General features: G+C 68.5%; 795 protein-coding genes, 131 pseudogenes and 3 riboswitches (1 of these 929 cut by a window edge). Of the genes and pseudogenes, 452 read left to right on the forward strand and 474 right to left on the reverse strand.

The genetic code is table 11. The features are described from left to right. The first annotated feature begins 551 nt into the window (after positions 1–551). A pseudogene (locus tag OG936_RS32790) lies at positions 552–911 on the forward strand (GNAT family N-acetyltransferase). 75 nt (positions 912–986) lie between these two features. Beyond that, a complete protein-coding gene (locus tag OG936_RS32795; RefSeq protein WP_406499557.1) occupies positions 987–1,616 on the forward strand; it encodes an arylsulfatase in 630 nt (209 codons plus the stop codon). A gap of 469 nt (positions 1,617–2,085) precedes the next feature. Here OG936_RS32795 and OG936_RS32800 read toward each other — a convergent pair whose 3' ends face one another. The 3 genes from OG936_RS32800 to gndA form a co-directional block, all read right to left on the reverse strand. Next, positions 2,086–2,883 (reverse strand): family 1 encapsulin nanocompartment shell protein, encoded by a 798-nt coding sequence (locus OG936_RS32800; protein WP_406499558.1) that lies wholly within the window; start codon positions 2,881–2,883, stop codon positions 2,086–2,088. Next, complete coding sequence (locus tag OG936_RS32805) at positions 2,883–3,956, reverse strand: Dyp-type peroxidase (protein ID WP_406499559.1); 1,074 nt, start codon at positions 3,954–3,956, stop codon at positions 2,883–2,885. The genes OG936_RS32800 and OG936_RS32805 overlap by 1 nt, the downstream gene beginning before the upstream one ends. A gap of 396 nt (positions 3,957–4,352) precedes the next feature. Further along, positions 4,353–5,795, reverse strand: coding sequence for an NADP-dependent phosphogluconate dehydrogenase (gndA, locus tag OG936_RS32810; RefSeq protein WP_406499560.1), 1,443 nt, complete (start codon positions 5,793–5,795; stop codon positions 4,353–4,355). A 394-nt stretch (positions 5,796–6,189) separates the two neighbouring features. Between gndA and OG936_RS32815 the strand changes: the two genes are divergently transcribed. Further along, complete coding sequence (locus tag OG936_RS32815; RefSeq protein ID WP_406499561.1) at positions 6,190–7,551, forward strand: peptidoglycan DD-metalloendopeptidase family protein; 1,362 nt, start codon at positions 6,190–6,192, stop codon at positions 7,549–7,551. Here OG936_RS32815 and OG936_RS32820 read toward each other — a convergent pair. Continuing rightward, the gene (locus OG936_RS32820; protein WP_406500698.1) at positions 7,521–8,801 is read right to left on the reverse strand and encodes a DMT family transporter; all 1,281 of its coding nucleotides are present in this window, start codon (positions 8,799–8,801) and stop codon (positions 7,521–7,523) included. The genes OG936_RS32815 and OG936_RS32820 overlap by 31 nt on opposite strands. 248 nt (positions 8,802–9,049) lie before the next feature. On the opposite strand from OG936_RS32820, the gene OG936_RS32825 reads away from it, so the two are divergent. Further along, positions 9,050–9,730 (forward strand): (2Fe-2S)-binding protein, encoded by a 681-nt coding sequence (locus OG936_RS32825; RefSeq protein WP_406499562.1) that lies wholly within the window; start codon positions 9,050–9,052, stop codon positions 9,728–9,730. A gap of 35 nt (positions 9,731–9,765) precedes the next feature. Here OG936_RS32825 and OG936_RS32830 read toward each other — a convergent pair whose 3' ends face one another. The 4 genes from OG936_RS32830 to OG936_RS32845 all read right to left on the reverse strand — a co-directional run bounded on the left by OG936_RS32830 (position 9,766) and on the right by OG936_RS32845 (position 14,980). Next, positions 9,766–11,403 carry an APC family permease gene (locus tag OG936_RS32830; RefSeq protein WP_406499563.1) on the reverse strand — a complete coding sequence of 546 codons (1,638 nt, stop codon included), beginning with the start codon at positions 11,401–11,403 and terminating at the stop codon, positions 9,766–9,768. A gap of 227 nt (positions 11,404–11,630) precedes the next feature. After that, a complete protein-coding gene (locus OG936_RS32835; RefSeq protein WP_266750732.1) occupies positions 11,631–12,086 on the reverse strand; it encodes an ATP-binding protein in 456 nt (151 codons plus the stop codon). 99 nt (positions 12,087–12,185) lie between these two features. Beyond that, positions 12,186–13,811, reverse strand: coding sequence for an ATP-binding protein (locus OG936_RS32840; RefSeq protein WP_406499564.1), 1,626 nt, complete (start codon positions 13,809–13,811; stop codon positions 12,186–12,188). Continuing rightward, positions 13,808–14,980 (reverse strand): PP2C family protein-serine/threonine phosphatase, encoded by a 1,173-nt coding sequence (locus OG936_RS32845; RefSeq protein ID WP_406500700.1) that lies wholly within the window; start codon positions 14,978–14,980, stop codon positions 13,808–13,810. The genes OG936_RS32840 and OG936_RS32845 overlap by 4 nt, the downstream gene beginning before the upstream one ends. 362 nt (positions 14,981–15,342) lie before the next feature. Here OG936_RS32845 and OG936_RS32850 point away from each other — a divergent pair, with 362 nt between their 5' ends. Then, entirely contained in the window at positions 15,343–16,827 is a 1,485-nt protein-coding gene (locus tag OG936_RS32850) for an SDR family NAD(P)-dependent oxidoreductase (RefSeq protein ID WP_406499565.1), read from the forward strand. Between the two features lie 372 nt (positions 16,828–17,199). Then, positions 17,200–17,376: a hypothetical protein gene (locus OG936_RS32855; protein ID WP_266750736.1), complete on the forward strand. Its 177-nt coding sequence runs from the start codon at positions 17,200–17,202 to the stop codon at positions 17,374–17,376. 82 nt (positions 17,377–17,458) lie between these two features. Here the strand turns inward: OG936_RS32855 and OG936_RS32860 are convergent, their stop codons facing one another. Both OG936_RS32860 and OG936_RS32865 read right to left on the reverse strand, forming a co-directional pair. Then, complete coding sequence (locus OG936_RS32860; protein WP_406499566.1) at positions 17,459–17,833, reverse strand: fluoride efflux transporter FluC; 375 nt, start codon at positions 17,831–17,833, stop codon at positions 17,459–17,461. Further along, positions 17,833–18,247: pseudogene (locus OG936_RS32865) on the reverse strand (fluoride efflux transporter FluC). Before OG936_RS32865 ends, OG936_RS32860 begins: the two are co-directional and overlap by 1 nt. Between OG936_RS32865 and OG936_RS32870 the strand changes: the two are divergent. The 11 genes from OG936_RS32870 to OG936_RS32920 all read left to right on the forward strand — a co-directional run bounded on the left by OG936_RS32870 (position 18,185) and on the right by OG936_RS32920 (position 27,154). Next, positions 18,185–18,364: a hypothetical protein gene (locus OG936_RS32870; protein ID WP_406500794.1), complete on the forward strand. Its 180-nt coding sequence runs from the start codon at positions 18,185–18,187 to the stop codon at positions 18,362–18,364. The pseudogene OG936_RS32865 and the gene OG936_RS32870 sit on opposite strands and share 63 nt — an antisense overlap. Before the next feature lie 132 nt (positions 18,365–18,496). Beyond that, positions 18,497–19,459, forward strand: a complete 963-nt coding sequence (locus OG936_RS32875) for an urea transporter (protein ID WP_406500702.1) — start codon at positions 18,497–18,499, stop codon at positions 19,457–19,459. A gap of 59 nt (positions 19,460–19,518) precedes the next feature. Beyond that, on the forward strand, positions 19,519–19,824 hold the full coding sequence (locus tag OG936_RS32880; protein WP_266750742.1) for an urease subunit gamma: 306 nt from the start codon (positions 19,519–19,521) through the stop codon (positions 19,822–19,824). A 5-nt stretch (positions 19,825–19,829) separates the two neighbouring features. Next, complete coding sequence (locus tag OG936_RS32885) at positions 19,830–20,651, forward strand: sirohydrochlorin chelatase (protein WP_406499567.1); 822 nt, start codon at positions 19,830–19,832, stop codon at positions 20,649–20,651. Beyond that, on the forward strand, positions 20,648–21,136 hold the full coding sequence (locus OG936_RS32890) for an urease subunit beta (RefSeq protein WP_406499568.1): 489 nt from the start codon (positions 20,648–20,650) through the stop codon (positions 21,134–21,136). Before OG936_RS32885 ends, OG936_RS32890 begins: the two co-directional genes overlap by 4 nt. Next, positions 21,136–22,860, forward strand: coding sequence for an urease subunit alpha (gene ureC, locus OG936_RS32895; protein WP_406499569.1), 1,725 nt, complete (start codon positions 21,136–21,138; stop codon positions 22,858–22,860). The genes OG936_RS32890 and ureC overlap by 1 nt, the downstream gene beginning before the upstream one ends. A 5-nt stretch (positions 22,861–22,865) precedes the next feature. Further along, on the forward strand, positions 22,866–23,639 hold the full coding sequence (locus OG936_RS32900; RefSeq protein WP_406499570.1) for an urease accessory protein UreF: 774 nt from the start codon (positions 22,866–22,868) through the stop codon (positions 23,637–23,639). Positions 23,640–23,669: 30 nt separating this feature from the next. Further along, positions 23,670–24,290, forward strand: coding sequence for an urease accessory protein UreG (ureG, locus tag OG936_RS32905; RefSeq protein WP_406499571.1), 621 nt, complete (start codon positions 23,670–23,672; stop codon positions 24,288–24,290). A 1-nt stretch (position 24,291) separates the two neighbouring features. Next, positions 24,292–25,257 (forward strand): urease accessory protein UreD, encoded by a 966-nt coding sequence (locus OG936_RS32910; protein WP_406499572.1) that lies wholly within the window; start codon positions 24,292–24,294, stop codon positions 25,255–25,257. A gap of 39 nt (positions 25,258–25,296) precedes the next feature. Continuing rightward, positions 25,297–26,646: an ammonium transporter gene (locus OG936_RS32915; protein WP_406499573.1), complete on the forward strand. Its 1,350-nt coding sequence runs from the start codon at positions 25,297–25,299 to the stop codon at positions 26,644–26,646. A 67-nt stretch (positions 26,647–26,713) separates the two neighbouring features. After that, complete coding sequence (locus OG936_RS32920) at positions 26,714–27,154, forward strand: hypothetical protein (protein ID WP_406499574.1); 441 nt, start codon at positions 26,714–26,716, stop codon at positions 27,152–27,154. Here the strand turns inward: OG936_RS32920 and OG936_RS32925 are convergent. The 6 genes from OG936_RS32925 to OG936_RS32950 form a co-directional block, all read right to left on the reverse strand. Next, positions 27,099–28,535: a lipase maturation factor family protein gene (locus tag OG936_RS32925; RefSeq protein ID WP_406499575.1), complete on the reverse strand. Its 1,437-nt coding sequence runs from the start codon at positions 28,533–28,535 to the stop codon at positions 27,099–27,101. The genes OG936_RS32920 and OG936_RS32925 overlap by 56 nt on opposite strands. 58 nt (positions 28,536–28,593) lie before the next feature. Beyond that, on the reverse strand, positions 28,594–29,118 hold the full coding sequence (locus OG936_RS32930) for a DUF1990 family protein (protein ID WP_406499576.1): 525 nt from the start codon (positions 29,116–29,118) through the stop codon (positions 28,594–28,596). Then, positions 29,115–29,969, reverse strand: coding sequence for a YndJ family protein (locus OG936_RS32935; protein WP_406499577.1), 855 nt, complete (start codon positions 29,967–29,969; stop codon positions 29,115–29,117). The genes OG936_RS32930 and OG936_RS32935 overlap by 4 nt, the downstream gene beginning before the upstream one ends. Positions 29,970–30,111: 142 nt before the next feature. Beyond that, entirely contained in the window at positions 30,112–31,176 is a 1,065-nt protein-coding gene (locus OG936_RS32940; protein WP_406499578.1) for a FecCD family ABC transporter permease, read from the reverse strand. Then, the gene (locus tag OG936_RS32945) at positions 31,173–32,210 is read right to left on the reverse strand and encodes a FecCD family ABC transporter permease (RefSeq protein ID WP_406499579.1); all 1,038 of its coding nucleotides are present in this window, start codon (positions 32,208–32,210) and stop codon (positions 31,173–31,175) included. Before OG936_RS32945 ends, OG936_RS32940 begins: the two co-directional genes overlap by 4 nt. A gap of 17 nt (positions 32,211–32,227) precedes the next feature. Next, positions 32,228–33,277, reverse strand: coding sequence for an iron-siderophore ABC transporter substrate-binding protein (locus OG936_RS32950; RefSeq protein WP_406499580.1), 1,050 nt, complete (start codon positions 33,275–33,277; stop codon positions 32,228–32,230). 341 nt (positions 33,278–33,618) lie between these two features. On the opposite strand from OG936_RS32950, the pseudogene OG936_RS32955 reads away from it, so the two are divergent. Further along, positions 33,619–33,969: pseudogene (locus OG936_RS32955) on the forward strand (chitinase); the annotation flags it as partial. Positions 33,970–34,063: 94 nt separating this feature from the next. Here the strand turns inward: OG936_RS32955 and OG936_RS32960 are convergent. Further along, positions 34,064–35,431, reverse strand: a complete 1,368-nt coding sequence (locus tag OG936_RS32960) for an FAD-dependent oxidoreductase (RefSeq protein WP_406499581.1) — start codon at positions 35,429–35,431, stop codon at positions 34,064–34,066. 252 nt (positions 35,432–35,683) lie between these two features. Between OG936_RS32960 and OG936_RS32965 the strand changes: the two genes are divergently transcribed. The 10 genes and pseudogenes from OG936_RS32965 to OG936_RS33010 all read left to right on the forward strand — a co-directional run bounded on the left by OG936_RS32965 (position 35,684) and on the right by OG936_RS33010 (position 46,034). After that, positions 35,684–37,750 carry a SpoIIE family protein phosphatase gene (locus tag OG936_RS32965; RefSeq protein WP_406499582.1) on the forward strand — a complete coding sequence of 689 codons (2,067 nt, stop codon included), beginning with the start codon at positions 35,684–35,686 and terminating at the stop codon, positions 37,748–37,750. Between the two features lie 230 nt (positions 37,751–37,980). Then, the gene (locus OG936_RS32970) at positions 37,981–39,372 is read left to right on the forward strand and encodes a wax ester/triacylglycerol synthase family O-acyltransferase (protein ID WP_406499583.1); all 1,392 of its coding nucleotides are present in this window, start codon (positions 37,981–37,983) and stop codon (positions 39,370–39,372) included. Between the two features lie 145 nt (positions 39,373–39,517). After that, a complete protein-coding gene (locus tag OG936_RS32975) occupies positions 39,518–40,507 on the forward strand; it encodes an aldo/keto reductase (RefSeq protein WP_406500704.1) in 990 nt (329 codons plus the stop codon). A gap of 1 nt (position 40,508) precedes the next feature. After that, entirely contained in the window at positions 40,509–40,820 is a 312-nt protein-coding gene (locus OG936_RS32980; RefSeq protein ID WP_266750769.1) for an L-rhamnose mutarotase, read from the forward strand. A 1-nt stretch (position 40,821) separates the two neighbouring features. Then, complete coding sequence (locus OG936_RS32985) at positions 40,822–41,676, forward strand: amidohydrolase family protein (RefSeq protein WP_406499584.1); 855 nt, start codon at positions 40,822–40,824, stop codon at positions 41,674–41,676. A 36-nt stretch (positions 41,677–41,712) separates the two neighbouring features. Further along, a pseudogene (locus tag OG936_RS32990) lies at positions 41,713–41,939 on the forward strand (DNA-formamidopyrimidine glycosylase family protein); the annotation flags it as partial. A gap of 50 nt (positions 41,940–41,989) precedes the next feature. Beyond that, positions 41,990–42,742 (forward strand): LytR/AlgR family response regulator transcription factor, encoded by a 753-nt coding sequence (locus OG936_RS32995; RefSeq protein ID WP_406500706.1) that lies wholly within the window; start codon positions 41,990–41,992, stop codon positions 42,740–42,742. 64 nt (positions 42,743–42,806) lie between these two features. Further along, positions 42,807–43,169 (forward strand): hypothetical protein, encoded by a 363-nt coding sequence (locus OG936_RS33000; RefSeq protein WP_383754779.1) that lies wholly within the window; start codon positions 42,807–42,809, stop codon positions 43,167–43,169. Continuing rightward, complete coding sequence (locus OG936_RS33005; protein WP_383754782.1) at positions 43,166–44,629, forward strand: cation acetate symporter; 1,464 nt, start codon at positions 43,166–43,168, stop codon at positions 44,627–44,629. Before OG936_RS33000 ends, OG936_RS33005 begins: the two co-directional genes overlap by 4 nt. Before the next feature lie 214 nt (positions 44,630–44,843). Further along, on the forward strand, positions 44,844–46,034 hold the full coding sequence (locus OG936_RS33010; protein WP_406499585.1) for a sensor histidine kinase: 1,191 nt from the start codon (positions 44,844–44,846) through the stop codon (positions 46,032–46,034). Positions 46,035–46,053: 19 nt separating this feature from the next. Here the strand turns inward: OG936_RS33010 and OG936_RS33015 are convergent, their stop codons facing one another. Further along, the gene (locus tag OG936_RS33015; RefSeq protein ID WP_406499586.1) at positions 46,054–46,572 is read right to left on the reverse strand and encodes a hypothetical protein; all 519 of its coding nucleotides are present in this window, start codon (positions 46,570–46,572) and stop codon (positions 46,054–46,056) included. 125 nt (positions 46,573–46,697) lie between these two features. Here OG936_RS33015 and OG936_RS33020 point away from each other — a divergent pair, with 125 nt between their 5' ends. Further along, complete coding sequence (locus OG936_RS33020) at positions 46,698–46,895, forward strand: zf-HC2 domain-containing protein (RefSeq protein WP_383754788.1); 198 nt, start codon at positions 46,698–46,700, stop codon at positions 46,893–46,895. Here the strand turns inward: OG936_RS33020 and OG936_RS33025 are convergent. The 7 genes from OG936_RS33025 to OG936_RS33055 all read right to left on the reverse strand — a co-directional run bounded on the left by OG936_RS33025 (position 46,829) and on the right by OG936_RS33055 (position 51,648). Further along, the gene (locus OG936_RS33025; RefSeq protein WP_406499587.1) at positions 46,829–47,398 is read right to left on the reverse strand and encodes a sigma-70 family RNA polymerase sigma factor; all 570 of its coding nucleotides are present in this window, start codon (positions 47,396–47,398) and stop codon (positions 46,829–46,831) included. The two genes, OG936_RS33020 and OG936_RS33025, sit on opposite strands and share 67 nt — an antisense overlap. Positions 47,399–47,644: 246 nt before the next feature. After that, positions 47,645–49,093, reverse strand: coding sequence for an amino acid permease (locus tag OG936_RS33030; protein WP_383754793.1), 1,449 nt, complete (start codon positions 49,091–49,093; stop codon positions 47,645–47,647). Between the two features lie 109 nt (positions 49,094–49,202). Further along, positions 49,203–49,664: a universal stress protein gene (locus tag OG936_RS33035; RefSeq protein WP_406499588.1), complete on the reverse strand. Its 462-nt coding sequence runs from the start codon at positions 49,662–49,664 to the stop codon at positions 49,203–49,205. A gap of 63 nt (positions 49,665–49,727) precedes the next feature. After that, on the reverse strand, positions 49,728–49,991 hold the full coding sequence (locus OG936_RS33040) for a hypothetical protein (RefSeq protein WP_406499589.1): 264 nt from the start codon (positions 49,989–49,991) through the stop codon (positions 49,728–49,730). Positions 49,992–50,227: 236 nt separating this feature from the next. Beyond that, positions 50,228–50,566 carry a hypothetical protein gene (locus OG936_RS33045; protein ID WP_406499590.1) on the reverse strand — a complete coding sequence of 113 codons (339 nt, stop codon included), beginning with the start codon at positions 50,564–50,566 and terminating at the stop codon, positions 50,228–50,230. A 167-nt stretch (positions 50,567–50,733) separates the two neighbouring features. Continuing rightward, entirely contained in the window at positions 50,734–51,501 is a 768-nt protein-coding gene (locus tag OG936_RS33050) for a hypothetical protein (RefSeq protein WP_406499591.1), read from the reverse strand. Positions 51,502–51,516: 15 nt separating this feature from the next. Continuing rightward, positions 51,517–51,648 (reverse strand): hypothetical protein, encoded by a 132-nt coding sequence (locus OG936_RS33055; RefSeq protein WP_266750787.1) that lies wholly within the window; start codon positions 51,646–51,648, stop codon positions 51,517–51,519. 903 nt (positions 51,649–52,551) lie between these two features. Between OG936_RS33055 and OG936_RS33060 the strand changes: the two genes are divergently transcribed. Beyond that, positions 52,552–53,370, forward strand: a complete 819-nt coding sequence (locus OG936_RS33060) for an SAM-dependent methyltransferase (RefSeq protein ID WP_406499592.1) — start codon at positions 52,552–52,554, stop codon at positions 53,368–53,370. Beyond that, a complete protein-coding gene (locus OG936_RS33065) occupies positions 53,367–55,541 on the forward strand; it encodes a putative bifunctional diguanylate cyclase/phosphodiesterase (RefSeq protein ID WP_406499593.1) in 2,175 nt (724 codons plus the stop codon). The genes OG936_RS33060 and OG936_RS33065 overlap by 4 nt, the downstream gene beginning before the upstream one ends. Positions 55,542–55,677: 136 nt before the next feature. Here the strand turns inward: OG936_RS33065 and OG936_RS33070 are convergent, their stop codons facing one another. Next, the gene (locus OG936_RS33070) at positions 55,678–56,574 is read right to left on the reverse strand and encodes a LysR family transcriptional regulator (protein ID WP_383754806.1); all 897 of its coding nucleotides are present in this window, start codon (positions 56,572–56,574) and stop codon (positions 55,678–55,680) included. A gap of 95 nt (positions 56,575–56,669) precedes the next feature. Here OG936_RS33070 and OG936_RS33075 point away from each other — a divergent pair, with 95 nt between their 5' ends. From OG936_RS33075 to OG936_RS33085, 3 genes are read left to right on the forward strand one after another with little or no spacing between them, the layout of a single operon-like run. Beyond that, positions 56,670–57,377: a succinate dehydrogenase gene (locus OG936_RS33075; RefSeq protein WP_406499594.1), complete on the forward strand. Its 708-nt coding sequence runs from the start codon at positions 56,670–56,672 to the stop codon at positions 57,375–57,377. Between the two features lies 1 nt (position 57,378). Continuing rightward, positions 57,379–59,328 carry a fumarate reductase/succinate dehydrogenase flavoprotein subunit gene (locus OG936_RS33080; RefSeq protein WP_406499595.1) on the forward strand — a complete coding sequence of 650 codons (1,950 nt, stop codon included), beginning with the start codon at positions 57,379–57,381 and terminating at the stop codon, positions 59,326–59,328. Further along, entirely contained in the window at positions 59,325–60,071 is a 747-nt protein-coding gene (locus tag OG936_RS33085) for a succinate dehydrogenase/fumarate reductase iron-sulfur subunit (protein WP_406499596.1), read from the forward strand. Before OG936_RS33080 ends, OG936_RS33085 begins: the two co-directional genes overlap by 4 nt. 272 nt (positions 60,072–60,343) lie before the next feature. Here the strand turns inward: OG936_RS33085 and OG936_RS33090 are convergent. The 3 genes and pseudogenes from OG936_RS33090 to OG936_RS33100 all read right to left on the reverse strand — a co-directional run. After that, a pseudogene (locus OG936_RS33090) lies at positions 60,344–60,691 on the reverse strand (carbohydrate binding domain-containing protein); the annotation flags it as partial. Positions 60,692–60,940: 249 nt separating this feature from the next. Beyond that, positions 60,941–63,364, reverse strand: a complete 2,424-nt coding sequence (locus OG936_RS33095) for an ABC transporter (RefSeq protein ID WP_406499597.1) — start codon at positions 63,362–63,364, stop codon at positions 60,941–60,943. A 293-nt stretch (positions 63,365–63,657) separates the two neighbouring features. Continuing rightward, positions 63,658–64,806, reverse strand: coding sequence for a phospholipase D-like domain-containing protein (locus tag OG936_RS33100; RefSeq protein ID WP_406499598.1), 1,149 nt, complete (start codon positions 64,804–64,806; stop codon positions 63,658–63,660). A gap of 517 nt (positions 64,807–65,323) precedes the next feature. Between OG936_RS33100 and OG936_RS33105 the strand changes: the two genes are divergently transcribed. Further along, positions 65,324–66,139, forward strand: a complete 816-nt coding sequence (locus tag OG936_RS33105; protein ID WP_406499599.1) for a S1 family peptidase — start codon at positions 65,324–65,326, stop codon at positions 66,137–66,139. Between the two features lie 483 nt (positions 66,140–66,622). Further along, complete coding sequence (locus OG936_RS33110; RefSeq protein ID WP_406500708.1) at positions 66,623–67,090, forward strand: hypothetical protein; 468 nt, start codon at positions 66,623–66,625, stop codon at positions 67,088–67,090. 48 nt (positions 67,091–67,138) lie between these two features. On the opposite strand, the gene OG936_RS33115 is transcribed toward OG936_RS33110, so the two are convergent. Then, positions 67,139–67,354 (reverse strand): dodecin, encoded by a 216-nt coding sequence (locus OG936_RS33115; RefSeq protein ID WP_266750802.1) that lies wholly within the window; start codon positions 67,352–67,354, stop codon positions 67,139–67,141. A gap of 201 nt (positions 67,355–67,555) precedes the next feature. On the opposite strand from OG936_RS33115, the gene OG936_RS33120 reads away from it, so the two are divergent. Both OG936_RS33120 and OG936_RS33125 read left to right on the forward strand, forming a co-directional pair. Then, positions 67,556–68,812: an extracellular solute-binding protein gene (locus tag OG936_RS33120; RefSeq protein ID WP_406499600.1), complete on the forward strand. Its 1,257-nt coding sequence runs from the start codon at positions 67,556–67,558 to the stop codon at positions 68,810–68,812. Between the two features lie 530 nt (positions 68,813–69,342). After that, a pseudogene (locus tag OG936_RS33125) lies at positions 69,343–69,626 on the forward strand (GNAT family N-acetyltransferase); the annotation flags it as partial. Positions 69,627–69,725: 99 nt separating this feature from the next. On the opposite strand, the gene egtD reads toward OG936_RS33125, so the two are convergent. From egtD to egtA, 4 genes are read right to left on the reverse strand one after another with little or no spacing between them, the layout of a single operon-like run. Then, positions 69,726–70,688, reverse strand: a complete 963-nt coding sequence (gene egtD / locus OG936_RS33130) for an L-histidine N(alpha)-methyltransferase (RefSeq protein WP_406499601.1) — start codon at positions 70,686–70,688, stop codon at positions 69,726–69,728. Beyond that, positions 70,685–71,440, reverse strand: coding sequence for an ergothioneine biosynthesis protein EgtC (gene egtC, locus OG936_RS33135; RefSeq protein WP_406499602.1), 756 nt, complete (start codon positions 71,438–71,440; stop codon positions 70,685–70,687). Before egtC ends, egtD begins: the two co-directional genes overlap by 4 nt. Further along, positions 71,440–72,801, reverse strand: coding sequence for an ergothioneine biosynthesis protein EgtB (egtB, locus tag OG936_RS33140; protein ID WP_406499603.1), 1,362 nt, complete (start codon positions 72,799–72,801; stop codon positions 71,440–71,442). The genes egtC and egtB overlap by 1 nt, the downstream gene beginning before the upstream one ends. After that, positions 72,798–74,117 carry an ergothioneine biosynthesis glutamate--cysteine ligase EgtA gene (gene egtA / locus OG936_RS33145; protein ID WP_406499604.1) on the reverse strand — a complete coding sequence of 440 codons (1,320 nt, stop codon included), beginning with the start codon at positions 74,115–74,117 and terminating at the stop codon, positions 72,798–72,800. The genes egtB and egtA overlap by 4 nt, the downstream gene beginning before the upstream one ends. A 150-nt stretch (positions 74,118–74,267) precedes the next feature. Here egtA and OG936_RS33150 point away from each other — a divergent pair, with 150 nt between their 5' ends. Beyond that, positions 74,268–75,104, forward strand: coding sequence for a TIGR02452 family protein (locus OG936_RS33150; protein ID WP_406499605.1), 837 nt, complete (start codon positions 74,268–74,270; stop codon positions 75,102–75,104). Here OG936_RS33150 and OG936_RS33155 read toward each other — a convergent pair. Both OG936_RS33155 and OG936_RS33160 read right to left on the reverse strand, forming a co-directional pair. Further along, entirely contained in the window at positions 75,089–75,556 is a 468-nt protein-coding gene (locus tag OG936_RS33155; RefSeq protein ID WP_266750814.1) for a type II toxin-antitoxin system PemK/MazF family toxin, read from the reverse strand. The genes OG936_RS33150 and OG936_RS33155 overlap by 16 nt on opposite strands. A gap of 671 nt (positions 75,557–76,227) precedes the next feature. Next, positions 76,228–76,446, reverse strand: coding sequence for a hypothetical protein (locus OG936_RS33160; protein WP_406499606.1), 219 nt, complete (start codon positions 76,444–76,446; stop codon positions 76,228–76,230). A gap of 49 nt (positions 76,447–76,495) precedes the next feature. Here OG936_RS33160 and OG936_RS33165 point away from each other — a divergent pair, with 49 nt between their 5' ends. Together OG936_RS33165 and OG936_RS33170 are read left to right on the forward strand one after the other, a co-directional pair. Next, positions 76,496–77,518, forward strand: coding sequence for a LacI family DNA-binding transcriptional regulator (locus OG936_RS33165; RefSeq protein WP_406499607.1), 1,023 nt, complete (start codon positions 76,496–76,498; stop codon positions 77,516–77,518). Between the two features lie 71 nt (positions 77,519–77,589). Beyond that, entirely contained in the window at positions 77,590–77,919 is a 330-nt protein-coding gene (locus OG936_RS33170) for a hypothetical protein (protein WP_406499608.1), read from the forward strand. 95 nt (positions 77,920–78,014) lie between these two features. On the opposite strand, the gene trxA is transcribed toward OG936_RS33170, so the two are convergent. Further along, positions 78,015–78,383, reverse strand: a complete 369-nt coding sequence (gene trxA / locus OG936_RS33175) for a thioredoxin (RefSeq protein WP_383754838.1) — start codon at positions 78,381–78,383, stop codon at positions 78,015–78,017. A gap of 115 nt (positions 78,384–78,498) precedes the next feature. On the opposite strand from trxA, the gene OG936_RS33180 reads away from it, so the two are divergent. Beyond that, positions 78,499–79,941 carry a dihydrolipoyl dehydrogenase family protein gene (locus tag OG936_RS33180; RefSeq protein ID WP_406499609.1) on the forward strand — a complete coding sequence of 481 codons (1,443 nt, stop codon included), beginning with the start codon at positions 78,499–78,501 and terminating at the stop codon, positions 79,939–79,941. Between the two features lie 15 nt (positions 79,942–79,956). Continuing rightward, a riboswitch (cobalamin riboswitch) is annotated at positions 79,957–80,095 on the reverse strand. A 79-nt stretch (positions 80,096–80,174) separates the two neighbouring features. Here the strand turns inward: OG936_RS33180 and OG936_RS33185 are convergent. Beyond that, the gene (locus tag OG936_RS33185; protein WP_406500709.1) at positions 80,175–80,804 is read right to left on the reverse strand and encodes a histidine phosphatase family protein; all 630 of its coding nucleotides are present in this window, start codon (positions 80,802–80,804) and stop codon (positions 80,175–80,177) included. A gap of 110 nt (positions 80,805–80,914) precedes the next feature. Then, positions 80,915–81,063, forward strand: a riboswitch (adenosylcobalamin (AdoCbl) riboswitch). Between the two features lie 3 nt (positions 81,064–81,066). Between OG936_RS33185 and OG936_RS33190 the strand changes: the two genes are divergently transcribed. Together OG936_RS33190 and OG936_RS33195 are read left to right on the forward strand one after the other, a co-directional pair. Continuing rightward, on the forward strand, positions 81,067–81,282 hold the full coding sequence (locus OG936_RS33190; RefSeq protein WP_189540289.1) for a CbtB-domain containing protein: 216 nt from the start codon (positions 81,067–81,069) through the stop codon (positions 81,280–81,282). A gap of 27 nt (positions 81,283–81,309) precedes the next feature. Then, the gene (locus OG936_RS33195) at positions 81,310–82,083 is read left to right on the forward strand and encodes a CbtA family protein (RefSeq protein ID WP_406499610.1); all 774 of its coding nucleotides are present in this window, start codon (positions 81,310–81,312) and stop codon (positions 82,081–82,083) included. Between the two features lie 146 nt (positions 82,084–82,229). Here OG936_RS33195 and OG936_RS33200 read toward each other — a convergent pair whose 3' ends face one another. After that, positions 82,230–82,739: a GNAT family N-acetyltransferase gene (locus OG936_RS33200; protein ID WP_406499611.1), complete on the reverse strand. Its 510-nt coding sequence runs from the start codon at positions 82,737–82,739 to the stop codon at positions 82,230–82,232. Between the two features lie 233 nt (positions 82,740–82,972). Here OG936_RS33200 and OG936_RS33205 point away from each other — a divergent pair. After that, positions 82,973–83,259: pseudogene (locus OG936_RS33205) on the forward strand (SDR family NAD(P)-dependent oxidoreductase); the annotation flags it as partial. A gap of 149 nt (positions 83,260–83,408) precedes the next feature. On the opposite strand, the gene OG936_RS33210 reads toward OG936_RS33205, so the two are convergent. Further along, positions 83,409–83,777, reverse strand: coding sequence for a tetratricopeptide repeat protein (locus OG936_RS33210; RefSeq protein ID WP_406499612.1), 369 nt, complete (start codon positions 83,775–83,777; stop codon positions 83,409–83,411). Positions 83,778–83,979: 202 nt separating this feature from the next. Between OG936_RS33210 and OG936_RS33215 the strand changes: the two genes are divergently transcribed. After that, positions 83,980–84,945: a pirin family protein gene (locus tag OG936_RS33215; RefSeq protein WP_406499613.1), complete on the forward strand. Its 966-nt coding sequence runs from the start codon at positions 83,980–83,982 to the stop codon at positions 84,943–84,945. Positions 84,946–85,721: 776 nt separating this feature from the next. On the opposite strand, the gene OG936_RS33220 is transcribed toward OG936_RS33215, so the two are convergent. The 4 genes from OG936_RS33220 to OG936_RS33235 form a co-directional block, all read right to left on the reverse strand. Beyond that, entirely contained in the window at positions 85,722–86,573 is an 852-nt protein-coding gene (locus tag OG936_RS33220) for a hypothetical protein (protein WP_406499614.1), read from the reverse strand. A gap of 745 nt (positions 86,574–87,318) precedes the next feature. Continuing rightward, positions 87,319–87,495, reverse strand: a complete 177-nt coding sequence (locus OG936_RS33225) for a hypothetical protein (protein WP_383971436.1) — start codon at positions 87,493–87,495, stop codon at positions 87,319–87,321. Positions 87,496–87,708: 213 nt separating this feature from the next. After that, a complete protein-coding gene (locus OG936_RS33230; RefSeq protein WP_331746122.1) occupies positions 87,709–89,100 on the reverse strand; it encodes an IS1380 family transposase in 1,392 nt (463 codons plus the stop codon). Positions 89,101–89,765: 665 nt separating this feature from the next. Continuing rightward, positions 89,766–89,972 carry a hypothetical protein gene (locus OG936_RS33235; RefSeq protein ID WP_406499615.1) on the reverse strand — a complete coding sequence of 69 codons (207 nt, stop codon included), beginning with the start codon at positions 89,970–89,972 and terminating at the stop codon, positions 89,766–89,768. 7 nt (positions 89,973–89,979) lie between these two features. Here OG936_RS33235 and OG936_RS33240 point away from each other — a divergent pair, with 7 nt between their 5' ends. From OG936_RS33240 to OG936_RS33255, 4 genes and pseudogenes are all read left to right on the forward strand, one after another. After that, a complete protein-coding gene (locus tag OG936_RS33240; protein ID WP_406499616.1) occupies positions 89,980–90,141 on the forward strand; it encodes a hypothetical protein in 162 nt (53 codons plus the stop codon). 512 nt (positions 90,142–90,653) lie between these two features. Next, positions 90,654–91,193: pseudogene (locus tag OG936_RS33245) on the forward strand (SAV_6107 family HEPN domain-containing protein); the annotation flags it as partial. Between the two features lie 45 nt (positions 91,194–91,238). After that, positions 91,239–92,324 (forward strand): hypothetical protein, encoded by a 1,086-nt coding sequence (locus tag OG936_RS33250; protein WP_406499617.1) that lies wholly within the window; start codon positions 91,239–91,241, stop codon positions 92,322–92,324. Between the two features lie 178 nt (positions 92,325–92,502). After that, a complete protein-coding gene (locus OG936_RS33255; protein ID WP_406499618.1) occupies positions 92,503–93,948 on the forward strand; it encodes an IS701 family transposase in 1,446 nt (481 codons plus the stop codon). 46 nt (positions 93,949–93,994) lie between these two features. Here the strand turns inward: OG936_RS33255 and OG936_RS33260 are convergent, their stop codons facing one another. Continuing rightward, positions 93,995–94,621, reverse strand: a complete 627-nt coding sequence (locus OG936_RS33260; protein WP_327271958.1) for a hypothetical protein — start codon at positions 94,619–94,621, stop codon at positions 93,995–93,997. Positions 94,622–94,805: 184 nt separating this feature from the next. Between OG936_RS33260 and OG936_RS33265 the strand changes: the two genes are divergently transcribed. Beyond that, entirely contained in the window at positions 94,806–96,425 is a 1,620-nt protein-coding gene (locus OG936_RS33265; protein ID WP_331755241.1) for an IS1634 family transposase, read from the forward strand. 97 nt (positions 96,426–96,522) lie between these two features. On the opposite strand, the gene OG936_RS33270 is transcribed toward OG936_RS33265, so the two are convergent. Beyond that, positions 96,523–97,254, reverse strand: a complete 732-nt coding sequence (locus OG936_RS33270) for an alpha/beta hydrolase (protein ID WP_331755240.1) — start codon at positions 97,252–97,254, stop codon at positions 96,523–96,525. Positions 97,255–97,819: 565 nt separating this feature from the next. Continuing rightward, entirely contained in the window at positions 97,820–99,268 is a 1,449-nt protein-coding gene (locus OG936_RS33275; RefSeq protein ID WP_406499619.1) for an MFS transporter, read from the reverse strand. A gap of 656 nt (positions 99,269–99,924) precedes the next feature. Here OG936_RS33275 and OG936_RS33280 point away from each other — a divergent pair. Beyond that, positions 99,925–100,347, forward strand: coding sequence for an NUDIX domain-containing protein (locus OG936_RS33280; RefSeq protein WP_406499620.1), 423 nt, complete (start codon positions 99,925–99,927; stop codon positions 100,345–100,347). A gap of 585 nt (positions 100,348–100,932) precedes the next feature. Here OG936_RS33280 and OG936_RS33285 read toward each other — a convergent pair. Next, complete coding sequence (locus OG936_RS33285; RefSeq protein ID WP_406499621.1) at positions 100,933–101,868, reverse strand: IS4 family transposase; 936 nt, start codon at positions 101,866–101,868, stop codon at positions 100,933–100,935. Here OG936_RS33285 and OG936_RS33290 point away from each other — a divergent pair. Then, positions 101,856–102,050: an IS3 family transposase gene (locus tag OG936_RS33290; RefSeq protein ID WP_406500711.1), complete on the forward strand. Its 195-nt coding sequence runs from the start codon at positions 101,856–101,858 to the stop codon at positions 102,048–102,050. The two genes, OG936_RS33285 and OG936_RS33290, sit on opposite strands and share 13 nt — an antisense overlap. A gap of 169 nt (positions 102,051–102,219) precedes the next feature. Here the strand turns inward: OG936_RS33290 and OG936_RS33295 are convergent, their stop codons facing one another. Together OG936_RS33295 and OG936_RS33300 are read right to left on the reverse strand one after the other, a co-directional pair. Continuing rightward, positions 102,220–103,452: a PP2C family protein-serine/threonine phosphatase gene (locus OG936_RS33295; protein WP_406500712.1), complete on the reverse strand. Its 1,233-nt coding sequence runs from the start codon at positions 103,450–103,452 to the stop codon at positions 102,220–102,222. 38 nt (positions 103,453–103,490) lie between these two features. Beyond that, positions 103,491–104,324 (reverse strand): hypothetical protein, encoded by an 834-nt coding sequence (locus OG936_RS33300; protein WP_406499622.1) that lies wholly within the window; start codon positions 104,322–104,324, stop codon positions 103,491–103,493. Between the two features lie 85 nt (positions 104,325–104,409). On the opposite strand from OG936_RS33300, the pseudogene OG936_RS33305 reads away from it, so the two are divergent. After that, positions 104,410–104,606: pseudogene (locus OG936_RS33305) on the forward strand (MerR family transcriptional regulator); the annotation flags it as partial. Here OG936_RS33305 and OG936_RS33310 read toward each other — a convergent pair. Further along, positions 104,607–104,876, reverse strand: a pseudogene (locus OG936_RS33310) (pyridine nucleotide-disulfide oxidoreductase); the annotation flags it as partial. A 923-nt stretch (positions 104,877–105,799) separates the two neighbouring features. Between OG936_RS33310 and OG936_RS33315 the strand changes: the two are divergent. From OG936_RS33315 to OG936_RS33330, 4 genes are all read left to right on the forward strand, one after another. Next, complete coding sequence (locus OG936_RS33315) at positions 105,800–106,471, forward strand: hypothetical protein (protein ID WP_406499623.1); 672 nt, start codon at positions 105,800–105,802, stop codon at positions 106,469–106,471. Between the two features lie 754 nt (positions 106,472–107,225). Continuing rightward, a complete protein-coding gene (locus tag OG936_RS33320; protein ID WP_406499624.1) occupies positions 107,226–107,480 on the forward strand; it encodes a hypothetical protein in 255 nt (84 codons plus the stop codon). 448 nt (positions 107,481–107,928) lie between these two features. Then, entirely contained in the window at positions 107,929–109,719 is a 1,791-nt protein-coding gene (locus OG936_RS33325) for a reverse transcriptase domain-containing protein (protein WP_406499625.1), read from the forward strand. Between the two features lie 174 nt (positions 109,720–109,893). After that, on the forward strand, positions 109,894–110,286 hold the full coding sequence (locus tag OG936_RS33330) for a reverse transcriptase domain-containing protein (RefSeq protein ID WP_406500714.1): 393 nt from the start codon (positions 109,894–109,896) through the stop codon (positions 110,284–110,286). Positions 110,287–110,787: 501 nt separating this feature from the next. Here the strand turns inward: OG936_RS33330 and OG936_RS33335 are convergent. Both OG936_RS33335 and OG936_RS33340 read right to left on the reverse strand, forming a co-directional pair. Next, positions 110,788–111,912, reverse strand: a pseudogene (locus OG936_RS33335) (recombinase family protein); the annotation flags it as partial. 132 nt (positions 111,913–112,044) lie between these two features. Continuing rightward, positions 112,045–112,392: a hypothetical protein gene (locus OG936_RS33340; RefSeq protein ID WP_406499626.1), complete on the reverse strand. Its 348-nt coding sequence runs from the start codon at positions 112,390–112,392 to the stop codon at positions 112,045–112,047. Positions 112,393–112,506: 114 nt separating this feature from the next. Here OG936_RS33340 and OG936_RS33345 point away from each other — a divergent pair, with 114 nt between their 5' ends. The 8 genes and pseudogenes from OG936_RS33345 to OG936_RS33380 all read left to right on the forward strand — a co-directional run. Continuing rightward, positions 112,507–113,385 (forward strand): transposase, encoded by an 879-nt coding sequence (locus OG936_RS33345; RefSeq protein WP_406499627.1) that lies wholly within the window; start codon positions 112,507–112,509, stop codon positions 113,383–113,385. Between the two features lie 651 nt (positions 113,386–114,036). Further along, positions 114,037–115,467, forward strand: coding sequence for a group II intron reverse transcriptase/maturase (ltrA, locus tag OG936_RS33350; RefSeq protein WP_406499628.1), 1,431 nt, complete (start codon positions 114,037–114,039; stop codon positions 115,465–115,467). Between the two features lie 46 nt (positions 115,468–115,513). Then, entirely contained in the window at positions 115,514–116,257 is a 744-nt protein-coding gene (locus tag OG936_RS33355; protein ID WP_406499629.1) for an ISAzo13-like element transposase-related protein, read from the forward strand. A 439-nt stretch (positions 116,258–116,696) separates the two neighbouring features. Further along, positions 116,697–117,794 carry a saccharopine dehydrogenase gene (locus tag OG936_RS33360; RefSeq protein ID WP_406499630.1) on the forward strand — a complete coding sequence of 366 codons (1,098 nt, stop codon included), beginning with the start codon at positions 116,697–116,699 and terminating at the stop codon, positions 117,792–117,794. Next, positions 117,791–118,405 carry a TetR/AcrR family transcriptional regulator gene (locus tag OG936_RS33365; protein ID WP_406499631.1) on the forward strand — a complete coding sequence of 205 codons (615 nt, stop codon included), beginning with the start codon at positions 117,791–117,793 and terminating at the stop codon, positions 118,403–118,405. Before OG936_RS33360 ends, OG936_RS33365 begins: the two co-directional genes overlap by 4 nt. 586 nt (positions 118,406–118,991) lie before the next feature. Then, positions 118,992–119,837: an IS5 family transposase gene (locus OG936_RS33370; protein ID WP_406499632.1), complete on the forward strand. Its 846-nt coding sequence runs from the start codon at positions 118,992–118,994 to the stop codon at positions 119,835–119,837. A gap of 153 nt (positions 119,838–119,990) precedes the next feature. After that, on the forward strand, positions 119,991–122,525 hold the full coding sequence (ltrA, locus tag OG936_RS33375) for a group II intron reverse transcriptase/maturase (RefSeq protein WP_406499633.1): 2,535 nt from the start codon (positions 119,991–119,993) through the stop codon (positions 122,523–122,525). 630 nt (positions 122,526–123,155) lie between these two features. After that, positions 123,156–123,598: pseudogene (locus OG936_RS33380) on the forward strand (transposase); the annotation flags it as partial. A 365-nt stretch (positions 123,599–123,963) separates the two neighbouring features. On the opposite strand, the gene OG936_RS33385 reads toward OG936_RS33380, so the two are convergent. The 4 genes and pseudogenes from OG936_RS33385 to OG936_RS33400 all read right to left on the reverse strand — a co-directional run. Further along, on the reverse strand, positions 123,964–125,103 hold the full coding sequence (locus OG936_RS33385; RefSeq protein WP_406500716.1) for a GDSL-type esterase/lipase family protein: 1,140 nt from the start codon (positions 125,101–125,103) through the stop codon (positions 123,964–123,966). A gap of 70 nt (positions 125,104–125,173) precedes the next feature. Then, positions 125,174–125,722, reverse strand: coding sequence for a YciI family protein (locus tag OG936_RS33390; RefSeq protein WP_406499634.1), 549 nt, complete (start codon positions 125,720–125,722; stop codon positions 125,174–125,176). A 257-nt stretch (positions 125,723–125,979) separates the two neighbouring features. Continuing rightward, positions 125,980–127,425, reverse strand: coding sequence for an NF041680 family putative transposase (locus tag OG936_RS33395; protein WP_406500717.1), 1,446 nt, complete (start codon positions 127,423–127,425; stop codon positions 125,980–125,982). 135 nt (positions 127,426–127,560) lie between these two features. Continuing rightward, positions 127,561–127,749, reverse strand: a pseudogene (locus tag OG936_RS33400) (RidA family protein); the annotation flags it as partial. A 116-nt stretch (positions 127,750–127,865) separates the two neighbouring features. Between OG936_RS33400 and OG936_RS33405 the strand changes: the two are divergent. Then, positions 127,866–129,272: an IS4 family transposase gene (locus OG936_RS33405; protein WP_406497063.1), complete on the forward strand. Its 1,407-nt coding sequence runs from the start codon at positions 127,866–127,868 to the stop codon at positions 129,270–129,272. Between the two features lie 10 nt (positions 129,273–129,282). Here OG936_RS33405 and OG936_RS33410 read toward each other — a convergent pair. Further along, a pseudogene (locus tag OG936_RS33410) lies at positions 129,283–129,516 on the reverse strand (Rid family hydrolase); the annotation flags it as partial. A gap of 262 nt (positions 129,517–129,778) precedes the next feature. Between OG936_RS33410 and OG936_RS33415 the strand changes: the two are divergent. From OG936_RS33415 to OG936_RS33430, 4 genes are all read left to right on the forward strand, one after another. Beyond that, the gene (locus tag OG936_RS33415; protein ID WP_406499635.1) at positions 129,779–132,466 is read left to right on the forward strand and encodes a type ISP restriction/modification enzyme; all 2,688 of its coding nucleotides are present in this window, start codon (positions 129,779–129,781) and stop codon (positions 132,464–132,466) included. Then, entirely contained in the window at positions 132,408–133,091 is a 684-nt protein-coding gene (locus OG936_RS33420; RefSeq protein WP_406499636.1) for a type ISP restriction/modification enzyme, read from the forward strand. The genes OG936_RS33415 and OG936_RS33420 overlap by 59 nt, the downstream gene beginning before the upstream one ends. Before the next feature lie 103 nt (positions 133,092–133,194). Continuing rightward, on the forward strand, positions 133,195–133,386 hold the full coding sequence (locus tag OG936_RS33425) for a hypothetical protein (RefSeq protein WP_406499637.1): 192 nt from the start codon (positions 133,195–133,197) through the stop codon (positions 133,384–133,386). A 354-nt stretch (positions 133,387–133,740) separates the two neighbouring features. Further along, on the forward strand, positions 133,741–134,559 hold the full coding sequence (locus OG936_RS33430) for a hypothetical protein (RefSeq protein ID WP_406500795.1): 819 nt from the start codon (positions 133,741–133,743) through the stop codon (positions 134,557–134,559). A gap of 558 nt (positions 134,560–135,117) precedes the next feature. On the opposite strand, the pseudogene OG936_RS33435 reads toward OG936_RS33430, so the two are convergent. Next, positions 135,118–135,192: pseudogene (locus tag OG936_RS33435) on the reverse strand (hypothetical protein); the annotation flags it as partial. On the opposite strand from OG936_RS33435, the gene OG936_RS33440 reads away from it, so the two are divergent. Continuing rightward, positions 135,157–135,285, forward strand: coding sequence for a hypothetical protein (locus tag OG936_RS33440; protein WP_266361589.1), 129 nt, complete (start codon positions 135,157–135,159; stop codon positions 135,283–135,285). The pseudogene OG936_RS33435 and the gene OG936_RS33440 overlap by 36 nt on opposite strands. Positions 135,286–135,371: 86 nt before the next feature. Here the strand turns inward: OG936_RS33440 and OG936_RS33445 are convergent, their stop codons facing one another. Next, positions 135,372–135,791 (reverse strand): hypothetical protein, encoded by a 420-nt coding sequence (locus tag OG936_RS33445; protein ID WP_406499638.1) that lies wholly within the window; start codon positions 135,789–135,791, stop codon positions 135,372–135,374. Between the two features lie 501 nt (positions 135,792–136,292). On the opposite strand from OG936_RS33445, the gene OG936_RS33450 reads away from it, so the two are divergent. The 3 genes from OG936_RS33450 to OG936_RS33460 all read left to right on the forward strand — a co-directional run bounded on the left by OG936_RS33450 (position 136,293) and on the right by OG936_RS33460 (position 138,180). Continuing rightward, positions 136,293–136,595 carry an SUKH-4 family immunity protein gene (locus OG936_RS33450; protein ID WP_406500719.1) on the forward strand — a complete coding sequence of 101 codons (303 nt, stop codon included), beginning with the start codon at positions 136,293–136,295 and terminating at the stop codon, positions 136,593–136,595. Positions 136,596–136,738: 143 nt separating this feature from the next. Next, positions 136,739–137,398, forward strand: coding sequence for a hypothetical protein (locus OG936_RS33455; protein ID WP_406499639.1), 660 nt, complete (start codon positions 136,739–136,741; stop codon positions 137,396–137,398). 347 nt (positions 137,399–137,745) lie between these two features. Further along, complete coding sequence (locus OG936_RS33460; protein WP_406384680.1) at positions 137,746–138,180, forward strand: hypothetical protein; 435 nt, start codon at positions 137,746–137,748, stop codon at positions 138,178–138,180. 80 nt (positions 138,181–138,260) lie between these two features. Here the strand turns inward: OG936_RS33460 and OG936_RS33465 are convergent, their stop codons facing one another. Next, positions 138,261–139,469, reverse strand: a complete 1,209-nt coding sequence (locus OG936_RS33465; protein ID WP_406500720.1) for an IS701 family transposase — start codon at positions 139,467–139,469, stop codon at positions 138,261–138,263. Positions 139,470–139,491: 22 nt separating this feature from the next. Between OG936_RS33465 and OG936_RS33470 the strand changes: the two genes are divergently transcribed. The 6 genes and pseudogenes from OG936_RS33470 to OG936_RS33495 all read left to right on the forward strand — a co-directional run bounded on the left by OG936_RS33470 (position 139,492) and on the right by OG936_RS33495 (position 146,740). Then, positions 139,492–140,250, forward strand: coding sequence for a tyrosine-type recombinase/integrase (locus OG936_RS33470; protein WP_406499640.1), 759 nt, complete (start codon positions 139,492–139,494; stop codon positions 140,248–140,250). A 122-nt stretch (positions 140,251–140,372) separates the two neighbouring features. Further along, positions 140,373–140,537: pseudogene (locus OG936_RS33475) on the forward strand (pirin family protein); the annotation flags it as partial. Positions 140,538–143,886: 3,349 nt separating this feature from the next. Then, positions 143,887–144,090: a cold-shock protein gene (locus OG936_RS33480; protein ID WP_045556499.1), complete on the forward strand. Its 204-nt coding sequence runs from the start codon at positions 143,887–143,889 to the stop codon at positions 144,088–144,090. Positions 144,091–144,436: 346 nt separating this feature from the next. Continuing rightward, complete coding sequence (locus tag OG936_RS33485; protein WP_406499641.1) at positions 144,437–145,930, forward strand: DEAD/DEAH box helicase; 1,494 nt, start codon at positions 144,437–144,439, stop codon at positions 145,928–145,930. Positions 145,931–145,976: 46 nt separating this feature from the next. Continuing rightward, complete coding sequence (locus tag OG936_RS33490; RefSeq protein WP_406499642.1) at positions 145,977–146,381, forward strand: CBS domain-containing protein; 405 nt, start codon at positions 145,977–145,979, stop codon at positions 146,379–146,381. 50 nt (positions 146,382–146,431) lie between these two features. After that, on the forward strand, positions 146,432–146,740 hold the full coding sequence (locus OG936_RS33495) for an SCO5918 family protein (RefSeq protein ID WP_406499643.1): 309 nt from the start codon (positions 146,432–146,434) through the stop codon (positions 146,738–146,740). Positions 146,741–146,841: 101 nt separating this feature from the next. On the opposite strand, the gene OG936_RS33500 is transcribed toward OG936_RS33495, so the two are convergent. After that, positions 146,842–147,201, reverse strand: coding sequence for a hypothetical protein (locus OG936_RS33500; RefSeq protein WP_406499644.1), 360 nt, complete (start codon positions 147,199–147,201; stop codon positions 146,842–146,844). 299 nt (positions 147,202–147,500) lie between these two features. Continuing rightward, the gene (locus tag OG936_RS33505; protein ID WP_327272447.1) at positions 147,501–147,848 is read right to left on the reverse strand and encodes a MerR family transcriptional regulator; all 348 of its coding nucleotides are present in this window, start codon (positions 147,846–147,848) and stop codon (positions 147,501–147,503) included. 1,398 nt (positions 147,849–149,246) lie between these two features. On the opposite strand from OG936_RS33505, the gene OG936_RS33510 reads away from it, so the two are divergent. Continuing rightward, positions 149,247–149,885, forward strand: a complete 639-nt coding sequence (locus OG936_RS33510; protein ID WP_406499645.1) for a LysE family translocator — start codon at positions 149,247–149,249, stop codon at positions 149,883–149,885. Between the two features lie 138 nt (positions 149,886–150,023). Here the strand turns inward: OG936_RS33510 and OG936_RS33515 are convergent, their stop codons facing one another. Together OG936_RS33515 and OG936_RS33520 are read right to left on the reverse strand one after the other, a co-directional pair. Continuing rightward, entirely contained in the window at positions 150,024–150,521 is a 498-nt protein-coding gene (locus OG936_RS33515) for a cupin domain-containing protein (protein ID WP_406499646.1), read from the reverse strand. 155 nt (positions 150,522–150,676) lie between these two features. Next, on the reverse strand, positions 150,677–151,114 hold the full coding sequence (locus tag OG936_RS33520) for a RidA family protein (RefSeq protein WP_406499647.1): 438 nt from the start codon (positions 151,112–151,114) through the stop codon (positions 150,677–150,679). A gap of 92 nt (positions 151,115–151,206) precedes the next feature. Here OG936_RS33520 and OG936_RS33525 point away from each other — a divergent pair, with 92 nt between their 5' ends. The 3 genes from OG936_RS33525 to OG936_RS33535 all read left to right on the forward strand — a co-directional run bounded on the left by OG936_RS33525 (position 151,207) and on the right by OG936_RS33535 (position 152,454). After that, the gene (locus OG936_RS33525; protein WP_406499648.1) at positions 151,207–151,872 is read left to right on the forward strand and encodes a FadR/GntR family transcriptional regulator; all 666 of its coding nucleotides are present in this window, start codon (positions 151,207–151,209) and stop codon (positions 151,870–151,872) included. Positions 151,873–152,077: 205 nt separating this feature from the next. Then, on the forward strand, positions 152,078–152,290 hold the full coding sequence (locus tag OG936_RS33530) for a hypothetical protein (protein WP_406499649.1): 213 nt from the start codon (positions 152,078–152,080) through the stop codon (positions 152,288–152,290). A 20-nt stretch (positions 152,291–152,310) separates the two neighbouring features. Continuing rightward, complete coding sequence (locus OG936_RS33535; RefSeq protein WP_406499650.1) at positions 152,311–152,454, forward strand: hypothetical protein; 144 nt, start codon at positions 152,311–152,313, stop codon at positions 152,452–152,454. 17 nt (positions 152,455–152,471) lie between these two features. Here OG936_RS33535 and OG936_RS33540 read toward each other — a convergent pair whose 3' ends face one another. The 4 genes from OG936_RS33540 to OG936_RS33555 all read right to left on the reverse strand — a co-directional run bounded on the left by OG936_RS33540 (position 152,472) and on the right by OG936_RS33555 (position 155,766). Further along, the gene (locus OG936_RS33540; RefSeq protein ID WP_406499651.1) at positions 152,472–152,933 is read right to left on the reverse strand and encodes a transposase; all 462 of its coding nucleotides are present in this window, start codon (positions 152,931–152,933) and stop codon (positions 152,472–152,474) included. A 95-nt stretch (positions 152,934–153,028) separates the two neighbouring features. Continuing rightward, positions 153,029–153,802, reverse strand: coding sequence for an ISL3 family transposase (locus OG936_RS33545; RefSeq protein ID WP_406499652.1), 774 nt, complete (start codon positions 153,800–153,802; stop codon positions 153,029–153,031). Between the two features lie 757 nt (positions 153,803–154,559). Then, a complete protein-coding gene (locus OG936_RS33550) occupies positions 154,560–154,733 on the reverse strand; it encodes a hypothetical protein (protein WP_405683374.1) in 174 nt (57 codons plus the stop codon). A gap of 871 nt (positions 154,734–155,604) precedes the next feature. After that, positions 155,605–155,766, reverse strand: coding sequence for a hypothetical protein (locus OG936_RS33555; RefSeq protein WP_406499653.1), 162 nt, complete (start codon positions 155,764–155,766; stop codon positions 155,605–155,607). 514 nt (positions 155,767–156,280) lie between these two features. On the opposite strand from OG936_RS33555, the gene OG936_RS33560 reads away from it, so the two are divergent. Continuing rightward, positions 156,281–157,519 carry a PP2C family protein-serine/threonine phosphatase gene (locus OG936_RS33560; RefSeq protein WP_406499654.1) on the forward strand — a complete coding sequence of 413 codons (1,239 nt, stop codon included), beginning with the start codon at positions 156,281–156,283 and terminating at the stop codon, positions 157,517–157,519. A gap of 79 nt (positions 157,520–157,598) precedes the next feature. Here OG936_RS33560 and OG936_RS33565 read toward each other — a convergent pair whose 3' ends face one another. The 5 genes and pseudogenes from OG936_RS33565 to OG936_RS33585 all read right to left on the reverse strand — a co-directional run bounded on the left by OG936_RS33565 (position 157,599) and on the right by OG936_RS33585 (position 160,472). After that, positions 157,599–157,763 (reverse strand): hypothetical protein, encoded by a 165-nt coding sequence (locus OG936_RS33565; protein WP_406499655.1) that lies wholly within the window; start codon positions 157,761–157,763, stop codon positions 157,599–157,601. Between the two features lie 25 nt (positions 157,764–157,788). Further along, entirely contained in the window at positions 157,789–158,145 is a 357-nt protein-coding gene (locus OG936_RS33570; protein WP_406499656.1) for a PRC-barrel domain-containing protein, read from the reverse strand. Between the two features lie 265 nt (positions 158,146–158,410). Then, positions 158,411–159,187, reverse strand: coding sequence for an IS21-like element helper ATPase IstB (istB, locus tag OG936_RS33575; protein ID WP_406499657.1), 777 nt, complete (start codon positions 159,185–159,187; stop codon positions 158,411–158,413). Then, a pseudogene (locus OG936_RS33580) lies at positions 159,187–159,609 on the reverse strand (IS21 family transposase); the annotation flags it as partial. The pseudogene OG936_RS33580 and the gene istB, both read right to left, overlap by 1 nt. 32 nt (positions 159,610–159,641) lie before the next feature. Further along, entirely contained in the window at positions 159,642–160,472 is an 831-nt protein-coding gene (locus OG936_RS33585; protein WP_406499658.1) for a hemolysin III family protein, read from the reverse strand. 811 nt (positions 160,473–161,283) lie between these two features. Between OG936_RS33585 and OG936_RS33590 the strand changes: the two genes are divergently transcribed. Continuing rightward, positions 161,284–161,418, forward strand: coding sequence for a hypothetical protein (locus OG936_RS33590; RefSeq protein ID WP_406499659.1), 135 nt, complete (start codon positions 161,284–161,286; stop codon positions 161,416–161,418). Between the two features lie 229 nt (positions 161,419–161,647). On the opposite strand, the gene OG936_RS33595 is transcribed toward OG936_RS33590, so the two are convergent. Together OG936_RS33595 and OG936_RS33600 are read right to left on the reverse strand one after the other, a co-directional pair. Continuing rightward, positions 161,648–161,851: a cold-shock protein gene (locus OG936_RS33595; RefSeq protein ID WP_065965692.1), complete on the reverse strand. Its 204-nt coding sequence runs from the start codon at positions 161,849–161,851 to the stop codon at positions 161,648–161,650. Between the two features lie 241 nt (positions 161,852–162,092). Beyond that, positions 162,093–162,431: a MerR family transcriptional regulator gene (locus OG936_RS33600; RefSeq protein WP_405683367.1), complete on the reverse strand. Its 339-nt coding sequence runs from the start codon at positions 162,429–162,431 to the stop codon at positions 162,093–162,095. An 814-nt stretch (positions 162,432–163,245) separates the two neighbouring features. Here OG936_RS33600 and OG936_RS33605 point away from each other — a divergent pair. Continuing rightward, positions 163,246–163,438 (forward strand): annotated as a pseudogene (locus OG936_RS33605) (ATP-binding protein); the annotation flags it as partial. A 154-nt stretch (positions 163,439–163,592) separates the two neighbouring features. Here the strand turns inward: OG936_RS33605 and OG936_RS33610 are convergent. Then, positions 163,593–163,748, reverse strand: a complete 156-nt coding sequence (locus OG936_RS33610; protein WP_406499660.1) for a hypothetical protein — start codon at positions 163,746–163,748, stop codon at positions 163,593–163,595. Between the two features lie 288 nt (positions 163,749–164,036). On the opposite strand from OG936_RS33610, the pseudogene OG936_RS33615 reads away from it, so the two are divergent. The 6 genes and pseudogenes from OG936_RS33615 to OG936_RS33640 all read left to right on the forward strand — a co-directional run. Continuing rightward, a pseudogene (locus OG936_RS33615) lies at positions 164,037–165,062 on the forward strand (ISAzo13 family transposase); the annotation flags it as partial. A gap of 556 nt (positions 165,063–165,618) precedes the next feature. Continuing rightward, the gene (gene ltrA, locus OG936_RS33620) at positions 165,619–167,049 is read left to right on the forward strand and encodes a group II intron reverse transcriptase/maturase (protein ID WP_406499628.1); all 1,431 of its coding nucleotides are present in this window, start codon (positions 165,619–165,621) and stop codon (positions 167,047–167,049) included. 124 nt (positions 167,050–167,173) lie between these two features. Further along, positions 167,174–167,893 (forward strand): annotated as a pseudogene (locus OG936_RS33625) (ISAzo13-like element transposase-related protein); the annotation flags it as partial. Between the two features lie 979 nt (positions 167,894–168,872). Beyond that, entirely contained in the window at positions 168,873–169,313 is a 441-nt protein-coding gene (locus OG936_RS33630; protein WP_406499661.1) for a hypothetical protein, read from the forward strand. 267 nt (positions 169,314–169,580) lie between these two features. Then, positions 169,581–170,567, forward strand: coding sequence for a CehA/McbA family metallohydrolase (locus tag OG936_RS33635; protein WP_406499662.1), 987 nt, complete (start codon positions 169,581–169,583; stop codon positions 170,565–170,567). A gap of 131 nt (positions 170,568–170,698) precedes the next feature. Next, positions 170,699–171,693: pseudogene (locus tag OG936_RS33640) on the forward strand (IS5 family transposase). Here the strand turns inward: OG936_RS33640 and OG936_RS33645 are convergent. Further along, a protein-coding gene (locus OG936_RS33645) for an IS5 family transposase (protein ID WP_406499663.1) occupies positions 171,630–172,477 on the reverse strand; the annotation gives its coding sequence in 2 pieces (ribosomal slippage) (positions 171,630–172,138 and positions 172,138–172,477; 849 coding nt in all). The pseudogene OG936_RS33640 and the gene OG936_RS33645 sit on opposite strands and share 64 nt — an antisense overlap. A gap of 104 nt (positions 172,478–172,581) precedes the next feature. On the opposite strand from OG936_RS33645, the gene OG936_RS33650 reads away from it, so the two are divergent. Beyond that, complete coding sequence (locus tag OG936_RS33650) at positions 172,582–173,004, forward strand: YjbQ family protein (protein ID WP_406499664.1); 423 nt, start codon at positions 172,582–172,584, stop codon at positions 173,002–173,004. 330 nt (positions 173,005–173,334) lie between these two features. Here the strand turns inward: OG936_RS33650 and OG936_RS33655 are convergent, their stop codons facing one another. The 5 genes and pseudogenes from OG936_RS33655 to OG936_RS33675 all read right to left on the reverse strand — a co-directional run. Continuing rightward, positions 173,335–173,652, reverse strand: coding sequence for a hypothetical protein (locus OG936_RS33655; protein WP_406499665.1), 318 nt, complete (start codon positions 173,650–173,652; stop codon positions 173,335–173,337). Between the two features lie 23 nt (positions 173,653–173,675). Further along, on the reverse strand, positions 173,676–173,804 hold the full coding sequence (locus tag OG936_RS33660; protein ID WP_406499666.1) for a hypothetical protein: 129 nt from the start codon (positions 173,802–173,804) through the stop codon (positions 173,676–173,678). Positions 173,805–174,040: 236 nt separating this feature from the next. Continuing rightward, complete coding sequence (locus OG936_RS33665) at positions 174,041–174,712, reverse strand: hypothetical protein (RefSeq protein WP_406499667.1); 672 nt, start codon at positions 174,710–174,712, stop codon at positions 174,041–174,043. A 184-nt stretch (positions 174,713–174,896) separates the two neighbouring features. After that, positions 174,897–175,112: a hypothetical protein gene (locus OG936_RS33670; RefSeq protein ID WP_373302700.1), complete on the reverse strand. Its 216-nt coding sequence runs from the start codon at positions 175,110–175,112 to the stop codon at positions 174,897–174,899. Positions 175,113–175,535: 423 nt separating this feature from the next. After that, positions 175,536–176,199 (reverse strand): annotated as a pseudogene (locus OG936_RS33675) (HAD-IC family P-type ATPase); the annotation flags it as partial. Positions 176,200–177,518: 1,319 nt separating this feature from the next. Between OG936_RS33675 and OG936_RS33680 the strand changes: the two are divergent. The 7 genes from OG936_RS33680 (at position 177,519) to OG936_RS33710 (ending at position 181,580) form a co-directional block, all read left to right on the forward strand. Continuing rightward, complete coding sequence (locus OG936_RS33680; protein WP_266749759.1) at positions 177,519–177,692, forward strand: CsbD family protein; 174 nt, start codon at positions 177,519–177,521, stop codon at positions 177,690–177,692. A gap of 311 nt (positions 177,693–178,003) precedes the next feature. Then, complete coding sequence (locus tag OG936_RS33685) at positions 178,004–178,279, forward strand: DUF5133 domain-containing protein (protein WP_266749760.1); 276 nt, start codon at positions 178,004–178,006, stop codon at positions 178,277–178,279. 79 nt (positions 178,280–178,358) lie between these two features. Further along, complete coding sequence (locus OG936_RS33690; protein WP_406499668.1) at positions 178,359–179,324, forward strand: LLM class F420-dependent oxidoreductase; 966 nt, start codon at positions 178,359–178,361, stop codon at positions 179,322–179,324. Positions 179,325–179,333: 9 nt separating this feature from the next. Then, positions 179,334–180,002 carry a HemK2/MTQ2 family protein methyltransferase gene (locus tag OG936_RS33695; RefSeq protein ID WP_406499669.1) on the forward strand — a complete coding sequence of 223 codons (669 nt, stop codon included), beginning with the start codon at positions 179,334–179,336 and terminating at the stop codon, positions 180,000–180,002. 58 nt (positions 180,003–180,060) lie between these two features. Further along, positions 180,061–180,243 carry a CDGSH iron-sulfur domain-containing protein gene (locus OG936_RS33700; RefSeq protein ID WP_406499670.1) on the forward strand — a complete coding sequence of 61 codons (183 nt, stop codon included), beginning with the start codon at positions 180,061–180,063 and terminating at the stop codon, positions 180,241–180,243. 87 nt (positions 180,244–180,330) lie between these two features. Then, entirely contained in the window at positions 180,331–181,161 is an 831-nt protein-coding gene (locus OG936_RS33705) for an IS5 family transposase (protein WP_406499671.1), read from the forward strand. Continuing rightward, on the forward strand, positions 181,158–181,580 hold the full coding sequence (locus tag OG936_RS33710; protein WP_406499672.1) for a hypothetical protein: 423 nt from the start codon (positions 181,158–181,160) through the stop codon (positions 181,578–181,580). Before OG936_RS33705 ends, OG936_RS33710 begins: the two co-directional genes overlap by 4 nt. Before the next feature lie 77 nt (positions 181,581–181,657). Here the strand turns inward: OG936_RS33710 and OG936_RS33715 are convergent, their stop codons facing one another. From OG936_RS33715 to OG936_RS33765, 11 genes are all read right to left on the reverse strand, one after another. After that, positions 181,658–182,635: an iron-containing redox enzyme family protein gene (locus OG936_RS33715; RefSeq protein ID WP_406499673.1), complete on the reverse strand. Its 978-nt coding sequence runs from the start codon at positions 182,633–182,635 to the stop codon at positions 181,658–181,660. A gap of 460 nt (positions 182,636–183,095) precedes the next feature. Then, entirely contained in the window at positions 183,096–183,269 is a 174-nt protein-coding gene (locus tag OG936_RS33720) for a CsbD family protein (RefSeq protein WP_266749769.1), read from the reverse strand. 16 nt (positions 183,270–183,285) lie between these two features. Continuing rightward, positions 183,286–183,693, reverse strand: coding sequence for a gas vesicle protein K (locus OG936_RS33725; protein WP_266749771.1), 408 nt, complete (start codon positions 183,691–183,693; stop codon positions 183,286–183,288). Further along, positions 183,683–183,931, reverse strand: a complete 249-nt coding sequence (locus OG936_RS33730; RefSeq protein ID WP_266749772.1) for a gas vesicle protein — start codon at positions 183,929–183,931, stop codon at positions 183,683–183,685. Before OG936_RS33730 ends, OG936_RS33725 begins: the two co-directional genes overlap by 11 nt. Further along, positions 183,928–184,743 (reverse strand): GvpL/GvpF family gas vesicle protein, encoded by an 816-nt coding sequence (locus OG936_RS33735; RefSeq protein ID WP_406499674.1) that lies wholly within the window; start codon positions 184,741–184,743, stop codon positions 183,928–183,930. Before OG936_RS33735 ends, OG936_RS33730 begins: the two co-directional genes overlap by 4 nt. Continuing rightward, positions 184,740–185,186 carry a gas vesicle protein gene (locus OG936_RS33740; RefSeq protein ID WP_406499675.1) on the reverse strand — a complete coding sequence of 149 codons (447 nt, stop codon included), beginning with the start codon at positions 185,184–185,186 and terminating at the stop codon, positions 184,740–184,742. Before OG936_RS33740 ends, OG936_RS33735 begins: the two co-directional genes overlap by 4 nt. An 82-nt stretch (positions 185,187–185,268) precedes the next feature. Beyond that, a complete protein-coding gene (locus tag OG936_RS33745) occupies positions 185,269–185,520 on the reverse strand; it encodes a gas vesicle protein GvpG (RefSeq protein WP_259930026.1) in 252 nt (83 codons plus the stop codon). A 9-nt stretch (positions 185,521–185,529) separates the two neighbouring features. Next, on the reverse strand, positions 185,530–186,243 hold the full coding sequence (locus tag OG936_RS33750; RefSeq protein ID WP_406499676.1) for a GvpL/GvpF family gas vesicle protein: 714 nt from the start codon (positions 186,241–186,243) through the stop codon (positions 185,530–185,532). Positions 186,244–186,246: 3 nt separating this feature from the next. After that, positions 186,247–186,711 (reverse strand): gas vesicle structural protein GvpA, encoded by a 465-nt coding sequence (locus OG936_RS33755; RefSeq protein WP_406499677.1) that lies wholly within the window; start codon positions 186,709–186,711, stop codon positions 186,247–186,249. An 87-nt stretch (positions 186,712–186,798) separates the two neighbouring features. After that, entirely contained in the window at positions 186,799–187,194 is a 396-nt protein-coding gene (locus OG936_RS33760; RefSeq protein WP_406499678.1) for a gas vesicle protein, read from the reverse strand. A 372-nt stretch (positions 187,195–187,566) separates the two neighbouring features. After that, a complete protein-coding gene (locus OG936_RS33765) occupies positions 187,567–187,956 on the reverse strand; it encodes a VOC family protein (RefSeq protein ID WP_266749781.1) in 390 nt (129 codons plus the stop codon). Between the two features lie 158 nt (positions 187,957–188,114). Here OG936_RS33765 and OG936_RS33770 point away from each other — a divergent pair. Then, a pseudogene (locus tag OG936_RS33770) lies at positions 188,115–188,323 on the forward strand (LysR family transcriptional regulator); the annotation flags it as partial. Between the two features lie 338 nt (positions 188,324–188,661). Continuing rightward, positions 188,662–188,904: a hypothetical protein gene (locus tag OG936_RS33775; RefSeq protein WP_266749782.1), complete on the forward strand. Its 243-nt coding sequence runs from the start codon at positions 188,662–188,664 to the stop codon at positions 188,902–188,904. 76 nt (positions 188,905–188,980) lie between these two features. Here OG936_RS33775 and OG936_RS33780 read toward each other — a convergent pair whose 3' ends face one another. The 5 genes and pseudogenes from OG936_RS33780 to OG936_RS33800 all read right to left on the reverse strand — a co-directional run bounded on the left by OG936_RS33780 (position 188,981) and on the right by OG936_RS33800 (position 192,600). Beyond that, on the reverse strand, positions 188,981–190,033 hold the full coding sequence (locus tag OG936_RS33780) for an SRPBCC family protein (protein WP_406499679.1): 1,053 nt from the start codon (positions 190,031–190,033) through the stop codon (positions 188,981–188,983). 6 nt (positions 190,034–190,039) lie between these two features. After that, a complete protein-coding gene (locus OG936_RS33785) occupies positions 190,040–190,744 on the reverse strand; it encodes a histone protein (protein ID WP_406499680.1) in 705 nt (234 codons plus the stop codon). Positions 190,745–190,751: 7 nt separating this feature from the next. Beyond that, positions 190,752–191,007, reverse strand: a pseudogene (locus OG936_RS33790) (gas vesicle protein GvpG). Between the two features lie 833 nt (positions 191,008–191,840). Beyond that, the gene (locus OG936_RS33795; protein ID WP_266749786.1) at positions 191,841–192,287 is read right to left on the reverse strand and encodes an SRPBCC family protein; all 447 of its coding nucleotides are present in this window, start codon (positions 192,285–192,287) and stop codon (positions 191,841–191,843) included. A 157-nt stretch (positions 192,288–192,444) separates the two neighbouring features. Then, a complete protein-coding gene (locus OG936_RS33800) occupies positions 192,445–192,600 on the reverse strand; it encodes a DUF6131 family protein (protein WP_266749788.1) in 156 nt (51 codons plus the stop codon). Between the two features lie 203 nt (positions 192,601–192,803). Here OG936_RS33800 and OG936_RS33805 point away from each other — a divergent pair. Next, positions 192,804–192,899: pseudogene (locus OG936_RS33805) on the forward strand (transposase); the annotation flags it as partial. 19 nt (positions 192,900–192,918) lie between these two features. Continuing rightward, a pseudogene (locus OG936_RS33810) lies at positions 192,919–193,144 on the forward strand (hypothetical protein); the annotation flags it as partial. Positions 193,145–193,260: 116 nt separating this feature from the next. Here OG936_RS33810 and amaP read toward each other — a convergent pair. From amaP to OG936_RS33835, 5 genes are all read right to left on the reverse strand, one after another. After that, complete coding sequence (gene amaP / locus OG936_RS33815; RefSeq protein ID WP_406499681.1) at positions 193,261–193,857, reverse strand: alkaline shock response membrane anchor protein AmaP; 597 nt, start codon at positions 193,855–193,857, stop codon at positions 193,261–193,263. Between the two features lie 8 nt (positions 193,858–193,865). Further along, positions 193,866–194,549 (reverse strand): DUF6286 domain-containing protein, encoded by a 684-nt coding sequence (locus tag OG936_RS33820; protein ID WP_266904931.1) that lies wholly within the window; start codon positions 194,547–194,549, stop codon positions 193,866–193,868. Further along, positions 194,546–194,746, reverse strand: a complete 201-nt coding sequence (locus OG936_RS33825) for a hypothetical protein (RefSeq protein WP_405683351.1) — start codon at positions 194,744–194,746, stop codon at positions 194,546–194,548. The genes OG936_RS33820 and OG936_RS33825 overlap by 4 nt, the downstream gene beginning before the upstream one ends. 242 nt (positions 194,747–194,988) lie before the next feature. Then, complete coding sequence (locus tag OG936_RS33830; RefSeq protein ID WP_266749793.1) at positions 194,989–195,216, reverse strand: hypothetical protein; 228 nt, start codon at positions 195,214–195,216, stop codon at positions 194,989–194,991. A 38-nt stretch (positions 195,217–195,254) separates the two neighbouring features. Further along, positions 195,255–195,686 carry an Asp23/Gls24 family envelope stress response protein gene (locus OG936_RS33835; RefSeq protein ID WP_406499682.1) on the reverse strand — a complete coding sequence of 144 codons (432 nt, stop codon included), beginning with the start codon at positions 195,684–195,686 and terminating at the stop codon, positions 195,255–195,257. Between the two features lie 181 nt (positions 195,687–195,867). Between OG936_RS33835 and OG936_RS33840 the strand changes: the two genes are divergently transcribed. Continuing rightward, positions 195,868–196,659 carry a hypothetical protein gene (locus tag OG936_RS33840; RefSeq protein ID WP_266749796.1) on the forward strand — a complete coding sequence of 264 codons (792 nt, stop codon included), beginning with the start codon at positions 195,868–195,870 and terminating at the stop codon, positions 196,657–196,659. Positions 196,660–197,093: 434 nt separating this feature from the next. On the opposite strand, the pseudogene OG936_RS33845 reads toward OG936_RS33840, so the two are convergent. Further along, a pseudogene (locus OG936_RS33845) lies at positions 197,094–197,324 on the reverse strand (hypothetical protein); the annotation flags it as partial. Between the two features lie 148 nt (positions 197,325–197,472). Between OG936_RS33845 and OG936_RS33850 the strand changes: the two are divergent. After that, entirely contained in the window at positions 197,473–198,015 is a 543-nt protein-coding gene (locus OG936_RS33850) for a hypothetical protein (protein ID WP_266749797.1), read from the forward strand. A gap of 33 nt (positions 198,016–198,048) precedes the next feature. On the opposite strand, the gene OG936_RS33855 is transcribed toward OG936_RS33850, so the two are convergent. The 4 genes from OG936_RS33855 to OG936_RS33870 form a co-directional block, all read right to left on the reverse strand. Further along, on the reverse strand, positions 198,049–198,222 hold the full coding sequence (locus OG936_RS33855) for a CsbD family protein (RefSeq protein ID WP_266749799.1): 174 nt from the start codon (positions 198,220–198,222) through the stop codon (positions 198,049–198,051). A gap of 63 nt (positions 198,223–198,285) precedes the next feature. Continuing rightward, positions 198,286–198,768, reverse strand: a complete 483-nt coding sequence (locus tag OG936_RS33860; protein WP_406499683.1) for a hypothetical protein — start codon at positions 198,766–198,768, stop codon at positions 198,286–198,288. Between the two features lie 80 nt (positions 198,769–198,848). Continuing rightward, complete coding sequence (locus OG936_RS33865; protein WP_406499684.1) at positions 198,849–199,403, reverse strand: hypothetical protein; 555 nt, start codon at positions 199,401–199,403, stop codon at positions 198,849–198,851. Between the two features lie 116 nt (positions 199,404–199,519). Further along, complete coding sequence (locus OG936_RS33870) at positions 199,520–199,675, reverse strand: DUF6131 family protein (RefSeq protein ID WP_266749804.1); 156 nt, start codon at positions 199,673–199,675, stop codon at positions 199,520–199,522. A gap of 604 nt (positions 199,676–200,279) precedes the next feature. On the opposite strand from OG936_RS33870, the gene OG936_RS33875 reads away from it, so the two are divergent. Further along, a complete protein-coding gene (locus OG936_RS33875) occupies positions 200,280–200,492 on the forward strand; it encodes a hypothetical protein (protein ID WP_406499685.1) in 213 nt (70 codons plus the stop codon). A gap of 242 nt (positions 200,493–200,734) precedes the next feature. On the opposite strand, the gene OG936_RS33880 is transcribed toward OG936_RS33875, so the two are convergent. Then, positions 200,735–201,442: a hypothetical protein gene (locus OG936_RS33880; RefSeq protein ID WP_406499686.1), complete on the reverse strand. Its 708-nt coding sequence runs from the start codon at positions 201,440–201,442 to the stop codon at positions 200,735–200,737. 557 nt (positions 201,443–201,999) lie between these two features. Between OG936_RS33880 and OG936_RS33885 the strand changes: the two are divergent. Together OG936_RS33885 and OG936_RS33890 are read left to right on the forward strand one after the other, a co-directional pair. Next, positions 202,000–202,154: pseudogene (locus OG936_RS33885) on the forward strand (DUF6131 family protein). Positions 202,155–202,500: 346 nt separating this feature from the next. After that, positions 202,501–202,653: a hypothetical protein gene (locus tag OG936_RS33890; RefSeq protein ID WP_406499687.1), complete on the forward strand. Its 153-nt coding sequence runs from the start codon at positions 202,501–202,503 to the stop codon at positions 202,651–202,653. A gap of 35 nt (positions 202,654–202,688) precedes the next feature. Here OG936_RS33890 and OG936_RS33895 read toward each other — a convergent pair. From OG936_RS33895 to OG936_RS33910, 4 genes and pseudogenes are all read right to left on the reverse strand, one after another. Next, positions 202,689–203,438, reverse strand: a pseudogene (locus OG936_RS33895) (integrase core domain-containing protein); the annotation flags it as partial. A gap of 79 nt (positions 203,439–203,517) precedes the next feature. Next, complete coding sequence (locus OG936_RS33900) at positions 203,518–203,940, reverse strand: hypothetical protein (RefSeq protein ID WP_406499672.1); 423 nt, start codon at positions 203,938–203,940, stop codon at positions 203,518–203,520. After that, on the reverse strand, positions 203,937–204,767 hold the full coding sequence (locus tag OG936_RS33905; RefSeq protein WP_406499671.1) for an IS5 family transposase: 831 nt from the start codon (positions 204,765–204,767) through the stop codon (positions 203,937–203,939). Before OG936_RS33905 ends, OG936_RS33900 begins: the two co-directional genes overlap by 4 nt. Positions 204,768–205,196: 429 nt before the next feature. Then, entirely contained in the window at positions 205,197–205,508 is a 312-nt protein-coding gene (locus OG936_RS33910; protein WP_406499688.1) for a DUF6207 family protein, read from the reverse strand. A 219-nt stretch (positions 205,509–205,727) separates the two neighbouring features. Between OG936_RS33910 and OG936_RS33915 the strand changes: the two genes are divergently transcribed. After that, positions 205,728–205,916: a helix-turn-helix domain-containing protein gene (locus OG936_RS33915; RefSeq protein ID WP_406499689.1), complete on the forward strand. Its 189-nt coding sequence runs from the start codon at positions 205,728–205,730 to the stop codon at positions 205,914–205,916. Between the two features lie 207 nt (positions 205,917–206,123). Next, on the forward strand, positions 206,124–207,167 hold the full coding sequence (locus OG936_RS33920) for a tyrosine-type recombinase/integrase (RefSeq protein WP_406499690.1): 1,044 nt from the start codon (positions 206,124–206,126) through the stop codon (positions 207,165–207,167). 250 nt (positions 207,168–207,417) lie between these two features. Here the strand turns inward: OG936_RS33920 and OG936_RS33925 are convergent, their stop codons facing one another. Then, positions 207,418–207,555, reverse strand: coding sequence for a hypothetical protein (locus tag OG936_RS33925; RefSeq protein WP_406499691.1), 138 nt, complete (start codon positions 207,553–207,555; stop codon positions 207,418–207,420). Between the two features lie 303 nt (positions 207,556–207,858). Between OG936_RS33925 and OG936_RS33930 the strand changes: the two genes are divergently transcribed. Next, positions 207,859–207,984, forward strand: a complete 126-nt coding sequence (locus tag OG936_RS33930; protein ID WP_406499692.1) for a hypothetical protein — start codon at positions 207,859–207,861, stop codon at positions 207,982–207,984. Between the two features lie 771 nt (positions 207,985–208,755). Here OG936_RS33930 and OG936_RS33935 read toward each other — a convergent pair. Further along, the gene (locus tag OG936_RS33935) at positions 208,756–209,913 is read right to left on the reverse strand and encodes a tyrosine-type recombinase/integrase (RefSeq protein ID WP_406499693.1); all 1,158 of its coding nucleotides are present in this window, start codon (positions 209,911–209,913) and stop codon (positions 208,756–208,758) included. Positions 209,914–209,996: 83 nt separating this feature from the next. Between OG936_RS33935 and OG936_RS33940 the strand changes: the two are divergent. After that, positions 209,997–210,174 (forward strand): annotated as a pseudogene (locus tag OG936_RS33940) (pirin family protein); the annotation flags it as partial. Between the two features lie 44 nt (positions 210,175–210,218). On the opposite strand, the gene OG936_RS33945 reads toward OG936_RS33940, so the two are convergent. The 5 genes from OG936_RS33945 to OG936_RS33965 all read right to left on the reverse strand — a co-directional run bounded on the left by OG936_RS33945 (position 210,219) and on the right by OG936_RS33965 (position 214,368). Next, entirely contained in the window at positions 210,219–210,782 is a 564-nt protein-coding gene (locus tag OG936_RS33945; protein ID WP_406499694.1) for a M36 family metallopeptidase, read from the reverse strand. 131 nt (positions 210,783–210,913) lie between these two features. Beyond that, positions 210,914–211,732 carry a DUF2690 domain-containing protein gene (locus OG936_RS33950; protein ID WP_406499695.1) on the reverse strand — a complete coding sequence of 273 codons (819 nt, stop codon included), beginning with the start codon at positions 211,730–211,732 and terminating at the stop codon, positions 210,914–210,916. A gap of 91 nt (positions 211,733–211,823) precedes the next feature. Continuing rightward, complete coding sequence (locus OG936_RS33955) at positions 211,824–212,834, reverse strand: teichoic acid biosynthesis protein C (RefSeq protein WP_406499696.1); 1,011 nt, start codon at positions 212,832–212,834, stop codon at positions 211,824–211,826. A gap of 78 nt (positions 212,835–212,912) precedes the next feature. Further along, on the reverse strand, positions 212,913–213,998 hold the full coding sequence (locus OG936_RS33960) for an SH3 domain-containing protein (protein WP_406499697.1): 1,086 nt from the start codon (positions 213,996–213,998) through the stop codon (positions 212,913–212,915). A 103-nt stretch (positions 213,999–214,101) separates the two neighbouring features. After that, positions 214,102–214,368: a GlsB/YeaQ/YmgE family stress response membrane protein gene (locus OG936_RS33965; protein ID WP_406499698.1), complete on the reverse strand. Its 267-nt coding sequence runs from the start codon at positions 214,366–214,368 to the stop codon at positions 214,102–214,104. 1,078 nt (positions 214,369–215,446) lie between these two features. Between OG936_RS33965 and OG936_RS33970 the strand changes: the two genes are divergently transcribed. Then, positions 215,447–215,989, forward strand: a complete 543-nt coding sequence (locus tag OG936_RS33970; RefSeq protein ID WP_406499699.1) for a hypothetical protein — start codon at positions 215,447–215,449, stop codon at positions 215,987–215,989. Positions 215,990–216,137: 148 nt separating this feature from the next. Here the strand turns inward: OG936_RS33970 and OG936_RS33975 are convergent, their stop codons facing one another. After that, entirely contained in the window at positions 216,138–217,106 is a 969-nt protein-coding gene (locus tag OG936_RS33975) for a DUF5996 family protein (protein WP_406499700.1), read from the reverse strand. A gap of 262 nt (positions 217,107–217,368) precedes the next feature. Between OG936_RS33975 and OG936_RS33980 the strand changes: the two are divergent. Both OG936_RS33980 and OG936_RS33985 read left to right on the forward strand, forming a co-directional pair. Then, positions 217,369–217,638, forward strand: a pseudogene (locus tag OG936_RS33980) (transposase); the annotation flags it as partial. Positions 217,639–217,643: 5 nt separating this feature from the next. Then, on the forward strand, positions 217,644–217,769 hold the full coding sequence (locus tag OG936_RS33985) for a hypothetical protein (RefSeq protein WP_406499701.1): 126 nt from the start codon (positions 217,644–217,646) through the stop codon (positions 217,767–217,769). 288 nt (positions 217,770–218,057) lie between these two features. On the opposite strand, the gene OG936_RS33990 is transcribed toward OG936_RS33985, so the two are convergent. The 3 genes and pseudogenes from OG936_RS33990 to OG936_RS34000 all read right to left on the reverse strand — a co-directional run bounded on the left by OG936_RS33990 (position 218,058) and on the right by OG936_RS34000 (position 220,939). Beyond that, positions 218,058–218,873 (reverse strand): SAM-dependent methyltransferase, encoded by an 816-nt coding sequence (locus tag OG936_RS33990; protein WP_406499702.1) that lies wholly within the window; start codon positions 218,871–218,873, stop codon positions 218,058–218,060. 343 nt (positions 218,874–219,216) lie between these two features. Further along, positions 219,217–219,533, reverse strand: a pseudogene (locus OG936_RS33995) (ankyrin repeat domain-containing protein); the annotation flags it as partial. 125 nt (positions 219,534–219,658) lie between these two features. Then, entirely contained in the window at positions 219,659–220,939 is a 1,281-nt protein-coding gene (locus OG936_RS34000; protein ID WP_406500722.1) for a phosphatase PAP2 family protein, read from the reverse strand. A gap of 1,111 nt (positions 220,940–222,050) precedes the next feature. Between OG936_RS34000 and OG936_RS34005 the strand changes: the two genes are divergently transcribed. The 4 genes from OG936_RS34005 (at position 222,051) to OG936_RS34020 (ending at position 226,267) form a co-directional block, all read left to right on the forward strand. After that, positions 222,051–222,851: an SAM-dependent methyltransferase gene (locus tag OG936_RS34005; protein ID WP_406499703.1), complete on the forward strand. Its 801-nt coding sequence runs from the start codon at positions 222,051–222,053 to the stop codon at positions 222,849–222,851. 931 nt (positions 222,852–223,782) lie between these two features. Then, the gene (locus OG936_RS34010) at positions 223,783–224,004 is read left to right on the forward strand and encodes a hypothetical protein (RefSeq protein WP_406499704.1); all 222 of its coding nucleotides are present in this window, start codon (positions 223,783–223,785) and stop codon (positions 224,002–224,004) included. A gap of 678 nt (positions 224,005–224,682) precedes the next feature. After that, positions 224,683–225,768, forward strand: a complete 1,086-nt coding sequence (locus OG936_RS34015; protein ID WP_406497147.1) for an IS110 family transposase — start codon at positions 224,683–224,685, stop codon at positions 225,766–225,768. A gap of 280 nt (positions 225,769–226,048) precedes the next feature. Continuing rightward, positions 226,049–226,267 (forward strand): hypothetical protein, encoded by a 219-nt coding sequence (locus tag OG936_RS34020; protein ID WP_406499705.1) that lies wholly within the window; start codon positions 226,049–226,051, stop codon positions 226,265–226,267. Here the strand turns inward: OG936_RS34020 and OG936_RS34025 are convergent. The 4 genes and pseudogenes from OG936_RS34025 to OG936_RS34040 form a co-directional block, all read right to left on the reverse strand. Next, positions 226,171–226,587 (reverse strand): annotated as a pseudogene (locus OG936_RS34025) (transposase); the annotation flags it as partial. The gene OG936_RS34020 and the pseudogene OG936_RS34025 overlap by 97 nt on opposite strands. Before the next feature lie 211 nt (positions 226,588–226,798). Further along, positions 226,799–227,257: an iron-containing redox enzyme family protein gene (locus OG936_RS34030; protein ID WP_406499706.1), complete on the reverse strand. Its 459-nt coding sequence runs from the start codon at positions 227,255–227,257 to the stop codon at positions 226,799–226,801. A gap of 314 nt (positions 227,258–227,571) precedes the next feature. Beyond that, positions 227,572–228,474 (reverse strand): IS3 family transposase, encoded by a 903-nt coding sequence (locus OG936_RS34035; RefSeq protein WP_331746374.1) that lies wholly within the window; start codon positions 228,472–228,474, stop codon positions 227,572–227,574. Positions 228,475–228,479: 5 nt separating this feature from the next. Further along, complete coding sequence (locus OG936_RS34040; RefSeq protein WP_266751048.1) at positions 228,480–228,785, reverse strand: transposase; 306 nt, start codon at positions 228,783–228,785, stop codon at positions 228,480–228,482. A 321-nt stretch (positions 228,786–229,106) separates the two neighbouring features. Here OG936_RS34040 and OG936_RS34045 point away from each other — a divergent pair, with 321 nt between their 5' ends. Beyond that, positions 229,107–230,063 carry a histone protein gene (locus OG936_RS34045; protein WP_406499707.1) on the forward strand — a complete coding sequence of 319 codons (957 nt, stop codon included), beginning with the start codon at positions 229,107–229,109 and terminating at the stop codon, positions 230,061–230,063. A gap of 6 nt (positions 230,064–230,069) precedes the next feature. After that, positions 230,070–231,052 (forward strand): annotated as a pseudogene (locus tag OG936_RS34050) (SRPBCC family protein). Between the two features lie 189 nt (positions 231,053–231,241). Here OG936_RS34050 and OG936_RS34055 read toward each other — a convergent pair. The 9 genes from OG936_RS34055 to OG936_RS34095 all read right to left on the reverse strand — a co-directional run bounded on the left by OG936_RS34055 (position 231,242) and on the right by OG936_RS34095 (position 235,319). Then, on the reverse strand, positions 231,242–231,415 hold the full coding sequence (locus tag OG936_RS34055; protein ID WP_383754889.1) for a CsbD family protein: 174 nt from the start codon (positions 231,413–231,415) through the stop codon (positions 231,242–231,244). Positions 231,416–231,431: 16 nt separating this feature from the next. After that, on the reverse strand, positions 231,432–231,839 hold the full coding sequence (locus OG936_RS34060) for a gas vesicle protein K (RefSeq protein WP_383754891.1): 408 nt from the start codon (positions 231,837–231,839) through the stop codon (positions 231,432–231,434). After that, complete coding sequence (locus OG936_RS34065; protein ID WP_406499708.1) at positions 231,829–232,080, reverse strand: gas vesicle protein; 252 nt, start codon at positions 232,078–232,080, stop codon at positions 231,829–231,831. The genes OG936_RS34060 and OG936_RS34065 overlap by 11 nt, the downstream gene beginning before the upstream one ends. After that, complete coding sequence (locus tag OG936_RS34070) at positions 232,077–232,892, reverse strand: GvpL/GvpF family gas vesicle protein (protein ID WP_406499709.1); 816 nt, start codon at positions 232,890–232,892, stop codon at positions 232,077–232,079. Before OG936_RS34070 ends, OG936_RS34065 begins: the two co-directional genes overlap by 4 nt. Then, the gene (locus OG936_RS34075) at positions 232,889–233,335 is read right to left on the reverse strand and encodes a gas vesicle protein (protein ID WP_406499710.1); all 447 of its coding nucleotides are present in this window, start codon (positions 233,333–233,335) and stop codon (positions 232,889–232,891) included. Before OG936_RS34075 ends, OG936_RS34070 begins: the two co-directional genes overlap by 4 nt. 81 nt (positions 233,336–233,416) lie before the next feature. Then, positions 233,417–233,668: a gas vesicle protein GvpG gene (locus tag OG936_RS34080; RefSeq protein ID WP_266750952.1), complete on the reverse strand. Its 252-nt coding sequence runs from the start codon at positions 233,666–233,668 to the stop codon at positions 233,417–233,419. 9 nt (positions 233,669–233,677) lie between these two features. After that, positions 233,678–234,391: a GvpL/GvpF family gas vesicle protein gene (locus OG936_RS34085; RefSeq protein WP_406499711.1), complete on the reverse strand. Its 714-nt coding sequence runs from the start codon at positions 234,389–234,391 to the stop codon at positions 233,678–233,680. Positions 234,392–234,394: 3 nt separating this feature from the next. After that, positions 234,395–234,859: a gas vesicle structural protein GvpA gene (locus OG936_RS34090; protein ID WP_406499712.1), complete on the reverse strand. Its 465-nt coding sequence runs from the start codon at positions 234,857–234,859 to the stop codon at positions 234,395–234,397. 67 nt (positions 234,860–234,926) lie between these two features. Next, positions 234,927–235,319 carry a gas vesicle protein gene (locus tag OG936_RS34095; RefSeq protein WP_406499713.1) on the reverse strand — a complete coding sequence of 131 codons (393 nt, stop codon included), beginning with the start codon at positions 235,317–235,319 and terminating at the stop codon, positions 234,927–234,929. Between the two features lie 315 nt (positions 235,320–235,634). On the opposite strand from OG936_RS34095, the gene OG936_RS34100 reads away from it, so the two are divergent. Together OG936_RS34100 and OG936_RS34105 are read left to right on the forward strand one after the other, a co-directional pair. Beyond that, complete coding sequence (locus OG936_RS34100) at positions 235,635–235,790, forward strand: DUF6131 family protein (protein ID WP_383754906.1); 156 nt, start codon at positions 235,635–235,637, stop codon at positions 235,788–235,790. Between the two features lie 151 nt (positions 235,791–235,941). After that, positions 235,942–236,242, forward strand: a pseudogene (locus tag OG936_RS34105) (hypothetical protein); the annotation flags it as partial. 120 nt (positions 236,243–236,362) lie between these two features. Here the strand turns inward: OG936_RS34105 and OG936_RS34110 are convergent. The 4 genes and pseudogenes from OG936_RS34110 to OG936_RS34125 form a co-directional block, all read right to left on the reverse strand. After that, positions 236,363–237,229, reverse strand: coding sequence for a cytochrome c biogenesis CcdA family protein (locus OG936_RS34110; protein ID WP_406499714.1), 867 nt, complete (start codon positions 237,227–237,229; stop codon positions 236,363–236,365). Beyond that, entirely contained in the window at positions 237,226–237,975 is a 750-nt protein-coding gene (locus tag OG936_RS34115) for a DsbA family protein (RefSeq protein WP_406499715.1), read from the reverse strand. Before OG936_RS34115 ends, OG936_RS34110 begins: the two co-directional genes overlap by 4 nt. 49 nt (positions 237,976–238,024) lie before the next feature. After that, the gene (locus OG936_RS34120; RefSeq protein WP_406499716.1) at positions 238,025–238,522 is read right to left on the reverse strand and encodes a hypothetical protein; all 498 of its coding nucleotides are present in this window, start codon (positions 238,520–238,522) and stop codon (positions 238,025–238,027) included. Positions 238,523–239,177: 655 nt separating this feature from the next. Next, positions 239,178–239,348 (reverse strand): annotated as a pseudogene (locus OG936_RS34125) (metal-sensing transcriptional repressor); the annotation flags it as partial. 216 nt (positions 239,349–239,564) lie between these two features. Here OG936_RS34125 and OG936_RS34130 point away from each other — a divergent pair. Further along, on the forward strand, positions 239,565–240,173 hold the full coding sequence (locus OG936_RS34130) for a GPP34 family phosphoprotein (RefSeq protein WP_406499717.1): 609 nt from the start codon (positions 239,565–239,567) through the stop codon (positions 240,171–240,173). Positions 240,174–240,252: 79 nt separating this feature from the next. On the opposite strand, the gene OG936_RS34135 is transcribed toward OG936_RS34130, so the two are convergent. Together OG936_RS34135 and OG936_RS34140 are read right to left on the reverse strand one after the other, a co-directional pair. Continuing rightward, a complete protein-coding gene (locus OG936_RS34135) occupies positions 240,253–241,146 on the reverse strand; it encodes a sulfurtransferase (protein WP_406499718.1) in 894 nt (297 codons plus the stop codon). A 174-nt stretch (positions 241,147–241,320) separates the two neighbouring features. Then, positions 241,321–242,892: a N,N-dimethylformamidase beta subunit family domain-containing protein gene (locus OG936_RS34140; RefSeq protein ID WP_406499719.1), complete on the reverse strand. Its 1,572-nt coding sequence runs from the start codon at positions 242,890–242,892 to the stop codon at positions 241,321–241,323. Between the two features lie 337 nt (positions 242,893–243,229). Here OG936_RS34140 and OG936_RS34145 point away from each other — a divergent pair, with 337 nt between their 5' ends. Together OG936_RS34145 and OG936_RS34150 are read left to right on the forward strand one after the other, a co-directional pair. Beyond that, a complete protein-coding gene (locus OG936_RS34145; protein WP_406499720.1) occupies positions 243,230–244,585 on the forward strand; it encodes an alpha-L-fucosidase in 1,356 nt (451 codons plus the stop codon). 45 nt (positions 244,586–244,630) lie between these two features. Beyond that, positions 244,631–245,341 (forward strand): GDSL-type esterase/lipase family protein, encoded by a 711-nt coding sequence (locus OG936_RS34150; RefSeq protein ID WP_406499721.1) that lies wholly within the window; start codon positions 244,631–244,633, stop codon positions 245,339–245,341. A 34-nt stretch (positions 245,342–245,375) separates the two neighbouring features. Here the strand turns inward: OG936_RS34150 and OG936_RS34155 are convergent, their stop codons facing one another. The 8 genes from OG936_RS34155 to OG936_RS34190 form a co-directional block, all read right to left on the reverse strand. After that, on the reverse strand, positions 245,376–246,548 hold the full coding sequence (locus OG936_RS34155) for a 4-hydroxybenzoate 3-monooxygenase (RefSeq protein WP_406499722.1): 1,173 nt from the start codon (positions 246,546–246,548) through the stop codon (positions 245,376–245,378). A 2-nt stretch (positions 246,549–246,550) separates the two neighbouring features. Further along, on the reverse strand, positions 246,551–247,735 hold the full coding sequence (gene pcaD / locus OG936_RS34160) for a 3-oxoadipate enol-lactonase (RefSeq protein ID WP_406499723.1): 1,185 nt from the start codon (positions 247,733–247,735) through the stop codon (positions 246,551–246,553). 55 nt (positions 247,736–247,790) lie between these two features. Continuing rightward, complete coding sequence (gene pcaB, locus OG936_RS34165; RefSeq protein WP_406500724.1) at positions 247,791–249,161, reverse strand: 3-carboxy-cis,cis-muconate cycloisomerase; 1,371 nt, start codon at positions 249,159–249,161, stop codon at positions 247,791–247,793. Between the two features lie 157 nt (positions 249,162–249,318). Beyond that, complete coding sequence (pcaG, locus tag OG936_RS34170; RefSeq protein WP_406499724.1) at positions 249,319–249,921, reverse strand: protocatechuate 3,4-dioxygenase subunit alpha; 603 nt, start codon at positions 249,919–249,921, stop codon at positions 249,319–249,321. Further along, positions 249,921–250,691 (reverse strand): protocatechuate 3,4-dioxygenase subunit beta, encoded by a 771-nt coding sequence (gene pcaH, locus OG936_RS34175; RefSeq protein ID WP_406499725.1) that lies wholly within the window; start codon positions 250,689–250,691, stop codon positions 249,921–249,923. Before pcaH ends, pcaG begins: the two co-directional genes overlap by 1 nt. A gap of 7 nt (positions 250,692–250,698) precedes the next feature. Beyond that, on the reverse strand, positions 250,699–251,913 hold the full coding sequence (locus tag OG936_RS34180) for a thiolase family protein (RefSeq protein ID WP_406499726.1): 1,215 nt from the start codon (positions 251,911–251,913) through the stop codon (positions 250,699–250,701). Then, on the reverse strand, positions 251,910–252,590 hold the full coding sequence (locus tag OG936_RS34185) for a CoA transferase subunit B (protein ID WP_406499727.1): 681 nt from the start codon (positions 252,588–252,590) through the stop codon (positions 251,910–251,912). The genes OG936_RS34180 and OG936_RS34185 overlap by 4 nt, the downstream gene beginning before the upstream one ends. Next, on the reverse strand, positions 252,590–253,360 hold the full coding sequence (locus tag OG936_RS34190) for a CoA transferase subunit A (protein WP_406499728.1): 771 nt from the start codon (positions 253,358–253,360) through the stop codon (positions 252,590–252,592). The genes OG936_RS34185 and OG936_RS34190 overlap by 1 nt, the downstream gene beginning before the upstream one ends. 276 nt (positions 253,361–253,636) lie before the next feature. Here OG936_RS34190 and OG936_RS34195 point away from each other — a divergent pair, with 276 nt between their 5' ends. The 3 genes from OG936_RS34195 (at position 253,637) to OG936_RS34205 (ending at position 257,398) form a co-directional block, all read left to right on the forward strand. Continuing rightward, on the forward strand, positions 253,637–255,301 hold the full coding sequence (locus OG936_RS34195; protein ID WP_406499729.1) for an IclR family transcriptional regulator C-terminal domain-containing protein: 1,665 nt from the start codon (positions 253,637–253,639) through the stop codon (positions 255,299–255,301). A 671-nt stretch (positions 255,302–255,972) separates the two neighbouring features. Beyond that, positions 255,973–257,178 (forward strand): cytochrome P450, encoded by a 1,206-nt coding sequence (locus tag OG936_RS34200; RefSeq protein WP_406499730.1) that lies wholly within the window; start codon positions 255,973–255,975, stop codon positions 257,176–257,178. Between the two features lie 31 nt (positions 257,179–257,209). After that, positions 257,210–257,398, forward strand: coding sequence for a ferredoxin (locus tag OG936_RS34205; protein ID WP_383755343.1), 189 nt, complete (start codon positions 257,210–257,212; stop codon positions 257,396–257,398). A gap of 42 nt (positions 257,399–257,440) precedes the next feature. Here OG936_RS34205 and OG936_RS34210 read toward each other — a convergent pair whose 3' ends face one another. After that, positions 257,441–258,061 carry an L-threonylcarbamoyladenylate synthase gene (locus OG936_RS34210; protein ID WP_266750987.1) on the reverse strand — a complete coding sequence of 207 codons (621 nt, stop codon included), beginning with the start codon at positions 258,059–258,061 and terminating at the stop codon, positions 257,441–257,443. A 137-nt stretch (positions 258,062–258,198) separates the two neighbouring features. Here OG936_RS34210 and OG936_RS34215 point away from each other — a divergent pair, with 137 nt between their 5' ends. After that, on the forward strand, positions 258,199–258,810 hold the full coding sequence (locus OG936_RS34215) for an amylo-alpha-1,6-glucosidase (protein WP_406499731.1): 612 nt from the start codon (positions 258,199–258,201) through the stop codon (positions 258,808–258,810). 222 nt (positions 258,811–259,032) lie between these two features. On the opposite strand, the gene OG936_RS34220 is transcribed toward OG936_RS34215, so the two are convergent. From OG936_RS34220 to OG936_RS34250, 7 genes are all read right to left on the reverse strand, one after another. Then, positions 259,033–260,148 (reverse strand): AI-2E family transporter, encoded by a 1,116-nt coding sequence (locus tag OG936_RS34220; protein WP_406500726.1) that lies wholly within the window; start codon positions 260,146–260,148, stop codon positions 259,033–259,035. A gap of 385 nt (positions 260,149–260,533) precedes the next feature. Beyond that, positions 260,534–261,910 (reverse strand): ATP-binding protein, encoded by a 1,377-nt coding sequence (locus tag OG936_RS34225; RefSeq protein ID WP_406499732.1) that lies wholly within the window; start codon positions 261,908–261,910, stop codon positions 260,534–260,536. Positions 261,911–261,922: 12 nt separating this feature from the next. Beyond that, positions 261,923–262,591 carry a winged helix-turn-helix domain-containing protein gene (locus OG936_RS34230; protein WP_406499733.1) on the reverse strand — a complete coding sequence of 223 codons (669 nt, stop codon included), beginning with the start codon at positions 262,589–262,591 and terminating at the stop codon, positions 261,923–261,925. Positions 262,592–263,099: 508 nt separating this feature from the next. After that, the gene (locus tag OG936_RS34235) at positions 263,100–263,780 is read right to left on the reverse strand and encodes a BPL-N domain-containing protein (protein ID WP_406499734.1); all 681 of its coding nucleotides are present in this window, start codon (positions 263,778–263,780) and stop codon (positions 263,100–263,102) included. A gap of 22 nt (positions 263,781–263,802) precedes the next feature. After that, on the reverse strand, positions 263,803–267,939 hold the full coding sequence (locus OG936_RS34240; protein ID WP_406499735.1) for a Pls/PosA family non-ribosomal peptide synthetase: 4,137 nt from the start codon (positions 267,937–267,939) through the stop codon (positions 263,803–263,805). Positions 267,940–268,315: 376 nt separating this feature from the next. Further along, positions 268,316–269,368, reverse strand: coding sequence for a polyprenyl synthetase family protein (locus OG936_RS34245; protein WP_406499736.1), 1,053 nt, complete (start codon positions 269,366–269,368; stop codon positions 268,316–268,318). Then, on the reverse strand, positions 269,365–270,429 hold the full coding sequence (locus OG936_RS34250; protein WP_406499737.1) for a tetratricopeptide repeat protein: 1,065 nt from the start codon (positions 270,427–270,429) through the stop codon (positions 269,365–269,367). Before OG936_RS34250 ends, OG936_RS34245 begins: the two co-directional genes overlap by 4 nt. Positions 270,430–270,768: 339 nt before the next feature. On the opposite strand from OG936_RS34250, the gene OG936_RS34255 reads away from it, so the two are divergent. Both OG936_RS34255 and OG936_RS34260 read left to right on the forward strand, forming a co-directional pair. Further along, positions 270,769–271,227, forward strand: coding sequence for a hypothetical protein (locus OG936_RS34255; RefSeq protein ID WP_266751018.1), 459 nt, complete (start codon positions 270,769–270,771; stop codon positions 271,225–271,227). Positions 271,228–271,475: 248 nt separating this feature from the next. Then, positions 271,476–271,667 (forward strand): DUF6381 family protein, encoded by a 192-nt coding sequence (locus tag OG936_RS34260; protein ID WP_383754975.1) that lies wholly within the window; start codon positions 271,476–271,478, stop codon positions 271,665–271,667. 165 nt (positions 271,668–271,832) lie between these two features. Here OG936_RS34260 and OG936_RS34265 read toward each other — a convergent pair whose 3' ends face one another. After that, positions 271,833–272,192: a hypothetical protein gene (locus OG936_RS34265; RefSeq protein ID WP_406499738.1), complete on the reverse strand. Its 360-nt coding sequence runs from the start codon at positions 272,190–272,192 to the stop codon at positions 271,833–271,835. 117 nt (positions 272,193–272,309) lie between these two features. Here OG936_RS34265 and OG936_RS34270 point away from each other — a divergent pair, with 117 nt between their 5' ends. Next, positions 272,310–272,819, forward strand: coding sequence for a DUF664 domain-containing protein (locus tag OG936_RS34270; protein WP_406499739.1), 510 nt, complete (start codon positions 272,310–272,312; stop codon positions 272,817–272,819). Between the two features lie 135 nt (positions 272,820–272,954). Here OG936_RS34270 and OG936_RS34275 read toward each other — a convergent pair whose 3' ends face one another. Next, positions 272,955–273,377 carry an SAM-dependent methyltransferase gene (locus OG936_RS34275; protein WP_406500727.1) on the reverse strand — a complete coding sequence of 141 codons (423 nt, stop codon included), beginning with the start codon at positions 273,375–273,377 and terminating at the stop codon, positions 272,955–272,957. Positions 273,378–273,415: 38 nt separating this feature from the next. Here OG936_RS34275 and OG936_RS34280 point away from each other — a divergent pair, with 38 nt between their 5' ends. The 5 genes from OG936_RS34280 (at position 273,416) to OG936_RS34300 (ending at position 278,580) form a co-directional block, all read left to right on the forward strand. Then, positions 273,416–273,622: an alpha/beta hydrolase family protein gene (locus OG936_RS34280; RefSeq protein ID WP_406499740.1), complete on the forward strand. Its 207-nt coding sequence runs from the start codon at positions 273,416–273,418 to the stop codon at positions 273,620–273,622. Between the two features lie 94 nt (positions 273,623–273,716). Further along, complete coding sequence (locus tag OG936_RS34285) at positions 273,717–275,087, forward strand: serine hydrolase domain-containing protein (RefSeq protein ID WP_406499741.1); 1,371 nt, start codon at positions 273,717–273,719, stop codon at positions 275,085–275,087. A 1-nt stretch (position 275,088) separates the two neighbouring features. Then, complete coding sequence (locus tag OG936_RS34290) at positions 275,089–276,234, forward strand: M20 family metallopeptidase (RefSeq protein ID WP_406499742.1); 1,146 nt, start codon at positions 275,089–275,091, stop codon at positions 276,232–276,234. Positions 276,235–276,894: 660 nt separating this feature from the next. Then, positions 276,895–277,983 carry a PucR family transcriptional regulator gene (locus OG936_RS34295; protein ID WP_406499743.1) on the forward strand — a complete coding sequence of 363 codons (1,089 nt, stop codon included), beginning with the start codon at positions 276,895–276,897 and terminating at the stop codon, positions 277,981–277,983. Positions 277,984–278,133: 150 nt separating this feature from the next. Continuing rightward, a complete protein-coding gene (locus OG936_RS34300) occupies positions 278,134–278,580 on the forward strand; it encodes a nitroreductase family deazaflavin-dependent oxidoreductase (RefSeq protein ID WP_406499744.1) in 447 nt (148 codons plus the stop codon). 55 nt (positions 278,581–278,635) lie between these two features. On the opposite strand, the gene OG936_RS34305 is transcribed toward OG936_RS34300, so the two are convergent. Then, the gene (locus OG936_RS34305; RefSeq protein ID WP_383755017.1) at positions 278,636–279,610 is read right to left on the reverse strand and encodes an acetylxylan esterase; all 975 of its coding nucleotides are present in this window, start codon (positions 279,608–279,610) and stop codon (positions 278,636–278,638) included. 227 nt (positions 279,611–279,837) lie between these two features. Between OG936_RS34305 and OG936_RS34310 the strand changes: the two genes are divergently transcribed. Continuing rightward, positions 279,838–281,133, forward strand: a complete 1,296-nt coding sequence (locus OG936_RS34310; protein WP_406499745.1) for an alpha/beta fold hydrolase — start codon at positions 279,838–279,840, stop codon at positions 281,131–281,133. Between the two features lie 68 nt (positions 281,134–281,201). On the opposite strand, the gene OG936_RS34315 is transcribed toward OG936_RS34310, so the two are convergent. Continuing rightward, the gene (locus OG936_RS34315) at positions 281,202–281,774 is read right to left on the reverse strand and encodes a rhodanese-like domain-containing protein (RefSeq protein ID WP_406499746.1); all 573 of its coding nucleotides are present in this window, start codon (positions 281,772–281,774) and stop codon (positions 281,202–281,204) included. A 100-nt stretch (positions 281,775–281,874) separates the two neighbouring features. Here OG936_RS34315 and OG936_RS34320 point away from each other — a divergent pair, with 100 nt between their 5' ends. The 15 genes and pseudogenes from OG936_RS34320 to OG936_RS34390 all read left to right on the forward strand — a co-directional run bounded on the left by OG936_RS34320 (position 281,875) and on the right by OG936_RS34390 (position 297,750). Beyond that, positions 281,875–282,153: a metal-sensitive transcriptional regulator gene (locus tag OG936_RS34320; RefSeq protein WP_406499747.1), complete on the forward strand. Its 279-nt coding sequence runs from the start codon at positions 281,875–281,877 to the stop codon at positions 282,151–282,153. 85 nt (positions 282,154–282,238) lie between these two features. Next, positions 282,239–282,970: a PIG-L deacetylase family protein gene (locus tag OG936_RS34325; RefSeq protein ID WP_406499748.1), complete on the forward strand. Its 732-nt coding sequence runs from the start codon at positions 282,239–282,241 to the stop codon at positions 282,968–282,970. Positions 282,971–283,107: 137 nt separating this feature from the next. Beyond that, a complete protein-coding gene (locus OG936_RS34330) occupies positions 283,108–285,792 on the forward strand; it encodes a beta-N-acetylglucosaminidase domain-containing protein (RefSeq protein ID WP_406499749.1) in 2,685 nt (894 codons plus the stop codon). A gap of 207 nt (positions 285,793–285,999) precedes the next feature. Next, on the forward strand, positions 286,000–286,968 hold the full coding sequence (locus OG936_RS34335) for an NADPH:quinone oxidoreductase family protein (RefSeq protein WP_406499750.1): 969 nt from the start codon (positions 286,000–286,002) through the stop codon (positions 286,966–286,968). Beyond that, complete coding sequence (locus OG936_RS34340) at positions 286,965–288,152, forward strand: acyl-CoA dehydrogenase family protein (protein WP_406499751.1); 1,188 nt, start codon at positions 286,965–286,967, stop codon at positions 288,150–288,152. The genes OG936_RS34335 and OG936_RS34340 overlap by 4 nt, the downstream gene beginning before the upstream one ends. After that, positions 288,149–289,279 (forward strand): acyl-CoA dehydrogenase family protein, encoded by a 1,131-nt coding sequence (locus OG936_RS34345; RefSeq protein ID WP_406499752.1) that lies wholly within the window; start codon positions 288,149–288,151, stop codon positions 289,277–289,279. The genes OG936_RS34340 and OG936_RS34345 overlap by 4 nt, the downstream gene beginning before the upstream one ends. 164 nt (positions 289,280–289,443) lie before the next feature. Then, positions 289,444–291,048, forward strand: coding sequence for an ABC transporter substrate-binding protein (locus tag OG936_RS34350; protein ID WP_406499753.1), 1,605 nt, complete (start codon positions 289,444–289,446; stop codon positions 291,046–291,048). Positions 291,049–291,071: 23 nt separating this feature from the next. Then, complete coding sequence (locus tag OG936_RS34355) at positions 291,072–292,037, forward strand: ABC transporter permease (RefSeq protein ID WP_406500728.1); 966 nt, start codon at positions 291,072–291,074, stop codon at positions 292,035–292,037. Beyond that, on the forward strand, positions 292,030–292,887 hold the full coding sequence (locus tag OG936_RS34360) for an ABC transporter permease (protein ID WP_383755040.1): 858 nt from the start codon (positions 292,030–292,032) through the stop codon (positions 292,885–292,887). The genes OG936_RS34355 and OG936_RS34360 overlap by 8 nt, the downstream gene beginning before the upstream one ends. Before the next feature lie 107 nt (positions 292,888–292,994). Continuing rightward, positions 292,995–293,912: an ABC transporter ATP-binding protein gene (locus OG936_RS34365; RefSeq protein WP_406500730.1), complete on the forward strand. Its 918-nt coding sequence runs from the start codon at positions 292,995–292,997 to the stop codon at positions 293,910–293,912. Continuing rightward, a complete protein-coding gene (locus tag OG936_RS34370; protein WP_406499754.1) occupies positions 293,905–294,603 on the forward strand; it encodes an ABC transporter ATP-binding protein in 699 nt (232 codons plus the stop codon). The genes OG936_RS34365 and OG936_RS34370 overlap by 8 nt, the downstream gene beginning before the upstream one ends. Then, a pseudogene (locus OG936_RS34375) lies at positions 294,531–295,129 on the forward strand (hypothetical protein); the annotation flags it as partial. The gene OG936_RS34370 and the pseudogene OG936_RS34375, both read left to right, overlap by 73 nt. 139 nt (positions 295,130–295,268) lie before the next feature. After that, a complete protein-coding gene (locus OG936_RS34380; protein WP_406499755.1) occupies positions 295,269–295,463 on the forward strand; it encodes a hypothetical protein in 195 nt (64 codons plus the stop codon). 358 nt (positions 295,464–295,821) lie between these two features. Next, positions 295,822–297,072, forward strand: a complete 1,251-nt coding sequence (locus OG936_RS34385) for an IS256 family transposase (protein ID WP_406499756.1) — start codon at positions 295,822–295,824, stop codon at positions 297,070–297,072. Between the two features lie 51 nt (positions 297,073–297,123). Beyond that, entirely contained in the window at positions 297,124–297,750 is a 627-nt protein-coding gene (locus OG936_RS34390) for a GyrI-like domain-containing protein (protein WP_406499757.1), read from the forward strand. A 128-nt stretch (positions 297,751–297,878) separates the two neighbouring features. Here the strand turns inward: OG936_RS34390 and OG936_RS34395 are convergent, their stop codons facing one another. Then, the gene (locus OG936_RS34395) at positions 297,879–298,244 is read right to left on the reverse strand and encodes a DUF779 domain-containing protein (protein ID WP_266752643.1); all 366 of its coding nucleotides are present in this window, start codon (positions 298,242–298,244) and stop codon (positions 297,879–297,881) included. A gap of 367 nt (positions 298,245–298,611) precedes the next feature. Beyond that, positions 298,612–299,407: pseudogene (locus tag OG936_RS34400) on the reverse strand (transposase). A 220-nt stretch (positions 299,408–299,627) separates the two neighbouring features. On the opposite strand from OG936_RS34400, the gene OG936_RS34405 reads away from it, so the two are divergent. From OG936_RS34405 to OG936_RS34415, 3 genes and pseudogenes are all read left to right on the forward strand, one after another. Beyond that, positions 299,628–299,810 (forward strand): hypothetical protein, encoded by a 183-nt coding sequence (locus tag OG936_RS34405; RefSeq protein ID WP_266751052.1) that lies wholly within the window; start codon positions 299,628–299,630, stop codon positions 299,808–299,810. Between the two features lie 297 nt (positions 299,811–300,107). Next, positions 300,108–300,936: pseudogene (locus OG936_RS34410) on the forward strand (IS5 family transposase). 241 nt (positions 300,937–301,177) lie between these two features. Beyond that, positions 301,178–301,354, forward strand: coding sequence for a hypothetical protein (locus OG936_RS34415; protein WP_406499758.1), 177 nt, complete (start codon positions 301,178–301,180; stop codon positions 301,352–301,354). A 279-nt stretch (positions 301,355–301,633) separates the two neighbouring features. On the opposite strand, the gene OG936_RS34420 is transcribed toward OG936_RS34415, so the two are convergent. Next, positions 301,634–303,691, reverse strand: a complete 2,058-nt coding sequence (locus OG936_RS34420) for a PA14 domain-containing protein (protein WP_406499759.1) — start codon at positions 303,689–303,691, stop codon at positions 301,634–301,636. A gap of 289 nt (positions 303,692–303,980) precedes the next feature. Between OG936_RS34420 and OG936_RS34425 the strand changes: the two are divergent. Continuing rightward, positions 303,981–304,772 (forward strand): annotated as a pseudogene (locus tag OG936_RS34425) (IS200/IS605 family accessory protein TnpB-related protein); the annotation flags it as partial. Positions 304,773–304,779: 7 nt separating this feature from the next. Beyond that, positions 304,780–304,971, forward strand: coding sequence for a hypothetical protein (locus OG936_RS34430; protein ID WP_406499760.1), 192 nt, complete (start codon positions 304,780–304,782; stop codon positions 304,969–304,971). A gap of 31 nt (positions 304,972–305,002) precedes the next feature. Here OG936_RS34430 and OG936_RS34435 read toward each other — a convergent pair whose 3' ends face one another. Then, positions 305,003–305,701 carry a response regulator gene (locus OG936_RS34435; RefSeq protein ID WP_406499761.1) on the reverse strand — a complete coding sequence of 233 codons (699 nt, stop codon included), beginning with the start codon at positions 305,699–305,701 and terminating at the stop codon, positions 305,003–305,005. Then, positions 305,698–307,296: an ATP-binding protein gene (locus OG936_RS34440; protein WP_406499762.1), complete on the reverse strand. Its 1,599-nt coding sequence runs from the start codon at positions 307,294–307,296 to the stop codon at positions 305,698–305,700. Before OG936_RS34440 ends, OG936_RS34435 begins: the two co-directional genes overlap by 4 nt. A gap of 239 nt (positions 307,297–307,535) precedes the next feature. On the opposite strand from OG936_RS34440, the gene OG936_RS34445 reads away from it, so the two are divergent. Genes OG936_RS34445 through OG936_RS34455 form a run of 3 tightly spaced genes read left to right on the forward strand, consistent with a single transcriptional unit; the run spans position 307,536 to position 310,290 of the window. After that, on the forward strand, positions 307,536–308,351 hold the full coding sequence (locus OG936_RS34445; RefSeq protein WP_327271232.1) for an ABC transporter ATP-binding protein: 816 nt from the start codon (positions 307,536–307,538) through the stop codon (positions 308,349–308,351). Continuing rightward, positions 308,341–309,204, forward strand: coding sequence for an ABC transporter permease (locus OG936_RS34450; protein WP_406499763.1), 864 nt, complete (start codon positions 308,341–308,343; stop codon positions 309,202–309,204). Before OG936_RS34445 ends, OG936_RS34450 begins: the two co-directional genes overlap by 11 nt. A 48-nt stretch (positions 309,205–309,252) precedes the next feature. Next, positions 309,253–310,290: an ABC transporter substrate-binding protein gene (locus tag OG936_RS34455; protein ID WP_406499764.1), complete on the forward strand. Its 1,038-nt coding sequence runs from the start codon at positions 309,253–309,255 to the stop codon at positions 310,288–310,290. Positions 310,291–310,404: 114 nt separating this feature from the next. On the opposite strand, the gene OG936_RS34460 is transcribed toward OG936_RS34455, so the two are convergent. After that, positions 310,405–311,709 carry a hypothetical protein gene (locus OG936_RS34460; protein WP_406499765.1) on the reverse strand — a complete coding sequence of 435 codons (1,305 nt, stop codon included), beginning with the start codon at positions 311,707–311,709 and terminating at the stop codon, positions 310,405–310,407. Next, positions 311,706–313,739 carry a transglycosylase domain-containing protein gene (locus OG936_RS34465; protein WP_406499766.1) on the reverse strand — a complete coding sequence of 678 codons (2,034 nt, stop codon included), beginning with the start codon at positions 313,737–313,739 and terminating at the stop codon, positions 311,706–311,708. Before OG936_RS34465 ends, OG936_RS34460 begins: the two co-directional genes overlap by 4 nt. A gap of 590 nt (positions 313,740–314,329) precedes the next feature. Here OG936_RS34465 and OG936_RS34470 point away from each other — a divergent pair. The 15 genes from OG936_RS34470 (at position 314,330) to hypE (ending at position 329,581) form a co-directional block, all read left to right on the forward strand. Beyond that, on the forward strand, positions 314,330–316,138 hold the full coding sequence (locus OG936_RS34470; protein ID WP_406499767.1) for a hydrogenase maturation protein: 1,809 nt from the start codon (positions 314,330–314,332) through the stop codon (positions 316,136–316,138). Between the two features lie 50 nt (positions 316,139–316,188). Next, entirely contained in the window at positions 316,189–317,268 is a 1,080-nt protein-coding gene (locus OG936_RS34475) for a hydrogenase expression protein HypE (protein ID WP_406499768.1), read from the forward strand. An 83-nt stretch (positions 317,269–317,351) separates the two neighbouring features. Further along, positions 317,352–319,136 carry a nickel-dependent hydrogenase large subunit gene (locus OG936_RS34480; RefSeq protein ID WP_266751072.1) on the forward strand — a complete coding sequence of 595 codons (1,785 nt, stop codon included), beginning with the start codon at positions 317,352–317,354 and terminating at the stop codon, positions 319,134–319,136. Next, the gene (locus tag OG936_RS34485) at positions 319,133–319,723 is read left to right on the forward strand and encodes a hypothetical protein (RefSeq protein WP_406499769.1); all 591 of its coding nucleotides are present in this window, start codon (positions 319,133–319,135) and stop codon (positions 319,721–319,723) included. The genes OG936_RS34480 and OG936_RS34485 overlap by 4 nt, the downstream gene beginning before the upstream one ends. Next, positions 319,720–320,388 carry a DUF5947 family protein gene (locus OG936_RS34490; RefSeq protein ID WP_406499770.1) on the forward strand — a complete coding sequence of 223 codons (669 nt, stop codon included), beginning with the start codon at positions 319,720–319,722 and terminating at the stop codon, positions 320,386–320,388. Before OG936_RS34485 ends, OG936_RS34490 begins: the two co-directional genes overlap by 4 nt. Then, complete coding sequence (locus OG936_RS34495) at positions 320,385–321,083, forward strand: DUF6084 family protein (RefSeq protein ID WP_406499771.1); 699 nt, start codon at positions 320,385–320,387, stop codon at positions 321,081–321,083. The genes OG936_RS34490 and OG936_RS34495 overlap by 4 nt, the downstream gene beginning before the upstream one ends. Further along, a complete protein-coding gene (locus OG936_RS34500; RefSeq protein WP_406499772.1) occupies positions 321,080–322,528 on the forward strand; it encodes a hypothetical protein in 1,449 nt (482 codons plus the stop codon). The genes OG936_RS34495 and OG936_RS34500 overlap by 4 nt, the downstream gene beginning before the upstream one ends. Next, positions 322,525–323,073 carry a hydrogenase maturation protease gene (locus OG936_RS34505; protein ID WP_406499773.1) on the forward strand — a complete coding sequence of 183 codons (549 nt, stop codon included), beginning with the start codon at positions 322,525–322,527 and terminating at the stop codon, positions 323,071–323,073. Before OG936_RS34500 ends, OG936_RS34505 begins: the two co-directional genes overlap by 4 nt. A gap of 4 nt (positions 323,074–323,077) precedes the next feature. Continuing rightward, the gene (locus OG936_RS34510) at positions 323,078–323,194 is read left to right on the forward strand and encodes a DUF6893 family small protein (RefSeq protein ID WP_406499774.1); all 117 of its coding nucleotides are present in this window, start codon (positions 323,078–323,080) and stop codon (positions 323,192–323,194) included. A 121-nt stretch (positions 323,195–323,315) separates the two neighbouring features. Then, entirely contained in the window at positions 323,316–323,708 is a 393-nt protein-coding gene (hypA, locus tag OG936_RS34515; RefSeq protein WP_406499775.1) for a hydrogenase maturation nickel metallochaperone HypA, read from the forward strand. Between the two features lie 3 nt (positions 323,709–323,711). After that, the gene (hypB, locus tag OG936_RS34520) at positions 323,712–324,533 is read left to right on the forward strand and encodes a hydrogenase nickel incorporation protein HypB (RefSeq protein ID WP_406499776.1); all 822 of its coding nucleotides are present in this window, start codon (positions 323,712–323,714) and stop codon (positions 324,531–324,533) included. After that, the gene (gene hypF / locus OG936_RS34525) at positions 324,530–326,968 is read left to right on the forward strand and encodes a carbamoyltransferase HypF (protein WP_406499777.1); all 2,439 of its coding nucleotides are present in this window, start codon (positions 324,530–324,532) and stop codon (positions 326,966–326,968) included. The genes hypB and hypF overlap by 4 nt, the downstream gene beginning before the upstream one ends. 54 nt (positions 326,969–327,022) lie before the next feature. After that, complete coding sequence (locus tag OG936_RS34530) at positions 327,023–327,343, forward strand: HypC/HybG/HupF family hydrogenase formation chaperone (protein ID WP_266751085.1); 321 nt, start codon at positions 327,023–327,025, stop codon at positions 327,341–327,343. Continuing rightward, entirely contained in the window at positions 327,340–328,467 is a 1,128-nt protein-coding gene (gene hypD, locus OG936_RS34535; protein WP_406499778.1) for a hydrogenase formation protein HypD, read from the forward strand. The genes OG936_RS34530 and hypD overlap by 4 nt, the downstream gene beginning before the upstream one ends. A gap of 58 nt (positions 328,468–328,525) precedes the next feature. Beyond that, positions 328,526–329,581: a hydrogenase expression/formation protein HypE gene (gene hypE, locus OG936_RS34540; RefSeq protein ID WP_406500732.1), complete on the forward strand. Its 1,056-nt coding sequence runs from the start codon at positions 328,526–328,528 to the stop codon at positions 329,579–329,581. Positions 329,582–330,045: 464 nt separating this feature from the next. Here the strand turns inward: hypE and glpK are convergent, their stop codons facing one another. Together glpK and OG936_RS34550 are read right to left on the reverse strand one after the other, a co-directional pair. Then, the gene (gene glpK / locus OG936_RS34545; RefSeq protein ID WP_406499779.1) at positions 330,046–331,563 is read right to left on the reverse strand and encodes a glycerol kinase GlpK; all 1,518 of its coding nucleotides are present in this window, start codon (positions 331,561–331,563) and stop codon (positions 330,046–330,048) included. Between the two features lie 46 nt (positions 331,564–331,609). Beyond that, positions 331,610–332,455: an MIP/aquaporin family protein gene (locus OG936_RS34550; RefSeq protein ID WP_383755097.1), complete on the reverse strand. Its 846-nt coding sequence runs from the start codon at positions 332,453–332,455 to the stop codon at positions 331,610–331,612. Positions 332,456–332,666: 211 nt separating this feature from the next. Between OG936_RS34550 and OG936_RS34555 the strand changes: the two are divergent. The 3 genes and pseudogenes from OG936_RS34555 to OG936_RS34565 all read left to right on the forward strand — a co-directional run. Next, a pseudogene (locus OG936_RS34555) lies at positions 332,667–334,141 on the forward strand (heavy metal translocating P-type ATPase); the annotation flags it as partial. A gap of 6 nt (positions 334,142–334,147) precedes the next feature. Continuing rightward, positions 334,148–334,777 (forward strand): hypothetical protein, encoded by a 630-nt coding sequence (locus OG936_RS34560; protein ID WP_406499780.1) that lies wholly within the window; start codon positions 334,148–334,150, stop codon positions 334,775–334,777. Between the two features lie 102 nt (positions 334,778–334,879). Then, positions 334,880–335,557, forward strand: a complete 678-nt coding sequence (locus tag OG936_RS34565; RefSeq protein WP_406499781.1) for a DUF305 domain-containing protein — start codon at positions 334,880–334,882, stop codon at positions 335,555–335,557. Between the two features lie 270 nt (positions 335,558–335,827). On the opposite strand, the pseudogene OG936_RS34570 reads toward OG936_RS34565, so the two are convergent. Together OG936_RS34570 and OG936_RS34575 are read right to left on the reverse strand one after the other, a co-directional pair. Then, a pseudogene (locus OG936_RS34570) lies at positions 335,828–336,707 on the reverse strand (ATP-binding cassette domain-containing protein); the annotation flags it as partial. Then, positions 336,690–337,733: pseudogene (locus OG936_RS34575) on the reverse strand (ATP-binding cassette domain-containing protein); the annotation flags it as partial. The pseudogenes OG936_RS34570 and OG936_RS34575, both read right to left, overlap by 18 nt. A 298-nt stretch (positions 337,734–338,031) precedes the next feature. Then, positions 338,032–338,194, forward strand: a riboswitch (cyclic di-AMP (ydaO/yuaA leader). Between the two features lie 4 nt (positions 338,195–338,198). Here OG936_RS34575 and OG936_RS34580 point away from each other — a divergent pair. Then, positions 338,199–338,963 (forward strand): transglycosylase SLT domain-containing protein, encoded by a 765-nt coding sequence (locus tag OG936_RS34580; protein ID WP_406499782.1) that lies wholly within the window; start codon positions 338,199–338,201, stop codon positions 338,961–338,963. A 133-nt stretch (positions 338,964–339,096) separates the two neighbouring features. Here OG936_RS34580 and OG936_RS34585 read toward each other — a convergent pair whose 3' ends face one another. Continuing rightward, on the reverse strand, positions 339,097–339,390 hold the full coding sequence (locus tag OG936_RS34585) for a hypothetical protein (RefSeq protein ID WP_406499783.1): 294 nt from the start codon (positions 339,388–339,390) through the stop codon (positions 339,097–339,099). Positions 339,391–339,883: 493 nt separating this feature from the next. Between OG936_RS34585 and OG936_RS34590 the strand changes: the two genes are divergently transcribed. Then, entirely contained in the window at positions 339,884–341,281 is a 1,398-nt protein-coding gene (locus tag OG936_RS34590; protein ID WP_406499784.1) for an APC family permease, read from the forward strand. A 139-nt stretch (positions 341,282–341,420) separates the two neighbouring features. Here OG936_RS34590 and OG936_RS34595 read toward each other — a convergent pair whose 3' ends face one another. Next, positions 341,421–342,314: an alkaline phosphatase family protein gene (locus tag OG936_RS34595; RefSeq protein ID WP_406499785.1), complete on the reverse strand. Its 894-nt coding sequence runs from the start codon at positions 342,312–342,314 to the stop codon at positions 341,421–341,423. Positions 342,315–342,590: 276 nt separating this feature from the next. Between OG936_RS34595 and OG936_RS34600 the strand changes: the two genes are divergently transcribed. Together OG936_RS34600 and OG936_RS34605 are read left to right on the forward strand one after the other, a co-directional pair. Further along, the gene (locus tag OG936_RS34600) at positions 342,591–343,670 is read left to right on the forward strand and encodes an NAD(+)/NADH kinase (protein WP_406499786.1); all 1,080 of its coding nucleotides are present in this window, start codon (positions 342,591–342,593) and stop codon (positions 343,668–343,670) included. A gap of 73 nt (positions 343,671–343,743) precedes the next feature. Further along, positions 343,744–344,397, forward strand: a complete 654-nt coding sequence (locus tag OG936_RS34605; RefSeq protein ID WP_406499787.1) for an HD domain-containing protein — start codon at positions 343,744–343,746, stop codon at positions 344,395–344,397. Positions 344,398–344,654: 257 nt separating this feature from the next. Here OG936_RS34605 and OG936_RS34610 read toward each other — a convergent pair. Both OG936_RS34610 and OG936_RS34615 read right to left on the reverse strand, forming a co-directional pair. Then, a pseudogene (locus OG936_RS34610) lies at positions 344,655–345,043 on the reverse strand (lytic polysaccharide monooxygenase); the annotation flags it as partial. 19 nt (positions 345,044–345,062) lie between these two features. After that, positions 345,063–345,305 carry a hypothetical protein gene (locus OG936_RS34615; RefSeq protein ID WP_406499788.1) on the reverse strand — a complete coding sequence of 81 codons (243 nt, stop codon included), beginning with the start codon at positions 345,303–345,305 and terminating at the stop codon, positions 345,063–345,065. 86 nt (positions 345,306–345,391) lie between these two features. Here OG936_RS34615 and bla point away from each other — a divergent pair, with 86 nt between their 5' ends. Beyond that, a complete protein-coding gene (gene bla / locus OG936_RS34620; RefSeq protein ID WP_406500734.1) occupies positions 345,392–346,267 on the forward strand; it encodes a class A beta-lactamase in 876 nt (291 codons plus the stop codon). Between the two features lie 192 nt (positions 346,268–346,459). Here the strand turns inward: bla and OG936_RS34625 are convergent, their stop codons facing one another. Continuing rightward, entirely contained in the window at positions 346,460–347,749 is a 1,290-nt protein-coding gene (locus OG936_RS34625; protein WP_383755121.1) for a cytochrome P450, read from the reverse strand. Between the two features lie 205 nt (positions 347,750–347,954). On the opposite strand from OG936_RS34625, the gene OG936_RS34630 reads away from it, so the two are divergent. Then, complete coding sequence (locus tag OG936_RS34630; RefSeq protein ID WP_406499789.1) at positions 347,955–348,476, forward strand: GNAT family N-acetyltransferase; 522 nt, start codon at positions 347,955–347,957, stop codon at positions 348,474–348,476. An 84-nt stretch (positions 348,477–348,560) separates the two neighbouring features. Here the strand turns inward: OG936_RS34630 and OG936_RS34635 are convergent. From OG936_RS34635 to OG936_RS34645, 3 genes and pseudogenes are all read right to left on the reverse strand, one after another. Next, a pseudogene (locus tag OG936_RS34635) lies at positions 348,561–348,843 on the reverse strand (ferredoxin-NADP reductase); the annotation flags it as partial. Between the two features lie 352 nt (positions 348,844–349,195). Further along, positions 349,196–350,377 carry an MFS transporter gene (locus OG936_RS34640; RefSeq protein WP_406499790.1) on the reverse strand — a complete coding sequence of 394 codons (1,182 nt, stop codon included), beginning with the start codon at positions 350,375–350,377 and terminating at the stop codon, positions 349,196–349,198. A gap of 15 nt (positions 350,378–350,392) precedes the next feature. Further along, positions 350,393–350,581 carry a hypothetical protein gene (locus tag OG936_RS34645; RefSeq protein WP_406499791.1) on the reverse strand — a complete coding sequence of 63 codons (189 nt, stop codon included), beginning with the start codon at positions 350,579–350,581 and terminating at the stop codon, positions 350,393–350,395. Between the two features lie 516 nt (positions 350,582–351,097). On the opposite strand from OG936_RS34645, the pseudogene OG936_RS34650 reads away from it, so the two are divergent. The 4 genes and pseudogenes from OG936_RS34650 to OG936_RS34665 all read left to right on the forward strand — a co-directional run. Beyond that, a pseudogene (locus OG936_RS34650) lies at positions 351,098–351,310 on the forward strand (DUF664 domain-containing protein); the annotation flags it as partial. A gap of 20 nt (positions 351,311–351,330) precedes the next feature. Further along, positions 351,331–351,597, forward strand: a pseudogene (locus OG936_RS34655) (DUF4032 domain-containing protein); the annotation flags it as partial. Positions 351,598–351,913: 316 nt separating this feature from the next. Beyond that, positions 351,914–354,691: a SpoIIE family protein phosphatase gene (locus OG936_RS34660; RefSeq protein ID WP_406499792.1), complete on the forward strand. Its 2,778-nt coding sequence runs from the start codon at positions 351,914–351,916 to the stop codon at positions 354,689–354,691. Positions 354,692–355,516: 825 nt separating this feature from the next. Next, complete coding sequence (locus OG936_RS34665; protein ID WP_406499793.1) at positions 355,517–356,041, forward strand: transglycosylase SLT domain-containing protein; 525 nt, start codon at positions 355,517–355,519, stop codon at positions 356,039–356,041. Positions 356,042–356,179: 138 nt separating this feature from the next. Here OG936_RS34665 and OG936_RS34670 read toward each other — a convergent pair whose 3' ends face one another. The 3 genes from OG936_RS34670 to OG936_RS34680 all read right to left on the reverse strand — a co-directional run bounded on the left by OG936_RS34670 (position 356,180) and on the right by OG936_RS34680 (position 358,763). Further along, on the reverse strand, positions 356,180–356,644 hold the full coding sequence (locus tag OG936_RS34670) for a substrate-binding domain-containing protein (protein ID WP_406500736.1): 465 nt from the start codon (positions 356,642–356,644) through the stop codon (positions 356,180–356,182). Positions 356,645–356,662: 18 nt separating this feature from the next. Continuing rightward, positions 356,663–357,001, reverse strand: coding sequence for a MerR family transcriptional regulator (locus tag OG936_RS34675; protein ID WP_406499794.1), 339 nt, complete (start codon positions 356,999–357,001; stop codon positions 356,663–356,665). A 568-nt stretch (positions 357,002–357,569) separates the two neighbouring features. Then, positions 357,570–358,763, reverse strand: coding sequence for a PP2C family protein-serine/threonine phosphatase (locus OG936_RS34680; protein WP_406499795.1), 1,194 nt, complete (start codon positions 358,761–358,763; stop codon positions 357,570–357,572). A 442-nt stretch (positions 358,764–359,205) separates the two neighbouring features. Here OG936_RS34680 and OG936_RS34685 point away from each other — a divergent pair, with 442 nt between their 5' ends. Beyond that, positions 359,206–359,958 (forward strand): DUF4232 domain-containing protein, encoded by a 753-nt coding sequence (locus OG936_RS34685; protein WP_406499796.1) that lies wholly within the window; start codon positions 359,206–359,208, stop codon positions 359,956–359,958. A 142-nt stretch (positions 359,959–360,100) separates the two neighbouring features. On the opposite strand, the gene OG936_RS34690 is transcribed toward OG936_RS34685, so the two are convergent. Beyond that, positions 360,101–361,186, reverse strand: a complete 1,086-nt coding sequence (locus OG936_RS34690; RefSeq protein WP_406499797.1) for a PP2C family protein-serine/threonine phosphatase — start codon at positions 361,184–361,186, stop codon at positions 360,101–360,103. A gap of 207 nt (positions 361,187–361,393) precedes the next feature. Then, positions 361,394–361,786, reverse strand: coding sequence for a hypothetical protein (locus tag OG936_RS34695; RefSeq protein WP_406499798.1), 393 nt, complete (start codon positions 361,784–361,786; stop codon positions 361,394–361,396). Positions 361,787–362,008: 222 nt separating this feature from the next. Between OG936_RS34695 and OG936_RS34700 the strand changes: the two genes are divergently transcribed. The 8 genes from OG936_RS34700 to OG936_RS34735 all read left to right on the forward strand — a co-directional run bounded on the left by OG936_RS34700 (position 362,009) and on the right by OG936_RS34735 (position 367,768). Continuing rightward, positions 362,009–362,416, forward strand: a complete 408-nt coding sequence (locus tag OG936_RS34700) for an archease (RefSeq protein ID WP_406499799.1) — start codon at positions 362,009–362,011, stop codon at positions 362,414–362,416. A 23-nt stretch (positions 362,417–362,439) separates the two neighbouring features. Then, complete coding sequence (locus OG936_RS34705) at positions 362,440–363,423, forward strand: CapA family protein (RefSeq protein WP_406499800.1); 984 nt, start codon at positions 362,440–362,442, stop codon at positions 363,421–363,423. A gap of 5 nt (positions 363,424–363,428) precedes the next feature. After that, on the forward strand, positions 363,429–364,856 hold the full coding sequence (locus OG936_RS34710; protein ID WP_406499801.1) for an RtcB family protein: 1,428 nt from the start codon (positions 363,429–363,431) through the stop codon (positions 364,854–364,856). Between the two features lie 264 nt (positions 364,857–365,120). After that, entirely contained in the window at positions 365,121–365,315 is a 195-nt protein-coding gene (locus tag OG936_RS34715; protein WP_406499802.1) for a hypothetical protein, read from the forward strand. After that, on the forward strand, positions 365,296–365,856 hold the full coding sequence (locus tag OG936_RS34720) for a hypothetical protein (protein ID WP_406499803.1): 561 nt from the start codon (positions 365,296–365,298) through the stop codon (positions 365,854–365,856). The genes OG936_RS34715 and OG936_RS34720 overlap by 20 nt, the downstream gene beginning before the upstream one ends. An 11-nt stretch (positions 365,857–365,867) precedes the next feature. Then, positions 365,868–366,482, forward strand: a complete 615-nt coding sequence (locus OG936_RS34725; RefSeq protein ID WP_384461584.1) for a cell wall protein — start codon at positions 365,868–365,870, stop codon at positions 366,480–366,482. 31 nt (positions 366,483–366,513) lie between these two features. Then, on the forward strand, positions 366,514–367,416 hold the full coding sequence (locus OG936_RS34730; protein ID WP_406499804.1) for a MauE/DoxX family redox-associated membrane protein: 903 nt from the start codon (positions 366,514–366,516) through the stop codon (positions 367,414–367,416). Positions 367,417–367,453: 37 nt separating this feature from the next. Next, the gene (locus OG936_RS34735) at positions 367,454–367,768 is read left to right on the forward strand and encodes a hypothetical protein (protein ID WP_406499805.1); all 315 of its coding nucleotides are present in this window, start codon (positions 367,454–367,456) and stop codon (positions 367,766–367,768) included. Positions 367,769–368,091: 323 nt separating this feature from the next. On the opposite strand, the gene OG936_RS34740 is transcribed toward OG936_RS34735, so the two are convergent. After that, the gene (locus OG936_RS34740; protein ID WP_406499806.1) at positions 368,092–368,673 is read right to left on the reverse strand and encodes a TetR/AcrR family transcriptional regulator; all 582 of its coding nucleotides are present in this window, start codon (positions 368,671–368,673) and stop codon (positions 368,092–368,094) included. 80 nt (positions 368,674–368,753) lie between these two features. Between OG936_RS34740 and OG936_RS34745 the strand changes: the two genes are divergently transcribed. Then, entirely contained in the window at positions 368,754–368,894 is a 141-nt protein-coding gene (locus OG936_RS34745; protein ID WP_406499807.1) for a hypothetical protein, read from the forward strand. A 65-nt stretch (positions 368,895–368,959) separates the two neighbouring features. On the opposite strand, the gene OG936_RS34750 is transcribed toward OG936_RS34745, so the two are convergent. Both OG936_RS34750 and OG936_RS34755 read right to left on the reverse strand, forming a co-directional pair. Next, positions 368,960–369,622 (reverse strand): hypothetical protein, encoded by a 663-nt coding sequence (locus tag OG936_RS34750; protein WP_406499808.1) that lies wholly within the window; start codon positions 369,620–369,622, stop codon positions 368,960–368,962. A gap of 215 nt (positions 369,623–369,837) precedes the next feature. Next, entirely contained in the window at positions 369,838–370,464 is a 627-nt protein-coding gene (locus tag OG936_RS34755) for an isochorismatase family protein (protein WP_406499809.1), read from the reverse strand. 417 nt (positions 370,465–370,881) lie between these two features. Here OG936_RS34755 and OG936_RS34760 point away from each other — a divergent pair, with 417 nt between their 5' ends. Next, complete coding sequence (locus OG936_RS34760) at positions 370,882–371,649, forward strand: SDR family NAD(P)-dependent oxidoreductase (RefSeq protein WP_406499810.1); 768 nt, start codon at positions 370,882–370,884, stop codon at positions 371,647–371,649. A gap of 78 nt (positions 371,650–371,727) precedes the next feature. Next, positions 371,728–371,913: pseudogene (locus OG936_RS34765) on the forward strand (IS3 family transposase); the annotation flags it as partial. 272 nt (positions 371,914–372,185) lie between these two features. On the opposite strand, the gene OG936_RS34770 reads toward OG936_RS34765, so the two are convergent. The 5 genes and pseudogenes from OG936_RS34770 to OG936_RS34790 form a co-directional block, all read right to left on the reverse strand. After that, positions 372,186–373,430, reverse strand: a complete 1,245-nt coding sequence (locus OG936_RS34770) for a cytochrome P450 (protein ID WP_406499811.1) — start codon at positions 373,428–373,430, stop codon at positions 372,186–372,188. Continuing rightward, the gene (locus tag OG936_RS34775; RefSeq protein ID WP_406499812.1) at positions 373,427–374,401 is read right to left on the reverse strand and encodes an amidohydrolase family protein; all 975 of its coding nucleotides are present in this window, start codon (positions 374,399–374,401) and stop codon (positions 373,427–373,429) included. The genes OG936_RS34770 and OG936_RS34775 overlap by 4 nt, the downstream gene beginning before the upstream one ends. Beyond that, entirely contained in the window at positions 374,398–375,285 is an 888-nt protein-coding gene (locus OG936_RS34780; RefSeq protein ID WP_406499813.1) for an NAD(P)-dependent oxidoreductase, read from the reverse strand. Before OG936_RS34780 ends, OG936_RS34775 begins: the two co-directional genes overlap by 4 nt. Beyond that, on the reverse strand, positions 375,282–375,620 hold the full coding sequence (locus OG936_RS34785; RefSeq protein ID WP_406500738.1) for an antibiotic biosynthesis monooxygenase family protein: 339 nt from the start codon (positions 375,618–375,620) through the stop codon (positions 375,282–375,284). The genes OG936_RS34780 and OG936_RS34785 overlap by 4 nt, the downstream gene beginning before the upstream one ends. A 207-nt stretch (positions 375,621–375,827) precedes the next feature. Continuing rightward, positions 375,828–376,202 (reverse strand): annotated as a pseudogene (locus tag OG936_RS34790) (transposase); the annotation flags it as partial. Positions 376,203–376,738: 536 nt separating this feature from the next. Between OG936_RS34790 and OG936_RS34795 the strand changes: the two are divergent. The 4 genes and pseudogenes from OG936_RS34795 to OG936_RS34810 form a co-directional block, all read left to right on the forward strand. After that, on the forward strand, positions 376,739–377,263 hold the full coding sequence (locus OG936_RS34795) for a TetR/AcrR family transcriptional regulator (protein ID WP_406500739.1): 525 nt from the start codon (positions 376,739–376,741) through the stop codon (positions 377,261–377,263). Beyond that, entirely contained in the window at positions 377,260–377,913 is a 654-nt protein-coding gene (locus OG936_RS34800; protein ID WP_406499814.1) for a hypothetical protein, read from the forward strand. Before OG936_RS34795 ends, OG936_RS34800 begins: the two co-directional genes overlap by 4 nt. Positions 377,914–378,592: 679 nt before the next feature. Continuing rightward, a complete protein-coding gene (locus OG936_RS34805; RefSeq protein ID WP_406499815.1) occupies positions 378,593–380,404 on the forward strand; it encodes an ABC transporter ATP-binding protein in 1,812 nt (603 codons plus the stop codon). Between the two features lie 31 nt (positions 380,405–380,435). Further along, positions 380,436–380,765, forward strand: a pseudogene (locus OG936_RS34810) (MgtC/SapB family protein); the annotation flags it as partial. Positions 380,766–381,115: 350 nt separating this feature from the next. Here OG936_RS34810 and OG936_RS34815 read toward each other — a convergent pair. The 6 genes from OG936_RS34815 to OG936_RS34840 are packed head-to-tail and all read right to left on the reverse strand — an operon-like array spanning position 381,116 to position 386,768. Further along, positions 381,116–381,880, reverse strand: a complete 765-nt coding sequence (locus tag OG936_RS34815) for an ABC transporter ATP-binding protein (RefSeq protein ID WP_406499816.1) — start codon at positions 381,878–381,880, stop codon at positions 381,116–381,118. Continuing rightward, entirely contained in the window at positions 381,877–382,677 is an 801-nt protein-coding gene (locus OG936_RS34820) for an ATP-binding cassette domain-containing protein (protein ID WP_406499817.1), read from the reverse strand. The genes OG936_RS34815 and OG936_RS34820 overlap by 4 nt, the downstream gene beginning before the upstream one ends. Beyond that, positions 382,674–383,501 carry an ABC transporter permease gene (locus OG936_RS34825; protein WP_406499818.1) on the reverse strand — a complete coding sequence of 276 codons (828 nt, stop codon included), beginning with the start codon at positions 383,499–383,501 and terminating at the stop codon, positions 382,674–382,676. The genes OG936_RS34820 and OG936_RS34825 overlap by 4 nt, the downstream gene beginning before the upstream one ends. Continuing rightward, a complete protein-coding gene (locus OG936_RS34830; RefSeq protein ID WP_266751164.1) occupies positions 383,498–384,463 on the reverse strand; it encodes an ABC transporter permease in 966 nt (321 codons plus the stop codon). Before OG936_RS34830 ends, OG936_RS34825 begins: the two co-directional genes overlap by 4 nt. Then, positions 384,463–385,980: an ABC transporter substrate-binding protein gene (locus OG936_RS34835; RefSeq protein ID WP_406499819.1), complete on the reverse strand. Its 1,518-nt coding sequence runs from the start codon at positions 385,978–385,980 to the stop codon at positions 384,463–384,465. The genes OG936_RS34830 and OG936_RS34835 overlap by 1 nt, the downstream gene beginning before the upstream one ends. A 47-nt stretch (positions 385,981–386,027) precedes the next feature. Beyond that, the gene (locus tag OG936_RS34840) at positions 386,028–386,768 is read right to left on the reverse strand and encodes a DUF1684 domain-containing protein (RefSeq protein ID WP_406499820.1); all 741 of its coding nucleotides are present in this window, start codon (positions 386,766–386,768) and stop codon (positions 386,028–386,030) included. A gap of 627 nt (positions 386,769–387,395) precedes the next feature. On the opposite strand from OG936_RS34840, the gene OG936_RS34845 reads away from it, so the two are divergent. The 5 genes from OG936_RS34845 to OG936_RS34865 all read left to right on the forward strand — a co-directional run bounded on the left by OG936_RS34845 (position 387,396) and on the right by OG936_RS34865 (position 391,128). Further along, entirely contained in the window at positions 387,396–388,073 is a 678-nt protein-coding gene (locus OG936_RS34845; RefSeq protein ID WP_406499821.1) for an HdeD family acid-resistance protein, read from the forward strand. 152 nt (positions 388,074–388,225) lie between these two features. After that, positions 388,226–388,504, forward strand: a complete 279-nt coding sequence (locus tag OG936_RS34850) for a hypothetical protein (protein ID WP_406499822.1) — start codon at positions 388,226–388,228, stop codon at positions 388,502–388,504. Positions 388,505–388,849: 345 nt separating this feature from the next. Continuing rightward, positions 388,850–389,779 (forward strand): NAD(P)H-binding protein, encoded by a 930-nt coding sequence (locus OG936_RS34855; protein ID WP_406499823.1) that lies wholly within the window; start codon positions 388,850–388,852, stop codon positions 389,777–389,779. A gap of 87 nt (positions 389,780–389,866) precedes the next feature. Continuing rightward, positions 389,867–390,625, forward strand: a complete 759-nt coding sequence (locus OG936_RS34860; RefSeq protein ID WP_406499824.1) for a hypothetical protein — start codon at positions 389,867–389,869, stop codon at positions 390,623–390,625. Continuing rightward, entirely contained in the window at positions 390,622–391,128 is a 507-nt protein-coding gene (locus OG936_RS34865) for a DUF302 domain-containing protein (RefSeq protein WP_383755238.1), read from the forward strand. Before OG936_RS34860 ends, OG936_RS34865 begins: the two co-directional genes overlap by 4 nt. Before the next feature lie 102 nt (positions 391,129–391,230). Here OG936_RS34865 and OG936_RS34870 read toward each other — a convergent pair. The 3 genes and pseudogenes from OG936_RS34870 to OG936_RS34880 all read right to left on the reverse strand — a co-directional run. Beyond that, positions 391,231–391,710, reverse strand: a pseudogene (locus tag OG936_RS34870) (hypothetical protein); the annotation flags it as partial. A gap of 194 nt (positions 391,711–391,904) precedes the next feature. Next, complete coding sequence (gene fumC, locus OG936_RS34875; protein WP_406499825.1) at positions 391,905–393,389, reverse strand: class II fumarate hydratase; 1,485 nt, start codon at positions 393,387–393,389, stop codon at positions 391,905–391,907. Next, positions 393,386–394,933, reverse strand: coding sequence for an NAD-dependent malic enzyme (locus OG936_RS34880; RefSeq protein WP_406499826.1), 1,548 nt, complete (start codon positions 394,931–394,933; stop codon positions 393,386–393,388). Before OG936_RS34880 ends, fumC begins: the two co-directional genes overlap by 4 nt. Positions 394,934–395,938: 1,005 nt before the next feature. Here OG936_RS34880 and OG936_RS34885 point away from each other — a divergent pair. Then, positions 395,939–397,579 (forward strand): cytochrome bc complex cytochrome b subunit, encoded by a 1,641-nt coding sequence (locus OG936_RS34885; protein WP_406499827.1) that lies wholly within the window; start codon positions 395,939–395,941, stop codon positions 397,577–397,579. Between the two features lie 9 nt (positions 397,580–397,588). On the opposite strand, the gene OG936_RS34890 is transcribed toward OG936_RS34885, so the two are convergent. From OG936_RS34890 to OG936_RS34905, 4 genes and pseudogenes are all read right to left on the reverse strand, one after another. Continuing rightward, on the reverse strand, positions 397,589–397,978 hold the full coding sequence (locus OG936_RS34890; protein ID WP_383755246.1) for a cytochrome c oxidase subunit 4: 390 nt from the start codon (positions 397,976–397,978) through the stop codon (positions 397,589–397,591). Between the two features lie 5 nt (positions 397,979–397,983). Further along, the gene (gene ctaD / locus OG936_RS34895) at positions 397,984–399,693 is read right to left on the reverse strand and encodes a cytochrome c oxidase subunit I (RefSeq protein ID WP_406499828.1); all 1,710 of its coding nucleotides are present in this window, start codon (positions 399,691–399,693) and stop codon (positions 397,984–397,986) included. Positions 399,694–399,901: 208 nt separating this feature from the next. Continuing rightward, a pseudogene (locus OG936_RS34900) lies at positions 399,902–400,523 on the reverse strand (transposase); the annotation flags it as partial. Between the two features lie 36 nt (positions 400,524–400,559). Further along, positions 400,560–400,703 (reverse strand): hypothetical protein, encoded by a 144-nt coding sequence (locus tag OG936_RS34905; RefSeq protein ID WP_406499829.1) that lies wholly within the window; start codon positions 400,701–400,703, stop codon positions 400,560–400,562. A 935-nt stretch (positions 400,704–401,638) separates the two neighbouring features. Here OG936_RS34905 and OG936_RS34910 point away from each other — a divergent pair. The 3 genes from OG936_RS34910 (at position 401,639) to OG936_RS34920 (ending at position 403,162) form a co-directional block, all read left to right on the forward strand. After that, positions 401,639–402,091, forward strand: a complete 453-nt coding sequence (locus OG936_RS34910; RefSeq protein ID WP_406500741.1) for a transposase — start codon at positions 401,639–401,641, stop codon at positions 402,089–402,091. Next, on the forward strand, positions 402,049–402,606 hold the full coding sequence (locus OG936_RS34915; protein ID WP_406500743.1) for a transposase: 558 nt from the start codon (positions 402,049–402,051) through the stop codon (positions 402,604–402,606). The genes OG936_RS34910 and OG936_RS34915 overlap by 43 nt, the downstream gene beginning before the upstream one ends. Positions 402,607–402,922: 316 nt before the next feature. Continuing rightward, the gene (locus OG936_RS34920) at positions 402,923–403,162 is read left to right on the forward strand and encodes a winged helix-turn-helix domain-containing protein (RefSeq protein WP_406499830.1); all 240 of its coding nucleotides are present in this window, start codon (positions 402,923–402,925) and stop codon (positions 403,160–403,162) included. A 323-nt stretch (positions 403,163–403,485) separates the two neighbouring features. Here the strand turns inward: OG936_RS34920 and OG936_RS34925 are convergent, their stop codons facing one another. The 4 genes from OG936_RS34925 to OG936_RS34940 all read right to left on the reverse strand — a co-directional run bounded on the left by OG936_RS34925 (position 403,486) and on the right by OG936_RS34940 (position 409,103). After that, positions 403,486–405,945, reverse strand: coding sequence for an Ig domain-containing protein (locus OG936_RS34925; RefSeq protein WP_406499831.1), 2,460 nt, complete (start codon positions 405,943–405,945; stop codon positions 403,486–403,488). Between the two features lie 55 nt (positions 405,946–406,000). Further along, complete coding sequence (locus tag OG936_RS34930; protein WP_123465598.1) at positions 406,001–406,828, reverse strand: carbohydrate ABC transporter permease; 828 nt, start codon at positions 406,826–406,828, stop codon at positions 406,001–406,003. After that, positions 406,825–407,634 (reverse strand): carbohydrate ABC transporter permease, encoded by an 810-nt coding sequence (locus tag OG936_RS34935; RefSeq protein ID WP_406500745.1) that lies wholly within the window; start codon positions 407,632–407,634, stop codon positions 406,825–406,827. The genes OG936_RS34930 and OG936_RS34935 overlap by 4 nt, the downstream gene beginning before the upstream one ends. Before the next feature lie 185 nt (positions 407,635–407,819). Beyond that, a complete protein-coding gene (locus OG936_RS34940) occupies positions 407,820–409,103 on the reverse strand; it encodes an ABC transporter substrate-binding protein (RefSeq protein ID WP_406499832.1) in 1,284 nt (427 codons plus the stop codon). Between the two features lie 113 nt (positions 409,104–409,216). Here OG936_RS34940 and OG936_RS34945 point away from each other — a divergent pair, with 113 nt between their 5' ends. Together OG936_RS34945 and OG936_RS34950 are read left to right on the forward strand one after the other, a co-directional pair. Continuing rightward, entirely contained in the window at positions 409,217–410,437 is a 1,221-nt protein-coding gene (locus OG936_RS34945) for an ROK family protein (RefSeq protein WP_406499833.1), read from the forward strand. Between the two features lie 34 nt (positions 410,438–410,471). Further along, on the forward strand, positions 410,472–412,625 hold the full coding sequence (locus OG936_RS34950) for an alpha-galactosidase (protein ID WP_406499834.1): 2,154 nt from the start codon (positions 410,472–410,474) through the stop codon (positions 412,623–412,625). A gap of 160 nt (positions 412,626–412,785) precedes the next feature. Here OG936_RS34950 and OG936_RS34955 read toward each other — a convergent pair. After that, a pseudogene (locus tag OG936_RS34955) lies at positions 412,786–413,001 on the reverse strand (IS6 family transposase); the annotation flags it as partial. Between the two features lie 235 nt (positions 413,002–413,236). Between OG936_RS34955 and OG936_RS34960 the strand changes: the two are divergent. Further along, positions 413,237–413,437: a hypothetical protein gene (locus tag OG936_RS34960; protein WP_406499835.1), complete on the forward strand. Its 201-nt coding sequence runs from the start codon at positions 413,237–413,239 to the stop codon at positions 413,435–413,437. A gap of 195 nt (positions 413,438–413,632) precedes the next feature. On the opposite strand, the gene OG936_RS34965 is transcribed toward OG936_RS34960, so the two are convergent. Further along, complete coding sequence (locus OG936_RS34965; protein ID WP_406499836.1) at positions 413,633–414,211, reverse strand: WD40 repeat domain-containing protein; 579 nt, start codon at positions 414,209–414,211, stop codon at positions 413,633–413,635. Here OG936_RS34965 and OG936_RS34970 point away from each other — a divergent pair. Together OG936_RS34970 and OG936_RS34975 are read left to right on the forward strand one after the other, a co-directional pair. Further along, a complete protein-coding gene (locus OG936_RS34970) occupies positions 414,125–414,472 on the forward strand; it encodes a hypothetical protein (RefSeq protein ID WP_406500796.1) in 348 nt (115 codons plus the stop codon). The genes OG936_RS34965 and OG936_RS34970 overlap by 87 nt on opposite strands. A 285-nt stretch (positions 414,473–414,757) precedes the next feature. Further along, the gene (locus tag OG936_RS34975) at positions 414,758–415,882 is read left to right on the forward strand and encodes a hypothetical protein (RefSeq protein WP_406499837.1); all 1,125 of its coding nucleotides are present in this window, start codon (positions 414,758–414,760) and stop codon (positions 415,880–415,882) included. A gap of 11 nt (positions 415,883–415,893) precedes the next feature. Here OG936_RS34975 and OG936_RS34980 read toward each other — a convergent pair whose 3' ends face one another. The 6 genes from OG936_RS34980 to OG936_RS35005 form a co-directional block, all read right to left on the reverse strand. Continuing rightward, entirely contained in the window at positions 415,894–419,415 is a 3,522-nt protein-coding gene (locus OG936_RS34980) for a CHAT domain-containing protein (RefSeq protein ID WP_406499838.1), read from the reverse strand. Between the two features lie 18 nt (positions 419,416–419,433). After that, the gene (locus tag OG936_RS34985) at positions 419,434–419,640 is read right to left on the reverse strand and encodes a hypothetical protein (RefSeq protein ID WP_406499839.1); all 207 of its coding nucleotides are present in this window, start codon (positions 419,638–419,640) and stop codon (positions 419,434–419,436) included. 904 nt (positions 419,641–420,544) lie between these two features. After that, positions 420,545–421,951, reverse strand: a complete 1,407-nt coding sequence (locus OG936_RS34990; protein ID WP_406494361.1) for an IS1380 family transposase — start codon at positions 421,949–421,951, stop codon at positions 420,545–420,547. Between the two features lie 120 nt (positions 421,952–422,071). Beyond that, positions 422,072–422,380, reverse strand: a complete 309-nt coding sequence (locus OG936_RS34995) for a hypothetical protein (RefSeq protein WP_406499840.1) — start codon at positions 422,378–422,380, stop codon at positions 422,072–422,074. A 181-nt stretch (positions 422,381–422,561) separates the two neighbouring features. Next, positions 422,562–423,227: a nitroreductase gene (locus OG936_RS35000; RefSeq protein ID WP_406499841.1), complete on the reverse strand. Its 666-nt coding sequence runs from the start codon at positions 423,225–423,227 to the stop codon at positions 422,562–422,564. 1,007 nt (positions 423,228–424,234) lie between these two features. Beyond that, positions 424,235–426,286 carry a phosphocholine-specific phospholipase C gene (locus OG936_RS35005; RefSeq protein WP_406499842.1) on the reverse strand — a complete coding sequence of 684 codons (2,052 nt, stop codon included), beginning with the start codon at positions 426,284–426,286 and terminating at the stop codon, positions 424,235–424,237. A 542-nt stretch (positions 426,287–426,828) separates the two neighbouring features. On the opposite strand from OG936_RS35005, the gene OG936_RS35010 reads away from it, so the two are divergent. Beyond that, positions 426,829–428,874, forward strand: a complete 2,046-nt coding sequence (locus OG936_RS35010; protein ID WP_406499843.1) for a discoidin domain-containing protein — start codon at positions 426,829–426,831, stop codon at positions 428,872–428,874. 1 nt (position 428,875) lies between these two features. On the opposite strand, the gene OG936_RS35015 is transcribed toward OG936_RS35010, so the two are convergent. Continuing rightward, entirely contained in the window at positions 428,876–429,469 is a 594-nt protein-coding gene (locus OG936_RS35015) for a TetR/AcrR family transcriptional regulator (protein WP_406499844.1), read from the reverse strand. A gap of 325 nt (positions 429,470–429,794) precedes the next feature. On the opposite strand from OG936_RS35015, the gene OG936_RS35020 reads away from it, so the two are divergent. Together OG936_RS35020 and OG936_RS35025 are read left to right on the forward strand one after the other, a co-directional pair. Next, positions 429,795–430,697, forward strand: coding sequence for an FAD-dependent monooxygenase (locus tag OG936_RS35020; RefSeq protein ID WP_406499845.1), 903 nt, complete (start codon positions 429,795–429,797; stop codon positions 430,695–430,697). After that, positions 430,687–431,043, forward strand: coding sequence for an FAD-dependent monooxygenase (locus tag OG936_RS35025; protein WP_406499846.1), 357 nt, complete (start codon positions 430,687–430,689; stop codon positions 431,041–431,043). Before OG936_RS35020 ends, OG936_RS35025 begins: the two co-directional genes overlap by 11 nt. Positions 431,044–431,385: 342 nt before the next feature. Here OG936_RS35025 and OG936_RS35030 read toward each other — a convergent pair. After that, positions 431,386–431,783 (reverse strand): annotated as a pseudogene (locus OG936_RS35030) (transposase); the annotation flags it as partial. A 70-nt stretch (positions 431,784–431,853) separates the two neighbouring features. Here OG936_RS35030 and OG936_RS35035 point away from each other — a divergent pair. From OG936_RS35035 to OG936_RS35045, 3 genes and pseudogenes are all read left to right on the forward strand, one after another. Continuing rightward, positions 431,854–432,786: pseudogene (locus tag OG936_RS35035) on the forward strand (transposase); the annotation flags it as partial. Positions 432,787–433,410: 624 nt separating this feature from the next. Then, the gene (gene ltrA, locus OG936_RS35040; protein ID WP_406500687.1) at positions 433,411–435,213 is read left to right on the forward strand and encodes a group II intron reverse transcriptase/maturase; all 1,803 of its coding nucleotides are present in this window, start codon (positions 433,411–433,413) and stop codon (positions 435,211–435,213) included. A gap of 73 nt (positions 435,214–435,286) precedes the next feature. After that, a pseudogene (locus tag OG936_RS35045) lies at positions 435,287–435,805 on the forward strand (IS30 family transposase); the annotation flags it as partial. A 5-nt stretch (positions 435,806–435,810) separates the two neighbouring features. Here the strand turns inward: OG936_RS35045 and OG936_RS35050 are convergent. Together OG936_RS35050 and OG936_RS35055 are read right to left on the reverse strand one after the other, a co-directional pair. After that, a pseudogene (locus OG936_RS35050) lies at positions 435,811–435,993 on the reverse strand (transposase); the annotation flags it as partial. Positions 435,994–436,012: 19 nt separating this feature from the next. After that, positions 436,013–436,279 carry a hypothetical protein gene (locus OG936_RS35055; RefSeq protein WP_406499847.1) on the reverse strand — a complete coding sequence of 89 codons (267 nt, stop codon included), beginning with the start codon at positions 436,277–436,279 and terminating at the stop codon, positions 436,013–436,015. Between the two features lie 203 nt (positions 436,280–436,482). Here OG936_RS35055 and OG936_RS35060 point away from each other — a divergent pair, with 203 nt between their 5' ends. The 3 genes from OG936_RS35060 to OG936_RS35070 all read left to right on the forward strand — a co-directional run bounded on the left by OG936_RS35060 (position 436,483) and on the right by OG936_RS35070 (position 440,074). Next, a complete protein-coding gene (locus OG936_RS35060) occupies positions 436,483–437,376 on the forward strand; it encodes a terminase large subunit domain-containing protein (RefSeq protein WP_406499848.1) in 894 nt (297 codons plus the stop codon). Positions 437,377–437,701: 325 nt separating this feature from the next. Then, positions 437,702–438,556 (forward strand): alpha/beta hydrolase family protein, encoded by an 855-nt coding sequence (locus OG936_RS35065; protein ID WP_406499849.1) that lies wholly within the window; start codon positions 437,702–437,704, stop codon positions 438,554–438,556. A 117-nt stretch (positions 438,557–438,673) separates the two neighbouring features. After that, on the forward strand, positions 438,674–440,074 hold the full coding sequence (locus OG936_RS35070) for a carboxylesterase/lipase family protein (RefSeq protein ID WP_406499850.1): 1,401 nt from the start codon (positions 438,674–438,676) through the stop codon (positions 440,072–440,074). 39 nt (positions 440,075–440,113) lie between these two features. On the opposite strand, the gene OG936_RS35075 is transcribed toward OG936_RS35070, so the two are convergent. The 3 genes from OG936_RS35075 to OG936_RS35085 all read right to left on the reverse strand — a co-directional run bounded on the left by OG936_RS35075 (position 440,114) and on the right by OG936_RS35085 (position 442,223). After that, positions 440,114–441,295 (reverse strand): PucR family transcriptional regulator, encoded by a 1,182-nt coding sequence (locus OG936_RS35075; protein ID WP_406499851.1) that lies wholly within the window; start codon positions 441,293–441,295, stop codon positions 440,114–440,116. A 10-nt stretch (positions 441,296–441,305) separates the two neighbouring features. Continuing rightward, the gene (locus OG936_RS35080; protein WP_406499852.1) at positions 441,306–441,743 is read right to left on the reverse strand and encodes a recombinase family protein; all 438 of its coding nucleotides are present in this window, start codon (positions 441,741–441,743) and stop codon (positions 441,306–441,308) included. Positions 441,744–441,875: 132 nt separating this feature from the next. Then, complete coding sequence (locus OG936_RS35085; protein ID WP_406499853.1) at positions 441,876–442,223, reverse strand: hypothetical protein; 348 nt, start codon at positions 442,221–442,223, stop codon at positions 441,876–441,878. Positions 442,224–442,391: 168 nt separating this feature from the next. Between OG936_RS35085 and OG936_RS35090 the strand changes: the two genes are divergently transcribed. Both OG936_RS35090 and OG936_RS35095 read left to right on the forward strand, forming a co-directional pair. Continuing rightward, positions 442,392–442,766: a reverse transcriptase domain-containing protein gene (locus OG936_RS35090; protein WP_406499854.1), complete on the forward strand. Its 375-nt coding sequence runs from the start codon at positions 442,392–442,394 to the stop codon at positions 442,764–442,766. Positions 442,767–442,778: 12 nt separating this feature from the next. Further along, the gene (locus OG936_RS35095) at positions 442,779–443,108 is read left to right on the forward strand and encodes a group II intron maturase-specific domain-containing protein (protein WP_406499855.1); all 330 of its coding nucleotides are present in this window, start codon (positions 442,779–442,781) and stop codon (positions 443,106–443,108) included. Between the two features lie 87 nt (positions 443,109–443,195). Here OG936_RS35095 and OG936_RS35100 read toward each other — a convergent pair whose 3' ends face one another. Together OG936_RS35100 and hemC are read right to left on the reverse strand one after the other, a co-directional pair. Beyond that, entirely contained in the window at positions 443,196–443,636 is a 441-nt protein-coding gene (locus tag OG936_RS35100) for an NUDIX domain-containing protein (RefSeq protein ID WP_406499856.1), read from the reverse strand. A 408-nt stretch (positions 443,637–444,044) separates the two neighbouring features. After that, a complete protein-coding gene (gene hemC, locus OG936_RS35105) occupies positions 444,045–445,040 on the reverse strand; it encodes a hydroxymethylbilane synthase (protein WP_406499857.1) in 996 nt (331 codons plus the stop codon). Between the two features lie 201 nt (positions 445,041–445,241). Here hemC and OG936_RS35110 point away from each other — a divergent pair. After that, positions 445,242–446,236: pseudogene (locus tag OG936_RS35110) on the forward strand (IS5 family transposase). A gap of 30 nt (positions 446,237–446,266) precedes the next feature. On the opposite strand, the pseudogene OG936_RS35115 reads toward OG936_RS35110, so the two are convergent. The 11 genes and pseudogenes from OG936_RS35115 to OG936_RS35165 all read right to left on the reverse strand — a co-directional run bounded on the left by OG936_RS35115 (position 446,267) and on the right by OG936_RS35165 (position 456,370). After that, positions 446,267–447,399, reverse strand: a pseudogene (locus OG936_RS35115) (IS630 family transposase). 243 nt (positions 447,400–447,642) lie between these two features. After that, entirely contained in the window at positions 447,643–448,530 is an 888-nt protein-coding gene (locus OG936_RS35120; protein WP_406499858.1) for a glycosyltransferase family 2 protein, read from the reverse strand. A 61-nt stretch (positions 448,531–448,591) separates the two neighbouring features. Next, entirely contained in the window at positions 448,592–450,946 is a 2,355-nt protein-coding gene (gene fxlM / locus OG936_RS35125; protein WP_406499859.1) for a methyltransferase, FxLD system, read from the reverse strand. A gap of 134 nt (positions 450,947–451,080) precedes the next feature. Next, positions 451,081–451,314, reverse strand: a pseudogene (locus OG936_RS35130) (M15 family metallopeptidase); the annotation flags it as partial. After that, the gene (locus OG936_RS35135; protein WP_406499860.1) at positions 451,299–451,493 is read right to left on the reverse strand and encodes a hypothetical protein; all 195 of its coding nucleotides are present in this window, start codon (positions 451,491–451,493) and stop codon (positions 451,299–451,301) included. The pseudogene OG936_RS35130 and the gene OG936_RS35135, both read right to left, overlap by 16 nt. A 5-nt stretch (positions 451,494–451,498) precedes the next feature. Beyond that, positions 451,499–451,837, reverse strand: a complete 339-nt coding sequence (locus OG936_RS35140) for a GNAT family N-acetyltransferase (protein WP_406500747.1) — start codon at positions 451,835–451,837, stop codon at positions 451,499–451,501. A gap of 127 nt (positions 451,838–451,964) precedes the next feature. Continuing rightward, positions 451,965–453,281, reverse strand: a complete 1,317-nt coding sequence (locus OG936_RS35145) for a phosphotransferase (RefSeq protein ID WP_406499861.1) — start codon at positions 453,279–453,281, stop codon at positions 451,965–451,967. A gap of 80 nt (positions 453,282–453,361) precedes the next feature. Continuing rightward, complete coding sequence (locus OG936_RS35150) at positions 453,362–454,231, reverse strand: class I SAM-dependent methyltransferase (RefSeq protein ID WP_406499862.1); 870 nt, start codon at positions 454,229–454,231, stop codon at positions 453,362–453,364. Between the two features lie 12 nt (positions 454,232–454,243). Further along, positions 454,244–455,407, reverse strand: coding sequence for a protein-L-isoaspartate O-methyltransferase family protein (locus OG936_RS35155; RefSeq protein ID WP_406499863.1), 1,164 nt, complete (start codon positions 455,405–455,407; stop codon positions 454,244–454,246). A gap of 129 nt (positions 455,408–455,536) precedes the next feature. Continuing rightward, positions 455,537–456,040: an HIT family protein gene (locus OG936_RS35160; RefSeq protein WP_406499864.1), complete on the reverse strand. Its 504-nt coding sequence runs from the start codon at positions 456,038–456,040 to the stop codon at positions 455,537–455,539. A gap of 6 nt (positions 456,041–456,046) precedes the next feature. Then, positions 456,047–456,370: an NUDIX domain-containing protein gene (locus OG936_RS35165; protein ID WP_406499865.1), complete on the reverse strand. Its 324-nt coding sequence runs from the start codon at positions 456,368–456,370 to the stop codon at positions 456,047–456,049. Positions 456,371–456,419: 49 nt separating this feature from the next. Between OG936_RS35165 and OG936_RS35170 the strand changes: the two genes are divergently transcribed. The 9 genes and pseudogenes from OG936_RS35170 to OG936_RS35210 all read left to right on the forward strand — a co-directional run bounded on the left by OG936_RS35170 (position 456,420) and on the right by OG936_RS35210 (position 466,974). Continuing rightward, entirely contained in the window at positions 456,420–457,928 is a 1,509-nt protein-coding gene (locus tag OG936_RS35170; protein ID WP_406499866.1) for an integrase, read from the forward strand. Positions 457,929–458,027: 99 nt separating this feature from the next. Beyond that, a complete protein-coding gene (locus OG936_RS35175; protein ID WP_406499867.1) occupies positions 458,028–459,149 on the forward strand; it encodes a tyrosine-type recombinase/integrase in 1,122 nt (373 codons plus the stop codon). Further along, positions 459,149–459,490, forward strand: coding sequence for a helix-turn-helix domain-containing protein (locus OG936_RS35180; protein WP_406499868.1), 342 nt, complete (start codon positions 459,149–459,151; stop codon positions 459,488–459,490). The genes OG936_RS35175 and OG936_RS35180 overlap by 1 nt, the downstream gene beginning before the upstream one ends. Continuing rightward, positions 459,487–461,907 (forward strand): site-specific integrase, encoded by a 2,421-nt coding sequence (locus OG936_RS35185; RefSeq protein ID WP_406499869.1) that lies wholly within the window; start codon positions 459,487–459,489, stop codon positions 461,905–461,907. Before OG936_RS35180 ends, OG936_RS35185 begins: the two co-directional genes overlap by 4 nt. 34 nt (positions 461,908–461,941) lie before the next feature. After that, positions 461,942–462,622, forward strand: a complete 681-nt coding sequence (locus OG936_RS35190; RefSeq protein WP_406499870.1) for a hypothetical protein — start codon at positions 461,942–461,944, stop codon at positions 462,620–462,622. A 199-nt stretch (positions 462,623–462,821) separates the two neighbouring features. Continuing rightward, positions 462,822–462,956, forward strand: a complete 135-nt coding sequence (locus tag OG936_RS35195) for a hypothetical protein (protein WP_406499871.1) — start codon at positions 462,822–462,824, stop codon at positions 462,954–462,956. Then, complete coding sequence (locus OG936_RS35200; protein WP_406499872.1) at positions 462,953–464,836, forward strand: hypothetical protein; 1,884 nt, start codon at positions 462,953–462,955, stop codon at positions 464,834–464,836. Before OG936_RS35195 ends, OG936_RS35200 begins: the two co-directional genes overlap by 4 nt. Before the next feature lie 174 nt (positions 464,837–465,010). Continuing rightward, positions 465,011–465,442, forward strand: coding sequence for a hypothetical protein (locus OG936_RS35205; protein WP_406499873.1), 432 nt, complete (start codon positions 465,011–465,013; stop codon positions 465,440–465,442). A gap of 26 nt (positions 465,443–465,468) precedes the next feature. Further along, a pseudogene (locus OG936_RS35210) lies at positions 465,469–466,974 on the forward strand (ISKra4 family transposase). Positions 466,975–466,996: 22 nt separating this feature from the next. Here OG936_RS35210 and OG936_RS35215 read toward each other — a convergent pair. Continuing rightward, positions 466,997–468,970, reverse strand: a pseudogene (locus OG936_RS35215) (peptidoglycan recognition protein); the annotation flags it as partial. Positions 468,971–469,418: 448 nt separating this feature from the next. Between OG936_RS35215 and OG936_RS35220 the strand changes: the two are divergent. Then, entirely contained in the window at positions 469,419–475,610 is a 6,192-nt protein-coding gene (locus tag OG936_RS35220; protein ID WP_406500749.1) for a DNRLRE domain-containing protein, read from the forward strand. 79 nt (positions 475,611–475,689) lie between these two features. After that, entirely contained in the window at positions 475,690–475,866 is a 177-nt protein-coding gene (locus tag OG936_RS35225; protein ID WP_266750845.1) for a hypothetical protein, read from the forward strand. A 758-nt stretch (positions 475,867–476,624) separates the two neighbouring features. On the opposite strand, the gene OG936_RS35230 is transcribed toward OG936_RS35225, so the two are convergent. From OG936_RS35230 to OG936_RS35265, 8 genes are all read right to left on the reverse strand, one after another. Then, positions 476,625–477,452 (reverse strand): glycoside hydrolase domain-containing protein, encoded by an 828-nt coding sequence (locus OG936_RS35230; RefSeq protein ID WP_266750847.1) that lies wholly within the window; start codon positions 477,450–477,452, stop codon positions 476,625–476,627. 273 nt (positions 477,453–477,725) lie between these two features. Beyond that, positions 477,726–478,892, reverse strand: coding sequence for an NUDIX hydrolase (locus OG936_RS35235; RefSeq protein ID WP_406499874.1), 1,167 nt, complete (start codon positions 478,890–478,892; stop codon positions 477,726–477,728). A gap of 112 nt (positions 478,893–479,004) precedes the next feature. Continuing rightward, the gene (locus OG936_RS35240) at positions 479,005–480,279 is read right to left on the reverse strand and encodes an MFS transporter (RefSeq protein WP_406499875.1); all 1,275 of its coding nucleotides are present in this window, start codon (positions 480,277–480,279) and stop codon (positions 479,005–479,007) included. After that, on the reverse strand, positions 480,276–482,315 hold the full coding sequence (locus OG936_RS35245; protein WP_406499876.1) for an ABC transporter ATP-binding protein: 2,040 nt from the start codon (positions 482,313–482,315) through the stop codon (positions 480,276–480,278). The genes OG936_RS35240 and OG936_RS35245 overlap by 4 nt, the downstream gene beginning before the upstream one ends. A 333-nt stretch (positions 482,316–482,648) precedes the next feature. Next, positions 482,649–483,785, reverse strand: a complete 1,137-nt coding sequence (locus tag OG936_RS35250) for a hypothetical protein (RefSeq protein WP_406499877.1) — start codon at positions 483,783–483,785, stop codon at positions 482,649–482,651. 202 nt (positions 483,786–483,987) lie between these two features. After that, complete coding sequence (locus tag OG936_RS35255; RefSeq protein ID WP_406499878.1) at positions 483,988–484,269, reverse strand: hypothetical protein; 282 nt, start codon at positions 484,267–484,269, stop codon at positions 483,988–483,990. A gap of 84 nt (positions 484,270–484,353) precedes the next feature. After that, on the reverse strand, positions 484,354–485,256 hold the full coding sequence (locus OG936_RS35260; protein WP_331746374.1) for an IS3 family transposase: 903 nt from the start codon (positions 485,254–485,256) through the stop codon (positions 484,354–484,356). 5 nt (positions 485,257–485,261) lie between these two features. Next, positions 485,262–485,567: a transposase gene (locus tag OG936_RS35265; protein WP_266751048.1), complete on the reverse strand. Its 306-nt coding sequence runs from the start codon at positions 485,565–485,567 to the stop codon at positions 485,262–485,264. A 401-nt stretch (positions 485,568–485,968) separates the two neighbouring features. Between OG936_RS35265 and OG936_RS35270 the strand changes: the two genes are divergently transcribed. Further along, a complete protein-coding gene (locus OG936_RS35270) occupies positions 485,969–487,153 on the forward strand; it encodes a tyrosine-type recombinase/integrase (protein ID WP_406499879.1) in 1,185 nt (394 codons plus the stop codon). 597 nt (positions 487,154–487,750) lie between these two features. Here OG936_RS35270 and OG936_RS35275 read toward each other — a convergent pair. Next, positions 487,751–488,212: a universal stress protein gene (locus OG936_RS35275; RefSeq protein WP_406499880.1), complete on the reverse strand. Its 462-nt coding sequence runs from the start codon at positions 488,210–488,212 to the stop codon at positions 487,751–487,753. A gap of 386 nt (positions 488,213–488,598) precedes the next feature. Continuing rightward, positions 488,599–488,724 (reverse strand): annotated as a pseudogene (locus OG936_RS35280) (hydrolase); the annotation flags it as partial. Positions 488,725–489,036: 312 nt separating this feature from the next. Between OG936_RS35280 and OG936_RS35285 the strand changes: the two are divergent. Further along, positions 489,037–491,736, forward strand: a complete 2,700-nt coding sequence (locus OG936_RS35285; RefSeq protein WP_406499881.1) for a GNAT family N-acetyltransferase — start codon at positions 489,037–489,039, stop codon at positions 491,734–491,736. A 390-nt stretch (positions 491,737–492,126) separates the two neighbouring features. Here OG936_RS35285 and OG936_RS35290 read toward each other — a convergent pair whose 3' ends face one another. Together OG936_RS35290 and OG936_RS35295 are read right to left on the reverse strand one after the other, a co-directional pair. Continuing rightward, positions 492,127–492,252, reverse strand: coding sequence for a hypothetical protein (locus tag OG936_RS35290; protein WP_406499882.1), 126 nt, complete (start codon positions 492,250–492,252; stop codon positions 492,127–492,129). Positions 492,253–492,413: 161 nt separating this feature from the next. After that, the gene (locus OG936_RS35295) at positions 492,414–493,490 is read right to left on the reverse strand and encodes a YbhN family protein (RefSeq protein WP_406499883.1); all 1,077 of its coding nucleotides are present in this window, start codon (positions 493,488–493,490) and stop codon (positions 492,414–492,416) included. A gap of 274 nt (positions 493,491–493,764) precedes the next feature. Between OG936_RS35295 and OG936_RS35300 the strand changes: the two genes are divergently transcribed. The 3 genes from OG936_RS35300 to OG936_RS35310 all read left to right on the forward strand — a co-directional run bounded on the left by OG936_RS35300 (position 493,765) and on the right by OG936_RS35310 (position 497,004). Beyond that, positions 493,765–494,679: a cation-transporting P-type ATPase gene (locus tag OG936_RS35300; protein ID WP_406499884.1), complete on the forward strand. Its 915-nt coding sequence runs from the start codon at positions 493,765–493,767 to the stop codon at positions 494,677–494,679. Positions 494,680–494,888: 209 nt separating this feature from the next. Further along, on the forward strand, positions 494,889–496,844 hold the full coding sequence (ftsH, locus tag OG936_RS35305) for an ATP-dependent zinc metalloprotease FtsH (protein ID WP_406499885.1): 1,956 nt from the start codon (positions 494,889–494,891) through the stop codon (positions 496,842–496,844). Between the two features lie 37 nt (positions 496,845–496,881). Beyond that, positions 496,882–497,004, forward strand: coding sequence for a hypothetical protein (locus OG936_RS35310; RefSeq protein ID WP_406499886.1), 123 nt, complete (start codon positions 496,882–496,884; stop codon positions 497,002–497,004). A gap of 67 nt (positions 497,005–497,071) precedes the next feature. On the opposite strand, the gene OG936_RS35315 is transcribed toward OG936_RS35310, so the two are convergent. Next, complete coding sequence (locus OG936_RS35315; RefSeq protein WP_406499887.1) at positions 497,072–497,302, reverse strand: SHOCT domain-containing protein; 231 nt, start codon at positions 497,300–497,302, stop codon at positions 497,072–497,074. 395 nt (positions 497,303–497,697) lie between these two features. On the opposite strand from OG936_RS35315, the gene OG936_RS35320 reads away from it, so the two are divergent. Next, a complete protein-coding gene (locus OG936_RS35320) occupies positions 497,698–498,117 on the forward strand; it encodes a CBS domain-containing protein (RefSeq protein ID WP_406499888.1) in 420 nt (139 codons plus the stop codon). Between the two features lie 215 nt (positions 498,118–498,332). Here OG936_RS35320 and OG936_RS35325 read toward each other — a convergent pair whose 3' ends face one another. The 3 genes from OG936_RS35325 to OG936_RS35335 all read right to left on the reverse strand — a co-directional run bounded on the left by OG936_RS35325 (position 498,333) and on the right by OG936_RS35335 (position 499,455). After that, positions 498,333–498,587, reverse strand: coding sequence for a hypothetical protein (locus OG936_RS35325; RefSeq protein WP_406500751.1), 255 nt, complete (start codon positions 498,585–498,587; stop codon positions 498,333–498,335). 78 nt (positions 498,588–498,665) lie between these two features. Beyond that, positions 498,666–498,845 carry a hypothetical protein gene (locus tag OG936_RS35330; protein WP_406499889.1) on the reverse strand — a complete coding sequence of 60 codons (180 nt, stop codon included), beginning with the start codon at positions 498,843–498,845 and terminating at the stop codon, positions 498,666–498,668. Positions 498,846–499,074: 229 nt separating this feature from the next. Continuing rightward, the gene (locus tag OG936_RS35335; RefSeq protein ID WP_406499890.1) at positions 499,075–499,455 is read right to left on the reverse strand and encodes a hypothetical protein; all 381 of its coding nucleotides are present in this window, start codon (positions 499,453–499,455) and stop codon (positions 499,075–499,077) included. A gap of 243 nt (positions 499,456–499,698) precedes the next feature. On the opposite strand from OG936_RS35335, the gene OG936_RS35340 reads away from it, so the two are divergent. Beyond that, positions 499,699–500,571, forward strand: coding sequence for a CBS domain-containing protein (locus OG936_RS35340; RefSeq protein ID WP_406499891.1), 873 nt, complete (start codon positions 499,699–499,701; stop codon positions 500,569–500,571). Here OG936_RS35340 and OG936_RS35345 read toward each other — a convergent pair. Beyond that, entirely contained in the window at positions 500,561–500,827 is a 267-nt protein-coding gene (locus OG936_RS35345; protein ID WP_406499892.1) for a hypothetical protein, read from the reverse strand. The two genes, OG936_RS35340 and OG936_RS35345, sit on opposite strands and share 11 nt — an antisense overlap. A 353-nt stretch (positions 500,828–501,180) precedes the next feature. Here OG936_RS35345 and OG936_RS35350 point away from each other — a divergent pair, with 353 nt between their 5' ends. Continuing rightward, entirely contained in the window at positions 501,181–502,902 is a 1,722-nt protein-coding gene (locus tag OG936_RS35350; protein ID WP_406499893.1) for a GAF domain-containing protein, read from the forward strand. A gap of 18 nt (positions 502,903–502,920) precedes the next feature. Here OG936_RS35350 and OG936_RS35355 read toward each other — a convergent pair whose 3' ends face one another. Together OG936_RS35355 and OG936_RS35360 are read right to left on the reverse strand one after the other, a co-directional pair. Continuing rightward, complete coding sequence (locus tag OG936_RS35355; RefSeq protein ID WP_406499894.1) at positions 502,921–503,631, reverse strand: response regulator; 711 nt, start codon at positions 503,629–503,631, stop codon at positions 502,921–502,923. A gap of 404 nt (positions 503,632–504,035) precedes the next feature. Further along, positions 504,036–504,218 carry an SDR family oxidoreductase gene (locus tag OG936_RS35360; protein WP_406499895.1) on the reverse strand — a complete coding sequence of 61 codons (183 nt, stop codon included), beginning with the start codon at positions 504,216–504,218 and terminating at the stop codon, positions 504,036–504,038. 475 nt (positions 504,219–504,693) lie between these two features. Between OG936_RS35360 and OG936_RS35365 the strand changes: the two are divergent. Together OG936_RS35365 and OG936_RS35370 are read left to right on the forward strand one after the other, a co-directional pair. Then, a pseudogene (locus OG936_RS35365) lies at positions 504,694–505,522 on the forward strand (IS5 family transposase). After that, on the forward strand, positions 505,519–505,941 hold the full coding sequence (locus OG936_RS35370; protein WP_406499672.1) for a hypothetical protein: 423 nt from the start codon (positions 505,519–505,521) through the stop codon (positions 505,939–505,941). Before OG936_RS35365 ends, OG936_RS35370 begins: the two are co-directional and overlap by 4 nt. A gap of 77 nt (positions 505,942–506,018) precedes the next feature. Here the strand turns inward: OG936_RS35370 and OG936_RS35375 are convergent, their stop codons facing one another. Further along, positions 506,019–507,395 carry a vanadium-dependent haloperoxidase gene (locus tag OG936_RS35375; protein ID WP_406499896.1) on the reverse strand — a complete coding sequence of 459 codons (1,377 nt, stop codon included), beginning with the start codon at positions 507,393–507,395 and terminating at the stop codon, positions 506,019–506,021. A gap of 436 nt (positions 507,396–507,831) precedes the next feature. On the opposite strand from OG936_RS35375, the gene OG936_RS35380 reads away from it, so the two are divergent. Together OG936_RS35380 and OG936_RS35385 are read left to right on the forward strand one after the other, a co-directional pair. After that, complete coding sequence (locus OG936_RS35380) at positions 507,832–508,281, forward strand: hypothetical protein (protein ID WP_406499897.1); 450 nt, start codon at positions 507,832–507,834, stop codon at positions 508,279–508,281. Position 508,282: 1 nt separating this feature from the next. Further along, the gene (locus OG936_RS35385) at positions 508,283–508,399 is read left to right on the forward strand and encodes a universal stress protein (protein ID WP_406499898.1); all 117 of its coding nucleotides are present in this window, start codon (positions 508,283–508,285) and stop codon (positions 508,397–508,399) included. Between the two features lie 38 nt (positions 508,400–508,437). Here OG936_RS35385 and OG936_RS35390 read toward each other — a convergent pair whose 3' ends face one another. Beyond that, positions 508,438–509,259: a universal stress protein gene (locus OG936_RS35390; protein ID WP_406500753.1), complete on the reverse strand. Its 822-nt coding sequence runs from the start codon at positions 509,257–509,259 to the stop codon at positions 508,438–508,440. Positions 509,260–509,373: 114 nt separating this feature from the next. Continuing rightward, positions 509,374–509,547, reverse strand: coding sequence for a hypothetical protein (locus OG936_RS35395; RefSeq protein ID WP_406499899.1), 174 nt, complete (start codon positions 509,545–509,547; stop codon positions 509,374–509,376). A 277-nt stretch (positions 509,548–509,824) separates the two neighbouring features. On the opposite strand from OG936_RS35395, the gene OG936_RS35400 reads away from it, so the two are divergent. Next, positions 509,825–510,481: a hypothetical protein gene (locus OG936_RS35400; protein ID WP_406499900.1), complete on the forward strand. Its 657-nt coding sequence runs from the start codon at positions 509,825–509,827 to the stop codon at positions 510,479–510,481. On the opposite strand, the gene OG936_RS35405 is transcribed toward OG936_RS35400, so the two are convergent. Together OG936_RS35405 and OG936_RS35410 are read right to left on the reverse strand one after the other, a co-directional pair. Further along, entirely contained in the window at positions 510,478–511,131 is a 654-nt protein-coding gene (locus OG936_RS35405) for a CBS domain-containing protein (RefSeq protein WP_406499901.1), read from the reverse strand. The genes OG936_RS35400 and OG936_RS35405 overlap by 4 nt on opposite strands. A gap of 210 nt (positions 511,132–511,341) precedes the next feature. After that, positions 511,342–512,769, reverse strand: a complete 1,428-nt coding sequence (locus OG936_RS35410; protein ID WP_406499902.1) for an MBL fold metallo-hydrolase RNA specificity domain-containing protein — start codon at positions 512,767–512,769, stop codon at positions 511,342–511,344. A 178-nt stretch (positions 512,770–512,947) separates the two neighbouring features. On the opposite strand from OG936_RS35410, the gene OG936_RS35415 reads away from it, so the two are divergent. The 5 genes and pseudogenes from OG936_RS35415 to OG936_RS35435 all read left to right on the forward strand — a co-directional run bounded on the left by OG936_RS35415 (position 512,948) and on the right by OG936_RS35435 (position 521,602). Then, positions 512,948–514,021: a zinc-dependent alcohol dehydrogenase family protein gene (locus OG936_RS35415; protein WP_406499903.1), complete on the forward strand. Its 1,074-nt coding sequence runs from the start codon at positions 512,948–512,950 to the stop codon at positions 514,019–514,021. A gap of 416 nt (positions 514,022–514,437) precedes the next feature. Continuing rightward, a pseudogene (locus OG936_RS35420) lies at positions 514,438–516,691 on the forward strand (glycoside hydrolase family 65 protein). 216 nt (positions 516,692–516,907) lie between these two features. Further along, positions 516,908–518,317: an ATP-binding protein gene (locus tag OG936_RS35425; RefSeq protein WP_406499904.1), complete on the forward strand. Its 1,410-nt coding sequence runs from the start codon at positions 516,908–516,910 to the stop codon at positions 518,315–518,317. 331 nt (positions 518,318–518,648) lie between these two features. Next, a complete protein-coding gene (gene ppsA, locus OG936_RS35430; protein ID WP_406499905.1) occupies positions 518,649–521,090 on the forward strand; it encodes a phosphoenolpyruvate synthase in 2,442 nt (813 codons plus the stop codon). Between the two features lie 56 nt (positions 521,091–521,146). After that, positions 521,147–521,602, forward strand: coding sequence for an Hsp20/alpha crystallin family protein (locus tag OG936_RS35435; RefSeq protein WP_266744581.1), 456 nt, complete (start codon positions 521,147–521,149; stop codon positions 521,600–521,602). A gap of 104 nt (positions 521,603–521,706) precedes the next feature. Here the strand turns inward: OG936_RS35435 and OG936_RS35440 are convergent, their stop codons facing one another. From OG936_RS35440 to OG936_RS35485, 10 genes and pseudogenes are all read right to left on the reverse strand, one after another. Beyond that, entirely contained in the window at positions 521,707–522,201 is a 495-nt protein-coding gene (locus tag OG936_RS35440) for a universal stress protein (protein ID WP_406500754.1), read from the reverse strand. Further along, a pseudogene (locus OG936_RS35445) lies at positions 522,187–522,537 on the reverse strand (universal stress protein); the annotation flags it as partial. The pseudogene OG936_RS35445 and the gene OG936_RS35440, both read right to left, overlap by 15 nt. Before the next feature lie 165 nt (positions 522,538–522,702). Then, on the reverse strand, positions 522,703–523,329 hold the full coding sequence (locus OG936_RS35450) for a CBS domain-containing protein (protein ID WP_406499906.1): 627 nt from the start codon (positions 523,327–523,329) through the stop codon (positions 522,703–522,705). Between the two features lie 13 nt (positions 523,330–523,342). After that, positions 523,343–523,945 carry a CBS domain-containing protein gene (locus tag OG936_RS35455; protein WP_406499907.1) on the reverse strand — a complete coding sequence of 201 codons (603 nt, stop codon included), beginning with the start codon at positions 523,943–523,945 and terminating at the stop codon, positions 523,343–523,345. A 241-nt stretch (positions 523,946–524,186) separates the two neighbouring features. Next, positions 524,187–524,879 (reverse strand): CBS domain-containing protein, encoded by a 693-nt coding sequence (locus tag OG936_RS35460; RefSeq protein ID WP_406499908.1) that lies wholly within the window; start codon positions 524,877–524,879, stop codon positions 524,187–524,189. Continuing rightward, a complete protein-coding gene (locus OG936_RS35465) occupies positions 524,876–525,775 on the reverse strand; it encodes a universal stress protein (protein WP_406499909.1) in 900 nt (299 codons plus the stop codon). The genes OG936_RS35460 and OG936_RS35465 overlap by 4 nt, the downstream gene beginning before the upstream one ends. Positions 525,776–525,883: 108 nt before the next feature. Further along, the gene (locus OG936_RS35470) at positions 525,884–526,084 is read right to left on the reverse strand and encodes an acyl carrier protein (RefSeq protein WP_406499910.1); all 201 of its coding nucleotides are present in this window, start codon (positions 526,082–526,084) and stop codon (positions 525,884–525,886) included. A gap of 19 nt (positions 526,085–526,103) precedes the next feature. Further along, positions 526,104–526,436 carry a thiamine pyrophosphate-dependent enzyme gene (locus OG936_RS35475; protein WP_406499911.1) on the reverse strand — a complete coding sequence of 111 codons (333 nt, stop codon included), beginning with the start codon at positions 526,434–526,436 and terminating at the stop codon, positions 526,104–526,106. 25 nt (positions 526,437–526,461) lie between these two features. Continuing rightward, positions 526,462–527,400 (reverse strand): annotated as a pseudogene (locus OG936_RS35480) (AMP-binding enzyme); the annotation flags it as partial. Between the two features lie 68 nt (positions 527,401–527,468). Then, positions 527,469–528,161 (reverse strand): CBS domain-containing protein, encoded by a 693-nt coding sequence (locus tag OG936_RS35485; protein ID WP_406499912.1) that lies wholly within the window; start codon positions 528,159–528,161, stop codon positions 527,469–527,471. 273 nt (positions 528,162–528,434) lie between these two features. Between OG936_RS35485 and OG936_RS35490 the strand changes: the two genes are divergently transcribed. The 3 genes from OG936_RS35490 to OG936_RS35500 are packed head-to-tail and all read left to right on the forward strand — an operon-like array spanning position 528,435 to position 530,770. Continuing rightward, positions 528,435–529,337 (forward strand): universal stress protein, encoded by a 903-nt coding sequence (locus tag OG936_RS35490; protein ID WP_406499913.1) that lies wholly within the window; start codon positions 528,435–528,437, stop codon positions 529,335–529,337. Then, a complete protein-coding gene (locus tag OG936_RS35495; RefSeq protein ID WP_406499914.1) occupies positions 529,337–530,194 on the forward strand; it encodes a universal stress protein in 858 nt (285 codons plus the stop codon). Before OG936_RS35490 ends, OG936_RS35495 begins: the two co-directional genes overlap by 1 nt. 9 nt (positions 530,195–530,203) lie before the next feature. Continuing rightward, a complete protein-coding gene (locus OG936_RS35500) occupies positions 530,204–530,770 on the forward strand; it encodes a cation-transporting P-type ATPase (RefSeq protein WP_406499915.1) in 567 nt (188 codons plus the stop codon). 51 nt (positions 530,771–530,821) lie between these two features. Here the strand turns inward: OG936_RS35500 and OG936_RS35505 are convergent, their stop codons facing one another. The 4 genes from OG936_RS35505 to OG936_RS35520 form a co-directional block, all read right to left on the reverse strand. Beyond that, positions 530,822–532,774 (reverse strand): multicopper oxidase family protein, encoded by a 1,953-nt coding sequence (locus OG936_RS35505; RefSeq protein ID WP_406499916.1) that lies wholly within the window; start codon positions 532,772–532,774, stop codon positions 530,822–530,824. Positions 532,775–532,969: 195 nt separating this feature from the next. Beyond that, positions 532,970–533,593 carry a CBS domain-containing protein gene (locus tag OG936_RS35510; protein ID WP_406499917.1) on the reverse strand — a complete coding sequence of 208 codons (624 nt, stop codon included), beginning with the start codon at positions 533,591–533,593 and terminating at the stop codon, positions 532,970–532,972. A 44-nt stretch (positions 533,594–533,637) separates the two neighbouring features. Then, positions 533,638–534,099 carry a cyclic nucleotide-binding domain-containing protein gene (locus OG936_RS35515; protein ID WP_406499918.1) on the reverse strand — a complete coding sequence of 154 codons (462 nt, stop codon included), beginning with the start codon at positions 534,097–534,099 and terminating at the stop codon, positions 533,638–533,640. 177 nt (positions 534,100–534,276) lie between these two features. Next, entirely contained in the window at positions 534,277–535,623 is a 1,347-nt protein-coding gene (locus tag OG936_RS35520) for a nicotinate phosphoribosyltransferase (RefSeq protein ID WP_406499919.1), read from the reverse strand. Positions 535,624–535,947: 324 nt separating this feature from the next. Between OG936_RS35520 and OG936_RS35525 the strand changes: the two genes are divergently transcribed. Further along, positions 535,948–536,850 (forward strand): universal stress protein, encoded by a 903-nt coding sequence (locus OG936_RS35525; protein ID WP_406499920.1) that lies wholly within the window; start codon positions 535,948–535,950, stop codon positions 536,848–536,850. On the opposite strand, the gene ppk2 is transcribed toward OG936_RS35525, so the two are convergent. The 10 genes and pseudogenes from ppk2 to OG936_RS35575 form a co-directional block, all read right to left on the reverse strand. Further along, positions 536,840–537,661 carry a polyphosphate kinase 2 gene (gene ppk2 / locus OG936_RS35530; RefSeq protein ID WP_406499921.1) on the reverse strand — a complete coding sequence of 274 codons (822 nt, stop codon included), beginning with the start codon at positions 537,659–537,661 and terminating at the stop codon, positions 536,840–536,842. The two genes, OG936_RS35525 and ppk2, sit on opposite strands and share 11 nt — an antisense overlap. Further along, a complete protein-coding gene (locus OG936_RS35535) occupies positions 537,546–538,553 on the reverse strand; it encodes an IS4 family transposase (RefSeq protein ID WP_406499922.1) in 1,008 nt (335 codons plus the stop codon). The genes ppk2 and OG936_RS35535 overlap by 116 nt, the downstream gene beginning before the upstream one ends. Before the next feature lie 255 nt (positions 538,554–538,808). Continuing rightward, on the reverse strand, positions 538,809–539,654 hold the full coding sequence (locus OG936_RS35540) for an LLM class flavin-dependent oxidoreductase (protein ID WP_406499923.1): 846 nt from the start codon (positions 539,652–539,654) through the stop codon (positions 538,809–538,811). Positions 539,655–539,873: 219 nt separating this feature from the next. Further along, positions 539,874–540,230 carry a hypothetical protein gene (locus tag OG936_RS35545; protein WP_406499924.1) on the reverse strand — a complete coding sequence of 119 codons (357 nt, stop codon included), beginning with the start codon at positions 540,228–540,230 and terminating at the stop codon, positions 539,874–539,876. 12 nt (positions 540,231–540,242) lie between these two features. Continuing rightward, a complete protein-coding gene (locus tag OG936_RS35550; protein WP_406499925.1) occupies positions 540,243–541,307 on the reverse strand; it encodes a hypothetical protein in 1,065 nt (354 codons plus the stop codon). Between the two features lie 304 nt (positions 541,308–541,611). After that, positions 541,612–541,815: pseudogene (locus OG936_RS35555) on the reverse strand (transposase); the annotation flags it as partial. Next, entirely contained in the window at positions 541,812–542,498 is a 687-nt protein-coding gene (locus OG936_RS35560; RefSeq protein ID WP_406499926.1) for an SDR family oxidoreductase, read from the reverse strand. The gene OG936_RS35560 and the pseudogene OG936_RS35555, both read right to left, overlap by 4 nt. A gap of 126 nt (positions 542,499–542,624) precedes the next feature. Then, positions 542,625–543,590: an NAD(P)-dependent oxidoreductase gene (locus tag OG936_RS35565; protein WP_406499927.1), complete on the reverse strand. Its 966-nt coding sequence runs from the start codon at positions 543,588–543,590 to the stop codon at positions 542,625–542,627. Positions 543,591–543,612: 22 nt separating this feature from the next. Further along, complete coding sequence (locus tag OG936_RS35570) at positions 543,613–544,659, reverse strand: beta-propeller fold lactonase family protein (RefSeq protein ID WP_406499928.1); 1,047 nt, start codon at positions 544,657–544,659, stop codon at positions 543,613–543,615. Between the two features lie 85 nt (positions 544,660–544,744). Next, positions 544,745–546,046 (reverse strand): Dyp-type peroxidase, encoded by a 1,302-nt coding sequence (locus OG936_RS35575; RefSeq protein WP_406499929.1) that lies wholly within the window; start codon positions 546,044–546,046, stop codon positions 544,745–544,747. A gap of 844 nt (positions 546,047–546,890) precedes the next feature. Here OG936_RS35575 and OG936_RS35580 point away from each other — a divergent pair. Next, entirely contained in the window at positions 546,891–547,838 is a 948-nt protein-coding gene (locus tag OG936_RS35580; protein ID WP_406499930.1) for an NAD(P)-dependent oxidoreductase, read from the forward strand. Between the two features lie 210 nt (positions 547,839–548,048). On the opposite strand, the gene OG936_RS35585 is transcribed toward OG936_RS35580, so the two are convergent. The 5 genes from OG936_RS35585 to OG936_RS35605 form a co-directional block, all read right to left on the reverse strand. Next, the gene (locus OG936_RS35585; RefSeq protein ID WP_406499931.1) at positions 548,049–548,639 is read right to left on the reverse strand and encodes a hypothetical protein; all 591 of its coding nucleotides are present in this window, start codon (positions 548,637–548,639) and stop codon (positions 548,049–548,051) included. Next, complete coding sequence (locus OG936_RS35590) at positions 548,636–548,911, reverse strand: SHOCT domain-containing protein (protein WP_406499932.1); 276 nt, start codon at positions 548,909–548,911, stop codon at positions 548,636–548,638. Before OG936_RS35590 ends, OG936_RS35585 begins: the two co-directional genes overlap by 4 nt. A 521-nt stretch (positions 548,912–549,432) precedes the next feature. Further along, on the reverse strand, positions 549,433–550,395 hold the full coding sequence (locus OG936_RS35595) for a hypothetical protein (protein ID WP_406499933.1): 963 nt from the start codon (positions 550,393–550,395) through the stop codon (positions 549,433–549,435). After that, complete coding sequence (locus tag OG936_RS35600) at positions 550,392–551,003, reverse strand: cytochrome b N-terminal domain-containing protein (protein WP_406499934.1); 612 nt, start codon at positions 551,001–551,003, stop codon at positions 550,392–550,394. Before OG936_RS35600 ends, OG936_RS35595 begins: the two co-directional genes overlap by 4 nt. A 65-nt stretch (positions 551,004–551,068) precedes the next feature. Next, on the reverse strand, positions 551,069–551,257 hold the full coding sequence (locus OG936_RS35605) for a hypothetical protein (protein WP_406499935.1): 189 nt from the start codon (positions 551,255–551,257) through the stop codon (positions 551,069–551,071). Between the two features lie 190 nt (positions 551,258–551,447). Between OG936_RS35605 and OG936_RS35610 the strand changes: the two are divergent. Beyond that, a pseudogene (locus OG936_RS35610) lies at positions 551,448–551,684 on the forward strand (universal stress protein); the annotation flags it as partial. 20 nt (positions 551,685–551,704) lie between these two features. On the opposite strand, the gene OG936_RS35615 reads toward OG936_RS35610, so the two are convergent. Beyond that, positions 551,705–552,208, reverse strand: coding sequence for a hydrogenase maturation protease (locus tag OG936_RS35615; protein ID WP_406499936.1), 504 nt, complete (start codon positions 552,206–552,208; stop codon positions 551,705–551,707). A gap of 177 nt (positions 552,209–552,385) precedes the next feature. On the opposite strand from OG936_RS35615, the pseudogene OG936_RS35620 reads away from it, so the two are divergent. Next, positions 552,386–552,892, forward strand: a pseudogene (locus tag OG936_RS35620) (4Fe-4S ferredoxin); the annotation flags it as partial. Positions 552,893–553,576: 684 nt separating this feature from the next. Next, positions 553,577–553,867: pseudogene (locus OG936_RS35625) on the forward strand (histidine kinase); the annotation flags it as partial. A gap of 290 nt (positions 553,868–554,157) precedes the next feature. Here OG936_RS35625 and OG936_RS35630 read toward each other — a convergent pair. Next, positions 554,158–555,075, reverse strand: coding sequence for a pyridoxamine 5'-phosphate oxidase family protein (locus OG936_RS35630; protein WP_406499937.1), 918 nt, complete (start codon positions 555,073–555,075; stop codon positions 554,158–554,160). 229 nt (positions 555,076–555,304) lie between these two features. On the opposite strand from OG936_RS35630, the pseudogene OG936_RS35635 reads away from it, so the two are divergent. Continuing rightward, positions 555,305–555,670 (forward strand): annotated as a pseudogene (locus OG936_RS35635) (CBS domain-containing protein); the annotation flags it as partial. A 252-nt stretch (positions 555,671–555,922) separates the two neighbouring features. Here OG936_RS35635 and OG936_RS35640 read toward each other — a convergent pair. The 8 genes and pseudogenes from OG936_RS35640 to OG936_RS35675 form a co-directional block, all read right to left on the reverse strand. Beyond that, positions 555,923–557,446: an aldehyde dehydrogenase family protein gene (locus OG936_RS35640; protein ID WP_406499938.1), complete on the reverse strand. Its 1,524-nt coding sequence runs from the start codon at positions 557,444–557,446 to the stop codon at positions 555,923–555,925. Between the two features lie 99 nt (positions 557,447–557,545). Further along, the gene (locus tag OG936_RS35645; protein WP_406499939.1) at positions 557,546–558,796 is read right to left on the reverse strand and encodes a GAF domain-containing protein; all 1,251 of its coding nucleotides are present in this window, start codon (positions 558,794–558,796) and stop codon (positions 557,546–557,548) included. Between the two features lie 105 nt (positions 558,797–558,901). After that, complete coding sequence (locus OG936_RS35650; protein WP_406499940.1) at positions 558,902–559,495, reverse strand: N-acetylmuramoyl-L-alanine amidase; 594 nt, start codon at positions 559,493–559,495, stop codon at positions 558,902–558,904. A gap of 24 nt (positions 559,496–559,519) precedes the next feature. Then, positions 559,520–560,536 (reverse strand): acetamidase/formamidase family protein, encoded by a 1,017-nt coding sequence (locus OG936_RS35655; RefSeq protein WP_406499941.1) that lies wholly within the window; start codon positions 560,534–560,536, stop codon positions 559,520–559,522. Beyond that, on the reverse strand, positions 560,533–562,020 hold the full coding sequence (locus OG936_RS35660) for an APC family permease (protein WP_406499942.1): 1,488 nt from the start codon (positions 562,018–562,020) through the stop codon (positions 560,533–560,535). Before OG936_RS35660 ends, OG936_RS35655 begins: the two co-directional genes overlap by 4 nt. Positions 562,021–562,214: 194 nt before the next feature. After that, positions 562,215–563,109, reverse strand: a pseudogene (locus OG936_RS35665) (esterase-like activity of phytase family protein); the annotation flags it as partial. Between the two features lie 211 nt (positions 563,110–563,320). Beyond that, positions 563,321–564,685, reverse strand: coding sequence for an SWF or SNF family helicase (locus OG936_RS35670; protein ID WP_406499943.1), 1,365 nt, complete (start codon positions 564,683–564,685; stop codon positions 563,321–563,323). Then, complete coding sequence (locus OG936_RS35675) at positions 564,682–567,576, reverse strand: DEAD/DEAH box helicase (RefSeq protein ID WP_406499944.1); 2,895 nt, start codon at positions 567,574–567,576, stop codon at positions 564,682–564,684. The genes OG936_RS35670 and OG936_RS35675 overlap by 4 nt, the downstream gene beginning before the upstream one ends. Before the next feature lie 281 nt (positions 567,577–567,857). Here OG936_RS35675 and OG936_RS35680 point away from each other — a divergent pair, with 281 nt between their 5' ends. The 3 genes from OG936_RS35680 (at position 567,858) to OG936_RS35690 (ending at position 569,815) form a co-directional block, all read left to right on the forward strand. Next, positions 567,858–568,946, forward strand: coding sequence for a fatty acid desaturase family protein (locus tag OG936_RS35680; protein ID WP_406499945.1), 1,089 nt, complete (start codon positions 567,858–567,860; stop codon positions 568,944–568,946). An 87-nt stretch (positions 568,947–569,033) separates the two neighbouring features. Further along, a complete protein-coding gene (locus tag OG936_RS35685; RefSeq protein ID WP_114248565.1) occupies positions 569,034–569,216 on the forward strand; it encodes a hypothetical protein in 183 nt (60 codons plus the stop codon). A 68-nt stretch (positions 569,217–569,284) separates the two neighbouring features. Then, a complete protein-coding gene (locus OG936_RS35690; RefSeq protein ID WP_406500756.1) occupies positions 569,285–569,815 on the forward strand; it encodes an MOSC domain-containing protein in 531 nt (176 codons plus the stop codon). 103 nt (positions 569,816–569,918) lie between these two features. On the opposite strand, the gene OG936_RS35695 is transcribed toward OG936_RS35690, so the two are convergent. Both OG936_RS35695 and OG936_RS35700 read right to left on the reverse strand, forming a co-directional pair. Then, positions 569,919–571,076, reverse strand: a complete 1,158-nt coding sequence (locus OG936_RS35695) for a hypothetical protein (RefSeq protein WP_406499946.1) — start codon at positions 571,074–571,076, stop codon at positions 569,919–569,921. A gap of 117 nt (positions 571,077–571,193) precedes the next feature. Further along, the gene (locus OG936_RS35700; RefSeq protein ID WP_383759314.1) at positions 571,194–571,502 is read right to left on the reverse strand and encodes a hypothetical protein; all 309 of its coding nucleotides are present in this window, start codon (positions 571,500–571,502) and stop codon (positions 571,194–571,196) included. Positions 571,503–571,657: 155 nt separating this feature from the next. On the opposite strand from OG936_RS35700, the gene OG936_RS35705 reads away from it, so the two are divergent. Continuing rightward, complete coding sequence (locus OG936_RS35705; protein ID WP_406499947.1) at positions 571,658–572,560, forward strand: oxygenase MpaB family protein; 903 nt, start codon at positions 571,658–571,660, stop codon at positions 572,558–572,560. A gap of 71 nt (positions 572,561–572,631) precedes the next feature. Here OG936_RS35705 and OG936_RS35710 read toward each other — a convergent pair whose 3' ends face one another. Further along, positions 572,632–573,231: a class I SAM-dependent methyltransferase gene (locus OG936_RS35710; RefSeq protein ID WP_406499948.1), complete on the reverse strand. Its 600-nt coding sequence runs from the start codon at positions 573,229–573,231 to the stop codon at positions 572,632–572,634. Between the two features lie 171 nt (positions 573,232–573,402). Between OG936_RS35710 and OG936_RS35715 the strand changes: the two genes are divergently transcribed. The 4 genes from OG936_RS35715 to OG936_RS35730 all read left to right on the forward strand — a co-directional run bounded on the left by OG936_RS35715 (position 573,403) and on the right by OG936_RS35730 (position 577,957). Next, positions 573,403–574,281 carry an MHYT domain-containing protein gene (locus OG936_RS35715; RefSeq protein WP_406499949.1) on the forward strand — a complete coding sequence of 293 codons (879 nt, stop codon included), beginning with the start codon at positions 573,403–573,405 and terminating at the stop codon, positions 574,279–574,281. Between the two features lie 157 nt (positions 574,282–574,438). Beyond that, positions 574,439–577,066: a nitrate- and nitrite sensing domain-containing protein gene (locus OG936_RS35720; RefSeq protein ID WP_406499950.1), complete on the forward strand. Its 2,628-nt coding sequence runs from the start codon at positions 574,439–574,441 to the stop codon at positions 577,064–577,066. After that, the gene (locus OG936_RS35725) at positions 577,063–577,500 is read left to right on the forward strand and encodes a roadblock/LC7 domain-containing protein (RefSeq protein ID WP_406499951.1); all 438 of its coding nucleotides are present in this window, start codon (positions 577,063–577,065) and stop codon (positions 577,498–577,500) included. The genes OG936_RS35720 and OG936_RS35725 overlap by 4 nt, the downstream gene beginning before the upstream one ends. Positions 577,501–577,522: 22 nt before the next feature. Further along, entirely contained in the window at positions 577,523–577,957 is a 435-nt protein-coding gene (locus tag OG936_RS35730) for a DUF742 domain-containing protein (protein ID WP_406500758.1), read from the forward strand. A gap of 118 nt (positions 577,958–578,075) precedes the next feature. Here the strand turns inward: OG936_RS35730 and OG936_RS35735 are convergent, their stop codons facing one another. The 5 genes from OG936_RS35735 to OG936_RS35755 all read right to left on the reverse strand — a co-directional run bounded on the left by OG936_RS35735 (position 578,076) and on the right by OG936_RS35755 (position 582,617). Continuing rightward, on the reverse strand, positions 578,076–578,651 hold the full coding sequence (locus OG936_RS35735) for a TerD family protein (protein ID WP_266751359.1): 576 nt from the start codon (positions 578,649–578,651) through the stop codon (positions 578,076–578,078). Positions 578,652–579,102: 451 nt separating this feature from the next. Beyond that, entirely contained in the window at positions 579,103–579,453 is a 351-nt protein-coding gene (locus tag OG936_RS35740) for a GNAT family N-acetyltransferase (protein WP_406499952.1), read from the reverse strand. Then, positions 579,423–579,551, reverse strand: coding sequence for a hypothetical protein (locus OG936_RS35745; protein ID WP_406499953.1), 129 nt, complete (start codon positions 579,549–579,551; stop codon positions 579,423–579,425). Before OG936_RS35745 ends, OG936_RS35740 begins: the two co-directional genes overlap by 31 nt. Further along, on the reverse strand, positions 579,548–582,148 hold the full coding sequence (mgtA, locus tag OG936_RS35750; RefSeq protein WP_406500760.1) for a magnesium-translocating P-type ATPase: 2,601 nt from the start codon (positions 582,146–582,148) through the stop codon (positions 579,548–579,550). The genes OG936_RS35745 and mgtA overlap by 4 nt, the downstream gene beginning before the upstream one ends. Positions 582,149–582,251: 103 nt before the next feature. Continuing rightward, a complete protein-coding gene (locus OG936_RS35755) occupies positions 582,252–582,617 on the reverse strand; it encodes an ArsR/SmtB family transcription factor (RefSeq protein ID WP_383759332.1) in 366 nt (121 codons plus the stop codon). Between the two features lie 439 nt (positions 582,618–583,056). Between OG936_RS35755 and OG936_RS35760 the strand changes: the two genes are divergently transcribed. The 6 genes from OG936_RS35760 (at position 583,057) to OG936_RS35785 (ending at position 588,311) form a co-directional block, all read left to right on the forward strand. After that, the gene (locus OG936_RS35760) at positions 583,057–583,683 is read left to right on the forward strand and encodes a GTP-binding protein (RefSeq protein ID WP_406499954.1); all 627 of its coding nucleotides are present in this window, start codon (positions 583,057–583,059) and stop codon (positions 583,681–583,683) included. 143 nt (positions 583,684–583,826) lie between these two features. Then, positions 583,827–584,240, forward strand: a complete 414-nt coding sequence (locus tag OG936_RS35765; RefSeq protein WP_383759336.1) for a roadblock/LC7 domain-containing protein — start codon at positions 583,827–583,829, stop codon at positions 584,238–584,240. Between the two features lie 95 nt (positions 584,241–584,335). After that, the gene (locus OG936_RS35770) at positions 584,336–585,592 is read left to right on the forward strand and encodes a DUF6397 family protein (RefSeq protein ID WP_406499955.1); all 1,257 of its coding nucleotides are present in this window, start codon (positions 584,336–584,338) and stop codon (positions 585,590–585,592) included. A gap of 43 nt (positions 585,593–585,635) precedes the next feature. Continuing rightward, a complete protein-coding gene (locus tag OG936_RS35775) occupies positions 585,636–586,124 on the forward strand; it encodes a GNAT family N-acetyltransferase (RefSeq protein ID WP_406499956.1) in 489 nt (162 codons plus the stop codon). A 251-nt stretch (positions 586,125–586,375) separates the two neighbouring features. Beyond that, positions 586,376–587,023 carry an LAETG motif-containing sortase-dependent surface protein gene (locus tag OG936_RS35780; RefSeq protein WP_406499957.1) on the forward strand — a complete coding sequence of 216 codons (648 nt, stop codon included), beginning with the start codon at positions 586,376–586,378 and terminating at the stop codon, positions 587,021–587,023. 214 nt (positions 587,024–587,237) lie between these two features. Next, positions 587,238–588,311, forward strand: a complete 1,074-nt coding sequence (locus tag OG936_RS35785; RefSeq protein ID WP_406499958.1) for an enoyl-CoA hydratase/isomerase family protein — start codon at positions 587,238–587,240, stop codon at positions 588,309–588,311. A 488-nt stretch (positions 588,312–588,799) separates the two neighbouring features. On the opposite strand, the gene OG936_RS35790 is transcribed toward OG936_RS35785, so the two are convergent. From OG936_RS35790 to OG936_RS35800, 3 genes and pseudogenes are all read right to left on the reverse strand, one after another. Then, complete coding sequence (locus OG936_RS35790; protein WP_406499959.1) at positions 588,800–589,027, reverse strand: hypothetical protein; 228 nt, start codon at positions 589,025–589,027, stop codon at positions 588,800–588,802. A gap of 87 nt (positions 589,028–589,114) precedes the next feature. Continuing rightward, positions 589,115–589,606, reverse strand: coding sequence for a hypothetical protein (locus tag OG936_RS35795; protein WP_406499960.1), 492 nt, complete (start codon positions 589,604–589,606; stop codon positions 589,115–589,117). Between the two features lie 106 nt (positions 589,607–589,712). Next, a pseudogene (locus OG936_RS35800) lies at positions 589,713–590,044 on the reverse strand (FAD-linked oxidase C-terminal domain-containing protein); the annotation flags it as partial. A gap of 182 nt (positions 590,045–590,226) precedes the next feature. Between OG936_RS35800 and OG936_RS35805 the strand changes: the two are divergent. Together OG936_RS35805 and OG936_RS35810 are read left to right on the forward strand one after the other, a co-directional pair. Beyond that, positions 590,227–591,099 (forward strand): pentapeptide repeat-containing protein, encoded by an 873-nt coding sequence (locus OG936_RS35805; RefSeq protein ID WP_406499961.1) that lies wholly within the window; start codon positions 590,227–590,229, stop codon positions 591,097–591,099. 226 nt (positions 591,100–591,325) lie between these two features. Beyond that, entirely contained in the window at positions 591,326–592,612 is a 1,287-nt protein-coding gene (locus tag OG936_RS35810; protein WP_406500762.1) for a radical SAM protein, read from the forward strand. Between the two features lie 184 nt (positions 592,613–592,796). Here OG936_RS35810 and OG936_RS35815 read toward each other — a convergent pair. Beyond that, positions 592,797–593,110 (reverse strand): annotated as a pseudogene (locus OG936_RS35815) (NADPH-dependent F420 reductase); the annotation flags it as partial. A 264-nt stretch (positions 593,111–593,374) separates the two neighbouring features. Between OG936_RS35815 and OG936_RS35820 the strand changes: the two are divergent. From OG936_RS35820 to OG936_RS35835, 4 genes are all read left to right on the forward strand, one after another. Further along, positions 593,375–593,926 carry a glycoside hydrolase family 25 protein gene (locus tag OG936_RS35820; RefSeq protein WP_406499962.1) on the forward strand — a complete coding sequence of 184 codons (552 nt, stop codon included), beginning with the start codon at positions 593,375–593,377 and terminating at the stop codon, positions 593,924–593,926. Positions 593,927–594,133: 207 nt separating this feature from the next. Further along, positions 594,134–595,147 carry an alcohol dehydrogenase AdhP gene (gene adhP, locus OG936_RS35825; protein ID WP_406499963.1) on the forward strand — a complete coding sequence of 338 codons (1,014 nt, stop codon included), beginning with the start codon at positions 594,134–594,136 and terminating at the stop codon, positions 595,145–595,147. Between the two features lie 162 nt (positions 595,148–595,309). After that, a complete protein-coding gene (locus tag OG936_RS35830) occupies positions 595,310–595,777 on the forward strand; it encodes a MarR family winged helix-turn-helix transcriptional regulator (protein WP_406499964.1) in 468 nt (155 codons plus the stop codon). A 154-nt stretch (positions 595,778–595,931) separates the two neighbouring features. Next, entirely contained in the window at positions 595,932–596,081 is a 150-nt protein-coding gene (locus OG936_RS35835) for a hypothetical protein (protein ID WP_406499965.1), read from the forward strand. Between the two features lie 158 nt (positions 596,082–596,239). On the opposite strand, the gene OG936_RS35840 is transcribed toward OG936_RS35835, so the two are convergent. After that, positions 596,240–596,365, reverse strand: coding sequence for a hypothetical protein (locus tag OG936_RS35840; protein ID WP_406499966.1), 126 nt, complete (start codon positions 596,363–596,365; stop codon positions 596,240–596,242). An 895-nt stretch (positions 596,366–597,260) separates the two neighbouring features. On the opposite strand from OG936_RS35840, the gene OG936_RS35845 reads away from it, so the two are divergent. Next, the gene (locus OG936_RS35845) at positions 597,261–597,827 is read left to right on the forward strand and encodes a hypothetical protein (RefSeq protein WP_406499967.1); all 567 of its coding nucleotides are present in this window, start codon (positions 597,261–597,263) and stop codon (positions 597,825–597,827) included. Positions 597,828–598,310: 483 nt separating this feature from the next. On the opposite strand, the gene OG936_RS35850 is transcribed toward OG936_RS35845, so the two are convergent. The 6 genes from OG936_RS35850 to OG936_RS35875 all read right to left on the reverse strand — a co-directional run bounded on the left by OG936_RS35850 (position 598,311) and on the right by OG936_RS35875 (position 604,459). After that, positions 598,311–598,517: a DUF5988 family protein gene (locus OG936_RS35850; RefSeq protein ID WP_266751387.1), complete on the reverse strand. Its 207-nt coding sequence runs from the start codon at positions 598,515–598,517 to the stop codon at positions 598,311–598,313. A gap of 231 nt (positions 598,518–598,748) precedes the next feature. Then, positions 598,749–598,946 carry a hypothetical protein gene (locus tag OG936_RS35855; RefSeq protein ID WP_406499968.1) on the reverse strand — a complete coding sequence of 66 codons (198 nt, stop codon included), beginning with the start codon at positions 598,944–598,946 and terminating at the stop codon, positions 598,749–598,751. Positions 598,947–599,272: 326 nt separating this feature from the next. After that, the gene (locus OG936_RS35860; RefSeq protein WP_406499969.1) at positions 599,273–599,959 is read right to left on the reverse strand and encodes a peptidoglycan recognition protein; all 687 of its coding nucleotides are present in this window, start codon (positions 599,957–599,959) and stop codon (positions 599,273–599,275) included. Between the two features lie 809 nt (positions 599,960–600,768). Beyond that, positions 600,769–602,916 carry a xanthine dehydrogenase family protein molybdopterin-binding subunit gene (locus OG936_RS35865; RefSeq protein ID WP_406499970.1) on the reverse strand — a complete coding sequence of 716 codons (2,148 nt, stop codon included), beginning with the start codon at positions 602,914–602,916 and terminating at the stop codon, positions 600,769–600,771. Next, the gene (locus OG936_RS35870) at positions 602,913–603,905 is read right to left on the reverse strand and encodes an FAD binding domain-containing protein (protein WP_406499971.1); all 993 of its coding nucleotides are present in this window, start codon (positions 603,903–603,905) and stop codon (positions 602,913–602,915) included. Before OG936_RS35870 ends, OG936_RS35865 begins: the two co-directional genes overlap by 4 nt. Further along, entirely contained in the window at positions 603,902–604,459 is a 558-nt protein-coding gene (locus OG936_RS35875; protein ID WP_406500763.1) for a (2Fe-2S)-binding protein, read from the reverse strand. Before OG936_RS35875 ends, OG936_RS35870 begins: the two co-directional genes overlap by 4 nt. 351 nt (positions 604,460–604,810) lie before the next feature. Between OG936_RS35875 and OG936_RS35880 the strand changes: the two are divergent. After that, a pseudogene (locus OG936_RS35880) lies at positions 604,811–604,945 on the forward strand (TetR/AcrR family transcriptional regulator); the annotation flags it as partial. 259 nt (positions 604,946–605,204) lie between these two features. On the opposite strand, the gene OG936_RS35885 reads toward OG936_RS35880, so the two are convergent. Next, positions 605,205–605,801 carry a TetR/AcrR family transcriptional regulator gene (locus OG936_RS35885; RefSeq protein ID WP_406499972.1) on the reverse strand — a complete coding sequence of 199 codons (597 nt, stop codon included), beginning with the start codon at positions 605,799–605,801 and terminating at the stop codon, positions 605,205–605,207. Continuing rightward, on the reverse strand, positions 605,782–606,390 hold the full coding sequence (locus OG936_RS35890; RefSeq protein WP_406499973.1) for a sugar O-acetyltransferase: 609 nt from the start codon (positions 606,388–606,390) through the stop codon (positions 605,782–605,784). The genes OG936_RS35885 and OG936_RS35890 overlap by 20 nt, the downstream gene beginning before the upstream one ends. Before the next feature lie 196 nt (positions 606,391–606,586). Between OG936_RS35890 and OG936_RS35895 the strand changes: the two genes are divergently transcribed. The 10 genes from OG936_RS35895 (at position 606,587) to OG936_RS35940 (ending at position 616,455) form a co-directional block, all read left to right on the forward strand. Continuing rightward, positions 606,587–607,027, forward strand: a complete 441-nt coding sequence (locus tag OG936_RS35895) for a helix-turn-helix transcriptional regulator (RefSeq protein WP_406499974.1) — start codon at positions 606,587–606,589, stop codon at positions 607,025–607,027. Positions 607,028–607,037: 10 nt separating this feature from the next. Next, entirely contained in the window at positions 607,038–607,448 is a 411-nt protein-coding gene (locus OG936_RS35900; protein ID WP_266751399.1) for a VOC family protein, read from the forward strand. Positions 607,449–608,369: 921 nt separating this feature from the next. Beyond that, positions 608,370–608,972: a helix-turn-helix domain-containing protein gene (locus OG936_RS35905; protein WP_266751401.1), complete on the forward strand. Its 603-nt coding sequence runs from the start codon at positions 608,370–608,372 to the stop codon at positions 608,970–608,972. Positions 608,973–609,044: 72 nt separating this feature from the next. After that, positions 609,045–610,166: an ABC transporter substrate-binding protein gene (locus tag OG936_RS35910; RefSeq protein ID WP_406499975.1), complete on the forward strand. Its 1,122-nt coding sequence runs from the start codon at positions 609,045–609,047 to the stop codon at positions 610,164–610,166. Between the two features lie 3 nt (positions 610,167–610,169). Next, on the forward strand, positions 610,170–611,045 hold the full coding sequence (locus OG936_RS35915; protein WP_383759367.1) for an ABC transporter permease: 876 nt from the start codon (positions 610,170–610,172) through the stop codon (positions 611,043–611,045). Then, positions 611,042–611,833 carry an ABC transporter permease gene (locus tag OG936_RS35920; RefSeq protein WP_383759369.1) on the forward strand — a complete coding sequence of 264 codons (792 nt, stop codon included), beginning with the start codon at positions 611,042–611,044 and terminating at the stop codon, positions 611,831–611,833. Before OG936_RS35915 ends, OG936_RS35920 begins: the two co-directional genes overlap by 4 nt. Next, positions 611,823–613,007, forward strand: coding sequence for an ABC transporter ATP-binding protein (locus OG936_RS35925; RefSeq protein ID WP_406499976.1), 1,185 nt, complete (start codon positions 611,823–611,825; stop codon positions 613,005–613,007). The genes OG936_RS35920 and OG936_RS35925 overlap by 11 nt, the downstream gene beginning before the upstream one ends. After that, the gene (locus tag OG936_RS35930) at positions 613,004–614,410 is read left to right on the forward strand and encodes an NAD(P)/FAD-dependent oxidoreductase (protein WP_406499977.1); all 1,407 of its coding nucleotides are present in this window, start codon (positions 613,004–613,006) and stop codon (positions 614,408–614,410) included. Before OG936_RS35925 ends, OG936_RS35930 begins: the two co-directional genes overlap by 4 nt. A gap of 15 nt (positions 614,411–614,425) precedes the next feature. Continuing rightward, entirely contained in the window at positions 614,426–614,812 is a 387-nt protein-coding gene (locus OG936_RS35935; protein ID WP_406499978.1) for a cupin domain-containing protein, read from the forward strand. Then, positions 614,809–616,455, forward strand: a complete 1,647-nt coding sequence (locus OG936_RS35940; RefSeq protein WP_406499979.1) for an amidohydrolase — start codon at positions 614,809–614,811, stop codon at positions 616,453–616,455. The genes OG936_RS35935 and OG936_RS35940 overlap by 4 nt, the downstream gene beginning before the upstream one ends. A gap of 221 nt (positions 616,456–616,676) precedes the next feature. Here OG936_RS35940 and OG936_RS35945 read toward each other — a convergent pair whose 3' ends face one another. The 6 genes and pseudogenes from OG936_RS35945 to OG936_RS35970 all read right to left on the reverse strand — a co-directional run bounded on the left by OG936_RS35945 (position 616,677) and on the right by OG936_RS35970 (position 623,829). Next, positions 616,677–617,660: a phosphotransferase family protein gene (locus OG936_RS35945; RefSeq protein WP_406499980.1), complete on the reverse strand. Its 984-nt coding sequence runs from the start codon at positions 617,658–617,660 to the stop codon at positions 616,677–616,679. A gap of 209 nt (positions 617,661–617,869) precedes the next feature. Continuing rightward, positions 617,870–618,343 (reverse strand): hypothetical protein, encoded by a 474-nt coding sequence (locus OG936_RS35950; RefSeq protein WP_406499981.1) that lies wholly within the window; start codon positions 618,341–618,343, stop codon positions 617,870–617,872. A gap of 586 nt (positions 618,344–618,929) precedes the next feature. Beyond that, a pseudogene (locus OG936_RS35955) lies at positions 618,930–620,036 on the reverse strand (group II intron reverse transcriptase/maturase); the annotation flags it as partial. A gap of 498 nt (positions 620,037–620,534) precedes the next feature. Continuing rightward, a pseudogene (locus OG936_RS35960) lies at positions 620,535–621,659 on the reverse strand (recombinase family protein); the annotation flags it as partial. 591 nt (positions 621,660–622,250) lie between these two features. Further along, a pseudogene (locus OG936_RS35965) lies at positions 622,251–622,898 on the reverse strand (reverse transcriptase domain-containing protein); the annotation flags it as partial. Between the two features lie 421 nt (positions 622,899–623,319). Further along, on the reverse strand, positions 623,320–623,829 hold the full coding sequence (locus OG936_RS35970) for an SgcJ/EcaC family oxidoreductase (RefSeq protein ID WP_406499982.1): 510 nt from the start codon (positions 623,827–623,829) through the stop codon (positions 623,320–623,322). Positions 623,830–623,891: 62 nt separating this feature from the next. On the opposite strand from OG936_RS35970, the gene OG936_RS35975 reads away from it, so the two are divergent. After that, positions 623,892–624,362, forward strand: a complete 471-nt coding sequence (locus OG936_RS35975) for a MarR family winged helix-turn-helix transcriptional regulator (protein ID WP_406499983.1) — start codon at positions 623,892–623,894, stop codon at positions 624,360–624,362. A gap of 138 nt (positions 624,363–624,500) precedes the next feature. Here OG936_RS35975 and OG936_RS35980 read toward each other — a convergent pair whose 3' ends face one another. Then, positions 624,501–624,827, reverse strand: coding sequence for a hypothetical protein (locus tag OG936_RS35980; protein WP_406499984.1), 327 nt, complete (start codon positions 624,825–624,827; stop codon positions 624,501–624,503). Positions 624,828–624,928: 101 nt separating this feature from the next. Here OG936_RS35980 and OG936_RS35985 point away from each other — a divergent pair, with 101 nt between their 5' ends. From OG936_RS35985 to OG936_RS35995, 3 genes are all read left to right on the forward strand, one after another. Further along, positions 624,929–626,095, forward strand: coding sequence for an IS630 family transposase (locus OG936_RS35985; protein WP_406499985.1), 1,167 nt, complete (start codon positions 624,929–624,931; stop codon positions 626,093–626,095). A gap of 1,076 nt (positions 626,096–627,171) precedes the next feature. Then, complete coding sequence (locus OG936_RS35990; protein WP_406499986.1) at positions 627,172–627,483, forward strand: hypothetical protein; 312 nt, start codon at positions 627,172–627,174, stop codon at positions 627,481–627,483. A 701-nt stretch (positions 627,484–628,184) separates the two neighbouring features. Beyond that, positions 628,185–629,039, forward strand: coding sequence for an alpha/beta fold hydrolase (locus tag OG936_RS35995; RefSeq protein WP_406499987.1), 855 nt, complete (start codon positions 628,185–628,187; stop codon positions 629,037–629,039). Positions 629,040–629,476: 437 nt separating this feature from the next. Here the strand turns inward: OG936_RS35995 and OG936_RS36000 are convergent. After that, a pseudogene (locus OG936_RS36000) lies at positions 629,477–630,738 on the reverse strand (IS701 family transposase). 222 nt (positions 630,739–630,960) lie between these two features. Between OG936_RS36000 and OG936_RS36005 the strand changes: the two are divergent. The 3 genes from OG936_RS36005 (at position 630,961) to OG936_RS36015 (ending at position 633,909) form a co-directional block, all read left to right on the forward strand. After that, positions 630,961–631,443, forward strand: a complete 483-nt coding sequence (locus OG936_RS36005) for a GNAT family N-acetyltransferase (RefSeq protein ID WP_406499988.1) — start codon at positions 630,961–630,963, stop codon at positions 631,441–631,443. A 439-nt stretch (positions 631,444–631,882) separates the two neighbouring features. Next, a complete protein-coding gene (locus tag OG936_RS36010) occupies positions 631,883–632,518 on the forward strand; it encodes a helix-turn-helix domain-containing protein (protein ID WP_406499989.1) in 636 nt (211 codons plus the stop codon). 44 nt (positions 632,519–632,562) lie between these two features. After that, positions 632,563–633,909, forward strand: a complete 1,347-nt coding sequence (locus OG936_RS36015; RefSeq protein ID WP_406499990.1) for a hypothetical protein — start codon at positions 632,563–632,565, stop codon at positions 633,907–633,909. A gap of 359 nt (positions 633,910–634,268) precedes the next feature. Here OG936_RS36015 and OG936_RS36020 read toward each other — a convergent pair. From OG936_RS36020 to OG936_RS36030, 3 genes and pseudogenes are all read right to left on the reverse strand, one after another. Continuing rightward, a pseudogene (locus tag OG936_RS36020) lies at positions 634,269–634,787 on the reverse strand (IS30 family transposase); the annotation flags it as partial. Between the two features lie 73 nt (positions 634,788–634,860). After that, a complete protein-coding gene (gene ltrA / locus OG936_RS36025) occupies positions 634,861–636,663 on the reverse strand; it encodes a group II intron reverse transcriptase/maturase (protein ID WP_406500687.1) in 1,803 nt (600 codons plus the stop codon). A gap of 624 nt (positions 636,664–637,287) precedes the next feature. After that, positions 637,288–637,794, reverse strand: a pseudogene (locus tag OG936_RS36030) (transposase); the annotation flags it as partial. 252 nt (positions 637,795–638,046) lie between these two features. Here OG936_RS36030 and OG936_RS36035 point away from each other — a divergent pair. After that, positions 638,047–638,346, forward strand: coding sequence for a hypothetical protein (locus tag OG936_RS36035; protein ID WP_406499991.1), 300 nt, complete (start codon positions 638,047–638,049; stop codon positions 638,344–638,346). A 237-nt stretch (positions 638,347–638,583) separates the two neighbouring features. On the opposite strand, the gene OG936_RS36040 is transcribed toward OG936_RS36035, so the two are convergent. Next, complete coding sequence (locus OG936_RS36040; RefSeq protein WP_406499992.1) at positions 638,584–646,986, reverse strand: type I polyketide synthase; 8,403 nt, start codon at positions 646,984–646,986, stop codon at positions 638,584–638,586. 472 nt (positions 646,987–647,458) lie between these two features. Beyond that, the gene (locus tag OG936_RS36045; protein ID WP_406499993.1) at positions 647,459–648,373 is read right to left on the reverse strand and encodes a serine protease; all 915 of its coding nucleotides are present in this window, start codon (positions 648,371–648,373) and stop codon (positions 647,459–647,461) included. A 663-nt stretch (positions 648,374–649,036) separates the two neighbouring features. On the opposite strand from OG936_RS36045, the pseudogene OG936_RS36050 reads away from it, so the two are divergent. After that, positions 649,037–649,288, forward strand: a pseudogene (locus tag OG936_RS36050) (hypothetical protein); the annotation flags it as partial. Positions 649,289–649,504: 216 nt separating this feature from the next. On the opposite strand, the gene OG936_RS36055 reads toward OG936_RS36050, so the two are convergent. The 3 genes from OG936_RS36055 to OG936_RS36065 all read right to left on the reverse strand — a co-directional run bounded on the left by OG936_RS36055 (position 649,505) and on the right by OG936_RS36065 (position 651,963). Continuing rightward, on the reverse strand, positions 649,505–649,831 hold the full coding sequence (locus OG936_RS36055; RefSeq protein ID WP_406500797.1) for a hypothetical protein: 327 nt from the start codon (positions 649,829–649,831) through the stop codon (positions 649,505–649,507). Positions 649,832–650,143: 312 nt separating this feature from the next. Continuing rightward, complete coding sequence (locus OG936_RS36060; RefSeq protein ID WP_406499994.1) at positions 650,144–651,325, reverse strand: GDSL-type esterase/lipase family protein; 1,182 nt, start codon at positions 651,323–651,325, stop codon at positions 650,144–650,146. Between the two features lie 56 nt (positions 651,326–651,381). Then, the gene (locus OG936_RS36065) at positions 651,382–651,963 is read right to left on the reverse strand and encodes a TetR/AcrR family transcriptional regulator (protein WP_383759408.1); all 582 of its coding nucleotides are present in this window, start codon (positions 651,961–651,963) and stop codon (positions 651,382–651,384) included. An 84-nt stretch (positions 651,964–652,047) separates the two neighbouring features. Here OG936_RS36065 and OG936_RS36070 point away from each other — a divergent pair, with 84 nt between their 5' ends. Continuing rightward, positions 652,048–652,539: an FBP domain-containing protein gene (locus tag OG936_RS36070; RefSeq protein ID WP_406499995.1), complete on the forward strand. Its 492-nt coding sequence runs from the start codon at positions 652,048–652,050 to the stop codon at positions 652,537–652,539. 114 nt (positions 652,540–652,653) lie between these two features. Here the strand turns inward: OG936_RS36070 and OG936_RS36075 are convergent. The 3 genes and pseudogenes from OG936_RS36075 to OG936_RS36085 form a co-directional block, all read right to left on the reverse strand. Next, positions 652,654–652,920, reverse strand: a pseudogene (locus OG936_RS36075) (Tn3 family transposase); the annotation flags it as partial. A gap of 152 nt (positions 652,921–653,072) precedes the next feature. Continuing rightward, on the reverse strand, positions 653,073–654,071 hold the full coding sequence (gene gap / locus OG936_RS36080) for a type I glyceraldehyde-3-phosphate dehydrogenase (RefSeq protein ID WP_406499996.1): 999 nt from the start codon (positions 654,069–654,071) through the stop codon (positions 653,073–653,075). Between the two features lie 111 nt (positions 654,072–654,182). After that, the gene (locus tag OG936_RS36085; RefSeq protein ID WP_406499997.1) at positions 654,183–655,139 is read right to left on the reverse strand and encodes a GlxA family transcriptional regulator; all 957 of its coding nucleotides are present in this window, start codon (positions 655,137–655,139) and stop codon (positions 654,183–654,185) included. Between OG936_RS36085 and OG936_RS36090 the strand changes: the two are divergent. Next, positions 655,119–655,309, forward strand: a pseudogene (locus OG936_RS36090) (murein biosynthesis integral membrane protein MurJ); the annotation flags it as partial. The gene OG936_RS36085 and the pseudogene OG936_RS36090 overlap by 21 nt on opposite strands. A gap of 201 nt (positions 655,310–655,510) precedes the next feature. Here OG936_RS36090 and OG936_RS36095 read toward each other — a convergent pair. Beyond that, entirely contained in the window at positions 655,511–655,837 is a 327-nt protein-coding gene (locus OG936_RS36095) for a heme-binding protein (protein ID WP_406499998.1), read from the reverse strand. Here OG936_RS36095 and OG936_RS36100 point away from each other — a divergent pair. Further along, positions 655,805–655,927: a hypothetical protein gene (locus OG936_RS36100; protein WP_406500798.1), complete on the forward strand. Its 123-nt coding sequence runs from the start codon at positions 655,805–655,807 to the stop codon at positions 655,925–655,927. The genes OG936_RS36095 and OG936_RS36100 overlap by 33 nt on opposite strands. 6 nt (positions 655,928–655,933) lie before the next feature. Here the strand turns inward: OG936_RS36100 and OG936_RS36105 are convergent, their stop codons facing one another. Continuing rightward, entirely contained in the window at positions 655,934–656,284 is a 351-nt protein-coding gene (locus tag OG936_RS36105) for a hypothetical protein (protein ID WP_406499999.1), read from the reverse strand. Positions 656,285–656,631: 347 nt separating this feature from the next. Further along, positions 656,632–657,639, reverse strand: coding sequence for a zinc-binding dehydrogenase (locus tag OG936_RS36110; protein WP_406500000.1), 1,008 nt, complete (start codon positions 657,637–657,639; stop codon positions 656,632–656,634). Between the two features lie 1,287 nt (positions 657,640–658,926). Between OG936_RS36110 and OG936_RS36115 the strand changes: the two genes are divergently transcribed. The 3 genes and pseudogenes from OG936_RS36115 to OG936_RS36125 form a co-directional block, all read left to right on the forward strand. Then, entirely contained in the window at positions 658,927–659,253 is a 327-nt protein-coding gene (locus tag OG936_RS36115) for a hypothetical protein (protein WP_406500001.1), read from the forward strand. 563 nt (positions 659,254–659,816) lie between these two features. Continuing rightward, a pseudogene (gene thpR / locus OG936_RS36120) lies at positions 659,817–660,290 on the forward strand (RNA 2',3'-cyclic phosphodiesterase); the annotation flags it as partial. Between the two features lie 63 nt (positions 660,291–660,353). After that, positions 660,354–662,015 (forward strand): annotated as a pseudogene (locus tag OG936_RS36125) (endonuclease/exonuclease/phosphatase family protein); the annotation flags it as partial. 70 nt (positions 662,016–662,085) lie between these two features. Here OG936_RS36125 and OG936_RS36130 read toward each other — a convergent pair. Both OG936_RS36130 and OG936_RS36135 read right to left on the reverse strand, forming a co-directional pair. Continuing rightward, positions 662,086–662,172 carry an FAD-linked oxidase C-terminal domain-containing protein gene (locus tag OG936_RS36130; RefSeq protein WP_406500764.1) on the reverse strand — a complete coding sequence of 29 codons (87 nt, stop codon included), beginning with the start codon at positions 662,170–662,172 and terminating at the stop codon, positions 662,086–662,088. Positions 662,173–662,375: 203 nt separating this feature from the next. After that, positions 662,376–662,549 carry a hypothetical protein gene (locus tag OG936_RS36135; RefSeq protein WP_406500002.1) on the reverse strand — a complete coding sequence of 58 codons (174 nt, stop codon included), beginning with the start codon at positions 662,547–662,549 and terminating at the stop codon, positions 662,376–662,378. Between the two features lie 165 nt (positions 662,550–662,714). On the opposite strand from OG936_RS36135, the gene OG936_RS36140 reads away from it, so the two are divergent. Next, positions 662,715–663,176 carry a hypothetical protein gene (locus OG936_RS36140; RefSeq protein WP_383759420.1) on the forward strand — a complete coding sequence of 154 codons (462 nt, stop codon included), beginning with the start codon at positions 662,715–662,717 and terminating at the stop codon, positions 663,174–663,176. A 349-nt stretch (positions 663,177–663,525) separates the two neighbouring features. On the opposite strand, the gene OG936_RS36145 is transcribed toward OG936_RS36140, so the two are convergent. The 4 genes from OG936_RS36145 to OG936_RS36160 form a co-directional block, all read right to left on the reverse strand. After that, a complete protein-coding gene (locus tag OG936_RS36145) occupies positions 663,526–663,852 on the reverse strand; it encodes a hypothetical protein (RefSeq protein ID WP_406500003.1) in 327 nt (108 codons plus the stop codon). A 187-nt stretch (positions 663,853–664,039) separates the two neighbouring features. Next, entirely contained in the window at positions 664,040–665,125 is a 1,086-nt protein-coding gene (locus OG936_RS36150) for an IS110 family transposase (RefSeq protein ID WP_406497147.1), read from the reverse strand. A gap of 203 nt (positions 665,126–665,328) precedes the next feature. Next, positions 665,329–666,714 (reverse strand): CocE/NonD family hydrolase, encoded by a 1,386-nt coding sequence (locus tag OG936_RS36155; RefSeq protein WP_406500004.1) that lies wholly within the window; start codon positions 666,712–666,714, stop codon positions 665,329–665,331. Between the two features lie 494 nt (positions 666,715–667,208). Beyond that, on the reverse strand, positions 667,209–667,595 hold the full coding sequence (locus OG936_RS36160) for a transposase (RefSeq protein WP_406500005.1): 387 nt from the start codon (positions 667,593–667,595) through the stop codon (positions 667,209–667,211). Between the two features lie 38 nt (positions 667,596–667,633). Between OG936_RS36160 and OG936_RS36165 the strand changes: the two are divergent. The 3 genes and pseudogenes from OG936_RS36165 to OG936_RS36175 all read left to right on the forward strand — a co-directional run. Next, positions 667,634–667,783: pseudogene (locus OG936_RS36165) on the forward strand (IS5/IS1182 family transposase); the annotation flags it as partial. A gap of 214 nt (positions 667,784–667,997) precedes the next feature. Then, positions 667,998–668,546 (forward strand): DUF1062 domain-containing protein, encoded by a 549-nt coding sequence (locus OG936_RS36170; RefSeq protein ID WP_406500765.1) that lies wholly within the window; start codon positions 667,998–668,000, stop codon positions 668,544–668,546. A gap of 394 nt (positions 668,547–668,940) precedes the next feature. Continuing rightward, complete coding sequence (locus tag OG936_RS36175; RefSeq protein WP_406500006.1) at positions 668,941–669,483, forward strand: MarR family winged helix-turn-helix transcriptional regulator; 543 nt, start codon at positions 668,941–668,943, stop codon at positions 669,481–669,483. Between the two features lie 16 nt (positions 669,484–669,499). On the opposite strand, the gene OG936_RS36180 is transcribed toward OG936_RS36175, so the two are convergent. After that, positions 669,500–669,853 (reverse strand): hypothetical protein, encoded by a 354-nt coding sequence (locus OG936_RS36180; protein WP_406500007.1) that lies wholly within the window; start codon positions 669,851–669,853, stop codon positions 669,500–669,502. Between the two features lie 46 nt (positions 669,854–669,899). Then, positions 669,900–671,602 (reverse strand): annotated as a pseudogene (gene ctaD / locus OG936_RS36185) (cytochrome c oxidase subunit I). Positions 671,603–671,701: 99 nt separating this feature from the next. Here ctaD (OG936_RS36185) and OG936_RS36190 point away from each other — a divergent pair. From OG936_RS36190 to OG936_RS36200, 3 genes are all read left to right on the forward strand, one after another. Beyond that, positions 671,702–671,992, forward strand: a complete 291-nt coding sequence (locus OG936_RS36190) for a hypothetical protein (RefSeq protein WP_406500008.1) — start codon at positions 671,702–671,704, stop codon at positions 671,990–671,992. Between the two features lie 423 nt (positions 671,993–672,415). Beyond that, positions 672,416–673,378, forward strand: a complete 963-nt coding sequence (locus tag OG936_RS36195) for a hypothetical protein (protein ID WP_406500009.1) — start codon at positions 672,416–672,418, stop codon at positions 673,376–673,378. Positions 673,379–673,476: 98 nt separating this feature from the next. Beyond that, the gene (locus OG936_RS36200; RefSeq protein WP_406500010.1) at positions 673,477–675,555 is read left to right on the forward strand and encodes a PQQ-dependent sugar dehydrogenase; all 2,079 of its coding nucleotides are present in this window, start codon (positions 673,477–673,479) and stop codon (positions 675,553–675,555) included. A gap of 345 nt (positions 675,556–675,900) precedes the next feature. Here OG936_RS36200 and OG936_RS36205 read toward each other — a convergent pair whose 3' ends face one another. Both OG936_RS36205 and OG936_RS36210 read right to left on the reverse strand, forming a co-directional pair. Next, the gene (locus tag OG936_RS36205; protein ID WP_406500011.1) at positions 675,901–676,548 is read right to left on the reverse strand and encodes a hypothetical protein; all 648 of its coding nucleotides are present in this window, start codon (positions 676,546–676,548) and stop codon (positions 675,901–675,903) included. A gap of 328 nt (positions 676,549–676,876) precedes the next feature. Then, positions 676,877–677,621, reverse strand: a pseudogene (locus tag OG936_RS36210) (helix-turn-helix domain-containing protein); the annotation flags it as partial. 270 nt (positions 677,622–677,891) lie between these two features. Between OG936_RS36210 and OG936_RS36215 the strand changes: the two are divergent. Further along, positions 677,892–679,943, forward strand: coding sequence for a phosphocholine-specific phospholipase C (locus OG936_RS36215; protein WP_406500012.1), 2,052 nt, complete (start codon positions 677,892–677,894; stop codon positions 679,941–679,943). Positions 679,944–680,069: 126 nt separating this feature from the next. Here OG936_RS36215 and OG936_RS36220 read toward each other — a convergent pair whose 3' ends face one another. After that, positions 680,070–681,404: a GH1 family beta-glucosidase gene (locus OG936_RS36220; protein WP_406500013.1), complete on the reverse strand. Its 1,335-nt coding sequence runs from the start codon at positions 681,402–681,404 to the stop codon at positions 680,070–680,072. 61 nt (positions 681,405–681,465) lie between these two features. Between OG936_RS36220 and OG936_RS36225 the strand changes: the two genes are divergently transcribed. Further along, a complete protein-coding gene (locus OG936_RS36225; RefSeq protein ID WP_376306039.1) occupies positions 681,466–682,089 on the forward strand; it encodes a TetR family transcriptional regulator in 624 nt (207 codons plus the stop codon). 135 nt (positions 682,090–682,224) lie between these two features. Here OG936_RS36225 and OG936_RS36230 read toward each other — a convergent pair whose 3' ends face one another. From OG936_RS36230 to OG936_RS36240, 3 genes are all read right to left on the reverse strand, one after another. Beyond that, positions 682,225–683,523, reverse strand: coding sequence for an MFS transporter (locus tag OG936_RS36230; RefSeq protein ID WP_406500014.1), 1,299 nt, complete (start codon positions 683,521–683,523; stop codon positions 682,225–682,227). Next, on the reverse strand, positions 683,520–685,580 hold the full coding sequence (locus tag OG936_RS36235) for an alpha-galactosidase (protein WP_406500015.1): 2,061 nt from the start codon (positions 685,578–685,580) through the stop codon (positions 683,520–683,522). The genes OG936_RS36230 and OG936_RS36235 overlap by 4 nt, the downstream gene beginning before the upstream one ends. Positions 685,581–685,801: 221 nt before the next feature. After that, complete coding sequence (locus OG936_RS36240; protein ID WP_406500016.1) at positions 685,802–687,865, reverse strand: discoidin domain-containing protein; 2,064 nt, start codon at positions 687,863–687,865, stop codon at positions 685,802–685,804. 358 nt (positions 687,866–688,223) lie between these two features. On the opposite strand from OG936_RS36240, the gene OG936_RS36245 reads away from it, so the two are divergent. After that, the gene (locus tag OG936_RS36245; RefSeq protein ID WP_406500017.1) at positions 688,224–688,580 is read left to right on the forward strand and encodes a transposase; all 357 of its coding nucleotides are present in this window, start codon (positions 688,224–688,226) and stop codon (positions 688,578–688,580) included. 106 nt (positions 688,581–688,686) lie between these two features. Here OG936_RS36245 and OG936_RS36250 read toward each other — a convergent pair whose 3' ends face one another. The 4 genes and pseudogenes from OG936_RS36250 to OG936_RS36265 form a co-directional block, all read right to left on the reverse strand. After that, the gene (locus OG936_RS36250) at positions 688,687–689,238 is read right to left on the reverse strand and encodes a GNAT family N-acetyltransferase (RefSeq protein WP_406500018.1); all 552 of its coding nucleotides are present in this window, start codon (positions 689,236–689,238) and stop codon (positions 688,687–688,689) included. A gap of 70 nt (positions 689,239–689,308) precedes the next feature. After that, positions 689,309–689,611 (reverse strand): annotated as a pseudogene (locus OG936_RS36255) (transposase); the annotation flags it as partial. Between the two features lie 17 nt (positions 689,612–689,628). Further along, positions 689,629–690,723 carry an IS110 family transposase gene (locus tag OG936_RS36260; protein WP_406500019.1) on the reverse strand — a complete coding sequence of 365 codons (1,095 nt, stop codon included), beginning with the start codon at positions 690,721–690,723 and terminating at the stop codon, positions 689,629–689,631. A 205-nt stretch (positions 690,724–690,928) separates the two neighbouring features. Next, positions 690,929–691,639 (reverse strand): annotated as a pseudogene (locus OG936_RS36265) (IS630 family transposase); the annotation flags it as partial. A gap of 72 nt (positions 691,640–691,711) precedes the next feature. On the opposite strand from OG936_RS36265, the gene OG936_RS36270 reads away from it, so the two are divergent. The 4 genes and pseudogenes from OG936_RS36270 to OG936_RS36285 all read left to right on the forward strand — a co-directional run. Continuing rightward, complete coding sequence (locus OG936_RS36270) at positions 691,712–692,263, forward strand: phytanoyl-CoA dioxygenase family protein (protein WP_406500020.1); 552 nt, start codon at positions 691,712–691,714, stop codon at positions 692,261–692,263. A gap of 127 nt (positions 692,264–692,390) precedes the next feature. Beyond that, the gene (locus OG936_RS36275; protein ID WP_406500021.1) at positions 692,391–693,146 is read left to right on the forward strand and encodes an ISL3 family transposase; all 756 of its coding nucleotides are present in this window, start codon (positions 692,391–692,393) and stop codon (positions 693,144–693,146) included. Positions 693,147–693,635: 489 nt separating this feature from the next. Then, a pseudogene (locus OG936_RS36280) lies at positions 693,636–695,399 on the forward strand (reverse transcriptase domain-containing protein); the annotation flags it as partial. A gap of 131 nt (positions 695,400–695,530) precedes the next feature. Further along, positions 695,531–696,355: pseudogene (locus tag OG936_RS36285) on the forward strand (transposase); the annotation flags it as partial. A gap of 362 nt (positions 696,356–696,717) precedes the next feature. Here OG936_RS36285 and OG936_RS36290 read toward each other — a convergent pair. From OG936_RS36290 to OG936_RS36310, 5 genes are all read right to left on the reverse strand, one after another. Then, the gene (locus tag OG936_RS36290; protein WP_406500022.1) at positions 696,718–697,500 is read right to left on the reverse strand and encodes a GntR family transcriptional regulator; all 783 of its coding nucleotides are present in this window, start codon (positions 697,498–697,500) and stop codon (positions 696,718–696,720) included. 286 nt (positions 697,501–697,786) lie between these two features. Continuing rightward, positions 697,787–698,764 (reverse strand): sulfite exporter TauE/SafE family protein, encoded by a 978-nt coding sequence (locus OG936_RS36295; protein ID WP_406500023.1) that lies wholly within the window; start codon positions 698,762–698,764, stop codon positions 697,787–697,789. Further along, complete coding sequence (locus OG936_RS36300) at positions 698,761–700,188, reverse strand: rhodanese-like domain-containing protein (RefSeq protein ID WP_406500024.1); 1,428 nt, start codon at positions 700,186–700,188, stop codon at positions 698,761–698,763. The genes OG936_RS36295 and OG936_RS36300 overlap by 4 nt, the downstream gene beginning before the upstream one ends. Before the next feature lie 214 nt (positions 700,189–700,402). Next, positions 700,403–701,605 carry an FAD-dependent oxidoreductase gene (locus tag OG936_RS36305; RefSeq protein WP_406500025.1) on the reverse strand — a complete coding sequence of 401 codons (1,203 nt, stop codon included), beginning with the start codon at positions 701,603–701,605 and terminating at the stop codon, positions 700,403–700,405. Positions 701,606–701,686: 81 nt separating this feature from the next. Continuing rightward, positions 701,687–702,292: a transposase gene (locus tag OG936_RS36310; RefSeq protein WP_406500026.1), complete on the reverse strand. Its 606-nt coding sequence runs from the start codon at positions 702,290–702,292 to the stop codon at positions 701,687–701,689. 120 nt (positions 702,293–702,412) lie between these two features. Here OG936_RS36310 and OG936_RS36315 point away from each other — a divergent pair, with 120 nt between their 5' ends. After that, the gene (locus tag OG936_RS36315) at positions 702,413–702,712 is read left to right on the forward strand and encodes an IS3 family transposase (RefSeq protein WP_406500766.1); all 300 of its coding nucleotides are present in this window, start codon (positions 702,413–702,415) and stop codon (positions 702,710–702,712) included. A gap of 19 nt (positions 702,713–702,731) precedes the next feature. On the opposite strand, the pseudogene OG936_RS36320 reads toward OG936_RS36315, so the two are convergent. Beyond that, a pseudogene (locus tag OG936_RS36320) lies at positions 702,732–703,726 on the reverse strand (IS5 family transposase). Between the two features lie 133 nt (positions 703,727–703,859). Between OG936_RS36320 and OG936_RS36325 the strand changes: the two are divergent. From OG936_RS36325 to OG936_RS36340, 4 genes are all read left to right on the forward strand, one after another. Then, on the forward strand, positions 703,860–704,213 hold the full coding sequence (locus OG936_RS36325; RefSeq protein WP_406500027.1) for a hypothetical protein: 354 nt from the start codon (positions 703,860–703,862) through the stop codon (positions 704,211–704,213). Between the two features lie 164 nt (positions 704,214–704,377). Beyond that, on the forward strand, positions 704,378–704,947 hold the full coding sequence (locus OG936_RS36330) for a 2Fe-2S iron-sulfur cluster-binding protein (protein WP_406500028.1): 570 nt from the start codon (positions 704,378–704,380) through the stop codon (positions 704,945–704,947). Beyond that, the gene (locus OG936_RS36335; protein ID WP_406500029.1) at positions 704,944–705,927 is read left to right on the forward strand and encodes an FAD binding domain-containing protein; all 984 of its coding nucleotides are present in this window, start codon (positions 704,944–704,946) and stop codon (positions 705,925–705,927) included. The genes OG936_RS36330 and OG936_RS36335 overlap by 4 nt, the downstream gene beginning before the upstream one ends. Positions 705,928–705,972: 45 nt before the next feature. Continuing rightward, the gene (locus OG936_RS36340; protein WP_406500030.1) at positions 705,973–708,165 is read left to right on the forward strand and encodes a molybdopterin cofactor-binding domain-containing protein; all 2,193 of its coding nucleotides are present in this window, start codon (positions 705,973–705,975) and stop codon (positions 708,163–708,165) included. Positions 708,166–708,267: 102 nt separating this feature from the next. Here OG936_RS36340 and OG936_RS36345 read toward each other — a convergent pair whose 3' ends face one another. Beyond that, positions 708,268–708,909: a hypothetical protein gene (locus tag OG936_RS36345; protein WP_406500031.1), complete on the reverse strand. Its 642-nt coding sequence runs from the start codon at positions 708,907–708,909 to the stop codon at positions 708,268–708,270. Positions 708,910–709,000: 91 nt separating this feature from the next. Between OG936_RS36345 and OG936_RS36350 the strand changes: the two genes are divergently transcribed. Further along, the gene (locus OG936_RS36350; protein ID WP_406500032.1) at positions 709,001–709,252 is read left to right on the forward strand and encodes a hypothetical protein; all 252 of its coding nucleotides are present in this window, start codon (positions 709,001–709,003) and stop codon (positions 709,250–709,252) included. Here OG936_RS36350 and OG936_RS36355 read toward each other — a convergent pair. Next, a pseudogene (locus tag OG936_RS36355) lies at positions 709,186–709,926 on the reverse strand (transposase domain-containing protein); the annotation flags it as partial. The gene OG936_RS36350 and the pseudogene OG936_RS36355 overlap by 67 nt on opposite strands. Before the next feature lie 638 nt (positions 709,927–710,564). On the opposite strand from OG936_RS36355, the gene OG936_RS36360 reads away from it, so the two are divergent. The 6 genes and pseudogenes from OG936_RS36360 to OG936_RS36385 all read left to right on the forward strand — a co-directional run bounded on the left by OG936_RS36360 (position 710,565) and on the right by OG936_RS36385 (position 716,439). Beyond that, a complete protein-coding gene (locus OG936_RS36360) occupies positions 710,565–711,116 on the forward strand; it encodes a hypothetical protein (RefSeq protein ID WP_406500033.1) in 552 nt (183 codons plus the stop codon). Between the two features lie 193 nt (positions 711,117–711,309). Further along, a complete protein-coding gene (locus OG936_RS36365; RefSeq protein WP_406500034.1) occupies positions 711,310–713,088 on the forward strand; it encodes a S8 family serine peptidase in 1,779 nt (592 codons plus the stop codon). A 212-nt stretch (positions 713,089–713,300) separates the two neighbouring features. After that, positions 713,301–713,489 carry a hypothetical protein gene (locus OG936_RS36370; RefSeq protein ID WP_406500035.1) on the forward strand — a complete coding sequence of 63 codons (189 nt, stop codon included), beginning with the start codon at positions 713,301–713,303 and terminating at the stop codon, positions 713,487–713,489. A gap of 98 nt (positions 713,490–713,587) precedes the next feature. After that, positions 713,588–713,812 carry a hypothetical protein gene (locus OG936_RS36375; RefSeq protein ID WP_406500036.1) on the forward strand — a complete coding sequence of 75 codons (225 nt, stop codon included), beginning with the start codon at positions 713,588–713,590 and terminating at the stop codon, positions 713,810–713,812. 237 nt (positions 713,813–714,049) lie between these two features. Further along, positions 714,050–715,458 (forward strand): annotated as a pseudogene (locus OG936_RS36380) (IS3 family transposase). Positions 715,459–715,473: 15 nt separating this feature from the next. Continuing rightward, the gene (locus OG936_RS36385; RefSeq protein WP_406500037.1) at positions 715,474–716,439 is read left to right on the forward strand and encodes an ISAs1 family transposase; all 966 of its coding nucleotides are present in this window, start codon (positions 715,474–715,476) and stop codon (positions 716,437–716,439) included. Positions 716,440–716,495: 56 nt separating this feature from the next. Here the strand turns inward: OG936_RS36385 and OG936_RS36390 are convergent, their stop codons facing one another. From OG936_RS36390 to OG936_RS36410, 5 genes and pseudogenes are all read right to left on the reverse strand, one after another. After that, positions 716,496–716,933, reverse strand: a complete 438-nt coding sequence (locus OG936_RS36390) for a helicase associated domain-containing protein (RefSeq protein WP_406500038.1) — start codon at positions 716,931–716,933, stop codon at positions 716,496–716,498. A gap of 361 nt (positions 716,934–717,294) precedes the next feature. Then, positions 717,295–721,029 (reverse strand): S8 family serine peptidase, encoded by a 3,735-nt coding sequence (locus tag OG936_RS36395; RefSeq protein WP_406500039.1) that lies wholly within the window; start codon positions 721,027–721,029, stop codon positions 717,295–717,297. Between the two features lie 678 nt (positions 721,030–721,707). Continuing rightward, positions 721,708–722,361 carry an IS3 family transposase gene (locus tag OG936_RS36400; RefSeq protein ID WP_406500040.1) on the reverse strand — a complete coding sequence of 218 codons (654 nt, stop codon included), beginning with the start codon at positions 722,359–722,361 and terminating at the stop codon, positions 721,708–721,710. Between the two features lie 153 nt (positions 722,362–722,514). Then, on the reverse strand, positions 722,515–723,951 hold the full coding sequence (gene ltrA, locus OG936_RS36405) for a group II intron reverse transcriptase/maturase (protein ID WP_406500041.1): 1,437 nt from the start codon (positions 723,949–723,951) through the stop codon (positions 722,515–722,517). A gap of 648 nt (positions 723,952–724,599) precedes the next feature. After that, positions 724,600–724,929, reverse strand: a pseudogene (locus tag OG936_RS36410) (transposase); the annotation flags it as partial. A gap of 193 nt (positions 724,930–725,122) precedes the next feature. Between OG936_RS36410 and OG936_RS36415 the strand changes: the two are divergent. The 3 genes and pseudogenes from OG936_RS36415 (at position 725,123) to OG936_RS36425 (ending at position 727,103) form a co-directional block, all read left to right on the forward strand. Beyond that, positions 725,123–725,962 (forward strand): UbiA family prenyltransferase, encoded by an 840-nt coding sequence (locus tag OG936_RS36415; protein ID WP_406500042.1) that lies wholly within the window; start codon positions 725,123–725,125, stop codon positions 725,960–725,962. Between the two features lie 53 nt (positions 725,963–726,015). Next, positions 726,016–726,708: pseudogene (locus tag OG936_RS36420) on the forward strand (DUF3626 domain-containing protein); the annotation flags it as partial. Positions 726,709–726,851: 143 nt separating this feature from the next. Continuing rightward, positions 726,852–727,103 carry a DUF6221 family protein gene (locus OG936_RS36425; RefSeq protein WP_406500043.1) on the forward strand — a complete coding sequence of 84 codons (252 nt, stop codon included), beginning with the start codon at positions 726,852–726,854 and terminating at the stop codon, positions 727,101–727,103. A gap of 362 nt (positions 727,104–727,465) precedes the next feature. Here OG936_RS36425 and OG936_RS36430 read toward each other — a convergent pair whose 3' ends face one another. After that, positions 727,466–728,125: an HAD family hydrolase gene (locus OG936_RS36430; RefSeq protein ID WP_406500044.1), complete on the reverse strand. Its 660-nt coding sequence runs from the start codon at positions 728,123–728,125 to the stop codon at positions 727,466–727,468. Further along, the gene (locus OG936_RS36435; RefSeq protein ID WP_406500045.1) at positions 728,122–729,603 is read right to left on the reverse strand and encodes a prenyltransferase/squalene oxidase repeat-containing protein; all 1,482 of its coding nucleotides are present in this window, start codon (positions 729,601–729,603) and stop codon (positions 728,122–728,124) included. Before OG936_RS36435 ends, OG936_RS36430 begins: the two co-directional genes overlap by 4 nt. 570 nt (positions 729,604–730,173) lie before the next feature. Here OG936_RS36435 and OG936_RS36440 point away from each other — a divergent pair. Continuing rightward, entirely contained in the window at positions 730,174–730,596 is a 423-nt protein-coding gene (locus tag OG936_RS36440; RefSeq protein WP_406500046.1) for a hypothetical protein, read from the forward strand. 498 nt (positions 730,597–731,094) lie between these two features. Here OG936_RS36440 and OG936_RS36445 read toward each other — a convergent pair. The 3 genes and pseudogenes from OG936_RS36445 to OG936_RS36455 all read right to left on the reverse strand — a co-directional run. Continuing rightward, positions 731,095–731,441: pseudogene (locus tag OG936_RS36445) on the reverse strand (hypothetical protein); the annotation flags it as partial. Positions 731,442–731,770: 329 nt separating this feature from the next. Next, the gene (locus OG936_RS36450; protein WP_406500047.1) at positions 731,771–732,349 is read right to left on the reverse strand and encodes a hypothetical protein; all 579 of its coding nucleotides are present in this window, start codon (positions 732,347–732,349) and stop codon (positions 731,771–731,773) included. Between the two features lie 295 nt (positions 732,350–732,644). Next, positions 732,645–734,372, reverse strand: a pseudogene (locus OG936_RS36455) (IS1182 family transposase). Positions 734,373–734,456: 84 nt separating this feature from the next. Between OG936_RS36455 and OG936_RS36460 the strand changes: the two are divergent. The 6 genes and pseudogenes from OG936_RS36460 to OG936_RS36485 all read left to right on the forward strand — a co-directional run. Then, positions 734,457–734,957 carry a hypothetical protein gene (locus OG936_RS36460; protein ID WP_406500048.1) on the forward strand — a complete coding sequence of 167 codons (501 nt, stop codon included), beginning with the start codon at positions 734,457–734,459 and terminating at the stop codon, positions 734,955–734,957. Positions 734,958–734,989: 32 nt separating this feature from the next. Further along, positions 734,990–735,818: pseudogene (locus tag OG936_RS36465) on the forward strand (IS5 family transposase). Next, positions 735,815–736,237 carry a hypothetical protein gene (locus OG936_RS36470; RefSeq protein WP_406499672.1) on the forward strand — a complete coding sequence of 141 codons (423 nt, stop codon included), beginning with the start codon at positions 735,815–735,817 and terminating at the stop codon, positions 736,235–736,237. Before OG936_RS36465 ends, OG936_RS36470 begins: the two are co-directional and overlap by 4 nt. Before the next feature lie 87 nt (positions 736,238–736,324). Continuing rightward, a complete protein-coding gene (locus tag OG936_RS36475; RefSeq protein WP_406500049.1) occupies positions 736,325–737,323 on the forward strand; it encodes a hypothetical protein in 999 nt (332 codons plus the stop codon). Between the two features lie 352 nt (positions 737,324–737,675). Next, positions 737,676–739,016, forward strand: coding sequence for an IS110 family transposase (locus OG936_RS36480; RefSeq protein WP_406491871.1), 1,341 nt, complete (start codon positions 737,676–737,678; stop codon positions 739,014–739,016). A 94-nt stretch (positions 739,017–739,110) separates the two neighbouring features. Beyond that, positions 739,111–739,299 (forward strand): annotated as a pseudogene (locus tag OG936_RS36485) (IS5/IS1182 family transposase); the annotation flags it as partial. An 8-nt stretch (positions 739,300–739,307) separates the two neighbouring features. Here the strand turns inward: OG936_RS36485 and OG936_RS36490 are convergent. Both OG936_RS36490 and OG936_RS36495 read right to left on the reverse strand, forming a co-directional pair. Next, on the reverse strand, positions 739,308–740,282 hold the full coding sequence (locus tag OG936_RS36490) for an SMI1/KNR4 family protein (protein ID WP_406500050.1): 975 nt from the start codon (positions 740,280–740,282) through the stop codon (positions 739,308–739,310). Positions 740,283–740,612: 330 nt separating this feature from the next. Continuing rightward, positions 740,613–741,587, reverse strand: a complete 975-nt coding sequence (locus tag OG936_RS36495) for a hypothetical protein (protein WP_406500051.1) — start codon at positions 741,585–741,587, stop codon at positions 740,613–740,615. 218 nt (positions 741,588–741,805) lie between these two features. Between OG936_RS36495 and OG936_RS36500 the strand changes: the two genes are divergently transcribed. From OG936_RS36500 to OG936_RS36545, 10 genes and pseudogenes are all read left to right on the forward strand, one after another. Further along, positions 741,806–743,368: a replication-relaxation family protein gene (locus OG936_RS36500; RefSeq protein ID WP_406500052.1), complete on the forward strand. Its 1,563-nt coding sequence runs from the start codon at positions 741,806–741,808 to the stop codon at positions 743,366–743,368. A gap of 98 nt (positions 743,369–743,466) precedes the next feature. Beyond that, the gene (locus OG936_RS36505; protein ID WP_382224376.1) at positions 743,467–743,994 is read left to right on the forward strand and encodes a hypothetical protein; all 528 of its coding nucleotides are present in this window, start codon (positions 743,467–743,469) and stop codon (positions 743,992–743,994) included. A gap of 435 nt (positions 743,995–744,429) precedes the next feature. Then, a complete protein-coding gene (locus OG936_RS36510) occupies positions 744,430–745,359 on the forward strand; it encodes a hypothetical protein (protein WP_229846371.1) in 930 nt (309 codons plus the stop codon). A 231-nt stretch (positions 745,360–745,590) separates the two neighbouring features. Further along, positions 745,591–746,190 (forward strand): annotated as a pseudogene (locus tag OG936_RS36515) (DnaB-like helicase C-terminal domain-containing protein); the annotation flags it as partial. A gap of 198 nt (positions 746,191–746,388) precedes the next feature. After that, positions 746,389–747,096: a TnsA-like heteromeric transposase endonuclease subunit gene (locus tag OG936_RS36520; protein ID WP_406500053.1), complete on the forward strand. Its 708-nt coding sequence runs from the start codon at positions 746,389–746,391 to the stop codon at positions 747,094–747,096. Then, positions 747,093–749,225 carry a helix-turn-helix domain-containing protein gene (locus OG936_RS36525; protein ID WP_406500054.1) on the forward strand — a complete coding sequence of 711 codons (2,133 nt, stop codon included), beginning with the start codon at positions 747,093–747,095 and terminating at the stop codon, positions 749,223–749,225. The genes OG936_RS36520 and OG936_RS36525 overlap by 4 nt, the downstream gene beginning before the upstream one ends. Further along, a complete protein-coding gene (locus tag OG936_RS36530) occupies positions 749,222–749,455 on the forward strand; it encodes a hypothetical protein (RefSeq protein ID WP_406500055.1) in 234 nt (77 codons plus the stop codon). The genes OG936_RS36525 and OG936_RS36530 overlap by 4 nt, the downstream gene beginning before the upstream one ends. Positions 749,456–749,503: 48 nt before the next feature. Then, positions 749,504–750,340 carry an AAA family ATPase gene (locus OG936_RS36535; protein WP_406500056.1) on the forward strand — a complete coding sequence of 279 codons (837 nt, stop codon included), beginning with the start codon at positions 749,504–749,506 and terminating at the stop codon, positions 750,338–750,340. Further along, positions 750,337–750,774: pseudogene (locus OG936_RS36540) on the forward strand (TniQ family protein); the annotation flags it as partial. The gene OG936_RS36535 and the pseudogene OG936_RS36540, both read left to right, overlap by 4 nt. Positions 750,775–751,080: 306 nt before the next feature. Further along, the gene (locus OG936_RS36545) at positions 751,081–752,949 is read left to right on the forward strand and encodes a LysR family transcriptional regulator (protein ID WP_406500767.1); all 1,869 of its coding nucleotides are present in this window, start codon (positions 751,081–751,083) and stop codon (positions 752,947–752,949) included. Positions 752,950–753,371: 422 nt separating this feature from the next. Here OG936_RS36545 and OG936_RS36550 read toward each other — a convergent pair whose 3' ends face one another. Then, positions 753,372–753,947, reverse strand: coding sequence for a winged helix-turn-helix domain-containing protein (locus OG936_RS36550; RefSeq protein ID WP_406500057.1), 576 nt, complete (start codon positions 753,945–753,947; stop codon positions 753,372–753,374). Between the two features lie 110 nt (positions 753,948–754,057). Between OG936_RS36550 and def the strand changes: the two genes are divergently transcribed. Beyond that, positions 754,058–754,720, forward strand: coding sequence for a peptide deformylase (def, locus tag OG936_RS36555; protein ID WP_406500058.1), 663 nt, complete (start codon positions 754,058–754,060; stop codon positions 754,718–754,720). 237 nt (positions 754,721–754,957) lie between these two features. Next, entirely contained in the window at positions 754,958–755,155 is a 198-nt protein-coding gene (locus tag OG936_RS36560) for a hypothetical protein (RefSeq protein WP_406500059.1), read from the forward strand. A 241-nt stretch (positions 755,156–755,396) separates the two neighbouring features. Here OG936_RS36560 and OG936_RS36565 read toward each other — a convergent pair whose 3' ends face one another. Further along, positions 755,397–755,771, reverse strand: coding sequence for a hypothetical protein (locus OG936_RS36565; RefSeq protein ID WP_406500060.1), 375 nt, complete (start codon positions 755,769–755,771; stop codon positions 755,397–755,399). Positions 755,772–756,261: 490 nt separating this feature from the next. Here OG936_RS36565 and OG936_RS36570 point away from each other — a divergent pair, with 490 nt between their 5' ends. Next, the gene (locus tag OG936_RS36570; protein ID WP_406500061.1) at positions 756,262–756,657 is read left to right on the forward strand and encodes a hypothetical protein; all 396 of its coding nucleotides are present in this window, start codon (positions 756,262–756,264) and stop codon (positions 756,655–756,657) included. Positions 756,658–756,712: 55 nt separating this feature from the next. On the opposite strand, the gene OG936_RS36575 is transcribed toward OG936_RS36570, so the two are convergent. Next, complete coding sequence (locus OG936_RS36575) at positions 756,713–757,996, reverse strand: HEAT repeat domain-containing protein (RefSeq protein ID WP_406500062.1); 1,284 nt, start codon at positions 757,994–757,996, stop codon at positions 756,713–756,715. 466 nt (positions 757,997–758,462) lie between these two features. Between OG936_RS36575 and OG936_RS36580 the strand changes: the two genes are divergently transcribed. After that, positions 758,463–759,275, forward strand: coding sequence for a GNAT family N-acetyltransferase (locus OG936_RS36580; RefSeq protein WP_406500063.1), 813 nt, complete (start codon positions 758,463–758,465; stop codon positions 759,273–759,275). A 494-nt stretch (positions 759,276–759,769) separates the two neighbouring features. Here OG936_RS36580 and OG936_RS36585 read toward each other — a convergent pair whose 3' ends face one another. After that, the gene (locus tag OG936_RS36585; RefSeq protein WP_331746122.1) at positions 759,770–761,161 is read right to left on the reverse strand and encodes an IS1380 family transposase; all 1,392 of its coding nucleotides are present in this window, start codon (positions 761,159–761,161) and stop codon (positions 759,770–759,772) included. Positions 761,162–761,502: 341 nt separating this feature from the next. Between OG936_RS36585 and OG936_RS36590 the strand changes: the two genes are divergently transcribed. Further along, the gene (locus OG936_RS36590; protein WP_406500064.1) at positions 761,503–762,429 is read left to right on the forward strand and encodes a hypothetical protein; all 927 of its coding nucleotides are present in this window, start codon (positions 761,503–761,505) and stop codon (positions 762,427–762,429) included. Positions 762,430–762,761: 332 nt separating this feature from the next. Here the strand turns inward: OG936_RS36590 and OG936_RS36595 are convergent. Then, positions 762,762–763,049: pseudogene (locus OG936_RS36595) on the reverse strand (integrase core domain-containing protein); the annotation flags it as partial. A 122-nt stretch (positions 763,050–763,171) separates the two neighbouring features. After that, a complete protein-coding gene (locus OG936_RS36600; RefSeq protein WP_406500065.1) occupies positions 763,172–763,795 on the reverse strand; it encodes a TetR/AcrR family transcriptional regulator in 624 nt (207 codons plus the stop codon). Between the two features lie 195 nt (positions 763,796–763,990). Between OG936_RS36600 and OG936_RS36605 the strand changes: the two genes are divergently transcribed. The 4 genes and pseudogenes from OG936_RS36605 to OG936_RS36620 form a co-directional block, all read left to right on the forward strand. Further along, positions 763,991–765,151 carry a serine hydrolase domain-containing protein gene (locus OG936_RS36605; protein ID WP_406500066.1) on the forward strand — a complete coding sequence of 387 codons (1,161 nt, stop codon included), beginning with the start codon at positions 763,991–763,993 and terminating at the stop codon, positions 765,149–765,151. Between the two features lie 794 nt (positions 765,152–765,945). Continuing rightward, positions 765,946–766,329, forward strand: a pseudogene (locus OG936_RS36610) (ATP-binding cassette domain-containing protein); the annotation flags it as partial. Between the two features lie 84 nt (positions 766,330–766,413). After that, positions 766,414–767,802, forward strand: coding sequence for an aldehyde dehydrogenase family protein (locus OG936_RS36615; protein ID WP_406500067.1), 1,389 nt, complete (start codon positions 766,414–766,416; stop codon positions 767,800–767,802). Positions 767,803–767,873: 71 nt separating this feature from the next. After that, positions 767,874–768,542 (forward strand): annotated as a pseudogene (locus tag OG936_RS36620) (alcohol dehydrogenase catalytic domain-containing protein); the annotation flags it as partial. A gap of 241 nt (positions 768,543–768,783) precedes the next feature. On the opposite strand, the gene OG936_RS36625 reads toward OG936_RS36620, so the two are convergent. Then, complete coding sequence (locus OG936_RS36625) at positions 768,784–769,128, reverse strand: hypothetical protein (protein ID WP_406500068.1); 345 nt, start codon at positions 769,126–769,128, stop codon at positions 768,784–768,786. Positions 769,129–769,419: 291 nt separating this feature from the next. On the opposite strand from OG936_RS36625, the gene OG936_RS36630 reads away from it, so the two are divergent. Then, on the forward strand, positions 769,420–772,353 hold the full coding sequence (locus tag OG936_RS36630) for an AAA family ATPase (RefSeq protein ID WP_406500069.1): 2,934 nt from the start codon (positions 769,420–769,422) through the stop codon (positions 772,351–772,353). 44 nt (positions 772,354–772,397) lie between these two features. On the opposite strand, the gene OG936_RS36635 is transcribed toward OG936_RS36630, so the two are convergent. Together OG936_RS36635 and OG936_RS36640 are read right to left on the reverse strand one after the other, a co-directional pair. Further along, complete coding sequence (locus tag OG936_RS36635; protein WP_406500070.1) at positions 772,398–772,781, reverse strand: hypothetical protein; 384 nt, start codon at positions 772,779–772,781, stop codon at positions 772,398–772,400. Positions 772,782–773,275: 494 nt separating this feature from the next. Then, a complete protein-coding gene (locus tag OG936_RS36640) occupies positions 773,276–773,881 on the reverse strand; it encodes a hypothetical protein (protein ID WP_406500071.1) in 606 nt (201 codons plus the stop codon). A gap of 388 nt (positions 773,882–774,269) precedes the next feature. On the opposite strand from OG936_RS36640, the gene OG936_RS36645 reads away from it, so the two are divergent. Together OG936_RS36645 and OG936_RS36650 are read left to right on the forward strand one after the other, a co-directional pair. Continuing rightward, a complete protein-coding gene (locus OG936_RS36645) occupies positions 774,270–775,046 on the forward strand; it encodes a hypothetical protein (protein ID WP_406500072.1) in 777 nt (258 codons plus the stop codon). A gap of 275 nt (positions 775,047–775,321) precedes the next feature. Beyond that, entirely contained in the window at positions 775,322–775,942 is a 621-nt protein-coding gene (locus OG936_RS36650; protein WP_406500769.1) for a transposase, read from the forward strand. An 87-nt stretch (positions 775,943–776,029) separates the two neighbouring features. On the opposite strand, the gene OG936_RS36655 is transcribed toward OG936_RS36650, so the two are convergent. Both OG936_RS36655 and OG936_RS36660 read right to left on the reverse strand, forming a co-directional pair. Further along, a complete protein-coding gene (locus OG936_RS36655) occupies positions 776,030–776,284 on the reverse strand; it encodes a hypothetical protein (protein WP_406500073.1) in 255 nt (84 codons plus the stop codon). 138 nt (positions 776,285–776,422) lie between these two features. Beyond that, positions 776,423–777,064, reverse strand: a complete 642-nt coding sequence (locus OG936_RS36660) for a TetR/AcrR family transcriptional regulator (protein ID WP_403782605.1) — start codon at positions 777,062–777,064, stop codon at positions 776,423–776,425. 118 nt (positions 777,065–777,182) lie between these two features. Here OG936_RS36660 and OG936_RS36665 point away from each other — a divergent pair. The 5 genes and pseudogenes from OG936_RS36665 to OG936_RS36685 form a co-directional block, all read left to right on the forward strand. Then, positions 777,183–777,380, forward strand: a pseudogene (locus OG936_RS36665) (DDE-type integrase/transposase/recombinase); the annotation flags it as partial. Between the two features lie 258 nt (positions 777,381–777,638). Beyond that, positions 777,639–778,709, forward strand: a complete 1,071-nt coding sequence (locus tag OG936_RS36670) for an IS110 family transposase (RefSeq protein WP_406491619.1) — start codon at positions 777,639–777,641, stop codon at positions 778,707–778,709. 16 nt (positions 778,710–778,725) lie between these two features. Beyond that, positions 778,726–778,935: pseudogene (locus OG936_RS36675) on the forward strand (integrase core domain-containing protein); the annotation flags it as partial. A gap of 28 nt (positions 778,936–778,963) precedes the next feature. Next, positions 778,964–779,635, forward strand: a pseudogene (locus tag OG936_RS36680) (IS481 family transposase); the annotation flags it as partial. A 219-nt stretch (positions 779,636–779,854) separates the two neighbouring features. Then, positions 779,855–781,012 (forward strand): MFS transporter, encoded by a 1,158-nt coding sequence (locus OG936_RS36685; RefSeq protein ID WP_406500074.1) that lies wholly within the window; start codon positions 779,855–779,857, stop codon positions 781,010–781,012. 101 nt (positions 781,013–781,113) lie between these two features. On the opposite strand, the gene OG936_RS36690 is transcribed toward OG936_RS36685, so the two are convergent. From OG936_RS36690 to OG936_RS36710, 5 genes are all read right to left on the reverse strand, one after another. Next, entirely contained in the window at positions 781,114–782,013 is a 900-nt protein-coding gene (locus OG936_RS36690; protein ID WP_399336994.1) for a LysR family transcriptional regulator, read from the reverse strand. 104 nt (positions 782,014–782,117) lie between these two features. Beyond that, positions 782,118–782,684, reverse strand: a complete 567-nt coding sequence (locus OG936_RS36695) for a transposase (protein ID WP_406500770.1) — start codon at positions 782,682–782,684, stop codon at positions 782,118–782,120. Beyond that, positions 782,600–783,196: a winged helix-turn-helix domain-containing protein gene (locus OG936_RS36700; protein WP_406500075.1), complete on the reverse strand. Its 597-nt coding sequence runs from the start codon at positions 783,194–783,196 to the stop codon at positions 782,600–782,602. Before OG936_RS36700 ends, OG936_RS36695 begins: the two co-directional genes overlap by 85 nt. 1,177 nt (positions 783,197–784,373) lie before the next feature. Next, a complete protein-coding gene (locus OG936_RS36705) occupies positions 784,374–784,913 on the reverse strand; it encodes a helicase associated domain-containing protein (protein ID WP_406500076.1) in 540 nt (179 codons plus the stop codon). Beyond that, positions 784,904–785,044, reverse strand: a complete 141-nt coding sequence (locus OG936_RS36710; RefSeq protein ID WP_406500077.1) for a hypothetical protein — start codon at positions 785,042–785,044, stop codon at positions 784,904–784,906. Before OG936_RS36710 ends, OG936_RS36705 begins: the two co-directional genes overlap by 10 nt. A gap of 719 nt (positions 785,045–785,763) precedes the next feature. On the opposite strand from OG936_RS36710, the pseudogene OG936_RS36715 reads away from it, so the two are divergent. Then, positions 785,764–786,936: pseudogene (locus OG936_RS36715) on the forward strand (PP2C family protein-serine/threonine phosphatase). A 29-nt stretch (positions 786,937–786,965) separates the two neighbouring features. Here OG936_RS36715 and OG936_RS36720 read toward each other — a convergent pair. Next, on the reverse strand, positions 786,966–787,364 hold the full coding sequence (locus OG936_RS36720; protein WP_406500078.1) for a helicase associated domain-containing protein: 399 nt from the start codon (positions 787,362–787,364) through the stop codon (positions 786,966–786,968). Between the two features lie 82 nt (positions 787,365–787,446). Between OG936_RS36720 and OG936_RS36725 the strand changes: the two are divergent. After that, positions 787,447–787,689: pseudogene (locus OG936_RS36725) on the forward strand (transcriptional regulator); the annotation flags it as partial. Between the two features lie 65 nt (positions 787,690–787,754). On the opposite strand, the gene OG936_RS36730 reads toward OG936_RS36725, so the two are convergent. The 3 genes from OG936_RS36730 to OG936_RS36740 all read right to left on the reverse strand — a co-directional run bounded on the left by OG936_RS36730 (position 787,755) and on the right by OG936_RS36740 (position 788,944). Further along, positions 787,755–788,174, reverse strand: a complete 420-nt coding sequence (locus OG936_RS36730) for a RidA family protein (RefSeq protein ID WP_406500079.1) — start codon at positions 788,172–788,174, stop codon at positions 787,755–787,757. 118 nt (positions 788,175–788,292) lie between these two features. Next, on the reverse strand, positions 788,293–788,478 hold the full coding sequence (locus OG936_RS36735; RefSeq protein ID WP_406500080.1) for a hypothetical protein: 186 nt from the start codon (positions 788,476–788,478) through the stop codon (positions 788,293–788,295). Beyond that, complete coding sequence (locus OG936_RS36740) at positions 788,444–788,944, reverse strand: cupin domain-containing protein (protein WP_406500081.1); 501 nt, start codon at positions 788,942–788,944, stop codon at positions 788,444–788,446. The genes OG936_RS36735 and OG936_RS36740 overlap by 35 nt, the downstream gene beginning before the upstream one ends. A gap of 123 nt (positions 788,945–789,067) precedes the next feature. Between OG936_RS36740 and OG936_RS36745 the strand changes: the two genes are divergently transcribed. Beyond that, on the forward strand, positions 789,068–789,607 hold the full coding sequence (locus OG936_RS36745) for a MarR family winged helix-turn-helix transcriptional regulator (RefSeq protein ID WP_406500082.1): 540 nt from the start codon (positions 789,068–789,070) through the stop codon (positions 789,605–789,607). Between the two features lie 6 nt (positions 789,608–789,613). Here the strand turns inward: OG936_RS36745 and OG936_RS36750 are convergent, their stop codons facing one another. The 5 genes and pseudogenes from OG936_RS36750 to OG936_RS36770 form a co-directional block, all read right to left on the reverse strand. Further along, on the reverse strand, positions 789,614–790,231 hold the full coding sequence (locus OG936_RS36750) for a histidine phosphatase family protein (RefSeq protein WP_406500083.1): 618 nt from the start codon (positions 790,229–790,231) through the stop codon (positions 789,614–789,616). A gap of 112 nt (positions 790,232–790,343) precedes the next feature. Beyond that, positions 790,344–790,595: a helicase associated domain-containing protein gene (locus tag OG936_RS36755; protein WP_406500084.1), complete on the reverse strand. Its 252-nt coding sequence runs from the start codon at positions 790,593–790,595 to the stop codon at positions 790,344–790,346. A 107-nt stretch (positions 790,596–790,702) separates the two neighbouring features. Further along, positions 790,703–790,951 (reverse strand): hypothetical protein, encoded by a 249-nt coding sequence (locus OG936_RS36760; protein ID WP_406500085.1) that lies wholly within the window; start codon positions 790,949–790,951, stop codon positions 790,703–790,705. A gap of 354 nt (positions 790,952–791,305) precedes the next feature. Then, positions 791,306–791,884: pseudogene (locus tag OG936_RS36765) on the reverse strand (transposase); the annotation flags it as partial. A 28-nt stretch (positions 791,885–791,912) separates the two neighbouring features. Next, positions 791,913–792,467, reverse strand: a complete 555-nt coding sequence (locus OG936_RS36770) for an ABATE domain-containing protein (protein ID WP_406500086.1) — start codon at positions 792,465–792,467, stop codon at positions 791,913–791,915. A gap of 104 nt (positions 792,468–792,571) precedes the next feature. Here OG936_RS36770 and OG936_RS36775 point away from each other — a divergent pair, with 104 nt between their 5' ends. The 4 genes and pseudogenes from OG936_RS36775 to OG936_RS36790 all read left to right on the forward strand — a co-directional run bounded on the left by OG936_RS36775 (position 792,572) and on the right by OG936_RS36790 (position 794,696). Beyond that, positions 792,572–792,865, forward strand: a complete 294-nt coding sequence (locus tag OG936_RS36775) for a hypothetical protein (protein ID WP_406500087.1) — start codon at positions 792,572–792,574, stop codon at positions 792,863–792,865. Between the two features lie 26 nt (positions 792,866–792,891). Further along, positions 792,892–793,977, forward strand: a complete 1,086-nt coding sequence (locus OG936_RS36780) for a DNA alkylation repair protein (RefSeq protein WP_406500088.1) — start codon at positions 792,892–792,894, stop codon at positions 793,975–793,977. Between the two features lie 23 nt (positions 793,978–794,000). Next, positions 794,001–794,369, forward strand: a pseudogene (locus OG936_RS36785) (SDR family oxidoreductase); the annotation flags it as partial. A 132-nt stretch (positions 794,370–794,501) separates the two neighbouring features. Continuing rightward, entirely contained in the window at positions 794,502–794,696 is a 195-nt protein-coding gene (locus OG936_RS36790; RefSeq protein WP_406500089.1) for a hypothetical protein, read from the forward strand. A gap of 34 nt (positions 794,697–794,730) precedes the next feature. Here OG936_RS36790 and OG936_RS36795 read toward each other — a convergent pair whose 3' ends face one another. After that, entirely contained in the window at positions 794,731–795,594 is an 864-nt protein-coding gene (locus OG936_RS36795; protein WP_406500090.1) for a helix-turn-helix domain-containing protein, read from the reverse strand. Between the two features lie 119 nt (positions 795,595–795,713). On the opposite strand from OG936_RS36795, the gene OG936_RS36800 reads away from it, so the two are divergent. Continuing rightward, positions 795,714–796,928, forward strand: a complete 1,215-nt coding sequence (locus OG936_RS36800) for an MFS transporter (protein WP_406500091.1) — start codon at positions 795,714–795,716, stop codon at positions 796,926–796,928. Between the two features lie 61 nt (positions 796,929–796,989). On the opposite strand, the pseudogene OG936_RS36805 reads toward OG936_RS36800, so the two are convergent. Next, positions 796,990–797,214 (reverse strand): annotated as a pseudogene (locus OG936_RS36805) (IS5/IS1182 family transposase); the annotation flags it as partial. An 80-nt stretch (positions 797,215–797,294) separates the two neighbouring features. On the opposite strand from OG936_RS36805, the gene OG936_RS36810 reads away from it, so the two are divergent. The 5 genes from OG936_RS36810 to ltrA (OG936_RS36830) all read left to right on the forward strand — a co-directional run bounded on the left by OG936_RS36810 (position 797,295) and on the right by ltrA (OG936_RS36830) (position 801,959). After that, positions 797,295–797,789: a JmjC domain-containing protein gene (locus tag OG936_RS36810; protein ID WP_406500092.1), complete on the forward strand. Its 495-nt coding sequence runs from the start codon at positions 797,295–797,297 to the stop codon at positions 797,787–797,789. Between the two features lie 55 nt (positions 797,790–797,844). After that, the gene (locus OG936_RS36815) at positions 797,845–798,081 is read left to right on the forward strand and encodes a winged helix domain-containing protein (protein ID WP_406500093.1); all 237 of its coding nucleotides are present in this window, start codon (positions 797,845–797,847) and stop codon (positions 798,079–798,081) included. Between the two features lie 371 nt (positions 798,082–798,452). Further along, positions 798,453–798,836 (forward strand): hypothetical protein, encoded by a 384-nt coding sequence (locus OG936_RS36820; protein WP_406500094.1) that lies wholly within the window; start codon positions 798,453–798,455, stop codon positions 798,834–798,836. A 20-nt stretch (positions 798,837–798,856) separates the two neighbouring features. After that, a complete protein-coding gene (locus OG936_RS36825) occupies positions 798,857–799,861 on the forward strand; it encodes an IS3 family transposase (protein ID WP_406500095.1) in 1,005 nt (334 codons plus the stop codon). A 631-nt stretch (positions 799,862–800,492) separates the two neighbouring features. Then, a complete protein-coding gene (ltrA, locus tag OG936_RS36830) occupies positions 800,493–801,959 on the forward strand; it encodes a group II intron reverse transcriptase/maturase (RefSeq protein WP_406491680.1) in 1,467 nt (488 codons plus the stop codon). Positions 801,960–802,079: 120 nt separating this feature from the next. On the opposite strand, the pseudogene OG936_RS36835 reads toward ltrA (OG936_RS36830), so the two are convergent. Next, a pseudogene (locus OG936_RS36835) lies at positions 802,080–802,277 on the reverse strand (IS3 family transposase); the annotation flags it as partial. Between the two features lie 220 nt (positions 802,278–802,497). Between OG936_RS36835 and OG936_RS36840 the strand changes: the two are divergent. Continuing rightward, the gene (locus OG936_RS36840; RefSeq protein WP_406500096.1) at positions 802,498–803,904 is read left to right on the forward strand and encodes an IS30 family transposase; all 1,407 of its coding nucleotides are present in this window, start codon (positions 802,498–802,500) and stop codon (positions 803,902–803,904) included. Between the two features lie 17 nt (positions 803,905–803,921). Here OG936_RS36840 and OG936_RS36845 read toward each other — a convergent pair whose 3' ends face one another. Both OG936_RS36845 and OG936_RS36850 read right to left on the reverse strand, forming a co-directional pair. Further along, positions 803,922–804,824 carry an IS3 family transposase gene (locus OG936_RS36845; protein ID WP_331746374.1) on the reverse strand — a complete coding sequence of 301 codons (903 nt, stop codon included), beginning with the start codon at positions 804,822–804,824 and terminating at the stop codon, positions 803,922–803,924. Positions 804,825–804,829: 5 nt separating this feature from the next. Continuing rightward, entirely contained in the window at positions 804,830–805,117 is a 288-nt protein-coding gene (locus OG936_RS36850) for a transposase (RefSeq protein ID WP_327349750.1), read from the reverse strand. Here OG936_RS36850 and OG936_RS36855 point away from each other — a divergent pair. Next, entirely contained in the window at positions 805,116–805,961 is an 846-nt protein-coding gene (locus tag OG936_RS36855) for a Tn3 family transposase (RefSeq protein ID WP_406500097.1), read from the forward strand. The two genes, OG936_RS36850 and OG936_RS36855, sit on opposite strands and share 2 nt — an antisense overlap. A gap of 161 nt (positions 805,962–806,122) precedes the next feature. On the opposite strand, the gene OG936_RS36860 is transcribed toward OG936_RS36855, so the two are convergent. The 3 genes from OG936_RS36860 to abc-f are packed head-to-tail and all read right to left on the reverse strand — an operon-like array spanning position 806,123 to position 809,701. Then, a complete protein-coding gene (locus OG936_RS36860; RefSeq protein ID WP_406500098.1) occupies positions 806,123–807,319 on the reverse strand; it encodes a macrolide family glycosyltransferase in 1,197 nt (398 codons plus the stop codon). Between the two features lie 59 nt (positions 807,320–807,378). After that, entirely contained in the window at positions 807,379–808,032 is a 654-nt protein-coding gene (locus OG936_RS36865; RefSeq protein ID WP_406500099.1) for a CatB-related O-acetyltransferase, read from the reverse strand. 49 nt (positions 808,033–808,081) lie between these two features. Beyond that, positions 808,082–809,701 (reverse strand): ribosomal protection-like ABC-F family protein, encoded by a 1,620-nt coding sequence (abc-f, locus tag OG936_RS36870; RefSeq protein WP_406500100.1) that lies wholly within the window; start codon positions 809,699–809,701, stop codon positions 808,082–808,084. Between the two features lie 154 nt (positions 809,702–809,855). Between abc-f and OG936_RS36875 the strand changes: the two genes are divergently transcribed. Then, positions 809,856–810,509, forward strand: a complete 654-nt coding sequence (locus OG936_RS36875) for a TetR/AcrR family transcriptional regulator (protein ID WP_406500101.1) — start codon at positions 809,856–809,858, stop codon at positions 810,507–810,509. A 709-nt stretch (positions 810,510–811,218) separates the two neighbouring features. Further along, positions 811,219–812,799: pseudogene (locus OG936_RS36880) on the forward strand (DUF4158 domain-containing protein); the annotation flags it as partial. 505 nt (positions 812,800–813,304) lie between these two features. Here the strand turns inward: OG936_RS36880 and OG936_RS36885 are convergent. Continuing rightward, positions 813,305–814,351: an NAD-dependent epimerase/dehydratase family protein gene (locus tag OG936_RS36885; protein ID WP_406500102.1), complete on the reverse strand. Its 1,047-nt coding sequence runs from the start codon at positions 814,349–814,351 to the stop codon at positions 813,305–813,307. On the opposite strand from OG936_RS36885, the gene OG936_RS36890 reads away from it, so the two are divergent. Continuing rightward, positions 814,329–814,832 (forward strand): Tn3 family transposase, encoded by a 504-nt coding sequence (locus tag OG936_RS36890; RefSeq protein WP_406500103.1) that lies wholly within the window; start codon positions 814,329–814,331, stop codon positions 814,830–814,832. The genes OG936_RS36885 and OG936_RS36890 overlap by 23 nt on opposite strands. A gap of 174 nt (positions 814,833–815,006) precedes the next feature. Beyond that, positions 815,007–815,807, forward strand: a complete 801-nt coding sequence (locus OG936_RS36895; protein WP_406500104.1) for a hypothetical protein — start codon at positions 815,007–815,009, stop codon at positions 815,805–815,807. Between the two features lie 151 nt (positions 815,808–815,958). Here the strand turns inward: OG936_RS36895 and OG936_RS36900 are convergent. The 3 genes and pseudogenes from OG936_RS36900 to OG936_RS36910 all read right to left on the reverse strand — a co-directional run. Next, a pseudogene (locus OG936_RS36900) lies at positions 815,959–817,751 on the reverse strand (Tn3 family transposase); the annotation flags it as partial. Between the two features lie 173 nt (positions 817,752–817,924). Beyond that, positions 817,925–818,842 carry a recombinase family protein gene (locus OG936_RS36905; RefSeq protein WP_406500105.1) on the reverse strand — a complete coding sequence of 306 codons (918 nt, stop codon included), beginning with the start codon at positions 818,840–818,842 and terminating at the stop codon, positions 817,925–817,927. 284 nt (positions 818,843–819,126) lie between these two features. Further along, positions 819,127–819,852, reverse strand: coding sequence for a MerR family transcriptional regulator (locus tag OG936_RS36910; protein ID WP_406500106.1), 726 nt, complete (start codon positions 819,850–819,852; stop codon positions 819,127–819,129). Positions 819,853–819,915: 63 nt separating this feature from the next. Between OG936_RS36910 and OG936_RS36915 the strand changes: the two genes are divergently transcribed. Together OG936_RS36915 and OG936_RS36920 are read left to right on the forward strand one after the other, a co-directional pair. After that, the gene (locus OG936_RS36915; RefSeq protein WP_406500107.1) at positions 819,916–820,392 is read left to right on the forward strand and encodes a DUF6194 family protein; all 477 of its coding nucleotides are present in this window, start codon (positions 819,916–819,918) and stop codon (positions 820,390–820,392) included. A gap of 36 nt (positions 820,393–820,428) precedes the next feature. Further along, on the forward strand, positions 820,429–820,611 hold the full coding sequence (locus tag OG936_RS36920; protein ID WP_406500108.1) for a hypothetical protein: 183 nt from the start codon (positions 820,429–820,431) through the stop codon (positions 820,609–820,611). A 26-nt stretch (positions 820,612–820,637) separates the two neighbouring features. Here OG936_RS36920 and OG936_RS36925 read toward each other — a convergent pair whose 3' ends face one another. Further along, positions 820,638–820,808, reverse strand: coding sequence for a hypothetical protein (locus tag OG936_RS36925; RefSeq protein WP_406500799.1), 171 nt, complete (start codon positions 820,806–820,808; stop codon positions 820,638–820,640). Here OG936_RS36925 and OG936_RS36930 point away from each other — a divergent pair. Beyond that, positions 820,803–821,447: a Tn3 family transposase gene (locus OG936_RS36930; RefSeq protein WP_406500109.1), complete on the forward strand. Its 645-nt coding sequence runs from the start codon at positions 820,803–820,805 to the stop codon at positions 821,445–821,447. The genes OG936_RS36925 and OG936_RS36930 overlap by 6 nt on opposite strands. Positions 821,448–821,744: 297 nt before the next feature. Continuing rightward, on the forward strand, positions 821,745–821,906 hold the full coding sequence (locus OG936_RS36935; protein WP_406500110.1) for a hypothetical protein: 162 nt from the start codon (positions 821,745–821,747) through the stop codon (positions 821,904–821,906). A 20-nt stretch (positions 821,907–821,926) separates the two neighbouring features. Here the strand turns inward: OG936_RS36935 and OG936_RS36940 are convergent, their stop codons facing one another. After that, positions 821,927–822,691 (reverse strand): ABC transporter permease, encoded by a 765-nt coding sequence (locus tag OG936_RS36940; protein ID WP_406500111.1) that lies wholly within the window; start codon positions 822,689–822,691, stop codon positions 821,927–821,929. Further along, a complete protein-coding gene (locus tag OG936_RS36945; protein WP_406500112.1) occupies positions 822,684–823,688 on the reverse strand; it encodes an ATP-binding cassette domain-containing protein in 1,005 nt (334 codons plus the stop codon). The genes OG936_RS36940 and OG936_RS36945 overlap by 8 nt, the downstream gene beginning before the upstream one ends. Positions 823,689–823,795: 107 nt before the next feature. Here OG936_RS36945 and OG936_RS36950 point away from each other — a divergent pair, with 107 nt between their 5' ends. Genes OG936_RS36950 through OG936_RS36960 form a run of 3 tightly spaced genes read left to right on the forward strand, consistent with a single transcriptional unit; the run spans position 823,796 to position 825,881 of the window. Further along, positions 823,796–824,404: a TetR/AcrR family transcriptional regulator gene (locus tag OG936_RS36950; protein WP_406500113.1), complete on the forward strand. Its 609-nt coding sequence runs from the start codon at positions 823,796–823,798 to the stop codon at positions 824,402–824,404. Then, positions 824,401–825,006, forward strand: coding sequence for a disulfide bond formation protein DsbA (locus tag OG936_RS36955; protein ID WP_406500114.1), 606 nt, complete (start codon positions 824,401–824,403; stop codon positions 825,004–825,006). The genes OG936_RS36950 and OG936_RS36955 overlap by 4 nt, the downstream gene beginning before the upstream one ends. A 38-nt stretch (positions 825,007–825,044) precedes the next feature. Then, a complete protein-coding gene (locus OG936_RS36960; RefSeq protein WP_406500115.1) occupies positions 825,045–825,881 on the forward strand; it encodes a recombinase family protein in 837 nt (278 codons plus the stop codon). A gap of 89 nt (positions 825,882–825,970) precedes the next feature. Here OG936_RS36960 and OG936_RS36965 read toward each other — a convergent pair whose 3' ends face one another. The 9 genes and pseudogenes from OG936_RS36965 to OG936_RS37005 all read right to left on the reverse strand — a co-directional run bounded on the left by OG936_RS36965 (position 825,971) and on the right by OG936_RS37005 (position 833,141). Next, positions 825,971–826,210: a hypothetical protein gene (locus tag OG936_RS36965; protein ID WP_406500116.1), complete on the reverse strand. Its 240-nt coding sequence runs from the start codon at positions 826,208–826,210 to the stop codon at positions 825,971–825,973. 338 nt (positions 826,211–826,548) lie between these two features. Further along, positions 826,549–827,388, reverse strand: coding sequence for a hypothetical protein (locus tag OG936_RS36970; RefSeq protein ID WP_406500117.1), 840 nt, complete (start codon positions 827,386–827,388; stop codon positions 826,549–826,551). Beyond that, entirely contained in the window at positions 827,385–828,119 is a 735-nt protein-coding gene (locus OG936_RS36975; RefSeq protein WP_406500118.1) for a MerR family transcriptional regulator, read from the reverse strand. The genes OG936_RS36970 and OG936_RS36975 overlap by 4 nt, the downstream gene beginning before the upstream one ends. Positions 828,120–828,255: 136 nt before the next feature. Continuing rightward, positions 828,256–828,474, reverse strand: a pseudogene (locus OG936_RS36980) (Tn3 family transposase); the annotation flags it as partial. A 98-nt stretch (positions 828,475–828,572) separates the two neighbouring features. Then, positions 828,573–829,157, reverse strand: a complete 585-nt coding sequence (locus OG936_RS36985; protein ID WP_406500119.1) for a hypothetical protein — start codon at positions 829,155–829,157, stop codon at positions 828,573–828,575. Positions 829,158–829,238: 81 nt separating this feature from the next. After that, positions 829,239–829,688 (reverse strand): DUF6262 family protein, encoded by a 450-nt coding sequence (locus OG936_RS36990; protein WP_406500120.1) that lies wholly within the window; start codon positions 829,686–829,688, stop codon positions 829,239–829,241. Between the two features lie 5 nt (positions 829,689–829,693). Further along, positions 829,694–831,208: a tyrosine-type recombinase/integrase gene (locus OG936_RS36995; protein WP_406500121.1), complete on the reverse strand. Its 1,515-nt coding sequence runs from the start codon at positions 831,206–831,208 to the stop codon at positions 829,694–829,696. Positions 831,209–831,288: 80 nt separating this feature from the next. Continuing rightward, entirely contained in the window at positions 831,289–831,936 is a 648-nt protein-coding gene (locus OG936_RS37000) for a response regulator (protein WP_406500122.1), read from the reverse strand. After that, entirely contained in the window at positions 831,921–833,141 is a 1,221-nt protein-coding gene (locus OG936_RS37005; RefSeq protein ID WP_406500123.1) for a sensor histidine kinase, read from the reverse strand. The genes OG936_RS37000 and OG936_RS37005 overlap by 16 nt, the downstream gene beginning before the upstream one ends. Before the next feature lie 110 nt (positions 833,142–833,251). On the opposite strand from OG936_RS37005, the gene OG936_RS37010 reads away from it, so the two are divergent. The 6 genes from OG936_RS37010 to OG936_RS37035 all read left to right on the forward strand — a co-directional run bounded on the left by OG936_RS37010 (position 833,252) and on the right by OG936_RS37035 (position 839,668). Beyond that, the gene (locus OG936_RS37010) at positions 833,252–834,019 is read left to right on the forward strand and encodes an ABC transporter ATP-binding protein (protein ID WP_406500124.1); all 768 of its coding nucleotides are present in this window, start codon (positions 833,252–833,254) and stop codon (positions 834,017–834,019) included. Then, entirely contained in the window at positions 834,019–836,478 is a 2,460-nt protein-coding gene (locus OG936_RS37015) for an ABC transporter permease (protein WP_406500125.1), read from the forward strand. The genes OG936_RS37010 and OG936_RS37015 overlap by 1 nt, the downstream gene beginning before the upstream one ends. Beyond that, positions 836,408–837,022, forward strand: a complete 615-nt coding sequence (locus OG936_RS37020; protein ID WP_406500126.1) for a hypothetical protein — start codon at positions 836,408–836,410, stop codon at positions 837,020–837,022. The genes OG936_RS37015 and OG936_RS37020 overlap by 71 nt, the downstream gene beginning before the upstream one ends. Before the next feature lie 134 nt (positions 837,023–837,156). Continuing rightward, positions 837,157–837,378, forward strand: coding sequence for a hypothetical protein (locus OG936_RS37025; protein WP_406497573.1), 222 nt, complete (start codon positions 837,157–837,159; stop codon positions 837,376–837,378). A gap of 413 nt (positions 837,379–837,791) precedes the next feature. After that, a complete protein-coding gene (locus OG936_RS37030; RefSeq protein ID WP_406497575.1) occupies positions 837,792–839,039 on the forward strand; it encodes an IS110 family transposase in 1,248 nt (415 codons plus the stop codon). Next, on the forward strand, positions 839,036–839,668 hold the full coding sequence (locus OG936_RS37035) for a transposase (RefSeq protein WP_406500127.1): 633 nt from the start codon (positions 839,036–839,038) through the stop codon (positions 839,666–839,668). Before OG936_RS37030 ends, OG936_RS37035 begins: the two co-directional genes overlap by 4 nt. Here the strand turns inward: OG936_RS37035 and OG936_RS37040 are convergent. The 5 genes from OG936_RS37040 to OG936_RS37060 all read right to left on the reverse strand — a co-directional run bounded on the left by OG936_RS37040 (position 839,650) and on the right by OG936_RS37060 (position 843,027). Then, positions 839,650–840,330: a recombinase family protein gene (locus tag OG936_RS37040; protein ID WP_406500128.1), complete on the reverse strand. Its 681-nt coding sequence runs from the start codon at positions 840,328–840,330 to the stop codon at positions 839,650–839,652. The genes OG936_RS37035 and OG936_RS37040 overlap by 19 nt on opposite strands. A gap of 358 nt (positions 840,331–840,688) precedes the next feature. Next, a complete protein-coding gene (locus OG936_RS37045) occupies positions 840,689–841,111 on the reverse strand; it encodes a hypothetical protein (RefSeq protein WP_406499672.1) in 423 nt (140 codons plus the stop codon). Then, complete coding sequence (locus OG936_RS37050; protein ID WP_406499671.1) at positions 841,108–841,938, reverse strand: IS5 family transposase; 831 nt, start codon at positions 841,936–841,938, stop codon at positions 841,108–841,110. The genes OG936_RS37045 and OG936_RS37050 overlap by 4 nt, the downstream gene beginning before the upstream one ends. 147 nt (positions 841,939–842,085) lie before the next feature. Then, complete coding sequence (locus OG936_RS37055; RefSeq protein ID WP_406500129.1) at positions 842,086–842,577, reverse strand: helix-turn-helix domain-containing protein; 492 nt, start codon at positions 842,575–842,577, stop codon at positions 842,086–842,088. 174 nt (positions 842,578–842,751) lie between these two features. After that, complete coding sequence (locus tag OG936_RS37060) at positions 842,752–843,027, reverse strand: DUF5372 family protein (protein WP_406500130.1); 276 nt, start codon at positions 843,025–843,027, stop codon at positions 842,752–842,754. Between the two features lie 47 nt (positions 843,028–843,074). Between OG936_RS37060 and OG936_RS37065 the strand changes: the two are divergent. Then, positions 843,075–843,257: pseudogene (locus OG936_RS37065) on the forward strand (integrase core domain-containing protein); the annotation flags it as partial. A gap of 442 nt (positions 843,258–843,699) precedes the next feature. Here the strand turns inward: OG936_RS37065 and OG936_RS37070 are convergent. Next, positions 843,700–844,089, reverse strand: a pseudogene (locus OG936_RS37070) (IS6 family transposase); the annotation flags it as partial. A 682-nt stretch (positions 844,090–844,771) separates the two neighbouring features. Between OG936_RS37070 and OG936_RS37075 the strand changes: the two are divergent. Further along, positions 844,772–846,109: an endo-1,4-beta-xylanase gene (locus OG936_RS37075; RefSeq protein ID WP_406500131.1), complete on the forward strand. Its 1,338-nt coding sequence runs from the start codon at positions 844,772–844,774 to the stop codon at positions 846,107–846,109. 415 nt (positions 846,110–846,524) lie between these two features. On the opposite strand, the gene OG936_RS37080 is transcribed toward OG936_RS37075, so the two are convergent. Then, positions 846,525–847,931, reverse strand: coding sequence for an MFS transporter (locus OG936_RS37080; RefSeq protein WP_406500132.1), 1,407 nt, complete (start codon positions 847,929–847,931; stop codon positions 846,525–846,527). A 97-nt stretch (positions 847,932–848,028) separates the two neighbouring features. Next, entirely contained in the window at positions 848,029–849,033 is a 1,005-nt protein-coding gene (locus tag OG936_RS37085; RefSeq protein WP_406500133.1) for an NAD(P)/FAD-dependent oxidoreductase, read from the reverse strand. Between the two features lie 90 nt (positions 849,034–849,123). On the opposite strand from OG936_RS37085, the gene OG936_RS37090 reads away from it, so the two are divergent. The 3 genes and pseudogenes from OG936_RS37090 to OG936_RS37100 all read left to right on the forward strand — a co-directional run bounded on the left by OG936_RS37090 (position 849,124) and on the right by OG936_RS37100 (position 851,127). Next, positions 849,124–849,723: a helix-turn-helix domain-containing protein gene (locus OG936_RS37090; RefSeq protein WP_406500134.1), complete on the forward strand. Its 600-nt coding sequence runs from the start codon at positions 849,124–849,126 to the stop codon at positions 849,721–849,723. A 412-nt stretch (positions 849,724–850,135) separates the two neighbouring features. Then, positions 850,136–850,789: pseudogene (locus tag OG936_RS37095) on the forward strand (conjugal transfer protein TraA); the annotation flags it as partial. Further along, positions 850,786–851,127, forward strand: coding sequence for a hypothetical protein (locus tag OG936_RS37100; protein WP_406500135.1), 342 nt, complete (start codon positions 850,786–850,788; stop codon positions 851,125–851,127). The pseudogene OG936_RS37095 and the gene OG936_RS37100, both read left to right, overlap by 4 nt. 340 nt (positions 851,128–851,467) lie before the next feature. On the opposite strand, the gene OG936_RS37105 is transcribed toward OG936_RS37100, so the two are convergent. Together OG936_RS37105 and OG936_RS37110 are read right to left on the reverse strand one after the other, a co-directional pair. After that, a complete protein-coding gene (locus OG936_RS37105) occupies positions 851,468–852,553 on the reverse strand; it encodes a transposase (protein ID WP_406500771.1) in 1,086 nt (361 codons plus the stop codon). A 412-nt stretch (positions 852,554–852,965) separates the two neighbouring features. Continuing rightward, positions 852,966–853,772, reverse strand: a pseudogene (locus tag OG936_RS37110) (IS110 family transposase); the annotation flags it as partial. A 529-nt stretch (positions 853,773–854,301) separates the two neighbouring features. On the opposite strand from OG936_RS37110, the gene OG936_RS37115 reads away from it, so the two are divergent. Further along, a complete protein-coding gene (locus OG936_RS37115; RefSeq protein ID WP_406500136.1) occupies positions 854,302–855,384 on the forward strand; it encodes an IS110 family transposase in 1,083 nt (360 codons plus the stop codon). 144 nt (positions 855,385–855,528) lie between these two features. Here OG936_RS37115 and OG936_RS37120 read toward each other — a convergent pair whose 3' ends face one another. The 6 genes from OG936_RS37120 to OG936_RS37145 all read right to left on the reverse strand — a co-directional run bounded on the left by OG936_RS37120 (position 855,529) and on the right by OG936_RS37145 (position 862,283). Then, positions 855,529–857,418, reverse strand: a complete 1,890-nt coding sequence (locus tag OG936_RS37120; RefSeq protein ID WP_406500137.1) for a phosphocholine-specific phospholipase C — start codon at positions 857,416–857,418, stop codon at positions 855,529–855,531. A gap of 4 nt (positions 857,419–857,422) precedes the next feature. Further along, entirely contained in the window at positions 857,423–858,112 is a 690-nt protein-coding gene (locus OG936_RS37125) for an HAD family hydrolase (protein WP_405680225.1), read from the reverse strand. A 133-nt stretch (positions 858,113–858,245) separates the two neighbouring features. Continuing rightward, a complete protein-coding gene (locus OG936_RS37130; RefSeq protein WP_406500138.1) occupies positions 858,246–859,382 on the reverse strand; it encodes an ABC transporter ATP-binding protein in 1,137 nt (378 codons plus the stop codon). Continuing rightward, a complete protein-coding gene (locus OG936_RS37135; protein ID WP_406500139.1) occupies positions 859,379–860,206 on the reverse strand; it encodes an ABC transporter permease in 828 nt (275 codons plus the stop codon). The genes OG936_RS37130 and OG936_RS37135 overlap by 4 nt, the downstream gene beginning before the upstream one ends. After that, positions 860,194–861,126, reverse strand: coding sequence for an ABC transporter permease (locus tag OG936_RS37140; RefSeq protein ID WP_405680222.1), 933 nt, complete (start codon positions 861,124–861,126; stop codon positions 860,194–860,196). The genes OG936_RS37135 and OG936_RS37140 overlap by 13 nt, the downstream gene beginning before the upstream one ends. Continuing rightward, positions 861,123–862,283: an ABC transporter substrate-binding protein gene (locus tag OG936_RS37145; RefSeq protein ID WP_405682389.1), complete on the reverse strand. Its 1,161-nt coding sequence runs from the start codon at positions 862,281–862,283 to the stop codon at positions 861,123–861,125. Before OG936_RS37145 ends, OG936_RS37140 begins: the two co-directional genes overlap by 4 nt. A 214-nt stretch (positions 862,284–862,497) precedes the next feature. Between OG936_RS37145 and OG936_RS37150 the strand changes: the two genes are divergently transcribed. Together OG936_RS37150 and OG936_RS37155 are read left to right on the forward strand one after the other, a co-directional pair. Beyond that, complete coding sequence (locus OG936_RS37150) at positions 862,498–863,256, forward strand: GntR family transcriptional regulator (RefSeq protein WP_405680220.1); 759 nt, start codon at positions 862,498–862,500, stop codon at positions 863,254–863,256. Between the two features lie 88 nt (positions 863,257–863,344). Further along, positions 863,345–863,587, forward strand: a pseudogene (locus tag OG936_RS37155) (lamin tail domain-containing protein); the annotation flags it as partial. Positions 863,588–864,148: 561 nt separating this feature from the next. On the opposite strand, the gene OG936_RS37160 reads toward OG936_RS37155, so the two are convergent. Together OG936_RS37160 and OG936_RS37165 are read right to left on the reverse strand one after the other, a co-directional pair. Continuing rightward, entirely contained in the window at positions 864,149–864,613 is a 465-nt protein-coding gene (locus tag OG936_RS37160; protein WP_406500140.1) for a RidA family protein, read from the reverse strand. 74 nt (positions 864,614–864,687) lie between these two features. After that, complete coding sequence (locus OG936_RS37165; protein ID WP_406500141.1) at positions 864,688–865,803, reverse strand: alanine racemase; 1,116 nt, start codon at positions 865,801–865,803, stop codon at positions 864,688–864,690. Positions 865,804–866,043: 240 nt separating this feature from the next. On the opposite strand from OG936_RS37165, the gene OG936_RS37170 reads away from it, so the two are divergent. The 4 genes from OG936_RS37170 to OG936_RS37185 all read left to right on the forward strand — a co-directional run bounded on the left by OG936_RS37170 (position 866,044) and on the right by OG936_RS37185 (position 868,533). Beyond that, entirely contained in the window at positions 866,044–866,637 is a 594-nt protein-coding gene (locus tag OG936_RS37170) for a cupin domain-containing protein (RefSeq protein ID WP_406500142.1), read from the forward strand. A 498-nt stretch (positions 866,638–867,135) separates the two neighbouring features. Continuing rightward, entirely contained in the window at positions 867,136–867,312 is a 177-nt protein-coding gene (locus OG936_RS37175) for a hypothetical protein (protein WP_406500143.1), read from the forward strand. Between the two features lie 184 nt (positions 867,313–867,496). After that, positions 867,497–867,880, forward strand: a complete 384-nt coding sequence (locus OG936_RS37180; RefSeq protein WP_406500144.1) for a hypothetical protein — start codon at positions 867,497–867,499, stop codon at positions 867,878–867,880. Positions 867,881–868,086: 206 nt separating this feature from the next. Next, positions 868,087–868,533, forward strand: coding sequence for a DDE-type integrase/transposase/recombinase (locus OG936_RS37185; RefSeq protein WP_406500145.1), 447 nt, complete (start codon positions 868,087–868,089; stop codon positions 868,531–868,533). Here the strand turns inward: OG936_RS37185 and OG936_RS37190 are convergent. The 3 genes and pseudogenes from OG936_RS37190 to OG936_RS37200 form a co-directional block, all read right to left on the reverse strand. Then, positions 868,518–869,087 (reverse strand): annotated as a pseudogene (locus tag OG936_RS37190) (ISAs1 family transposase); the annotation flags it as partial. The gene OG936_RS37185 and the pseudogene OG936_RS37190 overlap by 16 nt on opposite strands. Positions 869,088–869,506: 419 nt before the next feature. After that, a complete protein-coding gene (locus OG936_RS37195) occupies positions 869,507–870,268 on the reverse strand; it encodes a class I SAM-dependent methyltransferase (protein ID WP_406500146.1) in 762 nt (253 codons plus the stop codon). 217 nt (positions 870,269–870,485) lie between these two features. Then, positions 870,486–871,049 (reverse strand): GNAT family N-acetyltransferase, encoded by a 564-nt coding sequence (locus OG936_RS37200; RefSeq protein ID WP_406500147.1) that lies wholly within the window; start codon positions 871,047–871,049, stop codon positions 870,486–870,488. Positions 871,050–871,089: 40 nt separating this feature from the next. Between OG936_RS37200 and OG936_RS37205 the strand changes: the two are divergent. Further along, a pseudogene (locus tag OG936_RS37205) lies at positions 871,090–871,218 on the forward strand (site-specific integrase); the annotation flags it as partial. Between the two features lie 46 nt (positions 871,219–871,264). On the opposite strand, the gene uppS reads toward OG936_RS37205, so the two are convergent. Beyond that, the gene (gene uppS / locus OG936_RS37210) at positions 871,265–872,041 is read right to left on the reverse strand and encodes a polyprenyl diphosphate synthase (protein WP_406500148.1); all 777 of its coding nucleotides are present in this window, start codon (positions 872,039–872,041) and stop codon (positions 871,265–871,267) included. A 241-nt stretch (positions 872,042–872,282) separates the two neighbouring features. On the opposite strand from uppS, the gene OG936_RS37215 reads away from it, so the two are divergent. From OG936_RS37215 to OG936_RS37230, 4 genes are all read left to right on the forward strand, one after another. After that, on the forward strand, positions 872,283–873,320 hold the full coding sequence (locus OG936_RS37215; RefSeq protein WP_406500149.1) for a methyltransferase domain-containing protein: 1,038 nt from the start codon (positions 872,283–872,285) through the stop codon (positions 873,318–873,320). Positions 873,321–873,431: 111 nt separating this feature from the next. After that, positions 873,432–874,190, forward strand: a complete 759-nt coding sequence (locus OG936_RS37220) for an IS6 family transposase (RefSeq protein WP_406500150.1) — start codon at positions 873,432–873,434, stop codon at positions 874,188–874,190. Positions 874,191–874,516: 326 nt separating this feature from the next. After that, positions 874,517–874,744, forward strand: a complete 228-nt coding sequence (locus OG936_RS37225) for a hypothetical protein (protein ID WP_406500151.1) — start codon at positions 874,517–874,519, stop codon at positions 874,742–874,744. Positions 874,745–875,418: 674 nt separating this feature from the next. Then, positions 875,419–876,003 carry a hypothetical protein gene (locus OG936_RS37230; RefSeq protein ID WP_406500152.1) on the forward strand — a complete coding sequence of 195 codons (585 nt, stop codon included), beginning with the start codon at positions 875,419–875,421 and terminating at the stop codon, positions 876,001–876,003. A 51-nt stretch (positions 876,004–876,054) separates the two neighbouring features. Here OG936_RS37230 and OG936_RS37235 read toward each other — a convergent pair whose 3' ends face one another. The 5 genes and pseudogenes from OG936_RS37235 to OG936_RS37255 form a co-directional block, all read right to left on the reverse strand. Beyond that, positions 876,055–876,195, reverse strand: a complete 141-nt coding sequence (locus OG936_RS37235; protein WP_406500153.1) for a helicase associated domain-containing protein — start codon at positions 876,193–876,195, stop codon at positions 876,055–876,057. A 459-nt stretch (positions 876,196–876,654) separates the two neighbouring features. After that, positions 876,655–876,786: a helicase associated domain-containing protein gene (locus OG936_RS37240; protein WP_406500154.1), complete on the reverse strand. Its 132-nt coding sequence runs from the start codon at positions 876,784–876,786 to the stop codon at positions 876,655–876,657. Between the two features lie 68 nt (positions 876,787–876,854). After that, positions 876,855–877,676, reverse strand: a pseudogene (locus OG936_RS37245) (helicase associated domain-containing protein); the annotation flags it as partial. A gap of 47 nt (positions 877,677–877,723) precedes the next feature. After that, entirely contained in the window at positions 877,724–877,975 is a 252-nt protein-coding gene (locus OG936_RS37250) for a hypothetical protein (protein WP_406500800.1), read from the reverse strand. A 159-nt stretch (positions 877,976–878,134) separates the two neighbouring features. Continuing rightward, positions 878,135–878,779 carry a TetR/AcrR family transcriptional regulator gene (locus tag OG936_RS37255; RefSeq protein WP_406500155.1) on the reverse strand — a complete coding sequence of 215 codons (645 nt, stop codon included), beginning with the start codon at positions 878,777–878,779 and terminating at the stop codon, positions 878,135–878,137. Positions 878,780–878,842: 63 nt separating this feature from the next. On the opposite strand from OG936_RS37255, the gene OG936_RS37260 reads away from it, so the two are divergent. Together OG936_RS37260 and OG936_RS37265 are read left to right on the forward strand one after the other, a co-directional pair. After that, entirely contained in the window at positions 878,843–879,697 is an 855-nt protein-coding gene (locus OG936_RS37260) for a class I SAM-dependent methyltransferase (protein ID WP_406385636.1), read from the forward strand. An 18-nt stretch (positions 879,698–879,715) separates the two neighbouring features. Continuing rightward, the gene (locus OG936_RS37265) at positions 879,716–880,651 is read left to right on the forward strand and encodes an IS5 family transposase (RefSeq protein ID WP_406500772.1); all 936 of its coding nucleotides are present in this window, start codon (positions 879,716–879,718) and stop codon (positions 880,649–880,651) included. Positions 880,652–880,755: 104 nt separating this feature from the next. On the opposite strand, the gene OG936_RS37270 is transcribed toward OG936_RS37265, so the two are convergent. From OG936_RS37270 to OG936_RS37285, 4 genes and pseudogenes are all read right to left on the reverse strand, one after another. After that, entirely contained in the window at positions 880,756–881,103 is a 348-nt protein-coding gene (locus OG936_RS37270) for a hypothetical protein (protein ID WP_406500156.1), read from the reverse strand. 371 nt (positions 881,104–881,474) lie between these two features. After that, positions 881,475–882,347, reverse strand: a complete 873-nt coding sequence (locus tag OG936_RS37275; RefSeq protein WP_406500157.1) for a hypothetical protein — start codon at positions 882,345–882,347, stop codon at positions 881,475–881,477. Continuing rightward, positions 882,347–883,045 (reverse strand): AAA family ATPase, encoded by a 699-nt coding sequence (locus OG936_RS37280; RefSeq protein WP_406500158.1) that lies wholly within the window; start codon positions 883,043–883,045, stop codon positions 882,347–882,349. Before OG936_RS37280 ends, OG936_RS37275 begins: the two co-directional genes overlap by 1 nt. A gap of 69 nt (positions 883,046–883,114) precedes the next feature. Then, positions 883,115–884,628, reverse strand: a pseudogene (locus OG936_RS37285) (Mu transposase C-terminal domain-containing protein). Here OG936_RS37285 and OG936_RS37290 point away from each other — a divergent pair. The 3 genes and pseudogenes from OG936_RS37290 to OG936_RS37300 all read left to right on the forward strand — a co-directional run. Next, a complete protein-coding gene (locus OG936_RS37290) occupies positions 884,578–885,126 on the forward strand; it encodes a hypothetical protein (RefSeq protein WP_406500159.1) in 549 nt (182 codons plus the stop codon). The pseudogene OG936_RS37285 and the gene OG936_RS37290 sit on opposite strands and share 51 nt — an antisense overlap. 266 nt (positions 885,127–885,392) lie before the next feature. Then, complete coding sequence (locus tag OG936_RS37295; protein WP_406500160.1) at positions 885,393–887,135, forward strand: endo-1,4-beta-xylanase; 1,743 nt, start codon at positions 885,393–885,395, stop codon at positions 887,133–887,135. Between the two features lie 216 nt (positions 887,136–887,351). Continuing rightward, positions 887,352–887,576 (forward strand): annotated as a pseudogene (locus tag OG936_RS37300) (transposase); the annotation flags it as partial. Between the two features lie 266 nt (positions 887,577–887,842). On the opposite strand, the gene OG936_RS37305 reads toward OG936_RS37300, so the two are convergent. After that, complete coding sequence (locus tag OG936_RS37305) at positions 887,843–888,016, reverse strand: hypothetical protein (protein WP_406500161.1); 174 nt, start codon at positions 888,014–888,016, stop codon at positions 887,843–887,845. Here OG936_RS37305 and OG936_RS37310 point away from each other — a divergent pair. Continuing rightward, entirely contained in the window at positions 888,005–888,937 is a 933-nt protein-coding gene (locus tag OG936_RS37310) for a transposase (protein ID WP_406500162.1), read from the forward strand. The genes OG936_RS37305 and OG936_RS37310 overlap by 12 nt on opposite strands. 108 nt (positions 888,938–889,045) lie before the next feature. Here OG936_RS37310 and OG936_RS37315 read toward each other — a convergent pair whose 3' ends face one another. Then, complete coding sequence (locus OG936_RS37315) at positions 889,046–889,174, reverse strand: hypothetical protein (protein ID WP_406500163.1); 129 nt, start codon at positions 889,172–889,174, stop codon at positions 889,046–889,048. A gap of 553 nt (positions 889,175–889,727) precedes the next feature. Next, positions 889,728–890,231, reverse strand: a complete 504-nt coding sequence (locus OG936_RS37320; RefSeq protein ID WP_406500164.1) for a hypothetical protein — start codon at positions 890,229–890,231, stop codon at positions 889,728–889,730. 164 nt (positions 890,232–890,395) lie between these two features. Here OG936_RS37320 and OG936_RS37325 point away from each other — a divergent pair, with 164 nt between their 5' ends. Together OG936_RS37325 and OG936_RS37330 are read left to right on the forward strand one after the other, a co-directional pair. Further along, a complete protein-coding gene (locus OG936_RS37325; protein ID WP_406500165.1) occupies positions 890,396–890,770 on the forward strand; it encodes an ArsR/SmtB family transcription factor in 375 nt (124 codons plus the stop codon). A gap of 299 nt (positions 890,771–891,069) precedes the next feature. Continuing rightward, positions 891,070–891,363: pseudogene (locus tag OG936_RS37330) on the forward strand (IS5/IS1182 family transposase); the annotation flags it as partial. A gap of 351 nt (positions 891,364–891,714) precedes the next feature. Here the strand turns inward: OG936_RS37330 and OG936_RS37335 are convergent. Continuing rightward, entirely contained in the window at positions 891,715–892,080 is a 366-nt protein-coding gene (locus tag OG936_RS37335; protein ID WP_406500166.1) for an ArsR/SmtB family transcription factor, read from the reverse strand. Positions 892,081–892,165: 85 nt separating this feature from the next. On the opposite strand from OG936_RS37335, the gene OG936_RS37340 reads away from it, so the two are divergent. Continuing rightward, the gene (locus tag OG936_RS37340) at positions 892,166–892,942 is read left to right on the forward strand and encodes an SDR family NAD(P)-dependent oxidoreductase (protein WP_406500167.1); all 777 of its coding nucleotides are present in this window, start codon (positions 892,166–892,168) and stop codon (positions 892,940–892,942) included. Positions 892,943–892,996: 54 nt separating this feature from the next. Here the strand turns inward: OG936_RS37340 and OG936_RS37345 are convergent, their stop codons facing one another. Further along, positions 892,997–894,478, reverse strand: a complete 1,482-nt coding sequence (locus OG936_RS37345) for an NAD(P)-binding domain-containing protein (protein WP_406500168.1) — start codon at positions 894,476–894,478, stop codon at positions 892,997–892,999. Positions 894,479–894,492: 14 nt separating this feature from the next. Then, entirely contained in the window at positions 894,493–894,696 is a 204-nt protein-coding gene (locus OG936_RS37350; RefSeq protein WP_406500169.1) for a hypothetical protein, read from the reverse strand. Between the two features lie 509 nt (positions 894,697–895,205). On the opposite strand from OG936_RS37350, the gene OG936_RS37355 reads away from it, so the two are divergent. The 4 genes from OG936_RS37355 (at position 895,206) to aepY (ending at position 905,150) form a co-directional block, all read left to right on the forward strand. After that, positions 895,206–902,225, forward strand: a complete 7,020-nt coding sequence (locus OG936_RS37355) for an SDR family NAD(P)-dependent oxidoreductase (RefSeq protein WP_406500170.1) — start codon at positions 895,206–895,208, stop codon at positions 902,223–902,225. A 29-nt stretch (positions 902,226–902,254) separates the two neighbouring features. Then, positions 902,255–903,289, forward strand: a complete 1,035-nt coding sequence (locus tag OG936_RS37360) for a ketoacyl-ACP synthase III family protein (protein ID WP_406500171.1) — start codon at positions 902,255–902,257, stop codon at positions 903,287–903,289. 80 nt (positions 903,290–903,369) lie between these two features. After that, complete coding sequence (locus OG936_RS37365; protein ID WP_406500172.1) at positions 903,370–904,047, forward strand: DedA family protein; 678 nt, start codon at positions 903,370–903,372, stop codon at positions 904,045–904,047. After that, the gene (gene aepY, locus OG936_RS37370) at positions 904,044–905,150 is read left to right on the forward strand and encodes a phosphonopyruvate decarboxylase (RefSeq protein ID WP_406500173.1); all 1,107 of its coding nucleotides are present in this window, start codon (positions 904,044–904,046) and stop codon (positions 905,148–905,150) included. Before OG936_RS37365 ends, aepY begins: the two co-directional genes overlap by 4 nt. Positions 905,151–905,217: 67 nt before the next feature. Here the strand turns inward: aepY and OG936_RS37375 are convergent, their stop codons facing one another. Both OG936_RS37375 and OG936_RS37380 read right to left on the reverse strand, forming a co-directional pair. After that, positions 905,218–905,610 (reverse strand): ArsR/SmtB family transcription factor, encoded by a 393-nt coding sequence (locus tag OG936_RS37375; protein WP_406500174.1) that lies wholly within the window; start codon positions 905,608–905,610, stop codon positions 905,218–905,220. 110 nt (positions 905,611–905,720) lie between these two features. After that, positions 905,721–907,286, reverse strand: coding sequence for an MFS transporter (locus OG936_RS37380; protein ID WP_406500175.1), 1,566 nt, complete (start codon positions 907,284–907,286; stop codon positions 905,721–905,723). Positions 907,287–908,107: 821 nt separating this feature from the next. Between OG936_RS37380 and OG936_RS37385 the strand changes: the two genes are divergently transcribed. The 7 genes from OG936_RS37385 to pstC form a co-directional block, all read left to right on the forward strand. Further along, complete coding sequence (locus OG936_RS37385) at positions 908,108–908,830, forward strand: glutamine amidotransferase-related protein (protein ID WP_406500176.1); 723 nt, start codon at positions 908,108–908,110, stop codon at positions 908,828–908,830. A gap of 113 nt (positions 908,831–908,943) precedes the next feature. Beyond that, a complete protein-coding gene (locus tag OG936_RS37390; protein WP_406500177.1) occupies positions 908,944–911,448 on the forward strand; it encodes a molybdopterin-dependent oxidoreductase in 2,505 nt (834 codons plus the stop codon). Positions 911,449–911,501: 53 nt separating this feature from the next. Beyond that, the gene (aroA, locus tag OG936_RS37395; protein WP_406500178.1) at positions 911,502–912,824 is read left to right on the forward strand and encodes a 3-phosphoshikimate 1-carboxyvinyltransferase; all 1,323 of its coding nucleotides are present in this window, start codon (positions 911,502–911,504) and stop codon (positions 912,822–912,824) included. Next, positions 912,821–914,356: a 2,3-bisphosphoglycerate-independent phosphoglycerate mutase gene (gene gpmI / locus OG936_RS37400; RefSeq protein ID WP_406500179.1), complete on the forward strand. Its 1,536-nt coding sequence runs from the start codon at positions 912,821–912,823 to the stop codon at positions 914,354–914,356. The genes aroA and gpmI overlap by 4 nt, the downstream gene beginning before the upstream one ends. Next, entirely contained in the window at positions 914,353–914,769 is a 417-nt protein-coding gene (locus OG936_RS37405) for a hypothetical protein (RefSeq protein ID WP_406500180.1), read from the forward strand. The genes gpmI and OG936_RS37405 overlap by 4 nt, the downstream gene beginning before the upstream one ends. 74 nt (positions 914,770–914,843) lie before the next feature. Then, positions 914,844–915,722 (forward strand): phosphate ABC transporter substrate-binding protein, encoded by an 879-nt coding sequence (locus OG936_RS37410; RefSeq protein ID WP_406500181.1) that lies wholly within the window; start codon positions 914,844–914,846, stop codon positions 915,720–915,722. Positions 915,723–915,725: 3 nt separating this feature from the next. Beyond that, positions 915,726–917,301, forward strand: the 5' portion of a protein-coding gene (gene pstC, locus OG936_RS37415; RefSeq protein WP_406500182.1) for a phosphate ABC transporter permease subunit PstC. 236 nt of this gene lie beyond the right edge of the window; the window shows 1,576 of its 1,812 coding nt (coding positions 1–1,576); it begins with the start codon at positions 915,726–915,728; its stop codon lies beyond the right edge, outside the window.

The following is a 917,301-nucleotide window of genomic DNA, read 5'->3' on the forward strand; positions in this document are numbered from 1 at the left end:
CCGTCGGTTGGCCACGCGGCCGGCTGCCTGTTGAAGTCGGCCGGGGAGGTGAACACCCTGCCAGGCAGGAACGACGTCTCCAGGTAGCCGTTGGCCCGCTCGACCAGACCCGTGGCCTCCGGGTCGCGGGGCCGGCACAGGATCACCCGGCAGGCCAGCAGCCCGGCCAGGGCAGCGAACTCATGACCGAGCACGACCCGTCCCTCCCGGCGGCGTCCGATGGCCGCCTCGTTGTCCCAGACCAGCGCCCGGGGCACCGCGTTCCAACCGAACAGCAGGTCCCAGTGCCCGCTCACAAGATCGGTGGTCTGCCTAGACGGCAGCATCCGCGCGGTGATTACCTGCGAATAGCCGGCCACCATCACCAGCACCGGCGGGCGCCCGGTCTGCCCGAAGCCCAGCGGGATATCCACTGGCGGGAACCACAGATCGCACTGGGCCAGCTCGCGGGGCTGATACGCCGTCCGCGAGACCGGGTCCGCTGGAAGGTAGACCGGCCGCTGTCCCCGCGGCGCGCTTACCTCGGCTCGACCCCTGAGGGAGCACCCGTCATGGCAGAACAGACCGGCCGGATCGAACTCGACATCCGCGACGACCGCCCGAGCGGCAACCTCCTCGCGTACGAGAACGGCAAGGCCGCCGGAGTCATCGCGTACTTCGTGATGGACGGCGACCCCGCCGCGCCTGTCGCCGTGCACACCGTCGTCGAGCCCGGCCACGAGGGAAAGGGCATCGCGGGCGCCCTCGTCCGGGAGTTCTACGCTGTGGCGGGCCGCGAGGGTGTCCCCGTCGTCCCGCTCTGCCCGTACGCCGCGAAGTGAGCGGAGCGTCACCCCGACCAGGCACCCGAGGCGCCGGCCGAACTGGTGGAGCGGGCGAGGGTGCAGCTCGCGTCCCACCCCGAGCTGTAGTGATCAACACGGCGGGCTGCACCGATCCACTCGGCCGATGACCGGACCCGGGCCGCGGAGTTGTACGTTCGGTCGATGACACTCGCACTGCTGCACACCTCCCCGGTCCACGTCCCGGTCTTCGACGCGCTCCGGGACACGGATCATCCCGGACTCGCCCTGCGCCATCTCGTTTCCGAGGACCTGCTCGCCCGGGCCAGGGACGAGGGCCCGGAAGCGGTGTCGGACGAGATCCGGGCGCTGCTCGCGGGCGCGGTCGCGGAGGGTGCGTCCGCTGTTCTCTGCACGTGTTCGACGATCGGCGGGGTCGCGGAGTCGGCCGGGGCGACGGCCGGAGCTCCCGTGCTGCGTGTCGACCGTCCCATGGCGGCCGCTGCCGCGGAACGGGATCGCGTGGTGGTCCTCGCGGCGCTGGGCGACACCCTGGCGCCGACCCTCGCCCTGCTCGCCGAAGAGGTGGCGGACCGGCCCGTCGAGGTCCGCACCGTCCTGGTCGAGGGGGCCTGGGCGCGCTTCGAGGCCGGGGACCGCGACGGCTTTCTGGACCTGGTCGCGGCGGCGGCCGATGCGGTGACGGACGCCGATGTGATCGTGCTGGCGCAGGCGTCGATGGCCGATGCGGTCACCCGTACAGTCACCCGGATCCCGGTGCTCGCCAGCCCCCGGACGGGCCTCGCGGCCGCGGCCGCTGCCGCCGCGCGCTGACCCGCCGCAGGGACGGTGCACCCGGACAGGTCATCCGGAACCCGTACGCATGGGCTCACCAGGCGCGGGCAGCCGCTCCGGGGGACGGTGGAAGGAGATCCACCCCGAACCGCTCGGAGGCCTCCGATGACCAATCCGTACCCCGACCCCGTGCCACCGGCGCCCACGCCCGGACCGATGCCCGAGCCGCCGTCGCCGCTGCCGGAGCCGCCGCCTCCGCCGCCCGGACCCGTCCCGCCCGGCCCGTCGCCGGATCCGATTCCGCAGCCGCCCATTCCGAACCCCGAGCCGGTACCGGAACCGGAGCCGTCACCTCATCCGACCGGCTGACCGCACGGTCCGTCTCGCGGGCTCCGGCCCCTCGGACGGCGCGCCTCATGGCGCGCCGTCCGCCCGCGCCGTGACATCGGCGGCCGAGCCCTGCCCGTGGCTCGATGCGCCCACCGGTTGCCCCGGACCGTCGAGGCGGTCAGGCGATGATCGGGATCACGGCCTCCGGCGTCAGCATCCGGAAGGTGAACGACTGATGGAAGTAGAGCCGGATGCTGGTCGCGTCGTGGTCCTGATAGCCGATCGACAGATCCTGGCCCAGGCGCAGTTCGAAGTCGCCGCCCCGGGTGGACAGCAGGACGCCGCCCGTGACGGCGGGCGCCCACAGGATCTGGTCGTCCAGCAGCCGGGCCAGGTGGGTGGCCACTGGATATCCGTGGTCGGAGGTCTCCGTCGCTTCGGTGAAGGCGTCGGCGCCGAGCAGCAGCCGGTACGGGCCGTCGACCCCGGCCAGCCGCAGCTGGGTCAGCGCCTGGCTGACGGTGGCCGGGTAGTCGCGGGCGTCGGCCGGAAGCGGCAGCGGGGTGTGCGAGGAGCCGTCCCGGAGGCCGGTGATGCCGGCCGACGCGTACCCGTCGATGAGCGCCATGTCCTCGGCGAACGCACAGGTGCGGGCCGCTTCCTTGACGGGCTGCCAGTCGCTGTCGTCGGAACCGCGCTCGACGTCGTCCACGGCCGACCGGGTCACCGTGAACGGCACCCGCCAGTCGATCACGGGCACCGAAGTGCGGGCCCGGGCGATCACGTCCGGTGTGGGCGGGTCGATCGTGCGCAGATGACCGTCGCCGATGGCTGCGAGTCCCGGGCCGTCCGGCCCGGTGACATCGACGACACGGCGGCCCGCCAGGTGGCGGCTGAAGGTGCGCCGGGCCTCTTCTTCGATCTGGTCCCAGGCGGCTTCCGTGACGGGGGCGAGTTCGCGGTGAAGGTTGTTCATCACTGGGCGCTTTCTTGCAGGCTGCCGATCTGCAGCGAGCCGTCGTCCGACCGGACCGGGACCGGGGCCTGCGCCACCGCGGGCGCGGACGCCGGCTCCGGCGGGGCCTCGGCCGCGGTCATGGCGGGCGACGGCGGCGGGGCGTCGAAGAAGTCGGCGCGGGGGGTGTAGAAGAGTGTGCCGGTGACCGCCGTGGAGAAGTCGAGGACGCGGTCGTGCGTGCCGGGCGGATTGCCGAGAAACATGTTGCGGAGCATCTGTTCGGTCACGCCCGGATCGGCGGCGTAACCGATGAAGTACGTGCCGAACTCGCCCTGCTCGAAGCTGCCGAACGGCATGTTGGCCCGCAGGATCTCGCGCGACGTGCCGTCCGGTTCGGTGATCGTGTTGAGGGCGACATGCGAGTCGGCGGGTTTGACGTCGTCGGGGAACTCGATGTCGGTGAACTTCGTACGGCCGATGACGTGTTCCTGGGCCTCGGTGCTCAGCGCGTTCCAGGACGCGAGGTCGTGCAGATACTTCTGCACGATGACGTAGCTGCCGCCCGCGAACTCCGGGTCCTCTGCGCCGACCAGGGCCGCCGACCGTGCGTCCGCCCCCACGGGGTTCTCCGTGCCGTCGACGAAGCCGAGCAGATCCCGGTGGTCGAAGTAGCGGAACCCCTGTGTCTCGTCCACGACCTTCACCGCCGTGCCGAGCCGGTCGAGCAGCTGGGCCGCCCACTCGTAACAGACGTCCATCCGCTCGGCCCGGATGTGGAACAGCAGATCGCCCGGCGTGGCGGGGGCCCGGTGGCGGGCACCGTGCAGTTCCTGGAACGGGTGGAGCCCCGCCGGGCGCGGCCCGGCGAACAGCCGGTCCCAGGCGTCGGAGCCGAAGGAGGTCACCGCGACCAGGCCGGCGCCCGGGAACCGGAACCCGATGGAACGGGCGATCGCCGCCAGATCCGGCAGCACCTCGCGGACGACGGGCTCACCACCGGGCTCGATCGTGGCGACCAGGATCAGGGCGGCACTGGTCAACGGCGCGACGACGGGCTGGGCCGCGACCGGTTCCGGCATGGCGTCGGGCATACGGGGGCTCCATGGGGCGTCAGCGGTACGGAGGTGCAGCGGGCCCTCGGGTCGGGCGAGCAAGAAGACCCGTTGCTACTTACGCACACGTACGACGACGCCGCACCCCGGCTCACCCGACCGGGCGACGGTGGGCCGGGTCCTTCACCCACCAGCTCCTCGACGCACTTTCGGACGTCACATGAGGCGACGTCCAGCGCGGCCTCCCGGCGAAGACAGGACGACGGGGTGGACGGCGACGGCGGGGCAGACGGCGACGGCAGGGACGACGATTGCGGCAAACGGGCGCGTAAAGGGTGCGTAGAGCCGTCCACCTCGCGCGCTGGCGCATCGGCGCAGGGCTGCCGACCGCCGCGCGCCGCTGTGGGCTCGGAGCGCCCGCCGGCATCCCGTGTATCAGCCGGTTCCGACCTCGGACCGGTCGCCGCCCCAGAGCGTGTGGAAGGAGCCCTCGCGGTCCGTACGCCGATATGTGTGCGCGCCGAAGAAGTCGCGCTGCCCCTGGGTCAGCGCCGCGGGCAGCCGGTCCGCGCGCAGTCCGTCGTAGTACGAGAGCGCGGCCGCGAAACCCGGCGTCGGCACGCCCTGCCGCACCGCCTCCGCGACGACTTCGCGCCAGTCGTCCTGGGCCGCGCCGATCTCCGTGGCGAACTGCTCGTCCGAGAGCAGGCTCAGCAGGTCCGGACGGGTGTCGTAGGCCGCTCGGATCCGGTCCAGGAACGCGGCCCGGATGATGCACCCGGCCCGCCAGATCGCCGCTACCGCGCCGAGGTCGATGTCCCAGTCGTACGCCTCGCTGCCCGCCCTGATCTGGTGGAACCCCTGCGTGTACGAGACGATCTTGGACGCGTACAGCGCCTGCTCCACCCGGTCGGCGAAGGCCGCGCCGGCCGATGCGTCGAGGACCGCGGCCGACGGGCCCGCCAGGTCCTTCGCCGCCTCGCGCAGATCCGCGTGGCCGGACAGCGAGCGGGCGAAGACGGCCTCCGCGATACCGGAGACCGGCACTCCGAGATCCAGCGCGATCTGCACCGTCCAGCGCCCCGTGCCCTTCTGCTCCGCCCGGTCCTGCACGATGTCGACGAAGGGCTTTCCGGTGGCCGCGTCGGTGTGGGCGAGTACCTCCGCCGTGATCTCGATCAGATAGGAATCGAGGCGGCCGGTGTTCCAGCCGCGGAACGTCTCGGCGATCTTCGCGGGGGAGTAGCCCGCCACCTTGCGCAGCAGGTCGTACGCCTCCGCGATCAGCTGCATGTCCGCGTACTCGATGCCGTTGTGGACCATCTTCACGAAGTGTCCGGCCCCGTCGGGACCGATGTGAGTGGTGCACGGGGCGCCGTCCTTCGCCTTGGCGGCGATCTTCTCCAGCAGCGGCCCCAGCGATTCGTACGACTGCGACGAGCCGCCGGGCATGATGCTCGGCCCGTTCAGCGCGCCCTCCTCGCCGCCCGAGATGCCGACGCCCACGAAGTGGACGCCACGCTCGCGCAGCCTTCGTTCGCGGCGGCGGGTGTCCTCGAAGTGCGCGTTGCCGCCGTCGATGATGACGTCGCCCTCCTCCAGGAGCGGCGCGAACTCCTGGATCACGGCATCCGTCGGATCGCCCGCCTTCACCATGATGACCAGCCGCCGCGGACGTTCCAGCGCCGCGACGAACTCCTGTGGGGTACGCGCGGCCACGAAGGAACCCTCGTCGCCGAACTCCTCGACGAGGGCGTCCGTCTTCGCGGTCGTCCGGTTGTGCACGGCGACCGTGAAGCCGTTGCGGGCGAAGTTGCGGGCGAGATTGCGGCCCATGACCGCGAGTCCTGTGACGCCGATCTGCGCGGTGCCGCTCATCTGTGTGCTCTGCAATCTGTTGGGGGATGCCGGGATCTTCAGTATGGATACGGGGCGGGGCAACGGCTGTTCGGTGTGGGCCGTATGGCTCCGTCCGCGATATCCCCATGCCGCTGAGATTCCTCCCCTTCCTCGGCCGTGCCATCCTCCCGCCGGATCCATGCCCACCGGGCTGCGCCGGTTTGCCGCATACCAGTCGTTCACACCGGTACACCGATCACCGAGACGCTGCGCGGTGGACCGCACCGGACACGAATCGCGGTGGCTGTCCGGCCGGGGCCGTCCGGGCCGTCCGCGAGGGGTGGGCAGGGCCTTGCTCTCTTGTCACCGGCCTTTGTCTGCCCATAAGTTGGGCGCTTGCGACGTGTCCTACTGCCTGTGGGGGAGCCAAGTCATGGCCGCGAACGGACGGCACCGCAGATATCAGCCCAGCCGGCTCAACCGCGCCTCGCTCACGGTCACGGCCGGAGGCGCGGGCATCGCTCTGCCGCTCGTCGCGGCGGCCTCGGCGGGTGCTGCGTCGACGGATGTCTGGGAGAAGGTCGCCGCCTGTGAGTCCACCAGCACTTGGCACATCAACAGCGGCAACGGCTACTTCGGTGGCCTGCAGTTCACCCGGTCGACCTGGGCGGCCTACGGCGGCACGGTGTACGCCCCGCGCGCCGATCTCGCGACCAGGGACCAGCAGATAGCCGTTGCGGAAAAGGTGCTCGAAGGGCAGGGGCCCGGTGCCTGGCCGGGCTGCTCGACACGGGCGGGGCTGACGAGCGGCGGGGACGCCCCCGACGTCAACACCCAGTCCGCGCGGACCAGTCGGGTGAAGACGCCCGGGAGGGCCGCCGCCGGAATGCCGGAGACGAAGCGGACGGCCACGCCCGCCACGCCGACCACCGTGCCCGGCAAGCGCGAGTCGTACACCGTCGCATCAGGCGACTCGCTCTCCGCGATCGCGGCGAACGAGCGCGTACGGGGCGGCTGGCAGCACCTGTACGCAACAAACCGCAAGGTCGTGGGGGACGACCCGGACCTCATCCTTCCCGGGCAGCGCCTGAGCCTTGACGCGGCCCGGGCATCGAGAACGGATGCCAAGGCGGGCTCGACCGCGACGAAGCCGACGACGAAGCCGAAGCCGAAGCCGAAGGCGACGGCCGCGCCGCACGAAAAGGCAAAGCCGCAGCAGCGGACGGCCGAGCCGAAACAGCAAGCGGCCACGTCCGCACACCCAACGGCGAAGCCCCAGCACGAAGCAGCGAAGCCCCAGCACCCAACGGCGAAGCCCCAGTACCGGATCGCGAAGCCGAAGACCCACCCGAAGAAGACCGAGAGCCACAAGCAGGAGCGGGCGGAGAAGCACGCCGGTCTCGTCGCGCCGGTCGCGGCGGGTACCGGTACCCCGTACCACCAGGCAGGTTCCTGGGCCAGCGGCTACCACACCGGTGTGGACTTCCCCGTTCCGACCGGCACGTCGGTGAAGGCGGTCGACTCCGGCACGGTCGTCTCGGCGGGCTGGGGCGGCGCGTACGGATACCAGATCGTCATCCGGCACAGCGACGGGAAGTACAGCCAGTACGCGCACCTGTCCGCGCTTCACGTGCGCGAGGGCCGGCACGTCTCCGCGGGCCAGCGGATTGCCCGCTCGGGTTCTACCGGGAACGTCACGGGTCCGCACCTGCACTTCGAGATCCGCACCGGCCCCGGCTACGGCTCCGACATCGATCCGCTGGCCTACCTCAGAGCGGGCGGCGTCAGCGTCTGAACGGCCTTCGGCGGTCCGGCGGCTTCATCGGCAGCGCCGGACCCCGTGGACGGCATGTCGTCCCGCCGTGCGGCGGGACGGGTGTGCGACGGCAGCCCGGGCCCGAACTCCATCTGCCTGAGCCGGCGCTTCAACGGCCTGAGCGGAGGCAGTGCAGGGGCTACCGAGAAGGCCTCCGCGACGGCTTCGTCGGCCGCGGCGGGCCTCACGGGCATCGTCGCCGCCGGTACGGCAGTGGCGGGCTCGCAAAGAGCGACAACCGTCCGCGTCCCGACCGGCCGGGACAGACCGGCCGCCGGCTCCGCGATGCCGTCGGCGCCCTGCTTCCCGTCCCGGCCCGTCGTGTCCGTCCCGACCGTCCCGTCCCCCGCAATGACCGGGTGTTCGCTTTCCGTACTCCGTCCGGCGAGGTGCTCCGCACCCAGCCGCTCCGTCGTGAGCAGGATCAGCCCGCCCGCGGCGACTATCCCGCACGCCAGCGCGAGCACGGTGCCCGCCGTACCGTGCCGGAAGTCCTCGTCGAACATGGTGATGCCGACGGCCGCGGCTATCACCGGGTTCACCACGGTCACCGTGGCCAGCGGCGCGGTCAGCCCGGCACCCCGGTACGCGATCTGGGACAGCAGCAGCCCGGTGGCCGCGAACGCGGCGATCGCCAGCAGCGCCGGCATCCCGGCCCCCGCGTCACCGGCCGTCCACCGCACCGCCACCGTCTTCGTGAACACCGAGGCGATACCGAAAGCCACACCCGCAGCCCCTGCCACGATCATGCTCCGCACCACCGGCCTGTGCACACCCTTGGAGGCCAGGAAGAGCGCCGCGACCCCACCGAGGGTCACCCCGGCGAGCATCAGCTGATCCGGGCCGCTCAGCGACCGCGACTCGCCGTTCCCGGTGAGCGCGAGCAGGCCCGCCAGACCGACGGTTGCCATGATCGCGCCGCGCCATGCGGTGGCCCGTGCCCGGCGGCGTACGAGGAGCGCCGACATCGGCAGGGCGAAGACGATGGTCAACGCACCGAGCGGCTGGACGAGACTTAGCGGACCGTATGCCAGCGCTACGACATGCAGCACCGCGCCCGCCCCGTTCAGCGCCACGGCGGCCCACCAGACGCGGTTGCGCAAGGGTGCGAGCGAACGGCCGTCGCCGGCCGCGGCCACGCGCTCCTGGACGATCGCCCCGGCCGCGTAGGCGACCGCGGAGACCAGTGACAGAAGCACGGACAGCGCAAGGGAACTCATGTACACCACGATCTCCCTCAGAGGCATCCGTGTCGTCGTCCTTGAGGGGGCGATCCGTCGTACTGCCTTGGTAGTACGGGAGTGGTCCCGGGGTCCTCCTACCGACGGTAGTCCTCCCTCTTGAGGACTCCGAGTGGATCAACCGGAGGGGATACGGTGAACGCCGGGTCACGCGGCTCGCGGCACTCCGGATGCCTGCGATCCGCGGAGGTGGGTCACCGGTCGCGGCGACCGCGGAACCGAGAGGGAGCAACGTGATGGACGAGCCCGCAGGGCCCTTTGTGGGTGGGTTCTTCGCCCTGCGCACCACCGCACCGCCCGAGGGTGCGTATCGCCCGCTGGCCCTGCTGTACGCGGGGGAGTCCGCACCGCTCACGGCCCGCATCGACACGGTCGCCGACCGGCTCCGTACCTCCGAGCGCAGAGTCGCAGCCTCCGTCGCGCACCTGGGGCTGGCCGCGCGCCTCTGGTCGGTCGCGCTCGGTCCGGCGGCCCTGACGGGGCACTTGCCCGGTCTCTCGCCCGATGCCCTGCACTGGGACCCGGGGCACACCGCCCCGGAGGATCTGTGGCTGAGCACCTCCGACACGCTGCCCGCCACCGCCGACCGGATCCGGGAGGCCGTCCAGTTCGGCCACCTCGTGCCCCTCGCCGAGGCGATCCACCGGGACGGCCCCCTGTCGAACCGGCTGTTGTGGGGCAACGCGGGGTCGGCGCTGGCTGGAGCCCTGCGCGAACTGGTCGCCTGGGCGCGAAGCCACGGCCGGCCCGACGTGTCCGCACGGGCCCGCGCACTGGTCGCCGAACTGTTCGACCACCCGGATCTGCGGAACACCGGAGCCCCGCACGACACGGCGTTCCGGCGCCGCAGTTGCTGCCTGTACTACCGCTGCCCGGCCGGTGGCCTGTGCGGTGACTGCGTCTTCGAGAGCGTCTGACACACGGACGCGCCGGAGCCGGGCGCGGGGCCGGGTCACCCGCCGGGCACCACCTCGACGGAACCGATGTACTCCTGGGTCTCCTCGTCCGGGAGCCGGACGGCCTGGGCCCAGAAGTAGATCACCAGGCTGAACGCCGCGATGAGTGCGATGTCCCACCACAGCGGCAGGGCATCCGTTGCGCCGCACGACGCCTTGGACGCCGGGCCCGTGCTGCAGAATCCGCCTTGCCAGGAGATCAGCCCCATGCCCACGAGGTACACCGGCAGCCACTGCGCGGACCACCAGTCCATGTGCGGCACCCTGGGATTGAGCTTGAGCAGCGCGGAGCCGCCCAGCAGCAGATAGCCGAGCACGATGGCCACGCCGAGCCGCCACAGGGTGTCCCAGCCCGCCCAGTAGATGATCAGGTTCGAGACGATGAAGGCCACGGGCGCCCAGAACGTCCCGCCGGGCAACCGGTACGGACGAGGCCGGTCCGGGTCCTGCTTGCGCAGGCACCCGAAGGCGAGCGGCGCCCCCGCGTACATCAGCACACTCGCGGACGTGACGAAGCCGACCAGCTTCTGCCACGTGGGGAACGGCAGGAACACGATGAGCCCGACCACGAACGCGAAGAGCAGGCTGAACCACGGGACGCCGCGTCTGGTGGTGCGCTCGAAGACCGCCGGGACGTAGCCGTTGCGGGACAGGCCGTAGGAGACCCGAGAGGTGGCGGTCGTGTAGACCAGGCCCGTACCGGACGGTGACACGACCGCGTCGATGTACAGCAGCGTGGCGAGCCAGCCGAGTCCGACGGAGGTGGCGAGCCCGGCGAACGGGCCGGCCTTTCCGCTGAAGGAGAGGTCGGCCCAGCCGTGGGCGAACGCGCTGTGCGGCAGGGCGGCGATGAAGACCACCTGAAGTGCCACGTAGACCAGGGCACCGATGAGGATGGAGCCGATGACCGCCCGCGGGATGTCCCTGGCCGGATTGCGACTCTCGCCCGCCAATTGGTCGGCCTGCTCGAAGCCGAGCAGCGCGAAGATGATGCCGCTGGTGCTGATGGCGGAGAGTACGCCCTTGGCGCCGAAGGGGGCGAAGCCCTGGTAGCCGAAGTTGCTGCCGTGAAAGGTGGTGGTGGCCAGCACGATGATGGTGAAGACGGGGACGGCCACCTTCCACCACGTCGCCACGCTGTTGGTGTGGGCGAGCCATTTGATGCCGAAGAAATTGACGACGACGAAGAACGCCATGAACGCGACGGCCAGCCCGTACCCCGCGGGTGTCAGGTGATTCTTGCCGGTCTGCACCCAGGGGGCGTGGACGCTGAGATAGTTCAGCGACGCCATGACCTCGATCGGCGCCACGGTGACGGCCTGCAGCCACGAGAACCATCCGAAGGACGCGCCGGCGGCACTGCCGAAGGCATAGTGCGGAAAGCGGGCGGTGCCGCCCGCGACCGGGTACATGGCCCCCAGTTCGGCATGCACGAACGCCAGCACGATGATGGCGAGCGCCCCGATGCCCCAGGAGATGAGCGCCGCCGTGCCGGCCGCCTGAGCGGCGAACAGCGCGCCGAACAGCCAGCCGGACCCGATGATGGACCCCTCCGAGGCCCAGATGAGACCGATCAGCCCGATTTCCCGCCTGAGGCCCGGATTCGTGGGTGCGACCGGCTTGGACATCTGCATGCTGGATGCACCCCTTGTTCCGGTGGGGGATGAGGCGTGAGGTGTCTGTCCGTATCCACGGGACCCCAAATCCACGGGACCCCAACTAGATGCCCCGATCCGTGTGCATCGTTCCCGGAGCGCGGGGAAGTTGCGCCAGTCGGGTCGCGCGTGAAGCCGTCGCCCGATCGAGGTCCGGGTGGCCGGCCGTGGTCGTGGGGCGGGCGGCGTCCCGCCCGCCCCACAGGTCAGGTACTCAAGCCGAACTCGGCCCGGATGCGCTTGCCCACCGGTACGCGCTCGGCGGTCAGCCGGTCGCACAGCGCCACCACGATCTCCATGCCATGGCCTCCGGGGCGCGCCGGGTCGGGTGAGTAGAACAGCGGGAGAGCCGTGCTGCTGTCGTACACCGTGACGCTGACGCGCTCCGCGGTGCCCTCCAGTTCCAGCAGGTACGGGCCCTGGCTGTAGCGGTCCGCGTTGGTGACCAGTTCGCTCACGGCCAGCATCAGATCGCTGCGGGTGTGCTCGCCGAACACCGCGAGCCACTCGGCGGCCAGCCGGACCAGAAAGCGGTCGGCCAGGTCCCGGGCCTGCGCGATGCAGCCGGGTTCGCCGTCGAACACCTCGGCGCTGTGCAGAACCTCCGTGGACCGGTCCGGGCAGGGGTGGCCGGGCGGTCGCGAGGTGACCTGTTCGTTCATGTGCTCCAGCCAGGGCGACGCAGGGGTGTTCGATGACAGCTTCTCGACGTTCGCCTACCCGCGACGAGCGGTCCCACTCCGGGGAAAACCCGGCAGATCTCAGCCATGTCCGAGCCCTTCGACGGTGGCGTCCGGGCCGGGCGGCCGTACCGCGGTGTGCGCGGGTGCGGCGGGGGCGACCGGCAGCGTGAAACGGATGCAGGTGCCCTCGGTGGTCTCCGGATCCAGCCAGATCCGGCCCCCGTGGAACTCCACGATCTTCCGGCACAGGGCCAGACCGATGCCCGTTCCCTCGTACTCCTCCCGGCCGTGCAGACGCTGGAAGATGACGAAGACGTTCTGCGCGGACTCCGGCGCGATGCCGATGCCGTTGTCCGCCACCCGGAAGTGCCAGTCGTCGCCCTCCCGCACACGGCCCACCGTGATCCGGCACGGTACGTCGGGGCGGCGGAACTTCACCGCGTTGCCGATCAGGTTCTGCCAGACCATGGACAGTGCCGTGGCGTCCCCGGTCAGCGACGGCAGCGGGTCCTCCCGTACGACCGTGGCACCGGACTCCTCGACGACCAGCGCGAGGTTGGCCAGGGCGCGGTCCAGGGACCGGTCCAGGTCGACCGGCTTCCACCGGTCGTGCACCCGTCCCATGCGGGAGAAGGTGAGCAGGTCGTTGATCAGCACCTGCATCCGCCCGGCGCCGTCGACCGCGTAGTCGATGTACTGCCGCGCCCGGTCGTCGAGCTCCGCGCCGTACCGTTTCTCCAGCAGACCGCAGAACGAGGCGACCTTGCGCAGCGGCTCCTGCAGATCGTGCGAGGCGACGTACGCGAACTGCTCCAGCTCGGCATTGGACCGGCGCAGCTCCCGCGTCTGTTCCGCCAGCAGCGTCTCGCGTTCCCGGGACTCGGCGAGTTCCTCGACGATGCGGCGGCGCATGTCCTCCACGGCCGCCGCCACCGCCCGCACATCGGACGGCCCGTCGACCCCGATCCGCTTGCGGAACGCCCCCGAGCTGACCGTCTCGGAGGCGGCGGTCAGTCGGCCCAGCGGCCGGCCGACCATCCGGTGCAGCAGCAGACTCAGCGAGCCCACGGCGAGGAGAAAGCCGACGACCAGCGAGATGAACACCTGGTCACGGGTGGTGCGGGCGTTGCTCAGATCGGTGCGGGCCCGGTCGCGAGCCACGTCGAGATGTGCCTGCTGAGCCGTGTACAGGCGGCGCAGGGTGGCGAATTCGTCCGTGCTCCGCCGGATCGGGGCGGAGGTCTCGGACGCCGGGCCGCCCCGGCGGACGGCGGCGACGAGCGGCTCGGCATGCCCGCTGCGCCACTCCCGGGAGGCCGCGGCGATCCGGTCGAGATCGCCGGCGAAGGGCTGTTCGTCCCCGACGAGGGCGCGTACGCGGGCCATCCGCAGCTTCTCGTCCCGCATCCCCGCCTCGTACGGCCGAAGGAAGGCCGGGTCGCCGGTGAGCGCGAATCCGCGGACCCCGGTCTCCTGCTCCAGCAGCGCGTTCTGCAACTGGAACGACGAGGAGCGGGCGGGCTGGATGCGGTCCACCAGCTCGGTCGTGCGGTCGGATATCCGGGACAGCACGAGGCCCCCGACGGTCAGGCCCGCGCAGACGACGAGCACGAAGACGGCGAGGATCAGATGGACCCAGTTCTGGACGGACAGTCGTGAAGTCAGGCCGCGCCCGGGCGTCGGCGATGCGTCCCGGTCGTTCATCGCGGCGTCTCCCGACCCCAGCCCAGATGGAGCACGGCCACGTCGTCGGCGAGTCCGCCGTACGGGGACGCCGCCTCGGCGGCCTCGTCGACCAGGGTGTCCACGAACGCGCGGGCCGACAGGGCCCCGCGACTGCGGGCCAGGGCGAGCAGCCCGTCCTCGCCGAGCCGGGAGCCCGGCCCCGTACGCCCTTCGAAGAGGCCGTCCGTGAAGAGGACGATCCGGCCGTCATCGGGCAGGGACAGCTCCGAGACGCTCCACCGTCCCGTCCCCGGCAGCAGCCCCAGGGCCATCCCGGGCTCGGGCTCGACCCAGCTCACCCGGTCACCGCTGCGCAGCAACAGCCCGGGGTGACCGGCCCGCACCACCTGTACCCGGCGCCGGTCCGGGGAGAAGGAGAGTGAGGTGACGGTGGCGAAGACATGCGGGTCGGAGCGTTCGGCGACCAGGATCTCCTCCAGCAGCCGGACCTGTTCGAGCCGGCCGGTCGCGCACAGCACCGCAGTGCGCCAGGCGACCCGCAGGCAGACACCCAGCGCCGCTTCCGCAGCCCCGTGCCCCGACACATCGCCGATCACCGCGTGCACCGTGCCGTCGGAGGTCTGCACCACGTCGTAGAAATCACCGCTGAGCAGGGCGTGCGCCCGGCCCGGCGCGTACCGTGCCACCGCTTCGAAGGAGTCGTCGTGCAGCAGGGGCACGGGCAGCAGCCCGCGTTCGAGGCGGGCGTTCTCCCGCGCCATCAGCCGGTTGGCGCGCAGCGCCGCCGCGGCCTGCTCGACCTGCTTGCGCTGGAGGGCGTAACGGACCGAGCGGCCCAGCGCCTCCGGATCGAGCCGTCCCTTGACGAGATAGTCCTGGGCGCCGGTCGCCACGGCCGACAGGCCGGTATCTGCCTCGGCCCTGCCGGTCAGCACGACGATGGCCGCATCGGGCGCCGACTCGACGATCCGGGTCACGGCGTCCAGGCCGTGCACATCGGGCAGATGCAGATCGAGCAGTACGCAGCACGGGGTGTGGCAGCCGGCCAGGAACCGGCGCGCCTCCGCGAGCGTCCTGCACCAGGTCAGCGCGGAATCCAGCTCACTGTCCGCGAGCATCTCCTCGACGAGGAGGGCGTCACCGGCGTCGTCCTCGACCAGCAGGATCACGGCGTCGACCTTCCACACCGAACCGTGGCCGCTTTCGCTTGCGGACTCGTTGCCGGCCGTGGCGGGACCGTTCTGTACCGGGACGGCGTCCGGGCGCACAGAAGCGCCGACGGGAGAGCTGCCCGCCGGGAGTTCGGCCACTGTCCACCCCCTTGTACGGACGGCACGGCTCGACCCCGGCCGTACTGCAAGGAAGCATATGTGACCGAACCGTGGAGGAGCCGTCGGGTCGGAGCGCTTCCGTGCCACGCGCGTCGTGCGCGAGACATCACACGAACGGAGCAGCATCCCGTGCATGGCAGACTTGACCGGGGCGTTCGGCCCGGCAGGAACAGGTACGGCGGTCGGCGCCACGAGGGACAAGCGGCAGAGGAACGGCAATGACGTTGACAGAGGACAGCCCGGAGCTCGCTTCCGGTACTGAGGAGTTCGGTCCCGGTATCGACCCGGAGCGGCTGGCCGTCTGCCTGAGCGTGCTCGACGAACTCGACACCATTGAGATCGACCACCCCGACGCCATCGCCGTGCGCCGTGCCACGGCCGGGATCTACCGGACCGTGAAGCAGCGCCGCCGTCAGGAGCGCCGCGCCGCCAAGACCGCGCACGACAAGGCCGTCACCGAGGCCACCGCGACCGGTTCGGCCGACCGCATCGACGACGAGACCCAGGGGGTCCTGCCGTCGTCCTCGGCCCGTGCCGAGATCGCGGGCGTCCTCCAGCGCCCCCGCTCCTGCTACATCTGCAAGACCCGGTACGTCGAGGTCGACGCGTTCTACCACCAGCTCTGCCCGCAGTGCGCCAAGGAGAACCGCTCGCGCCGCGACGCCCGGACCGATCTCACCGGCCGGCGCGCGCTCCTCACCGGCGGCCGCGCGAAGATCGGCATGTACATCGCGCTGCGGCTGCTGCGCGACGGTGCGCACACCACCATCACCACTCGCTTCCCCAACGACGCGATCCGCCGCTTCAAGGCGATGCCGGACAGCGACGAGTGGATCCACCGGCTGAAGATCGTCGGCATCGATCTGCGTGACCCCGCGCAGGTCGTCGCGCTCGCCGACTCGGTCGCGGCCGAGGGCCCGCTGGACATCCTGATCAACAACGCGGCGCAGACCGTGCGCCGGTCCGCGAACGCGTACAGCGAACTGGTCAACGCCGAGGCCGCCCCGCTTCCGGCGGGTGAGCTGCCCGCCGCCGAGGTCATCGGCACCTTCGGCAGCGGCACCGTCGACCGCGTCGCCGCTCTCCCGGCCGCCCGCAGGGAAGGCCTGAGCGCGCAGGACGTCACCGAGCTCGCCCTGGTCACCGGGTCCGCCTCGCTGGAGCGGATCGCCGCCGGAACGGCGATCGACGCGGGCGGTCTCGTGCCCGACCTGCATGACACCAACAGCTGGATCCAGACGGTCGAGGAGGTCGAACCGATCGAGCTGCTGGAGGTCCAGCTCTGCAACTCCACAGCGCCGTTCATCCTGATCAGCCGGCTCCGTCCGGCGATGGCCGCGACCGCCGCCAAGCGCTCCTACGTGGTCAACGTGTCCGCCATGGAAGGGGTGTTCAGCCGCGGCTACAAGGGCGCGGGCCACCCGCACACCAACATGGCGAAGGCCGCGCTGAACATGCTCACCCGCACCAGCGCCCAGGAGATGTTCGAGAAGGACGGCATTCTGATGACGGCCGTCGACACCGGCTGGATCACCGACGAGCGGCCGCACCCCGACAAGATCCGCCTCGCCGAGGAGGGCTTCCACGCCCCGCTCGACCTGGTCGACGGCGCCGCCCGTGTCTACGACCCGATCGTGCGTGGCGAGGAGGGCGAGGACCTGTACGGCTGCTTCCTCAAGGACTACGCGCCCGCCAACTGGTAGCCGACCGGTCGCCCCGTGGGGGCGATGCCATCGGTAGCGCTGTCGCGTGCGGCGCCGTGGGCCCGGCCGGGACATCGCTCCTGGCCGGGTCTTTTCCGTGCGAGGTGGCCGAAAGTGACCCATGACACAGGTTCCATCGAGCGGGAACGCGCTCATTTGGTTAATCTGATCCGAACGGACGTCACCGGGGAGTCCACGAACCCTCCTCGGCCGTCCTGGGACAGGCTTGTCAACCGAGTCGCCGTCCCGCCCCGTATCCGGCGCCACCGCGACCGAACTGTTCCTGCCCTTGCCCTCGCGGGTGGTCGACGCCCGGTTATGAGACCGGGCCGTCGGTGACGCCCGGGGTTACGCGACACAAAGGAGTGCGCGGTGACGACACCAGAACTGACGAAGAACGAGAAGCGACCGGCCGAACGCCACGGAGAGCGGGCCCGCGGTCCAGAGAAACTCCGGAACATCGAAGTCTGGGCCAGGTCCGCACCGATCCGGCTGGCCGGCTACGAGGACGACCTCGCCGAGCCGCACATCCTGCCCGGCATCGACTGAGCGCTTCCCGCCTGCACACCCGAACTCCGGCCCACCCCTCAACGGGTAGGCCGGAGTTCGGCCGTTGCGGGGCGTTCGCCGGTCAGAACACCGCCTTCGCCACCGCGGCCCCGGCGAACGAGAGCCCGACCCCCGCGCCGACGCCGAGCAGCAGATAGCCGGCAGCGGTGGCCAGGCGGCGGGCCGATGTGAGGGTCAGCAGCTCGTACGAGAACGTCGACCAGGTCGACAGGGCGCCGCAGAATCCGGTGGCGAGCAGGAGTTGGAGGCGGGGGCCGATGTCTCCGCCGGTCGCCGCCTCGGAGAGGAATCCGAGGAGCAGGGACGCACCGGCGTTCGCCGCGAAGGTGCCCCACGGGAATACGGTGTGGAGGCGGAACTTGGCGTCCACTCCGAGCAGATACCGCAGGGGCGCGCCGACCAGCCCACCCGCGAGCACCAGTAGCCAGTCGAGCATCACGCGCCGTCCTGGGCCCGGTGATCGCGCCCGAACGCGAGGTGCGTGAGGAAGGCCCCCGTCGTCACCGCGGCCAGCGTCACCACGACGGTCAGGAGCAGATAGCCGACCGCATAGCCCGGCCGGTCGTGCTCGAACAGCTGCCGCACTTTGTCCGTGTAGTACGAGAAGGAGGTGAACCCGCCGAGCAGGCCGGTGCCCAGGAGCGGGCTGATCAGCCGGGGCGCGCCCGGGAAGCGCAGCTTCACGGTGACCATCAGGACCACTCATCAGGAAGCAGCCCACCGCGTTGACCAGCAGAATCGTCCAGGGGAACGCGGTGGGGCCGATCGGCCAGAGGAGTTCGGCACCATGGCGGGCCGCGTCTCCCGCGGCGCCGCCGATCGCGACGACGGCTACGACGGTGAGCTGCACCCCGGGGTGGTGATCGGGGTGCGTGAAGCGGTGCAACCGCATCTTCGGGGGCATCCGGCGACCGTAACGAGCGGCGGCGGACGCCGGGCACACAGCGCACTGGTCCACCCCGGGTGAAACCCGCATGGGTCAGTGGAACGCCCCACAACGAGAAGAGGCATGCCCTATGTGTCTGTATGGCAGAGAGCAACATTCCGGTCTCTCTGCGGAGTCATGGGAGCGGCCTTCCGCCGATCGTTGGAGTCCGCCGTGCCCTTCGCCGAGCCGGGTGTCGTCCGGAGACTCGAAAGCCGGCAGCCGATGGCCTACCTCGTGGCCTCGGTGCGCGGAGTCGGGCAGGTCGACCTCCAACCCGGGATCTGGACAGGCGCGTTCATCCTCGCCGGGCTGTGGGTGGCGGGCTGGCGGATCGGCCTCTTCGCCACCCTCGGCACGCTGATCTCCACGGCGACCGCCTATGCCCTGGGCGTCGACCGGTCGGGCATCGCCCTCGGACTCCAGGGCTACAGTGGCTGCCTCACCGGCATCGCCCTGGTCACCTCGCTGGGCCACCACGCCGCCACCTATGTGCTCGCCGTCGTCGGCGCGATCATGTGCACCCTGCTGATGGCGACGCTGACCACGCTGCTCGCCCCCTACCGGCTGACCGCGCTCACCGCGCCGTTCTGCCTCGTCTCCGGCGTCATGGTGGTCGGTGCGTCGTCCTTCGACCGGATCTGGCACGGCGCCCCGAAGACGGTCGCCAGCACCACCCGCGGCGACACCGGCATCTCCTGGGACGACCTGTGGCACGCCTTCTTCACCAACGTGTCGCAGATCTTCCTGGTCGGTGAGTGGTACGTCGGGCTCATCATGCTCGTCGGGCTGGCCTTCGCCGGAGTGCGCGTGGTGCTGTTCGCGGCGGCGGGCAGCATCGTGGGCATCGTCGCGGCCTGGGCGCTCGGCGCCCCCACGGCCCTGATCGCCGGGGGCATCTACGGATACAACGCCGTTCTCGTCGCCATCGCCGTCGGCGCGGTCTTCCTGACCGGAACGGTGTGGAACGGCGCGTACGCGCTCTTCGGCTGCGCGGCCACCACCGGCCTGACGGCCTCGCTGACCTCGTTCTTCAAACCGTTCGGCGGCCACACCTTCACCTGGCCGTTCATCCTCACGACCTGGGTGCTCATGGCGGCCGTCCCGCTGCTGCCACGGCTCCGCCGCAGCGACTGACCCCTGCCCGCTCACAATATCGCCCCATTCTCCCGTACACCCCGAGGAAGGTACCGACGATGAACCTCGCCCCTCGCGAGATCGACAAGCTACTCGTGTACGTAGTGGCCGACCTGGCCCGTAAGCGCCAGGGCCGCGGTCTCAAGCTCAACTACAGCGAGTCCGTGGCTCTGATCACCGAGGCGATCCTGGAGGCCGCCCGGGACGGCAGGAGTGTCGCCGACTGCATGGAACTCGGCCGCCAGATCGTCAGCGAGGACGACACCATGCCGGGGGTACGGGACATGCTCGGGCTGCTCCAGGTCGAGGCATCCTTCGTGGACGGCACCAAGCTGGTGTCCTGCCACGACCCCATCGGCGGCTGAGCACCGTGTCCGACCACTGCCGGGTGATCGCCGTGTGCGGCCACGAAGCAGCGCACGGGAAAGCGCTGCACGGCCTGGTGGACCCCGCGGTGATCGTCGTGCCGAGCGGGCGTGAGCTCTACCGGAGCATCGCCGGGCTGACGCGCGGCGGCGAACAGGGCTGCGTCGTCCCGCTGACGCTGGGCCGTGACCCGGAACTCGTCGCGGACACCGCCCGTACGCTGCGCGCGCTGCCCGCCGCCGAACGCTCCGGGACCGTACTCGCCGAGCCCTTCGGCACCTCCCAGCACCTCATCGGCTGGCTGCGGGCGGCGGCCGGCCGCGTCCCCGCCACATCGGCGCTGCTCGTCACCGCCCCGGCCGGCGACCCCTTCGACGACGCCGAGCTGTACCGGGTCGCGAGCCTGGTCCGCCGTTACGGCAGCCACCCGCTGGTCGAGGTCGCGTTCAGCGGCGGCGATCCCGACCCGGCCGAAGGGGTGCGGCGCTGCCGGCTGCTCGGCGCCTCCCGCGTGGTGCTGCTCCCGGCCGCCTTCGCGCTGCCGGAGGTACCCGACGTACCCGGCACGCACGTCGAACGCGCCGGTCCGCCGGTGCCGCCCGCCGCGCTGGCCCGGATCCTCGCCGAGCGCGTGGCCGCTGCCCGGCGGCGGTGGAACGAGCGTGGTGACGACGGCATCGCGACCGGGCTGACCGCCGCCGACGACCACGGCCACTCCCACACCCACCCGCCGGGCGAGGGCCACGGCCATGGGCACGGACATCTGCATACGCATCAGCACCCGCACGTCCATGGTGCGGGCCAAGTCATCAGGAGCACCGCATGACGTTCCGTCAGAAATATCTCTACGGCAAGGACCCGGTCGAGATCAACGCCGGTCGCCGCACGGTCGGGCTCACCGTCAGCAACACCGGCGACCGCGCGATCCAGGTCGGGTCGCACTACCACTTCTTCGAGGTGAACTCGGCACTGTCGTTCGACCGGCAGAAGGCGCTCGGCATGCACCTCAACATTCCCGCCGGCACCTCCGTACGCATCGAGCCCGGCGGATCGCGCGAGGTGGAGTTGTGCGCGTACGCCGGTACGGGCCGCCTCGTCGGTTTCAGCGGACTGCTCAACGGGAGCCTCGCCTCGCACCCCGCCAAGGTCGAGGCCGTGCGCAAGGCGATCGAGCAGGGCTTCCAGGGCGCCGCCTCCGGCGCACCGGCGAAGAGCGCCAAGGACACCAAGAGCGCCAAGGACACCAAGGATTCGGCCAAGACCGCCAAGGACTCGAAGGACTCCAAGGCGAAGAAGAAGGGTTCGCGCTGATGCCCATCCTGCCGCGCAAGCAGTACACCGACATGTTCGGCCCGACGGTCGGCGACCGCTTCCACCTCGCCGACACCAACCTCGTCGTCGAGGTCGAGAAGGACTTCAGCGAGGGTCAGTACGGGGACGAGGTCCTCTACGGCGGCGGCAAGACCATGCGTGACGGCATGGCCTCCGACCCGCAGGCCACCAGCGGCCAGGGCGCACTCGACACCGTCATCACCAACGTCGTGGTCATCGACGCCATCGTCGGCGTCGTCAAGTGCGACATCGGCATCAAGGACGGTTTCATCGCGGGGATCGGCAAGTCCGGCAATCCGCAGACCCAGAACAACGTCCACCCCGACCTGGTCATCGGGCCCGGCACGGAGGCCATCGCCGGTGAGCACCTCATCGCGACCGCGGGCGCCATCGACAGCCACGTCCACCTGATCGCCCCGCAACAGGCCGAGCAGGCACTCACCAACGGCATCACCACTCTCATCGGCGGCGGCACCGGTCCCTCCGACGGCACGAACGGCACCACGTGTACGCCCGGCCCGTACAACATCGCCCGGTTCCTCCAGGCGGCCGAGACCTTCCCGGTCAACCTCGGCATCATGGGCAAGGGGAACGGCAGTCTGCCGGATGCGCTCAGCGAGCAGATCGAAGCCGGGGCCTGTGCCCTGAAGGTCCACGAGGACTGGGGCGCCACCCCCGCCGTGATCGACAACGCGCTGAGCGTCGCGGACCGGTACGACGTCCAGGTGACCATCCACACCGACAGCCTCAACGAGAGCGGCTTCTTCGAGGACACCCGCTCCGCGTTCGACGGCCGCACCATCCACACCTTCCACAGCGAGGGTGCCGGCGGCGGCCACGCCCCGGACATCCTGCGGGTCGCGGGCGAGCCGAACGTGCTGCCGTCCTCCACCAACCCGACGCTGCCGTACACCAAGAACTCGGTGGACGAACTGCTCGACATGGTCATGGTCTGTCACCACCTCAGCCACGACATCCCCGAGGACGTCTCCTTCGCCGACAGCCGCGTCCGCGCCGAGACGATCGCCGCCGAGTCGGTCCTGCACGACCTCGGCGTGATCAGCATGGTCTCCTCCGACTCGCAGGCCATGGGCCGGGTCGGCGAGTCCGTCCTGCGGACCTTCCAAATTGCCCACCACTGCAAGGACAAGCTGGGCACGATGGAGGGCGACTCCGCCCGCAACGACAACCAGCGGGTGCTGCGCTACCTGGCGAAGGTGACCATCAACCCGGCCATCGCCACCGGCATTTCCGACCACGTGGGCTCGATCGAGAAGGGCAAGCTCGCCGACATCGTGCTCTGGCCCATCCACTCCTTCGGCGCCAAGCCGAAGATGGTGATCAAGGGCGGCATCATCTCCTGGGCACAGATGGGCGACCCCAACGCCTCCCTGCCGACCCCGCAGCCGGTGATCTACCGCCCGATGTTCGGGCAGTACGGCAAGGCCCTGCAGGCGACGCACGCCACCTTCATGTCCCAGGCCGGTATCGCCGCCGGGGTTCCGGCCGAACTGGGCCTGGAGCGCAAGATCCTGCCGGTCAGCCGGACCCGGACCATCGGCAAACACAACATGATCCGCAACAACGCGTTGCCGGACATCAAGGTCGACCCGGAGACGTTCAAGGTCACGCTCGACGGCAAGGTCGCCACCATCGACCCGGCCGAGAAACTGCCCCTCAACCACCTGTACTTCCTGGTCTAGCGCCGATGTACCGAGACGAGAACGACAACCTGGGGGACCGCCCGGCCCCGGCGGCAGCACAAGCCGCCGGGGCGGGGGCCGGGACATGCGAGCCCGCGCTCGGGCCGCTGCTGGTCAGCCTCCAGCTGACCGACTCGGCCTTCCCCAGCGGCTTCTACACGCTGTCGCACAGCCTCGAAGGCTTCGCCCAGGCCGGCGCGATCGGCCCCGACAGCCTGCCACTGCTGCTCGAAGACCTGCTGCTGCACGGCGTCGGTCCGGCCGACGCCACCGCGCTCGCGCTCGCCCACCGGGCGACACGGGCGGGCGAACCGGAGACCGTCGTCGCCATCGACGAGCACCTGTTCGCCACGAAGCTGGGCCGGGAGATGCGCCGGGCCGCCACCCGTACCGGACGGCAACTCCTCGACCTGGCCCGGGAGGTCTTCGACCGCCCGGAGATCGGTGACTACTTCGAGCGCGTCGTACGCAGGGAGGCGCCCGGCACCCAGGCGGTCGCCGCGGGGGTCATCCACGCGGCGGCCGGTGTGCCGGTCCGTCAGGCCGTCGGCTCGGACCTGTTCGCGTTCTGCGCGAGCTTCGCGGGCGCGGCCCTCCGCCTGCGGCTGACCGACCACCGCGGGGCGCAGACCCTGCTGCGGGGCGCCGCACCCGTCATCGAGGAGGCCGTCGAGGACGCGCTGCGACGCGAACTCGACGACGTCGGAGCGACCGTCTTCGCCTCGGACGTCATGTCGGGCCGTCATGAACGCGCCGAGGCCCGGCTCTTCGCCAGCTGATCCACCCCCCCTCACGAATCAGGAAGCACCATGGACGACAAGGTACTGCGGGTCGGCATCGGCGGACCGGTCGGATCCGGCAAGACCGCGCTCATCGAAGCGCTGGTACCGGTACTGATCGAGCGCGGTCACCGCCCCTGCGTCATCACCAACGACATCTACACGCAGGAGGACGCCCAGCACGTCCGCCGCACCCTCGACGGGGTCCTCGAACCGGAGCGCGTCGTCGGCGTCGAGACGGGTGCCTGCCCGCACACGGCCGTACGGGACGACCCCACGATGAACCTGGCGGCGGGTGCCGAAATGCTGGAGCGCTTCCCCGACACCGACACGCTGCTCTACGAGTCCGGCGGCGACAACCTCACCCTCACCTTCAGCCCGGCCCTCGTCGATCTCTTCCTCTTCGTCCTGGACACCGCCGAGGGCGAGAAGATGCCCCGTAAACGAGGCCCGGGCATCACCGACTCCGATCTGCTCGTCATCAACAAGATCGATATCGCGAAGTACGTACGCACCGACATCGGCGTCATGGAGTCCGACGCCCACCGGGTCCGCGACAACCGCCCCGTCGTCCTCACCGACTGCCTCACCGGCGTCGGCATCGAGGACATCGCGGTCTATCTCGAATCGCGGCGCAGGGTGCTGATCTGACATGCCGCTCACCCCGCCCCGGCCCGCACCCGACCGGCTCGCGCCCGCGTACTACAGCGCGGTGCGTGTCCCGCCGGAGGTGGCGGCCCTGGCGTCCGTACCCGATACGCTCGCCGCCGGTTCCCCGGCCAAGGTCGGCATCCTCGATCTGGCCTTCGGGGTACGCGGCGGGCGCACCGAACTCGTCGAGCGCTACCAGAAGACGCCGTTGCAGATCATGAGGCCGCTGTGGATCGACCCCGCCATGCCCGGAATGAGTTACGTCTACCTGATGGCGACCGGCGGCGGGATCGCCCAGGCCGACCGCTACCGGATGGACTTCCGCTGCGGCCCCGGCACCGAGGTGCATCTGACCACCCAGGCGGCCACCAAGATCTTCCGGATGGAACACGACTACGCGAGCCAGCGCGTCCATCTGACGGCGCAGGCCGGCGCCTACGTCGAGTACCTGCCCGATCCGCTGATCCCGTTCAAGGACGCGCGGTTCTACCAGCGCACCGAGGTCACCGTCGCGAGCGGCGCCACCGTGGTCGTCGGTGACACCTTCGCCGCCGGGCGGCTCGCCCGGGGCGAGCGTCACGACTACCGGACCCTCGCCGCCGATCTGCGGATCGCCCGGCCCGACGGAACCCTCCTCGCCATCGACACCCTGCGCCTGAACCCCGGCGCGAGGGGGGCCCGGCACGGCGTCGTGGGGCCCGGCGTGTTCGCCGGGCACGACCACGTCGCCTCGCTCTTCGTCGTCACCGACCGCGCGCCCGCCGACGAGGTGGCCGACACCCTGCACGAGGCGCTGGCCGGGCTCGGCGTCCTGTACGGCGTCAGTGTGCTGCCCCGCGACTGCGGCGCCTGGGTCCGGCTCCTGGACGACAGTCCCGTCCGGGTCGCCGCCGCACACACCGCCGCCCGGCACGCCACCCACCTGCTGCTCACCGGCTGTCCGGCGCCCGACCTGCGCAAACCGTAGCCCCCGCCAGTCCCCTACACCCCTACGAGGTATCCGCCGATGAACACCGCTCCCGCGCCGATGCCACCCGCCTACGACTCCGGTGACACCGCCTGGCTGCTCGCCTCCACCGCCATGGTGCTGCTGATGACGCCTGGGCTGGCGTTCTTCTACGGCGGCATGGTGCGTACCAAGCACGTCCTGATGATGATCAAGATGAGCTTCGCCGCGCTCGCCTTCGGCACGCTCGTCTGGTGGGTGATCGGATACACCCTGGCGTTCGGCCCCGATGCCGGCGGTGTGGGACTCATCGGCAACCTCGACCACGTTTTCATGCACGACATCGGGCTGACCACGCTGTCCGGTCACATCCCCACGTACGTCTACAGCACGTTCCAGATGGGCTTCGCGATCATCACCGTGGCGTTGATCAGCGGTTCGATCGCGGACCGCGCCACGATGAAGGGCTGGCTCGTCTTCGTCGTGCTGTGGCTGCTGATCGTGTACGTCCCGCTGGCGCATTGGGTGTTCGACAAGGACGGCTGGATCGTGAAGCACCTCGGCGCGCTCGACTTCGCGGGCGGTCTGCCGGTGGAACTCAACTCCGGCGTCGCCGGACTCGCCGTCGCGCTCGTGCTGCGGGCGCCGCGTGATTTCGCCCGCCGCGAGGAACGGCCCAACAACATCCCGCTCGTCGTGATCGGTGTCGGACTGCTCTGGTTCGGCTGGTTCGGCTTCAACTCCGGTTCCGCGCTGACCGACCAGGGCACGGCGGCCGCCGCGTTCATCAACACCCAGCTCGGCGCGGCGGGCGCGATGATCACCTGGCCGCTGGTCGAGAAGTGGCGCACCGGCAGGGTCTCCACCATGGGTGTCGTCTCCTCGGCCGTCGCGGGCATGGTGGCCATCACCCCGGCCTGCGGTGAGATCAACACCCTCGGTGCCGTCATCACCGGCCTGGTCGTGGGCGCGGTCTGTGCCTACGCCATCACCCTCAAGTTCCGCTTCGACGTCGACGACACACTCGATGTGGTGGGCGTGCACGGCGTCGGCGGACTGGTCGGGCTGATCATGGTCGGCCTCTTCGCCACCGCTCGGATCAGCGGCAGGAAGGGGCTCTTCTACGGCGGCGGCTGGGGACTGCTGGGCAAGCAGCTCGTCGCGATCGTCTCCGTGATCGCGTTCTCCTTCATCCTCACCTGGCTCATCGCGAAGCTGGTCCAGCTGACCGTCGGGTTCCGTGCCGAGGACGAGTACGACAGCGTTCCCGGCTCGGAAGTGGAACGCGCCTACGACTTCCAGACCGCGGAGCGGCTCGGTGCCCTGATCTCCGGCAAGGCCGTGACCAGCGACGACGAACTCGTCAGACAGATCACCAAACTGCTGCGGGCCCGCGAGGAATCCAAATGAGTACCCGGTCCGGAGCCTCCGGCTGATCGTGCGGTCCCGGCCGTAACTCCGCCCAGTCATCGGATGGTTGAAGGAGAGAAGAACGGCAACTTCCTGCTCGACATCGAAGCCCGACGGCACCATCCCGGACATCATGCAGCGCAGGCTGCGCGAGACGGGGGAGTGGCTGCGGACCAAGGGGGAGGCGATCTACGACCCCACGTACGGGGCGTGGATGCCGCAGCTCGGCGAGGACCTGCGGTTCACCGTGCGGCCCGACAAGGCCTTCTGCGTCCACTCCCTGGCGCGGCCCGGCTCGACCCTCACCGTCGAGGCCCCCGTGCCGATCCGCAGCGGTGACCGGGTCACCCTGCTCGGCCACGACCGGCCGCTCGGCCGGCGCACCACGGGCGGCTCGCCGGTGATCGACGTACCGGCAGCGGCGCGCAGGACCGGCCAGCACGCCCGGGTGTTCAAGGTCGCCTGGTCGGGCGGAGCCAGGCCGGGCCGAGCGCGACGGGAGGCATGAAGTCGCGCACGTAGGTGCGGTGCCACCAGCGTCCGGTGGCCCGCAGTTCGCGCCAGGTCGTGAACCGGTAGCGGTACACCCTGGCGCGGACATGCGTGGGCGGGGCCTCGGGGAACGGGTTGTGACGCAGCAGCCGCAGCGTGTCCCGGTCGTTCTCCAGCAGTCGTTCCACGAACTGGCCGAACCAGGGGCCCGCGTACGCGGGGGAGAGCGCCGCGAACCACATCAGCCAGTCGAGCCGCAGATGGTACGGGGCGAACTGGCGCGGCAGCCGGCGCGGATCGCCCGGCTTGCCGCGGAAGCCGTACTCCCGCCAGACCGTGCCCTCGTGGAGCACCGGCTCGTCCGTGCCCTCGACCGCGACCTCCAGCCGGACCCGGCTGATGCTGCCGAACGCGCCGTAGGTGTTGACCAGGTGCAGCGGGTCGAACGAGCGGTTCATCACCTGGCGGCGGGAGACCAGATTGCGTGCCGGGCGGTAGCTGAGGGACACCACCAGCGCGGTGACGGCGATGACGACGATCTCGTACCAGAGGGGCGGCGCGGACTGTGCCGGCGGTTCGGTGAACAGGGACCAGTCGACGGCGGACAGCGCGAGGGTGATCGTCACCCAGTTCAGCCAGGCGAAGTTCCCCGACAGGACCAGCCACAGCTGGGTGACGATCATCAGCCCCGCGGCCGCGCTCGCCACCGGCTGCGGAGTGAACAGGAGCACCGGCACCAGGAGTTGCGTGACGTGGTTGGCCGCCACCTCGACCCGGTGGACGGGCTTCGGCAGCCGGTGGAAGAACCAGCTCAGCGGACCCGGCATCGGCTGGGTCTCGTGGTGGTAGTACAGACACGTCAGCTTGCGCCAGCACTCGTCGCCGCGGATCTTGATCATCCCGGCGCCGAACTCCACCCGGAACAGCACCCAGCGCAGCAGCCACAGCATCAGCACCGGCGGCGCCGTGTGCGCGTTGCCGAGGAACACGGCGAGGAAACCGGTCTCCAGCAGCAACGACTCCCAGCCGAAGCTGTACCAGGTCTGACCGACCTGGACGATCGAGAGATAGAGCGCCCAGGGCAGCGCCCAGAGCAGCATCGCCGCCCAGAGCGGAACGTGCGAGTCCACCCCCGCGAGCAGGGCGACGGCGAGCGCGCAGCCGGTCCAGGAGACGAACGCGAAGAACCGGTCGGAGTAGTGGAGCCGGAAGAGGCCGGGCGCGCTGTGCCAGTCCGTGCGCCGCAGGAAGTCGGGCACGGGCAGCATGCCGCGTTCACCGATCAGCGCCCGGAACTGGAGCACGGCGGTGAGGAAGGCGAAGAGATAGACGCCGGCGAGAGCCCGCTGGAAGATCAGCCGGCTGAGCCAGTACCCGTCTGCGGTGAACCAGTCCATCACTTCCAGTATCGGTCCGGTGGCCCGGCTCAGCCCTTCGGGCGGGGCCGGGTTCCGGTCAGACGGGCCCGTTTTGGCCTTCCGTGACGATGCGGCGCAGCGTGGTGCCGAGCCTGCGGGCGTACCAGTGCTGGAGAACCGGTACGACGGGCCCCGCGAGGCGCGCGTACCAGGCGGCCGGGCGGCTGAACGCCATGACGGTGAACCACACCGTCCCGTCGTCCGCGAGCTCCACGACGAAGGACTCCTCGCCGCGTTCCGGGTGCCGGAGCTCGGTCCCGTAGGCGAATCCGATGCGGTCGTCCTCGTAGGCGGCCCAGACGACCCGGCAGGGTGCCTTGAACCGGAACGGGCCGACGCCCAGCGACACCCGTACCGAGACCCCGGCCTCGGCGCGGGCCGCCGACGCGTGGATCCGGGCACCGCTGGTGCGATGCATGCGCCAGCCGGTGACCGCCGCGCCCGCCGCAGCCAGGTCGGCCCGGCCGCGCCCGACCCGGGTCCGGTGGTGGAGGTGGTGGTAGCCGTCGGGGAGCGGGCCGAGGCGGGTGGCTCCGACCTCGGGGTAGGTGAGGGCGCTCATACGGTCCTGCCTTCGTGATCGGTGGGGTTCTGGAGCCTTCGCCAGGCGAGCACCGAGCAGAGTGCGAAGCCCAGGGCGTTGCCGAGGCCGTGGGTGGCGGCCATCCAGGTCAGTGTGGGGTGGGGGAGCCCGGTGGCCTCGCCGAGCGCCCAGCTCAGTGCGAGCACCATGGTGACCGCGAGCACGGCGGACGAGGTGGCGAGCAGCAGCCGGGTGATGCGGTCCTGCTGCCCGGCGCGGACCGAGTGCCAGGTGAGCAGGGCAACGGTCCACATGCCCGCGGTCAGCACCACCGCTCCGGCCAGTTCGGCCCGGTCCCCGATGAAGTAGCCGATCAGGACGAGCAGGGTGCCCAGCGGCACGCTCAGCGCGGCGAACCTTCCCGCGGCGCTGTCGGCGACCCGCGAGACGAGTCCTGCGACCAGAGCGGCGGCGAATCCGGCGAAGTGGAAGTGCGGCACGGTCAGCGCGAGGATGCCGAGCCCGAAGCCGAAGAGCGGGTGCCCCGAGCGTTCGGCGACCAGCGCGGTGGCGGCGATCGACGGGGTGACCAGGGCGGTGAGCAGGGCGACCTCGGCGGGTGTCACGGCGTGGATTCGGGACGTCGCGAGGTTGCGGAACAGCCGTGGTGGGGCGTGCAGGGCGAGGAGTACGGCCCCGAGTGCGTAGCAGGACGCCAGAGCGGTGGCGGGCCCCCCGCGCGGCAGCCACAGGGCCACGGCGCCGGGCACGGCGAAGAGCGGCCACAGCCGCCGCACCCGGTCCAGCTCGGGAGCACCGGCCAGCCGCAGCCCCGCGGGGACCACCACCAGCATGCCCAGCATGACGATCAGATTGACCAGTACAGACATCGGGCCCCCGACTTGAACGTGTTCAAGTGTTCGGCGACGACTCTACGGCCTTTCTTGAACGCGTTCAAGAGGGGCCGTAGAGAGGCCGTGGAGTCGTGACCCGTTCAGCTGCTTCAGCGGCGGGTGGCAGCCCCGCAGGGACTCACAGGACTCCCCGGCGCCACTCCCGTATCAGCAGCCAGCCGAGGTACGCGCCTCCGATGGCCATCGTGTAGATGCCGACGGGCAGGTTGTCGAAAAGCGGCAGTTGCTGGGCGCAGAGATCCGCGAGTACCAGCAGCAGTGCGCCGGTCAGTGTGGACAGCAGCAGGTGCGGGCCGGAGACCCGGGTGATCCGCTTGGCGATCTGCGGGGCTGTCAGCGAGATGAACGCGATGGGCCCGGCGACACCGACGGCGCCCGCCGAGAGGACGATCGCGAGCACGACGGCGATCGTCTTCGTGCCGCGGGGGCCGGAACCGAGCGCGCCCGCGATGTCGTCGCCCATCTCCCCGATGCCCAGCCGCCGGGCGATCAGCGCGGTGAGCGGGGCGACGACCAGCAGCACCAGCCAGATCGTGCCGGCGTCGTCCCAGGACCGCGCCGACAGGCTGCCGTTGACGTAGGCGCTGAGAACGGCGGCCCGGTCCCGCTCCATGGCGTAGACGACGTACTGGGTGACCGCCGCGCCGATCGCGGAGACCCCGATCCCGGCGATGACGAGCCGGGCCGGGTTACGGAATCCGGTACCGGTGGACACATGGACCAGCACCATGGCGAGGAGGGCCCCGAGCAGCGCGCCGAGCCCCACCGGCACCGTGTCCGGGAACATCAGGGCGACGATCGCGGCGCCCGCCCCCGCGCCGGCCCCCAGCCCGATCACATCGGGGCTGCCGAGCGGATTGCGGGTGACGGACTGGAACAGCGCCCCGGACAGGCCGAGGGCCCCGCCGGTGCCCACGGCGACCGTAAGCCGCGGGCCGCGCAGCCGTTCCAGCACGAACGCGTCCCTGCCCTCGGCCCCGCCGGTCACCGCTCGGGCGAGATCGGCGAGCGGAATGCCCAGCCGGCCGAGCGACAGCGTGGCGAGCGCGGCGATCACCAGCAGCACGACCAGGACGAGCGCCGTCAGCACCGACACCCGCCGCACCGGCACCGCCACACTCCGGCCGATCGTCAGGAACCCTCTGGGTGACGCCGTGCGGAATCCGGCCTGATGCGAAGTCATGCGGTGCCCCTCATCCTGCGTACGGCGATGAGCAGTGCGGGCGCCCCGATGAACGCGGTCACGACACCGACCATCAGTTCCTGCGGGCGCATGACCACCCGGCCCACCACGTCCGCGAGGAGCAGCAGCGCGGGACCGGCCGACGCCGAGAAAAGGATCTGCATACGGAAGTCGACACCGACCAGGGCGCGCACCACATGCGGAACGGCCAGCCCGACGAAGGCGATCGGGCCGACGGCCGCCGTCGCCGCGGCGCTCAGCAGCGTGGCCGAGAGCAGCCCGCCCGCCCGCACCAGGGCCGGATTCGCCCCGAGGGACGCCGCGGTCGAGTCACCGAGTGCGAGCGTGTTGAGGCCCGGCCCCAGCAGGGCCGCGATCAACAGACCGGCCACCGCGAACGGCAGGACCGACCAGAAGGCGTCGAAGTCCCGGCCGCCGAGCGCGCCGACGACCCAGTACCGGTAGCTGTCGAAGACCTTGGGCCGGCTCAACGTCACCGCCTGGATGAACGCCATCAGTACGGCGGAGAGCACCGCACCGGCGAGCACGAGCCGCACCGGACCGCCGCCCGGCCCCGCCGATCCGATCGCATGGACGAGCAGACCGGCGATCAGCGCACCGGGCAGCGCCCACCACATGGTGTCCGTACTGCCCGACGTCCCCAGGAAGGCCGTCGCGGCGACGATGCTCGCACAGGCGCCGGCGTTGATCCCGAGGAGACCGGGATCGGCCAGCGGATTACGGGTCACGCCCTGCATGAGCGTGCCCGCGACGGCCAGGCAGAGACCGGCGAGCACACCGAGCGCGGTCCGCGGGTAGCGGCTCTCGACGATGGCGGTGACATTCGGATCTGCGGTGCCGGACAGAACGTGCAGCACATCGTCGAACGACGTGGTCCGGCTGCCGAACGTGACACTCGCGAACACGGCGAGCACGAGGACGACGCCTGCGATGACGACGGAATACACCCGCCGAGCGGTGCCGGTCCCCGGGGTTCCGGCACCGCTCGGCGGTGCGTGTGTGGTGGTGGTCATGTGCGGGATGGTCCGCCTCAGCCCTGGTCGGCGGCCTTGACGGCCTTGTCGATCAACGGCAGGTAACGGTCGATCACCCACGGCACGGTGAGCGGGTTGATGATTGAGGAGGCTGTGACGAAGGAGTTGTCCTTGCTCGCGACCACGGCGCCGCTCCTGACCGCCGGAATCGCCGCGTACAGCGGCTGCGCCTCGATCTCCTTGCGGGACTTGTCGTCGGTGTAGAACGTGAAGACGAGGTCGCTGTCCTTCAGCTTCTCGGCGTTCTCCAGCCCGATCAGCGCCGAGTCGGTGCCCTTCGTCTCCTTGAAGGTGTTCACCACCGGGTCGACGGTGAGACCGAGCGAGGAGACCATCTTGACGCGCTGCTCGTTCGGCTTGAACACACCGAGGGTGCCGGGGCCGGTGTTGTAGATGTACGAGAACGTGTGCTTCTTGTAGTTGGGCCGGGTCGCCGCCGCGTCGGACAGCTGCTTCTCGGTCTTCGAGATGAGGGTCTTCGCCTGGTCCGGCTGTCCCAGCGCCTTGGCGATGATGTCTATCTGCTCGTCCCAGTCCGTGCTCCAGGCCAGATCGGGATAGGCGACCGTGGGGGCGATGTCCTTGAGGATGTCGTAATCCTTCTGCGTGATCCCGGACCACGGCGCGAGGATGACATCCGGCTCCAGCTCGGTGATGGTCTCGAAGTCGATGTCCTCACCGCCGGTGAACTGGGTCGGCAGCTTGTCGCCCTTCTTCTCCACCGCTTCGTGGATCCAGGGCAGATAGCCCGACTTGTCGCTTCCCCACTCGTAACTCTCGATGCCCACCGGCGTGTGGCCGAGCGCGATGGCCGTCTCCGCCGAGCCCTGGCCGAGGGTGACGACCCGTTCGGGCTGCTTCTTGATCTCCGCGGTGCCGAGCGCGCTCTTGATGGAGACGGGGAACGCTCCGCCGTTCTTCCCGGATGCGCCGGAGGTCTCCTTTCCGTCGTCGCTCGACGAACAACCACCGAGGACGAGAACGAACGCTGCGGCGGTGGCAGTTGCGGCGAGCGTCCGGCGACGCACGCGGGTGAACCGGGACATGGGTGTTCCTCATGGGTAGGTGGACGGAGCGGGCGAATGCCACGCGGAGTGCGCTGATTTAGGTAAGCCTAAGCTAAGTGGACTTTCGCCCACAACCGGCCTCCGGGTATCGGAGTTCGCCTTCGGTTCGGGTCATTGACGAAGGGTCTGGATCAATCTGGGCTGGGTGCGTCGCGGCGCGCGGAGTCTCGCGGTGTTGGCAAAGATTGTCAGGGTCATGACAGTCCGCTTCGTCCGGAAGGGAACGCAACATGATCGGTAGGACATCACGCCTGCCGGGGCTCGGCCTCGCGGCGGCTTGTGCCGTGCAGATGCTGGTCGGCGCGACGCCGAGCGTCGCAAACGGCCGCCTGTGGTGGCTCAACATGCGGTACTACAACGGCAGCATGTACGGGTGCGCGGGTGACTCGTACTCCGCCGGCACGGTCGAAGGGTTCACCGCGCAGACGGACTGTCTCGACAAGGGGTTCGTCGTCCAGGACACCACCATCAAGGTCCCCTACGACAAGCAGGTTCGCGGACTTCCGGCCCAACCCGGCGCCGCAGGCGGCTACATGAGCACCGGTCAGGTCTCACAGGCGTGGAACCATTACGGCAACAGCCTCAAGGGCCTGATGACCTGGTCCCTCAACTGGGACGGGTCGAAGGGTTGGACGTTCGGGGACAACGTCGGGTCGCTGCAGGGCTGTTGATTGAAATCGCGGGCCGGGCAGCTCCGCCGAGGCGGACGGAGCTGCCCATCCGGTCGGCCGCCGTCGGCGGCCGACCGGGCCATCGGCGCGTACTTCAGGAGCGGGGCTCGGAAGCGTCCAGCATGGCGTCGTGCTCCACGACCTTGATCCGCTCGCGTTCCTGCTCCGCGCCCAGCGCCCGCTCGTGCGCGTCCAGGCGGTACCAGCCCTCGCGGGTGGTGTACCGGACGCCGCGCTCCTCCAGGAACGCGGTGACGGCCTCGGGCTCGGGCTGTGCCGGGACGGCCAGCCGACCCGTGGCGTGGTCCTCCAGGAGGCAGGCGACCGTCTCGTTGGCGTCGCCCTTGGTGTGGCCGATCAGGCCGATCGGACCGCGCTTGATCCACCCCGTGACGTACACCGAGGGCATGGGCTCCGCACCGTCGACGACGCGCCCAGCGGCGTGCGGGACGGTGCCGGAGGCCACGTCGAACGGGAGCTTCGGGAGCTCCTGCGAGTAGTAGCCGACCGCGCGGTACACGCTCTGCACGTCCCAGTCGCTGAAGCGTCCGGTGCCCTTGACGTTCCCGGTGCCGTCCAGTTCGGTCCGCTCGGTGCGCAGGCCGACGACCCGGCCGTCCTCGCCGAGGATCTCCGCCGGGGACTCGAAGAAGTGCAGAAACAGCTTGTGCGGCCGGTCGCCCACATCGCGGATGGCCCAGTTCTCCAGCGTGGACGCGACCATGTTGGCCTGCTTGTTGCCGCGCCGGGTCTCGATCGAACCCTGGTCGTACTCGATGTCCTCGGGGTTGACGATGACCTCGATGTTCGGCGAGTGGTCCAGCTCCCGCAGCTCCATCGGGCTGAACTTGGCCTGCGCGGGACCACGACGCCCGAAGACATGCACTTCCAGGGCCTTGTTGGCCTTCAGACCCTCGTAGACGTTCGCGGGTATCTCGGTCGGCAGCAGTTCGTCCGCAGTCTTGGCGAGCATGCGCGCCACGTCCAGGGCCACATTGCCCACCCCGAGCACGGCGACCTTCTCCGCCTCCAGGGGCCAGGTGCGCGCCACGTCGGGGTGTCCGTCGTACCAGGAGACGAAGTCGGCCGCACCGTGGGAGCCGTCCAGGCCGCTGCCGGGGATGTCGAGCGCGCGGTCCGCGTCGGCGCCGGTGGAGAAGATCACTGCGTCGTAGAAGGACCGCAGATCGTCCAGGTCGATGTCGGCGGGGTAGTCGACGTTGCCGAACAGCCGCAGCTGCGGCTTGTCGAGCACCTGGTGCAGGGCCTGGACGATGCCCTTGATCCGCGGGTGGTCGGGGGCCACCCCGTAACGGATCAGGCCGAAGGGGGCGGGCATCCGCTCGAACAGGTCGATCGAAACCCCCGGGTCCTGTGCGGCCTCGGATTTCAGCAGTGCGTCCGCAGCGTAGATTCCGGCGGGGCCGGCTCCGACTATGGCGACGCGGACGGGGCGGGTCATGGAGTTGCAGGTCCTTAGAACGGGCTGACGCGGGCGGTGCGGCGGCGAGGCTGGGCCTACCGTGCTCCACGGGACACGGTAACCGTTGCTGACCCGCGCTCTCCGGGCGGGCGGTGCTCCGGGCGCTCCCGAACGGTGTCCTCCGGTGTCCGGTACGGGGCCGGGAACCGCCCCCGAACGCCTGACGCCGGAACGCGCCATCCGTGCGGAGTTCGCTCGAAGATTAGGACAAATGATGACAGAGTGACCCACATGGATGATCGGGTAGTGGCTGCCCTGTCACTCCCGGACGACTGGCCCGCCCACCCGGATCTCAGTCTCGCCCTGAACCGTATGGGCAGCTTCGACTGGGACCTCGACAGTGGCCTCATGCACATGGACCGTGCCGCACTCGACGTGTTCGACCTGCGGGACGAGGAATACGACAACCGGCCGGAGTCGATCGCCCTGCGGGTGCCGCCCGACGAGGGCGTCCGGCTCGACGCGATGGTCGCCCAGGCCCTCAAGGGCGGGCAGCGGAACTACGGCGCGTACTTCAGGATCCTGCGGCGCGACGGCACGCTGCGCTGGACCCACACCCAGGGCTTCATCCAGCGCGACGGGAGCGGCCGTCCCCATCGCATCGTCGGCATCGTCCGCGACGCCACCCAGGAGCTGGCCGACTCGACGGCCCGTCGGGACCTGGACATGGAGCGGCGGCGCCGCACCAGCCTGGTGGAGGGCACCACGGCCGCACTGGCCCATGCCCGGACGGTCCGGGACGTCATCGACGTGCTGAAGAACTCCCAGGGGCTGGCGCATCTCGGCGCGACCAGCCTGGTCGTCGGGCTGATCGAGGCCGGACGCATCCATCTCGTGGCGGACGGCCCGGAGGGCTCGTCCGTCCCCGGTACGCGGTACACCCGGACGGACGAGGGGTACCCGATGAGCGAAGTCGTACGCACCCTCGCGCCCCGCTTCATCGACTCTGCCACGGACTTCGCCACCTCGTACCCGATCCTCTGGCCGCACATCAGTCACCTCGGCATCACATCCGCCGCATATCTGCCGCTGATCGCCCAGGCCCGGCCCATTGGCGCCATAGGGCTGCTCTACAGCGGCAAGGCGGGTTTCACCGGCGACGAACGCAATCTGCTCGTCGCGCTCGGCAGCTCCATCGCCCAGAGCCTGCAGCGGGCCATGCTGTACGAGCAGGAGCACGATCTCGCCGAGGGCCTTCAGCAGGCCATGCTGCCGCGCCGGATCCCCGACGTGCCGGGGGCGCAGGTCGCCGTCCGGTACCGGTCGGCCCGGCTGGGCCGGGACATCGGGGGCGACTGGTACGACGTCATCCCGCTTCCCGGCGGCCGGGTCGGGGCCGTCATCGGGGACGTACAGGGCCATGACACGCATGCCGCGGCGGTCATGGGGCAGCTGCGCATCGTGCTGCGGGCCTACGCGGCCGAGGGACACAGCCCCGCCACGGTGATGGCCCGCGCCTCCGTCTTCCTCCACGAACTGGACACCGACCGCTTCGCGACCTGCACCTACGCCGAGGTCGACCTGACGACCGGGGTGGTGCAGCTGGTCCGGGCCGGTCACGTGGATCCACTGCTGCGCGACGTCGACGGCAACTGCCACAGGCTGGTCGCGGAGGGCGGGCTGCCGCTGGGGCTCTCCGCCGAGTTCGGACGGCTCGAATATCCGGTCGGCACGGTCGAGCTGGACCCCGGTCAGACGCTTCTGCTGTTCACCGACGGGCTGGTGGAGAGGCCGGGCGCCGATCTCGACGAGGGCATCCAGCTGCTGACGGCCATGGTGCGCAATGGCCCGCAGGACCTGCAGGAGCTGGCCGACCGGCTCTGCGAAGAGGTCGACGAGCGCGGCGGCGAGGACGATGTGGCGGTCCTGCTGCTGGGCCGAAAGGTCGCTCACACGCCCCAGCCGGGCGGCAGGCTCCAGCAGCATGTCGCCCAGGGCGACCCGGAGGCGCTGAGCTCCGCGCGGCACATGATCCGGGCGGCGGTACGGGCCTGGGGTGCCAAGACGCGGGCCGACGAGGTCGAGCTGGCGGCCGACGAGCTGATCACCAATGCGCTGATGCACACCGACGGCGGGGCGATCGTCACGATCCGGGTGCTCACCGGGACCGAGCGGCGCCTGCGGGTCGATGTCGAGGACCGTTCCAGCGCGCTGCCCCGACGCCGGGACGCGGGAGAGACCGGGGTCTCCGGACGCGGGCTGATGCTGGTGGACCGGCTGGCGGACCTCTGGGGTGTGGAGTCGCGGGGCGTCGGCAAGTGCGTGTGGTCTGAATTCGTCATTCCGGAAGACGGATGAGACGGATGAGACGGATAAGGCCGTCGGTCCGGTCGGTCCGGTCGGTCCGGATGGCGCGGATGACGGACATGGCGAAGCACCGGCCCGAGGGGACACCGTGTACGGACCCGACAGGCGCTGAGCACTACCCGACAGTAACAGAACGTAACATGTCTATGCTTGACCGTAACCGACCGCAAGCGATTGACTGCCCTTCCGTCAGTCCTGTCTTTCGATGACATGAGGATCCGTTGGGCACTGAGCTGCTGGCACCCCTCGACCTGGCCTTCTGGCACCTCGAATCCGATGCCCACCCCATGCACCTCGGCGCGCTCGCCGTCTTCTCACCGGCCCCCGACCCGGCGCACGGCGTGAGCACCGAGACCGTGCTGGAACTGCTGGGCACCCGCGCCGCCGCGATTCCACGGCTGCGGATGCGGGTCAGGGACGTACTGCTGCCGGTCGGCGGCGCGGCCTGGTTCGTGGACAAGGACTTCGACGTTCGGCGGCATATCGCGCGGGTGCGGCTGACCGAGGCGGAGTCGCGCGACGGGGACGACGGATTCATGGCGGGCGCCACCCGGTTGGCGGGCGAACTGATGGAACGGCCGCTCGAACGGGGCCTGCCCCCCTGGCAGATGTACGTGATCGGCGGCGCCGACGACGGCCCCTTCGCCGTGCTCGTCAAGCTCCACCACGCGCTCGCCGACGGAATGCGCGCGGTCGCCATCGGCGCCGGGATCTTCGACGAGATCGCCTCGGCCGCCGGTCGCGCCCGCAGCGGCGTCCCCACCCGCCGCGCGCGCGCGGTCCCGCCCCGCTCCTGGATGCCGGGCCCGCGCCAGGTCGCCGGCCTCGCGCTGGGCCGGATCGAGGACCTCGGCCGGGCCTTCGGAGTCGGTGCCTCCATGGTGCGGGCCAGCCGCCTCGATCTGCGCGGCGCGCCCGCACTCACCGCGAGCTCCAGTGGCACCCGGCGGCTCGCCACCGCCGACCTGGACCTCGACGCGGTCCAGCGGATCCGCCGCGCCGCCGGAGGCACGACCAACGATGTCCTCCTCGCGGTCGTCGCCGGGGCCCTGCGTCGCTGGATGCTGGAGCGCGGAGAGGCGCTGCCGGCCGAGGACCCGCGCGCCCTGGTGCCGGTCTCCCGCCGCAGACCGGGCCAGGCCGCCGCGTCCGGGAACAAGCTCTCCGCCTATCTCCTCGGACTCCCCGTCCGTGAACCCGACCCCTGGAAGCGGCTCCGTACCGTCCGCACCGCCATGGACCGCAACAAGTCCGCGGGGCCCTTCCGCGGTGCCGGCGCGGTCGCCGTGCTCGCCGACCAACTGCCCTCGCTGGCCCACCGCTTCGGCGCGCCCATCGCGGGGAGCGCGGCCAGGATGCTCTTCGATGTCCTGGTCACCAGCGTGCCCCTGCCGCGCTCGGCGCTCTCGCTCGGCGGCTGCCCGCTGCGCGCCGTCTACCCGATGGCGCCGCTGGCCCGCGGCCAGTCCCTGGCCATCGCCCTGTCCACGTACGGCGGCCGGGTGCGGGTGGGGCTGGTGGCCGACGGCAAGGCGCTGCCCGATCTGGAGCGGCTGGCGAGCTGCGCCCACGACGAGGTGGCGCACCTGCTCGACCTGCTGCCGACCGGCTGAATCGTCCGCACTGGATCAGTCATAGATCGGACAGATCTCTGGAAAAGTGCCGCAGATCGTGGTGCCCGAAGTGTTGACGCGCCCAAGTGGTCCGATGAATATTCGCTATATGCAGGAAGCGATCACCGGGGAGGGCGACGGAAGCATGCGGCGCAACAGGCTGGGCAACAGCACGGTCGAGGTCACTGAACTGTCCTTCGGAGCCGCCGCCATCGGCAATCTCTTCAGCGCCGTCGACCCCGCGCAGGCGACGGCCGCCGTGGACGCCGCATGGGGCGAGGGCATCCGCTACTTCGACACCGCGCCGCACTACGGACTCGGCCTCTCCGAACGACGGCTCGGCGAGGCCCTGCGCGGCAGACCCCGCGACTCCTACGCGCTGTCCACCAAGGTGGGGCGGGTGCTCGACCCGCTGCCCGCCGGCACCGCCTCCGAGTACATGTCCGACGGGCTGTCCGAGGGCTTCGCCGTGCCCGCCACGCACCGCCGCCGCTGGGACTTCAGCGCCGACGGCGTGCGCCGCAGCATCGAGGACAGCCTGGAACGGCTCGGACTCGACCGCGTCGACATCGCCTATCTGCACGACCCGGACGACCACGCGGAGGCCGCGTTCCACGCCGCCTACCCGGCGCTGGAGAAGCTGCGCGCACAGGGCGTCGTCGGAGCCATCGGCGCCGGGATGAACCAGACCGCCATGCTCACCCGCTTCCTGCGCGACACCGACGTCGACGTCGTGCTCTGCGCGGGCCGGTACACCCTCCTCGACCAGTCCGCCCTCACGGAACTGCTGCCCGAGGCCGCCGCCCGCGGCCGCAGCGTCGTCGTCGGCGGGGTCTTCAACTCCGGGCTGCTGGCCGACCCGCGCCCCGGTGCCACGTACGACTACGCGGCCGCGCCCCTGACCCTCCTGGACCGGGCCCTGCGGATCAAGGCCGTCACCGAGGGCCACGGCGTCCCGCTGCGGGCCGCCGCACTCCACTACCCGCTCGCGCACCCGGCCGTCGCCGGAGTGCTCGTCGGCACCCGCTCCCCGGACGAGGTGCGTGACGCCGCCGTTCTGCTCCGCCGCGAGATCCCGGACGGACTCTGGGACGACCTGCGCGCCGAGGGCCTGCTCACCGAGGACGGACACTGACATGAGAATCGCCCTGCACACCAAGGTCCGCGCCGACCGCATCGAGGAGTACGAGGCCGCGCACCGCGAAGTCCCCGCGGAGCTCACCACCGCGATCCGCGCGGCGGGCGCCACCTCCTGGACGATATGGCGCAGCGGCACCGACCTCTTCCACGTCATCGACTGCGAGGACTACGCCGCACTCCTCGCCGAACTGGAGAAACTCCCGGTCAACGTCGCCTGGCAGGCCAGGATGGCCGAGCTGCTCGACGTCGCGCACGACTACTCCTCGGACGGTGCCGAAGCCGGTCTCCCGGTCGCCTGGGAGCTGTGACATGAGCGGTCAGGAACGGATCGTCGACGCCCACCACCATGTGTGGGACCTGTCGGTACGCGACCAGGACTGGATCACCGGCGACGAACTCGCCCCGCTCCGGCGCACCTTCACCCTCGCCGACCTGGAGCCCGAAGCACGCTCCGCCGGGGTGTACGCCACCGTCCTCGTCCAGACCGTCACCGTCCCCGCGGAAACCCCCGAGTTCCTGGCCCTCGCCCATGAGAACGACCTCGTCGCGGGCGTCGTCGGCTGGTGCGACCTCACCGCCCCGGACATCGCCGACACCCTGGCCGCGCTGCGCGAACTCCCCGGCGGCGACCGGCTCGTCGGCATCCGCCACCAGGTCCAGGGCGAACCCGACCCCGAGTGGCTGCTGCGCCCCGACGTCCGGCGCGGACTCACCGCCGTCGCCGACGCGGGACTCGTCTACGACCTCGTCGTCCAGGCCCGCCAACTGCCCGCCACCGTCCGGGCCGCCGCCCTGCTCCCCGGGCTGACCTTCGTACTCGACCACGCCGGCAAACCGCCCGTCGCCACCGGTGGACTGCACCCCTGGGCCGACGACCTCCGGGCCCTCGCCGCCCGCCCCAACACCGTGTGCAAACTCTCCGGCCTGGTCACCGAGGCCGATGTGCACTCCTGGACCGTGAGTGATCTGCGCCCGTACGCCGACACCGTCCTCGACGCCTTCGGGCCCGACCGGCTGATGTTCGGCTCGGACTGGCCGGTGTGCCGGCTCGCCGCCACGTACCCGGAGGTCGTCGACACGGCACGCACCCTGACCGACGCCCTCACCGAGGACGAGCGCCACCGCGTCCTCGCCACCACGGCCGAGCGTGTGTACGGCCTCTGACGGGCGACCGGCCGACGCTTTTGGCAGTCTCGAACCATGCCCGAACTGCCGGAAGCCGCAGCCCCGCGGGTCTTCCTCGACGACCACCTCGTCGGCAGGGAGACCGACCGCGTCCTGCCGCTCGCCGTCAGCGTCCTCAAGACGTACGACCCGGCCCGCACCGCGCTGCACGGCACCACGGTCACGGCCATCGCCCGGCACGGCAAGTTCCTGGACATCGCCGCCGGCCCGCTCCCACCTGATCACCCGAGCCCGGTCCGGTGGGTGTCCCGCACTCCGGCCCGGTACCCCGCGCACGTTCTACACTCCGCCCATGCTGCGCGTACTCGCCGTCGACGACGAAGAACCCGCCCTGGAGGAACTCCTCTACCTCCTGCGCGCCGATCCCCGCATCCGCAGCGCCGAGGGCGCCACCGGGGCCACCGAGGCACTGCGCCGCATCGGCGGCGCCGTCGAGGTGGGCCCCGACGACCCGTCCGCCATCGATGTCGTCTTCCTCGACATCCACATGGCGGGCCTCACCGGCCTCGACGTCGCCCAGCTGCTGGCCGGGTTCGCCGCACCCCCGCTCATCGTCTTCGTCACCGCGCACGAGGGATTCGCCGTCCACGCCTTCGATCTGAAAGCCGTGGACTACGTCCTCAAGCCGGTCCGCCGCGAACGCCTCGCCGAAGCGGTCCGCCGCGTGGCCGAACAGGTCGGCGACCGCTCCGCACCCGTGCTCGACACCGCGGGCGACCAGATACCGGTGGAGCTCGGCGGAGTGACCCGGTTCATCCCGATCGACGACATCACCTACGCCGAGGCCCAAGGTGACTACGCCCGGCTGCACACCGCCACCGGCAGCCACCTCGTCCGCGTCCCCCTCACCACCCTGGAGGAACGCTGGCGCACCCGCGGCTTCGTACGCATCCACCGGCGCCATCTCGTCGCGCTGGGCCGGATCGACGAACTCCGCCTCGACGCGGGCAGCATGAGCGTGCGCGTCGGCACCGCCGAGCTCGCCGTGAGCCGTCGCCACGCCCGCGCGCTGCGCGATCTGCTGATGCGCCGGACCGGCCGCTGACCAGGGGCTACCCGGACCCGAACCCCTTCCCACGAGGGTCCCGTGCTGCGTACACTCCGGGCCCATGTCCGCAGAGCCAACACCCCGGCGCGAAGTGGTGACGGGGGAGCCCCGGCGGGTGCGCCCGCTGCCGCGATACCGCACCCAGTCGGAGATCGACGAGCAGACCGCACTGGGCGGCGCGTACGTCCGTTCGCTGATGCGCGGCCAGTTGCGCGCCGGACTCTCCGTCTTCATCGTCCTCGCGGTGGTCGTCGGCACACTGCCGCTGGTCTTCGAGGCCCTGCACAGCGCCGCGCTCGTCTGGGCGGTCCTCGGGTTCGCCGCCTATCCGCCCCTGACCCTGACCGCCTGGTGGTATGTGCGAAGAGCCGAGCGCAACGAACGCGACTTCGCCCGGCTCGTCGAAGGCCGCCCCGCACCGTGAGCCGCGCGTACGCGGTCGCGGCCGTCGGTACCGTCGTGGTCGCGACCGTCCTCGTCGGCGGCTTCGGGCTGCGCATCTCCCGTACCACCTCCGACTTCTACGTCGCCTCGCGCACCGTACGGCCGCGCCTCAACGCCGCGGCGATCAGCGGCGAATACCTCTCCGCGGCCTCGTTCCTCGGCATCGCGGGTCTGGTCCTCGTGCACGGCCCGGACATGCTCTGGTACCCGGTCGGCTACACCGCGGGCTATCTGGTGCTGCTGGTCTTCGTCGCCGCACCACTGCGCCGCTCGGGGGCGTACACCCTGCCCGACTTCGCCGAGGGACGGCTGGAATCACGGCAGGTGCGCAGGCTGGTGAGCGTCTTCGTCGTCGCGGCGGGCTGGCTCTACCTCGTACCGCAGCTTCAGGGCGCGGGACTGACGCTCAAGATCCTGACCGGGGCACCCGGCTGGCTCGGCGACGTGCTCGTGGCGTCCGTCGTCGTCATCGCCGTCGCCGCGGGCGGCATGCGGTCCATCACCTTCGTACAGGTCTTCCAGTACTGGCTGAAACTGACCGCACTCCTCGTCCCCGCGATCTTCCTGGTGCTCGCCTGGCAGGGCGACGGGCGGCCCCGCGTCCACTTCGACGAACAGCTCTCCGTCTTCCGCGCCGACCATCCGCTGTACGCCACCTACGGACTCATCGTCGCGACATTCCTCGGCACCATGGGCCTGCCCCATGTCGTCGTCCGCTTCTACACCAGCCCCAACGGCCGCGACGCCCGCCGCACGACGGTCGCCGTCCTCGCCCTCATCGGCGTGTTCTACCTGCTGCCGCCGGTCTACGGCGCACTGGGCAGGCTGTACGCCCCGGAGCTGATCCACGGCGGGGACGCGGACGCCGCCGTACTGCTGCTGCCCGGCCGGGTCATCGACGGGCTCGGCGGGGACCTGCTCGGCGCACTCATCGCGGGCGGCGCCTTCGCCGCGTTCCTGTCGACCGCCTCCGGCCTCACGATGGCCGTCGCGGGCGTCATCACCCAGGACGTCCTCCCGTCGCGCGGGGTACGGCACTTCCGGCTCGCCACCGTCCTCGCCATGTGCGTACCGCTGGCCGGTTCGCTGCTGGTCAGCCGGGTCCCGGTGGCCGACTCGGTGGGGATGGCGTTCGCCGTCTCCGCGTCCTCCTTCTGCCCACTGCTGGTCCTCGGCATCTGGTGGCGGCGGCTCACCCCGCCCGGCGCGATCGCCGGACTGCTGCTCGGCGGCGGCTCCGCGTTCCTTTCCGTCGCCATCACCGTCAGCGGAGCCGTACGCCCGCCCGGCTGGCCGCACGCCCTGCTCGCCTGGCCCGCCGTCTGGTCGGTGCCGGTCGGCTTCCTCGCCATGGTCCTGGTGTCCCTCGCCACGCCCGGCCGGATACCCCCCGGCACCAACGCCGCCATGACCCGCTTCCACCTGCCGGAAGCGCTGTGAGGGCCCGGCAACGGGCTTCGCGGTGTCGCGGGGCTGGGGCACGCACCGCGCGGCGTTGTCGTCGATCACCAACGCTCCTTCCCCGAGCTCTCGGCTGCGCTCGAGCAGGGGAGACCCCATCTGATTCAATCCGCCTTGCGAGGCACGCACCCCAACCCCGCTCCTTCACCCGCGCTGCCCACTGCCGGACCCTCATGACCTCGGGGAGACACCGATGACCGGGACCGGATACGCCGCAGTCGTCCTGCTCGTCCTCCTGCTGCTCGGCGCGGGCTTCCTGCTCGGCCGCCGCACCGCCCGCCCCGTCCGCACCAGCGACGTCGGAACCCCCGTCGAGCACGCCACCTTCGAGACCCTGCACACCGCCTCGCTCGCCGCGCCCCCGCTGCGCGCCGGACTCACCGAGGAGAGCGCCCGCAAATCCGCCCGCGGACTCCGCTCCCTGCTCGGCACCGACGCCCTCTGCCTCACCGACCGCGACCGGGTGCTCGTCTGGGACGGCGCGGGCGAACACCACGGCCGGCACGTCATGGACCAGGTGCGGGGCCTCCTCGCCAGCGGCCGCGACACCGCCTTCGCCAGCGACTGCGACGACCTCGACTGCCCGCTGCGCTGGGCCGTGGCCGTGCCGCTCACCGTCGACCACCGGGTCCTCGGCACCCTCATCGCCTACGCCCCACGCGAATCCGCGGTGCTCGCGCGCGCGGCCGGAGAAGTGGCCCGCTGGGTCTGCGTACAGCTGGAACTCGCCGAACTCGACCGCTCCCGCACCCAGCTCATCGAGGCCGAGATCAGGGCGCTGCGGGCCCAGATCTCCCCGCACTTCATCTTCAACTCACTCGCCGCCATCGCCTCGTTCGTCCGCACCGACCCCGAGCAGGCCCGCGAACTCCTCCTGGAATTCGCCGATTTCACCCGCTACTCGTTCCGCAGCCACGGCGACTTCACCACCCTCGCAGATGAACTCCACTCCATCGACCAGTACCTGGCACTGGTACGTGCCCGCTTCGGCGAACGGCTCGCCGTCACCCTCCAGGTCGCCCCTGAAGTGCTGCCCGTCGCCCTGCCGTTCCTCTGCCTCCAGCCGCTCGTCGAGAACGCCGTCAAACACGGCCTCGAAGGAGCCGTCACCAGCAGCCGCATCACCATCAGCGCACTCGACGCCGGCTCCGAGGCCGAGGTCGTCATCGAGGACGACGGCACCGGAATGGACCCGGAACGACTGCGGCACATCCTGCGCGGCGAGGGCGGCAAATCCACCGGAATCGGCCTGCTGAACGTCGACGAACGGCTGCGCCAGGTGTACGGGGACGACTACGGGCTCGTCATCGAGACCGGCATCGGCGCCGGGATGAAGATCACGGTACGGCTGCCCAAGTACCGTGCGGGGGTGCACGGTTCCTGACCGGCGGTCGCGGCGTGGATCAGCGGAGGTGGACCGCCAGATGCCCCAGCGGCAGCCCCAGCTGCCAGGCCGGCGTCCACACCTGGGCCGCCTCCTCCGCGTCCGCCCCGTCGCCCGCCGGCTCCGGGGGCGGCGGGCCGAGGGCGTCGAGATCGGCCGCGAGCAGTTCGGTCTCCTCCAGCCACCGCCAGGCGGCACGGGCCAGCGCCAGATCGGGATCCGCGGCGCCGGGCACGGGCTCCGGCACCGCGTCCGGTGCGTGGAGGCGGTCACGGACCCAGCCCGCCCAGGCCGCCCCGTACGCCGTCAACAGCCGCAGTTCGTCCAGCCGGGCAGCGTGCAGCGCGGCGTCCGCCCCGTCGTCGGAGAGGAAGATGGTGAGCGCGAGCGCGTCGCGGCCCGCGCGGTACTCCAGCGTGGACGGCTCCATCAGATCGCCGGTCCGCAGCAGCTCGTCGGCGATGTACTCGGCGTACATCCAGACCATCGGGACCAGCAGCCCGCCCCCACTCGTTCCATCCTGACGTTCCGGGTGCATCCCGACTCGCCTCTTTCCCTTTTCGGCACCGGGCTTCACGGAGCATTGAACCGGGGGAGCGCGCCCCGCGTGGCCAGAAGGACAGGATCCGTCCCGACCGGATCAGTCCACGACACGAGGATGCGATGACCGCCGAACCCGGGGAGGGCCCGCACGTGCGGCAGTTGCTCGGCGCCTATGTGCTCGACGCGCTCACGGCCTGCGAGACCCGCGCGGTCTGCCGCCATCTGCTGTCCTGCGACCCTTGCGCGGCCGACTACGTGGAGGTCGCGGAGGCCGTCGCGGCCCTCTCCCTGCTGAGCGAGGAGGACCTGCTGGAGTAGCCCGGCAGGCTGCGGGAGAGCTGGCGCAGCGCGTAGTAGGAACGGGACTTGACGGTGCCCGCCGGAATATCGAGTGCCCGCGCCGTCTCGCCCACGCTCAGCCCGCGGAAATATATCTGGACGAGTACGGCACGGTGTTCCGGGCTGAGGGCGCGCATCGCCTCGCGTACGTCGAGGGCCGAGACCGCGGCCTCCGCGGTGTCCTGCGCACTCGCGGCGGTCTCCAGCACGACATCGCTGACCTCGGCCGGCCGGGCCTGTCTGGACCGGCGCGCGTCGATGGCCAGACGTCGAGCGACGGTGAAGAGCCAGGGCCGCATCGACTCGTACGGAGCGTCGAAGGCCTCCGGATGCTGCCAGGCCCGCACCAGCGTCTCCTGGAGCAGGTCCTCGGCCCGCTGCCGGTCGCCGAAGGTCAGCCCGAGCAGGAAGTGGAACAGGGCGGGGCCGTGCTCCCGCTGGAGATCCGCGAGGGTCCGCTCATCGGTCGTCGTGGTGGTCATCGTGAACGCCCTTCTCCGCCGAGGCCCCTGCCGCTTCGCTGCCGACTGCCGTATACGAACGCATCGGGGCGCCGGGGAACAGGCGATGGGCGGCTCCGTGCGACGAGCGGTCGCACAGTGCGGCGAATGGTGCGGTGAACGGTCGGGCGGTTGCCGGGGCGGGTGCCCGTACGGCGGGGGCGACGGGCGGCGCGGTGTCGGTGTCCGTACGGGCGTCGAGCGGTGCGTGTCCGTACGGGCGTCGGGTCAGCCCGTTCCGGCTTCCGTGCCCGGTGCCGGTGTCTTCGCCATCTCCGACTTCCGGTACGAGTAGCCGAAGTAGACCACCAGGCCGACCAGGAACCACACCACGAACCGCACCCACGTCTGCCACTGCAGAAAGGTGATCAGCCAGATCGAGAACACCACCCCGAGAGCCGGCACGAACGGCATGCCGGGCGTGCGGAACGTACGCGGCAGATCGGGTTGCTTGTAACGCAGCACGATCACCGCGATGCACACCACCACGAACGCCAGCAGAATGCCGATGTTCGTCAGCTCGGCGGCCTCACCGATCGGCAGGAATCCGGCGATCACGGCCGAGGCCGCGCCGACGATCCAGGTCACCCGGGTCGGCACGTGCCGGGTCGGGTGGGTCTTGGCGAACCACTTGGGCAGCAGCCCGTCGCGGCTCATCGAGAACCACACCCGGGTCACACCGAGCATGAAGGTGAACATCACGGTGAGAATGCCGATGATCGCGCCCACCGCGATCAGATCGGCGAGCCTGCTCAGCCCCACCGACTTGAATGCCGTGGAGAAGCCGGATTCGGGGTCGATCTCCTTGTAGCTCTGCATCCCCGTCAGCACCAGACACGCCGCCACATACAGCACCATGGAGATCCCCAGCGAATACAGGATCGCCTTGGGCATGTGCCGCTGCGCGTCCTTGGACTCCTCGGCGGCCGTCGACATGGCGTCGTACCCGAACACCGCGAAGAACACCGTGGCCGCACCGGTGAAGGCGCCGCTCACCCCGAACGGGAAGAAGGGGTGGTAATTGGCGGTGTTGATGTGGAACACGCCGACGCCGATGACCAGCAGGACGACCAGGACCTTCAGGACGACCACGATCGTTTCGAAGCGGGCCGCGTTCTTGATGCCGAGAGTCAGCAGGTACGCCACGAGCAGACAGAGCAGCGCGGCGAACAGGTCCACCCGATGGCCGTCCCCGGTGCCGGGCGCGCCCAGCATCCACTTCGGTACGTCCAGTCCCATCTCCCCGAGCAGGAAGCTGAAGTAGCCGGAGATGCCGATCGCGACGACGGCGACGATCGCCGTGTACTCCAGCAGCAGGTCCCAGCCGATGAACCAGCCGACCAACTCGCCGAGCACCGCGTATCCGTAGGTGTAGGCGGAGCCGGCCTTCGGGATCAGGCCCGCGAACTCCGCGTAGCTGAACGCGGCCGCCGCGCTCGCCACACCCGCGATCAGGAAGGAGATGAGCACCGCGGGTCCGGCGGTGCCGTTCGCCACGGTGCCGGCGAGGGTGAAGATGCCCGCGCCGATGATCCCGCCCACACCGATCGCCGTGAGCTGCCACAGGCCGAGCGTTCTGGTGAGCTGAGTGGTGACGTCCCCCGCCGGCCCTTTCTCGTCGATCTGCTCGATCGGCTTGCGGCGCAGCACACCCTCGCCCACTCGGAGCCTGGCCATGAGTCACCTCTCCACTGACGGCTGTCTCTGACGGGCGCTCATGATGACCCAGGCGGAGCCGGTGCGGAAGACGGCGTGCCGTCCGGCGGAGGTGAGGATTCCGCGACGGTTACGGGACTACCGTGACGGGCCAACGGCCCGCCTTCACCAGCCGGATCGCCACCGAACCGATGAACCGGTGCCCGGCCGACTCCGACGCGCCCACCACGACCGCATCGGCCTTCAGCTTGTCCGCAGCCGTCACGAGCCCGTTGTACGGGTCACCGCGGAAGGTGTGGAACTCCCAGCGCACATCCCATATGTCCTTGATCCGCTCCGTCGCCTCGCGGATCTCGTTCACGAGGCCCTCCGCGACCTCGCCGGTCGTATCGGCGACGGGCGCCCCGAGCGCGGCGCCCGCGGGAAGCACGGGCTGGACGTAGACGAGGGCGAGCATCGCTCCCTGCCGACGGGCGAGCCCCGCCGCGTACGCTGCGGCACGCATGGAGGAATCGGACCCGTCGAGGCCGGAGACGATCACTTTCGGTCCGTCTGTGCCACGTTCGAACTGGTGGGGCTGCTGGTCTGTCACGGCAGTGAGGCTATCCGCTCCCCGCGGCCCCCCTGCCCCGGGCCGCTCCCGGCGGCCACCGGATCACTGTGCCCCGGCGGCGGTGGACGTGCGGTCACCGCCCGGAGGCAGTTGCACCGCCGGGTGCGGCCGGGCAGCGACGCCCGCGACACCTGCTCCGGGGGCTCCCACCTGCCCGCCGGCCGAGGCGGCGGCGACCGGCCGGGGAAGGCCCAGTGAGAAGTCCGCGCCGTTGCACGCCACGGCCAGACCGGTGAGCAGCACCAGGGCGACGGCGCCCCACGGTGAGTGCCTGGTCCGTTCGGCGCGCCAGCTGTCCCGGCCCATGGTTCTCCCTTCGTCGCGATTCATGGAACGCCAGTGCCGCTCCCGGCAGGTTTTGCCCCGTCGCGCCGCCCAGCGCGCTTCCGGGCAGACATTGCCGGTCACGGCGCTGGGCGCCGGAGGTCCGGTCGGCGATCAAGGAAGGGCGAACGGGTGGCACCGGCTCGATACGCCCGTCGCCCCGAGTGCTGCGAACAGGACCCGGGGCGGCGGGCGTAACGGGCCGCACTGCCCTGCTCTCAGTAGGGGCGGCTCTCCTCGCGCAGATGAACGTCACCTCTTGAAGCTCTCTCCCCGACTGAAGCCGGGAGATTCCCTCCTGCCTTGCGATGGCGGGTTTGACTGGTGACCGTGTCGACCACTCCGGAGCCGGCCGTGGCGGTTGTGGCGGTTGTGGAGCACCCCCGGGCGGCCAGGGCGACCTGGCTCCCCGGCATGATCACCGACGGAGTGACGGTGTATCCGGTCGCGGACGACGCGCCTCCCGACGTCTCGGCCCACGGGGTCGCGGCCGGAGAGGTCAGGGCGAGAACGGCGACGCCGAGCAGGGCGACGGGTGCGACGCCTATTGCACGCATGGGTGATTCCTCCGGTTCCCCGAGGAGCAGTTGCGGAATGGTTTTCCACAAAGCGTCAGAAATGCACCTCGACCACCCAAACGCTAGAAGTCGCGTATTTCACCGGCGATCGGGGTGCGCCGCCCGGGGCACCGGATTCCCCCGAGTGGCGCACTCCGGCGGGACCGCTATCCGCCCACCGCGCCGGGGAACAGATCGAGAAACGGAGCGGCGGTGGCCGAGATGCCCCGGCCGAAGGGGGAGTCGAAGTCCCAGATCAGGAAGAGCAGAAAGGCGATCAGAACGCTGAAGAGACCGGCCAGCAGCAGTTCGCGGAAGGTTCTGCGGATCTGCAGCGTGAAGATCAGTCCCACGGTCACCAGCGCCCCGGTGATCAGGCCGAACCAGACCACGCCCGGCATGGTCGCACCGGCGCTCTGCCCGCGTCCGCTGCGGGCGTCGTCGACCGCGGCGACCTCCTGGACCAGTGGCTGATATGCCTGCCCCTCATGGTCGTTCTTCGGCCGGTAGTCGGTGACATCGGCGCGCACCCGGCCGAGAAGCCGGGCTCCCTCGTCGTCGAGGGAGCCGTGCTCGGTCATCGACCGCCACTGGTCGTGGACCACGTAACGCACGTAGGCGTCGACGTCGGCGCGGATGCGCGTACGCACCTCGGCCGGGTAGACGGCGGAGCGAACGCTCACCTCGTGCAGTGCCTGGGCCTCCTGGCGTACGTACTCCTGAGCGGCGCTGCGGCCCTCCCAGACGCCCGCGATGGCGAGCCCCAGCACGATCGCGTAGACCACGCCGATCATCATCGTCATGTACTCGATGACGTCAGGGGTCTCGGACGGGTCGTCATCCTCTCCGATCCTGCGGTTGTTGAGTACGGCGATGGTCAGGACGACGGCGCTGGCCGCGACCATAGCGAGGGTGAGAACAAGCCATTCCGACATGGGTACCTCCGGAGGTCATCGGGAGCGGGGACGCAGCACGGCGACGGCGAACACCGCGGGCGCCGTGATCAGCAGGGTGAGGGTGACCAGGGAGGTGCCGCGCCGTGGGACCTTGCGCGGCGGCTTGCGGTAGGTGGGGAACGCCACGGGCCGGGGCGCGGGAGGCGTGGGGCGTGCGGACGGTGAGGGCGGGGGTGTGGGTGAAGGGGGCGGTGGTACGGGCTTCGGTTCCGGTTCGGGGGGTGCGGGCGGCGGAGGCGGGGGAGGCGGGGGAGGTGGAGGTGGCGGAGGCGGTGGAGGTGGTGGTGCGGGGGGCCGGGGTGGTGGCGCGGGCCGTCGGGTCGGTTCGGGCGCCGGGCCCGCGTGACAGTGGCCGTGGCCCGCCACGGCGACCGCCGAATTCCCGCCGCTCTCACCGATGGAGGCATACGCGCAGTTGTCCGCCACGGCGGGCGCCGGGGCGGTCAGCAGCCAGAGAAGTACGACGGCTGCCGTGAGCCGCCCTATGAGTGATCCGTACACGACGGGAGCATGTTCCGGTCCGTCGCGGGGCACGCCCGGGACGGCCCGGATTCCCCTGATGGTGGGGACCTGGGGTGTCGGGTGTTTGCGGCCCGGAGAATTCATCGGTCACAACTGACCGCAGTGGCGGGGGATTTACGCACCGCCGTCGCCCCATTGGCAAGGAATGCCGTCAAAGGCGCCGCCACCAGGGCTTTGTCACCTTTGATCGGACCGAGGAAACTCAAGAACCGGACCAATGCCTGCCGACAGGTCCAACGTTCGTGCTCTTGGGGGCACATGATACGTGGCGCCCCCGGAGCCGAACCGATTGGTGCCGCCGGAGAACGCCGGAGCACCTCTCGGGGCCGTTCCGTCGCCGGATGTCACCCGTAGCGACGGGACCGTTGCACATGCCAGTGGTGTGTGACCAATAACGGACGGCTAATTTCCGTTTCCGCTCGCCCTCTTGGCGGACGATCAGTAGCCTCTGGTCAACACTGACCATGAACATGGCCGGATCGCCGTGGCGACTTGTTGGAGACATCGATGGAGCGTCCCGCCTGGGCACCGCAAGGCATTGACATCACGGTGCCGAGCGTGTCTCGCATGTACGACTTCTATCTGGGCGGATCGCACAATTTCGAGGTGGACCGGGAAGCGGCTCGCAAGGCCATGGAGTTCATGCCGGGGCTCCCCAAGATCATGCAGGCGAATCGGGCCTTTATGTGCAGGGCCGTGCGTTACGCGGTGAGCGAGGGCATCAACCAGTTCCTGGACATCGGCTCCGGAATACCGACTTTCGGCAATGTGCACGAAGTCGCCCAGGCGGCCGACCCGGAGGCCCGCGTCGCGTATGTCGATCACGACCCCGTCGCGGTCGCGCACAGCCGGGTCGTACTCGAAGGAAACGAGCGGGCGGTGATCGCCGCCGCGGATCTCCGTAACCCGCAAGGCATCGTGAAGAGCCCGGAGATCACCGGACTGCTCGACCTGGACCGCCCGGTGGCTCTGCTGCTCGTCGCCGTACTCCACTTCATCGAGGACTCCGACGACCCGCAGACCGCCGTCGCCGAACTGCGCGAAGCCCTTGCCCCCGGCAGCCTCATCGTCATCACCCACGCCTCGTACGAGGGGATTCCGCTCGCCCCGGAGGAGGCGGGCGGTACGGTCGATGTCTACCGGAACATCCGCAGCCCCCTGGTCATGCGGACGCGCGACGAGGTCACCCGGTTCTTCGAGGGGTACGCGATGGTCGAGCCCGGACTCGTGTCGATGCCGAACTGGCGCCCCGACACCCCCCTGGCACCGGAGCACGAGGACCCATTCGCCTTCTCGGGCTTCGCAGGAGTGGGACGCAAGGCGTGAGCATCCCCGCCCAGTCGTCCGGAGCGCCCGACACGGAGCCCGACGGCCCCGAGGACCGGCTCCGGAGATTCGCCACGATCTGGAGCCGGGCCATCTTCCCCTCGACGGCCACCTCCATGACGCGCACGGAGTTCGAACGGCATCTGCTGCCGCTGGCCCGCGGGCTCAGCGACATCCTGCACGCACGGCCCTTCGACGCGGCGCCCGCGAGCGAGGTCGGCGCCGCTCTCGTCGCCGCGCACTGCACGGACCCGGACGCGCTCAGCAGCACGCTCGGCGTCATCGACTCGTACCTCGTGCTCTATTGCGGCGGTAACGGTGCGACGGCGCTGTCGACCGAGGACGGCAGGGCCCGCTGCGCCCGGATACAGCACGCCCTCGCGGGCGGGTTCACCCAGGCCCTGCGCGAGCGGACCCTCGCAGAGCAGGAGGCCATCGCCCGCTCCGCGCTCACCGCCCGTTCGGACGCCGAGCAGGCCCTGCACGCCACCGAGGCACGCTTCCGCGCCGTCTTCAAGGAAGCGGCCATCGGTATCGGGATCGCCGATCTGGACGGCAATGTGCTGGAGATCAACGACACCCTCACCCGGATGTTCGGCGGACTCGAACACCATGTGCGCAGCCACAAGGTCAACGAGTGGGTGCACCCCGAGGACTCGCCGCAGGTCTGGAAGTACTACAGCGAGCTGGTACGCGGCGAGCGCGAGCACTACCGGGTCGAGAAGCCGTACTACCGCAACGACGGCACGGTGCTGTGGACCAATCTGACGGTGTCCCTGCTGCGCGACTCCGAGGGCCGGCCCGAGTATCAGCTGGCCCTGATGGAGGACACCACGGAGCGCCGGCTGCTCAACCTGCGGCTGCGGTACGAGGCCACCCATGACGCGCTCACCGGCCTGCCCAACCGGACGCTGTTCTTCGAACGGCTGGAGAAGGCGCTCGCCGCCGACGACGGCAGCCGCTTCGGCCTCTGCTACCTCGACCTCGACGGCTTCAAGGCGATCAACGACAGCCTCGGCCACGCGTCGGGGGACCGGCTGCTGGTCGAGGTGGCCGACAGGCTGCAGAGCTGTGCGACCGCGCCCGGCGAGATGGTGGCGCGGCTCGGCGGCGACGAGTTCGTGGCCCTGACCACCGGCCCCGACACCCAGAAGGAGGTCGACGAGCTGGCCGGCCGCATCCTCGGCGTGCTCGGCACCCCGATCCGGCTGGACGGCCGTGAGCTGACCGTACGCGGATCCATCGGGATCGTCGAAGGACCGGCAGGTGAACGGAGCGCCGCCGAGGTGCTGCGCAGCGCCGACATCACCATGTACCGGGCCAAGTCGGCGGGCGGCAACCGCTTCGAGCTCGCCGACGCCGAGGCGGACGCCCGCGCCATCACCCGGCACGGCCTGACCACCGCGCTGCCGACCGCCCTGGACCGCGGCGAGTTCTTCATCGAGTACCAGCCCCTCGTGCACCTCGGCGACGGTACGGTGCACGGCGCGGAGGCGCTGGTGCGCTGGTGCCACCCGCAGCACGGGGTGCTCGGTCCCGACCGGTTCATCCCGCTCGCCGAGCACACCGGGCTGATCGTGCCGCTCGGCCGCTGGGTGCTGGAGGAGTCCGTGCGCCAGGCCAACTTCTGGCAGGAGCGGCACAGCGATGGCGGCCCGCTGCGGATCAATGTCAACCTCTCGCCCACCCAGTTGCATCATCCGCGGCTGGTCGCCGAGACGGTAGACGTACTGGAGCGGTCGGGGCTCGAACCCGGGGCGCTGTGTCTGGAGGTCACGGAGTCCGCCCTCATCGGCGCGGACGACGATCTGCTCAAGCCGCTGCGGCAACTGGCGGACATGGGCGTCGACATAGCGCTCGACGACTTCGGCACCGGGTACTCGAACCTGGCGAACCTGCGCAGGCTTCCGGTGAGCGTGCTCAAACTGGACCGCTCCTTCACGCAGGGCATGCAGCGGCATCCGGCGGACTCGGTCGATCTGAAGATCGTCGAGGGCATCGTCTCGCTGGCACACAGCCTGGACCTCGCGGTCACGGTGGAAGGCGTGGAGACCGCGGCCCAGGCGGAACAGCTGCGGGAGCTGGGGTGCGACACGGCCCAGGGGTGGTACTACGCCCGGCCCGGCGCCCCCGACCGGATCCACTCGCTGCTGCTGGCCGACGCGGTGTGAGGACCGGACGGGCTCGATCGGCGGACGATCGAGCCCGTCCGGCACCCGCGGAAGAAGGGCCGGTCCGGGGCAATTCAACCCCGTCCGGCGATCGAGGGCGCAGCGCGGCCGCAGGTCGCGCGACCCGCTACACCCGCTACACCCGCTCCGGACGGTTCTCCAGCAGCATCCGCTGCAACTCGCGGGCCGCGCGCGGCGGCGCCACATCCGTACGATGCGCGAGCGCGATCGTGCGCCGCAGGCCGGGAGGGGCCAGCGGCGTGGTCCGCAGGTCGTGGCCGGCCCGGGTGGCGACCATGCTGGGCACCACCGCGATCCCGAGCCCCGCCCGGACGAAGCCGAGCACCGCGTCCATCTCGCCGCCCTCCACCGTGAACGACGGCTCGAAGCCCTCCGCACGGCAGGCGGCCACCGTCAGTTCGCGCAGGTCGTAGCCGTGCCGGAACATCACGAGGGATTCGTCCTGAAGGTCGGCGATCCGTACGCGGCCGCCCCGGCCGGGCCGCGGCGCCCGCGCCGACGACACCACGACCAGGTCCTCCTGGAGCAGTTCGACCGTGGTGAGCGCGGGCGACGCTGCGGGCAGCGGCAGTACGACCAGGGCGAGATCGAGAGCCCCGCGCGCCAGCTCCCGTACGAGGTCGAGCGAGCCGCCCTCCTCCAGCAGCAGCTGGATCCCCGGATGCCGGTCGTGGAAGGCGCGCAGCACGTCGGGGAGCAGGCCGGTGCAGAGGCTGGGCGTCGCGCCGAGCCGGACCCGGCCCCGGCGCAGCTGGGCCAGCTCCTGCACCTCGTGGCGTGCCGTGTCGGCGTCCGCGAGGATGCGGCGGGCCAGCGGCAGCAGGGCCTCGCCCGCGTCGGTGAGGGTGATGTTGCCCCGGGCCCGGCTGAACAGCTCCGCCCCCAGCTCGTTCTCCAGCGCCCTGATCTGCTGGGACAGCGAGGGCTGCGAGACATGCACGTCCTCGGCGGCGCGGGTGAAGTGACGGCTCTCGGCCACGGCCACGAAGTACGTCAGCTGCTGGAACTGCATACACACAGCATAGCGGCCATGATAGGGAACTCCTATGAAGATCAGCTGTTCCATGTCTTGGACTGATGGGGTCCTTCGGCCCTAGCGTCGTGTCCATGGCATTGGCAACACGGACGGACCGACGGCCGTCCATGACGCGTACGCTCTGGGACTCGTCCGTCGGCAAGAAGACGATCATGGCCGTGAGCGGCCTGATCATGCTCCTCTACTTGGTTGTCCATATGATCGGCAACCTGAAGATCTTCTTCGGGGCCGGCGAGTTCAACCATTACGCGCACTGGCTGCGGACCATGGGGGAGCCCTTCCTGCACTACGAGTGGGCCCTGTGGATCGTCCGCGTCGTGCTCGTCGCCGCCGTGGTGCTGCACGCCACCTCCGCGTACCAGCTGAGCAGGCGCGACATCAGGGCGCGCCCCGCCAAGTACGTGCACAAGAAGCCGCGCGCCAGTTATGCCACCCGCACCATGCGCTGGGGCGGGATCATCCTCGCCCTGTTCATCGTCTGGCACATCCTCGACCTGACGACGGGCACCGTGCACTCGGGCGGATTCCAGTCCGGGCACCCGTACCAGAACGTCGTCGACACCTTCTCCACCTGGTACGGCAACACGATCTACATCGTCGCCATGCTCGCCCTCGGACTCCACGTCCAGCACGGCTTCTGGAGCGCCGCCCAGACCCTCGGCGCGGGCAACGCGACCCGTGACCGGGTCCTCAAGACCACCGCCACCGTCCTCGCCCTGGTGCTGACCGTGGGCTTCATCTCCGTACCCGTCGCCGTCATGACCGGAGTCGTGAGCTGACATGACCGACTACTCGCACTACGAGACGGGCGCGCCCGTCGTCGACACCAAGGCCCCCGAAGGCTCCGTCGCCGAACGCTGGGACACCCGTCGCTTCCAGGCCAAGCTGGTCAACCCGGCCAACCGGCGCAAGCACACCGTCATCGTCGTCGGCACCGGCCTGGCCGGCGGTTCGGCGGGTGCGACGCTGGCCGAACAGGGTTACCACGTCGTCCAGTTCTGCTTCCAGGACTCGCCCCGCCGCGCCCACTCCGTCGCAGCCCAGGGCGGCATCAACGCCGCGAAGAACTACCGCAACGACGGCGACTCGGTCCACCGGCTCTTCTACGACACGGTCAAGGGCGGCGACTTCCGGGCCCGCGAGTCCAACGTCCACCGGCTCGCCCAGATCTCCGTCGAGATCATCGACCAGTGCGTCGCCCAGGGCGTCCCCTTCGCCCGTGAGTACGGCGGCCTCCTCGACAACCGCTCCTTCGGCGGCGTCCAGGTCTCCCGCACGTTCTACGCCCGCGGCCAGACGGGACAGCAACTCCTCCTCGGCGCCTACCAGGCACTGTCGAGGCAGATCGCCGCCGGCAACGTCGAACTGCACGCCCGCACCGAGATGCTCGACCTGATCATCGTCGACGGCAAGGCCCGCGGCATCGTCGCCCGCGACCTCGTCACCGGGAAGATCGACACCTACTTCGCCGACGCGGTCGTCCTGGCCAGCGGTGGTTACGGCAACGTCTTCTACCTGTCGACGAACGCCATGAACTCCAACGCCACCGCCATCTGGCGCGCCCACCGCCGCGGCGCCTACTTCGCCAACCCGTGCTTCACCCAGATCCACCCCACCTGCATCCCGCGCACCGGCGACCACCAGTCCAAGCTGACGCTGATGAGCGAGTCGCTGCGCAACGACGGCCGGATCTGGGTACCGAAGGCCAAGGGCGACGACCGACCCGCGAACGAGATCCCCGAGGACGAGCGCGACTACTACCTGGAGCGCATCTACCCCGCTTTCGGCAACCTCGTGCCCCGCGACATCGCCTCCCGCGCCGCGAAGAACGTCTGCGACGAGGGGCGCGGCGTCGGCCCCGGCGGCCAGGGCGTCTACCTCGACTTCGCCGAGGCCGTCCAGCGGATGGGCCGGGCCGAGGTCGAGGAGAAGTACGGCAACCTCTTCGACATGTACGCGCGGATCACCGCGGAGAACCCGTACGAGACCCCGATGCGGATCTACCCGGCCGTGCACTACACGATGGGCGGGCTCTGGGTCGACTACGACCTTCAGACCACCATCCCCGGCCTCTTCGCCATCGGCGAGGCCAACTTCTCCGACCACGGCGCCAACCGGCTCGGCGCCTCCGCGCTGATGCAGGGCCTCGCCGACGGCTACTTCGTCCTGCCGTCGACCATCAACGACTACCTGGCCCGCAATCCGCACCACGACGAGGTCGACGACGCGCACCCTGCCGTCGAAGAGGTCGTCGCCGACACCGAGGACCGGCTGAACCTGCTGCTCTCCGTCGACGGCGACCGCACCCCCGACTCCTTCCACCGCGAGATCGGTGAACTCATGTGGGAGTACTGCGGCATGGCCCGCACCGAAGAGGGGCTGCGCAAGGCGCTCAGCCGGATCCCGCAGATCCGCGAGGAGTTCTGGCGCCGCATCAAGGTGCCCGGCACCGGTGACGAGTTCAACCAGTCGCTGGAGAAGGCCAACCGCGTCGTCGACTACCTGGAGCTCGCCGAGCTGATGTGCCTCGACGCCCTGCACCGCGCCGAGTCCTGCGGAGGCCACTTCCGTGAGGAGTCGCAGACCCCGGACGGCGAAGCCGCCCGCCGGGACGAGGAGTTCTCCTACGCCGCCGCCTGGGAGTTCTCCGGCACCGGCGAGGCCCCCGTCCTGCACAAGGAAGACCTTGTCTTCGAGTACGTCCACCCCACTCAGCGGAGCTACGCATGAAGCTCACCCTGCGCGTCTGGCGCCAGAAGAACGCCGACGCCACCGGCGCCATGTCCACCTACGAAGTGGACGGCATCTCGCAGGACATGTCGTTCCTGGAAATGCTCGACACCCTCAACGAGGAACTCATCCTTGCCGGCGACGACCCCGTCGCCTTCGACCACGACTGCCGCGAAGGCATCTGCGGCGCCTGCAGCCTCGTCATCAACGGCGACGCCCACGGCCCCGAACGCACCACCACCTGCCAGCTCCACATGCGGTCGTTCCGGGACGGCGACACCATCGACATCGAGCCCTGGCGCGCCTCGGCCTTCCCGGTCGTCAAGGACCTGGTCGTGGACCGCTCGGCCTTCGACCGGATCATCCAGGCGGGCGGCTACATCTCCGCACCCACCGGCACCGCCCCCGAGGCACACGCCACCCCGGTGCCCAAGCCGGACGCCGACTTCGCCTTCGAACACGCCGAGTGCATCGGCTGCGGCGCCTGCGTCGCGGCCTGCCCCAACGGCTCCGCGATGCTCTTCACCTCGGCGAAGATCAACCACCTCAACGTCCTGCCGCAGGGCGCTCCCGAGCGGGAGACCCGGGTCCTCGACATGGTCGGACAGATGGACAGCGAGGGCTTCGGCGGCTGCACCCTCACCGGGGAGTGCGCCACCGCCTGCCCGAAGGGCATTCCACTGCCGTCGATCTCGGCCATGAACAAGGAGTGGCTGCGGGCGACCCGGAAGGTGCACCGCTGAGGGAACGGCCGAGTCCCCGGCCCCGGAGGCCGCCCGCCTCCGGGGCCGGGAAGTCTCACGACCTCACCCGCGACAGAGAACGGGCTCCCGACGCCGTGCGGCTCCGCCTCCGGCGTTGTCGTCGGTCAACGACTCCCCCACGCTCGAACCTGCTCGCGCGGGAGGGACCCCCCTCGCGTCGCTTCCCTCCTCCGCCTTGGATTCGAAGCCGCATGACGCCGCTCGCTGATCCACTCTCTGTCGCGGGTGAGGTCGTCAGCCGCTCCGCCGGGTCAGGACGTCACGGAGATGTCGTCTCCGTAGACCGTGCCCTGCCCGTACCAGCCGTGCAGATAGACGGTCACCGCGCCGGTCGGCCCGGTGGTGAACGCCACCGACTGCTTCGCGTAGCCGCTCGACGAACCCCAGGTGCTCGCCGAGGCGTCGCCCCGTACACCGAGGTAGCCGTAACTGCCCTGCACCCAACCACTCAGCGTGTACGTGGTGTTGGGGGACAGGGTGAGTGTCTGCGCACACTCGCCGGTCTGTGAAGCGGTGGCCGCCGCGGCGAGCGCGTGCGAGCCGCCGTGCACCGGAGTGGAGACGACCGCGCCACCGGACTCACACGTCCAGGGGCTCAGCGTTGGCGGCGGGGTGCTCCCAGCGGGGTGGGACAGCGGGCGGATCGCACGGTTCGGCGGTGGGGGCGCGGCCCGTTCCTGCGAATCCCGGCCGGGGGTCACATGCCGCACGGCACGGAGCGGTCGTGAGGCATGCCCATAATTGGTCTGGACCAGATAACTGTCAACGTTCTTTACTGTTTCATTCCCCTTTGCTTGCCTGGGCTGGCAACTCACCTGGCAAATAGGGGGGTGGCGACGCTTGGGCGGTCAGTCGAGACGGAGTGCGGCCCGGAGGTACGGAGCCGTACGGCTCTCCGGAACCTGGGCCACGTCCACGGGCGGTCCCGCCGCCACGATCCGGCCGCCGCGGTCGCCACCGCCCGGCCCCAGGTCGATCACCCGGTCGGCGCCCGCCACCACCGCCATGTCGTGCTCGACGACCACCACGGTGTTGCCGGCGTCGACGAGGCCGTGCAACTGCCGCATCAGCACCTCGACGTCCGCGGGATGCAGCCCGGTCGTCGGCTCGTCCAGCAGATACAGGGTGTGGCCCCGACGGGTGCGCTGGAGCTCGGCGGCCAGCTTGATCCGCTGGGCCTCGCCGCCCGAAAGCTCCGTGGCGGGCTGACCGAGCCGCAGATAGCCGAGCCCGACATCGAGCAGCGTCCGCAGACTGCGCTCGGCGGCGGGCGTACCGGCGAAGAACCCGGCCGCCGACTCCACCGTCAGATCCAGCACCTGTGCGATGTCGAGACCGCGCAGGGTGACCTCCAGGGTCTGCGGGTTGTACCGGGCGCCGTGACAGTCCGGGCAGGGCGCGTACGTGCTGGGCAGGAAGAGCAGTTCCACGGAGACGAAGCCCTCGCCCTGGCAGGTCTCGCAGCGTCCGCCCGCCACGTTGAAGGAGAACCGTCCGGCCTTGTAGCCGCGCTCACGTGCCGTGTCCGTCTCGGTGAACAGCTTCCGTACGACGTCGAAGAGCCCGGTGTACGTGGCCAGATTGGACCGCGGGGTACGGCCGATCGGTTTCTGGTCGACCTGCACGAGCCGGTCCACCGCCTCCAGCCCCTGCGCCGACGCGCACCCGGGCGTGGGACGCTCCGCGGGCAGACCGGCGGTGGTCGAGGCCTGCCGGTCGGCGAGGACACCGGCCAGCACCTGACCCACCAGCGTCGACTTCCCCGACCCCGACACCCCGGTGACGGCCGTGAACACCCCGAGCGGGAACTCGGCGTCGACGCCCCGCACATTGTGACGGTCGACCCCGTTCAGCCGCAGCCACCCCGACGGCGCACGCACCTCGCGCACCGGAGTGGGCCCTTCGTCGAAGAGGAAGCGCCGGGTGGCCGACTCCGCCACCTCGGCGAGCCCGGCCGGGGGCCCGCTGTGCAGCACCCGCCCCCCGTGCTCGCCCGCCAGCGGTCCCACATCGACCAGCCAGTCCGCCCGGCGCACCACATCCATCTGATGCTCCACGACGAAGACCGAGTTCCCGGCCTCCTTCAGCCGGCCGAGCACCCCCAGCAGCGACTCGGTGTCTGCTGGGTGCAGACCGGCCGACGGCTCGTCCAGCACATAGACGACACCGAACAGACCGGAGCGCAACTGGGTGGCGAGCCGCAGTCGTTGCAGCTCGCCGGAGGACAGCGTCGGAGCGGTCCGGTCGAGGCTGAGATAGCCGAGACCGAGCTCGGTGACCGTCTCGATCCGGGCGAGCAGATCCGTCGTCAGCACCCGCGCCGTGTCACCGCCGCCCGCCGTGCGCAGCACCTCGGCGAGCGAGGTGAGCGGCAGCCCGGCCAGTTCGGCGATCGAACGGCCGGCGAAGGTGACCGCCATCGCCTCCGGACGCAGCCGGCTGCCGCCGCAGATCGGGCAGGGGGCACTGGTCAGGAAGCGCTCGGCCCTGGCCCGAAGGGTGCGGCTCCTGGAGTCCGCGAAGGTGTGCATCACATAGCGGCGGGCGCTCATGTACGTACCCTGGTACGGGCGTTGGATGCGCCCCGCGTCACGCACCGGATGGACCGTCACCACCGGCTGCTCGTCGGTGAACAGGATCCATTCCCGGTCCCCGGCATCCAGCTCGCGCCACGGACGGTCGATGTCGTAGCCCAGCGCGTCCAGCACGTCGCGCAGGTTCTTGCCCTGCCAGGCCCCCGGCCAGGCGGCGATCGCACCGTCCCGGATCGACAGCGAGGGGTCGGGGGCGAGCAGTTCCTCGGTGGTGCGGTGGATGCGGCCGAGACCGTGGCACTCCGGGCACGCCCCGGCGGCGGTGTTCGGCGAGAAGGCGTCGGAGTCCAGCCGTTCGGCACCGGCCGGATAGTCCCCGGCGCGCGAGAACAGCATGCGCAGGGAGTTGGACAGCGTGGTGACCGTCCCTACGGACGAACGGGCACCTGGCGCCGAGCGGCGCTGTTCCAGCGAGACGGCGGGCGGCAGTCCGGTGACCTCACCGACCGCGGGCGCGCCGACCTGGTGGATCAGCCGGCGGGCGTAAGGGGCGACGGACTCGAAGTAGCGGCGCTGCGCCTCGGCGTAGATCGTGCCGAACGCGAGGGAGGACTTCCCGGAGCCCGACACCCCGGTGAACACGGTGAGGGTGTCGCGGGGGATGTCGACCGAGACGTCCTGGAGGTTGTGCTCCCGGGCGCCGCGCACCCGGACGTACGGATCGTGGGGGGTGGACATGGATGCAGAACTCCGTACGGATCTGGACGAGGCTGACACCTGCGGGCAAACAGTCCGATTATAGGCGTTGGTTGGGGCCGGGCCCGTAAGGCAGGTGTGGGCGACGGGACGGATTCCGCTGACGATCGGCTGAGTCCGCTGCCCTGCCGATCGTTGCCCCCGTGTCCGCAGCCATCCCTGCCCGCGGATACGGGCGCCGCCGCGAGGAACGGACGCGCTGCCCCTGGGGCGCCACATAGATCAGCGCCGAATGCGAAGCGCCGGTGATCTGCCGTGCGATGCGCTCGGGGGCATCACGAACTGGGGACGCTGTACGACCGCATGAGGAGGAAGTTCTCCCGATAGGCGTCGTGGGTCGCGTTCGAGCTCACCCGGATGATCGCCTCGTCGTTGTCCCGGAGCGACGACTTGTCCAGGTTGTGTGAACCGGTGAAAACCCACTTGGTGTCCGGATGACCGGCGTAATTTCCCTCGATGGCGAGGTATTTTGAATGTACCTGGTATCCGTCACTGTTCTGGAGGTGGTAGAGCTTCAGGCGTGCGTCTCCCTTCATTCTGTTGGTAAGTGGACTATCGGCGTAGACGACCTCCACCCAGCAGTCCGCATCGGCGAGTGCGATCAGCTTGTCAGCGATGGCCGTGCGGTCGAACAGAGAAGCTGCGACCCGGATCACGGTCTTGTGCGAGGCGGAGCCCACGCTGCTGTTACCAGTACAGGTCACGTTATTGAGGAAGTCGAGCACGGGATCGCCCGACGCACGTGGGAAGAAGTAGTACTTCTCGTCGTTCGCGGCTCCTTGAACGTGATAATCGTTCGTCCTTTTCATGTTTGCCAGGTCGGTGAAGTAATTCGCATACGCGGTGTACAGCGCCGTATTGCCCACAACAGTGTAGGCGTTGTTCCAGTAGCGGTTGATATTCACCGTGGTCTGATTGGCGGAAGCTTGGATCACTACATCTTCCGCCACCCCCGCGTCACCGATGCGGGAAAATGTGAAGAACTTGTTGTGCTGGATCGGATTGACGCTTGCCGGGGCATTCGAAACGCATGCCAATCCGGGTGAACAGACCCTCACCCAGGAGGTTTTGGTCATGTTGGTGCCGAGAGTTTCTATCAGATCCTGCGCCGGCGGCTTGTTTCCGGAGTTGCTGTCCAGAACGACGCGTACCTGAACGCCGCGAGCGAACGCTCGCTTGAGGGCGTCCGTATAGCCCTGGTCGTTCAAGACGTACAAGGCCACCCGGATCGGCCGGCCGGACGGAGTCTGGTCGATGGCCGAAATGATGTGAGTCTTGACGGCATTCTGTTCCTTGGCTGTGCCGCGGGGATTGTTGAATACCACGCCGGTCACCACGGGGGCAGCTTCCGCCGCCGAAGACGGCACGACAGTGCATACGAATAGCCCCAAAAGGACAAATAGGGTAGAAAGTGATTTTTTCATTCCTTTGTTTCCTTTTCTCGGGGGATCCATTGCGTCACTTCGTTGAAGAATTGACGCTGTTATTCGCATAATGTCGGACTGTGGCGATCTGGGTATGATGCGCCTAGGCGCAGTAAAGGGGGGTCTGAAATATCGGCCTTTGCCCTTTCATCTTTCCTGCTACACCAGTCCTTTACTTGATATCACCCTTGCCTTTACCCTATCTATGGGTTATGGTCCCTAACTGCTTCAGCTGTCCTGGTGATGCCTCTTCTTTCCGTGCCGGTGGCGGCGCAGGGTGCTTCGGATGGGGAAGGCCTCATTGGGGGTGGCGCCAGCGCATTACTCAAACGTGCTGAGCTGAAAGTGGCGACCAATGGCGGAGCGGACGCTTACGGCGGACGGGCCATCGGCGTGAAAGGGATCAACGGGGTTGCCTGCTTCGGCGAATCCGGGGCCCTCTATTCAAGCTGCTGGACGGAATGCGCTACCAGGTCGGTTGAGTTAATGTCATGTCCATGTAAATAGAGGGGGGAATATGCGCATCAAGTGGGTGCGGGTTTCTGTTGTGGCGGTCAGTCTTCTGGCGCTCGTCGGGGTGAGTCCGGCGTCGGCCAATGGTGAGGTCCCGCCGGCGCCGGTGTCATCGATCGGCGCTGATGGTGACGCGACGGATGGTGACGTCACGAAGCTTGGTCAGGAGGGGCCCGAGGCTCGGATCGTCAACGGCGAACTCGCGGATTCCTCAAGGGGTATGGCTGCTCTGCACGTATACGGCGGATTTGAGTGCTCCGCTTCCATCGTTCATGATCGCTGGGTACTGACCGCCAAGCACTGTCTGTACAACGGCTCGTCCAGGTATCCGGACTCGTCGATGACGGTCAGGGTGAAGAGCCTCGACCGAACCTCCGGCGGCGGAGTGATCAATATTTCGCTCTCGAAGGTGCGCACAAACAACGACATCGCCATGCTGAAGCTGGATCGATCCGCCAACGCCGAGCCGGTTTCGCTGGCCACCGCCAATCCCAAGTGGCAAGCGACGACCTACGCCTTCGGGTGGGGGGCGACGTGTGCCAGCTGCGGGTCGTCGCGCTACCTCAAGCGTGCCACCCAGTACGTCGCCTCCGTCACGTGGACCGACAAGTACGGCGGCGAGGGAATACGTGTCCTCGCCAGTAATGGTGCAGTGTGTTACGGGGATTCAGGCGGTCCGCTCTTCAAGCTGGTTGACGGAAAGCGCTACCAGGTCGGCGTCCTCTCCGGCGGCGACAAGGAGTGTGCTGGTCGGGGCGACACCTATTCCTCGGTTCCCCGAAGCCTGGCGTGGATACAAGACGTGATAGACAGCTTCTAATAGCCTCGATCCTTCGTGACGGTCCGCTGGTTCAATCAGCGGGCCGTTTCGGCTTGTTGGCGAGGGGCTGCGGGGATGCCACGTACCCGACTGTCGCTCGGGATGGTGCCGGAGTCCATGGTTCCGGCCATTGATCAGGTTCGTCGGGGCGGCTATTCCTGCTGGTCAGCCGGGGTTCGGTAGGGCGTTGAGGCGCTGGTGATCACATCGGCCCAAGGTCGGTGACAGATAACCTCAAATGTCGACTGCGGGCGGTGGTGATGCACTGTCCGGCGACGGAGAACAGCCACGGTCGCAGGCGGCGGAGTCTCAGAAGGCGGAGTCCGCCCTACCGGGGTGGTCTGCCGCGTACTCAGCCGTGGAAGAGGTCACCGCAAGCCGGGCAGCACTCCGCAGCCCGTAGCGCGATACGACCTGGATGCGTCCGGACGTGTGGACGCGTAGTTTCTCGCACAGGACACTGGGTGTGAAGAACGACACCCCCTGGCCGTATTCGACTTGGACGGCACGCTCGCGGACAGCGGCCATCGGCAGTACTTCCTGGAGGGGCGGCGGCGTGACTGGAACGGCTTCTTCTCCGCCGCCGTCGACGACCCGCCGCTTCTCGAAGGCGTACGGCTGGTGCTGAGCAGCGCCGTGGAGTGCGAGGTCCGGTGTCTCACCGGACGGCCCGAGCGGTGCCGCCGGGACGCCGTGGCCTGGCTGGGGGAACAGGGGCTGCCCGAGGGGCGGTTGTACATGCGCCGCAACGACGACCGCAGGCCGGCCCGGCACGCCAAGCTGGAAATCCTGGAGCGGCTGGGCCGGGAGCGTGAGGTGCGGATGCTGGTCGACGACGACGAACTCGTCTGCGATGCGGCGGAGCTGGCTGGCTTCGCCGTGGTCCGGGCCCGCTGGGCGAAGGCGTCGCCCGTACTCAGGGACGCTCAGGGGCGCGAGGGCCGTACCTGAATTCGGCGTGGGGCCGGTCGCGGCCGGGGCGCGGCGGGTCGCGCCGGATCAGCTCGGCTCGTCGAGCCGGAAGCCCACTTTCAGGCCCACCTGGAAGTGCTCGATTCGGCCGTCCTTGATCTCTCCGCGAACCTGTGTGATCTCGAACCAATCGAGATTGTGCAACGTTTCCGAAGCTCTTGCGATGCCTCTGCGGATGGCGTCGTCGACGCCTTCATGGGAGCTTCCCACGATTTCGGTGACTCGGTAGGTGTGATTTGACATCTTATGTCTCCTCTCGTCCCTACCACGGTGCCCCACCTGGCCCGGGTGCGCGAGAGGTCGGTGTGCAGAATCTGCGGTGAACGGGCCTTGACCGCAGCAATGGTCCATACCAAAATCCAGCCACGCCCGTGCGAGCACCGCCCGCAGTCCCCCACACCGGGTTCTGGAATTCGTCGTGCCGTTTCACAGAAGGTGAACCTGGTGAAGAACTGCATACTTGTCGGAGCCGTCGCGCTCGTTTCCACCTGTGCGCTGGGCGGGTGCGGATTCGTCCCGGGCTCGGTTTCGTCCGGCAGTAAGACGGTCACGATCTGGCTGATGAAGAACAGCGTGTCCGCAGATTTCCTCAAGCGCTTCACGAAGGCCTACGAGGACGAGCACCCGGCAGTCCGGCTCGACTTCAAGATCCAGAGCTGGACCGGCATCGGACCGAAGGTCATCGATGCGCTCCAGGGCAAGGACACCCCGGACGTCATCGAGGTCGGAAACACCCAGGTCGCCCAGTACGCGGAGAGCGGCGGGCTGCGCGACCTCACCCTGGAGTCCGTGCGCGACCTCGGCAGCGAGGACTGGCTGCCTGGTCTTGCCGAGCCGGGCAGCGTCGACGGCGTCCAGTACGGAGTCCCGTGGTACGCCGCCAATCGAGTGGTGATCTACAACAAGGACCTCTTCGAACAGGCCGGAATCAAGACCCCGCCGAAGACCCGGGACGAATGGATCGCGGACAGCGAACAGCTGAACCGGAACGGCAACCAGGGCATCTACCTCGCGGGCCAGAACTGGTACGTCCTCTCCGGATTCATCTGGGACGAGGGCGGCCAACTGGCCGACGACAGGGGCGGCGAGTGGGAAGGCGCCCTGGACAGCCCCGGCGCACTGCGCGGCATGAGCTTCTACAAGGAACTCCAGGCGCTCGGGGACGGCCCCAAGAACGCGGACGAGGAAAAGCCCCCGCAGGCCAAGGTCTTCGCCAAGGGCGATGTCGCTCAGATCATTTCGGTGCCCGGCGCCGCCGCGCAGATCGAGCAGCTGAACCCCGAACTCAAGGGAAAACTGGGCTACTTCCCGATCCCCGGAAAGACCGCCAAGACCCCCGGCTCCGTTTTCACCGGCGGATCCGATCTGATCGTCCCCGAGAAGGCGGGACAGCGCGCCGCGGGCATCGACGTGATCAAGGCACTGGCCGGCCGGAAGTGGCAGGAAGAACTCGCCATGGCCATGAGCTACGTGCCCAACAAGCCTGACCTCGCGCGTGCCATCCTGGGCCAGGAGGGCACGGCCGCGATGGCCCGGGGCGCCACCAAGGGGCGCGCGACGCCCAACTCGCCGCAGTGGGCGAGTGTCGAGGCCGACAACCCGATCAAGCCGTACATGACGGCGGCCCTTCAGGGCGGCGACCCGCGGAAGGAGGCGAAGGCGGCCTCGGAGAAGATCACCGCACTGCTCGCGGGCAGCTGAACCGGGCGGTCCCGCGGCGCGGCGGGCAGCTGAACCGGGTGTGCCCGGCGCGGCGGACACTTGCTGCCGCGCCGGGGTGCACCCATCGCGCTGCTCTGGGCCGGAATCGCCCTCTGCAGGCAACGCACCGGACACAACTGGCTGGCCGACTGCTGCTCGATACCGTTCCTGGGCGGTGAGCAGGAGCGCGTCCTGTCTCACCGGCACGCCCCGAACGGTCTTGGGCGCACTGGTCCTCCGCTTTCCCGTCCTGTTCGGCGACGCATATCACGTATGCGGTCCGTCCCAGGTGGGCGGAATCCCTACGACCTGGCCATGCGGGTGTGGCCAGAGGCGACGGGGAGGCCCCGAACCATCACTCGGGTGATACGGGGCCCCGAATGCCGACGCCACACCTGGCGTCCCGGATCGCTTCACACACATGACGCACACCCAGCCAGGCACACCCACGGAACTTCACGTCGCTAAATCAATCGTGCCCAGTCCGTCAAAACAAGGTGCTGGACCGGAAGTTGTGCACCCGTCGCGGACGGGGCATGGGAGACGTACGGACGAAACACCTGGCACCCGAGGACCACTGGGTCACTCCCCACCGCCTCTGGCAGCCCACCACCGCGGGGCGAGGAGCGTGCCCACCGGACTCGCCACGCTCCCGCCCCTTCTCCGCGGCTATCCGCGACTGGGCGCCCAGGTCTGCGGAGCACCTGCGTACGACCCCGACTTCGACGTCGCCGACCTGTACGTGCTGATGTCGCTGTGCCGCACCGACCCCAGCTATCTGCGCCACTTCCTCGCACTCACCGAACTGCGGTGAACCCATGGACCCATGGGCAGATGCCGGGACAGGCGCCTCTGTTCCGATCCCGGCAGGCGTCCGGCCCGGGGTGCCCCGAGCCACCCCGGGCCGTCCCGCTCAGATTGCCGTCGCCAGCGATAGCGCGAACCGTTCTGCGGAATCCGTCCACCACTGGTCCAACCGCATTCCGGCCGCGACCAGTTCGGCCCGGACTCCCTCCTTGCGGAACTTGGCCGACACCTCCGTGCGCAACTCCTCACCGGCCTCGAAGGGCACCACCAGATCCAGATCCGGGATCTTCACCGTGAGCGCCGCACGGGCCCGCAGCCGCATCTCGATCCACTCCCGTTCCGGGTCCCACAGCGCCACGTGATCGAAGTCGGCCGGGTCGAAGTCCGCCCCCAACTCCCGGTCGACGACTCTCAGTACGTTCTTGTTGAACTCCGCCGTCACCCCGGCCCCATCGTCGTACGCGGCGACCAGCACCTCCTTTTCCTTCACCAGATCCGTGCCGAGCAGCAACCCGTCGCCGGGAGAGAGCAACGACCGCACCGACTTCAGGAACACCGACCGCTCGTCGGGGAGGAGATTGCCGATCGTGCCCCCGAGGAACGCGATCAGCCGCGGCCCCGGCGTGCCCGGCAGCGCGAGACCGCCGGTGAAGTCGGCGATCAGCGCGTGGACGGAGAGATCCGGCCGGTGCGTGAGCAGGGCCTCGGCGGCGCCGCGCAGTGCGCTCTCGCTGACATCGACCGGTACGTAACTGTGCAGCTCGGGCAGCGCGTCCAACAGGTGCCGGGTCTTCTCCGACGATCCCGATCCCAGCTCGATCAGGGTCCGCGCCCCGGACGCCGCCGCGATCTCCTCGGCGCGGTCGATCAGGATCTCGCGCTCGGCGCGGGTCGGGTAGTACTCGGGAAGCCGGGTGATCTCCTCGAACAGTTCGCTGCCGTGCGCGTCGTAGAACCACTTGGGCGGCAGCGTCTTCGGATGCCGGGTCAGGCCATGCAGCACATCGGCGCGCAGCGCCGCGTCCGTCGCGTCCACCGGCAGGGTGCGGGTCAGCAGAAAGGGACTCACTCCGTGGGCTCCTTGAGCGGGGTCAGCAGAACTTCGGTGCGGGTCGCGGTCAGCAACGTCCGGTCGGGGACCGAGCGCCAGCGTGGATCGTCGTCGTACGGCTCCGAGGCCACGACCGTGCGCAGTCCCGGCTCGGTGAGGTACCACAGGGTGTCGCCCCAGGCCGTCGCCACGATCGTGGCGCCGTCGACGAGCAGCAGATTCAGCCGCGACCGAGGCGCCGCGGCCGCCACGTCCTGCACGGTGTCGGCGACGGCCTGTGGCAGTTCGTCACCGTCGGCGAGACGATGGCGTACGAGGGCCCAGACCAGGGCCGAGTCGCAGCGGGCGGTGAGGGCCAGCAGCTCCGCCGCAGGCAGCGCATCGGCGAGCGGTGCCAGGGAATCCGGCCAGCCCCGCACCATGCCGTTGTGACTGAACAGCAGCCGTCCGGCGGCGAACGGCGCGGCCGCCGCCTCACCGTCCGCGCCCGCCTCGGTGGCATCACGTACCGCCGCGAGCAGCGCCGTACTGCGCACCACTCGGGCCAGATCCGCGAACGTCTGGTCGCCCCAGACGGGGCCCTCACGCCGGTAGCGTCCCGGCACCGGGTCATCGTCCGCGTACCAGCCGACGCCGAAGCCGTCGGCGTTGACCGTCCCGTGCTGCTGGTGTCTGGGCGCCCAGGACTGGCGCACCAGACTGTGCGGCGGTCGCGTCAGCACTTCACCGAGAGCCACAGACTGCCCCAGATAAGCGATATGACGACACATCAGAGATCCCTCGCGGTGCGGAAGCCGGAGAAGATCTGGCGCCGCACCGGCAGGTCCCAATTGCGGAACGTCCCCCTGCACGCCACGGGATCCACGGCGAACGAACCGCCGCGCAGCACCTTGTGGGCCGGCCCGAAGAAGACCTCGGAATACTCGCGGTACGGGAACGCCGAAAAGCCCGGGTAGGGCTCGAAGTCGCTCGACGTCCACTCCCACACGTCACCGATCAACTGCCGTACGCCGAGTGGCGACCGGCCCGCGGCGTACGCTCCCGCTCCCGCGGGCCGCAGATGGCGCTGGCCCAGGTTGGCCCGCTCGGGGCTCGGGTCCTCTTCGCCCCACGGATAGCGCAGCGAACGACCCGACACGGGGTCGTGGCGAGCCGCCTTCTCCCACTCCGCCTCCGAGGGCAGCCGGCGTCCGGCCCAGCGCGCGTACGCGTCCGCCTCGTACCAGCTGACATGAAGCACCGGTTCGTTGTCGGGCACCGTCTCGGTCACTCCGAAGCGGCGGCGGAGCCACTGACCGGCATCCCGGTGCCAGAACAGCGGAGCGGTCAGCTCGTGCTCACGGACCATCGCCCATCCCTCGGGGGCCCACCAGCGCCGCTCGGTGTAGCCGCCGTCCTCGATGAACCGCTGGTACGCGCCGCAGGTGACGGGTGTCGTATCGAGGAAGAAGCCCGGTACGTCGCGCACATGCGCGGGACGCTCGTTGTCCAGGGCCCACGGCTCGGTGGACGTTCCCATGGTGAACGGTCCGGCCGGGACCAGGACTTCGGCGGGCAGGCCGGCCGCGTCGGTGGCGCCGGGCGGAACGGGCGCGGTCAGGACCGCAGGACCGGACCGCAGCTGATGGGTGATCAGCATCGTTTCGTCGTGCTGCTGTTCATGCTGGGCGATCATGCCGAAGGCGAACCCGTCCCGCACCAGCCGACGGTCACCGCGCAGCGTCGTGCCGTCGAGCACGTCCAGCGCCCGGTCGCGTACCTCCGCTGCGTAGACCCGGGCCTCGGCGGGTGCCAGCAACGGCAGCGAGGGGCGGGCCGCGCGGGGATGCTCGAAGGCGTCGTACAGCCCGTCGATCTCCGGGCGCATCGCCTCCCGCCCGGCCACCCCGCGCAGCAGCCACAGTTCCTCCTGACTGCCGATGTGCGCGAGGTCCCAGACCAGCGGGGACATCAACGGCGAGTGCTGAGCGGTCAGTTCGTGGTCGTCCACACTTTCGGTGAGAAGCGTCGTGCGTTCCCGAGCGGTGAGCAGCGCGGCGAGGGCGCGCCGGCGGAGCGCCTCGGTGTCCGTCTCGTCCGGCCCGGTCGGACCGCCCGGACCGGATGCGTCGGGTGCGGGGGAGTCGGTCATGAGCGGGGCCCCTCGAAGTGGTGGTCCGAACCGCAGGCCGAGTCGAGCGCGAGCAGTTCGGAAAGATCGTCGGCCGGGCAACGGCCCCGGGCGACGAATCGGTCGTTGAAGTCCGCCACCGCTTCCTGCACGGCCGTGGTTGCTCCCATCCGGGGCAGCGCCTCCAGCGCGAGTGCGAAACAGGTGGTGGCGGCCGCCCGCAGTTCGGGATCGGTCAGGGCGTCGCGGGCGGCGGCCTCCCAGAGCCGATTGCGCGGTGCCGGGCCCGGCCCGGCCGTCTCGGCCAGCGGTTTGACGGTGCGGTACACGGTCTCGGCGGCCTCCGGATCGTCGAACAGGGCGGTGGTGACGGCGAGCGGCACCAGCCATCCGTCCGCGCCGTGCTGCGCGTCGATCATGCGCAGCTCAAGGTGTCCGCGCGGGCGCACGGGCGGAAAGAGGGTGCTGATGTGGTAGTCGAGATCGGCGCGCACCGGTGCTCTGGGCCCGCCGGTACGGATCCAGTCGCGGAAGGTCAGCCCGTCCGGCACGGCCCACGGCCCGTCGTCGTCCCGGATGCACATCACCGGGGTGTCCAGAACATGCGCGGCCCAGGCGTCGCGGGGCGGCAGATGGCCGGGCGGTGCCAGGGACCGCCACGGATCGAGGCCGGCCCACAGCGACTGCCGGGTGGACCGCCACGGTGTCGGGCGGCCGTACTGGAAGGGCGAGTTGGCGAAGACCGCGACCAGCACGGCGCCCAGCAGATGGGACAGCTGCCAGCGCCGCCCGTAGCCGAGCGGACCGGGTTCCTCCTCTCCGGCGTCCAGACAGACCTGGACGGACGCGGTGGTGCACATCATGGCGCGGCCCGCCGGTCCCGACCGGTCGAGCGAGACCTCCATGGCGTCGTAGCGGGGCTCGTGCAGCAGACGGCGCGGCGGATGCCACGGATCGACGCCGAGACCGGCCGGTGCGAGTCCCACCCGGTCGAGGGCGTCACGTACGGCGGTGAGATCGGCGGCCGTGGCATCGATGCACGCCATCAGGGAGTCGGCGGGGCGCGAGCTGAGCTCCAGCTGGCCGCCGGGTTCGAAGGTGAGCGCCGCGTTCAGGGGCAGGGCCCGCAGGAGGGAGGCGGCAGCGTCGAGACGGTGGTGGGGGACCGGGACGCGGGGCTGATCCCGGTGGTGGATGAGCCATTCGAGTTCGACGCCGACCGTGCGGGGCGGACCGGTCTTGAAGCAGATGCAGCGCAGTAAATCCTCGGCTTCGGCCTCGCCCAGGGGCGGGGGCAGGCCGGGCGGACCGTGGTCGCCGGGTGTGTCGGATGACATGCCGGGGCCTCCTTCTGCTCGGTTCGTCCTTACCACCCAAACCCTCGCGGGGGGATCGCACAAGAGTGCCCCTGTGCGTCGGAAATCCGGTTGCATCCATGCCGCTGGAGGGCCGAGCATGCCCCGTATGCACCACACGGAGGAGTGCCGATGAGCGCACGGCTGCGCGGCATCGCGCGAGAGACGGAGGCCATTGTCGAGGCCGGCCGCTACCGCACGCCCGAGGGGCGCGAGGTGAGCATCGAACGAGCGCTGACCGCCGCACTCTCGGGCACCAGGCTGTACGGCCCTGAGCCGGTGCCCGTCGCCGCACTCGACTCCGACCGCACACCGGTCATCGAGGTCACCGGCGAGAGCAGCCTGCGGGCGGCGCACCGGATGACCGGTGAGGGGCCCGGCAAGGTCGCCGTCCTGAACTACGCCTCCGCCCGCAATCCCGGCGGCGGATACCTCAACGGCGCACAGGCCCAGGAAGAGGCGCTGTGCCGGGGCTCTGCGCTGTACGCCACGCTGCTGCGCGCTCCCGACTACTACGCCCACCACCGCGCGGAACGCAGCGCCTTCTACACCGACCGGGTGATTCACTCACCCGGGGTGCCGGTGTTCCGGGACGACCGGGGACGGCTGCTCGACACCCCGTACACCGCGGGCTTCCTCACCTCCCCGGCACCCAATGCCGGAGTCATCCGCGGCCGCACCCCCGAGGACGCCCACCGCATCCCCGCCGCGCTCACGTCCCGTGCCGAGCGGGTGCTGGAGGTCGCGGCGGTTCGCGGGTACCGCAGGCTGGTGCTGGGCGCCTGGGGCTGCGGCGTGTTCCGCAACGACCCGGCGCAGGTGGCCTGGGTGTTCCGGGCGCTGCTGTTGGACGGCGGCCGGTTCGCCGGGCATTTCGAGCAGATCGTCTTCGGCATCCTCGACCGCAGCCCCGATTCCGCCACCCGGTCCGCCTTCGACCGGACGTTCGACGGTCAGCTCCAGCCGTAGCGCTCCCGCAGCCGGCCGACGACCAGATCGAACCGGTCCCGGTCCAGCGCGCACGCCTCACGCCGCATCCCGTCCTCGTGCAACCGCAGCACCCGGTCCAGATCGACCCACGACGGACGGCCCGAGCTGTCCCACGGACCGGCCCCGAGCGCCACCCACTCGTGGTCCCCGTCGTGTTGCTTGCTCGACAACTGCACGGCGAGCAGCGTGCCCACGGCTTCCCGCGCCACCACCAGTACCGGACGGTCCTTGCCACGCCCGTCGTTCTCCTCGAACGGCACATAGGTCCAGACGATCTCGCCGGGGTCCGGGTCGCCGTCCCGGTCGGGGGCGTACGCGGTGCGGACCGGGCCCACGTCGCGCGGGTCGGCCTCGGAGGTCGCGCAGGGTCCGGTGCGGCCGGGGAATCCGGCCGGGCTGTCGGTGCTTCGGTCACGGTGCTGGATGCTCATCCCCACACCGTAGGACGTGTACGGCCCATTTCGTGGAGCGGGTCCGGTGAACGGGCCGCAGGACCGGGCACCTCACCCGCACCGTACACACCTCCTGACACGGCCTCACCGTGAAGCTCTACCGGAGGTTCGCATCGAGGTTCACGGTCCGGTTCGCAACGGGCGTCCGCGCGCCGTCCCCGTCCGGCAGCCGTACTCGACACGGCCCTGTGGCCGCTCGACTCGGAGACCGGAGCGGTGGACGGTGCCCGCCCCAGGCCGAGGGGCGCGCACCGGCCACGGCCGCCCGGACCCGTCAGGAAGGCGTACCGTCGGCCTGACCGGCCTGACCGGCCTGACCGGCCGGCGCGAGCCCCTTGGCCCGGTTCGCGGCGGCCTCTGCCTCACCCATCACCCTGGTCGCCGTCGCGGCGGCGGCGCCGCGCGCCTTCGTGGCCTCGGCCTCGGCGAGCGCCGCCGTCCTGACCCGGTTGACCTCCGCGACAGCGGCGAGCCGGTGACGATCCGGAACCCCATGCCCTGCCCGAGCCCCTCGGCCTTGTACTTGGAACCGGAGATGACCAGTGCTTCGTTCGGCTCGGCCACGCGCCACATCAGCTTGAACAGGCCGTCGTGCGGATCCTGGCCGCACTCTTGACCACGAAGAGGGCGAAGCCTCTCCCGCGGCATCCTCAACTGCCGTACGCGCGCGCCACATACACCGTGCGGGATGGCAGATGCTCGATCACCGTCACCACCGTGCCCACCTCGATGCGGGCCTTCGCCGAGGCAGGATGCGCGAGGAAGTGCTCGGCGCCGTCCCGGATCCGTACGAGCACCTCGCCGACCAGCCCCGGCCCCACCGTTCCGGTCACCCGACGGAGCAGTCCCACCATCGAGGAGCCATCCATGACCCGGAGCGTACCCACGCCGCACAGGTCTGGAAGACTGCCCGACGCCATGAGCCAGTTACCGAACCAGTCCACCGAAGGCCCCGTGCCGACCAGTGCCGACGTGGCACGGCTTGCCGGAGTCTCCCGGGCCACCGTGTCCTACGTACTGAACGACATCGCGACCGTGCGGATCAGCGAGCCCACCCGGCGCCGGGTCAGGGAGGCCGCCGCCGAACTGGGGTACGTACCGCACGCGGCGGCCCGCAGCCTGCGCGCGGGACACACCCGCATGGTGGTGCTGCCCACCGTGAACTTCCCGGCCGACCCGCTCCACCAACGCTTTTTCCACGAACTGGAAACCGGCCTGCGCCGCCTCGACTACACGGTGGTCCAGTACGGCAGCACCGGTCTCGACGCCGACGACGTACCCCGCGCCTGGGCCGAACTCCGTCCCGTCGCCGTCATCGCACCCGGCACGATCGCCCTCACCCCGCAGGGCATATCCGTCCTCAGACGAGCCGGAGCCAAGGCCGTCATCACCCTCGGCCCGCGACCGGTGGACGGCGCCCACGCGCTGCTCATGGACCAGCGGAAGGTCGGCAGCGTCGCGATCGGGCATCTGCTGGCGCGCGGCCGGCGTCGCATCGGCGTGATCATGCCCGAGGAAGGCGGCCTCGGCCTGCTCGCCGAACCCCGGCTGACCGGGGCCCGGCAGGCCGCGCAGAGCCACGGGGCCGCCATCGAACCGTTGCCGCTGCGGTACGAGGAGGAGTCGGCCGACCGGCTGGCCGCCCGGTGGCGCACCCTGGGCCTCGACGCGGTCTTCGCGTACAACGACGCATACGCCATGCTCCTCATGCGGGCTCTTCAGGACGCGGGCATCGAGGTGCCCCGCGAGACGGCCGTGATCGGCGCCGACGACCTGATGCTCGGCAGGCTGCTGCGTCCCCGGCTCAGCAGCGTACGGCTGGAGATGGCCGCCGCACAGTCGCCGGCGGATCTCGTCCACCGGCTGGTGCGGCACCCCGGCGGCGACCCCGAGCACCACGACCTGCTGCGGGCCAGGACGGTCCACCGCGAGTCCAGCTGAGCCGCCCGGTCCGCACGGCACGGCAGCGCGGCAACGTGCGCACCGCGCGCCGCCTGCCTAGCGTCATGACCATGAGCCATCCGCAGAGTTACGAGATCCTGCTGGTCCCCGGACACGTCGAGGACACCACCGAGGCCGCCGGGAGCAGTGGTGCCATCCGCTCGGCGGTCGTGGCGGCGACCGGCGAGACGGGCGCGTCGGGTTACCCCCGCTATTCGGGTGAAGGCATCGTGGCGGACATCGACCCGGCGACGCACGCGGTCGAGGCCCTGCTGGTCGACGGCGCCGAGCTGGACTACGGCCTGTCGGTCCGGATCAAGGAGAAGAACGCCGACGGTGACGCAGGCAGCAGCGCCGACACCGACGCCGACAGCAGCGCCGACCGCAGCGCAGGTGACTGAGGCCGCGCAAGCCGCCGACGTCACGGAAAGTGGCCCGCCCGGTCCGCGTCCGCGGTCCGGGCGGGCCACTCACCCCGCTCATGCGCGCGTGGAGCCTACTGCTCCTTCTGCTGGTTCTCGATGGACTTGCGGACCTCGTCCATGTCCAGCTTCCTGGCCTGTCCGATGACATCCTCCAGCGCCGTCTCCGGCAGCGCCCCCGGCTGAGCGAACACCGCCACATTGTCCCGGACGATCATCAGCGTGGGAATGGAACGGATCTCGAAGGCCGCCGCCAACTCCTGCTGCGCCTCGGTGTCGACCTTGGCGAAGACCAGGTCGTCGTGACGCTCCGACGCCGCGTCGTAGACCGGTGCGAACTGCCGGCACGGGCCGCACCAGGAAGCCCAGAAGTCGATCAGGACGAAGTCGTTGTCACTGACGACCTGATCGAAGTTTTCCTTGGTGAGCTCAACGGTGCTCATACTCTGCTACCTCTTCCTCTGCCCGTTCGGACCTGTCCGGCACAACCGTGCCGGTACGTGCGGTATTCCGCCTGCCCCTGTGGCCGCCGCGCACACCCGCGATCAGACTGTTCCCATGACAGCAGCTTCCCTGAACGCCGAATACGACGTAGTGGTCATCGGAGCAGGTCCGGTCGGTGAGAACGTCGCCGACCGGGCACGTGCCGCCGGGCTGAGCACGGCGGTCGTCGAGACGGAACTCATCGGCGGCGAGTGCTCCTACTGGGCCTGCATGCCCAGCAAGGCCCTGCTGCGGCCGGTCGTCGCCCGCGCCGACGCCCGACGCCTGCCCGGCCTGAGCGACGCCGTCCAGGGACCGCTCGACGCGGCGGCGGTCCTCGCCCGCCGCGACGCGTTCGCCTCGCACTGGAAGGACGACGGACAGGTCGCCTGGCTGGAGGGCATCGGAGCGGACATCTACCGCGGCCGGGGCCGGCTCACCGGCGAGAAGGCCGTCTCCGTCACCGCCCCCGACGGCACGGTGCACCGGCTCACCGCCCGGCAGGCCGTCGCCGTCTGCACCGGCAGCCGCGCCGTCGTCCCCGCCCTGCCCGGCGTCGACGGGGCCCGTCCCTGGACCAGCCGGGAGGCGACGAGCGCCAAGAAGGTGCCCGGCCGCCTCGTGATCGTCGGAGGCGGCGTGGTCGGGGCGGAGATGGCCACCGTCTGGCAGGCCCTCGGTGCCCGGGTGACGATGCTGATCCGCGGCAAGGGGCTCCTCCCGAAGATGGAACCCTTCGCGGGCGAACTGGTCGCGCAGGCGCTGACCGAGGCGGGCGCCGACATCCGTACCGGAGTCTCGGCGACCTCCGTACGGCGTACGGTCCCGGACGGGCCGGTCGTCGCGGAACTGGACAACGGCGAGCGCATCGAGGCCGACGAGATCCTCTTCGCCACCGGCCGCGCCCCGCGCACCGAGGACGTGGGCCTGGAGACGGTGGGCCTCACGCCCGGCTCCTGGCTCACCGTCGACGACAGCTGCCTCGTCGAAGGCACCACCTGGCTCTACGCCGTCGGCGACGTCAACCACCGGGCGCTCCTCACCCACCAGGGCAAGTACCAGGCGCGCATCTCGGGCGCCGCGATCGCCGCCCGCGCCGCGGGAGTGCCGCTGCTGGAGACCGACCGCTGGGGCGCCCACGTGGCCACCGCCGACCACGCGGCCGTCCCCCAGGTCGTCTTCACCGACCCCGAGGCCGCCTCGGTCGGCCTCACCCTCGCCGGTGCCGAACAGGCCGGCCACCGCGTACGCGCCGTCGATCACGACCTCGCGGCGGTGGCGGGCGCCGGCCTGTACGCGGACGGCTACCGCGGGCGCGCCCGCATGATCGTGGACCTCGACCGGGAGGTCCTGCTCGGTGTCACCTTCGTCGGACCGGGCATCGGTGAGCTGCTGCACTCGGCGACGGTCGCGGTGGCGGGCGAGGTCCCCATCGGCCGGCTGTGGCACGCCGTCCCCGCCTACCCGACGATCAGCGAGATCTGGCTGCGCCTGCTGGAGGCATACCGCGACGCATAGGGTCCGGCCCGCCCCGTCCCGGGCGAACAGCGGTGTTCGCCGCCGCCTCCGCCACCTCCGTCGCTTCCCGGAGCCCGTGTCGGATCCAGTGCTCGATGACGGCTGTCGTTCCCACTCACGGCTGCGGGGCAGTCCCGGATTCCCACCGGGTTCCTTCTTACGACGCGTCTGTAGGTGGACCGGGCGAACCAGCTGCACCACCAGACCAGGTGCTGACCGCGGTCCCTGGCCCCTCAGTTGGTCCACGGCATGGCGGCGGACCGAGAAGACCCGGTACCCGGAGCCGGGGACAGCGGCTGACCGCAGCGCAGGTTCCACCGTCCGGACCGGCCGCTGAGCCCGGTCAGCGTCAGCGGGGCGACATCCAGCCGCCAGAACGCCTCCGCCGGCAGAGCGAGTGCCCGTACGATCACCGCCCGCACCACCGCGGGCTCGACGACCCCCAGCACTCGGCCGCCCCTGTTGCCGTCCCGGGACTCAAGGGAGTCCAGCAGGCGGCCGACCCTGGCGCAGAACTCCAGCAACGATTCGCCGCCGTGCGGAGCCGCCGAAGGATGGGTCATCCAGGCCGCCACCGCGTCGGGCTCACTCCCGCTCACCGTCGCCAGCCGCTGTCCGCTCCACCGGCCCATGTCCCAGCCGCGCAGAGCGAGTTCGGGCTTGGCGCGCAGCCCCAACGCGTCGGCCGTCCCGGCGCACCGCTCGGACGGCCCGCGCACGCACCGGTCGGCCTCGGGCACCGCAGCCGCCGCGGCCCGGGCCTGCCGGACCCCGGCCGCGTCGAGCGGAGCGTCGCCGTCGAAACGGGCCTCGCGCAGCGCGGCGTTGAACGCCGGTGAGATCAACATCACCTGTACCGTCATGAGCGGATCCAACTCCTCGAACCATGGCCCCTCGTGTGCGCACACCATGGCATCCGGGCGTTCCGGCCCCGCCGACGGCGCCATGGCCGCGCCCGCTTCCAGGAGGTATCGTCCGACGAACACGACGAAGGTGTGACGGAAGTCCGGTGAGAATCCGGCACGGTCGCGCCACTGTGAACCCGTACCTGTACGGGAAGTCAGACCCAGCACCTTCGTCTCAGGCACCACGATCGGGACGCGTGTTCCCTCAGGAGGTTCTGCCATGGCACAGAGTGCTGCCCCCGCCACCGCCGTACCGGCGATCACTCCCATCTCCCTGAAGGCCATTGCCCCTTGGGCGGTCTTCTTCGGCATCCTCATGCTCGTACTGCTCTACTTCGTCGGCGCCGAGCAGGGCGCCACCGCGGTCATCTCCGGCGAAGGTGTCCACGAGTGGGTCCACGACGGTCGTCACCTCCTCGGTTTCCCCTGCCACTGACGTACCGTCCGATCCAGGGGAATCCTCATGAACTCCATATCTGTCAGAGCCCTGCTCGTGCGCGGCATGCTGGCCGGCCTTGCCGCGGGCGCGCTCGCTCTGGTCGTCGCCTACTTCCTCGGCGAGTCCCGGGTGGACGCGGCCATCGCTCTCGAAGGGACGCACAGCCATGATCACGGCGGCGGCGAGGAACTCGTCAGCCGCACGATGCAGTCCACCGCCGGCCTTGCCACCGGTGTGCTCGTCTTCGGTGTGGCGATCGGCGGCATCGCCGCCCTCGTCTTCTGTTTCGCTCTCGGCCGGATCGGCAGATTCGGCCCACGGGCCACGGCCGCCCTGATCGCGGGTGCGGCCCTGCTGACGGTGTACGTTGTGCCGTTCCTGAAGTACCCGGCCAACCCGCCGGCCGTCGGCAACCCTGACACCATCGGCCGACGCACCGCCCTGTTCTTCCTGATGGTCGTCCTCAGCGTGCTGCTGGCCGTCGCCGCCGTCATCCTCGGCAGGCGGCTGGCTTCCCGCCTGGGCAACTGGAACGCGACGATCGCCGCGTCTGCCGCCTACGTCGTCGTGATCGGACTCGCCTACGCGTTCCTGCCCTCGTTCAATGAGGTCGGAAGGGACTTCCCGGCCGCCCTGCTGTGGGAGTTCCGCCTCGCCACCCTCGCCGTACAGGCCACCCTCTGGATCACTTTCGGTCTCGTCTTCGGCCACCTGACGGAACGGCTCCTCATACCGAGAACCGACACCATCAGGACCGGCAACGGTACGGCGAACCGCGCGGCCACGGCAGCCGGTTGACCGACGCACCACGCACCGCGCATCACGCATCACGCACCACGCACCACGCAGCACCAGAAGACATCGGAACCCGCCGGGAGCCTCCCCGGCGGGTTCCGCCGTCCTGCCCCGCGCAGCCACGCCGGGAGGGACCGACGGGCACGGACTCACCGCTCCTCGGCCCGCTGTCTCCAGTCGATCCGGTAATGCTTCAGCTGCGCGTCCTCCTTCACCAGGCGCATGCCGACGGCTGTCATGACGTGCTGGGACGCGAGATTGTCCAGGTCGGTGTCACCGTGTACGCAGCTCACCCCTTGATCGCGGGCGAACAGCAGCAGCGCGCGCAGCGCCTCGGAGGCGTATCCCATTCCCTGCGCCGAGGGAACGAGGCCGTAGCCGATCGTGACGTGTCCGTTCTCGTCCGGGGCGCCATGGAACCCCAGCCCGCCGATCACCACTCCGTCCTCGCGCCGGCATATCTCGTACGAACCGAAGGGGCTGGGATCACCCGTCGTCGCGCAGGCGCCGAGGAAGCGCTCGGCCGCGGCCATCTCGCCGGGGGACGGGTATCCGGGCGCCCAGCGGGCACCGTCTCCGGGTTTGCCGGCCATCACGTGCAGGGCGTCGGAGGCGCTCAGGAGACGGAGCAGGAGGCGGGGAGTCTCAAGGTCGGTCATGACCGAGTGAAGTATCACGCGGGGCGGGCGAACGGCATCCGGATTGTCCAGAGGAGTGTCGGGTGCGCGGCGGGACGGGATCGGTTGCGGGGCTCCGGGGCCTTCCGGGCCTGGGGGAGCGCCGTGCATGGCGCTGCTGCCGAGGGTGGGTAGCTTTTCCGGCGCACCGTTGCCAGCGCTGCACTCATCGGGTTATGGAGCGCACCGGCCCACCTGAAACGGGGGCCACCGTCATGAGCGAGCAGCCCACCGCCGCACTCCGGGCAGCTATCGTCACGGGGGATCCCGGGGCATCCACCGCGAGAGCGTCGAGCGGCCGGCATCCGACGGACTCGCGGTCGTCATCGACTACGTGGGCAACCGGACCGAGGCCGAGCCGGCGGTGGCAGCGATCAACGCGACGGGCGGCCGGGCCATCGCCTTCCGCGCCGACGTCGCCGACGAGGTCGCGGTCTCGGCCCTCTTCGACACGGCCGAGGAGTCCTGCGGCGGGGTCGATGTGGTTGTGATGCCCACCGGGTCGCCGAAGCGGCGCGGTACGCCGCCGAGCGAAGTGTGGACCTGCGCAACAATCGAACGCCCCTCGCGACCGCTGAGGCCCCTCGCGACCGTCAGTCGTCGGTCCTCCGGCCCGCGTCCGCCAGCTTTCGGGCCTCCGGCCCGCGTCCGTCATCCGCCGGTCCTCCGGTCCGCGTCGACGTCGAAGTCCCCGGAGAACGCCGCCGCCATCCGCAGATGACCCGTCGCCTCCGCGCTCCGCCCCTGGCGCTCAAGCGTCCGGCCGAGCATCAGCCGGGCATACGGCTCCACCGGGTCGCGCTCCAGAACCGCCCGCAGCTCCGTCTCGGCCCTGCCGAGCCGGGCCGAATGGTAGTAGGCCCGCGCCAGCAGCAGCCGCGGGGAGACCTGCTCCGGTACTTCCTCGACGAGCCCTTCCAGGATCCGGGCCGCGGTCATGTACTCCTTCGCCTCGAAGAACATCTGCGCACGGTCCCACCGGTCGGCGGCCGTGCCGAACTCGAAATAGTTGTCGCTCACTTGACCTCTGACTTCCTCGTTCACGGATTGCCCCCGGATCGTTCCGGGACCCGCCCTGCCACTGACCCGGCCACACACTCGGCCGCGCTCCCGTCTCAGCCATGCTCCAGTCACCGGAACATGGCACACTGGTTGAATATTCCACTAAATATTTGGCGTGGGTACCGGCACCTCGGACCCCCACGGGAATAGGTTGAGCGTCATGAGCAATCTCGATCGCCAGGCCGCACTCTCCGTCTGCGGAGGACGGGGCTTCGTCGTCGCCGAGCCCGTACGCGAACTTCTCACCCCTCGCCGTGTCCAGCTGGGTGAGTCCACCGAGGTCCGCAGACTGCTGCCCAATCTGGGCCGCCGGATGGTCGGCGCATGGGCCTTCGTCGATCACTACGGTCCCGACGACATCGCCGGCGAACCCGGGATGCAAGTGCCGCCCCACCCTCACATGGGCCTCCAGACGGTCAGCTGGCTCCATGATGGCGAGGTCCTGCACCGGGACAGCCTCGGGAGCCTGCGTACGATCCGCCCGCGCGAGCTGGGACTGATGACCTCCGGCCGGGCCATCAGTCACTCCGAGGAGAGCCCGAAGTCCCACGCGAGGTTTCTGCACGGCGCCCAGCTCTGGGTGGCCCTGCCGGAAGCCCACCGACACGTCGAACCGCACTTCCAGCACCACACCGAACTGCCGACCGTCACCGCCGCCGGCCTCGCCGCCACCCTGATCCTGGGTGAACTCGACGGCGCCACCTCGCCCGGCACCGCGTACACCCCGATCGTCGGCGCCGACCTGTCCCTCTCCGCCGACGCCGAGGCCCGTCTGCCGCTCGACCCCGACTTCGAGTACGCGGTGCTCTCGATGTCCGGCCAGGCCGAGGTCGACGGCGTACCCATGCTTCCGGGCTCCATGCTCTACCTCGGCTGCGGCCGTACCGAGCTCCCCTTGCGTGCGGACACCGACGCGGGCCTCATGCTCCTCGGTGGCGAGCCCTTCGAGGAGGAGATCGTCATGTGGTGGAACTTCATCGGGCGGTCTCATGAGGATATCGCACAGGCTCGTGCGGACTGGATGACTAGTGCCCGGTTCGGGGAAGTGGAGGGCTACGACGGAGGTCGGATGTCCGCTCCCCAGCTGCCGTCTGTGGCGCTTAAATCGCGAGGAAGGGTGCGCTGAGCTGCATTGATGTGAGTGAGGTCCTGTGCACTCGTGGTCGCGGCAGCTGGGCCCCTTACGCAGAAGCGGAATCGGTCCCTCGTCACGGTGGAGGCTTCCGTCGCACGCGCCCGGGATTCCAAGGTGTGGTCGTGTGTAAGCAGCTTTGGTAGACCTAATGCTGACTCAATGCTGACTTTACTGACGGCGCGTCAGGGGCTGGTAGCTTGGGTTCTAGCTGGTCGGCTGACTGTGGTGAGCGGGTCGGCTCCACGTAGTCGGGGCCCGCGCTGGCTCGTAGTGGTGGAGTGGCCGTGCTGGTGACTATGCCCGTTCCATGGCGGTGGGGGATGCCATCTACGGGAGGCGCGGCATTGTGGCGACCCCACAATGCCGACATCCTTGGCTCCCCGGAGCCGCACGAGATGACTGGGTCTGGGCCTTCCGAAAAGGGAACGAGCCGCTCGGTTCGCCCCGGCGACGAGGACCCAGTCATGCATGAGAGCGTCGGCGGGTGGGTGAGACGGTGATCGAAACCCTGCGACACCGCGTTGACGGGCCGGGAGACGCGCCGATCCTGGTGGTTGGCCCCTCCCTGGGTACCACATGGCACAGGTTGTAGATCGCGTCTTGTGCGGTCCAAAGTGGTCCAGGTGAGGCGCATATGGCCAGGTCAGCTCACTGTGGTCCAGGCGCGTCTATGCAGTTGGTGAGACGCGTGTGAGAGAAACGCCCCCGTCGGCTGGTGCCGGCGGGGGTTCCCGGTGTGCGGGTTGCGATGACATGCCGTCACTCCGTCACGCTGCGCAGTTGCGGCGAGGCGGAGAACTCGACCGTTCAAGGTCGCTGGGCAGGGTGCCCGGCGGTGCTGTGAGGCGGGCTGCGCGGGCGGCAGTGACGAAATCCTTACGGTGGGATTCGACGCGTTCGATGAGCGGGTCCCGGACCCATCCACCGATCAGTTGGTCCCACATGGCCGGGCAACGGTCGACAAGAGAGAGAGCCTGAGTTACCTGCATTTCGGTGAGGGTGGCGCTGTTGCGGAGGCAGCAGTCCAGAAGATCCCGGTCATGCCTTCTTCCCTCCTCGTCCTTGCGTGCCCACTCGACGAGAAATTCCCAGGCTACGTACGCCTCGCTATGACTATCGTCGGTGCAGTCTTCTGGGTCGCCGGGGCACCAACCTGCCTCCAGCGCGCTGATCGTCGCGCGCAATACCGCGCGATCGAGCGCGCAGCGTTCCAAGAGGCGGCATTGCGAGAGAAGGAATTCTGCGGCTGTAAGGACATCAGGAGGAGCAAGCAGCTCCAGTGAGGCGTAGCGGGTTTCCACCGGGATAGCGTGCTTGGCCACGAGCGCTTGGCGTTCGTCGTGATCGAGACTCGGGAGTCGCTTCACGACACCCACCAGGGCGTCGTAGACACTCAGGAACTCCATGCACGCGCTGTCGAGTGCAATGTGCCGTTGCTGATCCCGGTCGAGGAAGCTCTGGGTCTGCACCACCGCGATGGCAGTGTCGGCCTGGATACGCCCGGCGAGGAGCGCGGCAGACGTTGCGCTTTCTGCGCTGCGCTTGGTCCACCATGCTGCAACTACGGCAGTGGGAACGGAGAGAAGGGCTGCGACTGCACTCAAGTCGACCATGTCCATGGACCAATGCTGGGCGAAGAAGAGCTGCCCTGCGGGCGGTTCGGTGCAGATCGATAAGCCCGGACATTCGTTCCCGCTCGCCTGCCGTTGAGGCGGTCCGTTTCGATGAGACGCCAGCAGCGTGGAGGGAGATCCTGAAACCTACCGCCAGGGCAGCGTGGCGGAAGCAGACGAGGATGCGTTAGCCACGATGCGGGCGGCACGGGCGAAGTCTTGAAACTCACTGCGGGTCATACCGCGCGCACGGGCTCACGCGGCGCACCCAGGGCCAGTTCCATAGCAGCGCCTTCGGCCGGGGCTTTGGACTACCGGCGCCTGGGGGAGTGAACTGGTCTGACGTCTTGGTGCGGTGATGCGGCGGAGTTGCTCAACCGTGAGTGGACCGTCGGGGATCTCACCGATCAGGTGATCGAGTCCGGGGTCGGTCCGTGGCCTGGTCGGGTGAACAGGCTGATGATCAGGGCGAATTCACCACCGACAACGGCGGTCTGCACATCGCCGTCAGGGCTGGCCCAGAAGTGACCGCCCAGCCATAGCCGCGGCCTGACCTCGTCCCACGTGTCTGTGGTTCGGGGGTACCGCGGTCACTCCGACGTGTCGTCACGAACGCTCCTCGCTGGGTGGACCAACGACACGGTCAGACGGTCGCGTTCCCTGCTCGATGCGCTGTCGTCGTTCCCTGATCGTCAGGTCACACCTCCCGGTAGAGATGCGGGCCCAGCCCGTAGATCGCTCCCAGGCCATCTCATACGTCAGTGCCCGTCGAGTCGTCGACGTTCCGGTCAGCACTCTGGTACATCCGCTGGACCTTGCGCCAGGCGACGATGATTTCGGGCAGCTGGTCGAGCAGTCCCCGGGCGACGAATAGGAAGATGCTCAGCACGCCGGAGGCGGCCAGCAGCCAGAGAATGATGGAGTCCACCCGTTCGAGTCCCTCGTGATCCAGGGGTCGAACATGGGTGACGTCCACTCAGCCTGGATCCACCGGGTGGATTTCGGGGTGAGGGTTTCGGCGGATTTTTGGTCCTCGCGGAGTTGACCGGTGGTTTCGGGTGTCGGGTGTCCGCTGGTCTGCCCAGCTTTTCCACGTGTCTGCAGGTATCGGGCCCTCTCGGGCGGGTCGTTTCAGGGAGCGTCAGCCGACTGGTGGTGGCGCGTGCGTGGCGGTGAACAGCTGGATGAACTCGCTTTCCCAGGGCCAGTGTTGGGGCAGGTGGAGGGTGAGGTGGCGTGCTGAGCGGGCCAGACGTGCGGGGACGTTGATCAGGTGGTCGCGGATCGTCGCGGTGGTCGCGCGGGCATGGAACGCGCAGGCCAGGGCCCCGGCGGCGCGGGTCAGGTTGTGGGCGAGGGCGGCGAGCGTGAGCCAGGCGGCGTTCGCCTGGAAGTGCCCGGAGGGGGCGTGCGCGAAGGCGCTGTTCTTGACGTCCGCGATCACCTGCTCCACCACGGCGTGCCGTCGGTGATCACGCTCGGCGTCGATCAGGGTGAGCGGGGAGTCGGTGAACGCGGCGTGGTAGCGCCAGGTATCGAAGAGCGTGCCCTGTCCCTCGGGCAGGGCCGCGGGGTTGAGCCGCTTCACCCTGCGCACGATCAATCGGGCGGTGACCTGCTGTTTCTTTGGCTTGGAGGTGAAGGCGGTGTAGGTGGTCTCGGCTATCTCCGCGTCCGAGATCCAGCACTGTCCCTCCTCGTCCCAGACCGCCTTGGGGTACTTGATCGCCGTCCACGCGCTCTCGCCGATGGCCGCGATGGCGGTCTTGACCGAGGCGTTCATCCGCGCCGTGACGGAGAACCGGGCGTCCGCGGCCCGGCAGGCGTTCACCACGTCAGCGCCGTAGAACGCGGAGTCGGCACGCACGATCAGCAGGCCGCCGGCCCCGCAGGTGCGGGCGGCGCGGATGGTCTCGGCAACGAACCCGGCCGCACCGCGTGCCGAGTTCGTGGGCCCCTTGCGCAGGCGGGTGGCAGCGATCACCGGTGCGGCGAGCGGGGTGGAGATGATCCCGAGCAGCGCGTTCAGGCCCTTGACCTTGCTGTATCCGTAACCGGCACCCTGCTTGGCATAGCCGTAGGTACGGCGGATCGTGTCGTCAATGTCCACATAAGCCACCGCCTGCGCGCCGGGCAGCAGCCCGGTGTGCGCGGCCAGGGCGGGTAGGAACCGCCGGGCCACGGCATGCAGTTGCTTCACATGACCGTGGGTGAAGGAACGCAGGAACGAGCCCAGCGTGGACGGCGCCCGCACCCCGGTGAACAGCCGGGACAGTCCGCCGTGCCGCAACCGGTCCATGTCATCGAAGCTGTCCGCACCCGCGACCATGCCGCCGACCAGCGACATCACCTTCGCCGCCGGGAAAGAACCCGTGCCGTCCCTCGAGACCGGCAGCTTCACCAGGCCCTCGACCAGCGCGGGCAGTCCGCACCGCTCGGCCAGACGCGCCACCGGCTCAAGCCCGCCGTACGCGACGAGATTCGGGTCATCGAACCGTGCGGAGACCATCGCGGCGGCATGGGAAGATTGCATCTCGGAAGTGCCTTGTCGATCGTGCCTGATGTGGTCCTAGAGAAACCCCATCATCGCAGGTCACAAGGCACTTCCTCGTTTCCGTGAGAGTCATCCACAGACGTCAAGCCGGTGGATCCAGGCTCAGTTCGACCACCGATTTGTGTGGTCAGAACTGAGGTCTACGCCGACAGTAAAGCTCAGGTGCTGCTATCCCATGGGTAATGCGAGCACGCTCTGAGGCGCCCGCGGTGAGCGGTGAGGTAGCAGGTGGCCGGGTCGTTGTTCACGGCTCGAACAGCTACCCCTCGACATGTCGGCTCGGGGGGAGCTGATCCTGCGCTGCTCCTGAAGCTACCTCCAGATCAGGACACGGCAGCCACAAACGCCATACGTGAGACAGGCCCCCGGCAATGAGGTATTGGGGTCCAACACTGCCGAGGCGCAGCCGAACAGATCGGGCTTTCAACGGCAGCGAGGGCACCGACTTGCCCCGCGAACTCTGTGCCAGCGTTCACTGGTACAGGTCAGGGCCTGTCCACCGTCATGAAACACCGCTGTCGACCCTCACGGCTGGCAGCTGCTCACGTCCGCCGACAGACACCCGGCCGCGCGCCGTCCGGCGAACCCGAGCTGGCTCCTGGGAAGTGGCTGATATCCCGGGTGCCATAGCGTTGCGGGAATGGCTACTGCCCCAGCGCAGCGAGGGCTTGCTCGGCCATCTGAACGCCCATCGTGGCCGCGATGGTGGTGCCGGCCTCCAGGAGCTTGTCCTTGAACTGGGTGGCGAACTGGCGCAGGCGACCCGGTTCAGGGTTCTCGGAGGTTGCCTCAGCGTGCAGGTCCTGGGCGACGCGTTCTAGTTCCACGCGGTCCGTGTCGGTAAATGTCATGTGGGGTGTGGTGCTGCTGGCTGCTGGGGGCGCGTTCGTGTGGTGGGGCTTCGTTCAGCTCCGCGTCGGGCAGGACAAGCAGCAGGGCGCCGTGAAAGCACATATCGGGACGATGATGCACAAGGCGCTGAACGGCCAGTCGGGAGCGGACATGTGGGCAACTCATTAGTTGGTGCTAGTCACCAGCATGTTCGGCACTCGCGTGTCCTGGACCTTTCCCGCGCGATATCCTCGGGCGGATCGCACGGCCTCACGCCATCCACTGGTGAGGACGGCGTATGCAACATTCGCATTGGCTTCGGGGGTGTGATGGCGGCGGGCAATGGTCAACGATCTGCGGTCCAAGACGGCGCTGTTTCGGATGGTCAGGGCGGTACCGTCATCCGTTTCTCTTATGGGCAGGCCGGCAATGAGGTTCCTGGTACCTCTACAGCAGTCGCACAGTGCCTAGCGGAAATTCGCCTCCACCTCGCGGCTGGTTCGGATGACCAGACGGCTAAGGCCGTAGCGCTCGTATACCGCGCGTTCGACGAGATCGCCGATGCGGAACGAATGGTGGGATCGGTCGCACATCAGCTGGGTGACGCTTTGGCAGTCACCAGCGTCCCGGAGGCGCTGATAGCGCGCCTTCGAGAGTTGATGGAGCTCGCCTCGAACGCCCGCAGGCGTCAGGGTGTCGTTCCTCGTCCTGCGCTGGAGCTGCTAGGCCAGGCAGAGGCTGGCCTGCAAGAGGCATCTGCGATGGAGTCTGCGAATGATCGTTTCGCCACGGCTCACCTGGCAGCACTACGCACCGCCGCCGCTGTGCTTGCTGCGCGAGGGCGGCCGTCGGGAGACACGGGCGTACGGAGCGGCAGGCGAATCCGTAGTGCTTGGGAGGTGCTCCCTGAAATTGCTCCGGAGCTTACTGAGTGGAGCGCTCTATTCGCGGCAGGGGCTCGAACGCGCGCTCGCGCGGAGGCCGGCATCGAGGGCGCGGTCAGCATGCGCGAAGCGGAGGACTTGATTCGCGATGTCGCGATGTTTCTGCGGATTAGCCGACGGATGCTTCTGTTTGACTCCCGGCAGCATGGGGAGCTGCGACTGCCGGACCCGGAGTCCGAGTTCCGTCCACTCGCCGACGAGCGAGCAGCGCTCGAAAACCTACCGCTCGACGTACCCCTCGGTCACACTCCGCCGGGCCCTCCGCTGGGCGATGACGATGATGAATGGGACGAGTAATTGGGGGATATAGCCAAGGGCGTTCTCGGTGGCGGGTGGAGTCTGTTGGTCGGCTGGATCCTGCCGACAGCCATCAACTTGGCTATTCTGGCTATCACCATGGGCCCCAGCTTGCGCCAGGCCCCAATGACGCACCAGATCTTCGCTGCCTCGCCGGGTGCTAAGGCACTACTGTTGTTGACCGCTTCTGTATTGATGGGCCTCATCCTCAATGCCTTGCAAATCCCCCTTTACCGGGTCTTGGAGGGGTACCTGTTCTGGCCGGCGCGACTGTATGCACGGCGTAGTCGCCACCACCGCGGGCGCCGTCGGGAGCTGGCCGATGAAGTGGCACGGACGCGCAGCGCGCGTAGGGCTGCAGCCGAGCGGGCACAGCCTGCAGACACCGCACAGAGGCCATTGATTCCCGACGGGGCAGCCCCGGGCATGTCGGATCCACGCGACGAAGTGGCAACAGCGACGCAGCAGGCGCTGCTTGGTGAGCGGCTGGCCCGATATCCGGTGCAGGATGACCAGGTCACGCCTACCAGGCTCGGCAACGCCATTCGGCGCCTGGAGGAGTACGGCTATGACCGCTATCGCCTGGATTCTCAGGTGTTGTGGAACGAGCTCACCGCGACGGCACCCGAGCAGGCGCGTCGGCAGGTCGACATCGCGCGTACCAGCGTCGACTTCTTCATCGCCCTGCTGTATGGGCACACAGCCCTCGTTGCCATGGCTCTGGGCGCCACATCGGTTGATAGCGCCGATCCTCCGATCCTCCTCGGAACCGCTGGCGTCCTCAGTATCCTGTGCCCGCTTTGGTATCGGGCCGCGGTCGCAGCGACTGATGAGTGGGCGGCAGCCGTCCGCGCACTGGTCAACTTGGGGCGCCATCCGCTGGCTCAGGCCATGGGCCTCAACCTGCCGCAGGACATCGAAGAAGAGCGAGAGATGTGGCGTATGGTCTCCCGGATGTCCAGGACCCGGTTCCATGAACGAGCTGCCGCTTTGAACCGCTTTCGCTCCTTCCCTGGCCCCGACGATCCAACGAGCGCGCCCGCACAGCCAAACGTCTCCGCGCGGCCCTGCGGTACCTGTTGCCCGGAGGCGCCCGCACCCGGCTGTCGGCCGACACGGCCGCCGGCTTGATAGAGGGCATTCGGCCGGTCACCTGCGACCGCCAACTTCCGCCACGGCATCGCCCTCGACATGCTGGCTGACCTGCGTCAGCTCGACCGCCAGCACTAGCGGTGGTTTGTTGACTGCGGGTCAGGGCTGTAGTAGGCCGGTAGCAGAGGAACGTTGCCTCGCCGCCTGAGGGCTCGTGATGACCCGTCGTCTGCCGTGTCCGCCCGCACCGGGCCCGCTGGAAGCCTACGCCGCACGCTTCGATGACCTGTTCTCCACACTGGCACAGCGCCGTGGGTTCCGCGAGTACCTGACTGGGCTGCTGCTGCCGCGGAACCGCAACAAGACGCTGACCTGCCTGGCCGGCACCGAACCCGTCGTCGGGGCCCAGCATCCCTCTGTGCAGCGGCTGCAGTTCTTCCTGTCCGAGTCGACCTGGGACCACGAGCGGGTCAACGCCCGCAGGGTGGAACTCCTGCTGTCCGATCCCACGACCGCGTCGCACTCGGGCGGGGTGCTGGTGATCGACGATTCCGGGGATCGTAAGGACGGGAAGGCGACCGCGCACATCGGGCGGCAGTGGCTGGGCCGGCTGGGCAAGACAGACAACGGCATCGTCACCGTGACCACCTGCTGGGCCGATGAGAACCTCTACTACCCGTTGCATGCCGTGCCCTACAGCCCCGCCCATCACTTCCCCAAGGGCAAGAGCCACCCCGGCTTCCGCACCAAGCTGCAGATCGCCGCAGAACTGGCCCGCACCGCGAAGGCTGCCGGGGTGGCCTTCCGCGCCGTGGCCGCCGACTGCGCCTTCGGCGACCAGGACGGCTTCCGCAGACAACTCGACTCGGCAGGGCTGCCGTTCGTCATGGCTCTCAAACCGAGCCACGGCACCTGGGCCTACGGCAAGGACGCCTACACTCCCGTCGATGCCGCCCGCACCTTGACCTGGACGGACCCCGAGCATCCGGGTGACTGGACCGCCGTCGAGCGAACCTTCCGTGACGGGCACACCGAGACCTGGTGGGCCGCCGACGCCCGCCTCGGCTGGTGGGGACCCGACGGGAACGTCCGCCTGATCGTGGCCACCACCGACCCGGCCACGCAGCCCCCGCAAGCCACCTGGTACCTGGCCACCGACCTGCCCCGCCCCGGGGGTCCCCGCGAGGCCGACAGCCCCGAACCGGCCGCCGGGCTGCACGAAGTCGTCCGGATCTACGGCATCCGACACTGGATCGAGCAGAGCTACAAACAGGTCAAGGGCGAACTCGGGTGGGCCGACTTCCAAGTCCGTTCCGATACCGCCATCCGCCGCCACCAGACCCTGGTCACCTGCGCGTTCTCGTTCTGCTGGGACACCTGGTTCACTCAGCCTCCGGACCCGGAACCCATCGTCGCCCCAGCGGCCCCGCCGGCTGCCACACCGGCCGAACCGGCTGAGAGGGGGCCCATGCAAACCCCACCAGCCCCAGCCAGCAAGCTGGCCGCAGGCGCGATTCGCGCCGTCCGGGCCTGGCTCGACCCCTGGACCACCCTCCAACGCTGCTGGCGAGCCTGGAGCAACGCACCCCCGCCACCCGAACTTCAAGCCCTGATCAACGCCGTCGGCGCAGGCCACCCACTTGACCTCTACTCCCCGGCTTAACAAACCACCGCTAGAACCCAAGCACCCGGCCGGGGGCCCACCCTCCTCACGCCCTGGCGGCCGCACCACCTGCCCCCGGGCGCAGCACCGGCAGTCCGGCCCGCAGCCGTTCCAGGAACTCCGGCACGTCGATGCTTTCGTCTTCCGGGTCGACGACCTCGGCGACGAACGCCTCCACGATGTTCTCGCTGCCGAAGTCCGCGTCGTCATCGTCGCCATAATTGTCCACCAGGCGAGCGCCGGGGGCGGAAACGCGGAGATCGTGGTCGTAGTTGATGACCCATGGGGTCTCTACGGTGCGGGTCTCCAGGATGCCGTTGTTGTAGTCGCCGTAGACCAGATGGGTGAAGGTGCCGTCCTGGATGTAGATTTCGCAGTCGCCGCCCTCCAGGGTCTCGGCCCGGGTGGTACCGCCGACGTAGAGCCCCGGCAGAGACTCGTAGAGCGCGATCGGGCCGGACACCGTCAGATCGCCGGTGATCACCACCAGGTCCACGTCGTCCAGACTCCCGATCCCGGCGACGGCGTCGAGGAAGCCCCCCTCCAGTACCAGATCGCCGTCGAAGAGCAGGACATTGTCGTAGTAGCGCTCGAAGGAGGCGGAGAGAGCCTGCACAAGGCGAGTGTCGGCCTCTGCGAAGGAGAGGCGTTCGGGTGCGGAGTTGTTGGCCATGTGGGCGACGATAGGACACGGGTATGACAGTCCTTCAATGCCCTTCTGGTCTAGCTCCGTACTTCGCGGGTGGCTGAGTCGGGTGGAGTTGCTGCCTGGCCGTGTCCGGTCGGGGGGTCGTCGTGTTGACCGGGGTGTGACGAAGTCTTCCCGGTCCCCGCGGCTACGGACGGTGCGCCCGCGCATGGAATGTGTGGTCAGCGCCGTGGTGGAAAAGCGTCTGGGCGCTCTGCCTGTCGCTGCCGAGTTTCTGCGCCGGCTTGATGTGGCCGGGACCGTAGACCGGCTGTGCCCGGGCCGCGACATCGCCCATGTGACACACGGCCAGGTCATCGAGGTGCTGGTGGCCAACCGGCTGACCGCGCCCGCACCCTTGTGGCGGGTGGATCGCTGGGCCCGGGAGTGGGCCGTGGAGGAAGTCTTCGGGATGGAGGCGGAGCTGCTCAACGACGACCGTCTGGGCCGGGCCCTGGACGCCATCGCCCCGCACCTGAGGGAGCTCACCGACAGCGTCGGGGCCCGGGCGATCGGCGAGCTCGGCATCGATGTGTCCACGTTCCACTGGGACATGACATCCATGTCGCTCTATGGTGCCTACCCGGCCGACGATCAGGACGAGGAGTATCCCCGCATCAAGCACGGCCATCCCAAGGACCGCCGCTACGACCTCAAGCAGATCCAGACCGGCCTGGCGGTGACCGGCGACGGCGGCATCCCGCTGCTGTCCCGCGTCATCGACGGCGGAGCCGCGGAGATCTCCCAGATCACCGGCACCATGAACGCTCTGCGCGCGATGGCCGGACCGAAGGAGTTCTTGCTGATCGCCGACTCCAAGCTGATCTCCTACGGCAACGTGGCTGCCCTGATCAAGGCCGGGACCGATTTCATCGCCCCGGCCCCCGCTTCCAAGGTCGACGACGCCGTCTACGCCGCCCTCGACCTCGATGCGGCCACCGTCGTGGACTACACCCCGGCCCGCGACGAGGACACCCCCGCCGCAGAACGCGAGACCTACCGGGTCCTGGAGGACATCCACCTGCTGACCGGGCCCCGCAAGAACGATCCCCCGCTCGAGGTACGCCGGATCCTGGTGCACTCCACCGGCAACGCCAAAGGCCAGCAGCGGGCCCGCGAGAAACGCCTGGCCAAGGCCCGCGAGGACCTCGACAAGCTCCAGCACTCGGCCGGCGGCCGCTACTACAACACCGCCGAGAAGATTGCCGTACGCCTCGGCGTGATCACCCGCACCCGCCGGGTCTCCGGCTGCCTGTGCACCCAGATCACCACGGACGAAACCGGACGGCCCGCCCTGTCCTGGCACTTCGACCAGGACGTGCTCCAGGCCGAGGCCGCCGTCGACGGCTGGTACGCGCTGCTGACCACCCTCACCCCCGAACAGGCCGATCCCAGCGAAGTACTACGCCGCCACAAAGGCCAGGGCACGGTCGAGCGCCGATACGGCGACTTCAAGGGCCCGCTGGCCGTCACCCCCATCTTCGTGCAGGACAACAAACGCGTCGCCGCACTGATCACCGTGATCTGCCTGGCCCTGCTGCTGTTCTGCCTCATCGAACGCCAGGTCCGCAGAGCACTGGGAGGCGAGCAGAAGATGCAGGGGCTGTATCCGGGCAGCCAGAAAGTGCGGCCCACCGGCCGGATGATCCTCTACCACCTGTCCGACCTGCGACTACGGGTCGGCAGCGCCACCGACCCACCCGTCATCGCCATCACCCGAGGCATCCAGCTCCACCTCCTCGACCTCCTCGGCCTGGAACCCACACACCCCCGCTGGCCAGAAACCTGAACACCACCGTTGGCCAGTGAGCACGCGATGTGGCCAGCCTGCGCGTTCGCGGTCGCACTGCGCTCGGGCAGCCCTGGTGGACCTGACTCTGGCGCACTCAGCTGCGAACAGGTAGATGCCGGGCGAAGCGGCGGACGGCTTCGGTGAAAGCATCTGGATCGTCAAAGTTCGCGAGATGTCCTGCCCGCGGGATCAACTCGACGCGGGCGTGCGGATGCGCGCGGACGAAGTCCATCTCGCCGGACCGGAAGACGGTGTCCTTCTCGCCGTTCAGGATGAGCACGGGAGCCGCCACATGACGCATCGCACCCGCATCGAAGCGGCCCAGCACCTCGCCCCAGGCGGCCGGCAGAGTGTGGAAGGCGTAGCCAGAGCGGATGGTCGCCTCCACCACCTCGGGAGGATAGAGCCGGCGCAGCAACCGGTCGTTCCACCGGGCCAACCGATCCGCCGGCATGCGAGGGACGAGCCCGGCGACCCACCGATACGGCGTTGCCCACGGGCCACAAGTTGAGGCGCTGGCCCCCGCAAGGACCAGCCCGCGCAGCTGCTCCGGGCAGCGCCGCGCGAACTCCAGTGAGGCGTATCCGCCGAGCGAGTGCCCGACGACCAGAGCCGGCCCGCGGTCGAGCGAGTCCACCGCGGAAGCGATGATCTCCGTCGCCGCGTTCAGGCTCCATGGTTGAGCAGAGCGGGCGCCGTGGCCTGGTAGGTCAACGGCGGCTACCGGGAAGTCCTCTTGAAGTGCGGTGAGCTGCGGGCTCCACTGTCCCGCGCTGAACCGCGTCCCGTGTACCAAGACGATGGGCGGTGCATCCGCTGCCGTCATTAGTCCCCCAGATCAGCGCTCTCCTCGGAGCGACTCTACCGGCGGGGCCATCCCCGGCACTGAGACGCGAAAGTGCTGTCCAACGGGGACGCTCAGACTGGCCAACTACAGACCTGAACGAACTACCTGCGAAGTACGGATCTAGCCGGTGGCGGTGCTGCCGGTGCTGTTCCACCTGCTGTGGTCGCACGAACTGGTGGTGGAGCGGGCCCAGGCGAAGGCAGAAGAGCTGGGGGTGAGTCTTCGCACGGTGCAGAGCCGGCGGTCGCGCTATGCCCGCCAGGGGTTATGGGGGGCTGGTCGATCAGCGGCCGGTGCGGGTGACGGAAGCGACGGGCAGGGCGCGGCTGGTGGCCGCGGTCCGCCAGGTGCTGGATGCCGAGACGCATACTTCGCCTGACCGCCGCCGCGAGTCTCCCCTCCCAGGCCGCTGTGACCCGCTCGTCGAGGTCACCCTGGTCGGCCTGCGGCGCCCGGCCCCCTGAACTCCCTGTGTCGCCTGACAGGGGCTCCTTCCCCGGTCAGGCGACACGTGCGTTGCGAGTGCGCGATGATTCCGGCGGGTTCAGGCTGCGTTCGCCTTGGTGGGCTGCTCCTCGCTGTGAGTGGAATCCGGCGCGGGGGCGGTGCGCAGGGTGAGCAGTGACGCGAGTGCGCCGACGGCAGCGAGGGCTGCTGCGCCGAGGAAGGCGGCGGAGAACCCGTTGGTGAGCGCACCGGGGTTGCCGAGTTCGTGGGCGCCGTACGCCGCGGACACGGCCGTCATCGCGGCCAGTCCGAGAGCGGAGCCGACCTGGTAGCTGGTGTTGACGATGCCGGAGGCCAGGCCGCCTTCTTCGGGGCGTGCACTGGACAGCGCGGTGCCGAGGGAGGGGATGAACGCCAGCGACATGCCGGCCGCGGCCAGCAGGGAGGCGGGCAGGACGTCGACCCAGAAGGTGCCCTCCGCCCGGGCGAAGGACAGCCACAGCATGCCTGCCGCGAGGGCGAGCAGGCCGGTGACGATCAATGGCTTGGTCCCGAAGAGGGCGATCAGGCGGGGCGCCAGGACGATCATCATGATCATGATGGCGACCGTCATGGGCAGCAGGGCCGCGCCGGAGGCGAAGGCGCCCAGTCCCAGGACCTGCTGGAGGTAGAGGTTGAGGAAGAACCACATCGGGATCCACGCGGCGGCCATCAGCAGTTGCGCGATATTCGCTCCGGCCAGGTTGGGGGCCCGCCAGATACCCAGCCTCATCAGCGGCTCGCGGCGCTTGGACTGGATGGCGATGAACGCGGCGATCAGGGCCACGCCGGCCAGCAGTACGAGCCACGTCTGGGCTGAGCCCCAGCCGGTTTCGGGGGCGCGGACGATGGCGTAGACGGCGGTGGCCAGTCCCACGGTGACGGTGGCCGCTCCCGCGAAATCGACGGAGCCGCGGCGGACCGGGGCCGAGGGCATGACAGCCGGGGTGGCAGCCAGCACGACCAGGGCGATCGGGATGTTGATGTAGAACACCCAGGGCCAGCTGGCGTACTCGGTGATGACACCGCCGAGGAAGACGCCGGCGGTGCCGCCTGCCGGGGCCGCGGCGCCGTACAGAGCCAGCGCCTTGGTCAGCTCCTTGGGGCGGGCGCCGAAGAGCATCATCAGCAGGGTCAGGGCGGAGGGGGCGATCAGCGCGGCACCGATGCCCTGCAGGGCACGGCCGGTCAGTTCGACCCAGACCTCAGAGGCGAGGCCGGCGACCAGGGATCCCGCGGCCATCACGGTCCAGCCGGCAACGAAGATCCGCTTGGCGCCGAACAGGTCGGACAGCCGCCCGCCGAGCAGGAGAAGCCCGCCGAAGGCAACGACGTAGGCGTTGAACACCCAGGACAGGCCCTCCGGGGAGAAGCCCAGGTCAACCTGCATCTTGGGGAGAGCCACACCGATGATGGACGTGTCCATGATGACCGCGAACTGGGCCAGGGCTATGAGGACGAGCGCCGTCCAGCGGCGTGGACTTGGAGGGGCGGTTGGGGTTGACATAACTATCTCCTATACGGGAGGGGGGTATATCTTCTCGGGTCAGCAATATACCCCCCTCCGGTATCCCGAACTGCCCCAGTCCCCGAATCGCCAGCGGCTCTTCCCCGTCTGGGGGCGGCAGGTCGAGGTCAAGCGTCACGGTCGTAGGCGACCACCACCCAGCGACGCCACGGCGGCGACCTCGCCGCCGTCCTGCAGCAACCAGGGCGACCACGTCACGAAGAACCGTTCCGCCCATGGACTCGCGGAGTACCGTCGGTACGCGCTCACCGCCGCAGGCCTTATCCCGAGGCAGTCGCTTTGACGCCGCTGATCGCCTCGCCCCACTGGCCGCACCTGGCCGTTGGCGCCGCCACCAGGCAGTCCTGATTCTTCGCCGAAGTGGGCAAGCGCGTTCTCCTTCGGGAGGGAAGGTCGTGAGAAGGAGTAGAACTCCCAGACAGAGCAGCGTGGTTGCGGCACCAGCGCCCGAAAGATGCAAGATCGAACTGCATGGGCCAGACCGCCGCCGACCACGGCAGTCCTTCATCGCCCAGCTAACGTTCCGCGCACGCATACAGCGATGGGGAAGAAAGGGTCGAGATCCCCGAGGCCGGACATCTCGCATGGCAATGGGCGCCATTCGGCGGCTACTTGCTCTGCACGTTCAGTTGTACGTGACTGGGGACACGGGTGTACGCCGACAGCACTGCGACAACGGCCAAGAATTCCACGTGCTGCCCGGCGGACGTGTCGAGCCTGGTGAGACGGCTGCCGAGGCAGCCGGCCGTGAGGTGCGGGAGGAGTCTGGACTGCGGGTCAGTGTCGGTGAACTGCTCTGGGTCCGCGAGTACCTGCCGGAGCGGCACTCCGGCAATCCGTATCGCCGCCCCCAATTGCAGCAGCTTCAGCTGTACTTCAAAGCCCAACTGGACTCCGACGCCGCGTTGCTGGCAACGGCGCCAGACCGCACACAATCGGCCGTAGTCTGGCATCCCCTGGCCACGCTCAGCGAGCTGGTCGTAGACGTGGCCGGTGCGCATCGACTCGCACTGGAGGTCGTAGCGGACATGCCGGAAGGCGGCATGGCCCGCACGTGAAGGCCGTGCTCCGCGAGCAGGTATTTCCCGAATCTGTCCGGTGAGACCTCGATGTCGGTGAAGAGCTGCTCGCGGCGGGCGAAGGTGTCCTCCGCGAACCACTTGCGCTTCAGCACGTGCCTGCCGTCGACAGTGGGGATGAACGAGGCATAACCGCGCTCATGGTCGGGCCCGAGGGCATCGAACATATGGTTGTCGAAGTAGTGAGTCTGGAACTCCCCCCGGTATTCCGGGCGGCTGCGCTTGAGACCCGAAACGGTGCAGGCCACGACCTGGTTGAGGGCAGGATTCGACTCCGAGCGGCGTGGAACGCAATGCTCGGCTCGGAAGGTGTGGGCAAGGCCTTCGGGGCCAGCCCCTCGGCCTCTGTAGGCGTTCCTAGCCTCAATACCGGTAACTTAGCGCTTTGGTGTGCGTTTGACCCGTTTGGGTTTGGTGGCGCCAACGAGGGTGATAGCCGCGGCGGTGGGTGGGCGGTCTGCAGTCCGGTGGGCGGCACGTTTGAGGGGCCAGCCGGCGACTTTGCGTTTGATGACGCGGGGGTTGGATCGGCGGCGTCTCGGTGGCAGGGGGCGTTCGAGGAGTTCAGCGTGGGTGGCTCTGACCGCACGAGCGAGTCTGCCGGGGGGAAAATGCCGCCTGGTCGGTGACCTGGCGGCGCACGACACGCGGTGAACGGGTGAAGGAGATCCGGTCGGGGTCCTGGTCGGCCTGTCGCGCGGCCTGGTGCATCAGGTGTCGGATGGCGTGGTGGACGAGCAGGAAGCCGTAGAGTTCCTGCTCGGCTCCGTCTGAGTGCTGCGAACGCAGCACCAGGCGTGGACCGCCGAGGTGGGTCTTGATTTCGTCGAGGGTGGACTCGAACTCCCATCGCTGGGCGTAGAGTGCGGCCAGTTCCGCGGCTGGGGCCTTGTCCGGGTCGAGGATCGTGGTGAGGAGCCGGTAGACGCCCTCGTGGCCGGCGATGGTGTACTCCACCGCGCGCACCGGCACCCCGCGACGGGTGTTGTGGATGTCGCTCCGGTCGAATATCTCGGTGAGGTAGGAGCCGTCCGACAGCTGCTCAACGACCGGCAGTACGAGGTCTTTGCGGACTCGCCACAGCAGATCCGCCCCAGTTGCCGCGGCTTTGCACCACAGTTCCACGCCGTAGAAGCCACGGTCGGCCAGCAGTAGCATCCCTGGTCGCAGAGACACCAGGACTGCCCGGGCCAGAGTCTGCTCTCCGGTGCGCAGGGCTCCGGTTGCGGCGTCGAAGATGGCATGGGTGCCGCATTCCACCAGGCCGACCATGCGCAACTGCGGGCAGCCGACGTTCTGTTCACCCCGACCGGATCGGGGCGGACGGCCGAACGCCTCCACGTTCGCCTTCGTGTCAGACAGGTCGAACGTGGTGCCGTCGATCGCGGTCAGCCGCCTCCTCGACGTACTACCGGTGGCGCCGGACGGAGAAGGAGCCGTGCGAACGGCGCCGCCGGGACGCGGAGCTGACCGAGCAGATCCGACAGATCCATGCCGCATCCGGCGGCAACTACGGCTCGCCGCGCGTGCACGCCGTCCTCAAACGTGAGGGCGTCCACGTCGGCCGCAAACGGGTCGAGCGGTTGATGCGCGAAGCCGACATCACGGGTGTGAGCCCACGCCGAGGAGTTCGGCGAGGTCGCGGAGGCCGTGCACGGGGCGCTGGGCGCCAACCCCCGTAAGGGTGCGTCCCGCACCTGGGCGGACGTCCACAAGGAGCTGTGCGACGTTATCGTGACCAGCATGGCCGCGCTCGTGTCGTGCACGCCGGACGCGCGCAAGCTCCTGGACGATCGCCACAGAGGACACCGCCTTACAGGGCCGTCGTGAGCGTGGTGGTGGCCGCCTCTGTCACAGGCGTAGGACGACCAGGGCGGTGTCGTCGGTGGCGCCGGCAGGTGGGGTCAGGTCGGCCAGGAGGGCGTCGGCGAGCGTTTCGGGATCGGCGCTCTGGTGGCGGGTGAGGGAGTCGGCAAGCCGGGTCAGGCCGACATCGATGTCCTCGCTGCGGCGCTCGATCAGCCCGTCGGTGTACAGCACAAGAGTGGCCCCCTCGGTGAACGCGGTCTCGGCCTGGGGGCGGGGGATGTGTTCGGGGCGGGCGCCGAGCGGGGGGTCGGTGGCCTGGTCGAGGAAGTCCACGGTGCCGTCGGGGTGCAGCAGGGCTGGTGGAAGGTGGCCGGCGCTGCTGTAGGCGATGGTGCGGTTGGTGCCGTCGATGACGGACAAGACGGCCGTTGTCGATTCCGCGCCGTCGACCGAGCGGGCGTACAGGCCGAGGGCTTCCAGGGCCTGGGCGGGGCCGTCGGCGACGCGGGAAGCGGCGCTGAGGGCGCTGCGCAGCTGGCCCATGACGCAGGCAGCGGCGAGGCCGCAGCCGACGACATCGCCGACGGCCACCGCGATGCGGTCGCCAGGCAGGTCGACGAGGTCGTACCAGTCCCCGCACACGTTCAGCCCCCCGACCGCCGGGCGGTAGCGCACTGCTGCGCGGTGATGCCTCACAGGCCCGGGGGCGGGCAGCATTGCCTCTTGTAGGCTCAGGGCGACTTCGTGTTCGCAGGCGTGAGCCTCACGTAGCCGTTCGTTGACCCCCTGGAGTTCCCCGGCCCGGGTGTACAGCTCGGCTTCCAGTACCGTCGGCGGGTCTTTGCTGCCTCGGGCGCTGAGGGTGCGAACTAGCTCGGTGATGTCCTCCTCCCGGTGCAGCAGCAGCGCCACCCGCCCGTCCGGGCCGAAGACGGGCACGTTGACCGGACTCCAGTACCGCTCCTCCCATACCCCGGGCCGGTCCGGGTACTCCACGTCGTAGCGGTGCAGCGTCATGGCGTCGCACTCCCCGGTGGCAGCCACCCACCGCAGCGATGCCTGCAGCTTGCGCATGCCGGTCACGGCGGGGGCCTTGGGGTCGTCGGGGAATGCATCAAACAGGTAGCGGCCTACCACCTGGTCACGGGTACGCCCCATGCTGCTCAGGAACGCCTCGTTGACGTCGACGTACACCAGGTCCGTGGTGAACAGGGCCACCGCGCTCGGCAGCGCCTGGAATACCGCCTCGTAGTCGATCCCGGATGCGTTCACGATGCCACCTGCCCACGACGCTATGTCGATCAAGTGCTCTTTCACGATAGGCACCAGCGGCGCTCCGGGCAGGTCAGCACTCCAGGGCACCGCAACCGCTGGGCGTGGGCGCGGACGAAAACATCCCGAACCAGTACTTGACCGGCTCGTCCTCGCCTTCGGGCCATTGCGCGATCAGCCATGTCAGGCTGATGACACCGTCGGCCGCGGGCTTTGGACGGCGTCCCGCGAGCCGGATGCGCAGGAACATGAATCGGGAGGGCACCGCGGCCTTGGAGCCCTTGCGCCGGGTGGACCGTCACCGCCTTCTTACGCCCGGCAGCCAGGACGTGTTCACGCAGGTTGACCGGGCGGGTGCGGTAGCGGGGCAGCGGACGCGGGCCGAGTCGCGCACGCGAGCAACTGGGAAAGAGGCTTCGATCCCGGTGGATCAGTGTGGCGAAGTGCCGCAGTACTGCCTGGTGGACGGCGCGCAGTCCGCGTTCGGCCGGGGCGCGTCGGCCACGGCCGGCCCGGCCGATCGGATCCAGCAGGTCCGCCTCGCAGCACTCCAATCCCTCGGTGGCTGGGGCGGGAGTCGTGCCGGACAGCGCCTGGCGCAGGGACTGGACGCTGGGGGCCCCGTCCGCGCGGCCGTCCGCATCGCGGTAGAGGCGGCAGGACACGCTCGTCGGGGCGCCGGGTACGGCGAACGGGTCGACGCCGTCGAGGAGTACTGTCGGCGAGCCCGTCATGCCCCAGCGGGCGGCTTCGTCGTCCTCGCGTACGTCGACGAGCTCCACTTCGGCGCTCCGGCCGTCGAGCGCGGCCGTGATCCGCTCGCGTACGACCGGTGCGTTCGGGCAGTCCGGCACCGTCAGAATCGTGATCCGCATGTCCGCCGTCCTCCTGGTCCCTGGCCTGTCGCTCCGACCGTAGACCTTCCAGTGCGCTGGAAGGTCAAGGCGTTAGCGTTGAGGTATGCGTATCGGCGAGCTGGCGGTGGCGAGCGGGCTGACCACCAAGACGATCAGGTTTTACGAGCAGACGGGGCTGCTTCCCGCGCCCCCGCGTACCTCGCGCGGCTCGGCTTCATCCGCGATGCCCAGGCGGCCGGGCTGACCCTCGCCGAGATCCGCTCCGTACTCACTCTGCGGGACAGCGGGCAGGCACCGTGCGTCACGGGTCGCATCGCGGGCGGGGCGGCCGACTCTGATGAGGGTGGCGGAGGCGGGGCCGGTCCAGTCGCTATAGCCGAGGAGGTGCAGGCGGGGCTCGCCGAGGGCCTGGGTGCCTGTAGTGGGGATGTGGCCGTGGGGTCCGCGCAGGCCGAGGGGTGCCAGGTGGGATAGGGCGGGACGGAAGCCGGTGCACCAGATGATCGCGTCGGCTTCCGCGTGGGTGCCGTCGGCCCACTCCACACCGATTGTGGTGAGCCGGGTGAACAGGGACTGTAAAATGATCGGCGCTGTCGCACATCCGGTGGTGACGGACGGTGACGATGGCGGTGGATGGACCCACCGATCAAGGAGTCGCAGGTCCGCACGTTGCAGCGATCGCTGTGTGGAGTCGGCCGACGGGCACGGTGCCCGCCGATGTGAGCAGGCGTGCCGGGACGGCAGTCCCCACGGCAGCGCCGTCTGCTCGTGAAACATCGAGGTCAGGGCGTCGATCGCACGCCCTGCAACTGGCGGCGGCGGATACTCACACTCCGTCACCACCGGATGTGCGACAGAGCCAAACGATCGGTGTAACTCCTGATCAAGGAAGATGCACCGGTGATCAGTGAGAACGGAGCGTCGGACATCGCCGGTTCCGGTTCTTCCTCTGGAGCCCGCCTCTGCCCGGGCAGGGACAAAGGTCCCGGTGCGATGCCGGCGCCGGCACCAGCCACCACACGGTCCGGGGCCCCCGCCGCGCCGCCGACCGCTACCGGCGCTGTGGTGCGCAGCAGCGACAGCACCTCCTGAACGTCGCGGCGCAGGCCTTCGAGCCCGCCGTGTGCACCCAGCCCGTACCCGCCTTCACCCGACGACCCCGCACGTACTGCACCACTTGGTGCGCCCGCCGCGCCCCCCATCTCCGCCGCAAGTGCCTGCTCCCCGGCGGGCCCGGGCCTGCTGTTCCCCCAGCGGCACGAGCAGCGCCTGGAGCCCCCAGGAGACGCGGAGATTGTGAGCCTCACACCGTATTTGCGCAGGTAGACGCATTGCGCAGCAAGGCTGTGAGGGTGTGAGACGGAGCTCGCGGCTGCACTCTCCTGCGTTCCGGTCGCGGGCTTTACCGGGCCGCCGCTCGGCGCTTCCCCGTCCCCGGCCTTGGCGGTTGGGGACGGCTCGGGGGAGGCTGGAGAGGGGCTCAGGAGGTCGTCATGCGCGTCCAGGACATCCGGATCGGCGAGACCTACCAGGTCAAGGTCCCCCAGCGACTGCCGCCGGCTCTCCGCCACCGTATCCCCCGCACCCATGCCGATTTCGCCGCCGACATGCGACTGAACCTGCGCCGCGGCGACCGCTTCGACCTCACCGTCACCGGTACCGACCCCGAGGGCGCCACCGTCGACGGCTACGAGGCCACCACCACCAACCGGGTCACCCTGAGCCTCACCGCCGACCAGACCGTACTTCTGGACCTCCCCGCCGGCCCCGAGTACGAGATCGACGGCTTCGTCACCGACACCGACGGCAACGAGGTCACCCTCCCCGCCGCCAACACCTACACCGCCCTGCCCGCCGTCTGGCTGCATCCCCTCGAAGAACCCATCCCCCTCGCCCCCAGCACCGCCCGGTTCTACCGCGCCCGGGTACAGGCACAGGCCACCGGGATGACGGTCCAGGACGTTGCTCGCGCCGCTGAGGACGCACAGGAATACCAGCGCGACATCGCCGGGCAGGCACTGGACAGCTACCGAGCCGAGGAATGGCTCCGCACCGCCGAAGTGGAACACCAGGAATGGTGCCGGATCTCAGCACTCATGACAGACAAGGCAATGAAGACGTACGCCCCGCAGAGCGACCCGCAAGGAATGACATCCCACTCCTGAGAAGCACGCTCCCGTGCCCCTGACCGTCGCGGCTGAGATCGCTTCGCGCGCCAGTGCGCCAGGTCAGCCGCGCGGCCGTATCCAGTGAGGCGGACAGGAATCGTAGGTGTGCGCCGGCCGCCCCCGCGCGCTTTGAAATCTGTGAGTCTCACAGCCCATTTCCCCTGGTATTGCGTCCTGAACACGCAAAGGAGTTGGTTGTAGGACAGCTTCCGAGAGTGGTGCTGTGCGAGAGATGAAGGTTTTGTGGCCCTTCGGAGTCGCCCTGTGGGGGGAGGCTTCAAACCGCCTCATGCTGCGTTGGCTGAAGACCGTCGTGGTGAGCGATGAGGAAAAGGCGTCGTAAGAGGCGTCAGGTGGGGATCGGGAAGACGAACGCAAGTGAATCGCTGCTGACGTGTCGCAAGGAAAACAGACGACATCAAAACCGGGGTGTTACCTGAACTCCGGGATGAGCCTGGCGGGTGCCCGCTTATTGGCCAGGCGGTGTCCGGCATGCAGGCGACGTGAGCCCGGTCTGCGGCTTTCGCACGGAACAGGAGAAGGCGCGTCCTGATACTGCCCGCCGCGTTGCGGCGGCGAGAGGGAGTGCCCCGAGCGGACGCAACTGTGAGGGGTCGAGTACCGATGCAGGGCGGCCGGCGGACCGGCTCGTAGTAGCGCTGAGGCCCCTGTAATGGGGGCGGAGCGAAGGGGCCGGGTCGTTCGTGACTGAGTTGATCACATCAACCGGACGGTGTCCGGGAGGAGTGCGATGGGCCAGTTGAAGTCATCGACCAAGCCGTTTGAGATCTCGAAGTGGGAAATCAAGGAAGCGTGGGAGGAAGTCAGGGCTAATAAGGGTGCACCTGGGGTGGACGGACAGAGCATCGAGGACTTTGAGAAGGACCTGAAGGGCAATCTCTACAAGGTCTGGAACCGGATGGTGCGCCGTGAGGCGCTTCGTTGTATCCCCGGCACAGCCGGGAGGAACTCGGAGGAAAGTTTCTGGGTCACCCAGCCTACCTGAGGGCGAAAGTCTTAGGGGAAAGCAGCATGCTGGGAAAGCGGTGACCGTCCGGAGGCGTTCAGGGCGAGGTGCCGCAAGGCCCGCGCAATATGGTCAAGGCTGGATTGCTTGAAGCCTAATCCCCAGTGGTGTCAATTCCACACCCGTCGGTACAACGCCTGGAACCGACGGTGCGCCATGCCCTGGTTAGACATTCGGATCGGGGCAGCCTCCGTGGTGCACAGCGCCGCCCAGCGAGGGTGGACAAGGGGATGAGTGGGCGACCTAAGTTGTGCTCGATACGTACAGCGAAGACGTACCGCGGGATCGCCTACGGGGCGCGAGCCCTACGGCGACGGAGTGCCCATAGTAGTCGCCGGAGTAACGACCGGCCATGAAGTCCGGGAAAGCCGGAATGAGGGCAAAGGGGCACAGGTGATTATGAGGTTCAGACGGGGAGGGATGCGCAATGCAGAGTGCTGAAACCGTCCTGAGCGTCATTCGGGAACGCGGCAGGCGTGGCCTGCCGCTGGAAAGACCGTACAGGCAGCTGTTCAACAGAGAATTATTCCTTGTGGCCTACGGGCGCATCTACTCGAACGATGGGGCGATGACGCCGGGGGTTACCGGGGAGACCGTGGACGGCATGTCCCTGGATAAGATCGATTCGATTATCAGCGCACTCCGCTCGGAATCGTATCGATGGACGCCGGCTCGACGGGTCTACATCGACAAGAAAGGAACGAAAAAGAAGCGCCCGCTGGGCATGCCCACTTGGTCGGACAAGATCGTTGCAGAAGTAGTGCGCCTGCTCCTTGAGGCTTACTACGATGTTCGGTTCTCTGACCGTTCCCACGGTTTCAGGCCCGGCCGGGGATGCCACACCGCGCTTGACGAGGTGGCACGCACCTGGACGGGAACACATTGGTTCGTCGAGGGTGACATCGCCGACTGCTTTGGCAGCCTGGACCACCAGGTCATGCTCGCCATCCTGACGGAGAAGATCCATGACGGTCGGTTCTTGCAACTGATCGAGCGGATGCTAAAAGCCGGATATCTGGAGGACTGGCGGTGGAAAGCCACACTCAGCGGCGCGCCGCAAGGTGGTATCGCTTCACCGATCCTTTCCAATATTTATCTGGACCGGCTCGACCGGTTCGTTGAACAGCAACTGATTCCGGAGTACACCAGAGGAGGGTTACGTCGGCGCACTCCCGCTTATGCGAGGGTGCAGTACCAGATAGCCGTAGGGAAGCGTCTCGGCGATCGAGAGGCGGTGTCAGCGCTACGGCGTCAACTCCGTCAACTTCCGAGCGGCGACCCGAACGACCCTGCCTACCGCCGCCTCAAATACGTGAGATATTGTGACGACTTCCTACTAGGGTTCGCGGGTCCCAAACGTGAGGCCGAGGAGATCAAGGTACGGATTCAATCGTTCCTGCGTGAAGAACTCAGGCTGGAACTTTCACAATCCAAGACCCTGATCACCCATGCAGCCAGCCAGGCTGCGAGATTCCTCGGATACGAAATCAAGGTGCAACACGCCGATACTAAAGTTACCTCTGGAAAGAGGTCTGCCAACGGCAGGGTCGGCCTGTTCGTACCCGGGACCGTAATCCGGAATCGATGTACGAGCTACACGCGTAAAGGGGAACCCACCCATCGCGGCCTGTTGGTGCACGATCAGGACTACACGATCGTCGCACGATACGGAGCCGAGTATCGCGGGTTTATCCAGTATTATCTGCTGGCCCAGAATGTTCACCGCCTGGGACGACTGCGACGGGTTATGGAGGTCTCCTTACTCAAAACCCTGGCCGCAAAGCACAAGTCGACCGTCAACAAGATGGCTCGTAAGTATAAAACGGTCGTCGAAACCCCTGACGGTCCTCGAACGTGCTGTGAGGCCGTCGTGCAGCGCGACAACGGCAGAAAGCCACTGGTAGCCCGTTTCGGCGGGATTCCTCTCAAGCGCAAACGTACTGCCATCATCGCCGACATCAAGCCGACTATGGCGGTCACTAAACGCAACGAGCTGATCCATCGGCTCTTGGCTGGACAGTGTGAGATGTGCGAGGGGCTGGAAGGACTGCAAGTCCATCACGTCCGCAAGCTCGCGGATCTAAACCGCCCAGGTCAGTCGGAACGGCCCGTATGGGTACGGATGATGGCCATGCGGAAGCGTAAGACCCTTGTGCTCTGCGAGCGTTGTCATCAGGGTATTCATGCGGGACGTGCCACGGTTACCACCCGAAAATGATCGCTGGAGAGCCGGGTGCGGTGAAAGCCGCCTGCCCGGTTCGGGAAGGGGCCGTCGGAAAAGGACCCGAGCCACGGGTACCTCGTCGGCGGCCTACTTCACTCGTCGGGCTCCTACTTCCCGCCGCCGGTGCGCGCGGTGGCCATTCCCAAGCCACACGGCGGCGGCACAAGAATGCTCGGCATTCCAGCTGTCGCCGACCGCGTGGCCCAGACCGTGGTGGCCCGGCATCTGATGCGAAGGGTGGAACCTGTTTTCCATCCGGACAGCTATGGATACCGGCCGGGACGGTCCGCCTTGGACGCAGTGGAAAGGTGCCGGGAGCGCTGCTGGAAGCGGAACTGGGTGGTGGAATTCGACATCGCCCAGTTCTTCGACAGCGTGCCCTGGGACCTGCTGATCAAGGCGGTGGAAGCGCACACCGACGCCGTTTGGGTGAACTTGTATGTGCGGCGGTGGCTCGAAGCACCGCTCGCCATGCCCGACGGCACCCTGCTGGAACGGGAGCGCGGGACCCCGCAAGGGGCCCCGGTCACGCCCCCAACGCAATGGGTAACTCGGGCATGAGTCACCCTCCGTAGCGTCTTGATCTTGATGCTGGTCGTCGGCGGTGTGTTCACGGACGGGGATGCGGTGCCGGATGGTGATCTTCTCGGGGCCGACGAGGACGTCCTTGACGAGGAGCCGCAGGACGCGCTGGCGCTCGGGGACCTCGGCTGTCCCAGCGTTCTCGCGGAGCTGGGCGAGGAAGCCTTCGAGGTCGTCGGCGAGCTTGAGGTAGGAGTCGCGGTCGGCGAGCTGGGCTTCCAGCGTGTCGAGTTGGCCGCGCAGGTTGCTCTTCCGGGCCCGCAGGCCGGGCATCCGGGCCCGCAGTTCATCGATGGTGACCAGCTGTTCCTGGAACGCCTCAATCATGCGCGTGATTGCTGCGGTGGCCTTGGCGAGGGCCAGTTCGAGACGGCTGCGCTGGCGGGTGGCGGGGTCGGAGGTGCGGGCAAGGTCCAGGCGCTTGTCGATCTCGGACCGGATCAGGTGCGGGTCGGCGATCATGCCGATGATGTGGTCCCAGACGACGGTGTCGAGGTAGTCGGCGCGGACGGGCTTGTTGGTGCAGACCCGGCCGCCCGCGTAGCGGTAGTCGTCGGAGCCCAGGCAGCGGTAGTAGTAGATCTTCTTGCCGGAGGAAGTAGTGGTCGAGGTGCGGTAGTAGCCGTATCCGCAGCTCACGCAGGCCGACAGCCCCTGAAGTAGGGAGGGGACCTTGCTGTTGCGCGAGGCGAAGCGTTTGTTGTCGGCGAGCCGCTGGGCGGCGCGTTCGAAGGTGGCCGGGGTGATGAGCGCGGGAACGGGGATGGTGACCCACTCCTCGCGGGGGCGGTCGGCGGTCTTGACGGCGCGCGGAGTGCTGCGGCCCTCCAGGCGGGCCCGGCGGTTGAGGCCCGGGGACTCGTGGAGGATCCGGGTCTTGCCGAAGGCTGCCTGCCCTTGGTAGGCGGGGTTTTTGAGCATGCCCCAGACGACGCTGCGGTCCCAGCGGGTCTTGCCGGTGCGGGTGGGAGTACCGCTGTCGGTGAGCCAGCGGGTCAGGTCCGCGATGGAGGCCCCGTCGTCGGTATAGCGGCGGAACAGCTCGACCACCAGTGCTGCCTCGGACTCGACGATCTCGTAGGTGGCCCCGCACTCGGGGGTCTTGCGCAGGTAGCGGTAGCCGAACGGGGCTCCGCCCAGCACGTTCACCGCCCCCGAGCGGGCCCGGTAGGTCTTCCCGCGCCAGTAGCGTTCCATCAGCTGGGCCTTCTCGTACTCGGCGAACATGCCCTGGAACTGGACCATCAGCTGGTCCTCGGGGCTGTCGCCGCGTGGGCCGCGGACGAACTCCACCCGGGTGCCGACCCGGGCGAACTCCTCGACCAGCAGGGCCTGGTAAGCGAACTTGCGGGCGAGGCGGTCAGGCGCGTAACACAGCACCACATCCACGCCGACCTGCGCGACAAGGTCGCGCAGCCGCTCCAGCGCGGGCCTCACCAGGGTCGCCCCGGAGTGCCCCTCGTCCTCGAACACCCACTCCTCGGGCAGCTCAAGACGCTGTTCTGCGACGTGCGCGCGCAGGGCCGCGGTCTGCGAGCGAATCGTCTGGTCCTTCTTCTGCCGGGCCGAGGACACCCGGGCGTAGATCGCCACACTTGTTGTCATCGCTCACTCCTGCCTGCTCCAGGCGATCCCGTGTCCGGGATCGCCGCTGCGGAACCAACGCCGCGTAGGCCGCGGACAAGTCCGCCGCCGCATGACGGTCGAAGACCGCCTCCACCTCCACCGGCCGGCCGCTCACCTGCCCGGCCGCCCCTCCGGGGCACCCCGCTCAAGGAACTCGGCCAGGGCCTGGGCCACCACCGCGGAGATCGCCCGCTCGCTCTCGTGGGCACGGGCGCGGATCTGTCCTGCCAGCGACTGCGGCAGCTTGACAGTGAACACCACGCTCGACTCGGGGACTTCGAGATGTCCAGCGGCCATGGCCTGCTCCAGATACCGGCGTGCCTGACGCACCGACACCCCGTACCTACTCGCCAACGTGCGGGCGGCTGCGGCCACGGGCACACCCGCCCCGACCAGATCCGCGGCGGCGTTGACCCGCCGGGCGTACTCGACGCTATCGACACGATCACCACGCACCATGTCACAAACCTACTACCCATTGTGACGCTCCTTACCCTCCGCGCGTGGAAGGAGTTCCAAGCGCCGGTAGCCGAGCGTCACCTCGAAGCAGAAGTTGCCCATTGCGTTGGGGGCGTGGTGACGCTGACCGAGTGCGGCACGCACGCGCAGATCGACGCGGCGGTGGGCGGGTTCAACGGCGGTGAGCCGGAGTTGGCGATCAAAATGGCCGACTCGGCCGCCGGGATGCTGGTCATCATGGATCGGGGCTTTCCCGGGGTGGCGTTGTGGAAGGCATATACCGGGGCTGGGGCGCATCTGCTGATCCGGGCGCGTTCGAGCGTCGCGGCTCGTCCGGTCGAGCAGCTGCCCGATGGCACCTACCTGGCGAGGATGAACCTCGCCGGGCAGAAAGGCGCGCATCCCGGCGGGGTGCTGGTCCGGGTGATCGAGTACCGCGTCGACAGCGGCGAGGTGGTCAGGTTGTTGACCGATCTGATGGACCCGGTTGCTCATCCGGCTGCGGAGTTGGCAGGGATTTATCATGCGAGATGGGAGGCGGAGGCGGCGTTCCGACAGATCAAGACGTTCCAGCGCGGGCCGGTCGAGGTACTGCGCTCGGGCGACCCGGAGCTGGTGCGTCAGGAGGTCTGGGCGCACCTGGCCGTGCACCACTGCCTCACGCAGGTCATCGTAGGTCTGGCTGACGACAACGGGATCGATCCGGACCGGGTCTCGTTCGTCAAGGTCCTCAAGCATGCGCGACGCAGCGTCGTCCGCCAATGCTCGGACACACCCACGAAGATCAAAGAGTTCCTGGTCGTCCTGGCAGCGAAGGTGCATCGGAAGCTCGACAACGGCGTCAGGCGCCTGCGCGAGGCGGACCGGCACCTGAAACGCCCGGATTCCAAGTACTCCTCGAAGCTCTCCTATCGGATCAACACCCGGGACCGGCGACCGACTCGGCGGATCACCGCCAAGGTCATCACGTTGCAGCCCTCGATAGTTCAGTAGTTAAGCAACGGCATTGGCCCGGCACGTCGAAATGGAACAAAGTGGAGGTGCGCCACGAGGCGCCACTGTTACCGGGCAGGGGTGAAAGACCCCTGCCGCCGGACTGTCGCAGCAGTCCGGTGAAGCTGAGGGCAGCCGAGCCGTGGAAACGCACGGGGAGGTAGGAGCAGCCCTGACAACGACGGAGCGCGTCGGTACTTCCAGACGGCGCGGGTCCGGCAAGCAAGACGAGACGCCGTACGAGAGAAACCAGTGCCTGACGTCCCGTAAGTGTTCCACCGGCTCCAATCTGGAGGATCTGGGCCGGGTGCAGCGCACGCCGTCCGCTTGCCGGGCGGCGACTTCGAAGCCGGTCTCTCGATGCTGGTGAGGAGGCCACGTTGAATGCCTGCGGCGTAGGCGTGGCGATGCTGTCGGGGTAGAGCTGGCCGGCTCGCTCGTCGACCGGAGAGTGGTGAACGTGGGAAGCGTGTTGGAACCGCCCTTCCCGGCTGGCAGCCCGTCAGCCGGTGGGCAGGCCCGTTGTCGGCTGATGGCTCCAGTACGTGGCGGAGGCCCCGTAGTAGTCCGAGCGTACGAAAGGTGCGTACATGGCGAAGGGGGCCAGCAAGTCTGTGGCCGAAGTGCTGGAAGACCAGGAGGTTCTCGCCGGTGAATACCGACGAACTTGAGGCCGTCACGTATGTGGCGGAGCGACGGGTACTGGAGATCCAGACCAAGCTGCACCGTTGGGCCCGTGATGATCCTCATCGCAGGTTCGATGACCTGTTCAACCTCTGTGCCGATCCCGCGTTCCTTCTGGTCGCGTGGGATCGGGTGCGGGGCAACAAGGGTGCGAGGACCGCTGGGGTGGATGGCCGCACCGCGGCGTCCATCGTGGAGCGGACGGGCGTCGAGGAGTTCCTCGTCGGGCTGCGGGAGAGCATCAAGGACCGTAGTTTCCGTCCGCTGCCGGTGCGGGAGCGGATGATCCCCAAGGCAGGCGGGAAACTGCGCCGGCTGGGGATCGCCACGATCGCGGACCGGGTGGTTCAGGCATCCTTGAAGCTGGTTCTGGAGCCGATCTTCGAGACGGATTTCCTCCCGTGTTCCTACGGGTTCCGTCCGAACCGCCGGGCACATGACGCGGTGGCCGAGGTGCGGTTCTTCACGTCCAAGTCGTATGAGTGGATCGTGGAGGGCGACATCAAGGCCTGCTTCGACGAGATTTCACACTCCGCCCTGATGGACCGGGTGCGGAAGCGCGTCGGAGACAAACGTGTCTTGATCTTGGTGAAGGCGTTCTTGAAGTCGGGCATCCTCGGTGAGGACCGGGTACTTCGAGAGACCACCGCCGGTACCCCGCAGGGTTCGATTCTCTCACCGTTGATGAGCAACGTGGCTCTGTCGGTCCTGGACGAGCACATCGCCCAGTCTCCGGGAGGCCCGAGGTCTACGCCTTGGGCGCGGACCAAGCGGCGTCGTCAAGGTCTCCCCAACTACCGGCTTACCCGGTACGCGGACGACTGGTGCCTGATGGTCAAGGGCACCAAGGACGACGCCGAAGCTCTGTGCGAGGAGATCGCGGAGGTGTTGTCCACGATGGGCTTGCGCCTGTCCGTGGAGAAGACTCTGATCACCCACATTGACGAGGGGCTGGACTTCCTCGGGTGGCGCATCCAGCGTCACCGCCAACGCGGATCCAGCCGCAGCTACGTCTACACCTACCCCTCGCGCAAGGCCCTGACGGCCGCGATGGGCAAGGCCAAGGCGATACGCCGCAGAACGGCCACCGGCCTGCCACTGGACGAACTGCTCATCCAGATGAACAGGATGTTGTTCGGCTGGTGCATGTACTTCCGCCCCGGGGTGTCGAGCGCAACCTTCCAGTACCTGAGCTCGTACACATGGGGTCAGGTCATGAAGTGGCTGCGTCGCAAGCACCTCCGGATCAACAGGAAGGATCTCCGCCGTCTTTATTGCGGTGGGGGATGGTGGCCAGCAGGGAAGGAACGGACACTGTTCGATCCCGGCAAGGTACGCACGACGCGCTACCGATACCGGGGAACGGTCATCCCTTCCCCCTGGCCGACCACCGGATGAAGATCAACAGGGGCAGTAGGACGGGACTTGTGGAGCGCCCGGTGCCATGAGAGTGGCACGCCGGGTGCGGGAAGAGGCCCGAAGAAACGGCTCGCTCGAAAGACGAGACCGCGCTTCGGGCCTACTTCACCATCGTCTGTTCTCGTTCATCTCGATGAACTGGCGGGCCCGCCCCCTGACCAGCTACGAAGTCGTCCTGAACCTCATCGCGGCCACCACCACGAGCACCGGGCTGAGCGTGAACGCCCGCCTGGACGAGGGCACCTACCCCATCGGTATCGAGATCGAGGCCCAGCACACCGCCGCGCTCACCATCACCCCCGACAGCTTCCACGGCGAGTGGAACTACACGACCCCGCCCCAGCCCGGCGTCCCCGCCGTGCCCCTCCAGCCACCCACCCGCCGGGCCCACCCCCGTCACGCCCACACCTTCGACACCGCCATGGCAGCCCACCCCATACTGACCGGGATGACCCGACACGCACTCGATCAACTCACCGCAGACGTACGCACGTTGATCGATCAAGTGCCCACCGGCCAGCGCTCCCGTCACCGCAAACTCGCCGTGGAAAGCATGATCTGGGCCGCCGTTCTCAATCAGCGCGGGCTGCCCTGCTCACTGACCGCCCACCTCTTCCGCATCGGCGAGAACCAGATGCGCACCCTGATCAAGCAGGTCCGGCCCCTGCTCCAGCAACACGGCCACCACGCAGAACCACTGCCCCTCCGACTCGTCGACCCCAGCGAACTCGCCGCCTATGTCATGCACGCAACATCAACGACAGGCTGACGTGACACGCTCCATTAATTTATCGACGCCCCCTGCGCAGATCCGCCGCACCGAGTTCACCCAGGGGCACACGCCGCAACTCATGCACTGTGTGCACCAACCGGGTCGCGTCAGCGGCAGGAGGCGCCCACCGGGGTGGGTCCAGCTCATCGAGCGTGCGGTTGAGGTGCAGCAGACGGTCCATGGGGCCTATGTTCACCGAAGCAGGCAAGGACTCTCAGAATCAGGTCACTGCCACTTCGCGGAATGTGCTCTCAGGCCGGACCAGGTGGAAGAACTCGCGCGCCACGTAGCGTTTGAGGCAGCGGACAATTTCACGTCGCGTCTTGCCTTCCGCTGCGCGCCGTTCACAGTAGTCCCGGGTACGAGGGTCCAACCGGAGACGGGCAGCACACCTCTCCCGCGACATTCTTTGGTCGCTTGACCTATATTTGGTGTCATGAATGACGAACTCATCTTTGACGCCGACGGACCTGTGCTCCTGGTCGGCGGATACGGCACGGTCGGCGCGGAGCTCGCACGGATGGCGGCCCCGTCGTGGCCGCTGGTACTGACGGGACGGACCGTGCGGCGCGGACAGCCGCTGGCGGACGAGACGGGCGCGGAACTGCGCACCTGGGACCTTGCGGACCCGGCACCGTTCCGGGCGGGGATCAGCGCGGTCGTCACCGTGGTCAACGATCCGGACGACCGGGTGCTGCGCGCCGCGGTCACCGGCGGCGTGCCGTTCGTGGACATCACCCGCTGGACCACGCGGCTGCAGCGGGCGGCCACCGTCGCGGCACTGGCGGGCCCGACCGCACCGGTACTGCTGTCCTCCGCGTGGATGGGCGGTGTGACCAGCCTCGTCGCCGCCTGTCTCGGCGACCGGCTGGGCGGCGTGGACACGGTCGACGTGGCCATTCGCTGGGACCTCGCCGACCGGGCGGGCGCGGACTCGGTGGAGTTCATGGACCGTCTCGGACTGGACTACGAGGTGATGCGGGACGGGCAGCGGCACACGGTCATGCCGCTGAGCGACGCCCGCCGCGTCCGTTTCGGGGAGGCGCTCACCCGGGTCGCGAGGATCGACACCCCCGAGCAGTTCACCCTCCCTCTCACCCTCTCGGCGCAGACCGCAACCACCCGAATCGGCTTCAGCTCGCCCGCGTCCACGACGGCCCTGCTGGCCGCCAAGCGGCTCGGGTTCTTCCGCTGGGGCCGCGGCGAGCGCTTCACCGGTGCACGCCGCGGATTGCTGTACGCACCCGGCGAAGGAGGCACGGCCCAGCTCCGCATCGACGTCACCCGTGGGGGCAACACCCTCTCCGCGACCGTGACCGATCCGGCCGGGCAGGCCCATCTGACCGCTCTGGGCGCCCTGATGGGGCTGCGCCGGGTACGCGGCGAAGACGGCGCCCCCGCACCGAGCGGCGTGGTCTTCCCCGAACAGCTCCCGAGCCCGCAGAGCGTGCCGTCGGACCTTGCCGCACAGGGCGTCGACCTGGTTGTGCGCAGGGTCGCGCGCGACGAACACGCAGAGGGCAGGGCGGCATGAGCGACCGGTCCCCGGAGCAGGAGAAGCGCACGGCAACCACGACCAAGGGTGCCCAGCGGCGCGCTTTGATTTTGGACGCCACCGAGAAGATCCTCTTCGAGTCCGGGTACGGCGAGCTGACCATGCGGGCGGTGGCGGTCACGGCACAAGCGCGCCTGGGGCACGTGCAGTACTACTTCCCCTCCCGCACCGAATTGATCGACGCCGTCCTGCGCCGCACCCTGGACCGTTCGCTCGACAGACTGGCCCCGTTGTTCACCGACGCGGCCGCGCACACTCCGCCGGACGCGGAGGGGCTGATTCGCCAACTCCTGGCCGAGCACGATGATCCCCGACTCGTACGGGTCTACGCCGAGTTGTGGGCACTGGCGGGCCGTGACGAAGCCGTCGCAGCGGTCCTGCGCACCTTCTACGGCGAATACCAGGACCATGTGGCCGGGTTCCTCCGCATCCGCAACCCCGCTCTCCCCGACACTGTCTGCCAGGCACGGGCAAGGGTTTTCACCGCACTGATCGAAGGAGCGGCGCTCTTCCGGTCCGGCATCGCCGCCCACCGCACCGAGGCCGCCGACGCGGAACTCATCAACACGGCCACCGCCTTGCTCGGCTGACGGCGCCTGCGGAAGAGCCCGGTGGCACCGGCGCGGGATGACCCGACCGCCTTCCGCCGACTGCGACGATCTCATAAGTGGGCATTTGATGTTGATTCGCGATGGGCATTTCGACCCGTTTTGCCGTATTCATCGCCAACATGCACAGCCTGAAACGCCCGGAAGCTCCGCACTAGCGGGAACCTTCTGCCCTATTACTAAGCCAGACGGAATCCAGTGCCGAGAAGCGGATCAAACGGGCAGGTCGGTACCCGGAAGGCCGTGAAGGCGCGCGTAAGGTGCGAATCAACCCGAAGTTTGTTGGCCGCAGGAGCGACTTAGCACCACAAGCCATCCCTAAACGCCCTCTAAGAGGACGTTCTTGCTGCATATGTACGGATTCAGGGGGGCTTGTCTAGCGTCTGAATTCTGCGTAAGCAGGAGGGTTTTAGCGGAATGTCCAACTGGCTGACGCGGACGTGATCCTGCGCTTCATCCCGGTTACTTCGGAAAGCTCCTGTCCGGTTCGAATACATGCTCAAAATCGCTTTTGCCTCGCCTGATCGAGCGATATGCCCGGTCGGACGCCTTGTGCATGAGTATCCCCATGACCTCTTCGCAGCAGCGCGAGCCGTACCTGAGCGACCTCTCCGATGCCCGCTGGACCCTGATGGAGCCGACCCTGACGGCCTGGCGGGCCGAGCGGCAGAAGACCTCGCTCAACCTCGGCGGCAAGGTCACCGACCTGCGAGAAGTAATGGACGCAATTCTCTTCGTCAACCGCACCGGGGTCCCGTGGCGCTACCTGCCGCACGACTTCCCTCCGCACACAACCGTGTTCAGCTACTTCAGCGCCTGGACCGCCGATGGCACGATCGAGAAGCTCGGCGTCCGCTTACACCGACTGGTCCGTGAGCAGGAAGGACGGGCCGCCGAACCGACCGCATGCGTCATCGACGCGCAGAGCGTCAAGACCGCTCCCAGCGTGCCCACCGACACCCAAGGCGCCGACGCCGGCAAGAAGATCGTGGGTCGCAAGCGCAGCATCGTCGTCGACACCCTCGGCCTGATACTGCTGGTCATGGTGACCGCGGCCAGCGTCTCTGACAACGAGGCCGGCAAACAACTGCTGACCCAAATCGCCGCCACACACCCCACGATCACCAAGGCATGGGTCGACACTGGCTACAAGACCAAGGCCATCGAGCATGGCGCCGCCCTCGGTATCGACGTGGACGTCGTCCCACGAAACACCCAGGTCAAGGGCTTCTCGGTAGTCCCGCGACGCTGGGTGGTGGAACGCAGCTTCGGATGGATCATGATGCACCGCCGCCTCGCACGCGACTACGAGACCAAACCCGCCCACTCCGAGAGCATGATCCGACTCGCGATGATCTCGAACCTCGCTAAACGAGCAACCGGCGAAACGCCCATAACTTGGCACAATCCATGAACCATTCCTCATTCAAACGGGACGTCCTCTTAGCCTCGATCCGCCGAGTGGCTCGCGTCCTGTGGATGAGGAAACGAGAAGAGGTGCCTGCTGACCTGCGATGATGGGAGTTCTGACGCTTCCAGCACGCACAATCAGCAAGGCACCTCGTAGATGCAAGTTTCCCACACTCCGGCAGCGGTCTCCGCTGCGTTCGATGACCCGAATCTGGTCGCGTATGCGGGGCTGGTTCCGGTGATGCGGCTGGCCGAGCGGTGCGGCCTGTCGGACCTGGTGGCTGCGAAGGTGAAGCTGACCGGAGCGAGGAACGGTGCGGGGGCTGCGGCGGATGCCAAGGTCACCGGCATCGTGGCCGGGATGGTCGCGGGTGCGGACAGCATCGACGACCTGGACGTGCTACGGCATGGCGCGATGCCGGCCCTGTTCGGCGGTATTCGCGCCCCGTCCACGCTGGGCACGTTCCTGCGTGCGTTCACCCACGGCCATGCGCTTCAACTTCACTCCGTGCACCGGACGTTTCTTGCCGCGCTGGCCGCGCACACTCCGCTGCTGCCCGGTGCGGACAAGCTGGCGTTCATCGACGTCGACAGCACCCATAAGCGGGTCTACGGGCGGGCCAAGCAGGGCGCCGAGTACGGCCGGTTCAAGGGCATTCGTACTCTGCACCCCCTGCTGGCCACGGTCTGCACCCCGTACTCCCGGCCGGTGATCGCCACGGTGCGGATGCGCCGCGGGAAGGCCGCCGACTCCCGGGGCGCCCCGAAGTTCGTGGCCGAGGCCCTGTCCACCGCCGCCGAGGCCGGCTGCACCGGCACCCGGATCCTGCGCGCGGACTCGCAGTTCTACAACGCCGCGGTGATCGCCGCCTGCCGCCGGGCCGGAGCGCACTTCTCCATCACCACCGGCATGAACCCCTCCATCAAACGGGCCGTCCACAGCATTCCCGAGGATGCCTGGCAGCAGATCAGTTACCCGACCGCGGTGCCCGACCCCGAAACCGGTGAGCTCATCTCGGACGCCGAAGTTGCCGAGATACCCCAGTACACCGCCTTCACCAGCCGGGAGAAGAGCGAGCGGGCCACTGCCCGGCTGATCGTGCGCCGGGTCCGTGACCTGGCCAAACCCGCCGTCATGGATGAACAGGGCGAACTGTTCCCCGTCTGGCGCTACCACCCCTTCTTCACCGACCGGCCCACCGAAACCCTGCAGACCGAGCGGGAACACCGCCACCACGCCGTGGTCGAGCAGGTCATCGCCGACAGCAAAGCCGGCGCCCTGGCCCACCTGCCCTCCGGACACTTCCACGCCAACGCGGCCTGGCTGACCCTGTGGGCGATGACCTACAACCTGCTGCGGGCTGCCGGTGCACTGACCGACCCGGCGACGCTCATCGTGGCGTTCGACCGGGTCGCGGGCAACCAGGGAGCCCGAACTGCCGGCGTGGACGGTGTGACCGTCACCGACGTCGAGCGGGATATTGGAGCACCCGGGTTCCTGGACGGTCTGCGCTCGGACGTGAAGTCCGGCGCGTTCCGGCCCCTGCCGGTGAGGGAGCGCAAGATCCCCAAGCCGGGCGGGTCGGGAAAGGTTCGCAGCCTCGGTATTCCCACGGTGGCGGACCGGACCGTTCAGGCCGCGCTGAAGCTGGTGCTGGAACCCATCTTCGAGGCCGACTTCCTGCCGGTCTCCTATGGGTTCCGGCCCAAACGGCGGGCTCAGGACGCGATCGCGGAGATCCAGCGTTTCGGCTCCAAGGGATATCACTGGGTGCTGGACGCCGACATCGAAGCGGCCTTCGACAACGTCTCCCATCGCGCCGTTATGGGCGCCGTGCGGAAACGGGTCAAGGACAAGCGTGTCTTGGCGCTGGTCAAGGCGTTCCTCAAGGCAGGCATCCTCAATGAGGACGGCCAGCGAAGGGACACCCACACCGGCACCCCGCAGGGCGGCATCCTCTCCCCGCTGATCTTCAACGTCGCGTTGTCGGCGCTCGACGAGCACCTGCACCGCGACTGGCTGCCCGGCGGGCGGATGGATGGCCAGTACCCGCGTCGCAAGCGTCGTCGGCATGGCCTGCCCAACTGGCGAATTGTCCGCTACGCGGACGATTTCGCGATCATGGTGCATGGCTCTGCCGAGGATGCGGCGGCCCTCCAGGGCGAAGTAGCCTCCGTGCTCGAACCTTTGGGGTTGAGGCTGTCACCAGCCAAGACCCGAATCGCGCACATAGAGGACGGGTTCGACTTCCTCGGGTTCCGCATCCGGCGGCGCCGCAAACGGGGAAGTAACAAGTGGTACGTCTACGCGTTCATCGCCGTGCGGCCCGTCCGCTCGGTGAAGGACAAGATCCGTGCCCTGACCCGCAGGACGTCACAGGCTGACCCCAGGGAAGTGCTGATCCGGCTCAACCAGATCATGCGCGGCTGGGCCAACTACTTCCGGCATGCCGTCGCGAAGCACACGTTCCGCATGCTCGGGGCCTTCCTCTGGCATCGCGTGATCATGTGGCTCAAGACAATGCACCGCTGGTCTTGGAAGGACGTCCGCAGCCGGCTCCTTGGCCCTCACGGGTCATGGCTGCCGATCACTGCGGACGGGGTCGAACTGATCAACCTGGCGCGGACACCGGCGATCACCCGGTACCGCTACCGGGGCGACACGATCCCCAGCCCCTGGCCCACAGCCTGACAACCAGTCCGACGAGAGGAACTGTGGAGAGCCCGGTACTCGGAGACGGGTACGCCGGGTTCGGAGAGCGGCCTGGAGAAACGGGCCGGTGGCAACACCGGAACCGCGCTTCAGGCCGACTCAACCGCGGCGCCCGGAGAAACGTCGGCGATTTCGACTGTTCCGGCGACGACGTCGAGCGCGACTGGGTGGAGCGGAGCGCACCGGCGGCTGGAGCCGGGTCACCCGGGTCCTGCTCACCCACGACCAGGTCCGGCAGTACGCCCTGCCCGCGACCGCGGGCAAGCGCGACGACCGCAATGGCCGGCCTTCGCCCGCCTCTACGGCTTCGACATCGACCACCCCGTGCAGTGGGAAGTCGAGAGCTACTCACACTTCATCCCGGAGTTCCTTGCCCGGGACGGCCAGTCCGATGAGGCAGCGTCGTAGAGCAGGTTGTGCACAGAGGTCAAGTCAGGTGAAAGTGCGATGGTCTGTCCGCTAACGTCGGATGTCGCGGCGCCACGGGAGCCCGCGACAAGTTCCAGGGGGGACTTTTCCATGGGCATCGACTTTTCCACTTTCGGCTCGGGGCCCGCTCCGACGCCCACGGACCCTCGGGTCCTGTTCGACGCGCTGCCCGACCGAGCCCGCAAGCGGCACTTGGTCGTCGACACCCGCGGACTCCTATTGAGACTCACTGCTCGTCATGGTCACCCCCGCCGACCTCCACGACGCCGCTGCCGCGAAGGAAGTCCTCTTCCGGCTCCGCCTGATGCACCCCGAGATCGCGATCGTGTGGGCGCACTCCGCCTACGCCGGAAAGCTCGTCAACTGGGCGAAACAGCAACTCAACCTCACGATCAAGCCGGTCAGCCGTCCCAAGGACGCCTCCGGCTTCGTCGTGCTGCCCCGTAGGTGGGTCGTCGAGAGGTCGCTCGCGTGGATGATGCACGCCCGCCGTCACGCGAGGGACTACGAACGGCTCGTTCAGCACTCCGAGACTCTGATCACCTGGGCCGCCATCACCCCCATGACCAGGCGCCTCGCCCGGAAAGGCGCGACCCCCAGCTGGCCGAGGAAACCGACCGCTGCCGACGGCTGACCGGCGAAGGTCAGCTGGACGAAAGAAGCCTCACCCCATCCACTTGGGCAGAGCAACGTCAAGCCTGGCCATGCGCCATCAGGGCTGCGTGAGGCAACGCCAGTACACCGCTCGGACCGGCAAGCTCCGTGCGCAAGTACGCGTGTCTGACCGTTCGAGGCGATGAGCTGTTCGAGCTGGTGGACGCGGTGCTGTGTGCGCCGGGTGCGATGCACTCGGCGGTCGAGCTGACGCTCCTAACGCGTCCCGGGTCGGAGCACATGATCAGACGAAGGCCGCCTCAGCGTCCTGCGAATGCCCAGGCCAGCGGCCCAGTTCGAAGCGCATTTCGACACCGGAGGGGTCAAGAACAGCTCAGCGGAAGGGACCGTCGGTCGCGAAGGCGTGGGCAGCAAAGCGCTTGCCCATTCGGCGGTACGCGGCGGCGGTGGGGTGAAGGCCGTCGGTCAGGTCGTCTGCCTCGTCCGGGCCGAGCAGCGCTCGTCCGTCGAGACAGTGGAGGTGAGGATCAGACGCCTGTCGTGCCGCAGCGATCCGGGCCAGCTCGGCACGGACCACCGTCAGCGACAGTGCGCCGCCGGCCACATCGGCCGGGTCGCCCAGGGCAGCGATCCTCCCGTCCGGTCCGGTCTCGGTCGGGCCGGGAACCTGCTCAAGGGCCGGACAGCTCACCGGGGAGATCAACAGCAGCGGGGTGTCCGGGTGACCGTCCCGGATCGTGTCCAGAAATCCGTGTACCGCCGGGCCGAACGTCCGCAGCCGGAAGGCGGACAGGCTCACGATGTTGATGCCCACCTTCAGGCTGATCAGGTCGGCGGGCGTGTCGCGGATCGTCCGGGCGACATAGGGATCCAGCAGCGCGTTGCCCGCCTGGCTGAGGTTGATCACCTCCACCCCTCCGAGCGCAGCTGCCACCACCGGCCAGGTCCCGGTCGGGCCGTCAGCCTCGATGCAGTGGCTGATGGAACTGCCGTGGTGCACCCAGCGGCGCCGCCCGTCCGGCAGCGGCGCCAGCACGTCGCCGTCAGCGCGCAGTGCCACCAGTTCCGTAGGGGTCTGCTGCGGAAGCCACAGCTCGACGTTCTTCATACCGGCCGGCAGTCCGGCGAACCGTACGGTCCCGGGCTTGCCCGGGATGAGTCGCTGTACGGCCCCAGGGACCGCCATCCGCAGCACGTTGCCCACCGGCGCCTGCCGACGCCCGGTCAGGGCACCGTCCACCAACAACTCCAGCATCCCGGTTGGGCGAGGGTGGGGGTCGGCGTCGAGCTGGCCGGTGAAGGTGAGTACCTCGAACTCCAATGCGCGCGCATCGGTGCGGAACACCAGCCGCACCCCCGAAGGCATCACGGTCACCCCGTAGACCGACGGGTCCTGGTACTGCTCCTTGGTCCACGCGGGCAACCGGCGCGGCATCACCCCTGCCGCTGTGGTCTCCAGGTCCAGTGCACCCCGTAACTCCACCGGCCCGCCCACCAATGGAACCGCCCGCATCGCCACCGTCACCGCTCCTGTCCCAGGTCAATGCGCTCCGGAGATGGCATCGGCCCGGTGCCTCCGTGGTTCATCGACGCCCGCCGAACTCCCAGTCGTGGACCTCGATGTCCGCGTACCGGTCCGGAGTCAGGGCGGCGCGTGCCGTATCCGGGTTTGGGGCCCTGAGCAGCACCGCCGTACCCAACCATGTGTCGCCCTCGTCGGACAGCAGCGGCCCGTACGCGATCAGCTCGTCCTGGTCGGGCGGCAGGGCGAGGTCTGCGGCCAGGCCCTCGCCGAGGCCGAGCACCAGGTACCGGTTGCCACCGCTCCGGCCACCGGGAAAATCCCACATGGTGCGCCCCAGCACGTTGCGCCACCGGCGCAGCAGCACGTCCCGGTACGCACCGGCCTGGTAGTTGGGCTCGTCGAAGGCGAACGCACGGGCAGCGGCGGGATCGGGCAGATCGACGATATGCACGCTTCCAGTGGGCGTTTCACCATCATCGGCGAAGGTCGGACCGCGAGCGATCAGCTCCTTCGCGTACCGGTCCATGTAGGACCAGTGCTCCTCCAGCAACTCCTCGCGTAACGCGAGGGAGCCCAGCCGGTCTCGGTGGTAGCAGAAGTACTCCATGACCACAGACCCTTCCTCACCAAGGGCACCATCTCAACCGGCTTTGTCGCCGAAGACCCCGCGTTCCAAATGAAACAGCATTCCGTCAAACGGCGTAGCCACCACGGCTGCGCGGTCTCAGCCAAGTGGCATGCGCTGCTCTGCAGTCGAGTGACAGAGACCGCGTCCGGCGCTGACGTCCCCAGTTCGGGACGACCTACAGCCGCCCAATGATCAGGCACCGGACTTTGAAAACACGCACTTACCTTGTCCTTTATCTACCAAGATCTTCCGGGCTTGCCGATGGCCTTGAGGGTCTCGGGGCGTTTGACGGTTTTGCCAACGTCGTAGCGGGGTGCCCGGTGTTTGTTCTTGGCGCCGGGTGGCCGTCCGGGGCCGGCGCCTCGGGGTTTGGGAACACGGGTCGGGCAGGCGAGGTGAGCGCGGATGTTCCTGAACCCCCGGCGGACCCGGGCCGGGGTGAGCCGGTCGGAGGTAGCGGGTTTCTCCCAGGGCCGGCGGAGGTCCGCGGCGAGCGGCCGGGCGAGCCGGAGCTGGGTGTGAGCGACGATCAGGATCCAGGTCCAGCGGTCCGCCGCCTCGGGAGTACGGAGTTTCGGAGTGGTCCAGCCCAGGGTCTGCTTCGCGAAGCGAAAGGTGTGCTCCAGATCGAAGCGGCGGAGAAATGCCTGCCAGAAGCGGTCCACGTCGTCCGGGGTGGCGCCGGTCTTGGAGCACCATAACCACACCGGCGGGGCATCCCGGTCCTTCGACAGATGCTCGACCTTCAGCCGGATCAACATCCCCTCGACCAATGGCAGTTCGCCGTCGTGGTCGAGCCATGAGGAGCGGTGGGTGAGCCTTGGGTGGACCCGGTCCCATGCCTGGGTTTCGGCCTTGCCGTAGTTGGTGGTGTCGGTGACCGTGGTGATCGCGGGCTCGGGCCAGGTCTCCGGCTTGGTGAAGCGGAATTCCGGGCCGTGCTTGGGCGGCCGGCCGCCCTTCGGGTCGTAGACCCGCGGCGGTTTCGGCAGACGCATCACGCGGTCGGAGCGGACCCGGCCGACCAGCTCGACCGGCAGGTCGCGCAGGACCCAGGCCAGGCGGGTGACGTCGTAGCCGGCATCGCTGACGATCACGATATGCGGATCCCCGGCCTGCCACTGGCCCGCGGCAATGAGCCGCTCGACGACACCCCTCAACTGGGCGGCGGTGATCGCGGTCGCGTCGTCCGCCGGGCCGAGCCGCACCGCGTCCAGGATCGCAGTCCAGGACGTGGCGCCCGGCTCCAGCACGGCCACGAAGGAATACGGCCAGCCCGGAATGAACTGCGATGCCGTCTTCGCCCGGCCGTAGACGTGGCAGAACAGGCGCTCCGCCGAGCACGGCGCGTCCGAGCGAAGCCACGGCGACACATCGACCGCCAGGACCAGGCGCCCGCCGTCGAAACGCGGCAGCGACAGCCCGGCCAGCGCCGCCCGCAGCCGACCGACGTCGAGCCGGCCGTGGTTCAGCCCGCCGTACATCGCTCCGTGCCCACGACGATGCTCGGGCAGCAGCGTCAAGTCCACCGGGGATTTCACCGGGCCGTCCGCGCACAACACCGCGTCCGTCAGCTCGAACAGTTCATCGCGCCGGGCGGTCAGACACGCGTAGAACTCGCCCCGGAAGCGTGACGCTTCCGCGAACGCTTCCCTCCGAACAGCATCAGACAGCAGACTCACCCTCACGGCCTTCGTCTTGGTCACGTGCACCTTGGTCGGAGCACAGGATCAGACGAAGGCCGCCCCCACGTCCGGCGAACCCCCAGGTGAGCGACCCAGTTCGAGACGTCGTTCGAGACCTGTCGGCGAGCAGAATCAGTCAGGCAGCGCCACGGTGAGATCCACCTCGACGAGTTGTCCGGAAAAGCCCAACTGGGTGACGCCCAGCATCGTGCTGGCGGTGGTGAACGCCGGGCCGATGGCAGAGTCGATGAGCCGATCCCACACAGCCCCCAGGACGTCCCTGTCGTCGCTCCGCACGTAGATCACTGATCGCACTACATGTCAACGCCGTTGCGTTTGGCCCCTGAGCTGTACGTCAAGCCCTGCTGAACAGCGCAACGGGACCACCTGATAGATCAACGATCGGCGAAGAAAGTCGATCAAGGTCAGGGGTCCCGTTGCAGGAGAAGTCTGTCATCACGTCCACGATCGAGACAGCCCGGGGTGTGTTCGCGCCGGGCCATCTGGGGGAGTTGACCCAGATCGTGGACTTTGCGCTGGTGGACGCGGTGCTGGAGGAGACCGGTCGGCGCGAGAAGCGCCTGCGGCTGCTGCCTTCGCGGGTGGTGGTGTACTTCGTGCTCGCTCTCGCGCTGTTCGAGCACCGCTCGTACCGCATGGTGTGGTCCAAACTGACCGCCGCCCTGACCCCGTTGGCCCTGGTGCGTCCCGCGGTCTCCTCGCTGACGCGGGCCAGGCGCAGGGTGGGGGCCGCACCTCTGCGGCGTCTGTTCGAGACGCTTGCCGGGCCCGTCGCCCGCCCCGGGCAGGACGGGTCCTTCTACCGGGGCCTGCGCACGGTGGCCGTCGATGGGACCCTGCTGCACACCCCCGACGACGAGACGCTCACCTGGCGCTACCCCAAACGGGCCGGGGAGGGTCTGGAGTTCGGCTATCCGCTCCTGCGGCTGCTGACCCTGGTCGAGTGCGGCACCCGCGCGCTCATAGCCGCCGCCTTCGGACCGGAGTCCGAGGGTGAACTCCCCTATGCCAAGCGGCTCCTGACCGCCCTGGACGAGACAATGCTCCTGCTGGCCGACGCGGCCTTCGACGGCAACGAGTTCCTTGATGCCGTCCATCAGAGCGGGGCGCGGTTCCTGGTGCGCTCCGGGGCCCGCCGTGTCCCCACCCCCGCCGAGCACCTGGGCGACGGCTCCTACATCGCACGTATCGGCTACGGCGTCCTGCGGGTACTGCTGCCGGTGCGCGTGATCGAGGCGACCCTCACCATCACCTTGGCCGATGGCACCGTCCGCACCGAGCAGTGGCGGCTGATCACCAACCTGCTGGACCCCGTCCGTTTTCCGGCCGCCGAGCTCGTTGAGCTCTATCACCGCAGATGGCAGGCGGAAACCACGTATTTTTCGATCAAGGCCACGATGCTCGACGGCCGCGTCCTGCGCTCCCGCAGCATCGATGGCCTCGACCAGGAGGTCTACGCCCTGCTCACCGCCTACCAGGCTCTGATCCGCGCCGGCGACGACGCCCTGACCGGTCGGCCGGAAGTACCCATGGAACGGATCAGTTTCACCGTCCTGCTGGCCGCCGCAACCGACACCGTCACCGCCGGCCATGGAATCTTCCCCAACACCCTCGTCGACCTGGTCGGCACGATCGGCCACGCGGCCCTGGACGCCCTCCTGCCCGCCCACCGACGGCAACGAGTGAAGGCCCGCACCCGCAAGAACCCCACCAGCAAGTACGGACCGAACGCCGGACAGCACCCCCAGAAGGCCCAGAACTACACCGTCCGCACCACCGTCGCGTTCTTCGACCACGGCCTCAATAGCCGCTCACGGCGCTAACGCAACGGTGTTGCACTACATGTTGCGGCCGAGCGCTCACGGCCGCGAGAGCAACGGACGCGTTCGCCACAACCTGGTCGACCTGTGTCTCAAAGGAGCCGGCTCCGACGAGGGCACCATTTCCATCAAGCGGACACTGCCCCGCAAGATGGGCCGCGCGGCCGGCCTCAACCACGGTGACATGGTGGTAGCCAGGCGTCTGATGCAACTGCTCGGGATTGATACGAGTGATCTTCTCAGTCATGCCTGCGAGTCTGACCAGTACGCATGCCAGCATGCACCTCAATTCCACCCACCGGCAGGCACTCTGCAGCGGCCCAAAGTTAAAGACCAAGCTTACCGCCTCGGCCACTGCACCTGTGAAGGCCGGTGGTCCTGTTGCGGTCGCCTGGTCGGCAGCGAGTGCTGTCCGCACCAATTGGTCATAGTGAAAGTGTTTCTGACGCTCGGATAAGAATGATCGGTTGATCTGACATGATCATTTTTTGTTCGGTTAGGGGAGTGTCATGGGAGAGATACCGCGTTGGCTTGCCGGAGCCGTCAAGGGGTTCGGTGTGGAGTGTGCGCAGAAGCTTGCCGGTCCGGGGGAGGCGGAGGCTGCTTTACGTACGCCACTGGAGCGTCTGCTGCGGGCGGCCGGGCCTGAGCTGGGGGTGCGGGCCGTCTTCCACGATGAGGTGCGTGACACCGAGCGGCGTGTGCGGCCGGACTACGGGGTCAGCATCGACGGGGCGATCACCGGATACATCGAGGTCAAGGCACCCGGTAAGGCCATCGCCCCGACCGCGCTGCGCGGGCACGACAAGGTGCAGTGGGAGCGGCAGCAGGACCTGCCGAACCTGCTGTACACCAACGGCACCGAGTGGCGCCTGTACCAGGACGGCGAGCACCGGCGCACGGTGCACTTCACGGGCGACCTCTACGACGGGACGGTGACCACTCCGCCGGATTTCGAGGCGCTGCTGGCGGACTTCCTGGTTTGGAAGCCGGTACCGATCACTAGTCTCAACAGCTTGGTGACGGCCATCGCGCGGATGACGCGGCTGCTGCGCGGGGAGGTACGGGACCAGCTGGAGGCTGAGCACGCGGCCGTGCGGGGCGGCGCCGACGAGCGCCTGCAGCCCTTCCTCGGGTTGGCCGCCGAGTGGCGGGCGATGCTCTTCCCCCACGCAGACGAGGCGACGTTCGCCGACGGGTACGCGCAGACCGTGTCATTCGCCCTGCTGCTGGCCCGTACCGAGGGCATCACCGTCTTCGGCGAGTCCCTCCACACGATCGGTGAGAAGCTCCGCGCCGACCACTCCCTGATGGGGCGTGCGCTGCAGCTACTTACCGACGACGTGGCCCGGGACTTCCGCGTCACGCTCGACCTGTTGGCCCGCACGGTCGACGCGGTCGACTGGAACCGGATCCGCCGCGGCGGCCGCGATACCTACCTGCACCTGTACGAGCACTTCCTCGACAAGTACGACTCCGCGCTGCGGAAGCGCTCCGGTTCGTACTACACGCCGATCGAGGTCGTCGAGCAGATGGTGAGGCTCACCGACGACGTCCTGGTCACCCGCCTCGGCAAGCCACGGGGATTCGCCGACCCCGGGGTCTTCACGGTCGACCCGGCCATGGGAACGGGCACCTATCTGCACGCGGTGCTCGAGCGGATCGCGGCGAACGCCGCCGCCCATGACGGGCCGGGCGCCGTCTCCGGCGCCATCACCCGGGCCGCCGAACGCGTCGCCGGGTTCGAACTTCAGATGGGCCCTTACGCGGTGGCCGAGCTGCGGGCCGCCGAACAGCTTAACCGCTACCAGGCCGCCCCACCGGACGGCGGACTCAAACTGTTCGTCACCGACACCCTCGATGACCCCAACGCGGCCGAGACCCAGCTCCGCTCCTCCCTCCAGCTCATCGCGACCTCCCGCCGCAAGGCCAACGAGATCAAAGCCCGGGCGAATGTCACGGTCGTCATAGGCAATCCGCCCTACGCCGAACTCGCCAACGGCGCCGGCGGCTGGGTCGAAAACGGCGGCCTGGAACTGAAAAGCAAGAAAGGCAACAAACCCATCCTGGACGACTGGATCGTCCCCGGGATGAGCCGCTTCAAGGCCAAACTGAAGAACCTGTACGTCTTCTTCTGGCGCTGGGCCACCTGGAAAGCCTGGGAATCCACCCCCGCCACCGACGACGGCGACCTCGGCGTCATCGCCTTCATCACCACCTCCGGCTACCTCACCGGCCCCGCCTTCGCAGGCATGCGCACCTACCTGCGCCGCTACGCCTCCGAGGGATGGATCATCGACTGCACCCCCGAAGGCCAGACCCCGGACATCCCGACCCGCATCTTCCCCGGCGTACGCCAGCCCCTGGCCATCGGCATCTTTGTCCGCCGCACCGGTACCGACAACACCACACCCGCCCGCATCCGCCACCGCGCCCTCACCGGGCGCCGCGCCGGCAAGTTCGAAGCCCTGGCCGCCACCCAGCTCGACGACGACGGATGGCGTGACTGCCGCATCGGCTGGACGGCTCCCCTCACCCCCGCCAGCACCAGCCAGTGGGACACCCACCCGGCACTCGACGACCTCCTGCCCTGGTACTCACCCGGCGTGTTCCCGACCCGCACCTGGGTCTACGCGCCCAGCAGCGGCGTCTTGGAGCGCCGGTGGTCCCAGCTCATCGGTGAAGGAGACCGTGAGCGGAAAGCCATGCTTTTCAAGGAAGGCCGCGACGCCAACCTCAAGAAGATCAAACCGCGCCTGCCCGGTGACGACACCAGCCCCACGCCCGAGAAGCCCCTCATCCGGGAGACCGCGCCCAAGCCCGCCGTCGCGCGCGTCGGGTACCGGGCCTTCGACCGGCAATGGGTGGTCGCCGATCCCCGTGTGATGGACATGCCCCGCCGCGACCTGTGGGCCGCACGCATACCCGGGCAGGTCTTCATGGTCGAGCAGCACCGAAAGATCATCCGATCCGGACCGGGCGTGGTCTTCTCCGCCCTGATCCCGGACTTCGACCACTTCAAGGGCTCCGAGGGCGGCAGGACCCTCCCATTCCTCCACCCAGAGGGAACCCCCAACCTCGCACCGGGGCTGACCGCGGCGCTCACCGGCACCCTCGGTGCCAAGGTTGCCCCGGAGGATGTCGTCGCCTACGTCGCCGGCGTCGTTGCCCACCCCGCTCACCAGGACCTTCGCTGACGAACTGACCACACCCGGCATACGCGTCCCCGTCACGACGGACGCGGGACTCTGGGAGAAGGCAGTCGACCTCGGCCGTCAGGTGCTGTGGCTTCACACTTATGGACAGTGCGTCACCGGCGAGGGGCGGCCCGCGGGGAGCGTGCGGCTGCCGGTGGGCGACCCACAGCGCCCGCTCAATCAGAAGCCCGTCACAGTGCTGCCGGAGACCCTGGCCTACGACGCGGACCGTCAAGCCGTCGTCATGGGCGACGGGGAGTTCGGGCCGGTCACCCGGCAGGTGTGGGACTACGCGGTCGGTGGCCGCAACGTCATCAAGTCATGGTTCGACTACCGCAAGAAGGAACCCGGCGGCCGCCGCAGCTCGCCGCTCGACGACGTCAACGCCACCGTGTGGGATCCGGACTGGACCGGAGAGTTCCTCGATCTGCTCTCCGTGCTGACCCGCCTGGTCGACCTCGAACCCCAGCAGGCCCAGACCCTGGAGGCCATCCTCACCCGCGGTATCACCACGCTGGACGACTTCACTGCCGCAGGGGTCCGCTGGCCGCAGAGCACAGCGAACAGGAAACCCCGCTTCTCGCTGGAATCCTCCCTTCCCGAAGGAGGCGAAACCCTGCTGTAAACCGCCTCACCCCCTACGAGAAGCCCCCCGCGACGGTTGTCGCTTCCTCGTGTCGTCGCGTGTTCGGTGCCCGTAGAGGCGTGTGTGGTTCTACGGTGCCCGGATGGACCACTACGCGGGCCGGGTACGTGGCTGCCGGAACCTCACTGACCCCCAACGCACCCTCGCCGCACGTCTCGCCGCACGGGCCGAGGCTCTGCGGGCCGAGGCCGGCCAAGACGATGGCGAAGGCCTCAGCGTGACCGCCGCGGTCGCCCTGGCCGCCGTTCAACTCGGCCTCCGGAGCGATTCCTGATGGTCCGATCCCTGTGAACTTCACCGGCGCGCGTGCCGTTCCGTAGGCGGCGCGGGTGCCGGTGTAGACCGGACACGGCGCAGTGGCCGGGTAGGTAGGACGAACCAGTGCGCCAGGCGCTGCTCCGCAGCTGCGATGTGTTGGGTTCGTGTCAGTGGAGTGGTCGGCAGTCGCTGGCGGCTGTTTTCCGCCGCCTTTGACGTGCGGTTTGACCGATGGCCGATCCGAGATCGGTCATCGGTCACGCCCTGTACCGGTCATCGGTCGCGTCCCTGGATCGGTCGGTCATCACGTGCGGCGGGCGGCACCCTGAGGGGTGCCGCCCGCTGTACAGACCCGCGCCCGAAGCCGAACATGACCAAGCTCGCTGAGGATCCGCCCGAAGTCCGGGCAGCCGCCCAGGCCGCCGTCGACACACCCCGAGGAGTCGGCAGCATCGCCTCGTACTTCACCGAGGTCCCGCTGCCCGCCACCGGCACCTGGAGTACGCCTGGCAAGGGCGGCGCCCAGGCCGACATCGTCCTCACCGCCCCGCAGGACAACATGCCGCTGCTGTTCATCGAGGTCGACAACTGCCACGAGACCGCGGAGGAGCTCGCCGACAAGCTGGAGAAGTACGCCAGGTTCTTCCGGCGGAAGGTGAAGGACACCGACGGCCGTGAGCGGCCGATGTGGCGCACCCGATGGCACGCCCCCACCGACCGGCCCGGGGACCAGCCGTATCCGCCGGTCCTGCTGGTGTTCAACCGGATCGGCGAGCGCAACCCCAACCGCACCGCCCCGCGCCTGATGGAGCTCACCCGCCACCTGTGGCAGGGGGAGCGGCAGCGTGGCGGCTACCACCTCTACGACAACAAGATCCCGATCGTCGTGGTCGGGCTGAACAACCTGCGCAAGCACGGCCCGGCTGGTCCTGTCTTCGGCCCCTTCGGACGCGACTACTCGCAGACCCTGTTGGAGGCGATCGGTAACCCCCGCCTCGATGCCGCCCACGCCCGCGAGGCGGCGGAGAACCGGGCCCGTCAGGAGGAGTACCAGGCACAGGTGCGGCGGGCGGCCCAGGAGCAGGCCGCGAAGCAGGAAGCCGAGCGTGAGGCCCGCCGTCCCGTCTGCACCGGCTGCGGAGCGAGGTTCACCAACGACCGCTGGGCGGCGGTTCACGCCACGGACTGAGGGAGGCGGAAGGACACCCATCCGCACCTGTGCGACGACTGCAGGCACAGGGCCGTCGCCGTCGAAGCCCAGGCGGCCGGTAGGCAGGAGCATTGTGAGCCGGGGCGCCGCGGGGCGGAGCAGCATGATTTCCAGCGCTCGACCCGCCGTCCCGTCTGCACCGAGTGCGGTGCCGCGTTCACCGATGACCGGTGGAAGGCGACCGAGCGCGTCGGCTGGGGTGTCCTCCCCCAAGAGCCCAACCCGACTCTGTGCGGGGACTGCGACCAGCGGTACAACGAAGTAGACCAAGCGTGGTCGAACGTGCACCGGTACCAAGGGCAGGGGCAGGCCGTGCACGAGCAGAAGCAAGAGCAGGACCAGGCGGCCGTGCCCAAGGAGAAGGCCAGCGGATGGTTCTCGCGCCTGCGCCGCTGACCCGGGCAAGCCTGCCGCCGACGGCGCGGGCAAGCCCAAGGTGAACCTGGGCAAGCCGGCGTCGTCGATGCCGCCTTGGTTGGCGGCCGGCGCGTCCGCGATCCACTCGCCGACCGCCAGCAGCGAGGTCGCGCCGGTCAGCACCGCGCACGCGGTTAGCGTGAGCACGACGGCCAGGGCATGGCGCACGCCGCGCGGATCGCGCGGATCCGGCACCTGAGCCAGCCGCTCCAGCAGGCCGGGCACCTCCCCGGGCCCGACGTCGGACTGCTCGCGGAGCCGGTCAAGGGCAGGCGGAATCAGGGATGAAGCGTCGGCAGGCACGGTCTTCCAGGCAGGTCACGGGGCGTAGAACACTCCATGATCACGGGAACCTTCCCTGTATCGTCCCCCGGTCACATCAACGCCGCAGCCCCGCCTGCCACCCAGGTCTGCCAGACATGACGGGTGTTCGGCAGGTCAGGGCGGTCAAGGAGCCAGAGCACATACCCGGCATGGCACCGGGCCCACGAACTGTCCGAATCGACTGCACGATCGAGCCTGCCCCGTAGGTCAGCGCTGTCGACAGCCCGGGCAACCCGCACGTACTCGCGATCCTTGCAGCGATACGCCCGGTGGACGACGATCTCGACCAGGTCGGTGAGCTTCGCCTTGATCGCCTCCTCCTGGCGAGCACGGGCCACCTCCCGGATCAGGCTCTCCTTCGTACCCCACGCCTTCGCATGCCGCGTCCACTCCCGCGGGTACTTCGCCTCCCACTCCAGGAAGAGCAACACATAGGGCAGCCCCGGCCACGTCGCCAGATCCCCACCCACAGGACCACCCCACACCCCATCAGGCAGTGAACGCCTCTGGGCTTGCTGATACCTCCGGCGCGCCTGCAAAAAGGCAGACTCCCGGTACCGCTCGTCCACTCCCAGGGGCCGCGTCAGCCGCCACAACTCGTAGTACCGGGCGCGCGCGTCCGCGACCTTCCTCCGGGCCTCCGCCAGATGGACGAGCGCTGTACCTCTCGCAGCCGGATCCTCCGCTATAAGTCCGAACGCCCACCCCAGTCGCTCAGCCCATGCACAAGCGTCGTCCGCATCTGTACCTGCCTCTTCAGCCACGCACGGGATCATCTCCTAGCGCAGCCAGCTTGCTCCACCCGACGGTGCAGGAGAGACGCAAGGACTCCGAAGCGCAACGGACGTGAGCAGGAACCGTCCGCTCGCCCTCTCTTCATCTCAAGTGATCACGAAACGGACGCCCGCCGACTACGCCGAAACCCTGACCAACTGACTGCCAACCATCACCGCAACCTGGTTCCCGGCCTCCTGTGGGCATTCGGAGTCGAGCCGAGAACCGGCACTGTGTACTACGTCCTGCCTGGCGGTGAACCGTGGTTCGCCAACTCCAGCGTCGAACTGTGGCTCAAGTGCCTGCACCACTACGGGCTGAACCTGACCCAGTCCAACATCCTCGAGACAGGCGACGAGTTGGAGGAACAGGAAGAAGGGGCAGTTCCGGCCTATTTCCACCGGCTCGCCGCCGAGGTCAAAGAGATCGATCCGGCCGCCTTCGACGGACCGTCGTCACATCTGATCTGGCCCGAGATTCTTGAACTGTGGTACTGGTGATCGGCCAACCGGATTGCCTCCACAGAGGTAACACGAGGCACCCCAGTCACACAGGTCACGATCTACGGCTGGAGTACTAGCTACCGCTGCGGCCTGCGGGTTCAATGGGCAGGCAGGTCAAACTAGGCGCCCTGGGGGGAAATGTGCTGGCGGAAGAGTTCGGCTACCAGGTCTCATCGCAACCAGCTCAGACCATGACGCCTGATCTCCGGCAGGAGATGGACACAGCTATCGAAAGCCGGAAAGAACAGGCGGAGGAGCAGGAGGGCAAAGGCAACAACTATGGATTCGGGGTGTTCTTTGCCTTCGTCTTCGTTGGTTTCCTGGTGTCGGATTGGGATATCACACCGATGCTCATCTTCGTCGGGGGCTTCCTCGGTCTTGGCATAGCCGGATTGGTACCCGCCCACGCGAAAGCAGTCGTAGGACAGTTACAGACGGCGAAGGCGGCGGCATTATCTGCCCCCTGGCAGACGTGGCCTTGCCGCGTCGAGGGGACCATCGAAGGAGGCGGTCGCTTACTCTTGCTTCTCGCTCCTGACGGCACCACAGCTCGCGCCTTCCGTGCTCTTCTTCCCGACTCCGTGTGGATGGGAATGACAGACGGCCGCGGCCTCGTCTGGTTCGTTGGCGACATGCGATTCGGGGGCTTCATGTCACTGCCCGGAGGTGACCCGATCTGGCCTGTAGTGCCCTACGAAGTGAAGACCGAGCCCACGCGGAGCAGCAGCGGAATGCACCTGGTCGAAGAAGAGCTCACCCGTCAAGCCGTTGCATTCTCGTTCGACGAGTGGCTCACCTAATACTCCAGCCGTAGATCGTGATATTCACGTCGGATTTGAGGCTTGCCGGAGGTAATGGCCGGCTTGGGCCTGATGGCGGCGTCGCGCCTTGCAGCAGCTACTTCGGTTGAAGCACCTGACCCTGCTGCGATCTCTCGGCTTCATGTCAGCGAACCACCTGGGGATACACCGCCTCATGACAGCGAAACCCGGTGCCTGTGCCACCCCGGTGTCAGCGGCGGACCATCACGCGCCCCCGCCGCGGCCGGCGGGAAGACGGCCGACGACGACCGCCGGCCACTCCACTGACACGAACCCGACTACATCGCACGTCGCCGAGACGATCACCGGATCGTAGGCTTGTGGCCGTGGCTGACACCTATGAACTCCAACTCACGCTCGACCTGCCGGACTCCCTCTCGTCCCGCGATCTCGACCTGCTCCGCTGGCACTTGGCGGAGGAAGGTGGTCGGCAGGACGAAGGGTACGAGGTTCCCCTTTGGGACGGCCGAGGGCCAGCATCGCGCATCGGAGGCCTCCAGGTGGCGGAGTTGCGTTCGGTCCATGGGGGGTGGGCGTTGACCGTGCGGCAGGAGGCGCATCCCGACGGGTTCCATGATCTGCGCAGGCTCGTGCTATGGCTCGGAGCGCGGACGACGACCGCGGGCCCCATCGGGTACCTCCGTTTCTACGAGTCGTACGTGCCCGACATCCTGATCGTCGAGTCCGGGACTGTGAGCTGCGTCGTCCTACGGATGGACGAGACCATCCGGGTGGCGGACCAGGAGTTCCCCTACTCCTGAGCCGCCCTTGGTGCTCCAGCCGTAGAGCATGATCGTCATGTCTGATTCGCAGCTTGCCGGCGGTAATGGCCGGCCCGGGCTCAGGCCTGATGGCGGCGTCGCCAGGTGGACCAGCGGAGCCGGTGGGCCGCGTCGTGGGCAGGCTGGACGACGAGGGTGATGAACAGTCGCTGGACCTCGTTGCAGGTGAGCGGAATCAGCCCGTCCGGGGCGGGGGTGCGGGCGTGCTCGTCGGCGCGGAGAACAGCGAGGAAGGCGTGGGCGAGCATGGCCAGGGTCACCCAGCGGGACCACGAGGTGAAGCGACGGAGCTGGTGTTCGTCCAGCCCGGCCAGGCCCTTTCCGGCCTGGAAGGTCTCCTCCACCCGCCATTTCGACCCGGCGACCCGTACCAGCGTGGCCAGGGGTGCCGGGGCCGGTGACCAGCAGCGGTAGTAGGCAAGTTCACCGGTGGTGCGGTTGCGGCGGATCAGCAGCTGACGATGGCCGGGTCCGGGCTCGGTGAGATCGATGACGGCCCAGTCGTAGAAGCGGTGCCCCTTGGCGCCGGCCCCTGCCGACAGCTTCTGCCAGGCCCGCTTGGGCACCTTCGCGGCCAGGGCGTCGGCGCGGAACTTCCCGGCGCTGGTGGTGGCTTCGGCCGAGCAGGCCATGGCGAGCACGTAGCCGACCTGGCGCTCTTCCAGCGCGGAGCGCAGCTTCGGGTTGCCGCCGTAGACCTCGTCACCGGTGACCCAGTCCACGGGGTGCCCGGCGTCGAGGAACCGGCCGATCATGCGGGCGGCCAGTTCCGGCTTGGTGGCGAAGACGGTGTCCTCGCCCAGGCCCCCGGCCCGGCAGCTGTCCGGGTCGCCCGTCCAGGAGCGCGGGATGTACAGCTCACGGTCCACCGCGGCGTGTCCCCGCTCGCCGGCGTAGACGAGGTAGACGGCGACCTGGGCGTTCTCGATCCTGCCCGCGGTGCCGGTGTACTGGCGCTGGACGGCGACGGTGTGGGTGCCCTTCTTCAGGTCGCCGGTCTCGTCGACGACCAGCACCCCGGCCTCGTCGCGGAGGTGTTCGATGACGTAGTCGCGCACGTTGTCGCGGACGGCATCGGCATCCCAGGAGGCCCGGCCGAGCAGGTGCTGCATGCCGTGCGGACTCGCCTCCCCGGCCCACTCGGCGATGCTGTGAGGTCGGACCGGGGCGCCCTGCCGACGTTGCCGTCGGTGGGTTTCCCCGGCCCGCCTCCCGAACCGGACGTGCCCGATCTCCAGGATTCTTCCGGCACTCGGCAGTCGCCGAATGGATTCGTTTGATCACAAGGTCGTGGACCGATTCATTCAGACCTTGGAGCGCAATGGTGTCGGTCTTGCGGCTCAGGCCAATGCGTATGACAAGCTGAAGGCGATTCTTCTCGATGCGCACAGGCTGGGCGTATTCGGAGGGAACCCGCTGGAGGGGGTCAAGCCTCCCCAGTATGATCCTCAGCGTGCTGTTATTCCTTCTGTGGTGCAACTTCAAAGGATACGCACCGCCGGTGACGACACCTTCCGTTTGATAGCGGATCTCATGAGCGGCTGCGGGATGCGCAACGGAGAGGCGGCGGCGGTGAGCATAAATAGTATCGTTGTCGATGACGTATACCGAATCACCGAGCAGGTGAACCAAACCACCAGGCAGAACGGGCGACTCAAACACCGCAGGGTTGGGGAATACCGTGACGTGCCGCTGCCGTCGAGGATTAAGGAAACCATCGAATGGTACGCGGAGAAGCACGGAACCGTAGACGGCTACCTTCTCAGGCACCCGGCGGATCCCGCGAAGACGTTCCCGTACTACTACCTTTCGAACCAGTGGCAGAGGATAAAGAGGGCCGGGGAAGTGGATATATCTGAGGGGATGGTCATGTACGGGTTCCGGCACTTCTTCGCCTCGAATTGCCTGTCCAATCGCATTCCCATCACCGACGTGGCTGAGTGGATGGGGCACAAGAGTATCGACGTGACGTTCAAGATCTACCGTCATCTCATGCCCGGCTCGCTAGGCAAGGCGGCCAAGCTCCTGGACGTCGGCCTGACCGACTGAGGCTGGGCGGCACGCTGCCGCACCAAGGTCGCAGGGAACCATCCCGTCGCGATGCTGACCTTTTGCTGACCCCTCGCGGACTCAAACGCGTCTGACCTGGGGAAACGCTGAAGCGGGGTGAGATGTGGTGGAACTTCATCGGGCGGTCCCACGAGGATATCGCACAGGCGCGTGCGGACTGGGCGGACGGTGCCCGGTTCGGGGAAGTGTATGGCTACGACGGAGGCCGACTCCCCGCTCCTGAACTGCCGCCTGTGGCGCTGAAACCGCGGGGAAGGGTGCGCTGAGCTGCACTGATGTGGCCGGGTTCGGGCGCGCTCCTGGTCGCGGCAGCTCGGTCCCATGCTCAGAAGCGGAATCGGTCCAGCGCTCCTCCGGAAGCTTCCGCCGCACGTGCCCGGGATTCCAAAGTGTGGTCGTGTGTGAGTAGCTTTAGTAGACCTAATGCTGACCCAATGCTGACTTTACTGACGAGGTGTCAGGCGCTGTCGGGTCATGACCTGGCTGGTCTGCTGTCTGTGATGAGCGGACTGGGCACCTGGGGCTGGAGCTTTTCCTGACTCGTGGCAGTTGAGCGAACGCGGGGTACTTGCGCATGGCCCACCAGGGGCCGGGGTCTCACCTAGGGGGAACAGGGTGTGTTGTGGTGATCCCACAATGTTGACCCGTCTGGTAGCCGGGGACATGAGCCATGACGGGACGGTAGCGAAGTCGCTACCCATGCCGCCCAACGCGTCGTTGGTGATGTCAGAGTGAGGTGGATTCGTAGTCTGCCGTGGCTCAGGTTCCTACTGGACTGACCAGAAAGAGTGGCTGTCCCGCCAACCGGTTCGTTGACTCTGGACCGTGGGCGTTCCGGATCTTGTGTTCGGTCTGCATGGATTCGTCCAGCCCGACCTCGTTGAACCGGTGGATCACGCCATGAAGTTGTCTACCACGTCGCGCTGACCTGGAGCGATGCAGCTTCAGTCGCCTCTGACCAGCGCAGTTGAATCTTTCAGGGTCTTTCAGGGGCGTGCGTTTCGAAGGCGCTGCGCCCGGCCACTGATAGCGAGACGGCTGTCCGCCCTGGGCCGCGACGGTCCCACCTGGCACAGGTGGTAGGACCCGTTCACGACAGTCCACACAGTCCAGACGGTGCGAATAATGCATGGTGAGCAGCGCTCCGTCTATCTCGCCCCCTAGAGACTGTGACACCTCGTGACACGACGACGCCCCGGCCAGCAAGCACCACCCCGCCGGGGCGTCGTCGTGCCTGAGCGCTACCGCGACTTCGCCAAGGCGTCTCCGGACCGGATGCCGGGAAAACGGGGGCGACCGCAGGCGGTTCCCACGTTCACCATGTGCCGATCGGCCAGGTCGGCGTCCCGCTACTACCCCGGCAGCATCACCACGCCTACGCCGCAGACCTTCAGCGTGGCCTCCCCACCGGCAGTTGGAGACCGGCTTCGGAGTTGACCGTCCCTGTCGAAGCGAGCGGTCACGCACTGCACCCCGGGCCCATATCCGCCAGATTGGAGCCCGGTGCAAGACTTACGGGGCTTTACACGGATTCCTCTTCGTACGCCTTCTGGCCTTGCTTGCCGAACCCGACGCGTCTGGCAGTACCGCGCCGTCCCGGCGTTGTCAGGGCTGCTTCCCGTCCTCACCGGCGTTCCCCGGCTCGGACTGCCCTCAGCTTCTACCCGGCCGCTGCGACGGCCCGGCGGTCGAGGTCTTCCACCTCCACTCGGTCACATGGCGCCTCGTGGCGCACCCAGCCGTTCTTGCGGCCTACCGGACCAAGGAGTCCACGGAGGTAGTCCCGCACCCGGCGCCGAGATTCCACGCGGGCAAAACGTCTTCCGATCCGCAAGAGCAGCTCAGCAAGTCCCTCTTCCCACACGCCCGTTGGTTCATCACTCATGCGAGCGAGCTGCCCGGAACGTTGCCACGACAAGCAGCGCGGCCACACCTTCGTGGGACGACCCCACAAACACCGCCCCACCCCCGTCCCAGCCCGCTACACTCCCCACGCCCAAGCCGTTGACCAGCGCTAATGAAGAAGTCCGGCTGGAGTACTAGGTGCCCGGACTAACCGGGGCGGCGGCCGGGCCGTATGGCAGCCCCGCCGCTGTTCAACCTTTATTGGAGGCAGCCTCCGGAGACAAGGGATGGCGCCGTATGGACTTGGATGTATCCAAGGCGAGTGGTAGCCGGTCGGTCGCCAGGAATAGGCGCCCATCCATCATGGCGTCGCCAAGCTGGTGCGGCGTCGTGACGGACAGTTGTCGAGAGCCGCCCATCGCGTCGAACTGTTCCCGATGACCTCGCACGTGGAGTGTGTGCCGATTCTTGAGCCTGCCGCGAAGGGTGCCTGACCTGCGGGTTTGCGGCCCTGGTGGGTTGCTCGACCTGTTTCCCTCCGTGCATGCGATCAAGAGGCCGGTTTGGTCAACAAGTCTGTTCTGACCTGCGGCTTCATGGAAAACCAACGGCTGGACCGGCGACGGTGGCAGGGCCTGTTCAGAATTCTTGACGCTCGAATGACGCTTGCAGGGAAGCCTGACCAGGCGTGTGACCGGGTGTGCGCACGACCTGCCAGTCGGTCTCCCCGAGCCGCTGGGCCTGGCGTCGGCGAGCGGCATGTCAACGGTGTACGGGGCGACCGGCTGGTCCAGGTACTCGGCCGCGCAGCAGACCGCATCCTGGCGCCGTACGGCCTCGGCCTCCGGGGTTCTGGCCGCGATGGCGGCTCCCCTGGCCTGGGGGGCGGAGTTGTCGCCGACGTGGTCGGAATGCCAGTGGGTGTTCACGACCAGGCCGGTCTCCCCGGCGCGGACGCGGGCCCTGGGGACGGCCGCTGCCACCGCGTCACGCAGGGCGGCAGCAGGGGTGCGTGCTCACTGGTCGGACTTGTTGACCGGATGAGTGTCTGCTGCCGTTGGCGACGAGCTTGCGCTTGTCGCCCAGCTGGACACCGAGCACCTCCAGCCGGCACACGCTCAGGGTGCGTCCGGGCTTCAGGACAACCCGGCGACTGATGTGTTGTCTTGTCGCTGGGGCCGGTGGCCATGAGGCCGGGGTCGTCGATGGCGCTGAGCACATCGCCCAGTCATGGTCGTTGCGGTTGATCCGCAGCGAACCCGGCATGAATGGACCACTTATGGCGGCAGCGGCGTGCTCCCGCTGACGCAGGCCCCCAGACGGTCAGAGGGGGACCAGTCGTACTGCGGGATCCTGCCCCTGAGCGCCTTCAGGAGCCGCTGGTCGCCTCCTGAAGGGCGATCTTGCGGACAGTCGCGTACGTCTTCCCGCCCCTGGCAGCCCCGGTTGCAGCGGGCGAGTCTTCTGAACTTTGCACTCCGGGTGAATTAATATCTGCGCCCGTGAAATGAGAGTTTTACGGACCGTGTAGTGAGAGTTTTTGCCGCGATGAGCAAGGTGGAATTATGCGGCGGGCGCAGGCTGTTCCTGCGTGCTACTGTTGACCTCAGTTGCAGTTGTGGTTCCCAAAAACTTCAAGTGCCCCCACCCGGCTCCTGCCGGTGGGAGCGCTTTTGTATTTCCGGTCATTTTCCGGGCGGGGTAATCATCGCGGCGACACGGCGTCCGCGCAGTGTGGATTCCGATGTACTGCCCCAAAGGAGATATGACATGGCTGCTGGTACCGTGAAGTGGTTCAACGCGGAAAAGGGATTCGGCTTCATCGAGCAGGACGGTGGCGGCCCCGACGTGTTCGCCCACTACTCGAACATCGCCGCTCAGGGCTTCCGTGAGCTGCTCGAAGGCCAGAAGGTGACCTTCGACATCGCGCAGGGCCAGAAGGGCCCGACGGCCGAGAACATCGTTCCGGCCTGACGCTGACGCACACTTTGTAGCTGGGGCCCGCATCCTTCGGGGTGCGGGCCCCAGCTACACGCATTTCCCGGAGCGGTTTCACCGACGGGGCGACGCGGAGGAATCCGCAGTTTCACCACGCCCGGGTTCGCCTTCAAGGCTGCCGGTGCATCCCGAATAGCTATGCCGCAGTCGGCCCCCAGATTTTATGTCCCCCGTCGCGTCACCTGTTTGAGCACCCTGCGCCCACGTGAATTTCCGTCGGCCGGATGTGCTTTCTTTCGCCATCGGTCCATACTTGTAGTTCTCGATGCCGCTCATCGCTGCGGGAATTCCTTGATATGTGCCACATCGAGGAAGGTTCCGCATGAACCGCACACGCACGAACGGCCGTTCCGCCCGCACCCCTAACGGCACTGCCGACACCGGAAGAGGCGGCAGCCGCTTCGGCTCGCAGGCACCGCGCCGTTCCGGCGGACCGGTCCGCTCCGGTGGTCACGGCCGCCGGCCCGCCGCAGTGCAGGGTGAGTTCGCGCTCCCCAGGACGATCACCCCCGCGCTGCCCGCCGTCGAGGGCTTCGCCGATCTCGACATGCCCGAGCAGCTGCTGGCCGAACTCGGCAGGCAGGGTGTGACCGCGCCGTTCCCGATCCAGGGCGCGACGCTGCCGAACTCCCTGGCGGGCCGTGACGTACTGGGCCGTGGACGCACCGGTTCCGGAAAGACCCTTGCCTTCGGCCTCGCCCTGCTCGCCCGCACCGCCGGACAGCGTGCCGAGCCCCGCCAGCCGCTGGGGCTGATCCTCGTACCTACGCGTGAGCTGGCACAGCAGGTGACGGACGCACTCACGCCCTACGCCCGTTCCGTCAAGCTGCGACTGGCCACGGTCGTGGGCGGGATGTCGATCGGCAAGCAGGCCGGCGCGCTGCGAGGCGGGGCCGAGGTCGTCGTCGCGACCCCCGGCCGGCTCAAGGACCTCATCGACCGTGGCGATTGCCGGCTGAACCAGGTGGGTATCACGGTGCTCGACGAGGCCGACCAGATGGCTGACATGGGTTTCATGCCGCAGGTCACCGCGCTGCTCGACCAGGTGCGTCCGGAGGGGCAGCGGATGCTGTTCTCCGCCACCCTGGACCGAAACGTCGACCTGCTGGTGCGCCGCTATCTGACCGACCCCGTCGTGCACTCGGTCGACCCGTCGGCCGGTGCGGTCACGACGATGAAGCACTACGTCCTGCACGTCCACGGCGCCGACAAGCACGCCGCCACGACCGAGATCGCTGCCCGCGACGGTCGCGTGATCATGTTCCTGGACACCAAGCACGCCGTCGACCGGCTCACCCAGGACCTGCTCAACAGCGGTGTCCGGGCGGCCGCGCTGCACGGCGGCAAGTCACAGCCGCAGCGCACCCGCACCCTTGCGCAGTTCAAGACTGGGCACGTCAGCGTGCTGGTAGCGACCAATGTCGCGGCGCGCGGCATCCACGTCGACAACCTCGACCTCGTCGTCAACGTCGACCCGCCGACCGACCACAAGGACTACCTCCACCGCGGCGGCCGGACCGCCCGCGCCGGCGAGTCCGGCAGCGTCGTCACCCTCGTCACACCGAACCAGCGCCGCGACATGGTGCGCCTCATGTCGGACGCCGGCATCCGGCCGCAGACCACACAAGTCCACTCGGGCGACGAGGCACTGAGCCGGATCACCGGAGCCCAGGCTCCTTCCGGCATCCCGGTCGTCATCACCGCACCGGTGACAGAACGCCCCAAGGGCAGCGCCTCCTCCCGCGGCCGACGCCGCCCCGCTTCGGCAACCCGGCGCGCACCGGTACGCGAGTCTCGCTTCGACGCGGCAGCTTAGAACGTTCGTAATCAGGAAGCTGACCCACTTCTGCAGGAGGCACCTTTTGACGCTGGTTCAGATGCAGCCCCGCCCGGCGGGCGCCGACTCCGTGCACCGGCCGGTGGCCGAGGTCATGGACGCGGCCGGGCCGCAGGTCTGTGACGACATGAGCGTCGAGGTGGCGCTGGCAGTAATGGCCGCCGCCCGCACGGGCCGGCTGGTCGTCTGCGACCAGGACGGCCAGTGCACCGGCCTGGTCACCCAGGCCGAACTCGCCGCAGTCCGGGACGGCTCCGCCTACACAGACCGCGTCCGCCTGCGCGACGTTCTCGGCGACCACGGATCGTTCACCTCACCCGTGACCGGTGCGGCCGAAGCCGAGCACGCGATGCGCCACCTCCGGCTCGGTGCTCTGCCGGTGGTCGACGAGCAAGGCAGCGCCCTGGGCGTCCTCGCCCTCTCCCGCTGACCTGCCGCACCTCTGGTCGGACCGTTCTCCCCTTCTCCTTGTGAGGCCACATGCGCTGTGTCATCGCCCGCGTCCCGTTCGATCTCACCAGAAGCGGCGTGCTGGAATCGATGAGGGGCATCAAGCCCGAACCGGGCACCGGCGAATCCGTGACCATCGGCCGCCGCCACTACCCCGTCAAGCAGGTCGGCCAGGTCATCACACACCAGGGCCGACGCGATTTCAGCGCCGCCGAAGTCCTCCGGGCCATGACCAAGCTCGGCTTCACCTGCCGCACCCTCCCCGAGGCCGCACCCGTAGGCATCCTCAGTTCGCTCCAGCGAGCTTCTGCGATGCTCGGCACCCCCGCATCCGCCTGAACCGACGGGAAAGCGCCGACACCTGAACACCAGGGTGGGCCCGACCGGCGTGCTGGTCGGGCCCACCCTGCGTGCGACCAGTTCCCGCCGCAGGGGACTGCTCAGAGGTCGGAATAGCTGAAGTCGCCCACGGTCCAGGCGCTGACGTCCTCGATCGCCACACGGTACATCCCGCCCGTCTCCGGGATCCCCACCGTGCCCTGCAGGATCCGGGCGACATGGAAGTGCAGATGCGTAGGCGCCCCGTCCTTCTTCGCGGGGGCCTTGAAGACGGCGGAGAACTCGCCCAAGCGGTCCGAATCCGTGAGCACATCCGACACCCTCAGCCTCCACACTGCTTCGGGAGCCAGCCGGCCGGTGATGACAGCACCACCAGTGACCACGGTCAGGGACATCTGGTTGCTCTGCCCGGATTCCACCAAGGCGGCGACGTCAACGAGCAGCTCGTCAGGCTTCGACATGACGCAGATTATATTCACCGGCTATCCAGCCGCTTCAGTAGTGGCGCTACGGGCAGGACGGACACTCACGGACCGCCGCCGGAGGCCCGGCGGATGACCGCGGTGCACGGGGCACGGGGCACGGGGCACGGGGCAGGCTGACCGTGGGCCGGCCGAAACCCCAGTACCGCCATGCACGGTAGGGCCGCGCATGCGCGGCGCCTGCCGATCGGCGTCGGAAGGCGAAGTTGCCCGGGACGCTATGTGTCCCGGGCAGCATGCGTGGGCGGCAGCCGAAGTGCCTGGGGGAGTTGCAGGTCTCAGCCGTCTCCGGCCGCGGTTGTGGGGTTCACCGGCCCGGCGGTGCGGCGGTGTTCGGCGTTGATGCGCTGGGCTTCTTCGAGCTGGTCTTCGAGGATGACGATGCGGCAGGCGGCCTCAATGGGGGTCCCGTGGTCGACGAGTTCACGCGCTCGGGCCGCGATGCGCAGTTGGTAGCGGGAGTAGCGGCGATGGCCGCCCTCCGAGCGCAGCGGGGTGATCAGGCGGGCTTCGCCGATGGCGCGAAGGAAGCCCTGGGTGGTGCCGAGCATCTCGGCGGCCCGGCCCATGGTGTAGGCGGGGTAGTCGTCGTCATCGAGACGGCCGAACGAGTCGTCTGCTGTCACTTGCACCTCTCTGTGGATCGCGTGGAGGGGCCCGGGTGCCGTATGGCACCCGGGCCCCGAAGGAACTACTACACCATCTGCCGGCCCTGATACTGCGCCGGCCTTCTGTTTCCGCAGACCCGACCGAGATGCTGCCGGGAGTGCGCGGATCGCGGTTGCTTGACCGGAGACCACCTCACTATCGATGTCCTGCGGTACCCGGGCCCAAGACTTCCGCCCGGGCGATCCTGATGGCGCGGGGCTCCTCCGTTCTTCCCTCTGGGATCAATCACTTACCTGACGCTGTACTGCTCTGTGGCCTGTGACAGCGCCGCTCTTCGGCAGCCAGCCCCGTCGCCCGTCCTGCGTCTGCTCTGGCTTGGAACCCCACTGCCGAACCTCCCGGCACGCGCGCCCGCAGCCGACGCCTTCACCGAGGTGCTGCTCACTGACTTCACTGCTGGGTACTGCGCACTGCACTTACGGGTACTGCCACTGCGGCCCCTGATCACTGCGGGCCACCCGGTCCGGCAGTCAGTCCCGTCGCCGTCCTGCAAAAACCCTGGCTTCGAAACTCCACCACCGCACCGTCCTGCGAACTGCGGTTACTACTGCCCGGCAGTTCATCTCTGCCGGGCCCTGCTCGATCTTGGCTACGAGAGAAACCATAACCACACCACCACCCAATGTCTACTCCGGCCACCATAGATTTCCGTGCGACAGGCGGAGAGATAGTCGACCTCGACCGCTGAAGGGGCACGCGGCGGCCCCGCTCCAGCCAGGCTCGCCCGCTCCGACCAGCGCCGTTACGCCAGCCCCGACGCCGCGAACACCACAGCCGCCCCGTCTGGCCATGTGAATGATCGCTCAGGACACGCGCCATAGCCGGGGGCTCGTGCGGTTGACACATCGCAGGCCGGGCACAAGCACCGCCAGGCAGGACCGTGCGTGACGATCCAGAGACCAGGGCGACCTGATGGACACAATGAGCGTCAACGTCGTGGGCTTCACACCCTCAGGCCTGCACCCATGCCGTCCTGGACCGTGGCACTGCCACTGAGGACGCCGGTCGGCTGGGCTGCCGGCCTGCGGCGTAGCGGCGGGCGACCTGGCTGCCGCGTTCTGGTCGTGTGCGGAGCGCTTCCCTGGCCGAGGGTGCCTGCGGGCAGGCCGGGTCGGTCGTGGTCAACCCCGCCGCGGGTCGCGGGGGTGCCGCCAGGCCGTAGACAGGGAAGGTGCAGTCTGCGGTCTGTGACAGGACAACCTGGGCTGCTGCCCCTCACACCGGGGCCCGCGCCACCCCTGGGACGCTGTTGGGTAAACCCGGGGTGCGGAGAGCGGGGCCACGGTTTGGCGCTCTGGGGCCCTGCACAATAAAAGGGGCTGAAGGTCGAACCAGGCCCGTGCTTACATGGCGTCATGGTGTCTGCTGAGCGCTTGCTCGCCTTCGCGGCTATGTCATTCCTGCTGATCGTGATTCCCGGGCCCAGTGTGCTGTTCGTGATTGGGCGGGCGTTGGCGCAGGGGCGGCGCGCCGCGCTGACCACTGTCGTGGGGAACACGTTGGGCGCCTATGTGCTCATCGTGGCCGTGGCTCTCGGGTTCGGGTCGATCGTGGAGCGCTCTGTGCTTGTCTTCACGGTGCTGAAAATGGCCGGTGCTGCCTATTTGGTGTATCTGGGTGTCAAGGCGTGGCGGCAACGTGGCTCGCTGCAGGTCGCGTTCACTGCTGACAAGACCGCGCAGGGTGGCCTGCGCACGTTGTGGGAGGGGTTCGCCGTCGGTGTGGCCAACCCCAAGACCATTGTGTTCTTCGCCGCCATGCTGCCGCAGTTCGTCGACCGCGCTCAAGGACACGTCGTGGTTCAGATGTTGGTGCTCGGGCTGGTCTTCAACATCATCGCAGTTGCCTCCGACAGTCTGTGGGGACTGATCGCGGCAACCGGACGGGACTGGTTTGCCCGCTCACCTCAGCGGCTCTCCCTGGTCGGAGGAGTCGGTGGGCTCACGATGATCGGCCTCGGTGTCACCGTCGCCGCGACGGGACGCAAGGACTGATCCCGCACCAGAGAGGCGACCGGGTCAGCTGGCGGCGCGTTCGGCCTGTGCGGCTCCCACGCGCCCTCGGGCACCAGCTCCAGCCGCGTCCGCATCTGGTGAAGCTCATCGACAAACGCCGGTACTGAGCGAAGCCGGTTATTCGCGTGCGGCGTTCCAGGCAGCGCTCGTCCCGAAATAGGAGTCGTAGAGTTCCTGGACTTCGAGGAGGCTCTCCGGTGGCACCTTGCCGTAGTGGATGCGCTCTAGGTGGCGGAAGTACTCGAAGCGTTCCACTCCGGGGGTGATGATGACCAGCATGTCTGCGATCTCTCCGGGTGCGGCGGCGAAGGCATGCTGTGTACCGGGCGGTACGACGACCACGTCTCCGCGCTCCGCGGTGACCACCTCATCGCCGGACAGGAGCTGGGCGGTGCCGTCGAGGACGTAGAACATCTCGGCGGACTTGCCGTGGTGGTGAGGACGGGCGCCGTTGGCACCCTTGCCGAGGGTGACACGCATGCTGGAGAGTGCCCCGCCCGTGGCGGAGCTGTCGACGAGCAACTGGTTGGTTACCGGGCCGCCCTTGCCGATCAATTCGGCGTCAGCAGAGCGCACAACGACGGTTCCGTCGAAGTCGGGGATGAAGAGAGACACTACTTGCTCCTGCGATATCGATCCTGCTGAAGGGCAGGACTACCGAGTCTGCAGCTGGGATTGGGAGGCCGCTGTCTGCTGCGTGCACTGGCGTCGACGGGACGAATAGCGCGCCACGATCGGGAGACGCGCCACCAGCCGAGGGGCACACATTGTCAGTCAAGGACCGCTACGGCCTCGATCTCGATCTTCAGCTCAGGGCCGACCAGACGGTTGACGCCGATATGGCTGCGTGCCGGCCTGTGCTCGCCGAAGAACTCCGCGTAGACCTGGTTGACCTCGTTCTGGGCGTGCATGTCGGTGTTGAAGATGGTGACCTTGACGATGTCCTGGACGTCGCCGCCGGCTGCCTTCAATGCGATGAGCAGGTTCTCCAGGCAGGCCCGGGTCTGCTCCGCGATCCCCTCGGGCACTGTGAGCTCGGCCTCGTCGTGGGGGTGCTGATGTACGAGCGGGTAGGCGGTGGCGCCCGAGAGCCATACGGTGTCGCCGCGTGTGACGACCGCCGGGGCGAACGGCATCGCGTCCGCCCCGGTGTCCTCGCGCAGCTGTGCGGCCCAGGCCAAGGAATCGGGTGTGATGAGTTGCTTCACCGTAGCTCCAAATTTGTATGATGACTGATGACTGATGTGCTCAGGATACTGTAGAGGAGGAAGTTCACAAACCGGTGAGGAAGGGAGCATCCATGCGCATGATCGGCCGCAGGTCCTCGGTCGACGAGGTCGTTGGTCAGCTCAATGAGGCGCTGAGACAGGGCACCTGGGTGGTCGGGGACCGGCTGCCGACCGAGCAGCGGCTCACCGAGGAACTGGGCGTGAGCCGTACCGTGATCCGGGAAGCGGTACGGGCCCTGGTCCACTTGGGCGTATTGGAGACCCGACAGGGCGCTGGCACCTATGTGGTCTCCACCACCGACCCCGCCCCCATGCTGCGGCGCTTCGGGACCGCCGACGTACGCGAAGTGTTCGAGGTCCAGCTCGGCTTCGACGTTCAGGCGGCCCAGCTCGCCGCCACGCGCCGCACCGATGCGGACCTGCGGCGGCTGCGCGGCTTGCTCGCTGCCCGAAACAGCGCCACCGCGCCGGAGGAGTTCGCCCGTGCCGACGCAGACTTCCACCTGGCCGTGGTGGAAGCGGCGGGAAACAGCGTGCTGCTGGAGTGCTACCGCTTCTTCGTCGGCCGACTCCATGACAGCCTGCACGCGCTGCGCAGCCAGGACGTGATCCAGGAGAGCGGCACCGAACCCCACGACGCACTGCTGGCGGCGATCGAGGCCGGAGATGAAGCCGGTGCCGCGGCCGCCGCCGCGGCCGCGATCCGCCCCAGCCTCGAAGCGCTCACCCCGTCGTAGGGCTGCGGACGAGACGGGTACTGCCCCCGGTGCGAGTTCGGTTGAGCGGAGGTGGGACGGTGCCAGGTTCGCCGGGAGGCGGAACGGGCGGCAGCAGGCAACGGGACCGAGATGCATCACCGAAGGGGCTGGATGCTCCCTGTTGTCGCTGATGTTGTCCTCTTATGCTGCCGGGTGGCCCATCCGCCCTGTTTGAGGAGGTGTCGTGCCGCCCAGCACGATGTACTGCTACACCTGCGACTCCGATGAACAGCACCGCCCGCTCACGGCCCTGGAGAAGGCCTGGCTCAAGAGCCAGACACGTCAGAAGAACGTTGAAGGGCTCTTCATGTGCAAGGCACCGTCCTGCCGGAACGTGCGCAGCGGGTTCAACAAGCGCCCCTACGACCCCGTCATTCGCATTCCCCTGCCGGACTGACACCTCGAAGGACAGCACGGGTGCGGCTTCGGACACGCCACGAGGGCCGCTGCGCGACCGCCCTCTACCCGGAGCCGTGCCGGTGGGAGGAGATCGGCCGGGAGGACGACGCGTACTGCCAGGAGCCCGACGACATGGCGGACCGCGAGGACGGAATCGCCTGACGGGCGCTGGGGCGAGCTCAGGCGTATGTCGTGCGTTCGTCTTCGATGGAATCGGCTGCGTAGATGAAGACGAACTCCAGGTCCACGGTGCCGGTGTTCGTGATCCCGTGAGCGGAGCGCGAAGGGATGAAGACCATGGCGCCGGCGTCGACGTCGTGCGCAGTGCCAGCGAGGTGTACGACCCTAGATCTCCGTGGCCGCATGACTGTGGTTGTGCAACGAGCTTTGAGGAGGGATACGACTCTGCTGCGCAATTCGTTCAGGCGGAGAGTCGGTTGGAGCCTGCTGTGGCGGGGACGCTCGAGGGGGTCTGTGGTCCAGCGCGCGTCGAGCCTGATCACGTTGAGTGCGGTGGCGGAGAAGGCGTGTTGGAGGCGGACTTTCGGTAGGCCGCGGTAGCGGGCCCGGCGAATGCCGGTGATGTCGAGGGCCTGGTTGATGGTGCCCTCGACGCCGGCGCGCAGGGCGTATTTCACCATGTCACGCGGGCCCCTCGACGCCCCGTCTCTACTGCCTGAGCCCGGCCGTCGATTTCCTGGCATGCTATTTTCCCCATCACCGTTTCCGGATTGGGTTAGCCATCAGGCCCAAGAATCTCCCTCCAAATTCCTCCCGACTGGGTCGGGCATACAACAAGGCGCCTCATGGCGCACTGGAAACGGTCCGCGACCTGGACCGCGTCGGGGTAGGCGGTGCGTACAGCCTCGGCGTAAGCACTGGCCCGGTCCCGGCAGACGATCTCCGCTCCGGGGTGTGCGCGGAGCCACGCGGCGAGCGTGTCCACGGTCCGGTCGGGCAGGACATCCACGCGTTCGCCGGTCTCCATGTCCAAGATGATCGTCCCGTAGACGTGGCCCTTCTTCAGGGCGAAATCGTCCACACCCAGCGCCCGTGGTGCAGCGCCGGCCTGTTTGTCCGGAAGCCTGCGCATCAGTCTGAGCAGGGAGTTCGCGCTCGGCGGGACGGAAAGATGCTTGGTCAGCCGGGCCGCCGGGCGCCCGGCGAGGGCCAGCGCGATCTTCTCCAGCGTTCGGCGCAGGAGCGGTGTCCGTCGAGCAAATCGCTCGGTGAACCCATCCACCTGCTCGACGAAGGTACGGCGTCCGCACGCTGACGCCGGGCACAGGAACCTCCGCACCAGCAGGTCAATCACGACCTTCCGTCCGGCAACCGCGAGGTCGGCCAGGCGCCGCCGGTAGCCGCCGTGGACACGGCCGGACACCGAGCCGCACCCGGGACAGGCCGCCTCCCGAGTCACCGTCCGCGCGGTGAGGGCGACCCCGTCGCCGTCCACCGTTACCTCTTCCACCACCACGGACGTCAGATGGGAGAAGGCCGTCGAGAACACGCCAAAATCACACGAACGACCATCATTCCAGCCTGCAGTGACGCCACGTCACCGGCCCACAAGAAGTGGATCAGAACCGCACTACGAGGCCGTTGACAGCCCCGCAGATGACCGTCGGCCCAGATGTGCGCGCAGATCATGAGGGCGGTCAGTTCTACGTCGTAGGTCGCTTCCCAGCCGCAGCGCTGAGGGATGCGCACGTGTCGGCGCTGGGCGTTGATGATCTCCGGAAGCTGAGCGACGTCGTTGTTCGATGTCGGGCGGAACGGTCCAGGTGACGTGCCGCAGGCAGACACTCGACCTGTCGGACCTGGTCGTCCGCACCCCCTCGTTGCATCCCTGCGGGGCCGCCCGCACCCTCATCACGACGGTCGTCGACGCCTCCGCCCCGCCACGGACGGGGCGGACCACTCCTGGGCGATGACTCGAGAGCTGCTTCGGCAGCCGCTTCGGCCGGCCCTGGCCGGGCGGCGAAGCGGGGTGCTCTGCCCCACCCTGGTCACCGCATCACCGGGACACGCGCCTGCCGCAGCGGCCCAAGCGCAGGCCGAGAATGGCGAAGTCGGCGAGTGCGTGCGGAGATCAGCGCCGGGGCACGAGCGGCAGAGGCCGCCGCCGCACGCGTGCGCGCCGGAGCGGGCCGGTGCGACGCGATGTGTGCTGGGGCGAGCCGTGGCAGCGCCAAGCCCAGCTGCGCACCGCCGGACGCACGAACCTGCTCGGGCCTCGCACCGGCTCCGCCCACGACGTGGCGCGGTCAGCGCCTGAAGCTGTCCTTCGACCTCTCCTTGATGTCCCGGGCCTTGCCCCGGGCCTCCAGTGCGGCTCCCTTTGCTGCGGTGGTCTCGTTACCCACCGCGTGGGCCACCTTCTTGACGGCCTTCCCGACAACCTGCTCGGTCTTGGCCTTGGCCTTCTCTCCGGCACTCATGTCGGTCCTTTCGTAGGCACTCACTCATCCGCCTGCCCCTGGCCCCGGAGCGGAAACAATGGGCATCGCAGCGCCGCGCCTCCTCCGACGGCCGTGCTCTCCAGCAGCTCACCGCAGCGATGCCCACACACTTCATTGTGTTCCCGGCAGAAGTGTTTGGTGGCGCTCGATTTGCGGTTTCTGGAGCGCAGGTGCCTTGACCTTCCCGTTTCGGTCGGGTCGGCTGAGCTGGGTTGACTGTGGAGGTTCGTGGCTGTCAGCGGGTGGGAATGGCCCGGCGCTCAGGTCGGGTGCTCCGGGTTCCTCGGGTCGTGGGTAGGCAGAGGCCGCGCCGCTGGTCCGCAGCACACTCCACATGGTCGGCCCACGCAAACATGACGGAGTGACCCGCCCGAAAACCTGAGAATCAGAGAACTAGCAGGTCAGAGGCCCTTTGCCGCAGGCTCAAGAATCGCCACGCACTCCACGTGCGAGGTCATCGAAACCATGTCGCAAGATGCGAGACCTTGCATAGTCCCAGGTCAGCAGCGGTTTTCGTCTACCCGGAGGGGCCTTGCGGACGCTCGGAGCGTCAAATGAGCGTCATCTCCGGTCGGCGCGGCACTCCCTCGCGCCCATGCAGACAAGAGTGCTTCCTCAGGAGCGTCCCGCTCAGCTTTCACACCACCCGTGTTACCCGGCCGGGTACGTCTGCCAAGTCGTACAGCAGGACGTCGGCCACCGACTCCTGCACCACCGCAGTGCCGTGCCCGGTCATTGCACGGACCAGCTCGGGCTCCAGGACGCTCGTCAGTCAACTGCGGATCCCGGTGCCGTTCTTGAACACGACCTCCCCGGAGTTGCTACAACCGACCTCGGGTCTGCGCGGGCATCAACTCCGCCTCGATGGGCGCTGGCTGCGGTTGGCCGCCGCCCGGATGCCGAGTTCCGCCGCCCTCAGCTCCTCGAGCGGAGCGAGGTCGCCGAGTCCGGGTACACACACCACGTCGTCCCCGTTCAGCGCGGCGAGCGAGGCACCGATCACCTGGGCCACCGGCATTCCGCCCTCGTCGCGGACCGACGGTTCACACCCCCGCCGCAGGACCCTCATTTCGTCGCCGCTGGCGACGGAGCGTGCCCGCTGCGTGGGCTGTGACCACTTCTCCACTGGCGGCACAGGCGCTCGGCATGAGCCGGCCCGCATCGCGCCTGCGACGTCCGGGCGTCAACGAGCATCCTGGAGCGCAATACCAGCAAGCACCATGGGTCGCTGCCGGTGCCGGTGTGACACGAACTCTGGTAGGCCGGGCGACTGCTAGGCCCGGGCGTTCCGCACGCCGGTGCCGGGCCGTTCGATGGGCGGTTGGCCGACCAGCGCATCCGTTCAGAGGCTCTGTGGTGCAATAACATCTGCCCGGCACCGAGCTTGGTGTCGGCCCAGCGCCCACCCGGGACGGAACCCTGAACGCCGCGAGCAGCGAGGAGTGACCGTGACTGTATGCGGGCCTGACGGGGACGGTGGGCCGACCACTCGTCTTCCCGAGAACGGGGGTGGCCGGGGCAGGGCGATGACCTTGGCGGGGACGTTGGCGGCGGCGGAGACCGCGGCGCCCGTGGAGTCGCTTGACGTGGTCGCGCGCATGCTCAAGGAGCACCTCGGGGCCGCGTCGGTGTCGTTCCTGATCACCGACTTCACCGGCGGCTCGGTCGTACGGCTGGGGGCGGCGGGCAGCGTCGAGACCGATGAGCCCGCCCGGCGCATCACGCTGCGGGGCACCCTGTACGACGACGTGATCCGCACCCAGCGGCCGAGTGTGGAGGATAGGGGCGAGGGCGCGCTGGTGCGGATCGTCGCCCCGGTGACCAACCGCGGGGACGCCATCGGGCTCCTGGAACTGTTCTTGCCCGTGGCGCCGGACGCGCAGGTGATGAGGGAGGTCGGCGAGACCGCGCACGCCCTGGCATACATTGTCATCGCGAACCGGTCCTTCACCGACCTGTACCAGTGGGGCCGCCGTACCGTCCCGCTGAGCCTGGCTGCGGAGATCCAGCACCGGCTGCTCCCGGCGTCGCTGGCGTGTGAGGCGGCGCAGTTCGCGGTGGCCGGGGCGCTGGAGCCGGCCGACCGTGTCGGGGGTGACACCTTCGATTACGTGATCGACCGGGACTCGGTCCAGCTCTCAGTCACCGATGCCATGGGTCACGATGTCGACGCCGCGCTGCTGGCCACTCTCCTGGTGGGCGCTCTGCGCCGGGCACGACGGGCCGGTGCGGACCTCGCTGAACAGGGCCGCCAGGCCGACCAGGCCGTGGGTGAGCACGGCCGCCATGGCTACGTCACTGGCCAGCTCCTGCGTATCAGCCTGATCGACGGCAAGACCGAGTTCATCAACGCCGGGCACCCCTGGCCGCTGCGGATGCGGGACGGGCAGGTGCGGGAGATCACTCTGAAGGTCGATATGCCGTTCGGCTTCCATGCCCCTCACAGCTACCGGGTCCAGTCGCTGGACCTGCGGCCTGGCGACCGGCTGGTGATGCTGACCGACGGCATGGTGGAGCGCAACGCCAACAGCCTCGATTTGTCGGACTTGATCGTCCGCACCCGCGCGCTGCATCCCCGTGAGGCCGCCCGCACCCTCATCGCGGCGGTCGTTGACGCCAACCACGGTCACCTGCAGGACGACGCGACCGTCATGTGCCTGGACTGGCGCGGCGTCGGTCACTCCCAGCGGGACGCCGACACCGGCGCCGACCTCGCCGACGCCTCCGCCCCGTCGCGGACGGAGCGGACCACTACTGGGCGATGACTCAAAATCTGCTCCGATACCCCGCTTCGGCCGGCCCTGGGCGGGCGAAGCGGGGTGCTCTGCCCCAGGGGTGACCGCGTCACCGGGGCAGGCGCCTGCGGCGGCCCAGGCGCAGGCCGAGGAGGACGAAGTCGGCGAGCAAAACCATCACACCGATGACCAACAGGTAGAACATGCCCTTCGCCACCACTCCGATGATGCCGAGCACGATGGCCACAACGACCAGCAGGAGGAAGAGAGCCATCCGTATCACCTCATGGTGGGGGGCATCAGCGGCGGGCGAGGCGACGTTCGCGGCCCGCACCCGCCCGGTAGGCGAGCTCGTAGTACGCGAAGACCGTCTTCTCGTCCTCCGCGAGCAGTTCGCCGTCCGTGCCGATCGAGGGCGCTTCCTTGACCTGCTTCTTGTCGTAGGCGACCTTCAGATATCCGGGACCGACCGTCGCGTCGCCCAGGGGGACGAACACCAGCCGGTGCCGGGTCGGCAGACCGACCATGACTGTCGCGAACGCGGGCTGGTCCGTGGCCGTGTCGACGTAGACCGCCTCCAGGACGCCGATCTTGTGCTGCTCGTGGTCGACCACGTCGTGGCCTCGCCATTCCCTGATGTCTTCCGCCTCGAACACGGGACCCCCCTCTGTCGCAGGTCAGCTGAAGACCGCTGTCTCGTCTTTCTCTCGCTCCTCCCTCCTTACCGGGCTACGGGGCGTCACACCCTGAAGAGCAGCCAACTTGCAGGCCGAAGCGGCGGACGGCTTTCGCGCGCGGCGCGATGCCTCGGCGGTCGCCCGGCCCGTCGTGGCCCAGCGCGTAGCAACGTGGGTGTGAACGATCACGTAATTCCCCGGGCCCGGCGTCACGTAATTCCCCAGGTCCTGACCTCGTCCATGTCTACTTGGTCGAGGGCTTGTTTGTCTTGTCGGTGCTGCCTGCTCGGGGCCGCTTGTTGGGCCGGTAGCTGGGCCCGTTCATGATCACTTGGTGGCTGGTGTTGATGAGCCGGTCCAGGAGGGACTCGGCGACGACGGGGTTGGGGAAGAGCGGATACCAGTCGCTCGGCGCCCTGTTGCTCGTCAGGATCAGCGACCGGCCCTGCCGTTCGGAGACGAGCTCGTAGAGGTCGTCGGCCTGGGATGCGGTCAGCTGGCGCATCGCGAAGTCGTCGAGGATGAGCACGTCGGGACGTACCAGTTCACGCAGCCGGCGGTCCCAGGTGCGGTCCGCGTGGCCGCCGGCCAGGTCCGCCAGGATGCGGCTGGTCTTCGCGAAGCGGACGTTGGCGCCCTGACGGATGGCGAGGTGTCCGAGCGCCTGGGCGACGTGTGTCTTTCCGACGCCGACCGGTCCGAACAGGATTACGGACTCTCCGGTGTGCAGCCAGCGCAAAGCGGCGAGGTCGCGGATCTGGGCCGCGGGCAGCTTCGGGGAGGCCGCGAAGTCGAACTCCTCCAGGGTGACCTGCTGCTCGAACTTCGCCCGGTGAAGGCGGCGTTGGAAGGCGACGGTGTCACGGCGGGTGATCTCGTCCTGGCAGAGCGTCTGGAGAAATTCGAGGTGTCCGAGCTCGCCGCCGTGGGCCTGGGCCAGGCGGGCGTCGAGGGTCTCCAGCATGCCCGACAGCTTCAGCGTCCGCAGCGCGTCGCGCAGGGCGGTGTCCATGATGCTCATCACGCGGCTCCTTCTTCGTGACGGTGGTCATCACGGTCGTCGTTCGTCATGCCGGGGGTCGTCGCGGTCGAGAAGAGCCGCGTCGGGCCGTGCAGGAAGGCGGCGGCCCCGCCGTCGCCGCTGGTCTCAGGGGCGGGCTCGGTCTCAGTGCCGGCGACGAGGATGCCCTTGATGGTGCGGTAGGACGGGTCACCGACCGTGGTCGCCTTGGCGCAGGCGGCCTCCAGCCGGGCGTCGCCGTACTTCTTGCGCAGTCCGAGCACGCCCTGGGCGGCGCGGAGCCGGTAGAGCGCGTTCACTTCCAGCAGCCCGTCGATCACCTCCCGGCAGGCGGCGCCGACCTGGACGGACTGGGTGCGGCACCAGGCCGGGGTCCGCATATGGAAGGCGATCTTCTCGGGCGGGTAGTCGCTGGAGTGGGTGACGAGCGACGCGAGCCGGTACGCGGTCGCGGTCAGTAGGCGGCCAGGGAGATGGCGACGTAGTGCGCGGTGAAGGCTGCCACGGTCAGAGCGTGGAACACCTCGTGGAAGCCGAACCAGCGGGGCGAGGGGTCGGGTCGCTGGAGGGCGTAAACGACCGCGCCCGCGCTGTAGAGGAGACCGCCGGCCACGATCAGGGCGAGTACGGCCGCTCCGCCGGTGTGCAGGAAGTCGGGCAGGTAGCGCACCGGTGCCCACCCCAGGGCCAGGTAGCACGGGGTGTACAGCCAGCGCGGAGCTCCGACCCACAGGACCCGGAACGCGATGCCGGCCAATGCGCCCGCCCACACGATCCACAGCAGCACGGACCGCTGTTCCGGCGGGAGGAGGAGCACGGCCAGGGGGGTGCAGGTGCCGGCGATGATCAGGAAGATGTTGGCGTGGTCGAGACGTCGCAGAAGAGCCTCGCCGAGCGACCCCCAGGTGCCGCGGTGGTAGATGGCGCTCGTAGCGAACAGCAGCCAGGCGGAGACCGAGTACACGGCGCAGGCCAGGGCCGCCTGCGGGGTACGAGCCAGGCAGATGAGCACGATGCCTGCGATCAGTGCGGCGGGGACCATTCCGGCATGCAGCCAGCCACGCAACCTCGGCTTGATCGGTTCGGCCAGGTCGGCCGCCCGCTCCACCAGGCCGGCAACCGAGTGAGCATTCCCCCCTGCATCGTCACCTTGTGATCCGCAGGGCAGCCCGTCTTCACGACGTTCTCCACGCACTGGGGCGACGTGAATGTATTCGGCTTCAGCAGCGTCGCGAGACACAGCTTCTCGTCCTCCCTCGGACTCCTGGGTGTCACCGGTAATCATGCGGTCATGCTAGGAGACCTCACCCGGACAGCATTCTGGGAGGTCGGTCTCGAAATCCAGGCCCACGTCGCCTGGCATGGCCGTTTCGCCCCCGTGCGAACCCCAGCCCCGTTGATCCTGCCGCCAATTGAGTCTGCCGAAGCCGAGTAGATCGGCTGGTCATGGGAACGATCAGGGCTCCCGAACGGGCATCTCCGCTCGCCTGCCCGCCAGGATCGCCGATGCTTCCTGAGGTCCGCCCCCACATATCCGCCCCCTCGCACACCAGTTGGAACACCATTGGGCCTGGCTTCGCGTCTCGAAGCCGGCCATCTCGATGTGGAGCGCGTCGCCGGCATCGCAGTGGTCGTAGCTGCCCACTCCAGTGGCTATGCGGCCCTCAGCCATCTCCTCGCGCTGCTGGCCGCGCTACCTGCCCCCACCAAGGCAGGAGAACGCTTCTGGTCGGACCTGTGGAGGTCTTCGGGCACCGCGTACCTGCTACCCGTCAACATCAAGGCTCCGGTGCTGCGTTCCCTGGCAGGAGAAGGAACCGACCTGGCCCGACAAATCCTCTCAGCCGTCGATGAGATGACCGCGCCCCAACACGTCGCAGCCGGGGAGGCGATCGGTCAAGCCCTCACCGAGTCCGACCATTTTCCCGACCTCAAGACACAGGTCATCGGAGAACTGTGGCTCCGAGATCTCGAGCTCACCGCCTGGCGCGTCCTGCACGCAGACCGCAGGTGTGCACGACAACCGCACAGGGCATGCGGCGCCCGAGCCGACCTATGGCGCGCGGTCCCGGCCTCGTATCCCTACTCACCCAGCTGTGCTCCTGCCACTTCCGAGCAACATCCTGATCGCCGGCGAACTGCGCGCCAGCGACCTGGACCGTAGCGTCATGGCCGGGCCCATCGGTAAATCGAACGGTGAGGCGGCCGACCGAGCCCGGGACAAGGCTTGAAACGACCGAGTTCAGGAAGTTCCCGGCCGAGGTCGCGCCGGCCCCGGATGTGCCTCAACAGATCAGGGCCGCGGAGCCATTGCTGCGCGGCCCTGATCTGTTGAGGCACAGGTCCTGTCGACGCCCGGCACGAGAGCAGGTCCCCGTGTCCGGGTGAGCAGCACGGCCCGCACGGGCGACGGCAGTCACCGGACGCGGTGTGCGCGATCCCTCGGGCAGCGCTGCCAGGTCAGGCCAGGTTGATGTTCTCGGCCTGCGGGCCCTTCTGACCCTGAGTGACGTCGAACGTCACGGCCTGGCCCTCCTGAAGCTCACGGAAGCCCGAGGAGTTGATCGCCGAGTAGTGGGCGAAGACATCCGGGCCGCCCCCGTCCTGGGCGATGAAGCCGAAGCCCTTCTCCGCGTTGAACCACTTCACAGTTCCCGTAGCCATGTCTCATACCTTCCAGTCGATGAACGCCTCCCACGCCATGCGGAAGGCAGAGGTGATCGCCCTGGTCCCTGCGGCACAGCACAGCAAAACGCCCACACCAAAGGCGCGGGCAAAGGGGAACTCCGAACCACGACAGCTGACGCAGACGCTACACGCCCACACACCGCGTCACCATAGAAAGCGATCACGCCACACCCCGGGACGGTGCGTGCGGTGCCCGCCGATGCCGAAGGGCGTCATCTCAAACTGCAGCTGGTGGATTGGCCGGCCCGGCGGTGCGGCGGTGTTCGGCGTTGATGCGCTGGGCTTCTTCGAGCTGGTCTTCGAGGATGACGATGCGGCAGGCGGCCTCAATGGGGGTCCCGTGGTCGACGAGTTCACGCGCTCGGGCCGCGATGCGCAGTTGGTAGCGGGAGTAGCGGCGATGGCCGCCCTCCGAGCGCAGCGGGGTGATCAGGCGGGCTTCGCCGATGGCGCGAAGGAAGCCCTGGGTGGTGCCGAGCATCTCGGCGGCCCGGCCCATGGTGTAGGCGGGGTAGTCGTCGTCATCGAGACGGCCGAACGAGTCGTCTGCTGTCACTTGCACCTCTCTGTGGATCGCGTGGAGGGGCCCGGGTGCCGTATGGCACCCGGGCCCCGAAGGAACTACTACACCATCTGCCGGCCCTGATACTGCGCCGGCCTTCTGTTTCCGCAGACCCGACCGAGATGCTGCCGGGAGTGCGCGGATCGCGGTTGCTTGACCGGAGACCACCTCACTATCGATGTCCTGCGGTACCCGGGCCCAAGACTTCCGCCCGGGCGATCCTGATGGCGCGGGGCTCCTCCGTTCTTCCCTCTGGGATCAATCACTTACCTGACGCTGTACTGCTCTGTGGCCTGTGACAGCGCCGCTCTTCGGCAGCCAGCCCCGTCGCCCGTCCTGCGTCTGCTCTGGCTTGGAACCCCACTGCCGAACCTCCCGGCACGCGCGCCCGCAGCCGACGCCTTCACCGAGGTGCTGCTCACTGACTTCACTGCTGGGTACTGCGCACTGCACTTACGGGTACTGCCACTGCGGTACTGCTTCACGGCGGCCCCTGATCACTGCGGGCCACCCGGTCCGGCAGTCAGTCCCGTCGCCGTCCTGCAAAAACCCTGGCTTCGAAACTCCACCACCGCACCGTCCTGCGAACTGCAACTACGTGTATTGCGGGTACTGCTGCCCGGCAGTGTTCATCTCTGCCAGGCCCTGCGGTCTCTCTGGGCTACGAGAGAAACCATAACCATGCCGCCACCCAATGTCTACTCCAGCCAAGACAGATTTTTATGCCTGCGGCGACGAGGTAATCGACCTCGAACGCTGAGGTGCAGAGAAAGGGCTGTCGAGTGGCTTGGAGACCGCGGGCCGGGAGACCGAAGGCCCCGACGGCATCGGCATGGCCGTGCACGACCGCAGCCCGCGGGCGCCCCGCATGCGTACCCCCGACCTGAACGACGGCACTGGAGGATTCGGCTGGCCCATGGTCAACCACTTCGCCCTCACCACCGCTGTCACCCGCCGAGTGCCCGGCGGCAAGACCGTCCAGTGCCCTTCTGGCCCGGTAGCGCCAAGGCGGCTGCGCTCCCCTGGGGGGGGGACCGTTGACCTTCCCAGGGTCCATCTCACGGACGACCGCTGCACCAACAGCCGCGACGAGAAGAGCGGCAAAAAGTGGTTCGACGGCGAACTCGTCAGTCAAGGGCGGCAAAGGCACCGACATCATGCCGCGGGCTCCAGGGAGCAGATCGCCACGGCGTCGAAGGGGCTGTCCAAGGCGGCGGCCCACGAACTGATCGGCGCCCTGGTCGATACCTCGTCGGCCACGCTGCCGCGCTTTCGCAGGCCCAGTTCCCCGGCGACCGAGGTTGCTGTCACGCTCCGGCGGGGCCGGCCCCGTCTTGACCGTGACGCTCATTTGACGCTCCGGGCCCCGAGAGGTCACCTCCCGAGTCGAGAAACCGGCTCTGACCAGCGGTTTCTGCTGACTCGCTCCCTGTGACATCTTTTCGATGACGCATCACGTGGAGTGCGTGGCGGTGCTTGAGCCGGTCACGAAGGGGTCCTGACCTGCTGTTTTGTGCGTGCGCATTATGTGCGGTGTGGGCGTTAGGGCCCGTAAAGAATCAACACGTTGCTTCACGACCTCCCTGTCGTTGGTGTGGTATGCGCATACCGAGCGAGGTTCGTGACCAACTTGCCCTGAGATTCGGAGTGTTGTTCCCTCATCTGAATGAGCGGCAGCAGCGGCTGGCGCTGGCCGCCGAGGCCCGGCTGCTGGGGCACGGCGGGGTCCGGGCCGTCGCGCGTGCCGCAGGGGTGAGCGAGACGACGGTGCGGAAGGGTGTCTTTGAGTTGGAGGGCGGTGAGGGCCCACTACCCGATGGCCGGGTCCGCCGGGACGGTGGCGGTCGCAAGAGCGCCGAGAAGCTTGACCGGCTGCTCGTTCCGGCGTTGCTGGCGCTGGTCGAGCCGGATGAGCGGGGCGATCCGATGTCGCCGCTGCGGTGGGCGACCAAGTCGCTGCGGTCTCTGGCCGGGGAGCTGACGCGGCAGGGCCATGCTGCGTCGGCGCCGACCGTGGGCAGGCTGCTGCGGGAGAATGGTTTCAGTCTGCAGGCCAATGCGAAGACCCTTGAGGGCGCTCAGCACTCCGACCGGGACGCGCAGTTCCGGTACATCAACGACCAGGTCAAGGACCATCAGGCGGAGGGCGAGCCGGTGGTCAGTGTGGACACGAAGAAGAAGGAAGTCGTCGGGGAGTTCAAGAATGCGGGACGTCAGTGGCGGCCGGCCGGTGAACCCGTGCGGGTTGACGTCCATGACTTCCCCGGCGATGCACTGGGCAAGGCCCTGCCTTATGGCATCTACGATCTGGCGGCGGACACCGGCTGGGTGAATGTCGGTACGGATCACGACACCGCAGCCTTCGCGGTCGAATCGATCGGCCGTTGGTGGAACGGGCAAGGGCGCCTCGACTACCCGCAGGCCAGACGTCTGCTGATCACTGCCGATGCCGGCGGCTCCAACGGCTACCGCACCCGGGCCTTCAAGACCGAGCTGGCCGCGTTCGCCGCCCGGACCGGCCTGGCCGTCACGGTCTGTCACATGCCGCCGGGCACATCGAAGTGGAACAAGGTGGAGGTGCGCCACGAGGCGCCACTGTTACCGGGCAGGGGTGAAAGACCCCTGCCGCCGGACTGTCGCAGCAGTCCGGTGAAGCTGAGGGCAGCCGAGCCGTGGAAACGCACGGGGAGGTAGGAGCAGCCCTGACAACGACGGAGCGCGTCGGTACTTCCAGACGGCGCGGGTCCGGCAAGCAAGACGAGACGCCGTACGAGAGAAACCAGTGCCTGACGTCCCGTAAGTGTTCCACCGGCTCCAATCTGGAGGATCTGGGCCGGGTGCAGCGCACGCCGTCCGCTTGCCGGGCGGCGACTTCGAAGCCGGTCTCTCGATGCTGGTGAGGAGGCCACGTTGAATGCCTGCGGCGTAGGCGTGGCGATGCTGTCGGGGTAGAGCTGGCCGGCTCGCTCGTCGACCGGAGAGTGGTGAACGTGGGAAGCGTGTTGGAACCGCCCTTCCCGGCTGGCAGCCCGTCAGCCGGTGGGCAGGCCCGTTGTCGGCTGATGGCTCCAGTACGTGGCGGAGGCCCCGTAGTAGTCCGAGCGTACGAAAGGTGCGTACATGGCGAAGGGGGCCAGCAAGTCTGTGGCCGAAGTGCTGGAAGACCAGGAGGTTCTCGCCGGTGAATACCGACGAACTTGAGGCCGTCACGTATGTGGCGGAGCGACGGGTACTGGAGATCCAGACCAAGCTGCACCGTTGGGCCCGTGATGATCCTCATCGCAGGTTCGATGACCTGTTCAACCTCTGTGCCGATCCCGCGTTCCTTCTGGTCGCGTGGGATCGGGTGCGGGGCAACAAGGGTGCGAGGACCGCTGGGGTGGATGGCCGCACCGCGGCGTCCATCGTGGAGCGGACGGGCGTCGAGGAGTTCCTCGTCGGGCTGCGGGAGAGCATCAAGGACCGTAGTTTCCGTCCGCTGCCGGTGCGGGAGCGGATGATCCCCAAGGCAGGCGGGAAACTGCGCCGGCTGGGGATCGCCACGATCGCGGACCGGGTGGTTCAGGCATCCTTGAAGCTGGTTCTGGAGCCGATCTTCGAGACGGATTTCCTCCCGTGTTCCTACGGGTTCCGTCCGAACCGCCGGGCACATGACGCGGTGGCCGAGGTGCGGTTCTTCACGTCCAAGTCGTATGAGTGGATCGTGGAGGGCGACATCAAGGCCTGCTTCGACGAGATTTCACACTCCGCCCTGATGGACCGGGTGCGGAAGCGCGTCGGAGACAAACGTGTCTTGATCTTGGTGAAGGCGTTCTTGAAGTCGGGCATCCTCGGTGAGGACCGGGTACTTCGAGAGACCACCGCCGGTACCCCGCAGGGTTCGATTCTCTCACCGTTGATGAGCAACGTGGCTCTGTCGGTCCTGGACGAGCACATCGCCCAGTCTCCGGGAGGCCCGAGGTCTACGCCTTGGGCGCGGACCAAGCGGCGTCGTCAAGGTCTCCCCAACTACCGGCTTACCCGGTACGCGGACGACTGGTGCCTGATGGTCAAGGGCACCAAGGACGACGCCGAAGCTCTGTGCGAGGAGATCGCGGAGGTGTTGTCCACGATGGGCTTGCGCCTGTCCGTGGAGAAGACTCTGATCACCCACATTGACGAGGGGCTGGACTTCCTCGGGTGGCGCATCCAGCGTCACCGCCAACGCGGATCCAGCCGCAGCTACGTCTACACCTACCCCTCGCGCAAGGCCCTGACGGCCGCGATGGGCAAGGCCAAGGCGATACGCCGCAGAACGGCCACCGGCCTGCCACTGGACGAACTGCTCATCCAGATGAACAGGATGTTGTTCGGCTGGTGCATGTACTTCCGCCCCGGGGTGTCGAGCGCAACCTTCCAGTACCTGAGCTCGTACACATGGGGTCAGGTCATGAAGTGGCTGCGTCGCAAGCACCTCCGGATCAACAGGAAGGATCTCCGCCGTCTTTATTGCGGTGGGGGATGGTGGCCAGCAGGGAAGGAACGGACACTGTTCGATCCCGGCAAGGTACGCACGACGCGCTACCGATACCGGGGAACGGTCATCCCTTCCCCCTGGCCGACCACCGGATGAAGATCAACAGGGGCAGTAGGACGGGACTTGTGGAGCGCCCGGTGCCATGAGAGTGGCACGCCGGGTGCGGGAAGAGGCCCGAAGAAACGGCTCGCTCGAAAGACGAGACCGCGCTTCGGGCCTACTTCACCATCGGCTGTTCTCCGCGATCACCATGAACTGGCGCGGCAGACCGCTGAACAGCCACGAGGTCGTCGTGCAGTCCATCGCCGCGACCACCACCCGCACCGGTCTCACCGTCCAGGCGGAACTCGACACCGGCACCTATCCCACCGGTGTGAAGGTCAGCGACGCCGAGCTGAACGCGGTGCCGGTCACCGGGCATGCCTTCCACGGCGAATGGAACTACACCGTGCACCCCCGCCCCGCCAGCCCGGCAGGCCCCACCAGGCCGACGCCCGGGCCGGCGGCGGTCTTCGACCGCGGTGCCCTGTCACATCCCGTGCTGACCGGCATGACCTGCACCGCACTGACCGAGCTGACCGAGACCCTGACCCCCGGCTGGCAGGCGCTGCAGAAACCGGACCCGGCCACCCGACGCGACGGCGGCACCCGGCGCCGGGCCCCGGGCGGCGGCCGCAAAGCCAAACTCGACCTGGCCGAACGGGTCCTGGCCACCGTGCTGCAACAAAACCTCGCTCTGCCGCCTACCGTGCTGGCCCACCTCTTCGACGTCAGCAAGGACACCATCCGCCACACCACCAGCGAGATCCGACGACTGATGGACCAGCACGCACACACACCCCAGCCCCCAGCAGCACACCTCAGCACCCTGGCAGGACTCCTCGTCCACGCCACCGCACACGGCGCGACCCTCACGACAGAGACCAAACCAACGTGTTGATTCTTTACGGGCCCTTACGGGCGATATCTTGACGCTGAAATGACGCTCGTGACGCGAACTGTTGGGCAGGTCAGGCCCTGTCGGGTGGCGCATATCGATGGGGCGCCGAGGGCGGGCGACGTTCTGCGCGGAGCTGCTGGTTCCTGATGGTCACTTGTCCCGGAAGAGACCAGCCATCCCCGTGACCTGCGATGCTGGAGGGCTGGGCGTCGCTGACCTGCACAGATGGTCTTTCGGCTGTTTCACGCTCGTGCTCGTTGATACAGCCGAAAGTCCCAGAGAAGTCCCAGGGCACTCCCAACGGCAATGGTGACTCTTTCGGCTCTATGCAGCATGCGGGGGCGTGGTGTGGGCTGGGACCTGTGGGTAAGTGGTCCGCCTTGAAACGAACGACAGCGCGCTCTTCTTGAGCGGCTCGCGGCCGGGCAAGAACCTGGAGCCTGGGCACCGGGCGCAAGCGCTGGACCATGCGCTGGAAGGCCGCACTCCAAGCCTTCGACATTGCCTTCGACGGCCGGCTCACCGCCGGACGCCGCTAGAACACACTGACCGAGTCACACCGTTCGCTGGGCTCTGGCTCTCATCCGGTGGTGACGGAAGGTCACGGCGGCGACGAATAGGCCATCAATCATGAATCCGCAGGTCCGCGCACCACAGCGGTCGTTCTCCGGGGCCGACCGATCGGCCCGGCGTCTGTCCGTGAGAGTCCGGCGCGACAAGAGCTCAGCGCCCCCGATGCGCTGCCATCCGCTTCAAAGCATCGAGGTCAGAGCACCGGCCGCACTCTCTGCAAGGTAGAGATACCCAATACTCACGATCTGTCACCACCGGATGTGAGACAGAGCCGTTCGCTGTACAGACCCGCACCTGGGCAAAGCGGCACGGACGCGCACCGTGAAGACGGCATGGCTCCGGCCCTGGCAGATGGCCTGATGCCAGGCTGAGCGCGTCATGCCTGCTGGGTGTTGGGAGATCCGCCGTGTCCATCGCGTTCCGCATCAGGTGCTGCCTGTGCCGCAAGAACATCCCGCTCGCCGGGGACGTCATCGCTCTCGATGGCGAGTGGCAGCGGCGCTACCCGGACATGCACGGCACGCTCGCCTGCGAACGGTGCTCCATCGACTACGGCTGGAACTGCTGCACCACGGCAGGGGGCGGCTTCGTCGACGGGCACATTGCCGCGTCCGAGGACGTCGTCGACGTCGACTTCATCAGCCACCTGCTGGAGCGCGGCACCCACCGTGCCCTGGTGGTGACCTACCCCCGCTCCGGTCTGCTCCAGGGAGCGGAGCCGTACCTGCGCTGGCTCGCCAGCCACAAGCACACCCTGCCCGAGGTCGCCGCCCGTCTGGGCGCAGCCCTTGACGAGTGGGACGCCGCACAGCGCAGTGCCGACACCGGCCAGACGGCGGCCGTCTGACCTGCCGCCGGTCACGCCGTCTGCTCCAGACGCTGCGGCTCTACCTGGTGGCCGGTCTTCTCGGCACGGGCCCGGCGTAGCGCGGCGGCCTCGGTCGCCGCCCTACCGGCGGAGTCCCGGAGGAACAACCCATCCGGCCCTTACTGATCGTTTCAGAATGAGAATTTGATCTCGATGTCCCGGCGGGGGCGGCGCCCGGTGGTGTCACGGAACCGGTTGCTCTGCCTGGACGTTTGCTCGACAGGCCTTTGATGGAGGAGAACCTTGTTGAGTTTGAGCTTCCCGCCGGTACGGGCGCTGGGACGCGGGGCGGGCTGGTACCGCGGGGACTGCCATGTCCACTCTGTCCACTCGGACGGAGAACTCGCTCCCGAAGAGTTGGCACTGCGGGCACGGGTTGCTGGGCTCGACTTCATCGCGACGACAGAGCACAACTCTGCCGCGGCACCCGATGTATGGGCGCATCTGGCTGCCGATGACTTCTTGATAGTGCTGGGTGAGGAAGTGACTACGAAGACCGGGCACTGGCTTGCGCTCGGCACCAGCCCCGGTCAGGTCGTCGACTGGAACCACCAGGTCAGGGACGGACTGATCGATCGGTGTCTGGATCAGGTCCATCAAGTGGGAGGCCTGTGCGTGGCCGCGCATCCCCACGCGCCCTATCCGTCGGGCGACTTCATGTTCCCCTTCCGGGGCTTCGACGTGGTGGAGGTGTGGAACGGGCTGTGGACTTCGGACCGGCCCTGGAATGCCGACAACGAGGCCGCCCTGGCCGAGTGGGGACGGAGCCTCGCAGCCGATATCCAGACGGGCTCTTGGCGGCCGGCGATGGGCAACAGCGACACACACCTGGAGGGGCAGATCGGCATCCCGCACACCGTGGTTTTCTGCGAGGAGCTGAGTACCCAGGCGATCCTCGCCGGGATCCGCTCAGGCCGCAGCTGGATCGCCGAGTCGGCGGAGGTGGAAGTGTCGTTCACCGCCAGCGTTGATGGTCGCATCGCCGGGGTGGGCGAACAGCTCGCAACTCATGGTGGGCGGGTCGAAGTGCAGGCAGCAGTACTTGGTGTGTCGGCGGCGACCGTCAGCTTCCACACCGATAGAGGGAAGGTCCACCGCGTGTCGCTTGCCGGCGACGGAGCAGGTGCGGTGCAGTGGCACACGACGGCGGAGGACTCGGCGTTCGTCCGCATCGAGGTCCGCCATCCCAACGGGCACGTCGCCGCACTCACCAACCCGATCGCCCTGACCTGACTGATCGCCTCAACATGATGTGCGCAGGCGGCGTAGGCAGATGAGGCTGCAGGCTAGGGCGTGTTCCAGGTTCAGATCACTGTTGGGTCAAATCGCTCCGCCGGAGTGGCTCGGGACGGTAGACATCCGGGGTGACGCGAGGCGATCTGACGGATGCAGAGTGGGAGTTGTTCGAGCCGCACCTGCCGCTCGGCGTGAGCGGACCGATCCCTGACCTGCGTAAACAGTTGAACGCGGTGATGTGGAGGTTCCGGACCGGGAGCCCGTGGCGCGACATCCCCGAACGCTACGGGTCCTGGTCCACCGTCTACGGCCGCTTCCAGAAGTGGGCCCTTGCGGGCACCTTCGAGACGCTGATGGAGCGGATGATCGCCGAGGCGGCCCGGCGAGGACAGGCCGATCTGGACCTGGTCAGCGTCGATTCCACCGTCGCACGCGCGCATCACCACGCGGCCGGCATGGCCGTCGACCCCGAGCTCCTGGAGGAGCTGGTGAAAGCCGCCGAGGAGGAAAAGGGGCTCCAGCAAAGGGACAATCCGCCCAGGTGACGGCCGAAGGCGACCCGGTCAAGGAAGCGTTACGTGCCGAACGACGACGGATACGCCGCCGCCACAAGGCCCGCCTGAAAGCTGCCGCGTTGGGGCGCTCGCGGGGCGGGCTGACGGTCAAGACGCACCTGGCCACCGACCGGCGGTGCCGCCCGCTGTCGTTCGTGGTGACGCCGGGACAGGCGGCCGACAGTCCGCGTTTCGCCGCGGTCCTCGACCGAGTCAGGATCCGTGGGCCGGTCGGTCGGCCCCGCACCCGCCCCGGGGCCGTCGCCGCCGACAAGGCGTATTCCTCCCGCGCGAACCGCTCCTACCTGCGTAAACACCGGATCCAGGCGGTGATCCCGGAGAAGAAGGACCAGGCCGCCCACCGTAAGAAGCGAGGCTCGAAGGGCGGCCGCCCCCTCTCCCACGACGCCGAGCTTTACAAGGAGAGGAACACCGTCGAGCGCGGCATCAACAAGATCAAGGAATGGCGAGGGCTGGCCACCCGCTACGACAAGACTCCTACCAGCTACCTCGCCGGACTCCACCTACGCGGATCGATCATCTGGCTCCGGAGTCTCCGCCCCACATGATCCGAACCTGGAACACGCCCTAGTTCGAGCAGGCCCAGATGGAGGTCGGCGCGCCGTTCGTAGCGGATGCGCAGTCGTTTGAACTGGTGCAGCCACGCGAAGGCGCGCTCGACCACCCAACGGACCTTGCCCAGTCCAGAGCCGTGGGCGACACCGCGTCGGGCGATCATCGGCTTGATGCCGCGCTTCCACAGCAGGCGGCGGTACTTGTCGAAGTCGTAACCCCGGTCGGCGTACAGGCGCCGAGGCTTGCGACGCGGGCGTCCCCGCAGGCCACGGATCGGCGGGACGGAGTCCAGCAGCGGCAGGAGCTGGGTGACGTCGTGGCGGTTCCCGCCGGTGAGGGTGACGGCCAGCGGAGTGCCGTGACGGTCGACGATCACATGATGCTTGGAGCCGGGGCGGGCGCGGTCGACGGGCGAGGGGCCGACGTGATCCCCCCTTTAAGGGCCCGGACATGTGACCCGTCGACAGCGCAGTCGTCCATGTCCAACAGCTCCGCACGCCGAAGCTCGGCCAGCAGGGCAGCGTGCAGGCGGGGCCACACTCCGGCCTCGGTCCAGTCCCGCAGCCGGCGCCACGCCGTCACCCCGGAGCAGCCCACAGTCTCGGCCGGAACGTCCCGCCAGGCCACGCCGGTCCGCAGCACGTACACGATGCCCGCGAGCGCCGCCCGGTCCGGAACGCGCAAACGTCCGGGGTAGCGACGACGACGCTCGGGAACAGGCGGCAGCAGCGGAGCCACGCGCTCCCACAGGCCGTCCGGAACAAGATCAGCACGCACCCGCACAGCCTGCCGACCAAGATCGCCAGGCGCAAGGTCGTGGGCTCAGCTCATTTTGAAACGATCAGTTAGTGCTTTTGCTCCGCGATGGGTACCGGTGAAGCATGACCGGCACCTTCACCACCCGCACCATCAACATTGCAACCGGCGCCACTGAGACCATGCACGACCTGACGAACGCATGCTCCGCGTTCCTCCGGGAGGTCGCTCATGGGCGAAACGGACTGCTGAACGTTTTCACCCCCCACGCGACATCCGGCCTGGCCATCATCGAGACCGGCGCGGGCAGTGACAATGACCTGTTGGCAGCCCTCCGCGAAATTCTTCCCGCAGACGACCGTTGGCGAGCCCGCCACGGTCGTCCAGGCCACGGCAGTGACCACATGCTCCCGGCACTGGTACCACCACACGCCACGCTGCCCGTAGTCAATGGTGAGCTGGAGCTGGGGGCCTCGCAGTCCGTTGTACTGGTGAACTCCAACCGGGAGAGCCCCGAACGCCAAGTCCGGCTGTCCTTTCTCGGCTGACCACACCACCCACGCGGTCCTGCGGCTGACAGCCCTCTGTTGGCAGCCGATGTCGACTACAGGCCGATGCCGTAGCGGGGGTTGGTCTCTTCAGATGCCGGCCTGGTCGAAATAGTCGGCGACGGCCTTTGAGCCGTCGGCCCATCCGCCTTCGCCGACACGTTGCGATCGTGTCGGCGCCCTTCTCGCGGGCGGCGGTGGCGAATCCTCGGCGTAGGGAGTGGCCGGTCCAGCGGGCGGGCAGGTCGGGAGCCAACAGATCGTTCGGCCTTGCAGTGAGGCCGGCGCGGGCGACGGCGCGGGTGACGATCTCCGCGATGCCCTCGCCGGTCATGCGGCCGGACGGGGCGCCGATTTCCTCGCCGTTGCGGAACATCCGGTGGCCGATGTTGCCGTGGCGGTCGATGTGGATGAAGATCGGGCCGGTGGCTGGCAGCCGTGGTCGATGAGGCACTGCCGCCATGCGCGAAGGGCCCGCACGGGGCAGATGCCGGGGAACGTGCCGTACGGTACGCCGTGCGCGTCGTCCTTGTTGACCTTCGGCCGCCAGAGCTGGAATTCGAGGCACTGCTCGACCTCGATGACGTCGGCCCAGTCGAGGAGCCGTGCCTCGGAACCGCAGGCGGCGAGGGCGAATCCGGTCAGCAATGCGGCCGTGTCGCGGAGGCCGATCAGGTAGGGGGCTGCGGCGCGGTCATCTTGCGGAGCAGCAGCATCCTTGTCCCGCCCGGGTCGTGCAAATGCTGCGCTGCACCACGAACCACCATCCCAGCCACCACCACGATCAGCAGCAGCACCATGCAGCAGCCGCAGGCCCTGGCCGACGGCTGCTCTCACAGCTATCGCACCTCACAGGGCAGCGCGCCTACCTGGGGAAATGGGCTGTGAGACTCACAGATTTCAAAGCGCGCGGGGGCGGCCGGCGCACACCTACGATTCCTGTCTGCCTCACTGGATACGGCCGCGCAGCTGACCTGGCGCACTGGCGCGCGAAGCGATCTCAGCCGCGAGGGTCAGGGGGACGGGAGCGTGCTTCTCAGGAGTGGGGTGTCATTCCTTGGGGGTCGTTCTGCGGGGTGTACGTCTTCATTGCCTTGTCTGTCATGAGTGCTGAGATCCGTCGCCATTCCTGGTGTTCCACTTCGGCGGTGCGGAGCCATTCCTCGGCTCGGTAGCTGTCCAGTGCCTGCCCGGCGATGTCGCGCTGGTATTCCTGTGCGTCCTCAGCGGCGCGAGCGACGTCCTGGACCGTCATCCCGGTGGCCAGTGCCTGTACCCGGGCGCGGTAGAACCGGGCGGTGCTGGGGGCGAGGGGGATGGGTTCTTCGAGGGGATGCAGCCAGACGGCGGGCAGGGCGGTGTAGGTGTTGGCGGCGGGGAGGGTGACCTCGTTGCCGTCGGTGTCGGTGACGAAGCCGTCGATCTCGTACTCGGGGCCGGCGGGGAGGTCCAGATGTACGGTCTGGTCGGCGGTGAGGCTCAGGGTGACCCGGTTGGTGGTGGTGGCCTCGTAGCCGTCGACGGTGGCGCCCTCGGGGTCGGTACCGGTGACGGTGAGGTCGAAGCGGTCGCCGCGGCGCAGGTTGAGTCGCATGTCGGCGGCGAAATCGGCATGGGTGCGGGGGATACGGTGGCGGAGGGTCGGCGGCAGTCGCTGGGGGACCTTGACCTGGTAGGTCTCGCCGATCCGGATGTCCTGGACGCGCATGACGGCCTCCTGAGCCCCTCTCCAGCCTCCCCCGGGCCGTCCCGAACCGCCAAGGCCGGGGCGGGGAAGCGCCGCGCGGCGGCCCGGTAGAGCCCGCGACCGGAACGTAGGTGACCTCTGACAAGTGATCTTGACCGATTGCCAGGCGACTTTGACCGCCCGGTTCAGGCCGCTTCGTCCGTTCCTACTCGCCGTCGCTGGTGGTCCGGTTCAGACTCCGGCGCCGGTTCTTCTCGGAGCGACGCACCAGCTCGCTCGCGGCGAGCGTCACGGTCGCCACGCCGCGGACCCAGCGGGGCCCGCCGCGCTCCGCCCACACCACACACGCACACCCGCCGGCGGCGAGCACCAAGACGCCGAGCAGCACCAGGCCGACCATGTTTCCCACCTCTGCGTTCATTCGTACGGTCCCGCTGATCATCGGACAGTAGGAGAGTGCAGCCGCGAGCTCCGTCTCACACCCTCACAGCCTTGCTGCGCAATGCGTCTACCTGCGCAAATACGGTGTGAGGCTGACAATCTCCGCGTCTCCTGGGGGCTCCAGGCGCTGCTCGTGCCGCTGGGGGAACAGCAGGCCCGGGCCGCCGGGAAGCAGGCCCTTGCGGCGGAGATGGGGGGCGCGGCGGGCGCACCAAGTGGTGCAGTACGTGCGGGGTCGTCGGGTGAAGGCGGGTACGGGCTGGGTGCACACGGCGGGCTCGAAGACCTGCGCCGCGACGTTCAGGAGGTGCTGTCGCTGCTGCGCACCACAGCGCCGGTAGCGGTCGGCGGCGCGGCGGGGGCGCCGGACCGTGTGGTGGCTGGTGCCGGCGACGGCGACGGCATCGCACCGGGATGGCTTGTAGCGCACGCCGCGCAGGGCCAGTGGAATCAGGCCCACGATGATCAGCGCGTTGAAGATGATCGCCGAGGTGGGGCTGTGCAGGGCCATGATGTTGAGGTGCTGCAGGCCCGGTAGACCGAGGCGAACATGGCCGGGATGATCGCGAAGTATTTCGCGACATCGTTGGCGATGGAGAAGGTGGTCAGCGCGCCGCGGGTGATGAGCAGCTGCTTGCCGATCTCGACGATCTCGATCAGTTTGGTGGGGTTGGAGTCCAGGTCGACCATGTTCCCGGCCTCCTTGGCGGCCGAGGTTCCGGTGTTCATGGCCACGCCCACATCGGCCTGGGCCAGGGCGGGCGCGTCGCCGGTCATCGCGATCAGCTTGCCACCGACCTGCTCCCGCCTGATGAGGGCCATCTCATCCTCGGGCGTGGCCTCGGCGAGGAAGTCGTCGACCCCGCCTCCTGCGCGATGGCCCGGGCCGTCAGGGGGTTGTCACCCGTGACCATGACGGTTTTGATGCCCATGAGGCGCAAGTCCTCGAACCGCTCTCTGATCCCGTGCTTGACCACGTCCTTCAGCTGGACGACCTCCAGGACCCGGGCGGGCTCACCGGAGTGGTGGACCGCCACCACAAGCGGGGTACCGCCTGTGGAGGAGATCTCCTGCCTCCGGCCAGCTCACCGAGCACAGTGCGGAGTAGGCCCGCAGCCGCCACTGTGTTGTTCCTCCGCCCATGCGCTGAGCAGGCATAAGAGGCTTCGGAGAGAACGCTGTCCGCACTCAGTACCGAGGCCGGACACGGCCGACACTCCGACGCCGTCTCCCGCCTTGAGCTTCGAGAGCAACCGGGGAGACGGACCGTTTCGCAGGACGGTACGGTCAGCACCAGTCAGGGAGACAGCATTCAGGTCGACCACGCGCTGCTACGGTCGCCGCTGTCCTGTACGACGCGGTGGTGCTGTTCGACGGAGGCGTTTCACCGACGATCCGGTCCGGAGGTTCGTCCGCGACGCGTGCGGCACCGCAAGCCCATCGTTGGTTGCCGGTGGAGGCATCGGCCGCCCTGGGCGATCTCCTGCACGCTGGGGTCACCGACCCGGATGCGGCGGGAGGCGAACCCGCCGCTCGGTACGGAGTGGTGACCGCGGCCAACGGCGACGACGCTTCCAGATGCGTTCGCCGTAGCGATTGCCGACGGCAGCTTGAGCGGACACAGTCAGCGCACCGGGCGAAATTCGGGGCACGGTGGAAGCATGGTGGGGGGAGGACGCGTTCGACGCCCGTGACGAAGACCGACGCATGCAGTCGTTGATGCGCAGCTCCTTCAAAGCGCGGCGCCCTGCTCTCGCTGCCGCACTGGGGCATCCCCGCCACCGTGCAGGACGAAGGGGCGAGCAGCCAGGAGCATCACCGGTGTTCTTGCCACGGTGCATCCCTCGGCCGCGCTGCGGGCGAGGGGCGCACCGTCGTGGCCAAGTGAGGGCCTCGTGTCCGATTTTCAGATGGCTGCCCAGTTCCTTTGCTGACGGTCTCTATCCCCGCGTGCGATGCCGACTACGGCGCCAGGACCCTGCCCCGTTGCCACGGACCGTTTTCGAGCGACCTCGCTCAACTTACGGTTGGTCCGCTGGGGTGGTGCGAAGCAGCGACGCGAGAAAGGACGAGAACAATGACCACAGAACCTTCCCCCGAGGGTCCCGGGCCAGTCCCCAGTCGGCCGGATCCGGTGCCACACGACCCGCAGCCGCCGTCCGAACCAGGTCCCGGTGAACCCGAGCCCCAGCCGGACGCGGAGCCGTCCCCGGCGCCGGGTCCCGGTTCCCGCCCGGTCCCCGAGCCGCCCGACTGACCGGAGAGTGTCGCTCCCGCGGCCCTTCTTTCCGGTTGCTCGTGAGCGCGACACCTCACCGATTGCGGCCTCAGAGTGATCGACGCAAGGTGGATACGTCAGCCCCCCACAGTGAAGGACGGAATCGTCATGGGTAAGGCAAAGGCGAAGGCCAAGCAGGTCAAGGGCAAGCTGAAGGAAACCGTCGGCGATGCCATGGACGACAAGGGCATGCAGGCAGAGGGCCGTGGCGAGCAAATGACGGGCAAGGCCCAGGAGACCGCGGCAAAGGCGGCTGAGCGGCTGAAGAAGTCCGGACAGTAGGACCTGCATTGTGGGCCGCGAACCCGGGGCGACCGCATCCGGGTTTCACGGCCGCCGGGGCCCGGCCTGGTGTCGGCCGCGCGGCTGGCACCAGGCGTCAGGTTTCGTTGCTCGGTGAAAGTTCGCTGACGTTCGGCGAATGCGAGCGCCGGGTGATTGCAACGCCGGGTCGCCGAGGCTGATTGCCCCCGGTGTTCATCCTTCCTCCCGTTGAGGCAAACGCCGCCGTATCGACTCGGGGTTACCTACTTGCGCGGAGTGGTGTTGTCGCCCTCACGCGCGTGCGCCGCCACTCAGCCTAAGGAGCCGCGATGTTGCTCCCGGACAAGTCCCTGGTCGATTCGCTGCTGCGGCGCTATCGCGCGTGGGAGGTCGTCGTCCTGGCAGAGCCGCACGATCTGGCTAGCCGTCGGCACCTTGAGGATGTCGCGTACACCTTGTGTGTGCTCATGGGGCAGCGCACCACCCGTGATGCGATTACAGAAGCCGAGTTCTACCTCGGGTGGGCCCGATCGGTGGTGCCGGCTGCCGATGTGATGACGCGGGACGGCGGAAAACAGTCTCGTGTTTTCTCGGGCCCGAGGTGAGCGGCCTCGTCAGATGACCCGTGTGCCCCGGAGCCGGACAGCTCGTGTTCGGAGCCGAAGGCTCGGCAAGGAGTGTTCCATGGTGCTGGTCGGATACACGATGATGACCGAGCAGGCCGGTCCGCGTGAGCTCGTCGAGCACGCGGTGGGCGCCGAACGCGCCGGCTTCGACTTCTCCGTCACTTCGGACCACTTCTTTCCGTGGCTGGACTCCCAGGGGCACGCCCCGTACGCATGGAGCGTGCTCGGCGCGGCCGCACAGGCCACGTCGAGGATCCCGTTGATGACGTACGTGACATGCCCGACCGTGCGATACCACCCTGCGGTGGTCGCTCAGAAGGCCGCGACGATGCAGCTGCTCGCCCAGGGGCGGTTCCGACTCGGTCTCGGCTCCGGCGAGAACCTCAACGAGCATGTGGTGGGCGCTGGCTGGCCCGCCGCCCACGTTCGTTTGGAGATGCTGGAAGAGGCCGTGGAAGTGATTCGAGCGCTCTTCGGTGGCCGTGATGTGAGCCATCACGGCACACATTTCGACGTGGAGAATGCCAAGCTCTGGGACCTGCCGGACGAGCTGCCTGAGATCGGGATCGCGGTGTCGGGGGAGCGGTCGTGCGAGATCGCCGGCCGGCTCGGCGATCTCGTCATTGCCACCGAGCCCAGGAGCGACCTGCTGGACGCTTTCGACCGGCACGGCGGTAGGGGCAAGCCGCGGGTCGGCCAGCTGCCCGTCTGCTACGACACAGACCGGGATGCGGCGGTCGCACGGGCGCACGACCAGTTCCGCTGGTCGGTCGGCAGCTGGAAGGTCAACGCAGAACTGCCCGGGCCGGCCGGATTCGCCGGGGCCTCCCAGTTCGTACGCCCGGACGACATCGCGGATTCCATCCCGTGCGGTGACGACCTCGGCACCTTTGTCGAGGCAGTGCGTCCCTACGCCGAGGCGGGCTTCACGGAGGTCGCCCTGGTCCAGGTCGGAGGTGACCATCAGCGGCCCTTCCTCGACTGGGCGGAGAAGGCCCTGCTGCCCGCCCTGCGTGATCTCTGAGAGCCGGTCGTGGCAGTGAAGTTTCTCCAGCCTCCGGGTGTCTACGCGCCACAGGAAGACACAGCCATGCTGATATCCGCTCTGCGGCGTGAACGTCTGTCACCCGGAGCGGAGGCACTCGACGTGGGTACCGGTACCGGCGCGGTGGCGATCGCCGCCGCCCGCCACGGCGCTGCCCACGTGATCGCCATCGACGCGTCGGCCGCGGCGGTGCTCACGACACGACTGAACGCACTGCTGTCCGGGCACGCGCGGGCTATCCGGGCCAGCCGCGGTGACCTGACGGAGCCTGTGACCGGCCTGAGGTTCGACCTGGTGCTGGCGAACCCGCCGTACGTACCGTCCGCGAGTATCCGCATGCCCCGTCGCGGTACTGCTCGCGCCTGGGAGGCGGGGATCGACGGCCGGGCGGTGATCGACCGGCTCTGTGCGAAGGTCCCCGCTCTGCTGCGCCCTGGGGGCGTGCTGCTCGCGGTCCACTCCGCGTTGAGCGGCCCAGTGATCACCGCAGCGCGGCTGGCTGAAGCCGGACTGGACGTCACCGTGACCGACCGCCGGTTCGTTCCCTTCGGGCCTGTCCTGCGTGAACGGGCCGACTGGCTGGAGATGCAGGGCCTGATCGAGCCCGGCCAGGAGAAAGAGGAACTGGTGGTGATCCGTGCAGAACGGCCGTACTGAACCGGAGACCACACCTCGGGCAGCTGCACGGCGCGTCATGCAGGAGCCGGGCGGACCCATGCTCGTGGAAGGGCCCGTTGAAGTGGTCCAGGAGGACGGCACCCTTGCCCGCTCGGACCGTCCGGTTGTCGCACTGTGTACCTGTCGGCGTAGCCGCATCTTCCCTTGGTGCGACACGAGCCACCGCGGCCGGAAGAAGCCGAAGAAAGCCCCATCGCCGGTCTCAGAGGGCGGTATGTGACGTGATGCCACGTTTGCTGTCGCTGGAACGTGTGGCACAGGCGTATCGGGGCTGATCGGAGAGTCCTGTCGTGCTGGAGTGTTCCTCGTGAGAGACCGCCAGCCCTACAAGAGCGACTTATCCGACGAGCGGTGGGCCCTGATCGAGCCCGTCATCGCTTCCTGGAAGGCTCAGCATCCCTCCGTCAGCGGCCACCAAGGCGCCTACGAGATGCGGGAGATCGTCAACGCCCTGCTTTACCAGTCCCGTACCGGCTGCCAGTGGGACTACCTCCCCCACGACCTGCCCCCGGTCGGAGCGGTGAAGTACTACTTCTACAAATGGCGCGACGACGGCACCGACCAGACCATCCACGACCTGCTGCGTTGGCAGGTCCGCGAGAGCCGGGGGCGCAAGGCCGACCCGAGCCTGGTGGTGCTCGACACCCAGAGCCTGCACGCGGCCGCCGGGGTGCCCGCCGACACCACCGGAAGGGACGCGGCAAAAAAAGTCTCAGGCCGCAAACGCGGCCTGGCAGTTGATGTTCTCGGTCTGGTGATCGCGGTGGTGGTGCTGGCCGCGTCCGCGCATGACAACGCCGCCGGCATCGCATTGCTGGACAAGGTCGCGGCCGACACCGACACGGTGCAGAAGGCCCTGGTGGACCAGGGGTTCAAGACCGCCGTCGTCGACCACGGGCAGAAGGTGGGCATCGACGTCGAAGTCGTCGAGCGCAACCCGGCAACCAGCGGGTTCGTCCCGCAGCCCAAGAGGTGGGTGGTGGAGCAGGTGAACGGGATCATGATGCTGCACCGCAGGCTGGTACGGGACTACGAGCACCGGCCCGCCTCCGCCGAGTCGAGGGTGTACTGGGCCATAAGCGACCGGATGGCCCGGATGCTCACCGCGACCTCCACCCCTACCTGGCGCGGCGCATGAGCGGCAGCGAGCTGACCTTGGGAGCGGTGCTGGCGCACCTGGAGGAGCAAGAGCGCGATATCGCCGCGCAGGCCGAGGCTACACGGGGACGCATCGCGGAACTCACTGCGCAATTGGGGGAGTTCGACCGGGCCGCCGAGGAGGTCCGCATCACCCGCAAGACGCTGCTGGCTCTGCCTGATCCATCCCCGCCGACGCCGCCGGCCGCGAAGCTGCCGGACCATCCGGCCTACCGGCAGATCATGGCGGTGTTCGCCGCGGCCGACGCCCCGCTGCGGGCGCGGGCGGTCTGCGAGGCGATGGATCTGGAGATCGCGCCCAGCAACGTCAACAACGTCCGGCTGAAGCTCAAGCGGCTGGCCGAACGCGGGATCCTGATCGAGCCCGAGCAGGGGTTGTTCACCCAGCCGCGGCCATAGTCACCCGGAGAGGCCACCACCAGCCCGACAGCTCCAGCTGCAAGCGCGAAACGGGCAGCACGTTACTTACTGCCCTCTCAGAGCGGCACACGGAGTGATGACTCGCCGTGCCGCCAGGCGCCGAGCAACTGCTCGCCGAACCGGTCCTCCAACCATCCGGTGGCCGCGATGCCGAAAGTGACGTCTGGTGCCAGATCCGGCTCCTCCTGGAGCAGACCGGCGACGACCTCATGCCGCATGAGTTGCTCATGCACGGCGTCGGCCTCCACGTGCTCCGCATAGAAGTGGACCGCCGCAGACCCGGCACCGACTCGCTCCAACGCCTCAGCGAGGCGCCTGGACCCCGGTGATGAGGTGATCTCCACTGAGGCGAAGTGACCGACCAGCGCGCCACGGTGTGAGCGGTGGAGTCCAAAGAGCGACATGAGGTTGACGGTCGCGAGCATCTGCCGCGAGCCAGCGTCGAGGTAGCGCCCGTACGAGGTGTCCAGGTGGAGGTCCGCCATCAGATCGGCGAACAACTGCGCGTGGACCTGTTCCGCTCGTCCCGTACCGAATTCGTCGTACTCCACAGTGGCCATTCCTGCCTTGGCCCGGCCCGTCAGGCGCGGGAGCACCCACACGTGCGGATCGGCCTCCTTGAGGTGGTAGAGCGAGCGGTGGGCGGCGTACTCGCGCAGATGCCACAGCTCGCCCTCGTCCCGCAGGAAGTACGACACGCCGTCGGCGTCCACCGGCTCCAGAACGAGTTCGTCCAGCGCGCTGCCGACATCCTTAGCCACCGGCACGTCAGCGCGCAAAGCCGCCATGAACTCCCGCTCCAGATCGGCACGCACCCTGAGCAGTTCCGGATCCCACTCCCAGGCGCCGTCCACACCGTCGAAGCCGCGGTAGTGCAACTCATAGCAGACGTACAGGGCGAGCTGGAGGTCGTCGCCGTACGGGTCGCCACCCGCCACCAGGGACGTGTCCGGCAGCCTGCGCCGACCCGGTTCCCGGCCGAGCGCCTCGATCAGGGCGGCAGACACCTCGCCCCGGGTTTCCGGGAGCTGCACGGTGCTTCCCTTCCTTGGCATTCGTCTCCATCGCCCTTGCGACGAGGCTCCCAGCTCCGCGTTCCGTCTCGTCCACATCGGAATCAGGCTCGCTCACAACCAGGATTTCCGTATCGAGTAGGGCGGAGAGCTTCGCCAGGGCTTTGGACTCGGAGTAGCCCACAACGAAGACTCTGGCGGTCGTGTGATTTCCCGTACCCGTCGGCGTTTGGAGGAACGGGCGGTCAGTTATTACGGAGACGTTCACCAGGAACATTTTAACGGCCCGTCGCATATCCGGTTCACCCGGACATGCATGAAGTGAGCGCACACAAACGCCCTGTTCAGCGCCTCGTACACCGAGCGCGCACTGTCCCGCCGCCAGTTGGGTCGATTTGCAGCGAGCCGGCACTGGGTGCTCTGGACGCCAGCCCCCCTTATTCGGAGTGCGGCGGCGGGGCCGTCACTGCATGTCCTTCTTTCAGTGCTTGAAGGTGTCCTTGCCCTTCTCCACTGCCTGCTTCACTTTGCCCTTCATCTTTTGGGCCCTCCCCTTTCCCTCCAGGCTTTCGTTGCCCACGACCTTCCCGGCCGTTTCCTTGGTTTTCCCCTCCGCTATTTTGCCGATGTTCTTGGACTTCTTTCCGATACCCATGTCGTGCTCCCTGGGATCATTCGGGTGGTGGCAGCAGCGTTCCGAGAGGTCCGAGATCCAAATTGAGATCTTGCATGGAAAGGTCGTATCGAGCGCAGAGTTCAATCATACGACTGTGCAGAATCATCAGAGTTGCTCCCAGACGCTCCTCCTGTTCCTCAGTGAGGTCTCCTGCGTCGACCCGCTGAAGGGCCTGGCGTTCCATGAGCTGTCGCAGCAGCTCGACGAGTGTGAGTACGAGTTTGATCAGGTCCCGTTCCACCGTGTCCGGGTCGGTAGTGATCCGGTGGGCCGGCCTCCGCACCTCCGCGCCGCCCCGGGGCAGGATGTCCTGCGGCACTGCGGGCAGCATGCGGAAGGCGCGGGCGGCGGCATCGGCGACCTCGGCGAGGCGGTTTCCGGACGGACGGTCCTCACCGGTCATGGTCGACTCCTACGGGTGCTGAAATGGCATGCCACGGGGAAGGATTCTGTTCGCTGATGGAGACGATCAGCGCGCGCAGCGATATGCGTACGAGGTCGATATCGGCGATGGAGAGCACGACGTCACCGGTGAGGACCACGCCTCCGCTGAGCAACCGGTCCAGCAGGTCGATCAGTGCGATCTGCCGTTGCGGCAGCGGCTCCTCCGGCGTGGCCTCCGGCCTGCTCGCCGCCCTCACGGCGTGGCCCTCTTCAGCGGTTCGGCTTCGGCAAGGGTGGCGAAGGAGTATGGGGCCCACGGCCCGGTGACTTCGACGCGTACCCCGGGTAGTCCTTCTGCGGCCTGCATGACATCGGCGCGGAAGTCTTCGGCCTGTTGCAGCGACACAAGGTAGGCGTCGTTGATGACGTTCTCTCCCGGCCCGCGGGCGAGTTCGCCTTGCTGCGGCCGGTGCTGGACGCGATCAACCGCATAAGCGCGGGCGGCGGCCTCGACCTGCTCGGCTGCCTGTTCGGCGCCCCGATAGGCGTCTTCGCGGGCGTGTCGCTGTGCTCTTCGCTGGCTGAGGTAGGCCCGCCCGGGGCTCAGACCCGCATCTGTGGGTGGGTCTGCTGGCCTCTCGGTCTCAGCGGCCGCTTCGACATAGATCTTGACGCCCCACTCCACCTGCGCTGCCAGGTCCTTCAGTCTGCCGGCAAACGCCTCGTGGCGGGCCCGAAGCATGAGTCGCACCCGCTCGTCGTCGAGGTATACCGTCGCCAGACGCAGTGGCAGGACGGCGGTGCGGGCGGCCAACGCCTCAATCACACGGTGATGGGCGCGGGCGACGGACTCCAGCCAGTCCAAGTCCTCAAGATGCGCTCGCAGCGCGGCTTCCTGGAAGTCGCGCTCGGATACCGGGCTCACGGCGACCACCACATCCTCGCTGTGTTCTACACGCACTAGATGCACCGGCGCCTCCGCCACTCCAGGGAGCCCGGGCAGAGCTTCCTCCAGCGATCCGTCGGCGTCCCGTGCTACGGCGTACGCATAGGAGACCGTGGCGGTCATGGCTCGTCCCGCCTCTCGCTGCGGGGGCTGGGCCCTGCTCGTTTGGTGTGTGAGGTGCGCCGGGGAGCCGCAGCGCGGCTCTCTTCGTCCTTGACCCGTGGCAGCTCACGGTCCTCGCGCAGCGCCGTGATTTCAGCCTGCAGCCGTTTGTTCTCCTCGGCGAGTGAGCGGTAGCCGTCGTTGGCGCGTGACGACAGTGAGGGATCGTGCTCCCACCAGTCAATGCCCATTTCCTTCGCTTTGTCCACCGAAGCGATCAGCAGGCGCAGCTTGATGGTAAGTAGTTCGATGTCCAGGAGGTTGATCTGGATATCGCCTGCGATGACGATGCCTTTGTCCAGGACGCGCTCCAGGATGTCGGCGAGATTGGCCGAGGAGCCCTGGCCATACGGGGCGGACCTGGACGGGAGGTCGCCCAGCCTCCTGGCGACGGGTTCGGTCACGGCCGCTGCACCTCAATTCCCTGGTGTCCCGGAGCTTCGACGGGGGCGCGTGGCAATGCGCCCGTTCCACCGGCTGCCGCGATCAGGTATCGACGCCCTGGACATGGGCCCTGATCTCGTCCAGCCGGTCCAGCAACTCGTCCTCGCGCCGGTCGAAGGTTTCCTCGTCGATGTCTCCCGCCACGAGCGCTCGCTCAAGTGCGGCGAGTTCCCGTTCGACGGGTGCCGGGTCGTAGTACTCGTTCTCCGCGGCCTCGACGACGCGCTCCATGACCCAGGCCACGCCACGCACCGGCGCCAGCGGAAGAGTCGCGAGTTGAGTCAGCAGTCCCATGAGCACTCCTTAGACGAAGCTGTAGGCGGGCAGCGGGCCGACCAGTCGCAGGTCGAAGTCCTCGCCCAGTTCCTTGGCGATATCCTGCTCCGCGCCGAGGAAGCTCTCCTCGTTGTCCCGCTCCACAAGGAAGGACACATTCAGGAAGTCGTTCCCGGTCGGCTGCGACGAGCGTTCTTCCCGCGCGAGTCCGCGCAGCGCATCGAGGACTGCGACGGCGAGCCGATCCTGCCGCGCCTGCACTTCCTGGGAGACCAGCTCCCCGAGGGCGAGCGGCAGTTCCGGGCTGCTGCGGCCGCTTCTGATCTCCTCGTTGAGCTCGCGCGCCTCGTCGGACTCCTGAAGGATTTGGCGCAACAGCGCATCCTCGTCCTGGGTGGCCTTCAGGTGGTATTCCACGCAGCCCTCCAGCGCCCGCAAGCGTTCGCTGAAATTATCCGTACCGTCCTCCAGGACCGCTCGTACAGCGTCGTCGTCCGTGGTGGTGAAGCCGAACTGCAGCGGCAAAACGGTGCCGTCGGCCATCAGTTGTTCCTGGACGGCCTGGTGCGCGCTGAGGTCTCGGCGTTTGGGACGCAGCTCCTCGGGCGCGTCGCTGACGACCGCGGACAGCATTTCGGTGCGCACCGCGCGGAGGGACGCAGGCGGGTCCCCCACCCCGTGGAGGCCGTCCAAGCGCTGCGGATGGGTGGCCCTGACAATGGAATACACGTACACGGCCATGGCTCACTCCTCCCGGCGTCGGGCGGCAGGCCGACGCCGCGGCCGCTCCCGCCTCTCCTCGGGCTCCTTGCGGCTCTTCTCGGGCCGCTCGGTCTCCTCGTCGTCATGTCCTCCCTTCAGGGCATCGGTCAGCACGTCAGCGGCCCCACTCAGAGCACCCTTGGCTTTCCCATGCGCACCGCCCTCGGTCACCTCGCCGACCAGGTCGGTCAGCTGAGACGGAGCCTTGCGACCCTCCTCCAAGTCGAGGCGGTTGCAGGCCTCCGCGAAGCGCAGGTAGGTATCCACGCTCGCCACGACGATGCGGGCATCGACCTTGAGGATCTCGATGCCCACCAAGGACACACGTACAAAAACATCGATCACCAGGCCGCGGTCCAGAATCAGCTCGAGGATGTCGTAAAGGTTTCCGGACCCTCCTCCGCCGGCCCTGGAAATGGTTCCTCCGCCCTGCGGCACCATAGTCATGGTGCCTCCTTTCAGCAGCTCACACGTGGCTCCGGACGAGGCCGTTTCCGTTTGTCCGGCGAGCGGTGCAGCAGTGGTGTTCCGGCCCTAGCCACGCGGGTCGATCTGGCTTCGGGTGTAGCGGCGGGTGCGCTCGTACGCCAGCAGTTCGCCTTCCTCGTCCAGCGTCACCCGGTAACTCGCCATCACGCTGGTAGTACCGGGGATACGTTCCAGCTCCAAAACTTCCACGTCCGCCTGCCAGCCGCCCTCCGTCGGCTTCACCGCCGAGACGGACTCGGGTGCTCGCCCCAAAAGCTCCTGGAGCTGCTCAGCCGCATACCGCATGGCCCGCGGGGCCGAAACCCGACGGGCCGCACGCTTCGTTTCGCTCGTGCGGCTGCTGGCCCGTCCAGTGCTGGTATTCCTGGCGGTCTTCTTGACGGGCTTCTTGCTGGACGGACGCCGGACGCGCCCTGTCTCGTCCTCTTCGCCTACGGCCATGTTCCCGCTCCGGAATCGGAGACGACATGATGCCCGCGTCACCTTCACAAGACGCCGTTCCATGATATACGGCCTGGGCTGACCGCATCTCGGAGCTCGCACATTGCTTCAGCGCCGGGCACAGCCTCCTAACCGCGTGCCGTAGCCCCCCAGTGGCTGCATAGCACCATCACTGCCGCATAAGAAGCGCTGTGAGTGGTGGGGTGGTGGGCACTGTCGGCGTGCTTTGAACCGTGACCCCCTATCGGTCGATGAAAAGTGACCCCTTCCGTGATCAAGTGGCTGCCCGCGCCGGTGACCTCGCCGTCGAGCTCGAACGCCGCCTCTACCTCGTCACGATCGAGGGTGTCCGATGGGTTGCCGTGGGGATCCTCAGGCGTCCTGCAGGTACCAGCGCAGTTCCACGGTGTTGCCGTCCGGGTCCTGCACATAGAGGGAGGCCGCGGTGCCCTGGGCGCCGAAGCGCTCGCCAGGACCGTCCAGCACCGTGAAGACGTCGGAATCGATGACCTGCTGCCAGTCGAGCGGCTCGACCACCAGGCAGATGTGGTCGACGTTGGAGCCCTCCGGCCGCTCGTCGGGCGCCTCGACGAGGTCGATGATGGTGGTGGGGCTCACCCGCACGGACGGGAAGGAGACCTTGCCGGCCCGCCACTCCTCCACCCGCACCGGTTGCAGCCCCAGCGGGCCGGTGTAGAAGGCGAGCGAGCGCTCGATGTCGGCGACGTTCAGGACGAGGTGGTCGAAGGCAATCACGCGCATGGATGTCTCCGCAGGGTCGGGTCGGCCGGGGCACCGGTGGTGGTACGACGGGGCCGGCGGCTCCGGGCCTCGCCGGTCCGGGGCGGTGGCTGTTCGCTGACTGCCGTGGCCTGCCCTTGACTTCAGCATCGCCGAGCAGGCATCCATTGGTCCAACGCATGTTTGTCATCCGATCCATCGTGTTTCACGATGGATCAATGGAGATCTCCAGCAGATGCGCTACGTCCTCGCGGTAGCGGAGACCGCGAGGTTCACCCGCGCCGCCGAGCGGTGCCACGTCGTCCAGTCCGCGATCAGCCACCAAGTGGCCCGGCTGGAGAAGGAACTGAGTGCCCGGCTGTTCGAAGATACGAGGCAATCTGACCGTCGGATCGATTCGCACTGCTGCGCGGACATACGTACGTGACGTTGCTTGTGGACCTCGAAGCCCGGCGACCGATCGATGTACTGCCCGGCAGGGAATCCGCGCCAGAGCCCGCTGGCTCGTCGACCATCCTGAGGTGGAGGTCATCTGCCAGGACCGTGGTTCCACCTAAGCCGAGGCCGCACGCGCGGCGGCACCGCAGACCGTCCAAGTCGCGGACGCCTGGCACCTGTGGAACAACCTCGGACAGTAGCTGTGGAGAAGACCGTGCCAGGACACTGCAAATGCGTTCGGTCCGCGTTCGCCGATACGGGCCCGCCTCTTCCGAAGAGGAGCCACCTTTGGCCCCGGACGGAACCAAGGACGTCAACGGCCGTCCGCGCCGCATCGTCGCCGGTATCCGCGAACGGCACCAGGCCGTGCACGAACTCCTCTCCCATGGATGCCCGTCGCGTGGAATCAGTGTCGACGATCTGCTGGTCAAGGTCACCTCCCGCCGGACGCTGCTGGACGACTTCAAGCCGTACATCTACAAGCGGTTCGCTGAGGGCTGCCACGACGCCGGCCAGCCAAATCTTCCGTGAAGTCCGCGACGGATTGGTGGTCTGCGGCCCCGAAACGGAGTAGACCCCCTGCCTGAAGTCGACGTCAGTCACGGCGTTACCTCTGTTGCCTTTGCTTCCTGGAGGGGGTTACGTCCTCTTCGTCTCCTTCTTCCCCTTCTTCTTCCTCGTATTCGCCTTCTTCTTCTTCTTCGTCCTCGTCCTCGTCCTCGTCCTCGTCCTCGTCCTCGTCCTCGTAGTCTTCGTCCTCGTGCTCGTAGTCCTCGGGCCTCTTCTCGTAGTCCTCGTCCTCGGACTCCTCGCCTTGTGCGTCCTCCTGCTCGGCGGCCTCTTCTTCTTCCATGGCGTCTTCGTGGGACACGACGACTTCACCGTCCCGGATTTCACCGCGCCAGCCCTCGGGCTCTTCCTGGGCGAGGGAGACGTATCGCTGAAAGTGCTTGAAGTCGAGTCGCATTCGGCGTCCTTGGGCGCGCCACAGGTTGCCCGTCTTCTCGAAGAACCCGGACGGGTAGTACTCCATGACCAGGGCGATTCGAGTCAGGCTGGGTGCCAGCTCATGGAAGCTAACCGCACCACGGGTAGTTCCCTTGGCTCCCTCGGACGTCCAAACGATGCGGTCGTCGGGAATCTGTTCCTGGACAGTCGCTTTGAAGCTGCGCGAGGAAGGGCCGACTTTGACCTTCCAGTCACTGGACATCTCATCGCTCTTCGAGACGTCGCGAACGCCCTTCGCGAAGCTGCTGAACTGGTCGTACTGCGTCCAGTGGTCGTACGCGACACGCAGGGGCACTCCCACATCGAGCACCTCGATGATGTTCATGACCTTGCCGCCGCTCGACTTGCGTTTCCCCTTTCCGCCGCCGAACGCTTCCTTGACCTTCCCCACGACTTTGTCCTTGACGCCCTTGGCTTTCTCCCCGACGAATGCCTTCAGCGGGGAGTCGCCCTGGAGAATACGGGAGCCGATCGCGGGAAGCGATCCACTCTCGGCCACATCAGTGAGCTGCCCAGTGACATCGGTCAGCTTGTCGCCCGCCTTCTCGGCGAGTCTCTCCACCTGTGCACTGAGGAAGTTGGACGCTTCTTCGCGAAGCCGGTCCGCACCCGACTTTTCTGCCGTGGGCTGGTCTATTTCCGTCCTGGTCATGACTGGCTACCTCCGACGATCGGCGCGCTTGGACGCTGCTCGCTTCGACGACGTCGTCTTCCGGGCGGCGGACTTCTTGGCCGGAGCAGTTTTCTTCGCAGCCGTCTTCTTTGGCGGGGCCGTCTTCCGGGCGGCGGACTTCTTGGCCGTCCGAGGCTTTTCTCCGTGGGCGGGAGCGGCCTTCTTGCGTGCCGCGCCCCCTCTGGGCTGGGCGCGACTGCGGCGCCGCTTCGGCTGCCTCTCTTCCTCCTCTTCCTCAGCCTGGCCCTCTTCGTACTCGGCCTCCGGCTCTTCCTCTTCCTCTTCCTCTTCCGGTTCCTCCTCTTCCTCGTACTCTGCGCCTCCCTCTTCCGGCTCGTACTCTTCCTTGTCCCCCTCTTCCTCTGCCTCATCCTGCTTCTCACCGAGCCGGGCCGTACGGTCGCTGAGGGCATCGGCCAGCGAACTCATGCCCCGGTCGGCGGCGGCAGCCACTGCCTTACGGCCCGCGTCGAAGACTTCCCCTTTCAGCTGCTCCTGCAGCTCGGCGAACTGGGGAATCTCTCCGAGTCTGCGCATCCCTTCGGCGGCAAGCTGTCGGGGTTCAAGGCCGAATCGTCTCCCTGCCAGATATGTCGCAATGGTCAGCGCCAGCCGGCCCTTCTTCGTCCGGCCCAGCACATAGCCGCCCACTACTGCGGCCGCGAGGGTCACCTTGGCTGTGTCATCCATGAGGGCGTCACCTTCGATCGTTCGGTGCGGGGCCGACGTGTGCAGCATGCAGCCGGTCCAGCAGCCTTTCCTCTTCCCGGTTCGAACTCCTCCGTGCTGCTATTTCTGTCTTCAAGTTCCCGGTTCAGTACAGCCGGCTGGGCACGGTGCACTCCTGGGGCGTGTAACTCGCGCTCGGCAGCATCGTTGAGTTTCTCCGCCACCCAGATCACACCGCGGACCGGTGCGTTGGGGAGCGTGAGCAGTCCCGTGATCAGTCCCATGTCAGACTCTGACCAGCCTGAACGTGAGTGCCTGCAGTGGCGACGAAGTTGCAACAGCGCAGCGGGCCCGCAAGACGCAGCTTGACGTGTGCGGTGCGCGCTTCCGAATCGCTCCGCCGCGCTTCGGGAGACATCGCTTTCGCCGCGCGGCTGTCGTCGAGGATTTCCCGCTGCGCGGCCGACGTTCTTCTGCCATGCATTCAAGTCTGGTCGGTATCGGGCGCTTCGCACCTTGAAGAGGTATGGGGCGCGCCTGCCGGGGTGGGCGGCTGCTGTGGTGATCGATGTTTTGGCGGTGTAGCGGACGACGGTGCACGAGCCCATCCTTTTCATGGCTGCGGGGTCCAGGTGCCGGTCGTACGGTCACGCTGCCGGCCGGGTGCACGAAGGGCTGTTCCACGGCTGTGGTCGCGGCGTGCGCGAGTCCATGCCGGGCAATGGCGAGACACTCCGTGTAACTGCGGCGCGGGACATTGCAGCCAGGAGCTCGTCGCCACTCGGCGGTCGAGTGCTCACCCGCTGTCTGATGCTCGTACATCTGCCGCGCGGCCACAGCGCCCTGGCCACCCGCAACGCCTCGCCGCGACCGTCCAATCCCTTCCGCCGCACCTGTGGCGTTCCCTGACCTGGGCCCAGGGCGTGGAGGTGGTGGCCGCCGGACTCAACAGCCGACCACGAAAGATGCTCGGCTGGGAAGCCCCAGCCGAGCATCTCGCTAAAGCTACTGGACTCAGTCAGCTGACCAGCAGTGTTGCGACGACCCCTCGAATCCGCCGGCCACCGGGCATCGGTGGGAAGACGAACTGTTGGGGCTGGTCCTCTCGTCCTGTCGCTCACCCCGTGTCCTGGGGCATTTCTTCGACGACTTCCGCAAGTCGCCGCAGCATGCCGCGGTGCCGGATCTGCGCAAAGGCGTCGAGAACTGTGTTGTGGAGACTCCCTCCCAGTCCGCGCAGCGGGTGCTCGTCGAGAATGACCAGGGTCTTGTCGCCCCACGGCCGGATGTCGAAGGCAATCCGTGCCGTACCCAACGTCCCTCCGTGCGCTTCGAGTTCCAGCGCGCGCGGCGCGTCGAGGCGACGGACCGTCGTGCGTCCGTGGAACTCCTTAGGCCCCACGCGCGCCGTGTATTTGATCGACGATCCGACTTCCGGCCAACGCCCTTCGCCCGGGGCGGAGTCGAAGGTCCCTACCACCCAGTCCGCGTAACGGCTCTCGTCCTCCAGAACCGCCCAGAGTACGGACGGTTCTCGGGCGATGAGCTGATGACGTACAGCCATGTGTGCTCCCATCCGGGACGCTGAATTTCCGACCCTGGTAGCGATCTGCGGGCCGCGGCATCAATATCTACATCGAGCATGCGGCACCCGAGCACACCGAGATCACGGCCGCCGCTGGACATCACATTGGCCGCACGGGGAGCCGGAACAAGCAGCCCTACCAGTAGTGCCGTCGACCGCCCACCGCATGCCCGACGGCACCCAGGATCCAAAGAACGATGCCGATCGCGACGAGCACGATACCGATGGTCCATAGGATCGATATGCTGGCCACCAGACCGATGACCAGCAGAATGACGCCGAGGATGATCATGGCGTCCTCCGTTCTCCCAGGTCTTTTCAGTATGCGCCTCACACATACGCACGGCGATGCAGACCGTGCGAGGCGATCGTCCACCAGACCAGGGAAAAGGCCATGCCGCGAGGGCAAGCACATCCTGCGCTTCCGCCTGGCCGTCATCATCGCCGGTGCGCTCGGCACCATCGGCGCCGTGACGCAACCCATCAGCTTCCAACGGGACCCGCTCCAAGACGGTACTGACCGACGTCGGCCCAATGGAGATCACCGTGCCCAGGGACCGTGAAGGCGCGTTCGAGCCGAAGAGCGTACGCCGGCGGCAGAAGCCTCTGCCGGGCGGTCAAGGCCCGCGGTCACTTCCTCAACGAAGGCCGCACTGAAGCGCGTCCACATGGAGATCATGTCCCTGGATCCCACCGGCAAGGGTCAAGCCCGCTGGACCATGCGTTGGAGAACTGCACTGAATGCCTTCGACATCACCTTCGACGGCCGTCTCTCAGTAGCCCGCCAGAAACCTCAACAACGTGAGCTACACCGCTCGTTTGACAGACCCGCATGAGGGCCTTGTGCTGGTCGGTGGAGATGTCGCAATCCCTACCGAACCCAGAAGGTGCTCACTCGTTCAAGATCACCACGCCGTGCGATAACTGTCACCAACCTCCGTGTACAGGACACTTAGGTGACGCGGCGGGTGCGGTGGCGGACTTCCCGGAGTTGGACCTCCGACGGGAGGCGGTCCAGGCCTGCCGAGTCCCGTGCGTGTGCGAGCGTTTCCCGGCTCAGTTGCTCTAGAGCCCGCGCCGGTTCCGCGTGAGGCTTCAGCAACAGCCGTACTCGTGCGGCCGGAGCAGCAGGCCGACCCGTCAGCCGTACATGAGCCCGCGAGATCCCGTCCAGGTCTTGCGCCTCTTCCTCGATTGCGTCCTCCAGAGCGCGGCCGTTGAGTCGGGCCGCCGTGTCGTCTTCGCTCTCGATGAGGACCTGGCCCAGCCGGTGTCTGCGCAGTTGCGCCAGAAGCCACCACAGCAGCAGCGCGAGAAGCACGGCGAGCACCGCAATGACGGCCGGCCACCACCAGTTCTCTTCCCGCCACCGGGTGCGTCCCTCGGTGCCCAGCACGACATCGTCCGGACCTCGGAAGGGCCACCAGCCCGGCACGTCGAACCCCCAGTGGCGCTGGAGATCCAGCCCACCCAGCAGCACGCCGCCACCCAGGGCGAACAGTGCAATGCCGAGCAGCGCCAGCAGCATCCGGTTCACTGCCTTGAGCATGGGACACCTCACCCCTTCTTCGGGCGCCGGACGCGCACGTCCAGCGTGGGCTGCTGGGCGAGACCCAAGTTCGTCACGGCTTCGCCCAACGCGGCGTTCAGGTCCGCGTGGACCTCGTTGAGATCGCGGAAATGTGCCTGTGCCCGGGCTTTGACCTTCCGACGGCCGACGTCGACCCGTGCCGATTGCACACCGGACACCCGTACGGCCCGGTCGCGCAGAAGCAGGGCGGCTGCGTGGCGGTCGAGCCCGGCGCGGACTTCCCCTGTTCTGGGGATTCTGGTGGGCTGCCGCATGGGTAGCAGTCTGCGCAGTCCCGGCGTCACCGCCAGCAGGAAAAGCCACAGGCCAAGGGCCATCGCTACGGCGGCTCCGACGGTCATCCAGATGTCATGCAGTGGTCGTGTGGCCAGTTCCTCGGCGAGACGCCGTCGCCAGCTCATCCCGGGCTGGTCTGCCCGCACCGAGACCACGTCGTACAGGAGCAGCCCAATGGCTGCGACGGACAGCAGCGCCACAATGGCTGCGGGGATCCGCCGTGCGGACCAGAAGCGGCGCGCCGACCGGCCCGATTTATGGACCGCTGCCGTCGCGCCCGTACCTGGGGGGTTGCCCGCGGACGAAGTTGGCTGTCCCGTACCGGAGGGAATGTCGCCATCGCCGGTCGGCTGCCGCCAGGTGTTCGCGCTCATCTCACTCTCTCCCGGTCTGTATGCCGCGAGTGCACCGAGTGCAGTCTCTCGACCGACACCGTGAGTTCGGACACGTCCATGCCGGCCCATGTCCTGAGCCGTTCGATGACCTCGCGGCGCACCGCAGCGCACTGAGTTCCGATGTCGGACGGATAGCCCAGCTCCATGGCGATGCGCATCCGTACTTCGCCAAGCATGGCCGGACGGCTATCGGCAGGATCGCTGTCCCGTCCTGTGTCGTTCCGCTCCGGTGCCCGCCGCACAGACGTCGTCACGTGTGGTGTGCGGCGGTCGGGCGGTACGTGGCCGGCCGACTCGGTGAACCGGCTCAGTGCCTCGCGGGCCACGTGGGAAGCGATCTTCGCAACGACTCGGTCGGAGACGGTGGTCGCACCCCGCTCCCCGCGAGGAAGGCCCGGACGACGATCGACGTCACTGGTCACTGCCGCCAGTCTCCCTGAGTCTGTCGCCGGTCATCGCGCATCCGCTGGTGGTCGTCACGGCGGCGGATGAAGTCACCCGGTTCGAGATCACCTTCCATCAAGCGCCCGGCGACAAGTCCGACGGCGCCCAGTACCAGCACGAGCAGGAAGGCCCAGAAGCCACCGAAGTATCCGGCGAAGCCCAGTGCCATTCCGGCAATCAAGCCGACCACAGCCTTGCTCATCACGCGCTCCTTCGCTCAAGCGGGCTGCTCCCCCTTGGCTACTGAACCCGCTGCCGCTGTTCCTCTTCGTCCTCCTCGTCGGGCAGCTTCACATCGCTGACCGCGATATCGACTTCCACGACTTCCAGGCCCGCCATCCGCTCCACTGCGGAGATCACGTTCTCGCGTACGTCACTGGCCACGTCCGTGATGGAGACGCCGTAGTCGACGACGATCTCCAGATCGATGGCCGCCTGCACCTCTCCCACCTTGACGCTGACCCCGCGCGTGACGGATTTGCCACTACCGGCGCCGGGCATCCGCTCCCGCATGGATCCCATCGAGCGGGCGAATCCACTGCCCAGGGCATGGACGCCGGGCACATCGCGTGCCGCCATTCCGGCGATCTTCTCTACCACCACGTCGGCGATGGTCGTCCGACCGCGAGAGCCGGGCGCACCGCCGTGCTTTCCGTCGGTGTTCTCAGTCATCGGGCTATTCCTCCCTGAAGGAGATCACCTAAGCACTCTTTGATCGGATTATATTCGTTTTAGTGGGTTTTATCAGAGGCGCGAACCGTGAGACGGGGTGGTCCAACGAGTGGTACGAAGTGCCCCTGTCCAGAGCCCCTGCGGAGTGGGGGCGCAGTGCGGGAGGGGGAGAACCGCGGCCATGGAAGAGGGTGAGAGGCCGGTGAAAACTGAGGCGTGGATGCAGGCAGTACGGCGCCAGCTCGGCCTGGGTCGGCTGCTCCCGCTCGGAGGGCCTGACGACGGGACGTGGATCACCGAGCAAGCGGCCGTCCGGGCCCTCGGGCGCACGGCCGCTGAGATTCCTGGCGTTTGGCTGGAGAGCCTGCGCATCGGACCGGTATCGCTCGGGCCCGTGTCCGAGCCGTCCGTCCGTCCGCCGGCCAGTGCGCTATCGCCTGGCCCGCTCAGGATCGAGGCCGCATTCACCGCATTCATGGGGCGGCCGCTGCCCCGGACCGCGGAGCAGTTGAGGGGCGCATTGCTCAACGTGGCCGCTGAACGGCTCGGCCTGTCCACCGTGGCAGTTGATCTGCGCGTCACGGACCTCTATGAAGGCATGGAGAGAGAAGTCAGGTCGCGGACCGCAGGGAACGCCACGGGGCCCCCGCCGGAGGCTGCAGCCGCGCGGAGCTCGCTCCCAACGACCGGAACAGGACCCATGCGGGGCCCCATTGGGGAGCTGGCCGACGTCGCGGCGGCTGTTCCGGGCGTGGCCCGCCTCACCGCCGTGCTGGGAAGCCGCCCGGTCAAAGTGGAGCGACATGACCATCCACCAGGCCGGCACATCGAGGTCCAGCTTGCGGTCGCCCCCGGGTACCATCCACTGGAAGTAGCCCGCGCCGTCCGGGCGGCGGTAGCGGACGCAGCCACCAGTGACACCTCGGGCCTGGTAACCGTCGCCGTCCTCATCGCAGAAACTGCGGCCTACTGAGGTTGGACTCGTGGTGTCGTAGGGGCTGATGGTTCTCGATCCGTGCGGTATCACCGTGACATACGAGATCCACAAGGGGGCGGGCTGACCGCTGAACGGCAGGAGTTCCGGGAGCGGTTACGGCTGGAGGCGGCCGAACGGTTCGGGCGGGGTGAGACGAACGCGGTGATCGCCACGGATCTACGGGGCAGCGTCCGGTCTGTTCAGCGATGGCGCTGGGTTTGGGCCGAGGCCGGCCCCCAGGCTCTGTGAGCAAGCGGTTGAAGAACGAGCGGTAGCGCTGGAGCGCAAGGCGCAGATCCTCGGTCGCCACCTCCTCACCGCGATGCCACTGGCCTTCGAGACCTTGCTTGTGCTCGGCGAAGGTCGTGGCCAGTGCCTGCATCGTCTCGGCGACCAGCTGGTCGGCCGCGTTGACGGCGTTCTTGGGGTCGTCGACGAATTCGCGACACCACGGCGAGGAACGGGTCGCGTGCCGGGTCCTGCGGATCCGGCGGAGCGAGGTATGCAGAGGGTCCCTGCTCGTATCCTTTGGCGAGCGCGGTCGTGAAGGCGGTGACGAACTCAGGCGTTGATGCGCCACAGACCGTCGTCCTCGCCCTCGGGTAGGAAGCCGAGCCGAGCCGTACCCGGAAGTCGGGGGCGGCCACGTAGACGTTGCCGATCATGTGGAATCAGAAATGTTAACGCTCAGGCTGTCGAGGAGGCGGAGGAGTTCTCGACATGCCCGTCTGGCCTAGGTGTATTGCCCTGTGAGGTGGTATGAGGTCAGGGACGAAAGCCACCGCGAAAGGTGACGAGGAGGTTGGTCCGATGCGCGAGAACGCGGAACAGCGCGGAGATGACGAGCGCCATGAGCGGCGTCCAGGGCTGCTGCGACGGTGGCGGGAAACTTTGGACGAGCACACCAACCCAACGCAGCGCTCCCTCCTTGCGACCTGGCTCTCCTTCGGGGCCACCTTCGGGGGCGCCCGCCTGATCACTCACGGCATCCGCAGCGGCCGACTGCCCTGGGGCAACGTCTCCACGTCGGGCGGGACCCACATGCACCATTACAACTTCGGTATCGCCACGCTGGCCGGTGTCGGACTGGTCGCCGTACGGGGTGACGCACAATACGTTGGACATCCCGGCGTCGGGGCGGCCTACGGCGCCGGAACAGCGCTCATCGCCGACGAATTCGCCCTCCTCTTGGACCTGAAGGACGTCTACTGGGCCAAACAGGGCAGGATCAGCGTCGACATCTCGCTCAGTATCATCTCCGTCCTCGGCCTCTACCTCACCGCCGCCCCCTTCTGGCACGAACTGACCAAAGCCACCCGTCAGCATGCCCTGGAGCGCCACTCCTCGGCGTAGAGCCCCTGCGGGCCGGGTCGAGGGGCGCAATGGTCAGTGTTTGAAGGCGTCCTTGATCTTCGCCCCAGCCTGTTTGATGTTGCCTTTGACCTTGTCGCCGCGTCCTTCCGCCTGCAGACGCCGACTACCTGTTCCGCGGCCGGCAGCCTTTTTGGCGCCGCCTTTGACCGCTTCGGCTTTGTGCGCGATCTTCTTGGCGATACTCATGGTCGGCCGTCCTTTGTGAGTGATCTGCCAGTGCATCGGGAGGGTGGCCAGTCAGCGGTTTGGTCAGGTGCTGAGCAAGCGGTTGAAGAACGAGCGGTAGCGCTGGAGCGCAAGGCGCAGATCCTCGGTCGCCACCTCCTCACCGCGATGCCACTGGCCTTCGAGACCGCGCTTGTGCTCGGCGAAGGTCGTGGCCAGTGCCTGCATCGTCTCGGCGACCAGCTGGTCGGCCGCGTTGACGGCGTTCTTGGGGTCGTCGACGAATTCGCCCTGGATCTTCTGCCACCTGGCGCGGAATACCTCCTGCTCATTCCCGAGCAGGGGTTCGTTCTCCTTGGCCAGTTCTTCTTCGCGGCGTTCACTGGCGGATGCCCGGCCGCCGCTTTCCTCCCGGCCCTCCCGGTCGGTGGTCGTGGCCTCCCCGGGGTACTCCGGTGGGGCGTCAGCCAAGCCCGGCGCCTCATCTCCGGGGTCCTGCCGGGCACCGGTCAGGTCCTCCGTGGACGGAACGCCCTCGTTCGGCTGGGGTGTGTCTTGGTTGCGCATCTCTTCACTTCCGTCCGTCACGTGTTGCGGCCGGGCGTCGACTGGGCCGACTCGTCATTCTCAAGTCACTGGCTGCGGGCTCACTCCTGGCTCTCGCGTGGCCGGTCGCCGTTGTGGAGCAGTTCGTCGAACAGCTCGCGGTAGTGCACCATCGCGCCGCGCAGCTCCTCCGTGGTCGCCTGATGGCGGCTGCTGCGGTCGTTGACCTCGTGGGCGGCGCGGTAGTGCTCCAGCGTGCGCCCGTGTTGGACCGACAGGTCCTTCAGCTGCTGCTCGTACCCCTTGGTCGGGTACCCGCGTTCGCTCATGAGCGTGGTTACGAGCCGGTCCGCCTGGTGGACCGCGTCGTCGGGCCGGTCGACGAACGTCTCCTGCACCCGGGTCCAGTCCTGGGTGTAGCGGTCGCGGACAGGTGCGGGTAGTGGCTTGATGTCCAGCGCGTCGTGGCGTTCCTCGCGCTCGCGCAGCTCACGCTCGCCCGCCCGGCGACCGTGCTTGGCTTCCACGGCCCGCTCGTACTCCGGGCCGAATTGCTCCCGCAGCTTCCGGCGGCGCATGGTAAGCATCCACGCTGCCACCGTGCACAAGAGAAGCACCAGCACGACGGCAATGATGATCACGACAATAGGGGACATTGGGTCCTCCGCTCGTTAGCCGAGTGAGCCCCCGTGCAATGCGGCCGCCGCCCCTGCCCACGCCTCAAAGAGGGCGGTTCACCCGCCCACGCTGTACAGCGGGGGCGCGGTTGCGTCTACCAGTAATGCCGTCGTCCGCCGACCGCGTGGCCCAGGTGTCCCAGCAGGAACAGGATGGCCCCGATCACGATCAGGATGATCCCGACAGTCCACAGGATGGTGATCTTGGCCAAGAACGCCACAATCAGCAGAACGACTCCGATGACGATCACGGTTTCCTCCGATCACGCATGAACCCCAGCGCTAATCGTCCTCTCTGCCTTCCTCACTGACAAATTGATCAGCAAGGTCAGCCAGGGCCCGCCGTACCGCAGGCCGGACGCGTGCTCGCCTGCGCGGCCGCAGTTCCCCCGTCTCCACCACGACGCCCTGGCGCCACCGGGTCCCACGACGAGCGCGCCCTTCCCGGGGGAGTGGCACGGACGTGGACCGGAAGACTGCCCGCACCGGCGATGTCGACCCTACTGAATGCGAGGGTGACCCCGGCTGGACTGCTTGTGCAGGGTTGGAAGCTGCCGGACCCGACGACTACGCGTCCCGCCCTGGCGCCTGGTGAAAGGCGACGTCGGCCCAGGCGCCCAGAGCGGGGCGGGGCGGCATATCGAGTGTGACGGCGATGATGCGGCCTTGGGCCAACCGTGACAGCTGAGGGCGAGCGGTGCAGTGTCGACGCGCCCTGCTGTCGGCTGAACGAGCTACCTCTCACGAGCAGGCGCTGAGCCTGATCGCCGAGGACGCCGCCGTGGCCTGCCAGATGTGCCGCCCCGACACCGCCGTCGGCATGCTGTGGCTAGTGGTCCGTCGCACGCTGGTTTCATGCGCTCCGCACCGATAGTCGTGCACCAGTCGTCCCCGTCCGGAGGCCGCCGGGTTACCGCTTACGGCCACGTCCTCGGCCTCGCCCACGATGATCACGACCTGATTGAGTTCCTCCGCCGTGTCGGTCTGCCGGACCCGGAGACTCTGATCGACGATTCCCAGATGGTGGAGTGGCGGGGCAGCCGTGCCCACCAATGGGATGCGGCCTGACCTTCGCCCCCTCAGAAACCGAGGAGTCTGCCGGTGTGCGCCTTCCAGCCTTTCGGTGGTCCAGCTCCCGGGCCGCTCGCTGAGCCTCGTCGATCAGATACGTTCGGGAGTGCTGCCTGACGGGTCGACACCTGAGGCTCTCCGATTGAGTGGCGCGGATGCGCATCATCCCGCGTCAGTAGTCGCCTGAGTCCATGTCCGTCCGCAACTGGTGCACCGTACGGCGGGGGCTGCCCCGGCACCTACGTGGAGGTCGAGGGGCCGTCGCAGATTGGGCAGAGCTCAGCGAGGCGTACCTGCCCGTCGCCGATGTCGAGGGCTCGCTCGATCGCGCGGGCGGACACTGCGACGACGTCGATCTGGCGCTGCTCCTCGTCGGTGAGGGGGCGGCATGGGCCACGGATTCCTTGGGCGGGGGCGAGGAGCCAGAGCGCGGAGAGCGGCGCGGTGCGCTGGCCGGTGTACCGCCAGCGACGCGGGTTTCTGGACTGGCGGAGCGCCAACTGGTTGCGGCGGGTGTCGTCGGCGGCCTTACGGCGGGCGCGCAGATCTGTCGGCCAGGAGCGGCGCGGCGGAGCGGGGGTGATCGGAGCGTGTTGGACGCCGGCCGCGGTCCGGTCGGCGAGGCCGCCGCACGCTCGCGCGGGCAGACGTCCCGCCAGCTGGACGCGCTGGTCCTCGCCGACCTGACCGGCACCAGTGAGAAAAGACCCCGACCTCGACGCCGAGACAGTGGACGGCGACGCCTCGGAAGAGGACGAAGACAGTGTGGAGTCGATGCTCTCCGGCATCAAGTCCCATCGGGGCAACGCCAGCCTCAACTCGCTGATGGACGAGCTGGGGGCAGGTCCTCGCCCGCCGGGCAACGCCGCCCGGCGTTGGCTGCCGTCGTCCGACCCGAGCTGCTGACCGGCGCCGGGGATCCCTACCCCGGCCTCACGCTGGAGCATCTGGGGAGCCCTCCTGCTCCCCAAGCCCCTGCAACAGCGTCCGAACCCGCCGCACGCCGACCACGGTCATCCGTGACGCGAAGAATACTCACAAGGGCGCTGCGGCCCGGGGAGATCGAGCACGCGGTACGCACGCAGAACGGCGATGACGTCAGCGAGGTCGCCGTGGGGCGCCTGGAGGCCGAGGGCCAACTGGTCAATCGTGCTCAAACCCTCGCAGCCGAGCGCCACCCCGTGCGGATGTCACGGCGATCGAGGAGCTCCTGGCCTCCCTCATCACCGGTCCTGGCAACGGCCCCTGAACCGGTAGGGCCAGCACCGCCGCGCATGCAGTCTTGCGGTTCCCGTCCGTGCCACTCCCGCGCGAAGGGCGCGCTCGACGTGGTACCTGGCGGGCCGGGGCGAGGCGGAGACAGGGGAACTGCGGCTGTCCATGTGAGCACCGTCCGGCCTGCGGTACGGCGTGCCCTTGCTTGACCCTGGTCAATTGTTGTAGCTGAGGCCGGTGGAGAGGACAATTGAGAAGGGGCAGGACTTATGCGTGATCGGAGGAACCCGTGATCGTCCTCGGAGTCGTTCTGCTGCTTGTGGCGTTCTTGGCCGAGATCACCATTCTGTGGACGGCGGGATCATTCTGATCGTGATCGGAGCGATCCTGTTCCTGCCGGGCCGCCTGGGCCATGCGGTCGGCGGACGACGGCATTACTGGTAGAAGCAGCAGTACCCCGCTGTGTACCGCCCCTTTTGAGGCGAACGGCAGGAGCGCGAGTCGCGGGCAACAGCCTGCGGCTAGATGCAAGCAACTTGCTTGGTACGCCCAGTTTCGGACCTGTGCGCGGGGGCCGCCGCCATGCACGGGGCTCACTCGGCTCGCGAGCGGAGGACCCAATGTCCGCTATTGTCCTCATCGTTGCCGTCGTGATGGTGCTTCTCTGGCGCACGGTGGCAGCGTGGATGGTCACCATGCGCCGCCGGAAGCTGCGGGAGCGATTCGGCCCGGAGCAGCCCGGAGCACGAGCGGGTCGTGGAGGCCAAGGACGGCCGCCGGGCGGGCGAGCGTGAGCTGCGCGAGTGCGAGGCATGCCACGACGCGCTGGACATCAAGCCACTGCCCCGCAGCGGTCCGGGACCGCTACACCCAGGACTGGACCCGGGTGCAGGAGAAGTTCGTCGACCGGCCCGACGACGCGGCTTGCTCATACGACCGCTGACTGGCCTGTGGGGCTCGAAAAGTCGTCGCTGCAGGTCACGCGGCGTATCGATACTCGTTGATGATGCCGCCGAGGACCCTGGTGCGGAGCAGGCTTCGGTCGTCGAGGTCGTGCACGATTGCGGGCTGTTCGGTCGCGCTGGGCGGTAGCTGTTGCCGGGATTGGTGCGGCCGGTGTCCGTTGTAGTGGTCCTGGTAGTCAGTCAGGACCTTCCTGGCGTGGCTCTCGCCCCGGATCAGGACGTGGTCGAGGGCCTCGCGGCGGATGGTGCCGATCACGCGTTCGCAATGCGCGTTCATGCGCGGTGCCCGGGGCGCGCTGAGCAGCACCTCCGTGTCCTCGGCGGTGAAGACGGCATCGAAGGCGTCGGTGTACCTGGCTGTCGCGGTCGCGTAGCAGGAACCGGGGCCCGGCGCCCCGCTCGCCGAGGTCGGCAGCGATGTTCCGGGCCTGTTGTACCGCCCACTGCGCGGTGGGTGCGCGGTCACGCCGGTGATGTGCAGTCTCCGGGTGCCGTGCTCGATGAACGCCATCGCGTACAGGCGCTTGCCTCGGGCCGTGTCGATAGGGAAGAAGTCTGCAGCAAGGATCCCGTGAGCCTGCGCCGTGAGGAAGTCGCGCCAGGTGGGGCCGGAGCGGCGCGGGGCCGGGTCGATGCCTGCTGCGTGCAGGATTTCCCAGACCGTGGAGGCTGCGATGGGGTGCCCGAGTCGGGCCAGTTCGCCCTGGATGCGGCGGTGGCCCCAGCGGGGATTTTCATCGGCCAGGCGCAGCACGAGACTCTTGAGAGGGCAGTAAGTAACGTGCTGCCCGTTTCGCGCTTGCAGCTGGAGCTGTCGGGCTGGTGGTGGCCTCTCCGGGTGACTATGGCCGCGGCTGGGTGAACAACCCCTGCTCGGGCTCGATCAGGATCCCGCGTTCGGCCAGCCGCTTGAGCTTCAGCCGGACGTTGTTGACGTTGCTGGGCGCGATCTCCAGATCCATCGCCTCGCAGACCGCCCGCGCCCGCAGCGGGGCGTCGGCCGCGGCGAACACCGCCATGATCTGCCGGTAGGCCGGATGGTCCGGCAGCTTCGCGGCCGGCGGCGTCGGCGGGGATGGATCAGGCAGAGCCAGCAGCGTCTTGCGGGTGATGCGGACCTCCTCGGCGGCCCGGTCGAACTCCCCCAATTGCGCAGTGAGTTCCGCGATGCGTCCCCGTGTAGCCTCGGCCTGCGCGGCGATATCGCGCTCTTGCTCCTCCAGGTGCGCCAGCACCGCTCCCAAGGTCAGCTCGCTGCCGCTCATGCGCCGCGCCAGGTAGGGGTGGAGGTCGCGGTGAGCATCCGGGCCATCCGGTCGCTTATGGCCCAGTACACCCTCGACTCGGCGGAGGCGGGCCGGTGCTCGTAGTCCCGTACCAGCCTGCGGTGCAGCATCATGATCCCGTTCACCTGCTCCACCACCCACCTCTTGGGCTGCGGGACGAACCCGCTGGTTGCCGGGTTGCGCTCGACGACTTCGACGTCGATGCCCACCTTCTGCCCGTGGTCGACGACGGCGGTCTTGAACCCCTGGTCCACCAGGGCCTTCTGCACCGTGTCGGTGTCGGCCGCGACCTTGTCCAGCAATGCGATGCCGGCGGCGTTGTCATGCGCGGACGCGGCCAGCACCACCACCGCGATCACCAGACCGAGAACATCAACTGCCAGGCCGCGTTTGCGGCCTGAGACTTTTTTTGCCGCGTCCCTTCCGGTGGTGTCGGCGGGCACCCCGGCGGCCGCGTGCAGGCTCTGGGTGTCGAGCACCACCAGGCTCGGGTCGGCCTTGCGCCCCCGGCTCTCGCGGACCTGCCAACGCAGCAGGTCGTGGATGGTCTGGTCGGTGCCGTCGTCGCGCCATTTGTAGAAGTAGTACTTCACCGCTCCGACCGGGGGCAGGTCGTGGGGGAGGTAGTCCCACTGGCAGCCGGTACGGGACTGGTAAAGCAGGGCGTTGACGATCTCCCGCATCTCGTAGGCGCCTTGGTGGCCGCTGACGGAGGGATGCTGAGCCTTCCAGGAAGCGATGACGGGCTCGATCAGGGCCCACCGCTCGTCGGATAAGTCGCTCTTGTAGGGCTGGCGGTCTCTCACGAGGAACACTCCAGCACGACAGGACTCTCCGATCAGCCCCGATACGCCTGTGCCACACGTTCCAGCGACAGCAAACGTGGCATCACGTCACATACCGCCCTCTCACAGCCATCGCCGTGAACATCGAACGACTCAGCGGCAGGTCAGCGACCGAGGAACCCTCTGCACCGAGACCACCGACCGCCTTCCAGACCTTCCTAGACCAGAACGAGATCCCTCGGTCAAAGTCCTGGCGAACCCTCGGCAGCTGAGCCCGACTGTCCAAGATCCCCGACTGTGAGGATGAGGCGGCACCGCTCGAGGGTCTGACCCGATCCCCGATTGACGCTTCGGCTGTCCTCACTCTGAATCGTCGGCCTTCCGAGCGGTGCCAATGCGTGTACCGGCCGGAGATCGTGACCTCATAGAAGCTTGACCCAAGCGGTCCCATCACAGTCGTGTCCGTCTGCCGGCCGGTGCGCGCGAGCCCACTCGCCGCGCACGGAAGGAACCCGGCCACCTCGACCGTGCGCAGCTGCTGCCAGTCGACCTCGGTCCGGGTGACCGGCAGCGCGTCGACGTCGGCGGCCCAGTCGCGCACTGCTGCTGGAGACCGTCGATCACCGTACGGACGGTGTCCTCGTCTGCGGCGGTGATGTCCAGGGCCACGAGCCCCGGTTCGGCGATGTGCTGCTCATCGATCTTCATGCCCCCACCGACGGCTCCGCTCGGCACCCGGTTCGCCGACCGCTGGAGAAGCATCCGTACAGGGGAGCCCGGTCACCAGCCACCCTGGAGCTGACAGTGGGTCATATCCCGCGTGGCGTGGCCGAACATAGCCGACGAACCCCGGTTAGCGAAACCGGCGAACCTACAGACAATTGAACCGGAGCTCGCAGTGGCTGCGTCCAGACGGTCGTGGGCAGAAGTGTGTCGGCATTCCGTGGTGATGACACATATTCAATATCAATGGAGGTATCGATGGGTGCGCAGTTCACGAATGTCAGGGAGACGGCGGAGTTCTTGAATATGTCGGTGGCCTGGATCTACAAGAATGCGAGACGGAATGGAATTACTCCTTACAGGTTCGGCACAGGCCGTAACTCGAAGATACATTTTAATGTGTCGGAGGTTGAGGCTTGGGTTAAACAGCAGAAGGGGGTGCGGTAACGATTGTTTCTAGAAATTCGGGTTACGTGATGGTCTTACGTTTGTGTATTTCTGTTCGTTTGAATTTGATTTCACTATAGTGAGGTTTCTCCTTCAATGGTGGCTAGGTCTTTGGCTCACGGGATGGGCGCGTTCTTCAAGGGTTGTGAGCACCCGCGGTCCAGGTGGCCGAAGTGTCCGCACCCGTACAAGATCCGGTATCGGAACGTGGCGGGGAAGCAGGTGCAGGAATCCGGGTTTTCCACCCAGGATCAGGCCATCCAGCGGTTGACCGGTTTCTACAAGGCCAAAAAGGAGGTCCCTCGCGACCAGGCGAAGGCAGAGCGTGTGGCGAAGTACGGGGCCATGCAGTTCGGTGAGTACGCCGCCGAGTGGAAGGCCGGCCAACGGGACTTGAGCCCAGCGTCGGTACGGCACCTCGACTCGTTGCTGGAGCACCATCTGCTTCCCGCCCTCGAGAACCGGCGGATGAGCACATTCGACCACAAGGTCGTGGACGGGTTCATCCGGATCATGGAGCGCAACGGTGTCGGCCTGGCGACTCAGTCGAACGCCTTCGACAGGCTGAAGGCGATCCTCCTGGACGCACACAGGCTCGGCATCTTTGATGAGAACCCCCTGGAGGGTGTCAAGCCGCCGCAGTACGACCCGAAGCGCGCAGTGATCCCCTCCGTCGCCCAGCTGCAAGAGATACGCGTGGCGGGAGACGACACCTTCCTGCTGTTCGCCGACCTGATGAGCGGCTGCGGGATGCGCAACGGAGAAGCCGCTGCCGTGAACCTCAACAACATCGTGGCCGACGACGTCTACCGCATCACGGAGCAGGTCAACCAAACCACCGGCGAGTACGCGCGCCTGAAGCACCGCAAGTCTGGCGACTACCGGGACGTACCGCTGCCGACGCGGGTGAGAAACACCATCGAGTGGTATGCGGACAAGCACGGCAACTTGGACGGCTACCTCCTGCGGCACCCTCGCACGCCCAAGCGGCCATACCCGTCCCACTGTCTCCAGAACCAATGGCAGAGAATCAAGCGGGCGGGTGAGGTGGATATTCCCGAGGGGATGGTTGTCTATAGTTTCCGTCATTTCTTCGCTTCGAACTGCCTCACACACGGCATCCCCGTCACTGACGTCGCCGAGTGGATGGGGCATCAAAGCCTAGACGTCACGTTCAAGATCTACCGACATCTCATGCCGGGCTCGATCAGCAAGGCCGCGACCATCCTCGACTTTGGTCTCGCGTCCTGACCACCCGCCGGTCAGGACGACTGTCTCGGCTGCTGGCGGAATCGACCGCCTCTCATATCACCGCCGACAGGAATCAGGAATCTGACGGTTGAGCAGTCAGGGGGTTTGCGTCGATCAGGAGTTCCTGTGATGTGCTTTCATATCAGCTCGGCGGCTGTGTGGAGATCCTCTACGGCCGCAGCCGCCATAGCTGGAGTGCTCACCTCGCCCTACGGTTGGCGGCTGTTCGTGGAGAAGTAGACAGACGGGCTCATACGGCCAGGATCTTCGCGACCGACGCCATCCGCTCCGGACCGCCGCCGCATATCACGGCGAAGACTTGTGGCCAGTCGATCTGGACACCACCATGGGCTATGCCGCGAACTACCCAGAAGACGTGATTTCCCATCACCGGGTCCTTCATCGCCCGCCGCAGAACCGAGCGGCCCAGCCAGGAGCACCGCGAGTCCACCGCCACAGAGTGGGATGAGTTCCTTGCCCACTTCGAACTTCGCCAGGTCGCTCTGGGAACCTGCGGCCGCGACTACGCGACCCCGCGCCAGCACTAGAAACGCCTGCATCAGGTGCCCCTACTTCTCGTGGACGCGGACCAGATGCCTCGCCCTGAGGAGATCAACGCCAACCTCGTCGTCGGCCTTCAAGAGGTCAAGGACCAGGGCTGATTGGGCGAGGACACCGCGATTGAGACCACATGGCCGCCGCGCAGATGCTGGAGGCCATGGGCGACCGCACTGCGCAACCTTCCACCGTTCACCTCGGCATGCCCGACTTCCGCACCAGCGCCAGCAGAGTCACCCTGAGCACTGGCGGCGACTGACAACTACCGGGCCACCACCCACCAGCACTTGGGTCCACGGGGGGTGGACTCAGACGCAGGGCGGCAGAACCTCGATGATCACGGCCATCCCAACAGCATGCCGAGCCTCATGCATCGCGATCACGTCACCGCACTTCGGATGCGTCCATCGCTCGGGGCTCAGGGGTGCCAGCCGAACATCAGCGCTCTACGTACGTTCTACGCCACTCTCGCGCACAGGACGGGCACCAAGGCTCGCACCTTGGCTGCTGGTGGCACCGCCACCGCAGCCCTCGGCTCGGTTCCGGTCTCACTGCCTCTGCTGATAGTCCTTGCCGTGCTGGCCGGCGTCGTCCGCGGAAACCTCACCCTCCTCCAGGCCACCGAGATCAGTGACCGCTGGGGCACAATATCCACTACGGTCACCTTTACAGCCCTGCTCGCTGCCCCGGACACCGTATCCGGCGCCTTCGCGCCTTGGGCCAGAGTCGTGCTGGCCACCACGCTTGACGGGTACCCCGCCTCCTTGCCCTCCTCGCCACCTTCTGCGCCGCAGTGGCCCTCCTGGCGCTCTTCTCAGGGCAACGCCCTCGCGCGGCCCACTGGAAGAGCTCACGCTGCGCCCCTGCCCTCAGAGCACCTGTACGATCCCGTACCGAGGAAAGATTCACGCCGGTGCCCCCACCCTGCTTTCTTCGGTGCCGAAGACGGCGAGCCCGCAGTATTCGATTCGGCGGGTCGTGTTCCCCGTGAGGTCCTTGGTCGGCACGTCATACGTCATCTCGATTACGCTCACGAGACGAGGCCGAGATCGAGAACCTTTGCGGCCTTGCTGATCGAGCCCGGCATGAGGTGTCTGTAGGTTTTGAAGGTGATGTCGACGCTTCTGTGTCCCATCCACTCGGCAACATCTGTGATGGGGATGCCATGGGTAAGGCAGTTTGATGCGAAGAAGTGGCGGAAGCCATAGATGACCATCCCGTCGGGTATGTCCACCTTGCCGGCCGCCTTGATGGCCTTTTGCCACTGATTGCTGAGGCAGTGGTAGGGATACGCTCTTGCGGGGTTTCTGGGGTGCCGCAGGAGGTAGCCGTCCAAGTCGCCGTGCTTGTCCGCATACCACTCGATGGTGTTTCTCACCCGCGTCGGCAGCGGTACGTCCCGGTAGTCGCCAGACTTGCGGTGCTTCAGGCGCGCGTACTCGCCGGTGGTTTGGTTGACCTGCTCCGTGATGCGGTAGACGTCGTCGGCCACGATGTTGTTGAGGTTCACGGCAGCGGCTTCTCCGTTGCGCATCCCGCAGCCGCTCATCAGGTCGGCGAACAGCAGGAAGGTGTCGTCTCCCGCCACGCGTATCTCTTGCAGCTGGGCGACGGAGGGGATCACTGCGCGCTTCGGGTCGTACTGCGGCGGCTTGACACCCTCCAGGGGGTTCTCATCAAAGATGCCGAGCCTGTGTGCGTCCAGGAGGATCGCCTTCAGCCTGTCGAAGGCGTTCGACTGAGTCGCCAGGCCGACACCGTTGCGCTCCATGATCCGGATGAACCCGTCCACGACCTTGTGGTCGAATGTGCTCATCCGCCGGTTCTCGAGGGCGGGAAGCAGATGGTGCTCCAGCAACGAGTCGAGGTGCCGTACCGACGCTGGGCTCAAGTCCCGTTGGCCGGCCTTCCACTCGGCGGCGTACTCACCGAACTGCATGGCCCCGTACTTCGCCACACGCTCTGCCTTCGCCTGGTCGCGAGGGGCTTCCTTCTTCGCGTTGTAGACATTGGCCAACCGCTTGACGGCCTTGTCCTGGGTGGCGATCCCAGACTCCTCGACCTGTTTTCCGGCCGCGTTCCGATACCGGATCTTGTACGGGTGCGGACACTTCGGCCACCTGGGCCGCGGGTGCTCACAGTCCTTGAAGAACGTGCCCATCCCGTGGGCCAGGGACTTTGTCACCATGGCGCAGCGACTCCTTCGAGACCAATCCTGACGGTTTGCTGACCGCCGATAGTTCGAAACGTCCCTGGCCTGCACAAATGCGTGACAGCCTCGGTATGTGGTGGAACTTCATCGGCCGTTCCCACGGAGGAAATCGAGGAAGCGCGGAGGGGCTGGATGCCGACCACCCGCTTTGGCGAGGTGAAGGGCTACGACGGCGACCGACTGCCCGCCCCCGAACTGCCGCCTGTCGCCCTGAAACCGCGGGGTCGGGTGCGCTGACCTGGTGTGATGCGTGCGCTCCGCTCTTCAGTCGGGTGCCCTCGCTACGTCCCTTCGCCGGTACGGCGAAGGGACGCAGCTGCGCCTGGCGTGGGTCGGCTCCCCCAGGGCAGCAACCGGCGGGCCACGGCGTGCAGTTGCTTCACGTGGTGGGGCATCGCGCCGTGCCGCAGCCGGTCCATGCCAGGTGCTGTCCGCGCCAGCGACCATGAGTTGCGGATGCCGCGCTCGTTGTTGTCGGTCACATACGGGCCGACAACCCACGGATCGACACCGTCCGGGACCGCGCCCGTCTCGATCAGTCGTTCGGTGGAGACCAGGTCGCTCCAGGACTCACCCATCGAGCCGCCGTGCGCACCGGAGAGGCCGGTGGTACCGCCGCCGATCATGCGGTTGGTGATGGCATGGGTGTACTCGTGGCCGATGACGGAGTTGTCGAAGTTACCATCGGCGCAGCGCCCGTAGAAGGCGCCGGCCTGCGGCTGCCACAGGTACATGTTGGTCAGCGCCACGCCTCCGTCGGCACCGGTGCTCTGGTTGGCGTTGTTGCGGGTTGCCGGGTTGTTGCCACCGGAGCGGGCGACGCCCATCTCCGGATCGCCACCCATGCCGCCCTACGGGGCCGGGGTTCCGAGGCGATGGCGATCTCGCAGGCGCACGGGCCGGGCGGCGGAGAGCAGCCCGTAGGGGACGTCGGCACCGAACCTACCCGCACAAGGCACATGGGTGGAGGAGAACGTCAGCGGGCCTCTGGCAGATCCGCGGAGAGCTGCACGGCCCCGGTGCAGGCCAGTCGGTCTGCCACCTCGACGCACGCCTCGGCCCCCTTCGGGCTGGTCGCGGGCAGCATCGGGCTGGTTTTACCGTGCGTCACCCTGTCCCGGTGCGAGGCGAGCAACTCGTCCGCTCCGGATCGGATCGAGACCTCCAGGGCGCCGCCGCGCGCGCCCGTCTCCACCTCGGTCCAGACGGTGGCGCAGGACGGGCTGAACCGGAGCCGTACGGCGTAGGCATCCTCAGTGACGGTGCTCTCAGTGCGGGCATCCCGGTTGCAGCGGGAGGAGCCCGGATACTGCCCCCGGCAGCTTTCCTTGCGGCAGGACGCCGCCTGCCGCTGCGGGCTGCCGCCCGACAGGGCCGGGGCACCCACGGCGCAGGCCACGGCGCCCAGTGTGGCGCAGACAGCCAGCACGACGGCCGTCCGCAGCCGTCGCGCCCGGGCAGCCACCGCGAGGGGAAGCCTCGGCGCAGGGGGCTGGGGCGCCGCGCTCAGCGGTCTGGTCTCGGCCCGGCAGGCGTTCTCCCACAGCGCGACCAGTGGCGCCATGTCCGTGCCCCCGAGTCGCCCCAGCGCCTCGACAGCGGTACGCGGCGGGAGCTTGACGCCGTTGAGATAACGATGCCATGAGGACTTGCTGTGGGCGGTCCGTGTGGCCAGCGCCGCCAGGCTCAGCCCGGTCTGCTGTTTGAGGTCGCGCAGCCGCTCCACCAGCAGCAGCCCGTCGGGGCCGAGCGAGTCGGGCAGGTGCTGCCAGCGAGCCGTCGCTTGCTCCTTCATGCCGTTCCCAGTCCTTCCGTCCGGCATCCGGATCACCCCGGATCGCGTGATGTGTGCCCTGCGGGCAGGGCGGCCACACGCACGGCCGAAGTCATCGGGCGATCGGCTTGTAGTACAGAGAGAAGGCGCGGTCCGAGGACGGACCCTGGGTGAAGCCAAGACACAGCCAGGGCCCACCCCGGCGCAGCACAGCCAGGCCCTCCGGCTCGCGCGGGTAGAGCCCCCTCGCAGTGTGGTCCAGCACCTGCTGCACCACGCGGCCGGTACGCACGTCGATACGGAACAAACGGACGTCGCCGGCCGAGCCCGCGAGGTTGTCGGCGCCATATCCGTGGCCGAGTAGCTGGTAGGCGTACGGACCGTACAGCGCCATGCCCTGGAAGGGGAGCCCCAGTTCGGCGCCGGGCTGAGCGAAGCCGGTGACCGGCCGGAAGTCCCCGGCCGCGAACTGTTCGAGCCCGTACACGCCGTAGCGCGGTATGCCGCCCACCTTGTACCGCAGCAGCAGCCGGTTGTGCGCCGGGTCGAGGGCCACCTGGTTATTCGTGGAGCCGGGGAGCGGGCGATACGTGGCAATCCTGCGGCTGGCGGGGGTCAGCACCCGGCCCGCGGTGAAGGTGAAGCGGCAGATGCCGCGGCCGTAGCCGGAGGCCGGCTGTGCGTCCCACTCCGTCCATAGAGCGCCGACGCGGCGGGCTGTGTCCTCCACGCCGAGGGCGCCGCCGTGGCCGAAGCCCAGCAGGTACATATCGCCGGTGAGCGCGCCGCCCATGGTGAGCCGGTTCAGGCACATGTCGCCGCGGGCGGCGCGCTCGGCACGGGTGTACGCGCGCGGCTCGCCCGGCAGCCGGACGCCGCCCTCCATGACCTGGAGCGCGTACATGTGGCCGTGCCGCTCGTCGAAGGCGAAGGACTGCAGCACCGTGGAGTGGTGCAGCCGTGCACCCTGGATCCACGGCTTGCCTGCCGACGCCAGGCCGGCCGGCTGAGCCTTCGGCTGGGCTTCTGCCCTGCCGGCGGGGAATGTGGCGGCCAGTGCGACCGCGGCTCCGAAGCCGAGGACGGCTCTGCGGCCCGGACTGGGTGGACGCGAAAGGGACATGGAGGTCTCCTCACTTGCTCGACAGCTTCGTGGAACGGGCCCGCCCGTCCCGTGAGCGGGACGGGCGGACACGGCGGCTCAGCACCAGGGGACGGCGCTCACGTTGCGGACGTAGCGGGCGGAGACGTAGCCCTTGTTGTGGGAGAGCTTGTACCAGCGGTGGTTGCCGCGGACGCTGCTCCCGTACTTCTTGCAGGGGATGTGGACCGTCTTCTTGCAGGAGATGTGGACCGTGCTACCGGGACGCAGCGAGCCGATGACCCGGTAGCCCGTGCCCGGGCCGGAGCGGATCCTGAGCGGCATGTGGCGGGTTACCACGCGGCCCTGGACGTAGCCGGCGCAGGGCCGGCTCGTGGAGTGGCTGGGCTCCCACAGCTGCGGCGGAGCCGTGCGTCGGTGGGGCATCTGCTGGTGAGGCGCCGCGTGCCGCTGCTGCGCGGCGGCAGCGGTGTCGGCGGAAACGACTGCAGCGGGCAACACCGCGATCGCCGCAATCGCGGCCACGAGGCTGCGCTGGATCGTGCGATTCATGGGCTCTCCTATGAGGGTGTCTTCAGGATCGGCTGAGCGAGACCCTGTGTCGCTCAGCGTTTCCTGGCCCTCGGACAAAGATTCCGTCCCACGCGTTTCTGGGAGAAACTGGGACGTCCCACCCGATGGGGCCAGCGCGATTCCCGGCAGGCTGCGGATAAGGGCCCCGTCAGGGTGGGCGGTGACCAGCTGTTCGATCTCGTCTTCCAGCGCCTTGAAGCGGGCCTTGCCGGCTACCAGCTCGTCGGCGAGTGCGCGGATGAGTTCGGCGGTGCGCCGCTCGCCGGGAAGCGCGACGTGATGGGCCCGCGCTGAGTTCACGGCGGCGTCCGCCAGTACCTGCGCCACGGTCTGCTCGCTGACGCCGTGCCAGCCCAGGTGGCCGGCGATGCGGGTGGTTCCGGCGCGCCGGATCTGGCTCGCGGTGACGTAGCGGCCCAGCAGGATGAGTCCGGACTTCGTCGTGGGGTCCACGAGGCGTTCCAAGCCGGGGTGGCTGCCCGTGAGCAGATCCCGCAGGCGCGCGGTCCGCGCTGTGGCGGTGGTTGACGAGTAGAGCCGCAGTTCCACGGTGGCTTCCTCGGGCAGGTTCACCACACGCAGGTCATCGCGGAGCGCATATTCTCCGGACATGGTTGATCTTTACTCCGTCGACGTGGGAGGAGTCCGACTGGCCGACGCGCTGCCGGCCAGGCTGGACGGCACGGTCCCGCGTCCGTGAGGCGAAACGGGCGGATCAGTGGGTGCGACGCCTCGCGACGAGCCGATAGATGGCCAGGAGGATGACGGACCCGACGACGGCGGCGATCCAGGTGGAGAGGTGGAAAAAGCCGTTGATCGAGTGCACGCCGAAGATGACCTTTCCGAGCCAGCCGCCCAGAAGACCCCCGGCGATGCCGATCAGCATCGTGATCAGGCAGCCGCCGGGATCCTTGCCAGGCATCAACGCCTTGGCGATCGCACCGGCCAGCAATCCGATCACGGCCCACGCAATAATGCCCATGGCGCACGCACCTTTCATTAAAACGCTGTTGTTGGCGAAATGCCACCATCCCTCGTGCCCCGCCCCGATTTCTGTAAACTCGCAGGCCGCCCTCGTGGGACAGCACCATCAGCGGGCTGTTGGCCCCTTCGGTGCGCGGTGCGACGCTGCCGACGCGTCACCGGCCCCTGGACGAGGACCCCGCTCGGACGACGCCCTGTGCACAGCGACCGTCACACCGCGACGAGTAGGGTCCGCAGCCGGCCTTGGCGGCTGGGGGGCGCTGCCGGCACATGGCTGTTGCTCGCTGCGGCGATGCCGGGGCCGACGCCAACGCTGAGCGGGAGTTCTCCGTTACCGGGTACGTAACACTCCGGCCGAACAGCCCAGCCAAAGCGCGTTCTGCCGAACAAGTGGCTTGTGTCGCAAGGTCGTTCGGACGCTTGCCGGAGGCGCGAAGGGGCCCCGGGTAGGGGCGGCGGACGGTAGCCAGGCACGATGGAGATGGTTCGTGAAGCTGCTCCCGCTGTTCCTGCGCTTGCTCACCCGCAACTCTTGCGCGATCAACGCGGTCTTCTCACCCGCCGCGAACCACGCGTCGGCCTCCAGCCGCACGTGTTCACGAAACGCTCGCCAGCAGTCAGGCCCTTACCCTCCGCATACCGCATCCCACCGGCATATCGCCTCGTAGCAGGGGCCCGGACTTCCTTGACCGCGCAGTTCACTCGATTGGAGCGTTTGAGTCGCCACCTTGAATGATGTGGGCTTCTTATTGAGCTGCACCGCAACGGAGTTCGAGCTGGAAGGTGGCGGATGTACAACATGTGCGCCGAACGCGTAGCGACGGAGCATGGCAGCGGACTCTCGTGGCATGGTGTCGACCGCGAGGGCACCGTTCTGGGCGCTCGGACCTCCGGCGACAAGCCGGCGTCGACACCAGACGGCGTGTGCGACCGCGATGACAACTGTCGCAGCTGCGTGAACCTCGTTGCCCAGGCAGTTCGCCCTTCTCCCGTCATGGCGGATACGTCCACTCTGGTCGGCGATGCCACGCAGCAGAACGCGGACCTCGTTGCGCCGAACCCAGGAGGTCACCCTCGTGGTCACTGATACGTCCCAAGAGCTGAACCGGTCCCGGCCGCCGCTCATCGCACGCTGGCGCGAATCGGCAAGCGAGCACCTCACCCCCACGAAAAGATCACTGATCGTGACGTGGATCGCCTTCGGTGTCACGTGGGGAACCGTGCGGACCATTACCCACGGTATTCGCGGCGGCTGGCTGCCCTGGGGGAACGTCTCCGCCGGCGGCCGGCACCTGCACCACTACAACTTCGGCATCGGCATCCTTGCCGGCATTGGCATCATCGCCGTACGCGGCGACGAGCGAGCCGTCGGCCACCCGGCCGTCGCCGCTGCCTACGGCGCAGGAACTGCCCTCATCGCTGACGAATTCGCCCTGCTCCTCGATCTGCAAGACGTCTACTGGGCCAAGCAAGGACGCCTCAGCGTGGATGTCTCCCTCGGCATCCTTTCCGTACTCGGCGCGTACCTGACCGCCAGACCGTTCTGGCACGAGTGCGCTCGGGCGACCCACCACCATGTCGTCGCCGCCGCAAAGCAACACCTGACACCCGCCAGGTAAGTCGCGCATCCTGATCGTGGCCTTGTGCCTCGAAGACCAGCCTGGGATCCGTGCTGTGACGGGCCCGTCGGCTTCTGACTTACCGGATGCCCTTCGACAGGACCGCTGCCTGGAGCTTGGAGCGCTCCCAACAAGCTGTCCGGCGTGCTCATTTATCTCGACCTGAGTCAGCCGTGCTGGTGCTGGACGAGGGCGGTGTCCTGCTCATGTACCAACCCTCGACGCGGGGTCCGACGAGGTCGGACGGCCAGCCTGCGGTCTCGACGGCCGCATCGTAGACGGCGTCACCGAACGCCACAATAGCCTGGTGCGGGTCCGCTGCCTCTCTGAGCTTGGCCCACGGTAGCCGAACCAGACCAGCGTCGGGATGCCAGGCGGCCCCCTCAACACCCCAGGACCGGCCCCCGAGACCGTCCGGCTGGGGCCAGATGTACGCGTACATGCCGGCGTTCGGCGCCTTGGCATCCCCGAAGGAGAATCCCACCGACACGTACGCGTCGAGCTGGGCGTTCTGCATGAACGGCGGCTGGTGGGGCGGCGGCACGGTGGGATGTGCTCGGAATCGCGTGGCGGACAGGTCGAAACCGCCCCACATCACACCGACCCGGGGGCGGTGTCCCAGGAAAGGGGCCTGCCACGCCTCGAGCCCGTCAGCGGCGAGGTTCAACGCTGTCCAGATCAGCCGGGCCGCGTGGCCGTCCCAGGTGCGTTCGACGTGATCGTCCTCGAAACGCGGCGGGGCATCCGGAATCTCGCAGATCAACGAGCTGCGCGGTCGGTGTATCCCGAGCTCGTCTGCCGCATCGCAGAAGGACGCATAGAACGTGGCGACTGATCCCTTGGACAATGGCACCGTTCGCGAGCCATTGTCGGACTCGATGACCACGCCACCGTCGAGCAAGCTGTAGTGCACAGCGAAGGTCACGCCTCGCTGCCGAAAGGTTGGGGTTCTGAGCCCCCGGGGGGTGACATCAAGAACGATGTTTCCCCAGCCGACTTCGAAGGGCTCGTCGAGGGTGTATTTGCCTGCGACCTGTACCACCCGGTTCACGTAGTCAACCATGGGCGCCAGGTCCTCATGGACCAGCGTCGGCCACGCATTGAGACGTTCGCTCACGAAGAGCCTCCCAGCGTGTCGATGGGATCAGCGGGAAGGGACGTCGGATGCCGCGCCCGCTCCTTTCCCCAATTCTCACACGCAGATCAGAGTCCTGCCCGACCGATCGGGCTGACATCTGCGTGAAGCCACAGGCGTCGAAGCAATATGAACGCAGATGTTCCTCGAAGTCGACGTGAAGCCACTGGCACTTTGCGGTACGGGCTTCCTTAGCCGCAGTTGCGACAAATGCGGCGCCACCTCTTCTCGACCGGCGATGCCGAGCGCCCGCACCTACCGCGGCGAGGGCAGGACTGACGCCAAGGACGCCTTCGTCATCGCCGATCAGGCCCGCATGCGCCGCGACCTGGGCCTGCTGCGGCCCGTCGATGAGATAGCCGTCGACCTGCGCATCCTCACCACCCACCGTACCGACCCGGCCAGCGACCGCACCCGCCAGATCAACCGGCTCCGCGCCCAACTGCTGGAGATCTTCACCGCCCTGGAGCGCGCGCTGGACCTGACCAACAAGGGCCCCGCCATTCTCCTGACGCTCTGATGACCCAGGCCGATGCCGACGAGGACCTGAACTGGGCGGTCTCGGTAGCGGGCGACTACCGGCGGGTCGATTGCGAAGACCGGTCGGCCGGTGGCCCGCAGGCAGGCGATGAGGAGCCCGCGTGATGTCTCGATCGTCACGGGGACCGGGGCGTCCTCGCTATCGCCACGTTCAGTCAGCAGGGCGCAAGCCGGGCAAACCCCACCGCGTCGTTGCTGATCCGCACTTTGGCGAGGCTCTTTCCCCCGGCATCAACCAGGGCTGTGTCGTGGTGGTCTTCGGCCGGGTTCACCCGATAGAACACTGGCGTTGGCCGCGCGTGCCGTTGGCCACGCGTGCGTAGGACAGGACCGCCGTCTCGCACGAGATGGTGGTCCTGTCCAGTCGTACGCGGGCCCCGGTCCGGCAGGGTGTCACGGCTTGCGGGCGAGGCCGCCGTGCTCGCCGATGGGTTCCGGAGTGGGGGAATTCGGGTCCGGGCGCCAGAAGGGGACCGAGACGACCCCGGGGTCCAAAAGTTCCAGGCCGTCGAAGAACGCCGCGATTTCATCGACCGGGCGCAGGAAGTACGGTACGGCGCCGGTCTCGTTGTACGCGTCCTGGGCCTGTTCGTAGTCGGCGTCGGTGCCCCGTGAACCGTCGTTGATGAAGAGGTAGCTGCCGGACGGCAGTCCGTCCATCAGGCGGGTGACGGTGTCGCGCGCCTGGTCGTAGTCAGCGACGTGGCCCAGGATGTTGCTGAGAATCAGGGCGGTGGGGCGGGTGAGGTCCAGCGTCTCGGCGGCGGCCGCCAGGATGCGATCAGGGTCGGACAGGTTGGCGTCGACGTAGGCGGTCGCTCCCTCGGGGGTGGAGGTGAGCAGGGCACGGGCGTGCGCGAGGACCAACGGGTCGTGGTCGACGTAGACGATCCTGGTCTCGGGGGCGAGCCGCTGGGCGACCTCATGGGTGTTGTTCACGGTCGGCAGGCCGGTCCCGACGTCCAGGAACTGCCGGATGCCCGCCTCGGTGACCAGGTACGTGAGGGTGCGGCGCAGGAACGCACGGCTGCTGCGGGCGATGGTGACGATCCCGGGGAAGACGGCGCTGTATGCGTCGCCGGCTTCCTCGTCAACGGGGTAGTTGTCCTTCCCACCCAGCCAGTAGTTCCAGATCCGGGCCGAGTGCGGCACCGAGGTATCGATCTTCTGATGCGCCGCCGGACCGTGCGACATGGCGTGGTCGGTCATGGGTACCGTCCGTCTTTCAGCCGAGGCGTGAACTGTCAAGGCACAACCTACGTCCCAACAACCTGGAGGTGTACATCAGTTCACGTTTTCTGTGGGCTTGATCAGCGCTGATTCCCCGAACAGGTTTCCACCCGGTCGGTACGAGATCCCACACCGGCAGCCTCGCGGCCGGCCCGATCCATGTGGGCTGGGCCCCGCCCGGTCCGCCGTCGCGGACGGCGCCACAGCCACCGTGATCCTCACCCCCGAGTCCGCAATCCGGCCGTCTGACGCGTGGGTTCCTCGCCGTCGGACGCGCAGTTATAGGGCAGGCCGGACGGCGGCGCCTGGTCGTGGTGCCGCTCGCCCATTCAAACGGGGAACGGCCCATGCCTGGTCCTCGCGGAGATTTGGGTTGGCGCCGTGGGCGAGCAATGCACGCACCGTTTCGGTGTGGCCCCAGCATGCTGCCGCGCACAGGGGTGTGCCTTCCGTGCCGCGTCCGCTTTCGGTGTTGGGCGAGGCCCCGGCTGCCAGCAGACAGAGGACGTTGTCGGTGGCTCCCCTGACTGATGCCGCGTACAGAGGAGTGGTGCCGTCGGTGTTGCTTGTCTCTGGGTGGGCCCCGGCCCGCAGTAGTGCATTGATGTGGGCGCTGTCGCCGAATGTCGCCGCCTGCACGCTGGTTTCTCAGGCCCCATCCAGGGCCGGAGGGTGCCCGCTGGCATCAACCGCAGGGCGAACGGAAGTTCACCGGGAGGAGGAAGCATGCGGCAGAAGCCGCACGCTTCCTGATGCAACATGACTCAAACCAGTTCGGGTTGCGGTTCCGGTTGCCGCGCTGATGCGGCCTTCGGTTCCCACCGTTGGGTGGTCCGTACGTAGCCGAGGACCACTGAGGCAGTCGCCAGAATGAGAAGTGGTCCAAACACCCACGGATATCTGGCCATCTCCATCGGAAGGTAGCGATATGACACCAAGAGTGCAGCGAAGACCGTTGCACCGTAGGTGACCAGCTGGATTCCTGACCGGTCCCAGCCACGTTCGAGCGAGCGCAGCGCAGCCTCGATCGTGACCGTGAACACCACGCCGGCAGCGATGTCCGCGCCGTAGTGGTAGCCGAATCCCAGTGTTGCGCCGAGCGTGGCAATCAGCCAGAAGGCGCCGGCGAATTGTAGAACCCGCGGACCCTTGCGGGAATGAATGAAGATCGCGGTGGCCCACGCCGTGTGCAGGCTCGGCATGCAGTTGCGTGGGGTGATCTCGTCGAATGGCATGTGGCGCGGGGTATTGATTGGCGGCGGGGTGTCCGGCCACAGGTTGGCCACCGCCCAGTGTCCGCCGTCGGCGCCGTAGGCGAAGATCGGTCCGACCACCGGGAAGATCATGTAGATGCCGGGCCCGAGGAGGCCGATGACCAGGAAGGTGCGCACCAGATGATGGCCCGGGAAGCGTCGTTCGACCGCCACGTTACGCAGCTGGTACAGCGCGAAGAGGACTGCGGCCACCGCAAGCTGCGTATAGACGTAGTCGAGAAAATGGGCGCCGATCGGGCCGGTGGCCTTGACGATCCGACCTACCAGCCACGACGGGTTGCCCAGCGCCTGATCAGCGGTTGCCACGTATTGGTCGAGCACCGCAGGGCGGGTCTTCGATGTGATGAGTAGCCAGGTATCGCCAGTCTTACGGCCGGCCACCAGCAGCAGGCCCAGCCCGACGCCCTTCAGTAGCAGGACACGTTCCTGGCCTGTGCGGCGCGTGAGGGCGATGACCGCATAGCCCACAATCACCCACAACGCGCCGTTGCCGAAGGGGTGGCCTTCGGTCACCTTGGCGTCGGCCGCCCACCGCACCAGCGCGAAGGTGACGTCGATGCCGATCGCGACACCGGCCGCGATGAACCGTTGCCGCCAGGTAAGCACCACCATCATCAACGCCATACTGGCGTACAACAGGAAACCCGATTTGGGAGCGAATACCACCTCTTGCGCCTGGGTGGTGATCGGCCCCGGCACGCCGTAGTGACGCGCGGCGATCTCCAGCGCGATCAGGAATCCGAAGGTCACCGCCGCCGCCGTGACCCACAGAGCCGCCCGTGGCTGACGCCACGCGGCGAACGTTCTCGAGTTTATTCGCGAAAACACCCGCGATGCTATCGATATCAATTGTTTGCCCGATTTGTTAGATGTTGGTTAAGTAGGTGACTCTTCGTACCGGATGGTGCTGCTTTCCGGTGAAGGGCGGGCGATGAGGGCGATCGCCATGAATTCGATCATGTTATCGGAGTGGTGCTGATGGGGTGGCTGGTCACGGCTGGTGCGTAGGTCAGTCGATCCTGGCTCGACGGTCCAGCGTCTCGGGAACGACCATGAAACTCTCGACGCACGGTGGGCATCGAGGGTGACGACACGGGTTACCCAGCGGCTCCAAAGCATCGTGGTTGCCCTGGCCGGGCGTGTTTTCCCGTCGCGTAGGCGCTCTTTTCGCTACGTCCTGTCCGGCGGGAAAGTGCGTGACTGTCGCGCTTTCGGGACTGCCGGGGCGGGGGGCGAAAGAAGCACCAAGGGGGAAGGAGGGAGAGCAAGAATCGGATTTCGTGGGGAAGTTGTTGCCGCGACAGCGCCAGTCGCGGCAACCTTCGGCGTGTTCGGTGTGGTTCCGGTCGGTGCCGCGTCGGACGGGAACCTTGAGGGGCGCGGATGTCCACCTCGGTCATAAGACCAAGTTCCTGGTCCATTACGTCGACAGCAGTGGCCGACAGCAGTGGCCGACAGCAGTGGCCGACAGCAGTGGCCGACAGTAGTGGTCGACAGCAGTGGAGCACTTCGGATCTGCGAATCACCATCCCGAAGAGACGCTCACGCACGGGCACTGGACCAGTGCGTCCGCATCCGACTCGCTCGCGCGGCGCACGGCGAACTCCCCGAGCTTCTCCGCATCCACGAGACCATGCTGTCGACCCACCTCGCCTACACGCCCGTCCGGTCTGCTGTCGCGGCGCTCTGAACCGTCGTGCTGCCGCCCCCTGTTGCCCCCTGTTGCCCGTGCCGCACTGTCCGGTCCGCCATGGAGCTCGTCAGTGCCGAACGCCCGCCGAGCAAATTTCCGCTGATCGGTAGTGAGGGGCGGATCACGGGGGGGTACCGTAGCCGAACCTGAGTCCGACCAGGCCGTTTCGGCCGCACGAGGTGACGAACGATGAACAATTACGCGCTGTCCGTACCGCATCCGACGAGCGCGCACCCCGCCCGCGTCTACAACGTCTGGCTGGGCGGCAAGGATCACTACCCGGTGGATCAGGAGGCAGCGAAACTCGCTGCCCGGGCGAACCCGACGATCGTGCCGTCGGTCCGGGCCAACCGGGCCTTCCTCGGCCGCGCCGTACGTCACCTCGCGGCGGCCGGGGTGCGTCAGTTCCTCGACATCGGTACGGGCATTCCCGCCGCAGAGAACACCCACGAGGTGGCTCAGCGGGCCGCTCCCGAATCGCGTGTCGTCTACGTCGACAACGATCCGATCGTCCTCTCCCACGCGCGGGCACTGCTGGTCAGCGGCCCCGAGGGGCAGACCGACTACGTGCAGGCCGATGCGCGGGACGTGGACACGATTCTCGACGCGGCCTCCCGCACCCTGGATCTGGACCAGCCGGTCGGTCTCATGCTGGTGGCGATTCTGCAGTACATCAAGGACGCCGAGGACCCGTGGGACATCACCCGTCGGCTGCTGGACCGGCTTGCCCCCGGCAGTCACCTCGTCCTGTCCCATCCGGCCGTCGACGTCACCGCCCCGGAGGTCGCCGAATCCATGCGGATCTACAACGAGCGCGCCGCCAGCCACGCCTCCGCCACCCCCCGCACCCACGAAGAGGTGCAACGATTCTGCGATGGCCTGGAGATCCTGGAACCGGGCGTTGTCACCCTGACCCGCTGGCGTCCCGCACCGTCCGATACCCCGGACGACACCCTGCCCATGTGGTGCGCCGTCGCCCGCAAGGCTTGACCGGTGACTTCCCCGCCCTGCGTCTCATCGGCAGCGACTGGGTCGATCAGCATCACGTTCTGAGCTCGCTTGTGGTCGGGCTCGGCCTCGATGCCACAGAGCTGACGTGACAGCCGTACGCGCCCTGTGAACGGATTGCGCCACGGCCCACGCGACAGCATGGCACTTGCGTGGGCGCCTGGCCCATGTCGCCCACTCGCCGCGGTGGCGGCGTTCGGGCTGACGGGACCTGGCCTGGGGACTCCCTCAGCAGGCCCGTGTGACCGATGTGGGCCACGGACGCGTCCTGGCCGAGGAAGTCCGCCCGCTGGTGACCGTAGGCCCGGCCCGCCCTCGACCGCGCTGAGCAGCTCGGCGGGACGCGGCCCTCCGTCGAGCTGCTGTGTGCGGCAGGGCCGCGGCTCGCGCCGTTGAGGGGGGCCCGTCGCCCTCCTCTGCCCGGGCCCGCCGAGGCGGGTGTGTGCATCATCGGAGCAGACCACACCGGACTATGGACCGCCTCCCCCCTCAAGAAGGCGCGACCCGAGTGGGACATCGTGGTCCTGGAACGGGAGCTCGCGGGTTCGAGGCGTCAGGGCGCAACGGCGGCCTGCCGGCGGCCAAGGCGCCCGGATCGCCTGATCGGTTCGCCAACGAGCACGGCTGGGCCGCCGTGTTGAGATTCCAGGAAACCATGACCGCGGAGGTCGACGGGATGCTCGGGGGTTCTGCGGCGGGAGAAGTTCGATGCGGACCCGGTCAAGAGCGGCCCCCTGAGTGAGGGTGGCGCACGCACCCGTCCAACTGGATCGGCTGCGGAACTCTGCGGCCACTTACCGAAGCTGGGGCATCGCGACGAAGTCCTGCTGTCAGCGGCCGAGTTGGTACGCAGGGTCGGCCTGGCGGGGCGTCGAAGACGTCGTAGACGACGACGCGAATCTGCTGCGAGTAAATGGCGGAGAAGGTCTCCACAATGGTTTCTGCCGTGGACATGGGGTCCTCGACTGGGGTTGGGCCGCCGTTCATGTCGGTGGAGATGGAGGAATTTCCGGATGTGGTGTCCCAATCACCGATGATCTTCTGGATTCGTGCGGCAGCCTTCTGCTGGTTTTCGGTGCCGTTCTTATTTACCCGCGACCGGAACTCTCGTGCCTGCTTGGAGGACTTGGCCTGATTGGTGCCCTCGGGGAGTTTCGTGGCTATGTTGGCGGGAGGAACGGGCCCGGCAGAGTCGTCATGGAGAATGCATCCGGCGAGCAATGCGGCCGTGACTGCAAGTAATCTTATGCGGGCTCGCATTCACCGCGAAAGGCCAATTGTCTGTACCGTGCCGCTCCGACTACCCTTGATCACAAGCCGCCGGCTCGCGACCTGAAGACCTTTCCGCCTTCTGCCCGGCGTCCACCGAGGAGTTCAGCGACTGACGCACAACGCAAGGACGAGAGCGATGACTACAAAACCGTCCCCTGAAGGTCCTGGTCCCGTACCCAGTCGGCCGGATCCGGTTCCGCATGACCCGCAGCCACCACCCGAACCGGGCCCCGGCAAACCTGAACCCCACCCGGGCCCGGAACAGCCCTCGGCGCCGGACCCCGGATCCCGCCCCGTCCCCGAGCCGCCCGACTGACAGTGAGGATGTGACGTGGTGACGCTGCGGGTGGGTCTGACTCGCCGACTGACTGACGTCTCGACTGTCCTGTTTGGGATTTGTCGGCCCGCCGGGCGTCACCACGCACGCGGCCGGACGGGCGTTTGTGACCTTATAGGAGCTTGGTCCAGAAGCCCCGTCACTGTCTTGTCCACCCGCCCGACCGGCGCGTGCCGCCCTCGGAACGGATACACAAGGACGGACATGACCAGCATGACGCACGACGGCCCGCAGATCACCGGCGGAGTCGACACCCACGGCCTGACGCACCACGCGGCCGTGATCGACCCGGTCGGCCGGCACCTGGCCGACCAGGAGTTCCCCGCCACGATCCGCGGCTACCGGGACCTGCTGGACTGGATGCGCTCGCACGGCACGCTCGTCGCGGTGGGTGTGGAGGGCACCGGCGCCTACGGAGCGGAGCTCGCCCGGGTGCTGACCGCCGCCGGGGTCAGCGTCGTCGACGTGGACCGGCCGGACCGCAAGACGCGCAGGATGAAGGGCAAGTCCGACCCGATCGACGCCTACGCCGCCGCCACGGCCGTGCTGTCTGGCCGTGCCACCGGCACGCCGAAGAGCCGGGACGGTGTGGTCGAGGCCGTGCGGGTTCTGCGGATCGCCCGCCGCAGCGCGGTCAAGGCCCGCACCCAGGCGATGAACCAGATCCGTGGTCTGCTTGTTTCGGCCCCGGCGATGCTGCGCGAACAGGTCGCGGGACTGGACAGGGCCGTGCTGATACGCACGCTCGCCCGGCTGCGGCCCGGGGACGACCTGTCCCGCCCGCTTGCGGCGACCCGGGCATCGCTGCGTCGGCTCGCCCGCCGTCACCAGGCCCTGGATGCTGAGATCGCCGAGCTGGACACCGAGATCGGCCCGCTGGTCAAGCAGGCCGCCCCGGCGTTGCTGGAGCTGTTCGGTGTCGGCCCCGAGACTGCCGGCCAGCTGCTGGCCTCGGCCGGGGACAACCCCGAACGGATGCGGTCCGAGGGCGCGTTCGCGCACCTGGCCGGGGTCGCCCCGATCCCGGCCTCCTCCGGCCGCACCCACCGCCATCGACTCAACCGTGGCGGCGACCGGGCCGCGAACAACGCCCTGCACACCATCGTCCTCACCCGCATGCGCTTCGACGAACGCACCCGCGCCTACGTCGAACGCCGCACCAAGCAAGGGCTGAACAAAAAGGACATCATGCGCTGCCTCAAGCGATTCGTCGCCCGCGAGGTCTACCGCGCCCTGACCCACACACCAACCGAACGAACCACTCAAACCGACCTGGCTCCAGCGGCTTGACAAACATAGGAGCATCCGGACGCCCTGTAGCCCTTCTTCCATCAGTTGCATGGGAGCGTGCCCCACTGATTGCAGCCTCATCAGGACGATCGGCGCACGATGGATACGGGTAGCCGAGTGGGCCGCGCACCGCCCGTTCCCGGGCAGCGGGCCGATCTCGGTGTCCAGCTCGGCGATCTCAGCATCCAGGGCCTGGTGACGGCGGGCGAGCCGACGCAGCGATGCCCGGGTCGCCGCAAGCGGGCGGGACAGGTCGTCCCCGGGCCGCAGCCGGGCGAGCGTGCGTATCAGCACGGCCCTGTCCAGTCCCGCGACCTGTTCGCGCAGCATCGCCGGGGCCGAAACAAGCAGACCACGGATCTGGTTCATCGCCTGGGTGCGGGCCTTGACCGCGCTGCGGCGGGCGATCCGCAGAACCCGCACGGCCTCGACCACACCGTCCCGGCTCTTCGGCGTGCCGGTGGCACGGCCAGACAGCACGGCCGTGGCGGCGGCGTAGGCGTCGATCGGGTCGGACTTGCCCTTCATCCTGCGCGTCTTGCGGTCCGGCCGGTCCACGTCGACGACGCTGACCCCGGCGGCGGTCAGCACCCGGGCGAGCTCCGCTCCGTAGGCGCCGGTGCCCTCCACACCCACCGCGACGAGCGTGCCGTGCGAGCGCATCCAGTCCAGCAGGTCCCGGTAGCCGCGGATCGTGGCGGGGAACTCCTGGTCGGCCAGGTGCCGGCCGACCGGGTCGATCACGGCCGCGTGGTGCGTCAGGCCGTGGGTGTCGACTCCGCCGGTGATCTGCGGGCCGTCGTGCGTCATGCTGGTCATGTCCGTCCTTGTGTATCCGTTCCGAGGGCGGCACGCGCCGGTCGGGCGGGTGGACAAGACAGTGACGGGGCTTCTGGACCAAGCTCCTATAAGGTCACAAACGCCCGTCCGGCCGCGTGCGTGGTGACGCCCGGCGGGCCGACAAATCCCAAACAGGACAGTCGAGACGTCAGTCAGTCGGCGAGTCAGACCCACCCGCAGCGTCACCACGTCACATCCTCACTGTCAGTCGAGGCGACCTGGCGGAGCCTGTGACGGGTATGAGGTGCGGTCTGGTGCCGGCGAACCCGCCGTACGCACCGTCCGTGAACGCCCGCCTGCCGCATCGCGGTTCGGCTGGCACCTGGGAGGCGGGCGACGACGGCCGGGCAGTGACCGACACTCTCTGTACCAAGGTCCCCGCGGTTCGTTCTTTTCGGGCCTGTCCCAGCGACATGAGGTTGACCGTCGCGAGTATGTGCTGAGATCCGGCGTCGAGGTAGCGCCCGTACGAGGTGTCGAGGTATAGGTCCGCCATCAGATCGGCGAACAACTGCACGTGGACCTGTTCCGCCCGTCCCGCACCGAATTCGTCGTACTCCACAGCGGCCATTCCTGCTGTGGCCCGGCCCGTCAGGAGCGGTAGAAGCAGGGCGGAGGACACCTCGCCTCGGGCTTGCGGCAGCTTCATGGTGCTTCCTCTCACCGCCGCCCCCTCCGGTTGCTCCGGGGGCACCGCACGACAGGAGTGCCGACGTTCGCGACAGATATCCGCACAGGCCCCTGGCGTCCTCCGGCCCCGACCGGAGGACGCCAGGGGTATGGTCGAGGTCCCGGCCGAACGCTACGTATACGCCATTATCAGCGAAAAGATCCAAGAAATCGGGATCGCTCGCAACGACGATTCCGTATCGAGCGGCGAAGGGGAGCACTCCTCCAGGGCTTCGGATCCGGAGGGCTCCGTTACGGCCGTGAAGTTCCCCCTTGATCTTGGACAGCGGTTGTTTACGCTGCGGGGGTAAATTCGTGCTGCAGCCTGGCTCGGGTTTCGAGTGGGGTGAGGTACCCGAACTCGGGGTGCTTGCGGAGCCTGGTGCGGTTGTACTCGACCTCGATGAAGCGGAAGACGTCGGCGCGGGCCGCCTCACGGCTCTCCCAGACGGCGGTGCCGATCTCCGCTTTCAGTAGACCGAAGAAGCTCTCGGCTGCGGCGTTATCGTAGCATATGCCGGTTCGTCCCATGCTCTGTCTCAGGTTCAACTCCCGCAGCTCGCGGCGGAATTCGCCACTCGTGTATTCGCTTCCGCGGTCGGTGTGCATGATGCAGCCGCCCTGAAGGTCGCCGCGGCCGGCGGCCATCCGCAGCGCGTCGGTGACCAGCTCGGCACGGTGGTGTTCGGCCATCGCGTACCCGATCACCTCGCGCGTCGCCAGGTCCATGACGGTCGCGAGATACCACCAGCCCTCGATCGTCGGCAGATAGGTGATGTCGCCGACGAGCTTCGTGCCGGACCGGGTAGCGGTGAAGTCGCGGCCAACCAGGTCCGGAGCCGGTGCGGCCTTGGTGTCCTGCTGCGTCAGGTGGCGGCGTCTGCGGCGGGTGACGCCGCGGATGTCGCGCTCGCGCATGATCCGCTCGACCTTCTTCCGGTTGATCGCATGGCCCTTGCGCCGCAGCGCGGCGTGCACGCGCGGGGCACCGTAGGCACCCCGTGAGGAGGCGTGGATCTCGCGGATCTCCTCGGTCAACTCATCCTCGGCACACTGCCGTTCGGCCGCTGCCGGCCGGGCCGCCAGCCAGGAGTAGTAGGTGGAGCGGTTGATCCCCGTGACGCGGCACAGCAAAGCCACGCTGTAGCCGTCGGGGTTGGCCTCGGCGGCCTTCTCCGCGTCGATGAAACGGCACAGAGTGCCTACTTCATCGTCTCCTTCGCGAAGAAGGCCGCTGCTTTTTTCAAGATCTCGATCGTCTGCTGCTGTTCCCGGTTCTCCCTGCGCAGCCGCTGGAGCTCTTCCTTCTCCGCCGTGGTCAGCGCGCCGGGCGCCCCCTCGCCGCGGTCGGCCTTCGCCTGCTTCACCCAGCCGCGAAGCCCCTCCGGACTCACACCGAGTTCCCGGGCGACCTCGGTGACATTCCGCCCTGACGACCGGACCAGTGCCACCGCGTCCCGCTTGAACTCCGACGTGTACCGCTTGCTCATGTTGCTCTTGCCACTCAACCTGGACTGCTTCCTCCGGGACCGATCCGTCCCAGTATCAGGCTGTCCAGTTCAGAGGGGGAACTTCACCGTGACCCATATGGCGGGCTGCGCGGACACCAAACCTCCGTGACTCAACGGCACGTGCCGGGCGCCGCCCGGGCAGTCGGTCACGCAGCCGGTCAGGATCTTTTGCACCGTGTCCCAAGGGGCCTGGTGCCCCGCTCGGGATGCGTAGACCTGGACACCGATCACTCTGGAGATGGCAGAGCTATGCCGGTGAGTGGCGGCCTCCTCAGCAGGTACCGATCGGCTGTATACCCATGAAAAGGTGACTTGCCCATGAATAGCGGAAACAGGATTTTGCTTGCCGCCGCGTTGGCCGGCGGCTATGTGCTGGGCCGCACGAAGAAAGGCCGGTTCGCTCTCACGGCGGCGTCGTATATCGCTGGACGCCAGTTCGGACTCGAACCGCGACAGCTCGTGACCCAAGGGATGCGCAAGCTCGGGGAGATCCCCCAGGTTGCGGAACTGGGTGAGCAACTGCGCGGAGAGGTCATGGATGCCGGCCGGGATGCCGTCACCGCCGCTTTCAACCGTCGACTGGCGACGCTCGCCGATTCGCTCCATGAACGAACACTCCAGCTCGAGAGCGGTGGGGAGGAACCGGAAGAGGAGGAAGAGGAGGGAGAGGAGGAAGAGGAGGAAGAAAGGGAAGAGGAGGAGCGCGAGGACGAGTACGCACGAGACGGGGGAGAGAGGCCGGAAGAGGAGTACGAGGAGGAGCCCGAAGAGGGGTACGAGGAAGGTGAGGAGGAAACCGAGGACGAAGAAGGCGAGGAAGGGGAGCCGGAGAGGGAAGAGCCCGAAGAGCGGCCCCGCCATCGCACTTCCCGAGCTGCTGAGGAGCCTGCGCCAAGGAGGCGTGAGTCGGCCAAGTCGACCGCCGGGCGACGTGAAGCGGAAAAGCGGGGAGCCCCCGCGAAGAGAGACGGGCAAAAACCGGCAGCCAAGAAGGCCACCAAGAAGGAGGCGGCTTCCAGTAGGGCCGGTGCGAAGAAATCAGAGCCCGCCAAGAAACCAGCAGCCAAGAAGTCGGAACCTGTCAAGAAAGCCATCGCGAAGAAGGCGGCAGCAAAGAGAACCGCAACGAATGAGGCTGCAGCAAAGAAGACGCCTGTGAAGAAGACGCCTGCAAAGAAGGCTGCCGCAGGGAAGAAGAAGACTGCTCCTGCTGACAAGAAGGCTGTCAAGAAAAGTACGAAGAAGGCATCATCGCGCGTCGAGCGCCGGAGGTAACAGGTCATGTCAAGAACGGAACAGGACAATGCGAACTCGGGAATCGATCGACTGCGTGAAGAACTCGGGGACTATCTGAGGGCTCGGGTGGGGGATCTGGCCGAAAAGGCTGGCGACAAGCTGATCGACGCGACGGACCAGCTCACCGGCGTCGCTGAGAACGGCGGATCACTCTCCAAGGTCGGAGCCAACCTCCTCGGAGGCGACTCCCCCCTCAAGGCCGTGCTCTCCGGGACAGCGGAGAACGTCAAGGACAAGCTCGTGGGGAAAGCCAAGGATATTTTCGGCGGGGGAAAGGGGCGCAAGGCAGGAGACAAGAAAGTCACCAACATCATCGAGGTCATCGATGTCGGTGTGCCATTGCGTACGGCCTACGACCACTGGACGCAGTACGAGAAGTAAAGTTCAGCAGCTTCACCAAGGGCGTACGGGATGTTTCTCGGACCGATGAGACGTCCAGCAACTGGAAGGCCAAGGTCGGTCCTTCGACCCGGGGTTGGAAAGCGACCGTTCAGGAGCAGGTACCGGACGAGCGCATTGTCTGGACGTCTGAGGGGGCCAAGGGGTCGACGCGTGGTGCAGTCAGCTTTCATGAACTGGCGCCCGGACTGACTCGCATTGTTCTGGTCGTCGAATACTACGCTTCGGGATTCTTTGAGAAGACCGGAAATCTGTGGCGTGCTCAGGGGCGGCGACTCCGGCTGGACCTCAAACACTTCCAGCGTCATGTCACGTTCACCGACGAAGAGCCCGAGGGCTGGCGAGGTGAAATTCGCGACGGTGAGGTCGTACAGACCCACGAAGAGGCTCTTGAAGAAGAAGCCGCGGACTACGACCGGGAGGATGCCGAGGACTACGACGAGGAGGACGAGGCAGAGGGCGACATCGACGAGGAGGACGAGGCAGAGGGCGACATCGACGAGGAGAACGAGGACGAGGACGACTGGGAGGAGAGCGATGAAGAGCAGGACGATGAAGAAGACGGGTGAGTTGAGGCCCTGTCAAGTTCCTTGATGCCGCTTCTTCATCGACGCGCTGTAGCTGATGCCGACGCGGTGATGTGTTACCGAGCGCGGGCGAGCCGCTACCGGCACCGAGTGGACCGGACGCGGGCCCGCCGTCGCCCCGAGTGCGGCGGGTCGCCGTCGTGGCTGTCAATGCCTCGGCATGTCCATCCTTCAGTGCTTGAAGACGTCCTTGCCCTTCTCAAATACCTGCTTCACCTTTCCCTTCGTCTTCTGGGCCCTTCCCTTTCCCTCCAGGCTTTCATTGCCCACGGCCTTCCCGGCCGTTTCCTTGGTTTTCCCCTCTGTTATTTTTCCGATGTTCTTGGTCTTCTTTCCGATGCCCATGTCGTGCTCCCTGGGATCATTCGGGTGGTGGCAGCAGAGTTCCGAGCGGTCCGAGATCCAAATTGAGATCTTCCATGGAAAGGTCGTACCGGGCGCAGAGCTCAATCATACGACTGTGCAGAATCATCAGAGTGGCTCCCAGGCGCTCCTCCTGTTCCTCGGTGAGATCTCCTGCGTCGACCCGCTGAAGGGCTTGGCGTTCCATGAGCTGTCGCAGCAGCTCGACGATGGTGAGGACGAGCTTGATCAGGTCCCGTTCCACCGTGTCCGGGTCCGTGGTGACTCGGTGGGCCGGCCTTCGCGCCTCCGTCCCGCCCCGGGGCGGGACGTCCTGTGGCACCGCGGGCAGCATGCGGAAGGCACGGGCGGCGGCGTCGGCGACCTCGTCGAGGCGGTTGCCTGGTGGACGGTCCTCACCTGTCATGGTCGTCTCCTACGGATGCTGAGACGGCATTCCACGGGGAGGGATTCTGCTCGCTGATGGAGACGATCAGCGCGCGCAACGATATGCGCACGAGGTCGATGTCGGCTATGGAAAGCACGATGTCACCGGTGAGGACCACGCCTCCGCTGAGCAACCGGTCCAGCAGGTCGATCAGTGCGATCTGCCGGTCCGGCAGGGGCTCCTCCGGCGTGGCCGCCGGCAGGCTGCCCGCCGCCCTCATGGCGCGGCCCTCTTCAGTGGTTCGGCCTCGGCGGGGGTGGCGAAGGAGTACGGGGCCCACGGCCCGGTGACTTCGACGCGTACCCCGGGAAGCCCTTCTGCGGCCCTCATCACGTCGGCGCGGAATCCTTCGGCATGGTGCAGCGGTACAAGGTAGGCGTCGTTGACGACGTTCTCTCCGGGCCTGCGGGCGAGTTCGCCTTGCTGCGGCCGGTGCTGGACGCGATCGACCGCAAGAGCGCGGGCGGCGGCCTCGACCCGCTCAGCTGCCCGTTCGGCGTTCCGGTAGGCGTCATCGCGGGCGTGTCGCTGTGCTCTGCGCCGGCTGAGGTAGGCCCGCCCCGGGCTCAGGCCCGTATCCGTGGGTCCGGCGGCCGGATTCTCGGTCGCCTCGGCCGCCTCGGCATAGATCTTGACGCCCCACTCCACCTGCGCTGCCAGGTCGGTCAGTCGACGGTCGAACGCCTCGTGGCGGGCGCTGAGCATGAGCCGTACCCGCTCGTCGTCCAGGTATACCGTCGCCAGACGAAGCGGCAGGACGGTGGTGCGGACGGCCAGCGCCTCAATCACACGGTGATGGGCGCGGGCGACCGACTCCAGCCAGTCCAAGTCCTCGAGATGGGCTCGCAGCGCGGCTTCCTGGAAGTCCCGCTCGGGTACCGGGCTCACGGCGATCACCACATCGTCGCCTTGTCCCGCACGCACCAGGTGCACCGGCGCATCCGCTACTCCAGGGAGTCCGGCGAGAGTTTCCTCCAGTGACCCGTCCGCGTCCCGTGCGACGGCGTACGCATAGATGATGGCCTCGGTCATGGCTTGTCCCGCTTCTCGCTGCGGGGGCTGGAACCTGCCCGTTCGGTGTGTGAGGTGCGGCGGCGAGCCGAAGGACGGCTCTCCTCGTCCTCGGTCGGTGGCAGCTCACGGTCCTCGCGCAGCGCCGCGATCTCGGCTTGAAGCCGCTTGTTCTCCTCGGCGAGTGACCGGTAGCCGTCGTTGGCGCGGGAGGAAAGCGCGGGGTCGTGCTCCCACCAGTCGATGCCCATTTCCTTCGCCTTGTCCACCGAGGCGACCAGAAGGCGCAGCTTGATGGTGAGCAGTTCGATGTCCAGGAGGTTGATCTGGATATCGCCCGCGATGACGATGCCTTTGTCCAGGACCCGCTCCAAGATGTCGGCGAGATTGGCCGAGGAGCCCTGGCCGTACGGAGCGGACCTGGACGGGAGGTCGCCCAGCCTCCTGGCGACGGGTTCAGTCACGACCGCTGCACCTCGATTCCCTGGTATCCCGGCTCTTCAACGGGAGCGCGTGGCAATGCTCCCGTTCCGTGGCTGCCGCGTTCAGGCACCGGTGCCCTGGACATGAGCCCTGATCTCGTCCAGCCGGTCCAGCAGTGCGTCCTCGCGCCGGTCGAATGTTTCCTCGTCGATGTCTCCCGCCAGGAGTTGTCGTTCGAGTTCGGCGAGTTCCCGTTCGACGGGTGCTGGGTCGTAGTACTCGTTCTCCGCGGCCTCGACGACGCGCTCCATGACCCAGGCCACGCCGCGCACCGGCGCCAGCGGAAGGGTCGCGAGTTGAGTCAGCAGTCCCATGAGCGCTCCCTAGATGAAGCTGTAGGCGGGCAGTGGACCGAGCAGCCGCAGGTCGAAGTCCTCGCCCAGTTCCTTGGCGAGACCTTGCTCCTCGCTGAGGAAGCTCTTCTCGTTGTCCCGGTCCACAAGGAAGGACACATTCAGGAAGTCGTTCCCGGTCGCCTGCGACGAGCGTTCCTCCCGCGCGAATCCGCGCAGTGCACCGAGGACTCCGGCGGCGAGTTGATCCTGCCGTGCCTGCACTTCCTGGGAGACCAGTTCCCCGAGGGCGAGCGGCAGTTCCGGGTTGCCGCTGCCATTTCTGATCGCCTCGTTGAGCTCGCGGGCCTCGTCGGACTCCTGAAGGATCTGGCGCAGCAGCGCGTTCTCGTCCTGGGCGGCCTTCAGGTGGTATTCGACGCAGCCCTCCAACGCCCGCAACCGTTCGCCGAACTCATCCGCCCGGTCCTCCAGAACCGCTCGTACGGCATCGTCGTCCGTGGTGGTGAAGCCGAACTGCAGCGGCAGAACCGTGCCGTCGGCCATCAGCCGCTCCTGGACAGCCTGGTGTGCGCCAAGATCCCGCCGTTTGGGCCGTAGCTCCTCGGGGGCGTCGCTGACGACCGCGGACAGCCTTTCGGTGTGCACCGTGCGGAGGGTCGTCGGCGGGTCCCCCACTCCGTCGAGGCCGTCCAAGCGCTGCGGATGGGTGGTCAGGACGATGGAGTAGACGTATACGGCCATGACTCACTCCTCGCGGCGCCGGGCGGCAGGCCGACGCCTCGGCCGCTCCCGCCTCTCCTCGGGCTCCTTGCGCCTCTTTCCGGACTGCTCGGTCTCCTCGTCGTCGTCGCCTCCCTTGAGGGCATCGGTCAGCACTTCGGCGGCCCCGCTCAGGGCTCCCTTGGCCTTCCCATGCGCTCCGCCCTCGGTCACCTCGCCGACCAGGTCGGTCAGTTGGGAAGGCGCCTTGCGGCCCTCCTCCAGGTCGAGGCGGTTACAGGCCTCCGCGAAGCGGAGATAGGTGTCCACGCTCGCCACGACGATGCGGGCATCGATCTTGAGGATTTCGATACCCACCAGCGATACACGCACAAAGACATCGATGACCAGGCCGCGGTCCAGAATCAGTTCGAGGATGTCGTAAAGGTTCCCGGACCCTCCTCCACCGCCCCTGGAAATGGCTCCTCCGCCTTGCGGCACCACAGTCATGGTGCCTCCTTTCAGCGGCTCACGCCCGGCTCCGGCTAACGGTGCCGCGGGGGTGTGATGCCGGGCCTCAGCCCCGGTCGATCTGCCCTCGGGTGTAGCGCCGGATGCGTTCGTACGCCACCAGTTCGCCCTCCTCGTCCAGCCTCACCCGGTAGCTGGCCATCACGCTGGTCGTGCCGGGGACACGTTCCAGTTCCAGGACTTCTACGTCCGCCTGCCAGCCGTCTTCCATCGGTTTCAGCGCCGAGACGGATTCGGGAGCTCGCCCGAGAAGCTCTTGGAGCTGCTCAGCCGCGTAACGCATGGCCCGCGGGGCCGAAACCCTGCTGGACGCACGCTTCGTTTCGCTCGTTCGGCTGCCGGCCCGTCCGGTGCTGGTGTTCCTGGTTGTCTTCTTGGCGGGTTTCTTGCTGGACGTACGCCGGACACGCTCTGTCTTGTCCTCTTCGCCTTCGGCCATGTTCCCTCTCCGGAATTTCGGAGACGACATGCTGCCCGCGCCATATTCACAAGACGCCATTACATGATATACGGCCTGGGTCGACCGCATCTCGGTCTGCCGGGCACGGCTCCGCCCAACGCTGGGTGCAGTCTTGCGATCACGTGCCGAAGGTCCTGCCGGCGTCATTGACGCGCACTGCTGCGCGAAAATCGCTGCGAGGGTGAGCGCGCTATACCCCGAGTGGGTATAACTGGCCATTTCCTGAACGGTTGCTCTCGCAGCGCGCAGGGATCACAGTGAAAAGAGAAGATTTACGCGAGATCGGAGCACATCGTGATCGTTCTCGGGATTATTTTGCTTGTCGTCGGGTTCGTGACCAGTATCTCCATACTGTGGACGATCGGGATCATTCTGGTGGTGCTCGGGGCTGTCCTGTGGATCTTGGGATCGCTGGGGCACGCAGTCGCTGGTCGAAGGCACTACTGGTAGAGCGGTTAGGGCCATCCTTCCGTCAGCCTCCAATGCGGTGTTGCACACCAGCGGGCTGGGCTCGGTTGGGGAGGCGGCAGAGAAAGATGAATCCGGGGAAGACAGGTACGAACAGCTCTGCCCGTTCTTCGTTTTCAGGTCGGCGATGGGGCGGGACACGTACGCCGAGGGCTGGAGCCGAGCGCAAGGGCGGTTCGTCGACCAACCGGACGAGGCGGTCCACGAGGCCGACCGGCTGGTGACCGCGCTCATGAGCGAGCGCGTCTACCCGACCACAACAGGTAAGCGACCTGTCGGTTGAACACGGCCGCACCCTGGACCACTACCGCGCCGCCCACGACGTCAATGTCCGCAGCAGTGGTCATCAGGCCACCACGGAAGAACCACGGGGCGCGATGGTCCACTACCGCGCCTTGTTCGACGAGCTTCTGCACGATGGTCACCAGCGGTGAGTAGTGGGTGCGAACAACACCCTGGCCGCACTGCGCAACCGCTGAGCCACCCGTTGAGGGAGGGATCCCAGAGCCGGGCTCCTCCCTCAACGCGTGTCAGGCGTGCGACCGAAAGGCGCGCTACTCGTGCGCAGCCGGCTCCCTTTCCGGCAGTGGCTGCGGATCCCGCCGTCTGGCCGGCCGGAATAGCATCAGCAGTGCGGCCAGCGCCGCCACACCGGCCAGGAACAGCACGATCAGCCGGTCGGACACCGCTGCACCGATATCGGACAGCCGTTCCTCCAGGACGAACTCGGTATCGATGCTCAGCACCGACGGCAGCGCGGACGTGCCGTCGAAGGCCAGGAACGCCACACCGAGAGCAATGAAGAACAGCCCGCCGACGAGAGCGGTGCTGTGCAGGGCCACCGGTCCCACCTGGAAAGTCCGGCCCCGCAACCATCGCTTGCGGCCCAGATCGAACCGGTCCCACAACAACGCAAGCACGAACATCGGAACCGCCATGCCCAGGGCGTAGACGGCGAGCAGCACCCCGCCGTGCAGGGGGTCGCCGTCCACCGCCGCCACGGTCAGGATGCCGCCCAGGATCGGCCCGGCACAGAATCCCGCCAGCCCGTACACCGCGCCCAGGACGAACACCGACAGCACCGACCCCGAACGGCGCCCGCCCGCGGCCTGCGCCATCCGACGGGACCCGAAGCCCACGCCGACGATCTGCGCCACGCCCAGGGCGATGACCGTCCACCCTCCGACCGTCACCAGGGTGTCCCGGTGGCCGTAGAAAAGGCGGCTGGCGAACGAGCCGGCCACGCCGAGCGGTACAAGCGTCGTGCACAGCCCGACGTAGAACAGGCCGGTACGCGCCACCAGCCGGGTGCGGCTGGTGAAGGAGTAGGCGAAGAAGGCCGGCAGCAGCAGTGCGCTGCACGGGCTGAGCAGGGCCAGCAGTCCCCCCAGGAATGCCATCGCCAGGCCGACCTCGCTCATCGCCCGGCCGCCTTCGCCGCAGTCTCGACGGCTTCCTTGAAGGTGGCCGTAGGCTGAGCCCCCAGGATCGGCTTGCCGTTGATCAGGAACGCCGGAGTGCTGGTCACGCCGAGGCTGTAGCCCTCCTCCTGGTCCTTCTGTACGGCACTGCGGGCCTTATCGGATGCCATGTCAGCCTGGAATTGTTCGATGTCGGAGATTCCGGCCTCGCGGGCGATGGCGATGAGGTTCTCGGCGTCGAACTCGCCGGTGTTGCGTTCGCGCGGCTTGCTGTAGGCGACATCGTGGAACTTCCAGAACTTCTTCTGCTGCCCGGCCGCCCAGCCGGCCAGCGCGGCCTGTTCGGACTCCTCACCGAAGACGGGGAAGTTGCGCCATTCGATGCGCAGAATTCCCTTGTCCACGTACGAGCGCAGCAGTTCGGGCCCGGTCTTGCGGGCGAACTGGCCGCAGAACGGGCACTGGAAGTCGGAGTACTCGATCATCACGACCGGGGCGTCCGCACGCCCGACCGCCAGAGCGTCGGAAGTATCGCGGCGGGCGAGGGCGAGCAGGCTCTCGTCGGCGGGTGCGGGGACGGCGGGCCCGGTGGCAACCGCGGGTTCGCGGGCCGTCTCGTTGCGGTTGTTCGCATCGTCGAGTGTGAGGGCGAAGGCCGCGGTCACCGCGGCGGCGGCGAGTACTGCGGCGGCCGCGATGGTCCGCCTGCGATTGCGGCGGGATGAAGAGGGGATGGATCCAGTCATGGGACACCTCAGACGTTGAGGAGGGGGTGGTGCAGAACAGGGCCGCAGGTCAGGCAGAAGCGGTGACCGGGCACACGGTCTGGGAGGACAGGCGGCGCAACGCGGCTTCCGCCAGCAGCCCCGCTGACAGGAAGGCCAGCAGCGGCTGCACGGGGGCCCAGTAGCTCAGGGCGCCGGAAGTTCCGAGGAGCACAAGGACGAGTTTGTTGCAGACCGGGCAGCCGACGGCGAAGAAGGACAGCACCCCGCCGATCGCCCCGAGACGGCCGCCGTCTTTGGCTTTCGGCTCCGGGGAGGGCGAGGGCTGACGCACGTAGGTGCTCAGGACGATGCCGGCCAGGACGGCCGTGACGGCGAGGGCCGGGTAGTTCCACCACTGCACGGGGACCGACCGGCCGAACAGCGGATTGGGCACCACGTCGGTGGGTGCGCCGACCAGGATCGCTGTGGCCAGGGCGCCCGCGCCTGCCACAGTCCACTGCCGGGACCGCCAACCACGCAGCGCTGCACCCGCCCGGCGCCATGAACGCGAGGAAGAAGAAGACATGCTGAAGAGCTCCGTTTCCGAGGATTCAGGGACGCGACCAACGGGCCGGTCTAAATCCGCAGAACGGAGTGAAGTGTCACTGGCGGGGGAGCCGGGCTACCCGACAACACCCCGGAGCGCTGTGACAGGGAAGGTGCGGGATCGGTGTGCAGTGGTGCGGGCGCAGGGCACGGAACAGATGGCGGGGGGTTCTCGGCCCGCTGCAGGCTGTGTTCAGCGATCGCCTTCTTGCCGCACGGCGCCGCTGTACCGTCTGACGGTTCAGCAAAGGCAGGGGCGTGTACACGCTCCGCGACGGACGACGGCAGGCCCGGGCCTCCACGTTCGGCGTGCCCGAAGACGCACAACAGCGCCACCACAGTCACGAGCAGAGCCAGCACACCACGAAACCGGGCGTGCACCCGCCCGTGTGCTGCTCGCTTCATTTCCGCTCCTGCGCCCTGTTCCTGGACACGTTCACCCTAGGTCACTCGCTCCGGTCCATGGTCGCCCAGGTCGGCGAAGAGAGTTCGCCTTGCCATCCCGGCACTGGTCACTGGGCTGTCTTTCGAACTGCAGGCCACCTCTTCGGCATCGGCCTGCTGCCCGGGAGCCCGCCTTCATACTCAGCGACGCCTTCACCTGATGAGGCGGGTGATCCGATGCGGCAACGCACTCAGGCCAGCGAAAGGAACAACTTCTCCAGACGGGCCCGCATCTGCTCCCGGTCACCGGATGCGGCCATGTCCGAATCTGTCAGGCAGTGCTGCAGACCGGTGGCGATGATCGCGAAGCCCGCCTTGTCCAGCGCCCGGGACGCCGCCGCGAGTTGCATAACCACCTGATCGGCGCGGGATGCAGCAACCGTCCGTGCTCCCTATGCTGGGGTGAGGGATCGGTAGACCGTGCTTCACTCCCATCGGCTGCGTAACGCCGATCCGTGCGGCCATCGCGGCGAGCACCGATACGCACAGCCGGCCCTGCCACTCGGTGTCACGCCGGGCGCCGGGCCACGCGCTCGGTGACGCACCTGCGCTGATGCCCACGACGCGTGGAGCCATTCATGACCACACCGAGAGACCTCCTGATCGTCGCCATGGACATGACGAACAGTCGTCCGGTGGGGCGAGGCGTTCTGTCGCTGGTGCTGGCGGGCGGTGAACTGATCGACCTCCTGGGCGCGGAAGCCATCAGGCTGGACGGCGATCAGATCGTGCCGGGCCACCCGCCTGCCATGGCGGATCGCCTTCTGGACGAGGCCGTGTCGTCGCTCGTGCGGGAAGAGCCGTACGAGTCGCTCGACGACTGGCTGTGGCGCAGGGGGCGCGGTCTGGCCACGGCCTACCTGGATGCCCTGGAGGCGGAAGGGCAACTCACTCGGCAACGGCACACGCGCTGGACGCCTTCCCGCTCCAGCCGGACGGTGTTGGTCGACACACCCGCTCGCCGCGAGGCGGCCGACCGATGGACGTCCGATGAACCCGTTCTCGCCGCCCTTGCCGCCGCCGTCGGAATCCGCGACAAGCCGACCGGTGACTCCCCGGCCGTGGCCGACGACGCGGTGGCGACGGTGCTCGCCGCCGTCGATGACGCGTTGAGGGACCTGGAGTTCCAACGGCAGCGGCGAGCCATCGACGACGCGGCCTTCGACAACATCTGGCGCGGCGGCTGACCGCGACGAGAGGGCTGAGGGCAGCGGGGCGGACACCGCTGGTACGGTGCCGAAGCCCGCAGGACCCCGGCCGGCACCGTCAGAGCGGCGGTCCGCCGCTCTCCGCTCCGGTCACGACGGGCAGCTCCGAGGGCAGCCCCCATTCGCTCCAGGACCCGTCGTACACGGCCAGTTCGCGGTACCCCGCCAGCTCGGCCCCCAGCGTCAGAACGCAGGCGGTGACGCCCGATCCGCAGCTGAAGAACAGCCGCTCCCGTTCCCCCGCGAGGGCGCCGAACACGGCGCGCAGCTCGTCCGCCGGAAGCATCCGGCCGTCGCGCTGGAGCTCCCCGAAGGGCAGATTGACCGCCCCCGGCATATGGCCGGCGCGCAGCCCCGGACGCGGCTCGGCGACAGCGCCGGCGAACCGCTCCGCGGAGCGGGCGTCGAAGACGGCCGCCGCGGGGTCGGCCAGGGCCCCGACCACCTCGTCGCTGCCGACGACCAGCCCCGGGCGCGGCCGAGCGATGAAGTCGCCAGGTGCCACGGCGGTCCCGGGCACGTTGTCCTCCAGCGGCTGCCCGGCCTCGGTCCAGGCGGGCAGGCCACCGTCGAGCACCGCTGCCCGGTCGAAGCCCATCGCGCGCAGCATCCACCAGGCACGCGCGCTGGAGTAGACGCCCACGCGGTCGTGGACGACGACGGTGTCGCGGTCGTGGACGCCGAGGGCGCGCAGCTCGTCGGTGAACCGGTCGGCGTCGGGCATCGTATGGGGCAGTGGCCCCGTGTGGTCGGAGAGCGACCCGTCGATATCGAAGGGCCGCGCTCCCGGGATCCGCTGCCCGGAGGCGCGGTGTGTGCCCACGGAGGCATCGAGGACCACCAGCCCCGGCGTGCCGAGCCGCGCCGCCAGCCAACCGACCCCGACCAAAGGGCCCGGGAGCGTTACGGGAAGGTCTTCCCGGGTTGCGTACGCCGGTACGTCGTCGCCCACGTCTGCTCCAGGTCAAGGTCCGGAAATGAGGGCCACCCGGCTCGAACCGTGCGGCGATCACAAGATCGCAGCGGCCCTCGGCCGGTGTCAACAGCGGTTCGCCGCCGCCGGGACGTCCGGCCCGACCGTGCCTGTGGCAGACGGTGTTCACCGACGGGCGCGACATCCATGGCGTCAGCGTGGTGCGGACGCGTACACCTCGCTCGCGTTGTCCGTGGGTTTCGGCTTGCTCCGGCCGCACGGGCCCGCCGCGAACGCGTGGAGCAGATTCTCCGTGGAACGGGTGACGAAAGCCCCCGTACGGGCGTCCATGCCGTGGTTGCGTCCGTTCTCGCGGGTGCCGGCCATCAGGGCCTCGACCCACCGCATCGTCCCGGAGGCGAAGACGCCCGCCCCGCTGGGCACGGTGTAGTAGGCGGAGTCGGCATGACTGGGTCTGCCCGCGCACACGAGAGGGGAGTGGGCGATGATTTCGAGCGGCGCCGGGGTGGGCATGCCCGGAGTGACCCGGTCGTACTCCACTCCGACCAGGTGGTCGAAGGAGTCGCCCCGCTTCACGCCCGTCCCCTCGAAGAGCCAGTGGTCGCTCCGGTCGACGACATACGGGGCGTCCACGGGATAGCCCTCGTAGAGGACCCCGGTCAGGGAGGACTCGGGGGAGGCGCCGGGCGGTTGGCGGAAGTCGTTGGTCGGCATGTCCGGGTGTTCGGCGAGGTAGGGGTCCTTCCGGTAATCCGTCTTGTAACAGACGACGGTGCGGTCGGCGCCGGTGGCGTCCGGTTCCAGCCTGATCCTGCGGTAGCAGGCGTTGGCGCCGAGGAAGGCCACGTTGGTGCCCGCGTCGCGCGCCCGGGTGACGTGGGCCCGTTGCTGCGGTGTCCAGTACTCGTCGTGTCCCAGGGAGAGAGCTCCGGCGGCGTTGTGGAGAATGCCGGGGTCCCGATGGATGTCCATGCCCGTGGTGTAGGCGAGCGGGATGCCCAGCCGCTCCGCCAGGACCACCGCCGCCCGTTCGTAGACCGAGAACTTCTCGGCGCCGTCGTGGTCATAAGGGCGGTCGAAGCTGACGGCGAGCGACCGCGTGCTGTACGCGCCGTTCTCGCCCTGGTAAAGGCTGTAGCCGCCCCACGCGTTGTACGCCTGCCACGTCGCTACGGCGTGCATCAGCACGATCCTGCCTGCCGTGCTCGCCGAGCGGACGATCAGTGGAACGTAGCGCTGGTGGCCGTTCTCCGCGTCCAGCCGCAGCAGATACGCCCCCTCCGGCCACCCGCCGGTGCGGACGTGGAGTGTGCGTCGCCAGTCCGCCCGTACGGTACGGGCTACCTGGATCAGCCGGGGACGGGCCTGGACCGACCCGGCGACACGGTCCGAACGCCAGACCCGTCGCGCCTGCGCCCCGCCGTACCAGCCGACACGGTAGGCCGAGACCCGGAATGCCGGGGCGGTGGTGGAGACGTACAGTCCGAACTCCTCACCCGGCAGCACGCTCACCTTGTCGGTGTAGCCCTCGATGGCGTCGGGTGGTCCCACCGAACGGATTCGCCAGTCGGCGTCTCCCGGCCGGGCGCTCTCCCCCTGGCCGGTGGGACGGCCGGTGCCGGGCGGGGCGGACCCGGTCGCGGAGGAGCGGCAGCCGGTCACCGCCGCGCCGCCGGCCAGCGCCCCGCCCGCTGCCGCGGCGAGGAAGAGCCTGCGGTCCAGCCGGCCGGGACTCCCGGAGTCCTGCCCCTCACCATGCTTCATGTCGCCCGCCGTACCCGTCCCTCGGTCTTGTATCCGGCCATCGTCACCCGCTGCCCGCTCGGGGACTACCCGGGACGAGCTGAACCGGGGACGGGCTGTGTCGTACGCGGCCGTCCTGATGGCTGTCGCGCACGTGTGGGGGATTGACCGCGGATTCAGCTCCCCGTTAGCGTCCACCGCAAGCGCTTTCCAGGCCGGGCGTGCTGCGGCGAAATCGGGAGGTGTCATGCGGAGACCACAGTGGATCGGTGCGGATTTTCTCGCTTCGGCACTGGTCCTCGCCAGCTGTACATCCGGGCCTGCGGGAGCGGACGCCGACCACAAGGAGCGATGCCCCATGCCCCCGAGCCCCGAAACCCCCGCGGCGTCCCCGTCCGTCCCCGCCACGACCACACCTTCCACGGTGGCCCCGGACACGACCTGGTTCACCACCGACCGGTTCGGCATGTTCATCCACTGGGGCCTGTACTCCCTCGCCGCACGGCACGAGTGGGTAAAGAACCGTGAGAAACTGACCGACGAGCAGTACCAGGTCTACTTCGACCACTTCGACCCCGACCGCTACGACCCGGCCCAATGGGCACGAGCGGCCAGAGCGGCGGGCATGCGGTACGTCGTTCTCACCGCGAAGCACCACGACGGCTTCTGCCTGTGGGACAGTGCCCTCACCGAGTACAAGGTCACCAACACCCCGCACGGCCGCGACCTCGTCGGCCCGCTCGTCGAGGCGTGCCGCGCCGAAGGTCTCAAGGTCGGCTTCTACTACTCCCTCATCGACTGGCACCACCCGTCCTTTCCCGTGGACGGCACCCATCCGCAGCGCGACGACGAGGAGTTCAAGGCCGCGACCGCCGACCGTGACATTCGCGACTACCAGCGCTATCTGCACGGCCAGGTCCGTGAACTGCTGACGTCCTTCGGACGCGTCGACTACCTGTTCTTCGACTTCTCCTACACGGACGGCAGCTGGTGGGGCGGCAAGGGTCCGGACGACTGGGACGCACCGAAACTCCTGGAGACGATCCGCGAACTCCAGCCGCACGTCCTCGTCAACGACCGCACCGGTCTCCCCGGCGACTTCGTCACCCCCGAGCAGTACCAGCCCTCCGGCCCCATGACCGAGAACGGGCGGCCCGTGCTGTGGGAGGCGTGCCAGACGCTCAACGGAAGCTGGGGCTACGACCGCGACAACCTCGACCACAAGAGCGCCGACCTGCTGATCCGCATGCTCGTCGACGGGGTGTCCAAGGGCGGCAACCTCCTCCTCAACGTCGGCCCCACCGGCCGCGGCGACCTCGACCCGCGCGCCGTCGCCGTCCTCGGGGAAATCGGCCGGTGGATGGACCTGCACGAGCGGTCGGTCCGGGGCTGCGGCCCGTCCCCGTACACCGCCCCGGCCGAGTGCCGGTACACCCGGCGCGGCGACCGCCTCTACGTCCACCTGTTCGCCTGGCCATTGCGCCATCTGCACCTGCCGGGACTCGGCGGCCGGGTGCGTTACGCGCAGCTGCTCAACGACGCGTCCGAGATCACCCAGGTCCACATCGACCCGGACCGGCCCGCGCTCAACACCGAGATGGGCGGGCAGCCCGCCGGAACGCTCACGCTCCAGATCCCCGTACAGCGCCCCGACACCCCCGTGCCCGTCATCGAGCTGTACCTGGACACATCGGACGGCCGGGCCGAGGACTGAGAACAGGTCCTGGCTCCGGTCCACCACCCCACTCACGCAGGCGCCGTGCAACGCCGCACGGAAGAGCCCGCGATGGTCATCCACCGACCCGACCGCAGAGCGGCAGACATGTACCTCAAGGAAACAGACGCACTCGTGTTCATCGGCGACTCCATCACCGACGCGGGTCGCGACCGTACGGACTCCGCGTCGCTCGGCAGCGGTTACGTCCGCGAGATCGCACGGACCCTGCGCGCCCGGACGAGCACCGGATCCGGCCCTGCGGTCATCAACAAGGGCCTCGCCGGCAATCGTGTGTACGACCTCGAATCCCGCTGGATGAGCGACGTCATCGACCAGCGGCCCACCGTGGTCACGGTCATGATCGGCATCAACGACACCTGGCGGCGCTACGACGGGGGACTCATCAGCCCGGTCGACGAGTTCGAGGCATGCCTTGACCGCCTCCTCGCGCGAACCGCACGGACCCTCTCGGTCCGACTGTTCGTCATCACGCCCTTTCTGCTCCCGGTCACCCCGGACCAGGGAGGCTGGTACGAGGACCTGTCGCCCCGTACCGACGCTGTCCTGCGCGCCGCGCAGGGCAACGGAGCTCACGTGGTACGTGCGGACCTCGCCCTGCGCCGTGCCGCCGAGGAGCGGGAGGCAGCCGAACTGGCCCCGGACGGGGTCCATCCGAGCCCACTCGGCCACCGGCTGATCGCCGATGCCTGGCTTGCCGCGGCCGACGCCGTCACCCCGGACCCGTCCAGGTGATCGCGGCGCCGGCCCGGCCGGCGGCGGGGACCGTTTACGGCAGCGGCAACCCCGCGTAGTTCATGGCGAGTTCCGCCGCCGCGTGCGGTGACGCCGCGATGCGGTCCAGCTGGGAGATCTGCAGCCGGGTGTCGAACGTGCTCTGGTCCGGATCGGTGTGCAGCGTCGTCGTCATGAAGTACGAGAAGTGCTCGGCGCGCCACACCCGGCGCAGGCACGTGTCGGAGTAGGCGTCCAGCAGGTCCGTCGAGCCCGTCGTGTGACGCCGGATCAGCGCCCGGGCCAGGACGATGACGTCGGCGGCGGCCAGATTCAGCCCCTTGGCCCCGGTGGGAGGCACGATGTGCGCGGCGTCCCCGGCGAGGAACACCCGGCCGTACTGCATCGGCTCGGTGACCGAACTGCGCATCGGCAGAACGCTCTTGGAGGTGATCGGACCCCGCTCCAGCTTCCAGCCGTCCAGGGCGAACCGGGCGTCCAGCTCGTCCCAGATCCGCTCGTCGGACCAGTCGGCCGGGTCCGTGCCGTTGGGGACCTGGAGGTACAGCCGGCTCACCTCGGGCGAGCGCATGCTGTGCAGGGCGAAACCGCGCGGCGAGTGCGCGTAGATCAACTCGTCGCAGGACGGGGCGACATCGGCCAGGATGCCGAACCAGGAGTAGGGATAGACCCGTTCGTACGTGCGCCGCACGCCCTCGGGGACGGCGGCCCGGGTCACCCCGTGGAAGCCGTCGCAGCCGACGACGTAGTCGCACGTCAGCGTCTTCTCCTGGCCCTCGTGGGTGTAGTGGACGGTCGGGCGGTCGGTGTCGGCGCCCTCGACGAGCCGAACCTGCGCACCGAAGTGCAGTGCGGCACCGGCGGCCGTCTGCAGGGCGATGAGGTCCTTGACGACCTCGGTCTGCGCGTACACCCACACGCGGCGGCCACCGGTGAGCGACGGGAAGTCGATGCGGTGTGCCCGGCCCTCCCAGCGCAGCTCCACGCCGTCGTGGACCAGCCCCTCGGTGTCCAGCCGGTCGGCGGCTTCCGCCTCGCGCAGCGCGTCGACGGTCGACTGCTCCAGGATGCCGGCGCGCTGGCGCTGTTCGACGTACGCGCGGTCACGGCTCTCCAGGACGACGCAGTCGACGCCCGCCCGGTGCAGGAGCCGGGACAGCAGCAGCCCGGCCGGGCCGCCCCCGATGATTCCGACAGTGGTGTGCATGGTTACTTCTCCTTCGGGGCGGCGCTCTCGGCGATGATCCGGTCCGCGAGCGCGAAAGCGGAGTTGGCGGCCGGCACCCCGCAGTACACGGCGGACTGCAGCAGCACCTCCTGGACCTCTTCGGGCGTCAGGTCGCCGCTGCCGAGCGCGGCGCGCAGATGCATTTCCAGCTCGCCCTCATGACCCAGTGCGATCAGTGCGGTGAGAGTGAGACAGCGACGGGTCCGGTGGTCGAGACCGGGCCGGGTCCAGACCTCGCCCCACGCGTAGCGGGTGATGAAGTCCTGGAACACGGCGGTGAACGGGGTGGTACGGGCGATCGCGCGGTCCACATGGGCGTCGCCGAGCACGGTGCGGCGCACGGAGAGTCCGGCGGCGTGGCGGGTGCCGTCGTCCGATCCGGCCTCGGCCGCCGTGGCGAAGTGCCCGAGCAGTGCGGACAGTACGGCGTCGGGCCGCTCGACGTTGGCCAGGTGGGCGGCGCCGGGGATCTCGACCAGACCGGAGCCGGCAATGCCGTCCGCGAGCTCCCTGGCGTGCGCGACCGGGGTCGCCGGATCGTCGCGCCCGGCGACCACCAGGGTGGGAGCCGTGATCCGGCCCAGGTCGGCCCGGAGGTCGTACCCGGCGAGCGCATCGCACAGCGCGGCGTACGCCTCGGGGTCGGTCGCGCGCATGGTGTCGACGAGGGTCCGGGCAGCGGGCTCACCGGCGAACGCGGGGGTGAACCAGCGGCCCGCCGAGCCGTCGGCGATCTGCCCGATGCCGGACGTCCGCACGGTACGGGCCCGGTCCCGCCAGCCCTGCGGCTCGCCGAAACGCGCCGAGGAACAGAGGACCGCCAGCGAAGTGACGCGTTCCGGGTGATGGATGGCGAGCCAGGTCCCGACGGCGCCACCGAGCGAGATGCCCGCGTACGCGAACCGGTCGATCCCGAGCGCGTCGGCGACCTTGAGGACCTCGCGCCCCAACTCGGGGACGCCGCCGCCCGGAGGCAGCAGATCCGCCGCGGTGCCGCCGTGGCCGGGCAGGTCCCAGCGGACCACCCGGTGGCCGCGGGTCAGCCCGGCGACCTGCGGGTCCCATACGGAGAGCGAGGTGCCGAGCGAGGGCCCGAGGACGAGGGGCGGTGCTGAGGGCGGGCCGTCCACCTGGTGGTGCAGGCCCGCGGTGGTGCGGGATGTCATGAGGCTCCTTGTACGGGCTGGTGCTGGTCGGGGGTGCGGGAGGGCGTGTCCGGTCTCACGGCACGGGCCGCCCGCGGCCACCGTGGCTCAGCGCGCGGTCGACGAGCGCGCCGGCCGAACCCGGGTAGGCGGTGGGATCGGTGAGGGCGCGCAGCCGTTCCTCGGGGACCAGCCCCACGAGGTCCGGCTCGCCGCGCAGCGCTTCGAGCAGCCCGGTCCGTTCGAGGACGGCCCGCTCGCCCGCGCGGGTCACCGCCGCACGGGCCTCGGCCCGTCCGGCCAGCGGCGCGAGGACGGCAACCAGACGTTCGGTGACGATCAGTCCGTGGGTGGCGTCGAGGTTGCCGCGCATACGGTCCGGATGGACCCGGAGCCCCTCCGCGAGCGATACCGCGGTCTCCGCCATTCCGCCGACCGTGCGCAGCGCGTCGCGCAGCGTCTGCCACTCGGCGTGCCAGGCGCCGGGCGGGCGTTCGTCCTCGGCGACGAGCGAGCCGTAGAGCACGCCGGCCAGCGCCGGCACCCGGCGCGCCGCGCCCGCGATCAGCGTCGCACGGGCCGGGTTGGCCTTGTGCGGCATGGCGGAGGAGCCGCCGCCGGTGCCCTCGGACAACTCGCCGATCTCGGTCCGCGACAACACCAGTACATCGGCGGCGAGCTTGCCGAGGGCGCCGGCCGTGAGGGCCAGGGCCCCGCCGAGTTCGGCGACCGGCGTGCGCAGCACGTGCCATGGCAGTACGGGCTCCGCCAGCCCGGTCTCGGCGGTGTAGGCCGCGAGCAGCCGCACCCCGATGTCCCGTGTGCCGTTGCTCTGGGTCCACTCCGCCGGGACGACACCGTCGGGAACCTCGGCGAACGCCGAGAAAGCGGCCAAGGTACCTGCGGCGCCGCCCAGTTGGGACGGGAGCGCGGACCGGACGGCGGTGAGCCGGTCGTGGGCGTCCAGGACCAGCGCGCGCCAGCCCGCCGCCTTGAGGCCGAAGGTCGTCGGAACCGCGTGCTGGGTCAGCGTCCGGCCCGCCATCGGGGTGTCCCGGTGCGTGGTGGCCAGCCGGCCGAGGGTCGCGGCGACCCGGGCGAGATCCGCGAGTACGGCCTCCAGCGCCCTCGACGCCACCAGCATCGTGGCCGTGTCGAGGATGTCCTGACTGGTCGCGCCCCGGTGCACATGGGACGCGGCCGCCGGTTCCATCTTCCCTACCGCCGCAGTGAGTTCGGCGACCAACGGAATGACCGGGTTGCCGCCGGAGCGGGCCCGCAGCGCCAGGTCGCGGGGGTCGAACCGGCCGGGTGCCGCGGCCGCCGCCGCGACGGCCCGTGCGGCTGGTTCCGGGGCGAGGCCGATCGACGCCTGGGCGCGGATGAGGGCCACCTCGGCGTCCAGCATGGCCCGGACGTAGGCCCTGTCGCCCGTCAGCGCCGCCACGGCGCAACCCGCCCCGACCGGGGTGAGCAGACCGACGTCCGCGGCGGAATCAACCGTGGTGGCGGAACCGGCCGTGGTAGCGGAACCGGCCGAGGTGGCGGAATCAGCCGAAGTGACGGTACCGGCCGTGGTGTTGGGACCGGCTGCAGCAGCGGAATCAGCCGAAGTCAAGGAAGACCGTCTCCTCGTGTTGCCCGTCGCCCTGGAGGCGGATGTCGAAGCGGTGCACGCCCGCCCCGTCCGGCGTGGTGACCACCGTGGCCCGGCGCTCGGGCGGCAGTTGCGCGAGCAGGGCATCGGCCGCGCCGCCGTCCGCGTCGTGCAGATAGGCCCGGGTGTACAGATGGTGCAGCAGACCGCGGGCGAAGACGGCCAGAGACAGGTACGGCACCCCTCCCGGCGGCAGGGTCCGCACGGTGAAGTGGCCGTCGGCGTCCGTGCTCACCCGGCCGAAGCCGGTGAACGCCAGTCCGTCGCGGCCGATGACCGCACCGGTCACCGGGTCGCGGCGCAGCGATCCGGGCGCCCCGGTGCGCGAGCCGTCCGGGGCGGGCTGCCACACCTCGACGATCGCGTCGGGCACCGGCTGCCCGGCCCCGTCGAGGACGTGACCGTGCAGGGTGATCGTGTCCGGGTGGCCGGTCGGCGCGATGTCGCCGCCCTTCGCGAAGGGCAGCGCGTAGCCGTAGAAGGGGCCCACCGTCTGGGACGGGGTGGGGGCCGGTTCGGCGTGGGGTGCGGGAAGCGTCGGACGGGACATCAGCGGCCCTCCTCGATCCAGGTGGCGGACGGTCCGTCGAGGACGATGTCCCAGCGGTAGCCGAGTGACCACTCGGGGACGGACAGATCGTGATCGTACGTGGCGACCAGACGGTTGCGGGCGCTGTCGTCGGTGACCGACTGGAGGATCGGGTCGTAGGGGAACAGCGGATCGCCGGGGAAGTACATCTGCGTGATCAGGCGTTGCGCGAACGCGGAGCCGAAGAGTGAGAAATGGATGTGCGCGGGACGCCAGGCGTTGGTGTGGTTGCGCCAGGGGTAGGCGCCCGGCCTGACGGTGACGAAGGAGTACCCTCCCTGATCATCCGTCAGGCACCGCCCCACACCGGTGAAGTTGGGGTCGAGGGGAGCGGGGTGCTGGTCGCGCTGATGGGCGTACCGGCCGGACGCGTTGGCCTGCCAGATCTCGACCAGCTGGCCGCGCACCGGCCGCCCGGAGCGGTCCAGGATCCGGCCGGTGACGGTGATCCGCTCGCCGAGCGGCTCGCCCGGGTGCTGACGCGTCAGGTCGTGGTCCAGACCGGTGATGTCGGTGACACCGAAGGCCGGACCGGTGAGTTCGACGGCCTCCGGGTCGCCGACGGGCAGCAGCGGCCGCTTCGGGTGGCGCAGCACACTGCTGCGGTAGGGGGCGTAGGCCCGGTCCGGGTGCGGGCGGACGGGACCGCCAGCGGCGAGGTGCCCGGCGTACCGCTCGCGCGCTTCGCGGATCTCGGTGCTGATGTCGCCCTGGGTGAGCGGGGTGGTCATGCGGGTTCTACCTTTCCAGTACGAGGGCTGAGCCCTGGCCCACGCCGATGCACAGCGTGGCCACGCCGACGCCGGACCCGGCTGCCTTGAGCTGATGGGCGACCGCACCCGCCAGCCGGGCGCCCGAGGCGCCGAGCGGGTGGCCGATCGCGATCGCGCCGCCGCGCGGGTTGAGGATCGCGGGGTCGAGGTCGGGCCACTCGGCGACGCAGCCCAGCACCTGAGCGGCGAACGCCTCGTTGAGTTCGAGCGTCGTGAGGTCGGCGAAGGTCCTGCCCGCCCGGTCCAGCGCCCGGTTCACGGCCTCGACGGGCGCGAGACCGAAGTACTGCGGCTCGTTGGCGGACACCGCCGTGGCCGAGATCCGGGCCAGTGGCTCGCGGCCAGTGGCCCGCAGCCCCTCCTCGTCGGCCAGCAGAAGCGCGGCTGCCCCGTCGTTGAGCGGCGAGGAATTGCCCGCGGTGACGGTGCCGTTCTCCGTGCGGAACGACGGACGGAGCTTGGCCATGGCCTCCAGCGAGGCGTCGTCCCTGATGCACTCGTCGCGGTCCACGACGAGCGGATCGCCCTTGCGGCGCGGGATCGTGAGCGGCACGATCTCGTCGTCGAACAGCCCGGCGGCCCGTGCCTCGGACGCCTTGCGGTGGGAGGCGAGAGCGAACTCGTCCTGCTGCTCACGGCTGAGGGAGTGCTTCTCCGCGATCAGTTCGGCGCTCTCGCCGAGCGGCACCGTCCACTGCGGGTCCATCTTCGGGTTGACCATGCGCCACCCGAGCGTGGTCGAGAACATCTCGGTGTGCGCGGCCGGGAAGGCGCGGTCGCTCTTCGGCAGCACGTACGGGGCGCGGGTCATCGACTCGACACCGCCCGCCACGACCAGCGAGTGGTCGCCGAGGGCGATGGCGCGGGCCGCCTGCACCACGGCCTCCAGGCCGGAGGCGCACAGCCGGTTGACGGTGACGCCCGGGACGGTGACCGGAAGTCCCGCCAGGAGCGCGGCCATCCGGCCGACGTTGCGGTTCTCCTCGCCCGCGCCGTTGGCGTTGCCGAGAACCACGTCGCCGATGCGCCCCGGATCGAGCTCCGGGGTGCGGGCCAGCAGCGCGCGGATGGCGTGGGCGGCCAGGTCGTCGGGGCGCACCTGGGCCAGCGCCCCGTTGTACCGGCCGATCGGCGTGCGGACGGCGTCGACGACGTAGACGTCGCGCGGTCGGAAACTCATGAGCCGGTCCTTTCAGTGGTACGCACGGGGGCGGTTTCGGCCGGTACGTCGGTATGTACGGGGGCGGCGGTCGCGGCCAGCACCTCGTCGACGCTCACCCCGGGGGCGGTCTCCACCAGAACGAGCCCGTCCCCGGTCACGTCGAGCACGGCCAGATCGGTGATCACGCGGTGGACGCACGCCTTGCCGGTCAGCGGCAGCGTGCACTCGTCGACGATCTTCGGGCTGCCGTCCTTGGCGGTGTGCGTCATGGTGACGATGACGCGGCGCGCGCCGTGCACCAGGTCCATGGCCCCGCCGATGCCGGTCACCATCTTTCCCGGCACCGCCCAGTTGGCGAGGTCACCGCGGGCCGAGACCTGCATGGCCCCGAGCACGGCGGTGTCGATGTGGCCGCCGCGGATCATGCCGAAGGAGAGCGCCGAGTCGAAGAACGAGGCGCCGGGCCGGACGGTCACCGTCTCCTTGCCCGCGTTGATCAGATCGGGGTCGACGTCCTCGTCGTACGGGAACGGCCCGGTGCCCAGGATGCCGTTCTCGGACTCCAGGACGACATGGACGCCCTCGGGCAGGTGGTTGGGGATCAGCGTCGGCAGCCCGATGCCGAGGTTGACGTACTCGCCGTCGCGCAGCTCGGCCGCGGCCCTGGCGGCCATCTCGTTCCGGTTCCAGGCCATCAGCCCCGTGCCTCCCGCTCGGTCACCGTGCGCTGTTCGATCTTCTTGTCCTCGGCCTGCTCCCGGGTCAGCCCGACCACCCGCTGCACGAAGATGCCGGGAACGTGGACGTGGTCCGGGTCGATCTCGCCCGGCTCGACCAGCTCCTCGACCTCCGCGACGGTGACCCGGCTCGCCATGGCCGCGAGCGGGTTGAAGTTGCGCGCGGACTTGTTGAAGACCAGATTGCCGTGCCGGTCGCCCTTCGCGGCCCGTACGAGCGCGAAATCGGTGCGGATGCCGCGTTCCAGTACGTACTCGGTGCCGTCGAACGTACGTACTTCCTTGGCGGGTGACGCCAGGGCCACGTTGCCCGCATCGTCGTAGCGCCAGGGCAGTCCGCCCTCCGCGACCTGGGTGCCGACGCCCGCGGGGGTGTAGAACGCGGGGATGCCTGCCCCGCCGGCCCGCAGCCGCTCGGCCAGCGTGCCCTGGGGGATGAGTTCGAGCTCCAGCTCGCCCCCGAGGTACTGCCGGGCGAACTCCTTGTTCCCGCCGATGTACGAGCCGGTGACCCGACTGATCCGGCCCGCGGTGAGCAGCACCGCGAGTCCGGTATCCATCGCCCCGCAGTTGTTGGAGACGACTTCGAGTCCGCTGACGCCTCGTGCGTGCAGGGCATCGATCAACACGTTCGGCACGCCGCTGAGGCCGAAGCCTCCCACCGCTATCGACGCGCCGTCCGGCACGTCGGCCACGGCCAGTGCCGCTGACGCGACCACCTTGTCCATCGGACCGCCCATCCAGTAGTGTTCGCATAGTGAAGTTTCCTTCACTCGCTTGCGAGGAGTCTGCCGCCGCGGCGAAGGCGTGTCAATGGTGCTGAGATATTTCGGACACCGCCCGTATGCGTGCCCGGCCACGCGCCCGGCCTGCTGGGGACGGGACCGGAGCGGAGCCGCCCCGGCCCCCGGACCGGCTTTCGGACCGGCTCGGCGTGCGGTCACGCCCGCCCCACGACATCGCCCCGCGTCTCCCGCGGCGCGTCCACACCCGACGGAGAACCGATGCCACCGACCCGGACCATCCCGAGCGAGCCGCCGGTACCGGCCGAGGCCGTCGCCCCGCTCATGCGCGGCATCACCGTGCTGCGCCGGCTCACCGACGCCGACGGGACACTCAGCTCCAGTGATCTGGAACGCGCCACCGGACTGGCCCGCTCCACCGTCGACCGGGTCACCACGACCCTCGCCCGCATGGGATACGTCCGCCTCGACGGCCGTGACGTCACACTCGCCCCGGGCCTGATGGAACTCGGCAACGCCTACCTGGCCTCCATCCGCCTCCCCGCGCTGTTCCGGGAACGGGCGGACGCCCTCGCCGACGAACTCGACGAGTCGGTCTCCCTCGCGGTCCCCGACGGCGACGGAATCCGCTTCATCCACCAGGCCGCCCGGCGTCGCGCGATGTCCCTGAGCTTCCGCATGGGCGACCTGCTGCCCGCCGAGCGCACCGCACCCGGAGCGCTGTTCGCCGCCGGCTGGGGCCAGGCGGGGTGGGAGGCCTGGCGGCAGCGGCGCGCGGCCGACCCGGACGGCGCCCGCTTCCCGTCCCTGCCGCGGCGCCCGTCCCCGACGGAGGACGACTTCACGGCGAGAGTGGCAGCGGCGCGCGCCGATGACCGGGCACTGGACGACCAGCTGATCGAAGCGGGCCTCGTCGCGCTCGCGGTGCCGGTCCGCGCCCCCGGGGGCGACGTCGTCTGCGCGCTCAGCGTCGTCAGCCACACCAGCCGTCATACCGCCGGGGGACTGGTCGACACCTTGCTGCCCCGGCTGCGCGTCGCGGCCGCGGCCATGGAGGACCGGCTGCGCACCGCGCCGCCCGCCCGGTCCGTACCCCCCACCGGCGTACTCGCCTCCTGGACGGCCGCGTCCAAGCAGGAACTGGGCCGCGAGTTCATCGAGTCCCTCGCCCGCGGCCTGACCGTGCTCACCGCCTTCGGCGACGGCGGCGAGACCCTGACACTCAGCGCCGTCGCGCAGGCCACCGGCCTCTCCCGGGCGACCGCACGCCGTGCCCTGATCACCCTCGAACACCTCGGGTACGTGGCGGTCGACGGCCGGGAACACCGGCTGACCCCGCGCGTCCTCGGCCTCGGATACCCGCCGCTCTCGCGCACGACACTGTCCCTGATCGCCCAGCCCCACCTCGGGTCCCTGGCCGGCCGCATCAAGGAATCGGCGTCGCTCGCCGTCCTCGTGGACGACTCGGTGCAGTACGTGGCGCGCTCCGCCTCCCACCGCATCATGAGCGTCAACATCACCGTGGGCACCCGATTCCCCGCCTACGCGACGTCGCTGGGCCGGGTTCTGCTGGCCGACCTCACCCCCGTCGAACTCGACGCCGCTCTCGCCCGTACCGAACTCCGCCCCCTGGCGCCGCGCACCCTGACCCACCGCACCGAACTCGAGGCCGTCCTGGACCGGGTGCGGACCCAGGGCCATGCCCTCGTGGACAAGGAACTGGAGGCGGGCCTCCGCTCGATCGCCGTACCCGTCCGTGACCGGGCTGGCGCGGCGGTCGCCTCCATCAACGTCGCGATGCACAGCAGCAGCCGCACGATCGAGGAGTGCGAGGAGCAGATACTTCCCCAACTCCGCGACACGGCACTCAAGATCGAGGCCGAACTCCACACGGCGGAACGCTTCACCCGCGTCGCTGTCGCCTGACTCCCGTAAGCGGCGGGTCAGTTAGCCGTACGTCGCCGGACGTCCGCCCGGATGGCGGAAGCGGCCACTTCGACGGCAGGGCGATGAGCCGGGCCCCCGAGCGATGCCCCGTCGTGACCCGGCGGACGTATCCGCGTCCGCCCGGTATCGGACATCGGGCGTGCGAGAACCTCTTGAGTGCGTGGCCTGGAGCGCGCCCTGGGCGGGGTCGTCCTGGAAGGACCGGCCGAGGTCGCCGCCGCGGCGCAGGATCTCGTCACCCGCCTACGCCGTCATGAAGCGCCGGACGACCTCGTGTGCGCGAAGCTCGCCTTCGTCTCCGCGGCTCAGCAGGTGGTGAACACGCCGCCTCCTATCCGATGGACGGCTTGCGGGACCGCGTGGCCCCGTGGTGCGGGTACACGTCGGTGGCGCGCAGATCACGCGCGTGTCAGAGTCGTACCAGAGGCAGCCTCCGGACGACGGGGAACAGCTGGAGCGGAATCGACGAGATTTCGCCGGCCGGCCACGCGGACGGAGTGTGCCGGCGCACCCGCGCCGGGGCGTGCCGCTCGTCATGGGATGCGTCCACGACGAGTTGGCCGAACCTCGCGTAGACCAACTAGGTGACTGAGGCATCTAGTGGAGGGAGATCGGTAGGAAGCCCTCCATCCAGCTTTGCGAGGCCCGCCATGGCAGACACCGAGACCGTCTCCTTCCCGCAGAACCGCACCTGCCCCTATCAGCCGCCGACGGAGTACCGGCCGCAGCGGAACGGCCGACGGCCGCTGTCGCCCGTGTCTTCCGCCAGGCTGTTCGACGGCCGTCGGGTCTGGCTGGTGACCGGGCATGCCGAGGCGCGTGCGCTGCTGGTCGACCGGCGGTTGTCGGCCGACCGGGAGAACCCCGCGTTCCCGATGCTCGCCGAGCGGACAGCCGCGAGCGCCAGGCGGCGCATCGAACTGATCGGTGTCGACGATCCCGAGCACAACGCGCAGCGCCGGATGCTGATCCCCAGCTTCTCCGTGAAGCGGACCGCCGCACTGCGGCCCCGGATCCAGGAGACCGTGGACCGGCTGCTGGACGCCATGATCGAGCAGGGGCCGCCCACCGACCTGGTGAGCGCCTTCGCGCTGCCCGTTCCCTCCATGGTGATCTGCGCGCTTCTCGGCGTACCGTACGCCGACCACGACTTCTTCGAGGCCCAGTCACGCGCTTTGCTGCGCGGGCCCGGGGCCGCCGATGTCGACAAGGCGCGGGACGCGCTCGACGAGTACTTCCGGGCGCTGATCGAGCGCAAACGGTCCGACCGGGGTGACGGGCTGCTCGACGAGCTCATCACCCGGCAGCTCGACACCGGGGCCGTGGACGGTGAGGAACTGGTCCGGCTGGCCGAGATCCTGCTCGTCGCCGGTCACGAGACGACCGCGAACATGATCTCGCTGGGTACGTTCACCCTCCTTCAGCACCCGGACCAGCTGGACCGGTTGCGCACGTCCGCGGAGCTGATGCCCACCGCTGTCGAGGAGTTGTTGCGATTCCTCTCCATTGCCGACGGCATCTCACGGCTGGCGACGGAGGACATCGAGGTGGGTGGGGTGACCATTCGGGCAGGTGAGGGCGTCGTGCTGTCCACCTCGGTGATCAACCGGGACGAAGCCGTGTACCCGGAGCCGGACGAACTCGACCTCGGCCGGACATCGCGCCAGCATGTCGCCTTCGGCTTCGGGATCCACCAGTGCCTCGGCCAGAACCTCGCGCGGGCCGAGATGGAGATCGCGCTGCGCACCCTCTTCGACCGGCTGCCGGGGCTGCGGCTGGCGGCACCCGCCGACGAGATCCCGTTCAAGCCCGGCGACACGGTCCAGGGCATGCTCGAACTGCCCGTGGCGTGGTGACGGAACCCTCCCGGAAAGGATGGCAGTGATGATGCGGATCAGTATCGACAGGGATGTGTGCATCGGTGCCGGTCAGTGCGCGCTGACCGCGCCCGAGGTCTTCACTCAGGATGACGACGGATTCAGCGAACTGCTGCCGGGGCACGAGGAGGGCGCCGACGACCCGATGGTGAAGGAAGCCGCTCGCGTCTGCCCGGTGCAGGCGATCACGGTGACGTAGCCGCCCTCGCTCGTGGCGTACCCCTGCTCGCGTACCCGCGGCCTACTCGAACCGTGCGGTGTCGCCCGCCCCTCGCCGTACGATCTCCGGTTCGCCACCCGAGAAGTCGATGACCGTGGTCGGCTCGGTGCCGCAGTCACCCGAGTCGACCACGGCGTCCACCACATGGTCGAGCCGTTCCTTGATCTCCCAGCCCTGGGTCAGCGGCTCGTCCTCGTCGGGCAGGAGCAAGGTGCTGGAGAGGAGCGGCTCACCGAGGTCGGCGAGCAGAGACTGAGCGACGACATGGTCCGGAATCCGCACTCCCACCGTCTTCTTCTTCGGGTGCAGCAGTTGACGCGGCACCTCCTTCGTCGCCGGGAGGATGAAGGTGTAGCTGCCGGGCGTCGCGGCCTTGATCGCGCGGAACACATCGTTGTCGATGTGCACGAACTGACCCAGCTGCGCGAAGTTCTGGCACACGAGGGTGAAGTGGTGGCGATCGTCCAGATTGCGGATCGACCGGATCCGGTTGATGCCGTCACGGCTGCCCAGCTGGCACCCCAGTGCGTAACAGGAGTCTGTCGGATACGCGACGAGCGCGCCCGAGCGGATGCTGTCGGCCACGGTGCGGATGGTGCGCTGCTGCGGATTTTCGGGGTGCACGTCGAAATACTTCGCCATCCGCCGAGTCTAGGTGATCAGGACATCGCGCCCGGAACGACGAGGCCCGTCCGGCCCGAGCTCACTCCTTGACCGCGCCCGCGTTGGCGCCGCTGACGAAGTAGCGCTGGAAGCAGAAGAACAGCGCGGCCACCGGAATGGTGGACAGCAGGGCCGCCGCGAGTTTCAGCGGATACTGCGTTCCGCTCGACCACGAGGAGAGCGCCCTGCTGGCCGCCAGGCTCAGCGCCCCCGACCTCGACTCGGGGCATGGTCTGCGGACCCTGAGCGGTGACCACGTGGCCTACAACCCGTATGGCTACCACATCGGTTCCATCTGGCCGCACGACACAGCCATTGTCGTGCACGGCCTGGTCAGGGCAGGGTTCCCGGAAGCGGCCGCGTCCCTGTCCGAGGGGCTGCTGAGCGCATCGACGGCCTTCGACAACAGGCTTCCCGAACTCTTCGCCGGTCATGGAGCGGTGACCGACGCCCGGCCCTCGCCCTATCCCGCGTCCTGCCGTCCGCAGGCCTGGGCTGCGGCCTCGTACGCCATGATCCTCCAGCCCGTGCTGGGACTCTCCGCCGATGTCCCCGGCGGGACGCTCACGGTCGCGCCCGGGTTCGCGGAGGCATACCGTCCGCTGAAGGTCGAGGGGCTCGACATCGCGGGCGGGCGACTGGACATCTCCGTCGACGCCGACGGTACGGCGCACGTCGAGGCGCCGAAGGGCCTGGAGGTGAGGAGGCAGCACCTGAAACCCCACTGACGCGAGCCGACGCGTCCGCTCTGCAGCACGACCCCGTGGGCCGGGGCGAGGATTTGTCTCAACCCGGACGGCCGACGCGGACCTCCGGGAGAGCGGTGACGAAGGCGTACGACAGCACCGGCACAAGCGGTTCGGCTTCCGCCCCCACCCCCGCGCGCGGGGGCGGAAGCGGAGGCCGGTGCCTCGCTTGCACCCCGACGCACCCGTCCCCGTGCGCGCCGCTCACTCCTTCGCGCGCGTGGACTCGTCTGCCGGGCTCAGCGCCTGACGGACCGACCAGAGGACCGACACGAGGGGTACCGCCACCACCGCTCCGAGCACTCCGGCCGCGATGGCGCCGCCGATCACCGAGAGCGCGACCACGACCGGGTGCAGGCGGACGGCCCAGCCCATCACGAGCGGGTGCAGCAGATGTCCCTCGATCTGGCCGATGACCACGATCAGTACGAGGACGACGGCCGCCACGATCGGGCCCTTCGCCGCCAGAGCCACCACGGCCGCGACCGCGAGAGCGATCGGTGAGCCGATCAACGGAATGAAGGCGGCGAAGAACTCCAGCAGGGCCAGAGGCAGGGCCAGCGGCACTCCGAGTGCGAACAGGGCCAGTCCTACGAGTACGGCGTTGGTCCCCGCCACCAGGATGATGCCGTGGGTGTACCCGGTGAACGTACGCCAGGCGGCCCGGCCCGCGACCGCCACCCGGGCCCGGGCCGCCCGCGGGAGCTGATCGCAGAACCAGTCCCACTGCCGGTCGCCCGAGTGAATGAAGAAGACCGAGCAGAACAACGCCAGAACGAACACCGTCACCACCTCGACCAGCCGGCCCACACCGCTGACGGCCGTGCTGATAAGGACGGAGCGATGGCTGGACAGGACCTGCCCGATCCGGGACCGGAGGCCGCCGAGCGTCTTCGGATTCAGCCGGAACGGCGGCCCTTCCAACCAGTGTTCGATCCTGCCGAGACCCTCACTGAACTCCCTTTCCAACCCGGCGCGTTCTCCGGCGACCACCTCGCCGACGAGCGTCAGCACACCGAGGGCGAGGACGATACTGCCGAGCAGCGCCACGGCGACGGCGAGCGCCCGCGGCATCGGACGGGCCAGGATATCCGCGATCGGGCGCAGCACCGCGGTCACGACCAGGCCGAGGAAGACGGCTGCCGCCACTTCGTGGAACCGCCCCAGTGCCGAGAAGGCCGCGTATACGACGGCTCCCACCACGAGGATCCGCCAGGCGTATGCGGCGGCCGTCTGGAGTGTGGGGTTCACGCGTGGCGTGTACCGCGGGCCGGGCGGCGCCTGTCGCGCGCCCGGGTCCAGGGCCGCGGGGCCGGTCATGCCGCGCAGCGCCCGGCGTGACGCGGCGCGGATCCGGTGCCGTCGTCCTCCGGACGGTACGCCGGGGTCCGTGTTGTCGGGCTGCGGATGCGGGGGCCTGGGCATTCCCTGCTGGTACCAGGAGGGACCGCGTCGTTCCGGGCTCCTGCGGCGACATGCGCGGGAAGGTCACCCCGACGGGGGGACGAAGATGCAGTGGCCCGAGGGTCCCACTGCCGACCCGGAACGGGCGCGCGAGCGGTACGACTCCGATATCCGGGCAGTGCACGGGGACTTGCGGGGGTGGCGCGGGCAGATCTCCCCGCTTCGGACATCCGGCAGCGGACCGGGAGCCGTGCAGCCAGGAGCCCGCACAGGGGCGGCTGCGGACGCTGCTGATCGGCCGCTACCGATCGCCGACGGGAATCCGTACGACGATCCGAGCGCCTGGCTGGTTGGTCTCGATGTGGGCGCTGCCATGGTGGGCGGTGACGATGTCGCGGACGATGGCCAGCCCCAGGCCGCTGCCGCCCGTGTCCCGTGCGCGCGCTTGGTCGAGTCGGGTGAAGCGCTCGAAGACGCGTTGCCGGTCGGCGGCAGGGATGCCGGGCCCGTCGTCGGCCACGACCAGGTGTGCGATGCCGTCCAGGACGTAGAGGCGGATGTCGATGCGGGTGGCGGCATGGCGCAGGGCGTTGTCCAGCAGATTCCGCACCACGCGGGCGAGGGAATCCCTGTCACCGTGGACGCGCGCGGCGCTGACGGCATGCTGGTCGATGACGAGAGACGTGCGCTGGCGGGCCTCGCCCACCTCGCTGAAGACGATCTCGTCCAGGTCGACCGGGCGTTTGCGCAGGCGTGGACGGGCATCGAGGCGGGCCAGCTGTACAAGGTCGTCGACGAGCCGGGAAAGCCGTTCGGTCTCTGCGAGCAGGGCGGGGGCGAGCGATCGCCAGTCCGCGGTGTCGGGATGGCTGACCGCGACCTCCAGACGGGTGTGCAAAGTGCTCAGGGGGCTGCGCAGTTCGTGGGCGGCGTCGGCAACGAATCCGCGCTGCCGCCGAGTCGTGGCCTCCAGGCGGGCAAGCAGGTCGTTCAAGGTCTTCGCGAGCCGGCCCAGAGCATCCTCGGCGGGGGGCACGTCGAGTCGGCGCCCCAGGTCCGAGGCGGTGATCTCGGCGGTCTGGGTCCGCAGGGAGTCCACCGGGCGCAGCGCGCGCCCCGTGAGCAGCCATACGACGCCGGTGAGCAGGGCCACGGTCGACGGCACGGTGGTGGCGAGGCCGAACGTCAGCTTGGCCAGGCTGTGGTCGACGTCTTCCGTGGACATGGCGACGTACACGGTCATCGGGTCGTGACGGGTACCGGCCGGAACGGCCACAACACGCCAGGCACTGCCATCGCCCACGGTGAGGTCCTGGACGGTGCGGGCGTGCGGGATACCGGATCCGCTCGGTGGAAAGTCGAACAACCGGGGTCTGCTGCGCAGATTCGCCGAGCTGGCCTGCACCGCTCCTTTGGCGTCGACCACTTGGACAGCGGCTTCGCCGTGGAAGGTGTGGTGCAGTACAGCGTCGCGCGGTTCGGCCTGGAGGGTTGCTGCGACGACCTGGGCGTCCTGCAGGGCGGTCTGGTCGAGCTCGTTGATGAGAGTCGCATGCAGCCACAGAACGAGCAGCACAGCGGCACCGGCCAGTCCGAACGCGATCATGAGGGCAGCCGCAACGGTCAGCCGCAGCCGCAGCGACCGGCGGGACCACCACGCCCGGATGTCGACGCGCATCCGCTACCCTCCTCAGCTCCGGAGCCGGTACCCCGCTCCACGGACGGTCTCGATGGTCCGGCGGTCGAACGGGGCGTCGATTTTGCGCCGCAGGTAACCGACGTAGACCTCCACGATGTTGGTGTCGCCGTCGAAGTTCTCGTCCCACACGTGCGTGAGGATCTCCGTCTTGCTGACCACTTGGCCGGCACGCCGGAGCAGGAATTCCAGGAGGGTGAACTCCCGTGCGGTCAGGTCGATCTCATGGTTCCCCCGACGGCACCGCCGACGCGCGGGGTCCAGGGTCAGGTCGTTGGCGGCGAGCACCGTGGGCCGGGGCGGTGCTCCTCGGCGCAGGAGCGCCCGCAGATGGGCCACGAGTACGACGTACGAGAACGGCTTGCTCAGGTAGTCGTCGGCGCCGAGGTCCAGCGCGTCCGCCTCGTCGTACTCTCCGTCCTTCGCCGTGAGCATCAGCACGGGGGTCCACACGTTCGCTGCCCGCATCCGCTTGAGGACCTCGTACCCGGACAGGCCGGGCAGCATGATGTCCAGCACGATGACGTCGTGCGGCTCGTGCAGGGCCCGCCAGAGTCCGTCCACGCCGTCATATGCGGCTTCGACGACGAAGCCCTCCGAGGCGAGTCCGTCGGCGATCGCCGACGCAAGTCCACGTTCGTCCTCGATGATCAGCATCCGCATGGCAGCCTCTCCATCCACCCTAGTGCCGCACCTACGGACTGTCCCCTGAGAAGCCGCTGAGAGCATGGCGGACTCTCAGCGTCCTCTCCGTGCCCGCGTCACACGCTGGAGGCCTCGAACAGTGAGGAGAGGAACAATGACAGACAGTCGAGACAGGCGTCGGGACGAGGTCCGGCGAGACGGGTGTGAGGCCCGCGGGACCGACACGGCGCGAGAGCGGGCGCCGCGTGGTGACGAGCGGGAGCGCAGGGACAGAAGGCCGGATGAGCGCAGCAGGCCCGCAGACGACCGGGAGAGCGACATCGAGGAGGCGCGTGAGCGCCTGATCCGCACTTCCCGACGCGCCGACCGCCCCGTCGGCGGGTAGGAGCCGGAGCCACCGACTGCTCTTTGGCAGTGACCGCGCACCTCGGCCGGTCGGGTCAACCCGACCGGCCGACGTATGCAGTCAGCGGCGGCGGACACCGCGCCGTCGTCGAATCGAGACGTGTAGGCGCGGGCACCGTGGTCATTTCTCCATCACCGCATGCACGAGGTCCAGCGCGAGGTCCCGGGTGTGGTGGACCGGGAGGCGGTTGTCGGTGTACCAGTCGTCGCCGGCCTCCGGGTGCGGTCCGGTGACCCCCACGCGGCCGGCGCCGAACCGGGTTACGACCGCGGCGGGCGCGCCGTTGGTGTAGGTGGCCAGGACGGTCGCGTCCGCGTCCGCGTCGAGCGCGAAGTACGGTCCGTCCTGGAAGAAGACGGTGCGGGGCCGTCCGCGCCACATCACCCCGACCAGCGTGTTGCCGGTGTCGTGGACTGTGCACCCCGGTGAGCGGATGTACTGGTCGGTGTCGCCGGGCAGCAGCGCGAATCCCGGGGTGGCACCTGCCAGATAGGCGCCCAGACAGAAGCCCAGGTAGCGTCCGCCGCAATGGACGAAGTCACGGATCGCGTCACGTTGCCGCCTCAGTTTCCGGTAGGCGGGCCGGAGTGACATGCCACCCGGCTGGGCATAGACAACGGCCCCGGCCAGCGTTCCGGCCGACAGCTTCAGGGCCTCGCGCGGACCGGTGAAGCGCACGTCCAGGTCCCACGGGCCGGCGGCGAGCAGGTCCGCGACCGCCTCCGGGCAACCGGGCAGCGATGCCGGTCCGCGGTAGACGAGCGCGAGTGGGCGGTGCCCGGGCTTCCCGGCCTGAATCATGGCTGCCTCCTCACCATCGGTGTCATGCGTCGCGCACCGCGGTCGACGGTGACGAGTCCCCCCGAACCGGTCCGGGACGGCTCGTCACCCCTTCGGCGGGCAGCCCTCGCCAGCTCGTCCCCGGCGGCAGGTGTTCCCCCTTCATGACCAGGGACAACGCCCCGAGCCCGACACGCTCGCCCACCACCGCGTCGTACAGCACGATGGCCCGGGTGCCGATATCCGCACCGGACCGGACGGTCACCGTCGACATCTTCATGACACGGTCTTCGAACAAATGCGTCTGCAGCGAGACGTTCATGCCGACCGCGACGTCGTCGCCCACCTTCACCAGGTCGAATTCGGTGAGAAAGGTGGTGCCGATCCAGGTACGGCGGCCTATGCGGGCACCGAACATGCGGAGTACCGCCGGGAGGAACGGTGTCCCTACCAGCGCACCCACCCCCGCCGGGACCGCGGCCGCCTCGAAAAGGCCGGTGATGAACTCCGTACGCCGTACGAACAGACTCCACAGCGGCTCGACACGCGGCCGGTACCTTCCGACGACCACAAGCTTGGCCACCATGCAGAACGCGATGACCGCGAATGCCGCGCCCATGGCCAGGAAGGGCGACACCAGCACCAGGACCGGCGCGCCGACGTCACGGGCAAGGCCGGACAGTGCCAGCAGGTACAGGTAGGCACTGGTCGCCAGTAGCGACGCGGGCATGGTGACGCGGAAGAACTCGATACCCAGACGAGCGAGTACCGCCCTGCGGGTCGGTCGGTACGTCAGCTCCTCGGGGTACGAACCGCTGCTCTGGCGCACCGGGAGCCGCAACGCGGGGGAGCCGAGCCAGGTGGTCCCGTCGGGCACACCGTCGGGCGGCGGGACCGTACCCACGCCGACCAGGGAGTTCGGACCCAGTTCCGTGCCGCCCGCCACCAGCGCGGCATTACCGACGAACGCGCGGCTGCCCACCGTGGTGGGCCCCATGGCCACCTGGCCGGCCGCGAAGACCGCGGAGCCGATGCTCGCCATGTCCGCGACGAAGCTTCTCTCCTTGAGGGTCAGCAGGCCCGGCTCGACGTGCGCGGCGGTGGAAACCTCGGCGCCCCGGCCCACGCGCGCGCCGAGCAGCCGCAGCCACGGCACGGTGTAGAGCGTGGCGTAGAGGGCGTTGGTGAAAGTGAGGCTGTACTCCAGCAGCTTGTCCACGAACCACTTGCGTACGCCGAGCGAGGAGCGCGCCGAATGGATGCCCACCGGCACCCCGGGCCGGACCAGACGCCTGCCGACAGCCACCACCGAGCACACCGTACCCACGAAGACCGGGCCGGACAGTGCGGTGGCGACCAGCCCCGAGCCCGTACCCCAGCGCAGCCACGCGAACCAGAACAACGCGATGCCGGGCAGGACCATCAGCAGAGGAGCCAGTTCCAGGAAAACGAGGCCGAGCAGCGCCGCGGACAGATGCCGCGGTCGCCAGTGATGTGCAGCGCCGGGTGTGCGCAGCATCGCCTCGACGACCGGAGTGAGAGCCTCGACCCGGCGCGCCGGCGATCCGGCCCAGCGCGCTCCAGCAGCCATCGACTCGTCCTGGCCGATCACGGACTGCTCACCGAGTCCGGAGTCCGGCCCCATGCGCGCGCCGGGTTCGAGCACCGCGTTGGCACCGACGAAGGCCCGCTCGCCCACCGTGATGGGCGCGACGGTGACCCGTCCGTCCGCGACCTTCCAGGGCCGAAGCGAAACGGCGTAGCCGACCGCCGCGTCGCTGCCGATCGTCAGCAGCGCCGGCAGACCGATCATGCCGGTGGCGATCGTGGTGCGGGCTCCGACGCGTGCACCGAGCAGCCGAAGGTAGGGAGCCGCCATGGGAGAACCGCTGAGTACCCGCAGCGGGCTGATCTCCACCAACAGGTGCAGCGCCCACAGACGCAGATAGGTCCGCCCCCACAGCGGGTAGTGGCCAGGTGCGATGCCCTTCCCCAGCAGGCGCGCCAGGGCGGGAGGAAGGATCCAGCGCACCGCCAGGTAACCGGCCACGGCGGCGATCGTCGGCTGCACGACCTCACCGCCCGAGGCCTGGCCGTGGTGTGCGGCGTACGTGATGGCCACGGGCAGCGTGAACAGAAGAAGCACAACGTAGATGGCCCCGGCCTGGGCCAGTCCGGCGAGCGCGATCCGGCCGCGGCTGTGGCGGATGAACGAGCGGGGCGGGCCGGCGGTGCCCGCGGTGGCCGCCGAGGCGCGTATCCGCTCCGCGAAACCCTGCACGGTCGGGTGCTCGTACAGGTCACGCAGAGTCGGCCCGGTTCCACTGTCGCGGCCGCGCAACAGTGATACGACCTGGGCGGCGAGCAACGAGTGGCCACCGAGGTCGGTGAAGAAGTTCGCCTCGGCCGACAACTCGTCGGGAGCGAGACCGAGCACCTGCGCCCAGGTGTCCCGCACCCGCCTCTCCAACTTGCCGCGGGCGGGCACCACGCGGCCGGTCCCCATGAGCCGGCGGCCGGTCGGAGGAGGGAGCAGCCGGCGGTCGACCTTGCCGCTCGGCATGGCGGGAAGGCGGTCGAGGATGTCCAGGAACGACGGCACCATGTAGGCGGGCAGGGTACGTTGCAGGTGCTCGTGCAGGCGGCCGACGAGGTCGCCGTCGGAGGCCGCGTCCCGGCCGGGAGAGTCTGTGACGCGTACGACGTAGGCGGCGAGCACCTTGCCGCTCCCGGGCCCGCTGTGCCCGGCCGGGTCCAGGTCGTCCCGGGGCCGCGGAGTCCTGCCCGTGTCCGGCGCGGGGACGAGCGCGGTGACCGCCTGGGCTACGCCGGGGTCCTCCAGCAGCACGTTGTCGATCTCACCGAGTGCCACCCGGTAGCCCCGGATCTTCACCTCGGCGTCGGCCCGGCCCAGGTACTCGATCTCCCCGTCGGCGGTCATCCGGCCGAGGTCACCGGTGCGGTAGAGCCGGCCGTTTCGGGGACCCAGCGGGTGCTCGATGAAACGGTCGGCGGTCAGGTCCGGCCGGCCCACGTAACCGCGGGCCAGGCCGGGACCGCCCAGGCATATCTCGCCGGCCGAACCGTGGGGCACGGGCCGCCGCTGTCCGTCGAGAAGTACCACCGAGTACGTCGGCAGCGGCCGTCCGATGGTGACGGGCCGGTTCGCCCGCATTTCCTGCCAGGTCGCCGTGACGGTGGCCTCCGTCGGCCCGTACGTGTTGAGGATGCGCCGTCCCGGCCTGCTCCACCGGTCGACGAGACTGTGCGGGCACGCCTCGCCGCCCACGACGATGCTGCGGATCCGCGGCAGCTCGCGCGGGATCGTCGCCAGCAGCGTCGGCACGCAGTACAGCACCGTGACGCGAAGCGTCTCCAGGAAGTCGGCGAGCTCGTCGCCGAGCGGCGCGGGGCCGCTCGGCCCGGCGACGAGCGTGGCGCCTGCCGTCCAGGTCGGCCAGATCTCCTCCAGGGAGAAGTCGAACGAGATGGTCATGCCCTGGAAAACCCGGTCATCGGGGCGCACGGCGTACACGGGAGTCACGACACCGAGGAAGTTACAAATGCTCGATTGGGCGATCTCCACGCCCTTCGGCCTGCCGCTGGAGCCCGAGGTGTACATGATGTATGCGGTGGGATCGTCTTCGTACCTGCCCGCGCCGGGCGTGTCGGCAGGCGGCCGCGTCGTGGGAAGACGAGCGACTTCACCCGCCCAGGCGTCGGTCCGGATCACCCGGCACGCTCCCGGCTCCGCCGTCTCCGCATGTCCGGTGCGTGGCATCAGAACGCCCGTGGTCAGCAGGACGTCGGCACCTGAGTCGCCCAGGATGTACGCGATGCGTTCGTGCGGGGAAGCGGGGTCGAGCGGCACGAATGCCGCCCCGGCCTTGCACACGCCCAGGAGCGACACGTACATGCCCACGGACCGCGGCAGCAGGACAGCCACGCGAGTGCCCGTACCGACGCCCGCACGGCGCAGGTAGTGAGCCACCTGGTTGGCGCGTGCGTCGAGATCGGCGTACGTCAGACGCTGCTCATCGCATTCCAGGGCGACGGCCCACGGTGTGCGGTCACAGGCGTCGTGAAAGAAGTGGTGCAGCCTACGGGCCGTGGTCCGCGCGCCCTGGTCGGTGAGGTCCGAAGCCGGAACGACAGGCGGGTCCACAGTGTGCGAGGCCATGAGGAAACCTCCTCCTCAGCTCGCGCCCGGTGGTCCGGGGACGGTTCCAGCTTGTACGGCACCGGCTGAGAGGAGGCTGAGACAGACCCTCACCCGATCGGTCCGTGGCCCGGCGCGCACCGCACGAGAAATGTACTGATCGGTACACAACGAGAACGGGTCGCGCGGCCCGGAACCACATCCATCGCCCTGTGGAAGGAACGATTTCTGCGGGAGGGCCCGGTTCCGATCAGCTCCGGCACCGTGCTCCGCGGTTGAGGCCCGACGCCGACGCCGACGCCGACGCCGACGCCGGACCCGGGCGACGGGATTCCGGCCACCGGCGCCGACGGGGAGAGCCGGGGACGTGGTGTCCCGGCGCAGGCCCCGCGTCGGGTCACATCGTGCGGTCGACGAGGAACGGGAGAAGCGTGACGATTTCACCGAGTGCGGCCGGGGCCAGCGGGACGTTCTCCAGGCTGAGCCGAGCGCTGTCGAGGTGCTGATGCGCCTCGGCCAGTGTCGCCGAACGCCCACCGGCTTCCTCCACGAGACCGGCCGCCCGCCGCGCGGTGGTGCTGTCGAGCGGACTGCCGGTGCCGAGCAGCGCCGCGAGGCGCCGGGCGGCGGGGTGGTCCGTGGCCAGGGCCGCGAGAACGGGGTACGTCTTCTTCAGCCGGCGCAGATCACTGTGGACGGGCTTGCCCGTGACCTGGGGATCTCCCCAGATGCCCAGGAGGTCGTCCACGGACTGGAACGCCACCCCGAGGTGCCGGCCGGCCGTGGTGAGGGCGGCGACGGTCGTGGCAGGGGCTCCGGCGAGCACCCCGCCCAGGCCCGCCGCGCAGCCGAGGAGCGCGCCGGTCTTGTGCTCGGCCATCCACCGGTACTCGTGCGGCCGCACCGCTTCGGGCCCGGTCCAGGGCCGGGACTCGAAGAGCAGGTCCTCGGCCTGACCGCGGACCAGGTCGGTCAGCGTGCCGGCGAGAAGCCGGACCGCTGCCGCACCGTGCACGCCGGGAGCGTCGGCCAGCGTCTGTACGGCCAGGGCGAAGAGCGCGTCGCCCGCGAGGATCGCGGGGCCGGTCCCGTACACCTTCCATGCGGTGGCGCGCTGTCTGCGGGTCTCGTCGCCGTCCATGATGTCGTCGTGCAGGAGGGAGAAGACATGGATCAGCTCGACGGTGACGGCGCCGACGACGGCGTCCTCCGCAGGGGCGCCGGCCGCCTCGGCGCCGAGCAGGGTGAGGGCCTGACGCACCCCTTTGCCCTGTGAGCCCGTGACGGGGTCACCGTCCGCCGTGCCCCACCCGAGGGAGAACGCGGCCATCTCCGCGTGCCACGGGTGCAGACGCTGCACGGCCTGGGCGAGCGCCGGGCGTACGAGGTCGCGGCAGCGGGAGAGGATCTGCGGTGCCGTGGCCCGCTGGGATACCGGCGGTGGTGTCATCGTCGTCCGCCTTCCTCGTCGGCCGCGCCACCGACCGGTGCCACGCCGAGTTCGGCGTACGCCTTGTCGACCATGTCCCGGGCATTGAGCAGGCCGATCCGGCTGAGGGTGCGGCGCAGCTCGTCGAGATCGGCGGCGGTCTCGTTCCGGTCGCGGCCGAGCCGGGCGAGCGACTTGACGAGACCGAGCCGGGCCAGCGCCTCGCCCCGGGGCTCGGCCATGGCACGGAACTCGGCGAGCGCCTCCTCGTAGACCTGGCGCGCCGCCTCGTAACGGCGGGCGCGGAAGAGCACATTGGCGCGCATCTTGTGGTTGTACGCGAGCGCACTGGACAACTTCATCTCACGGCAGGTGAGTTCGGCTTCCGTGAGCAGGGCCAGGGCACGCTCCGGATCGTCGTCCCGCAGGGAAACGATGTCGGCCATGCCGCGCAGGGCCCACGCCCGGCCACGCCGGTCGTCCGCGTTCCCGGCCAGCTCGGCGGCCTCCTCGAACATGGCCAGGGCACTGTCGAGCGATCCGGTGTTGCGGTGGATCTGTGCGATGCCCTCCAGTGCCCACACGGTGTGGCGCGCCTCGCCACGGGCGCGCGCCTCGGTGAGCAGTTGTTCGTGCAGGACCGCGACCTTCTGGTAGTCGCCCTGTATTCGCCCGGTCTCCGCAAGGCCGGCGAGGGAGTAGCCACGGGCGACGATGTCCCCGCCGCGCTCACCCATGTCGGCAGCCAGTCCCAACAGGCGGAAGGCGAGGCGGAGTTCACCGCGCTGACGGGCAAGCGTCCCTCCGCTCCACAGCGCCCACGCCATTGCCCCCGCGTCACCGGCCGAGCGGGCGGCCCGGTAACTGGCCTTCCACGCCCGGTCGGCCTCCTGTACGTTGCCGAGCCTGCGATGGGCCTCGGCCACCGCGAGCCCGCAACGCGCCACTTCGCGCTGCGAGCCGGAGAGCTCGGCCTCCCTCAAATGACGTACTCCTTCGGCCAGTACATCCGTGAGAGAGGAGTTCACCGACATCTTGGTGAGGGCGCCTTGGTACTCGGGCGCCAGTGCCTTGCTGTGCATGGGAGCCTTTCGCGCGCGGCCGGGCGGCACCGGCAACTATGCACGTGGTGTATACATGGAGCGCATAGTTGCCCGACGATCTGACCCGGGCGCTCGTGGGGGGTCGGACGTGGCTTGTCACTTGCGGCGAACCGCCTTGTTGTGGATCAAGACGGCAGTCGCGCGTCCGAGGTTGCTCCGCGATCAATAGAAGTTGACATCGGGGGACTGCGGGGGCATCGGAACCGGTTGGTGCCGGCGCCACCACCGTGCTGGGCGCGGGTACCGCTCGTGGAGCGGCTCCGACACCTTCTGGCTAAGCTCGACGAGGGGTCGAATACCAGATCGATGGAGGCTCCTATGACGACCCTCGAACCCCGCGATGTGGCCCCTCGCCTCGCCACCGGTGCGTTCATCCTGAATTCCGGCCTGGGCAAGCTGAAGGCGGACGAAGAGACGGCCCAGGGCGTGCACGGCATGGCCTGTACCGCCTACCCGTTCCTCAAGAAGATGGAAGCCAAGCGATTCACCCGGCTGCTCGCGCTGACGGAGATCACGGTCGGCGGAACCCTGCTGGCCCCCTTCGTACCGACCCGACTGGCCGGACTGGCGCTGACCGGGTTCTCCGGCGGCCTGGTCGGCCTCTACCTCCGGATGCCGGGGATGCGGGAACCCGGCAGCCTGCGGCCCACCCAGAACGGCATCCCGCTGGCCAAGGACTCCTGGATGCTGGGCATCGGACTCGGCTTCCTGGCCGCGGGTGTCCGCTGGCCGGGCGGGCGCGCGTCCCGGTGTCCCTGGCGGCGGTGCCGAGGCTGACGGCAGCGGCCGCGACGTGAGCGGGATGCGCCGGTGCTGTGCCCGGTGAAGACTCGCGGCAGTCGCATTCTGACTACTCTGGGGGTGGGAAACCGTGTCCGACCGACGCCGGCCGCCCGGGACACCGGGCCGATGAATGGCCCTCCGTTGCGGGATGCGTCACGGTAGGTAGCCGCCTGGAGTGCGGTGTCCCGGAAAACCTGGTTCCGTGGCGGGGTCCGACCCGCCCACAGATCCAAGGAGTGATCATGAGCGAGTCAGAGGAATACCGCGGTCGCATACGGGAGATGCGCGCCAAGGCGAAGGACCTCAAGGACGCAGCCGAGCGCACCTCGGACCCCAAGGAACGCCAGCGCCTGAAGGAGAAGGCCCGCAGGATCGAAGCCGAGAGCGACCAGGTCAGCGGCATGGCGAGCGGGGACATCTACCCCATGGAGTAGTCGGCCACTGGAGCAGTCGGCGCCTGGAGTAGGTGGTGACCGAGGGCCGTACTCCCGGACCCACGGGCGCCGCCTGGCCCGGATCGCCGAAGTTGATCAGCTGAGCACGCGACCGCAAGCGGGAGCGTGGCAGAGAACGTAGAGGCTGCCCCGCAAGGCGTTCGCTCAGGCTCCAGGGACCTCGGCGCGGGCATCGGCCAGCAGCTGGAGGGCATGCTCGCGATCCTGCTCGAGGGTGTCGTCCACACCGTCGATGGTGACCTGGAGCAGCAGTCTGCCCGCGCCCGCGCAGGCTGCCACCCTGCCGCCGACCAGGAACTCCTCGGGAGGGCCGGCAGGGAAGGTGCAGCACGCCCCCTCGGATCCCTTGAAGCTCTGGGTGACACCGTCGGACACTTTGGCGTCGCACTTTCCGGCGACGTACTCGGCCGGCGTGGCCCGGACCGACGGCCGTTCGCGCTCCAGCACCCTTGATCGGTCCGTACCGCGGCGTGAACGGCCCGTGGAGCGGACGCACTTACTCAATCCGAAACGATCAGTTGGGCCCGATTGACAGGCTCTTCCTGGTCCGGAAACGGACAGTGCCGAGCGCGGCGCGTGTCGATCGCGGGGGAGGGGCGGGAGAGCGGCCATGGTGAGGTCATGAACAGCGTTGACCTTTTGACGGACGCGTTCACCCGCGTCCAGGAGACGGTGCACGAGGCGGTCGAGGGACTGCCACCCACCGATCTCCATGCCCGCCTCGATGGCGGAGCGAACACGATCGCCTGGCTCGTATGGCACCTCACCCGGATCCAGGACGACCACGTCTCGGACGCGGCCGGTATCGAGCAGGTCTGGTTCACCCGGGACTGGGCCTCCCGTTTCGATCTGCCCTTCGAGAAGAACGCCACCGGGTACGGACACAGCGATGCGGACGTCTCGGCGGTGCGGGTGGGGTCGCCGGAACTGCTGCTCGGCTACTACGACGACGTCCATGAACAGACCCTCGATTTCATCAGCGAGCTCGACGGCCGGGCTCTGAACCGCGTCGTCGACGAGGCGTGGTCGCCGCCGGTCACCCTCGGGGTCCGTCTGATCAGCGTCATCTCGGACGACTTGCAACACGCCGGCCAGGCGGCCTTCGTCCGGGGCGTGCTCGAACGTCGGTAGAACTCTGCGCGAGCGGGGGCCCGTTGCGCGCTCCGGGGGCGTCGGCGCACTCCGGTGCCTGTGCGGTCCCCCGGTCCGCCGGGCACCGAGGTCATGAACCACATGGCTTCGGCGCCCGGTGGAATCCGGCGCGCTTCAGACCTTGAGCCCGACGCTGCTCACCGCGTGTCCCCGCAGCGTGTCCACCGGACTCTGGTGCGGATCCGGGCGCCAGGCCGACGTCCTGACGACGCCCGGCTCCACCATCTCCAGGCCGTGGAAGAAGTCCGAGATCCGTTCCGGGCTGCGCAGATGATACGAGCCGGCCGAGTTCGCGTTGTAGGAGGCGACGGCCCGGTTCAGCGCGTCACTCGTGTCCGTGCCGTCGCTGAGGGCCAGGTAGCTGCCTGCGGGGAGCGCGTCGAGCAGCCGGTCGACCAGCGCCCATGGATCGTCCTCGTCGGGGAGCTGCCCCATGATCCCGAGCATGGTGAGCCCGACCGGCCGGCTGAAGTCCAGCGTCCTGGCAGCCTCGGCAAGGATCGCGTCGGCGTCCCTGACGTCGGCGTCGACCCGTATCCCCTCGCCCGAACGGCGAGCCCGGCAGCGCCCGCACGTTGATCCTGCACGGTGGCGCGGATGACACCTGCCCGCTCGGCCAGGCCGAGCAGTGGTTCCACGCGCTGTGCACCCGGAAGGTGCCGGCCCGGCTGGTCGTGCACCCGGGCAGCCCGCACCTGTTCATCCTGGACGGCAGGCCCTCGCACCGGGAGGACTACTCCCGCCGCCTGACCGAATGGGTCACCACGCACACCGACCGCTGAAACCGCCGGAGCGGCAGAAGCCACCACGACCACCGCAACCGCCACAACCACTGAATCTGTTGAGATTGTCGAACGAAACGGAATCGGAGCCGAAATGACCGACACCACCGACCTGTCCGCCCGCTGGACCGCCCGCCTCACCGAGCTGGCCGCCCGCCACTCCGTCCCCGGCGCCAACCTCGGCATCCTGCACCGCGGTGAACTGATCGCCGAGGCCGCCGTCGGCCTGGCCAACACCGAAGCCGGGATCGAGACGACCACCGACACCCTGTTCCAGATCGGCTCGATCTCGAAGGTCTGGACCACCACGGTCGCCATGGCCCTGGTCGACGAGGGCTTGCTGGAACTGGACGCGCCGCTCGTCTCCGTAATGCCCGAACTGCGAGTAGCCAACGACGAGTTGAAACAAGGACTGACGCTTCGTCATCTCCTCGACCACACCAGCGGCATCGACGGCGACCTCTTCACCGACACCGGCCGGGGCGACGACTGCCTGGAGAAGTTCGCCGCCCTCCTCGGCGACGTCACCCCCAACCACCCGCTCGGCGCCACCATGTCGTACTGCAACGCGGGCTTCACCCTGCTCGGCAGGGTGCTCGAAGTCGTCACCGGCGTCCAGTGGGACGAGCTGATGCGCGAGCGACTGTTCCGTCCGCTCGGCCTGACACACACCGTGACTCTGCCGGAGGAGGCGCTGCGCTTCCGCGCTGCCATCGGGCATCTGGGGGACCCGCCGGCGCAGGCCCCGCAGTGGGGGCTGATGCGTTCGGCCGGACCCGCCGGACTGATCTGCTCGACGCCGCGCGAAGTACTGCGGTTCGCCCGGCTGCACCTCGACAACGGCGTCACCGAGGACGGCACCAAGATCCTCTCGGCCGAGGGCGCCACAGCCATGCAGACCCCGCAGGTCGAACTCCCCGACCCGCACATCCTGGGCCACGCCTGGGGACTGGGCTGGTTCCTCGACACCTGGGACGGACAGCGGGTCTACGGACACGACGGCGGCACGATCGGGCAGAGCGCGTTCCTGCGGGTGCTGCCCGAGGCCGATCTGGCGATCTGCCTGCTCACCAACGGCGGCGACACCATGAGCCTCTACCGGGACGTGTTCGGGGAGATCGTCCAGGAGTTGGCCGGCGTGACGATGCGCGCCACGATCCAGCCGGCGAAGGAGCCGGTGGCGGTGGACCCCGCGGACTACGTCGGCGCGTACCAGCGGCTCTCCAGCCGAGTGGAGATCGTGGAGCGGGACGGCGGCCTGGTGATGCTCGACCGGATCACCGGACCGCTCGCCGAGCTGATGCCCGACACGGAGCAGGAGTACCGGATGCACCCCGTCGAGCCGGGGCTGTTCGTGGTGCAGCGACCGGGCCTGAAGGCCTGGGTCCCGGTCGTCTTCTACACCCTCGCCGACGGCACGCCCTACATCCACCACGGCGGCCGCGCCACCCCCAAGGCGGGCTGACGTGACCGAGATCGCCACCGCCCTGGAGGCGGCGCTGCCGGGACTGCTGGCCGACATCGAGGAACTGGTCCGCAGCGAGTCGCCCAGTGAGGACCCGGCCGCCGTCGCCGACTGCGCCCGGGTCGTCGCCGGGCTCGGCACCCGGCTGACCGGTGCTGCGCCCGAGTGGCTCGGCGGCGCGGGCGCGCCCGCGCTCCGCTGGCGCTTCGGCTCCGGCGACCGGGTGCTGCTGCTCGGTCACTTCGACACGGTGTGGCCGGTGGGCTCGTTGGCCGGCCACCCCTTCGAGGTGGTCGGCGGCAGGCTGACCGGTCCCGGCTGCTTCGACATGAAGGCCGGTGTGGCGCAGTTGTTCCACGCGCTGGCGGTCCTCGAAGACCTGGACGGGGTGTCGGTCCTGCTCACCGGCGACGAGGAGATCGGCTCCCCGGCATCACGCACCCTGATCGAGGCCGAGGCCCGCCGCACCCGGGCCGTACTCGTCCTGGAGGCGAGCGAGGGCGGCGCGCTGAAGACCGCGCGCAAGGGGGTGTCCGGCTACGAACTGCACATCACCGGCCGCGCGGCGCACGCCGGCCTCGAACCCCATCGCGGCATCAACACGACCACCGAACTGGCCCACCAGGTACTCGCGTTGTCCACGCTCGCCGATCCGGCGACCGGCACCACGGTCACACCGACGGTGGCCTCCTCCGGCACCACCCGCAACACGGTGCCCGACACGGCCCGGCTGCTGGTCGACGTACGGGTGGAGACTGCCGCCGAACAGGACCGGGTGGACCGTGCCGTGCAGGATCTCTCACCGGTCCTCGCGGGCGCCTCGCTCAAGCTCTCCGGTGGCCCGGACCGGCCGCCGCTCCAGACGAGCGCTTCGGCGGAGCTGTTCGCACTCGCCCGGAGCCACTACGCCGAACTGGGCTTCGGCACCCTGCGCGGCGTGGCGGTCGGTGGCGGCTCCGACGGCAACCTCACGGCAGGCGCGGGCACACCCACGCTGGACGGCCTCGGGGCCGTGGGCGGCGGGGCGCACGCGGACGACGAGCATGTGCTCGTCGCCGAACTGCCCCGCCGCGCGGCGCTGGTGGCCTCCCTGGTCGCCTCGCTCGTACGGAAGCCGCCGGTCGCACCGGGCCGGGTGAGATCGTGAATGGTGCGGAAGCCGCCGCGGCGGCAGCAGCGACGGCCGCGCACCGCGCGGGCGTGACCGTCTCCGAACTGCACGGGCTGGACGAGATGCGGGACGCCTGCCGGGTACTGGACCGGGTCTGGCGGCCCGATCCCGGCAACCCGCTGATCACCCCGGAGCTGCTCCGGGTCTTCGCCCACTCCGGCAGCTACGTCGTCGGAGTCCACCGGGACGGCCGGATGGCCGGAGTCTGCCTGGGCTTCCTGGCCACCGCCGGACTGCACTCGCACATCGCCGGGGTCGACGACACCGTCCGGGGCCGCAATGTCGGCTACGCCGTCAAGCTGCATCAGAGGGCCTGGGCCCTGGCCCGCGGCATCACCGCGGTCACCTGGACCTTCGACCCGCTGATCAGCCGCAACGCCTATTTCAACCTGGCCAAACTGGGCGCGGCAGCGAGCGAGTACCTGGCCGACTTCTACGGGGCGATGCAGGACGAGGTCAATGCCGGGACCGAGACGGACCGGCTGATGGTCCACTGGGACCTGGCCGGCGAACACGCCGTCAACGCCGCCGCGGGCACACCCCGCACCGTCACCGTCGAGAGCGCGGGCGCCCACGCCGTGGTCGGTCTGGACGCCAAACCCGACGGCGGCCCCGCCGGAGGACCGCGGCGGTCGGGTGCTGGCCTTCTCCAGCCGTCAGGACGAGGGCGACGACGCCAGGATCGCGACCATCCTGGACCGTCAGGTTCCCGCCGAGAAGCTGCGCGCCCTGAAGCAACTCGGCGCCTTCCACGCCCTCTACCGCAAGGAGGAGATCGTCTATGTGGCCGGCATCTCCGACAAACCGCGGGCTGCGATCGCCGTCCGCGCGGGCGGCGAGATCCTCGGATCGATCTGGGTCGTGGTCGACGGACCGCTGAGCGAGGACCGCACCCAGGCGTTGCAGGAGGCCGCGAAGGCGGCCGCCCTGCATCTGCTGCGTCATCGCACGGGCGAGGACGTCGAACGCAGGCTCCGCGCGGACCTGCTCGCCACGGTCCTGGAGGGCGGCACCCACGCCCCGCAGGCCGCCGTACGGCTGGGCCTGTCCGTCCAGCCCGCCTGCGTACTGGCACTCGCCGTGACCGGTGAGCCGTCGGCACCCGACCGGGTGGCCGCGGGCCACCGCGTTGCCGAGGCCCTCGCCCTGCACCTGGCCGCCATCCACCCCCGAACGGCCGCGGCCTCGCTCGGGGGCGTCACCTACGCCGTCCTGCCCACGGGTTCGGACCAGGACGCGCTACGGGTGGCCGAGGCGTTCCTCGGACGCATGGGCGACCGGGTGCCCGCGGTCATCGGCATCGGCCGGCTCGCCGCCCGTCCGGCCGAGCTGCGCCGCTCCCGCGCCGACGCGGACCGCGTGTTGCGGGTCCTCGGCTCCGGCCGCTCCCAGCGACGGTCCGCCCGCCTGTCGGACGTCTACGCCGCTTCGCTGCTGGAGGAGCTGACGGACCGGATCGCCGCCGAGGACGATCTCCCCGACGGCCCGGTGATCCGGCTCCGCGCCTACGACGCCCAGCACCACACCGCCCACACGGACACGCTGGAGGCCTGGCTGAACACCTTCGGCGACGTGGCCGCCGCCGCGGCAGCCGTACACATCCATCCCAACACCTTCCGTTACCGGCTCAAGCGCCTGGCCGTGGTGGCGGGCATCGATCTCGACGACCCGGAGGCCAGATTCGAGGCCATGCTCCAACTGCGGCTGCACCCGCCGCGGCACTGACGCCGGCCCGGTCCTCACCGTGACATGCGGGATCCACCCGGGGCGGGCGCAATGATGAAAGAGTTCTCGTAGCAGCCGGACACAACGACGCCCGCACGCCCGCGTGTCCGCGCAGCCGTGCATCCGAAGGTCGACGATGGGACAGATGCCATGCCTCTCAAGGGTGAGTACGAGCCGAGCCCCGCGCAGTGGGTCCGCGACCAGGTCGAGCTGGTCGAGAGCTCCGGTGGGACGGAGGGGACCACGATGCGGGGCCTGCCGGTCATCATCCTGACCACCCGCGGGGCCAAGAGCGGCAAGATCCGCAAGACGCCGCTCATGAGGGTCGAGCACAACCGCTCGTACGCTGTGGTCGCCTCGCAGGGCGGCGCCCCCAAGCACCCCGTCTGGTACCACAACATCGTGGCCGACCCGCGCGTGGAACTGCAGGACGGCCCCGTCCGCCAGGACATGAGCGCCCGTGAAGTCACCGGCGAGGAGAAGGCCCTGTGGTGGCAGCGCGCGGTCGAGGCGTTCCCCGACTACGCCGACTACCAGCTCAAGACCGACCGGCAGATTCCGGTCTTCGTCCTGGAACCGGCGGCCGAGCCGCACTGACGAGCGCGCGGGGGAGGCGCGGACCGTAGGCCCGCCGCGCCCCCTTTCTCCGGGATCAGGCCGTCAGCTTCCCGGGCAGCCAGCCCAGCTGCGCGGCCTCCTGGAACGGCCCGCCGCCCTCGTGGTCGTTGAAGTCGTACACCTCGATGGCCTTGTCCTGGTGGGCGTACGCGTTGAAGGCGGCGAAGACGGTCGAGGGCGGGCAGGTCATGTCCTCCAGAGCCGTCGAGAACAGGGCCGGTGCCCGCCCGCGTGCGGCGAAGTGCACGCCGTCGAAGTAGGACAGGGTGGCCCTCGCCTGTCCGGCCCGGCCCCGGTGCGTCTTGAGGTAGCTGCCCACCTCGCGGTACGGGGTGCGGTCGGTGACGGTGAGCGCGCGGGGGAAGTCGCACAGGAACGGGACGTCCGGCGCGATCGCCACGAGGTCGGGTATCAGCCCGCCGACGGCGAGCGTGATGCCGCCGCCCTGGCTCTCGCCGATCGCCGCGGTGCGCGCCGCGTCGGCCAGCGGATGCGAGCGCGCCGCCTCCACCGCCCGCACCGCGTCGGTGAACACACGCCGGTAGTAGAACGCGTGCGGGTCCTCGATGCCCCGGGTCATGAAACCGGGGTACGAGGGCGCGCTGCCCACCGGGTCGGGGGTCTCGCCGACCTGCCAGCCGCTGCCCTGGCCCCGGGTGTCCATCACGAAGTGGGCGAAACCGGCCGATGCCCAGAGCAGATGGGTGTGGGCCAGGCCCCGCCCGCCGCCGTAGCCGATGAACTCCACGACCACCGGCAGCGGTTCGGTGGTGCCCGCCGGGAGGACGAACCAGCCCTTGACCGGGTGCCCGCCGAAGCCCGCGAACGTCACGTCGTACACGTCGACGGTGCTCAGCCCCGTGCCTGTACACAGCTCGAACCGGGCGTCGAGGTCGTGGGACCTGGCCTCGTCGAGGGTCTTGGACCAGAACGCGTCGAAGTCCTCCGGCTCCACCGAACGGCTGCGGTAGTCGCGCAGCTGGTCGAGGGGCAGATCGAACAGGGACATGCGGAACCGCCTTCTTCGCCGGGGTGAGGGGGCACCCGTGGGGATGGTTGATCACACGGTACGGGGGCGGGCGGCGCGCGGACGAGGGTGTTCTCGCGCCTTCCTGCTCGGACCGGATCGCGCCTGCACGGCAGGAGGCCTCCGGACGTGCCGCACATGGGGCGCGACGGTCCGTGTCACGGCCGTGTGCTGAACTGTCCGTGGCACATCTGATTCAGGAGCACCTTGTGAGCAGCTACCGGCACCCCGGCATCGTCTTCACCGACCGCTATTTCACGGTCCCGCTCGACCACACCGATCCGGGCGGCGAGCAGATCGAGATCTTCGGCAGGGAGGCCGTGGCGAGCGGCAGGGCCGGGGAGGAGCTGCCCTGGCTGGTCTATCTGGAGGGCGGCCCCGGCTTCGGCGCCCGGCGCTTCATCGGCGCGGAGGCATGGCTGGGACGGGCGGTGGAGGAGTACCGGGTGCTGCTCCTCGATCAGCGCGGCACCGGCCTGTCCACCCCGGCCAACCGGCAGACCCTGCCGCTGCGCGGCGGTCCGCGCGAGCAGGCCGACTACCTTGCACACTTCCGGGCCGACAACATCGTGCGCGACTGCGAGCTCATCCGCCCGCGGCTGACCGGTGGCGAACCGTGGACGGTCCTCGGTCAGTCCTTCGGAGGCTTCTGCGCCGTCCGCTATCTGTCGGCCGCCCCCGAAGGGCTCAGGACCGTCCTGATCACCGGCGGGCTGCCCTCGCTCGACGCGCACGCCGACGACGTCTACCGGGCCGCCTACCCGCGGATCGAGCGCAAGGTCGCCGCCCACTACACGCGCTACCCGCAGGACGTCGAACGGGCCCGGGAGATCACCGCTCACCTCGCGGAGCACCGCCCGGAAAGCGCGGGCCACCGTCTGACGCCCGAGGGGTTCCAGTCCCTCGGGATCATGTTGGGCGGCGGCAACGGCAGCCACCAGCTGCACTACCTGCTGGAGAACGCCTTCGTCCGCACGCCGCTGGGCACCGAGCTCTCGGACACGTTCCAGGAGGCGATGCGCACGGCGAGTTCGTTCGCCGGGCATCCGCTGTACGCGCTGATGCACGAGGCGATCTACGGCCAGGGCGAGCGGCCCACCGGCTGGGCCGCCGAGCGGGTCCGTGCCGAATTCCCCCAGTTCGACGCGGCCACGGCGCTCAAGGGCGACGGCCCCGTGCTCTTCACCGGTGAGAGCATCCACCCCTGGCACTTCGAGGTCGATCCGGCGCTGCGCCCGCTGCGCGAGACCGCCGAACTGCTGGCCTCCCGTACCGACTGGGCGCCGCTCTACGACACCGAGCGGCTGGCCGCCAACGAGGTGCCCGTCGCCGCGGCCGTCTACCACGACGACATGTACGTCGATACCGGGCACGCGCTGCGCACCGCGGCGGCGATCCGCGGGCTGCGTACCTGGGTGACCAACGAGTACGAGCACGACGGGCTGCGCGCGGGCGGACCGCGCGTACTGGACCGGCTGCTCGCCCTGGTCCGGGACGAGGTCTGATCCGTTCCCGCGAGCGGCAGGAGCCGGTCACGCACCCGCGTGACCGGCTCCTCGCGTCGCTCGGTGCGTCAGCCCTGGAGGGCGTCCAGCGTCGCGTCCAGGTTCGCGGCCGAGCGCGGGGCGCGGTTGTACGGAAGCTTCGACAGGGCCGCCGCCATCCCGCACGTGTTGGTCACGGCGGAGAAGACGAGTCCGGAGCCGATGCCCGCGGCGACCCACCGGGCGGCCGGGAAGCGCACCCCGGCCAGCAGGCCGGCCACCACCAGAGAACCCGCGGCGAGCCGGACCTGACGCTCCATCGGCCAGGTCGGCCGGGCCCCGGCCGGACGGTCGAGATCGCGGCCCTCGCCCTCCCAGGCCGAGGTACCGCCGGACAGTGTCACGGCGTCGATGTCGGCCGCGGCCAGAATGTCGCAGGCCCGGGTGGAGCGGACGCCGGAGGCGCACACCACGAGCAGCGAGCCGCGGGCAGCGGCGGACTTCAGGGCGGGCACGGCCTCGGGGAGACGGTCCAGCGGGATGTTCAGGGCACCGGGCACGTGCCCGGAGGCGTACTCGCCGGGGGCCCGCACATCGATGACGGTGAACTCCGCGAGACGGGCCGCGGCCTGGGCGGGCGAGAGGGAGACGGGGCTGGTCACGAGCAGTTGATTCCTTTCGTTCACCGGGGCCGAGGAGGAACTCGGGCTCTCCTGCCCCATGCGGTTAGAATACCCCTTGGGGTATCAGTAGGAGGATGTTGTGGAACTCGACATGGCGGCCGACGAACTGAAGTCGGTCCTCAACCGCCTTCGCCGCGCGCAGGGCCAGCTCGCCGGGATCATCAGGATGATCGAGGAGGGCCGGGACTGTGAGGACGTCATCACGCAGATGGCGGCCGTTTCCCGGGCGCTCGACCGGGCCGGTTTCGCGATCATCGCGACGGGCCTGCAGCACTGCATGGCCGACGGCGGCGGTGAGCCCGCGGACCGGGACCGGATGCGGGCGCGGCTGGAGAAGCTCTTTCTCTCGCTGGCCTGACCGAGGAGCAGGGGGCGATGCCGTGAACGGGGGCGATCACCGCCCGGTCCGGCGCGTGGGCGTGGTGAGGTCGTAACCTGCCGGCATGACGGAGCAGCTGACGCCCATGCCCGCGGACTGGCGACGTGCCCTCGCCGTGGTCGCGCACCCTGACGACCTGGAGTACGGCTGCGCGGCGGCGATCGCGGACTGGACCGATGGCGGGCGCGAGGTCACCTACCTCCTCGCCACCCGGGGCGAGGCGGGCATCGACTCGCTCTCCCCGGAGGAATGCGCACCACTGCGCGAGCGGGAACAGCGGACGAGCGCGGCGGTCGTCGGCGTCACCACCGTGGAGTTCCTGGATCACCGCGACGGAGTGATCGAGTACGGAATCCCGCTGCGCCGCGATATCGCCGCGGCCATCCGCAGGCACCGTCCCGAACTGGTCATCACGCTCAACCACCGCGACACCTGGGGCGGCATCGCCTGGAACTCCCCTGATCACCGGGCGGTCGGCCGTGCCGCCCTGGATGCCGCGGCCGACGCGGGAAACCGCTGGATCTTCCCGGAGCTGACCGGGGCGGGGCTCCCGCCGTGGAACGGGGTGCGATGGGTCGCGGTGGCGGGGTCGGCCACCCCCACCCACGCCGTGGACGCGACGCCCGGACTGGAGCGGTCCGTGGAATCGCTGCTGGCGCACCGTACGTACATCGAAGGGCTGACGGAGGAGAACCCCGAGGTGTACTGCCGTACCTTCCTGACCGGACACGCGCAGTCCGCGGCCGACCGGTTCGGGGGTCGCCCCGCCATCACGTTCGAACTCTTCGCCCGCTGAAAGTAGGCCACGCAGGGCAAAGCTGCAGGTCCAGGTGTTGATGTTGTCCAGACCATTGACATGCAAGCGACACGGTGTTGAATTCAGTGTCGTTGTGTTGTGTGACTCCGGTGACTTGAGTGATCAATGGAGGACCTGTGACGCCTCGCCCATTCCGTTTCACCGCACTCGGTACGGCGGCGACCCTGCTGGCCGGCGGTCTGCTGGCCGCGGTGCCGCCCGCCCAGGCAGCCGACGGCCCCGGGACCGCCGCACCGGCGAAGTCCGTGGCGGGGCAGCGGACCCCCGCCATCGCGCCGACCCCGCAGTCCGTGCGGAACCGGCCCGACCGGATCACCATCAGCCCCACCGTCACCGTGTTGGCGGGCGCAACCGCCGACGAGCCGTCCCTCGAGGTGGTGGAGACCGCCCTGCGCCGGGCCGGTGCACAGCGCATCGTACGCAGCGACAAACCCGGCAGGAGCGGGCTCACCGTCCACGTCGGTGACTCCGCCGCGCTCGCCGCCCAGCACCTCGACGGCCCGTCCGGGCTGCCCGCCGAGGGCTATGTGCTCGGCATCGGCGCCGACCGCATCGTCCTCGCCGGCAAGGACACCACCGGCACGTACTACGCCGCACAGACCCTGCGTCAGGTTCTGCCGCAGGTGAAGCATCCTGGGGCCGACGTCGCCGGACTCGCCGTACGCGACTGGCCCGGCACCGCACTGCGCGGCGTCATCGAGGGCTTCTACGGCACCCCGTGGTCGCACGAGGCCCGGCTCGACCAGCTCGACTACTACGGCGAGCACAAGATGAACATCTACGTGTACTCGCCGAAGGACGACGCGTATCTCCGGGCGAAGTGGCGCGACGCCTACCCCGCCGACCAGCTGGCCCGGATCAAGGAGCTCACCGACCGGGCCGTCGAACGGCACGTGGAGTTCACGTACGCGCTCTCGCCCGGCCTCTCCGTCTGCTACAGCTCGGACGCCGACGCCAGGGCCCTGGTGGACAAGTTCCAGACGATCTGGGACATCGGCGTACGGACCTTCGCCATTCCGCTCGACGACATCAGCTACACCGACTGGAACTGCGCCGAGGACAAGGCGAAGTGGGGGACCGGCGGGGGTGCGGCGGGCGCGGCGCAGGCCTATCTGCTCAACCGGGTCAACAAGGAGTTCATCGCCACCCACCCGGGCGCCCAGCCGCTCCAGATGGTCCCCACCGAGTACTACAACGTCTCCGCGTCGCCGTACAAGAAGGCGCTGGCCGAGCAGCTCGACCCCGGTGTCCTGGTCGAATGGACCGGTGTCGGCGTCGTCGCACCGACCATGACCGTCGCGCAGGCCGAGGCCGCCCGCACGGTCTTCAACCACCCGATCCTGACGTGGGACAACTACCCGGTCAACGACTACGCGACCAACCGGCTGCTGCTCGGCCCGTTCAACGGACGGGAGAAGGGCCTGCCCGGCAAGCTGGCCGGGATCACCGCCAACCCGATGATCCAGCCGTACGCCTCGAAGATCGCGCTCCACACCGTTTCCGATTACGCCTGGAACGACGCCGCGTACGACCCGCGCACCTCATGGGGCGAGGGGCTGAAGGAGTACGCGGGCGGCGACCCCCGCACCGAGAAGGCGCTGCGGGCCTTCGCCGACGTCAACTACAGCTCCGCCCTCAACAAGGACCAGGCGCCCGAGCTGGCGGCCGAGTTCGCCCGCTACTGGGAGTCCGGCGACGCCGCGCGGCTCACTTCGGTGCTCGGCGCGCTCGGCTCCGCACCCGGACGGTTGCGCGGCAGCCTTCCGGACCGCGGCTTCATCGCCGACTCCGGCCCCTGGCTGGACGCCACCGAGTCCTGGGCCGCCGCCGCCCGTACCGCCCTGCGCATGGTCGAGGCGGCCCGCGCCGGAAAGGGCGCGCAGGCCTGGGAGCTGCGGCAGCAGCTGCCCGCACAGGTCGCCGCGGCGAAGGCCTTCGCCTACACGGGTCTGGACGGCCGCAAGGTGCCGGTCCTCGTCGGCGACGGCGTGCTGGACCGGTTCATAGACGCGGCGAGCGCCGAACACGACCGGATCCTCGGCGTGAGCGGCCGGCCCTCGGCGACGACGAGCCTGGGCACGTATCAGAGCAACACGGTCGCGCGGATGCTGGACGGCGACGACTCCACCTACTTCTGGAGCGACCGCGCGCCCGCCGCGAGCGACCAGGTCACCGTGGACCTGGGCCGGGTCCGGGACATCGGCGAGATCACCCTCGCCATGGCCAAGCCCGGCAGCACCGACGACTACCTCCATCAAGGCGTGCTCGAATACTCCTCCGACGGGCAGAACTGGCAGCAGTTGACCGCCTTCTCCGGAAAGCCGGACGTCACCGCGACCGCGCCCGCCGGAACGAAGGCCCGCTATGTGCGGGCACGGGCGACGGCCGGCCAGGACAACTGGCTCGTCGTACGGGAGTTCAGCGTCCCGGCCGAGGAGGGCGCGGTTACCGGAGGCCCGCCCGCCGCGGCCGGATCCTTGCTGCGGGCGGCGTTCGACGGGGACCCGGGCACCGTCTACCGGGCGGCCCGCGCTCCGGAGGCCGGGGAGGCGCTGGAGGTGGGGCTCGCCGCCGCGCGCCCCGTGCGGTCCGTCACCGTCCTGCAGCCGGCCGGGTCCGCCGGGCGTGCCGACATCCAGCTGCGCGGCACCGACGGAACGTGGCAGACGGTCGGCGCGCTCGCCGGCCCGTACGCCGAGGTGCCTGCCGCAGGCCGTATCGCCGACGCGGTGCGACTGGTCTGGCGCGCGGGGTCGGCGGCGCCGCAGATCGCCGAAGTGGTGGTGGCCGGCCAGGACTGACGTCCGGCCGCACGACCACGCCGGGGACGTGCCGGCCACCCGGCTCGAACACGCCCGGTCCGGCCCGAAGCGCTTCGGGCCGGACCGGGCGCGGTCATGCCCGCCTCCGGCCGAAACCGGCAGCGGCCGGTTGTTCCCAGAGAAGCAAGCAACCGCTTAGTATGCGCCGCAGCAGTGGTAATGCCGACAGTGTTGTGGAGGTCTCTCATGCAGGCATGGCGAGTGCACCGGAACGGCGAGCCGAACGAGGTGATGCGGCTCGAAGAGACCGACCGGCCCACGAGCGGCGCCGGGCAGGTGCTCATCGAGGTACTCGCGGCGGACATCAACTTCCCCGACGCGCTGCTCTGCCGCGGCCAGTACCAGATGCGGCCCCCGCTGCCGTTCACGCCCGGGGTGGAGATCTGCGGCCGGACGCCGGACGGCCGCAGGGTGCTCGCCACGCCCGCCCTGCCGAACGGCGGATTCGCCGAGTACGTCGTCGCGGACGAGGCGTCCCTGCTGCCCGCCCCGGAAGCCCTGGACGACGCCGAGGCCGCCGCCCTCCACATCGGCTACCAGACCGGCTGGTTCGGTCTGCACCGCAGGGCACGTCTCCAGACGGGCGAAACGCTCCTGGTCCATGCGGCGGCCGGTGGGGTCGGCAGCGCGGCCGTCCAGCTCGGCAAGGCCGCCGGAGCGAGTGTCATCGGCGTCGTGGGAGGCCCCGAGAAGGCGAAGATCGCCGGCGCGCTCGGCTGCGACCTGGTCATCGACCGCCGGAGCGAGGACATCGTCGCCGCAGTGAAGGAAGCGACCGGCGGGCGCGGCGCCGACGTGGTGTACGACCCCGTCGGCGGCGACGCCTACGCCAAGTCCGTGAAGTGCGTCGCCTTCGAGGGCCGGGTGATCGTCGTCGGCTTCGCGAGCGGAGTCATCCCCACCCCGGCGCTGAACCACGCCCTCGTCAAGAACTACTCGATCGTCGGACTCCACTGGGGTCTGTACAACACCCAGGATCCGGCCGCCGTCCACGCCTGCCACGAGGAACTCACCCGCCTCGCGGCCGAAGGGGTCATCAAGCCGCTGATCAGCGAGCGTGTCGGGCTGGACCAGGCCGCGGTGGCCGTCCAGCGGGTCGCGGACGGCACCAGCACCGGCCGGATCGTCGTCCTCCCGTCAGGAGCCACCCGATGACGACCCCCGACGCGGCCGAACTCCGCCGCCGTACCCAGGAGCTGCTCGCCGCACACCCCCCGGCCACCACCGACCGCACCGAATTCCTCAAGGCCCGCTTCGACGCCGGACTCGCCTGGGTGCACTACCCGGCCGGCCTCGGCGGCCTCGACGCGCCGCGCTCCCTGCAGTCCGTCGTCGACGCCGAACTCGTCGCCGCGGGCGCCCCCGACAACGACCCGCGCCGGATCGGCATCGGCCTCGGCATGGCCGCGCCCACCATCCTCGGCTACGGCACCGACGAGCAGAAGCAGCGCTTCCTGCGACCGCTGTGGGTCGGCGAAGAAGTCTGGTGCCAGCTCTTCAGCGAACCGGGCGCCGGCTCGGACCTCGCCGCGCTCGGCACCCGCGCCGTCCGTGCCGGCGAGGACTGGGTGGTCGACGGACAGAAGGTCTGGACGTCCAGCGCCCATCTGGCCCGCTGGGCGATCCTCATCGCCCGCACCGACCCGGACCAGCCCAAGCACCGCGGCATCAGTTACTTCATCTGCGACATGACGGATCCCGGCGTCGAGGTGCGGCCGCTGCGCCAGATCACCGGCGAGGCCGAGTTCAACGAGGTCTTCCTGACCGGCGTACGCATCCCGGACAGCAGGCGCCTCGGCCCGGTCGGTGAGGGCTGGAAGGTTGCGCAGACCACACTGATGAACGAGCGGGTCTCCATCGGCGGGGCACGCATCCCCCGCGAGGGCGGCATGATCGGCCCGGTTGCCCGCACCTGGCGCGCACGCCCCGATCTGCGCACCCACGACCTGCACCAGCGCCTGCTGAGCCTCTGGGTCGAGGCCGAGGTCGCCAGGCTCACCGGCATCCGGCTGCGCCAGCAGCTCGTCGCCGGGCAGCCCGGCCCCGAGGGCTCCGGTATGAAGCTCGCCTTCGCCCGGCTCAACCAGGAGATCAGCGGACTGGAAGTCGAACTTCTCGGCGAGGATGGCCTGTTGTACGGCGACTGGACCATGCGCCGCCCGGAACTCGTCGACTTCACCGGACACGACGCCGGATACCGCTATCTGCGCTCCAAGGGCAACTCCATCGAGGGCGGCACCAGCGAGGTACTGCTCAACATCGTCGCCGAACGCGTCCTCGGGCTGCCCTCCGAGCCGCGCAACGACAAGGACGTCCCCTGGAAGGACCTGGCCCGATGACCGCACCGACCGAAGAGACCCAGGCGCCCGATCTGCTGTACTCGCAGGCCGAGGACGATCTGCGGGCGGCGGTGCGTTCGCTGCTCGCCGACCGGTGCGACGCGCCGGCGGTGCTCGCCCGCATCGAGTCCGACGCGCCGTACGACCAGCGGCTCTGGAAGGCCCTCGCCACCGACATCGGCGCCGCCGGACTGCTGGTGCCCGAGGAGCTGGGCGGGCAGGGCGCCGGGCACCGCGAGGCCGCGGTGGTGCTGGAGGAGCTGGGGCGCGCGGTCGCCCCCGCGCCGTATCTGACCAGCGCGGTCGTCGCCACCGAGATCCTTCTCGCGCTGGGGGCACTGGACGGCCCGGTCACCGAACTGCTCCGCGACCTCGCCGCCGGGCGCAAGGTCGCGGTCCTCGCCGTACCGTTCTCCGCCCTGTCGCCCGGCGCTGCGCAGCCGGCCGGTGTCGTGGCCGACGCGCTGGAGGGGACCATGACCGGCATCGCCGACGCGCCCGCGGCCGACGTGCTGCTGGTCCCCACGACCGACGGCCTGTACGCGGTGGAGACCGGCGCCGAAGGCGTCACCGTCGAGCCCCTCGTCCCGCTCGACCTGACCCGCCCGCTCGCCACCGTCACCCTCGCCAAGGCCCCCGGAACCCGCCTGGCCAACGGTGCGTCCGCGGTCTTCGCCGTGCGCAGGGGCCTGCTGGCGGGCGCCGGACTGCTCGCCTCCGAGCAGCTCGGACTCGCCGAGTGGTGCCTGACCGAGACCGTCCGGCACACCCGCGAACGGCACCAGTTCAACCGGCCCGTCGGCTCGTTCCAGGCCCTCAAGCACCGTATGGCGCAGCTCTGGCTGGAGGTCGTGTCGGCCCGCGCCGCCGCGCGGAACGCCGCGGACGCCCTTGCGATCGGCAGCCGCGACACGCCGTTGGCGGTGGCCGTCGCGCAGGCGTACTGCTCGAAGGTCGCGGTGCATGCGGCGGAGGAGTGCGTTCAGCTGCACGGCGGCATCGGCATGACCTGGGAGCACCCGGCGCACCTGTACCTCAAGCGCGCCAAGGCCGACTCGATCGCGTACGGAACGGCCGGAAGCCATCGCGAGGTCATCGCCGAGCTGGTCGATCTGCTCGCACCGTAAGGAACTCCTCGTGGTGCGGGGGTAGTTGGGAGCGCAGGTGCGTGCCGGCGCACCTCCGCTCCGTCGTTCCGGCGTCCGGTGGGGTACCGCGCATCCCTTTACCTGTTGTTTAATTGCGACTGATTCGCAATAACAGTCGATCTTCAATAAGGGATGTGCAGAGTATGACGGGCCGATCGATACGGGGAGCGGTCGCCGCGACACTGGCGACCGTACTGTCGTTGACCGCGGCAGCCTGCTCACAACCGGGTGGCTCGGACGGCAGCGACTACGGTTCGGGGGCGGGGGAGTCGGCGGTGGTCGGAATCGCCTACGAGCCCGACACCCTCAGCCCGCTGCTGGGCTACGGCAAGGACGGCAACTCCAAGATCTTCGACGGGCTGCTCGCCCTCGACGCGCACATGAAGCTGCGGCCCGCTCTCGCCGCCGCCCTGCCCGAGGTGAGCGACGACGGACTGACGTACACGTACAGGCTCCGCCAAGGCGTGAAGTTCAGCGACGGGAAGCCGTTCGGCGCCAAGGACGTCGTCTTCACCTACCGCACCATCCTTGACGAGAAGACCAACAACGCGTCCCGGAGCGAACTCGACGCGGTGAAGAGCGTCGCGGCGACCGGCGACGACACCGTGGTCTTCACACTCAAGTACCCCTACGCGCCCTTCGCCCAGCGCACCGTCCTGCCCATCGCCCCCGAACACGTCGCGGGCAGGCAGGACGTCAACACCGGCGCCTTCACCACTCACCCCATCGGCACCGGACCGTACGTCCTCACCAAGTGGTCCAAGGGCGAGAAGCTGAGCTTCAGGGCCAACCCCGACTACTGGGGCGGCGCACCGAAGGTGAAGAAATTCACCATGGCGATCATCAAGGACGACGACATACGCGCCACCCGGCTGCGCTCCGGTGAGCTCGACGGCGCGATCCTGCCGCCCAACCTGGCCAAGGGCTTCGCCCGCGGCAGCGGCATGCGGACGTACGCCGCCACGACGTACGACTACCGCACCGTGACCCTGCCCACCCACAACAAGGTCACCGGCGACACCGCGATCCGGCGCGCCCTCGATGTCGCCGTCGACCGCGAGACCATGGTCGACTCCATCCTCAACGGCGAGGGCAGGCCCGCCTACGGCCCGGTCCCCACCGACAGCGAGTGGTTCACCAAGGGCACCGAACGCACCCACGACCTGACCGCCGCGAAGAAGATCCTCGACGACGCCGGGTGGACGCCCGGCAAGGACGGCATCCGCACCAAGGACGGCGTACGCGCCGCGTTTCCCCTCTGGTACCTCACCGGCGACAAGCTCCGCCAGGACCACGCACTCGCCTACGCGTCCGACGCCAAGAAGACCGGCATCGACATCACCACCGAGGCCGGTACCTGGGAGGTCATCGAGCCCCGGATGAAGCAGGACGCCGTCCTCGCGGGCGGCGGATCGCCCGCCGACCCCGACTTCGACCAGTACACCCTGCTGAAGTCCTCGCTCGCGGGCGACGGCTTCAACAACATGGCGTGGTACGACAACAAGGCCGTCGACCAGGCCCTCGAAGCGGGCCGCAGGAGCGGCGACACGACCGCGCGCAAGGCCGCCTACGACACCGTCCAGCGCGAACTGGTGAAGAACCCCGGATACACCTTCCTCACCCACATCGACCACCTCTACGTCGTGAAGGACCGTTTCGGCGCCCTCACCACCCAGGTGGAACCGCACGACCACGGCCTGGCATCCGGCCCGTGGTGGAACGTCGAGGACTGGACGCCGACGAAGTGAACCACCGCCTTCCCTGGGGGCAGATGGGCAGGATGGCGGGACGACGAGTGCTGCTCGCCGTCCCCGTCCTGGCCGCGGTGACGTTCGGCGTCTTCGCCGTCGCCGCCGCTTCCCCCTTCGACCCCGTCAAGGCGTACGCGGGCACCGCCGGTCTCACCGCCTCGCAGGAGAACCTCGATCAGCTGCGGGCCAACCTCGGCGTCGACCAGCCCCTCGTGACCCGCTGGTGGGACTGGCTGACCGCCGCGCTCAGCGGTGACCTCGGCGACTCCAGCGTGATGCGCCAACCCGTCGCCGATGTCATCGGCGAGCGCCTGGGCTGGTCCGTGCTGCTCGCCGCGACCGCCTTCCTCGTCGCAGTCGTCCTGGGCACCGGCCTCGGCGTACTGGCCGCGCGCCGACCGGGCGGCCTCCTCGACCGGTGCGGCAGCTCCGCCGCGTACACGCTCGAAGCAGCCCCGGCCTTCTGGCTCGGACTGCTCGCCATCTGGTTCTTCGCCCTGAAACTCGATGTGCTCCCGGCCGGCGGCCTCACCGACGCGGCCAGCGATACCGTCACCTTCGGCCAGGTCGCCAACCACCTGGTGCTCCCCGCGTCCGTGCTCGGGATCTCCCAGCTCCCGTGGTTCTTCCTCTACGTACGCCAGGGTGTCGCCGACGCGCTCGACGAGGATCCGGTGCGCGGCGCCCGCGCCCGCGGACTGCGCGAACGCACCGTGCTGCTCGGCCACGCACTGCGCTCCGGCATGCTGCCGATGCTCACCCTGATCGGCTCCCGCGTCCCCGAACTCATCACCGGCGCCCTGCTCGTCGAGACGGTCTTCAGCTGGCCCGGCATCGCCGCCGCCACCGTCCAGGCCGCCACCTCCGTCGACTTCCCACTGCTCGCGGCGCTCACCGTGCTCGCCACCGCGGCGGTCGTCCTCGGTAACCTCCTCTCCGATCTGCTGTACGCGATCGCCGACCCGAGAGTGGGCTTCGATGGCTGAACTCGTCCTCGGATCCACCCGCCGCACCAGCCGCCGCATCCGGGTGGCCGGCTCCGCCGGAATCGTCGCCGCGGTGCTGCTCGCGGTCCTGCTCGTACCGCCGCTGGTCCAGCTCGACCAGCAGGCCGTCGACCTCGCGGCCAGACTCCGACCCCCGTCCTGGGAGCACCCGTTCGGCACCGACGACGTCGGCCGCGATCTGCTGCTGCGCTGCGTGTACGGACTGCGCGTATCGCTGCTCGTCGGCATCGTCGCCGGGCTCACCGCCACCGTCATCGGGACCGCCGTGGGTGCGCTCGCCGCCGCGTTCGGGGGCTGGACCGACCGGATCGTCATGCGGCTCGTGGACACCTTCTCGTCCGTACCGCACCTGCTGCTGGGCATCTTCATCGTCGCCATGTTCCGGCCCGGCGTCGGCCCGGTGATCGTGTCCGTCGCCCTCACCCACTGGCTCTCGACGGCCCGGATCGTCCGCTCCGAAGTGCTGTCGCTGCGCTCACGCCCGTTCATCGACGCGGCGATCTCCGGCGGCGCCTCACGCGGGCGGGTCATCGTCCGGCATCTGCTGCCCGCGGTGCTCCCGCAGGCGGGCCTCGCCGCGGTTCTCATGGTGCCGCACGCCATGTGGCACGAGTCCGCGCTCTCCTTCCTGGGGCTCGGACTCCCCACCCACCAGGCGAGCCTCGGCAACCTCATTCAGACGGCGCGCGGTTCGCTGCTCGCCGGGGACTGGTGGCCGACGCTCTTCCCCGGCCTGTTCCTGATCATTCCGACCCTCGCCCTGGCGGGCCTCGCCGGTGCCTGGCGGGAACGGATCAACCCGCGCCGCCGATCGGAGCTGATGCTGTGAACACCGTCCCGGACCCACGGAACCTGGACGCGCAGAGCCTGGACCCGCGGACGCAGGACCCACGGTCCCCGGTCCTTTCCGTCCGTGGGCTCTCCGTCCGCTTCAGGATGCGCGGCGGGCGGCACATCGCGGCCGTCAGCGACGCGCACTTCGACCTCGCGGCGGGGGAGTGCCTCGCCCTGGTCGGCGAGAGCGGCTGCGGCAAGTCCGTGCTCGCCTCCGCGCTGCTGGGCCTGCTCCCCGGCAACGCGCGGACCGCGGGCTCGGCGCTGCTCCACGACGGCACCGATCTGCTCACCGCCGATGAACGGACCCTCGCCCGCACGGTACGGGGCCGCCGCATCGGACTCGTACCGCAGAGCCCCGCAGCCCACCTCACTCCGGTCCGCACGGTGCGCGCCCAACTGGAGGAGACCCTCCGCGAACTGACCGGCATCCGAAGGCCCGCACTGCGCGCCGCCGCTGAAAAGGCCGCCGCGCGTGCCGCGTTCCCGGCCGGCCACCTGGACCGGTACCCGCACGAACTCTCCGGCGGCCTCGCCCAGCGCGCCGCCACCGCGCTGGCCCTGATCGGCGACGCACCCCTGCTCCTGGCCGACGAACCGACCACCGGACTCGACCGCGACCTGGTCGAGCGGACCGTCGACGAACTGCGCCGCCACACCGACGGCGGCAGGGCCCTCCTGATCATCACCCACGACCTGGCGGCGGCCGAGCGGATCGCCGACCGGGTCGCCGTGATGTACGCGGGCCGCATCGTCGAACTCGCCGACGCCGAACGGTTCTTCGGGGAACCAGGACCGCGCCACCCGTACGCCCGCGGTCTCCTCGACGCCCTCCCGGAGCGCGCCTTCGTCCCCATCCCCGGAATGCCGCCGGAGCTCGGCGCGCTCCCCGACGGCTGCGCGTTCGCGGCCCGTTGCGGCCGCGCCGACGACCGGTGCTCCGTCCCGCCCCCGTTCGACGGCCGTCTCGCCTGCCACCACGGCGTGCGGACAGCCGCGGAGGAGTCCGCCCATGCTTGAACTCACCCGTATCACGGCCGGATACGTCCCCCGCGCCCCCGTGGTCCGTGACGCCTCACTGACGGTTGAACCCGGCGAATCCGTCGGACTGCTGGGCCCGAGCGGTTGCGGTAAATCGACCCTGGCCAGGGTCGCCGCGCTGCTGCACCGCCCGGACACGGGCACGGTCACACTGGATGGCCGACCGGTACGGGGCTGGCGGCACCGCGCCCCGAGGGCGCAGCGCACCGCTGTCGGCGTCGTCTTCCAACAGCCCCGGCTCTCGGCCGACCCCCGGCTCAGCCTCCGCGAACTCATCGCCCAGCCCCTGCGCGCCACTGGCCGGCGCTCGACGGTGACCGACCGGGTGGCCGAACTGGCCCCGACCGTCGGCCTCACCGCCGAACTGCTGAACCGGCGTCCGCACGAGGTGAGCGACGGTCAGTTGCAGCGTGCCTGCCTCGCCAGGGCATTGGTCCTGCGGCCGCGCTGGCTGATCTGCGACGAGATGACGGCGATGCTCGACGCGTCGACGACCGCCGCGCTGGTCGCGGTCGTCGAGTCCTACCGACGCGAGTCCGGGGCCGGTCTGCTGGCGGTCGGCCACGACCGGGTGCTGCTGGAACGCTGGTGCGACCGCACGGTCGGCTGGCAGGAAATCACCGGGCACGGCACACCGGACCCGGCTACCACGACCCCGTCCAGCTGCTGATCGACATCAAGACCGACGGGGCGGCCGCCTACGTCGAACTCGACCGGCAGCTCCGGCGGTTCCGGCAGGTGCTGACGGTGTACCAGCACGGCCGCGTCCGGCCCGGCGCGATCACGCCCGTCATCTCCGGCGATCGTGCCGCCCGCATCCCGATGGAGGCCCAGCGCACCCGCTACGCCTTCTACGACGGCGGGCCCGACGACCTCGGGACCGCGGCCACCGCGTCGTTCATTCCGCTCATCAGCAGCAGTGGGAGCGACAACTTCGGCCGGCTGGGCGCGGGCCCCTTCCCCGTGGCCGAGCGGGACAAACTGCGCTCGCTCGTCACCACGGCCCACCGAAGCGGTCAACGCGTCCGCTTCTGGGCCACTCCCGACATCGCGGGACCGGAGCGGGAGGCCGCATGGACGAGCTGCCGGCCGCCGGAGCCGACCACCTGAACACCGATGACCTGGCGGGGCTCGAACACTCCCTCCGTACCCATGACCGGGACACCGGGGCCGAGCCCGCTGCGCTCGGCGGCTGACCGGAGACGGGCGCGAGGTCCGGGGCGTGACAGCCAGTCAACACCCGTATGGCGGACACGCCAGTCCGCCGGATGGCCTCCCCGCTACGCCACACTGGCGGCCGAATGCCGCATTCCGGCGCGGCGGAGGAGGTTGGCCATGGCCATTTCTATCTCACTGGTGCTGTTTCTGCTGATCCTTGCGGTGATCTTTCTCCGCAACGGGGGGCTGAAGATCTCGCATGCGCTGGTCTGCGCCATGCTCGGGTTCTTCCTCGCAGGTACGAGCATGGCGCCGACCATTCAGAACGGTCTGACGGCCACGGCCGACGTCGTCAGCAGCCTGAAGCCCTGACGGCAGCGGGGCGGCGGGGCGAGCGACGGACGGCATGTGTTTCTCCTCGCTGACGTGACCGGCTGCGCTCCGGTGGCCGTCGACGCGGGGTCACCCCGCCGGGAGCGCCCCGCCCGCCGGTACCACCGATGCCGCGATCATTCAGTCATCGCCACCGCACCGACAAGGATTCTTGCCGTTCCGGCAAACCGCCGCTGTACGGCACCCCGTCACGAGCCGACGAGGAGCAATGCTCAGGACTTGTGGATCGGCCTCGGGTGGGATGCCCCGTGTGATGTGGAGGGCGTACCTTCCCGAGTGATCGACTCAAGGTCATCGAGGAGGCCCGCGTTGCACCGCGGGTCGGGAGGGCACGCCCGTGCTGAGCGTAGTCAACAAGGACGGGACCACCGAGACTGGCTCCCTGATGGACGACATCGTCCGCGAGGGTGCCCGGCGGATGCTCGCTGCGGCCTTGGAGGCCGAGGTCAACCAGTACATAGCCGAGCTGGCAGGCCAGCGTGACGAGGCCGGCCGCCTGGTCGTCCGTAACGGGCACCACCGTGAGCGGACCGTGACCACGGCCGCCGGGCCGGTTGCTGTGAAGGCGCCGCGCGTGAACGACAGGCGCGTGGACGAGGCGACGGGCGAACGTAAGCGGTTCTCGTCGAAGATCCTCGCGCCGTGGTGCCGGAAGTCTCCAAAGATCAGCGAAGTCCTGCCCCTTCTCTACCTGCACGGACTGTCCTCCGGCGACTTCGTGCCCGCGATGGAGCAGTTCCTCGGCTCGGCCGCTGGCCTCTCCCCGGCGACGATCACGCGGCTGACGAAGCAAGGGCAGGACGACCACACCGCCTTCCAGGCCCGCGACCTGTCGGAATCCGACTATGTCTACGTGTGGGCTGACGGCGTCCATCCCAAGGTCCGTCTCGGCCAGGCACATTCCTGTGTCCTGGTACTCATGGGTGTGCGCGCGGACGGCAGCAAGGAACTCATTGCGCTCGCCGAGGGGCTACGAGAGTCGACCGAGTCCTGGGCGGACCTGCTGCGAGACTGCCGCCGGCGCGGCATGACCGATCCCGAACTCGTCGTTGGCGACGGTGCGATGGGAATGTGGCGGGCCCTCGCGGAGGTGTTTCCGCAGGCCAGGCATCAAAGGTGCTGGGTTCACAAAACCCGCAACGTGATCAATGCCCTGCCGAAGTCGGCCCAGCCCGGCGCAAAGAAGGCCCTCCAAGAGATTTACAACGCCGAGGACCGTGACCACGCCGAGAAGGCTATCCGCGACTTCGAGAGTGCCTACGGCGCGAAGTGGGCGAAGGCGGTGAAGAAGGTCACCGGCGAGATCGACGAGCTCCTTGCGTTCTACGACTTCCCCGCCGAGCACTGGGTTCACCTGCGCACGACAAATCCAATCGAAAGCACTTTCAGCACCGTGAAACTCAGGACGAAGGTCACCCGCGGGGCCGACAGCGCGGCTGCGGCTCTGGCCATGGTGTTCAAGCTGGCCGAGTCCGCCCAAGCCCGCTGGCGCGCGATCACCGCACCTCACCTCGTCGCTCTCGTCCGCAACGGCGCCCGCTTCAAGAACGGTCACCTCGTCGAACGCCCCAAGGTCACCGCAGCCTGAACAACCCGGCTGCCCCGTCGTGACAATCACTCACCAGGAAGGCACCTCGGCATGACCACCAAGTACGACGTCAAGCGCGAGCTCAAGAAGTGCTACTCGCCCAAGAACACTGACTGGGAGCTCGTCGACATCCCCGAGCTCCATTTCCTTGCGATCGACGGGCACGGCGACCCGAACACCAGCGCCGCTTACCGCTGCGCGGTCGAGGCGCTCTACGCGGTCGCCTATACCGTTAAGTTCGCGACCAAAGGTGACCTCGGCAAGGACTTCGTCGTGGGCCCGCTTGAGGGACTGTGGTGGGCGGACGACATGGACGACTTCCTGGCCGGGCTCAAGGACAACTGGCGATGGAGACTGCTCATCAACGTCCCCGACTGGATCACCAGTGACATGATCGAAGACGCCAAGCACACCGCCCTCACCAAGAAGAACCTTCCGGCTATTCCGGATGTTCGGTCACAGACGCTGCACGAGGGCAACAGCGCCCAGGTCCTCCACATCGGCCCTTACGACGACGAGACACCGATCCTGACCAGGCTGCACCACGAGTACCTCCCCGCCAACAACCTGCGGGAGGCGGGGCTGCACCACGAGATCTACCTCAGCGACCCACGCAGGACTGACCCCGCCAAACTCAGGACGATTCTGCGGCAACCCGTAGAAGCGCAATCCGGTTGAGCGACCTCGGCGCGTCAGCGAAGGGCCAACGCCCGCGAGGCAAGTTGGAGAGCAGTGCTCGTCGAACGACCAGAAGAAATCAGAAGGTGATCAGCAAGCGCAATGGCACGCCGATCCACAGGTCTTGACTATTCCTCGCCGACGAGACGCGACCGGATCAGGAACCGCACCCCTTCCGGAGCCTCCAGGGAGAATCCGCTGCCCCGCCCCTCCACCACGTCGACGATCAGCCGGGTGTGCGCCCACACCTTGTACTGGCTCCTCGACATCCAGAACGGGACGCTTTCCGTCACCCCGTCGACATCGAGTGAGGCCAGCAGCACGTCCGAGCCGCCGGTACGGAACCCACCGGCCTGGTAACACATGGGCGCACTGCCGTCGCAGCAGCCGCCCGACTGGTGGAACATCAGCGGACCGTGCACCGCGCGCAGCCGGCGCACCAGATCGGCGGCTGCGGGGGTCAGCTCTACGGGTGGCGCGTCCCACGGGATCATCGCGGACGGCTCGAACGGAGTTTCCCCGGCACGCAGTTGGCCGGGATGCGGATTCTTCGTCTCGTCTCGGTTCATGCATCAGCCCTTGTCGCATCGGATGGCGCACCGGTCGGCTGGGACGATATGGGCGAACGCTACCAGTCCGGCTCCGTTCAGCAAGGGGTTGTGAGCTGCTGTCGGTTTGCTGAGCTGAAGTGAGTTTTAGCCTCGAAATTTCGTGACTCTCCGTCGGTTTCTTCGACGGGCCGTCACGGCTGTTCGGACTGGTAGTGGGCACGCTGATGGCCCGGTTGTCGCGTCGGGTGCGCGCCGGGTTCCACTTTCCCGGGGTGGTGGTGCGGGTCGTCGGGGCGGTCGAAGTGGCTGGTCAGCCGGGGTTCGGGAGGGCTTGGAGCCGGTCGATTGCCCGGGTGATCACGCTGGTCCAGGGCCATCGGGTGGTGAAGCGGAGCCAGTGGCGGCGGCCGGTGTTGATGAGTTGCGCGGCGGCGGAGAACAGGCGGAGCCGGAGTCTTTTGGGCTCCCAGCGGCGCGTGTCGCCGGTCAGGGCGAGCATCGGCATCCAGCCAAGGAGGTCGAGCGCGAGGGAGACGATCTCCAGCCAGACCTGGTTTCCCGGCTTGGCCGTGGTCGACGAACGCGACCAGCGGATGATGGCCGAAGGTTTTCTTCCAGGTGGGTGTGGCGTCCTGTTTCTCGGAGTGCGCGAGGACCAGGACTCCGTCGATGTCCACGACCACCTGCCCACCGGCGGCCGGAGCATTGGCCCCGGCCAACTCCCAGACCCGCTTTCGTACTTCGGCACGGGCCGAGCGGATCACGGTCAGTGCCTTCGGTCCGGATGCGGCCAGGGCGCCGACCAGGCGGGAAACGGTCGGATCGGAGGCCACCGGGCCGAACACCTCGGGCTCGGCCCGCAGCATCGCCACATCCGCCAGGCAATCCCCGCCCAGAGCCACCGTGAGAGCGACATCCAGCAGGACCTTGCCCGGGTCGTGTACCGCCCGCGGCCTGCGCCACGGCGCCAAAGCGGCCGATATCGCTTTGTCCAGACCGGACTTGCGGACCGTCTCGACCAGCAGCACCGCCCCGGCCTGCGAGACCACCGAGCGGCCACCGCCCTCGACACGGACAGGCGGGTACGACCCGCTACGCTTCTTCATCTGAGGAGTGCAGCTTTCTTGACGACGACCAGGACCCTAGACAAGTCTCATCGTCCAAGGTCAGAGGCACTCCTCGCCTCTTTGATCACGCTTTGGACTGACCCGCTCATGAAAGCCCGAGGTTAGCGCAGTTGGTGTACTCCATAGAGAGGACCTGGCGTTCGCGGCTTGGTCGCACGAGTGGGTCGCCCAGCAGCTTGAGACGGCTACGGCGCCGGAGATGACAGCAGCGTTGGAGGCCGCCACCGGTCAGAACGTGCCACACAGCGACGACATATTCGTCCGCCTGGTCGAGGCGGTCAGTCCCGAAGCGGTGTCGCTGCCGCGCAACGTGTTCAACGGCCCTCACGATCAGCGGTGGATTCCGAATTCGGAGGGTACGGCTTTTGTGCCGTTGCCATGAACGTTTAGCCGTGGAGCCACGGTGCGTGCTCGCGAGTCGCTCGCAGATGTGGGACTCCGCCTCTGGGAGTAGACGCCTTGAGCGCACGAAATCCCGCGCCCAGTCCTCCAGGCCCCCGCGTCGGTCTATCAGAGTGTTGTCCAGGTCGAAAAGCGCCAGCACGGAGCGACGGTACGCGATGGGCATGCCGTCTCAGAGGGCGGTATGTGACGTGATGCCACGTTTGCTGTCGCTGGAACGTGTGGCACAGGCGTATCGGGGCTGATCGGAGAGTCCTGTCGTGCTGGAGTGTTCCTCGTGAGAGACCGCCAGCCCTACAAGAGCGACTTATCCGACGAGCGGTGGGCCCTGATCGAGCCCGTCATCGCTTCCTGGAAGGCTCAGCATCCCTCCGTCAGCGGCCACCAAGGCGCCTACGAGATGCGGGAGATCGTCAACGCCCTGCTTTACCAGTCCCGTACCGGCTGCCAGTGGGACTACCTCCCCCACGACCTGCCCCCGGTCGGAGCGGTGAAGTACTACTTCTACAAATGGCGCGACGACGGCACCGACCAGACCATCCACGACCTGCTGCGTTGGCAGGTCCGCGAGAGCCGGGGGCGCAAGGCCGACCCGAGCCTGGTGGTGCTCGACACCCAGAGCCTGCACGCGGCCGCCGGGGTGCCCGCCGACACCACCGGAAGGGACGCGGCAAAAAGTCTCAGGCCGCAAACGCGGCCTGGCAGTTGATGTTCTCGGTCTGGTGATCGCGGTGGTGGTGCTGGCCGCGTCCGCGCATGACAACGCCGCCGGCATCGCATTGCTGGACAAGGTCGCGGCCGACACCGACACGGTGCAGAAGGCCCTGGTGGACCAGGGGTTCAAGACCGCCGTCGTCGACCACGGGCAGAAGGTGGGCATCGACGTCGAAGTCGTCGAGCGCAACCCGGCAACCAGCGGGTTCGTCCCGCAGCCCAAGAGGTGGGTGGTGGAGCAGGTGAACGGGATCATGATGCTGCACCGCAGGCTGGTACGGGACTACGAGCACCGGCCCGCCTCCGCCGAGTCGAGGGTGTACTGGGCCATAAGCGACCGGATGGCCCGGATGCTCACCGCGACCTCCACCCCTACCTGGCGCGGCGCATGAGCGGCAGCGAGCTGACCTTGGGAGCGGTGCTGGCGCACCTGGAGGAGCAAGAGCGCGATATCGCCGCGCAGGCCGAGGCTACACGGGGACGCATCGCGGAACTCACTGCGCAATTGGGGAGTTCGACCGGGCCGCCGAGGAGGTCCGCATCACCCGCAAGACGCTGCTGGCTCTGCCTGATCCATCCCCGCCGACGCCGCCGGCCGCGAAGCTGCCGGACCATCCGGCCTACCGGCAGATCATGGCGGTGTTCGCCGCGGCCGACGCCCCGCTGCGGGCGCGGGCGGTCTGCGAGGCGATGGATCTGGAGATCGCGCCCAGCAACGTCAACAACGTCCGGCTGAAGCTCAAGCGGCTGGCCGAACGCGGGATCCTGATCGAGCCCGAGCAGGGGTTGTTCACCCAGCCGCGGCCATAGTCACCCGGAGAGGCCACCACCAGCCCGACAGCTCCAGCTGCAAGCGCGAAACGGGCAGCACGTTACTTACTGCCCTCTCAGTTCCCATCTCACCGTCCGTCTCCGGATGGTCCGTGCCATGCCGTCCGCTCACGCATCGCTCACGCGGCGGGCGATGCTCGTCGGATGCTCTACTTGTAGGCGCCGATGACCGCTGGGCACCTGCCACCCGCCAGCGGTCAGTGGCTCTCAGTGCAGCCAGGTACGGCCGGGCGCGCCTTGGCGCCCGGCCGTGTTCTGTCACTCCCAGCCGGTGGACGTTGCCGAGCCGGTGGCGGGCTCGGACTCGTTGCCGTAGATATCCACTGCGGTGATCGCGTAGTAGTAGGTGACGCCGGGCTCGATGTAGTGGTCCACGAGGTGGACGGGGGCGGGGCCGCTGTACTCGAAGATCGTGTCCGGTGAGTACACCTCGATGATGTGCCCCTTCAGTGGCTTGCTGTTGAGCCGATACTCGGGGGCGACGCGGACATCGGGGCTGGTGGATCGGTAAATGTTGAAGCCCTTGAGGTCGGCTTCGCCGCCGCTGGTCCAACTCACGTGCGTCTCACGGAAGCCGTCGCTCGCCGTGAGGGCCCCGGGGACGGCGGGGGTGTCGCGGATGCTGCTGACGAACGCAGGGGCGGACGCGGTGCCGACGCCGTTGACCCGTACGAGCTTGTAGGTGAGCGGGACGTTCAGCGGCGCCGTGGTGTCCACGTAGTACGTCGCGAAGAGCGACAGCCGGGCGACCGGCTCGTAAGTGCCGCCCTCGCCTGCCGCGCGGTACAGCATCTGGTGGTCGTACCGGCCGACGGCGGAGCCGTTGGGCGGCTGGAAGGGGTCCCACCACAGTTCGATGCCGCCCGTGTTCTCACGGGCCAGCAGTCCCTCCGGAGTCGGCCAGGGGCCGGTGCCGGACCCGTCGAGCCGGGTGGCTGACGCGATGGCCGACGGGAGGGACTCGGCTCCGGAGGCGTCCACAGCCGTGACGTAGTACTGCGACAGCACGCCCGTGGGCGCGGTGGGGTGGTGGAGGCTGGTGGAAGTCACCGGCGTGGACGTCAACTTCGTCCAGTCCAGGTCCGCGGCGGACTTGAAGTAGACGTGGTATCCGGTCGGCGTGGCTCCCGCGGGCGGCTTCCAGGTGACGGTGTTGCCGTCGTACCAGTCGTCGGCGGTCACCCCGGTGGGAGCGGGAGCGGCATCGGCGCCGGCGGCCGGGCGCGCGGCGCTGACGGCCGCCGAGAACGCGGAGAGATTGCCCAGGCGGTCGGACGCGCGCACCTTGTACCAGTAGGTGACGCCTGGCTCGGCAGACGCGTCAGTGTAAGCCGGAATGACGACATCCCCTGAGCCCAGGCGGGTGAAGGTACCGGTGGGCGAGGTGGCCCGGTAGACCCAGTAGCCGGGGTAGTAGGGGTTATCGTCGGTGGTGTCGGGATGCCACGTCAGCGTGACGGCCGGCGGTGTGCCCTTCGCCTTGACGCCGGTCGGCGCGGCAGGCCCCGTCTTGTCCACCGAGGTCACCGTCTGGGCGGCGGAGCGGGCGGTCTCGTTGCCAGCCTTGTCCACGGCGGTGACGGCGTAGCCGTACGCGTCGCCGGTGGCGGGCGGGGTGTCGAGGTACGACGGCGAGGTGACCAGGCCCGTGCCGCTGATCCTGGTCCAGGTGGTGGAGGTGCCGGTGCGGCGGTAGACGCGATACCCCGCCAGGTCCATCTCGACGTTCTTCGTCCAGGTGAGGCTGGTCTTGAGGGTGCTGGTGCTGTAGGCGGCCTTCAGACCGGTGGGCGTCAGCGGTTTGACTTTGTCGACGCTCGCGCTGGTGACCGGGGCGTACGTGAACTTCACGTTGGCCCTGCCGGTGAAGGCGGCGAAGTCGACACGGATGGTGTGGGTGCCCTTGGGGATCGTCACGCGGACGCTCTTGCCGCGCGTCGCGGAGACGTTCGACCACAGGTCGATCTTGCGGACCCCGTCGAGGTAGACCCGGATGCCGTCCTGCGCGGCGGCGGAGAAGGTGAACGGCCCGCCGGAACCGAAGTCGCGGCTCACGGTCCAGCGGACGCCAAAGTTGTCACGCGGCAGCGCAACGCCCGCCGGGTCACCGGTGCCGTAATTCTCGTTGATCGCCGTGTCGCAGGTGGTCTTCTTCGGCGTACCGCTGAACGAGGTGTTCGCGTAGTACTTCGCCGTCCATACACCGGAGGCACAAGGCGTGGCCGCGTGCGCGGTGGACGCGGCCAGAGTCGCCACACCTGTGGCGGGCAAGAGTAAACCGAGCGCGGCGCAGACCGCGCGTTTGTTGATGCGCATGTGAAAGTCCCCTCCCTGGGGGAAATCTTTGCAAAGTCGCAGTAATAAGGAAAGCCTTCCGGCGAGGAAGGCTCGGCGTGCACACCCGCTCACGCCTGACGCTTCGCGCCCCCCGGACGCTTTGGACTGACCCGCTCATGAAAGCCCGAGGTTAGTGAGCAGGAGTGGGTCCTGTCGGCGGCTTCATGGGGTGGGAACGGGAGTTCTGGGGCCGAATGAGTGACCTTGGCGGCTGGTGCTCGTTGGACTGGGTAGCAGGTGTCCGGTCTCGTGGGAGGGGATGTTGTAGTGGGTGGTGTACGGGAGCTGGCCGCGCCCTTCGTGGCGCCCGGGCCTTGCGGGGTGGCGGTCCGGGACCGTCTCCCGGGGCGTGATCGGCGTGGACACCAACGCTGATCATTTCGCCGCCTACCACCTCGACCGGCATGGCAATCCGATCGGCGACCCGCACCGCTTCCCCTACGACCTGTCCGGCACCACCGCTCACCGCGACGCACAGATCCGCCACGCACTGACCCGCCTGCTCCACTGGGCCAAGCAGGCCGGTGTTACCGCGATCGCCATCGAAGACCTCGACTTCACCGCCGAGAAGACCCGCGAGAAACATGGCCGCAGGAAACGGTTCCGGCAGCTGATCTCCGGTATCCCGACCGGGAAGCTCAAGGCCCGGCTCGTCTCCATGGCAGCCGAACAGGGTTTGGCGATCGTCGCGGTCGACCCCGCCTACACCTCGATGTGGGGTGCCCAGCACTGGCAGAAACCACTGGCCACCCCGCACCGCAGAATGTCCCGTCACGATGCCGCCGGCATCGCGATCGGACGACGCGCCCTCGGACACCCGGTCCGGCGTCGGACGGCACCGCCCCCACACGACCGGAGTGATCGTGCGGGGCATCGGACCGCCCAGGCCCCACCAGGCACCCGAGGACGTGACGGAACCCGCCCACCCGCAACGGACCACGCCCCCAGAGACGTGTCGCCGAACGGGACGCGAAAGCGGGGACCGAGTGCATCCAACACCGTTCGGGATGCGCCCAGTACACATCAGTGGGTCCAGGACTCACTCATGCACACTGGCTAGGAACGGTGTGCGAACGCAGCGGTCCGATCGTCAGCCCCTGTTCGCCGCAGGTATCGAGCCGCACAGCCGTCGCAGGCTCGCCGCGGTCGGTGTCCTGCTCCTGTGCGTGATGGCCGCCTCGCTCGCCGGGGTGGGGGCCGGTGTCCACGACCTGCACCGAAGCGTGGAGATCGCCCAGGGGGAGCAGCCGGACGGCTGAGACCGGCAGCGGCCGCGCCGCCGTACGGCGCTCAGTTCGCCTTCGCCCACGCGTAACGGTGTTCGGGCCGGCCGGTGTCGCCGTACTTGAGACTGAGGCTGATCCGGCCCGCCCCCTCCAGATACTTGAGGTATCGCTGCGCGGTGGAGCGGCTCAGCCCGGCCCGGGCGGCGACCTCATGTGCGGACAACGGCTCGTCGGCCGCCGACAGGACATGGCGTATCACATCGGCCGTGGGCGCCGAGTGGCCCTTGGGCAGGGCCGCCGCGAGGCCGGACTCCGCGGTGCGAAGCGCGGCGAAGATCTGGTCGACCTGCTCCTGCCCCGCCTCGCCCCGACCGCCGCCCACGCCTTCCAGGGTGCGGCGCAGGGCCGCGTAGCTCTCCAGCTTCGACCGCAGACCGGTGAAGCTGAACGGTTTGACCAGGTACTGCAGGGCGCCGTACCGCATCGCGGTCCGGACGGTCGACACGTCACGGGCCGCGGTCACCATGATCACATCGGCCGGGTGACCGAGCTGGCGAAGCCGCCGTACCAGGGTCAGACCCGTCTCGTCCGGAAGATAGTGGTCGAGAAGGACCAGATCGACACGCTCGCGCTCCAGGAAGGCCAGCGCCTGCGCGGCGGTGTGCGCACGCGAGACGACGCGGAAGCCGGGAACCCTGGCCACATACTCGGCGTTGATCTCGGCGACACGGAAATCGTCGTCCACCACCAGGACATCGATCATCGCAACTCTCCCACTTCGGTCGGCGGCCGCACGCCGAGTGCCTCGGGCAGAACGACGGTGAACACCGCGCCACCGCCGGCCCTGGCCGTGACGCGAGCCGCGCCACCGTAGCGCTCGGCCAGTCGGCGCACCAGCGCCAGACCCAGACCGCGGCCGCGGTGCGCGGGGGACTCCTTGGTGGACCAGCCCTCGGTGAAGATGTGCTCGCGCATGCCGGGAGGTATCCCGGGACCGTTGTCGCTGACCCGCAGGACCGCGGTCGTCCCCTCGGCGAGCAGCTCGACCTCGATGAGCGAGGCGGCGTCCAGCGCGTTGTCGATGAGGTTGCCGAGGACCGTCACCAGATCGCGCGGGTCCACCACCACGTCCGGGAGCCGGGTGCCCGGCGAGACGCGCAGGGACGCGCCGCGCTCCGCCGCGATGGCCGACTTGCCCACCAACAGCGCCGACAGCAGCGGATCGTTGACGCGCTCGGCGACCTGCTCCGCCGACGCCCGATGCCCGCTGGTCACCTCCGCGACGAACTCCACCGCGGCTTCGTGCCGCCCGAGTTCGAGCAGCCCGAGCAGAGTGTGCAGCCGGTTGGCGTGCTCGTGGTCCTGGGCGCGCAGCGCGTCCAGCAGGCCGTGCGTGGAGTCCAGTTCACGGCCGAGAAGCTCCAGTTCGGTGCGGTCGCGCAGGGTGACGACGGCTCCGCCGTCACCGGTGGGCATCCGGTTGGCGATGAGTACGCGCCCGTTGCAGACGGTGATCAGGTTGGCTCCCTCGACCCGTCCCGCCAGTACCTCCGTCGTACGACCGGGCGGCAGCACCTCGCCGAGTGCCCGCCCGACGGCGTCCTGGCCCAGCTCCAGCAGGCGCCGCGCCTCGTCGTTGAGCAGCCGGATCCCGCCCCGGGCGTCGAGGGCGAGAACGGCCTCGCGGATGCTGTGCAGCATGGCCTCCCGCTCGTCCAGCAACGCGGAGATGTCGGCGAACGCGAGCCCGTGCGTGCCGCGCTGCAGCCGCCGCGAGACGGCCAGGGCGGCCAGTACACCCACGGCGAGCGCCGCTCCGGAGTAGCGCAGCAGACCGGGAATGGCTTCGAGGAGCCGGGTGTGGACGCTGTCGTAGGCGATACCCACCGAGACCGCGCCCACGATGATGTGCCGACTGTTCCGCAGCGGGACCTTCGCGCGTGCCGAGCGGCCCAGGGTTCCGTTGTCGATCTGCATGATCTCCTGGCCGGACAGCGCCGTACTGGGGTCGGTCGAGACATGCTTGCCGATCTGCTCGGTCTCGGTATGCGACCAACGCACCCCGCGGGTGTCCATGACCACGATGTAGAGCGCTCCGGTGGCGTGCCTCATGCGCTCCGCCTCGGCCTGCACGGGTCCGGAGGGGCTGGGGTCGGTGCTCGTCAGATTGCGTACCAGACCGGGTTCGGCGGCGGCGGTCTGGGCGATGGACAGCGCCTGGCGCATCGCCTGGTCGTCGAGCTGGTGGCTGAGGGGCGCGAGGAAAAGTCCGGTGACGAGCATGATCACGCCGGTGGTGATGGCCACCTGGGTGAGCAGGACCTGGGCGAAGACACGGCGGGGCCAGTGAATCCGCATGTGCTTCGACCTCTGCCTTCCGCCGGCCAGGAACCTCTGCTCCCGGCCAGGAACCTGATGCTCCGTTTCGTCCTTGTGTGAACGCAACGTAAACGTCACCGACGCCGATGACCAGTCTTCGTGTCGCATTCGTTGTCGCAGCGCGAGCAAAACGAGCAGAACCACGGGTTATGGGCAGAAGCAGGAGTTGTGAGCGCAAGGGTGCCCAGGCCCGCGCGCCGCACTTAGCGTCCCGCTTCATGAACAGCGATACGAGCCCCGCCATCGAGCTGCGGGGGGCGAGCAAAGCGTTCCGGACTCCGTCGGGGACGCTCCACACCGCCGTACGAGATCTGGACCTCACGATCGGGCGCGGCGAGTTCGTCGCCGTGGTCGGCCCCACCGGATGCGGCAAGTCGACCACGCTGACCCTGGTCAGCGGTCTGGAAGAGCCCACCGAGGGCGAGGTGCTGGTCGGCGGCGAGCCGGTGCGCGGTATCGGCGACAAGGTCGGCTTCGTCTTCCAGCAGGACGCGGTCTTCCCCTGGCGGACCGTCCTTTCCAACGTGATGGCTGGGCCCCGCTTCCGCGGCGTGCCGAAGCCCGAGGCGAAGGAGCGGGCCAGGGAATGGCTCGCCCGGGTCGGTCTTTCCTCCTTCGAGGACCGTTATCCCCACCAGTTGTCCGGCGGTCAGCGCAAGCGGGTCGCCCTCGCGGCCACCTTCGTCAACGACCCCGAGATCCTGCTCATGGACGAACCCTTCTCCGCGCTCGACGTGCAGACCAGGGCCCTGATGTCGGACGAACTGCTGGAGCTGTGGGCCGGCACCGGTGCCTCCGTCGTCTTCGTCACCCATGACCTGGAGGAGTCCATCGCGCTGGCCGACAAGGTCGTGGTCATGACCGCGGGACCGGCCACGATCAAGGAGGTCTTCGAGATCGACCTGCCCCGCCCCCGCAAGGTCGAGCAGGTGCGTCTGGAACCCCGGTTCATCGAGATCTACCGGGAGATCTGGTCCTCGCTCGGTGAAGAGGTCCGCATCACCCGCGAGAGGGGTGCGTTCAATGTCGCCTGAAACCATCACCGCGAGCGCCCCCGTCACCAAGACCGAACGGACCCGAGCCAGGGCACGGGCCGCCCGGAACCGGAAGTTCCTCGTGCTCGGGAGTCGGGTCGCGGTGCTCATCGCGGTCATCGGGCTGTGGGAGTGGCTGGCCCGGACCGCGGTCATCGACCCGTTCAACTTCTCCATGCCGTCGAAGATCTGGGACCAGATCCGCACCTGGGTCGTCGACGGCACCGCCCAGGGCTCCTTGTGGGAGCAGATCTGGTACACGCTCTACGAGGCGCTGCTCGGCTGGGTCATCGGTGTGATCGCCGGTGTGCTGCTCGGAATCGCACTGGGACGCGTCCGGTTCGCCGCCGATGTCCTCGGCCCGTACATCAAGGTGCTCAACGCTCTGCCGCGTATCGTCCTCGCGCCGATCTTCCTCATCTGGTTCGGCCTCGGACCGGCCTCGAAGGTCGCCTCCGCGGTCGTCCTCGTGTTCTTCCCCGTCTTCTTCAATGCCTTCCAGGGAGCCAGGGAGGTCGACCGCAACCTCGTCGCCAACTCCCGCATCCTGGGTGCCAGCAACCGACAGGTCACCCTTCAGGTGGTCATCCCGTCGGCCACGTCGTGGATCTTCACCAGCCTGCACGTGAGCTTCGGCTTCGCGCTCATCGGCGCCATCGTCGGTGAGTACATCGGTGCCACCAAGGGGCTCGGCCTGCTGGTCGCCGCCTCCCAGGGCACGTTCAACGCCGCTGGTGTCTATGCCGCGATGGTCATCCTCGCGATCGTCGCGCTGCTGGCCGAAGGCCTGCTGACCTTCCTCGAAAAGCGGCTCTTCCGCTGGAAGCCGGCCGACGCCGACACCGCCCGCTGACGCCCGTACACCTGTACACCCGACTTTTTTCACAAGGACGTGAATCAGATGCGCACATCCACCCGGATCTCGGCCGTCGCTGTGGCAGGGGCGCTCGCCCTGACCACTCTGACCGCCTGTGGCGGCGACTCGACCTCGGCCTCCGGTGACAAGAACGACAAGGTCAAGATCATGGTCGGGGGCCTGGACAAGGTCATCTACCTGCCCGCGATGCTCACCGAGCGGCTCGGCTACTTCAAGGAGGAGGGGGTTTCGGTCCAGCTCCTCACCGAGCCCGCGGGCGTCCAGGCCGAGACGGCACTGGTCTCCGGCGATGTCCAGGGCACGGTGGGCTTCTACGACCACACCCTCGACCTTCAGGTGAAGGGCAAGCACGTCGAGTCGGTCGTCCAGTTCTCCCACGCTCCCGGCGAGGTCGAGATCGTCTCGAATCAGGCGGCGGATGACCTCAAGTCGGCGAAGGACTTCAAGGGCAAGAAGCTCGGAGTGACGGGTCTCGGCTCCTCGACCGACTTCCTGACGAAGTACCTTGCCGTGAGCAACGGCGTGCAGACCAGCGAATTCACGCCGGTGGCCGTCGGAGCGGGGCAGACGTTCATCTCCGCGCTTCAGCAGGGATCCATCCAGGGCGGCATGACCACCGACCCGACCGTCGCCACCATCCTGGACAAGAAGCTCGGCAAGGTCCTCATCGACATGCGGACCCCCGAGGGCTCCCAGCAGGCGCTCGGCGGCCCCTACCCGTCCTCGAGCCTCTACATGCAGACCGAGTGGGTCAACAGCCACAAGGAAACCGTCCAGAAGCTGGCCAACGCCTTCGTCAAGACGCTGAAGTGGATGTCCACGCACAGCGCCGACGAGATCGCCGCGAAGATGCCCGCCGACTACGCCCAGGGCGGCGGCAAGGACCTCTACGCGCAGGCCATCAAGAACACCCTGCCCATGTTCACCACGGACGGCGTCATGCCCGCGGACGGCCCCGCGACCGTCGAGCGCGTACTGAAGGCCTTCAACCCGAACCTGAAGAACGCCAAGGTGGACCTCGACAAGACGTACACCACGGAGTTCGTCAAGAAGGCGAACTGACCCAGGGCGTCGACGACGCCCGCGAATCCCCGACCGCGAAGTCCCGGCCCTGAACGACTCGTCACGTCCTGTGAGTTGTTCGAGGCCAGGGCTTCGCGGTCCGCGTTCATCGGCCTATTGCTTCCAGTTCGGAGGCTGGGCGGGGTCGAGCGTTCGCCATTGGGCGAGGACCTCGGGGTCCTGCGCGTCGAGCCAGTCGGTCAGTTCGCGGAAGGACACACAGCGCACCTCCTTGCGCGGGCAGACCTCGCGCATGGTCTCCTCGGCGGCATCCATGTAGATCCCGCCGTTCCAGTTTTCGAAGTGATTCCCGATGAAGAGCGGCGCGCGGCTGCCGTGGAACGCCCGCTCGAACCCGGCGGTGTAGGCGTTCCGTGCCTCCGTGCGCCACTTCTTGTACTGCGCGGGGTCGCCCTCGGTGCTGCCTTCCGACTGGTTGTAGAGGAAGTTGAAGTCCATGGACAGCACCTGGAAGTCCTTGCCGGGAAACGGCAGCATCTGCAACGGCAGGTTCCAGATGCCGTTCTTCTTCGCCGGCCAGATCTGGAAGTCCCCCGGGGAACTCGCGTCGTAACGCCATCCGAAGAGCTTGGTCGCGGGCAGCAGGGTCTTCTGGCCTTCGAGACAGGGGGCCCGCCCGCCGACGACTTCGCGCGTGGGGTCGAACGGCAGCGGATCGAGATCGGTGAAGCCCGTGTTGGTCTTCCAGTTCTGCACGAAGGAGTAGAACTGGTTGATTTCGCCGACCCACTCCGGCGTACTCCAGTCCCCACCGCCCTTCTTGTCGCAGAAGTGGCCGTTGAAGTGCGACCCGATCTCGTTGCCCTCCCGCCAGGCCCCGCCGAGCTGTTCCAGCGTCATGCGGATGTGTTCACGCGTCGGGTACGAGATCGCCGCCTCTCCGGGCTTGTGCTGGGGCGGCTCGTAGAGGTTCCGCTTCTCCTTCGGGAGCAGGTAGATCCCGGTGAGGAAGAACGTCATGTGCGCATTGCTCTCCTTGGCCGCTCGGCGGAAGCGCGAGAACATGCGGTCGTCCCCCTCGAGCGCGCCGTCCCAGGAGAACACCACGAACTGGGGCGGTTTCTCACCCGGCTTGAGCCGCACGGCCTTCGGCCGGCCCGGCTGCGGGCCGGTGTAGGACGTGGAGCCGTCTCCCAGAATCCTGACCCTTCCGTCCCACTGCTCCTCCTCCGTCTTCTTCCTGTCGCCCCCACGATGCGCCCGGGTCGTGGGCGTCGGCGCGGCGACGGTGCTGGTGCCCTGCCGCGGGGTCCGGCTGTCCGACGAGTTGTCGGAGGCCAGCGGGATCAGCGCCGCGGAACCCGACGTCACCAGGCAGGCCGCGAGCCCGAGCACGATGCGGGGCGCCGAGCGGGCCCGTATGCGCTGAACGAGGGACACTGCTTCGGTACGTGTCACTTCATCAAGGCTTCCGTGTAGGTGTTCCAGATCCGGGACGGGAGTTCGCGGCCGGCCGCCGAGCTGCCGCCGAGCCCCTTGAGCGGCAGTGGCGCCAGACTCTTCGCCAGGTCCATGCGGTACAGGACAACGGCCGTCGACACGGACCGGTCGTAACCGATGTACCAGCGCGCGGTGTCGTCCTCGGTGGTTCCCTCCTTGGCGGCGACGGGCGAGGCGGCGACGGTGCCGTTCTCCCCGCTGGGCCGTGTGAGCGCCGCGGTGACCTCGTCGGCGACGGCGGACCGCACGGCGCGCCTGGCCCGCGGCGGATCCAGCCGGACCGGTTCGCCGTTGCGTGTGACCTCGCGGACCGAGTACGGATCGGTGTGCAGTCCGTGCGCCGCGAACATGCCGTACGCGTCCGCCATGCGGATGGCGCTCGGTGTGGAGTTGCCCATCGAGAACGCCGGTACGGGCGGACCGAAACTGGAGGGGAGCAGCCCGGACGCCTCGGCCGTACTGCGGACCGATGTGAGCCCCGTATCCATGCCGAGTTGGAGGAAGGGGGAATCGACGGCCTTCGCCATGGCCTCGTGCAGACTGATGCGGCCGTAGGAGTGGTTGCCGTCGTTGTGACCCTTGACCATCTTCCCGCTGCTGTCCCAGTAGGGGCCTTCGGGCGTGACGACCGGAGTGCCGTCGTCACCGTCGTACACGGTGGACGGTGTGACGGTGGTCCGGGGACCATTGCGTTTGCGTGAGACTCCGTGCTCCAGGCCGGCTGCGTAGACGAACGGAGTGAACGCCGAACCGGCCGGGACGGTACCCGCGTTGGATTCGTTGAAGGCCTGCCGCTCGAAGTCCGGGCCGCCGTACACGGCGAGGATCCGGCCGTCCGGGGCGACGGACGAGGCCCCGAACCGGACATGGCGGTCGGCCTTGCGCTGTTGGGGATCGAGGGTCTCGCGCGCCTTCTTCACCGACTGGGTGAGGGCGGCCATCCGCGGCTTCTCGAACGTCGTGTAGATCTGGTAGCCGCCGAGGTCGAAGCGTGCGTCGGAGATGTGCCCGGCACGCTTGGCGTAGGACTCGGCGAGCTGGACGAGATAACCGTCCTGTCCGGCCGTGCTGTTGGGCTTGTGAGGCGGCTTCGGTTCGGGAAACGTGGTGTACCGGGCACGCTCGGCCGGGCTCAGCCGGCCGGTCTCCACCATGCGGTCCAGCGTCCACTTCCACCGTTTGACGGCACGGTCATGGTTACGGGGACCGATGGCGGGATCGTAGAGCGAGGCCCCTTTGAGCAGCGATGCGAGGAACGCTCCCTCGCTGGCGTCGAGTTGGGTGACCTCCTTCCCGTAGTACGCCTGGGCCGCGCGCTGGAGACCGTAGGTGCCCCGGCCGAACCAGCTGGTGTTCAGATAGTCCTCAAGGATCTTGTCCTTGCTCACCTGCCGGTCGAGTTTGACCGCGAGCAGCATTTCGGTGAACTTGCGGGAGAAGGACTGGTCCTGCGAGAGGTAGACGTTCTTGACGTACTGCTGGGTGATGGTCGATCCGCCCTGCGTGTCCCCGTCGCCGACCGTGCGCCACAGCGCGCGGGTGATTCCCTGGGCCGATATGCCGTGGTCCGAGTAGAAGTCGGCGTTCTCCGCCGCCAGCACAGCCCATCGGACGTCGTCGGGGATCTTCGACAGGGGCATTTCCTGGCGGCTCACCCAGCCCGTACGGGCCATGGGAGTGCCGTCCGCCCAGTAGTAGACGGTGTCCTGCTGCGTGGCGAACGCGTTGAGGTCCTCGGGGATGTCCGTACGTGCGTAGGCGATGCCCACCACGGCCACGAGGGCTGCGGTGACCATCAGGAACGAGCCCGTGACCAGCCGCCACGAGGGCACCCATCTTCGCCAGCCGCGTCGGCCCGTGCGCGGATAGTCCGGCTTGCGAGGCAGGCGCAGACGCGGTCGGTCCGCCTGTTTTCTGCTCCTCTTCCCGGGGGCTAACACGGCCCGAGCGGCATGTGCCGTTCTGCTGAATATCTTGTGCTGTGTCATTCCGTCCAGCCATGACAGGCCGGGCAGGCCGCAGCTACGACCGTGCCCGTACACGTGTAGTGGTCATTGCTCGTGCGCCGCCACGCGCCGCTCCGGCCGGCCCTCCCGTGGTCCCGCGGACGCCTGCCGGCGCTCGGCGGGCGGCAGAGTCATGCGTGCCGGCCGGTGTATGGCATGTGCATCCCCCGGTTCAGTTCAGGCCGTGCGGCTGCTGATCGGTCCGAAACGCCCAGGGGGCGGCCACGCGCTTCCCCCTTGCCGACTCCGCCACAGCAACGGCCAAAGCGTGACCGAGAGTTGCGTCGCGAAGTCACGTAAAGATAACAGGCCGCCGGGGCGGGCCGTGCCTCCTGGCCTCGACTGCCCGCGGCGGGTGCGTAGTTGGGCTCGGAACGAACGCTCGGTCCCGTGTCATGTCGTTGTCCGGTTCATTCCGATCCGCTGAGCGCGGGGCTCGGTCCATGGGTTCCACTGAGCGGTCGCCGAAACGTTCGCTTTCGGGTGACTTCGCGGCCGGTTGCCGCTGGAGCCCCGACCGCGATACCCCACCATCGCTACCAGCCGGATCCGCCCGGCGTTGGGAGATTGCCATGCACATTCTGATCGTGGCGAGCGCGTTCAACAGTCTCACTCAGCGTGTTCATGCCGAGCTGAGGGATCGCGGTCACGCCGTGGCGGTGGAACTCGCAACTCGGGACGCGTCCGCTCGCGACGCGTCGCTGCGGCGAGCCGTCCGCGAGTTCGCGCCCGACCTCATCCTGGCCCCGTTGCTGAAGACCGCCATCCCCCGGGACGTGTGGGCGGCGCACACCTGCCTCGTCGTCCACCCCGGCCCGCCCGGCGATCGCGGGCCGTCCTCCCTCGACTGGGCCATCCACGAGGACGCGGAAACCTGGGGTGTGACGGTCCTGCAGGCCGACGAGGAGATGGATGCCGGAGACATCTGGGCATCGGCCACCTTCGCGGTGCCTCGGGTAGGCAAGAGCGACCTGTACCGCAACGAAGTCTCCGACGCCGCGTTGCGGGCCGTGCACCTCGCCGTCGAGCGCTTCGCGTCCGGTACGTACGTCCCTCGCGCGCAGACCGGCGGGGACGAGGGGCTGCGCATCCGTACGCGGCCGTACTTCCGTCAGGAGCGCCGTCGTATCGACTGGGAGTCGGACTCCACGGAAGCGGTCCTGCGCAAGCTGCGGGCCGCCGACTCGTTCCCCGGAGTGCTCGACGAACTGCTCGGGGACGAATGGTTTCTGCACGGGGGGCACCCGGAGCACGAACTGCGCGGCAGGCCGGGCGAGCTGGTGGCCGTACGGGCAGGGGCCGTCTGCCGGGCGACGACCGACGGCGCGGTGTGGATCCCCGAACTCCGTCCCCGCCGCTCGCCGGGCGGGCCCGCCACGTTCAAACTGCCCGCTGTGACGGCGCTCGCCGGGCGTCTGCCCGCACTGCCCGAGCATCCCGCGCCGCTGCACGAGGAAAGGGGCCGGCGCGGCTGGAGCGACATCGGCTACCGGGAGGTGGGGCAGGCCGGGTTCCTCTCGTTCTCCTTCCCCGGCGGCGCGATGAGCACGGCGCAGTGCCGACGCCTGCACGACGCCTACCGGATGGCCTGCGGGCGGCCCACCTCGGTGCTGGTGCTGGGAGGCGGCCGGGACTTCTTCTCCAACGGCATCCACCTCAATGTCATCGAGGCCGCCGCCGACCCCGGCGAGGAGTCCTGGGCCAACATCAACGCCATGGACGACCTCGTGGAGGCCGTGCTGACCACCACCGACCGGCTGGTGGTCTCCGCCGTGGGCGGCAACGCGGCCGCGGGCGGGGTGATGCTCGCTCTGGCCGCCGACGAGATCTGGTGCAGGTCGGGCGCGGTGCTGAACCCGCACTACCGACTGATGGGGCTGTACGGCTCCGAGTACTGGACGTACACGCTGCCGCGCCGGGTGGGGAGCGCCGCCGCGGATCGTCTCACCGGCGATGCGCTGCCCTTGAGCGCGGCAGCCGCGGTGCGGCTCGGACTGGCCGACCGGACCGTCGACTGCGCCGCCGAGTCGTTCACGGACGAGGTCACCCGGCTGGCGGCCCGCCTCGCCGCGTCGCCCGCTGCACAGGCGCGGACCGCGGCGAAGAAGGCCGAACGGGACCGGGACGAGGCCCACAGACCCCTGGCCGACTACCGCGAGCAGGAGCTGGCGGTGATGCGGCGGACCTTCTTCGACCCACGGTCGTCCTACCACGCGCTGCGGCGCGCGTTCGTCCACAAGGATCCCCTCTCGGACCGCCCCCCGCACCTTGCCGCGGCCGCCGGATCGGTGGGGGAACAACCTGCTTTTGAGCCCGGCGTCACCGCACTGGCGGCGCACGACGGTGCACCCGTGCCGAAGGCCTGTTACCAACAACAGTGAGGGCCGATATGTCGGCCTTCACTGTTGTCTCTTTCCAGGGAGGCATCCTCATGGATGCAACAACGTCGAACACCGTGGACGCCCCCGATGCGGCCACGGGAGAAGAGTCCCCGATCCATATCCTCTGGATCAACGCGGGGCTGAGCTGTGACGGCGACTCGGTGGCCCTGACCGCCGCGATGCAGCCCAGCATCGAAGAGATCGTGACCGGTGCGCTGCCCGGTCTGCCCAAGATCGAGGTCCACTGGCCGCTCATCGACTTCGAATGCGGCCCGGTGGGTGGTGCGGACACGTTCATCGAGTGGTTCTTCAAGGGCGAGCGCGGCGAGATCGATCCCTTCGTCCTGGTCGTGGAGGGTTCCATCCCGAACGAGACCATCAAGTCGGAGGGCTACTGGTGCGGCTTCGGTGACAATCCGGAGACCGGCCAGCCGGTCACCACCAGCGAATGGATCGACCGGCTGGCGCCCAAGGCCCTGGCCGTCGTCGCCATCGGGACCTGCGCCACGTACGGCGGAATCCACGCGATGGCGGGCAACCCGACCGGTGCCATGGGCCTGCCCGACTATCTCGGCTGGGACTGGAAGTCGAAGGCCGGGATCCCGATCGTGTGCGTGCCCGGCTGCCCGATCCAGCCGGACAACTTCTCGGAGACCCTGACGTACCTGCTGTACCAGGCGGCCGGATCCGCTCCGATGATTCCGCTGGACGACAAGCTCCGACCGACCTGGCTGTTCGGCGCCACCGTGCACGAGGGGTGCGACCGGGCCGGGTACTACGAACAGGGTGAGTTCGCCGAGACCTACGACTCGCCCAAGTGCCTGGTCAAGCTCGGCTGCTGGGGCCCCGTCGTCAAGTGCAACGTTCCCAAACGCGGCTGGATGAACGGCATCGGAGGCTGCCCGAACGTGGGTGGCATCTGCATCGCCTGCACCATGCCGGGCTTCCCCGACAAGTTCATGCCGTTCATGGACGAACCGCCCGGCGCCAAGGTCTCCGCCACCGCCAGCGGCGCGTACGGCGCGGTCATCCGCAAGCTCCGGTCGATCACGGCGAAGACCGTGGACAAGGAGCCCAAGTGGCGGCACAAGAGGGACCGGCTGACCACGGGCTACCGGCCTCCGTGGTGAACCCGTCCAGGACACCGACGGCACGGCGCACCTTCCGGTGACGTCCCCACCTCACGCTTCTCAGAAGGGCTACGGCACACACGATGGCACCGACAACGAAGGCGGCCGGCGACGGCAGCGGCCTGGTGGAGATGGCCTGGGATCCGATCACCCGGATCGTGGGCAGTCTCGGCATCCACACGAAGATCGACTTCAAGCAGAAGCGGGTCGCGGAGTGCTACAGCACCTCGTCGGTCTTCCGTGGCTACAGCGTCTTCATGCGGGGCAAGGACCCCAGGGACGCCCACTTCATCACCAGCCGCATCTGCGGGATCTGCGGCGACAACCACGCCACGTGTTCCGTGTATGCGCAGAACATGGCGTACGGGGTGAAGCCGCCGCACCTCGGTGAGTGGATCATCAACCTCGGTGAGTCCGCGGAGTACATGTTCGACCACAACATCTTCCAGGAGAACCTGGTCGGGGTCGACTACTGCGAAAAGATGGTCCGCGAGACCAATCCCGGTGTCCTGGAACTGGCCGAGCGCACCGAGGCGCCGCACGCCGGGGAGCACGGATACCGCACCATCGCCGACATCATGCGGTCGCTCAACCCCATCGAGGGTGAGTTCTACCGCGAGGCCCTCCAGGTGAGCCGCTACACGCGGGAGATGTTCTGCCTGATGGAGGGGCGTCATGTGCATCCCTCCACGCTCTACCCGGGCGGTGTGGGCACCGTCGCCTCCGTCCAGCTCTTCACGGACTACCTCAGCCGCCTCATGCGCTATGTGGAGTTCATGAAGCGGGTCGTGCCCCTGCACGACGACCTGTTCGACTTCTTCTACGAGGCCCTGCCCGGGTACGAAGAGGTCGGGCGCCGACGGGTGCTGCTCGGCTGCTGGGGGGCGCTCAACGACCCCGAGCACTGCGACTTCACCTACGCCAACATGAGCGACTGGGGACGGAGGATGTTCGTCACTCCGGGTGTGATCGTGGACGGCAAGCTGGTCACCAACGACCTGACCGAGATCAACCTCGGCATCCGGATCCTGCTGGGCAGTTCGTACTACGACGACTGGCAGGGCAAGGAGCAGTTCGTCACCCACGACCCGCTCGGCAACCCGGTCGATCCGCGCCACCCGTGGAACCAGCACACGATCCCCGCGCCGCAGAAACGGAACTTCGACGACAAGTACAGCTGGGTGATGTCGCCGCGCTGGTTCGACGGCAAGGACCACCTGGCCCTGGACACCGGCGGCGGGCCCATCGCCAGGCTGTGGTCCACCGCCCTGTCCGGGCTCGTCGACGTCGGCTACGTCAAGGCCACCGGACACAGCGTCGTCATCAACCTGCCCCGCACCATGACCAAGCCCGAGACCACCTTCGAGTGGCAGATCCCGAAGTGGAGCAACGCGCTGGAGCGCAACCGCGCCCGCACGTACTTCCAGGCGTACGCGGCCGCGATCGCGCTGCACTGCGCCGAGAAGGGGCTTGAGGAGGTCCGCGCCGGACGTACCCAGACCTGGGAGAAGTTCGACGTCCCCGACGAGAGCATCGGCGTCGGGTTCACCGAGGCCGTGCGGGGTGTGCTGTCCCACCACATGGTGATCAGAGACGGCAAGATCGCCAACTACCACCCCTACCCTCCGACACCGTGGAACGCCAGCACCAGGGACACCTACGGAACTCCCGGGCCTTACGAGGACGCCGTGCAGAACACCCCGATCTTCGAGGAGAACCCGCCGGAGAACTTCAAGGGCATCGACATCATGCGCACCGTGCGCAGCTTCGACCCGTGCCTCCCGTGCGGTGTCCACATGTACGTCGGCGGGGGCCGAACCGTGCAGAAGATGCATGTGCCCACCGGTCTGAGCGGACTCGGCGGATGAGCCCGACCACGCATACCGCGGCAGCGAAGATGCCCGACGCGGAGCAGGCCGGGCGCCGCGTCGAAGAGGTGCTCGAACAACTGGCGGCAGCCGGTGACCGGAAGACCTCCGCGACGGCCGAGGAACTGGTACGGGCCCTGATGGACTTCTACGGGGCAGGGCTGGCCCGGATCATCGACGGGCTCCTCGCCGCACCGGGCCGCGAGACCGGCGACACCCTGGACGCACTCCTGGGCGACGGCCTCGTGTCGAGCCTGCTGGTCCTGCACGACCTGCACCCCGAGGACACCGGCATGCGCATCGGGCGGGCCCTCGAAGCCGTCCGTGATCCCGTCGAGGTGGTGAGCTTCGACGACAGCACGGGCACCCTGCGCCTGCGGACCGCCGGCACGGGCGGCTGCGGCTGCGGCGGTGCGCCGGCCGCACAGCTGTCCGTCGAGAACTCCCTGGCCTGCTTCGCACCGGAAGTCACCACGGTCGAGATGGAGCCCGCCTCCGCCGGTCGGGAACCGGCACTCCTTCAGATCGCAACCCGCCCGCCGCAAGGTCCGCCGACCGCCTACCCGGCTCCGGCCGGGACGTCATGAGCGCGCCCCGGACATGGGCCGGGCGGTCCGCACCCGCCCCGGGCGTACACACCCTGCGTCGGTTCGCGGCACCGCGCGAGCCGCGGCAGGAGCGGTGCGAACTGTGCGGAGTACCGGTCGCCGAGGACAACCACCGGCATCTGGTGGACATCGAGCAACGGTCGCTGGCGTGCACCTGCACGCCATGCGCTCTGCTCTTCGAGCGGCCCGGCGCCGCCCACGGCCGGTTCCTGAGCGTCCCGGACCGCTACCTCGCCGACCCCGACCACCGTCTCGACGACAACGCGTGGGAGGTCCTGCAGATCCCGGTCGGCGTGGCGTTCTTCTTCCGCAACGCCGCCCTGGACCGGCTGGTGGCGCTCTACCCGAGCCCCGCCGGAGCCACCGAGAGCGAACTCGATCCGTCGGCCTGGCAGACGGTCCTCGGCACCAGCCGTCTCGCCGAGCTGCTCGAACCCGACGTGGAAGCCCTGTTGTTGCGCCGCTTCGAGGGCCGGGCCCAGTGCTATCTGGTACCGATCGACATCTGCTACGAGCTGGTGGGACGTATGCGCCTGCGGTGGCAGGGCTTCGACGGCGGAGCCGAGGCCCGGGCCGATCTGCAGGCCTTCTTCGAACACATCGAACGCCGGACCGGGACAATGGTGGGGGAGCGCCGGCCATGACGGACTTCACTTTCACCTGCACCGGCGTGCGCGCCGATCCGTACGCCGCCGGCCCCACCCTCGTCTTCCGGCTGCGCATCACCGCGTCCGAGGAGGCGCGGGTCCACGCGCTCGCGCTGCGCTGCCAGATCCGCATCGAACCGGCCCGGCGCGGCTACGAACAGACTGAGGCCGAGGGCCTGACGGACCTGTTCGGAGAGCGTTCACGCTGGGGCCGCACACTCCAGCCCGTGCAGTTCGCCCAGGTCCCGGTCATGGTTCCCGCGTTCACCGGGGAAACCGAGACGGACGTCGTCGTGCCCTGCACGTATGACCTGGAGATCGCCGCGACGCGGTACATGAACGCGCTGACGGATGGTGAGGTGCCGCTCCTGATGCTCTTCTCGGGCACCGCCTTCACCGGTTCCGGCGGCTTCAGGGTCGAGCCGGTGCCGTGGGACCTGGAGGCGCCGTTCCGGATGCCGGTGGTGGTGTGGCAGGAGATGGTCGATCAGCACTTTCCCGGGTGCGGCTGGATCCGCCTTCCCCGCGACACCATGGACGCGCTGCTCGAATTCCGCTCCCATCACGCACTGCCGTCCTGGGAGGCGACCGTCCGGGCACTTCTGGACGCGCCCGGGACCACGGCCCTCCCGCCGGACGGAAGACTCGCCGACGCCGGGCTCGCCGGACTCGCCGAGAGGACGGCGCAATGACCACATCCGCGTTCACCCCCGCGCTGGAAGCCCGTTTCGCCGCCGCCCGGGGCGTGGCCGACGCGGTCCTCTTCGAGGGCTACGTCCTGTACCCGTACCGCGCGTCGGCGGCCAAGAACCGGCTCCGCTGGCAGTTCGGGGTGCTCGTGCCACCGGCCTGGGCGGCGGCCGCCGAGGAGCACGACTTCCAGCACACCGAGTGCCTGATGGAAGCGAAGGCGGACGCGATGCTGGCGGCCGAGGTGCGCTTCCTGCACGCCCAGCGCCGCACCGTGCAGCGGATCCGCGAGGACGGCACCTTCCGGACCGTCCCCGAACTCCATCTCACCGACCGGGTCCTGGTTCCCTGGGACGAGGGCGCGGAGGAACGGGTCGAAGTACTCACCACCGTGGCCGAGCTCGCCGGCGACGGCGTCGTCGTCCACTTCACGCGCCCGGCACGCGAGGAGTACGAAACGGTCCGCGACGAGGAGGGCCGGACCGTCGGTCGCCTGGTGCGCCGCTGCGCGGAGGTCAACGGCACGGTGAGGCTGTCCGCCGCCGAACTCGACGGCCCCTACCGGGCGATGCGGCTCACCGCCGTGGTGGAGAACACCAGCACCTGGACACCGGACACCGCTGACGCCGACCGCGATGCCGCGCTGCCCGGATCACTGGTGGCCACCCACCTCCTCCTGGGCCTCGACGCAGGCTCGTTCCTGTCGATGACGGACCCTCCCCAGTGGGCCAAGGGTGCGGTCGCGGGCTGCCGGAACCTGCACACCTGGCCCGTACTGGCCGGGGAGCCCGGCCGCGCGGACCTGATGCTCTCGTCCCCGATCATCCTTGAGGACCACCCGGCCATCGCCCCTGAGAGCCCCGGAGCGCTGTACGACTCCACGGAGATCGACGAGATCCTCGCCCTGCGGACGGCCGCGCTGACCGACCAGGAGAAGCGTGAGGCCCGGGGGACGGACGACCGGGCGGCCGCAGTGATCGACCTGGCCGACTCCATGCCCCCAGAGGTCCTGGAGCGGCTGCACGGCGCGGTGCGGGCCCTGCGGGAGGTCACCGGGCCGGGTGCGCCCGCGGCCGTCGCGTCCGAGGGATTCCCGCACGTGCCGGAAGGGGCCGACGAGTACGGCCTGACCAGGCCGGAGCAGCCATGGTGGGACCCGGCGGGCGACGGCGGCGCCGACCCGGCGCACGACCGGATTCTGGTGGACGGCCGGCCGGTGGGCGCGGGCAGCCGCGTACTGCTGCGACCGGGCCTGCGCCGTACCGATGCCCAGGACCTCTTCCTCAAGGACCGCAGCGCACTGGTCGAAGCGGTACTCCACGACGTGGACGGGGGAGTGCACCTCGCGGTCACCGTGGAGGGCGACCCCGGTGCGGACATCCGGCGCGAGCAGGGCCGGTTCCTCTACTTCCAGCCCGACGAGGTCGCCCCTCTGGAGGACGCATGACGGCGCCCACGGAGCAGAGAGCGACGACTCTGGTCGCGGGTGTCGGGAACATCTTCCTCGGCGACGACGGCTTCGGTGTCGAGACCGTACGACGACTGAAGTCGGGCCCCCTTCCCGGCCACGTCGAAGCGGTGGACATCGGGGTGCGCGGGGTCCATCTCGCGTACCAGCTCCTCGACGGGTACGACACGCTGGTCCTGATCGATGCCACGGAACGCGGCGGCGAGCCCGGAACGCTGTATCTGATCGAGGCCGACCGGCCCGGCAGTATCGAGCCGCAGGAAGCCCTGCTCGACGGTCACCGCATGTCCCCCGACGCGGTCCTGGCCCTGCTGGAAACCCTGTGCGCCGGAACGGGCTGCACGCCCCCGGGGCGCACGCTGGTCGTCGGATGCGAGCCCGCCGGCGTCGACGAGGGCATCGGCCTGAGTGAGCCCGTCGCGGCTGCCGTACCGGCGGCCGTGAACATGGTCCTGCGCCTTGTGCGGGACGTCGAACGGACCGCGCCGGCCGCACAGCCGGCGGCCGGTCCGGCCATGAACTGAGGAGATGAACACCATCGTGAAGAAGATCATCCTCGGCGGCGCGGTCGCCGCCGCAGTTGCCGTACTCGTGGCCCAGGTCATGCCCGACATCAAGCGCTACCTGAGGATTCGCGCCATGTGACGCCGTCGCACCTGATGACGCCCGGGCTGCACCGAATGACGTACGCGGCGTGCGGCGTCGGCGAGCCAGCCCGGCCGCGGCCGGGCCCCCCGGTGTAATGACGCGGGCAGGACGGAGACCCATGCACGAGATGTCCATCGCCATGGCCGTCGTCGGCCAGGTGGAAGAAGCGGCCCGGGCCGACGGCGCCGTAGCCGTCACATCGGTCCGGCTCCAGGTCGGCGAGCTCGCCGGGGTGGTCCCCGACGCACTGTCCTTCTGCTTCGAACTGGCCTGTGCCGGGACCGTACTGGAAGGCGCCGAACTGGTGGTCGACTCCGTACGGGCGAGAGCACGCTGCGAGCCCTGCTCGGACGAATGGGCCGTCGGAATGCCACCGCAGCTGTGCTGCCCCGTGTGTGGCCAGGCAACCGCGGAACTGCTGTCGGGCAGCGAACTCCGGATCGCCGACGTCCACTGGGACGAGGGGCCTGCGCAAAGACGTATCCGTGAACCGATTTCCGAGGAGCGCTGAACGATGTGCCGTGTGGTCGATCTCCAGCAGGCGGTACTCGCGAAGAACGACACGGCGGCGCACCGCCTGCGCACCGAACTCGCCGCCCGCGGCACCGCGGTCGTCAATCTGCTCTCCAGCCCGGGCAGCGGCAAGACGGCACTGCTCGAACGTGAATTGGTACTGGCCAGGGAGAGGGGCGTCCCCGTGGCGGCGCTCACCGCCGACCTGGCCACCGAGAACGACGCCACTCGCCTGGCCCGCTCGGGCGCCCCGGTCAAGCAGGTGCTCACCGACGGACTCTGCCATCTGGAGGCCCGGATGCTGGGCGGGCACCTCGACGGGTGGCTGCCCGAGGACTCCCGGCTCCTGTTCGTCGAGAACGTCGGCAACCTGGTCTGCCCGGCGTCGTACGACCTCGGCGAAACACTGAGGGTCGTCCTCGCCTCGGTCACCGAGGGCGAGGACAAGCCGCTGAAGTACCCCACCGCCTTCGGGCTGGCGCACCTGGTGCTCGTCACCAAGACGGACATCGCCGAGGTGGTGGAGTTCGACGAGGACGCCTTCCGCGCCCATGTCGAGCAGGTCAACCCCGGTGTGGAGGTGCTCCTCACCTCCGCCCGGCGCGGTGACGGTGTCGGAGCGCTCCTCGAACGGGCGCTGGCGGCCTCGAACGGCGCCCCGGTCCACCGGCCCGTCATGGCCCAGCAGCACCGGTCCACGCACACCCATGCCCACGTGGAACACGGCGGGGCCTCTCACGACGGACCCCACACGCATCCCTGCGAAGACGAGCCGGACGCCACGACGGGTGCGTCCGGTGCCACGGCGCACACCCGCCCGTGACGACCCAACGGTCCGGCCCGGCCACGGGCGAGCCGGTGCAGCGCCGCCGGATCACCGTCCGTGGCATCGTCCAGGGCGTCGGATTCCGGCCCTACCTGTACACGCGCGCCCTCGGCATGGGCCTGGCCGGAAACGTCACCAACACCCCCGAGGGTGTCGTCGCGGAAGTCGAGGGCTCACCGGCTGCGGTGGCCCTGTTCTGCGAAGGGATCGCCGCCGACGCACCGCCCATGGCCGTTCTCGATTCCGTCGAGCACAGAGACGTTCCCGCAGCCGGCGGTGCGGGCTTCACCATCGTCGCCTCCCGGGCCGGCGGGCCTTCCCGGACGCTGGTCCCGCCGGACGTGGCCACCTGTGCCGACTGCCTTGCCGAGCTGGCCGATCCCGCGGACCGGCGCCACCGGCACCCCTTCATCACCTGCACCAACTGCGGGCCGCGGTTCACCATCGTCACGGAACTGCCGTACGACCGCGCGCACACCACCATGGCCCGTTTCCCCATGTGCCCCGACTGTGCCCGCGAATACGCGGACCCGGCGGACCGCCGCTTCCATGCCCAGCCGGTCGCCTGCCACCGATGCGGGCCCCGCCTCGATCTGCTGGTGGCGCACCCGGATCCGGACAAGCCCCCGCGTCGGGCGACCGGGACGGATCCGGTCGCCGAGGCCCGCCGGCTCCTGGCCGGCGGCGCGATCCTCGCGGTCAAGGGGCTCGGCGGCTACCACCTCGCCTGCGATGCGGCCAACCCCCGGGCCGTGGCCGCACTGCGCCGCCGCAAGGCCCGTGGCGACAAGCCGTTCGCCCTGATGGCCCGCGACATCAGCGACATCGAACACCTCGTCCACGTCGGCGCCGAGGAGCGGACCCTGCTCACCGGCGTCGCCCGGCCGATCGTCCTGCTGAGGCGCCGCAGCCATGCCGTTCCCGGACCGGGCGCTCCGGCACCGTCGGAAGACGTCGCCCCGGGCAGCCACGACCTCGGCGTCATGCTCGCCTACACCCCTCTGCACCACCTGCTCCTCGGCCTGCCCGGCGACCCGGCCGGGCCGCGCCTGCTCGTCATGACCAGCGGCAACGTGGCCGGGGAGCCGATCGTCACGGACGACGCCGAGGCGCTGGACCGGCTCGCCCCCCTGGCCGACGCCTGGCTGACCCACGACCGCCCGATCCATGTACCGTGCGACGACTCCGTCGTACGTGTCTGTGACGGGGAACCGCTGACCGTACGCCGCTCACGCGGTTACGCCCCCCGGCCCCTCGAACTGCCCCTTCCGGTACCGGCGATCCTCGCCGCGGGCGGTGACCTCAAGAACATCCTGTGCCTGGCGGAAGGGCGCCGGGCCTGGCTGTCCGCCCACATCGGTGACATGGACGACCTCGCCACCCAACACGCCTTCGAGCACGCCGGACAGCAGCTGGAGACCATCACCGGAGTGCGGCCCGGCACCCTGGCCGTCGACGCGCACCCCGGATACCGCTCGGGACGGCTGACCCGCCGTCTGGCCGGTGAACGGCAGGTCGTACGCGTACAGCACCATCACGCGCACATCGCCTCGGCGATGGCCGAGCACGGCCTGGACGGCACACGGCGCGTGATCGGCGTGGCGTTCGACGGCACCGGCTACGGCGACGACGGAGCCGTGTGGGGCGGCGAGTTCCTGCTGGCGGACTACGACGGATACCACCGGTTCGCGCATCTCGCGTACGTCCCCCTGCCCGGTGGCGACGCCGCCGTACACCGCCCGTACCGCATGGCCCTGGCGCATCTGCACGCGGCGGGAATCGACTGGGCGCGCGACCTGCCGTGCACGGCTTCCTGTGACGTCAATGAACTGGACGTACTCTCAAGGCAGTTGGAGCGGAACCTCCATTGCGTTCCCACCTCCAGCATGGGCCGGCTGTTCGACGCGGTCTCCTCCCTCACCGGCATCTGCCACCGGGCCGGATACGAGGCCCAGGCCGCCGTCGAACTCGAAACCGCCGCGCTCGGAACGGCTGTGGACGACTGCGGCGGATACGAGTTCGCACTCCGTCATCCCGCACCGGACAGCGCGAGCTCACTGATCGCCGACCCCGCGCCCGTACTTTCGGCGGTGATCGAGGATGTGCGCGCGGGTACCGCGCCGGGTGTCGTCGCGGCACGCTTCCACGAGGCGGTGGCCGCCCTCGTGCGCAGCACTTGCGTCCTGGCTCGTCAGCAGCACGGCCTGGACACCGTGGCCCTGACCGGCGGCGTCTTCGCCAACACGCTGCTCTCCTCGGCCTGCGCCCGGACGCTGCGCGACCTCGGCTTCACCGTTCTGAGACACCACCAAGTTCCCCCGAACGACGGGGGGCTGGCGCTGGGGCAAGTGATGGTCGCCGCCCGGACCCACGCCCCCGGAACACCTGAAGGCCGCATCGGCGCGGCGCGGGGAGGCGCGGCCACCCACTGACAAGCGCGCCCGGCAGGACCGGGTGGGCGGGAGCAACCACAGCGAGGAGAAGCCATGTGCCTGGCGGTGCCCGGCAGAGTACTGGAAATCGAGGAACGGGACGGCACACGCATGGCCACCGTCGACTTCGGCGGAGTGGTCAAGGAAGCGTGTCTGGAGTATCTGCCGGACCTTCAGGTCGGTGAGTACGCCATCGTCCATGTGGGGTTCGCCCTGCAGAAACTGGACGAGGAGTCGGCCAGGCAGACGCTGGAGCTGTTTACTCAACTCGGCATGCTTCAGGAGGAGTTCGGCGACCCATGGGAAATGGCGGCAGAGGCCGGTGGACTGCCGCTGCCCGGCGCGGCCGAGGCGTCGCAGGAGGCACGGCAGTGAAGTACATCGACGAATTCCAGGACCCCGAGCTGGCCCGCGGGCTGCTCGACGAGATCCGCTCCACCGTGACCAGGCCGTGGGCGTTGATGGAGGTCTGCGGCGGGCAGACCCACACCATTATCCGGCACGGCATCGACCAACTCCTGCCGGACCAGGTGGAACTGATCCACGGACCGGGCTGCCCCGTCTGCGTCACCCCGCTGGAAGTCATCGACAAGGCGCTGGAGATCGCCTCCCGTCCCGAAGTGATCTTCTGTTCCTTCGGCGACATGCTCCGCGTCCCCGGCACCGGACGGGACCTCTTCCGGGTCCGCAGCGAGGGCGGAGACGTACGCGTCGTCTACTCTCCGCTCGACGCACTGAAGATCGCGCAGCAGAACCCGGACCGGGAGGTGGTGTTCTTCGGAATCGGCTTCGAAACCACCGCGCCGCCCAACGCAATGACGGTCTATCAGGCACGCAGGCTCGGCATCCGCAACTTCAGTCTGCTCGTGTCCCATGTCCGGGTGCCACCCGCGATCGAGGCGATCATGCGGTCGCCGGACTGCCGGGTTCAGGCATTCCTCGCCGCAGGGCATGTGTGCAGTGTGATGGGCCTGGGCGAATATCCCGAGCTGGCCGAACGGTTCGGTGTCCCGATCGTGGTCACGGGATTCGAACCGCTGGACATTCTGGAAGGTGTACGCCGCACCGTGGTCCAGTTGGAACGCGGCGAACACTCCGTGGACAACGCCTACCCCCGCGCGGTGCGCCCCGAGGGGAATCCCGCCGCACTGGCGATGCTGGAGGACGTCTTCGAGGTGACGGACCGGGCCTGGCGCGGCATCGGCGTCATCCCCGGCAGTGGCTGGCGGCTCGCCCCGCGCTATCGGGACTACGACGCCGAATACCGCTTCCAGGTGTCCGGTATCGACACCCGTGAACCCGCCCAATGCCGCAGCGGAGAGGTCCTGCAGGGCCTGCTGAAGCCTCACGAATGCGAGGCGTTCGGCACCGTCTGCACCCCTCGCACCCCACTCGGAGCCACCATGGTCTCCAGCGAGGGCGCCTGCGCCGCGTACTACCTCTACCGGCGGCTGGACATGAACAAGACCGAATCTCTGGAGGCGAGCCCCGTTGGCTGAGACCGTCGAGACCCCCACGCGCGGCGACCGGGCCGTTTCGGCAACGCCTCCCTCCGGCATCGCGCCACTCGATGCCACAGCATGGACGTGCCCGGCCCCGCTGCGGGATCATCCGCGCATCGTCATGGGCCACGGCGGCGGCGGCGCGCTCTCCGCCGAACTGGTCCAGCACATCTTCGCCCCCGCCTTCGGAGGCGACACGCTCGCGCAGCTGGGCGATTCGGCGTCCGTGCAGCTGGGCGGCGCCCGACTGGCCTTCTCCACCGACTCCTTCGTGGTGCGGCCGCTGTTCTTCCCCGGTGGCAGCATCGGCGACCTCGCGGTCAACGGCACCGTCAACGACCTGGCCATGAGCGGTGCGCGTGCCGCCTATCTGTCCTGCGGATTCATCCTGGAGGAGGGCGTCGAGCTCTCCGTCGTCGCGCGTGTCGCCGAGGCCTTCGGCGCCGCCGCGCGCGAGGCGGGCGTCGAGGTGGTGACGGGGGATACCAAGGTGGTCGAAGCCGGTCATGGTGACGGCATCTTCATCAACACCGCCGGCATCGGCCTCATCCCGCCCGGCGTGGACCTGCGGCCGCAGCGGGTCGTCCCGGGTGACGTCGTGATCGTGAGCGGGGCGATCGGTGTCCACGGCGTGGCAATCATGAGCGTGCGCGAGGGGCTGGAGTTCGGAGTCGAGATCGCGAGCGACTGTGCCGCCCTGGGCGGACTCGTGGAGGCCATGCTCGCGGTCACCCCGGACCTGCACGTACTGCGCGACCCCACCCGTGGGGGGCTCGCCGCGTCCCTCAACGAGATCGCGGCCGCTTCGGGCACCGGCGTCCTGATCCAGGAGCGGCACGTCCCCGTTCCCGCGCCGGTGGCCAACGCCTGCGCCATCCTCGGGCTCGACCCGATGTACGTCGCCAACGAGGGGAAGCTGGTGGCGTTCGTACCGCGCGAACACGCCGACGCGGTCCTGGACGCGATGCGGGCACACCCGTTGGGCCGGGACGCGGCAGTGATCGGTGCGGCGGTGGACGCCCACCCGGGCATGGTGGTGGCCCGCACGGGGCTCGGCGGGACGCGCGTGGTCGACCTGCCGGTCGGGGAGCAGCTGCCGCGGATCTGCTGACGTCATCGTTGCGTCGTGCGGGTCCGGTTGCATCGAACCGGCCAATTCGACTACAGCACCACGCGCCGCGCGTGGTACTCGTACGCGACAGCGGCACTGCTGCTCAGCCTCGGCGGCCTGGCCTTCGCCGCGGCGCCCGGCTTCGGAGCGCGGGGAGCGCTGCTGGTGCTCGGCGCCGCCGTCGTCCTGCTGACGTTCGCCGAACGGCTCCAGGTCGGCGCCTCGTGGACCCTCTCCTTCGACCTGGCACCGGAGCGGTCACGCAGCGCCTACCTGGTGCTGTTCAACACGAGTCGCACCGTCGCCAACGTTCCCTTCGCGATGCTGCGCGGACCGGGCGGCACCGGCGGGCGCCACGTCCTCGACGCGCCCACCGTGCCGCCCCACCGCCCCACCGCCCCACCGCCCCACCGCCCCACCGCCCCACCGGCCCGCCGGTACGGCGCGGTGGCCGGACCCCGACGTCATTCCACCCGCACCCAGTCCAGGGTGCGCTCGACCGCCCGCTTCCAATCGGCGTACCCTGCGGCGCGCCGCTCCTCGCTCCACTGCGGCTCCCAGCGCTTCGCCTCCTGCCAGTGCTCCCGCAACTCGCCCTGATCGCGCCAGAATCCCGTGGCGAGACCCGCCGCGTACGCGGCACCCAGCGCGGTGGTCTCGGCGACGACGGGGCGGCTGACGGGCACCCCGAGGACATCCGCCTGGATCTGCATGCACAGGTCGTTGGCCGTGACCCCGCCGTCGACCTTGAGCACATCGAGATGGACGCCGGAGTCCTGTTCCATCGCGTCCACCACGTCGCGGCTCTGATAGCAGATGGCCTCCAGAGTGGCCCGCGCCAGATGGGCGTTGGTGTTGTAGCGGGCGAGGCCGACGATGGCCCCGCGGGCGTCCGAGCGCCAGTACGGGGCGAAGAGGCCCGAGAAAGCCGGCACGAAGTACATCCCGCCGTTGTCCTCGACGGTCCGGGCGAGCCATTCGCTCTCGGCGGCCTCGGTGATGATCTTCATCTGGTCCCGGAGCCACTGCACAGCGGACCCCGTGACCGCGATGGAGCCCTCCAGGGCGTAGACCGCCGGACTCTTCCCGAACCGGTAGGCGACGGTGGTGAGCAGGCCGTGCCGCGACCGGATCAGCTTCGTACCGGTGTTGAGCACGAGGAAGTTGCCGGTGCCGTACGTGTTCTTCGCCTCGCCCGGCTCGAAGCACACCTGCCCCACGGTGGCCGCCTGCTGGTCGCCGAGCACCCCGGTGACCGGGATCGCGGCCCGCAGGGGCCGGGACGTGCGTGTACGGCCGTACGCCTCGGGGTCGGAGGACGGGTTGATGACCGGCAGCATCGTCCTCGGAATGCCGAAGATGTCCAGCAGTTCGTCGTCCCAGTCGAGCGTCTCCAGGTTCATCAGCATCGTCCGGCTGGCATTGGTCACGTCGGTGGCGTGGATGCCGCCGTCGGGGCCGCCGGTGAGATTCCACAACACCCAGCAGTCCGTGTTCCCGAACACCGCGTGGCCCCGCTCCGCGGCCGCGCGGACCCCCTCGATGTTTTCGAGGATCCACTTGATCTTCCCGCCGGAGAAGTAGGTGGCCGGAGGCAGCCCCGATTTGTGCCGGATGACCTCGCCGTGCCCCTCGTTCTCCAGGGCCCGGGCGATCGAGTCGGTACGGGTGTCCTGCCACACGATGGCGTTGCAGTACGGACGGCCGGTGCGGGGATCCCAGACGACGGTGGTCTCACGCTGGTTGGTGATCCCGATGGCGTCGAGATCGGTGGCGCCGAGACCACTGGTGCGCAGAGCGTTCTGCATGACCGAGTTGGTGCGCTCCCAGATCTCCACCGGGTCGTGTTCCACCCAGCCGGGCCGGGGCAGAATCTGCTCGTGCTCCAACTGGTGCTTGGCCACTTCGTTTCCGTCGTGGTCGAAGACCATGAAACGGCTGCTGGTGGTGCCTTGATCCACCGCGCCGATGAAGTCCGCCATGGGATGCCGCCTTTCCGCGGTCCGCACTCGGTGAAGGAACCGGGCGTCAATTCTCCGGAGGCAGGGGAAGGGTGCCCTCCGGCTCCGCTTCCGCTGCGGGCAGGAAGCGGCCGATCAATGCCTGGTAGAGGAAAGCGCCGACCGGGCCGCCCACGAGCGGGCCCACGATGGGCACCCAGAAGTAGAGATTCCCGTACTGGTCCCGCCACGCCCCTCCGTAGCCGGTGAGGAAACTCGCGAGCCGGGGCCCGAGGTCACGAGCCGGATTGATGGCGTACCCGGCGTTCGTCCCGAACGCCATACCGATGGCCACAATGATGAGACCCACGATGAACGGGCCGAGATTGGCGTCCGGCGGCGTATTGAGCAGATCCGTGACGGCGAAGATCAGCAGTACGAGAATGGCGGTGCCGATGACTTGGTCCCGCAGCGCGCCCCACTCGTGGACAGGAAGTGCGGGGTTGCCGTTGGCAGGCAGCGTGGAGAAGACGAATTGTGTTTTGATGGTGTGTCCGGGATCCACCTTGGCCAGGGCCTCGGTGTAATTCCAACGCACCAGTAACGCACCGATGAACGCCCCGGCGAACTGCGCGACGGTGTAGGGAGCCACCTTCTTCCAGGGGAAATCCTTGAAAGCGGCGAGCGAGAGAGTCACCGCGGGATTGAGATGGGCTCCGCTCAGTCTGCCCGCCACATAGATACCCAGAGTGACTCCGAGCCCCCAAGCCCACGCGATGCTGTCGTGATTCCCGAGGCCGCCCGGCGGTTCGGTGAGTGCTCCGCCCGCCACGACCTGGGCCACCACGCCGCAGCCGAACAGGATGAGAATCATCGTGCCGAGGAATTCCGCCGAGAGTTCCCCGACGAATCCCGACGCCTTGAGCCGCTCCATGGGCATCTCGCTTCCTGACCGGGTGCACGACCGCTGGCGGCATGGATCCACACGTGAGCGTAGACGCAGAGAATCGCTCCCGCATTCGGTGGCGCGGACGCCGGCGACGGCGCCCGGCACATTCCATGAATGGGCGTGACCGGCGCCTGGTTCAGTCCACGTCGACGTTGTCGAAAGAGATCTTCGTTGCCCGGCTTCAGCGGACGATGGCGGCGACCGCGTCACCGGCCGCCGGCGCGTCGGCGCCGACGGCCGGGTCCTCGACGGGGCCAGTGAGGTCGATCAGGCGACCATCACCGGCGAGCCGCTGCCGGTGGCCAAGGAGCAGGGCGACGAGGTCTTCGCCGGGACGCTGAACGGCACCGGGGCGCTACGGGTCGCGGTGGAGCGTGATCCATCCGATTCGGTGATCGCCCGGATCGTCGCCATGGTCGAGGAGGCCTCCGGGACGAAGGCTCCCACCCAGCTGTTCATCGAGAAGGTCGAACAGCGGTACTCCATCGGCATGGTGGCGGCCACCCTCGCCCTGTTCGCCCTGCCCTCTCCTTCGGCGCGGACCTGCAGCCGACGCTGCTCCGGGCGATGACCTTCATGATCGTGGCGTCTCCCTGTGCCGTGGTCCTGGCCACCATGCCGCCGCTGCTGTCCGCGATCGCCAACGCGGGACGGCACGGTGTGCTGATCAAGTCCGCCGTCGTGATGGAGCGCCTCGGACAGGTCGACGCCGTGGCCCTCGACAAGACCGGCACCCTGACCGAAGGCACCCCACACGTCACCGACATCCGCCCCCTGGCCGTCCCCGGCCTGACCACGGACGCCCTGCTCACCCTCGCGGCGGCGGCCGAGCACCCCAGCGAGCACCCCCTCGCGCGGGCCGTCACCGACGCGGCCCGGACGCGCGGTCTCGCGCCGCCCGCCGTGACGGACTTCGTCTCCACCCCCGGTACCGGCGTCATCGCGACGGTGGACGGCCGCACCGTTGCCGTCGGCAGCCCTGCCCGTCTGCTGGACGGCCGCCCGCACGAAGGGGCCGCCGAACTCGCCGCACAACTGGAGGAAGACGGCCGTACCGCCGTGCTGGTGGTCCTCGACGGCACACCCGTCGGCGCTCTGGGCATCGCCGACCGGCTGCGCACCGACGCCCCGGAAACCGTCACCCGACTCACCGCCCTCACCGGCAGCACACCGGTGTTGGTCACCGGCGACAATCCGCGCGCCGCCGCTCGCCTGGGCGCCGAGGCCGGGATCGGCGACGTCCGGGCCGGTCTGCTGCCACAGGACAAGGTGCGCGCCGTCAAGGAACTGGAGAGCGCCGGACGGAAGGTCCTCGTGGTCGGGGACGGGGTCAACGATGCCCCGGCACTGGCCGCCGCCCACACCGGTATCGCCATGGGCAGAGCCGGCTCCGACCTCGCCCTGGAGACCGCCGACGCCGTCGTCGTCCGCGACGAACTCGCCACCATCCCCACTGCCGTGGCGCTCTCGCGCCGGTGCCGCCGCCTCGTGGTGCAGAACCTGGTGATCGCGGCCGTCTTCATCACCGGCCTCGTCATCTGGGACCTGACCGGCACGCTGCCGCTGCCGCTGGGTGTCGCCGGGCACGAGGGCTCCACCGTTATCGTCGGCCTCAACGGGCTGCGCCTGCTGCGCGACGCCGCCTGGACGCGCGCCCGCAACGACGGGTGAGCCACCGTGCCTCGCACGCCGGGGCCGTTCGTCCTCGTACGCGCCCCGTACGAGCAGGGCGTCCTGCCGCGGTCCGTACGCAGATGGCTTTGGGGGGCACGGCGGCCGAGCACGTCGCCCGGCGGTGCCGGGTGCGACGGCAGGGCGGGGGAACCCGGTGGGGGTATCGTCGGGCCGGTACCGCAGGACTCGTACGACCGGGAATTCGAGGCAGCCGTGGATCGCAGCCGGACGCGCACACCGGGAATGTCCCGGCTGCTCGTGCTGTGTGCCGTCCTGTGCGGGCTGTTCCTCATGCACGGGGCCCCGGCGAGCGCCGCCGAGGGCTGTCACGGTGGCATGGCCGTGGTCTCGAACCCGCCCATGCCCATGGCGGCCGGTGCCGCTCATACGGCCGTCCCGGAAGAGCACGGCATCCCCCGGGCGGACGCCGCCGTGACCGGGATGAACGGCGAGTCGTGCGTATCCACCCACGCCCGCGACCGGCTGCTGCCGCTCTTGATGGCGCTGGGTCTGGTGATCCTGGCCGTGTGGGTGCCCGGGTGGCTGCGTCCGGCGGTGCAAGGACCGGCACGGCGGGGACCGCCGCTCGCCGGCAGAGAACTACTGCTCCAGGTGTGCGTAGCGCGGACGTGACGGCTGTCCGCCGGTTCCCGGCCCTACGGCCGGGCCGGCCCGAGCATCCTGTCCGTTTCGCGCGCCACCGATGTGGCGCGATCCGCCTGGAAAGAACGTGTGATGTCCGTTTCCCTCCATACCGTTGCCCGTCGCCGCACGCTCGCGGCCGTCGGCGCCGTCGCCGCACTCGCCCTGACGCTGGCGGCCTGCGGCTCCTCCGAAGGCTCCGACTCCGACGGCTCGTCCATGCCTGGCATGGACCACGGCTCCGTCGGCGCCTCCGTGCCGGCCACGCCCGGTGCCGCGTTCAACGACGCGGACGTGAAGTTCGCGCAGCAGATGATCCCGCACCACCAGCAGGCCGTCGAAATGGCGAAGCTGGCCGACGGCCGCGCCGCCGACGCCGAGATCAAGGAGCTGGCCGCCGCGATCGAGGAGGCCCAGGACCCCGAGATCAACACCATGAAGGGCTGGCTGACGTCCTGGGGCAAGCCGCTGCCCGAGTCCTCGTCCTCGATGGGTGACATGCCCGGCATGGACCATGGCTCGGACGCCGGTTCGGGGATGCCGGGGATGATGTCCGACGAGGACATGAGTGACCTCGAAGGTGCCCGGGGCAAGGCGTTCGACAAGAAGTTCGCCCAGCTCATGATCGGCCACCATGAGGGTGCGGTCACCATGGCCGAGGACGAGCGGAAGAACGGCAGCAATGCCGACGCGAAGAAGCTCGCCGGCGCCGTCATCACCGCCCAGACCGCCGAGATCACGAAGATGAACAAGATCATCGCCAGGCTCTGACCCCTGGCACGGGTGCGGGCCTTCGTCCTATTGAAGGCCCGCACTCCCTGCCGTGCTCCTGCCGGTCCGGCGCTTACGCCTCCACTTGCTCCGCTTCCGGCGTTGTGAGCCGCTCGCGCACCTCCTCCGCGGTGGTCTCCTGGAGCTCCTCCCCGAGGAGCAGCCAGCGGGTGATGCCGACCGATTCCAGAAACGGCAGGTCGTGACCGGCGATCAGCAGCGCACCCTCGTACGACTGGAGTGCGCTGGTCAGCTGACGCACACCGGCGATGTCGAGGTTGTTGGTCGGCTCGTCCAGCATCAGCAACTGCGGGGCCGGTGCGGCGAGCATCGTCGCGGCGAGCGCGGCACGGAAGCGCTCTCCGCCCGAGAGGGTGCCCGCCGGCTGTTCCGCGCGCTTCCCCTGGAACAGGAAGCGCGCGAGCTGGGAGCGGATGTGGTTGTCGGTGACCCCGGGAGCCATGCGGGTCACGTTCGCCGCGACGCTCAGCTCCTCGTCCAGCACATCGAGCCGCTGAGGAAGGAACCGCAGCGGTACGAACGTCCTGGCCTCGCCGGACAGCGGAGTGAGCTCGCCCGTGAGGGTGCGCAGCAGCGTGGTCTTGCCGGCGCCGTTGCGCCCGACAAGGGCGATGCGTTCGGGCCCGTGCACATGGAGGCTGCCCCGGCGCAGCCTGCCGAACCGGGGCCGCAGTTCGTGCAGGCTCAGCACGGTGCGGCCGGTGGGAACGGCGGTGTGGGGAAGGCTCACGCGGATCTCGGCATCGTTGCGTACCGCGTCCGCGGCTTCCTCGCGGCGTTCGCGCGCCTCGCTGAGCCGCTCCTCGTGCACGCCGCGAAGCCTGCCCCCGGACTCCTGCGCGGACCGCTTCCGGCGGCCGGCGAGGATCTTCGGGAGGCCCCCGTCGGCCTCCGCCTTCCTGCCTTGGCGCTGGCGGCGGGCCAGCTTCACCTGGGTCTCCTCCAGTTCGCGTTTCTGTCGGCGCACGTCGGCCTCCGCGGCCCTCAACGTCCGTCCGGCGGCCTCCTGTTCGGTGGCCAGGGCCTCCTGGTAGGCCGACCAGCCACCGCCGTACCAGCTCACGGATCCGGCGCGCAGTTCGGCGATGCGGTCCACGCGTTCGAGTAGTTCGAGGTCGTGGCTGATCACGACCAGTACTCCGGAGCGCCAGTTGTCGACGGCGTCGTAGAGCCTGCGGCGCGCGAACACATCGAGGTTGTTGGTCGGTTCGTCCAGCAGGAGGACGTCGGGGCGTTCGAGCAGCAGGGCGGCCAGCCGCAGCAGGACGGTCTCCCCGCCGGACATCTGGCCCACGGTGCGGTCCAGTTCCAGGTATCCGAGCCCGAGCGATCCCAGCGTGGCGAGGGCCTGTTCCTCCACGTCCCAGTCGTCGCCGATCGTTTCGAAGTGCTTCTCGTCCACATCCCCGGCCTCGATGGCGCGTAGCGCGTCGCGCCGCTCGGCGATGCCCAGGGCTTCGTCCACCCGCAGCGTCGTGTCGAGGGTGATGTTCTGAGGAAGGTGGGCGAGGCTGCCGCCGACGGTCACCGAGCCCTGGGCGGGGCGCAGCAGGCCGGCCAGCAGGCGCAGCAGTGTGGACTTGCCCGCGCCGTTGTTGCCGACGAGGCCGGTGCGGCCCCTGCCGATGCTGAGCGAGAGCCCGTCGAAGACGGTCGTGCCATCCGGCCACTGGAAGGACAGGGCGGAGCAGGTGAGGGAGGCACTGGGGGTGGTGGGTGTCGCCATGGTGATCCTCGCAGTCGTGAGCGCGGTGAAGGGGGCTTCGTATGCGAGCACCACGCAGCGACCGAAACAGGAACAGGCGCGGCGGTCCGAAAGATCGAGGGACGGCTCATGCACCCGAGGTCGCATCCACGCGGGGTCACGGGCAGGACAACACACTGCTACTGCGTGACGGGCGTACGACCGGAGTCGTACGGCGCGATGATCGCGAACCTCAGATGCGCAACGTCCACCTCTATCGGAGACAACAGGACAGCTCGAAACCTTAGCGATCAGGCGGGCGGAAGGCAACGCCTCGATGCCGTGCGGGGGAGTGGCGCGAGGGGTCGGGGGCCGGTCCTGCCGGGTGTGGCCGGCCCGACGGTGGTGCACCGGAGCGAGAACAGGCGAAGAGTCAGCCAAATGTCCCATATGTGCTCTTTCGTTAGACATGGGCTCTTGGGTAACAAAGGGGCATTTGGGGGGAGTTGCGATCTCTCGACGCTGTCCGGTATGCCCGTTTCTGAAGCTGCGTGGTGTGAGTCACTTTCAGGCCTCGCGATGTCGTGGAGCGTCACCCGCTTCCCTTCTGTGCAAGGAAATTTGGCATGGCGATGTGAGGTGGCTTACTTCCCCTTCCGTGATTCGATCTTGCAAATGAATTGTGATCAAAAAATAGGGGCTTGTTCCCTTCGGTATTTCTCGCCTACGGTCACCGTCAATCCGGACGGAACGCCGAATCCTGCCGCCGTCCGAGAATCCGACCAACCCACTCACGTACGGCAGGAGCGGGGGACCCAGGTAAGCCGCCGAACCGGTATCCGGTATGGCTCGGGGTGAAGTCGCAATTGCATGCGGCCAGGCATCTCCAGCCTGAACCCGACAGCTCACCTCGTAGGCGACGGAGAGGAATTCGCCATGCCCACAACGGGTGAGTATCGTCGTCGCAAGCCCACTTCGCGGACCCGCGGTTTCATTGCCGCGACCACGGGCGGAGCCGCCCTCGTGCTGCCGCTGGTCTGCGCCGGATTCGCTTCGGCCGCGCCGGCCCAGGCTGCCACCACAAAGGCCACGGCACCGGCCGCCGTAGCCAAGGGAATCTCCGCCCAGAAGGCCGCGCCCACCATCTATTCCGTGATCGCGGGTGACACCCTTTCCAAGATCGCGAAGGGGCATTCCGTAAGCGGTGGTTGGCAGAAGCTGTACGCGGACAATCGAGAGACCATCGGTTCCGACCCCACGCTGATTCACCCGGGCATGAAGCTGACCCTCGGCGCCAAGGCCGTGGCCGGCACGTCCACCGGCGTATCGGCCGTGAACACCGTCGCGGTGTCGACCACTGCCGCCGCCCCCGCCAAGTACACCAATGACCTGGACGGCTGGATCAAGGAGTCGCTGGCCGTCATGGCCCAGCGCGGCATACCCGGCAGCTACGACGGCATCCACCGCAACATCATGCGCGAGTCCTCCGGCAACCCCCGGGCCATCAACAACTGGGACTCGAACGCCGCCAAGGGAACGCCGTCCAAGGGGCTCCTGCAGATCATCGACCCGACGTTCCGCGCCTACCACGTGCCCGGCACGTCGATGGACAGCTACGACCCGGTCGCCAACATCACCGCAGCGTGCAATTACGCGGCCGACAGGTACGGCTCGATCGACAACGTGTTCGGCGCCTACTGACGCACAACGGCTCCTGGCGGCGGTTCAGGGCCGACGGGTTCACGGGTTCACGGAGGGCCGAGCAGGCCTCTCGTGAAGGACCGTACCCGCCGGTCAGGGACCGCCGTTCGGCCGCTTCCAGGGGCAGAGGTACCTACTCCAGCCTGCTGGGCGGTGGCCTGGGAACCTTGGCCGCCGCTCCTTCACGGACGGACTTCACCACCGCGTCGTGGAGACGACGGCTGTCGTCCTCGGAGCAGCACGGCACGGGGCTGCCCGACATGGTGAACCAGTCGATCGCACCCGTGTACTGCACTGTCACCTGGGCCATGTCATCGGCCCAGGTCGTGTGAACCGTCAGGTCCCCGGACAGGACGCCGACCTCGTCCGTCAGCACGCCACCATGCCCGGAGAACACACCGCGAGTCGTCCATGACGCCCAAGCCATGACTCCAGGCTGGCACCAAGTCCATGGATGCGCACCCCCAGTCGGAGCGCGGGCGCTCACAGCCCGGTCGACGCGCGTCCTCCGCCGTCCGCCGTCCGCCGTCCGCCGTCCGCCGTCGGTCGTCGGTCGTTCTCCGCCCTCCGCCCTCCGCCCTCCGCCCTCCGCCCTCCACCCTCTGTCGTCCGCCCTCCGCCCTCCGCGGTGCTCCGGGACGTTCCCGCCTTTCCGGATCCTGGAACGGGCAAAATTTTCCATCGGATCCCGCTGCGGTTCCCGCACCCGTCGATATCCAGCAGAGTGACGCACTTTCAACGACAAACCGTTGTATCGGCTTGCCGAAACAACGAATTTCGTAGGTGAACAGCTCTTGACCTGCGGAACTCGTCGGGATTGCATGTCGCGCTGGGAGCGAAGAAAACGCTCACTACGTCCTCGTCTGGAGGCGATACCGCTCCCGTTCTCAGTCACCGCACCTGTTGATCGGAATCGCACGATGACCGAAACGCTCAGCGCTCCCCAGGCGCTGGCCCCCGCGACCGGCCCCACCCCACAGAAGCTCAAGCGTTCCATCGGCGTCGTGGGCGGAACACTCCTCACGCTCTCCTGCGTGACGCCCGCTTCGACACTCTTCGTGGTCGTACCGGACCTGTTCTCCAGCCTCGGCACGTACACCGCCCTGACCATCGGCATCGGCTCGCTGCTCTGTATCGCGGTCGCCTTCTGTTACTCGGAACTGGGCACCCTCATCCCGAGTGCGGGCGGTGAGTACGCCATGGTGTCGACCATGGCGGGACGGCTGGCCGGGTGGCTCGTCTTCGTGCTCTCCCTGCTGGTCGTGATGATCGTGCCCCCGGTCATCGCCATGGGCACGGCCGACTACCTCGCTCCCGTGGTGCAGATACCGACCCCACTCGCGGGCGCCGGAGTCATGGTGCTCGCCACCCTCGCAGGCCTCCTGGACCTGCGCGCCAACGCCTGGATCACCGGAATCTTCCTCGTCCTGGAAGTGATCGCGGCCGGCGTCGTCGCCGTTCTCGGCTTCGCGCACTCCGAGCGCGGAGCCTCCGCGCTGGTGCACGGTTCGGTCGCCTCGTCGAGCGGGACGAGCTCCACGGTCACCGCGATGATGGTGATCTCCGGGCTGGCGATCGCGCTCTTCATCACCCAGGGCTTCTCCACGGCCGTCTACCTCTCGGAGGAGCTGGAGAATCCCCGGCGCAACGTGGCCCGTACCGTCCTCGCCACCCTCGCCATCTCCACGGCGGTCATCCTCGTCCCGGTCATCGCCATCACGCTCGGTGCCCCGGACCTCGCGGCCCTGACCTCGGGCGACCTCAACACCATGGTCGCCGCCTGGTCCAACTCGGCCGTCGGCACGTTCGTCAGCCTCTGCGTCGCCCTCGCGATCATCAACGCGGGCATCGTGATGGTCATCCAGAACTCACGGGTCCTGTTCGCCTCCGCCCGCGACAAGGCATGGCCCGAGCCGGTCAACAACGCCCTGTCCCGGCTCGGCCGGTTCGGCTCCCCGTGGGTCGCGACCCTGGTCGTCGGCGTCCCCGGAGCGGCGCTCTGCTTCGTCAACCTCGACACCCTGTACGGCGTCACCGGCGTCTCCGTCACGGCCATGTACCTGCTGGTCGCGGTCGCCGCTCTGCTCTGCCGCCGCGGGGCGCACCGCGAGGCACCGGCCTGGCGCATGCCGCTGTGGCCTGCGATCCCCGTGCTGCTCATTGCCGTGCTCGCGTACATCCTGACTCAGCAGGAGACCGAATACCTGCTGTGGACCGGCGGAATCACCGCGGTTGCCACCCTCTACTGGGCGCTGTACCTGCGGCCCCGCCAGGAGACCCGCTGGCTGGTCAGCATTCCGGAGGACGTGCAGCACTGACCGGACGACCGGGGCCCGCGACCGACGTCCCGCATCCCGGTCCGTCCGGCCCCGCCGTCACCCCGCGCCGCCGTCACCTCATGACGGGCGTCGGGGGTGGCGGCGTCGGTGCTGCGGGAATCCGCGGGACACCCGGGTGTCACTTCCAGATGCCGGTGATGTCGGACGCCGAGGCCGCGTTGCCCGCGTGCGTCCTCAGACCGGCCAGGTCCTCCAGGGTGCGGAGCACGTCGTAGTGGTTGTACGTGCTACCGCTGGAGATGCCCGGGATGACGTGCTCGCCGTAGAGGACGGTGGGGATACGGTTGCCCGACCCCTTGCCGCCCTCGTCGAACGTGACGACCAGGAGGCTGTCGTGGGTCCTGGCCCAGTCGGCATAGGCACCCAGCTTGTTCTTGATCCACGTGTCACCGGTGGAGACCGGGCACGTGTGCATGTCGTCGCACAAGTTCGGCACGACGAACGAGACCTTCGGCAGCTCGGTGAAGTCGGCCGGGAACTGCGCCATGGTCTTCGCGGTGCCGGTCGGCACATTGGAGAATCCGAACCAGGGGTTGTGCCGCTGTGTGTAGTCGCCGCTGCCGCAGACCGTCGAACCCTGGCGGGGCAGCGACTCGTTGTAGCTGGCCCAGGACTTCCCGGCGGCGATCAGCTCGGCGGCGAGATTGGGTGCGGCCAGGGAACCGACGCCCGTACAACTGTCCCTGGTGCGGCCCTGGTCGGAGCCCGAGAACAGCATGAAGTAGTTCGGCTCGCTGGGGTGCGTGAGCGCGAAGGACCGGGTGAGGTCGGCGCCGCCCGCCTTGAGCGTGTTGTTGATGTACGGGGCGTCCGAACTGCCGATCACCTGGTTGTAGCCGTGATTCTCCATCACCACGACCACGACGTGATCGGGGGCCGGGAGATCGGCGGCCTGCGTGGGTGACCCCGTGGTGGCCCAGAGGCCGATCGAGGCGGCGGCGAGAGCCACGGCCCCGGCCGGCCCGGTGAGAGAACGCCGCCGCTTGTGCCGCGACGCCTCGACCTCGGCCATGACGGTCCTCCGGAGGAGAAGTGACGAGCAGATGGTGCCGCGGCCTCCGCAGCCACAGGCGGCCCGGCCGCTTCCCGTGCACGAAGAGCGGACGAACCCCTTCCTCACCAGTCTGCCGCGCCCGCTCCGTGTCACGCCTCGCTCCCGTAGCGCCCGATCGCCTGACCGCGGACGGTCCGGCGGCCCGGCGACCGAGCGGGCGCACCCACGGGCCATCAAGGTGGAGTCAGGGCATCGTCACTGCCACCACATCGGAACACGGGGAGTCGGAGCGAGATGAGTGTCGAGCGGGTGGGAATCGTCGTCCACCAGGGCCATCCCGAGGCCGTCGTCGCGGCGCGCGTCGTACGCGACTGGTGCGCGGACGAGGCCATTCCGTGCACGGACATCGACGTGTGGCGCGACGACGCACGTCGGCGCGGTGGACGGGAGGAGGCCCATGTCGCGGGCAACCCCGACCTCATCGTGACACTCGGCGGCGACGGGACCTTTCTGCGCGGCGCCAGGATCGCGGCCAAGAACCACGGCGCCGTCCTCGGGATCGACCTGGGCCGGGTGGGCTTCCTGACCGAGGTACCGGTCGAGGATGTCGTCCGGGCACTCGACGCCGTCCACCGCGGGCGGGCGGACGTCGAGGAACGCATGACGCTGACGATGAGGACCTCCCGGGTGCTGAAGGTCCCCGAGGACATCGACGCTCTGATGGCCTACGGACGACGCCCGATGCTGCCGCCTCCCCAGGTCGACCGGGAGGTCGAGGCCGGGGCGGAGGGCTGGGGGGTGGCCTTGGACGTCACCGCCCTCAACGATGTCGTCGTCGAGAAGCTCGCACGCGACCGGCAGGTGAGTCTCGGCGTGTACATCGGCGGCCGGCTCCTCGCCTCGTACTCGGCCGATGCCGTCATCATGGCCACCCCCACCGGGTCGACCGCCTACAGCTTCGCCGCAGGCGGTCCGGTCGTCTCACCCCGCATGGATGCCATCCTCTTCACACCCGTCGCGCCGCACATGACCTTCGATCGCACCGTGGTCGTCGCGCCGGACGAACCGATCGCGGTGCGGGTCCTGCCCCATTCGGGGCAGGGCGCGGTCACGATCGACGGGCAGCTGCGCGGCGTACTGGACGCCGGGGACTGGCTCGGGGTGTACGCGGCCCCGCGCCGTCTGCGCGTGATCAGGCTCGGCCCGCACGATTTCTACGGGCGGCTGCGCACACGTCTGCGCCTCACGGACGCCCCGGCCACGGCCGCCGACGGGGAGAGCGCACCCCTCATCCGACACGACGGCCCCGTCCCGCACGACCTGGCCCATCTGCACCTCTCCCCGGAGTACCGGGACGCGGACACCGGTCGCTGACCGCGCGAGGGAGGTCCGCAGCCCGAAGAATCGGGCAGGAGAGCCGAGGCTGCCGTACGACAAAGGAGTTCACATGCCCAGCAGTGCCGATCTCCCCGCTACTACCGGTGTGACGGTGCCCGACACCGCGCTGGCCACCGCGGCCACCGAACTGGTGCGTGACGCGACCGACGACCTGATCTACCACCACTCCCGCCGGGTCTACTTCTTCGGCAGTCTGCAGGGGCGCAACAAGGGGCTGAGCTTCGACCCGGAGCTCCTCTACATCGGCGCCATGTTCCACGACCTCGGCCTCAACGAGGAATTCCGTACCAGTGGGCGCCGGTTCGAGGTGGACAGCGCCGACGAGGCCCGGCGATTCCTGCAGAGCCACGGTGTGCCCGAGGACAGCGTCCGCCGCGTCTGGACGGCGATCGCACTGCACACGACGCCGGGAATTCCAGCCTTCATGGAGCCCGAGGTCGCGCTGGTGACCGCGGGGGTGGAGTACGACGTGCTCGGCATCGGGTACGCCGACATCAGCGACGCGGACCGGGCGTCGGTCGTCGCCCTCCATCCCCGCCCCGATTTCAAGCAGCGCATCCTCCGGGCCTTCACCGAAGGGATCGAAGCCAAGCCGGACACGACCTTCGGCAATGTGAAGGCCGATGTCCTGGAGCGTTACGTACCCGGATTCGAGCGGGGCGACTTCGTGGACACCATTCTGGATTCCCCCTGGCCGGAGTAGCGCGCCCCCACACGGCACGGAAGCGCGTGTGCCTGCCTACGGGCGCACCGTCAGGGGGAGTTGCGCTGCTCCGGGGCGGTGTTCACGGGTGAGAGGGCAGCTCGTGCGGTTCTGAGGCGTGCGCCCGTCCCACCACCGCCTACGCGCACGGCCGGCTCGCCACGGTGAGGTGAGCGCGGGAGCGAGGCACGCACAAGGACGTGCTCGCCGCACCCGCCCGCCCACCGGGCCGGTCCGCGGGCGGGTGCGGGCCGGGCTCAGAAGGTCATGTCCGAGCAGGCGTAGAAGGCGTTACCGGTGTCGGCGATCAGACGCCGAGGATCAGGTGTTTGCCCGATTTCTGTGGCAGGAATCCCGGGTGGCTCACCGTGGAACCCGGCAGACGGCCGCCGAAGGGCACGGTCAGGAACGGCTGTGGCTCCAGGTCGGCCCGGGTGAGGGGCTTGGCGGGGTCGTAGGCGTCCTTGGTGATGTAGTAGCGGAAGTCGGTCGTGGCGTGCCGTGCCTCGATCTGCCAGCGGAAGGTGTAGTTCTGCCCGCTGGTGACCGCGGTCGCGGACCAGGCGCCGCGACCAGGTGCGGGGGCCGGCCTGCCGACGAACGCGGCCTGGCTGAAACCGTGTTCCCCGCCATGGCTGTCCTGACCAGCCCCTGTCGAGTGGACGTCAGGAGCGGCTGCCGCAAACGGAGTTGACGGAGCGGTTCAGCACCGCCGAGTGAAGGGCGTCGAGATGCCGTGCGTGGCGCACGCGTACCGTCGAGGCGGCCGGCACTTCGCCGCACGAGAGTGCTGGGCGCCACGTTGCCGACGCGGTGACGGCCCGGAAAAGGGCCTCGTTGATGCGGTTGACCTCCTCGCGCAGTATTGGGCGGCGAAAATGGTGGGACACCGGAAGCGTCGTGTGCAAGAAGCGCGACCGTACGAGTAGACAGGCTGTACCACTAAGGAAGGCGGGAGATCGTGAAGTCGAGCAGGGGTGCGTCACGCCGGGCAATGCTCGTCGGCGGTCTGGGAGCGGCGCTGGCCACCGTCCCCATGACATCGGCCGCGTACGCCGCCGGCCCGGGGAGCGGGGCGGCGCGGAAGCTGCACGACCTGGAGCGGGCGCATGCCGCGCGGCTGGGGGTGTTCGGGTGGAACACGGTGACGGGCAGGGCCGTCCTTCATCGGGGGGATGAGCGCTTCCCCATGTGTTCGGTGTTCAAAACGCCGGCCGTCGGGGCCGTCTTGAGGGACCTCGACCATGACGGGACGTTCCTTTCCCAGGTCATTCACTACACGGAGCAGGACATCAAGAGGTCGGGAGGCGCGCCCGTGACCGGTCTGCCCGAGAACCTCGCGCACGGGATGACGGTCGAGGACCTGTGCGGTGCGGCCATCTCGCACAGCGACAACACCGCGGCGAACCTCCTGCTGGAGGAGCTCGGCGGACCGGCGTCCGTCACCCGCTTCTGCCGGTCCATCGGGGACGAGGTGACCCTTCTCGACCGCTGGGAGCCCGAGTTGAACTCGGCGGAACCGGGGCGGCTGACCGACACCACCAGTCCCCGGGCCATTGGCCGGACCTACGCGAGGCTCACACTTGGAAACGCCCTGGAGGCGGGAGACCGGAAGCGGCTGACCGGGTGGCTGCTGGCCGGCACGACGGGCGGCAACCGCCTGCGCGCCGGCCTTCCCGAGGACTGGACCGTCGGCGACAAGACCGGCACCGGCAGCTACGGGACCACGAACGACGTGGGCATTGCCTGGCCGTCCCACCGGGGGCCGATCGTGATGGCTGTGCTGTCCACCCGGCAAGAGAAGGACGCAGGGGCGGACGACCACCTGATCGCACAGACAGCCACCATCCTCGCGGCGGCCCTCACCTGACGCAGGCGACCCACACCCACTGTCCCTGCACCGGCTCGCCGGCCGCTTCCCCGGCCTGCGCCTGGTACGCCCCACCGGCGAGGTCGAATGGCGACGCGGCAGCACGTCCCGCAGTCCGCAGCGGATCAACGTCATCTGGCAGGACGGGGACCGGCGGACCGGTCCACGGGGACGTGAGTTCCGTACGCCCGCTCAGCGCAGGTGCACCGGCAGCGATTCGACGCCGTACACGATCGACAGCTTGCGGAAGGCCAGTTCCCCGGGCGGGACGGCGAGGCGCATCCGGGGAAACCGCCGGGCCAGGGCGGGATAGGCGGAGCGCAGTTCCATGCGTGCCAGTTCGGCGCCGATGCAGCGGTGGATGCCGTAGCCGAAGGCGAGATGCCCCGAGGGATTGCGGTGCGGATCGAAGCGTCCGCCGTCGCTCACGTACGACGTGTCGCGATTGGCGCTGCTCAGCGAGCAGAGCACCATGTCGCCGCGGGGTATGACCACGCCCGCTATCTCTATGTCGTGCCGGGCGAAGCGGGGAAAGGCGAGCTGTACCGCGGAGAGGTAGCGCAGCACCTCTTCGACGAACGGTGCGGCGGCCGCGTCGTCCGTCCGTATCCGCTCGAAGACGTCGGCGTTCCGCAGCAACACGAGGGAGCCGAGGGCGATCGTGCTGGCGGTTGTCTCGAATCCGCCGGTCAGCACTCCGTCGGCGAGGCCCGCGAGTTCCTCGTCGGCGACGCTGTCGCCGTGCTCCTTCACGATCATGCCGAGCAGTCCGTCGCCCGGTGCCTCGCGCTGCCTCCTGACCACGTCCCTGAAGTACGCCAGGGACTCCGACATGGCGCCGAAGGGAGCGGTCGTGTCACCGAAGAGATCGAAGCGGTCCATGGCCAACTGCTGGAAGTCGTGGCGGTCTTCGTAGGGCACGCCGAGCAGCTCACAGATCGTGAGGGAGGGTATCGGCAGCGCGAACTCCTTCACCAGATCGACCGGGCCCCGACGGGCTTCCATCGCGTTCAGGCGTTCTTCGACGATGGCATCGATCCGGGGCGTGAGACGACGGAGACGCCGCATCGTGAACTCCGGGGTCAGGATGCGGCGCAGCCGCGTGTGCACGGGAGGATCGCTGAACCCGAGCCCGCCGGGGCTCTGTTCCGCCGCCACTCCGGCATTCGTGGCGAGATGGGCGAAGTCGGTACTGAAACCGTCGGCCGATCCGAGCACGGCCTTCGACTCCTCGTAGCCGCTGACCACCCACACATCCATGCCGAACGGCAGCGACACCTTGGACACCGGCTCGGTCGCCCGGAGCCCGGCCAGTTTGTCCACCGGGTCCAGGCCATCCCTGCGCAGCAGCATCAGCAGGTTCTCGGGCAGCAGCCGGATCGTTGAGGAGCCGATACCGTACTTCTGGATCCTGGACAGGTACGTGCGCCCCAGCCGGGCGGTGATACGAGAACGGAACTTCGTCCTCAACGTGTTCTCCATGGGTCGTCGCGCGGTCCGCACACGGTGCGGAGATGAGAGTCGGTGCAGCAGGCTCGGAAGCGGACATGGGCGGGCGCCGACGCGGCCTGCACCGAGTGACGTCGTATCCCAGGGCAGATGCCGCAAGAGCGCTGGTAGCACACGGTAGCGTGAGCGGGCGGGACCGGGGCGGGCCGACGGGACGCACAGAACTATGCTCACAGATGTGATCGAGACTGAGCGACTGTCGCTACGGCCACTACAGCTCTCGGACGTCGATGCCTTCGTCGACCTCCATGCGGACCCGAGGGTCAACCGGTTCGTCGGAACGTACACCCGTCAGCAGGCGTGGGACCGACTCGCCGTGATCGAGCGTCAGTGGGCCGAGCGGGGCCACGGCCTCTGCGCGGTCGAACTCAGGTCGAGCGGTGAACTCATCGGCCGAAGCGGCCTGCAGTACTGGGAACAGTTCGACGAGGTCGAGCTCGGATGGACGTTCCGGGCGGAGCACTGGGGACACGGATACGCCACCGAGGCGGCCAGGGCGTGCCTTGACTGGGGCTTCGCCACACTCGAGGAGGACTACTTCACCGCGCTCATCCGACCGGGCAACGAGCCGTCCGCGAGGGTGGCCGAGCGTCTCGGTTTCTCACCGCGGCGCCAGGACACGGTCAAAAGCAATCCGGTCACCGTATACGCGCTGGACCGATCGACGGGCCCGTCCGACCGGCACGACCCGGCTGAGTAGTCGCGACGGAACAGGGCCGTACGCGGCGCCGGGTGTTTGTGGTGAACCCGAACGCGGAGCCGCGCCGGCGGCGACTTGGGGCGTTCAGCCCGGCAGCCGCAGACGGCCGCCCTTGGACGCCGCGACCAGTTCTTACTGTGCCGAATTCGACCCGTGGACGGCCGTTTTCGCGGCCGCGTGCCAGTTCGGCCCGGTCGATCGCGGCCAGCCTCCGGGCATCGACGACATGGCGGCTGCGGCTTCGTACGAGGCGCCGGAACGCCTGGGACGTACCCCAGGGCGGCGGCAGCACGCCGGCCACGGCATCGGCCAGGAGGGTGCCGACGGTTTCGGCGGCGCAGGCGCGTCGTGCTCCGGCCGTCCCGGAGTCGAGAGCCTCCACCTGCTGCGGGTGGGCGGAGGTGTGGTCACCCGCTCGGCGTCCCGTCCGGTCGTGCATGTCGGCGGGGCTCAGGGCCGCAGGCTCACGGACCTGCGGGATCCTCCGGAGCCCCGTCTCCGCTCAGCCGGTCACTGCTGGAGTGGCACGGGTCGTCCATCGCCGTAGCATGGTCCACGAGGACGGCTCCTCTCAGAGAGAGATCGGATTCACCGGCAGCCCCCTGTGAGAACAGGGGGCTGCCACCATGTCAGGCGGTGGCCGGGGGTCGGGCCCCCGTTCACTTCCGTACGGTCCAGCTGCCCGCGGTCGCCCACATCCGCCGTGCCGCATGAGCGGTTCAGCGCGGCGGCCTCAGCGCGGCGTACGTTCCCGCGCCCGCTGCCAGCAGCATCACGCAGCCCGTGAAGATCAGTCCGGCCTGGCGCAGTCCGAGCCGGATGGCCATGGCGCCGACTCCGACCACCGGAACCGAGATCCCGGCGTAGGCGACGACGAAGAACGCCGAAATGGTGCCGCCACGATGCCGTGCCGGGGCCGCCCCGCTGACCAGGGTGAGCGCCGCGCGAAAGGCCAGTCCCTGGCCGGTGCCGCCGCACAGCGCGCCGAGGACGAGCAGGGGCAGGGATTCGGCGATCAGCGATGATGCCACCAGCAGCAGGCCCACGACGAGGATGCCGCAGCCCACGGGAAGCGCGAGGCGTGCGCCAATCCGTGGCGTCAAGGACTGCCCGACGGTCGAAGCGAGGAACACGGAGAACACCACCGCGCCGGAGACGGCCAGGTTGTGCACACCCAGGGTCCGAGTGGCAAAGCTCGGCGCCACCGCCGTGAACAGCCCGAGTAGCGAGAAGCCCGCGAACGCTGCCAGCGAGGCGGGCGTGAACACACCTTTCACCTCGGGAGGCACGGAGACTCCCTGCGGCTTCGGACGCGGCCACCGCTTCGGCTCCGTCACGGTCTCCGGCAGGAGCCAGGTGATCCCGGTTGCCGCGCCCACCAGCCCCAGGTGGACCCAGAACGGCAGCATCAACGGCCAGGGCGTGTACTGCGCGAGGAGGCCGGAGAGCAGTGGACCGCAGCCCAGACCACCCATGTTTGCCGCAGTGGCGGCGAAACCGGCACGCGCTTTCTGCCCGGGACCCGCCAGTTCGATGACGGCCGCCGTCGCCGCGCCGCTCAGCAGCCCGGCCGCGCAGCCGGACAGCAGTCGCCCCACGAAGAGCAGCGGAAGACCGCTCTGCAGGAGGAAGCATCCCGCGCTCGCAGCGGACAGTGCCATGGCACCCAGGACCACAGGTCTGCGGCCGGCCTCGTCGGAGTAGTTGCCCGCCACCAGGAGCACGGTGATCACCGCGACGGCGTACACGGCGAAGACCACCGTCACCATCAGCTCGGAGAACCCGATCTGCTCCTGGTAGAGCCCGTACAACGGTGTGGGCAGGGTGGTCCCGGCCATCCCGACGGCGAACACCGCCGCCGCGGCCAAGTAGCCCGGCCGCCGGCGAACGAGTGGATTCATCGGTCCCAGAGTGTGTCAGTCCCAGAGTTTGTACGTCACGACCCGGTGCGTCTGCGCCGGTGTGCTGTCCGTGTAGACGAGCTGAAGCCGGGTGAAGTGCTGGAGGTCAGGATGCTTCTTCCAGCTCTGCGGGCGGTCGAGCCGCACCTCGACCGGGTAGGTGTGGAACTTGCCTGCGGCGCAATAGGGCTGACAGTCATTCACGGCGTCTAGTCCGCTTCCCACGGCGGACATCGTTCCCCATTGGGTCCAACGCAGTGTGATGAGGCGGTTGTTGCCGTCCCCGCAGGCGATCAGGAAGTTACCGGGGCGTACTTGTGAATTCGAGAAGCAGTCGACGGCCACCGCGCGAGCGGGCGACGCCGGACGTGCGGAAGTGGAAGCGGATGCCGGTACTGCCACCATCGCAAGCGTTGCGGCAGCACACAGCATGACCGCTGTTCTGAGTCTGTCTCGTTGCATGTCGGCTCCCCAACTGCTTCTTTCCGATTCCGAGCGGCTTTCCCGCCGCACCGGACCCGCCCTGCGTGCCGAGGTCTGCGCGTCAGCAGCAGTCATCGGTGGCGGTGCCCTTCCTCCAGCGGTCGTTCCTGAATCGACAGTACGACCGTGTCCGGGTATGCACCACCCGTACAGGTATCGGCCGCGCGGAGCACCAGGGAATCAGCTGCCGGAGCCGGAGCTCACCGCTTGTACCGCCGCTCCGGATCGTCGGCAACGCCGGGGGATCGACGCGAGGTGACGCTCCACCGGAGTCTCGTCCACATGATCGCCGAGACGGATCGCCATGCCGGGCGCGCCGACATCGTCCGGGAGCTCATCGACAGCGTCGTCGGGCTGCGGACCGGAAGCGACTGTATGGCGCCCGGCGACGCGGCGTGGTGGGAGAGCCACCGCGGCCGGCTGGAGCGCGTGGCCCGGGAGGCGGACGGAAGCGCCTCCCGTTTGGATCGGCCGAGCGCCCGGCGGTACGCGAGTACGAACTGCTGTGCATCCTTGCCCGGCTCGGCATACCCGCGGTGGACCCACCCGCTGTGGTCACCGGGCGCACCGCCGGCGACGGGGCACCGCTGGAGCCGATGCTGATCACCCGTCACCTCAACGGGTCCCTGTCCTACCGCTCGATGTTCGAGACGACCATGCGCCCGAGCACGGTGCACCGGCTCATGGACGCGCTCGCCGTACTGCTCGTCCGATTGGACCTTTCCGCGGCTCCATGGACGAGGCCGAGCTCTGTCACGATTTGTTGGAACACCGGTGGTGCATGTCCGAGCGCGCACAGGGGTACATCGGCTGCGGGCGACCGTGGCGGACTACATCGCCACGGTCCTTCTCCGTCCCGGCACCGAAGCGCCCCCGGCAAGCGGTTGTCCGTCACCCGAGTGACTCCGAACCGGGCCGGGCCCCGTGCCGGACGGATCCGCTTCCGGCCGGCCGGACCCGCCCCGCCGCGACACCTCGCGGCCCTGCCCGTCAGCCGTCGCACAGTGCGTCGCGCGGGTCGCCCGGTGTGTGCGCAAGGTGTACAAAGAGGGCATGACCGGACGGGACAGCCGCCGACGCTCGGTTCTCAGGATGCGAACTGTCGCCGGTCAGGTCTTTCTCCTGCAGGTGGCGATAGTCGTGTTGCTCGTGGCCGCCGCAGTGGCCGCGCTCGTACTTCAGTCGCGGGCCGACAGCAAAAGAGAGGCCCGTAACCGTTCGGTCGCCGTCGCCCAGGCCTTTGCCAGCTCACCGGGGATCGAGGCGGCACTGAAGAGCCCCGACCCGACCGCGGTGCTCCAGCCGCTGGCCGAGCGCGCCCGGAAGCTCACCGGCGTCGATTTCGTCGTCGTGCTGAACCGGGCCGGAATCCGCTACACCCACCCCCTGCCCAACCGGATCGGGAAGAAGTTCGTCGGCAACCTGAAGCCCGCGCTGAACGGCGGCATCGTCGTCGAGGAAGTCACCGGGACCATCGGACCCCTCGTGCAGGCCGTGGTACCCGTCACCGGTCATGACGGCCGCGTCGTGGGTCTGGTCTCCGCGGGGATCACCATCAGACGCGTGAGCGGCGTCGTCGAGCAGCAGCTCCCGCTCCTGTTCGGCTCCGCCGCGGGAACCCTGATGCTCACCACGGCCGGGACGGCTCTGGTGAGCAGGCGGCTGCGCCGCCAGACGCACGGCCTCGGTCCCACCGAGATGACCCGGATGTACGAGCATCACGACGCCGTCCTGCACGCGGTGCGCGAGGGCGTCCTCATCGTCAGCGGCGACGGCCGGCTGCTGCTCGCCAATGACGAGGCCCGCCGTCTGCTCGGCCTGCCGGCGGATGTGGAGGGGCGCGCGGTCACCGAGCTCGCGCTCGACCCGGTCACCACGGAGTTGCTGGTCTCGGGAAGGACGGTGACAGACGAGGTGCTTCCGGTCGGTGAGCGCCTGCTCGCGGTCAACCAGCGGTCGACCGACCGGGACGGCGGCCCGCCCGGCAGCGTGACGACCCTGCGCGACACCACCGAACTCCAGGCGGTCACGGGCAGGGCCGACGTGGCGCGCGGACGACTGAGTCTGCTGTATCAGGCCGGCACCGAGATCGGCACCACACTCGACGTGGTGCGTACGTGCGAGGAACTGGCGGAGTTCGCGACCGCCCGCTTCGCCGACTTCACCACCGTCGATGTGATGCAGGCGGTCCTGCGCGGTGAGGAGCCCACGCGCGCGGGCCCGGACACCGAGTGGCGTCGTACCGCCGTCAGCGGCGTTCGGGACGACTCGGTGCTCCACCCCGTCGGCTCGCTGCTCCGCTTCCCGACGACCACGCTCATGGGGGCCTGCCTGCGCACGGGAGAGGCGGTCCTCGACGCGGATCTGGTGGCCCTTTCCGGCTGGCAGCGGCAGGATCCCGCGAGAGCCCGGGAACTCCTCGCGTACGGAATCCACTCGGTGATCGCGGTTCCGCTGCGCGCCCGCGGCCCGATCCTGGGCGTCGTCCTGTTCTGGCGCGCCGGGGAGTCCGAACCGTTCGAGGACGAGGACCGGTCACTCGCCGAGGAACTGGTCGCCCGGGCCGCGGTGAGCGTCGACAACGCCCGCCGCTACACACGCGAGCACGCCATGGCGGTGACCCTGCAACGCAGCCTGCTGCCGCGCGGTATCCCCGACCAGAACGCCCTCGACGTCGCCTACCGGTACCTGCCCGCACAGGCCGGTCTGGGCGGCGTCGGCGGCGACTGGTTCGACATCATCCCGCTGCCCGGCGCCCGCGTCGCGCTCGTCGTGGGCGACGTCGTCGGCCACGGACTGCACGCCGCCGCGACCATGGGGCGCCTGCGCACGGCCGTCCACAACTTCTCCACCCTGGACCTCTCGCCGGGTGAACTCCTGTGGCACCTCGACGAACTGGTCGCCCAGATCGACCAGGACGAGGCCGTCGACAGCGCCGACGCGGAAGTCGCCGGCGCCACCTGCCTCTACGCGATCTACGATCCGGTGTCCGGGCGCTGCATCATGGCGCGGGCCGGCCACCTCCAGCCCGTGGTCGTCCACCCGGACGGCACCGCGGAATTCGCCGACGTGCCCGGCGGCCCGCCACTGGGACTCGGTGGCCTGACCTTCGAGAGCTTCGAAACGCAGCTGCCCGAGAACAGCCGGCTCGTGCTCTACACGGACGGTCTCGTCGAGGACCGGCACCGGGATATCGACGAGGGCCTGTCCCTGCTCGTCCGGACTCTCGCCGAGAACGCCGACCGCACACCCGAGGAGACCTGCGACGCGGTCCTGCGCACCCTCGTGCCCGATCTCGCCCGTGACGACATCGCGCTGCTCGTCGCCCGTACCCGCAGACTGGACGCCGCGGACGTCGTTCAGATGGACGTACCCAGCGACCCCTCGTCGGTGTCCCGGGTACGGGCCGAGGTGTCCCGCAAACTGGCCGAATGGGATCTGGCGGAAGAGGCGTTCACCACCGAGCTGATCCTCAGCGAACTGGTCACCAACGCCATTCGCTATGCCACCGGCCCCATCGGGGTACGGCTGCTCCGCGACCGCTCCCTGATCTGCGAGGTCTCCGACCACAGCAGCACCGCGCCCCATTTGCGGCAGGCGGCCACCACGGACGAGGGCGGCCGGGGGCTGTTCCTCGTCGCCCAGTTCGCCGATCGGTGGGGAACCCGCTACACGGACCACGGCAAGGTCATCTGGACCGAGCAGGCACTGCCGACCGACACACGGCCGGGCGGCCCCCCCGAGCCTGTGACCGGGCCGGCCACAGACCGTGTGGCGGTACCGGTTGCCGGTCCGGGGAACCGAACCCCGCGCACGAGAGCGTTCACGTGAGCGTGAGAGCGAGCACCGACGAGTATGCCGCCCTCACCTGCCTCGTAGAAGCCCGCCGCCCGCACCGGACCGATCCGCCGCGGAAACGGCCGGAGCAGCGTCCGCTGCATGGCCTCGGCAACCGAGCGGGCCCGGACCAGGCCGGCCACACTTCCAGCCCCGGACATACGAGGGTGATTCCGGCGGTGCGCCGCGGACTCCGGGTGACCGCCGCGACGGGGAGGGACTCCGACCAGCAGGAAGCTCAGTGGTTCGTGACTGTGGACCGTCGGGTCCGCGACCACGTCCCCGGCCATCAGCAGCGGAGGAAGCCACCGGACCCACGTTCGCTCGTCGCCACGCCGAGGATGCCACCGCGGCAGGCCGACGCTCGTTCCCGCACCTCCATCACCGCCATGTGACCTACGGGAACCCTGTGCGCAGTCGCACGCGACGAGGCGGAGAGGCGGGCCTCAGGGCGTCGGCGAGACGTGCCCGAGCCGCGCCGTCGAACCGCGGCGTCAGGGTTGAAATTGTGATGCCACCCATAGGAGCTGGGTCACATCCTAGGGACGGTAGTAGGCCGGAGGCCGCACAAGAGGCGAAGAAACGCCACAGAACATGGCATTTCAGACATTTCTCCGTAGTCGGGTAGTACGTCACATAATTGCGCTCCGTCCTGTCCGTCGCTAACCATGGCTGTCGTTGCAGGGAGCAGCGGTCGGGCCCGGCGGATTCGCCGGACAGGTTCGCTCGGACCCGCAGCAGCGGGGTTCGGCTCCGCAAGCCGCCGCAACCGAGACCGGCCGGCATCACCCAAGACGTCCCCATTGGAGTTCCTTCCGTATGACCACGTACACGCAGATCCGCACCAGCCGCATCGCCCGCCTCCGCACGCTGACCGTCGCCGGTGTCGCCACCGTGGGTGCCGCAGCAGCAGCCCTCACGCTGACGTCGACATCCGCGCAGGCCGCTGAGGTGGCACCGGCGACGGTGAGCGCCTCCGTGGTCAAGGCTTCGGCGGACGGCGGCCAGGGCGGCACGGGATACGCCAACAACCTCGACGGCTGGATCAAGGAGTCGCTGGCCATCATGAAGGCCAAGGGCATCCCCGGCACCTATGAGGGTCTGCACCGCAACATCATCCGCGAGTCGGGCGGCAACCCCAGCGCTCAGAACAACTGGGACGTCAACGCGAAGAACGGTGTGCCGTCCAAGGGGCTGCTCCAGGTCATCCAGCCGACCTTCAACGCCTACCACGTCGGTGGCACCGCGCACGACCTCACCAACCCGGTGGCCAACATCACCGCGGCCGCCAACTACGCGGCCGACCGCTACGGGTCGATCGACAACGTCAACTCCGCCTACTGATTTGTAGACCCCGCGCCCGCTTCATCAGCCAGGACCGGCACGGTCGGCACGCACGCCGACCATGCCGGTCCTTCGGCTTGCCGGTGGTCCGCCCGGTGAACGGCCGGTGGCGTCGTGGGTCCGTGAAGGTGCGTGCCGTCAGCGCCGCGGGGGCAGGTGCTGCCGCGCGGCACGAGGCGCGCCGGAGTATCCCGTACGCTCTCGGCCGCACCGGCGCCGATCATTTCCAGCAGGGTCTCGGCCGCGCGCCCCGTAAGCCGCGATGTCCCGAGTCGGCGCGGTGAGTTGAGGCCGCACCACCTGGGTGACCGGGGAATCGTCCCGGGCCACGACCGGCAGATCGCGCGGGACGGCGAGGGGGAGTTCCTGAGTCACCGGGAGCGCCGCCACCGCCATGATGTCGTTGTCGTAGACGACCGCCGTGGGACGCTCGGGTGCGATCAGCAGCTTCCGGGTGGCCCGCGTACCTTCCTCGCCGGTGTGCACGACGGTCGGGCGGGACAGCCCCGCGTCATGGCACGCCCCGTCGAACGCCGCATCACGCACCGCCGTGCACGCGAGGCGGGCAAGCCCCGCGACCCGCGCGATGCTTCGGTGCCCCAGCGTCGCGAGGTAACGGAGTCAGGCTCCGGTGCCGGGGCGGGACTCGTTTGCGGCCCGGTGCAGGTCTTCGTTGACGCGCCGGGCTTCGTCGAGCTGGTCCTCGAGAACGACGATGCGGCAGGCCGCCTCGACCGGCGTGCCCTGGTCGACGAGTTCGCGGGCGCGGGCGGCGACCTTCAGCTGGTAGCGGGAGTAGCGGCGGTGCCCGCCCTCGGACCGCAGCGGAGTGATGAGGCGGGCTTCTCCGACGGCCCGCAGGAAAGCAGGAGTGGTGCCGAGCATTTCGGCGGCCCGTCCCATGGTGTAGGCGGGGTAGTGGTCGTCGTCGAGAGGGCCGAGAGGGGTGTCTGCGGTCATGTGCACCTCTGGTCGCGGGCGTGTCGGGGGCCCCGGCGCTGTACGGCACCAGGGCCCAGAGGGATTTGAACACCATCTGCCGGCTCACTACTGCGCCGGCCTGTTGATTCCGCACTGTCTCCCGGCTGAGGGGAGTGAGTGCGGGTATCGCGGATGCGTGACCGTGTGACCACCTTCCGTTCCGGGGTCTGCGGTACCCGGGCTGACTACGTCCTCGCTCGGGCGATCCTGATGGCGCTTGCCTCCTTCTTTCTCCTGGCTGATCCATCTGTTTGCCACATGCGGGTCCTGGTACTGCCGACGGCGTCTACGAGCCGCCGGTCCCGGCGGTCGACGAGGGAACCCTCGATCCTTGCGGTCCCATCGTTCCGCTGCCGTGCCACACCCGCATTCGTCCTGTGCGCGCGGCCGTTCGTCTCTGCCGCGCCGTACAGACTTCCTGGCTATGTGGAAGACAGTAACTCCAGGGATGAAGCATGTCTACTATCGCCATGGCAGATTTTCGAGGAGAAGAACTGCCGGAATTTTGTGGAGGGCGGTGCACATTCTGGGACGGGTCGGCCTCCGGTCAGCACTCCCGTGAGGGACCCGTTCCTCCGGGGCCGTGAGGGGAGCTGTCGGGCCGGGCGGCCTCTCCGTGATGGATTCCCGAATTTCCGGCAGGAGCGCGGTGGATCGCGATGACAGCGGCGTCGTCACCGAGATACCCGCCCGCGTGCGCCAGGAGGTCGCGGCGCAGGTGGCGCAGGAGAGTCTCCGGAGAACTGTCGGTCCACCGGGCGGCCCGTTCGGCGAACGGATAGAAATCTCCCTCTCGGCTGCGTGCTTCGATGATGCCGTCGGTGTAGAGGAGAAGGGTGTCGCCTTCCTCGAAGGTGAACACGTCAACGGTATAGCCCGTCTGCCCTGTGCCGCCGACTCCCAGCGGGGGTGCGGGATGCAGACTCGGGACGGAGACGGAATGTCCTGGGCTGAGCAGCAGGGGGGCCGGGTGTCCGCAGCTGGTCATGCGGATGATGGGGTCGTGGTCGGGGATCTCCAGCAGGAGAGCGGTGACGAAGCGTTCCCCGGCCTCGCCTTCCGGCTCGAAGTCGGCCTGGTAGCGGCCGACGCTCCGCTCGAGGGCGGCGGCGAGTGCGGGCAGGCTGGTGTGCTGGTGGGCGGCCTCGCGGAAGGCGCCGAGCAGGAGAGCGGCTTCTCCGACGGCGGCCAGGCCCTTGCCTCTCACATCGCCGATCATCACGTGGGTTCCGCCCCCGGTACGGGTGGCCGCGTACAGATCGCCCCCGATCAGGGCCTCGTCCTCCGCGGCCAGGTACAGCGAGGCGACCCGCAGCGGCCCGATGCGGTCGGGGAGCGGCCACAGCAGGATCTGCTGCGCGGCTTCGGCCACCGACCGCACCCGGGCGAGTTCCCGGCCGTGCCGCTCGCGCATCAGGCAGTAGAACACGACCAACGCCGAGAGCACGGCGATGGCGGCAATCTGCACGAGCACGCTCCGGGAGGTCAGTAAGCCGAAGTGCAGACCGATGTACGCCTGGCCAGCCACGGCCAGGATTCCGATCACCGCGGTGGACAGCGGACCGGCGAACGAGGCGGTGATCGCGGGAGCGATGACCAGCAGCGGCCCCAGGCGGATGTCCTCCGGCGCCAGAATGTCCACAACCGTGATCACGACGATGAGCGCAAGAGGGATCACCAGTAGCACATGGCCCGGCCGCCATGACTTCCGCAGACGTGCGATGCGTTCACTGAGATCCACATCTTCCACAGTGCACCGCCCCCGGGCAGTGCACGAGTCGGGCCGCCGGCAGGAGATGGTGCGGGGGCGGCGCCGCCCGCGAAAAGGGAGCAGCAGCGACGAGAACCTGGGCGGATACGTGCGGACCATGCCGTTCTGCGGAGCCTGACCCCTGTCGCCATACGCTCCGGTGTTTACCGCGGCGGGTGCGGACCCGGATACGCGGGAAGGCCGCCATGGCCATGGCGGCCTTCCCGCAGCGTGACTCTGCCCCGGTTCGATCGTTGAGTCGATCACGATCACGGACCGGAATCCTGAAGGTGCTGCTCGTCGATCCGGGAACGTCAGCTGGACGTGAGAGGCATGTCGGCGGGACGTGAGCGCCGGCCAGAAGACTCACGAGGTCGGGGTCGGTTCGCCGCAGCATTCAGGCCTTGTCTCACCATTACATCGGGGAATCTCCATGCGTACGATCAACCGCAACCGCAACCGCAACGTCGTCCTCGGCGCCGCAGCCACTGCCGCCCTCGCCCTGGCACTGACCGCCTGCGGCGGGGAAGACAGCGGCACGAAGGCCGCCGACCCGGCGAACGGCGCCACGCCGGCCGCCGCCTCCCGGCCCGCCGACGCCGCGAAGGCCGGCGACTCGGTGGCGAACACCGGGTCCGCGCAAGCAGTCTCCGCAGGCAAAGGCACCGCGAAGGAGGGAACCGCGAAGGCGAGCGGCGGCAACACGGACACCGACAGCTACGCCTACACGCATCCGTGTAAGAGCCAGAAGCTGTCGGTGCACGTGACCAGCCGTGCCGGCGCGCCCACCCAGCGGGTGATCGAGGTGCGCAACCTCGGCGCGAGCGCCTGCGGCCTGAGCTACTTCCCGCGGGTCAGCCTGGGCAACTCGCACTCCGCGGACCACAGCAAGGACGTCAGGCCGCTGGTCCCCAGCGGTCTCGGCGGCGCACCCGCATACCCGGTCCGGGCCGGAAAGACCGCCTACGCGGTGATCGACGTCAACCCATGCGGTGCGACCACGGGGACCGTGGCCGGGATCGACGAGATGAACGTGCTGGCCGACGATGCTCACATGCCCAACGCGGAAACGCACAACTTCCCGCTCGGCTCCGGCGCGAAGGTACTCAAGCCGAAGCTGGGCCTCTACCGGAGCACGATCGCCGACGCCGTGAGCTCCATGACCCAGGCGGACACCCAGTCTTGACAGTGATGATTGGCCATGTCGCCCGCACGGCGTCGAACGGTCGGCCGCGCCCTCCTCCGGCACTGGCTGATCAGCGCAAGTGGTCTGAACGAGAGGCGTCGCGCATGGCTGCCGGTCCCAGTGGGTGACTGCTGGTTCCTAGCTAGTCGGGCAGGTGGTAGACGGCGAGAGCCGCGGTGTCGTCGTTGAGGCGGTTGTCGGTGTAGACGAGGAGATCGTGGTGGAGGCGGTCGAGGAGTTCCCGGGGTGGGAGGGGCCCCCAGGAAAGGACACGCTCCGGCAGGGGGTAGAAGGCCCCAGCGGATTCGCGCGCTTCGGTGACGCCGTCGGTGTAGAGCAGCAACTGGTCGCCGGGGCGGAAGGGGTACTCGTCGACGTGGTAGGCCTCCGTGAGGAGCATGCCGAGGTTGAGTGGCGGTGCGGGGTCGGCCGTTTCCAGCTCAGTGACCCCGTCGGAGCGGATGAGCAGGGGCGGGGGATGGCCGCAGTTGACGACGCGGACCACGTGCCGGCGAGGAATCTCCGCGATGATGGCAGTGACGAAGCGTTCGGCCATGTCGCTTCCGGCAAGGCGTGCGGCCCTGCGGTTCATGCTGGTCTCTACCCGGCGGACAACGGTGGCGAGGTCCGGTTCGTCGTGGGCGGCCTCGCGGAAGGCTCCGAGAAGGGTGGCGGCCGTCTCCACGGCAGGGAGGCCCTTTCCGCGGACGTCTCCGATGACCAGGCGGAGTCCATACGTGGTGGGGACGGCCTCGTACAGGTCGCCTCCGATGCGTGCTTCCGCGTCGGCGGACAGGTAGAGAGTTTCCACCTGAATGGGGCCGATGCGGTGAGGGACCGGGCTGAGCAGGACACGCTGTGCGATCTCGGCCACGAAGCGCACGGTCGCGAGGGTGCGTTCCCGGCGCACGCGGTGGGCGGCCAGGAGTGTGCCGAGAACGCCGACCAGAGCGGTGCACAGGTAAGCGGTCACGTAGTGGCGATCCCATACGTAGCTCACCGGGCGGCCCGCGCAGCACGGGGTGCCGGCCAGGACGCCTTCGAAGACGATCGCGAACACGGTGAAGGCACCGACGGCAGCGGGGCCGTGGGCGAAGGCGGCGATCACCGGGAGGGCGACGAGCAGGAAGCTCACGGGCCACTGCACCGGCGTGATGGGTTCGATTACCAGGATGCCCGCGATGTAAAAGGCAGGCAGCCAGCGCATCCACGCGGGCGCGGCAGGCACCGCAGGGCCCCCTTCACCGGGCCGCGCCGTCCAGTCGCTCGCCGCCCGGGGGCGGCCCGGCCACCTCACTGCTCGCGCCGGCGCGGGGCGAGCGCGGACGCTGCCCCGCCGGAGCACGGAGCCACCGTGCGACCCGCATGCGGACGGCGCTCCTGGCGGGTCCACTCACAGAGCCTGTACACGCGGAACTCCTGACACAGGACGTGGTCAAGGCGCCCATCCTGCTGCGCCGCAGGGTTTCGGGCCGGTCATTGCTCCAGCCAATGGCATGTCAGGACCGGTACGGCCGGCGAGCGACGACGACGCCCCGTCCTGTCGCCCGCTGCACCATGTGCGGGCGACCTCGGCGCGGCGCTTACGGTGCGGCGCTCGGGCACGGACACAGCGTCCCGCGACGCCTGCGGAAGAGTTCCCGCACTGCCGGTCCACGCCGCGGTCGAACGGAGGCGCTGCGAGTGCGTCGCGCAGCGCGAGGACGTCGCTCATGGCGACCGTCGAGGCAGTCATCCAGGCGTTGACCACAAGGTTGACGGCGCTGCCCTCGACCCCGGTTCCGAGCGCTGACCTGGGGTGCAGTGCCTGCTTGAGGCGACTGCGCACGGTGTCAGTCCGCTCCTCGGGTGGTCGGGACAGCGCCGACGGGCGGTCGCGCCTCGTGATGGTTGCCCTGGAGCGGTGCACGGGACGACTCTGGAGGAGACAGGGCCCGCGGTCCGGGGAACTCGGCCGTCAGGCTGTGCGTACGGAGACTACGGAGAGGCACCGACTGTGGACGGTCGGGAACCCACGGGGGAGCAGCCTGGTGCGAGTGGCCACCGGGCTATGCCCCACACCGCGGACATGCAGGTGGAGGCGTGGTCGCCGACAGTCGCGGGCTGCATCGTCGAGGCTGTGCGTGCGGTGGTGGAGGGTTTCGCCGACACGTCCGGGGCAGCGGTTGTCGGGGACCACGAATACGCGATTACGGCGGAATCCGATGAGGATCTGCTGGTGTCCGTCCTGGAGGAGGTCGTCTACCGGATGGATGCCGACGGCGAGATCCCGCTCGATGTGGAGGTGGGAGCGATCCGGTCGGCAGGGGACGGCCGGGGCCTGTCGGTCCGCTTCCGAATGGCCGACGCCGGCACCGCCGTCCCGGTCGGTGCGGTGCCGAAGGCCGTTTCGCTGCACGATCTGCAGCTGCGGTGCGGACCTGGCGGCTGGACCTGCCGGGTGACCCTCGACGTCTGAGGGGGCGGGGAAGGGACAGGATCATGGCGCTCACGATGGCCCTGGCAGGCGACACCATGCTCGGGCGCAACGTCGCCGAGGAACTGCGCCGCTCGCCGGTGCCGGGGACGCTGGTCTCCACGGGGGTCAGGGAGGCGCTCGCGGAGGCGGACCTGTTCGTACTCAATCTGGAGTGCTGCGTCTCCGATCGCGGGCACCGCTGGCCCGACCCGCGAAAGGCCTTCTTCTTCCGAGCGCCCTCCGTCGCCGCGAAGGTGCTGGCCGAACTGGGGGTGAACTGTGTGACGCTCGCCAACAACCACGCCCTGGACTATGGCTTCGACGCCCTGACCGACACCTGCACCCTGTTGGCCGGGGCGGGTGTCCACACGGTCGGCGCCGGGGCGAACGTACGCGCGGCCCGGGAGTTCGCGGTGCTGGAGGCGGGCGGTGTGCGGTTGGCGGTGGTCGGCGTCACGGACCACCCGGAGGAGTACGCGGCAGGGGAGAACAGCCCCGGCGTGGCCTGGGCCGATCTCCGCGTGGGGGTGCCCGGCTGGCTGACGGAGTCGGTGGGCCGGGCCGCCGAGGCGGCGGATGTCGTGCTGGTCACCCCGCATTGGGGCCCCAACATGACCTCCCGGCCGCCGCACCGCGTCTCGGCCGCGGCCCCGGAGCTGCTTGCGGCGGGAGCGACTCTGGTCGCCGGGCACTCCGCCCACGTCTTCCACGGGATCGCCGACCGGATCCTCTACGACCTGGGTGACTTCGTCGACGACTACGCCGTGGATCCGGTCCTGCGCAACGACCTCGGGCTCCTCTTCCTGGTGACCCTGGACGGCCCGGATGCCGCGCACCTGGTTCCCGCCCGGGTGAAGGCGGCGCCGCTGGCCCTGGACTACTGCCACACCCGCCTGGCGCGCGGTGAAGAGCGGGAGTGGATCCGCGACCGGCTCACCACCGCCTGCGCCGAGTTCGGCATCGCCGTCGCCGACCGGACCGGATGGCTGACGGCCGACTGGAGGTGAGGGACGTGGAGATCGCACTGCTGGAGAGCAGCCCGTACCGCTTCCGGATCGAGCAGCGGGAGCCGATGCGTGTCCCCGGGATCGTGTTCGCCTCGCGGGCGCTGCTGCCGCAGGCGGCGGGGGACAAGGCACTGGAACAGGTGGCGAACGTGGCGACGCTGCCCGGCATCGTCCGCGCCTCCTTCGCTATGCCCGACGTCCACTGGGGCTACGGCTTCCCGATCGGCGGGGTGGCCGCCACCGACATCTCCCACGGCGGGGTCATCTCGCCCGGCGGCGTCGGGTTCGACATCTCGTGCGGCGTACGGTTGCTGGCCGCCGGCATCGACCGCGAGGCGCTCGACCACGAGCGGACGCGGCGCCTGATGGACCTCCTCGACAGGACCATCCCGCGCGGTATGGGGCGCGGCGGCCTGTGGAAGCTGTCGGGTGCCGGGGAGATGGACGAGCTGCTGGTCGGCGGCGCTCGGTACGCGGTCGAGCACGGCCACGGTGTGCCGCGCGACCTCACGCGCTGCGAGGACTACGGCGTCCTGGACGGTGCGGCCCCGGGGCAGGTGAGCGCGCGCGCCGTCGAGCGCGGCCTCCACCAGGTGGGAAGCCTCGGCTCGGGCAACCATTTCCTGGAGGTCCAGGCGGTGGACCAGGTCTACGACCCGGCCACCGCAGCGGCCTTCGGGCTGCGGGTGGGCCAGGTGTGCGTCATGATCCACTGCGGCTCGCGCGGCCTGGGGCACCAGGTGTGCACCGACCACGTCCGCGTGATGGACCAGGAACTGCACCGGCACCGCATCCAGGTCCCGGACCGGCAGCTGGCCTGTACGCCGGTCGACTCGCCGCGGGGCCGCGCCTACCTCGGGGCGATGGCGGCGGCCGCCAACTACGGCCGGGCCAACCGCCAGTTGCTGTCGGAAGCCACCCGTCACGCCTTCGCGACCGCTGCGGGAGTCGGTCTGGAGCTGGTCTACGACGTCTCGCACAACACCGCCAAACTGGAGACCCACGAAGTGGACGGAGCGGCACGTCCACTGTGCGTCCATCGCAAGGGCGCGACGCGGGCGCTGCCGCCCGGCGACCCGGGCCTGCCCGAGGACCTCGTCCGGGCGGGCCAGCCTGTTCTGGTCCCCGGGACGATGGGCACCGCTTCGTACGTGATGGTCGGCCTTCCCGGCAACGACGCCTTCCACTCCGCCTGCCACGGCGCCGGCCGGGTCTGGAGCCGCCACCACGCGCTGCGCATGGTCAGTGGGGAGCGGCTTCGTGGCGAGCTGGAGACCCGGGGCATCGCCGTGCGGCCCTCCTCATGGCGCGGTCTCGCCGAGGAGGCGCCGGAGGCGTACAAGGACGTCGACGCGGTCGCCACGGTCACGGAGGGCGCCGGACTCGCCCGGCTGGTAGCCCGCCTGGTGCCGCTGGGAGTAGTCAAGGGATGAGCCGGTAGGAAGCGGTAGACATCGGAAACAGCTTTCCTGGAGGCCTCGCCCGTTCGGCCGGTGTTGGCGACGAGCGGCTGCTCGGCGCGCATCCCGTGAGCGCGATCAGCCCGGGCCGTAGGGCCTCGCGGCCGGCTGCTTCGGCGCGGGACTTCCCGGCCGCGGCGGTCGACAGTTGCGACGGCCGGCCCGATCTGATCGGTCACCGCCTGCCGGCGGTAGAGCGCACCCACGTTGTTCATCGTCGGAGGCGAGGACGGGACGGTGCCGGACCTCAGCCGCTGGGCCCAGGCGCTGTTGTCGGTCTCCTCGGTCGCCTCGGTCGTCGTACGGGACCAGGAAGTCGACCGTCGCGCGTCGCGCGGACAACTTCACGGCGATGAATCGGCGCGGAGCGAGGTGCTCGACCAAACGGAACGAGACAGTCTATACAACTGGCTTGTCTACGCGCATCATTGAGTTGCTTCGCTCGGACAACCATCCTCGGCCGGAACGCGGGCATCTCCGCTTGATGCAGCGGGTCAGCGATCGGTCAGCATTTGTCATGCACGCGCCAGTTCCCGAGAAAGGCAACACGATGGCTTGCGGATCAACCAGCCTGTGGGCCGGTGAAACCAGCTGGTTCTGCTGTGGCAACGCCTGGGGGCCATGCTCCAGTGCCGGCGGCGGCGCCTGCGGCAACTGCCAGTCCAGCGCCCGCCACGGTGCGTGGCCCAACGCCTCACAGGCATGCTGGAACATCACCCGGCCCGACCTCTGTGGCGAGAACATACCCAGACGTGGCTGCGGTGCGGTGATGAACGTCAAGCACCAGTGCTCGGGTGCGACGGTGTGCATCACGATCACCGACTGCGGCCCGCGCACCAAGGACTGGTGCGGCGAGGCGACTTGCTGCAATGGCGCCTGTCGCACCAACCGCGTCCTCGACCTGACCCCGGCCGCCTTCTCGGCGATCGGCAACCTGAGCTCGGGCAAGCTGCCGGTCTACATCTACGAGTGAGGAGCACCGACATGACCGTACGACACGACCGTGCCGACGGGATGCGCCGCCGGCGCTTCCTCACCAACGCCGCGCTGGGCGGCGCTACCATCATCGGCGCGACCGCGCTCGGCGGCCTCGACGCCGAGGCCGCCTTCGCCGCAGAGCCCTCGCTCGACCCCGCGATAGCCAAGTCCACCTTCGTGGAGGGCCGGATCACGGGCATCACCGGCAGCATCCTGGAAGTGGCCGGATCCAACGGCGGCCACTCCCGGGTCCAGATGACCAACGTCACCAGCGTCTGGAAAGTTCGCCCCACCACGGCCGAAGTGATCGACGTCGGCGACGGGCTCTACGCACGCGGCGTCAAGATGCCTGACGGCACCGTGGCCGCGGACGCGGTGTGGGTGAACATCGTAAATCTGGACACGCAGATCCGTGGCATCGCGAAGAACCGGCTGCACCTCGCCCACGGGCAGCACGAACTGGTCGGTCATGTCGCCCCGGACGCCAGCGCCTCCTACGCCGGCCGCGCACTGACATCCGACCTGTCCCGTCTGCGCATCGGACAGAGCGCCCAGGTGCTCGGTGCCTGGCGGCCGTCCGACAACTCCGTGGACGTGGTCCGCATCTCCGTCGGGCACTGATGCAGGCCCAGGGACACAGAGAGAGGAAGAGATGCTGTCACTGACAACGGGCCTCGCTCCGCTGGTCCTCGCGGGCCTGCTCGGGTGGACCGGAGCGGTCAAGGTGTTCGGCCGAGGCACCGCACAGCAGGCGCCGAAGACGGCGCTGGCCCGCATGCTGCGCAGCAGTGAGCGGGCCACGAGGGTGCTCCGTGCGACCGGCGCAGCTGAACTCCTGATTGCCGCAGCTCTGCTGATGACCCCGGCGAACCCGGTGCCGGGGGCTGCTGCCGCGGTCCTCGGGGTGGGTTTCCTCGGCTACCTCGGCTACGGCCGGACCGTGGCACCCGAGTCCTCCTGCGGCTGTTCGGCCAGTGAGGACACCCCCATCACCTGGCGGGCGTTCGCACGGGCGGCGCTCGTGGTCATCGGCGGGGCCACGGTGGCGGTGGCACAGGGCACCTGGTGGTCGGCGATCTCCGAGAGTCCTGCTGGAGCCCTTGTCTTCCTGGCCGGGGCGGCGGCGGTTCTGGTCGCCCTCTCGGCCGACCTCGACCGGTGGTGGCTGCTGCCGCTGCGCCGGACGAGGCTGCGTGTCTTCGGCCACCCGCTCCTCGGCACCGCCGGGAGGGACCAGGTGCCGGTAGCGGCGAGCGTCGAACTCCTGGAGAACTCCCTTGCCTGGCAGGCCGCCGCACCAGTGGTTCGGTCCGCCTTGCTGGACCACTGGGAGGACGACGGCTGGCGCATTCTCCAGTACTCGGGTGTGTACGGGGACGGGGAGAACGCGCGCCCGGTAGCGGTGGTGTTCGCACTCGATGCCACGGCCGGGCGTGACACCGGTGACGACCCAATCGTCCGTGTCAGTTACGTCGACGCGGACAGCGGGGAGGCGGTGGCCATGGACGAGCTCAACGCGGTGCCGTCGCGAAGGAGCTTGCCGATGGCGGGCTGACGCCACGGATGGATACCTCGGTCCGGTTCGGTCGCCCGTGCCACCTCGCGGTGGTACGGGCGACCCGACCCTGCGGATCCCGATCGCCGAGCGCGCCAGGACCGGCAAGATCGCCATCGGCGGCGAGTGCGGACCGTGCCTGTGTCACCTCGCCGGCCAGGTCGTCGTCGAAGTCGACTGCCCGCCGCATCGTCGGACCCGGGAGCTGGGCAACGAGGACCCCTCCGCGCTCGCGGCCCACGGGTACCACGTCGCCGCGACCCCGGAGCAGCGGCTTTGTGCGAGTCCCGGCTTCGGACGGCAGCCCGGTGCCTACGGCTATGTCGACGTGCGTGCCGTCCACGAGGACTAGGAATTCCCGAAGGCCAGGAACGTCAGCGATTACAAAGCTGCCTACTGGTCCGACGAGGCGGAGGACCAGAACCCGAGACGAACCGTCATGCACCAGCAGCCCCTGATGAACGTCCGAGTCGGGCTCGACTCGGTACCCGGCCGTCTGCAGATCGACCCTGGTACCGCGTGAGCTCCTGCGTGGAGGCCTCAGTGTCGTCGTCGGCGCACGCGACCCGGAACGGAGCTCCGTCCTCCCCGCCCTCGACCGACGATTCCGGCACGGCGTTCGCTGAACTACCGCCGCGTTCCGCTGCTGAAGAGACTTTCGGCGCGCACTCCCCTTCAATTCCTCGGTCTCATCCCGACGAAGAGAGCTTCGAGGACACGATCGACGTAGTCGTGTGTCAGTGGTTCCTGAGCGATCAGGAACTGGAAGTACAGCGGACCGGACAGGATCGCCATCGCCAGGTCCAGGTCGAAGTCGGGCGACAGTTGCCCCTGGTCGCGGGCCGCCTTCAGCCGAGCGACGGTCTTGTCGGCCTGCGGGGTGATGAAGCGTTCGTTGAGTGCGGCAGCGATCTGGGGATCGTGCTGGGCCTCAACCACCACGGCCTGGTACAAGGGCCCCAAGGGCGGCCCGCTCAGGAGGTCGACAGCCGCGTGGATCTGCTTGCGGAGGTCGGCGACGATATCGCCGGTGTCGGGGTAGTCCAGGCCGGGCTCGTTCAACGACATGAGCGAGTCGAGGAACAAGGCGCCCTTGGACGGCCAGCGGCGGTAGATCGTATGCTTGCCGGCGCCGGCGCGGGCCGCGACCGCTTCGATGCTGAGTTTGGCGTAGCCGACCTCCTGGCCCAACTCCAGCGTGGTCCGCATGATGGCCTCGGTCCGGTCGGCGGCGCGACTGCTGCGTTTGGAGGTCATGCCGTCACCATACATATCGGAACGGCACGTGCCGTATTGACAATTACGGCTCCTCTTCGCATCACGGCACGGCATGTGCCGTGCAGGTCGGGACCAACCCGACGTTCAAGGAAGTGTGCGGCCGGTCGGCGACTTCCGGCATCCACAACCAGGAATCCCTGGGCAACCACTTCGCGACATTCATGCGCGACATGCGGATCATGGACTTGACCGCCCAGTAGCAGCCGCCCCGCCGAACCGGACGGGCTCCCACCGCGTAACGGGGGGAGCCGGTCCTGTGCGTCCATCACACCATGGGGATCAAGACCGACGGCAGATCACCGGCCTGGACGGCAGCCGGATCGATGAACAGATCGCAGTAGTTGCCGATGGCGGTGAACACAGCCGTGGAGAGTCGCCCCCCGTGCTCCTCGTGGTACGCCACCACTTCGGCTTCGTCGTCGTCCGGCAAAGACGGGAACACTGCGCCCGCTGCACGCAGTGCCGTATCCAAGGCGGACGACTGACCGGTGTCCTGGCCGAAATCGGCCTGCCAGGCGTGTCCGTCGCCCGGTGCATGGATGACCAGGGACGGCGGGCTCCACCAGTTCATGGTCGCGCAGACGATTTCCTCGTCCGGGTAGGGCCGCATCGACTTGACCTTCTGGTAGCCGGTTGCCCACGTGGCCATCCCCCAGTCTTCCAGCACATACACCCAGTTGCCGCACGTCCCGTACATGACGGGGGCGACGCGGGGCGATGGCTTGCCCGGCGGCCCCACCGGTACGGCGAGACCTTTGTACGGGATGCGCGCGGCAAGCTCATCAAGGTCGGCACCCAGCGCGATGAGGAACTCGTCCGCGTCGAGGCCCCGGGCGCAGGTCAGCGATATCCCGCCGAGCATTCCGGGCTGGGCGGCGGATTTATCTGCGGTGCTGTGTGCGCCTATCCAGGCGATCCCGTGAGACATACTCATCACGCTAGTGGGGTGAACCGCCCTGGGTAGGTCGGAGACTCTGGCCTCGCGGTGTCACGAGGTGGGCTGTCCAAAGCTTGATCTCAAACGCGATAAGTGCTTCTGGCCCGCAACGACAGGACTTGTCGAGGGTTCAGATCGATGTCGCGCCTCCGGCGCGGGAAGGCGCCGGGGGCACGGCCGCCGACGACCGGTCGGCAGGTGGGCCTCTACGTCTGGTAGGCCGCGGAGATCTGGCCGACCAGGACGGCGAACGGCATGTCGAGGGCAGCGTAGAGGTCACCGGCCTCGGGGCGCGCGTTGTCGGCCAGGGCCTCGACCATGAAGGTGGCGTAGTCGCCGACGACGACGCCCGCCTGCTGCATGCGCAGCAGTCCGGCCTCCCGCTTGGCCTGGCTGAAGGTGCCGGAAGCGTCCACGGCGACGTACGCGTCGTACCCGGCGGCCGTCGCGGAGATCGCGGGCAGTGCCGCGCACACTTCCAAAGACACCCCGGCCACGATCAGCTTCTGCCGCCCGGTGGCCTCGACGGCCTCGCGGACCCGGTCGTCGTGCCAGGCGTTGACCGTACTGCGGTCGATGATCTTCTGCCCGCCGGGCAGCGCCTGGACCAGCTCGGGAATGGTTGGCCCCCACATGCTGTCGGCCGCGGTGGTGGTGGCCACCAGTGGGATGCCCAGCACGGTCGCCGCTCGTGCCAGCGCCACCACGTTGTGCTTCAGCTCGCCGACCGGGATGTCCCGCACGCCTGACAGAAGGCCCACCTGGTGGTCGACCAGCACCACGGTGGCATTCTCCCGAGTGATCGACTCAAGGAACTTGCTGCGCTCGCTCATCTTCCGCTCCTTGGGGGTTGAGTCACAGCGCCATTGGTCATCAAACTCGACAGTCCATTTTCATGACAACTTGAAGCTATAACTCGGACGATTGCCCCGCGAGCGGGTTCCAGCGTGCGGACCGTTCCCCGATCTGCGCCCCATGGCGGCTCCCGTCCGAAGCCATGGTTCGCCTCCCGCCCGCGTGACCGCCTGCGGGTTGTCTGCCCCGGTTGCCGTCTGCGGGCCATACGGGTCATGGAGTGCTGCCGTTCGATGGATGCGGCGGTCGGGTCCGATCGGCTGCCCTTCGGCTGGGACACCTTCCTTGCAGGCGTGGCGGGGGTACGTCCCGGCCCGAAGAGAAAGCCGGTGTCGTGTGGGTTGCGAACCGCTTGCCCGTCGTTCACCGGGGTGGTTGAAGGAAGGACCCTTGACGTGCCTGATCCCGTAGTCCTTATCACGGGCGCGCTTGCCGGTATCGGCCGCGCCACCGCCTTCGCTTACGCCCGTCAAGGCGCGAACCTCGTGGTCTCCGGCCGCCACGAGGGCGTGGGTGGACAGCTTGCCGGGGAGCTGGCCGACCTCGGCGCCCCGGCCGAGTTCGTGCGCGCCGACGTCCGCTTCGACGCTGATGTGAAGGACCTCGTCGACCGTGCGGTGGCACGGTTCGGGCGGATCGATGTCGCCTTCAACAACGCCGGCACCGAGGGAACACCCGGCCCCGTCACCGAGGTGACCGACGAGGCTTACCAGGCCACCTTCGATACCAACGTCAAGGGAACGCTGCTGTGCCTCAAGCACGAGTTCCGGGTCATGAGGGAACAGGGCGGCGGCAGCATCGTCAACGTCAGCTCCAACTTCGGCCTGATGGGCTATCCCGGGGCGACCTTGTACGTCGGGAGCAAGCACGCCGTCGTCGGCATCACCAAGGCGGCCGCACTGGAAGGCGCCGCTCACGGCATCCGGGTGAACGCGGTCGCGCCCGGCTACACCCGGACCGCCATGTACGAGCGGTTCACCGGCGACGACACGGCTCGTGCCGCGGTCGATTCGGTGCTGCCCATGCACCGGGCGGGTACCCCGGAAGAGATCGCCGAGGCCGTCCAGTTCCTGGGTTCGGACAAGGCGAGCTACGTCACCGGGCACATCCTCCTGGCCGACGGTGGCCTCATGGCGGGCGGGCCCCAGTTCCCGAGCTCTTGAACCGCGAGGCCGGCGGTGGCAGGTGGTCGGTCTGGCCGGGCCGCAGGTTCATCTGGCTGACGCGCACGGCAGCGACGATTCCAGGGGCGCAAACGCGAGTTGCTCCACGGAGACCGCTGGACCTCGAAGACGCAGCCCCGGCTGGAGCTGTTCCGCTGGATGGCCTACGACAACCGCCGCCGCCACTCCGCGCTCGGCTACCCCACCCCAGCCGAGTTCGAACAACAACTGATCGCGTTACGTACGCTGTCACTCATCGCATGAAACCCGGTGTCCACTCCCAGGGATCAACCTCGGACGAATGCCTGGCCCAGGCTTCTGCTCGTCCTCTGCGCCCGGCCGGCCTGATCTTCACGGGCTGCGTGATGCTGCTGGCAGCGGGCGCGGGAGCCTACGCCCCCGCAGGCCACCTGCGGGGGCGTAACCGATCGGTCGTCCGGGCCACCCGCGTCCGGAAGGATGCCTGTGACGTCCTGGCCGTCCCCGGGCGTCCGGAGCGGCCCGGACGCCCGGGGACGACGTTCTCCCGCTGTCGGTCACGGCACGGCAGGCTCCAGCACGACGGGCAACTCCGCGAGGCCGCGGAAGGCCGGGAACGGAACCTCTATCCAAGGGGCCTCACGAGCGGGATCGGCCAAAGCCACCTTCGGGAATCGGCTGAACAGACCGGTGAGAGCGAGTTGCGTCTCCAGTCTGGCCAGAGGTGCTCCCAGGCAGTAGTGGATGCCGTGCCCGAACCCCAGATGAGCACTTTGAGCATTCGTCGGCCGCGTCACATCGAACTCGTCCGGAGCGTCGAATTTCCGTGGGTCGCGGTTGGCTGAACTGAGCGCGATCTGAACCAGGGATCCCTTCGGAATCAGCGTTCCGGCGATCTGTACGTCCTCGGTCGCGAAACGGAACGTCGCGCTCTCCACCGAGCCGTCGTAACGCAGCAGCTCTTCCACCGCCTGCCCGATCAGCTCCGGGTTCTCCCGTACGGCGCGAAGCTGCACAGGGTGGGTGAGGAGATGGTGCACCGCGTTACCGATGAGGTAGGCGGTCGTCTTGTGACCCGCGAACATCAGTAGAAACGCCGTCGAGACCAGCTCCTGGTCGGTGAGCCCGCCGTTTTCGTCCCGGGCTGCGATGAGCGCGCTGAGCAGGTCCTCTCCCGGGCGGCTGCGCTTGCGCGCGAGGAGATCCGCAAAGTACGTGTGCAGGTCCTCCTCGGCCTTCTGCTGGGCCTGCTTGGATTCCTTGCTGAAGCCTGTCTGCGCCACGGTGGTGGACAGGCCCTGCAGCACCGATTGTTCGTCCGGCGGCACACCGAGCAGTTCACCGATCACGATGATCGGCAGCGGGAATGCGAACGCGGACAACAAGTCCACCGGTTCCCGGGTTGCGCAGCCGTCCAGCAGCGTCTCGACGATGGCGTGGATCCGCGGCCTCAACGACTCCACGCGACGCGGGGTGAACGTGGACCCGACGAACTTGCGCAGCCGGGTGTGCTTGGGCGGGTCGGAATTGAGCATGTGATCGTCCAGGGCCACGGACGAGTCACCGAAGATCCTTCGGTAGGCATCCATGGCCCCGTACATGTCCTTGCTCAGCCGCGGATCCGCCAGGGCCGCCCTCGCGTCCTGGTACCGCGTGATCAGGTACGTGTCGATGCCGTGTGGCGGCCGCATGGGGCAGACGGGTGCCGAGTCCCTGAGGTTCGCGTAGACCGGGTGCGGGTTCCGTCGGAACTCGGGGGTGCACCGCTCGGCTGCGGCGACCGGATCGTCCACTGTGGTCACGGACGGCTCCTGAGGTCGAAGAGGGTCTCGGCGTTGCCGCCGAGGATGAGCTGCCGGGAGGCCTTGTCGATCGGCAGCTTCTCGATCATGCGCATGAATTCCTCCAGGGGCACGGACATCGGCGGCGAGTCGGTGCCGAACAGCATCCGCTCCGGCCCCAGCACCTCCGCGTTGAGGCCCAGATGCGCGGGGCTGAACGTGCTGGTGTCGACGTACATGCGCTGCAGTGCCCCGGCCGGGTCGGCCGCCGCCGGTACGGAGGACCGCGACGGAGCCGAGGACGGTGCCGACGGCGGGCCCCCGCCCCAGTGCCGGGGACGCGCCGCCGTCTGCAGGCGTTCCGGCAGGAGCGCCAGCGCGCCGCCGCCCGTCGCACCGATCAGTCGCAGGCGGGGATATTTGTCCAGCCAACCCGCGAACGCGATCATGGCCATGCCCATGGTGACGTCGCCGAACCGGCCGATCTGCTCGACGAAGCCGAAGTCGTCGACCCGGTCCGTGCCGATCGGTTCGGCCGGGGCATGCACCAGGACAGGCACTCCCGTCTCGGCGGCCAGCGCGAAGAAGGAGTCGGCCCGCGGAGAGCCGAGCAGTTCGCCGTGGACGCTGGAGGTGGTGATCAGGCCGACGAAGGCGGGGTCCGCCAGCGTCTCCCGGACTCCTTCGAGGTGGTCGTCGTCGCCGAACGGGTTGGCGTACACGTACCCGCGCAATTGGTCCGGGAAGGTGGAGATCAGCCCCGACATCCAGGCATGGAAGCCTCTGAGCCGGTCTCGCGGTTGCGCGTAGTTGTCGACGCCCGGGACACGCGCCATGGCGCCGGCGCCGACGGGACTGCCGATGATGGTGAGGTCGATTCCGGCCTGAGCGCGGGCAGCGAGCATGCCGTCGACGTCGGTCAGGCTGGGAGGCATGGGGAAGCGCCGGGCGGCCTCCGGTGGGGACAGATGTCCGTGGATGTCGATGATCACGTGTGAGTTCCCGGGTTCGGTGTGAGTGCGTGGGCGACGGCGACGCAGTCCTCATCGCCGTGCCCCTGGTCGGTGGCGCGGACATGGGTCTGCGCGGCTGCGGCGACGAGAGGAAGTCGCAGCCCGGCCGCCGCCGCCTGGTCCGCGGCGAGCAGGAGGTCCTTGGCCATCAGGCTCAGCCGGAAGTCGGGCTCGTCGAAGCGCCCGGCCGCCAGCCGCTTGGACTTGAACGCCATGACGGGCGAGGCGAAGCCGCTGCCCGCGATCGTGCCGAGGACGAGCTTCCGGTCGAGTCCGGTGGCGGCCGCCAACTCGACGGCCTCGGCCAGCGCCTGCACCTCGATGCCCATCAGCAGGTTGAGGAGCAGCTTCATCCGCATGCCGGAACCGAGTTCGCCGAGGTGGACGACCTCCTTGCCCAGTAGTTCGAGCAGCGGCCGCCCCGAGGTGAAGACGTGCTCCTCGCCGCCGACGAACAGCCGCAGGTCGCCGCTGCGGGCGTGCTCCCGGTTTCCCAGCATGCCGACGTCCAGAACGGAGTGCGCGTCGCCGGTGAGGCGCACGACCTCTTCGGGGGAGACCGTGCTGGCGCAGACCAGGGCGCCGGGGTACGAGCCCTCGGTCAGGATCCCGTCCGGTCCGTGCAGCACGGCGGCAAGGGCTTCGCCGTCGGCCACGGTACAGATGGCGGCGCTCGTCCCCTCTACGGCATCGGCCGGATGCGCGGCGGCGACGGCGCCGGCCCGGACGAGCGGCTCAGCCCGCTCCGCGGTGCGGTTCCAGACGCGTACCTGAACGCCCTGGTCGAGAAGGCGAGTGGCCAGGCCGGTGCCCATCGTGCCGAGACCGAGGACGGCGACCGGTCCTGTGGTGGAGTGCGTCATGACGGCACCCCCACGGTCTCCCGAATGACCCGGTACCGCAGTGACTGGGTCTGGTCGACCCAGTCGCGCAGCGGAGCCAGCAGTTCTCGGTGGTCCTCACCTTGTTGCCAGGCGAAGAAGTGCTCGGGCGTCTCCCACTCGCTGGCGATCACCCACTGCCGGGAGTTGTCGATGGGTTCTCCCAGCCGATCGATGATGTGTCCGGGGACGCTGGCGACGGACTTTCTTATCCGCTCGTACGCGTCCAGAAAGCCCTGCTCACCGCCCTCGACGACGTGGACCGTGTACACCACGGACAGCCTGTCGGCCGGGTCGCCGTTCTGCGCAGTGCGCATGTCTCCTCCTGAAAGTCGAGAAAGCCGAGATTTGGCAGAGCACGACTCCCACGGACTCATGGCGCCCGTGGGCCCGCAACTCCGTGTGGGAGACAGCCCAACGGAGAGAGAGGGAGCCCCCGCGATCCGTGGCCCGGTCGGGTGAGGACCGAAGGGCCTGCTCGGGCGTGGTCCTGGATGCCTCACACCACATCGACGGGAAACCCGCTGCAGGGTGTCGACCAGTTCGCGCGTGGACAGTCCCGGCGTCCCGGCGTCCCGGCCGGGCAGGACAGCGGTCGCCGCGGCGTAGGAGTCGATGCTGGCGGACTTGGCGTTGTTCCGCCTCGCCTCGCGGCCGGGCCGGTCCACCTCGACCACGGTGAGGCCGTTCGCCGCGAGGAACCGGGCGATCTCGGAGCCGCAGGCGCCGGTTCCCTCGATTCCCACAGCAAGGTTCTCGCCGTGGGACTGGAGCCGGTTCAGCAGTCGCCGATAGCCCTCCGGGGTGGTCTCGAACTGTTCAGTCGCCAGGTGTCGTCCGATGCTGTCGATGACCGCGGCCTGGTGGAGGTCGGCGTGGGTGTCGATCCCGCCGACCACCGCTGGCTCGTCCGTCAAGCTGTTGTGCGCTGCCTTTCCAACGCTCCCGGCGAAAGGGCGCTATCGGCGAAGACCACGTGTTCCGTGGCCGTCGTATTCCCTCTCCGGACTTGACGGCTAACACTGTTAGCCGTACCGTGACGCCACGCGGCTAACATCGTTAGCCTGGTAGGTCGGTCACAGGTCACAACGGGAGAGGGCCGCCGTGAATACCGCCACAGCCAGCAGCACCGCGTGCTGCAGTGTCCTGACCGGGCCCCTCCGGGGTACATGGGACGCACCAGCACTCCCTTCCGGGGTGTTGGCAGTCGCCGGGGAAGAGCACAAACCGCCAGCCGTCACCGCGCTCGTGTCCCTCGGCGGACCAGGCCCGTTCCCACGAATGCATGCGAAGCACAACGCAGGAATCCGGTGCCCCGGGCCCGCCTCGTCCCCGGTCCCACCCACCGTTCGGATGCCGGCTTCCGGTTCCGGACGGCCCACCGGCCTCGTGATCGCGCGGATGGCCCGCCGTGGCTGACCGTGCGCAGCAGATCATGACCGCCGCCCGGGAACTACTCGACGCCGAAGGGCCGGATGCGTTGTCGATGCGGCGCATCGCCGAGCGTGTCGGCATCCGGGCGCCTTCCTTGTACAAGCACTTTCCTGACAAGGGCGCTGTCGAGGCCGGACTCCAGGTGCAGGGGATGACCCGGCTGACGGAGGAACTGGAGGCCGCCGAAGCGGAGATCGGCGTCGAACCGCCCCTGCTCGTGCTCGCCCGCGCCTACCGACGGCACGCGCTCGCCAGCCCGCATCTCTACCGCATCACGCATACTCGGCCGCTCGCCCGCACCGCACTCCCCGAGGGACTCGAAGATCGCGCGGCGATGCCGCTGGTCCGTGCGGTGCACGGCGACATTGACATCGCGCGCTCGGTCTGGGCATTCGCGCACGGCATGGTCGTGCTCGAACTCGACGGCCGCTTCCCGCCCGGCGCAGACCTGGACGCCGCATGGCGCACCGGCTGCGAGGCGTTCGTCCAGGCAATCCGGAACAAGCCCCAGGGAGACACGGCATGACCAGCATCACCAAGGAGCCTGCTATCGGCATCACCGCCCGCGCCGCCGGATACACACACGCCGCGGCATGGATTCTCGGGCTCGCCGCCGCGTGGGGAGCCACACCCGAAGTCGGTGATACGCACGCCGAGATCACGACCGCGTACGCCGACCGGCCGATCCAGGCGGTGGCCCAGGCGCTGCTCGTTCACGGTGTGGCAGCTGTCTGCCTCATGGTCGTCGGATCCGGACTGCTCGACTGGGCCCGCCGTACCAACAACAGTGCGGGGCGCTTGGCCGGATGGGCCGGGAGAGTCACGGGAGCGCTCGCATGCGTGCAACTCGTCCTGGAACTGATCGCAATACCTGGAGCTGATCCAACGTCACCGGTCAGAACCGGGGCGCTGTTCGAGGCGGTCCAGCGTGCGGACGGTGTCAAGATGTTCGCGCTCGCCGCGCTCGCCGCGACTGCCTGCGTGGCCTCGCGGAACGGCACACTGCTGCGGCGTTGGGAGGTCGTCATCGGCTGGGCCCTCGCCGCCACGATCACCGCGTCCGGCATCGGTTACCTGCTCCTGTCCACCGCCTTGACCCCGGCAGCATTCATTTCGCTGCCCTTGCTGCTGATCTGGATCGCCGTACTCGGCGCAGCACTCCGGCGCCGGCCCTGAGCCCGGAGTTCCGGGACCCGGACCTCCAGACACCGACAGTGCAGATCGGCAGGGCTCGGCATCCTCGCCGCACAGCAGGACAGAGCAGGACAATCAAAGCCAAAGCCGTCTCAGCAGCTCAGCGAGGACTGGTGCCGGCAGGCCCGATGTCAGGGCAGGGTGAGGGCTGTTGCGGTTTGCGAGGGGAGGGATTCCTTGTCGCCGGAGCTTCAGGCCGAGGTAGGTGGCTCCGAGGGGCCTCGCGGGCTCCTGCCCGGGGAAACAGCCAGGGTTTGGTGCCGGCCGCCCGGTCGAGCTGCCGGCGTTCGCGGTATCGGTCCCGTAGCGCGTGCACCAGCTGGGGGCCCCTGGGTGGGAGTGGGAGCCGGTGGCCGTCGAGGGCGAGGCGCTGCGGACGGCAACGGGGTCCTACCCGTACGTGGGGACGCCGCCGGCTGAGAAAAATGCTTGGACTCCGGGGGCGCCGTCGCGGGACACTGAGGTTCCTGGCCCGGCCTCCTCGTACGCGCACGCATGCGTCGCCGCGAGTTGTGCGGGGCTCTGCTGTTGTGTCCCGCCTGCCGCAAGTCGGCCCGAGCGAGGACGCTCGATCGAAACCGAAGCTCCGCGCGACCGGTGAGGCAACGGCCTCTCCCGCAGAAGCACATGGCGGGCTGTCGCACGACCAGGCAGGGTTGGTATGGGATCGCCTGAATCGCACAGAGCGCCGGGCAGGGGCCCGGTACTGCTCGCACTTCGTTACTACGGACGAGAGCTGACCCGACGTCGGTGGCTGACAGTGCCTGCGATGCTGCTGCCCGCGCTGGGCAACATCGGCATCAATTACGTCGCGCCGCTGGTCGTCGCAAAGCTCGTCGGCCGAATCGCCGAAGGCGCCGGTACCACCATCGGCTCGACGCTGCCGTACGTCCTCGGCTTCGCCGGCGTTCTACTCCTCGCGGAGACGCTGTGGCGCGTCGGCCTGCACTTCCTGAACCGCGTCGATGCCCTCGGTATCGAGCACCTGTACGTGATCGGCATGGACGAGCTGTTCAACAAAGATGCCGCGTTCTTCCACGACAACTTCGCCGGGTCGCTGACCAAACGAGTCCTGAGCTTCGCCTCCCGTTTCGAGGAGTTCACCGACACGCTGACGTTCTCGGTCGTGGGCAGCTTTGTGCCGCTGGTGTTCGGTTCGGTGGTGCTGTGGCGCTACGAACCGCTGCTCGTTGTAGGGCTCTTGGCGATGATCGCGCTGACGGCGCTGTGTGTGGTGCCTCTCATCCGTCGTCGTCAGGCGCTCGTCGACCAGCGTGAGGAGGCGATCGCCCAGGTGTCGGGCCACGTCTCCGACAGTCTGATGAACATGGACACGGTCCGGGCGTTCGCCGCCGAGGAACGCGAGGCTGCCGAGCACCGGTCCCGCGTCGCGGAGTCGCGGCGGCTCTCATTGCGTTCGTGGGACTACGGCAACCTGCGCATCGACACGCTGGTCGCACCGATGTCCGTGCTGACCAACGCGATGGGTCTGCTGCTCGCGGTCACTCTCGGCGGGGGTGGGCACGGCGTGGAGACGGTGGTTCTCACCTTCACGTATTACACCAACGCGACGCGGATCATGTTCGAGTTCAACCAGATCTACCGCCGTTTGGAGAGCTCGATGACGGAGGCCGCGCAGTTCACCGAGCTGCTGCTGACGCCACCGACCGTACTCGACCCGGCGTCGCCGGAGCCGCTGCTGTCCCAGGCCGCCGATGTCCGCTTCGAACAGGTGAATTTCACCCACGCGGGTGCGGAGCCGCTCTTCGAACGCCTCGACCTGGCCGTGCCCAGCGGGGCGAAGATCGGCCTCGTCGGCCGGTCCGGCGGTGGCAAGACCACGCTCAGCAGACTGCTGCTGCGGATGACGGACATCGACGGCGGCCGGATCCTGATCGGAGGTCAGGACATCAGCAGACTGCGCCAGGCCGACGTGCGCAGCCTGATTGCCTATGTGCCCCAGGACCCGGCGATGTTCCACCGCACGCTGCGGGAGAACATCGCGTTCGCCCGGCCGGACGCCACCGACACCGAGATCCGCCGTGCTGCCGAGGCGGCGCACGTCACGGAGTTCGCCGACGCGCTGCCGGACGGCTTTGGCACCATGGTGGGCGAGCGCGGTGTCAAGCTGTCCGGCGGACAGCGCCAGCGGGTCGCGCTCGCTCGGGCGATCCTGCGCGACGCGCCGATCCTGCTGCTCGACGAGGCGACCAGTGCCCTGGACTCCGAGAGCGAAATCCTCGTCCAGGAGGCGCTGTGGCGGCTCATGGAGGGGCGGACGGCGCTCGTGGTGGCGCACCGCCTGAGCACGGTCGCCACCATGGACCGGCTCGTGGTCCTTGACCGCGGCCGGATCGTCGAGCAGGGCACGCACCAGGAGCTGCTCGCGTCGGACGGCGCCTACGCGAAGCTGTGGCAGCACCAGTCGGGCGGCTTCCTCGACGACATCGCCGCGCCGCAGGCCGACCTGTAGTGAACGCGAGCCTGGTGGGTGTGGCCCGGTGATGTGGTACGCCACCGGCGACCTGGTCCGACGGCCCGAGGTCGAGCCGCAGTGTTTCGGGCTCATATGGTTCACGCGGGGCTCCTCGCCGCCATGCTGTGCGCCATACGGTGGCGTCCCGGGAGGTTTCTCTGCACAACGGGACAGTCGGTTTGGCCGCTGGGCTGTGGGAGCTCGGGAGGGGGCAGGGGGCCGCCAGTTCACCGAACTGGCCATCGCGCTGCTGCTTTCCACCGCCATCGGCCTGGAACGAGCAGTGCCGCAGAAGAGCGCGGGGCTGCGCACCCGCGCGCTGGTCGGCGTTAGCAGCGCCCTGTTCGTGGAGGTGTCGCAGCATGGCTTCGACATCCTTGAGGAAACGACGTCACGCGGACTGCGGGTGGTTGCTCTGACCGTAGAGGGCGAATCGGAACCGGGCCCGGACTCCGGTGGTGTTTCCACGGTACGGCTGGAGTTGGCCGGGCGCACTGACCTGGGCCGGTTGGTGACCGCACTTGCCGACCTCGACGGGGTCGTCAAGGTCGGCATGGTCGGTGACGATGGAGACCGATGTGCGACTGGCTTCAGTGGTTCATGCCTTGCAGCCGTTGGTCCGCCCGGCCCGGGTTCCAGCAGGTCGCTTGCGAGGGTGACGCGGATCGGCGGTTGGTCGCGTGAAGCGCGGGGGCGCGGACCCATCGGTCAAGCGGGCAGCCGCGGCACGCTTTCGACGAGGCGACGCGTGTACGGGTGTGCGGGAGCGCCCAGCACCTGCGCGGTCCTGCCCTGTTCGACAATGCGGCCGCTCTCCAGAACGGCGGTGCGTTCGCACAACGAGGCGACCACCGACAAGTCGTGGGAGACCATGACGAGCGTCAGGCCCTGCTCCTGCTTCAACTCGTTGAGCAGGTCGACGACCTTCACACGCGTGGTGACGTCGAGTGCACTGACGGGCTCGTCGGCGAGCAGCACTCGCGGGTCGCACACGGTCGCGCGGGCAATCGCGATGCGCTGGCGCTGGCCGCCGGAGAACTCGTGTGGATAGCGCTGCGCCGTGTCGGCCGGGAGTCCGACCCGCTCCAGGGCGTCGGCCACCTTGGGTGCGGCGGTGACTCGGCTGTCGATCCCGAGGGAACGCAGTGGTTCGGACACGATGCTGCCGACGCGCTGACGCGGGTCCAGCGACGAGTACGGGTCCTGGAAGACGCACTGCACACTGCGCCTGAAACGCCGCATCTGCCCGCTGTCGCGCGGTTTCAGCTCCTCGCCGTCGAACCGGACGGTGCCGGAGGTTGCCCGGGCGAGCCCGAGCAGCAGCCGCAGCAGAGTCGTCTTGCCGGCGCCCGATTCGCCGACAAGCGCGAGGCTCTGCCCGGTCTCGACGGCGAGGGAGATGTCCTCGACGACGGGCGCGCTGTGCCCTCGGTAGCTGAAGGAGGCTCCGTTCAGCTCCAGTACCGGCGTCATCGCGCACTCCTCAGGTCCAGAGCTGATTCCAGCTGCCGCGCGCTTTCCACCAGCGCCTTGGTGTACTCCTCGCGCGGGGTACGTACGATCTCGCGGACGTCGCCCTCCTCGACGGCGCGACCGTCCTTCATGACCAGGACACGATCGGTGACCTTCGAGACGACCGCGAGGTCATGGCTGACGAAGAGGACGGCCATGTCCCGTTCCCGGACGAGGGTGTCGAGCAGGTCGAGCATGTCGGACTGCACGGTGACGTCGAGAGCGGTGGTCGGCTCGTCCGCGATGAGCAGCTTCGGGTCGCAGGCCAGTGCCATGGCGAGTGCGATGCGTTGTCGCTGTCCGCCGGAGATTTCGTGCGGGAAGGCGCGGGCGATGCGGTCGGGCTCGGGCAGCCGTACCTGCTCCAGCGCCTTCGCGACAGCCCGCTTCAGCTCGGCGCCCTTCAGCCTCCGCCTTCTGGCCAGCGGTTCGGCGATCTGCCTGCCGACGCGCATCAGCGGATCGAGTGCGGTGAGCGGCTCCTGGAAGACGATGGCGGCGTCCCGGCCCCGTACACCCTTGAGTTGTTTCTCGCTCGCGCCCACGATCTGGGTGCCGACGAGCTCGGCGCTGCCGGTGGCCGTCATGCCGTCGGGCAGCAGGCCGAGCACGGCGAGCGTGGTCAGCGACTTCCCGGAGCCCGACTCACCGATGAGGCCCAGACGTTCACCGGGTGCCATGGTCAGCGAGAGACTGTCGACCAGGGGGCGCCCGTCAGCCGCACGGATCGTGAGGTCGGTTACGTCGAGGACGTTCATGCGCGCCTCCGCCGGGTCGCAGGGTCGAGGGTGTCGCGCAGTCCGTCGGCGACGAGGTTCACGCCGATGACGAGCAGGACGAGAAGGATGCCGGGGGCCAGCGCGCCTGCCGGGGCCGTGGTGAAGGTGGCCTGCGCCTCCTGGAGCATGCGGCCCCACGAGGCGTTGGGCGGCGGCGCTCCCAGACCCAGGTAGGAGAGGCCGGCCTCGGCCAGCACCGCGAGCCCGAACTGGAGGGCCAGGTTCACCACGAGCGTCGGCCAGATGTTGGGCAGTACGTGCCCGGTCACGATTCGCGCCCATGACGTGCCCGATGTGCGCGCGGCCGTGATGTAGTCCTGAGCAAGGACCCGCTTGACCAGGATCCGCACCAGCCGTGCCACGACCGCGCTCTGAGCGAGGCCGATCGCCAGCACGGCGGACCCCAGCGTGGCCGAGCGGGCGGCGACGATGAGCATCGCCAGCAGCAGCGTCGGGAAGGCGATCAGGATGTCGAGGAACGCGGAGAGCGTATCGTCGAACCACCCCTGCGCGAACGCCGCGAGCACGCCCAACGCGCCACCGAGGGCGGCCGCGATGAGGACCGATCCCAGGCCCGCTTCGAAGGCGATACGCGAGCCGGTCATCAGCTGGGTGAACAGATCGCGGCCGAGCTTGTCGGTGCCGAGCAGATGGCCCGCACCGGGGCCCGTGAGCCGTCCGCCGGACGTGTCGTCGGCGGCGTACGGAAGCCAGAAGAGCGAGACCAGTGCGAGGACGGCGATCAGACCGGCCAGGACGCATCCGATGGCCAATGTGTACGAGCGCTTCGCCGACTGCTTCATCGGACACCTCCCGAGAGCCTGCCGCGCAATCGCGGATCGATGATCCGCTGTGTGAAGTCGGCCGCGAAGCCGATGATCAGCACCGCGAGCGTGGAGACGAACAGCACGCCCTGAATCACCGGATAGTCGTGTTGCGCTATGCCGGTCGCGAGCAGCGAGCCGAGACCCGGGAGCGCATACACGGACTCCACGACCACCGCGCCCAGCAGCGTGGACGCCAGCTCGATACCGAGGATCGAAATCACCGGCACGGAGGCGTTGCGCAGCCCGTGCCGCCACATGGCCCGTCCGAACGACGAGCCCATGGCTCGTGCGGTACGCAGATAGTCGCTGCCCAGTACGTCGAGTGCGGCCGACCTGACGTAGCGGATCAGCGAGGCGCTCATCACGAGGGCGATGGTGACGACGGGCAGGGTGAGTGAGCGGATCGCCTCGGCCGGCTGTGCCCAGCCGTCCTGCGGGAAGCCGCCCGCGGGAAGCCAGCCGGCGTTCAGGGCGAAGACGGCTATGAGGATCATGCCGAGCCAGAACACGGGCACGGCGATGCCCAGTTGGGACACTCCATTGAGCAGCGCGCCGTACCAGGTCCGGCGTCGGTGTGCGGCCACGAAGCCCACCGGAACGGCGATGAGCACCGCCAGGGCGAACGCGGCCAGTGTGAGCGGGATGGTGACGTTCAGCCGGGAGCTGATCTCGGGCCCGACCGGCAGCGAGCTGACGAACGACGTACCGAGGTCACCGCTCGCCAACTGCCCGATCCAGTGGATGAACTGCTCGGGCAGCGGCCTGTCGGAGCCGATGGAGTGTCGTGCCGCCGCGATCTGCTCGGGGCTGGCGCCCACCGAGGTGAGGGCGTTCGCGGGGTCGCCCGGCAGCATCCGCAGCAGCACGAACAGGACCACGCTCGCGAGCGCCAGCGAAACCAACAGGAAGGCGAGGCGGCGCAGGAGGTACCGGCCCATCAGCCCTTCTTGATGTCGTAGGCGGGGAACTGGGAGTTCAGACCGTTGACCGGGTAGCCGGACAGCTTGCTGTTGGCCACGACGATCTGCGGGTACAGGTACAGCCAGTCGCTGGCCGCGTCCTCGGCGGTCTTGCGGTTGACCTTCTTCAGGAGTTCGGTCTGCTCAGCGGTCGTGTCCGCTTGCTCGGCCTCCTCGACCCACCGGGTGACCTGCTTGTTGTCGTAGCCCCAGTAGAAGTCGGGGTTGCCGTACCAGACCAGGTCGCGGTCGTTGACGTGTTCCTGAAGCGTGGCCGTGAAGTCGTGGTTCTTGTAGACCTTCGTGTACCACTCGTCCGGCGTGATCGTGTTGATCTTGACGGTGATGCCGACCTTGGCGAGCTGCGACTTGATGAAGGTCGCCGCGGTGGGGTGCGGGTCGTAGTTCGGGGTGTCGAGCGTGAAGGAGAAGCCCTTCGCGTATCCCGCCTCGGCGAGCAGCTTCTTGGCGCGCGCGGTGTCGTAGGCGTTGACCTTGGTGAGGTCCTCGTACCACGGGTCGGTGGGCGGCACCATGGAGCCGATGGGCTTGCCGTAGCCGCCCCAGACGGACTCCAGCAGCTTCTTGTCGTCGATGGCCGCGGAGACGGCCTGGCGGACCTTGACGTCTGTGAACGGCTTGGCCTTGTCGTTGAAGGCGAGCAGCAGCTTGGTCGTCGAGTTGCCGTCGCTGACCTTGTAGTTCTGGTTGCTCTTGAACTGGTCGAGGGCGTCGGGCGACTGCTCGCTCGTGACGACATCCACTGCGTCGGTCAGGAGCGCGTTGTTCAGAGCGGTCGCGTCCTTGTAGTAGTGGAAGACGACCTGCTTGCTGGCGGCGGCGTCACCCCAGTATCCGGCGAACCGGTCGAGGCTGAGTGCGGAACCGCGAGTCCACTTCTTGAGCTGGTACGGGCCGGTGCCGTCCTCGGTCGTCTTGAGGCCCTTCGCCTCGGAGTTGATGATCCAGACGTAGGAGAGGTTGTAGACGAAGGAGATCGACTTCTTCGACAGCTGGACCTTCACCGTGCGCGCGTCGGGCGTCTCGACGGACTCGATGACCTCAAGATTGCTCTTGCGCGCGGACTGCGAGTCCTTCGCGATCACCTTCTCCAGGCTGTACTTGACGTCCTGGCTGGTGACCTTCTTGCCGCTGTGGAACTTCACACCGTCGTGCAGGGTGAAGGTGTACGTGAGCCCGTCGCCGCTGACCTTGTAGTCCTGGGCGAGCAGGTTCTCGACCTTGCCGTCGTCGGTGAGCTTGAACAGCCCTTCGTAGACGTTCCCGTTGAGCGCCTCGGTGACGCCCTGGCCGCCGCCCGCGGTGTTGTCGAGGTTCTGCGGCTCGTAGAGCGAACCGATGTTGATCGTGGCGTTCTTGTCGTGCGCCCCTGTGCCGGTGCCGCCCGTGTGGGAGCCTCCGCCGCAGGCGGTGAGGGTCAGGGCGAGGGCGGCGGCGGTGCCTCCGCCGTACAGGGAGGTCTTCTTGATGCTCATGAGGAGTACGCGCTTTCGTGCTGCGAGGCGGGAGAGTACGGGGTTGATCAGTGCTGCGCGGGGAAGCCGTCGCGGAAGACGGGGCGCTTCTCTCCGGCCTCGACAGGCAGGTGGAAACGGTTCTGCCGCGGCGGCATCGGACAGTTGTACTGGTCGGAGAATCCGCAGGGCGGCACGAAGGCACGGTTGAAGTCGAGGAGGACACGGCCCTCGCCGCTGTGGGCGACGAAGAGGAAGCGCCCGGCACCGTAGGTGATGTCGCCGTTGGTGGGGTCACCGAAGACGAGCAGCAGGGTGCCGTCGTCGTCGAAGGCGCTCAGTGTGTAGTCCCGGCCGTCCAGGGTGAGCTCGATGTCTCCCGGCACGACGAGATCTCGGGTGCCGCCGTTGTCCCGGATGTGCTCGAATCCGACCCGCCTGGCACCTGGCACCGGGGTGTACGAGGCCTCCAGCACCCAGGCCGGGTCGTACGGGAAGACATCGGTGCGATCGAAGTTCTGGATCGCGGGGGATTGTGCGTCCCAGAAGCGGAGACCGCACTCGGGCCGGCCGGTGACGAAATCGGTGCGCTCGACTGTGGTGACGGTCACGGAATCCGGCTGTCCGGCGCGTGCCGCATCGGGGTCGGGGCGCTCACCGGCCGGGGCCCAGCGGGTCTCGACGAGGGCGAGATTCCCGGTGGCCGAGGTGACGGAGCGCCGCCGCTCGGCGCGCCATGCCTCCCAGTCCTCGGCAGGGTCGGTCGGTCGGTCAGGGACTGCGGCGGCGTGGGACACGGCATGACTCATTCACGTAGAGGTGCGTCGGCAGTCACGCCACGAATGTCACGCTGCGTGAACTTCAGCCCAAAGGAACCTCTTTATCCGCCATAAGGCGAGCTAATGTCAAATTGGACCGCAGGGTGAGACCGGGGCGGAGTCGATCCCGGTATCCCCGCGAAGGGGCCGGGGCGCAGAAAGGTTCGCCTCGCGGAAGGCCGGACAGCCGGGTCCCGGATCGAGGGAGAGCGGATTCGACCGGCGGTCTCAGCTGTTTTCCTGTTCCGGGGACAGGACCGTGAGAGGTACGGGATTGCGGCCGGTCCATCGATGGCGGTGGTGGCGAGCGTGGTCGGAATCGAAAACCGCGCTGCCATGCCACCACCCAAGACGGCGGCCCATCCCGGTTAACCGTCAGCGACCCGCCGCGGTGTCGTACCACCTGGGCGCGCTGCACCAAGCGGGTCTCGTCGCCCGCGCCCGGTCCGGACGGGCGGTGCTCCATCGCCGTACGCCTGCGGGTTCCCGGCTGACGGGAACCGGTTGGGCACGGCCCGCGGTTCACCGGGCCCCGTGCGGCGCGGTCCGTGCCTCCGCCGTCAGCCGGGTGGACCGGCAAAGGTCGCGGGGCGCCCGTACCCGGTACAAGCATGAATCATGACCGACGCATCGAGCAGTTCCCCCAGGGGACCGGAATACGATGACCGCCACGCCCGTGCCGCGGATGACGTGCACGCGCCGAAACCGCACCCGGGCTACATGGAGCCACCCCTCGAGGGGTTCCTGCACCGTCTTTCCCGCACCGCCTGGCAGGTCGTCCTGATCACCGGCATCGCCTCCCTGGTCCTTGGGGCCGTGATCCTGGCCTGGCCGGGCCCGTCCCTGCTCGTCGCCGGGATCCTCTTCGGCATCTACCTCATTCTCAGCGGCGCGCTCCAACTGGCTGCCGCCTTCGGTACGCACAGGGCGACCTCGCTGCGTGTCCTGGCCTTCATCAGCGGCGCCCTGTCGATCCTTCTGGGCCTGTTCTGCTTCCGGGGCAGGTTGGAGTCGATCCTGCTGCTCGCGTTGTGGATCGGCATCGGCTGGCTGATCCGCGGGATCACCCATACTCTGGCCGTCGTTCACGACCCCACCATGCCCGCGCGCGGCTGGCAGGCCATCCTCGGCGTCGTCACCTTCATCGCGGGGATCGTGCTGATCATCTCGCCGTTCACCTCAATCGCCGTGCTCACCCTGGTCGCCGGCTGGTGGCTGGTAGTGGTCGGCATCGTCGAGTGCGTAACGGCGGTCCGGCTCCACGGCCGTGCACAGCGGATCCCGCGCACGGCATGAACGCCGTGCAGTGCGTCAACTTCGTGCCGCACGGGTAGCCCGAGAGGGCGGTTTTCGGGGTTGACACGCTGAACAGCGCGTGCGTCGCCGGCAGATGCCCCCTTGTGAGCCCTACCCCACGGCACCCACGCACCGCTCGTCGGTATGCCTGCTTGCGGGTGCTTCTGGCGCTCGTCGCGCTGCTGCTCGCGGCCGGTGCGCACGCGGAGGCGGTGGAGGGCGAGTCCGCCGCGGTGCCCACGGCTCAGGCGTGCGACGCGGAGTACGACGCGTCCGCCACGGCACTTCGCCGGGCCCTCCGGGACACCGCACCCTCGTACTGCTGCGGCCGCGGCCTCACCAAACGCTTTTCCAACCGCTCGCTTCAGCTCCAACCGGATGGCTGGCACCGTACCGGGCAAGCTCGCCCAGGCCGTACGGATGCTTCGTGATCTGCTCCGACAGGCTGCAGCACGCCGCAGGATCGAAATCTGAGCCTCGTACCGCCCCTGCAAGCTGCTGGTAGACGGCATACCAGTCGCGTTGGGCCTGCAAGAGAGCGTCGGAGGAAGGTGTACCCATGCTCAAAAATTCACGCACGCGTTCAATGACGTTCCGGAATGTCGCACGACCGGGTGAAAGGCCCCAGGTACGGCATTGCGTTTCGGGTGACTGCTGAGCGCTTGGTCGGCCAGCTGAGTATGCCGATTCCGTTACATGGGCCGACTGTTGTTGCAGCGCCGACGGTTCGGCGGGCTCCAGTTGCGCCCTGCTCGTGCGTCTCACACGCTGCTTCTATGGACCGCACCCCAGAAACCAGTGTGCTACCCATTCTGGTGACAGGCGCGGCGGGCAGTGTCGGCGCCGTCGGGCGGTCCGTGGTCGAAGGCCTTCGGCGTCGGGGCCTGCCCGTCCGGGCCATGGTGCGCCGCGACGACGAGCGGGCGGAGGCGCTGCGTGCGACGGGCGCCGAGGTCGTCATCGGGGACCTGACGCGTGCGGGTGACGTCGTCGACGCCCTGGCCGGTTGTGGACGTATGTACTTCGGCATGGGCGTGTCGGCACAGTACCTGGAGGCCGCCCTGACGGTGGCGGCCGTCACGCGTGCGTACGGGTCCCTGGAAGTGTTCGTGAACATGTCGCAACTGACTGTGTCCGAGATGGACCTCACCAGCACCTCCGAGTCCGTGCAGCAGCGGCAGCAGTGGCTGGTGGAGCAGGTCCTCGGCTGGTCGGGCCTGCCTGTTGTCCAGGTCAGGCCCACCGTGTTCATGGAGAACCCGCTGTTCCGTGTGGGCTTTTCCTCGATCGCGAAGTACGGAAGCATCAGGCTGCCCTTCGGCCGGGCGAAAACTTCTCCTGTGGCGGCCGGTGACGTCGCCGCGGTGGTGGAGGAGATCCTGGCCGATCCTGCCCCGCACGTCGGCCGGATTTATGAGCTGACCGGCCCGCGCTCGGAGGACGTCGCCGCCATGGCGGCGGAGGTCTCCGCAGCCCTGGGCCGACAGGTCGGTTACATCGACGTCCCCTTGCAGGAATGGATCGACGACGATCTCAGGCCGTTGGGGCTGCCCGACCACGTCTTCCAACACATCTCCACCATGGCTCGCCTTCACGCGGAGAATCGGTACGACCGCAAGGCGGACGGGGTCGAGCAGGTCATCGGGCGGCCTCCTTCGGGAGTGGCCGATTACGTCCGCGAAAATCCTGGCCTGTTCAGCCCCTGAAGGTCCGCCCCCGATGGCTGCCGGAAGACCTGGTGGTCCCCGGAATCGGTGACCGCCATACGCATCGCGACGGAAAGTACCCGGCTCATGAGTGACGAACTCCTCGATCTGGCCATCGCCACCGCCGGCGGCCGAGAATCCTGGGACACCCTGCGTGGTCTGAACGTCGACATCTCCATCGGCGGCCCGATCTGGGCGATGAAGGGCTGGCCGCCGGACAAGACGTTCGACCAGATTCTGACGCTCGACACGGTCAGAGAGCACATCGTATTCACCCCGTTCACCCGCCCCGACCACCGGATGGTCTTCGACGCCGCCGCCGACAGCGTCACCATGCAGTCCCTCGACGGCGAACCGGTCGAGACCCTCGCCCCCGCACGCGTCGGCTTCAAGGGAATGCTGCGCAACAGCGCCTGGGATGCTCTACACCTCGGCTACTTCCTGGGCTACGCGTGCTGGAACTACTTCACCACCCCATTCCTCTTCACCCACCCGGACGTGCGGGTCCACGAGATCGAACCGTGGTGCGAGGCCGGGCAGACCTGGCGACGCCTGCAGGTGCGCTTCCCGCCCGAGATCGCCACGCACAACCCCGACCAAGTGTTCTACTTCGACGCCCTCGGAATGCAACGCCGCATGGATTACATCGTCGAAGTCAACGGCAGCACACTCGTCGGCCACTACACCAGCCGCCACAAGAGCTTCGACGGCCTGCTTGTGGCCACACGCCGACGAGTCTTCCGCCGCAACCCCGACAACAGCGTCAACCTCAACCTCCCCTCCATCACGCTCGACATCCACGATGTGGAACTCGTTCACTCCGGCGACGAACAGGCACAGTCATGACCAAGGACACCGCCGTCATCGACCACCCCGCCCGGCGGCTCGTCGTGGCGCTCCCGTGCTCCTACGACGTAGCCCGCGAGCGCTACGAAACCCTCGTCCCCGAGGTCGATCTCGACCGCTTCTTCCAGATGGCCTCCTGGCAGGCCACGCTCGAGCTCGCCGAGATCAACGCCCCGCACGGGTTCATGCGCTACTTCCGCAGCGACATCACCGCTGTCATGGCGGGATCACCATCCTTCTGGAAGGCCACGCAGTACCTGATGGGAAACCACACCATCGCCGAACGCATGTTCCGCCACGACCCGTCGGTCATGCTGCACGCACCGCTTCGGACCCTGCTCTACGCGGACCCCGACGGCGACACGAAACTCGCCGTCGAACAGCCCAGCCTCCTGTTTGCCGGCTACGGCAACCCGGGGATCGCGGATGTCGGCCGCGAACTCGACGCCCTCCTCGCCCAGCTGATCACCCTCCTCGGCGGTGACGCACCTCCCCAACTGTGACTCCACATGGCGGAGGTCGACCGGTACGGCACGGCCGGGGCGACGGGCACACACCGGCGGGCCAGTTCGCCGCCCTCGCCTACGCCAATGAAGACATCGGACTCAGCCACCTCGACGCATGGTTCCGGTCGGCAGCAGCACGGCACGGGCGATGCCGGTGTGGCTCCTCCTCCGTGTTGGCGCCCAGCGCCTCGCGGCGGGCCTGGCCGAAGGCCGCGTGCAGCTTGGCGGCCTCGGCACGTAGTCGGTGTCGGCGACCAGAATCGCCGAGCGCATCCGGCGGGGCTTGAAGCCGCGAAGCTGCTTGGACTGGTCCGCGCCCGGCCCGACCTCGATGGAGGTGCCGCCTTCGGCGTAGGCATCGCGCAGCGGGCGGTCCAGGACGATCTCGAAGTAGATGCCACTGTGCTTGCCGAGCGCCTCGTACCCGAAGCCGGCCCACTTCACGAACAGTCGCTTGTCCTGGCGGACGGTCGCCGAGACGGCGGCGACCTCGTCGTCCTTGTAGGCGAGGTAGGCGAGGTAGGCGCGGATGTCGGCGCCGCCTTCGACGAGCGCGCTGAGCAGGGCGCCGATGTGCGCCTCGTCCTCGCCGCCGCCGTACTTCTGCCGTTTCTGCCCCCGTGGCCCAGGACGTCACGCGCTCCAGAGTGAGCAGCTGACGTCTTCAGCGGCTGACGACGGCTCCCCGTCGAGTACGGAGTTCCTTGCCCGCACTCGTCCGACTTCCGACCGCTGCCCGCCCGTCACGCGGACCGTCTTGGCCTGGCTGTGTTCTACGTCTGACCAACCATGACGGCGGGTCTGACGATGCGGTCGAAGTCCTCGGCGCTTATGTAACCGGACGCCAGCGCGGCCTCGCGCAGGGTGGTGTCCTCGTCGTCGGCCTTGTGGGCGATCGCGGAGGCCTTGTCATAGCCGATCACCGGTGAGAGCGCGGTGACCAGCATCAAGGACCGGTCGACGTAGTCGTCGATCTGGTCCCGGTTCAGCTGGGCGCCCTCGATGCAGTACTCGCGCATCTTGGTGCAGGCGTCGGCGAGAATAGTCGCCGCGTGCAGGAAGTTGTTGATGATGACCGGGCGCATGGCGTTGAGCTCGAAGTTGCCCTGCGTACCGGCGAAGGCGATGGCTTCGTCCTCGGACAGCACCTGGATGCAGACCATGACCATAGCCTCGCACTGGGTCGGGTTGACCTTGCCCGGCATGATCGACGAGCCGGGCTCGTTCGCCGGGAGGACGAGTTCGTCGAGGCCGCAGCGGGGCCCGGAGGCCAGCCAGCGGATGTCGTTGGCGATCTTCATCAGCGGTATAGCCAGGGCCCGCAGCCCGGCGGAGGCACCGGTCATGGCGTCCAGGCCGCCCTGGGCGGCGAATTTGTTCTGCGCGGTGGTGAACGGGTAGCCCGTCGCGGTGGCGATCTCGGCTGCCACTCGCTCGCCGAATCCGGGTGGGGCGTTGAGCCCCGTGCCCACCGCGGTGCCGCCCATCGCGAGCTCGTACAGGTCCTCGGCGGACCTGGTGACCCGGTCGACGGCTTGATGCAGCTGGTGGGCGTAGCCGGACCATTCCTGCCCCACGGTGAGCGGGACGGCGTCCTCCAGGTGGGTGCGGCCGATCTTCACCACGTCGTGCCACTGCTGCGCCTTGGTCTCGATGGCGTGCTGCAGCGCCCGCACGCTGGGCAGCAGGTGCTCGTGGATTTCCTTGACCGCGGCGATGTGCATGGTGGTGGGGAAGGTGTCGTTGGACGACTGCCCCATGTTGACGTGGTCGTTGGGATGGATCGGGGACTTGCTGCCCAGCTCGCCGCCGACCAGCTGGATGGCACGGTTGCTGATCACCTCGTTGGTGTTCATGTTGGATTGCGTGCCGGACCCCGTCTGCCACACGTACAGCGGGAAGTGATCGTCCAGTTTGCCTGCGATGACCTCGTCGGCCACCCGCTGGATCAGGTCGGCCGTCCAGGCCGGCAGCCGTTCGGCGCGCCCGTTGATGAGGGCGGCGGCCTTCTTGACGTAGCCGTAGGCGTGGTAGACCGCCTTCGGCATCCGGTCGTCCCCGATGGAGAAGTGGATCAGGGACCGTTGGGTCTGTGCGCCCCAGTAGCGGTCGGCGGGCACGTCGATGGCGCCCATGGAGTCGGTCTCCCGCCGGGTGCCGGTCGCGTGCAGGCCGATGGGGATGTCTTGGATCCTCGGGGCCTCGTCCTGTCCGCCCGGCCCGGTGGCCCGGTCGGCGGCGGTGTGTCGCGTGTTCATGCTGCGGCTCCGTTGGTGTAGACCGGCTCCCACATGGCCTCCCGGACGGCCTCGCCGATGTCGACCGGCTTGGAGGTGGCCACGCCGTCGTCGAGCGCCGCCTTGACCACCGCGGTCGCGGTGATCGCAGAGGACTCCCGAAGGTCGTCCACGGGCGGCAGCAGGGAGGCGCCGGGCCCCGATGGGTCGACCTGGTCCGCGACCGCCTGTGCGGCCGCGAGCAGCATGCCTGCGGTCACCTGGGACGCCCCGGAGACGATCGTGCCCAGGCCCAGTCCCGGGTAGAGCAGCGCATTGTTGGCCTGCCCGATGTCGTAGGTCACGCCGTCGTACCCCACGGGCGGGACGGGGATGCCGGTCGCGACGAGCGCCTTTCCCCTGGACCAGGTGATGACGTCGGCGGGCATGGCCTCGATCCGGGAGGTGGGGTTGGAGATCGGGAGGATGATCGGACGCTCGGTGCCCTCCGACATGGCCTCGACGACCTCGCGAGTGAACGCACCATGTGCGGTGGACGTACCCAGCAGGATCGTCGGCTTGGCCCGGCGTACCGCTTCCAGCAGCGGGATCGCCCCTCCGTCGTCCCTCGCCCAGTCCGCGACTTCGGCCGGATCGCGGGTGTAGGGGTGCTGGAAGTCGCGCAGGTCGGTCATGTCCCGGGTGAGCAGTCCCTGTTTGTCGACGAGCCATACCTGGGCGGTGGCCCGCTCCGGATCCGCGCCGTCGCGGATCATCGCGCCGCGCAGCTGGTCGGCGATGCCCACCCCAGCGGTCCCGGCGCCGAAGACGATCAGCTTCTGGTCCCGCATCCGAATGCCGCTGACTTTGACGGCGGATAGCGTGGCAGCCAACGTGATGGCTCCGGTGCCCTGCATGTCGTCGTTGAAGATCCGGTAGCGGCCGCCGTATTGCTCCAGGATCCGCCGTGCGTTGCTGGGACCGAAGTCCTCGAAGTGCAGGAGCGCGTCGGGGAACGTGGACGATGCCGTCTCCAGGTATTTCTCGATGAACGCGTCGTACTCCGCGCCGCGGACGCGGGGGTGCCGGTTGCCCAGGTACAGCGGGTCCTCCAGCAGTGACTTGCGGTCCGTGCCCACGTCCAGCGACACGGGAACCAAGCGATGAGGGTCGATGCCGGCGGCTGCCGTGTACACCGCGAGCTTGCCGACCGAGATCTGGATCCCTCCCACGCCCCAGTCGCCGATGCCCAGAATCTCCTCCGCGTCGGTGCACACGATCAGATCGACGTCCTCGGGGCCGAGTTGAAGCGTGGCGAACGCCTTTTCCATGTCGTCGGGCCGGTCGATGGACAGGAAGACGCCGCGCGGGCGCCGGTACTCGTGGGAGTACTTCTCTATCGCCTCGCCCACGGTGGGGTCGTAGACGATCGGCAGCATCTCGGCGAGGTGCTCGGCGAGAACCTTGAAGTACACGGTTTCGTTGCGGTCGTGCAGCTGTTCCAGGTAGACGTTCTTGGCCAGGTCGCTCCCCTGAGCCTGTGTCTGCTGGTAGGCCCGCCTGCACTGCTCCTCGAGTGTCAGCACCGCGGAGGGCAGGCGTCCGGCCAGGCCGAGGCCTCCCGTTCCTCCTGTGTGAAGGCCACCCCACGGTTACGCAGCGGATCTACGAGGGCGCTGGGGGTTGCCGGGGTCCGCACGTGGCTCTCGGTCATGAGAATCTCCCTGTGTGCGAATGTTGTATAGGCTCCGGCTGGGCTGACGTCGCGGGCTCGCTCGATGACACGGCACAGGCAAGTCGAAGGGTGCCGGGGACGCCGTTGTGCCTTGCCCACCACGCGGTCAGCAGCCACGAATATCGCCGCAATGGTCAGCGAGAACGCGACCTCAAGCGAAACGAGAGCGGGAGCGCGACCTCAAGCGAAACAGAGCGCCGACCTCAAGCGAAACCTGTGAAGGTCGAAGGGGCTCCAGGGCCCGACGGCATCCGAAGGCTTGAGGCCGGCGTTGCAATGTGCGTGGTCGCTCACAAGAACACCGCCCGGCAGGCCTGCCACACACATCGCGACAGGCGACTCATCGGTGACACCGTTTGATTTCATGCTAACTACTGGCCGACGGGCTGCGCGACTTTGACCAGCACGCTGCCCCGTCCAGGGCGAGGGGCTCCTCGCGGTGCTCGGGGCCGGGGACGACTCCCAGGATCGGCCCGCCCGGCAGCTCGTGGTGCGCGCCGCGACATTCGACTTTGTCACGGACGTGCGCGGAGACGGCCGGCTGAGAAGGGAGTCGCCGGCGTTCAGGGCTCCGCCAACTGTCTGTGGAGACCACCGGTTGAGCGAACGGAGTCATACCGTCGAGAGCGATGCGGCGACGCGCGTCAGTCCTTGCGACGGCGAGGCCCCGCACATCGCTCGCGGGGTGGGGCCGACGCACCAGCGCGGCCCTACCCGCCACGTCAGGGCCAGGTCGGCCGATCAGGTGCCGATACCGCGATTCTGCGTAGTCCCTTCGAGTAATGCGCTAACGATAAAGGGCGAAACGTAACAATACGGGGCGGGGGTGGAAGGAAGATCGACGGGAGAGTGGTGCATGCCCCTGCGGAGACGTAAGGCGCAGCTGAAGGCCCGGCCCGGGAAGACGGCGGTCAGTGGTTACGGCGCGGTGGATGGGCGCCTGCCCGCCAGCGAGCTGGCCAGGCAGTTGCTCCGCAAGGCCTTTCCCGACCACTGGTCCTTTCTCCTCGGTGAGATCGCTCTCTACACTTTCGTGGTCCTGCTCCTCACCGGCGTGTACCTCACCCTGTTCTTCGACCCGAGCATGATGGAGAGCGTCTACACCGGTTCCTATGTGCCCCTTCAGGGGGTGAGGATGACGCAGGCCTACACCACCACCCTCGACATCAGCTTCGCCGTGCGCGGAGGCCTGCTGATCCGTCAGGTCCACCACTGGGCGGCTCTCGTGTTCGTCGCCGCGATCGCTGTCCACTTACTGCGTATCTTCTTCACCGGCGCCTTCCGAAAACCGCGGGAGGTCAACTGGGTCGTGGGCGTGACGCTGTTCGTACTCGCGCTTCTCGAAGGATTCGCGGGCTACTCGCTGCCCGACGACCTGCTGTCCGGTACGGGCCTGAGGACGGCGGCCACCATCGTGGGGTCGATCCCTGTCGTCGGAACTTACTTGGAGCTGTTCGCCTTCGGTGGACAGTTTCCGGGCCACGCCGTGATTCCCCGTTTGTACCCCGTGCATGTCCTGCTCGTTCCCGGCCTGATCGTGGCGCTGATCACCGCTCATCTCATCCTGGTTGTCTACCTCAAACACACCCACTGGGCAGGTCAGGGGAGGACCAACGAAAACGCCGTCGGCTCACCGGCGTTTCCTCACTTCACCGCGAAGACCACAGGTTTTTTCCTCATGGTCTTCGGCGTACTGACCTTGCTGGGCGGGCTCGCCCAGATCAACCCCGTATGGAACTACGGCCCCTACCGCGCCAGCCAGGTCTCCGGTAACGCACAGCCGGACTGGTATGTCGGTTTCCTGGAGGGCGCGCTCCGACTGATGCCACCATGGGAGACGGACATCGCTGGCCACACCATCATGTGGAATGTGTTCATTCCGGCGATCGTGCTGCCAGGCGTGGTCTTCACGATGCTGTTTCTCTATCCCTTTTTCGAGAAATGGGTGACGGGCGACCGCAGGGAACACCATCTGTGCGACCGGCCGCGCAACCGGCCGACCCGTACGGGGCTGGGTGTGGCGGCCATCGTCTTCTACGCCGTTCTCCTGGTCGCCGGTGGCAACGACGTCGTCGCCCTCTCGTTCAGGGTTTCGGTCGGGGCCATGACCTGGATTCTCAGAACCGCGCTGATCGCCGCCCCACTCCTGGCCTTCGCGCTGACCAAACGCCTCTGCCTGGCCCTTCAGATGCGGGACCGCCGCCGGCTGACCGAAGGCGAGGAGACCGGCCAGGTGACACAGTCGGTGAACGGCGATCTCTCGGAGCGCCGCCGTGGCCTGAGCCCGACAGCCCGCTACCGCATCCTGATGCGTGATGTCCCGACGCCCCTGGAACTCCCTGCGGAGGGCCCGATCTCGAATCGGCGAAGGCTTCGGATCGTACTGAGCGGCTGGTACTACGGGGACGTCGTGGAACTGCCCGTCACGGAGGAGCAACGGTCCCGGATCGCGGAGCGGATGACACCACCGAAGCCGGTCCGCGAACGCGAGGGCTGAGAACCGCCCTCAGTCCTGGACACGCACGTACTGGAAGACCATCCCCAACACCCCCGCCAGGACCAAGCCCAGCCCGATCAGGAACAGCCACAGACCGAACACCACACCGAGGACGAGCAGGGCCATCCCCGCGGCTGTGAGTGACGGCCAGATGCTGTGCGGAGGAAAGAAGTCCACCGGACCGGACCGCTCATGGATGTGCCCGTCCCCGCGGTCCTCGGGGCGCAGGCCCTTCCTCCGGTAGTTGGTGGCGAAGAAGAACGTGACCAACAACGCCATGAGGAACGAGACAGTGAGAGCCGCTGTACCTGTCGGATCACGGGACCACACGGCGTAGAGAACATCGGTCACGAGGAAGAACCCCGCGACTCCGGCGAAAAGAATGGCCTCAGTCTTCATTCGCCCTACTCCTCTTCAGCGCCCGAAGCGGAGCGGGACCCGCCTCGGCCGAGGCCCGGTTTCTGCGTCTCCGGCGTGAGGGGGTGGTGCAGGTCGAAGGCCGGCGAGTCGGAACGTACGCGGGGCAAAGCCCGGAAATTGTGCCTCGGGGGCGGACAGGAGGTCGCCCACTCCAGGGAACGGCCGAACCCCCACGGGTCGTCCACATCGACCTTGGGAGCGTAACGGCTGGTGCGCCACACGTTGTACAGGAACGGCAGTGTCGACAGGCCCAGCAGAAAGGAGCCGACGGACGAGATCGTATTGAGCAGGGTGAAGCCGTCCGCCGAGAGATAGTCGGCGTAACGCCGGGGCATTCCGGACTCTCCCAGCCAGTGCTGGACCAGGAAGGTCAGCTGAAAGCCGATGAACAAGGTCCAGAAATGCATACGTCCGATGCGTTCATCCAGCATGCGTCCCGTCAACTTCGGCCACCAGAAGTAGAAGCCGCCGAACATCGCGAAGACCACTGTTCCGAAGAGCACGTAATGGAGGTGGGCGACGATGAAGTATGAATCGGTGAGATGGAAGTCCAACGGAGGTGAGGCGATCAGTACTCCACTGAGGCCACCGAGGAGAAAAGTCACGAGGAAGCCGATCGCCCAGAGCATGGGTGTCTCGAACGAGATACTGCCGTGCCACATGGTGCCGATCCAGTTGAAGAACTTGACGCCGGTGGGCACGGCGATGATGAACGACATGGCAGAGAAGAAGGGCAGGAGAACGGCTCCTGTTGCGAACATGTGGTGGGCCCAGACAACCGCCGAGAGCATGGTGATGCTGATCGTGGCCATCACCATTCCGAAATACCCGAACATCGGCTTCCGGCTGAACGCGGGAATGATCTCGCTCACCACTCCGAAGAAGGGCAGCGCGACAATGTAGACCTCGGGATGGCCGAAGAACCAGAACAGGTGCTGCCACAGCAGCGCCCCGCCGTTCGCGGCGTCGTACACATGGGCCCCGAACTTCCGGTCGGCTTCGAGGGCGAGCAGGGCGGCGGCGAGCACTGGAAACGAGAGCAGCGCGAGGATCGAGGTGAACAGTACGTTCCAGGTGAAGATCGGCATCCGGAACATGGTCATACCCGGCGCCCGCAGACAGACGATCGTAGTGATGAAATTGACCGATGCCAGGGTCGTACTGACCCCCGACAGCACCAGGCCCATGGTCCAGAGGTCTGCGCCGGCGCCGGGTGAGAAGACTGCACTGTTCAGCGGTGCGTAGGCGAACCAGCCGAAGTGCGCCGCGCCACCGGGCACCATGAATCCGGACACCACGATGATTCCGCCGAAGAGGAAGAGCCAGTAGGTGAGCGCGTTGAGGCGAGGGAAGGCGACATCGGGCGCGCCGATCTGAAGCGGCATGATGGCGTTCGCGAAGCCGCCGAACATCGGCGTGGCGAACAGCAGCATCATGATGGTGCCGTGGATGGTGAACAGCTGGTTGTACTGTTCCGTGCTGACGATCTGCAGTCCTGGCCGGGCCAGCTCCGCTCGCATGAGCATGGCCAGCACTCCGGCCAACAGGAAGAACCCGAACGCGGTGACCATGTAGAGATTGCCGATGACCTTGTGGTCGGTGGTCGTCAGCCAGCCCATCAGTCTCACACCGGCATTGACGCGCTTATTGGCCACCGGCTCAGGCGGCGCGGCTTCCTGCAGGTCCTGCGCCATCGGTTCTCCATCCCTCCCGGTTGACTCGATGGTGGAGCCTGCCACCGTGCACGGCCCGTACGACTGGCGGTGACACCTCGAATTTCACCAGTTCACCGGTGCTCCGATCGGGTGTCCCAAAGGCCCGCCGCGTCCAGGATGCCCGGCGGTCATGAGCCGGACCGTCGGCACGTCCGGTGCGAGCGCCCGGGGGCCTCTATGTCTTTCGTTAAGCGAGGTGTGGAGTTCGGGGTTCGTAGAAGGTGCCGTCGCGGAGCATCGCGAACAGCACGCTGATCCGTTGTCGGGTGAGGCGGAGGAGGGCTTGTGTGTGGGTTTCCAAAGAGGGTGAGCCTCCAGCAGCTGCCCGATCTGCGCTTCCAGGGCTCACCGCTGTTCGTGGATGGCCGCGAGCGAGCGTGCAAGCGACGGGATCACGATGTCGAGGCTGCCGGTTCCCGGGACGACGACGGTCTGTCGTCGAGGGCGGCGAAGACGTCGTCGATCAGCCGTCCTGCCATGCGTGGGGCTTTGGGGCGGATGACCTCGACGAGCTTGCGGCGGCCGGCTTTGCGCAGGGTGCCTGGAGAGCCGTAGCGCTCGAGGAGCCAGGTGACGGCCTGGTGGTCCAGGCGGGGGCCCAGGAAGCGTTCCAGGCTGGGGTGGAACTGGGTGAGCAGACCGCGGATGCGGTTGCTGGTGCGGGTTGCTTTGGCGGCGAGGTCTCGGTCGAAGCCGACCAGTACGGTGAGCTCGGCGGTTATCTCGTCGCCGAGCTCGAGGAAGCGCAGGGTGTGGGGCATGGTGCGGGCGGCGTCCGCGATCACCGCGGCATCGCGGGCATCGGTTCGGTGACCGGATCCAGCCTCGCGCCAGTACGGGTGCCACTACACCTGCACCGACAGCTCCAGCAGATGCCGGCGCAGCGCCGGCTTCCGCCCGCGTTGAGCTGGATCGGCGAGGGTCCGATAGGTGCGGACCCAGGCACACTGCGCGGAGATTAGGTCCTCGGGGAAAGCAGGGCGTCGCATGACAGCTATTGCGTCACACGTTCGATTTACGCTGCATCTGTGCAGGTCAGACGATGCGATAGATCGACTGATGTTGTCCTGTGCCACCGAACCTTGACGATCACCAGGTTTGTGCCATCGAGGTTTGAGTGGCATGGGGTACCGGGCTCGCGGGTGCGTACTCGACCGGCGGTCCAGCGCACCTTCCGGGCGCGGGTGCCCGGATGATTCTTTGGGTGCATGGTCACTTCGGCAGCGCCCGGGCCGGCACTGCACGCTATCTGTCGACTGGCCCGCCTCAATTCGGTGAACCTATGCGGTCAGAGCACTTTGGGGGGCGTGTGTCAGCGTGAGGCTCCATCCGGGCGGGCGGGGAGCGGCCCCCGTACGCGCCCCGCCGTAGACTTATCAGGGAACTTGAGCCTTGCCAGATGTTCAGTTCAGGCGGGCCCCGCGAGATCGATCGCGCCAAGGGCGGCGGGATTGGCGTTTCGGCTCCGGCCATCGCGGGCTCTCTCCAATGAGCGGATGCCTCTGCCTCGCGTTATGAGCGGTGGAATCCCCTCCGGAAGGACGTGGGCCAGATGAGCCACCCTGTGAGCCAGGTGCCCATCAGTGGCATCACAGTGGCCGCCTCGGCTGTGCGCTGGATTTTCCCCGTCGGCATAGTAGTGGCCGTGGTCGCTGTTCTGATTGGCCTCGCCTGGTGGGACAGGCGCCGTCGGTCTCGAGCACGACAGCAGGGACCACGGGCCGAGCGTGCCTCCCGAAGCCAGCGGACTTTGAGGGATGCAGATGATTTCGGGGAAGGTCTCAGCCCGTATGAGCTCAACCGGCCCTCTTCGCCAAGGGACGCACGCAAGGATGACAGTGGTGGGGCTTTTGGCAGTGGAGGACCCGGCGGCTGACGGCTCGGCGAGATCGGCGGCACTCGACGAGATCATCGCGCGGTCAAGATCTACTTTCGATACACGCCAGAAGCTGGAGTCCTTGCTCCCGGTGGGCAAGAAGCCTGGACGGCTACTGGTGCACACCAAGCGGCAGCTGAGAGACGGCATACGCTGGCGCACTGGCGGGACGTACCCGAGCGGTATGGCCCGTGGGAGACCGTCTATGGCCTGTTCCGGCGTTGGCAGCGTGACGGCACCTGGCACCGCATCTTCGAGCAACTGCAGGCCCGGGCCGACGCCGAGGGGCTGATCACCTGGGACGTCTCGGTGGACTCGACCATCGCCCGCGCCCACCAGCATGCGGCTCGCGTCCGCAATAAGGGGATCTGCAGGTCGAGCCGCCAGGTGGTGTCTTCACCGAGCCCGACGATCACGGGCTCGGACGCTCCCGGGGCGGGCCGACGACCAAGCTGCACCTGGCGGTCGAGCAGGCCCAGGAACCTATGTCGCTGGTCGTAACGGCCGGGCAGCTCGGTGACTCCCCGCAGTTCCAGGTAGTCCTGGGCCGCATCCGGGTGCCCCGGCTCGGGCCGGGCCGCCCGCGCACCCGGCCGGACAAGGTTCGTGCCGACAAGGCGTACGGATCCCGCGCGAACCGCGCCTACCTGCGCAAGCGCGGTATCCGCTGCACGATCCCGGAGAAGCGCGACCAGGTCGCCAACCGCAAGAAGCGCGGTTCCCACGGTGGCCGGCCACCGAAGTTCGACAAGGCCGACTGCAAGGAGCGCCATGCGGTGGAGTGCGGAATCAATCGCCTCAAGCGCCACCGTGCGGTCGCCACGAGATACGACAAGCGCTTCTCAGCAGCCGGCTCGACCTCCGGCGCCGGCACGATCACCTACACCGATGGCACCACCCAGTCCTACTTCCTGGGCTTCACCGACTTCTGGTGGAACAGCCCGGCCGTCGGCACCGACATCCTTACCACCCGTCCCTACCTCAACTCGGCCAGTGGCCGTACGAACCATAAGTGAGCGTCTATGCGGCGACCGTGCCCCTGCGAGCGGGCAAGGCCGTTGCGAGCGTCATCTTGCCCCGTACATCCGACGGCAGGACTACTCTGCACATCTTCGCCACCGTGATCGGTTGACCCACAGGACCCTGGTCGGCGCCGCCACCGCGGGCGCCGACCGGGTCACTTCCTGGACGGCGTCCGGACACGCACGCAGGCTGCGGAGCTGCGGTCGTGCGTCAGCGGGCGGACCACGTTCAGGGCCGGTGCGGCTGTAGGCCAAACTCGCCGCCTGGCTGGACGAGGGACCGGCCGCACACGGCTGGACGGACGATCAGGTGTGGACCGTCGCCCGGGTACGCACACTGATCGGGCGAAAGTTCCACATCTCCTACAGCTTCTCCGGCGTCACCCGGCTGCTGCACCGGATGGGCTACAGCGTGCAGATGCCCGCCCGGCCCGCCGCCGAACGCGACGAAGACGCGATTACTGCATGGCGGAAGGCGACCTGGCAGAAGGTAAAAACCTCCGGACGGCGACTGGCGCGTTCATCTGCTTCGAGGATGAGTCGGGCGTAACCGGTCGGCCGCCCAAGGGCCGCACCTGGGGCCAGCGCGGGATCACCCCGACGGTGCGTGTGCCCGGGTGCAGCCGGGGCCGCCTCTCGGTGGCCGGGCTGCTGTGCATCAGGCCGGGCTGCTGTGCATCAGGCCGGGCCTGCCCACCCGCCTGTGCCGACACGCCGGCCGCAAGGGCGAGTGCCGCTCGCCGAGCGAGACGGACTACATCCGCCTGCTCGACGGCGCCCACCGGGACTGCGCCAGGTCCAGTACCAGCCCGACCCTATTGACGGATGCCGTGCCGGCACTGGACTCACCCTGACGACACCACACCTACGAGCTCAGTGACCGCCGACCTCGATCACGTAGTCGCGCCGCGCTGTCGGCTGACCGGAGCTCTGGTACGCCGTGACCGTGAACGGCGCCGCTCCCGCCCTGACCGGTGTCCCCACGATTCCGCCGGTGTCCGCATTGAGCACGAGGCCCGCAGGCAAGGTCCCCGAGGTCACCGCGTAGCGCGTGGTCGCCGGCGTGTTGGTCTTCACGGTCGCCTCGTACAGGGCTCCCTTGGCTGCCGCGGGCAGCGGTCCGGCGTCGAGCTCCGGGGTCGGGGCGACGACGGCCTGGGGGGCGCCGACCGGCTTGCCGTCGGCGTCCAGCTCCTGCAGGGACCAGCGCTTGCCCGGCTCGACCACGCTCAGGTGCCAGTTCGTCCTCAGGTCGCGGAACCGCGCCTGCTGCTCCGCGGTGAACGCGCCCAGGTTGCGTGCCGTCTCCCATTGCTGAATGGCGTCGAGCAGCCGCGTGGTGTTCTCGCCGCCCGATTCGAGGCGGGAGACCGAGCTCTGGAAACCCGTCCCGGCGTTCAGGCCTGCGCCTCGGGCCAGCTTCCACTCCATGGTGAGGAGACTGTCCGAGCCGTTGAGGCTGATCCAGCCGAGCATGCCGGGGAGGTAGTTCGCCTGGAGGTACTTGTTGTTGGCGAACACCTGCTCCATCGAGGTGCTGCCGACCTCACCCCAGCTGGCCCGGGTCAGGGCGTCCCAGGTGTTCGAGGTCATCCGGCTGGTCTCGGAGATGAATCCGTCCTTGGCATCGATGCGCCGGAACGTCTTGTTCACCAGGTGCGCCATGCCGTAGGCGCCCCAGCCGGACTCCGATGCCGACTCCAGGCCGTCCCACGACATACCGGTGATGCCGGTGGTGTTCCAGGCGGTGGTCAGCCGGTCGCTGATCTCGTCGAGGACGGCATGGCCGCCGATCGCGCCGCCGTAGCTGTTGGCCATGACCCGGGCGGTGTGGTCGCCCTCAGGGTGTGCGACCGCGACCGATCCCCATCGCGCGCGCTGCACGCCGGTCAGCTTCCACTCCTTCCCCACCTGCTCGGCCGCTCCGTAGCTGACGAACTCGTCCCCGATGCGCAGGAGGCTGTAGCTGGGTCCCGCGGCGAGCAGCGCGCCGTCGTCCAGGTACACGGTGGTGTCGTCCGCCGTCAGTGGACGGGTGAGCGAGGCAGTGCCTCCCATCGCGAGCCGGTCGTCGGCGGGCGGCTTGAGGTAGGCGTCCCGCGGGAACCAGGCCCAGCTGTAGGGCTCGTCGCCGGTGCTGATGAAGTCCGACAGAGTGTGTACGCCGAGCTGTACACCGTTCGCCCGGGCGCTGTCCACGGCCGCCGCGGCCCCGGCGTCGCTGCCGCCCAGGCTGGAGTCGAACTGGTAGTGGCCGCTGGATTTCCATGGGCCGTAGCTGCTGGTGAGTGAGTAGATGCGGTTCATGCCGGCCGCCTTGGCGAACCGGGCCGCCGCCGGAATGTTGCCGGTCTCCAGGTCGCCGAGCACCAGCCATGACTGGCTGCTCGCCTGGGAGGCCTTCTGCCACTGCCCGTTCAGCTTCGGGTAGGGCAGCTTCTCACCCTTCGCGATGTTGGACAGGATCGTCGGCGTCGCCTCGGGCGAGGCTCCGAAGAGTGCGATCTTGGAACCGGCGATCCTGCCGTCGCGGCCGGGCAGCGGTCCGACCGGGATCGGATAGCCGCGTACATTGCGGTGGCGTTCCTTGGTGTAGTCGAAGGTGAAGGCGCGCAGTACGGAACCCCAGGGGGTCACGCCTGCCGCGCTCCATTCCTCCAGGGAGCCCACGCTCACATGGTCCGGATCGTGGTTGACCTCGCTCTCCCAGCCCATGTCCTGGTCCTCCTGCGGCCAGGCGCCCTCGGTACGGTCGGTCAGCGGTCGGAGCCCGATGGCGAAATCGTCGTCGCGGACCACGCCCACCGATGTACCGACCGTCTGGGAGATCGATGTGGCCAGTGGACCCCAGAGCAGGGTCTGCACATCGACGCCCTTCGGCACGTCGACGGCGACCGCTTCGAACGTGGTGTAGCCGCCGCGACTGCTGACCAGCTTCACCTGGATCTTCCAGTGCGCGGCCTTGTTCCGGAACGTGAGCATCTGGCCACCGGGTCCGGAACGGTCAACCGTGGTCGGCCTCTGCTGCTTGCCGTCGACGACCAGACTGACCAGGGATGCCGCATGACCGGGCGCGAGGTGGTCGACCCCGGTCCTGACGTCCTCCAGACCCACGACCGTCCCTGTCCTGTCGAGCTCCAGCTCCAGATAGCCGGCCTGGATCTCGATCGACGGAGTCGTTCCGCCAGGTCGTGCTTGCGCCGGCTGTGCGCCGACCGCGGGCAGAATGCCGGCGGTCAGCACCGCGAACGCCAGGGCACCGGCCGTCCGCCGACGCTGTTCGGGTCTCCTCCGGGGAGGCTGGGATCCGACTATGAGTTCTGAGAACCGCACGATATTACTCCTGTCACCTCTCGACGAAAACTGCTGCACCGGCCGCTCGTGCCGGTCATCCCTTCGTGGCACCCCCTGTCAGACCACGGACGAACTGCTTCTGGAAGGCGAGATAGAAGGCCAGGACGGGCAGTGTGGCCAACAGCATGAAGGCGAACACCGCCCCGAAGTCCTGCTGGTAGGGGCCGATGGAGCGGAAGATCCCGACCGTCACGGTGTTGCCGGCTCCGGGGCCCAGGACGAGCAGGGGAGTCAGGAAGTCGTTCCAGACCCATACCCCGAGGAAGATCAGCACGCTGGCCGACGCGGGCCGCAGCAGCGGGAAGACGACCTGCCAGAAGATTCGGAAGCGGCCGGCGCCGTCGACCGCCGCGGCCTCTTCGAGTTCGCGCGGGATCGAGCGGATGAAGCCCATGAAGACGAACACGGCGAACGGCAGGTAGTACCCGACGTCGACCAGCACGGCGCCCGGCATCGAGTGCAACAGGCCGATGGCGTCGAGGATCCGCGTGATCGGAAGCATGATCACCGCGGGCGGGATCATCAGGCCGGACAGCATGACGCCGAGGACGGCACGGCTCCACCAGCGGCCCGACCGCACGAGATGGTACGCGGACATCGCGGCCAGCACGGTGGTGATGAGGATCGACGCCGCGGTCAGGGTGACGGAGTTGACGAGGCCGTACCAGAACAGCCCGTCCGGCCGGCTCAGTACGTGTTCGAGGTTGTCGAGGGTCGGCGGAAGCGGGAGCGCCAACGGCGAGGTCACGACCTCGGAGCTGGGCTTGAAGACGTTGACCAGCGCCACGTAGAGCGGCATGCAGAAGACGGCCGCCACGCCGGTGGCCAACAGCGGCCGCATCCACGGCATTCGGGAGTTCACAGATTCACCTCTCGTCGTTGCAGGAGCCTGAGCACGGTCACGCTCGCGACCGAGACGACGACGAGCATGATCCCGGCCATCGCGGACGCCACTCCCGGACGTTGCTCGGAGAAGGCGGTGCGGATCACCGCGAAGGCCACGGTGGCCGTGCCGTCGGTGCCGGGGCCACCGTTGGTGAGCACGGCGATCTGGTCGTAGACCTTGAACGAGCTGATCATCAGCATCACGGTGTTGATCGTCAGCGCGGGCGCGAGCAGCGGCCAGGTGATCGCGCGGAACTGCTGCCAGGGGCCGGCGCCGTCGAGGCTCGCCGCCTCGTCGAGCTCGGCGGGGATCCCCGCGAGCCCAGCGAGGTAGACCACGACGGCGAAGCCGAGCAGCTGCCAGACCATGATCCCGGAGACGGAGTAGATCGCGTACGACGGATCCGTGAGCCAGCCCGGCGGGTGCTCGACCCCCAGCGAGACGAGCGCGCTGTTCAGCAGGCCGTCGTCCGCCAGGATCGAGCGTCCGATCACCGACACCACCACAGCGGAGAGGATCACCGGGGTGAAGTAGACGCTGCGGAGCAGGCTGTAGAGCCGGCCCGGCCGGCGCAGCAGCAGGGCGATCACGAGACCGAGCAGGTTCGTCAGCAGCACCACGATCACCGTGATCACCACGGTGTTCCACAGGGAGTGCCGGAACTCCTCGTTCCCGAGGAGGAATCCGTAGTTGTCCAGGCCTACGAACGAGGTGTCCGGGCGCGTGGCGCGCTCATCGGTCATCCCGGTGTAGAGGGTCCACAGGATGGGCGCCAGGACCATCGCGGTGAAGATCGTGAGGGTCGGCAGGACGAAGACGGCGCCGGTTCCCGCCGACGACCACGTCCAGGTGCGGCGCCGGTGCGGCCCACCCGCGCGCCCGGACGGGGCCGAAGTGGCCGGTGGCCGGTCGGGCCGCGACTTTCCTCCGGCGGCGTCGGTCCTCGTCCGGGCGGGCGAGGGGCGCGTCACTTCGAGAGCTCCTTGAACTTCGTGTTCAGCGTCGCGACGAACTTGTCCACGTCCGCACGGCTGTTGAGGAGATCGTTCAGTGCCGCGTCGACCTTGGGGATGAAGCCCGACGGCAGGGCCGGGACACCGCTCTCGTTTCCGAAGCTCGGCGTCACGGTTCCACCGGCCTGGGCCTTCTCGTAGAGATCGAGGGTGGTGTTGTACAGCGGCGGCAGTCCGGCCGGCGGCTTGTAGCCCTTGAGCGCGACGAACAGGCCGTCGTACCGCGCCCCGCCGTCGGCGTTCAGCTTCGAGAACTCGACGGCCCACTGCTTGGCCTTCGCGACGTCGGGGGACTTGGCGCTCACCGAAAGTCCGCCGCCGGTGTACACGGGCAGGACGAGCGAGCCGTCCTGCGTGGGCATGGGGAAGGCACCGAACTCCCTCTGCTGTGCCTTGTCCGGGGACGCCGGGAACCACGAACCCATCGGGTACATGGCGCCCTTGCCCTTGAGGAAGGCTTCCTGTGCCTGTGCGTAGGTGGCCGACAGGTTGTCGACGTTCTCCTTGCCCGCCAGTGCCTTCATCTTGGTCGCCGCGTTGACGAACAGCGGGTCGCTGAAGTCGGTCTTGCCCGCTGTCAGCTTGTCGAGCCACTTCGGGTCCTTGGCGTAGACCTCGTCGGCCACCAGCTGGGCGAAGGTCCATCGCGGGCCGAGGCCGTCCGGTGCACCGCCGCCGATGACGAACGGCTTGATCCGCGCCGCCTTCAGCTTGTCGACCGCGGCGAGCAGGTCGTCCCACTTCTTCGGAGGGGTGGTGATGCCCGCCTTCTCGAAGTCCGCCTTGCGGTAGTAGATCTGCCAGGTCTGCGAGTTGGTGGGCAGCTGGTAGATCTTGCCGTCGAAGCTGTTCGCGGTCGGGCTGGTCCAGTCGGCCAGCTCGTCCGTGCCGAACTGGGCGAGTTTGCCGCCCTCCGCCAGTCCGGCCGGGTCGATCGCGACCATGATGTCGGGCAGTGCGCCGGTCGAGTCCAGCTGACGCGTGTACTCGTTGCGCTGTTCGGCGCTCGGCGCGACGAGTTTCTTGATCTTCACCCCCGGCACCTTGGCGCTGGTCCGGGCGATGATGTCGTCCCAGTAGGAGGCGGTGAGGTTGGGTGTCTCGAAGGTGAGCAGGCTCAACGTCACGTCATCGCCCGAACCGTCCCCGCCTTCGCTCCCGCCGCCGACAGCGCAGCCGGTCAGCGCGACCAGGCCCAACGACACTGCTACTGCACCCCAGTTGGCCCGCTTGATCATGAGGCCCTCCTTGCTGGTCGAACCCACCGGGGGAGGTCGCTCGGCCAGAATTTAGATAAGTAAGTTTCTTGTCAATATTGCTGTTGCGGCGTCAATTTAGATAGCGTGCCGCCGTGAGTCAAGACATCGGTGCAACCCGGGGCAGCACGGCACCCGCCGGCCGTGCGGGCGATGCCCACCTCCTGCGCAGGCTCAATCTCTCGGCCACGGTGCGGGCCTTCCTCGACACCGCGTCGCTGACGGTCAGCGACGTGCGTGCGATCGTCGGGGTCTCCCGCCCCACCGCCGAGGACCTGGTGGCGACGCTGCTGGACGAGGGCTTCGTCCGTGAGGCGATCGACCGCCCGGACGGCGAGCGGTCGGCGGGACGGCCTGCCCGGCGCTACGAGGTCGTGGCCGAGGACTTCGCTGTCGTCGGAGTCGACATCGGCGCCCACAAGGTGGCCGTGGTCGTCTGCGACCTGCGCGGAGACGTCCTGGCGGTACGCAGACGCAGCGTCGACTCCCGCGTCGGGCCGGCCGGGCGCATCGGGGCGGCGGCGCGGCTGGCCGAGGCGACCCTCCGGCAGACCGGGACGAGCGCGGAACACGTCCGTTCGGTGGCCTGCGGCATCACGGGTGTGGGCGCCAACGGCTCGGAGGTCATGGACATCCGCACCGTGCCCGCGGGCCAGGACCTGGACGTCTACTCACTCCCGGGTTTCGACAGGATCGACGTGGTGTCGGAGGTCTCGGAGCGCTTCGGGCGCGACGTGCTGGTCTCCAACGACATCCACCTCGCTGCGGCGGCCGAGCAGTGGCGGGGCGGCGCCGGGGCACGCGACCTCGTCTACATGCACGCCGGCCGCCGCCTTGGGGCCGCGATCGTCATCAACGGGCAGATCCACAACGGGCGGCACGGCCTGGCGGCGTCCGTCGGGTCCATGAAGATCCTGGGGTGGGCCGAGGCGATGGCGCAGCTCGACCGCGAGAGCCGCAAGCTCGCGGGCTCGGCCGCCGAGGAGTCCACCAGCGGCAACGTCCGGGCGCTCTTCGAAGCGGCCGCGAACGGCGACCGCACCGCGGTGCGCACCGTCGACCGCGTCGCCGAGGCCCTCGCCCTGGGCGCCTCCGTCCTGGTCCACGCCGTCGACCCCGATCTCGTCGTGCTCGGCGGTGGCCTGTCCCGCGCGGGGGACGTGCTCGCCGGCCCCTTCGGGCGGCACTTGGCCGCGACCTCCCTCAACAGCCCGGGGTTCCGCGTGTCCCTGCTCGGCGACGAGTCCGTCGCCCTCGGCGCCGCCCGGCTGGCGCTCGACGACCTCAAGGAACGGCTGCTCGCCGTGCAGGCCTGATCCACCTTCCTCTCACCGCACCAGGAGTCACCGAATGATCGAGCCCGGACGCGTTGCCGTGCCCGCGCCCACCGCCCCCGTGTCCCTCTCCGGACTCGGCGGGACCGAGACCACGACGATGGTCCTGCTGCCGAGGGCGGACGGCCTGCCCGACATCGGATGGGTGGGGTCTTCCCTGGCGGCGGCGGACGTCCGGTCCCTGACGGTCCCGGCCTCGGTCGAGACCACGGCCTGGAACTCCTGGCTGACCGGCTCACCGGTCAGCGTGCTCCCGGAGCACGCGCGCGGCTATCTCGGACGGCCCGCGCTGCTCGGCCACCGGGTCGGCCCCGACGGCCCCGGGAGTGACTGGTCCACCGCGTTCGGCCCCGGCTCGGTGCGGTGTGACGACGGCTCACTCGCGGTCCGGGCCACCGACAGGGCAGCGGAACTCGAACTGTGCTTCGAGGTCGAAGCCGTCCCGGGCGGAGGGCTCCGCCTCCGGCACCTGTTGACCAACGTCGGCGCCGGCCCCTACGTGGTCGACGCGCTCGACGTGGTCGTCCCCGTTCCGACCGGCGCGGGCGAGATCCTCGACTTCACCGGGCGATGGGCCCGCGAGCGGCAACCCCAGCGCCGTGCCCTCGCGGACGGGCAGTGGGTCAGGGAGCACCGCCGCGGCATGCGCGTCCTCGACGGCACCGGCCTGGTCGTGGTCGGTAACCCCGGCTTCGGATACGGCCAGGGTGAGGTGCTCGGTGTCCACCTCGCCTGGAGTGGCAACCACCGGTACGCAGTCGAGCAGCTCAGCTCCGGCACCGCCGTCGTCCGGGCCGGCGAGTTGCTGCACCCGGGCGAGATGGTCCTCGCCGAGGGCGAGACGTACGCGATGCCCTGGGTGCACGTGGCCGCGTCCGCGCGCGGCCTCGACGGACTGGCGGACGCGACCCACCAGTACGTCCGGTCGCTCGCGGCCCATCCGTCCCGGCCCGCACCCGTCATGTTCAACCCGTGGGAGGCGGTCTACCTCGACCACGACCTCGAGACGCTGACCGCGCTGGTCGACATCTCGGCCGAGCTGGGTGCCGAGCGCTTCGTGCTCGACGACGGGTGGTTCGCAGGCCGCACCTCCCTTGACGACGGCCTGGGCGACTGGACCCCGGACCCGGCGGTGTGGCCGCACGGGCTGGCACCGCTGGTGGACCGGGTGCACGAGAAGGGGATGGAGTTCGGGCTCTGGTGGGAGCCGGAGGCCGTCAACCCGAACTCCGCGGTCCACCGCGATCATCCCGATTGGATTCTGCGCACGGGCGACCGGTCGCCCGTGCTGGAACGCAACTGCTACCTGCTCGATCTCGGCCGGGAGGACGTGCGGACCCACCTGCTCGACGCCTTCGGCCGTCTGGTGGCGGCGCACCGGATCGACTTCGTCAAGTGGGACCACAACCGCGACCAGGTCGACGGCGGTGACTCGCGCGGCACCGGCCGGCCCGCTTCACGGCGGCAGACCCTCGCCTTCCGCGAGCTCCTCGATGAGCTGGCCCGCCGCCATCCCGGCATCTCGTGGGAGAGCTGCGCCTCGGGAGGCGGCAGGATCGACCTGGACGTGCTCGAGCGGGTCCAGAGCACCTGGGCCTCCGACGTCACCGATCCGCTGTCCCGCCAGCCGATCCAGCACTGGAGCGCCCAGCTCGCCCCGCTGGAGTACCTCGGCGCTCACGTCACCGCACCGGTCTCCCACCAGACCGGCCGGACCAGCGTCCTGGACCTCCGCGCGGCCACGGCCTTCTTCGGCCAGTTCGGCATCCAGTGGGACCTCACGAAGGTGCCGGCCCACGAGCTGGACCGTCTCGCGTCCTGGATCGGCCTTTACAAGCGGCACCGCGCGCTCCTGCACACGGGGCGGCTGACGCGTGTCGCACTGCCCGACGGTCTGCTCGCGCATGGAGTGGTCGCCCGGGACCGGTCGGAGGCGCTCTTCTCCTATGCCCAGCTCGATGAGATCGTGCCCGTGCCGCCTCGGCTCCGCATCCCTGGACTCGACCCGGACCGGACCTACCGCGCCTCGCTCATCACGCCGGCCGACCCGTCGGTCAGCTGGGAGGTCACGGGTGTCCAGGCCTCCGGTGCGGCGCTGGGAGCACTGGGGCTGCCAGGTCCTGCCCGGGCACCTCAGAGCGCGGTGCTGGTCCACCTGCGCGCCGTCTGATCCGGCGGATGGCCTCGTCACGCAGCTTGAGCGCGAGTTCGTCGAAGTCGGACTCGAAGGTGAGGCGCTTGATGTCGCCGATGGGCGCTGTCAAGTTGTTGAGTATGTCGGTGCCTGACGGCGCGTTGGGGCATGGTGGGCTTGCGGTCCGGGCCTGTGGTCAGGCCGTGGTGGGCCGGCTGGCAGCTTGGGTGATCTGGTCCCAGATCGCGAAGCGGACGGTCATCTCGGCTCGGCGGTCGGAGGCTGTCATCAGGTGGCGGTGAGGGCGGAAGTGGGGCGAGATGCCGCTGAACGCGGACAGGAACCGCTGGGCCCCGCCCACGGAACGGGATCCCTTCATCGCGCGTTCACGCTGCCGCGTGGGCTGGTGGGCGCAAACGCGAACAGTGGCGGCTGCTGGCCGAGGGCGCCCCGGACGATGCGACCGCCGACTACCTCCACCAGCACTTCGAGCCCACCGCCCGCGCGATCGACGGCCTGGAGAAGGCACTGGCCGGCCTCGGCTTGCTCAATGACGCCCTCGCCCTAGATGTACGCTCAAGGCCACCCACGCCGAGATCCTCGCCCAGCGCGTCCGTCTCGGCGAACTCCTCGGCCAGCTCCGCGACTTGCAGGCCGAATGGACCGAGGAGACCCTCCAGCGGATCACCACCGAGAACGCCACCCTCAAACAGCGGGTCCGCCAGCTGACGGCCGACAACCGCACCCTCGACGAACGGCTCAAGGCCGCGCGCTCCAACCTCCGCTTCCAGGACCGTCGCGTCGCCGATCTCGAAGCCCAGATTGCCGATCCCCACGGCCCAACCTGACCAGTTTTCCGGAAATCCGTGGCCCCTGGCGGGCCCCGGTGGTGAGAGGCGGCTCGCGGCGGAGTCATGTGCATGGTGGGTTGTAGCGGGGGATGCTGCCGACGTCACGGCGCCACGCCTCGGGCGTGAGCGTCTTGCGGGTGACGGCGCAGATTCGGTCGATGGCATGGTCGACGTTCATGTCCCACTGTCGTGTCACCCAGTCCTCGCCTCGTGTGGCCAGGATCTGTCCGTCGGGCTGAACGCTACCTGCTCAACGCCACCGGCGTGTCCGGTCAACGACTGCGCCGGTGGAGCCGGCTTGGTCGGGTCCGAGAGGTTCCACAATCGCACCGAGCTGTCGTAACTACCGGTGGCGAGCATCCGTCCGTCCTGAACGCCATAGCGGCGATTCCGCTTGGGGTGTGGCTCTTCTTCAGGGAGTTGTTCAGGCCTGCGTGGTTGCTGACCGGGGTGCAATTGCTCAATCGTCGTGGTGTCGGGACTTCGGATTCCGGGGGTGGGGCGATGGCGTCGCGGCTTTGTAGCCGGGATTGTGGTTGCGGGCTGAACCCACAGAGGTGCTCGGGGCAGCGACTCGCACCGGCCGCCCGCCCATTGAGACCGCCAACTGCTTTGACATCGAGGCAAAATGGGCCCTCCCAATCGAGGAACATCGCGATACTGTGAGACTCGCAAAGGATCTCTATGGAAGGGCAGCGTGATGGAGTTGTTCAGCTGTACGGCCACCGCAAGCTGTACGTGATGAAGGCGTACAGGATCATAGTGATCCATAACGGGGAGGCGCCCAGGCCTGATGAGGTTCAGGCGCTCGTCAACTACGTACAGACCAACTTGAGGTACGAAACCGCAGGTGCTGTGCTCACCGTGTCCAAGTCTCTTGCCTCGGATCCGGACAACGACCTGATGATGGCGATCCTGGTCAAGATGGACAAGGAGGGAGAGTTCCCCGCCGGGGACATCTCCAAGGCGTATCTGCAGGAGCTGAACACCAGGAAGGGGAAGGTTGTCCTGGGGATCGTGCCTCCGGCATAGGTCCCGCCGCTCCGCTGGTAGCCCGGCCCGCGGTGTCCCGACGCAGAGCACCACGGCGCAGCAGCAACCAGGTCTCAAGTCGAACGGGTGCAGCTCTCCTGCAGGGACCTCTCCCTGGTAGTTCAGCCGCTCGGAAGCGACCTAATACCCCCACGCAGAGCAGTCAGTCATGGGCGTAGGCAGGTTCGCGGGACGGCCACCGCTGCGGTGTCCGCAACCAGTTGACTGAATATCAATTACGTTGAATTATGAGGTGTTGGTTCTGCATCTACATCGGAGGGCCGCATGTCGTTCCTGGGGCACAAAAAGAACGACGGTCTTTCGGCCGGCGTTCACTTCAAGCACACCGAGAAGAACGACAGGGCCACCTACCACGTCCACAGCGGGCCCAACCAGCAGGCCGCACTGGCCTTTCTCCGCAGCACGCCCATCCGGGACGAGTTCGTCTACAACATCGTAGAGACTCCGGAGGGCAACTTCGGCCGGGACCTCATCTACCTGTTCCGTGAGGCCGACGGCACGCCGATCGAATTCGCGGAGCGCCCTCAGAACCAGAGTCCGACATCGTCGAGCACACGGTGCGCCTGGTGCGGTTTCGTCGTCGTGCCCTGCAGGATCCCGCTGAATGACGAGATGGACGGCACGGTGCAGGTGTACCGGACCTACGACGAGCTCATGGGGCTGTTGAAGACCGGGGGCGGATTCTGCTGCCGCTCCTGTTCGCTGCTTCAGTGCGCCGTGTGCAGCGGGCTGGCGCGAGCCGAGGGGAAAGCGCGCGAGCCGGTGTGCCTGGCCTGCGGCGGAAAAGTGTCGGTCCAGGAAGAGGTGGGCCCCGTTGGGCGATCGAATCTGGGGAAGCTGGCCAAGCCCGACGACAAGAACATGCTCACACTGCCGTCCGATCCCCTGGGAGACGAGCTCTGGGGTATGGCGCCGCTGCGCGTCCCATGGAGCATCGACGTCCCGAGCTTCCTGAGCCGGGGGAATCTGCCGTATTTATGGCCTGACGACAACGAGTACATGGGTTACATCGGCAGCGGGGAGCGGGCCCAGGGTCTCCTGCGCCCCAGCTGGATTAACGTCTTCCTCCATCACCCCAACCCCGACGTGGTCCTCCAGTGCCTCCGCAGCGCTCCGCCGGACAGCATGCTGACCCTGAATGCGCTCGCCGACCTGCTGGCCTCGCCCATAGCCGAATCTCACGTCAAGGAGGAAGCTGCGCGGGCCTTCTGGCGGCTGGGGGACGGCATGGCCGCCCACACGCTCAACGTCCTGCTGTCGCGGGGGATGGTCCCCTCCGGTTACGACACCAACTCTGTGCACCAGGCGCTGGGACATCTGCGAACGGCCTGCCCCCCGGAGCGCGCCGGCTGGTTCGAAATTCAGCTGGCAGGGCCCGACGACGACTGACAGGGGGAGCGTCAGACTCCGATGTGGACGTAAGAAGCCCAGAAGAATGGGCCCCGGGTCATGTCGGCGGGACCCATATCGCCGCTTCCGTTGCGGGCACGACGTACAGCCTGATGAAGGGCGTGCGCGGCACAGCTGATGTCGAAGTCGCCTCCCACGGTGCAGAGGTTGGCGTAGAAGTCGTCGGCGACACTCACGGAGAGCTGGTCGTCGATCTCCCAGAGGGTGCTGATGACATGCGGGAAGCCGGCGACCTGAAACGCCGAGGCGAGATGGATCGACTCGTCGAGCAGCCGCACCGGCCAGGTCGCCGCAGTGCTGCATGCCGACAGGTAGGCGAGCTGCGCCCGGTCGAGTGCCACCGGAGTCAGGCTCGCGGCGGTCAAGGGGGCACTCTCATGGTCCTGGAGCAGCAGTCGGCTGTGCGAGGGCTGCTCCGAGTCGCTTGCGCCGTGACAGGAGAAGTGCGCGATCGGATGGTCGGCCAGCCGCGCCAGTACGGAGTTCTTGGTCGGCTCCTCGATTCCGCCCAGAGCGGCCTCTTCTCCGGCGAGGAGCGTGAGTTGGGGAAAGTGTCTGCGCAGCACCCTGACCTCGTCCGCCACGAACGGCAGGCGGCCCATACCGGGAAGTCCCGGCGTGGTCGGCATTGCCACCACCAGGGCGCGAGGCACCGGCCCGGTCGGCGCGGTGGATACGGCAGTTGAGGCAGACGAGGCAGATCCGGCGGAAGTTGCCAATCGTCGGGTGTGGATGAGCGTTCGCAGGGACGGGGTGTAGGAGGAGACCACACGGTCGATGACCGTCCGCGGACACCGCTCCTCGCCCGCCATGAGGTGATGGCCCGCAGCGTGGACCGGCAGCAGGCTCAGCAGGCCGCAGGGGACCCACCAGACCCGGCTCCACGCTCCCAACTCTTCCTTTGTGGACTGTTCGGAGGGGCGGCTCCGGCAGCCGAGAGCATCCAGTACGGGCCCTGCCACAGCGTCCCACAGCCATTCCAGTACGGAGAGCATCCGTGCCTCGCCCTGCCCCTCTTCGGCAAGGTCCCCCACCAGGACCGATTGCCGGGCCGAGAGGAAGGCGTCCACGCGGTCTGCCAGCCTCTGCTCGCCGAGATCCGGCAGCGGCAGTGCGGTGACTCCGGCCTGCGTGACCAGGAGGGCATGGCTGCCATAGGCGCTGACGTTGAGGACCACCACCGGCCCGGCCTCCGCAGCGCCTAGAAGCTCGTCGGGGCGCGGCGGCAGACCGAACGAGCCGAAACCGTCCAGCGCCCTGATACGCGCCAGCGTGGCGGCGAACTCGGCAGCAAGTTCAGGCCTCTGGCGGCGACCGCCGACGACCGGCGCAGCCGACTCCGCACCGGACTCCACCGCCCCTGAGGGAAAGCCGGGTTCCCCCAACTGGTCCAGTCGTTCACGGAGTTCGGCAAAGTGCGAGGCCAGATCCGGCTGTCTGCGACGGAGTTCGGACAGATCGTCGCGGCCGTCGAGTGCCTGACTGATGAGCACCCCGCGTCCGGCCTCCAGCAGACTGAGGGCCCGGCCCGGCCGATCGGCCTCAGGGAGCCGCGGATCGGCCAGAACAAGCGACGCCGCCTCACGAGCCAGCCCCGCCAGACCGCCCAGTGCATGCTCCTGGTCGCTGCGGGCCAGCCGGCGGGGACTCACTTCCGGCAGCAGCCGCACCGCCTCCACGAGCAGGTCTGTCGCGTCGAGCACGTCAGCAGATGCAACCAGGTCGGCGGCGGCCAACCTGGCCGCGCCCAGGCGTTGCCGGACCGGTGCCGCGTCCACGGCCGACGCCTCGATGCGCGCAGCCGTGGCAGCACTCCGGTCGTCCGCGACGCCGGCGTACTCGTAGCGGGCCTGCAGCACGCTGCCAAGATTGGCGAGAAACCGGGCCCGTTCGGGGTGATTGCCAGAGATCAGCGAGACGCTCCTGCGTCCTGCGGCGACGGCTTCGTCCAGGTCCTCCTGGCAGCCCGTCCGTTCGAACCGCAGCCCCAGGGCGTACGCCAAGTTCGAGTTGTACCGGGCCAGATCTTCATTCTGGTAATGGGCCGCAGCCACAGCTCCGCGGGTCACCTCGATCCCCTCGTCCAGATCCGCGAGCCGGCCGCTGCGCTCGAACCTCGCCATCAGGGCGTTCCCGAGGTTGGACAAGCACATCGCCCGGTCGGACCGGTGGACTCCGGTCGCCACGGCCTCACGGCCACATGCGACCGACTCCTCGATGTCGTTCGGATCCCCAATCCGTCGGGACCGGTCCCAGAGCAGCATTCCCAGCGCATTCAGTGCTGAGGCACGTCGTCTGCGGTCAATGGACGGAATCTTCAGCACCTCGCGCTGGAGGAGGACCGCCTCATCCAGGTCCTCGAGTGACCCCGTCTGGCGGTGGCGCTGGAACAGCAGGGTGGACAGCACACCGGAATAGGTCTCCTGCTTCCGCCAGCTGTCGTTCTCGCGCACCAGGGCCGCACGGCAGAGCGCTACGGCTTCGTCGAGATCGGCGACCGTGCCGGTCCACCGGTATCTGCGCTCGAGGGCCGGGACGAGTATCCAGTCGTAGTCGGCCCCCGCGCCCGGCCCGGAGATGTCACCAGCACGTTCCTTGGATGCGCGCGCAAGCCGCACGGCTTCGTCCAGGTGCGCGGTGCTCCCCGAGATCTGGCCGTAGAGCGCCAACTCGTTGACGAGTTCACTGAGATAGGTTCCCCGGACCGGATGGCCCACGGGCGTCATGTCGAGTGCCTCGCGGCTGCTCGATATGGCCTCATCCATTCCCTCCGTCGTTCTGGCAAGCTCGCAACGGTCCGCCAGAGCGCGGCCGAGACCGCTCAGGCACTGGGCCTGGTCGCTCCCCTCACGCGGGCGGGCGTTGACAGCTCGCCGAGCGAGAGCGACGGCCTCTTCCAGGGCCTCAGGGCGTCCGGTTACCCCGACCAGTCGGCTCAGGCTCTGCGACAGGCGGTGGAGCGCGGTCTTGCGCGAGACGCCCGGCCGACTCAGCGCCACCGCCGACCGTTCCAGCGCGATCGACTCCTCCAGATCCTCGACCGATCCGAGGAATCTGAACCGCGCGCCGAGCGCGGCGCCGAGATTCTCCAGCGCCTTGTGACCGTCCGAGGATCGCGAGGGCGGCAGGGACACCGCGATACGAGCGAGATGAACGGCTTCGTCCAGGTCGTCCTTCTGCTCGGACACCTTGAACCGCTCCAACAGCACGGTCCCGAGCGCCAACAGACAGCGGCTGTCCGTCCGGGCGAGCGATACGGCCTCGCGCCCGGCGGTGATCGCGCTGTCCAGGTCTGCCGGTTCCCGGGTCTCGTTGAACCGCAGAAGAGTCACGGCGAGGAGGTCGTACAGATACGGCACACGACCGGCATCGTCCGAGGGCACCGCCGCGACGGCGGCGCGGAAGGAGGAGATCGCATCGTTCAGTTCCGCCAGGGACCGGGTGCGCTTGAATCTGTCCCAGGCAGAACTGCCCGCCTGCCCGTACGAGTTCCCTGCACCGGGGGGATACACCCAACGCCGCCCTTCACTTCACGGTAGAACGATCCGCCGGGGATCCGCACTGATCAGGCCGAGCATCCGATCCAGTTCAGCCGGTTCGATACCGGCCGGGACTTCGAGCCTCGCCCCGGAAGCGAGCTCGATCACGATGCGCTGCCCCGCCTTGGCCGCGCCGCGACCCAGAATCCCGGTCACCAGCGCGGTCAAGGCGGAACTCGCGGCGGCGATGGTCGCCACCAGAACCGCGGGATCAGTCGTACGGAACCTCGCCCGGGGCTGCTCCAACGCCACCGAGACCCCGCCGCCCCAGGAGCCACCACGGCTCAGCTCTCCGTGAACATCCTCCGACGGCCGCGAGTCCGACGCGATGACCACGCGCCACTCCGACGACTCCAGTACCATCCCACACCCCTCCCTCGAAACGCGCTCAACACAGGCCATACAGTGGCGAGTTGATGAACAAGTATGACACGCAGACGGCATTCCATGGTCACCGATCACGCCTCACGCCCGAGTCGGCCCCCTCGCAACTACCGGGGCAGGAATGGACTCCGGGGCCCCTGAAATGCTCGCCCCACGCGGGCCCGCGCCCTGCCCACTTATCCGATCGGTGGGGCCCGCCAACGACCCGGCCGTTGCATACCCATTGCACAGCCGCGCGGGAACTCCCGGGAAAACACAGGTCAGCGCGGGCAGAGCCGCCGATGCGAAAACGGCCCTGCCCCGGGGAAACCTCCTGGCCAGGGCCGCAATGGCGGACGAGTCGGTCTGAACGCCGGGAATTGTCTGAACCTCGCCGGGAACCCCTGTGACCTGCATGTGCACTGCGCTGGAACGATCGCAGTGCACATCCCATGCACAATCTCACACGCCTTCCAAAGCCGGCAGCGAGTGCGCTCCGAGGGTGCGTGCGCTGCCGTGGAGCGATCTCCCAAGGCAGCGTCCCGGACGCCTCAGTGCGCGCGTCCCGCCCGCGTCGTTCATCCCTAGCCTCGCCGTTTCAGTTGGGGCGATGAGGCGTCGTTGAGGGGTAACTGTCGGGTGGCCGAAGCGATTTCGGTGTTCGGACATGGTGGAGAACCGGCGCGGTGGTCGGGTTCTCCAGGGTCCTTCGGGTCGTGGGCGGTCAGGGCCTTGCCGGTCAGCCGGCGGGACGGGGCAGTGCGGCGAGGCGATAGAAGGCCGTGGCCAGTTCGTTTCTCCAGGGCCAGGTCCCCGATATCCGCAAGCGCAGGCGTCGGCCGCCGCGGGTGAGGCGGGCGGCGACGTGCAGCAGCCGGTAGCGGAGCTTCTTCGGCTCGGCAGTGGCCAGTTCCCCGTCCAGCAGCAGGACGCGCGTCCAGGCCAGCAGATCGATTGCCGCGAGGCTGAGTTCGAGCCAGACGGCGTTGACGGCGAAGTCGCGGGAGGGGAAGCGGCCGAAGCCGGTGGTCTTGCCGCACCGGATGTGGTCCTCAACAGTGGCATGCCCGCGGTGACGGACCTCCAGGAACTGGGCGGATCCGCCCCCGGAGTACGGGGTGTCGGTGAGGAACACCTGATGCCGCAGGCCCTCGTCCTGATCGAACAGGGACAGCTGGGCTCCGGGGTGCGGCCGCTCCCGGCGCACGATGATGCGGGTGCCGGTCGGATAGCCGTCCAGATCGACCATGCCAGTCAGCTCGGCGACCTCAGCACCGTCACGCAGCGTCCCGTCCTGGTCCAGGGCGGGATGCCAGAGGCGGTCGGGCATGGCCCGGACAGCTCGGCGGACCGGCTCGGTGATTGCGTATCCGACCGAGAAGAAGGTACGAATTCCTCGTTTCCGCAAGTCGCGGACGTGGGCGAGGAAGGCTTTCGCGGATCCGGCACTGTCGGCGCGGACCAGGATGTCGGTGCCGTGCCGGTGAGCGTCGGGGATCTGCGCGAGCGCCTGGTCGAGCACCGTGATGTGATCGGCGGCAGTGTTGGCTCCGGAGTTCCCGGGCCGCAGCCGCCCTGACACGGCCTCGCCGGTGTTCGCGAGGAAACACAGCAGCGGGTGGAAGCCGAAGCCGCCCTTATAGGTGGGTGCGGCCTGCTCTTTCTCGGAGTGGCAGGTCACCAGCGTGGCGTCGAGGTCCAGAACCAGGCCGGGAAGTTCTCGTCCGCCGGCCCGAGCAGCAGGTATGCCCTCACCGGTCTCGGCGGCCTGCATCCAGGCGACTTCCCGGGCTGAACTGCGGGCCGCTCGCAGCGAAGCGAGTGCAGCCTCGTCGGTGTCGGCGAGCAACCGCCAAGCGGTGGGCGTGGAGGCGACCGGGCCGAACACCCCTGCCTGGTCCCGCAGCACGGCCAGATCCGCGATCGCCTCGCCACCGTCGGCGAGCATTACCGCCAGGTCGGTGGCGACCCGGCCCGGATCATGCCCGGTCCCGCGCGGCCGAAGCGACCTGAGAGCGGCGGAGTACGCGGCGGTCAGCCCGGTGGCATCAGCGAGATCCGCCAGCAACCGTGCCCCGGCATGCCCGACCACCCCCGAACCATCGGCACTGACATGGACCTTGGGACGCAACCCGATAGCCTGCACGTAGAAAGTGCCCTCCGCCTGGACCGACAGAACCCCTCAGCAAGGTTCATCGTCCCAGGTCAGGAAGGCACTTTCGCGTTTCCGCCCCAAAGTCAGCCGTACCCAAGTGAAACGGCGAGGCTAGCGGGAGTAACAGCAGCCTGCCCCTCCCGCTCGGCACGGGGCACCAGGGCTGCCTCCGGGCAGGCCGGGAGGGGCAGGGATGCCGTACAGCTCCTCGAAGGAAGCGGGGGCGTTCTCCCAGTCCACTTCCCAGACCAGGTAGCCGTAGGTGTCCAGGGTCTCGGAGATGCGGGCGTGCCACATTCGAGCTTGTACCTTGCGGGGCTCCAGTCCCGAGGCCACCAAGACGGCGTCGGCGAAGTGCCGCAGGTCGCGGAAGGTCGGCTCTCCGGCGTCCAGGGCTCCGGAGCGAGACCACCCGGACAATCTACGGTAACGGCCCCAACCCGCCGTCCCGGACATGTAGCCTATGAATCGTCGCAGTTCAGAGCCTAATCACGAGCTCCTGCGGTCGGTAATGTCGATTACAAGCGGGGCGTTGATGCCGGCGTCTTCTCTGAACTACGAGTTGCGAGAGTTGGGGCCGACGCCAGACCGACATGTCCGGTCACACTCCGATGAAGCTGACTGTTTCTGTCATGTCTGCCCGCCCGGTACGCAGCCGTGGCACGCCCTCCTTCTCGAATCCCACCGTGACACCGCAGAACAGCACGAGCCCGTCATCGGCTCCGACGATCTGGCTGACAGTCTTGCGATACATCGTCCACATCACCTGAGGGCAGCTGTGCAGCCCTTCCGCCCTCAGCAACAGCATGACCGTCTGCAAGTGCATCCCCGCGTCCCCCCACTGCCCTGGCCCCATCGTCCGGTCGAGGTAGCAGAACAGCACTACCGGTGCCCCGAACGCCTCCAAGTTCAAGGCGGCGATCTTCATGGGCCTGTCGGGGTCGTCGCGCTCGATCCCCAGCGCTTTATACCGCTGGGCAGCCGCGGCGGAAAAACGGTCCACATACGGCGAGGTCAGTTCGGCCGGGTACATCGGATACTCCCGCTCATCCCCCGGGTCTCCGGCCAGCGCCCTGGCCGTTGCGCGCCTCTTCAGCTCGGCCAAGGGCTCGCCGGCCACGACATACACATGCCACGGCTGGAGGTTCCCACTCGACGGAGCCCGCGTCGCTGCGGTCAGCACACGTTCGAGTATCTCTTTGGATACCGGCTCATCGCTGAACGCCCGCACAGCCCGGCGACTGTCCACAGCTTCATACACATCCACGTCTGCTCTTCCTCTCACTCAACGACAACCCCCTCTTTACCGTCTTCAGACACACAACAGGCAATAGGTGATCCGGATCGCACTTCGATCTGCGGCAGGCGGCAGCGCTGTTTCTCGGCCTGTCGATGCGATCGGCCTCCTCCTGCTGCACGAGGTGGTGGACCGGTTCGTCGGTGATCGGACGAATCATGGAGCGGGCTCCTCAACGTCACTGGTGCGGATTGCGATCTGGGTGAAGGTGGGCATCCCGAGGTCGATGGCAGTGCCGCGCCGAGTCTGCTCGGCATCAAGCTGGGCGAGTTTGTCCTCCGCCCCGGCAAGGCTCTCCCGTCCGGTCCGCACACCCGCGCAGCAGCACCGCCCCGGCATGCCCGATCAGCCTCTTTCCGCCAGCCACCACCGACAGCCGACGGTCCCACCCTGTACGCTCAACCACCAGAAAGGTGCCTTGCTCCCGCAGCGGATACGACCTAGACACTCGCATCCTCGCAGGTCAACGGCACCTTTCTGCTATCGGGGCGTCAGATCACCCAATTCCACTGAATACCCAGGGTTTAACGACGTGCAGGCACCCAGTACAGCCCTTCGCGCATCCGCGCCACCTGGGGCGGAACAGGCAGCGTGGAGGACACTTCCAGGGCGTTGGGGTTCTCGCGGGCGAAGGGCTACGACCTGGCTCGGCGCGGAGAGTTCCCGTGCCGCATGCTGCGCATCGGCCGCACAACACGTGTCGTCACCGAATCGTTGCTCCTCGTGCTCGAAAGCGGAGGGCCGGGGTACATCGGTGTCCGCGCCGGACGCTGCGCGCCGTCGTAGCCCCGCCGCGCCACGAAGCCCCGCCGGATATCCGTCAGGGCTTCGTCATCGCACGCACTCTGCCAGAAACCGGCACCATGAGGACGACGCTCGGTGTCCAGGATCTCGATGAGCTCCGGCACGTCACGCCAGTGCCTCGAAACCCTTCGAGTGTGTGTGCCCCTCGGTCCGCCGGGTGGCGGGTGCAGGTCTCACACGGTTGCGATGCCCGGGTCACTCACGCCGGCCTGACCGTTGTCGACGTGCCCGGCCAGGCGCCGCAGGTATCCGGCGTTGCCCTCGACCACGACCGTCAGGTCGTACCAGCGTTTGGTGGCGCGCAGGTCGATGCTCTGCACGACGGTGGCGCCGGCGCGGACCGTGTAGGTTTGGCGCCCGCCGCCGTACGCGTTGGTCACGGTGAGGTGCGCGTCGGCGGTCGACGGGTTGGTCAGGGTGAGCTTCAGGTTGCTGGCGTCGTGGCGTGCCGTCACCTCCGGCTCGGCGGTTTTGTTGTTGCCCTTGAAGGTGCGCAGGAAGCCGTTCGGGCCGTGGGCCGTGAGGTCGTAGCTACCGCCGGAGTACGCCGAGTTCCAGCTGTCGGAAACGGGTTTCCCGGCTGCCGCCGTGTACGTCCACGGGCCGTCGGTGCGCTTCTGCGAGCGCACCTGGAAGGCGGCGCCCGCCCGGTGCCCTGCGCTGAACGTCAGCTTGTACTTGCCGGTGGTGAGGTCTGCGGCCCCGTCGACGTAGGGAGCGTAGGAGAGCGGGCGGCTCGGCCGCGCCCCGGCCTCTTGCCGGGGCAGGGTGCCCTGGGCGGGTGGCTTCGGTACGTAGCTGTTGTGGCGGTCGCGGTCAGGCGGGGTGTAGCCCGCGGTGTCCGGCAGGTCAGCCGGGTCCGTGATCTTGAGGGAGAAGTCGAAGGCGGATGTGAGGTCACCGCAGATGGCGCGGCGCCATGGTGAGATGTTGGTTTCCTTCACTCCGAACCGGTTCTCCATGAAGCGCAGGATCGAGGTGTGGTCGAAGGTCTCGGAGCAGACGTATCCGCCGGTGGACCATGGCGAGACGACGATCATGGGGACGCGTTGTCCGAGGCCGTAGGGGCCTGCGGCGTATCCGATGCTGCCCTTGTAGTGGTCGAGTGTGGTGTCGACGGTGGACAGGCCCTGGGCTGCGGAGGCCGGCGGGTAGGGCGGCACGACGTGGTCGAAGTAGCCGTCGTTCTCGTCGTATGTGATGAAAAGGGCGGTCTTGCTCCATACGTCGGGGTTCGAGGTGAGCGCGTCGAGTACGTGCGAGATGTACCAAGCACCGTAGTTTGCTGGCCAGTTGGGGTGTTCGGAGAACGCTTCGGGTGCGGCGATCCAGGAGATCTGCGGGAGCCTGGCGGCCTTGACGTCGGCTTTGAGGATGTCGAAGTATCCGTCTCCTGCCTTGGCGTTCGTGCCGGTGCGGGCTTTTTCGTACAGGGGGTCGCCGGGCTTGGCGTTGCGGTAGTTGTTGAAGTACAGCAGGGAGTTGTCGCCGTAGTTGCCGCGGTACGCGTCGTTGATCCAGCCCCAGCCGCCGGCCGCGTCGAGGCCGTCGCCGATGTCCTGGTACACCTTCCAGGAGATGCCTGCCTTCTCGAGGCGTTCGGCGTATGTCGTCCAGCCGTAGCCTGCTTCCTGGTTGCCGAGGACCGGGCCGCCGCCGGTGCCGTCGTTGCCGACGTGGCCGGAGAGCATGTAGTAGCGGTTCGGGTCGGTCGCACCCATGAACGAGCAGTGGTAGTCGTCGCAGATGGTGAATTTGTCGGCGAGGGCATAGTGGAACGGGATGTCGTCCCGTGTCAGGTACGCCATGGTGCCGGCGCCTTTGGCGAGTATCCACTTGTCGTACTTGCCGTTGTTGAACGCGGTGTGGCCGCCGGCCCAGTCGTGATCGAGGCCCGCGATGAACTGCATGCCCAGGTCGTCGGCGTCCGGGTGGTACGGCAGGGTTTCTATGCCGACGATTGCCTGGTTCCATACCGGTTTGCCGCTGGGCAGTGTCACCGGGCGGGGGTCTCCGAAGCCCCGGACGCCCTTCATCGACCCGAAGTAATGGTCGAAGGAACGGTTCTCCTGCATGAGGACGACGATGTGTTCGATGTCCTGGACGGTTCCGCTGCGGCGCGCCGCGGGGATGGCGGCTGCGCGGTCGATGGAGCCGGACAGGGCGGCGAACCCCGTGGTGGCTCCGGCGATTTGAAGGAAGCGACGCCGATTGATTTCGGTCATGGCTGTGGGGGTCCTCCTGTTGTGTCGGTGATGTCCGTCCTTGAAGAGGGGCAGACGGAGTATTCAAGAGGACCCGGGCTTGAGGAAAGGGGGCCGAGGTGACGGTCGAGCAAAATGTGGGGGCTGGTGTGCGGGCCGTCAGTGCGTCGTGGGGGGAGGGATTCCGGAGCCGTTCGGCCGCCGGGGCCAAGGCGCTGATCAAATGTTCGGGACCGTTCATGGGCTGGATGCTGCTCGTCGCTCCGGCGGTCGGCGCTTTGAAGATCGTGCCGCAGCCATGGAACGTGGAGGCCGTCCCGTTCACGTTCGGAGCGCGGGAGGCAGCACGATGTCACCCCCATCGACATCGGCCGGCACCCGCTTGCGCGAGGTGCCATCGCGCCGTCCCGAGAGGGCTTTCTTCAGCCAGCCGAGGTGACGGGGTATCAAATAGGTCATCTGTCCGGGACTCTTGACTCGTTGTCGGGTCCGCGCCATCCTCGACGGGACCTACGCGCGAGTAAGTTGGCGCGCGCCCATCCCGGACAGCGAAGGTAGCCCGGATGACCCTCCTCCGCAGACGTGGACTGTTTGCCGTTGTCGTCACCCTCCTGCTGGCTCTCGGTGTGGGCTCCCCGCCCGCCGTCGGAGCCGACACCCCTTGGTGGGAGCCCGCGGCGCGGCCGACCGCCGATTCACAGATCAACGTCACCGGCGAACCCTTCCGCGGCACGGACAGTCAGGGCCGGGTTCGTGGCTTCGTCGACGCGCACAATCACGTGATGTCCAACGAGGGCTTCGGCGGCCGCATCATCTGCGGCAAGCCGTTCTCCGAAGCGGGCATCGCCGACGCCCTCGCGGACTGCCCCGAGCACTATCCCGACGGCTCGCTCGCCCTCTTCGAGAACGTCACCGGTGGTTCGGACGGCCACCACGACCCGGTGGGCTGGCCGACGTTCAATTCCTGGCCCGCCCACAACTCCCTGAGTCATCAGCAGAATTACTACGCTTGGCTGGAGCGCACATGGCGCGGCGGCCAGCGGATCCTGGTCAACGACCTGGTCACCAACGGCCTGTTGTGCTCGATCTACGTCAGGGACCGCGGCTGCAACGAAATGGACGCCATCCGTCTCGAAGCCCGCAAGACCTACGAGATGCAGGACTACATCGACAAGATCTACGGCGGAACGGGTAAGGGCTTCTTCCGTATCGTCACCGACTCCACCCAGGCCCGCCAGGTCGTCGCGGAGGGCAAGCTCGCCGTGGTGCTCGGCGTCGAGACCTCGGAGCCCTTCGGCTGCAAGCAGATCCTCGACGTCCCCCAGTGCAGCCAGGCCGACATCGACAGCGGTCTGGACGAGCTGTACAAGCTCGGTGTGCGCAGCATGTTCCTGTGCCACAAGTTCGACAACGCCTTGTGCGGGGTGCGGATGGACTCCGGCACCATCGGAACGGCCGTGAATATCGGCCAGTTCCTCTCCACTGGCACCTTCTGGAGTACGGAGAAGTGCAGCGGTCCGCAGCACGACAACCCCGCCGGTAACGTGGCCGCCCCGGCCGAGGTGACCAAGCTGCTGCCCGCCGGCACCAAGGTGCCCGCATACGACAGCAGCGCGCAGTGCAACACCCGTGGGCTGACCCGCCTCGGCGAGTACGCCGTCAAGGGGCTGATGAAGCGCAACATGATGTTCGAGGCCGACCACATGAGCGTCAAGGCAGCCGGCCGCGCCCTGGACCTGCTGGAGTCGGCGAACTACCCCGGCGTGCTCTCCAGCCACAGCTGGATGGACGACGGCTGGCTGGAGCGCGTCTACCGCCTCGGCGGCTTCAAGGCCTCGTACATGTCCAGCGCCGACAGCTTCGCCAAGGAATCCGCCGCCACCAGGGCGCTGCGCCAGAAGTACGGCGTCGGAGTCGGCTACGGCACCGACATGAACGGCGTCGGCGGCTGGCCGGGACCGGTCGGACCCAGCGCCCCCAACGCGGTCAAGTATCCCTTCCGCAGCGCCGACGGCGGCTCCGTCATCGACCGTCAGCAAACCGGCCAGCGCACCTGGGACTTCAACACCGACGGTGCGGCCCATGTCGGGATGGTGCCCGACTGGATCGAGCAGATCCGGCTCAGCGGCGGCAAGGACACCGTGCAGGACCTGCTCGACGGTGCGGAGTCCTACCTCCGCACCTGGAAGGCGACCGAACTCCACAAGCCCGCACCCAACCTCGCCGCCGGCGCCGCGGCGAGCGCCGGTGAAACGGAGTGGAACCCGTTCACCAGCTACGCCGCCGAGAAGGCCGTGGACGGCGACACCGGCACGAGATGGGCGAGCGGCTGGTCGGACGACCAGTGGCTGCGGCTCGATCTGGGCAGCTCCCGTACGGTCGGCAAGGTCTCCCTGGACTGGGAACAGGCCTATGCGCGGGCCTACCGGATCGAGGTCTCGGACGACGGGACCACGTGGCGGACCGTGTGGTCCACGGACAGCGGGGACGGAGGCCTGGACAACGCGGTGTTCAGCCCGGTGCAGGCGCGGTACGTCCGTATCCAAGGTGTGAAGCGGGCTACCAAGTACGGCTACTCCATCAACGAGGCAGCGGTGTACAGCCGCTGAGCTACTCCCGCACCAACGTCAGGATCTGGTCCGCGACGATGTCCAGCACGTCGCTCGCCTTCTCCTCGTCGCCCAGCACGAGGAAGTTGAGGGTGAGCCCGTCGGTCAGCGCGGCCAGATACCTGGCGGCCGCGGGCTCGGGCACCGTCAGCTCTACGTCGAGGACCGAGGGGAGCTGACGGATCACTTTGGTGTGTGCCGTGAGATAGCGCTCGTACTGCCGTCGGGCGAGATGCTCATAGCCGGGCTCCCGCAGGGCGTACTGGGTGAGTTCGTACGTCAGCATGTGCTCGCCGGGATTGGCCAGCACATGATCCCAGTAGGCCTGGAGCCCGGCGCGGATCGTCTCGCGCAGAGTGGGCCTGCGGATGAGCGTGGTGAGGACATCCGACTCGGAGTGCTCGGAGATGGTGTCCATCACCGCTTCGAGCAACTCCTGCTTGGAGTCGAAGCAGTAGTGGAAAACGCTCAGCGAGACACCCGCCTCCGCCACGACGGACCGCGTCGTGGTCTTCGCGACGCCGTCGCGGGCCATCACCCGGATCGCGGCCTCGACCAGTTGCCTGCGCCGCTGCGCCGACGGCATCCGCCCCATGGCGCCTCCTCCCCTGACCGGCGCAAGCATACGCCGCGTGGGGGCGCGCGGCAGCGGGCTGCGAGGCCATGCGGCCCCACCAGGTCATCGAACACCCAACAGATCCTGCCGGTGCATCACACAACCGCCAGGAATCACAACGAACTTCATTCCGAAGGGATCAGTCAGCAGCGGATCAGGGACCGGGGCCAACAGGCGGTCAGGGACAGAGCTGCTGCGGCGCCGACCCGGCCCCGTCCGGCGCGGTGGTTTCGTCCGGCATCATGGTCGTGCGTCTCACCGAGGTGCTTCGGTCGCGGTGCTGGCGAAAGGCAGGGGCAGGCGGATGAGGGTCACCATCGTGGGCGGAGGCATCGCCGGGCTGACCTGCGCCCTGGGCCTGCACGCCGCCGGTTTCGAGCCGCGGGTGATGGAGGCGGCGCGGACCATCGAGGCCGTCGGGGTGGGGATCAACCTGCTGCCGCACGCCGTACGGGAGCTCGCCGAGCTCGGTCTGGCCGATGAACTGGCGGCCGTCGCGCTGCCTCCGCATCGGCTGAGTTACCGCGACCGGGCGGGCGAACCGGTGTGGGAGGAACCACTCGGACTCGCGGCCGGCTACCACTGGCCGCAGTACTCCGTGCACCGTGGCCGCCTGCACGTGATGCTGTTGGCGGCGGTGCGTGAGCGCCTGGGGCCGGACGCTGTCCGCACCGGTCTGAAGTTCCAGCGCCTCGATCAGGCGGTGGGCGGCGTCCGGGCACACTTCCTGGACCGGTCGAGCGGCGAGTCGACGGTTGAGGACGCCGACTTGCTGGTCGGCTCCGACGGCATCGAGTCCGCGGTCCGTGCCCAGCTCCACCCGCACGAGACTCCTTCCCACTGGAACGGCGTCCACATGTGGCGCGGTGTCGCACGGTACCGGCACATCTTCGACGGCCGTTCGATCGTGGTCGCCGGGGGCACCCCCGGTGCGAAATTTGTCGCCTACCCGATCGAGGACCCGCCGACCGAGGGCGGCGAAGCTCTGATGAACTGGGTGCTGGGGGTACGGCACGGGCCGTCCGGCAGACCGCTCGAACCGTCGCATCACGACGGCGGAGGCCCGCGCCGGCCTGGCGGACTGGAGCCTGCCGTGGATCGACCTGACGACGCTGGTCGAGCGTTCCCCGGCGATCTTCGAGTACCCGATGCTCGACCGCGACCCACTGTCGCGCTGGAGCTTCGGACGGGTCACCTTGCTCGGTGACGCCGCACACCCGATGTTCCCGATGGGCATGAACGGCGGATCGCAGTCCATCATCGACGCCCGCGTACTGGCCTGGTGCCTGGCCCGGGAGCGCGACCCCGTGGCCGCGCTCCGCCGCTATGACGAGCTGCGCCGGCGGATGGTCAACGCGGTCGTGCTGGGCAATCGGGATCTGGGACCGGAGGAGATCATCGCTCGAGCCGCGGAGCATGGGGGGCCGTTGCCCGTCGGCCGGGCCGAGGAGATCTCGAACCGTTACAAGAAGCTGGCCCAGGCCACAGTGGCGCAGGTCAACACCCACGCGTCGTGGACAGTGTTGCCCCACGCCGCAGATCCGGCACCATGACCGCCGTAGCCCTTCGATATGCGTACGCAGGCAGCCCGCCGGGTCTGTCGTTTGACGTCCGAGCGCCCCGATTCCGAGTCGATCTGCGAATGTGAGCCCTGGAGCGAAACCGCGGACGTCGACGCTCCACCGCCAACACTGCACGAGCTCGTTACTGAGGTTGAACTCGTGGTGTCCTGCCGTTGTTCAGGTGGGTCTGATAGTCAGGCCGGTCTCGGCGAGGCAGCCGTCGATGAGGTCGCTGCGGTACTGGATGTGTCGTAGGCCGCGGCGGATGCGCTGGATGAGGTGTTTTCGAGGGTGCTGAAGGCGACGTTCGAGAGCCAGCCGCGTCGGGCCGGATCGGGGTACGCGGATCTTCTCCAGCACGGCGATGAACTGGGTGCAGTCCGCCCGCTGACCTGGAGTGACAACCAGGGACAGGGGGCGGCAACGGCCATCCGCACCCAGGTGGATCTTGCTGGTGAACCCGCCCCGCGAACGGCCCAGGCCCTCACCTCCAGCACCACCTCCACCAGGCGGGCGACCAGGCTCTGCCACGGCGTCTGGCCCTGGTGTTCCCTCTCTTCGACCCCCTTTGAGGCGGGTGCCGTCGGTAGATCGGTGCGGGCGCCGGCCGCATGCTGATGCGCACGGACGATGGTGGAGTCGACCGAGACGTCCCAGTCGATCTCACCAACCGCGTCGGCCTCGGCCTGAACCTGCTGGAGCAGACGTTCCCAAGTTCCGTCGCCCGACCACAGGCGATGGCGCTTGTAGACGGGGTGGATTCAACTGATCGTCGCAACACCTCGACCCTGGAGGTGTTGGATGGGTCGGCCAGCGGGATGGGCCACACGGCTGACGGGGCGTCCGGCGATGCGGTCGCCGGGGCGGCCCCCAATCCGTCGGGAGGTGGAGCGGGCTTTCTGGATGAAGATCGCCGAGGGGATGACCAGCGAGGCGGCGGCGGTCACGTGCGGCGTATCCCCAGTGGTGGGGTCCCGCTGGTTCCGTGAACGTGGCGGCATGCCGTCGATCCAGCTCAGCACGCCCTCGGGCAGATACCTGTCCTTCACGGAACGCGAAGAAATCGCGCTGCTCAATGCCCAGGGCCTGGGAGTCCGCGAGATCGCACGCCGCCTGGGCAGGGATCCGTCGACCATCTCGCGGGAGCTGCGACGCAACGCGGCGACCCGCGGCGGGCAGCTCGCCTACCGGGCTTCGATCGCCCAGTGGAAGGCGGAACTGGCGGCACGGCGTCCGAAGACGCCGAAGCTCGTGGCCGATGAACGGCTGCGTGAGTATGTGCAGGACCGGCTCGCCGGGGACGTACGCCGTCCGGACGGAACACAGGTCACCGGGCCGAAGACGCCTCGGTGGAAGGGACGGAACAAGCCCCGCCGTCAGGACCGGCGGTGGGCGACGGCCTGGAGTCCCGAGCAGATCGCGGGCCGGCTCAGGACGGATTTCCCCGATGATGAGTCCATGCGCATCTCGCACGAGGCGATTTACCAGGCGCTTTACATCCAAGGACGCGGAGCCCTCAAGCGTGAGCTGGTCGGTTGTCTGCGTACCGGGCGTGCGCTGCGGGTTCCCCGCGCCCGAGCCCGACGGCGGGCGAACGGGCACGTCACCCCCGAGGTGATGATCAGCCAACGGCCGGCCGAGGCCGAGGACCGGGCAGTCCCGGGACACTGGGAAGGCGACCGTGCGACACGAAGCCGCACGAATACGAGTGGACTGACCGTTTGGAGAGGCAGTTGATGAAGCTGTAGGTGCAGTCACGGGTCCGTGTCCGTATGACCCGTCCCCGCCCTTGACGTGCGATGTCGGTAACGGCGTGGTGCGAAGCTCGGGGGAAAGCCCAAGGGCTCCCGTTCCATCCGGGAGTTACCGGCAAGGGGAAGACCGGACGGGTGAACGTAAGTGAACTCCCGATGATGCCTCGTGATCCCAAGCCCCGCCGATGGAAGGTTCCAGTGGGGTGCATGGCTGGCCGCTGAGAAGCGGCAGGCGCTGGCCGGCAGAGGTCACTCCGGCCAGGTGGACACCGCCGCCTCGGGGTAAAGGGAGCACCCACCCCGGTCGTATCTCATTCGTGTGGAACGTGGAAACCCCGTTGGGGTCCGGGCCGCTTTGGCCCGGTCAGCCGATCGTAAGGAAGGCTCAACTCCCCAGCGGGAACAGGACGGCCCAAGAAGCCAACGCCGGAAGCCGAAAGGAAACGGGAACCCGAGGCAGACGATCGGACTCTCCGCCGGTCGCCCCGCATAACCGTCCGGATACGGACACTGCCCTGACCCGAAAGGGTGCTGACGTGGGCCGGGTGAGCCTGTGCAGAATCGCTGGATAAAGACGACGGAACCGAGGGGCAAGTTGGACACCATGCTGATAGCGGACGGGGCGGCTTCGGCCCTTCCGGCTGCGTCTGCGCCGGTGAACGGACCCGAGGGCGAAGACTTGGACTGGGCGTCGATTGACTGGCGGCGGGTCGAGGAGGACGTACGGCGTCTGCGGCAGAGAATCTTCACGGCATCGCAGGCAGGGGATCTGAAGAAGGTCCGCAATTTGCAGAATCTGATACTCCGGTCCCGTGCGAACACGCTCCTGAGCGTGCGACGGGTCACGGAGATCAACGCTGGACGCGCGACGGCGGGAGTCGACGGAAAAGTCGTGTTGCTTTCCCAGTCCAAGGCCGCATTGGCCAAATGGGTCCAGCATCGCGCCCGACCGTGGATTCCCAAGCCCGTCAAGCGGGTGTTCATCCCCAAACCGGGGACCACGAAGAAGCGCGGACTCGGGATTCCCGTGATTGTTGACCGGTGCCTGCAAGCTGTGGCATTGGGAGCATTGGAGCCCGAGTGGGAAGCACGGTTCGAGCCGAAGTCGTACGGCTTCCGGCCCGGACGAGGCTGTCACGACGCGATCGGGGCCATCTACTCCACGCTCAACGGGAAGAACCCGCAGCGTGCGTGGGTGCTCGACGCAGACCTGACGGCGGCGTTCGACCGCATCGACCACGCCCGGCTCATGGCCGCTCTCGGCACCTTCCCCGCCCGGGGACTGGTCCGTCAGTGGCTGAAGGCCGGGGTCGTGGATCGCGGCCGGTTCGCCCCGACCGAGGAGGGAACTCCGCAAGGAGGGGTGATTAGCCCGTTGCTCTTCAACGTGGCCCTGCACGGAATGGAGGAAGCCGCAAGGGTCCGCTATTACACCACCGGCAGAGATGCCGGGAGTGCGCAGAGCGGCAGCCCCGTGCTGGTGCGGTACGCAGATGATTTTGTCGCGATGTGCACCAGCCGTGAACAGGCCGAGCAGGTCAAGGAACGGCTGGCTGCATGGCTGACGCCCAGGGGACTCGCCTTCCACGAGGACAAGACACGCATCGTCCACGCGGAGAGCGGATTCGACTTCCTGGGGTTCAACATCCGCCGCTATCACGGCAAACTGCTGATCAAACCGAGCATAGCGGCTCAGAGACGGATACGGGAACGGCTCAGTACCGAAATGGTGGCCCTGCGAGGAGCTAACGCCGGTGCGGTACTCAAGAAGATCAACCCGATCGTGCGGGGTTGGTCGGCCTACTACCGGACGGTGGTGTCCAGCGAGATCTTCACGGCGCTGGACAATCACATGTGGAAGCTCGCTTACAAGTGGGCCAAGCACAGTCACCCGAACAAGCCGAAGCACTGGATATCCGACAAGTACTTCGGCCGGTTCAACAAGTCCAGGAACGACCGGTGGGTGTTCGGTGACCGCGACAGCGGCGCCTACCTGCTCAAGTTCTCTTGGACGAAGATAGTCCGGCACCAGTTGGTCAAGGGGAAGGCGTCCCCGGACGACCCAGCCCTGGAGTCATATTGGGCTCAGCGGCGACGCAAGGGAATTCCTATGCCAGTCGACGCCATGACCGTGCGTCTCCTACAGACACAGCACGGCCGTTGTTCGATCTGCGGAGGGCTCCTACTGCACGCCGACCACCCGCCACAAAGCCCAGGAGAATGGGAAGCGTGGCGGGTTGTCATCCGGAAGGCGATCTCCAAGCAATACATTGCCTTCCCGGACGGGAGCACGCTGGACGGTCAACGACTCCGTCTCCTCCACACCCATTGTCAGCGGCGGAATGGAGCCACTGCGACAACGAGGCCAGTACTTTTGCCTGCCAGCGAGCCTCTGGGGCTTGCTTGAGCCGTGTGCGGTGAATAGCTGCTTGCACGGTTCTGAGGGGGCGGGGACGCAGTAATGCGTCCCCGCTACCCGACTCATCATCGGCACCGGCAAGTCCGCGATCGGTACTCTGGTCGAGCGCACGACCCGGTTTACCATGCTGCTGCACCTGCCCCGGATGGAAGGCTTTGGCACCGAGACGAGGGTGAAGAACGGGCCGGCGCTGGCCGGTCTGGGTGCCGAGGCCGTCAGGGACGCGATCGCCTCCACGATCACCACGCTGCCCGAGCAGCTGCGTCGCTCGTTGACCTGGGACCGCGGCAAAGAACTGGCACAGCATGCCCGGCTCCGCGTCGACACCGGCCTCGAGATCTACTTCGCGGACCCGCACAGCCCGTGGCAACGCGGCACGAACGAGAATACGAATGGGTTGCTGCGGCAGTACTTTCCGAAGGGCACGGACTTGTCCCGATGGCAGACAGACGACCTCGCAGCCGTTGCACTCGCCCTCAACAGCCGCCCCCGCAAAACCCTCGGATGGAAGACACCCGCTGAAGCCCTCAACGAACACCTACTCTTGACTCAAGAAGCCGGTGTTGCGACAACCGATTGAGTCCGGGCGGTCTTCCACGGTCCGAACCGCTCGGGCAAGTCACGCCACTGCACCCCAGTCCGTACCCGGTGCAGAATCCCGTTGATCACCTGCCGGTGATCCCGCCACCGGCCACAACGCCCGTTACTGACCGGCAGAAACGGGCACAGCCGTTCCCACTCGGCATCTGTCAGATCGCCCCGCTCCATGTCCACATCAACGACCAAGTCAAGCGGCAGTCATCGGCCGGACAGGTCCTAGCAGGTTCGGAAGCGGTTGATAGTAGGGCAGCACGTCCATGTCGAGCAGCGACGTGAGGTAGAAGGAGACGACGCAGGGGAGCACCGTGTCGGCTTCGGTCGTAGCGGACAGCGTCCCTGAGATAGCCCCGGCAGCCACGGTGGCGCGCACCTGCTGGGAGAGCGACGCATGTTGCCGTTGTGCTGCCATGAGCTGGTGGAGGGCGACAAGCATCTCGGATTTGCCGCCACCCATGCTGGCCCCGAGCCGAGACGCCCTGATCCGGGCCGCGTGCAATGACGTCCGCGAGGCCCTGAAAGAACGCACCACCGAACTCGACGAACAGGTCGACGAGCGACCGATACCGCGGGCTCTCGGCCGGACAGTGCCGCGCCATCGCCGCCCGCGCCAACCCGTCCCTCCTCACGAAGCTGATCCGGGTCGAGCAGCAGATCACCATGGACCGTTCTCTCGGGGCTCTCGCCGCTGTCCTCACCGACCGGCGCGAGATGCAGGCACAGCACCTCAACCTCGTGGACACCGCGTGGAACGACATGGCGGAAGGCCGCCGCGACCGAGTCATGCCTCCCCGTCACGGCAAGTCCCGCCGCGCGAGCGGCTGGGGGCCCCTCTGGTTCCTGCGGAAATACCCGCACCGCCGCGCGAACATCGGCTCCTACTCCTCGGACCTGGCCGACGAGCACGGCGCCTGGATCCGCGACGCCATCCAGACATGGGGTGACGACCTCGGCATTCACCTCAACCCCGGCTCCAAGGCCCGCAACCGTTTCGACCTGCACGGTCACGAAGGCGGGCTGATCGCGGCCGGTATCGGCGGCGGCCTCACCGGCAAGGGCGCTTCCATCGCGATTGTCGACGACCCGGTCAAGGACATGGCCGACGCCGACTCCCCGACGATGCGGAAACGTGCATGGGACTGGTGGCAGGCCGTACTCCAGACCCGTCTGGAACCGGACGGGGCGATCTGCGTCATCCAGACTCGCTGGCACGAAGACGACCTCTCCGGCCGTATCCTCGCCCAAGCCGAAGCGAACGAGTGGCACGTCATCGAGCTGCCCGCCATCGCCGACAGCCCGGATGACATCCTCGGCCGGAAGATCGGCGATCCCCTGTGGCCGGAACGCTTCGACGCCGTCCACCATGCCAAGACCAGGAAGCGCGTCGGTGAACGCGTCTTCGCCGCCCTGTACCAGCAGAAGCCCCGGCCCTCAGAGGTCGGAGTCTGGGCCCGCGCCTGGACGCGATCCTTGAACCGGTGCGGGAAGACGCCTGACCTACGGTTTTATCGGTGTGCATTATGTGCGCTGTGGGTGTTACGGGCGATATCTTGACGCTGAAATGACGCTCGTGGCACTCCTTCTGATGGAGCGTCACCTGATTGACCGTGCAGGTCATGCGGGGCAGACGGTGCGCGGGGCTTTCTCAGTTCCCGGCGTTCTCCTCTCGGGACCGGGCGGCGGGCTCTCTGTCGTAGCGGCGGAACCGAGCATGGCACCCTCACCGCGCTCAGGCCTCTCGGCATGTTGCACAAACTCCGACGTCGCTGCTTGCCGCGATTGCGCAGAGACGGGTCTCGAACCGTGCTTCAGGATGTGCGATCAGACAAGGCGTGAGCCGGATGAAACATCCAGTTCACCGTGACATCGGGAGTCCGCTGTGATCTGGAGAAAACTGCTCGTCCCCCTGACCTCGCTCCTGCTCCTGCTGACGGCCTCTGCCGGCACGGGAGCGGCCGCGGCGTCCACCGGTTCCCCCGCCGGTGCCAGTGCCGAGGCGGCCGCGGCCGACTACGGCGCTCCCGGCCCCTACGCCACCGCGGTGGAGGTCGGGGTGGTGACCACCCTGTACTACCCGCGTGACATCGCGACCAGCGACCGCCGCCACCCCGTGATCGTGTGGGGAAACGGCACCTTCGCCTTCCCGGTCGTCTACCGCGACCTGTTGCTCCACTGGGCCAGTCAGGGCTTCATCGTCGCCGCCGCCAACACCCCGCAGTCCAACCTCGGCATCTCCATGCGCGCCGGGATCGACCTGCTCACCCGTCGCAACGCCGACCACGGCAGCCCCTTCCACGACCGTGTCGACCTGGAGCACATCGGCGCGTCCGGTCACTCGCAGGGCGGCGCCGCCGCCATCGTCGTCGGCGCGGACCCGCGCATCGACACCATCCTGCCCATCCAGCCCGGGCCGCTCGCCGACATCGACGACGTACACGTACCCGCGCTCCTCCTGGCCGGGCAGAAGGACAGCATCGTCTTCCCCTTCCTGGTCAAGACCTTCTACAACGACGCCGACCACATACCGGCCATCTACGGGGAACTGCGCGGCGCCGATCACCTCACGGTCGTGGGCGACCCCGGCCCGTTCGCCGCGCCCACCACCGCCTGGTTCAAGGCACACCTGATGGGGGACCAGACGGCGCGTGCACAGTTCTTCGGGGCCGGCTGCGGGATCTGCACCGACAGCGGCACCTGGTCCGACGTCCGCCGCAACGGCCTCGCAAACCGGTGACCCGCTCCCGGAGATCCCTTCCGCCGTGACCGGCGGCCGTCCCGATCCACGCCGCCCGCCCCTGACGCTCCCGCGACCAGGGGCGGCCGGCCCCCGTTCGCACACGGAAGGACCGCCATGGACCTCATCGCGACCACCGGGCAGGGCAAGGTCCGAGGCCGTTTCCACAACGGGATCGCCACCTTCCTCGGCATCCCCTACGCCGCCCCGCCCTTCGGCGCCCACCGTTTCCGCGCTCCCGCCCCGGTCGAGTCCTGGGAAGGGGTACGAGACGCTCTGGAGTACGGGCCGACCGCCCCCAAACGCCCATACCGCCCGCCCCTCGACCGGCTGATACCCGATCCGAGCATCGCCGGGGACGACTGTCTCAACCTCAACGTCTGGACCCCATCCGTCGGCGAGGGCCGGCTGCCCGTCATGGTCTGGATCCACGGGGGTTCCCTGCGCAACGGCTCGGCGAACCTGCCGCTCTACGACGGGGGCGCCTTCGCGCGCGACGGGGTGGTCCTCGTCTCCGTCAACTACCGGCTCGGCGTCGAGGGGTTCGGGGTCTTCCCCGACGCCCCCGTCAACCGGGGCCTCCTCGACCAGATCGCAGCCCTGATCTGGGTCCGCGACAACATCTCCGCCTTCGGCGGAGATCCGGCGAACGTCACCGTGTGCGGGGAGTCCGCCGGCGCGATCAGCGTCGCGGCCCTCATGACCAGCCCCGGCGCGGCCGGGCTGTTTCACCGGGCGATCCTGCAGAGCGGCCCGCCGCACACGATGTCGCGCGGCGAGGGCGCGAAGACCGTACGGTCGATGGCGAAGAGACTGCGGATCCCGGCCACCGCCGAGGCGTTCGCGGCGGTGGACCGAGACCTGCTGCTGGACGCGCAGGCCGCCGTCGTCGACCGGTCCGACCCCATCGGCGGCGGTCCCGGCTTCCATATCGTGGTCGACGGCGACGTGGTGCCCGCCGCCCCGCCCCTTCCCGAGGCCGACCTGCTGCTGGGCTGCAACCGGGAGGAGTACCGGCTGTGGTTCGTACCCGGCGGAACCGTGGACCGGATCAGCCGGCTCACCCTGCGGCTGGCACTGCTGAAGATCCGTGTCCCGCAACGCGTGGCACGCCTGTACCGAGCCACCCGGCCGCACGCCAAACCCGGTGAGATCCTGGGAGAGATGGCCACCGACCTGCTGCTGCGGGGGCCGCTCAACCGCCTCGCCGACTCCCGGCCCGCCCGCACCTTCGTCTACGAATTCTGCTGGCGCTCGCCCGTGATGGGACTCGGTGCGTGCCATGCGCTGGAACTCGGCTTCGTCTTCGACAACCTGCGCGCCGCCGAGGACCTGACCGGGCCCGGCGCGCCCCAGCCACTGGCCGACGCCATGCACCGGGCCTGGGTCGCCTTCGCCACTACCGGACAGCCGGGCTGGTCCGGCTGGAACGCGGACCGGCCCGTCATGGTCTTCGACCACCCCGGCGCCGGCCCGGTCCTCGCACCCCGGCACGAGGAACTCGGCGTCTGGCTCTGACAGATGACAGGCCGAGCGCTCGCCGACGCCGGCCGTGGTTCATCCGCTTTCCGCTGCTCCTGCGGATCCCTGCCATCCGGTGGCCCCGCGGTGATCCGCGGGCCCGGCCAGGTCCCTGGCGACGAGCGCCGCCTGGATCAGCCGCGCCTGCGCGGGAACCGCGAGGTCGAGGCCCGTCAGCGCGCTCACTCGCTGCAACCGGTAGTCCAGGGTGTTGCGGTGGACGCACAGCTCCAACGCCGTCTGGCGGCGGTTGAGCCCCCGCTCCACGAACACGCGCAGCGTCTCAAGCAGGTACGGATGCTCCTCCAAGGGGTCGAGTTTGGCCGCCAGCCGCACCAGGCCGTCCCCGGGGCGCGCGAGCTGGTGCTCCAGCAGCACGTCGTCGAGGCGGTAGCACCCGGGCGGGCGTCCCAGGCGCCGGACGAGATCCAGCACGCGGCCGGCCTCCTGCGCCGCCGAGGAGATGGCCGCCGGTACGCTGGAGCGGGCGGCGGCGGCGCGCACGGGCTGCCCCACGTCCTTCTCCAGCCGGGCCACCAGGCCCGGCACGTCGGACCTGCCCGGCAACAAGGCGATCCGAGCGACGTGGTCCATCAGCACAGGGATCCCGGTGAAGGCGTCGAGCGAGGACTGCACCAATCTGCTCGGCGGGTCGGACTCGAACGCGAAGGCAACCACCTCGTACTCACCCACCACGGCCACCCGCGCCACGCCCGCCAGCTCCTCGTACGGCCGTCCTGCCAGCAGGGCGCCGAGCAGGGCCCGCCGAACGCGCTTGTCCTCGCTGTGGAGGTCCTCCTGGGCGTTCTGGTGGGCGAGGACGACCGCGGGCAGCGCGGCGTGCAGGCAGGCGAGCAGCTTGCCGCCCGCCCCGGCCAGCTCACCGGGCTCCGCGACCTCGGTCAGCGTCTGCCACCACACCTCGGCGCCGATCAGGTACGCGGCGATCACCGCCTCCAGGGGGACGCGCTCCTCGGCCCGGCGCGCCGACCACTCGATGAGCCGGGTCAGATCGCCCGGCCCCATCGGACCCCCGCCGCCGTCGCGCAGTGCCCTGAGCAACAGCGCGTGCACCGCCGCGATGGACCGCGCCACCTCGCCCTGGAGGGTGGCGCGGGGCAGCGCCCCGTAGAACGGCGCCTCCGCCGCGCAGCGCGCGACCACGACGGCCGTGAGGTCACCGACCCGGGCGGCCATCCGGGCGTGCAGGTCCGACATCGGCGCATCGTCACACCGCCCCGGCCGTGCCGTCAATCGGGGCCCCGGGTCCGGCGGCGCGGGCAGTGCGTCGGGCGTGTCCCCGAACCGCTCCCGGCCGCCAACTCGTCGACGAAAGAGGGCGGACGAACTCCACCCGGGTGCCGGCCCGGGCGAACTCCTCGACCAGCAGGGCCTGGTAAGCGAACTTGCGGGCGAGGCGGTCAGGCGCGTAGCACAGCACCACATCCACGCCGACCTGGGCGACCAGGTCGCGCAGCCGCTCCAGCGCGGGCCTCACCAGGGTCGCCCCGGAGTGCCCCTCGTCCTCGAACACCCACTCCTCGGGCAGCTCAAGACGCTGTTCGGCGGCGTGCGCGCGCAGGGCCGCGGTCTGCGAGCGAATCGTCTGGTCCTTCTTCTGCCGGGCCGAGGACACCCGGGCGTAGATCGCCACACTTGTTGTCATCGCTCGCTCCTGCCTGTTCCAGGCGGTCCCGTAACCGGGCCCGCCGCTGCGGAACCAACGCCGCGTAGGCCGCGGCCAGGTCCGCCGCCGCATGGCGGTCGAAGACCGCCTCCACCTGAACCTGCCGGTTGCTCACCTGCCCGGCCGGCCCTCCGGGGCATCCCGCTGCAAAAACTCGGCCAGGGCCTGGGCCACCACCGCGGAGATCGCCCGGTCGCTCTCGTGGGCACGGGCGCGGATCTGTCCTGCCAGAGATTCCGGCAGCTTGACGGTGAACACCACGCTCGACTCGGGGACTTCGAGATGTCCAGCGGCCATGGCCTGCTCCAGATACCGGCGTGCCTGACGCACCGATACCCCGTACCTACTCGCCAACGTGCGGGCGGCTGCGGCCACGGGCACACCCGCCCCGACCAGATCCGCGGCGGCGTTGACCCGCCGGGCGTACTCGACGCTATCGACACGATCACCACGCACCATGTCACAAACCTACTACCCATTGTGACGCTCCTTACCCTCCGCGCGTGGAAGGAGTTCCAAGCACCGGTAGCCAAGCGTCACCTCGAAGCAGAAGTTGCCCATTGCGTTGGGGGCGTGGCCTCCCCGTTGCTGGCCAACATCGCTCTCTCAGTGCTCGATTAGCATCTGATGGGGCCGTGGAAGCCGGGCGGAGAGATGTCGCTCGCCTGGGAACGCGGGTATCGGCGTCGCCGAGGACTGCCGAACTGGCGGCTGGTCCGTTACGCGGACGACTTCGTCGTCCTGGTCAACGGCACACGTCAGGACACCGAAGCAGTCCGCGAGGACGTCAGCCGGGTGCTGAAACCTCTGGGTTTGAACCTCTCCGAGACAAAGACCCAGATCACGAACCTGGCCGACGGAATCGACTTCCTGGGGTTCCACATCCAGTGGCGCCGCAAGAAGGGGACGGAGAAATGGCACGTCTACACCTTCGTCAGCCGGCGTCCCATCCGGCAGCTGAAGGCGAAGATCCGGGCCCTGACCCGCAGGCAGTCGCAATAGGATCTACAGTCCGTGCTCCGCAGGATCAACCAGATCCTGCGCGGCTGGTCCGCCTACTTTCAGCACGCCGTCGCCAAGAACCAGTTCAGCGCGCTCGCCCACTTCGTGTGGTGGCGGCTGATCAGGATGCTCAAGGCCCGGCACCACTGGACGTGGAAGGACATCCGCCGCCGGTTCGTCACCCCGCAAGGGCACTGGCGGCCTATCTCGGCGGACGGGACCGACCTCTTCGACCTCCAGACGGTCGCGGTCACCCGCTACCGCTGGCGAGGGGCGAAGATCCCCAGCCCATGGCCAACGATCCAGCCCACGACGGTCTCCGTGGAGAGCCGGGTGCGCTGAGAGGCGCACGTCCGGTTCGGCGAGAAGTCCGGGGAAACGGACCGGGAGCAATCCCGACACCACGCCCCGGACTTACTCAGCGTCACCTCAGCCTTCGAGGTGGGCGGTCGTGCCGGCCAGGCGGGCGCGCAGCGCGGCCAGCATGATCTGTGCGTCCACGGGGATCATCCGCTCGGCCGCCGCCCGGGAGTGGAGGAACTCGTATCCGTGCAGCTCGTCTGCGGGAAGGCGGAGGGCCGCGATGTCCGGCTCGGTCAGAGTCCCGCCGTCCAACACGTAACGCACCTCGCCCGGGAAAGGCAGGTCCGGAGCGACGTCCGGATGTCCCGGGGCGAGCCAGTTCACGGCCAGCACCCTCCCGGACGTCCTCAACAGCCCGAGTTCCTCGTGCACTTCGCGACGACAGGCCTGCTCGGGGCTTTCACCCGGCTCGGCACCGCCACCCGGCAGCAGCCACTGCCTGCGGTAGGTCGGCTTGACCAGCAGGACACGGCCGAGCCCGTCCGTGAACACCGCCGCTGCGCTCAACCAGACAGAATGGCGTGATCGGGCGTAGCTCTCCTGGGACATCTTCGGCTGCTCGGGTAAGGCGGCTGCGCCACTGTGTGCGGGGGTATTCATTCCTGCTCCCGTCTCTTGCGTTCGTGGTGCATGGCATTTGTGTGTTTGCGAGCTTGGCGGAACGGACCCGGACGCGGTAGCCCGTCCAGTGGCGCCGTCCCGGAGTCGGGATGTGGGCCGGCCCTGGGGAGAGGGCGTGGTTGGGGTGAAGGCAATGTGTACGGATACCGCGCTGGCGCGGGTTTACAGATCGGCCAAGCCTCTGCCTGGCCAGTGGGCGTTCGCGCGCGAAGCTGTTGAACTGGCCGGTCAGCAGCACGGTTGTGGTCGTCCAGTTGTTCAGGCGGTGCGAACGCGGTCTTGTCCGTACGGTGTTCAGCTGCTGTGGTCTCGGGTTTCGTGTCCGGCCGTGAGGAGACGGGCCGCACCGTCGGCCAGTAGTTGCTGACCGGTGTGGTGTCCGGTGTTACCGGCTTCGGTGCAGGGGCCGGACGCGGTGGCGGTGAGGGGGGCGTTGCCGGCCGGGTCGAGGACGGCGGCGTGCACGGTGAGTTGCCGGCCGTCCGGGTCGAGTACGGCGTGGGCGGAGGCTGCGGTGAGGCATCCGCCCTTAAGCGCGGCGAGGGTGGCGCGTTCGGCGGTGTACTGGAACTCGGTGGGCGTGTGAGTGAGAGCGGCGAGCAGGCTGTGGGTTGCGGTGTCGCCGGTGCGGTGCTCGATGGTGACGATTCCCGCTCCGGACGCCGGCAGCCACCGGGCCGGGTAGAGGATCTCACTGGCGCGGTCGGTGTGGCCCAGGCGGCGTAGGCCCGCGTACGCGGCGATCATCACGTCCGCGCCCAGGGTTCCGGCGTCGAGGTGGGTCAGCCGCCGGTCGGCGTTCCCGCGGATCGGAGCCGGGACCAGGTGTGGGTGCAGGGCGCGCAGGAGAGCGGCGCGGCGGGGTGCACTGGTGCCCACGCGGGTGCCTGGCGGCAGGTCGGCGAGGCAAGTGGGCGGGTGTCCCGTGGGCAGGACCAGAGCGTCACGGGCATCCTCGCGGGGCAGGACGGCGCCGAGGCTGATGCCGGGGGACCGGTCGTGCTCGGACTGTACGTCCTTGGCACACGCGATCGTCGCGTCCACCCGCCCGTCGAGCAGGAGGGTGTCGGCACGGCGGGTGAAGGCGCCCTTCCCGCCGATCTGGGCCAGCGGGCAGCGGTGCGCGTCGCCCTCGGAAACCACGTGGATGATCTCCAGAGTGATGTCCGGGTACCGGTGAGGAAGAGGTCGGCGAACCGGTCCGTTTGCTCGAGGGCCATGGGGCTGGGCCGGGTGGCGAGCCGCAGAACGGCGGTGGTGGTCGGGATGGACATCGAGGAGTCTCCGCAAGGTGTTCGGGACGGTGGGTCAGGGGGTATGTGGGCCAGCTGTGTCTGGCATCCGACGGGGCCCGAGGCGCGGATCCGACGGCCTGCCTCCGGGCAGCGCCATGCTGCGGTTGTCGGCCGTGGACTAGGGCGTGTTCCAGGTTCAGATCACTGTTGGGTCAAATCGCTCCGCCGGAGTGGCTCGGGACGGTAGACATCCGGGGTGACGCGAGGCGATCTGACGGATGCAGAGTGGGAGTTGTTCGAGCCGCACCTGCCGCTCGGCGTGAGCGGACCGATCCCTGACCTGCGTAAACAGTTGAACGCGGTGATGTGGAGGTTCCGGACCGGGAGCCCGTGGCGCGACATCCCCGAACGCTACGGGTCCTGGTCCACCGTCTACGGCCGCTTCCAGAAGTGGGCCCTTGCGGGCACCTTCGAGACGCTGATGGAGCGGATGATCGCCGAGGCGGCCCGGCGAGGACAGGCCGATCTGGACCTGGTCAGCGTCGATTCCACCGTCGTACGCGCGCATCACCACGCGGCCGGCATGGCCGTCGACCCCGAGCTCCTGGAGGAACTGGTGAAAGCCGCCGAGGAGGAAAAGGGGCTCCAGCAAAGGGACAATCCGCCCAGGTGACGGCCGAAGGCGACCCGGTCAAGGAAGCGTTACGTGCCGAACGACGACGGATACGCCGCCGCCACAAGGCCCGCCTGAAAGCTGCCGCGTTGGGGCGCTCGCGGGGCGGGCTGACGGTCAAGACGCACCTGGCCACCGACCGGCGGTGCCGCCCGCTGTCGTTCGTGGTGACGCCGGGACAGGCGGCCGACAGTCCGCGTTTCGCCGCGGTCCTCGACCGAGTCAGGATCCGTGGGCCGGTCGGTCGGCCCCGCACCCGCCCCGGGGCCGTCGCCGCCGACAAGGCGTATTCCTCCCGCGCGAACCGCTCCTACCTGCGTAAACGCCGGATCCAGGCGGTGATCCCGGAGAAGAAGGACCAGGCCGCCCACCGTAAGAAGCGAGGCTCGAAGGGCGGCCGCCCCCTCTCCCACGACGCCGAGCTTTACAAGGAGAGGAACACCGTCGAGCGCGGCATCAACAAGATCAAGGAATGGCGAGGGCTGGCCACCCGCTACGACAAGACTCCTACCAGCTACCTCGCCGGACTCCACCTACGCGGATCGATCATCTGGCTCCGGAGTCTCCGCCCCACATGATCCGAACCTGGAACACGCCCTAATGCCGCATCAAGCAACGTTTGCCCTGTCTACGATGGCGCGTAGGTGCCGGTCGCTGGCATGGCGGTTTCGCCAGATGATGTAGCGGCGGATCATGCTGCCCTGTTCCTTGTGGGTGGCGTGGTCGGTGCCGTCAAGGGTGAAGTAGCGCAGGGCGGTGAACTGTGCCTCGATGCGGTTGAGCCAGGAGGAGTTCGTCGGGGTGTAGGCGATCTCGACGTTGTTCGCCGCCGCCCAGGTGCCGACCCGTTGGCACCTCTTCGTGGTCAGATGCGGGGAAAAGTTGTCGCAGACGATCGCGATCCGCACCGTCGGCGGGTAGAGGGTGCGCAGGTAGCGGCAGAACTCCAGGAACTGCGTCCGCTTCTTGACCGGCTTGATGTGGCCGTAGAGCTTGTCCTTGGCCAGGTCCAGGGCGGCGAACAGGTGCCGCACTCCGCCGTAGCGGTTGTAGGTCGCCCGCCGTCGCCGGCGTGGTTACGGTCGGAGTCCTTGTGCTTGCCGCCGCGCTCGGCCCATTGCCGACCCGGGTGAGGCATCAGGTTGAGCGGCCCGAACTCGTCCAGACAGAAGATGACTTCGGGCTCGCCGTCCTCGGGTATGACCTCGCCGTCGGCGATCGCGTAGAGGTGTTCGACGCGGGCCTTCTTGGCCGCGTAGTCCGGATCGCGGGAGGTCTTCCAAGTCTTCAGGCGTTGAAACGAGACGCCTTCCTCGCGGAGCAGGATGCGCAGGCCCTCGTGGCTGATGTCGTCGACCACCCCCTCGGCAACCAGGAAGTCCGCCAGCTTGGTCAGGCTCCAGGTCGAGAACGGCAGGTCGTGCTCGGTCGGCTTGGACTTCGCGATCTTCTTGATCTCGCGCCGCTCGGGCAGCGTGAACGTCCTGGGACGACCGCCCTTGTACTTCGGATACAGCGACTCGAAGCCGTCGGTGTTGAAGTTGTGGATCACGTCCCGGACCCGGTCATTGCTGGTGAACGACACCTCGGCGATCTTCGCGACCGGCATGCCCTGCGCGGACAGCAGCACCATCTGGGCCCGCCGCCAGGTCACCACCGACCCAGTGCCCCTGCGGATGATCCGTAGGAGCCGTCTGCCCTCGTCATCGTCGATCTCGCGTACATGTACTCGTTCCGCCACCCAGCCAGGGTGACGGCCACGTGCCGCCCGGCACAGCACCCCGGACGGCGCGTCACATAACAACAGGGCAAACGTTGTCTGCTACGGCACTAGCTGTCGACTATGCCTCACGCTCTTCGCAGCCAGCCGGTGTAGTGACAGGGCACGCGGTGCGGTGCGACCACCGGATCAGGTGTCGCAGATCCCCCTTTCCCACGGGCAGTGGCTGGACGACAGGAAGAGCGGCTCTGTTGGTCGGGCAGGTTAGATGACGGGCGGGCGGCCGGCTGCGGTCAGGCGCAGGACGGTGCGCCAGCTCATGGGACAACGGGCCTGGTCACGGCGGCGGGACCAGCCTTCGCGCAGGCCGCGGAAGGACTCGCAGGCTCCCCCGCCACGCGCTGAGCGGACCGCGGTGATGAAGGCCCAGATGGCCAGGTAGGCGGGGATGAGCGGGGCCGGCAGGTTGCGGTAGGCGACCCAGACCCGGTTACGGGCGGCGAGCCGGTGGAACTGGTCGTGGCGGGCCGGGCTGGTGAGAGGGTGGTGCATACGCACCTCGGCCGCGTACCAGCCCGTCGACCCCCGAGACCACAATCTTTGCGCCAAGTCGAGCCCCTCGTGATACAGGAAAAACTCGTCCGCCCAGCCGCCGACGGCGTCGAAGGCGCTCCGGCGGACAAGGACGACACCCTCGGTCATGGTCGTGATGGTGCCGGGGCGCCACGGGTCGCTGGTGCGCAGGCGTGGAACCCAGCGTCTCGGACTGGTGGTGTCGTCCGGGCCCGTCAGACGCGGCTGGACATAGGCGGCGCCGGGGTGCTGCTCGGCCGCAGCCACCAGGCGGGAGAGCACGTCTTCCCGGGGGAAGGTGGCGTCGTTGTCCAGGAAGAACAGGCAGTCGCCCGGGTGTTCGGCCTCCCCGAGGGCGCGGGCGCCGGCGTTGCGGCCGCCGGGGATGCCGAGGTTCTCCTTCAGGACGACCGTTCGTGCACCGGCCGGGACGATGTCCGGGATACAGCCGTTGCCGACGACACAGATCCGCAGGTCGACGCCACGCTGAGCAAGGAGTGTGGCCTGCGCAGCCTTCTCCTCCGCGGGACGGTCGTTCATGGTCAGCAGCACTACGTCCACGACGCGAGGATGCGACATGGCTTCCCTTTCTCGTTTGGTCCCGCGCTATCGACCTCGGTCGGCAGGGGCTGCCAGACGATCACATGCCCTCCTGAGCCGCGGCGACAGCTTGTGTCCGCTCAACAGGTGCCGGGAGCCGGGCGTCACGCCCGGGCCACTGGAACACCAGGCGGGAGTGCTTCTTGTCCAGGACATCCCCGGCGGACAGCCGGTGATCGGGGGTGCCGGCCGGATGGACGGTCAGGGCCGGGGCGACGCCGTCGCGCACGTCGCGGTCCCAGGCCCTCACCGTGTCCGCCAGCTGTGCGGCGAGCAACGGGCCCTGGTCACCAAAGGCGTGGACGACGAACTCCCACAGCCGCTCCGCCGGGGTGTCTCCCTGCCGGGTCTGGACGTGGGTGAAGTACGCCAGCGAGGCATTGCCGAGGATCGCTGGAGCGTCCGCGCCCTTCGCGATCCGGGTGATACCGGTGTCCTTGTCACGGTCGAAAGCCAGGCGGCAGAAGAACGGAAGCGTCGTTGCCGCGAACAATTGCAGCGAGCCGAAGTACACGCCGCTGCCCACGGTCACGCCCGTAGCCACCTCGTGACGCCGCCCGCGCAGAGCCTCCTCCAGCCCCTCGGTTGGCACCAGGGGGCCGTCTTCGAAGCGGATCTGCAGCTGGCCGTCCAAGAGGTCGACGACCGGGGTGGTGCGGGCGTGCCCGCCCTGGTCGCGGACGAACCCGCAGTGCGTGAAGCCCCGTGCGCGCAGCACATCTCCCTGCCGCTGGAAGGTGATCGCACGGGTGTAGCCATGGATTTCGAGCGGCAGCACCAGGTGCCCGCCCTCGGCGAGCTGCTCACGCCAGGCGGGGGCGATGTCCCAGACGTTGTGGGTGATCACGCTTGCGTCGAACCCGCCCCGGGGCACATGCCGGGGCGGTGCGCCGAGCGCGCCGTCGCCGTGGAGGGCAACAACGCACCCGCTGCCGGCCTCCGCGGTGAACCGGCGGGTGCGGTGCACCACATGCGGGTCGATGTCGACGGTGACGACCTGCCCGCCCGGGCCGATGACATGGGCGATCAACTCGGCGTTGTAGCCGCCGGATCCCGCCTCGTACACACTCGCGCCCGGCCGGAGGTGGAGGCTTTCGACCATGTCGGCCTGGAGCCAGGCCGCGGACACCGAGCTGGTCGCCCGCCCGGCGTCGTCGCGGCGGGTGACCACGGCCAGGTCGTCGTCGTAGGCCGTCTTGAGGTCCTTCTCCTGCGCGTACCGGTGCCGGGGCACCGTGCGCAGCGCCTCCTGAACCGGTGCGGAGGGCGCCCAGCCGCCCGCGATGACGGCGTCCGCCATCTTCTCGCGCAGCCGGATGGCCTCCGTCGGCTCGCCGGGCACGGGCGGCTGGACTGCGGCGAGCGGGTAGGCGTATACCGGCGGCAGACCGGGGGTGATGCCGGGCCAGACCGCGTCCAGGGCCTGCGCAGCGGGGGCGAAGACATCGCCGATATGGTGAAGCGCGTGCAGGTCCAGCCACTCCCACCGGACGAACAGCTCTCTTTCCCGGTTGGTCGGTGTCCCGGACCAGGCGGTGATGCGGACAACGGCAGTGAGCCGGGGCACGCCGTGGCTGTCGTCGACGAGCACCGTCAGCACGTGGGCGTCGGATTCGGCGGCTACCAGGCCGGATTCCTCTTCTAACTCACGTACGGACGCCGCCTCGAAGCCCTCGCCTCCGCTCGTCTTGCCGCCCGGCAGCTCCCACATGCCCCGGGTGGAGCGGCCGAGAAGGACCCGCCCGGCCGTGTCGGTGACGACCGCCAGCGCCCCGGTCAGGGCGTGTGCGGTGGGCGGCCGCTTCTCCACGGCCCTGATTGCGGTGTGGCACGGACCGCGCAGGATCAGGACAGCGAGCTCGTCCACCTCCAGCCGCTCCGTCTCCTTCCAGCCCGCGGTGAGCAGGCTGATCTCTTCGTCGTCGAGGGCGATGTCCCGCCGCTCGCGCGGCGTGTGCGAGGTCGTGGGCGTGATGACCACGACCGCGCCGCCGGGCCGCAGCCGCTCACCGAGCGCATGCAGGACTCGGGTCCGGTCACGCAGGAACGCGTACGCGAGCCGCAACGTGATCAGGTCGTAGCCCTCACGATTCAGCTCGACGAGGTCGTCCTGCTCGATGTCCAGGCGCAGCCAACGCACCCGCTCGGCGCCTGCGTGCTCGGCGCGCGCTCGGATGAGGGCATTGCCGGCGTAGTCGATCCCGTCCACCTGGTAGCCGATCCCGGCCAGGAATGCGGCAAGGCCACCGGTCCCGCAACCTACATCCAGGGCCTGCCCGCCGTCCGGAGCGGGAACGTGCTCGCTGAGCACGGCCCGCTCGGCGCCCCCAAGCAATCTGAACCCTTTGCCGTCCTTGTAGTGCGTGTCCCATTCCTCCGGAACGACGTATCCCATATGTGCTCCTTACGTGATGCGGTCGCTGTCGCTGGGGTGCGCCATTAGGGTTTCGCCGGCGCGTAGTGTCAAGCCGGATTTCAGCGGGCCCATTTCGGTAAAGCCCGTCTGTCCGGGCATTTTGGGCTGACGGTTCACGGGTGTTCTACCGGCCCGTACAGGGCAGCTTTCTGTCTCTTCATCAGCGCCCAGTACCTATCGCCGTAGCTGAAGTGCCACCACTCCGTGCTGTAGTTCACGAGACCGGCGGAGGACAGCGCCGTATCGAGGATGTCCCGGTTCGAGCGGGCGTGCGGGCTGATGTTGTCCGCTGCCGTGTAGCAGGCGCCTGCACTCACCTCCGGGTTCGCGTTCACGGCCGTGCCCACTGCCACGGATGCGTCTGGGAATCGATGGCCCGCAGCTGGAGGGACCGGTCGTGCTCATCGGTGAAGTACAGGCAGTCGAAACCCGTCGACTTCGGCACCGTCCAGGCGTACTGCTCGGGCGGAAGGCGCGCGGAGTCTGCCCCGGGCTCCCCGCAGGACTGCTCAGGGAATCTGGTCATCCGCATCAGCGCGGGGTTGCTCGCGACCCGAGCGACTCGTAGAGCGGTGCGGAACCCTCACTGGCGTAGAGCTCGTAGAGGGTGACGCCTTCTTGTTCCAGGTGCTCCAGAAACGCGGCAAGGGCCGCTTTGGCATAGCCACGCCGCTGGTAGGCCGGTCCGTGGCGACAGCGTGGATGCGCACCGCCAGGCCCTTGGGGTACCGGCGTGCGGGGAGCACGCAGTGGACCAGGCCGAGGGCGCAGGTGGCGAGTGTGCCGTCGGGTGCGTCGATGACGTAGGCCCGGGCATCGCCTCCCGGCTGCAGACGAGCCGCCAGCAGGTCCTGTCCGGTGGTAATCCAGCTCGCATCAAGCGGTTGGGACAGGATCAGCTCGGATCTCAAACGGGCGATCTCGCCGGCATCGACGGGCGTGGCCAGGCGGGGTGTGGTCACAGTGTCAGCCTTTCTTCCGAAGCATGCTCAGGGAACTATGGGTTGCTTGCGCAGCAGTGGGCGGTACGGATCCGGGCGAGGGTGCGGCGGCTGCGTTCCAGCAGTTCGGGATCGCCCGTACGACTGCCGTACTGGATCCCGGAAAGGGAATCGAGCGCCAGCTCCACGGCCAGGCGCTCTTCCTCGACCGGGGTCAGCGGCCTGCCGTATCCGGCCATCAGCGCCTCGTACAGATCGGGGCGGTTGGCCCAGGCGTCCGACAGACGCGCGAAGTCCCGAACGGCGGGGCCCTCTTCGCTCCGCTCGAAATCGATCACGCCGAGGGTTCCCGCTTCGGACAGCAGCAGGTTCCTCAGCTGGAAGTCCCCGTGGGTGGGCACCAGGTCCAGGCCGGGCAGTCGGGCGGCACGGTCGGCCAGAGCGCGGATCATCTCCTCGTCACCGGGAGCCAGATGTTCGCGCGCGCCGGCCAGGTGCCGTTCCAACTTCCCCAGGGCCACCGGCGTTCCGGGCCCTGGGCGGGGCGGGGCGCTGTGGTGGATCGCGGCCGCGAGCGCCCCGATACGGCGAAAGAGCTGCCGTTCCTCTTCCGGCGTGTGCAGGGCGCCGTGCAGAGGACGGCCGGGCAGGGCGGTGACGACGACGGCCCGCAGGTTCTTGTCCGCAGCCACCAGCCGGGGCGCGGCCGGCCCCAGGCATGGAACCCAGGTTCGCAAGGCACCGACCTCGCGTTCGTGGAAGCGGCCATTCTGATGGATCTTCACCGTCCAGGTGCCTCCGGCGGCGCCGCGAACCCGCCACACACGGCTGCCCTCGCGCGCCCAGGAGGTGTCCGTCCACTCGGCGATGCGCCCCACCACTCGTTCGGCGAACTCGTGCACACGCGGCTCCGGTTGTGCGGACGCTGGCGCGTAGCCGATGCCGGGGATGAGGCGGAGCCGGTCAGTGGCAGGGGCGTAGCTGATCGGGTCGTCAGGCTCTTGGAAGTGGACAGCGAGCCTGCTGCCGGCTTGGTAGGCATCGAGCCCTGCCCGGCAGTAGGCCACCATCGGGAAGGGCAAGTCATCGAGCTGGTACCAGTCCATTGCGTCACACACGCCGGGTTCGAGGATCTGAGGTGTGCCCTGCCAGTGCCTGACCTCGAAGAAGAACCCGGTCCGGGCGCCCCCGTGGGGGCTGCGGTGGTGCACGGTGACGGCGGCCTGGATGTCGGCGGGGCTGATGACTACGCCTGTCTCCTCGTGCGCCTCGCGGATCAGCGCGGTCACGGCATCCTCGTGCGGCCCGTCGAGGTGGCCCGACGGCAGATGCCACAGGCCGGCCGCGTACACCTGCCCGGCCCGCCGCGACAACAGAACCTACGGCCCCTCGGCGGTCTCCCGTCGCAGGATCAGATGGACGTCCACCGGCTCGGCGTGCCGCTCCCCGCCGCTCACTGCGCACCCCCGGGACGCCGGGCGAGCAGGATCGTGAACACGGCGTGTTCTGTCAGGAGCCCATCGGCTGCGTACGCGTGGAGCAGTGTGTGGGCCTCGTCCTCGAACTCGGCATGCTGCTCACCGAAGAGCTCCGGCCCAGCGAAAGAGGTCGTGTGCAGGTAGCCGACCACTTCCTCCGGAGTCCAGGGGCGGGCGACATGGATGCGATGTTCGGTGAAGTCGCTCCACGCCGAGGCGGCGAGGTCTTCCTGGTACGTGCGGCGGGGCTCGGTGTAGTCACCCAGAGCGCCCGCCCGACGCCTGGGGCCCAGGTAGCGATGGATCAGCTCGCGTAGGGCATGGGTCCAGTCGGCGTCATGCGTCCACAGGCTGCCGTCCCCCATGATCGCGACTGTCGCCAGCGGTGCGGCGAATCGATCCGCCATGGCCAGGACGGAGGGGCCGCTCATCCAGTGGTAGGAGCGGCAGCACGTTACGAGGTCCGGCCTCCACGGGTCTTCTCCCGGCAGCGGGGCGAGTGGCCTGTAGACGTCGGCTGACGAGTGAACGAGACCGAGCGTGCAGGACCCGAGGGCGGGCGCGAGCGCAGCGCGAGCCTGGTCGAGCATCGGCCGGCTGCAGTCGACTGCTTCGATATGCGTGAGGCGTGGGAGAGCTGTGAGCAGGGCTTGAGGGACCTGCCCTGTGCCGGTGCCCAGGTCCAGGAGAGTGGGGCGGGAAAGGTCGCGGACGGTGTCGGCCAGCAGCTGGGCGGCCTCTGCCGGCAGGCCGGGCCGGAAGTGGCCGTACCTGACGGCTCCAGCAGCGAACAACGCTTCCTGTTCGGGCGTTGGCGGCGGATAGGGGGTGTCGGGATACGTCATCAGGAAGCTCCTTCATCGTGGGGGGCGGGGAATGGGAAGCTCCCAGGACAGGCGGCCGCACTCGGAGGCGGCCCGCTGCCCGCCGTCGGGATCGAAGGAGAGGCGGTAGCGGTCAGGAGAACCAGCTGCTCGCCACAGGTCCGCGAGGTCCTGGAGCTCCTTCCAGATGTCGCGCGGCCCTTGCGTGGTGACGTTCCAGCGCTGGTGGCCCACGGGCTCCACGCGCAGCCACGACCCGCAGCCGGGCGCGCCGATCATGAGGTGCTCGACACCGAATTCCCGCACCAGCCCGCCACCGAGGAGATGGTCGGCCGCCAGCCAGAATCCCCGGTCGGTGTCCGCGGGCGGCGCCAGCATGCTCCGCTGCGTCCACGTGCCCGGTTCGGCGGTGATGCGCTGCCGGAACTCCTCGCTGAGCCAGATCCGTTCCATGCCGTGCCCGGCCCGGTGGGCGTATTCGACGGCCCGCAGCTCCGCCTCGTGACGTCCGTCGGCGGTTCGCTCGACGACGGCGAGGGCGGGCCACGATGGGGAAGCGGTGGTGACGTGCGCCAGTAGTCGGCCCCTGGGGGCAAGTTGCTCGACGAGGGCGGCCGGCACGCGCTCCACCGTGTACGAGAAGAAGACACGGTCGAAGGGCGCACGGGCCGGACAGCCCTCGTCCCCCCGCCCGCACACCACCTCCGGCCGGAAGCCGATGTCGGCCAGCCGTGCCGCGGCCGCCTGCGCGAGGTGCCGGTCCCGGTCGAGGGTGACGACCCCCTGGTCGCCGCAGACTTGGCAGGCCACCGCGGCGGTCACCCCCGCGCCCGTGCCGACATCCAGGACCCGCTGACCGGGCTGGAGATCCAGCTCGTCCAACAGCGAGGCGGTCAGGCCCATCACCGTGGACATCGACGTGATCGACGCCCCCGACCGAGCCCCGTACGCCCGGCCGAGGAGCGGCTCCCCGTCGTGCTGGACGAGCACACTGGCCCCGCCGTACAGCACCCCTTGGAGTTCCTCACGGTCCTGCGGCACTGCCCAGTCCAGCAAGTCCCAGCGCGGCGGCTTCTCTCCGTCAGCGGTGCGCCGCACATAGGCCTGCGGCATCAGCACCTCCCGGGGCAGGACCAGCAACGCCTCGCGCACGGGTCCTCGCTGGAGATCGCCCGATGCCTCAAGGCGTGCCACCATCTCCGCTCGCGCGGCGGCACAGTCCGCCGTCACAGGTGCGGCATGCCGTGCCGAGGGGGGGAACCGGGCACCCTTCGGCACGGGCGCCTGTCTTCTCCGGGCGGCTGGCCGCCGTGGTGTGCGCCCGGTTCATGCTGCTCCTCTGAGCAGCCGTCGCAGGGCTTCGGCATCGCGCTGGAGCAGAGCCTCGTCCTGGCGGCCGTGGTCGAGCAGGGCGAAGGACGTCGGCCCGCCCGGAGCCGGGTCCCGGGACGCTTCACGGCGCGCTACCAGATGCCAGTGTGCGTGCGGGATCGCGTTGCCGAGCAGCAGGTAGTTCATCTTCAGCACCGGCTGGTAGTGATCTGCGATCGTGCGGCGCACGGCGAGGGCGTCGCGCCAGAAGGCGGCCGCTTCCCTTTCCGACATCTCAGTGGGTTCGGCGACGTGTCGTGCGGTGAAGATCACGACGGCGTAGCCCCGGACTTGGCCGGAGCGCCACAGGAAGGAGTGGGCCACCTTGCCGCGGTGCAGTAGCGGTCCCCAGCCGATGTCGTCGGCCTGCCAGTCGTTGGTGCACATCGGACAGCCGTGCCCGGCGCGGTGTGCGGGGAAGCGTTCGGGCCAGGAAGCGGCCGGCTGTGGAGTCGCCATCGGTGCTCACCAGCCCATCTCGGTGTAGAGGCTGCCTGCGCCGATGGCCTCGATGGCCGCTCGGGTGTACGGCACGACTTCGGCCGGGAGATCCTTCGGGTTCCACCAGCGCCATTCCACGCACCGGTCGGGCTCCAGGACCTGCGGAACACCGGACCAGGATCGGGCTCGGAAGACGAGCCCGATCCTGGGACGCGCGGACGGCGAGTCGACGAGGTGGACCAGGTGCACGAGTTCCATGTCGGTTGGCTCGATGATCAGGCCGGCCTCTTCCTCGGATTCTCGTACCAGGCAGCCGATCGCGGCTTCTCGCTCGCAGTGTCCGGCCATTCTCTAGGCTCCTCTGAGTTGTCGGTTCAGGCTGTCTCAGGAGGGGCTCGTGAACGTACTGGAGCACTGGAGTGTGGACTTCTATGACTTCACCGTCCCACCCCTACCCACAGATGATCCTGACGTTCTGAGGTTCGGTGATCTGCTCGCCCGAGCGGCCCGCAACGGCGCACGCCACGGGACCCCTGTGATCATCTCTCCGTCAGGTCGGCCGGACCCTCGCATCAACCTGTTCTTCCGTACGGGGCGGATGGCGGCACACGAAGCGAGCACCTGGCGTCGGTATGCATACGCGCTGATCGTGTGGCTGGACTTCCTGGATGCCATCGGCAGTTCGTGGGACTGCGCGAGCGTACGCGATGTCGAAGCGTTCAAGGACTGGCGAATCACGGACCTGCGCAATGATGAACGAATCCGGCCGACTTCGTTCGATACAGATCGCGCTGCCTTGAACTCCTTTTACACCTGGGCGAGTTCGCGTTACGGAGTGTTCAACCCGGTGCCGACCGTCCAGGCGGACGACTCGGACGAAGCTGGCTGGAAGCCGGGACCGAGCTACACGCAGCAGCGCCGGGATCCGCTGCGGCCGGCGGGCTCGAGGCGCCGCCAAGTGAAGTGGTTGCTGCGGGCTGCCCTGGAGCAGTGGCGGAACATCGGCCTGCGCGGGTTCGACTTCAATGGTCTGCGCCGGGACGGATGGCGGGGGTTCAACGAGGACCGGGACTGCGCCTTCGTCGACGGCCTCTACGGCACGGGCCTGCGAGTTCGGGAGTGGGCCAGCGTCCTGGACGTTGAACTCCCCGCTTCAGGCGCAGAGCGGATGGGGGAGGCGTGGCTGGCGGCGAAGTGCATCAAGGGCGGTGAAGAGGGCCGGAAATACTGGATCCCGCGACGCGTACTGCAGTCGGTGGAAGGCTACGTGGATCCCTTGGAGGGCTCCCGGACGGAGGCGATCCGCCGCGCACAGAGGCGGGGCCGATACGACCGGCTGCGGGGCGTGCGGATTGTCACCGGCCACAACCCCCGGACCGGTGAGCTCTACGTCGAGGGCAGCAGTGGGACGGCAACGCTGGCCTTGGACGTGCTGTCGCCGGACGAGCGCCGCATGCTCTTCCGCCGGACCCCCGGTGGGCTGGAGCCGCTCTGCCTGTGGCTGTCGGTGAGCGGGCTGCCGAAGAAGGTTCACAGCTGGGAGGACACCTTCGACGATGCGAATAAGCGTATCGCGGTAGCGTATGTGCGCAGAGCCGATCCGGATGGGCGCCTGTCTGAGGAGGAGCGCGAGCGGATCCGTGGCGAATGCCCGCTGTGGGCAACGGCCCATATGTGCCGGCACTCTTTCGCCCTGAAATGGTTCTCGATCCTGTCCTTGCTGGAAGAGCGGCGGCTGGAAGGGTTCACCGCGGAGGAGATGGAGGATTTCCGAGATCAACTGGGAGATATTTGGCTACAGTTGGCGATCTTGCTCGGCCATAAACACCCGGACACCACCCGGGAGCACTACCTGAACCCTCAGAGGGCGAGAAACCGCAGGTCGCGAGGTCAGGGCAGGGCCTGACGAGGACTCCATCCTCCTGCAACCTGGCGGCCTGAGCTGGGAGTTTGGCGATCAGATCCCATCTGATGCAGGATTTGCCCTCTGAAGGGGAGGGCGAAAGTGGGTCTACAGCGACGTGCCGACCTGGCGGGGGCGGCTCATCTGGAGCTGGTCTCCGGGGTGGCCCAGCTGCGTCCGCAGGACGCGATGGCCGAGGCGATGGTGCGGGGCTGGCGGGCCCAACAGGCCGCTCGTGGGCTCCGCGAGGACACGGTCACCGCCCGGGAACGGCTCGTACGCCGGTTCCTTGAGTACACCAACGAATATCCGTGGGCCTGGGCGCCCGGCCACGTGGACGAGTGGTCACTGTGGCTGACCAGCGAGAAGCACCTCGAGCCGTCCACGATCCGCAGCTATCAGGGCAGTCTGCGCCTGTTCAGCGAGTTCTTGATCGACGGTCGTTACGGCTGGGCGGTGGCCTGCGAGGACGCGTTCGGTACTCACCCGGTGGCCATCTGCCATGAGTGGAACACCATCGCCCACCTCAACGACTACGAGGGGCGCCCCGAGGCGAGGCCGTTCACCCGCGAGGAGATCCAGCGCTTCCTCGACTACGCCGACGACCAGGTCGAACGGGCGGTCCGGGCCAAGCGCAAGGGAGCCCTCGCCGCCTACCGGGATGCCACGCTCTTCAAGGTCATTTATGGGTGGGGACTTCGCCGGACCGAGGCATCGAAGCTGGATGTGGTGGACTTCGGGCGGAACGCGAAGGCTCCGCAGTTCGGCCGGTACGGCACCCTCAATGTCCGCTACGGCAAAGCGAAGAAGGGCCAGCCACCGCGTCGTCGGAACGTGTTGTCGGTGATGGACTGGGCGGTGGACGCGGTCGCCGACTACGTGGAGAACGTACGGCCGCGGTTCGGCTGCGAGGACCACCCCGCGTTGTGGGTGACCGAGCGGGGCGGCCGGGTCAAGCCGGCGGAGATCAATGCCCGGTTCGTCGCCTACCGCGACGCGCTGAAGCTCCCGAAGGCGCTGACGGTCCATTCCGCTCGCCACGCCTACGTCACCCACCTCACGGAGGACGGGGTTGACCGGCGGTTTCTGCAGCAGCAAGTCGGTCACGAGAATGACAGCTCCACCGCCATCTACACCCACGTCAGCGACGACTTCATGAACACGATGCTCCACAAGGCACTTGCTCCCGCGCTCGCCCCGATCCTCACAGACAAGGACCGCTGATGGCCGCGAAGCTCGACTACCACTGGCACCTGCGCAAGGTCATGGCCGACCGCGGGCTCTTCTCCACCACCGACCTCATCCCGCTACTGGACGCACGCGGCATCACCCTGTCGTCCAGCCAGGTCTACCGGCTCGTCGTCGAGCGCCCCGAACGACTCAGCCTGAAGATCCTCATGGCCCTGCTCGACATCCTCAACTGCACCATGAACGACCTCATCGAGCCCACCGCCGCAGCAGGTGCCGGAACAACTGCCCGGACAAAGAAGGCCGTTGGCGCCGAGGCAGGCGTCGGTGACCTGCGACCCAAGCGAGCCCGCATCCGCGGTCTCGAGCGGCCGTGACCACACCCGGGCACCCCGATCGGGCCGTCACCGACCCGATCGGGCTCATCGTGGACCTGGTCGCGGCCGTCGAACATCACCTGGAGCCTGACCGGATCCGTGCCGCGGTCGCCAGCGTCGCGGGCGGCCGCTCGAAGTCACGCCGCCTCGCGGCACATCTCGCCGAGCATCCCCGCGTGCTGAACGACGGTTGCTCGCCGGCGCCCAGGGCCGTCGGCGACCTGCTCATCGCCCTGCGTGAGGCCGGAGCCCAGGCCATCTCGCCGCCGTGTTGCGCCGAATGCGGCAGGCAGATGCGAACTCTCCAGCGCCGCGGCCAGGACTGGTACTGCTGGAATTGCGGGCCTCAGCCGGAGCCGTGTGCTGCCTGCGGAAACGCCCGCCGGGTCGCTTCACGCGACCGGGCCGGGCGGCCACGATGCGGCAAGTGCCCGGACACCGACGGACGCGACCCCGTCGCAGTGATCGGCGCCCTGATCGCTGAACTGGACCCGCAGGCCCGACGGGAGACGATCGCCGACGCGGTCCGTCGATCGGCGCCTCGTCCCTCCTACCAGCAGAAACTCGCCTGGGCCCTGGAATCCCACCCAGCCCTGCTGACCGGGGACGGTCACCTCGCACCCCACCGCGCGATCCTCAAACTGATCGACCTGCTGCACGAGGCCGACGTCACCGGGATCGTCCGGCCGTCCTGCCCCGGCTGCCACAGAGTCGTACGCATCGACAAGCCCCTCGATGGACAGCGGGTCTGCCGCATGTGCATCTCCCACTCCCGCATTGAGGAGTGCTCGGGATGCGGAGCCCGCCGAGAGCCCGCCACCCGCGACGCCCAAGGCCAGCCAATGTGTCCGAACTGCCTGGTCAGCGACCCAGCGAACCTGGAGACCTGCATCAACTGCGGCCGACGAAAGGTCGTGAACACCCGCACGCCGGACGGCCCGCTCTGCTCGGGCTGCCCCTCCTTGCCCACTGCAACTTGCAGTATCTGCGGCGAGGAGAAGCCCTGCGGCACCTCCCGCACCACGGGCCAGCCGCGGTGCCTGGACTGCCAGCGTCGCTCAGCGCCGTGCTCGGCCTGCGGCGGCGTCGCGGCGGTCGTCTCCGGCACTCCCGACCAGCCCCTTTGCCTGGGCTGCACCGCGACTGAGGTCTGGCACACCTGCCCCACCTGCAGCGATCCCGATTACCCGCACCCCGGCCAGTGCGCTCGTTGTCTCATCAATCGGCGCCTCAACGAGCTCCTGGGCCCTCCGTCCGATGCCCTCCACCCCGGTCTCGAAACCCTGCGAAACGACATCGCCACCGCCGAGCACCCCATCACCGCCAGGCGGTGGCTGAACAAGCCGTCCGTGTCTCCGGTCCTGGCCGACCTCGCGGCCGGCAGACGAGCCCTGACTCACGAGGCCCTCGACGAGTTGCCCGACAGCCCGCCCCTCGCCCACCTCCGCCAAGTCCTCGTCGGCGTCGGTGCCCTGCCCGAGCGGGACGAGTACATGGTCCGCCTCGAACGTTTCCTCACCGGCCTTCTCGCATCCCAGCCGGACCCCGAACAACGCAAAGTTCTGCACCGGTACGCGATCTGGCATCTGGTCCGGCGGCTTCGCCGACGCAACAACGGCCGCCCCATCACCCCGCAGCAGTTCAACTCCGCACGTCAACGCACCCACGCGGCCGTCGCCTTCCTGAACTGGCTGACAGCCCACGACCTCACCCTGGCTACCTGCCGACAAGCCGACCTCGACCGCTGGCTCACCGACGACTCCGCCACCTATCGCCACACGGCCGGACACTTCATCCGCTGGGCCCACACCAACAAGCTCACCACCGTCCACGTCCCCGCAGTCCGCTGGAACGGCCCCACTCAGCCACTCGACGACGAACACCGCTGGCACGTCGCCCGCCAGCTCCTGCACGACGACACCCTCAAGCCCGAAGACCGCCTCGCCGGGCTGCTGCTCCTCCTCTACGCCCAAGGAGCCTCAGCGATCCACCGGTTGACCACCGAGGACATCGAGGTCGGCGCCCAGGCAGTACGTCTCCACCTCGGCGATGCACCCGTCCAGCTGCCCGAGCCCGTCGCCGCACTGGCCCGCACCGTCGCCGCGAACCGCAAGGGCCACGCGACCATCGGCGCCCTGGCCCCCTCACCCTGGCTCTTCCCCGGTGGCCAGCCCGGACGCCCGATCAGCACCACACAGCTGACCCAGCGGCTGACCCAGCTCGGGATCCGGCCCAACCAGGCCCGCAGCACCGCACTCTTCCAGCTCGCCGCCGAGATCCCCGCCGCGATCCTCGCCCGCACGCTGGGCATCCACACCGACGTCGCCGTCGCCTGGCAGCGGCTCTCCGCAGGCGACTGGGCCACCTACGCCGCCGACGTCAGCCAGCGGCCAATCAGGACAGATCAACGACACTAACGTCGTGTGACGAAGCCATTCAGACAGGAGAAGGATGCGATACGAAGCGGCTGCCGACACCGCAGCGCTGCGTGAACAGCTGCGGCATGTCTACTGGATCGGTGGCGGAAGTGGTGCAGGCAAGTCGACGATTGCTCGGCGCTTGGCGGATCAGTACAGGTGGCACCTCTACGCGACCGACGACGTGATGTCGGAGCACGCGCGCCGGACCACACCCAAAGAGGCCCCGTTCCTGCACCAGTTCATGGCCATGGATATGGACGAGCGCTGGGTGAACCGGTCTCCGGACACCATGCTTGAGACCTTCCACTGGTTTCGTGGTGAGGGCTTTGGACTGATCGTCGAAGATCTCCTTCGTCTACCACCGGAACCTTGTGTCATCGTCGAGGGCTTCCGGCTGTTGCCACACCTCGTGAAGCCGCTACTTGCCGTGTCCAGTCAGGCGGTTTGGCTCCTCCCCACACCCGAGTTCCGCCAGACCGCGATCCAGAGTCGGGCCACGCCCGGAGAAGGGTTCATTTGGAAGACCAGTGATCCAGAGCGAGCCGGCCGCAACATCGCGGAACGCGATCATGCCTTCGTGAAGCATCTCTATGAGGAAACGAAGCGTCTCGAACTGCATGCCATCGAGGCTGACACCACGATGACCGAAGACGATCTGGCCAAGCGAGTGACCGAAGCGTTCTTGGGTCGTCGCTCAACGCCTCAGGGATGAGAGGCAGATCACCCAGTCCCCAGGAACGGGGCACGACGCGGTCGCCCACAACCAAGCGCGGGACTTCCAGGAGGGAACCATTGATCGCGTCCTGCCGCGATCGCCGACAGGGACACCCTCCCATTTCACAGCCACCACCAGGGCATTCGGACAGTTCCAATACCCGACGTCACCATTAGAGCCCTTCACGGGGCTGCAGTTGTCCTACCTGATGTCGCTGCTCGATGAGGACGAACAGGCCGGCGTCGACTCCCTGGTCCGCATCTTCGCCCGGCACGGCGGCTCCACCATCATGCCCGTTGCCGCGGCAACCGGTCCAGGAGGCGCCCTATGAGCGGGCGCCGGCGAGGCGGCCGACGAGCAGCCCAGCCACCCCTGGACTGGCAGCCTCCCGAGCGGTTGCCTGCCGATGGGGATCAGACCACGGTGGTCTTCTACGAGGAGCAGAGCGGGAAGAGTCACATCCTTGACTTCTCTTCCTTCCCGGCGCCGCTCGCGATGCAGCAGTGGATGGCCGTGTTGCTGGCGGCCCGGTGCGGTGCGCGCGGTGGAAGTAAACGCCTGGCTACGGCGAAGAGATACCACTGGATACTGCACCGCTTCACGGTGGTGCTGTCGGAGGCCGGCCGTGTGCCGGCGACGCCGGGCGAACTGGCACCCGAGCACTTCCAGATATTCCGGGACCGGTACGAGGACCATCCGACGAGCTTGCGGGTACATCTGCAAGCCCTTCGGCGGCTCATGCGCAAGCGCGAAGACCTGACGGACGAAGCCCTCCATGCTCTCCTGCGCACACGGCTTCCCGCCGCCACGACGGCGGCGCAGGTCATGGCGTACAGCGACCACGAGTGGCAGCAGATCATGACGGCGCTGCGTCGCGATGTCCGTATCAGCCGGGACCGCATCCGTGCGGGAGTACGCCTGCTGGCCCGCTTCCGGGACGGCGAGCTCATACCGGGCAGCAGGGAGGAAGCCCTGGGAAGAATGCTGGAGGAGTTCGCCACAACGGGGGATCTGCCCCGGAATGAATTCGGCGCCCTGCGGGCCGAGGTGGCCCGGCTCGGCGGCGCCACGGCCATCAGCAGCATGCTGAGCCTCACCCGCGACGAGTCGACGGCCTTCGCGATGCTGCTGAGCGCGCTGACCGGGGAGAACTTCGGCACCGTCAAGACGTGGCCGGCTCTGCACGCCCGGCCCGACGGCGGCGTGGCGACGCAGACAGTGGCCTTGGTCGAGGAGACCAAACCACGCCGCGGCCCCGACCGCGAGCACATGGTCGCCGCACTCGAGGACCTCCCTGCCTCCCTGCGCGAGCTGGCCGAATCCGAGGACACTGAGCCCCGGCTGTTCCACTCGCCGCTGAGGATGTACCAGCTGCTGCTGGAACTGACCGAGACCGCTCGCCACCTGAGCGGAGAGACCTGCGCGTTCATCAGCTACAGCCCCAAGCGGCGTTCCGCCGTCGGCAGGGACATGTGGAACACCCAGGTGCACGTGAAGCACTGGAGCCAGACGCGGGGCTTCCCCTCTATGCGCAAAGCGGTTGCCGGAGGGCCGCCCGCCGTACAGGTGAGGCGGATCCGCCAGAGTGCGCTGGAACTGAAGCGGCGCCCGGTCGCCCACAGCCGCGAAACGTTGCGGGACCACTACCTCAATCGCAGCCGCACCGTGCAGGAGCAGAGCCGCACCGTAGTCGGCAAGGCACTGCGCGAACAGGTCGCGAAGGCACGCACGGCAATGGAAGTCCCGGTTTTCACACCGGACTTCATCGAGCGCGCGGCACAGGACCCGGAAGCGGCAGCGGCTGAGGCCGGGCTCGACCCGGAAGTTCTGAAGGGACTGTTGGCCGGGGAGCAGGACACGGTGCTGACCGGATGCGTCGATCACTTGTCCGGGCCCGACACGCCGCCGGGGACACCGTGCACAGCCTCGTTCTTCGTATGCCTTGGGTGCGAAAACGCCCGTGCTCTCCCACACCAGTTGCCCGTTCAGATCATTGTCCGCGACCGACTTCTCGCCACACGCCCCAACTCCGATCCCACAACCTGGCGCGCGAAATACCAAGCGGCTACCGACCGGCTCGAGGACATCCTGCGTCACTACACCCCTGCCGAACGCGAGCAGGCCCGCGCCAAGCTGAGCGACGGGCAAAGCGAACTGGTCGACGACCTACTGAGCGGAAGGCTGGATCTCCGATGGGTGCAGATCTTGTGAGGGCGCCTCGTTGGGGTGATTCGCAGGGGTTTGCGATGTGACGGTGCGGGGCGGTCTCTACTGTCGGCGAGGTGAGCCCGCCGTGGGTGCGGGCGCCGGGTGGGGGCGGGTGGTGTGGTGCCGTCGTTGATGGCCGCGTTGGATGCCAGGGGGAGTGCGTGCCGGTCCAGGGCTGTGGAGTTGCGTGAGCGGATCGCGGGGCTTACTGATGAGTTGTCCCGGGTGGAGGCCGAGCTGTCGCGGTTGCAGATCACGCGGGAGACGGTGAAGCAGGTGCTGGCTGACGGTCCGCGGGCGGCGGTCGCGGATGATGCGCCGGGGCCGGTGGCGTCCGGGCCGGTCGATGTGGCCGCGGCGCTGCTGGCGGCGGAGGCCGCGGGCGATGTGACGGTGATGTCGCCGGACTACCAGCGGATTATCGCGCTGTTCGCCACGTCCGGATCGGCATGGCGGTGCAAGGACGTGTGCGTGGAGTTGGGGTTGGAGACCGAGGCCCGTCACGTGGAGGGTATGCGTTCGAAGCTCAAGCGCCTGGTGGAGCGGGGGATCTTGTCCGAGACCGGGCCGGGGTTGTTCAAGGTCGACGGACGGAAGTTGGGCTGGTGAGCGCGGTGCAGGGAGCCGGTGGCGGTCTGACGGCGGCCGAGACCGCGTTCGCCGCCTCGCGCGGCCTGTTCGAGCAGGTGGCCACGGATCTGGCCGCCCCGGACGCCGCCGCGTTGACGCATTCGGCACTGGAGGACCTGCTCGCGGCACGGATGCGCGAGGTGACCCGGCAGTTGTTCCAGGACCATCTGGACCTGCGCGCGGTCCGCGAGCGGCGGGCCGGGCAGGTGGTCGATGCGGCCGGGGTCGAACGCACCCGGATCGAGCGGGGCCGTGCCCGGATCCTGGCTACGGTGTTCGGGAAGGTCACCGCGAGGCGGATCGCCTACCGGGCCACCGGTGCGGCGGATCTGCATCTGGCCGATGCCGCGTTGAACATGCCGGCCGCGATGCACAGCCTGGGACTGGCCAAGCTTGCCGCGACCGAGGCCGCCCGCGGCTCCTTCGCCGAGGCGTTCGACCGGGTCAACGTGCTGACCGGTGCCGGGATCGGCCACCGGCAGGTCCAGGAACTCGCCGTGGCCGCGGCCTGCGACATCGACGCCTTCTACCAGGCCCTGGTCCCCGAACCGTGCACCGACGCCACGCTGCTGGTCCTGTCCACCGACGGCAAGGGCGTGGTGATAAGGCCCGAGGCGCTGCGCGAGGCCACAGCGAAAGCCGCCGCGGCCAAGAACGGCAACAAGATGGCGACCAGGCTCGCGCCCGGGGAGAAACACGGCCGCAAGCGCATGGCCACCCTGGGCACCGTCTACGACACCGAGCCGACCCCGCGCACCGTCGACGACATCATCGCCGACCCCGCCAATCCCGCCGACGCCGAGAAGGAACGCCACCCCGGGCCCAAAGCCAGGTCCAAGTGGCTGTGCGGCTCGGTGAACGACACCGCCGAACAAGTCATCGCTGCGGTATTCGACCAAGCCGAAGCCCGCGACCCCGCCCACCGCCGGACCTGGGTCGTCCTGGTCGACGGCGCCCGCCACCAACTCGACCTCATCCAAGCCGAGGCCGGACGCCGGAACGTCACCGTGCACATCCTCATCGACATCATCCACGTGCTCGAATACCTGTGGGACGCCGCGCACTGCCTGCACCCGGCCGGCGACCGCGCAGCCGAAGCCTGGGTCACCGGCCACGCACGCACCATCCTGGCCGGAGGCGCCGAGCAGACCGCGGCCTCGATCACCGCGGCCACTGACAACGCCGGGCTCAGGCCCGGCTCGCGCAAGGGCATCGACAACGCCGTCGGCTACCTGAAGAACAAGGCCCCCTACCTGCGCTACAACACCGCGCTGAACGAAGGCTTCCCGATCGCCACCGGGATCATCGAGGGGGCGTGCCGGCACCTGGTCAAAGACCGCCTCGATATCACCGGCGCCCGCTAGGGCCTCTCCGGCGCCGAAGCCGTCCTGAAACTCCGCGCCCTGCGCAGCAACGGCGACTTCGACACCTACTGGTCCTGGCATGAAGAGCAGGAATTCACCCGCAACCACCAGGCCCGCTACCGCGACACGCTCATACCGACGCCTTGATCGCCAGAACCCTCAATAGATCTGCACCCTTCTTGGATGAGCTGGAGTATGACTTGCCGCCCAGGTAGCTGGAGGATGACTTTGTCGTCCAGGTGCCGGACTTGATGGCTGCGGTCTCCTGGAGGATTACCTGTGTGGCGGTGACCGAGGCCGGGGCGGTGTTGCCCGCGTAGTCGTAGGCCGTCATGTTCCAGGTCCTGGCTGTGCCGGATGGGGCGGTGTGCGATGAGCTGGCCGTGGCCGGTCCGTAGGTCTTGGCCACCGGTGCGGTCAGCCGGACTTCCTTGAGCGCGGCACTGTCGGCTGCCTTCCAGCTCAGCGTCATGGGCACTGCTGTGGTGTTCACCGTGCCGGTGCGCAAGGCCAGGGCAGGCTTGGCGGTGAAGGAGGGAGCGGTCGTCTCTGCGATCACGGTCACGGCTGAGCTTGTCGATGTCTTGCCGGAGACGTGAGTGGCGCGCACGGCCACGGTGTGGGTGCCGATGGCGAGCTTCGCTTTCGCCGAGGTGGCCGTGCCCGCGGCAGTCGCGACGGGCTTGCCGTCGATGAGCAGTTCGTTTTGCTTGATCAGCGCAGTCGGCGTGCTGGCCGACCAATTCACGGTGATGTCGGCCTTGGTGTAGTACTTCGTCCCGGACAGGCCGGCGCCGGTGACGGACTTGACCGCGAGCCCTGAGACGGGGCCCGATGCCCAGGTGCGGATGGTGGCCAGCTGGCTGCAGAACGCGTTGCCCGGGCACTGGGTGTTGTACCCATCGCGGTGGCCGTGGATGACGGGGAAGGACAGCTGAGCGCCCTTGGCCCAGCTCTTGCGGAAGTAGTTGGTGCCCGCGTCTCCGGCGGTCAGCGTGGTGGTGCCGCCGGGATTCACGCCGTACTGGCCTAGCTTCCACGCGGCGATCCGTGCGACAGAGGTCATCGCAGCCTGGGAGGGGGCGGCGTCGGTGTAGGTACCGAGGACGGAGATGCCCGTGGTTTCGGCGTTGAAGCCGTAGGCGTGGGCACCCTGGACCGGCTTGTCCACGCCACCCTTGCGGCCTTCGTAGATGGTGCCGCACTTGTCGACGAGGAAGTTGTAGCCGACGTCTTTCCAGCCCAGTTGCTTGACGTGGTAGGCGTAGATGCCGCGGACCACCGCCGGTGCCTGATCGCAGGTGTAGGTGTTGGACTCGGCGGTGTGGTGCACCACTACCGCTTTGATCTTGCCTCCCGGCAGATAGCCCGGCGCCTCCGGGCTGATCGACTCATCCGCCCCCCAGTCGGCGCGGGACGTGATGGGAGGGCGTGGAGTGGTGGGCGGCGGAGTCGCCGGGGCGGTAGCAGTCGGGCTCGGGCTCGCCGTCATGGACGGAAATGGAGAGAGGGCCGGCGCAGTGGTTGGCGTGGTGAATTCGGTCGGCGGCTCGCTGACTGGCGGCTGGACGGGCGGCTCCTGGCTGGAGGATGTCTCCGGCTCCACCGTGGCATCCTGCTCCGGCCCAGCGGAGTCCGACGGAGAGGGTGTCGGCTCGCCGGTCTATTCGACGGCGAACGCAGCGGGCTTCATGGCACTCGCACCGCCGGGGCCGGGATCGACCATGTCCAGGCGCAGTCCGCTGGGCAGTCCGGCAGACGTCTGTCCACCTGCGTTCACCCGGGCCTCGACCGCGTTGGAGGGGCCGACTCACGCCGACTCAGTGCCACCCCGGGCCGCGCCGTTCTCCCCCTGCCCGCTGTCACCGTCCAGCCGAAGCCACTGTGACCACTGCCCGGTCTTCACGTCGCGGGTACGGACCTCGACGTTGCCCGTGATGCGGGCGCCCGGGTCCGTCCACGTCATGCCCAGCATGCTGAACGGCTTCACGTCATGACGGCCCAGTGACGCGGCGCTCCCGTCCTGATTGGTAAGCAACTGTTGGGAGTACGCCTTGGCTTTAACCGGCTCCGGCTTTGCGTCTGTGCCGTTAGGCCCGTCCGCGCCGCCGGTCGCCCCCTGAAAGATCAGCACGCCGGTCAACCCGGTTACCACGGCCGCGGCCGTGCCCCATATCCGATGCCGCTTCACGCAGCCCCGCCCCTCGTTCCGTCACCCTGCCAGCAGCGCCTACTCCGGCTTCTCCGGACGCACAGGCTCGCCAGAAGGTACACCGCCAGCTGCCAACATCCGCACAATAGGAGCAAAATTGAGGTGTCATTCAACAGAACCTGGGTAGGCGGCCAGATTTGGGGCGAGGTAGTGGCCGATGTCACATGGCGGCCCTCCGTCGCGCTGTCGATCTTGAACCCTCTTGTCACACTTCCTCGTCTTTTCCTTGTCGGTACCTTCACGTATGCATCACATAAGTGAAATGCATACAGCAAGAGACCGAGGGATGATGACGGTTCATATACCCGCGAGATCAGGGCGCGGACGGCCATGGTCCAGCAGGAGCCTGCGTTTCATAGCGGGCACGCTCACGCTGGCCCTGTCGGTCACGCTCATCGACGGCGCCAGTCCTGCGGACGCCGCGACGTCCAAGGCGCCTTCGGCACCGAAGAAGACGGCGGCCACACAAGCAGCGGATATCCCATCTGCGCGGGTTGCCGCGCGGCTGTCCGGTAAGCGCGTGGAGGCGCTCTCGGAGCGGACCGAGACGTCCACGACTTGGGCCAACAAGGACGGTTCGCTCACCACTGAGCTCGCCGCCGGCCCGGTCCGGTTCGAAGACGAAACCACTGGCGGGTGGCGGGACGTCGATCTCGAACTCGTGCAGGGCTCTGACGGCTCGGTCGAGCCTACGGCCCACCCCCGCGGACTGAAGCTCGCGGGCAAATCCGGCACTCCGGCCAAGTCGCTCAAGGCGGCGCAGGCATCCACCGCTACCGACCTGGTGACGCTCGGTGAGGGCGAGCAGCAGATCGCACTGCAGTGGAAGGGCGGCCTGCCCGCGCCGAAGCTGGAGGGCACCCGGGCTGAGTACGTCAACGCCTTACCTGGCGCCGACGTGGTGGTCGAGGCCACCCGTACCGGATTCGAGCAGTTCGTCGAGATCAAGCAGAAGCCTGCTACCGACGGCTACACGTACACCCTGCCTCTGAAGGCCAAGGGCCTGAAGGCCACGCAGCAGGCCGACGGCAGCGTCCTGTTCACGGACAAGAAGAACAAGAAGCAGGCACTCATGCCTGCGCCGGTGATGTGGGACTCCACCGTCGACGAGCGCTCCGGCGAACACACCCGCCGGGTTCCCGTGGCTATGAAGGTCGTCACCAAGGGTTCCTCGGTGGACCTCGTCATTGCTCCGGACACGAAGTTCCTTGCCGACCCGGCCACGAAGTACCCGGTCACGGTGGACCCCTCGACCTCGGCCCTCTCCAACGTCTTCGACACCTACGTCCAGCAGGGCGAGACCCGCGACTGGTCCACCGACACCGAGCTCGACCTGGGCAACCCCGGCACCAAGAACGCCGACGGTACCCCGCGCACCGCCCGGTCATTCATCACCTGGAACACCGCGCCGATCTCCGACGCCCTGGTGATCAGCGCGAAGCTGAGCCTGTGGAACTTCCACTCCGGCAGGGCTGACTGCGTCGCCCAGCCATGGCAGGTGTGGTCGGCCGGCAAGGCGACCACCGCATCCCGGTGGACCGCGCAGCCCGCCTGGATGCAGACGAAGGCGACCTCGGTGGAGACCAAGGGCGGCCCAGGGTGCCCGTCCCACCCGGCCAACTGGATCAACGCCGACGTCACCACCTTGGTCCAGGAATGGGCCTCGGCGAAGAACGCCACCTCCGGTATGGGCCTGCGCGCGGCCGACGAGAGTGTCGTTGCGCAGTGGAAGCGGATGAACTCAGCCAACGCCGCCACCAACCCCCCCAAACTGGTCGTCACCTACAACTACCGGCCCCGCACCGGCACCAAGCAGGAAGCCGGCCCGCCGTACTTCTCCTATGGCGGCGCCTACGTCGTCAACACGGTGCGCCCCACCCTGCGGGACACCTTCGTCGACCCCAACGGTGACAAGATCCAGGGCGCGTACCAGATCTTCGACTCCGCCACCAACACCCAGGTCGGCGACGTCCTGCGCTCGGCGTTCGTACCATCCGGACAGCCCGCTCCGGTGGTAGTACCGGCCGGCGTGCTGACCGGCGGCAAGACGTACAAGTTCCGCAGCAGCCCCTACGACGGCACCCACTACAACCTGGGCTGGTCGGAGTGGAAGACCTTCACCGTCGACACCACGCCCCCGTCCGCGCCCACCGGCATCTCCTCGACGGACTATCCGCCGGCCGCGTGGGTCAAGGGCGCCGGGCAGGCCGGAACCTTTACCGTCACCCCGCCTACAGCCGATCACAACTGGTTCGAGTGGTCCCTGGACGGTGTGACCTGGACCAAGTTCGCTACCGGCGGCACCTCGGGTGCCAAGGCCATCTCGATCACCCCGCCCAAGGACGGCACCCATACCCTCCAGGTGCGGACCGTGGACAAGGCGGACAACAAGTCCGAGCCGATCGAGTACACCTTCCATGCCGGACCCGGGGGATTCATCCAGCCCGGTGAAGGCGAGCGCACCGCGCGCCGTCTGCCCCTGGTCGCCGAGGCCGAGGCCGCCAAGTACGACAAGGTGTCATTCTCCTGGCGCCGTTCGGAGGCCGACCCCTGGGTGAAGATCCCGGCAGGTGACGTGACCTCCAGCGGTACAGCGCTGTCCGCGTGGCCGGCCCCCATGACGGGCGGCAAGAACGCTCCGCTCGTGTGGAATGCCACCAGCACAGTCGACCCGGACGGCAGCGTGCAGATCAAGGCCGACTTCACCGGGCCCAGCTCTGCTTCAGGCAGCACCGAGCCCTTGACCGTGATCGTGGACCGCAACGCCGACGGCGCCGCCGGCAGCGAGGCGGGGCCGGGTTCGGTGAACCTGTTGACCGGCGACTACACCCTGTCCGCCTCCGACGCCTCCGCATTCGGTCTGTCGGTGTCACGCACGGCCACCTCGCGCACACCGGACAAGGCGATCAAGCAGGAGGGCCAGGCGCCGATCTTCGGTAAGGAATGGGTGGCCGGAACCGGTGGCGAGCTCACGGATTCCGACTACTCGCACATTCGCCGGACCTCCGACACCGCTGTGGCCGTCGTCGACTCCGAAGGCGAGGAAACCCACTTCACCGCCAACGCCGGCAAGACCGGCTGGATATCTGAGCCCGGCTCCGAGGATCTGACGCTCAAGGGCAGCGTGAGCGGCAGCTTCACACTCACCGACACCGAGGGCACGGTAACCCAGTTCGCCAAGGCCGATGCGGCAGCGACGACCTGGCAGGTTTCCAGCACCCTGCTGGACGGTCTCGCGAACTCCACCACCACCGTGATCTCCGAAACGGTCACCGTGGACGGCAAAAAGCTGGCCCGCCCCAAGCGGGTCATCGCGCCGACCTCGGCCGCTACCGCCGCCGCCTGCACCACCGACTCGGCGACCAAGGGCTGCCGCGTCATGGAGTACGTCTACGCCACCTCCACCACCGCCACGGACGCCGCATTCGGTGACGTCAGCGGCCAGGTGAAGGAAGTCCGCCTGTGGTCCACCGCACCCGGAGCGGCAGCGGCGACGTCCAAGTCCGTACAGATGTACCTGTACGACGGCACCGGGCGTCTGCGCCAGACCTGGGACCCACAGATCACCCCGTCGCTGAAGACAGAATACGCCTACGACACGGCCGGCCGGGTCATCCAGCAGACCACGCCCGGCGAGCTGCCCTGGACCTTCACCTACGGCAAGGCCGGTAACGCCGCCACAGCTGGAGAGGGCATGCTCCTCAAGGCCACTCGGCCCGGCCTTCAGCAGGGCACGACCAGCACCGAAGCAGGGACCGCCGCCACAAGCGTCGTCTACGACGTTCCGCTGACCGGCAGCGCCGCCCCCTACAAGATGGGCGCCGCGGATGTGAAGGCATGGGGACAGCTGGACGCGCCGACCGACGCGACCGCAGTCTTCCCCGCCGACTCCGTGCCATCCTCCAACTCAGGCAGCGCGCTCACCGCAGCCGACTACAAGCGCGCCAGCGTCCAGTACCTGGGCGTCTCCGGCCGCGAAGTCAACTCCGTCACTCCCGGCGGGCACATCTCCAGCACCGAATACGACCGGTTCGGCAACACGATCCGTGAACTCTCGGCCGCCAACCGCGCTGTCGCGCTCGGCCTCACAACGGATGACAAGGCAGCCCAGGCAGAACTCGGCATCGGCCAGATCACCGGCGCCGAGCGAGCCGACCTGCTGTCCACCCGATCCGTCTACGACGAGACCGGAACCCGCGAGACGGAGGAGTTCGGCCCGCTGCGACGGATCGACCTCACCGCCGACCTCAAGTCCGGCACCACCACCCTGGTCCCATCCGGGACATCCGTGACCGCCCGTACCTGGACGGTAAATGAATACGACGCCGGACGTCCGACCGACGGAACAGCCAAGGTCAAGGACCAGGTCACCAAGGTCACCACAGGTGCTCAGGTGCGGGAGCACTCGAGCATCCAGGGCGAGACCCGGGTGACGCAGACGGTCTACGACTGGGCCAAGGGCCTGCCGACCAAGACGATCAAGGACCCGGGCGGCCTCGCGATCACCGAGACCACTGAATACGACACCCAGGGCCGGGTCATCAAACAGCTCCTGCCAGGAGCCACCGGCACCGACGCCGCGACCCGGGTGACCACCTACTGGTCCGCGACCGGCAGTGGCACCTGCGCCGGACGCCCGGAGTGGGCGGACCTGCAATGCTCCACCAGCGCAGCCGGCGCGATCACCGGCGGCGGCTCCAACCCGGCCGCACTGCCGACCACCACCACCGAGTACGACTGGTGGGGCAAGGCAGCCAAGGTCACCGACACCGCCAACGGCATCACCCGCACCACCACGACGACGTTCGACGGTGCCGGCCGTCCCACCAAGGTCGCCGTCACCGGCGGCACCGGACAAGCAGTCCCGGAATCCACCACCGAGTACGACCCGGCCACCGGCCAGGCCGTGAAGAAGGTCTCACCGACCGGCGGGACGATCACCACGGCGTACGACAAGCTCGGCCGCCAGACCTCCTACACAGACGCAGACGGCGGCAAAACCACCACTGAGTACGACCTGCTCGACCGCCCCGTCAAGGTCACCGACACCTCACCCTCCACCGTCACCTACACCTACGACCACACCGCCGAGCCGCGCGGCCTGGTCACCAAGACCACCGACTCCATCGCAGGCACCTTCTCCGCCGCCTACGACGCCGACGGCTCCGTCAGCAGCGAGAAGCTGCCGGGCGGATACACGCTCAAGCAGACCGAGGACACCACCGGATCGGCTGCCGACCGCACCTACACCCGCGACAGCGACGGTGCGATCGTCTACTCCGACACCGTGACCGAATCGATCCACAGCCAGGTCACCAACCACGCGGGCTGGTCCGACCAGACCTACCGCTACGACAACGTCGGACGGCTCACCACCGTCGAGGACACCTCCGAGACGGTATGCACCCGCCGGGCGTACGCCTTCGACACACGCACCAACCGCAAGTCGCTCACCACGACGACAGCCGCACCCGGCCTCGACTGCGCCACCACCGGCGGCACCACCACCAACCACACCTACGACAGCGCCGACCGGCTCGTCGACACGGGCTACACCTACGACGCCTTCGGCCGCACCACCGCCCTGCCCGCCAGCACCATCGGCTACTACGCCAACGACCTCGCCTACCAGCAGACATCGGGCGGCAAGCGCCAGACCTGGCAGCTCGACGCCAACCTGCGCTTCCGCTCCTGGAAGGTCGAGACCGGCAGCGGCACCACCTGGACCCAGACACAGTCCAAGCTCAACCACTACGACAGTGACGGCGACAACCCCCGCTGGATCACCGAGGACACCGCCACCGGCGCACTGACCCGGAACGTCGACTCCGCTTCCGGAGACCTCGCCGCGACGACCAGCAAGACCGGCGACACCGTCCTCCAGCTCACCACCATCCACGGCGACGTCGCCCTCCAGCTCCCGCTGGACACCAGCAAGGCCCCCGTCGCGCTGGACTCGGACGAGTACGGCAACGCCCGCCCTGGCCAGGCAGTCACCCGCTACAACTGGCTCGGCGCCAAGCAGCGCTCTGCCGAAACCCTCACCGGCCTCACCCTCATGGGCGTGCGCCTCTACAACCCCACCACCGGCCGCTTCCTTTCCATGGACCCGGTCTACGGCGGCAACGCCAACGCCTACGACTACGTCCACGCCGACCCGCTCAACCGCTACGACCTCGACGGCAAGTGGGGCTGGTTCAAGAAGAAGTGGAAGCGGTTCAAGCGCAGTGGCGTCGGCCGATGGGTCAAACGGCACCGGGTGGGCCTGGCCGCAGGAGCCGCCGGAATCGGCTGCGGCCTGATATCCATGGGACTCGCCGGCACTGCCTGCGCCGTAGCCGCCGGAATGCTGGCCGCTGGAGCTGCGAAGAAGTTGGGCAACCGGAGAGCCTCCTGGGGATCCGTGGGCCGCGCAGCCCTGTACGGCGGAGGAGTAGCCTCACTTGGCTGGGGACTCAGCGCAGGCGCCCGCTACGGTGCCGGCCGGGCAGCAGTCCGCTGGGCCCCACGCGGCGGTCGCCACGCCAAGCGCTTCTACAATCACAGGAGATCCCGGTCATGGCGCTGGTGACGCGCACCTGAAGAATCCGAAACACGCCCCCGGGGCTGGCCCCACAACATGAACGGCCAGCCCCGGACCGGGAGGAACTATGACAAACAAAGCAAAGCAAACCTCACGAGCGATGTTCTGGACCGGGGGACTCGTCTTCGCCCTAGGGATCACCGCATCCCTGCTCTACGGGCACATGGACGGCGAGCGGCTCTTCTTCTGCTCGACGATCATCCTCGGAGTCGGCTGGGTGGTCGAAAGGACATCAAACGACTGAACAGCACACCTGCCTCAGCAACAGGGCCGTCCTGTTAGCGAGCAAACCGAACGGAACTGCGGAAACGAGGACCGTTCCCGCTCGATAGCGACAGCCCTGAGCACGGGGAAGCCGGGTGCAGCTAACCCGTTGCAGGCGCTACCGGCCGTAAGTCTGGCCGGTAGCGCCTTCCGCGTTCCGTGTGCGGGATGCGAATGCTTGTCTGCGGTGAGGCGAAGCCAGGGCGCCGGTCTTCCTGGGCGTAGGGACCGGCAGGAAGGAAGCTGAGGGCGTTAACCTCGCTGACTGCCGACGCTGCGGAGGCGGTTCTGGCGGCGCCGTTCCGACAGAGCAGTCAAGCCGAAGATCGAGCCCATGACGAGCCCTGCGCTCGGGGGCAGCAAGAGATCGCCAAGGAACTCGTCGGTTTGGCTCAAGGCCATACAAAAAAGGGTGAAGGGTAGGCCCGCACACAAAGCCACGAGAAGGGGGTGCCGGGCACCCCACCGCTGCAACCGTGTGGGATGCTGCTGGCCGCCAAGAGCGCGATCGACGACCCTGAATCCCTTCAGTACTGCCCGACGAATACTTGTCATGGCCGCGATCCTAAGGGCGGCCCGCAGGCATCGATACCAGGGACTGCCGCCTCGGGGAAGATCATTCGGTTGAAGTCGCTTGGCGCCTGCCCTCAAGGGACGACTACCTTCGGGCACCCATGCCTCTGTGCTGCCCCGGCTGGCCTTTCCCGACCAGCCGGGGTCTTGCTTGGTTGGAGCTTCTCAGCCGATGATGGCGACAGGGGCGTCCCAGGCGTTGCGGTCGACTGTGATGGTGTAACCGCCCCGCGTTTCCTTGCTATTTACCATGTACTGGTGGCCGCGGCTGTGGTTGGTGTACTGAGCGGGGTTCCACGGCCAGTCGGTGGTGGTCGTGTTCTTTTTGTCCCACAGCGCGTACCAGAGGTTGCCTGGCAGGTCCGTCTTGTTCGGGGCGGTGGCGATGGCCTTGGCACTGGAGCTGCTGAAGCCGTAGAGGCCGCCACGGTAGGTTGAGTTCCGCAGCGTTTTGGTGAAGGAGCGCACGTAGGTGAGGGTGGCGTCGTTGCACGCCTTGTCGGTGATGTCGTACGACTCCATGTTCAGGTAGATCGGGCTGCCGGCTTTCATCCCGAGGGCTGATGCCTTGGCCACCGCGTCCTTCGCGTTACTCGCACCGAGGGAGGCTGCCGTGGAAGCGGTGAATCTTTCCGGGTTTGCGCTCTTCTGGCAGGGCGGCTGCGCGCCGACGTAGAGCGGTATGAGCTTCCAGCCGGTGGAGTTGACCGACTTCACCCAGGACTTGGTCAGGTTGGGCTGGGCACAGCCACGGTTCTTGCCGCCGATGTAGACAGCGGCGGCGCCGTAAAACTTCGTGTTCCACGCTTTCATCGCTGCGAGCGAGGGCGCAGTGCACGTATCGAACGCTCGACCGGTGTAGGTCTTCTGCGCAGGCCAAACGGTGGCCGCCATGGACGTCTGTGCTGCGATTCCGGCGCCCGCAGCGACGACGACACCCGTCGTCGCCCAGGCGATGTAGCGGCCTTTTTTGGACAGTCGATGACTGGACAATCCCCACCCCATTCGTATGGCAGCCTACGGCCGCCGTGAATCCGACGCGTCTGCAGAGGACAGCTTGCGCTACGCCGCAACTCGACCGCAGTACGGGTGCAGCGTCTGCGTAGTGGCGCGGCCTCCGCTTCGGATGCCCGAAGCGGATCGCAGAATAGCTGACGCCCGTATCGCGAAAGTGAGCAGCTTCGCGTGGGCTCGGTTGGCGGCTGCACCAATGCTGGCGCCGGTCCGTGTGCAATCCGACAGTCTTGATTCCGACAAGCGACTTGCCTAATGAACGGCCAGGAAATGCCACTCGTTCGGTGCGTACTTCGACTTGGGGTGACGCAAGCCGAGGAGGATGCGGTCGTGCTCGTCCTGGAGATAGAGGTGGATACTGACGATGTGGAGCTCTGTCCCCGCCGGCGCCTCGTCGCGTGACAGATGGATGGTGTCCGGCGGGCCTTTGGCCGCAGGGTGCTTGGTCGCGTGACGGCGGACAAGGTCACCGAGGCCCGGACTCAGGCGCAGCCGGTCCAGCATGTCAGGGGTGAACCATCTGAGCAGCACGCCTTCTTGCAGGTCCACTGTGTCGGGATCACCGTTCCAGCGGCCCGCGTAGACCTGGATCGGAACGGCGAGCCCGTCCACGCCCGTAGCCTCCTCCACGGCGTACGGCGTCAGGTGCGGGACTTTCAGGCCGGGGGCTTCCTCGGCGAGCTCCCGCCGCAAGGTCGCCTCCAGGCAGGGGTCGCCCGTCTCGCGGCCACCGCCCAGGAGGGCGAACACCCCTGGCTCCCCGATGCCCTCGCGCTGATCCCTCAGATGAAGCAGATAGCGACCGAGGCCGTCGTGGATCAGTGCGGATGCGTTGACGGGCTCCGGCTGCCCGTCGAGGCCATGGGCCTCAGCGCTCAGGAGCTTGGCGCGCAGCGTCGGGGACCTCACGTCGGCGAACGGCAACCACTGGGCGCCGCAGACCTCCTCGTCCTGCAACGCGAGCAGCGGCGGTTGCCCTGTGACGAGGTAGAACGCGAAGCGGAAGTCGATGTGCTGGTGGGCGGGCTCGCCCTTGGTCGGGTTGGCGTCGATGTCGTGGACGTCGATGTCGATCGGAGCACCGAGGACCTGTGGGGTCAGGCACAAGTCCGCGGGGCGGAGCCCGGTTTCCTCGCACACTTCCCGTAGGGCCGCAGCCAGAAGGGTCCGGTCATCCTCGACGTGGCCACCTGGAGCGAGTAGCTTCCGCGATGCTTTGTGGCCGATGTGCAGGACGCTTCGATCACGGTCGATCACCGCGGCGCTGCACGTGATGTGTCCGGGGAACGTTGCGCGGCTGGTGGGTTCGGCCTCGGAGTCGAGCGCGGCGACGAGCGGCTCGAGTTGCTCCCGTTCTGCGGGGTGGTGCTCCAGGTATTCCTTGAGGAGGTTGCGGATGTCGGATCGGGCGGGCGGCATGGCGGCACCTTTCATGTGGCGGATGCAGGCTCCGACGGGCTCGGTGGGAGACGGGCGGTGGGGGTCGCTGCGTGAAATAGCGATCTGATGCGATCTGCTGCTGGGCGGGGCATCAGGCGGCGCCTCGGACGGCGTCGGGTGCGCGGGCGCCGGCGGTGTGCAGGGCCCGCACCGGTGAGCACCACAGGATTACGAACGGTGCACAGAGCAGGCAGGTGATCGCGCCGAGGGTGGGGCGCAGTCCGACGAGGGTGGCAAATGCCCCGGCGAGGAGCGCGGCGAGGGGACGCAGGCCGAAGGCGAGCCATGCACCGGTTGCCTGGGCGCGGCCCTGCAGATGGTCGGGGCAGAGCTCTTGGCGGACGCTGCGCTGCAGTCCGCCGTGTGCAACGGCGGCACCGGTCTGGATGAGCATGCCGGCGCCGATGGCGATCTGTCCGGCGGTGCCAGGGCCGACGACGATCAGTGGGATCTGGGCTGCCGGGTTGAGGGCCAGGGCGGTGAGCATGACGGGCCCGGCTCCCCAGCGCCGCTCCAGGGGCCTCCACAGGACGGCACCGAGGAACCCGCCGACCCCGCCGACCCCCATGACGATCCCGAGCACAGCGGGACTCCAGTCCAATTCACGCAGGAGGTACAGGGACCAGATTGCTGAGCTGGCGGCGAGGGCGAAGGACGTGGTGGCGTTGGACAGGACGATGGACCGAACGAGGGGTGCTTTGACGGTGTAGTCGAGGCCTTCGCGGATCTCCGTCCACTGGCTGGTGCCCGCGGGCCGGGGCGCCGGTTCGGGTTCACGGTGGCGGATGCGGAGCAGGGAGAAGGCGCAGATCAGGTAGGAGACCGCGTCCAGTGCGATCGCGCGGGCGGCGCCCAGCGCGGTGACCAGGAGGCCGCCCAGGTTGTTCCCGGCCAGGTCTGCGAGCGAGTTGGTCGCGCCTAGCTTGGAGTTCCCTTCCTTGAGCTGCTCCCCGCGCAGCAGGATCGGGAGGTAGCTGATCGAGGCGTTGCTGCCGATCACCTGGAACGCGGAGACGAGGAACGCGACCGCGTACAGCTGCCCCAGGGTGACCTCTGCGACCAACTGGGCGAGGGGGATGCTGGTCAGGGTGGCGGCGCACAGGACATCGCAGCTGATGATGATCGGCCGCTTGCGGTAGCGGTCGGCGAGGACACCGGCGTGGAGGGAAAGCAGCAGCGGGGGCAGCTTCCCCGCGACGGCGATCAGTGCCACGTGCATGGTCGAGGCGTGCAGGTCCACCACAGCGATGACCGAGATGCCGATGGTGGTGATCCCGAAACCGGCAACCGTGACGGCCTGCCCACCCCAGTAACGTCGGAAGTCCGCCTGCCGCCACAGGCTGGCAGCGGGAGCAGCGGCGTTCACTGCGGACCGCCCTTCACCGGGTTCGGTGCCGGGGCGTGCCCGTGCTGCGAGGGAACGGCAGGCGCGGTGGCCCCGTACTGGGCAGCCTGGGCGGTGAACATCGACCGGTAGATGCCGTCAGGCCGGGCCATAAGCTGCTCGTGGGTGCCTTCTTCGGCCACCCGGCCCTGGTCGAGGACGTAAATGCGGTCGGCGTTGGCCGTGGCCGCGAGGCGGTGTGTCACGAGTACGACCGCGTGGCCTTCTTCCGCGAGGGACCACAAGCCCTCGAACGCGGCAATCTCCGCGTGCGGGTCGAGCGCCGAGGTCGGCTCGTCGACCAGGAGGAAAGGGGCCCCTCGGTACAGGCTTCGCGCCGTGCCGAGTTTCTGCCACTGCCCGCCCGAGAGCTGGACACCGCGCTCGTATCCCTTGTAGACGATGGAGTCCCAGCCGTGGCGCAAGCCCTCGATCAGCTTGAGGACGCCGGCCGATAGCGCGGCAGACTTCACACGGTCCATGTCGCGGACACGGTCACCGGCCCCGATCGCCACGTTCGCGGCCGCGGTCATCTCCCAGCGAGGGAAGTCCTGCGCGAGCAACCCCACCATGGCGAAGATCTCGGCCCGGCTTGCGTCCCGGAGCTCGACCTGGTCGCCGCCCTCGGCGTCCTGCCACCACACATTGCCGTCGGGGGGCAGCAGCAGTCCGGACAGCACCTTGGTCAGGGTTGTCTTGCCGGACCCGTTCGCGCCCACCAACGCGGTCACCTCGCCGCGGCGCACCCTCAAACTGACGTCCTGCAACGCGGGGGAGTCGGCCCCGGGATAGGTGTACGACACGTTGTCCACGCGGACCTGATGGACGCGGGCCGGCAGCGGAGTGCCGATGGCGGGGATGGCGTTCTCGGTGGCCAGGGCGATGGCGTCTTCGGTGTCGGTAAGGAACAGCAACTCCTCGTAGAGCCGGTTGACCTGCTGGACCAACGAGGTCAGCCTGGCCGTCGACGCGCGGATCGCGAGGACCGCGGTGCCGCCGACGGCGAGCGGCAGTGAGCCGCCGGCCAGCAACCACCACAGAACTCCGTAGCAAGCCAGCGACGCGATGCCCGCAAACCCGCCGGCCACCAGGTCCGTGGAGGCCTGCGCGCGGGCCAGGCGCCGCTGCTCCGCCTCGGTCTGGCGGGACATCTCCTCGTAGCTGGACAGCAGCTTGGTCCCGGCGCCGTGCACGCGAATCTCGCCTTGTGCGTGCGGGCGGGTCAGAAATCCCAGGAGTGAGGCGATGGCCCGCCGGTGATCGATCCAGTGCAGCTTCGAGATGTACTCGCGACGTGCGGAGCTGACCGCGCCCCACCCCTTGGGCAGGGCGATCACCAGCAGCATCGGCAACAGCATCCAGTGCAGCGACGCCAATACGACGGCGGCCGCCACCATCGAGATGAGTACGTTGCCGACCCCTACCGACAGCATCAGCATGCTGCGGGCCGAGTCCGTGCCGAACCGGCCGGCCTCCAGCACACGTTGTACCTCGGGACGCTCGGTCGCCTCCAGTTCGACGCGGGTGACGGCCGCGTAGTAGCGCGCGGAGACCGCCCGCTCCACCTGTGGCTCCAGCCGTCCGGACATCGCCGTCGACCACGCCATCAGCAACGCAGCGATCACCGCGGTCGCTGCCAGCACTGTCAGGGACGGCAGGGCTTCGCGCAGCTTGTCCGCCGTCGGACCCTCCGCGAACAGATTCGTGAGCACGCTGTTGACCGCAACCAGTCCCCACGCCGCGGTCACTTCCTGCCCGAGCTGCGCGGCCACCACCCCCGCCATTGCCCGCCGGTCCGTCTGCCAGCCGGTACGCAACACCAGGGTGACCATGCGCGGCAGCGCGGCCGCCATGTGCCGGAACGAGAGCCTGGTCAGCGGGCCCTCGTGACGTACGTAGGACTGGTCGTAGCGCAGCCGTCCCCCGTACAGCTCGCGCTCCGCGTTCGAGATCGTGTCCTTCGCCGGCGTGGTCTTTGCGTCCTGCGAGGTATCGCGGCGTGGGCCGGTGCGTGTCAACGTCGCTCCTTCCTGACGGTCGTGGCGGCATCGTCGGGTTCAACGACCCCACCGAGCTATCGAACACGTGTCTTTCGGCCGAGTTTCGAATCCCGGTTCCATGCGGCTGTTGAAAGGTGCGGGGTGCATGGGCCCTTGTGCCGCAAGAGGCGCTCCATGAGTGGGTGTTGGCCGAAACGCCGTCGGTCGCAATGCGCAGCGTCGCGGTCCGGGGACGGGATCAGAGGGCGTGACCCTTCGGTCTGCTCTGCGCATGGCTGACCGGGCAGTGGCGCGAGGGGGCGCCACGCCCTACGAGGTTGGTCGGTTCAGTTCAGGAGGGTGGTCAGTTCGTCATGCCTTCCGGACGCGGAAAGTCGCCTCCGGGAAACGGCGTCCGTTGACCTGGAGGGCGATCGAATACGCACCCGGAGTGAGCTCCACAGTGGCGGTAGAGCGCAGCACGTGGTCCTTGGCGAGTGGCAGTTTCTCGCCCGGCCTGCCGGTGCTGCGCAGAAGGAAGTACACCTTCTCGCGCGGCTTGCCGGTCCGCGTCGTCGAAGAGATCACGAACATCACGTGCACCGGGACGGCCCGGGTGGTGGTGAGAGTGGCGGAGAAGCTGAGCGTGTCGCCGTCGACGAGCTCGGTGCGCTCCAGGACGAGAGGCGTCAGCTCGACCGGCGCGTCGGGCACGTAGCCGAGGAAGGCGTAGGCACCCGGCCAGCCCTTCTTCAACCTGCTCCGAAGGGCCTGCCGGGCGATGAACGCGAAGTGCTTGTCGGGAACGAGACCAGAGACCTTCCAGCGCTGAAGTGTGGCCAGCACCAGATCCGGCTGCGTCACGGACAGGTCGTGCAGATGGTTGGCGACCGACGTGCGGACGTAGGTGCTGGAGTCGCCGCAGAGCTGCTCGAGGACAGGCAGCGCCACGTCGTCAGGCAGGGAGATGCGCGGGGCACAGGGCAGCAGAGGGCGGGTGGCCTCACTCGCGAGCCGACGGGTCCGGTGGTCCTGGTCTCGGGCCCCGGCGTCGACGGCCTTCATCGTCTCGTCCGGGAAGTCATGGAGGAAGTCCCGCACGGCGACCTCTGCCGAGAAGTACCGGGTGAAGCGAGCGAGGGCTTCGAGGGCCTGGTCCAAGTACTCGCCGGTGCGCAGGTAGCGGGCGACGAAGTCGGAGTGCGGCGAGTAGGTGTGCCACCCGAAATCGTTCGTCACGCCGGCGGCTTCAGGGGTCGGCGGCAGCGAGCGAAGCAATACGTTGAGGGCTTCGGCGCCCGTGACGGGAAGGTGAGCGTGCAGAGCCTTGCTGGTGCGAGTAATCCGATCTTTGAGCTCCAGCCTGGGCAGGTCGGACATTACGTCCCGCACGAAGGCTTCAGCGTCGAACCCGGGGCACATGCCATGCACTTGGCGTCCGATCTGGGTGATGCGATCGATGTTGAGGGCGATTTCCTTCTGGGGCACCTTCACGGCCTTCACGGTCATGGGCAAACCCTGGGCCGTGTATCGGAAGTGGATCTCGAACGGTGCGGCGAAGGTTCAAATCACGGTGGGAGATCCAAAGCAGTGCAGTCATTGACGGCGACCAGGACCGGATCGATGCAGCCAAGCCGCAGTAGCACAGCAGAAACAGCAGTGGGCCCGTGGTGTCGGTCGGCACCGTGGGCCTACGTGCGTACGCCGATCATCAGTCCCAGATCAGACTGCCGCCCTGAACACGTCCAGTTGCGCCCTGCGCCCGCGCGGAAATCTGCGCCATGAGGGCGACCGTCTCGCTGAACAGAGCGGTCAGTGACTCGTGAACTCCGAAGGATGGCGCATCCCCATCGCCGAATGAACCGATCTGACCGCTACGCGCATCCAGGAACTTGCCGTAACAAGCATCATCGTCCGAGATGATCGGAATCCACTGCTCATGCCAGAAGGGAAACTCCGGATCGTCGGACGGGTCGTCGCGCTCGATCTCCATCTTGAAGTGGTACGTCCGCTCCATGGCCGCGAGTCCCAGCAAATCGCGGTTTGAAGTTCCCCCTTGATCTTGGACAGCGGTTGTTTACGCTGCGGGGGTAAATTCGTGCTGCAGCCTGGCTCGGGTTTCGAGTGGGGTGAGGTACCCGAACTCGGGGTGCTTGCGGAGCCTGGTGCGGTTGTACTCGACCTCGATGAAGCGGAAGACGTCGGCGCGGGCCGCCTCACGGCTCTCCCAGACGGCGGTGCCGATCTCCGCTTTCAGTAGACCGAAGAAGCTCTCGGCTGCGGCGTTATCGTAGCATATGCCGGTTCGTCCCATGCTCTGTCTCAGGTTCAACTCCCGCAGCTCGCGGCGGAATTCGCCACTCGTGTATTCGCTTCCGCGGTCGGTGTGCATGATGCAGCCGCCCTGAAGGTCGCCGCGGCCGGCGGCCATCCGCAGCGCGTCGGTGACCAGCTCGGCACGGTGGTGTTCGGCCATCGCGTACCCGATCACCTCGCGCGTCGCCAGGTCCATGACGGTCGCGAGATACCACCAGCCCTCGATCGTCGGCAGATAGGTGATGTCGCCGACGAGCTTCGTGCCGGACCGGGTAGCGGTGAAGTCGCGGCCAACCAGGTCCGGAGCCGGTGCGGCCTTGGTGTCCTGCTGCGTCAGGTGGCGGCGTCTGCGGCGGGTGACGCCGCGGATGTCGCGCTCGCGCATGATCCGCTCGACCTTCTTCCGGTTGATCGCATGGCCCTTGCGCCGCAGCGCGGCGTGCACGCGCGGGGCACCGTAGGCACCCCGTGAGGAGGCGTGGATCTCGCGGATCTCCTCGGTCAACTCATCCTCGGCACACTGCCGTTCGGCCGCTGCCGGCCGGGCCGCCAGCCAGGAGTAGTAGGTGGAGCGGTTGATCCCCGTGACGCGGCACAGCAAAGCCACGCTGTAGCCGTCGGGGTTGGCCTCGGCGGCCTTCTCCGCGTCGATGAAACGGCACAGAGTGCCTACTTCATCGTCTCCTTCGCGAAGAAGGCCGCTGCTTTTTTCAAGATCTCGATCGTCTGCTGCTGTTCCCGGTTCTCCCTGCGCAGCCGCTGGAGCTCTTCCTTCTCCGCCGTGGTCAGCGCGCCGGGCGCCCCCTCGCCGCGGTCGGCCTTCGCCTGCTTCACCCAGCCGCGAAGCCCCTCCGGACTCACACCGAGTTCCCGGGCGACCTCGGTGACATTCCGCCCTGACGACCGGACCAGTGCCACCGCGTCCCGCTTGAACTCCGACGTGTACCGCTTGCTCATGTTGCTCTTGCCACTCAACCTGGACTGCTTCCTCCGGGACCGATCCGTCCCAGTATCAGGCTGTCCAGTTCAGAGGGGGAACTTCAGTTGCCGGGCACGACCCCCTCCGTGACCCCCTCAAGGTCATTTTCGGCTCCGGATGCCTGGAGCCACGTCCGAAGCTCGACCGGGAAAACGACGCACATGCGCTCCTCAGCCGCAGTGATCGCTGCCGGCGGAGCGGGAGCAAGGATCGACGACGCAGTCGTCGGTGCATTCGTCTCCAGCCAGTCCACCAATCGCTGCCACGCCAACTGCACGTCCCCCATGGTCATTCCTTTCTCCGAACGTCTACCTCACGGCCTCACGGCGCACCCTACGGCCCGGCAGCGAAGCGCCCCAGAAGCGCAACATCGTGCGCGAGGACGACTTCGGCCGAGTTGCGGGCCATCAAGCAGCGAACTACGTGGTATGACCTGGCGCACGAATACATCGACCAAAGATGGGAGCGCACGCCAGGGAACACCCGCCGCACCCTGGCTGATGCCTTCGCCACGGTCACGCCCGCCCTCGTGCGCCCCGGCGCAACGTTTTCCGATCCGCGGGTACTGCGGCGTGCCCTGTACTCGTGGGCATTCAACAAGAAAGCCTGGCGGTGCGAGCCCACCGAGGAGTGGCTCCACGCGCTGGACTGGATGAAGCGGAACTCGCTGCCGGGCAGCGCCCTCGCGGAGGCCGACGTTCTGAGGCGGGCCCTCGACGCGATGTGCCGCAAACTGGACGGCAAGGCGGCTGCGGCCAAGACAGCCCGACGCAAGAGGGCTGCTTTCAACGAAGCTCTCAACACCGCAGTGGAGAAGGGGTACTTCGCGGAAAACCCCCTCAACGGTCTACGGTGGAAAGCGCCAGCAGTCAATGAAGAGGTGGATCCGGCCGCCGTTCCCAATCCGGCCCAGGTGCTTCGCCTGCTCGAGTCCGTTGCTCGCCAGCGGGGGCGGGGTCCACATCTTGAGGCGTTCTTCGGCTGCATGTACTTCGCGGCTATGCGGCCAGCTGAGGTCATCCATCTTCGGATCGATCAATGCCACTTGCCGAAGACTGGATGGGGGATGCTCAACCTCTCGGGCGGGGTTGTCACGTCTGGCAAGGAGTGGACCGACAACGGAGAGGTGCACGAGGTGCACTCGCTCAAGCGTCGCGCGGCAAGCGCGACGCGACCTATTCCCATCCCGCCGCAATTCGTACGCATGCTGCGTGCCCATGTGAAACGGTTCGATGTGGCACCCGACGGTCGACTCTTCCGGAACCAGGCTGGCAACTACGTGGACGCTGCCGCCTACGGCATCACGTGGGCGCGGGCCCGGGAGCACGCCCTGACTCGTACCGAGCGGACTTCTCGCCTGGCCAAGCGACCTTACGATCTCCGGCACGCCGGGATCTCGTTCTGGCTCTACTCCGGAGTGGACCCGGCAGAATGCGCCCGCCGCGCCGGTCAGAGCATCGAGGTTCTCTTTCGCCACTACGCCAAGTTCCTCGACGGCCTTCGAGAGCAGGCGAACCGCCTCATCGAGCAGTCCATGAACGAGTGGCAGCGCGTCAACCAAGGTGACGCACCCGAGGGCTGAACTGGACGTCTGGTCCGTGACTGGTCCGGAAGCACTGGTCGGGAGGAGTACAGCAGTGGGAGGAAATGGGAGTTAGCACGCAAGCCGGGCTCGATCGAGAGCGGGCTGAGCGAAAGGCGCCTGACGGGTGAAAGCCCAGGTCAGGCCTTTTCTCGTGCGTCTAGAAGAAGCCCAGCTTCTTCGGCGAGTACGACACCAGAAGATTCTTCGTCTGCTGGTGGTACACGTCATGCATGTCGCTGACCAGCGGAAACGTTGAATCTGGTGTTCCTCGTGGGCGAGATGGTCCGGGAATGGTCCGAATCTTGGTGCCAGTCGACGGTGGTTCGCTTCGTATGCGAGGCAGAAAAGGACGGGGCGAGCAGCGAGAGCCCCGGCCGCCGCAATGCCTCTGTCCTGCTTCGGACTGGCGACGACGGAACGAACTCGGGTCAGAGTCAGTGGGCCATCCACCTTGCCGTCAGCTCCGGCCCACGCCCCAGCGGCTGTGGGATGCCAGCCCATGACCGCCGGACGCACAATCCCGCGCTGTCGGTGAAACGAAGCGTCTCGCGGGGGGCGGGCCGCGGCGCCAACGTCGCTTCCCGGTAGGCGAGTTCATTTCTTGTGGTGGCGGGGACCGCGTACGACGACGACGGGACACGGGGCGTGCTGGACGCAGTGCTGGCCGATCGAGCCGAGCAGTGCCTCGGCGAATCCGCCGTGGCCTCGGTTGCCCACGACGAGCAGCCGTGCCCCGGCGGCGGCATCCAGCAAGACGGCGGCTGGGTGCCCTTGGGCAGAGCGGGGACGGATCCCGACCGGTTGTTCCGGCCCGAGGACCTCGTCGATCACCCGGTCGAGGAGCTTGCGCGCCTGCTCCTGGTAGTCGGCAGGCTTCGTGTCCGCGGGCGGTGCCAGGCCGTACCAGCTCGTCGGGAACTCCCAGGCGAAGATCGCGTCGACCACACCATCCATCAGCTCAGCCTGGTCGGCCGCCCACCGCAGTGCTGCCTTCGACGGCTCGGAGCCGTCGACGCCCACCACGATCCGCGGAGCGGACGTTGCGTTGTTACTCATTCGCCCACCTGCCTGCTCCCGAGTGGTTCCGTTTCCACCGTCCCTTGACCAGCAGCAGTCCGCCACCCCAGCCGACGGGGCGTGCGCATCATCGCCAGCCCTCTCCCACCGCCTGTCCCCGGAACGACGGCCCGACCTGCAAGGCGGCCGCCGACCGGCCGCGGTCTGCCAGTACTCGCCGTCCCGGCCCCATCACGGGCCACCACGGCCTCCGGGCCACCTCGCCCGTGTGCCACGTCCGTGGCCGCTGGGCAGAGTCGATCTTGCGGGCGCAGCTGAACCGGACCTGTGCTTCACAGCTGCTGGTACGGGTACAGGGACTGGCCCTCGAGCGCGGCGAGAAAGGAGTTCGAGCGTGCGGCGAGCCGGGCGAACGCTTCACGGCCCGGTCGCTGCCCGCCCGCGGCCGACAGACAAGCGTCGAAGGCGCCCCGCCAGGCCGCGGCATGGACCAGGGCGGAATCGATGACGACTCCGTCGGTATCAAAGACCACGGCTCGCAGCGAGCGCAGGCAGGCTGCCGGGACGGTGTGCCGCTCATGACGGCTCCCTTCGTCAGGGAGTCCTCTCCATGGCACCAAGGCTCCCGGTCATGGGCGCGCGGACTGTAGGCGGCCCGAACGGCCGAGAACCGGTAGGCGTGGGCGACGCTGCCACCTGATCCCGGAAGCCCGCGACGGGCGGCGGCAGTCTCACAGAGCATCGACGTGAGCCACCCGGGGGCCGGTCGGTCCCCGGGTGGCCCCGGAAGGCCCCTGTGGCCAGGCCGCTCGGCGTCCCATTCTGGGATTGCTGTCCTCCGGATCCGTGAGAGAGGTGCCGCGATGACACCTGGCGTCCCGGTTACCCCCGAGGTCTCCGCGCTGCTGGCCGACGGGAGCACGGTGCGGCTGCGCCCCGCCCAGCCGGAGGATCACGCGCGGGTGCTGCGGCTCTACGACAACATGTCCACCGCCAACCTGCGGAGTCGGTTCTTCGGAGCGAGCAGGCTCTGCGGTGCGCAGGCCGCCGACCGGCTCTGCGCAGCGCCCACAGACGGGCACCGCACCCTCGTCGCAGTCTTCGCCGACCGGCTGGTCGGCGTGGCCGAGTACGAGACCGCCGACGACCCCGCCTCGGCGGAGTTCGCCATGGCGGTCGCCGACGATTTCCACCACCGTGGCGTGGGCACGCTCCTGCTGGAGCATCTCGTGCATGCCGCCCGCGCGGACGGTGTCACCGCCTTCACCGCCGACGCTCTCACCGACAACCGCCTCGTCCTCAAGGTCTTCGCCGACCTCGGCCTGCGCGTCACCCGCCACTTCGACGCTGGCACGGTGCACTGCGTCATAGGCCTGGCCCCGGGCGAGCGGTACTTGTCGGCTGTCGACAGCCACGACCGCAGCGCCGACACCGCAAGCTTGCGGCCGCTGCTGCGCCCCTGCTCCGTGGCGGTGGTCGGCGCCGGAACACGGCCGGGATCGGTCGGCCGGGCTATCCTGCGCAACCTGCGCGACGCCCGTTTCCCGGGCCTGTTGTACGCGGTCAACCCGCACGCGCACGCCGTGCTGCGCATTCCTGCCTTTGCCTCCATCGGTGCTCTTCCCCATCCACCCGACCTCGCAGTTCTCGCCGTTCCGGCCGCCGCCGTACCGGAGACCGCCGCCCAGTGCGGCAGAGCCGGGGTACGGGCCTTGGTGGTCGTGACATCGGGCCTCGGCGCGAGGCGGACAGCGGAGCTGACCACGGCTTGCCGCCACTGGGGAATGCGGCTGGTCGGCCCCAACTGCCTGGGCATTGCCAATACGGAAGAGTCCGTCCACCTGGACGCGACGTTCGCCGTCCGCAGGCCGCCACCGGGCACCGCAGGAATCGCCGTGCAGTCCGGCGGCGTTGGCATCGCGCTCCTCGACGGGCTGTCGCGCCTGGGCATCGGCATCTCCAGCTTCGTCTCGCTCGGCGACAAACGCGACGTGAGCAGCAACGACCTGCTGCGGTGGTGGGAGTGCGACGGCAGGACCGACCTGGCCCTGCTGCACCTGGAGTCGTTCGGCAACCCCCGGGTGTTCTCCCGCACCGCCCGCCGCGTTGCCCGCCGGATGCCGTTGCTGACGGTCGACGCCGGGCGCTCGGCAGCCGGCCGCAGGGCGGCCGCCTCGCACACCGCAGCGGCGGCGACCTCGACCATCACCCGGCGGGCGCTGTTCACCCAGGCCGGTGTGACGGCCACCCGGACCCTTGGTGAACTCCTGGACACCGCAGCCCTGCTGCACACCCAGCCGCTGCCCGCGGACGGCCGCATCGCTGTGCTCTCCAACGCGGGCGGGACCGGTGTGCTGACCGCGGATGCCTGCGTGGACGCCGGGCTGACCGTGCCTGAACTCCCCGTGGATCTGGCCGGTGCGCTGCTCGCCGTGCTCCCGGACGGTGCGGGTGCCGCCAACCCCGTGGACACCACGCCCGCTGTGAGCGCACCGGTACTGAGCGAATGCGTGGAGCGGCTCGCACGTTCCGGTGCGGTCGACGCTGTCCTGGTGGTCCTGGTGCCGACCGCATTGGCCACAGCGGTCGGCGACGAACTGGGCAGCGCCCTGACGGACCCGGCGCCGCACCACCGTCCCGGCTGTCCCGCGGTCGCGGTCCTGCTCGACCAGGCCGAGCGCGTCCGGTTGCTGCCCACGACGGACGGGCGCGCGGTCCCCGCCTACGGCGAACCGCAGTCGGCTGCCCGCGCCCTGTCCTACGCGGTGGAACGGGCACATTGGCTCGCCAGGCCGCACGGCAGCGTGCTGCGGCCGACGGGTGTCGACACCTGCGGAGCACGCGCAGTTGTCGACGCCTGCCTCGCGAGGACGCCGGAGGGTGGCTGGCTGGACGCGCGCCAGATCGGGGAACTGCTCGGTCACTACGCAATTCCCCAGCTGCCGCAAGCCTGTGCCGCCACCGAGCAGGAGGCGGTCGACGCCGCCGGACGCCTCGCGGGCCCCGACGGCGGTGTGGCGCTCAAGGCGCAGTGGCCCGGACTCGTCCACAAAAGCGAACAGGGCGCCGTGCTCCTCGACCTTCACGGTGAGGAGCGGGTACGGGCGGCCCACCGCGATCTGAGCGCCCGCCTCGGCGAGGTCATGACCGGCGTCCTCGTCCAGCCGATGGCCCCTTGCGGCACCGAACTGCTGGCCGGGGTTGCCCAGGACGAGGTCTTCGGCGCGCTCGTTCTCTTCGGGCTCGGGGGCACCACGAGCGAGTTGTTCGCCGACCACGCGGCGCGACTCGCGCCGCTCACCGACACCGATGTCCACGAACTGATCACCGCACCGCGCTGTGCTCCGCTCCTGTCCGGATACCGGGGTGGCGGGCCGGTCGATCTCGCCGGTCTTGAAGACCTGTTGGCGCGCCTGTCGCTCATGGCGGACGATCTTCCCGAACTCGCCGAGGCGGAATGCAACCCGGTCGTTGCCCGGCCCGACGGCATCACCGTCGTCGACGCACGGATACGTCTGCTGCCGCGCCGGGCCTGGGATCCCTACCTGCGCAGGCTGCCGTGAGCCGCGCGGCCCGGAAGAGGGCACAAGATCCGGAGGAGGGCACGAGATGAAGCCCCGGAGAGTGGGAAGCGTGATGACCGGCGATGGCGTCAGGGCACCGCGCGCGACCCCGCGTGAGGAAATCGAACGATGGCTGGCCGAGCACTGCCGGAAGCGCGGGCGCGGGCCCGTTCCCCCTGACGCGCCCGCGGGCTGCGCGTCACGATGGGTTGGGCGGACGCCACGCCGGACCACAGCGTGAAGGGCACCATGAGCGACACAGGTGGATTCTTACCGCAGAGGCCGGTCCGCGTGTTCCTGCTCGCACGCGGAATGGTGGGGCGAGCAGCATGTCCCGATCACGCCGCTCGGCGCACATCTGGCATGGTCAAGGAGTCGCGCAGATGGACTCTACGAAGTGCCCAACTGCTTTTCCGGGAGATGCCGAGCAAGGTCGGCTTCGGTGATCACGCCGACCTGCCGGTGCTCGTCGATGTCCGGCAGCCGCCGGGTCCGGTGCTCCTCCACGGCGTGCAATACCTGCTCCGTGCCCGACCGGAGCGACCGAGACCGTGTGACCAGCACCGCTTCGCCGGTGCCAGGCGGCGGGAGGGCCGGTCGGGTGCCTGGTGTCTGGTGCCTGGGTATCCAGAGCGGATGAGGTTCTCGCGGCGCCCCATGGAGACCCAGCGGCGCTCTCATCCAGTGTGCCGGTCAGGTCCGGCGCGGTGGTCCGCGCGTCGCGAGCTGAAGGTCAGACCGAGCCAGCACGCCCAGCCGATGGGTTGAAGCGCCCAGTAGCTCACGATCCGGTAGAGCAGCGTGAGCGCGATTGCTTGGTCGATGCGCAGCCCGTACAGCACGAGCAACGCTGTCAGGCTGGCCTCCACCACACCGAGACCGCCCGGCGTCAGCCGCAGGCTGCCCGTCATCTGGGTGAGCGTGTATGCCACGAGGATCCCGCGCCAGGGAATGCCGATGCCCAGCCCCCACGCGCAGGCGAGGAGGCAGGCCGCGTCGCACCCCCAGTTGAGCAGCGCGAGGGTGAAGGGCTGCCACCATGGGCGCAGCCCCGGTCGAACGGCATGGACGTGCCGGACGAGGGCAAGCAGGCCGTCCTCGATGTTCCGCAGCTGCTTGGAATGTACCCCGAGCCGCCGCCAGAGCCGCCAGAACCGGCGGCGTACCGGCCCGAAACGGGAGAGACCAGCCACAGCGCCCACCATCACGCTGAGGACCGCCACGAGCCCGAGCACCACGGGCCGCAGCGCGCCGAGCCCCGCGGAGCCGCTCGCCAGCGCACCGGTGACCAGCAGCGCAAAGAGCGCGGCCACTGACAGCACTCCCGAGACGGCAAGCACCGCTCCCGCGAGTACCTGTCCGACACCCCTGCGCCGCAAATGCGTGAACATCCATGCGGCCGCGAACGCCGCCCCGCCCGGCAGTGCACCGGCGACGGCGTTGGCCGCCAGCACGATGGTCCCGACGACCCTGAGGCGCAAGCGCGCCCCGCCCACCCGCAGCAGCCACTGCTGCAGTGCGATCAGAGCGCCGAGAGACGCTGCCTCGAACCCGGCGACCAGGACGAGCCGGGGCAGCCGGACTGCGGCGATCAGGTGCGAGGCCGCAGCCAGGTCGTGCCGCCGGTACACCGCGACGACCGCCGCGATCACCACCAGGGCGACGGAGCCGAGCCACCACAGCCGACGTGGCGCCCTGAAGGGTGCGGCAACGAAGCCCTCGCCATGCTCGAGGTTCTCATCCGCGCCGTCCATGTCGGCCACCGTACGGCGCCACACCGCCCGACGAGATGAGCGGCAAGCGAACCGTCCTGTACCGGGGCCGCCGGCGGCCCCGCCGTGCGCGCAGCTGTCCGCAGGAGGCGCCGGGACGGACCACTCACCTGACGAACGTGCAGTCGGAACGCGCAGCGGCCTGCCTGCCCGCCCCGGGGCGGGCAGGCAGGCACGGGCCCCAGCCGAGGTGTCGTTCCGCCGACGGGCTCCGAACCGGACCTAACCTCTGCTGAGTGAAGAGTCGACACGAGGCGTGGGTGACGGCCGTCGGGGGCTCGACCCCGAGGAGGCGGCGGAGCTGCTCCTGCGCGATCTGCGCAGTTCGCGAGCCGGTTTGACCTCCGTCGAGGCCGGGCGGCGGCTGCTGCAGTACGGCCGCAACGAGCTGCGCCGACGCGGCGGCCGACGCTGGCCTCGCGAACTGGCGCGCCAGTTCACGCACCCGCTCGCCCTGCTGCTGTGGCTCGCCGCAGCCCTGCTCGCCGCCGTGGGCTCGAACGTCGTGGCCGCCGCGGTCGTCCTCATCATCTTCCTCAACGCCGCGTTCGCGTTTATCCAGGAGGTGCACGCCGAACACGCGGTCGAGGCACTGGCCGCCTACATCCCCCAACGGGCGAAGGCCCACCGCGACGGTGTCCCGCGGGAGATCGAAGCCACCGAACTGGTCCCGGGCGACATCATCGTCATCGAGGCGGGCGACCGGATCGCCGCCGACATCCGCCTCCTGAAAGGGGCCATCGAGATCGACATGTCGGCGTTGACCGGGGAGTCGGTGACCACGCTGCGCTCGGCCTCGATCCTGGACGTGGACGTCCCCGTGCTCACAGCGCACGATCTCGTCTTCAGCGGCACCAGCTGCACGGGTGGCGAGGCCCACGGCGTGGTCTTCGCCACCGGTATGAGCACCGAGCTCGGCCGGATCGCCGCGCTCTCCGAGCGAGTCAAGCAGGAGCCCAGCACACTCGAGATATTTAATTTCGGGCATTGTGTGGCAGATGCGTCCGCGTGCAGGGGGCGTGCGCGCGTATGGAGCAGTGCCCGGAGTTCTCCTCTTCCTGGGAGAAATGCAGTCGCAAGACGGTGTGAAGTCCGTGAGGCACGAGCGCAGATCGTTGAGGTGATCGGCGGCGAGGCCGCCGCGGGCGTGGGCCAGTTGCAGGTGTGGTAGCGATGCGGCGGGTGGACTCCTGGTCCTGGTCGGCCGGTTTCTCCGGTCGGGACCGCGCGTGACCAGGCCGCGACTCGGTGCGTTCGCTCCTGCCGATGGCGGAGAAGACGTTGATCCTGGAAGTAGGACGCCCACCTGCGATCCACGCCTCTTCGAATCGCGGGAACGGTCTCGCCCGAGGTTCGTCCTTCCGCCAAGGGAGCCGTCCGGTGATCACATCAGTTCGTCTGCCAGGCCGGCATCTGTCACGCTCGGCCAAACCGGGGCCCCCGCGCGAGGCGCCCAAGCCGCCGGCGCCTTCGTCGGCGCCTTCCTGGTCCCGTTGGCTGCTGCCCGTCGCCGCGTTGGTCTTGCTGCTCGTGGTGCTGATGCGAACTCCCTCCCCCCAGGGGGGCACGTCGCTGTCGTACAGCGAGTTCGTCGGCAAGGTGAGCGTCGGTCAGGTCAAGACGGTCGACATCGACGACAAGGGCGCCATCAAGGGAACCCTCAAGGACGGTAAGAAATTCACCACGCGGATACCCACCGCTTTGGACAACAGCCGCCTGGAGCAGCAGTTGCAGTCCAGGAACGTGGAGATCACCGCGTCCCGGAGCAGCAGCGGCAGCCCGCTCGGGACACTGCTGGTGCTGTTCCTGCCGCTGCTGTTCATCGTCGCTCTGTTCGTGTGGACGGGCCGCCAGGCAGCAAGGACACTGGGCGGGGGGCTCAGTGCCATCGGGCGGGCCCGCGCCAAGATCATCGAGACCGAGCGGCCGACCACCCGCTTCGCGGACGTCGCGGGCTACGGGGGCGTCAAGCAGGAGATCAGCGAGATCGTCGACTTCCTGCGCAGCCCTGAGCGCTATGCGGTCGCGGGAGCCAAGGGACCACGTGGTGTGATCATGGTGGGCCCGCCGGGCACCGGTAAGACCCTCATCGCCCGCGCGGTGGCCGGTGAGGCGGAGGTCCCGTTCCTGTCGGTGACCGGCTCGGCGTTCGTGGAGATGTTCGTCGGTGTCGGGGCCTCCCGGGTGCGCGACCTGTTCGCCGAGGCGCGCAAACGGGCCCCCTCGATCATCTTCATCGACGAGATCGACGCCGTCGGCAGCCGTCGCGGCGGGGCTGCCCGGCTGGGCGGCAACGACGAACGCGAGCAGACCCTCAACCAGCTCCTCGCCGAGATGGACGGCTTCGACCAGGCCAGCGGCATCGTCGTCCTGGCCGCGACCAACCGGCCCGAGGCACTCGACCCGGCGCTGCTGCGCCCCGGCCGCTTCGACCGGCACGTGACCGTGCCGTTGCCCAACCAGGCCGAACGGGCGGCCATCCTGGCCGTCCACGCCCGCGGCAAGACCCTGGCACCGGACGTCGACTGGGACATCGTCGCCCGGGCCACGCCCGGTTTCTCCGGCGCTGACCTCGCCAATCTGGTCAACGAGGCCGCCATCAATGCCGTCCGGGCAGGGGGTGCCGTCATCGACGCGCAGGGTCTCGGCGACGCCCGCGATCGGCTGCTGCTGGGGCGGCGGGAGTCCACCAACGCCCTGCTGCCCGAGGAACGGCATTCCGTGGCCGTCCACGAATCCGGACATGCGCTCACGGCGGCCCTGTGCGAGCACGCCGACCCGGTCGCCAAGGTCACCATCCTGCCCTCCGGGCCTTCGCTGGGTGCCACTGAGCAGCTCCCTGAGGCCGAACGGCACCTGTACAGCGAGGGCTATCTGACCGACCTGCTGACCGTCCGGCTCGGCGGCCGCGCGGCCGAGCTGGTCGTCTTCGGCGAGGGCTCGACCGGTGCCGCCGACGACCTGGCCGGCGCCACCCAGCTCGCCGCCCGCATGGTCCGCGAGTTCGGCCTGTCCCCGGCCCTCGGCCCCATCGGATACGGCTCCGGAGCCCCCCGCTACCTCGGCGGCGAGAGCACCGAAGAGACACTGCACCGGCCCTATTCCGAGCAGACCCAACGCATCGTCGACGAGGAGACCGCCCGCCTGCTGCGGCAAGCCGAGGAACGCGCGGTTGCTCTGCTGCGCGACCACCGGGAGGCGCTGGACGTCCTTGCCGGACTGCTCACCACCCGCGAGACGGTCGACGGATCCGTGGTCCTCGACGTACTCCAACAGCAACAGCGGCCGGACGGCCACGACACCACGGCGAACGGGAAGCCGACGCCCTCCCCGTGACGCCGCGGCGACGCTCGCAAACAAGAAGGAGGCGACCATGGAGGAGCAGCAGCCGGTGGCGGTCCACGGTGAGCAGGAGGTCTTGGCGCGGACGGTCGCCGTCGTGATGCGCACAGCTATGGTCACGATCGATGTCGGCGAAACCGTGCTCGTGGCCTGATGTCGTCGACGCCGCGGACGGCGGGCTCGGCGTACGGTGAGCGGCAGCCGACGGCCCCGCAGCCTGGTCACCGGGGTCCCGGCCGGTGGGCGGCGAGACGTTTGCGTGCCTCGGTGTACGCTTCCGCATCGATCTCGCCGGAGGCGAAGTGGCGGTCGAGGATCTCCTCTGGCGTTTCCCTCGGTGTTTTTCGGGGGTCCGTGGCGTCGTGGCGACCAGCCGAGTTCTGCGTCAGGCGCAAGACCGCAAACACCACAAGGCCGATCAACGCGATCCACAGCAGGGGCATCAGGGCCATCCAGGCCCAGCCACCATTCCAGTACATCACCGTGGCTCGTCTCGTGGGGACTCTTCCACTCTCCACGCGTACCGGTGGTGCGCCAGTGCCCATTGGTCTCGCTCCTCGGGCCGTTCGGGCCTTCTGGTGGTCCACACGGTGGCTGTTCGGTCCCTCGCCGGTCGCCCCAGAGCCGGGGGCGGGTCCGGTCAGCCGCATCCGGCCGGGCCGTACAGCGGCAGCCGTGACCTGGCCATCGACCTTCTCGCAGCGAGGGCTCAAAATGGTGGTTCCTCTTCGCCGGCATGCGTACGGGCTACGAAGAATTCACACTGGCTCAAAGGAGGACCGATTCTGGGCGTGCCCGAACCTATGGGCTCTCCCCGCGTAGATCCTGAGGCTCGAAGGAGACGGCCATGACCATTGCACGGGAGATCATGCACGCCGGTGCAAACTGCATCCAGGAGAACGAGACGCTGGAGGACGCGGCGCGCCGGATGAGTGAGCTGGACGTCGGAGCCCTCCCGGTCTGCGGGCCGGACGACAGGCTCCACGGGATCATCACCGACCGCGACATCGTGGTGAAGTGCCTCGCCAAGGGCAAGGACCCGAAGAGCATGACCGCGGGCATGCTCGAGCAGGGCAAGCCGATCAGCATTGACGCTGGGGCCGACACGGATGACGTTCTGCGGACCATGGAGGAGCACAGGATCCGGCGGCTGCCGGTCATCGAGAACCATCGCCTGGTCGGCATGATCAGCGAGGCGGACCTCGCACGTCGCCTACCGGAGGAGCAGGTTGGCCACTTCGTCGAGGTCATTTGCGCCGCGAAGTGACCACCGGTGGCGATGCCCCGGTCCTGCCCGAAGAGACGGCTCTCGGGTACGTCCCAGTGGTGAGTGTTTGGTCCCCGCACCGCAGCCGCCGTGGCACCTCACCCTGTACGGGGCGATGAGTCGTAGCGGCACCCAGTGGGGTATCGCACAGGGACTTCCCCCGCACCACTGCTCGTTCGTCCGTGCACACCACCTCGTGATCGGTCGGCTGTGAGTCATGGGCCCCGTCCTGGGAATGCGGCTGTTACTGGCATCTTCGGTGAGGGCCGGGGCAGCAGGGCGGAGGCGATGAGCTCCGCCAGCTCCCGGCGCAGTTGCCGCAAATCGTCGGTGGCGGACTCCACGCGGACGCCGGATGCGGCCGGGGTCACAAGGGCGGTCGCGATCCGGCCGTCGGCCCGTACGAGACATGTACGGCAGGAGCGGGCCGGGCTGAGCCGGTCGTCGGAGCAGAGCGCGGGCAGCTCGATCCCCGGCGATCCGCACGGCCGCGAGCCGGGAGGCTCCCTCGGGCACGTCGATGCGGGTGCCGTCGACCTCGATTCCGGTCATGGGTTCCATTTCGCCAGTCGGCCTCCGTAGGCGCGGGCGAGGCTGTGCACGGCAGGTGGGATCCGCCGCCCGAAGGCGCACAGGCTTGCTTCGGCCGTGACATGCGACAGTCGTTTCCACTCATGTCCGGGCGGAGTGCCGGCGGACGCCAGTTCCAGGCCGCGGCGCGAGCCCACGCGGCAGGGTGAGCATGCGCCGCAGCTTCGGCGGCGGCGAATTGCCAGATGTGCCTCAGCACTTCCTCGGGTGTCACGCGCTGGTCGCAGGCGACCAGCCCGGCATGTCCGAGGGCGGCGCCGCAGGCAGCGAGGTCGGCGGTGGTCAGCGGCACGTCCAGCGCGTCGGGGGCGAGGAGACCACCCAAGGCCCCGCCGACCTGGAGAGCGGTCAGTTCGGATCCGTCTTTCAGACCGAGCCCAGCTCGGTGACGATATGCCCTACCGGGATGCCGAGCTCGACTTCGTACGCGCCGGGCCGGGCGAACCGCTCGGTCAGGCAGACCAGCTTCGTCCCGGTTTCGTTGAATGCCCCGCGCCGGGCGTACGCTTCACCGCCCCAGGAGACGGTCCACGCCACGCCCCTGCGGACCCCGCACGCGAAGCACGTCAGAGCCGAACCTTCCGGCACCCGCTCCGGATCCGCCTCCATCAACAGCCGGTCGGCGTACGAGCCGGCCTCACCAGCCGCCTCGGAGCGGATCAGCGCCGCCTGCTCCCTGGACACCCGCGAGACCGGCAGGGGCGGCTCCAGCTCAGTCGCCAGCTCCGCCGCACGGTCGGCGGGCACACCTGTGACGGCTGCGCCCGGAGTGCCGGTGGGGCGGAATCTTGCGAGGGTCCCAGAACCTCACCACGACAGGCCTCCTGTTCTTCGCCCCCTTTTCCAGTTTCACCGCCTGGTGGCCGTCTGTCGTTTCCTGTCCTGTCGGGGCCGTCCGTCAGCCCGCATGGGCCGACCGGCCCTTGGCGCCGGCCTCAGCAGCGGAAGACTGGGAACGTAGGTCGGCTCGGCCAGAGTGAGGAGCCCACCATGACTGAGTGCGAGAACATCGCGGCAGGGGCCGAAGGCCGCCGCGCAGTGCCGGGGAAGGCATGGAGGCCCGACGAACCACTGCGGCACGACATGCTGTTGCGCTACCTTGGCACGGTGGCCAGGGTGTCCGCCAAGCAGGCGGCGGCACGGCGCCCGACCGCACCCGAGTCGGCTCCATCGAGGCGGGTGAAGGAGTCCGCAGAGCCCGTGTCCGGTGCCGAACCCGCGCCTCTGCTGGTCCGTGACGTCATGGACGCACCGGCCGCATCGGTGCACGGCGACATGCCGTTCCTGGACATCGCCCGGAGCCTGACTCGTGAACACGTCGGGTCCCTGCCGGTGGTCGACGCCGACGACCGGGTGATGGGTGTGGTGTCGGAGTCCGACCTGCTGGCGAAGGCCGCGGTCGAGGCGTCCGGATACGAACCCGGCCCGATCGGCCGGCTGAGGGAACGGCGGCTGCACGACAAGGCCCGTGCCGAGACCGCCGAGACGCTGATGACCACTCCCGCCGTCACCGTGTTCCCTGATTCGACCGTCGCCGAAGCCACCTGGCTTGTGTCCCTGTCGCGTCTCAAGCGCCTGCCGGTGACGGACCATGAGGGCCGCCTGATCGGTGTCGTGCACAGGAACGCACTGCTCAACGCGCTGATACGCGATGATGCCGGGATTCGCGAGGAGATTGAGTCGAGGATCCTCGCCGAAGACTTCCCGGCTGCGCGGAACACCGTCGAGGTCACCGTGCGCAACGGCGTGGTGGACGTCAGTGGCCGGATGGCGGAAGCCGATGTCCCGCGGCTCCTCGCGGAGATCAAGGACATCGACGACGTGAACGAAGTCATCGATCACCTGAACCCTGTCATAGAGTGACGCCGGAGTCCCGACTTCCGTCGGCAGGCACGCGGTCCACGCACTCGTTGTCCGGGCTCTCGCTCGACCGGGTACCCGAGCTGTCGCCCAGCGTGATGGTGATCTCGGGAGGGACTTCGAGCGTGATCTTGACGGTGCAGTGTGAGATCACCGCCTGGAACGCCCGGACGCGGGGCGGGGACAGTTGAATGTCCACGGAGATGGTCAGCGAACCGACCCGCGCCGGGCGCTCGGAAGCCATCGTGTAGTCGGCCACGCGCAGTCCCTTCCGGGGGATGCCGTGCCGGACACGGCTCCGACGACGCGGCCTTCGGCCGATAGCACCGGCTGGGCGCTGGTTCGCCACTGCCGTATGGATCCTGAACGTTGCATCGCGGCCCACGCCGCCCTGCGAGATCTGCCTGGATGCACAGAGGGCCATGTCCGCTACGCCGACCTCGTCCCGAGTCCGGTCTCCGAGATCTGCGTCACCGTTCCGGGCCTCGCAGCCCGGCTCACATGGGCGTAGGGCACCCGCGCGGGGCACTTCCACCAGGTGCTTCTCGACGCGCGGCCATTAACGTTGAGGTGTGGCCGGCCCCGGGACGTGCGGGGCGAGACGGAGGCACCGTGGGCGACAACGGAACTGACCGCTGTGGCGAGGAGCGCCGTAGGCTGCGCACGTTGCCGGAGGACCTCCAGGGGCGCCTCGACACCGTGAAGCGCGGTCCTGCCGAGGCGGCCGTCCTGTTGGACGCCGTCATGTCAGTGGGCAGAGGGCTCGACCTGCCCCAGGTGCTGCACCGCATCGTAGAGGCTGCGGTCATTGTGGTCGATGCCGAGTACGGAGCCCTGGGAGTCATTGGTGAGGGAACCCGGCTCACGCAGTTCCTGCCGGTGGGCATCACGGGGAAGCAGCGCGAGGCCATCGGCCCACTGCCCGAAGGGCACGGCATCCTCGGCGAGCTGATCCGCCACCCCGAGCCGCTGCGGCTCACGGAAATTTCCGAGCATCCGTCGTCCTACGGGTTTCCGCCGAACCATCCCCCGATGCACTCGTTCCTAGGGGTTCCCGTCCGGGTCCGAGACAAGGTGTTCGGCAACCTGTATCTCACCGAGAAACGGGGCGGCCGCGAATTCGACGCCGAGGACGAGACCGTGCTCTCGACACTCGCAGTGGCAGCGGGAGTCGCCATCGAGAACGCCCGTCTGTACGCGCAGACGCGCGACCGTCAACGCTGGCAGGAAGCCAACAGCGAGATCGTCGCGGGTCTCCTGAGCAGAGAGGACGACGCACACATCCTGCACATGATCGTCGATCACTCCTCGCGCATTCTCGGCGCGGATCTCGGCGTCCTGGCACTTCCCGCCGACGCCGAGGGAAAGTCCCTCCGTGTGGCACTGGCATCGGGCGTGGACGCCGAGATACATCGCGATCTGATCCTGCCACGTGAGGGATCGTTCGTCGGCGCGGCTCTCGACGCGGGCGAACCGATCACCAGCCTCGATGTCGCACACGACCCCAGGATCACCGAAGGCCCCCCGAGGTGGCCCGGGCTCGGCCCGGCTGTCGCGGTCCCGATGGTGACGGGGGAGCGGACCCGTGGGGTACTGCTGCTGGCCCGGGTACGGAACCGTCCAGCCTTCACCGATTCGGAGACCACGCCCCTGCTGATGTTCGCCGGACAGGCGGCCCTGGCGATGGAACTCACCGAGCGGCGCGAGTCCGCCGAGCAGATCGCCCTGCTGGAGGAACGCGACCGCATCGCCCGGGATCTGCACGACCTGGCCATTCAACGGCTGTTCGCCACCGGGATGACGCTGCAGAGCGTGGTGCGGCTCGTGGAACAGCCACAGGCGAGCGAGCGGTTGCTGCGCGCGGTGGACGATCTGGACGAGACCATCAAGATCATCCGGTCCACCATCTTCGGACTCCGCGCCCGTGACTCGGGCCGGGCCGGCCAGGGGCTGCGCGCCCGGACGGCGACCACGGTCGAGCAGGCCGCACGGACCCTGGGCTTCCATCCGTCCCTGCGGATGGGAGGGCTCATCGATACGGATGTGCCGGCCGAGATCGCCGACCAGGTGATCGCGGTCCTCGGCGAGGCACTGAGCAACGTCGCCCGCCACGCGAGGGCGACGGCGGTGGACATTTCGCTGGTGGTGGGTGACGGGGCACTGAACCTTGTCGTGTCCGACAACGGTGTGGGCATGCCCGAGAACGGCGGTGCCCGAAGCGGGCTCGACAACCTCGCACGGCGCGCCGAGAAACTCGGCGGCGAGATGAAAGTGGGGGCGTCGGCGCAGGGCGGCACCCGGCTGAGTTGGCGTGTGCCACTGCGGCTGTCCTGAGGTTTTGGGACCGCACGGTCACCTCTGATGGTGTCCGGCACCGGGCGGGGCAGATTCCGTGGCGTGAGCGGCGATCACTGCCGCCTGGATGCGGCGCTCGACACCGAGCTTGGCCAGCAGACGGGAGATGTGGTTCTTGACCGTTTTCTCGGACAGGTAGAGGCGTTTGCCGATCTGGCTGTTGGTCAGTCCTTCACCGATCAGCGCGAGGACGTCCTTCTCCCTAGGGGACAGCCCCGACAGTGCGTCGTCCTCCGTAGGCGCAGTGCCGAGTTCCTCCTCGCGCAGGCTGTTCATCAGCCGCGCCGTAGTCGCCGGGTCGAGGGTCGAGCGCCCGGAAGCCAGTGTGCGGACGGCGGCGACGAGGTCCGAACCCTTGATCTCCTTGAGTACGTAGCCTGCCGCGCCGGCCATGATGGCGTCGAGCAGTGCTTCGTCGTCGTCGAACGAGGTAAGCATGAGACAGGCCAGTTCCGGCATCCGTGAGCGCAGCTCACGGCAGACCGTGATCCCGTCGCCGTCCGGCAGTCGCACATCGAGAATCGCGACGTCGGGGCGGAGCGCCGGGCCGCGGGACAGTGCGTGGTCGGCCGTGCCGGCATCGCCGACGACCTTGATGTCGGGTTCCGCGTCCAGCAGATCTTGCACCCCGCGCCTGACGACCTCGTGGTCGTCCAGCAGAAAGACTCGGATCGGATTCTGCGCCGAGAACCCCGTCTCCTCGCTCATGGTGGCCCTCCTCGCTGTCGACGGGCTGCGCAGTCCAACCTCTTACCCATCGTCGGTCCGCACAGGAGAGACGTACCAGGGCCAGACGGTCCCCCGCCCCGGACCGTTCAGGCCTCAGGAGCCTCGGCGACGTACTTGTACACCGGCCCAAAACCGCATCGTCCTCGCACAACGAGTGGATGGCAGCGGCATCGAATTCCACGGCCCGACCCGCGCGGATCACGTGCGCACCCATGTGCCACACGACCGCACGGACGATCATCCCGCGCCCACCGTCACCCCGCACGGAATTGCGCAGCAGAGTCATCAGGGATCCTGCTGGCCAGTTCAGGTGGGTGTAAAGCTCCTGAAGGGACCTGTTTGAGCTGGGAAGCCGCAGGCCGGGCTGCGTCCTAAACGTCGTGTCAGACGGTCTTGACGGATCCACCGTCAATCAGCAGGTCTGTGCCGGACATGCTGGCCGCCAGCGGTGAGGCGAGGCAGGCGACGGCCGTAGCGACCTCGGACGGTTCCAGCAGGCGGCCGGTGGTCATGCCCATCGCGGCTGGGATCTGAGCCAGCAGCGGCCAGCGGGCGCCCTCAATCATGCTGCCGCGATCGGCCAGGCCCGCCGCAGTCCGACCTGCAACCTCCCGGATCAAACCAATCCCTTCGAGAGAGCTGCACCTACTTCGGGTTCCGCCCGACTTCCGGGGGCACCCTTCAGTCCGCCGCATCCAGCCTCGCTCGACTCCCGGTATTTCTGGCGGCCGCGACGGCGCCCCCCGCCGGGCACCCGCAGGGCTACTACGAGTGCTTCGCCGACTTCGTGGCCGACGCCCACGCCGCAATGCTTCAACCGCCCCGCGACGTCTGGCGTGGCCGTAGCACAATGTTCGGGCCAGCTGTACCCGATACGCTGGGTACAGCTGGCTCTTGGCCACAGCCATGCGGCTGACGCTGCACGGGTGCGGGCAGTCAGAGGGCGGTATGTGACGTGATGCCACGTTTGCTGTCGCTGGAACGTGTGGCACAGGCGTATCGGGGCTGATCGGAGAGTCCTGTCGTGCTGGAGTGTTCCTCGTGAGAGACCGCCAGCCCTACAAGAGCGACTTATCCGACGAGCGGTGGGCCCTGATCGAGCCCGTCATCGCTTCCTGGAAGGCTCAGCATCCCTCCGTCAGCGGCCACCAAGGCGCCTACGAGATGCGGGAGATCGTCAACGCCCTGCTTTACCAGTCCCGTACCGGCTGCCAGTGGGACTACCTCCCCCACGACCTGCCCCCGGTCGGAGCGGTGAAGTACTACTTCTACAAATGGCGCGACGACGGCACCGACCAGACCATCCACGACCTGCTGCGTTGGCAGGTCCGCGAGAGCCGGGGGCGCAAGGCCGACCCGAGCCTGGTGGTGCTCGACACCCAGAGCCTGCACGCGGCCGCCGGGGTGCCCGCCGACACCACCGGAAGGGACGCGGCAAAAAGTCTCAGGCCGCAAACGCGGCCTGGCAGTTGATGTTCTCGGTCTGGTGATCGCGGTGGTGGTGCTGGCCGCGTCCGCGCATGACAACGCCGCCGGCATCGCATTGCTGGACAAGGTCGCGGCCGACACCGACACGGTGCAGAAGGCCCTGGTGGACCAGGGGTTCAAGACCGCCGTCGTCGACCACGGGCAGAAGGTGGGCATCGACGTCGAAGTCGTCGAGCGCAACCCGGCAACCAGCGGGTTCGTCCCGCAGCCCAAGAGGTGGGTGGTGGAGCAGGTGAACGGGATCATGATGCTGCACCGCAGGCTGGTACGGGACTACGAGCACCGGCCCGCCTCCGCCGAGTCGAGGGTGTACTGGGCCATAAGCGACCGGATGGCCCGGATGCTCACCGCGACCTCCACCCCTACCTGGCGCGGCGCATGAGCGGCAGCGAGCTGACCTTGGGAGCGGTGCTGGCGCACCTGGAGGAGCAAGAGCGCGATATCGCCGCGCAGGCCGAGGCTACACGGGGACGCATCGCGGAACTCACTGCGCAATTGGGGGAGTTCGACCGGGCCGCCGAGGAGGTCCGCATCACCCGCAAGACGCTGCTGGCTCTGCCTGATCCATCCCCGCCGACGCCGCCGGCCGCGAAGCTGCCGGACCATCCGGCCTACCGGCAGATCATGGCGGTGTTCGCCGCGGCCGACGCCCCGCTGCGGGCGCGGGCGGTCTGCGAGGCGATGGATCTGGAGATCGCGCCCAGCAACGTCAACAACGTCCGGCTGAAGCTCAAGCGGCTGGCCGAACGCGGGATCCTGATCGAGCCCGAGCAGGGGTTGTTCACCCAGCCGCGGCCATAGTCACCCGGAGAGGCCACCACCAGCCCGACAGCTCCAGCTGCAAGCGCGAAACGGGCAGCACGTTACTTACTGCCCTCTCAGATGTGTTGCGCCACGAAATCGGCGACCTGCGTGCCGAGTTGCTGGCCTGCCCGGTTGTCGATGGAGGTGTGCTGGCCGGACCATATCCGGCTGAGCCACGCTTCGGTGGCGACGCGTTGGAAACTGGCGAAGGTTCGGGTGACGCCCTTCGACGTCACCACGAGGTGGTGCTGCGCACCGTAGAACCTGGTGAGCGTCGTTGCCGCCGCCTGGCTGAGAGCGCCGTGGGCGGCGGGGTAGGACGGATCCGGGGCGGTCGGCAGCAGGGGGGTCCAGTTGGGATCGCCAACGATGCGCGGGTTGTAGTGCGTACCACCCAGCCGGAGGGCGGTCACGGGGCGCCATACGCGGTAGGTGTACTTGGCGTCGTACATCGCGATCGCGGTGTCGGCGAGGGACAGGTTGAGCTGGGCGAAGACCTTCACCGCCTTCTCCAGGCTTGCGTGCTGGGAGGTGACGAGGCCCTGCGCGATCTGATTCCAGACGTTCCAGACGGGCGCTGCCGCCCAGAACTTCCCGGCTGCGGTCTGATCGGGGGTGCGGGTGGTACTGGTCTTTCTCCCCAGGCTCTTGACCTCATTCAAGGCTGTGGCGTACTCGGCGGTGCTGACGGCCGGCGGCGGCGCCGGGCGGAACTGGCTTCCTTTGGCAAGCACGAACGGCTTGACCGAGCCCCAGTTGGTGAACACCGGTGTGGGGAAGTCGGGCGGTGTGGGCCGGTAGCCGCCGGCCACGTTGCGGGGACTGAACGGCGGCGGCTTGGTCGAGGACCCATCATGGGATCGCAGGCTGATCAGCCGGCGGGCGACCTCGGCTCCCACGCGAATGCCCGCCTGCTTGCCGGGGCCGTTGGGAATCGCGGACAACTGGCTGCTCAGCCGTCGGTCCACGCTTGCGCGCTTGGCCGGGTACAGGGCCACCAGCACATCGTGGGCTGCTTGGTCTGCTGCGGCGTCTGCACGGGCGCCTCGCGGCGCCGACACCGAGAACAAGTAGGCAGGGCCGGCCCGGGTGACCGATACCACCGCGTCGTACTCGGCCGCCTGAAGGAGCGCGAAGCTGCGCGTGGGGTGGATGGTGGGCGGTTGGGCCTTCGGATCGCTCAGGACGGTGATGAGCTCACGGTTCCACTCCACGACCGACATCCCAGAGGGCCGGGCGGCGGCGCGCAGGGTTGGGGAGTGAGCAGGTGTGGTGGCGGTGGGCCCGAGGGCCAGACCAGTGAGTCCGGCTGCCAGCGCAGTTCCGGTCAGTGCAGCGAGTATCTTGTGCTTTCCATCCATATGCTGTGGCTCCCTGTGGTGGGTGGTGGGCTGGGGCAACCGGTGGCCATACGCTTCGACCACGTGGGCCACTTCGGGCCAGACGGTCAACGGGCACCACTGAGCGAGAGGGGAGTCCGCAGCGTGTGCCGCAAAGAAGTACTCCGGGCGCTTGGTCCGGAGTTCGACTGGGACGTGAAGCCGGTTCCGTCTGTCTGAGTCCCGTGCTGGGGCGGTCGTTGGAGTACCGCGACTGGACTCACCGGGGTACCGGCCCTTGAGGCGGCACGCGTCACCCGCACCCATGTTTCGAGGGGTTGACCGGGCGCGAGTGGTCCTGCAACCTGATCACCTCTTTGCGTCATCAAGGTCACCTGTCAGTTACAGCCTGTGGGTTCTCAAAGCACGCCGCAACTCCGGTCTGTGGTCATCTGGCTACAGTCGGCTGCGCCGGTTGCTGGTCGGTGCCCGACGGCTGGACCACTGCTCAAGGCGTGATCACCAGCAGGGGACCCCAACGCCAGGTGAGGCCGTTGCATCTGCATGGATGACTGCAGCAGGGACCTTCACAGCGGCGACGGGACTTTTTATCGCAGTGTGGAAATTCTTCACGAAGCTGGTGGACCGCATCAGGTACGTGGGGTGGGAGAAGGAGTGGGACGAGGTGGAGGCCGAGCTGTCCGAGCAGTTCCGGAGAACCGGTAGCAGATCGGCGCTCGCTGTGCCTTGGACGCAGGACTTCGAGGAGAGAGCATGGACAACACTCAATCAGCGGGAGGGCATCTCGCTGCGGGTGCTCAGCGCATCGGTCTTCCTTGAGAACGTCGGCAGCATGGCGACGATGTTGGATGGTGTGGGCCGGCTCACCGCGGATCAGGCGACAGCGACTGCCCGGCTCGTCGAGCCTGTACGCAAGGAGTTCCCGGACCTTACGGTGACCAAGCACGTAGTTCGTGCCGGATCCGTCTCTGAGGTGCTGGTGGCACGCCGACGCTGACGTGATTGTCATCGGATCCCGTCGGCGTTCCCACTCCATTGGCTCTCCACTCGGCCGCGTGACGCATACTGTCCCGCACCACGCGCACTGCCCGGTCGTCCTCGTTCCCCACCCTTGATCAAAGGCACCCCTTGAGGGCCGGTGTCGCGGCCGCGCTCAGCGGGTTTCCGGGACGACGGCGACGGGGCAGGGAGCATAGTGCAACACCGCGTGATTCACAGGACCGGGGCGCAGCCCGTGGCGGCCGCCGGCATGGCGCGCACCGACGACCAGAAGCTCTGCGCCCTCGGCCTCTTCGATCAGTACCTGATGCAAGGGTCCCTGCAGCACGGATCGGTGGACAACGGCATCGGATTCGTTCCGCTCCAGTACTGCCAGGACGTCTTCGAGATGTTCCTCGGCCTGTTGGCGGTGTGTGGAGGCTGGCGAGCCCGCGAGGAGCGGATGATCCGCAGCTTCGTGGGCGGGGCAGCGCCAGGCGCGTACGGCGATCAGCTCGCCGTGGCGCGATGTCGCCTGGGCGAGTGCGAAACGGGCGGCTGCCGACGGTCCTGCGGCGTCGCCGATTCCGACGACGATGCGGCCCGGCTTCGGCTGAGCGTTCGGTGCGGTCGCCGGGATCACGACAACCGGGCAGTGGGACCGGCCCGCGAGGGCGAGGCTGACGGACCCCAGGAGCATCCCGGCGATCGGGCCGCGGCCGCGGGAGCCGACGGCGACCAGGGCTGCCTCATGGCTCTCGCGCACCAGCGCGTTCACCGGGTCTTCGGGCTGCACGTCGGCGACCACGCTCACCTCCGCATGGAGGCGTTGCGCACGTTCCTGTGCGGACGCGACGAGATGCTCGGCGAGGACCTGCTCGGCCGGACGCTCGGTGTCAAAGGTGGGACGCATGCCTTCGTAGCGCTCCCACAGCGACGCGTGGACGACGCGCAGGGGGCGCCGTGAGCGGGCCGCTTCCGCCGCAGCCCAGTCCAGGGCACGGAGACTGCCCTCCGATCCGTCCACTCCGACGACTATCGGGAGCTGCATCGCTCCCACCGCCTTTCCTGTGCGGGTGGCTGCCTGTCTCGATGCATACGGTGCGGGTTTCTACGGTTCGATGGTGAGTACCTGGTCCAGGGGACGTCGCGGTGTACGTGGGCCGCTCGGCCCGTATCCCAGACGGATGATCATCTGCGGGTGTCCCGTGCCGTAGACCGGGTCGCGCAGGATCCATCGCAGGTCGGGCCATTCGAGGGGCTGGGTCGCGAACGAGGTGGACACCTGGTGGAGCGTGGCGGTGAGTAGTACGCGTTCCAGGGCCTGACCGGCGTGCAGCCAGTCCGTGGGGCGGTCGCCCGGGTATGACCCGGGTTCCCGCGAAGTCGCGGGTGGTGGCGTGTTCGGAGGCGTCGCGGGGGCCGAAGGCGTAGTCGGGGATTCCGTCGACGGGCGCCTCGGTCTTCGTGTTCCGGGTCCAGTGCTCCTGCTCCGCCTCCCGTGCCGGGTCCCCGCGGTCGTATCCCTCGGCGTCCCGGACCAGTTCGAGCACGGTCTCCAGATGGATCGGGGTCAGGAACTCGAAGTCCGCGCCCTCGGTACGGGCCGCGCCGGCGAGGCCTGCGCGGACGTCTTCGGGGACCACCCGTTCGTCGAACGGGTAGCGGCTGGTGTGCCGGTCCCGGATCGCGGGGTTGAGAGCGGCGAGCGCTTCATCCGCGGATTCCCGCGGAACGTGGGGGCGGACGCCGAACCGGACGGTGGCCAGTACGGCCGGGTCCGACGGTTCGGGCAGCAGCATGGTGACCGCCTCCAGGCCATGGTGGGCGGCGGACACCCGCAGATTCAACAGGGCCGCGCCGCAGCCCACGTGCAGTGCGCGGGTGGCGGGGTCGGCCTCCGGCATGGCGCGCTCGAAGTCCGCCCGGAGCGTGAGGGTGCGGCCGGCGCGGGTGTAGCGGAACTGCCAGGGCTGGGCGTTGTGCATCGACGGGGCGGCGGTGGCATCGGCGACGAGGTCGGCCAGTGTGGTGTCGTCGAGCGCTCTCGTGAGCATCGTGGGTCTCCCGGGGAGTCGGGAATGGTCGATGGCTTCAGCATGAAGCGGATTGCCGCCCTGCACGTATGGGCCGTTCGTCCCTCGCTCGGATCCGGATGGCCCCTCGGCAGGGCCACATCCGTTCCCTGTCCAGGCGGATGCCGGACCACCGAGGTCTAGGCGGATGCCTGGCTTTCGAGCCGGCAGTCCACGTTGACGACGCCTTCCACGGATTGAGCGAGGCGGGCGGCGACGGGAATGAGGGTGGCGTCGTGGATCCGACCGGTGAGTGTGGCCACACCGCGAGTGACGCTGACCTTCACGTTTTGGTGCGGGGCGGGGAACAGCCGGTCGACGACCTCGTGGCGTATTTCTGCGGCGAGGTCGTCGTCGGGACGCAGGAAGATCTTGAGGAGATCGGCGCGACTGACGATGCCCTTGAGGTTGCCGTCGGCGTCGACGACCGGGAGGCGCTTGACGCGCTGGTCGGCCATCAGCCGGGCGGCCTGCGGGAGGGGCACGTCAGGGTTCACCGTGATGGCGGGGCTCGTCATCAGTTCCTCGGCCCGGACCGCGCCGGCCTTGGTGGTGTCCACCGGTCGGTACATCTGCTCGATCAAGCCAATCCTGTGCCCGTGGAATTCCTCCTTGGGGAGCAGATCGGCTTCGGAGACGACGCCGACGACGTGGCCCTCGCCTTCGATGACGGGCACGGCGGTGACCTTCCACTGTTTCATGCAGGCGGCGATCTCCTTGAATTCCGTGTCACGGGTGATGGCGATGACGTTCTTCGTCATGACGTCGTCGACGGTGTACCGGGCGGAGGTCATGGCAGGTTCCTCGATGGGTGCGGGTGAGCGGCCGACTGCCGATGTGGGGGTGAGCAGGTCCGATGCGGCCATGGCGTCGAATCCGCGACGAGCGGAGACTCCATGGAGTTCATGGTGTGCCTCCCGTCCCTCACTCGCAGCCTCGCACTGGGGGGAACGAGCTGCGAGAGAGCCTCGTGGTGTCAGATCGCGCACGCTGCCCGGCGTCGGTCAGCGGACCAGGACGGCCTCTCCGGGTCTGGGTACGACCGCTGTCCAGCTCAGCTCTCGGTCGATCCGGTCCCGCAGGGCATCGGACGACGACTCCTCGCCGTGGACCACATAGGTCGTGCGCGGTGCGGGGGCGCCGCGCAGCCAGTCCATGATCTGGTCGGCATCGGCGTGTGCCGAGAAGTGCGGGAGGTCGGCCACCTCCGCGCGTACGGGTACGTATTCGCCGAACATCTTGAGTGTGTGGGCACCGTCGACGAGGTCGCGGGCCCTGGTGCCGGTGACTGCGAAACCGACGATGACGACGGCATTGCGTGGATTGGGCAGGAGCCGGTGGAGGTGGTGCAGGACCCGGCCGCCGGTGGCCATGCCGGCCGAGGAAACGATGACGGCGGGACCGGGCGTGCTGTTGATGTCGATGGACTCCTGGACGGTCCGGGCGGCCAGGAACGGGGCAGGGCTGATCGCTTGTTCGCCTCGGGCGAGAATCTCGGGCCGGATCTCGGAGGAATGGGCACGCAGCGCGTCGCGATAGACGTCGAGTGCGGCCAGAGCCATGGGACTGTCCACATAGACGGGAACGGACTGCGGCAGGATCCCGTTGTGGCGCAGCCCGGCGAGTTCGTGGAGGACGACCTCGGTGCGGTCGATCGCGAAGGCGGGGATGACGGCGGTACCGCCGCGCGCAAGGGTACGGGTGAGTACGGCTGTGAATTCGGCCTGGGCTTTCTCGGGTTCGTGACGACGGTCGCCGTACGTCGACTCCGTCAGTAGCACGTCGGCGCCGGTGAACGGTTGCGCCGGCAGCAGCAGTGGGTGGCCGGGGCGGCCGAGGTCGCCGCTGGCGGCGAGAGTGTGGCCGTCCTCAAGGGTCAGGTGGGCCCAGGCCGAGCCGAGGATGTGTCCACCGCGGTGCAGTGTGAGCCGGGTGCCGGCCATGATCTCGACTTCGCTGCCGACCGGGACGGGGTCGAAGAACCTGACGGTGGTATCGACGTCGGTTTCGTCGTAGAGCGGTCTGGCGGGCCGGTGTTTGGACCAGCCGTGTTCGTTGGCGTGATGGGCCGCCTCCATCTGGAGGCGCGCGCTGTCACGGAGCACGATTTCGGCGAGCCGGGCGGTGTGGGCGCTCGTCAGGATCGGTCCCCGGAAGCCGTGTCGAACCAGTCGGGGCAGATAGCCGCAGTGGTCCAGGTGGGCATGGGTGATGACCACGGCGTGAATGGACGAGGCGTCACACGGCAGCTTCGCCCAGTTGCGGCGGCGCAGGTCCGCGACGCCTTGGAAGAGGCCGCAGTCAAGGAGGATCCGGGCATGGTCGCTCTCGATGAGGAACTTGCTGCCGGTGACGGTCCGGACGCCGCCGAGGAAGCGCAGCAGCGCGGGTCTTGACGCGGGTGCGGCCGGGTGTGGTTCTGCCTCGGACATCGCCGCTCCCTTCTTCGGTGGGTGGCAGCCAGCCGTCTTCACCATCACACCCCCGGCCCCGGGGCGGGATGGGCCCGACAGGCCTCGGCGGGGACCGACCGGCCCATGCGGGGCGGGCCCGTGCCGGGTCAGCATGAGGGGAACCTCACCGGAGGAGACAGAGGAGAGGGGCGAGGTCGTGAAGGCACTCGTATTCCAGGGCCCGGGGCAGACCGCATGGCAGGACGTCCCGGACCCCTCGGTCAAGGACGCTGCCGACGCCGTCATCCGCGTCGACGTCGTCACCATCTGCGGTACCGACCTGCACATTCTCAAGGGCGACGTGCCCGAGGTGGCTCCCGGCCGGGTGCTGGGGCACGAAGCCGTCGGTACCGTGGTCGAGGCCGGGGCCGACGTCCGTACGATCCGCCCCGGCGACCGTGTACTGATCTCGTGCATATCCGCGTGTGGCCGGTGCCGCTTCTGCCGTGAGGGCCACTACGGGCAGTGCCGTGGCGGTGGCGGCTGGGTGCTCGGCCACACCATCGACGGCACCCAGGCCGAATACGTACGGGTGCCCTTTGCCGACCTGTCCGTGCACTCCTTGCCGGCTTCTGTCGACAGCTATGACGGCGTGCTGCTTGCCGACATCTTCCCGACCGCCTACGAGGTCGGTGTGCTGAACGGCGGCGTACGGCCCGGCGACACCGTCGTCGTGGTCGGAGCCGGCCCCATCGGGCTCGCCGCCATCGTCGGCGCGGGCCTCTACAGCCCGGGACGTGTCATCGCCGTCGACCTCGCCGAATCCCGGCTGGCCGCCGCGCGCTCCCTGGGCGCGGATGCGACAGCGAGCGCGGCCGAGGAACCCGAACAACTCGTCGAGGACCTCACCGAGGGGCTCGGTGCCGACGTCGTCATCGAAGCCGTCGGCGTGCCCGAAGCCTTCGAGATGTGCACCCGCATGGTCCGGCCCGGAGGCCGTGTCGCGAACATCGGCGTCCATGGCACGTCGTCCACGCTGCACCTCGAAGACCTGTGGGCCAAGAACGTCACCATCACGACGGGGCTGGTCGACACGTACTCGACGCCCATGTTGCTGCGCATGATGGCCGCCGGGCGGCTGCCTTCGGCCCCATTGATCACCCACCGCTTCGAACTGGGACAGATGGAGGAGGCCTACGAGGTGTTCTCCCGTGCCGGGGACACCGGTGCCCTCAAGGTGGCGCTGGGGGGATCGCAGCACACCGAGATCATCGCCCCGGCTCAGCCGTAAGCCCAGGGGGCGTGAAGACCATGAGCAGGACCGGTCCGGGACCCACCGCCATCGAGGGGTCCGCCGGGCCTGTCGATCCGGCGCCTTGTCATGCCGCCCGTGCCTGAAGAGCACGCCGCGGGGCCCCTGACCGACTCACTCGTACGGGAAACGGGCTCACTGTGGACGAAGGGCGATTGCCGCCGGGGAAGAAAGGAACGCGTGTTCATGAAAACGCTGGGCACCAACCCCTTCGACGCGGTGGTCGTCGACGGTGCTCATGCCGGTGCGGAAGCACGGCTTCGCCGCCCTGCCGGCCCGCTCGTCGATGGCCGGTCCCCGGCTCCGGACGCTGAACCGCACCGGTGTGCCCATGGCCGGGACGCCAGGTGGCCGGACCATGACCCTGCGATCGTGGATTGCTGCGGAGAGTGGTCATGAGCACGGCATGGACCTGGGACTTCAGCGGCTACGACCCCAAGAGGGAGCGGACGATCGAGGCCCTGTGCACACTCGGCAATGGCAGGTTCGCCACCCGGGGGGCCGCGCCCGAGTTGCCTGCCGACACGGTCCACTATCCAGGGACTTACGCAGCCGGGTGTTCCAACCGGCCCTTCTCGGACGTCGCAGGAAAGCGGGTCGGTAACGAGGAGATGGTCAATCTGCCCGACTGGTCGCGCCTGCGTTACCGCTGCCTGCCGGACGACGGACCGGCAGGGGAGTGGCTCACGCCCGATGACCCGAGTCTGCGGCGCTACAGCGTCTCTCTCGATCTGAGGGGCGGCATTCTCACTCGTCGCTTGTTCTTCCAGGACGGCCTCGGCCGCCGAATCGGTGTCACCCACACGAGGCTCGTCCACATGGGCGACCCGTATCTCGCCGCCCAGCGGACCACGTTCCGTGGGTACGGCTGGAGCGGGGCCATCGAAGTCGAGTCCATCATCGACGGCAACGTCACCAACGCCGGTGTCGAGCGTTACCGCGGTCTGAACGGACGCCATCTCACCGGCCACTGTGCCGGAGTCGAAGCGGACGGCGTGGCCTGGCTGTCCTGCCGGACCCGTTCGTCCCACATCCGGATCGCCATCGCAGTCAGAACGTCGTCGCGGCCCCTCGTCGCAGTGGGGACGAGTTGCACGGAGACCGGAACGGTCCAGAAATTCAGGCTGCCGGTCTCCCGCGGGCATTCTGCCGCCGTCGTGAAATGCGCCGCGTTGTACACATCCCAGGACCGCCCGCTGAGTGAGCCCCTCTCGCTTGCCGTCGAGCATGTATCACACACGGCGGCGTTCGCGGCCCTGCTCGCTTCCCACCGCGTCGCTTGGGAACGTCTGTGGAGCCAGGGTGAACTGAAGTTGCCTGGCGAATCGGGCCGCATCCTTCGGCTCCATCTCTTCCACGTCCTACAGACGCTTTCCCCGCACACGGCCGAGCTGGACGTCGGAGTGCCGGCCAGGGGCCTGCGGTGAGGAGTACCGAGGGCATGTCTTCTGGGACGAGTTGTTCGTGCTGCCCTACATCACCCTGCACTTCCCGGAAGTGGCGCGGAGCCTTCTCATGTACCGGCACCGTCGCCTGCCCTCGGCCCGTACCGCAGCCCGGCGGGCGGGCTTTCGAGGAGCGATGTTCCCCTGGCAGAGCGGTAGTTCAGGCGCTGAGGAGACGCAAACGCTGCATCTCAACCCCCGATCGGGCCGCTGGCTGACCGACCACTCGCACTTGCAGCACCATGTCGGATCGGCCATCGCCTGGAATGTGTGGCGGTACGGGCACAGCACCGGCGACACCGGGTTCGTCCAAGGCCCAGGGGCAGAGCTGTTGCTCGACATCGCCGGCTACTGGGACGCCGTGGCCACGTACGACACCGATCGCGACCGCTACCGCATCCGCGGTGTCGTCGGCCCCGACGAATACCACGACGCCTACCCCGAGGCCGCTGCTTCCGGGATCGACGACAACGCGTACACCAACGTGACCGCGGCCTGGGCGCTCGCACGCGCACTGGAGCTGTTCAACGGGCTGCCTGCGGCCCGGCGGCGGGAGCTGGCTGAACAACTCGGGCTGGACGACGAGACGCTGAATCGCTGGGAGGACATCTCCCGCCGGGTGTACGTGCCGTTCCACGGCGGTGTCATCAGCCAGTTCGAGGGTTATGGCGAACTGGCAGAACTGGACTGGGACGCCTACCGCTCCCGCTACTGCGACATCCGCCGCCTCGACCGGATCCTGGAGTCCGAGGGTGACACTCGTACCAGTCACGGATCGACCCTCAGCAGTGTCGTTCACGGATGGGTCCTCGCCCGCGAGGAAGGTCCGGATGCCTGGCGGTACTGCGAGGAAGCCCTGCTCAGCGACGTGGCGGACATTCAGGGCGGCACCACCGGCGAAGGTATCCACCTCGGTGCCATGGCCGGCACTCTCGATCTCATCGAAAGAGGTGTCGCGGGTCTGGAAGCAGGCCCGGACGGACTCCGCATCGACCCCAGCGCGCTCCGGGAGGTGCCTCGCTGCTCGTTCACGTTCTGTTACCGCGGGCACCGGGACATCCGCGTGCGGCTCCTTCCGGGCCGGGTGGGGATTCGCGTGCCCCATTCGCGACTCAATGCCCCTCTGCCCGTGTGTCTGCCCGGCGAGCGGCTGGTGACCATGGCCGCGGGGGAGCAACGTTGGTTCCGTCTGCCGCTGGGGTGACCCCGTGCGGATTCCGTGCGGTCCGTCGTGACGACGACGGTCGGCACAGCGCGCGCCTGACGACCGCGAGCCCGAGAATGGAGTAGCCGCCAGCTGGTTCCGGAGGTGCATGGCGTGAATGCCGTACACGGACAGCAACGAACCTCGATCGTGGACCCTGAACGCCCAGCCAAGCCCGATCGCCTCTTCGACAGGGAGGACGAATGGGCAGCCTTGATGTCATTCTCGACCGATCCACATCCGGGAACGGGCCTGGGCGTCGTCATGGGGCGGCCCCGCCAGGGCAAGACGCTGCTGCTGGAGTCGGTGGCACGAGCCACGGGAGGGTTCTATTTCTGCGGACAGGAAGCCACCGAAGCCGAGTCCTTGCGCAGGGTGGGCGAGGAGTATGCGCGATACCGGCAGGTCGCACAGCCCAGCCACTGGCGTGACTGGAAGGAAGGAATCGATGCCTTGCTGGCGCTGGGCGACGCCAGGCCACTGCCCGTCATCATCGACTCGTTCCCCGACCTCGTCGCGGCGAGCCCAGCCTTGCCGTCCGTCATCCACGGCGCACTCCGGCACCTCAACCGACCGCCCCTGGAAAACCGTGCGCGATTGCTGCTCGGTGGTGAGACCGCACCGGTCATGACCCGGCTGTTCGCACAGTCTTCGCCGTTGCACGCCCTCGCCGCTCTGAAGCTCGACATCCAGCCCCTGAACTTCCGCAGGGCGGCACAACTGTGGGGCATCGACGACCCGAGGCTCGCCTTCCTCGTCTACACGGTCGTAGGCGGGACGCCCGCCTACCGGTACGACTACGTGGGCGACGACGTTCCCGTCGATCGTGACGACTTCGATGCCTGGGCCTGCCGCACCGTCCTGAATCCGTGCACCCCGCTGTTCCACGAGGCTCGCCACCTCCTTGACGAGGAAATCGGGCCCTGGAGTCACGGGGCTTGTCACTCCGTACTCGCCGCCCTGGCCAAGGGCTGCACGACCCACGGCGAAATAGCCACCTTCCTGGGACAGCAACTCACTGATGCCTTGCGCGCACTTGTCCTCCTCCGTGACCACGGTGTGCTCCAATCGCAGGCGGACGGACTGCAGCCGGGGATCACGCGTCACAGCATCGCGGACTCGCTCCTCGCGTTCGAGTACGCCGTGGCGCGGCCGCGCAGGGCCGCTCTTGAGCAGAGCGAGGCCGAGACGGTGTGGGAAGACGCGCGAACGGATTTCAACTCTCTCGTCGCCGAACCCCGGTTCGCCCAGGTCTGCAGGGAGTGGGCGGCCTGCTTCGCCGACCCGGCCACCGTCGGTGCCGAGCACGTCACGGCGTCGTACGGCTCCCTCGCCGACCCGTCGGCTACGGCCGGACTCGATGCCGAGGTCGTGGTCCGCGGACGGGAAGGTCACATGAGCGGCCCCCTTCTGTCGGTGGGGCTCGCACGATGGCATACCGGCATTGACATCCACCATTTGCAACGTCTGCGGCGCATCCTGGACGGACTCGGCTCCCGTGAGGATGTCAGCCGCGTCCGCCTGGCTCTCTACGGCGCTTCGGGGTTCAGCCCCGAGTTGCATGCGGCGCATGCGCGTGGCGAGGTCATGCTTGTTGATCTTGAGCGCCTGTACCGGGGCACCTAGCGGACGCCGCTTCGCGATGACTTCGCATCGGCGCTCACCCTTCCGGGCCGACCCTGGCCATGGGCCGATCGGTCCCTCCCCGGTACGGCCCGTTCGGCCTCGTGCTCCTGGCCCCCTTGGTGCTGCGGCGATGACACCGCCGGGAACGATCGTGGAATCCGGACGCTCTTCCGGCTCCGCCTCCCGAAGGGGTGACAACGATGCAGCGCATTCGGATCCGGATACGGCCGAGGCGGCCGCACAAGCCCGCGAAGCCGGATCTGCGCACCCCCTCCGGTCGGCCCATGCCCTACTGAAGCCCGCGGCCACCGCAAACAAGGCGGAGGACATCATGGCAACCGCTCGACGCGTCGTACCGTTCGCAGAGCTCGGCCGGCAGGATGTCGGCCGGGTCGGTGGCAAGAATGCCTCTCTGGGAGAGATGACCGCACATCTGGCAGCCGCAGGCGTGCGGGTGCCTCCTGGTTTCGCGACGACGGCGGACGCGTACAGGGAATTGCTCGACAGCCACGGACTGCGTGCGCGGATCGCGGAGCAGATTGTGCGCTTGCACGACGGGGCCGTGCTGGACGAGGTGGGGGCGGCGATCCGGTCGATGATCATGGCCGAGCCGCTGCCGGCCGGGCTGCGGACCGAGCTCGTCTCCGCGTACGAGCAGCTCGCGAGCGACCAGGGTGGAGAGGATCCCGAGGTCGCCGTGCGAAGCAGTGCCACTGCGGAGGACCTGCCTCAGGCGAGCTTCGCCGGCCAGCAGGAGACATACCTGAATGTGCGCGGGCCTGCCCAGCTGTTGCAGTCCTGTCACCGCTGTTTTGCCTCGCTGTTCACCGACCGCGCGATCGACTACCGGGAGCGGATGGGCTTCGACCACCTCGCGGTGGCTCTCTCCGTAGGCATCCAGGTCATGGTCCGATCGGACCTCGCTGGCGCCGGAGTGATCTTCACTCTCGACCCTGAGAGCGGCTTCCCCGAGGTCATCGTGGTCAGCGCGGCGTGGGGCCTGGGCGAGACCGTCGTCAGTGGCCAGGTCGACCCCGATGAGCACACGGTCTTCAAGCCGAGCCTGAAGGACCCCGCACTGGATCCTGTGATCGACTTACGGATCGGAGCGAAGCGGAAGAAGGCGGTCTATGGAGAGCACGGACTCACCCGGACCGTCGACACGACCGGCGAGGAGCGCTCGCGACGTGTCCTGACGGATACGGAAGTCCGGCTGCTGGCCGAATGGGCAATGACCGTCGAGGAGCACTACGGATGCCCCATGGACCTGGAATGGGCCAAGGACGGCCTGACCGGAGAGCTGGCGGTTGTCCAGGCCCGCCCCGAAACCGTCCAGTCCCGCCGCCGTACAACGACGTTGCGTCGCTGCCGCCTGACCGTCACCCCGGGGCAGAGCCTCATCGAGGGCACAGCGGTTGGCGAGGCCATCGGTTCCGGCCCGGCCGTTGTCCTCGACTCGCCTGTGGAGCTCGACCGCTTCCCGACCGGCGGGGTGCTTGTCACCGGCATCACCGACCCCGACTGGGAACCGGTCATGAAGCGGGCCTCCGCGATCGTCACCGACCATGGCGGCCGGACCTCGCACGCTGCCATCGTCAGCCGCGAACTCGGCGTCCCCGCCGTAGTCGGCACCGGCAGGGCTACCGAGGTGTTGCGCAACGGCCAGGACGCGACCGTCTCCTGCGCCGAGGGAGCCCGCGGCCGGGTCTACGCGGGACTGCTGGCCTACGAGGAGCGCGAGATCGATCTCGCTGAACTCCCTGCTACCCGGACCCGCGTGATGCTCAATCTTGCCGATCCGTCCGCCGCCTTCCGCTGGTGGCGCCTGCCCGCCGACGGCGTCGGGCTCGCGCGCCTGGAGCTCATCGTCGCCCACCAGGTCAAGGCCCACCCCATGGCGCTGCTGCACCCTGAGCGAGTGAACCAGCATGACCTCTGCGTCATCGATCAGCTCACCGAGGGCCACCTCGACCGCGGTCAGTACTTCGTCGACCGACTGGCCTACGGCGTGGCACGCATCGCCGCATCCCGCTGGCCCGCCCCGGTCGTCGTACGGACCAGCGACTTCAAGACGAACGAGTACGCGCGGCTGCTGGGCGGCCGCGCCTTCGAACCGGTCGAGGCGAATCCCATGATCGGCTGGCGCGGCGCGAGCCGCTACTACAGCGACGGTTACCGCGAAGGATTCGCCCTGGAATGCCGGGCACTGCGCCGGGTTCGCAACGAGATGGGCCTGACGAACGTCATCATCATGATCCCCTTCTGCCGCACCCTCGAAGAGGCCGACCGGGTTCTGGACGTCATGGCGGAGCAGGGGCTGCGCCGGGGCGAGAACGGCCTCAAGGTGTACGTCATGGCGGAGATCCCCTCCAACGTCATCCTGGCCGAGGACTTCGCCCAGCGTTTCGACGGCTTCTCCATCGGGAGCAACGACCTGACCCAGCTCACTCTGGGCGTCGACCGCGACTCCGAAGCCCTCGCCCATGTCTTCGACGAGACCAACCCCGCAGTCACGCGCAGCATCCAGAGCCTTGTCCCGCGCGCCCAGTCCGCCGGCCGCACGGTTGGCCTCTGCGGCCAGCGCCCCAGCGACGACCCGGCCTTCACGGAATTCCTGGTGAAGACCGGCATCGACTCGATCTCAGTGGCACCGGACAGCTTCGCCGTGGTGAAGCAGCATGTGGCTGCTGCCGAACTCAACCTGCACGGGGAGGGCCGAACGGTCCCATCCGGGACCCGACAGCCCCAAGCGGGCCTGTCGTCCAGCGACTGAAGATGAACCAGGAACCGAACAAAGGCGCCGACAGGGCGCCGGAGACGGAGAGCACAATGTCCGGAACCCAGATGGAACGCAGGCGCAGCGTCTTCCCCGACCTCGTCGACTGGTTCGGAACCGACCTCCCCCGCTTCCCGATGTGGCGGCCGATGCCCCACGTCCACCCGATTCCCATCGAGGTGACCAGCCAGGAGGGGCAGTACACGCTGCGCGCCGAGCTTCCCGGCATGGACCCCGCGAAGGACATCAACATCACGGTCGAGGGCGATACCCTCACCGTCAGCGCCGAACACACGGAGAGCAAGGAGGAGAAGGACCACTCGGAGTTCCGTTACGGCTCCTTCCACCGCACCGTTCGTCTGCCGGCGCCGATTCCGCCCGAAGGGGTTGAAGCAGAGTACGAGGACGGCATCCTCACCGTTCGCGTGGCGATGGAGCCCGAGACGGCGGAAACCGCACGCACCATTCCCGTGAAGCGGACCAAGACCAACGGTCGCGGCGAGCCGTGACAAACGGCAGGTCCCTTCGTGGAGACGGGCTCGACACCGTTGTGCGCCAGGCCTGAGAGTTGTGGCCCAGGCCTGAGAAGGGTGCGCCCGGCAGGACGACGTCGTCATTCGTGAGCGATGACGGCGACGGGCGCGGTGGAGTGATGGAGGATTGCGTGAGTGATCGGACCGATATGCGGGCCGATCGAGGACCGGCGGATGCGACGGCCGACGACTACGAGGTCTGCTTCGGAACCTGTCTCCAGGATTTGCTCGGAAGCGTGTCCGACCACTACCCGCGCGTCGAGGCTGACAGCCGGGTACCTGTCCCGCCAGGGCTTCAGCACGTCGTCCAGGCCGGTTCGCATGCTCTGGGCGATCTGGGCATTGCCTTCCGGATTGTACGTGGATCCGTATCCCGCCAGTGGGGGCAGCATCCAACTGTGCAGAGCATGGAGTGTGCAGCCCCGCCGTGATGCCTCGTCGAACGCGAAGGCGAGCAGGGCGTCGCACGGCCGACCGATGTCGACGCCCACGACCACGTTACGGTCCAAGTGCCGTCCCTCGGCGTGCGGCAGCGCGTTCTCCGTCGCGCGCACCAGGACAACGGGCTCTTCCACGGCGTGGATGACTGCCATGCCGACGGAACCGAGGGCGAAACCCTTGAGCGTGCCCAGTCCTCGGGAGCCGAGGACCAGCATGCCCGCGCTTGCTGTGGCACCGGCCAGTGAGTCGGCCGGTTGGCCGTCGAGTGATTCGGTGCTGATGTCCAGCTCGGGGTGTTTCTGCATCAGCTCCTTGGAAGCCTCGAGAAGGAGGGACTGCGCCCACTGGCGGCGCAGATCGGACCTGGCGGCAGGAATGTTGAGGGGTGAAAACCATTCTTCGGCATGAACGAGGTGCAGTGGCGCGTCGCGAAGGAGTGCTTCCCGCGCGGCCCAATGGGATGCCGCGACGCTTTCTGTGGATCAGTCGAGGCCGACGACAATGCGTGGGTTCATGATGGGCTTCCTCGGACAGTGGCTGACTCGGGGTGGGGAATCGTTTCTGCCGTACGTCTGGAGGTGACGTTCCCGGGGCGGTGTCGAATCCGCGAACGCGTCGGCGCTTCAGGCCATCTTCTACCGCTGGGTGCCCGTTCGTACATCGACAGGCAGGTCGTCCTGCTCGTAGTCGAGCCGATTGATCACGTCCACGACTCCGTCGACGCTCCGGCACAGACGCATCACTACGGGGACGAGGCTGTGCCGAATCACGGTGCCGCTGAGGGTCACGAGGCCGTCGGTGACCTCGACGGTCAGCGACGAGGGACTGAGCCGGAGTGTGTGCGTCAGGACGTCTTCGAGGATTTCTTCCTGGATTGCGTGGTCCCTGCGCAGGAAGAGTTGCAGGAGATCGCTGCGGCTCAGGACCCCGATCAGCCGGCCTTCGCTGTCGACTACGGGGAGCCTCTTGACCTTGTGCTTCTCCATGACGCGGGCGGCGCGGACGGCGCTCCACCCGGGAGCCGCGGTGATCGCCGGGTGGCTCATGAGATCGACGGCGGTGTTCGCGCCACTCCCGGAGTCGTGCCTGCGGAGCAGGTCGGCTTCGGAAACGACACCCACGGGGCGTCGTTTCTCGTCCACTACGGGCACGGCGGTGACGCCGAACTCGTCCAGGAGCCGGGCGATCTCCTTGAACGTGGTGCCGCGCTGGACGCTGACGGCCGTGGGCGTCATGAGGTCACAGACGCTGCGATGCCTCATCGTCGCTCTCCATTCACGCGGGAACTTCGGACTCGAACCGGGCCACCACGTTCACGACTCCCGGCACCGTGCGCGCGACACGTACCAGCACGTCACTGAGTGACGGGTCGGGGATGGCGCCGTTCAGATGGACGATGCCGTCGGACACATGCACGTAGACGGTCGCAGAGCCCGCCGGGATGAGCTGAGCCATGATCAGCTCGCGCAGCTCCTGGGCGATGTCCTCGTCCGGGCGGAGGTAGATCTTCAGCAGATCACCCCGGCTGACCACGCCCACGAGGCGTCCGTCGTCTTCGACGACCGGTAGCCGCTTGAGGTGGCCGCGGGCCATCAGTCGAGCGGCACCCGCGATGCTCGCACTCCGGGGCACCGTCACGGCGGGTACGGTCATCAGCTGACCGGCGCAGACGGCGCGGGACTCATCTACGCCCTGCGCCTTGAGCAAAAGGTCTGCTTCGGAGACCACGCCGACGACTCGTCCCTCGTCCGATACGACGGGCAGAGCACTGATCCGCCATTGCCGCATGGTCTCCACGATGTCCTTGAACGGCGCTCCGCGATTGACCGTGATAACGGCGTGCGTCATCACGTCGTCGACGGTACGCAGATGTTTCATGGTTCCTCCAAAAACAAGGGACCCCGTATTTCCGAGCCTCGGCAGCGTTGTCGGCCGACGGTAGGACCATCCGGGGTGCGCCGGGGACTGTTCGGCCCTGTTGGCCCGGTACGAACGGTGCTTTCGTGAAATTGGCGGAAGGAGCAATTGCGAGGATGCGGAGAAGCGGCTGATGGCCGTGCACCGCACGATCAGGAACCGCGAGAAGCGGTTGGCTCCTTCCGTCCCATGACATGAGCGCTCAGGGATTGTCGGCGTCACGCGCCGGATCGAGATCCGGCGGCAGATCGTCCACGGCGTATTCGAGGGACTGGTCGACACTGACGACGCCGTCGACGGAAAGGCACAGGAGTTCGATGATCGGAATGGTTGAACGCTCCTCCACTCTTCCGCTCAGGGTGACGACGCCTTCCTGAACGGTCACTGTCACGCCCCCGGGTGTCATCCGGAGAGTCCGGCCCAGTACCTCGTCGACGATTTCTTCGTGTATGGCGTCGTCGCGGCGGAGCATGGGGCGCAGCAGATCCGAGCGGCTGACGATGCCCACGAGCATGCCCGTGTCATCGATGACCGGAAGCCGTTTGACACCCCGCTCGTTCAGGAAGCGCGCTGTCTCGACGATGCTCCACGCGGGCCGGGCCGTCAGCACGGGAGTGGACATGAGATCACCGGCGGTGCGGGCGTCCATGATGCGGTGGTTCACGGCCGCCGTCCCGCGCAATTGGTCACGGCCCTCTGCTTCCGGCAGGCCGGCCTGCCGGCGGAGCAGGTCGGCCTCGGAGACGATGCCGATGGGGTGGTGGTGGGTGTCCACGACGGGCAGGGCCGAGACGTCGTTGTAGGCGAGGCTCCAGGCGACCGTCTTGAGTGACGCTTCGGGGCTGGCCGTGGCCACGTCCCGGGTCATGACTTCGGCGACAGTGCGGTGCATCATGGTCCGATTTCCCTTTCGTGCAGGGGCGTCAGTCGTGGGCGATGACGGCGACGGGGGGCGGCGGTGTGATGCAGGACGGCATGGGCCGCTGGCCGGAAGTGGGCGCCCAGAGGTGAGCGGCGCAGGTGCCGACCGACGACGAGGTCCGCGCCGGCCGCGGCCTGGACCGGTTGATGACCCGCGGGTCCCATGAGTGCCATCCGGTCGACGCTCACCGACGGGAATCTGCGGCGCCAGGGCAGCAGCAGTTCGTCCAGCATCTGTGCGGAACTCCGGCCTGCTTCCCGTTCGTCGTCGGAGTCGAGGAAGGGGAAGGACTTGTGGGCGGGAGGGGGCTTCCGGCCGTGGACCGCCCGCAAGGCGCAAACGCGACAGGCGGTCTCTTCGAAGGCAAGGGCGAGAACCTTGTCGGGTGCTTCGCGGATGTCGATGCCCAGGACCATTTCGTCGTACCTGCCGGGCCCGGTGTTCTCCGGTTCATCCGCAGCCCATACGACGGCTACCGGGGTTTCGGTGGCTACGAGGGGCGCCGTGCCCACCGCGCCGGCGAGGAAACCCACCAAGCCGCCCAGGCCGCGGGAACCGAGGACGAGCAGGTCGGCGTCGTTCGCTTCGACGGCCCCGGCGGCGCCTGGCCTGCCGGAGAGCCGCCGGATGATGACCTCCAGATGCGGATGCCGGCGGTGTACATCCTTCAGTGCCTCGGAGAGTGCCTCACCGGCCCATCGATTGGCCGTCTCTCGGCCCAGCCGCTGAATGGCTGGGCTGATGGGCCAGTCGATGACATGGAGGAGCCTCAGCGGCACCTCCCGCAAGGACGCCTCCTGGGCGCTCCGGACTGCGGCCGCCCGGCTCTCGGGGGAGCCGTCGACGCCGACGGTCACGAGGTGCTTCATGGCGGAACCTCCCGCGCGTCGCAGGTCTGCGATCTGTTCTCAGCCTGGCCTGCGAGACAGGAGCGGAGCAGGGGCCATGTGGTCCCTTGCGGGGCTGACCAGCCCCGTCTAGTCGGTGGGCGTGCGCGAGGCGACGTAGTTCGCGCACGCGTTGAGTGTGTTCAGCGAGGGATAGTCCGTCTCGGGGAGGGGAAGGCCTGTGCGCCCGCTCAGTGCCTCGATGAAGTTCAGGAAGTCCAGCGAATCCATCTCCAGGCTGATCCGGAAGTTCTCGTCGGGTGAGAGAGCGGCGAGGTCGGCGCCGGGCACTTGCCATACATCTCGGCCATCATTGCTCGGCGGGCACGCCACGGGCCAGAGCATGCCCGTGCTCGCGGTAGGTGGACACCACGGCGTCCTCCTGGCGCAGAGCCTCGTTCACGCCAACGGCGACGGCCTCCTCACCGATGTAGAGGTGGACGAATCCGCGGATCTTCGCGCTGCTGTAGAGCTCGCCGCACCGCTCTTCGAACCGGCGGATGACGAGCATCTCCCGGAGGAGGGAAAGACGGTGATCGGATGCGGTCGCGCTGTGGGCAGTGGTGGTGGACGCCTTCTTGCGCGCGCCCTTGCGCGCTGCCGGACGGGCTCGTCCGTCGGTCCGTGCGGTGGTGCTGCTCATCGTCGTGCCTTCTCTCGCAAGTGCGTCATCCCGGGCTCTCGACCGTGGACAGGTCTCCTTCGGGCAGCCCCATTTCGCGGGCACGCAGCACCCGACGCATGACTTTGCCGCTGCGGGTCCTGGGGAGGTTCTGCTCGAACTCGATCTCCCTGGGAGCCACGGCGGGCCCCAGTCGCCGCCGTGCGAACGCCAGAGGTTCTCGCTTCAGGTGCATGTCGGGTGCGTGGCCCGGCCGCAGCGACACGTATGCCTTGACGACCGCTCCCACGACAGGATCCGGACGGCCGATGACGCCCGCTTCCGCGACGGCGGGATGCTCCATGAGCGCACTCTCCACCTCGAACGGACCGATCAGGTGCCCTGCCGACTTGATGACGTCATCGGCGCGGCCAACGAACCAGAACCAACCGTCCTGGTCCCGCTTCGCGAGATCGCCCGTGAGGTACCAGCCGTCCGCGAAGCATGCCGCGTAGCGGGCTTCTTCGTGCAGATAGCCCCGGAACATGGACGGCCAGCCCGGACGCAGTGCCAGCTCTCCCTCGATGCCCGGTTCGCCGATCACGCGCACGTGTCCGTCGGTGACCTCGGCGCGGCCGTCCTCGCCACGTGCGAGAAGACCGGCCTCGACTCCGGGCAGGGGGCGCCCCATGGAGCCCGGGCGGATGTCGCTGGAGGCAAAGTTGGCGATCATGATGGCGCCCGTCTCCGTCTGCCACCAGTTGTCATGGATCGGCAGGCCGAGGACGCCCTGCCCCCAAAGGACGGCTTCGGGGTTCAGCGGCTCGCCCACGCTGGCGACGAAGCGGAGGGCCGACAAGTCGTACGGCCCGGGGAACTGCCTGGTTCCGTTCCGAGGGGTGGCGCGCATCAGCATGCGGATCGCGGTCGGCGCCGTGTACCAGACCGTGACGTTCTGGCTGTCCAGGATGCGGTACCAGCGGTGTATGTCGAAGTCGCCCTCGTCCTCGCACTGGAATCCTCAAGGAGACACTGCGACACATCGCTACGAGCGGCGGTGGCAGCAGCACGTCCTCACGGCTCTGCGGAGGGTCCGTGCGTGGCCCACTTGGAGGCGGGTACGGGGTCATCCACGGGTGCGGACACATGGCTCATGACCGCGACCACCCCGTCGAGCTGTTCGGCAAGGCAGGTCAGGATCGTGATCTGGTTCTGGCTCTCCAGCTGGCCTTCCAGGGTGACAACGCCGTCCACTACATGGACGGTGACCACGTCGGCTCTGAGCCCCATGGTGCCCACGAGCACTTCCTCGACGAGGCGTCGTCGTATCTCCGCGTCGGGGCGCAGAAAGAGGCGTAGCAGGTCCCGGCGCGTGACGATGCCGACAAGCCTGTCCTCGTCGTCCACGACCGGAAGCCGCTCCACGCCACTGCGCATCATCAGCCGGGCGGCGTCCGGTGCGGTCTCCTCCGTGCGGACGGTCACCGCCGGCGTTGACATGACCTCGGCAGCGGTGAATTCCGCGGACGAGACTGCGGTCCCGGTGGCGGCGTCAGGGACGTCGCCCTTCACGAGGCGCCTCGCCCCCTGTCGGTTCAGCAGGTCGCTCTCGGAGACGACGCCGACGACCCGGTCCTCGTCGTCGAGCACGGGCAGTCCACTGATGTTGTACTGGGCGAGCAGCTTCGCGACCTCCTTGAAGGAGGTGACCGGAACGACCGAGACGACCTCGTCGGTCATCAGGTCTCCCACTTTGATGCGCTTCATGGAGGCGCCTCCTGCCCTCTCGCAGGGACCCGCACGGACGCAGCGCCCGCAGGTTGTTCAGGGACCACGATCCGCCGGGCTGCACTGCGAGGAGGAGGGCCGAATGGGTCGTGGCCGGGACCGGTCGGACCCAGATCGGGCGTCCGGGCACGGCAGGATTCTCTTGACAGGGTCCATTGGGCCCCCGGGCGGTCCTGAGCGGCCCTCTCCCCGCAGGGGCAAGCGGTGCCAGCCTGAGAGCTGACCCTTCAGTGGCCTCGGTGAGGAGAAGCCATGAAAGGCACCAAGGGGAGCCCGGAACTGGGATCCGTCATCGTCGGCGTCGACGGCTCCGAGCCGGCCCGCCGGGCAGCCCTGTGGGCAGCGGCCGAGGCCGCGCGCCGTGACAGCCCGCTGCACATCGTCTACGCGGCTGACACGGACGGCCGGGTTCTCTATCTCTCGGCGGAGAGCATCGAGCGCGTTCGCAGCGCGGGCTACGAACTGCTACGGGAAACCGCCGCTGCCATCGCGGAACACTATTCCGGTCTGCACGTCACCACGGAGTTCAGCCGCAGCGCACCCGTCCCCAGCCTGCACCGAACCGCCGGCCTGCGCGGCACTGTCGTAGTGGGCAACCGCGGTCTCGGCGGGTTCAAGAACCTCATGCTCGGATCTGTCGGTCTGAAGGTCGCCGCAGGCGCCACGACGCCCGTCGTCGTGGTCAGGGGCACTGACAACGGGGCCGGGACCGGAGTGGTGCTCGCCGCGGTCCGTGACGAGCACGACGCCGAATGCGCCCGGTACGCGGCGCGCGAAGCCGAGATCCGTAAAGCGTCGCTGCGGCTGCTGCACGTGTGGAACATTCTCGAATCCGCCGGACTCGCCGTGACCATGCTCGACGATGTCGAAGCGATCGCCGGCGAACACGTCCGCCACCTGATCGCCGTGACGGACCGGATCCGCGACGAATTCCCGGACCTGAACGTGCAGGCGGATGCCGAGAAGAGCCTGACCGTCGCCGGGGTCTTGGTGGAGGCATCGCGCCACGCGGATCTGCTGGTGATGGGCGGACGGCGATCGCCCGGTTACATCGGCCCCACCCTCGGGCGGGCGACGCACAGCCTTCTGCACCACGCCCACTGTCCCGTGCAGCTCATTCCGCGGCAGGGTCCCGGGCATGGGAGTGAGCCGTGATGGGCACCGACGAACGCCGTGAACTCGTCATCGGTATCGACCCTGCCAGGAACTGGCACCTGTCGTTGGCCTGGGCGGCGGACGAAGCACATCGACGCGGGCTGGAGCTCCGGCTCGTCGTGGCCGTACCCCCATCGCACGAAAGGCATGAGGGCGATGACAGCCCCCGTAGAAAGGCCATGGTCCAAGCCGGGGCGGACGCTCTCCAGGAGGGGGGCGACTGGGTCCGGGCGCGCCACCCGCAACTGCAGCCGGCCACCGATCTGCTCGACGGTTTCCCGGCTACCGTGATCGGCGGGCTGCCTGCGCAGGCCCGCATGGTCGTTCTCGGATCCCGGCATCTGAGCCGTACGGCGGAGTATTTCAGCGCCGGCTCCCTCGTCGTCCCCGTCACGGCCCAGGCGCGCTGTCCCGTGGTGGTCGTGGGCGATGCGGAGCATGTCACCCAGCAGCCGACCTACCTGGTCGTGGGAATCGACGGCAGCGAGTCCTCGAAGGCGGCGTTGGGGCTGGCGTTCGAGGAGGCCGACCTCCGCGGAGCGGCGCTCCGCGCCGTCTCGGTGTGGCAGCCGCCCGTATTCATGCTCCACGACGAAAAGGTCGCGGTGCAGGCTCAGCGACGCATGCTCTCCGAGACCACGGCGGGCTGGTCGTCGAAGTACCCGGGCGTGCACCTGACTCACGAGGTGCCGACCGGACATCCGGTGGAGGAGCTGGCCGGGGCGGCCGAGCACGCCCTGGCTGTCATCGTGGGCCGCCGTGGCCGGGGCGGCTACACGGGCATGCGGCTCGGCTCCGTAGTCCACGGACTGCTGCACCGGGCGCACTGCCCGGTGATCACAGTTCCCCTTGTGTGAACTCCGACGGTGACGACCACCCCGCCCGGGGAGAGGGAGCCCGGACAGGAGCTCTGCGGGCTGGCTGCGCCGGAGGCCGAGCGGCGTCTGGCCGAGCACGGCCCCAACGAGGTGGCGGAGGTGCCCAGCGCGCCTTTGCACAGCCGCGTTCTTGCACAACTTCGCGATCCTCTGATCATGGTGCTGCTGGGTGCGGCCCTGCTGACGATCGTGATCGGTGACCACCCGGATGCGGTGGTCATCGGTCTGGTGATCGTCTTCAACACAACGGTGGGGGTCGCACAGGAGATCCGTGCCGACCATGCCGTGGCGGCCCTGTCGACTATGTCGGCCCCGAGCGCTCGCGTCCTGCGTGACGGCACCGCACGGGAGGTTGCCGAAGCTGTTGTGGTGCCCGGCGACGTATTGCTTCTCGGCGAGGGCGACATCGTTGCTGCCGACGCCGAGCTCATCGAAGCATCCGGTGCGAGTCCGTCAAGAACCCGCCTGATGAGGCACCCGCGCACTCGGTGCCGCCGCCCCAGCCTCCGCCGCAGTCAGCGGCGTGGGCGCGGGCTCGACACACCGGGTGACTGAAACGGTCACCGTCACATAGCGATGGCTGCGTAGAGCGAGGTGCTTCGGCGTTCAGCGGGGGCCGACACGGTACGGCCGCATCATCTCGTTGTCCTCGTGTTCGAGCATGTGGCAGTGCCACACGTACTGTCCCGCCCGGTCGAAGGTGGCCTTGACCCGGGTGATGGCGTGCGGATAGGCGATGACTGTGTCCTTGAAACCGCTCTCCCAGGGCTCTGGAGGTTTTGGGTTGTGCCCGGTGCTCTGCCGGTCGACGACCTGGAACTGGACCTCGTGGATGTGGATCGGGTGGGCATCGCCGGTGGAGTTGTGTATTTCCCAGATCTCGGTCGCCCCGAGTGCCGGGTTCTCCGTGACGGGATCGCCCCATGCCATGGGGGTCCGGTTTCCGTGCCGGTCCACGGTGCCGAGCATCACCACGCGGGGGCCCACGCCCCGCAGAACCGCGGAGTTCTGCTCCTGCAGGGAGACCCGCCGCGTGTGGCTCGCTGGACCCAGTGGTTCGAACGGCGGAAGGGTGACGTGGGCGGGCGGCACGGTCCTGTCCGGCGTGGCGAGTGGTCGTGCCACCGTGAATTTCATGACCTGTCCAGTGGTCCCGGGGGACGCCGGCCGGAAGTCTGTGCCTGCTCTCCCGCCCCTGAACGGCTCGTCGGGTCCCTCGTTGATGAGGTACAGATCAGTGCCGACCGGGATGGAGGTGAAGTCGACGACGACGTCGGCGCGTTCGGCGGGGGCGGTGAGCAGCTGGTCGCGCTGCACGGGTGCGGGCAGGAAGCCTCCCTCCGAACCGATCTGCCAGAAGGGGAGCACCGGGTCCGCGGGACGAGGGGCCATCGGGTCGGTGACGATCTTCAGGATCAGGAAGCGTGCGTTGCAGCCGTTGAGAAACCGCAGGCGGTAGCGGCGCGGCTCGACGGAGAGAGTGGGCCAGGTACGGCCGTTGGTCACCATCGTGTTGCCGAAGAACTCCGGGTTCCAGATGGGGGAGATGTCACTGTCGGGTATGTATGGCCCGGTGAAGTGGTCGAAGGATGCGCGGCTCGCCGGGTAGAACAGGCTGCCGTCGGTGGAGAACGACCGGTCCTGGATGACGACCGGAATCTCGTAGTAGTGCCTTCCCGGGGGGTCGCCGAGTTTCGGCCCCGGCCCCGGAAGCACACCGTCCGGGAGGTCGGAGGGCCCGCCGCGCAGGAGGTAGAAACCCGCCAGGCCCGCGTAGACGTTCAGCCGAGTGACCCCGAGGGCATGGTCATGGAACCAGGAGGTGGCGGCACGCTCCTGGTTGGCGTACTGGAATACGGCGGCTCCAGGCTCCCACATTGCATCGAACTGATTTTCGAACAGCGTCTTGAACCGTTCATAGAAGGTGCCCACCCGTGCGTATCCGTCGGGGATGTCGGATGCACGGGGCAGGTACCACGCCTCGGGGTATCCGTCGCTCTCCTGCGTGTTGTGCCCCCCGTGCAGGTGGGTCACGATCGGCACGGGGCCGGTATAGGGGCCGGGTGTCGAGGTGAAGGCCGGCCGCGCATCACGTCGTGAGATGCCGCCTTCGGGGTTGGCCCAGTGCAGTGTGGGGTCCACCGGCAGCAGGTGCGGCAGGTGGTCGCCGTGGCGGTCGAGCAGCTGGTTCACCCACGTGACCCGTATGGCCCGGCCGAAGGTCGCCTCGACGGTGTGTGACGGGTAGGAGAAGCTTCCCGGATGCCGGGTCGACCCGTATCCCCACACCGTTGTGGCCGGCATATCGGCTGGCAGGATCTGCTGCCGGAACTGCTGAGCGCCGATCGTGTAGTGGTCGACGCGTCCTGCCTCGTCCCTCTCGGCCCAGGGCATCACCGGCGGGACGGCAAGCTCGGTGACGTACTTGTCGATGCGCGTCGGGTCCAGGACGCGGCCGGGGGTCCCCGGCCAGGCCCGCGTGGAGGCAGACCCGGCCGGGATGAGGAGGCAGGTTCCGCCGACGAGGCCGGCCTTGATGAATTGTCGCCTTGTGGCCATCTGAGTCCTCCTGGACACGGCCCCCCATCGGCTGCAATCCCAGAAACCGTTCCAGTGTTTCCGACACAACGAAGAAGAGCCACTCGGAACGTCGACGGCCGAGATCTTCGTGCAGGTGCAGCGTTTCAGCTCGCCCGGATCTCCACGCCGTGGAGCCGGACCGGCTGCTGCGGGACGCAGTGCCTGGAGGGAACTTCAGTCAAGCTCCATGCGTACGTCCACGACGCCTTCGACCGCGCGAATTGCCCGAGCCAGAAGTGGCACCAGGGAACGGTTCTGGAGAGGTCCTTGCAGGGTGACGACACCATCCAGCACAGAGAATTCCACCCGGTCCGGGGGGGAGAGTTCGGCGACAACAGCGGATCGGATCTCCTCGTCGATCTCCTCGTCCGGGCGCAGGAACACCTTCAGCAGGTCGCTGCGGCTTACGACGCCCTCCAGCATGCCGAGAGCGTTCACGACGGGCAGTCGTTTCACTCGCTTGCGCGCCATGATGCGGGCGGCCTCGGCGAGCGTGGCGTCAGGGTGGACGGTGACGGCCGGACTCGACATCAGCTGCTCGGCCAGCACGGCGTCGGCTTTGGACGCCTCCTCCAGTTGGCCGGGCAGTCTCGGGTCGTCCAGCCGAAATTCCTCCTTCGGCAGCAGGTCCGCCTCGGAGACGACGCCGACGACGCGGCCCTCGCCTTCGAGGACCGGCACGGCGCTGACCTTCCACTGATGCATCAGCTCGACGATCTCCTTGTACGAGGCATCGCGGCCGATGGCCACAGCCGTGTGGGTCATGACGTCGCTGACGGTGTACCGGGATGCAGCCATGGGGTGCTCCGTAAGTTGTTGGGTGGCCCGGGAGGGCGGCGTGCTCACACAAACCCGCCGCTGCCATGAGGGGCGTAGAGATCGAGCAGACGAATCCGAGTGGCCTGCAACCGGTGGGCGAGAACCTGCCCGACCCAATGGCCGATGGCCGAACCGAAGGCGGGATCTGCGTCCATCATCATGCGTACGGTCGTCGCGTCGAACTCATGGGTACGGACAGGTGTCATCGCCTCTGCTCCGAGGTGCCAGATGTAGGGCTCGAACAGCCAGGCCCAGCCGACCAGTTCGCCGGATCCGAGGCTCTCGATCGCTGCCGGGGGACTGCCCGGAACGCGGATGTCCAGCGTGACGGTGCCCGAGCGCAGGATCCAGAAGCGGTCTGCGTGGTCTCCTTCTTGGAAGAGACGGGTTCCCTGGGCGAAATTGACCTCCTGTCCGATCTGCATCAGGCGGTCACGGTACTGGGCGGGCAGGGCTGCGGTGATGCGAGTCGGAGAAGCGCTCATCGGTGGCCTCCTCTGTAGCCTCCGGTTTCAGCATCGCCGGGCAGTCGGTTCACGGACATAGGTCGACCGGCCCCTGCCGCGGTCCCGTCCGGCCCTGGGTGGGCAGGCCCTGCGATCTCAGAGCACTTGACGGCTCTGTCGGCCGAGTCATTCCTTGCGCCTGATCGCGAGATCGGATCAGACGGCTTCGTGAGTGCCACCCAGCAGATTCTTCTCGATATACCGGCGGACATCTGCGGTGAGTGAGCTGAGGCGTTCTGAGAGTTCCGCTTCTGGCGCGATGGGCGTCCGTATGGTGCGGGCCCCGGGCGGCAGTGCCGCGAGGTCGGTCATGAACCTTTGCCGGGCCGTGTCCAGCTCTGCACGTTCCGAAACGCGTCGCCCCTCCCGCATGACGGACTCCAGCAGCGGGATGCCATCCGGCGGTGGCTGCTCATCGACGAGGGCTATCAGATCCGCGTATCCCGGCCTTCGGAACACCTGCTTACGTCCGGGCGCCGTCACCTTGGCCGAAGAGAGTTTCATCATCGGCCGGCCGTCGTACTCGACCAGCTTGTACGCGGAATCCAGGTAGGGGGCATCTGCAGAGACGCCGATCCGGGTGCCGACCGCGTAGGTGTCGATGGGCACTTCGGAGCGGACCAGACGGTCCACGGCGAACTCGTCGAGACCACCGCTCGCCACAATCCGTGTCTCCTGGAGGCCAGCAGCATCGAGGATGGTCCGCGCCTGTACGGCCAGGGCTCCGAGGTCACCACTGTCCAGCCGGATGGCGCAGCCCGGGCCGAGGCCCAGATCGCGCAGTACACGCGCTGCTGTCGCCACGCCTGTCACGGTGTCGTAGGTGTCCACGAGAAAGGTTACTGGGCCCGGATGGGACCGAGCGAAGGCCCGGAACGCGTCCTCCTCGGCACCGAACGCCTCGATGTACGAGTGGGCCATCGTGCCGACCGCGGTCAGGCCCTCCGAGTGGGCCGCCGCCACATTGCTGGTTCCGGCGAAGCCGACCATGGCACCCAGCCGGGCGGCCTGGTGTCCGGCTTCGATGCCGTGAGTGCGGCGCAGGGAGAAGTCCACGACGGGGTGTCCGTCCGCGGCCAGGACACACCGGGCGCATTTGGAGGCGACGGAGGTCTGGTGGTTGAGCTGGTTGAGTACGTAGGTCTCGACGAGCTGGGCCTGCGGGAGGGGTGCAGTGATTTCCAGCAGGGGTTCTCCGGCCAGCACGACGTGCCCTTCGGGCACTGCCCGGACTTCGCCGCGGAATTCCAGGCCGAGCAGCGGTGCCAGATCCTCGGGCGGTCGTCCCAGCACAGAGGCGAAGACGGCCACGTCATCCGCGTCCACACGATAGGCGGAGAGGAAATCGAGGACCGAATCCAGCCCGGCACAGACAAGGAAACCTCGGTCCGGCGGCAGATTTCGCACGAACAGACTGAACGTCGCCGAACAGGTCATGCCCTCGCGCAGATACGACTGAGCCATCGTGACCTCGTAGAGGTCGGTGCTCGTGGCATTCGACATCGACGGCACCTTCCTCCCCGTCGCGTCATCCCTTCCGGGACTGCCGCCCGGCCCCCGCGCCCTCGTACCGCACTACCCTGCACTCCTCCCTCCACTATCGGCCTCCTTCGTCTCGTGGGCCAGCCAGATGCCGGGGCGGCAACCAGCACCGCCGAGTCTCTTCTGCCGCTGCCGAAGAGCACGTCGTGCATGCGGACCAGCCGGACCACGAAGGGGGGCCGACGTTCCGTATGCGGGCCGAACCGGTCCTCACGAACGGCCTGCTGCAGTGCAACTGTGAGGGCAGGTACTTCTTACCCGGTCGAGTGGAAGGCGGTGGGAAGGATGAAGCTGCCCCTGGTCTCGGGTGTGGACGGATCGGAGACCAGCCTGCGGGCGGTCGACTGGGCCGTCGACGAGGCGGCCCTTCATGGGCTGCCGCTGCGGCTGGTGTACGCGTCGAGGCGGGAGCAGTACGAGGGCGCCGCGCCGGCGCTCAGCCTCGGCCGTCCTTCGGAGCAGGCGCTCGCAGACAGCATCGCCGAAACCGCCGCTGAGCGTGCCCGCCGCCGTCATCCGGACGTCGACATCTCGGTCGAGGTGACGCCCGAGGGCGCGGTGATCGCCCTTCTGCACGAGGGGGACAACGCCGAGGCACTGATCACCGGGGCGCGTGGCCGTGGCGGGCTCACCGGACTTCTTCTCGGCTCGGTCAGCCTCGCCGTAGCCGCGCGGGCCCCTTGTCCCGTCATCGTCGTGCGCGGTGACAAGGCCGGTATCGAAGGCACGCATGGGCGGATCCTCGTGGGTGTCGGGGAATCGGAGGGAGGATCGGCGGCGGTCCGGTTCGCCTTCCGTGAGGCCGGGGCAAGGGGCTGCGTCCTGGATGCCGTACATGCTTGGCGCTGTCCGGCGCACAACCGTGCCGACCCCCGGCGTACTGCCAGTGAGTACCTGTACCACAAGGAACGTGCGGCGACCCTGATCGACGAAGCGGTGGCCGAGTTCGTACGCGATCACCCGACGGTCCGGCTGCACTCGGCGGCGGTCGAGGGAACGGCTGCAAAAGTGCTGGTCCAGCGCTCGGCCGCCGCGGACCTGATCGTCGTCGGAGCGCATCGCCGCCGCGGCCATCTCGGACTCCAGCTCGGCCGAGTCGCTCATACCCTGCTCCACCACGCCGATTGTCCGGTGGCCGTCGTACCTCTGGGGGCCTTGTGGTGTGAGACCCCTCGCCTCACTTCCTGAGTTGCGACGCGCGGTCGGGGACGTACGTCTGAAGGCTCCTCGGCGGCCGCTGGTACCCGGTGGCCGGAGGCCGCCGAGGCAGTTCGATCACCGGCGGGGCGACCGCCTCGTACGGCACAGTCGACAGCAGATGGGCGATCATGTTGAGCCGGGCCCGGCGCTTGTCGTCGCTCTCGACGACGTACCACGGAGCCTCCGAGATGTCGGTATGGACGAACATCTCGTCCTTCGCTCGCGAATAGGCCTCCCAACGGGTGATCGATTCCAGGTCCATCGGTGAGAGTTTCCACCGACGGGTGGGGTCCTGCAGCCTGCGTCGGAACCGCTCCTCCTGCACCGAGTCACTCACCGAGAACCAGTACTTGCGCAACAGAATGCCGTCCTCCACCAGCATCCGTTCGAAGATCGGGCACTGGCGAAGGAATCGCTGGTGTTCCTCCATGGTGCAAAAACCCATGACGCGCTCGACGCCCGCGCGGTTGTACCAGCTCCGGTCGAGCAGGACCACTTCCCCAGCGGCTGGAAGGTGCTCGACGTAGCGCTGGAAATACCACTGGCCACGCTCGCGCTCGGTGGGCCGCGGCAGCGCGACGATACGCGCCAACCGGGGGTTGAGGGGTTCGGTGACGCGCTTGATCGTGCTGCCCTTGCCCGCCGCGTCACGTCCCTCGAACACCACGACGAGCCGTGCGCCTTCAGCCCGCACCCACTCCTGGAGCTTCACGAGCTCGGTCTGGAGCCGGTACAGCTCCCGCTCGTACAGCGAGCGCGGCAGCTTTCCGGGCTCGCCCGAGCTTTTCCCGTCCGACATGGGATGACGTTATGGAGGAGACCATGCCCGAAGTCAAGCGACAGCGCCGAACGGGCTTCGCTGCGCGGACCCGGTGGGCTCCGGGGGCGCCGCTCGTCTCGGCCTGCCCGCTACCGCCGCGCTCGGACCGGCCGGTTACTACGTGGACGTCCGCGCCATCGCGCTTGCCGAGCGTCTCCTTGGCCGTCCCCGTGGCGGCGGCTGTACGCCACAGGTCCACGCTGTAGAAGCCACGGTCGGCCAGCAGCATCATCCCCGGCCGCAGGGACGACAGGACCGCACGGGCCAGAGTCTGCTCTCCGGTGCGCAGAGCACCGATCGCAGCGTCGAAGACGGCATGGGTGCCGCACTCCACCAGACCGACCATGCGCAACTGCGGGCAGCCGACGTTCTGTTCACCCCGACCGGAGCGCGGCGGACGGCCGAACACCTCCACGTTCGCCCTCGTGTCAGGCAGGTCGAACGTGTTGCCGTCGATCGCGGTCAGCCGCCAGTCCCGGTAGAAAGCACCCTGAGTGTCCGGTGTGGCGACCGGACGGCATACCCGCGCGAACAGCTGCCGCAGCGGCGCCACACCCAACCGGGACCTGGCTTTCCAGATCGCAGCCGTACTCGGCACCGCCCACGATGCACGCCAACACCGCGCACCCCGCAAACCCGTGGTCAGCAGTCGGGCGACCTCCTCATAGCTCTGCCTTGAGAACAGGCACATCGCCAACACGAAGTAGACCACCAGCCGGGCCGGCAACAGCCGGTTCCGCTCCTGTATCCGGCCCGTCTCCGCCAACACCTCGTCCACAAGCCCCGGAGGAAAAGCCTGTGTCAACACCCCTACCGCGACCCGGTCCGACAGACGCTCACCAGATGACTTCAGCTGTCCCGCTCTTGGCATACCAACAACAATGACCGAAATGCCCCTAAGTTACCGGTATTGAGGTTAGGCGTGCACCTGCCATTCGATCTGGCTCTCGGAGGTGTCTCCGACGCGATCAGCCCACTCGCGAGCGACAAAGTCCGGGCGCGTGAGGAGAATGTCTCCAGCGCGTTGTGCACGCAGCCGCAGTCCGAGTTCATCGGCCCCGGGGTCGCCTTCGTTGACGGTTGGCCGCGGTTGCGGAGGTTGCTGTACTTCGGTCCCGGCGAGCGGTCACAGTCCGACCGCGTCGGCGAGCAGGTCCACCTGTTCCAGTCCGCCGCCGTGGGGGAAGAGGATGAGTTCGTCGCAGCCCGCCTCGGCGTAGGCAGCGGCCTCGCGGGCCACTCCTTCGGGTGTGGTGAGACCGGCTTCTATGCTTTCGCGGGTGTAGGTGCCAGAGGTGTAGTAGTTCGCAAGGCGGTGGTGCAGACGTTGTTCTGCGTTCGGGCCGAGCGAGAAGTGCGCGGTCGCCACCAGGCGGGGCGTCCCCTCCTTGCCCGCGTCCTGCCACGCCTGTTGCACCCGCGGGAGGACGGCCTGGAAGTTCGCCACGCCTTGGGCGCCACCGATCCAGCCGCGACCGTAAGTGATCATCCGCCGCAGCGCGGGCTTGGTGAACCCACCGAACAGCATCGGGGGGCCGCCGGCCGTGGCCGGACGTGGTCCGATACCGCCGTGGTCCTGCCACTGCCGGGTGGCCCGTTCGAGCAGTGCGTCGAACAGCTTGCCGCGCTGCCGGAAATCGACCCCGCTTGCGCTGTAGTCGTCCTCCCTGGCGCCGGGTGCCAGACCCAGCACGAGCCGGCCATCGGACAGGCGGTCGAGCGTGGCGGCGGACTTGGCGAACAGCGCATGGTTGGCGCGCAGCGGGGCCAGCAGGATGGCGGTGGTCAGACGGATGCGCGAAGTCGCTCCGGCCGCGACGGCAAGTGCGGTCAGCGGCTCGTAGGTGTCGTAGGCAAGGCGGTCGGTAGTGCCGAGCGTGGAGAAGCCGCGCTCCTCGGCGCGTCTTGCCCAATCCACGACCGACAGGTCCGGGTCGGGGTGCAGGGCCTGTAGCCCGATACCGATGTCCATGGTGGCGCGTTCCTCGCGGGTCGAGTGTGCGTGGGGGCGTGCACGGGGCGTGTCCCGTCTCGAGCGGGTCCGTTCGGACGATCACGACTGCTGATCAGGCACTCGGAGACGGATTGAACCGGGGGCGTGATCCGGCTGCTTGCCGCGGTTGCATGGCGCAGGGCCATCGGCGTGCGCCGCGGCAGGCTTGAGTTGTGGCAGCCAGGCGTGGACCGTTGATCAGGGTTGTCCGGAGTCGCTGTAGCGTCCTCCGGTGGACTGGTTCCAGACGCGTCGGTTGCTCATCTCGGAGATGAAGTCGACGTGAGCCTGCAACGGCCAGGAGATCCGCTTCCAGTCGCCGATGACGTACGTCATGTTGTAGGGGCCTTCGGCCGGGGTGGTCAGGTATGTGGGCGCCACCTGCTTGTAGTAGGCCTCGACGGCCTCGGGGAGTTTGTCGGCGCTGTCGGTGAGCAGCAGCGGGGAGTGGAAGCCGAGGTGGGACAGGGGCGCCGAGGCGACCGCGCCCTGCCAGTCGTCCCGCCTGACGAGGGTGAAGCCGTGGCCCGGCCCGGTGATGTTCCAGCCCACCATGCCCACGGGATCTCACATCTTGGCGAACGCGATGGCGGTGGTCTCCGGTGTGTTCTTCGGGGTCGCGTTGAAGTCGACGGGGTCGTCGTTGGTGATGCGCTGCACGGCACCGTAGGCATTGAGCTGCTTGGCGACGGCGGGGGATATCTGGTCCGGTCCGCCCCACAGGTAGATGGTGGCCCGGCCCATGCGGCGTTTGAGCGCGGTGACGGTCTCCGGCGGGATGCCGTCCCGGGTGACCCACAGGATTGCGGTGGGCATGTGGGAGGACCAGTGGGTGGCGGGCAGGGCGTACTCCCAGGAGTCCATGGACGCGATCATCACGTCCATCATTCCGGCGCCCCCTTGGCTGCCGCTGTTGCCCATCTGCGGTACGCCGGTGTCCGGGTTCTGGATGCTGCCGTAGACACGGTCGACGGCGTCGGCGAGCCCTGGGACGGTGGGCGCGGTGATGCTCTGGAAGGTCATGCCGATGGCCTTGAGCTGCGCCTGGACAGCCGGGTTGGCTGCCGCGCCCACCAGGAAGGCGTCGATGTTGTGGTGGCGGCTGATGCCCGTGTCGCCCAGGCGCTTGAGCTCGTTCAGAGTGACCTGGGGAATGCCCGTCTTGGTGACGTAGAGGATGGGCGCGTCGTCTGGGAAGTGGATGAGAGGGACGGCGGTGATGCCCGTCAGCGGATCGTCGGTGGTGATCAGGGTGACAGCCCAGGGCCGGTCGGGGACGTTGTCGTTCTCCCCCTGGGCGTTCTCCGGGAGCGCGGCCGGCCAGATGTGCTGGGTGACGGACACCGCTTCCTGGAAGGGGTCGGAGCCGTAGAGCCGCTGGGTGGTCTTGGTGCCGATGGTGGGCACCAGGGTTGGCGCCTCGGGTGGCGGAGGGACCCGGAAATCTCCGCTGCCGGTGGGCCGGCCGAAGGGGTAGAGGTTCGGGTCGGGCGGTGTGGGAGCTGCGGCAGGGAACGCCGCCACCATCGTGGTGGCCATCAGCGCCGCGCCGCCCGCCAGCAATGCCGCCCGCGTCGGTATCAGTTTGTGCCTGGGGGGTATGCGGCCGGGCCGCAGGTGTCGTGTCACCAAGGGAACAGTCTCCTCACCCTGGGGGTTGCCCAGTGCTGGACCGGGAGTGCGGCGCCGCTGTCCACGCAACGTCCCAGTAAACGAACTCCGCCGAAAAGGAGGGCCCGATGCCCGGCTGGGCGGTCCGGTCCCTCGGCGGGAAGCACACCGCGGCTCTGTCAGGTCCCAGCATCAGCGGATCAGTGCCTGCCGTCGCGCCCGGACGGACATACGAGTGATCTGGAGTGATAGCCCAGGCGCCTTGGAGGTCGAACAGTTCGATCCCGTCTGCCGAGGGCCTTTGCCACGATCACCAGCACGGTGCCTTCGCGGTCAGCTTGTCGAAGACGGCCCGCAGCTTCGGTTCGCTGTTGGGTAGCTGCTTGTCGTAGACCTTCTTGCCGGCCGGGGCGAGCCCGTGCCCGTGATGGGCGCTCTTGCCGACGTCCAGGCCGAGGAAGACGCCCACGTCGTCTGCTTCGCTGTCGGTGGTTGGTCTGTGTGGCTGCCCGGTCCCCCGATGCCTCAGGTCACGCGCAGTCCGCCGTCGACGAACAGGTCGAGGGCGTTGACGCCGGTGTTGCGGAGGACGAATTCGGTGGCATCGACGACCTCTGCAGTCGTCACGAGGCGTCCGATGGGGGTACGCGCCAGGTGGGGGTGTTCGGGTGCGTCGCGCCACTTCGAGCTGTCTCCCACCACGCCCGGGTGGATTGCGTTGATGCGGTGGGGCGCGATTTCCACGGCCAGGGTTTTCACCAGACCGGTGATGCCGGCGTTGAAGGCGGTCACCATGGTGGAACCGGGGTAGGGGCGTTCCTTGGCCAGGCCGCCGAAGAGCACGACCGACGCACCGGGGGTGAACCGGTCACGCAGGGCTCGTACGGTCTCCGTGTAGCCCACCAGTTTGGTGGTCACGCTCTCGATGGCTGCGGCGATATCGAAGTCCGCGAGGGAGTTGACGCCTTGTTTGATGGCGGTGATCACCAGGTTGTCGACCTCGCGCACTTCGCCGAGCGCGGCGGCGATTGTCTCCGGCTGCGACAGGTCGACGGCCAGGCCGCGGGTGATGCCGCCGATTTCGCCGGCCACGGTGTCGGCGTGAGCCGTGGTGCGGCTGGTGATGATGACAGTGTCGCCGCGGTCGGTGAAGCGCTGGGCTACAGCGCGGCCCAGTCCGCTGCTTCCTCCGACGATGATCGAGGTGGTCACGATCCAGTGGTCCCTTCTGGCCGACAGGTAGCGGACAAGGAATTCCTTTGAAGCAGGATTCAGCGGTGGCGCAGGTGGACCGGTCCACTCCGGCGGCCGGGACCGGACCGACGGCCCGTATTCGGACTACGACGGCGGGTTCCGCAAGTAGTCGACGGCGGCGAGGTCGTCGTTGTCGTGGCCGGCTGCGACGGTCGCTTCGAGGCGGTCTCGGACGGCCTGGAGCAGAGGGGTGGGGGTGGCGGCTGCCGCGGCTAGTTCGACGTCCTTCAGGGCGAGTTGCACCGCGAATCCGGGCGCGTATGAGGCGTCGTCCATGACGCCTACCTTCTGCAATTCGTACGGCATCGCGAGCGGGCCGGCCTCGAGCACTCGGACGAACGTCGCGTGGTCGACACCGAGCGCGTCGCACAGCGCAAGGACGTCGCTCATGGCGACCGTCGAGGCAGCCATCCAGGCATTGACCACGAGCTTGACGGCGCTGCCCTCGACCCCTGATCCGACGTGGAGCACGGACGAGCCGAGATCGTCGAGTAGGGGACGCGCCCGCGTGAGGACGTTCTCGGGGCCGGCTGCCAGCCAGACAAGTTTGCCCTGCCTAGCCGGAGCGGTGCTTCCCGAGACCGGTGCATCGAGGTACGCAACACCGTGATCACGGGCCAGACCGGCCAGCGCGTCGGCGTGCCGTGGCCCTACCGTGCTCGCCTGCACCCAGACGGCATCGTTGTCGAGCCGACCGATGGCATCTGACATGACTTCCGCGACCGCATCGCCGTCACGGAGGACAGTGATGACGACGGACGCGCCGGAGACTGCATCGCCCACCGCTCTCACTGCCGTGACCCCGGCAGCGTGCTCCGCCACCGTACGGGCCCTCTCCTCCGTGCGGTTCCAGAGCCGTACCTCGTGGCCGGTATCTCCGAGGCGCATCGCCATCGCGGCGCCGAGTGCGCCTGCTCCCAGAATAGCGACGGTGGAAGCGTGAGACATGGAAGACTCCTTTCTCTGTTCCTCTTGTCCATGTTCCGCCGGCAACCCGCGTCCCCGGGCATCCAGGTCCCGAGCGCCGGCGTCTTCGACGCGGACACACACGATCCGGCGGTACGTCGCGGGCTCAGCTCACCGCCACGCCGTAGGGGCTGGCACCGAGGGTGACGGTCGCGACGACCTTGTGGGAATTCGGGTCGATGACCTTGAGGGTGCCCGCTCCCTGGTTCGTGACGTAGATCGCCTCGTTGGTGACCTCCAGGTTGAACGGGTCGGTGCCGGGAGGGCCCAGGGCGATGGTCGAAGAGACACGGTGGCTGCTGGTGTCGATCACGGATACGTTGCCCGGGCCGAGGTCGGCGGAGTAGGCGAAGCGGCCGTCGGGCCCGACGGCCACGTCGAAGGGGCCCTCGCCGACGGACACGGTGGTCACCTTGCCGGTGCGGGTTTCGACGGCGAGGACGTGCGCTGCCACCTCGTCGGCGACGTAGGCCGACTTGCCGTCCGGTGTGATGGCGACGCCTACCGGGGAGCGCCCTGCGGGAAGGTCCCGGTCGACCCGGCGCGTGCGGGTGTTGATGACCGACAGGCTGCCGGACCCGGAATTCGCCACGTAGGCCGAACCACCGTCAGGGCTGAACGCCACGTTCACCGGGGATTTACCGACCGGGATGGTCGAGGCCACCCGGTTGGTTCGGGTGTCGATCAACGAGACGTTGTTCGAACTGCCGTTGGTGACGTAGAGGGAGCTGCCATCGGGGCTGAGGCCGACACCGGTGGGGCTCTTTCCGACCGGCACGGTTGCGACGATCTTGTTGTTCCCGGTGTCGAGTACCGAGACCCGGTCCGAGCCGCTGTTGGCGATGTACACGTGCTTGCCGTCCTTGGCGACCACGACGCCTTCGGGCGCCACGCCGGCGGGCACGGTTGCGACGACCTTGTAGGTACGGGAGTCGATCACCGAGAGCGTGTCGTCCTGCTGATTCGTGACATACACGCGGCCACCGGCACCGGTATGGACGGGCGCGACCGGCACGGCGGAGTCCTTGCGGACCGAGGTGGCGGGCGTACAGGAGATCAACAGGATCCCGATGCCCGCCGCGAGTGCCGGCCGGAGCGTCCTGCCGGGTTGCCGGCGGCCGTTGCCGACTCGGGTCCGCAGGGCAGAGAACATCTCGCCTCCTGTGCGCATTGCGATGGTTCGTTCCGGGGCCGGGCGGGGCGGCGTCTCGCCGACGCCCGCCGGGGGCGGAGAAGGATCAGGTCAGGAGCCCGCGGGCGTAGTAGTCCTTCTCGTCCCGAACTCCGGGAAGCGCGAAGAAGTATCCGCCGCCCCGGGGGCTGATGAACGGCACCAGTGTTTCGTCTTCCAGCCGGGTCTGCATGGCGACGTAGGTGTTCAGCTCTTGCTGGAAGCAGACGAATGCATGGCCCATGTCGAGTTCCGGTGGGTTGGGGCTCCGGTCGTAGTCGTAACTGCGACGCAGGATGGTGCTGGTCGCCGCGGTCTGCGGAGTCTGGGGGTTGGCGAGGCGGATGTGAGAATTCAGCGGGGTGATCAGGCCCTGCGGGTCGTTGGTGTAGATGGGGTCGAGGAGATCCGTGACGTTCTCACCCACGGCGTACATGGGGGCGCCACTCGCCTTGCGGCGGCCGAAGATTTGCTCTTGTTGGGCGACGGGCACCTTCTGCCACGCCTCGATGAAGAAGTGCACGATGCGCACCACGTGGTACGTGCCGCCCGCGGCCCAGGCCGGTTCGGCGCTCTTCGGCTGGACCCAGACCACCTGATTCATCTGGGTGTCGTCGGTGACGGTCGGGTTGGAGATGCCGTCCTTGAAGCCGAACCAGTCACGCCGGACACCGACGGGACGCTCCGGATTACGCTGGCCGTCGATGCGCCAGCGCAGCTTCATCGCGGACTTGGTGTGGGTCAGGATGTCGATCAGTGCGTGCACCGTCGTGTCGCGGTGATCGGCGCAGATCTGGATCAGCAGGTCGCCCTGGCTCAGCGCGGGGTCCAGGTCGTCGTGGCGGAAGGGCGTCATCGTGACGAGCTGGACCGGCTTGCGCGTGCTCAATCCGTAGCGGTCGTCGAAGAGAGACGCGCCCACTCCGACTGTCAGAGTGAGACCATCCGCCACGAATGTGGGTCCCATGATGCCGTTGTCCGATGGCGTTGCGGTCGGGGGAACCTCCGGTGGCCTGCCACCCGCCGTGAGGAAACGGGCTCGCGAGGTCAGCGTGTGGAACAGGTCAGTGAGCTCTGCGCGGTCGGAAGCGGTCACGTCGAACGAGACGAAAATCGCGTCCTGTTGGGGCGCAGTGGCGATGCCTGCCTGGTGATAGCCGTGAAAGGGAATCGTGTGGGATTTCGGTTGCTCCTTGATCTCGACCATCGTGTCGGCGAGCGCCTCACCGCTGCCAAAGGCTGCCCCGCCCGCCACTCCGGCCACGCCCGCGGCGGCGCCGTGCAGAAACGACCGCCGGGCAAACGCACTCGCCGGGCACCCTTCGCCGCTCCACCCGTCCTCCAGGTTCGCGGATGTCTCGTCAGTCATGGTTCCCCTCAGGCAAGGAGCCGGGTGGCAAGCCGTACGGCGCTGCCGCGATCGGATTCCGTGAGCCGGCCCCGGCCGACAGGCGCGCGACCGCATGCGGCATCTCAACCAGCGTCGGGATTGCGGCCAGATGCATAACTGTTCCGCAAAACGTAATATATTGGACGGGTGCGCTCGTGCCACTTGGAGAGACGGCGCTTGGTCAACCTCTTCGACCACCGACGTTGCGCCGGGGCGCGGCCCGTCGAGCGCGCGGCGGCGAGAACAACCCTGTGGTGTGAATGGATCGTACGAATGCGACCCGGAGCATGTGGACACCCTCAGTCACTTCTTCAGCTCGTACGCCGAGGAAGTGCCCTCATGGCCGATCCGCAAGGTCGCCATGCTCGCCAGGTACACATCACTCAAAGAGTTCTGTCATCGGTGGAATCCGAACGGCTCGGACGTCCGTCTGGTTAGGGTGGGTCGTCGCCGTCGACGAGCGCCACCTGTGCGTCTGTCCTGGCCGGTGGCTTCGCCATTCTGACGCGCCCCATTCCTATGCCGTACCCGGAATCCGCAGTTGATCAGGCCCGTAATCTCCGCATCCTCCGGATTCGGCGGAGCCCAACTGCAGGAATACCCACGTTCCAGTGGACCGTCGTCCGCGCCCGCAGCCCCGGGCGACGTCCGCAGATCGGGCGTGGCTGTGTCGCGCGAACGCTCCACTGGGGTAGCGCACAGGTTGGGCCGGGTGCTTGCTGGTAGTCAGCGCGCCCACCAACCCCACCGTCAATGGCGCCGTCCGGCCGGTGAGCCGCGGGGCCACGCCACTCGAGCCGTCTTCCAGGATTGAGGTAGAGGAATGACGTATGTCGCCCAGGACCGCCCGCGTATCGGCTGGATCGGTGTCGGTCGCATGGGCTTCCAACTCGCCGCCCGGCTTCTGGGCGAGGGGCAGGACGTAGCCGTCTACAACAGGACCAGGTCCAAGGCCGAACCGCTGGCGGAACGGGGAGCGACGATCGTCGCCCGGCCGGCCGATCTGGCCGACCGGGACGTCGTCTTCACCATGGTCTCCGCCTCGCCCGACCTGGAGGCGGTCACCACGGGCCCCGGCGGCGTGCTGACCTCGCCGGACGCCGCGCCGGGGGTGCTGATCGACAGCTCGACGGTGTCCGCCCGGGTGTCCGCACTGATCCGGAGCGAATCCGCCAAGCGTGGGACCGACTTCCTGGCCGCCCCGGTGAGTGGGAACCCGAAGGTGATCGCCGCAGGGAAGCTGACGGTCGCGGCCTCCGGCTCGCGCGAGGTGTTCGGCCAGGTCGAGCCGTTGCTGGCTCTGCTCGGGCGCGGGGTGACCTACGTCGGCGAGGACGAGGTCGCCCGTCTCGTCAAGATTGCGCGCAACGTCTTTCTGGGTGTCGTCACCCAGTCGCTCGCCGAGATCACGGTCCTCGCAGAAAAAGGCGGTGTCAGCCGTGCCGCCTTCTTGGAATTCCTCAACGACTCCGTGATGGGCTCGGACTACACCCGCTACAAGTCGCCCGCGCTGGTCAACCTGGACTTCACACCGACGTTCACCATGCCGCTGCTGCGCAAGGACCTCGACCTGGGATTGTCCGCGGCCCGCGAGCTGGGGGTCCCGATGCCACTCGCCGCCGCCACCGCTCAGCTTGTCGCGGGTGCCATCGGCGCGGGACACGTCGAGGAGGACTTCGCCACCTTGATCCTCGAACAGGCCAGGAACTCCGGCATCACACTGAAATCCCAGAACGTGCCCGTGGACGACGGTCTGTCACCGCGGGCATGACCTGCCGACCGAGACCACCGGCCCCGGCAAGGTCGGGACGCAGGAGGGCCTCCGCGGCGACGTCGGCGATGTCTCGGACGTCGATGTAGGTGCAGGGCGCGTGACGCATCGCCGATGAGGACGCCGTCGACGCCGAGTGAGACCGTAGTAGTTTCTCCGGCCGCCCTCTGGCGCGTTCCTCAACGAGCGGCGCACCTGAGCCGGCTGGCGCTAGCGGCCGGCGACGTCGAGTTCGGTGTACATACCGGCCAGGTAGTGGCCGGGGATGTTGCAGACCAGTTCGTAGCGGCCGGGCCGCAGCGTCAGCGTGATCCATCCGGTCGTTCCCGGGGCGATGCCGTCTCCCGCGCCCGCGCCGCAGCTGCGTGACGCCTCGCCGAGGCTGCCTGTCTCATCGATGCGCCTGTCCGGACCGGTAGGCCGCTGTCCTGGGGCCTGGGCCGCGGACAGCGGCAGCACCATCACCTCGTGCGTGAGGTATCCGGCGTTGACCGCGCGCAGCGACACTGTTCCGGCCGTGACGGTGGTGGGGTGAGCGATCAGGCGCATCATGCGCATTCCGCTCCAGCCGGGGCCTGGACCGCTGGGGTGGCCCATATCGGCCAAGGTCACCTGCACCACCCGACCGGGCAGCGGGGGCGCTGTGCACCGCGCGGCGCTCGGCGCCCGCCAGATGGCGGGGTGTGGACCGCGGAAGGCGCCGGTCGTGGCCAACAGCGCCGTCGTGGCAATGCCCAGCAGCAGCGCCGCGGCGGCACCGCCCAGGACCAGCCACATCCGGCGTTGGCGGTCTGTGTTCACCGCTGTTCCCGCAGCAGCGCGAGGCGACGTTTGTATTCGTCCTCGCCGATTTCCCCGCGGGCGAACCGCTCGGCGAGCAGGTCCTCTGCTCGCCTGCCTCCCCACCCATGCTCGCCGGAGGGAGGCGAGCCGGGCTGGTGGCCACGGTGGGCGCTGGTCAGGTAGTGGACAAGGGCAACGATGCCAGCGATCAGCAATGCGAAGAACAGCACCATGACCACCGTCATGACGAACCAGCCGCCCCAGCACCAGCCGCCGTCGTACCACATCATGCCGATCACTTCCTTTGGCTGGTTCCCTCAAATCCAGCGTGGGTGAGGAACGCCTTCGAGGGAAATCGGGAGCATGGCTTCCGGTGCTGGGCCGAACGGCCCCAGGGGCTCATGCCCGCGGTCTGAAGATCGATCGCAGCGTGAGGCCGCCGTACCGCCGCCCATCCCCCGAGCGGCGCCGCAGCGCATGCGGTCGCCGGGTGCGAGCAGGCTGGTGAGCTCCGCGATCGCCTCCCGGGAGGGCTTGAAGCAGCGGCGCACCACCGCCGGACGAGGCGAGCTACGCCGCCGCGTTCCGGCAGACCCTGAACGCGGTGAGCACCGGGAAGGGCAACATCCCGGCCACGCCCGACGTCAGTCCCGTCCAGGTGACTGCGGACCTGCCCAAGGTACGCTCGGCCCGGACCGCGCGAACCTGGATGTCGCCTTGCACGGCAAGGCCCTCGCAAGTCCCGGGCAAGCAGGCCGCCGTCGAGTACATCGTGATCGGCGAGTCCGAGGTGATACGGGTGCCCGTACCGTCAGTGCTGCCGCGTCGTCCGGCGTGAGCGGTAGTAGTCGCGCCAGACGAGGCGGTAGATTCCAGTCCATCGCGGGATCGACCGGACGCCTGGAATGAACGGCACCAGGACGAACGCGAGGGTGAGCAGAGCCATCAGGCTCCAGACCAGGGCGTCGGCGTTGCCTGAGCTGCTGAACGGTTCGATCTGGTACCAGAACGTGTACAGCCACAACCAGGGCTGACCGGGATAGTTGCCGGTCTCGTTCATCATCCCCCACTGGTCGCCGGCCAGGTGTCGGGCGCGGGCCTGGTCTTCGAGGTACGAGCCGTCGCCCAGGAAGAGCAGCGGTTTGGTGTAGTCCGTCTCGTAGAAGTGCCCGACAGCCAGTAGTTGGCCGTCCAGTGCCCCCGTCTTTGCGAGCTCCAGCAGGCGGGAGGTCAGGACGGGAACGGGGCCGTAGTCGCCGGGCGCGACCAGGGCCGGGTCGCCTCCGGGGGCCTTGCCGAGCGCGTTGGTGTAGGCGGCGGCCCATTGCTGTTGACGGCGGGCGGGGGCGGTGCGCCAAGCGGCCAGCCCGAAGGATACGGCAGCAGGTTCCGGTGCGGCGGTGAGCGGGCGGAGCACGAAGTCGCGTGCGGTGTCGATCGGTGTGGTCACCCCGGCGGCGCGTTGGAGGTTCACCGGCCCGATCTTCTGCCCGGCACCCGGGGTGGTGGTGTACGGGGGGCCGTACTGCGCGGTGCCGCTGGTGCCGCCCAGTTCGGCGACGGCGGTGGCGGTGAAGTCGTTGGGGGCGGCCCTCGCCCAGCGGGCCAGGGTGATCGGTTTCTCGTCGGGTGAGGAGAAGACCGCCGCGAGCCCGACCGTCAGCAGTGTGGTCGCCACCAGCGCGATGGTGAGCTCCTTGACCAGGTCGTACGGCCGCTGAGGGAAGGCGCCGGGGTCGGGCACCGGTTCGCCGTGGGCCTTTCGTGCCCTCATGCGGGCTCCCGTGATCTGTCGGGGACGGGCTCGGGCGTGGTGGTCCCGATGGGCGGCACCACGCCACGCAGCCGCACCAGCAGCATGTGCCACACCGCGAGGATGGCCACTGCCACGGGCAGCAGCACGATGTGCCACATGAACATCTGACCGAAGTTCAGCACGTTGAACCAGGCGCCGATGCCCACCGAGTTCAGGCCGTCCCTGGCCTGGCCCGCGATCCACTGGGAGTCGAAGTTCTGCTGCACCAGGTAGCCGGTGAAGGCGGCGCCGATCGAGGCGATGAAGACGACGGCCCCGGTGATCCAGGTCAGTGCCCGCCGTCCGCGCCAGGCGGCCATGAAGAACTTTCCCCACAGGTGGACGACCATGACGAACATGAACAGTTCGACGCTCCACAGGTGCAGGCTGTTGATGTACCTGCCGACGCCCGATACGTGCCACCACGCGGGGCCGAAGAGCGCCAGGACGCATCCGGTGGTGATGACGACCACCAGACTGGACAGGGTGAGGACGCCGAACACGTAGATCCAGGAGGCCACGTACTCCGGCTGGGTGGTGGGCAGCAGCTTGTCCGGGGGCAACGCGCGCAGGGCGCGCCGCTGCACAGCGCTGGTCCACCCTCCTGCCGAGTTGTCATCCGGGCCACGGGTCCGGCCCCCTGCGGCGCCGCTCATCGCCGCTGCCGACCGCGGGGGAAGGGCAGCAGTAGCGCCAGCGCGAAAACGATCAGCATCAGGGCGATGACCACAAGGTTTGCCGCCGAGATCTGCAGTACGCCCCAGTGGACGTAGTACCCGGTGCCGCCCAGATCCACGGGCGCACCCAGGACATGTTCTGGGAGCGTCGGTCCGTCTGCCATCGCGGCCACCCCTTTCCCGGTTTGGCGTCCACTTACCGAGGACTACCAGCAGGATCGAGTCCACGCCCGCTGCGGCCCGCCATCCGACGCAGAGTTTTGCCCGTTCGCGGTCTCGGCTGGGTGGTGAGGCCGATCTCCGACTCGGGGCGGCGCCGGAAGGGTCCTGCACAGGTGGGCTTCGGCGTCCGTAGTGGCGCCGCGTACCAGGTGCCGATCGGCGCGACAACGCCGTCGAGAGCTTCGTCGCCGTCATCCGGACTTCGACGTCTCGGTCGAGGTACTGCCCGAGGACGCGGTGATCGCCCTCCTGCACGAGGGGCACCATGCCGAGGCGCTGATCATCGGGGAGCGAGGCCGTGGCGGGCTCACCGGACTTCTGCTCGACCCGGTCAGCCTGGCCGTGGCCGCGCGTGCCCATGGTCCTGCCGTCGTCGTGCCAGTTCGCGCCTATCGGCTGCCGGGAGAACCCACGTGCAGCGCGATTTCTTCCGCGATCCGTTCGGTGAGCGGCTCCACGATGGCTGCGACGGGTGCTGACAGGCCGGTGCCCAGGCTGCTGTTGGCTCCCTCGATGGCGTAGACGACCAGTTGTCCGGGCAGGCGGTCCAGTTCGCGGGCGAGTTCGACGGCGTCGCCGAGTCCGAGCCCGTGGGAACTCGTCGCACCGCCTGTCCGCGACAGCCGCCCACCATCCAGTTTCAGGCGATGTAGCCGACCGGGATGGCCGGGGTGTGCGTGTGCGGCGTCCACCACGATGGCAAGGTCGGCGTCTTCCCACAGAGCGATCAGTCGGGCGGGGTCGCCGTCGCACACCAGAAGGGCGGTCCCGCTCGGCAGTGGCCGTTCCTCGGCCCGTTCTGCCAGCTGGGCCACGACGGCCCAGCCCACACCGTCGTCGTGGCGGAACTCGTTCCCGACGCCGATGACGGCGATCCGCGTAGTGAGGTTCACGCGCTTGCCCCTTCCCGCCGGACAGGCTCGCCAGTTGTACCGGGTCCGCGCCAGGTCCGTACGGGGTGACGGAAACAGCCACCTGGACCACGCAGGGGCCGGTCGGCTCATGATGGGCAGCAGGTGCGTGCGCATACTGGCCGGGCAAGCATCATCGGCGGCGTCGGAAGGTTGGCGATGGCGGACGACGGCGGCACGGCCGCGGTGATCGACAAGGACGGCCTGGACGCGCTGATCACGGTCCTGGCCGGGCGGGGCCGGACGGTCGTGGGACCGACCGTCCGCGACGGGGCGATCGTCCTGTCCGAGATCTCCGGCGGTGCGGAACTCCCCTACGGCTGGGGAGTCGAGTTGGAGGCAGGCGTCTACCGGCTGCGTGCCCGCGAGGACGGCGCCGTGTTCGCGCACAGCGCGGGCCCTCAGTCCTGGAAGACGTTTCTGCACCCGCCGCGGGAGCGGCAGTGGACAGCCGATCGCGGTGCCGACGGCGAGCTGGTGGTGACCGAGGACCGGACATCACCGCCGTCGTACGCGTTCCTCGGCGTGCGCCCCTGTGACCTGCGGGCCATCGCGATCCAGGACCGGGTGCTGACCGGCGGGATGTACAGCGACCCGGCGTACCGTGGGCGTCGTGAGCGGGCCTTCTTGGTGGCGGCGGAGTGTACCGAGCCGGGTGCCACCTGCTTACCTCCCGGGCGGCACGGATTCCTAGGCGGCGCGACACCATGGCTCTGGCCCGGGTCACTCCCGCGACCCATCCCGCTCCCACCGGGACCTCCCCCGGAGAGCCCCTCTGAGGGCACAGGGGAGGCGCCGAGTCGTGCGACGTCTGCCACCACGCTGTTGACGAGGGAAGCCATGCGTTGCTGCGCTCGGCGCTGCAGGAGGGCGACTTCGCGATCCGACTCCGCAAGACACCGCGCCGCCTCGCTTTTAGCCAGGCCGCTGGCCTGCGCGGCGCTCTCCGCCCGTACCTCACGGGCGCGGATCCGGGCCCGCCTCACGATCTTCTCGGCCTTGTCGGCAGTGGCCCGTCGGTTCTGTTCCGCCTGTTGAGCGGCCTCCTCGCAGATCCGCTGTGCCTCGGTCTCGGCCTGCTCCAGGCGAGAGAGTACTGGGACCAGTTCGGCTGAGAGGTCCGCCGAACGATCTGCGGGCACACCCGTAGGGGCCGCCGGGCCCGGCGAGCCAGCCGGACGGAACCGCATCAGGAAGTCCCTGAACGCCGCCACGAAAGCTCCTTAAGGTGTATCCCCATATCAGTGTCCGCGGCGGCAACACCGCTGTCGCCCTGGACTGGGCCGATCGGCCAGCACTGATGCGCATGGGTCTCTTCGCAGCTCGTCGGATGGGTGCCCGACCGGTCAACGAGATCTGCACGACTTGGCCATTCGGCGGCTGTTCGCGACGGGGATGGCGCTGCAGAGCGTGGTGAGGCTCGTGGATCAGCCAGAGGTGAGCGAGCGGTTGCTGCGTGCGGTGGATGATCTGGACGAGACCATCAAGATCATTCGGTCCACCATCTTCGGCCTCCGTGTCCGTGACTCGGGCCGGGCCGGCCAGGGGCTGCGTGCTCGGACGGCGACCGTGGTCGAGCAGGCCGCACGGACCCTGGGCCTCCAGCCGTCCCTGCGGATGGGCGGGCTAGGGCAGGCCGACAGGATCGTCCTCGCGTGCCCCTGAGACCGCCGGAACGGGTGTCGAGTTCGGCGTACGGCATGACTCGGTCGAAATTAGCCGTACATGGAAGTCAAGGCTGCCCTGGAGGCAGATTGAGCGCCACGGCCACGCGCCGTAGACCAGCGCTGTTACGTGTTCGTCGGCGAGCAGGGTCCTGCATCGCCAAAGCTTGCCTGCGCGAGTCGGCGGGCCCATTGGTCGGGACTGTGCGGTCAGGACTGGATCGTGGTCGTGGAATGCCCGCCGGGCGAGCGGCAGTCGGCTGTCGGTCACTGATCAGCCGGACTGATGCGCCGCCCTGTGAGGCGCGTGGGCCGGATCGACACCCATGTGTTGCGCTCGTCCCCTGCCCAGGGCGTGGTATGGGCGCGATCGGCGAGCTGCCGCAGTGCGTCGGGCTCTGTAACGATCCGCGCAGGGCCTACGGCAAGCACGCTCCAGCCTTGGCTCATGGCCTCGTCCACGTGGTCGACCTCGAATGCGACATCTGTTCCCCCGGCTGTCGCGGGCACTGAGTCAGGCGCGGTCCGGAAAGCGATCGTGTCATCGATGACCTCGTAGTTCACTGGAAAGACTGCCGGGCCATCGGGTGTTGACACCGCGATGCGTCCTACGCCGTGTGTGGAGAGCCGGGCGCGGCATTCGTCGGGGTCCAGGTCCTGCAGCCGGGGGTGCAGGAGCGCCTGGCCCTGGCCGGGGGGCAGATCGATGCCGCCTCCGCGCAGGGCTGCGACGGTGGTGCCGAGCGCGTCGGCCAGGCTGATGAGACTCGCCAGACTCGGGTCGGCCGGCTGTTGTTCGAGGTATGCCAGGTATTCCGGCGCCATTCTGGCGCGGCGGGCTGTTTCTGCACGGCTGAGCCCCTGCCGCTCACGTTCCGTGGCCACGCGTCGGCCGATGTCGCCGGGGTTGGGTGCCTCATCGAGCCGGACCCCGGCGGATTCGGCACCGGCCTCGGCCATGCCAGGCCGGGACGGCTCGCGGAATCTGCCGGGCCGGTGCTCAAGGTGCCGGATATGGGCGTCGGGCCCGGGGAACACAAGCGTCACCTGGTCGGTATCCGACCAGTGCACGTCGTAGGGAGGGGTTCCGTCCTCGTGGTGGAGTCCGACAATCTCGCCGTCGCGCCTGCTGGCGCCGGTGGCCGGGCTTTCGACAACAAGCTGATCGCCGAGGTGAGCTCGCATGATCGCCGCCGTTTCCTCATCATGGTGCTGTACCCAACGTGCCATGCATGACGTGTCACCGCACGGGACGAGAAGCCGTGATTCCGGAGGGCCGAGGGGGCTGGTATCGGGCCCACTGGTTCACCGACGAGTGGGGCCGGGCCGCCTGCGCGGCTCGCGGGCGACACAGGTCCTGACCCACTTGGCACATGATCATTACTGGTCGTCACATCCCGAAAGGAGAAGCCGCATGCACCACCGATCGGTCGCAGAGCTCATGACCAGAGACGTCGTCCGGGCACGGCGTGACCTGCCGTTCAAAGAGACCGTCAAGCTGCTGGCAGAGAACGATGTCACAGCGGTACCCGTAGTCGATGAACTGGATCGCCCCATGGGTGTCGTGTCCGAGGCCGACCTGCTGCGCAAGTCTTCCGACCAGGTTGATCCGTCGGGCCGGACACCGATTCCGCACCTGGAGGCGTGGGAGCGGGCCAAGGCCGAGGGGGCCAGGGCCGGGGAACTGATGTCGGCTCCCGCGGTGTGTGCGCGTCCGGAGTGGACCGTGGTCGAGGCGGCCCGCCTCATGGAGGTACAGAACGTCAAACGGCTGCCCGTCACAGGAGCATTCCAACCGGCTCATCGAGGAGTCGATGCAGGAGTGGAGTCGGCGCAGTGAGGACGGCAGTCCTACGGGCTGATCCGCAATCTGGCCCGTGTATGGCCCGGAACTGCTGGTCAGGACTGGGATGCGGGCGGGAGGAACTGGGAGAAGGGGCGCATTTCGACGCCGCCGTGGTTGGAGCGCGCGCGCTCCCAGAAGGCGCTTGATCTGGGTAAAGCCCCAGGTCAAGCGCCTTCTTTCGTGCCGTTAGAAGAAGCCGAGCTTCTTCGGGGAGTAGCTCACTAGCAGATTCTTCGTCTGCTGGTAGTGCTCCAGCATCATCTTGTGGTTCTCGCGGCCGATCCCCGACTGCTTGTACCCGCCGAAAGCGGCGTGCGCCGGGTACGCGTGGTAGCAGTTCGTCCAGACCCGGCCGGCCTGGATGGCGCGGCCCGCCCGGTACGCGGTGTTGATGTCGCGGGTCCACACGCCCGCGCCGAGGCCGTACAGGGTGTCGTTCGCCGTGGCGATCGCGTCGTCGAAATCGGTGAAGGACGTGACCGCCACGACCGGGCCGAAGATCTCCTCCTGGAAGACCCGCATCCGGTTGTCGCCCTCGAAGATGGTCGGCTGGACGTAGTAGCCTCCCGCCAGCTCCCCGTCGTACTCGATGCGCTGACCACCCGTGAGGACATTTGCGCCCTCCTGCTGGCCGATGTCCAGGTACGAAAGGATCTTCTGCAGCTGGTCGTTGGAGGCCTGGGCGCCGATCATCGTGTTCGTGTCCAGCGGGTGCCCCGGCACGATCTTCTCCGTGCGGGCGATGCCCGCCTCCAGGAATTCGCCGTAGTGGCCGCGCTGGATCAGCGCGCGCGAGGGGCAGGTGCAGACCTCGCCCTGGTTGAGGGCGAACATGGTGAATCCCTCAAGGGCCTTGTCACGGAAGTCGTCGTCCGCGTTCCACACGTCGTCGAAGAAGATGTTCGGCGACTTGCCGCCCAGTTCCAGCGTCACCGGCTTGATGTTCTCGGAGGCGTACTGCATGATCAGCCGCCCCGTCGTGGTCTCACCGGTGAAGGCGATCTTCGCGACGCGCGGGCTGGAGGCGAGCGGCTTGCCGGCTTCCGCGCCGAAGCCGTTGACGATGTTGACGACGCCGGGCGGCAGGAGGTCGGCCACTAGCTTCAGCCATACGTGGATGGAGGCCGGGGTCTGTTCGGCCGGTTTGAGGACCACCGCGTTGCCGGCGGCGAGCGCCGGGGCCAGCTTCCACGTCGCCATCAGGATCGGGAAGTTCCACGGGATGATCTGCGCGACGACGCCCAGCGGCTCGTGGAAGTGGTACGCGACCGTGTCGTCGTCGATCTCGCCGAGCGACCCCTCCTGGGCGCGCAGCGCACCGGCGAAGTAGCGGAAGTGGTCGATGGCCAGAGGGAGGTCCGCGGCCAGGGTCTCCCGGACCGGCTTGCCGTTGTCCCAGCTCTCGGCGACCGCCAGCTCCTCCAGATGAGCCTCCATCCGGTCGGCGATCCGGTTGAGGACGCAGGCGCGCTCGCCCGCCGCGGTCGCTCCCCACGCGGGGGCCGCGGCGTGTGCCGCGTCCAGGGCCCGTTCGACGTCCTCGGCAGTGCCGCGGGCGATCTCGGTGAAGGGGCGGCCGTTGACGGGACTGGGGTTCTCGAAGTACTGGCCACGGGCGGGCGGGACGTACGCGCCGCCGATCCAGTGGTCGTAGCGGGACTCGTACGAGACGATGGCGCCCTCGGTGCCCGGCGCAGCGTAACGGGTCATCTCTGTGGCCTCCCGGATCCGGTGCCGCCCGCCGTTGGACGGCCCTCGGGACGAGGGTAGACAGCGGCCCGTTGCAACCCCGTTGCACGGGGAACACCACTATCCCTGCTCGGTCTCCAGCGTCCGGACCCTGGCGAGCAGTGCCGGGCGCCGACCCGCGGGGACGGCCGCCGCGAGCGCCCTCCAGACCGGGAGGTCGTCCTCGCCCCAGGGGCTGTACGCCCAGTCGGCCAGCAGGCCCGGGTCACCGCGCGCGACCAGTGCGGCCCGCAGCTGCTCGTCGAGCCGGCGCCGCAGCCGGATGACGGACGGCGCCTGCGAGCCCGGCAGCAGCGGACCCGCGTAGGCGCTGAGCGCCGCCGCCACCGCACCGGACGCCAGTCTGCGCGCCACCGTGTCGAAGTCGGCGTCGACCGGCGCGGAAAGACGGTAGGGGCGGGAGAGGAGCAGTTCGGGGCCGAGCAGTCGTCGCAGCCGGGAGAGTTCGGCCCGCAGCGTCACCGGGGTCACCGACTCGTCCTCGTACAGCTCGACGAGGAGCTCGTCGCCACCGAGGCCTTCGGGATGGCGGGCCAGGCTCACCAGGAGCTCGCTGTGCCGCCTGCTGAGCCGGACCGTGCGGCCTCCGGCGACGAGCAGCGCCTCGTCCCGGCCCAGCGCGCTGAGCCGCACGGTCTCGCCGGCCGGCGCGGGCGCGAGGAGCGCCAGCTGAGACTCGGCGGCGCGGGCCACCGCCTGCACGAACGCCAGGCTGTGCGGATGCGCGAGCCGGTTCCCGCCGGTGATGTCCACGGCGCCCAGGACCCGTCCCGTGTGCGGGTCGTGGAGCGGTGCCGCCGCGCAGGTCCACTGCTGGACCGGCCGCAGGAAGTGCTCGGCGGCGAAGACCTGCACCGGCCGGTCCACGGCGATGGCCGTACCCGGCGCGTTCGTGCCGGCCACGGACTCGGCCCAGCGGGCGCCCTCCACGAAATTCATCCGGCCCGCCGCCCGCCGGGTCGTCGCGTGTCCTTCGACCCACAGCAGCCTGCCGAGCGCGTCGCACACCGCGAGAAGGTGTTCGCCGTCCGTCGCGTACGCGCTCATCAGCTCGCGGATCACCGGCATGGCCGGGGCCAGGGGGTGCCCGTCCCGGTACGGTCCGAGGTCGTCCGCGCCCAGCTCGACCAGGGCGGCGCCGTCCGGGCTGACCCGGGCCCGTGCCGAGCGCCGCCACGACTCGCCGACCACCGGGCGCACCGGCCGCTCCAGCCGTCCGGCGGTGGTGAACACCTCGTGCGCATGCCGGAGCTGGCCGAGCCGCTCACCGGGGTCCGCGCCGACCGTGAGGGCCACCCAGGGGTCCGTCAACTCACCCTCCCGTCCAGGGGCGTCGTGCACACCCCATCGTGGCCGCAGCGGACGTCTGTGACAACCGCGGCGCGGAGAGCGACCGGACGTGGTGGGGCGGGCGCGTCAGCCTGCCGAGTAGAGATTGACGAGACGGATGTAGCGCACCCAGTCCCAGTTCGGGCCGGGATCGGTGTGGTCGGTGCCGGGGACCTGGGCATGGCCGAGAATGTGCGCACGGTCCTTGGGGATGCCGTAACGGTCACAGACCGACGCGGTCAGAAGCGCCGACTTCTCGTACAGGGTGTGGGTGAAGTAGGACGGCTGGTCCACCCAGCCCTCGTGCTCGATGCCGACACTGCGCGTGTTGTAGTCCCAGTTGCCCGCGTGCCAGGCGATGTTCTGCTCCCGGACGCACTGGGCGATGTAGCCGTCCGCCGAGCGCACCACGTAGTGCGCGGAGACCTGTTTCGCCGGATTCTGGAAGATCCCGATCGTGTTCGAAAACATCTCCTGGGTGACGTGGATGATCACGTACTGGACCGGATAGGCCGAAGGGCGGTTCGACGCCGTGTAGTTGGACGTGGAGGCGGACGTCCAGTGGGCGAGTGGATAGTCCGTATCGCCCGCCGCCGCGGAAGCCGCGGCGCGGGCCGAGGCGGGGAGCAGAGCGGCGGCCGCCGTCACGGCGGCGCCCTGAAGAATCCTTCTGCGGTGCATGAACACTCCTGTGGGGGGAGGGAGTCAGGGATTGGACAGTAGCGTCGCGGTCTCCCGCAGATGGCGGTGGAGTCCGCGATGGGGATCGCCTGTGGGCAGCCACTCCTTGCGGATCTTGGCCACACAGGTGTAGTTGGTGTCGCATACATTGGCCAACGGTGCCTCGCCGGCCTGGCCGACCAGCTGATAGGCGTCGAGTTCCGACAGACCGTAATCACGCGCCAGCCACTGCACCAGGTCCAACTGCGAGATACGGAAGGCATCTTCGAGCGGACGGGCGGAGCCGGTCGACATCAGATGCGTGTCGGACTCGATGCGCGGCCACGGTGTCGTGACACTCTTCAGCAGCTCGACCAGTACCACCGTGTTCATCGCACACTCCACGGCGACTCCGCAGGTCTCGCCCTCGCCCTGACGGGCGTGCCCGTCCCCGAGACTCAGCAGCGCACCCTCGACATTGACGCCCAGATAGCAGGTGACACCCGCCCGCATCTCGGGCGTGTCCATGTTCCCGCCGTGCGCGTCGGGCACCAGTGCGGACCGTACCTCCAGATTGGCCGGCGCCACCCCGACCGTGCCGTGCATCGGGTCCATCGGCAGCTCCACCCGGATGTCACTGTCCCGGGCGCTGAACAGACAGGTGCGGCGCGCCCGGTCCAGCTGCCACATCCACACCACTTCGGGCAGCGGGGCCTGCAGTGACGCGGTGGTGTGCGTGGAGGTGAGCGCGCCGAAGAGCGGCACGGTCGTCGAGGCGGCCCAGTCCCTGGCCGGTTCGATGGAGACGAAGTGCACCGCTACGGTGTCCCCGGGTTCCGCGCCCACCACATGGAAGGGACCGGTCTGCGGGTTGAGGAAGGGGAACTCGCAGACCTCGGAGACCAGGTCCTTCTCCGAGCGTACCCGGCCGGCGAAGCAGTCCTCCGTATACACGTCGAGGAAGGTGCCCGGCTCGATACGGGCGACCGGCGCCGCTCCGCCGAAGGTCCAGGCGTACTCGCCCTCCTTGGGGCGGACGGTGAGGATACGGGGGTCGTTCATCGCTGCACTGCTCCTGTCCTGGGCTCCCCGGCCTGCCCCGGGTCCTCGTCGAGATGGATCCGTCCGGTCTGTGCCACCCGTTCCGGATGCCTGCGCAACAGCACCACCAGCACAACGATCCCGATCAGCATCCAGACACCGACGACCGGACCCGCGTACGAGACCGGCGCACTGAGCTCCGAGACGAAGTCGAAGACCGGAATCCCTGCGGCCGTCAGCAGCGGGGGCACGAACGCCGCGATGCCCAGGACGGGGAAGAGAAGATGGAGTACGGGGTTGAACGCCTCGCGCCGGCGCCGCAGGAAGTACCCGGCGCAGGCCAGATTCACGACGATGTACACACCGATGATGACGGTGACGATCACGGTGGCCAGCAGCACGAACGCGGTCACCGGGTCGTAGGCGAAACCCAGTCCGAGTGCCGCGCCGATCGCGATCACGAACTGCACGGCCACTCCGGTGACGGGGGAGCGGCGGCGCGGATGGAGGCGCGCGAACGCCTGCGGGAACACCCCGATGCGACCGAGGGCGAAGGCCGTCCGAGTCGACACGTTGGCGCACGCATTGGAGTTGGCCACCGTCGAGTTGACCACGGCGAGGAAGAGCAGCACCCAGAACAGCCCGAACGAGGCACGGGCCACGCCCTCCCACGACGCCGCCCCCGCCGTGCCGAACCCGGCGAACCGGTCGGGCCCGAAGTACACGGACATCGCATAGGTCGTGAGGACGTACACCAGTCCGATGGAGAGCGCCGCGCCGAGCACCGCACGACGCATCGTGCGCCGCGGGTTCTTCGTCTCCTCGGCGAGCGGCGCCGCGGCCTCGAAGCCGGCGAACGCCAGCACGGTGTAGACCGAGCCGGCGAAGATCCCGCTGATCCCGTCGAAACCGTCCGCGGTATGTGAAGTGCCGAACACCGAAAGGGTGTTGTCCGAGCCTGCTTGCCCGATGAGCAGCACGGCGAAGCCCACGAAGACGAGCACTTCGAAGATGCCGAGCGCGGTTCCGAACCGGGCGGAGGCCCGTACCCCGAAATACCCGGCGAGTGCGATGACCAACGCGCCCAGCAGCGACCACGGCCACCACAGGTCCGCCGGGTAGGACGACCACTCCTGGTGCAGCGTGCCCGCCGTCGTGAAACCGAGCTGGAGCAGCAGCAGCGCGGGGACCAGCGCCTCCACGAATACATAGCCCCACCCGACGAGAAAGCCGATGGCTGGATGCAGTCCCTGCGCGGAGTAGGTGGCGACCGAACCGGCGGCCGGAAGATGGCGGGCCAGCTCCGCTACGCACGACGCGGTGAACAGACAGGCCACCAGCGCCACGACCACGGACAGCGGAAGACTGCCGCCCGCGAACGCGGCTCCGGACGGAATCGACGCGGCAATGGCGGCGGCGGGCGCCATCGCCGTGATGCTCTGGAAGAGGACCTCGCGCAGCCCGATGGCATCACGTAACAGTCCGCTGCCCGAATCCCCCGACACCTCGTGACTCCCTCTGTCCCACAACCGGAAGGCGTTGTCCGATGTACGGCCGAGTGTCTCGCGCTCTACCGTACGGGCGTCGCGCGGGCGACGGAAGACGGCATGAGCCCAAACGGGTGTGCGGGGCGGGGAGTGCGGTAGATCGCGGACGCGGACAGTTCCGTCGCAGGGACCGGGCCGAGGAAGGAGAGCTGCTCGGAGGTGTCGTCCTCGCCCGGGCCCATGACGTCCACCGCGTCGAACCGGTAGGCGTACTCCGCCGTGACCGCGTGCCTCTTCGTCGAGAAGCGCAGCAGCCGGACATTGCGCGAGGACTCGCCCGCGTCCTGGTCGGGCAGGGTGAGCGGGCTCTGCACCGCCGGCACCAGATCGCCGCCCGGCAACAGGGCGAGCCCCTCGAATCCCCGGTTGAGCCTGCGGTGCAGCAGTAAGCCGGGCAGCGCCTCCACCACCGGACAGTCGGCGCCTGCCAGCCCGAGCCCCTGCGGGACGTAGCGGGTCAGCACCCGGCCCTCGGCGGAGACATGAACCAGCGAGGGGCCGTACTCGTCCACGAGCCGGAACGTGCCGTCGGCGGCACGGACTGCCTTCGGTGTCCAGGCCGCTCGGGTCGTACCCGAGTGGTGTCTTCGCGTCGTACGTGTACGGGGCCTCGTCGCGCCGCGGCTGGTTCGGCAGACCGGTGACGGCGGCGCCGGAGCGCGTGGTCAGGGGAATGGCCTGCAGCACCTGGACGTGCTCGCCGCTGAGGCGCACCTGCACGATCGCCGGGTCGAGACCGGGGACCGGGAAGGTGCGCCGCTTCTTCCCGTCGATTGTGATCTGGCCGTTGGGGCCGCAGTCCGTCACCGTCCAGAACTCGCCCTTGCGCCCGGCCGGGTAGATGCCGCTGACGATACCGCCGAGCAGCACGCCGCGGTCGTCCGAGACCGTCCCCGGGAGCAGCCCGTTACTGAACCCGGCCGGCGGAACGGCACCGACCACGGCGCTCCCGGTGACCCGCGCCGTCCGCTCCGGACGCTCGTGCCGGTCCTGCGCACCTGTGGCCGTTCCCGCGGCGTACACCGTTGTGAGCAGGGCGAGCGGCAGGCCGAAGGCCGGAGAGCGACAACACGCCTGGAGATCAGGCCTCCTGAGACACGATCAGCTCGGATGACCGTCAGGTTGCGCTCTCACCCCCGACGCGCGGTGACATCGAGTTGAACACCGGGGCGGAACGCGACGACGGGCGGGGGCCGGTCAGGACCTCCTGACCGGCCCTGGCCGCCCGGTTCAAGGATGACCCGGCCGCGTGGCGACCTCAGTCGTCCGACCCGCTCGAACTTCCCAGCGCCGCCGCCGGATCGTCGTCCGCCGGGCCTGCCGGAACCCAGTGCCCGTTCTCCTTGCGATAGGGCCACCAGCGCCCGTCCCGCCCGTACCGGAGCTGCACACCGGCTTCCACGGCGGTCCAGTGATTGCCCGTCGACCGGAGCGGTGGCTGCTCGCTCTCCTCCCACGCCGCGGCGAGCCGGGCCCGGGCCCGGGCCAGCGATTCCGGATCCGGCGTCCATTCCTCGTCGAGCACGGTGAGCGCGGCCGCCCCGCCGTACTGCCAGGCACGCACCGCCGCGTCGAGTCCGGCCCGCGACCGCCCTGATCCGGCGGCCAGCCGCGTCGAGATCCAGGGCTCGGGCCGGGCATCCGCGATCAGCCGTACGGCGTCCTGCTGCGGCGTCAACCCGGCTGGGGGCGGCTGCCGTTCATGGCCGGGGGAGAGGGCGTCCGCCAGCATCCGGTGAGCGCGTGCCGCACCGTCCCTCGCCAGGAACTCCAGGACCGCCGGATCGACGCCCGGTTCCGGTTCCGTCTCCGTGTCCAGCGACGGTGCGGGGCCCGGTTCCGCGGGCAGCGGCGGCGGAGCGGGCAGCGGCGGCAGGATGTCCCGCGCGGCGAACGCCTCGTCCGCCCGTACACCCCGGTCCTTCGCCTTCGCGGCCGAGGCGCCGGACCCGTCGCAGGAGGAGGCCGGCCCGTCCGGTGACCGCCCCTCGGCACGGGCGGCGATTCGCTCCTGGAGCTCGTCCAGGAGCCACCGCTCGCCGCGCCCCCGCATGAGCAACAGGACGAACGGATCCCGGTCCAGCAGCCGCGCCACCTGATAACAGAGGGCGGCGGTGTGCGGGCAGTGGTCCCAGGTCTCGCAGGTGCACTCCGGGTCCAGACCGCCGATCCCCGGGAGCAGTTCCACACCGGCCGCCGACGCGTCCTCCACCAGGTGCGGCGGCATCTCGCGGTCGAGGAGCGCCGCGATGTACCCGGCCCGGGCGGCTGCCATGTCCAGGAACCGTCCCCAGTCCGCCTCACTCAGCTCCTGGACGAGTACATCACTGCGGTACGTGGACGAGTCACGGTCCCGGACGACCGCGGTGATCCGGCCGGGCCGCACGGTAACCGCTCCGACCCGGCCCTCGCGGGCGAACCCGCGCCCCTTCTTGAGCTGTGCGCCGTCCAGGGCGGTGTCCTCCAGGGCCTTCAGCCATGCCCGGCCCCACCAGGTCTCCGCGAAGCCGCGGCCGCGCGCGGACGGCAGCGCGGCGAAGGTACGTTCCTGTACCGGAACCGGAAGGTCCCCTGCGTCGGCGGTCTCGGACGCGTACCCGTCACTGTCGTGTGCGTCGTTCATCGCGTGCCCCCTCGCAGCTCCACCAGATCAGCCAGTTCCGCATCCGTCAGTTCGGTCAGCGCCGCCTCGCCGGAGCCGAGCACCGCGTCCGCCAGTCCCTGCTTGCGGGCCAGCATGGCGGCGATCCGGTCCTCGACGGTGCCCTCGGCGATGAGCCGGTGCACCTGCACCGGCTGGGTCTGCCCGATCCGGTACGCGCGGTCGGTGGCCTGCGCCTCCACCGCCGGGTTCCACCATCGGTCGAAGTGCACGACATGGCCTGCCCGGGTGAGGTTGAGCCCGGTGCCGGCCGCCTTCAGGGACAGCAGGAACACCGGGGCTTCGCCCGCCTGGAAGCGGTTCACCATCGCCTCCCGCTCCGCGACCGGCGTACCGCCGTGCAAGAACTGCGTGCGCACCCCGCGGGCCGCCAGATGCTGTTCGAGGAGCCGGGCCATCTGTACGTACTGGGTGAAGACGAGGACACTCGCGTCCTCCGCCAGGATCGTGTCCAGCAGCTCGTCCAGCAGCTCCACCTTGCCCGAACGGTCCTCGATCCGAGGCTCCTTCTCCTTGAGGTACTGCGCGGGGTGGTTGCAGATCTGCTTCAGGGCCGTCAACAGCTTCACGACGAGACCGCGACGGGCGAGGCCGTCGGCGCCGGAGATCGCGGCCAGCGTCTCGCGTACCACTGCCTCGTACAGGCCCGTCTGTTCCGTCGTCAGCGAAACCGTCCGGTCGGTCTCGGTCTTCGGCGGCAGTTCGGGCGCGATGCCGGGATCCGACTTGCGCCGTCGCAGCAGGAACGGCCGCACCAGCGCGGCGAGCCGCTCGGCCGCCGCCGGGTCGCCGCCCTCCGCGGTCCGCGCGTAGCGGGTACGGAACGTGCCGAGCCTGCCCAGCAGACCGGGCGTCGTCCAGTCGAGGATCGCCCACAGCTCGGACAGGTTGTTCTCCACGGGCGTGCCGGTGAGCGCGACCCGTGCCTGTGCGCCGATCGTCCGCAGCTGCTTGGCCGTTGCCGAGTACGGGTTCTTGACGTGCTGAGCCTCGTCGGCCACCACCATGCCCCAGCGGACGTCGGCGAGTTTTGCCGCGTCGAGCCGCATCGTGCCGTACGTGGTGAGGACGAACTCGCCGTCCGCCAGGTCCGCGAGGTTGCGCGACCCGCCGTGGAAGCGACGCACCGGCGTACCGGGCGCGAACTTCTCGATCTCCCGCTGCCAGTTCCCCATGAGTGAGGTCGGGCAGACCACCAGCGTCGGCCCCGCAGCCGATTCGATGTTCTGGCGGTGCAGATGCAGGGCGATCAGGGTGATGGTCTTGCCGAGCCCCATGTCGTCGGCGAGACAGCCGCCGAGGCCGAGCGACGTCATGGTGTGCAGCCAGTTCAGACCGCGCAGCTGGTAGTCGCGCAGTGTGGCTGCCAGGGCCGCGGGCTGACCGACCGTCCGCTGCCCGTCCTGCTGCCCGACGGAATCCGGGTCGGCCACCCGGCGGCTCAGCTGCTCCAGCCAGCCGGAGGCCCGGACCTCGACCCGGCGGCCGTCGACCTCGGTGGAACCGGTCAGCACCGCTCCGAGCGCATCGATCGGAGTGACCTTGCGGTCCTCGCGGGCGCGCTGGACGTCTTCGGGATCGATCAGCACCCACTGGTCGCGCAGCCGCACCACCGGCCTGTTGGCCTCGGCGAGACGGTCGAGCTCGGCGCGGCTGAGCTGCTGGTCGCCCAGGGCGAACCACCACCTGAACGTCAGCAGCGCATCGGCGGACAGCAGCGGCGGGGTGTCCGAGCCGGTCCGCGCGAACCCCTCGTGTTCCTGGTCCGCTCCGTCGTCCGGCGGACCGATGACGGCGCGCGCGGTGAGCTTGCGCGCCAGTTCCCTGGGCCAGTGCACCTGGACCCCGGTCGCGGCGAGTGCCCGCCCGGCTGGGCCGAGGAGTTCGGCGAGCTCTTCATCGGCGGGGTCGACGGAGTCGGGCACCGCGGCCGACAACAGCGGAGCCAGCGGAGGCCAGGCACGGGCGGCCCGGCGCAGCGCCAACAGGGCGTCCATCCGGACCCGCGGGCCGAAGGCGGCCGCGCCCGGCGCGGAGCCGGCCCAGACCTCGGCGGCATCGGCGACCAGCGCCGGATCGCTGACGCTGTGGATCTGCAGGACGGCTCGGAAGGACGGCCCGGCGGTCCGTACCCGGTCCTCGCCCTCGTCCGGCGCCGTCAGCCCCGACGCCTCGACCCGCAGCGAAAGCCGGACGCCCGCGTCGTGCCCGGCCGCGACATCGGTGGCCCAGGCCCGCTGACCGGGTAGATGCTGCGGCGCGTCGACGGCGAACGCCGGGCCACCGGTGGCGCAGGCCGCCGCGGGGGTGCGCGGCAGCCCGTCCGCCACCGCGTCGAGGAACGCGCGCAGCAGCCGCTCGGGTTCGGGCAGCAGCACCGGCTGCGCGGTCCCGTCGAGCGGTACCGCATGGGCCAGAGGCGGCATCGAGGCGGCGAGCTCCCGGATCCGCGACTGATCGTCGGCCGTCAGCGGACCGGCCCGCCAGGCGTCGTGATCGGTGACCGTCAGCCCGGGCAACAGCAAACCCCGGGCAGCGAGTTGCAGCGCGAGGAGAGCAGCGGCGCCCCAGAACGCGGCGGCGCCGGAAGCATGCTCCGAGGTCCGTGCGCGCGTGAGTACGGGCAGCGCGTCGCGGACCGGGAGCAGCAGCGCCGGTACGGCGTACACCCGCGTGTCGGCGCCGACGACGGTCAACTCCTCGACGGAACCGGGAGTATCGGGGGGACTGCTACTGTCCGGATACCAGAAAGCCATACGGCCGGTACGGAAGGGATCCGCGGGCAGGAAGACCACGGAGCAGCCGGAGAGTGCGGAGATCTCGGAGAGCGTTGTCGCAGGAAGCCTGTGCACAGCGATGCCGAATTCCTCAAATTTGACTAGTTGGGGTTCAAGGCGCCGAGGGTACTCCACCACCGCGTGTCCCCGTGAGCGGAATCGCCGTGATCCGGCCCACTTCAGATGACTCGGCAGCCCTGCCCTGCCACCTGCCTCGCTTCGGGGTGCAGCCAGCACCCCCACAGGGGGAGGGGGCTTTCCCCCGGAGTTCCGGGGTGGTGGCGCCATGGCTGACGTACCCCTCGTAACCGTACGTTTCTACAGGTCAGCGCAGCTTTCCAGAGACCGGAGACCTCATGCCCCAGGCCGTAGCCACCGTCGCGGAAGGCGTCCGTGACGGTACGGGAAGTGCTGTAAGTGATGTAGATGCCGGCCGTACCGGAACCGCCCCGAGCCAGGGGAGCGCCTTCGCTCCCCTCCTACGAGCGGTCAAGGGGCAGGGGCTCCTGGAACGGCGCACCGGGTGGTACGCGGCGGGCATCGCCGCCAACCTGGTCGCACTGGGCGCCGTGCTCACCGGCATGTTCCTCCTCGGCAATACGTGGTGGACCCTACTGCTCGCACTGCCGTTGGCGATCTTCTGGTCCCGCACCGCGTTCGTCGGACACGACGCCGGACACGCCCAGATATCCGGCGACCGCGAGGCGAGCCGGGCCATCGGCCTCGTGCACGCCAACCTCCTGCTCGGCATGAACGAGGCATGGTGGAACGACAAGCACGTACGCCACCACGCCAACCCCAACCACATCGACAAGGATCCTGACGTCGGCGTCGGCGCCCTGGTCTGGACCCAGAAGCAGGCGGCCCAGCGAGAAGGCTTCGCCCGCTGGCTCACCCGTAACCAGGCGCGGCTGTTCTTCCCGATGCTGCTCCTCGAAGGCATCGCGCTCAAGATCTCCGGCTTCCAGTACCTGCGGCGGCAGCCCGCCCGCGAACGGGCCCTCTCGGCACTGCTCCTGGTCGCCCATCTCGGCCTGTACGCAACACTGCTGCTCACCGTCATGTCCCCGGGGAAGGCCGTCGTCTTCGCGCTCGTGCACCACGCGTTGTTCGGGCTCCACCTGGGCATGGCGTTCGCGCCGAACCACAAGGGCATGGAGATGCCCGACCCCGACGGCGACCGCTGGGGTCACCTCCAGCGCCAGGTCCTGACCTCGCGCAACGTACGCGGCGGCATCCTCACGGACTGGTTCCTCGGCGGACTCAACTATCAGATCGAGCACCACCTCTTCCCGAGCATGCCCCGCCCGCATCTGCGCCTGGCACAGCCCATGGTGCGCGCCCACTGCGAGGCGATCGGCATGCCGTACGCGGAGACCGGACTGATCGAGTCCTACCAGCAGGCACTCCAGCACATGCACGAGGTCGGCGAACCCCTGCGGTGAGGAAGCCGCGGCAGGCAGGAACCGATGGGGGCGCACAGGCGTTCTCACAGCAGGAGCGGCTTCCGGGCCGCGAAGGAGGCGTGGACGATGTCGAACAGCGCGAAGATTGCCATCGGGGGAGTCGTCGCGGCAGTCATCCTGATGCCGTTCATCGGATTCTGGCTGTCGCTGCTGGTCCTGATCGGAGTTCCGGCGGTCGCCTATCTGCTGCTGGACCCGAGTCAGCGACGCAGGCTGCGCAGGATCACCCGCAAGGAAATAGGCCGCTGAACAATCAGTCGAAGACAAGCTGCCGACAACAAGCCGAAAACAAGGGGGATTTTGCTGTGGGCGGGACCGTGACCGCGGTGAGCAGGAATGAGGCATATTCGTTCACCAAGCCGAACCGGAAGAGCATCACCCTGCTGGCCGGACTCGGCGTGGAGGGAGATGTGCACGCGGGAGTCACGGTCAGGCACCGGTCACGGGTCGCGCAGGACCCCACCCAGCCGAATCTGCGCCAGGTCCATCTCATCCACGCGGAGCTGTTCGACGAATTGCGGGCAGCGGGTTTCGAGGTCGCTCCCGGCGATCTCGGGGAGAACGTCACGACCGGCGGGGTCGATCTCCTAGCCCTGCCCGTCGGCACTCTGCTGCACCTCGGCGACGAGGCAGTCGTCGAGGTCACCGGCCTGCGCAATCCGTGCCTGCAGATCGACACCTTCCAGGACGGGCTCCTCAAGCAGGTCGTCGGCCGGGACGCTACGGGCCGGATCGTGCGCAAGGCCGGGATCATGGGCATCGTCACGGCCGGTGGTGTGGTCCGGCCCGGCGACCGGATCGAGGCCCATGTGCCCGTCGGGCCGCATCGGGCGCTGGAGCGCGTATAGCCGGAGAGCGCGCGGTACGCGGCGGTGGGGACCGGGGCGCACAAGTGGGAAGGCGGCCGTCGGCGGTCCGGTTGCCCCTTCATGCCGAGCGCCGGGAGCTTGCTCAGGCCGGCCGTACCGCGATGGCGTCCAGGGCCTTCAACAGGCCGGGCAGTTCCGTGCCGCGCCCGACCGGAAGCACCTCGCCCGGTTCCTCGTCCAGCAGGATGAACGCGATGTCATCGGTCCTGGCGACCAGTGACCAGCCGGGGCCGTCGGCGCGCAGCATCCGGGCATCGCCCGTGGCGAAGGAGGACCGGACGCGGCCCGGGGGCGGCAGGGTGTCCACATAGGCATGGGCCTCTGCGAGGGCCCGGCGTACTCCAGCGTGCGCCCTGGAAGGCCTGTCCTCTGCGGGGTTCTGGGCGGTGGAGGAGGGCCCGTCGCTCCGGGGCCGGTTCTCGCCCCCGGCCCCGATCTCGGCTCCGGGCCCGGTTCCGGCTTCGTCTACGGCGTTGCCCCCGCCGACAGCTCCGTCCTCGGACTCCACCTCGGCCTCGGCTCCGGTCCCGCCCGTGACTTCACTCCCGGTTTTGGCGTTGGCGTCGGAGTCGACATCTGCTTCGGCGTCGGCACTGAGCTCGTCGTCGCCTTCATTTCCGGCATCGGCGTTGGCATCGGCGTCGACCTGTTCGGCAAGCCCGGCGGACGTGCCGGGGCGGTCGTCGGCCGGGCCCCCGGCCGACTCCGCGCCGCCGCCCGGACTGGCGAAGTCGGTCTCGTCGTCGAGCTGCTCGCGCCAGGCCGCCCACTGGTGCGCTATCTCGTCCGCACCCATGCGCCGCTGTGCCGGACCCCACGACTCCGTGTCCGGAGGTGTCAGCGGTGCCGGATCGGTGCCGTCGGCATCCGGGTCCGGCAACGGATCGTGCGGGGCGGCCAGCCCCGGGGCGGCGGCTCTCACCGCGAGAGGCCAGCCGGGCAGAGCGCAGACCACCGAACGGTCGTCGGGGGAGAGGTCGTACTCCATTCCGCAGTCCCAGGCCGCGATGGCGACCGCGACCAGCGACACGTCCTCGACGACGACGGTCCACCGCGCACCACTCCCGTCCTGGCCGAGAACCAGTCCGTACCCTTCGGCGTACGGTTCGAGGGCGAGTGCCGCACATGCGGCGGGGTAGTCGTCGCCGAGCACGCTCGGGAACTGTGCCGGTGTCAGCAGCACCGCGGTCAGCACATACAGTGCGTCGTCGTCCGTGACTACGTCGCTCGTGCCGGTCACGGCACCCTCCTCGTCCGTCATGGTTGTCCGTCGGCGCACCTTAACCAGTCGGTAACCCACTCGTCGAGGCCCTGACAAGGGAGGACGCCGGGCCCGCGGCCGATCGGACGGCGCTGCTCAGTCGGTGGGCAGACCGAGCAGCGTACGGGCCACTGTCTGCGGTGACTCGTCGCGCTCGCGGGCCAGCGCGATGACGGCCCGGCAGGCCAGCTCATTGATGCCGAAGGAGAGTGCCTCGGGCGACACCCAGCCGCTCGCCTCGTCGATCCGTGCCTGATCCTCCTCCACGGATGCCGAGACGTACGTGGCGGCTGCCTCGAACAGGTTGTGCTGCTTGCGCCGGTCCTGATCGAGAGGGGCTGCGGGCCGCTGGTCCTTCCGGTCGGGGGAGACAACCTTCCGGAGACTGCCGAATATGCCGATCATGGAGACCGTCCTCCCGAGGACCTGTGAACGCATGACGTGCCCGAACAACATCTGGGCGGACATCATCTGCTCGCCCAGCACGTGCTCGTACACCCTACGATGTTCCCCGCCGACGTAGAGTCGGACCACCGACCGAGGCAGGGGGGCAGCGCGCGATGAATCGGTACGACCGGCTGAGCGAAATTCAGCGCCTCGATCCGGAGCGGGACTTCCTCCGGATCTATCGGATCACGGCAACCTACGAATTTCCCTGGGACATCACCCGCGCTCTCGAACTGGCCCTGTACCGCACCTATGCCGTCCCGAGCATCGGACGACTCCTTGCCGAAACCAGCGAACTGACGGACCGTTCGCAGAAGCGCTACGACGACACCGCGCTCCTCCTCGACACGGTCGTCGAGCATGGCTTCGAGAGCACCCCGGGGCGCACGGCCATCCGCCGGATCAATCAGATGCACGGCAGTTACGACATCAGCAACGACGACATGCGCTATGTGCTGTGCACCTTCGTCGTCACTCCGAAGCGGTGGCTCGACAGCTACGGCTGGCGTCGGCTGTCCGACCACGAACTGCGGGCGTGCGCCGCCTACTACCGGACCCTGGGCGCCCATATGGGCATCAAGGACCTGCCGGAGACGTACGAGGATTTCGAGCGCACCCTCGACAGCTACGAGGCCGAGCACTTCGGCTGGGACGAAGGGGGGCGCCGCGTCTCCGACGCCACCTTGGACCTGATGAGCTCCTGGTATCCGCGTCCCTTCGCGGCCGTCGCGCGGAAAGCGGCCCTCGCGCTTCTCGACGATTCCCTGCTGCGGGCGTTCCGGTACGAACGACCGGGCTCCGCGACCCGACACCTCACCCACGGCGCCCTGCGGCTGAGGGCACGGGCCGTACGACTGCTGCCGCCGCGTGCCACCCCGCACTACGCCCGGCAGAACCCGGAGATCAAGGGCTACCCGGACGGCTACGAGGTGGCCGGGCTCGGTACGTTCCCCAGCCCGGGCATTCGCGGCTGTCCGGTCGCGCACACCGGACGCCCCGACGCCCCGGTCGAATGAGGAGCCGAGCGCGCGGTCGAGCCGGCAGCCGATCGCTCAGGAAGTGAGCAGGGCGGCAGAGCACTCGACCGTCAGCGCATCCGTACGGAGAGGGCGAGGAACCGGTCGTCCTCGTCGGTGTACGTATCGAGCCGCCAGCCCGAACGTGCCAGCAGGGGGCGGAGGTTGTGCTCGGCGCGCAGATCGTCGTCCGTGATCCGGCGGCCGTGGCGCGCTGCCAGAGCGGCCCGCCCGATGGGATGGAAGAGGGCCAGCAGTCCTCCCGGCCGGACCACTCGCGCCAATTCCGTCAGGTCCGGTCCGGGGCGGGACAGATGGGAGATCAGCCCGGCCCCGAACACCGCGTCGAGCGATCGCGACCGCAAGGGAAGACGGGCGACATCGGCGAGGAGCAGAGTTCCACTGCCGTTCCGCGCCGCCCGTACCGCCGCCTCCAGCATCGCCGCCGTGAGGTCCACGCCCAGGACCGTCCCCCGCGGTCCCACGGCCGCGCGCAGAGCAGGCAGTGCCCGGCCCGTACCGCAGCCGGCGTCGAGCACCGCGTCACCGGGACCCAGCCCGAGTGTGCCGACGGCGGAGGCGTAGGCAGGCCCGTCGTCGGGAAACCGGGTGTCCCAGTCCGCCGCGCGCGCCGTGAAGAACTCCTGGACGTGTGTGTGGTCATCGTTCATACGGGCATGATCGCGCAGTTGCCGAGGGGGTGGAACAGAGCGAAGCATTGGGAAATGGGGTGCATGTTCGAGCATCCTGTGATCGTTGGGGAACATCTCTCTGTCATATTTCAGCAGCTTTCGAACTGCGCCCCGGGTGCGCGCCCCCACCGCGACTAGCGTCCCCGATTCATGGGACACCTGGACCACGCCACCTTCGGCTGGCTGACACCTGTGCTGTCGTACGCGATGGCATGCATCGGCGCCGCACTCGGACTGAGCTGCACCGTGCGGGCACTCGACACGACCGGCCGTTCGCGCCGCAACTGGCTGATCACGGCCGCGTCCGCCATCGGCTCGGGCATCTGGACGATGCACTTCGTAGCGATGCTCGGGTTCGGCGTGATCGGCACCGACATCCGCTACAACGTGGGACTGACCATCCTCAGCCTGCTCGGCGCCATGGTGGTGGTCGGCGGCGGAGTCTTCGCCGTCGGCTACAGCCGCGACCGGACCAGGGCACTGCTGCTCGGTGGGTTCGCCACCGGACTCGGCGTCGCCAGCATGCATTACCTGGGAATGGCGGCGCTCCGCCTGCACGGCACGATCCACTACGACCCGCTGCGCGTCGCGCTCTCCGTCGCCCTCGCTGTCGTGGCCGCGACGGCGGCGCTCTGGGCGGCGCTCAACATCAAGTCCACCCGGGCCGTCGCACTGGCCTCGCTCGTCATGGGCGCGGCGGTCAGCAGCATGCACTACACCGGAATGCTGGCGGTCTCCGTGCAGGTCACCCCCTCGGGCAGGGAACTCGCCGGTGCAACGACCATGCAGTTCATCTTCCCCCTGGCCGTCGGTCTCGGCTCGTACCTCTTCCTGACCTCGGCGTTCGTCGCGCTCTCCCCGACGGCCAGGGAACGCGACGCCTACGTCTACGCCGAACGCACCGCGGGACCGGCCGAAGCGGACTCCACCGGGAACGCACCACACGGATTCACCGGGCGGGGCCCCGTCCCCCGACCACGACGCGGTGGACCGAGCGACCGCGACACATCGCCCGCCACTGCGCCCTGACACCACGGCGCCTGACACCACGGCACTTGACGTCACGGTCCGACGACACGACGTGACATCACCGCGCCCGATATCACCGACCCCCGGCGCCTGTGCACCCGGCCACCGGCCCCGGCGCCCGCGACACACCCAGCTCCAGACCCGGAACGAGGAGGACATGCGCCCACCCCGCACGACCCCGGAAACCGGTGCGACGGCCACCCCCCGGCCCACCGCCCCGCCGACGCGTGGACGCCGCGCACACGCGGGGTCGCCCGCCGATGAGAGCGCCGAGGACGCACGGCTGCTGTTGACACACGACCCATCCGCGCCACGCGGTCGGTGGACGCTGCGTCCCAGGACCGTACGGGCAAAGATCATCTCGCTGCTGATGGTGCCGGTCGTCTCGCTGCTTGCCCTGTGGGGTTTCGCCACGGTCACCACCGCCCAGGACGTGGCACGCCTGCGCCAGCTGCAGCGGGTCGACGGCGAGGTCCGGGCCCCGATATCCACCGCCGTCGCGGCACTCCAGAGCGAGCGCCGGGCGGCCGTGCTGCAGAGCGCTGCCCCCAGCAGTGCCCAGGCCGCCGCACTGGAGCGGCAGGTGAGGCGCACCGACACCGCACTCGCCGCACTGCGTCTGGACAGCGACCACACCATCGCCGACACCGGCAACCTCCCGTCCGCCGTCGCCGACCGGCTCGACCGGTTCCTCGCACTTACCCACCGACTGCGCACCGACAGGAGAGGGGCGGGCGACGAGCGCACCGTCTACGAGCAGTACACCGAGGCCGTCTCCGCAGCCTTCGGCGTCTCCGGCGCCCTCACCGGAATCCAGGCCGACGCACTCGGCTCCGACGCCCGCGTCCTGCTCGAACTCGCCCGCGCCGACGAGATGCTGGCCCGCGAGGACACCCTGCTCGCCACGGCCGCCCGCACCGGAGCGCTCAAGGACGGCCAACTGCGTCTGTTCACCGGAGCGGTGGCCACCCGGAGGACCCTCGCCGAGACCGCGGGTGTGGATCTCCCCGCCACCGAGGGCACCACCTGGCAAAAACTCATCACCGGGGACGCGTACCGGCAGCTCCAGGCCGCTGAGGACAAGGTGCTTGCCGCACCCGCCGGACGCCGGGCGGCGCAGGCGGTGCCCGTGACCGACTGGGAACGAGCGGCGGCTCGCGTGCGGAGCGAGTTGCGCACGATCGACACCACCGCCGGACAACGCGCCGCCGACCGGGCGAACCCGCTGGCCCGCGGACTGCTCAGCCCGTCCGGAGCCGCAGTTCTCTTCGGCTGCGCCGCCGTTGCAGCGTCCCTGGTGATCTCCGTACGCATCGGCCGCGCGCTCGTCGTCGAACTGGTCGGCCTCCGCAACAGCGCCCTGGAGATCGCCCGACGCAAACTGCCCCGCGCCATGCGACGGCTACGGGCGGGCGAGGAACTCGACATCGCGGCCGAGGCGCCGCAGGGCCCGGCCAACCACGACGAGATCGGCCAGGTCGGCGAGGCTCTCGGTACCGTGCACCGGGCAGCCCTCATTGCCGCCGTCGAACGGGCCGAACTCGCCGATGGCATCTCCGGAGTCTTCGTCAACCTCGCACGCCGCAGCCAAGTACTGGTCCATCGTCAGCTCAACCTCCTCGACAGCATGGAGCGCCGGGCCGACGACCCGGACGAGCTGAGCGACCTCTTCCGGCTCGACCACCTCACCACCCGGATGCGACGGCACGCCGAGAGCCTCATCATCCTGTCCGGAGCGGCGCCGGGACGGGCCTGGCGGATGCCCGTACCGCTGACGAACGTCGTACGCGCCGCCGTCTCCGAGATCGAGGACTACGCGCGGGTGGAGGTACGCCAACTGCCCGACGCCGCCGTGAAGGGCACCGCCGTCGCCGACCTCACCCACCTGCTTGCCGAACTCATCGAGAACGCCGCACAGTTCTCACCGCCCCACACCAAAGTGCGCGTCAGCGGAGAACCCGTGGGCAACGGCTACGCCCTGGAGATCGAGGACCGCGGCCTGGGCATGGGCAACGAACTCCTCGACGAGGCGAACCGGCGCATCGAGCAGGCGGAGGCGCTCGACCTCTTCGACAGCGACCGGCTCGGCCTCTTCGTCGTCGGCCGGCTCGCCGTACGGCACCACATCAAGGTCCGGCTGAGCACCTCCGCGTACGGCGGAACGACCGCCGTGGTTCTGCTCCCCACATCACTGCTGCAGAGCGCGCTGCCGGCGGCCGAGGAGCCGGCCGCGCCGGGGAACGCCTCGGTCGAGCACCGGGACGACCGGGACCGCCCGCCCTTTGGACCCGGACCCGGACCCGGACCCGGACCCGGACCCGGACCCGGATCCGGGCCTCGCGCGGTGCGACCGTGGACCACCGCCTTTCCCACGCCGGTACCCGTACCCGCCCTCGAATCCCGTACGGAGCCGGCTGCCTCGGTGACCTCGCTGCGCGGGCGTCCGGGGAGCACGGCCGAGCACGGGTCCGGGGCCCGGACGGACGCCCAGTCCGACGACGGCACTCTGCCGCGCCGGGTGCGCCAGGCCCACCTCGTCCCACAACTCCGCGAGGAGCCCAGGCCCGATGAACCGGCACGCGGCGCCCCGGACGACAACGGTGGCTCCCCGGAGCGCACCCCCGAGCAGGTCCGGCACCGCATGACCGCCTACCGCAACGGCTGGGTGCGCGGCGGCGGCACCGTCCCTGGCACCTTCGATCCCCGCCCAGGTACCACCACCCCCGGCATTACCACCCCCGGCACCGGCGACCCCCGTCCACGCAGCGAAGGAGACCACGCATGATCGCGAACGAGAGGACCGGGGGACGTCACACCTCGGGTGAACTCGACTGGCTGCTGGACGATCTGGTGGCACGGGTCGGCGAGGTCCGCCACGCCGTCGTGCTCTCCGGCGACGGCCTCGCGATGGGCGCCTCCAACGCCCTCAGCCGCGAGGACGCCGAGCATCTCGCCGCGGTGGCCTCCGGATTTCACAGCCTGGCCAAGGGCGCGGGGCGCCATTTCCGCGCCGGGAACGTACGCCAGACCATGGTCGAGATGGACGAGGGCTTCCTGTTCGTCGCCGCGGCGGGCGACGGATCGTGTCTCGCGGTACTCAGCACGGCCTTCGCCGACATCGGACTGGTCGCCTACGAGATGGCCCGGCTCGTCAAACGCGTCGGAGAGCATCTGCGCACCCCGCCGCGGTTCGCCGCACCTTCGTCGACCGTCGGCTGAGCGGGCGGAGACGGCCGTGTCCATGACCGACGGGAGGCCTGGAGGCACCCCGCTGACCCCGGGCCCGCACGCACACACCGGCAGCCAGTGGTACGACGCCGAAGCCGGCCCGCTGGTCCGCCCGTACGCGGTGACGGGTGGCCGGACCGAACCCGGCCCCGCCGGCGCGCGGTTCGATCTGATCGCACTCGTCAACCTCGACGACAACGCGCCGGACAGCTCCGAGGAATCCCTGCTCGGCCCGGAACACCGGGCCATGCTCACGCTCTGCCGGTCGGAAACCCAGTCCGTCGCGGAACTCTCCGCCGATGCCGACCTTCCGGTCGGAGTCGTACGCGTACTCCTCGGCGATCTCCTCGAAGCCGGCTATGTGCGGGTCAGCCGCCCCGTACCGCCCGCGCAGCTGCCGGACGAACACATCCTCCGTGAGGTGATCAACGGTCTGCGGGCCCTGTAGGGGCACGACGGCGACGCGACCGTTCCCACGGGCACACGGACCACACGGTCCGCTCTCCTCACCCCGGCGGAGGGAGCGGAGAGCGGACCGCGTTCAACGTCCGTACGCTTCCTCCGGGTCAGACATTGACGCCGTAGTCGGACGCGATACCGGCCAGGCCCGAGGCGTAGCCCTGGCCGACCGCACGGAACTTCCACTCCGCACCGTGCCGGTACAGCTCGCCGAAGACCATGGCGGTCTCGGTCGAGGCGTCCTCGCTGAGGTCGTAGCGAGCCAGCTCGACGCCGTTCGCCCGGTTCACCACGCGGATGAACGCGTTGCGGACCTGGCCGAAGCTCTGCCCACGGCTCTGTGCGTCATGGATGGAGACCGGAAAAACTACCTTGGCGACATCGGCCGGGACAGCCGCAAGATCGACGTTGATGGACTCGTCGTCGCCCTCGCCCTCACCGGTCAGGTTGTCACCGGTGTGCTGGACCGAGCCGTCCGGGCTCGTCAGGTTGTTGTAGAAGACGAAGTGCAGGTCGGAGAGGACCTTGCCGGCGTCCGAGCACAGCAGCGCGCTCGCGTCCAGGTCGTGATCGGCACCCGTCGTCGTCCGTACGTCCCAGCCCAGGCCGACCGTTACTGCGGTCAGGCCGGGCGCTTCCTTCGACAAGGAGACGTTGCCACCCTTGGCCAGGGTCACACCCATGAACTTCCTCCATTGATCCAGTGGTCCAGCGATTCGATGATGCGGTGATCAGCGCTTCTTCGGCCGTCACCCGGGTCAACGACGGTGCCGCGCCCATGGTTCCCTTGCTTGCGCAATCCCTGAAGTAACAAGCTGCGAGGAGTGTTCCCCTTCGGCGAGCTGGAGTTTCATGTGTGCGGATCGGTCCCAGGACCCGCATCGGTTTCTTTCACGGCCTTCGTTCAACTCTCCAGGATCGGCATGGGTGTCCCCAGGGCGCGGGCCGTGGTCGGCAACCTGTTCGAACCGAACAGCACGATCGCTTGTCTGCGGACCGCCCGTACGAGCGCCCGCCAGAACCGGCACCGCGACGCTCGTAGCGGTGCCCGGACCATCCGAAGCCGGAGCGTGGCGTGACGGGGAACCGCGAAGCCGTACGACGCGTACAGCGCGGCGCCGTGTGCCGTGGCGTTCAGACCACCATGACATCGGCCTCGACACGGAACCAGGACAGCAGGGCGTCGAGGCAGACACGCGCATGCCCTCGGCGGCGCCGGCGGGGATCAGTGCTGACGTTGGAGACACGCCCCGGCAGCCCGCTCGGATTCGCCGGGCTGGGGGCATGCGCGTCGCACGTCCCGACCGCACTGGCGACCGTGCCGAACCCGGGATCGTCGACCAGGAACGCGGCGAACGTGGCGGGATGACACAGCCGGTCGGTGAACCACCGCGCCGAGGCCGCCCGCCACGGGGCATCCGCACCGTCCGTCTCCATCCCCATGTCGGCCGGCATCAGCCCCCGCAACCGCACCAGCGCGGGCACATCGTCGAGCGTGGCACGGCGAGCACGCACCACGTGCCCGCCGCGTCGATGCCCGTACCGGAGCCGACGACCGGGTGGTCGACGCGCGAGGTGGTCATGAGTACCTCCACTTCCGTTCGTAGCGGACACGGGCGGCCCACAGCCCGTAGGCGTACAGGGCCAGGACCGTGGCGAGCAACAGGTAGTAGAGCGGCGGCAGGGCGCTCATGCCGAGCAGCGGGCCGAGCGGGGTGAGCGGCAGCAAAAGTCCGACCACGGCAAGACCCGACGCGGCCGCGCGCAGTGGACCACCGCTGCGATCCTCGGCCGTGCGACGGCCGGAACGCAGCAGCAGCATCACCAGAGCCTGGGTGAGGAGGTTCTCGGTGAACCATCCGGAGTGAAAGGCCTCCTGCCCGCCCTCCGTCGCCGAGCCGTGCAGTGCGAAGGCCAGCACGGCGAACGTCGCCAGGTCGGCGGTGGCGTTCAGCAGACCGAAACCCGTGATGAAGCGGAGGAAGTCGCGAGGACGCAACACCGTGGGCCGCCGCAGCACCGACGGTGCGGGCCGGTCGAAAGCGAAGGCGAGCTGTGCCACGTCGAAGCACAGGTTCTGCACCAGGACCTGTGCCGGAAGCATCGGCAGAAACGGCAGCATCAGCCCCGCGGCGAGCATCGCGATGACGTTGCCGAGGTTCGACGAGAGCGTGATGCGCAGATACGTGGCGATGTTCCCGCTGCAGTGCCGGCCCGCCGTGATCGCGTGGTCGATCGCCACGAGATCCTTTTCCGCCAGCACCACATCGGCGGTCTCCCGCGCCACATCGACCGCGTTGCGCGGGCAGATGCCGACATCGGCCGCGTGCATCGCGGGCAGATCGTTGACGCCGTCGCCGAGGAATCCGGTGGTGTGCCCGAAGCCGCGCAGCGCGGAGACGATCCGGGCCTTGTGCTCGGGCGTGCAGCGGGCGAAGACCGTGGCCCGGTCGGCGGCCTGCGCGAGTTGCCCGTCCGACAGTGCGTCGATCCGTTCCGCGGAGAGGACCTCGCCCGGGTCGAGGCCCAGATCCCGGCAGGCGCGGGCGACGGTCCCTGGATCGTCACCGCTGAGGACCTTCACGGCAATGCCCCGGTGCCCCAGCACAGCCAGCGCTTCCGCCGCGCTCGGGGTGAGCGCGTCCCGCAGAGTGACAAAGCCGAGAAAGGCCAGCCCCCGTTCGTCGGCCGTCGTGTACGGACCGAGCCGGGCGGGCCGTTCGGTACGGGCTACCGCGAGCAGCCGCAGACCGTTCCCCGCCTCACGCGCGGCCAGGGCCTTCAGCCGGTCCCGTTCGGCATCGTCGAGGGCGCACCGGTCGAGCACCGCTTCCACCGCCCCCTTCGTCACGAGGGTGTGCGTACCGAGCCGGCCGGGGCTGCGGACGACCGCGGTGGCGAGGCGCCGCACCGGATCGAACGGCAGCGCGGCCACTCCGTCGTACGCGGACAGTGCCTCCTCCTGGTCTTCGGCCGCGTCCAGAACCGCCTCGTCGAGTGCGTCGGGGGCGGGCAGATCGGCGAGCTGCAGTGTCCACAGGGCGTTGACCCCGGCCCAGTGCAGCACCTCGGGATCGGACCGGTCCGCTCCGTTCAGTGACCGTTCGACGACCGGCCGGTCCTGGGTGAGCGTTCCGGTCTTGTCCAGACACAGCACATCGATCGCCCCGAGATCGTGCAGTGCGGGCAGCCGCTTGACGATCACCCCACGGTTCCGGGCAAGCAGCGAAGCGCCTCTGGCCAGCGCCGTAGTGACGATCACCGGCAGCATTTCGGGGGTCAGCCCGACGGCCACCGCTACGGCGAACGGCAGCGTCTCCAGACCGCGGCCGCGCAGTGCCGCGTTGGCCATCAGCACCAGCGGCGGGGTGAGCAGCATGAACCGGATCAGCGTCCAGGAGATCCCCTGCACCGAACGGTCGAAGGCGCTCGTGCCGCGGCGGCCGGCGGAACCGTCGTACGTGGCGGCGAACCGGGTGTCGGCACCCGTGGCCGTCACCACCGCCGTCCCGCTGCCGGAGGCCACGCTGCTGCCCTGGAAACACAGCTCCGGTCGCCCGAACGGCCCGGCCCCGCCGACGGGCCCGGCGTCGGCCGTGAGGTACCGGTCCGGCGTGTCGACGGGTTGTTTGGAGACCGGCGCCGACTCACCGGTGAGGGCCGACTGGTGTACGGTCAGGCCGCTCGCGCGCAGCAGCCGCACATCGGCGGGTACGAGATCCCCCGGGCCGAGCCTGATCACATCGCCCGGCACCAGCTCCCCGACCGGCAGCTCACGTGGCTGTGGCGCGTCATCCGGGCCGGTCCGGCGCAGCACCGTCGCGGTGGTAGCCACCAGCTCCCGCAGGGCAGCCGTCGAACGGTCGGCCCGATGCTCCTCCGCGGAACGCAGCAGACAGCTGACGACCACGAGCACCAGAGTCACCGACGCCGTGCCCCACGAGGCCACCGCTGCCGAGACCAGGCCGAGACAGAGGAGCACCGAGGTGAACGGATCCCGCAGGCTGCGAAGGAAACGGCGGGGCCAGGAGACCGGGCGCCAGGCCGGCAGGATGTTCTCGCCGAACTGCGCCAGCCGTTCCTCCGCCTGCCCCTCCAGCAGCCCTCGTGGCCCGCTGTCCAGCGAGCGGAGCACCTGCAAGGAGGTCGGTGCGGCGCTCGGCGACGTGGGTGGCGCGATGTCGGCGGAGGCGCTCCGTGCGGCCGCCGCGCCCGCTATCGGCACGACGACGGCGGACGAGCGGTCGGGCGCGGTGCTGCCGGAACCTGCGGCGGCGCTGCTCTCAGGCACCGAGCCCACGGAGGCGTACGGGCTGCTCGGGCGTGTGTCCGGCGCGTTCGGTGAGCTGGCCGACCATCAGCCGTACCACCGTCACCACATCGGGGTCGTCGACCAGGTACACCTGTCGGCGGCCCTCGCGCCGTGACCGTACGAGACCGGCCAGTTTCAACTTGGTCAAATGCTGGCTCACCGAGGGAAGGGTGCCGCCCACCCGGTCGGCGAGGCCGGTGACATCGCTCTCGCCCTGGGACAGGGCCCACACGATGTGCAGCCGCGCAGGCGTCGCGAGCAGGCCGAAGGCGGCAGCCGCCTCCACCAGTACCTCCGCGGGCGGATCCTCGAAACCGCCGCCGGCAGCTGTCGACACTCTTGCTCTCCCTGTCCGCGGGGGCTGCTTCCCGCACCCGAGGTCCCCAGTGTAGGCGCCGGGCGATCGGGGGCCGCGGGCCCGTACTCCCGGGGCGCGCGACCCATGTGTGCGGGCCCGTGCACTTATGAAGGGGAACGCGGGAACCACAGGCGCGCTCGGACAGACGGACAGACGCATCGGTGGCTGGATTCAGCCGGTTGCGGACTCATCCGATCAGGGAGTGAGTGGGAAACGGTCACCTCGCTAAAAAAGCGATCCCATTCCCCAGGGGCAGGTGCTCGTTTGCCATGCTGTCGCCGTAGTCGCCGTCGACGTAGCCACGCCGACGTGTTCATGTCTACGTATTCATGCTGACGGTCTACGGAATCCGAGCCTTTCAAGACAGCTCTGGCTGAGCATTCGGTGTCTTGGGGCTCACTGGTGAGAGAAGTGATCGATGCTTTCCGAGCACGCTGACAACAGTCACGGGGAGATGGCCGGGGAGGGCGGGGAGACCGAGGCTCTCGCGCTCAAGATATTGGTCGCCGGAGGCTTCGGAGTCGGTAAGACGACGCTGGTCGGCGCGGTCAGCGAAATCCGGCCGCTGCGGACCGAGGAACTTCTCAGCGAGGCGGGGCAGTCGGTCGACGACACCGACGGGGTCGATCAGAAGACCACGACCACTGTTGCCATGGATTTCGGACGCATCACCATCCGGTCCGGCCTCTCGCTCTATCTGTTCGGCACACCAGGGCAGGACCGTTTCTGGTTCCTGTGGGACGAACTGTCCCAGGGAGCCCTCGGGGCCGTGGTCCTCGCCGACACCCGTCGTCTGGAGGACTGTTTCCCGGCCGTCGACTACTTCGAGCACCGGCGCATCCCCTTCGTCGTCGCGGTCAACTGTTTCGCGGGCGCCCGCGCATACGGTGAACGCGACGTGTCCCGTGCCCTCGATCTCGACCTCGGTACGCCCGTCGTCCTGTGCGACGCGCGCGACCGGGACTCGGGCAAGGAAGTCCTGATCCGCATGGTCGAGTACGCCGGGCGGATGCACGCGGCCCGGCTCCTCGACTCGGTGAGCTGACCCTCCCGGCACGCTTCCCTCGCACGCCACAGGGCCAGGACCCGGCCACATGACGGAGGACCGCTTGCCCGTACGTGACCCGTGCGCAAGGCTTACGCGAAACGTGGGGCACGGGGAACGTATGAGCGGGGAGGAGCGGGGATATGGCGCTGGACAGGGGACTTGACTGGCTCCTTGACGATCTCACGGGCAGGGTCGAGTACATACGGCACGCGTTGGTGCTGTCGAACGACGGACTGGTGACCGGAGCGAGTTCGGGGCTGGCGCGCGAGGACGCGGAGCATCTCGCCGCGGTCTCGTCCGGGCTGCACAGCCTCGCTCGTGGATCGGGACGCCATTTCCGGGCCGGGAGGGCCCGGCAGACCATGGTGGAATTCGACGAGGCGCTGCTCTTCGTGACGGCCGCGGGTGAGGGCAGTTGTCTGTGCGTGCTCAGCGAGGCCGAGGCCGATGTCGGTCAGGTCGCGTACGAGATGACGTTGCTCGTGAACAGGGTCGGGGAGCACCTCGGTGTCGCCGCGCGGCAGGCGGGGAGTGACGGCGCCAACCAGCCCTGACCGGTCGCGGGAGTTATCCACAGGCCGGATGAACGGTGTCTCTCCCGGGTTAATGTGCTCACAGAGAGTAATTGAGCCTCGCGGGGGAGAGCATCATGACTGTCACCGAATCTCTGTGCACGGATACTGAGAGCACGATGGCCGTGGGCACGGCAGCCCGGGAACTCCAGCTGAAGCGCGGCGAGTTCGCCATTGCCGCGCATGTGGGTCTGGTCCGGGTGCTGGTGCGGCAAGGTGGTGGTGGAAGGGCGAGGGTCCGCAGGGAGGAGGTCGACCGGCTGCGGGCGCAGGACGGGTTCCCGGAAGCGTTGCGGGAGCGGGTGCGTACGGTTGGGACGGCGGAAGGGGCCCGACTGCTCGGGATCAGCCCCGACCGTTTCACCAAGCTGGCCCGCGCGGGTTGCCTCCCTCCGATCGCGTTCTATCTCAACCGGTACCGGGCGGTGGTCTGGCTCTATCTCGCCGAGGAGCTCGCAGGGTTCGCCGCCCGGGAACCTCACCTCCTGGTGGGGAAGAGTCCGGCCTGGGTGCGTAGCCGGCTTGACGGAGGCGTCGACCACCGTGCGCGTGAGTGGCGCTCACTCCGGATCGAACGGCTGCTGAGCCGCACGGACGACCCCTGGGCCCGCGCGGCCGTGCTCGCGGGCGCACTGGACCCGGTGCAGTTGGCGGAGGTGGTCGACGATCCGTACGAGCGTGTCTACCTCGCCAGGATCGGCTCCGAACCGGTCTGCGGGCCAACGGCGTCGCCCGCCGCGCGGGAGACCATGGCGCGCCTGATGCAGGCCGACGAACCGGACGAGATGTTGTGGCGGCGCGTCGGTCTGATCACGGAGCTGGACAACGCGAGGGAGGTCCGTCCGGCTCCGCGTCCGGGCGACGAGTGGCGCCCTCGCCCCGGCCCTGGGCGCGATCGCCGACCTGAGATCGAGAGTGAGCGAGGACCGGAATCCGAAGGCGGCACCGGGGTAGAACGCGGTGTTGAGCCCGAACTCCGTGGCGAGCGTGAACCCGGTGTTGACCCTGAACTCCGAGTCGAGCCAGGGTTCCGTGATGACCCGGAACTCCGAGTCGAGCCTGAACTCCGAGTCGGGCCAGGACTCCGAGTTCAGGAAGAGCTCGTCACCGAGGGAGAGCCCGCTTCGGTCGGTTCGGCCTCCGAACCCGCCCTGGCGTTCGATCCCGGTCCGGCGCCCGAACCCGCGCCCACCGTCGTTCCTGTACGCGATTGTGCTCAGGTGCGTGATCCGGCTCCGGATCCTGGGCCTGAGCCGACAGCGGTGCCGGAAGCCGCACTCCGGCTGCTCGCCCGGTTTGGGCTGCGGGGGCGCCCATCCCGACGTCCTTGCTGAAAACTATTGGCACGGGGAGAACGGCACCGGCATTCTGACCCACATGCTGATCAGGGAAGCCACAGTCGGTGACTGGGCAGGCATCTGGCCGTTCTTCCATGAAATCGTCGCCGCGGGCGAGACGTTCACCTATCCGCTCGACCTCGATGAGTACGAGGCCCGCTCCTGGTGGCTCCTCAAGTCACCGAACCGCACGGTCGTCGCGGTCGACGACGACGGGGCGGTCCTCGGCACGGCGAAGATGAACAACAACCACATGGGCAACGGCGCGCACATTGCCAGCGCCAGCTACATGGTCGACCCCGAGCATTCCGGGCAGGGTGTGGGCCGGGCCCTGTGTGCGTACACACTGGACTGGGCTCGCGCATCGGGGTTCCGGGCCATGCAGTTCAACGCCGTGGTGGAGACGAACATCCACGCTGTCCGGCTCTACCGCTCGCTCGGATTCGAAGTCCTCGGCACGCTGCCCGAGGGGTTCAACCATCCGAAACAGGGCTTCGTCGGACTGCACATCATGCACTGCCGTCTCTGACCCACTGCCGCCTCAGGGAACCTGCCGAGTATCCGACCTGACCGCCTCGACCGGCTGAGTTTCGGAAAGGGTTTCGGCCAAGACTTGCTCCGCTCTCTTCGCGCCGTGTCCGTCATGTCCCAACCAGTGCCGACGTGCGTTCAGTTGTGACTTCGGATGCTCCGTGGGGCGGTCGCGCACGTAGTCGTTACGGGCAGTACTGTGCGCCCCACCGCCATTCGGGCGATGAAACATATGCGGAGGAAGAATTCATGACCATACCCAGGAGATCGTTGCGTGCTGCGGGGACACTCGCGGCCGCAGCGGTGGTCGGCCTTACCGGCACGGTCCTCACCGCCGGCCCGGCCGCAGCTCACACTCCCACCTGGGCCGTGACTTGTACTGATGTGAGCCTTGACTTGACCGCCTACAACGGCAACGTCACCAATGAGGTGACTGTCACAGTCGACGGCGAGAACCTCCTGCCCACCCAGACCTTCGGCAAGGAGTTCCACAAGAAGCTCGAGCTGCCCAAGCACGACAAGGAACTGACGGTCCATCTCGTCGTCAAGGCCGGCGACGGTGACAAGTTCTCGCGCGACGAAACCAAGCAGGCGCCCGTGTGCGAGGGCACCACCCCGTCACCCGAGCCGTCCGAAGGCACCCCGTCACCTGCGCCGTCCGAGGCCACGCCGTCGGAGGCCCCCTCCTCGGAGGCGCCCGTCGAGAGCGCTACGCCCAGCGAGGCGCCTTCGGAGTCCGCCCCGGCAGCGGCTTCCCCGAGCCCCAGCTCGCCGGACCTGGCCGAGACGGGTTCCTCGTCCGCCACCCCGATCATCGGCGGAGCGGCTGTGGCCGTCCTGCTGGCCGGTGGCGGCATCATGTGGTCCGTGCGCAAGCGTCGCACCGCACAGCACTGACGTAGACCAATGGTCCCCGCACAGGAATGTGCCGGGACCACCGGTCGAGGTGGCTCCCCGCTCGCGGGGAGCCACACCCTTCTGCGCTCCTATCCTTCTGCGCCCTCACCCCCACCCCTGCTGCCCGAGCCCGGGACCCGCCCCGCAGAATGGCAACGGAAGATCGTCCGCGATGGGCGGGCGATAGGGCACAGGGGCTGACCGGAGCGTATTGATGACTTACGAGGATCCCGTTCTGCTGCGCACCGAGGGACGTATCCGGCACATCACGCTCAACCGCCCGCGCGCCCTCAACGCGCTGAATCACGCCATGGTGCTGCGCATGGACGAAGCGCTCGGCGAAGCCGAGGTCGACGACGACGTCACCGCGGTCCTGATCACCGGCGCGGGGGAGCGCGGCCTCTGTGCGGGCGGCGACATCCGTTCGATCTACGAGGACGCCCGCTCGGGCGGCGGCACATCGGTGGACTTCTGGCGTGACGAGTACCGGCTCAACGCCCGTATCGCCCGGTTCCCCAAGCCGTACGTCGCGGTCATGGACGGCATCGTCATGGGCGGCGGTGTCGGTGTCTCGGCCCACGGTGACGTCCGTATCGTCACCGAGCGCTCGCGCGTCGCGATGCCGGAGACGGGAATCGGCTTCGTCCCCGATGTGGGCGGGACGCACCTGCTCAGCACCGCACCCGGTGAACTCGGCACCCATCTGGCACTCACCGCGGACGCGGTCGGCGCGGCTGACGCACTGCTGTGCGGACTCGCCGACCACTTCGTACCGTTCCACCGCCTTGCCGGGCTCACCACGGCCCTCGCCGCCTGCGGCACGGCAGCCGAGGTCGAGGAGACCGTACGGCAGTTCGCCTCACCCGCGCCCGGCGGTGAACTGGCGGAGCACCGCGAGTGGATCGATTCCTGCTACCGGTCCGACTCCGTCGAGGAGATCCTCGACCGGCTCGGCACCAGCGGTGTTCCCGCCGCCAAGGAGGCCGCCGAAACGATCCTGGCCAAGTCGCCCACCGCGCTCAAGGTGACCCTCGCCGCGCTGCGCAGGGCCCGCAGGCTCGGCAGCCTGGAGGAGGGGCTCGACCAGGAGTACAGGACTTCGTGCACCGCCTTCACCAGGCCCGACCTGGTGGAAGGCGTGCGTGCCCAGATCATCGACAAGGACCGCAATCCGCAGTGGAACCCGGCGGACTTGGCCGATGTCACCGAGGCCGACGTGGCGCTCTTCTTCGCGCCGCTGGGCGACCGCGAGCTCGGCTTGGCTGCCGCTTCCCGAACGACGGATTGAGGCATAGCGGCGAACCGGGGCATACGGGACAGGGTTGGGTGGATCGGGGTCGGAAGCCTCTCAGCGGTCGTTGGGGCCGGTCACGGTGCGGAACGGGATGCCGAGAAGGTCGGCCGCGGCCTTGAAGTCCTTTCCTGGGTCTGCGCGACGAGTCGCCCAGTCAAGCGACGGGCTGAGTTCTCTCGGCGGTTTGAATCAATTCACCGTGCTGGGTACGGGCACGTGTACGGGTGCGTCCGAGAGCAGGTGTAGCCGTGGGGCGGGCGATGCAGTGCGGGCCGGGAGAGCCCGGCCCGCCGACTCGTTCCGAGCATGGTGGCGGATCTGAGCAACGAGGTGGAGAGCGGCGGCGCGACGACCGCACGACCGCAGATCCGCCGGCTCGCGGATCGACGGCCGACAGATCGACGGCCGAGCGGACCTGCCCGGTTCGGTCCGCCCGGCGATGGAGCGCGCCGCGATCGTACGATGCTCTTCAGCAGGTCCGGTCAGCGACCGCTGCCGGACATGCGCGGCTGGAGCGAGCGCACGAGATCGAAGAACCGGGACTCATTGCCGCAGAGCCCCGCACGCTCAAGTGCGACGTCCGCCTCCGCGATCGGCGAGGTGAGCAAGGGCACATGCACGGGAACTTCGCCAGGCTCCGTCAGCGCCGCCCGAGTGGCCTCCAGCAGTCGGATATACGCCTGGGCCGCGGCGAGTTCGTCATTGCGCATCTCAGCATCTCCCGGTCAGAGGTGTCGGACCCACCAGCATCCCCCATGGGTCTGACAATGAGCTCCCACGGCGTCCCGGGCCGTTGGCTAGCCGTCGTTCGGCCGTCGGACACCGGCCGGTGGTTCGACCTCCAGGAATCTTCTGCGCCGCGGCCCGCGGTACAGCAGTACCGTCCAGCCCAACTCCCGCAGCACAGCGGCGCACCGGGGCAGCTCGGCCTCCTCCGCATGCGCGGCTCCGCTGCCGGGCGGACCGAGCCACTCGACCCTCACGCTGCCCGGCGCATCGCAGGGCATCAGACGGTACCCGGTCACCGTACGCACGCCCGAGCCGTCAACAGCCGAGGCGGCCAGGCCCGATGCTTCCAGGGCCAGGGCGACGGCCCGTATCGGTTGGTGAATCTCCCACTGTGCGGGCACGCCCTCCGGACTTGTGTGTCCGGTGTTCGTCAGTCGCCGGATCTGCAGCAGGCCCTCGAACGCCGTCCGTACCGCAGCGGCCCGGCTTCCGTCCGGTGCCGAAGCCGGCGGGCCGTCCCCGGTGGCTGGTTCGAAGCCGGTCTCGTGCCCGGTGCCCATCAACGTCTCCTTCGCCGTGCCGTACTGCTGCCAGTGTGCGTCGTCCCACTGACATTGGCTCGGACGCGGGCCGTCCGGACACCGCCGCCCGCAGCCGGGATCTCTGCTACGCCCCCGGAGTGCCGCTTTCGTCGGACGGTGACGGACCGGTCCTGTCGAGCACCTTGCCCGGATTGAGAATGCCGTGTCGTTCAGCGCCGCTTTCACGGCGTGATGCATGCTCAGGACAGCGGGGCCCAGCTTTTTGTCCATGCCTTGCATCTTCAGCAGCCCGACCCCGTGCTCGCCCGTTACGGTGCCGCCGAGCGCGATCGCGTCGTCGAGTATGTCCTCGAAGGCCGACTGGGCGCGGGCTCGTGCGGCTTCGGCACCCGGCGGGGTGACGACCGGCGGGTGCAGGTTGCCGTTCCCGGCATGGGCGATGTTGGCCACCACCATCGTTGCGCGCACGCTTGGCGCCTGGAGCGCAGCCCCGGGTCCGGTGCCTGCGGAGAAGTCGAAAAGGGGCGCCACGATGGTCGGCACCTGTTGGTGTTGATCATGAAATCGGTGTGTGCGGGTGGCGGATCCGGATAGGGTCGACCGTCCGACAGTTCCGTATCGCGGAGGACCCACGCACTGTGCCCGACAACGCCCCACGCCCCGGCACCGACAGCAACGACCGCGCCACGTTGCGCGCCGACTGTGCGAACTGTTTCGGACTGTGCTGCGTCGCACTGACGCTGACCCGTTCCGCGGACTTCGCGATCAACAAGGATGCCGGTAAGCCCTGCCGTAATCTCCAGAAGGACTTCCGCTGCGGTATCCACACCGATCTGCGGACGCAGGGCTTCCCCGGCTGCACCGTGTACGACTGCTTCGGGGCCGGCCAGAAGGTCTCCCGTGAAACCTTCGACGGGCAGGACTGGCGGCGGTCCCCGCAGACCGCTGAGCAGATGTTCCAGGTGTTCCCGGTCATGCGGCAGCTCCACGAACTCCTCTGGTACCTCACGGAAGCGCTGTCCCTGGACGCGGCACGCTCCCTCCACGGCGAGATCCGGCGCGGCCTCGAAGAGACGGACCGTCTCACCCGCCTCCCTGCTGAGGCGTTCACGAACCTGGACGTGGCCTCGCACCGTGACGACGTCGCGGGCCTCCTGCTCCGTACCAGCGAACTGGTACGAGCCACGGTGCCCCGCGGGAAGAAGCGCGACCACCGCGGCGCCGACCTCATCGGAGCCAGGCTCAAGGGCGCCGATCTGCGGGGCGTCGACCTGCGGGGCGCCTACCTCATCGCGGCGGACCTCACAGGTGCCGATCTGCGCCTGGCCGATCTGATTGGCGCCGACTTCCGGGACACCGACCTGTCCGGTGCCGACTTCACCGGAAGCCTGTTCCTCACTCAGGCGCAGCTCAACGCGGCCCGGGGCGATACGGCGACGAAACTGCCGCCCTCGCTCAGCCGGCCCACTCACTGGGGACCGGTGAATTCCCGGCCCGGGCCGTGCCGCTGACGGTCGGGACGGCATCCGCACCGCACCCGGACGAATCGGCCGGTGCGGCCCGGGCACCGCAGACGTCCGTGGTTCGTTGGACAGTGAGGCGTACCCGGAACGCCTCCGACGACCGGACCCAGGAGCCGCGCACATGCCCAGCAGTACCAACCGCAGCCGCACCGATCAGAGCCGCGCCGTAGAGAGTGGCGCGGACGGGAGCCGCACCCGCCTGATCGAGCGGCTCATGGAGCAGTTCCCGCACGTGCCCCGGGAAGCCGTCATCAAGGAGGATCTCCTGCGAGGCGGATTGGCGTTCGACGAGTCCGCGCTCAGCGACAACGAGGGCGGTGACGTCAAGCCGAAGTCGTACTTCATCTTCTCGTTCGACCACGGCACACTCCCCGAGCTCGGCGCGGCCGCGCTCCGCCGCCCGCCGGAGGAGATCGTCCTCACCGGTGGCCCGTACGAGCTGCGCCGGACCGTGGTGTCGGTTCGGGTCAACCCCGCGTCCCCGTACCGCGTCGCTGCCGACGGCGACGGCGTACTCGGGCTGTACCTCGACGGCCGACGGATCTCCGACGTCGGCCTGCCGCCGATGCCGGACTACTACCGGCACACCCTTGAGAACGGCAAGTCCGTGATGGAGGTCGCGCCCACCATCCAGTGGGGCTACCTCGTCTATCTGACGGTCTTCCGGGTCTGCCAGTACTTCGGGGCGAAGGAGGAGTGCCAGTACTGCGACATCAACCACAACTGGCGCCAGCACAAGGCGGCGGGACGCCCGTACACCGGTGTGAAGCCGGTAGAGGAGGTCCTGGAGGCACTGGCCATTATCGACAAGTACGACACAGTCAAGACGTCGACCGCCTACACCCTCACCGGGGGCGCCATCACCTCCCACATCGGCGGCCGCGACGAGGCGGATTTCTACGGCCAGTACGCGAAGGCCATCGAGGAGCGCTTCCCCGGCCGCTGGATCGGCAAGGTGGTCGCCCAGGCCCTGCCCAAGGCCGATGTGCAGCGCTTCCACGACTACGGCGTCCAGATCTACCACCCCAACTACGAGGTGTGGGACCGTCGGCTGTTCGAGCTCTACTGCCCCGGCAAGGAGCGTTACGTGGGCCGTGACGAGTGGCACCGCCGCATTCTGGACTCCGCCGAGGTCTTCGGCCCCCGCAATGTCATCCCCAACTTCGTGGCGGGCGTGGAGATGGCCGAACCCTTCGGCTTCACCACGGTGAACGAGGCCATCGAATCGACCACCGAAGGCCTGCGGTTCTTCATGTCGCACGGCATCACGCCGCGCTTCACCACATGGTGCCCCGAGCCCACCACCCCACTCGGGAAGACCAACCCGGACGGAGCGCCGCTGGAGTACCACATCCGCCTGCTGGACGCCTACCGCGCAACGATGGAGGAGTACGGGCTCAGCTCACCTCCCGGCTACGGCCCGCCCGGACCCGGTCGCGCCGTCTTCTCCGTCAGCTCGTTCATGGACAGCCTTCCGGCCCGTCCGGACGTCGCGCAGTGACACCGGGCGGGGCGTAGTACGGGGCCGTGAACTCCGGTGGGGAGGAGGTGGGGGAGACCTCCGCCACCTCCTCCAGCAGGCGGAACCGACAGGGACACGTTCGGACCGCCATCCGTGAAGGCCCGGTGCTGCGGGCGACGCCCACCGCGACGGGGTGAACCGTCGATCGCCGTAGCCCGGCCCGTCAGGCGCGCCACTTGGCCGTGCGCTCCGGGGAAAAGCATCGGAGAGTGCCTCGGCAACGGCCTCGGCGTCTCCCCGGTGACCGTAGACGGCCGTGCCGGGCTGTTGCCGCCAGGACTCGTCGACACCACCCGCGTCCACGGTGTCGAAGCCCAGCCCGTCGATGAGCTTGCGCACGACCTGCTTGGCCGCCGCATCGTCACCGGCCACCGGCAGCGCCTGACGACCGGGACTGCCCTTGGGGTGGCCGTTGTCGAGGATGTCCTGCGCGTACGTCCCGTTGAACACCTTGATCACGGGGTGGCCGATCTGTTGCCAGAGCGGTGAGACGCCGGTGAGGTTGCCGCCGATGCTGCCCGCTCCGACGATGCCGATCTTTATGGATCCGACCTTCCGATGGTGCCTGTGGTGCCTGCGGTATGTGATGTGGCTCGCCGCATCACCAACTACCCCCTTCGATCGCCTATTCGGGGAAGTGCCAAAAGGATTTGCTCCGTCACCCGACGGATGGGAAGGAGCGACTGCGGGCACGAACAGTGAGAGAACCGGAATCACCCAGCTCATTTGGAGGCGGTGCTCATGCTCCATGGCGTCGACGTCAGCGCGTATCAGTCGTCCTTCGAAACGGACGGACTGGACTTCGTCTTCATCAAGGCCACCGAAGGCCGTTCATACGTCAATCCGCATCTGGCCTCACAGGTCAAACGTGCCAGGGACGCGGCATGCGTGGTCGGCTTCTATCACTTTCTCTGGCCGGGCAACATCACGGCCCAGGCGGAGTACTTCGTGAGCCAGGCCCCGGAGAAGGCGGGCGATCTGCTTGCCGTGGACTGGGAGGAGAACGGCGAAGGCACCCGGGCCAGCAACGACGAAAAGGACCGCTTCATCCGTGAGCTCAAGCGTCTGAGGCCCCAGTACAAGGTTCTGCTGTACTGCAACCGCTATTTCTGGCTGCATCACGACACCACGTCGTATGCGGGGGACGGTCTGTGGATAGCCGACTACGTGACCGCGGGGAAGCCCCGGATCGAGGCGCCCTGGCGCATCCACCAGTACACCGACCAGCCGCTCGACAAAGACGTCGGCGCTTTCTCCTCGCGGACCGCGATGCGCGACTGGGCCCGCGGATAGCCGCTCGCGCAGGCCGTGAGGCCGACAATCGGGAACGGGACACGGGACACGGGAACGGGACACGGGACACGGGACACGGCTCTCCAGGCACACGAAGAAGCGAAAACCGGCCATACGAAATAGTCTGTTCCGAGGCTTGTGTCACCCATGTGCTGTCGCATGGTGGCGGGCCGGCCGGACGTGCCCGATCGAAGCGGAGGAGCACCCATGAAGGCCGCTGTTGTGCGCAGCTTCACCGAGCCGTTGGTGGTCGAGGAGAGGCCGGTTCCGACGCCGGCCGGACACCAGGTCCTGGTGCGGATGGAGACCTCCGGGCTGTGCCACACCGACATTCACGCCGCGCGGGGTGACTGGCCGGTCAAGCCCGCCCCGCCCTTCGTGCCGGGCCACGAGGGCATCGGCATCGTCGAAGCGGCCGGTGCCCAGGTGGCCCATCTCGCGGTGGGGGACCGGGTGGCCGTCCCCTGGCTCGGAGAGGCGTGCGGACACTGCGACTACTGCATTTCCGGCTGGGAGACGCTCTGCCTGAAACAGCAGAACAGCGGCTACTCGGTGGACGGCAGCCATGCCGAGTACGCGCTGGCGCACGGTACGTACGTGGTGCCGGTCCCCGACGGCATCGACCCGCTGGACGCGGCACCGTTGACCTGTGCGGGTGTCACCACGTACAAGGCCGTGAAGCTGTCCGGGGCGCGCCCGGGCACACGCACCCTCGTCTCAGGCATCGGGGGCCTCGGTCACCTCGCTCTGCAGTACGCGCGGATCTTCGGCGCGGAGACGATCGCCGTCGACGTCACCGACGAGAAGCTGGCGCTCGCCCGCGAACTGGGGGCCGATCACGTCATCGACGCCCGGGTCCAGGACGTTGCCGAGGAGACGCACCGGCTCGGGGGAGCGGACGCGGCCATCTCGCTGGCTGTGAGCAACGCATCGTTCAGCGCCGCCTATGGGGCGCTGCGCCGGGGCGGCACGCTCGTTCTGGTGGCGCTTCCGGCCGAAGGCAAGCTGGAACTGCCCGTCTTCGACACGGTGCTGAACGGAACGAAGGTCGTCGGCTCCATCGTCGGTACCCGTGAGGACCTTGCCGAGGTATTTCAGCTGCACCGCCTCGGCCGCACACGTGTCATCCGTGAGAGCCGAGCACTCAAGGACATCAACGCGTCCATCGACGAGGTGTTGAAGGGCAAGGTGCCGGGCCGTCTGGTCTTCGACATGCGCTGAACCGCACACGTCCCGTGGGGGCCGTGGTGCCCGTCCGCGGTTTCGTGGCGCGAGGTCCGTGCCCTGCTGACCGGCGGGCGCGGGTGCAGGGCAGGGCGTCCGGGACGGACCCGCTCGATAATGGTAGGTGAAGACCCATCATTGGTGGAGACCTAAGATATTGTGGATGAGCGCGACCCGCCCAGCCTCCTGGGACTCACGACCTATCTGCTGTCCCAGACGGGCAAGACTGCCCGGAGTCGGCTGGCGGCACGCTTGGCTGAGCGCGATCTGAAGCTCTGGCACATGGCCGTGCTGTCGGCGCTGGTCGATTTCGGCCCCCATGTGCAGCGAGAGCTGGCGTCACGGCTCGGGATCGACCGGAGCGACATGGTCAAGATCGTGGACGATCTCGCGGTGGCCGACCTCGTGGACCGTGCCCGCGACACCACGGACCGCCGCCGGGTGACCGTCACGCCCACCCCGGCAGGTCGCGCGATGCTGGCGGAGCTGCAGGGCGAGGCCCTGGTCGTACAGAAGAAGATGCTCGCCCCCCTTTCCCGCTCCGAACAGACGCAGTTGTCCATGCTGTTGAGGCGTGTCCACGCGCACGTCCAGGAAGAGCCCGGCGAGCCGCAGCCAGGTCGCTGAGCGGTTCCCGGTGTCCGGTGCGGCAGACTTCGCGGGTGACCACAGCTGCGGCTCAGCCGCCTCGTGACCGTGCGCTCGGGCGCGGAATCGCCACGCTCATTCCGCAGCCCCCACCGCGACCCCGGCTGAACAGGCGGCGGCCGTGCTGACAGCGATGCAGAGTGTTCCGGTCCGGGTGGGAGTTCTCCAGGCCGCCGTGGTGCTCCTGGAGGAGCAGGTGCGTACCACGGAGGACGGCGCCGAGCGCGCGGCGGCAGCAACGACGGTCGCCATGCTCCGCGGCGCGATCGGCCAGGCCTGCTGAACCGGGAGACCACCGTCCGTGGCGCGCGGTGGGCAGCAGCGTCCCGGCCGGGTGAGAGCCGTGCCGCGGGCCCGGGGGAGGAAGGGGGCAGGTGTGCCGCGCGGGTACTCCTTGCCCGTGAAGAAGCACCGACGCATCAGGCCGGCCGTACTTGTGTTCTATGTGGTGGCGGCATCGGCCTGTGCCGCCTCGATCATCTGGCCCCGGGCGGCAGGCGAGAGGACATGGATGCGGGCCGACATCATCGTCTTCCCCTTCATCGCGCCGATCGCATTCGCCGTCATCCTCGGTGACCGCACCCTCGATGGTTCGACGGAGTTCTGGGGCGGCGTCCGACGGCCTCGTTGCCTCAGGCGCGCTCAGGCAGGCGATGCGGACGGTCGGTCAGTCACCGCCCGCGAGCGCGGTGGTGCAGGTGAGGAACACTCCGACCCGGCAGTTCTCGATCCGGCCCGCGGTGCCGGCGTATTGCGTCCGCACCCCAGCGGGCGCTGCGAGGCAGACGCTGCATCGACGGGGCAGGGCAGGCAACAGGCCCGAGGGTCCCTGCGGAGCAGCGGGTGCACGTGCACATGGTCGACTGGGCAACAACGAGGTCCGGGTGGTTCGGCCTGCCCCGGCCCCGGCGCGGTTGGCACTGCGCCACGACCGTCATCGGCCGTCGATGTACGCCGACCGGGGAGGTGGCGCCCCGGTCGTAACCATGTGGGCGTCGGCTATCCAGTACTGCAACACCTGGTGAATGTGACGATCTTTCTGGTCTGCCTGCCACTGTGCGCAGCCATGACCCGATCGACCTGACCGCTCGGGTTCTGCGATGACGGGGGCACGGCCCGTCTGAGCAGCAGGAACGGGGTCGGTGGTGTAGCCGGCGGGTGTTCGGGGTGGCGGCGTGGAACTGCTGTGTCGGGCGTGTCAATGAATGACACGCCATCGATGGGGTGAGCAGGATTCAGCGAGTCGCCTGGACAGGCTAAAGGAATCTCAAGTCCGGGGAATCCAGGGAAAGTTCACTTCCGCTCAGATTATATGAAAATAGCATATGGCGTACATTGCGTACCTCGATCGATGTTCCGGCACCTGCACCCAACACGTCCGATATGACAGGTATGGGGACCGTTAGTACGTTCAGTCTCGGGTCGGCTGCTCAGCCGCCCCCTCTGAGACAGGAGAAGTGACATGGCTACCCGTTCCACCGTTGTTACGGCCGCTGTCGCGGCTGCCGCGGCCCTGGCCGCAACCGGCATCACCTACGCGTCGGCCGCCACCACCGAGCCGGCCCAGGCCGCCCCCGTCGTCCGGCAGGCCGCCCCCCCGGCCGCCCAGCAAGCGCCCGCCCCCGTCACGGCCCTCGAAGGCGGCGAAGGCGGCAGGGGCAACGAAGGCGGGGGCTACGGCGAGGGTCGTGGCCGCGAAGAGGGCCGCCGCCACCACGAAAGGGGCCGCATCCACATCAACGAGCGGACGTACTCCGCCGAGCCGGGCGGCTGCATCACCGTCGTCAGCGGCCTTGGTTCCAAGAGTCTCAACATCCGCAACGACAGCCGCCGGGCCGTCGAGGTCTTCCGCGGGGCCACCTGCGACAACGGTGCCCCCATCGCCACCGTCGGACCGTGGAGCTCCAGCGACGGGGTGTTCCCGAAGCGCGTCAGGGGTGGCGTGAAGGTCAAGAACGGAGTGGTGGGCAGCTTCCGGGTGATCGAGCGCCACTTCGGCGAAGGCCGCGACAAGGGTGACCGAGACTAGTGACCGAGTCATTCGGCTGACGTAGATCCCCGGCCCGCCGGAATCGGGCCGGGGTTTTGCGTCCTTTCACGCTGCCCGCTCCCTGGGTGTGGTCCCGGGGCGGCACTCGGCGGCTGAAGACAACGCCTACGGAGTTCAGGCGGTTCGTGCCGCCGGAATGCGGGACTTCGGCTACTGCGGTGGTCGCATGCCGCCCTCGCGGCTGGAAGGTCCCCGCACCACTCGGTTCCACGACATGCACTGGCTCTGGTGCCGGGGATCGGCATGGCCCGGTGATCGTGCCGGTGCAGAGCACTGGTGGTGTACTGGCGTCGGCGACCCGGGCGCCTGTGATCCGCGCATAGGGTGTCAAGCCCGGCCCGAAGCCTCTGGAACACGACGGCCGATCCGGGGCCCTCTCGTCCCATCACACCTGATTGGGCGGCAGATGGGCCATTTCCTTGTCCGGGGCCGCGCGTCCGGATTCATACTGCGGCCTGGTGCTCAACCCGGGATTTCTGTGCGCTCCCACCATTCGTAGACAGGCAATGGGCCTTCCGGTGTTTCCTGGCGGCGTGTGGTGCTCTTGAAATGCTCGTATCCGCCCCGGAACGGGATCTTGAGATCGACTCCAGGTGTGTCGACGGAAACGATCCGCTCGGGGAGATCGTCGGGGCCGCCCTCGAGGATTGCCTTAGTTGTGTTGGTCATGATGAAAGTTTCCCCGGGAGGGTGGTCCGGCTCTTCCATGACGCGCCGAAGGTCTGGCCGCTGTGTGTCCTGTCGGCATTCCGACCACATGGCCCTCGGCCTGCCGAGCCCTCAACGGCAGCGGGCCGATCAGCCTGCTTGAATCCTCGCCATGATGATCTCCGCGACGCGATAGGCGGTGACGCCGGTGGTGTCGACGAATTCGGCTTACCGATGGAGCCAGGACCGGGATCACTGGTAGTCGGCAAGGTGGTCGAGACGCCGCCTGCGGGCGTCGATGTTCTCCGGCTCGGTGTCGGTGTGGATGTGTTCTTCCAGCGTGTGCCGGTCGGTGTCCAGCAGGAAGTGGTGCACCGGGATGCCGGCTCGTGCCGAGGTGGAGTGGATCTCCTGCCAGTACTCCTCGATCAGAACCGTCTCGGTGACCACCGGAGTGCACCCGCAAAATCTTGTACCTGTCGTGCGGTTTCCACGGCCAGTCCTCGCCACGGCCAGTAGTCCTGGAATTCCTCCTCGGGTATTCCGAGCACGTGCCACATCATCTCCCCGACCTTCTCGGCGTCGAAAAGCCTGGAGTCCGGGATGCGAGAGGTCAGTTCTTTCGCAGTAGAGGTCTTGCTCGCGCCGAACGTGCCGTTCAGCCGACTAATCACTCTTCCGACCCTGCTCGGATCACACTGCTTCCCGAACACCGGTCGGCTTCCGGGAAGCCCGGAGTCGAGTGACGGCCGGCGGGCGGAGCGACTGCCGGGAAGTCACCGGGTGTCGCGGAGGTTTTGGAGTACGGTGGGAAGGCGCGTACCGAGGGGTGTTCGTGGGGATCGGTTCTGGAGACCGGCAGCGAGCTTCCGGATAGCTGGGAGTCGGGCGAGGAGTGCTTCCCCGGGGCAATTGGTGGCAAATCCGTCGCGGTGACCGGAAATGGCATCGAATTGAGCAGAAGTGCCTTTGGTATAGCGGCTCTTGTCGTTCGTCGATGTGAGCCGTACCTTGCTGGTCGGCTCGATTCCGCTCAGGCCGAGCTTCCAGGCGGCGAGGGCCGCGATCGCCTGTTCCATGGCCGGCGGTACGGGGGTGCCCTGTCCGAAGGTGCCGATCGCCGCGATCCCTGTGGTGCCTTGGTTGAAGCCGAGGGTGTGGGAACCGATGACGGGGCGGTCGGCACCGCCGGCACGGCCCTCGTAGATGTTGCCGCAGGTGTCGACGAGGAAGTTGTAGCCGAGGTCTCCCCAACTGCGGTCACGGGTCTGGCCGGTATACAGATTGCGTAAGGTGCGTGGGACATCGGCACAGTCGTAGCCGTTTGGGGTGTCGGTGTGATGAATGAAGACCGCCGTCACCTTGTCCGCGTATTGGGCATGGGCGTCACGCCTGGTTTCGTCGGCCCGCCACTGCGTACGCGGCACGATGGCGGGCCGCGGTGCGCCACGGGGAAACGCCACCGAGGTAGCACCAAGGGCCGGGAACGGACGTGTGGAATCGGCAGTCGGTTCGGAAACCGATCCGGCCGGCCACACGGATGGCGGTCTTCGCGGCATCGTCTCGCCGACAGCACCGGCCTTCGTCAACCCGGGTGGCACGGCGAGGAGAGACACCGCCACGGGGGCCGTGACCCACAGCGATGTTCGGAACAAACGCACAGGGAAAACCTTCTTCGTCTTTCGCCGGCAGGACGGCCGGAGCGCGTATCCCACAGCTTCGCGGCGGGAGGTTCGCCGCGCGCGCCGGGATACTGCGGTCAGGCGAGGGTGCCGGTACTCCTGCCGCCTGCTGAAAGGGGCGATGAGGGGATGTGGCAGGCACAGCGACTCTGTCGCTTTCCCCCACCGCCGGTGGGACAGCGCCTGCCTTGCCGCCGCGTACCCGTACCGTGCAGCGCGTCATCCGGCCTGACGCCGCCGCGCCCATGTGGGGGACATGGCGGGTGACGTCCACTCGGTCGCCAGGTGCGGCGTCCGAGGCGTGTGACGGGTATCTGGCCCGATGCCGCGGATTCCGTCGTGACTGCAACTGCGATGTGTGGCCGGGTTCGCGGGCTCGCTGAAGCCCGGGATTTCAGGTTCGCTTACGGGATGGACCGAACCGGCACGACGAATTGCTGGTACCAGGCCATCGATACGCTGTATAGGCGGCACCGACCGAGACAGCGGGGATCCCTGCGGTGGCGCCGTAGCTGTCGATACGGAGACGGTCCGGCCCCCTTCGAGCCGATCGGCTCGGATTCCGGGCGACGTCGAGCTCTCCGGGCTTCCTACGCCGTATGGTGCCGGGTCTCGTCCGCCGCGCACAGGACCCGGTCCGGGCGGATGGGCAGGTCCCGGTGGCGTGTCCCCGTGGCGTGCCACACCGCGTTGGCGATGGCGGCGGCGACACCCACGATGCCGATCTCGCCGATGCCCTTGATCCCGACCGGGTCGTCCGGGTCGGGATCGTCGACCCAGTCCGCCTCAATGAGCGGCACGTCGGCGTGTGTGGCGACGTGGTACCCGGCGAAGTCGGCGCCGATGTGGCCGCCGTCGGCCCGGTCCCTGACTGCCTCCTCATGGAGGGCCATGGACAGTCCCCAGGTCATTCCGCCGATGAGCTGGCTGCGGGCGGTGAGCGGATTGACGATGGTGCCCGCGGCGTAGATGCCGAGCAGCCTGCGTACGCGTACCTCGCCGGTGGCGGTATCCACCGCGACCTCGGCGAACTGCGCTCCGTAGGTGTGCCGTTCCTTCTTCGCGAGGGCGCCGACGGCCTCGGTGGTGTCGGACCGGGCGGTGATCCCCTCGGGCGGAATCGCGCCTTCCCGGGCTGCCAATCGCTCCCGCAACTCATCCGTCGCGGCAGTCACCGCCCACGCCCAGGAGCGGGTGCCCATCGAGCCGCCGGCGAACATCGCCGGGCCGAGGTCGCTGTCCGCGATCCGTACCCGGATGCGGCCCGGATCCACCTCCAGCGCGTCCGCGGCGACCAGGGCCATCGCCGTCCGTGCCCCGGTCCCGATGTCCGCCGCGTTGATCCGAACGGTGAAGGTCTGATCCGGCTCCGCGGTCACGGCCGCCGTGGACGGGGCGACTCCCGAGGGGTAGGTGGCCGCCGCCGTTCCGGTCCCGAGCAGCCAGCGCCCCTCACGGCGCACACCGGGACGAGGGTCCCGTTGTGCCCAGCCGAACCTGCGGGCGCCCTCCTCGAAACAGGCGAGCACGTTTCGGCTGCTGAACGGCAGCCCGGACACGGGACCCTTCTCCGGTTCGTTGCGTGCGCGCAGTGCGATCGGGTCCATGGCGCACTTCTCGGCCAGTTCGTCGAGGGCGGATTCGAGGGCGAAGGATCCAGGTGCCTCGCCCGGTGCGCGCATCCAGGCCGGAGTCGGCACGTCGAGCCGTACCAGTCGGTGAAGGGTGTGATGCGCGTCGGCGTCGTACATCACGCGGCCCAGCACGGCGCTCGACTCGATGAATTCATGCACGGTCGACGTAAGACTGTGCGCCCGGTGGTCGAAGGCGCGCAGCCGGCCGTCCGCGTCGGCACCGAGCCTGATCTGCTGCGCAGTGGGGCTGCGGAATCCGACGAGGGAAAACATCTGACGACGAGTCAAGACGACTCGGGCCGGGCGGTGGAGGACGGTCGTGGCCATCACGGCAGCCACCTGGTGCGGGCTCAGGCCCTTGGATCCGAAGCCGCCGTCGACGTGTTCGGACCGCACCCGTACGGAGGCCGGATCGAGGGAGAAGAGCTGCGCGAGCTCGCTCGCCACCCAGGTGCTGCCCTGGTTGGAGTCGAGGACGTCGAGCCGGCCGCCGTCCCAGCGAGCCGTCGCCGCATGCGGCTCCATCGGGTTGTGGTGCTCCTCCGGTGTGGTGTACTCCTCGTCCACGACGACGGCGCAGGCACCGAGTTGGGCCCCCAGGTTTCCCTTCTCCGTCTCGGCCTGGACCATCGGATTGTTCTCCGGCGTGTACGCACCGGGATGCCCGGCGCGGAACGCGACGTCGTGCGGCTCTTCGTCGTACCGGACCACCAGCGCCTCGGCGGCCTCCCTGGCCTGTTCGGACGTCTCGGCCACGACCAGTGCCACCGGCCAGCCCGCGAAGGGCACGCGGTCGTGCTGGAAGATCCCGAGGACCGGGTTCGGCCGACCCATCATGCCCACGTAATCGGTGTCGACGCGCGGCGCGTTCCCGTGGCGTAGAACGGTGAGGACGCCGGGCATGGCCAGGACGGGGGCGTCCTCCACCGAACGGATGCGGCCACGGGCCACGGTCGACAACACCAGCCAGCCGTGGGCGAGTTCGGCGAAGGGGATCTCTCCGGCGTAGCGGGCCGCTCCGGTGACCTTGTCGCGGCCCTCCACTCGGGTATGGGCGGATCCGATGGATCCCGTCACCGCTGCGATGGTGGTCGTCGTGGTCATCGGGTGATCTCCTCGGCGAGTTCGGTCAGCACGGCCACGACGAGATTGCGCATCAGTGTCACCTTGTATCCGTTCTCGGTAAGCACCTCTGCGGCCGCCAGCTCGGCATCTGCCGCGGCGGCGAACGCCTCCGCGCTCACCGGGCCGCCGGTCAGTACCCGTTCGGCCGCACGGGCCCGCCAAGGGCGGGACGCGACCGCCCCGAACGCGAGGCGCACTTCACGTACGACATCGTCCTCGACGTCGAGCGCGGCGGCGATCGAGCCGATCGCGAACGCGTACGAGGCGCGCTCGCGCACCTTCCGGTACCGGGAGCGGGCGGCAACCGGGGCCGGCGGCAGCGTGACGCCGGTGATCAGCGCGCCCGGCGGGAGCGCGGTCTCGATGTGCGGGGTGCAGCCCACGGGCAGATAGAACGCGGGGAGCGGCAACTCGCCCGGTCCCTGCGCCGATTCGTAGGAGATGACGGCGTCGAAGGCGGCGAGCGCGACTGCCATGTCCGACGGATGGGTGGCGATGCAGTGCCCGGAGGCGCCGAGGATCGCGTGGTTGCGGTGTTCGCCCATGAGAGCGGGGCAACCGCTGCCGGGGGCACGCTTGTTGCACGGCTTGCTGATGTCGGTGAAGTAGCCGCACCGGGTCCGCTGGAGCAGATTCCCGCCGACCGTGGCCATGTTGCGCAGCTGACCCGAAGCGCCGGCCAGGACGGCCTGCGCCAGCGCCGGGTAGTGACGCCTCACATCGGGGTGGGCCGCGAGGTCGCTGTTGGTGACGGCCGCGCCCATGCGAAGCCCGCCCTCGTGAGTGAACTCGACCCTGTCGAGAGGGAGTTCACGTACGTCGATGAGCAGCTCGGGCCTTTCCACGCCGGCCTTCATCAGGTCGACCAGGTTGGTGCCGCCGCCGAGGAAGCGTGCGCCGGGGCGGTCGCCGAGCAGGGCGACAGCCGTAGAGACGTCGAAGACGCGCTCGTAGTCGAATTCCCTCATGCCGCCGCCTCCTTGTCCTTTGCCCCGGTTGCCTCCGCCGCCCGCGCGACCGCCTGCACGATCGACACATACGCGCCGCAGCGGCACAGATTGCCGCTCATCCGTTCGCGGATCTCCTCGGCGGTGAGCGCGGGCACCCCCGCTTCGGGCCGGACATCGTCGGTCACGGCGCTTGGCCAGCCCGCCGCGTGTTCCTCGATCACCGCGAGCGCCGAACAGATCTGCCCCGGTGTGCAATAACCACACTGATAGCCGTCGAGGTCGAGAAATGCCTGCTGCACCGGATGCAGCCGCTCGCCCTCGGCCACACCTTCGATGGTGGTGATCGCGCGCCCCTGGGCCGCGACCGCGAACTGAAGACAGGAAACGGCCCGGCGCCCGTCGAGCAGCACCGTACAGGCGCCGCACTGGCCCTGATCACAGCCCTTCTTGGTACCGGTCAGATCGAGATGCTCGCGCAGGGCGTCGAGCAGGGTGGTGCGATGGTCGACGGACAGCGTGTGCTTCTCGCCATTGATGTTCAAAGTTATGGCACTGGACGACGATGGGGCCATGATCAGCCTTCTTTCGCATTGCGGATGCGCGTCGAACAAGACGATCCCGGCAGAGTGTCCGGGAGGGAGAGGGCGATGCTGAATGAACCAGTGACAAGGGCCGCCGGTCGGCCATACTGGCCGGAATTGCCGCTGCGGTACACGCGAACGGACAGCTGTCCGCCAAGCTTCGAACCTAGCGGACAGCTGTTCGCCCAGCAAGAACGGACCTGGCCGAGCGGACAGTTGTCCGCCCGGCAGGGCCGGACCTGGCCGCGATTCCGGAAGGAGGGCGAGTGCGGGAGGACAAGCGCACGGCTCTGCGCCCGGACGCGCAACGGAATCGCGAGCGCATCCTGGAAGTCGCGCTGGCCGGGGCTGACCCCCGACGATGTCGTGCTCGTCATTGCCGAACTCTGGCAGATCGCCCCGCACAGCAACTGGCAGCCGCGAGCGACACGGCTGCTGGACCTCGTCATGGACGGGCTGCGGGCGGGGGCGCCGGGAGCGGGGGGACCGGCGGTGGGGGGGCACGGACAATCAGTGAACGCTCGCCCACAGCGATGCTGCGGGGACCGGGCGCCCGAGTCCGCTCGAGGGCGGCGGCGGCCACGGCATTCCTTCCCGCACTGGTCGGTGGTTCTCCAGGCAGCGACGAGGGGACGCCTCACCTGCGCGGGAGGGATACGCCTTCGTCGTACGGGACTTCGTGGGCGAGGGGGGTGCCCGGCCGGCGCCTTGTCAGGTGGGCGTCGGCCGGGCGGTCTCATGTGGGTAGGCCGCCGTCGGTGTGGTCGGCCGACCCTCGTACCGCCGTGGGTTCCGCGGCAGTGAGCCGGGCGACGGCCTCGACGGTGAGGGCACGGTCGTGCGGCTCGGTGTCCAGAGCGCGGTGGATCGAGAGGCCCTCGATGAGGGCGTCGAGCTGGCGGGCGGTGGCGGGGGTGAAATGCTGCTCGAGAATCCGGCGGCTCCGGCGCATCCACTCCCTGGTGAGACCACGGTAGGCGGGCTGGTGGGCAGCCAGCGTGTACAGCTCATGGGTGAGGACCAACTGGCGCTGGTCGCCGCCGGAGAGATGGTGGACGAGATCGACGACCGCTTCGCGTGCCTCGTCGGGGGTCGCGGCGGCGCCCAGACGCTGCTCGAAGGCATCGACGATGGTCGCGGTGAAGCGGGTGAACGCCTCGCGCAGCAGCTCGTCCATGTTCTGGAAGTGATACGTCATCGAGCCGAGCGGGACGCCTGCCCGGGCAGCGACCTTGCGGTGGGAGACGCCGGCGACGCCCTCGTCGGCGATGAGGCCGAGCGCCGCGTCGATGATGCGCTCGCGCCGTTCGGGATCAATGCGTCCGGTGGCCACCCTGGTCCTCCTGGATCGCGCGGACGACTCGCGCCGGGTTGCCCACGGCAACGACGTTCGGAGGGATGTCCTTGGTGACGACGGCCCCGGCGCCGATGACACTGTTGTCCCCGATGGTGACTCCGGGCAGGACGATCACGCCGCCGCCGAGCCAGACATTGTCGCCGATGGTGATCGGCTGAGCGGCTTCCAGCTTGTCACGCCGTGGCTGTGGCTCGACGGGATGGGTAGGGGTCAGCAGCTGCACGTTCGGACCGATCTGGCAGTCCTTGCCGATCCTGATCGGAGCGACGTCGAGTGCGGTGAGGTGGTAATTGATGAAGGTTCCCTCGCCGACGCTGATGTGGCTGCCGTAGTCGACGAACAGGGGCGGCCTGACGCACACACCCGCACCGAGACTGCCGATGAGTTCCGCGAGCAACGGTTGCGCGTCATCAGGGTCTTGCAGATACGCGGCCTGATATTCGGTGGCCAGACGCAGCGCGCGCCGCTGTGCGCGCGTGTTCTCCGGGTCGTCGTCGATGTAGAGGTCTCCGGCAAGCATGCGCTCGCGGTTCGTGCGGGGGTCCCCGTCGAAGTAGTCCTTCATGGGATGATCGTACCCACCACAGTGTACGTTCGTACGCTTGGTCCTTACGGGCGTCGGACGGTAGGTGCCACCGGTTGACCATTCGTTCCGGGATTCACGGTAGGGCCCTCGTGGCCGGCCAGTGCCCAGAGCTGGTGCTCAGCCTTTCGGTGCAGGTCGGTGGGTTGCTCACGGAGCGGGGGTGTACTTTCGTTGCATGACCCCGCAAGACCTCGCCAACCTCGCGCACCTGCGCCGGGCCCGGGATCTGATCGACCGCGAGTACGCACGCCCGCTCGACGTTCCTGCGATGGCTCGCCACGCCCTCATGTCGCCGGCGCACTTCTCGCGGCAGTTCCGCGCCGCCTATGGGGAGACGCCGTACAACTACCTCATGACCCGCCGTATTGAGCGGGCGATGGCGCTGCTGCGCGCGGGAATGAGCGTGACCGACGCGTGCATGGCGGTGGGCTGTACCTCGCTCGGCTCGTTCAGCTCGCGATTCACCGAGCTTCTGGGGGAGCCGCCGAGCGTGTATCGCATCGGGGAGCACCATGCTGTGACGGCGATGCCCGCATGCGTGGCGAAGGTACGCACCCGGCCGACCAGAGACGCATCGAGCAGGATTCGAGAAGCGGCCCGCGACAGCGCCGCCTAGCGTTGGCCGCATGAACATCGCACTCCAGTACTGTCACATCACCGTCAACGATATGGATGAGTCGCTGGCCTTCTACCGTGACGCGCTCGGCCTCGAGGTGCGCAACGACGTCGCCTCGGGCGGATTCCGCTGGGTCACCCTCGGCAGCGCGGCCCAACCGGACGTCGAGATCGTGGTCTCGGAACCGCACGCCGGTCGATCCCAGGCCGATGGCGACGCGCTGCAGGAACTGCTCACCAAGGGTGTTCTGCCGCAGATCATCTTCCGCACCGATGATCTCGACGCGGCCTTCGAGAAGGTACGGGCATCCGGCGCCGAGGTGCTGCAGGAGCCCGTGGACCAGCCCTGGGGCCCGCGCGACTGCGCGTTCCGCGATCCGTCGGGCAATATGGTGCGCATCTCGCAGGGGCCGAAAGCGTAGCTTCGGCCGCGCGTCCTCGATCACGCGTCACGGCGGGCCGAAGGTTTCTTGACCGAGAGGTTCGTCCCCAGGCCCCGGATGTGTCGACGGCGGGTCCGCCGCGGCAGCGGGTGGTGACGAAGTCGATGACGGACGGGGAAGCCCGCAGTCCCGGCGGTTCAAGCAACCGCCGGGACTGCGGGGCGCAACCCGGCCGCGCAACACTGGCCGTGCCGGACGCCCCGGCCTACGGGCGGATTCCGTACCGGTCCGTACGTCTTCGCCGACCAGGAACAGCCGCTGCGCACCCTCCGGATGCCGTCCGGCGACTTGGCTGGCGTGCGTATGGCGAGCAGGTCGCGAACGGACATCTGCGGCACACCCAGCAGGTGCTTGATGGACGGTGACCGGAACGAGGCGCTGATCGCCCCGCCCGTGGCTCCCGGGAACGAGTGGCACGCGGGTGGCAGGAGCAGCTAGAGCTGTCGTTCGAGCACGTCGTGCTCACCCGGGTCACGGCTTGAACGGACCGCTCACCAGGCGACGCTGATACCCAGGCGAAAGCTCCTCGGGCACGGACGGGGTGTCGCGCCCCGCTACGACACCCCGAGGGGCCCTTGCCCTGCACCGACAGCCGTCCCTACCAACATGAAGCCGCCCGCCACCAGTACCTCCGGACGGTGCCGGCGCATCGCAGGCACGATGTCCCCGCGCAGCGGCAGGCCCGTCTCGACGCCCCGTCGGAAGGGCCGAGGCACTCGACCACGTCGACGCTGCGCGCGTACACCCCCCGCCGCCCCGGGACGGCGCTCCGGCGCACGTGCTCCGGTTACGTTCTGATGAAGGCCGTCCGCGGCCCTTGTGCGCCACGTCACCTCGGCATACGTTTCGTGCCACACCAGCGAACAAAGTGTTCGCTGACATCACATCAGGTGTTTACTCATGGCGGAGTCACCACTTTCCACCCCCTCCGAGGACGGCTCCGACGCGCTCGCCGACGAGGCGCTGGGTGCCCGCATCCGGGAGTACCGCATGAAGCGGCGCATGTCGCTGCGTGCCCTGGGGGCGGCTGCCCAGGCGAGCCCGGGCTTCCTCAGCCAGTTGGAGCGCGGGCAGGCCAACGCCTCCATCGGAATGCTGCGGCGCATCGCGGCGGCGCTCGGCCTCACCGTGGCCGACCTCTTCGACCAGAGCGGTCCCACAGGACCGCGAGTCGTACGGCGCGCCGACCGGCCGAAGCTGCAGACCGCCCCGGGGAGCCGGAAGTTCCTGATCTCCCAACGGCCGCTCGGTCATCTGGAGGTGTACGCGGGCGAGTTCGAACCGGGAGCCTCCACCGGCGACGACGCCTACACCCACGGGGACTCGCAGGAGATCCTCCTGGTGGTCAGCGGCAGCGTCCGGATCGAACTGGACGGTCACCCCCGCGTTCTGCATGCCGGCGACAGCATCGAGTACCTGTCCTCCACCCCGCACCGGGTCGTCAACGACGGTGAGACGCCCGCCGAGATTCTCTGGATCATCAGTCCGCCGACACCGGACTGACCCCCGCTCTCCTTTTTCCCTTCCCTCCTCTCTTCACCTCCCCGTCTTCATCCCTCGCTCTGGAGCACGACCATGCCCGAAAAGACCGGACGAACCGTCGGAAAAGTAGCAGCCTGTGGCGCACTGCTGCTGGCCCTCACCGCCTGCTCCGGCGGTGCCCCCGCCGCCCGAGACATCGATCTCGGCCCCGGCCCGGCCGCCGCGGGCACCGTGAAGAAGGGCGCCCTCGACGGCGTCACCCTCACGTTCGCCTCCTACGGCGGCATCTACCAGGACGGTCAGGAGACCGCCGCGGTCAAGCCGTTCGCCACCGAATCCGGCGCGAAGATACTCTCGGACGGCCCCACCGACTACACCAAGCTCAAGGCGCAGGTCGACTCGGGCAACGTCACATGGGACGTGGTGGACACCGACGCCATCTGGGCCGAACGGCAGTGCGGGAAGCTCCTCATGCCGCTCGACACCAGCATCGTCGACACCTCGAAGCTGCCCAAGGACATGGTGGGCAAGTGCTCGGTGCCGGCCATGACCTACGGCATGGTGCTCATGTACGACACGTCCAAGTTCGGCGCCAACCCGCCAAAGGACTGGGCGGACTTCTTCGACACCGCCAAATTCCCCGGCAAGCGCGCCATACCCGGGTTGGCGTCGGACGCGGCCCCCGGCCCGCTGGAGGCGGCACTGATCGCGGACGGGGTCGCCCCCGACAAGCTCTTCCCGCTCGATGTCGACCGCGGCCTGAAGAAGCTCACCGGCGTCCGCTCCTCCCTGGTCTTCTGGGACACCGGTGCGCGATCCCAGCAACTGCTGGAGTCGGGCGAGGTGTCGATGGCGATGGTGTGGACCGGCCGTGCCTACTCGGCCGTGAAGAACGGCGCGAAGTTCGCCCCGCAGTGGAACCAGTTCATGCCGGTCTCCGACTCCCTCGCCGTGCCCAAGAACGCCAAGAACCCCAAGGCGTCCATGGCCCTGATCAACTACTATCTGGGCGCCGGCCAACAGGCCAGGCTCACCGAGCTGACCTCCTACTCGCCGATCAACTCCGAGGCCGAGCCGAAGATCGACGCGGCCGCCTCCGCGTACCTGACCTCCACGCCCGAGCGCCAGGCGAAGGCCCTCAAGCTGGACAACGCCTGGTGGGCGCAGAACCAGGAACAGATCATCCAGAAGTGGTCCGACTGGCTGGCGCGCTGACCCATGACCGCCCTGATCGAGATCGCCGCCCCGGCCGCCGGCCGGCGCCCCAAGGGCACCGGTGACCGGTGGGGATGGCTGCTGCTGCCTTCGCTGCTGTTGCTGGCTGTGCTGTTCCTCGTGCCGCTGGGCCTGATGGCCTGGCGCAGCGTCACCGACCCGGCGCCCGGAGCGGGCAACTACTCCTGGTTCTTCACCAGCGACGTCGCCCTCGCCACCCTGGTCCGTACGCTGGCCGTCGGTGCCGTCGTCACCCTGGTGACGCTCGTGCTCTCCTATCCGTACGCCTACCTGATGACCGTGGTCAGCGCCCGCGCGCGGGTCTGGCTCACCCTGCTCGTACTGCTGCCGTTCTGGACGAGCCTGATGGTGCGCACTTTCGCGTGGGTGGTGCTGCTGCAGGACAGCGGTGTCGTCAACCAGTTGCTCGGCACCGTGGGGATGGGTCCGCTGCAGCTGATCCGTACCACCACCGGGGTGGTGATCGGCATGACGCAGGTGCTGATGCCGTTCATGGTGCTGCCGCTGTACGCGGTGATGAGCGGTATCGACCGGCGGCTGCTGGACGCCGCGCAGGGCATGGGGGCGCGCCCCGCCACCGCGTTCCTGCGGGTGTTCGTTCCCCTGTCGCTGCCCGGCGTAGGCGCCGGCGCGCTGACCGTGTTCATTACCTCGCTCGGCTTCTACGTGACGCCCGCCCTGCTGGGCTCGCCCGACCAGGCACTGATCTCGCAGCAGATCTTCACCCAGGTCAACGGGCTGCTCGCGTGGGGCAGGGGCGGCGCGATAGGCGTGGTGCTGCTGGCGGTCACGCTGGTCCTGCTGGGACTGGTCGGCGTCGTCCTGCGGCTCACCCGTACCCGTGGAGGTGCCCGATGAGGCCCGGCCCCGCGCGGATCGCGCTCTGGGCGTTCAGCGTACTGGTGGGCTTCTGGCTCATCGCACCGACGCTCGTGGTGATCCCGCTCAGCTTCACCGACAAGGCGTCCCTGGTGTTCCCGCCGACCGGCTGGTCCGGCCGCTGGTACACCAACTTCTTCACCGACCCCCGGTGGACCGAGGCGCTGCTCTCCTCGCTGCAGGTGGGCGTCCTGGTCGCGGTGGTGGCCACCGTGCTGGGCACCGCCGCCGCGATCGCGCTCACCCGGTCCGGCTCGCGCTGGGCGAAGTCGTCCTACGGGCTGCTGCTCGCCCCGATGATCGTGCCCACCGTGGTCGTGGCCATCGGCGTGTACGCGCTGTTCCTCCAGTACGGCCTGCTGGGCACGCTGTTCGGCTTCGTCACCGCCCACACCGTCCTCGCGCTGCCGTTCGTGATCATTCCGGTGACGGCGAGTCTGCGCGGCTTCGACCGGCGGCTCGAGGACGCCGCACTGATCTGCGGCGCGAGCCGGTGGGGTGCGATCCGTCAGGTGACGTTGCCTCAGATCGCCCCCGGAGTCGTCTCCGGCGCCTTGTTCGCCTTCGTCACCAGCTTCGACGAGGTGGTGGTCTCACTGTTCATCCAGAGCCCCTACCTGCAGACCCTGCCGGTGATGATGTTCGCCAGCGTGACCCGGGACACCGATCCCACCATCGCCGCGGCCGCCACCCTGATCATCGCCTTCACCACGGTGCTCGTACTGGCCGCCACCTTCGCCACCTCCAGGAGGAACCGTGTCCGCTGAGACCAGCCTCATCAAGGCGCGCGGAGCCCGCATCGAACTGGCGCAGGTGCGCAAGGAGTACGCGGACTCCGTCGCCGTCGACGACGTCTCCCTGGTCATCGAACCAGGCGAGTTCATGACCCTGCTGGGCCCCAGCGGCTCAGGCAAGACCACCACCCTCAACATCATCGCCGGGTTCACCTCCGCCACCTCGGGCACGCTGACCATCGGTGGTGTCCAGATGCAGGACCTGCCGCCGCACCGGCGTGACATCGGCATGGTCTTCCAGCACTACGCGCTCTTCCCGCACATGACGGTGGCTCAGAACGTGGCCTTCCCGCTGAAGCAGCGCAAGGTTCCCAAGGCCCGCCGCACGCAACTGGTCGAGGCGGCCCTGGAGACCGTACGGCTCGGCGGCTACGGCCACCGCAGGCCCAGCGAACTGTCCGGCGGACAGCAGCAACGGGTCGCCCTGGCCCGGGCCGTGGTGTACGAGCCCAGTGTGCTGCTGATGGACGAGCCGCTCGGCGCGCTCGACAAGAAGCTGCGCGAATCGCTCCAGTTGGAGATCAAGCGGGTGCACCGGGAGATCGGTTCCACCTTCGTGTTCGTCACCCACGACCAGGAAGAAGCGCTGGTCCTCTCGGACCGTATCGCCGTCTTCGACGACGGGGGCATCCAGCAGGTCGGCACCGCGAGCGAACTGTACGAGAAGCCCCGTAGCCTGTTCGTCGCCGAGTTCCTCGGCGAGTCCTCCACCGTGCGGGGGAAGATCGAACCGGACGGCGACGACTCGTGCCTGCGGGTCGGCGACCGCACCGTACGCGCACCCGGCCGGCCCGCCGACAGCACCGGCACCGGCACCGACGCCGCCGTCGTCGTCCGCCCCGAACACCTGCGGGTGCAGCCCGCCGGAGCACCGGTCGCCCCCGGGGCCAACGCCCTGCCGGCCCGCGTGACCCAGGAGATCTACCTGGGCTCCGGCCGCAAGCTCGAACTCGCCCTGCCCGACGGCACCGTACTACTCGCCCGCGAACAGGCCGACCGGCTGTCCGACGTCCGCCACGGCGACGAGGTCACCGTCGTCTGGGACGTCGAGCGAGGCGTCCTGCTCGGTGACACGCCCGGCACCACCCACACACCCACCCCCGCCGGCCGGACCCCTGCCGGCGTCGCACAGGAGAGCGGCCGATGAGCACCGCAACACCCGCCACCAGCCCCACCTTCGTCAACGGCGACGTCTCCTTCTGGTTCAGGGAGGGAGGCATTCCCACCCGTCGCCCGGCACTCCCCGGCGACCTGGACGTGGACGTCGCGCTCGTCGGCGGCGGCTACACCGCACTGTGGACCGCGTACTACCTCAAGCAGGCCCAGCCCGACCTGCGGATCGCCGTACTGGAGAAGGAGTTCGCCGGCTTCGGGGCCTCCGGCCGCAACGGCGGCTGGCTCAGCGCCGAGCCGCCCGGCCAGATGCGCCGCTACGCCAAGGCACACGGCCAGGAGCCGTCCGTCGCCATGCAGCGCGAGATGTTCTCCTCGGTCGACGAGGTCGTCCGCGTCGCCGCCGAGGAAGGCATCGAGGCCGACATCCAGAAGGACGGTCTGCTCCACGTCGCCACCAACGCCGCGCAGGAACGGCGGCTGCGCGACCGGCTGCCGTCACTGCGCGCCGAAGGCTGGGGCGAGGACGACCTGGTCGAACTGGACCGCGACGAACTCGGCGAACGCGTCCGCGTCGCCGGCGCCCGCAGCGCCCAGTGGAGCCCGCACTGCGCCCGCATCCAGCCGGCCAAGCTGGTCAGGGGCCTGGCCGACGTGGTCGAGCGGATGGGCGTCACCATCTACGAGAGCACCGAAGTCACCGAGATCCGCCCGCACGAGGCCATCACGCCGCACGGCACCGTCCGGGCGTCGTTCGTGATCCGGGCCCTGGAAGGCTTCACCTCCGGGCTGCGCGGACACCGCCGGTCGTGGCTGCCCATGAACAGCAGCATGATCGTCACCGAGCCGCTGCCCGCCACCGTGTGGGAGGAGATCGGATGGCGCGGAGCCGAACTGATCGGCGACGAGGCGAACTCCTACTGCTACATCCAGCGCACCACCGACGGCCGGATCGCCATCGGCGGACGCGGCATCCCGTACATGTTCGGTTCCCACGTCGACCAACGCGGCGAGACCCGGACCGCCACCCAGATGCAACTGCAGGCCATCCTGCGGCAGCACTTCCCGGCCACCCGGGACGTGGCGATCGACCACACCTGGTCCGGGGTGCTGGGTGTGCCGCGTGACTGGTGCGCCACCGTCCACGTGGACGAGCGGACCGGGCTGGGCTGGGCCGGCGGCTACGTCGGGCACGGCGTGACCACCACCAACCTCGCCGGACGCACCCTGCGCGACCTGATCCTGCGTCAGAAGACGGACCTCACCCGGCTGCCCTGGGTCGGCCGCCAGGTGCGCGGCTGGGAACCGGAGCCGCTGCGCTGGCTCGGTGTGCGCAGCCTCTACGTCGCGTACCGTGCCGCCGACCGGCACGAGAACTCCGGCCTGGAGCGCACTTCCGCCATCGCACGCATCGCCGACGTCATCAGCGGCCGCTGAAAGGAGCCGATCCTCGTGAACACCCCTGTGGACACCACCGTCTTCCCCGTCGCCTTCCTCGCCGACGCGGTGACCACCGACCTGCCCGCCGCCTGTCCCAAGCCCACCAGCACCACCGGTCAGCAGGAGACCGGCCACACCCTGTGGACGTCCCCCGACGGCCTCGTCGAGGTCGGCGTCTGGGAGTGCGACCCCGGCCAATTCACCGCCACCCGCGAGGGCTACGACGAGATCTGCCAGGTACTGTCCGGCACCGCCACCGTCGACACCGAAGGCGGCGAAAGTGTCGAACTGCGTCCCGGCTCCACCCTCGCCATGCCGGCCGGCTGGCGCGGCACCTGGCAGGTCCACGAAACGATCCGCAAGGTGTACGTGGTGCGAACCCACCGGGCCGAGGCATGACCCTCGTCCTGCACGGCGGCCAGGTGTGGACGGGCGACCACTCACGGCCGCACGCGACCGCCGTCGCCGTGGCCGACGGCCGGATCACCGCCGTCGGTTCCGACACCGAAGTACGGGCGGTTGCCGGACAGGCGGCCGAAACCGTCGACCTGGCCGGCCGGAGCGTGGTGCCCGGCCTCCAGGACGCGCACATCCACCCCGTCTGGGGCGCCATGGAGGCGCTGCGCTGCGACCTGACCGGCGCCGCCGACGCTGCACAGTGCACCGCCCTTGTCCGGGAGTACGCGGCGGCCGACCCCGGCCGTCCGTGGATCCTGGGCGGTGGCTGGGGCATGGACTGCTTCCCGGGCGGCTGGCCCACCAAGGAACTGCTGGACGCGGTCGTCCCGGACCGGCCGGTCTTCCTGCCCAACGCCGACCACCACTCGGCGTGGGTCAACTCGGTGGCGCTGGAACGCGCCGGGATCGACGCGTCCACACCGGACCCCGCGGCCGGGCGGATCGAGCGCGATGCGGCCGGCCGGCCCACCGGGGTGCTGCACGAGGCCGCGATGGACCTGGTTGCCCGAGTGATGCCGGAGAGCACCCCGCAGGAGCAGCGCGCAGCGCTCCGCCATGCCCAGGAGCACCTCTTCCGGTACGGCATCACGGGCTGGCAGGACGCCATCGTCGGCGCCTACGGCGGAGCCGGTGACACACTTGCCGCCTACCGCCGTGCGGACGCGGAAGGGCTGCTGAAGGCCCGGGTCACCGGCGCCCTGTGGTGGGACCGTGACCGCGGCCCGGAACAGCTGGACGATCTCCTGGCCCGGCGCGGCGAGCACGGCCGCCGGTTCCGGGCGGGCACGGTGAAGGTCATGCAGGACGGCGTGCTGGAGACCGGCACCGGCGCCCTGCTGGAGCCCTATCTCGACCAGTGCGGGTGCGCCACCGGCAACCTGGGCCACTCCAACGTGCCCGCCGAACTGCTCACGGAGGCGGTCACCCGGCTGGACGCGGCCGGCTTCCAGGTCCACTTCCACGCGATCGGCGACCGCGCGGTCCGCGAGTGTCTGGACGCGGTCGCGGCTGCCTCGCGGGCCAATGGAGTGCGCGACCGACGCCACCACATCGCGCATGTGCAACTGGTCGACGACGCGGACATCGGCCGGTTCGCCGAGCTGGGGGTGGCGGCCAACATCCAGTCCCTCTGGGCGACCCACCATCCGCAGACGGACGAGCTGGTCGATCCGCTGCTGGGGGAGGAGCGCGCCCGGCGCCAGTACCCCTTCCGCCGGCTGCTCGACAGCGGCGCCCGGCTCGCCGGCGGCAGCGACTGGCCGGTGACCACGGCCGACCCCTGGCAGGCCATGCACGTCGCGGTGCACCGCACCGAACCACCCGGCTCGGCGCACGCCCACTGGCCGGGCTCCGACCGCCCGTACGGCCCCGAGCAGCGCCTGCGGCTCACCGACATCCTGCGCGCCTACACCGCCGGTTCGGCATGGGTGAACGGCAACGACGACGAGACCGGCTGCCTGCGCGAGGGCATGGCCGCGGACCTTGCGGTCCTCGACCGGGACCTCTTCGCCCCCGGCACGCCCGTGGCCGGCACCCGGGCCGTGCTCACCCTGGTGGCCGGAGAGGCGGTCCACAGCGAGTAGATACACAGCGGAGTAGGGGGAGAGGCCGCCGCTTTTCGGTCGGAGGCGGCGGTCGCACCACCGCTCGATCCGGATCTACCGGCCGATCCTGCCCCGTTCGGTCACTGCCGGCCCATCCGGTTCCCCTGATTCGTGCCGGAGCCCGCTTCGAACGCGGGCAGCTTGTCGAGGGCTGGGAGAACTCGTGGCCTGAAGTCCTGCCCACGGGTGCCGAGCGGGATTCACGCGTACCGATCGAAAAGAGCCTGGATGTACTCCTCCAGCCTGCCGGACAACACGGTGGGGGTCAGATCGGTGCGGCCCAGTTCGTGCCAGGGGACGCCGACCTTCTCGGCATCCGGAGCGAAGGCCAACGCGTCCAGCAGCCGCCAGTACAGATGTGCCGCGGGCTCAACGGCCAGGGTCCCTCCCGCCGCGACGTACCGGTCGGCGAAGCCCATGCCTGTCGGAACTCCGTGCAGCAGGGCCAGTGCCGTCGAGCAGTGGGCCACGTCCAGGTCGGCCGGCCCCCAGGAGGCCTCCACCCAGTCGACGACGCCGCTGATCCGCAGATCGTCGTTGTCGCCCTCGAACAGAACATTGCCGGGGTGGAAGTCCCGGTGCAGGAAGCAGGGCTGGTAGTGCGGCGGTTCGCGTCGGATGACGTCCACGGCCCGCCGCCAGAGCTCGGGTCGCGTTGAGGAGCCAGGTGGGTTCACCCGTTCGGGCGTGGCCCACGCCTGATAGGTGCGGGGCCGGGTCTCCTCGGTGACCGGCACCTGATGGATGCGCAGGAGCCGGCCGGCCAGCAAGTCGGTGCGCCGGTCGGCTCCCTGGTCGGCCAGGCGGACGCTCCCGGGCAGCAGCGACATCAGCAAGGAGGGATGGTCGCAGTACTCCGCCGTCGCGTCCACGTCCACGAGGGTGGCCGCGGGCACGTCTGTCTCACCGAGCAGGCGCAGGATCATTGCCTCGCGCGACAGCAGGCCCTCCGAGTGCCGAAGGAAGAAGGGTTTGACGAAGGATCGAAGGACCAGCGAGCGTCGGCCGCCAGGCCCCGAGATGCTCAGACGGCGCATCTCCGAGGTCCACCCGCCGCGCAACCGCGTGACATCCTCGATGCGTTCCGACTCCGGCAGTCCTCTTTCCACCCAGGAGCGCGTCGCACTCCACTCCTGGCTCTCCAGGCCCCCACCGGTTCGCTCCGTGCCCTCACCTCTGTTCATGGGAGCCAGGCTATCGACCGCCCGATGGACACATCGCTCGGGCAACCCACCCACAACTCCCGGCGCATCCGACAGGCAGCGCCATCGGCTGGATGACTTGGGCGGTGGGCCCATGAACCGCCATCGCTATGTGCGGGAGCAGCGAACGATGGGGGAGAAGACAGGGCCCGGACGGCTGGTCCGGGCCCTGTCGTATACGGGACTGTCGCTCAGTCGCCGGTGTTGGTTGCCCAAACGGGCTGGTTGGCGTTGTTGTAGACGACGACGTTGCCGTCGTCCTGGACGGCGAGGTAGCGGCCCTTGTGCCAGGTTCCGGCGGCCCAGATGGCCTGGCCGGCCCTGTTGTAGATGACGAAGTTGCCGTCCTCCTGCATGACGAGGTGGTCGGCGTTGGGGTATACGTTCGGGGCCTGCCAGGCGGGACGGTTGTCCCTGTAGACGACGACGTTGCCGTCGCTCTGAACACGCAGGACGGTACGGCCGCTGCCGGACGTCCAGGCCTGGTTCTTGCCGAGGGTGGCGGGCCCGTAGAAGTGGGAGTCGCTCCGCAGGGCCTTTTGGAGCTGAGTGCTCTGGACGGTACGGCTGTTCTCCACGGCGTCAGCGGCAGGAACGGCGGCCAGGATGGGCAGGGCTGCGAGGGTGAGCGCGGGGAGTCCGCGCCACACGAGGTTCTTGATCACAACCCCGGATTTACACAGTCCGCAAATGCCTGCGACAGCCCCTGAGCCAAGAACTCACCCGTACGGTCCAGCGATTTCATCGCTGAAACGACACTGCTGGCGGCGACCGCTCTACCGAACTGCTGGTGCCGACCGCGCTACCGACGCCGTCCTCGTCCTGCTCTCCGTCATACCGATCTACCTCGCGCAGCGGCTGTCGTCGGACACTGCCTCCGGCAGCCGTATCTGATGGGAGCAACTCCCTCCCTTATCCAAAGAGATGGCTGAAACGCCAACCTTGGTACGGGAGGCGCCGGACGACGTTCTCATTCCGCCAGGGGTTCTCCCGGGCGTGGGCAGCGACTGACCGATCGCTTCGGAATGAGGTTCGGAGTCGTCTCAAGCAGATGTGGTTGCAGGTGAGTTGGAGCAGGGCCAGGTGGAGGCCGGCGCGTATCTCGTAGCGGATGCGGAATCTTTTGAACTGGTGGAGTCAGGCGGTTGGGTCGGCCGCGCGGTGAGGTGCTCGCCGCGGGCGAGTCCTGTTCCGCGCGGCCTCCCGCCGAACCGGACATGACGGTTTCCCTGTCATCCGGCTCTCCAGTGACTACGGCGTGAATGTTCTGGCTGGCTGTTCCGAGTGGATGCGGTCGTGGCAAACATCGCAGGCCACGACCGTTTTGCGGCGTCGTTGGAGCGTGACGCGCGCCCAGTCGGAAGGCTGCCATCCGGCGCTTGCGAGGTCGGCGAGAGCACGGACGTGGTGCACTTGCACATTGCCTTTGCTTCCACAGATTTCGCAGGTGTCCGCCAGGAGTCTCGCGATGAGTTCCTTCTGCGGATAGTCCACCCGGACCGGCTCGCGATCGGCGAGTTCCGCCGTTCGCTGCCGTTGGAGGGGAATCCCACCGAACCGTGCCACCAGTGGCTTCCTGTTCTTCCGCTCGATACGGGACTCGAAACAGACTCGGGGCCCGTTGGGCGTGTCGATTCTGGCCTTGTGCTTGGCGGCCATCTTCGACACCGATGAACGGTGCTTGGTTGCGAGGGTCTTGAGCATGGAGGTTTCCATGACCCATTGCAGCCGATGCAGCCGGAAGACGTCTCCGGCAAGCAGGTAGTACTGGACAACGCCCCGGTAGACGGTCCCGAAGGTCGCCACGATCGCGTGATCGGTGCTGTTGGTCAGGGCCGTCCTCTTCGCGGGTTCTCCGCGGTCAAGGTAGGGGGCGCACTTTGCTTTGATCACGTCCCGTGGGACACGGAGAGCGATCTGGCCGTTGACCCGACGGTAACGGCCGGTCTTCTCCATGTCGTTGTGCTGGGTTGTGATCTCGTAGCCGAGAAACCTCGCTGCCCCGGTGCGGGCGTGAGTGATCAGCGTCTTTTCCTGGGACAGTTCCAGCCTGAGTTCGTCACGCAGGAACTGGGCCAGGCGTTGCTTGATCTGCTAGGCCTCGGCTTTCGGTCCGGTGAAACCAAGGAGGTGATCGTCCGCATAGCGTGTGTAGCGCAGCCTGCGATATGCCGGATCGTTCGGATCCGCACTCGGCAGACTGACCATCCGCTGACGCAGTGCACGGGCCTGGACCCGGTCGCCGCGCCGGCGGGCTTTCGCCAGCAGATTCTGCAACTCCAGATAGGCCGGGTTTCGGGCCCGGCGCTTCCCTCGGGTGTACTCAGGAACAAGGACTGTCTCGACGAACTCGTCCAGTCCCTCCGTAGCGTCTTGATCTTGATGCTGGTCGTCGGCGGTGCGCTGACGTACGGGTATGCGGTGCCGGATGGTGATCTTCTCGGGGCCGACGAGGACGTCCTTGACGAGGAGCCGCAGGACGCGCTGGCGCTCGGGGACCTCGGCTGTCCCAGCGTTCTCGCGGAGCTGGGCGAGGAAGCCTTCGAGGTCGTCAGCGAGCTTGAGATAGGCGTCGCGGTCGGCGAACTGGGCTTCCAGCGTGTCGAGTTGGCCGCGCAGGTTGCTCTCCCGGGCCCGCAGGCCGGGCATCCGGGCCCGCAGTTCATCGATGGTGACCAGCTGTTCCTGGAACGCTTCGATCATGCGCGTGATTGCTGCGGTGGCCTTGGCGAGGGCCAGTTCGAGACGGCTGCGCTGGCGGGTGGCGGGGTCGGAGGTGCGGGCGCGGTCCAGGCGCTTGTCGATCTCGGACCGGATCAGGTGCGGGTCGGCGAGCATGCCGATGATGTGGTCCCAGACGACGGTGTCGAGGTAGTCGGCGCGGACCGGCTTGTTGGTGCAGACCCGGCCGCCCGCGTAGCGGTAGTCGTCGGAGCCCAGGCACCGGTAGTAGTAGATCTTCTTGCCGGAGGAAGTAGTGGTCGAGGTGCGGTAGTAGCCGTATCCGCAGCTCACGCAGGCCGACAGCCCCTGAAGTAGGGAGGGGACCTTGCTGTTGCGCGAGGCGAAGCGTTTGTTGTCGGCGAGCCGCTGGGCGGCGCGTTCGAAGGTGGCCGGGGTGACGAGCGCGGGAACGGGGATGGTGATCCACTCCTCGCGGGGGCGGTCGGCGGTCTTGACGGCGCGCGGAGTGCTGCGGCCCTCCAGGCGGGCCCGGCGGTTGAGGCCCGGGGACTCGTGGAGGATCTGGGTCTTGCCGAAGGCTGCCTGCCCTTGGTAGGCGGGGTTTTTGAGCATGCCCCAGACGACGCTGCGGTCCCAGCGGGTCTTGCCGGTGCGGGTGGGAGTACCGCTGTCGGTGAGCCAGCGGGTCAGGTCCGCGATGGAGGCCCCGTCGTCGGTATAGCGGCGGAACAGCTCGACCACCAGTGCTGCCTCGGACTCGACGATCTCGTAGGCGGCCCCGCACTCGGGGGTCTTGCGCAGGTAGCGGTAGCCGAACGGGGCTCCGCCCAGCACGTTCACCGACCCCGAGCGGGCCCGGTAGGTCTTCCCGCGCCAGTAGCGTTCCATCAGCTGGGCCTTCTCGTACTCGGCGAACATGCCCTGGAACTGGACCATCAGCTGGTCCTCGGGGCTGTCGCCGCGTGGGCCGCGGACGAACTCCACCCGGGTGCCGGCCCGGGCGAACTCCTCGACCAGCAGGGCCTGGTAAGCGAACTTGCGGGCGAGGCGGTCAGGCGCGTAACACAGCACCACATCCACGCCGACCTGCGCGACCAGGTCGCGCAGCCGCTCCAGCGCGGGCCTCACCAGGGTCGCCCCGGAGTGCCCCTCGTCCTCGAACACCCACTCCTCGGGCAGCTCAAGACGCTGTTCTGCGACGTGCGCGCGCAGGGCCGCGGTCTGCGAGCGAATCGTCTGGTCCTTCTTCTGCCGGGCCGAGGACACCCGGGCGTAGATCGCCACACTTGTTGTCATCGCTCACTCCTGCCTGCTCCAGGCGATCCCGTGTCCGGGATCGCCGCTGCGGAACCAACGCCGGGTAGGCCGCGGACAAGTCCGCCGCCGCATGACGGTCGAAGACCGCCTCCACCTGAACCGGCCGGCCGCTCACCGGCCCGGCCGGCCCTCCGGGGCATCCCGCTGCAAAAAACTCGGCCAGGGCCTGGGCCACCACCGCGGAGATCGCCCGGTCGCTCTCGTGGGCACGGGCGCGGATCTGTCCTGCCAGCGACTGCGGCAGCTTGACAGTGAACACCACGCTCGACTCGGGGACTTCGAGATGTCCAGCGGCCATGGCCTGCTCCAGATACCGGCGTGCCTGACGCACCGACACCCCGTACCTACTCGCCAACGTGCGGGCGGCTGCGGCCACGGGCACACCCGCCCCGACCAGATCCGCGGCGGCGTTGACCCTCCGGGCGTACTCGACGCTATCGACACGATCACCACGCACCATGTCACAAACCTACTACCCATTGTGACGCTCCTTACCCTCCGCGCGAGGAAGGAGTTCCAAGCGCCGGTAGCCGAGCGTCACCTCGAAGCAGAAGTTACCCATTGCGTTGGGGGCGTGACCACTCCGCCTTGCGGCGCTCCGGAGAGCGTGGCACCCCACTTCCAGTCCTCCAGGTATCCGGCCTTGAGCATGTTGCGCACCAGCCGCAGAAACCGCTGGTCATGGATCTTCTCGCCGAGGATCGACATCAGGACCTGGTGGTTCAGGCTGCCGAAGCAGTCGGCGATGTCCCCTTCGGTGAACCAGGAAGTCCCGGTCCAGGTGTGGTCCACCTCCCGTAAAGCGGTATGGCAGCCACGGCGGGGGCGGAATCCATGGGAGCGGTCGGAGAATGTCGGCTCATAATACGCCTCCAACAGCAGGCGGATCACTTCACCGACGAGCTTGTCCGACCAGGTCGGCAGCCCCAGCGGACGCGTCTTCCCATTTTTCTTCGGGATATGGACACGCCGGACCGGACGGAAGCGGTAGCGCTCGTGGCGCATTGCCTCGGTGATCCGGTCGATCTTCCGCTGCGACATGCCGTCCACGGTTTCTTCCGTGACCCCGGGCGTCATCGCGCCATGATTGGCGTAGATTCGCCCGTAGGCCAGCAGATACAACTGCGGATTGAACAGTTGCCGATACAGCTCCTCGCACGGCAGGCCATGCCTGCCGCGTTCACGCAGGACACCCAGCACCGTTTTGGCGCTCTGCATTTCGCATACCTCATGGATCTGTGGTGTCCGAATCACCTGGCCCCCTTCGCCCGATGTGGACGGCTTTCCCGTCCTCCCTGGCCGGTCGTGACTCCGGCGACTACTACGGGGCCTCCGTCGCCATAGGACTCGCGTCCCGTAGGCGATCCCACGTTCGTCTCTGTCTGTACGTTCTAGCGCGGCTTAGTGGTCGGCTCCGGAAGTCCTTCGGGGGTTGACGCCGGAGTCGGTGCTATGCGTGCTGCTGCGTCGGGGCTCAGGGTCGGCGAGGTGGAGTTGGCGGGACGTCGAGGGCGTCGTCGCGGCTGCCGAGCCGCCGGTGGGCAGTTTGGGGTCTTCGTAGCGGTCGCTGTCGGCGCGTTGGTGCCCCGCCGGGTCCGAGCGTTGACCGACCCCTGACGGGTGCTCCGCGCGCGTCGTGTCAGAGCTGGATGGTGGCGGTTCGCTGGCCGATGCCGAGGCGGTGGGCGGTGCGGGTCATCAGCCGGGACATCCGGGAGGGCAGCGCGTCGGGCGCGGGCACGGTTATCGGCCGTACCCGGCCGTTGTGGATCGCGGCGATTCGCCAGCCCTGGTCGGTGCGGACCACGACGACGGTCTGCCGTGACAGGCGCCGCTTGGGCAGTTGGGAGCGCCAGGGCATGAGCACCGACGCGGTGCCGTGGACGATCGCTACGCCGGGGGCGATGTGCCGGATCGACTCCAGCTCTCCGACCAGGGCCGAGCCGGCCAGCACGCCGCGGAAGAGCTGGTCGTGGTTGGCCTGGTGCTGGGCGCGGCCGATGGCGCGGGTGCCGTCGTAGGAGACGTAGTCGGAGTCCTCGGTGAAGCAGGCGCCGTAGGCCTCGGCGTCGCCTGCGGTCCATGCCTGCATGGACCGCTCGAAGAGGTGGCGGATCTGGAGGTCATCCGCGTGCGGCTGGGTGTGCATGGCGCGCCTCCGCAGGTACGGTTACTTCGATAGACGTAACTTACGATAGCGGGAAGCTTCGAATGTCGAAAGATGACCGGGTGGATGACATCGCGATGCAGCTCCGGCTGCTCCAGCAATGCTTCGACGCCTTCGACGAAGCCGTCGCCGCCCGCCTCGGGCTCAACCGCACCGACCTGCGCTGCCTGGACGTGGTGCTGGGCAGCGGGCCCCTGTCGGCCGGCGAGATCAGCGCCGCCGTCAAACTCAGCCCCGCGGCGACAACCACGGCCATCGACCGCCTCGAACGCGCTGGCTACGCCTCCCGCACCCGCGACCATGACAACCGGCGCCGGGTGCTCGTCACTGCCACCGATGCGGCCCGCACCGTCGAGGCTGAGATCTTCCGACCCGTCGGCCAAGCCGGAGCACAGGCCCTGAGCCGCTACAACGAGAACCAGCTGGCCGTCATCCTGGACTTCCTCCAGACGGCCCGCCGGGTGCAACAAGCCCAGACAACCCGCCTCACCACGACCACGTCCCCGCCAGACTGACGACGGGTCGGACGGGCGCTCCGGCACACCCCGGGCTAATCCGGGCGCCGGATGGACCAATTCCAGCGGCATGCCTGCGACTGCGGCGATACCACTGCCAGCACCGACTCCGGAGCCGGCTTCGTGCCTGTGCCCGGGTCAGATGTCGGGTGCGGTGAGGTGGAGCCAGCAGGCGCAGTCGAGGGCGTCTTCGGGGGTGCCCGTGGGGCTGCCGGTGGGCAGCAGGGCGTCTTCGTAGCGGTCGCCGCTGGCGTAGTAAAGGGCGAAGCCCCACCTGCTGGCGGTTCCGCCGTAGCGCAGGCGCATCAGCTTGACCAATTCGCCGTCTACCAGCTCTCCCTGCACGTAGGCGAAGGCTCCGCGGTGGTGGACGTGCAGCTGCTTCAGCTGCGGCCAGGCGGTGCGGGCGTGCTCGCCGAGGCGCTGCTCGAGCGAGAGCCGGGTGTGTTCCGAAGGCGTGGGCATGACGGCCATCCTGCCCGAGGGGCCGGGGGCCGGGGGCCGGGGGCCGGATGCGGCAGGCTGAGGCCTGTCGTGATCCACTTCTCCCGATCGGCCTTCCTGCCTTGCCCGTTGCCGCTGCCCGCCCGATAGTCCTGCGCGCCGCCGAGCGCGAGCGACTGAAGAAGATGGCCTACGGCCACAAGACCGAGCACCGGCTGCGGATGCGCGCGCAGGTGGTGCTGCACGCCGCACGCGGACGCGGCAACGCGCGCATCGCCCGCGAGACCGGCCTGCACCTGGACACGGTCCGCTGCTGGCGCGGCCGGTTCGCCGAGCACGGTCTCGCCGGTCTGACCGACCGCGAGCGGTCGGGGCGCCCGCCATCGTTCACGGCACTGCAGGTGGCCGAGGCCAAGGCGCTGGCCTGCCGCCTGCCCGCCGAGACCGGGGCGCCGCTGGCGCGGTGGTCGTGCCCGGAGTTGGCCGCCGAACTCGCGGCACGCGGCATCACCGGCCCCATCTCCGCCTCCACTGTGCGCCGCTGGCTCAAGGACGACGCACTCAAACCCTGGCAGCACCACTCGTGGATCTTCATCACCGTCCCCGACTTCCGCGCCAAGGCCGAACGCGTGCTGGACCTGTACGCCCGCACCTGGCAGGGCGTCCCGCTCGGCGAGGACGAGTACGTCATCAGCGCGGACGAGAAGACCTCCATCCAGGCCCGCTGCCGCTGCCACCCCACCCTCGCCCCCGGCCAGGCCCGCGCGATGCGCGTCAACCACACCTACGGCCGCGGCGGCGCGCTGGCCTACCTGGCCGCCTACGACGTCCACCAGGCCACGGTGTCCGGCCGCTGCGAGCCGACCACCGGCATCGACCCCTTCATGAACCTGGTCGCCCAGGTCATGAGCCGGGAGCCCTACGCCAGCGCGAAGCGCGTGTTCTGGATCGTCGACAACGGCTCCTCCCACCGCGGCCAGAAGGCCGCCGGCCGGCTGACCAAGGCGTTCCCGAACGCCGTCATGGTCCACACCCCGGTCCACGCCAGCTGGTTGAACCAGGTGGAGATCTACTTCTCCGTCGTGCAGCGCAAAGTCGTCACGCCCAACGACTTCACCGACCTCGCCCAGGTCGGGGACCGGCTCCGAGCCTTCGAAGACCGCTACAACGCCACGGCACAGCCGTTCCAGTGGAAGTTCACCACCTCCGACCTGGACGATCTGCTGGCCAGGCTCGACCGGCACACCGCCGACCGACAGGAACAATCCTCCGCCGCACTCACAGCATGATCAACCCCCGAAGGACTTCAGGCCGACCACTTAGGCATCCCACTCATCTCCTTGGATGTCCTCGCTGGACATCGCTCCGAGCTCCGGAAGTGCCCCGGACAACCTTCGAATCCAGGGCAGAGCACGGCGCCGGTTTCAGTCGTCTTTCCGGCGGATGGGAACTTGCATCTTCTGGAGATTTGGCTTCAAACAATCCAGTCTTCGCCATATCGTGCGGGCCGCCCAGCACACCGTTTCTGACAACTGAGCCCGGTCACGGGTTTTCTGACATGCTGTTGTCCCCTTCACCTTTCGGATCCAGGTAATTCATCCGGCCCGGAACCTCCTTCCGAATTCCTCCCGGCTGAGCCAGGGATACAAACAGAGCGCCTCGTGGCGCACAAGGTGCGCCCGATGTCCCACTGGTCCGGCCCGGTCCGGAGCCACGCGGGGTGCCGCGGCGGCGCGGCGGCGAGGGCGATGTTGTCCACCGCGCTTTGGACCTTGGCCGCTCCGGGTCTTCCCTTGCGGATCGTCACGGTGGACCCTGGCCAGTGCTCGGGCCTGAGTCCTCGGGGCGGTCAGCGGCTTGGCCAGCGCACGGTCCAGGTCCCCGGTACGTCCAGCACGTACATCAGCGCGACTGTGCGCACCACCGCCGGCCGGACGACCTCCGTCGACGTCACCGTGTACACCAAGCCCAAGCCGCAGTTCAAGAAGGGGCCGAACCCCGAACCGGAGCGCAAGGAGGGCAAGAAGGGCAAGGTGGGCAAGGTGATGGACCTGTCCGCCCAGGAGCTGGTCATGCTATCGGCGAAGGACGGTCCGTCCGATGTGACACTGCCCCCGGACGGCGAGTTCGTGCGGCAGCTGCGCACGGAGGACCACTTCAGAGCACGGGTCCTCCGCGTGATCACTGAGCGTCGAGAACTCCCTGATCACGCAGGGCCCGTATCTGTCTCAAGTTCGAGACCCTCAGCCTACGAGCGGCCTCTCCGTTTGCCGGTCGGCCAAAGTCCCACTGACTGGGCAGCGCGGCGCTGTGCTCCTCGGCCGACCGGTCCGGGTGCATGTAGCGTCAGCGTCAGGGGGGTGACATGAGCTTCGACGAGAACGAACCGCAGTCCGTCCGCGAGCGGCGCTTCACGGCAGAACGGGCCAGACGCAGAACGGCACGCAAGGCTGCGTCGCTCGACCTGTGGGGAGCCCACGTCGGCGCGGTCATCGTGACCGTCGCCCTGGTCCTCCTCGGCTGGTTCGGCAAGCTGGTCGCTCTGGGCATCGTCAGTGGCGTCTTGCTGCTCTGGTTCGCCACAGCCCTCACATGGGCCCACGCCGACGGGGACCATGGCCGGCACGCACTCCAGCGCGCGTACAAGGTCACCTTCGGGTGGGGCGACGGGCTCTGAGCATTCCCCTCCACCGACTGGGCCGCACCCGGCTCGCCGCTGGAAGCCAGCCGTCGCCCGCAGGTCACGAACAAGGCCCGCTCCCACCCGCGGACACCGGCATCAGCGACCCTGCCCCTGAAGTTTCTGGCCGACAACGATCCGGCCTACCGCAAAAGCCGTCTCTTCCGGCAGGCCCTGGCCGAGTTCGGCGCGGCCGGCAAGCGCACCTGTGCCTACCCGCCCCAGGCCATTGGAGTCGCACGCTTCAACAACCCTACGGGGTAATACACCGGATCCGGTCTCGTTCCGGCTCAGAACGTCAACCGTTCCGTGGACTTCAGGTTGGGCTCCACTTCGCGCTTCGTGCGCCAGGCCGAAGGAGTGCAGCCCCGGTAGCGTGCTGCTTGTGTTGGCCGCCGCGCCGTCGGGCTCGCGCCGTGCACGACGAAGCGCCGCGTCCGACGAGGCCGAGGCGGCGAGCAGTGTCGTTGTCCTGGCCGCCACGGCCCTCAGCATTCCGTTCGTCACCCTGATGCCCCGCCAGGCGCCGGCAGCGCCCCCGGAAGGGGGACCGGCCCCTGAGCCGGCAGCCGCATAGGACGAAAACGGTCTGCCGGCGAGGTGTCTCCCACCTCGTCGGCAGGCCGTCCTCCTGCGGTTGAAAACCATTACATTGGGACCGCTGATGCCGTCGGCACCGGCTGTCTTGGAGGTTGACGATGTATTCGACAGTTGACACGTTCCGCACGCCCCAAGGCGTCACACTCGGCGTCGAGCACTTCGGTGACGAGGCGGCGCCCTTGGTACTGCTCGCGGGCGGCACGACCATGTTGTCCTGGCCCGACGCCCTCTGCGAGGCGCTCGCGAGCGGCGGACGTCACGTCGTCCGCTACGACCTGCGCGACGCGGGCGCGTCGACGACGGTCGACCCCGACGCGCCCGCGTACACGCTCCGAGACCTCGCCGCCGACGCGGCCGCGCTCGCCCGTGGGCTCGACGACCGCCCCGCGCATCTGGCGGGCATCGACGTCGGTGGGATGGTCGCACAGGTGGCCGCCCTCGACCACCCGAAGGCGTTCTCTGCGCTGACCCTCGCCGGGACGCGGGCCGTCGCTCCCGGTCCGGTCGACGACGACCTGCCCGACCATGACCAGGCTGCGATGAAGGAACGCTTCGAGCTCCCGAAGCCCGAATGGTCCGACCGTGCCTCGGTGGTGGAGTGGGTAGCTGCCGGAGCCGCGGTCTTCGGTGACGACTCCGACGCGGCACGAACCACCGCCGGGCGGATCTTCGACCGCACACCGGGCACATCGCGCTCTGTCCAGATGGCCAACCAGCTTGGCATCGTGTTCGCCGGCCTGGACTGCCAGCCCCGCTGGCGCGAGCGCCTGCCCGAACTCGCGGTGCCGACGCTCGTGGTGCACGGGCGTCGCAACCGGTTCTTCCCGGTCGGCTGTGGTGAGGCGCTCGCGCGCGACATCCCCGGCGCGCGGCTGCTCGTGCTCGAGCAGGCCGCGACCGCGATCCCCGCCGCGTCCGCCGACGAGGTCGCCAAGGAGATGCTCAAGCTCTGACCCCAGCCGTTCCGACACATGGGGTAAGGGGCCGGATCGCCCGGCCCCCTACCCCAGGTCGCTGCGGTACTGGATTTCCCGCAGACGGGCGCATGGGCCGGCAGCTGGAAGACGGCGGGCCAGTCCCGGGCAGCGGAAGGGCGCCCGTCGAAGACGGTGTGGAAGGCGTTCATCGCACCCTTCGTGCACCGTGAGGCGCTGACCAAGTAGCCGGCCGAGGTGGATGGCGACCGCGAGAAACTCGCGGTCGCGGAGCGGGTGCTACGGCCTCTGTCCGAGCAGGAAGCTGAGGCTGCCGCTTGCAAGCAGACCCTTAGTAGGGCTTTGTTAGGTCCTGTGGTGTGGTTCTGGTGTCGGTGCGGATTGGCCGCATATCGAGCAGGCGCCGGTCCAGGTGGCCAGGAGGGCCTGAAGCTCGCGGAGGACCGCGTAGAGGGTCAGGCCGGCGCAGGCGCTTTTGGGTCGAGCCTGAGCATGGTGCAGAACGCCTGGGCGAGGGAGGCGAGGGTGACGTGGTGGTGCCAGCCGGGGAAGTTGCGGCCCTCGAAGTGGTCCAGGCCCAGACCGTCCTTGAGCTCGCGGTAGTCGTGTTCAACGCGCCAGCGGATCTTGGCGATGCGGACCAGTTCGCGCAGCGGGTGTCGGCAGGCAGGGTGGAGAGCCAGTAGTCGGTGGGCTCGGCGGCGCCGGGCGGCCATTCGGCCAGCAGCCAGCACTCGGGCAGGGAGCCGTCGGCGGCGCGGCGGATTGTTCGGTTTGCGGGTCTGACCCGCAGCGCCAGGAACCGCGAGCGCATCTCGGCGCGGGGGTTGTGCTTCGTGGTCTTGCTGCCCTGGCGCCAGGTCACGGTTCGTGCCGACGATCGCCCTGTGTTCAGGGCGAGTTGGTGCAGAGTGCTGTGCTGGCCGGGGTAGGCCGGTCCGGGCGGGCGGCCCTGGCCGCTGTAGGGCGGGCGGTCGGGGACGGCGTCGCCCGGGTAGGCGGTGGTGGTGCCCTTGACCGCGACGGCGTAGGTCAGGTCGCGCTCGGTCAGGGCCTCGCGGAAGCCGGTCACGTCGCCGTATCCGGCGTCGGCGACCACCGGCAGGTCAGGAAGTTCCCAGCCCTCGCGGACCTCGTCGAGCATGTCCAGGGCCAGGCGCCACTTCTCCTTGTGCCGCTCGCTGTCGGGGATGGCCGCCTTGGCGCGTCGGCGCTGGATTGCCCCGGTCAGCAGCGCATCGCCGGTGTTCTTTGTGTCGTCCCAGCTCTCGGGCAGGAACAGGCGCCAGTTGACCGCCGAGGAAGCGCGGTCGCTGACCAGATTGACGCTGACGCCGATTTGGCAGTTGCCGCGCTTTCCCAGCGCGCCGCAGTACATCCGCGCCACACCCGGTGAGTCGTAGCCGTCCTTGGGAAAGCCCACATCGTCGATCGCGTACGCCTCCGGCGAGATGTGAGCGGCAGCCCAACGAGCCAGCCGCTCACGGACCTTGGCCCAGTCCCAGGTCGAGGAGGCCACGAACTGCTGGAGCTGCTGGTGGTCCACGCCCAGGCGCTCGGCCATCGGCTGCATCGACTTGCGCTTGCCGTCCAGCATCAGCCCACGCAGGTACAGCTCGCCCTTGGCTCGCTGATCCCGCCGGGCCAGAGAACCGAGTATCTCCTCCGCGAACGCCTCCAAGCGCGTACGGACCGTGTCCATCTCCTCAGGTGTCACACCTGAAAAAACATCACAACCTATCTGGAGGTGATCAATCGGGGTACCTAACAAAGCCCTATTAGTGGGCGGCTCCGGAAGTCCTTCGGGGGTTGACTGCAGAGTCGGCGTGGTACCTCGTGTCCCGACTTACCGGATCGCCACCGCGTCTTTCTGAAGGCCGAGTGGCGTCGAGGTTGATGTCGTGGACTTCTCCGCGGGCGTCGCGTCAGACTCATCGCCATGGTGCACCTGCGCGTTCTCACGAAAAGCGACTGGCCGTTGTGGCGGGAAGTTCGCCTTGCTGCGCTGGGCGAGGCACCGCAGGCGTTCAAGGCTCGGCTTGCGGACTGGCACAGCGGCGGGGAGGAGCAGTGGCGTGCGCGCTTGGAAATGCCCGACGCCCACAACATCGTTGCGTTGCTGGGTGGTCGAACGGTCGCGGTGGCCAGCGGCCTTCCTGGGGACAGCGGCGCATGCGAGCTGAGGTCGGTGTGGGTCAGTCCCCAGGCGCGGGGTCTCGGCGTCGGAGACCGGTTGATAGCGGCGGTCGAAAGGTGGGCCCTGCAGTCCGGTGCAACGAAGCTGAAACTCGCAGTGATCCCCGGCAACGAGCCGGCCATCGTGCTGTATCAGCGCAACGGCTTCGTCGTCGCGGAAGAGCTCGGAGACCTGTTGCCCGATGGTGTGACCAGGGAACGGGTGATGGTGAAGGCGCTTCACTGACGAGACGACACACAAGCTCGGCGGATCACTCCGCCTGGCGTCTTCAGATGTCTGGGGCTGTGAGGCCGCAGGCGCAGTCCAGAGCTTCTTCGGGGGTGCCGGCGAAGCTGCCGGTGGGCAGGATGGCGTCTTCGTACTTGTCGGTGAGAGGGCGAAGCCCCAGGTGCTGGCGGATCCGCCGTAGCGCAGGCGCATGAGCTTGATGCGCTCGCTGTCGGGCAGTTCGCCGTCGATGTAGGCGAACTGCCCGCGGTAGCGGACGTCCAGGCCGGCGAGCTGCGGCCAGGCGGTACGGGCTCGCGCGGTCAGCTTCTGGGCGAGGGAGGTCTTGGTCGACTCCGGCACGGTGGGCATGGAGTCATCCTGCCTGGTCGCCCGCGACAGAGGTGCGGCAGGCTCCAGCCGGTAAGATCCACTTCTGCTGATCGGCCTGCCTGCCTTGCCCGTTGCTGCTGCCCGCCCGATATCGCTGACCGCCTCGCAGAGGCACCGGCTGAAGAAGATGGCCTACGGCCACAAGACTGCCCACCAGGCCCGGATGCGCGCGAACGTCGTGCTCCACGCTGCACGGGGCCGCTCCAACGCGCGCATCACCCGTGAGACGGGCCTGCACCTGGATACCGTGCGCAGGTGGCGGCGCCGGTTCGCCGAGCAGGGCATGGCCGGGCTGGCCGATCGCCAGCGCACCGGTCGCCCGCCCTCGTTCACCGCACTACAGGCCGCCCAGGTCAAGGCCCTGGCCTGCCAACTGCCCGCCGAGACCGGCGCCCCGCTGTCACGCTGGTCGTGCCCGGAGTTGGCCCGCGAGGCCAAGGTACGGGGCATCGTCCCGGCTGTGTCGGCCTCCACCGTGCGCCGCTGGCTGGCCCAGGACGCGCTCAAGCCCTGGCAGCACCGCTCCTGGATCTTCATCACCGACCTCGATTTCGGACCCAAGGCCGAACGAGTGCTGGACCTGTACGCCCGTACCTGGCAGGGTCGGCCGCTCGGGCCGGACGACCTTGAAGCATGTCAGCGCAGCCACCGGGATCGAACAGGTGTCCCCTCCGTGAGACTTGCTATATTACGCAACTGAGCAACTATGAGCGCTGCAATCCGTCACAGGAGGAGGAACTGCCCATGCCCGTCGTCCGCCGGGGGCTGCCACGGCTCGGCCCGGCCCTGGCCGCCCTGGCTCTGATGGTCTGCGCGATGTTTACGCCCGTCTCCGCGCACGCCGCGGGGACGGGCCTCGACAGCGTGGCCGAAGCCCTGAAGAAGAGCCCCGTGTACGTTGATCCGCGCGCCCGGGACCAGCTCTCCGAGGCCGACGCCGCAGACCTCGCGGAGAAGATCGAGGACGCGGGCAAGCCAGTCTTCGTCGCGGTGCTGCCCGAGGCCGCCGAGTTCCCTCCCAAGACTCTGATGCGGGACTTGCGCACCCAGGTCGGCATCACCGGGGTGTACGCCGTCCACCTCGGCGACGGTTTCAACGCGAACGCGGACTCTTCGGTGATGTCGCGCAACGCGGTCGGTAACCTCACCGGCGCTGTCAAGCGCTCCCACTCCGGTGATCCCGAAGGACTCCTGACCGCCTTCGTCGACCAGGCCACCGAGCAGGCCAAGGGGCAGGCCCCGGCCGCCTGGAGCGGCTCCGAGGACGATGAGGGGAGTGGCGGCGCGGCAGTGCTGCTCACTGTCGGTGCGGTCGCAGCGGTCGGCGGCGGTGGGTACGCCTTGTACCGCCGCTCGAAGAAGAAGCGCGAGCGCGCCGAGCTGGACGCCCTGCGCGTCGTCGTCGACGAGGACATCACCGCCTTCGGCGAGGAACTGGACCGACTCGACTTCCACCCGTCGGAGCCAGGGGCCGACGACGTGATGCGGCAGGACTACACCCACGCACTGGACACGTACGACAAGGCCAAAGAACTGATGGCCACGGCCGCCAGGCCGCAGGACGTCCAACCGGTGACCGCAGCCCTGGAAGAGGGCCGGTTCGCGCTCGCCACCCTGGCCGCACGCCGCGCCGGCTCCCCGGTGCCCGAGCGCCGCGCTCCTTGCTTCTTCGACCCTCGCCATGGCCCTTCGGCCGTCGATGCGATGTGGGCCCCACCCCACGGCATGCCGCGCAACGTGCCGGCCTGTGAGGCTGATGCCAGCCTCTTGGCGGCCGGGAAGGAGCCGATGGCCCGTCAGGTGCAGACCGCCCATGGTTCCCAGCCCTACTGGAATGCCGGACCCTCATACGCACCTTGGGCGGGCGGCTACTTCGGCGGCGCGGGCAGCATGCTCGGCGGCCTGCTCGTGGGCACGATGCTGGGTTCGGCTCTCAGCGCACCCTCCGCGTTCGCCGACACCGCGGCAGTCGACAGCGCTCCCGACGGCGGCGAGTTCACCGGTGCCGACTTCAACCCTGGCGACTTCGGAGGTGGTTTCGAAGGTGGCGGCTTCGAGGGCGGAGGCGACTTCGGCGGTGGAGACTGGTGATCCCGGTGGCCGGCCGTAGGAGAGGCCGACACAGAGGCCCTCGGCGCAGCGGGCGTTGTTGCCTCGATCTGATTTGTCCCGGATGCGTTCATGGGCGTGAAACGTAGCCCTACCCGAGTTCCTCCGCGCCCAGCTGCGTGTGCGCGAGCTCTTGTGAGCCGACAGGTCCACAGGAGTGACATCGTTCGCGTGCCCGCCCGCATGGTCGATGCCGTGGTCGACAACTCGGCGTGACAGTGTCGATTCCTGCCCACGCAGCGGCGCCGTTCACTCATATCGGTGCGCTCGTCGTGGGCCCCTTTCACGGGTACCGGTCGGCGCATACGCCGTCACTTTTGACCGAGGCGGGGAGCCCGGACTCAATCGGTTGTCGCAACACCGGCTTCTTGAGTCAAGAGTAGGTGTTCGTTGAGGGCTTCAGCGGGTGTCTTCCATCCGAGGGTTTTGCGGGGGCGGCTGTTGAGGGCGAGTGCAACGGCTGCGAGGTCGTCTGTCTGCCATCGGGACAGGTCCGTGCCCTTCGGAAAGTACTGCCGCAGCAACCCGTTCGTATTCTCGTTCGTGCCGCGTTGCCACGGGCTGTGCGGGTCCGCGAAGTAGATCTCGAGGCCGGTGTCGACGCGGAGCCGGGCATGCTGCGCCAGTTCTTTGCCGCGGTCCCAGGTCAACGAGCGACGCAGCTGCTCGGGCAGCGTGGTGATCGTGGAGGCGATCGCGTCCCTGACGGCCTCGGCACCCAGACCGGCCAGCGCCGGCCCGTTCTTCACCCTCGGCTCGGTGCCAAAGCCTTCCATCCGGGGCAGGTGCAGCAGCATGGTAAACCGGGTCGTGCGCTCGACCAGAGTGCCGATCGCGGACTTGCCGGTGCCGATGATGAGTCGGGTAGCGGGGACGCATTACTGCGTCCCCGCCCCCTCAGAACCGTGCAAGCAGCTATTCACCGCACACGGCTCAAGCAAGCCCCAGAGGCTCGCTGGCAGGCAAAAGTACTGGCCTCGTTGTCGCAGTGGCTCCATTCCGCCGCTGACAATGGGTGTGGAGGAGACGGAGTCGTTGACCGTCCAGCGTGCTCCCGTCCGGGAAGGCAATGTATTGCTTGGAGATCGCCTTCCGGATGACAACCCGCCACGCTTCCCATTCTCCTGGGCTTTGTGGCGGGTGGTCGGCGTGCAGTAGGAGCCCTCCGCAGATCGAACAACGGCCGTGCTGTGTCTGTAGGAGACGCACGGTCATGGCGTCGACTGGCATAGGAATTCCCTTGCGTCGCCGCTGAGCCCAATATGACTCCAGGGCTGGGTCGTCCGGGGACGCCTTCCCCTTGACCAACTGGTGCCGGACTATCTTCGTCCAAGAGAACTTGAGCAGGTAGGCGCCGCTGTCGCGGTCACCGAACACCCACCGGTCGTTCCTGGACTTGTTGAACCGGCCGAAGTACTTGTCGGATATCCAGTGCTTCGGCTTGTTCGGGTGACTGTGCTTGGCCCACTTGTAAGCGAGCTTCCACATGTGATTGTCCAGCGCCGTGAAGATCTCGCTGGACACCACCGTCCGGTAGTAGGCCGACCAACCCCGCACGATCGGGTTGATCTTCTTGAGTACCGCACCGGCGTTAGCTCCTCGCAGGGCCACCATTTCGGTACTGAGCCGTTCCCGTATCCGTCTCTGAGCCGCTATGCTCGGTTTGATCAGCAGTTTGCCGTGATAGCGGCGGATGTTGAACCCCAGGAAGTCGAATCCGCTCTCCGCGTGGACGATGCGTGTCTTGTCCTCGTGGAAGGCGAGTCCCCTGGGCGTCAGCCATGCAGCCAGCCGTTCCTTGACCTGCTCGGCCTGTTCACGGCTGGTGCACATCGCGACAAAATCATCTGCGTACCGCACCAGCACGGGGCTGCCGCTCTGCGCACTCCCGGCATCTCTGCCGGTGGTGTAATAGCGGACCCTTGCGGCTTCCTCCATTCCGTGCAGGGCCACGTTGAAGAGCAACGGGCTAATCACCCCTCCTTGCGGAGTTCCCTCCTCGGTCGGGGCGAACCGGCCGCGATCCACGACCCCGGCCTTCAGCCACTGACGGACCAGTCCCCGGGCGGGGAAGGTGCCGAGAGCGGCCATGAGCCGGGCGTGGTCGATGCGGTCGAACGCCGCCGTCAGGTCTGCGTCGAGCACCCACGCACGCTGCGGGTTCTTCCCGTTGAGCGTGGAGTAGATGGCCCCGATCGCGTCGTGACAGCCTCGTCCGGGCCGGAAGCCGTACGACTTCGGCTCGAACCGTGCTTCCCACTCGGGCTCCAATGCTCCCAATGCCACAGCTTGCAGGCACCGGTCAACAATCACGGGAATCCCGAGTCCGCGCTTCTTCGTGGTCCCCGGTTTGGGGATGAACACCCGCTTGACGGGCTTGGGAATCCACGGTCGGGCGCGATGCTGGACCCATTTGGCCAATGCGGCCTTGGACTGGGAAAGCAACACGACTTTTCCGTCGACTCCCGCCGTCGCGCGTCCAGCGTTGATCTCCGTGACCCGTCGCACGCTCAGGAGCGTGTTCGCACGGGACCGGAGTATCAGATTCTGCAAATTGCGGACCTTCTTCAGATCCCCTGCCTGCGATGCCGTGAAGATTCTCTGCCGCAGACGCCGTACGTCCTCCTCGACCCGCCGCCAGTCAATCGACGCCCAGTCCAAGTCTTCGCCCTCGGGTCCGTTCACCGGCGCAGACGCAGCCGGAAGGGCCGAAGCCGCCCCGTCCGCTATCAGCATGGTGTCCAACTTGCCCCTCGGTTCCGTCGTCTTTATCCAGCGATTCTGCACAGGCTCACCCGGCCCACGTCAGCACCCTTTCGGGTCAGGGCAGTGTCCGTATCCGGACGGTTATGCGGGGCGACCGGCGGAGAGTCCGATCGTCTGCCTCGGGTTCCCGTTTCCTTTCGGCTTCCGGCGTTGGCTTCTTGGGCCGTCCTGTTCCCGCTGGGGAGTTGAGCCTTCCTTACGATCGGCTGACCGGGCCAAAGCGGCCCGGACCCCAACGGGGTTTCCACGTTCCACACGAATGAGATACGACCGGGGTGGGTGCTCCCTTTACCCCGAGGCGGCGGTGTCCACCTGGCCGGAGTGACCTCTGCCGGCCAGCGCCTGCCGCTTCTCAGCGGCCAGCCATGCACCCCACTGGAACCTTCCATCGGCGGGGCTTGGGATCACGAGGCATCATCGGGAGTTCACTTACGTTCACCCGTCCGGTCTTCCCCTTGCCGGTAACTCCCGGATGGAACGGGAGCCCTTGGGCTTTCCCCCGAGCTTCGCACCACGCCGTTACCGACATCGCACGTCAAGGGCGGGGACGGGTCATACGGACACGGACCCGTGACTGCACCTACAGCTTCATCAACTGCCTCTCCAAACGGTCAGTCCACTCGTATTCGTGCGGCTTCGTGTCGCACGGTCGCCTTCCCAGTGTCCCGGGACTGCCCGGTCCTCGGCCTCGGCCGGTCGTTGGCTGATCATCACCTCGGGGGTGACGTGCCCGTTCGCCCGCCGTCGGGCTCGGGCGCGGGGAACCCGCAGCGCACGCCCGGTACGCAGACAGCCGACCAGCTCACGCTTGAGGGCTCCGCGTCCTTGGATGTAAAGCGCCTGGTAGATCGCCTCGTGCGAGATGCGCATGGACTCATCATCGGGGAAATCCGTCCTGAGCCGGCCCGCGATCTGCTCGGGACTCCAGGCCGTCGCCCACCGCCGGTCCTGACGGCGGGGCTTGTTCCGTCCCTTCCACCGTGGCGTCTTCGGCCCGGTGACCTGTGTTCCGTCCGGACGGCGTACGTCCCCGGCGAGCCGGTTCTGCACATACTCACGCAGCCGTTCATCGGCCACGAGCTTCGGCGTCTTCGGACGCCGTCGAGGCTGATCGAGTCGTTCTCCTCGCACAGGTCAGGTGATTGAGGCCGATGGCTGCGATTCGTAGAAGGTTCCGTCGCGGAGCATCGCGAAGAGGACACCGGCCCGGCGCCTCGTGAGGCAACGCAGGGGCTGGGTGTCGTGCTTTCGGCAGACGCGCCGGCGCTAACCATGCGCGAGCTCGCAAGAGCTGTCCCGCATGTGCGGTCGCGGAAGGCCCCAGCGGTGTCAAGTGGTCGGGTTCCTCCATAGATGCCGCTCGTCGAGGGTCCCGAATCGAACATCTCTCCGATCAAGGTCGACGAGGATGCACCGGAAGTCCAGCAGTTGCCGTCTCTCATCACGCGAAGCGAGGTACTGCGCGGAGTTGTAGGGCACGATCAGAAGCCCGTTGCTCTCGCGGACTCGTTCTGTGTCGATGGCAAGGGGCGGCTTGTCGTCGCGCTGGCTGCGTGCAAGGAACGTAACCGCAATTCGGAGGCCTTCCGCGTGTTCCATTATGCGTCTGCGGTCCGTCGGCTGAACGAGCGCACCATAACCGTCCTGGGATGACCTTTGCGTGGCTGGTGTGATCACGGCGTCGGAGCCGTCCTGATCCGGTGATAGCGACAGCCGCGAGAGACGTGCGCCCCACCGCGCCCATTCGATCAGTGAGCGGTGATCGCGGTGGCAGTCACGTGGACGCCGGGCCGGCGCCTTGAGCCGTCCGGGCACTTGATCTCTCTATCCAGAGCGGCGAGGTCTGGCGCCCTCGCGACTGCCGCCATCGTCAACACTGCTGACTCGTCCTCAGAACCGGCTGCCGAGCCACTGGTGGACGGCGAGTGCGGTGGTACGGGCGTGTTCCTCCAGCATGGTGAAGTGGTCCCCCGGCACAGTGACCTCGGCGTGCGGCCGGCTCCAGTCCGGAGCGGGGTCGGTGCCGGGCAGTGGATCCCGGGCTCGTACGTACAGGGTGGGACAGGCGAGCGGCGCGGGTTTCCAGCCACGGAAGAGCTCGAAGTATCCGGCCATGGCAGTGAGCCGATCGGGACTGGCAGAGGCGAACTCCGCCGCCCGGCGCAGCATGTCCGACGTCATCGTGGAGAGCGTCTGCCCCTGGTCACCGTGAACGGGGGGATAGGTGTCCACCAGGACGACGGCCACCGGGGCGGCACCCTCGAACTCCAGACGCTCGGCCACAGCATGGGCCACCCAGCCACCGGCCGACCGCCCCAGCAGCACCAGGGGGCCTTCGAACGCGGCTGCACGGACGGCAGAGGCCTGGGCGGTGACGAGAGCGTCCAGTGTGGCGGGGAGAGCCTCTCGGGGCTCGAACCCCGGGTGCCGCACCGCGGAAACAGGCCGCAGCCCTCGCAGCCCGGCACCGAGGCGCGCGTACTCCTGCGGTCCGGACAGTGCGCTGAGCGCGGGGAAGCAGACCAGCCGGGGCCCCGTACCGCCCCCCGCGAGCACGACGGGTTCGTGCGTCGCACCGGGCGCCCCGGTCCGGTCGAAGACCGGGCGGAGGCGCGCGGCGATGGTGAGGAGCACCATGCCGTCCCAGCTCCGGCCCCGGGCGCATGCGGTACGGAAGAGCGTGCCCAGGGAGTCCGGAGATTCCCCGGCATGCGGCGCCGCGGCGACCTGCACCCGGGCGTCCGGCGGACCGTCCGCCCCCGGACCGCTTCCTGGACCGTCGTCCGCCGGCCGGTCGGGGGAGTCCGGAGAGCCCGCGGCATCAGGCCGTGCCCGGCCGTCGGACGCAGCACCCGCAGAAGGCAGCTCGGCGGCATACCGTCGCGTCAGCTCGACGGCGAGCGCGCGCGGCGTCGGGAAGTCGAACAGCAGCGTGGACGGCAGTGCCAGCCCTGTCCACGCCGCGAGCTCGTTACGCAGATCGACCGCGGCCAGGGAATCCAGCCCCAGGTCCGCCAGCAGGGCGTCCCCGTCGATCTCGTTTGCCTCCTCCCGATGGCCCAGGACGCGGGCCGCCAGAGTCCGGACCTTTGTGAGCAGCACCCCGCCCATCTCGCCGGGGGAAGCAGCCGCCGGCGACCGGCCGAGTCGGTCCCCGCCCCCATCGCCCGCGTCTTCCCCGTCGGCAGCAGGGGTTCGGACCCGGTTCGCCGCCGTGCCACTGCCGCGGAGAGCGGCCGGGGCGAGGCGGGCCGCCACCACCACGGGTTCGTCACCGGCCACGGCCGCGTCGAAGAGAGCCAGGCCTTCTTCCGGCCCGAGCGGGCCGAACCCGGAACGGGCCATCCGCCGCAGATCCGCGTCGCCGAGGTGCGCCATCATGCCGTCGTTCTGCTGCCAGGGGCCCCAGACGATCGACGTACCGGGCAGTCCGAGCCGCCCGCGGTGCCGCGCCAGGGCATCCAGCACACAGTTGGCCGCGGCGTAGTTGGCCTGGCCCGCGGAGCCGAAGGTACCCGCCACCGAGGAGAACAGCGCGAACACGGCCAGGTCGTGGCCCAGGGTCAGTTCGTGCAGGGCGAGAGCGGCGTCCACCTTGGGGCGCATCACCCGACTCACCCGGTCGGTGGTGAGCGCCGCGACGACGCCGTCGTCCAGTACCCCCGCAGTGTGCACGACGCCGGTCAATGGGCGGTCCGCCGGTACCGCGTCGAGCAGGGCCGCGAGCGCGGTCCGGTCCGCGACATCACAGGCGTGAACGGTCACTTGGGCGCCCGCCTCACACAGCTCCGCGACGAGTTCCCGCGCCCCCGGAGCGTCCGGCCCGCGTCGGCCGGCGAGCAGCAGATGCCGGACGCCGTGCGCGGTGACCAGGTGCCGCGCCATCAGCATCCCCAGGGAACCGGTGCCGCCGGTGATCAGGACGGTGCCCTCCGGGTCGAGAGTCCGCCTCTTCTGCGGCTTCGGTGCCGACTCGGCCAGTGGCACCAGCTTCGGCACGTACACCGTCCCCCGGCGTACGGCTGCCTCCGGCACCGGGGCGGCCAGCAGGGCGGGCAGGGCACTCCAGGAGTCGGGGTGCTCGTCCACGTCGATCAGGGCGAAGCGGCCCGGATTCTCCCGCAGGGCCGAGCGGACCAGTCCCCACACCGGCGTGTGCAACGGCACGGACGCCGTCCCGCCGGACCGGCCGTCACTCCCGCGACCGGCACCATCCGCAGGGAATCCGTCATCGGCCGGAGCGACGGCACCGGACGTCACGAGGATGAGACGCGAGCGGGACAGGTGCGACTCGGCGAGCCACTCCTGCACGAGCCTCAGCGCCCGGTCCGCTGCCCGCAGCAACCCGGCAGCCTGGTCCTCCTGCCCTCCTCCGGTCGTGTCCGGCGGCGGGCACGGTGCCACGACGACGGCTGACGACGCGTCGCACGCCGCAGCGCCGGGGTACACCGGGACGCCGGAATCCGGCGGCGCGAGAGCGTCCACCAGCCGTGTGCCCGCCGCGCCCAGAACCCCCCAGCGGGGCATTCCCACGGGTGCGGACGGCTCGGCCGGCGTCACCCAGTCCGTCCGGTGGAGAGCACTGGTGACTGCGTTCGCCGTCGTCGATCCGGTACGCGGAAGATGCCGGAGCGCCAGCGAACGGACCGTCGCCACCGGTGAGCCCGTCTCGTCGGCCAGCTCCACTCCGGCCTGACCGTCCGGCCCGGGGGCCACCCGTACCCGCAAGCGCTGCACACCAGTCGTGTGCACGCGCACCCCGCTGAAGGCGAACGGCAGGGACAGCCCGCCGGCCGCCGGACCGGCTGCCTCGGAACCGTTCGCGGCAAGGCGGTCCAGGGCCAGGGCGTGCAGCGCCGCGTCGAGCAGTGCGGGATGCAGGACGAACTCCGGGCCGCCCGCCTCCCGGCGCGGAGTCCGGGCCGCTTCGGGCAGCGCGACGTCCGCGTACAGCTCCTTCCCATACCTCCAGACGGCGCGCATCCCCCGGAAAGCGGGGCCGTAACACAGCCCGTCGGCGGCCAGTTGCTCATACGGTCCGGTCCCCGGACCGTCGACATGCAGTGGCATCGCCGCCTCCGGCGGCCAGGACGCGTCCGGCCAGGGCACGCCGCCGGCCTCGCCTGCGGCCGCTCCCCGGTCCGCAGGCGGCTGCGCCGGCGAAAGAGTGCCGACGGCGTTCCTGAGCCAGGGCTCATCACCCGCCGGAGTATGCGGCCGGGAGTGGAAGAGCACAGCCCGCCGCCCCGCGTCGTCCGCCCCCGCCACTCTCACCTGCAAGGCGACAGCACCGCCCGAGGGCAGCGGCAGCGGCGCGGTCAGAACGAGCTCGTCCAGGACGGCCGCTCCCACCAACTCGCCTGCGTGGAGGGTCATGTCGACGAAAGCAGTCGCCGGCAGCAAGATCTTCCCAGCCACCACGTGGTCGGCAAGCCACGGCTGGTCCTGCACCGACAGCACCCCGCTCAGCAGCAGCCCGTCGTCGTCGGCCGTGCGGGTGCCCGACCGCAGGAACGGATGGGCGGGCCCGGCCGTCGGGGACACGGGCGGATGCTCCGGGACGGTCTCCAGCCAGTACCGGCGGCGCTGGAAGGCGTACGTGGGCAGTGCGACGCGCCGCCCGCCCCACCTGGCGAAGACAGCTCGCCAGTCGACGGGAACACCATGGGCATGCAGCGCGGCCAGCGTGTCGAGCAAAGCATCCGCCTCCGGCCGCGACCCGCGCAGGGTCGGCAGAACCATCGGTACCGGTCCCCGCTCGCCGCCGCCCGCTTCGCCCGTGTCCGAGCCGGCCGGGACCGGCCCGGACACGGCAAGGCAATCACGTACCAGACCAGTGAGCACCCCGTCCGGCCCCAGTTCGACGTAGTGCGCCGCGCCTTGCTCACCCAGGTACGCCACCGAATCGGCGAAGCGGACCGGACGGCGGACATGGTCCACCCAGAACTCCGGCGTGCACACCTCCTCGGCGGTGGCCGCCCGGCCCGGCACAGCGGTGATCAGAGGCATCCGCGGCGTGGCGAAGGACAGACTCCGGACCACGCCCGCGAACTCGGCCAGCACGGGCTCCATCCGAGCGGAATGGAAGGCATGACCGACCCGCAGTGGCGTCACCGAACGGCCCCGCTCCCGGAAGTACGCGGCCACCTCCCGCACCGCCGGCTCGTTGCCGGAGACAACCACCGAGGCAGGCCCGTTGACCGCGGCGATCTCCACCGCAGCCCCGGTCCCGGAGAGGTGGGCAGCCACCTCGTCCACGCCGGCGGACACGGCCGCCATCGCGCCGCCCGAAGGCAGCGCGTCCATCAGCCGGCCCCGGGCCGCGACCAACCTGCACGCGTCCGCGAGGGAAAACACCCCGGCGACATGCGCCGCCGCCACCTCGCCCACCGAGTGCCCGGCCACCAGGGCGGGGCGTACCCCCCACGCCTCGAACTGCCGGAACAACGCCGTTTCCAGAGCCAAGAGCGCCGGCTGCGCGAACCGGGTCGTATCCAGCAACGCGCCCGTCTCCGTACCGGGCCCGGCGAACATGACGTCCCGCAGCGGCACCGGCAGCAGCGGGTCGAGCAGGGCACAGCATTCGTCCAGCGCACTGGCGAAGGCCGGATGCAGATCCCGCGACTCGTACAGTTCGCGGCCCATGCCGACACGTTGACTGCCCTGACCGGTGAAGAGAAAGGCCGGCGAGCCGCGATGACGGGACGTGCCCGTGTGCACTCCGGACCGGCCGCCGCCCTCCGCCACAGCCCGAAGGGAGCCGAGCAGCTCGGCACGGTCCCGGGTCACCACCACGGCCCGGTGCTCCAGGGCCGCACGCGTGGTGGCGAGCGAGTACCCGATGTCCACCAGGGAGGTGTCAGGAGCGGCGGCCACATGGTCGTACAGCCGTCGCGCCTGGGCCCGCAGCCCCGGCACGCTCCTCGCCGACACGGGAAAAGCCACCGCGGTCCGCCCAGGACGCGTCGCACACTCCGGCTCCACCCCGGGGCCGACAGGGCCCTTCGCCGCCCCGCCGTCCGCCGGGGCGCCCAGCGATGCGGCCTCCCCGCCACCCGGAGCCTCTTCGAGTACCACATGGGCGTTGGTGCCACTGATCCCGAACGACGACACCCCCGCCCGGCGCGGACGATCCGTCACGGGCCACCTCACCGGCCGGGTCAGCAGCGCGATTCGCCCCGACGACCAGTCGACCCGGGGCGTCGGCTCGTCGGCGTGCAACGTACGCGGCAGCACACCATGCCGCATCGCCTGCACCATTTTGATCACACCGGCCACTCCGGCAGCGGCCTGGGTATGACCGATGTTCGACTTCACCGAGCCCAACCGGAGCGGACGCTGCCGCTCCTGCCGCCCGTACGTCGCGAAGAAGGCCTCCGCCTCGATGACGTCGCCCAGCCGGGTGCCGGTGCCGTGTGCCTCCACGGCGTCGATGTCCCCGGGAGTCAGCTCCGCGTCCGTGAGCGCCTGCCGGATCACCCGCTGCTGCGCCGGCCCGTGCGGTGCGGTCAGCCCGTTGCTCGCCCCGTCCTGGTTCACCGCCGAGCCGCGCACCACGGCCAGTACCGGAAGCCCGGCGCGGCGCGCCTCCGACAACCGGCTCAGCAGCAGCATGCCGGCACCCTCGGCCCACCCCGTGCCGTCGGCGGACGCACCGAACGCCTTGCAGCGGCCGTCCGGCGCCAGCGCCCGCTGACGACTGAACTCCACGAACGACGTGGGCCCCGACATCACCGTGGCGCCGCCGGCCAACGCGAAAGCACACTCGCCCCGGCGCAGCGCCTGGGCAGCCAGGTGCAGGGCCACCAGGGACGAGGAACACGCCGTGTCCACGGTGAGGGCCGGGCCTTCGAGGCCGAAGGCGTACGCGATACGGCCCGAGGCGACGCTTCCGGCGTTGCCGAGGCCGAGGTACCCCTCGACATGCTCGGGCGTCCTTGCCAGGCCGCGCGCGTAGTCGCTGTACATCAGCCCGACGTACACCCCGGTCGCCGAGCCGCGCAGAGTGCCGGGGACGAGACCGGCGTACTCGAAGGCCTCCCACGCCACTTCGAGCAGCAGCCGGTGCTGCGGGTCCATGGCCAACGCCTCGCGGGGCGAGATTCCGAAGAAGGCGGGGTCGAAGCGGTCCGCACCGGAGAGGAAACCCCCCTCGCGCACATACGTCCGTCCGGACCGCCCGGGGTCCGGGTCGTACAGCGCCTGGACGTCCCAGCCCCGGTCGGTGGGGAAGGGGCCGATGGCATCCTTCCCGTCGGCCACCAGCCGCCACAGCTCCTCGGGAGAGGTCACCTTTCCGGGATAGCGGCAGGCCATTCCCACGATCACCACGGGATCGTCGTCCGACCGGGCCGCACTCCGGTCCACGGGCCCGGCACCGGCCGGCGCGGCGGCGTTCCGTTCCCCGAGGTGGGCGGCGAGCTCCGCGGCCGTGGGGAAGTCGAAGGCGACGGCCTCGGAGAGCGGCAGACCGGTCACCGCCGACAAGCGCTCCCGCAGCACCGTCGCCGTCAGGGAGTCCATGCCCAGGTCCCGCAGCGCCGTGCTCGGCTCCACCGCCTCGGCCGTGCAGCCGAGCACGGCCGCCACCTCGCCCCGCACCAGGGCCAGCAGGTCCTCCGGCGGCTCCCCGGCGGCCCCCGCACCCAGCGCCCGGACCGGCAGGCCGGCGAGGTCCCGCCGCAGGGTCTTCCCGGTGGCGGTACGGGGAATGTCCTCCACCACGAACAGCTCGACGGGCACCTTGAAGCCGGACAGTTCCGCACGGCAGGCGGCGAGGATGCGCCCCCTGTCCAGTACGCCGCCGGGCTCGGCAACCAGATAGCCGGCCGGTACCTCGCCGAAGACGGGGTGCGGACGTGCGGCCACGGCGGCGTCCGCCACCCCCGGCAACCGCCGCAGCACCGCCTCCACTTCCGAAGGATGGATGTTCACCCCGCCCCGGATGATCAGATCACTCGCCCGGCCGGTGATCGCCAGTCCACCGAAGGCATCGATCCTGGCCAGGTCACCCGTGCGGAACCAGCCGTCGCGCAGGACCTCCGCGGTGGCCTCCGGCCTGCCGTGGTAACCGGCCATCACCCCCGGCCCGCTGACCCACAGCTCGCCCTCTCCCGCGTCCCGGCCGTCGGGCCCTCCGCCGACCCGGACCCGGACGCCGGGCAGTACCCGGCCGCAAGCCCCGGACGCCGTCACCTCGCCCGGCGCCGGCATGGTGACCGGGCCTGCCTCCGTGCTGCCGTAGTGCTCCAGATAGGGCACACCGCAGATCGCCTCGAATGACTCGTGGAACCCGGGCCCAGCCGCCGCGCCACCACTGACACAACCCCGCAGAGCGGGGCCGCCGAGACCGCTGCAGTCCCTACCGTTCTCCTCGCCCCGGACCGCGTCGAGCAGCGCCGAATACGTGGTCGGAACCCCGCCGAGCAAGGTGAACGAGGCGTCCGCGCGGCGCAGTTCGCCGAGCACCCCCGCCACCGAGAACCGGGGCAGCAGCACCGCGCTCGCCCCCACCGCGGTCACCCCGAGGAAACACACAATCTGACTCATCGCGTGATGGAGGGGCAACGGCCAGAGCACACGGTCCCGTTCGGACAGGCCCAGGACACCGACAAGGCCCGTCGCGACCGGCGTGAGCCGGTTGCGCTGGGTGGACAGGACGCCCTTGGGCACACCGGAGGAGCCCGAGGTGTAGAGCAGCCAGGCCACTTCGTCCAGTGCGAGATCGTCCCGGGCCGGCGTCCGCGGCTCCGTGCCCGCCAACTCCTCGAACCGCAGAACCCCGCCCGCGGTCCCGGCGTGCCGCCCCCCGGCTCCGCCGGCCCCGTCCGCCGGCTCCACGCAGTCCGCGCACGAAGGCGAGTTCCCGGCCCCGTCCTCGGCGCCGCCTTCGGCCACCACCACGGTCAACCCGGGGCGCAGCGACAGCGTTTGCCGCCGCGTCAGGCAAGCCTCGTCGGTGATGAGTAACCGTGCCCCGCTGTCGTCCAGCAGGCGGGTCAGCTCCTCCTCCGAGTTCCCGGGGTCCAGAGGCACGCCCACGCCGCTCGCCCGGGTGACGGCGAGCAGGCTCTCGACCGCCTCGACCCGGTTGCCGAGCAGTACGGCCACCCGGTCACCGCGCGCCACGCCGAGGCGGGCCAGGTGACCTGCCAGCCGTACGGTCCTGCGTTCCAGCTCCCGGTAGGTCACACGCCTGAGCCGGTCCTCGAAACAGATCTTGTCCCCGAGGCGCTGGGCGTGGTGCCCGAGCAGTTCCGGAAGTGGTTTGACGATGCCGGCGTGCCTACCCACCGCATGACCTCCTTGAGACGACCCGCCGTTGAGGACGACGGCATGGTGCACCAGGTTGCCTCCCGGCGATGGGCCGACGCCGACGGGGGTACGACTCACCTTCCATTTCCATGGACGCGGAGTGCCGCTGGACCAGGTGGAGAGCGACGAGGATCTCGAAGGGTTCGTGATTCCCGTACCGGGCGGGCAGCGGCCCGCATTTGATGAGCGAGGCCCGCCCGGCGAGCTGCGTACCACGTATACCCGCGAACAGGGCGGTCGTGTGCCGTGTTCAGCTCTGCGGGCTCAGTGCCGCCAGGGCCGGCCGGAACAGTCGGCCCGCCCGGTCGGCGGGGTCCGGGGGCGGGGGCTCCCGACTCGCCGTACCAGACGAGGTCCGGTGGCATCCGAATGGTGCCGGGCGGGCTGGGGGACGAGGGGCCCCGGAGTGCCGAGGTGTGGACGAGCTTCCCTCGCCCCCTCAAGCGTCAACTCAGCGTGCCGATACCGCTGTCGGCTTCGGAAGCGTGCAGCCCGTGGCCGACAGGTTGAGCTTGTTGCCCGTCGTGAAGCAGGCGGGGATGCCGTAGGTCTCCTGGGCGTATCCGATCCCCTTGCGGATGGTGACGGTCCCCTGCTCGTTTACCTCGCAGGGATTGTCGAGGGTGCAGCTTCCACCGCTCTCATTGATGGTGTTGTTGATCGCCGTGACCTGCCCGGTCGTCGTGTCGATGACCGGGGAGCCCGAGGTGCCCCCGATGACCTGGCACTCCGGGGTGTAGCGGACGGAGTCCTTCCATGTCCACTGGCTCTCCTTCAGGCGGTACGCGAATCCGTCGACGGAGCAGGAGTAGACCCGCTTCCAGTAGCCGGAGACCACGTCGATCGCGTGCCCCTGCACCGGGTGGGTCGCGGAAAGCGTCAGCGGCGCGATTCCCGTGGACTGCTGTATCTGGGCGTAGGTCTTGGTCAGTTGGTAGAGCGTGACGTCCGTTTCGGTCATCGTCGCGTAGACGACTTTGTTCGCCTTGAGTGTTCCGGCGGTGCCGGCCGAGGTGTTGAGCAGCGTGAAGCTGCGGGTGGAGGACTGGTTGGTGATGACCTGACCCGCGCTCGGGAAGCCGGTTTCGAGGCAGTGGCCGTTCGTCATGACCAGCCCCGGGTCCGTCGCCTGTGAGTTCGGCATGCGGACCAGGGAGCCTGAGCAGTTGCTGAGCGCCACGGTGCCGGCGAAGGAGGCGGCTGTCACCGAGACGGGCGTACTGTCAGGGTGCACCGCGGACGTCGCGGCAGCGGGGGTCGCCCCGCTCGCGCGGTCGGGTGCTGCGGCTGCCGTGCCCGTGGTGCCTACCAGGGCGGCGGCACCGAGGGCCACGGCGGTGAGGGTGGCGAGGAGAGGCTTGCGCATAGTGATGGTCGGTCCTCTCGGTTCGGCCCGGGAGCCCGGTGGCCTCCGGGCGGCGAAGGGTGACTGCATTGTCGGCGTACAGCCAAGTTCTCTGCTACCCCACCACTCCGTCCTGGCTCTTTCCGCTCCCTTGACGGCCACCGCACCGGGACTGATTTCCTTGGCCATGGGCACACAAAGGCCGACCGTCCCGGCGCCTTGAGCTCGTCACATGGTCATGTCGAGGTGCGCTGGTGAGGTGTGACCGGTGTGACGATTCCGCTGTTTGTGGGGTGCGGGGAACCGGCCATGGATCGTGGATGACGAGTTGTGGGAGCTGATCGAGCCTCCGCTGCGGCCCTGGCCCGAGGGGCGTCCGGCCCGAAGTCGGTGCTCGATCGGCTGTGTCCGCAGGGCATCCTCTGCGTGCTCGCCAACGACATCAGCCGGCAACTTCTGCCGCTGGAGCAGGGGTTCCGCTCGAGCAGACCTGCTGGCGCGGACTGGGCCGGTGGCACGAGGCCGACGTCATCGCCCACCCGCACCGCCTCCTGCTCGCCGAGCTTCACGCGGCGTCCGCTCCGGTGCGGGGATCAAGATCAGGCACGTCCGCCCGCCGACGTGATCGTCGGCGGGCGGGTGCCCGGCCACGGCCGGCTCGCCGGTCTCCCCGGCCCGCTCCTGGTGGAGGAGTGGCACGAGGGCAGTTGGCCGTATGGGGGCAGCGTCGGTACCGGGTGGAGCGACAGGGAGTGCACCATCCTCTCAGCCCTGCTCCACGTTGCCGAAGTTGGGGACCGCTCACGCGGCCAGGGCCGCAGACCACTGCCACCGGCGCACAGGCTGGCAGCGGGCTGCGGCCCATCGCGGTATCTGCGCGAGGACGAACGCATCCACATCGCCAACCGGCTGCGGGAGAAGGCCACCATCCGGCAGATCGCTTCCGAGCTGGGCCGCAGCCCGTCCACCATCAGCCGGGAGATCCAGCGCAACCGTACCCTGCTGCATCTACGACAGCTGGTACTACCGGCCGCACGCCGCCTGGGCCCGCGCCGATGCCCGTCGGCCCCGCAAGCAGGTCGCCACGTTCGTCGAGGAGTACCAGACGCTGCTGCGCAAGTATCTGGCCGAGCCCGGCGCCTCCCACCCGACTCACGGCACATGGCCGTACGCCTGGTAGTTGTGCCCGACGAAGGCCCCCGGCCCACCCTGCCGACCGAGCCGGACGACGATCAGCGCCGCACCAGACGTCAGAGACCTGGCATCGAGGTCAGTCAAGGGCGTCCTCACCTCGATCGGCTTGAGCCCGTAGGCGTTCGGCCTGCTGTTTCTTGGCGGCAATGTGCCGCAGGCCTCCCGCAGTCCGGCGACTTCGCCGAGCCACTCCATCCGCTGGGTCTCTCCGAGACACTGGCGGGTGTTGGTCTCGATTTCCAGCAGCCGGGGCTCCTGGGCCAGATCCAAGCGGAGGAGGGGCACCTGACGCAGATTTCTCTGAACCAGTCAGTCTGAGATTGCGGATGCGGCTCGTACCCTCCGCCTGTTCAGCGACCGGACTTGTGGGAGCAACCGCAGAAGGTGAAAACGGCCTTGGGCGCGCCGCGCAACTGACCAGAAGCATGGAAGAGTGCGCTGCCGAGCTGGTCGGTGGCACACTCTTCCGGCCGTTTGTCAGGAGGCGTTGAGCCCGGTGAGCGCGGGAGATTTATGGGGTCGCCCGCGGGCGGTATTTACACGGCACTCTGAATGCCTGCGGAGCTCGCTGGCGCGTCCTTCCTGTCCGACAGCCGGTCAGTGGTTTTCCGTGGTGAAAGGGCCGCTGTCGAAGGCGAGGTGGGCGAAGCGTTCGCCGATGCGCTGGTGGGTGGCGGGGTCCGGGTGCAGAGCGTCGGGCAGCGGCAGTTCGGCGTGGTCGGCCTCGCCGTAGAGGTCGAGGCCGTGGAGGTAGTGCAGGTTCGGGTCGGTGGCGGCACGCTGCTGGACGATGCGGGCCAGCTCGTCCCGGATCACGGTGAGGGTCAGTTTCCCGGTGGCGCTCTGCGCGGGATCGCCGGTGGCCACGAACCGCAGCCGCCCCTCGCTCATGGCGCTGAGGTCCGGGGCGCTGGGCCCGGGCGTGTTCTCGTGGATGGCGCAGTAGATGGGCGAGACGACCAGCAGCGGGGTGGTGGGGTGCCCGTCGCGGATGGTGTCGAGGAAACCGTGGACGGCCGGGCCGAACGCGCGCAGCCGCATCAGGTCGGCGTTGACGATGTTGATGCCGATCTTGATGCTGATCAGGTCGGCGGGCGTGTCGCGCATGGTGCGGGCGGTGAACGGGTCGAGCAGGGCGCTGCCGCCGAATCCCATGTTGACCAGTTCTACCTTGCCCAGAGCGGCGGCCAGGGCGGGCCAGATCCCGGTTGGGGTGGCAGCGTTGGAGCCGTGGCTGATCGAACTGCCGTGGTGCAGCCAGATCTTGCGGCCGCTGGGCGGTGGTGTGTGGACGGGGGCGTTGGCGCGCAGGGCGGCCAGCTGGGTGGTCTCGTCGTGCGGCAGCCATATCTCGACGTCCTTCTCGTCGTCTGGTAGGTCGGTGAAGCGCAGGGTCTCCACCGGCCCGGGACGGGTTTGTGCGGTCCCGGAGGCCACGTCGATGGTGAGAGTGTCGCCCTCGGTCGCGCTGGCCCGGCCCGCGAGCCGCCCGTCGACGAGGAGCTCGTACACCCCGTCGGGGCGCGGCGGCGCTCCGACGTAGACCCGTTTGGTGGCCACGACGTCCAGTTCGACGGCGGTGGCCCGGGTACGGAAGGCCAGTCGTACTCCGGAGGGCTGTGACTCCGCCATGGCCAGCTGGCCGTCGGGAATCTGCTGCCGGGCGCGCGCGGGCAACCGGTGAGGCAGTACGCCGCGTTCGGTGCGCTCCACGTCGAGGGCGCCGCGCAGGAGGCTGGCGGTGATGGGAGTGGTGGTCCAGTAGTGCTCGGTGTTCATCTCGACGGTCTCTTCGATCAGGAGGGTCGGTTGGCAGAGGCGGCTGGAAGGGTTGGTCAGGAGGTGGTGGGCCAGGTGCGCAGCAGGGCGTCGAGCGCGTTGAGGATCTCGGTCCAGCTCTCCTGCGAATCAGGGGTGCTGTGGCTGAAGCCGCCGGCGGTCTCCAGGCCGACGTAGCCGCTGAAGACGCTGCCCAGCAGCCGTACCGCGTGCGTCTGGTGCGGTTCGGCCAGGTTGTATCCGCGCAGGATCGCCCGCGTCATCCGGGCGTGCCGAACGCCGGCGCTGGCGGCCGCCGTCTGCGGGTCGAGCCGGAACTGGGCTGCGGCGAAGCGCCCCGGGTGCTTGAGGGCGTAGTCGCGGTAGACGTTCGCGAAAGCGGTCAGAGCGTCCTTGCCGGCCCGTCCGGCCACCGCGGTGGAGACCTGGTCGGCGAGTTCCTCCAGGGCGAGCAGAGCGATTTTGGTCTTGAGGTCGTGGGCGTTCTTCACGTGCGAGTACAGGCTCGCGGTCCTGACACCGAACCGCCGGGCGAGTTCCGCGGGGGTCGCCTGCTCGAAGCCGACCTCGTCGGCCAGCTCTGCCCCCGCCCGGACCAGGCGCTCCGTGGTCAGTCCTACCCGTGCGGCCCGTGCCATGCTCATCCTCCGAATTGCTTTCCATTCCTGACATCGATGATTATGCACGTGCCTAATTAGATTAGGCAAATTAGCGTGCCATTTATGAAGTCACTGACTGAGCAAGAGATTCGTACCGCGTTCGTGAACTGCACCAAAGGTGAGGCCAGACGCCTGACCGTCCCCCGCGACCTGGCCGAGCAGTGCTGGGACGACCTGGACTTCCTGGGCTGGCGAGATCCCCAGGCCCCCGACCGGGTCTACCTCGTGACCGAGCTGGACGGCCGGCCGGTCGGCGTCCAGCTGCGCTCCTCCGGCGTCGGCTCCTGGCAGATGCGCCGCAGCATGTGCTCGGTGTGCGTGACCACCCACACCGGGGGCGTCTCCCCCATGGTCGCGCCGAGGTCCGGGAAGGCCGGGCAGCAGGGAAACTCGGTTGGCGTCTACATGTGCAGCGACCTGGCTTGCTCCCTGTATGCACGCGAGAAGAAGGACGCGGGCATCGGCGCACGCCTCCACGAGACCCTCACCCTGGAGGAGAAGGTCCGGCGAACCGTGGCGAACCTTGCCGCGTTCCTTGCCAAGGTGACCGCGTGACCCGGACCCGCCTCCTGGACCCACCCGTATCGCCGCCGCTGCCCGGCCCTGAAGTGGCGGACCGAGGCAACGGCTCGCAAGCTGATCACTTCCCTGGTCGGCCCGGACCGTCGTTCAGTCCTCATCCGCCCTGTTGGCGTCATCCTCAAGCCCGGGGGCATCCGGGGTGCGCAACGGGCGTAGGTTCTCGCGCGGGGCGAAAGCGATGAAGGTGTGGCGGCCCAGGACGTTCCCGTTCAGCTGCTTGAGCGGGGACAGTCGTACGAAGTCCTCATCGCGGATCTCGTGGCCCTCCGCGCGGAGCTGGGTGACCGCAGCGTCGATGTGCCGCGTGGTCCACAGCACCACGGCGTTCAGCATCAGGCTGAGCGAGCCGAGCCGGCCGTAGTAGACGCCGTCGACCGACCGCGCAGGCTCCGGGGTACGCACCCACACCCGGTAGTCTGCCGCCTCCGCACTGCCGTCCTCGCGATCTCGGTGCGACGGCACGCCTACCGGGTCATCGGGATGTGGGTCGAACCCCCGGTGTTCGGTCAGCGGGTGGCGAGGAGCTCGAGCGTGTCGATCACGCGGTTCGAGAAGCCCCACTCGTTGTCGTACCAGGCGACCACCTTGACGTGGCGGCCGTCGACACGGGTGAGGGCCGAGTCGAAGATCGACGAGGCGGGATTGCCCGTGATGTCGGAGGACACGAGCGGGTCGTCCGAGTACTCGAGGATGCCGGCGAGCGGCCCCTCCGCCGCGGCACGGTACGCCGCCAGCACGTCGTCGCGCGTGACGTCGCGGGCGACGGTCGTGTTGAGCTCGACGATCGAGCCCACAGGAACCGGTACGCGGATCGAGTCGCCCGCCAGCTTGCCATCGAGGTTCGGCAGTACGAGGCCGATCGCCTTGGCAGCGCCCGTCGTGGTCGGCACGATGTTGACAGCGGCGGCGCGGGCGCGGCGGGCGTCGCGGTGCGGGCCGTCCTGCAGGTTCTGTTCCTGCGTGTAGGCGTGCACGGTCGTCATGAAGCCGTGCTCGATGTCGGCGAGCCTGTCGAGGACCGCGGCCAGCGGCGCGAGCGCGTTGGTCGTGCACGAGGCGTTCGAGATGATCGTGTGCACGGCCGGGTCGTACGCGTCGGTGTTGACTCCGAACACGAGCGTGACATCGGCGCCGTCCGACGGTGCACTGACGAGCACCTTCTTCGCGCCTGCGCCGAGGTGGGCGCGGGCGGCCGTGGCCGACGTGAAGCGGCCGGTCGCCTCGAGCACGATATCGACGCCGAGCTCGGCCCACGGCAGCTGCGCCGGTTCACGCTCGGCGAGCACCGTGATGCGACGGCCGTCGACGACAAGGGCGTCCCCGTCGGTGGTCACCGGGCGGCCGAGCCGGCCGGCCGTCGTGTCGTAGGCGAGCAGCCGCGCGAGGGTGGCGGGCTCCGTGAGGTCGTTGACGGCGACGACCTCGAGGTCGCTGTCGCGTTCAAGCAGTGCGCGCTGCACATTGCGTCCGATGCGGCCGAATCCGTTGATGGCGATGCGAGTCATGAGTGGTGTCCCTTCGGTTCGCCATCAGGTTCGCTTGCGGCATCCGCCCGTGACAGCGGCGTGAATGCCACGGCTCGAAAGGATCGCGCCAGGGCGGTGGCCGGCGGCGGGCTACTCGCCCCGGGCGAAGGTGCGCCGATACTCGCTCGGCGTGGTGCCGAGGATGCGCTGGAAGTGCAGCCGCAGATTCGCACCGGTCCCGAGACCGACGTCGGCGGCGATCTGCTCGACGCTCCGCACCGAACGCTCGAGCAGCTCACGGGCCACGTCGATGCGGGTACGCATGACCCACTGCATCGGCGTGTACCCCGTGTCTTCCACGAAGCGCCTCGAGAACGTGCGCGGCGACACTGCCGCGTGCTGGGCGAGCACCTCGAGGGTGAGGGGCTCGCCCAGCCGGTGCAACGCCCACTCGCGGGTGGCGGCGAACCGCTCGCCGAGCGGCTCGGGCACGCTGCGTGGCACATACTGCGCCTGACCGCCGCTGCGGTAGGGGGCCGCGACCAGGCGCCGGGCCGCGTGGTTCGACGCGGCCACCCCGAGGTCGCCGCGCAGAATGTGCAGGCACAGGTCGATGCCCGAGGCGGCGCCGGCCGACGTCAGCACGCTGCCCTCGTCGACGAACAGAACGTTCTCGTCGACCTGGACGAGCGGATGCCTCGCGACAAGCGCGCGTGTGTAATGCCAGTGCGTCGTGGCGCGCTTGCCGTCGAGCAGGCCCGTGGCGGCGAGCGCGAAGGCGCCCGTCGAGATGGCGGCGAGCCGCGCGCCCCGGTCGTGGGCCGCGATCAGCGCGTCAATGACGGCCTGCGGCGGGTCGTCGCGGTCTGGGAACCGGTAGCCGGGGATGAAGACGATGTCGGCCCACGCAAGCGCGTCGAGGCCGTGGGCGACGTAGTACGACAGGCCGTCGCTGCCGGTCACGAGACCGGGTGCGGCGCCGCACACCCGCACCTCGTAAGGCATGCTCGCGCGGGTCGTGAACACCTGCGCAGGAATGCCGACATCGAGCGGCTTCGCGCCCTCGAGCACAAGGACGGCGACGCGATACAGACGGGAGGCTGGCACGGGAAAAGAGTACGAGGGGGTGCGGGTCCGGCCCGTTCGATCTTACTGATGGCGCTGGGCACTGTCGTATCCCGCGCTACGGGACTCATCGGGCAGGTGCTGCAGGCCGCGCGCTGGGCACGGGTCTGCTGGCCAGTACCTGCAAAACGGCCAATACGGTGCCGACCAGCACCAGATGCGCTGCACCAAGGTAAGTCGACTCGCCTTTCCACGCGATGCATCCCCGCAGCGCGGCGAAGCCGAGCTCGTCGGCGAGGCGGCCCAGCCGGGCGTGCCCGGTGAGGCCGGGGTATGGGCGGCCCGCCGCGCGGGATCCCGAAACGCGGACTGGGGGCAGGCCATGCGGGGGAGCCTGCCCCTCCGGCGGACGGTCAGGCGAGGGTGGTGAGAACTGTGGTGGCGAAGGCGTGATCCTGCTCAGGCGCACCGCCGCCTACGCCGATGGCGCCGATGAGACGACCGGCACGGTGGACGGGGAGCCGCCGATGGTGAACAGCAACGGCTTGTAGAGCGCGGTGGACAGATTGTGGAATGGGCCGTCGGGCTTGACTGCCTCCACCAGATCGGTGATGGCGCGGTTGAGCTGGAGAGCGGTGCAGGCCTTGCAGGTGCTGGTCTCGCTGTAGATTCAGCACCGCCCAGCCGTCGCGACGGAAGACCAGCGGATGCCGGTCGGCGTCGAGGACGGTGACGCTCACGGCGACACCCGCAGCCTCCGCCGCACGGCGGACCCGCCGCGGGACCCGGACGCCGTCGACCTCGACGGCGATGACGGCGGGCAGGAGTGATTGGGATCAGGCTGCGTAGGCGGGGAAGTCGGCCGCGGCAGGGGTGTGCCGGTGGCCGGCAGTCTGGCCGCGGAGTTCTTCGAGTGCGCTGGCGGTGCGGGCGGAGTCGACGTCGCCGATCGTGTCGATGACATGGTGGCCCAGGTCGAGAGCAGCGTCGATGTTGCCGAGGGCGAGGTGTGCCTCGACCTGGCGGGCCTGGTGGATCAGGGTGCCTCGAGCCGCGTGGTCGCTGTTGTAGGGGTTTTTGTTGGTGAGGGCTGCGCGGAAGTTCTCCAGGGCACGCGGGGACGTGACGAAGCCCTTCCCTCGTTGAAGGGAAGGGCTTCGTGAGCGAGCGCTGGGCAGGCCTTGCACCTGCATTTCCCCGCAGGAAGCGGGGCGTCTTTCCTTGGACCACCAACGCAGCGTCAGTCGCAGTGAGTTACGGCGAACTGCCAAGATCAACTATAGCGCATGCAGGCTGCCGGCCGAGCCTGGCTGTCGCGTGGCGGTATCTGCTGGGATTCCGGCGAACGCGAGACCCTGCTGGATCTGCTTCGCCGGGCTGGGCGGCGGATGGGAAAAGCAAGTGGGGAGCGGCGGCAGCTCCGTCTATGCCATTGGCCGGGCTGCCCGGCCAATGGCCGCTGGCGGACGCGGTCAGTTGCCGATGGCGCACCCTGCGGCCGCTCGAGGGCGCCGTCTCAAGGAGGCAGCGGCGGCTACCAGGGGCGGACGAGGACGAGGCCGACCTTGCCGGGCCGTACCGCGAGCTCCACGGCGCTGGCCAGCTCGCCAAGGCCGTACGTAGCGGCCACCTCGAACTGGTCCTTGAGCCCCAGCGCGATCCGCTTCGCGGTCGCGACGTCGGATGCCCGTCTCCCGGCGGATGCCTCGGACAACCACCGGCCGATGTTCTTGCCCCGCAGCGTCAACGACTTGTTGAGCAGTGTCGACGCGTGCACCGGGATCGCTTCTTCGGCGATTTGCCCGTAACTGACAAGTTTCCCGCCCGGCGTCAACAGGTCCAGAAGGCTCTCTGCCAGCTTCCCGCCGATCGGGTCGAAGGCCACACTGACCGGGCGGCCGTCGGCTGCCTTGCGGACCTCGTCGGCCCAATCCGGATGCTCTGTCGACACGACCGGCACGTCGGGGAACCGCCGGCGCAGCTCGGCGGCACCGCGCTCGCTGCGGACGACGTTGACGAGCGCCAGGTTGTGGAACTGCGACACGCCCGTCACCAGCCGCCCGACCGACGAGCCCGCGGCGGTCTGCACCAGACAGCCGTCGTAACCGAAGGCGAGGTGCTCCTCCGCCTCACGGCGCAGCATCACCATGGTGAGCGGATTCGCCAGCATCTGCGCGGCGACCTCGTCCGACAGCTCGTCCGGTACGGCGACGACCACCTCGGCGTCCGCCACGATCCACTGGGCCCAAGCCCCCGGTTGGGGGAAGACCGTTACGCGACCGCCGACCTTGACATCCGGTGCCACGCGCGTTCCCGGGCCGATGGCCTCCACCACGCCGGTGGCTTCCAGGCCGGCCGGCACCGGCTGTGCAGCTTTCCCCGGGTAGGCCTCGATGGCCTGGAGATCACCGGGGTGCACCGTGAAGGCCGTGGTGCGGATGAGGACCTGGCCGCGCTCGGGCGCTGCCGGCTCCAGCTCCTCGATGATGGTCAGGACGTCGGCGGGCAACCCGCCACGGGTATGGACGACACGACGGTTCATGATTCTCCTCCTGTGCTTTGGTGTGTGCGGAGCTTGGCCGGGGCGTCAGCCGGTGACCCACAGCAGCAGGTGCTTCCGTCGGCGCACCGTCCAACTGCACCAGCTGCCCGCCCTCACACAGACCGCCAAGGTCCAGGGCGGCGAATCCGAAGTGGTCCAGCAAACCGGCCGCGGTCGCCTTCGCTTCGGCGTCGTCGCCCACATGGAAGGCCACTTGCCGTCCGTCGACACGCCGGGGCTCCGCGGCGATGAACCACCCTTCACCCGCGGCATCACCGGCGTCCCAGGGGTTCGCGTCTCGTCCCGGCGCGTCGGCGCCTGGGACGGGGAACCAGTCGGGGCGGGATGGCCTTTGGCGCACGCCTGGTAGCCGACGGGGTGGCCGGACGTGGAACAGGGCGGAAGGTGCCACGGTCCGAACGGTAGGGGGTGCGGGAACCGAGCTTCGGGATCCTGGGGGCCTCCGCGCGTCCGCCGGCGACCCGCCCGGCATGCTCCGTCTCCTACACCGCCCACCCCAGCCCGAGGTCAGCCAACTACTTGAGCTTGTTGACGGTCAGCTTGGCGCGCCGGGACTTGGTGTTCGAAAGGAACACCCGCAATCGCTGCCGGGGCCCGGTCGGCACCAACGGGATCCGTGCCCGCCTCCGCGCCCGTGCCGAAGAGCGGTAGGGCAAGGGACGGGAGGGCAAGCCGGCGCAGGGTGTGTTGAATCATCCCGAGGCGTGCTCCGCGATGAGCCGGCGGCGCTGCCGCGCGCGGCTTGCCAGTTCCTCGCCCAAAGCGGGAAGTTCCGCCAGTCAGCGGGTCCCGTATCTCCGCCTCGGCCACGCCGCTGCACCCGCCTCCGGGCCCCGGACCGCAGCCGGTCCAGACCCTGAGCCGCGGTATCCGGGTTCGCCATCGCGCTCACCACGCCCGCCCCCGAGATCAGCGACGTCGCCCCCAGAGCGGCCTGCGTCACCACCCGGCCCGACACCGACGCCTTCCCTTCCCCAGGTACCGGCTCGGCGGGTGATCCCTGCTCCCGCCGGAATTGCTCCAGCGCCTTGTCGAACTCCTTGAGCGGGCCCCCTTGCTCGGCCAGTTGCCGGGTCGGCTCCGCCAAGGCCTGCTGCACACCGTGGACGTCGTTACTGTTCCAGGCCCGCCTCGCCGAGGAGGTCTGGGACTACGAGCGCTACGCCGGACACCGGGTCCGGGAGGGAGCGCGCGGCACCAACGGCAGCACGCTCCCGCTCTGGCAGCGCGACCGCTACACCCGGAGCGAGCGCTTCCCGACGCTGCATGTCGTTCTGGCGGGCGGGGGGAGCATCGCTGAACAACCGCCTCAACGCGCTCACCGCAGCCGTGCGCGGCATCAGCGTCGCAGTCCTGGTCACTATTCTGCCCCGGCTCCAGCGCGGCGAGCCCTGCTCCGAGATCGGCGTCGACGACGAGCACGGGGCCGTCGATGACGCCCGAGCCCAGGCCCTGGCGATGCTCGCCGACTGCTCGGGCCCGTTCGAGGCCGCCGCCGAGTGGAGGTCCTGGCGCTGGAACCCGGCCTGGCCCATGCCGTGCCTGCCCCGGCGTACCGAGGCTCCGGGACCGGCGAGCGGTCCGCGCTCTTGACCGTCAACACCACCGCGAGCGCCGCCCTTGAACCGGTCGGCCGTTGACCGGCCACCGTAGCCCCGGACAAGCCGGGTGAAACCTGGGCAAACCATCCCCATGCGGCGGGCTTGCCCAGGCCGCGGGGCGGCGCGTCGGGCTGGCTGCTGCCCGTGCCGGACACCCTGGCCGGGCCGACTGCGAAAGGGGAACGATGCGCTGAGACCGCGCGCACCCACCGCCCGGCGACCGTGGCCCGCCCGGCGGCTGCACCTACTGCGTGATGGCACGGCGTCGGATGTCCGCAAAGAGGGTGCGGGCCCCGGCGACACCCGGCGGAAGGAGCCGTCGGTGGTGCCAGACCGAAGCCCACACCCTTCCCTGGCCGACAGGTGCTGCGCCCTCCTGTGGAGCCGTTGCCGGCCCAGCAGCGGCCCGGCCGTGACGCCGCCTGTCGGAAGCGGCTTCCCTGGCATCGTGAGCACGGGCCGCCTCTCGCGCATGACCTGGGCCGTCGCGTCGGCTTACCTGGATGCGGTACGAAGTGCGGTGTGGACGAACTGACTCAGCCCGCGACCGTTCGTGTGTTCATCGCGCTCGCCCCGCCCGACCACGCGAAGGAGGAACTGGCCCGGGAGTTGCGCCCCGCCTATGACACGCACCCTCATATGAGGTGGAACCGCATCGAGGACTGGCACATCACCCTGGCGTTCCTCGGGGAGCTGCCGGCCGGGACGGTTCCGCTCCTGCGCGCGTCTCTCGCCAAACTCGCAGCGGACCACCAGCCATTCTGTCTGGCACTGCGTGGCAGTGGAATCTTCGACGACCGGGTGCTGTGGAGCGGAATCGACGGAGACCTCGATGAGCTGCACACGCTTGCCGCCGATGTGCGTTCCGCGGTCAAGAGCTGTGGTGTCGCCTTCGAGGATCGGCCCCTGCGCCCACATCTGACGCTGGCCCGTGCCCGCCGGGGAGATCGGTCCTCGGCAGGAGAGATCGCCGAAGGGTTCGCCGGGTTCACCGGCTGCCGGTGGTCTGCGGACCGTTTGCACCTGGTCGGCAGCAACGCCGGCCGTAGCCGTGGACCGATCCACTACCGCGACATCGAGGCCTGGGCCCTCGGCAAGAGCGTCACCAACGTTCCCGGCGTGGTCACCGCGGTCCGGGCCGCCGGTACTTCGCGCGGCTTCTGGATCCAGGACACGAACCCGGACAACGACCCGGCCACCAGCGAGGGCGTCTTCGTTTTCACCGGCTCTTCCACGCCGCAGGTCAAGGTGGGCGACTCGGTCCTGGTCTCCGCCAAGGTCACCGAGTACTACCCGGGCGGCAAGGCATCCGGCTCGCAGTCCGTCACCGAGCTGAGCGGCCCGAGGACCACCGTCCTGTCCTCCGGCAACCAGTTGCCCGCGCCCGAGGCGATGGACGCCAAGACGCTGCCCGAGGCCTACGCGCCGAACGCGGAGGGCGGCAGCATCGAGCCCCTCAAGCTGGAGCCGTCCAAGTACGCCCTGGACTGGTACGAGTCCCGCGAAGGCATGCTGGTGCAGGTCCAGGACACCCGCGTGGTGGGTGCCAGCAACACGTACAACGAGACGTGGATCACCACCAAGCCCAAGCAGAACCCGACCCCCAGCGGCGGCACCGTTCTCACCGGCTACAACGAGCTGAACTCCGGGCGCCTGCTGGTCGGTTCGCTGACCGCTGACCAGCTCAAGGCAAACGTCTGCGACACTCTCACCGGTACGACGACCGGCCCGCTGGACTACGCCAACTTCGGTGGCTACAACATCCAGGCCACCAACTTCGGCAAGGTCAAGTCCGGCGGCCTCAAGCCGGATGTGGCGAAGCCGGGCAAGGCCAACGAGCTCTCCGTCGCCACGTACAACGTGGAGAACCTTGCCCCGCAGAACCCGCAGAGCAAGTTCGACCAGCTGGCCCAGGGCATCGTCAAGAACCTCGCCACCCCGGACGTCGTGAGCCTGGAGGAGATCCAGGACAACAACGGCGCCACGGACGACGGCAAGGTCGCCGCCGACCAGACGCTCGCCAAGTTCACCGACGCCATCAAGAAGGCCGGCGGCCCGGCGTAAGAGTGGCGCTCCATCGACCCGGAGAGTAAGACCGACGGCGGCGAGCCCGGCGGAAACATCCGTAACGTGTTCCTCTTCAACCCGAAGCGCGTCAGCTTCGTGGACCGTCCGGGCGGCGACGCCACCACCCCCGTAAAGGTCGTCGACAGCGGCAAGAAGGGGATCACCCTGTCGGCCTCCCCCGGCCGTGTCAACCCGACGTCCGATGCCTGGAAGAGCAGCCGCAAGCCGCTGGTCGGCGAGTTCACGTTCCGGGGCCAGCAGGTCTTCATCATCGGCAACCACTTCAACTCCAAGGGCGGCGACCAGCCGACCCACGGCGTCTTCCAGCCGCCGACGCTGGGCTCCGAGACGCAGCGTCTGTCCCAGGCCAAGGAGGTCAACACCTTCGTCTCCAGCCTGCTCGCCAAGGACAAGAACGCCAAGGTAGTCGTTCTCGGTGACATGAACGACTACCAGTACTCCACGCCGCTCACCACGCTCACCCAGGGCGGAGTCCTCACCGACCTGATCAACAAGCTGCCGGTGGGCGAGCGGTACAGCTACGTCTACGACGGCAACTCGCAGACGCTGGACCACATCCTCGTCACCCCGGGGATCCACAACCCCGGGTACGAACTGGTTCACGTCAATGCGGAGTTCTCCGACCAGACGAGCGACCACGACCCGCAGGTCGTTCGCATCAAGTAACGCGAAGATCCCAGTGATCTGTGGCGTGCACGCGTTCGACGCGTGCACGCCACACGTGCGTTCAGGCCGCTCAGATCACCTTGCCCGGGTTGAGGACGGCGTGCGAGTCGAAGGCGGACTTCAGCCGCCGCTGCAGAGCGAGGCTGTCCGGGCCCAGTTGGTCGGCGAGCCGCTACCGCTTGAGCGTGCCCACACCGCGGACCGCTCTCCGGCGCGTACGCGGACGGCCACCGCCTTCGCGTGGAGCGCGCACCTCGACCATGACCTGCTCGAACACGCTGCCACCGTGAGCCTGGCCAGGCGTGACGAGCAGGCCGAGAGGCCGACGTCCGCCTTCGCCCGCCAGGTTGATCCCGGTGGTCAGGCCGCCGAGCGAGCGCCCGAAACCCTCGTCAGCTCGGTGTCGGGCGAGCCCCCTGCCCCCTTGGCCGGGGCGGCCTCGCGGGCGTCGGCGGCGTGCTGGTGGACCCGGCAGACGGTTGAGTCGATACCGGCTTGGCTCCCGTCCAGACCGCCCACGACAACGACAATCAAGGAGGCCGCCTCAGTTCCAAGATCGATTGATCATTTGCTGGACGGGGCCCAGATCCGTGCCCGGGGGCAGGCGCGGCCGCTGGGGGACTGCTGGATCCCCGCTCTGCGCCTACCGCTAGAGTGCGGTGCTTGTTCGATTCGCCGCGAGGCGGAGGGGGAGGGGTTGTGAGCGCACAACTGAGAGACACCGCCGTTGAGTTGGCGGAGATCTTGTGGCGGGAACACGCCGTGTACCGGGAGCGGTCCGGCGGCGTGGTCATCCGGGGTGAGCATGTACGGCGGTGGATCAGCCTCGCTCCGGCGGGCGGCCGGGACGAGGTCCTCGTTCGCGCGGGGCGCATCCTGGACGGCGGCACCACTGCTCCGGCGCGATCGGAGGCCGTGGTGCCCCTCTCCGCCGGTACTGGCGTGCTCGCCGCTACCTGCCGTCGCCTGCTCGCCGAGGCGGCGGCCGATGCGGCGCCGGTCGTCCCGGGACGGGCAGCGACCGGGCGGCCCAATCGCCCCGGAAAGGCCGCGCGACTCAAAGACAGTGGGAAACACACCAGTTTCGGTTCATGGGTGATCCTTGGCTGCGTCGCCGGTGTGATCGCCCTGTACGTCTACAGCACCGCGATGCACGGTTAGTGGCTCGTCTCGCATCGTTGGGTGGGCAGTCGACGTCCCGTCTGATGGTCAGCAGACTCACCGAGCGGCTCGGTGGCCTGTACGCCCTGGAGCGCATCATGCGCGACTCGGAGAACATCACGAAACGGTTGTCGAGGTGTTGGCCACGTTCGTTCGGCAACGTGCCCCAAGGGGGATGCCGATGAGCAGCCGCTGGGTCCCCCGGCAGAGGACGTCTGTGCCGCGTCGAACGTGCTGGGCCGCAGACCTCAGCGCCATGAGCCGTTCAGCCTGAACCTTGATCACCATCGCCACGCGATACGCCACGGTGCCCGGCACCCGCCTGGGCGGGTGCCGGGCAGCCGCTAGGTCATCCGTTCTTCGAGATGCCCAGTGGGAAGGTGGGGGTGCCGACCTTGTTCAGCGTGGTGGTGTTCGCCCTCACGTACGTGTCCAGGTACGGCGAGCGGTCACCCTGGGTCGGCGAGTCGAACCGCGGGTCCTGCACCTCGAGGGCGAGCCGCGCGTCGGAGACCGTGATCGTCTCACCCGAGGGAACGCTCCGCCAGCCGTTCGAGGTGATGGTTCCGATCTGGACCCCCAGCTGGTGGCCTTGCTCGAAAGTCCAGTCCGTCGCCTTCAGGACGAAGGAGGTTGATCCGCTGCTCTCCAGCAGTGCGACGTTCTCGTTGAACATCGTCGCCCTGCCGTCCGGAGCGACGTCCCACAGCCGTGCCCAGACGTTGCCCTGCCCCCTGGTCTTCAGCGTGATCTCCGGGCTGCCCGTGATCCGTACCTGCTCAGCGGCGGGCGTGGACCAGGTCCAATAGCTGTTGGTGGGTGCGTCGGCGCTGAGCGCACTCGTCTGGATGCTCCTATGTTTGTCAAGCCGCTGGAGCCAGGTCGGTTTGAGTGGTTCGTTCGGTTGGTGTGTGGGTCAGGGCGCGGTAGACCTCGCGGGCGACGAATCGCTTGAGGCAGCGCATGATGTCCTTTTTGTTCAGCCCTTGCTTGGTGCGGCGTTCGACGTAGGCGCGGGTGCGTTCGTCGAAGCGCATGCGGGTGAGGACGATGGTGTGCAGGGCGTTGTTCGCGGCCCGGTCGCCGCCACGGTTGAGTCGATGGCGGTGGGTGCGGCCGGAGGAGGCCGGGATCGGGGCGACCCCGGCCAGGTGCGCGAACGCGCCCTCGGACCGCATCCGTTCGGGGTTGTCCCCGGCCGAGGCCAGCAGCTGGCCGGCAGTCTCGGGGCCGACACCGAACAGCTCCAGCAACGCCGGGGCGGCCTGCTTGACCAGCGGGCCGATCTCGGTGTCCAGCTCGGCGATCTCAGCATCCAGGGCCTGGTGACGGCGGGCGAGCCGACGCAGCGATGCCCGGGTCGCCGCAAGCGGGCGGGACAGGTCGTCCCCGGGCCGCAGCCGGGCGAGCGTGCGTATCAGCACGGCCCTGTCCAGTCCCGCGACCTGTTCGCGCAGCATCGCCGGGGCCGAAACAAGCAGACCACGGATCTGGTTCATCGCCTGGGTGCGGGCCTTGACCGCGCTGCGGCGGGCGATCCGCAGAACCCGCACGGCCTCGACCACACCGTCCCGGCTCTTCGGCGTGCCGGTGGCACGGCCAGACAGCACGGCCGTGGCGGCGGCGTAGGCGTCGATCGGGTCGGACTTGCCCTTCATCCTGCGCGTCTTGCGGTCCGGCCGGTCCACGTCGACGACGCTGACCCCGGCGGCGGTCAGCACCCGGGCGAGCTCCGCTCCGTAGGCGCCGGTGCCCTCCACACCCACCGCGACGAGCGTGCCGTGCGAGCGCATCCAGTCCAGCAGGTCCCGGTAGCCGCGGATCGTGGCGGGGAACTCCTGGTCGGCCAGGTGCCGGCCGACCGGGTCGATCACGGCCGCGTGGTGCGTCAGGCCGTGGGTGTCGACTCCGCCGGTGATCTGCGGGCCGTCGTGCGTCATGCTGGTCATGTCCGTCCTTGTGTATCCGTTCCGAGGGCGGCACGCGCCGGTCGGGCGGGTGGACAAGACAGTGACGGGGCTTCTGGACCAAGCTCCTATAAGGTCACAAACGCCCGTCCGGCCGCGTGCGTGGTGACGCCCGGCGGGCCGACAAATCCCAAACAGGACAGTCGAGACGTCAGTCAGTCGGCGAGTCAGACCCACCCGCAGCGTCACCACGTCACATCCTCACTGTCAGTCGTCAGCGAGCCGACCTCCGACGCGTACTCGATGTCCCAGCCCTGAGACTCCGGCGCCGTCATCGACAGGGCGGCCTTCTGCGCCTTGCCGCCGTCGTCAACGTACTGCCCGGGCGCCAGCCGCACCTTGTACGAGTCGTTGGTCACCGGCCAGGTCGGCTGGGCGCGCCAGTGGCCGAGGCTGTCCTCGAGGGAGAACGCAGGGTCGGTCACCGACGGTCCGATGCCGCGGAGGTACTGGTCGTAGAACCGCATCACCTCGTCGAACCAGCCCGCCCGTCCCATCTTGAGCCGGCCACTGGCATTGGTCTCGTTACCGCGCACGTGTTCCCACTGGCCGATCCAACCACGCTGCGGGCCCTGATGGTTGGCCAGGTACTTCTGCATCTCCTCGGGCTTGGTGTTGTCCTCGATGAAGCCCGACGTGACGAACAGCGGCGTCTGGGATCCGGCGGCGCGGGAGGCGAAATCGCGGGCACGCCAGAACGGCGACTTCGGGTCGGGGTTCTGGGTGTTGGTGAGGTTGTCACTCTCGCACTCGGGGTGGTTCTTCTCGTACCCCGCGTTCGCCTTGTAGTGGTCGCTGTCATCGGCCAGCGGCGCCATGGTCGCGATCGAGTAGTAACTCCGCGGGGTGCTGGTCACGTTGGAACGCGACACCCCGTTGCTGTACAGGTAGTTGTATCTGTTCCACGTCGGCTCTTGGGAAACGATCGCCCGCAGAGGCTTGAGCTTGAGGGTATTGGCCGCCAGCCCGGTGTTGGCGTCGTACGACTTGCCGTACATGCCGACCTTGCCAGTGGACCACGGCCGGCTCGCTGCCCACTCGACGGCCGCCTTGATGTCAGCCTGTTCCCCCGGGCCGAGAAAGTCCAGGCACCCAGTGCTGCCGCCGAAGCCGCGCAGGTCCACCATCACGAAGGTGTATCCACGCTCCATGAGCCGCGCGCCGTCGATGAAATCCTGAAAGCGCGCCGATGGCCCGACCCGGTCCCACCCTGCGGGAGCAGTCTCCCCCGCGTGGGAGAAGTACGGGCCCACCGACAGGATCACCGGCGTCTTCGCATCCGCCGGCAGGTCTGCCGGGCGCAGCACGTCGGCGTGCAGCTCGACCCCGCTGCCGTCCGAGGAAGGGAAATAGTGCTGCGTCCAGAGCGAGCCCTTCGGGACCCGGTCGTTCTCCTCGTGCGTGACGGGGCCGGTCGCGGTGGCCACCACCTCCGACCGGGCCTGTGCTGCGGTGGCGGACCCGGATGTCGTGCCGGGCTCTGCGGCGGCTGATCCGGCGAGCGTGCCGGTCAACGCGAAGGTGGTGATGACGGCTGAGGCGGCCCAGGCGGCCGTGCGACGTCTTCTCACTTGCTCCTCCTGGATTTGTCGGTACCGGGCGGTGCAGGTGGTGCTGTCGGACAGCGACCCCGAACCCGCCGTCGACGGGTCGCCGAGGGGCGGCCGCGCGCAGACGGACGGAATCTGGATTCCGGGTGCGCTCCGGAGCCGATGGCGAGGCAGCCTATGATCATCATTGGCACGCGTCAACAGAGTGGTATGAGCGACGTGTTGCTGGTGTGGCCGCAGGTGTCCCGACCGGGGCTGATCACGGCGGCTCACAGGAGCGCGTAAAGCGACGGAGCCCGGGCGCGCCCGAGGGCAGGGTCGTCGCATGCGGCCGGTGTCCGACGGGCGTTCGGCCGTCCGGCGCCCCCCCCACAGCGCGGCCGGCACTCGCCCGACACGGATCACCGTGATCTCGTGGGCCAGGGCCTCATCCGCCCGTTGCCGCGTTACGCGGGCTTCCCGTTCGGCCACCCATGCGTAGTACGCGGAGCGGGCCGTCTTCATCACCGCGCACATCAGCGTGATGGTGTAGTACGCATTCTCCGCGTGGATGAACGGCATACCGTGCTCACCGGTCGCTCTTCTTCGCGAAGAAGGCTGTCGCTTTTTTCATTCTCGATCGTCTTCACCTGCTCAGCGGTCCGCTTCCGCAGCCGCTTCAGTTCCTCGTCCCGACCGTCGGCGGCCCGCGCGGCACCGGGTAACGGTCCGGTGTCCTGGGCGGTGCGGGCCTTCTTCACCCACCCCCGCAAGGACTCCGCGCTGACCCCGAGATCCCGGGCGACCTCGGTCACTGTTTGGTCCGACGATCGCACGAGTTCGACCGCGTCCCGCTTGCACTCCTCCGAGTACCGCTTCGTGTACTTACTTCCCACCTGGCACTGCTTCCTCTGGGCTCTCACGTCCCAGTCTCCAGGTGTCCACGATCAAGGGGAAGCTTCACTACAAGCGTAGGAGCAAGGCCGAGCGGACGATCAACAGGCTCAAGAACATTCGGGCCGTGGCCACGAGGTACGACAAGCGGGCCTACGTCTTCCACGGCACCGTCACCGTCACCGTCGCCGCGATCCGGCTCTGGCTTCGGCCGTGATCCGCCGGACAGAACCCGGCGGTGAGGCGCTGGAAAACCAGTGGAGCAGCGCTGCTGTGAGCCACTACCGTGCTGCCGAACCAAGTCGTCTGGGCAAGGACATGCCGTTGTACACCCTGTGAGACCTCCCGAGCGCTGAATCGTCGCGCGTCGCGCATGTGCGCCGCGCTCCTTTTTGCTGCGGACTTCTCACTGAAACCGGTGTACTTCTGTGCTGCTCAAAAACTGGGTGGTCGTGCCCACCTGCCTGCCGCTCATTCTCCGCCGTTGCCACACGTGCGCGTCCGAGCGCTTCCGAGCAAGCGGTAAATTCCGCGTCACCGCAAACCACAAGCTCATCGACGCCTGGCTCCTCGCGCTCTGTACCGCTTGCGGGGAAACTGCAAAGCTCACGGTCCTGGAGCGGATGAATGTGCGCTCCGTACGACCTGGGCTGCTGGACCGGCTGCATGACAACGACCCTGGCCTGACAGCTGAGCTGCTCCAGGATCCGCTCGTGCGGCGCCGTAATCGCATCGCCCTCGACTGGGACAACACCTGGCGCCTGGACACCGGCGGATCGGATCACCTGGACCGCGAGGTGATCGACGTCTCTGTCCGCTTTGCGGCGCGGATCCCTGTCCGGCCGGTGCGACTGATCGCTGAAGGTTGCGGTCTTTCGCGGGCCGAGGTCGAGAGACTGATCACGGAGGGGAAACTCGTTTCGACAGTCCGGCTGAGCGGCAAGCTCTCCGGCGACTTCACCTTCATGCTCAAGCGCTGAGCCCTCCTCGGGACCAGGGGCCTGTCCGGCAAGATCCGCCGGGCAGGCCCCGGACCGCCCGGCCACCAGGGCCGGCGGCCGGAAGCGCGATCCATCCGCGTGAGAAGGCAGACACCGCCCGCTCGGTCGGTCAGGTGGCGCAGGACTTGGACTTGCCCGAGACCGTGGCGCAGATGTGGAACATGCGTAAGCTCACACCTTTCACGGTCGGCGCATTCCCCCGCACCACGGTGACCTGCGCAGAACCCGCTCAACGACCCCGTACATGCCGACGAACCGCGGAACTCCGGGGAGTGCGACGGGCAGAATGCCCCTTCGCGACGGTGACAGGGCAACCGTACTGTCCCCAGCGGCGGGCCGCCCTCGGCCATCGTGCCGATATCCTGGTCCCGAGATGAGCAAGGACGACGTGAACAAGGCCGTGAGTGACGGCGATAGCGTGGACGCGATGCTGGCCGAATGGCGCAGCGAGTGGCCCGAACTCGATGTGTCGTCGAGCGTGGTGGTGGCACGCCTGCTACGGGCGGCCCGGCTTCTGGATGAGCTGTTCGCGACCCGACTGCGCCGTTCGGAAGGGATGCCCATTGCGAATGTCGGCGACTTCGACCTGCTTCAGGCGCTGCGACGTAGCGGCCCTCCTTATGCGCTGACGCCAGGTCAGTTGCGCCGGGCGCTCGAGGTGTCCTCGGCCGGCTTGACCGGACGGCTCAACCGACTGGAGCGGGAGGGGTGGATCGAGCGCGGCCCCTCTCCCGTCGACGGCAGAAGCATCCTGGTGGGTCTGACGCAGGAGGGACGGGCGAGTTTCGATCGCACGGTGAGACGCCACTTCAGCCTGGAACAAGATGTCCTGTCCGTCCTGGAACCACGTGAACGCGCCGCGATCGCGGACGCCCTGCGCAAGCTTCTGGTCTCCCTTGAGCAGGACGCCCGCTGACCGCGGACGGGCGGCATTACGAAGTACCGGCCGCCGTTCCCAGGATCACCGCGATGCAGAGGCCGATCAGTGCCATCGTGATGACCCCCATCGCGACGGCCGTGTCCCGGGCGAAACGGCGGTGGCGCGCCGTGTACTGAGCCTCGACCTGGCCGATACGTTCCGCGATGTGCTGGGTGACCTGGCGCGCGTTCTCCATCTCCTGCCGGGCGTAGGCTTCCTCGATCACAAGGCGCTGGTCGGTGGTGAGTCCGGGCAGCTCCCAGGTGAAGTCCCGGGCCCTGCGATGTGCCTCGCGGCGGTTGGCCTCCCAGTAGAGGAATCCCTCGATTTGGTGCAGCCCGAGGGCTGCTTCGTAACTGGCGTCCATGGACGACTCCTGAGCGTGTGATGGAGCGGGCGGACGTGGGCCTGGATCAGCCCCGGCCGCCGGTGGCCGTCTGCTTGTGCTCGGTTTCCTCGCGGACGACGATGCCGGGGTGGTGGAGGTCGAAGGCGGGCGACTCGCTGCGGATCCGCGGCATTGCTGTGAAGTTGTGCCGTGGCGGCGGGCAGGAAGTCGCCCACTCGAGCGAACGGCCCCAGCCCCACGGGTCGTCGACGCCGACCGGCTTGCCGTACCTGGCGGTTTTCCAGACGTTGTAGAAGAACGGCAGGATCGACAGGCCGAGCAGGAACGAGCCGATGGTCGAGACGGTGTTCAGGGCGGTGAAGCCGTCGGCCGCGAGGTAGTCGGCGTACCGGCGCGGCATGCCCTCGGCGCCCAGCCAGTGCTGGACGAGGAAGGTGCTGTGGAAGCCGGTGAACAGCGTCCAGAAGGTTATCTTTCCGAGGCCCTCGTCGAGCACTTTGCCGGTGAACTTGGGCCACCAGAAGTGGAATCCGGCGAACATCGCGAACACCACGGTGCCGAAGACCACGTAGTGGAAGTGAGCGACCACGAAGTACGAGTCCGTGACGTGGAAGTCGAGAGGAGGCGAGGCCAGGATCACACCGGTCAGGCCGCCGAAAAGGAAGGTGACCATGAAGCCCAGGGACCACAGCATCGGGGTCTCGAAGGACAGTGAGCCCTTCCACATGGTTCCGATCCAGTTGAAGAATTTCACCCCGGTAGGTACGGCTATCAGCATCGTCATGAACGAGAAGAAGGGCAGCAGCACCCCGCCGGTGGCGTACATGTGGTGCGCCCACACGGTGACCGAGAGGCCGGCGATGGCGACGGTGGCGCTGATCAGACCTGTGTAGCCGAACATCGGCTTGCGGGAGAAGACCGGGACGACCTCCGAGACGATGCCGAAGAACGGCAGGGTGAGGATGTACACCTCGGGGTGGCGAAGAACCAGAAGAGGTGCTGCCACAACAGTGCCCCGCCGTTGGCGGGGTCGAAGATGTGAGCGCCGAACTTCCGGTCGGACTCCAGTGCGAACAGCGCGGCGGCCAGGACCGGGAAGGCCAGCAGGACGAGCACACTCGTGAGCAGCACGTTCCAGCTGAAGATCGGCATGCGGAACATGGTCATGCCGGGTGCCCGCATGCAGATGATGGTGGTGATGAAGTTGACGGAGCCCAGGATGGTGCCGAAGCCCTGCAACGCCAGCCCCGTGATCCACAGGTCGCTGCCGACGCCCGGCGAGTGGCTCGCGTCCGAGAGCGGGCTGTAGGCGAACCAGCCGAAGCTTGCCGCGCCCTGCGGGGTGAGGAATCCGCCAACGGCGATCAGCGAACCGAACAGGTAGAGCCAGTAGGCGAACATGTTCAGCCGCGGGAAGGCCACGTCCGGCGCGCCGATCTGCAGCGGCATGATCCAGTTCGCGAAGCCGGAGAAGACCGGCGTCGCGAACATGAAGAGCATCACGGTGCCGTGCATCGTGAAGGCCTGGTTGAACTGCTCGTTCGAGATCAGCTGGGTGCCTGGACGGGCCAACTCGGCGCGCATCAGCAGTGCCATGAGGCCGCCGATGCAGAAGAACGTGAAGGAGGTGACCAGGTAGAGCGTCCCGATCCGCTTGTGGTCCGTGCTCGTCAGCCACCCGACCGCAACTCGGCCGCGAGACTGGCGCCGTCCCGGAGGGGCCGCGGACGGCGACGAAGCGGAGGGTGACAGAGCGGGCAGGGCCACGGCAATCCTCCATGCGTGCGAGATCTCCAGGCATGCGGCGCCTGCGCGTCAGCAACCCGGTCTCGCACAGGATATCTCGTTCGCGAGAGAAATAAATGAATGGTGGGGCTGCGCCAACGCGAGCGGCGAGCGGCCGCGAGCGGCGCGATCCGCATCCTCACCTGCGTGCTGCCACCGGCCTGGGCGGGCCTTTTCCTCTTCGTTCAGTCGCCGGTCCTGATGGTCCAGATCGGTGGCGGTGTCTTCCTCGTCGCGGTCGTCATCGTGGTGTGGCGTCTGCTCGCCACCGGCGTTGACGAACGTTGGGGGAGGCCCTCTGGGCGATGTCCTGCGAGGTCCGGCAGCGCAGTACGCGTCGGCCGAGCAGCGATTTTCTTGATCTCGAAGTAGGCCGGTTCCAGTTCTCATCCCTGCATGGCGCGATACACCGTCTTATGTGCTTTCCGCATCAACTGGCGGCTGTAGTGACGACTTGCGGCCGGGGCGATGCTGCCCAGCGGGTGGACCGGCGCCTGCGCGGTCACCCGCCAGACCGCTTTACCCACCCGCCGTACCCGCCCGGACTCGGGGCGAGTTGTCCGTAATCCGCCGTGAGCTGCTTGGTATCTGTGCCTTGAAGGGCCGCTCGCGAGCTGCGTCCTTGTCGGCAAGGAGTCCGTGCCGCCGCCGCATCGGTTCCCTAATTTGGCGAGTACACGCCCATTGCCAGGGGCGTCGCGAGGGAGTTACATGGTTCCAGAACGCAGAGGAAAGCGCTTTCTGTCGATCGGGAACCCCCGGTCGACTGCCCCTTCGCTGCCGCTGGGAGGCTGAATGACACCGCCCCGCACCAGACGCTACTCAATGGCCGTCGCCGCGCTCGCCGCGACCGCCTCGCTTGCCGCCGCCACGTTTCCGGCTCAGGCGGCCCGCTCCTCAACCACCCATACTCCGCTGCGAGCCCAGGCCGTGGTGGCGTACGACTTCGGGCACCCGAACCCTGCCGACCCCGGTCGCGAGCAGGACATCGGACGCTCCGGCACCACGCTCAGCCTGATCAACGGCGGTTCCGCGATGCGCGTGGCCGACGAGGCGTACCCGGGTTCTTCGCCCGCCTTGCAGGTACGCCAGCAGAACCCGGCTACCGTGGGCAACGATGACTGGAAGGCCGGTGCTTGGGACGCCGAGGGTATGTCGTCGCTCGGGGCCTTCCGCAGTGCCCGGGGTGCCACCGTCATGGGCTGGTTCAAGATGACGGGCGACAATCCCGCCCTCAACTCCAACACGGTCAACCCGAGCGACCGCTACAACGCGATCGGGCTGGCCGGCATACTGTCCGGAACCTCTGACGGCCACGCGGTGCGTGCGCTGCTCGAACTCATTCAGGTCAATGGTGAGTTGAAGCTGGTCGCGCTGGGCAGACGCCTGGACAGCGGTGCCTCCCAGACGTTCGCCGCCGGGGCCCCCTGGGAAGAACTGCTGCCCCGAGGTAAATGGGTCCACCTGGCCGCGACGTTTGACTTCCGCGACGGCACCCTCGCCCTCTACCGCGACGGTAAGCCCTTGGACGGCTTCTACGTCGCGCCGGGCGACCCCTGGGAACTCGCCACCACGCCCGCGCCCCACGGTGCCTCGCCCACCGATCCTCGCGGCATCAAGATCGGCGGCAGCTTCCCCCAGAACACCCGGGAGAGCAACGCCTGCGACTGCCGCATGGACGACCTCCTGTTCCTGGACCGCCCGGTGCCGGCCGGAGCGGTGGCGGCGGAGTACCAGCGCATGACGCGGGGCCACTGACTCTTCTCGCCCCCGGATCGTCTTTCCCATACTTATCACGCCAGCCCGAAGGGACCCGCATGGAGTCACGACGTACATACCGAAGGCACTGGGCGGCCGTGGCCGTCAGCGCAGCCCTCGCCCTGGGCGGTCTCGCCGCGCCTTCCCATGCCGACGAGCCCGCCGCGGCGACAGCCGCTCTGACCGATCCCATTCCGCAGAAGCCCGTCCAGTCCAGGACGGGTCTCGTCCTGGAGGAGTTCGCACAGTTCCCCAAGTCGGAACCGGTGCCGGAGCCGACGGATCCGCGTCTGATGCGCCACGCCCGGATCAATACCATCAATGAACTCCCCGACGGCTCCGGCCGGATGGCGACTCCCGACCTCAACGGCACCCTGTACCTCACGGACCCGGGCACCGCGACGCGCACTTCCGGAGGCACCCCGCACCCGTACCTGGACGTCAAGGCGGCATTCCCGCACTTCTTCTCGGGCCGCGGTCTCGGCCAGGGCTTCGGGTACGCCGCATTCCACCCGGAGTTCGGAACGAACGGGCGCTTCTACACCATCCACACCGAGCTCGCCTCGCAGGCCACCGAGACCCCCGACTACCGGCAGGCCGGCACCCTCACCTATCACGGCGTCATCACCGAGTGGACCGCAGACGACCCCTCCGCGGCCGTCTTCCACGGCACCCATCGCGAGGTGCTGCGTATCGGCTTCACCGGCCAGGTCCACGGCATTCAGCAGATCGACTTCAACCCGACGGCAAAGCCTCACGACGAGGACTACGGCCTCCTCTATCTCGCGGTGGGCGACGGAGGCCAAGGCGTCGGCAACAGCGAACCGCAGAATCTGACGCTCCCGCACGGCAAACTTCTGCGGATCGACCCCGCGGGCCGTGACAGCGGTAACGGCCGGTACGGCATCCCCGCGTCCAACCCGTTCGTCGGTGAGCCCGGTGCGCTCGGGGAGATCTACGCCATTGGCATGCGGGACCCGCACCGCTTCAGCTGGGACGAGGGCGGCAGCCACCGTATGTATCTCGGCCATATAGGCGAGCACGCCATCGAGTCGGTGTACGAGGTCAAGGCCGGGGACAACTTCGGCTGGAGCGAGCGCGAGGGCGCCTTCGCATTCGACAAGAAGACCACAGACCCGTGTGCCCGCATCCTTCCTCTTCCCGCCGACGACGCCCAGTACGGCTACACCTACCCGGTCGCCGCCTACGACCACGACCCGGGACCCGGCTGGGACTGCCGGTCCGATGTGGGCCGCGCCATTGCCGGAGGCTTCGTCTACCGCGGCAAGGACGCGCCGGCGCTGCGTGGAAAGTACATCTTCGGTGACCTCGTGGACGGCCGGATCCTGGCCGCGAACACCCGCGACATGCACCGCGGCGCCGACCTCGCGCCGCTCGAGCAGCTGATGCTGTTCGACAAGTCCGCCGGGAAGACGGTCACCATGCGCGACCTCGCCGGTGACCAACGTGTCGACCTGCGCTTCGGCACCGACCGCAGCGGCGGCCTGTACATCGTCTCGAAGGCCAACGGCAAGGTCTGGAAGGTGACCGGGACCCGCACCTTCGCCGACTGCGAGATCGGCAACACCCCCACCACCCACACCACCGGGCCCGACAACTGGGCGCCGGTCACCCCGGCCAAGTGGGCGTACACCGAACGTGAGACGATCCTGGCCGAGCCGGGCGTTTCCCGCCCGGGACCGCGTCGCCCCTTCGAGTACGCCGTCCTGACCGCGGGCCCGCGCTACTCCTCCGTCACCGTCGAGGCGGAGGTCCGGATCGATACCCCCGTCGAGATCACCAACCGTGATGTCATCCTCATCTGGGACTATCAGTCGGACACCCGATTCCAGTACGCACACCTGTCGAGCGACAACACCATCTACCCGCACAACGGTTTGTTCACAGTTAACGACGCCGACCGGCTGCGCATCGACGACCAGTGGAACGGAACCTACGGCGCACCTCCGGCGATCAAGGACGACGGCTGGCACAAGGTGCGCCTCACCCACTGCGCCGACACCGGTGAGACCGCCGTCTACCTGGACGGCAGCCACAACCCGCTGATCACGGCCACCGACCCGGTCTTCGCCTCGGGCCGGGTGGGCTTTGGATCCTTCGACAACGAGGGCCGCGTCCGACACCTGAAGGTGACGGGCACTCAGGTCGCCGACTGACCTTGCCGGGAGCGGGCCGGGGTCTTCGGCCCGCTCCCGCATCGTCCGTCGACTTCGTCGGCTGTGGTGATGTCGAGGGCGACGAGTCCGGGTTTACTGAGGTGCTGTGAGTGGATTGCTTGCATGCCGGTTCGGCTGTGCACCGTCCTCGTCGACGCCTCTGTGCGCCTTTGCGGTCCCGGGCTGGATGTTCCGAGTAGGGATATCGTTGGGTCCGGGGCCGGACGGGAATCCCGGCCCGATTACGGCGGGCCGGGATTCTGTGTTGTGTGCCTGGCCGGAGGGCCGCGGCCCGATTACGGCGGGCTGAGGTTCTGCGGCATGCGTATCAGGCGGTTGCTGGGTTTAGTAGTCGCCGAAGTCGCCGAAGTCGCCGAAGTCGCCGCCCTCGCCCCTCTCACCGTGGTGGCGCTTGACGACGCGGAAGCTGGCGATGACTCCGTTCTTGACCTTCACGCCGCCATTCATCTCGTGGTGCTTCTTCCCGTGGTCCTCGCCCTTCTCGAAGTTCTCGTCCTCGTCCTTGCCCGGGCGGACGTTGTTGGCGGAGCTGCGGGGGCCGACGGTGGCGATGGGGGCGCCGTTGTCGCACACGGCTCCGCGGAAGACCTCGACTTCGTTGCGGCTTTCGTTGCGGATGTTGAAGCTCTTGGCGCCCAAGCCGCTGACGACGGTGATGCAGCCGTCGGGGCGGCCGGAGTATTCGCGCTCGTTGATGTGGATCCGGCCCTCGTAATGGCGCCTGCCCTCGCGCTCGTTGCCTCCTCGCTCGTTGCCTCCTCGCTCGTTGCCTCCTCGCTCGTTGCCTTCGTTGCCCTTGCCGTTGTTGCCGCCTTCCCCGCCCATGAGTGTCTGGGCGGGGATGGTGTCCGTGGCCACCTGGGCCTGGGCCTGGGGGGCGGGGACGGCGGTGGCGTAGGTGATGCCGGTCGCGGTCAGTACTGCGGCGGTCGCGACGGCCGTGGCGATCGCGTGGGAACGGGTCATGATCATGTCGCTTGTTCTCCTTCTTAGACCTCAGAGACAGTCCCGCTGTGACAGCCGGTGCGATTGAACGTACTAACACCCTCTATTGCTGTCATATCGAGCAAATCGGGAGCCCTGGTTTGTGGGGCTGATCGGGTATGCAGAACTCCTCTACGCCGCTTCGAAAGAGATCTGAGTGACCATCAAAGTCGTTTGCAATGTGGGAGATTGAAAGGCCATTAGCCCTTACAGGTGATCTTCTGACGTCTACTCACCCCCTGTGGCGGTGGGGCGCTGGGAAGTGTCGGCAAGTCGCTGCTTGACATGTGGCCTGTCGTAGGTTCCAGGGGGCCGCAAGAGCCTCGCGCCGGAGTGTCCCGATGCCCCTTTCGCAGTGCGCGTTCATCCGTGGGGCCCGCGGCGCCGTCTTCAGGGTCCGTCCACTGCGCGGTCGGATGCGCGGTCACACCAGCGATGTGCGGGCGGCGCGTGCCGTGCTCGAGGAAGACCAGCGCGTAGACCCGGCGAAGATCAACCAGGTCGATGTGCAGGAAGTCGCAGGCGATGACGCCGTCGGTCTGCGCCGTCAGGAACTCTCGCCACGTCGGCCCACCTCTACGGGGAGCAGGGCCTACTCCGGCAACAGTCAAGATCTCCCAGACCGTGGAGGCTCCGACCCGATGCCCGAGCCGCGCGAGCTCGCCTTGGATCCTGCGACACCCCCAACGCGGATTCTCTGCGGCCAGCCGCAGCACCAGCTCTTTGATCGCCTTCGTGGTCGGTGGCCGGCCGGGCCTGCTCCGGCGCTTGCTGTAGTCCCACCGGCGCGCCACGAGCCTTCGATGTCACGCCAGCACGGTGCCCGGAGTCACCGGGAACACCTGCGCCCGACGACGCCGGGGTATCAACGAGGGCAACGCCGCGAACCACAGCCGGTCCGCCGGCTCGTAGCGCACCGGACCTGCAAGTTGCCTGCGCAGCACCGCGTTCTCGTGCCGCAGGACAAGAAGTTCGGCGTCCTTGGTTACCTGCCGACGCAGCAGCAACACCGGGACCGACAACAGCTTCCTCGTCACCCGATAGACCAGCGAGACAATCACCCGCGGCATCGTCCCACGCGACCCTGAGCGCCACCAGACCCCCTGCGACCTGCAGCGACGCATTTCTGAACGGCACACGATCCGAGGGCAGTGGAACGGGACTTGTGACACGACGTGCGGCGACGGGCTGACGGCCCGCACACCAGCCGCCCACATTTTGCGCGACCGTCACCTCGGCCCCCTTTCCTCAAGCCCGGGTCCTCTTGAATACTCCGTCTGCCCCTCTTCAAGGACGGACATCACCGACACAACAGGAGGACCCCCACAGCCATGACCGAAATCAATCGGCGTCGCTTCCTTCAAATCGCCGGAGCCACCACGGGGTTCGCCGCCCTGTCCGGCTCCATCGACCGCGCAGCCGCCATCCCCGCGGCGCGCCGCAGCGGAACCGTCCAGGACATCGAACACATCGTCGTCCTCATGCAGGAGAACCGTTCCTTCGACCATTACTTCGGGTCGATGAAGGGCGTCCGGGGCTTCGGAGACCCCCGCCCGGTGACACTGCCCAGCGGCAAACCGGTATGGAACCAGGCAATCGTCGGCATAGAAACCCTGCCGTACCACCCGGACGCCGACGACCTGGGCATGCAGTTCATCGCGGGCCTCGATCACGACTGGGCCGGCGGCCACACCGCGTTCAACAACGGCAAGTACGACAAGTGGATACTCGCCAAAGGCGCCGGCACCATGGCGTACCTGACACGGGACGACATCCCGTTCCACTATGCCCTCGCCGACAAATTCACCATCTGCGACGACTACCACTGCTCGTTCATGGGTGCGACCGACCCGAACCGCTACTACATGCTCTCCGGCCACGTCGGCAACGACGGCACCGGCGGCGGCCCGGTCCTCGGCAACCAGGAAGCAGGCTACGGCTGGACGACATACGCCGAACGCCTCGAGAAGGCAGGCATCTCCTGGAAGGTGTACCAGGACATCGGCGACGGCCTCGACGCGGCCGGCGGCTGGGGCTGGATCAACGACGCGTACCGCGGCAACTACGGCGACAACTCCCTGCTGTACTTCAACAACTACCGCAACGCCAAGCCCGGCGACCCCCTGTACGAAAAAGCCCGCACCGGCACGAACGCCAAGGCAGGAGACGGATACTTCGACATCCTCAAAGCCGACGTCAAGGCCGCCAGGCTCCCGCAGATCTCCTGGATCGCCGCACCCGAAGCGTTCTCCGAACACCCCAACTGGCCAGCAAACTACGGTGCTTGGTACATCTCGCACGTACTCGACGCACTCACCTCGAACCCCGACGTATGGAGCAAGACCGCCCTTTTCATCACATACGACGAGAACGACGGCTACTTCGACCACGTCGTGCCGCCCTACCCGCCGGCCTCCGCAGCCCAGGGCCTGTCCACCGTCGACACCACACTCGACCACTACAAGGGCAGCATCGGATACGCCGCAGGCCCCTACGGCCTCGGACAACGCGTCCCCATGATCGTCGTCTCGCCATGGTCCACCGGCGGATACGTCTGCTCCGAGACCTTCGACCACACCTCGATCCTGCGCTTCATGGAGAACCGGTTCGGAGTGAAGGAAACCAACATCTCACCATGGCGCCGCGCCATCTGCGGTGACCTCACATCCGCCTTCGACTTCTCCCTCAAGATCACAGACCCGGCTGACCTGCCGGACACCGCGGGCTACACCCCGCCTGACCGCGACCGCCACAACAGCTACGTACCGAAGCCACCCGCCCAGGGCACCCTGCCCCGGCAGGAGGCCGGGGCGCGGCCGAGCCGCCCGCTCTCCTACGCTCCCTACGTCGACGGGGCCGCAGACCTCACCACCGGCAAGTACAAGCTGACGTTCAGCGCAGGGCACCGGGCGGGCGCCGCCTTCCAGGTGCGCTCGCAGAAGCGCACCGACGGCCCGTGGACGTACACGGCGGCAGCCGGGAAACCCGTTTCCGACAGCTGGAACTCGGCGTACTCCGGCGGCGGTTACGACCTCACGGCCCACGGCCCGAACGGCTTCCTGCGCACCTTCAAGGGCAACAACAAAGCCGCCGAGCCGGAGGTGACGGCACGCCACGACGCCGGCAACCTGAAGCTCACCCTGACCAACCCGTCGACCGCCGACGCGCACCTCACCGTGACCAACGCGTACGGCGGCGGGCGCCAAACCTACACGGTCCGCGCCGGCGCCACCGTCGTGCAGAGCATCGACCTGCGCGCCACCAAACGCTGGTACGACCTGACGGTCGTGGTCGAGGGCAACGCCGGATACCTGCGGCGCCTGGCCGGGCACGTCGACAACGGTCAGGCCGGCGTGAGTGACCCGGGCATCGCAACCGTGTGAGACCCGTGCCCCTCCGCCCGGTGGACGGAGAGGCACACACCCGGAGCATGACGAGGCGTCAGCGTAACGTGCCGGAGCTCATCACCCCGCGAGTACGCAATCCGCGACGCGATCCCGGCGGGCGGCTCAACCGCGCTGAGCGCGGATGAGGTCGCGGTACCACGCGAAGGACGCCTTCGGGGTGCGGACCTGGGTGTCGTGGTCGACGTGGACGAGACCGAAGCGCTGGTGGAAGCCCTCGGCCCATTCGAAGTTGTCCATCAGGGTCCAGGTGAAGTAGCCGCGCACGTCCACGCCCTGGGCCACGGCGGTGTTGACGGCCTGGAGGTGGGTGTCCAAGTAGTCGATGCGGTCGGGGTCGCGGACGGCCCCGTCCGCATCGACGACGTCCTCGGCCGAGCAGCCGTTCTCCGTGATGTAGACCGGCGGGAGCGCCGGGTAACGCTCCTTGAGGCCGACGAGGAGTTCCCGCAGGCCGTCGGGGACGACGGGCCAGTCGAAGGAGGTGCGGCGATAGCCCTCGATGGGGGCCTCTTCGAACGGCAGGCCCTCGGACGCCGGCGCCTGGATCCGGGTCGGGTTGTAGTAGTTGATGCCGAGCGCGCTCAAGGGGGCCGAGATCAGTTCGAGATCGCCGTCCCGGACGGAGCCGTCGAGGGTCACATCCGCGCCGAAGTCCGACAGGTCCGGGTAGGCGCCCGTGAAGATCGGGTCGTTGAACAGGCGGTTGTGCAGGTTGTCATAGGCTCGCGCGGCGGCGCGGTCGGCGGGGGAGTCCGAGGCGGGCCAGACCGGGGTGCAGTTGTTGGCGATCATCACCTGGAGGCCGCGCGCCCGCAGTTCCCTGAGCGCCAGGCCGTGGCCGAGCAGCTGGTGGTGGGCGACCGGCAGGCAGTCCAGGAACAGGGTGCGGCCCGGTGCGTGAGTGCCGAGACCGTAGCCCCAGACCATGTGGATGAACGGCTCGTTGAGCGTGATCCACTTCTGGACGCGGTCGCCCAGCCGGTCGGCCATGATGGCGGCGTACTCGGCGAAGCGGTGTGCTGTGTCGCGGTTCAGCCAGCCGCCGTCGTCCTCGAGGGCCTGCGGAAGGTCCCAGTGGAACAGGGTCGGGACGGGTTCGATGCCGCGGGTGAGCAGGCCGTCGACCAGCCGGTCGTAGAAGTCCAGGCCCTTGGGGTTGACCTCGCCCTTGCCGGTCGGCTGGATCCGGGGCCAGGCGATGGAGAAGCGGTAGCCGGTGAGGCCCGCCTCGGCCATCAGTGCGATGTCCTCCTCGTACCGGTGGTAGTGGTCGCAGGCCACGTCACCGGTGTGCCCGTCGCGGATCGTGCCGGGCCGCGCGGTGAAGGTGTCCCATACCGAGGGTCCGCGGCCGTCCTCCTTGGTGGCGCCCTCGATCTGATACGACGCCGTCGAGGCGCCCCAGATGAAGTCCGCAGGGAGATGGTCCAGTGTCACGTCTAACCTCCTGAAACATGAGCAGGGCTCACGTTAACCCGCTCGATGGGATGATGGAAGCGTGAATCAAGATCGCACCGCAGGGACGCTGCGCCGGCTGCCGGTCCAGAAGCGCAGCGCCGAACGCTTCGAACGGCTGCTGGACGCTTGCGCCGAACTCCTGGACGAGGTCGGCTACGCAGGGCTGACCACCAAGGAGGTGGCCCGCAGGGCCGAGGTGCCCATCGGCACCCTTTACCAGTTCTTCTCCGACAGGGAGGGGCTGATCGGAGCGCTCGCCGCCCGCAATCTGGAGTCCTTCCTGGGGCGGGTCGCGGACCGGCTGGAGCAGGAGGAGCCCGAGGGCATCTCGGGCATCGTGGATGTGACCGTCGACGAGTTCGTCACCATGCGCCGGACGATCACCGGTTTCGGCGTGGTCGACTTTGGCGCGGTGGGACAGGACCACATCCTGGAGCCGACCCTGGACAACAACACCGCGGTCGCCGGAAGGCTGCGCTCACTGACCGCCTCCCTGATCGGGGTCCAGGACGACGCCGAATTCGAGATCGCGGTGCGGGTTGCCCTGGAGTGTGCGGACAGTGTGCTGCAACTCGCCTTCCGTATCGATCCGCAGGGCGACGCCCAGCTGATCGCTGAGTGCAAACGAGTCCTCAACAGCTATCTGAACGATCGACGCCGGTGACCGGCAACCAGCAGTGCCCAACGCGTGCTTCGCGGCCGGAGGCACGAATGGCCGGAGCCACCCGGGCGCTGTCGCGAGCCACGCCGGGTGATGCCCTGGATTTGCCGCAGGACGACGCCGCCGCCCTGCCCGGTACTAACGGACGGCTTTGACCTTCCAGACCAGTACCGCGCCCAGCGCGGACATGGCCGCCGAGCAGAGGAACAGCGAGCTGTAGCCCCCCGGACCGCTGAGCACGACCGAGGCGATCGCGGGAACGAGAACGTAGGGCAGGGAGGTCATCAGGTTGGCCAGGGCCATGTCCTTGCCGCGGTCGGCCGAGGCGGGGAGCACCTCGGTGACCAGGGCGGTGTCGACGGCCAGGTACACGCCGTAGCCCAGGCCCAGGATGACGGCCGCGACCAGCGTCATGGTCCACGTGGGCGACAGCGCGAGCGGGACCGCGGCGACGGCCATCGTGACGCCGCCGAGGAAGACCAGCATGCGCCGCTTGCCCAGCTTGTCGGAGAGCCAGCCGCTGAGGACGACCGTCGAGATCGTGGCCAGGCAGTTGATGCCGATCACGATGAGCAGGCCGTCCTCGGTGGACTGGCCGGGGAACAACTTCTCGTAGTGCAGGACGTCGTCCAGGAAGTACGGCAGGTAGAGCGTGCCCATGCCGTAGCCGAGACCCATGATGAAGCGGGAGCTCATCGCCCAGACGAAGTCGGGGTGCGCGCGCGGACTGATCCGGTAGCCGTCCAGGAAGGTGCGCAGCGAGAACGGCTCGCGGTGCAGGCGGGGCAGCGGCGGATCCTTCATGGTGGTCGCGAACAGCAGGATCAGGAGCGGCAGTACGGCCATCAGCAGGTACTGCGAGGCGAAGCCCGTGACCAGACCGATCAGCAGCCCGCCCGCGATCAGGGCGCCCGCCTGCGGGACCATGGCCCAGCCCAGCACGGCGCCGCGTTGGGCGACCGGGACCTGGTCGGGCACCACCGGCGAGAGTCCGGCACCGATGATCATGAACGAGGCGGACAGCACGAGGGAGCCGAGCGCGACCCCGACGACCGTCGTCTGGAGGCCGGTGAAGACCAGCGTCGCCATGCAGACGAGCGAGCCCACGAGCAGCCACGGCCGGCGGCGGCCGAACCGGCTGGTGGTGCGGTCGCTGAGCGCGCCGGCCAGTGGTGCGATGACGATGCCCGAGATCGCGCCCATCATGCTGACCCAGGCGTAGCTGCCGACCTTCCCCGCCGGGTCGATCTGGGCGATCTGCTCGGGCATCAGGAACGTGGTCGGTACCTGCATCGGGATGAACACCCCGACGTTGGCCAGGACGTACAGGGCGACCCAGCCGGGGCCGACCCGGCGGACGGGCTCGGCGAGGGCCTCGGGGCGCTCGGACAGCCGGCTGCGCTCGGGGCGCTCGGGCAGCTCGGGGGCAAGGCTCATCGGGACACTCTCTTGAGGTGGACGAGCTCGCTCGTCCAGTCGAAGGACAGCAGCGGCGGGAGACCGTGGCTGAGCAGGACGGCGCCCTCGTGGACGGCGCCGGTGGTCTCGTCCCGGTAGCGGGCGTCGGGGTCGAGGCCCTTCAGCCGGGTGCGGGCGACCGAGCGGGTCAGCGCGGACGGCTGGAACTGGAAGACGACGACCTCGTTCTCGGTGAGGTACTGCACGGCGTCGTGCTCCAGGCGGTACTGGACGCCGCCGTGCACCACGGGCCGGATCCGCTTGTACTGCTCGACCAGCATCCGGGCCCAGGCCAGATCCTCCTCGCTCCAGTTCCGCAGGTTGCCGCCGATACCCATCGCCCCGGCCATCGAGACATGGAAGCGGTACCGGATCGAGGTCGGGCGGGCGCTGAAGCTGTGCGGGCTGTCGGTGACCCAGGCGCCCATGGTACGGGCGGGCAGCAGCTGGCAGTGGCCGTGCTGGATCGCGACCCGGTCGGCGGCGTCGGTGTTGTCCGACGTCCAGACCTGGTCGGCGCGGGCCAGCACGCCCAGGTCGGCCCGCCCGCCGCCGCCCGCGCACGATTCCAGGTACAGGCCGGGACGGGCGGCGCGCAGCCGGTCCATCACCTCGTAGACCCCGCGCGTGTGCTCGATCCAGACCCGGTCGGGGTCGGCGGCACCGGGCTGCCCCGCCTCGCTGAAGGGCCGGTTCATGTCCCATTTGAGGAAGACCACGTCCAGCTCGGTGACGGTCCTGACCAGCCAGTCGACCGCCCATTCCCGGACGTCGCGGCGGGCGAAGTTCAGCACGTGCTGGTGGCGGCGCCGGGTGCGGGTACGGCCGTCCTGGCACAGGATCCAGTCGGGGTGCGCACGGAAGAGGTCGCTGTCGGGGTTGACCGCCTCGGGCTCGACCCACAGGCCGAAGCCCATGCCCAGCGCGCGGACGTGGTCGGCGAGCGGGCCCAGGCCGTTCGGGAAGCGGTCGGGGTTGGGCCACCAGTCGCCGAGCCCTGCCATGTCGCTGGTGCGCGCGCCGAACCAGGCGTCGTCCACGACGAAGACCTCGACGCCGAGACCCCCGGCCAGGTCGGCCAGCTCGGTCTGCTGCTTCTCGCTGATGTCGAACTCGGTCGCCTCCCACGAGTTGAAGATCAACGGGCGGTCGGCAGGGCGGGCGGGCAGCACCTCACGTTCGATGTAGGCGTGCCAGCGGCGGCTGGTACCGCCGAAGCCGTCGGGGGCGTACAGCCCGGTGAAGACCGGGGTCTCCAGACGCTCGCCGGCGGCCAGCTTCCAGACCAGGCCCTCGTGGCCGAACCCGCCCGTCCAGGAGGTGCGGCCGTAGGAGTCGCGGCGCAGGGTGATCCGGCGGCTGCCGCTCCAGGCCAGGGCCGCGCTCCAGACCTCGCCGTGCTCCTCGGCGGCGTCCTGCGCGTCGAGCATCAGCCACGGCCCGGCGTGCTGTCCCGTGATGCCGAGCCGGCTGGTGAACACGGTCTCCCCGACGGGCACCCGGTCGCGCTGGAGCTGGAACTCCCGGCCCCATTCCCCCACCACATGGCTGACGCGGTAGTCGTCGCGGGCGGGCAGCGTCCAGGCGGCGGAGTCGAACCGCAGGACGTCCACCGGCTCGTCCGCGGTGAGGACGGCCCAGCGCTCGATCTGGTCATGGCCGTCCCGGAGCCGGTAGTGCAGGTCGAGACCGAGGGAGCGGACACGGTCGGTGAAGGAGAGCGTGAGCAGGTCGCCCTCGACCGTGTGCGAGAGGAACCGCCACTCGAAGCCACGGACACCGTCGTCGAACCGGACGGTCAGCGATGGCGCCCCGAACCGCAGGCCGCCCTCGACCACGTACTCCTCACCCCCAGGGTCGTCGCCGCCGGGGTCCTCGTCGGGCAGGTCGGCCGCGATCACGACGGCCTGCTCCGGGGTCAGCGGCCGGCCCCAGTGCACGTGCCGGGGGACGTCGTCGGCGTCCAGCCGGAAGGCGTACGAGGTGCCAGGGGTGCTCAGGAGCCAGAGGCGGGCTTCGGAGTGGTGAGTGATCACGAAATCCTCAAACGTGAGTAGGGCTCATGTTCTGCTCATACGTTAGGCATGCGGGCCCGAAACGCCAAGCCCCTGACGGGGGCTATCGAATTTCGCGGCGTGTGGTTCCCTGCGCTCTGCGCGGCTCGGTCGGCGAACGCGCCGGAAAGTCAGCCGGGGCCGACCGGATCAGGAGAGCTGATTCGGCCGGCCCCGGCCCTGGACACCGCCTCACGGGTGCGTCAGTTGGCGTAGACGCCGACCTCGCGAAGTGAGTAGCCCCACTGGGTGCCGCGCTCCAGCCCCTTGATCCGTATGTAGCGCGCCGGAGTTCCGGCGAAACGCGCCGTGTCCAGGCCACCGTCACCGGCGGTCGTGGACCAGACCGTCTTCCAGGCCGTGCCGTCATCCGACAGCTCGACGCGGTACGACTTCGCGTACGCCGTCTCCCAGTCGAGGGTGACACGCTCGACCGGCTTCGAGGATCCGAGGTCGATCCGCAGCCACTGGTCGTTGTTCCACTCGCTGGCCCAGCGGGTGCCGTTGTCGCCGTCCACGGCCTTGCCGGGCGCGAAGCTGACGAACGGGTTCCACCATTCCGACGAGGACGCCGAGGCGGTGGCGCCCGAGGCCAGGTTCGCCCCGGACGTGTGCTGCTCGGTGTTGCCCCAGGTGCGGAGGTAGGATTCGGCGCCCGAGAAGAGGTCGTCCACGACCCCCTGACCGCCGACGATCCGGATGTCCTCGATCCAGTCCGGGACCATGCCGTAGTGCGAGGCACCATCGGTGTTGAAGTCCCATGTGCGCTCGCCGGCGGTCTGCTTGTCGATCACCGAGCCGCCGTCCGTGCTGCGGAAGGGGTACTTGACCGGGTTCGGGGTGTCCCCGCCCCGCGGGGCGGGCCAGCCGCCGACACCGTTCATGTCGGTGCCGTAGCCGTAGCCGACCTTGTACTTCTCGCGCAGCGCGTCCGTACGCTCGGCCTCCGCGCTGAACGCCTCGGAGCCGCTCATGTACTGGGCGGCGAACCCGCCGAGCTTGTAGAGCCGCTCGGTCCAGCCCAGGTCCATCCAGCTGTGCGAGGAGATGGCGCCCGGGTACGACTCCGACTCCATGATGTCGAAGGCCTGACCCGCGGCCTTGACGCTCATGTGGTCGAGTTCCAGCATCATGTGACGTTGCATCATGCCGCGCACCGCGTACGCACCCAGGCCGGTCAGCCCGCGGGTGTTGCACTGCGCGTCCGAGGCGTACGAGGGGACGGCCACCCCCGCCGGCAGTTGCTTCTCCGCCCCGGGTGCCTTCGCGTTGCCGATGGGGTTGTCGTGCTGCGGGCCGCGGCAGGTCTCCGTCTTCCAGAAGGTGCCGGTCGACAGGAACTGGCCCACGTTGATGGCCGTACCGAGGGCGCCGGAGTCGTAGCGCACCCCGCACAGGGCGTTGTCGAACTTGTGACACAGGAACATGCTGCGCACGCCCAGTTGGTGCAGCTCGTCCAGGCCGCGGTCGATGTCCTCCTTGCTGCACTGCGCGACGTCCAGGATCTGCTTGCAGCCGAACGGCTCGGAGGTCTCGACCCCCAGGACGACGGCCAGCTTGCCCTGATTGATGACCTCGCGGGCCTGCGCGCTGTCGGTGACGATCCGGAACCAGCCCTTGCCCGGGCCGCCGTACATCTTGTCGATGAAGGCCTGCATGTCGTACGTCTTCTGCGCCTCAAGACGGATGGCGGTCATCTCGTCGCAGCTGCGGTCCTTGAAGAAGTAGACCGAGCAGATCACGCCGTTGGTGACCAGGTCGTTGACCAGCACCCGCTGGCCGCCGCGCCAGGCCCGCTCGATCCAGGCGTAGTAGTTCTGTTGGTGGGTCAGCGAGTCGTGGGCGGGCCAGTCCTTGAACGTGGGCCACCCGTTGGGGTCGTGCTTTCCGTCGCCCTTGGTGATGAAATCGAATACGGCGCCCGTGCCGTCGGGGTAGTGCTCGGGGCAGTCCTTGAGCGCGTCGGCGACGCCCTGCTCCGAGAACGGCTTGCCGCAGATCAGCCGGCCGCCGAAGCCCTCGTTGGACATGATGTGGTCGTGGGCGTCGACGAAGCCCCTTACACGCCCCTGGGCGTCGGCGCCCTTGAAGGGCTCGCCCGTGACGCCGATCTGCGCGTCGGGTGCGGGTCGGGCGGTCGGATCCCACCAGTTGGGCTCCGCCGCGGAGCTGGGCATCGGGCCGAGTGCCAGGGTCATCACGGCGAGGAGCAGGGACACCAACGTGAGGGATCTGAGTCTGCGGTACGGAGGTTGAACCATGGTCATCGCATAGATCCTTAAATGTGAGCGGGACTCATGTTCTGCTCATAACTTAGGGATACGAGACCGCAACGCCAAGCCCCTGACGGGGCCATCGTCGGGAAATGAGGAAGAGCACCCCACTGGAAACGGAGTGCTCGCACGCCTGCTGTCGAGATCACGGAGCGCACGGGTGCCTCGGACATGACGGGCGCGTACGCAGGCACCTGCGGGGACGGGCGTGACTGCGGCGCGGGCAGCCGCTGCGCCGTGACCCATCGTCCGAGGTCTTCGCCCTACACGAACAGCCGCCCCCGCAAAACCCTCGGATGGAAGACACCCGCTGAAGCCCTCAACGAACACCTACTCTTGACTCAAGAAGCCGGTGTTGCGACAACCGATTGAGTCCGGGCAATACACATCGATCAAGCTCACAACCCGCCTGATCAGGGCGGGAGTTCAGGCATCCATGGGGTCCGTGGGCGACAGTTACGATAACGCGCTCGCGGAGAATCTCTGGATGCTGATCAAGACCGAGTGTGTCCGCGGGCGCGTCTTCGCCACCCGGGCCGAGGCGAACCTGGCGCTCTTCGAGTACATCAACGGCTTCTACAACAGCCGGCGCATCCAGAAACGGCTCGGCTTCCTCAGCCCGATCGAGTTCGAGGAAAAGCACTACGCCGACCAGGCAACGGCCGAACAAGTGAAACTGAACCCCCGCCACCCCGCCCTGACCAGCTGATCAGCATCTCCCGCACAACGGGGGAACCTCAACCACCGCTAGGAGTGCACTGCGCCTCCGGTAGTATTTCGGGCCATCAGGCCACGCGGGTTGTTTGGCCCGCTGATTACTGCACCTCTGCTACCCACTCTTCATGCAACAATCCGTATACCACGCTGTCGTACCATTGGTCTCCCACGCGGACAGCGGACCGTCGACGTCCTTCCTCGACGAATCCGACGCTCTGAGCTGCACGGATGGCTCGCTCGTTACCGCTCCACGTATCCAGTTCAACGCGTCGAATGCGACAAGCTCCAAACAGATACTTCAGGAGCAGGCGCAATGCCTCGGAGCCGTACCCGCCTCCCCAGTAGCTGGGTTCACCAATGATGATGCCTACTGTTGCCTGGCCAGCGAACGGGTCGACATCGCGGTAATCAGCAGTTCCGATGGGATGGCCATCGGCCACATCCTCGACGGTGAACGTGGCTTCGGTACGCGGGTCCTGACGGAGTCGGGCATCGTGGAAACGCTCCAACGACTCTCGGGTGATAGGACCGTAGTGCGGGTCCCCGCCGGCGGCCCAGTGCACGACCTCAGGGTCGTTGCGCCACTGCAGGTGGGCATCAAGGTCCGAGGCGCGTGGTGCGCGCAGTCTGACAAGCTTTCCCTCGATCATGCAGCGATCGTAGAGGACGTGAAGCGGCTCGTCACCTGGCGGACTGGCCCATCCAACTGAACCCGGTTCACTAGTGTCCTGCGCCGGAGATCCGTTGGCAGAAGCGGGCGAGGGAGTCGAGGATCTCGTCGGCTGTCTTGGTCCAGATGAACGGTGTTGGGTTTTCGTTCCATTCCTTGACCCAGGCTCGGATGTCGGCTTCCAGGGAACGTACGCTTTTGTGTGCACCGCGGCGGATCTTCTGGTCGGCGAGGAAGCCGAACCACCTCTCCACCTGGTTGAGCCAGGATGAACCAGTGGGGGTGAAGTGCAGGTGGAATCGGGGGTGTTTGGCCAGCCATGCTCTGATGGTGGGCGTCTTGTGGGTGCCGTAGATGCCCCTATGTTTCGTCAAGCGGTGGAGGACAGGCCGGAGACGGTCGTCTTCGGCTGGATGTGGCGGTAGATCTCGCGTGCGACGTAGCGTTTGAGGCAGCGGATGATCTCGCGCTTGGACATGCCTTGCTTGGTGCGTCGTTCCAGGTAGGCGCGGGTTCGCTCGTCCCAGCGAATGCGTGTCATGACGATGCGGTAGAGGGCGGCGTTGGCCTGCCGGTTGCCGCCGCGGTTGAGCCGTCGGCGCTGGGTCTTGCCGGAGGACTGCTCGACCGGGCTGACGCCGCACAGAGCGGCGAAAGATGCCTCGTTGTGGATCCGGTCGGGGTTGTCGCCGGCGGCGATGAGGAGGGCTGCGGCGCTGTCGGGGCCAATACCGACGATCTCCAGCAGCTGCGGGTGGTGGGTGCTGACGGCTCGGGTGACGCGGCGGGTGAGTTCCTTGACCTCGCAGGTCAGGTGCTGGATGCGGTGGGCCAGCAGCCGGAGGGTGAACACGGCCGCGTCGTCGCTGTCGGCCAGGCCGTCCGCGCACCGGGCGATCAGTGCCGGGTTCCTGAGTCCGGAGAGGGACTCGCGCAGTGCGGGATCGATGCCCAGGAGTACGGCTTTGAGCTGGTTCATCGCCTGGGTGCGGGCCTTGACGGCTGATTCCTTGGCCAGTCTCAGGACGCGCATGTCGGCGGCCGGGCCCTCGCCTGTTTTGGGTGTGGTGGTGGCGCGTCCGGACAGGACCGCGCGGGCTGCAGCATCTGCGTCGACGGCGTCGGTCTTGCCTCGCTTGCGCCGGGTGGCACGGTCCGGCTGGTTGACCTCGATGACCTGGATGTTCTCCGCGCGCAGGAACCGAGCCAGTGCCGATCCATAGGAGCCGGTGCACTCCACCCCGGCACGGTGCAGGGCGCCAAACGAGCGTGCCCAGACAAGGAGTTGGCGGTATCCGGCAGCGGTCGTCGGGAACTCCTGATGGGCTAGGAGCGCGCCGAGCACGGTGATCACCGCGGCGACGTGCACGTCCTTATGGGTGTCGACACCGAGGATCACGTCCTCTGCGGGCTGTGCTGCTCGCTGCGTGGGCAGGGTCGGCTGGGGCATGCTGGTGACGGTCACGCGGCTCCTTCATCGGCTGGGGCTGATGGCCGACGCCGGGCCGGATGGGCGGTCAGAACTGTGATGGTGCCTTGTAGGGCAAGGCCCCTATCGGGACACGCCCGCCGGTCCGGCGGCAGCAAGCACCGCCTGGGGCCGGAAGCCGACAGATCTACTCCAAGGCAGCTGCGGCCAGTTGTCGCACGGGTCAGGCTCCGGCCCCCGACGGCACCCCACAAGTCTCACAGTTATCGCAGATCAGGTGGATCTGGAGGTGCCCGGGAACCTCCTTCTCGATCTTGATGAGGAACTTCTTGAACTCCGCTGCCCGGTGTCGACGGTGCAGCGAGGTGATGACTTCGCCGGTCGCGACGTCGAAGGCCGCGAAGAGAGTGGTCAGACCGTTACGGATGTAGTCGTGGGTGCGCCGCTCGGGCATGCCCGGCAGCACCGGCTGGGACCGGTCCAGCGCCTGGATCTGTGACTTCTCGTCCACCGACAGCACTACCGCCCCTTCGGGCGGATTGAAGTACAGCCCGACCACGTCGTAGACCTTCTCGACGAACAAGGGGTCCGTCGACAGTTTGAAGGTGTCCGTCAGATGAGGCTTGAGATGGAACTTCCGCCAGATTCGGCCCACGGTCGACTTCGACAGCCCACTGCGTTCGGCCATCGACTTGCGCGACCAGTGGGTGGCATTCTTCGGTAGCTCCTCCAGCGTGCTGACCACGACCGCCTCCACCTGGTCGACGCTGATGGTGGGCGGCCGGCCCGGCCGGGGCTCGTCCACCAACCCGTCCAGCCGGGCGGCCAGGAACCGCCGACGCCACTTGCGGACCGTGTCCGCCGCTACCCGAAGATCCCGCGCCACCACAACAATCGGCGGAACGTCAGGGCCTGCACACGCCAGCACGATCCGCGCCCGTAACGCCACCGCCCAGACAAGCGCTCCGACCTGGGCGCCGGAGCAGGCACCCCAGGCAGCGCCACGGAGAACATCACCCAGATCATGTGGCCGTCCGCGCTCCACCCGGAACTGGGCGACATGCCGCTGCACCAGTGGGCGCTGAAGGTCGCCCGGGAACTGGTCGGCGACGACATGGACTTCGACATGCTCATCGACAAGGCCCCCCAAAGCGGCACGCCCACCCCCTGGCACCAGGACGCCGGCTACTGGGTCGACCTGCCCGACACCCGAGCGGTCTCCATCTGGGTCGCCCTCGACACGTCCACCGTCGACAACGGCTGTATGTGGTACGTCCAGGGCTCCCACAAAACATCCATACGCCCGCACCGCCCCGCGGGCGGCGGAGCCATCGAGTGCGACTGCTCCGAGGACGAGCCCGGTGCCACCCCCGTCCCGCTCAACCCGGGGGAGGCTGCAGCCCACGGCGGAGCCACCCTGCACTACTCCCGCGGCAACACCACCGACAGCCACCGCCGCGCCTACATCCTCAACTACCGCTCCTCCGTCATGATCCAGCTCGAACGCGACCAGGGCATGGATCACGGCCTCAGCAACAACGAACGCACCGTCCGCAACACCGCCGCCACCGGCTGACACACCACCGGAGACAGTCTCTGTCCTGTCAATGGGAGTGTCGTGAATCAGGCTCTGACAAGATTTTCGTAGCCGTTGATCGACTTTGCGGTATCGGCCTCGGCAAGTGCTTTGGTGGGGAAGGCTGGTGGCGTGTGATGTCGAGTTGACGGCGCTGCTTCCCCACCTGGCTTCGGTGCTGGTCGAGGCGGTGGAGGCAGGCGAGGGCCTGGTCAGGATCACGGTGCGGACTGCCGCCGGGGTCTCGGTGATCTGCCCGGGCTGCGGGCAGGAATCGGCGTGGGAGCACAGCCGGTACGTGCGGCATGTCGCCGACGAGGCGATCGGCGGGAGACCGGTGGTGATCGACGTGTCGGTGCGCCGCTTGTACTGCGAGAACCCGGACTGTTCCAAGACCACGTTCGTCGAGCAGGTCCCCGGGCTGACGGTGCGCTACCAGCGGCGGACCCCCGCCCTGCAGAAGGTGATCGCGTCGGTCGCGACGGCCCTGGCCGGGAGAGCCGGGGCCCGGTTGCTGGTCCATCTGCACCAGACCCTGTCGTGGGCGAGCATGCTGACCTGCCTGTTACGCATCCCCCTGCCCACCTCGGCGGTGCCCGCGGTTCTCGGCGTGGACGACTTCGCACTGCGGCGCGGCCACCGCTACGCCACGATCCTGATCAACGCCGAGACCCGCGAACGCGTCGAGGTCCTGCCCGACCGCAAGGCCGAGACTCTGACGGCCTGGCTACGTGCCCATCCGGGCATCGAGGCGGTCTGCCGGGACGGCGCGGCCGGCTACGCGCAGGCTGTCACCGACGCGCTGCCCCAGGTGCCGCAGATCACTGACCGCTGGCAGTGCGCCATGAGGCGTCTTGTCTTATCCCCGATTCAGTCGGGATGAATTTGGAGGGAGATTCTTGGGTCCGATGGCTTACCTAATCCGGAAACGGTGATGGGACCGTAGCATGCCAGGAAATCGACGGCTGGGCTCAGGCATTAGGGACGGGGCGTCGAGGGACCCGCGTGGCAAGGTGAAAGCTGGATTGCCTGAACCCTAATCCCCAGAAGATTGAAGGTCGAATCCGTCGGAAAGATGCCTGACACCGACGCCGCACCCTGCGACGGCTTTATGCCATGGTCGACGCAACCTCCGGAGTGCGGAGCGATGCCCAGCGAGGGCATTCAAGGGGATGAGTGGGGCACCTAAACCACGCTAGAACGTACGACAAGGACGAACATGGGATCGCCTAATGGAAGAGATCTTCCTATGGCGACGGAGGCCCCGTAGTAGTCGCCGGAGTCACGACCGGCCAAGGAGGACGGGAAAGCCGTCCGCATCGGGCGAAGGGGGCCAGGTGATCGGGCACTCAAGACTCGGGAGGTATGCGTAATGCAGAGCGCCGAAACGGTGCTGAGTGTCCTCCGCGAACGCGGCAGGCGTGGCCTGCTGTGCGACGAACTATATCGACAGCTCTTCAATCCGCAGTTGTATCTGCTGGCCTACGGGCGTCTGTATTCCAACAAGGGATCAATGACACCTGGGGTCAACGGGGAGACCGTGGACGGCATGTCGCTGGGTAAGATCGAGCACGTCATCGACGCGCTGCGCCACGAGCGTTATCGATGGAGCCCAGCTCGCAGGGTCTACATCCCGAAGGGTCGGGGCAGCACGAAGCTGCGTCCGCTCGGCCTGCCTCCCTGGAGTGACAAGCTCGTCGGCGAGGTGATCCGTCTGTTGCTTGAGGCGTATTACGAGCCGACGTTCTCTAACTCCTCTCACGGTTTCCGTCCCCGCAGGGGCTGCCACACCGCATTACGTGATGTGGCCAACACCTGGACGGGGACAGTCTGGTTGATCGAGGGAGACGTCGCCCAGTGTTTCGACCGGCTTGACCATTCGGTCATGCTCCGGATTCTGGGCGAGAGAATCCACGACAACCGATTCATGCACCTGGTGCACAACATGCTCAAGGCCGGATACATGGAGGACTGGATCTGGAACGCGACGCACAGCGGAAGCCCGCAAGGCGGAGTTGTTTCACCGATCTTGTCAAATATCTACCTGCACAAGTTGGACGAGTTTGTCGAGAAGGTTCTGATCCCGAAATACACCCGGGGCAGGATCAGGAAGCCGAGCCGCGCCTTCTTCGAGGTGTGGAACGCTATGCGGCGCGCCCGCAAGCGCGGTGACCGCACCGAAGTGCGGGATCTACGCAAGCAACTCCGCAGTATTCCCAGCCAGGATACTCAGGATCCCGGCTACCGGAGGCTGCGATATGTGCGCTACGCCGACGATACCCTGCTCGGGTTCGCCGGACCGAAGGTAGAAGCCGAGGAAATCAAGGAGCGTCTGGCGCAATTCCTGCGTGACGAACTCAAGTTGGAATTGTCGCCGGAGAAGACGCTCATCACGCATGCCCGCACCGAGGCAGCGAGGTTCCTCGGCTACGACATCACCGTGCACCACAACGACCGCAAGATCACCGGCGGACGGCGCTCCGTCAATGGGGTCATCAGATTGCGCGTCCCTCGTTCGGTGGTATCTGCCAAGCAGGCCCAGTACATGGAGCGCGGTAAACCCGCGCGTCGGCCCGAACTGCTGAACCAAGACGACCACGTCATCCTCAGCACCTACGGGTCGGAGTACCGCGGCATCGTCCAGTACTACCTGATGGCCGGCGACGTCTTTCGACTCGCCCGGCTGCAATGGGTCATGGAGACCTCGATGCTGATGACGCTCGCCAACAAGCACCGCTCGTCGGTGTCGAAAATGGCCCGCAAGTACGCGGCGACCATCGAGACACCGCACGGGCTACGCAAGTGCTTCGAGGCACGCGTCGAACGCGTCGGCAGGAAGCCACTGGTTGGACGGTTCGGCGGGATCCCGCTGCGGCGGGAGAAGAAGACGGTCATCACCGACCGTCGGCTGGCCCCGGTCAACATCAAACGCAAGGAGCTGGTCACCCGGCTTCTCGCCGGGCGGTGCGAGTCATGCGGGCGCGTCGACGCGGTGGAAGTTCACCACGTCGCCAGGCTCGCGGACCTCGGAAGATCGGGAACCCGGCCGCCGTGGGCAGATCTCATGGCCGCGAGGCACCGCAAAGCCCTTGTGGTCTGCGGAAGTTGTCACGCGGGCATCCACGGCAAGAAGCCTGTCTGTCTCAGCACTCACGGAGTAATCACTGGAGAGCGACGTGCGGTGACAAGTCGCATGCGTCGTTCGGGCTGGGGGCCGTTGGAGAAGGGCCTGCACAGCAGGTACCTCGCCGACGGCCCACCAGTACCCTGTGGCACAACCTCGGGGAGGCTGTCCTCAAGGAGGTCCACGCGCACGCCGGCTGCTGGGCGAAATGCGGACCGCCCTCCCAGGCCCGTGTCCGCGAGGAAACCACCCGGGAACGCTGGCATCAGGTCCACGCCCTGCTCGACCAGGGCGTCGGCCTACTGGACTGCGCCCGCCGCCTGCAACTGGCGCTGAACACCGTCAAACGATATGCCCGCGTCCCCGAGCCCGAGCAACTGAAGAAGGCCCTGCAGTACCGGCCCACCCTGGTCGACCCCTACCGTGACCACCTGCGACGGCGCCGCGAGGAGGAGCCCGCCGTGAGCGTCAGGCAGCTCCTGGATGAGATCAAGGAAGTTGGCTACCAGGGCAGCTCGAACCTCCTCTACCGCTACATCAATCAGGGCCGCGTCGAGTCCGACCGCCCCGCCGTCTCACCTCGCCGCCTCAAGGGCCTGCTGTGTACCGAGCCCGAGCAGCTCAAGGACAAGGACCGCGAGCTCCTCGCAGAGCTGACCGGGGCCTGCCCCGAGATGACCGCCCTGGCCAGGCACGTCCGTTCCTTCGCGGCCCTGCTCACCCCCGCTGCCGACAACGCCCGACACCTCGAGGAGTGGATCTCCCAGGTCCGCGAGGACGACCTGCCCCACCTGCACGCTTTCACCCGCGGCCTGGAACGCGACCACGACGCCGTCATCAACGGACTCACCCTCCCGTTCCACAACGGCGGAACCGAAGGCGTCAACACCAAGACGAAACTGATCAAGAGACAGATGTACGGCCGCGCCGGCTTCCGCCTCCTCCGCCACCGCATCCTGCTCAACTGATCCACACCGAGGCACGATCAACGGCTACGAAAATCTTGTCAGAGCCGTGAATCAGGTGTGTTCCTCGAGTACGACGACGGATCACCGGATCGAGACCGTGAACCGCGTGTCACTCGCCGTGGACGGCGGCGGTGTTCAGGGTGCGCCGGCCGACGGCTCCAAGAACGCACTGGTGGGTGCGGCGGTATTCTCGGCCGACGGCAGGACCGTGTCCTCCGCGTTCTGCGGGGAAGCAGTCCGTCGGGAGGCCGATCGACCTGGCGAAACCGGCGCCGCCGTCGGGAGCATCGACGTCGGTCTGCACCCGACCGCGTCCACCCCGTTCGGCACGCTTCGTCGGGCCCCCAAGGAGCGATCCCGGGTCAGGGTGTACGGACCGGAGCGCCCAGCCGGTAGCCGTCGTCGGTGGAGAACGCGGCGGCGACGGCGAAGCGATCCGCTCGGACGAGTGTCTGCCGCCACTCGACCTGGCGTAGGCCGGTGTCGTGACCGAGCCTGTCGATCGCGAACAGCGCGGTGGACTCGGGGCAGTCGAGCAGGGTGCGCTCTCCGCGGCCGGGCGTGACGGCCCGAATGCGCTCCCAGCCGCCGCTGATGCGAGTGCCGCAGTGGCGTTCGAGCTCGTCGTAGAGCGAGGTGCGGGTGAAGTCGACGTCCAGGAGCGGGCGGGCCACATCCGCAGGAAGCCACACGCGATCGACGGCGAGCGGCTCCTCGTCGGCGAGGCGGAGACGTTCGAGGTAGACGAGCGGTGTGGATTCCTCACGTCCCAGACGGGCAGCAATGACACCGTCGGCGCGCTGGTCGAGCACACGCACGATGCTGCGCTGGACGGCGCCGACCTCCTCGACAGAACGGAAAAGGCTGTACGCCTCACCGACCTTCTGCTCCAGCGGGCGGCCAGCAGTGAACCGGGAGACCTTGCCGCGCCGGGCGGTGACGAGGCCCTCCGCACGCAGCTGGCGGAGGGCCTCGCGGACCGTGTGCCGGCTGACCTGGTATTCGGCAACGAGGTCGTGCTCGCCGGGGAAGACGTCGCGGAACTCGCTGTCCTCAAGACGGCGCAGCAGGTCGGCGCGCAGCTGTGCCCATAGCGGCTCGCCCGCGGATCGGCTGAGAGAACGGGGGCCGGGTCGGGAGGTCACCGGTGCCCTCCTGGGGCTCGGGGGTCGGACGAATACTACTGAGACAAGATGAATGTTCGTACATTTGCAGGGGCGGTGCAAACCCGCACTCACCGGCTCCTCAGACAAGAACGCGTTGGCCTGGCCCGCAGGGGTGGCGGCCCGGCGTGACCGGCACCCGTACCCACGGGCGGGTGCCGGACGCCAAAGGCCGCGCGACGGGCTCGGATGCCCGTCGCTCAGGCGGCTGCCGATCAGCAGTGACCGTCACCCGGCCGCGGCACCAACCGCGGCCGTGCGGGAAACCTCAGACGAACACGTCGATGAGCATGAACACGGCCATCGCGAGCAACAGAGCGGCGAAGGTCCGCTGCAAGGCGGCACCGGAGAGCTTGGCTGCCAGCCGCTTGCCGTCCCAGGCGCCGAGGATGGCGGCGCCCACGAACGGACCGAAGATCGCGAGGTCGAGGGACATTCCTCCGGCCGCCAGGCGGGTGGCGAGGGAGGCGACCGAGTTGATGAGGATGACCACGAGGCTGGTGCCGACGGCCTGCCGCATCGGCAGGCGGAGCACCGACACCAGGGCGGGTACGGCAAGGAAGCCGCCGCCGACACCCAGCAACCCGGTCACCGCACCCAGACCGGCTCCGGCCGCGGTGGTGCGCAGGTACCCGGCCCGGCCGACGGACCTCCCGTGGCCGTCGGCGGTGTCGGCGCCGCCCGCCTCTTCCGGCGCGGGAGCGCCCGCACGCTGTGCGGCCGCGCTGGTCCCGCCGGCCGTTCGGAGTGCCGCCCCGACGGCGGTCGCGTCCGCAGGCCCGGGCCGGCCGGAGCGGGACGCGACGGCCCCCACGGCCGACCCGGGTGCGGTGTCCTGCGAGGCGGCCGTCTCGGACGCGGCGGCCTGGCGCGACCCGTGCGCTGCGCGCAGACCGCGCAGCATCACCGCGGCGGCGAGAGCGGCCAGGACAGCGAACGCGGTGGTCAGCACGGCCTGCGGGATGCGGTGGGCACACATGGACGCCCCGATGGCGGGTGCCACGCCGGCCGCGGCGAACAGGGCGCCGGTCCGCCAGCGGATGTTGCCGGTGCCGACGTGGCGGGCGAGGGCGGTGACGGAGGTGACGGTGACGACAACCAGACTGGTGGTCCCGGCGTCGGCGGGTGCGACGCCCAGGAGATACACCAGGGCCGGGACCGCGAGCACACCCCCGCCACCGCCGAGCGCGCCGATAGCCAGGCCGACCACGGCTCCGCAGAGCAGAGCGAGGATCAGGACGCTCACACCGGGCCGCCACCCGGGGTCGTGTCGGCGGGGTGCGCGACCTCACCGCGCCAGGCGGAGAAGCCACCGCGTAGGTCGGTGGCCTCGAAGCCGCGCGCGCGCAGTACGGACGCGGCCACCGATGAGCGGTTGCCGCTCGCGCAGAACACGGTCAGCGGCTGGTCGGTCGGCAGCTCGCCGAGGCGGCCGACAAGTTCGGGCAGAGGGATGAGGCGAGCGCCGGGGATGGTGCCGCTTTCACGCACCTCGCCCCGGCCGCGCACGTCCACCAGCTCGAAGTCGTCCGCGTCCTTGACGAGCCGGTCATCGAGGCCGGCGGCTTCCACGCGCACGGCGGCGGTCAGGTATTCGGCGCCGACGGCGTCAACCGAGGTTGTCAAGGCGCCGAGGACGTGGTCGAAGCCGATGCGGGCGAGACGGTTGCGGGCCTCGCGCGCGGTGGCCGGGTCGCCGCACAGGATGATGCTGTCCCGGGCGTCGAGCACCTCGCCGGCGAGCTCGGCGAAGCGTCCGCCGAGAGGGACGTTGACCGCGCCGGGCAGGTGAGCGGAGGCGAACGACTCCGGGTCCCGCGTGTCCAGGACGATGGCGCCGTGCGCCCGGGCGTCGAGGAAGGCGTCCGGGGTGAGGGGTACAACGGGGGTGTTTTCGTTCAGCACCGGACGGGCCTGGCGGTTGCGCACGGATGTGAACGCGAAGTAGGCGGGCGCGGCGGGCTGGCCTTCGGTCACAACGGAGACGAACTCGTCCTCGGTCATGTCGGCCAGGGCGTAGTTGCCCAGGCGCTGGTTGCCGATCGTACAGCTCAGCTCGGTCGAAAGGTTCTTGCCGCAAGCCGAGCCGGCCCCGTGCGCCGGGTAGACACGTGTGTCGTCGGGGAGGGCGAGCAGGCGCTCACGGGTGGAGTGGTACAGGGCGCGGGCCATGTCCTCGGCGGACCGGCCGCGGGCGCTGAGCAGGTCGGGACGGCCGACATCGCCGATGAACAGCGTGTCGCCGGTGAGGACACCGTAGGGGATGGCGTCGCCTGCATGTTCGCGTACGACGACGCAGATCGACTCGGGGGTATGGCCAGGGGTGTGCAGGATCTCCAGGTCGACCTCGCCGAGGCTGAGGTGCTCGCCGTCGTCCAGGGGGTCGGTGTCGAAGTCGAGCGTGCCGACGGAGCCATAGGAGATGCGGGCGCCCGTGCGCTCGGCCAGCTCCAGATGACCGGAGAGGAAGTCGGCGTGGATGTGGGTCTCGAGGACCCGCTCTATGGTCAGGCCGTGACGCTCGGCGGTGGAGATGTATTCGTTGACGTCGCGCTGTGGGTCGACCACGACGGCCCTGCCGGTAGTGCGGTCGCCGACGAGGTACGAAGCGTGGGAGAGGCAGTCGAGGTAGAACTGCACGAAGACCAGCGGTCCGGTGTGGTTCGTCATGACGGGCTCCTGAGGTTGAGCGGTGATGGTGCGCCGGGGCATCGGGCCCGGGGCGCGGATGGCGGGTCGATGGGGCCGCGCGTCATGGATGCGGCGCGGCGACGGCTAGGTGGCCAGGGGCAGGGTGGCGAGGGACGCCGGGGCCGGGACCGCGGGTGCGATCCGCCGGGTCTCCGGTCGGTGCGGCGGTCGGGTTCCTGGTTTCGGGTGTCGGTCAGGCGAGCCCGCGGAGCATGAGGTTCCAGTAGAGGAACGGCAGGCCGCGCCGCTTGAGGTACCACATGTCGGTGCGTTCGCGGATGGTGTCGATCACCGGGATCGACGGGGTGGGCCGACCGCTGTAGTCGAACTCGGCGAGCAGCATCTTGTTGCGGGCCGTGGTCAGCGGGCACGAGGAGTAGCCGTGGTAGGCGGCCGTGGGTTCCCGGCCGTTCATCGTGGCGAGGATGTTCTCGACGACCACGGGCGCCTGCTTGCGCACTGCGGCGCCGGTCTTGGAGTTCGGGGACGATCCGACATCTCCGAGGGCCCAGACGTTGGGGTACCTGACATGCCGCATGGTGTGCTTGTCGATCTCGACGTAGCCGGCCGGGTCGTCGGCTCCGGCAAGCGGGCTGCGCTTGATCCAGTCCGGGGCGCTCTGCGGTGGGACGAGGTGGGCCATGTCGTACGGCAGGGTCTTCGTGCCCCCGGTGCCCAGGTCGGTGACGACCATCTCGCGGGCCTCGGGGCACACCTTGGTGACCTCGCTGCCGTAGTGGACGTTGATGCCGTACCGGCGGACCACGTCGTCGAGCACGCGCGCGAACTCCGGAACGCCGAAGATGGCGGCACCGGGTATCACGAGGTGGACGTCGATCCTGCCGAGGACGCCCTGTTCCCGCCAGTAGTCGGCGGCGAGGTACGCGATCTTCTGCGGGGCGCCGCCGCACTTGATGGCGCCCGTCGGCATGCTGAACACCGCGCTGCCCGAGCGGGTCCCGCGGATGAAGCGCCAGGTCGCGGGAGCGGTGTGCGGCAGGTAGTTGCTCGACAGGCCGTCCTTGCCGAGCCCGGCCTCCAAGCCCGGCACTCGATCCCAGTCCAGCTGGATGCCGGTGCAGACCACCAAGTGGTCGTAGGAGACGGTGCCGCCGTCGTCCAGCGTCACCTCCTGGGCTTCGGGGTCGATGGAGACCGCGGCATGGCGGATCCACCGCACACCCTTCGGTATCAAGGTCGCCTGCGGGCGGATGCTCTCCTTCAGCGGGGCTCGTCCGCCGCCGACCAGCGTCCACAACGGTTGGTAGTAGTGGTGAAGGCTTGGGTCGAGCACTGCGACGTCCTTTTCACCGGCGCGGCGGAGCCGAGCCGCGACCGAGATACCTGCGGTCCCGCCGCCGATGATCACGGTCCGGTGGTGCTGCTTGGTCACCAAGGGAACCCTCCGATCAAATGTACGTACATTAAAGTTAGACGGCGCGACTTCGATGCGCAAGCCACCTGCGCAAATCTCACCTCAATTGTACGTACATTTATCTTGCGCTCGGCTGCACGCCTGTCTGCCTCGCGCGTGGCCGGATCGGCCTTCTCCCGGCTCGGGCGGCATGCCCCGCCCTCCGGCAGGGATCTCTCCCGCAACCTGGTGCTCAACGTCGTCGCCGACCGCACCGGCGAAGCGACCGTTGGCGCGGTCGCCGAGGAAACTCGGCACGGATCGGTCGTCAGCCGCACGGTGTCCGGTTGCATCCAGCAGGGCTGCCTGCTGCGGGAGGCAGCCCAGCAGGACGGCCGGCGCACCGCTTCGAGACTGACACCCGACGGCAAGGCGCTGCGGGAGCGCTTCGCGCGCGAACAGCGCCAGGCGTTCGAGCACATCACCCAGGACTGGCCCACGGACGAACGGCTCCACTTCGCCGGCCTGCTCCTCAAGTACGCCCCAAACGCCGGTCTCAGCCCGCTTGACCCAGCCACGCAGGGCTTCGGGATGCACGTCGAGCTGGTCGGCGACGCGCTTGATCGCACCGGCCCGGCCAGCCGGGTCCTTACGGGCCTCGATCGCCAACCGCGTCGCACGCTCGCGCAGTTCATCGGGGTACTTACGGGGAGCAGCCATGATTGGCATCCCTCCGGGTCTTCGATGTCTCCATCAAACCCGGGGCGGTTCAAACACCTCCAAGATCGAGGTGTTGCGACGACCAGTTGAATCCGCCCAATACACGTCCGTGAAAAACTCACAACACGCCTGGTCAGAGCCGGGGTCCAAGCATCCATGGGCTCGGTCGGCGACTCGTTCGACAATGCCCTGGCGGAGAACCTGTGGATGGTGATCAAGACCGAGTGCATCCGCGGCCGGGTCTTCACCACCAGGGCCGAAGCCAACCTCGCACTCTTCGAGTACATCGACGGCTTCTACAACCCCCGCAGAATCCAGAAGCGGCTCGGCTACCTCAGTCCGATCGAATACGAGGAGAAGCACTACGCCAGCCGGGCAACAGCCGAACAAGTGAACCTGAAACCACGTCAACCCGCCCTGGCCAGCTAGGGCGTGTTCCAGGTTCGGATCATGTGGGGCGGAGACTCCGGAGCCAGATGATCGATCCGCGTAGGTGGAGTCCGGCGAGGTAGCTGGTAGGAGTCTTGTCGTAGCGGGTGGCCAGCCCTCGCCATTCCTTGATCTTGTTGATGCCGCGCTCGACGGTGTTCCTCTCCTTGTAAAGCTCGGCGTCGTGGGAGAGGGGGCGGCCGCCCTTCGAGCCTCGCTTCTTACGGTGGGCGGCCTGGTCCTTCTTCTCCGGGATCACCGCCTGGATCCGGTGTTTACGCAGGTAGGAGCGGTTCGCGCGGGAGGAATACGCCTTGTCGGCGGCGACGGCCCCGGGGCGGGTGCGGGGCCGACCGACCGGCCCACGGATCCTGACTCGGTCGAGGACCGCGGCGAAACGCGGACTGTCGGCCGCCTGTCCCGGCGTCACCACGAACGACAGCGGGCGGCACCGCCGGTCGGTGGCCAGGTGCGTCTTGACCGTCAGCCCGCCCCGCGAGCGCCCCAACGCGGCAGCTTTCAGGCGGGCCTTGTGGCGGCGGCGTATCCGTCGTCGTTCGGCACGTAACGCTTCCTTGACCGGGTCGCCTTCGGCCGTCACCTGGGCGGATTGTCCCTTTGCTGGAGCCCCTTTTCCTCCTCGGCGGCTTTCACCAGCTCCTCCAGGAGCTCGGGGTCGACGGCCATGCCGGCCGCGTGGTGATGCGCGCGTGCGACGGTGGAATCGACGCTGACCAGGTCCAGATCGGCCTGTCCTCGCCGGGCCGCCTCGGCGATCATCCGCTCCATCAGCGTCTCGAAGGTGCCCGCAAGGGCCCACTTCTGGAAGCGGCCGTAGACGGTGGACCAGGACCCGTAGCGTTCGGGGATGTCGCGCCACGGGCTCCCGGTCCGGAACCTCCACATCACCGCGTTCAACTGTTTACGCAGGTCAGGGATCGGTCCGCTCACGCCGAGCGGCAGGTGCGGCTCGAACAACTCCCACTCTGCATCCGTCAGATCGCCTCGCGTCACCCCGGATGTCTACCGTCCCGAGCCACTCCGGCGGAGCGATTTGACCCAACAGTGATCTGAACCTGGAACACGCCCTAGTCAGCCACCCCCGCGCAGCGGGGGAACCTCAACCCCACCCCGATCACCCTCCCAGGTGCCCTACAAGGACGGGACGGGCCCGTTCACATTCGGCAAGATGCGGCCCAAGCTCTCCGGCTGGGCCCAGAAAACCGTCTCGGACAAGAAGCTCCGCAAGGCCAGGGCCACCGCGGGAAACCGGCTGCTCACCCTGACGCTGGCCACCCAGACCGACGCGTCGGGACGCCTCGGTCCCGGCGGCAAGGGCATCACCCTCCGCGCTCTCGCCACCAGGGTCCCGGTAGGTCCCGGCGAGCTGCAGCACCTGGTCGGCCAGCTGACCGCGGCGGACTGGCCCACCGAAGCCGCCCATACCGATGCCCAGCTCACCGAACGCGTGCTCCCGCTCACCTGTACCCTCCGGGCTTGAGGTACAGCACCGTCCGAGTGAACCGGTGACGGTGTCGTCCGTCCTGGCCCGCCCATCGGCTGGATGATGGGCGGGCATGGCCCCAGGCGGGCCACGTTTCGCGCCCCACAGTGGCGACGCATATCCAGGGTGACACCCGCACCCAGCGAGGAAGGCGGGCTGTGATGAGTGATTCGGATACGGGCACCGCGGGGCGGAGCCAGGGCGAAATGACCCAACTCTCGGCGATCGAGTTGAACGTCAACGATCAGGTGCGACGGCTTGAGGTGGATCCACGGACCTCGCTGCTCGACGCGCTGCGCGAGCACCTGCGCCTGAGCGGGACCAAGAAGGGGTGTGATCACGGGCAGTGCGGCGCCTGCACGGTGCTGATCAACGGCCGACGCGTCAACTCTTGTTTGACGCTCGCCGTGATGCATGAGGACGACGAGATCGTGACGATCGAAGGCCTGGGCGATCCCGATGGTCTGCACCCCATGCAACGTGCCTTCGTCGAGCGTGACGGCTTCCAATGCGGCTACTGCACTCCCGGCCAGATCTGTTCGGCTGTCGGCATGCTCTCCGAGGTGGAGGCGGGCTGGCCCAGCCACGCCACCGCTGACGTGACCTCGCCGCTGATCTCGTTGACCGATGAGGAGATCCGCGAGCGGATGAGCGGCAACATCTGTCGGTGCGCCGCCTATCCGAACATCGTCGCGGCCATCCGTGGCATCGCGGTGGGAGGCCCGGAATGAGATCCTTCACGTACGAGCGAGCGACCGACGCACAGGCCGCCGTCGCTGCGGTGTCCAGAACCGGCGCGAAGTTCATCAGCGGCGGCACCAACCTGCTCGACCTGATGAAGCTCGACATCGAGAAGCCTAGCCATCTGGTCGACATCAGTCGGCTTCCGTTGCGGGACATCGAGGAGCTCCCGGACAGCGGACTGCGTGTCGGGGCCCAGGCGGCGAATTCCGATGTGGCCGCTGATGCCCGAGTGCGTACCCGCTACCCGATGCTGTCGGAGGCACTGGTGGCCGGAGCCTCGGGCCAACTGCGCAACAAGGCGTCCACCGGGGGAAACCTGTTGCAGCGCACTCGCTGCCCCTATTTCTACGACACAGCTGCGGGCTGCAACAAACGGGATCCCGGTTCCGGATGCTCGGCGATCGGCGGGTTCAACCGGATTCACGCCCTCCTCGGCGTCAGCGACTCCTGCATCGCCACCCACCCCTCGGACATGGCCGTCGCGATGACCGTGCTGGAGGCGGAGATCGAGCTACTCGACGCCGACGGGTCGGTACGCCGCGTCGCCATCGCAGACTTCTACCGGCTGCCGGGCGATACGCCACACATCGAGACCGTGCTGCGTCCTCGCGAGATGATCACGAACGTACTCCTTCCCCCACCCCCGTCGGGCCGGCAGACCTACCGCAAGGTGCGAGACCGGGCGTCGTACGAGTTCGCGCTGGTCTCCGTGGCGGCTGTCGTCTCGACCGATCAGGGAGCGATCAGTGAGGCCCGGGTGGCTTTCGGCGGTGTGGCGTACAAACCCTGGCGGTCCATCGAGGCGGAGGCCGCGTTGACCGGCCGTCCCGCCACGATGGTCACCTATCGCGCCGCAGCCGAGGCCGCGATGCGCGACGCCGTGGGGCAGGGGCACAACGACTTCAAGATCGAGCTGGCCAAACGCACGCTGTGCCGCACGCTGGCGCAAGCGGCTCAGGCAAGCTGAGGAGACGAGATGATCGGGCAAGCACTGAACCGCGTCGACGGCCCGTTGAAGGTCTCCGGCCGGGCCACATACGCCTACGAGCAGTGGGGGGCCGGCCAACCTCTCTACGGGTTCATCGTCGGCGCGACGATCGGCAAAGGCCGCATCACCCGGATCGACACCGAGAACGCCGAACGCGCACCTGGCGTAAAGATGGTGATGACCTATCACAACGCCCCCGCCCAGGGTGTCCGTGATGAGTCCGTTCCGTCCGAATACTGGCGCGCCCAGCCGGTGCTGACCGGCCCCGACATCCACTACTACGGCGAGCCGGTGGCACTCGTCGTCGCCACGGCCCTCGAACAGGCCCGAGCGGCGGCCGATCTGGTCGAAGTCAGATACACCGGCGGGCGCGGCCGTTTCAACTTTGCCGAGCAGGAAGACGAGGTGTACATCCCGAAAGTGGTCAACGCCGGTATTCCCACCGACACGGCGGTCGGCGATTTCGATGCCGGGTTCGACAGCGCGGCGGTGAAGGTCGACCAGCAGTACACGACGCCGTACGAGTTCTCGATGCCGATGGAACCGCACGCGTGTCTGGTGGAACCGCGCGACGAGGACCTGGTCGTCTACGTCAGCTGCCAGATCGTCGACGCGGCGCGGGCCTCGGTCGCCGGCACGCTTCGGATCGCCCCGGAGCGGGTCCACATCGTCACCCCCTTCGTCGGCGGGGGATTCGGCTCCAAGCTGGGCGTCCATTCCGAGACGATCCTGGCGGCGCTCGCCGCTCGCGAATTGCGCCAACCGGTCAAGGTCGCGATGACCAGGCAGCAGATCTTCCAGCTCGTCGGCAACCGCCCCACATCCAGCCAGCGGGTTCGACTGGGCGCGGAGCAGGACGGACGGCTGACCGCGATCGCCCATGACGTCACCATGCACACCAACCCCGACGTGGAGTACGCCGAGCAGACCGCCGCCACGACCCGCAGTCTCTACGCCGCACCCCACCGGTTGACCAGCCACCGGCTTGCGCCGCTCGATCTGCCGCCTGGGACGGACGTACGCGCGCCGGGCGAAGCGCCGGGCATGCTGGCGGTCGAGTCGGCGATGGACGAGCTGGCCCATGCGCTGGGGATGGACCCGGTCGAGCTGCGGATCCTCAACGAGCCCACCGTCGATCCCGAGCGAGACGTGCCGTACAGCGACCGGCACCTGGTCGAGTGCCTGCGCGAAGGCGCGCGCCGGTTCGGCTGGGAGCACCGCCCCGCCACCCCGGCGAGTGTGCGCGACGGGCGGTGGTTGGTCGGCTACGGCATGTCGGCCGCCATCCGCGGGCACTTCCAAGGGCCGGCAGCAGCGCGGGTGCGGTTGGAGGCTGACGGCACCGCCGTCGTTCAGACGGACATGACCGATCTCGGCACGGGCACGTACACCGTCCTGACTCAGGTCGCGTCCGACGGGCTCGGACTGCCGACCGATCGGGTGCGGATCGAGCTCGGGCGTTCCGAATTTCCCACCAGCTGGGGGTCCGGCGGCTCGTGGGGCGCCGCCAGCTCGAGCAATGCGGTGCATGGTGCGTGTATGGCCCTGCGTGAGCAGCTCCTGGCCGCGGCGCGCGGCGACACGCGCTCTCCGCTGTATGGCCTGGACCCGGCAGACGCCGTGTTCTCGAATGGCAACGTGGTTGTCGGCAAAGCGTCCGAGGCGCTGAGCGAGATCGTCGCACACAACCATCCAGAAGGGTTCGAGGCGGAGGGCGGTACCCGCTTCATGGGCGATGATCCGAACTACACGGACTACTCGATCAACACCTACGGGGCCCATTTCGCTGAAGTGGGGGTCGACGCGGACACCGCCGAGATCCGTCTGCGGCGGATGCTCGGCGTGTTCTCGGTGGGCCGCGTGCTCAACGCGAAGACGGCTCGCTCGCAGCTGATCGGCGGCATGATCTGGGGAGCGGGCGCGGCCCTCGAAGAAGAGGCCGTGGTCGACCTGCGATCCGGCGCCTTCGTCAACCGGGACTTCGCGCAATATCTGGTGCCGGTCCACGCCGACGTCCCCGACGTCGACGCGGTCGTCCTTGACGGGTACGACGACAAGGCCAACGTCCTGGGCGCGAAAGGCGTCGGCGAGCTGGGCATTTGCGGGGCCGGTGCGTCGGTCGCGAACGCGGTGTTCAACGCCACCGGCGTGCGCGTGCGCGACTTCCCCATCACCATCGAGAAGGTGCTGCCCGGTCTACCACTGATGGATAACTGAATCCGTGACAACGGTGCTGGTTCGCCGACGCGACCAAATCTCCTCACCCAGTCGCTGCGCGAAGCTCTTTGGCATGAGTAGATAGGCGGCAGCCGTTGAGTGCTACGTGTGGTATCTGGCGTTCACCTGGTGCGAAAGGTCGCGGCAGCTGGCGATGAAGTTATTTGCGGCTTGCAGAGTGACCACAGTGCGGGTGTGTGCTGCTCTGTCCCATAGGTCTTTCAGTGACATGTAAACGCTCACTGCTCCGGGCTCAAGACCCAGTCTGTGCAGGTGCTCCCATGAAATATCCCAAGGGTGCCATCGATCGCCGTTCGGAGGGTCGGGGATTCGGCGCTGATTCAAGGCATGGGTGAAATCCTCCTGGAGGAAGTCCCAGCTGCGGATAACGGCCAGCGCAGGAGAACGGATAGCCGTGATTCTCGCAGACTCGTAAATGTCGAATTCCTGCTGGTCATCCTGTGGAGATGGAACTTGTGGGCTCTCCTCCTGTTCAGGCACTGGTTCATCAGATCCCGCAGAGGTCGGATTGCCGGAGGCGGAGTTAGTGGACAGTTCTTCTGCGTTCAGTCGGACCTCCCGCGCGTCAGCCTCGAACTCGATTGCGCCTGCTGGCGTCTCCAATCTGGTCATGCGCGTGAATGCGTACTGAATGTGTGCGCGCAGGCCCCACACCAGGGTGAGTGTGACCACGGGCCACACCAGAGTCTTCATGTACTCCAGAACGAGTTCAGCTATCTCCACGTGGTGAGACTGCCAGCCTTCAGGCTCGTGGTTGTAATGGGTACGGGGTCTGTGACGGAGCTGAGACCTGAGGTTTGCCCTGGGAGCCTTCATGGCACGGAAGACCTTCGCGCTCAACAAGGAACCGCACGTCGCGGAGATCGGCGACGACATCGAGCTGGCTGCCCGAGGCGATGGGCGAGGACTACTCGACGCGTACGAGCGGCTGCGGGACCGGTACAGGAATCTGGGGATCGACCTCCAGAGCGGTGACCTCGCCGGAGCACCCCCTCACAGATTGCCGTCGGGCAGCAGCGCCAGCACCGGCGGGCGTCGGGTGCTGGTGGCGCGTATCAGGAACTGAGCCCCCTGAGCTGCGATGTCTGCGAGCAGTTCGTTGCTGTCGAAGGCGCGGTCCGCCAGGAGGAGCATGTCCGGGGTCAGGCGGCCGGCCAGGTCGTGGGCGTACTCGGTCTCGCCCCTGGTGGCGGGACCGAAGACGGCTCCGATCAGGCCGCGGGTGCCGGTTTCGCACAGGGTCATGAGCATCACTCGGGGGTAGCCCGCCGGCCCGTAGCGGCGTTGGGTGCGGCCGAGCCAGGACCGGTTGCGCTCGTGGTCGGGGACGGACAGGCTTCCGCAGCCGTCGAAGGCGACCGTACGCCAGCGGCGGTAGCGCACTCCGGGCGTGGACGGCTGGGCCAGCGGGCCGGCCAGCACGTCGAACAGCCGCTTGAGCGGGGCCACGCCGACCCTACGACGCAGATCGCGAAGTGCCTTCTCCGACGGCTGCGGCACTCTGGCGGCCAGTCCGGCCACGAGCTTGCCCCACACCAGCCCGGCGCCCAGATGCTCGAACAGCCCGAGCGCGAGCACGAAGTACACCCCGACACGAGAGGGGAGGCTCCGCAGGCGTCGCTCGCGTGCCCCGGTCTCGTCCAGCACCGCATCCACCAACTCGGGCGGGACGACCTGCGTCAACTCACCGATATGACCAGGCGCGAACACGTTGTCGGCGCCCGTGACAGACTGGGCCACTGGGCCTCTGCTTTCTCAGGAAGATCTTGGTCGATCCCCTGGATAGCAGAGGCCCTTCCCGTATCCCACCGCGCTTGACACCGCCGCTGAGCTCTTAACTTCGTGGCATTGGTCGAGCATCTGGCGGTGGCAGTACCCTTCGGGCTGCCCACCACGGCCCTCCAGCCAGGCCGGGGTGGGCAACAGCGGTCGCACCACCGCCCACTCCTCGTCCGTCATGTCCGAGGGATACCGGCGCACTCGGTCCGGGTGATCAGCCGGGTTTCCGTACACGTGCGCGAGGCAATCGCACGACACGACGGACGAGTTGCAGTCAACGGGCGCGGGCGCGTACAACAACGACAACGGGGCCTCCTTGGGCCGCTCGGTTAGGTTCGCACCCCCGAGCTACCAAGAGGCCCCGCCTTCATGTCCGCACCACCGCAAGATCACCCGACCAGGAACCTTGTTCGACCTGCACGTTCCATGATCGGTACGACAACGGCTTCTCAACGCGACCGGGACGTGGCTCCCCGCTTGGCGGTATGTCCCGGAATGTGTTCTTGGTCGGTTGGTGGTTTGCTGCTCGGTGGCGGCGGCCGGGCTTCTCGGCGCGCCGTTCATCGTGTGCATCCGCCAGGCTCAAGGAGGAGTTCCGCATGTCCGTCTACACCCCCCAGCAGATCAGCCAGCCGCACACCCAGCAGCCGTACAACCAGCAGCAGCTGTTCGGCCAGCAGCAGCCCTGGGGCCAGATCGGCCAGCCGCAGCAGCAGATCGCGCAGGTGGTCCAGCAGTCGATCCAGCAGGCTTGCCAGCAGGCGAGCCAGCAGGTGGCGCAGCGCCTGCAGCAGACGCTGCAGCAGCTGCAGCAGGTCCAGCAGCAGCTGCAGCAGCAGGGCATTCCCCAGCACCACGCGCACCCGTACCTGGCTGTCGCGCTGCACCACACCCTGCAGCAGGGCGTGCGCAGCGCTGTGGAGCAGTCCGTGCAGCAGGCGCTGCCTATCGCGATCCTGACGCTGGTGCAGCAGAGCCAGCAGAGCCAGCAGAGCCAGCAGGGCCAGCAGGGCCAGCAGCACTTCGGCCAGTTCCCGGGCATGCAGCCGCAGGGCCAGTTCGGCCAGTTCCCTGGCCAGGGACAGTTCCCGGGCCAGGGGATGTTCGGGCAGCAGCCGCAGTACGGGCAGCTGTCGCCTTTGGGCATGTGAGACACCCGCCCGGGTAGCGCTCGTTCTCCCTCCCGTGTGGGGAGGCGGGCCTGCCTGGCCGGATGCCGCGGCGGGGCGAGGCAAAGGCGCGGCAGGCCGCTGGCCGGGGAGCTCATGGACGCCCGCTTCCCGGCCAGCCACTGAAGATCCAGGGCGTACGACGATGCTTTACGTTGAGATGGCGGTTGGCTGAATGCGTGAGCAGGGCGGCAACGGTGTGAAGCCGGGCAACGGCAAGGGCGGGAAGACCCCGCGTGCGCAGGGCACGGCGGGTGAGGCCGGGCAGCCGACGGCGGCTGCGGGCGGGGCAGGTGAACCGGCCGGACGGATGAGCGGGGAGGCGCAGGCGCTGGGGTACCAGGGTCGGGGTGTGCGGGCGGGGTGGGGCCGCTATCTGGTGGCGCCCCGGCCGTCGGGGCTGCTTGCCGGTGGGGTGCCGCCGATTGAGGCCTCGGCGCTGTTCAAGCTGCTGGAGGAGGACCCCGATGTGGAACCCGTGGCGCAGGTGCGGCCGTCCCGTTCCCGCGGGTTGGGGGCGATCGCGGAGCCGCATCCGGCCTGCCCCCCGGTCGCGGTCGTGAAGATGCCCCAGGAGCGGGCCCGCGCCCTGGCCGGGAACCCGCAGGTGGTCGTGGAGATCGACCAGCCGCTGTCCTACACCCCCACCCCGCCGGTGGGTGCCGGCCCGGTGCCGGTACTGGACCCGATGCTGGCGGTCACCCTGGAGGAGCCCGAACATCTCACCCTGCGGGTGGTGGGCAGTGACGGGGACGCGGTGGCCGGCGCCCACGTGTGGGCCATCGGCACAGGCGGCCCGGTCCACGGAGTCACCGGCCCGGACGGACGCGTCACCATGACCCTGGCCGCAGACACCCCCGAAACGCTCCAGGCGCTCTACGTCCGCCCGGTGGCCGACTACTGGCCGGCCCGCACCGGCACCCCCCAACCCGCCGACAACGGCGAGGCGGTAGTTACGGTGCAGGCCCTGTCGGACACCTTCGAGGGCTTCCCCGGCAAGGCGCTCACCGGCTGGGGTACACAGGCAATGCGGCTCAACCAGATCCCGCCGACCTACCGCGGCCACGGCATCAAGATCGCGCTGCTCGATTCGGGGGTGAACACCGCCCACCCCGATTTGAAGGACACCGTCCAGCACGGGCACGACTTCACCGGCGCCAGCAACGGCACCTGGGGCCTCGATGTGACCGGGCACGGCACGTGGTGCGCCGGCATCATCGCCGCGGCGGACAACAACGCCGGCATCGCCGGGATCGCGGCGGAGGCCGAGGTGCATGCGCTGAAGCTGTTCCCCGGCGGGCACCTCAGCGACCTGCTCGAGGCGGTCGACTACTGCATCACCCACGACATCGACATCGCCCAGATCAGCCTCGCCTATCCCGTACAGTCCCAGCTGGCCGCCTGGAAACTCGCCGATGCGCACGCCGCCGGCACCACAGTCATCGCCCCGGCGGGAGACACCGCCGGCCCCCTCACTCAGCTGGCTACCCTGCCGGGGGTGCTGGCGGTGGGGGCGATCGCGCACACCGGCACCTATCCCGTGAGCAGCCCGCTCACCTGGGTGCAGCCGCCGTGGCCCGGCCCCTACCCGGCCCCGTTCACCCCCACCGGTCCGGGAGTGGACCTGGTCGCGCCCGGCGCGGCGGTCATCACCACCAGCCTGGGCGACGGCTATGCCGCGGTGGACGGCACGGCGATCGCCGCCGCCCACGTCACCGGGCTGGCGGCGCTGCTGCTCGCCCACCACGACCAACTGCGCACCCAGGCGGTGCCGCGGACCGCGGCCCGCGCCGACCCGCTGTACCTGCTGGTGCGCACCGCCTGCCGGCCCCTGCCCGGCGCCGACCCCCGCCTGGGCGCGGGGATCGCGGACGCCCCCACCGCGCTCGGCATCCCCGCGAGCTGGCAGCAGGCCGAGCAATACACGCCGGCCGGTCCGCACCAGCGGGGCTGACGGCACGACACATTCACAGACCTCCGCCCCCTTGCCGCCCTGCCGCCATCGGGCGGTGGGGGGAGAGAGACGGCGGTCGGGCCCGCATCAGCCGAACGGGTCGCGCACCCTGACCGTGCGCACCCTCAGCCACCGGGCCCGGCGCGCCAGCAGCAGGGCGTCGCCAAGAGATTCGGCAGCTACGGGCCGACAGGGATCGGCTCACAACCGCTGTGCGCCACCAACTCGGCCAGCAACTCGACACCCTCGCCGCAGGGGATCTGACCGCCCGCGTCGACGAGCTCACCCAGTCCAACCAGCAGCTCACCGACCAGCAACTGCCGAGAACACCGCTCTGCAAGAACGTCTCACTGCTGCGGAAGCCGATCTCACTGCTGCTCGCACCAGCCTGCGCCGGATGATCCGCACCGAGAACATGACCCGGTAAACGACCACCACAACGCGCGTGGTGCTCCTGCATGCTCAGGCTGCTCCCCCGTCGTCTGGCGGGGTGTGTTTGGTGCCTGAAGTTCGGATCGAGTACGGCGCCGGCCGCGTCTCGGCGGCCGGGGCGCGCATCATGCGCCAGCTGGTGCGCGGCGTGGGCCTGGACGACGACGATCTGGCGGCCGGTACCGCCCTGGACCCACGACTCGGCGAAGCGGACCTGATCGGCAGCCCAGTTGCCCAGACGCTGCCAGGGACGCAGACGCCCGAGCAGACAGCCGACCGTGTGGCTTCGTAGGTGAGAGTGGGGTTCTGGCACAGATCTTGGGGAGCGATTGCGGAGGGTGACGGCATCGTTGGATTGCAAGGGATAGTCGCGGACCTCGGGCCCGTCACCGCGCACCCCTCCCTGTCAGACTCTCGTGAGACATGAGGACAATCGAGTCTTCTGTTGTTAGCAGGGCGAGAACAGGATCTTTCGAACGTGACGCTGAGCAGTGCCGACCTTGAGGCCGGTGTGGCCGATGATGAGGTCGTGGGCAAGAAGAAGCGCGGTCCCCGCGCGGGCGGGCCGAAGCGGCGGTCCTTCACCCCGGAGTAAAAGCTTCGGATCGTGGAGGAGTACGAGCGGCTGACCGAACCGGGCGCGAAGGGCGTGCTGCTGCGCCGGGAGGGGCTGTACCACTCGCACATCATCGACTGGCGGACCGCCCGGGACGCCGGCGCGCTGGATGCGCTGACCGCCAAGCCGTCGGGACCGACGGGCAAGAGCGCAGCCGAGAGGGAGGCCGAGCGGCTGCGGGCAGAGAACGAGAAGCTGGCCGCCGAGCTGGCCAAGTCCCAGAGGGCGCTGGCCATCCTGGGAAAAGCACACGAGCTCTTGGAACTGCTCTCCGGGAGCGAGGGCTCCGAGCCCAAGCGGACGAAGTGATCACCGAGGCGTTCGTCGCCCTGGAGCCGGTCGTCGGGATCAAGCCGGCCTGCGAGCTGACCGGCCGCTCGCGGGCCACCGTCTACCGGCAGCGCCACCCCAAGCCCCGCGTGGCCGGGCCGCGCCGGGCGCCGGCAGCGCACCCGGCGGCCCTGTCCGAGCTGGAACAGGCACGGGTGCTGAGTGTGCTGCGCTCGCAGCGGTTCGTGGACAAGTCGCCGGCGCAGATCTGGGCCACCCTGCTGGACGAGGGAACCTACCTGTGCTCGATCTCCACGATGTACCGGCTGCTGCGCGAGCACGGTGAGGTCCGCGAGCGCCGCGCGCAGGCCACCCACCCTCCCCGGGCCAGGCCCGAGCTGGTGGCCAACGGCCCGAGCCAGGTGTGGACCTGGGATGCCACCAAGCTCAAGGGCCCGGACCGCGGGATGTACTACGACCTGTTCGTGATGCTCGACATCTACTCCCGCAAAGCGGTCCACTGGCTCGTGGTGCCGCGCGAATCCGCCGCACTGGCCAAGGAGTTCATCGAAGACGCCTTCCGCGCCAACGGCGGCGTCGTCCCGGACGTGGTCCACGCCGACCGGGGTACCTCGATGACCTCCAAGCCAGTCGCCCAGCTGCTCGTTGACCTGAACATCGTCCGCTCGCACTCGCGGCCACGCGTGTCCAACGACAATCCGTACTCGGAAGCAAACTTCAAGACCTTGAAGTACTGCCCGGTCTTCCCCGACCGGTTCGGCTCACTGGCCGACGCCCGCGCCTTCTGCCAGCGGTTTTTCACCTACTACAACAACGTCCACCGGCACTCCGGCATCGGACTGCACACCCCCGCATCCGTCCACGACGGCACCGCAGTGACGATCCGAGCCCGGCGGGCCGACGTCCTGGCCGACGCCTACGCCACCAACCCGCACCGGTTCCGCCGAAGACCGACGCCACCCCGCCTCCCGAAGGCGGCCTGGATCAACCAACCCGCCAAGGAGGAGCATCAGGAAGAACCCGCAGCCTGACGTGTCTCACCGGAATTGACAGGCACCGACGCGCCGCCGCACGTGCTGGAGCGACTCGGCGTGCGCCCCGATCCAGTACTGCCCCGGAGGCTGGTGCCCTCGGAGGCGACGGTCCGCCGACTGCTCGCCCGCATCGACGGTGATGCCCTGGACCGGGCGGTGGGCGGATGGCTTACCGACCGCCGGCCCGAGAGCACCGGGCTGCGCGGACTGTCCGTGGACGGCAAGTCCCTGCGCGGCGCGGCGAAGGCCCAGGGGCGGAGGATCCACCTGCTTGCCGCGGTGGAGCACACCACCGGGCTGGTCCTGGCCCAGCTCGACGTCGGCGAGAAGACCGGTGAGGTCACCCGCTTCCAGTCGCTGCTCGACACCGTCGCCGACCTGGCCGCAACCGTGGTCACCAGCGACGCGCTCCATACGCAACGTGAGCACGCCGCCTACCTCCTGGGCCGCGGGGCCCGTTACATCGCGATCGCCAAGGGCAACCAGAAGAAGCTGCGCAAGCAGCTGAAGTCCCTTCCCTGGAAGGACATCCCGTTCCAGGGCCGCACCCGGGGCGTCGGCCACGGCCGCGCGGAGATCCGCCGGATCAAGGTAGCCACCGTGAACAACTTGCTCTTCCCCGGCGCCCGCCAGGCCGTCCAGATCAAGCGCCGCCGCACCGACCGCAAGACCGGCAAGACCACCATCACGACCGTCTACGCGGTCACCAGCCTGACCGCCGAGCAGGCCACCCCCGTCCAACTCGCGAGACTGATCCGCGACCACTGGAAGATCGAGGCCCTGCACCACGTCCGCGACACCACCTTCGCCGAGGACGCCTCCCAGCTTCGGACCGGCAACGCACCCCGCGCGATGGCGACCTGGCGCAACCTCGCCGTCGGCGCTCTCCGGCTGAGTGGCGTCAAGAACATCGCCGCCGGCCTCCGCCGCAACGCACGCGACGCCCGCCGACCCCTCGCACTCCTCGGCCTCGCGTGATCACAAAACGGGCGCCCGCCGACTACGCCGAAGCCCTGCTCAGGTGCCAGACAGCTTCATGTCCAGCGCATTCCGATTTGGGAGAGCTGCTCCATCCGTTCCGGGGTCAGTGTCGCGGCCCTGCTCCGCTGGTTCCCGATCCAGGCACCGAGCTTCAGCTGTACGTCCCGCTGCTCCTGGTCCTCGCCGCCGTCCCCGCTCACGGTGATCGTCTCGACGTGCTTGCGCGGCACCTTCAGGTGCTCCTCGCGCTCGAAGAACTGGGTCGCGGCTGCGAGGTGGATCGCCCATTTCTGTGCCTGGCTGGTGCGGGGCTTCGGCTTTTCGTCCTCGGTCGCGGGTTCGATCCCGAGGACTTGTTCGCACATCCACTGCTGTACCCCGGTCAGCTTCTCCCAACCGAGGCGCTGCGCCCGTACCCACCGCCCGAGGTCCTCGCCGCGGTGCACTCGATGCGGCCGGTGCGTACCGACGATGTTGTGCACTCTCCGCATGGATGCACGACATCGTCCCGGAGTGCACAACATCGCCGGTGACGATGCTCGGCATCCACCCTGGTGCACCCTGCCGCGTTTCCCCTAATCCTGTCCGGTCCCTCGGACGCGATCGACGGTTCGCATGTGTGGCAGCCGACGTTGGGAAGGGGTTGGCCGAGGTACCAGCCACCGACGAAGACGGCGTACTGAGCTGCCCCGAGTTTCGTAGAGTCCGGCGATCTTGTTTCAGGCGGACTGCGGGGTGCTTTCCTGTTGTCGCCACCAGGCGGCGCGTTCGTACTCGGCGGGCGGTACGTAGTCGAGGGCGGAGTGGCAGGTGGGAGCCGCGCCGCCGACTGCGCGGCTCCCACCCGGTCGGTTACTTCCGCACGCCGACCGCGCGGATGATCTCCTGCTTGACCGAGCCGCCCTTGTCGTCGGCGGCCGAGGCCCTTACGGAGATGTACCGCGCGTCGTTCGGCACCCGCACCGAGCCGGCCCAGGCGGCGGACTTGCCGCGTACGCCGTCGAGTTCGACGGATGTCCACGTCGCGCCGTCGTCGAAGGAGACCTCCAGCGTGGAGCCGGTGATCCTCCCGGTGTCCGGCGCGCCCTTGACATACTCAGAGAAGATCCCGAGATCGAGACGCTTTCCGGCCCGCACATCACCGTGCAGGTCGGTGTCGACGTCGAACCCGAGGTTGAGCATCGGCAGATACGTCCACCGGTCGGCCGGCGTGGCGGACGACTTGAAGGTCCATTCGGAGTGGCCCTTCGTGGAGAGCCGCCAGACGTCCGGGTCCAGGGTGGTGTCGGTGACGACCTTGAAGTCCTGCTCGGTCGGCTTGACGTTCCGGGCGTACGCCCCCGAGCTCTTCTTCCGGTCGACCTGCACCCCGTCCACGTACACCTCGGTGAACTGGGTCAACGACTTCTGGTTGTAGACTTCGCCGAAGCCGGTGTGGTCCGGTCCCGAGTCGCCCCAGCCCGGCGTGTTGAACTGCAGGTTGTTGCCCGCGCGCTGCTGGCCCCAGCCGAGGCCGGTACCCAGCCACGGGTGCCAGACCGGCTTGAACCAGTCGGTCCCGGAGCGCGTGCCGCCGCGGTAGTGCACGACGCCGCTGCGCTCCTCCAGGGCACCCGGGCCGCTGGACATGGACTCGTGCCAGCCCTGGTCGGGGCCTGCGCTGATGTAGTCGGTGCGCTCCGCAGGGAACTTGATCTTCTCCTGGAATCCCATGCCGACGGGGAAGCTGTCGGTGATCGAGGAGCGGAACTCGCCGCCGTCGGCGGGCTTCGGCGCGTGGAACTTGTTGTTGACCACGGCCAGTTCGCTCTTGCCCGGTCGGTACGTCAGACCAGCGGGGATCGCCCCCGGGTATCCCTTGCTGAGGTCGTAGACAAACGGCGTGAACTGGGTACTGGTCAGTTCCACGCCCCGGCCGAGTCGAGCGGCCTCGGTCAGCTGTGCCCCGTCCGCCGCGTTCACCGTCGCGATGTACAGCGGACGTGTGGCCCCGCCGGCCCCGCTGAAGTTGGCCATCAGTCGCCCGGGAACCTCGTCGGTGACAAACAGGGCCTTGGCGCCCGCGTCCTGTGCGTTCTGGGCCAGCTCAGCGGGCGTGATCGCGTCGGTGCGACGCACGAGGACCGCGTTGCCCGTCACGTCCTTGCCGGTGTAGTCGGCGGGGCTTCCGGCGCCCGCGTCCACCAGGGACATCTGCTTCCGCCCGGTGAACAGGTCCGATCCGTACTGGACGGCCGTCTCGCCGAGCCGCTTGCCGCCTGCTTCGACATCGAGTTTCGGCTTGCCGAGCCGCCAGACGGTCCGGTACTCGAAGGTGCCCGTGGCGGGCTTGCGGGTCGGCGCGGCGAAGATGCTGTCGTACATCGGCGGGACCTGCGCGGCACTCGTGAAGGACGCGCCGTTCGCGGCCCGGTTGAACTTCATGTTCAGCTGACGGGTCTCGGTCCGCTGGTCCACCTCGGCCCGGATCTCCCGCAACTTCGTCCCGTCGAGGGTGACTTCGCGGTCACGGTCCATGGTGACCTCGGGCTCGGTGAGCAGTCCGAGGCCGAGCGAGTCCTTGCCCTTGCTGCCACGCACATCGAGGAAGCTGGACAGGGTGTACGTGCCCGGCTTCACGCGCAGCTTGAGCGTGCCGGATTCGCCGAGCGAAGCCGGGATGACCGACGTGTCCTTGGCCAGCTGCTTTACAGCCACGTATGCGGCGGATGGGGCACCGTCGCGGTCCTTGACGTGGACGGTGAGGGTGTAGCGCTCCTCCTCCTTGGTCAGGCCGAAGGCCGTGTGCGCCACCACTGTGTCGCCGTGCTTGGCGACGATCCGACCGGAGGTGGCGCCGACGGGTGCGGCGGTGCCGTCACCGGTGACCGTGGTCTGCGCGGTGCCGTGCGCGGGCACGGTGAGGGTGGAGTCGGCGAGGGTGACCACGCCGGTGGGAGCGCCCTCGGCGGTCAGCGCCAGGGTGACCGGCTGGTCGGAGGCGTTGGTGTAGGTCAGCGTCTTCGTGACCGGCTTGTTCCCCTCGTACGGCCAGCTGGTGAAGCCGAGGTCGGCGCTGCCGGTCGCGGTGATCTGCGCGGCGATCGCGGACGGGACGTCCACCCGGCCCGCACCTACCTCGTACGACGTGCCGCTGATCTGCTTGGACGTGCTCATCAGCCCGTCCTTGAGCTGCTGTCCGCTCCAGTCGGGGTGCTTCTCGGCGAGCAGCGCCGCCACGCCTGCGACGTGCGGGGTGGCCATGGACGTACCGCTCTTCGATGTGTACGGGCCGCTGCCGCTGACGAGTTGCGAGCGCGCCGCGAGGATGTCCACGCCCGGCGCCGACAGGTCGGGCTTCAGCGCGTTGTCGCCGAGGCGCGGACCCTGGCTGGAGAAGGGGGCACGCCGGTCGGCGGAGTCGACCGCGCCGATCGTCAGCGCGGAGTCGGCCGCGCCGGGGGAGCCGATGCTGCCGGGGAAGCCTGCGTTGCCGGCCGCGATCACGAACAGGGCGCCCGTGTCCTTGGAGAGGGTGTTCACCGCCTGGGCCATCGGGTCGGTGCCGTCACTGCCCTGCGACGATCCGAGGCTCATGGAGACGATCTTGGCCTGGACGTCCTTGGCCGCCCACTCCATACCGGCGATGATCTGCGACTCGGATCCGAACCCCTGGTCGCTGAGAACCTTGCCGACGGCGAGCGTGGCGCCGGGCGCGACGCCCTTCTCCTTGCCGTCGGACGCGGCACCGCTGCCACCGACGGTGGACGAGACATGCGTGCCGTGGCCGTTCCGGTCGGCGACCTCCTGCCCTTCGATGAAGCTCCTGGTCTCGCTCACCCGGTCCTTGAGATCGGGATGGGTCAGGTCCACGCCCGTGTCGAGGACGGCGACCTTGACACCCTTGCCGGTCAGCCCGGCCTCCCAGGCCGCGGGGGTGCCGATCTGGGCGTTGCTGGTCTCCATCGCGGTGTCGACGCGGGCGTCCAGCCAGATCTTTTCGACGCCGCCCGACAGACGCACACGGCCCGAAGTCGCGCTGCGCGCCTGGGAGGTGACGTCCGGTGCGACCGTGCGCCAGAACTCCCCAGACTTCGACGCCTCCAGGGCCGCACCGCCCACGCTCGGCAGCCCACGGACCTGGCGGGCTCCGTGGGGCGTCGCGCTGCGGGCGTTCTTCGTGTACGTCACGATGAGCGGGAGTCCGTCGGACGACGGGTCACCGAGCCCCTGCTCGATCAGAGCGGTGACGTCGAAGAGTTCGGCGTCGAGGACGCCCGCCTGGAGGTAGGGCCGGGCCTCGTCGGGTATGACGGTGATCCGGCCGTCGGATATCTCGCTGCGAACCGCTCCGGTCGCGCCCTTGGGACGCTCCACGGCGACCGACTTCCGGCCCGCGCCGAGATCGGTCACGGTCACCTGGTCACCGGTGATCAGGGTGACGGTTCTCGCGGTGGTGGGTGCGTGCACGGGTGATGTGGCACGGTCGGTGCCCGCCTCCGCCGTCCCCAATGCCCCGGCTGCGACGGCCTGCCCTGCCGGCAGCAGTACGAGCGACAGCCCCGCTGCCAGCAGCCGGGATCTCCGCCTCGCGGATGATCTGGTCATGGATGACTCTCCTCCACGCACCCGGTGAATGGGTGGTTCCGGGTGCTGCGAAGAGTTTTCGCGGCGGCAACTTGCGTGTCGACCGTTCTGCCCTGGCGGATATCCGCCCTGACGGAGACCCGTCAACAAGGGTCACGGAGCACGGACCCGCCCTACGCCCAGCCGTGGCGGCGGGCGTACCAACCGAGCTGGATACGGGTGGTCGCCCGGCCTGGACCATCAACCACTGGACGCGCCGCTGCACGGTGCGCGCCGGCGTTTCCACCTGCGCGGCCACCGCGTGGTCGGTGAGACCGGCGACCAGAACACGCAGTATGCGGGTGTCCAGGACATCGATCCCGTGGTGCGGTTCGCCGTAGGAGCGAGCCCATTCCCACACGGCGTCGAAGAGCGCCTGGGCGACGTTGGCGAGCCCCCCGCAGGACGAGGCTGGGATCGACCTCGCTGCCGGAGCCCCGCAGCGGAAGCATCGCCGTCTCGCCTTCGCAGACGATGAGCTTGAGAGGTACACCATCGACGGCCCGGATCCGCATGCCCCGGGCGAGGGACTCTCGACATCGTCGGCATGATCTGAAGCGTTGATCCACCCTGAGTCCTCAGGCCGCGGGGCCATGATCAGCCGAAACGGCCGTCGTGGGCCTGTCGTCGTTCGATGGGGGCGCGCGCCGTTCAGACTTTTCACCCAGAACGGCTGGACCGCCAGGGCAAGTTCGGCCGTTTCCTGCACGCTCGACACCACCTCCACGGACGGGCGTGATGAACGAGCCTGCCGGGCTCGAACCCGCGGGAGGCCAGGGCGTATTCCAGCGAGGACAGGACGAGGTCGGCGTCCGCGCGGGCGGAGGTTTCCCACGCGACCACTCGTCGGGAGAAGGCATCGCGGATCGCCGAGAGCCACAGCGGTCCCTCACCGGTGGGAATCATGGTCAGATCGGTGACCCACAGCCGGTTGGGTCCGGACGCGGTGAAGTCGCGCTGCACGAGGTCCGGGGCGAGGGTGGCCTGCGGGTCGCGGCGGGTGAAGCCTTTGCCGTGTCGCCGTGGGCTGATCCCGTGCAGTCCGGCCTCGCGCATCAATCGCTCGACCCGCTTGCGGCCCGTGTGCACGCCCTCGCGCTTGAGCACGGCGTGCACGCGCGGGGAGCCGTAGATGCCGCCGGAGTCGGTGTGGATCTGCGTGATGTGTTCGGTCAGCTCCGCGTCGCGGCGGCGGTGTTCGCACGGCTTCTGCTCGGCCCGGCGCCAGCGGTAATAAGTGGAGGAGGAGATGTGCAGTTCCCGGAGTACGGGCTCGACTCCCAGGTGCGGGTGCTCGGCAAGGAGCGCGGTCACCTGGGCCGGGTCGGGTCGGTGAAAGTCGGCCCGGGGCGCGGTTCCGGCCTTTCGGCCGGACCGTTTCCCCGGACCGCTTCCCGAACCCGGCGGGCACCTCTCAATGCACCGGGCTCTCCACAAGCCCCGAAATGGACCGCGTGTTGGACATCTTCATCCTGCGATGGGCCATGGAGCCGGAATAATCGAACCTCGGTAACGGTAGCGGGTCGTGCCTACCTTCGCGGGGTCGAAAAGCTCCCTGTTATCGCTGGCGGGCCACCATCCGCCACCGCAATAGCGGTGGCGGAGTTCCTTCCAAGTGGACCGGCGGTGTTTGCGCCGCATCCAACGCCATACCGTCTGCCACGTGTAGTGACTCAGATAGGCGAAGGTCGCGGAGGACACCCCGGGTCGGAAGTAAGCACACCAGCCCCGCAACGCCATATTCAGCCGACGTAGCAGGTCATCCATCGGCTGGTTCACTTCGACCTCTCGGCACAACGTCTTGACCTTCCGCTTCACGGCCTGGACAGCCTTCTTCGCGGGGTAGGTGTAGACGTAGTGCTGCCTGGTCCCTCTCTTGCGGTGGCGCTGGATGTGCCACCCGAGAAAGTCCAGGCCCTCATCGATATGGGTGATCAAGGTCTTCTCCGGTGACAGGCGCAGGCCCATCGCGGACAAGACCTCAGCGATTTCCTCGCGCAGGACCTCGGCGTCAGCTTTCGAGCCGAATACCATCAGGCACCAGTCGTCCGCATACCTAATAAGGCGGTAGTTGGGCAGACCATGGCGGTGCCGCCTGGCGCGGTCCACCTTTCCAGCGCTCGGGCCTCCCGGCGCCTGGGCGATGTACTCGTCCAGGACCGACAGTGCCACGTTGCTGAGCAGGGGCGAGAGAATCGACCCTTGTGGGGTTCCGGCGGTGGTTTCCCGCAGCAGGCGGTCCTCTCCGAGGATGCCCGACTTGAGGAAAGCCTTTACCAGTCCCAGGACGCGTCTGTCGCCGATTCGATGCCGCAGCCGGTCCATCAGGGCCGGATGTGAGATTTCGTCGAAACAGGCCGTGATGTCTCCCTCGACGATCCACTCATAATTGCGTGGCCGCGAAGAAAGATAGCGCACCTCGGCTACCGCGTCATGGGCCCGGCGATTCGGGCGGAACCCGTAGGAACACGGGAGGAAATCCGCCTCGAAAACCGGCTCCAGCACCAGTTTCAAGGATGCCTGGACCACCCGGTCGGCGATGGTCGCGATCCCCAGACGGCGGAGCTTCCCGCCCGCCTTCGGGATCATGCGCTCCCGTACCGGTAGCGGGCGGAAACTACGGTCCTTCAGCTGCGACCGCAATCCGCCGAGAAAATCCCCGACGCCCTGCCCGGCCTCGACGGAACGCGCCGTGCGCCCGTCCACTCCGGCCGTGCGGGCACCCTTGTTGCCCCTCACCCGATCCCAGGCCACCAAAAGGAAACCGGGATCGGCGACGAGATTGTAGAGGTCGTCGAACCTGCGATGAGAATCATCACGGGCCCAACGGTGCAGCTTGGTCTGGATATTCAGTACCCGTCGCTCCGCCATGTATACGGCGTGCTCCAGTTCGTCGGTATTCACCAGCGAAAAACCTCCCGATATTCCAGCAGCCTCGACTGCTGGCTTGCTGGCCCCCTTCGCCCTGCGGCCGTCTCTCACGGCCTCCACGGCGGGTCGTCACGCCCGCGACTACTACGGGGCCTCCGCCCCATCCCACGGCCGTCAGTCGGCAACGGACCTGCCCACCGCTGAACTGGCTGTCCAACAGAAGGGCGACCGCAGATGGTTCCCACGTTCACCATGTGATCGATTGGTCAGGGAGGCGCCCAGCTCTACCCCGGCAGCATCGCCACGTCTACGCCGCAGACATTCGACGTGGCCTCCCCACCGACACAACTAAACGGCTTCGGAGTTGAAGACCGGCCCGAAGGCCCGGCCCTCACGCACTGCGCACCGGCCCATATCCACCAGATTTGACCCGGCTTCGCTGTTACGGGGCGTCCACCACTGGTTCGCTCTCGCTACACCTTCTGACCTCGCTGAACGGGCCCGCGCCGTCTGGCAGTTCCAGCACGTCCCGCCTTCGTCGGGGCCGCTTGCCACCCTCACCGGCGTTCCCCGGATCAGGCTGCCCCCAAGCTTCGATCAGGCCGCTACGACGGCCCGACGGAAGTGGTCTTCCACCACCTCTCGATCAACATCGCGCCTCGTGGCGCACAGCTGCGCGGCGAAAAGAGCCGAGGCGGTCCGCAGGACTTCGTTTGCCCGCTTGAGCTGGGCGTTCTCCCTGCGCAGCGCGGCCAGCTCCTCCCGTTCGGCGGTGGTCAGCCGGTCGTCGCGCTCGCCGTGGTCGGCCTCGGCCTGGCGGATCCAACCGCGCAGGGCCTCAGGATGCACGCCCAGTTCGGCGGCCAGCCGCTTGATCACGGGCTTCGGCTCGGTGGTGCGATACATCCGCACCGCACGCTCCCGCAACTCCAGCGGGTGTTTTCTCGGGGCAGCCATGGTCAAAGGTCCTCTCATGAGTCCCATCTGACCCGCTGTCACCTCCCGCCGCATCTCGGGGGAACCTCACATCACCTACCTGGGGCTGCTGTCGCTCGCCCTGGGTACGAAGGCAGCCTGGCAGGTGTGGCGGCCCCGGGCGGCGCGAAAGGCCTTTTCCCAATGCCAGTGTCACCGTGGCCCGCGCGCATCGTTGGGTACAGGTGCACCCCTGCTCTCATCTGCCGAACACACCAGGAGGACGCCGATGACCGCCCAGACCGAGGTGACCGCCGGGCGGTCCGCCCCTGGCCCGCTCGCCTTCCTGGCGTGGACCAACGTCACCCTCGGCGCCAGCGCGGCAGCCTTCACCTGGGTCACCAGTCTCGCCCTGAACCGGCCCGGCGACCCGCTGATCGCAGCCTTCGCCTTCCTCTTCATCGCAGGCTCGTACACCCGCGACCGCCTGGATCCCGCCGATACAGACAGCAGCCCGCGGGCCGCCTGGATGGCCCGGCACCGCCGCCACTTGACCCGGTGGACGATCGCCTGTGCGGCAGCCCTGCTGCCCGTGACGATCCTGCGCCCGTGGTGCGCCGCGGTCGTGGCGCTCGTGGGCACCATGGCCTGGCTCTATACGGCCCCCTTGATCCCGTGGCGCGGACGGCGGCTGGCGGTCCGGCAGCTTCCCGGCGTCAAACTTCCGTACACGATGGCCGGGTGGCTCCCGATCACAGTGCTCCTGCCGGCTGTCCAGCAGCATCACCTCTTGGACGCGCGCACGTGGTACCTGGCCGTGGCGGGCACACTCATCGGCAGCGTGACCGCCCTCCTCAACGACCTCCGCGACCTCGACACCGACGCCCTCGCCGGTACCAGCAGCCTCCCGGTGCTGCTCGGCGACCGCCGGACCCGCTTCACCGCCTACGGGATGGCCGCCTGTGGGGCGGCAGTTGGACAACTCGCCCTGCCTGTCCCCGCCGTGCTGTGGGCCACGTACAACAGCACCCTGCTCGCCTCCTACCGCCCCCGGCCGGGTGCATACCCCCGACCCTGGGGCGACGCCCAGGGCCTGGTCCTCCTGGCCGCCGTCCTGCTGACCCGATGAGGCTGCCCGGCACTGCCGCTCTCGCAGGCAACGCCCAACGTCCGGCTCCTAATACTGCGACCGCAGCTGGCGACCGGTGGCGCTGGGAGAGCCGGATCTTCGACGGGGCGTACGACGAAGCGACTGCTCATGAGCGGCCCGTCTACGGAGCGTTGAACTTCCGTCGCAAGCCGGTCGGTGGAGCGCCGCGGTTCGGCTCGGCCCACTTCCGGCTGACGGCCGAGACGCTGACGCGGACCACGTTCTGCTACCCGGACAGCTTCCTTGAACCTTCGGATTTTGGTGTCGCGGCCCGCATGGGGCTCCTCGATCTTGCCCTCGCTGATCGTCAGGACGAGCTTGACGACTACATCGAGGCGCAGGTGCACGGGCCGGTCCGGTTGCACTGCCATGCGGAGGCGCTGGTCCTGGACCCCTGTTACCGAGGCACGACGGTCGAGGCCGCGGCTCTGAGTCTTGGCTGCCCCGTCGAGTGGCAGCCCGGCTTCCGACTCGGGGTTGAAGAACTCCGACGTCACCCCGGCTACCGCGGTCAGGAATACGTTGACTTGGGCATGCAGATCGTGGCCGATGGCGTGCTCGATCCTCGGATCGTCGGAGATGCTGCACGGGCCGGCCTCTATGACCCCCAGGCGGTCAAGAAGGTATGGCACTACCTGGCGCGATTCGGGGTGCCCTCGAAGGCCACCGACAGACCGGTGACTCCGGCACCGATGGAAGGGGCTGTACTCGATGGCCTTCGTTGAGGGGGCTGGTACCGGATGGGCTGTGGCAGTCGCGCCGGGGTACCTCGCGCAGTCCAACGGCCTCACGTAGATGAGCGACATCCCATGTCGCCGACCACTGACAACCCGAGGTCGCCCGACAGGGTGCCCGAGCCGGGAGTGGGGTGATTGCGGCTCCATGGGAAGAGGCGAGCCTGCGTGGTGCCGTCGGCGACTTCTGTCAGGTTGACCTCTCCGGCTTCCACCCCACGATTGCTCTGCATGTGGCTCTGCACGACCCGGCCCGCGTTCTGCGCGAGGTCGAGGCCAAGCGGCGCATCCTGGCCCGTCACGCCCGCGACCCCTGGCCGTGCCACAACTTGCGTGACCTTGCTTCGCCCTACACCGACCATTCTGACTTCCCCGCCCGGGCCTGAAGCAGCGCAGCTGACAAGCAGAGCGCCCAACGAGCCTGAACCGAGCCTCGCTCACTGAAGATCATTTACGGGACAGCTCTTAGTTGGCAAAATGCGGCACGAGTCCTGGCTGGTCAGGGGGTTATGTCGCTGCGTAGTTGGCAAGGGCGAGGTGGGTTAGTTGGCAAGCTGTCGTCACGGGTTGTGATCTGTCTGCGCGAGGATCAGGCTGGTGCCGCCCGGCAGGAGGTTGTGGGCGGAGATTGTCGCGGCGTCGGTCACGGGAGGGTTTACCGACCGACGTTGTCAGCAGCGCACTTCGTGGCCTCGTGTCCTCTCCGTACCGCCGTGACGATGGGGGAATGCGCCGACGACGTACCGGTTCAGGGGCCCTGTACGGTCCAGTCTTCTTGCCTGATGTCGATCACGGGCATGGTGGCGGTGAGGGCTGCGGTGACGCCTTCGTCCGTGTTCTCGAACGCGAGGCATCGGTGGGGTGCCAGGCCCAGTTCGGCGGCGGCGAGGAAGTATGCCTCGGGGTGGGGCTTGAGGTGGGTGACGTGTTCGCGGGCGACGAGGACGGGGAAGAGGTCGGCGAGTCCGGCCGCACCGAGTCCTGCTCGTACGACCAGGCCGTCGTTGGCCGAGGCCACGGCTGTGGGCACGGCCGCCGCCAGGTGGCGTGCGAGGGCGGCTACACGTGTGATCGGCCTGACCAGGATCGTGCGGGCGAGCCAGTGGGCGCGGGCGCGGTGCACGAATTCGGCTTCCGTGCAGGGCAGGGGCAGGTTGTGGTCAATGTGCAGCCGGTCGCGTAGTGCGGTGAGGTCGGCCAGGGGGGCTTGGCGGAGCCAGGGTTCGGGGACGGTGAGGCCGAGGTCGGCGAGGGTGGCTCGGGCTGCGTCGGCGTTGATGGTGCTGGTGTCGACCAGGGTTCCGTCGAAGTCGAAGACGCAGGCGCCCGGTCTGACGGTGGCGAGGAGGTCTCGGGCGTAGGTCTCGGTATCGGTCAGGGTGTCCGTGGGGGCCTGAGGCTGGGTCATGCCTTTGCTCCGTGGCGGCTTTCGGTAGTGATGAGCGCGTGACGCAGTCCGCGTGCGGCGAGGGCGTGCACCTGTGTGGTGGTGCTGGTGAGGAAGGGCCTCGGGCCGTACATGACGGGGCGGTCGTTCCAGGTTCCGTCGTCGTTCTGGCTGTCGATGAGGAAGCACAGAGCGTGCCGCAGGGAGGCGTCGGACAGTTCCTGCCCGCTGGCTGTCAGGGCTGTCAGGGCCAGGCCGGTGGCGGTCGGGCTGGAGTATGGCTCGCCGGGGATGCGGGGCCAGCCGCCGTCGTGCCGCTGAGAGCCCAGGAGTGCCCTCGCGGCGGCGCGGCTCTGTGGCTGGCGGCCGATTGCCGCGCTGATCTCGGCGGCGCCGTAGGCCGGCGGGATGTACCAGTCGGAGTTCCAGCCGCCTTCGGTGGCCAGGGCGGCAAGCCAACTCCGGGCCGGCGCGAGGTCGATGCCGGGCAGGGCGGCGGCGTGGATGCCGGCGACCATGTGGGCCACGACGTCGGGGGCCGGGCTGTCGTCGCTGGAGTGCCATGTGGTCCACAGGCCCTCGGACGTCTGGTGCCGTAGCGCGTAGTGGGTGGCGGCGGGGCGGATCCGGTCGGCCCAGTCGGTGCCGGCCAGCGCAAGGAGGCTGTTGCCGGTGGTGTCGTTGTCGGAGTCGAGGGGTGCGGTGCAGGCCCAGCCGCCGTCCTCCTTCTGGGCCGAGGCCAGGAACCTCAGGGCGGCGGGCAGGGCGGCCGCCTCGAAACGGGGGTGTCCTCGCAGGGCACGGACGATCAGACCGGTGTCCCATACCTCGCTGACGAGGAAGCGCCAGGTCCCGTCTGGCTGCTGGCCCGCCAGGAGGCCAGCACGGCAGCGGCGGGTCACGTGATGATCGGGGGCAGTCCGGCTCAGGGCCAGGTGCAGCATGCCCGTCACCAGAGGCATCCCGAAGAAGGAGCCGTCCGGGGACTGCGCGCGCTCCCACTCCTCCAGTGCGTGCGCGGGCACCGGCAGGCCTAGGACGGAACAGGCGATGGCCTCGAAGGCAAGCAGCATGGCGCGTTGCCAGGGCTTGATGCGTCGGCCGCCATCGGCGCCCAGCGCCGCTCGGGACTGCTGCAGCAGATGGCGGGCATCCGCCCCGGTGCCTTCGACGGCGCAGCCGAGCGCGTGGAGGTAGAGGGCGCGGCGGGCGTGGGGTCCTTCGTTGACCGGCAGGGAGGCGAGGGCCGCGGTCGCGGTGGAACCCGTACGGGTGAGCTCGAGGAGCCATCGTTCAGCGGCTTCCACGAATGCGTCGTGCCGCTGCGGAGTGGTGCCCTCCAGCCAGCGCACCGCCCTCTCCCGAGCGACCCGCGTCTCTCCCACGCCCGGCAGGGAGCAGGCCGCGACGGCGTTCTCCAGGACGCGCGGGTCCGATGGGACGTACCAGGCTCCGTCGCCGGCCTGCGCCTCGACGGCGAACTCGACCGCTTTCGTCAAACACCGAGCCGCGGCTGCGACAACACCCGACGACGTGGACCGGGCCGCTGGCACCGGCTCCGGGCCCTCCACGAGCGCGCCGCCTCGACGGTCCACACAACCTCCATCGCTGCCATAGGCAACTGCCATTTCAGCTCCGCACGATGCTGTCCGATGGCCCGCTGCGCAGAACAGCTGTCCCTGCCCAGTCACCAAGTCGCCCGCGAGCGAACCAGAACGAACGCGTCGAGGCTCGCACGCCAAACCGCGTTCCCTCAGGTGGAATCGTCGAGGTCACCTGATCGGGTGACGACACCTGGGCGCCGCGCTCTGCGCGGAGTGGGCGAGTAGATGATTCCGAAGAACGATCTGCCGAACTGCTCTTCCAGGTGCCCGGCTGAACCGGGTTCATAGATGCCTTCGAGTGCCGGGTGCGTTGGCCTCACACGAACGAGGGCTTGTCGGCAGGTCAAAGCGGTTGTGTGTGGATATCACCTATAGCGTGATCAATGGCGTAGCAGAGGCCGTTTAATGGCGATTTGGCTACCGCTATCTGAGCGATCACGCATTCCACTCAACGGGCCGCTATCCATGGCGGATGCGGCCGAGAAGGGCAATACCCTGCGCACTCGAGCCTTCACCCTCGTTGCCGCAGTAGTGGCGTCGGTGACTGTCCTGACCGGTACCGCTACGGCGGCCCCGGCGGACTTGAACGCTCCCTATGCCCGAGCCGCTGCCCGGGTCGGCGCGGACGGAACGCTCCTGGCGACCAAGAACGTCTCGTCGGCGGCGCGGTTCAACGGGCAGTCCGCTGGCTACTACTGCGTGCAGGTGTCCGACCCCACCGTTGACCTGCGCAACGCGGCAGTGGTCGCCACGGTCAACAATTACCGGGCCATGATCACCGCCATCCCGAACAGCAACTGCAACGGCCTGACCCGTACCATCACGGTCGTGACGACCGACTCCAACAACAACCTGAGGGACGTTCCGTTCACAGTCGCCGTTCTGTAGCCGACGATCCGAGAAGCACCCGGTCGGCAAGCCCGCCCGCCGACCGGGTGTGACCGATTCCAGCGACACCCCGGCATCACCGGCATGGCTTACTGACCGTTTCAGAACGAGATTCTGAGCGACCCATGCCTCAAGGTCTTCTGCCCCGCCAGCGCGCCAGGCTGGCGGAGGAGTGTGCGGCGTCGGCATGGCCCTTCGCGAGGTGGCAGCAGCGCGCCAGCGTCGGTGACCGCGTTGGCTACGGCCTCTACTCGGTGGACGAGTAATTCCGACTCACCTCGTCGTGCTCTGCCACGACGAGGCCCAGGTGCATCGCCAGCCGCAGGCAGCCGCCGCCTCGCGGGACGCGGGATGTTCAACGTCCCCCGCTCCACGGTCTACGGACACCTCGACCGCGAGAAGACCGTGCCCCGCCAGCCGAAGAAGACCGCCGCGGCAAAGCCCTGAAAGCTACCGGCGGGTTACTTGCTTCCTGGTGTCCGAGCTAGGACTACGGGGCCGACCGGGCCCGCGCCCGCCGGCCTTCGCCAGCACCCAGCCGGACGGGCGGCGCGGCCCCATCGCCTGCTGGACGACCGTGGGCGGCTCCAGGTACTCGGTGGGCACGGCGTCGTACAAGACGCCGTCCACGGGCCGTACGTGCTCCGGCGCCCGCACCCAGACCGGTACTTGGCAGGCTCCACACTGTCCCCGGCCCCGTTGCGGTAGGCCGGGAGACCGACCTCGTGCAGCCAGCCGTCGCGCAGCTGGCGCCGGGACCACAGGTGCGCAACGACCGCCTGGTCCCCGGGCAGCAGCACCCGGATGGGAACCGGCACCGGCTCGGGGGTGGAGGACGTCGTCATGCCTCCCACCGTACGGACGGACGCCGATGTGTCTTTGCACGGTAGTTGGCCAGCCGTCCGCCGAGCGGCACAGGTCTGAGTCGAAACGTTTACTGCTATCTGGCCAGAACGTTGATCGGTAGTTGGCCACTCGGGGCCCCGGACCGCGGGGTTTCCCACAGAAAACTGATGGAGTGACTGAGCGGTCAAGGTCGGCTGATGAATCGCTCCGCCTGGCGGGAGGGACGAGGAGCAGCCGGCCCGAGTGCGAAGGAGCCCTGACGGCTCGTGTAGGCCGTCAGGGCTTCGTGTCGTTTGCCGCCGAGGTGAGGCTGGCTGGGGCGTGGGGGTCAGGGTTGCGGTCGCAGGACCTTCCAGAAGGCGACGTCGGCGTTGGCGCGGTTGGAGTAGGCGCTGGTGTCCACGTCGTACCGGGCGCCGGTCGCGGTGCTGACGTCGTTGGTGTCCAGGAAACCGCCCCTGTTGTGGTAGGTGCTCCACAGCTGGACGGTGTCGTTGAAGCGGACGAGGCCGTCCAGGGGCGCGGAGGTGGTGTCGAAGATCTGCCAGCGGCTGCTGTTCTCGTCGCGGTCCTTGCCCCAGGCGGTGGTGACGTCGTAGATGCCGCCGGAGCTCTGCTGGCCAGCGCTGGCTGCGCCGTTGACGTCCAGGTAGCCGCCGTTACCGTCCCAGAGGTTGCGCAGGTAGATGATGTCGCCGCTCTTCACCGGGGAGCCGGCGGCCTGGCAGGAACCGGAGACGATCTCCCAGGTACCGGTGCCCGGCGCGCGCGTGGCGGTGGGGGCCGTGGAAACTGCCAGCTTGGCCCCTGGCGCGCTTGAAGTGCCGTTGGTGTCGAGGTAGCCCCCGTCGCCCTGATAGAGGTTCTGCAGGTGCAGCCGGTCGCCGTAACGCAACTCGTTCGCCATCACTGGTCCTCTCTTCGGTGGATCCGTGCTGAGCCGGTTCCCGCGCTGGTGAGCAGGCGGGCCCGACACTTCGGATGGTGTCGGCGGCAGCGACGACGCGCCCGGGCGGGGCACGCAAAGCACACCTTCAGATGAATTGCACTGATAGCGTGCGTACTGCGATAACAGTCTTTTCAGGACAAAGGTGCGAGCAGGTGCATCCCCTTGTCGGCCGCGCGCGGACACGGAAGACGTGGCGGATCGGGCCCACCCCGCGCCATTGAGAGATTCTGTCGGGGATCTTGGTTTTCGAAGGTCACTGTCCTTGGCGCCACCAGCGGGGCCGGGGCAATTCGTTGTCGTCGAGGTACTGCTGGAACGCCGTCGGTGAACGGGGGCGGTAGGTGGAGTCTTCCGGTTCCTGGGTGCTGAGGCGTTCGATGTTGACGGCGATCGCGGTCAGGACGTGCTGGACGTGGGCCTTGGCAACGCCGTGGTAGCGGCAGCGGCGCATCCGATGGCCGTTGACAAGCTCATTCATGGTGCCCTCGACGCCGGAGCGTCAGGCATAGAGCCGCTGCCACTGCGGGTCCTGCTGATCAGCGCGGTTGCGGGCCTGGAGCTCGTGCAGGCGTCGGGGCAGGAAGTTCACCGTCCGTGCCGCCCCGGAGGTGCACGAAGACCGCTCAGGACAGGGCCCGCAGTGCCGCTTGTCGAACCGGACCACCGTGTAGGGGGCCATCGCCGGAAGCTCGTTCCAGTTGCCGCTGACCTGGCCGTTGGGGCAGGTGACCTCGCGGCGGTCGAAGTCGATGATGAAGTTCTCCCGGGCGAAACCGTCGCCGGTCTTGCGCTGTCGGGAGTTGTCGGTCTTGACCGGGCCGACCATGGTGACGCGGTGGGCGCGGGCGGCGGTGTCATGGAGCACGACGGAGGTGTAGCCGCTGTCGACGAGGTGCTCGGCGGGCAGCAGACGGCGCCGCTTGAGCCGGGTGTGGATGCCGGGCAGGGCCACACTGTCGCCGGTGGGGACGGTGGTGGCCACGTCCGTGATGACGTTGGCACTGCCTTCGTCGCAGGTCTCGGTGGTATGCGCGAGATAGCCGACCCAGGTCCGGTGCCCGCGGCGCGTGTAGCGGGCCTCGAGGTCGTAGGGCGACTCCAGGCGCCGGCCGGTGGGCGGCAAACCGTCCTTCTCGGCCCGCGGACGCAGCCGGCCCCGGGCATCGACAAGGAAGTGCTGGACCATGATCTGCCGCAGCGCCTCCAGTGCGGGGCGCGGTGGAGTGCCCGGGCGGTGGCCGCGGACGCGTTCGAGCAGCTCGGCGGCGTCGGCGCCGGCCTGTTTGAGCCGGGCGGCCGGATGGCTGGGCTGGCTGACCAGACGGACCTGCCGTCCGTAGCGCAGCGCCCAGTCCTCGTCCACCAGGCCGTCGAGGATCTCCGGTGCGGTGCGGGCGCACTCCTCCAAAGCGGCGCGGACCGTCTCCAACACCAGCTCCAGCCGGGTCAGTTCACGCACCGCGGCCCGCAGGTAGGTGGAGTCGGTGCGCTGCCGTCCCCGCGCCTTGACCAGCCCCGCTTCCTTGAGCCGTGCCAGCGCGAGGTCGAGAAGGGTATCGGCGCGGTCGTCCTGGGCCAGCCGGTCCCGGAAGTCGGACAGCACGCTGTGGTGGAAGCCGGGATCGTCCAGCTCGAGCGCGAGGGCGTATTTGAAGTCGATCCGGCAGCGCACTGCCTCGGCCGCCTGACGGTCCGACAGGTTCAGCAGAAACTGCAGCACGCTCACCGTGGCGAGCTGGGCCGGAGACAGGCCAGGCCGCCCGTCTCGCGGGTACCAGGCGTCGAAGTCCTCGTCGTGCCACAGCCCGTCCAGCCGGTCTCTCACCCACATCGCCGTCGTGCCCTTCGGATTGCTTGCCCGCGCCACCCGCGCAGTCGAGGGCGGAACTTGCTCGCCAGAGCGGGGACGGAGGGACACCGGCTCACCTCGTATGTACGGCAGTCGACCTTCGGAACCAAGCCGAGCCTGCCCGACGACCATGCCGTTCCGCCTGGGAACCTCAAGATCCCCGACAGAATCTCTCAATGGTCTCGGGGTGTCAGTCCGGTACGCGATCCTGTGAGCATGCGTGAACCGTATGAGCCTGAAGAGGCCCCAGAGCCCGAGGACGAAACATCGCCCAGCGAAGCGCCTGTTGCGGGTGAGGACGAAGACGTACTTCTTAGCGACGTGCTAGCGAACCTGGCGACGATAGGTCGCATTCCGTTGGCTGGGGTTCGGTCTCAGCTTGCTGAGATTGCCCGGGTGACCGGGCCGATGGCGGCGTTTCAGGCGCAGATCAGGCAGAACCAGGCGCTGATGGCGAGTGTTCAGAGTCGGATGCTGACGAACGTGGTGAGCGCTGGTCTTCCCGCGATTCTGGCGTCGATGCCGCCGCGGATTGATCCGTTGGCTGGGGTTCGGTCTCAGCTTGCTGAGTTCGCCCGGGTGACCGGGCCGATGGCGGCGTTTCAGGCGCAGATCAGGCAGAACCAGGCGCTGATGGCGAGTGTTCAGAGGGCGGTATGTGACGTGATGCCACGTTTGCTGTCGCTGGAACGTGTGGCACAGGCGTATCGGGGCTGATCGGAGAGTCCTGTCGTGCTGGAGTGTTCCTCGTGAGAGACCGCCAGCCCTACAAGAGCGACTTATCCGACGAGCGGTGGGCCCTGATCGAGCCCGTCATCGCTTCCTGGAAGGCTCAGCATCCCTCCGTCAGCGGCCACCAAGGCGCCTACGAGATGCGGGAGATCGTCAACGCCCTGCTTTACCAGTCCCGTACCGGCTGCCAGTGGGACTACCTCCCCCACGACCTGCCCCCGGTCGGAGCGGTGAAGTACTACTTCTACAAATGGCGCGACGACGGCACCGACCAGACCATCCACGACCTGCTGCGTTGGCAGGTCCGCGAGAGCCGGGGGCGCAAGGCCGACCCGAGCCTGGTGGTGCTCGACACCCAGAGCCTGCACGCGGCCGCCGGGGTGCCCGCCGACACCACCGGAAGGGACGCGGCAAAAAGTCTCAGGCCGCAAACGCGGCCTGGCAGTTGATGTTCTCGGTCTGGTGATCGCGGTGGTGGTGCTGGCCGCGTCCGCGCATGACAACGCCGCCGGCATCGCATTGCTGGACAAGGTCGCGGCCGACACCGACACGGTGCAGAAGGCCCTGGTGGACCAGGGGTTCAAGACCGCCGTCGTCGACCACGGGCAGAAGGTGGGCATCGACGTCGAAGTCGTCGAGCGCAACCCGGCAACCAGCGGGTTCGTCCCGCAGCCCAAGAGGTGGGTGGTGGAGCAGGTGAACGGGATCATGATGCTGCACCGCAGGCTGGTACGGGACTACGAGCACCGGCCCGCCTCCGCCGAGTCGAGGGTGTACTGGGCCATAAGCGACCGGATGGCCCGGATGCTCACCGCGACCTCCACCCCTACCTGGCGCGGCGCATGAGCGGCAGCGAGCTGACCTTGGGAGCGGTGCTGGCGCACCTGGAGGAGCAAGAGCGCGATATCGCCGCGCAGGCCGAGGCTACACGGGGACGCATCGCGGAACTCACTGCGCAATTGGGGGAGTTCGACCGGGCCGCCGAGGAGGTCCGCATCACCCGCAAGACGCTGCTGGCTCTGCCTGATCCATCCCCGCCGACGCCGCCGGCCGCGAAGCTGCCGGACCATCCGGCCTACCGGCAGATCATGGCGGTGTTCGCCGCGGCCGACGCCCCGCTGCGGGCGCGGGCGGTCTGCGAGGCGATGGATCTGGAGATCGCGCCCAGCAACGTCAACAACGTCCGGCTGAAGCTCAAGCGGCTGGCCGAACGCGGGATCCTGATCGAGCCCGAGCAGGGGTTGTTCACCCAGCCGCGGCCATAGTCACCCGGAGAGGCCACCACCAGCCCGACAGCTCCAGCTGCAAGCGCGAAACGGGCAGCACGTTACTTACTGCCCTCTCAGAGTCGGATGCTGACGAACGTGGTGAGCGCTGGTCTTCCCGCGATTCTGGCGTCGATGCCGCCGCGGATTGATCCGTTGGCTGGGGTTCGGTCTCAGCTTGCTGAGTTCGCCCGGGTGACCGGGCCGATGGCGGCGTTTCAGGCGCAGCTGCCCAAGCTCGCGGCTAACGCCGACCTGTTCGCGAGCATCAGGGGTGCTGGGCTGCTGTCGTCGCAGGCTCTCCTGTCCGGGGTGCAGCTTGACGCGATGACCCCCCTGGCCTCCACTCTTCATCGGCTGGCTGAACAGGCCAGGAATGCCTTTCCGGCCCAGTGGCTCGGCCAAGCGCTGACTGCCGGAACACGGCTGCTTCTCCCCGACAACCTGAGCCATGTGCGAACGCAGATCTGGCCGTGGCTACTTCGCATCAGCGCCAAAGACGGCATGTGCTTGGCATGGGCACCCAGAGCCGAAATTATTGATGTGCTGATGACACGCCAGACATCGCAAGCCCGGCGACAGGTGCTTCTGGACTATCGCAAGGAAGTGCTCGAGGACGTCACTGCGAGTCTCGGCGAAGTCGATCACCCCGAACTGCTCGCCTACCGGGCACTCGTCGAGGAGGTTGTCGGCTGCCTCGCCGACGGCAGAGACGCTGCCGCGCAGGCGCTCCTGGGTAATGTTCTTGACTCCTGCATGCGCGAGCACGGTCACGACTGGCTGACGGATCGCTTCGCCAGCGCTCAGTTCCCGCTGAACATGGGTAGCCACAAGAGGATCGCGGGAATCCTTGCCACACACGACGGCAACAGCGGCGTCAGGCCCGGGATGTTCACCGCCTATCTGCTGGTCACGGCATTGAAGAACACCTTCGGGCCAGCACTCCGGCAGAACACCGCCAATCGCCACCTCGCCGCTCACCATGCGGCCAAAGGCAACTACCGCAGCGAGTTCGCCCTCGCCACGCTCCTGGCTACCCAGGCCCTCCTACGACAAGTCGATGGATACCTGTGGGCTCGGACCTGAGAGCGATGACATTCCGGCCCGGGGCCATTTCCCGCCTGACGGGCACCTGAGAAGAAAGTTCGGCCGCTTCTCCCGCCTGGCGGGACGTACGGCTGATCCGCCTTCCTTGCAGGTCAGTCCCCCTGATCCCTTTCGGGTACGCCTTGCTGGCGTGAAAACATGATCGCGGTGCCTGCCCGCCGACCCCGATGTCTCGTTGGGACGTTGAGCCCGTAGGTCAGTCTGGCGCCGGGACCGCAGAGGGGCCACGCACTGTTGCCTTCGAGCACGCCGGTCAGATTCTCGCTCCCCCAGCGGTCCCACGGGCAGGCGCCGTTCTGTTCGCGGACACGAGGACTGAGGGGAGCTGTCCATGGCCGAGGCCGAGGACCGTGAGGACGTCGAGGAGATCGAGCAGGCCGCCGAGCTGGTGGAACGCGTCGCCGCGATCGATATCGCCAAGGCGTCCGGGATGGTCTGCGTGCGGGTGCCGCACGAGGACAAGCCGGGCAAGCGCGTCCAGCGGGTCTTCAACACCGTCGCGACATCCGGCGCGATCCTGGAGCTGGCCGACCACCTGATCTGCCAGGGCGTCACCCGGGTGGTGATGGAAGCGACCTCGACATACTGGAAGCCGTACTTCTTCCTCCTCGAATCCCGAGGACTGGAGTGCTGGCTGGTCAACGCCCGCGACGTCAAGAACGTCCCCGGCCGGCCCAAGACCGACCGCCTGGACGCGGTCTGGCTGGCCAAGCTCACCGAACGCGGCATGCTCAGGCCCTCCTTCGTACCCCCGAAACCCATCCGTGAACTCCGCGATCTCACCCGGGCCCGGGCGGTGATGACGCACGAGCGCACCCGTCACAAGCAGCGAACCGAGAAGCTCCTCGAAGACGCCCAGATCAAGCTCTCCACCGTGATCGCCGACATCTTCGGCGTCTCCGGCCGGGCAATGCTCGAAGCACTCATCGCCGGGGAACGCAGCCCCAAGGCCCTCGCGGACCTGGCCCACGGCACCATCAAGGCCAGCCACGCCACCCTGGCCGAATCACTGACCGGCCGTTTCGAAGAACACCACGCCTTCATGTGCCGGATGCTGCTGGACACCGTCGACTACCTCACCGTGCAGATCGACAAGCTCACCGCCCGCATCACCCTGCGCCTGGCCGGACTGTCCACCACCGAGGACGACGAGGGCCCCGGACAGGGCACCCTCATACCGATCACCGACACCGAACGCCTCGACGAAATCCCCGGCATCGGACCGGGCACCGCGCAGGTGATCCTCGCCGAGACCGGCCTGGACATGAGCGTCTTCCCCACCGCCGGGCACCTGGTCTCCTGGGCGAAACTCTCCCCACGCACCATCCAGTCCGGCGGCAAGAACACCTCCGGACCCACCGGCAAGGGCAACCCCTGGCTCCGCGGGGCCCTCGGCGAAGCAGCGATCTCCGCCGCCCGCACCGACACCTTCCTCGGCGCCCGCTACCGCCGCATCGCCAAACGCCGCGGCCACATGAAAGCCCTGGTCGCCGTCGCCCGCTCCATCCTGGTCTCCGTCTGGCACCTCATGAGCGACCCCACCGCCCGCTACCGCGACCTCGGAGCCCACTTCCACACCCGCAACCTCGACCCCACCCGCAAGACCCGCGACCTCGTCCGCCAGCTCGCCGCCCTCGGCCACGACGTCACACTCACCCCGGCCGCCGCCTGACCGAACCCCCCGAAGCCCCCGCAAGCAGCCCCTCGACGTCACCAACCAGGGGCTACCTCGCCGTACCCGTCTCACCGTGGAGTATTCCGGTCAGAGGTGGCACGTGGAGCGTACCCACGCCTGGCAGAACGCCTTCCAGCGCCTCGCCCGCTGCTACGAGCGGCGGACCACCGTGATCAACGCGTTCTTCGATCTCGCCGACACCATCATCACCATACGCAGCCTGATCCGCCAGGCATGGACAACCCACCGCTGGGACGAACGCCCGCACCGCCGCTCATGAACCCACGCCTATCCGCGCACGATCGATCCATCCGGCCGAATCCTGGTCCACGGGCCGGTATCGCTGGTGCCCTTCGAGGCCACGATGACCTCGGCGACGCCATCGCGGAATGGCCGAACGGCCCTGAACCTGGTGCCGTACGGGATCCGCCAGGTGCCCGACCCGTCTATCAGCCCGTACACGCCGTGATCACCGCCGCATACGCCAGGGCCCACCCAGAACAGGTCGAGGTCTTCGGCGGTGTACGCGACCTGGTCGTAGGAGCCGCCCAGCGAGTATCCGAGCAGGTGGTAAGAATCATCTGGGCCAACGCCAGCCATGCGCGGCTCGTCAACAGCCTTGTCGTAAGCCATTCGCAGTTCGGCTACCTTCGTATCGTCGAACTCGGCGATGTGCTGCTCGTGCAGATCCATCTCCGCGTTGAGCCATTCGGTGAACGTACCCGCCACGTCCTGGGGTGCACCGTCATAACCGATCCACACGGCGATCTTGTCCTCGTCCCCGGCTGGACCGAACGAGTAGCCCGCGTAATCGGGCAAGTCCCAGCTGGCGAAGAGCGCGTGCAGACACCGGGTTGGCTGGTCCTTGGCAGGACGGGGGAACGCGAAGTCGGGATCGCATTGATCGACCGACTGTTCGGGACCGCATTGACTGACCGACAGTGCGGCCATGGCCTCAGGGGGAAGAAACGCGAACCCTTCAATATCGCCGCCGTAGTTGAGCACGGGATAGCCGACCTCCGCCACGAAGGCGCGGTAGTCGGCAGGCAACAGGTGCTCCAGGTCCGCCCCCTGCGGGTGCTCCACGCTACGTACGTAGCGAAGCTGTGCCGGCGTGTAACACAACCCCCACCCGAGCCCCCTCCCGACAAGTAGCCGCTCGAACTCCCTCCAACGGGCCACCGCATTCATGGCACCGCCAGCCGGCTCATCCGCCACGCTGGGCTCAGCCCCCAGGCCGTCAACACTCAGATCATCAGGCATGACCGGCACGATAACCGCACGCACCGACAGGTGACGTCCACGAGTCCCCGCAGCAGCGAATCTGCATAGTGGAGCACGTAGCCGAAGCCCGCCATCCAGCACACACAGGCTGGCCAGGCCCCTACGGTGCAACTCTCATCCACGACGCCAGCCTCGGGAAACTACTGCCCGGCCTCCCGGATGCCGCCGGAGACGGCCGCCGCCCGGCTGACCGCGGTGCTCGGCGTGACGGTGACAGAGCGTCGCGATCCCGAACACGGCGGGGCTGTACCTGGAGCCCACCCCGCCCTTCCCAGCCACGCCAATCTGCGCAGCCTCTTATTACCCGCGCTAGGAGAAAGCTGGCGGCTCTGCCGGACGGCGGACAAGGGGGTGCGTGATAGAGGAGCCCGGTTCGATCTGGCCCCTTCTCAAGGGGGGTATCGCTTGCCGCCTGGACCGCGTCGCGCACGCCATGAGGTGCGCCGCGGATGACGTGCGCGCACTACCCGCGCCCCTGTGTCGGCGGCGCGCGCACCGCGTGGATCCGATGCGCGCGCCACCGCGCCACTGCGCCTCTGCGCCACCGCGCCGGTGGTGCGCGGACCGCACCGCGCGCGCGACGACCGGCCCGGGAGTGGATGACATCGTGCGGAGTGGACCGCACCCGATGCCCGCCACCGCATCCGATGTCCGGACGATGCACCGCATCCGATGCGCGACATCGCGGTGGGAGTGCCCTGCATCGCCTCGGGAGTGCACGACATCGCGATGGAGAGTGCAAGCATCCGATGTCCACCGTCGCGGTCCGGGCGAGTGCATCGTTCCTTGACCGGGTTCGCTACGTGCGACATCCCGCCCGAACAGGACAGCGCCCGGGGGAGGAGAAGTTCTCCGTCCCCGGCAGGGCGCCGGGTTCCACCGGGGAGCGGAGCCACGGACGTCGCAGAGGAACTGACTCACCTGGTCGACCTCCTGCATGCACTCGATCAGGAACCCCGCCGCGATGTAGGCGACCTGCGCACCGCCGCCCGAGTAGCACCACCGCTTGAGGTACCGGCTCGCCACCGCCGCCAGCTTGTCCATGACGTACCCGGCCCCGCAGTCGGCGTGTTCGTCGGGCACGACGGTGAGGTGGTCGGCCAGCAGCAGCGCACCGAACTCGCCCATCAGCCGCGCCAGCTCCTTGCCGTCCCGGTGGAACTCCTCCAGCCGGGCCCGCGCCTCCTCGGTGTCCTCGTCGTGCCAGACCAGCTCCACGTAGTCGGCGGCCCGCCAGATCTGCTCCGGGGTGAGCTCGGGCAGCTTCGGCGACGTCGTCTCCATGACGATTCCCTCTCTGTACGGGCCGCGCGCCTGCTGCGCCCGGCCTGTTGACCACACCTTCGGAGCCGGGGCCTGTGGACAGGGGACGGAGTCGGGACGGGGTCGCTGCCTGTGGCGTCGATCACGGACAAAACGTCAGGACAAGGGAGTCAACCGGGCGGAAGCGGACGGTCGTCGGTGGTGATCGTCAGACAGCGGACAAGGGGGTCTTTCCGACGGTGGCTCCGGACCGCGCGCACATCGCGTGCGGGCCGGACGCTCACCGTCCCGGCCAGCAGGCCGGAGGAACCGAGGACACCGTGCCCGCCGACTTCACGCCCGACCCCGCCCACGAACCGCACATCGCCGACGGCCAGGCGCCCGACGCCGACGTGGACCAGGTCCCGCCGGCCCCCTCCACGGGCCCCTCCATCGCCCCCTCCACGGCCTCTTCGCCCGACAAGCGCGTATCCGCAGGTCAGCCCGGCCAGAACAGGGCCCCCGGCACGTTCGACAACCCTTCTAATTCTTCGAAGCAGACATGGAAGCCAACCCACACCAGGAAGAAGGAAGAGCTGAAGGCTCTCGGGATCTTCCAGAGGGCTACCGCTGAACACTTGTGGCGCATGCTGCGGCCCGGAGACCGGCACGACCGGTGCACGAGGGACACCCTCAACGCGCTGAAGGAGCAGGGGAAGGTCCGGGTGGAGACGCGGCTGGAGTCGAACCATCAGCTGTGGGTGCTCACCGAGCGAGGACACAAGGAAGCCAAGCAGCTGCTGCCGGGGAACGTCCGGGTTGCCGCGCTGCGCAAGCTCGAGTTCAACGACGACGGTGAGCCGGTCACCGGCGAGGGCTTCGACGAACACGCGGCCGCCGTCACGATGACCGCTGCGGTCCTCACCGGGGCCGGGTTCGGCACACCGCTCTCCTGGCAGACCGAGATCGGCCACAAGCTCCCCTACGGCTACACCCAGTACGCCGACCTGACGATGCGGGCCCCGGACGTCGACGTGCCCGCGATGCTCCTGGAGGTCGGCCGCGTGAACGAGCCCGTCGACGTCCTGGTGGCCAAGGTGCGCCGCTACAGCGAGTGGTTCGAGCTCCTGGCGCCGAAGGCCGACAAGGTCAAGGCGCAGGCGGCCCGTCACGACGGTGCGGCGGTGCACGAATTCCGGCTGTGGTCGCGGGTTTACCCGGCGACCGGCCGCGCGGGCTACGTGCCGGTGGCGTTCGTGTTCACGGGCAAGACGAAGGCGCAGCGGGCCAGCCGGATGCGGCGACTGGAGCAGGCAGCCCGTTCCTACTTCGCCGGCACCAAGTACGCGGGCGGTGGCATCACGGCCGTCGACTACCACCAGGCGGTGCCGGTGGTCGTCACCGAGCTGGAGCGGATCACCGCCGACCCGGACGGGGCGGCGGGGAAGGTGTGGCGCAGGCTCGGGCGCGATGAGTGGCAGACCCTGGCGGAGGCTCTGGACAATCCCGACGGTGATCGGCTGTACGTGGTGCAGCGGGAGCAGGCCCGCAAGCGCCAGAAGGAGCGCGAAGCCGCGGCCCGCGAGGCGCAGCGGCCCGTGTGCAGGCGCTGCGGAGCGAAGTTCACCGACGACCGCTGGGACACGGTCCGGCAGTACCCGGCGCAGCAGCACCGCGAGCTGTGCGGACCGTGCCTGCGCGAACACCATGAACAGGCGCAGGCGGAACGCGCCGCGCGGCTCCAGGCGGAGGAAGCCGCAGCACGGGAGGCGGCCGAAGCGGAGGCGAAGAAGAACTGCGGACTGTTCGGCCGCCGCCGGTAGCGGCGCGCGGGCCGGCGGCCGGAGGACGTCTTGTCCGCTGCCGGGCCGGGGCGGAAAGATCGGATGCGGACCATCCACAATCGAGGGGGAAGAACACGGTGAGCAACAAGCTGCTGGCACCGGACGGCTGGCTCGTACTGGGACTGCCCTGGCCGGAGCAGACCCAAGATGGCTGGGGTGAGTGCGCGGTGGCTGTCGCCCCGGCGATGATTCCCCGCCACCTCGTCAGCAAGGGCGCTGGCATCGCGCTCGATCTCGCGACCGGCCTGGCCCGCGACCCGAACGACGGGCCAGGCAAAGCGGTCTTCTTCTCCGACGTCACCCTCTGGCTCGACAAGCAGGGCAAGGACTGGGCGGACTTCGGAGCCGACTACGAAGCCGTCATCGACGAACTCGTCAAGGCACCGGTCCCGCAGCTCTACATGACGCTCGTGCAGAAGGCCCACGCCATCCTGTGCGACGCCAGCCGCGACGGGGTACGCCTGTACTACCCGGGCGGCGACGTCGAACACGTCACCCCGCAGGTACGCGCTGACGTTCACGCCGCCATCACCACCAGCCTGGAGCGGGACTGGCCTCCCTATATCCAGGGCCTCATCGACCGCGGCGCCCTCCAGACCCGGTAGTCACACAGCGACGGGCTCCTGTGACTGGGCGAGCTAGGTGACACCAAGGTGGGTCGGTGAGCTGGCACCGAGCGTGGACTTGAGCGCGGTACCTGTCACTGTTTGGGCATTCCAGTTGTCACCACCTGGGGTTTTTCGCTCTAGTTGTCACCAACTTCGCTGGACCGGGGCTGCGACGGTGATCTCCGTGATGCGGCTTCTGGGGGCGGGCTCCTTTTTGGGGCGCGGAGGAGATACGCGCGAAAGGGGACACTTCGTGACGCTGCGCTAAGGCCTGTTGCAGTGTGCTATGGGCAATGTGGCTGACCGTAGTTGGCCTATGGAGGGAGATACGCCGGTAACTGACTCGCCGGAAGCAACTTTCGCGCCGAAACCCACGTCTGCCAGTGGGAACGGGACCGAACCCCACCGACCCATACATGAACGGAGCTTTCGGTGCTCATAGGACTGCTCACCGCCGTGGCAGCATCGATCTGTTACGGCACGGGCTCCGTCCTTCAGGCCGTCGGATCACAGAAGTCAGCCCGCCGGGAGGCCGCCGAGGGCAGCGTGACCCAGCACGGTGGCCCGAGCCTGTCGTCCACTGCGAAGGCGGCGATGACCTGGGAGTTCATCGTCGGGACCATCCTGGACTTCGTCGGCTTCGGGCTCGGCGCACTGGCGGCGCGCCTCCTGCCGCTGTTCCTGTCGCAGACCGTGATCAGCGCCAACTTGGTGATCACGGCGGTGCTGAGCATCAAGCTCCTCGGCATCCGGCTCAACCGCGCCGAGTGGACCTCGATTGCTGTGGTCTGCTCCGCGCTGGTGCTTCTGGCGACGGCGGCGGGCCCGGAAGGCAGCGGCGACACCCCGATCTCCACGCACTGGTGGCTGCTGGGGATCTCGCTGCTCCTGATCGTGGGCGGCACCGTGGTCGTACGCCTACTGGGGGCGCGCGCCGCGATCCTGGCCGGCCTGCTGTCCGGACTGGGCTTCGGCGCCCTCGGTGTCGGGGTCCGTGTGCTGAACGGCATCGACCCTTTCGACCCGGGAGCGCTGCTCTGCGACCCGGCGCTCTACGCGATCCTGGTGGCAGGCATCGGCGGCATGTACCTGCACACGGTCGCCCTGCAGATCGGCTCGGTCAACGGCGCCACCGCCGCGCTGGTCGTCGGCGAGACCGTCCTGCCGGGCATCATCGGCGTGCTGTGGCTCGGCGATGCCTCCCGTCCCGGCTTCGCCTGGGCGGCGATCACCGGGTTCGTGCTCGCCGTATCGGGCGCGGTGGCAGTAGCCTGGTTCGGGTCCCCGAAAGGGCACGGCAGCGGCCCTGCGGCGGCGCCCGTGACACCCGCCAAGGACGCCCGGACGTCCGCGGGGGTCTGACCCGGCACCAGATGCGCCGAATTTCCAACGCTTGGCTGCCGTGCGGGAGCCATCGTTTGCGACACAACTCCCACACACGCAAGCCTGGTTGAGATCCGACATCCTCTGGCCAAGAGAGCGGTTCAACGTGTGGAGTCTGGTGGCCAAACCGACGACTCGCCTGCGCATCGTCTCTTCCGTCCGGCATCGTTGCTACCGATATCGGGCTCCCAAATGCTCAGTGACAGGTGTCGCGCCGAGCTCGGCATGCGCGTCCTGTCGGCCCAGGCCCGGGTGGCCCTCCACCACATGCGCGCGGGCACCATGACCGATGACGACTGGAACCGCGTGGCCAGGCACACCGGTGCCGTGAGTGAGGCCCCGCTGTACATCGACGACACCCCGAACCAGACCGTCATGTACATCCGGGCCCAGGCCCGCAAGCAGGCCCGGACCGGGCTTTCCCTCATCGTCGTCGACTACCTCCAGCTCATGCAGTCCGGCCTGCGCTCGGAAAGCAGGCAGCAAGAGGTCTCGGACATCTCCCGCAACCTCAAGCTCCTCGCGAAGGAGCTGAACGTGCCGGTCATCGCGCTCTCCCAGCTGAACCGCGGGCCCGAGCACCGCACCGACAAACTGCCGGTCGTCTCCGACCTGCGGGAGTCCGGATCGATCGAGCAGGACGCGGACATGGTGATCCTGCTGCACCGCGAGGACGCCTATGAGAAGAGCTCCCCCCGCGCCGGAGAGATCGACCTCATCGTCGGCAAGCACCGCAACGGGCCGACCGCCACGATCACCGCCGCGTTCCAGGGCCACTACTGCCGCATCGTCGACATGTCCCAGACCTGACCACCCGAGCTGTAGGGTCTCAAATTTCGTGTCGGAATCTCATGGCCGATGTCGGATAGAAGTCGGATCCGACACTGACCTGAGATTTGCAGGTCGCTGCTGTACCTCATTCGAGTGAAGGCGTTGCTGGTGTGCTCCCGTCGGCGTGTTGGCGGGAGCATCGTGCTGCCGGGGGGCAACTCCAACTCGGGAGTGAGGATGGAAGCGACGGTCAGCTTTCGTGGGCACGGTGGCGAGGTTGAAGAGTGTTCCTGGGCGTCTGTGGCGCTGGCGTCGCTGCAGACGGCTCATCCGTGGCGGACGTTCCGCTGGTACAGGGACCAGAAGCACTACTCGGGTACCTACTGGTCGGCGACTACGCGCGACCACGTGATCTACGAGTCACGACTTGAGCTGTCGCGTCTGCTCTTCGCCGATTTTGATCCGTCCGTACGCGCCATCGTGGCCCAGCCCTTTTTGCTGCAGACGGTGCAGGAGGGGAAGGTGCGTCGGCACATCCCGGACTATCTCCTGCTCACCAGGCAGGTGCCGGTGGTGGTCGACGTCAAGCCGCTGCAGCGGTTGTCCAAGCCGGAGGTGGCATTCACCTTCACCTGGACCCGGAGGGCGGTGGAATCGCGGGGCTGGAAGTACGAGGTCTGGAGTGAGCCTCCGGCCGCAGAGCTGGAGAACATCCGGTTCCTCGCGGGCTACCGCAGGGATTGGCTGTTCAACCCCGAGATTTTGGACGCGCTGCGGGACGCAGATCTCGACGGGCTCCTTCTGGGACCGGCCACGGGGTGTCTGCCGGATCATCCAGAACCTCAAGTCCGTTCCGCTATCCACCATTTGCTCTGGACGCAGGATTTCGTAACCGATCTCGACCGGCCCCTCGGCCCTTCGCACATCCTGCGGAGGTCAGCGTGAGCAGGGCGGCGAATCGAGTCGGAGTTGGTACGCGCTTCCGCTACGACGGGGAATCCGTCGAGGTTGTGGAGATGGCCGCGACCACGGCGGGCAACGAAGTAGTTCTGAAGGATGGCCACGGGCGGCTTCTGCGGCTGTCGCTCAAGGAACTGCTGTTCTCTGACCGCGCAGCGATCAGTCCTGATGGCCCGGGACCGTCCGCGGATGACGAAGGCGAGGTCGCCTCCGTGGTCCTCGGTCAGCTCGATGCGGAGGAGAGACAGAAAGTCCTGGAGCGAGCTGGACACGTCCGCGAGGTGCTGACCGGTTATCGCTCCGGCAGCGGGGAGTTGGCGGCCGATGACGAGCCGAAAGCCGCCTACGCCACGGCCGTGCCGATGGAGGCGAGGAAGGCAGCGAAGGCGACAGAACTTGGCGTGACGATCCGGACCATTGAGCGCTGGGTCGCTGGGTTTCTCCAGCATGGCGAGGCCGGGCTTGCACCGAGGAGGTTGCGGTCGGAGCGGTCACAGACCTCGGTCGATGACCGGTGGGTGGAGACCGCGGTGGAGGTGATGGTCGAGCACGCCGACCAGTCGAAGCCGTCGCGGACGATGGTGATCGATCGGACCCGAGCTCGGGTGATCGCGCGGTTCGGCGAGGGGGTGGTGCCGCAACCGAGTCGGGCGACGGCGTTTCGGCTGCTGGAGGAGCTGGAGCGACGCCATCCACTGTTCCGGCTGAGTACGAAGCGCAATCGGGATATCGCCGGTCGGCCGGAGGGTCCGTACGGGAAGCTGCGGCCGACGCGGCCGGGCGAGTATCTGCTGATGGACTCCACGCGCCTGGACGTCTTCGCGTTCGACCCGTTGACGCTGAAGTGGGTTCAGGCCGAGTTGAGTGTCGGGATGGACTGGTACTCCCGCTGCGTCACGGGGATCCGGCTGACGCCGGTCTCGACGAAGGCAGTGGATGTCAGTGCGGTGCTTTTCCAGTCGTTTCGGCCGAGGCCGGCGGGGCGGGACTGGCCGCGGCACGCGGTCTGGCCCGAGCACGGTATCCCCCGCACCGTCTTGGTCGACGTCGAAGGCGCCGCCGGACCGGGCCTGGCCTCGCCGCCTCTGGTTCCCGAGACGCTGGTGGTCGACCACGGCAAGGTCTACGTCTCGGAGCATCTGACCAGCGTCTGCCGCCGGATGGGGATCTCCATCCAGCCGGCCCGGCTGCGGACGGGCCGGGACAAGGGTCCGGTGGAGCGATACTTCCGGACCCTTCGGGAAGGGCTGCTGCAGGTGCTGCCCGGCTACAAGGGGCCCGACATCCACTCGCGGGGCGAGAGCCCGGAGGACGACGCGTTCTTCTTCCTCGACGAGCTTGAGGCGATCATCCGGGAGTGGACAGCGACGGTTTACCACTGTCGGCCGCACTCCAGCCTGGTCGATCCGGGTCTGCCAGGACTGCGGATGTCCCCGGCGAAGATGTTCGAGCACGGCATGGCGCGGGCGGGCTACATCGAAGCACCCCGCGACCGGGACCTGGCTTTCGAGTTTCTGCAGACGAAGTGGCGCACGGTCCAGCACTACGGGGTCGAGATCGGCCGCCGCCGCTACAGCGGCCCCGGCCTGCCCGAGCCGGGAGTCCACAGCCCCTACGACAGTCCGGTGAAGAACGGCTGGCCCTTCCAGGTGGACCCCGACGACATCACCCGGATCTACTTCCGTGATCCGGCCACCCGTGCCTGGCACACGCTGGTGTGGGAGCACGCACCGTCGGCCGAGATGCCGTTGAGCGAGGACGCGTTGACGTTCGCCCGGCAGTTGGCTGCTTCGAAGTATCGCTTCCCAGACGACCGGCTTGCCGTTGCTGACTTGCTGGAGCGGTGGAACCTCGGGCTGGGCACCACGATTGCCGAGCGGCGCATGGCCCTGCGGCTCTCGCGTGAGCAGGCCGCTATCGAGCTTCCGGCGGCGGGCGATACGGAGACGGTCGTCTCGCTTCCGTCCGTACGCAAGGCCCTCGGCCAGGACGAGCAGACCGCGGAACTGCGGGAGCCCGACGTGGTGACGGAGACCGGGGATGACGACGAGGCCGATCTGGAGGACCTCGCCGGGGAGGACGACTTCTATGCCGATGCCCTGGAGGACGTGTGAACGACGGCAGCGTTCCGCAGCCAGGCAGTCTTGCCTTGTCGCGGAAGGAAGACTTCAAGGCCTTCGCCGAGAGCCCTCGCCGCAGCCGGCCCGACCTGCTGACCCGAAAACAGCTGAAGTCCCTACCCACGCAGGCGCGGGCGGACTACGACCGCCAGCGCCGCCAGTGGCACGCGAACATCGGCCCGGTCAAGACGCCTCAACTGACAGAGCTCCACGAAGACCTATAGGACATCGTCGACAGCAACGAGCAGGACGGCGACAAGGCCAAGGGCGCGGTGGCCGTCGACGCGTTCCCGGGGCTGGGCAAGACGACCTCCGTGCTGGCCTTCGCCCGCGACTTCCACCAGCGGGAGATCGAGGAATCAGGCACGTTCACGAGCCAGGGGCACGAGCGGATCCCCGTCTGCCGGGTCGGGCTGACCGGGAACACCGGAATGAAGGACCTCAACCGGGCCATGCTGGAGTTCTTCGGCCACCCCGGACAGATGCGGGGCACCACCGCCCAGTTCGGCCGGCGGGTGCTGGACTGCGTACTGTCCTGCGATGTCCGACTGGTGGTTCTGGACGATCTGCACTTTTTGAAATGGGGACAGAAGAGCGGAATCGAGGTGAGTATCCACCTGAAGTGGATCGCCAACGAGTTCCCGGTGACGCTGCTGATGGTGGGAGTCGAGCTCGCGAAGAAGGGCCTGTTCGGTGAAGGAACGAACGGGCGCGACACCGCTCTGGCCCAGACCGGCCGCCGCACCACTCGCCTCGGGCTTCGCCCGTTCACCATTGATACGGAGGCCGGGCGTCGGGAATGGCGGCAGATGCTGCTGGCCCTCGAACAGCGGGTGGTGCTCACTGACAAGCGCCCCGGCATGGTCGCGGACGATCTGTCGGACTACCTCTTCGCCCGCAGCACCGGGCACATCGGCTCGCTGATGACGCCGATCAATCGCAGCTGCCAGCGGGCGGTTCGCACCGGCGCCGAACGTCTTGACCAGGAGCTAATGGACCGGGTGAAGAACGACGAGGCATCTGAGGCTGCCCGTCTCGAACTTCAGGCCGCGCTGGAGAAGAAACGGCTGACCAGCCGTCCGCGGCCCCGGAGCCGGCGACCCGCATGAGTACGCCGACTCGCACCCTGCCGATCCGGCTGCCTCCACTGCCCGGCGAGGCCCTGGACTCATGGCTGGAGGCGACGGCCAGGCGGATGGACACCGCACTCGGTGATGTCCTGCTGCACCTCGGCTTCCCGGTCCGGCACCAGGCCGGAAACCAGTTCCGGGGTATCCCGGCAGACTGGACGATCGTCCTCGACGAACAGCGGACCAATGCTGTCGCACACGCCACCGGGACGTCCCTGGAGACAATCGCTGCCCTGACCCTGGCGCACTACGACGGACGGGCCCTCCACATGAGTGCCGGGGGCCGGGCCGTGTCACGGCACGTCCTTTGGGGCCGCGGAGGGGGATCCCGGTTCTGCCCAGAGTGCCTTCTTGCCAGTGGTGGGCGCTGGCAATTGTCCTGGAGGCTGGGTTTCTCCTTCGCCTGCACCCGGCACTGCAGACTGCTGGCGGACTGCTGCCCGCACTGCGGGAGGGTGCCGCGGCAGCGGCCCCGTTCCGGCCGGTCCGTCCCTCAGTCTGAATTCTGCGGCAATCCACCGACCCGCCCCACCCGCCCGTTTTCGGCTGGCTGCGGCACCGATCTGGCCCGCGCTTCGACGCTTCTCCTGCCTCCTGGCCATCCGGTTCTCATGGCGCAGGACCGAGTGATGGAGGTCATTGACGGGGCAACGGCTGCCTTCGGCCCATACCGGACCTCTCCTCAGCCAGCATCGGCGGTGCTGGCGGATATTCGGGCCTTGGGCATACGCGTCCTGAGCGACCTTCCCGCAGCTGTCCTACGGGAACAGATCCCGGCTGACATCGCAGAAGCGCACCTCAACACCGATGCGGTCTCCCCGCACACCGGACAGGCCATGGAACGTCCGGGGTTCATGGCCCTGCCCCGAGCCGCGGACACGGCCGTCGCGGTCACCATGGCCCTGAGCATCCTGGAGGAACCAGGAATCCACCCGGCCGGCGAGGCCCTGCGGGGCCTGCTGGAAGCGGTACGCGAGGAACTCACGCAGATCTCGGCGACCAGCATCGACAGCTGGGGCAGGGGAATCAGCCCGGTGCTGCAGTCCGTGCACCTGGCCGCCCTCGCCCCTTCCCTCCGCCCCAGCGAATACGTCCGCTACCGCATCACGACCGAGACCCCCCGCCGGCCGGCCAGGACCACTCAGGACATCGAGCAGCGAGCCAGGGCGATCCCCACGATGTTCTGGCCGCCCTGGACGATCCTGCTCACACCACCTGAAGGAATCCATGCGCGGGCTCTGGCCCCCGTTCTCGCCGCCCTGCTGCTGATTCCCGACAGCCGCACATCCCTGGACCAGGCAGCCGGGCTGATCGGCGACACCATCGACGGCACTGAGGTGTCACGCCTCCTCCAGGAACTCGACGACCTTCCGCAATGGCCGGACATCGCCACTGCCCTGGACCGGCTCGCGGACTACCTCGATGCCAACAGCACCCCCATCGACTATGGTCGGCGCCGACTCCTGGACTACACCGGCCTGCTTCCTCATGCCCGCTGGCTGGACATCTGCCGCCGCACCGGAACACCACCGGGAATCGGACGGCGCGAACGCATCGCACGCAGCCAGCTCTTCCAACGTCTCAGCGGCCTGCCCGCCGAGTCTGCCCCCGACGACCTGGGCGGTCTCGACAGCGCAGAGTTCCGGGCAACGTCCTTGCGGTTCACTGCGCTTCAGACCCCTGAACTTGTGCACGCCCTCCAGCAGGAAGCCCTCGAATTCCTGGCCTCGCACCACATCCACGACGAGCCCGTGGCCTGGCAGCCTCCCACCACCTTGCTGGCAGGGCTCTCCCTTCCCGGCCCTGACCCGGCGCACGTCGACCTACCCCGCCTGCACCAGCTCGTCCGAGAACGGCAGCACCCTGTTCAGTACGCCGCCCAGGTCCTGGGCACGACCGTCGAGGCCATCCGACATGCTCTCGACGAACATCCAGCCCCCGCACCCCCGCTGACAAAGAACGCCGCCAGAGCCACTGGCCGCATCCGGCAGCAAGCCCGGCAAACCGTCCCGGCAGAGCGCTTCACCCAGCTCTACCTCGACGAACACCGGTCCCTCCAGCAGATCGCCAAGCTCACCGGCTTCTCCCGCAGCGTGCTGACCGACCTCGCCAAGGAGTACGGCATCCCGCTCCGAGGGCCCCAGGACCACAAGCGCCGCGGCGCCATCGAACGGGACTGGCTCATCGAGCAATACGTCCACCGCTGTCGGACGCTGCCGGACCTCGCCCGCGAAACCGGCATGAGCCCTGCGAACATGGCCCGCTGGGCTCACATCCACAACATCCCCCTCCGCCCTCGCGGCGGAGCCAGCCACCACACCGCCCTTCGCACCGTCGATCAGGCCGCAGACGCCCCCGCTATCCTGCGCGCTGCCCTGACCGGCCCAAATGCCTGGCAGCGATTCGAACGCTTTGCTGCCGCCCTGCCCTACTCCACCGTCACCGAAGCCGCCCGAGCCCTCGGCATTCACCAATCGACACTGACAACCCAGATCAACCGGCTCGAAAAGGACCTGGGCCGACCCCTGATCGAACGTGCTGAGCGGGGCCGCGGGATGCGGCCGAAGAGGCAGCCAAACGCGTCGTAGTTCCGGGTGATGTTGAGGAAGAAGAGATCGATGGCGGCTCGCCAAACCGAGTCCTCGTCCTCCTCGTGGAGGTGCCATGCTCGGCACTCGACAAAACCGCTGATGTCCGTTCCCATGACAGAGATTCTGCAACCGCCGTCAATCGATTTTGGGGTGGTGACCTGTCGATGCCAGCCGGAGAGCCCGAATAGCAGTGGCGACCTGCTTGTCTCACGGCCGCTTCATAAGTGCAGCCGATATAAAGCGGAGCGTGAGACTGTGCAGCGAAATCTGAGACCCTACAGCTCGTGTAGGTTCTCAGCCGCTGTGTCATGTGGCAGCGCGGTGACCTGGACGTTTTCAGGCTGTCTCACGTCGTGTCGCCGGCCTGCTGTCTCACTTTCGTGTCATTTCCTCAAGCGCGTGGAAAGGCCGACGGCTCCTCAGTCCTGGTCCGTGTCATCCGCTGTGTGAGGAAGCAGGGGGAACAGTCGGGTGATGAGGGCCACCGGTCGAGCGCCGTCGGGTCGGGCCAGGGGGCGTTGTTCACGGTCCTGGTAGGGCGCAAGCGTCCGTCGGATCACGTTCGCGACCCTGCTCATCTCGTCGGGTGTCAGGTAGGCGACGACGCTGAAAGCTTCGTCGTGGCGCCATTCAGACGGCGCTTCATCCCGTTGGTTCAGCCATCGCTGCCAGCTCTCGTCCTCCAGCCCGCGGGCCAAGTCGCCGAACTGCTCCTCCGCCATGGAACCGTCGGCACCGGGGGTCCTCAGCCGCCATGGACGTGCGCGGCCGCCTTGGTGAGAGGCCTCTTCGATATATCCGTGACGTGCGAGCTGCCGTAGGTGGAACGAGCAGAGGCCAGAGCTGTAGCCCAGCCGGGAGGCGGCTTCGGTGGCTGTGACGGTGCCGACTTCGGCGAGCAGATTCAGCAGGGCTGTGCGGACTTCGTGCTCACGCAATTCTTCGCCGGTGCCGGCTGCCTGGTCGTCTGGGGTGTTGACATCATCTTCAGTCACTTTGCAAAGTCTGCTACTTTGCAAAGCCCTTGGCAAGCAGTAGCTCTGCTGAAGGCACCCAGCTGCGGTGACCTCCGTGGCATCTGTGGCATGCGCAAAAGGAGACAGCCATGTCTGATCGTGACGAGCGGCCCCGTTCCGTCGACCGTCGAGTCCGCGTGCAAGGCCGCCCGGTGGACACCTATCCGGCTCTGCCACCGGAAGCGGGGCGGGGTTCGGTTCGCAGAGTCACGGTGGTCGGTGAGGAGGTGCTGAGCCGTCCGTGCCGGGAGGTGACCAAGTACGGGACTCCGGAGTTGTCGGCGTTAATCGACGACATGTTCCTGACCATGTATGTGGCCGACGGCGCCGGCCTTGCTGCCAACCAGGTCGGCGTTGACCTGCGACTGTTCGTGTATGACTGCCCGGACGACTATGGGATCCGGCATGTCGGTCACATCATCAACCCCGTCCTGGACCTGCCCGATCCCAGGAGTCGGCGGCTGGTTGACGAATTCGAGGGCTGCCTGTCCGTGCCCGGTGCCACCTTGACGGTTCCCCGCACCGATCGTGCTGTCGCCCGTGGGGTCGACAAGGACGGCAGCCCTCTCGTCATCGAGGGGCTGGGGTACTTCGCCCGATGTCTGCAGCACGAGACCGATCACCTCATGGGCCACACGTATCTTGATCGACTCTCCAAGCGGGACCGCAAGGACGCGTTGCGGCAGATGGAAGACCGCAGAGAGGAGGTCTTCGCCCAACGCGCGATCAAGGCCGCCCGTTTGGGCCGATAAGGCGCTTGACGGCAGCGGCCACCTTCCTGCCGAAGGGCGTGGGCCCAGTGGCCGGACCAGGCATACGGCACCACCTGGATCACCTGGGCCGAGATCAAGGAAGTCGATTGGGGCGAGCCAGCTGAGAAGGCCGACAGCCGACTCCACCAATACCGGCAGACTCCGGATGGGCTCAGGTTGACGGGGAAGTCCGCCTGGAGTTCTCGCTTCGCACAAGCCGTCGGCCTTCGTGCACAAGTGCCGGACGAGGCTCAAGAGTGGCCCGAGGGGAGCGAATGGCTCATCGGCGACGCTCTCTACAGGTCCGAGAAACTCCGCCGTCGAGATGCCGTCCCGGAGACCGGCGAGTGGAAACCGGTCTGGATGGTCATGGAGGCGCTCGCATCGCAGCACGGCGATGACAACGTGCGACTCGTTGTCTGGTTCGGCAACTGAGTGGGCCCAGGCACGAGCTGTACCCGCAGCTCTTGCTGAGGAAATGCCACCCGTCCTGAGACAAGAGTGGTCGGCCACGACGTGAGACAGCCGGAGAACTCACTGGTCGGCACGATGCCCTGGGACATGAGCCGCGAGATCCTACAGACCCTGTAGGGTCTCAGATTTCGTTTCCTAATCTCAGGCGCGATGTCCAAGTGAAGTCCTATCGGACACGATTCTGAGACTGGCTGGCCATCGACTAGACCCCCGGCTGGCCCTGTTCGGCACGGAACTCATCGAGCAGCTCAAAGAACAGCTCGATCGCAGGCCGGCCCGTGGCCTCGGCCGCGCGCTCGATCTCCACCGCCCAGCCCAGGGAGCTTTCGTAGTCATACCCCAGCTGCGGCCACAGCCAGTCGGCGAACGGGCCGCTCTGCCGGAAGTCAAGCTCTTCCTTGGCGCCGTGAACCTTCAAAGCCACGTGATAGCCGAACAGCATGGAATCCAGATGTTGCAGCGAACTCCCTCGCACCCACATCCCCGGGCGCAGTCGCACCTCCTCCAGGAGGTCGTACACATCGCGCATCTCGGTTAGCTGTCTGGGCGCCCGCCGGACCATCTCCGCCTCTGCCATGCGGGAACCTTACTGTCACATCGAGGACCACCGAACAGGGTAGGGGCTTTCGAACGGCGAGACGAAGCCGTCCCGGGGCATGAGATCGTCTAGGTCAGACGTCAAGCACCACCCGACGCCGAATCGTCAAGCTTCACCTGAGTCTCGACAAGCCACCTCGGGGTGCTAGTTGCGGAACCGTGGTCAGTGCCCGAGAAAATGACATGACCGTGAGACAGAAGGCATGCCAACGGTCGTGAGACACCGCGAGAAACCGCAGGTCGAAGCATCGGGCTATGCCACGGGCCGCGAGATCCTACACGAGCTGTAGGGTCTCAAATCCGGCTTCATAATCTCATGGCCCGCTGCATACGGATGGCATTTCTGCAGCCATCGTGAGACTCGCAGCTCGGGGCGCTCACTCTTCCGGGTGACGTAAGGGTGACCTCTCCACGGGGGGAGCGACCGCTGACCTCTCGGCCCCGCGGAGGCTTCTTGGCATCATCGCGACATGACCCCGACCCTTCCCCGCACTGTCCGAGCCGTCGACACCGCTCAGCTCCTGGACCTGGCCCAGGAGGCCACCATGCACGGCTTCAGCCAGCGCCTCCCGGTCGACTGGCTCAAAGAGCACCTCGCCGCAGAGGCGACGCACTACCTGTTCCCTACGCTCGTGCAGCGACTCACGCACCGCCCCGAGGTGCTGCTGCAGTGGAGGTGCCAGCAGCTGCTGACCTTCAGCACCGGCGAACAGATCTGGGGTCTGCTCGATGTCCTTCCCGGCACCTTCGACAAACTTCCGGAGACCTTGGACGCGGCGTCCAAGAAGGACATCGTCAGCCGCATCGAGCGAGCAGTGACCGTGGGTGAGTGGGTGGAGCGGATGGCTGCCGATGCAGGTTCGTGACGCCCCCGGGGCAGCGGTCCAGCTTGCGGGGCTTTGCCGGGGTTGAGGGCAGGCCTCAACCCCAGATGCATTCGGTCCTGTGGTCTTGGCCGTCGTCCGGAAGGCCCACATAGACGCGCAGGGCTGCCCGTGTGTCGGGCAGCCGTCGGCTTCGGAGGCTCTCTTCGAACTTCTTCCCGTACGCGCCCCAGGGCCCGAACTTCACCAATGCGAGCAGGAGGCGTCGCCGCCCCTGGGTGAGATGGTCGAACAGGGGGAGGCCGTCACGGAAGGGCTCGACGAAAGCCACGGCCAGTGCGGTCTCCGCTGTCGACTCCGTGTTGTCTCGCGGCATCACTGCCAGACAGTCGGCCACGCCGCAGAGCACGGTCTCCAAGTCGTGGTCGGCGAGCGACAAAAGGGAGCGACTGATGTACCCGGGGATGTCGCCCTCGTTGTAGTCGATGTCCGGCCTCGGGGTGTCGGCCGCCGCCGCGGCAAGTACGGCGATCACGTGCCCGGTCAGGTCGGTGCCAAGCCCGGTGGCGCCCTTGGCGCTACCGATCCGGGCCAGCGCAGTCGCCGCCGCCCAGCGAATCAAGGGCTCCGCGGCGTCCAGATGAGGACTGAGCCGTGACGTGAGAGTGATGTCGCCGTGCAGGCCGACCGCCACCAGGGCGGTGGCTTTCACCGTCACGGCGTCCTCGACCTGTAGGCGGTCGAGGAGACGGGGCAGGACGGTGGCCGCTTCTTCGGGGAACCAGGCCGACAGGTAGACGGCCCTGGTCCGGATGGCGGAGTCGGGATCGTCGAGAAGCCCGAGCAGGCCGGGCAGTTCGGCGCGCACCGCGTCGTAGGAGAGCAGGGCGCTCGCCCGAGAGTCCATCAGCCGCCCGGCGGCCCACTCCGCACGGATCTCCCTGATCCTGCTGCGCTTTTCCTCGTCCGGTTCGGCGGCTATTTGTTCGTCGTACCAGGCCAGCGCCTCCTCCATGCTCACCTCGGCAGCTGCCGCGCGCCAGGCCCTGATGTCGATGCCGCGGGGAAGGTCGTATTCGTCGTGCCAGTCGATTGCGAGCCTGGTCAGCAGCCACAGCACCCCGTCTCGGACTGCGTGAGGGCCGGCCAGGGCTATCCGGGCCACGAAGGGCACCGCGTACGGTGAAGCGGAGTATCGGGTGCCCTGGTGAAAGATGTTGCTGAACAAGGACCTCAAGGCGCCATCACGGGCGGCCTCGTCCTGACTGCACAGAGCGGTGAGCTGTCCAGGGACGTCCTGCGCCCTCCCGTACGCGTGGCCCAGCTCGGCCCAATCCACCTCGTCCAGGCCTTCCAGGAGGCCGCACTCACTGTTGATCACCGCCCGACTGTCGCACACGCCACTGACAGCGAGTCGGGCGAAAGCGCGCCCGTGACAATGGCCGCCGGGGCCATGCCCGTCCCCTACTTTCGTCGGCCGGGCGTCCGAGACCGCAAGGATCTGCCATGTTCGTGAGACTGAACGGCTGTGCACTCGGCCTGAGACAGCGAAAGAACCGCTGGTCAGCGAGCACTCCCTGTGCCACGAGCCGCGAGACCCTACACGAGCTGTGGGATCTCAGATTCCTTGTCGGAATCTCACGGTCGATGTCGGATCGCCGTCGGATCCGACATCGACCACAGAACAGACCATGTCCTGTCTCATGCAAGTTGGCAGATTCTCGTGACATCTCACGCGACGTGGCGGGTTCTCAATGGATCACGGCTGGGCCGAGTTCTGCGGTACGGGCTGTCCGTCCGGGAGGAATCCGGTCGCGCTCTGGCTGCAGAGGCGTCAGGATGCGGCCATGGCTGACGATCTCTTGCTCGTTCGCGCCCGGGAGCTGTGGGTGGAGCTGGCGGACACACCGGTCGAGTTCTGTCCCTCAGAAGGGGCAAAGGTTGTGGTCGCGCCCAGGTCGCGGTTGTCTCCGCCGTCGTGGACCGGGATCGTACGGATCGGTGACGCTGCCATCGTCACTGCGCCGAGCGTGCGGGCTGCCAGGATGGTGGACGACGCCGCGCGGAAGATGACCCACAAAGAGCTCGTCGACATCGCTCGTTTGCGTGCGGTGCTGCCTGTTCTCGATGTCCTCGGGCCGGCTTCGCTCTTCTATCTCGGCCGGGACGGCTTTCTTCCTGCGCATGAAGGTACCGGGGTCGAGCAGTTGCCGATCGGTGACAGCGGCCTGGCCGCGCTGCTGGCTCTGACCGGGGAGGAGGAGGTCGGCGAGAGCGGTCTGGAGGACATCTCTTCTCCCGCGTTCTGTCTTCGCCGGGGCGATGAGGTAGTAGCCGCGGCCGGGTATCGGTCCTGGCCGCGGTCGGTGGCCCAACTGAGTGTGCTGGTTGCCCCGCACTATCGGGGCCGGCGCCTGGCCCGGGTCGTGGCGTCCGCAGTAGTGGCCCATGCCCTCGATGCCAGGTTGCTGCCGCAGTGGAGAGCACGGCCCTATCCATCACAGCGTGTGGCTGTAGCTCTGGGGTTCCAGGAACTGGGTGCCCAGCTCAGCGTTCGGCTTGGCGACAAGGCATGGCAACAACGCAGGTCAGCATCGTGGATCCCGCCAATTACGCTGCGACAGGACAGGCCAGGTCACAGCACCGGCGATCCGTCCTGATCAGGCCGTCGAGCATCCGACACGAACGTGAGACTCCAGCATCCGACATGTCGTGAGACAGCGGCAGAAGCCGCAGGTCACGGGGCGGCCTCCGACACGAGCCGCGAGACCTTACACGAGCCTGTTGTAGGTTCCCAAATCGCGTGGCCAAATCTCACGAACCGTGGCCACGCGGCGGCCACCATCGAGACTGCACAGGTCAGAAGCTGCGCTTGGCGACCGATCCCGAGGAGTTGGACACGGCGGTGAGACTGATCGACGTGGACTTCGCCGACGAGCAGCGCGTCGTCAGGCTGCCTGGGCGCTGGATGCCCGAAGTGCGGCACCGCTGAACCTGGATCCACCGGGTGGATTTCGGGGTGAGGGTTTCGGCGGATTTTTGGTCCTCGCGGAGTTGACCGGTGGTTTCGGGTGTCGGGTGTCCGCTGGTCTGCCCAGCTTTTCCACGTGTCTGCAGGTATCGGGCCCTCTCGGGCGGGTCGTTTCAGGGAGCGTCAGCCGACTGGTGGTGGCGCGTGCGTGGCGGTGAACAGCTGGATGAACTCGCTTTCCCAGGGCCAGTGTTGGGGCAGGTGGAGGGTGAGGTGGCGTGCTGAGCGGGCCAGACGTGCGGGGACGTTGATCAGGTGGTCGCGGATCGTCGCGGTGGTCGCGCGGGCATGGAACGCGCAGGCCAGGGCCCCGGCGGCGCGGGTCAGGTTGTGGGCGAGGGCGGCGAGCGTGAGCCAGGCGGCGTTCGCCTGGAAGTGCCCGGAGGGGGCGTGCGCGAAGGCGCTGTTCTTGACGTCCGCGATCACCTGCTCCACCACGGCGTGCCGTCGGTGATCACGCTCGGCGTCGATCAGGGTGAGCGGGGAGTCGGTGAACGCGGCGTGGTAGCGCCAGGTATCGAAGAGCGTGCCCTGTCCCTCGGGCAGGGCCGCGGGGTTGAGCCGCTTCACCCTGCGCACGATCAATCGGGCGGTGACCTGCTGTTTCTTTGGCTTGGAGGTGAAGGCGGTGTAGGTGGTCTCGGCTATCTCCGCGTCCGAGATCCAGCACTGTCCCTCCTCGTCCCAGACCGCCTTGGGGTACTTGATCGCCGTCCACGCGCTCTCGCCGATGGCCGCGATGGCGGTCTTGACCGAGGCGTTCATCCGCGCCGTGACGGAGAACCGGGCGTCCGCGGCCCGGCAGGCGTTCACCACGTCAGCGCCGTAGAACGCGGAGTCGGCACGCACGATCAGCAGGCCGCCGGCCCCGCAGGTGCGGGCGGCGCGGATGGTCTCGGCAACGAACCCGGCCGCACCGCGTGCCGAGTTCGTGGGCCCCTTGCGCAGGCGGGTGGCAGCGATCACCGGTGCGGCGAGCGGGGTGGAGATGATCCCGAGCAGCGCGTTCAGGCCCTTGACCTTGCTGTATCCGTAACCGGCACCCTGCTTGGCATAGCCGTAGGTACGGCGGATCGTGTCGTCAATGTCCACATAAGCCACCGCCTGCGCGCCGGGCAGCAGCCCGGTGTGCGCGGCCAGGGCGGGTAGGAACCGCCGGGCCACGGCATGCAGTTGCTTCACATGACCGTGGGTGAAGGAACGCAGGAACGAGCCCAGCGTGGACGGCGCCCGCACCCCGGTGAACAGCCGGGACAGTCCGCCGTGCCGCAACCGGTCCATGTCATCGAAGCTGTCCGCACCCGCGACCATGCCGCCGACCAGCGACATCACCTTCGCCGCCGGGAAAGAACCCGTGCCGTCCCTCGAGACCGGCAGCTTCACCAGGCCCTCGACCAGCGCGGGCAGTCCGCACCGCTCGGCCAGACGCGCCACCGGCTCAAGCCCGCCGTACGCGACGAGATTCGGGTCATCGAACCGTGCGGAGACCATCGCGGCGGCATGGGAAGATTGCATCTCGGAAGTGCCTTGTCGATCGTGCCTGATGTGGTCCTAGAGAAACCCCATCATCGCAGGTCACAAGGCACTTCCTCGTTTCCGTGAGAGTCATCCACAGACGTCAAGCCGGTGGATCCAGGCTGAATCGCTCCGTAGTGCTGGGTCGCAGGGATTGCTGAACAATCTGCGCGATCTTGACGTCAAGCCGCAGGAGCCGCACGGCTGAGCCTCTGCCGCCTGCCGCCGCTCAAACTGCCTCGCGACGCATCCAAGGTTTCGTCGACACAGACGGCGAAGGGCATTTACGGGACAGCCCTTAGCGAGTCTGGCCGTTAATTTATTCACATCAGGAGACCAACATGGACACTCGAGATCCACGGTTCAGCGGACTCAGCATTGGTACTGGAGTCGTTCGCTATTCAGATCTCAGCTATTTGATTATCACAAACGATGCCGCTGTCAGTGAAGGTTACACAGATTCGCTACTGCTCTCTCTGGATCGTGGAAATTGGGGCGCCAACACAGTGGAATGGCTTGCCTGTTCCGGAACGGTCTGCCATGTGCCAACCGAACGTTACCTGGTGCTGGGCACCGATGGATCGGTACAAGCTAGTGGTGGCGGCGCTGTAAAGGAAGAGGCGCCCATCGCGAGCTGCGGAGTGGATCCGAGGAATCGCGGCCCTCTTCGTGAAGTACGTGGTATCGCGAAAGGTAGAGCCTATGCCGTAGGAACCTGCCGGCAGGCCTATGTTCGCGATGGCGAAGATCAGTGGAAATGCATTGACCAGAGCGCCCAAGTCGGTGACACCCCGATCACCGAAACGAGCTTCGAGTCCATCGATGGGTTCAGCGAACAGGAGATATACACGGTCGGTTGGGAAGGTGAAATCTGGAAGTATGACGGTTCCTTCTTCACCCAGCAGAACAGTCCGACCAACCTGGTGCTCTACAAAGTTCGCTGCGCGTCGGACGGTTTTGCCTATGCCTGCGGCCAGCTCGGCACCTTGCTTCGGGGACGCGGTGATCAATGGGAAGTGATCGATCACGAAAGCACCAAAGAAGACCTCTGGGGCATGGAGGTTTTCGATGGACAGCTGTACGTGTCTTCCACCCATTTCGTCTATCGACTCGAGGACGGCAAGCTCAAGCCCGTCGATTTCGGCGACGACGTTCCGCAGACCTGTTATCACCTGAGCGCGGCCGACGGGATCATGTGGTCCATCGGGCCCAAGGATGTAATGGAGTTCGATGGTTCGAACTGGAAGCGGAGTCTGCGAATTGACTGACCCGGCGATCCCGGCCTGCCCATGCATCAGGATCGGCGACTGACGAACACCCTTCCCATCGTCCTTGACCTACACGGCGAAGAAGCCGGCTTCCTCGCCGTCCTACGCGACTACGCATTGCGCGCGCCGCATGACGATCTCGACGTAGCTATTCAGCTGGGTTGAGTGGTTCGGTCAGGCGGCTGCTGTGTCGGGTGTGAGGGTCCTACGCCCTCCGGCGGTATGGCCGGTGCGGGAAGGTGGAGAACGCGGGCGAGAGCGGCCGTGACGTGGAGCCCCCCACCCACTGACTAGGTAATCGGGGCTTCCCCCTTGATCGTGAACACCGGTTGTTATGCGGCGGTGGCCAGGGTAGTTGATCGTCGTTCGTAGGCGATCGGACTGATCTGACCGAGGCGGGAGTGTCTTCTCCGGGTGTTGTAGCGGGTCGCCCACCGGAAGGCCGCGAGTCGGGCTGCTCGGGGCCCAGGCCAGCGTTTGGCGCCCTGGAGGGTTTCGCGTTTCACGGTCGCGTTGAAAGATTCGGCAGCGGCGTTGTCCGCGCTCGTGCCCACCGCGCCGCGCGATCTGGTCACGCCGAGGTCCGTGCAGACCTGTGCGAACTCCTTCGAGGCATATTGGGTAGTGAACAGACGTCAAGTTGGCATCGGCGTAGCAACTGCTTGGTCGAGTTGCCGCCGTTGGCTCGAGCCAGCTGTGGTCGTCGGGCCGGCATCAGGCAAAGGAGCCGGAACGTGGCGGTCTACCCGTGATCGTCTGTACTGCCGGCCCGGGGGGAGCGGTCGAGGAGGCGTACGGCGAAGTCGATGGCGCGGTCCGCTCGTGTGCGGTCCCCGGAGACGAGGAGATCGAGCTGCAGGCCCCGCACCTGCGCGAGCACAAGGGTGGACAGAGCGGAGGCGTCCTCGGGCGGCCAGCCGTCCGCGACAAGTCTGTTGGCGATGATCTCGATCCAGTCGTGGACGATCGACCGGGAGAGTTTTTCGTCTTCCCCGGACCTCTCCCCGTGATGGCCGACGAATTCGAAAAGCAGGAGGAACTGGCGCTGCTCCTGCGGTTCGCACAGCCGACGCCATAGCGCCCTGACGAGTTCGGCCGTCGAGTGTGCCTCGCGGAGTTCCACGTCCGACATCAGCCATGCGGCCAGATCCGTGCGGACCTTCTCCGCGATGGCCAGGAGCAGCGCGTCCTTCGAGGAGAAGTGTCGTAGCAGTGTCGCGTGGGTGACGCCGAGCGCCTGCGCCACGGGACGCAGGGACAGGCCGCTGACGCCGTGTTCGAGGATGTACTCGGTCGCCGCGGCCAGCAACTCGGGCCGCCGGTGCTGGAACCGGAGGGTGCGCCCGTCGACGCGGGAAGAGCTCATCGCTGCCTTCCTCTGCTCTGTGTCAATGGAAAATTAACAGTACCACTCGGTTGCCCTAACCGAGTGGTACTGCTACTTTCTCGGTATCGCAGCCGGGGCCCTCCGGCCCCCCAGGACGCGCCCACCCCAGCAATGGTGTCGGCCCGCCCACTCCCCCTGCTCCTCCGGATCCCTCGTTCCACTCGAAGGACGGCAATGACTGTTCAGAAGCGCATGACCTTGGTCGACCTCGGCCTCTTCACCGGTGCACCGCAGCACGAGCACTTCTGCCGGATGAAGGACCTCCTCGACACCCGTGAGATGGCCCCCTCCGCGCACCCTCACCCCTGGCCGCGCGGTGAGATGACCCCCCTGCCGGAGACCTTTGACTTCGACGGCGCCTCACGGCCGACCAAGGAGTTCCTGGCCGGCACCGACACGGCAGCACTGCTCGTGCTCGTCGACGGGGCCATCAGACATGAGAGCTACTTCCTGACCGGTGGCCCGGACGTGCAGTGGCTGTCCGCGTCGGTCGCCAAGAGCTTCGTCTCCGCGCTCGTCGGTATAGCGGTCGAAGAGGGGCACATCACGAGCATCGACGAGCCCATCAGCTCCTACGTGCCGGTGCAGCCCGGTTCCGCGTACGACGGTGTGTCCATCAAGGACGTGCTCCAGATGTCCTCCGGCGCCCGGTGGAACGAGGACTACAACGACCCGGCCTCCGACATCTTCCAGCTCAACGCCGCGACGGCGGGCATCGGCGGCACGCTCGACGACTTCGTCGCCCGCATGGTGCGCGAGAGCGAGCCTGGCACCGTCTGTCGCTACAACTCCGGTGAGACGCAGATACTTGGCGCCTTGCTGGCCCGGGCCACCAACCGCTCGGTCGCCGACTACATGAGCGAGAAGCTGTGCGAGCCGCTCGGCATGACATCGGCAGGTTACTGGCTGGTGGACCCTGCCGGGAGGGAAATCACCTTCGCGGGGCTCAACCTGACCGCCCGCGACTTCGCCAGGCTCGGCGAGCTGTACCGCAACGAGGGTGTGTGGCAGGGCCGGCAGATCGTGCCCGCGCAGTGGGTGCGCGACTCGATCACCGTGACCGCGCCGCATCTTCGACCCGGCCGCCCCCTTGTCGGCGACCAGCAAGCCGATGGGGTCGGCTACGGCTACCAGTGGTGGCTCATGGCGGGAGACCGTGGCGAGTTCGGCGCGGTCGGCGTCTACAACCAGTTCATCTACGTCGATCCGGTCAGCCGGACCACCATTGTGAAGCTCTCCGCCAGCCGCGAGTACGGGACGTCCCTGGACGAAGCCACCAGCGGCGAGCTGGAGACCATCGCTTTCCTGCGCGCGGTCGCCCAGCAGGGCCACTGACCCGCGATTGAACGCGGGTGCCGTGCCGTGCGTGGGGAGGGGCGGAGCGGGTTTCCACGCGGTGCCCGGCGGGCTTGGCGAGAACATCACCACCCGTCAGCAGCAATCGGCCCCGCCCAACGCCGACGGTGTGCAGCTGCTGGGCGTGCCGCTGGCCGCCGAAGCAGGTCGGCAGCGGACGGCACACCACCGTCCGCTCCACACGCCTCAAAGCCGGCCAGGGCTGACGTCGGTAGAGGGTGGGTCACTTCCGGCTCTGTCCCCGCATGATGTCGATGAGGTCTGTGACCACCGGACGGGCCCCGTAAAGCGCTCCGCCCGCGATCAGCGTGATGGCGCCGATAAGGGCGTCCGCCAGTAGGTGCCGAGTTGAGCGGTGGTAAGAACGTGACGGTGGTGTGGACGGTGTGGTTCTGACTGGCCGTGGGGTGTTGTCCGGCGTTCGGTCCGTACTTGCTGGTGGGGTTCTTGCGGGTGCGGGCCATGACGCGGTGCCGGTGGCGGGCATCGAGAAATACGTCGTCTCCGACCGCCGGGCTCGTGGTAGAGCCCCACGAGCCCGGCGGCTGGGTGGGCGACCGGGTTGAGGAGGCTGGTGAGCAGGCGCCACTGTTCGGTGCGGACAATGCCATCGGTCAGGGTTGCGGTGACGGACGCCTCGATGACGCGGACGGTCAGCAGGACGGGCAGGACGCCGTAGCCGATCCGGGCCAGGTAGGAGCCGTCGCCCAGGTGCCGGAAAGGGGTGGGTATCCGGCGGGCAGAGGAGCGCACCAGGAACTGGGGGCGCCGGTGGCCTGGACGTCCCGGGCGAACGCGGCTACCGGCTCTCCGGCGGCGAACGCCAGCGCCTCACCATCGCCCGGCTGCTCCTGGCCCGCCAGCGCGTCGTCATCCTCGACGAGGCCACCGCCCACCTCGACAACACCTCCGAGGCGGCCGTCCAGGAAGCACTCGCCGAGGCGCTCGCCGGGCGCACCGCGGTCGTGATCGCCCACCGGCTCTCCACCGTACGGGCGGCCGACCTCATCCTGGTCGTGGAGGACGGGCGGATCGTGCAGCGGGGCACGCACGACAAACTCCTCGCGGCGGGCGGCCGGTACGAGGAGCTGTACCGCACCCAGTTCGAGAACCCCGGTGCGCAGCACGGGGAACTCGACCGGCAGCCCCAGGCATGACGGGCGTCTCTGGCGCCCGAAAACTAACAGCGCTAGTTTAAGCGCGGACGATCTCGTCCGTAACCGTATCCGGGAGGAACAGTGATGAAGGCCCACAACGGCATGTACATCGACGGGGCCTGGCGGCCCGCCGCTGGACGGGACACGATCGCGGTCGTGAACCCGGCGGACGAACAGGTCATCGCCGAGGTCCCGGCCGGCACCGCCGAGGACGTCGACGCCGCGGTACGGGTCGCCCGCGCCGCGCTCCCCGCCTGGGCGGCCACCGCGCCCGCCGAGCGGGCCGCGCGGATCGCCGCCCTGCGTGACGTGCTCGTCGCCCGCAAGGACGAGATCGCCGAAACCGTCACCGCCGAACTCGGCGCGCCGCTGCCCTTCTCGCAGGCGGTGCACGCGGGCGTGCCGGTCCTGGTGGCCGGTTCGTACGCCGAACGCGCCGCCTCGTACGCCTTCGAGGAGAAGGTCGGCAACTCCACCGTGTACGCCGAGCCGGTCGGCGTCGTCGGCGCGATCACCCCGTGGAACTACCCGCTGCACCAGATCGTCGCCAAGGTCGCCCCCGCGCTCGCGGCGGGCTGCACGGTCGTCCTCAAGCCCGCCGAGGACACCCCGCTGACCGCCCAGCTCTTCGCCGAGGCCGTCCATGAAGCGGGCATCCCCGCAGGCGTGTTCAACCTGGTCACCGGCCTCGGCCCGGTCGCCGGACAGGCACTGGCCGAGCACGAAGGCGTCGACCTGGTCTCCTTCACCGGCTCCACCGCCGTCGGCAAGCAGATCGGCGCCACGGCCGGCGCGGCCGTCAAGCGCGTCGCCCTCGAACTGGGCGGCAAGTCCGCCAACGTCATCCTGCCGAGCGCTGACCTGGCCAAGGCCGTCGCCGTCGGCGTCGCCAACGTCATGGGCAACTCCGGCCAGACGTGCAGCGCCTGGACCCGCATGCTGGTGCACACCTCCCAGTACGACGAGGCGGTCGCGCTCGCCGCGGAGGCCGCCGCCAAGTACGGCGACCGCATCGGCCCCCTCGTCAACGCCAAGCAGCACGCGCGGGTGCGCGGCTACATCGAGCAGGGCGTGGCGGAGGGGGCCCGGCTCGTCGCGGGCGGCCCCGAAGCCCCGCGCGAACAGGGCTACTTCGTCAGCCCCACCGTGTTCGCCGATGTCACCCCGGAGATGACCATCGCCCAGGAGGAGATCTTCGGCCCCGTCGTCTCGATCATCCGCTACGAGGACGAGGACGACGCCCTGCGCATCGCCAACGGCACCGTGTACGGCCTCGCGGGCGCGGTCTGGGCGGGCGACGAGGCGGAGGCGGTGGCCTTCGCCCGGCGGATGGACACCGGGCAGGTCGACATCAACGGCGGCCGGTTCAACCCGCTCGCCCCGTTCGGCGGCTACAAGCAGTCCGGCATCGGCCGCGAACTCGGCTCCCACGGGCTCACCGAGTACCTCCAGACCAAGTCCCTCCAGTTCTGACCCTTCCGCGTTCCCGCGGTTCCGGCCGTTCTGCCCCGTTTCCCCGCTGCCGATCGTCAAGGAGCCTGTTCGTGGTCCGCGCCGCCGTACTGCCCGCAGTCTCAGCTCCCCTGGAGATCACCGACATCGAACTCCCGGAGCCCGGCCCCGGCCGGGTGAGGGTCGCCCTCGCCGCCGCCGGCGTCTGCCACTCCGACCTCTCGCTGTCCAACGGCACCATGCGGGTGCCCGTCCCCGCCGTCCTCGGCCACGAGGGCGCGGGCACCGTCGTCGCGGTCGGCGAGGGCGTCACCCATGTCGCCCCGGGCGACGGCGTCGTGCTCAACTGGGCGCCCTCCTGCGGAAGTTGCCACGCCTGTGTGCTGGGCGAGGTCTGGCTGTGCGCCAACGCGCTGAACGGCGCGGGCGCGGTGCACGCCCGGCGTACGGACGGCGGCGGCGAGCTGCATCCCGGTCTCAACGTCGCCGCGTTCGCCGAGGAGACGGTGGTCCCGGCGGGCTGCGTCCTGCCCGTCCCGGGCGGCATCCCGCTCACCGACGCCGCACTCCTGGGCTGTGCGGTCCTCACCGGATACGGCGCCGTGCACCACTCGGCACGGCTGCGCGAGGGCGAGACGGTGGCCGTGTTCGGCGCCGGGGGAGTGGGGCTGGCCGCGCTCCAGGCCGCCCGCATCGCCGGTGCCTCGCGCATCGTCGCGGTCGACGTCTCCCCGCAGAAGGAGGAGCTGGCCCGCCGGGCGTCCCAGCCGCGGCCCAGGATGCCGTCGGCCGCCTGCAGATCGCCGCGCACCATCAGGTCGACATGGCCGTGCAGCGACACAAAGCGGGCGTGCAGGTTCCCGGTTGTCAGGGTAGCGCCGTCGTCGAGGGGGTCATCGCCGAGGCTGTCGCAGGAGACACCGCCGGTCACCAGCAGATCGCCGCGCACCACAACGTCGACACAGCCGCTGATGTGTACGGAGTGTGCCCGCAGATCGCCGGTCACCAGCAGGAACTTGTACTGCCCGCCGTCGCCCTCCCCCAGTCGAGGCCGCCGTCGATGACGAGATCCCCGTCGACGATCACATGGGCCGGCCAGTGCGGAGGCGTGCGTTCGGAGTCCAGGTCGCCCCGAATGCGCAGATCTCCGCCGTAGAGGCGGACCGGCAGTCCGGACCCGTCGTGCGGACACTTCAGATCGGCGGACAGAGCGAACCGTTCCTCCGCCGCACCGGCTTCGATGACCTGCTGTTCCTTGAATGACACATGCCGCCTGCCGCTGTGGCGGGGGCGACCTGGCGGGCGGGCGGCTGCCTGCGCAGCGGCATCGGCGAAGAATTCGCGCATGCCGACCACGCTAGGCCAGGGCACCGACAGCAGGCCTCGTATCAGGAACGGTCAGGACCTACTACGGAGCCGTCGGGGTGTCCCGTAGCGACTGGTCAGCAGTGTGACGCGCTGCCCGTACGTCGGTCACCATGCGCCCCTGACCGGCGCGGGGCGAGCCCGCCACAAAGGGACAGCGTTGTCGTACTCGTGCTGTAGAACGCTGCCTGACAGCGACAGCCGCCCAGCCCCGTGTCGTAGCCACCGGGGCCCTGGCGTGCCGTGGCGGCGTTCGTTCCGAGGGAGATCGTGGTGGTTGAGTTGTACAGGGGACCGGGCAGGCGCACGAACAGCGTGCCGTTCGTCAGCAGGTCAGCCGAGCTCCGCCGGCTCGACGCAGCCCTGCAGCACATGGGAGCCGGTGGTCCGGCACTCGTCGACATCACCGGTGAGGCCGGTATCGGCAAGAGCCGGTTGCTGGCGGAGTTCAGTACGCTCGCCCGCCGCCGCGGGGCGGCCGTGCTGCGCGGCCGGGCCACCGAGTACGAACGGCACAGCCCGTTCCAGCCGTTCGCCGACGCGTTCGCCGACCTCGACCAGCGGGTGCTCAGAGTGTTCCCGTCGCTGCGGGAGCTCCCTCCGGTGCTGCGGGGGAGGGCCGAGCCCTCGGGCGAGCCGTGGAACAGGGACCGTTTCGGCCTCTACCGGGCCACCGCGGACGCGCTGCGCCGCATCCGGGGCGCGCGGCTCGTCGTGGTCCTCGACAACCTGCACTGGGCGGACCCGGCGTCCCTGGAACTCGTCGACCACCTCGTGCGGCACCCCGTGAAGGCCCCCTTCCTGCTCGTCGTGTCGCGCCGCGACCGCCAGGCCCCGGCGGCGCTCACCACGGCGCTGGCGTGCGGGGCCGACACCGGCGCGGTGCTGCGAATCTCTCTCGGCCCGCTCGACGAACGGGACTGCGTCGAGGAACTGGCCCGCGACCTGCCGCAGCAGCGGGCGGCCGAGATGTACGCCGCGAGCGAGGGCAACCCGCTGTACTTCCTGGCACTCCTGACGGCCCATCGCACCGCCCGGCTGCCCGGGCCCCCGGTCCGGGACGGTGGTCCGCCCGCGGGCCTGGAAGCACTGCTGCTCGACGAACTCGCCCCTCTGGACCCAATCGAGCGCGGCACCGTAGAAGCCGCCGCCGTACTCGGCGACCACGCCACGGCCGACCTCATCGCCGCTCTCACCGGCTCACCCGTCCCCGACGTCGTCGAGGCCCTGCGCGGGGTGATGCGCCGCGATCTGATCCGCACGGACCAGGCCGGACGCCGTCTGGCACTGCGCCACCCGCTGATCCGGGTGCTGGTCCACGACAGCACCGACCCCTGGCGGCGGCAGGAGCTCCACCGCAGGGCAGCGGCCGAACTGGCCGAGGCCGGCGCACCCCTCGCCGAGCGGGCGCACCACATCGAGCGTTCACTGACCGGCTGGGACCCGGAGGCCGCCGCGATCCTGACCAGCGCCGCCGAACAGACCGCCGTGACGGCCCCGGCCGCCTCGGCCCACTGGCTCGGTGTCGTCCTCGCGATCCTGCCCAACACCCCCGGACACCTCCACAAACGCCGTGAGTTGATGCTGATGCGCGCCGGGGCGCTCGGCACGACCGGGGCGCTGTGGAAGAGCAGAGACCTCTTCCACCGAGTGATCGACATGCCTGCCGGCAACGAGGACGGCGAGGACGCGCTCCGTACCTCCGCCGTCGTGCAGTGCGCCGTCATGGAGCGTCAGCTCGGGCGCTACGCCGAGGCCGACGCGCTGCTGCGCCGCGAACTGGACCGGAGGCCCGGGCCGTCACCGTCCCAGCGGATCGGTCTCGTCATCGAATGGTGCTGCCGCGCGCAGTTCGTCGCCCGCTTCCCCGACGTACGGGAAGAACTGGCCCAGGCGTTGCGCGGCGCCCGCGATCTGGGTGACGGACTCGACGAGATGGGCGCCCTGACGCTGGCCGCCATGAGCGAGGCGTACGAGGGTGACACGGCCGAGGCCCGTCGGCTCGCCCGGACCGCGGCGGGGCTGGCGGACGCGCTCACCGACGGCGACCTCGCCGGGCTGTGCGAGCCCCTGGTCAGACTGGGCTGGGCCGAGGTGATGCTCGACCGGTACGCCGACGCGGAACGGCACACCGACCGGGGCGTGGACATCGCCCGGCGGACCGGCCGGCCCTACATGCTGTCGCAGCTCCTGCTGTGCAAGGCGTACGCCCACTTCCTGACCTGCCGGGTCACCACGGCGCTGGAGCTGGCCGACGAGGCCGCGACCATCGCCCGGGCCCTGGGCAGCGGCGAACTGCTCGGCTTCACCCTCGCGATCCGGTCCCTGTTCCTCATGCAGGCCCGCCCGCCGGGCGATCCGGACGTCCTGGCCGCCGCGGAGGAGGCGGCGACAGCGCCGGAGGGCACGGGCGAGAGCTGGTGGTCCACGTTGGTACGGTCCCTGCTCGCCCTCGCCGCGATGGGCGCCGGTGACCCGCACCGCGCACGGGACGTCCTGCTGGACGCGGGCGGCGGCAGGGACCTGCCCCGATTGCAGCCCTCGCTGCTGCCCGAGTTCCTGGAACTGCTCGTCGCCGCCGCCTTGGCCGTGGGTGAGACGGAGGAGGCCGAGAACGCGGCCGAGCGCGCCCTGAAGGAGGCCGAACAGATCGACCTGCCGACCCGCCGGGCAGCGGCGCTGCGCGCCTTCGGCCGGGTCGAGGCGCATCGGCGGGACCCGGCCGCGGCGGCACGGGCGTTCGCCGAAGCCGCCCGGGAGAGCGCGCTGTCCGGGGCGACCCTCCGGGAGGCCCAGAGCCTGCTGCTCGGCGCCGCGTTCACCAGGGCCGCCGGTGACGGCGCCGGCGCGGCCGCCATGTGGCGCCGTGCCCGTCGGCAGGCCGCCGAGGGCGGGGCCACGCTGCTGGTCGCCCTGGCCGACCAGCAGCGTCCGGAGGTGCTGGGTGACACGGACGGGGCGGCGGAGCCGTCCGGACCGGCCGCCGGGCTGGCCCAACTGACCTCGCGGGAAAGGGAGATAGCGGCTCTGGTCGCAGAGGGTCTCACCAACCAGGCCGTGGCCTCCCGGCTCTGCCTCAGTCCGCGCACGGTCGAGAGCCACATCGCCCGCGTCTACCGCAAGACGGGCGTCCCGTCCCGCGCGGCCCTCGCCACCCTGGTGGCCCGCCACACGGTTGCGGCACCGGGCACGCCGCCGCCCTCGTGACCAGTGCCGTCGGCCGGACGCGGACCGAGACGCCCCTCGGCCGCTCACTCCTCCCAGCGGCGCCGATAGCGCGGGGGCCTGCGTTCCGGCGGAACGATCAGCGAGGTTCCTCGGCTCCCGCTCCCGCTCTCGTTTCCGTTCCCGGTGTCCGCGGACTTGCCCGGCAGGCCGGTGAAGTCCTCCTTCCCGCCCGGTGAGGTCCGCGACGCGTACCGCGCCCAGCGCAGGGCGTGCCGCACCTCCAGGACGTACGACTCGGTCCACCGCGCGCCCGCCTGGAACACCGGCGCCCCGGGCCTGCGGGCGGCGGCGCCATCGGTGCCCGCGGTCGCGGAAGCCGCTCCCGAGGATGCGGCGGAGCCGGCATCGGCCGCCGAGTCGCGGAGGCCGGGAAGCACTACCCACAGCGTCGTGCCGACGACGATCACCGCGGTAGCGAGGAATGCCCTGCCTCTTACCTTCCGGGCCGGGGCGCTCGCCCCAGATCTACCGGGACACGTCGGCTGTCGGTGCGGCGGCCGTCGGGAGCTGCGCGGAGGCCGCCGCACTGGCGGGGAGCCCGGCAGGAGGATCCGTTCCCCAACGGGATATGACCGGGACGCGGCCGGGCGACGGTCGTTCTCGCTGCGGGGCTCGCGCATGCCGCCCCGCGCGGAGCTGCGCGCCGGCCTGCCGGTCCTGCGAGCGTCGGCTGCCCCGAGGGCGGCGTGCGCTGACCTCCAGCACAAGGGGTATTGGAGAACCGCAGGGCGCTCCGAACCGACACGGGGGCCGCGGCCGTCCGGGGGGATTACGGCGGCGGCCCCGGGGGCTGGGGTGGGCCCGGCGGCTCGGAGGGGAGCTTGGCATATGCCGTCCGGCGTGGGCATCCGTGGAACTGCCCAACCTGGTACGGAAGTCTGGCGCCGTCACCGGGAGCCTGTCATACGGAGTCGCGGCGCAGCACCAGGCTAGCGGGAAAGCGCTCCTCCACCCCCGGCAGGAACAGTTCCTCCCCGGCGAAGGCGGCCCGGAGCGCCGCGGGAAAGGACGGGCGGGGGCCGGGGCGCGCCGCGGGAAAGGACAGGCAGGTGCCGGTCTCGTCGTGGCGGAGCAACTCCGGGCGGAAGAAGCGGGAGTCGTCTCCCGGGCCGTCGTTGACGATGTCGGGGCGGAGTTGTTCCCATCCGTTGGCGTAGATGAGCACACGGATGCTTCCGTCCGCGCAGGCGTCGGCGTACGAGTCCAGGATCTGGGCGCGTGCGTGGAGCTCGCCCTCGACGGCGAGTACGGCGTTGCGGTCTCCGAGTTCCCCAAGGCAGGCACTGACGCGGACATCGCCACCGACGAACACACGGATGTTGTTGGCGAACGACAGCGAGGGGGCGTTCAGGCTCCCGGTCACGATCACCGGCCCCGGGGTGTAGTCGCACGTCACGAGCTCCACGGGGGCGGTGGACGTGAGGTCGCCGTCCACCACGACGAAATACGGGCCGTTGCCGGTCCAGACCGGCTGCGTCGTCGTGCATCCAGAGGGATAGAGCCGCACCGTCGGCGGTGCGCCCCAGTACTCGAACGCCTCCAGCGCCCAGGACCACTCGCGGCCGGGAACTGTTCGAGGATCTCCGGGATCGAACTGGCCTGACCTTCTTCGTCGAGTTGCACGGCTTCCTTCTACTTCGTGATGTGGCGGGCCTGCGGTGCCGGGCCCATCCGAGCATGGCGCCGTCTCCGTGTGCGTCTCGACCGGCGCCAGTGTCAGTAGAACTACGCAATCGGCCACGGAAACCACCGGAACCTCCCTGCTCATGACCAACGGCCTGGTCGCATGTTCTACGTTCTGTCAGGTCCGGCGTCCGGCCTGGGACACGACCGGCTGGGTTCCGCCAGGTGAGCCCAGAGCTGCGACACTCCCTACCCCTGCAAGGAGACCCCCGATGGACATACCCCGTGCCCGCAGCGCGCTCCGGGACACGCTCAGCGCGGTCGAGATGGAACAGTTGGTCACAGCCCATGTGCGAAGCCCGGACGTTCGCCGCCAGGCGATGGTAGTAGCCAGGGACTGGGCGGCCGGGCCCGGGTACCACCCCCAGGACGTCGATGTCCTGTTCCACGACGGCGACCTGGAGATAGGCGGCGATTTCCACACCGGGATCGAACCGTGGACCCAGATGCTCGTGGTCCACGGGGACCTGGCCGTCAGCGGGCTGTTGGAAGACTGCCTGGACCCGGAGTCGCTCATCGTCGTCACCGGAGATCTGCGGGCCGGAAACCTCATCACCGAGGGATGGCTGGAGGTCCAGGGCAACGTCACGATCGACGGCTGTGTGCTCTTCGAGGACAACGACTGCAGCGCCCGTATCGTCGGCAACCTCACCGCCGGGCTGATCTTCACCAAATATCACCACGTCGAAGTAGGTGGCCAGGTCACCGCGCCCCTGATCGCCGGTGACTATCGGCGTATCGAGTCGCCGCACAACTTCTCGTTTGTCGAGGAGACCGACCCGTCTCTCGTCCCGCTGCTCGTGCCGGAGGTGCTCTCGATCGAAGGCGATGCCTCCGGCGAGTTCGACGAAGACTGGAGCCTGGACTACGTGGACTCGCGGGCGATGGCCGACCTCATCCGTGCGGGGAAGTCACCCCTGCGCGCCGGCGCGCCAAGTCATACGGCCCTGGGGTCCGCGAGCCCGTTGCAGGTTCCGCAAAAAAGGTAATTGTGATAGTCGTCCTGCGGCCCGGGTTGAGTTGCTGCCAGGCTGGCGTTGACGTTCCGGTATGACCAGCAAGGTAATTGGCGGCTCGTCAGAGCCTGCCGTGCCCCCGAGATGTCTACCGGACGTCGGCGTCGGCCTGGCCCACCCCGTTGGCTTGATCAGCAGCTTGTCCGCCATCTCGACGTGACTCATCACAGTTCTGCCACGCGGTGACTCCGCCCAGGCCGGCGCCGACCACGGTCGCCCAGCTCTTGAAGGAGAACAACCTCGTGACCATGCTCGCAGAACGAGTCGACGGCGTCATCGGAGTCGACACCCACCGGGACACCCTCGCCGCAGCCGCCGTCAGCCCCATCGGCGCCGTTACCGCCACCACCGATGCCCCCGCGAACGCACGGGGCTACCGGCGCCTGCTGGACTTTGCCCGCCAGCACGTTCCCGGCCGCCGATGCTGGGCTCTCGAAGGGGTCGGCAGCTACGGCGCCGGGCTGGCCGCCTTCCTCGCCCAGGCCGGCGAACAGGTCGTCGAAGTACTGCGTCCCAAACGGGCAGCCGCTCGCGGCGGCCGCAAGACCGACATGATCGACGCCATCCGGGCAGCCAAGGAAGCCCCGGATCCTGGGGATCGCCCGATCCAGCTTCTACTACCGGCGGCGGACCGGACCGGCCCGCGTGGCCCGCCAGGCGGCCGACGTCGAACTCGCCACGCGGACTCATCCGAGTACCGCTTCGTGTACTTGCTTCCCACCTGGCACTACTTCCTCCGGACCTCGGATCCCAGTCTCCAGGTGTCCAAGATCAAGGGGCGGCTTCAGTGTTCCCTGGCCCACGACATCGACACCGGGCGCACCGACCCCTGCGACGCCGCAGACCGCATTCGGTCCTGGCGGATCTGACAACCACCCAACAGTCCCCGCGCGATCGAACGGCAGCCATTTTTTTGGGTCGCTCCGGGCTGTCCGCAGCGTGACAGGCCGACGCGGCTAGGCGTGCGCTGCGTGGATGTGGCTGATGTAGCCGCCGCGCTCGTCCCGGCCGAAGACCCCCCTCTGGACGGACCGCCGGAACAAGTCAACCAGCTCAGAGTGGTCCGGGGCGGCCTCCCCACCGATCAAGGCCAGCAGATCCTGGCGGTGCTCGATATGGGTCAGCGCCAGGACGGTCAGAACGTCTGCGCACGTCCCGGTGATATCGGCTTTGACCTCCGCGTACATGTTCGTGATGAGGTCGAATTTCATCGGCTGACCATCCACGTTCAGTCGTGCGGTGGCCGGGTGTGCCCGCCCGTCGGCGGACTCGGCACTGTCCCGGTGCACCGCAACGAACGGGGCCGCCTGGTGGGGGAGGCTCTCGTGCTCCGGGCCGTGCCGGCGGGCTCAGTCGGTCGTGTTCGGGCGGTCGGCAGCGGCGACGAGGTCGGCGAAGGTGAGCGGTTCGCCGGGGGCAGGGGCGGGCGCCGGTGCGGACTGCGTGGTCAGACCGTCGAGGGCAAGGTCGAGATGGCGGTGCAGCAGCGTGCCGTCCGCGTCGAGCCGGGAGAGACCACCGGGCAGGGGGCGGGACAGCCGGATCGACAGGAGGATCAGGTCCCCCGCCCCCACCTCGGGGCGCAGCCGGCCGGATTCGTGCGCCGCGCGGATCAGGTGGTCGAGCGCCCTCGATGTGCGGGTCCGGCTTTCGATCAACTCCTGGTCGACAACGAGCCGTTCGAGCAGCACCGGGATTACCGCGCCCATCCGGAGGCCGGCTGCCGCGTGGACGAAGCGCCGCACCGCGTCGTACGCGTCACCTTCCTCCCGCGCCGCCTGGTGGGCCGCGGCCTCAAGGCGTGAGAGCAGGTCGCCGGTGAGATCACGCACGAGTGCCTCGCGGTCGGCGTAGCGACGGTAGAGCGTGGCCGGCCCCACACCCGCCCGGCGCACGATCAGGTCCAGCGGGGCGTCCAGGCCCCGCTCCAGGAACACATCGCGGGCGGCATCCAGGATCCTTCGTCTGCTGCGTTCGGCGTCCGCCCGCATGAGATCCACCTTCCATCAATGAAGCGGAGAACTTCTCTCCGTTTATGCTAGCGTGCCGTAGGCGGAGAAAATTTCTCCGTTTCGCTCGAAAGGGGCTTAGCCATGAACACTGGCGCGCTGGTCGATCGCGGACCACATGCGCACCTCCCTGGTCACCGACGCGGTCGAGATGGCCGTTGCCGCCCGCGGCGGCCGGGTCCACGGCGTCGTCCTCCACACCGACAGCGGCACCCGGTACAGCGCGGCCGCCTTCGCCGACGTCTGCAGCCGGCACGGCATCCGTCGCAGCATGGGCCGGGTCGGCTCGAGCTATGACTGTCAGTCTGTTCGTACCGGATCCCGCAAGGATCGGGTAGTCCCGGCCGTGACGGTCTGACTCTTGCTTACGACCGACCCCACGGGTGTCCTGGCGTTGATCTGTCGACCGTCCGGCCGGGCACGCAACAAGCGCTGCCGCCGGACGGACGTGACCTCATAGGAGCCTGGAGCCAACTCGTCAAAGCGTCCCCGTGACAGTCCTGTCCCTCCGGCCGGCGACAGCGTGCATCCCACGCTACCGACCGAAGGGAACGCGGTGGATAACAACGAGCAGCACAGGTCCGGGCACGTCGTGATCGGCGTCGACACACACAAGCATGTGCACGTCGCTGCAGTGATGGACACGATCGGCGGGATCCTGGCGACCTTGACGATCCCCACCGACACCGGCGGATTCCAGCAACTCCTGGACTGGGCAGGCTCATACGGCAGGATTCTGGCCTTCGGAATCGAGGGCACCGGCTCCTACGGCGCCACCCTGGCCTCGTTCCTTCGACGGGCCGGGCACAAGGTGGTCGAGGCCGGCCGCCCGGACCGGCGGCTGCGACGGATGAACGGCAAGTCCGACACCCTGGACGCCGAGAACGCCGCCCGAGCCGTCCTGGCCGGGTTCGCGACGGCCACGCCCAAGAGCGCCGACGGTGAAGCCGAGATGATCCGGCAGCTCAAGATCGCCCATGACCAGGCCGTCGAACAGCGCTCGGCGGCGATGGTCACCATGAAAGCGATGCTTGTCCACGCTCCTGATCCCTTGCGCAACGAGACCGCGGGCAAAACGCAAATCGCTCTGGCCCGGCACCTGGCGGGCCTGCGTCCTCGACAGCTGGAGGGCCCCGAGGACGCACTGCGTCACGCCCTTCGAACACTGGCCAAACGGTGGCAGTACCTCGACGCCGAGGCCAAGGAACTGACGAAAACGATCGCTGAGCTGGTCCACCGTGCCGCCCCGCAACTACTCGAACCATTCGGCATCGGTGTGGACACCGCCGCGGAGATCCTCGTCGTGGTCGGCGACAACCCTGAACGCATCAAGTCCGAAGCCGCCCTCGCCAAGCTTGCGGGCATCGCTCCTGTGCCCACCGGCTCCGGCATGACCAGCGGCAGGCACCGCATCAACCACGGCGGCCACCGCCAGCTCAACGCCGCGATCTACCGGACCGTCATCGTCCGCATGCGATTCCACCAACCGACGATCGACTACGTCACCCGCCGCACCGCCGAGGGCAAGACGAAACGCGAGATAATCCGTTGCCTCAAACGCTACGTCATCCGCGAGGTCTACCACCTGATCCGACCCGCACCACGGACCGTCCCCACAGCGAGTTGACAACTATAGGAGCGTCAATGCCCTCGCCGAGTCGTTCTTCCAGGGCCTCAAGCGCGAGTTGCTCCACGGGAGGAGCTGGACCTCCAAGGCACAGACCCGGCTCGAGCTGTTCCGCCGGCTGTCGTACTGCAACCGGCGCCGTCGGCATTCCGAGCTTGGCTACCTCACACCAGCCGAGCTCGAACAGCAACTGATCACGTCACGTACGCTGTCACTCGTTGCATGAAACCTGGTGTCCACTCCCGGGGATCAACCTCACACGCATCCTGCACCGCCACGGCATGCCCCGCCTGGCCTCGTGCGACCCACTGACCGGACAGCCGATCCGCTCCGAACGTCGCAGTCACGCCCGCTACGAACGAGACCGGCCCGGAGAACTGATCCACCTCGACGTCAAGAAGATCGGACGGATCCCGGACGGCGGGGGATGGCGAGCCCACGGCCGCGAAGCCGGCAGGACCTACGCGCAAAAGCAGGCCCGGATCGGCTACGACTACGTCCACGCCGCTATCGACGACCACTCCCGCATGGCCTACGCCGAGATCCACGCCGACGAAAAGGCAGACACCTGCGCCGCCTTCCTCACCCGCGCCGCCGCCTACTTCGCAGCCCACGGCATCGACCGCATCGAACGAGTCATCACCGACAACCCCTGGGCCTACCGCAAGAGCAGCGCCTTCCGGCAGGCTGTGGCAGACCTCGGCGCCCAGCAGCGGTTCATCCGTCCCCACTGCCCCTGGACCAACGGCAAGGTCGAGCGCTTCAACCGCACCCTGCAAACAGAATGGGCCTACCACCAGGTGTTCACCAGCAACACCGCACGCTCCCGCGCACTGGCACCCTGGCTGACCTTCTACAACACTCGACGCAGACACACCGCGCTCGGCGGCCAGCCCCCGATCACCCGACTGTCACCAACGTCATGACCAAGTAAAGGCGTTCGGACGGTACTGCTGCTGCACAGGTCGGCGATGCTCGAGCAGGCCCGGTTCCCCCGATCGATGAGTCGGGGTAATGAGTGGATGAGATCATCGATCTTGTTCGGCCATGAAAGGGGGTGGTGAGCTGGCCATATGAAAAGTACGGAAGCTCTCACACCCTCCACAGCGGACAGTGGGGCACCTCGCTGGTCACCGGTCATCGCCGTGGCACTCGGTACGTTCACCGTGGTGTCCTCCGAAATGATGCCGGTGGGTCTGCTGACGCCCATGTCGGAGTCCCTTTCCGTCTCCGACGGTGTCGCCGGCCTTTCCTTGACGGTTAGCGGGATCATCGCTGCGGCCGTCTCCCCCTTCGCGCCCGCGCTCATCGGGCTCCGTGATCGCAAGGGGGTGCTTGTCACCTTCATGGTTCTGCTGTCACTGGCGAATGCGCTGACCGCGGTCGCGCCCAATTTCCTGGTCCTGGCTTTCAGTCGGGTCCTTCTCGGCATTGCGATGGGCGTCGTGTGGGGACTGGCCGCAGGACTGGGCCCGCGACTCGTCGACGGACCACGAATCGCGCTTGCCACCACGCTGATCTTCTCGGGGGTCTCCATCGCCTCGGTTCTCGGCGTGCCGCTGGGGACCCTCCTTGCGGCGCTCCTCGGCTGGCGTGCCACGTTCTGGGCACTCGCACTCGTCGGTGCGGTGGCCACCGGCGTCCTGGTCCTCACGCTTCCGGCCCTCCCGGTTCACCATCGGAGCCGCCTCGACGGAATCGTCGACGCGCTGAGAAACCGCGGCGTCGCGGCCGGGCTGGCCATCACGGGGCTGGTCGCGCTCGGCCACTTCACCGGCTACACGTATGTGCGCCCGGTCCTTGAGCTGGACGCGGGCATGAGCGCCGGCCTGATCGCGAGCTGCCTGCTCGTCTACGGCATGGCCGGCGTCGCCGGAAACTTCACCCTCGGTCCCATGGCCGGCCGGTACACGAAGGAGGCTGTGACGATCGCCCTGGCGGGCGTCGCGCTGGCCGCAGCACTGCTGCCGTTCGCCACCGCGAGCACCGTCACTGTGCTGATCGCGCTCGTCATGTGGGGCGCCTCGTACGGCGGGGTCTCGGTCTCGACGCAGACCTGGGTCCGCACGGCCGACCCCGCGCGTACCGAGGTATCGGCCGCGCTGTGGGCCGGCGTGTTCAACGCAAGCATCGCTCTCGGTGCGTTTGCGGGCGGGCTCGTCATCGACCGTGCGGGAAACCGAGCCGTCCTGTTCTCGGCGGCGCTGATCACGGCGGCCGGGCTGATCGTCGCCGCCGTCTCGCGGCCTCGCCCGACGGCTCCACGCGCGCGGCGGCCGGAGCTGGATGCCGCCGGCCATTGACGGTCTGTCTGCTGCCCTGAACGGACAACCGCCAATCCGAAGGTACGTCCTTCTGACGGGCGGAGACCTGCTCCGCTTACGGCCGACACGGCAACGGCGTTTCAGTCCACGTTCTTCACCAAGAGCTCGACGAACCTGTCGGCCAGGCCGTGCTGCTTCCGTTCGCTCTGCAGGACGAGCAGCGTGGTCGGCTCCAGGTCGGGAGCCGGCAGGTAGCGGATGTCCGGCCGCGGGGCGTACCTTGTGCTCGCTTCACATAGCAGCAGACCGAGGCGGGTGCTGGCTACGGTCGAGAGCCCCTCTTGAATCGTGCCGGCGCCCACCGGGTAGGTCAGCTCGAACCCGTTCCGCGTCCGCGTCGGCGCATTCACCTGGCGCCAGTAGTCGGGGGCGGGGCCGCGCGGCTCGATCAGCGGCAGTTCCGACAGTTCGCCGGCGGAGACGCTCGACTCAGCGGCCAGGCGGTGCGCGGTGGAGAGGGCAAGGTACATCGGCTGTCGCGAGAACTCCAGCATGAGCCGGAGGCCTTTCTCACGGCAGGGCGAGAGCACGATGGCCACGTCGATCTCGGCCCGGCTCAGGCAGGAGAACGGGTCCCCCCAGGAAAGTTCGACGAGTTCGGCGGAACCCTCGGGAAGGCTCGCGATCGCCTTGGCGACCGGCTCGTACACGGCGCACTGGAATCCCACGCGCATGGGCCGGTCCGTCGCCGCAGCCCGGGCGGCGTCGAAACCCTCGCGAAGCTGGCGGAAGGCGGGAACTACCTGCTCGGCCAGCCCTCGCCCCAGATCGGTCAGCTCGACCCGGCGGCTGGTCCGTTCGAACACCGGAGCACCCACCCGATTCTCCAGGCGCTTGATCAGCTGGGAGACGCGTCCCTGGGTCACGCCCAGGATTTCGGCCGTGCGGCCGAAATGGAGTTGGTGAACCAGCACGGAGAAACACTCAAGCTCCTGGAGCGGGAGCTCCGGAATTACGGGCCATGGGGGTGTGCGATCCACCTCCGCATTCTACGCCGGTGTCGCACGGCACCCGGTCCGGGCAGAGGCGACCCGCCCCCACGAGGTGCCGGGGGTGGGATGACTGGGTTACTGACTTCGGATCGTCAAGGTGACGCTGGTTTGTCGAGGGTTAGGCCGGTGCCCGCTATGAAGCCGTCGAGCGTGTCGGGCCGGTACTGGAGGCGTTTGAGCCGGTTGCGGACGAGCGTTTCCAGGCGGTCGAGGGCGACGACGGCGAGGTTGGCCAGGCTGCGTTTGACGTGTGCCCATACCCACTCGACGGGGTTGAGGTCGGGCGAGTAGGCGGGCAGCAGGAACACCGTCAGCCATGCACGCTCGGCGATCAGCTCACGCATGGCGTGGGAGACGTGGGTGTTCAGGCGGTCCCAGACCAGCACGATCGGCGCTTTGACGAGTTGGTGGACACCGTCGATCAGTGCGATGAAGTCGCGCTCGCTCATGCTGCGGCGCTTGCCTCTGCCGGCGGGGTGGGTACGCAGGCGGTGGCACAGACGGGTGCGGGAGCCGGGCCGCATGGCAAGCAGTCCGGCCACCGACAGCCGTCCTGAGCGTCGCCCGCTCACCGTCACCTGCGGTGTGCGGCCGCGTCGGCCCCAGGTGCGTCCCCTGGGCGGCCTGCGGGTGAAGCCTGCCTCGTCCTCGAAGCAGATGTAGCCCCCGCAGGCCGCCCGGGCTCTTTTACCTCCGCCCAGGTCGCCTCCTTCCAGACGGTGACGGCCTGCTCGTCGCGCTCGGCAACCCGCCGCGCGGGGACCTGCGGGCTGAAGCCGAGCCGGTGCATCAGCCTCGTCGCGCCGGAGGCGCTGTAGGAGACGTGGAACTTCCTGCCGATCAGCGTGGCGACCCTTGCCGCGGTCCACACCTGGTCCTCCACCCAGCCGTGCGCGGCCGGGCCCTGCTCCAGATACGCGGCCAGCTTCTCCAGACAGCGCTCGGACAGACGGCACCGCGATCCGCTCGGGCCACGGGAAGCCAGAGCCCGCACACCACCCTCCCGCCACAACTGGTGCCACTGGTAGGCCGACTTCCGGCTCACCCGTAGACGCTGTGCCACCTCCAGCGGCTTGATGCCGTGCTCGAACAGCTCAGCCGCCTGCAGCCGTACCGACTCCCGGCGCAGCCGACCCGCAGCAGTCAGCCCGCCCCCATCCGCATACCTCATCCACCACCGAATACAGCCACCACACCGGGCCCCTCAGGGACTTCGAGAAAGTTCACCCCAACGAGCCGAAGTCAGTAACGGCATTGTCCTTGGGTACGAGCCACAACTGAGCGCCCAGACCGCTCGCGGAATGCGTGCGCGAGAAGGGTTCCGGCGCCGCGGCGGCATCCAGTCGGTCTGGGACTTCGCCGACCCCGACCACACAGGCATCGGTACCGTCCCTTACGTCCGCACGCCCAACCTGCCGGCCTCCGTCATCCGCGTACAGAAGAACCCCATTGCGGTCCGGGGCGGCAACTTCGTCCTGGAGGAGGGCCAGTGCAGCCAGAGCGGCTCGCTCACTCGGTGCCCAGAAAGACCCTACGACCCGGAGAACCCCACTGACGCCGGATACTGCGGGGGCTGGCACCGCGTCCTCGTTCCCGCTCACCAGTCGAGTTCTCTCGCAGCAGAGGGCGGCACCCTGACCCTCACCCAGTTCATCGTGGAAGCTGCGGCCGGCGAGCGGATCCCATTGCAGCGGGGCGGTCACCACGGGTGGCTCCCCGCACAGCAGTGTTACCTCGAGGCGAACGGCCCGGCCCTGGACGACAAGGAACGCAAGACATCAGTACGGCAGGGGGACCGTAGCGATAGGTGCACCGAGGACCGCCCGGCTTCTGAGGTGCGGGCCGAACCGAAGCAGAGACGCGGAAGCCGCACGATCGTCCTCGAGTCCCGCGCGCAGGAAACCGAGCCTGTCAAGGTTGCGGTCGACTTCTCGGGCCAAGCGATTCCGCTCTGCCGCTTCGGTTGCGGTCAGCCCGCAAGCCTTCCGGGACCGGAAGGGCTACCAGAGCACTTTTCGTGCCGCAGAAAACACGAGGCGTGATCCATCGCATGGGACGCGACGAGCCCCACGAACTTGGGGAGGCGGACTCACGGTGACCGACCGCACGCTGAAAGCGGGGAACGCCCCACTGCTGTACGGGCAGGAGCTGCTCCCACCCGAACCGCTGCGCCGTGACCCAGCGTCCGAGGTCCTCGCCCTGGACCACGACATCGCCGTCGGCCGTGGGGAGCGTCCCGCCGGCCTGGACGTGGTTCTGGACCAGGCGCAAGCACCGCTGCCACCCGGTGTCCCACACCGGGCACCACCCCGGATCGATCGCGTCCAGCTCCTCCTGCCGCGCCCGGGTCATCGCTCCGGCCGCCGAGGGGACGGGGCGACCGGCCCCGCGCGCAGCTCCTCATTCTCCCGCGCCCTACGCGCCGCCGCCCTCGCGTTCTTCGCCCACACCCCGATCGGATGCCCCTCCCACACCGCTGTCGTCGGGGGCAGGAAGTGGCCGTGAGCGGCGGCGTACTGCTTGGCGATGGCGAGCCCGTCCGCCCAGGCCGCGTCCTGCTCCGACCACACCATCCCGAGCTTCTCCAGCTCGGCGACCCGCCCGGCCTCCAGCGTCCCGGCCGCGTACGAGCGCCGCTGGTCGGCGATCCACTGCCCGAGCGGATACCCGCCGACCCCGCCCCAGTCCTCCGGCGTGACGACCGTGTACGGCACCCGCAGCACGGTGTTCCCGGTCTCGCGCAGCCACTTCCCGGCCGCCTCGATCTCGCGCCGCCAGTACGCCCCTTCCGGGTCGATGACCCGCAGCCGCACGAACCGGGCCAGCACGGCGGGGTCGCGTTCCTCGCTGAACCGCAGCACCCCGGCCGCCGCCCCGCTCACCCGCACCCCCGCCCGTCTCCGCCCTCCAGGACGTCGTCGCCACCGTGCTCCTGGTCCTGGTCGTCGGTGTGCTCCTGGCCGCTGCGGACGTGGGGATCGGCCAGTGCCTCGATGGTGTCCGTGTCGTGCGCCCGCAAGGCCCCGAGGGCCTTGGAGAGGGTCTTTCCGGGTTTGATCGAGGACCTTGCGCGGGTCGATGGTGTGGGGTCGCGCTTGCCGGTGGTATTCGGTCTGGCTCACGCCTCGGCTCGGCCGTCTGGGGAAGGCACGCGCGGTTCTCCACCGTGCGGCTGTCCACGGTTCCCCCGGGTTCTGGCGTGTCCGGGGCGGGCCTGCTGATGCTGGTCTGCCCGACTCGAAGGTCAGGCGTTTCCTCTCCTGGATCCAGACGGACAGCGGGACGGGTGTCGGCGCTCCGCTGAAGGGATGGTCGTCTGCCGGGCGGTTGGCGACCACGGCGCGGGCCCGCCCGGATGTTCCTGGACGGGCCCGCTGTGAGGTTCGGTCAGGCCGGGACTGCGGCGGTCTCCGGATCGGCCTGGGCTGCCGCAGGCCGAGTTCGGGTTGGTCGCCCTCGCACGCGACGAGGAAGGCCTTGTCGAGATTGGGCCGGCGGGCGAGCTTGCCGGACGCCTTGTCGGTGAAGATCTGTTCGCACCCTGCGGCTTTTAGGGCGTCTTGTTGCGCTTCGGGGTGTTGATCGCGCCTGGACGAGGCCGGGGCGGTCTTTACTGTGACTGGTCACAGATTGACGCTCCCCGTGGCGGTTCCCAAGCTGATATGAGGGGCGCTGGTAGGGAGCGTGGTCGTGGGTGCTGAGCACAACGAACTTGCCCGGTTGCTGGCAGCTGCGGAGATGGCGGGCCGGTGGAGGCCGTCGATGTGGTCGCGGAGGACCTGCGGCGGCGTTTCAAAGCTACGAAGGTCTCTTTCCTCATCGTGGACCTGACGGGGAAGGCGGTGGCGCGGCTGCCCGTCGCCGGCACCCTGGGCGGGAAGCGGAGCGGTTCCCCCTGCTCGGCAGCGTCTACGAGCAGGTGATCCGTACCCAGCGGCTGTATCAGAAGGCGACCGGTCAGGAACAGCGGGTGATCGCGCCGGTCACCAACCGCGGGGATGCCATCGGGCTGCTGGAATTGCTCCTGCCGGCCGACCCTGGCGAGGACTTCCTCAATGCGATCAGGGAAGCCGCCCACATCCTGGCCTACATCGTGATCGCCAACGGGCGGTTCACCGATCTCTACGCCTGGGGCAAACGCCCCAGGCCTTCCACCTTGGCTGCAGAAATCCAGTACCAGCTGCTGCCCATGTCACTGTCGTGCGAGGCAGCACAGTTCACACTGTGTGGGAGCCTGGAGCCCTCCGAAGACCTCAGCGGCGACACCTTCGACTACGCCCTGGACCGCGACACCCTGCACCTGTCGGTGACCGACTCCATGGGCCACAACATCGACGCCGCCCTGGCCGCCACGGTCTTGGTGAGCGCCCTGCGCAGCGCCCGCCGCGCAGGAGCCGACCTGGCCGAGCAAGCCCACCGGGCCGACCAGGCCTGGCCGACCACGCCCACGCCACCGGGCAGCTACTGCGCATCAACCTCCACACCGGCCAGGCTCAGCTCGTCAACGCCGGCCACCCCTGGCCGCTGCGCATGCGCGAGGGGGCTCTGGAGGTGATCACCTGCGAGGTAGACCATCCCTTCGGCCTGTCCCTGCCCGCCCCCCACCCCTACCGCGTTCAGGACATTGATCTGCGCCCCGGCGACCGTCTGCTCATGTTGACCGACGGCATGCTCGAACGTCATGGGGAGAATGTCGACCTGCTCGCCCTGGTGGAGCGCACCCGGGACCTGCATCCGCGGGAGACCGCACTGACGCTGACGTCCGCGGTCTTGGACGCCGCTGGCGGCCGGCTCGAAGACGATGCCACCGTGATGTGCCTGGACTGGCACGGCCCCCAGGAGACCCAGCGGCAAGATGCCAGCTCCGGCGCGGACACTCAGCAAGCCTCAGCAGGCCGCACGAAGTCATAGCCGTGACCAGGGCGCTCTCCTGGACGGTTTCAGGCGGCCGGCGAGTACCTCTCGCTCTGGACGACGACGTCGCCCGCAGCCTCCGGGAGCGTTCCGTCGGCCTGGATGTGGTTCTGGACGAGGCGGTAGCAGCGCTGCCACCCGGTGTCCCAGGCAGGGCACCACCCCGGATCGACCGCGCCCAGCTCATCCCGCCGCGCTTCGGTCATCGCCCCGGCCGCCGAAGGTACGGGGAGGCCGGCCGCGCGCAGCTCCTCGTTCTCCCGCGCCCTACGCGCCGCCGCCCTCGCGTTCTTCGCCCACACCCCGATCGGATGCCCCTCCCACGTCGCGGTGGTCGGAGGGAGGAAGTGGCCGTGGGCGGCGGCGTACTGCTTGGCGACTGCCACCCCGTCCGCCCAGGCCGCGTCCTGCTCCGACCACACCATCCCGAGCTTTTCCAGCTCGGCGACCCGCCCGGCTTCCAGCGTTCCGGCCGTGTAGGCGCGGCGCTGGTCGTCGGTCCACTGCCTGAACGCTGCTGGCGGGACGCGGGTGGAGATCCATCCGTTGAACCAGTTGCAGGTGCCGCGGCCGCTTCAGCGGATGGTGGAGTACCGCGCGATGAACGTCCGCCGCTGGGACCGCATCGTCGAGGCGTGGGCGTCCGGCGACCACCAGGGCCTGGACGACGCCTGGGAGGACGTCATCGTCGACCTGGGGTCGCAGTGGGGGCAGTACGAGTACGTCACCAACGTCGGCTTCGCCGCATAGAGCAGCCCTGCACGGCGTTCTGAGCGCCTCGCCGGATATCTGATCCGAATTCCCGACTCAGGGCACTAGCTTTCGGATCCCTCGGCCGGACGGACCGCGACCGCGTCGATCTCGAAGAGCATCCCGGGCAGCGCGAGCGAGGTGACCCCGCTGAGTGTCTGGGCGGGCAGCCGGTCGGCCCAGGCGCCGTGCAGCGCCTTGCCGAGGATCTCCAGCTTCTCCAGGTCATGGTCGACGATGTACGTGCCGAGCCGTACGACATGTTCGAAGCCAAGACCGACGCCGACGAGCGCGGTGCACAGGTTGCCGAAGGACCGCTCGACCTGAGCGGCAAAGTCACCGGGCACGACCTGGCCGGTGTCGTCGGAGGCGTACTGCCCACCGATGAACACCAGATCGCCGGGTGCGGAAGCGGCATGGCTGTAACCGAACGGGGTGGGGTCGTGCAGCCCGGCAGAGTTGGTGATGGTGCGGTTGTCGCTCATGTGTGACGATTCCTCACTGAAGATTGGGTCTGGACGATCGATTCCATGGCGTTCGGCGGATCGTAGGCCGGTGCACGCACGGCCGACCGGAAACGGGGACCGACCGCAGCTGGGTGCATTACGTGCCGGACAACGGCTTGGCCGGCGTGCGGGTGATCAGATGCTGTGCGGTGGGGGTGGCGTGTCCGGTGCGGGCGTGGTGCATGAGCTGGTCGAGGGCGTCGGCGAAGTCGGCCTCGTAGCTGTCGGGGTCGGGGTGGCGGGGGCGATCAGTAACGCTGACGGGCCCGCCGCCACGCGGCACTTTCCACGAAGAAGTTGTCGAAGCGCTCTTGCGAGTCCAGGAGTTCCTGTGGATCGGCCGTGCCCTTGCGGACACGGTCCAGCAGCCGGAAGTAGTCGAAGCGCTCGACGCCGGGTGTGATGACGATCAGCACGTCGGCGCCCGCATCGGGTTCGGCGGCGAAAGCGTGCGGCAGGCCTGGTGGCACGAGGAGGAAGTCTCCCTCGTCCGCGGTGATCACACTGTCCCCGGTCAGCGCCTGGAGCCGGCCGCCGAGTACGAAGAAGAGCTCGGCGGATCCGGTGTGGTGGTGAGGCGAGGCTCCGTCGGTACCCGCGGTGAGGGTCACCCGTTGGGCACTCAGGGCCCCGCCGGTGGTGCTGGCGTCGACGAAGAGCCGTATGGCGCTGTCAGCGCTGCCCAGCATCTCGGCCTCGGCATCCCGGACCAGAATTCCGCCTTGGGCATCGGGAGTGATCAAGGACATATGCCCCTCCATTCATCGGAGCCGCATCCGACCCCGGCCGCGAGCCGGGACCGAGATCGATAGAAGTAATTCTGCATCGAATAGTACGACAGCTAACTATCGGTCGTCGAATAAGATGGAGGCGTGACCAAGGGAGACGTGACCAAACAGGGCGTGACTGTCGAGGAACGCCGGAAGCCCAGGGACGCGGTCGACCAGATCCTCGACCAGTGGCACAAGGAACGGCCGGACCTGGACCTGTCGGCGATGGGAGTCTTCGGACGACTGGGTCAGCTCTCACTCCTCCTCACCCCCGCACTCGAAGAAGTCTTCACCCGACACGGCCTGCGCCGCGGCGAGTTCGACGTACTGGCCGCACTGCGCCGCTCCGGGCCCCCTTACACCCTGATCCCGTCCGCCCTCGCGAAGACCCTGATGCTCTCCCGTGCCGGCATGACCAACCGCCTGGACCGCCTGGAGGCGGAGGGCCTGGTGGAACGCCGCCTCGATCCCACCGACCGCCGCAGCTTCCATGTCGCACTCACCGCCCGCGGACACAGAGTCGTCGACGCCGCGGTCACCGACCACGCCGCCAACGAATCCCGCCTCCTCTCCGCCCTCACCCCCGACGAACGCGAAACCCTCGACCACGCCCTGCGCACCCTGCTCCAGACGATCGAGTAATTGAGGTCATCCGGCTTTGGCGGAGTTGAGATGACGGTGTCGCCGAGGCTGACGACTTGGCGGTTGTGGAAGAAGTCGTCTTCGCGCAGTGTGGTGATGCTGCCGGAGGGCGCCCGGAAGCTGGCATAGCCGGCTGACTCGATCGGCATCTTGAATCCAGGACGCCACGATGCAGGTCAGGGAGCCGCCGTGCGTCACGATGATCTGGTGCTCGCAAGGGTTCCGCAGGATCTCGTCCATGGCTGCGTAGATGCGCTGCGCCCACGACGCCTTGGTCTCTGCACCCTTCACGCCCTCGTCGTGGTCCATCCGTTCCCTGACAGCCGGCGGTGGGATGAAGCGCTGGTCGAGCCACTCCTGCGGCCTTCCCTCCGCTTCGCCGTAGGACTTCTCCCGAAGCCTGCGATCCAGGACCGGTTTCACGCCGAACAGTTCGGCCACCTCCTCGGCCGTCCGCAGGGTGCGCTGCAGATCCGAGGAGAACAGCTCCACCTCGGCACCGTCCGGAATCTGGGCCAGCAGCGCCTGGGCGATGGAAACCGCCGCACGGACGCCGGCGGGCGTCAGCTGCGAGTCATGCCATCCGCCGACACGGACAACCCCGCCACCAACAGACACCTGCACCCCTCCATCTGTTACCCGGGCGCCCAGACTGGCCCGAGCGGCATCAGGGCGTCCGGCAAAACAGCGAAGAACAGCCCCGTCCGGTCAAAGGACGGTTCCTGCACGCCCACTCCTACCAGCGCATACCGAGTGCATCGAGGTCCGCACGGCGCTGCCCGGTGAGCCTGTCGGCGCGTTTGCGTACGTTGTCGAGCCAGGCGCCGAGCTTGACCCCCACGGGCTCTCCAGCACCTGCCTGGCGGCTTCCCGGCCCCGCAATACCCTCCGCTGCTCCTTCCAGGTGTTCGGTGTGCTTGCGGGGTACGCGTAGATGCCCTTCCCGGGCATGGAACTGCCGTGCCGCTGCCAGATTGACCGCCCACATGTCGTCCTGCGTCCGTTTTACTGGCCGTTCTGCTTGCCTGGGTGAAGATCACCTCGCACGCGTGTGAGGTTCGGCCGTGATGTCACTGGGATGTTCGGCGTTGTATGTCACTGACGTGTAGGTGTATTCGCGCTGCTCAAGGGCGGTTGGATCGGTCGATCATGGTGACAGCTCCCCGGGTATTGCAGTGACGTGAAGCCGTATCGGCCGGTGTCTCCGTAGGGCTCGTTGACGGTGCCGAGGCGGGCGGCGAGCATCCGGGTGAAGGCGATCTTCTCTTTCAGGGCGGCGAGGCCGTCGGGGACGGTGCCAATGTGCTGGCGTGACAAGGAATTCGGCAGCGTCGACCAGACCATTGCCAGGAGCGCCGACCATCCCTACAGCACCCACAGAACGTGGAGCGTTACGGCAAGAAGTACGGCTGGATCGCCTACCATGAAATGCTCGGGTGTCTCCCAGACGCTGGCCGCGCACCGGCCCCGTTCGGGGACGCGGAACGGTTGATGCCCGATATCGACCCGACCTTCCCCGACAGGCCTCCGTTGGCACCCAGGTCCCTTCCGTCATGGGCCCCCGCGGAGCCCACGGACGACCAGACCTGGCTCACATCTGGGAGGGTGACCGTCCCGGACCAGCTGTGGTCACCCGAGGAGATTCATGGAGTGGACGGCGGCTGGCTTCTGGTCGAGGGGTATCTGGACCACCGCTCTGGCGAGGAGGGCCGGTTCGGCGGCGAGCAGGTCCAGCAGGGTCTCGCGCTCGTCGGCCTTGGCTCAGGTCAGGACGAAGATGACGGACAGGCCCTGGAGGGTGCACACCAGGTGCAGCCGAAGGCCCCAGAAGAAGCGGCTGCGGCTGGCGCAGTACCCGTACTCGGCCCATCCGGCCAGGTCGGAGCGTTTGACAGTCTCGCGTGAACGGCCACACTCCACCGGCGTGGAGTCCACGATCCACACGTCGTCGCTCCACACGGTGGTCTCGGTGGCCAGGAGCCGGGTGACCCGGCGGAGTAGCTCGGCAGCCTTGCGCAGGCGCTTGTTGTAGCCGGGCTGCTTCGGCAGGTACGGGAAGAGATGCCGCAGGTGGGAGCGGGCATGGCGGAGCCACCGGGCCTCGGAGGTGAAGCCGAGCATGGCCTGCATCATCGCGAGCGTGACCAGTCCGGCGTCGGTGAGCTTCGGGGCGATACCCAACGCCGGCCGCCACGGAGCAAGCTGCGGCGAACCCTTCAGCAGGTCGTCGGTCTCCGCATAGAGTGCGGTCGCGAGGGAGTCCAAGTCTGGTGTCATAACCTGACTTTGGGGTTCCCTTGTCTCATCAGCTGCGGGTTCCCGTTTCTCGTGGCTGGCGCCGGGTGGACCTCGCCCGGTTGCCGCAGCCGAGGGAACACCATGCCTGGTCACGTCGCCTGGCCAGGAAGAACATGCCACAACTGGGGGCGTGGCAGCGCCGCACCCGCTGACGGTCCGGACCCGCGGCCAGGACAAGCGTCTCGCGGGCGACGACGGCGTCGGCGCCGCCACCCTGTTCCTGCTGTGTGAGCAGGCCGTCGCCGGTCATCCGGAAGACGACGGGGGCGGACGAGGCGAGTTCGTTCAAACGGGTCCGCAGGCTGTCGGTGAGCGGCCGCTGTCCGGCTGTCGCGTCCAGCGCGTCGCGGACCAACCCACGCAGCCGCTTCAGCTCCTCCAAGGGCAGGGCAGCCAGTCTGCGGTCGGCGGCGCGGGCGCGCCATCGCCTGGTGAGTTCCCGATCGGCGAGGAAGTCGACGTCGCCGCGCGCCGGGCCTGCGCCGACGACGACGGTGTTGGCCAGGTCGAGGACCGGGTCCTCGCCGATCCACGGCATTTCCTGCAGGTCCCGGATGGTCATGCCCCTCAATCTACTGGATTCAGGTCAGTGAACCCGTGATAACTTCAGCTCACGGATTTGATCCACCAACTCCGTGAGTCACGTGATCGACGAAGGGTGATGCCATGAGTACGACCATCGAGTACGTCAGGTTCGACACCGACGACCCCGCCGCCCTCACCGCCCACCGGGAGCAGCTCGTCGAACTACTCAAGGAGCACTACGGCGACGGCTTTCAGGGCGCCCACCTCGCCCGGTTCGACGACGGCACCGTCCTGGACTTCATCATCTGGTCGTCCGCCGCCGTCGCCGAGCGCGCGGCCAAGGAAATGCCGACCGACCCCCGGGCGCAGGGCTTCTTCAGCCGAATCGGCACCGTGCACGAGATGCGGCACGCTCAGGTGCTGCACACCGCATAGCCCCCGAGATCAAGGAGAATGACGCCGTGCCCTCGGCAGACGAACTACTCAGCGCGGACACCGTCGCCGACCTCGCCCGATGCCTCACGCGAGCCGGTGACGGGATCACGGCGCACGAGACCCGGGGGTGCGGCACCATCCTGGACGGGCTGAGCTTCACCGAGCGCGTCGCCCTGATCAGAAATGCCGTCCTGGCTGATCTTCCGGCGGACTACCCGGCCTTCGCGAACGTGTTGCGCGCCGCACTGCGGGACAGCGATTTCACCGGATGGATGATCTTCCCTGTCACCGAGGCCGTCGCCGTACGGGGCCGGGACGCCTTCGAACCGGCGCTCGCCCTGCTTGCAGAACTCACCCCGCGCCTGACCGCGGAGATCGCCGTCCGGCCCTTCCTCCGTGCCGACCTGGAACGCGCGCTCCGGGTCATGACGCCGTGGACCGCGCATCCCGACCTCCACGTCCGCCGACTGGCCAGTGAGGGCACGCGACCAAGATTGCCCTGGGCGCCCCAGCTTCCGGAGCTGATCGCGGATCCGACACCCGCACTGCCCCTGCTCGACGCGCTGTACCGGGATGACTCCGAATACGTCCGCAGATCAGTGGCCAACCACCTCAACGACATCAGCCGTGACCACCCCGACATCGCCACCGATGTCGCGGCGCGCTGGCTGAGCGAGCCGGCACCGACGACGACCCGGTTGGTACGGCACGGCCTGCGGACCCTGATCAAGTCCGGCCACGCCGGAGCCCTTACGCTGCTCGGCCACTCCCCGGACAGTCCCGTCGCTGTCGAGGGCCCGCACGTCCACGCCTCAGAGATCCGGGTCGGCGACTATCTGCTGTTCGACTACTCGGTGACCAACGCCCACGATCAGACCGCTCACCTCGTCATCGACTACGTCGTCCACCACGTGAAAGCCAACGGCAGCCGCACTCCCAAGGCCTTCAAACTCACCACGCGGTCCCTGGCTCCCGGCGAGACGTGGCGCGCGACACGCAGACACTCCTTCAAGCCGATCAGTACACGGCGCTACCACCCGGGTGTCCATCTGGTGCAGCTCCAGGTCAACGGCCGATCCCACGGGGAAGCCTCGTTCACGCTGCTCTGCTGAGGGCAACCGCCTCGCATCCCGCTGCCGCGGTCCGGCACATGGTCGAGGGCGGGCGGATCGTCAACATCGGCAGTTGCACGGCCGAGCGGGCCGCGCTCGGCGGCGGTTCCCTGTACTCGATGAGCAAGACCGCCCTGATCGGCCTGACCACGTCGCTCGCCCGCGATTTGGGCCCGAGGGGCATCACGGCCAACATCGTCCACCCCGGACCCATCGAGACCGACACGAACCCCTCCGAGGGAGCTGCGGCCGACATACAGAGGGGCTTCACGGCTCTCGGCCGCTACGGACAGCCGTGGAAGGTAGCCGCGACCGTGGCGCACCTCGCAGGTGACGGTGGCCGGTACATCACCGGCGCGTCGGTCGCCGTGGACGGCGGCTTCGCCGCATGAGTGCTGTGTTCAAAGTCCCGGTGGGAGTTTCCCCAGCTAACGAGCTGGTCTGAGGAGCGGTGCCGGGTTTCGTGCGACTCGCGCGACCGACTGTCGTTGGAAGGGAAAGCGACGACGAGTTGGAGGGCCGGGATGGATGCCGAAGACCTCGAGATCACGCCGACGCAGGGGCCGAGCTGTGAGGGTGTCCGTGACCTGATCGTGGAACTTCTGGAAGCTCATTCGCTGGTCAGCCGTGTCGTCCCGGTCCGTGAGGCTCGGGGCGACATCGGCCTGCACGTCGAGATCGGCGGACTTGATTTCGAGATGTGGGTGGACCCTGCGTAGAACGGTGGTGAGCCCGGCGCTGGCGGTGGCAGGCTCATCGGGTGCCTGCCAGCAGGGTGGGCGCGGTGAGGAGCGCGCGGACGCGCGAGTCGTCGGGATCGTTGCGGAGTTCGTAGATCTCCAGGCGCTGGTCGGGCCGGTCGGACTGGGCCCAGAGCTGGAAGTCGACGGTCACGTGGCCCGCGCCCGGGTGGATCATGTGCTTGGTTCCGGCGACGCATTCGCCGACGCGTCCGGACGCCCACAGGGCGGCGAAGGCGTCGTCCCTCACGCACAGCTCGCCGATCATGCGGGTCAGGACTTCGTCGTCCGGGTACTTCCCGCTGATCAGCCGCAGGTACGCGACATAGTCGGCGGCCTCCTTGCCCCAGTCCCGGTAGAGGGCGCGGGCCTGGGGGTCGAGGAAGAGCAGGCGGGGCAGGGACGGCTGGGTGCTGGGGTGGTCGGGAGCGTCGGCGGGCAGGTGCGGGGCGATCAGGGCGTGTCCCAGGTCGTTCCAGGCCAGTACGTCGTTGCGGCGTCCCAGGATGATGGCCGGCCGGGTGGCGACCAGGGAGAGCAGTGTCCGGGCGTTCGGGCTGACCGTCTCCGGGCCGTGGTCTGCCGTGGCAGGGGTGCGTTTGGTCCGCGCCAGGTCGAGCAGGTGTTCCGTCTCCGTGACCGAGAGTTGCAGGGCCCGGGCCAGCGCGAGCAGAACCTCGTCGGAGGCGTGGCGGCTGTGGCCCTGTTCCAGTCGGGTGTAGTAAGTGACGCTGACGCCCGCCAGCTGGGCGACCTCTTCCCGTCGCAGGCCCGGGACCCGGCGGCGGACTCCGAACCCGTTCAGGGGAGTGGCCTCCGGCGGCAGCGCGGCGCGCTTGGCCCGGAGGAAGACGGCCAGATCACCCGGATCGTTCATGAATCAACTTTAAAGCGATGCGGGCGGGCGCGACCATATCCCTATGAGTGCCACCCTTCCCGGGGCGTGCAAAAGAAGGGATCTGGTAGCTGACCAGGACTTCTCCCAGGATCGAGGGCATGCCTTTGCCCATCATTGCTCTCGCTCTGACCGCCTTCGCCCTGGGGACAGCCGAACTGGTCCCCAACGGTCTGCTGCCGCTTATCAGTGACGACCTGGGAGTGTCCGTGTCCCGGGCCGGCTGGGTCACCACCAGCTTCGCGCTCGGCGCGATGATCGGCGGACCGCTCGTCGCGGCCGCCACGATGCGTCTGCCCCGCAAGCCCCTGGTGATCGGCCTCGCCCTGGTGTTCATGGCCGCCAACGCCCTCACCGCGGCCACCGGCTCCCTGCTGGTCGTGTCGGCCTCGCGGGCGCTCGCCGGGGCGATGCTCGGCAGTTTCCTCGGGATCGCGATCACCATCGCCAGCAGCCTGGTCGCACCCTCCCGTCGGGCCACGGCCATCGCCGTGGTGTTCACCGGCTTCACCGTGTCCAACGTGATCGGCGTCCCCATCGGCAACATCATGGGACGCGCGGCAGGATGGGAGGCTGCTTTCTGGGTCGTGTTCGTCCTGGCGCTCGTCGGCGCCGTCGCCATGTGGATGCTCCTGCCCGGCAGCACCGCGGGCAGCGAAGGCCAGGCGGAGGATCGCGGCTTCGGTGTTCTGCGCAGCGGCGCCCTGTGGGCGGCCTTCCTCGCCATCGCGCTCAGCTACGGCGGGCTCTTCGTCGTCTACACCTACATCGCCCCCTACCTGACGACCGTCACCGGCGTCTCCGCCGACTCCGTCACCTGGCTGCTCCTGTTGTTCGGTGCGGGGCTGATCGGCGGCAACGCTCTCGGTGGCCGCTACGCGGACCGGTCGGTGACCCGCACCGTGGTCGTCATCCTCGGCGCTCTGACCGTCTCGCTGCTGGCCCTGTGGGCCCTGGGTTCCGTCCTGCCCGCTGTCCTCGTCCTGCTGGTGCTGCTCGGCGGCGCGGGCTTCGGCATGGTGCCGCCGCTGCAGTCCTACGCCCTGCACCTGGCCGGCACGGCATCCGTCCTGGTGTCCGCGCTCGCCGCCGCGTCGTTCAACTCCGGCGTCGCGCTCGGCTCCGCGGTCGGGGGCATCGTCCTGGACCAGGCGTCGGCGTATCCGGTGCTGGCCGTGGTTGGCGCCGGGATGACGCTGCTCGGCCTGTCCGTCTTCCTCCTCACCCACCGCCGCCACACCGCCCGGCAGACCTCGACGGACCACACCACGGCAGCCCACCCGGCGGCAGCCGACCCGGTGGCCCAGCACGTCTGAGTCCGCAGCCGGACGGCAAATCCCGGGGGCGAGCCGCGATCATGAGTGCGGAACAACAGCGCGGGATCAGGGGGCCGTCCACCATCAGCACGGCGTCCTTGCGAAACCGTTTGCACGGCTGGAGTGCCAGCGAGGGCCCGAGGTGGTCGATGAAGCGGTCCGCGGCCGACTTCGCACCCCGAAAAGGGGGCGCCAGCTGCCGCAGCGTGAGGTTGGTCCGCCAGCAGGCGGCTTCCAGCAGCACCCGGTCCTCAAGCGGCAGGCTCCACGCCACACCGGTTTCTACCCGCCGCCACACCGTGTGGCCAGCTGCACCGGCCCCTGGCCCGGCTCGCCGAGGACCTGGAGCGCACGTTCCGGACCGACGTGAGGGCGAACGTGTACGCCTCCTGGACGCCCACCGAAGGGTTCGGCGTCCACTGGGACGATCACGCGGTCCTGGTCGTGCAACTGGACGGCGCCAAGCGCTGGCGGCTGTTCGGGCAGACCCGCCCGGCTCCGCTGTACCGGGACACCGAGCTGCCGCCCGAACCACCGGCGGAACCGCTGGCCGACCTGGTGCTGCACCCGGGAGACCTGCTGTACGTGCCGCGCGGCTGGTGGCACTCGGTCAGCGCCGACCAGGGCGGCCCCAGCCTGCACGCCACGTTCGGCTTCGAACCCCACACCCCCGTCAACCTGCTCGACTGGCTCGCCGAACAGCTCATCTCCCGAGAGGAATTCCGCACCGACCTGCCCCTGCTCGACACCCCCGAAGCACAGGCCGCCACGTGCGCGGGCTGCGCAAGCTGCTCCTGGCCGAGCTGGACGACCCGGAGCTGCTGGCCCGGTACGCCACCGCGATGGACGGCCGGTCGGTAGGGCGGCTGACGCCGAGCCTGCCGTACGTGGGCGGCGTCCCGGCCGACCCGGGCCTATGGGTCCGGATGACCACCGCCCGCGCCGTGCTCACCACGACCGGCTGCTGGCCGCCGCCGGCAGCGAGTACGAGTTCGCCCCGGCCGCAGAGCCGGTGCTCCGGCCGTTGGTCGACGGCCAGGCCCTCACACTGGCCGACCTCGCGGCCGCCGCCAGCCTGGAGGTCGACGACGTCGCCGCCCTGGTCGGCGAGCTGGTCGACGGCCAGGCCGCCGCCGTCAGCAACGTGTCGTAGCCGCGGGCCCTGTGACGGTGGTCGGCATCCGACCACCGTCACCAATCGCAGTACTCGCCCCGGAAGGCCGGATCTGGCTGGCCCTCGCCGCCGCTCCGACAGACTGGCAGTAGGCCGTCCTACGGCCGCGCGACACCCCCCTCGAACCTCAATCCACTTGCGGGAGACCCCGGTGTACTCGCCCCCTCCGACCCAGCCGACGAACAGCGCATGCGCGCCCAGCACGAACGCGCGGCGCAGGCATTGAAGGTGACCTGCACCGACGGAGAACCCTTCTGGGGCTGGGACGGCCCCCTCTCTGTCAGCCTTGGGTGAGACGTTCCGCTTCGGCGGGTTAGCCTGAGAGGGCGCGACAGGAGAACCACCCCCTCATGACCAGCACCAAGCCCGCCGGGTCCGACCCGGCTACCTGGCCGAAGCGCCGCACGTTCAGCCCGGAGTACAAGCTGCGGATTGTGGCCGAGTACGACGCCGCGCCCAAGAACGAGAAGGGCGCGATCCTGCGCCGGGAACGGCTGTACCACTCCCACGTCAAGGAGTGGCGGACCGCGCGGGATGCCGGGGCCCTGGAGAAGCTGGTCGACAAGCGCACCAGCCCGGCGAGGCCGAAGAAGTCGGCCGCTGAGACGGAGAACGAGAAGCTGCGCCGCCAGGTGGAACGGCTGGAGAAGGAACTGGCCCGGAACAAGGCCGCACTGGAAGTCATGGGAAAAGCTTCCGCGCTCTTAGAAATGATCTCCGAGAGCGCGGACTGAGCCCTGCCGCCGACCCGGCGGTGGACGGGGCGTTCACCGGTGTCGAGGGTGAGCTGGGCATCACGGCCGCCTGCCGGCTGACCGGCCGGTCGCGGGCCACCCACTACCGACGGCTGCGGCCCCCATCACCGCGCGGGCCCCGCAAGCAGCAGGTGCAGCCCTCGTCGCTCACGGCCGAAGAACGGGCTGCGGTACTGGAGTTGATGAACAGCAACGAATACGCCGAACTGTCGCCCGCACAGATCTGGGCCCGCGAGCTGGATGCCGGGCGCTACCACTGCTCCGTCTCCACGATGTACCGGATCCTGCGGGAGCAGGGCCAGACCGGCGAGCGCCGCCGCCAGGCGACCCATCCGGCCAGGACGGTGCCCGAACTGGTCGCCATCGGCCCGTCGCAGGTGTTCACCTGGGACATCACCAAGGTGGCCGGTCCCGAGAAGGGTGTCTGGTATCACGCCTACGTCATCATCGACATCTTCAGCCGGTACATCGTCGGCCACACCGTCGAGCGGGCCGAGTCCGCCGGGCGGGCCGAGGAGCTGATCCGCGAGACCATCACCCGCAACGGCATCGTGCCCGAGACCGTGCACGCTGACCGCGGCACCTCGATGACTTCCAAGAAGGTCTCCCAGCTGCTCATCGATCTGGGCGTGACACGCTCGCACTCGAGACCGAAGGTCTCCAACGACAACCCTTACAGCGAGGCCCAGTTCAAGACCACGAAGTACATGTCGGACTTCCCGGAAAGGTTCGACTCGCTCGCCCACGCCCGCGAGTGGTTCGACGCCTTCCTCACGTACTACAACCACGAGCACCGGCACTCGGGCATCGGCTGGCACACGCCCGCCTCCGTCCACTTCGGGACCGCCGAGGAGGTCCGCGACCAGCGCGCGGTCACCCTCGCCGAGGCATACGAACGCCACCCCGAACGCTTCGGCCGCCGCCCCCGACCACCCGTAATACCCCAGACAGCCTGGATCAACGACCCGGCCAAGCGTAGAGAGCCCGCACCACAGATCTCATAGCGTCACGACCGTCTCACTGGACTTGAAATCTTCGTGCGCCGTGCAAAGCGCTGCTTGACCGAGTGGAGGTGGAAGACCTGCACCGCGAGCCCCGTCGCAGCGGGGCGAGCGTAGCTGACGGCAGCCTGAACCGAGAGGCGTCGGCAAGGGCGAGAGCAGCCGTGACAAAGCCGGGACGGTCCAGCACTGCCAGATGGGTCGGGTCCGGCGAGCGAGACGCAGAGGTGTACGAGAGGAACCGGCGTTTACGTCCCGTAATGAGTCACCGGCTCGAACCTGGCGGATCTGGGCCGGATGGCGGTGCGCAACCGCTTCCGCAGTACGGGAGCGGGGAACTCTCGGGCAGGTCTGTAGATGCAGGCCCGGGAGGCCACGGTGAATGCCTGCGGCGTAACCGTGGCGATGCCGCCGGGACAGAGTCGGGCACCTCCTGCGACGAACGGTCAGCAGTGAACACGGGAACCCTCCCGCATCCGTCACGAGTCCGCGCCGCCAGCGCGGAGTTCGAGGCTGGACCCACCGTCGGTCGACCGGTGCGGGAGGGGGCGGAGCCGCCGTAGTACTCAGAGCCGGGGAGAGCCCGGAGCAAGGGGAAGGGCGGCAGTAGTTCCATGAAGGGAAGGATGCTGTAATGCCAGAAGACGCGCCGCCGAACGGCGGCGCTCCGGAAGGAGATCCCTCAGCGGGGCCCTTCGGCCGGGTACTGGAGATGCAGGCCAAGCTTCACCGTTGGGCGGTGGCCGACCCCGGCCGCCGGTTTGACGACCTGTTCAATTTCGTTCATGACCCGGCGACGCTCATCGTGGCGTTCGACCGGGTCGCGGGCAACCAGGGAGCCCGAACCGCCGGCGTGGACGGTGTGGCCGTCACCGACGTCGAGCGGGATATTGGAGCACCCGGGTTCCTGGACGGTCTGCGCTCGGACGTGAAGTCCGGCGCGTTCCGGCCCCTGCCGGTGAGGGAGCGCAAGATCCCCAAGCCGGGCGGGTCGGGAAAGGTTCGCAGCCTCGGTATTCCCACGGTGGCGGACCGGACCGTTCAGGCCGCGCTGAAGCTGGTGCTGGAACCCATCTTCGAGGCCGACTTCCTGCCGGTCTCCTATGGGTTCCGGCCCAAACGGCGGGCTCAGGACGCGATCGCGGAGATCCAGCGTTTCGGCTCCAAGGGATATCACTGGGTGCTGGACGCCGACATCGAAGCGGCCTTCGACAACGTCTCCCATCGCGCCGTTATGGGCGCCGTGCGGAAACGGGTCAAGGACAAGCGTGTCTTGGCGCTGGTCAAGGCGTTCCTCAAGGCAGGCATCCTCAATGAGGACGGCCAGCGAAGGGACACCCACACCGGCACCCCGCAGGGCGGCATCCTCTCCCCGCTGATCTTCAACGTCGCGTTGTCGGCGCTCGACGAGCACCTGCACCGCGACTGGCTGCCCGGCGGGCGGATGGATGGCCAGTACCCGCGTCGCAAGCGTCGTCGGCATGGCCTGCCCAACTGGCGAATTGTCCGCTACGCGGACGATTTCGCGATCATGGTGCATGGCTCTGCCGAGGATGCGGCGGCCCTCCAGGGCGAAGTAGCCTCCGTGCTCGAACCTTTGGGGTTGAGGCTGTCACCAGCCAAGACCCGAATCGCGCACATAGAGGACGGGTTCGACTTCCTCGGGTTCCGCATCCGGCGGCGCCGCAAACGGGGAAGTAACAAGTGGTACGTCTACGCGTTCATCGCCGCGCGGCCCGTCCGCTCGGTGAAGGACAAGATCCGTGCCCTGACCCGCAGGACGTCACAGGCTGACCCCAGGGAAGTGCTGATCCGGCTCAACCAGATCATGCGCGGCTGGGCCAACTACTTCCGGCATGCCGTCGCGAAGCACACGTTCCGCATGCTCGGGGCCTTCCTCTGGCATCGCGTGATCATGTGGCTCAAGACAATGCACCGCTGGTCTTGGAAGGACGTCCGCAGCCGGCTCCTTGGCCCTCACGGGTCATGGCTGCCGATCACCGCGGACGGGGTCGAACTGATCAACCTGGCGCGGACACCGGCGATCACCCGGTACCGCTACCGGGGCGACACGATCCCCAGCCCCTGGCCCACAGCCTGACAACCAGTCCGACGAGAGGAACTGTGGAGAGCCCGGTACTCGGAGACGGGTACGCCGGGTTCGGAGAGCGGCCTGGAGAAACGGGCCGGTGGCAACACCGGAACCGCGCTTCAGGCCGACTCAACCGGTCTCGGGGGCAGGGCGGGTGGTGCGCGGGCTCTTGGCCCGGATCACCCCGCGGAGCCCGGCCTGCCGCATGAGGCGTTCAACCGTGCAGCGGGCCACCTCGAACCCCTCGCGCAGGAGGGCGGCATGGACTTTGCGGGCCCCGTAGACACCGTAGTTGTCGGCGTGGATGCGGTGTATCTGTTCGGTGAGCTCCGCATCGCGCCGGTTGCGGGCCGACGGTGGGCGGTTGTGGGCGGCGTAGTAGTATCGCGTTCGCCCGCCGCAGTTCCTTCACCTCCCGCTCCAGCTCCGCGATCCGGGCGGCCTCGGTGCTGGTGGTCCCGGGCACGGTGCCTTCGTCGGTCTCGGCCCGCTTGAGCCAAGGTGGATTCAACTGATCGTCGCAACACCTCGACCCTGGAGGTGTTGGATGGGCCGGCCAGCGGGATGGGCCACACGGCTGACGGGGCGTCCGGCAATGCGGTCGCCGGGGCGGCCCCCAATCCGTCGGGAGGTGGAGCGGGCTTTCTGGATGAAGATCGCCGAGGGGATGACCAGCGAGGCGGCGGCGGTCACGTGCGGCGTATCCCCAGTGGTGGGGTCCCGCTGGTTCCGTGAACGTGGCGGCATGCCGTCGATCCAGCTCAGCACGCCCTCGGGCAGATACCTGTCCTTCACGGAACGCGAAGAAATCGCGCTGCTCAACGCCCAGGGCCTGGGAGTCCGCGAGATCGCACGCCGCCTGGGCAGGGATCCGTCGACCATCTCGCGGGAGCTGCGACGCAACGCGGCCACCCGCGGCGGGCAGCTCGCCTACCGGCCCTCGATCGCCCAGTGGAAGGCGGAACTGGCGGCACGGCGTCCGAAGACGCCGAAGCTCGTGGCCGATGAACAGCTGCGTGAGTATGTGCAGAACCGGCTCGCCGGGGACGTACGCCGTCCGGACGGAACACAGGTCACCGGGCCGAAGACGCCACGGTGGAAGGGACGGAACAAGCCCCGCCGTCAGGACCGGCGGTGGGCGACGGCCTGGAGTCCCGAGCAGATCGCGGGCCGGCTCAGGACGGATTTCCCCGATGATGAGTCCATGCGCATCTCGCACGAGGCGATCTACCAGGCGCTTTACATCCAAGGACGCGGAGCCCTCAAGCGTGAGCTGGTCGGCTGTCTGCGTACCGGGCGTGCGCTGCGGGTTCCCCGCGCCCGAGCCCGACGGCGGGCGAACGGGCACGTCACCCCCGAGGTGATGATCAGCCAACGACCGGCCGAGGCCGAGGACCGTGCAGTCCCGGGACACTGGGAAGGCGACCTCATCATCGGCACCGGCAAGTCCGCGATCGGCACTCTGGTCGAGCGCACGACCCGGTTTACCATGCTGCTGCACCTGCCCCGGATGGAAGGCTTTGGCACCGAGCCGAGGGTGAAGAACGGGCCGGCGCTGGCCGGTCTGGGTGCCGAGGCCGTCAGGGACGCGATCGCCTCCACGATCACCACGCTGCCCGAGCAGCTGCGTCGCTCGTTGACCTGGGACCGCGGCAAAGAACTGGCGCAGCATGCCCGGCTCCGCGTCGACACCGGCCTCGAGATCTACTTCGCGGACCCGCACAGCCCGTGGCAACGCGGCACGAACGAGAATACGAACGGGTTGCTGCGGCAGTACTTTCCGAAGGGCACGGACCTGTCCCGATGGCAGACAGACGACCTCGCAGCCGTTGCACTCGCCCTCAACAGCCGCCCCCGCAAAACCCTCGGATGGAAGACACCCGCTGAAGCCCTCAACGAACACCTACTCTTGACTCAAGAAGCCGGTGTTGCGACAACTGAAGTTCCCCCTTGATCTTGGACAGCGGTTGTTTACGCTGCGGGGGTAAATTCGTGCTGCAGCCTGGCTCGGGTTTCGAGTGGGGTGAGGTACCCGAACTCGGGGTGCTTGCGGAGCCTGGTGCGGTTGTACTCGACCTCGATGAAGCGGAAGACGTCGGCGCGGGCCGCCTCACGGCTCTCCCAGACGGCGGTGCCGATCTCCGCTTTCAGTAGACCGAAGAAGCTCTCGGCTGCGGCGTTATCGTAGCATATGCCGGTTCGTCCCATGCTCTGTCTCAGGTTCAACTCCCGCAGCTCGCGGCGGAATTCGCCACTCGTGTATTCGCTTCCGCGGTCGGTGTGCATGATGCAGCCGCCCTGAAGGTCGCCGCGGCCGGCGGCCATCCGCAGCGCGTCGGTGACCAGCTCGGCACGGTGGTGTTCGGCCATCGCGTACCCGATCACCTCGCGCGTCGCCAGGTCCATGACGGTCGCGAGATACCACCAGCCCTCGATCGTCGGCAGATAGGTGATGTCGCCGACGAGCTTCGTGCCGGACCGGGTAGCGGTGAAGTCGCGGCCAACCAGGTCCGGAGCCGGTGCGGCCTTGGTGTCCTGCTGCGTCAGGTGGCGGCGTCTGCGGCGGGTGACGCCGCGGATGTCGCGCTCGCGCATGATCCGCTCGACCTTCTTCCGGTTGATCGCATGGCCCTTGCGCCGCAGCGCGGCGTGCACGCGCGGGGCACCGTAGGCACCCCGTGAGGAGGCGTGGATCTCGCGGATCTCCTCGGTCAACTCATCCTCGGCACACTGCCGTTCGGCCGCTGCCGGCCGGGCCGCCAGCCAGGAGTAGTAGGTGGAGCGGTTGATCCCCGTGACGCGGCACAGCAAAGCCACGCTGTAGCCGTCGGGGTTGGCCTCGGCGGCCTTCTCCGCGTCGATGAAACGGCACAGAGTGCCTACTTCATCGTCTCCTTCGCGAAGAAGGCCGCTGCTTTTTTCAAGATCTCGATCGTCTGCTGCTGTTCCCGGTTCTCCCTGCGCAGCCGCTGGAGCTCTTCCTTCTCCGCCGTGGTCAGCGCGCCGGGCGCCCCCTCGCCGCGGTCGGCCTTCGCCTGCTTCACCCAGCCGCGAAGCCCCTCCGGACTCACACCGAGTTCCCGGGCGACCTCGGTGACATTCCGCCCTGACGACCGGACCAGTGCCACCGCGTCCCGCTTGAACTCCGACGTGTACCGCTTGCTCATGTTGCTCTTGCCACTCAACCTGGACTGCTTCCTCCGGGACCGATCCGTCCCAGTATCAGGCTGTCCAGTTCAGAGGGGGAACTTCATCTCCACCTACACCCACGTCTCCGACCAGCACTCCACCTTCGGCACGAAGGTCATTGTGGCCACGCACCGCGAGGCCCACTACGTGCTGGACGAGATCCTGGGCAACGCCACCGACCTGCCGATCAGCGAGCACGCGACCGATACGCACGGCGTGACCCTGGTCAACTTCGGGCTCTTCGACCTGGTCGGAAAGCAGCTCTCGCCCCGCATCCGAGACCTGGGCAAGATCACCCTGTACCGGATGGGCGCGAAGACCGACTACGAGGAACGCTTCCCGACCGCCGGGCCGCTGCTGACCAAGAAGGCCAACCTGGACCTGGTCGCCGATCACTGGGACGACCTGCTGCGTCTGGCGGGCTCGCTGAAGTACGGGCACGCCACCGCATCCCTGATCGTCGGCAAGCTGTCCGCGTCCTCCCGGCAGAACGCGCTGGCCGCCGCGTTGAAGGAGTACGGGGCGATCCGCAGAACGATCTACGCGGCGAAGTACCTGTCGGACGAGAGCTACCGGCGCAAGATCGCCCGGCAGCTGAACAAGGGCGAGTCCCTGCACGCCCTGCGCCGCCAGCTCCACGACGCCCGCGAGGGCAAGGTCGCCCGGCGCCAGCCCGAGCAGCAGAACGAGCAGGCGTGGTGCCTGACCGTCGTGACCAACAGCGTGGTCTGCTGGCACACCGAGTACATGGGCCTGGCCGTCGATGAACTCCGTACTGCCGGCCGCGAGGTGGACTCCGAGGTACATTTCCCCGGCCCGTAGCTCGGTGGTCAACTACTACGGCTCGATCACCGTCGACTACGAGCGCGAACTCGCCCAGCTCGACGACCGGGGCCACCGGCCGCTGCGGACCGTGGACACGGACGACCCCGGAGCCGGGCTGTAGAACAGCAGTCGGCCCCTGCTTGCAGCTACAGCGCCAGTCAGCCCGCCGGTCCGTCAGCGATGGCCAGCATGTTCTCAATGAGGTTGGCGGCGCGCGGAGTGCCGCCCTCGGCCCGGGCGTCGGCGCGCAACTGTTCCGATCGGCGGGCGACTTCCGTGTCGGTGACCAATTCGTTCAGGGCCGCTCTCAGTGTCTTGGCAGTAGCGTCCGGGGTGTCGATGCGGCGGGCAACGCCCAGCTCCACGAGCCGGTCGGCGTTCATGAACTGTTCGGCGCCCTGCGGCACGGCGATCATCGGGACGCCCGCAAGGAGTCCTTCGCCGCAGCCGCCCATTCCGGCGTGGGTGACGAAGGCGTCCGCCTGCTCCAAGATCGCCCTCTGCGGGACCCAGGAATGCACCTCGACGTTGGGTGGGATGTCGCCGATTTCGTGCGGGTTGGTGTACTTGCCGATCTGGAGCACGATGTGCCAGCCGGGCAGGTTTCCGTACGCCGCGACGCACTGGCGGTAGAACTCCGGTTGGCGCGTGTACGCCGAGCCCAGGGAGATCAACAGTACGTTCTCCGCGTCCGTAGGCCGTGTCCAGCTGTCCGAGTCCGCACGTGCGTCGAAGCAGGGCCCGACAAAGGTCACCGAGTCGGTGTCGACCTTGTCGGCGTATGGCTGCATCGCCCGAGAGATCAGGGCCAGGGCCTGTGCGGGAGGACCGGAGAAGGCGTCCACTTCCGTGGTGGTCGCCCCGCAGTCGGCGAGCCAGTGTGCGAACCTCGCCCGGTACGCGTCGGCACCCGGCAACTTCCGCAGGTGCGCCGCGATCTCCTCTTCATAGCCGTCCCAGGCCACGAACGTCGGGGACAGCTGCATGAGGGGCCGGCCCTGTGATTCGGCGAGGGCGCGCGCGGCGTAGGCGCCGATGTCGTACAGGTACAGGTCCGCCGGGTCGTGGTCGTAGACGGCGCGCAGCTGAGGGAGTGCCTGGATGGCGTCGTCGAGGAAAAGGTTCGCCGCGGCGATGGGGTCGTCGGGCCAGTTGTTGTCGGCAACCGGCAGCACGGAGGTGCAGGGCACCAGTTCGGCGCCGGTGTCCGCGATGCGGTCGGCCACGGCTGGGTCGTTGGCGTAGGTGACCCGGTGGCCGCGGGCCACCAGCTCGCGAATGATCTCTAGGCTGGGCAGGACGTGGCTGACGGCGGGGATGCCGACCATCGCGATGTGGGCACGGCGACGGGACATGGGCGATCACTCGTTTCGGGTGCGGGGTGGGCATGGGTGGGATCGAGGTGCATCCGGTGTCACGGATGACGAGTGCACGGGGCGGCTGCCGCCAGCTCGGCGACCGATCCCGACATGATCGTCCGTACGTGCTCGGTGATGTGCTCCGCGGGCCAGTCCCACCAGGCGACGGCGAGGAGGCGGGCGACGTCCTCGGCGTCGTAGCGGGTGCGGATGAGCCGGGCAGGGTTGCCGCCGACGATGCCGTAGTCGGGTACGTCGCCTGTGACCACGGCGCCGGAGGCGATGATCGCGCCATGGCCGATCCGAACGCCGGGCATGACCGTCGCGCTGTGGCCGAACCAGACGTCGTTGCCGACGACGGTGTCGCCCCGGCTGGGCAGGTTGGTGAGCAGGTCGAAGTGGTCGGCCCAGGAGCCGCCCATGGTGGGGAAGGGGAAGGTCGAGGGGCCGTCCATACGGTGGTTGGCGCCGTTCATGATGAACCGTGTTCCGGTGCCCAGCGCGCAGAATTTACCGATGACGAGTCTCTCGGGGCCGTAGTGGTAGAGGACGTTGCGCGTCTCGAACGCAGTCGGGTCGTTTGGGTCGTCGTAGTAGGAGTACTCGCCGACTTCGATCAGCGGGGACTTCACCAGCGGCTTGAGCAGCGCCACCCGCTGCTGTTCGGGCATCGGGTGCAGGACGGTGGGGTCGGCGGGAGCAGTCGGCATCGTGAGTCGATTCCTCTCTGGAAGGGGTGTAGGGGTCGGGCAGGAACCCTCAGCCTCTGATCGCAGGCACTCGTGCGGTGTGCAGAGTCAGGTGGGTTCCTCTCCAGCGCCGCCGAAGCAACCGGTCGTGGCTGACGAGGACGACGGTGCCGGCGAAATCGGCCAAGGCGGTCTCCAGTTCCTCGGCAAGGGCTGGAGACAGGTGGTTGGTGGGCTCGTCGAGCAACAGGATGTCCGCAGGCCGGCTGACCAACCGCGCCAGGGCGAGCCGCTGCCGCTGGCCGGTGGAGAGCCGCGTGACCGGCACCGCCAGCCGGGACCGGTCGAACAGCCCGAGGGCCAGAAGCCGTTCGGCGTGGTCGTCGGCTTCCCCCGCCCGCCCACGGGCGTAGGCGGCCAGGAGGGTCTCGTCCGCCGAACCGGGGTCCGGGTCCTGCGGGAGGTACCCGATCCGGCCGCGCCTGTTGACGTGTCCGCGGCCGGGGGCCAGGTCGCCGGCCAGGACGCGCAGCAGGGTGCTCTTGCCCGCGCCGTTCTCGCCCGTGACCAGCAGGCGATCGCCCGCCCGGACTGTCAGATCGATCGGGTCGAGTCTGCCCGCGACGGCGACCCCGACGGCGTCGAGCACGGCGCCGTGCAACTGTCCGGCGCGCAGCACAGGCGAGAAGTTCAAAGGCTCCGGCGGGGCCGGTACCGGGTCGGCCAGCAGGCGGCGCAGCCGTTCCTCGGCATTGCGGACGCGGCTGGCCAGGGACTGCTGCACACGGGCGCCAGCCTGGTTGTAGGCCAGTTTGTTGCCGTCCTTCATCGCCCGGCCGGGGGCCACCCGGCGGGCGGTACCCGAAGCCGAGTCGCGCACCCGGTCGACTTCGGCACGCCACCTGTCGTGGCGCTGGACCCCGCGCCGCCGCGCCGCCGCCTTCTCCGCGAGGTAGCCGGCGTAGCCGTTGCCGTACCGGACGACGCTGCGTCGGTCCCCGTCCACCTCCAGCAGGCTTGTAGCGACGTGTTCGAGGAAGCCCCGATCGTGGGAAACAACCACTGTGGTGCCCCGCCGACTGTGCAGGTGCTCCTCCAGCCATACCAGGGCGGCCTCGTCCAGATGGTTGGTCGGCTCGTCCAGCAGCAGCACCTCCGGGGCAGCTGCCAGCACCGCCGCCAGACGCAGCCGGACCTGTTCGCCGCCGGAGAGGCTGCCCATGGTCGAGTCACGGCCCACCTGCCTCAGGCCGAGGCCGTGCAGGGCGCGTTCCAGCCGGGCATCGGCGTCGTAGCCGCCGCGCAGCTCGAAGGCCGAGACGGCCTCGCCGTACGCGTCGAGCGCCGACTCGTCACCGTCGGCCATCGCTGCCTCCAGGCGGCGCATCCGCGCTTCGATCGCACGAAGATCGCCCAGTGCCCGATCGATGACCTGCTGAGCCGTCACATCCGCTGGCAGGCCCCCGTCTTGGGCGAGGTACCCGACGCCACCGTCGGCCTGCAGGATGATCTCCCCCTGGTCGGGGCGCTCCCGCTTGGCGAGCAGCCGCAGCAGGGTGGTCTTGCCGGACCCGTTCTCGCCGACGATCCCGGTGCACTCACCCTTCGCGAGCGAGCAGCTCACCGAGTCGAGAACGGGCCTGCCGTCGAACGACTTGCTGACTGCGAGCGCGGTGATCTGTGTGGGCATACGAGCAACTCCGAAGCTGTCGGGGACGGAACGGTCGCCTGGGACCGCAAGGCCGGAAGAACGCTTCGGAAGAGCATCGGCAACTCCACTAGTGCGACAACTGTTACTTTAAGATGCTGTCATGACCTGGCCCCGCCGAGCAACCGGATTCCCGATGACAGACCCACCGGACAACCCGCCGGAACCTGCCCGTCCCACCGCACCGCCCGGCCGCCGACCGGGCGGCCGCACCGCCCGTATTCGCGCCCAAGTACTCGACGCGGTGCGCGCCGAACTCGGTGAACACGGTTACGAGGGGCTCACGATGGAGGGCGTGGCGGCCCGCGCCGGCGTGCACCGCGCCACGGTCTACCGGCGCTGGCAAGACGTCGGTGGCTTGCTCGCCGATGTCCTCGACTCCGCCGGCGAGGACGACTGGCAGCCCCCGAACACCGGCTCCCTGCGCGGCGATCTGGCAGCCCTCAACGACGAGATCCAGGAGTCCTTGGTCGCACAACCGTCGATCCCCGAAGCCCTGATGGCAGCCTCGTTCCGTTCCCCGCAAGCCGCCCACGCCCAGCAGCAGCTGTGGGAGGACCGGTACACGCGCTGCGAGGCCCTCGTCGAGCGCGCCATCGAACGCGGTGAACTCCCGCCGCACACGGACGCCCGGCGTCTGCTGATCGCCGCCACCGCACCGCTCTACCACCAGCTAGTACTCCTGCGGACCGCTCCTGATCCACAGTTGCCCGGTCACGCCGCCACCACAGCAACTCTGGCCGCCGCCGCCGGAGCGTTCACCCGCCCTGCGCAGGGCGAGGAATCCTGACGGTCGGCCTGCTCGGGCCGCAGCGCTGATCGGGCAGTGCGGCGGCTCGGGGCAGTCCGGAGACCGGGCGCCGGCGGACGGGGGCCTGGCCGCATTCACCAAGGAGTGGGCCGCAGAGGCTGCATCCGGTGCCCGGTGAGGTGCGGACGTCGATGCTGTCTGGCATCAGGGCGGCAGCACCCGCAGTGATGCCGCCCTGCGGCAAAGCTCACCGGATCTGTCTCGCCAAGCACCTCATCTGAAGTACTCAAGTGCCAACTGAAGCACCAGCTAGGCCTCATCCGGGCGACCGGCCGTGCCAGTCTGCGCGGTCGGTGTTTCATAGGCGGTCGCTCGTGAAACACGGCTGCCATCCAGTACCACACCGCCCGCTTCCGCCTCGTGCCCCAACTCGCCAAGGCCCTCAGCGTGCCGACCCCCGCCGTGCGCAAGCCGGGCTCGGTCTGGACCGAGCTGCCCCGGCCGGTGAACGGGGGCGTCGAGCCGGTCGGGCACGTACGCCTCGGATACTGCCGTGCCTCGCGAGGCAGTCCCTCGACGCACAGCTGGACTCCCTCGCCGAGGCCGGGGTGACCCGGGTCTGGGGCCTGAGGAACATCCACGCCAGATCGTGCGCTAAGCCCTGGCTGGTCTCGGGAGGCCGTTGACCAGCGCGGATCGTGCGGCGGAACCTTCGCGGGTCGATGTTGTCGATCTTCGGAGGGCCGTGATGGCGGTCGAGTTTCTGACGGATGTGCAGGCAGCCCGGTATGGGGCGTTCTACGGGACGCCGGCGCGGGCGGAGCTGGAGCGGTTCTTCTTCCTGGACGACGCGGACCGGGAGAAGGTTCAGGCGAAGCGGCGGGCGCACAACCGATTGGGGTTCGCGGTCCAACTGACGAGCGTGCGGTTCCTGGGACGGTTCATGCCCGACCCGCGGCAGGTGCCGGCGGACGTGACCGAGTACCTGGCTGAGCAGTTGGGGATCACCGACGCCTCAGTGCTGCAGGAGTACGGCGAGCGCGACGGGACGGCTCGCTCGCACGCCGGGGAGATCCAGCAGGACGGCGGCTGGCGGGACTTCGCCGAGGTCCGGGACGAGCTGGCGAAGTGGCTGGACGCGCGGGCCTGGACGACCGGGGACGGGCCGAAGGCGCTGTTCGACGCGGCGGTGGGGTGGCTGCGGGAGCGGAGGGTGCTGCTGCCGGGGGTGACGACGCTGGCCCGGCTGGTGGCGTCGGTGCGGGAAGCAGCTAACCAGCGGCTGTGGGACACCTTGTACGGGCTGCTGAACACCGGTCAGCGGGCGGTGCTGGACTCGCTGCTGGTCGTGCCGTCCGGTCAGCGGGTCTCGGAGCTGGACCGGCTGCGGCGCGGTCCGGTGCGGGTGTCGGGGCCGCAGATGAAGTGGTCGCTGGAGCGGGCGCGGGAGATCGCCGACCTGGGGATGGGCGAGCTGGACGTGTCCGGGATTCCGCCCCGGCGGCTGGCGGAGCTGTCCCGGTACGGCGTGGACGGCAAGGCGACGTTGCTGCGGCGGCACGGCGATTCCCGGCGCCTGGCCACGCTGCTGTCCACTGCGGTGTACCTGACGACGAGGGCGGTCGATGACGCCCTGGACCTGCTGGAGGTGCTGGTCGCCACCAAGCTGCTGGCCCGCGCGGAGCGGGACACGGCGAAGGAGAAGCTGAAGACCCTGCCGAAGGTCGAGCGGGCCGGCGCGAAGCTGGCCACCGCCTTCCAGGTCGTGTTCGACACCACCTCCGAGCAGGTCGACACCGACACCGGGGAGGTCAGGGCGCCGAGGGTGGCCACGCTGGACGCGATGTGGGAGCAGATCGAGGCGGTGATCCCGCGCGGGGAGCTGGCCGCCGCGATCGCGGCGCTGTTCGAGCTGACGCCGCCGCTGGACTCGGACGCGGACGAGGCGTGGCGGGCGATGCTGGTCACCCGGTTCGGCACCGTGCGGCCGTTCCTGAAGCTGCTGGTGGAGGTGGTGGACTTCGGCGCGACCCCGGAGGGGCTACCGGTCCTGAAGGCGTTGAGGTCGCTGCCCGACCTGATGGGCCGCAAGAAGGTGGGCCCCGCCGAGATCGACACCGACCTGCTGGCCGGCTCCTGGCGGCGCCTGGTGCTCTCCGCCCCGCACCAGGAGCCGGGGGCGGTGGACTGGAAGGCGTACACCTTCTGCGTGCTGGAGCAGTTCCACCGGATGCTGCGGCGCAAGGAGGTGTACGCGAAGAACTCCTCCAAGTGGGGAGACCCTCGGGCGAAGCTGCTGGCCGGTCAGGCGTGGGAGCAGGCCAAGCCCGGTCGGCAGATGCAGGACGGTGGGCACCGCTTCCCCCTTGCCGCAGATAACAGGGCCGCTTCATGTAGCGGCCCGAGAACGTTGCCGCAGGTGGCGATTCCGTCTGCCGCAGATAATAGGGCGTTATCTGTGGAAAGACTTCCAGCCGTGATGCCGTCGATGATCCGTCAGGCGCCCACCAGCGGCGATCCGGGCTTAGCGCACGATCTGGCGTCGATGTTCCTCAGGCCCCATCCCCGCGGCGTCGACGAGGACCAGGCGCTCGGCGGCGGCCTGCACCTGCCCGTACCGGTCGCGCATCCCGCGCCCGACACAGACCTCGCACTCGGTGTAGGAGCCGACGGGCAGCGGCGGCGCGGGCACCTCGACAGTGATCTCGCGTACGACCTCGACCACTCGACACGGGTCATCGCAGCCCGCTGCGCGGCCTTGACTTCCATCTGGCCATGGAGTTGCTTCTGTGGTGCCCACAGGTTCCCCGCTCAGCGGACTCTCCAGTCGACCGTCAGGCTCTGGAGAGTAGCTTCGCCTCCTCTGTCGGGGACAACCCGTGCCGGAGCGGCGGTTCGCCACGCTCGCGGTCCCAGGCCAGCACGTCAGCGATGGTCACTGCCAACGGGGTTGCGGGCATGCCGGCGGCGCGGGCGCGCGCAGGGCTTCGCTGCTGGGTCGGCCACATCGATTTGGGGCGGGTCAGCGGGAAGAACGGCGACACCGCTTCGGCTGGCACGGGAACGACCTCGACCTGGCTGCCCGCCACTTGGGCGCAGGTGGTGATCAGCTCGGCCATCGTGGTCGGTTCAGCCGGACCGACGGCGTGGAACGCGCCGGGCCTGTCGTCCAGCAGAAGCTGCACCACGAGGCGGGCCACGTCGCGAGAGTCGACCACCTGAACTGGCTGTTCGGGGCTGCTTGGCAGGGCCACCCGGCCGCCGCGCGCGGCCCGGCGAACCCAGTACGTGAGCCCATCCTGCACGTCGTGCGGCCCGGCGACCTTTCCCAGCCGCACGATCGTCGCCCGTGAGCCGTACCGGGCCACCACGTCGTCCTCGCAGGCCACTTTGCACGGCCCGTAGGTGTCCTCGTCGAGCTCCTCGGTGTCGCGCACCGGCGGGCGGCGGGGCGTGTCCTCGTCCGAACTGGGCCCCACACCCGTCCGCACATACACAGCCTGACTGGAGATGAAAAGGTACCGGCCGACCCGGTCGCCGAGCTCCTCCATCGCCTGCCCGACATGACGCGGAACATACCCGCTGACGTCCACGACAGCATCCCAGCTGCCGTCGCTCAGCGCCGCGTAGTCCCCGGTGTCCCGGTCCCCGATCAGCCGGGGCACGCCCGGGAACAGGTCGGCGCCGGTTCTGCCCCGGCTGAACAGGGTCACCTCAGCACCCTGACGAAGCGCGTCGTCCACGATCGCCCGGCCCACGAACGAGGTGCCGCCAAGTACAAGGAGTCGCATAACGCCCGACAGTAACGGCGCCCGCACGCCACCTCCACCGAGATTCCGCAGCGCGGTATGACTCCCGGTGCCCGCCTCCACCGAGGCCATCCTGCGGCGCTTCACCCGCACCGCCTCCCACCCCGTCTACCAGGCGATGCTCGAAGTCGGCCGCGCACAGAAGACCATCTTCGTCGCCCGCTACCTGCGCGACCGCGATCTCCAGCGCGAGATCCAGGAGGGCCTCAACATCGTCGAGGGCTGGAACGGCGCCAACGACATCATCTTCTTCGGCAAGAGCGGCGAACTGAGCAGCAACCGCCGCGACCAGCAAGAACTCTCCGTCCTCGCGCTCCATCTCCTGCAAACCGCGCTCGTCTTCGTGAACACCCTCATGATCCAAGACATGCTCGCCGCCCCCGAATGGGCAGACGTCCTCACCGAGGAGGACAAACGCGCCCTGACCCGTCGCCGCATTGACCGCGCTACTCGCCCCCGGAGACGCGCGTCGCTGACCCGGGTTCTCCAGGGTGCAGCGGAGGCCCGCGCCCGCCCCGGTAGCGACACGGCCGCTGGCGACCCCAGCCGGTGACAGTCGCGCGGAGCCGATCACCCGTGGCTGTTTCGATACCCGACTTCCCGTGTCCAAAGGGGGTTTGATGCCCTACAACCGTATGAAGGTCTGCTTGTTTCGAAGACGGGGGAATGCTCGGTGATCGGACAGCCTGGGAGGCGCGGGTCGAGGGCGCACGTGTGGAAGGTGGCGGTGCCGGCAGCCCTCATTGTGGCGGTCCTGGTGGGTCTCGCCATGTGGTTCGGCTGGGTGGGCGCAGTTGGCACGTGGCTGCTCGCGGTACTGCTGGCGGCGGTGACGACCGCGGTCACCGGATGGATCATCACGGGCATCACGCGTGCAAGGGCTGTGCTGTCGCCCACTGAGCCGTTCACGGTCTCCGTCGAGGTCGGAGACTGGTACGCCCTCAACAGATGGGTTGTTGAGGGCAGTCGACCGGACCAGCCACCGCCGCTTCCCGGTCGTGGGCTGCGGGAGTGGGCGACCACCCATGCGGCTGTGCGCGCCGACAGCCTCAAGATCTCGATCCTCGTGGAAGGGGACGGCCCGCAAGCGGTGATCCTGCGCGGCGTCCGCGTCGTCGAACTCACCACTCGACCACCTGCCGGGGGGACACACGTCGGGTACGGGTATTTCACAGCGGATGGGACGATCGAGGCGCGGTGGTTCAGCATCGACCTCGACGCGCGTTCTCCCCGGCTCGACCGGAGCCACTGGCCAACGCCCTCTAACGAGCCGTCGTTTCCCTTCTCTGTGACGCAGGGAGAGCCGGAGCTGTTCTGGCTGTACGTGTCCGCTGCGCAAGCCGATTACACGTGGCGCCTGGTGCTGGACTGGACCGTGAACGGAACGCAATACACATCCGTCATCGACGATGGCGGCGAACCATTCGCCCTCGCAGCGCGCGGCTCCCGCCCCTCGTTCTACTGGGACGACATCGACGCTCGCTGGAGGGCCTCCCAGAGCACCGGCGGACACGCAGCATCGCCCTGATCCCCGGACGCGGCTCGCCCCCGACGCCACGCCCCGTCCCTGCCGAGGCGCACACGCGGGCGTTCACAGTCGGCCCCGACGAAACGCCGAGGCCGTCCCCCGGTCCTCAGCGGGGGACGGCCTCGGCCATGGTGGCCACCGGGCTGGGAGCTCACTCCTCGTCGGTGGTGTCCGGGGCGCGCAGGGGCCGCAGGCCGCCGGGCAGTTCGGGGAGCTTGAAGGAGTAGCGGCCGAGCATGTTGACGTGGTGTCGGACGAACGGGGAGAGGCGGGCGACGTCTTCGTCGCGCACGTCGAACCCGTCCGCGCGCAGCTTGGTGACGGCAGCGTCCATGTAGCGGGTGTTGAACAGGACCAGGGCGTTCAGGACGAGGCCGAGGGCGCCGAGCTGGTCCTCCATGCCGTCCTGGTACCGCTGGTAGAGCTGGCCCTGCTTGCCGTGGAAGATCTTCCGGGCAAGTGCGTGGCGGCCTTCCTGGAGGTTGGCCTGTACCTTGATCTGGCGGCGGTAACCGGGCTCGTCGGCCAGCCGCAGGATGTGCAGGGTCTTGGAGATCCGCCCGTAGTGCGCGATCGCGTCGCCGAGCGGGGTCGGGCGGCCGTCGCGCGACAGCATGCGGATCACGTCGTACGCGCGCACGGCGCCGGTGTGGATCGAGCCGATGATCCGCAGGATGTCCTCCCAGTGCCGCTCGATCCGCGTCAGGTCGACCCGGCCGTGGGCCGCGTCCTCGAACGCGCCGTAGTCCACGGTGCGGTCGATGCGCCACATCTTCTGGTCGGGCAGGTCGGCCAGTTGCGGCGCGTACGTGAACCCGGCCAAGGTCAGGAGGCCAAAGACGATGTCGCTGTACGAAGCGGTGTCGGTGACGATCATCTCTGGGCGCTTGCCGCCGTCGCGGTCGTAGAGTACGTCCAGCACGTACAGCGAGTCGCGCGGGGTGCCGGCCACCACCTTCCCGCCCAGGCCTGCGGCCTGGTCGTTGAGCAGGTTGAACCAGGTCGCGCCGCCGCGGCGCCCGAAGTATTTCGGGTTCGGCCGCGCATACACCGATGGCACCGGCACCACGAACCGCATGCCGTCGACCGAGGCGACCAGCCCGCCGCCCCACGCTTGCGCGAGCGCGATCGGCGCCTGGTGCTCGATCAGCGTGGCGTTCGCCGCCCGGTAGGTCGCCAGCCGCAGGTACGTCTGGTCGACGTGGGAGAGCCGGCCGTACTTCAGCGCGTCCAGGCCACCGATCACCGGGGTGTAGCCGACGTTGCAGCCGTGCGCGACCAGCAGCGCGGCGATCGTCACGTGCAGGTCTTTGAGCCGGGCCTCGCCGCCGGTGACCGAGGTGAACGCGGCGTCCGCGCCGGTCCAGGAGAACACCTCCAACAGCACCTCGGGCAGGTCCACGCGCGGCAGCATCGCGTTCACCGCCGCCCGCAGGTCCAGCAGCGAGGCCGGTTCGGGCTCCGGTTCCAGCGCGGCGAAGTGCAGCCTCCCCGCGTCGTCGAAGGTGATCTGCGCGTTGTCCGGCAGCCGTGAGGCGACCTCGCGGTAGGTGCCGTCCAGCAGTTGGGCGCGCGCCGCCAGGTGCGCGCCCGGCTCCCCGGGCAGGCTGAGCGACGCCAGCACGGTGGGACGGGTGTGCTCCCAGGCGTCGCCGGCCAGCAGCTTGGCCCGCGGGTCGCCCCACTTGGAGGAGTTCTTCGCGAACACCTCGCGCCGGCGCAGCATCCGGTGGAACTGCTCCAGCACGCAGAACACGTACGCCTTCCAGTCCACCGTGCCCGGCTCCAGGCCCGGAGCGTTCAGCACCAGGCGGCGCCACGACCCGGCCAGCAGGTCGGTGTCTATCTCGCCGGGGCCGACCTTTTTGCGGCCCATCAGGTCCGGCAGCGACTTCAGCGCCGCCAGGACCGGCAGCCCTCCGGGGTGGCGCCCAAGTCGACGACCTTGGGGTCCGAGTAGGAACGGACCAGGAAACCGGTGTTGCTGTCAGAAGTTTTGACAGGCCATGATCGGTCGAAGCCCTTCGATCCGAAGGTGCCGGTGACCAGCGGAACGGCGGAGGCCTTCGACATCTCCCAGGTCGGAAGCCCCTTGGTTTTGAAGCCCTGACGGCTTGCTACGGGGTCTCGGTCCCGAGGGCGTTGACGCGGTTCGCGTACTCGCGGCGGGCCTTGCGCTGGGCCGGGTTTGCCGAGAGGGCGTCGAGCGGCTGGCAGCGGCCAAGGAGTTGGCGGTGGACCGAGGGCGCCGCGGGGACACGAAGTGTGTAGCCCTGGCCGCGCCGTACGGTCACGCCCTGGTCGAGCGCGGCCCGCTCGGCGGGCTCCAGTTCGGCCGCGCGGAGGAAGTCCGCGACCTTGCCCGGCATGTCGAGGACGACCGGCAGCTCCGGAGCCGGGGCGTCCTGGTCGACGACGGTGTGCTCGGGCATGAGGTCGGCGACGGCGGTACGGATGGCGCCCCGGCTGACGTGGTGGTCGCGGGCCAGACCGGCGATCGACTGGCCACCCAGGTACCCGGCGCGCACCGCGGCGGCCTTCGCCGCCGTGACGACCGGGCGTCGGCCGCCCTTGTTGCCCTTGGCCTCGGCGGCCCGCAGTCCGTCGTAGGTCAGCTCCCGCTGGAGGTCGCGCTGGAGTTCGCCGGCGGCGGCGAGGGTCTGCACCATGAACTTCACGGTGGACAGCAGTTCCCCGGTGCGCGGGTGGCGTGCGGTGAGGTCCATCGCGGAGAACGCGCCGTCGTGGATGCGCAGGGCGAGCCGGTCGCGGTGCAGGACGTCGAGCACGTCGAGGATGTGCCCAGTGCCGCGCACGAGGCGGAACATCTCGGAGATGTGCACGGTGTCGCCCGGCCGCGCGTACGTGAGCAGCTCGCCGAACTTCGGCCGCTGAAGCGGGTGGAGGCGGCTGGAGGTGCCGGGCTCCTCCTCGAAGACGACCGGATCGTCGATCCCGGCCTCGTCGAGGACGAGGTCCTGACGGTCGGTCGACTGCTGGTCGGTCGACACCCGCTTGTAGACCAGATTGGCCACGCTCTTCCCCGCTTCTGTCGGCGCATCGGACCCGGACTGTCATCAAACCCTGTCTTCAGCCGTCATCGGATCCGATTGGATCTGAGCCGTCGTCAGACCCCTGGATCCCCGGGTCCATTGGACCTCCGTCGCGCCTGTCGTCATTCGATCGTTTGACGACAGGGCGGGAAGCGGCGGGCGGAACGACGGAGGGATGCTGACCGCCCAGCACTGGGGGCGGGGGTGGTAGTTGTACTTCAAGACGCCCCGTCGATCCGTGCGGGGCACTCACTGACAATCCCAGATCAGGCCGTTTGCCTGTGAATGGAGAGCACAGCACTGAGTGCGGTGGCACCGTCGAGGAGGGCTTTGGATCGAGTAGTGATGCTGGCGTCCCTGGTAGCCAGCGCCGAGACGACATCCTCCGATCGGCGGGTGCGCCGCAGCGCCGGCATGAGGGCCCGAAGGGGCGTGATGCGGTATCCGGCCTTGCGCAGTTGGTGAACGATCCGCGCATCCTGCACCTGAGTCGGTGTGTATCGTCGCGTTCCGCGTACGGGGTCGCGGTCCGGGATGACGAGAGCCTCCGCATGCCAGTGCCGCAACGTCGAAGGGCGCACACCGAGGGCGGCGGCGAGTTCGGAGACGCTCATTGAGTCCGACGCGCGCACGTCTTCGATTGGCTCGCTGGAGATCGCGTGGGCGGCCTCCTTGGCCTGCCTCAGTTCCGCGCGCTCTGCGTCGAGCCGGGCGTGCGCCGTGTCGAGAAGGGCAAGCGCCTGCGAGGTGGGGAACTGGTGGAAGGCCCGAACGATCTTCTTGGCCTCAATCGGCCCCACGCCCGCGGTGAGGGCTCGGTAGGCCAGTGCGGACTGCAGATGTACCTCCCCGTAGATCCGGTAGCCCTTGGCCGTGCGCGTCGCGGGCGGAAGCACACCGTCGCGCTCAAGATTGCGAACTTGCTGAACGGAGTACCCGACGCGCCGTGCGACATCAGCGGTACGCATATCCCCTGATTTGAGACTTGACATCCCGGCATCCCTCTATCTCGGCTTCAAAGTCTCCACTAGCACTTCAATGCAACGCTAGAGCACATGACCATTGACGAGATCATCAGCTTCGTGGGCGGCCTCGACGGCGTCCTGACCATCAGGCCCGCACCCGGCGACGGCACGCCGGAAATCAGCTGGGGGGACACGTTCTTCTACTACGCACCTGACGGTGCCACTCCGACGACGGCCCAACCGTTCGCGACTGTCGTGACCAAGGACTACCCCGGCGACGAGGCGTCGCGTCTGGACCGGCCGGACACCTTCCGCGTGAATATTGCCGCCGGGAAGGAAACGTTCATCCAGTGGACCGGTCACGCACCACGCGAACCAGCCTCCGCCGAGGTCGACCCCAGTGCCACCGACACCGTGATCGCGCACCCCGTCTACGGCACCGCAGGCTGGCTGGCAGTGGTGAACCCGGGCGAGCGCACTGAAGCGCCAACACGTGAGCTGCTGCGTGCGGCCCATCACCTCGCACGCTCACGCCATGAGCGACGCGCTGAATCAACAACGCGATGAACGATCTACGGTCCGCGGCGGGAGCGGGCCGAGAAGGTGGAGGCGCAGCCGACCACTCCCGCGCAGCTGAAGTATTTGGCCACACTCGTGGAGAAGGTCGGCAAGGAGCGGTTCGACGCCGAGTTCGCCAAGGCGGTCAAGGGCACCGGCATCGAGCCGCATGCTCCTTGGGAGCGGACCGTGACCGCCGCGAAGCGGTTGAGCAAGGCAGCGCGCTGATCAGCGCCCTGGTCGGCTCCTGACGTTCACTCCTGCCCGTCGTCGTCCTCGTCCAGCTCGGGCGCGTCCGGGTCGCGCAGCGGGCGCAGGGCGCCGGCGGCCGGGGTGGAGGCGGTGAAGCTGTAGCGGCCCAGCACGTTGAGGTTCTTGTGTTTGAGCGGGGACAGCCGGGCCACGTCCTCGTCGAGTACGTGCACATCGACTCCCTGTTCGGGGAGGCGGGTAAGAACGTCATCGACTGGGATCTGATCGAGTCCCAGTTCCGGCACCTGATGCGGGTCGCTGTCTCCGTGCGTGAGGGCGCCATCTCCTCCTCGACGCTGCTGAAGCGGCTGCGGTCGGGCTCGCACAAGAACTCCACCTACACCGCGTTCCGTGAGGTCGGCCGTGTGGTCCGCACGGTGCAGCTGCTGCGCTACCTCTCGGACGCGCCGCTTCGCCGGCGGGTGACCGCGGCGACGAACAAGGTCGAGTCGTTCAACCGGTTCTCCCAGTGGGTCGGCTTCGGCAACCAGGGCGTCCTCGCCGACAACGACCCCATCGAGCAGGAGAAGGTGATGAAGTTCAACGCCCTGCTCACGAACGCGGTGATCTTCCACAATGCCCTGGACATCGCGGAGATTGTCCGCCAGCTCCTTCAGGAGGGGTGGGAGATCGACCCGGAGGACCTGGCCCACATCTCGCCGTACCTGACCGAGCACATCAAACGGTTCGGCGAGTACTCCACCCACGAACTCGGCATCCAACCCGAGGCATACGACCCGAAACTCAACGTCGACTTCACCCAGCTCCGCGACCAGGACCTGCGCGCCGAAGGCTTCGGGACCGCAGCCTGACCGGGCGAGACCGGGTGGCAGTGCGGTCAGGCCGAGTTCCCGGGCACGTGTGGGTCGTTGAGTAGCTCATGGGACGGGACAAGGCGAACAAACCGCGCAGGCCGCGGGATCTGGTCCCGCTTGCGGAGGGACATGTCGAGGCGGTGCCTGGGGTGACGGTGACCTTGACTGGCCCGCACACGGTCACGCCGGCCGCGGCGCACGAGCGGATGGCGAAGGCCCCAAGGCGCTCGGCGACTACGTATGGACCGGCTCGCAGTGGCAGGTCGGGGTGACCCGGGGCATACGCACGCACGGGTGACGGAGGTCCCGTCGATGGCCGAGGCACTACGCATGGCACTGGTCGTGGCCGACCGGATGTTCTCGCCCGGCATCGCCTTGCTGCACACGGTGGCAGGACGCGAAGGCGTGGAGGCCCACCTCTCTTGCTGGCTGTACCGATGGTCCCCACGGCCGTGATCGACCTCCCTCATCCGACCTCAAAGGCCGCGTTTCATGGCGCGGGTGGAGAAGCCCAGCCCGATGGTGGCGATCACCGTTGCGGCGAGGGCGCCGTGGAGCACGGAGGTGTCGAGGAAGTCGCCGGCGAACAGGGCACGGGCGGCGTCGACGATGTACGTGATGGGGTTGATCATGGCGGCCGTGCTCAGCCAGCCGGGTGCGGTTTCGACCGGCAGGAGGATGCCGGAGAGCAGCATGATCGGGAAGATCAGCATCTGGGTGACCATCCAGAACAGGTTGCCGCTGGGCCGTGAGGCGATGGCCAGGATGTAGGACAGGGCGCTGAGTCCGACCGCCATGACGATGAGCAGCACCATGGCGGCCAGGGCGCCGGTCAGGTGGAGTTTCATGCCCAGCGGGATGGCGATGGTGGTGATGAGGATCGCTTGGACGAACAGGGTGGCGGTGTCCTTGGCGGTGCGTCCGAGGATGAGTGAGGTGCGGCTGACGGGGGTGACGAGGAAGCGTTCCATCTGTCCCCCGGTCAGTTCGCTGAGCATGCTGTGACCGGCCGAGAGCGGCCCCATGAGGCACATCATCACGATGATGCCGGGGACGAACCACTGCCAGACGTCGCCGGCACCGGCCCCGAGATCGGCTTCGGTGCCGACGAGCATCGAGCCGAACAGGATGAGGAACAGCAAAGGCTGCCCCATGGCGAGGACGATGCTGACTGGGGAGCGAAGCTCGGGCGTGATTTCGCGGGAGAAGACCGTGGCGGTGTCGTGGAGGAGCTTAGGCATGGGTGGCTCCGATCGGCTCGGCGCTGGTGGTCTCGTAGGCGTGGCCGGTTTCTTCGATCCTGCGGCCGGTGAGGTTGATGAAGACGTCGTCGAGGGACGGTCGGCGCATGCAGGCGTGCGTGACCGTGATCGCGTCGTGGTGCAGCAGCCGCAGGTAGGCAGGTAGGGCGGTGTCAACATCGGCGATCCGCACGTGCACTGTCTGCCCTTCGGCCGTGACCTCGGAGACGCCGGCCATCTGACCGGCCACGCGTGCGGCGGCACGTGCCGAGTCGGTATCCGGCGTCGTGATGTGCATCCAGTCGCCGGCTAGGTCGGCCTTGAGAGCGGCCGCGGTGCCGTTGGCGATGACCCGCCCTTGGTCGATGATGACAATCCGCTCGGCCATCTGGTCGGCTTCGTCGAGGTAGTGGGTGGTCAGCAGGATCGTGATGCCGTGCTCGCGGCGCAGGCGTTGGATCTGATCCCACAGGCCAGCGCGGCTGTGGGGATCGAGGCCCGTGGTGGGTTCGTCGAGGAAGAGCACGCTCGGGTTGTGTATGAGCCCGAGGGCGATGTCCACGCGCCGTCGCTGCCCGCCCGAGAGGCTGCCGGGGATGCGGGCGGCAAGGTCGCTGATGCCCAGGATCTCCAGAACCTCGTCGAGCCCGGCGCCGCGCATCACGAAGCCGGAGCCCGTAGCAGCGCCCCTGGGTGATGAGCTCCTCGCGGATGCGGTGGTTTTCCCCGCAGGCGTTCTTCTGTCCCGCGTAGCCGATCGCCTTACGCACCCGGCCCGGTTCGCGCGCCGCGTCAAAGCCCCCGCGATGTGCACGCGGCCCGCAGTGGGCGGCAGCAGCGTGGTCAGCATCCGCAAGGTCGTGGACTTGCCTGCACCGTTCGGCCCGAGCAGCGCCAGCAGCTCACCGGCCGCGACATCAAAGCTGACATCGCGCACCGCCTCGATCGTCCCCTTGCCCACCTTGAAGGTCCGACGCAGACCCTCGGCCCGGATCATCTTCTCTCCACTCATAATGCGGACTGTAAAGCACCCTGAATGGAACTTCAAACTTCCATCAGTGAGGTGCAGGAGTCCTTTACGGGTGTCACTGGTACCATTGAGCTATGAGTGCGAAGCAGACCTCCAGTGCCCGGAATCGAACTGAACGGGCCATTGTGACTGCCGCGGTGCGTGTTTGGGCGCGTGACCGGGCAGCCACGTTGCCCCAGGTCGCCGAGGCCGCGGAGGTCGGCCGCACGACCCTGCACCGCTACTTCCCAGAACGCGACGGTCTGCTGCGCGCCGCCACCGAGCACGCCCTGGAAGCCATCGGTGGCGCCATCGCCGAAGCGGACCCCTACAAAGGACACCCGCTGGATGCCATGCGCCGTGTGATCGCGGCCCTGGCCTCGGCCAGCGATGCGATCATGTTCGTCTTCGGCGACCAGTCCCTGGTGCGCGATGTCGCCCCCACCCCCGAGCCCGACCTTCCGACACCGCACGACCCGGTGATCGACCTCATCCGCCGCGGGCAGGCCGAGGGCGTCTTCGACGACCAGCTCCCCGCCGAATGGATCCAGCAAGTCCTTTGGGGAGTGACCTACACCGCCTTCGAACAGGTCGAACGGGGCGCCCTCGCCAAGTTCGACGTCACCGCGACCGTGACCCGCACACTGGAACAGGGGATCACCGCCACGGCCGGTGCACGTCCGGGATCGGACCCGAAGCCATGACCGGCACAACCACCGAGGCAGGCTGGAGTGTCGACTTCTGGCTCGACCCGGCCTGCCCGCTCACCCGCCACACCGCACGCTGGATCGCCCAGGTCGCCGACCAGGTAGTGCTCCAGGTGCGCTGGCGGGTGATGAGCTTGGCGGTGCTCAACGAGCATCGCGACGACGACCCCGAAGGCGACCCGCACGGCTACCTGTGGATTCCCGCCCGCATCGCGGCGGCCGTCCAGACCGAGCACGGACATACCGCACTCGGCACGTTCTACGCCGCACTGTGGACCGAGCCTGACGGCACCGCGCGCGAATGGATCGGCGACATCGACGAAGCCCTGCACCGCAGCGGCCTGCCCACCGCGCTCACCGAGGCCGGTACCGCCACCGACTACGACCAGGCACTGCGCGCCTCGCACCACGCCGGCGTCGACCAAATCGATGCCCAGATCGGCACCCCCGTCTTGGCCATCACCACACCCGACGGCACCCAACGAGCATTTTTCGGCCCCGTCCTCAACGCCACCCCTGCGCGAGCAGACGCCATCCGCCTCTGGGAAGCCACCCTACTGATGGCCAGCGTCTCGACATTCCGCGAACTCAAGGCGTGACACCCCGATCATCGCGGTTCACGACAAGGGGGAGCGGCATGGCCAACCTGGTCTACAAGCGGGTGTCGACCGACCAGCAGTCGACCGGCCGTCAGAACCTCGTCTTGGACGAGGCCGGGATCGAGGACCCGGTCGTCTTCGAGGAGCAGGCCGGTACCTCCAGCCGCCTCCACCCGCTTGAGCGACCGAAGTTCGGCGAACTGCTCGTCTACGCGCGGCCGGGCGACACCGTGCACATCTCCGAGATGTTCCGCCTCGTGCGCAGCACCGGGCACATCCTCGACGTGCTCGACGTCCTCCACCGCGACCGGGTGGCGCTGCGTATCCACGACGGCGCGTTCTCCGCGATGGACCTCACCGCACGCCACCCGCGTACCGGAGAGCTGCTGTCCACCGTGAAGTTCATGGTGCAGACCCTCGCCGCCGCCGGCGAACTCCAGCGCGATTTCCAGCGGGAGCTGACCTACGACGGCCTGCGGGCTGCCGAGGCGAAGGGCAACAAGGGCGGGCGCCGCCCCGCCGTCCCGGCCGCGAAGACCGACGCCGTGCGCACCGCGTACCTGGAGGGCCGGTCCATCGCCGCCCTCGCCCGTGACCACGACGTCAGCCGCGGCGCCATACGTACCGCCGTCGCCGACCTCCTGCCCGAGTACACGGCCGCCGACTCGGACGCCCCGGCCCCGGAGTTGCCAGTCGTTCTCGACATTCCGGGCAAGGTCGCCGACTTCCTCCGCGCGTCCGACCTCGACGACGCCGAGCGCGCCACGCTCGACCAGGGCGCGACCGTACGGCGCGGCCAGGGCTACACCCTGCGCGTCACCGCCGACTCCTCGACCTCTGCCAGCCCCTCGACGGCCCCCCGGGCACATCGGTGATTCCGGCACAGCGCAAGGCCCGCCGCGAGTACGCGAACCGCGTCAACAGTCTCGCGGCTCACACCGGGCGTTGAGTGGACCCACCAAGATCAAGTACTGGCGGCTTTTGGCCTTACCTCGGCGCTACCCCTGGAGGCGGTGAAGTCGGCGTGGGCCTGTTCGACGGCTTCGGGGTACGCCTCGCGCGTGGCGTGCTCGGCCAGCGCCCGATAGATGCTCGCCACCGAGGGGTTCTGGCCCTTGCGCTTGCCGGTGGGGATGATCAGGTCGGGCTGGATCTGCTCGACGGACTCGCCGCCCGCGCGACGCCGGAGCACGGTGTGGAGCACGTCGTCGGTGATGACCGGGGGTCGGCCGCCGTGCTTGCCCTTGCGTGCCGCGGTGTCCGGCGTTGGGGACCAGTCGACCAGCGGATGGCGTTAAGCCCTAGCTCCGCAGGTCACGGGCCTCTGGCGTCGGCCCTCAGAACTGCCTCGCAGAACGCAACGGTTGTGAGAGGGGTTCTGCGAGAGCCGACCTGGGCGAACCGCTTGGGGGCTGACCTCCTGGTACGACTCTCGCATCTCCTCATTTGTGAGAATGCTGAGAAGTCGAACATGCAACCGGGCGGCGCCCGAGCGGAGCACCTTGCCGGGCGCCACGTCGCGGCGAAGACCAACCTGTGTGCTCAGGCGGGCTGACGGAGTGCGCTGACCAGTGCGCGCGCGTCGTCGGCGTGGAAGCGGATGGTGTGGGCCTCTTCCGTTGCACCGAGCGGGCGGGTGAAGGGGAGTGGCCGGTTCAGCTTCAGGGTCACCGAGGTCTGGCTGCCCACGATCAGGTCGAGGACCCCGTCCTCGGAGAGGGTGATCAGGCGGCCTTCGGGGTAGCGCCGGTCGACCCGGACCGAGGCGACCGCATCCGGCGGTACGGCGAGGTCGAACAGGGCTCCGTACCGGATCCGCAGAGAGCCGTCGGGGCGCACGATGTGCGGCCGGGTGACGCAGGCGGCGTGCAGGGCCAGCACAAGGACGACGCCGTACAGGTCGAGTACCAGGATCACCCGGTGGACCACCGGCCAAGGGATGAGGAAGGCCAGGCCCACCGTCTCGACGACCATCACGAAGAGCAGCCCGTACATCATCGCGGTCTGAGGCCCGGTGTACGCGGCAGCGAGGTCCCCTGGGCGCACCCCGTGCGTGCCGCGCCGGACCCACCGCGCCAGGGAGGCGAGGGCGCGTAGCTCGTGGAGGATCAGGCGGCGGACCGTCACCGGCACCGCCTCCTGTACGGCGGCTCGCCGCGCCGCCCGGCGGTCTGCGCCGCGGGCGCGCGCGGCGACGTAGAGCGAGCGCAGCACCCAGGCTTCCAGCAGCAGCACTGCGAGCACCAGCGCCTCGGCGCTCGCCAGCGCCCACCCGGGCGGCCGGACCCCGGCCACCAGGCAGGCCGCCAGGGCCAGTTCCCCCGGCAGTACGGCGGCGACCGCGACCCGCGCCGCCCGTACACCCCTTGGTCGGCCGCTCATCCCCTACCCCTCTCCATGAACGCGTCCATGAGCCGGCCCACGACTTCCGCTTGCGCGGGGGCGTACTCGGCGAGCAGCGCCTCCTTGAACCCGGTAACGACCACCCCGTCCTCGGGGATTGCGGCGAACAGCTCCTCGGGGACGGCTGCCATCAGGTCAGCTGCCAGAGGTGCGATCCGCGGATCGTCGGCGGGGGCTTCGGCGAGCGCGTCGAGGCGCTCATACAGTTCGACGACCGCGGGATCGGCGACCAGTGTTCCGAGCAGCGCGAAGATCTCTTGGCTACCGGAGCTGGTGGCGTCCATCAGCGTGAGGTACTCGCGGTCTTTGGCCGCGCTCGGCGAGTCTGTCCTGGGGGCTTGTGCCAGCAGTGCGGCGAGGGCGGGTGAGACGGGCCCGGTCGCGCCGGGCGGCTCGGCGAGCAGGGCGCTGAGCCGGCAGCGGCGTTCCCGGATGTCGGCTTCCTGGCGGGCCAGGTCGGCGTCGAGTTCCTCCAACACCTCGGCCAGTTCGCGTCCGGCATCATCGGCGAGGGCGTCGCGCACTTCATCGAGGCTGAGGCCGAGTTCGGTGAGCCGGCGCACCCTGGCGAGCAGTACGGCGTCGCGGACGCTGTAGGCCCGGTAGCCGTTGGGGCGCCGCTCCGGTTCCGGAAGCAGCCCGACATGGTGGTAGTGCCGGATCGCCCGGGTGGTGAGCCCCACGAGCGCGGCGATCTCTCCGATTCGCATGCCGCCAGTAGAAACCCTGCCGTTGCGTCAAGGTCAAGCGCTGAAAGTATCGTCGGCGCAAAACGATTCCAGCGCGTCTACACACCGGAGTGGTACGTCTTCGGCAGCGCACGTATCTGGCCAGAGTCCGCTCCCGCTACCCCTCGTCGTCCTCGTCGAGTTCGACTGTGTCCGGGTCGCGAAGCGGGCGTAGGGCGCCGCCGGCCGGGGTGGAGGTGGTGAAGCTGTAGCGGCCCAGGACGTTGAGGTTGCGGTGCTTGAGCGGGGACAGGCGGGCGATGTCCTCGTCCCGGATCTCGTGGCCCTCGGCACGGAGGTGGGCGACGGCGGCGTCGATGTACCGGGTGGTCCAGAGCGTATCCGGGGCAAACGAATGAACCGCTGCCGTTTTGGCAGGTAGATCACTTGCGGTCGCGTCCGAAAGAGAAGCCAAAGCGATCGGCCGTCACGTCTTCATCGCCAGGAGGGATTGCGGCTCGGTAGCCAGGGCCCAAACAGAGACTCGTACTCTCCACTGGTCTCAACAGTGAGCACGAAGTCAGGCTCGGTAGCGGAAACCGCGGCATGCAGGCGAGCCAGCAAGACCGGGACGGATTCCCGTTTCAAGTTCAGTGCCGTTGCCAGGCGAGCTCGCTCAGCGCCGATCTCCGGTTCGTCTCTGAGCTCGTCGCGCTCCAGATGATCGGCAGTCGTCCGCATGACCGCCAGATCACCGGCGCCGGAGAACTTCAGGCAGTCCCGCCAGGACGGCAACCCCAGCATGATCCCCAGTGCTTCGGCGAGGCTCTGGCCGATCAGACCGGCCTGTCCCTCGGAGCTGGCGTAGAGCACAGGCCGAGCCTCACGGCGATCACCACAGAGGAAGAACGTCCCGCCGGTGAAGTCACCGGCAACGCCTTCCAGAGCAAGCCCGGACGAGAGTCCGACCGGCTCCCCGTGATCGCCACGCGATAGATCAAACTCGCAAACGTCTGATAGCAGCTCAGCGAGACCGGGGTCACGCCGGATCGAGTCAAGGATGTCCTCGTCGCCCATCACGCCGTGGACGATAGCAACAGGGCCGGACACGCACTTTCGCGAGCGCCTGCGTCTTCAGAATCCGTGCTTCGGGTCGCAGCCTCACGTGGTCCTCCCCACCAGTCCATCAACTCCATCAGTGGTCTGCCTGCTGGCTCGGGGGCCGAGGCGTCGTCGCAGTTCGAGGTTTTCGCTCTGGGCGGCTTCGAGGGCCTGCCGCAGGGCCTGGACCTCGTCGCGGTGCCGCCGCTTGAGCTCGGCGAGCTGGGCGGTGAGGGTGCGCACGACACTGCTGGGCGAGTCGTCGGGCGACTGCGTGGCTGGCTGTGGCGGGTGGCTTCGCTGCTGGGCCCGCAGGTGTTCGACACGTCGGCGGATCTCGGTGCACCGGTAGAGGAAATCGAGCGAGACGGCAGCAGTCTGGGCGAGGCCGCGGAAGGTGATGGGCTGTCCGCGGCGGATCATCTCCCGCAGGCCCTGCTCGGCGCGGGCCTGGGCGGCGGCGCTCTTGCGGGCGGCGGCCTGGCGGAGGTTGTCGGGGTTGCCGCGCATGCTGGTCAGCTCTCGTCCTTGCTGCGGGTGATCGCGTCGGTGCGGGCATCGACGCCGGCCCCGCGGACGGCCTGCGGAGGCCCGTCGGCGAGGCGGGTCTGTTCCAGCTTGAGGATGATGCGTCCGAGGGCGTCCTGTTCCTGGCGGCGCCCGGCGAGCCAGACGTTGTCCTCGCCCATTGGCTGCCCGGTCCGAGCCGTGAACGCGTCTTGCCGTTCCTCGATGAGCTGGGCGGTGCGCTGTTGCTGAGCGGTGAGTTCGGGCAGGAAGGTGGCGTCCGTGGCGAACTTGTCGCAGGTCAGGCAAGCGTTGCCCTTCACGCATGCCTGACGGGGCGGCAGCAGGCACAGCCCGTTGGGCAGGATGCGGTCGGTGCGCTTGTCGAGTTCCAGCATGTCGTAGAGGTCGCGCGGGTCGGTGGACAGCTCGCGGGCGTCGGCGGTGATCTTCCGGTAGCGCAGGAACTCCCGCTCGTGGGTGGCGGCGAGGGTCTGTGCGTAGTGCATCAGCATGGCCGGCGACAGGTGGCCGAAGTAGCGCTGGACGACGTGCAGCGGGACACCGGCGTTGAGCAGGCTGGTGGCCTTGGTGTGCCGGAATCGGTGGGTGCGGTTGAAGTCGACCAGCCGCCCGGCGCTGTCGCGGATGCCGAGGTGGCGGGCGAACTCGGACAGCGTCTGGTGGATGCGCTCGACGGGGTAGTGCTTGTCGGCGTTCCGGTTCATCTTGTGGGCCAGAAAGAGATATTTGGGGCTCGCGCCTGCCGCCCAACGGGGCCCGAGGTGGGTGTCGGCCCACTGCTGCTGGGCGCGGATGATGGCGACGACCTCGGCGTCGACAAGGATGGTGTCCGGCGCCTGCTCGATCTTCGTCTGCTGGTAGCGCAGTTTGGCGACGAAGGCGCCGTCGGCGGCGTCCTGCTCGTCGGGCCGGGTGAGCTGGTTCAGCGCGGACAGCGGGTCACGGTCGAGCATCCGGATCTCGCTGATCCGCCGGCCGAGGCGGGCCTGGAGCATCATGATCCGCATGACCTGCTCGTCGCCGAACCCACCTTCCTCGACCGGGGCGCCGAGCAGGTGGAGGTTGGCCATGATCTGGGAAAACGCGGTGTCGTCGATGACCTCCCAGCGCTCAGGCTGGACCACGGGCCGGCCCTTCTCCCCATGGCGCCACAAGATGGCGTGGAAGGGGGTCAGCCGCAGCCAAGCCGGTTCCTCCAGTACCCGGGCTGCCGTCTCGCGGTAGTCCGTCATGTGCGCGTAGAACTTCTCGACGTCGGTGATGATGTCGTTCACGCGCAGCGCCGAAAGCGGCTTGCCCCGGTTCGGGCCTGACCTGGCGGTCTGGGCGCGGACGTGGCTGAGGTAGTCCAGCATGAACGCCCTCACCTCGGCGTGGTCATCGCGCAGCCAGGTGGGAGGAGCAGGGCGCTGGCCGGTGATCCAGTCGCCGAACACGACCGAGAGCGGCAAGTAATGGGTCGCGTCGTCGTGGGCATCCCCGTGCCGTGGCCGTCCCACTGGTCGCCCCTCGCTTGTTCGTGAACGGCCTTGCACCAACATGCCCTTGGTGGGGCGGCCTCGGAGGAGGACGTACGGCATCAGGCTCTGAGAAACGCCAGCACCGCCAGGACCCGGCGATGCCCGTCCATGTACACCGGCAGATCGAATTTATTGAAGATGCTGCCGATGTGTTTGTTGATGGCGGCTTCGCTGACGAACAAGTGCGCCGCCAGGTTCGCGTTGGACCGTCCTTCCGCCATCAGGCTCAGCACCTCCTTCTCGCGGGCGCTGAGCCGCTCCAGCGGATCGGGGCGGAGCTTGACGAGCTGGTGGATCACCTCGGGATCCACCACGGTCCCGCCGGCTGCGACGCGGTCGAGCGCCGACATGAAGTCGGCGACCGCGCCGACCCGTTCCTTCAGCAGGTAGCCCACCGCGGCGCCGTTGCATGAGTCGAGCAGCCGGATGGCGTACGACCGCTCGACGTACTGGCTGAGCACCAGGACCGGCAGCCCCTTGTACGACTCGCGCAGGCCGACGGCCGCACGCAGCCCGTCGTCCCCGTTTGAGGGCGGCATCCGTACGTCCGTGATCACCAGGTCCGGCCGGTCCCGGTGGACGGTCTCGACGAGCGCGTCGGCGTCGCCCACCGCGGCGAGCGTCTCGTGCCCGAACCGCTGGAGCAGGCCGACCAGTCCTTCACGCAGCAGGACCGCGTCCTCCGCGACGATCACACGAAGTGGCATGGAATCTCCACGTGCAGCAGGGTCGGGCCACCCAGCGGGCTGGATACCCGCACACGGCCGTCCAGGGCGGTCAGTCGATCGGCCAGGCCGGTCAGCCCCGTGCCGGAGGCCGGATCCGCGCCGCCGAGTCCGTCGTCCGTGATCTCCAGGACCAACAAGTCGGAATGGTATCGGCCGTGCACTTTGGCGCTCCGGGCGCCGCTGTGTCGCGCGATATTGGTCATGGCCTCGTTGATCAGGAAGTACACGCTGGTCTCCAGCTGCCGGGGAAGTCGTCCCGGCAGCCGGAGATCGACGGTGACCGGAATGGGGAAACGGCTCGCATGGTCCTCGACCGCGACGACGAGGCCGTGGTCCGCGAGAACTGGGGGATTGAGCCCTCGGACCAGACTGCGCAACTCCTGGTGGACTGCGGAGAGTTGGTTCTCGGCCTCGGTAAGCTGGGCGGCGAGCGGGGACCCCTCGGGGATGTCCAGCCGCATCAGACCGAGCGTCATCCCGAGCGCCACCAGTCGTTGCTGCGCGCCGTCGTGCAGGTCGCGCTCGATGCGTACGCGCTCCGCGTCGAAGGAGTCGATGAGCCGGACCCGCGACGCGTGCACCTCCTGCAGCGACTCCCCGAGTTCGTCGTCGCGGGGGGCGAGGACGGTCCGGGCGAGCGCCGCGCGCGCACCGGCCCACGATGTCACGGTGTACGGCGAGGCCAGCAGCACGATGACGCCGAAGACCGCCCACGGCCAGGTGGTCCGGTCGGCCGACTCGAAGGTCAGCGCGGGCAGGCCGAAGGAGAAGGCGAGCACCAGCAGGTCCAGCCACCACAGCGCCGCCGCGGAGATGAGCGTGAAAAGCAGCTCGCGCCAGGTGACCTGTTCGGTCAGACGCGTCGACACCCAGGCGCGCAGCCCGGGCTCCTCCACACGCCGGTGCGGGTTCGGCATCGCGTCGAGGTCGACGAGCCGCAGCCGGCGCCGCTCGACCGTCGCCACAGTGATCGAGGACAGGACGACGCCGACCAGGGGCGCCACGCCGACCAGAACCACCAGCAGGATCAGCCCGGCCACAAGCCCGGTCACGAACACCGCCACGGCCGCAGCGCCGACCACGACACCGGTGGCCAGATACGCCAGTGACCGCCACGGCCAACTGGAGGTCAAGAAGCTCAGAGGACGCTGAGCCATCGCCTGCCAAGCCGTTCTGGGACGCATGGGGCAACGGTATGTCAGGCGACTGTTTCACCGCGGTAGAGCTAGTTCTACCCGTGAAGTAGAGCGCAGATCAATGTGGTGCACCGGGCCGCTCCGCTGAAATCGACCCCGTGACCACTACTAGGCAGGCACCCGCATCGGCCGCGGTTCAGCTGCAGACCGTCCGGAAGATCTACGGGGCCAGCGACCGCTCGGTCGCCGCGCTGGACAGCGTTTCCATCGGTTTTCCGCGCGGGACGTTCACCGCCATCATGGGCCCGTCCGGCTCCGGGAAATCCACGCTGCTGCAGTGTGCGGCTGGCCTGGACCGGCCCACCGAGGGGCGGGTGATGCTGGCTGGCGTCGACATCGGCCAGGAGAGCGAGAAGGAGCGCACAAAGCTGCGGCGCGACCACATCGGCTTCGTGTTCCAGGCCTTCAACCTGGTCGAATCGCTGACCGCGGCGCAGAACGTGGAGCTTCCGTCCCGTTTCGCCGGGCGCAGAGTCAGCCGGGAGCAGGTCGACGCCGCGCTCGCCGCAGTCGGGCTGGCGGAGCGGGCCAGCCATCGGCCCAGTGAGCTGTCCGGTGGTCAGCAGCAGCGCGTCGCGCTCGCCCGCGCCCTTGTGACCCGGCCGGACGTGCTGTTCGCGGACGAACCCACCGGTGCCCTGGACACCACCACCTCGCGTGAGGTGCTGCAGATGATGCGCCTGCTGGTCGACAAGGAGGGGCAGACCACCCTCATGGTCACCCACGACCCGGTGGCCGCCGCGGTCGCCGATGTGGTCGTGTTCCTCAAGGACGGCCGCATCGCCGACCAGATCAACCTCAGCCGTGACGCCGACGGCCGCAACGCGGCCTCGATCGCGGCGCACATGGCCGGCCTGGAGGCGTGATGCTGGTCTTCGCGAACGTCCGTGAACGCTGGACCAGCTTCCTGGCGGCCTTCGTCGCGGTACTGGTAGGCGTGGCACTCATCACCACCACCCTGATCATCTACGACTCCTCCCGCCCCAAGGTCCAGTCCCGGCTGTCGGCCGCCGCCGCGCTCGCCATCCCCGCCCAGGCGGTCAACCAGGACCAGACCCCGGAGGACCGGGTGCCGTGGAGCCCCGACGAGGCCCGGCCGCTGATCGACAAGCTGGGCGCGGTGCCGGGCGTGGCCTCGGTGGTGGTAGACCGCTCCTTCTACGCGCAGGCGTTCCTCGACGACAAGCCGGTCGAGGACGAAGGCGCCCTGGTGGCGGGGCACGGCTGGTCGAGCGCACGGCTCGCGCCGTACAAGCTCGTCACCGGACGGGCACCGGCCGCCGCCGACGAGGTCGTCGTGGACCGGGCGCTCGGCGTAGCCGCGGGCAAGAAGCTCACGGTCAACATCACCAAGGGGCGTACCGAGTTCCGTGTGGTCGGCACCGTCGACGGGCCGGGCTACTACCTCACCGACGACTTCGCCGCGCGGCAGGAGCCGGGCGTCGGTGCCATCGCGCTCCTCGCCGACAAGGGCACGTCCGCCGGTGACATCAAGTCGGGGGCCGCCGGCGCCGTCGGCGACCGGGGCACAGTGGTTTCCGGCGAGGGCCGCTCCGCGCTCCAGCCGGAGTACGTGGAGCACAAGCGGTTCCTCGGCACCCAGCTCATCGGAGCCATGGCGACGCTCGGCCTTTTCACCACCGTGTTCGTGGTCGCGTCCATGCTGGTCCTGGCGACCGGGCTGCGGCGCCGGGAGATCGGCCTGCTGCGCATGATCGGTGCGTCTCCGCGCCAGGTGCGCCGGATGATCCTGGGCGAGGCGGGCCTCATCGGTCTGCTGGGCGCGCTGGCCGGCTGCCTGGTGGGTGTCGCCGCCGCGCCGCTGCTCCGCAACATCCTGCAGGGCCTCGACGTGACGCCGCCGGAGCTCTCCGTGCAGGTAGCGATGTGGCCGCTGTTCACGGCGGCCGCGACCGGTGTCGGCGTCAGTGTCCTGGGAGCCTGGTCGGCCAGCCGGATGGCCGCGCGGGTGGCGCCGATCGAGGCGCTGCTGGACAGCCGGGCGAACAGCAGGACGATGAGCCGCTCCCGCTGGATCGGCGGCCTGGTCGTGCTCGGCCTCGGTGTGGTCCTCGCGATCGGGACCGCCACGGCCGGCGCCGACACCCGGATCAACATGGCGATCTTCGCAACCATGGTGCTCATCGTGGCGGCGGCGCTGCTCGCTCCGGTGTTCGTCGGCCCCGTCGGGCGGGCGCTCACCACGCCGTTCAAGAGGCTCGGTTCGGCCGCTCCGCTTCTGGTACGGGCGGAGCTGAGCGCCAACTCCCGCCGGGCGGCGTCACTCGCGGCCCCGGTGATCGCGGCGGTCGGATTCGCCGTCCTGCTCAGCGGCATGGTCGAGACGATGCGCGTGGCGTACCCGGCGGGCGATGCGCTCAAGCTCATGGGACAGGTCATCGTGACGTCGGACAAGACCCCGGGCAACACCGACGAGGTGGTCGCCGCCAACCCGGTGGGCAGGGCCGCGCTGCCGAGCCGGGCCTTCGTCCGCGACAAGGACGGCACGCTCACCGTCATCGATGCGCTCGGCTCGCGCGACGCCTGCTGGAACAAGCCGGGCCAGGCGGTGCTCGGCGAGAAGATGGCGGACTTCCTCGGGGTGAAGGCGGGTGACGAGCACGCGGTGAGGTTCGCCGACGGCGCCAGGGTGAAGGTGCGCATCGCCCAGGTCCTACCGGACGACCCCGCCCGAGGCGACTTCGTGATGTCCCGTCAGCTGGTACGGGAGCACGACCCGGCAGCGCTCACCGACGACATCTTCGTTCCGATGAAGTCGAAGCCCACCTCGGTCGTTCCCGGCACAGCGGTGCACGACGCGGTGCAGTTCGCGCTCGACGACTACGCCACCGACTCGAAGCTGACCGACAGCCTCGCCGTCATGCTGATCGTCATCGCCGTCGGCTACAGCGGGATCGCCGTCGCCAACAGCATGGCCATGACCGCGCACGGCCGGCGCCGCGACTTCGCCGTGATGAAGTCGGCCGGCGGCACGGTACGGCAGCTCCTGATGTTCTCCGTCGCCGAGACGACCCTCGTCGTCGCCGTCGGCGCGGCCCTCGGCGTCCTAGTCACCCTGGGCCCGCTGGCCGGCATGGCATCCGGACTGTCCCAGGCGACCTCCGCGCAGGTCGGGCTGCACCTGGACCTGTCCGCCATCGCCGCGGTGATCCTCGGCTCCCTCGTGCTGGCGACCGCGGCGAGCGTGGTCGTCACCTGGCGGACCATGCGTCGGGAGGCTGGCCGGGGAGAGCGTGCGGGCGGCCCTGGAGGCCCTGGCGGTCGCGGCCCCGGTCTGGCTGGCCGGGCAGATCGACGTCACTGAGTTCGCCGAGCGGTACGGCCCGCGGGTCGACGGCTGGCGCATGCCGCCCTCGCAGACCAGACGTGACCGTCTCGCCCAGGTCTTCGGGCAGGATGCCCTCGCCTTGTGCCGGGCGGCCTGGGCCGAGGACGCCCCGGGCTGGATCCGGGAGATCGAGGCCGTGCACCTGCTGCGGCAGGTCCTCGTGCAGACCTACATCATCCGCAGCGACACGCGGGGACGGCAGGTGATCAGGAAGCGGGACGCCGACGACGGTGTCCCGCCCGGTCAACTCCGCCTGGCCTCCCCCTACGACCGTGACGCACGGTGGGCGGCCAAGGGCGATGACCTGTTCTGGATGGGCTACAAGATCCACCTCACGGAGACCTGCACCACACTCCCCGGCGTCGACGCCGTAGCAGGGGCAGGGGTGATGCCGAATCTGATCACCGACGTGTACACCACCGATGCGACCGTGCCCGATGTGAAGGCGACCGCGCCGATCCAGAAGAACCTCGCCGAGCGCGAGGTGAAGCCCGCCGAGCACTACCTAATGGGGCTGTAAGGGGGTGCCGGGCAGGAGACCTGAGCACTACCAGGGCACGATCCCTCAGTCGAGAGTGGTTCGTCCCGGCGCCTCCCTCGTCTCGTAGGAGGTGGAGTTGGTGGCGAGAATCGCGTGGGCAGGCTCGGGATGGTGTGGTCGTCCTGGAGGCTTGCGAGGCCGAGCAGTTGGTCAGTGTCCTGGACCGTTGGGACGACTGGCTGCTGCATGCCCAGCCGGACACGCTTGAGGACATGGTCGAGTTCCTCGGCCCCGAATGCCTGGGTCGCACCGCGGCGGAGGGCATCGTCGAGGTACTGGACTTCTACTCGGCCCAACTGAATCGGCGACTTCGGTCGATGCAGGTCAACGGCTGACCGGAAGCTTCACGGGTACCACTGATGGACCCCCAGGGCGTCGAACCTCAGTGAAAGAGGGTGGACCCGTGCAGGTACGTCGTGGACAACGGTGTCAGCGCGATGCCCACCATGCCCCCGGGCCGTCGAGCCTTCAGTTGAGACTGGCACGCGCCGTGCCGTCGTCCACGACGTAACCGGTCAGATGATCGGATCGTTGAGGTTTGTGGTCCAAGCCGTCCGCAGGGGTCACCTCTCACCAAGCTGGGAGCCGTCGAGCTCCTGCCCAAGACAGAGGGCCCTGCGGGTCGCTGGGGTCACGAACGGCTGATCGGATGACGGGCCTTCGAGCCCTGCCATTAGGGAGACGCGTGCCCCTGCACGGCTGTGACCAGCCACCACGTCAACCGCACCCGGAATGGATGTGAACCGCCATGAGCATAGGAGTGACCTGCGGCATCGACTGGGCCAGCGACCACCACGACGTCGCCCTGATCGATCAAGCGGGGGAACTGTTAGCCAAGGCCCGGATCGGCGAAGACGCCCAGGGCCTGCAGCAACTCCTGGATCTGCTCGCCGCGCACGGCGATAGCGGACAAGACCCGATACCGGTCGCGATCGAGACCTCGCACGGCCTGCTGGTGGCCTGCCTACGGGCCACTGGGCGCCCCATCTATGCGATCAACCCGATGGCCGCCGCCCGCTACCGCGACCGCCACGCGGTGTCCCGCAAGAAGTCGGACCACCTGGACGCCATGGTCCTGGCGAACATCCTGCGCACCGACGCAGCCATGCATCGCACCCTGCCGGCGGACAGCGAACTGGCCCAGTCCATCGCTGTCCTGGCCCGCGCCCAGCAGGACGCCGTCTGGGACCGCACCCAGGCCGGCAACAAACTCCGCTCCCACCTGCGCGAGTACTACCCCGGCTACCTCGCCGCCGTCGCGCCCATGGCTGACGGGCTGGCCACCCCGGTCGCCCGCGCGCTGCTCGCCGCGGCCCCCACCCCCGAGCAGGGCGCCCGCCTCACCCGCACCCAACTGCGAGCCGTGGTCAAGAAAGCTGGCCGCCAGCGCGGTATCGACAAGGAGGCCGACCGGCTCCACGCACTCCTGCGCGTCCCGCAGATGCGGCAACTGCCCCTGGTCGAGCAGGCCATGGGCGCCAAGACCCTGGCCCTGCTCAGACAACTGGAGGCGACGTGCACCAGCGCGGACGAACTCGCCACCGCCGTGGCGGAGTCTTTTGAGAAGCACCCGGACGCCGAGATCATCACCAGCTTCCCAGGGCTCGGGTCTCTCACCGGCGCCCGGGTGCTCGCCGAGATCGGCGACGACCGATCCCGCTTCGCCGACGCACGCGCACTCAAGGCCTACGCCGGGGCTGCACCGGTCACCCGGGCGTCCGGCAAAAGCGTCTCGGTCACGGCCCGCCGCGTCAAGAACCAGCGCCTGGCCGCCGCCGGCTACGTCTGGGCCTTCGCCGCCCTGACCGCCTCACAAGGCGCCAGAGCCCACTACGACCGCCGCCGGGAGGGCGGAGACCGCCACACCGCGGCCCAACGCAACCTCTTCAACCGCTTCCTCGGCTGCCTCCACCACTGCCTGACCGAGCGCATCACCTACGTCGAAACCGTCGCCTTCCCCACTCCGTCACCGCAGCCGGAAGCAGTCGCCGCTTGACAGATAACCGCATCGGATGTCTCGACTCCGGATACCCGTCGGCCGACCTGATCACCAAGGCCCTGAAGCAGGGCATCCGCATGGTGACCCCCGTTCTCCTGGACCGCTCCGCGCAGGCCAAGGCCGCCGAGGGCTTCGACAAGAACGCCTTCACCATCAACTGGAAGACCCGCCAGGTCCGCTGCCCCGCCGGGAAGACCAGTTCCCACTGGAACCCGGTGAAACAGCACGGCACCGACGCCACCGTCATCACCTTCAGTGTCCTGACCTGCCGAGACTGCCCCTTCCAGAAGCAGTGCACCACCTCGAAGACCGGGCGCCGCATGCTCACCCTGCGACCCGAGGAACTCCACGAGAACCTCGCCCGGGCCCGCGCCGCGCAGAAGACCGACACCTGGAAGAACAAGTACGCCCTGCGCGCCGGCGTCGAGGGCACCATCAACCAGGCCCTCGACATCACCGGCATTCGCCGGGCCCGCTACCGCGGCCTACCGAAAGTCCGCCTCCAACACGCCTTCTCCGCCACCGCACTCAACGTGATCAGGCTCGACGCGCACTGGACCACAGACCCCCTCGATCGTCCCCGCCACAGCAGGCTCGAACGACTCAGCTACCGACTCTCCGCCTGAACGAATTGCGCAGCAGAGTCGGCGTAGGCAGATCCGGTGGCGGCGAACGTGACCAGCAGGTGCCGGATGGCCTGCTGGACCGAGGCATCCGGGTCCAGAACTACCCGCTCGGCGTGGTCGTAGACCAGGCCGACCGGCAGCGGCTGAACCAGTTCACCGCGTCGGGCCTTGGACAGAACCCCGCCTCGCAGACGGGCCTTGAGCAGGTGCAACTCCGCTTCTGACATCGTTCCTTTGAGGCCGAGGAGCAACCTGTCGTTGAAGTTGCCGGGGTCGTAGAGACCGTCCTCGTCCAGGATCAGGGTGCCGGTCAAGGCGCAGATCTCGAGGAGTCGGTGCCAGTCGGTGTTGTTGCGGGCCAGGCGGCTTACTTCCAGTCCGAGGACGATCCCGGCATGTCTCATGCCGACCTCGGCGACCAGGCGCTGGAAGCCGTCCCGGCCCTCGGTGGAGGCACCGGACTGGCCCTGGTCGGTGTCGATGACAATGATCTGGGAGTGGTCCCAGCCCAGTGCGATCGCGCGGCTGCGAAGGGCGTACTGCCGCTGGGTGGACTCGGTGTTGTTGATCACCTGTTTGAGGGTGGACTGCCGGATATAGAGGTAGGCGTCACGCTGCAGGTGTTCGCGGGTCACCTTGCCCGCCGCCGCGGTCGCGTCCATGAGTAACTTCAACTCCTTTGGAATCATGGGCAGTTTGGCCTGTCGGTTCATCGGTCGGGTGGAGGTGGGCCAGTGCCATCGCGGCCAGGACCCGTACGAGTTCGTCGCTGTCGCCCGACAGGGCGGGCGGCGGCTGCCGCCCGGGACAGGACCGGGCCGGCGGGGCGGGCAGGGACCGCCAGGCCGTGGCCCAGGAGGCCATGCCCTTGGCTGTGAGGACGCCCCGGCCCAACCGCCAGCCATCGTCCGTGCCGTCGGCCACCGCTTCCCGCAGTTCCTCAGAGGGCAGTAAGTAACGTGCTGCCCGTTTCGCGCTTGCAGCTGGAGCTGTCGGGCTGGTGGTGGCCTCTCCGGGTGACTATGGCCGCGGCTGGGTGAACAACCCCTGCTCGGGCTCGATCAGGATCCCGCGTTCGGCCAGCCGCTTGAGCTTCAGCCGGACGTTGTTGACGTTGCTGGGCGCGATCTCCAGATCCATCGCCTCGCAGACCGCCCGCGCCCGCAGCGGGGCGTCGGCCGCGGCGAACACCGCCATGATCTGCCGGTAGGCCGGATGGTCCGGCAGCTTCGCGGCCGGCGGCGTCGGCGGGGATGGATCAGGCAGAGCCAGCAGCGTCTTGCGGGTGATGCGGACCTCCTCGGCGGCCCGGTCGAACTCCCCCAATTGCGCAGTGAGTTCCGCGATGCGTCCCCGTGTAGCCTCGGCCTGCGCGGCGATATCGCGCTCTTGCTCCTCCAGGTGCGCCAGCACCGCTCCCAAGGTCAGCTCGCTGCCGCTCATGCGCCGCGCCAGGTAGGGGTGGAGGTCGCGGTGAGCATCCGGGCCATCCGGTCGCTTATGGCCCAGTACACCCTCGACTCGGCGGAGGCGGGCCGGTGCTCGTAGTCCCGTACCAGCCTGCGGTGCAGCATCATGATCCCGTTCACCTGCTCCACCACCCACCTCTTGGGCTGCGGGACGAACCCGCTGGTTGCCGGGTTGCGCTCGACGACTTCGACGTCGATGCCCACCTTCTGCCCGTGGTCGACGACGGCGGTCTTGAACCCCTGGTCCACCAGGGCCTTCTGCACCGTGTCGGTGTCGGCCGCGACCTTGTCCAGCAATGCGATGCCGGCGGCGTTGTCATGCGCGGACGCGGCCAGCACCACCACCGCGATCACCAGACCGAGAACATCAACTGCCAGGCCGCGTTTGCGGCCTGAGACTTTTTTTGCCGCGTCCCTTCCGGTGGTGTCGGCGGGCACCCCGGCGGCCGCGTGCAGGCTCTGGGTGTCGAGCACCACCAGGCTCGGGTCGGCCTTGCGCCCCCGGCTCTCGCGGACCTGCCAACGCAGCAGGTCGTGGATGGTCTGGTCGGTGCCGTCGTCGCGCCATTTGTAGAAGTAGTACTTCACCGCTCCGACCGGGGGCAGGTCGTGGGGGAGGTAGTCCCACTGGCAGCCGGTACGGGACTGGTAAAGCAGGGCGTTGACGATCTCCCGCATCTCGTAGGCGCCTTGGTGGCCGCTGACGGAGGGATGCTGAGCCTTCCAGGAAGCGATGACGGGCTCGATCAGGGCCCACCGCTCGTCGGATAAGTCGCTCTTGTAGGGCTGGCGGTCTCTCACGAGGAACACTCCAGCACGACAGGACTCTCCGATCAGCCCCGATACGCCTGTGCCACACGTTCCAGCGACAGCAAACGTGGCATCACGTCACATACCGCCCTCTCATAGCGGGCTGCCACCGCCCGTGGCTCCGGCTCCGCAGGGCTGTCAGCTGCGGCTTTTGGGTGACTCCTGGGTGCGTTCGGCCTCGCGCCGGGCCAGTGCCCGCTCGACGGAGCGCGGATGGACACTCAAGCCGTACTCGGCGGCGACAGCGTCGGCCAGGTCCCTGGACCGCAAGGACGGATCGGCAGCCAGACACGTCTCGACGTATTCCACGACCGCATCGGTGAGCTTGCGCGGCCCCTTCGGCCCCGGTTTGCCCGGCACCAGCGCGGCCGGACCACCGGCGTCCAGCGCGGCCGCGGCATCGTAGTAGACCTGCCGGGAGAACCCGAACTCCCGCACCGCCCGTGCCGCGGGCACCTTGTCCACCCGCACCCGCCGCACCATTTCGTACTTCACCTGCACCAGGTCCCGCGGATCGCAGAACTCGGACGCGGTGAACACCGCGTCGACCACGGCTTCCGGGTGCGGGTTCAGCGTCCGCGTCGCCCGCAATGCCTGCTCTTTCGGATCGCTCATCGCCCTGCCGGCCATGCCGCCTCCCTCGCCCGACTGCCGCCTCAAGAATTACGTCGCGACAGAGCACAGCCAAGAGCGCGCAGAGGCAACCAGCCATGGATCTGTGCAGGCCAGTTGGCATGGCGTGCGCTGCTTCGATCACCATGCGCCGGACACGCCCCCACACCTGCGGCGTGATCCTCAAGGCGGTCACGGCGTCATCCCCTGGGCACCGCCGCTGCGGCCGTCGCAGTGGTCGATCAGATCGGCCAGAGCCAGAAGGTCCTCGGTGCGGAACGGGCTGCGGCCCGCCGCGAGGACGACAAAAGGATCCTCACCGCCCGCATCGGTCCACGCCGTCGGCAGCGACGCCACCTCTCCCGCCTCGTCGCGGAAGTACACGCGGTCCTCGCCCCAGTTCTTGCGGCGTACGACGAACTCGTAGGACCGGCCGTGCCACGGATGAAACGGATGCGTGACCCGCACAAGTCGCACCGCACCATGCGGATCGGGAGCATTTGACGGTTCGGTCCAACGGCAAGGTCGAGCGCTTCAACCGCACCCTGCAAACAGAATGGGCCTACCACCAGGTGTTCACCAGCAACACCGCACGCTCCCGCGCACTGGCACCCTGGCTGACCTTCTACAACACTCGACGCAGACACACCGCGCTCGGCGGCCAGCCCCCGATCACCCGACTGTCACCAACGTCATGACCAAGTAAAGGCGTTCGGACGGTACTGCTGCTGCACAGGTCGGCGATGCTCGAGCAGGCCCGGTTCCCCCGATCGATGAGTCGGGGTAATGAGTGGATGAGATCATCGATCTTGTTCGGCCATGAAAGGGGGTGGTGAGCTGGCCATATGAAAAGTACGGAAGCTCTCACACCCTCCACAGCGGACAGTGGGGCACCTCGCTGGTCACCGGTCATCGCCGTGGCACTCGGTACGTTCACCGTGGTGTCCTCCGAAATGATGCCGGTGGGTCTGCTGACGCCCATGTCGGAGTCCCTTTCCGTCTCCGACGGTGTCGCCGGCCTTTCCTTGACGGTTAGCGGGATCATCGCTGCGGCCGTCTCCCCCTTCGCGCCCGCGCTCATCGGGCTCCGTGATCGCAAGGGGGTGCTTGTCACCTTCATGGTTCTGCTGTCACTCGTCCTGCCGCGGCCTTGTCCCGGCGGCTCTGCAGGAGGATGTCGAGCACGTTGCCGTCCTGGTCGACGGCCCGCCACAGGTACTTCTGCTCTCCGTTGATCTTCACGAAGACCTCGTCCAGGTGCCACTTGTCCCCGGGCCGTGGCCGACGGCGGCGCAGTCCGTCCGCGTAGGCCTGGCCGAACTTGGCGGACCAGCGGCGGATGGTCTCGTAGGAGACGATGACGCCGCGCTCGAGCATCAGCTTCTCGACCTCGCGGAAGGACAGCGGGAAGCGGAAGTACAGCCATACCGCGTGCGCGATCACCTCCACCGGGTACCGGTGGCCCTTGTACGACGGCGACGCGGACGACACGAACGAATCCCTCCCCGGCACGACCAACCAGAAGATCATCCCACCCGGCCAGTCAACGTGACAGTGCCCGCTGGCGGCCTGGACGACCTGATCACGGGCGGTCTGGACGGCGACGGTGAAGCAACAGCGGTCCGGGTCGGTGCCGGGCTGGGACTCGGCGGCCTCGACCATCACAATCCGCAGGGCCTGGTAGAGCGTGAGCAGAGCCCACATTTCCTGCTCGACACCGGCCGGGTCGCCCGAGCGCAGGACACGCCCGTCCATGATGGTGTGGCGGAGCGCGTAGTACGCCGATTCGTGTTCCCACCGCTGGTGGTAGAGGCCCGCCAGCGTGGCCGCCGGGTATCGCCGGGCGTCGGTCAGGGTGGTGACCAGGCGGTAGCAACCGGTGAAGACAGTGCCGTCCGCGCAGGTCACCGTGATGTTCGCGTCGATGACACGTACTTTCTCGGTGCCGATCACCGACAGGTACGAACCGCCGGCCAGACGTGAGGACCGGGGCACGACGGTTGGCGCGGAGCCGGCCCAGTACCTGGGCGTCGGTCGCCCTCACAGCGGCGAGGAAGCCATTGCCGTCGAAACCCTTGTTCCATAGCGATCCGGGCCCGCTCCGCCACACGAGCTGGGACGTGCCACACAGGGCCGCCGTACCTCATGTGTGGTGAACTATGGCCCGGTTTCGAGATGTTGATCTCGTCTCGGCAAGAAAGTGGGAGGGATCGTGAACCTTGGCGGGGGGACGTGGCAGCGACTGACCACCGTGGTGCTCGTCATGGCGGTGGCGGCCGGGTGTACGGGGCAGGGCGAAGGGCCGGACGGCGGAAACGACAAAGACCTGCTGCGGAACCACGACTGGACGCAGATGCCAGGCACCACCGCGCGGAACGACATCCTGCGGGTCAGCGCATCGGATCGGCACATCGTGGAGCAGGACTCCTCCGGCGGCCAGCCCAATCCCCCGCTGAACCTGGCCGGCCCGCATCTGAGGTCCGATGGCGACTTCACCGTCACCGCACGCATGTCCGGTGTGGGTGACGATGACGGCGACTCATGGCTGCGGCTGTACGGACGGGTACCGGTCATCTACGACGAGTGGCGGCAGGAGCGGCCCTCACTCCGCGTCGGCGTGACCGCCGACGGACGAGTGAAGGTACAGATATGGGACGGCGAGGGCGACGAGCCAGCCACCTCCAAGGTTTTCGACTGCGGCTGCTCCGGGACGGTGACGCTCGCCGTGTCGAGCATCGGTGACACCTTCCACGTGAAGGCCGACGGGCGGCTTCTGGGAACCGTGCAGGACCCGGGGGTGTTCGCCGAGGGCATTGTCTGGTTCGGCCTGGAGGCGGACGCGGGCGAAGACGAGCGCCGCGAGGGATGGCGTCTGACGCAGCTGATCGCGCGGGCAGAGAGCGGTGACTCGCTCCGCGTGATCAACGCGCCACAGCTACGCCAGGAGCAGACCGACGACTCGCTGCGTGCGCGGGCCGCAGACGTGGGGCGGCCGTTTGATGTCGGCGCCGCCCTAGCCGAGAACCCGCTGCTCACCGACTCCGGCTACCGGGCGCTCGCGGGGAGCCAGTTCTCCATGCTCACTCCGGAGAACGCGTTCAAGCCACAGTTCCTCCACCCGCGCCGGGGCGTCTACGACTTCCGCGACGCGGACCTACTCGTACGCTTCGCCCGCGCAAACGACATGAAGGTGCATGCGCACACCCTCGTCTGGCACGAGGCTCTGCCCAACTGGATGCGGGAGAACGACGATCCCGAGGAGGTGCGCCGGACCATGCTCCGGCACATCGCCACGGTCGCCGGTCACTTCAAGGGAAAGGTCGCGGAATGGGACGTGGTCAACGAGCCCATGTCCGACGACGAGGAGAGCTACACCAACGGGGATTTTGGTCTGCGCTCCGAGCAGAGCCCGTGGTTCGAGGCCATGGGCGAGGAGTACATCGAAGAGGCGTTCAGGGCCGCCCACCGGGCCGATCCGAAGGCACCGGGTCCGGTCGGCGCCGGTTCGCCAGCGAGCATCCACCCCCACGTCGTCAGCGAGATCCGGTAGATCCGCGCGGAGGACTTCGCGATGCCCGCACCGGTGAGATACCGCTCGACCGCCGCGGTGTACGAGGACGGCGGGGCGGACAGGGGCACCACCCGGGCGCGCGGCAGCCGGAGCGCGCCCCCGCTCCCGAGTTCGGTCACTGGTTCGATCGTCATGCCCGCCCCGCCCTCCAGTGCTGCCGCAGTAAATGCGTACACCTCGCTCTGGCGGCCCGAACGGCCCGTAACAGGTCGCGATGATCACGGTAGAGGCTCTGCCGCAGTAAATCCGGTATTTACTGCGGCAAGCAGCTGGCGGGGGCGGGGCCGTCACCCGCACGTGTCCGGTGAGGCCGGGGCAAGTACACGTGTCGCCCCACCAAGCGCGCCGTCGGTCGAAAGGTCGCACCTCTGCGGCTGAACCTGCGAACGGTCAGCTATGAAGGATCGCGTGTTGCGGTGAGGGTGGTGCGGCGGTTCAGCATGAGTGCGGCGAGTGCGGCGGCCAGGTAGACGGCGGCGGCGGTGGAGAAGGCCCAGGCGTAGCCGGTGACCGTGTCGGTTTGTGTTGCGGCGACGGACATGAGTGCCGCGAGGCCGACGGTGGGGCCGAGTTCCATGGCGGTGTTCATGCTGCCGCCTGCCAGGCCGGTCTGGTGCGGGGGTACGTCCGCCGTGGACAGGACGGCCGCTCCGGAGAAGATGAGGGAGGTGCCGGCAGGCAGGAGAACGAGGCCGGGCAGGAGGCCGAGGGCGAAGGTGGTGTCGTGGTCGATGCCGGCGAGAAGCGCGAGTCCGGCTGCGCCTACGAGGAGACCAGCGGTAGTGACGCGGACCGCTCCGAATCGTCCGACCAGCACTCCCGCCGCGCGGCTGGTCGCGATCAGGGCGACGGTGAAGGGTATGAACGCGCCGGCTGTCGCAAGCGGTGTCCAGTGGTGTTGTTGCTGGAGGTAGAGGGAGAGCAGAAAGGTCACCACTCCGGTGCCGGCCGACGCCAGGAGGATGCCGGTGAGCCCGAGGACGCGGCTCGGCTTCCTGATGAACCCGGGCGGCAGCAGCGGCTGACGGACCCGGCGCTCGACCGCGAGGAATGCCGAGAGCAGTACGGCGCCTGCGGTGAACGGGACGAGCACAGTGGCCGAGGTCCAGGGGTGATCGCCGCTGACGATCAGGCCGTAACTGCCGACGGAGATGCCCAGGGTGGCGAGCACGGCCCCTGCGGGGTCGAGACCGGGTCGGGGCCGGGACGTCCCGGCGGGCCCGGACGGCAGCAGCCGCCGCGCGACAGCCAGGGCGAGGACGGCGACGATGACGGGTACGGCGAACATCCACCGCCACGACACCCAGGTCGTGATCGCGCCGGAGGCGACGGTGCCGACAGCCGCACCGAGCACGGACACGCCGCCCCAGGTGGCCATCGCCCTGCCGAACGCGGCCGGCGCGGGGTACAGCGCGCGCAGCACGGCGAGGGCCGCCGGGGCGGCCATCGCCGCGCCGATGCCCTGAGTGAAGCGCACCGCCACCAGAGCCTCGAAGGCGGGAGCGAACGCGGCCGTCGCGGAGGCGAGACCGAATACCACCAGCCCCGTCATGAACATCCGGCGCCCGTTGTAGCGGTCCGCGAGCCGCCCGCCGAACAGGAGCAGTCCGCTGAAGGGCAGCCCATACGCGGCGTTGACCAGCACCAGGTCCGCCGGGCCGAGGCCGAACTCGCGTCCGATGTCCGGCAGCGGGACAGCGATCAGGGTGATGGTGAAGATCAGTGTCGCCTGAATGACAGCGAGCACGGCGAACGCGAGAGACGTCCGAGGCGGCTCGCCAGGGTCCTCCTTCGCTCTCATGTCTTCACTGCCAACGGGGGACACGATGTGAGGGAGGGCGGCCACGGGCTCTGCGGGCATGGTTCGGAGTCCTTCGGGGGTGACGGATTCGGCAGTTCTAGCGCGAGGGCGGGGACAGGAGGGCGGCGGCCGGGGCGGTTGCCGTGCGACGGTCCGCGACGGCCCGTTCGGTTTCTTCGTCCACCAGGTGGTGGTTGATGGCGAAGCCGGCCGCCGCGCCCATGCCGGCCGCGGTGACGACCAGTGCCCGCGGATCGGCGACATTGCCCACCGCCCAGACCCCGGGCGCGCTGGTGCGGCCCGAGCGGTCCGTGATCACCCAGCCGCTCTTGTCCCGCTCACAGCCCAGGCCCGTCAGGAGGCCATCGCGGGGCACCATGCGCGGTGCGACGAACACCGCGTTACGGGGCACCACCCGGCCCTCGGCCAGCTCGACCCCGCGCAGCCGGTCCTCGTCCACCACCAGCCTTTTGACCATGCCGTCTGCGACGCGCACACTGCGGGCCGCGAGCCGCTCGCGCTCGTCGCCGGTCAGATCAAGGGTGTGGGAGAAGAGGACGACGTCGTCCGACCACTGCCGCAGCAGGAGCGCGTGGTACACCGAGCCCGGCCCCGTGCCGAGCACCCCGATCGGCTGGTCGCGGACCTCGTACCCGTGGCAGTACGGGCAGTGCAGCAGGTCCTTGCCCCACCGCTCGCGGACGCCGGGGATCGCGGGCAGCTCGTCGCGCAGCCCGGTGGCCACCAGCACCCGGCGGGCCTTGAGCACCGGGCCGCCGGCCAGGCGCACGAGAAGGCCGGAATCGATGTGATCCACCTGGCCTTCGATCAGGTCCACTCCGTACCCGGCCACCTCCGCCCGGCCCACCTCCAACAGCGCCGCCGGAGACATTCCGTCCCGGGACAGAAAGCCCTGCATATGGGCGGCTGGGGCGTTGCGCGGTTCCCCGGCGTCCACCACCGCCACCTGCCGACGGGCCCGGGCCAGTACCAGGGCCGCGTTCAGCCCACCGGCCCCCGCACCGACCACCACCACGTCGTACACGGAATCGTTCCGTGCGTCGTTGTTCTTCGTATTGTTTCCGTCGATCACATCGTTCACGGTGACCACCTCCGCCCACAGGCTGCGATCACCGCCCGCCCGTAGCAACATTTGTTGCCATTTCCGGGACGAGGATGTGCAATAGGAAGCGTGGACCACTCACCCGCCATCACCCGAGCCCTCGCCGAAGTCGGCCCCCGCCTCCAGCGCCTGCGCACCCAGCGCGGCGTCACCCTGGCAGCGCTCGCCGAGTCCACCGGCATCTCCAAGAGCACCCTGTCCCGCCTGGAATCCGGCCAGCGCCGCCCCAGCCTGGAACTCCTGCTCCCCATCGCCCAGGCCCACCAGGTCCCCCTGGACGAAATGATCGGCGCCCCCGAAGTCGGCGACCCCCGCATCCGCCTCACGCCCCAGAGCGTGAACGGCAACATCGTCCTGCCGCTCACCCGGCAGCCCGGCCCGCTGCAGACCTTCAAAATGGTGCTCCCGGCCACCCGGAGCACACCGGAACCGTGCACCCACGAGGGCTACGAGTGGCTCTACGTCCTTTCCGGGCGTCTGCGCCTGACCCTGCCCGGTCACGACCTGGTATTGAAAGCGGGCGAAGCAGCCGAGTTCGATACACGGCTGCCGCACTGGTTCGGCAGCACCGGCGACGGCCCCGTCGAGATCCTCAGCCTCTTCGGCCGCCAGGGCGAACGCGTACACGTACGCGCCAGAACCCGCCCCCTGGACAAACCCGACCACTGACCGCCGCCCGCCACATCCCGGGGCCTGCCGAAGAACTGGTGCCGGCCTCGCGGCGCTTGGCCGGGGATCACAGCCGTTAACACCTATGACGGACGCAGGTGACCAAGTTTCCAGGACACCGACTACGTGATCGACGGCCCTTACCAGTCTCAACTCCCTTGCATCGCACCTACCCGTGTCTGAGCTCAGAGCCGCCCTCGTCGTCCTGACGCCGGGGGCGGCTCTGCCGTGTCTCAGGGCCACGAAGTGCTCGCCAAGACTGAACAGAAGGACTTGACAGACATCCCATGAGCTGGAGAGTCAAACGGCGAGTGCGTGAGCCCAGGGGGGCCAGGCAGTCCCCTTCCCATCGGCAGCCCGTCGGTCAGCTCGAACGGATGCCCTAGTCTCGGCGGATGACGCTCTACTTCGAGCGCTGGCGGCCGTCGACGTCGTCGCCGTGGTGTACGTGATGCGCGGCGCGTTCAAGCGCCACCACCTGCTCGCCGAAGCCCGCCGCTACCTCTCCTACGTCCTGCGCGGCCGGCCCCACCAGGCGGGCCTGGACGAACAGATCCTGCAGGCGGTCGTCGACGACTACACCCGCCCAGCCAGCCGCCGGATGATGACCGCCGACCTCCGAGCGCTGTACCCGCGCGACACCGAGGACCAGGCCGTGCTGCGCCCGCTGACCCGCAAACGGTCTGCCTCGCCGTACGAGCGGGCCCGCCTCGCCGCCGATGCGCTGAGGGTACGGGTCCAGGCTGTGCGTCGCGCGGACCGCTTGGGCTCCCGCACCCGGCCGCGCACCGTCGCCGTGCCGGCCGCCTCGAGGTCGCGCCCGCGGCCGTTCCACTCGGACCGGAAGGCCGGCCGTGTCCTGGAGCAAGAGACCGGCGTCGACACGGTGGAGCAGACCCGCCGGACGCTCGAGGCCGCCGTCGCCAAGCTCCAGGACGGCACGCGGGAGTGTGCCGTCGCCCATGGCCCCCGACCGCAGCCCGCCCCGGCGACGGCCCCGCCGCCGCACACCCAACAGCCCGGCACCCAGCACACACCGGGCCGGACCACAGGAGGAGTCGCGTGAGCGCCCCGGAAGAACAACCCAGCTTCGAGGACGCCCTTGCCCTCGCCCGCGCAGCCTCCAAGAAGATGGCCGCCGCGCTCGATGCGGCCCCGGCGCTCGATGAGCCCCCGGCGTGGGAGCCGATCTGGAAGCGGCCCCGGAAGCCGAAGAGCGACCGGGAGAAGAAGGCGGAGCTGCGCAAGCAACGGCGGCGGCTCCAGGACGCCGGACGGCGCCGCTTCTTCGCCGGACAGTCGCGCCGGCCCCGGGCCCGGCAGAACCGGATCGGCAACGCGGCCGCGCGCCGTGATGCCCGCGCCCTGTCCCGGGTGCGGCATTCCAATGCCTGGCTGTGGTGACGATGTCGGGCATCGTCCACCGAGTGGAACCCACGATGTTCTGCATCCGATGGCGATGCACACCATCGGGTGGAGCCCACCCAGTGGAGCCCACCCAGTGGAGCCCACCCAGTGGAGCCCACCCAGTGGAGCCCGCCCGATGGCCTCCACTGAGTGGTGTCCACCCGATGGGCTCCACTGAGTGGACGCCACCCTGGTGCCGACCGACCCCTTGACCAGGTGCGGCCCGACGCGCGCCGCCCCCCTTGACCAGGTGCGCCACCCGGCACGTTTCCCCTTGACACAGCACGTTCCGGCCGCCGATCAGGTCGCGGTCAAGACATCCGATGCAGTTGATCTGTCAAGCGGCGATGGTGAGTTGTGGGGTTGAAGGTGCGGGGAACGCGGTGAGCTCGTCATAGCGGGTTCGCTTGGTAAGGCAGTGGTGGAGGCAGCCGAGCATGCGGTTGAAGAGGTTGCGCTGAGCGGCGGTGTGACGGTCTCCATCGGCTCGCCGCCGGTCGTAGTGGGCCCGGGCTCCGGGTGAAGAGGTCAGGCTGGCGAAGGCCCAGACATAGCCGACCGAGGCCAGACGCTGGTTCTTGACCCGTCGGGCCATGACCGCGAGGCTCCTGCCGGACGCCCGGGTGACCGGTGCGGCTCCGGCGAAGGCCTTGAGCCCTCTGGCGTCGGTGAAGCGGGATCGGTCGTCACCGATCTCGGCGAGCACCCGGGCGCCGGTGAGAGCCCCGAGCCCTGGAAAGCTGGTGATGATCTCGGCGTCCGGGTGTGTGTCAAAAGACTCCACCGTCGCTTCGGCGAGGTCGTCGACACTGGTGCAGGCGGCATCAAGTTGTCTGAGCAGGGCGATGGCCTGGCGGCCCATGGCCTGCTCGACCTGCGGAGGCTGGCGCATCTGCGGGATGCGCAGTGCGTCTCGGAGCCGTTCGGCTTCCGCCTCGATGCCGCGTTGGCGTCCGGCCCTTTTCAGGAGCGAGCGCAGCTGGGCGCGGGTGAGCTTGGCCGCCTGTTCGGGTGTGGGGGCCGCGGCCAGGAGGACGCGGGCGACGTTGCTGCTGATTCCTTCGCGGTTGTGCTGGAAGGTCGCGAGGAGGCTGGGGAGGTATTCGCGCAGGTGGGAGCGGAGTTTGTTGCCCGCTTGGGTGCGGTCCCAGACCGCGTCCTGCTGAGCGCGGGCTAGGACGGCTATAGCGCGGGCGAGTTCGCTGTCGTCGGGCAGCGCCCGGTGGGCGGCCTTGTCCGTGCGCAAGATGTTCGCGAGCACCATGGCGTCGAGGTGGTCGGACTTCTTGCGGGTGACCGTATGCCGGTCGCGGTAGCGTGCGGCGGCCATCGGGTTGATCGCGTAGACGGAGGTGCCCTCGTGGTCGATCAGAGCGACATCGTGGTGGTCGCTGGCCCAGTCGATTCCGCAGGTGACGGTCATCGTGGCGTGTTCGTCCTCTCGGTCGGGGGCGTGCTGCTGGTCGCAGCCGTGCGGGGGCACGCGTCTCCCTAATGGAAGGGCTCGATGGCCCTGCATCCGATTAGCCGTTCGTGACCCCAGCGACTCACAGGGCCCTCGGTCTGCTCCAGAGCTCGGCACGGGCTCCAGGCGTGGTGAGAGGTGACCCCTGTGGGCGGCTCGGACCACAAACTTCAACGATCCGATCACCGGACTGGATGCGGTGGGGTACGGACTCGTGACGCTGGTCTTGACCAAGGGATCCAAGTCCCTGGGGGTGTGCGCGGCTTCTCCGGCACCGACCACCGTCACGAGGGTGATGCGGGGCCCGCAGTCTCTTTCAAGGCCTCGACGGGCCGGGGTGGGCCTGGCGGTGCCCCGCATCACTGCCCTGGGCCTCCAGCAGGGTGCTGATCTGGGCTTCCAGGGCCCGGCGTTGTTCGTGGACGGCTCCCAGCGAGCGGGCCAGGGATGGGATCACGGTGTCGAGGGTGCCGGTCCCCGGGACGATGACGGTTTGCTCGTCCAGGGCGGTAAAGACGTCGTCGATCAGCCGGGCGGCCATGCGTGGCGCCTTGGGCCGGATCACCTCGACGAGCCGGCGACGGCCCGCCTTCCGCAGCGATGCCGGGGAGCCGTAGCGTTCCAGCAGCCAGGTGACGGCCTGGTGGTCCAGGCGTGGCCCGAGGACGCGTTCGAGGCTGGGGTGGAACTGGGTGAGCAGGCCGCGTATCCGGTTGGAGGTGCGGGTGGCCTCGGCCGCCAGGTCTTGGTCGAAGCCGGTCAGGACGGTCAGCTCGGCGGTGATCTCGTCGGTCAGTTCCAGGGAGCGCAGGGTGTGGGGCATGGTGCGGGCGGCGTCCGCGATGACCGCGGCGTCCTTCGCGTCGGTCTTCGCCTCGCCCGGGTAGAGATCGGCGATCCTGCGCATCGCCAGCCCGGGCAGGTAGGCGACCTTGCAGCCGGCGTCCCGGGCGACGGTCAGGGGCAGAGCTCCGATGGAGGCGGGCTGGTCCACGATCACCAGCACGGTGCCGAACTTCGCGGTCAGCTTGTCGAAGACGGCCCGCAGTCTGGGCTCGCTGTTGGGCATCGGCTTGTCGAAGACCTTTTTCCCCGCCGGGGTCAGCCCGTGCCCGTGATGGGCGCTCTTGCCGACGTCCAGGCCCAGGAAGACGCCCACCTCGGTCGTGTCGAACATCGTTACTCCCTCTCCCCAGGGGGTGTTCACGGTGCCGGCCTCGGCGTCGGTGTCGTGCTCGCGCATCCACGTTATGCAGACCTGCCGCCCGCGAACTGCCCGGCATTGCGCCGGACCGGACGGTGGCCGGACCTCTCATCAGCGTCTCCGACGACACCTCCCGGGCCCGGTGACACCACCCCCCAGGTCATGCCTTCGACAGGGGGACACAGTCATGCCGGGCCGGGAGGCCAGCGGCCCCGTTGCAGGACCGCGAAAAACATAACTGTGAGAGTTCTTCTGCGGCCCGGGATGGGTTGCTGCCAGGCTCGGCTCTCGTGATCCGGTATGACTCACAACATAACTGGCGCCCCGTCAGGGGCTGCCGTTCCCCCGAGATGTCTACCGGGCACGGGCGTCGGCCTGGCCCACCCGTTGGCTTGATCAGCAGCTTGTCCGCCTTGCGGCGTGACTCATCACAGTTCCGCCACGCGGTGACTCCACCCAGGCCGACGCCATTCACGGCCGTCTCTTGGAGGAGAACAACCGCATGACCATGCTCGCAGAACACGTCGACGGCGTCATCGGCGTCGACACGCACCGCGACACTCTCGCCGCAGCCGCTGTCAGTCCCATCGGCGCCGTCATAGCCAGCACCGATTCCCCAGCCAACGCCCGCGGTTACCGACGCCTGCTGGACTTCGCCCGTCAGCACGTCCCTGGCCGCCGCTGCTGGGCCCTGGAAGGCATCGGCAGCTACGGCGCCGGCCTCGCATCCTTCCTGGCCCAGGCCGGCGAACAGGTCGTAGAGGTCTGCCGACCCAAGCGAGCGGCCAACCGGGGCGGCCGCAAGACCGACATGCTCGACGCCATCCGGGCCGCCAAGGAGGCCCTGTCCACCGAGCACCTGATCCAGCCTCGCCTCCGCGGCAAACGCGAGGCGCTGCGGGTGCTGCTTGCCACCCGCCACGGCGCGGTCCTCGCATCCACTGCTGCGATCAACCAGCTCAAAGCCCTGATCGTCTCTGCGCCGGACGAGCTCCGTGCCGAGCTGCGGAAACTCAAGCGTCCGGCCCAGATCACCTACTGCGCTCAGTTCCGGGACCGCCCGGCCCAGGACCTCGAGCACCGGATGACGGTACGGGCCATGCGGTCCACGGCTCAGCGCGTCCAGGCTCTGCAGGCCGAGGCCAAGGAGCTCGAGAACGAGATCCTCGCCCTGGTGAGGCAGCAGGCCCCGGAGCTTCTCGGCCTGCTCGGCGTCGGACCGATCACCGCCGCCCAGATTCTGGTCAGCTGGTCTCACCAGGGACGATTCCGCTCGGAAGCCGCCTTCGCCTCCTTTGCAGGCGTCTCGCCGATCCCCGCCTCCTCCGGACTGACCAACCGGCACCGCCTCAACCGCAGCGGAGACCGGCAGCTCAACCGGGCCATGCACACCATCACCCTGATCCGGATGCGACTTGATCCCGCCACGAAGGCCTACGTCGCCCGGAAGGTCGCGGAAGGGAAGACCTCCCGTGATGCGCAACGATGTCTCAAACGGGTGGTCTGCCGACAGATCTTCAAGATCCTCGAACACGCCGACCGGAACCGACTCGAGAACGCCGAGAATCTCACTCAAGCGGCTTGACACGACATAGCAGCCTCGGGGGCTTCGGTCTGGAGCCAGTAGAGCAGGGAGAGGGATAGCTGCTTGGCCTCCCGGTGCGCCGTCGCTGCGGTGTCGGGGTCGACTTCGATGATCGGGCGGAGCGAGCGTGCTGGAATCAACGGATCACGAGACATCAGCCGTAATCGTGTTCGGGGCCGCGTGCACTGTCCCCGCGTACCGCTGGGCGAAGCCCGTGCCTCCGTCCGCCGTGACGGTCAAGTCGTACTGCCCGCTGTCCGTGGGCCAGTTCAGGACTGCCTTCTCGCGCGGGCCGAGCAGTTGCGTGTGTTCCATGCCGCCGAAGTCGTTCGGGGCGACGGTGAAGCACACCTCCGAACCGCCGTCGTTGGCCAGCAGCAACTCGACCGAGGCGTTCTCCGGCTTGCCGCCCCGCAGGACCCCTGTCACCCGAGGAGCGGCAGCGTCGTTCTGATCGACTCCGGTCACCGTTCCGGCGAATCGGCAGACGAAGCCGTCGGCGCCGTGCACGGTGAAGTCGTAGCGCCCGTCCGTGCGTACGGCATCCCACACGTAGGTGGCAGTGCTGCGCGGTGCGACAGTGAACGGCGTACCGGCGAACGGCCGCGCGATGTTCGGGAACACCGTGAAGTGGAAGGAGACCGTTCCTTCGTTGGCGAGTGTGCAGGTGACCTTGCCGGTGGCGCGGTCCACAGCGACGTCGGCCCATGGGCGGTACGGCAGCGCCCGGTGCGGACGCGCACCGCCCGGTTCCTGTGTCGGCATGACCTGTGTGCCCGGTGCCGGGAGCTCCACCGGTGGCAGTTCCATCGCCGCGTCGGCCTGCTCCACCAGCGCGCGGGTGTCTGGCAGTGCGGGGATCGAGAAGTCGGGAAGGGCGAAGTCGAAGCAACTGGTGAGGTCGCCGCATACGGCGCGACGCCACTCCGAGATGTTGGGTTCCCGCACGCCGGTGACGAGTTCCAGAAAACGCAGGACGGAGGTGTGGTCGAAGACCTGGGAATTGACCCAGCCGCCGCGCGACCACGGTGATATCACCCACAGGGGGACGCGGTTGCCCAGCCCGATCGGCTGCCCGTCCACGAACTCCTCGGGGGTCGCGGCGGGCGGGGACGGCGGCACCATGTGGTCGAAGTAGCCGTCGTTCTCGTCGTACATGACGAGGAAGACGGTGTGCCGCCACACGTCCGGGTTGGCGAAGACCGACTGAAGGGCGGTGTTGACCCAGTGGGCGCCGTAGGCGGGGCTGGCGGTCGGGTGTTCGCAGAACAGATATGGAGAGACCAGCCAGGACACTGTCGGCAGCGTGCCGTCCTTGCAGTGGGCGTCGAACGCCGAAAGGTCCCACTTCGTCATCGCATTGATGTAGCGCGGGTCGTCCTTGTCGAAGGTGTGGAACCGGGCGAAGTACTCCAGGGCGTTGTCCTCGTAGTTGCCGTGGCGCTCGTCCAGTCCGGGAGTGTGGTAAACGCGCCAGGTGACGTTGGCGGCCGACAAGCGTTCTGCGTAGGTGGTCCAGTCGCAGACCGGGTTGTCGGGAAGCGGGGTGTTGTCGATCCACGGGCCGGTCGTGCCGTCCCGGCCCGGGCCGACGGTGCCGGTCCACAGGTAGAGGCGGTTGGGGCTGGTGGGTCCGGCCAGTGAGCAGAAGTAGGCGTCGCAGAGTGTGAACGCGTCGGCCAGCGCGTACTGGTAGGGAATGTCCTCACGGGTGAGGTAGCCCATGCTCTGCTCACCCTTGGCCGATGTCCAGCGGTTCAACGCGCCGTTGTTGTTGGCATCGTGACCGGATTCCCAGTCGTGCGGCAGGCCGTCGGCGTTCTGTGCGTTGAACTTCGTGGAGTCCATCCGGTAGGGCAGCAGGAAGCCGCCGTCGGTCCGGGAGAGGGCGGGCTGACGGAAGACGCTGTCGCCGTTCGGGAACGTCAGAGCCTGACGGTCATCGAACCCGCGCACGCCGTTCAGCGTGCCGAAGTAGTGGTCGAAACTGCGGTTCTCCTGCATGAGGATCACGACGTGGCGGATGTCGTCCATGGTGTCAGTCCCTTTCCGCGGACGTGAACAGGGATACGAGCAGGGTCACATCGGCCCGCTCCAGGGAGTCGAGGACCGTCCGCCGTGCTGCGGACGGGATCGGTACGGTGGAGGGCACGGCCAGCACCACGCACCCGGCGGCCTCGGCCGCGGCGACACCCGTGGGCGTGTCTTCGACGACTACGCAGGCGCGCGGATCGACGCCGAGGGCTGCGGCCGCGGCGAGGTACGGATCAGGCGCCGGCTTGGTGCGGACCGTGTCCTCGACGGCGAGTGTCAACGCGAACCGCTCCTCGCCCAGGGCCTTGCGCACGAGGTCGACGACATGGCGCGGCGACGCGGAGACGATCGCCGTGGGGACCCCGGCCGCGGCCAGTTCGTCCAACAGGCGCAGCGCGCCCGGTCGCGGGACGACCTCGCAGGCGACTCGGGCGGCGAACGCCGCGTCCAGTTCGATGGCGAGCACGTCAGGGGCGGGGACCGCCGGGCCGCCGGTACGGTGCAGGTGAGCTGCGGTGTGTGCGGCCGGCCGGCCCAGCACATGATGCGTGTCGGCGTCGGTCAGCTGCCGCCCGATCCCGTCTGTCACCTGTTCCACGGCCGCCCACCACAGCCGCTCGGTGTCGACGAGTGTGCCGTCCATGTCGAACAGCACGGCAGCGGGAAGGCCGGGTGTGGCCGTGCGATGGTTCATGAGGAGTTTCTCCGGTGCGTGGCGAACGGGCGGAAGCGGAGGCTCCCTGCGTCGAAGGCCGGACAGGTCGGTTGGTTCGGTCTGAAGCGACGGCTTCGTACGGCGTGGTCGGATCGAAAATCGGCCGGAGCCGTCAGCTTCCACCGCGATCACCGTTTCCCCAGCTGTGGCGATCCACCAGCACCGGGCGGTCCGGAAGGGTCAGCGTCACCTTCGCACCGACGGGGAGTCCGGCCGTCGAGTGAGTCGCCACGTCCGCCATCACCTCCGCGCCTCCGGCCAGCCGTACGGTCAGCCTCGTCGTCGCGCCCAGGAATGTCGCGCCCACGATCTGGGACGTGCCATCGCCGTCCGCCGTGACCCCGATCGCTTCCGGGCGTACCAGTACGTCCACCTCGCCCCTTCTGCCGTCGGTCCCGACGGGGCCCGGCAGCGTCCCGTGGACCGGTAGCGTGCGGCCGAACGCGCCCACGGTCGTGCCGTCCGCCCCCGGCCGGGCCGGTATCCGGCTCATCACCCCCACGAAATTGGCGACGAACGCGGTCGCAGGGCGTTCGTACAGCTCTGCGGGAGGCGCGCACTGCTCGAGTCTCCCGGCGCGCATCACGGCGACCCGGTCGGCCATGGAGAGGGCCTCCTCCTGGTCGTGTGTCACGAACAGCGTCGTGATGCCCAGTTGTTGTTGGAGGCGACGGATCTCCTCGCGCAGCGTCAGCCGCACCTGAGCGTCGAGCGCGGACAGCGGTTCGTCGAGCAGCAGTACGCGTGGCCGCAGTGCCAGAGCCCGGGCCAGCGCGATGCGCTGCTGCTGGCCTCCGGAGAGCTGGCGCGGGAAGCGGGCGGCGTGGTTCGCCAGCCCGACCAGCTCCAGAAGTTCCGCGGCGTGGGCCCGCCGCGCGGCTTTGCCCGTCCCGCTCATCCGCAGCCCGAAGGCGACGTTGTCGATGGCTGTCATGTGCGGAAAGAGGCTGTACGACTGGAACACCATGCCCGCCTCGCGGCGGTGTGCGGGAACACGCGTGATGTCCTCGCCGTCCACGAGCACTTTGCCCGTGTCGGGCCGCTCGAAGCCGGCGACCGTGCGCAATGCGGTGGTCTTTCCGCAGCCGGACGGGCCGAGCAGTGCCAGGAGTTCGCCGGGGCGGACTTCAAGGTCCAGTCCGTCCAGCGCCGTCGTGGTGCCGAAGGTGCGGCGCAGCCCACGGAACTCCACGGTTGAACCGGCCCGCGTCGGCCTGACGGTTTCGGAATCGGTGAGAAGGGCGGTCATGAGTTCTCCTTGGGGCGGCGAGTACGTCCGGCGGCACTGATCATCAGCAGCAGCATCCAGGTGACGAGGAGGCCGACCATCGAGACGGCCACCGACATCTGCGCCTGCGAGCCGCTGGTGGCGACGATCCACACGGCGAACGGCTGATAGCCGAGGACCGCGGCGACGGTGTACTCGCCGGGGACGAGTGCGAGGGTCAGGAACGCCGTGTTGAGCAGCGCCCCGCGAAGGTTGGGCAGCACGACATGGATGAGGGTGTGCGGCCACGGCGCCCCGCAGGACCGTGCAGCCTCGACGAGCACGCGCAGGTCGATGGCGGCGAACCCGGTGTCGAGTGTGCGGTACGCCAGCGGCAGCGCCATCAGCGTGTAGGCGAGCACCAGAACCATGGGGAACTGCGGGTTCTGGAGCGCGACCATGGCTTGGAAGAGCGGGGTGCCGGCAAAGTGGTCCGGTCCCCAGCGCAGCACCGCGCTGATGCCGGCGACCAGGGCGACAGCGGGTACGACCAGCGGCAGCATGCACACGATCTCGACGAGTGTGCGCAGACGCGGCGCGGCCAGCCGCACCGTGACCAGTGCGGGCACGAGCAGCACCAGAACCAGCGCGATGGTGGCCGTGGCCAGTTTCAGGGTCAGAGTGAGGCTGTCGGTGAAGCCGTCGGCGCCGAAGATGCCGGTGTAGGCCTCGAAGCCCAGGGCCTGGCGGGGGGCGCCGATTCCGATGCTGAAGGCGATGGCGCATGCGATCGGGACGAGGAAGTACGCACCGGTGAGCAGCAGTACGGCGTTGCGCCCGTATCCGGTCCTGTTCAGGCGAGCCATCGTGTGCTCCTGCGTTGCAACGGCACCTGGACTGCCATGACAAGCCCCGCGACCAGCACCATGTCGACGCCGAGCGCCAGGGCGACGTTGTCCTGGCCGACCAGGACGTTGCCGGACAGCGCGTCCGCGATCTGCATGGTGACCAGCGGTACCGAGCTGCCGACCATCGCGGCGGCCGTCGCGTACGCACTGAACGCGGTGCCGAACAGCAAGACATAGCCGCCGAGCAGCGATGGCATGAGAATCGGCAGGGCGACGTGCATCCAGTACCGGAAGGTGCTTGCGCCGTTGTTGTGGGCGGCCTCGCGCCACTGCCGCCGCAGTCCCTCCAGAGCGGGGGCGAGCGTGAGGACCATGAGCGGAATCAGGAAGTAGAGGTAGACCAGGGTCAGGCCCCAGAAGCTGTACAGATTCCAGCCGTGGCCGAGCAGGTTGAAGCGAGTCGTCAGCACCCCGGCGTTGCCGAGCGTCGCCACGAAAGCGAACGCGAGCGGCACACCGCCGAAGTTCGCGAGTACGCCCGCCCCGGCCAGGACCGCCTCGCGCAGCGCGCGGAATCGCGAGGTCACGACCGCGTGGGCGACCGGCAGACCGACGACCGCGGCGATCAGCGCGGAGACGGCGGAGAGCTTGACGCTTCCGATGAGCGCGGTCAGGTAGGGGCCGTGCAGTGAGGCGCTTATGTTTGCGCCGGTGAAACGGGCCCCGCCGGGCACAGTTTCGGGCGTCGTGAGCGCGCCGAACACCATCGTCCCGGCGGGCAGGCCGAACACCAAGGCGGCGAAGAGGAGCAGCGGCACGGCACCCAGCCAGCCTGCCGAGCGAGGAAGGCGCCACCGCCGGGCGGCACCCGCACGAGTACTGCTTCCGGAGGAGCGGGTCGGGTTGTCGCCTCTGGCGACTGCTTGGAGGGTACTCATTCGCCGGCGCCCCGGCCCCAGCCCTGAACGACGTCCTGCTTGGCCTTGCTGACCTGATCCTCCGTCGGGAAGGCGGTCTTGCCGTCGGGTGCCTGCGGGAGCTTGGCGGCGACGGCGGTGTCGAGCGTGCCGGCCTTCTGCATCGAGGGCATCAGCACGGGGCGGGCGTGGCCCTTGAGCCACAGGTTCTGGCCTTCGGGGCTGTAGAGGAACTCCTGCCACAAGCGGGCAGCGGCCGGGTGCGGTGCCCACTTCACGATGGCCTGCGAGTAGTACTGGGCGTACACGCCGTCGGCCGGGACGCTCACCTTCCAGTCGACGCCCTTGGCGCGGAGTTCGTCGACGTATCCGGCGTTGAGGTAGTCCCAGTTGATGCTGATCGGCGTCTCACCCTTCTGGATGGTCGCAGGGCTCGACTCGACAGGGTTGAAGTTGCCGGAATTCTTCAGGCGGGCGAAGAAGTCCAGGCCGGGCTTGATGTCGTCGAAGGAGCCCTTGTTGGCAAGTGCCGCCGCGTATACGGCACCGAAGGCCGAGCCGGACTTCGTCGGATTGCCGGTCAGCGCGATCTGGCCCTTGTACTGCGGATCGAGCAGGTCGGCGAAGGTCTTGGGGCACTTCTTGACGCGGGCCGCGTCACAACCGATCGAGACGTAGCCGCCGAAGTCGTTGTACCAGCGTGCCTGAGCGTCCTTCTGCTTCTTCGGGATCTGGTCGAAGGCTGAGACGCGGTACTGCGCCAGCAGGTTCTGCTGGGCCGCGCTGATGGCGAAGGCGCTACCCACGTCGATGACGTCCGGAGACCGGTCCTGTCCCTTGCGGGAGGTGACTGCGGCGATCTCGTCCTGGCTGGAGGCGTCGGGGTTCTCGACCTCGACCTTGATCCCGTACTTCTTCTCGAAGGTGTCGATGATCTCGCCGTAGTTCGCCCAGTCCCGAGGAAGGGCGATGGCGTTCAACTTGCCCTCCTTCTTCGCGGCTGCGACGAGAGCGTCGAGGCCGCCGGCATCCTGTGCCGAGACGGCGGTCGCGGCCTTGCTCCCGCTATCGCTTGCCCCATCTGCACTGGTCAGGCCGCATGCGCTGAGTCCCAGCGCGGCCGCGGCAAGGACACAGAAAAGGCCTGCCGAGGGAACGCGGTGCAGTCTCAATGGAATCTCCCATGGGAATAAGTTGGCTGTACAACTTGACTCATTACCTCGGGAGGCGGTGTACGGAAGATGAACGCCGGCGAACGCGCGGAGAAGCCTCTCGGGAAGAGATCGCGGGCTGTGCGGCGGGAGGGGCCTGATCGGTGAGCCACGTTCGGGAACGGATAGGCTCACGTTCCACAGCAGCGGCGATGGGCGGCTGAGGGAGAAGGAGAGCAGAATGGCGGTCGCGGGGGGCGGCACCACCGGAGCCCGGTACCGGCGGCTGGCGGCTGACCTGCGCGAGGCCATAGCTGCCGGCGCCTACGGGTCGGACGGCCGGCTGCCCAGCGAGGAGAAGCTCGCCCAGCAGTACGGCGTCTCACGCGGCACCGTCCGTCAGGCGCTGGCCGTGCTGCGCGCCAACGGCCTGGTCACTTCCCGACGTGGCACGCGCCGCGTCGTGCTCGGCACCGCACGTACGCAGAGTTTTTTCGAGTTGCTGAGTTTCACCCGATGGGCACGCTCGCTCGGAGAGGAACCGGGCAGTCGCACGATCGACATCGAACGCCGTCCCGCAGAACCGTTGGAATGCGAGCAGCTCAGCCTCGCTCCGGGGGCGCAGATATACCGGGTGCTCCGGCTGCGGACGCTGTCGCGTGTTCCAATCATGGTCGAGAGGACTCTCTACCCCGAGCGGATCGGCGCCCTGATCAAGCGCCTGGATCCCCACGCGATCTCGCACACCGATCCACTGGCGGAGGAGGGAGTGGTGTTCGCGGACACGGAACACACCATTGACCTCGTCTATGCCGATGCCGACGACACGCGCCTCCTCGGCTGTGCTCCGGACGCGCCGCTGATGCGGGAGCGGCGGCGGGCCACGGACCAGGCGGGCAGACCGTTGATGTGGTCGGACGACCGCTTTCTGCCGGGCACGATTGCTTTCACGGTGCACAACTCAGTGGCGACGACGGCGCTGTCGCGCCTACGCGGCTGAGCTGACCGGCCGTCACTGCCCTCGTTGGCCGTGCGAGGGTGGCTCATGCTTGAGCGCGCCGAGTCCCTGGACGTAGAGCGCCTGGTAGATCGCGGCGTACCCCAAGGTCGTGCTCGGCGACATCCAGTACAACAGCCCGGGCCGTGACGACTACTCCAATCGTTCGCTGAACGGGGAGTGGGTCGAGGTCACCAACACCGGTCGCCGGGCGGTGAAACTGGACGGGTGGACTCTGTCGGACCTGGACGGCAACCGTTACCGCTTCGACGACCTGCGTCTGACCGGCCGGGCCACGGTCCGCGTCCACACCGGGCAGGGCCGTGACACCCGAGATGTGCCCGTGCATCCCAGCGACCGCGCTCACCAGGTTCTCCGCGACGTCGTCGTATGAGTCCTGGTGGAACAGGGCCAGGGCGAGCGTGAAGTAGACCATGAATCCGACCGGTAGCGCGCCTGGCCTCCGGTCCCGCACTCTGTCAGCACTTCGTCCACCAACTCGGGCGTCACCCACTGGGTGACCACGCCGAGCCGCACGCGATCCGATGCCCCGGTCCAAGGATGCACAGACGGTACAACAGTCGGACAACCATCCCGTCACATACTTACCGGGAACTGGCTGAACGCTCAAGCAACGGCATTGCGGCGGCCCCCGCAAGTGACGGCCGCGACAGCGGACGGCAGGATTGTCTGCGATGCGCACCGGAGGTATCGCCTTCCGGACCTGGCGTCATCGCGGGAGGGCGACACGTCTCCCGCACGGCAGAATTGCGCGTGATCACGTCGCGCGCTGCGGAAGCGTCAGACGGCGGAGGTTGCCTCGCCATGGTGCCCCGCTCGGGCTCTCCCTGGCGGGCGTTCAGGTCGGCACAGCTCCGCCGCCTGACTGGCGGTGTCAGTCCATGAGCTCGACCTGGAGCTCGACCTCGACCGGAGCGTCCAGTGGGAGGACGGCGACTCCGAGGGCGCTGCGGGCATGGATGCCCTTGTCGCCGAGGACTTCCCCGAGCAGCTCGCTGGCGACGTTGATGACGCCGGGCTGGCCGGTGAAGTTCGGTGCGGAGGCGACGAATCCGACGACCTTGACGACGCGCTTGATGCGGTCCAGATCACCGGCGACCGACTTCACGGCCGCCAGGGCGTTCAGCGCACAGGTACGGGCCAGGTCCTTGGCCTGCTCCGGGGAGATTTCGGCACCGACCTTGCCGGTGAGCGGCAGCTTGCCGTCGATCAGGGGGAGCTGTCCGGAGGTGTGGACGTAGCGTTCCGACTGGATGGCCGGGACGTATGCGGCGAGCGGTGCGGCGACCGCCGACAGGGTCAGACCCATCGACTCGATCTTCTTCTCAGTGTTGTGCATGTCTGCATCTCCCTTGAAGGGCCCCTGCTGGGGCTCACGATGTGAGTCCGCGGAGTGGGACTTCGTCATCACGGTCATCGGAACTGGGGGTGCCACTCGTCGTGGTTGTGGCCTTCGTCGTCGACCACGGCAATGTCGGGCCACCGGTCGAAGGCGGAGCACGGGTGGGAGATCCCGAGGTCGACGGTGTCGCCTACCCGCAGACCGCGTGCGTCCGTGAGGATCAGGTGGTGGTCGTAGATGTGGGCTGCCGTGGCCTTGGCGGCCGGTCGCGGCGCTCCTTGTGCGTCGTAGGCGCTGATGAGCACTGGCAGCCCCGCGTCGTAGGGCAGTTCACGTTTCCCGGCGCCGACGATGACCCGTCCTGGTTCTGGCGTGGAGAGCACGACCGCCCGGACGGTCAGTGCTGCGCTCAGCTCTGGCAGAGGGGAGACATGTTCGTACGTGCCGTGGTCATGGGTGACGTAGCAGCCCGATCGCAGGACGGGCACCATAGGCAGAGCACGTTGTTGCTTCATGAGCTCTGACAGGGCGTCGACGACGCGGTCGGGGAAGGCGGAGCCGCCCATGCTGAAGATGGGCTGTGGGGTCTGGAACAGCGGTGTCAGGCTGCGGAAGACCGCGATCGCTTCCTGGCAGTGCGCGTCGACGTCCGCCAGTGTGGCGGAGTCCCGGAGGTTGGGCCGGACGCCCTCGTAGCCCGCGACGCCGGCCAGGAGGAGTCCAGGTGACGCCTGGGCGGCCGTGCCGAGTTCATACGCCGCGGCGGGCTCCCGCACCCCGGTCCGGCCTCCGTCCGCGCCGACGTCGATGAGGACGCGCAGGGGATTGGGCGCGCCTTCCATGGCCGACCGGGCGAGGTCCAGCCCGGCCATGGAGTCCACGAAGCAGTAGAGCTCCAGCCCCGGTGTCTCGTCGAGCCATTGCCGCACGAGGGTGAGGTCAAGGCGGTGGATCACCTCGTTGGCGATGATCACGTGCCGCACTCCCCAGTCCAGGGCTATGCCGGCCTGCCTCACGGTCGCCACCGTGACGCCCCATGCGCCGGCAGCCATCTGCCGCTCGACTATGGGGCGCGTCATGGTGGTCTTGATGTGCGGGCACAGCGCGACGCCCTGATCTCGGCACCAGGCCGCCATCAGCTGGACGTTGTGCTCCAGCGCGCGCAGGTTGAGCCGGAGCTCGGGCATCTCACGAGTTCGGCATCTGCCTGGTGGCGTGCCGTGATCCATTGGTCCTCCAGATCGCCGGGATCGCCGGCGGTGTCGTGCGGCACTCGTCTCAGAGGGCGATGGCTGCCCGCCTGGCCTGGCGATGAAGGCAGCCACATCGCGGGCGTGGCATGTATATGCGACGGAGCATAGATTATCTGCGACATAGCTTGCAAACACTATGATGGATGGCGCGTTGTATTTACTAGAGGAGAGTCTGTGTCCACCGACGATCACGCGCCCGCATCACCCGCGTCTCCGCGCAATGACGGAATCGGCCAGCACCTCCGCCGAGAGCGCCTGGAGCGGGGCTTCACGCTGGAGAAGCTGGCGGAGAAGACGGGCTTGTCCCGCAGCTATCTCAGCAACGTTGAGCGTGACGTGAACAGCCCGACGATCAATACGCTGCGCACGATCGTCAACGCCCTCGGTACGACGCTCAGCCAGCTGTTCCACGCGGTCGACCGCGAGCGCCGTGTGCTCACGCGTCCCGATCAACGCGTTGAGCTCACTCGGGCAGGCGTGGAAGGGGTTACGTACACCCTTCTCAATCCCAAGCACGGTGGCAAGCTCGAAATGATGATGCTGGAGGTTGTCCCAGGAGCATCCTCCGGGGACAACCCGCACACCCATAGCGGCGAGGAGGTCGGTCTCCTTTTGAGCGGGGAGCTGGAATACTGGGTCGACGGCGTGCACTACCGCCTGCAACCCGGCGACTGCGTCAGCTTCGACTCCTCTGTACCGCACCGATACAGCAACCCGGGTGATGTCCCAGCAGTCTGCGTCTGGTCAGAGACCCCACCGGGCTTCTGAGAGGCAGAGAACAGGGCTCGCGCCGCGACGGCGGCCGTCGCCCGGTCACCCCCAACAGCAGCACCCGCCGCTCCCGCAGCCACCCGGCCGCCGTGTCGAACAGCGCCTTCAGGCCCTCGCCTGTGGGAAGACGTTCTCCATGTCGGCTCCCGGAGCCGGCGGGTCCGGCGCGGCCCCAGGCCCGGAGGCCGAGGACCGCGCCGAGAAGGGACCCCAGCCGCCGGGCCCGTATGCGCCTGGTGAGTCACCGCTGCGCACTTGGAGGCGCTGTCCAGCCGAGGGGTTCAGGGGTGTCTTCTGTTCCCTTGACGCTGTGCGACTGAGCGCCAGAGCTCTTGACCGTGCGGGCTCTGCGGCGGGAGATGTGATAGCCGGCGAAAAGGACGGCGGCCCAGATGGGGAGGGCATGCAGGGCGACGCGCTGTTCGGGGTCGATGGCGAGCAGGGTGGTGACGCCGGCGAGGAAGGCCAGGACGGCTCGCTGGCATCGTTGCCCTTGTGCACTACCTGACCAGCGCCCACCGTGGCCACCAGCCCGGCTCGCCTCCTCCGTCCGGCGAGCACGGGTGGGGAGGCAGTCGAGCCGAGGACCTGCTCGCCGAGCGGTTCGCCCGCGGGGGAATCGACGAGGACGAATACAAACGTCGCCTCGCGCTGCTGCGGGAACAGCGGTGAACGCGGACCGCCGACGCCGGATGTGGCCTGACCGCCGGAGGATCAGGCGTCGCTGGTGATGGCACTGGGGTAGGCAGCAGTGACGCGTGAGGCGGAACTGCTCATCCCCTCTCTGCCAGCCTTGGGTGAGACGTCCCGCTTCGTCGGGTTAGCCTGAGAGGGCGCGACAGGAGAATCACCTTTTATGCCCAGCACCGAGCCCGTCGGGTCCGACCCGGCACCGAGGCCGAAGCGCCGTACCTTCACCTCGGAGTACAAAATGCGGATCGTCGCCGAGTACGACGCCGCGCCCAGGAACGAGAAGGGCGCGGTCCTGCGCCGGGAACGCCTCTACCACTCGCACGTCAAGGAGTGGCGGGCAGCCCGGGATGCCGGGGCCCTGGAGAACCTGGTCGACCGCCGGACCAGCCCCGCCCGGGCGAAGAGGTCCGCTGCGGAGGTGGAGAACGAGAAGCTGCGACAGCAGGTAGAGCGGTTGCAGAAGGACCTGGCCCGGAACAAGGCTGCACTCGAGGTGATGGGAAAAGCCTCCGCGCTCTTGGAAATGATCTCCGAGAGCGCGGACTGAAGCACGCCACCGACCCGGTGGTGGATACCGCGTTCACCGGCGTTGAGGATCAGCTGGGCATCACGGCCGCGTGCCGGCTGACCGGCCGTTCAAGGGCCACCCACTACCGCAGGCTCAAGCCCCCGGCGGCCCGTGCACCCCGCTCCCACGTCCAGGTGCAGCCGTCAGCTCTGACGGACCAAGGGCGTGCAGCAGTAGCGGAGTTGATGAACAGTGCCGAGTATGAGGAGCTTCCGCCTGCGCAGATCTGGGCCCGTGAGCTGGACGCTGGCCGCTACCACTGCTCGGTCTCCACGATGTACCGGATCCTGCGCGAAAGGGGCCAGTCCGGCGAGCGCCGCCGTCAGGCCACCCACCCGGCCAAGACCGTGCCCGAACTGGTCGCCACCGCCCCCTCCCAGGTGTTCACCTGGGACATCACCAAACTCGCCGGACCGGCCAAGGGCACCTGGTACCACGCATACGTCATCATCGACATCTTCAGCCGCTACATCGTCGGCCACACCGTGGAGCGCGCCGAATCAGCCCAGCGCGCTGAGGAGTTGATTCGCGAAACCATCCAACGCAACGGCATCGTCCCCGAGACCGTCCACGCCGACCGCAGGGCCCCGGCGTTTGCCTGGCTCGTCCGTTTTGATCATGTGATGCCGTAGAGAGTGAGGACGCGGGGGCGGTCTGTGTGGGCTCGGCGTCCGGCGGCGGTGTTGACGTATCCGGCGAGCTTGAGTGCGCTGCGGATCAGGTCACGGACGGCAGCGAGTACGGCGGGCGCGTTTTGGCTTCTGACCTGGGACTTGTCCTCTCCGAAGACGACATCTCGGACCCAGTGGGCGGTGTTTTCCACTGTCCAGTGCCCGCGAGCCCAAGACGCGATCTCGGCCGCGTTCGCCTCTTCGGCGGTCAGGTCGGTGATGGCGTAGACGGTCTCGCTGGACCACTTCTTTGCTCCGTAGAGGCGGCGACGGCGCTGGATCCGCAGGACCTGGGCCGCGTATGGAAAGAGCAGGCCCGCGACGGTGACGACCTGGACGATCCGTTGCTCGTGGCGGCCGTGCCCTCGTGCGTCGTCGCGGTGGATCACGGGGATGTCCTTCCAGGGCAGGGCGTGGAGTTGGCGGGCCTGGCCGCGCTGGTTGTTCTTGATGGTCAGCAGGTAGTGGGCGCCGCGTTCGTGCAGGTAGGTGGCGTGGTCGCGTTGGGCATGGAGGGGCACTGTCACGTTGGCTGACGGGGGGGATGATCTTCGGGTTGATCATGGTGGAGGGGGGGCCGTGGGCAGTACGCCGTCGGCCACGAAACCGCGGCCAAGTGACACGCTGGACTGGGTGCGGACGCGGAGGCCACCGAACCCCTACGGGCGGAGCCTCGGAATCGGTGCACGTCGTCTGTGTGTTCCAGCTTTCGGGCGTACGGCTGCCGACCGCAACGCTTTTGCCGCTCGGCCTGCTCCAGGTGCGCGAGGACCACTTTCAGATGGAAGCGGTGCGGCAGGGCCCGCTGTTCGAAACAACCACGACACTGCTGGAGGTGCAGCGTGCCGCCATCGAGCTGAAGGATTCCGTACGGCGTGGCCTTGTCCTCGCGGGTACTGCAGCTGCCACGGAGCGGGCCGGCCGCAGGCGCTCGTTACTCGGCCGAGCCGGTAGCCGGGGGTCCCTCCAGAACGAAGAACAGGAAGCACATTTTGGTCGAGAGGCTGTGGAAGTCGTCGGGGTACAGCTCGCGGGCGGCCGGATCGGGCTGTGGCTCGCTGATGACGGCCAGGCGGAAGCCGGCCGAGGTGAAGGCGTCGGTCATCGCGTGCAGTGGCCTACGCCAGAAGCTCATCCAGGTGGTCTGTCCAACCAGGTCGGTCCATTCGTCGGTGTAGTTGGTGGTCGCGTGATAATCGGGCCGAGGGTCCTGGATGGCGTAGTCCACGAAAGGGTGCTGCACCGATGCGATCAGTCGACCGCCGGGCCTGAGCACTCGCCGCACCTCGGCCAGTGTCGGCCCCCAGTCCTTCAGGTAGTGCAGCACCAGCGAGGCGAGGACATCGTCGAACGCACCGTCGGCGAACGGCAGCGGGTTGCCCAGGTCGGCCACATGCAGGGCCGCGTCGGAACCCAGCCGCCGCCGTGCCAGCTCGACCATCCGGGCGCTGGAGTCGAGGCCGGTGACGAGGGCACCCCGATCGCGTAGCGCAGCGAACAGAGGGCCAGAGCCGCATCCGGCGTCCAGGATCCGGCGGCCGGCCACGTCCCCGGCAAGGGACAGCATCGCGGGCCGCTCGTAGTAGGCGTTCAGGAGGCTGGTCTCGCTCAGGGCCGAGTACGACTCGGCGAAGCTGTCATAGTCGTTCACCTGGGCCGGACGTGCGAACTGGGCATGGTTTTCGGCGGTAGGCATGCTGAGGTCTCCGTCTTGTCATCTCGGAATGTTGCGCTGGTGTCGTCCTGGTGCTCGACTTCGATTCGGTGCGCCCCGGTTCCGGCCTAGTCGTCCAGGAGCTCGCCGGTGAACCCGCTGGCGAGGTCGAGGCGGCTCGCCATCCTCCCGCCTCGCGGGTGGGCCCCGTCCTCATCGAGCAGTTGACAACGCTTTGGCAGGCAGCTTCTCTCCGGCATCAGGCCGGAGTGTCGGCTCGTCGTATATGTAAGTGGCCGTCCCTGGGGAAAGGCGGCCGAGCCGGAAGGAACTGGTGAAACCCGTATCTGGCCTTCTCCGCAACCCGGCACGAGGCGAGGTTGTCCACCTGATGGAGCAGGTCGAGACGTTCCAGACCTTCGACCGCGAAGATTTCGAAGGCCCAGCTGGTGAGAGCTTCGAGGGCACGAGGGGCCACCCCCCGGCCTCGGGCGTGGACTGCTGTCCAGTAGCCGACTTCTGCGGATTCTTGGCTGGAACTGGTCCGCTTCATGGCCACGTTGCCAGCCAGCCGGCCCTCCCCAGTGCCAGAGCGATCTTCATGCACAGCGAAGCTCAGCCGTTTGCCGGTTGCCCAGCCGCGTCTCTGAAGCTCCAGCCACTCCACTGCATCCTCGATGCTCTCTACAGAAAGCCCCGTCCAACGACGCAGCGTGGGATCGCGATATGCCTCGACCAGGGGCTCGACGTCGCCATCATTCCAAGGGCGCAGGAAGAGCGCAGAGGCAGACGGCGTCGAGTCCACCTGCAAGGTGACATTCATCAAGGTCCTCCCCGAACGGCAAACAAATTGGTATCTGTGCGCGAGCCTGCTGATGCTGATGGCCAAGTCCCGGCGCAAGAAGCCGGAGCACGTCTGCCACTGCTTCAAGCCGACCCGGGAGGCGACTGCCGAACTCACCAGTCTGCTTGCGCCCGGCAACAACAGCAGGGGAACGTCAGTTCTGGGCCGTGTCCGGGTGAGGCTGTGTGCACACCTCATGCGCCGTAGCGGCGTTGCCGGGCCGAGTAACTGCGCAGGGCGCGCAGGAAGTCGATCTCTCGGAAGGCCGGCCAGTAGGCCTCGCAGAAGTACAGCTCCGAGTAGGCGCTCTGCCACAGGAGGAAGTTCGACATGCGCTGTTCTCCGCTGGTGCGGATGACGAGGTCTGGGTCAGGTTGTCCAGCCGTGTAGAGGTGGCGGGTGATGTCGTCCGTCGTCAGGCGTGCTGCGAGGTCTTCGAGGGTGGTTCCGGCTGCTGCCTGTTCGTGGAGCAGTTCGCGCATGGCATCGATGACTTCCTGCCTTCCGCCGTAGCCGATGGCGAGGGTCACTTGTGATCCGGTGGTGCAGCCGCGGGTCGTCTCCACCGCTTCCTTGAGAGCGTGGGCCGTGGAGTCAGGCAGGGCGTCGAGGGTTCCCGCGATGCGCACCTGCCAGCGGGCGTCAGGGCGAGTGAGATGAACTGCCACCACCTGCTCGATCACCTGCATGAGAAAGGACACCTCGACGTTGCCGCGGCGCTGTAGGTTCTCCGTGGAGCAGACGAAGACCGTCACGTGCTTGATGCCTGCCGCTTCGCACCAGGACAGCACGTTCTCCACGTGCTCGGCACCGTACCGATGGCCGATGCTCGGGTTGGCCATGCCCATCTGGCGGGCCCACCTGCGGTTTCCGTCCATGATCAGGCCGAGGTGCTCGGGCAGCGGGCCCGCTGCGGTCTGCCGGCGCAGCCGACGGGTGTACAGGGCGTAGAAGAGATCGGCGGTGCGCATTGTGAGGCCTTTCGCGTGGTGCCCAGGGCAGAGACGGAAGTTCTTGGCGCGCTGCAGAGGTCGGCTCGTCGTGGTGTCTGGCGTCGTCCGCGGCACCGGCCCGGAGGGGCCAGGCCGGAGCTCGCGCTCACCTGCCGCTGGAGTCCGTCGTTCACCTGTACGGGATACTACGCGGCACGTACTACGTGCCGTGTACCATCATAGGAACGCATTCCGGAGGTCAAACACGGTGGGAGAAGTCATGCGCACCAATGACGCCCAGATGCTTGTGCTGTGCGCACTGACCGATGGTCCGCTGCACGGGTACGCCATCAACGCGGCCATCGAGCAGGTCTCCGGGCATCGTCTGGGGCCCGGGAGCCTCTACGGAGCCTTGGCCCGTCTGGAGGCGAAGCAGCTGGTGAAGCCCCTGGAGGGAAAGGGCCGCCAACGCCCGGTCTGCCTCACGCCTGCTGGGCGGGAACTGCTGGAGCAGGAGGCGCTCTCCATGGCCCGCCTGTCCGGGCGCGTATTCGAGAGCGCTGTTCCTGATGAGATCAGCTACCTCGACCGACTGGCCGCGACGGACACGGCGCGTTCCTACAAGAGCGTCATGCTCCACGCACTGGATGCCAGGCCCGGCCAGACCGTACTCGATCTGGGCTGCGGACCCGGCACAGATCTCAGCACCCTCGCCAAGGCGGTCAGCCCGTCCGGCAGAGTGATCGGCATCGACTCCAGTCAGAAGATGGTCGAGCAAGCACAAAGGCGTACGGAAGGTCTGTCCGCGGTCGAGGTACAGCTGGGCGATATCCACACGCTCCCGCTCGAGGACGGCGGCATCGACCGTGCCCGGACCGAGCGAGTGCTTCAGCACGCGGCGGACCCGGCCAGGGCGCTTGCAGAGGCCCGGCGTGTACTGCGTCCGGGCGGCAGACTTGTCATGGGCGAACCCGACTGGGATTCGCTGACCATCGACTACCCCGACATCGAGGTCTCGCGCGCTTACACCCGCCACGTGACGGACAAGGTCGTACGCAACGGGGTCATCGGCCGTCAACTGGCCAGGCTCGCACCAGATGCGGGATTCGCGGTGCTGGCCGTTGTCCCGGTCACGTCGGTCTTTCGTGATGTTCAGGCCGCAGACCAGGTCCTCGGCCTTCAGCGCAACACCGAGCGCGCCGTGTCCGCGGGCTACCTGTCAGCCCTGGCATCGCAGAGGTGGCTCGACCATCTCGCTACGGGGCCCTTCTTCGCCGCAGTGACGCTTCACGTCGTCGTCGCGGAAGCCACCTCGTAGTCGTGGATGCTGGCCGGCCGCCTCTGCTGCGAGTGGTCTGTCAGCCAGGCTCCGGGCAGATCGTCCTCTCAGCGCCCGGCCAGGCACTGTCACGTTGACTGGCCGGGTGGGATGATTTTCTGGTTGGTCGTGCCGGGGAGGGATTCGTTCGTGTCGTCCGCGTCGCCGTCGTACAAGGGCCACCGGTACCCGGTGGAGGTGATCGCGCACGCGGTATGGCTGTACTTCCGCTTCCCGCTGTCCTTCCGCGAGGTCGAGGAGCTGATGCTCGAGCGCGGCGTCATCGTCTCCTACGAGACCATCCGCCGCTGGTCCGCCAAGTTCGGCCAGGCCTACGCGGACGGACTGCGCCGCCGTCGGCCACGGCCCGGGGACAAGTGGCACCTGGACGAGGTCTTCGTGAAGATCAACGGAGAGCAGAAGTACCTGTGGCGGGCCGTCGACCAGGACGGCAACGTGCTCGACATCCTCCTGCAGAGCCGCCGGGACAAGGCCGCGGCAGGACGCTTCTTCCGCCGCCTGATGAAGAAGACCCGTACGGTGCCGCGGGTGGTCGTCACCGACAAGCTCCGTTCCTACGGCGCGGCGCACCGCGAGGTCATGCCCTCGGTGGAACACCGTTCCCACAAGGGCCTGAACAACCGGGCCGAGAACAGTCATCAGCCCACCCGGCAGCGCGAACGCGCCATGAAGGGATTCCGCTCCGTCGGCGGGGCCCAGCGGTTCCTGTCCGCGTTCAGCGGCATCTCACCCCACTTCCGCCCTCACCGCCACCTGATGACAGCCTCCGACCACCGAGCCGAGATGACCGTCCGCTTCGCGATCTGGGACCAGATCACCGGCGCTGCCGGCCGGCCCACCACGGCCTGACCACAGGCCCGGACCGCAAGCCCACCAGGCCACGACGCACCGTCAGGCACCTGCAACCCAACAACGTGACAGCACCCATCCGAGCCCTGAACGAGGCTGGTCTGCTGCAACTCCGACAGGAGATCTTCGGTGAGCGGGTCGCCTTGAAAACGACCGTGTGGGAAGAACCCGCCGAAATGTATTACGCACCCGTCGGTGCTCCAGCCCCCTCGCTTGCGAGCTCCCCAATGCCTGAGGGATGGCTCCCGCTGAGCAAGACAACTGACCTGTCGATCTTCCACCACCCCCTTGCGGGACAACTTCTGCACGCAGAGCGTTCACCCTTCATGACGCAACTCCCCTCACCTGAAGAAGTCGAAGCCGCACGCTCACCCAAGGGCGGCTACAGCAGGGCACAACTTGCCGCCTGGGGCGTCCCGTGGCCTCCGCCCAAGGGCTGGAAGGACGAGCTGACCGAGCGCTGGAAGACGGCACGCCAGGACGGTGCACCGCCGCCGCCCCTGCCCAGCCCGGCCCCGGCCGACTTCGCACAGGAGACGCGCGACTTCGGCTGACCGACGACAGCGGGCCGGACAGATCACCCTGTCCGGCCCGCTGCTCGTTCCTGGCTGCTCACGGGCTGAGGCGGATGCGTGGCTGTTCAAACGAACACGAACTCGTTCCAGGGCCAGTCTGAACCGTCCTCAGCGGGAATGGAGCCAGACACCGCCGTACGCCACGATGGCGCCTCCGGCAGAAGTGGCTGCGCCGCGGATCAGGTAGAGGCCGGCCTCATTGCGCATCCGTCGTGCTCGCACCGCCCACCGGGATGTACTCGGGGGTTTCGGTGCCGGGGTCGGAGCCGTAGTCTCGTTCATGGACTTGAGCTTCTCCTTCGTCGGGAACGTTCGGTCCTCTGCAGACGGCTCCCTGCCCACCAGGGGGCCGTCGCCGTTTCCGGTGACGGCAGTGCCGTTTGTCCGCCTGTTGAGACGCCACTGCGTCCAGTGGGGCGGATGACGTCAACGAAAGCACTCTGAATAGCGCTCTGACCAGCGAAAACAGTGTTTTGGTAGAGATAGTTCTTCTGTGTTTTCGTGGGGCAAAGCAAGTAGAAGACGTGTCTTCTTGGGGCCTGTCCAGTCCTTGTGAGGCGAGACTTGCTTATTCCTGTTCTCAGTGGGTGTCATGCCGGGGCCAAGCTAGACTCTTGTGAGTTCAAATGGGCTGTAGTGAGCTGGAGTTGGGCATGTCCAAGATGTTGCGAATGCCGAGCGTGGATGAGCTCCCGCCTGGGTCCAGGAGGGCCTTCGTAGGCGAGCTGTTCACCTACTTCCGCGCAGCCGGGCGCCCCTCACCGGTCAGCATCGCGGCAGCCGTTACTCAAACGCATGGTTCCGCCCCCGTGACTGTGAGCCGTGAGACGGTTCGGAGGCTCCTCAAAGGCGAGACCACCAGCACCTGGCCCACGGTGAGAGCGGTGCACGAGGTTCTCTGCCGAATGGGAGACCAGGACCCGACGTGGAGAAGGTTCTCCGACTCCAACGACTACGACGAGGACAACGACACCCGCACGCTTCGCGAATACATCCGCGATCTATGGAACGACGCCGTTGACGGTGTTGAACCTGATGACGAGGCAGACCACCCTCAGCTGGCGCCGGTTCCGCAGCCGTCTCCGCCGGCCGCCCCGACGGGGGGCTGGGGCGGTGGTTCGAACCCAGGGGGGTGGGGTGCTTCGCACCAGCAGCCACAGGATGATCCCTGGGCCACCGGAACGCCGCAAAAGAAGACAAACAGCCAGAAGACGTACAGCGATGAACCTCCCTTCTGAGCGCGGACGACACGCTCTGGCCCGGCACCACTGCAACCCAGGCTGTCGTGGTTATGTCCATCGCATCCCAATGACGGAGAGCTGCTCCACCCGTTCCGGCGTCAGCGTGGCGGCCCGGCTGCGCTGGTTGTTGACCCATGCCCCCTGACGGAACTGGAGCTCCCAGCCTTCCTCGGAGAGCACGGTCTCCACGTGCTTGCGCGGGACCTTCAGGTGGCCCTCGCGTTCGAAGAACTGCCGGGGCGGCCGCGAGGCTGGCGGACCACTTGGCGGTCTGCGTCCGGCGCTTCGGCCTCTCGTCCTCGCTGGCGGGCTCGATCCCGAGGACCTGCTCGCACATCCACTGCTACACGGTCGTGAGCTGGTCCCAGCCGAACCGCACCGATGTCACCCACCGCCCGGATCCTCACCCTGGCGCAGGACCTCGCCCGCCTCGGTGGGCGTTGCCTCACCGGCGTCCAAGTGGAGCCGGACCAGGTGGAAGGCGCGCTGCCAGATCACCGGTCAGCTCGGGCACCAGGACGCGTCGATCTCCTCCAGCTGCTCGCGGCGCGTATCCGACAGCGCCCCGGCCGACGACTCCACCGGCAGTCTCTCGGCACGCCGCTGCTCGTTCTCGGCAGCCTTCCGGGTGGCGGCCCGCGCGTTCTTTCACCAGATACCCACCGCCGCGCCTTGGAACGTGGCGTCCAGCGGCGCCAGGAGGCGCCCGTTCTCCTCGGCCCACCCGCGCGCGGCGGTCAGGCCCTCCTCCCACGCGACGTCGAAGTGAGACCAGATCATGCCGAGCTTCTCCAGCTGTTCGACACGGCGGTATGACGTGTCCGGTTTTCATCGCCCTGCTGCGGCTGCTACGCCCATTCCACTCCGAGTTCGGTGAGGGTGGCTCGCTGGGGTTCGGTGAGCTTGTCGCGCCTGGTTTTGGTGTTGGAGATCCATACGCCCAGTTTCACGACGGCTGGCTCTGCCTGGCCCTTCACTGCGATCTGCTCTGCGTGGGTTCTGGGGATGCGGTGGTGTCCTTCGCGGGCGATGTACTGGGCGAGGGCCTGTACGCCCCTGTGGAAGGCGGCTGACGTCTTCCCGCCGCCCTTGGCTGCCGGGATCGGGGCGGGGCGCTGGGCCGGCTGCACGCCCAACGCCGACAACCGTTCCTGCTGCTCGGTGGTCAGCTGCGCCCAGGAGTTGGCCTGTCGCTGGAGCCACCGCCCGAGGTCGTCGCCTTCGTAGGTGACGCCGGGCTGGATCTCGGGCAGACGCCCGCCAGGCTCATCGACGGCGAGGTCGGCGAGCACCCGGTAGTGCCGCTGCCAGTCCAGCGGCCACGGGCAGCTCCAGTCCGGGTCGATCTCCGCGAGCTGCTTCGCCCGGTCCTTGGCCCGCTCAGCGTCCTTGCCCAGGCCGCCCTTCCTGCGGAGGTTGGCCATGAGCTGCCCGATGGGAACCAGGCCCTCGGCCTCGCTCTCGCCCCACATGGCGTCTTGTCTGGGTGCGAGGTGTCCGTGGGCTCGGTGGTATGAGCGGAGTGCGGCGAGCTTCGTCTCCCATGCTTCGTCTCCGGGTTCCCAGACCATCCCGGCCTCCGGCGCGTCGAGGAGGGTTTTGCGGTGGGTGTCGAGTTCGCCGGCGCGTAGGGTTTTTCGTTGTTGGTGGACCCATCTGCCGAGCGGGAATGTGATGATCTGCGGGTTTTTGTCGGTGGTGGTTCGGCATGGTGATGTCAGTGCGGTGGGTGGTGGGTTTCTGCTGTTCGGTGGGTTGCCGTGGGTGACTTCTCTGCTGTCATGGATGCCGATCTGGTGCTGACGTTTTTGGTGATGGTGCGGGTCAGTTGGTTGCCGGTCGGGATGGCGGGAAGGGTGTTGCCGCTGGTCAGGGCCTGCGCGGGCAGCGCCGGCCACTCCTGGTTCCAGCCCAGCCCCGCCAGCTTGGCCCGAACCCCGCACTCCACCGGGACATCCAGGGTGTCCACCAGTTCGCCCCCGCTCCCGCAGATACCCCTTGAACGTCCCCCACTGCGCCCGCTTGACCGCAGCTTCTCGCCCGGGCAGGCAGGCAGGTCGCACTCCACTCCGGCTCCCCCGCCAACCGGCAGGCCCGTTTCCGCTAGGTTCTGTCTCCCCGATCACGATCAGGGGGCTAGGTTCTGCCTCCTGACCAACAGCTGAGAGCAGAGGGTGTCGCACGCCCATCGCTCCCACTTGTCGGCCGGCCACGCGCGGTCGCGGGTCAGGACCAGGAAGAGCTCCGGACTGAGCAATGCGTAGATGATGTCCGCCGCCTCTCCTGCGGAGAGGGCGGGGCGGGCGCCGGGTTTCTCTGTCAGAGCCTTCGCGGCTGTCGAGATGACCGTGTATCGCGGGTCGGTCTCGTCCGGCCACAGCTCCCGGATCTCCGGGTTGGTCGCTGTCGCGGCGCGGACCATCTCGTCGATGGCCGCGACACGTTCGAGTGTCCTGCGGGTGCCAGCGACCAGCGCGGCCAGGGCGGACTCGGCGGTAGGCGCGGTCGTGACCTTCGTGAACCATGGCCGGTCCATTGTGGGCACGGGGTCGTCGTCTCCCGCGATCGCGACATCGACCAGTTCCTTGAGCAGTGAGGGCTTGTTCCGGAAGACGAAGTAGATCGTCTGCACCGCCACGCCCGCCCGGTCGGCGATCTCCTGCAGCTTGGTCGCCCCGTAGCCCTGCTCAACGAAGAGGCCGGCGGCCGCGTCGATGATCCGCCGCCGTGTCTCCCGGGCCTTGTCGCCCCGTTTTCCCTTGACCTCAGTCATGGCTGGAGTCTATATCTAGAGGCGAACTCTAGAGGTCAACTCTAGTCACTGGAGGGGTAAGTCATGCACGCCATCGCCAACCGTCAGCAGGCAGAGGCATGGAACGACTGGGAGGGCATCCACTGGGCTGAACACTCCGAGCGCTACGACGCGATGATGGGCGCGTTCAACGCGCCTCTGTTCGCCGCCGCGGGCATCGCGGCCGGCGACCGGGTCCTCGACGTCGGCTGCGGCACCGGCCAGACGACGCGCACCGCCGCGCGGCAGGCGTACGACGGAGACGTCGTCGGAATTGACCTGTCCGCGCCCATGCTGGAACGCGCCCGCCGTGACGCCGCCGCGGAAGGCATCGGCAACGTCACCTTCGAACAGGGCGACGCCCAAGTGCATCCGTTGCCCGGCCGAGGCTTCGACGTCCTCCTCAGCCGCGGCGGTGTCATGTTCTTCGCCGACCACATCGCGGCCTTCACCCATCTCAGGCACTCGCTCGTGCCCGCCGGCCGACTCGCGTTCCTCGGCCCGCAGCCTGCGGGCCCGGACAGCGCCTACGCGCGTGCAACCGCCGCGCTCTCCCCGTTCCTGCGCGAGGCATCCCCCGCCGCAAGGGGCATGGGGTCCCTCCTCGACCCCGCGCGCATCCGCCAGGTGCTCACCGCCGCCGGGTTCACCGACATCGACGTAGCCCCCGCAGAGGCTCCCATGACCTTTGGCGCCGACGCGGGCGACGCCACCGACTTCATCCTCGCCATGGGCCCGGTGCGCCACAACCTGCGCGATGTCGACCCGGAGACCGCCGCCCGTATCCACTCCGAAGTGCGCGACAAACTCGCGGAGTTCGAGACCACCGACGGTGTCCGCATCCCCGGGCACGTCTGGATCGTTACCGCATCGCCGAAGCACACCCTCTCGATCAAGTGACACTTCACTCCAGACGTGATCAGCAGAGGGGACCTGACAGACGATGAGTGGGCTCTGCTGCAGCCACTGCTGCCGGTGAGCAACAACCGGTGCGGCCGGTGGCGGGATCACCGTCAGGTGATCAACGGCATCATCCACAGGCTGGGCACCGGGGTGCAATGGCGTGAGCTGCCAGAACGCTTCGGACCGTGGCAGACCGTCCACAAACGGCACGCGCTGTGGTCGGCCGACGGCACCTGGGACAGGCTGCTGCAGCATGTCCAAGTCCGGGTCGACGCCGAGGGCGGCATCGACTGGGACGTCTCGGTCGACTCCAGCGTGATGCGCGCCCATCAGCACGCCGCGGGAGCGCCGAAGGCGGCTCCGCCCGCCCCGACCAGGCCCTCAAAAGAGGGCCCCGCGGAGATCGCTTCGGATCCCGGCGGTGCAGAACCCGGAGCCCCTACTGGAGGAGGGGGTGCGGCGGGGGAGCAGCTGGGGCGCTCGCGTGGCGGATTCACCACCAAGGTCCACCTGAGCGCGGAGGGCCGATGCCGCCCGCTGTCGGTGCTGATCACACCCGGACAGCGGGCGGACTGCACGCAGTTCGAACCCGTCTTAGAGAAGATCCGCGTCCCACGCACCGGTCCGGGGCGCCCACGCTGCACCCCGGACAGCGTCGCAGCCGACAAGGCATACAGCAACCGAAAGACGCGCGCCTACCTGCGTCGGCGCGGCATCCGGCACGTGATCCCTGAGAAGAAGGACCACAAGACGGCCCGCCTGCGGCGGGGTTCACACGGCGGGCGGCCACCGGGTTTCGACAAGGAGCGGTACAAGAAGCGCAACGTCGTCGAGCGGGCGATCAACAAGCTGAAACAGTTCCGGGCCGTAGCTACCCGCTACGACAAGCGCGGATACGTCTACCTCGGCACCGTGACCGCCGCTGCACTAATCATCTGGCTCCGATCATGATCGGAGAGACAGAACCTAGGCCCGGAACAGCGGCCTGAACTCCTTGAGGACGTCCTTCGTCCCGAACGCCACCTTGGCCGTGACGGTGATAGTGCCTGCCTCGCTCATACCGCCATCGTCCCGCCCCGGCTTGCGAACCAGCCCCAGCCCTGCCGTCCGGCGCCGCTGACGATGAGAGTGGGGAGTTTATCCAGGAGGGTGGGGGCGGCCGCGCCGAGGCCGAGGGCCCACCAGGGGGATATGGGGGCGGTGCAGGCGGCCGCGCAGGCCAGGCCGGCGCCGATGGTGATGCGCAGGACGGTGGCGATGCCATAGGCCAGCGGGCCGGGGTCGGTGTCCTTCTCCCGCTGCCACGGCAGGCGGCGGTGCTTCCGTACGGCAGTGATGTAGTCCAGCGCCTCGATCGCGAGGCCGCCGAACGCGCCCCATAAAGTCGGTTTCAGCCACTCCATGCACCGACGGTAGCGGCCCGGTGCCGACTCCAGGTAGTCGTTGGACGTTTCCTGCTGCTCCTGTTATCGGTGAAGTGCCCGTCGTCGAGGGGTCGGTCCGCCGGCATTCAACCGTCGTAGACACCCCGTCACAGCTGGGCCTGCTGCGATCCGGGGGTCAAGATCGCTTGTTAAAGGACAACGGGGGCGGATGGTGTCGTCTTCTACGGTGCGGGCTTCAGGTTGTAGCGGATTCCTGTTGCGGTGAGGCGGAGTTGTTCGCCGTCCTGGACCGTGATGAGCGGGAATAGCGGGCTGTCCGGGGCACGGTCTTGGAGCTGTCCGTGAATGCCGGCGGCGCGTATGAGGGGGCGTGTCCAGGTGGGGAGTGGCTAGATCTGGCATCGGCGGTGGGCTGTGCTGTCGTGGACTTTGACCGCGCTCGCGGTTTCGTTGATGTCGATGCTACGGATGAGCGCGAGCTGGCTGATGTCCGCTCCGGTGACCGCCTGGATGATCAGGGCTGTCGCGTGGAGGGGGTGTGCCACCGTGGTCAGCCGTGCGGCGAGAATGTCTGCTGGTGTGTGGTCATGCCCTCGCGTGGACGGTGCGCCGCTCGTTATGGAGGCGAGCTCGGGTGCGCCTTGGCACCGGGCGCGTGCGGGACGGTCTATGACCATGCCGCCGGGCGGCGTCTGAGGGCTGATCCATTGCCCGTCGTCCTGGCGAGGGGTTGGTCCGATGGGCCGCTGCTGTCCGACGTTTCGAGCTCCGGTCAGTGAGGGGTCTGTCCGGTCAAGAGCGATACGGGCCTGGGGGAGGGTCTCGATGATGTGGTGCGGGGTTTCTTCGAGGAGCGTTCTCAGGGCCGGGCCGGCCGGTCGGTGCCAGAGGAGGGTGAGGCGGATACCGCACCGTTCCCGCAGGGCGAGCAGTTGTCTGAATCGGGCGTGGGTGAGGTGGTTGGTGCGGCAGACGATGAGATGCCTCATGTGGTGGGTGAGTATCCAGGCGCTGACGGCGTCCCAGGCGGGGCGCTGGGAGTCGGCCCACGTTCCGTATGTTTCTCCGCCTTGGGGGAGTCGTTTGCCCAGGGCGTAGAGGAGGTCGTGGGCGAGGGCGGCGGGTGCTCCGTTGACGGGGCTGGGGTCGACGGTCAGACGACCCAGGGCGGGTTCGTGCGCGGTATGCGCGGCGGCTGTCCATACGGGGTGGTCGTGTTTGTCGATGAGGACAGTGACGGCTGGGAGGCCGCCGGCGGTCACTACATGCCGCCGATCTTGCTGTAGACCCAGCGCACGAGGTCTTCGTCGACCTGTTTGAGGTTCAGTTTCTTCATGCCGGCGAGGATGTGGGTGGTGATGTTGGCCCAGTTGCGGAAGCTGCCGTGGGCGGCCTGCTTGTCGATCGCGTCGATCAACACGGTGTCCACGTCCGCCCAGACGGGGTGGAAGGCAGGGATCGTCTCCCTCACTTCGTCCTTGGACATGCGGGTGAACTCCTGCCAGATAAAGATCCGGGAGGCCAGCATGGGCTCGCGGCGAAGGACCTTGTAGCAGCCGTCGCCCCCGGCGAAGATCACCGCGATGTTGGTGCGCTTGTCGTCCCACAAATGGCGCCAGAACTCGAACCCGGTCTTCTTCATCCACTGAGCCTCGTCACAGACCAGGACCCGGAACTCCTCGGCAAGCGCCTCCTTGAGGAGGGTGTCGAACTCGATCGGACGGGCTGGCGGCTCACCTGGCAGCCCCAGCGCCTGGAACAGCCCGTGGCGGATGTCCCGGGGAGTCGGTCCGGCCCGCAGCTCCAGACGGTGGGTGATGTCCGGGGCGAGATGCCGCAGCGCCGAGTTCACCGACATCGTCTTGCCGGACCCGGCTGGCCCATAGACGCACATCATGGCCTTCGCCTCGATGACGGCCTCGATGTTGTCCCGCGTGGTCAGCAGCGTGTCGGTGCCCACCAACTGAGCCTGCTCCAGGCCCAGGAAGTGGTCTTCGCTGCAGCAGCCCGTAGTCCAGATCAGCGATCATCAGCGGTGGTCCTCATCAAGGGTAGGTGTGCGCGGGCGCCTGGGGCGGGCCCAGGTATCGGGCGCGGGGCCGTGCGGAACGAGATCAGGACGGGCCAGCGCACGGCGGTCCGTCTGCGCCGCCGCGCCCAGTTCCTCTTCGGCCTGCGCGGAGGTCGGGGAGGTAAGTGGCCTGGGCGGGGCGGCGGTGGTGGAGGCTTCGAAGCGCCGGCGGCGCAGTTTCTCCGCGGCCTTCAGATCGGCTTTGAGCCGCCGGGCGGCCGCGGTCCGTGCGGCCTGGACGGAGCGGATCTGCTCCCGGCTCGCCGCAGCGGCCAGGAACGCCGACCCGAGGTGGCGGCCGGTGGTGGCGTCGAAGACTTCGATGGTGTCGTCGTGATGGGGCAGGTGCCGTACCGACACTTTGGTGCCGGTACGGCCGTTCATCCAGGGGGCGAGGTAGTCGCGCCGCCGCCACCGCACCCCGCTGGTACTGATCGTGTACGTGCGGCCGTCGTCCTCCAGGGCGAACGTCGCCAGCTGCCCGCGGATACGTCCGTGAGCGGTGTCGCGTCGGCCTGCCACGCCTGGACGGGGGTTTTCCCGTTGAGCGAGGTCGGGTGGTGGCGGGTGTTCCACCAGGCCACCCAGTCCAGCAGCAGGCCCACGAATGCCTCGTAGGTCAGGGGCGGGGCGTCGGGGTCGGCGAGCCGGCCGCCGGTAAGTTTCTGACGGCCGGTGTAGCGGGGGAGTGAGACGAGGAACATCTCCTCCACCGCGTCGTTCAACGCCTCGATCGTCCCCTTCAGATGCGGGGTGTAGGCGGGCAGATCGGTGACGGGGACGGCGAGCGCACCCATCGCCGTGGTGACCGTCGCGCACAGGAACTCCTTGCCGCGGTCCACCCGGATCTGACCAGGCAGCCCGCCCACCGGCCCGAACGGCTCGCTGCGGGTGATCGCAATGCGCAAGGACGCCAGCACCGCGTCCCGGCTCGGTGCGTGCGCGGTGACAGCCACCCCGGTGATCGCCTTCGTGGCGCAGTCGATGAACCAGGTCACCCACGGCGTGGCCAGCTCACCCTCCACATCGACCTCGACGGGAACGTGCTTGTGGTCGCCCTCCCACACCGCGTTGCGATGAGTCGGCGGCCGCTGCCCGAACACGTCATGCGCGCGCCGGGCCGCTTCCCCGCTCTTGAGGCCGGCCCGTTCCCCGCGGGTCAGGTCCCGGCGGATCGCCCGGTGCAACGTGGAGAGCGACGGCACCGCGGGCGCGTCCGGATCGCCGGCCGCCCGCTGCACCAGCTCGGCGTGGACCCGGGAGGCGTTACCGCCCCACAGCGCCAGCAGCCGCCGGACTTCCGCGGTGACCGTGAAATGGGACGACTCCATCCGGGCTAGGCGATGATCCTCCCGGGCAGCGGCCAGCCACCGCCACACCGTCCGCTCCGACTTCCCCAATGCCCGTGCCACCAGGCGCACATGCGCGGCCGTCAGCTCTCCCCGCCCGTCGAGGTCCAGCAGACGGGGCATCGCCGCCGCCCGCCCCGACGTCGGCGGGAACACTGCCACCGGACCATCTACAGGATCCTCGCCACGGCTTCCCGGCATGTGCGGCCCCTCTCCGCCGAATACGGACAGCACGGCCTGCCGTCCTGGTCCCAGGTATCCCAGCCCTTCGGCACCCAACTGACCGGAATCGGCATACGACTGACAGCAACCATCGCCATCCGGTACAGCCGTGCCCGCGCACGGGCTGGCGATCTGCTGGACGGCCTTCTCGCGGGCGTCGTAGAGCTGACGGGTGCACTTCGGATGACCGATTCGAGGACCGGCCTCGGTCACCATGCCCGCCAGGCCCACTCCACGCCCACCTCGGCGAGCGCCGTGCACCGCCCGGTGATGGACGTCGCCAGGGTGCCGCACGAGCTGATCGACTGGACCGCGCGGCGCGGGGAGCAGATCGCCGCCCTCGGCTTCCACGCGATAGCCATGGGAGAAGCTGAGGGCGTCCGGCAGGCGGGTCAGTAATCGGGTCAGCGGGTGATCCTGGAGGTATGGCCCGTGTGCGGTTCTGCGCGTCGTGCGGGGCCCGGCTGCCGAGAAACGCGGCCGCCCGGCGCCGGTACTGCGGTGACGCCTGCCGGGCCCAGGCGTACCGGGACACTCTTGCCGCGGACTGCATGGGCCCGCACGAGCTGGGACGTGCCACACAGGGCCGCCGTACCTCATGTGTGGTGAACTATGGCCCGGTTTCGAGATGTTGATCTCGTCTCGGCAAGAAAGTGGGAGGGATCGTGAACCTTGGCGGGGGGACGTGGCAGCGGCTGACCGCCGTGGTGCTCGTCATGGCGGTGGCGGCCGGGTGTACGGGTCAGGGCGAAGGGCCGGAGGGCGGGAACGACAAAGACCTGCTGCGGAACCACGACTGGACGCAGATGCCGGGCACCACCGCGCGGAACGACGTCCTGCGGGTCAGCGCATCGGATCGGCACATCGTGGAGCAGGACTCCTCCGGCGGCCAGCCCAATCCCCCGCTGAACCTGGCAGGCCCGCATCTGAGGTCCGATGGCGACTTCACCGTCACCGCACGCATGTCCGGTGTGGGTGACGATGACGGCGACTCATGGCTGCGGCTGTACGGACGGGTACCGGTCATCTACGACGAGTGGCGGCAGGAGCGGCCCTCACTCCGCGTCGGCGTGACCGCCGACGGACAAGTGAAGGTACAGATATGGGACGGCGAGGGCGACGAGCCGGCCACCTCCAAGGTTTTCGACTGCGGCTGCTCCGGGACGGTGACGCTCGCCGTGTCGAGCATCGGTGACACCTTCCGCGTGAAAGCCGACGGGCGGCGGCTGGGAACCGTGCAGGACCCGGGGGTGTTCGCCGAGGGCACTGTCTGGTTCGGTCTGGAGGCGGACGCGGGCGAAGACGAGCGCCGCGGGGGATGGCGTCTGACGCAGCTGATCGCGCGGGCAGAGAGCGGTGACTCGCTCCGCGTGGTCAACGCGCCGCAGCTGCGCCAGGAGCAGTCCGACGACTCGCTGCGTGCGCGGGCCGCAGACGTGGGGCGGCCGTTCGACGTCGGCGCCGCCCTAGCCGAGAACCCGCTGCTCACCGACTCCGGCTACCGGGCGCTCGCGGGGAGCCAGTTCTCCATGCTCACTCCGGAGAACGCGTTCAAGCCACAGTTCCTCCACCCGCGCCGGGGCGTCTACGACTTCCGCGACGCGGACCTACTCGTACGCTTCGCCCGCGCAAACGACATGAAGGTGCATGCGCACACCCTCGTCTGGCACGAGGCCCTGCCCAACTGGATGCGGGAGAACGACGATCCCGAGGAGGTGCGCCGGGCCATGCTCCGGCACATCGCCACGGTCGCCGGTCACTTCAAGGGGAAGGTCGCGGAATGGGATGTGGTCAACGAGCCCATGTCCGACGACGAGGAGAGCTACACCAACGGGGATCTTGGTCTGCGCTCCGAGCAGAGCCCGTGGTTCGAGGCCATGGGCGAGGAGTACATCGACGAGGCGTTCAGGGCCGCCCACCGGGCCGATCCGAAGGCACGGCTGTTCCTCAACGAGTACGGGGTCGAGGAGGAAGGCGAGCGGTGGGACGCTCTTTACGATCTGGTCAAGCGGCTCAAGGAACGGGGCGTACCGATCGACGGCGTGGGTTTTCAGAACCATGAGTACGCACCCGGCGACCGCATCGACCCGGAGACCTTCCGCAGCCATGTGCGGGATCTGGCGGAGCTCGGGGTCCAGGCGCGGGTGTCGGAGATGGATGTCCCCATAGGCGAGGACGAGGAGGACGGGCGGGAGACCCAGGCTGACGAGATGGTGGGCAAGCTGCGGGTCTGCCTGGAGGAGCCGAACTGCACATCGTTCTCCACGTGGGGATTCACCGACCGGTACGGTTCCACCGCCGACACCAAGATCTATCCTCCGCGCACGGCCGATTCCCTGCCGTGGGACGCGGCCCTGCGGCCGAAGCTGGCGTACGAGCGCCTGCTCGAGGCCTTTGACGAGGCGTAGGCATCAGGGTGTCCCGGACCACTGATCGATTCTGTCGGGGATCTTGAGGTTCCCAGGCGGAACGGCATGGTCGTCGGGCAGGCTCGGCTTGGTTCCGAAGGTCGACTGCCGTACATACGAGGTGAGCCGGTGTCCCTCCGTCCCCGCTCTGGCGAGCAAGTTCCGCCCTCGACTGCGCGGGTGGCGCGGGCAAGCAATCCGAAGGGCACGACGGCGATGTGGGTGAGAGACCGGCTGGACGGGCTGTGGCACGACGAGGACTTCGACGCCTGGTACCCGCGAGACGGGCGGCCTGGCCTGTCTCCGGCCCAGCTCGCCACGGTGAGCGTGCTGCAGTTTCTGCTGAACCTGTCGGACCGTCAGGCGGCCGAGGCAGTGCGCTGCCGGATCGACTTCAAATACGCCCTCGCGCTCGAGCTGGACGATCCCGGCTTCCACCACAGCGTGCTGTCCGACTTCCGGGACCGGCTGGCCCAGGACGACCGCGCCGATACCCTTCTCGACCTCGCGCTGGCACGGCTCAAGGAAGCGGGGCTGGTCAAGGCGCGGGGACGGCAGCGCACCGACTCCACCTACCTGCGGGCCGCGGTGCGTGAACTGACCCGGCTGGAGCTGGTGTTGGAGACGGTCCGCGCCGCTTTGGAGGAGTGCGCCCGCACCGCACCGGAGATCCTCGACGGCCTGGTGGACGAGGACTGGGCGCTGCGCTACGGACGGCAGGTCCGTCTGGTCAGCCAGCCCAGCCATCCGGCCGCCCGGCCGCCCGGCTCAAACAGGCCGGCGCCGACGCCGCCGAGCTGCTCGAACGCGTCCGCGGCCACCGCCCGGGCACTCCACCGCGCCCCGCACTGGAGGCGCTGCGGCAGATCATGGTCCAGCACTTCCTTGTCGATGCCCGGGGCCGGCTGCGTCCGCGGGCCGAGAAGGACGGTTTGCCGCCCACCGGCCGGCGCCTGGAGTCGCCCTACGACCTCGAGGCCCGCTACACGCGCCGCGGGCACCGGACCTGGGTCGGCTATCTCGCGCATACCACCGAGACCTGCGACGAAGGCAGTGCCAACGTCATCACGGACGTGGCCACCACCGTCCCCACCGGCGACAGTGTGGCCCTGCCCGGCATCCACACCCGGCTCAAGCGGCGCCGTCTGCTGCCCGCCGAGCACCTCGTCGACAGCGGCTACACCTCCGTCGTGCTCCATGACACCGCCGCCCGCGCCCACCGCGTCACCATGGTCGGCCCGGTCAAGACCGACAACTCCCGACAGCGCAAGACCGGCGACGGTTTCGCCCGGGAGAACTTCATCATCGACTTCGACCGCCGCGAGGTCACCTGCCCCAACGGCCAGGTCAGCGGCAACTGGAACGAGCTTCCGGCGATGGCCCCCTACACGGTGGTCCGGTTCGACAAGCGGCACTGCGGGCCCTGTCCTGAGCGGTCTTCGTGCACCTCCGGGGCGGCACGGACGGTGAACTTCCTGCCCCGACGCCTGCACGAGCTCCAGGCCCGCAACCGCGCTGATCAGCAGGACCCGCAGTGGCAGCGGCTCTATGCCTCACGCTCCGGCGTCGAGGGCACCATGAATGAGCTTGTCAACGGCCATCGGATGCGCCGCTGCCGCTACCACGGCGTTGCCAAGGCCCACGTCCAGCACGTCCTGACCGCGATCGCCGTCAACATCGAACGCCTCAGCACCCAGGAACCGGAAGACTCCACCTACCGCCCCCGTTCACCGACGGCGTTCCAGCAGTACCTCGACGACAACGAATTGCCCCGGCCCCGCTGGTGGCGCCAAGGACAGTGACCTTCGAAAACCAAGATCCCCGACAGAATCTCTCAATGCGGAGGCAGCCGAGCAGCCGGACCGCGGTGAGGAGGACGCCAAGCGGGCCCACGCCGACGCGGATGACGCTCAGGCGGCGAAGTTGAAGGCCGATGCCGCGGCGAAGACCGCGACCAGCGCCGCAGTGGGCGCCGTCGCAGCTGCGCAGCACGCCGCATCGGAGGCGAAGAGCGCGGTCGAGGGGGAGATACAAGGCAAGACCGCCATGTTCCACGCGGACGTGGTGAGCAAGGAGGCTGGCAAGGCACTGGTGGCATCGGCGAAGGCCGCGGGCTATGCTTATTTACCGCTCAGGCCGCCGCGGACGCCGGTAACGCCGACGCCCAGGTCGCCAAGTCGGCCAGCGACCCGATCCAGCTCGGCTCCCCCCTGCAGAATGTGCGTCTCGTCGGCGGTCCCAGCACAGGGGCAGCGGCCGCTGTCGGCGTCGATCAGATGGACAGCGACGGGCACTTCGTCTCTTCCCCGAGCCGTCGGCCTGGCCGGACGCGGTCGCGTGCTTCCGCGACAGGTCGACTGGTTCGTCTTCCGGCCGCAGGGCGAGCAGGGAGCGTCAGCCTTTATCCACGGCGTGCAGCCACCCGGTCGACCTTGGTTCTGGAAGCGTGCAGGGCATCGACGTCGGGCCCGGCACCCATGACCGACCTCATGACCCGCCGCCTCACCGGCGAAGCCACCGTCTCGTGGCGCGACCCGACACCCCACCACAAAACGCAATCCACGGGATGAAACACCGGGAGAAAGCGACCTCTCAGTGCGACCAAGGCCGAGACCGACTCCAAGCCGTCGGTCCCCGTCTCCTCGTCGGATAGCCAGTGTCGGGTCTTTGTTTGGTGAGGAGTTGCAGCATCACCGGGGCGATCTCGACGACGGGCGCGGAGCCAGCGGCCAGGACACGGATGGCGCCGCCGGTCCGGTGCCGCATCAGCGCGGCGGCGATCTGTAACCGGCCCGCGTTTTGCGTGCACACGAAAGGCGCTTCCGGCACCGCCTTCGGCACCAGTCCCCTACCGCGGGCGAGCGCGCCGAGCTGCTGGTCGGCCAACCGCTCGAAGGGAACCGGGATATGGCGCCCGACCCGTGCCTGCGTCGGTAGCTGCCAGGAGCACTCCTCGACGTAGTTCTTGACCGTCCCCCGGCAGAAGGCATGGCTGTGGCGTGCGGCCAGCTGGAGAGCGATCGCTTCAGAAGGGGGAACTGATCTCATTTGGGAGGGAGCTTGCTGGCGCCTGCCGAGAGGGCTTTGGTGGTCCATGGGCGGCTCCTTGTTCGGCAGCTTGCATGGCCTCCCTCACCAGAGGTGATAGGTATATGTCTATGTTTTGGGCAGGTGGCAACCTAGGTGAACGAAAGGTGAACAAGGTGCCGTCTGGGACCTCGACCGCACGGTTGGTGTAGGGCCCCGCTTATGGTGATCAGATGGCTGTCACTGGGTTAGGCGCAGCAAAGGAAAGAGTTGACGAGGCAGAGGCCGGGACCTGCAGTCCCGGCCTCGCGTGCCGACTCATCGAGCGTGATGAGGCCGAACGTCTTGCCCTCATGCTCAAGTCCATCGCCGACCCCACACGGCTGCAGCTTTTCCGTATCATCGAGCGCGCACCCGCCGGTGAGGCATGTGTGTGCGATCTCGCCGACTGTCTGGACCTGCGGCAGCCAACCATCAGTCATCACTTGAAGATCATGACTGAGGCGGGGCTGCTGAACCGCGAACGCCGGGGGACCTGGTCGTGGTACTCGGTGAACTATGAGGGCCTGAACAGGGTGCGTGCAATCCTCGATCCGCAGACCGCCTGACGCACCCTGCCCCTGCCAGTTGAGGCCCGGGGTGTCCCTGGTGAACTGTGTCCTCTGCCAGCCGGGCCGGACGGGCCAGTCAGGCGGGGGAATTCGGCGAGGCCGCGCTCCAGGGGTGATCCCGTGACGGTGTCCCCGAGGCCGACCGTGACGGCGACCTCGTCGGGGTATACGCGCGGCTCATGGAGAACCTGACTCGGACGTGCGGGCCAAGGCCGCAATCGGCTGGTGTGCTTGGGAGGGCGCAGCCCTGTCCACAGAACTGCATGGGGCCCAATCCGTACGGCGAAATGCCCGTCCGCACCCACTGCATCATCGACGCCCTCGCCGAAGCGGACATGGCCTGCTCGGCCGACAAGGGCTACCAGGGCGCCGGCGGCACGGGTCCGGGTGCCGTTGCGGGGCCCTGGTCCCACCTGCCCACCGGGCCGCGGGCGGTCAACTCCGCCCCCACCCGCATCCGCGCCCTCTCCGAACAGGCCATGGCCCCCCTCAAGAATTGGCGCCTGCTGCGGAAACTGCGGTGCAGCACCACCCGCATCACCGCACTCCTTCAGGCTGTCCTCACCCTCCACATGACCTGCTCCAAGTGAGGTTGAAAAAAGCTGAATGCCGTCAACAGAATGCAGGCGGTGTTTGCAGCCGGGCGGAAGGGCTTGTTCTAGAGGGGCAATGGCCGGGCATTCCGCTGTACCGCACCGCCGGAATGCGGCCTCCAGCAGGTTGAAGAACGAGGGATACGACTTCTCGCGGGACGTGAGCCCTTCGGTCGCCTTGCAGGGCGGTGATGCGGGCGATGCTCAGGCAGAGTGGCGCGCGTCGCACGGGGGCAGTGATCGGAATGCGTCACTACGCGCCTACGCTGCCGCTGGGCTGCTCGACTCGAGCGCTGTTGCGGTCCCGGTGGTTCGGGGTGTGGCCTGGGGGGCGAGGGTCTGTGTGGCTCAGGCTGCTTCTGCCGTGGCTGGTGTCAGAAGGTGCCCCATCGCGGCGAGGACCGACGGTTCGACGCGGTAGTACACCCAGGTTCCGCGCCGCTCGGAGGCGAGCAGTCCGGCCTCCTTGAGCTTCTTCAGGTGGTGGGAGACCGTCGGCTGGGACACGCCCACGTCGGCGATGTCGCACACGCATGCCTCGTTGTCCGGATGTGAGGCCACCTTGGAGAACAGGCGCAGCCTGACGGGGTCGCCCAGCGCTTTGAACATGGCGGCCGTGAGTTCGGCCTCCTCGACGGTGAGCTCGCGCTCGGTCAGGGACGGGCAGCACGGCTGAGCCGGGGGCGCGGCCATCTTCGCCTGAAGCTTTGACATATGTCTATGTTGACACTCGCTGCAGGCGATGCCAAGATCAATTGTTTAGATATTTATCTAATCAAGACGGGCGGGGGAGCGGTTGATGGCAACACCCACTCAGGAGCCGCGGCAGCGCACTGCGGTCGTCACCGGCGCGAGCAGTGGAATCGGTGCGGCCATCGCACGGGATCTGGCGCGCGCCGGCTTCGCGGTCGTGCTCACCGCACGCCGGGCCGACCGCCTGGAAACGCTTGCCAAGGAGATCCGGGCCGACGGCGGAACGGCTGAGGTGCACCCGCTGGACGTGACCGACCGCGTGGCGGCGAACGCCTTCGCCGGCCGGCTGGACTTCTGCGATGTGTTGATCAACAACGCCGGCGGAGCCTTCGGTACCGAGCACATCGCCCAGGCCGATCCCGCCGACTGGCGGCACATGTACGAGGTCAACGTCCTGGGCGCCCTGCACGTGACTCAGGCGTTGATGCCCAAGCTCATTGCGAGCGGCGACGGCGTGGTCGTCGTCCTGTCCTCCACGGCCTCGTTCACCTGCTACGAGGGCGGGGGAGGCTACAGCGCAGCCAAGCACGGAGCCCACGTGCTCGCCGAGACGCTGCGGCTGGAGGCCTGCGGGCAGCCACTGCGGGTCGTCGAGGTCGCGCCAGGGATGGTGCACACCGAGGAGTTCTCCCTTAACCGCTACCGCGGTGATGTGGGCAAGGCTGACGACGTCTATGCCGGTGTGCCGGACCCGCTGGTCGCCGACGACGTCGCCGATGTGGTGACGTGGGCTGTGACCCGCCCGTCGCACGTCAACATTGATCTGCTGGTGGTGCGTCCACGCGCTCAGGCGGCTCAGCACAAGGTGCACCGCATCGCCTAGCTAGACGGTCATCGGCCCCTCCGGCCAGGGTGGAGGGGCCGATGGTGAGGCGGGTCAGCAGCCGGGGGCTCCGGGCGCGTCGAACTGTTCGGCGGCGTAGGCCGCCAGCTGCAGAGCGGTGGTGTGGTCGATGCCCAGCTCGGTCGCGGCGGCAAGGACAGCTTCCGCGGCGCTGGGGGAGGTGCCCAGGTGCTTGGCGGTGGCGTGCAGCAGCTGCTCGTGCTGCTCCGGCCTCAGCCCGAGCCGCAGCGCCAGGGCCTCGCCGCCGGCGGTCACTGAGCACACGCCGGTCTCGGGCAGTTGGAGCTCGACGGACTGCGCGGCCTCCAGGTCGCCTGCCAGGGCGGCGGCGATGGAGCGGACCTGCTCGTAGCCAGTGAGCATGAGGAAGGTCGGGGCGCGGCCGTAGCTCTTCATGCCGACGGCGTAGTAGCCGGGTTCGGGGTGGGCGAGTTCGCGGTAGCCGTGTGGGGTGACGGTGCCGCAGGAGTGCTGGTTGGGGTCGATCAGCGGAGCCAGGGCCCGGGGCGCGGACAGGATGGGGTCCAGCTCCAGGCGCAGTTCGCTGGTGATGTCGAAGTCGGGGCGGAAGCCGGTGGCCGCCACGATCCGGTCGGCGGTGACCCGCTGTTCGCTGCCGTCCGCGGCGCGCGAGATCAGTTCGACCTGGTCGCGGGCCGGGTCGTCGCCGAGGCGGCGGACGCTGTGGGTGCGGAAGTTCGGGGCGAGGGTGACGCGGCCGGTGTCCACCAGCATCTTCAGCCCCGCGCCGAGGGCGCCGCGGGCGGGCAGTTCGTCGTCGCTGCCGCCGCCGAATGAGGCGGCCGGGTCGGCTGCGCGGATGGCCCAGGTGATGGTGGTGCCTTCTTCGGCGCTGGCCAGTTCGGCCAGGGCCAGGAGCGTGTTGGCGGCGGAGTGTCCGGCGCCAACCACGACGGTGTGGCGTCCGGCGTGCTGGGTGCGGTCCTCGCCGAACACGTCGGGCAGGCCGTGGGTGGTCCAGGCGGCCGCCTCCGGCTCGCCGTGGGCGGGCAGCCCGTTGGCGCCCACGTAGTTGGGCTGGCGCCAGGTGCCGGATGCGTCGATGACTGCGCGGGCCAGCAGTTCCTCGCCGCCCTCCAGGCGGACGACGAACGGTGCCGCCTCGCGTCCGGCGGTGCGCAGACGGTCGATGCCCAGGCGGCTGATGGCGGTGACGGTGGCGCCGTAGCGGATGTGCGGAGCTAGGGCGGGCAGTTCGGCCAGCGGCTGCAGGTACTGCTTGACCATATCGCCTCCGCTGGGCAACTGAGAGGCCTCGGGCTCCTGCCAGCCAGCCGCGGCCAGCAGGCGGCGTGCCGCAGGGTCGGTGTTGTACTCCCAGGGGCTGAACAACTGGACGTGGGACCAGGCACGCACTGCCGCTGCCGGGGCGTCGCCGGCTTCCACGACGATGAAAGGGACATTGCGTTCGGCCAGGTGCGCGGCGGCGGCCAGGCCGATCGGTCCGGCTCCGATCACGGCGACGGGAAGCTGGTCAGGGGTGTGGTCGACCACGAGTGGATGTCCTTTCAGGGCGCGGGGGCAGGTCGGTGCTCAAGCTCCGCGGACGGAGACTCGCTGCCGGACTCGCCCGCAGCCGCCTGGGCGCGCAGCGCGGCATTCTGCTGGGCCCGCTGGTGTAACGAGGCGATGGCGGCGCAGCAGGCGCTTGCGGTCTGCTTTGAATCCGGCGCGGACTGGCTGGTGTTCTGCGGCGTGGGCTCTTCGCTCAACGAGATCGGCTCCTGTCGGAACGGCGCGTGCGCCGCCGCGTGCGGGCAAGGCCTGCCTTCACGAGTGCCTATATAGATGAATGGCGAAACAAGGGTTTCAGGTTCGCTGCTGATTCGATGAATGTCAACCTTTCGTCAGGGGTATGCGGAGTGTGATGAGCGTCACTCTGAGCCTCGTTGCGAAGCGGCCTGTCGCAAGTCAATCTCGATACATGTCGATACAGCGGGGGCGTTCGACGTGGGGCATCAGCCTCTCGTCGCAACGACGTTGGGGGACGGCGGCTTCGCCGACAAGCCGCCACGGCCTGTGAACCGCACGACGCGCTCGCCACGCGCCGCGACGGCCATCTGACAGGACCGAGCCACCTCCATCACCCTCTCCAACACCATCCCGCCTGCACGCCCGCCACCGAGCCGGCCACAACGTCCGCTCGCGCGTGCATGCCATGGGTCCCAACGTGCTGCGCACCAGTGAAGGCTTCGCCATGCCCGGAAGGACGCCCATTCCCATGCCCCATGACCCCGCACCAACGGCAGCCGCCGCCGGTGATCCGATCGCCATCATCGGCATGGCCGGCCGGTTCGCCGACGCCACCAGCCCTCAGGAACTCTGGGAGATGCTGCTCGCGGGACGCGACGCCATCACCGAGATACCGCCCGAGCGCTACGACGTCGACGCCGTCTACGACCCCGCCCCGCGCACACCCGGCCGCACCGTGAGCCGATGGGGCGGACTCCTGCGCGACATCGACGCCTTCGACGCGGAGTTCTTCGGGATTTCGCCCCGCGAGGCCGACCGAATGGACCCCCAGCAGCGCCTGCTGCTCGAGACCTCCTACGAGGCGCTCGAAGACGCCGGCCAGACCCTGCGCGGCATCGCCGGAACGGACACCGGCGTCTTCATCGGCCAGCTCGGCGGCGACTACTGGCACATGCAGTACGCCGACCGCGAGCAGCTCGACCTGTACGCGATGACCGGCGCGGCCTCCCGCGCCATCACCTCCGGGCGCCTGTCCTACACCTTCGACCTGCGCGGACCCAGCTTCACCGTCGACACCGCCTGCTCCTCCGCACTCGTCGCCGTCCACAACGCTATCCAGGCCCTGCGCCTGGGGGAATGCCCGCTGGCCATCGCCGGCGGCGTCAACATCGTCCTGCTGCCGGAGGAAAGCGTCGTCTACTCCGGCGCCGGCATGCTCGCCTCCGACGGCCGCTGCAAATTCGCCGACGCCTCCGGCGACGGCTTCGTCCGCAGCGACGGCATCGGGGTGGTCGTCCTCAAGCCTCTGACGGCCGCCCTCGCCGACGGCGACCGCATCCGTGCCGTCATCCGCGGCTCGGCCATCGGCAACGACGGCCAGAGCAGCGGCTACCTCGTTACCCCCGCCGTCGAAGGGCAGCGCGCCGTCATCCAGCGCGCCTACACCAACGCCGGCATCGCCCCGGCCGACGTCGACTACATCGAGGCCCACGGCACTGGCACCAGCGTCGGCGACCCCGTCGAACTCCAGGCTCTCGCCGACGTCATCGGCCCCCGCGACGCCGACGTCATCGGCCCCCGCGACGCCGACCGCCGGTGCCTGGTCGGGTCGGTGAAGGCCAACATCGGCCACGCCGAAGCCGCCGCGGGCATCGCCGGACTCATCAAGGCCGTGCTGTGCCTGGAGCACAAGACGGTGCCGCCCAACCTGCACCTGAACAACCCCAACCCGGCCGTCGCCTGGGACAGCCTGCCGCTGACCGTGCCCACCACCGCGACCCCGCTGGCCGACCGCGGCCGTCCAGCCGTCGCCGGCGTATCCAGTTTCGGCTTCTCCGGCACCAACGCCCACGTGGTCCTCGAGGCCGCCCCCGAACCAGCCACAGCACCCGATACGGCGCAGCGGACCGAACTGCTGACCCTGTCCGCCTACAGCCCCGAAGCCCTCACCGACCTCGCCCGCCGCATGGCCGACTACCTCGACACAGAGGGCGCATCCCACAGCCTGCGCGGCATCTGCCACTCCGCGGCCCTGCGCCGCACCACCCACGACACCCGGCTAGCCCTGCCCGTCTACAACCACACGGACGCGGCCGCCGCCCTGCGCGCCTTCGCCGACGGCGACGACGAACCCGGACTGTCCTCCAGCGACTACACCGACCCCACCACCCGGCCGCGCATCGCGTTCGTCTTCCCCGGCCAGGGCTCGCAGTGGCCCGGCATGGGCCGCGAACTCCTTGAGAACGAACCGGCCTTCCACACCGCCATGGAAGCCTGCGACGACGCCATCAAGACCGAGACCGGCTGGTCGGTCATCGAACTGCTGCGCTCCGGCGACGAGGAGCGCATGAACGAACTCGACGTCATCCAGCCCACCCTGTGGGCCATGGAGATCGCCCTCGCCGAGCTGTGGCGCTCCTGGGGCGTCGAACCCGACATCGTCATCGGCCACAGCATGGGCGAGTCCGCAGCCGCCTACATCGCAGGCTCTCTGTCCCTCGCGGACGCCGCCGCGGTCATCTGCCGCCGCAGCCGACTGGCCAAACGCCTGTCCGGCCGCGGCACCATGGCCTGGGTCGCCCTGCCCGCCGACGAAGCCGCAGCAGCCCTCGCAGGCCACGAGGACACCGTCGCGGTCGCCGCCATCAACAGCCCCACCTCCACCCTGCTCTCCGGCGACGGTGACGCCCTCGACCAGATCACGGCCGCCCTGGACGCGCGGGGCGTCGACAACCGGAAGGTCAACGTCGACTTCGCCTCCCACTGCCCGCAGATGGACGCCCTGCGCGAGGACCTGCTCGCCGAGCTGGCGCACCTCACCCCACGCGCCGGCCGCATCCCGCTGCACTCCACCCTGCTCAACGAGGTCATCGACGGCTCCGGCATGAACGCCGAGTACTGGGTAAGCAACATCCGCCAGCCGGTCGACTTCGTCGGCGCCGTCCGCGGCCAACTCGACCAGGGCGACGCCGTGTTCATCGAGGTCAGCCCCCACCCGCTGCTGGTCAACGGCATCCGCGAAACCAGCCGCAGCCATCAGGGCGGCGACACCACGGCGGCCGGCAGCCTGCGCCGCCACACCGGCGAACGCGACTGCCTGCTCACCTCCGCCGCAGTCCTGCACACCAGCGGCGCCCACCTCGACTGGGCTGCACTGACCGAGGGCGGACACTACGTCCCCCTGCCGTCCTACCCCTGGCAGCGCACCCGGCACTGGATCACCCCGGCGCCCGCCGCCGACACCCCGGCCGCCCCCCAGCCCCGCCACCAGACCCCAGCCGCCGTCGAGCACCCCTTGCTCGGCCAGCCGATGCCCGCCGAGGGCACCACCCGTATCTGGCAGGGCCCCCTGGGCCTTGAGCGCAACACCTACCTGCGCGACCACCGCATCCAGGACACCATCATCCTGCCCGGCACAGCCCACCTCGAACTCGTTGCCGCAGCTGCCCGTACGGTCCTCGGCGACAACGCCCTGTCGGTGTCCGACGTGAGCTACCACCGTGCGCTGTTCCTCGACGACGCCACCCCGCCGCCCCAGGTCCGCGTCATCGCCACACCCGCCGACGACGGCAGCCTGAAGTGCCACATCTACAGCCAGGACGCCGACACCGACGGCGTCGAGTGGCTCCTGCACACCGAAGCCACCGCCCGCTCCCTCCACACCGCACCGGCCGCACCGGCCGACTCCCTCGAAGCCATCCGCGCCCGGTGCGGCGAGCACCAGACGGCCGCCGACTTCTATCCCTGGAACGCCGAACGCGGCAACCAGTGGAACGGCGCCTTCCAGGCCGTGGAGGAACTGTGGCGCACCGACGGTGAGGTCCTGGCCCGCCTGGCCTGCCCGCCCTCCCTCCTCGACAGCCTCGGCCGGCACTGCTTCCACCCGGCCCTGCTGGATGCCAGCGGCCACTCCATGGCCGCCGCCCGGCCACTGACCGTCCCCGGCGAGGAAGGCGTCTTCGTCCTCGGCGGCATCGACGAAGTCCGCTTCTTCGACCGGCCTGCCGCCTCCATGTACAGCCACGCCCGCCTGCTGCCCGCCACACGAGAGGACTCCTTCACCGCCGACATCGACATCCGCGCCGACGACGGCCAGCTCATCGCCCAGATGCGCGGACTGAGGCTGCAGTACCTGGCCGGGCACGCCCCCGCACTGCTGACCCCCCGCAAGGACACCACCGTGACCGAACCCGCTCCCTCCGAACCCGCCATCGTCAGCGGGCAGGAGTCGTGGCTGCACGCCCTGGACTGGGAAAGCGCCCCGCTCACCCCATCCACCGCAGACAGCCAGGACGGGTTCTGGCTCGTCCTGACCGACAGCGGCCCCACCGGCCGCGCTGTCATCCGTGAACTGACCGGCCGCGGGGACCGCGTCGTGGCCATCACCGCCTGTGCGGGCCGCACGGCTGGGGCCGGGGACCGCTACCGCATCGACCCCTCCCAGCCCGACCACTACCGTCACGTCCTCGCCGACATCACCCGCGAAGGAACCTGCCGCGGCATCATCCACCTGTGGTCCCTGGACGCCCAGGCAGGCCTCGACGCAACCCCCACCGAGATCCGCCGCACCCAGCTCCTGACCGGACACACCGTCCTGCACCTGACCCGGGCACTGGAACAGCACCCGCTGGGCCACCCGCCGCTGTGGCTGATTACCCAGCTGGCGCAGGCCACTCGCGCCGGCGAGGCCGTACGCAACCCCTTTCCCGCGATCCTGTGGGGCCTGGGCCGCACCCTCGCCGCCGAAACCCCCGCCCTCACGCCCCGCCTGGTCGACCTCGACCGGTCCGCGGCCAGCATCACGGCCCTGGCCGACCTGCTGCGCCGGCCCGATACGGAAGACCAGATGGCGCTGCGCGGCGGCCGCCGCTATGCCGCGCGGCTGCGCCCGGCACCCGGCACCGCACCCGCCGCGCGCGCCCTGTCGCTGCCCGTACCAGGCGTCCTGGACGACCTTCAGCTCCAGTCCGCCCCGAACCGGCCCCTGGGCCCCGATGACGTCCGCATCCAGGTCAGCCATGCCGGGGTCAACTACCGCGACGTGCTCCTCAGCCTCGGCATGTATCCCGGGCAGGACAACCGGCCCCCGACTCTGGGCTGGGAATGCTCCGGCACCGTCACCGAAACCGGCACCCGGGTCACCGATGTCACGGTCGGCGACGAAGTCATCGCCTTCGCCGAGGGCGCCCTCGCCTCCGAAGTCGTCACGCGCGCCTGCCTGACCGCCCCCAAGCCCGCCCGGCTGACCCAGGCCCAGGCCGCGACCCTGCCGGCTTCCTACCTCACCGCCTACCACGCCCTTCACGACCTCGCCCGCATCGACGGCGGCCACAAGATCCTCATCCACTCCGCCACTGGCGGGACCGGCCTGGCCGCCTTGAACGTTGCCCGCTGGAAGGGCGCCCGCGTCTACGCCACCGCTGGCAGCGACGCCAAGCGCGACGTCCTGGCCAGGCTCGGCGTGGACCGTGTCGCCGACTCCCGCTCCCTGGACTTCGCCGACACCTTCCGCCCCGCAGCCGGTGAGCGCGGCTTCGATATCATCCTCAACACCCTGGCGGGCGAGGCCATCCCCGCCAACCTGTCGCTGATGGCGCCCTACGGGCACTACCTCGAACTGAGCAAGCGCGACATCCTCGACGACAACGCGCTGCCCCTGGGAGCGTTCGCCCGCAACCTGTCCTTCCACGCGGTGGACGTCGTCCACATGATCCAAAACGCGCCCGAGCGGGCCGGAGGCATCCTGCGCGCCGCCGCCGCCCTGGTCGACCGCGGCTACCTACAGCCCCTGCCGCACCGGGAGTTCCCCGCCGAGAAGGCAGCCGAGGCATTCCGCCTCATGGCCCAGTCCCAGCACACCGGCAAGATCGTCCTGTCGTTCAGCCACGACACCGCCCCCCAGGCCCCGGCCCGCACCCCGGCCGTCGCCATCCACGGCGCGGGCACCTACCTGGTGACCGGGGGAGCAGGCGGCATCGGCGGACAACTGGCCCTGTGGCTGGCCGACCAGGGAGCACGCCACCTGCTGCTCACCGGCCGCAGCCCGCTGCCCGTCGCAGGCACCCGCCTGTCCGCAGACCACCCGCAGGCTGCCGCCGTCGCTGTCCTCGACCAGCTCGCAGCACGCGGCGTCAGCGTGCAATACGCGGCCGCCGACGTCGCCGACCACGACGCCATGCGGCAGCTGCTGGACGGCCGGCACTGCCAGGGCCTGCCGCCCATCCGCGGTGTCTTCCACGCTGCCGGTGTCATCGACTACACCCCGCTGAGCGACCAGAGCACCGCAGACCTCGACGCGGTCCTGGCCGCCAAGGTCTCCGGCGCCTGGAACCTGCACCGCCTCTTGCACAACCAGCAGCTCGACGCCTTCGTGCTCTTCTCCTCCGGATCCGCCATCCTCAGCTCGCCCATGCTCGGCAGTTACGCGGCCGGCAACGCCTTCCTCGACTCTCTCGCCCACCACCGCCACGCGGCCGGCCTGTCGGCGACCGTGGTCAACTGGGGCTTCTGGGACAGCGTCGGCATGGTGGCCCGCAAGGAACAGCAGGAAGAGCGCAGCCTGCTGCCCCAGGGCATGTCCTCTTTCAGCCCGGACGACGGCCTAGCCCTGCTCGGCCAGATCCTCGGCGAAGGACGCCTGCACACCGCTGTCCTGCGAGCCGACTGGCCTGCCTGGGCCAAGGCCTACCCGGCAGCAGCCACCGCGCCCCTGCTCCAGCACCTCACCAACCCCGCCGCGGCTGCCCAGCCCGCCCCGGCCCCCGTGGAACCGGCTCCTGCCCCGCCGGACCAAGCAGCCCCGGCCGCCCAGCAGACCGCCACGCCGCCCTCGGCTGCCATGCCGCGAACCACCGATCCCGCCCTACAGACGGCCACGCCGACACCGGCCGGCGCGCCGAACAGGGAACTGCTGGAGTTCGTGAAGCAGCAGGTCGCTGTGGTCATGGGGCTGCGGCCGGAGCGGGTGAATGTGAGCCGGCCGTTGAACCGGCTTGGTATGGACTCGTTGATGGCGGTGGAGCTGCGCAACCGCATTGAGCGGGAGTACCAGGTGAAGCTGCCGATGGTGCAGTTGCTGAAGGACGGCACGATCACGACCGTCGTCCAGGCCCTGTCCGCCGAACTCAACTCCGGCGGAACCACGGCCGAAACAGCCGATGCCACGCCCGCGCCGACAGTACCCGCGCCAGCGGCGCAGCATCAGGCACCGGTGGCCGCCGCACCGCAGCCCGACCCCACCCCCGAGACGGTCACCGCCGTAGAGGCCCCGCTCACAGGTCCCGCAGGCGCAGCGCCGAACAGGGAACTGCTGGAGTTCGTGAAGCAGCAGGTCGCTGTGGTCATGGGGCTGCGGCCGGAGCGGGTGAATGTGAGCCGGCCGTTGAACCGGCTTGGTATGGACTCGTTGATGGCGGTGGAGCTGCGCAACCGCATTGAACGGGAGTACCAGGTGAAGCTGCCGATGGTGCAGTTGCTGAAGGACGGCACGATCACGACCGTCGTCCAGGCCCTGTCCGCCGAACTCAACTCCGCCAACGCCTCGGCCTGACCGAGCCACCGACGAGGATCACGCTGCCCATGAAGACCAACATCCGCATCGCCGGACTCGGTACCTACATCCCCGACATAGTCGACGCCCGCAAGGCCGTGGCACTGGGCCTGTACGACGCCGACGACTACGAGTTCTACGGTTGGACCGGCGCGGCCGTCGCCGACGACACGCCCGCCCCCGACATGGCCGTCGCCGCGGCACGGCAGGCCATGGAACGCTCCGGGCTGCATCCGCACGACATCGACCTGCACATCCACGCCTGCGGCCACGAACAAGGACCTGAAGGCTGGTCCCCGCAGCACTACATCCTGCGCCACCTCACCGACCGCGACGTGCCCTCCTTCCGCGTCTGGCAGGCCTGCAGCGGCCTGGTCGGCTCCCTCGAACTGGCCGCCTGCTACCTGCAGGCCGTCCCGGAACGCACCACCGCCCTGCTCACCGGAGCCGACAACGTCGGCACCCCGAACTTCAACCGGTGGGCCTTCGGTATCCAAAACGGTGTGCTGGGCGACGGCGGCAGCGCCGTTCTGCTCTCCACAACCGAGGGTTTCGCGAGCCTGCTGTCCATCAACACCGGCTCCACCGCCGAAGTCGAGGAACAGTACCGGGGATCCGAGCCCCTCTTCCCGCCGTCGCTGACGGTTGGACGCGGAATGGACTTCAAGGAACGGCTGGCCGCCGCCGGCGGGCTGGAGGAGACCGTCGCCGAAGTCGTCCGCCGCCAGGGCGAACTGCGCACCGAGATCGCCTTGCGCACGCTCGCCGAGGCGGGACTGGAACCGGGGGACGTCACCCGCGTCGCCCACGTCTTCACCGGCCAGGAAAGTTACCTGAAGGTCATCCTCGACCCCATGGGCCTGTCACCGGAGCAGGGCCTGCTTGACTTCGGCCGCAACCTCGGCCACCTGACGGTCAACGATCAGATCGTCGGCCTGACCCATCTCGTCGAGACCAGCCAGGTCGGTCCGGGTGACCACGTCCTGATCGTCGCCCACGGCGGCGGGGTCTCCATCACCTGCGCCGTGGTCCGCATCGACACCCGGCCCCATTGGGCCAAATGATCCCGCCCTGGGAGCCGGTTCTGTCTGCGGGCTGGCTCCCAGGACCTCGCCGTTCACCACCTGCCACTCAGGGGCCAGCCATGCCAAACCTCGCGTCCTCACCCTTGCTCGACGCCGAACAACTCATCTCCACCTTCAACCTGATCGGCATCATGGCGGCCGTCTTCGCCGAATCCGGGCTGATCGTCTGCTTCTTCCTGCCCGGGGACTCCCTGCTGTTCACCGCGGGCCTGCTGGTGGCCAACGACCAGATCCTGCACCAGCCACTCTGGCTGGTCATGCTTGCCGTCATCGCTGCCGCCGTGATCGGCGACCAGTTCGGCTACGCCTTCGGCCGCAAGGTGGGGCCCGCGCTCTTCAAACGGCCCAACTCCCGCTTCTTCAAGCAGGAGAACGCCGAACGCGCGCAGGCCTTCATGCTCAAGCACGGCCCCAAGGCCCTGGTGATGGCCCGCTTCATACCCGTCTTCCGCACCTTCATCCCGATCACCGCCGGCGTCGGACGGATGAACTACCGCACGTTCTTCCTCTACAACGTTCTCGGCGCCACCCTGTGGTCGGTCAGCCTCTGCACGGTCGGCTACTACCTCGGCCAGATCGCCTTCGTCCGCAACAACATCGAAGGCATCGTCATCGCCATCGTGCTCGTCTCCGGCATCCCACTCATTATCGAAGGCATCCGGATGCGCCGCCGCGCCCGCCAGAGCCGCACCGTCACGACACCCACCACCTCCGAAACGGAGCTGCCCCGTCCATGATCTCCGCCCAAGACTTCTGCGACATCCTGGCCGACCGAGGCTTCACCACCGCAAGCGGCGTGCCCTGCTCCCACTTCGGCGGGCCGATCGCCCACCTCAGCACCCAGCCCGGCCGGTACGTGCCCGCACCGAACGAGGGCAGTGCACTGGCCGTCGCCGCCGGGGCCGCCCTCAGCGGACAGCGGGCCTACGTCATGCTGCAAAATTCCGGACTGGGCAATCTCATCAACCCGCTCACCTCGCTGGTGATGACCTACCAGCTGCCGATCCTGACCTTCGCCAGCCTGCGAGGCTGGCCCGACCCGGCCACCGACGAACCGCAGCACGCCGTCATGGGCCCTTCTACCCACCGCCTCCTCGACAGCGTCGGCAGCCCGCACTACACCCTGCACGCCGAGGACACCACCGACCGCTTCACCGAGCTGCTCGACAGCGCCCAGAAGGATCTCGACGCCCAGCAGGCCCCCTTCGTCCTCGTGGAACGCGGAGCCATCGGCAAGGCCGCCGTGCACGAGGCCGCCCCACCCTGGGGAGTGGCCAGCAGCACCGCCATCCGCGTGGTCACCGACAGCTGCCCGGAAGCCTCGGTCATCGCCACCACCGGCTACACCGGCCGCGACGTCTTCGCCGTCGCCGACCGGCCCGGCAACTTCTACATGCAGGGCTCCATGGGCCACGCCTCCTCGCTCGGCCTGGGCGTCGCGCTGGCCCATCCCGAGCGGACCGTGGTCGTCCTGGACGGCGACGGCGCCGTCCTGATGCACCTCGGCGCCCTGTCGATGATCGGACACGAAGGCCCCGCCAACCTGATCCACGTCGTGCTCGACAACCAAAGCCACGAATCCACCGGCGGACAGGCCACGACATCGGCCACCACCTCATTCTCCGCCGCGGCGCTCGCCGCTGGCTACCGCAGCGCCGTGGACTGCGACAGCGAGGACAGCCTGCGCAACGCGGTACTGAAGGCCATGGCGGCCTCCGGCCCGCATCTGATCAGCGTGCGCACCCTGCCGCGTACGGGGGCCATCCCGCCGCGCGCCACCAATGCGCTCACCCCACAGGCCATCCGCGACCGCTTCCAGCAGGACCTGAACGGCAGCTGACCCGAACCAAACCGGCCCGCCCCCACACCTTCGGGGGCGGGCCGGTTTCCGTATGGCGCGCGGGACGTCAGCCCTCGGCTGCTGCCGGGGCGGCGGGCTGCAGGCACGCTGCCACCGTCTCGGGATCCAGGGCCGCCAGACTCGCGAACATCCGCAGCGGTTCGGCCAGGGCGGCACAGCACATCACGTACTGGTTGCTGCGGCCCTGCGGGATGGCCTCCACCAGCTCCTGCTCCCGCAGCGGCGCCAGATGATGACTGACCAGGGTCTGGCTCAGACCGGTGGCCTCCTGCAACTCCTTCACGGTGCGCGGGCGTTGCGCGATCAGAAGGATCAGCGTCAGCCGTGTCTCGTCGGCCAGCGCACGCAGTTTCGGGGCAAGCACCTGTGCCCGCTCACGCTCGCTGAGCCACTGGTCGGGATCGCTCACTGCGATCCTCAGCTTGGATGGCCGGGCCATCACCACCTCCTTGTCACCCACGCCGCCCGGGCCGGCACCCCTTGAGCGGTTGCCGGCCGGTGCGGGGGCAGCTGCGCGATCGATCCTACGCACAGTGCGGCCCTGACCGGTTACGAGCCGGCCCGGACGCCGGCCTCACCGGGCTGCGCAGGCAGAGCGGCGTCCGTTGCGCCGTCCGCTTCCACCACCCGCTGGCGCGGCAGGATGAACGCGGAAGCGACCGCGCCGACGGTCGCGACAGCGACAGCGATCAGCAGCGTGCCGGTGAAACCGTTGACGAAGGAGGCCTGCGCGGCGGACAGCACCCGCTCGCCGGCCGCCCCGCCCACCTGCTCGGCGACGGCGGCCGCCCCCGCCAGCGATTCGCGTACGGCTTCCCCGGCCTCGCCCGGCAGCTGCGCAGCCTGGGGAAGGTCGTCGCGGTAGAGCGTGGAGATGACGCTGCCGCTGACGGCGATGCCGAGCGCTCCGCCGACCTGCATGCCCACGTCGGCCACCGCGGAGCCGGCGCCCGCCTGGCGGGCCGCAGAGACGACCAGGATGGCGTCCACGGCCGCCGGGAGCGCGATACCCATGCCGAGGCCGAACACCGCAAGCCCCCACAGCGCCTGGGCCTGGTCGTCGACCTGCAGACCGGCGAGCATGCCGAGCCCGCCCGCGCACAGCAACAGGCCGATTACCACGGTCGCCTTGAGGCCCACCCGCTCGACGAGCTTGGGGGAGAGGGGAGCGCCGACCATCATGGTGCCGATGGCCAGCATGCGCAGGCCTGCACCGAGTGGGTCCAGCTCCAGCACCGACTGCAGGTACTGCGTCAGCAGATACAGGCCGCTGTAGAGGCCGAAGGAGGTGCAGGCGATCGCCAGGGCGCCGCCGCCGTAGCGGGTGTTGAGGAACAGGCCGACATCGAGCATCGGGTTCTCGGTGCTCCGTTCCCACAGGATGAAGCCGACCATGAGCGCGACGCCAACGAACAGGGAGCCGAGGGTGACGATGTCGCTCCAGCCGTTGTGCGGGGCCTCCACCAGGCCGTAGACGATGGCGACCAGGCCGGCCACGGACAGCAGGGCGCCGACGAGGTCCAGACCGGGGTGGCCCTCGGCCTTGGACTCGGGGATCAGCTTGAACCCGCCGATGAGGGCGATCGCCGCCAGCGGGACATTGATGATGAACATCGACCCCCACCAGAAGTGCTCCAGCAGCAGGCCGCTGACGAGCGGGCCCAGCGGTACGCCGACCGCAGCGGCGCCGGACCAGATGCCGATCGCCTTGCCCTGCTCCTCGGGCGGGAAGACATCCTTGATGATGGCGAGCGTGGCGGGCATCATCAGCGCCGCCGCGATGCCCATCGCCGCGCGGAAGGTGATGAGCAGTTCGGGGCTGGAGGCGAAGGCCGCACCGAGGCTGGTCAGGGCGAAAGCGGCAAGCCCGATCGCCAGCAGCCGCTTACGGCCGAACCGGTCGGACAGACCGCCGGCCATCAGCAGCAGCCCGCCGAAGGCCAGTGCGTAGGAGTCGACGGTCCACTGCAGCTGGCTGCTGGTGGCGTCCAGGTCCTTCTGGATGCTGGGCAGGGCCAGGTTCAGGATGAGGGTGTCAAGCCCGATGAGGACCAGGCTCAAGCACAAGATGGCCAGGATCTGCCATCGGCGGGGATGTCCGGCAGGGCGGTTCACAGGGATTCTCCTCAAGCGACGCAGCATGGGGACGCCGGCAGCAGCAGTCCGGCCGCACTGGCCAGAGGTGCTGTTGGCAACGGGTGAAGCCAGGGCCCGCTGCCGCAGGAGGGCGGCAGCCGGTTCCCCGGGCCCGCACAGATTAACCAGCAATGCTTGTTATCAACAGTGAACACTGTTGATAACGGCTGACTTTGTATTCTTGATTCGGCCATCTCCTCGGGGTCTTCACGTGCCGCTTGCCAAGTCACTGTCTCTTCTGCAGTCGGCTGTGACCTGCGCCGACCCTCAGGCGGTGGATCCGGGTGACGGCGCTCGTGTCTGATGTCCAGGCGGCGCGCCAGTCGACGGGAAACGGATCGCCATACGCCGAGCGGCCCCGTTCCTCCCCCTGACCTGCTGATAGGCGCCGGAACGCGCCAATCTGCCCACTGCTGCGCACAGTTGGCGGAAAACGACCTCCGGTCGAAGCGCAGGTCTCGAATACTTAGACCAACGTCGATAAATTGAGCGAGTAAGCAGCACGGGGGCCTGCCAAGAAGGGGTCCCGTCTTGGTACCAGGGGGGCTGGAAGACGTGCATGGATCCGACAGGCGAAGTGCTGGCTCATCGACGCGCCCGCTCTTGCCCTAACGGCGTCAACACACGCTTTCATCGCTCCTAGCCCGCGCGTGGCGGCGCGGCTCCTGACACCACGTCACTCCCAACAGAACGCAGCAGCCGTGCGGTCGGCACGCACTGCCTGCTGCGGATTTACAGGGCTGGAATCGCCCCTGGCGACGGCTGTGTTCCACCTGGCCTGACAAATTGAAGGGAAAACGATGCCAGACTCCGCTCAGCCTCGCCTTGCCCTGGTGGGTGACCGCGGCAACCACGACGAGCCGTCCCACCCCAAGATCGACGCCATGCGTGAACAGTGGGACGTGACCACCGAGTGGATCCCGACCGTCGACATCCACGACGCCTCCATCCTGGAGGGCTTCGACGGCATATGGGTGGTGCCGGGCGCACCGTACTTCAACCAGAAGGGCGTGCACATCGCCGTCCGCCACGCCCGCGAGAACAACCTGCCGTTCCTCGGTACCTGCGGCGGCTTCTTCAGCGCCCTCATCGAACACGCCCAGAACGTGCTACACCTGCCCGAGGCGGAAGGCGTGGACGAGGACCCGGAGAAGCTCATGCCCCTGGTCACGCCGCTGACCTGTTCATTCCGCGGGGAGAAGGCCCCCCTGAAGGTCAAGGAGCACTCCCTGCTCGCCTCGCTCTACGGCACGACCCAAGTCGAGGAGATCTTCCACTGCGACTACGGCCTGACCGACGACTTCATGGGCGCCGCCAGCCAGGGCGCCCTGCAGATCAGTGCCTGGGACAGCGACGGCGCCCCGCGCGCCCTGGAGATCACCGGCCACCCGTTCTTCATGGGAAGCCTCTTCCAGCCCGAACTGTCCTCCGCTCCCGGCACCGAACACCTGATCCTCAAGGCGTTCCTGGCAGCCGTACAGACGAAGACCGCCGAACTGTCCGCGGTGCGCACCGCCGGCTGACACACACCTCATAGCCGCATCCGTGTAGGGCCATGCGCGCCAAGGCGCACGGCCCAGGGCACCGCCATGCCCGCCTCGTTTCCCATACCAGGCGGAAGGACCCCTCACGCACCATGAAGCACGAACAACTCGGGCTGTCCCGCAGAGGACTCCTGCGCGGCAGCGTCATCGGCAGCGCCAGCCTCTCAGCTCCCGTACTGCTGCCACTGGTGGCAGCCCACGGAGCAGAACCCGGCAGCCCCACCAGGACTGCTCCAGCAGCCGACTTCACCGACCAGTCGGCAGCTCTGACCCCGGACCGCACCGTCGCCACGGCCTGCCAGTTCTGCAACTCCAACTGCCGCCTCAACGTCGACCTCAAAGCCGGACGCATCATCGCCGTCCGCGGCGAGGACAAAGACCCGGTCCAAAACGGGCAGCTGTGCGTCAAGGCCGAGATGATGCCGCAGCTCGCCTACAACCCCGAACGCCTCACCACACCGCTGCGCCGCATCTCCGGCCAGAAGGGCTCCGCCCACTCCAAGTTCGAGGCCATCACCTGGGACGAGGCCTACCGGACGATCGCGAAGAAACTGCTGAAGCTGCGCGACACCGGCCAGGTCCACACCATCGCCAACCGCACCACCGGCCGTCTGCCCCGCGGCACCGGCTCGCTGGTGGCCCGCCTGTTCGCGATGCTCGGCAGCCCCAACAACACCGACGTCGGCCCGGTCTGCAACGACGCCGGCGGCAACGCCCTGGCCGCCACCTTCGGGCTGGGCAACTTCACCAATGGCTACGGCATCGACGAAGCGACCGGCAAGGACGACCTCGGCTCCGCCCGCCACTACCTGTTCCTGGGCACCAACCAGGCCGAGACCCACCCGGTGACCTTCGACTACCTGCTGCGCGGCCGGGCGAAGACGAAGGCCACCCTTACGGTGGTCGACCCCCGCCTGACCCCGACCGGCGCGGCCGCCGACCGGTGGGTGGCGCCTAAGCCGCACACCGATCTCGCCCTGCTGCAGGCCATGCTCCACCACATCGTGGACCAGGGCCTGTACGACAAGACTTTCGTGAAGCGGTGGGTGGCCGGTTTCGATGAACTGCGCGCCCACCTGGCCAAGCACCAGTACACGCCTGCCTGGGCAGCAGAGATCACTGGTGTCCCGGCAGCCACCATCACGACCATGGCCACGGAATACGCGTCGGCGAAACCGGCCGCGATCTTCTGCAACGCCGGCATCTCACACCAGCTCGGCGCGTTCGACACCTACCGGGTGGCCGCCTTCCTGGCCGCGGTGACCGGCAACATCGGCCGCCCGGGCGGCGGTTGCAACTTCATGCACAACACCTGGCCCGGAGACCTGCACCTGCCACCGCTGGAATCCGAGGAGCCCAAGCGCCGAGAGGCGCTGCCGGTCGGCCCGGACTACTTCGCTGAGTCCATTCTGACCGGCAGACCCTACCGGCTACGCGCGGTCATCACCCAGGGCAACCCGCTGACGTCCTCCGCCAACACCACCAAGGTCAAAAAGGCCTTCGAACAGCTCGACTTCTACGTCTACACCGGCCTGTTCATGGAGGAGGCCGCCCACTACGCCGACATCATCCTGCCCGTATGCAGCGGGCTGGAGATAGAAGGCGTCTACATGCGCCGCGACGACCGCGCCATCCGCTGGCAGGAGCAGGTCCTTCAGCGGGTCGGCGACGCACGCCCGGACTGGGAGATCTGGATCGGCCTCGCGCACGCGCTGGCCGAACTCGACACCCGACGCCCCGCACACGAGTGGCGCGAGGCGTTCCCGAAGAGGTGGATGGACTACAAGGAGCTGTGGGACGACTTCGTCACCCACACCCCGGGCATGGGCGGCATGACCCGCTCGCGGATGCGCGAGCGCACCGAGCCGCTGCGCTGGCCCTGCCCCACCACGAAGCACCCCGGCGTCAGCACCCTCTATCTCGACCACCTCAGCTGGTACGAGGCCGCCGAATCCCTCGACGCCGGCAACCGCGGGAAACGCTTCCTCACCCCCAGCGGCAAAGCCGAGATCACCACACCCGACCTCGACAAGCGGCTGGCGGTGACCGGGCACAGCGCCCTGCCGATCTTCTACACGCATCCGGAAGTCACCGGCGCCCACCCAACTCTCGCCTACAGCACCAAGCTGGTCACGAGCCCCATCAACCCCCAGGCCGTCACTCACCCGGTACGCCTGGGCGTGCCCGGCAACGACGGCGTCCACCGCCGCTTCCCGCTGATGGGCATGACCGGCCGACCGAGCGTCGTCCACTTCGCCGGAGTCACGCACTGGACACCCACCGGCAAACAGCTCAACGGCATCCGCTTCATCCAGATCCACCCCGACACCGCCGAGCGGGCCGGCATCGCCGACGGCGACGAGGTCCGCGTCGAGAGCCCCCGCGGCAGCGTCACCGGGACCGCACTGCTGTGGGAGGGCATCCGCCCCGACACCGTCTTCGTGCCCAACACCTTCGGCCCCGCACAGAAGGTCGGCGACCTCTTCCACGACCCCCGCTACGAGGCGGCCAACACCCTGCCCGACGACCAGTACTACGACAACCTCTCCGGCCAGCAGGCCTACAAGTGCTTCGCCTGCCGGGTTGTCAAAGCCTGACCTCTTCTCGGCAGCACGACCCATACGACCGCTCACCACCATGGAGGTACGGCATGAACACCACCCCCGACCCGCGTCTGAAGGCCCAGGAAGTCGCCGTCGTGCCGCTAGCCGCGTTCGACGAGACCGTCAGCGTCCTGGGCTCCAAGAGCTACACCAACCGCTACCTGGCCATCGCCTCCCTCTCGGGGCAGGGGACGGTCATCCACAAGGCGCTGCTGTCGCAAGACACACTCTACTTCGCCCGCGCCATCGAAGCCTTCGGCCACGTGACCTGCGACATCGACCACACCGCCGCCCGCATCCATGTCACGCCCACCGGCCGCCCGATGACCGCACCAAACGAGGAGATCTTCGTCGGCGGTGCCGGTACCCCGCTGCGCTTTTTGATCTCGATGGCCGGCCACGCGCAGGGCACCACGGTCATCACCGGCAACGCTCGCATGCAGGAACGCCCGATGGGTGACCTGCTCGCGGCCCTGCCCGCACTGGGCGTGGACGCCACCGCGGTGCGCGGCAACGGCAGCCCGCCCATCCGCGTCGTCGGCGGCTCCTTCAAGGGCGGCGCCACCAGCGTCAGCGGTGCCATCTCCAGCCAGTTCACCTCCAGCCTGATCATCAACGCGCTGCGCGCCGAGACGGACACGGAGATCACCATCAGCGACGAGCTGATCTCCAAGCCGTACGTGGAGATGACGCTGGCCGCGCTGAAGGAGATGGGCGTGAGCGTCGGCCGTGACGGCTACCACCGCTTCACCGTCGCGGCCGGCCAGCAGGCCCGCGGCGGCGAGGTCACCGTCGAGCCCGACGCCTCCGGCATGTCCTACTTCCTGGCCGCGGCCGCGATCCTCAACTCCCGGGTCGTCATCCCCGGCATCGGCGCCGGCTCCCACCAGGGCGACGTCCACCTCGTCGAGGCCCTGCAGCGGATGGGCTGTCACACCCAGGTCACCGACACCGAGATCACCCTGACCGGCGGCCAACTACGCGGCATCGACATCGACATGGAAGCCATGCCGGACGTCGTCCCGTCCCTGGCCATCGTCGCCGCCTACGCCGAGGGCACCACCCGCATCACCAACATCGCCTCCCTGCGCGTCAAGGAGTGCGACCGCATCGCCGCCGTCACCACCGAGCTGCGCAAGATGGGCATCGACGTCGAGGAACACGACGACGCCATGTACATCACCGGCGGCACCCCGCACGGCGCCGTCATCGACACCTACGACGACCACCGCATCGCCATGACCTTCGCCATCGGCGGTCTGCGCACCGAGGACGTCGTCATCAAGGACCCCGGCTGCGTCGCCAAGTCCTTCCCCGCCTTCTGGCAGACCCTCGACACCCTCCACCCCAACCTGGAGAGCACCAAGTGAGCGCACCCGACGCCGCGTTCGCCGGACCGGGCATCCTGCTGGTGCTGGACGGCTGGGGACACGCCCCGCCGGCCGCGGACAACGCACTGCACGAAGCCAGCACCCCGGTCCTGGACGAACTGCGCAGCACGCATCCCAGCACGCTGGCCGACGCCTCGGGCGAAGCGGTCGGCCTACTGCCGGGCACGGTCGGCAACTCCGAGATCGGCCACATGGTCATCGGAGCCGGACGCCCCCTGCCCTACGACAGCCTCCTGGTCCAGCAGCACATCGACTCCGGCGCCCTGCGCGCCAGCAGCCAACTGGGGTCCGTGCTGCAACAGCTGGCCGCCTCGGGCAAGACCCTGCACCTGATCGGCCTGTGCTCCGACGGCCAGATCCACGCCCACGTTGAGCACCTCGGCGAACTTCTCGCCGCCGCGGCCGCCCACCAGGTCCAACGGGTCCTCATCCACGCCATCACCGACGGCCGGGACGTCGCCGACCATACCAGCGAGACCTACCTGGGCCGCGTGAGCGAACTGGCCGCAGCCGCCGGCACGGGCCGGATCGCCACCGTCATCGGACGCGGCTACGCCATGGACAAGGCCGGGAACCTGGACCTGACCGACAAGGCCGTCCAACTGGTCGCCGACAGCCGCGGCACCCGCACCGACACCGGGCAACAGGCCGTGCACACAGGCGAACGCGGCGACGAGTGGGTCGACCCGAGCGTCATCGCCGACATCACGGATGCGCAGGTGGCCGACGCAGACGCCGTGGTGTGGTTCAACTTCCGCAGCGACCGCATCCAGCAGTTCGCCGACCGCCTGCTGGACCACCTCGCCGCCACCGGCCGCACCGTCTCGACACTCAGCCTGGCCCAGTACGACACCCGCGCCAGCATCCCCGCCCTCGTCCAGCGCGCCGATGCCTCCGGCGGCCTCGCCGACGAACTTGCCGCGGCCGGGCTGCGCAGCGTCCGCATCGCCGAGTCCGAGAAGTTCGAGCACGTCACCTACTACATCAACGGCCGCAGCAGCCGCGCCCGCAGCGTTGAGGAACACGTGCGCATCGCCGGCGACGCCACGCCCGACTACACCGCCCGCCCGCAGATGAACCTCGACCGGGTCACTGACGCGGTGATGGACGCCAGTGCGCGGGCGGACGTCGACCTGGTGATCGCCAACCTCGCCAACATCGACGTCGTCGGTCACACCGGCGACCACACCGCCACCGTCAAGGCCGGCGAACACACCGACATGGCCGTGGCCCGCATCCTGGCCGCGGCCCGGGAGACGAACCGGTGGCTGCTGCTGGTCGGCGACCACGGCAACGCCGAGAAGATGACCAAGCAGGCTCCCGACGGCACCATCCGCCCCTACGGCGGGCACACCACCAACCCGGTGCCGCTCGTGATCGTCCCCGCTTCCGCGGGCGTCTTTGCCGCGCCGCTGCCCGAGCAGGCCACGCTCGCCGACGTCGCCCCCACCGTCCTGCACCTGCTGGGACACAAGCCCGGATCCGCCATGACTGGAAGGCCCCTGCTGTGAGCCTGCTCGACGTCACCGACGCCTCCGCACGCACAGACCGTGCCGCCACCACGGCCCTCCTGGAGTCACTACACGCCGCCCTCCACGGCCTGCCGCCCGGCGGCGGGTGGACCATCCCTGCTGAAGCGGGCAGCGCCTTCGCGCCGGCGGCCGAGGTCACGCCGCTGCCCGCCCCCGACGGCGTGTGGGCGGTGCTGCGGGAGGCGGACGACGCCCAGGTGCTGTGCCTCCACAACCCCGCACCCCACCCGGCGACCGTGCCGCTGTCCCACCTCATACCCGGGGCATCCGACCGTGCCGCCTACTTCCTCAAGGGCGAGATGAGCACCAGTGACGGAGCGGACGGCACGAACGTCGGGCTCGTGCCGCACGGCTACGTCTGGCTGGCCTTTCCCCGGCCACCGCATCAGTGACTCTCCGGGGAGTCCTTGACTGTCCCGCACCCATCACGCACGCCGCCGTCACGCGCGAAGAAAGAAGGGCCCAAGTGCTGTTCAGCAAGAAGCGCCGCCTCGCATACCTCGCCTCAACGGCTCTGGCGTTCACGTTCCTCGCAACGGCCTGCGCCGACTCGGGGGGCGGAGCAGCAGGGGCCATGCAGGTCAGCGGGTCGACCACGGTAGCCCCGGTGGCCGCGGACGCAGCCCAGGCGCTCAAGGCTGACGGCCTCGACATCACTGTGGCCACCCAGGGCGGCTCCGCCGGCGGCATCTCTCAGCTCGCAGCGGGCCAGATCAAGATCGCGATGAGCTCGAAGCCCTTGGCTGACGAGGACAAGACCGCTAACCCCAAGGCCGACTTCCGTACCACGCAGATCGGTGCAGACGCCGTCGGCGTCATCGTCACCAAGAAAGTCGCCGATGCCGGCGTGAAGAACCTCACCGCAGCGCAGGTGCGTGACCTGTTCGAGGGGAAGATCACCAACTGGTCCGAGCTCGGCGGCCCGGACCTGAAGGTGTTCGTCTATGACAAGGAGCCCGGCCGCGGAACACGCGAAGTGCTCGACAAGTACATCTACGGGGACAAGAAGGCCCCGTTGCCCCCGGATTCGGACAACTTCGCAATCGTGGGCGGCAACCTCGAGACCCGTAACAAGCTGAAGTCGACCCCCGGTGCTGTGGCCCCGCTGTCCACCAGCTTCGTCGAGGGACATGACGATCTCCAAGCGGTGACGCTGGACGGCATCGCACCCACGCCGGAGAACATCGCCTCCGGCAAGTACCCGATGGCCAGGCCTCTTTACCTCATCACCGACGGCGAGCCGGAGGGAACGTCCAAGAAGTTCATCGACTATGTCCTGTCTGCCAAGGGCCAGTCACTGATGACCAAGCACGGCTACCTGACCCTCAAGCAAATCGGGAAGTAGCCGATGACCGCCAAGACACTGGAGCGACAACCCGTCGCACCGGACGCGGGTATGCGCCCACGCCCGTCGAAGTGGGTCTGGAGCTGGGTGTACGCCGGGGCTTTCGCAGTGGCGGCTTTGCTCCTGGTTCTTGTGGGGTATCTCGCCGCCGGGGTCAGTAGCGGCGCAGTCGACTGGCTGGCACTGCTGACCGAAGCCTCCTGGAGCCCGGCCAATTCCGCCTACGGCGGCCTAGCCATGATCTACGGTACGGCCGTCGTCTGCGCCCTCGCCCTGGCCCTCGCCGTCCCCGTGAGCTGGGCAGCGGCGCTCGCCCTGTCGGAGTACCTCCCACCGCGCATAGCCCGACCCCTGCGCATGTGCGTGGAATTGCTCGCCGCCGTTCCTTCCATCGTCTACGGCCTCATCGGCATCATCGTCATCCGCCCTGCTATCGCCCAGATCGCAGACGTTCCGGGTGGCGATAGCCTCCTCGCCGCCGGCATCGTTCTCGCCGTCATGATCATTCCCACGATCGTGGCCGTGAGCGTCGATGCTCTCGCCGCAGTGCCCGACCGCTACCGTGAGGCGGCCTTCTCGCTCGGCCTGACCCGCCGCGAAGTGATCCGTTCTGCGGTGCTGCCGCTCGCACGGTCGGGCATGAGGGCAGCCGTTCTGCTGGGCCTGGCCCGAGCACTCGGCGAGGCCATCGCCGTGTTCCTGGTCGTGGGCCGGGCCGACGGCCGGCTACCCCACAGTTTCGGCGGGTTCCTCGACTCACTGGTGCATCCCGGCCAGACGCTGACAACGAAGCTGGCCGGCCCCGAGCCTGTCCTGGCCGGAACCTCGGGCCCCTACTTCGCTGCGCTGTGCGGACTCGGCATCATCCTCCTGGTGCTGGTGGCCGCGGCAACGATCTGGGGCACGCGGGGACAGAAGCACGGCACGACAGCCAAGCGAAACCCCCGGTACCGCACCACGCACCGGATGCGTTCTGAGCGCGACCGGCTGGTCATGGCGCTGCGACTGGGAGCTCTGCTGCTGCCGAGCGCTCTCCTCGTCGGCATGCTCGCCCTGCTGGTGACGCGGGGAAGCGCCGCATTCAACCCGACCTTCTGGTTCACCTCGGCAACGGGCGCAGCCGGCGGAGGCGTACGCGACCAGATCGTCGGCACCGTGCTGCTCGTCGTCACGACGGGTCTCATCTCACTCCCACTCGGTTTCGGCGCGGGCATCCTGATCGGCGTCCACGCATCCGACCGCACCGCGCGTGTGCTCCAGACCCTGACGGTCGTTCTCGGCGGAGCGCCGACGATCCTGCTGGGGCTGGCCGGATTCGTCATCCTGTCCAGCACCATGGGATGGGGCAGGTCGTGGCTGGCCGGAGCCATCGTGCTCGTTCCGGTCGTCATACCCGTGATCGCTCTGGCCACCTCCGCCCGCGTCAGGAGCATGCCGCCCGAACTCACGGAAAGTGCGCTGTCCCTGGGGCTGACGCGCACCCAGCTCATCCGGTCGGTCGTCGTCCCCTACACCTGGCCGGCCACGGTCACCGGCCTGCTCCTCGGCCTGGCCCGCGCCGCAGGCGAGACCGCCCCCC

Origin of the sequence: Streptomyces sp. NBC_00846, from assembly GCF_045207325.1 — a bacterium.
Classification (GTDB): Bacteria; Actinomycetota; Actinomycetes; order Streptomycetales; family Streptomycetaceae; genus Streptomyces.

Bases quoted from the DNA above. Each gene is read 5' to 3' on its own strand.
- OG936_RS32795 (WP_406499557.1), top strand. From the start codon at position 987: ATGACACTCGCACTGCTGCACACCTCCCCGGTCCACGTCCCGGTCTTC.
- OG936_RS32800 (WP_406499558.1), bottom strand. From the start codon at position 2,883: ATGAACAACCTTCACCGCGAACTCGCCCCCGTCACGGAAGCCGCCTGG.
- OG936_RS32805 (WP_406499559.1), bottom strand. From the start codon at position 3,956: ATGCCCGACGCCATGCCGGAACCGGTCGCGGCCCAGCCCGTCGTCGCG.
- gndA (WP_406499560.1), bottom strand. From the start codon at position 5,795: ATGAGCGGCACCGCGCAGATCGGCGTCACAGGACTCGCGGTCATGGGC.
- OG936_RS32815 (WP_406499561.1), top strand. From the start codon at position 6,190: ATGGCCGCGAACGGACGGCACCGCAGATATCAGCCCAGCCGGCTCAAC.
- OG936_RS32825 (WP_406499562.1), top strand. From the start codon at position 9,050: ATGGACGAGCCCGCAGGGCCCTTTGTGGGTGGGTTCTTCGCCCTGCGC.
- OG936_RS32830 (WP_406499563.1), bottom strand. From the start codon at position 11,403: ATGCAGATGTCCAAGCCGGTCGCACCCACGAATCCGGGCCTCAGGCGG.
- OG936_RS32835 (WP_266750732.1), bottom strand. From the start codon at position 12,086: ATGAACGAACAGGTCACCTCGCGACCGCCCGGCCACCCCTGCCCGGAC.
- OG936_RS32840 (WP_406499564.1), bottom strand. From the start codon at position 13,811: ATGAACGACCGGGACGCATCGCCGACGCCCGGGCGCGGCCTGACTTCA.
- OG936_RS32850 (WP_406499565.1), top strand. From the start codon at position 15,343: ATGACGTTGACAGAGGACAGCCCGGAGCTCGCTTCCGGTACTGAGGAG.
- OG936_RS32860 (WP_406499566.1), bottom strand. From the start codon at position 17,833: ATGCTCGACTGGCTACTGGTGCTCGCGGGTGGGCTGGTCGGCGCGCCC.
- OG936_RS32870 (WP_406500794.1), top strand. From the start codon at position 18,185: ATGGCGGGCCGCGTCTCCCGCGGCGCCGCCGATCGCGACGACGGCTAC.
- OG936_RS32880 (WP_266750742.1), top strand. From the start codon at position 19,519: ATGAACCTCGCCCCTCGCGAGATCGACAAGCTACTCGTGTACGTAGTG.
- OG936_RS32890 (WP_406499568.1), top strand. From the start codon at position 20,648: ATGACGTTCCGTCAGAAATATCTCTACGGCAAGGACCCGGTCGAGATC.
- ureC (WP_406499569.1), top strand. From the start codon at position 21,136: ATGCCCATCCTGCCGCGCAAGCAGTACACCGACATGTTCGGCCCGACG.
- OG936_RS32900 (WP_406499570.1), top strand. From the start codon at position 22,866: ATGTACCGAGACGAGAACGACAACCTGGGGGACCGCCCGGCCCCGGCG.
- ureG (WP_406499571.1), top strand. From the start codon at position 23,670: ATGGACGACAAGGTACTGCGGGTCGGCATCGGCGGACCGGTCGGATCC.
- OG936_RS32910 (WP_406499572.1), top strand. From the start codon at position 24,292: ATGCCGCTCACCCCGCCCCGGCCCGCACCCGACCGGCTCGCGCCCGCG.
- OG936_RS32915 (WP_406499573.1), top strand. From the start codon at position 25,297: ATGAACACCGCTCCCGCGCCGATGCCACCCGCCTACGACTCCGGTGAC.
- OG936_RS32925 (WP_406499575.1), bottom strand. From the start codon at position 28,535: ATGGACTGGTTCACCGCAGACGGGTACTGGCTCAGCCGGCTGATCTTC.
- OG936_RS32930 (WP_406499576.1), bottom strand. From the start codon at position 29,118: ATGAGCGCCCTCACCTACCCCGAGGTCGGAGCCACCCGCCTCGGCCCG.
- OG936_RS32935 (WP_406499577.1), bottom strand. From the start codon at position 29,969: ATGTCTGTACTGGTCAATCTGATCGTCATGCTGGGCATGCTGGTGGTG.
- OG936_RS32940 (WP_406499578.1), bottom strand. From the start codon at position 31,176: ATGACTTCGCATCAGGCCGGATTCCGCACGGCGTCACCCAGAGGGTTC.
- OG936_RS32945 (WP_406499579.1), bottom strand. From the start codon at position 32,210: ATGACCACCACCACACACGCACCGCCGAGCGGTGCCGGAACCCCGGGG.
- OG936_RS32950 (WP_406499580.1), bottom strand. From the start codon at position 33,277: ATGTCCCGGTTCACCCGCGTGCGTCGCCGGACGCTCGCCGCAACTGCC.
- OG936_RS32960 (WP_406499581.1), bottom strand. From the start codon at position 35,431: ATGACCCGCCCCGTCCGCGTCGCCATAGTCGGAGCCGGCCCCGCCGGA.
- OG936_RS32965 (WP_406499582.1), top strand. From the start codon at position 35,684: ATGGATGATCGGGTAGTGGCTGCCCTGTCACTCCCGGACGACTGGCCC.
- OG936_RS32975 (WP_406500704.1), top strand. From the start codon at position 39,518: ATGCGGCGCAACAGGCTGGGCAACAGCACGGTCGAGGTCACTGAACTG.
- OG936_RS32980 (WP_266750769.1), top strand. From the start codon at position 40,509: ATGAGAATCGCCCTGCACACCAAGGTCCGCGCCGACCGCATCGAGGAG.
- OG936_RS32985 (WP_406499584.1), top strand. From the start codon at position 40,822: ATGAGCGGTCAGGAACGGATCGTCGACGCCCACCACCATGTGTGGGAC.
- OG936_RS32995 (WP_406500706.1), top strand. From the start codon at position 41,990: ATGCTGCGCGTACTCGCCGTCGACGACGAAGAACCCGCCCTGGAGGAA.
- OG936_RS33000 (WP_383754779.1), top strand. From the start codon at position 42,807: ATGTCCGCAGAGCCAACACCCCGGCGCGAAGTGGTGACGGGGGAGCCC.
- OG936_RS33010 (WP_406499585.1), top strand. From the start codon at position 44,844: ATGACCGGGACCGGATACGCCGCAGTCGTCCTGCTCGTCCTCCTGCTG.
- OG936_RS33015 (WP_406499586.1), bottom strand. From the start codon at position 46,572: ATGCACCCGGAACGTCAGGATGGAACGAGTGGGGGCGGGCTGCTGGTC.
- OG936_RS33020 (WP_383754788.1), top strand. From the start codon at position 46,698: ATGACCGCCGAACCCGGGGAGGGCCCGCACGTGCGGCAGTTGCTCGGC.
- OG936_RS33025 (WP_406499587.1), bottom strand. From the start codon at position 47,398: ATGACCACCACGACGACCGATGAGCGGACCCTCGCGGATCTCCAGCGG.
- OG936_RS33030 (WP_383754793.1), bottom strand. From the start codon at position 49,093: ATGGCCAGGCTCCGAGTGGGCGAGGGTGTGCTGCGCCGCAAGCCGATC.
- OG936_RS33040 (WP_406499589.1), bottom strand. From the start codon at position 49,991: ATGGGCCGGGACAGCTGGCGCGCCGAACGGACCAGGCACTCACCGTGG.
- OG936_RS33045 (WP_406499590.1), bottom strand. From the start codon at position 50,566: ATGCGTGCAATAGGCGTCGCACCCGTCGCCCTGCTCGGCGTCGCCGTT.
- OG936_RS33050 (WP_406499591.1), bottom strand. From the start codon at position 51,501: ATGTCGGAATGGCTTGTTCTCACCCTCGCTATGGTCGCGGCCAGCGCC.
- OG936_RS33060 (WP_406499592.1), top strand. From the start codon at position 52,552: ATGGAGCGTCCCGCCTGGGCACCGCAAGGCATTGACATCACGGTGCCG.
- OG936_RS33070 (WP_383754806.1), bottom strand. From the start codon at position 56,574: ATGCAGTTCCAGCAGCTGACGTACTTCGTGGCCGTGGCCGAGAGCCGT.
- OG936_RS33075 (WP_406499594.1), top strand. From the start codon at position 56,670: ATGGCATTGGCAACACGGACGGACCGACGGCCGTCCATGACGCGTACG.
- OG936_RS33080 (WP_406499595.1), top strand. From the start codon at position 57,379: ATGACCGACTACTCGCACTACGAGACGGGCGCGCCCGTCGTCGACACC.
- OG936_RS33085 (WP_406499596.1), top strand. From the start codon at position 59,325: ATGAAGCTCACCCTGCGCGTCTGGCGCCAGAAGAACGCCGACGCCACC.
- OG936_RS33095 (WP_406499597.1), bottom strand. From the start codon at position 63,364: ATGTCCACCCCCCACGATCCGTACGTCCGGGTGCGCGGCGCCCGGGAG.
- OG936_RS33100 (WP_406499598.1), bottom strand. From the start codon at position 64,806: ATGAAAAAATCACTTTCTACCCTATTTGTCCTTTTGGGGCTATTCGTA.
- OG936_RS33105 (WP_406499599.1), top strand. From the start codon at position 65,324: ATGCGCATCAAGTGGGTGCGGGTTTCTGTTGTGGCGGTCAGTCTTCTG.
- OG936_RS33115 (WP_266750802.1), bottom strand. From the start codon at position 67,354: ATGTCAAATCACACCTACCGAGTCACCGAAATCGTGGGAAGCTCCCAT.
- egtC (WP_406499602.1), bottom strand. From the start codon at position 71,440: ATGTGTCGTCATATCGCTTATCTGGGGCAGTCTGTGGCTCTCGGTGAA.
- egtB (WP_406499603.1), bottom strand. From the start codon at position 72,801: ATGACCGACTCCCCCGCACCCGACGCATCCGGTCCGGGCGGTCCGACC.
- egtA (WP_406499604.1), bottom strand. From the start codon at position 74,117: ATGTCATCCGACACACCCGGCGACCACGGTCCGCCCGGCCTGCCCCCG.
- OG936_RS33150 (WP_406499605.1), top strand. From the start codon at position 74,268: ATGAGCGCACGGCTGCGCGGCATCGCGCGAGAGACGGAGGCCATTGTC.
- OG936_RS33155 (WP_266750814.1), bottom strand. From the start codon at position 75,556: ATGAGCATCCAGCACCGTGACCGAAGCACCGACAGCCCGGCCGGATTC.
- OG936_RS33160 (WP_406499606.1), bottom strand. From the start codon at position 76,446: ATGGATGGCTCCTCGATGGTGGGACTGCTCCGTCGGGTGACCGGAACG.
- OG936_RS33165 (WP_406499607.1), top strand. From the start codon at position 76,496: ATGAGCCAGTTACCGAACCAGTCCACCGAAGGCCCCGTGCCGACCAGT.
- OG936_RS33170 (WP_406499608.1), top strand. From the start codon at position 77,590: ATGAGCCATCCGCAGAGTTACGAGATCCTGCTGGTCCCCGGACACGTC.
- trxA (WP_383754838.1), bottom strand. From the start codon at position 78,383: ATGAGCACCGTTGAGCTCACCAAGGAAAACTTCGATCAGGTCGTCAGT.
- OG936_RS33180 (WP_406499609.1), top strand. From the start codon at position 78,499: ATGACAGCAGCTTCCCTGAACGCCGAATACGACGTAGTGGTCATCGGA.
- OG936_RS33185 (WP_406500709.1), bottom strand. From the start codon at position 80,804: ATGACGGTACAGGTGATGTTGATCTCACCGGCGTTCAACGCCGCGCTG.
- OG936_RS33190 (WP_189540289.1), top strand. From the start codon at position 81,067: ATGGCACAGAGTGCTGCCCCCGCCACCGCCGTACCGGCGATCACTCCC.
- OG936_RS33195 (WP_406499610.1), top strand. From the start codon at position 81,310: ATGAACTCCATATCTGTCAGAGCCCTGCTCGTGCGCGGCATGCTGGCC.
- OG936_RS33200 (WP_406499611.1), bottom strand. From the start codon at position 82,739: ATGACCGACCTTGAGACTCCCCGCCTCCTGCTCCGTCTCCTGAGCGCC.
- OG936_RS33215 (WP_406499613.1), top strand. From the start codon at position 83,980: ATGAGCAATCTCGATCGCCAGGCCGCACTCTCCGTCTGCGGAGGACGG.
- OG936_RS33220 (WP_406499614.1), bottom strand. From the start codon at position 86,573: ATGGACATGGTCGACTTGAGTGCAGTCGCAGCCCTTCTCTCCGTTCCC.
- OG936_RS33230 (WP_331746122.1), bottom strand. From the start codon at position 89,100: ATGCAATCTTCCCATGCCGCCGCGATGGTCTCCGCACGGTTCGATGAC.
- OG936_RS33235 (WP_406499615.1), bottom strand. From the start codon at position 89,972: ATGACATTTACCGACACGGACCGCGTGGAACTAGAACGCGTCGCCCAG.
- OG936_RS33255 (WP_406499618.1), top strand. From the start codon at position 92,503: ATGACCCGTCGTCTGCCGTGTCCGCCCGCACCGGGCCCGCTGGAAGCC.
- OG936_RS33260 (WP_327271958.1), bottom strand. From the start codon at position 94,621: ATGGCCAACAACTCCGCACCCGAACGCCTCTCCTTCGCAGAGGCCGAC.
- OG936_RS33265 (WP_331755241.1), top strand. From the start codon at position 94,806: ATGGAATGTGTGGTCAGCGCCGTGGTGGAAAAGCGTCTGGGCGCTCTG.
- OG936_RS33270 (WP_331755240.1), bottom strand. From the start codon at position 97,254: ATGACGGCAGCGGATGCACCGCCCATCGTCTTGGTACACGGGACGCGG.
- OG936_RS33275 (WP_406499619.1), bottom strand. From the start codon at position 99,268: ATGTCAACCCCAACCGCCCCTCCAAGTCCACGCCGCTGGACGGCGCTC.
- OG936_RS33285 (WP_406499621.1), bottom strand. From the start codon at position 101,868: ATGCGGCATGGATCTGTCGGATCTGCTCGGTCAGCTCCGCGTCCCGGC.
- OG936_RS33300 (WP_406499622.1), bottom strand. From the start codon at position 104,324: ATGCGGATCACGATTCTGACGGTGCCGGACTGCCCGAACGCACCGGTC.
- OG936_RS33315 (WP_406499623.1), top strand. From the start codon at position 105,800: ATGCGCGTCCAGGACATCCGGATCGGCGAGACCTACCAGGTCAAGGTC.
- OG936_RS33320 (WP_406499624.1), top strand. From the start codon at position 107,226: ATGGGCCAGTTGAAGTCATCGACCAAGCCGTTTGAGATCTCGAAGTGG.
- OG936_RS33325 (WP_406499625.1), top strand. From the start codon at position 107,929: ATGCAGAGTGCTGAAACCGTCCTGAGCGTCATTCGGGAACGCGGCAGG.
- OG936_RS33330 (WP_406500714.1), top strand. From the start codon at position 109,894: ATGCTCGGCATTCCAGCTGTCGCCGACCGCGTGGCCCAGACCGTGGTG.
- OG936_RS33340 (WP_406499626.1), bottom strand. From the start codon at position 112,392: ATGGTGCGTGGTGATCGTGTCGATAGCGTCGAGTACGCCCGGCGGGTC.
- OG936_RS33355 (WP_406499629.1), top strand. From the start codon at position 115,514: ATGAGAGTGGCACGCCGGGTGCGGGAAGAGGCCCGAAGAAACGGCTCG.
- OG936_RS33360 (WP_406499630.1), top strand. From the start codon at position 116,697: ATGAATGACGAACTCATCTTTGACGCCGACGGACCTGTGCTCCTGGTC.
- OG936_RS33365 (WP_406499631.1), top strand. From the start codon at position 117,791: ATGAGCGACCGGTCCCCGGAGCAGGAGAAGCGCACGGCAACCACGACC.
- OG936_RS33370 (WP_406499632.1), top strand. From the start codon at position 118,992: ATGACCTCTTCGCAGCAGCGCGAGCCGTACCTGAGCGACCTCTCCGAT.
- ltrA (WP_406499633.1), top strand. From the start codon at position 119,991: ATGCAAGTTTCCCACACTCCGGCAGCGGTCTCCGCTGCGTTCGATGAC.
- OG936_RS33385 (WP_406500716.1), bottom strand. From the start codon at position 125,103: ATGCGGGCGGTTCCATTGGTGGGCGGGCCGGTGGAGTTACGGGGTGCA.
- OG936_RS33390 (WP_406499634.1), bottom strand. From the start codon at position 125,722: ATGGAGTACTTCTGCTACCACCGAGACCGGCTGGGCTCCCTCGCGTTA.
- OG936_RS33415 (WP_406499635.1), top strand. From the start codon at position 129,779: ATGGGAGAGATACCGCGTTGGCTTGCCGGAGCCGTCAAGGGGTTCGGT.
- OG936_RS33420 (WP_406499636.1), top strand. From the start codon at position 132,408: ATGTCGTCGCCTACGTCGCCGGCGTCGTTGCCCACCCCGCTCACCAGG.
- OG936_RS33425 (WP_406499637.1), top strand. From the start codon at position 133,195: ATGGACCACTACGCGGGCCGGGTACGTGGCTGCCGGAACCTCACTGAC.
- OG936_RS33430 (WP_406500795.1), top strand. From the start codon at position 133,741: ATGACCAAGCTCGCTGAGGATCCGCCCGAAGTCCGGGCAGCCGCCCAG.
- OG936_RS33440 (WP_266361589.1), top strand. From the start codon at position 135,157: ATGGCGCACGCCGCGCGGATCGCGCGGATCCGGCACCTGAGCCAGCCG.
- OG936_RS33480 (WP_045556499.1), top strand. From the start codon at position 143,887: ATGGCTGCTGGTACCGTGAAGTGGTTCAACGCGGAAAAGGGATTCGGC.
- OG936_RS33485 (WP_406499641.1), top strand. From the start codon at position 144,437: ATGAACCGCACACGCACGAACGGCCGTTCCGCCCGCACCCCTAACGGC.
- OG936_RS33495 (WP_406499643.1), top strand. From the start codon at position 146,432: ATGCGCTGTGTCATCGCCCGCGTCCCGTTCGATCTCACCAGAAGCGGC.
- OG936_RS33500 (WP_406499644.1), bottom strand. From the start codon at position 147,201: ATGTCGAAGCCTGACGAGCTGCTCGTTGACGTCGCCGCCTTGGTGGAA.
- OG936_RS33510 (WP_406499645.1), top strand. From the start codon at position 149,247: ATGGTGTCTGCTGAGCGCTTGCTCGCCTTCGCGGCTATGTCATTCCTG.
- OG936_RS33525 (WP_406499648.1), top strand. From the start codon at position 151,207: ATGCGCATGATCGGCCGCAGGTCCTCGGTCGACGAGGTCGTTGGTCAG.
- OG936_RS33540 (WP_406499651.1), bottom strand. From the start codon at position 152,933: ATGGTGAAATACGCCCTGCGCGCCGGCGTCGAGGGCACCATCAACCAG.
- OG936_RS33550 (WP_405683374.1), bottom strand. From the start codon at position 154,733: ATGAGTGCCGGAGAGAAGGCCAAGGCCAAGACCGAGCAGGTTGTCGGG.
- OG936_RS33560 (WP_406499654.1), top strand. From the start codon at position 156,281: ATGACCTTGGCGGGGACGTTGGCGGCGGCGGAGACCGCGGCGCCCGTG.
- OG936_RS33565 (WP_406499655.1), bottom strand. From the start codon at position 157,763: ATGGCTCTCTTCCTCCTGCTGGTCGTTGTGGCCATCGTGCTCGGCATC.
- istB (WP_406499657.1), bottom strand. From the start codon at position 159,187: ATGAGCATCATGGACACCGCCCTGCGCGACGCGCTGCGGACGCTGAAG.
- OG936_RS33585 (WP_406499658.1), bottom strand. From the start codon at position 160,472: ATGATTACCGGTGACACCCAGGAGTCCGAGGGAGGACGAGAAGCTGTG.
- OG936_RS33595 (WP_065965692.1), bottom strand. From the start codon at position 161,851: ATGGCTACGGGAACTGTGAAGTGGTTCAACGCGGAGAAGGGCTTCGGC.
- OG936_RS33650 (WP_406499664.1), top strand. From the start codon at position 172,582: ATGACCGGCACCTTCACCACCCGCACCATCAACATTGCAACCGGCGCC.
- OG936_RS33660 (WP_406499666.1), bottom strand. From the start codon at position 173,804: ATGGTGCTGCTGCTGATCGTGGTGGTGGCTGGGATGGTGGTTCGTGGT.
- OG936_RS33665 (WP_406499667.1), bottom strand. From the start codon at position 174,712: ATGCGCGTCCAGGACATCCGGATCGGCGAGACCTACCAGGTCAAGGTC.
- OG936_RS33670 (WP_373302700.1), bottom strand. From the start codon at position 175,112: ATGAACGCAGAGGTGGGAAACATGGTCGGCCTGGTGCTGCTCGGCGTC.
- OG936_RS33680 (WP_266749759.1), top strand. From the start codon at position 177,519: ATGGGTAAGGCAAAGGCGAAGGCCAAGCAGGTCAAGGGCAAGCTGAAG.
- OG936_RS33685 (WP_266749760.1), top strand. From the start codon at position 178,004: ATGTTGCTCCCGGACAAGTCCCTGGTCGATTCGCTGCTGCGGCGCTAT.
- OG936_RS33690 (WP_406499668.1), top strand. From the start codon at position 178,359: ATGGTGCTGGTCGGATACACGATGATGACCGAGCAGGCCGGTCCGCGT.
- OG936_RS33700 (WP_406499670.1), top strand. From the start codon at position 180,061: ATGCTCGTGGAAGGGCCCGTTGAAGTGGTCCAGGAGGACGGCACCCTT.
- OG936_RS33710 (WP_406499672.1), top strand. From the start codon at position 181,158: ATGAGCGGCAGCGAGCTGACCTTGGGAGCGGTGCTGGCGCACCTGGAG.
- OG936_RS33720 (WP_266749769.1), bottom strand. From the start codon at position 183,269: ATGGGTATCGGAAAGAAGTCCAAGAACATCGGCAAAATAGCGGAGGGG.
- OG936_RS33725 (WP_266749771.1), bottom strand. From the start codon at position 183,693: ATGACCGGTGAGGACCGTCCGTCCGGAAACCGCCTCGCCGAGGTCGCC.
- OG936_RS33735 (WP_406499674.1), bottom strand. From the start codon at position 184,743: ATGACCGCCACGGTCTCCTATGCGTACGCCGTAGCACGGGACGCCGAC.
- OG936_RS33745 (WP_259930026.1), bottom strand. From the start codon at position 185,520: ATGGGACTGCTGACTCAACTCGCGACTCTTCCGCTGGCGCCGGTGCGT.
- OG936_RS33750 (WP_406499676.1), bottom strand. From the start codon at position 186,243: ATGGCCGTGTACGTGTATTCCATTGTCAGGGCCACCCATCCGCAGCGC.
- OG936_RS33755 (WP_406499677.1), bottom strand. From the start codon at position 186,711: ATGACTATGGTGCCGCAGGGCGGAGGAACCATTTCCAGGGCCGGCGGA.
- OG936_RS33760 (WP_406499678.1), bottom strand. From the start codon at position 187,194: ATGGCCGTAGGCGAAGAGGACGAGACAGGGCGCGTCCGGCGTCCGTCC.
- OG936_RS33765 (WP_266749781.1), bottom strand. From the start codon at position 187,956: ATGCGCGTGATTGCCTTCGACCACCTCGTCCTGAACGTCGCCGACATC.
- OG936_RS33780 (WP_406499679.1), bottom strand. From the start codon at position 190,033: ATGACCAGGACGGAAATAGACCAGCCCACGGCAGAAAAGTCGGGTGCG.
- OG936_RS33785 (WP_406499680.1), bottom strand. From the start codon at position 190,744: ATGGATGACACAGCCAAGGTGACCCTCGCGGCCGCAGTAGTGGGCGGC.
- OG936_RS33795 (WP_266749786.1), bottom strand. From the start codon at position 192,287: ATGGCTGTACGTCATCAGCTCATCGCCCGAGAACCGTCCGTACTCTGG.
- OG936_RS33800 (WP_266749788.1), bottom strand. From the start codon at position 192,600: ATGATCATCCTCGGCGTCATTCTGCTGGTCATCGGTCTGGTGGCCAGC.
- amaP (WP_406499681.1), bottom strand. From the start codon at position 193,857: ATGCTCAAGGCAGTGAACCGGATGCTGCTGGCGCTGCTCGGCATTGCA.
- OG936_RS33820 (WP_266904931.1), bottom strand. From the start codon at position 194,549: ATGAGCGCGAACACCTGGCGGCAGCCGACCGGCGATGGCGACATTCCC.
- OG936_RS33825 (WP_405683351.1), bottom strand. From the start codon at position 194,746: ATGCTTGGCGAAGTACGGATGCGCATCGCCATGGAGCTGGGCTATCCG.
- OG936_RS33830 (WP_266749793.1), bottom strand. From the start codon at position 195,216: ATGAGCAAGGCTGTGGTCGGCTTGATTGCCGGAATGGCACTGGGCTTC.
- OG936_RS33835 (WP_406499682.1), bottom strand. From the start codon at position 195,686: ATGACTGAGAACACCGACGGAAAGCACGGCGGTGCGCCCGGCTCTCGC.
- OG936_RS33840 (WP_266749796.1), top strand. From the start codon at position 195,868: ATGGAAGAGGGTGAGAGGCCGGTGAAAACTGAGGCGTGGATGCAGGCA.
- OG936_RS33850 (WP_266749797.1), top strand. From the start codon at position 197,473: ATGCGCGAGAACGCGGAACAGCGCGGAGATGACGAGCGCCATGAGCGG.
- OG936_RS33855 (WP_266749799.1), bottom strand. From the start codon at position 198,222: ATGAGTATCGCCAAGAAGATCGCGCACAAAGCCGAAGCGGTCAAAGGC.
- OG936_RS33860 (WP_406499683.1), bottom strand. From the start codon at position 198,768: ATGCGCAACCAAGACACACCCCAGCCGAACGAGGGCGTTCCGTCCACG.
- OG936_RS33865 (WP_406499684.1), bottom strand. From the start codon at position 199,403: ATGTCCCCTATTGTCGTGATCATCATTGCCGTCGTGCTGGTGCTTCTC.
- OG936_RS33875 (WP_406499685.1), top strand. From the start codon at position 200,280: ATGCGCTCCGCACCGATAGTCGTGCACCAGTCGTCCCCGTCCGGAGGC.
- OG936_RS33880 (WP_406499686.1), bottom strand. From the start codon at position 201,442: ATGCTCCAGCGTGAGGCCGGGGTAGGGATCCCCGGCGCCGGTCAGCAG.
- OG936_RS33900 (WP_406499672.1), bottom strand. From the start codon at position 203,940: ATGAGCGGCAGCGAGCTGACCTTGGGAGCGGTGCTGGCGCACCTGGAG.
- OG936_RS33910 (WP_406499688.1), bottom strand. From the start codon at position 205,508: ATGCTTCTCCAGCGGTCGGCGAACCGGGTGCCGAGCGGAGCCGTCGGT.
- OG936_RS33915 (WP_406499689.1), top strand. From the start codon at position 205,728: ATGGGTGCGCAGTTCACGAATGTCAGGGAGACGGCGGAGTTCTTGAAT.
- OG936_RS33925 (WP_406499691.1), bottom strand. From the start codon at position 207,555: ATGGGAAATCACGTCTTCTGGGTAGTTCGCGGCATAGCCCATGGTGGT.
- OG936_RS33930 (WP_406499692.1), top strand. From the start codon at position 207,859: ATGGCCGCCGCGCAGATGCTGGAGGCCATGGGCGACCGCACTGCGCAA.
- OG936_RS33935 (WP_406499693.1), bottom strand. From the start codon at position 209,913: ATGGTGACAAAGTCCCTGGCCCACGGGATGGGCACGTTCTTCAAGGAC.
- OG936_RS33945 (WP_406499694.1), bottom strand. From the start codon at position 210,782: ATGGGTGGCGATCCGGAGATGGGCGTCGCCCGCTCCGGTGGCAACAAC.
- OG936_RS33950 (WP_406499695.1), bottom strand. From the start codon at position 211,732: ATGAAGGAGCAAGCGACGGCTCGCTGGCAGCACCTGCCCGACTCGCTC.
- OG936_RS33955 (WP_406499696.1), bottom strand. From the start codon at position 212,834: ATGTCCCTTTCGCGTCCACCCAGTCCGGGCCGCAGAGCCGTCCTCGGC.
- OG936_RS33960 (WP_406499697.1), bottom strand. From the start codon at position 213,998: ATGTCCGGAGAATATGCGCTCCGCGATGACCTGCGTGTGGTGAACCTG.
- OG936_RS33965 (WP_406499698.1), bottom strand. From the start codon at position 214,368: ATGGGCATTATTGCGTGGGCCGTGATCGGATTGCTGGCCGGTGCGATC.
- OG936_RS33985 (WP_406499701.1), top strand. From the start codon at position 217,644: ATGACCCAGGCCGATGCCGACGAGGACCTGAACTGGGCGGTCTCGGTA.
- OG936_RS33990 (WP_406499702.1), bottom strand. From the start codon at position 218,873: ATGACCGACCACGCCATGTCGCACGGTCCGGCGGCGCATCAGAAGATC.
- OG936_RS34005 (WP_406499703.1), top strand. From the start codon at position 222,051: ATGAACAATTACGCGCTGTCCGTACCGCATCCGACGAGCGCGCACCCC.
- OG936_RS34010 (WP_406499704.1), top strand. From the start codon at position 223,783: ATGGCGGAGAAGGTCTCCACAATGGTTTCTGCCGTGGACATGGGGTCC.
- OG936_RS34015 (WP_406497147.1), top strand. From the start codon at position 224,683: ATGACCAGCATGACGCACGACGGCCCGCAGATCACCGGCGGAGTCGAC.
- OG936_RS34030 (WP_406499706.1), bottom strand. From the start codon at position 227,257: ATGAAGCTGCCGCAAGCCCGAGGCGAGGTGTCCTCCGCCCTGCTTCTA.
- OG936_RS34045 (WP_406499707.1), top strand. From the start codon at position 229,107: ATGAATAGCGGAAACAGGATTTTGCTTGCCGCCGCGTTGGCCGGCGGC.
- OG936_RS34055 (WP_383754889.1), bottom strand. From the start codon at position 231,415: ATGGGCATCGGAAAGAAGACCAAGAACATCGGAAAAATAACAGAGGGG.
- OG936_RS34060 (WP_383754891.1), bottom strand. From the start codon at position 231,839: ATGACAGGTGAGGACCGTCCACCAGGCAACCGCCTCGACGAGGTCGCC.
- OG936_RS34065 (WP_406499708.1), bottom strand. From the start codon at position 232,080: ATGAGGGCGGCGGGCAGCCTGCCGGCGGCCACGCCGGAGGAGCCCCTG.
- OG936_RS34070 (WP_406499709.1), bottom strand. From the start codon at position 232,892: ATGACCGAGGCCATCATCTATGCGTACGCCGTCGCACGGGACGCGGAC.
- OG936_RS34080 (WP_266750952.1), bottom strand. From the start codon at position 233,668: ATGGGACTGCTGACTCAACTCGCGACCCTTCCGCTGGCGCCGGTGCGC.
- OG936_RS34085 (WP_406499711.1), bottom strand. From the start codon at position 234,391: ATGGCCGTATACGTCTACTCCATCGTCCTGACCACCCATCCGCAGCGC.
- OG936_RS34090 (WP_406499712.1), bottom strand. From the start codon at position 234,859: ATGACTGTGGTGCCGCAAGGCGGAGGAGCCATTTCCAGGGGCGGTGGA.
- OG936_RS34095 (WP_406499713.1), bottom strand. From the start codon at position 235,319: ATGGCCGAAGGCGAAGAGGACAAGACAGAGCGTGTCCGGCGTACGTCC.
- OG936_RS34110 (WP_406499714.1), bottom strand. From the start codon at position 237,229: ATGAGCGAGGTCGGCCTGGCGATGGCATTCCTGGGGGGACTGCTGGCC.
- OG936_RS34115 (WP_406499715.1), bottom strand. From the start codon at position 237,975: ATGACTGGATCCATCCCCTCTTCATCCCGCCGCAATCGCAGGCGGACC.
- OG936_RS34120 (WP_406499716.1), bottom strand. From the start codon at position 238,522: ATGTCTTCTTCTTCCTCGCGTTCATGGCGCCGGGCGGGTGCAGCGCTG.
- OG936_RS34130 (WP_406499717.1), top strand. From the start codon at position 239,565: ATGACCACACCGAGAGACCTCCTGATCGTCGCCATGGACATGACGAAC.
- OG936_RS34140 (WP_406499719.1), bottom strand. From the start codon at position 242,892: ATGAAGCATGGTGAGGGGCAGGACTCCGGGAGTCCCGGCCGGCTGGAC.
- OG936_RS34145 (WP_406499720.1), top strand. From the start codon at position 243,230: ATGCCCCCGAGCCCCGAAACCCCCGCGGCGTCCCCGTCCGTCCCCGCC.
- OG936_RS34155 (WP_406499722.1), bottom strand. From the start codon at position 246,548: ATGCACACCACTGTCGGAATCATCGGGGGCGGCCCGGCCGGGCTGCTG.
- pcaD (WP_406499723.1), bottom strand. From the start codon at position 247,735: ATGACATCCCGCACCACCGCGGGCCTGCACCACCAGGTGGACGGCCCG.
- pcaG (WP_406499724.1), bottom strand. From the start codon at position 249,921: ATGTCCCGTCCGACGCTTCCCGCACCCCACGCCGAACCGGCCCCCACC.
- pcaH (WP_406499725.1), bottom strand. From the start codon at position 250,691: ATGACCACCCCGCTCACCCAGGGCGACATCAGCACCGAGATCCGCGAA.
- OG936_RS34180 (WP_406499726.1), bottom strand. From the start codon at position 251,913: ATGAGTTTCCGACCGCGCGACGTCTACGTCGTCGACGCCGTCCGCACG.
- OG936_RS34185 (WP_406499727.1), bottom strand. From the start codon at position 252,590: ATGGCCTGGAACCGGAACGAGATGGCCGCCAGGGCCGCGGCCGAGCTG.
- OG936_RS34190 (WP_406499728.1), bottom strand. From the start codon at position 253,360: ATGGACAAGGTGGTCGCGTCAGCGGCACTGGCCGTGGCCGACGTGCCG.
- OG936_RS34195 (WP_406499729.1), top strand. From the start codon at position 253,637: ATGCCACCGACCCGGACCATCCCGAGCGAGCCGCCGGTACCGGCCGAG.
- OG936_RS34200 (WP_406499730.1), top strand. From the start codon at position 255,973: ATGGCAGACACCGAGACCGTCTCCTTCCCGCAGAACCGCACCTGCCCC.
- OG936_RS34205 (WP_383755343.1), top strand. From the start codon at position 257,210: ATGCGGATCAGTATCGACAGGGATGTGTGCATCGGTGCCGGTCAGTGC.
- OG936_RS34210 (WP_266750987.1), bottom strand. From the start codon at position 258,061: ATGGCGAAGTATTTCGACGTGCACCCCGAAAATCCGCAGCAGCGCACC.
- OG936_RS34215 (WP_406499731.1), top strand. From the start codon at position 258,199: ATGGTGGACAGCAGGGCCGCCGCGAGTTTCAGCGGATACTGCGTTCCG.
- OG936_RS34220 (WP_406500726.1), bottom strand. From the start codon at position 260,148: ATGACCGGCCCCGCGGCCCTGGACCCGGGCGCGCGACAGGCGCCGCCC.
- OG936_RS34225 (WP_406499732.1), bottom strand. From the start codon at position 261,910: ATGCGCGTCGACATCCGGGCGTGGTGGTCCCGCCGGTCGCTGCGGCTG.
- OG936_RS34230 (WP_406499733.1), bottom strand. From the start codon at position 262,591: ATGCGGATGCTGATCATCGAGGACGAACGTGGACTTGCGTCGGCGATC.
- OG936_RS34235 (WP_406499734.1), bottom strand. From the start codon at position 263,780: ATGATTCAGGCCGGGAAGCCCGGGCACCGCCCACTCGCGCTCGTCTAC.
- OG936_RS34240 (WP_406499735.1), bottom strand. From the start codon at position 267,939: ATGGCCTCGCACACTGTGGACCCGCCTGTCGTTCCGGCTTCGGACCTC.
- OG936_RS34245 (WP_406499736.1), bottom strand. From the start codon at position 269,368: ATGACACCACCGCCGGTATCCCAGCGGGCCACGGCACCGCAGATCCTC.
- OG936_RS34250 (WP_406499737.1), bottom strand. From the start codon at position 270,429: ATGCACAGCAAGGCACTGGCGCCCGAGTACCAAGGCGCCCTCACCAAG.
- OG936_RS34255 (WP_266751018.1), top strand. From the start codon at position 270,769: ATGACGACCCTCGAACCCCGCGATGTGGCCCCTCGCCTCGCCACCGGT.
- OG936_RS34260 (WP_383754975.1), top strand. From the start codon at position 271,476: ATGAGCGAGTCAGAGGAATACCGCGGTCGCATACGGGAGATGCGCGCC.
- OG936_RS34270 (WP_406499739.1), top strand. From the start codon at position 272,310: ATGAACAGCGTTGACCTTTTGACGGACGCGTTCACCCGCGTCCAGGAG.
- OG936_RS34285 (WP_406499741.1), top strand. From the start codon at position 273,717: ATGACCGACACCACCGACCTGTCCGCCCGCTGGACCGCCCGCCTCACC.
- OG936_RS34300 (WP_406499744.1), top strand. From the start codon at position 278,134: ATGCCTCTCAAGGGTGAGTACGAGCCGAGCCCCGCGCAGTGGGTCCGC.
- OG936_RS34305 (WP_383755017.1), bottom strand. From the start codon at position 279,610: ATGTCCCTGTTCGATCTGCCCCTCGACCAGCTGCGCGACTACCGCAGC.
- OG936_RS34325 (WP_406499748.1), top strand. From the start codon at position 282,239: ATGACGGAGCAGCTGACGCCCATGCCCGCGGACTGGCGACGTGCCCTC.
- OG936_RS34335 (WP_406499750.1), top strand. From the start codon at position 286,000: ATGCAGGCATGGCGAGTGCACCGGAACGGCGAGCCGAACGAGGTGATG.
- OG936_RS34340 (WP_406499751.1), top strand. From the start codon at position 286,965: ATGACGACCCCCGACGCGGCCGAACTCCGCCGCCGTACCCAGGAGCTG.
- OG936_RS34345 (WP_406499752.1), top strand. From the start codon at position 288,149: ATGACCGCACCGACCGAAGAGACCCAGGCGCCCGATCTGCTGTACTCG.
- OG936_RS34350 (WP_406499753.1), top strand. From the start codon at position 289,444: ATGACGGGCCGATCGATACGGGGAGCGGTCGCCGCGACACTGGCGACC.
- OG936_RS34355 (WP_406500728.1), top strand. From the start codon at position 291,072: ATGGGCAGGATGGCGGGACGACGAGTGCTGCTCGCCGTCCCCGTCCTG.
- OG936_RS34360 (WP_383755040.1), top strand. From the start codon at position 292,030: ATGGCTGAACTCGTCCTCGGATCCACCCGCCGCACCAGCCGCCGCATC.
- OG936_RS34365 (WP_406500730.1), top strand. From the start codon at position 292,995: ATGCGCGGCGGGCGGCACATCGCGGCCGTCAGCGACGCGCACTTCGAC.
- OG936_RS34370 (WP_406499754.1), top strand. From the start codon at position 293,905: ATGCTTGAACTCACCCGTATCACGGCCGGATACGTCCCCCGCGCCCCC.
- OG936_RS34380 (WP_406499755.1), top strand. From the start codon at position 295,269: ATGGCCATTTCTATCTCACTGGTGCTGTTTCTGCTGATCCTTGCGGTG.
- OG936_RS34390 (WP_406499757.1), top strand. From the start codon at position 297,124: ATGACCACCAAGTACGACGTCAAGCGCGAGCTCAAGAAGTGCTACTCG.
- OG936_RS34395 (WP_266752643.1), bottom strand. From the start codon at position 298,244: ATGATCCCGTGGGACGCGCCACCCGTAGAGCTGACCCCCGCAGCCGCC.
- OG936_RS34405 (WP_266751052.1), top strand. From the start codon at position 299,628: ATGACAGCAGCGTTGGAGGCCGCCACCGGTCAGAACGTGCCACACAGC.
- OG936_RS34415 (WP_406499758.1), top strand. From the start codon at position 301,178: ATGGCGGTGTTCGCCGCGGCCGACGCCCCGCTGCGGGCGCGGGCGGTC.
- OG936_RS34420 (WP_406499759.1), bottom strand. From the start codon at position 303,691: ATGCGCATCAACAAACGCGCGGTCTGCGCCGCGCTCGGTTTACTCTTG.
- OG936_RS34435 (WP_406499761.1), bottom strand. From the start codon at position 305,701: ATGATCGATGTCCTGGTGGTGGACGACGATTTCCGTGTCGCCGAGATC.
- OG936_RS34440 (WP_406499762.1), bottom strand. From the start codon at position 307,296: ATGCGGATTCACTGGCCCCGCCGTGTCTTCGCCCAGGTCCTGCTCACC.
- OG936_RS34445 (WP_327271232.1), top strand. From the start codon at position 307,536: ATGAACAGCGATACGAGCCCCGCCATCGAGCTGCGGGGGGCGAGCAAA.
- OG936_RS34450 (WP_406499763.1), top strand. From the start codon at position 308,341: ATGTCGCCTGAAACCATCACCGCGAGCGCCCCCGTCACCAAGACCGAA.
- OG936_RS34455 (WP_406499764.1), top strand. From the start codon at position 309,253: ATGCGCACATCCACCCGGATCTCGGCCGTCGCTGTGGCAGGGGCGCTC.
- OG936_RS34465 (WP_406499766.1), bottom strand. From the start codon at position 313,739: ATGACACAGCACAAGATATTCAGCAGAACGGCACATGCCGCTCGGGCC.
- OG936_RS34470 (WP_406499767.1), top strand. From the start codon at position 314,330: ATGCACATTCTGATCGTGGCGAGCGCGTTCAACAGTCTCACTCAGCGT.
- OG936_RS34475 (WP_406499768.1), top strand. From the start codon at position 316,189: ATGGATGCAACAACGTCGAACACCGTGGACGCCCCCGATGCGGCCACG.
- OG936_RS34480 (WP_266751072.1), top strand. From the start codon at position 317,352: ATGGCACCGACAACGAAGGCGGCCGGCGACGGCAGCGGCCTGGTGGAG.
- OG936_RS34485 (WP_406499769.1), top strand. From the start codon at position 319,133: ATGAGCCCGACCACGCATACCGCGGCAGCGAAGATGCCCGACGCGGAG.
- OG936_RS34490 (WP_406499770.1), top strand. From the start codon at position 319,720: ATGAGCGCGCCCCGGACATGGGCCGGGCGGTCCGCACCCGCCCCGGGC.
- OG936_RS34495 (WP_406499771.1), top strand. From the start codon at position 320,385: ATGACGGACTTCACTTTCACCTGCACCGGCGTGCGCGCCGATCCGTAC.
- OG936_RS34500 (WP_406499772.1), top strand. From the start codon at position 321,080: ATGACCACATCCGCGTTCACCCCCGCGCTGGAAGCCCGTTTCGCCGCC.
- OG936_RS34505 (WP_406499773.1), top strand. From the start codon at position 322,525: ATGACGGCGCCCACGGAGCAGAGAGCGACGACTCTGGTCGCGGGTGTC.
- OG936_RS34510 (WP_406499774.1), top strand. From the start codon at position 323,078: ATGAACACCATCGTGAAGAAGATCATCCTCGGCGGCGCGGTCGCCGCC.
- hypA (WP_406499775.1), top strand. From the start codon at position 323,316: ATGCACGAGATGTCCATCGCCATGGCCGTCGTCGGCCAGGTGGAAGAA.
- hypB (WP_406499776.1), top strand. From the start codon at position 323,712: ATGTGCCGTGTGGTCGATCTCCAGCAGGCGGTACTCGCGAAGAACGAC.
- OG936_RS34530 (WP_266751085.1), top strand. From the start codon at position 327,023: ATGTGCCTGGCGGTGCCCGGCAGAGTACTGGAAATCGAGGAACGGGAC.
- glpK (WP_406499779.1), bottom strand. From the start codon at position 331,563: ATGGCGGACTTCATCGGCGCGGTGGATCAAGGCACCACCAGCAGCCGT.
- OG936_RS34550 (WP_383755097.1), bottom strand. From the start codon at position 332,455: ATGGAGCGGCTCAAGGCGTCGGGATTCGTCGGGGAACTCTCGGCGGAA.
- OG936_RS34565 (WP_406499781.1), top strand. From the start codon at position 334,880: ATGTCCGTTTCCCTCCATACCGTTGCCCGTCGCCGCACGCTCGCGGCC.
- OG936_RS34580 (WP_406499782.1), top strand. From the start codon at position 338,199: ATGCCCACAACGGGTGAGTATCGTCGTCGCAAGCCCACTTCGCGGACC.
- OG936_RS34585 (WP_406499783.1), bottom strand. From the start codon at position 339,390: ATGGCTTGGGCGTCATGGACGACTCGCGGTGTGTTCTCCGGGCATGGT.
- OG936_RS34590 (WP_406499784.1), top strand. From the start codon at position 339,884: ATGACCGAAACGCTCAGCGCTCCCCAGGCGCTGGCCCCCGCGACCGGC.
- OG936_RS34595 (WP_406499785.1), bottom strand. From the start codon at position 342,314: ATGGCCGAGGTCGAGGCGTCGCGGCACAAGCGGCGGCGTTCTCTCACC.
- OG936_RS34600 (WP_406499786.1), top strand. From the start codon at position 342,591: ATGAGTGTCGAGCGGGTGGGAATCGTCGTCCACCAGGGCCATCCCGAG.
- OG936_RS34605 (WP_406499787.1), top strand. From the start codon at position 343,744: ATGCCCAGCAGTGCCGATCTCCCCGCTACTACCGGTGTGACGGTGCCC.
- bla (WP_406500734.1), top strand. From the start codon at position 345,392: ATGCTCGTCGGCGGTCTGGGAGCGGCGCTGGCCACCGTCCCCATGACA.
- OG936_RS34625 (WP_383755121.1), bottom strand. From the start codon at position 347,749: ATGGAGAACACGTTGAGGACGAAGTTCCGTTCTCGTATCACCGCCCGG.
- OG936_RS34640 (WP_406499790.1), bottom strand. From the start codon at position 350,377: ATGAATCCACTCGTTCGCCGGCGGCCGGGCTACTTGGCCGCGGCGGCG.
- OG936_RS34660 (WP_406499792.1), top strand. From the start codon at position 351,914: ATGACCGGACGGGACAGCCGCCGACGCTCGGTTCTCAGGATGCGAACT.
- OG936_RS34665 (WP_406499793.1), top strand. From the start codon at position 355,517: ATGACCACGTACACGCAGATCCGCACCAGCCGCATCGCCCGCCTCCGC.
- OG936_RS34675 (WP_406499794.1), bottom strand. From the start codon at position 357,001: ATGACCGCAGACACCCCTCTCGGCCCTCTCGACGACGACCACTACCCC.
- OG936_RS34685 (WP_406499796.1), top strand. From the start codon at position 359,206: ATGCGTACGATCAACCGCAACCGCAACCGCAACGTCGTCCTCGGCGCC.
- OG936_RS34700 (WP_406499799.1), top strand. From the start codon at position 362,009: ATGCCCCACACCGCGGACATGCAGGTGGAGGCGTGGTCGCCGACAGTC.
- OG936_RS34705 (WP_406499800.1), top strand. From the start codon at position 362,440: ATGGCGCTCACGATGGCCCTGGCAGGCGACACCATGCTCGGGCGCAAC.
- OG936_RS34725 (WP_384461584.1), top strand. From the start codon at position 365,868: ATGACCGTACGACACGACCGTGCCGACGGGATGCGCCGCCGGCGCTTC.
- OG936_RS34730 (WP_406499804.1), top strand. From the start codon at position 366,514: ATGCTGTCACTGACAACGGGCCTCGCTCCGCTGGTCCTCGCGGGCCTG.
- OG936_RS34740 (WP_406499806.1), bottom strand. From the start codon at position 368,673: ATGACCTCCAAACGCAGCAGTCGCGCCGCCGACCGGACCGAGGCCATC.
- OG936_RS34750 (WP_406499808.1), bottom strand. From the start codon at position 369,622: ATGTCTCACGGGATCGCCTGGATAGGCGCACACAGCACCGCAGATAAA.
- OG936_RS34755 (WP_406499809.1), bottom strand. From the start codon at position 370,464: ATGAGCGAGCGCAGCAAGTTCCTTGAGTCGATCACTCGGGAGAATGCC.
- OG936_RS34780 (WP_406499813.1), bottom strand. From the start codon at position 375,285: ATGACGCACTCCACCACAGGACCGGTCGCCGTCCTCGGTCTCGGCACG.
- OG936_RS34785 (WP_406500738.1), bottom strand. From the start codon at position 375,620: ATGCGCACTGCGCAGAACGGCGACCCGGCCGACAGGCTGTCCGTGGTG.
- OG936_RS34795 (WP_406500739.1), top strand. From the start codon at position 376,739: ATGACCGCCGCCCGGGAACTACTCGACGCCGAAGGGCCGGATGCGTTG.
- OG936_RS34800 (WP_406499814.1), top strand. From the start codon at position 377,260: ATGACCAGCATCACCAAGGAGCCTGCTATCGGCATCACCGCCCGCGCC.
- OG936_RS34805 (WP_406499815.1), top strand. From the start codon at position 378,593: ATGGGATCGCCTGAATCGCACAGAGCGCCGGGCAGGGGCCCGGTACTG.
- OG936_RS34815 (WP_406499816.1), bottom strand. From the start codon at position 381,880: ATGACGCCGGTACTGGAGCTGAACGGAGCCTCCTTCAGCTACCGAGGG.
- OG936_RS34820 (WP_406499817.1), bottom strand. From the start codon at position 382,677: ATGAACGTCCTCGACGTAACCGACCTCACGATCCGTGCGGCTGACGGG.
- OG936_RS34825 (WP_406499818.1), bottom strand. From the start codon at position 383,501: ATGAAGCAGTCGGCGAAGCGCTCGTACACATTGGCCATCGGATGCGTC.
- OG936_RS34830 (WP_266751164.1), bottom strand. From the start codon at position 384,463: ATGGGCCGGTACCTCCTGCGCCGCCTCGCCTTCCTGTTGGTTTCGCTG.
- OG936_RS34835 (WP_406499819.1), bottom strand. From the start codon at position 385,980: ATGAGCATCAAGAAGACCTCCCTGTACGGCGGAGGCACCGCCGCCGCC.
- OG936_RS34840 (WP_406499820.1), bottom strand. From the start codon at position 386,768: ATGAGTCATGCCGTGTCCCACGCCGCCGCAGTCCCTGACCGACCGACC.
- OG936_RS34845 (WP_406499821.1), top strand. From the start codon at position 387,396: ATGACCGACGCATCGAGCAGTTCCCCCAGGGGACCGGAATACGATGAC.
- OG936_RS34855 (WP_406499823.1), top strand. From the start codon at position 388,850: ATGGACCGCACCCCAGAAACCAGTGTGCTACCCATTCTGGTGACAGGC.
- OG936_RS34860 (WP_406499824.1), top strand. From the start codon at position 389,867: ATGAGTGACGAACTCCTCGATCTGGCCATCGCCACCGCCGGCGGCCGA.
- OG936_RS34865 (WP_383755238.1), top strand. From the start codon at position 390,622: ATGACCAAGGACACCGCCGTCATCGACCACCCCGCCCGGCGGCTCGTC.
- fumC (WP_406499825.1), bottom strand. From the start codon at position 393,389: ATGAACACGCGACACACCGCCGCCGACCGGGCCACCGGGCCGGGCGGA.
- OG936_RS34885 (WP_406499827.1), top strand. From the start codon at position 395,939: ATGCCCCTGCGGAGACGTAAGGCGCAGCTGAAGGCCCGGCCCGGGAAG.
- OG936_RS34890 (WP_383755246.1), bottom strand. From the start codon at position 397,978: ATGAAGACTGAGGCCATTCTTTTCGCCGGAGTCGCGGGGTTCTTCCTC.
- ctaD (WP_406499828.1), bottom strand. From the start codon at position 399,693: ATGGCGCAGGACCTGCAGGAAGCCGCGCCGCCTGAGCCGGTGGCCAAT.
- OG936_RS34905 (WP_406499829.1), bottom strand. From the start codon at position 400,703: ATGCGACGCCCTGCTTTCCCCGAGGACCTAATCTCCGCGCAGTGTGCC.
- OG936_RS34935 (WP_406500745.1), bottom strand. From the start codon at position 407,634: ATGGTCCTGGCGCCCATCCTGTGGACCCTCTACACCGGGATGACCGAT.
- OG936_RS34940 (WP_406499832.1), bottom strand. From the start codon at position 409,103: ATGATCAAGCGGGCCAACTGGGGTGCAGTAGCAGTGTCGTTGGGCCTG.
- OG936_RS34950 (WP_406499834.1), top strand. From the start codon at position 410,472: ATGATCGAGCCCGGACGCGTTGCCGTGCCCGCGCCCACCGCCCCCGTG.
- OG936_RS34970 (WP_406500796.1), top strand. From the start codon at position 414,125: ATGGAAGGGCAGCGTGATGGAGTTGTTCAGCTGTACGGCCACCGCAAG.
- OG936_RS34965 (WP_406499836.1), bottom strand. From the start codon at position 414,211: ATGGATCACTATGATCCTGTACGCCTTCATCACGTACAGCTTGCGGTG.
- OG936_RS34975 (WP_406499837.1), top strand. From the start codon at position 414,758: ATGTCGTTCCTGGGGCACAAAAAGAACGACGGTCTTTCGGCCGGCGTT.
- OG936_RS35005 (WP_406499842.1), bottom strand. From the start codon at position 426,286: ATGACCGAAATCAATCGGCGTCGCTTCCTTCAAATCGCCGGAGCCACC.
- OG936_RS35010 (WP_406499843.1), top strand. From the start codon at position 426,829: ATGACCCTCCTCCGCAGACGTGGACTGTTTGCCGTTGTCGTCACCCTC.
- OG936_RS35015 (WP_406499844.1), bottom strand. From the start codon at position 429,469: ATGGGGCGGATGCCGTCGGCGCAGCGGCGCAGGCAACTGGTCGAGGCC.
- OG936_RS35020 (WP_406499845.1), top strand. From the start codon at position 429,795: ATGAGGGTCACCATCGTGGGCGGAGGCATCGCCGGGCTGACCTGCGCC.
- ltrA (WP_406500687.1), top strand. From the start codon at position 433,411: ATGCTGATAGCGGACGGGGCGGCTTCGGCCCTTCCGGCTGCGTCTGCG.
- OG936_RS35055 (WP_406499847.1), bottom strand. From the start codon at position 436,279: ATGGGTGGCGGCAAATCCGAGATGCTTGTCGCCCTCCACCAGCTCATG.
- OG936_RS35060 (WP_406499848.1), top strand. From the start codon at position 436,483: ATGGACCGTTCTCTCGGGGCTCTCGCCGCTGTCCTCACCGACCGGCGC.
- OG936_RS35070 (WP_406499850.1), top strand. From the start codon at position 438,674: ATGGACCTCATCGCGACCACCGGGCAGGGCAAGGTCCGAGGCCGTTTC.
- OG936_RS35075 (WP_406499851.1), bottom strand. From the start codon at position 441,295: ATGTCGGACCTGCACGCCCGGATGGCCGCCCGGGTCGGTGACCTCACG.
- OG936_RS35080 (WP_406499852.1), bottom strand. From the start codon at position 441,743: ATGACAACAAGTGTGGCGATCTACGCCCGGGTGTCCTCGGCCCGGCAG.
- OG936_RS35085 (WP_406499853.1), bottom strand. From the start codon at position 442,223: ATGGTGCGTGGTGATCGTGTCGATAGCGTCGAGTACGCCCGGCGGGTC.
- OG936_RS35090 (WP_406499854.1), top strand. From the start codon at position 442,392: ATGGGGCCGTGGAAGCCGGGCGGAGAGATGTCGCTCGCCTGGGAACGC.
- OG936_RS35120 (WP_406499858.1), bottom strand. From the start codon at position 448,530: ATGTCGCATCCTCGCGTCGTGGACGTAGTGCTGCTGACCATGAACGAC.
- fxlM (WP_406499859.1), bottom strand. From the start codon at position 450,946: ATGGGATACGTCGTTCCGGAGGAATGGGACACGCACTACAAGGACGGC.
- OG936_RS35135 (WP_406499860.1), bottom strand. From the start codon at position 451,493: ATGACCAGATTCCCTGAGCAGTCCTGCGGGGAGCCCGGGGCAGACTCC.
- OG936_RS35150 (WP_406499862.1), bottom strand. From the start codon at position 454,231: ATGACGTATCCCGACACCCCCTATCCGCCGCCAACGCCCGAACAGGAA.
- OG936_RS35155 (WP_406499863.1), bottom strand. From the start codon at position 455,407: ATGGTGGCACGCCTTGAGGCATCGGGCGATCTCCAGCGAGGACCCGTG.
- OG936_RS35160 (WP_406499864.1), bottom strand. From the start codon at position 456,040: ATGGCGACTCCACAGCCGGCCGCTTCCTGGCCCGAACGCTTCCCCGCA.
- OG936_RS35165 (WP_406499865.1), bottom strand. From the start codon at position 456,370: ATGGCCGGACACTGCGAGCGAGAAGCCGCGATCGGCTGCCTGGTACGA.
- OG936_RS35180 (WP_406499868.1), top strand. From the start codon at position 459,149: ATGGCCGCGAAGCTCGACTACCACTGGCACCTGCGCAAGGTCATGGCC.
- OG936_RS35190 (WP_406499870.1), top strand. From the start codon at position 461,942: ATGCGATACGAAGCGGCTGCCGACACCGCAGCGCTGCGTGAACAGCTG.
- OG936_RS35200 (WP_406499872.1), top strand. From the start codon at position 462,953: ATGAGCGGGCGCCGGCGAGGCGGCCGACGAGCAGCCCAGCCACCCCTG.
- OG936_RS35225 (WP_266750845.1), top strand. From the start codon at position 475,690: ATGACAAACAAAGCAAAGCAAACCTCACGAGCGATGTTCTGGACCGGG.
- OG936_RS35235 (WP_406499874.1), bottom strand. From the start codon at position 478,892: ATGCCGCCCGCCCGATCCGACATCCGCAACCTCCTCAAGGAATACCTG.
- OG936_RS35250 (WP_406499877.1), bottom strand. From the start codon at position 483,785: ATGACCGTGAAGGCCGTGAAGGTGCCCCAGAAGGAAATCGCCCTCAAC.
- OG936_RS35255 (WP_406499878.1), bottom strand. From the start codon at position 484,269: ATGGAGATCGAGCGCGACGACCCGTCCGACGATCCGGAGTTTCCCTTC.
- OG936_RS35275 (WP_406499880.1), bottom strand. From the start codon at position 488,212: ATGAGTAACAACGCAACGTCCGCTCCGCGGATCGTGGTGGGCGTCGAC.
- OG936_RS35285 (WP_406499881.1), top strand. From the start codon at position 489,037: ATGACACCTGGCGTCCCGGTTACCCCCGAGGTCTCCGCGCTGCTGGCC.
- OG936_RS35295 (WP_406499883.1), bottom strand. From the start codon at position 493,490: ATGGACGGCGCGGATGAGAACCTCGAGCATGGCGAGGGCTTCGTTGCC.
- OG936_RS35310 (WP_406499886.1), top strand. From the start codon at position 496,882: ATGGAGGAGCAGCAGCCGGTGGCGGTCCACGGTGAGCAGGAGGTCTTG.
- OG936_RS35315 (WP_406499887.1), bottom strand. From the start codon at position 497,302: ATGGCCCTGATGCCCCTGCTGTGGATCGCGTTGATCGGCCTTGTGGTG.
- OG936_RS35320 (WP_406499888.1), top strand. From the start codon at position 497,698: ATGACCATTGCACGGGAGATCATGCACGCCGGTGCAAACTGCATCCAG.
- OG936_RS35340 (WP_406499891.1), top strand. From the start codon at position 499,699: ATGACTGAGTGCGAGAACATCGCGGCAGGGGCCGAAGGCCGCCGCGCA.
- OG936_RS35355 (WP_406499894.1), bottom strand. From the start codon at position 503,631: ATGAGCGAGGAGACGGGGTTCTCGGCGCAGAATCCGATCCGAGTCTTT.
- OG936_RS35360 (WP_406499895.1), bottom strand. From the start codon at position 504,218: ATGATTGAGGGCGCCCGCTGGCCGCTGCTGGCTCAGATCCCAGCCGCG.
- OG936_RS35370 (WP_406499672.1), top strand. From the start codon at position 505,519: ATGAGCGGCAGCGAGCTGACCTTGGGAGCGGTGCTGGCGCACCTGGAG.
- OG936_RS35380 (WP_406499897.1), top strand. From the start codon at position 507,832: ATGACTGCAGCAGGGACCTTCACAGCGGCGACGGGACTTTTTATCGCA.
- OG936_RS35400 (WP_406499900.1), top strand. From the start codon at position 509,825: ATGGATCGGGGTCAGGAACTCGAAGTCCGCGCCCTCGGTACGGGCCGC.
- OG936_RS35405 (WP_406499901.1), bottom strand. From the start codon at position 511,131: ATGACCTCCGCCCGGTACACCGTCGACGACGTCATGACGAAGAACGTC.
- OG936_RS35410 (WP_406499902.1), bottom strand. From the start codon at position 512,769: ATGTCCGAGGCAGAACCACACCCGGCCGCACCCGCGTCAAGACCCGCG.
- OG936_RS35425 (WP_406499904.1), top strand. From the start codon at position 516,908: ATGTCATTCTCGACCGATCCACATCCGGGAACGGGCCTGGGCGTCGTC.
- ppsA (WP_406499905.1), top strand. From the start codon at position 518,649: ATGGCAACCGCTCGACGCGTCGTACCGTTCGCAGAGCTCGGCCGGCAG.
- OG936_RS35435 (WP_266744581.1), top strand. From the start codon at position 521,147: ATGTCCGGAACCCAGATGGAACGCAGGCGCAGCGTCTTCCCCGACCTC.
- OG936_RS35450 (WP_406499906.1), bottom strand. From the start codon at position 523,329: ATGAGGCATCGCAGCGTCTGTGACCTCATGACGCCCACGGCCGTCAGC.
- OG936_RS35455 (WP_406499907.1), bottom strand. From the start codon at position 523,945: ATGAAACATCTGCGTACCGTCGACGACGTGATGACGCACGCCGTTATC.
- OG936_RS35460 (WP_406499908.1), bottom strand. From the start codon at position 524,879: ATGATGCACCGCACTGTCGCCGAAGTCATGACCCGGGACGTGGCCACG.
- OG936_RS35465 (WP_406499909.1), bottom strand. From the start codon at position 525,775: ATGAAGCACCTCGTGACCGTCGGCGTCGACGGCTCCCCCGAGAGCCGG.
- OG936_RS35475 (WP_406499911.1), bottom strand. From the start codon at position 526,436: ATGAGCAGCACCACCGCACGGACCGACGGACGAGCCCGTCCGGCAGCG.
- OG936_RS35485 (WP_406499912.1), bottom strand. From the start codon at position 528,161: ATGAAGCGCATCAAAGTGGGAGACCTGATGACCGACGAGGTCGTCTCG.
- OG936_RS35490 (WP_406499913.1), top strand. From the start codon at position 528,435: ATGAAAGGCACCAAGGGGAGCCCGGAACTGGGATCCGTCATCGTCGGC.
- OG936_RS35495 (WP_406499914.1), top strand. From the start codon at position 529,337: ATGGGCACCGACGAACGCCGTGAACTCGTCATCGGTATCGACCCTGCC.
- OG936_RS35505 (WP_406499916.1), bottom strand. From the start codon at position 532,774: ATGGCCACAAGGCGACAATTCATCAAGGCCGGCCTCGTCGGCGGAACC.
- OG936_RS35510 (WP_406499917.1), bottom strand. From the start codon at position 533,593: ATGGCTGCATCCCGGTACACCGTCAGCGACGTCATGACCCACACGGCT.
- OG936_RS35515 (WP_406499918.1), bottom strand. From the start codon at position 534,099: ATGAGCGCTTCTCCGACTCGCATCACCGCAGCCCTGCCCGCCCAGTAC.
- OG936_RS35520 (WP_406499919.1), bottom strand. From the start codon at position 535,623: ATGTCGAATGCCACGAGCACCGACCTCTACGAGGTCACGATGGCTCAG.
- OG936_RS35525 (WP_406499920.1), top strand. From the start codon at position 535,948: ATGAAGCTGCCCCTGGTCTCGGGTGTGGACGGATCGGAGACCAGCCTG.
- ppk2 (WP_406499921.1), bottom strand. From the start codon at position 537,661: ATGTCGGACGGGAAAAGCTCGGGCGAGCCCGGAAAGCTGCCGCGCTCG.
- OG936_RS35535 (WP_406499922.1), bottom strand. From the start codon at position 538,553: ATGCCAAGAGCGGGACAGCTGAAGTCATCTGGTGAGCGTCTGTCGGAC.
- OG936_RS35540 (WP_406499923.1), bottom strand. From the start codon at position 539,654: ATGGACATCGGTATCGGGCTACAGGCCCTGCACCCCGACCCGGACCTG.
- OG936_RS35545 (WP_406499924.1), bottom strand. From the start codon at position 540,230: ATGGTGGGCTGGAACATCACCGGGCCGGGCCACGGCTTCACCCTCGTC.
- OG936_RS35570 (WP_406499928.1), bottom strand. From the start codon at position 544,659: ATGTTCTCTGCCCTGCGGACCCGAGTCGGCAACGGCCGCCGGCAACCC.
- OG936_RS35575 (WP_406499929.1), bottom strand. From the start codon at position 546,046: ATGACTGACGAGACATCCGCGAACCTGGAGGACGGGTGGAGCGGCGAA.
- OG936_RS35580 (WP_406499930.1), top strand. From the start codon at position 546,891: ATGACGTATGTCGCCCAGGACCGCCCGCGTATCGGCTGGATCGGTGTC.
- OG936_RS35590 (WP_406499932.1), bottom strand. From the start codon at position 548,911: ATGATGTGGTACGACGGCGGCTGGTGCTGGGGCGGCTGGTTCGTCATG.
- OG936_RS35595 (WP_406499933.1), bottom strand. From the start codon at position 550,395: ATGAGGGCACGAAAGGCCCACGGCGAACCGGTGCCCGACCCCGGCGCC.
- OG936_RS35605 (WP_406499935.1), bottom strand. From the start codon at position 551,257: ATGGCAGACGGACCGACGCTCCCAGAACATGTCCTGGGTGCGCCCGTG.
- OG936_RS35630 (WP_406499937.1), bottom strand. From the start codon at position 555,075: ATGCGAGCTCACCTCGGCGATCAGCTTGTTGTCGAAAGCCCGGCCACC.
- OG936_RS35640 (WP_406499938.1), bottom strand. From the start codon at position 557,446: ATGACCCGTTACGCTGCGCCGGGCACCGAGGGCGCCATCGTCTCGTAC.
- OG936_RS35650 (WP_406499940.1), bottom strand. From the start codon at position 559,495: ATGCACCGCAGAAGGATTCTTCAGGGCGCCGCCGTGACGGCGGCCGCC.
- OG936_RS35655 (WP_406499941.1), bottom strand. From the start codon at position 560,536: ATGAACGACCCCCGTATCCTCACCGTCCGCCCCAAGGAGGGCGAGTAC.
- OG936_RS35670 (WP_406499943.1), bottom strand. From the start codon at position 564,685: ATGAACGACGCACACGACAGTGACGGGTACGCGTCCGAGACCGCCGAC.
- OG936_RS35680 (WP_406499945.1), top strand. From the start codon at position 567,858: ATGCCCCAGGCCGTAGCCACCGTCGCGGAAGGCGTCCGTGACGGTACG.
- OG936_RS35685 (WP_114248565.1), top strand. From the start codon at position 569,034: ATGTCGAACAGCGCGAAGATTGCCATCGGGGGAGTCGTCGCGGCAGTC.
- OG936_RS35700 (WP_383759314.1), bottom strand. From the start codon at position 571,502: ATGATCGGCATATTCGGCAGTCTCCGGAAGGTTGTCTCCCCCGACCGG.
- OG936_RS35705 (WP_406499947.1), top strand. From the start codon at position 571,658: ATGAATCGGTACGACCGGCTGAGCGAAATTCAGCGCCTCGATCCGGAG.
- OG936_RS35710 (WP_406499948.1), bottom strand. From the start codon at position 573,231: ATGAACGATGACCACACACACGTCCAGGAGTTCTTCACGGCGCGCGCG.
- OG936_RS35715 (WP_406499949.1), top strand. From the start codon at position 573,403: ATGGGACACCTGGACCACGCCACCTTCGGCTGGCTGACACCTGTGCTG.
- OG936_RS35720 (WP_406499950.1), top strand. From the start codon at position 574,439: ATGCGCCCACCCCGCACGACCCCGGAAACCGGTGCGACGGCCACCCCC.
- OG936_RS35725 (WP_406499951.1), top strand. From the start codon at position 577,063: ATGATCGCGAACGAGAGGACCGGGGGACGTCACACCTCGGGTGAACTC.
- OG936_RS35730 (WP_406500758.1), top strand. From the start codon at position 577,523: ATGACCGACGGGAGGCCTGGAGGCACCCCGCTGACCCCGGGCCCGCAC.
- OG936_RS35735 (WP_266751359.1), bottom strand. From the start codon at position 578,651: ATGGGTGTGACCCTGGCCAAGGGTGGCAACGTCTCCTTGTCGAAGGAA.
- OG936_RS35745 (WP_406499953.1), bottom strand. From the start codon at position 579,551: ATGACCACCTCGCGCGTCGACCACCCGGTCGTCGGCTCCGGTACGGGC.
- OG936_RS35760 (WP_406499954.1), top strand. From the start codon at position 583,057: ATGCTTTCCGAGCACGCTGACAACAGTCACGGGGAGATGGCCGGGGAG.
- OG936_RS35765 (WP_383759336.1), top strand. From the start codon at position 583,827: ATGGCGCTGGACAGGGGACTTGACTGGCTCCTTGACGATCTCACGGGC.
- OG936_RS35770 (WP_406499955.1), top strand. From the start codon at position 584,336: ATGACTGTCACCGAATCTCTGTGCACGGATACTGAGAGCACGATGGCC.
- OG936_RS35775 (WP_406499956.1), top strand. From the start codon at position 585,636: ATGCTGATCAGGGAAGCCACAGTCGGTGACTGGGCAGGCATCTGGCCG.
- OG936_RS35780 (WP_406499957.1), top strand. From the start codon at position 586,376: ATGACCATACCCAGGAGATCGTTGCGTGCTGCGGGGACACTCGCGGCC.
- OG936_RS35785 (WP_406499958.1), top strand. From the start codon at position 587,238: ATGACTTACGAGGATCCCGTTCTGCTGCGCACCGAGGGACGTATCCGG.
- OG936_RS35790 (WP_406499959.1), bottom strand. From the start codon at position 589,027: ATGCGCAATGACGAACTCGCCGCGGCCCAGGCGTATATCCGACTGCTG.
- OG936_RS35795 (WP_406499960.1), bottom strand. From the start codon at position 589,606: ATGGGCACCGGGCACGAGACCGGCTTCGAACCAGCCACCGGGGACGGC.
- OG936_RS35810 (WP_406500762.1), top strand. From the start codon at position 591,326: ATGGAGCAGTTCCCGCACGTGCCCCGGGAAGCCGTCATCAAGGAGGAT.
- OG936_RS35820 (WP_406499962.1), top strand. From the start codon at position 593,375: ATGCTCCATGGCGTCGACGTCAGCGCGTATCAGTCGTCCTTCGAAACG.
- adhP (WP_406499963.1), top strand. From the start codon at position 594,134: ATGAAGGCCGCTGTTGTGCGCAGCTTCACCGAGCCGTTGGTGGTCGAG.
- OG936_RS35835 (WP_406499965.1), top strand. From the start codon at position 595,932: ATGCAGAGTGTTCCGGTCCGGGTGGGAGTTCTCCAGGCCGCCGTGGTG.
- OG936_RS35840 (WP_406499966.1), bottom strand. From the start codon at position 596,365: ATGACGGCGAATGCGATCGGCGCGATGAAGGGGAAGACGATGATGTCG.
- OG936_RS35845 (WP_406499967.1), top strand. From the start codon at position 597,261: ATGGCTACCCGTTCCACCGTTGTTACGGCCGCTGTCGCGGCTGCCGCG.
- OG936_RS35850 (WP_266751387.1), bottom strand. From the start codon at position 598,517: ATGACCAACACAACTAAGGCAATCCTCGAGGGCGGCCCCGACGATCTC.
- OG936_RS35865 (WP_406499970.1), bottom strand. From the start codon at position 602,916: ATGACCACGACGACCACCATCGCAGCGGTGACGGGATCCATCGGATCC.
- OG936_RS35870 (WP_406499971.1), bottom strand. From the start codon at position 603,905: ATGAGGGAATTCGACTACGAGCGCGTCTTCGACGTCTCTACGGCTGTC.
- OG936_RS35875 (WP_406500763.1), bottom strand. From the start codon at position 604,459: ATGGCCCCATCGTCGTCCAGTGCCATAACTTTGAACATCAATGGCGAG.
- OG936_RS35890 (WP_406499973.1), bottom strand. From the start codon at position 606,390: ATGAAGGACTACTTCGACGGGGACCCCCGCACGAACCGCGAGCGCATG.
- OG936_RS35895 (WP_406499974.1), top strand. From the start codon at position 606,587: ATGACCCCGCAAGACCTCGCCAACCTCGCGCACCTGCGCCGGGCCCGG.
- OG936_RS35900 (WP_266751399.1), top strand. From the start codon at position 607,038: ATGAACATCGCACTCCAGTACTGTCACATCACCGTCAACGATATGGAT.
- OG936_RS35905 (WP_266751401.1), top strand. From the start codon at position 608,370: ATGGCGGAGTCACCACTTTCCACCCCCTCCGAGGACGGCTCCGACGCG.
- OG936_RS35910 (WP_406499975.1), top strand. From the start codon at position 609,045: ATGCCCGAAAAGACCGGACGAACCGTCGGAAAAGTAGCAGCCTGTGGC.
- OG936_RS35915 (WP_383759367.1), top strand. From the start codon at position 610,170: ATGACCGCCCTGATCGAGATCGCCGCCCCGGCCGCCGGCCGGCGCCCC.
- OG936_RS35920 (WP_383759369.1), top strand. From the start codon at position 611,042: ATGAGGCCCGGCCCCGCGCGGATCGCGCTCTGGGCGTTCAGCGTACTG.
- OG936_RS35930 (WP_406499977.1), top strand. From the start codon at position 613,004: ATGAGCACCGCAACACCCGCCACCAGCCCCACCTTCGTCAACGGCGAC.
- OG936_RS35940 (WP_406499979.1), top strand. From the start codon at position 614,809: ATGACCCTCGTCCTGCACGGCGGCCAGGTGTGGACGGGCGACCACTCA.
- OG936_RS35945 (WP_406499980.1), bottom strand. From the start codon at position 617,660: ATGAACAGAGGTGAGGGCACGGAGCGAACCGGTGGGGGCCTGGAGAGC.
- OG936_RS35970 (WP_406499982.1), bottom strand. From the start codon at position 623,829: ATGCACACCCAGCCGCACGCGGATGACCTCCAGATCCGCCACCTCTTC.
- OG936_RS35975 (WP_406499983.1), top strand. From the start codon at position 623,892: ATGTCGAAAGATGACCGGGTGGATGACATCGCGATGCAGCTCCGGCTG.
- OG936_RS35980 (WP_406499984.1), bottom strand. From the start codon at position 624,827: ATGCCCACGCCTTCGGAACACACCCGGCTCTCGCTCGAGCAGCGCCTC.
- OG936_RS35990 (WP_406499986.1), top strand. From the start codon at position 627,172: ATGAGCTTCGACGAGAACGAACCGCAGTCCGTCCGCGAGCGGCGCTTC.
- OG936_RS35995 (WP_406499987.1), top strand. From the start codon at position 628,185: ATGTATTCGACAGTTGACACGTTCCGCACGCCCCAAGGCGTCACACTC.
- OG936_RS36005 (WP_406499988.1), top strand. From the start codon at position 630,961: ATGGTGCACCTGCGCGTTCTCACGAAAAGCGACTGGCCGTTGTGGCGG.
- OG936_RS36015 (WP_406499990.1), top strand. From the start codon at position 632,563: ATGCCCGTCGTCCGCCGGGGGCTGCCACGGCTCGGCCCGGCCCTGGCC.
- ltrA (WP_406500687.1), bottom strand. From the start codon at position 636,663: ATGCTGATAGCGGACGGGGCGGCTTCGGCCCTTCCGGCTGCGTCTGCG.
- OG936_RS36035 (WP_406499991.1), top strand. From the start codon at position 638,047: ATGCCGCTCGTCGAGGGTCCCGAATCGAACATCTCTCCGATCAAGGTC.
- OG936_RS36045 (WP_406499993.1), bottom strand. From the start codon at position 648,373: ATGCGCAAGCCTCTCCTCGCCACCCTCACCGCCGTGGCCCTCGGTGCC.
- OG936_RS36060 (WP_406499994.1), bottom strand. From the start codon at position 651,325: ATGAACACCGAGCACTACTGGACCACCACTCCCATCACCGCCAGCCTC.
- OG936_RS36065 (WP_383759408.1), bottom strand. From the start codon at position 651,963: ATGGCACGGGCCGCACGGGTAGGACTGACCACGGAGCGCCTGGTCCGG.
- OG936_RS36070 (WP_406499995.1), top strand. From the start codon at position 652,048: ATGAAGTCACTGACTGAGCAAGAGATTCGTACCGCGTTCGTGAACTGC.
- gap (WP_406499996.1), bottom strand. From the start codon at position 654,071: ATGACTCGCATCGCCATCAACGGATTCGGCCGCATCGGACGCAATGTG.
- OG936_RS36100 (WP_406500798.1), top strand. From the start codon at position 655,805: ATGCCGGTCGGCGTCGAGGACGGTGACGCTCACGGCGACACCCGCAGC.
- OG936_RS36110 (WP_406500000.1), bottom strand. From the start codon at position 657,639: ATGAACCGTCGTGTCGTCCATACCCGTGGCGGGTTGCCCGCCGACGTC.
- OG936_RS36115 (WP_406500001.1), top strand. From the start codon at position 658,927: ATGTCGTTCTGGCGGGCGGGGGGAGCATCGCTGAACAACCGCCTCAAC.
- OG936_RS36145 (WP_406500003.1), bottom strand. From the start codon at position 663,852: ATGTTCAACGAGAACGTCGCACTGCTGGAGAGCAGCGGATCAACCTCC.
- OG936_RS36150 (WP_406497147.1), bottom strand. From the start codon at position 665,125: ATGACCAGCATGACGCACGACGGCCCGCAGATCACCGGCGGAGTCGAC.
- OG936_RS36175 (WP_406500006.1), top strand. From the start codon at position 668,941: ATGAGCAAGGACGACGTGAACAAGGCCGTGAGTGACGGCGATAGCGTG.
- OG936_RS36180 (WP_406500007.1), bottom strand. From the start codon at position 669,853: ATGGACGCCAGTTACGAAGCAGCCCTCGGGCTGCACCAAATCGAGGGA.
- OG936_RS36190 (WP_406500008.1), top strand. From the start codon at position 671,702: ATGGTGGGGCTGCGCCAACGCGAGCGGCGAGCGGCCGCGAGCGGCGCG.
- OG936_RS36195 (WP_406500009.1), top strand. From the start codon at position 672,416: ATGACACCGCCCCGCACCAGACGCTACTCAATGGCCGTCGCCGCGCTC.
- OG936_RS36205 (WP_406500011.1), bottom strand. From the start codon at position 676,548: ATGATCATGACCCGTTCCCACGCGATCGCCACGGCCGTCGCGACCGCC.
- OG936_RS36215 (WP_406500012.1), top strand. From the start codon at position 677,892: ATGACCGAAATCAATCGGCGTCGCTTCCTTCAAATCGCCGGAGCCACC.
- OG936_RS36230 (WP_406500014.1), bottom strand. From the start codon at position 683,523: ATGAGCCTTGCCCCCGAGCTGCCCGAGCGCCCCGAGCGCAGCCGGCTG.
- OG936_RS36240 (WP_406500016.1), bottom strand. From the start codon at position 687,865: ATGACCATGGTTCAACCTCCGTACCGCAGACTCAGATCCCTCACGTTG.
- OG936_RS36250 (WP_406500018.1), bottom strand. From the start codon at position 689,238: ATGATCGAGGGAAAGCTTGTCAGACTGCGCGCACCACGCGCCTCGGAC.
- OG936_RS36270 (WP_406500020.1), top strand. From the start codon at position 691,712: ATGTGGCCGTCCGCGCTCCACCCGGAACTGGGCGACATGCCGCTGCAC.
- OG936_RS36300 (WP_406500024.1), bottom strand. From the start codon at position 700,188: ATGACGAACCACACCGGACCGCTGGTCTTCGTGCAGTTCTACCTCGAC.
- OG936_RS36310 (WP_406500026.1), bottom strand. From the start codon at position 702,292: ATGCCAATCATGGCTGCTCCCCGTAAGTACCCCGATGAACTGCGCGAG.
- OG936_RS36330 (WP_406500028.1), top strand. From the start codon at position 704,378: ATGAGTGATTCGGATACGGGCACCGCGGGGCGGAGCCAGGGCGAAATG.
- OG936_RS36335 (WP_406500029.1), top strand. From the start codon at position 704,944: ATGAGATCCTTCACGTACGAGCGAGCGACCGACGCACAGGCCGCCGTC.
- OG936_RS36350 (WP_406500032.1), top strand. From the start codon at position 709,001: ATGGCACGGAAGACCTTCGCGCTCAACAAGGAACCGCACGTCGCGGAG.
- OG936_RS36360 (WP_406500033.1), top strand. From the start codon at position 710,565: ATGTCCGTCTACACCCCCCAGCAGATCAGCCAGCCGCACACCCAGCAG.
- OG936_RS36365 (WP_406500034.1), top strand. From the start codon at position 711,310: ATGCGTGAGCAGGGCGGCAACGGTGTGAAGCCGGGCAACGGCAAGGGC.
- OG936_RS36390 (WP_406500038.1), bottom strand. From the start codon at position 716,933: ATGCGGAGAGTGCACAACATCGTCGGTACGCACCGGCCGCATCGAGTG.
- OG936_RS36395 (WP_406500039.1), bottom strand. From the start codon at position 721,029: ATGACCAGATCATCCGCGAGGCGGAGATCCCGGCTGCTGGCAGCGGGG.
- OG936_RS36415 (WP_406500042.1), top strand. From the start codon at position 725,123: ATGACCGCCCAGACCGAGGTGACCGCCGGGCGGTCCGCCCCTGGCCCG.
- OG936_RS36430 (WP_406500044.1), bottom strand. From the start codon at position 728,125: ATGACCCAGCCTCAGGCCCCCACGGACACCCTGACCGATACCGAGACC.
- OG936_RS36440 (WP_406500046.1), top strand. From the start codon at position 730,174: ATGGCGGATGCGGCCGAGAAGGGCAATACCCTGCGCACTCGAGCCTTC.
- OG936_RS36450 (WP_406500047.1), bottom strand. From the start codon at position 732,349: ATGGCGAACGAGTTGCGTTACGGCGACCGGCTGCACCTGCAGAACCTC.
- OG936_RS36460 (WP_406500048.1), top strand. From the start codon at position 734,457: ATGCGTGAACCGTATGAGCCTGAAGAGGCCCCAGAGCCCGAGGACGAA.
- OG936_RS36470 (WP_406499672.1), top strand. From the start codon at position 735,815: ATGAGCGGCAGCGAGCTGACCTTGGGAGCGGTGCTGGCGCACCTGGAG.
- OG936_RS36475 (WP_406500049.1), top strand. From the start codon at position 736,325: ATGCTGACGAACGTGGTGAGCGCTGGTCTTCCCGCGATTCTGGCGTCG.
- OG936_RS36480 (WP_406491871.1), top strand. From the start codon at position 737,676: ATGGCCGAGGCCGAGGACCGTGAGGACGTCGAGGAGATCGAGCAGGCC.
- OG936_RS36490 (WP_406500050.1), bottom strand. From the start codon at position 740,282: ATGCCTGATGATCTGAGTGTTGACGGCCTGGGGGCTGAGCCCAGCGTG.
- OG936_RS36495 (WP_406500051.1), bottom strand. From the start codon at position 741,587: ATGGAGACGACGTCGCCGAAGCTGCCCGAGCTCACCCCGGAGCAGATC.
- OG936_RS36520 (WP_406500053.1), top strand. From the start codon at position 746,389: ATGGAAGCGACGGTCAGCTTTCGTGGGCACGGTGGCGAGGTTGAAGAG.
- def (WP_406500058.1), top strand. From the start codon at position 754,058: ATGTCTGATCGTGACGAGCGGCCCCGTTCCGTCGACCGTCGAGTCCGC.
- OG936_RS36565 (WP_406500060.1), bottom strand. From the start codon at position 755,771: ATGGCAGAGGCGGAGATGGTCCGGCGGGCGCCCAGACAGCTAACCGAG.
- OG936_RS36570 (WP_406500061.1), top strand. From the start codon at position 756,262: ATGACCCCGACCCTTCCCCGCACTGTCCGAGCCGTCGACACCGCTCAG.
- OG936_RS36580 (WP_406500063.1), top strand. From the start codon at position 758,463: ATGGCTGACGATCTCTTGCTCGTTCGCGCCCGGGAGCTGTGGGTGGAG.
- OG936_RS36585 (WP_331746122.1), bottom strand. From the start codon at position 761,161: ATGCAATCTTCCCATGCCGCCGCGATGGTCTCCGCACGGTTCGATGAC.
- OG936_RS36590 (WP_406500064.1), top strand. From the start codon at position 761,503: ATGGACACTCGAGATCCACGGTTCAGCGGACTCAGCATTGGTACTGGA.
- OG936_RS36600 (WP_406500065.1), bottom strand. From the start codon at position 763,795: ATGAGCTCTTCCCGCGTCGACGGGCGCACCCTCCGGTTCCAGCACCGG.
- OG936_RS36605 (WP_406500066.1), top strand. From the start codon at position 763,991: ATGACTGTTCAGAAGCGCATGACCTTGGTCGACCTCGGCCTCTTCACC.
- OG936_RS36615 (WP_406500067.1), top strand. From the start codon at position 766,414: ATGAAGGCCCACAACGGCATGTACATCGACGGGGCCTGGCGGCCCGCC.
- OG936_RS36625 (WP_406500068.1), bottom strand. From the start codon at position 769,128: ATGCGCGAATTCTTCGCCGATGCCGCTGCGCAGGCAGCCGCCCGCCCG.
- OG936_RS36645 (WP_406500072.1), top strand. From the start codon at position 774,270: ATGGACATACCCCGTGCCCGCAGCGCGCTCCGGGACACGCTCAGCGCG.
- OG936_RS36650 (WP_406500769.1), top strand. From the start codon at position 775,322: ATGCTCGCAGAACGAGTCGACGGCGTCATCGGAGTCGACACCCACCGG.
- OG936_RS36655 (WP_406500073.1), bottom strand. From the start codon at position 776,284: ATGAAATTCGACCTCATCACGAACATGTACGCGGAGGTCAAAGCCGAT.
- OG936_RS36660 (WP_403782605.1), bottom strand. From the start codon at position 777,064: ATGCGGGCGGACGCCGAACGCAGCAGACGAAGGATCCTGGATGCCGCC.
- OG936_RS36700 (WP_406500075.1), bottom strand. From the start codon at position 783,196: ATGAGGTATGCGGATGGGGGCGGGCTGACTGCTGCGGGTCGGCTGCGC.
- OG936_RS36720 (WP_406500078.1), bottom strand. From the start codon at position 787,364: ATGGTGTGGTCGGAGCAGGACGCGGCCTGGGCGGACGGGGTGGCAGTC.
- OG936_RS36730 (WP_406500079.1), bottom strand. From the start codon at position 788,174: ATGAGCGACAACCGCACCATCACCAACTCTGCCGGGCTGCACGACCCC.
- OG936_RS36740 (WP_406500081.1), bottom strand. From the start codon at position 788,944: ATGTCCTTGATCACTCCCGATGCCCAAGGCGGAATTCTGGTCCGGGAT.
- OG936_RS36755 (WP_406500084.1), bottom strand. From the start codon at position 790,595: ATGTGGGCGGTCAATCTGGCAGCGGCACGGCAGTTCCATGCCCGGGAA.
- OG936_RS36760 (WP_406500085.1), bottom strand. From the start codon at position 790,951: ATGGTCTGGTCGACGCTGCCGAATTCCTTGTCACGCCAGCACATTGGC.
- OG936_RS36770 (WP_406500086.1), bottom strand. From the start codon at position 792,467: ATGACCATCCGGGACCTGCAGGAAATGCCGTGGATCGGCGAGGACCCG.
- OG936_RS36775 (WP_406500087.1), top strand. From the start codon at position 792,572: ATGAGTACGACCATCGAGTACGTCAGGTTCGACACCGACGACCCCGCC.
- OG936_RS36790 (WP_406500089.1), top strand. From the start codon at position 794,502: ATGGATGCCGAAGACCTCGAGATCACGCCGACGCAGGGGCCGAGCTGT.
- OG936_RS36795 (WP_406500090.1), bottom strand. From the start codon at position 795,594: ATGAACGATCCGGGTGATCTGGCCGTCTTCCTCCGGGCCAAGCGCGCC.
- OG936_RS36800 (WP_406500091.1), top strand. From the start codon at position 795,714: ATGCCTTTGCCCATCATTGCTCTCGCTCTGACCGCCTTCGCCCTGGGG.
- OG936_RS36815 (WP_406500093.1), top strand. From the start codon at position 797,845: ATGGGTCCGGATGACCACCGCCCGCGCCGTGCTCACCACGACCGGCTG.
- OG936_RS36820 (WP_406500094.1), top strand. From the start codon at position 798,453: ATGACCAGCACCAAGCCCGCCGGGTCCGACCCGGCTACCTGGCCGAAG.
- ltrA (WP_406491680.1), top strand. From the start codon at position 800,493: ATGCCAGAAGACGCGCCGCCGAACGGCGGCGCTCCGGAAGGAGATCCC.
- OG936_RS36840 (WP_406500096.1), top strand. From the start codon at position 802,498: ATGGGCCGGCCAGCGGGATGGGCCACACGGCTGACGGGGCGTCCGGCA.
- OG936_RS36855 (WP_406500097.1), top strand. From the start codon at position 805,116: ATGTTGCTCTTGCCACTCAACCTGGACTGCTTCCTCCGGGACCGATCC.
- OG936_RS36850 (WP_327349750.1), bottom strand. From the start codon at position 805,117: ATGAGCAAGCGGTACACGTCGGAGTTCAAGCGGGACGCGGTGGCACTG.
- OG936_RS36860 (WP_406500098.1), bottom strand. From the start codon at position 807,319: ATGTCCCGTCGCCGTGCCCACATCGCGATGGTCGGCATCCCCGCCGTC.
- OG936_RS36865 (WP_406500099.1), bottom strand. From the start codon at position 808,032: ATGCCGACTGCTCCCGCCGACCCCACCGTCCTGCACCCGATGCCCGAA.
- abc-f (WP_406500100.1), bottom strand. From the start codon at position 809,701: ATGCCCACACAGATCACCGCGCTCGCAGTCAGCAAGTCGTTCGACGGC.
- OG936_RS36875 (WP_406500101.1), top strand. From the start codon at position 809,856: ATGACAGACCCACCGGACAACCCGCCGGAACCTGCCCGTCCCACCGCA.
- OG936_RS36885 (WP_406500102.1), bottom strand. From the start codon at position 814,351: ATGGCCTCGGTGGAGGCGGGCACCGGGAGTCATACCGCGCTGCGGAAT.
- OG936_RS36910 (WP_406500106.1), bottom strand. From the start codon at position 819,852: ATGTCAAGTCTCAAATCAGGGGATATGCGTACCGCTGATGTCGCACGG.
- OG936_RS36915 (WP_406500107.1), top strand. From the start codon at position 819,916: ATGACCATTGACGAGATCATCAGCTTCGTGGGCGGCCTCGACGGCGTC.
- OG936_RS36940 (WP_406500111.1), bottom strand. From the start codon at position 822,691: ATGCCTAAGCTCCTCCACGACACCGCCACGGTCTTCTCCCGCGAAATC.
- OG936_RS36945 (WP_406500112.1), bottom strand. From the start codon at position 823,688: ATGATCCGGGCCGAGGGTCTGCGTCGGACCTTCAAGGTGGGCAAGGGG.
- OG936_RS36950 (WP_406500113.1), top strand. From the start codon at position 823,796: ATGAGTGCGAAGCAGACCTCCAGTGCCCGGAATCGAACTGAACGGGCC.
- OG936_RS36955 (WP_406500114.1), top strand. From the start codon at position 824,401: ATGACCGGCACAACCACCGAGGCAGGCTGGAGTGTCGACTTCTGGCTC.
- OG936_RS36960 (WP_406500115.1), top strand. From the start codon at position 825,045: ATGGCCAACCTGGTCTACAAGCGGGTGTCGACCGACCAGCAGTCGACC.
- OG936_RS36970 (WP_406500117.1), bottom strand. From the start codon at position 827,388: ATGAGCGGCCGACCAAGGGGTGTACGGGCGGCGCGGGTCGCGGTCGCC.
- OG936_RS36975 (WP_406500118.1), bottom strand. From the start codon at position 828,119: ATGCGAATCGGAGAGATCGCCGCGCTCGTGGGGCTCACCACCCGGGCG.
- OG936_RS36990 (WP_406500120.1), bottom strand. From the start codon at position 829,688: ATGCGCGGCAACCCCGACAACCTCCGCCAGGCCGCCGCCCGCAAGAGC.
- OG936_RS37000 (WP_406500122.1), bottom strand. From the start codon at position 831,936: ATGCCACTTCGTGTGATCGTCGCGGAGGACGCGGTCCTGCTGCGTGAA.
- OG936_RS37005 (WP_406500123.1), bottom strand. From the start codon at position 833,141: ATGCGTCCCAGAACGGCTTGGCAGGCGATGGCTCAGCGTCCTCTGAGC.
- OG936_RS37015 (WP_406500125.1), top strand. From the start codon at position 834,019: ATGCTGGTCTTCGCGAACGTCCGTGAACGCTGGACCAGCTTCCTGGCG.
- OG936_RS37030 (WP_406497575.1), top strand. From the start codon at position 837,792: ATGAGCATAGGAGTGACCTGCGGCATCGACTGGGCCAGCGACCACCAC.
- OG936_RS37040 (WP_406500128.1), bottom strand. From the start codon at position 840,330: ATGGACGCGACCGCGGCGGCGGGCAAGGTGACCCGCGAACACCTGCAG.
- OG936_RS37045 (WP_406499672.1), bottom strand. From the start codon at position 841,111: ATGAGCGGCAGCGAGCTGACCTTGGGAGCGGTGCTGGCGCACCTGGAG.
- OG936_RS37055 (WP_406500129.1), bottom strand. From the start codon at position 842,577: ATGGCCGGCAGGGCGATGAGCGATCCGAAAGAGCAGGCATTGCGGGCG.
- OG936_RS37080 (WP_406500132.1), bottom strand. From the start codon at position 847,931: ATGAGAGCGAAGGAGGACCCTGGCGAGCCGCCTCGGACGTCTCTCGCG.
- OG936_RS37105 (WP_406500771.1), bottom strand. From the start codon at position 852,553: ATGACCGTCACCTGCGGAATCGACTGGGCCAGCGACCACCACGATGTC.
- OG936_RS37115 (WP_406500136.1), top strand. From the start codon at position 854,302: ATGACCATGCTCGCAGAACACGTCGACGGCGTCATCGGCGTCGACACG.
- OG936_RS37120 (WP_406500137.1), bottom strand. From the start codon at position 857,418: ATGGACGACATCCGCCACGTCGTGATCCTCATGCAGGAGAACCGCAGT.
- OG936_RS37125 (WP_405680225.1), bottom strand. From the start codon at position 858,112: ATGAACCATCGCACGGCCACACCCGGCCTTCCCGCTGCCGTGCTGTTC.
- OG936_RS37130 (WP_406500138.1), bottom strand. From the start codon at position 859,382: ATGACCGCCCTTCTCACCGATTCCGAAACCGTCAGGCCGACGCGGGCC.
- OG936_RS37135 (WP_406500139.1), bottom strand. From the start codon at position 860,206: ATGGCTCGCCTGAACAGGACCGGATACGGGCGCAACGCCGTACTGCTG.
- OG936_RS37140 (WP_405680222.1), bottom strand. From the start codon at position 861,126: ATGAGTACCCTCCAAGCAGTCGCCAGAGGCGACAACCCGACCCGCTCC.
- OG936_RS37150 (WP_405680220.1), top strand. From the start codon at position 862,498: ATGGCGGTCGCGGGGGGCGGCACCACCGGAGCCCGGTACCGGCGGCTG.
- OG936_RS37160 (WP_406500140.1), bottom strand. From the start codon at position 864,613: ATGCACAACACTGAGAAGAAGATCGAGTCGATGGGTCTGACCCTGTCG.
- OG936_RS37165 (WP_406500141.1), bottom strand. From the start codon at position 865,803: ATGCCCGAGCTCCGGCTCAACCTGCGCGCGCTGGAGCACAACGTCCAG.
- OG936_RS37180 (WP_406500144.1), top strand. From the start codon at position 867,497: ATGCCCAGCACCGAGCCCGTCGGGTCCGACCCGGCACCGAGGCCGAAG.
- OG936_RS37185 (WP_406500145.1), top strand. From the start codon at position 868,087: ATGAACAGTGCCGAGTATGAGGAGCTTCCGCCTGCGCAGATCTGGGCC.
- OG936_RS37195 (WP_406500146.1), bottom strand. From the start codon at position 870,268: ATGCCTACCGCCGAAAACCATGCCCAGTTCGCACGTCCGGCCCAGGTG.
- OG936_RS37200 (WP_406500147.1), bottom strand. From the start codon at position 871,049: ATGAATGTCACCTTGCAGGTGGACTCGACGCCGTCTGCCTCTGCGCTC.
- uppS (WP_406500148.1), bottom strand. From the start codon at position 872,041: ATGCGCACCGCCGATCTCTTCTACGCCCTGTACACCCGTCGGCTGCGC.
- OG936_RS37215 (WP_406500149.1), top strand. From the start codon at position 872,283: ATGCGCACCAATGACGCCCAGATGCTTGTGCTGTGCGCACTGACCGAT.
- OG936_RS37220 (WP_406500150.1), top strand. From the start codon at position 873,432: ATGATTTTCTGGTTGGTCGTGCCGGGGAGGGATTCGTTCGTGTCGTCC.
- OG936_RS37225 (WP_406500151.1), top strand. From the start codon at position 874,517: ATGACGCAACTCCCCTCACCTGAAGAAGTCGAAGCCGCACGCTCACCC.
- OG936_RS37230 (WP_406500152.1), top strand. From the start codon at position 875,419: ATGTCCAAGATGTTGCGAATGCCGAGCGTGGATGAGCTCCCGCCTGGG.
- OG936_RS37240 (WP_406500154.1), bottom strand. From the start codon at position 876,786: ATGATCTGGTCTCACTTCGACGTCGCGTGGGAGGAGGGCCTGACCGCC.
- OG936_RS37255 (WP_406500155.1), bottom strand. From the start codon at position 878,779: ATGACTGAGGTCAAGGGAAAACGGGGCGACAAGGCCCGGGAGACACGG.
- OG936_RS37260 (WP_406385636.1), top strand. From the start codon at position 878,843: ATGCACGCCATCGCCAACCGTCAGCAGGCAGAGGCATGGAACGACTGG.
- OG936_RS37270 (WP_406500156.1), bottom strand. From the start codon at position 881,103: ATGGAGTGGCTGAAACCGACTTTATGGGGCGCGTTCGGCGGCCTCGCG.
- OG936_RS37290 (WP_406500159.1), top strand. From the start codon at position 884,578: ATGCGCGGCCGTCAGCTCTCCCCGCCCGTCGAGGTCCAGCAGACGGGG.
- OG936_RS37310 (WP_406500162.1), top strand. From the start codon at position 888,005: ATGGTCCAGCACTTCCTTGTCGATGCCCGGGGCCGGCTGCGTCCGCGG.
- OG936_RS37320 (WP_406500164.1), bottom strand. From the start codon at position 890,231: ATGGACCACCAAAGCCCTCTCGGCAGGCGCCAGCAAGCTCCCTCCCAA.
- OG936_RS37325 (WP_406500165.1), top strand. From the start codon at position 890,396: ATGGCTGTCACTGGGTTAGGCGCAGCAAAGGAAAGAGTTGACGAGGCA.
- OG936_RS37335 (WP_406500166.1), bottom strand. From the start codon at position 892,080: ATGTCAAAGCTTCAGGCGAAGATGGCCGCGCCCCCGGCTCAGCCGTGC.
- OG936_RS37340 (WP_406500167.1), top strand. From the start codon at position 892,166: ATGGCAACACCCACTCAGGAGCCGCGGCAGCGCACTGCGGTCGTCACC.
- OG936_RS37355 (WP_406500170.1), top strand. From the start codon at position 895,206: ATGCCCCATGACCCCGCACCAACGGCAGCCGCCGCCGGTGATCCGATC.
- OG936_RS37360 (WP_406500171.1), top strand. From the start codon at position 902,255: ATGAAGACCAACATCCGCATCGCCGGACTCGGTACCTACATCCCCGAC.
- OG936_RS37365 (WP_406500172.1), top strand. From the start codon at position 903,370: ATGCCAAACCTCGCGTCCTCACCCTTGCTCGACGCCGAACAACTCATC.
- aepY (WP_406500173.1), top strand. From the start codon at position 904,044: ATGATCTCCGCCCAAGACTTCTGCGACATCCTGGCCGACCGAGGCTTC.
- OG936_RS37375 (WP_406500174.1), bottom strand. From the start codon at position 905,610: ATGGCCCGGCCATCCAAGCTGAGGATCGCAGTGAGCGATCCCGACCAG.
- OG936_RS37385 (WP_406500176.1), top strand. From the start codon at position 908,108: ATGCCAGACTCCGCTCAGCCTCGCCTTGCCCTGGTGGGTGACCGCGGC.
- OG936_RS37390 (WP_406500177.1), top strand. From the start codon at position 908,944: ATGAAGCACGAACAACTCGGGCTGTCCCGCAGAGGACTCCTGCGCGGC.
- aroA (WP_406500178.1), top strand. From the start codon at position 911,502: ATGAACACCACCCCCGACCCGCGTCTGAAGGCCCAGGAAGTCGCCGTC.